The sequence below is a fragment of the Paucilactobacillus nenjiangensis genome (assembly GCF_008632615.1).
GTDB classification, from domain to species: domain Bacteria; phylum Bacillota; class Bacilli; order Lactobacillales; family Lactobacillaceae; genus Paucilactobacillus; species Paucilactobacillus nenjiangensis.
Window position 1 is genome coordinate 57,672 of the sequence record NZ_CP043939.1, and the last position, 922,746, is coordinate 980,417.

The following is a 922,746-nucleotide window of genomic DNA, read 5'->3' on the forward strand; positions in this document are numbered from 1 at the left end:
TGATACCAGCCTTTCAACGAATGGTAAGGTCGATCAAATCAGTTCGTATGGTTTTGGACTGTTAGCAATTGCGGTGATGGGACTAATTGGTTCCGTGCTCAATACAATTGCGGCAGCTAAAATTGCACAATCTGTCTCGGCGGATATTCGAGAAAATACATTTCGAAAAATTCAGACTTTTTCATATGAAGATGTCGAAAAGTTTAGTGCATCTAATTTAGTAGTGCGAATGACCAATGACTTGAATCAAGTTCAAATGTTATTGATGATGGTCTTTCAGGTATTAATACGGGTCCCAATTTTGTTTATTGGTGCCTTTGTTCTGTCAATTTTAACTATGCCACAATTATGGTGGATTATTATTGTGATGGTGGTGTTAATTGTCGTGGTGACCGCATTTTCAATGAAAGCCATGGGTCCACATTTCATGGCATTCCAAACCTTAATGGATAAGATTAATGGGATTGCCAAAGATAATTTGCGTGGCTCACGCGTGGTTAAATCTTTCGTGCAAGAAAAAAATCAAATTAGTAAGTTCGATAAAGAGTCTGACGAACTATTCGGCCATAACTTGGCGGTTGGATATATTTTTTCTACCATGGTTCCGGCATTTACAATTATTTCTCAATTAGCTGTGTTTGGCGCAATTTTATTTATTTCGACTTACATCACGGATTCAGTGTCAGTTGCTACAGATCAATTAGGCGGAATCATGTCCTTTATCCAATATATGATGCAAATTATGTTTGCGATTACCATGGGTGGGATGATGTCAATGTTTGCTTCTCGTGGGTTTGTGTCTGCACACCGGATTCAAGAAGTATTGGCAACGGAACCTTCGATGACTTATGACGATGTGCCAGATGAAGACTTAGATGGTTCAATTAAATTTGATAACGTGTCATTTGCATATCCTAATGATGAAGATATGACACTTAAAAATATTAGTTTTGAAGTTAAGAACGGCGAAATGGTCGGGATTGTCGGGGCCACCGGTTCTGGTAAATCGACGCTTGCACAATTAATTCCGCGACTATTTGATCCAAATGAAGGAACAGTTAGTGTCGGTGGTAAAGATATTAAACACGTGTCCCAAAATACTTTAAAAAAATCAATTTCAATTGTCTTACAAAAAGCGATTCTCTTTTCAGGGACTATTGCTGATAATTTAAAGCAAGGCAAGTCAAATGCAAGCGAAGACGATTTAAATCGAGCTGCTAAAATTGCCCAGGCAGCCGAATTTATTGACCGTCTCCCAAATCGCTATAATGCAGAAGTGGAAGAGCGTGGAAATAATTTTTCTGGTGGTCAAAAGCAACGTTTATCGATTACTCGAGGAGTCATCAAGAATCCTAATATTTTGATTTTAGATGATTCAACTTCCGCACTTGATGCACGTTCAGAAAAGTTGGTTCAAGATGCATTCAACCAAGAATTAAAAGACACTACCACAGTGATTATTGCGCAGAAGATTTCATCTGTCGTACATGCTGACAAGATTTTAGTTCTGGATGAAGGTAAATTAGTTGCTCAAGGGACTCATCATGAACTTGTGGAGAGCTCTGACGTTTACCAACAAATTTACGATACTCAAAAAGCACAGGAGGACTAGAAAATATGAATGATACATTACGAGCAATTAAGTTCTTTTACTTGTATTTAAAAAAATATAAATTCTCGTTCTTCTTAATTGCAATCTTTATTATTGTGGCAACTTATTTACAAGTTAAATCTCCTGTAATTTTAGGGGATGCGATTACTAATTTAAGTACTTACGTGACTGACTTTTTTAGTCACCAACACTCTGGTGAGGCGATTAAAGCTTTGAAAAAAATTGCTGCCGGGGCAGCAACATCTCAGGATACTTTACAGCAAATAGCCCAACAAATGTCCGCCTCCGCTGGGCACACCATTAGTTGGAAGTCATTGACTGATGCCAATGTTCCACAAGCTGTGTTATCAAGCTTACCTCAAGGAACTAGCATTCACAGCCTTCAACAAATGGCAGCCATGCCAACAAATTGGAAATCTTTAACAGATGGTAATGTGGCTCAAAGCATTATTTCAAGCCTTCCGTCTGGGACGTCGATTCATAGTTTGCATCAAGCAGCCGTATCTGTCGCGCCCAATAAAAATGATTTCTTTGGGGCGATGTGGAAACTACTCGCGTTTTATGTAATGACTGGGGTAGCACAGTTACTTTACACCATCTTGTTCACGCGGATTATCGCACATTCCACAAATCGGATGCGTAAGGGCCTCTTCGCTAAAATCGAACGTTTAACGATTGCGTATTTTGATTCTCATGCCGATGGAGATATCTTAGCTCGTTTCACCTCTGACTTAGATAACATTCAAAATACTTTGAATCAAGCAGCCGTGAACGTGGCGTCTAATTTTGCTTTATTCATCGGGATTGTCTTCATGATTTTCCATGAGAATGTAAGTATGGCCTGGGTGACTGTCTCGACGACCCCAGTAGCTGTTTTAGCTGCCGTGATTATTATCATTCAAGCCAAGAAGTATACTGATCGCCAACAACAAGAAGTTGGTGAATTGAATGCTTATATGGATGAGAAAATTTCGGGTCAAAAAACGATTATTGTTGAAGGCCAACAACAAGAAGCGATTGATGGCTTTGTAAAGCAAAATGAAAAAGTTCAAAAATCAACTTTCGCAGCACAAACTTGGTCGGGGATGATTTTCCCATTAATGAATGGCTTTTCATTATTAACGACCGCATTAGTGATTTTTATGGGTACCAAAATTGCCTTACAGGATAGTTCGTTATCAACGGCTGCTGCACTTGGTCTTGTGGTAACCTTTATCCAATATGCGCAACAATATTACAATCCAATCATGCAAATTTCTTCATCATTCGGCCAATTACAATTGGCGGTGACCGGAGCAACTCGATTGAATGTTCTCTTTGATGAAAAAGAAGAAGTTCGTCCCGTTAATGGGAAGCAATTTGGAGAAATGTCGACCGGTATTCAGATTGAACATGTTGACTTTGGCTATGATCCTGGCAAACCAATTTTAAAAGATGTCAATATTGATGTTGAAAAAGGCCAAATGGTGGCCTTAGTCGGGCCAACCGGTTCTGGTAAAACGACAGTCATGAATCTGATGAATCGTTTCTATGATGTTGGTAGTGGCGTTATTAAGTACGACGGAACTGATATTCGCGAGTTTGATCTTGATAGCTTAAGATCTAAGGTCGGAATCGTATTACAAGAATCTGTTCTATTTACTGGTACGATTGCTGACAATATTAAGTTCGGTAAACCTGATGCCACTGATGAAGAAATGATGGAAGTTGCTAAAATGACACATATTCATGATTTCATCATGTCATTGCCAGACCAATACCAAACTCAAATTGATGATAGCGAGTCTGCTTTTTCCGTGGGTCAAAAACAACAAGTTTCGATTGCTCGAACGATTCTAAGTGATCCTGAAATTGTAATTTTGGATGAAGCAACATCAAATGTCGATACTGTGACGGAACAACAAATCCAATGGGCAATGGATGCAGCCATTGAAGGAAGAACTTCCTTTGTGATTGCTCATCGACTTAAAACAATTTTAAATGCAGATAAGATTGTTGTCCTAAAAGATGGCCAAGTGATTGAAGAGGGTAATCATCATGAACTTGTCGCTGCCGGTGGATTTTATTCTGAACTGTATCATAATCAGTTTGTATTTGAATAAAAGAGTGCGAAACTAATTGTTCAATTCTAAAGCATTAACGAAAAAATACCGTTTATTCTATTTTTGAATAGACGGTATTTTTAGTTAATCGAAGGAATTAATTAGTTAAGCGCGTATCAAACAACCACACATAAATTTCCTGGGTAATTATTTGCATTACGATTTTCCAAAAGTAGTCGACTATCAAACTATTACATGTTATAGTGTAATAGATAAAGACGAAAGGAAATTTTAAAAATGACATACGAAGATTGTTGTCCAGAGAAGCCAAGCTTGGCCGAACGTGATTTAATCAATGAAAACCAAGCCTTAGAAGTGGTATCACTGTTTAAAGTACTATCCAATGATACGAGATTAAAAATTTTGCACGCGTTGGTCAGAGAACCAAACTTATCAGTAGGTGATATTGCGACTTTGTTGCATATGAAAGTTCAAGCAGTATCAAACCAACTACAAACGTTAGTTAGCCAAAATATTATTAAGCCAAATCGTGATGGAAATTTCATTAAATATCAAATTGTTGATGATTGTACGTTAATCTTACTTGAACGTGCGTGGTGCCTAGCTGAGGATACGGGTAAAATTACCGTTTCCGACGAGGTTACACAGTGATTCAATTAATTTTCACGGATATTATTATCTATGCCTCAACAGCCATTGATTTGGTCGTAATCCTGATGCTATTGTTTTCGAAATATCGTTCAGCGAAGCACCGCCGGCAAATATATATTGGCCAATTTTTAGGATCATACACTTTAATCGCAATTAGCGTGTTTTTTGCATTTGTTTTGCACTACGTCCCAGCTAAATGGATTCTGGGATTCTTAGGTATTATTCCCATTATGTTTGGGTTGAAATACATTTTTGGTGACGAAGATGAAGCGAGTGAAGTTAGTCAAAAAATTGAAGATCGTCAAGATAAGAATTTAATTTCAACTGTCGCACTCATTACTGTGGCTTCTTGTGGTGCTGACAATATTGGATTATTCGTACCATACTTTGTTTCACTGACTATGAGCCAAATAATTGTCACGCTAATTGTATTCACCATATGTATCTACTTACTAGTGTGGATTGGTGATAAATCATCACAAGTCAGTTTTGTAAAAACTTTTCTAGACAAGTTTGCTGACTGGATTATGGCCATTATTTATATTGGTTTAGGAATTATGATAATTATGGAAAGTGGCACGATTACACATCTGATCAAGTTAATCGCGCATTAATGATTTAACTGAATACAAACTAAAGCTTGAAGTGAACCCCCGAGATTGTTGTCCAATCTCGGGGGTTCACTTCAACGTGGGGTTCGTAATTTACGGCTTTATGATCAAGCAGACTTGGAGCATGTAGCCTTAGTGCGGCGTTTAAAAAACGGTGGGTTTTCGTTAGACGAAATTTTGGAATATACCACAATTCGTGATCAAGGGGTTGAGACCATTCCAACCCGGCTAACGCTGATGGCGGACAAAATAACCCAATTGCAAGCTAAACAAGAAGCAATTGATGCAAGTATCAAGTATTTAGAAGAAAAAATGTTGATTTTAGAAGCACAGGAAAAGTTGAAGTAATAAGGATTTCGAGGGAGGTAAATCATGCAAAAACGACAAATGTATATAGATACGCAAAACAAAATCATTGAGACAACGCTTGTATTGATGAAGACCAAACCCATTAATTCAATTAAAGTTACTGAGATTGTAAGAATTGCAAAAATTAACCGAACAACCTTTTATTCACATTTTCAAGATGTACCAGCGTTAATAGATTTCATTGAAAATACACTAATTGACGAATTAATTGGGTGCTTTAAAAGCGTTCCGGTTGATTGGATTCAGACTTACAATCAAACGCAAGAAGAACAATTCTACTTAGAATTTGCCCAACTGATTGAAGCTAACTTCAATACGTATCAACGGTTAATGAGTTAAAATGGGGATGCAAAATTTATTTCATTGATGAGACAACGGTTGTCTGACTATATTGCACCAACAATTATCACGACCAATGATGACTTGAATATTTCTGGAGACATCCTACATGAATTGATTTTGAGTGGTTTGCTAGATATTTTACAGTATTGGATTCAAAAAGAACCCAGTTTAACCCCACAAAAAATCGCGAGACTATTACTAGTCTCACGACATGTGTCACCGAATCAAAGGGTTAAAGAAAATCTGTAATTATTTGTAAATCACGCCACCGTCAACAACATAGGCTTGACCAGTAACGTAATCTGCTTTATCGCTAGCTAAAAATGAGACTAGGTTAGAAATATCTTGTGGACTGGCGGGACGTTGCAGAGCAATTCGTTGTGAACCGCGGGCAATTTCTTCTTCGACAGTGGTGCCGTTTTGTTTTGCATACTGATTGAGAATATTTTCCATCATCGGGGTCATCACGTATCCAGGACAATATGCATTAACCGTAATATTATCTGCACCAAATTCTTTTGCAGCGCCTTGAGTCAATGAACGAACCGCAAATTTGGTAGCCGAATAGCCAGCGTGTTTTTCAGCGACTGAATAGGCCCCAATCGAGGCGGCATTGATAATTTTTCCCTTAGATTGTTGTTGCTTAAATTGCTCAGCAGCGGCTTGCATCCCAAATAAAACGCCCTTAACATTGACGTTCCACAATTGATCAAAGTCAGCTTCACTCATGTCGGCCACGGTGACTTCTTTGGTGATACCAGCGTTGTTCACAATGACATCTAGTCGACCAAGGTCCGTAACTACTTGATGCACAACATCAAAAACTTGTTGTTTGTTTTCGACATGTAATTCGTAGCCTTTGGAATTAGGAATCGTTTGGGCAATTTCATTGGCACTTTCTTGCGTTAGTCCAGTTACCGCAACTTTGAAACCATCTTCTGACAACTGTTTAGCAATACTTAAGCCAATACCCATGATTGAACCAGTGACGATTACAACTTTTTCATTCATAATTAGTTACTCCTTTGTTATTTATTTCACAACAAGCATAATTGGGTTAGCGCTCGACTTCAATCAGCAGTTGATAGTAAAGTGTCGAAGATGAGATCAACGGGTTCAATCATAAAGAAGACAAATTAATTGACTTTATTATTCATCTACAATAAAATATCCATAGATAATAAAAAGTAGATGAATGGAGATTATAATTATGAATATCGTACTATTAGGTGGCAATGGATACTTGGGCAGAAACTTCACGGAAAAAATTGTTGGCATGAATCTAGAAATTGACGTTTTAGTATTGTCAAGATCAGGTAAAAATAGTTTAAGTAAGCCACAAATTGAAAACATTGCTGTCGACTTGAATGACTATGACGCTGTCAAAAATAGTTTGCCCGATCAAATTGACTATATTGTTGATTTCATCGGTCGGCCAGAAAAGGACGCGACTCAATTACGGGCCATCAATATGCAACCCGTTGAGTTAATGAAACGGTTAGCCGAAGAAAAACAGGTTAAAGCAATGGGAATGATTGGTGGAGTGTTAGGAGCTAAATCATTTGTTAATATCAAAGCAGAAGCAATTCAATTGTTAAAAACTAGCTCGATACCTTTAGCCTATGTGGAACCAACGTTAGTTTATGGAAATGGACGACAGGACTCTATGACCAAAATGGTTCCGCTGTTGAAATTCTTTGGGTTGTTTGCAAAAAATATGAAACCTGTTGATGTCAATGAGGTCGTTTCTGATTTGGCGATACAGCTTTTCAAATATTAGAGGTCAATACTGTGAAATTAAATCAAAGTACGGAACAAGGAGTCTACGTGGTGGTCATTTTGGCCCTGCAAAAAGGCCACAAACCGTTAAAAAGTTCTTTATTAGCCAAGACGTTACAAGTCTCAGATTCTTACTTAAAGAAGATTTTGCGTAAGTTAGTGGTCGCAGATGTGATTAATTCAGTGGCCTCAAAAGAAGGTGGATTTGTTTTGAATCGCCCCATTAATCAAATTTCATTCGGGGATGTTTATCGCGCGGTTCAAGATAATCACGCTGAAATTAAGTTTAACCACATTGGTAATCGCCTTTTTGACAACGTCGAGCATGTCAAAGAAGGCGAAGATAAAATTTTTGAAGCATTGCAGAATGCAGATCAGGCTTTTTTGACGGAGTTAAATCAAATTCCGATGTCGGATTTATTGGAAGCATATGCTATTTCAGATGGCGCGATTGATTGGGAAAAGCAGTTTGGTGAATAATAATGACAAAACGAATTGTAATTAAACAGGTGATTGGTGCCTCGGTGGAAAGTACTTTTGATTGGATGGCTCACTCCAATAACTTTTCCAGAGCACCATGGGTGTTCAGCTCAAAATGGCGTGATAGCAACAACTATACAGTAGGGGCAGTGCGCAATATTTTTATGTTAGCTGGATGGTATCAAGAAGAAATTACTGAGTTTGTGCCTAATGAAATAATTCAGTACCGGGTGTTGAAATCATTTCCACCAGTGAAACAAGACTTTACTGAAATGAAATTCGAGAAAGTTTCACGTGGAACAATGGTCACTTGGACTATTGATATCGATGTACTGGTACCAATAATAGGACCAATTCTTACGCAAGCTGCTGGCAAATTAGCTTCAGGCTTGTACGGGAGTATTTTAACTGCTGGTAAGAAGGTATTAGAAAGAGGATGAGTAATCATCTTCTTTTTTTCTATCTTTAGGTTGATGTAAGCGGTACAATTACGCTGAGGTGATAGTTGTGAATACTATTTTAAAAATCATCGTATTTATTTGTGGAGTGGCATTTTTTGTTCAGGCCTATCGTGATAAAAGATTTCGTGGGCAAAAGAACTATCGCTCTTGGAAACAAATTTTTCATGGAGAAAATAAATTTTCTAGGGATTCAGCTAACAATGAACCAAAACCGGCCATCACACCACTGACGCCTCCAGCAGCTACACCGATTTCTGGGCCAGTGGGAATTGTATTGCCAGCAATTTTTCTCACCACGGATTATCATAATTTGAATGATGAAGAAACTGATGAATTTTTAGATGAGGCCATGGCAGATTTAGATCAACAAGGATTAAATACCAGTGATTGGACTTATGATCAGGCCGTGATGGCCTTCAATGCCTTAATGAAACATGATGAAATTGATCCTGAATTGTTACAAGATCCGAACGAATTCGATGCTTTGGAAGACGATATCGAAATTCAACGACGTGAAATTGAACATGAAGATTATCCTGGAGATGAAGATGATAAGGATTTTGATCTGGCAGGAAAGTCGATTGATGGAACTGATTATGATAATTGGAATCACACAGACGCTGAAGATAACGATGATGATGAATATACTAAGTACTATTCAGACCGCTAAAAATAATTAGGAGCGTGATTTTAATGGATTCAAATGAAACTCACCAATTGCTTGATGAAGAAATGTGGGATGAAAAATGGGAGCCCAGTCGTCATTTAATGGACTTTCACATTGCCGGTTTTACTTACTACGATGGCCTTGAAGTGATTAATGAACTGCATCTTGGAACTCGTGTGGATTTAGTGGGTGAGCCGGATAATCCATATGATCCGGAAGCCATTAAAGTCATGTACCACGATAAAAAATTAGGCTATGTCCCTAAGGACCGGAATTCACAAATGAGTACTTTCTTGTATTACGGACACGGTGATATTTTTGAGGCACAAATTCAACTGGTCAACACTGAAACACATCCAGAACGGCAATTTCGCGTTGTTGTGAAAATCAAAGACAATCGTCCCGGCCTGAAATAACGTGACGTTTCTTAAACAACTGTAATGTTTGATTCAAAGTTTTGTAAGACTTTGTTCATGCATTTTTCACAAACATCAGTTATAGTTACCACATACCAAATATATAAACCTCTTTTCACGTAACTTTGTTACGATGCCCATTCCACTACGCCGAAACTCGGCAAGTGTCATGGCATTTACTCCTCCCAAAGTAATGAAAAAAGTAGCTGGTCTAATCAGTTACATCCTACTCCTAAAAAAACGGCCAACTTAATTGTTGGTCGTTTTTGTTTGTTAACAAGACACTAGGCAAAGGTGCCTGTGGAATTTTTAGTTAGGATACCATCACGAATTTCATAAATTTGATCTGCAAATTCGTCTAATCGTACATCATGAGTCACCACCACGATTGCCTTATTACGTTCATGAGCTAGTTGTCGAAATAAGGCACCGACAATTTTCACGCGTTCAGTATCAAGTGCGGCGGTTGGTTCATCGGCTAAAATGATTTTGGGATTGGGATACAGGGCCCGGGCAATAGCAACTCGTTGCTGCTGGCCACCAGACAATTCTGCCGGGAATTTATGGGTAAAGTCTTGGATACCGAGTTGTTCTAATAATATGCCTAAATCTTCATGACTAAGGTTACCGGATTTTTTTACTTTATCTACTAAAGTAAATTGGTCCGCAACCGTCAAGTAGGGCAATAGGTGATAAGCTTGTAAGACGAATCCAATTGATTCCAACCGTAAACGGTCGCGATTATGTTTAGAAGTATCGTGATAACTAGTACCGTCGAAAAGGACTTCACCGGACGTGGGGGTCAAAAGACCACCGGCAATGGTTAAAAAAGTACTTTTGCCTGATCCGGATGGACCCACGATTAAACTCAGAGTTCCGGGTTCGGCATCAAAGCTAACATCATTTAATACTTGCACTCGAGCTGAATCGGAGCCGAAAAATTGATTAACATGTTGAAGTGATAAGACTGACATAGTGACTAACCTCCAATGACTGAAATAGGATCAACGCGTAAGACGGAACGGACAGGAATGAGTCCTCCAATTAGAGCCATAATCATTAACCCGACGCCAACGACGACCAAAATTGGAATATCAAAGGCCATTGGAACTGCTGATGGCATGGTGACTGCGGTTGCGATTGTAAGTAGGGTACTAATAATTAAACCGGATAAGACTAATAATAAGGATTGAGAAACAGTCGCACCTACGAGGACTTTGCTTGGAATTCCTTGTGCACGTAGTACCGCATAGTTGGGAAGCTTTTGCATGGTTAATATATACAAGAAGACTGCAATTACAATCAGTGAAATACCCATTAAAAAGGCAATCATCAGGCCGAAAGTTAGATTTTGTGCAGAATATCCTGGCATTTTATTAATAAAAGTCGATGTGGTGTATGTCTTGAGGGCAGTGTTGGAAGCTCGATAATGGATATCTTTAGACACGACTGCGCTAGCAATCGTTCCAGGGCTTAATTCTTTTAAAGTTGTCCAAGCGCTCAAGTTGCCATAAATCACAGGTGCGACATTCATCTTGGCATTTTTCGTAAAGCCAACGATTGTGTATTTAGTACTGTTGGAATTTAACTTAAAGGTGTCGCCTAGCTCGTAGCCTGCGTCTTGGAAAGCTGTATCAACCACAACTTGCTGATTATTTTGAGGTGAGTGACCTGCAGTTAATTTAATCGTTTTAGCCACAAATTGGTCGCTATCAAGGCCAATAAAAACACTAGAAATTCTTTCATGACTACTGGCTTTGGCAACAACGGAGGCTTGACCAACATAGGCTTCTTTGTCCGATAAAGTACCGGCTTGATTTTTAGTAATCAACGATTGACGCATGTCCACATTCGCATTAGCGTTGAGGGTTACATTTTGCACACCCCAAGAATCAATGGCATCAGTATTTTCACGAGCCAAACCTAATGCAAGACTAGTTAAAATAAAAATTAAGTAGCTAATCAAGACAATCATGGCAATAATCATGCCAGATCGTAGTTTTTCTTTGCGAATTTCTTTGAGTGCTAAATACATATGAAGGACTTCCTTTATAATTTATTCAGAGCATCTTCTAATTGAGTGAGTCGAACAGCTGCTTGCGCAGGGTCTAGCAATACGTCACGAAGTGTTTGGTGGGATAAAACTTCAGCGGCCCAGTGATTGGCGCCATTAGTACCACTAATAATACGGCTGGCTTGAACACCAAAAGCGTTTTCGTTATGACTAAAATGCATGTAAATTAATTGTTTATATTTTGAGCCTTTCACGCCTAGTAAAAAGGTCCGAGTGGCAGCGACATAAGCTTTGGTTTCAACAGGACCATCTGAATCTAATCTAGGTAATCCGGCATGGATATCGCGCATAGCAATTCCAAAAAGATATGTGTAAGCATCAGTTAGGTCAGTAAAATATTTATAAAATGCTCCACGGGCAATTTCTGCTTGTGAAACGATGCGAGCGACTTGTGCATCAGCCAACGGATATTGGCTAAACTCGCTTAAAAGTGCTGTTTGAATACGTGTTTTTTTGTCGGCAGATAGGTGATCAAAAGTTGGTAATGTCATGAATACAAGCTCCTTTTTTGAAAAAGTGACACGGTGTCAATAAAATGAGTGTATCATAAAGTGACACAGTGTCAATATTTATTGATAAATATGTACGGTTCGAATAATCTTTGGTGATTTTGACTAATGATTATCACTTCAATTTCTTAATTATTACTTCTATTTTTTATATGGAATAGTTCATATTTAATTCATAGTCGGGCGTTATAGTATTTACATACCAAATAAACCTCTTTTCAATTACTCCTCCCAAAGTATTGAAAACCGTAGCTGAAATTCAGCTATGTCCTACTCCTAAGAAACGACCAACTTTAAATTAGCTGGTCGTTTTTTGTTATGTCTTGACGGATAAAAATAATTACGTTATATTTTAACTAAATTAGGTGAGTGATTACTCACTTATCAAAAATGATAGGGGTTGAAATCATGGATACTGCAATTTCGTTAACGCATTTAGTAAAAAAATTTGGTAAACAAACGGTTTTAAAAGATGTTAATTTTAATGTTGAATCTGGACAAATTGTCGGACTGATTGGTCCCTCTGGATCAGGAAAATCGACGGTTATTAAGATTGCTTTGGGGATGGAAGTCAGTGATGCTGGTAACGCCGAGGTATTAGGTAAGACCATGCCTAACCGTCAATTATTAGGACAAATTGGCTATATGGCTCAATCAGATGCCTTGTACGATTCGTTGTCCGGCTATGAAAATTTGAAATTTTTCGCCCAAATGAAGGGTATTTCCAAAGCGAATGTTCAGACCGAGATTGAACACGTCACACAGGTCGTTGATTTACAAGATGACATAAAAAAGCGTGTTAGTGGGTACTCGGGTGGGATGCAGCGTCGGTTATCATTGGCAATTGCGTTATTAGGAAAACCTGAACTATTAGTTCTGGATGAACCAACAGTCGGAATCGACCCAGCCTTACGACGCAAAGTTTGGACTGAATTGAAAGCTATCCGGGAACAAGGGCGTTCCATTTTAATTACCACACATGTGATGTCTGAAGCAGAACAAGTTGATCAAGTGGCACTGCTATTAGGTGGTAAGGTGATTGCATTTGATACGCCTTCTCAACTGAAAGAACAATATCAAGTGTCATCCATTGAAGATGCCTTTTTGAAAGCAGAGGGGGAATTATAATGCGTACACTAGCCATTATGAATCGTGTGATTAAAGAATTACTACGTGATAAGCGAACATTGGCCTTGATGTTCTTAGCACCGATTTTAATTTTATTTATGCTGAAATTAATGTTTGATACAAATTCCACGACCAATGTAACGATTGCGACGGTTGATTTGGATGGCGGAATTCGTACTGAATTAAATGATGCCAAACATGTCAGTGCCAAAGATTATACTTCATTGAAAAGTGCTAAAGCAGCGTTGAAAGACGAAAAGGTTGACGCAATTGTTAAACAGAATGGTTCAACGTACGATATCACTTACGCTAATACTGACTCGAGCAAAACAACGGCGACTAAAATGGCCTTTAAAAATGCTGTGACAACCAACAGCATTACTCAAATGAAATCGACAATTGCTTTATTGGCACAACAAAGTGGGGCCAGGGTTCAAACTGCCAACGGTGCAACCATGCAGGTGCACAATCATTATAATTACGGTGATGCAGATACTGGCTTTTTTGCTAAAATTATTCCGCTGTTAATTGGATTCTTTGTCTTTTTCTTTGTTTTCTTAATTTCCGGAATGGCGTTACTTAAGGAACGTTCAACGGGCACGCTAGATCGATTGCTTGCCACACCAGTCAAACGTTCAGAAATTGTGTTTGGTTATATGCTGAGTTATGGTATTTTGGCAATCATACAGACCGCCATTATTGTGGTGGTGGCAGTTTGGTTATTGGATATTGAAGTAGTGGGTAATATTTTCAGTGTGATGTTTGTCAATATTATTTTGGCCTTTGTCGCGTTAGCGTTTGGGATTTTAATGTCAACGTTTGCCCGTTCAGAATTCCAAATGATGCAATTTATTCCAATCATTGTCATGCCGCAAGTCTTTTTCTCAGGGATTATCCCGTTAGATTCAATGGCGACATGGGTGCAATCAATCGTATATATTTTGCCAATTAAATATGCAGGAGATGCTCAATCGCAGATTATTTTGCATGGTAATTCAATCTTTAATTTAGGGTTAGATATTGGAGTCTTATTGATTTTTATTATCGTGCTCACTACACTGAATATTGTGGGTATGAAACGATACCGTAAGGCCTAACGTACATTGAAAAATAATAAAATATTTTAGTTCTGATTGGTAACTTGGAGAGTAAACGATTAAAATTAAGGTACAGATAAAAGGTGAAAAAATGACTGCTGAAATTTATGTAAATTATCAAGAAATGCTGGCCAAACAGGAAATGCCAAAAGGTCGGCGTAAGGTGTTGTTAACGGGAATCGAATTGTTTGCTGAAAATGGGTTTGATGGCACCTCAACTTCTCAAATTGCCAATGCGGCGGGGGTCAGTCAGGCTACAATTTTCAAGTATTTTAAAACCAAAAAGGATTTACTGATTGCAATCGTGTCACCAATCGTAGAACAACTTTTTCCGGTCTATCGAGATGAATTTTTCGGCAATTTACAACATCAAACGGATGTTCAAAAGATTATTCATTTCATTGTTTATGATCGATTTGAATTTATCAGTCAAAATGCTGAAATTGTGAAGATATTATTGACAGAGCTCCTAACTGACAAAGAGTTAATTTCTAAAGTTGCGAATGTCATTATCGGGACTGACGATGACCAAAAAGCAGAAAAAGGGATTGCTGCCACCTTAGGTCAACAAATAACAGAATTCCAGCAGCGGGGTGAAATTTATGCTGATTTAGCATTACTCGACATTGGCCGTACCATTGTCGGTCAGTTATTTGCTTATTTCTTCCAAACAGAAGTTTTGATGGCTCAAATGCAAGCCAATGAACCCAGGGATTTGTCACAAATTGAACAACAAATTCTTCGAGCGATTAGTCCCAAATATTAGTGAGTAAGGTAGGCGGTCGGTATGTTTAAACATAAAATTGATTTAAAATCAGCGTCGCAAGACACCATCAATGCATTAATTGATGATTTAAATACGACGACTCGAGGGATTTCATCAGCGGAAGCTGCGGCCAGGTTGGAACAAACTGGTCCGAATGAAATTCAACAAGCGGTCGGTGAATCACAATTTAAAATGTTGATGAAAAACTTTATTTCGTTGATGGCAATTTTATTGTGGGTTGGTGGTATTATCGCTATTTTAGCGGGGATGACCGAGCTGGGTCTTGCGATTTGGGCAGTTAATATTATTAATGGTGGCTTTAGTTTTTGGCAGGAACGGTCTGCACAACGAGCCACTTCTGCGCTGAAAAAAATGTTACCGACTTATGTCCACGTTTATCGCGATGACAAATTGATTAAACTAGAAGCTCGCGATTTAGTTCCGGGGGATGTCTTTAATTTACAAGCCGGTGACAGTGTATCAGCCGACGCTCGGTTAATAACTGCCACGTCATTGGAAGTTGATCAATCTTCATTAACAGGAGAAACGGTCCCTGAAGATAAACAAGTAACATTCATCCCGGGAGAAGGTAAGTATTCTGAAAGTAATTTGATTTACGCGGGCACAACCGTTGGAGCTGGAACCGCCACAGCAGTCGCCTTTCGAACAGGAATGCAAACTGAATTTGGACAAATTGCTGAACTGACGGAAAATTCGAAAGAAGAAGTTACCCCTTTACAACAAGAACTAGATCGGCTGACTAAGCAATTATCCATGATTGCGATTGCGATTGGGATTTTGTTTTTCATTTTAGCCGTGACCATTGTGCACTATCCAGTGGCGAAATCATTTATTTTTGCCTTAGGGATGATTGTGGCCTTTATCCCAGAAGGATTATTACCAACGGTGACGTTGTCGTTAGCTCAAGGTGTACAACGAATGGCGAAACGTCATGCATTAGTTAAAAACTTGAACAGTGTGGAAACCCTAGGTGAAACGACCGTTATTTGTTCAGATAAAACGGGGACGTTAACTCAAAATCAAATGACCGTGACCAATATCATTTTGCCTAACCGGGAATTTGAAGTGACGGGTCGTGGATACGTCAATAATGGGAAAGTTAAATTTAATGGTGCAGATGTTGAGTTAACAGCCCAGCCGCAGTTGGATAAACTTCTTCAAATCGCAGCTTTAGATAACGATACTCGAGTACAGACCGACGACAAATCTGTTGGAAAAATTTTGGGTACCCCTACCGAAGCAGCACTGATTGTTGTAGCTAAAAAAGCAGGCATTAGTGCGGATGAATTGAGTCACCAATATCGGCGCTTGAAGGAATATACGTTTGATTCTAGCCGCAAGAGAATGTCGACGATTAACCAAATTGATTCTAAAAAAGAAATCTTTACTAAAGGTGGCCTCGATGAAGTCATTGGACAATGTGATTTTGTTTTGGATGGCGATACGATACGTCCTATTCAAGATAGTGACAGAGTGACCGCCAAGGATGCTGAGAAAAAGTATGCTGCGCAAGGTTTGCGCAGTTTAGCTATGGCTTATCGTGAAGTGACCGAAGATATTGATAATTTGCAGATGGACCAAGCTGAAGCTAAATTGATTTATGTGGGACAAGCGGTAATGATGGATCCACCGCGTCCTGAAGTGTTTGATGCAATTAAAAAATGTAAAACTGCTCAAATTCGAATCATCATGGTGACTGGAGACAGTGCGTTAACTGCCAAAAGCATCGGACAAACAATTGGAATTGTTGGTGATGGGGTTCGAGTTATTACTGGTGATGAACTAGATGCCATGAGCAATGAAGAGTTGAAGGTTGCCGTTAAACAAGAGGTAATTTTTGCGCGGGTAGCGCCGGAACACAAATTTCGGATTGTCTCTACCTTGCAAACTATGGGTGAAGTGGTTGCTTCTACCGGTGATGGAGTTAATGACGCCCCAGCACTTAAAAAGGCGGATATCGGAGTGGCAATGGGAGTCACAGGGACTGATGTGGCGAAAGATGCCGCTGATATGATTTTGACTGATGATAATTTTGTCTCGATTGTTTCCGCTATTGAAGAAGGCCGTGCCGTCTATAGCAATATTCAAAAGTTCTTGTTATACATCCTGACAAGTAACGTCGGCGAGGCAATGCCATCAGTGCTATTTTTGCTGAGTCGAGGTCTAATTCCATTACCATTAACTGTGATGCAGATTTTGACCATCGATATTGGTACAGATATGTTACCTGCGCTAGGATTAGGTTCTGAAAAGCCAGAGCCCGGGATTATGAACAAAGCACCGCGTAATCCAAAAGATCATCTGATGAGCAAAAATGTATTATGGCGTGCCTTTGGTTGGTACGGAATGATTGGTGCGGCAGTCTCAATTGGCGGATACTTCTGGATTAATCATTTACATGGTTGGCCAGATGTTAGTTTGGCCGCAGCTGGGCCAGTTTATGCTGAAGCCACAACGATGACGTTAGCAGCAATCATCTTCAGTCAAATAGCGAGTGTGATGAATAGTCGCAGCCAAAAAGCCTCAGTTTTCAAATTAGGCGTCTTCAGTAACCATAAAATTAATTTTGGTATTTTAGTGGAGATTCTCATTTTATTAATGTTGATGTATGTAGCCCCTCTCCGTGAAGTGTTTGGCACCACTACCTTGCAGTGGCAAGCATGGCTCTACTTAATTGTGTTACCTATCCCAATTGTGTTAATTGAAAATTTACGAAAAAGAATTGCATATGGGAAGCGCTAAACATCAATAATTTCATAACGCAAATTGGTTTGTTTTTAAATCGATTTGCGTTATTTTAATGAAGTGAAATAATACTCATTAATCTTGGGAGGAAAAATAATGATTGAATTTAGATATGATACACAATTGTTGATTGAAGGAAGCAAGTTAGATGAGGATCAATTACATGATGCCATTTTAAGTAAGTTTGAAGGCGATAGTTTGGTATTGGTCGGGGATGCTGAACTCATGAAGGTTCATTTTCATACCAATTATCCATGGCAAATTCTCGAATATTGCGCAACGTTAGGTGAGATTTTTGATATTGTTGTTGAAGATATGGTGCGACAATCCAAGGGCCTAAAAGGATAAGCGCAGATAAATAAAAGTGTTTCATGTGAAACATTAGTTTGACAGGCATGTACAAACAAATTAAAGTGCAATTAAAAATTGGTTAAAGTTAAGTGGTCTCAAAGCTTGACTTAGAAAACAATTGCATATACAATTAACAAAATTGTAAAAGAGAGAGGTTTTCATATGGACACGAAATTAAAAGTTGGTGTGATTGGTGCAACGGGGATGGTTGGTCAACGTTTCGTCACACTTTTAGCAGATCATCCATGGTTTGAGGTTGCGGTAGTAGCAGCGAGCCCACATAGTGCAGGCAAAACATATGAAGAGGCAGTTTCTGGTCGTTGGAAGTTAGATGAACCAATTCCTGAAAACGTCAAAAATTTAGTTTTGTTAGATGCGGCAGATATTGAAGCTGTTACATCACAGGTTGATTTTGTCTTTTCAGCGGTGGATATGTCTAAAGATGAAATCCGCAAAATTGAAGAAGAATATGCGAAGACAGAAACTCCAGTAGTCTCGAATAATAGCGCCCATCGTTGGACACCAGATGTGCCAATGATTATTCCTGAAATCAATCCAGAACATGCTGAAGTCATTAAATATCAACGTGAACGCTTGGGCACCAAGCGAGGCTTTATTGCGGTTAAACCTAATTGTTCGATTCAAAGTTACACTCCAGCGCTCACTGCCTGGCAAAAGTTTGAACCTACACAGGTTGTAGCTACAACTTATCAAGCCATTTCTGGGGCGGGTAAAACATTAGAGGATGCACCTGAAATCATGGGCAACGTGATTCCTTATATTCCTGGAGAAGAAGAAAAATCTGAAATGGAACCACTGAAAATCTGGGGTCATGTTGATGATGATAAGAAAGAAATTGTGCCTGCAGAATCAACAGTGATTACTAGTCAGACATTACGTGTGCCTGTACTTTATGGTCATACGGCTGCTGCATTCGTCAATTTCAAACAAAATCCTTCGAAAGAAGATTTGATTGAGGCACTAGAAAGCTATAGTGGTGTGCCACAAGAACTTGGGTTACCAAGCGCACCAAAACAATTCATTCAATATATGACAGATGATTTCCGTCCTCAAGTTCGTTATGATATTAATTTCGAACATGGAATGGGTGTTTCAGTTGGTCGTTTGCGGACTGATAAGATTTTCGATTGGAAATTTGTTGGCTTATCACACAATACATTACGTGGGGCCGCTGGTGGTGCAGTCTTATGTGCAGAACTATTAACCTCACAAGGATATATTGAAGCAAAGTAATTCAAAATATATTTTAATAACCATTAAATTAGAGCTGATCGTCAAGATTAGCTCTTTTTTGCACTAAAAATGACAAGCGTAAACCAAATATTAACCATACTATGCCAGAGATAAACGTGGAATTTCATTAATATTTTGGTATCTCATAAAAAATCTGGTTTTTATAAATAATCTTGATATTACTTGATATGACAGACTTTAATTAATTGAAGGTTTACGTTGACAAATGTAAACATAAAGGTTAATATGTGTTTATAGATTACAATTGTAAACAGAAAGGAAACCATAAAATGCCAGATGTACACGTAGATAAAATGACTACCGCAGAGTGGGAATTGATGAGAATAATTTGGACGCTCGGCAAGGCCGGAAGTCGAGAAGTGATTGAAATTATTCAACGGAAACGTGATTGGACAGAGTCGACGATAAAAACATTGTTGAGTCGGTTAGTCAAAAAGGAAATGTTAACCACAACTAAAGATGGTCGCAATTTCATTTATCATGCCACCGTACCTGAACAGACAGCTATGAACGAAACAGTTGATGATCTGTTTGATTCACTATGTAATATGAAAAAAGGGGCTGTGATTACTGAATTGATCAGCAATCTCACCTTAACTAAAGCAGATATAGAAAATATGCAAACAGTGTTAGCTGACAAGTTAACTACGGCACCGGAAATGGTGGAATGTGACTGTATACCAGTTGAAGGTACGAGCTGCAATCAATGTACAAAATAATGAAAGTGGGTGAGGCATGATGGCAAGAATAATCGTAGTAATATTATCAGTCATTTTAATTGGATTGATTACCTGGTGGTTCTTTGGTAAGCGAAAAGTGATCGGCGTAGAGGCAACAATAGCAAACGGGAAACAAAGTGCATCGGTAATTGTTAATGGTGGTTATAATCCAAGTACGATTGTATTAAAACAAGGCGTACCTGCTAAACTAACGTTTAATCGTAAGGATGCTTCTAGTTGTTTAGAAAAAGTGGTTTTTCCTAATTTTGGCATTAACGATTTTTTGCCACAAAATCAAGATCATACGGTTGAGATTGACACGTCTAAAGCTGGAGAATATGAATTTGCATGTGTAATGAATATGTTTCACGGAAAGGTAGTTGTTAAATAATGAAAATGAATTTTTTTGGAAGTAAAGATAAAGTTGAAGCAAAAGTTGCTAATGGATCCCAACAAGCGAATGTCTCAGTTGATGGCGGGTATAAGACTAATACGATTGTGTTGAAACAAGGTGTACCGGCAAAGTTAACGTTTAATCGTAAAGACCCATCTAGCTGTTTAGAACAAGTCGTTTTTCCTGAGTTTCAAATTAAAGAGTTTTTACCACAAAATGAGGATCATACTATCGACATTGATACTTCTAAAGCGGGTGAATATCAATTTGCATGTGGGATGGATATGTTCCATGGAAAGGTAGTTGTTAAATAATGAGTATCAAGAATCGATTTATCGTTTCTTTGGTCGCCTCGTTACCAATGCTAATTATGATGATTGCCAAGCCGTTTGGATTGATGTTACACGGTGATGCTTGGATTATGTTTGTTCTGACGACGATTGTTATGGCCATTTCAGCGCGACAATTTATCGAAAGCGCATGGGCATCGTTTAAAAATCATCATGCTAATATGGATACTTTGGTAGCGGTAGGCACCTTAGTCACGTATGTATATAGTATCTTTGCGCTATTGACAGGACGGGCAGTATTCTTTGAAAGTGCCGCATTTGTGGTGACTTTTGTTCTGTTAGGTCAAGTGTTTGAAGAACGGATGCGTAATTCGGCTTCTAGCGCGGTTGAAAAGTTGGTTAATCTGCAAGCTAAAGAAGCTGAAGTCTTGCGTGATGGTAATTATATTCAAGTTCCAATTGATGAGGTTCAACTAAATGATGAAATTCGGGTAAAACCAGGTCAAAAAGTTGCTTTGGACGGGGTCATTACTTCAGGAAAATCTTCAATCAATGAAGCCATGGTAACTGGTGAAAGTATGCCTGTTAGCAAGAGTGTGGATGATCACGTTATTGGTTCAACCCTCAATATTGATGGTACGTTTACGTTTAAAGTTACCAAAGTTGGCGACGATACCATGTTGGCGCAAATTGTGGAATTGGTTAAAAAAGCTCAAAGCAGTCATGCACCAATTCAAAAAACAGTTGATCAAATTGCGAACGTTTTTGTACCGGTGGTCATGATTCTCTCGATTTTAACGTTTGCGATTTGGTATGGCTTCTTAGGTAGTAGTGTCGTGAATGCAATGCTGTTTGCCGTTTCGGTGATCATTATTGCTTGTCCATGTGCCCTTGGAATTGCTACACCAACTGCATTGATGGTTGGGACTGGTCGCAGTGCTAAATTAGGCATTTTAATTAAAAATGGTGAAGTTTTGGAAGCTGTCAACCAGATTACGACTGTCGTCTTTGATAAAACCGGGACAATTACTGAAGGTGCACCAAAAGTGACCGATGTTGTTGGGGATGCTAAACAAGTAATGGAGATTGCGACAGCTTTAGAAGCATCGTCAGAACATCCGTTAGCAAGAGCTATCTTAGATGACAATCAAAATTCACAGTACACGGTGACTGATTTTCAATCAATTGAAGGTCGTGGTGTCCAAGGCAAGATTAATGGACAAGATGTGTTTGTTGGTTCACCAAAGTTAGCAGCAACTAATGATTTTGAAGCTGACATGATTAGATTACAAAACGAAGCAAAGGCCGTTGTAGCTGTTGGTCAAAAGCAGACTGTAATTGGTCTGATTGCTATTCAAGATATGCCTAAAGAAACCGCTAAAGCAGCGATGGCCGCCTTGCATCAGCGTGGACTAAAAACAGTGATGTTGACTGGTGATAATGAGTTGGTCGCCGGCGCGATTGCTAACCAAGTTGGTATCGATACGGTGATTGCTAATGTCTTGCCAAAAGATAAAGCCAATGAAGTTGAACACTTACAACAGCATGAATCAGTGGCGTTTGTCGGCGATGGAATTAATGATGCCCCAGCGCTAGCTACTGCAAACGTTGGTATTGCAATGGGTTCTGGGACTGATGTTGCAATTGAATCTGGTGATATTGTGTTGGTTAAAAATGATTTAATGGATGTAGTCAATGCACTGGAATTAAGTAAGAAGACATTTAATCGTATCAAATTAAATCTTTTCTGGGCCTTTATTTACAACGCAATTGGAATTCCAATTGCTGCCGGAATCTTTGTGGGATTAGGATTAACATTAAGTCCCGAATTGGCTGGTTTAGGGATGGCTCTGAGTTCCATTTCGGTAGTCGGAAGCTCATTATTATTAAATAAAACTAAATTAGCAGTCTAAAAAAGTTCGCTTCGCAGTGAACTTTTTTTATCGGAAAGCATGTTTTCCGGTTGAAGTGATGAAACATTTAATTAATTTTCCTGAAAAGTTACGCCAAACTTTACGAGTTTCTGCAGGCTGACTGGCAGCAGTGCGCGTAATCGCAATCACGTTTTGTTTCCAATGCTTAGCAAATTCATTTACTGAAGTGTGACCTGTTTTGTCAATGGCTCGGAAGAGAGAATTAACAAACGTTTTTTTCATTCCGGGTGATAGCTCTTTTTGCCAAGTCATTAATGAATCTTGGACAATTTTAGAAAACTTATCAGTTTGAGGTAAGTACTCAAAGTCGCCATCCACAACACTCCAAGTAAATGGATTGTGTTGTTCCATCATATCGGCAGTGCTTCTAACGACTTGAAACTTTTTAGATCGATCCATAATGATACCGATTAAAGAAGTTTGTGGCACCAATTTGGTGATGCGGTCTTGAATGCTGGTGTGTTTTGTTTTGATGGAGGTTGGGCCATCAATACTGTATGCGTGGGTGATTCTTGCTTGTAGGGATTCAGGAATGTGCTTAAAGGCAAAGGTTGCCAGGTCGCCGCCTTTTGAGTGGCCACCAATGATGACTTTTCCAGAAACTGAATTCATAAAATCTTTTAGATAATGGGTAGCTTCAACCCGAGAAGGAATTTCCTTCATAAAAGAAAGATTCATATCTTCTTTCCAATCAACGAAGTTAGACTCGGTGCCTCGATAACCAACAAAGTAATGGTCAGCATTAATTTGCATACTAACCGCAGAAAAGTTCTGATCCTTGCCGTAGCTAAATTTATTAGTAAAGTCTAAAAATTTAACATCACGATAACGGAGACTGTTTTTCATAATATTTAACAGCTGGTAGTTTTTCTTAGCATTCCAGGTATGATGTGAAAACTGAGCAATTTCAGCAATAGTCATATTTGCCAAACTGGTTGGGCCAGAAAGACTTTTGTAATTTAAATAAGGAAGCTGGGAAAAAATTACGCCGTCAATGTTATTAAATTGCTTTTCTGCGAATGTAAATTTAGAAAATTTTCGTGCGTAAGAAATAATATCGAACATGCGTAACGCTCCTTTTTAAATGAATTTAAAGTTTGTCAGAAAATAATATAATTTTTTGGAACAAAGTGCGAGTAGTTTGCTCACAATTCCAGATTAGCTATTATTTAACTGTGTTTCACGTGAAACTATTGTGCGGCTCGTGCTTTTTTTAATTTGTCGGCGATTAAAATTTGATCGATGACTTCTTGCATGCTAATCCGGTTGAGTTCTTTGTAGGCCGCCGCTTCTGCGTTAGTGTAAAAGCCATTTAAGACTTCTTGGATGTTACCACCAACGGTACATTCTGCGTTTGTATCGTGATCAATTTCAAATAGTGCTGTATGACCTTCAGTTGCTAAATAAACATCAAACATGGTGATTTCAGATGGTTCCTTAGCAAAAATCGGTTGATGGTTATTAGGATCATTAATAATAATCCCGGCATCCCGTAGCGAACCGATTAAGCGTCTAACGACGACCGGTGAGGTTTTGATGCTGATGGCGATTAAATCACTGGTAATTTTGATGTCACTAAAGACGTCGATGAAAACAAGTAAATGGAGCGCGTCACTAAATTTAGTTGATAATCTCATTTGTAATATCCTCTGTAACTTTTGTAGTTACAATTATTTTACTTTAATTTCATCAAAAAAGCTACTTTCTTTAACTTTTGATTGCTTAGTGTGATTTTTGCCGATAAGATAAGAGCGATTATCAAGGAAAAGCGAGGTTTTTAATAATGAAATACGCAATTACAGGTGCTACCGGTAATTTAGGTGGTCAAATTATAGAACAAATGTTGAAATTAGCCGAACCCGCTGAACTGATTGCTTTAGTGCATACACCAGCTAAGGCACAAGTATTAGTGGAGCAGGGAATTGCCGTGCGGCCAGCTGATTATTTAAATGTAGCCAGTATGACGCAGGCTTTGATTGGCGTGGATGTATTGGTGTATGTACCAAGCAAGACTTATGATGTCGTTCAACGAGTGACTGAATTACAAAACACACTGCAAGCAATGAAATTAGCACATGTCGATGAAATTGTATTTATGAGCTTCTTTGCAGACCAAGAAAACAATCCATTTGTAATGTCGCCGTACTACGGCTTTGCTCCGCGTGCTTTAGCTGCCTCAAGTTTGAAATATACGGTGGCGAAAAATAGCTTGTATGCAGATCCGTTGGTGCCATATTTGCCGGAGCTCATCGAACGACAAAATGTGATTTATCCGGTGGGTAATCAGAAAATGGCTTTTATTAGTCTGGAAGAGAGTGCGGAGGCGTTCGCCAATTTGGCAGTGAAACCACAATTGAGAAATCATGGCGAAACGTATTTACTCAGTCAGAAAAAAGCTTATACTATGATATAATTAGCCGCCATTATGAGTGAGGTTACGGGTAAACCAATTGGTTATCAGCCGGTGACATTACAAGAGTTTGCCGACATTTACGAATCAGATGGTGACGGTTCGGAATTGTCATCGATGTATGCAGGCGGAGCAAAGGGCTTGCTGTCGGAAGTGTCCAATGACTTTGAAAAAATCACTGGCCATCAACCTAGCACAATGAAAGATTTTCTGTATCAAAATTATCGAAAGTAATAGGTAGTTTAAATGATTGAATTTAAAAATGTGAGCAAAGAATATGAGCAAGGATTAGCGCTAAATAATCTAAATCTTAATATTGATGAGGGTGAATTATTTGTCTTAGTGGGCCCTTCTGGGAGTGGGAAAACCACGTTATTAAAAATGATTAATGGTTTAAATACTCCAACCACAGGTGAGATTCGAATCGCTGATGAAGACATAAAAAATAGTAATATTCGTCAGTTACGGCATAACATCGGGTATGTATTACAAGCAGGAGCTTTGTTTCCTAATATGACGGTGGAACAGAATGCATCGATTCAATTGGACTTACTTGGTTGGAATGAAACTCGTAAACACGACCGAATATGTGAATTGATGGTCCGCGTTGGCCTGGATCCTGAAACTTTTTTGTCGCGGATGCCAAGTGAATTATCAGGTGGAGAAGCACAACGGGTGGGAATTGTGCGGGCATTAGCTGGACAACCCAACGTGGTGTTAATGGATGAACCCTTTAGCGCCCTTGATCCAATTTCGCGAGCGCAACTACAGGAATTAGTCTTTGAATTACATCGCGAAATCGAAACGACTTTCGTGTTTGTGACTCATGATATGCAAGAAGCTTTGAAATTGGCTGATCGATTAGCCGTCCTTTATCAAGGCGAATTGCAGCAAGTTGGTAATCCCCAAGATATTTTGTCCCATCCTGCAAACCAATTCGTGAAAGACTTTTTTGATAACGATACCTCAGTAGAAATCTTTTTACAGCAAGTAATCGATGCAGGCTTTGGCGTGCAACAAACTGACGAAACGGCAATTCCGATGGGTGATGACCAAACTATCTTCGATTGGTCACGAGAAATTCATGATCGTCCAAATCAACTCATCGTCGTTGATCAGATTATTTTGCAACCAGAAGATTTAGTTAATTACATGGCTACTTTGAGAGTAGGTGTAATTAGATGATTGAATATTTACAAAAAAATAGCGGCGAAATCATTGCTGCACTGGGCCAGCATATTTATATCTCTGCGATTGCTGCAATTATTGCGATTATCATCGCCGTGCCATTAGCAATTATTATGATTGACCATCCCAAAGGTGGGGAATTTGTTTCACAAGTCGCAGGGGTGATTCAAACAATTCCGAGTTTAGCAATTTTAGGGTTATTAATTCCATTCGTGGGAATTGGGACCTTACCAGCAATTATTGCACTAGTCTTGTATGCTATTATGCCCATTTTTCAAAATAGCTACTCGGGATTGACTAATATTGATCCAATTTTAATTGAAGCAGCCGATGCGTTTGGTGTGTCAAAACGATTCAAATTATTCCGAGTGCAATTACCTTTAGCATTACCGATGATTGTGTCCGGCATTCGAATTGCGGTCGTATTGATTATTGGGACAACCACCTTAGCAGCCTTGATTGGCGGTGGTGGTTTAGGGACCTATATTTTAGTCGGTATCCAAACCAATAATGATAATGCATTAGTCGTGGGTGCAGTCTTATCAGCGATTTTAGCTCTACTCGCTAATGGGCTTATCAAATTGTTGGGCAAGGTTTCATTAAAAAGGATTGTTATCGGAGTCGCAACCTTATTGATTTTATTTGGTGGTTACACAGTGGGCAGCAAGTTAATCGCCCAACGTACTCAGACGATTACCATTGCGGGGAAAATGGGTGGTGAGCCCGAAGTACTGATTAATATGTACAAAGATTTAATTGAAGAAGACAATCCTAATGTCAAAGTTCAGTTGAAATCAAACTTCGGTGGCACTAGTTTCCTATTTAAAGCCTTAAAAAGTGGCAAAATTGATATCTATCCTGAATTTACCGGGACAGTCATGCAATCACTTGTCAAAACTTCGGATAGCGTCAGTCACAATCCTCAAAAATCCTATCAAGAAGCAAAACAGTTATTGAAACAACAATTCGATATGACTTATTTGAAGCCAATGAAGTATGAAAATGATTATGCACTGGCCATCCGAACAGCCGATGCAAAGAAGTACAATTTAAAAACGCTCAGTGATTTACAAAAATTATCGTCTAATTTTAACGCCGCGTTTGATCCCGACTTTTATCAACAGGCAGACGGCTATCCCGGTTTAAAAATGACGTATGGGATTGAATTTGCCTCAGTTAAAACAATGGAACCTTCATTAAGATACGAAGCGTTAGCGGATAATAAAATTGATGTGACTGATGCGTATACTACTGATCCACAATTAAGACAGTACGCATTGACAACCCTCAAAGACGATCAATCTTTCTTCCCACCATATCAAGGTGCGCCGTTAATGAAAGCTAGTTTTGCCAAGAAAAATCCTAAAGTTGTCAAAAGTTTGAATAAGTTAGCCGGCAAAATCACCACTAAAGACATGCAAGAAATGAATTATCAAGTTTCGGTTAAACATCGAAAAGCCTCTATTGTTGCCAAAGAATATTTACTCAAGCATAATTTGATTGAAAAATAATTAGGAGGTAGCCAGATGAAAGCAATTGTTGTGCGGCATCCAGGTGGTCCGGAAGTTTTGGAATACACGGATGTTCCGACACCTACAGTGAAGCCCGGGTGGTCATTAATCAAAGTTAAAGGTTTTGGCATTAATCACTCGGAAATATTTACTCGGCAAGGTCAATCGCCAGATGTCCAATTTCCGCGAATTTTGGGGATTGAAGTAGTCGGTGAAGTTGCAGAATCTACGGATGATAACTTACGAGTAGGTCAAAAAGTGATTTTCATTATGGGAGAAATGGGTCGAGCATTTGATGGCGGCTATGCGGAATATGTTTTATTACCCAATCATCAAATTTATCCGGTGCAAACAACTCTAGATTGGCCCATCTTGGCTGCGATTCCAGAAACGTATTACACTGCATTTGGTATTTTCAGGAGTTTACAAGTTCGTCCCAATGAACGAGTACTAATTCGTGGTGCAAGTAGTGGTGTGGGCATTGCGGTGATGCGGTTAATCAAATCAATTGATTACGACGTACAAATCGTTGGAACCACCAGATCGGAAGCTAAAGTTCAATTGTTACAAGAGGTTGGTTTTAATGAGGTAATCGTGACTGGTAATGATTTACCGGCAAATATAGGGGAATTCGATAAAATTGTTGATTTAATTGGTCCACTAACATTACGGGACTCTTTAAAACATCTAGTGGAGTTTGGCATCGTTAGTTCAACTTGCCAGTTGGGTGGCCAATGGACGTTAGATGAATTTGACCCAATTACCGATATTCCAAACAATCGTTACTTAACTGGCTTTTATTCTGGGGATGTTAGTCAGTATAAGATTCAGCAAATGTTGGACTTTATTCAATTACATCCACTTAATTTATCGCCCGACAAAGTATTTACCCTTTCAGAAATCAGTCAAGCACATAAATATTTAGAAAATAGCCAAAATTTAGGAAAAATAGTTGTCATGTTATAAAATGAACAAGTCTGTTTATAGTTTATAGGCCGGCTTTTTGTATACAATTAATTGAAAAGTTGTTGATATATGTCAACTTTTATCAATTGAAAAGAAATAAATCGGAAGAACTATGGATATTTCCTTTAAATTCGCTGAACAAAAGAGTATATTATGTATTGTAAGGGTATTCATTTTTATTATGCAATTATTAACACGTTTTTTTAAAGGAGGAGGTACATTATGGATATTGTGACATTAGCAAGATTTCAATTTGCGATGACAACAATTTTTCACTTCTTCTTCGTGCCATTCACCATTGGGACCGGATTTGCTGTAGCAGTGATGGAAACGATGTATGTGCGTTCGAAGAATGAGTTATATAAGAAAATGGCAAAATTCTGGGGGAACATTTTCCTACTAAGCTTTGCGGTTGGGGTAGTTACCGGTATTATTCAAGAATTCCAATTTGGGATGAACTGGTCTGATTATTCAAGATTCGTTGGTGATATCTTCGGTGCTCCATTGGCCATTGAAGCATTACTCGCATTCTTTATGGAATCAACGTTCTTGGGACTTTGGATTTTCACCTGGGATCGTATGAAACCAAAAGTTCATGTTATTTTTATTTGGTTAACAGCTTTTGCTTCAATCTTGTCAGCATTTTGGATTTTGGCAGCCAACAGTTTCATGCAACACCCAGTTGGTTACACATTGAAAAATGGTCGTGCCGAAATGAATGATTTTGGAGCATTACTATCAAATCATCAAGTATGGTATGAATTTTCACATGTTATCGCTGGCGCAATTACGATGGGCGGTATCATTATCGCGGGTCTGTCTGCTTTCCAACTTCTTAAAAAGAGTCAAAAAGCAAAGGACTTTTTCAGAAAATCACTTCGTCTTGGCTTAGTTATTTCATTGGTAGGATCAGTTGCAGTCATAACTGCAGGTGATTTACAAATGAAAGACTTGGTTACGCAACAACCAATGAAGTTTGCAGCTACTGAAGGTAATTACAAGGATACAGGTGATCCAGCTGCTTGGACTCTAATCGCTTGGGCAAATGAAAAGGACCATACTCAAGCTTTTGGCGTGGATATTCCTTACATGTTAAGTATTTTGGCTTATAACAAGCCTTCTGGATCAATCAAAGGTATGAACACGGTTAATAAAGAATTAACGGTGAAATATGGGAATAAGAATTATTATCCATCGGTTAATACTTTGTTCTATAGTTTCCGTGTTATGGCTGCATTTGGCGCTTTGATGTTCCTTGTCTCAGCATTGGGACTATTCTTCACGAGGAAGAAGAAACCAAGCTTATATGAACATAAATGGATGTTGTGGATTATTGGATTAACCACGTTTACACCATTTATGGCCAATACAGCTGGATGGTTAATTACCGAATTAGGACGCTTCCCATGGACAGTTTATGGATTATTCACGATGAAACAAAGTGTGTCACCAAACGTTTCAGTTACTTCGTTGTTTATCTCTAATACAGTCTACTTCTTGTTATTTGCAGGCTTGGCTAGCGTGATGGTTTACTTAGTAATTCGTGAATTACACAAGGGACCTGATTATGAAGAAAAGAAATTAGAAACTGAAGCTAAAATTAATTCGGATCCTTTTGATAAGGAGGCGTTTAGCTAATGAGTGGATTACAACTATTATGGTTCATCTTAATCGGATTATTGTTCTCTGGATATTTCTTCCTGGAAGGTTTTGATTACGGTGTCGGAATGTCTGTTCAAACTTTAGCTCATGATGAACACGAAAAAGATCAAATTATCGAAACAATTGGACCAATTTGGGATGGAAATGAAGTTTGGCTACTAACAGCAGGTGGTGCAATTTTTGCATCGTTCCCTTATTGGTATGCCTCAATGTTTAGTGGATATTATCTCATCTTGTTTATTATCTTAGTTGGGTTGATTATCCGTGGGGTATCGTTTGAATTTAGAAGCAAAATGCCAGGAAATAAAAAGAAGGTTTGGAACTGGACACTTGCCATCGGTAGTTTCATTGTGCCATTCTTCTTTGGAATCCTATTTATCAGTATGATTCAAGGTATGCCTTTGGATGCTGCTGGTAACATGAAGGCAGGTTTCACGGACTACATTAATCTTTACTCTGTTGTCGGTGGGGTTGCTTTAACTCTTCTTTGCTACTTGCATGGATTAAATTATTTAACCCTTAAGACGCTTGGACCAGTTCGTGATCGTGCGCGTAACTACGCTGAACTGTTCTATTGGGTACTATACGTTGGATTAGTTGTATTCGCTGTTTTGATGTATTTCCAAACAGACTTCTTCACACTACATCCAATTACAACCTTGTCACTCTTAGTAGTAATCGTTGCATTGTCAGTGATTGCTAACGTAGCGGTTGCTAAACGTAAAGAAATGTTAGCCTTTCTTGCCAGTGGCTTAACCATGATTGCATTAGTTAGCCTATTGTTCTCTGGTTTATTCCCACGTGTAATGGTTAGCTCACTTACGCATAAGAACGACTTGTTAATTGTTAATGCATCATCAAGTCCATACACGCTACACATTATGACCATCCTGGCATTTACCATTTTGCCATTTGTGTTAGCATATACAGCATGGACGTATTATGTCTTTAGAAAACGGATTAAACATCCTAAGTTTGATGTCGAGGGAGAGGTTGTCAATGCTGGATAAGCGTTTACTGAACCTTCCTGGAATTAAAAAAATAATGATTTTGCTTGCAGGCTTAGCGGTTTTGCAAGCATTATTTATTATCAGCCAAGCAATTAGTTTATCGTTGGCAATTACAGGTTTGTGGTCAGGAAAAAATTTATCAGAAATCACACGTTGGATGCTTACGTTTGCGATTGCATTTCTCGGACGTCAGTTGATTGAATTGGCCCGAGATCGAATGCTCGACAAATTTGCGTATTCAAGTGCACAGAAAATTAGAACTACATTATTAAATAAAATCTTCAAGCTTGGCCCAGAAGTTGTTCAACAATTCGGGACGGGTAATATTACCACCATGACCCTGGATGGAATCGATCAGGTCGAAAATTACATCAAATTGATTCTATCAAAAGTAATGAATATGATGCTGATACCTTGGTTCATTTTGGCCACAATCTATGTTTTTGATTGGGAATCTGGTGTGGTTTTAACATTAGTATTCCCATTAATCATCATTTTTATGATTATTTTAGGTTATGCGGCTAAAAGTAAAGCTGATAATCAATATGCTAAATTTACAATGCTATCAAATCATTTTATTGATTCACTGCGTGGCATTTCAGTATTAAAATACTTTGGTCTGAGCAAAAAGTACGCTGATAGTATTTATACAACAAGTGAACAGTTCAGGAAAGCAACGATGTCGACAATTAGAGTAGCTATTTTATCAACATTTGCCTTGGATTTCTTTACAACGTTATCTATTGCGGTTGTGGCGGTATTACTTGGACTGCGATTGATTAATGAACAAATCCTACTGTTCCCAGCTTTATCAATTTTGATTTTAACTCCAGAATATTTCCAACCAGTTCGTAATTTTTCGAGTGATTACCACGCTACCTTGGATGGTAAGAATGCCATGACGGCCATTTATCAAATTATTGATAACCCGGGAAATATTAGTGAACCAGTTAAAATTGACAATTGGAATGCAAATTCGCAGTTATCAATTAATCAGCTAGATTTTAACTACCAAGATTCACTTGGGGTTAAAAATGTGCAATTAAATCTCTCCGGTTACCAAAAAGTTGGCATCATTGGGATGAGTGGGTCCGGGAAAACGACTTTAATCAACTTATTAAGTGGTTTCTTTAGTCCTGAATCGTCAGATATCCAAATTGATAAAGCAAAAATTGACTCGTTTAGTCAGGCGGATTGGCAAAAGCAACTGATTTACATGCCACAAACACCGTATGTTTTTCATAAGACGATTCGCGAAAACGTGGCGTTTTATCATCCAACCGCTAGTGAAGATGATGTCAAACAAGCAATCGATGCCGTCGGGTTAACTGAGTTTGTTGAGGAACTACCAGATCATTTAGATACCGTCTTGGGAGAAGGCTCGCGCGCACTTAGTGGTGGTCAGGCACAACGGATTGCCTTAGCACGAGCACTCATTGATTCTGGACGCAAAATTATGTTGTTTGATGAACCAACCGCACATTTAGACATTGAAACTGAAATTGATTTAAAAGAAAAAATGTTACCAATGATGAATCAACGATTAGTCTTCTTTGCGACCCACCGGCTTCACTGGATGAAGGATATGGATTATATCTTAGTGATGAAACATGGCGAATTAGTTGAACAAGGGACCTTTGAACAATTACAAACCAATAATGGACCTTTTGTGGAACTAACGAATGCGATGATGGGAGGTGAAGCTGATGTTTAAAAACGATACTTGGGTAAAACCATATTTAAAGCAATATAAAAGATCGCTAATTTTAGCTATTTTTCTGGGAATTATCGCAGTTGCCTGCGAAGTTGGTTTGATGTTTAACTCGGGCTATTTGATTAGTAAATCAGCTTCCTTGCCCATTAATATCCTATTAGTGTATGTGCCAATCGTTTTAACAAGAACTTTCGGGATTGGTCGACCAGTATTCCGATATTTGGAACGTCTTGTGAGTCATAACTGGGTTTTGAAAATGACTTCCAACTTACGTCGTCGTTTATATGTAGCCCTAGAACCACAAGCGGTTTTCTTTAATCAAAAGTACCGTACTGGTGACGTTCTCGGTTTATTGTCGGAAGATATTAATCATATTCAGAATTTATATTTACGTGTTATTTTCCCCACCATAATTGGTTGGACGTTGTATGTGGTGGTTGTCATTTTAACTGGATTTTTCTCAATCTTTTTTGGCCTTTCAATGTTGGTCTTGTTTGGCTTTGTAGTTTTTGCAATACCAATGTGGTCGGTAGCTGCAAATGGTGCCCGTCATGCGAAAGCGAAGGTAATGAGAAATAATCTGTACGGCAACTTAACGGATAACGTGTTAGGAATTTCTGATTGGATTTTTAGTCAACGTGGTCATGACTATGTTGAATTACACGAAAAATCAGAAGCAGAATTACATGAAGTGCGTGATCGATTACTCAGATTCAAAAGGTATCGCGATTTGATTGTTCAGGTAGTCTTTGGAACAATTGTGATTGTGACGCTCTTCTGGACGGGAAATAGTTTTCAAGGTGTTCACGGGTCAGGAATGACTAACTGGATTGCAGCTTTTGTTTTGGGGATTTTTCCATTAATTAACAGCTTTGAACCACTATCGCAAGCTGCTGAGGAAAGTTCAACCTACCAAGACTCAATTCATCGTTTTAATGAATTACCTGATGAGACAGAAAAGGCAACTGCCATTGAAAGCCTCACAGGCCCACTGACAATTGCAATTGATCATCTTGATTTTAGTTATGACAACAGTTCAAAACAAATTTTAAAAGATTTGAATATCCAAATTGCGCCAGGTGAAAAAATTGCGATTTTGGGTAAGAGTGGCTCAGGTAAAAGTACATTAACTCATTTATTGCATGGTGATTTGGAACCCACAAATGGTCAGGTCACGATTAATGACATCAAAACTAATGTCTTGAACGATGACATTGATCGGTACATTGGGGTTATTAATCAGGCTCCATACTTATTTAATACCACAATTGCGAATAACTTACGTATTGGGGACGAAGCTGCCAGCGATGATAAATTATGGGATGTCTTGGACCGAGTTGGTCTGAAAGAAATGATTCAAAAATTACCAAATGGACTGGGGACGTTAGTCGATGAAGCTGGCTTGAGATTTTCTGGTGGGGAACGACATCGGTTATCCTTAGCCAGAATTTTGTTAAAAGATGTCCCAATCATTATCCTTGATGAACCAACAGTTGGCTTGGATCCAATTACGGAACAAGGCTTAATTAATACTTTCTTTAACCAATTGGAAGGTAAGACTGTGATTTGGGTGACTCATCATTTACAAGGTGTTGATAGCATGGATAAAGTCATCTTCATTGAAGATGGCCAAATCGAAATGCAAGGGACACCAACAGAACTGAATCAAACTAATCAACGATTCAGGGAGTTAAAGGCAATTGATGCTGGTTTTTAGAATTTTCGGGTTAACATCTTTTTAATTGCTTTGTTCAGAACCATTTTAGCTTTGCTAGTTGGCAAAGAAGCGATTAATTTTTCGGCTTGGTTGGTATATGACTCTGCATATTGAATAGCTTTCTCAATACCCCCGAGTTGGGTCACATCGGCTACGATGTTTTCAACATCACCAGTAGTTAATTGATGATTTTTGTCCAACAGTGCTTTAAATTTTGAAGAATCTTTTTTCAAGGCTAAGAGTAGTGGCAGTGTGTAGACACCTTCAGCTAAATCCTCCAAAATTGGCTTTTTAAGCGTTTTTTGGTCGGAAGTGTAGTCTAAGATGTCATCATTGATTTGAAAGGCGATACCAATGTTTTTTCCGATTTCAGCAGCTGTTTCAACGATTGACTCGGTAGCACCACCAAAGTAAGCACCTTCCAAGCAAGCTAACCGGAATAATTCGGCGGTTTTACCGGTGACGGTTTCCAAATAAGTTTCGATGAGATTGTTGGGATTGAAACGATTAGCTTTTTGAATCAATTCACCCATCAAGATTTGTTCCATGGCATCAGCATTAATTTTCATGAAATCAGTGCCATTCATAGTTTCGTTGATGAATTGGAAAAATTTAGTAAACAGTAAATCGCCGGCGTATACAGCAACGTCTTTACCTAATTTGGCTTGGACGCTAGCTACACCGCGACGCAATGGTGAGTCATCAATGATATCATCATGAATCAAAGTGGCCATATGTAGGATTTCAATTGAAGCTGCAATTTTGATTTGCTTATCGCTGTTCTTAGGTTCTGGACCAAATTCATTGAACAACAAAAAGATGGCTGGTCGTAACATTTTGCCGCCAGCGGTTAACATATCCGTCAAAGCTTGTTCAACTTCAGAATTATTTTTATTTACAGATTTAAGTAGTAGATTGCGAACTTGTTCAGTTCCGTTTTCAACTATTGGATAATTAAAACAACTATCAGACATTTTTGTTGCTCCTCCACGAGTTCTTATAAAGCTATCTTACCGTAGTTGAGTGATGTTTGACTAGTAACAATAATTGAGGAGTGTAAAATTTGTCGTTAGCAGTATTTTTAGAATTAGTAGAAATTAAAGCTAAAACCGCTAGCGTGTTGCCATTTTTGATTGGCATCTGCTTTAGCTGGTATAACTATCACGCCTTGAACCTGGGCTATGTCATACTATTTTTCATCGCGATGTTTATTTTTAACATGGCAGTGGATATTTTGGATAATCTTAACGACTATCATCACGCCGTTGATGAACTGGAATATAAGCGCAAGACTAATATCATCGGGCGCGAACACTTATCGGTGAAACTAGTATTTAGCATAATGATCACGATGGTAATAATTTCTGCCCTGATTGGAGTTGTTCTTGCTTGGCTAACCGGGTGGACATTACTTATAATGGGGTTATGGTGTTACTTAGTTGGCGTATTCTATTCATCGGGTCCGCATCCTTTCTCTAGCATGCCGTTAGGTGAGTTACTATCAGGGGTGACGATGGGCTTTATGATTATATTAATTAGTATTTATCTCAATACTTTTGAGGTGATTACTTGGAATGTGGCGACTATTGCAAAAATTGCGTTGATTGCATTACCAACATCTGCCTGGATTGCAAATTTGATGTTAGCAAATAACATTTCAGATTTAGATGAAGATGAAAGTAATCTTCGTTATACGTTGCCACACTATTTAGGGAAAAAACGAGCTGTAAATCTATTTGTGCTCTTAAATGTGATTGCCTTTATAGCAATTATTGGCGCGGTAGTAGTTAAGATTGCTCCCTGGACAATGCTGATTACGTTGGTTGTTGTTCCAATTGTAGTCAAGCAAACTCGTATTTTTATGAAAAAGCAGGTCAAAAAGGAAACTTTTGTGACTGCGATTAGAATTTTAGCAATTGGCTCATTTGCACAAGTTGTCAGTTATGCAGTTGGATTATTTTTATAAGGAGTGGAAAAAATGACAGAAGTTGTAATTTTAGGTGCCGGATATGCAGGGCTTCGAACTTTAGGAGCCTTACAAAAAAGTAAGGAAGATATTCATGTGACTTTAGTGGATCGAAATGAATATCACTATGAAGCTGCAGATTTACATGAAGTAGCGGCTGGAACTCAAGAACGTGAACGAATCTTGTTTAATATTAGCGATGTTGTTGACCCTGACAAGACGACTTTTATTCAAGGCACCGTGGTCAATATTGATCGCGAACAAAAGACGGTTAAAGTCACCAATCAACCAGAACTGCGTTACGATTATTTAGTTGTGGCGTTAGGATTTGTTTCTGAATCGTTTGGGATTCCTGGTGTGGATGAAAATGCCTTATCAATGGTCGATGTTGATCAAGCCGTTGGTATCCGTGAACATTTAGAAAAACAAATGAATGAATATACCAGGACGCAAGATGAAGAATATTTAAAAATCATCGTGTGTGGAATGGGCTTCACTGGCTTTGAGTTGGTCGGTGCTTTAGTTGAAGCTAGACCTCAATTAGCTAAGTTGGCTGGGGTGAGCGCAGACAAAATTAAGATTGCCAGCGTGGAAGCTTCCACTAGATTATTACCAATGTTTCCTGAAAAATTGGCAGACTATGGTAGCAAGCACTTAGCTGATTGGGGAGTAGAAATGCTCACCGGTAAACGCATCCTCGAAATTAAACCTGATACAGTGGTTTATCAAAATGGGGATGATGAAAATGACCGTGGCGAAGTGACTGCCAAGACCATTATTTGGACAACCGGTGTTCGTGGTAGCAAAGTTATGACCGATGCTGGTTTTTCAGAAAAACGTGGCCGCGTGATGGTTAACAAAGATCTGACGGATCCTGATTACGACAACGTCTTCATCGTGGGAGATGTGGCAGCAGCGATGGACGAAGATTCAGGTCGCCCATATCCAACTACGGCGCAAATTTCCTTAGTGATGGGACACTTAGCCGCTGAAAATATCATCCATAAGGTTAACAACGAAGCAACGAAAGAATTTACCTTTAAGTCTTTAGGAACGGTTGCTTCAATTGGTAACACGCATGCCTTTGGATTGGTTGGTAAAACTGCCGTTAAAGGCTATGCCGCATCCGTTGCCAAAAAGGGTATCATGGACAAATCATTGTTGGAAACTGGTGGGATGAAAGAAGTTCTATCCAAAGGTCGTTTTGACTTTTACCACTAGGATAATGAGCAAACCGTCTTCTGCATGGTTTGAAAATAGTTTATTTAAATAAAAAAATTCTCAATTCATAACTTGAATTGAGAATTTTTTTGCCTAGATACCTGGAATCGGCTCGATTAGTAAAGCATTGCCTTGAGTGTCAAAATATGACACGTTCTTGGCTATTAAATCACTTCGCCAATAAAGAACACCAGCTTGACCAGCAAGCTCACAGAAACGTTCAAAATCAAATTTTCCGGCTTGTGCACCTTGGACGGCTAGCTTGATCTTTGTAGAATCACCCAGTGCCTCGACAGACTTGGGGACTGCGTTCACTTGCAGGTCAATGCTGCTATCTGAATCATAATAGCGATAAAGCCCGTCAGCCACTAGGTAATCGTATTTTTCAACGCCTAATGCCTGAAAGTCTTTCATCAATTTAGCGAATCCGCCAGCATCTTTTTCCGATAAGACGGCTGCTTCAATATCTTGATAATTTAATGACATGTCAGATCACTCCTTAATGTTCCATGTGGAACAATTATAACGGTTAAGTACCATAATTGCTCACAAAAGCAGTGGGGATTAGTTGAATTCAATTAAAACTTTTCCCTGGGGATGACCATTTTTCAAGTACTCGATGGCGTCATTAATCTCGTCAATTTTAAAAACATTTGAATCAACTTGAGGGACAATATTATGTTTTAAAATTAAATCATTCAAATGAGCTAGTTGCGCGCCGTTACTTCTCACAAAAATAAACTGATATTCGGCCTGTTTTGCAGCTGCTTGCTTGTCAAATTTCCGTCCTACGAGTCCGAATAAAAATCTCTTCCAGGCAGGCAATTGTTGGTCGATGGCAAATTGTCGATTTGGACCATCGACTAGTGATAAAAGCTTTCCACCAGGTTTAAGAATGGATAATTCACGCGTAAATTCACTTGGTCCAAGTGTGTCGATGACTAAATCAATATTTTTTAAAGTTTCCCAATAGTTTTCACTTCGATAATCTAAGTATTGATCGGCACCAATTTGCAATGCCTGCTCACGGTTTCTAGTGTTACCACTAACAATTACGTTGAGTCCTAAACTTTTGGCAATTGGAATTGCCATTTGTCCAAATGAACCTGAACCACCAGGAATAAACAAACTTTGCCCGGCATGTGCTTGTAAATTTTCGGTTAAACCTTGCAAAGCAGTTAAGCCAGTTAGTGCCAGCGCAGCTCCGCTTTTTAAATCGTTGTTTGCTGGTAAGTGAGCAATGGTATTTTCATTCGTTACAACATATTCTGCAAAGGCTCCAATTTTGTTGATACTAAGTCGTGAGTAAACCGTATCCCCGACTTTAAAATTAGACACTGACTGACCGACTTGAACAATTTCACCCGATAACTCATTACCTAATGTAGTGGGTAAGTGATATGGACTGATTAATTTGACAGCTCCAGTCCCAATTAAAGTTTCTAAGGGGTTGACGGCGGCATACTTGACGCGAATCAGCACCTCATCATCCTTAATAGTGGGAACTTCGATATCGTTGACGTGCAATTTGAAATCCGGTTGATACTTTAACAGTTGTGCTGCTTTCATAATAATTATCCTCGTATAGTTACATATTTTTAATTTTGTAACCTGATATTAAATTATTTAGTTACAAAAGTCAAATATTGTAACTTAACTTATTTTTATGTTACTCTAAGGTCATTGGAATATTTGAGGAGAACAAACATGGATAAATTAAATACCCAACAAATTATTGAGACTGCACAACGATTAATTGTTGAGAAAAATTCGACGGACATTTCCATGTCGCAGATAGCTAAACAACTGAATGTGACACATGCGGCGATATATAAGCATTTTGAAAATAAAGACGCCTTATGGTTAGCTGTAGCGCAACATTGGTTTGATACGAATATTATCAACAAAATTAACAGTCAGATTGATGACGCGGAGGCGAAGAGCTATTTGCATGACTGGTTATGGCAATTTGCAAATGCAAAAAAGACGACTTTCAACGAAAATCCATTGATGTTTCAGCTAAACACTAAGTACATCGATAGTAATCCAGACGTGCTACATCAAGTTTTGCTGCCTTCATATCAATTACTTGATCAGAAAATGAATTATCATGATGAACATTATAAGAAAATTGAAGCAATTTTTTCCGCATTTGCAGTTTTTGCACTCCCTAATTTTAGTGGGACGTGGAACAGACCGGATTATCGATCACGATTCGAAGATATCTGGCAATTAATTGAAAAGGGTATTTAAAAAGGACTTGGAAAATTTTCCAGGTCCTTTAAATTTATTCTTTTGGTAATTCATTAGCCCAATGGTTGATTGGCCCATATTTATGTCCGACTTGGATTTCGTTACCAATCGCGTTGGTGACAAATTCGCGGGCAATCCGAATTGATTTCTCGACATTGGTACCTTTAGCTAGTTCGGCTGCGATGACTGCACTGACGGTATCGCCAGTTCCGTTGCGTCGATCAGTATCAAAGAATTGAGCTGGTAGCCAGAAAGTTTTGCCATCCTCAAGGAGCACAAAATCATCGACAGTTTCTTGCCCATCACCAATCCGTTGTCCTTTAAGCATCACATTTTTGGCACCTAAATCTTGTAATTCATGAGCCGCAGCTTCAATCTCGTCTTTTGATTTTAGCTTGCGACCGACGATGTGCTCAGCTTCATAGAAATTTGGAGTAATTATTTCTGCTAAGGGAATTAAACGATTTTTTAAAGTTTCAAAAGCGGCATCTTCTAAAAGCAGTGCACCGTGTTTCGTTACGATAACAGGATCAACAACTAATTTGCCAAAATCGTATTTTTCAAGATTGTCAGCGACAGTGTTAATTAAGTCAGCATCGGCAAGCATACCAGTTTTAACGGCCTTGACGCCTAGGTCATCAGCTAGCACTTCGAATTGTTTGCTAATAAAGGGGAGAGGAAGTGTAAAGGAATCGTGAATGCCATATGAGTTACCTGCCACCACGGCGGTCATTACAACTGTTCCATACACTCTGCGCATGAAAAAGCTGTGTAAGTCAGCTTCAATACCAGCTGAGCCATCACTATCGGAACCACCAATCACCATTACTTGTGGATATTCGTTTGCCATTCTAGTACCTCCATTATATTTTCTCATTAAAATTTAATTTTCTATTTCAACCAGTATACGTTACTCACGGAGGAATGTTAATAGTGTTGTCTTGTATAAACAAAAAAAGGACCAAATCCAACTGAATTTGGTCCTTCATTTGTTAAAGTTCCAAGTATGACCGTGATGGTTCACACTTTTTAATCATCATCATCTTTTTCTTTGTTCTGCTTCTTGTGACTATCTTTATGATTTTCTTTGTGGTTACGATGATTTTCTTTTTCGTCTTCATCATCGTCACCCTCATCCTTTTCAGGTTTTGGTAACTCGACGACTTCGAATTCGTTGATATAAGCATCGTTGAAATCAAGTGGGGTGATTTGGAATTGATCAATTTCGACCATTTCACCCTTTTTAATGTTTGGATTGTAATCAATGATGTAACCAGTTAAAGTAACCATTTCGGATTCTTCAAAAACTTGAATATCAGTTTTGAAGAACCGTTCGAAATCATATAACGTGATTTTCCCAGAAACCTTGTAATGCATATTGCCAGCGTCATCTGAGCCGAGTTTTTCAACTAAGTCTTCAGCGACGTCATCAATTTCATCACGGACAGTTCCAAATAATTCTTCGTAAACATCCTTATCGGTAACGATACCAGAAGTACCACCATACTCATCTTTAACGATGACGATTGGAACACGATGTTGAATCATTTCTTGAAGAACATCCGTAATAGCTTGTGTTTCAGAAACAACGGGCATGTTACGGAGCACGGAACGAACAGACGCTTCACCGTTGATACGGCTTTGGCGAACCAAGTCATATGAGAATACATAACCGAGAATTTTATCTTTATCGTTATTGGCGACGACAGGCATACGAGTGTATTTGTAGTCGAGGTATGTGTTTAAGGCATCTTGAATCGAGTCTTGAATGTCTATAACTGTCAGCTGTGTACGATCAATCATAATATCCACAGCAACTTTTTCGTTCATTTCGAACGCACGCTTCATGAACATCAAGTCTTCTTCTTGTAATTCACCAGCGTCAGCAGCATCCTTGGATAATGATAAAATTTCGTTTTGCGAATAAATATCTTCATCAGGAATGGCATTGAAACCGAGTAATTTTGTAATACCAACCGCAGCACGGTCGAACAACCAAATTAGAGGGTAGAAAACTACGTGGAAGAACATGACTGGACGAACAATCGTTAGCAACACTTTCACTGGTTGGTCAATGGCAATGTTCTTTGGCACAAGGTCGGTGAACACAGCGTGAATAAAGGTGAACAACAGGATAGCTGCAACTGAAGAAATGCTCTTGGCATATGCTTCAGGCAAAATGTTGGCATTGATTAAGAGAGTGGCGATGAAATCTTCACCTAACCAACCTAAAATCAATGAAGTAAGGGTAATCCCAACTTGTGCGGTTGAGAGGTATTCAGTCATATGGTCGAGCATATGCATCGCATGACCAATATTCTTTGACTTCTTTTCTCTGGCCGATTGAATGGCCTTTAACGCACTAGGACGCACCTTGACTAACGAATATTCTGTTAATGTAAACAGAACAGCTAAAGCTAAAATAACAATGATTATCACTAAGTTTATGATAATAGACGGACCGGAATCCATGACGTACCTTCTTTCATTTTATATTAAACTCTATTATAACAAATAATCTCCCAATAGTAGTTGATTTCTTTTTAATAGAATAAGAAGATTGTACTAATTTTTGAGGAAAATGTCGAATATTATTCACGTTGTCCAGTGTAAGCGATATAATGAACAGAAATCTAAACAAGTGATGGTGAAAATAATGAATACCACTGAATTTGAAAATATGATGGCAGAACGCCTGTATGACGTGAACGATGAGAAATTACTCCACGATAGATTAGTAGCACGTCGGCTCTTTGAAAAGTTAAATCAGACTGATTTTGAGGATGAAGAAACACGGCACCAATTAATTAAAGAATTATTTGGCACGAGTGGAGAAAATATTGATGTGCGCCCGAATTTTCGTTGTGATTACGGGTACAACATTCATGTTGGCGAAAATTTCTTTGCTAACTTTGATTGTATTTTATTGGATACTTGCCCAATCACGATTGGGAAAAATGCACTGCTAGCACCTCGTGTCCAGTTGTACACTGCTAGTCATCCGCTGGATGTTAATTTACGAACGAAATGGATCGGAACAGGCGCAGCAATTACGATTGGTGACAACTGCTGGTTAGGCGGGGATGTCAAAGTCGTTCCTGGCGTGACGTTAGGTGATAACGTGGTAGTCGGAGCTGGGTCTGTTGTGACCAATTCCTTTGGTAGTAATGTTGCAATTGCCGGCAATCCCGCTCGCGTAATCAAAGAACTTAAACCGATTGAAGAGTAGGTAAAAAAGTTTCACATGAAACAAATTAATCCTTGGGAGGTTAAACTATGATATTTTCACCATTAAATGAATGTGATGTTCCAACTGTATTTCAAAAATAAATAATTTTTGGAATACGGAAGGGAAATAATGAATAAAAAAATATTAGGGATTATCCTGTTGAGTCTCGCTGCCAGTATTTGGGGTGGCATGTTTGTTGTCGTTAAAAGTATTGTTGGTGTTATTCCGCCAGTTCAGTTGGTGTGGTTGCGTTATTTGATTGCAATTGTGGCATTGGGCGTTTTAGTAATCGTTAAACATGCACAGTGGCACATAATTAAGCGCGATGCAGTTTTGATTGTGTTAGTTGGTATCATCGGCAATGGTATCTCAATTGTGGCCCAAGAAACAGGTACAATGTTCTCGTCAGCACAATTAGGCTCAGTCATTACGAGTGCCACACCAACTTTTATGGTGTTATTTGCATTTCCTTTGTTAAAGGAAAAAATTAACTCGGTTAAGGTTATTTCAGTGCTATTGGCCACAGCAGGAGTTGTGCTGATTGTGGGTGTTCATTTGGCAGGAGCACATATTGTGCTGGGTATTTGTATGCTGACGATTGCCGCATTGACTTGGGCCTTAATGTCAGTTCTAGTTAAATTAGTTTCATCTAATTTAAATGCAGTCCAAGTAACGTTTTTGTCAACTTGTGTGGCCTTTGTCGGTTTAACCCCATTTGTGATCAGCCAGTGGTCGCTTATTCAGTCAATTGATTTTACAGCGCCTAAAATTTATCTTAATTTACTATATTTGGGCATTGTTTCCACAGCAGGTGCGTTCGTGATGTGGAATAAAGGATTGCAATTACTAAATGCCGGTAGTGCTGGGTTATTCTTTTTACTACAACCAATTGTTGGGACGCTATTAGGCTGGTTGATTTTAGGAGAACAATTATCCATTGGCTTTCTTTTTGGAGCATTGTTAATCATTGGCAGTGTTTGGTATTCAATTCGATTTGCAAAATGAATTAGACGAGGTATGTAGATGATTAAAATAAGGGAAATTCAAGAAAAAGACAATTCAGCGTTAGCGAAACTAATTCGGGAATCTCTGAAGGCCAATCAATTAGACATCCCTGGAACGGCGTATTTTGATGCAGAACTAGATAATTTGAGTGCGTATTATCAAAGCAGTCGTCAACGACAATATTTTGTGGTACTGGATGAAAATGGTGAAGTATCGGGCGGCTGTGGGATTGCCGAGTATGATAGTGATAACCGGGTGGCTGAGTTACAAAAGTTATATCTGACCAACACGGTTCAAGGACACCATTTGAGTTATAAGTTACTGACTAAAGTGATTGAATTTGCTAATCAGGCAGGGTATCGACAACTATACTTGGAAACACATCATAATTTAGCGTCGGCCATGCATATCTATCAAACATTCGGGTTTGAAGAATTAAGCCAGCCACTCAATAATGGTGAACATTCTGCTATGGATCATTTTTTCATTTTAAAACTGTAAGTTAAAAGTATCCTTTAAAAATCGAAAGACCGAGTTACGTAAAAACTACGTTTACTCGGTCTTTTTTAGCTGGCTTCTTCACTTAATAAGGTAATTACTTCACCACATTCTTTGCGTTCGGCAATGTTGGCTTCTCCCCAAAGGCAAAGTTCATGCAGAATTGAATTTAAACTTTCGCCGCGTTCAGTTAATGAATATTCAACCTTTGGAGGAACTTGTTCATAAATTTTGCGATTGACGATACCGTCATCTTCAAGTTCACGTAATTGTTGCGTCAACATTTTTTGGGTAATTTGTGGGATTGCACGTCTAAGTTCACTGGTTCTGAGAGTTTGATTTCGTAAATGACACAGGATGATAGCTTTCCATTTGCCTCCTATGATATCCATAGTTGCTTCAACCCCAATGTGATATGTCTTATCTTTCAAAATATGATCCTCCATTATTTTATAGGCACTTTTTAGTACCTACAGCACTTTTTAGTGCGTTATTTACTATTTAACTCTGCCTAGTATAATTAATTTTTGTTGTTAGTTCAAGAAAAAATTTAGAAACAAAAATTGGAGGTATCAAATGGATACAACTATTGTAAAAGAACATAAGATTTCACCAACCTTAACTTTATTAGCACTGGCGGTTAGTGCATTTGCCATTGGGTCGACAGAATTTATCAGTGTCGGTGTGATGCCGTTAATCATTAAAACGTTTCATGTGAGCTTGGCAACTGCTGGTTTAACAGTCTCAGTTTATGCGGCAAGTGTGATGATTGGGGCGCCGGTATTTACAAGCTTGACGAGTCGCATACCACGAAAGGCGTTATTGTTATCGATTATGATTACCTTTATTATTGGTAATTTGATTACGGCGATTGCACTAATTTTTCCAATTTTGTTAGCCGGACGAGTAGTGGCAGCATTTGCGCATGGGTTGTTTATGTCAGTGGCGACGGTGATTGCTGCCAGTGTCGTTTATCCAATGAAGCGAGTGTCAGCGATTGCGACAATGTTTACTGGACTGACAGTGGCTACCGTCACTGGAGTACCGTTAGGAACGTTTATTGGCCAACGTGCTAGCTGGCGTATTTCATTTGTAGTGATTGCAGTTATCGGTTTGATTGGATTGATTTCAAATGCGATTTTAGTTCCGAAAGAGCTACCTATGCCAGCCAAGATTCAACGTGGTAGCTTGATGAGAATGATTAAGGCACCGGTAGTTTTATTGTCGTTGATTGTCACGGCAGACGGTTATGGAGCAAGCTTTCCAGTTTATTCATATATGACAACAATTATCGCTGATCAAGGCTGGAGCGATTCGGCTAGTGTCATTATATTAATTGCTTATGGATTAGCAGTCGCGGTTGGAAACACTGTTGGTGGTCGAGTGGCGAATGCCAAGCCATTAAAAGTATTAATGATGATGTTTGCGGCCATGATTCCAATGATGCTACTAATACTAGTTGGCTTGCAGGCCCAAATCTTTGGCTTAATATTGATTCTGATTATGGGATTGTTGGCATTCATGAATGTGCCCGGACTTCAATTATTTACAATGCAAGCTGCGGAAAAGTACACACCAAATGATGTTCAAATGGCCTCGGCCTTTAACATTGCTGCCTTTAATTTGGGCATCATGATAGGATCGTACGTTGGTGGAATTGTCGCCGATGGAGCAGGGTTATATTTGACGCCAATTGCGGGATCGGTAATGGCGGCAATTGCACTTGGATTAACATGGTTATTAAGCCGGCTTCATACTGCCTAAGTACGAAATGTTTTGTTATACTGGATGGAATAAACCATTCAGGAGGCATCGCATGACATTTTTCTATTTTATTCGCCACGGACAAACCTTAGGAAACACCCAAGGTATAAGTCAGGGCACAATTAATACTGAAATTGCATACTTAAACGAACATGGTAAAGCACAGGCACAAAAACTACACGATCATTTTGATGTGGCATTTGCTGACAGAATTATTGCCAGTCCACTAGTCCGTACTCAACAAACTGCAGAAATAATTAATCAGACGGCAAATTTGCCCATTGAATTTGATGACCGGATTAAAGAGATTTCTTACGGTGATTGGGATGGGACTAAAAAAAGCGAATTAAAAAAAGATTATCCGGACTTATTTAGCACGATTAGTGGGGATGTAGTGCCGGAATATTACACCACCGCTCATGGCGAATCGTTCCCTGATGTAGAAAACCGAGTTGCTGAATTTGTTAAAGATATGTCGGCTAAATACCCCGATGAAAAACTCATCGTGGTCAGTCATGGCTTTACGATTCGTAGTGCTGTGGTTAATGCACTACAAGTTAAAGATCCATTTGCAGTACCAGAACCTGAAAATACCAGCATCACTAAAATTAGCGTCCTAGATAACGGCCAACAAGTCCTCGAATTCTTTAATAGAGTGTATTGATTGAGTGCGCTGAAATAATTGGGTTGACTACGAGCGCTAGTCTAGTCTGGCGAATGTAAGTGAATTTCTTACAAGGCAGACGTAACTAGGCGGAATAGTCAGATTATTGAAGCGTGATTACGACAATGTGCTGACAAGCCCGGGTTGCTCACGAGGATTAGCAAACACATCGGATAGAAGTGGTTTACTTCTAAGCGATGGGTGAGGCTAAACGTAATGAGCAGGGATTGGAAGCATGAGTCAGCGGAGCAAGTTAAGTGAATTTAGTAAGTTCCGAGTATTAATTTTTGATTGAATAGTGACAAAAGATGGATAAATTGTTGTTATATATTTTTGGTTGGGAAAACCGTTGGAAATACAGATTCGATTGCTAATTTTCAGATTTATGAAGGAGAATAGTTATGGGATATGTATTTTTAGGTGTGGCCATTTTAGGCGAATTTTGCGCAACCAACTTTTTAAAAATGTCAGATGGGTTTCATAATTTTGGATTCACAGTTGTTTCAATGTTAGGTTATTTAGTAACTTTTTACTTTCTATCCATCTCATTGAAAACAATTGAAATGGATGTGGCTTATGCTATTTGGGCGGCAGTAGGAATTGTTTTGATTGCAGCCTTTTCAGTAATCTATTGGAAAGAACCATTGAACTTACCAAGTGTTGTCGGAATTGCATTAATTACGATTGGAGTGATTATCCTTCAATTATTTGGTAATGGAGAGCATTAGCCTAGCAGCTTTTTTCAAAATATTCTTGACCTAAAGCTGACTTCAGGTTGTAGAATCAAAATGTTGATATGGCATCCATGAATTATTACCCGGGAAACAAAGCAATGTAATTTTCTATTCCAATTTCGAATGTATGGCATTCTTTTTTGAATGTTAATTCGATTGCAATGGTGATATTCATAGATTATGATATGGACTTATATAAAGTAAGTAGCGTGAATGTCGTTAAAAGACGTAAAAATTTTTAAATAACTGGTTAAGGAGATTTGAAATATGATCATTAATGTATGCACTTTAAGCAAATAATTTCATATTGAAAGCTAAAACAGATTAATTTAAAAATGGAGATAAGTATGATGACAAAAGCCCTAGTAGTATTAACTAACCATGAACATTTTGATACACTCAACAAAACCACTGGATTGTGGTTAAGCGAAGCAGTTCATTTCAGTCAAGTAATGAAGGATAACGGAATCGAAGTTGACTATGTCAGCCCTAAAGGTGGCTATGTTCCGTTAGACCCTGGCAGTATTGAAGGTGATAACTTAGATCCAATTAGTGCTGATTTTTATTTTGATGCCGACTTTCGGAATCGTGCGTTAGGTGCCTCGCTTGCACCAAAAGATATTACAGCGACAGATTATGATGTCATTTATTTTGCTGGTGGTCATGGGACTGTTTGGGACTTTCCTAACAATGCGGCATTGGGTTCAATTGCTAAGAGTATTTATGATAATGGTGGTGTAATTTCGGCGGTATGCCACGGTGTAGCAGGACTGTTGTCAATCGAAGAAAACGGTCAAAAATTCATTCAAGGTAAAAATGTGGCTGGCTTCACCAATGAAGAAGAGGAAATCAATGGATTAACACATGATGTTCCATTTTTGACTGAAGATGAATTAATTGCTGCTGGCGCACACCACACCAAGTCAGACCCATATACAAAACATGTGGTGGTTGATGGCCGTTTGGTTACTGGTCAAAATCCACAGTCTGCTGCAGGTGTTGGACAAGCAGTGATAGAAATACTTAATAAATAACGAAGAGGGTTTTAAGATGACAAAATTTACAGATGAGACTAAGTTTGCCAGCGGTGCAACTTTGAAAAATAGATTAATGATGTCACCAATGACAACGACTCAAAGTTTTTATAATGGTGAGATTACCAAGGACGAAATTGAATATTATTCAGATCGCGCCGCGGGTCTTGGAGCAGTGATTACAGGCGCTGCGAATGTTGAAGATTTAGGTAAGGGATGGTTTGGAGAACTCAGTGTTGCCCATGACGAAATGATTCCCGGACTGTCAGCGTTGGCCAAAGGCATTCAAAGTAAGGATACCAAAGCTATCCTACAAATTGTGCACGCCGGAAGAATGACGCATAGTGCTGAATTAAACGGTGAACAAATCGTTTCAGCTAGTGATATTCCAGCTTTACGTGATGATGCCGAAACGCCTCGTGCCCAAACTTTGGAAGAAGTTAAGGAAACGATTAAATCATTCGGTGAGGCTACTCGTCGGGCGATTCAATCTGGGTTTGATGGTATTGAACTCCACGGCGCCAATACGTATTTAATTCAACAATTTTTTTCACCTCATAGTAACCGTCGGACTGACGAATATGGAGGTGATCGTGATCATCGCTTTAACTTTATCAAAGAGATGTTAGTTGAAGTATTTGCTGCCGTTGATGAATACGCAACTAAGCCTTTCATTGTTGGATATCGGTTCTCACCCGAAGAGTTTGAAACACCTGGGATTAGAATGGATGATACTAAATGGTTAGTTGATCAGTTAAGTGAATCACGCTTAGATTATTTACATGTTTCATTGAATAAATATGCCAGTGTCTCCCGGGATGAAAACTATAAGGCACAAGGAAGATTGGCTTATGTCAGAGACTGGGTTAACGGTCGTAAACCAGTTGTCGGCGTTGGAGGTGTTCGTACTCGCCAAGACGTGGAAAATGTTTTAGAAGTGGCCGATTTAGTGGCGGTTGGACAACAAATTCTGTTTGACCCAACTTGGGCTGTTAAACTAATTTCCGGCAACGATGCTGCCATGGTTCAGATTCCATTTAAGGATGCGGTTGAAATTACGCCGTTATCCTTACCACTCTATGAATTTGCCGCAGCACGTTATCACAGTGTTATTTTGAGTTAAACGATTTGAGTCATCAACAATCCAATGTTGGTGGCTTTTTTGATATTTCGGAGCGTGTAATGATTTTTAAAATAAATTTGGACATATTATGACCGTTGAAACTCATATAATATAAAATATATTAATCTCAATAAATATTTTAAAACTATCGGAGGGCTGATTATGGCGGAAAGCATTCATGATTTTTTTCAAAAACACTATGGCAACATCATGTCGAGTACCATCTATGCTCCATCGGTGGAACAAATTAACCCGGTCAAATCATCGCAAGCAGGAACAGATAACCTTTCTTACGAAGCCGCAGTTGAGTATCTTGATACTTATCAGCCAATGGATGTATTAGACGAGGGACCTAAATTAAACCTTGAATCACTTGTAGTGCTGCCAAGCCAAGCTGAATTCGATGTAGCTGCTAATCAAGATAATTTTGGTGCATTCCACCATGAAAATTCTGTGGATCGAGATTTGAGATATATCGTTGAGCGTTTTAGTTGGCCAAAAGATGATCCAGAAGTTTCAGAGTTTAAGCTGATAGGTGGCTTGACGACATCTTTTTTACCTAACACGCCAATTTCAAAGCATGATTCACTTAAAAGTATCAACCAAACTGATATTGATGAAGGAATTGAACGCATTTATCAAATCATTGAACAAATGTTAGGACTTAATCCAGATTCAAAATCTGAAAAAAGATTACGAATGGTCTTCATGCTACCTGAATCCATGAGCGAATCAGTAATACCTCAATTTATTTATCGTGCTCGTTGTGAGGACTTCAGTCGAGCCTTTCCACTATTGACGGAGTTGATACCCGAAATTGAATTTTATAATGTTCTGATTAATCTTGGTGCAGAAGATGGATTCACGATGGAAAAACTGTATCAGAACATTGAACCGTTGATGATATCAGCTCAACCAGTACTGACAGAGGAAATGTATCACGATATTGTTGACCCATATCGCCAATAATTGCAATTCAAAACGAAAGTGAAGGTGGGAGAGCATGAATCAAGCCACGGTAGATAAAATGATTGTTGAACACGAACAGTGGTTGGACGACCACGAAACAGGTAATCGTGCAGATTTTTCTAACTTAGATCTCAGCTCAAATAGTTTCGCCTATCATGATTTGAGTTATGCAATTTTTGATGGTGCCAATTTATCACGAGCAGATTTTGAAGATGATATTTTGAATGGAACTTCATTCGTGGGTGCAATCATGATTGCCACTGATCTATCATATGCGGCAATGTTTGGCACTGACTTTCAATATGCTGAACTGACGAATGCGTTTGTTGATGATATTTATGGTGCAGGGGTCGACTTTCGCCACTGTCTAATTGACGATTTTGAAGAAATCTCACAACATATTTCCGATGCTCGCTTTGATGATGAAGTGTAGAATCATGAAGATTGAGTGCTGGTGGTTTTATTTTTTTCACTAACTTAATTGTCAGATAATCACTGATTTTAAGCGTTTTTAAGACTTGCTCATTGTTTAATTTGTGAAATTTGAGGAACAAATAGTTGCACTTACTAAAAGTAAGCAATGTATTGGATGTCATAATAAACGAAAGAAGGAACCAATTATGGCATATCAAGCAAGCAATGAAGAAAAAGCAATTAAGATTATTAACTTAGAAGGATTAGAGGCTCAAGTTAAGGATCGAATGGAAGCTGGTGCATTGAGAGTATAAAATAGTTTGTATAAATGAAATGCCTTCGTACATATAATATGTATCTAACTTAAATAAATGATGCTTCCAAGGTGTCCTGGAGTCCTTTGAACCCTCGGTGGATCCGCTTCAGAGACTTCTCGTTATAAACATTAAACTGAGAAACCAGGAAGCAATCCAGTGAATCTTCCGTTGGAAATTGTTCTTTGTGGTGGGTGGTGCGCTTGAGATGCTTATTAAAGTTCTCAATCAGGTTAGTGGAGTATAGTGATTGCCGGATAGCTGGTGGAAAGTCCATGAAAGTGAGTAAATTCGGCATTTTAAGCAGATCTTTGATTAATTTGGGATAGGTCTGATGCCAGTTGTTGGCGAACTCATTCAGTTTCAGTTCGGCTGCTTCACGGTTGGCGGCCCGATGAACTTGTTTAAAGTCACTGATCACGGCCTTGCGGTCTTTTACGCGAACTTTGTTCATCAGATTCCGCCCAACATGAACCAGGCAACGTTGTCGTTTGGCTTTAGGGAAATGCCGATTCAAGCCTTCATCCAAACCAACTAACCCATCGGCCACAAACAACAGCACATCTTTAACGCCCTGCTTGATCAAGGTTCCCAGCAGTTCAGTCCAGATTCCAGTCGATTCCGTTGGCGCCACTTGGTAGTTCAGCACTTCTTTCGTACCATCTGGACGAATGCCAATCGTAATATGAACGGCTTCTTTTTGAACGGTATCCCGCTTTAACGGCAAGTAAGTGGCATCTAAGAAGATGGCCGCATATTGTGAACCCAGTCGACGTTGCTGGAAAGCTTGAACCTGTTCATTGACGGCTTTAGTCATGTTGGAAACCGTGGCTTTGGAGTAGTGAGCACCGTACATTTTCTCAATAAGTTCGGCAATTTCAGCAGTGGTAATTCCCTTGGTATACAACTGAATGACCGTTGTTTCTAAATTATCACTGTGCCGACCGTAGGCTGGCAAGGTATGATTTTCAAACCGGCCATTGCGATCTCGAGGAATGGTTAAGTTAAGTTGGCCGTACTTCGTATCAAACGAGCGCTCATAACTGCCGTTGCGGTTATTACCAGTGTTAATCCCAGCGTATGAGTAGCGTTCGTAACCCAAAAACTCTGCCAATTCGGTTTGAAGCAGCTGGTTAATCGCAATTTCGAGGTGGTGACGAAAAACTTCGTCCAAATCTTGCTTTTGGGCTAGTGCAGCGATAATTTCTGTGGTAAGTTCATTCATGGGGAATGCCTCCTGTGATGTTTTCTGTGATTACTAAATATCATAAGGGAAGGCATTCCCTATTTCTATACAATTCAGAAATCTTTTATGCATTTACACAAGATATTTTACGCTCTCTCCAATTTCATTTGGACTGTTACTTACAACCGTATCGTTTGAATTTATCGAGTCTGCGGAGCTGGCGCCGTACTTTGCAATCAGTTGTTTATTTGCTGGAATTATTTTGATTTATACCGGCATCTTTTTGGCGTTAACCTACAATAAGCCGTCATTAATAATCAATTATCAGATGAAATTAATTTTTTATGTCATCGCCAATGTTGGTTTTATGCTTTCGATACTGATTAAATCCTATGCAGTCACGATTTTAATCGCGACAATCGTGACGGTCGTTAATTCGACTATTTTTTCAATGTATATGATTCGCCACACTTAATAAATAACGAAGTGTACTGTTTGACGAGCAATCGCGCTATTATTTCTGTTACAATGAATTTAACTTATGAATAAGAAAAGGAGAAAACTATGCTATTTATTGCTACATTGGCGGGGTTACTCCTGGCGGATCAAATTGCGATTCATTTATGTCGTCGCGTTGAAATTCCTGGAGTGGTTGGAGAAATTATGGTCGGGGTTATTTTCGGGCCAGCATTTCTTGGTTGGGTTCATTTAAATGAACTATTGAATGAATTTCAAGTCATCGGTGTCATTATTTTAATGTTCATCGGGGGCTTAGAAAGTGATTTAAATTTATTAAAAAAATACATCCGGCCGGCATTAGTTGTTGCCGTCATGGGTGTGATTGTACCATTTGTCGTCATGGGAATTGCCAGTTATGCGTTTGGGTTCCCATGGTTAGCTTCATTATTTATTGGAACCATTTTTTCAGCAACGTCTATCTCCATCTCAATTTCAGTGATGAACGAATATCACTATCTGGAAACTAAAGAGGGTACCGTAATCTTAGGGGCGGCGATTGTTGATGATATCATTGGCGTTTTAATGTTGAGTTTATTGGTTGGATTCATGAGTAGTGGGAATAATTCTGCTGGTCACACCACCAATATTGGTTTATTACTCGCCGAACAAGCTGCGTTTTTTGTCTTAGTTTACTTGCTCGTTCGCTGGCTAGCCCCAATTATTATGGGCTTAGGTGAACGGCTATTATCTCAAGTTTCAGAAACGGTCATGTCGTTGGTCATCTGTTTAGCGTTGGCGGCTGCTGCCGAATTTGTTGGTTTAAGTGCTGCCGTTGGTGCCTTCTTTGCTGGGGTCGCTGTTGCACAAACAGAAAGCCATAGTAAGGTCGAACACGGGATTGAACCAATCGGGTATGCCGTCTTTATTCCAATCTTCTTCATTAGTATTGGCTTAAATATCAAATTTGAACACTTTATGGAATCATTGCCATTTATTATTATCATGACGATTTTGGCTTGTCTGACGAAGCTATTTGGTTGTGGTTTGGGCGCCAAAATGAATGGATTCACACTAGACAGTAGTTATCTCGTGGGTGCGGGGATGATTTCTCGTGGTGAAATGGCCCTCATCACCGCCCAAATTGGGTTTGAGGCTCACTTGCTTTCAGAAACATACTACACCGACGTAATTATTGTAATTGTGTTGGCAACAGTGATTGCGCCATTCTTATTGAAAAATGCGATTAAGCGACATGCAAAGCATCTAGAAGCTGCCGCGTAAAAATAGTTTGTCTCTACAGATTTAAACGATTTGTAGAGACTTTTTTAATACTTGAAAAGATATTCGGATTCATCCATTTTTTGTCAATAAATAACCACACCATAGCTGTTGTGTATTAAATGGCTAAGCGGTAATATTCATCATGAGGAGGCGGACAACATGCAATGGCAAACAGTCTTATATTTACCAAAACTATTTTCCTTAGTAGACTCGCAAACCGTGACTAGAAATGAGCAATCTGTGACGGTCGAGCGGTATCAAGCGGAACGGGGAATCACGCCCAATAACCAACATATCACGGTTATCTTAGATCACTACAACCAACTAGTTAGTTACAACAATTCTGCTTTTATTGCTCAAGGAGCCATTCCTGATCGCGATGAAGCCACTTCAATCGCATTGCATACCTTTGAAATATTGATGAGTGAATATAAAAAAGAAATGAACTTGATAAAAGTTGAATATCAAAAAAGAGGCTATATTGATTTATCCGGTCATGTGATTGAAGTGCCGGTATTGTGGGTAAAATTTGCACATAAAAATGGTAGCTTTGGTTGGGCAACTGTTGGACCAAACGCACAAATCATTGAGTTGGAGCGGGATACATTATGGAGTACTACTAATGGTGAACGTGAAACAGAAATGTGGAATGATGATACTTGGGTTTTAGCTCGAAAAAAATAAGATTATAGAAAGCATAAGTCTAAACAAGTGAAAAAGTCGTAAAGTGGTCACACTAAAGTCATTTTTGTCGGTTAAACTACTAACAACAGTCAGGAATTGAAATGAAAATGGAGGCTACTTATGGACAATTCATCAGCAAAACTTCTCATGGATCGAATTGAAAGTGCGGAAGCTCAATTATTTCAAATTGAAAATCAGACACTTGGTCATGAACATCAATCAGGTGATATTTCAGTTAAAGTCAATCAAGCTGAAATTAATCAAAGTGCCATCCGGTTACGATTACAAATTGCACGGATGCGGGTGATGTTGGTTAAAATGAAATTAGCAGAAGGCAAATAATAATATAAACAATGTGAATTCAAAAAGAGTCTCAGGAAGAAATTTCCTGAGACTTTTACTTTATCGTACATGGATAATTAACAGAATTAAGTTACTGTTGGTTTCTTTATCGAACGCTTGACCGATTTCTGATGTTTCTAAAATATCGGCAGGGCTTAAATGCTTGTCTAAAGTGTGATTGAGATATTCCAGAACGAAAAGGGCCATGGGATCTTCAATAATATTGACATTCGCACCGTTGCCGGTAAATAAGGTGTAATCATATTGTGAATCTGATTCGCGCAAGGCATTATTAGATGCTTCCAAAGCAGATGCACCGGCTTGTAAAAAGTAGTAGGTAGTTTTGTCTGCGGCCAATACTTCAGTCACGTGCACGGTGTGTTCAGGCTGTTGCTTACCAACACCTTCTAAAAACTCAGCTACTTCAGCGACAACTTGCATGGACTCGCCATTTCGCATTTCGGAAATTAGCTCTTTAACCTCGTTTGAATCTACTTGGTAAAGATCGGCGGTTTCCTCAAAACTGGCTTTTGTATAGCCGGTATCGGAGAGGGTATCAAAATTGGCAATCGTGCGATCCGTTGGGACCAATTGGGTTGCGTGGCCAGTCAGGCGTGTAGCATCCGTGTTTAAAAATGTACCCAGCGCATAAACGCCGTTATATTTGTTGTATTCAGCTCGTTTATTCAGGTAAATGGTGCCCAAATTATTATTTTTCACGTGAAACTCCTTTAATTTTGAATGGTTACTCGATTAATAGATTAACATATTTTGTAGCCGACTAAAATCAAATTTAACGCAGTTGGTTTATGATTTTAATTTACAAAGCTTGGAAATCAGTCTAGAATACCGATTGATTAACTATATCATGATAATGGGAGTGCAAAATGACTAAAACAATATTATTGGTTGAAGATGAGGCAGCGCTGGTCGAGTCTTTATCGACGGAATTTGAATTTGAAAACTATCAAGTTTTGGTGGCCAGAGATGGATTAAGCGCTGTTCAAATTTTTAGCGAACGAAGTACAGAGATTGATATTATTATTTTAGATTGGATGTTACCCAAATTAGATGGTTTAGGAGTTTTGCGACGGATTAGAAATGCAAGCAATGTGCCAGTTATTATGCTGACCGCCCGCGATTATTCTGGTGATAAAGTGGCTGGCTTGTTGGGTGGAGCCGATGACTATGTTACGAAGCCATTTGATACAGAAGAACTTTTGGCTCGTATCCAGGTGGCATTACGTCACCAAGTTGCTGAAGAACCTCAGCAAATCTTTGCCATTGATGATTTGACGCTAGATACACAACGTCGTCAAGTCAAGCGGGGAGATCACAATATTCAATTAACCCAACGTGAGTATAATCTTCTAAAAGCACTTTTCGATGATGTTGGGAAGACTTTTACACGTGACGAATTGCTCGACGTCGTGTGGGGCGTTGATTTTGATGGGGAACCTAATATTGTTGACGTGTATATTAGATATTTACGTAACAAAATTGATAGCTTTCCAGATAAACCTAAATTAATTCACACTACGCGTGGAATTGGGTACGCGCTGTTACTGAATGAATGAGGAACTTTTGATGAAAAAGAAAAGAAAACAAAATAGTTCGTCAATTATGTTACGCAGTTTCATTTGGGTAATTACACTAATCATGCTCATTTCGAGTCTTGCGATGGTGGTTTCTATTGGAAATCAGTTATTGGAAATGACTCGCGAAAACTCCGATGGCATTATTGATAGCCTGGAAGAAACCATCATTGATGATGATGGCGATTGGAATAAGTGGGTCTTAAATAATACGTTAGATACGAGCACCAGCTATGTGCATGTTGTTAATCAACGTGGGGATGCTAAACGAGAGAATTATTATTCACCGGGTACCAAGAAATTATTATCTACCCAAAAGACAAAAGTCCCATTGATTAAAAATTTGTACTATCGCCAGGGACGTGGATTTTATTACTATAGTGAAGGCCGCGCCAAAGGCATTGATTACAAGCTATGGGTGAATTTGGATGAACAAATTGAAATTTTAGAGCGTGCAGTTGCAGTCACTCTCGTTATTTTATTATTGACGTTAATTATTAGCCCGTTGTATATCAATGTAATCGCTGAACGATTAACTAATTCTTTGAAAAAATTAACCAACAGTGCAGAAAAAGCAACCACCACATCGACCGAGCAAAATGCAACTTTACTGGTGCCTGATAGTCCGACTGAGGTGACTAACTTGGCCAACAGTTTTAATCGATTACTGGCTCAAGTGTACAAACAAAATGAAAAGGATAAACTATTCGTTTCTAATGCAGCACATGAATTAAGGACGCCGATTGCGGCCATTCGGAGTCATGCGCAATTAATTCAACGCCGGGGGCATGAACATCCGGAGGTGATTGATAAATCGATTCAATATATCAATGACGAGTCATATCAAATGCAGGCCTTAGTCGATGAATTATTGACGTTATCAAGGGCGGGCCGAGTGGAATTAGAGATGATGCCTGTTAACTTAGCTAAGCTGGTTCAAACTGTTGTGACGAAGTTGGACTCAGTGACCACTCAATCAATTGATATCCAAGCCTCAGCTGGTGCATCTGTCGTAGCCAATGCCGAAAGCTTACAGCAAATTCTAACCAATATCATTACTAACGCTAGTAAGTATTCCCCTAGCGATAGCCAGATTAAAATTAAGATAGTTGATGGGAATCAACCAGTAATTTCAATTTATGATACAGGTTCAGGAATCTCTCAAGAAGATAAGGAGCATATTTTCGAGCAATTTTATCGAAGCCCTGAAGTGCGAGGTACGATTCAGGGGACCGGATTGGGTCTTTCGATAGTTAAGCAATTAGCAGAGTTAAACCATATCACAATTGAATTTGCTGACAATGTTCCACGTGGAACAATCGTGAAATTAATCTTTAACCAAGCACCAGAAAATAATTAATATGAAATATAATCAAGAAGTGAGCAGATTTTATTTTGCTCATTTTTTGTTTTCTGTGAATTTCTCAGATTCAGTTAATTTAAGCACTCTTTTTCCTCGAACTGCATCTCGTTAAAATAGGGGAATCAACTAAATTAACTGAGATGAGGGAACTTCATGATAACTGGATTATTATTTTCATTTTTAAATGTCAATCACTTATTACCGCTGCTGATTTCACAGTATGGTGCATGGGTGTATGTAGGATTATTTATGATTATTTTTATTGAAACGGGACTTGTGGTGTTCCCTTTCTTACCAGGGGATTCATTGCTATTTCTGAGTGGATCAATTGCGGAGATGAGTGCACATTCGTTAAACCCAATCATTTTGATTGTCGTATTGTCAATTGCAGCGATTGTGGGCGATGGTGTTAATTTTGAAATTGGTAAACGAACCGGTCGAAAACTGATTAGTTCTAAGCTGAGTCGCTGGATAAAACCGAAGCATCTGGAACAAGCGGAATTATTTTTTGAACGTCACGGTAATAGTTCAATTTTCATTGGTCGTTTCATTCCATTTATTCGGACGTTCATTCCGTTTACTGCGGGGATGAGCAAAATGAAATATCGTCATTTTGTTGCCTTCAATATCTTAGGCGGTGTTGTATGGGTAACTGTGGTTGTTATGGCTGGCTACCTGCTAGGTAACATTGCTATTGTTAAGGCACATTTTGAATTAATTATGTTTATGATTGTCTTGATTTCCATCTTACCTGTGACGGTTACCAAACTCAGACAACGTTACGTCAGGGGTGAGAGAAATGAAACCGAATAAGAGATGGGTGATGACTGGTCTAATTGCATTACTAGTCTTTGTTGTCATTGTATTAAGTTTGAAAATGAATGCAAACTGGGTCCAGACTTTTGATCTAACCATTCAAGGGTTTATGACCAGTATCCAAGATAGACTAAGAACCCAAGTGATGGGAATAATTACTAGTTTTGGCAGTCCAATGATTGCAATGGGATTAACGCTGTTAATTGCAATCGCCTTTTGGCTCCGCCAGGAACGTTTACTCGCTGGGTGGATTATGGCCGTGCAAATAATGGGCGATGGTGTGGCTTTTATGATTAAGGAGCTAGTCAAACGTCCACGCCCAACTTCAAAATTGATCCCGGATGCTGGTTACAGTTTTCCTAGCGGTCACACGTTTAGTAATGCATTGCTAGTTTTAACTATTTTGTTTATTATCGTACCTTTGTTAGAAGATCAAGAAGTCCAGTTGGTGACAGCATTATTGGCGATTATCTGGATTTGTGCGTTGGTATTCTCAAGGATCTATTTACGAGGCCACTTTGCAACTGATGTTCTGGGTAGTGTGAGTTTGGCAATTGCCTGGTGGGAATTTTCAAGAATTATCTATTTTGAAATTTTGAAGTCCAAGGACAATGTGTCACAAAAAATATTACGACAAGGTCAAAGGTAATCAGCTAGATACTAAAAAAGTAGCCGCATCAACGACTACTTTAGTAAGAGACACTCGATTTGGTAGAAAAGTGATGTCATTTTCCTCACAATTACATGTTAGACGTAATGAATTGTTAATCCAGACATTCGAACCCGACCGGTGACTGTTACTTTTGGTCCGTTGGTGTTACCACGCCCCTTTTCTTCGATGCCACCCATATAATTATTCACGTTGATTATTAGGTTCCAGTCTGCAGGGACAAAGATATCGGTGCCACTTAAATCAATATCCAAATGGATGTTAGCAGTATCGCCTTGAATAGTCGATTTATCAAAATACACTTTGGTACCAGCCATGTAGGCAGTGATATTGGCACTTTTAAAATCGTCTTCTTGAACGTAGCGAACGCTGCCAGTAAAGCGATTGTCAATTTCGATATGACCGTTAATAGCACCATCGATAGTTTCTACGTCAGGGTCAATGGCATGATGATACACATCACGATGATGATGCATGACCCATTCGCCATGGCGCCTGATGCCCGAGCCTCGAAATAAGATTGAAATGCCAATTGATAGCAGCAAGGCCGTAATCAAAATTGGGCCGGCACCAATATTCCAGTTGAGTGGACCTGCGAGAACAATTGCTTCGAGTGCAGCAGAAAAAATGATTCCTATGATACTCTTCGTAAACAGGCTATGAATAAAGACGGCGACTAAAATAATCGATGCGATGATTGCAAAAATGGGGAGGTCAATAGATATGAGCCCCGTTTGTGTGCCGATAAATGTTCCGGCTGCGACAATGAAGAATAGCCCCCAGAAAACTCTGAAAAATTTCATAATAATTACCTCGTTTGATTTAATTTATCTTTAAGTTGCTTAGCGTATCGTCGGGAAGCATAAATTTGTTTATGTGAATCTTGAAATTCAATCAAGACATTGGAAAGCGAACAAGTCAGTGCAAAAATTTGTGCTACGTTAACAATGGCTGATTTAGAGATTCGAATGAAACTATCGGGGAGCGATGATTCCAACTCATACAGTCGATACTTAATGGTAAAAACATCGTTGGCAGTATGTGCATGAACTGCACGCTCATCAGTTTCAAAAAATAAAATGGTGTTGAGACTGAGATAGTATTCACTGTCATCTTTATAGAAAGTAAATTTGGGAACGGTCGTGGCATTAGCTTCTAAAAGTTGTGCTAACCGTTGAATTTCAGCGGTATCTTCTGCCGCTTTAATTACGATTTCAGTATCTGTTAAATTGTCATCGAATTCGAATTTGATTTTCATAACGGGTTCCTTTCGCAAATATTATTACACCATGGAAGACAGACCATGTAAATATATTATGTATAAGTGGATGAAATTTTACCCTAAGTGGTCTGAAATAATCACCCGGGAAATTAACAAATCGAAATGTTGTTCATATGTGAAAAAGTCAGTTATCATAAGCATATAGTCAATCATCAATTGAAAAGAGAGGTAACTGAAATGAAAGCATTTGGATATACAAAGTTTGGTGGCCCGGAAGTATTTGAAACGATTGAAGTGAATGAACCAGAAATCTCTGCTGGTAATCAAGTGATTGTGGAAACAAAAGTGGTGGGGCTCAATAATTTTGAGCGATCACAACGGGCCGGTATGTTTGGCGGCAGTAATTTTCCAATTATTCCAGGACGAGATTTAGTCGGTGAAATTATCCAAGTTGGTGCGGATGTGAATGATTTTCAAGTTGGTGATCTCGTGATTGCTCAAGGTGGACCATCTTATGCCGATAAAGTCGTGCTGACGACATCTCACATTGTTAAAAAACCTGGGAATGTGTCAAATGAAGACGCGGTAGCGTTAGTTACACCAGGAATTACAGCGTATAATATGTTAACTCAATTTACTGAAGTTAAAAAAGGCAACACCGTACTGGTCAACGGGGCTTCTGGTGGAGTGGGTACGATTATTGTACAGGTTGCCAAGGCTTTGGGTGCCCATGTCATTGGGATTGCCTCATCTCGGAATGAACAATTACTCAAAGATTTAGGTGTCGATGAAATGGGTTTTTATGATCAAGAAGATGTTGGCGCAAAATTTGCTAATCAAGCAGACGTAGTGTTGAATGCAGCTTTAAATGGTAATAATGATGCCTTAATTGATCAAGTGGTGAAACCTGATGGACAAGCAGCTACCGTTGGCCAAGGTGCAGAATTACCAAACAAGCCACGGGTGAATGTGGAACACGTCCATCCATTGTCAGCCACAATTAATCATAAGGCATTAACAGAGTTGACTCAAATGTTAGCTAATGGGGATGTTAAAGTCAACATCTTCAAACAATTACCATTGACATTGCAAGGTGTGATTGATGGACATGAGCTGCTAGAGTCATCACATGCTCCTGGTCGCATCGTCCTAGTGCGTTAAGCTCAACTAATATTTAAAATTTAAATGTAGAAAAAATACCATCACAGTCAATGCTGCGATGGTATTTTGCATTATCAGACTAAACAAACCAGTATAAAATCGATAAGCATATGGTGTTGGCAATTAAGACTGCTGGTACATTGTGACTCTTTTGATACAGAATCAACATTGGAATTTCAGCAATCCCAGTGGTAAAAATTGGTCCCCTGTCAATAAAATAGACAATTTAAATAGAGACTTTTTTGTCCTATGCCACGACTAAATTTTGAATTTGAGTTTGATACTCATCTTCAAGTTGATTTGGTGATTTGAATCCACAGTGACTGTGAATTCTAACTGTGTTGTAAAACGTTTCAATGTACTGAAAAACTAGTCGTTTAGCTTCGGAGTATGAATGGATTTTAAACCGATTTATCCATTCACGCTTAATCAAGGCATGAAACGACTCAATGCAGGCATTATCCCAAGGATAAGCTTTCTTTGAATAGCTTAATGTCATGTTAGCTGTAGCTTGATTGTAATCTTCAGACGTAAACTGACTACCACGATCACTGTGCATGATTAATGGCTTGCTAATATGGCGACTGTGCTTAGTCTTTTCAATAAGTGGGATGACATTCGATACCTCCAAGGTTTCAGATAAGTCCCAACCAATGATCCGTCTGGAGTACAAGTCCATAATACTGGTTAAATAAACGAATCCGTCATGAACTGGAATATAAGTGGTGTCAATGCACCAAACGGCGTTTGGTCGCAATGGATTGAACTGCTCGTCTAAAATATTTATTAGCTGTTTATCAAACTTAGAATTGCGAGTGGTAGTCGTCCAAGGGGTTAGGTAAACGGCGTGAATGCCAAGTTCACGCATATACTTACCAACAGTTCGTTCAGCGATCTTATATCCTTTTGAGCGAAGTTCTTGGGTGATTTTGCCGGCACCGTAAATACAAAGGCTTTTGAGCCAAATTGCTTTAATTTCACCTTGAATAAACTTCTTCCGAAGCTTTCGCGGTGATTGGTGATTATGACGCTTTTCTCGTTGATAGTAACCACTTCTTGAGATTCCAACATAATCACACATACCATTGATGGAAGGGTGGGATTCCAAAGCGTGCTGAACGTCCATTTCTTGGTATACCTTTTCGGTAGTTACTTGCTCAGAATCCCGATTGATTTTTTTAACACTTCGATCGCTCCTTCAGCGTCACGAAGTTGACGCTTTAGTCGTGCAATCTCCTTGTCCTTATCGCTGGCAAAATTACCAGAGCCACGGCCAAACTCCCCAGTCTCAGTAAACAGCTTAATCCATTTATGTAATGTACTAGCCCCAATACCTAGATTCTTACTTATTTCATTCATGGTCATGTGATCCTTGTTATCTAAGTAATACTGAACGGCCTGTTCCTTAAATTCCTTGTCATAACTGTGCTTCGTCATTATTTGATCCTCCAATTTACTTCCTTAATTATACTAAATCAGAGTCTCTATTTAACTTGTACACTTTTTATTCTAGGCCCAGGAGGCCCATAATGAAAATTAGAGAAAGGTCATCTGTTGAGTTGGATAGGTTTCAACTATTCTGCGATGCATGTCAGGCCATTAATAATCTATTAACGATTATTCTTGCCTTAAGTCATGCATTTAAGTCAAAAAAATAAAGCAATCGCTTAGGCGACTGCTTTATATCAACATATGATACTAATGTTAGGCGGAGAGTTAACTGCTACGACAGTTAACTCTCTTTTCATCTACTAATATAGTACATCCATCTAAAAAACTCAACCAAAAAAGATTAATGTAAAAGCGCAAAATTAACGTAGTCAATGTAAGCTTGTGAAAAAAATATTAAGAATAATTAAGGTTGAGGAAAATCCTTGAGGTGCTATTTTGACATCGTTATAATGAATTTAAATTGAGGGAGGTACTATGATGGATAGAACTCACGAAATGCGACGCTTGGAACTTAGATTAAATGCAGCACAAACAGAAATTACCTATTTAGCGAGTGCAAATCTCGAAATGGATAAACAAATTACTGCACTGACAGACAACGTACAAGAATTGACGGCGTCACTCCAAGAGGTGCAAAAGCAACTTCAAGCAATCAAAGAATAAGTTACATTTTTTTAAGGACAGTTTGAGCTTTAGCAATCATATCGTATAAGTATCTTTGCTTAGTTTGAATATTTAAATCATGATTCAATTCATTAATTACGCGCTCGGCCTGTTCAGCAATTAACAGGCCTGTTTCTGTGAGCTGCAAATGGTCACTGCGGCGGTCATGATTCGAGACGGATTTTATCACTAATCCATCTTCGACAAGTGAGTTAATCGCACGTGTGACACTACTCTGATTGAGTTGTACAAGTCGATTAAAGTCACTGGAAATGATGTTTGGATTGTCTTTCAATTTCAATAAATAGAAATAGTTGTTGGCGGTTAAACCAAAGGGCTTCAGTTTTATATTGATGGTACTAGCAACTTGCCGGTCTAAAATGGCGAGCTGTTGTACCAAATCAGTTGGTTGTGAATTCATATGGTCAACTCTTTTCAATAGGTTATTTTGTCTCATTGTACCAAAAAATAAGCTGTGAAATAAGGCAAGATACAATTAAAATATGCTGTTTATCCGCACAATTGGATAAACAGCGTATTTAGTTTGTGCTGAGTTTGTAGACTCAAAAAGCGCGTTAGATTTCAAATTATGAATCTAAATAAGTTGGGTTATCTTTGAACATTGCCCAAGTTTGTTTGGTGCGTTCGTCGTTTTCGGCTTTAGTGGCATTTAATTGTTCAGTTGAGGTATCAAAAGTGATGTGGGGAACATCATTTTCCAATTGTGAAATGACGGCCGTAATAAAGTCAGCTAAGTCTGAACCATAGCTATGTTCGTTAGAACCACCCAAGGAAGTATTCACGGCAGGGGGTAAAATTTCAAATACTTTCAAACCGGTAGCATCCACTTGTAACCGGAGGACTTCTGTAAAGCCATGCAGACCAGTTTTGCCAGCGGTATAAAATGGGACCCAAACACCGGGGTTAATGACTAATCCAGATGAGACGTTGACGATGGCGGCATCTGATTGATGTAATAAATGATCCAAAGTCAGGATACTCAAATGCATGGGAGCTTCGAAGTCAATTTGTAGTTCTTGCTGGTAGTAGGACCAGTCTTTATGGGCATTTTGCAAATTAATCCACCGCTGAATGCCGGCATTGTTGATTAAAACACTGTAGTCGGGAAATTTAGCGTTGAGCTCTTCGACTAATTGTTCGCGCGCACTGGCAGTAATCAAATCGGCTTGGATAACATGTAGTCGTGGTTCATTTTGTTGTGCGGTTTGAATATTTTGTTCGTTGAAGTCGACCGCAATAACTTGATTACCCATCTCGATAAGTTGTTGAGCTAGGGCAAAGCCAATGCCAGTAGTTCCACCGGTGATAACGATTGTCTGATTGTTTAGTTTCATAGCAGCAATTCCTCCTTTTGCTGGAAGTATAGCATGTTTGTTACACAATTGCATGCATTTGCATTTAAATTGTGAATGATGATACAATAGCCATGAAAAATGAAAGGAGGGCATCAAAATGATTTTAGTAACTTCAGCTGCCGGACATACTGGTGGCATTATGGTTGAAAGCTTGGTGGCCGGTGGATTTGATGTGGCAGTGACGGATATTGATCCGCAAGTTAAGGAAATCCCAGGAGTTAAGCAGGCCTATGTTGGTGATTTAACGGATTTACATTTTATTCAATCGATGCTGAAAGAAGTTGATCAAGTGGTTTACATTCCACCATTGTTTTCGCCCCAAGAAGCATTAATTGGTCAGCAATTAGTTGATACGGCGGCCGCAGAAAATATTGAACAATTTGTATTCATTTCGGTGACGCATCCAATTTTGACGACGTTGCTGCAACATGTGGCTAAACGAGATGTGGAAGAACATTTAATTTACAAGGGGATGGAGACTGATTTAACCTATACTATCTTACAGCCAATGCATTATATGCATAATTTTGATCCTGAAATGGTTAAATCAACTGGGGAATATCGTATTTTCTATCAACCTGATAGCCGTGTTTCTTATGTGGATCCAGCTGATGTGGCGCAAGTGCTTAAATCGATTCTGATTAAGCCCTCCAAACATAACAAGGCAACGTATGAATTAGTGGGGACAGAACCATTATCACCCAACGAACTTGTGCAAATTTTTAATGAAAAGTTCGATACCAATGCCACAGCAGTTTACGTGCCGGTCGACGAATTCTTAGATCAAATTGGTGCCACGGATTTGTACTTTAGAAAAGGCTTTGAACAGCTAGCTTATTCATACTCCACTTGGGGATTAGATGGTAATTCCAACGTCCTATCATGGTTATTAGGCCGTGAGCCAGTGTCATTTACAGAATACTTGGACCGTTTTGAATTGAAATAGCATACAAAAAGTTCTCGAATTTTCGAGAACTTTTTGTATACATATTAACTTGCTGTTAAACCACCATCAACAGTGACAACTGCACCATTCACAAATGATGAGTCATCAGATGCTAAGAACAAGGCAACTTTGGCAATTTCTTCTGGTTTACCCATTGGCGAAGGACCCAACGCACTAATTGCTTTCATGCCGAGTTCATCTGGATCTTTAATAGTGTTAGTTAAATTGGTTTCCACACCACCAGGAGCAATCGCATTAGCACGAATGTTGTTATAGATGCCATATGTTCCGGCAATATTTTGAGTTAAACCAATAATGCCATGTTTCGAAGCAGTATAAGCGGCTCCACCACGAACACCAAACAACCCACCAACGGAAGCAGTGTTGATAATTACTCCGCCATCTGGTTGATCAAGCATGACGTTGATAGCTTCACGTGAGGCCATGTAAGGGCCATTCAAATTAACAGCTAATACTCGATTCCAATCGTTAGTGGAAGTATTAGTAACCGTTCTAAAGTTATCCAAAATACCGGCATTGTTGACGAGAATATTTACGTGGTCATAACGTTCCACAGTCGCTTGGACTAAGTCAATAATGTCGTTTTCTTTACTCATATCAGCGACAAAGCCAGAAGCTTTTCCACCGGCGTCAGTAATTTCTTTGACCGTCTCATTAATTGCGGCTTCGTTAAAGTCTGCAATCATAACGATTGCACCTTCAGATGCGTACAAACTGGCAATTGCCTTACCCATGCCGGAGCCACTCCCTGTGATAATCGCAACTCTTCCTTCTAATTTTCCTGACATGATGTTACCTCCATATTTGTATTTTTTGCTCTATAATAATTGTACTCCAATAAATGCAGACGCATGCAATATTTGCTTATGGATAATAAATAAAGATCAATTAACAATAATTTGTTAATTAAGTTATTGAAATAATGAATTTCAAAGAAAATTTTTAATGCTCAAAATCACAAAATTTAATATGAGAAAATATTCACAAGTAATATTTTTTGTAATGCAAGAAGTTAAGGATACGTTATAATTAGCGTTAAAAAGGCGTTTGTGAATTTTAGCAAAATTAAAATTAGTTCTTGACTATTTTTTTGAAAGCGGATACAATGGCAATCGTAAAAGTTACTTAACCGGTTAACTTAAATTTACAGCTTTTACATACCATTCAAAGCACGTTAATGCCTTGGTAATACAAGATTTATATATTTTTAAGGAGTTTGTGTATTTTTTAATTTTATTAACCGTTTAACTAAAAAATGTAATGAAAGGATGACATAAATATGTTATTTTCTAATCGAGCAAATATTGACCTAGCAGATTATGACAAGTTGCAAAAAGCGATGACTTTTTTGCAAAATACGGATTTAAATAAAACACCACTCGGACGTAGTAATCAGGAGGGTAGCAAGTTTTATTGCCAAACATTGGAGTATGAAACTGAAGATATTGAAAAACTTGACTTTGAAGTCCATGAAAATCGATTAGATTTGCATTACATTGTTGAAGGTGAAGAAAGAATTGATGTATCACCAGATACACAATTCGTTAAGCTATTAGATTACAATTCTGATCGGGATCTTCAATACGTCCAAGTACCAAAATATTTTAATCAAGTTTTGTTGCATCAAGGTGATTTTGTTTTAATTGGTATGCATGAGCCACATCGGACGAATGGATTTATTGGAAAGCCAGGACATGTTAGAAAAATTGTTTTGAAATTAGGAAGGTAGGAACAATGGAATGAATAATGCGACTTTACAAAGTAAATGGACTGCTAAACAATTCTTTATTATTGCTGGAATTTGGCTTGCATTTTTGATCAGCTTTATTACGCGTTTATCTTGGTCAACGATTATGCCAACCGCAATTGATTCACTACATTTTACAGTTCAACAAGGGAACTCTTACGTTACTATATTTTATATTGGATATGCTATTTCAGTTTTGCCTGGTGGAATGTTAGCAGATAAGTTTGGTTATAAAAAAATGCTGTTAGCAGCCGTCCTGGGGAACTTTGTAGTAATGATTGCAATGGTGTTTATGCAGGGATACTGGATGGGATTTGGATTACGTTTCCTTCTAGGACTAGTAAGTGGTCCTGATTTATCAGCATGTTTGGGAATCATTACAGAATGGTTTGATGGAAAAAAGAGGGCAACAGCTACTGGTATTTTTAATACATGTACTTCGTTTGGATTAACAGTTATTAATATCTATGCTCCTTCAGTAATGGTTCACTATGGTTGGAGAGCAACAATGGGTGTAACAGCACTATTCCCACTTGCTGCATTATTCTTTGCATACTTTGCTTTGAAGGGCAATCCTCCATTTCCACAACAATTTGGAATTAAAAAAGCAAATGGTGAGGTTAAAACAGAGTCAGCAATTTCTCGCTTGAAAGGTGCTATAAATAATAGAAGTGTTTGGATGCTAGCTATTACAGGATTGTTTGCAACTGGTGCTAAGTGGGGAGTTACAAATTGGGCTAACTTATTTATCGTAAAAAGTTTGAAATTTAGCGTAATTACTGCCGGAACTGCAATGTCAATTTTTGGTATAACTTCCCTTGTATCAATGATAGTTGCTGGCTGGATTTCAGATCATTCTAAGTGGTCACGTCATGTGTGGGCATCAATTTTTATGGCTATTTTTACTCCAACAATTATTGGCTTTGCACTAACCCCACATGGGAACTTATTTATGCTGTATTTCTGGACAGGTGCAATGGGTGTTGGCGCATTTATGTTTAGTACTATTACCAACAATCTTTCAGTGGAAGTAGCACCTACTGATCAAAGAGGAACAGTTTCGGGGTTCATAAATGCATTTAACCAATCAGGTTCGTTCTTAGCACCAGTCTTGTTAGGGCAAATCTTAGCTGCCACTGGTAGTTATGTGTCTGCATACTTGATTATTTCGGTATTTCCACTGATTGCAGTGGTTGCACTACTGTTTGTAAGAGAATCGGATGCAGATAAGTATGCTGCAGCACCTGCCGCAGCAATTGAAGAGTAAAACAAAAAAGGAGAAATTAATTATGGAATTTGGATTAAGCAAGAGTCACACAAACAATGAAAAGGTACAAGCACGAATTCAAACTGCATTAGATTGGCTAGATTCTAAATCAACAGATGAATTACTTGCAGAACCCATTGGAAACAAAGTTATTGCCGAAGGTGTAGAGTTAAGATTTCAGAGTTATGATAGCCGTCAATACGATACGATGAATTATGAGACACATCGTGAACATGTTGATATTCACTATATGATTAAAGGTGCAGAATGGGTCCGTTGGGCTGATGAAGGGACTGCCGATGCTGTTAGTGAATATGATCCTGAGGTTGAGATTCAATTTTTTGGGCACCCACGTACGCAACATGGTAAAGCATTATTAACAGATCGACATTATGCAACCTTCTATCCTGCAGATCTACATGCTGCACATGGTGTTGTTGATGGCAAGGTTGGACATAATCGCAAAGTTGTTGTAAAAGTTGCAATCGATTAGTATGTGCAAAGCTAACCTATCCAACGCTAGGTTAATCAGAAAGGGAAATTAATTTATGGCAAAGAAAAAAGTTTTAGTCACGGGAATTATTCCAGAACAGGGCCTCGAAAAAATTGAAGAAGTTTGCGATGTTACGTATACCAATGGTGAACCATACTCGCGTGAATGGATTTTACAGCATATTAGTGAGTATGAAGGATTACTTTTAATGGGTACAAAGGGTGATAGAGAATTAATCGAAGCTGCCACAAATTTAAAAGTTATCGCAGTAAATGCTGTTGGATTCGATCATGTTGATATAGAATATGCTAAGGAAAAAGGAATTGTTGTTGCAAATGCACCACAAGGCGTTCGAGTTCCAACCGCCGAGATGACAATTGCATTATTATTGGCAACTGTACGGCATTTACATGAGTATGACGCGATTGTTCGTTCTGGAAATTGGGTTGACGTGAGTGAACAAAGATATATGGGTATGAGTCTTCAAGGAAAAACTTTAGGAATTTTTGGTATGGGACGTATAGGAAGTACAGTTGGTAAATTTGCTCAAGCTTTGGGAATGAGTGTGATTTATAATGATGCTTATCGACTATCAGAAAAGCTTGAGAAGGAATTGGATGTAAAGTATGTTGAATTCGAAGAACTTGTAAAAAATTCAGACGTTATCACATTGCATGCACCTGCACTACCTTCAACTCAAGGTATCTTTAATGCTAAAGTATTTAGCGAGATGAAAAATACCGCCTATATTGTAAATGCTGCTCGTGGCGTACTGATAAACCAAAGTGATTTAGTAGAAGCTCTTGAAAATCACGATATTGCTGGAGCAGGTTTAGATGTTTTTGAAACTGAACCAGATGTTCCAGAAGCATTGCGTCAACTAGATAATGTTATTTTGTCACCACATGCTGGTACTGGAACGCTTGAAGCAAGAATAGATATTGCAGCTGAAGCCGCAAATAATATTATTTCTGTACTGAACGATGGGAAAGCAACTAACATGGTTAACAACGTTGAAAAATATTTGTAATTTAAAAGTTTTGTAATTTAAAAGTAAAGTATTGATATTTTGAAATCAATACTTTATTTTTTTCACGAAAATGGATTATTTTGCATTGACAATAATTCATGATAGAGTTTATGTTAAAGTTAATTCTTAAGAGACAAATTAAACATACAGGGTATTACAAACGTTATTGACAAATTTACATTAAGAAATAGTTAGTCATCAAATGGTCGTAATATTTCAGACTAATAAGGTCGGAGGAACTTTTTTTGGAAAAATTAACAATCAAAGATATTGCACAAATGGTAAACGTGTCGACTGCAACCGTTTCTAACTATTTAAATGGGAACTACTCAAAAATGTCGAGTAAAACGAGAAATAAAATTGAACAAATGATACAAGAAACTAATTATATCCCCAGTTCAATTGCTCACGATTTGGCAACAAATGATGCAAAGACAATTGGCGTATCTGTCGCTGACATCACAAATCCGTTTACTTCGACCGTCCTTTCGGGAATTTATGATGCATGTGGATTGTTAGGATACACAGTTATATTCACTAATTCAAATTCTGACTCTGCACAAGAAATAGAAAATATAAATAAGTTAAAACGACAAAATGTATCTGGCCTAATAATTGATCCTGTTGATGCTCAGAGTCCTATTTTTAAAACATTAAGCAATAACGATGCAGTAATGCTGGATAGGGAGGCATTGAGCATACAAATTGATACCGTTGTGACTGATAATTTTAATGCGGTGAATAAATTTGTCTCGACGATGTTAAAAAATGGTTATGAAGAAATGTATTTTATTACTTGGCCAATTGAACAAGTTAGTACTAGACTAATTCGTTATCAAGGCTTTTTAGAAGCTACACAGTATAAACATGATTCTCACTGTATAGAAATTGACAATCATAAAAGCAATATTGATCAACTTAAGTCAATTTTAAGTAAAATTATCAATGAGAACGAACATAAAAAAGTCGGCTTTTTTTCAATGAATGGGAAAGTATTGATAAGTCTGATTCAAGCAATGAGAGCATTAGGGAAAAAATATCCAGATGATTATGGTATTGGTTCATACGAAGATCTCGATTGGATGGAAATAATGACTCCAGGTATTAGTTGCGTTCATCAAGATTCATTTGAAATGGGAGTTACTGCTGTAAAAACATTGATAAATAAGCTTGTTGACGAAAATAAAACTCCAAAATTACCACAAAGGATTGTGGTACCAACAAGAATGGAATTAAGGGAGTCATTTTAATTAGATAGTTATAGTGTTTTATTGACTTTTAAAGAGAAAACGAATACAATTACTGTATAGTTAAGCGGTTAACAAATTTTAAATAAGTTTTACAATGCTTTACCCGACTTATTCGGTGCAGAATATGAATGACAGGTTCATATTTTTTTTCTAGTTTAGTTAAGCGGTTAACATCGAAAAATTTTTAAAATGAAAGGTAGTCAAAATGAATACTGCAAAAATATTTTCAGATCAATTGGATCATTGTTACGCAATTATGCGGCTGGAAAATAATGATCACGATTTTCTAGTAGTGGCATCTGAAGAAGAGGGACCATGTTTCGCATATGATTTAAATGATAATTTTAAGAAAATTAGCGTTTGGAATGATGTTGGTGGAACGATGACGATGATTCAAATTCCTGGTACGTTAAACTTTTTGGCAACGCAAAAATTTTATCCAGGCTTTAATTCAAAAAATTGTCGAATAGTGAAAGAAACGTTTAATGGAACAGACTGGGATCAATCCATTGTTGGTGATTTTCCTTATGTACACCGTTTTGATTTGATTCAACATGAACAAGGATTATGGTTTATTGGTTGTTCCATTGCTAACTCAAAGAAAAATGTAGATGATTGGACGGATCCAGGTAAGGTATGGGTCGGAGATTACAATGATGAATCTGAAGAGGTTGATAATCTTAGAGATTTAGATTTTACTTTAACAAAAAATCATGGTTACAAAAATATGGGTAATTATTCTTTAATCACAGGTGTTCGAGGAGTTTATCGAGTAGATTATCCAACAAAAGAATCTGATTGGAAGCTTACACAGCTGGTCGCAGTGGAAACTAGCGACATTGCCACCGCAGATATAAATGGTGATGGTAAGGACGAATATCTAACTATTGAAGGATTTCATGGTCCATACACGAGAATATACGATTCAAATTTCAATACACTTTATAAAAGTGAACCAGAAACTCCATTTGGACATGCCATTTGGGGAGGAAAAATCGGATCAAAGCAATATTTTGTTTTTGGCTATCGTGAGGGGAAACAAGATCTTGAGTTAATTAATTTTGAAGACAATAAAATTAATATCCAATTAGTAGACAACCAAGTTGGTCCAAGTAATGCAACTGTGTATGAAAAAGATGGAATACAATATATATTTTCTGCCAACCGTGAATCAGATGAAGTAGCTGTGTATAAGATTAGCGACTCTGAATAGGCAATATAATAGGTGAAAATTTATGGATAAGTATTTTTTAACTATTGATAATGGTGGTACAAATACCAAAGCAATAGTATTTGATGAGAATGGAAGACAACTTGGAGTGTTTGCATTTCCTACAATGCGAATTGAAGAAACTTCAGGTTTTCATGAAATAAATTTACATGATTTATGGGACTCCATTTGTGATGCTATAAAAAAAGCAATCAGTAATGCTGATATTGACCCGGAACAAATCGCTGGTATTTCATGTGTTGGCCATGGTAAAGGCCTATATATGTTAGATAAAAATAAACAAATATTTGCTAATGGGATACTGTCAACTGATTCCAGAGCTGTTGATTTGGCTACTGGCTTTGAAAATAATGTAGACAAAATATTTTCGATAAGTCGTCAGCATGTTTTGCCAAGTCAATCTCCAGTTTTATTAAATTGGATGAAAAATAATAAACCGGATGTGTATTCAAATATTGGCTATGTGCTTTCAGCGAAGGATTTCGTGAGGACAAAGCTGATTGGTGACATATTCCAGGAATTTGGAGATGCGTCCGGAAATAATATATTAAACTTGGAAACTCAGAAGTATGATTTAAAATTATTTGAATTCTTTGGGATTACTGAAATGTATGACAAAATGCCTCCATTAAAAAAGTACGACGAATTATGTGGGTACGTTTCAGTCGAAGCCGCTTCACAGACTGGCTTAAAGGCTGGAATACCGGTCTTTGGAGGAATGTTTGATATTGACGCTTGCTCAGTTGGAACTGGAGTATTAAATGAAGATTACTTTAGTGTCATAGCAGGAACATGGAATATCAACGTGTTTGCGTCGAATAAAAGTGCAAACAAAGATTCTGGGTTGATGAATTCTATTTATCCAACGGGTGCAAATTTAGTCGAGGCATCAAGCGCAACATCGGCAGGAAATCTTGAAATGACATTGCAAAGTTTAATGTCCGAAGAAATAAAAAATGCAAACGAAAATCACAAAAGTATTTATGATATTTTAGAAGATTTTTTGAATCATACAGATGCTAAATTCTCAAGAGTAATCTTTTTTCCTTTTTTATATGGATCAAATGTGAATCCAGATGCAGAAGGAGCGTACATTGGAATTCAAAGCAGTACAACTAAGTCGGCTATGGTTCGAGCGGTATACGAAGGAATAGTTTTCGCACACAGATATCATATTGAACAACTTGTAAAAGTTTTAGATCACAAGCCAAAGGCCATTAGACTTTCCGGTGGGGGAACCAATTCTAAAGCTTGGGTACAAATGTTCTCTGATATATTGAATATTCCGATACAACTTGTTGAAGCTACCGAAATCGGTGGTTTAGGTGGTGCAATTGGCTCAGCAGTTGGGAGCAGTGTTTATCCCAATATTGAGACTGCAATTAAAAAAATGGTTCATTTGCGTTCTGAGACATTGCCTAATTCAAAACAGTCTGCAATTTACGACCAAAAGTATCAAATGTATCTAAAATTATTGAATAGTTTGGATAATTCGTGGCGAGATTTAAAAACAATGCAGGAAGGACTTGAGCAAGAATGAATTCATTAGGTATTTACGAAAAAGCCTTACCAAACACATTGAGCTGGCGTGAAACGTTTGAGCTGGTTAAAGAATTAAAGTTTAATTTTTTAGAATTTTCAATTGATGAAAGTGATGAAAAATTGGCTAGGCTTGAATGGACCCGTGAGCAAAGAGAGAGTTTTAGAAATGACATGTGGGAAACAGGCGTTAGAATTAATACTATGATGCTATCAGGCCATAGAAGATTTCCATTAGGATCGAAAGATGAAAATATTCGAAATAAGTCTTTAGAGATGATGCAAAAGGCTGTGGATTTGGCAATTGATTTGGGTATCAGAAATATCCAAATGGCAGGTTATGATGTATTTTACGAAGACAAGTCTGTCAACTCAAGAGAACTATATGTAGAAAATTTAGAGAAATGTGTGCATATGGCCGAGGAAAAAGGCGTGATGCTTTCAATTGAGACGATGGATGATTCGTTTATAAATTCTCTTTCTGAAATTGCACATTATAAAACTCAAGTTAGAAGCCCATGGCTGCAAAGCTATCCAGATCTTGGTAATTTAACTGCTTGGCCTGAAAATGATGTTGCTAAGGAACTTGAAAATAATATTGATAATATAGCCGCAGTGCATTTGAAAGATACACTTCCAGTCACCGCCACTTCAAAAGGACAATTTAAAAACGTTCCCTTTGGTGCAGGAACGGTAGATTTTGAAGGTTGCCTTAGAACGTTAAACAGGTTAGGATATTCTGGAGGATTCACAATCGAAATGTGGTGTGGATCAGAAGTTGATTCAATTGAGCAGGTTAAAGAAGCAAAACACTTTTTTGATAATTTATTTGATGAAGTTGGTATTACTCAAGAACCAGTGCTCGATATTTTGAAAAATTAATCTGGAGGGATTAGTATGCTTGAAGATTTAAAGCAAAAAGTTTATGACGCAAATATGTTATTACCTAAACTGGACTTAGTTACATTTACCTGGGGTAACGTTTCTCAGATTGATCGTGAATCTGGTCTATTCGTCATCAAGCCTTCTGGTGTTGATTACGACAAATTACGTCCTGAAGATATGGTCGTTGTTAACCTAAAGGGTGAAGTTGTCGAAGGTGACATGAACCCATCAAGTGATACACCAACTCACATGTATTTGTATAATCATTTTCCTAATATTGGTGGAGTTGTTCATACACATTCACCTTGGGCAGTTTCATTTGCACAAGCTAAAAAAGATGTACAAGCATTTGGTACAACACATGCCGATACTTTCTACGGGGATGTTCCAGCCGCTGATGCTTTGACACAGGATGAAATTGAAGGCGAATACGAACTAAATACTGGTGAAGTAATTGTTCGGACTTTTAAAGAACGCGGAATTGATCCAGATGCTGTCCCTGCAGTTCTCGTTAGCCAACATGGTCCATTTACTTGGGGTAAAGATGCAGCGGATGCTGTTCATAACGCTAAAGTGTTGGAAGTTGTTGCTGAAATGAACTACCATACATTGATGCTAAATCCATATTCAGACAACCATGTACCACAATATCTCTTAGACAAGCATTATTATCGTAAGCATGGTGCTAACGCATACTATGGTCAAGATAACGCTAAGTCAAAAGATCACGCAAAACACTAATCGAAAATAATTAAACACATTTGCCAATTTTAGCAAATGTGTTTTTTAAATGCAGATTATTTTTCAGTGTCGATAATTTCATAATAAAGGTGATAAACAACATCTTTTAAACGATCAAATTCTGAATCGTTCAAAATTTGATTTATTAAAAAAATTGGCTTTGAAGCATTTACCCCAGCGGATTCTGTAATAATCAAATCAAAATTTGTAAATTCACGCTCATGGGGGTTGGGGGCATACTCACTTTCGCCTTGGATATTTTTAGTGCTTAATGTAATCGGAATAGGATTTTGACGTAAAATAGTTGAGATTAAATTTTGACTGTAAATTGGTAGTGAGGAAAGTAATAATATTCGGACTGAAGAAATTGGTTTTATTTGCTGAGCAAAATTATAAAAAATCATTGACAGAATTGTAATCTGTTCTGGAAGTAATCCGAATGGGAATAAATGACTAAACAGAGGAAGTGTATCAAGGTTATCCAATGATTTTGTAACATAGCCTTCGAATTCGCTATCTTTATATAAATAGTTGTACTTTGATATAGATTTATAGTTTACAGCATACCAAAAGGGCTTCAATTGGGTTTGTATTTCCTTGATTAAATTTTCAATCTCATTTTCAGTTGCTGAGATTTTTGATAATTCTAAAACCGTTGTAGTGATTTTCTGACTTAATATTAATAAATCTTGAAAATCATCAGCATTAAAGTGTGCATCGCTTTCCTTTGCCACGCTTAATAATTGAAGTGTTAAAAATAATTTTGCTTCCATCGAAACCGTTGCATTTAAATTGCTAGCTAATATTTGTGAGAACTTTTCGATTACGATATATTCTTTCCTAATCATAAATTTTGCAGCATCTTTTGCAGGGAAAAGTTTATCTTTTTCGTCGGTGAAATATGCATCGAAAAGTGCGGATGAAATACCAAATAATGTAAGTGCAATTGCATCATAAGTTGAAATTTGTTTGGATAAGTAATTATTATAAATATCTCTTAGCTTATTGCTGACTGAAAAAAATTGAGATTCAGAGAACTTAACTTTTTGAGCAGTGAAGAAGCATTCAATTAGCTTTGAATTATATTGTAGTAAATTTAGATTGTCATATAAGTGAACCAAACGTTTATACAGTGGCTCATGAAATTCAAAACCAATTTTTTTTGAGAAGATTGGTTTAAATTGGTTTCTTTTTTTTAACTCGGATATATCACGCAAAATTGTGTTCCTTGACATGCCAAATAAATCTTGGAATTTGGCTAAGGTCCATTTTTGTGAAGGCAATGTAATTAGGACATCCATCAATAATTGTCGTTCTGCAGACACAATATAATTGTCATTTTCATAATCTACTAATTTGGTTGTAAGTAAAGTTATCTGTGCGTTTTCAATTTTTTCATTAGGAAATAAAAAATTTTGATGTACTATACGAAGCTCATTATTCGCTTGTTGTAACAAAGAATAGATAGATCGTTTTGGTAAATTCAATTCATGTGAAATAGTTTCAACAGGTGGCAAAGTTGTGTGTGAAGAAACATATTTTATAAATTTTGAATAATTTAAATTCGAAGACTGCATTTAAAACTCCCCTTTGCTGATATGAAACCCCATGTATATTATACAATGTAACCATTTTCATTTACAGTCTCATGAAACGGTTAACTAAGGGGGATAATGGTACTGTTTTTTTATTATAGGTGGGCATATTATTTATCTATACCAAGACATGTAAGCGCATACAGTTTATTGGAATAATTAAATAGGACGGTAATTGAATTATGACTAAACCTAAAAATATTCAAGAGGCAACAAGAGAAAATTGGATTCAGAATACATTTCCAGAATGGGGTACTTGGTTAAATGAAGAAATTGAAAAGTCTGTTGTGCCTGAAAGCAATTTTAGAATGTGGTGGTTAGCAAATAATGGTGTTTGGCTTAAAACACATGAGGATACCAATATTTTAGTTGACTTATGGAACGGAACTGGCAAGCAAACTCATGGGAATGGACTCATGAAAGATGGACATCAAATGATGAGAATGAGTGGCGTGCGGGAGATGCAACCTAACTTACGGCTCCAACCATTTGTCATAGACCCTTACGCAGTCAAAAACGTTGATGCTTTGCTAGTTACACATATCCATTCCGATCATTTGGACATTAATACTGCTGCTGCGGTTTTGCAAAATAGTGGTCCTGACACTAAGTTTATAGGTCCACAAGCAGTAGTAGATATTTGGAAAGGCTGGGGTGTTCCTGAAGACAGAACCATCGTAGTTCATCCTGGTGATGAAGTTAAAGTTAAGTCAGTTACAATCAAAGCATTAGAAGCATTTGACCGCACTGCATTACTCACTGTTTCAAAAGAAGAAAAGATTGCTGGTCATTTACCACAGGATATGAACGAAATAGCCGTCAATTATTTGTTCAAGACTTCGGGTGGTAATTTGTACCATGCAGCGGATTCACATATGTCAAATATGTTTGCAAAGCATGGTAATGAAAATAAGGTCGATGTAGAAATAATCAACTATGGTGAGAATCCCAGAGGTATTACAGATAAAGTAACATCAATTGATGTTCTACGATCTGCTGAAGATTTAAAAACAAATGTTGTTATTCCTGTACATTATGATATTTGGTCAAATTTTGATGCAGATCCACAAGAAATTGTGAAATTGTGGCAGATGAAAAAAGATACTCTAGATTACAAGTTTCATCCCTTTGTTTGGAAAGTTGGTGGAAGTTACACGTATCCACAAGATAAGGAAAAAATTCAATTCCATTATAATCGAGGTTTCAAGGATGTATTTACACATGAGAACGATGTTCCGTTTACATCCTTCTTGTAGAAAAATGTAAATTTAAAATGAAATGAAGGTGTAAAAATTGAGCATGTTGAATTATTTTTATGATAATGACTTGATTAGAATCTACAAAGATCAACCGAAAGATTGGCGAGACTCTTTAAAGATTTCAAGTGAAAATTTGGTTAGTAAGGATATTATCACTGAAGAATACGTTAACGAAATAATTAATAATGTTGAGACAAATGGAGCGTACATCGTTATTGTGCCGGGAGTTGTGATGCCACACGCTCTTGCAACTGGACCTGGCGTTCTTGATACTGGCATAAGCTTTTCAAAATTTGAGGAACCTGTTTCGTTTGAAAAAGATAATCCGGAAAAACAAGGGAAATTATTTTTTACACTGGCTGCAAAGGATGAAGAACAACATTTAAAGAATATTCAAGATTTAATGGAATTATTGCTGACAGAAGGAATGATTGAGGCACTGTCGGGTATAGAAACGATGGAAGATTATGAACATGTTATGAGGGACTTTGAAACTGCTGGAAGTTAATGAAATGTGAGGTGTTGCAAAATGAAAACTGTACTGGATGGAATATTTGCGGTTTGGAGTTACTTTGCTAGTAATATATTGACCCAACCTGCATACATGATTGGATTTATTGTATTAATTGGATACTTATTAGAAAAAAAGCCAATTTATGAATGCTTGGCAGGATTTTTAAAAGCGACAGTCGGTTACATGATTTTAATGGTTGGGTCAAATGGATTGGTTAACAGTTTTAGACCAATTTTGACTGGACTTAAGGATAGATTCCATTTAACGGCAACAGTTATTGATCCGTATTTTGGGCAAAATGCCGTGACAGATGGTGTTATGAAGACATTTGGACGATCATTCGGAGATGTAATGATTTTATTGCTTATTGCATTTGTATTTAATATTTTGTTAGTGCGGTTTTCAAAATACACAAAAATGCGCGCGGTATTTACAACTGGTAATGTACAAGTTCAGCAAGCAGCAACGGGATTTTGGATTTTATTATTTGCTATTCCAAGTTTAAATCGCATTGAAGTCTTGCTAGTTATGGGCGTTTTACTAGGATTGTATTGGGCGGTAGGATCAAATTTAACAATCAAACCAGTACAACAATTGACTGACGGTGGGGGTTTTGCCGTTGCGCACCAACAAATGTTTGGTATTGCGTTAGTTGCGTGGATTTCTGATAAATTTAAAAGCAAAAACGAGGGCGAAGGAAAAAAGAAGGCCAAACGGCTTGAAGATGTTGAACTCCCCGGCTTTTTAAAAATTTTTAACGAAAACATGGTGGCAACCGCAATCTTAATGTTCATGTTCTTTGGAATTATCATGTTAGTTTTGGGTAAAAGCTATTTCAGCGGAGTTTACGCATCGTCTGATGGAGTATCGGGATTAGCACCTAAAGCCAGTTTCTTTTTCTATATTCTTACAACTTCATTAGGGTTCGCTGTTAATTTGGCAATCCTACAATTAGGAGTACGTACCTTCGTTGGGGAACTTACTGAGAGTTTCACTGGAATTAGTGATACTATTCTTCCAAATTCGGTACCTGGTATTGATGTTGCAGCAACATTTGCGTTTGGTGAACAAAATGCTGTCACAATTGGTTTCTTATTTGGAGCTTTAGGACAATTTTTGGCAATTGGTGCTCTAATATTGTTCCATTCTCCAACGATTATTATTGCAGGATTTATTCCTCTATTCTTTGATAATGCGGTCTTTGGAGTTATTGCCAACAATAGATCTGGTGCAAAGGCAGCAATGATATTACCTTTCTTCTCTGGAATAATTCAAGTTTGTGGAGCAGCACTTATTTCTACTTGGATTGGAATGTCTAAATTCGGAGGATACCTTGGCATGTTCGATTGGGACACACTTTGGCCAGCATTTACGGTCATCCTGAAGTACCTAGGATACTTTGGTATTGCAGTTGTGGCACTGATTTTGATAATTATTCCACAAATTCAATATCGAAAAGATCCGAAAAACTATTTCTTGATGGTTGAAGATTATGATGCCTATAAAGAAGCTAAAAAAAAATAAATAATTATTTTACAAATTGCTAAATATAGAAATGAAAGATAGGAGCTTATTATTATGAAAATACTAGTGTCTTGTGCAAATGGATCAGGAACAAGCTTAATGATGATGAAAAGTGTTCAAAAATCAATGAAAAAACTGGGTATCCCAATTACTGAAATTAATCATACTAGTATCTCGGAAGGCAAGTCTACAGCTGCCCAGTACGATGCTGTCTTTACACCTTTAAACTTTACAGAAATGTTTGCTGATGCAGAAGCAAAAGGAGTTAAAGTTGTTGGAGTTAAGAATGTTATGAGTGAACCTGAAATTACTAAACGAATTCAAGAAGAAACAAACTTTGAAGAAAAATTTAAAAAGTGAGGTTAAGAAGATGACAAAACCTAATTTACAAATTGCCCTAGATCAAAATACTTTAGCCGATGCTGCAAGAATTGCGCATTTAGCCGGACCAGTAGTTGATATTGTGGAGGTTGGCACTATTCTGGAATTACAAGCAGGCCAGCAAGCCATAAGTGTGATGAGAGAAATGTTTCCTGATAAAATTATTGCTTCAGATACAAAATGTGCTGATGCAGGATCGACTGTCGCACAAAATTCAAAAGATGCGGGAGCTGATTTAATGACAGTCATTGATTCAGCTACAATTGCAACGATGAAATCAGCCCTATCGGTTTTGAGTGGAATTCAAGTTGAACTATATAGTGCATGGAATTGGGACTTGGCAAAAGAATGGAAAAAAATTGGGATTGAACAAGTTATTTATCATCAGAGTCGAGATGCTTTATTAGCAGGAGAAGTTTGGGGTAAAAAAGACTTGGACATTGTTAAAGGATTTATTGAGCTTGGCTTTAAGGTTTCAGTTACTGGTGGATTAAATGTAGACACAATTAAGTTATTCGAGGGTGTTCCGGTGTATACATTCATCGCCGGCAGAGCTATTACGGGACAAGATAATCCAAAAGCAGCTGCTGAGGCCTTTCAAGAAGAAATAAAGAAATACTGGTAATTATTATGGTTAAAATTGGTATAAATGAAAAATCTTTGCCATTTGAACTAAGTTGGTTTGACAAGTTAAATTGTGCAAAATCTTGTGGATATTCATTTATTGAATTGTCAATTGATGAAACTGAAGACAGAATATCCAGGCTAGATTGGACAAAAGGGCAACGTTTAAGCCTAGTTGAAGATGTCATTACTACAGGAGTACCAATTGATACTATGATGCTTTCTGCATTAAGAAAGTTCCCACTAGGTTCTGCAAACGCTGAAATATATGATAAGTCTTATGAAATTTGCCAAAAAGCCATAATTTTGGCAAAAGATTTAGGTATACGAAACATTCAAATTGCTGGTTATGACGAATATTATGCTGCTAAATCGTTGTTAACACGCGAAAACTTCATTGAAAACCTACGCAGAGTTGTAAATTTTGCATCTGAGAATCAAGTCATGATAGCGATAGAGACAATGGATGACAAGTTCATTAACTCAATTGCTAAAATTCGAGAAATAAAACAAGAGATTTCATCACCATGGTTGCAAGCCTACCCGGACTTAGGAAATATATCAGCTTGGCCTGAAAATATTCCAAGCTTAGACTTAGCTGAGGGGCTTGAAAATATTGTATCTGTTCATGTTAAAGATACTTTATCCGTCACAAGTACCTCGCCAGGTAAATTTAAAAATGTACCTTTTGGTGAGGGAGATGTCGAATTCTTCGGGCTCTTTAAAACGCTCAAACGAATTGGATATAGCGGCACTTTAACAGTTGAAATGTGGTCAGAAAAAAATGATAATGCTGTTGATTTAATGATTAAAGCCCACACATTTGTGACTGAATTATTAAGCAAAGCAGGATTAAATATAGAAAATTAAAATTATGTAAAAAATAAAACTTACACAAAAATGTAAGTTTTATTTTTTATCCAATCGGATCATTCCATACGAATACTGGTTTAGTGGGACCATAGATTGCTTTATCGTGACCGCTGACCCAGGCCCAGTTTTGATTACCATAATCAAAGTGCCACCACTCATCGAAGTAGTGAGTGAAACCGGAGTTAGTCATGATGTGATATAACAGCCGTCGATTTTCCATATATAAGATTTCTAAATCAGTTAATTTTTCATCGGCTTCGAGCTTTTCTTCATAATAGGTTGCGCGGGCTTTTTTTGTGCAATCATCAAATGGTGTGCCGAATTCAAGGGGGATGCCGAATTGGTTGACGATGGTTAGGTCGACTGAACCACCAGTGTTATGAGGAGAAGGTTTCAGTGGGTCGGATGAAGGTGGAGCAACCGTTGTGCGAGTCCGCGTGAGGAGCTCGGCTTCACTTAATTTAGGGTTATCAGCACGTAATTGTTCTTTGAGGGAATTGAAGAGACTGAGCTGAGTTTCATTGGAGCGCCAAGAATCAAGTAAGACGAACTTATAACCGTCAGGTAAGAGCTTGGTGGCTTCAACAATTTTGAGATAGACGCTTTTGCGCATCATGATGGGGAGGATGGATCCAGGGAGTTGCTGAATATAATATTCAGGACTACTGAGAATCTTTTCGGGGAAAAATTCGGCGTTAATCAGGGGCTCATGAGTTTCAGTGATGATGGGTTCGTGAGATTTCACCCAATCCCAGGGTGCTTTGGGAATGGGGATGGGAGTTTTCTTAAAATTATTATCCATATTAATCGGTCCTTTGAGTTAATTGTTCGATCTCAGTTTCAACAGGTTCATCAGTTTTCCGAGTGATGAAGTAGCACACTAGCCCAATGACAATCCAAGCACCTAAAATGACATATTCATAGGGCCAGACTAACGACACGAGGGTTCCTGGGATCACAGTCGCTAACGCAATAATCAATGCAATCGCGCCACCTAATGTTGGCCAGAATAAGTGCTTATTGCGAAACTTGCCGACTAGTTCAGGATGAGATTTGCGAATCTTACGAAGACATAAGGCATTAAATGACCACGCGAGTGCGACTAAGAAACCACCCATATCAAGGAAGTAAACGACCGCACCTTTACCTAACCAACCCAGTCCAAGCACCAGAACTAAAGTGGCCCATAATGCACGCGTTGGGGTGTGATATTTGGGATGCACGTGATTGAAATAACTGGGGAGGACGTTTTGTCGAGCTAAGGAAAAAATCAGTCTTGGAGCTGACGAAAAGAAAGTTAAAAAACTGGTCGCCAGACCTAAAAACGAAATCGTGTACGCCGCAATACTCAGAATCGGGAAGCCAGCCGCTTTAAATGCGGAGATAGTTCCCATTTCCATTGTTGCGGTTTTCTCCCATGGGTAAACCCAGGCCGAAGACATTAACACTAGGATGTAGTAGGCCGCGGCAATTACGATTGAGATAATCACCACTAACCCAATTTTACGGGCCGGTACATTAGCTTCTTCTGCCATAATGGCAACTGATTCCCAACCGGTCAGGAAGGTCATACCTGGTAAGATGAAACGGAAAATTGATGAAGATTTATTCATATGTTCACTAAAAGCTGGGGTGAAGTTAGAAACGGATCCTTGGGTGAAACCAACGGTAATTAAAGCAACACCCAAAACAATCAAACCAATAAATAAAATAATTTGAATGTTACCAGCAATCTTGGCTCCAAAGTAATTAATAATGAAAACAAATAGCGTAATGCCAATGCCAAGTGCTAGTTCAGTAAAGTGGACTTTGACTCCGGCAAACTCATAATAAGGGCCGGATGCTATCTGGGGAAAGATAGTTGAGATCAACATACTTGAAGCGGTGACATAGAAGGCCATGGTACTAATGTAAGCCCCCACCAATGCCCAACCGGCGAATAGTGCCCCTTTTTTACCAAAGGCAGCACTACCATAAACGACTTCACCACCAGCTTTAGTAAAAATGGTCGAAAGTTCGGCGAACGATAACGAAACCAAGATGGCGAGTGCAGCGGCAACCATCAATCCATAGATTTCACCGCCAGCGCCATACATCGCGAAAAATTTACTATTGGTGTAAATCCAGCTACTGCCAATTACACCACCAGCACCTAAAGCGATTAGCCCAAAATAGCTAATGCTTTTGCTTAATGACTTATCCATGTGGACCTCCTTAGAAACAACGTGACGATTGATTACAACTAGTATAAGTTGGATAGTTTGTCCGGTCATTGGGTGAAATAAACAAAAATTTATGATAAATGTAGTGAAGTAGCTAAATAATTATTCATGGAATTTATAACTCTAGTATAATATGTATAACTATATTTACGATAAAAGAGGCTCACGGAATGAAACAAATTCATGTTGTTGGCGCGGCATTAATTGAAAATGGTAAAGTTTTAGCCACTAAGCGCAATGAGGATCGTATTTTAGGATCGTTATGGGAATTTCCAGGCGGCAAAATAGAACCCGGTGAGACGCCCGAACAAGCCTTGAAGCGTGAAATCGAAGAAGAATTTAGTGATGAAATCACGGTCGGTATCAAGGTGGGAGAAACCAGTTCAATTACTTATGATTTTGGTACCGTAAACTTAAGTATCTATTTAGCCAAATTTAACACGCACAACTTTCATTTAATTGCACACAGTGACATACAATGGATACAGAAAGACGATTTAGAAAAAATGAATTGGGCTGATGCCGATAAGTTAGCCGTTCAAGCACTTAAAAAAATTGATTTTACAAAGGTTGATTTCTAATATGGATGTTAATGAATTACAAACTAAAATGAAACACTCAAACGCGAATGGATTTATTGATAAAACAGTGACTGGTTACGATAATTTTGACACCAAATTAATTCATAATAGCGACGATGATAATATGTTGCTGTATATTGAACAAGAATTACGAACCTGCACGGCCTTTACTTTTGCTGTAGCTTTTGTAACGCAGGGAGCTTTGCTATCGTTAAAGGTTGCGATCGCAGATTTGAGTTTGAAGGGCATTAAAGGCAGAATTATTACTTCAGATTACCTTTTGTTTAATAATCCTGATGTTTTTAAAGAACTGATGAAATTACCAAATGTCGAAGTCCATATCACTAATGAGGCGAACTTCCATGCTAAAGGCTATATTTTTGATCATGGAAATTATCAAACTGCAATTATTGGCAGCTCTAATTTAACCGAAACTGCATTAATGAGAAATTATGAATGGAATATTCGATTTTCGTCATTAAATGACGGAGAATTAACAGATAAAATAATTCGTGAAATTGAAAATGTTTGGCGCAATTCGGAAATATTAACTAGTCAATGGATCAAGCAATACACGATTAGATACAATAAACAGACTCGAACTGCTATCACTAATGCGGATGAGGCAGCGGAAAATAACGATATTATTCGTCCAAATTCAATGCAACTAGAAGCATTAAGTTCTTTGAGAACGTTACGAACTAGTGGGGAAACTAAAGCCTTGATTGTTTCTGCCACTGGGACGGGTAAAACGTTCCTAGGTGCCTTTGATGTGGCGTATTATAAACCTAAAAAGTTCTTATATGTTGTTCACCGCGAACAAATTATTGATAAAACGATTGCTAGTTTTAGAAAAGTAATTGGTGGTCCAGCCTCGGATTTTGGTAAATTATCAGGTAATGAAAAAAATATCAAAGCAAAATATGTATTTGCCACGGTTCAAACATTATCTCGGGAAAATTGGATGAAGAAATTTAATCCGACTGAATTTGATTACATTTTGATTGATGAAGCTCATCGTTCCGGGGCAGAAAGTTACCAAAGAGTGTTAAATTACTTTGCACCTAAATTTTTATTGGGAATGACCGCAACACCTGAACGGATGGACGATTTCAATATTTTTGAGACGTTTGGTTACAATGTACCTTATGAAATTAGGCTCCAAAAAGCGTTAGAAAATAAAATGTTGTGTCCATTTCATTATGTAGGAATTACGGATTATGAAATAGATGGGGAAGTAACCACTGAGACTAGTAATATGCAATGGCTTGTGGCGGATGAACGTGTGGATTATGTAATCTCACAATCAAATTATTACGGGTATTCTGGTAAAAAATTACGGGGATTGATTTTTTGCAGTCGTACAGAGGAAGCAAATATAATCGCTAAATTGATCACCAAACGTGGGCATCCTGCTAAAGCATTAACAGGGAGTAACGATTATGAGTATCGAAATCATGTAATTGATGAGCTTGAGAATGGTGAAATTGAGTATATTATCACAGTTGATATCTTCAATGAAGGAATTGATATTCCAAGTGTGAATCAAGTTATTATGTTGCGAAACACGCAATCTAGTATTGTTTTTGTTCAACAATTAGGACGTGGTCTTCGGAAGTCTCCTAATAAAGAATTTGTGACTGTGATTGATTTTATTGGAAACTACAAGAATAATTATTTAATCCCAATCGCATTGACTGGCGATAAATCACGAAGCCGAGACAATGCTCGCGATGATTTAACAGTTCGACAAATTTCTGGTGTTTCAACCGTTAGCTTTTCCGAAATTGCTAAGAAAAAAATCTACGATACGATTAATCGTACAGCCTTAGATACAATTACAGAGTTGAAGAAAGATTATACAGCGATGAAGGCCAGACTTGGTCGTATTCCATTATTATTTGATTTTCAAAGTGCAGGAACTGTTGATTGTCTAGCCCTAGTTAATCGTTCTGATAATTACTATAAATTTTTATTGAAGATGAAAGAAGACGTACATCTATCAATACAAGGTGAAATGATTTTAAATTTTGTGTCGATTGAGTTATTGAATGGCATACGTCAGCATGAATTGATTCTATTGAAGATGCTAATAAAATCTTCAGAGCATTCGATTTCACTACAAGAATTTAAAAACGAATTGAGTAGTCGCGGTATTTACTTTGATGATAAAATTTTGAAATCGATAAAAAGTATTTTGACACTCGAATTCTTCACTGTCGCAGCTAAAAGTAAGTACGGAAATGCTCCAATTGTTGAAGTTGATGGTGATCGTTTTACTTTATCGAACAATATTTTGAATTTAATCGATAAAGAAGAATTATTTGAAAAACTGTTTATTGATGCAATTAATGCTGGCCTATTAAGAGCAGATAGATACCAAATGGATCAAGTATTCACACGTTATGAAAAGTATTCACGAAAAGATGTTTGTCGATTATTAAGCTGGGATAAAGACGTTAGTTCTACATTGTACGGTTATCGTGTAAGAAACAATGATTGTCCAATTTTTGTCACTTATTCTAAATCTGATGATATCGATGAAAGTATCGCGTATGAAGATGAATTCATAAGCCAAACACTATTCCAATGGTACACACGACATAATGTTAGTTTAACGAGCAAAGAAGGTAGAGCGCTGCTAGATCCAGTTACTCGTTTTAAATTATTCATCAAGAAGAATGACGATGAAGGCACTGGGTTCTATTTTATTGGGGATGTAAAAATTCATGATTATGCGCAGGAAGAGTACAAAGTTAAAGATAAAGTTGAACCGATAATTAAGTTTAATTTTGATTTAGATCAAGAAATTAATTACGAGAAGTTTTTGTTGATTACAGAAAATACCTAAGGGATAATGAAATCAGCAAGATAATATGAATGAAATACTTGGGGGAGTACTTATGAAAAAAATATTGGGAATTTTTAGTATTGTAGTTATATCATTGAGCTTAACTGCGTGTGGTAGTAGCGCTGACAAAAAGGATAGTTCTTCTAAATCATCCAGTAGCTCTGTATCATCTAATAAAAAAGCAACTAGTTCAAATAAAAAGAATTCTTCATCAAGGAGTAGTTCGACACCGGCTGCATCGAGTTCGTCTGCATCTGGACTTGACCAGTCTCGCGAAGCAATTACTGCACAAGAAACTGCCAATGGTAATAAGCCATTAAGTTTTGAACCAATTCAGTCTGCAGCGCAGGCTGAAGCATTATTAACCAAAAATTATGGCGACAAAGGTTGGACAACAGCACATGGGTCTGTTGGATTGTCGTCACCAATTTACTTCAGTGTTAATTCAAATGATGGACAAACGCTAGTGGTTTACGCCACCGGTCAAGTTAAACCAATGGGTGAATAAATAGTATTCCTAAAAGACCAGTAATTTGGCCTTTTTTTGTTTATTTCAAACTTGCCCAACTGCAGCATAAGTCTTACACTATATTTGTAAACAGTTTCACAAACAAATTTAGGAGGTAGTTAACATGGCACGTATATTCGCTAGTCCTGCTCATTATGTACAAGGTAAGGGTGTATTTAAAGATCCTAAACAGTATTTAACCTCACTCGGCAAGAATCCAATCATTTTGGCTGATTCGGTAGTTTGGAAAATTGCCGGGAATGACTTAAAAGCAACGCTAGAAAAATCAGGATTTACGGTCACTAAAGTTACTTTCCATGGTGAAGCTTCAGATGAAGAAAGTGCAAGAGTTGTCGCTGTCGGTAAAGAAAATGAATCAGATTTCATTATCGGTCTTGGTGGCGGGAAGACTCTTGATACAGCTAAAAATATTGCTGATCATTTAAAAGTACCAGTCGCAATTTTACCCACAGTGGCCTCAACCGATGCACCATGTTCTGCTTTATCAGTAATGTATACTCCTGAAGGTCAATTTAAAGACTATGCCTTTTATTCAAAGAATCCAGATTTAGTTTTGTTAGATACTGAAGTGATTGCCCATGCACCCGTTCGGACATTGATTGCTGGAATTGCTGACGCAATGGCTACTAATATTGAAGCCCAAGATGTCGCTCGTGGTCACAATGATTCGATGTTAGGGGCCAAACAAACTCTTGCTTCTTTGGCAATCGCTCAAACCTGTGCGGATAATTTATTTGCTCATGCTTCTGCTGCCGTGGCTGCGGCGGAAGGCCAAGTTGTGACACCTGCCTTAGAAACAATTGTTGAATCCAATACTTTGTTAAGTGGACTCGGCTTTGAAAGTGCTGGTTTAGCAGCTGCACATGCCATTTATAATGGGATGACCGTCCTAACCGGCGACATTGAAAGCTTAATGCATGGTGAAAAAGTCGCTTACGGTTATTTATGTGAACTGATGTTAGATAACGTGCCTGAAGAAGAATACAACAAGTTCTTAAACTTTAACCGGCAATTTGGCTTACCAACTACACTGGCAGACTTGAAAATCGATGGGATTGCTTATGAGGAACTATTAAAAGTTGGTGAACAAGCTACCATTCCTGGTGAAACCATTCATCAAATGCCTTTCGAAGTTACCGCCAGCGATGTCGCTGATGCCTTTGTCGCAGTTGATCAATATTCTAAAACTCATTAATTAAATTGTGAGGGAAAATTATGGACACTGAGTCACAATCAAATTTTGATTTATACCAAGAAATTCGTTATTCAGGTAGTTTGTCCGCCGGCATGCTGCACAATTTGGCCCGCAGGGAGTTAGAGCGTCGTGGCGCCAACGGTGATGACCAAGCGCAGATTATCTTGGAAGATTATTTGGACGAATTCAATTACAATTTTAAAAATTAAACAGAAAAGTCAGCATCGACGAAGATGCTGACTTTTTAAGTGGGACCAATTAACGAGCTTTGAAAAGTGAATGACAGATTTGGGAGAGGGCAATAATAATGACAATGCCAATTACTTTTTCCAGGACATTAAAATGGCTCAGAAAAATAACTAGTAGAATTGCGATGATTTCAACAATAAAAATTAAATATTTCATGATAAAACTCCCCCAAGAAGTAATCTAGGAAATAAGCAACTGCCATTTAGTTAAAAGTTGTGTTAAAAATAATTAACTTTAATCATTGTTCGGGACTTGGAATGTACGGCGAATTAATTCTTCATCAATATTTACATCGATGTCTAAGTATTTATATATTGAGATGAATAAATTAATCAATGATCGTGTTTTTGTGTCGGAAGAATCATCACTTTCTATCGAGTGGTTAAAGTTTTTAAGTTGTAATAAAACTGAGGGAGAATCGTAAAAAGATGCTGGTATGGAATTAAGAGCAGATTGAAACTGATCAGACTCTAACTTATGCCTCCATGCAACTAATTGCCGTAAGGTTTGAAATTGTTCCTGCCAAACAATTTGATGATTTCTTTTTTTTTCAAGCTCTTGTTGAAAAATTATTGTTGATTTGTTCAATTTTATGGAATAATAAATTGATAAAAAAACTCCGAATAGGCCGAAAGATGACGCAATTAAAGTGTTTAGTATGTTTAGATTCATCGATAATTTTCCTTTTATATTTTTTTTATTCCGGGTTATTAAAAATAAGGGTGTAAAATGTGCATAGTGAAATTAATATTATAGATGAGTTGGTCAGATATGAGTAATAGAGAAATAGCAACGGTCATTTGGATTATTATTTTTGTAATTATTTTATTAATTGTGGAACGAAAGAGTGATACTTTAAGCGTGATTGTGGACAGCTTCGTAAATTTGTTAAATCAGCCTGTTTTGACCTTTATTATTATATATCAGTTGCTAGTTTTAAGCATTGTTAGTTTTATTATATACTCAATTGATGGTAACTGGTGGCTACTCAAGGACTATTTACTAACAGTTATGGTTTCTGGGTTTTATATAAAATCAAAATATAAGACGAACAATTTACTCCAATTACTCATAGGAACAATTGGAATAAGCTCTATTTATACATTTTTAGCTAATAAGTTTGTCTTTTCTCTTCCAATCGAACTTATTTTGATTCCCATAATAAGTTTTTTAACATTGGTTTCAGTTGTGGCAAAAAGTGAAAGCATAATTAGTGTTGTTAAATTTGTTGACTTCTTTTTTAGTATTATTGGCATAATAATTGTTCTACATATCGTAATATCAATTTTTATTGAATATAAGCATTTAGCACATGTATCTGAGGACTTTTTCTTACTTTTTGAAAATGTAATTTTTTACGCGATGAATATACCTATAATTAAAATGCTATTTCCGCTGACTGAATTTGATGTTATAGACAATTTTACAACAACGAAAAAGACTCGAAAACGGTTAGCTTGGCAAATCTTTTGTCGTTATACTACGTTTATCTGGATTTTGTATGGGAAACGTAATTTACTTGAAAACGGTGTAGTTAGTCTAAGAACTGGAGGAATAATTGGTAGAGTATTTACTCTTACTATTAACGACGATATACCAAAAATTAAACTTAAACTGATAATAAATATGTTCATAGTTGGCGCTGAAAATAATATTTTTTTCAAGGATAGAAAGAAAAAATTACCACTAAAAATTAGATGTATTGTGAATAACCAAGTTGTAGCAGTGTGGATGATAAAAGATTATGATTCCCAATTTAATTTTGACCTGAATGATGATAAATCGAATCAACCGACAGGGAAAATAATTTTTCAAGAGTCGAAATAATAGAATCACCCAAGTAACTTATTCTACATAATAAATTTTTTTAGATGCAATGGCTTTATTGAGTATGTGTCGCGCTGAATAAAAATGATAAGCAGCATAACCATAACTTTTATTTAGATAAATGGCAGTTTCTGCAAGTGTGAGATTGAAAGAAATTCTGGTTACGAATGCTAGTCGATCATTGACGTTTAAAATACTTAATGCCTTCACTAAGCTATTTTGTCTAGTTGGCATACTTAAACGATTATGAGTATCGTACTTGGGTATAGACTGATAGTAAAACAGGTATTCTAATTTATCTTGGTTAATCAACGAAACACGATTTCCGTGATTTCTATTAGTTGTGTGCGTTTGTAGATTTATCGAAAAAGTTAAGTCCCGTTGCACAGATGTCAGTATCCTTATTAATATTTCATTTCCACACAATTTTGCTATCTTTTTTGCTTGACGACAAGGCTTCTTGTGTAAATATATTCACGTAATAAAGTTTCTTCAGACATGTTTGCCTCGTTTATAAGATTAATTTGGTACGATGATTTCAACAATAAAAATTAAATATTTCATAATAAAACTCCCCCAAGAGTTAACCCATAATTTTCTTCCACAAACTTTTATCTGGCTTGGCAAACGAGAATCCTTCACCAAGCGTCTCAGATGTATCACTTTCGGTGATGAATGCTTGTGGATCTATCTTTTTGATTAATTCGTAGACTGATGCCACTTCAGAGGGATCAACAACGGTGTAAACGACTTGTTGTTGATTTTTTGTATAACCACCCTTGGCATCAAATAGTGATGTTCCACGTTCCATTTTTTCCATAATTGCATCGGAGATTTCAACGGATTTGGAAGAAAAAATGAGGAATGCTCGAGCTGAGTAACCACCTTTTTGGGTGAAATTCAAAATTTGAGCAAAGACGAACGACATAATTAAGGTATACATCATGTGGACAATGTCTAAGTACACGAGTGACAAAAGTAAAACGGAAGCATCGAGCACAAACATCGTGCGGCCCATTGGAATATTTAATTTACGTTCTAAAACCAGAGCGACGACATCGGTACCACCAGTTGTGCCACCAAAGCGCATGATGAGTCCTAGTCCTAAACCACCTAAAATTCCGGCAATGATGGCAGCTATTAAAGCGTCATGATGTAGTGGTGGATTCATTGGAACAATTTGCCAAATCCATAACCAAGCTGACAAACTGACAATTCCAAACAAAGTATAGATAATTGAACGTCGGCCCAGTAGCCGGTAGCCGACGATTAATAAAGGAATATTTAAAATCAAAGTTGTGTAGGCTGGGTTCAGTCCGAATAATGCCCGAAGTATCAGGGTTATACCCGAGATTCCACCTTCGGCTAAATTGTTGGGGATATTCACGTTAATTAATGACCACGCGTAGAGGGCAGATCCAATTAAAAAAGCGAGTAAATCACGGAAACGAATGCGTTCTGCTGTTTTATTCATGTGCGGCCTCCTTGAAATTAGTTATATAAGAAGTATATCACTGATAACAGGGTGAGACATGCTCGACAGGTTTTGAAAGCAGACAAAAACACCATCCCCAGAACCTGGCGATGGTGTCGTTGTTGTTTGGAATAGTCAACGCAATTCTGTTGACTCGTTCACTTATTAAATACGTTGATTGTCCGTAAATTACGTTACATTGTTTCAGTTATTTTTTCTTTGCTTTTGCTTTGACTGTCCGACGAAGTTTTAAGAGAACTAATAGGTTAGTAATGGCCAGTAGAATGGCACCCCAGAGACCAGTTTGGAAACTAGAATCATCAGTTTGAGGGAGAACTGATGCTGCCGTGACCGGAGCTTCTTTAACTGAACTCTTAGCTGGAGTAGTTGCCACTGGAACTGGGGAGGTTGGAGTGACTTCAGCTTCTGGAGTTGGTGCTTCTGGGTCGACAGGTTGCTCGGGATCGACTGGTGTTTCAGGATCCACTGGTTTCTCTGGTTCAACAGGTTTTTCGGGGTCAATCGGTTTTTCTGGTTCTGGTTCGACATCATAGTAGAAGTAGACGTCAGTGATTGGTTGCACGATTTCTACCGGGATGGTGTTGCTGTCGAGATCGATTAAGCGACCGTGACCAATTTGATATTTGTCTAATTGGAATCCATATGATTCTAATTCAGCAATCCGGTCAGTGACATCAGCAATGTCACCAACTTTAACTGCATCGTTAGTCTCAGTACTCTGCACATGGACGTAGCCAGGATTAGTCGTTGATTCATCCCGGATTTCTGGGGTAGTTAAATCAACAGGGGTATTCACGTCATCCAAGTAGACGGTTTCCACAATTTCTTTATTGCCATCGGGAGTTAAGTGATGGATGTAAAGAACGGCGGCAGTTGATTGCCGAACACCGTAATCTGAACGGGTCGCGAACGAATAATTAGTGGTTTCGTTGGTTGCATAAGTCCGCTGATTTCCAGCGTAAACGTATTTTTCTTCCCCCGGAGTAGTTTTGACTGCAACCTTTGATTGAGTGGCATAGTAGTATTGTGGAATCTGCAAGTTAAAGGACACCTTCAAGTTGGATAGGTTATTCCCGCGTTCCATATAGAAGATATTCATTTTATGTTCCTTGCCAGCTTCCTTCCAATCAGCACCAAAGATGGTTGCCATGTTAGTATTTCTCGTAGTGCTCCCAATTTTGGCAGTAATTACACCAGTGATAAAGTTGATTGAACCAGTCATAGCTGCATGGGTTCCGCCTAAATCAAGGGCTAAAGTACCATCAATATAGAGCCAGAAATCATCGTCTCCACTGAAATTGAAGACCATGGGTGTCGTATTGCCTTCAGCATCCGTTATCATACCACCGATTGGTTGCACATAATCAGTTTCCATCGAGATGCCGAAGTAGTGGTTAACTCGGTTACCAGTCGTCTTTAAAGGAATGTCTTGTGTGGCAGAAAAATCTGCTGCTGCTCCATTTTTAAAGAAGTCGTCAACGGTATTGAATGGGAAGATTTGTCCACCATAGCTACCGGCTTTATTGGATAAATTATAAACTTCAAAGTTTCCGGTAGCCATATTAAAGTAAATATAGTTAGACGCACTATCGAAGCTATAGCCACCACGACCATCACTGGCAAACATTTTTAGCAAGTCAGCATCGGCGATGGAAGCATAGCCAGCTGGATCACTAGTACTGTCAAATAGGTAACTGAGAGATTCTTTATTGCCGACTTTTAAGACTGGATAGCCGTCAGCGCCGAGGCTAGTTTCAACCATGCCGGGAGCATAGGAGTTGCCATCTGTATATTTGTTGTAGTTAGCAGCACCACTGATACCGCCACCACCTGGAGAAAATTTGAGGGTGTGATCTTTATTGATCCCTAAGTTACGGAGGTCTTGGCCTAACTGCGTACCTGTCCCTTCGTAATTTTTTTCAGCATCTAGCCAATAATCCTTAATGCTGATTTTCACTCCTGGATTAATGGTATCAATAATTTGCAATTTATCGTTAGCTTTCATATCGGTCGCCGGGTTGACCAAAGGTTCGACTTCTTCATAAACCACGGCATCAGTTGGAATGTTATTCTTGTCTGTGTCTGTTTGAATTAGGTAAACTTCATTATCAATGATTATATAAGATTGATTTGTTTTGACAGCAGCCTGAATGGCTTCGTATATTTCAGTATTTCGGCCTTCATCGTCGGTAGCAACTAAATCGTCGCGCGCAACATATTTGGCAAATTATTTTTTTCCAGCGTCAGACAATTGAATTTGTGTTTTAATTACTGTTCCATCGCTATCCGGTACATACGTATAATAACTACCAAGTTCATAGGTGACATTAGCCAATGAGTAACCGCTTTCATTTTCGACGTCATTTGGGTTGGCGTATTCGGTTGTGGCCTCTGTGGAAACGTCAATGTAGGTGGTTTCGGGGATGTCATTGGTGGTGATTAAGATAAATCCAGTCCCTACATAACTGGATTGTTGATCATAAGCGGCTTGCAGGTCGGCGGCAGTACCGTTGTATGATACTGTTGATACCACATCTTGACCGAGTGCAGTCTGCAGGTCAGTCAATTCCGCGGTCGTCAGGTTTACAAATGAATACGTGCCATTGACTTCAATCGCGCGCTGGAAATTAGTACCATTAAAGGCAATCGTGTGAATGGTGTCATTATCAGTGGCAGCACTAGTTTATAAATAATTGCGAATGGTTTCAGAATAAACATGATTAGGGTCTAAGCCAGCAGGCAAGGCACTGGCGTCGTCAGTCGTTTCGACTTTATAGTTTTTACCATCGTCGATAATGGATTGATCACCGCTACTGGCGGCACTGGCAATTGCGGCAACATCTGAGCTATAGGCCGTTGAAGTAGCAGCGACATTGCTGGCAGCATCGATGTCAACTTGTTGATCAGAAGTGACAGGGGTATAAGAACCAGCCGAATCTTGGGTGTAAGTATCGGAAAGTCCTTCATAGTAGTTAACAACCGTTTCGTTGGCAGAATTAGGATTAACATCGGAGGCGGGAATATATTCAGTAATGATATCGCCGGGTTGAACCGCATGACTGGTCGAGAGTGTCGTCTGAGTAGTTGTAGTGGCAGCAGGTTGGGCGGCATCAGCTTGAACCGTCGTTGCGCCAATCATGAAGCTAGCCAAGACAGCGCAAGCAAAAATCCATTTTTTTCCATCCTTGTACATCTTGTAGTTGGTTCGTTTCTGTTCACCTTGAATTTTCATGATTTTTCCTCCTTTTTAACCATAACGTTTGTGCTATGGCCAGAATAATAAAAAAGTGTGAAGAAAATATGAATTTATGTTCCAAAAGTGATAATAATCATAATATTATTATGATACTTACAAAAAGAAAGTGCTCTGATGACTGCTTGTGCAGTACTTCGCAAGCTGGTCTAGACATTATAAAAAATTTAAAAATAAATTTTGAATTTGCAATAAAAACGATATTTTTGAAATAAAAAAGCAACATTCTTGAAAGAATGCTGCAAAAAAAATGCACAAAAAAACGACCACCATATTTAGTCGAGGGTGATCGTTATTAAACACTCAGTATTAGAGTGTGGCGTGATAAACACGCGACCAGGTGTATTTCAACCTGGTGAGGTTTGGCAACCTGTTGACAGTATACTATAGAATGCGGTGAATTACGAGTGCACGGTTGTGTTACGGTATAATCTTCGATATACTCAAAGTCTAAAGTAAAGGAAGTGATTTAAGTTGAAAATGTAATCGGCAAATTCAGAACAAACAACTGTACTCAATGAGTAGGGTTTATTCTATTGCAATTACATCTTTTTCTTAAATCGATAAATAAAAATTATGACACATGTTCATAAGCATCACGAAACATTAATAGAATAAACCACTTATTGAACCAATGAGGTGAAATAAATGGGCACACTTAAAATACAAAATATGTCGTTTCGATATGATGGCATGACCGACGAATTATTTGCCGACGTTAATTTAGCGATTGATGAATCTTGGAAACTCGGATTAATCGGGCGCAATGGTCGTGGGAAAACGACACTACTAAACATTCTGAGAGGTCAATTAGACTATCATGGTTCAATCGAAACTAATTTAACCTTTAATTATTTTCCGGCGGAAGTTAGTAATCCAAATGAAACGACCGAACAAGTCTTACTAGCAATTACCCAGACGGATGTCTCTGAGTTATGGAAAATTCAAATTGAAATGGATCAACTCGGCTTATCGGATGCAATTTTGAGTCAACCGTTCAATCAATTAAGTCCGGGAGAACAAACGAAAGCACTATTAGCCGCATCCTTTAGTCAACCAGCTCAATTTGGCTTGATTGATGAACCAACGAATCATTTGGATTCGGCGGGCCGCGAAGTAGTCGCTAATTATTTGAAGCAAAAAACTGGGTTTATCGTGATTAGCCACGACCGGGCATTTTTAAATGCAATTATTGATCATGTAATTTCGATTGACCGGACCCAACTCCAATTATTTGCCGGCAATTACGACACGTGGCAAGCGGCCTTTGATCAAAAAAATCAGAGTGAAGCACAACTGAAGTCAAAAATTGAACGTGAAGTTAAAACCCTCAAGCAATCCGCCGAACAAACCAAATCATGGGCAACGCAAGCCGAAAAAGGGAAAAATAAAAGCGCCCATCAAAACCAACAAGTTAATCTGGATAAAGGCTTTATTAGTCACAAGGCCAGTAAAGTGATGAAAAAAGCCCAAAATACGCTCAAACGCACGGAAGCGGGAATTGAACAAAAGCAACAATTGTTAAAAAATGTTGAAACGCCGCAAGTACTGACCCTTAACTACCACCCATTGAGCAAAACGTTCGTGACAGTGCAAGATTTGCAAGTTATCCGTGGGGAGCGTCAGTTACTTAACAGTGCCCTGAATTTTGAACTGAAACCAGGTGAACGCTTGGTATTACAAGGCTTAAACGGTAGTGGTAAATCCACGATTCTACATGCGTTACAAGGTGAGACGTTCTTAATTTCCGGCGGGACTGTGCATTGGGCACATCAAGTTAAAATTTCATATGTCAGTCAAACCTTTGATAATCTCTCCGGTAGCTTGCAGGAATATGCGGACCAGTATCACTTGGAACTCTCTGATTTACTTAACATGCTACGTAAATTAGGTTTCGAACGGCAAACTTTTTAGGTTGATCTATCGCAAATGAGTATGGGACAGCAGCGTAAACTCGCCATCGCACGGTCGTTATGTGAACCGGCCAATGTCTACCTGTGGGATGAACCGTTAAACTACTTGGATGTGATTACTCGCCAAGAAATCGAGACGTTAATTACTGAATCTCAGCCGACAATGATTGTGGTTGACCATGACACCACCTTCACCGAAGCAATCGGCACAAAATATCTCTCAATCTAGGGTGATTTCGCTTCCATTATGGATAAAACTTGTACTATAATTATTGTCGGGGATAATGGGGTGAAAATTATGACACAAGAACAAATTAAAAATATTTTATACGCCGGAATCGTGGGGGATGCGCTGGGTGTGCCAGTTGAATTTAGTCAACGCGACACGTACTTTGTTGATGAAATGACTGGTAATGGTACCTGGGACCAACCAGCTGGCTCATGGTCTGATGACAGCTCCATGACGCTCGCGTTAGCACAAAACCTCGTTGCACAAGGATCTTATGATGATTTAATGCAACGCTTTGCCGGCTACGTCTACGATGGTAAGCTCACACCAAATGGTGAAACTTTTGATGTTGGCAATACCACCAATCAAGCAGTTCAAAACTACGAGCGTCATCACATGGCACCATTAGATTGCGGGGTCGAAGACGAAAATGCTAATGGTAATGGTGCGATTATGCGGTTAGCACCGTTAGCAATTGAGTTAGTCGGACAAGAAGATTTGAACACACGGCTAAACATCATCACTGAATACACATCGTTAACGCATCGCCATCCGCGAGCCATCGTGGGGAGCTTAATTTATGTCGAAATGCTTCGTGAATTACTGTTAGGTGCAGATTTACCAAGTGCCTTAATGAACGTTCAAAGCGAATTAACAACTTCTAGCTTGGATCAACTGTATTTAAATGAATTTGTTTACTATGAACGAATTTTTGACGGTGGTTTTAAAGACTTACCCGCCGATGAAATTAATAGTACCGGCTACGTGGTCGACACCTTAGAAGCAGCTATCTGGGTGGCGCTGAATCATTCTGACTTCCAAGATGCTGTTGTTGCGGCGGTTAATTTAGGCGAAGACACGGATACAATTGCCTCGATTGTCGGCGCAATTGTTGCGAGTGCAACAGAGTCAATTCAGATTCCAGCCAATTGGAGTGGAGCCATCCAAAATCGAACTTTAATCGACAAAATTGTGGAACCATTTGCACAGAAATATTCTGCCTAGGAGAAGACTATGAAAGATGTCAGAATCTACAAAACTTTACGTGATATTCGACAAGCTTTCTTTCAACTATTAGAAAGTGATGGATTCAGAAAAATTACCATTGGTAAAATTTGTGAGGTAGCGCTGGTTTCAAGATCGACATTTTATTCTCATTATCAGGATAAGTATGATTTACTCGAAAAATTAGTGGATGAATATTCCGCCCTTTTTAATCAACTAGCTAAGCAAAGGGCAGATGCAATTTTAACTGCTCAATTGAATGTGTTATCAGTTTCTGAGATTACAAATGATTTAAAAAAGCATCAATCCGAGATCAATACGCTTTTGAAAGTTCATGAAGAAGGCCTAGATTTACATGCTAGGTGGGAACAGAGCTTAGATACACTATGGGTTGAGGTTAGCAAAAGTCGAATCAAGCAAGAAGTTCCCTTGACATTTTTGAGTAAAATTAGCTCGTCATTGATTATTTCTTATATTGAGTGGACATTAGCTAGCGATGAGGAGACAGATGCTCCATCCAAATTGATGGAATCTATTTTTACAACTATTTACAAATAAACCGTACAAATATTGTCACAGTGTTCGATTTCGAACATGGTGGCTTTTTTTGATTATTGTTAATCCTGTAATTCACCAACGGTTCATGATGAAGATTTGTTGACTAATTTTGAAAAAATTGTTGATGGTAAGACACCGACGTATCGGTCATCAAGTTCAGCAGATTCGGAATTTAGTGGATCAGACAGTAGCCAGACCAAAGTCTCATCTAGTGGTCTTTCATTGACTGAAATCGCAGCGAATAATTTTTCGAGTTTAGTCGGTACTTGGAAAAATGATAATGGTGAAACAATTGAAGTGACTAATCAAACCATGGATAAACCAGCTGGAACCAATTGGGCTTTGAGTAAAGGTGCTGTGCTGGCTAATTCTAAATCCAGTGAATACCCTGATGTAATTGGTGGTGGAAATATGATTGGCGACTATATGCAAGGAGCTTACGGAACTTTTGATCCGCAATCAATGAGTATGTCACCAATTGCAATTGTCCCCGCCGGGGTGAAAGCGACCGCAGCCGATGACTCTGATAGTAGTCGAGACCGCTTGATTAGTGGTGGTGGCCAAGGCGGTTATGCAACTGAGGCATATTATAGAGAATAATCAAATAAATAAAATACAACTCGCAAGAAAATAGAAAGTTTCTATTCTCTTGCGAGTTGTATTTTTTTGTTATGCTCTAATTAATTTCACACCCAAAACCGTCAAATGACTGTTCTCGATTAATTGAATCATGAAGTGGGCAAGACTTTCAGGATCAAATTCTTCATCTGATTTAAGCCACCAGTTTAAAGTTCCCATGAAAGTAGACGTCATATAAGAAAAGACAAATTCTTTGGGGATGATGCGATCATTTTGAGTGATTTTGAGGTTATCCAAAAAGCCAGTCGTCGTTTCTCTGACTAATGTTTCCAAATGCTCGATTAACTGATTACGCATGGAACTATCGGCAATCAAGAAGAATAGCTCACGGTTATTACCGATGTTGCGGAAAATATTGGCTAACGTGTGTTCTAAGACTGGAAGATTAACCGTATTTTTATCAAGAAAAATTTCGGCGTGCTTAAATTCATTAAAGTAAGACAGCACTGTATTAAAAATTTGGTCAAATAAATCTTGTTTGTCTTTAAAATGTGAGTAAAAGGTGGCCCGATTAATCATTGCTTCGTCAGCAATTTGCTGGACCGTTAAGCTATCGAATCCATACTCATTAACTAATTTAACAAACGCAGTATAAATCATTTTCTTTGTTCGAATAACTCGTAAATCTTCATGCTTGGCCATCTGATTAACTCCTTTTTCAAACTAATTTTACAACTATTCTACCAGAAATTTTGGGGTATAACCGACAAATTATGGTAATTCGTCAAATATATTACATTTTGTCTGATTTTGTTCATTGAAACACAAATAGTAAGGGGTTACACTAAACATAATTTTAATAGACAAGTTGTTGTATATGTGATGTGTTGTTGTGGAAAACGAGGTCGGGTTGTCGGACTATTTCACAGCAATGGATGACGGGCTACGAAATTGTGGCGACGAGGAGATAATATGAGCAGACGAAAATTGATTGGTGGCATTGATGTCGGATCAACGACTGTGAAATTAGTCGTGATGGATAATGATACACGGGAGACGTTGTTTTCAAGATACGAACGTCATTTTTCTGATGTACGAGCTGCAAGTGAACGAGTTATCAAAGAAGCTATCGACGAACTTGATGGTGAAGAACCAATTTCATTCACGATTACCGGTTCTGGTGGCATTGGCTTAGCTAATTTATTGCACCTTGAGTTTGTGCAAGAAGTGATTGCCTGTACGAAAACCGTTGAAGAACTAATTCCGGAAACGGATGTCAGTATCGAACTTGGTGGTGAAGATGCCAAGATTACGTTCTTTGGTGCCTCCATGGAACAACGGATGAACGGTAGCTGTGCCGGTGGGACCGGTGCTTTTATTGACCAAATGGCTACCTTACTCAAAACCGATGCCAATGGTTTAAATATCATGGCACAAGATGCAGAAAAAATTTATCCAATTGCATCACGTTGTGGTGTGTTTGCCAAAACTGACGTACAACCATTAATCAATGATGGTGCGCGAAAAGAAGACATTGCTGCTAGTATTTTTCAAGCGGTTGTTAACCAGACAATCTCTGGCTTAGCCGCTGGTCATAAAATTAAGGGTAATGTGGCCTTTTTAGGTGGTCCATTGTATTTCATGGATCAATTACGTTACCGATTTATTGAAACTTTAAAACTAACACCGGAACAAGTTATTTTTCCAGAAGATCCACAATTATTTGTCGCTAAAGGTGCCGCGTTGTATGCGGTCGATGAAAAAACGACGACTTTAACTGCGTTGTTAGACTTACTAATTAATGGGGACCATTCGGTGATGCAACCAACTCACCATTTAGAACCTCTCTTTGCTGACGATGAAGAACTCCAACAATTCCGTCAACGTCATGGTGAAGCCCAGATCGAGGAACGCGATTTGAGTACCTACCAAGGTACAGCCTTTTTAGGAATCGATGCCGGATCAACCACGACCAAAGTGGCCCTGATGAGTACTGACCATAAGCTGCTTTACACTTACTACGATAGTAACGATGGTGATCCACTCGCTAAGACTAAACAAATTTTGAAAGATATGTATGCCAAGTTACCTGAAGGCGTTCGCATTGGAAAAGCCACCGTCACTGGGTATGGTGAACATTTAATTAAAAACGCCTTAATGGTTGATGTCGGGGAAGTTGAAACAGTTGCGCACTACAAGGCAGCTCATTTCTTCCAACCCAACGTTGATTTCATTTTGGACATTGGTGGTCAAGACATGAAAGCCATGACCATCAAAAATAATGCACTGTCGACCATCAAATTGAACGAAGCTTGTTCATCTGGTTGTGGCTCTTTTTTGGAGACCTTTGCTAGTTCATTAAAATACGACATCAAAGACTTCGCTCAAGCTGCCTTATTGGCTAAATACCCTTCTGATTTAGGGTCTCGTTGTACCGTGTTTATGAATTCAAAAGTTAAACAGGTACAAAAAGAAGGCGCATCGATTGGTGACATTGCTGCCGGTTTATCGATGTCGATTATTAAAAATGCGCTCTATAAAGTGATTAAAATTAAACGCCCAGAAGACTTGGGTGAACATATTGTCTGCCAAGGTGGGACTTTCTATAATGAAGCCGTCTTGCGCGCCTTTGAAAAAATTTCTGGACGTGAAGTCATTCGGCCTAACATTGCTGGCTTGATGGGTGCATATGGCGCTGCTCTAATTGCCGAAGAAAATTATCAAGCAGGGGATGAAGCTACCTTACTTCATCCTGAACAAATGGATAATTTAAGTGCTACTAAGGAATACATGCATTGTGGTGGCTGTGAAAACAATTGTGCCCTAACGATCACCGTCTTTAATGATGGTCGTCGTTTTGTCACTGGAAATCGTTGTGAACGCGGTGAAGAACGTGGCTTGAAATTACGCACTCATAAAGATAACGGCAAGATTAATTTAGTTGAAGAAAAATACAAGCTATTGTTTAGCTATCGTCCATTGAAGAAAAAACAAGCGGTTCATGGCCGGATTGGTTTACCACGAGTTTTGAACATGTATGAAAATTATCCATTATGGCAAACGTTCTTTAATCATATCGGGATTCGTGCAGAACTATCGCATAAAGGTAATGAAGCTCAATACGAAAAGGGCATGGAAACGATTCCTAGTGATACGGTTTGTTATCCAGCTAAACAAGTACATGGCCATATTGCTAAATTAATTGAAGATGGTTATGAACGCATTTTCTATCCGGCCGTTGTTTACGAAGTAAGTGAAAATAAGGACGCGCAAAATCATTTTAATTGTCCAATTGTGCAGTCATATCCAGATGTAATTAAAAATAACGTCGATGAAATTCGTAATGGCGAAATTGATTATATCGACCCATACATCAACTTAGCGGATAAAAAATCAACTGCCAACAATTTGTATGATGCCTTTAAGCATCTCGGTGTGACCAAAAAAGAAATCGTCGAAGGCCTGGATGCCGGATATGCTGAACTTGAAAACTTCAAATTAAAAATCCGTAATCGTGGCGAAGATGTGATGCGGATGCTTCACGACACTAATGAAAAAGGAATTGTCCTTGCTGGACGCCCTTATCATTTGGATCCACAAATCAATCACGGGATTTCACAGTTGATGACTGCCGAAGGTTTCCATGTATTGACGGAAGATTCAATTGCGCATTTAGGAGATGTTAAAGGACTTCGTGTGGTTAACCAATGGGTTTATCATTCACGCCTTTATGCGGCCGCTCGAATTGCAGCTAAAAATCCTCAATTGGAATTTGTTCAAATGAACTCCTTTGGATGTGGTTTGGATGCGATTGATACGGATCAAATTGAAGAAATTATGGAACAATATAACCGTCTATACACGGTTTTGAAGATTGATGAAGGAACTAACATGGGGGCCGTTAAGATTCGCCTTCGTTCCCTGAAAGCAGCCGTGGCAGAGCGGAATAAGTTACACGTATTACCTGAAAAACAACATGAATTGGATCAGCCGGTTAGTTTCACCCCAGAAATGAAACAAGAAGGATACACACTTTTGATGCCAATGATGTCACCAGTTCATCAGCATGGATTGGTCGATGTGGCCTTGCAAGCATCTGGCTACAACGTGGTTAATTTACCAATGGAAGATCACAAAGCAATTGATGTTGGTCAAAAATTTGTAAATAATGATGCCTGTTATCCAGCCATCATTTCAATTGGTCAAATGTTGGAAGCATTACAAAGTGGTAAGTATGACTTAGACAAGACTGCCGTCATGATGACTCAAACTGGTGGTGGCTGTCGGGCTACCAACTACATTCCACTAATTAGAAAAGCACTTAAAGATGCTGGCTTCTCACAAGTACCAGTGGTATCAATGTCGATGGGAAATCAAGGAGTTGAAAATACTTCAGGATTTAAGATGACCTTGCCATTGTTGAAACGAGTAGCAATTGGGTTCTTGTATGGTGACCTATTTGAAAAAGTGGTTTATCGGACTCGTCCATATGAAAAAGAACCAGGCACAATTGATAAGATGCATGAAGACTGGCTTCAATTAGTCCGTCCTAGTGTTGAAAAAGGAAGCTTTTCTGAATTTAAGAAGAACGTTAAGCAGATTGTTAAAGATTTCGACACCGTACCATTGAATGAAACCGTGAAACCTAAAGTTGGGTTAGTTGGTGAGATCTTAGTTAAGTACTCACCAATTGCCAATAACGATATTGTCCACTTGTTGGAAAATGAAGGCGCCGAAGCAGTCGTTCCTGATATTGTCGGCTTCATGAACTATTCACTTTACAATCAAATTTACAAATATCAAAAACTTGGTGCATCAGCGAAAGCACGGATTTTTGCTGAAACTGCCTTAAAGATTATCGAATGGTGTGAACAACCAATGCAAAAGGCATTAACTGCTTCGAACCGTTTTGATGGCATGGAAGGTATTAAAGAAGTTGCTGATGATGCCAGCAAGATTTTGTCACTTGGTAATCAAACGGGTGAAGGTTGGTTCTTAACCGGTGAAATGATTGAATTGTTGAAGAATGACGTTCCTAATATTATCTGTATGCAACCATTTGGCTGCTTACCAAATCATATTGTCGGTAAGGGGATGGTCAAAGAACTTCGTCATCAATTCCCTGGTGCTAATATTGCCCCAATCGATTATGATCCCGGTACTTCTATCGTTAACCAACTCAATCGTATCCGCCTTATGCTTGCAACGGCGGAAAAGAACATGAAGAAACAAGCTGCTGAGCAAAGCGAAAGTCAGCGAGCACTAACAAAGAAGGACAAAGTAAACGGGCTAAGTTTACAAGGTCTTCAAAGTTAGGTGTAATAAGAAAACTAAAAGTAGGAAATCACAAATTCGTGATTTCCTACTTTTTCTGCTAGTATTTATTAATATTAAGTGCGAATGATGCTGGCCATTTTCTTACCTTTGGCCAGTTCGTCCACAAGCTTGTCCATGTAGCGCAAAACTTGCATATCGTGATCTTCAATATCTTCAATGCGAACACCACAAACCACACCTTTAATCAGAGAGGCATTTGAATTGATGGGTGTGCTGCCAATCAACTCTCTAAGAGTCATATTGGATTGCTTAAAATCACTCATATCGATATTGTCATCCCATAACCAGACTAAAATCTGATCTAGTTCTTCTTCAGTGTGATCTTTACGAAGCACTTTATTTAAATACAATTGGTATAATTTTGCGGTTGTTAAGTCAAATATTTTTGGACTTGCCAAGGTATCAGCTCCTCGTATTTAGTAATTAGATTTACTTGAAGTGTACCAAAGTTAAAGGATTGATGACAAATAAAAAGCTAATCTTACAAACAAGATTAGCTTTGCTGATTTATTTATTAATTTCAGGTGCTTGGCCTAATTCGGCTTGGATCATCCAAAGCCGTTTTTCAGTGGCAGTTTTAAAACCAATTAAAATGTCTTGTGTACTGAAGTCTTTTTCTTCGTCGCTCACTTCAATACCATGTTGATAAACGTCGGCCAAATAACGGTAGTCTTTTGCTAAAATGGTGAGACGTTCTGGGGTTGATAAGTCGAAACTGCCTTCTTGATCACTAATTCCAGTATGTTCAGCCATTTCACCAAGAGTTGAGTAGGGAGCACCATCAAGGGTGATTAACCGTTCTGAAATTTCATCCAGTTGGTCATTTAAGTCGTCCATCCATTCATCCATCAGTGGATGTAACTTTAAAAAATTGGTGCCACGCATATACCAGTGGGTTTGGTGAACGATCATTGCCAGTTGACTGAGATCAGCTACTAATTGATTTAGAACTTGATTTGTCTTTTCGTACTTCATAAAAAAATCCTCCATTTCAAATTTTCTGTTCTATAGTATCAATATTAACATTTAATACCTTACGAATCCAAGGAAACGCTTTCTTCATTTTGAGATACTCTTCGCCATCTTCCAAAAATGTTCCTTTTCCACTGATATAAAACCCAGCACCAGGTCCATTAGTGCCTTCGACTTCTTTAGTACCAGTGGTAACGAGCACTGTATTGTCCGAACTGAAATCATTTTCAATACTGTGCATGCCGGCAGCGGGGATGTAGAGCAATTCATTTTCTTGATCAATTTTAATATAAGACATCCAAGTACTAACGACACTAGCGGGATTGCCGTTGATAGTAATAATAGTTGCTGGACCTTCGTGATTCATGACTTCTAAAAATTTTTCATTCATATTGTTTTTCTCCTCAATTAATCTTCAATTTTTTTGATTTTACCGGCAGCGATGGGTAAAGTGACGTGCTGTTCGTATTTGTCATTTAGCTTGCCACCAACTGTTACTGGTAGTTCAAAATCATTTGGAATGCCGTGGATATAAACAACGCGCTTATCTAATTGTAAATCTTGATCATTGAAAACTTCTTTAAATTTAGCTTGTAGTTGGTCGTAAGGAACGTCCTTTTGATAGCTATAATAGCCATCCTCATTTGCTACTGGGTAATTATCGTTAGGAATGTGCATGTGGTGTGGAGCCCCGTCTAGAGGCACCATCGTTGTACCGGAGACAGCTTCCGTTTCTGGTAAATCAATCCAACCATCATGATTGCTATCTTGTGCCAAAGTTGGCACATTGGCGTCTTGACCGTTTGGGAATCCATGGAAATGTTCCCAATGCTGAATGTTGGCTGGTGTGTCAAACATTTCAAGTGTAATGTGTAAATTGTTAGCGATGTGTTCAAATTCTACATAGCCATGTGCATGGGTCCCAATTTGGTCCCCATTTAGTGCGGTAAGGTCAGCTCTATATTTAGTCATGCTAATTTCTCCCATTCTAATTTCAACATGTTACTTGCCTAGTTTAGCAATGATTAGTTTTGATTAAATTGATAGATATCAAGAAATAGACAAACGATGTTCATTTTTTAATTGTGTATTCGTGCTACAATTGCATCATCGAGAGAATATATAATGAGGAGAATCGCTTGTGATTAAAGAATTTTGTGCTGAAAATTTTACAGATATTCCAAACGCCATTCAAAATGATGCTGATAGAATTGAACTTTGTGATAATTTGGCGGTTGGTGGGACAACTCCAAGTTTTGGAGTCATTCGTGCGACAATCGAATATGCTAACGAGACGGATACGCCAGTTATGACAATCATTCGCCCACGTGGTGGAAATTTTGCCTATAATGTGGCTGAATTTAATATTATGCTCAACGATATTGCCCAGGCAAAACAATTGGGGGCACGGGGCATTGTATTAGGTTGCTTGGATGCTGATAATTGGTTGGATGAACCTAAGTTGGAATTGTTGATGGACGCAGCCGCTGAGATGGAAATTACTTTCCACATGGCCTTTGATGAAATTGCGACTGATCGACAATTTAAGGCCATTGATTGGTTGGTGGATCATGGTGTTTCACGTATTTTAACTCATGGTGGCACCAAAAATACTAGCATCACAGATAATTTTCAACATTTAAAAGATTTAATTGAGTATGCTGCTAACCGGATTACTATCATGCCGGGTGGCGGCGTGAACTATGAAAATGTTAATCAAGTGGTTAACACCCTCGGGGTTCAAGAAGTTCACGGGACTAAGATTGTTAAAATTTAATAAAACAAAGGAGTCGTGATCAATTCATCGACTCCTTTGTTTTGATATTAACTGTTTTTTACATTAGTTCCATAAGCCAGATTATGAGGACTATGCCACGTTACTTTTTATAAATCGATTTGTTCGAATTTTTGTTGAGCTTTTCGGTAAGACATCAGAGTAAAAAATATCAAGAGTAGCAGGGCGATTAGACAACAAAGCCACTGGATACCAATGTGTTCGGAGCCGCTATTAACAAAGGCTAATCCAGGAAGATGATGAAGGGTTTCACCGAAACTGACTAGTACGATGGTATAAATTGAAAAAAGTAAAAATGGTTTGCCAATGCCATAAGCGGTTTTAAAGAAACCACCTAAGAAGATCACGTTAAATCCAGCGAAAATCAATAATACCAATGCTAAATAAATTGGTGTGGCATTCATCATCGCGTTTTGCACGTACACGCCAGCAGAATTCCATAGACTCATTCTGAACACAGTTAGTGCCAACATTAATACAAAAGCAATCAGTTGAATAAAAATGGTAAATAAATATTTAGCAGTTACCACGTCGTTTTTCCTGATGGGCAATAGAACAGTATACAAGATATCGTTAGTTTCTCTGCCATTTTGAAAAGAAAAGAAGATACCTAGACAGATGAAAAATGCGCCCATAAGAATCGGGTAGCCTGGAATTAGGGTCATGAAGGCAAACAGTAAGAAGATGAAGGTGATTGGCATGGAAGTTAACTGAATTTCTTTAATGAGTAAGTTTTTCATGAAAATCCTCCGTTTCATAGTTAACCATGATTTCTTCTAAATTATTGCCTAAGTTTTGGCTAGCAGCGGTTTGTAAAAAGTTTTTCAGGTTATCGGAGGTCACTAAATTACCAGCGTGGATATAGGTAATTGAATCAGCAAATTTGTCTAAGTCAGAAGTAATATGCGTGGAGAAAAGAATTGATTTGCCTTGGCCTTTTAAATAGCCAAAGACATCCAGCAATTCCACCCGCGAAACTGGATCGAGTCCGCTGGTCGGCTCATCAAGAATGAGTAAGTCGGCGTTGTGTGATAAGGCGATGGTTAAATTAAGCTTGACCTTCATACCTTCCGAAAGTTCAGAAGGAGTCTTTTGTTCATCTAATGAGAAGACGTCAAGGTAATGACGATAGGTCACATCATCCCAGTTGGAATAAAATTGCTTCGTGACCTCGATGATATGGTTAATTTTTTTCTTGGGATAGTAATTGATGGAACCAGCCGCAAAGCCAATTCGTTGCTTGATGTCCATTTCGTTATCAATCAGACTCTGTCCAAAATAAGTGATTTCGCCAGCATCCGGATGAACCAAATTGAGAATTGATTTTAAGATGGTCGTCTTTCCGGCCCCATTCCGGCCAATTAACCCCATGATGGTTCCGGGCTCAAGCTCAAATGAAATATTATTTAGTTTGAATTTGGGATAGGTTTTTGATAATGCTTGAACACTAATTGCTGGTGGCATAGATTACTCCTCCTCGTAAGTCTATGTATGTATCCGATTTCATTATAGCTCAAATCAAGCTTTTGCGGTAAGCGAACCAGGTATGTGATTTTAAAACCTATCGATAGATTTAAAAGGTGAGGATAAATTGACCAAATTGATAAAAGATAATTGGAATAAATCGAAAAATGAGAATAAAATGAAATTAAATGCAATAGCTAAACTATACAGATAGTTGGGAATAAATTAGTTATTTCGAACAAGCTCACGTTGACATTTAACATCAATTTGTTAGAATGTATTAATCGGATTTTAATTTAATGGGCAAGTACATATACCGGTAATGCAATTATAAACATAACTTTTCGCCCATCACCTTATTCAACAGGAGGAATAACATGGCTAGCTTGAAAGAAAAGATTTTCCGTAAAGAAGATCCTTCAGTGTATGAAACAAAAGATTCTCATTTGGTACGTTCGCTACGTGTGCGTGATTTTATTGCGCTAGGAGTTGGGACAATCGTTTCAACCGCTATTTTTACTTTACCGGGGGTTGTGGCTGCGCAACACGCTGGCCCAGCCGTGGCATTATCATTCTTGGTGGCTGCGATTGTCGCTGGGTTAGTCGCCTTTGCGTATGCGGAAATGGCGTCGGCAATGCCTTTTGCCGGTTCAGCTTATTCTTGGATTAACGTTATTTTTGGTGAATTTTTTGGTTGGATTGCCGGTTGGGCATTACTAGCAGAGTACTTTATTGCTGTGGCTTTCGTGGGGTCCGGATTATCGGCGAACTTTAGGGGCCTGATTGCACCATTAGGAATTAACTTTCCAAAGGCGCTCTCAAATGCATTTGGTACGGATGGCGGTGTAATAGATATTGTGGCTGCCGTCGCAATTATCTTGGTGGCTTTATTACTTTCTCGTGGCGTTAGTTCCGCTGCTAGAATTGAAAATGCCTTAGTTGTTTTAAAAGTTTGTGCGATTATCTTGTTCTTGATTGTCGGAGCAACCGCTATTAGAGCTAGTAATTATGTCCCATTTATTCCTGCATATCGTGAAACTAGTGCTGGTGCATTTGGTGGTTGGCAAGGAATCTACGCTGGGGTTTCAGAAATTTTCTTAGCTTATATTGGCTTTGATTCAATCGCTGCTAACTCAGCAGAAGCCAAAAATCCTTCAAAGACAATGCCTCGTGGGATTTTGGGATCATTAGGGATTGCCGTAGTCTTATTCGTGGCGGTTTCACTTGTCTTAGTCGGAATGTTCCATTATTCAGACTACGCTGGTAACGCTGAACCTGTTGGTTGGGCATTGCGTCATAGTGGTCACCCAGTGGTCGCAGCTGTTGTACAATCAATTTCTGTGTTGGGGATGTTTACGGCCTTAATTGGTATGACTCTGGCCGGCTCACGTTTGCTATACTCATTCGGTCGTGATGGTATGTTACCAAAATGGCTTGGCAAATTAGATGGCAAACAACGTCCTAACCATGCTTTACTTGTTTTGACAATTATTGGGGTTGTGATTGGTTCATTATTCCCATTCGCATTCTTGGCTCAATTGATTTCGGCCGGGACCTTAATTGCCTTTATGTTCGTTTCGTTGGGAATTTACCAACTACGCCAACGTGAAGGTAAGGATATTCCCGAACCAGGCTTCAAGATGCCATTTTACCCAGTCATGCCAGCCTTAGGATTCATTGGTTCATTAGTTGTGTTCTGGGGACTTGGTAATGATGCTAAGATTTACGCAGGAATTTGGTTCTTAGTTGGATTAGTTATTTATTTCGCTTATGGTGCAAACCATTCATATCTTTCAACACAGAAAGAAGGTGCAGATAATGGATCAACACAAAAATAATCAACAATTATTAGCTGAGGAATCACCAGCATTCTCTAAAGCTGCACGAGTTAAATATTATAATATTGTTATCGAAAGTGGATCAGGGGCTGAAATTACTGATGCTGATGGCCGCACATATATTGACCTTTTGGCCAGTGCGTCTGCGACTAACACCGGCCACTCCCATCCACATATCGTAAAAGCCATTCAAGACCAGGCGGCTAAATTGATTCAATATACGCCAGCTTACTTTGCGAGTGCTCCGGAAGCTGCGTTGGCACCACGGTTAACTGCTCTAGCACCAATTAGTGGTGATGTGGCGTTAGCCTGGGGTAACTCTGGCTCTGATGCCAATGATGCCATCATTAAATTTGCTCGCGCATATACGGGTCGGCAAAATGTGGTTAGCTTTACTGGTGCTTATCATGGCTCAACTTATGGTTCAATTTCAGTTTCGGCGGTTAGTTTGAACATGAGTCGTAAAATTGGTCCATTGTTGCCAGGAGTGGTGAAGGTACCATATCCAGATCCATGGCAACGGTTAGATGGCGAAAGTGAAGATGCGTTCGTTGATCGCATGTTTGCGGCATTTAAATTGCCATTTGAAACTTATTTACCTGCTGAAGAGGTTGCGGTCATCTTGATCGAACCAATTCAAGGTGATGGTGGAATTGTCAAAGCTCCAGATGCGTACATTCATAAAGTTTATGACTTCGCCAAAGCAAATGGAATCTTGTTTGCCGTCGATGAAGTTAACCAAGGAATGGGACGAACTGGTAAATGGTGGTCAATTGAGCACTTTGGTATTGAACCTGATTTGATGTCAGTTGGGAAATCACTGGCCTCTGGTTTACCATTGAGCGCGGTCATGGGCCGAGCTGAAATTATGAACTCATTAGGATCACCAGCGCATGTCTTTACGACTGCTGGTAACCCAGTCACAACCGCAGCTGCAGCCGCAACTATGGACGTGATTGAAGATGAACATTTGCTTGACCGCTCAGCTAAATTGGGCGCCATCGCTAAAGACTACTTTGAAAATGCAAAGAAGAAGTATGACTTTATCGGGGATGTCCGGATGTATGGCTTGGACGGTGGGATTGATATTATTGATTCAAAAACCGGTAAAGGCGATGATGAAGCTACAACTAAGCTAATTTATCGAGTCTTTGAACTTGGTGCAATTATCATTAGTTTACGTGGAAACGTGCTTCGCTTCCAACCACCATTGGTGATTACTGAAGAACAATTAAATAAAACATTTAAAATTTTTGACCAAGCTTTCGAAGAATTATCTCAAGGTAAACTGAGTTTGCCAGATAATGCGGATGAAATTGGTTGGTAAGAATAAGGGTCAGGGACTAGACGGTTTCTGATTAATATCAAAAAATAACGTAGATTCCTGATTTTTGGAATGTACGTTATTTTAGTTAGATTAATTCATAATCATGATTTTGGCACCAATAGCCACAAGGCGGTATAATGTGGTTACTAATGGAATGACGATTTGGAGGTAGTTAAAGATGACAGAGATGGTTAAAAAGCGCGTACAATATACAATTGACAAAGGAACGGCGGAATCTGTAGATTATATTATTAAGAAAGCGGGGCTGACTCCTTCAACAATAATGACGATGGTCTATGCGGAAATCGAACGTACTGGTGAAATCCCTGTGAGTTTAAAAGTTTCACAACGCGACTTGGATACGGCAGCTATTATCAAGGCGAGCTATGATGTTCCTGCAGTTACTATTGACAGTGATGAAAAAATCGACGCTTTCTTTGATGATGAGACTGATGATCCATTTGGTGAATCTGATGTATAATGAGATCTTTTGGGCATATGTAAATTTCACTAATCGAAGTGATGGTAAGCGGCGCCCAGTCTTAGTAATACGGCAAACTGAAACAAACTACGTTGTTTATCGAATCACAACGAAATACGACAACAAGTCTGATTGGATAAAAAATAAATATCTAAAAATTTCAGATTGGAAACAAGCAGGACTTCAGAGACTATATTGGATTGACACAATCAGGCCTTATAATTTACCAATCGTTTCAACTTCATTGAATTATATTGGTAGATTATCAGACCATGATTTACATGAATTAATGCTAATAATTACGAAACAATCTTAAAGTGAATATTTAATTGTAAGTATGTGATATTTGGTAACCTAGAAATCTAAATCAAGTTGATTATATAAAAGTGACGATAACTTTCCATATATTTAGAGAATAATCCAAAAACGTACTGGTTCGAATCTTATGGTAGTCACATTCTTTAGTCACGTTCACTTCATCAGCAACTTCACTTAACTTAAAAATCACTAGACGATTCTAAATGCAGAATTATCCAGTGATTTTATTCGTTAGAAGCTCAGTTGCTCCCGATGAAGTTCACATTCTTATTCACGTTCCCAACATCAATTGATTCCGTATAACTAAAAATACGAATTAACTCATAAAGCGAGTTAACTCGTATTTCTTGTTATTACACATCGACTAACCGATGTTTGTCACATCCTTTTAGTCACGTTCACTTCATCAGCAACTTCACATAACTAAAAAATCACCAGACGATTCAAAGTTCAGAATCATCCAGTGATTTTATTCATTAGAAGCTCAGTTGCTCCCAATGAACTTCACATTCTTATTTTTAATGGAATTGCATTCCGCCATCAACTTCGAGAGTTTGGCCAGTGATGTAATTTGAGTCTGGGCCAGCTAAGAAGGATACGCCAGCTGCAACATCTTCCGGTTCGGATAAGCGTTTCATCGCGATATCTTTGGCAAATGTTTGCATACCCCATTCGTCATCTTTACCGGCATTTTTACCAACTTGATGAGCGATATCAAACATCATTGGAGTTTTAACGATTCCTGGAGCGTATGCATTAACGGTGATGCCTTGTTCTGCGTAGTCACGCGCAACAACTTGAGTGATACCACGAACAGCGAATTTTGTTCCACTGTATAGAGTCAAGTTTGGATTACCAACAACCCCAGCTTGAGAAGTAGCATTGATGATTTTACCACCAGTGCCTTGTTTCAAAAATTGTTCGATAGCTGCTTGCATGCCCCAAATATCACCGGCAACGTTAACGTGATAAACTTTGTCGAATTGTTCTGGGGTAATGGTATCAAGTGGTGTTGTAGGTCCAAGACCTGCATTGTTAACGAGGACATCGAGACGTCCTAATTGATCAACTGCTTGTTTGATTGCAGCAAAGAAGGCGTCACGGTCAGCAACATCCAATTGGACACTGATGGCTTTTCCTCCATTGTTGGTAATTTCTGTTGCCACTTTAGATGCATTTTCTACATTTAAATCGGCTACAGCAATTGCAAAACCGTCATTTGAAAGTCGTTTGGAAATTGCTTCCCCGATACCTTGTGCTCCACCGGTTACGAATGCAACTTTTCCATTTAATTCTGTCATAATAAACGCTCCAATCCAATTATTTTGTATACGCTTACATTAAACCATGATATGGTGTGGGAAACAAACAAAAGGTCATTCTTTTAAGGAATATAAAGCAATTTAGGATAATTAATAGTATTTGCTCATTAAAATTTCATCTAATCCTTTTAGGGTGGACATTTGTTAGCTTTTTTTGATAAACTAGCCAATACGTGTTCAAAATTACAAAATGAGGTGAAGAAATGAAGAAACAAACGAAACGAGCTATCTTTGTGTTGCTCATCAGTGAATTTTTAATCTGTCTGGGAATTAGTTTGGTGATACCGGTGATGCCATTCTTGAAAACCAGCCTACATTTAACGGCGTTCGATATGGGTGTGATGACCTCGTTATTTGCGTTGGTTCAATTCATTGCTTCACCAATTGTTGGTCGAATTTCAGATAAATTGGGCCGAAAAAATATTTTGGTAGCAGGACTCTTCCTATACATGCTGTCAGAAATCTTGTTTGCCATTACTAACAACCTAGTGATGTTTGACATCTCTCGTGCTGTTGGGGGACTATCCGCTGCAATGTACGTGCCAACCTCAATGGCATTGGCTGCTGATATTACGACCAAACGTGAACGTGCCAAAGTGATTGGTTGGCTCTCTGCGGCATTTAGTGCTGGACTTATCTTAGGACCAGGAATTGGTGGTATTTTAGCTAATATCAGCCTTAAATCGCCATTCTGGCTATCTGCATTACTGGGATTATTAGGAACCATTTCTCTTTGGATGTTCTTGCCTAACGATGGCAAGATGGACAGCCACGAAGATTCAGCTCGTGTGGAAGAACATAAACCAGTTAGTGTTTTCTTGAAAACAATGTCAGTACCAATGATTGTCCTATTTGCTATGATTTTAGTATCCGCATTCGGACTCCAAGGATTTGAAAGTATCTATAGTTTATACGTCAATGAAGTCTTTAAGTTTACGATGAGCAATATTGCTTTAGTGTTAACGTTGAACGGAGTCATTTCAATTATTATGCAAGTTGTTTTCTTTGATCGACTAGTGGTTTGGTTGAAAGAAGCTCGCATTATCCGTTACTGTTTCTTCTTTAGCATTATTGGAATTGCGTGGATTATTCTTGCCCACTCCAAGTGGGAAGTTGTCATTGCAACGTTGATTGTTTTCACAGCATATGATATTTTGCGTCCAGCAATTACAACATTGCTGACTAAAATGAGTACTTCAGATCAAGGTTTGATTAATGGGATGAATATGTCCTTAACTAGTGTCGGGAACGTCATTGGGCCTTTGATTTCAGGGGCATTGCTCGACATGAATTATCATTTACCATATTTAGTCGTTATCGTCTTCATGATGCTGTCATTCATCATCGCGTTCTTTATTAAGAATGTCAGTAGCGGTGAAGTCAAAGTCGATTAGGAATAATGAAAGTAAAGAAGTTACAAAAACCGTAAACTCAAAATTGAGTTTACGGTTTTTGTATATCTAGGCAAGTTTAGAATACTAAAGATTGTCCTGGATGAATGATATATGGACTTGAGATTCCATTTTTAGAAGCTAATTCTGACCAACTGAGCCCGTTTGCTTGGGCAATTGCATATAGTGAATCACCACTTGAAACAGTGTAGTTACCAGAGTTGCTGTTTGAACTAGATGCGGTAGAGTTACCACTTAATTTAATACTTTGACCAACGTGAATCAAGTTAGTATTGGTAATGCCGTTTAGTGCCGCTAAGGCTGCAACTGTGGTGCCATTAGCAGCTGCGATAGCTGAAAGGGTATCACCACTTTGAACAGAATATGAACCACCATTATTACTACTTGTGGTCGTAGTCGTTGAAGCAGCTGTAGTAACATTTGCTGAAACTGTGCCTAACTTAAGCACTTGACCAACTAGGATGAAGTTAGTATTAGTAATTCCATTTAATGAAGCAAGGGTTGCTACACTCAAACCATACTTAGCAGCAATAGCTGAGAGAGTGTCACCACTTTGAACTGTGTATGAACTGTCACTTGAAGTTGTGGCTGTGGTTGTAGTGTTTGAAGTTGTCGCAGTGGTTGAAGCAGCCTTCACTGTGAGCACGTCACCAACGTGAATCAGGTTAGCGTTTGAAATACTATTCAATGATACTAAGTTAGCAACTGATGTCCCGTTATCTGATGCAATAGCAGACAAGGTATCACCACTTTGAACGGTGTAAGTAACAGCCGAAGTATTTGAACTAGTAGTCGTTGATGAACTTGAACCAGTACTTGTTGAAGTCGTGCCAGTTGAATAATTGCTTGTTGATGTTGAAGTTGATGGCACTAACAATGATTGACCAACATAAATTAAGTTTGGATTACTTAAGTTGTTCATTGAAGTTAAAGTTGATGTAGTCGTGTTATGGTTAACGGCAATTCCAGAAAGGGTATCGCCACTCTTAACTGTGTAATAATCTGAACTGCCATTACTACTTGCGCCAGTATTAGTTGAAGATGTATTAGCAGAAGCATTAGTGCTTGATGAATTAGATGAGGTATACCCGTTGATAGATGCACCGGCAAAGGCGATAGTATCAAGTTGAGTAAGGTTATACATTTCAACTAGTTTAATCAATGATGAAGCATAAGTTGGGGCAGTAGCATAACCGTCTGATTGAAGCTTATAAGCGACTGAAGTGTAACTCTTGTCGCCTAATAAATTGTTGTAGCGTGAGTTTTCGGCTAAGAAAGCACCATGATCTTCAACACTTTCAGAGTTGTTAGAATATGCGCGGAATTGGTCATAAATACTGATGTATGAACCGTTGACGTATTCTTGAGTAGGATAATTAACTGAATTACCGTTATATGATCCTTTAATTCCGAAAAGGTTATGTGCTTGGGTTGATAGTCCAGATTGACCCCAACCACTTTCCAAAATGGCTTGTGCAACTGTGATAGAAGGAAGAACACCATATTCAGTCCAGCCAGCAATCGCACCGTCTTCAACGCTTTCAATAAACGCTTGTAAACGAGCAGTTGTACTAAATGTAGGTTGTGCAGCCGTTACAGCTGCAGCAGCAAAGGCTAACGTTTGAGGTTCGCCAGTTTCTTCATATACTTGTTGAGCAGCGGCTTTAGCAGCTGCAATCACACTAGCGTCTTCGGTAACAACAACTGGAGTAGTTTTAGCGGAACTAGCAGCTGCGCTCGTCGTAGCACTAGATGCTGCTTCGCTGGTTGTATCTGTGGCACTAGAAGCGGCTTCAGAAGTAGCTGAAGCAGAACTAACAGGTGTAGTTGATGCAGTAGCAGAAGATTCTACAGCACTTGAAGTAGTTGTTGCTGCGTCAACGGCGCTAGAAGATGTAATTTCAGTAGCAGAACTGTCAGTGGTTGCAGAAGAAGCAGTAATTGTAGCTTCACTGGCGGTTTCAGAAGTAGCTGAAGCGACATCTGAAATAGCGGCAGCTGCACTTTCTAATGCAGCACTTGATTCGGCAGCAGCACTAGCATTGCATCACTATAGCTGTACTTAAAACTGCAGCGTTGGCATCATCATCCGACGTTGCTGATGAAGTTTCTGTCCCAGTCTTAGATGTTGTCGTTGTGTCTGCATGTGGCAACGCCAGTACCCCCAAGCCGACTGACAAAGCGATACCGGCAAAGACCCATTTACGTCCTTGTTTATACATCTTATAATGTAAATTTTGTTCATTTTCAGATTTCATTATTTACCTCTCCCTTTTAATCAATTGATGGAAACCCCTAAATTACCAGATTTCGGAATAACCTAAGAAAGACTAAAAATAGTTAAGGATTTCTTAAGGTTATCAGTGAACTAAATGTATCATGCAGTATGCTGATGTGTCAACTATTTGTATGGTACAAGCGTATTAGAAAAACCTAATAAAATGTGACGGAAAGTGTAATTTTGTTATTTTTGAAAGGGGATGACACTGGGCTTTACTCACAAAAGGTATATTTTTAAGGCTCAGAAAGTTGTTTTCAGGTAATACAAAATCGTCAAAATGTAATAAAAAAATCACCAAAATTTTTAAAATTGGCGACTTAAATTATGATGATTTATGAGATTTCTTTAATATTTTTTTCCGAGAATGTCTAAATCACGTTTTACGCCATCCATTTCTGCAACCTCTGGTAGATGGGCCCATTTAACATAGCTAAACTTTTTGAATAATCCTTGGCTAGGGGCGTTATGGCCAAAGATGTAGGCGAGGATTGTCTCAATACCAAAATTTTTAACGTTTGACTCTACGAATTCGAGCGCTTTAACTCCGAGATGATGCCCTCTGAAGTTTTCATCAATATAAATACTAATTTCTACTGTGTGATCGTATGCAATACGGCCATAAAAATCTGCTAAGCTAATCCAACCAACAACCTGATTGTCGGACTTAATTAACCAGAGTGGTCGATGGTGTTGGTTATGACTTTTAAACCATTCTTCGCGGTCGGATACTGTGACGGGTTCTAAGTCAGCAGTCGATTGACGAGTTGGAATCGTTTGATTATAAATCCGAACTATTTCTGGTAAATCTTTAATAGTGGCAAAGCTAAATGAAATACTCATTATATGTAAAATCTCCTTAAATTATAAAAGTCGTGCGGATATTAATTCCATACTCTTAATGATTTGCTTCAATTCTTGGTTGTTAAATTTGGAAAATACTTCAGCGGTAAAGTTATCGTTTTCGAGGTTAATTTTGTCAATTGCTTGTTGCCCTAAAACAGTGGTGTGGAGAATTTTAACTCTATTATCTTTGGGGGATGACTCTTTAGACACCAAGTTTAGTTGCTCTAATTTTTTAATAATCCGGTTTAAATAGCCCCGATCTAAACCGATTTTGATGGCCAGTTTATTAGCAATCACAGTTTGTCCATCGTGAATTTCAAATAACACTCGACCTTCAGTTAATGAAAAATCCAAGTTTTTCATACTATTATTCAGAATGCCGAGGATTAGTACATAGTCTCGATTGAACTGGCGAATTTGTGCTAATTGAGTTTTATCCATATCTGCCTCCTTCAATGCAATTTATTTTAATCTTTTTGTAGCTTTTGTCAACAAAAATATATAGCTTTTAGCTACAAAAAAAGCCAGCTGAATTGTCAGTTGCTTGGTAAAAAAATAGATTGTTTAGAAATAAGCTTGGTAGGCTAGGTATGCGGATAAAATAAGTGCAAAACAGCCAACGACTAATTTAATTACCTTAGAAGGAATAAAACGAACGATGATGGGGCCAATATAGTTACCGACGAACAGCCCGAACATGAGTGGTAAGACAACTGCCCAATCGATGCTTAACATGAAGATAAACATGACAGCGGCAGTCGCATTATTAATTGCTGCAGCAAAGTTGCGAAAGGCATTATAGACGGCATATCTTTCATGAACGACTTTGGATAAGACGCCAATCATCAATAAACCGGCACCGGCACCGAAATAACCGCTATACATCCCTACACCGAGAACGCCAACCCAACTAATTGTCGACACAAATTTGCTTTTCGGTTTTGGTTCATTTGTTTTTGTCTTCTTATTAGGAACTAAAATCATTATTCCGGCCATTAAAATAAAGATTGGCACAAATTTTTGAAAACTGGCGTTAGAACTATGAATCAGAATTAAGGCACCACAAACGCCACCAGCTGTACTGATCAGGGCGATTTGAATTGCTTGCTTCCAATGACCATTAAGTTCCTTGATTGATGAAACGACCGAGCCAAATCCACCAATTGAATTAGCAACGGTAATTGTTGCGTTTGCAGTGATTGGTGGAATACCTAGTGATAAGAGGACTGGATAAAGTGTGAGTGATGCCATGCCCACGATTCCGCTGAGAATTCCAGCTAATAAGCTCATGAAGATTATGTAAATAATTGATAGCAATAGATACCCAACTCCTTGAATGATTTAATAATTTAAAAAATAGTTCAGTGCCTTTGGTGGCCACGAACTATTTTAAAGTATATGCATTTGATATTTAATTGTGTGAAGTACTTTAATTCCATACAGGCTTCCCAAAGCAACTTCGTCACTTAACTTAAAGAATGCAATCGATTAAAGAACAATCGCTTCACATTCTTCATCGTTAAATGCTCTGAAGCTGAGCGCTTTGGTCAGCACTCTATTTTGAATCATGCTTCAACCATCAATTCGCTCACCTAACTTAACTAATTAAATCCGCAAACCACGAATTTTAATTAGCTTTCGTTAGAAGCTCACGAATTAACCGATGGTTTCAGCACTCTACTTATGACTTCTCATAAATTTTGTGAGGGCATTGATTTCATCATTAGTAGGTTTTGTAGCCATAGCTTTGATGTTATGGATCCGTTCTACTGAAAGTTGGTTACCAAATGCGACGTCATTATCGGCAAGATGCTTCTTCTTTTCGAATTGGATAATTTGTTCTGCAAAATCGCTTAATTCATTACTCATGATTTACTCACTCTCCCATTAATTGATAGTTACCTTATAAAGTTCATTGTATCGCTTTTAGCAAAAAATAAACAAGTGAAAAGGAAAATGTGAAATAAAATTATTAAATTTCACTTTGTGGAAGGGCGACGCAAGATTTTATAGCCAGTCTATGGCATAATATAAGAAGAATATACGAGATAGGGGAAATGAATATGTTCATAGGTTGGAATTGGGTCGGCATTTTATTATGGATAGTTGCTATCATTTTTTTGATTTGGGTAATTCACTTTATTCGAGTTAAGCAGTTGATGTTAATTATTAGTACTCAAAAATCTTTTGACAAAAAGTTGTTTGCAACATACGTTGGGCTCCTGGTCGTGTCGATTGCCTTTATTGGCACGATGTCTTGGCTCAGCTTCTTTAGACCAGTCGATATGACTAATAAGACGGATGTAGATATTTCAACCAAGTACCATCAGCTTGAATTGAATCAAGTTAAAACGGGTTATTATTATGTTACGGCACAAAAAAGTGAAAATGGTAAACAGCCAATTGTGTCGTATACTTATTTAACTAATGGAAGTAAGACGACTATTAGTAGCCGAAATGGGACGGTATCACGAGGATCGGATGCGATCAATATGGACGCTTCGGTTTATCCTTGGAATAAAAAACAAGTGAACGAGTACGATACTAAGACGGGCCATGCGTTTAGCGCAGAGATGACCATCAAGTATAAGAAGACTTTCTTAAATGGACTAGGTGTTCGTAGCGGTCACGTTGCCGGATATTATACATTGCTCAGAGTTCCGTCAGCTGATTTCATTCTTTCAGAAACATCTAAATAACTTTAGCAGGGTCCGTGACAATTGTCGCAGCCCTGTTTTTATCAATAGGGGCACAGTGAATGCTTAATTTATCATTATTACTATTAGAACGTGTGGGGATTGTGATTATCCTTGCTTTTATTTTGGTTAACGTCAAGTCTTTTCGTAGGTTACTATATGAGCGAAAAGACTTATCAGCTAAAATACAACTTATTTTATTTTTCTCTCTCTTTGCTATTATCTCAAACTTAACAGGCGTCAAAATTGATTCAAATAATACGGTTGTTTCGTCCGCAATATTGACAAACTTGCCAGAAACATATTCAATTGCTAATACACGTATTTTGGCAATTACAGTAGCCGGAATCATTGGTGGACCTGAGGTAGGTACGGTCGTAGGTATAATTGCTGGTATTCATCGTGTTATGCAAGGTGGATCGACTGGCTGGTTTTATATTATTAGTTCTTCAATCATTGGTTTTTCATCAGGATTTCTCTTTAAAAGCACCATGTCACGCGGACACATTGATATCATTACTCCCTCACAAGGGATCTTTGTGGGTTTCTTTATGGAAGTGATTCAAATGATGTTTATTTCGTTCTTTAGTCCAACGGGTTTGGAACTAGTTAAGTTCATCGCGGTTCCAATGATTATGGTAAATTCGGTGGGAACTTACATTTTCTTATCCATTATCCAAACTTCTTTAAATCAAGAACAAGAGGCTCGAGCCATCCAGACTCATTCCGTCCTGGAATTGGCGGACAAAACATTGCCGTATTTTAGGGCGGGATTAAATCCAGCATCGGCACAAAAAGTGGCCAATATCATTAAGGATTATACAAACTTTGCTGCGATTAGCTTAACGACCACAAATCGTATTTTGGCCCATGTTGGTGCAGGAAGTGATCATCATTTGGCTGGAGAACGGATGATTACCAAACTTTCCATGAGAGCAATTAGCAATGGGGAATTGGAAATAGCATACAGTAAAAAAGAGATAGGTTGTTCACACCCAGATTGTCCGCTTGAAGCGGCAGTTATTATACCGCTTTGGATCAATGATGCAGTCGTAGGAACTTTGAAAATGTATTATACGGATGCGCAAATGATGACCACTGTTGAGGAACAGTTGGCAGTCGGACTGGGATCGATTTTTTCAAGTCAGTTAGCTTTGGGAGCCGCTGAAACTCAATCTAAATTAGTTAAGGATGCTGAAATTAAATCATTACAAGCTCAAATTAATCCGCACTTTTTCTTTAATGCCATTAATACAATTTCGGCAATGATGCGTAAGGATAGCGAACAAGCACGTAGTCTGTTATTGCAACTAAGCACCTACTTTAGAGCTAACTTAATGGGTGTGCGAGAGACTGAAATTACGCTGGAGCAAGAGCAACGACACGTTCAAGCGTATCTTTCATTGGAACAAACTCGTTTTCCAGATAAGTTTGAAGTTCACCAAAAAATATTGGCACCACGTACGGTTAAATTACCGCCGTTTACGATTCAAGTTTTAGTTGAAAATGCCGTTAAGCACGCATTCTCAAATCGAAAACAAGGTAATTTGGTTGAGATTTTAATCGAACCTGAGGACGATAAATTGAAAATTCAAGTCACTGATAATGGTAGTGGGATTGATCCTGATAAACTACCATCATTGGGGGTAGACGTAGTTGAATCGTCACATGGAAGTGGCACAGCTCTACAAAACTTGAATCAACGGTTAGTCGGACTATACGGCAAATTAAGTTCCTTACAATTTGATTCAACAGCAACGGGTACAAGTGTTACCATTTGGATTCCACTCAAGGAGGGGGATTAGGTTTAATGAATATATTAATTGTAGATGATGAGTCTTTAGCCCGTGAAGAGTTAGAGTTTCTGGTCAAAGACAATCCTAAAGTATCAGCGGTGTATGAAGCTGATACAATCGACGCTGCATTTCGGGTAATCAGCGAATTCAAAATTGATTTATTATTTTTAGATATCCAACTAGGTGAAGAAAATGGCTTTGATTTGGCGGATGATTTAAAGACAAAAAAGAATGCCCCTAAAATCGTGTTTGCTACTGCCTATGATCAATATGCGCTTGATGCATTTAACGCAAGTGCGGTTGATTATATATTAAAGCCCTTCGAACAAGAACGGGTCAATCAGGCGATTGATAAAATTAGTGAGATTGAAGTGGCACCAGAAAACCCTCAAACTACCAATCCGCGAGTTTCCATTACGGAAGATGAAAAAACGTCTGTTATCCTTAAAAGCGACATAATTTCTGCATATGTCGAAAAGGGCGACTTTATTATCAATACTAGTCAAAGATTGTTCAAGACTAAGCAAACTCTCATTAAATTCTCAGAGAACTTGGATTCCAAACAATTTTTACAGGTCCATCGAAGTTATTTAGTGAATCTCAATAAAGTGGCTTCTGTTGAGCCAAGCTTTAACCACACCTACGAACTCACGATGACCGATGGCAGCAAGATTCCAGTTAGCCGATCGTTTGTTACAGAAATGAAACAAGCATTAGGCATGTGAAAAGAAACACAGCCAGGGCATTCTAAATTCATGTCAGGGCATTTTAAACCGAATAATTGTCATTCTAGAGCTGAAAGCGCCATTTTCAGCTCTTTTTTTATATAATATGTAATGTAAATGTTAACAAATTGTTAACTAGCAAAATTCTAGAGGAGGTTATTAACATGGCAGACAAGCAACAAGAAAAGAAGTCAGCACCAATTCTTACCCAAATGGGTATCTTCGCCGCAATTTTATTTATTTCTAGTTTAATTTCTGGTTGGTTAGCAAAGGCAGTTCCAGATTTCCCAGTGCCAACACCAGTTCTAGGTTTAGTTATTTTATATGTTTTATTATCAGCAAAAATTATCAAACTCGAATGGGTGGATAGTTTCGCAACATTCTTAATTAGTTTGATTGGTTTCATGTTCGTCCCTTCTGGTATTTCATTAGCAACAAGTCTTGATTTGATGGCTAAACAAGGGGTACAAATCGTGCTCGTTGTTATCATTTCAACTGTCTTGATGTTAGTTATCACTGCTTACACTGCATGGATCTTAATTGGTTTGAAGAACAAAATCAGTAAGAACCCTATGAGTGAAGAAGAATTCGAAGCAGAAGCACAGAAAGGGGAGAAATAACATGGATGTCACATTAGCGTTACCATTCACTGGTATATTTATTTCATTGATGGTTTATCTCTTCGGTCAATGGCTTTTCAAAATTGGTAAAGGTTTCTTCCTCTTCCAACCATTGTTCTTAGGTATGGTACTTGGTATTGTAGTTCTAGTTATTATGGCTTCAATGATGGGCAAAACAACCCTTGAAGTTTACACTAAGTTCTACAAGCCAGGTGGGGACATTATCTTCTGGTTCCTAAACCCAGCAACTATTGCGTTTGCCGTTCCTCTGTACAAACGTAACGATATTGTTAAGAAATATTGGTTAGAAATTGTTTTAGCACTTATTATTGGTTCAACAATTTCACTCTTCTGTATCTTAGGTGTTTCAACACTCTTCGGTTTGGATCATTCAGCTATTGCAGCTATGTTGCCACAAGCAGCTACTACTGCCATCGCTCTTCCAATCTCTACTGCTATTGGTGGTAATGCTTCAGTTACTGCTATGGCCGTTATCTTGAACGCCGTTATTATTTACGCCTTAGGTGATTTCTTAATCAAGGCCTTCCGTCTTGGCAAATCACGTATTGGTACTGGACTTGGTTTAGGTACTGCCGGACATGCTGTTGGTCAGCTAAAGCTATCAAATCGTTCTGTTGAAGGATCAATGGCTTCAATCGCCGTTGTTATCATCGGGGTTTGTGGACTTGGTGTTCCAACGTTCGCACACATGATGGGCTTCTAAATTAGTAATTAACTTTAATAGTAAACATTGCATATGAACGTCTACATCATATGCATGGCAAATAAAAAATATCACCAATCCTTCGGGGTTGGTGATATTTTTGAATACAATTAATTATCACAGTCTGATTTTATGTTCCAAGATGACATAACAACTAAAAAGTTTAGCTTTACGTAGCCTTGTCAATGAGCTAACGATATCAACAGGTATGTACCAATGGAAGATGGATTTATCTCTCTTTATTCTCTTATTGCACGTTGATGTCATAAAAACATAACATTCATTGGGTAAATAAAACGGTTTCAACTGATAAAAATGAATTTTTTAACATTATTTTTGTCAAATAACCTTGACGATGAATTTATGTGATGTTATATTTTATGACATTTAATAAAGTTTTAAATTCAGAGGTAAGGGAGAGGAAACATTTGAACGAAGCAAATACAGCATTTTTAGTTTTAGCAAGTATCTTGGTCTTATTTATGACACCTGGTCTAGCATTCTTCTATGGAGGACTAGTTTCTAAACGCAACGTTGTTAACACAATGCTTTCAGTATTCTTTATCACTGGTCTAGCAATTTTACTTTGGATTATTGTAGGTTACAGCCTTTCATTTAGTGGAGATCACTTTGGAGTTTTTGGTGATTTACATCAATTTTTCCATCAAAACTTCAGTATGACGAAGATGACTGCTACGACTACCAAAATCCCAGATGGCTTGTATTCAGTGTTTGAAATGATGTTTGCCATCATCACTCCAGCCTTGTTCGTTGGGGCGGTTGTTGGTCGGATGAAGTTCAAATTCTTGTTTCTGTTCATTATTTTCTGGTCAATTTTAGTTTATTATCCAATGGTTCATATGGTTTGGAGTGCCAGTGGTATCCTATTCAAAATGGGAACTTTGGATTTCGCCGGCGGGACTGTTGTCCACATTGATGCCGGGATTACCGCACTTGTTTTGTCTATCTTCCTGGGCAAACGGGTTGAATATAAAGAACCTGAACATTACAACTTACCTTGGGTATTATTAGGAACAACTATTCTTTGGATTGGTTGGTATGGATTTAATGCTGGTAGCGCCTTTGGCATTTCAACAGTTGCTGTTCAAGCAACAATGACTACTACCGTAGCCACGGCATCAGCCATGATTTCATATATGATGATTGATGTCTTTAGAACTGGTAAACCAAGTTTAGTCGGTGTTTGTACTGGTACCTTGTGTGGACTGGTTGCCATTACACCAGCCTGCGGGTATGTCACAATCACCGGGGCCTTCTTCATTGGTATCGCCGGCACATGTTGTAGCTATTTCTTCATCAATTATCTTAAAGGCAAGTTAGGTGTTGATGATACCTTGGATGCATTTGGTGCTCATGGAGTAAGTGGGATTGTTGGTAGTATTGCGACTGGTTTGTTTGCTACCAAGTCTGTTAACTCAGCAGTTACTAATAATGGCTTATTCTATGGTGGTGGATTTAAACTATTCGGTACTCAATTATTTGCCACAGCATTCACAATTGTGTTTGTTTCAATTATGGTGATTATCATTACTGTCATTCTGAAAGCAATTACTCCCATCCGTGTTTCTGAAAAAGAAGAACGACTTGGTTTGGACTTTGGTGAACATGGCGAACATGCAGATTATGCCGTTGCAACCGAAGCTGATTCGGATGTCGATACTTTCCGGAAAGAATTTAAGGGCCAATTAGCACAACTGAATGGTCATAAGAATTGATGATTAATTAAAAAAATGACAAAAATAAAGTAGCAAAAGGATCGCAATATCACGCTGGAGGTATTGCGATTTTTGAGTGCTTTCATACAACATATGTTAGAATAAGGCTAGATATTGTAAACGTTTACAATGTTTTCGAGTGTTGTAGAAGGAGGGATTTAAATGAGTTTGACAATTGGTGTTTTAAAGGAACAAGACGAACATGAACAACGAGTTTCCGTCGATCCAGAAGTGACCAAACGATTAGTCAAAGCTGGACTGACAGTACTTGTCGAACTAGGAGCGGGAACCAAGGCTAATTTTTTTGATGCAGATTATGAAAGCGTGGAAGGAAAAATTACTGATCGAGCGTCAATTTTATCAACTGCCGACGTATTGACGATGATTTCAAATCCAGATCAAGCCACTTTGTCTGTGTTGAAAACAGGACAATTGCTGATTGGTCAATTTAACGCATTAACGGTAGCTGATGAAATGAATCAGCTTGCTAGTGCCAAAGTAAATGTGTTGTCACTGGAACTAGTACCAAGAACGATTAGTCGTGCTCAAACGATGGATGTGTTGAGTTCTCAAGCCAGCGTCGCAGGCTATAAGGCGGCATTGTTGGCCAGTAACGTCTTTCCCAAGTATTTTCCTATGATGATTACAGCGGCCGGGACCGTTAAGCCCGCTAAGGTTTTGGTATTAGGAACTGGTGTTGCAGGATTAACAAGCAATCGGGACGGCGAAACGGCTTGGTGCTATTGTGTCGGGTTATGATGTTCGACCGGCTTCACGCGGCGAAGTGGAATCACTCGGAGCGACTTTTTTGACTAGCTCAGTTTCTAATGGTGCTGGGGCCGGTGGTTACGCTCGTGAATTAACTGCCGAGGAACAAGCAGCACAACAAAAGGAATTGGCAGATTTTATTTCACAAAACGATATTATTATTACTACCGCACAAGTACCTGGACATAAGCCACCCTTACTGGTGACGGAAGAGAGTATTCAAAATGCCAAGCCAGGTTCGGTATTTGTCGATTTAGCCGCTAGTGAGCTAGGTGGGAACGTTGCCGGTAGTCAGCCATTTGAAACAAATATTGATGAACGACAAGTGACCATTGTTGGGGCTGCGAATTTAGCGAGTCAGGTACCTAATTCGGCGTCTCAATTATTTGCCAAAAATGTGTTGGCTGTCTTGAATTATGTTATTAAGGACGAAACAGTCCAAGTTGATTTACAAGATGATGTTTTTAAAGACCTGGTCGCCGTTTACGATGGTGAAATTGTGAATCCGCGATTACGAAAAACGCTTAATTTACCAGAACTTCCAAAAGTTGAACCAATTGAAACGGAGAGTGATTAAGATGAGTCAAGAGTTATATACAAATGTTGCGATTTTTGTGATGAGTGTGCTAGTTGGCTTTGAGGTCATCAGTAAAATTCCGGCTACTCTACACACGCCAATGATGTCTGGTGCAAATGCAATTCACGGTGCCGTGGTGATTGGAGCGATTTTAATTGCTTTAGAAGCACAGTCGCCATTGTTTTATGGGTTAGCTTTTATTGCTGTGTTTTTGGGATCGGTCAACGTGGCTGGTGGTTATGTCGTTACGGACCGCATGTTAACCATGTTTTCAAAACCCAAGAAACCAAAGAATGAATCTGATGATGGAGGTGACAAGTGATGTCAATTCTCCTAACAGTTGTTTCATTAATGTATTTGGTGAGTGCGGCCTGTTATGTCATTGGATTGCACATGATGCGGACGCCTAAAACGGCACGAAATGGGAACCGAGTTTCTGGAGTCGGAATGATTATTGCGGTCATCATGACTTTATTAGTGGCAATTAGTCAAAAAGAAGCCACCATGACTGGTGGCATCATTTTAGTCATCGGACTGGTACTAGGACTGGGTTATGGCGCGGTCCGAGCGAGAACGGTTGAAATGACAGATATGCCGCAATTAGTGAGTTTATTTAATGCTGTTGGTGGTGGGGCAGCAGCGGCGATTGGTGCGTTTGATTATTTGAGCAAGAGTACGGGATCAACCTTATCATTCGCCTTTTCGTTTCCAGTGGCACTGGATTTAGTGATTGGTGGGATTACGTTTTCCGGTTCACTAATTGCCACCGGTAAATTAGCTGGAAAGATTTCGGGCAAACCAATCACTTTTCCAGGAGCAAAAGTTGCCAATGCACTAGTCGTGTTAGTGATTTTAGTTTCGGTTGTTTTAACCATTGGCTTTGCTGTCAATCCTAGTTGGTTGATTTTGATCATTTGTGCTAGTTTACTGTTTGGTATTTTGATGACAATTCCGATTGGTGGGGCAGATATGCCGGTGGTGGTTTCGTTGCTAAATGCCTTTACTGGTTTGGCCGTATCGATGGCCGGATTTGTTATCGACAACCAGGCACTAATTATTGCCGGGGCATTGGTCGGCGCTGCCGGGACTATCTTAACCTTACAAATGGCGGCCGCAATGAATCGTTCAGTCCTAAATATCATTGCTGGTGGCTTTGGCACGGATGATAGCAAAGGGGCGTCTACTGAGGAAGTACCCGTGAATGTTAAAGAGACCACGGCGGATGACGTTGGAGTGCAACTTGCATATGCGGCAAATGTGATGATTGTTCCGGGATATGGATTGGCCGCTGCACAAGCACAACATGAAGTGTCTGAGTTGGCTAATTTACTCACGGATCACGGTATTAATGTGAATTATGCAATTCATCCCGTTGCCGGGCGGATGCCAGGCCATATGAACGTGTTATTAGCCGAAGTGAATGTACCGTATGATCAAATGAAGCAATTAGAAGAAGCTAATTCGATGTTTGAAAACACGGATGTGTCGTTAGTGATTGGTGCTAACGACGTGACTAATCCAGCCGCCCGCCGGCAAGGAACTGCCATTACGGGGATGCCAATTTTGGATGTCGATAAGTCTAAATCAATTGTGGTCATTAAACGATCTATGAGTACTGGTTATGCTGGTATTCAAAATGAATTATTTTCTGAAGATAACACACACATGCTATTTGCTGATGCTAAAAAGGGCTTACAAGATATTATTGCCTCAACCAAAGAGTATTTAGACGAATAGAAATATGAACAAAAATTAATCAAAAACTCATAAATCATGCGTATTTATTCATTTAGTTGAATGAATACGTTTTTTTCTGTATACTTATAAGCGTTGATTTTTTACGGAGGCGCTTAGGATAATGAAAAAATTTTATAAATTAGTATTCACATTTTTGGCGGTTTTACTCGTGATGGCTCCTGTACTGTCGAGTGTTGCCAAAGCCGATGATACGACTCAAAGTAGTAGCTCAGTTACATCTACTACAACTACGTCAGAAGATTCGTTGGCCAAAATTAAAGCCAAAGGTGAAATTGTTTTAGGTACAAGTCCTGATTATCCACCATATGAATTTATGGCTAAGGGTAAGGTTGTCGGGATGGATATTGAAATTGCCAAGAAAATTGCCAAAGATATGGGCGTGAAGTTGGTAATTAAGAAAATGTCCTTTGATTCTCTCTTGGTTGCTTTACAATCAGGCAAGGTTGATATGGTCATTTCGGGTGTGAATCCCACTGCAAAACGAGCTAAGAGTGTTGATTTTTCAAAATCATATTATAAAGCCGGACAATATATTTTAATTAATAAGTCAGACAAAGGTGTATATAAGAACCGCAATTCATTTAGCGATAAGAAACTTGGGGCCCAAACCGGTTCATTACCTTACAACTTAGCCAAGTCACATGCTAAAGGCGCGACAGTTAAAGGAATGGATACTGTTTCAGATTTAGTGATTGCGTTGAAATCACATAAGGTTGAAGGTGTGGTGCTTGATGAACCCACGGCGAAAGCATATGCCGAAAATGATTCAAGTATCGTGGCAGTTAATGGGAAGTTTGATTTAGGTTCTGATGAAACTAATGATGTTGTGGCCGTAGCGAAAGGTTCGACGAGCCTGACAACTCAAATTAATCATTCAATTGATGATATTAAGGACAACAATTCAATTACTGGTTATTTAAAAACAGCCGGATCATATATGAAAGTTAATACGGCCAATACATCAATGTGGCATTATTGGAAATATTTTGCGCTTGGAATTGAATACACTGTCGGTATCAGTGCTATTTCAGTCGTACTTGGATTCTTGATTGGTATCCTGTTGGCCTTTATGAGGCTTTCAAAAGTTAAAGTGTTCAAATGGCTAGGAACTGCCTATGTCGAGTTTGTTCGTGGGACTCCATTGATGGTCCAAATCTTATTTGTTTACTTTGGTTTAGGCGTGATTGTTAATATTCCAGCGGTTATTTCAGGGATTATTGCGGTCTCACTAAATAGTGGCGCCTATGTCTGTGAAGTCATTCGTGGCGGAATTTTGTCGATTGACAAAGGACAAGACGAGGCTGCTAGAAGCTTAGGATTGAACTCTCACGATACGATGTTTAGTGTGGTCTTGCCACAAGCCATCCGAAATATTTGGCCTGCTTTGGGAAATGAATTTGTTTCTTTAATTAAGGAAACCTCAATTGTATCTATCATTGGTGTGTCAGACATGATTTATCAATTAAAGATTGTTCAAGCCGATACTTATCGTGGTGTGATTCCAATTGTAATTACCATGATTCTCTACTTCATTTTAACGTTTGCAATTTCTCGAATTTTGAGACATTATGAAATTAAAATGAATAGTAAAATGAATAGAACGGTTTAAAACTAAATACGCGCCACAATCATTTTTCAGATTGTTGCGCGTATTTAGTTGTCTTAAAATTAAAAGTAGTAAACACCCATGTCATCAGCCACGACAACTTCACCAACGTGCTCTTTTCCTGGATTGGTCCCAAATCCTAATTTATTAAAGGCAATCGCTACGGTTAAATCTGCGCGAACTGCTTCATTTAAGGGAGTACCGGTATCAGAATTTAACCCGGAAGGTACGTCAACAGCAACGGTTGTGGCGGTCGTTTGATTAATTGCTTGAATGGCTTCCAAATATTCGCCGGCAACTGGACGGTCAATCCCAACGCCAAAAATTGCATCGACAATTAAAGTAGCATCATTCAATGCCGATAAATCATCAGTAGTTGGAATCTTGTAATAGTTGCAAATTTTGCGTTGCGTCGCACGTTCAGAACTTTCATGTTTGCTATTACCAACGTTGATAATCGTGACGTTGGCGCGTTCTATTTTTAACAATCGAGCAACCGCTAAGCCATCACCACCATTGTTACCGTAACCTGCTACGACAACAACATTTGATAAATCATAATGACGTTTCAAAACGATGTCTCTAATTGCCAAAGAGGCGCGTTCCATCAGCACAATCGATGGAATCCCAATTTTTTCAATTGTAAATTTATCGAACTTTTTCATTTCTTTAGTTGTTAATGTTTTTGCCATATTCATTTCCTCCAAATGTTTGATAAAATAATTGTCATCATTATAAAGCAAATCGCAAATGTAATGTTGAACAAATGTTATAATAATTACCAATAAGTGAGATTTATAACGGAAAGTGGTGACGGCTGATGGATTTAAAGAAATATCTCGAATATTTTAAGAATATGCAAAACAAAGAATTTCAATGGACATCAACAAATACCGAAGATGGAATTTTACAAATGGGTTATCCAATTTACGATCAAACCATACTAACATTTGTACGTGATTTTAAAGAGAGTAATGACTTTGATGCGCAGTATAAAAAAACGTTGAAGGCACAAAAAATTAAAATTAAAATGAATCAAAAAATCGTTAATCAAGTCCTGGTAATCGACACAATTGATACACTGAAAGCGATGTTGACGTTAATTGTGACAGCTGAAGAAGTTGATGAGGGTAGTTGGGCGCGCGCCTTACAAGAAGGCTTCTTGTATCAAGTAACGAATGCATTGGTGAATAAAGAAAATGAAGGATAAGTACGAAGTAAATAAATATTTTGGCATTCCAGTTACCACTAATAATTCTGGCGACTATGTTTTGAAAGCCGATGATCATGGTGACGTAAAAATTCATACTTGGCGAACTGGCAAACATACTAAGGGAAAATTTAAACAGCCGGGGCAAATGTTGCTGACTGAAAATAACTTGATGGTCATGATTGTGGCATCAGAAAAGATGGCCTTTAAAGATCGTCACTCTGAAGTCCCGTTGCAGCGTTTTACTAGTGAATTTGCAAACGAAGAGTTAGTTCAGCAAGGTATAAAGATACTCAATAGTTGATTTTACAGCAATAATCGAGCATTTTTATGCGGTTCGTGGTATATTATTTTCAACTATAATTAGGGGTGAAAGTATGTTTAATGTTTTTGGAATGCTTAAAATGTTTAGTGTGAATCACCGCCATATCAGTAATTCACAGATTGTTGTGACTGATGCAAGTGGTAAACCAAATAGCCTGTTGACTGATTTGCTCCGAGATGTGATTAGTAGCATCAATATCTTTATTAATATTGAAGATGTACTTTCAGTTGAAGATTTGGTCGCTTTATTTTCCGAAAGGACACCATTACCGGCCGATGTTTTGAGTGAATATGACAAAATTTTAAAACAAGAAATTTTACGCATTAATTTTGCTACACGTAAGGGCCAAATTGAATTAATTTTTCCAGAGGTTTAGGCATGAAAACTTTAATCATAGTTGCGCATCCGCAAATAGAAAATTCAACGACCCAGCAATTCTTTAAAGAAGGATTGGCTGGGTTTATTGATTTTACCTGGCATCCAATAGCCAATGAGTACCAAATAGATGAAGAACAAGAATTACTGCAACAAGCTGATCGCATCATTTTTCAATTTCCACTCTACTGGTACAGTGCCCCCGCATTATTGAAACAATGGATAGACGATGTCTTTTCAGTAAACCAACTTGATTTAACCAATAAAGAATTAGGATTGGTCGTTTCAACCGGGAGTCCTGCTAAAGATTTTCAAGCCGGTGGATTGGAACAATTCACCATGTCTGAAGTACTCAGACCGTTTGAAATGTTAGCCAATAAAATGAAACTGCACTATCTGACTCCAATTACAGTCTTTCAATTTGCTTACCTTAATAAACTTGAACAACAGCATTTGCTAATTCAATATCAGCAATATGTTACGTTAACTAACTTTGATAGTTTTGACAGTAAAATTGCTTGGTTCAACGAAATTTTGAAGCAAAAAAGTACAGATAACTCTGAATTAGAACAAATTATCACGGTGCTAGAAGATAATGAAGATGCTCGTCACGATTTGTTAATGGATGTAAATCAATTTAAGCAAGATGAGGATTAAGAATGGATACACAACAATGGGTTGAAATGAAAATTAATGAATTGATTGAAAACAGTCAGACTTTTCCTGACCAGGCATTTTACAGGGAGTTGAAGGGAATTATGACTGAGCAATATCAAAGAATTGATCAGTTACAAGGCGAATTAGATGGGCGTATGTGGAGCCCAGAGCAGTGGTGAAAAAGGGATCTGAAACGGTAAGTTTCAAATCCCTTTTAATATACTTTCTGCTAAAATCACAACATGATTATAAACTTCATCTTTGGCGGCATACACAAAAATCACGTTTTGTGTTTCTAGTTTTTGATGGACCATGGTTTTAAAATCTAAATAAGCTGGATTACTTTGCAACTGTGATAAATACAGATGTTTGAATTCATCAAATTTTTCTGGGTCATGATTAAACCATTTGCGTAATTCAGTGGTTGGGGTAATTTCTTTTGCCCATTGATCAATCTGGGCGTTTACCTTGCTGACACCACGAGGCCATAGTCGGTCAACTAAAATCCTGTAACCATCCGTATCAATTGGCTTAGTGTAAACTCGTTCAAGCTTCAATTCATTTGCCATTTTATCTTGCCTAACTTTCTGAGACGAACCGTTCGTATTGAAATTGCTTAGGTTAGTGCTCAAATATTCCCAATTTATCTCTCACTCAAAAACGTGTTCTGCAATCAGATTGTTCCGCCTATCTACAGTTAATCAATTGGCCCAGTTCGCCAACCGATTAACTTAGGATATGCTTACAATCTCTCGATTGCAATCTCACTCTACTCCAAACGTGTTCGATAAATCAATATTCTCCGCCTAACTACAGCAAGTTAAATTACCAAAAACGTAATTCAACTTGCTTAGGTTAGTGCTTAAATATTCCCAAGTTATCTCTCACTCTACTCCTTATATTCTACCGGTTTATTAGATTTATCAAAGAGCTTTTGTTTGAGTTCGGTAACAGGCATTTCGGGATTATCAGCAAAACCTTTAAATGGATTAGGATTACGGTGAGCACGGTTTTGGTAACGTGCACCGATTTGTAATGCATAGGGAACGAGGGAACCGTTTTGAATGTGATCCGTTAAGTTAGCACTGGGAGTTAAGTTGGTATTGTCCAAGCGATTTTGCATCATTTCCAGTACTTCTTTATATTCAGGTCCCCAATGAATTGTTGCACCAAAATCTTGTAATTGGTCGAGAAAGACTTGCCCCTCAGCTTGATATTGGGTTTTACTTTTTGGATTTTCCAATGCAACATTTTCATTCATATACATACCTTCAGCCAAAAATTCTGGCATTTTGGTTGATTCGGTCAAAGCCGGTGTCATCATGAAATAAGTCAACATCATACGTACGAAGCGGATGGTCGAAGTCCTAACGCCAACCGAAGTGGTTGGATCTAAATCAAGCATTCGTAATTCAATATAATCAACGCCTGATTTTAGTGCTTCGTCAATTGATTTCCCATTTTTCTTAAAACGAATGCTGCCGTGAAATTCAGCCTCATTCAGAAGCTCCCCAGATTTGATTCCATTTTGAATACCTTGAGCATAATGGGCAACGGACGAATAATCACCTTTTAATTTGTTTCCAAGTCCAAAGTGGGATTCGCGGATACTTCTAACAGGATGGTTGGGTCCTTCATTGTCATTAAAAAAGTTTTTTTCAGCAATGGGATTATTGCCAAATAGATACGTTAACAGCCACTCGTACCGAATAAATCCTTGCACGATTTTTTCATATAAATGATTAATCATTTCAGCTTCTGAAAAAGTGCCTTCATTACGAACATTCCACCAGACTGCCTCTAACACTTGTTGATTAATACTGATATTTAGATGGACGCCAGTTGGAATACCGGATTCAATTCCATGAATTTTGGACCATTGGCGGTAATATTCTTTCTTTTCTGGGTCAACATCCGAAATTGGAATCTCACTTTTATCTTCAGGTAACACTGGCGGCATACTCAGTGCCCAGAGCATTTCATCTTTGGCAAGTGCATTACGCAAAGTATCGTTTAATTGCATTAAATAATGCATGGCGTCAATAGAATGGGTCGTTGTGGGTGTAATAATTTCCGTCTGCATTTGTAGAAAGTCATTCTTAATATATTTATTCTTTCGCTGACTACCAATTGCACTTGGATATGGGCTGGTGCTAAGGCTGGCATCTGCATTCACGCGATGCATTTCAACTTCAATTCCCATATTAAAGTCACTGGCTGTAGCAACAATTTCATTATCAAATATTATTTTTCCAATTTGATCAAACATAAGTAATCAATTCCTCAATCAATCTATGTACTTATTCTTTAATTTTTAAACATTCTACGCTGACACTAGCTGAAAAACAAGAATTTATTGCATTAAAGGCGCTTGAAATGGTACGGTACCGGTATAAGAAAAATAGGTGAGGGGTCGAAAAAATGTCATTATCATATCAAGACATGTTAACAGCGGTAAAAGTGGTTTTAAAAACTGGCAACGTTCCTAATATTGTTGGGGAAGCCGGGATTGGTAAGTCCGCTTTAGTCGAAACAGTCGCTCAAGAATTGCAAGCCAAACTATATACCACCGTTGTGAGTTTGTCCGAAAAGGGTGATTTAGCAATTCCTGTACCACCGCTAACAGATAATTCTTTTGTGGAAACAGAACATTATGGTTCGTTAGCCAATGTAAAATTTGGGTACTCCGAAACATTAGTAGATATAATTAAACAAGCTGAATTACATCCAGACGTAAAAATTATTTGGTTTTTAGATGAATTTAATCGTGGTACCCAAGCAGTTCAAAGTGAATTGATGAATCTGGTATTGCAACGACAAATTAATTCTTTGAAATTACCCGAACAAGTTCAAATTGTGATTGCGGAGAATCCCGATAGCACGATGGCTGGTTTTGAAGATTCTAACTATGGGGTCACGGCTGGAGATACCGCCATTAAAGATCGGACAGTTCGGTTAGTTTTGCGCGTTTCTGCCAGTGATTGGCTGAGTTGGGCTCGTGCCAATGGACAAGATGGACATGAAAATATCCATCCTTTAGTTCAAGCCTTCATTGAAGAAGAACCTGATATGTTAAGCCCTAAACAGCATGGGGATGACTTATTTCCAACTCCTAGAGCATGGCAGCGAGTGTCAGACAGCCTGTTTGAATTAGATAATCAATCACCTGAAGTACGTTCAAAATTGCAATTAGAGTTGTTTAAAGGCGATTTAGGTGAGCTGGTTGGCCGTGCGTTTAACAGCTTCGTTAAGCAACAGGGGAATCAATTGACTCCTGAAAGTATCCTTGCCTCAGCTGATTTTGAAACTACGTTGTCTGAATTTTCCAGTTTAGACGAAGTCCAAAAGCAACAACTTTTAAAAAGCTGGTTAACGCAAGTGGCAGAATATCCACTGGATGATAGTCGGAACGCAGACTACTTTCAGCAATTGCTAAAACAAATGAGTCCGGACGGTCAGTATGTGGTCATACAAACAGTCGGTCAAATTGAGCATCTAGCTGACATATTGAAGCCAATGTTTAGTAATCTACAATCGGAATCTGTGGCAAGTTTGTATCGTTACTTCGGAAAAATTGCAACACGAAACGATGCTGGGGATGATATTTAGTGAGTACGAAGCTACAAGATAATTTAAAAGATAAATTACATGCATTGAATTCCAACCAAGAAGTCGATCTACAAAATGTTGCAGATGAATGGATTGGCTCAGTCGTGATGGAGTTGTTGGAGGAAGACCGGTTATTTGGTGAAGTCTTAATTCAAATACCTCGGGCATATGACTTTAAGCTGAATGGTATGATGGGCATTAATTGGAAGAATGATCAGATTCAATTAAAAATTAACCCAAGTCGCCTGTCGAGATTACAACGTTCTCAAGATTTGCTCGATTTATTAAAGCATGAAGTGCTCCATTTAGTTTGGCAACATCCGTTACGCTATGCCAATGTGGCTCACCAAAATAACGTCACCATGGCCACTGATGTTGCAGTTAACCAATATTTGACTGATGCACCGGCGGGAACAATGACGAAGGAAGAATTGACAACGCTGATTGGCAAACAGGTGCCCACTCATGAAGATTCTCAACGCTATTTGAAATTAATTGAAAATGCCGATTTTAATGAAGATGCCTCAGAGACAAAGCAACGATTGGATTACGAAGGTGAAGCTGTTCCAAAAGCCCAAGATCACAATAACCAAACTGACGTCCATCTTGGTTGGGAAGAGATGGTTGGTCAAGATAATCTGAATGAGCAGACGGCCAATTTACAGCAAATGCTCAGCTCAGCCTGGAAAAATGTACCAGATAAGCAACGCGGCCTATTACCTGGTGATATCATCGCACAATTAGAATCAATTGAGGTTCAACCGAGTTTAAATTGGAAAGCATTAATCAAACAGTCATTAGGGAAAATGCCTTTAGGTAAACGCAATTCATATAGTCGATTTAATCGACGACAGCCAGTCAGAATGGATTTGCCCGGTAAAATTACTAATTTGGTTATTAATATTGATGTATTTATAGATAACTCAGGTTCAATGGGTGAAAAAGAGATTGCTTATTTGTTAAATGAACTGCGTGGTTTACTAGCAATTTACGATGCCAAAATTGATGTGTATAGTTTTGATACAATCGTCCATGAAGACCATAAATATACCATCGAAGCGCGTAATCAAATTAATTTTGAACGCGTGGGTGGCGGGGGAACTAGCTTTCAGTCAATTTTTGATTACTTACATCGGCGTCATGCTAATAATGACTCAACTCTAGCAATTATTTTAACCGATGGCTGGGGAGAGTCTAAGCTACAGACTTTTCATTTTTCAAATGTACTTTGGATATTGTCCACGGCCGTTCAAGAATTATCAGTGAAAAAGCCAATGGGCAAAGTTTCAACACTGGTAGAAGACGGAAATTATCAAAGATTGGTAGGTAAAAAATAATGATAGATTTGCAACCAAATGATTTACAATCAGTTTTGTCACACGATTATTTATATAAGCGCGCCGTTAAAGTATTACTAGAACAATGGGATACAGAAGGTAATCAATTGTTTAGTGATCAAATTAAAGCCGGCGATATTATTTTTGCTCGTAAGCTGCAACAGGCTGGATTAATTCAGGGATCAAAAGATTTTTCTGATTATCAGTCCGTACAAGAATTTGTGGTGCAACATGATCAATGGTTATCCGGTGTTGCTAAGACTGAATTACTAAGTAAGTTTGAATAAGAAAACACGATTTCAATTTGAAATCGTGTTTTTAGTCTAGTTGTTTTTTAGTCTAGTTATAGTTAATGTGAACTGGTTATTTGATAACTTGATGTGAAGGCCAACTATCTTGTTGGAGAACTTCAAATTTATACCCGTTAGCTTTGCCAAAATCAATAATGCGTTGAACTGCATCAACGGAAGTTTGTTTAGTGTCATGCATCAAGACAACGTTTCTAGCGTGTGGAATCAATGTAGTGGTGACGCAATTGTAGGGTTGGTCGGCATTGGTTTGAACTGAACCATCGCCTGCACCAATATTCCAATCAAAATATTGATAGCCTTTAGCAGTTAACTTCGGCAAAATGGAATGCATGATTCCAGGTTAATAATTAGCACTCACTGTGTTTGAACTTCCACCTGGAACACGTACCATCATGGATTTTTGACCGGTAATTCGTTTAACTCGGTCACTAATTTGCTTTAAGTCATCAAAATAGGCATCCACTGAAGAATAGACTAACGAATAGTTATGCGTCATAGTGTGTAATCCAATTTGATGGCCTTCATCATGCTCACGCTTAATTAAATCATCAGATCCATAACCAGTGACAAAAAAGGTTGCTTTCACATCATTAGCCTTTAAAATATCGAGTAACTGTGCGGCAGTAGTATCGCTTGGTCCATCGTCAAAAGTTAGATAAATAACATTATCATTTCCATCATCTGATGAACTTGACGAACTGCTTGATGAACTACTACTTGATGTTGCTGCTTGTTTAGAGCTACTTTTAGTACTGTTCTTTGAAGTGCTTGTTTCTTTAGCTGACTTGTTAGTATTTGTCGTAGTGGCAAATGCAACTGCCGCAAAACATAATATTAACGCCCCAATTAATCCCAATAAAATATTTTTCCTCATATTCCCAATTGATACTCCATCCCAAGATATTATCGATTTCTATTTAAAAATAAATAGTGTTGACCAAAATTATTGTACCGTAATATTAGGGCTGGTGCACTAGTAAAATATACCGTGATAAAAAAGATTTATTTAGAAAATTAAGTAAATTAATGGTTTTTAACTAAGTTATATAAAAGTTTTCAAAATACATACAAAAAGCCATAATCGTCTTACAATTATGGCTGAAAAATTATTGGGGCATTGAGATTTGTTGAGGTGCCCAACTATTCATATTTAAAGTTTCAAATTTATAGCCATTAGCTTTACCAAATTCAATAATCCGTTGTACGGCATCAATTGAAGTTTGTTTAGTGTCATGCATCAGGACAACATTTTTTGAATGTGGAACAAGCGTAGTGGTTACGTGTTGATATGGTTCTTCTGCAGTGGCTTCATAGCCGCCGTCACCAGAAGAGATATTCCAGTCAAAGTACTTGTAACCTTTTTGCACTAGTTGCGGTAAAATTTGTGGCATCAAACCATGACTGACCTGATTTGCACTTCCACCGGGAACCCGAACCATCATTGATCGTTCACCAGTCAGACGGTAAACACGATCACTAATTTGCTGCAGGTCATTAAAGTATGCAGCAGGTGAGGCATACACTGTCGCATAATCATGTGTCATCGTGTGTAATCCAATTACATTACCTTGTTCGTATTCTTGCTTGATTAGTGAATCTGGGCCATGGCCTGTCACGAAAAAGGTAGCGTGGACTTGCTCTTTTTTGAGGATTTTTAAAAGTTGTGGAGTTGTACTTTCTTGAGGTCCGTCATCAAAAGTAAGATAGATAATGCTATCGTTTGCCTTTTCTGAGGCAACTTTGGCACTACTTGAAGAAGATGACACGCGTGAACTGGCTATTTTTTTAGAACTCATTTTGCTCCGAGCTGACGATTCAGCACTTAACTTCTCGCTATGAGCGTGAGAGGCAAATGTTACAACACCAAATAAAATAATGACAATACTAATTAACCCGATTAAAATCCTACTTTTTTTCATAGTCCCAATGTACTCCATACCAAGATTTGTATTTAAAAGATACCGGATGTTAAATATTAACAACTGCTACTATCGTTAATTCTACAATAGTCAGTCATAATAATCACGAAAAAAGTATCGTGAGACGTTGCATTTAAAACGATAAGTACAAACTAGTTATTTAATAGATCTTTAATTGACATTGTCATGAAATTTGCAGAATGACATTTTTATTAAATAGCAACTTTGTTAACAAAATGGTATTGAAATCAATTTCCGAATGATATAAACTATATTAGTATTATTGTTCGTATTTAAACCAGAAAGTAGGGAATTGATTTGTCAGCAATTAAGAATTATTTTCAATTAGATGAATTGAATACAAATGTAAGAAGAGAAATTTTGGCTGGCTTTACGACTTTTATTTCGATGGCATATATTTTGTTTGTGAATCCAAGTGTCCTTGGTCAAACGGGAATGGACAAGGGAGCGGTTTTCACTGCGACGGCGATTGCAAGTGCAATTGGCTGTATCTTAATGGGAGTATTGGCTAAGTATCCTATTGCCACCGCCCCAGGATTAGGTGTTAATGCATTTTTTGCTTATTCTGTAGTTATTGGAATGGGTATTCCTTGGCAAACTGCCTTAGCTGGCGTGTTTGTTGCTGCGGTTATTTTCTTGTTAATCACAATTTTTAAACTACGAGAAATGATTATTGACGCCATCCCCAGTGATTTGAAATTTGCCATTTCAAGTGGAATTGGATTATTTATTGCTTTTATTGGATTGCATGATGGTGGCTTAATTGTTGCCAACAAGTCAACCGTTGTGGGCTTAGGTGCCTTGAATGTAGGGACAACATGGCTGACAATTTTTGGATTATTTGTAACTGCTATTTTAATGGTTAGAAAGATACCTGGAGCTATTTTTATTGGGATGTTTTTAACTGCTTTACTTGGAATTTTTACCGGTTTGATTGATTTACCATCAAGCGTGATTGCTGGTGCTCCCAGCTTGAAACCAACTTTTGGTGTTGCTCTAGCTCATATTGGAGATATTAATACGCTGCAATTAGGCGTGGTCGTCCTGACGTTCTTACTAGTGACGTTCTTTGATACTGCTGGAACCTTAGTCGGCTTGGCTCAACAAGCTGGCTTCATGAAAGATAATAAAATGCCCCGTGTTGGGAAGGCATTGATGTCAGATTCAACAGCGATGTTAGCTGGATCAATTTTAGGAACTTCACCAGTTGGTGCGTACGTTGAATCATCTGCGGGGATTGCAGTCGGTGGCCGTTCAGGGTTAACCGCTGTTACGACAGGAATTTTATTTATTTTAGGAATGTTCTTTTCACCCTTGTTGGCCGTAGTAACCACACAAGTGACGGCTCCGGCATTGATTATTGTCGGTGTTTTGATGGCGCAATCGATGGCTAAGGTTAATTGGAGTGAATTGGAAATTGCGATTCCTTCATTCTTGATTTTGATTTGTATGCCGCTGACTTATAGTATTGCTGATGGAATTGCGATTGGATGTATTGTTTACCCAATAACGATGTTGGCTGCTAAACGCGGCAAAGAAGTTCATCCACTAATGTTTGCATTATTTTTTGTTTTCATCGGATTTATGTGGATATTAAATGTATAATAGTTTTTTAACATTATTTGAAAGTAGGGAATTGGTTTTTGTCTGCAATTACAAAGTATTTTCAGTTAGATGAGTTACACACTAACTACAAAACAGAAATTTTAGCCGGCTTTACGACTTTTATTTCGATGGCTTATATCTTATTCGTTAACCCCAGTGTTCTTGGTGCCGCGGGGATGGATAAGGGGGCCGTATTTACGGCAACCGCACTGGCCAGTGCAATTGGCTGTATTTTAATGGGAGTGTTAGCACGTTATCCCATTGCGACCGCTCCAGCGTTAGGAATTAATGCATTTTTTGCTTATTCTGTAGTCATTGGAATGAAGGTTCCTTGGCAAACGGCGTTAGCAGGTGTGTTTGTCGCTTCGGTTATTTTCTTGTTGATTACTATTTTTAAATTACGAGAAATGATTATCGATGCAATTCCTAGTGACTTAAAATTTGCCATTTCAAGTGGAATTGGCTTGTTTATAGCATTCCTTGGCTTAAATGATGGTGGCTTGATTGTGGCTAACAAATCAACAGTTGTTGGGCTGGGATCATTAAGTGTTGGAACGACCTGGTTAACAATCTTTGGTTTGATTATCACGGCAATTTTAATGGTTCGTAAAGTTCCGGGTGCAATTTTTGTTGGGATGGTGCTAACTTCATTACTAGGCATTGCAACGGGCTTAATTGATTTACCATCTAGTTTAATTGCTAGTGCACCAAGTTTAAAACCAACTTTTGGCGTAGCTTTGATGCATGTTGGGGATATTAATACCATTCAACTCGCAGTGGTAGTGCTAACGTTCTTGTTGGTTACTTTCTTTGATACTGCTGGAACATTGGTTGGCTTGGCCCAACAGGCTGGTTTTATGAAAGATAATAAAATGCCACGTGTAGGTAAAGCTTTGATGTCAGATTCAACAGCGATGTTGGCTGGATCTGTATTAGGGACTTCACCCGTTGGTGCATACGTTGAATCGTCTGCCGGTATCGCAGTTGGGGGTCGTTCAGGAATCACTGCAGTCACCACAGGTGTGTTATTTATTCTTGGATTATTCTTCTCGCCATTACTGACCGTTGTAACCACTCAAGTAACAGCACCAGCGTTGATAATTGTTGGTGTATTGATGGCCCAATCTTTAAAAAATATCAATTGGACTTCGTTAGAAATTGCGATTCCTTCATTCTTAATTGTCTTAGGAATGCCATTAACATATAGTATTTCAGACGGAATTGCTCTCGGCTTTATTATGTATCCAATCACCATGATTGCTGCTAAGCGAGGCAAAGAGGTTCATCCATTAATGTATGTATTATTCTTTGTGTTTATCGGCTTCATGTGGATTTTAAACGCGCAAGCTTAACAATTGAAAATTCAAATTGCCAAAGTGAATTTAAAAAATGGTTCTGTTCAAATTGTTAATTTGGATGGAACTTTTTTGTTCATGAATTGTTACAAGCTGAGGACAGGCAATTAACGAATTGCATAAATAATAAAGTTTTAATACCAAAAAATACGACAAAATTTATAAAAAATTAAAAAAGACTATTAATATTGTGATAAGCTTAATTTGTCGAGCAATGTGCTCACAATAATTCGTTACAACTGGGAGGAACCAAATTATGAAATATTGTGTAAATTGTGGTGCTGAAATACCGGCAGGATCAAATTTTTGCATCAAGTGTGGTACGCCTGTTGAAGAAACAGTCACGCAAAATGTGACTAATCAAACGACTGGTACTGGCACAGCAACGCCAAATGTAGCTGGAACTGCGGAAAAGACGAAAGGCTTTGCGGTTAATTATTGGTCGTGGTTAGTGGAATCAATCAAACATCCATTTCAAGCAAGTGAGTCGGCCCATGCTTATTTTGGATTGGTGTCATTTGTAGTTTTAGCTATTTTAAATTCAACTGTCTTTTACTTAATTTACCGTTATTTTCAAAACGGAATTTCGACATATTCAAGCTCATTAAAATTCGTGACGGTTGGAACGTTCGTGGTCCTATTTATCGCCTACGCAGTTTTATATGCAGCTAAACTAGCAGTCGGGTATCTATTTCAAAAAAAGAGTGGCAATAAAACGTTTTTTGAATATACGAATACAATTGCGCATAATTTGAATTTTACCTTAGTATTTTCTTTGCTAATGATTCTGACAACTTTTCTATTTCCAACTTTGACGGAAATGACTAGTAGTGAAGATAGCTTCAAATCGTTTATTTACAAACTGATGTTCATCATCATCTTGGCATCGTTTCAAGGGACGGTTTTCTTATTATCGGCAGCCGTGAACGCTGCGACTGATACGAGTACTAAACTGGATTCGTTTTACAAAGTGGTTTTAATCTCTGTTATCTTCCTAATAATTAGTTATGTGGTCTTCAGGGGTTATACCGGTTACGAAACTCAACAGTTGGAGCGAGTCTTTAGTTCAATCACTTCTGAAATTTCTAGCTTATTCTCAAGTGCGTTATTTGGAATATAATTGGGAGGTTTAAATATGGCAAAAGAAGACGATAACCAAGCGTTTTGTCCTAATTGTGGTGCAAAACTTGAACCAGGTGCAATTTTTTGTGGTAAATGTGGGTTTGATGTTCGGGATTTCTTTAACAAACAAGCTGAAGAAAAAGCAGACCAACCAGTTGATACGCCTGTAGCAGCCGCGGACGACTCGACTAACCCTAAAAAAGATCCATTTTCAAATCAAAGTGATCCAGTACAACAGCCTGTTAGTTCAACAAACCAGTCAAACAATATTGCTGCAAATACTGTTCACGAGACGCCTAAGCGTCCCACAAACAAAAAGAAATATTCTTGGAAAGTCTACGCTGCGATTGCAGTCGTAGTCTTGTTAATTATTGGTTATGTGGGTGGTAAAACCTATTATTCACCTGAAAATCAATTGAATCGAACCATGATGGGCATTCAAAAAGGCAAGCAAGGCATTTCTAAAGATTTTGAATCTACAACGACTAAATTAACCATTACTGATAAATCACTTAAACCATTAACGAAGTACTTAAAGGCTAATCCCAATAAGGCAACCACGATGAAAAGCGAATTGAGTGCTGGTAATTATACAGGCACCGCCATGAGTCAATTTACTTATGTTCAAGATGGAAAAGTTTTACTCTTCTTCCCCAAATATAAGATTAAGGTGACGCCAGTTTATGCGACGTTGAAAACTAATCACTCAGGAATCAAACTTTATCTCGATGGCAAACAAGTTGGGACCTCGACGAGTTCTTATTACACGAAATCAATTGGACCGTTAGTGCCAGGAACATATAATTTAAAATCAACTGGTACGGTTAGTGGTAATGCAATGAAGAATGACAACGATAATGATATTTTAACGAATAGTAGTTATCCGTATGATTTGTCCCTCCAAACTGTTTCATTTGATGTGACCAGTTATGCTAATGCAGTGGCCTATATTAACGGTAAAAAGGTGGGTACGCTTGATGATACTGGACGCTTATCAATTACCGACAAGCCTTGGACGAGCGGCATGAAGTTGAACTTGAAATATAAGACTGGCGATGGGCAGACCATTACTTCAAATACTAAGACTATCAGTTCGTATGATGATGGTGAAGAAGTTAGTGTTGGCTTCCCAGGCGTAACTTCACATAGCAATGCGGAAAGTTTATTCAACGAAGTTTTCCAATATGTGGATAATATTTCATCGACTGGTGATAACGATAACGCGTCAGAATTTGCTGCTCTCTTTGTTAATGGAACTGGTAATTCAGACTACTCAGAATTAGTTAAAATGGCTAAGGGTTATAAAAATGATTCTGGTATCGAAAGTGTTTCGTATGAAGCTTCTAAACTCCATGTTGTACCAGAAAAGAAAAATTTAGCGCAAGTTAGTTACAATGTAAAATATACCTTCTATGACAATTCAGACTCCGGTTCTGGAGAACATACACAGGTTTATTCTTATGTGGCGCACGTTGCTAAATCAGGTAGTAGCTACAAGATTACAAGTATTGATCCATCAAAACTTGTTTCCGATGAAAGTAGCGATTAATCTAATAATCATTACCCAAGACTGTAATACAAAACTGACGTTTTGTATTACGGTCTTTTTTGATAAAAATATTTTTCTATAATCGGTTTCATAAGCCAACTCTCTCTGCGATGTCCATGATACTAAGCTGCTAAAGTAACAAGTATCAGTGGCTACGGTTAATCACGAATGATGAACGATTCAAATTTCAAATCATTCATCATTCGAAATCGCCATTGGAACTTGGCGAACTTTGCCGTAGTTCAATGGACGTCGTAGCAATCCTCAAGAGTTGAACGGCTTATGTCACAATTTCTTTTTATATCGATTCTAAACTAAATAACATTTTAACTGTGCAAAGATGTACAAACCTTGTTATGATAAGCGATTTTGTGCTAACGACATTAATTTAGGTTGACGGTCAGTGTCGAAAATGAGAAAATCATGAGAAATTAAGCTATATACATAGAACATGGAGTAAGCGATGAAAACATTATCTGAATTAAATGGTCGTGGAAAATATGTCATCATCAAGGTCCTGGGAGATCATAAGCTAGTTCGTAGATTGGCTGAGATGGGGATGATTGCCGGTAAGAGTATTACGATTATCACACCGGCATCCGGGCCCACTGGGTTGACAATCTTTTTTCAAGGTCAACGGTTAGCTATCAGTGATGACATTGCGGAACGGATTGTAGTTCGGAACATGTCGGATGAAGAAACTGCAGACTTACACTCGTTATCTGATTTGGCGATTAGTGATTCAGGTATTGTGACCAAGATGACAGGTGGCAAGGAGTTACGCAAACGTCTGATGGATATGGGACTCACAAAAGGAACGATGATTAAAGTTAACAATGTGGCACCATTAGGTGATCCAGTCGAAATTATCGTTCGTGGGTATAAATTAAGTCTGCGCAAAGCTGATGCCAGTAACGTTCTGGTGGAGAAAGTGGGTGAGGGTTAAATGAGTACTTTTGCTTTAGTTGGTAATCCAAATAGCGGTAAAACGACTTTATTTAATGCGCTCACAGGTTCAAATCAACATATTGGCAATTGGCCGGGGGTGACGGTTGAACGTAAAGCTGGTAGCTTAAAGCAGGACTCTGGCGTAGAAATTCAAGATTTACCAGGAATTTATTCGATGTCGCCATATAGTTCGGAAGAAATTGTGACGCGAAATTATATTCTCGAAACTCGGCTCGATGGCATCATTGATGTGGTTGATGCCACAAACTTGGAACGAAACCTCTATTTAACGTTACAGTTAATGGAAACGGGCGTGCCAGTCGTGATGGCACTGAATATGATGGATTTGCTGGATAAGCAAAAAAATCGCAGTATCAATATCAAGAAACTTGCCTACATCCTGGACATTCCAGTGGTGAGCATTAGTGCATTAAAAAAAGATAATGTTGAGAAATTAGTTACCCAATTACATAGTGAAATTAAAGGTTATGCAACCCCACAATATGATCCGCGCTTAGAGTCAGCCATTGAAATGCTACAAAAGAAGCTGGTCGGAAAAGTGCCAGATAATCAGGCACGCTGGTTTGCAATTAAATTGTTTGAGCGCGATGAAAACATTCTAGCTGAAATGCGTTTTTCAGATACTCAGCTCAAGGACATTAATAATATTATTAAAATGGCCGAACGAATTTTTGATGACGATAGCGATAGTATTATTGTTAATGCACGTTATGACTATATCGCGCGAATCATTAACATGAGTGTTATAGATAACGACGATTTCACAATGTCGATGAGTGATCGAATCGACCGAATTGTCACCAATCGGTGGCTAGCCTTGCCAATTTTCGTCGTCATTATGTGGGCAGTGTATTATTTATCAATTCAAACGATTGGAACGATTGGTAGTGACTGGGTTAACGATGTGGTCTTTGGCAATTGGGTACCTAACTCTGTGACCAATTTCTTGGAATTTATTAAGGTTCAGCCATGGCTAATTGGCCTAATTGTTGATGGAATTATCGGCGGAGTCGGGGCAATATTAGGATTTGTGCCACAGATATTAATGCTCTTCCTTTGTTTAAGTATCCTTGAAGATTGTGGCTATATGGCACGAATTGCATTTGTGATGGATCGAGTATTTCATCGATTTAATTTATCCGGAAAATCGTTTATTCCAATGCTGATTTCGACCGGTTGTGGAGTACCCGGAATCATGGCCACTCGGACGATTGAAAATGAATCTGATCGTAAAATGACCATTATGTTGACTACTTTTATGCCTTGCTCGGCAAAGCTGACAGTGATTGCATTAGTGTCAGGGACCTTCTTTCCACATAATTCATGGGTGGCACCAACATCATATTTTATGGGAATCATGGCGGTCATCTTCTCTGGTATTTTTCTAAAGAAAACGAAAATGTTTAAAGGTGATCACTCTCCATTTGTGATGGAATTACCAGCCTACCATTTACCTCGCCTTGATAATACGTGGCGTGGTGTGTGGTCACGTGGTTCGATGTTCATTAAAAAAGCCGGGACCATTATTTTTCTTTCGTGCGTTGGAATATGGTTCCTATCGAGTTTCAATTTTAAAATGCAAATGGTTGATCAAAATCAGAGTATTCTCCGGTATATGGGGATGGTCATTGCCCCAATCTTTGCTCCACTTGGATTTGGTGACTGGCACGCTGCCGTGGCGGTGATTGCCGGATTAATTGCCAAAGAAAATTGTGTTACTACCTTCCATATTACTTTTGGTGGGGGAGCTGGATTTGCGAATACTTTACGTGCCGCTTATGCACCAATGGCTGGATTCGCATTTCTTGTCTTTAACTTATTGTGTGCACCTTGTTTTGCTTCAATCGGAACGATGTATAAAGAATTTGGCGATACTAAATGGACCTTACGGGCGATTGGTTATCAAACTTTAATTGCGTACATGGCTGCATTAATTGTTTATCAAACGTCGTTACTGGTGACTGGTGCCATTTCTGTGATTGGCGCCATTGAATTATTCACGGCAGTCGCCGTCATTGTTTATGGCTTATTCATCAAACGCGATAAGAGTTTGGATGATAATAACTTGGTTTATCAAAAGGAGGTAATTTAATGTCGACTATTATAGTTGCAGCAATTGTTTTTGCTGCCGTTGCTTATGTTGTCTATCGCCACTTCTTTAGTGGTGCTAGTGGATGTGATGATTGTTCCAATGTTGGCTGTCCATTAATTGACCAGACTCAGGTTAGTAAAATATTAAATAAATAATATAGTGCTGAACAAATCGCACTACCTTGTGTAAATAAAAAATGATGTTTGTCCAAAACAATTGGATAAGCATCATTTTTTCATTACGTTCATTTTAATTTAATTCATTTCGAAATCGTGGCCGTCAAATCCAGTTTTGTCCGTCTCAGAAATTGGCCGAAGCACTTTGCATGGGTTACCAGCTGTAATCACATTGTCAGGAATATCATGTGAAACTACACTACCAGCGCCAATGATACTGCCTGTACCAATATGGACCCCGGGTAGAATTGAAACGTTGGCTGCAATCCAAACATTGTCTTCAATTATAATTGGTTTGGCGATACAGCCGCCATTTTTGCGTTCGATTGAGTCAAAAAGATGATTACTAGTGTACAATCCAACTTTTGGGCCAAGCAAAACGTTATTACCAATCGTAATCGGAGCTCCATCTAACATGACACAATCATAATTGGCATAAAAATTATCACCAAGCGAAATATTGCGACCAAACTCGCATCTAAAGTTGGGTTCAATGATAATATTTTTTCCAACATGTTTCAGCAGTGATCCTAATAAAGCGTTTTTCTTAGATATATTGGGTTCACTGTTCAGTTTTTGAGTTTTAATGGTTGCCAATTTACGCAATTCAACAAGGCGGGAATCCAAATCGTCATAAGGTTGACCGGTTACCATATATTTAAATTTATCTGTCAAGCTCATAGTGTAGCTCCTTTCGAGGTGTCCTTTTTGTATGAATTCAGTTTACCATGTTTTATTCAAATTTTAAGCGTAAAAAAAGCCTTGCAATCGTTTAAGAATTACAAGGCTTCAACACCTATTTATTTGCATTTCTTATCAAAATGTCGTCAATAATTGAAGAAAGTTTTACTTGCTGCATGCTAGCTTCGGCATCTTGTTGTACTTTAGCATAAACATCATTGAGAGCATCTTGAATATTCCCACCTACGACACAGGCCGGATTAGTTTTTTCGTCAACGTGTAAAAAATTATGATCAATTTCAATTGCATTGTAAATGTCGAGTAGTGTGATTTGGTTAGTTGGCCACGTCAGCTTTGGAGAAACTGATCCAGGCCGAGTTTCTAGTAAACCACCTTGAACTAAAGAGGACATCAAACGGCGAACTAAACTCGGATTAGATTCGATACTATCGGCGATTGCATTACTGGATAAATCACCGTCTTTGTATATCTCAACGTAAGACAAAACGTGCACTGCATCACTTAATTTGTGGGAATATTTCATAATATATACCTCAATGATTGTTAAATAATTGTTTTAAGTTGATCGCGTAATTCAGGAAGTGGGTGACCGAGCACATCTACTAAATCAGTTGATGGAACATCTAGGTTGCCATCGCGAATTAAAGTTTGGAACATTGTGACTAAAGCGGCAGTATCATCATCTAAACCGGCGTCTTTAAGCCCAGCAGTGTAGGCAGGGTCATCAATAGCAAGCACATCAAAGTTTTTGCCAGAAGCCGATTTAGTAGCAGATGCCAAATCAGCATAAGTAGCGAATGAGCCAGAGAATTCATAGATATCTTTGGCATTATCAGCAACTAATACCCTCGCCGCAGCTTCCGCATAGTATGCTTCAAGCGCCCAGCCTGCTTTTCCATCGGCCGCAGAATAAACAAATGGTTGTCCTGCAACAGCTCCTTTGATTGTACCAAGTTCATTTTCTAAATACCAGTTGTTACGTAAAAATGAATGTGCGATGCCAGCATCTGAAATTGCCTTTTCAGTGAAAGCGTGGTCTAAAGCAAGTGGAGTCGTGGCGTGTGGAGCATCCGGGAAACTGGTGTATGCAATGTATTTAACGCCGGCGTCTTTGGCAGCCACAACGACATTGGCATGTTGTTGCTCACGAGAAACCTCAGCACCTGGTTGTGATGAAATAAATAATAACTTGTCGACGCCGGTTAGTGACGCCGTTAATGATGTTTGGTCCGTGTAGTCACCCTTACGAACGGTTACACCAGCTGGTACCAGTTCTTCAGCTTTTTCGGTATTGCGAGCTAAAGCGATGATATTGCTAGTTGAAACGAGTGAGGCTAAGGTTTTCAGTGCGACCTGACCAAATTTGCCAGTTGCACCTGTAATTGCATAAGTTGTCATGATAAATATCCTTCTTTCGTCTTGTTACTTTCAAAGTAACTTGTGTAATTAATATAACCTGTTACTTTTAAAGTGTCAAGTGTAAAATTGAGATTGTGGTTATTAATATACGAAAATCGTTGCCACGAGTATAATAGACAACAAAATAAACATTGGGGGCAAACACATGGCAGTTAATAATGAACTGATTAAAGATGATTTATATGAAGCAGTAAACGGCGAATGGATCAAGACCGCCGAAATTCCAGCAGACAAACCAGCAACGGGTGGATTTAATGACTTAGTTGACGATATTGATAAACAAATGATGCAAGACTTCAATGATTTCGTAGCAAAGGGAAACGTTTCTGGTGCACTAGGCCAATCCGTTGAATTGTATCAATTAGCGTTGGACTTCAAACGTCGTGAATCGGAAGGAAATGCTCCATTGCGAGCCGTGTTGCAACGAATCGAAGCGTTAAATTCACTCGCAGACTATCAAATAAATTGGGCCGATTTTATTTTGACTGGCTTACCTAGCCCAGTCAATTTTGATATTGATGCAGATATGAAAAATGCCACGGTGAATGCTTTATTTGCCGCCGCTCCAAAATTAATTTTGCCTGATAAAACTTACTATGAAGATGGTAATCCACAAAAAGAAGCACTGTTTACCGTTTATCGTTCGATGATGGAAAAGCTTTTGAAAGGTGCAGGATATAATGCTGCCAAAGCGACTGACATCATTGACCAGGCAATTTCTTTTGACGCGTTACTTGTTCCAAATGTAAAGAGCGCGGAAGAGTCAGCAGATTATAGTAAAATGTATAATCCACAGACGTTTGCTGAATTTACAGCACATAGTCAAACCGTTGATTTAGGCGCAGTGGCAAAACAATTAGTTGGTGCGGAACCAGAGAAAATTATTGTCATGGAGCCAAAATATTTTGAAGCAATTGCCGGCATATTAACTGACGCGCATTTTGCGGAATTCAAAAATTGGATGATCGCTAAGACAGTCGCTGGGTTGAGTGGCTATTTGACGGATGAATTGCGTGGCATTAGTGGCGAATACAGTCGTTCATTGTCTGGCAGTAAAGAACCCATGAAACAACAAAAATATGCATATTATTTAGCCAAAGGTGAATTTGATCAAGTCGTTGGCGACTATTATGGCCGCAAGTATTTTGGTGAAGAAGCTAAGAATGACGTTCATCAGATGGTTGAAAAAATGATTAGTGTTTATCAATCACGACTCACGAATAATACTTGGCTGGGCGAAAGTACCCGCGAGAAAGCAGTACTAAAATTAAGCAAGTTAGGTATTCAAGTTGGTTTTCCTGATAAAGTGAATTCTTTGTATGATCGTTTGATTGTTGACAATACACAACCATTATTAACCAACCTGTTGGCCTTTAATAAAATTGAAACTGCTGATATGTACAGTAAATGGAATCAGCCAGTTGAACGCGACCGTTGGGAAATGAGTGCTGCTACGGTTAATGCATATTACCATCCATTTAAAAATATCATTGTGTTTCCAGCTGCTATTTTGCAAGCACCATTTTATAGTTTAAAACAAAGCAGCAGCGCTAATTATGGTGGAATTGGGTCCGTAATTGCTCACGAAATATCACATGCCTTCGATAATAATGGTTCGTTATTTGATGAGTATGGTAATTTGAATAACTGGTGGACTGATGAAGATTCAAAACAGTTTAAAAATAAGGCACAGCAAATGATTGATCAATTCGATGGAATTGAATTCGCTGGTCAAAAAGTAAATGGTAAGCTCACGGTATCTGAAAATATTGCCGACGCTGGCGGGTTGAGTTGTGCTCTGGAAGCTGCTAAATCTGAAGCTGATTTAGATACTGAGGCCTTCTTTATTAATTGGGCAAAAATTTGGCGGATGAAAGCCACCGAACAATATATGCAACTCTTATTGTCTATCGATGTCCATGCTCCTGCTAAATTACGTGCAAATGTCCAAGTCCAAAATTTAGATGATTTCTTTACCACTTTTAACATCAAATCAGGTGACGCTATGTTCCTTGATGAGGGTGAGAGAGTGAAGATATGGTAGTGAGAAAAGAGTGCGAAAACAATCGTTTAGATTGTGAGTAACTAACGGAAAATAATCGTAGTGCTGAATTTTAGCACTACGATTATTTTAGTTAGGTGAGCAATCTGATTGTTTAAGCACGTTTCGACTATCCGTTAAGCGCATGAGCTGGCTCGAAGAGCACGTTTTAGCAAATCATGCTACAGGTATTCCCCATGTTCATTTTCTTCTTGCCTTATAGTTAACTCCAAGGTTTATAATAAAGGCAAATATTGGAGGAGTAGATATGGGAAAAGAACGGATTACGGCATTTGAAGATGCAATTTTAGCGATTATTATGACCATTTTAGTTTTGGAATTAAATAAGCCGGACCAGGTCACTTGGCATGGCTTGTGGCTGTTGCATGATAGTTTCTTTGCATACGCCATTTCATTTTTTTGGATTGGCCTAATGTGGGTATCACACCATAATAACTGGCATCATGTCAAAGTGATTAATATGCAAACAGTTTACCTAACCATCGTTTTATTATTTTTTGCTTCACTGTTTCCATATACCACCAGTTTGGTGTCGGACAATTTTGATAATGCTACTGCCCAAGTTTTGTATGGGTTAATCGTGATTATCATCTCATTATTAAATGTGGCACTTTTCTTGAATCTTGGCAAAATTAATCCAGAGGCTACCTTTAAGTTACTTTACACCGCTAGCAATCGAGTGGTTCTCATAGATTTGGGAATCAAAGTGATTGGGTTAATACTAGCGTTGACTATTTTTCCACCAGCAATGTTGTATTCAATTTTCATTGCGAGTTTAACAATTGGAATCGGCTTTGCTTGAACAAATTAACGAGGAGACAACAATATGAATATAAAAGAAGCAGCGGCTAAATTTGATTTAACGGCAGATACATTGAGATATTATGAAAGAATTGGGGTAATTCCACCGGTAACTCGCAATGATAGTGGTTATCGTGATTATCAAGTTCGAGATTTAAATTGGATTTATTTAGTGAAACGCCTACGAGATGCGGGACTGACAACTGAATCGCTAATTGAATTTGCCACTCTGGCTCAAATGAATCGCACAAAGGATGTCCAAGATGCACAAAAAACAATTTTAAATGATCAACTTGAAGTAATTGACCAAAAAATCGCAGAATTGACCGATGTTCGCAAATTATTGAGCTTTAAAATTGATACGTATGACGAACATTTGGCGCTATTTGCGGATGGTAAAACTAATCCAGATCCACTTTGGAAAGAAAAATTATAAAAGTGCTTGCCTTGAAGTAGACTCCAAGGTTTACACTAACCTAGAAATATAAATGGAGGCATCAAATATGAAAACAGTAAAGTTAAGTAACGGCGTAGAGTACCGGTAGCGTCAAGAATCTTGTGTAAATGAAATGCCTTCGTACATATAATATGTATCTAACTTAAATAAATGATGCTTCCAAGGTGTCCTGGAGTCCTTTGAACCCTCAGTGGATCCGATTCAGAGACTTCTCGTTATAAACATTAAACTGAGAAACCAGGAAGCGATCCAGTGAATCTTCCGTTGGAAATTGTTCTTTGTGGTGGGTGGTGCGCTTGAGATGCTTATTAAAGTTCTCAATCAGGTTAGTGGAGTATAGTGATTGCCGGATAGCTGGTGGAAAGTCCATGAAAGTGAGTAAATTCGGCATTTTAAGCAGATCTTTGATTAATTTGGGATAGGTCTGATGGCAGTTGTTGGCGAACTCCTTCAGTTTCAGTTCGGCTGCTTCACGGTTGGCGGCCCGATGAACTTGTTTAAAGTCACTGATCACGGCCTTGCAGTCTTTTACGCGAACTTTGTTCATCAGATTCCGCCCAACATGAACCAGGCAACGTTGTCGTTTGGCTTTAGGGAAATGCCGATTCAAGCCTTCATCCAAACCAACTAACCCATCGTCCACAAACAACAGCACATCTTTAACGCCCTGCTTGATCAAGGTTCCAGCAGTTCAGTCCAGATTCCAGTCGATTCCGTTGGCGCCACTTGGTAGTTCAGCACTTCTTTCGTACCATCTGGACGAATGCCAATCGCAATATGAACGGCTTCTTTTTGAACGGTATCCCGCTTTAACGGCAAGTAAGTGGCATCTAAGAAGATGGCCGCATATTGTGAAGCCAGTCGACGTTGCTGGAAAGCTTGAACCTGTTCATTGACGGCTTTAGTCATGTTGGAAACCGTGGCTTTGGAGTAGTGAGCACCGTACATTTTCTCAATAAGTTCGGCAATTTCAGCAGTGGTAATTCCCTTGGTATACAACTGAATGACCGTTGTTTCTAAATTATCACTGTGCCGACCGTAGGCTGGCAAGGTATGATTTTCAAACCGGCCATTGCGATCTCGAGGAATGGTTAAGTTAAGTTGGCCGTACTTCGTATCAAACGAGCGCTCATAACTGACGTTGCGGTTATTACCAGTGTTAATCCCAGCGTATGAGTAGCGTTCGTAACCCAAAAACTCTGCCAATTCGGTTTGAAGCAGCTGGTTAATCGCAATGTCGAGGTGGTGACGAAAAACTTCGTCCAAATCTTGCTTTTGGGCTAGTGCAGCGATAATTTCTGTGGTAAGTTCATTCATGGAGAATGCCTCCTGTGATGTTTTCTGTGATTACTAAATATCATAAGGGAAGGCATTCCCTATTTCTATACAATTCAGAAATCTTTTATGCATTTACACAAGATATTTTACGCTCTCTAGATAGAGTTTTGTCTGTTTATAGATAGAGTTTTGTCTGTTTATAGATAGAGTTTTGTAGTATTATATATTCATAAAACCATATTCATTAAAAGAGGTGCTTCATTTGAGTAATGAAATTGTTAAATATGATCCTGAATTAAATACAATCCCACTTCGAAAATTCACTCCTGTTGAAATGAATTTATTCTTCTCGATAGTTTCTAGAATGCGTGACAAGGGTGACGAAACTGTAAGGTTTTCATTTAATCAATTAAAAGAATTAAGTGCATATAAACCTACAGCAAATAACCGATTTATTGACGATATTGAAAGTACTTATCAAAAAATTTTAGGCTTACGCTTTGGAAGGCGTAGTAAAGATGGGCTGCATCGTGAATTTTTTGTTATGTTTACCGAATTTGAGATAAACGGCCATGCTGATGATCCTTATGTTGATATTAAAATTTACCCCAAAGCTATAAAATTATTAAATGAGCTGGAAAGTTGGGTTCGTTATGCTTTATCAGAATTCAGAGATTTAAAAAGTAGCTACGCAAAAACCATGTTTCGGTTACTAAAACAATTTAGAACTACTGGGTACGCTTACTTTTCAGTTGCAGACTTTAACGAGCTATTAGATGTCCCTAAAAGCTATAAAAGTAGCAATATAAATCAATCCGTTTTAAAACCCATCAAAGAGGAACTTACGCCTCTTTTTAGAGGCCTAACGGTTAGAAAAAAATATGGTAAAGGCCGCGGAAAACCAGTGATTGGGTATTCTTTTACTTGGAAGTCTGAAAAGAAAAACGCTAATGACTTCTCACAAGGTCAATTTCAAGATGAACGTCAAAAACTCTTTAACATTCAGCATAATGGTGAATTAACAGAACAGGAAAAATGGCGTGCCATTGATAAAGTTAAGGGGTTAACTCTAGGTTCTACTGAAAAGCAAGCATTGGCTGTCAAACAAGCCGAACATGATAAAAAAATAAGAGATCAAGCACGAAAAGAAGCACTTGCTGAACTCCGAAAGGGGTTTGGAAATCATGCCTAAAACTATTAGAGAACTTGCTGATGAATTAAAGGTCTCTAAACAAACTATTCAATACCACTACCAAAGACTACCAACAAAGAACCGACAAAAATATAGTCAAGGTAAAAACGTGATCAGCCTTACAGCTGAAAGAATTATTAGAGGTAAAGTAGCAAAGACTTTGGTAGCAAATAGTCAACAAACAGGTAGTAAAAAAACGACAAAGACTAGCAAAGAAAATAATGAGCTAATCGCTACTCTAAGAAGAGAAGTAGCAGACTTAAAGTCTCAACGTGACAAACAGCTTGCTACCAAAGATCAGCAAATAAGTAGCAAAGACCGACAAATAGAATATCTAACAAAATTGATAAACCAGCAACAGCAATTACAATTAGCAACAGTGGCAGAAAACAAAAAATTAAGTAGTTTACTTGAAAAACCTAAGCCACCTAAAAAACGACAAGAAAATGACCAAAAAGAGACCATACATAAAAACTGGTGGCATTTTTGGTGATATTTTCTTAAAGGAGTTCACAAATATGCGTATTCAAAAATTCACCGTTTCAAATTATAGGAGTATTCTAGGTGCAAAAAATATTACTATGGGTGAATATACTGTTTTAGTTGGTAAAAATAATGAAGGCAAAAGTAATTTAATTCGTGCCTTGAATTTGGCAATGGGGAATATGAAAGATATAGCTTTACAAAACCTTTCTCCTACAAAGGATGGCTGGAATACTGCTAGGATTAGATTTTCAAGCAACGCCTATTCTTACGATCTTGATTTTCCTAAAAATCATGATAGTAAAAAAAAGGGCGTTACAAAAATTCAATTACATTTTGAATTATCAAGCACTGATATTTCAGATTTTCATGAATGTCTAAACTTGAGAACTAATAACTCATTAACGCTGATTTTTTCATATGATGATAATAATATTTTAAACATTCAGGTTGCTAAGCGGGGAGGAAAAAATTGGCAGAGTAAAATATTGAATATAATCAAGTTTGTTTCTCGAAACATAAATTTTACGTATGTTCCTGCTGTACGAACTGCTGATACATTTCAAAATATAATAAATTCAGAATTACGTCTAGCAATCAACAAAACTATTCACGATGAAGAATATAAAGATTTAACAGATAAGCTATTCAAATTAGAACAAAATGCTGTGAATGATATAGCCGATTCAATAACCCCTAAATTAGCTGAATGGCTTCCTAAAGTCTCAGATGTTCGAATCGCAATAAATAACATTTCTCCATATCGTAGGCCATATTTTTCTTATAGAAATTCAAACCTTTATATCACTTCTTCAGGAACAGAAACATTATTAGAAAATAAGGGTGATGGAGTACAAAGTCTTTTCGCATTAGCCTTGTTAGCGAAAAATAACGAAGAATCTCAAGATTCAATTCTTGCTATTGATGAACCCGAAGCACATCTTCATCCAGAGGCTATTCACAGATTACAAAAAACTATTACTGATTTGTCCTCTAAAAGCCAAGTTATAGTTGCTACTCATAATCCCATTTTTGTTAATAAAAATGATGAAAGTAGTAATGTAATTGTTAACAATGGTTCAGTTAGAAAGGCCAAAACTATAAAAGAAATACGGGATATTTTAGGTGTTGAAGTGGAAGATAATTTAATCAACGCCAAAAGTGTCTTGATGGTTGAAGGAGTATCTGATCAAAAATTTATTTATACTTTTATTAAACTTTTTGGGAGTCAAGCATTAAAAAATAAGTTTAATTCTGGTCAGATACCAATAATTCCTGCACATGGTGTTAAAAGAATTAAGGCTAAAGTTCAAATATTTCAAAATATTATGGTCAATTATTTTATTGTAGTAGATCATGATCAGCCTGCTTCGCAAGTAATAAAATCATTGTTAGATAAGCAAGAATTAGCTCCTAATCAATTTTCATATATACCTAAAAAAGAGTTTCAAACAGAAGTGGAATTGGAGGACCTATATTCAAATGAATTCATAAGTTTAACTTGTCATGATTTTTTAAATATTGACATCAAAGCTAAACTAGATAATTGTAATAGAAAAATAAAGTGGTCTAAAAAAATGAGTAATATACTGCCCGAAGTAGGGAAAGAGTTTGACCAACACACCGAAGATGCTATTAAGACAAAATTAGCTGAAAGTTTATGTGTATCACCTAATCCTGAAAAATGTCTATCAGATAATGGGAAAGAGTTTGTTCATACACTTATAAATCAAATTAGTACCTTTTTCATTTGAAAGCAATATGAAAAATAAAAACCTATTAGTGAAACTCTCATAATAACAAGGTCCATAATTAACAAATCGCCCCTCAAAATCATTGTTAAAATAGCCCCCAATATCTACATTATAGATATTGGGGGCTATTTTAATTTATTTTTTTATAAGTGCCCCTAAACTATAGCTATTGATTCAAGATTTCATGGGAGCCAGTTGCAACCAATAACAAAATCAATTCATCATGATCTAGCTGATAAATAACAATCCAGTTGTCATAATTTTTACCATAGTTTCCATATCTGGCAGGGTGAAATTCACGATAGCCACGCCAATTTCCTTTTAATGCATGATCTTTAATCTGTTTCAAAACAAGTACATCTTGTTCAACAATTGCTTCTAAACAAGGCTTCAAGACAGTTATTGGGAAATGTTTTTTGACTAGTTTTTTTAATTCACGTTCAAAAGATTTGGTCTGTTTAATTTGCATCTAACTTATCGATCCAATCTTCAAAGTCAGTCAATGAACCAATGTTTTTGACCTGCCCTGTTTCTGCTTCTTTTTTAGCGGCTAAGGCTTCCGGAGAATCTAAAAAGCTGACTAATCGAACTTCATTATTGGCCGCTTTAACTAACGATAAGCGTATATACTCAGAAACGGTTAGCCCTTGTTTTGCTAGATTAGCTTTAGCCCGTTCACTAATGTCAGGTGTTACACGAGTTGAAATTGTCTTGTTTTTAATAATAGTATTACTCATTCTAATCCGCCTCCTTTAAGTTTACCATCGTACTACATTATAATATTCGATTTTTAGGTTTTCTGCAACTAAATTAATTTTAAAGTAAAGGAGCTAACAGCTTATGCAACAAGTTGTCTTAGAACCTGTCTAGTATCTTTTAAGAACTATCTTCAGGAAGGCCAATACAACCATTTGAAGACTGCTGTTAAGGGCACGTTCACAGTTTTTCCAAAGTCGCCGACATTTGTCTAGCCAACTCCATGAACGTTCAACGATCCATCGTTGCGGTAACACCGTGAACATATGCAACTCGTTGCGTTTAGCTACCGTCGTCTTAGCATTCAAAATGAGCTTCACCTGATCCGCAAAGTCATTGCCAGTGTAGCCACCATAGCCACCATCAACCATGACATGCTGAACCAGCTCTAAAGTTTGGCTAGCCAAACTAAACATAGCCAATGCACCTGAACGATCTGATACATTAGCTCGTGTCACGAGAATGGCTTGTGGTAAACCATTAATATCAACCGCCATATGACGCTTAATCCCTGAAATTTTTTTGCCGCCATCGTAGCCACTATTTTTCGTTAAATCAGTGGTTTTAACACTTTGAGCATCAAAAATCACAAACGACGTTCGGGCCGATCGGCCCTGTGCAAAGCGATAGGAAGAAACAGTTTTTTTAAAAGCCTTTCTAATAGCGAATCAGCTGTCGGGTCTGGTTTATCTCACCACACATCGTAATAGCGGTAGACAGTGTGCCATTCCGGGAAATCGTGCGGTAATTCACGCCATTGACACCCTGTAGTAAGCGAGTAAAGGATGGCATTGAATACGTCATAAAGATCATAACGACGCGGTCTTGTATGCTTGCGGAAGTTTTCTAAATCAGGTTGTATTAACGCAAATTGCGCTCGAGAAATATTGCTTGGATAATCTGGCATGACAAACTCCTCAGTCGGTTTTCCACAATTCTACCAGATTCAGCAGATACTAGACAGGTTCTAAGAGGCATTTCACCATACTAACAAGAAAACCAAAAATTCCCAGATCATTAATTTAACATATCGTATCAAACCACGCCTGGAATATTATCTAGGCGTTTTTTTAATGTCATGGTATTTTCTGGCAGAAAGGTTGCATTATTGTAACTACAGTTGTAAACTAATAAGTGTTAAGAGGCTACAAACGTAAACTTAGAATTCAATTAATGGAGGAAGCCAATTGAAGGATGCAAAGAATGTAACCATCACCGATTCTGAATGGATGGTTATGAGAGCAATTTGGACAATGGGACATGCGACTAGTCGTGAACTAATCGATGCTATGAACGAATTAGAAGGCTGGTCAGCTTCAACAACCAAAACGCTACTTCACAGGTTGATTCAAAAACAGGCGGTTGCGCAGCATGGCGGCAGTCGACCATTCACGTATAAGCCGGTTGTTGGCGAGAAGGAATCAATGGCGGCAGCGGCAGATGATTTGTTTGACCATATGTGTGCGATGCGGGCTGGTTCAACAATTGCCGGCGTTATTCAGTCAAGGGAACTCTCACGGGCGGATATTGCGAACTTACAGGTGATTCTAGCTGAAAAGGCCAAAACAGCGCCCGAGGAAGTTCAGTGTAACTGCTTGCCAGGTGATCAAACGTGTTAAGACTGTGGTGTTCTGTTTACTTTTAGGATTGCTGCACAAAAATCCAGAATCTGGGATTTCTGATGGCGGAAACTTATGAATTTTTGTCGTAATTCTCATTCATATAGTGGCATGGTGCTCCGCAAAGCAGAAGCCTAAATATAAGAACCTGGTGGAAAAATCCCGAGCCCGGGGATTTCCACACAAGGAACTTATATTCCGGCTTCTAACCGCTTTGCTACGCACACTTATTTTTAGGGGGTCGATAAGCATGGCAAATAAAGAGGACCATATGAACATGAAAAACATGAGTGCTAAGAATATGGAAAATAATGAATCAAATATGAGTCATATGGATCATGATGACATGAAAATGGATCACGATATGACCGAAACGGATCATAATCAAATGAACATGGACCACGATATGGCCGAAATGGATCATGGTCAAATGAACATGGATCACGAAACTATGAATATGAGTGGGATGAATCACGGTGATATGGATATGGCTGGGACCGACATGATGATGCACGGTGGCTCAATGATGCATATGGGGAATTTGAAAGTTAAATTTTGGGTCTCCGTTGTCTTAGCGATTCCAGTTTTACTGTTAGCACCAATCATGGGTTTAAACGTTTCCATCCTTAGTTTCAGTTCACCGCTAATTGTTGGCATTATCATCGTTTTGTTTGATACAGCACTTTACTTTTATGGCGGAATGCCATTTTTAAAGGGGGCTAAAGCGGAAATTCAGGATAAATCTCCTGAAATGATGACGCTAGTAACCCTTGGAATTTCCGTTTCGTATTTCTACAGTTTGTACGCATTTATTGCCAACAACTTCTTGAACCCGGCAAATCATGTAATGGATTTTTCGTTCGAACTTGCAACCCTGATTTTAATTATGCTTCTAGGACACTGGATTGAAATGAATGCATTGATGGGGGCTGGGGATGCCTTACAAAAGATGGCGGCCCTGTTGCCTAAGACGGCCCATCTAGTTACAGATAATGGTGAAACAAAAGAAGTGCCAGTATCTGATTTAAAAGTTGGTCAAGCTTTCCAAGTGCGTTCAGGTGAGAGTATTCCAGCCGATGGTGTTATTACGGCTGGGGAGTCGACCGTGAATGAAGCACTGGTAACCGGTGAATCTGCTGCCGTTACCAAGAACGTTGGCGATAAGGTCATTGGTGGTGCAACTAACAATAACGGGACGCTAACGGTTAAAATTAGTGGTACTGGTGACTCCGGCTATCTTTCTCAAGTAATGAAAATGGTTCAAAATGCCCAGCAAGCTAAATCTAAAGCAGAAGATAAAGCTGATTTAGTTGCCAAGTATCTATTTTACGCGGCACTTGGTGTTGGGATTATTGCTTTCTTTGCCTGGTTACCCCAGGGATTGGCGACTGCAATGACGATCATGGTGACCGTCTTCGTGATTGCTTGCCCGCATGCATTAGGATTAGCGATTCCATTAGTGGTTTCTCGTTCTACTACGATTGGCGCTCAAAATGGGCTATTAGTTCGAAATCGCCAAGCCATTGAAGCAAGTCAACATGTTAGCCACGTTCTCTTGGATAAAACTGGCACGTTAACAGAAGGTAAATTTACGGTGAATGCATTGATTCCAAATGATGGGATTGACGAAACAACGTTATTAAGCCGACTGGCCGCCCTTGAAAATAATTCGACTCATCCGCTGGCCCAAGCAATCATTACTGAAGCCCAAGCGAAGGACATTGAAGTCGTTGCGGCTGAAAAGTCTCAAAATATTCCGGGCGTTGGTATTTCCGGTAATGTTGATGGCACTGACTATACGATTGTTAATGGTAACTATTTAACGAAGCAAGGGATCAGGTTCGACGAGGCCGCTGCTGATAAATGGGCTGCTAAGGGTAATTCCGTCAGCTTCCTATTGCAGGGCACCCAAGTTCAAGGAATGGTTGCTGAAGGCGACACCATCAAAGCGGGTGCTAAGGAATTAATTAGTGGTCTTCAGAGGCGAGGAATTACCCCCGTAATGCTCACTGGCGATAATCCAAAAGCCGCGGAACACGTTGCTAACTTACTAGGATTGACTGAATTCCATGCAGGCCTATTACCAGATGATAAGCAAAAGGTTATTGCTGATTATCAAGCAAAGGGCAATCACGTCATCATGGTTGGTGACGGCGTAAATGACGCACCAAGTCTTGCCGCGGCCGATATTGGAATTGCAATTGGCGCCGGAACCGATGTTGCCATTGATTCCGCTGATGTTGTGTTGGTTAAATCAGAACCCAGCGATATTTTACATTTTCTTGATTTGGCTAAAATCACAAATCGGAAAATGGTTCAAAATCTCTGGTGGGGAGCAGGCTACAATATTGTCGCAATTCCACTCGCTGCCGGTGTGTTGTCATTTATTGGAATCATTCTAGACCCAGCCGTTGGTGCTGCGGTCATGGCGATGTCGACAATTATCGTGGCAATTAATGCGATGGGATTGACTGGTGAAAAGATTAAAAACGTGTAATTAAGTGATGACAAAAAGAGGAGAAAGATCAGCTGGCAGTCTGGTCTTTCTCCTCTTTATGATCATCATGTTAATTACTTATCTGGTTGCTCAGTTAATTTCGCCAATTTTTGATGCAGCCTAATGTCATATTGCCTGGTAATTGGCATTAACACCGCGACCAACCCGCAAATGGCAGCACCGATTCCTGCAATCACAAATAGGCGTTCAATGCCAATCACATCAGCTAGGGGACCGGCAAAAATTAAGCCAATTGGTCCAGCTAGATTCAACAAAGAATTCAAAACGCCTAGAATCTGCCCTAACTCTTCTGCTGGATAACTTTGTTGAATCATTGCCATTAAAAGCGTTGTAAAAAATGGGGTCGCAATTCCTTCAATGATGTTTAAAGCTGCGAACCATAAAAATCCGGTTTGGTTACCTGGCAAAATGCCGCTAATACCGGTTGGAATGCCAACCAGGAAAAACGCGATGATTACGGGCTTCATCCGGTCCTGCCACTTACCAAAGAGGCCAATGATAGTGCCGCCGATTAGCATGCTAGTTGAATAAATGGCTTCAATTAAGCCAGCCTGACTAACGGTTCCCTGAAAGTATTTCATGGTCATGAGTGGATACATGCTGGCAGCAGGCATGTAGGTTAGTGTGAAGACGGCGCCGATCAACGTAATGTACCACAAGCCCTTGTTGTTCGTAAGTTGTTTGATCCCCAAGCGGGTGTTGTGGAGCACATGCATTGGCTGATCAATTTTTTCATTGTTAGGAATTTGAACCCACGTTAAAATACAAATCCCAATGATGGCCCCAAGTACGTCTAACAGAATCAAGTACTCGATGGGGATAAACGCAAATAAAAACGCGCCCAGTGCTGGGGCAATAATCATATTCGCGGATTGCACCATTCCCAGTTAGCCGTTCATACGGGTAATTTCTTTGTCTGGCACCATTGTGGGTATTACCGATTGAATCGTTGGCATCTGGAAGGTTTGCGCACAAGACCGCATCAGTAATGAAATAAAAATGAGCCAAAGTGGAAATACATGAAAGACCGTTCCGGATACGGAAAGAATAATAGCGAAACAGGCAGCAAAAACGTCCGGGAAAATTAGGAGGCCTTTTTTGTTCCACCGATCAACCATAGGACCAACAAACGGACTAAGAATCACCATTGGCAGCATTCCTAAAATAGTAGCAATGCTCAATACCGTTGCTGAACCGGTTTTCTTGGTCAAATACCAAATAGTGGCGGCCTTCTTGATTATCAAATAATTTTTCACCACTTCTATAAGCGGCGCTGGCAATGGCACTGCATCCTTTACCAGCACTAATTATAAAATTGCCCCTAAAAAGCATTGAAAGAATAACCCCTAATATCTATAATGTAGATATTAGGGGTTATTTATTTTTATATACCAGAAATAGCTTCTTTTATTCGTTATTTTTTCGATACCTTTTAGCACGATTTTGACCAGGAAATAAACAATCATGCGATCCGACTCGAATGCCAATTAAGACTAGTTCATCTTTATCAATCGTATAAACCACCAGGACATCGTTAGTTTCGCTTGGTATTTTGTTTTTTGGGGTATCTCGTAGGTGAAATTCATTATACCCGCTCATTCGCCGATTAAGTTCATGATCCTCAAATTCTGGTGGTAATTGTTGTTGATCAAGCAACAGGTCAATGGCTGCTCGAACTTCATCAATAATAGATTTGTCTAAACTGGCTAGCCGTTTTAGATCAGCATTAAAGGTTGCACGTGGTTTAAATCTTAGTTTTTTCATTATTTAAACTGACCCCAATAATCATCATCTGGTTCAACAATTTCATCGTCAGGTAAGACATGGCGTTTAATTAACTGATCACGTGCAATTGCATATTCTAACGAACCTTCTTTAGCTTTTAATGCTCTTTCTAACCAGTCCATTTTTTCTTGTGAAACGATGGCTACTGCGCGACTATTTGAACGAGCAATATAAACGGTTTCGTCTTCGTCATTAACTTGATCTAAATATTTTTTTAAGTTAGCGCGAAAATCGCTCTGTGTTAATGCTAATGTCATATTTACCACCCTTCCCTTGTACTCAATATTGTACTTTAATCCGTACTAAAAATCAATTTTTTAAGGAGCTAAAACTATGCAACAAGTTGTCTTACCCATCAAAGATTCAAATGTTCTCAAGGAGGTTCAAGATACCTTACTCAACAACTTTAAAGCTGGCCGGCGTAACTATACAGTTTTTCAAGTTGGCAAAGCGACACTGTTGCGAGTCAGTGATGTCATGCGCTTAAAACAGACCGATATTTTTAATCCGGACGGTTCTATTAAACAAAATGCGTTCATTCACGACCGAAAAACGGGTAAGCCTAATACCTTGTATCTTAAACCAGTTCAAACAGAGCTCTTATTGTACCGTCAATGGCTACTTGATCATAGACTAGCCTCTGAATGGCTCTTTCCTTCCATTCAACACCCCGAGCGCCATATCACGGAAAAACAGTTCTACAAAATTATGAGTAAGGTTGGCGATCTGTTAGGAATTAATTATCTAGGGACCCATACAATGCGCAAAACCGGGGCTTATCGCGTCTATACGCAATCAAATTATAATATTGGCTTAGTCATGAATCTGCTCAATCATTCCAGTGAGGCGATGACGTTAGCTTATTTAGGCTTAGACCAGGCTAGTACCGAAACGATGCTGGATAAAATTGATTTTGGTTAGGAGGCTGGCTTTATGGATTTAGATTTTAAATCAAACAAGTATGATCTTTTTGATGATTGGCATCAAAACAAGACTAAACAAGCCTTTACACAAAAGTTGCAGCAACAAGCTCAACTTGAAAAAACACAGCTGCCACAGTTATTGTCGCGTGAAGATTTAAAAATTCGCTGGCAGATGAACTCTCGTCAAAGTGTTCATCAAGTTGCTAGTAAGCCTGATTTTCCGCAACCCGTTTTTGCTTTTAATCATGGTAAGACGCCACTTTACTTAGCAACTGAAATTCAAATTTTCGAAATTAATCGGTAGCGTCAAGAATCTTGTGTAAATGAAATGCCTTCGTACATATAATATGTATCTAACTTAAATAAATGATGCTTCCAAGGTGTCCTGGAGTCCTTTGAACCCTCGGTGGATCCGCTTCAGAGACTTCTCGTTATAAACATTAAACTGAGAAACCAGGAAGCGATCCAGTGAATCTTCCGTTGGAAATTGTTCTTTGTGGTGGGTGGTGCGCTTGAGATGCTTATTAAAGTTCTCAATCAGGTTAGTGGAGTATAGTGATTGCCGGATAGCTGGTGGAAAGTCCATGAAAGTGAGTAAATTCGGCATTTTAAGCAGATCTTTGATTAATTTGGGATAGGTCTGATGCCAGTTGTTGGCGAACTCATTCAGTTTCAGTTCGGCTGCTTCACGGTTGGCGGCCCGATGAACTTGTTTAAAGTCACTGATCAGGGCCTTGCGGTCTTTTACGCGAACTTTGTTCATCAGATTCCGCCCAACATGAACCAGGCAACGTTGTCGTTTGGCTTTAGGGAAATGCCGATTCAAGCCTTCATACAAACCAACTAACCCATCGTCCACAAACAACAGCACATCTTTAACGCCCTGCTTGATCAAGGTTCCCAGCAGTTCAGTCCAGATTCCAGTCGATTCCGTTGGCGCCACTTGGTAGTTCAGCACTTCTTTCGTACCATCTGGACGAATGCCAATCGCAATATGAACGGCTTCTTTTTGAACGGTATCCCGCTTTAACGGCAAGTAAGTGGCATCTAAGAAGATGGCCGCATACTGTGAACCCAGTCGACGTTGCTGGAAAGCTTGAACCTGTTCATTGACGGCTTTAGTCATGTTGGAAACCGTGGCTTTGGAGTAGTGAGCACCGTACATTTTCTCAATAAGTTCGGCAATTTCAGCAGTGGTAATTCCCTTGGTATACAACTGAATGACCGTTGTTTCTAAATTATCACTGTGCCGACCGTAGGCTGGCAAGGTATGATTTTCAAACCGGCCATTGCGATCTCGAGGAATGGTTAAGTTAAGTTGGCCGTACTTCGTATCAAACGAGCGCTCATAACTGCCGTTGCGGTTATTACCAGTGTTAATCCCAGCGTATGAGTAGCGTTCGTAACCCAAAAACTCTGCCAATTCGGTTTGAAGCAGCTGGTTAATCGCAATTTCGAGGTGGTGACGAAAAACTTCGTCCAAATCTTGCTTTTGGGCTAGTGCAGCGATAATTTCTGTGGTAAGTTCATTCATGGGGAATGCCTCCTGTGATGTTTTCTGTGATTACTAAATATCATAAGGGAAGGCATTCCCTATTTCTATACAATTCAGAAATCTTTTATGCATTTACACAAGATATTTTACGCTCTCGTACAGTTGAAAATGGGAGATGTTTTATTAATTACTATCTAGATTGTTAGGTTTCTAGTAGTAAATGTTTGTAAATGGTAGATTGTAAAATTTAAGTTGAACATATTAGTGGACAGAAAAACCCATAAAGGCCTTTAATGGTGTCACCACAACATTCCACTAGAAAGAAGGACCTTTATGGGCACCACTATTTTATCATTTGAAGACCGCGTTGTCATCGAAACACTTCATCATGAAAAGCACTCACTTCAATATATTGCCGATTATTTAGGCTTTAGTAAAACCACTATCTTTAATGAGGTTCATCGCTTAGCTGGTGAGTACCACGCAGTTAAGGCTCAAACTGACCATGAAGTTAAACTTAGTCATCGTGGTCGTAAAACCATCTTAACGACCAACCTAAAGCGATTGATTGAAGAAAAAATCAAGATCCAAAAATGGTCAATTGAACAAGTGGCTCATGTAGTTAGAATTGCCTACAAAACCATCTATAACTGGATTGATCAGGAACTACTGGATATTAATGTGACTGATTTACCTGACCATGGTATTCGTCGCAAACGAGCTAAAGAAACCCGTGGTACTTTTAGTCATGGACGTTCCATCGAAGATCGTCCAGCTGAAATTTCTGATCGTAATACTTCAGGTCACTTCGAAGCTGATACAGTTTTATCTGGAAAACGTAAAGGTCAAGCAGTAGCTACGTTTGTCGAGCGTAAGAGTCGGCTTACCATCGTTAAACGGCTTAATGGACGAGATAGTACTTCAATGACCAAGGCTATTTTAGAATTGGCGAACACCGATTGAGATCTTTTTGCGTGATCTGCGTTACTAAATTTGTTCAAGTTATTTCTTGCAATCTGCCAAATATATAAATAGTTGTCAATTAACGGTGATTGCATTTCTTATTATTGAGGAATGCGATTTTTTGGTTGAAATGCTAAAATGAAACCAAACAAATTCAAGGAGAAAAAATATGGCTGATTTGCGAACCGAGAAAACTTTAACGTTAATCGACGAAACTATTTTTACGCTTCTCCACGAATTATCATTTGAACGATTGACTGTTGCACAAATTTGTACCACGGCTAAAATTGGACGGTCAACATTTTATCAGCATTATTTGGACAAGTATGATTGGTTGGAACAAAAATAATGCCTATTATGGGGAATTGTTTCAAGATGGACTGAACAAGCGCTTTGGTAATCGGAAGGGTAATCGATCATTGGTTGGATTGTTTGACTATCTACAAGCCTATAAGGATCAAGTACTCCAATTAACCAAAATTCACTTAACTGATAATGATTTGGCGGAAAATATGAAACAGATGTTAAGCGTGTCAATATCAAAAGAAATCCCAGCCGAAAAACAGACTGGAATTCCAATGGATTATTTAGCCAATTTGTATGCCACCATCGCTGTGGATAATATTTTGTGGACGCTAGAAAATGGGGTTAACGAAAATATCGGTGTGTTAATGAATCAAATCTCTGATGCAGTTATTAATACGGTTAGGTCTAGTTCAAAACAATAGTGTGTGGAATCACTTCAGGGTCGTGGTTAGGAAGTAGTTCTATAACTTGTGATTCACGACTTTTTTCACGAATCCAACCAACTGATTGGATTGCATTCCCCCGATTTTTTACAATTCCAGGAGTATAGAGCTTGTTGATATTTTTAGCAGAATATCCCGTGTCAGCTGCAAGTAGTACTTCTTGTCCGGATTCGCCACGGATGATTGTTGCGGCTAATCCTAAGCTATGTCCAGGAGTGAAAAAAAACTCAATTGAACCATCGTTAAATAAATCAAATGAGCGACCAAATGGACCATGTCCAGTGTCTTCAAAATGGAAAGTGTTCATATCAATGCCTTGCCACATTTTTGCAATGTACCTTAATTTGTCGCGGTTTGCCATTCTTCTTCGCTGGTCAAAAAGTTTTTAGCATCAGCTACTAAGGGTAATCCACTTGCGTGATCACTATGCAGATGACTTAACATCACATAATCAATGTCAGAAGTTTTGAAACCTAATGAGTCGATTTGCTCGCGAACTGACCAACCTGCTGGTAAATAAGCTTGATTAATTTTAACTTGTAAGCCAAGTTCTTTTCGTTGACTAGTCCTCACGAGGTCATTTTAACCTGTATCAATTAAAACCAATCCCTTGGGGTGCTCAATTAAATAACTAGAAACTGGCAGCGTAATTTTATTTTTATGAGATCTGAAAATACCGGTGAAAGCTAATGGATTGATAGCTGCTTCATGTGCAGGTATGGATTTATCAACAGTGACCAGGCCAGTGTGTAATACATGGATTTTGATTGTCATAATAATTCCCCCATAAATTTATGATGCGTTTATCATAAAACAGATACGTAAAAATATTAATATCAATATCACTCACAGTGTTAGATATCTTACACAGAGTTATGAAATGTTTCGAAAGTGAGCATCTAAATTGCTCATTTGCCGAATTGCGGCTATTCTTAATCAATGAGGTGATTAGCATGGATAAGAAAGAATTGAAGTCTCGATTGACTAAAGAAGAGTATGACGTTACTCAAAATGCCGCAACTGAGGCACCGTTCTCCGGGAAATATGATCAATTTTATCGCGATGGCATTTACGTCGATGTTGTGAGTGGCGAACCACTGTTTTCTTCAACCGATAAGTATGATGCTGGTTGTGGTTGGCCATCATTCACTAAACCAATTGCTAAATTAGACGAGATTCGGGATAAATCATTTGGTATGGAACGGGTCGAAGTTCGTAGCCAAAATGCCAATTCACATTTGGGCCACGTGTTTACAGATGGTCCGCAAGAGGCCGGTGGGTTGCGCTATTGTATTAATTCAGCTGCCATGAAATTTGTACCAGTCGATCAGTTAGAAGAACAAGGCTTTGGCGAGTATCAAAAACTATTTAAATAAATTTATTTAGTCGATTACCGAATTATAACGGGATTGACTTTTTATTTTCAAGTTGCCAGTTGACAATTAGCGTGCTAACTATTATGATGATTAGCATGCTAATTAATGAAAGAGGGAGCTTGAATGATTAATACTAAAAAACAGAACAATTTGATGTTCATCATTGTGATATTAATGGGAGGTTTTTTATCTTCGTTAACCGAGACGTTACTCAATAATGCCATTCCCGCAATTATGCGTGAAGTTCATGTGAGTCAAACGTCGGCTCAATGGTTGAATACTGGGTATATTTTGGTCGTCGGCATTATGATGCCACTTTCTGCGTACTTCCTAAATCGATTCCGTTTGAAACCACTTTTCATTACGACAATGGTGATATTTTTATTTGGAACTTTAATTTCGGTGATGTCATCTACATTTACATTTTTGCTACTCGGTAGGTTAGTCCAGGCAATTTCTGTCGGGATTAGTATGTCATTGACCCAAAGCTTGATGATGTTAATTTTTCCAATTGATAAGCGTGGTTCTGCCATGGGATTATCATCAATTGTAATTATTTTAGGACCCGCAATTGGGCCAACCTTATCGGGATGGATAGTTGATCAGTATTCTTGGCAAATGTTGTTTATTATTTTGATTCCGATTAGTATAATTATTATTATCTTGTCGATGATTTTTGTTCGAAATATCACCCAACCAACTGGTGATAAATTAGATTGGAAATCGCTGGCATTGTCGAGCTTGGGCTTTGGAATTCTGTTGTATGGTTTCTCTAGTATTGGAAATACTGGATCTGTTGATTTAAGTTCGTTAGTGATGGTCGTTGTCGGAATCATTTTTGTGATTTTGTTCGTCATCCGTCAACTTAAAATGGAAAAGCCAATGTTGGAAATGAAAGTTTTTAAATCAATTTCATTTACGAAAACAACAATCTTAGCCGCGTTGTCTTCGATTGCTCTACTGGGAGTGGAATTGATATTGCCACTTTATGTTCAAAATGTACGTGGAGTTTCTGCACTTGATTCTGGACTAATCATGCTGCCTGGTGCGATAATCTCACCAATTGCAGGGCGCCTGTTTGATAGACATGGAATCAAAGGGCTAGCAATTATCGGGTTTGGTATTTTAACTCTGGCGTCTGTTCCGATGATTTGGTTCGACCATACAACTAGTGTCGTACTGATATCGACCCTGTATGCCATCCGGATGTTAGGATTGGGGTTAGTGATGATGCAGCTCAATACTTCTGGCGTCAACGCCTTGCCAGCTAAATATTTGGTGCATGGTAACACGGTTGCTTCCACATTTCGTCAAGTTGCCAGTTCATTGGGATCGGCCTTATTAGTGACGGTTTCAACCATGACTGCTAAATTAAGCGCCAACGGTCATTCTGTTACCTTGGCCAACACAGCTACTGGGTATCAGTGGACTTTCATGGTCGTCACAGGATTTTCATTGCTTTGCTTCTTAATGGCATTTACGCTTAGAAATAAAACGGCTGCTGAAATTACAGGATAAATTGGAGTTTAAAATGGATAAAAAATTCTTTTCACCGCAAATCAAAATTTTGAATACCCTAATTGAAAAAGAACTTGATAAACATTTGATGGCACAAGAAGCTGGGTTTACCAGCACACAAATGTCAGTCGTCATGTATTTATTTGATCACCGCGATGAGACAATTCAGCAAAATGATTTGGATACTGAATTTAGACTGAGTCGACCAACAATCAATGGCATTATTAAACGGCTCGTCGAAAAAGACGCAATTCGTTTAGAAAAATCACCGAAAGATTCGCGAGCTAAACAAATTATTTTGCAACCACGAATCATTGATGATTTTAAACAACATCAATCTGAGTTTGAACGCGATATGACCAACCTAGAACTACGAATGTTTGCAGGCATGAATGAACAAGAAATTATTCAATTCAAAGCATCTATCGCAACTATCATCAAAAATATGCAATAAAATAATCCTCATAATAGTCGTAATTGACTACTATGAGGATTGAATTTTGTAATTAGAACTCTTGATCTTTTAATTCTTTACGATTCAAAATTAAGTTAAGAACGACAGCAGTGACGCTACCAACGACCACACCATTGCTTAACATAATTTGTAGTTCAGTACCCAAGTGTTGGAAGATTTGAGGGTAAGTATTAACGCCAATTCCTAAGCCAATCGACATTGAAGCAATTAGCAAATTACTACTCTTAGAGAAATCAACTTTATGAAGGATTTGCATTCCTTGTACGCCAACCATGCCAAACATAACGACCATTGCGCCACCAAGGACAGCACTAGGGATAATTGTTGCTAAGGCACCAATTTTAGGTAAAAGTCCAAGGACAATTAGGAAGAATGCGGCAAAATAAACTGGTTTTCGAGTTTTTACACCGGACAGTTTTAAGACACCAACGTTTTGAGAAAAAGTTGAGTAGGGGAAAGTGTTGAAGAGTCCACCTAAAATGGCGGCAATTCCTTCAGCACGGTAACCTTTCTTCAAATCATTAGTCCCTAATTTTTGACCAGTGACATCACTTAATGCGAAATAGACACCGGTTGATTCAATCATGGTCGTGATTGAAACTAACATCATCGTGACCATTGAAGAAGCGTTGAATTTGGGTACTCCAAAATAAAAGAATTGAGGGAGGTGGAACCAAGAAGCTTGAGAGACCGGATCAAGTGAAATAACACCCATCGCTCCTGCCAAAAATGAACCAGCTAAGATTCCAATTAAAATGGCAATGGCTTTGATAAAACCTTTGGCAAAAGCGCTAATTCCAATGATAATGACCATCGTAACCAAACCGATAATTAAATTATTAGAATTACCAAATGATTTGGCAGTTAAATCGCCGCCGCCCCAATTTTGAAAACCAACTGGCACCAAAGTAAAACCAATAATAGTAATTAATGAGCCTGTGACAACGGGAGGAAAAAGATATTTCAAACGCGCAAAGAGGCCAGCAATTAAGAAAACGAAAATTCCAGCAGCGATGATGGCACCGTACATATAGGTAATACCAAGCTTGCCACCGATTGAAGCCAGTGGAGCCACTGCTTGCACTGCACATCCAAGCACAACTGGTAAGCCAATCCCGGTTAATGGGGTCGTCCGCAATTGTAGTAAGGTCGCGATTCCACACATAAAAATATCGGCAGAGACGAGATAAGTCATTTGGGCGGCATTGAAGTGCAACATCGAACCAATCAAAATTGGTACTAAGATATCACCAGAATACATAGCTAACAAATGCTGAATTCCTAAAATAGCAGCTTTCCAATTCGAGACATTTTCTGATTGCGTTGGTGAATTTAACGTACTGGCTTCCTTCACAATAATCCTCCTGTGCTAACCACCTAGTCTAATTAGTCTCAAGAATACAAAAAGAGACCGAGGTGGGGAACCTCAATCTCTGTATACGAACTGATTTTTACGTCAGCTTGTCTGAATTGTGCTCAATAAACCTTCACTTTACATGTAACTTAAATTATCTTGCAGTAAACTGCGTCGATAATCCATCGTTACTTCTTCAAGTGAAGAGCGGTTTATTTCACTACTTATTCATGCGTATAGTCCGAAGTTTACGGCTTCGGGTAGAGACTCGCCGACCATATTACGGCATTATATAGGCAGTTGCGATTTAATTTGTATTAAAATACTAACACTGGAACTGACGAGTGACAAGCTTATTGATGGAAAACACGAATGAAACCGGTCACAAATTAAAAATTGATGAATAAAAAACGAATGTTAACTTTTAAATTCGCCAGTTTGTGCGTAATTACTGATTTTACCTAATAAGGTACTAATGTTGAGACCAAAACGCAGTTCGGTTTCCTCCGCAGCCGTGTGCTTGAGAGTTTCATAAGTGCCATCGGTCGCCATACGAATGGCATCACCGAGTGATTCTTCGTGAAGCAAAAATCCAGCCAATAGGGCAGCAAAAACGTCACCACTGCCAAAGAAATGACCATTAATAATTGGACAACTATAATATCTGATTTTGCCATCTTCTAGCCAGACACAACCCGTTTGAGCACCAACTCTTACATCGGTTATGATTGCGTGGGAGTCTTTTGGCATTAGTTGTTCTAGAGATTTCAATAAAATAGTTTGTTCATTTTCAGTTGGGTTATCACCAATCGTAATCCCTGATAATAGTTGAGCTTCGGTGGTATTGGGTACAATCACATCTGCATACTGCAGTAGGGTCTTCATTGATACGGAATATCGTTTTGGCAAACCTGGGTACAATTCGCTTTGATCAGCCATGACAGGATCAACGACGACCAACGGTAGGTGCTGGCCAGCAAGGTAATTACTGAGCTGTGTGACTAATTCGTCCGTACCTAAGTAGCCAATTAAAGCCCCTGACAGTTGAATATTTTGTTGTTGCCAATGTTTAAAAGTTGACTCAAGCCAACTATCCGCTGGCAATTTAGCCGGTGTGTCAAAGCCTTCCGTTTGTGTAGATAACAAACTTGTTGGTAAAACTGCTAATGGTGAACCGAAAGCAGCCAAAATTGGATTTGCGACGCTTAACGACAAACTGCCAATGGCAGATAAATCTTGAGCAACTAAAAATGGATGTTCTAGTTGTATATTTTGCATGATGTTTCCTTTCTGAAGGGAACTACACTTTTAGTGTTTGTTTTAATTTTAAGGCTAAAGGATAGCCAATCACGGCGCCCACGACACCTTGAATGGAATTAGTTGGAATTCCGGCCAATCCAGCAACGGGCTTGTATAAGATGGCATCGGTAATAAAGTAACCAAGGACCATGACCACAATTCCGGCGATTAGCGCCAGAATTTGAGCTTTGCGTCCCTTGTTGTAACCAAGCCAACCAACAATCAAGCCCTCAAGGCCGTGCACAATGAGTGAAAAGACCATATATTGAGCATAACCTGAAATTAAATCTAGTAAGAAACCGCTTAAACCGCCAACGATTAAGCCGCCACGTTTACCATACATTAGCGCAGCAATAATAATACCGGCATCGCATAAATTAACGTTGCCATGTGTCATTGGTACGGGAATCAAGAAAACACGAGCTACAACCACTGTGACTGCAACCAATAGTGCTAAAACAACAGATCGACGTACTGAATAAGATGAACTCATACCAAAAACCTCTTTTCTCTCTTAGCTGTCTTTTATTATAACTATTTCTTAATAAAAAGTTAAAAAGAAACAGATTAGTTACATAATTGTAATAAGACAAAATACGGGAATTGTTCACATAAAAATAATCATGCAGTTAAACCGAAGTCTGCATGATCATTAATTGTAAGTTGGTTGTTGGGATTTAATGTGAAATTTTAGATTGTTTTGAAGATGTTAATCATCGAATTCGGTGTAATCGAAGTAGTCGAAGGTTGCAGCTTCTTCGTAACCAGAATAGTCAACAGCAGCGAGTCCGACAAAGGCACCGGTGAAAAAGCCACCATAGTTTTGCAAGACATAGTCATCTGAAAGGATTGCTGCATCAAGTTCAACTGGAATTTCATTCCAAAGTTCACCATCAAATGAATATTCATAAGTATATGATTGTTTGCGAACCTTGGTTTTGAACCAAACGTAATCTGTCCCGTCCGGAATCTTGATGGCGTCATCTTTGAGGAATGAAGTGTAGTTATTGTTGTCGTTTTGAGCAACCTCAATGACTGCACCCTTGTTTTCATCCCAAGTGATGTAAATCCATGACCAGTGCTTATCGTTATAAAAGTTAGTTAAGCCAGCCATTTGTTGGTAAGTATAAGGATCGAATTTAACCTTAGTCTCAGCATCAAAATTAAAGGCTTGCCAACGTGATGCAATCAGTGAAGTATCGAAGGTACCGGCAAGTGAACCGCGGCCAATTAGTTTTAATTCGCCATTGCCATACGAACCCATTGTGGCTGTGAAAGGAATGCGGAGGGTATTCCAATCAATATCAAGTGCTGGTTTATCAAAGTTATCGTGACGAGAATGGTTCAATGGAGCGTCCGTCAAAATGGCATCTTTAGGTGCTTCGACTTCAACTTGACCACCATGACCACCAACGACACGAGGCCAGTCTTGGTCATCCCATTCAACTTTTTGGATTGAGGTTTCACGACCTAATGTACTCCAACCACGTGGATCGGTTGATGATTCGTTAGGGTGATTCCAAGGACGTGAGACAAGTGAAGCGTAATACCATTCGCCGCCTGGGGTATCAACTAAGGCACCATGGCCTTGTTTTTGTAAATAGAATCCTGGAGTATCAAGGTTGGTGATGAATGGCCCATCGGGTTCAGTTTCAAATGAGTGTGGGTCAAGTGTCTTTGAACGCGCAACGACTTCTTGATGGGTGAAGACTGTTCCGCCTTCAGCAGCAAATAGGTAGTATTGACCCTTAATATTGTAAAGATGAGGACCTTCGACCAGTTTAACGTCGGTGCCATCATAGATGGTCCGGGCAGTGTGTGGTTTGAGCTTCATGGTAGAAGTATCAAATTCCGTCAAAGTAATTCCATCAAATGGATGATGATATTCACGGTGATCCCAAGTTTGTTGAACTAAATATTTTTTACCATCGGTGTCATGGAATAGTGAGGCATCAAAACCAACACCATTGACTTTAATTGGATCTGACCAAGGACCACGAATGTCGGTGGCAGTAGTTAAATAATTGGTCATATCTTTAAAAGCGCCTTCGGTAATTTTAACATCAGTATAAATTAGCCAAAATTTACCATCTGCATATGACAAATCTGGAGCCCAAATACCGCCTGAGGAAGGATTACCTTTCATGTCTAACAGTGTGGTGGTTGATAGTGGTGAGGGGAGCAGGTTCCAATGAATCATATCTTTTGATTCGTGTAAACGAACGCCGGGGAACCATTCGAAAGTAGAATTGGCAATGTAATAAGTGTCTCCAACGCGAATCATACTTGGATCAGCGTTAAAACCGGGAAGCACGGGATTAGTAAGTTTCATGTTTAAAATTCCTTTCTAAACAATTATTTTATAAATTACCAGCTTTTTTACGTTGGTCAATTTCAAGATTAATTTTCTTAACATCATTATCACTTAGTGGGTAACGACTCATGATGAACATAGCAACTACGGCAAGAATAACTGGCAACCAGATCATTGAGATTTGGATACCCATCAAGGCACCGGCACTTTGAGTTTTAGCAGTACCATCAAAGTGAGTAGCAGCGTTAATATAGCCTGGAATGATACCACCTAAAGCAAGACCAATCTTGAAGAAGAGTCCCATTAAAGCATTGATGATACCGGCAACACGTTTCTTAGATTTGTATTCACCATAAGAAACAACTTCAGGAACCAATGACCACATGTAGCCAGTTGCAGCAGTGATACCCCATTGTTGTAAGAAACGACCAATGTAACCAAGGGCAACACTATCTTTAAAGGCAGGTAATGACCATGCATAAAGAATTAATGTACCGATAATAAAGAGGGTTAGGAAAATATAGAAGAATTGTTTTTTACCAATTCGTTTACGAACGATTGGCCATAAGAAGACAAGGAAAATCCCAGGAATCGAGCCAATCAAGTTAATTGATGAAATCCATTCTGAGTGTCCAACACTGTATTGCATGTAGAAAGGCCATACAGTGTTTCCAAAGAACATGAAAGTAAATCCGATTAAGAAGAATAGTCCCAGAATTAAGAGTGGACGGTTACGTTTTAATTCCGCAAACAAATCGGAATATTTAACGTTATCAGATTCTGCCTTTGTAGGAAGTACTCGTTCGTGAATACCAAAGTAGGTAAACATTAACATTGCAAATCCGATTACCATGTAGATGGCCATCACTGTAAAGTAGGCAGTTCCCGCTTTAGGTGAGGTGTAATCTCCCAAGTTCATATGAAGTCCGAAGAACCCAATGTCCTTGGATTGTTTGTCTGGAGAAGCAAGTTGTACGAATAATGGCAAGAATGTGTAAACTAATAAGTTACCAATGTTTGCCTCTGTCATACGAACTGTGGTTAAGGTAGAAACTTCGTCATTATCACGAGTTAAAGATGCGTTTAAAGCACCGTAAGGAATATTAACTAATGAATAAGTTAAAGCAGTAACCAAGTATGCAATAAATGCATAGGCGATGTTACCACGAACAGCGTCGATTGGTAAGAATAGCATTGCTGAGAATATAGTTAGCGGTACACCAGCATAGACGAGGTAAGGGCGATATTTTCCGCTCTTGAAGTCATGCTTATCAATAACTGCACCAACCCATGGATCCCAGAAAACGTTAACCCAACGAACTACCAAGAAGATTGTTGCACCGGCAGCAGCTGAAATACCGTACACAGTGGTTAAATAAAATAGCAACATGGAACCGATAGTACCAAAAATCAAGTTTTGCGCCAGATCACCAGCACCGTAACTGATTCGCTCACGCCAAGTTAGCTTGGCGAATTCATCTGTAGATGAACTTTGAGGATTTGAGGCCATAATTGAAACTCCCTTCAAAATGTGTGAAATAGATAACGATTAGTTGGTAAACTGAACCAACAAATGATTATATTTATATTGTATCCGCTTTCAGAATATATAAAAGAGTATTTGATAACAGAAATTTGTCAAATTGTAACCTGGTGACTTGGGCAAAATAAAAAGCGGTCTATTCGAAATAGCCGCTTTCTTTAAGGGAGCTTACCTTGCGTTTATGATTGATTTGTTGCTGATATTTACTAGGGGTGAGTCCAGACCATTTCTTAAATTGTTTACTGAAACTGGACTGATCTGGAGCTCCAATCATATAAGAAATTTGCTCAATTGAGTATTCTGGTGTCCCCAATAATAACTTAGCTTTCCGGTATTTTTGTTCTTCAATCAAATGCAACGGGGTAATACCATAAACTTTTTTGAACACACGGTGACCATAACCGGAACTGATGTTGTGGGTCTTACAAATTTCTCCAAAATTTAGGCCATCAGTATTGGCGTTTTCAACTGCTGTCTCGATTGACATTGCAATTGAACGGGCAACCTGAGCCTCACGTTCGCTGTATTTGGAGCGTTGTTGGTTCTTATATTCAGGTAGAAGCGAAAGCAAACTACCAAGAAATTGTAGAAATTCAATTTGAATTTTGAGCTTCTTTTCTACCAGAGAAACATCGTTGGCATCACTCAAAACAATCATTTCTTTAGCCGTTTTAATAGCAATTTGGGCAATTTGATTAGTGGCGTGGATAACGTCATTAGCGATGTAGCTAATGATTTCAGATTTTAGTTGTAAGCTTTCAATATTAAAGTGGAAACAGATGTAAGTCATCTTCTCAGACTTACTAGAATTGTAATTGTTGTGCAAAGTACCTGGTGAAATAAAGAGTGCATCGCCAGGCCCATAGGTTAACTGGTGGTCACCAATCACAGTCGTTTGATGACCTTCAATAATACACATTAATTCAAATGCTTGGTGTTTTTGTTCGAAAAACGACCAACCACCGGGCACAGTCCGGATATGACCACCGAAAATGTGTAGGCTCGATTCAATTGCTGGAATAGAAACAAATTTCTCCATCGTGACACCTCAATTGTAAAAATAACAGCGGGAAAAGTTTGAAAAAACAAATGTTTGATTTGCAGTTAAAATACTGTATCGTAGTAACAGAAGAGAGAAAGCTCAGTCGATAAATTATTTCAATAATAACTAAAATGTATCCGTTTTCATTATAACAGTCTAGTTTGATTTTTGCTCAAAATTTGTCAAATCGTGACTATTGTGGATTTTCTCACAATTATATTTTTAAAGGAGAAGGAAAAAGGTGACAAAGTATAGATTACAGGTCGTCGTTTTTGTGTTGACGGCTTTTATGTTAGGTTGTAATGAATTTATGGTCGTAGGGGTGATTTCTGATATTGCCAAATCATTTGGCATCTCCATCGCTGTGGTGGGATATCTGGTGACCGCTTTCGCGCTGGTATATGCAATTAGTACCCCATTTATCACGATTTTTACCAGTCAGTATAATCGGTTTAAAGTTTTGATGACGCTGATGGTTGTTTTCATTGTTGGGAATACCCTCGGCGCAGTGGCTTCCAATTATGCGATTTTGATTGCTTCGCGGGTGATGACGGCTATGGTAGCCGGATCAATTATTTCATTGATTATGACGTTTGCAACGACCATCGCACCCATGGATAAGCGAGCCGGTTTAATTTCATGGTTATATTCTGGATTCAGTATTGCTTCAATTATTGGCGTGCCAATTGGAACGACCATTAGTACTAACTATGGTTGGCAGAATGCTTTTTGGGTCGTGTCAGTGGTGGCAATTTTGACGTTTGTTGCCCTCATTTTTATTCTGCCGCGTGATACCAAGCAGGTGAAGAGTACCTTGCTGGGCCAACTGACATTATTGAAAGACTCACGGATTTACGTTGGGGTCTTCGCTATTTTAGGTTCTGCGGCGGCGATGTATGGCTACTATACATATATTCGGCCACTTTTGACCGACGCTTTGGGATTCAGTTTAGGAATGTTGAATATACTACTGTTTGCCTTAGGGATTACTAGTATCGTTGGTAACCAATTATCCGGGCGCATCGCGGATAAAAGTGGAATATCCAAAATGCCACAGATTTTTATTTTGGAAATGGCCCTACTGTTGGTGATGCCACTAGCGCTCAATTATAAAGTTACCGGGCTAGCCGTATTATTGATAGTCGGTGTAGTAACGGCCTTGTTAGGGGCACCGATGCAAGTGCATTTTTTGGGGGTAGCTGAAAAAGACTATCCACAATCATTAGTATTGGCCTCCTCCTTGAGCTCAATTTTTTTTAATTTTGGAATTTCTTTGGGATCAGCGACGGCCGCTGCCCTACTTGGAATTATTGGCTTAAAGAATATCAGTTTAATTGCTTTTGGATATGCGTTGATGACGTTTATCTTGATTGTGATATTAAATAAAATCTTGAAGGAGAACCCAGTTAGAGAGTCTCGTTAATTTGAGGCTTTTTTGTACTGCTTAAATAATTAATGGGATTAAATGGAATCACTTAATAATTTGTGAAATAAGTGCTAAAGTAAAGGCAACAAAGAGAAACTGTACAGAGAATCAAGGCATAAGAGAGTTATCGTATGAAATCAGCACCAAAATATAATTGATGAAAGCGGGTAAGAAAATTGGCAAAATATACATTTAAACCAACCGATGCTTCAAAATTACAAGAGAAATACGATTTAATCGTGATTGGATCAGGGGGTGCTGGCTTAACCAGTGCCTTGCAGGCCGAAGAACTCGGACTCAAACCAGTCATTTTAGAGAAAATGAGCAAATTAGGTGGCAATACCACGCGTGCTTCTTCTGGGATGAATGCCTCTGAAACTGAAGTACAAGTTAACCACAAAGTTATTGATGACATGCAAGCTTTCTATGATGAAACCTATGACGGTGGTGGTCGTGCCAATAATGAAGTGCTGTTGAAATATTTCGTCACGCACAGTGCCTTAGCCATTAACTGGTTGGCACAACATAACATTAATTTAGATGATTTAACTCTAGTTGGTGGTATGACTCGTCCGCGGACTCACCGTCCTCACGATGGAGCACCAGTGGGGGGCTACTTAGTGACCGAACTCCTCAAACAAATTGATAAAGCGAAAGTGCCTGTTTTTGAAGACGCAGAAGTAACCGAATTGCTCCAAGATAATGATGGCACGATTACAGGAGTTAAAGCCACTGTCAATGGCAATGCCGTTCAAATCGAAGCCGCTGCAGTGATTTTAGCAACTGGTGGATTTGGTGCGAATGCTGAAATGATTAGCAAAGTTCGTCCTGATTTAGCCAATTACCGGACGACTAACCACGAGGGTGCCACTGGTGATGGGATTGCATTAGCGGAAAAAGCCGGTGCTTTGCTGACGGACATGGATCAAATTCAAGTGCATCCAACTGTCCAACAAGATACTGATCATGCATATTTGATTGGTGAAGCAGTCCGAGGCGAAGGTGCAATCCTTGTTAATAGTCGTGGCGAACGGTTCACAAATGAATTAGCTACACGTGATAAGGTGACCGCCGCCATTGATGAATTACCAGAAAGAAGTGCTTATTTGATTTTAGATCAAGCCGTTTATGACCGTGTACCCGCGATGAAGTTTTATGACAGTATCGGATTAGTTAAGCACGGAGCAACGATTAGTGTCTTAGCCAAAGAAATTGGTGTGCCCGCTAATTTATTGGAATGGACACGGACTGAATGGAACGTGGCGGTCAACAGCAAGGGCGACAGCAAATATAAGCGTTCGACGGGGATGCATCATGAACTGAAAAACGACCCATATTATGCGGTTCATATTTCACCAGCCGTTCATTACACCATGGGTGGCGTGGCTATTAACGACAAAGCTCAAGTTTTGAATACAGAAGGCCAAGTCATTCGTGGACTCTTTGCAGCCGGCGAAATTGCTGGTGGTTTGCACGGACATAATCGGATTGGTGGCAATTCGATTGCTGAAACAGTCATTTTTGGTCGTCAAGCTGGGAAACAAGCTTACAAATATCTAGGATAAAATTGAATTGATGTACCACAGCCAACTGGGAGATAGTCTTGGCTGGCTATTTTTGTGGCAGATATTATGAACAATTACCTGTGAAATGATAAACTATCCATAATTTACAATCCAATTAGCGTAAATACGTAATTTGCTGTATAATATTCTAGTTAACTTTTACAGAATAAATGGAGGTATGATTAATGGCAGAAACTAAAACGACTGACAAATCAAGTCGCTTGTCTTTATATGAAGAAAACGAAGTGAATGCACAATTTGATTTAGAACAACAAGTTAAATTCACTAGTGAAGCGGTGAAAGAACCTGCTTTGGCAACTATCAAAAGAAAGTATACTAACTCTTGTTTGGTAGATTTTGCTGAAAACGAAGATTTATCACGCGCAATTAAAGATGAATACCATTCAAAGATGGTTGTGAGTTATAAGAACATTACGATTATTAAATAAGAGATTAAGCAATTATAAAAATGATGCTGCAACTTAGGTTGGAAATGACTGAACGCAGATAAAATAAAAATGAAACAGGCAAAATTTGCTTGTTTCATTTTTTTGTCGACACTAATGTTGGTAGTGTGCTTCAACTTCGGCTTTAGTGGGATAGGATTTTTGTGTGCCCCGACGGGTGACCGTCATCGCTGCGTATTGATTGGCTAAGTTTAAGGCGTCTAACTCATTTTTTCCTTCTGCCAGATAATGGGCAAAGGCGCCAATAATTGAGTCGCCAGCACCAGTGGTATCTACCGCATCAACTTTCAAGGCATTAATGAGTTGTTCGTCTTGATCAGTCACGGATAACACTCCGCGTGAGCCTAGCGTGACAATCATGTGCTTAACGCCTAATGAAACCATGTCATGAGCGGCCACTTTAATTTCATCGAGATTGCTAGCTGGTAAACCCGTCAAAGTTGCTAGTTCGGTTTCGTTTGGGGCAAAATAATCGACCTTTTTAACGTATTCTAAATCCAAGTCTTTTCGTGCAGGGGCTGGATTTAACAAAATTGGAATGCCGAATTCTTGCGCCAAATCAATGGCTGCGTAATTGGTTTCTAGTGGGATTTCATTTTCTAAAACGATAATTTTAGCATTTTTAATAATTTCGATATTGGCTTGCAAATCGTCAGGAGTCAGTTCATTGTTGGCTCCTTTAATTATGATGATACTGTTATTGGATGATTTGCTGACAAAAATTGGCGCAACGCCACTACTTTTGGTACCGATGCCCACACCGGAAACGTCAATTTTGTTATCTTTGAAATTAGTCAACTGTTGTTGTCCAAATGCATCATTACCGACTTTAGTAATCATACTCACACGTGAGCCTAAGCGTGCTGCGGCAACTGCTTGGTTAGCCCCTTTACCGCCGAAACCCATTTCAAAATCTGGTGCCTCGACGGTTTCACCTTCAATCGGCATGCGGTCGATATAAGTAATTAAATCCATCATATTTGAGCCAATGATTAATACGTCACTTTTTATCATGATATCCTCCTAATTTTCTAATCCCGTCGTCACTTTGAATTGTTTAACTTCTTGCGGTTTCAAATGAATTAAAGTACCGGCTTTTTGAGCAGCCGTGTAACCTTCAGGACGACTCGTGCCCGGTAAGGCGAACGCACCGACTTGCTGATCTGGATTATACAAAATCCAGCGAGTGACAATTGGAAATTGGTCCGTTGCGAATTTAGTTAAGAAGTTTTGCCGATTGTTAATCGCCATTCTGAATTTCGCGGTTTCAGTGAATTTAGTTAAATCCGATGAGAAGAAGACGATTTCTGGATCATAGTGATTTTTATCGTCTAACTGATTAATAATTTTACCGGATGCCTTCAGGTCGTTATTGTATTGCGTCCATTCTGGAGTTGGGTGTACATGACCAGGGACTGTTTGCCGGAGCTTAAAGGCTTCATCAGGGACATTCGAACTGATTTCCGCGTTTTCAACATAGGCATAATTCATATGGCACATGTATTGGAGTGGCATTTCTTGATAATTTGACAGATTGTTCACTTTGAGTTCGATATCAAATAGGCCACTGGCTTTATGCATGGTGACACTGGGTTCAGCTAAATAATGATAACCAAAGCCTTTAACATATTCGAAGCCGCTCTTAACCGTGAGCGTTTCATCGGCAATTTCAATGCATGAGTAATCCATTTGTGAAGTTGGAAATTCGCCATGTAACTGATAATCATCTTCTGGACCAGGAGTACCGTTTGCTAATAAGCCAGAAGTGAATTGGAAACAACCATACGTGTCAGCAATTCCATCGCCAGGTAAAGGCTGAGAAAACATGTCCTTCATTTTTAACGAAACGTGATCGAAGATTGCATCCCAGATAATCATGCCGGAAAATGGCAGAATAGTTAGGTGCCCACGGGAGTTGTTGACTTGCACAGCTTCAATCCCGGAAGGATAGACAAACGTTGATAATTTGAAATTATCATCTTCGTATAAGACATATTCCTTTTCGCTAAACATTTGATGACTTAAATTAATTGTTTTCATCACTGATAACCTCCTGAGGATCATTTTGTGTAGGATTATTTTTACTTTCTCGCAATTTGCTAATGGCATAAATGAAGACCACTAAGAAACAAACGGCATTCACTGAAAATGAGACAGACATGTTGGAAATATCGGCCACGTAACCTTGGGCAACAGGGATAAAGGCCCCACCAATAATCGACATGACAATAATGGCACCGGCCGTTTCGGTATGTCGGCGATCAGTGACGGTCGCTAAAGTTTGCGAGTAAATGGTAGCCCAACAAGGCCCAAATAAACCACTCACGACGATGGCCATATAAACGGCAGTCATATTATGAACAAATACAATATAGATTAAGCAAGCAAAGCCAAGTACTGAGAAAATTTGTAAGACTCTTGAAGGATGCATGGACTTGATCATAAAGTTCGCGACCACTTTGCCGATAAAGAAAGCGGCATAACTAAAAATCATAAAAGTTGAGGCACTTCGTTCATTGATGGTGTGATTGAGTTCCATCGCCAGCCGAATTGTAAATGACCAAACGGCGGTTTGCATGCCGACATACATGAATTCTGCAAAAATACCTTGTTTAAATTTAGAGTTATGAATCAAGTAAGTCAGTGTTTCACTGATTTTAGCGGTGTCGTCAGTTTCGTTGTCTTGTTTTTTAGGTTTACCACTTGGAAATTGGGTGAGGCCGAAAATTACGAGAGCACACAGAAGTACCACAATAATGTATTTGTACGGTAACAGCGTGTGCTGCAGCATGCGCTCGCCAAACTCAATTCGTGCTTGACCTTTAAGCCCAGCCATTTGAGTTTCCAAGTTGGCGCCACTACCGAAAATTAAATACTTACCAAGTAAAATTCCACCAATCGCGCCGATAGGATAGAAAGTTTGCGAAATGTTTAGACGCAGCACTGAATATTTTTCGGGACCAATTAATGAACTATAAGTGTTAGAAGCAGTTTCCAGGAAGCTCAGACCACAGGCTAAAGCAAAGAGTGCTACTAAGAAAAAGCCATAAGTGCCCATATTTGAGGCGGGGAAGAATAAGAAACATCCAATCGTATAAAGTGATAATCCAATCATGATAGCTAATTTATAGGATGTCTTCTTGATAATGAGTGAGGCTGGAATCGCAATTAAAAAATAACCCAAGTAAAAGGCGGTTTGAACAAAGGCACTCGCCACGTTTGATAAAGTAAAGACAGTTTTAAACTGGGTAATTAAAATATCATTTAGGCTGGCCGCTGCTCCCCATAAGGGAAACATCAAGGATAGCAAAATATATTGGAACATTGGTGTTCGGTCGACATAACCAGAATCGAGTTCTTTCGCATGTAACTTGAATAGATAAAAGCCGTGTTTTGAATTTGACTGTGTATCGTTCATAATGAAATCTCCTACTTTCTGCTGAACAAGTTCGTTCGGGGAATTTCAATTATCAATCTCTCAAAGTATGTAAGCGTCTGGTGCGCACCAGTTGAGCCAAGTAGCTGCAAGTAACCACCGTTATCCTCCCAGAATAGTGATGGAACCGTTTACAACCAGAATAATATCATATAGTGTACATATGTGCAAATACAATTTGGAACTATGTAAAATATTTGCAATAGTGGACCATTTATTTTACATTATATTTATTGATTAAGTCCGTGATGATTGGAATTACGGTGACTTAAAGGGGGTCCTTAGGATGAATCAGGAACGACGCAAAAAAACGACTGAACAAATATTGAATATCAGCCGTCTGTATTATTTAGATAATTTGAGTCAGTTAGAAATCTCAAAACGGCTCAAAGTGTCACGCCCCACAATTTCACGAGCGCTGACGCAAGCACGCGAAACCGGGATTGTCGATATTAAAATTAATGATCCCTTTCAAGATGTAGAAGCATTAAAACGCCAACTCATCCAAAAATATCATTTGAATCAAGTTGTTATTGCGACGCAGACAAATGATAATCCAGAGGCAATTTTAGATGCACTCGGCAAAGTGACCGCCAACTATTTGGATGAAATCGTCCATGACGATGACACGATTGGCATTAGCTGGGGCTTGACGATGCAAGCAGTCTCACGGCATTTGAAAGAAAACCATTCCGTCAATGTGCGATTGGTGCAGTTAAAAGGTAGTGTCTCGACGGCTAAGGAAAATAACTATACAGCTGACACCATGAATAATTTTAGCCAGGCATTTCACACGCAAGCCCGATTACTTCCGGTGCCGGTGGTTTTTGACACTGTGGAGGCCAAAAAAATTGTGATGAACGATAAATTTGTGCAAACAGTGACCCGAGAAGGCACTGAATCCAATATCGCCCTCTTCACCGTTGGCAATACACAAATGAACTCGATGCTGTTTAGGTTGGGCTACCTAGATAAGAATTTAGCTACTTATTTACAGAAAAATTCGGTTGGGGATGTCCTGTCACACTTTGTCGATAAAAACGGCACGATTGTTGATCAAACATTGGATGATCGAACGGTAGCCATCTCGTTGGACGATTTAAAACGTAAAGAATACGCCATTCTAGTAGGTGGCGGAGCGGCCAAATTATTACCAATGCACGCAGCCTTGCAAGGCAATTATGCTAATGTGTTGGTGACTGATCAGACTACAGCGCGCAGCTTGTTGAACATGTAAAAATCAGGATCAGGTGGATGAATTCACTTGGTCCTGATTTGGTTATGTTAAATGGTAATCTGAATAATTTTGACGGCGTAGGTTGAATCTGGGGATGAAATATTGACGATATCGTTAACTTTATGATTCATCACAGCCGCACCTAACGGAGAATTGAAAGAAAGTTTGCCGGCAGAGATGTTAGCTTCCTGCTTACCAACCACTAAATAGGTTTTTTCCTCTTCGTCATCTAAAAATTGGATTGTGATGGTCTTGCCAATTTCTACCACATCGCTGTCGGATGGGGTAACGATTTGTGCATACTGAAGTTGTTTATTCAAAAATCATAATCGGCCCTCTAAACGTCGTAAATCACGTTTGGCGGAGCTGTATTCAGCGTTTTCTGATAAGTCACCTAGAGCACGGGCAGCTGCCAGTGCTTCGATTTTACTAGGACGGTCGAACTTTAATTTTTCAATTTCTGATTCAATTTCCGCGTAACCATCGGGGGTCATTTTGTTAAAATAAGGTTCCATTGATTAACTCCTTAATATTTGAATTCATTGTACATTGATTAAATACGAAAATAAAACGGTTTTTCCTTTAATTTCATTAATTAATGTGAGATTATAATGGTAATTTAATAATTGGGAGAGGTGATGGGTATGTTTAGGTTTTCTGGTAATGGAAGAGTGATGTGGTCATCGAAAACGATGCCCGAAAGTACCGCTGATTTGGTGATTCAATTATCAAAGTTGCTGCAAGATTATCCCACGGATTTGATTCACGTTGAAAATGATCCATTATTTGATGTTAAAAATAAACGTTATGAAGTATATTTCACTGTTAAAAAAGAACACGGAAGTTGGATTTAAGGCGATGTCAAAGCAATTTGATATCGCTTTTTATACGCATAAAAATATTATTTGTACAGTTTCACATGAAAGCGTTTCACCCACTACCTAGATGTATTATACTGATATTATATATCTACTTAGGAGGGTACAATGGCAAAGAAAAACTATAATATCGGGTTAGACATTGGAACGAGTTCTATCGGATGGGCAATTACAGATGATAATTACAATCTGATGCACGCCAAAGGGAAATACGGGTATGGAACGCGTATTTATAGCGAAGGCCAAACAGCGGCTGAACGTCGCGGTTTTCGTACTACTCGTCGTCGCTTAAACCGCCGCAAGTGGCGTTTACGACTGTTACAAGATTTCTTTGAACCATACATATTACCAGTTGATGAAGCATTTTTTATGCGACAAAAACAATCAAATATAGTCCCACAAGATGAAAAAAAACAATATCCGGGCAGTATTTTATTTGATAATGTCACGGACCAAGATTTTTACAACAAATATCCAACTATTTATCATTTACGACAAGCTTTAATGACTGAAGATCGCCAATTTGATATACGTGAAGTTTATTTGGCAATCCACCATATTGTGAAGTACCGTGGTCACTTTTTAAATAGTGCACCCGTGAGCTCATTTAAGAGTGGTAAATTGGACTTAAAGAGACGATTTAATGAAATAAATGAAGCTTTTAAAAGTGTCTATCCAGACCTTGATATTACTTTTAAAATAGACAATGCTGAGAAAATTAAGGAACTATTATTAGATACAAATCGTTCGAGAAGCCAACGGCAACAGGAAGCTTCGAAGTTAATCTATGAACCTTCTGCAGACATTGAAGTTAAGAAAACCCAAGCTGGGGTCGCTAAACAATTTTTAAATGGTGTGTTAGGTTTAAAATCACGCTTCAATTTGGTGACCAATATCGAATCTGACGATGACGCCGTTTGGCAATTTTCTTTGGATTCTGATACCGCAGATGACGCATTGGATACAATTATTGCTCAACTAGATGATTTTGCGATTAATGTGGTTGATATTATTAATGAAGTTCACTCAGCAGTCACTTTAGCTGGCGTTGTACCTGAAGGCCAAGGATTATCTGAGTCAATGATTGAAAAGTACGAAGAGCATAAAGCTGATCTAAAACAATTAAAAGCAGTTGAAAAGTTAGTTGATAAAAAATCTGCTGATAAACTTGAAGCTGCTTATGACAAGTATATTCATGGATTTAATAGTAAGCCATTCATCAAAGAAGATTTTTACAAAGCTGTCAAAGATGAACTGAATAAAGTACCTGGTTTTGAAGCGCAAGCGATTAAATCTCGGATTGACGTTGATCAATTTATGCCTAAACAACGTTCAAAAGAAAATGGCGCAATTCCTCATCAATTGCATCAACAAGAACTTGATCGAATTATTGCTAATCAGTCAAAATATTATGACTGGTTGGGTGAAAAAGTTGGAACGGAATATAAGCTTGATAAGCTGGTTTCTTTCCGTGTGCCATATTACGTCGGCCCAATGGTTGATACCTCAAGTAATCAGCAAAAAGATGAAACTCGATTTGCTTGGATGGTGCGTAAAAATCCTGCTTCTACAGAAGCTATCACACCTTGGAACTTTGAAGATTTAGTTGATAAAAATCAATCTGCTGAAAACTTTATTAAGCGGATGACAACCAAAGATACGTATCTTTTGAACGAAGATGTTTTACCAAATTGTAGTTTGTTATACCAAGACTTTGAAGTTTATAACGAATTGAATAATGTGAGAGTGAATGGTCAACGATTTACTGCTGAACAAAAGCAACAACTACATGATAAATTATTTACCATTCATGCCAGTGTGTCTAAGAAACAATTACACGATTTCTTAGTTAGCCAATTGAGCTATCCACAAGATGGTCTCACAATTGAAGGCTTAGCGGATGAGAAAAAAGTACTTAGTAACTTATCCACTTATTTTGATTACCATAAAATCATTCCAGACCAACTAGATAATTTGAAATATCGAGATGATATCGAAAAGATTATTGAATGGTCAACTATTTTTGAAGACGCTGGAATTTTTAAAACTAAATTAGCAGAAATTGACTGGTTAAGTGATGACCAACGGAATGAATTAGCCAAAAAGAGATATCGTGGTTGGGGTAGTTTATCTAAAAAAATGCTAATTGGTTTAATTGATGGAAATGGTCAACGGATTATTGATATTCTTCGTGATGGTAATGACAACTTTATGATGATTGTTAATCGTCCAGAGTTTAAAAAAGCTATTTTTGACGAAAATAATGAAATTAATGAGCAAAGAAACAGTAAGTACATGCCCGAAGCGATAGATGAAATGTACACTTCACCACAAAACAAAAAGGCCATTCGTCAGGTCTTATTAGTAGTTCAAGATATTCAAAACGCGATGGGTGGCGATGCACCTCAAAAAATATTTATTGAATTTGCGCGAGATGATCAACCAAATGCGGGTAGAAGTAATCCAAGAATTAATCAAGTTCGTCAGATTTATAATAATGTTACCGATGAAATTTTATCGAAAACCGTTCGTGGTGAGCTTGAATCAAAGAAGAATGAATTAAACAAAGAAAAAATGTTCTTATATTTCTTGCAAGGTGGGATTGACGTTTATAATGGTCAGTCAATTAATATTGATAATCTATCGGCCTACGATGTTGATCATATTTTGCCACAGTCATTTATTAAAGATGATTCCATTAATAATAAGGTACTTGTTAATCATGAAGATAACTTGCGAAAAGGTGACAACGTTCCTTGGAATTTCTTTAGAGACAAAATGTATCCAACTTGGGAAAGAATGAAAGAATCAGGATTATTGTCAAAGGGCAAATTCAATAGTTTGAATTTGAACCCAGATAATATCAATAAGTTTAAGGCAGAAGGATTTATTAATCGTCAGTTGGTAGAAACTCGACAAATTATTAAACTGGTTGCCCAAACGTTGAATGAAAAGCTTGGAACAGATACAAGTATTGTTTCCGTGAAAGCCAATTTAACTCACGATATGCGTGAATTCTTCGATTTTCCAAAGAATCGTAATGTAAATAACTATCATCATGCATTTGATGCTTATTTGTCTGCCTTTGTGGGTACTTATTTGTATCGTAAATATCCAAAACTACAACGTTACTTTGTTTATGGTGAATTTAAAAAAGCTGACAATATTGGCAAACTTGCTAACTTTGACTTTTTAAGAGATTTGAAATATTCGGACAAAGTAATGGACAAAGATACTGGTGAATTAATTGCCGACAAAGTTCAACTAATCAGTAACATGAACAAAATTTATGATTTTAAGAAAGTTTTGGTTACGCATGAAGTTCATGCAAATACTGGTGCTATGTATGATCAAACTTTATATCCGGCAAAATTGGATAAATCACTTGGACATAAAGGAGCCAAACAATTAATTCGTAAAAAGAACAATAAACCTACTGAATTATATGGTGGATATACAGGTTCTAAGGATGCGTTTATGTCTATTGTGAGATTGAAAAAGAAGGACGAGATTTATTATAAAGTTGTAGGAATCCCGGTAAGAGTGGCCGATTCAGTACAACAAGGTAAAAAGATTGATATAGATAAATTGACGGATTATATTCAGACTAAATTTACCACCGAAAAAACTATTAAAAAAACTGGCAAAGTTACTCGTAAAGTTGAGTGGTTTGAATTAGTGATGCCAAAAGTTTTATATAGTCAGCCGATTATAGATGGGGGACAGCAGTTTATGTTGGGTTCTTCAACACTTCCGTATAATAATGTTGAATTATACCTTTCGAAAGAGACTATAAAGAAAATTGCCGGGCAAAAATCAAAGTATAGTTTAGAAGATGTATATGATGAAATTATTATTGCTCTAAATAAATACCTACCCCTTTATGATACGAATCAGTTTAGGATGAAATTAACAGCGGCTAGAAATAAGTTTAGTTCGTTTCCGGAACAAAATATTATAAAAAACGGGAAAGTAATCGAAGTTGGACAAGCGAATGTACTTGAAAAAATTTTAATTGGGTTACATACTAATTCCACTTGTCTGGGAATAAAAGAATTAGGTATCGCAACTCCACTTGGATTTATGCAACAGTCTCGAGGAATAAGGCTGAGCGAAGGTGCTGTAGTTAAATTTTTGTCTCCAACCGGATTATTTGAAAAAAGTATACAATTAAAAGATTTATAAGCAACAAAATAGAGCGTTATTGATTTTGCAATCAATAACGCTCTTTATGTAGTGGTCCTATACGGGACTCAAAAGATTAAACTTGGCTTTCGCCTTGCTTGATTTTAACTCAGAGTATCAAATCAATGAATTCGATGTGTTGAGTATCAGTCAACACAATTAAGTATAACACTAAAATATATTTTTTAAAGGAGTGTTTTTATGAGTTGGAGGAGTGTCATTATTTCTCAACATGGAAAGGTGTCGTATTCTAGCCGGCAGTTAGTCGTTCAAACGCGAGACGGTACCAGTCAAATACCCATTGATGATATTCAAGTATTGTTATTGGCTTCCAATAATGTTGTGATAACAACAGCGGCAATTAATAAATTAATACAAGCAGGGGCAAAAATTATTTTTACTAATGATAAAGGTAAACCAAGCTGTGAAACTATTGGCTATTATCCTAATAATAGAGACGTCGGATTATTAATGGATCAGTTTAATTGGAAAAATGAATTGAAAGAATCACTTTGGACGAAAATTGTGATTACGAAAATTAATATGCAAATTCAAGTATGTAAGTTGACTGGTAATGTCTTTACAGAGCTGAATAATGAATTAGAAAAGATTGAGGTTGGGGATGCTAGTAATCGTGAGGCAGTAGTGGCTAGAAAATATTTTAACCTGTTATTTGACAAAGATTTTACTCGTCATGAGTTTGATCCAATTAATGCGGCCTTAAATTATGGATATTCGATTTTATTATCTGCGGTTAATCGGGAAATTGTAGTTAACGGTTATTTAACCCAATTTGGAATTCATCATCATAGTGAGGAAAATGATTTTAATTTAGGATCTGATTTAATGGAACCTTTTAGGCCAGTCATTGATTATTGGGTGGTTAACCAAAAAATTCAAGCACTAACGCCAGATATAAAGTTTGCTTTGGTAGATTTGTTAAATTTTGAGATGAAATATAATGGCGAAACAACGATTTTACGTAATGCTTTAACCAAGCATGTAATGAATTGCTTGAACTATCTAAGTGGGAATAGTGAACAAGTTGATGTAAAGGTGGAGATATTTGATGAGGTACCGAATAATGCGATTAATGGTCATGTTTGATTTACCAGTCCAAACCAGTGAACAAAGAAAAGATTACAGAAGGTTTCGCAAAGCATTGATAAATGAAGGCTTTTTGATGATTCAATATTCTGTTTATGTAAGGGTTTGTGTTAGTAAACAATCTGCAGGATATATGGAAAAGCGTATTTCAGAATTTGCACCTGATGATGGAATCATACAATCAATGATGATTACCGAAAAGCAGTATAACGATATGAATTTTATCACAGGTGAGTTTAAAGATGATGTTAGAAACACTTCAAATAGGACGGTGATTTTATGAAGTTAACTTATGCTCCATTTGAGCCATTTGAAATAAACACAGGCCAAATGACAGTTCTAGAAACTGGTAATTTTGATGTCTATCAAAAATTAATAATGAATTTTAAAAATTTACAAGATGATTTACAGTTTAGCGATGACGAATATAAATTAGTTGAGACAACTAAAGCATTGCACTGGGTTGGTGATCCTATGTTTGTGGAAAATCTTAACAAGTTGTTTCAAGTTAAGATTCTCAAACAGGTGTACCAAATAATGCCAGATGAAACACAACAAAAGTTGATTGATTTAACTAGACAGATAAAAAGTATTGTGTCAGACACAGTTTACATGATTGATTTACCACTGGAAGTTAATGCCGAAATTGATATTATGAAGATAATAAAATTTTCAGAAATTGAATACAGTCCTACGATGACATTAGGTCCATATGCTATAATTGAGACAATTCTAAAAACTTTAAGTGAGTTAAATGAAACAAAAATTATTGGGTTTATGAACATATCTGACTATTTGAGAGAATCTGAATTTGTGGATTTAGTTCAATTAGTTAAGACATTAGATTTGAATGTTCTTCTCATTAAATTTTCAGAAATTCAGAGGTCTGAAATATATAATGAATGCCGTTACTACTACATTGATAATGATTTTGTTGATTGGCGATACTGATCAAAATGAAAGAATTATTATAATTAGACGGTTTTAGAAGAGTATCAAATCAATGAGTTCGAGACCCTGACTGATGGTATGGAAGAAGCACAAGAAGTTTTAGAAGAGTATCAAATCAATGAGTTCGAGACCCGCTATAAAAGCTAAACAAGGCCACACCCCGTTTTAGAAGAGTATCAAATCAATGAGTTCGAGACCCCTGTTTCAGTACATCTAGCCGTCGCGCGAGTTTTAGAAGAGTATCAAATCAATGAGTTCGAGACCATAATCACACCTAAGCCGATTAACGCAACTGTTTTAGAAGAGTATCAAATCAATGAGTTCGAGACCGCCACCTGAAACACTGCTATCAAGGGCTGCGTTTTAGAAGAGTATCAAATCAATGAGTTCGAGACCTGATATGTATGTAGAAGACTAAAATAAATAGTTTTAGAAGAGTATCAAATCAATGAGTTCGAGACCTATTTCCAATCTAAAAAAGAGTACTAGCCCGTTTTAGAAGAGTATCAAATCAATGAGTTCGAGACCGCATAAATTGCAGCATTTGGTGCAATTAGTGTTTTAGAAGAGTATCAAATCAATGAGTTCGAGACCTGTACCAATCAGAACCGTAATGAGCTTTCCGTTTTAGAAGAGTATCAAATCAATGAGTTCGAGACCCTGAACCTTAACTGGCACATTATTCCAATTGTTTTAGAAGAGTATCAAATCAATGAGTTCGAGACCATTGAATTGATTAATAAGAACGTGAATGCGGTTTTAGAAGAGTATCAAATCAATGAGTTCGAGACCATTATCGAAACAAAAGTCAATAATTGTGGTGTTTTAGAAGAGTATCAAATCAATGAGTTCGAGACCTTATCTTTAGAGCTACCAGTGACTAAATCTGTTTTAGAAGAGTATCAAATCAATGAGTTCGAGACCCTTTTTACATAAATAAAGAAGCCTACTAGCGTTTTAGAAGAGTATCAAATCAATGAGTTCGAGACCTATTTCTGAACTTTCACCAAAACTATTCAAGTTTTAGAAGAGTATCAAATCAATGAGTTCGAGACCCCAGCCAGCCGCCATTAAGGCTGCGTAATGGTTTTAGAAGAGTATCAAATCAATGAGTCCGAGACCACAACACTTTTGGCCAAATTAGTTTGTGCCGGTTTTAGAAGAGTATCAAATCAATGAGTTCGAGACCTTGTGCGGAATATGAAGAATCGGTTAACACGTTTTAGAAGAGTATCAAATCAATGAGTTCGAGACCAACTGATAACACGGTTAAACAAGTAGGCAAGTTTTAGAAGAGTATCAAATCAATGAGTTCGAGACCCATCATACATACCAGATTTTACGCAAGCATGTTTTAGAAGAGTATCAAATCAATGAGTTCGAGACCGATGAACGTCAAAAGCTTTTCAATATTCAGGTTTTAGAAGAGTATCAAATCAATGAGTTCGAGACCTGTCAAATATCTAACAGCACCAGTTAAACTGTTTTAGAAGAGTATCAAATCAATGAGTTCGAGACCTTCGCTACCGTTCTAAAAATTAAGGGGCTGGTTTTAGAAGAGTATCAAATCAATGAGTTCGAGACCTGATTAGCAAAACCATCTTCAATCCTGGGCGTTTTAGAAGAGTATCAAATCAATGAGTTCGAGACCTTCCAATATTTCACTAAACTCCATATTTTCGTTTTAGAAGAGTATCAAATCAATGAGTTCGAGACCACGATTATTAACAAGCATGATGCTCAAGAAGTTTTAGAAGAGTATCAAATCAATGAGTTCGAGACCGTGTTTTAATTCAACTCTATCTGCTGTTACGTTTTAGAAGAGTATCAAATCAATGAGTTCGAGACCAATGGCAATGTACGTATTAAATCAAATCGCGTTTTAGAAGAGTATCAAATCAATGAGTTCGAGACCGAGAAGAAACGCCGAGCAGACGATAACAGCGTTTTAGAAGAGTATCAAATCAATGAGTTCGAGACCTAAAACAATCAAAGCTAATGTAAAAATATCGTTTTAGAAGAGTATCAAATCAATGAGTTCGAGACCTGCAATTCAGCAAGTTGCTTTTGTGCATCGGTTTTAGAAGAGTATCAAATCAATGAGTTCGAGACCATGTGGACTGATAAAGTCGATATGGCATCAGTTTTAGAAGAGTATCAAATCAATGAGTTCGAGACCGCAATGTGCTATCGCCAAGTTCTTCCAGATGTTTTAGAAGAGTATCAAATCAATGAGTTCGAGACCTTCTTCATCTTCATCGATAACGGCAATCTGGTTTTAGAAGAGTATCAAATCAATGAGTTCGAGACCCTATTTTCTTTATAATTCTTGGATGCTTTAGTTTTAGAAGAGTATCAAATCAATGAGTTCGAGACCTTCATCGGATACTTGAGTAACCTGAGTTTGGTTTTAGAAGAGTATCAAATCAATGAGTTCGAGACCACTATTGTCAGCTTTATGTATTCGCCATTCGTTTTAGAAGAGTTGGATTGAAGTCAATATTTGAGACAGATTTTAAGAGACATTCAGAACCGCGTTTACCTTCCACAGCTCAAATAAATCATTAATCGCGATTAATAACTTATTTGAACCCTGGAAAGCATTAAATCAGGCGGCCATTTGGCTCGTAAGTGTTGCAATTTCAACTTGTAAGGGGGTCTGGTAGCCCAGTGAACTATGAATTCTCTTCCTATTGTAGAAAGCATGCACATATTCAAAAAGGACGGCAGCGGCAGTTTCATAATCTTCAAAGACCGGCACTGGATAAACACATTCCTTTTTGAGGGAAGCGTGAAAGGATTCCATTGGCGCATTATCATACGGACAACCCTTACGGCTGTATGAGTGGCGGATATGTAGCTCAGTTAAACGTTGATTGTAATCATCGCTGGTATACTGTGATCCTAAATCCGTATGGATAATCAGGTCCCCAGTAATGGTTCGATTTTTAACCGCGCTTTCAAGGGTCTTTAAGACTAAATCAGTATCCATCTTTTTTGAGAACGAATAGCCGATAATCCGTCGTGAGTGCAGGTCCATGATGGTTGATAACCAACACCAGCCATTACGCTTCGTTTGAATATAGGTCATATCAGCGGTCCATTTTTGATTTAAACCAGTGGTCGAGAAATCCTGCTTAAGCAAGTTGGGACGCTGTTCAACCTTGGTTTTGGAAGCCGAAGCCGCTTTCCACTTATTGACAGTAACGGAGTGGATATCCAGTTCCTTCATGAGCCGGGAAATCCGTCGTGGACTGCACCGAAGCTGCAGTGGTTGAAGTTCCAGATTCAATTCATGGTGGATCTTCATAACACCGTATCGCTGCTTAAATTCCGCAAAGATCCGCAGAATCCGTTGTTTCAAGTCCGTATCTTCGGCCCGGCGTTTTGAAGGTTTGGGGGATCGATAACGATAATACTGAGCTCTGGAAACACCGAGGATTCGGCACATCTTGGTTACCTGGTGGTGATGGCTTTCTTGGTGAATGTAATCAAAGATATTGGTTACTTCTGCGCAAGGAAGCCCAGGGCTTTTTTTAGGATTTCGTTCTCCTCAGACAGCGAAGCCAGTCGCTTTTCCATCGCTTTGATTTCGTCTGGCGATTTACCGGATTGAGTTTTGACCTGGCCCTGGATCTACTTATGAACTGTTGAATAGCCAATGCCATATTCTCTGGCCAGTTGGGCAGCTGATTCGCCTTGCTTATATAGGTTGATAATGTTTTGTTTGAATTCTTTGTCGTAACGAGTTGGCATGTAAAAATTCCTTCCTTTTGAGAGACGATTTATTCATTATACCCTCTCTTAAAAGTTGTCTCAGGAATCAGCTTACATCCAAATTTAGTAATGAACCTCTTAAACTTCTTACACAGCTCTGATTTTTTCTATGTTCACAGTCAACCAGAAACAATCTATGCTAGCTCCTCTATTTATAAGATTGAGCAAAAGGACTAAAACAAAAATATTTTAGTTACTTCTAGACAAATAATATTTGTAATGTTATCATGAATACATCGCGAACGATTTAATCGCGAACGTTTTATATTTTTTTATTCAAGAAAGAAGACTCACAATGTTCAAACATACACGTGCCTTACAATTTAATGCAAAGCCAGATCGTCCTGATCCACTAATGGCTCGCAAACTACAAGAAGCACTTGGCGGTCAATGGGGTGAAATGACTGGCATGATGTCATATTTATCACAAGGTTGGGCTTCAACTGGTGATGAAAAATATAAAGACATCTTGCTTGATACTGGGACAGAAGAAATTGCTCACGTCGAAATGATTTCGACTATGATTGCTTATCTTTTAGAAGATACTCCTATTTACGAGCAAGAGGAAATGATTAAAAAAGATCCTTCTCTTGCTAAAGTAATGGGTGGCACTGATCCTGAACATGGACTTGTACATGGGTTAACAGCTGGTCTAACTAATCCAAATGGTGCGGCTTGGAATACTGGTTACGTTACATCAAGCGGTAACTTATTGGCTGACATGCGATTTAATGTAACAAGCGGTAACTTATTGGCTGACATGCGATTTAATGTAACTAGAGAATCACAAGCACGTGTTCAAGTGAGCCGTTTATATCACATGACGCGTGATGAAGGTGTTCGAGATATGTTGAAGTTCTTACTAGCCCGTGAAACGCAACATCAGCTACAATTTATCAAGGCACAAGAAGAATTAGAAGAGAGATATGGTGTCGTGGTGCCTGGTAACATGAACGATATTCAACATTCAGAGTATAGCCACGTTATCATGAATTTTTCAGATGGTGAAGGATCACGTGCATTTGAAAATCAAATTGCTAAAGATGGTCAAATGTTTACTTACCAGGAAAATCCTGAAGCAATGGGCGAGGTACCTAAAACAAAGCCAGCAAGTTCTGAACTTCATAATGATCAAGGTTAATAATGCTTAAATTGAATCAATAAGACGTTGATATTGAGTATAGGGCGTCAGAAAATTATCTATTTAGCGCATTGAATAGCTGATTCTATCTCGACAATTATATTAAATCGTGTTAATATTTAATCGCACACGATTTAATAAAAGGAGTTATTCCTATGATAGAATTTAACAAAAACGACGCCCAATTGGAAAAACACCTGTGTTTTTCTATTTATGAGCTATCAAGAGCAATTCAACGCATGTATAAGCCGTTTCTAAATGAGCTTAATTTAACATATCCACAATATCTAGTTTTAGTAGCTCTTTACGATCATGATAATATTACTGTCAGCGAGCTGGGGGAATTATTAGACTTAAATTACGGTACTTTGTCACCTTTATTGACCCGTATGGAAAGCCAAAAATTAATTGAACGTACGAGATCAACCAACGATACCAGAATTGTCTACATTAAATTAATGTCTTCTGGTAAAGAAATACGTGAAGAAGCATTTACGCTTCCTCAACAGTTAGTATTTAAAAGTGGATTAAATGATCAAGAATGGAATGAATTATCTAGATTATCTATGAAAGTATTTAATAACTTATCTAAATAAGTTTCAATATATACTCGCTAAATAACGGAGGGAAACAAATGATTCATGAAATAGCAAATTCAATCAAATTAATGGACGGATCCTATTACGAAATTGGTCACGCTGGCTGTGAAAAAATTGCTCGAGACAATGGTGAGTTTTGGTCAATTTACGTTAATGGTGTTAAAAAAACGTGGATTGGTCGCGAATTCATTGCCTATATCGACGGACAATCCCAACAACCAGAGTCTTACTTAGCAGATATGTCAGAGGAAGATCGCGAAAAGTTTAAAGATATTCATTGTGATTGCGATTAGTTACCAAGCCTATTTATATTTATGTAGATATAGCTTAAAATACAAATAGATATTCACTCTTTACTTAATAAACCCCAATAATACAAAAAAGCGCAAACTACTTATAAGTATTTTGCGCTTTTTCAACGCCATGATATATTTGTATTCACACACTGCAATTTATTTATGCAATTTAATGAGGCGAAATATGATGGTTTATGGTTATGCTAGAGTGTCGACTGCCGGGTAACCTTTGGATGAGCAAAAAGAGACTCTAAAAGTTTCGGGGGGTTGAGATGGTTTTCAGTGAAAAATATTCGGGCACAACGACATCACAAAAACAATCTGGACAGACATTTGCTAGACAACACAATCCAAACTATAGAGAAGGGCGACCCAAGAGAAAAAAGATAGCCGTAATACGGCTATCTTTTAATATTCTCAAACTCACACAGTCAACGCAATAACAGAAGCGTTCAGTATTGCTCTTATACTAAAAAAATGGACTATTTTTATTCAGTCCGTAAAATGAAAGTATAGGAGTATTTTTATGTCAATTCGTTATTCACAAGATTTTAAAGATTCACTGGTTAAACTTCACCAAGAAGGACGTTCACTTAAATCATTGGCAGAGGAATTTGGACCTTCAAAAGATTCTATTGCTATTTGGGTCAAGCAAGCTACCCCAGTCATGATTCAGGGTCGGTCAAAGACGTTAAAGGATGTCAAGCAATTAGAAAAGCGTCTCGCTATTTTGGAGGAAGAAAACGAAATTTTATCACGCATAGCCTGACAGGCATTGAGCGGCCATCTTACTAGCCAAAAAATAGTCCGTAATGTGGGATTGCCGCTAGTTAACCAATTTTTAGCACAAGGCCACGCGCTTGTGCGTATTTTAAGTGCACTTAAAATCAAACCTAGTACCTATTACAACTGGCGCCATTGGCAACCCAGTCGACAAGAAAAGCGTAGAGAATCCCTGAAACCTTATATTTTAGACGTTTGGAAAACCTTTAAATTTTATGGTTATCGTCGTATTGCTGCTTATAGTCAACAAACCGACGGGCCGAAAGTATCTGAGTATATGACACTCAAATTGATGCGTGAATTAGGGATTAAATCCCGCATGCAAAAACGTTATCGCAAACCCAAAACTGTTGTGACGGTTGATCAAAAACCCAATCTGATTAGACACTTGCATGATTTGAGCGGTGTTTGGCAAACAGATATCACTTATATTCAGTTGACTAATCACAGATGGGTCTATTTAGCGACCGTTTTGGATCCTGAGAAGAGAAAAGTATTGGGCTATAAAATTGGCGATACAATGACAGCCGAGCTAGCCACAAGTGCCTTACAGATGGCGTTAGATAAGCATCGAAAGCCATTGATTATTCCTTCAGATATGGGGTCACAATACACGAGTGCTGAGTTTAATATTAAATGCCAAAATTATGGCTTGAAACATTCATATTCACTCAAAGGCCATCCGTACGATAATGGCCGTATGGAAGCGTTTCATTCAATATTGAAGCGTGAAGAGGTGTATCTGAAGGCATACCAAACATTAACTGAAGTCCAAGCAGCCATTGGTTGGTATATCAATTTTTATAATCGCAATCGTATCTCAAATGTTGCCTAAGTAACTGAATAAAAATAGTCCAATTTATTGACTTCTGAGCATTCAGTTGTGGTGTGAATATGAACGGGTAAATCATGACGTTTCAACGTGGCGAGTGCGGTGGTCAGAGCACTCAAGGCCAGTGAAGTTTCGGTATGTCCGTAGCCACCGTCGTTTAGCGCCTTTTGATGGTCAGCATATCTCTGAATGACGACCCAGGCAGCGGGGGTTGTTGCGGTGATGTTGGTCGATTGGTGGTTGGTACTTGCAAGGTAAAGATGAATCGTAGCCATTGTTGGGGCCTCCTTAGTGGTAATGATAATCCATTGAGTGGTTCATCTAATAGCTTTGTAAAAACTAGCCAGCTTCATTTTAAATTAATGAATAATTTTAATGTGAAACTACAATAGTTACAAAATTTAGTGAATTGCCGGTGCGTATTACTATAATTTTTGGCGGATTATGCTACGATTAAATACATGGATAATTAAGAAGTTATTAAGCAATAAAGGTGAGCACTGGAGGTTAGCATGCAGACATTAATACAGACGTTTATAGATCGACGCGGGGATTTGCTGGCTGCGCTATGGCAACACTTGGGGATTTCATTAGCATCATTAGTCATCGCAATGGTAATTGCGATTCCGTTGGCTATTTGGGTCGTTCGACGACCACGGTGGGCCGAGGGATTATTACAGCTCACGAGTGTCTTACAGACGATTCCGTCTTTGGCACTGTTAGGGTTATTGATTCCGTTAGTTGGGATTGGAACGGTGCCAGCAGTAATTGCGCTGGTGATCTATGCTTTACTGCCAATTTTTCAAAATACTTATTTGGGTATCTCAGAAATTGACGCCTCAATTGAAGAGGCCGCCGATGCCTTTGGGATGTCACGAATGCGTAAGTTGTTTAAAGTTGAACTACCCATTGCCCTACCACAGATCATTTCTGGGATTCGGACCGCGCTCGTCTTAATTATTGGGACGGCTACTTTGGCCGCTTTGATTGGTGCTGGGGGTCTCGGGACCTTTATCATGCTCGGTATTGACCGTAATGATACCTCGTTATTATTGATTGGGGCTATCTCATCAGCATTGTTAGCAATTCTGCTGAGTGCGCTCGTTCGGTGGTTTCAAACGGCTAAACCACGCCACGCCTTAATTGTCTTTGTCGGTATTTTAGCTTTACTAGGTGGTGGCGGGGCTTATAGTGTTTATGCCAATCGAGTTGAAACAATTACGATTGCAGGTAAACTCGGTTCTGAACCAGAAATCTTGATTAATATGTATAAGCAGCTGATTGAAGCTGAAGATGAGCATGTTCATGTGACGCTCAAGCCTAACTTTGGCAAGACCACGTTCTTATTCAGCGCGTTAAAGAATAATCAGGTTGATATTTATCCTGAATTTACTGGCTCGGTGCTGGAGACCTTAGGTAAGGGGAATAACCCAGCTGGTCAAACAGCTAACCAGACCTATCAGCTCGCCAAACAGCGCCTCGCTAAACAGGAACAAATGACTTACTTGAAGCCGATGCAGTATAACAATACGTACGCATTGGCAGTGACTAAGAAATTTCAACAAGAACATCATTTGAAGACAATCAGCGACTTAACGCAAGTTGAATCGATTCTGAAACCCGGAATGACCCTAGAGTTTATTGATCGTAATGATGGCTTAAAAGGAATCAAGAAGACTTATGGGTTAGACGTGACTGCAAAGTCGATGGAGCCGGCGCTACGCTATGAAGCTATCAGTAAGGGGAAAATCAACTTGGTAGATGCCTATGCGACGGATAGTGAATTACGGCAGTATCACTTGGCCTTATTGAAGGATAACAAGCACTTCTTCCCAACGTATCAAGGGGCACCGTTGATGAAGACGAGCTTTGCCAACAAACATCCTAAGGTCGTTAAAGCGTTGAATAAGTTAGCAGGAAAGATTTCAGAAACTGATATGCAAGAAATGAACTATGAAGTCAATGTTAAGAAGCAGTCCGCTTCGACGGTTGCACATCGCTATCTTGTGAAGCACGGTTTATTGAAGGAGGGACGTTAAATGACAACGGCAATTGAATTTCAACACGTCCAGAAAGACTTTAATGGGCAGACCGTGATTCCCGACCTTAATTTAACGATTGACCAGGGTGAGCTATTTGTTTTGGTAGGGACTTCTGGGAGTGGCAAAACGACGTCACTTAAAATGATCAACTGCTTAGAGCCATTGACGGCTGGTAAAATCCTAGTTAATGGTACTGATACAACCACGATACCAGTCCGAAGTCTACGGTGGCAAATGGGGTATGTCTTACAGCAAATTGCCTTGTTCCCAACGATGACGGTGGCGCAAAATATCGCCGTGATTCCAGAAATGAAAGGGACAGCTAAGAAGGAAATTAATCAAACGATTGATGAGCTATTGGCGGAAGTTGGCCTCGATCCAAAGGAATACCGTGACCGGATGCCGTCAGAATTATCCGGTGGTGAGCAGCAACGCATCGGTATCTTACGGGCGATTGCGGCGCAACCAGATATTGTTTTGATGGATGAACCATTTAGTGCGTTAGACCCCATCTCGCGGCAACAATTGCAAGACTTGGTCTTACGGCTACACGCCCGCTATCACAACACGATCGTCTTCGTGACGCATGATATGAATGAGGCGTTGAAGTTGGGTGACCGGATCGGTGTCATGCAACACGGTCAGTTAATACAAGTCGATACGCCGGCTGCTCTGGCTCAGCATCCAGTGAACGACTTTGTGCGGAACTTCTTTGGCGCGAGCCGAGCTAAAAATGTCTATGATGTCTACGTTGGGCGTGTAGGGCTTATTCAGGGTTATCTCACAGAAAAACCCAGTGTTGCGAGTGGTCGGATTCAATCGTTAGACGTTCAAGCCACGTTACGCACCGCCTTTACGGCATTGACAGATCATGATTATGTGGCGGTCACGGAAGAAAATCGGGTTGTTGGCTATTTGGATAGCCAACGAATCGTGGCTTACTTGAGTCAACATGAAGAAGTATCTTAATCGTCAATTAAGGATGAATCAGTTACACTAGGTTGTGATAATTGATGGTCGCTAATGAATTTAAGGAGGAATTTCGAATGGCGGAACAGTACGATGTTGTTGTGATTGGTGGCGGACCAGCCGGCAATGCCATGGCTAGCGGATTAAAGGCTCAGGGCAAGACAGTGTTGATCGTTGAAGCGGATCTGTGGGGCGGCACTTGTCCTAACCGCGGTTGTGACCCTAAGAAAATCCTATTAAGCGCCGTCGAAGCGCGACAAGCAGCGCAACATTTACAAGGGCAGGGCCTGATTGGTGCGCCCAAAATTGATTGGCCAGCACTGATGGCGCATAAACGAGCCTATACGGATGGCATCAACGATGGGACGTTGAACGGACTAAAGGGGCAAGATATTGCGACGTTACATGGTCAAGCGCACTTTCAATCCGACAATCAGTTAGCGGTCGGGGATCGAGTAGTCAGTGCGACTGATTACGTGATTGCCACTGGTCAGCGTCCGGCGATTCTACCGATTACCGGGCACGAATACTTTAAGACGAGCACTGACTTCTTAGATTTGGACCAGATGCCTAAACGCGTGACATTCGTAGGTGGTGGCTACGTAGGCTTTGAATTGGCGACGATTGCGAATGCCGCTGGCGCTGATGTGCACGTGATTCATCATAATGACCGCCCGTTAAAAGCTTTTGATGCAGATTTGGTTAAGGATTTGATGGCCGCAATGACGGCTGATGGAATCACGTTTGACTTGAATACGGATGTCCAAGCAATTACTAAAACGGCGACCGGTCTACAATTGACAGCTGATAATTTCGAGCTGACAACGGATCTGGTCATCAGCTCAGCGGGACGGATTCCGAACGCGGACCAGTTAGGTCTAGCCAACGTGGGCGTTACCTTTGATCGGCATGGGATTCAAGTCAACGATCATTTGCAGACGGCCAACCCGCACATTTATGCCATTGGGGATGTCAGCGATACACCGGTACCGAAGTTAACGCCAGTTGCAGGTTTTGAAGCGCGTTATCTGGTCGGTGAGTTGACGCATCCCGGCGCAGCCATAAAGTATCCCGTTGTGCCAACGCAGGTTTTTGCAGCGCCCAAGTTAGCGCAAGTCGGGATCAGCGCGGCCGCGGCGACTGAGCATCCAGATGAGTATCGTGTCAATACACTTGATATGACGAAGTGGTTCACTTATTACCGCTTTGGCGCACAACAAGCCCAAGCTAAAGTAGTGGTTGCTAAAGCGAGTGGGCAGGTTGTGGGTGCTACCCTTCTAAGTGATGTTGCCGACGAGATGATTAACTACTTCACGTTGTTAATTGAAAAACACGTGACTTTACCAGATTTACAACGGTTGGTATTGGCTTACCCAACGCCGGCTAGTGACTTACAATATTTGTATTAATGTGTGGTTGAATTAAATCAACGTCCTCGCAAAGTGTTAAACTATGAAACCCCATATGAAGTATTTTTTGACAAACCGTTGCACTTAGTTTGACAATTCGCCGTAAAGAAAATAGGGACCCTTTCAGTTAACATGTGCTAACCAAAAGGGGGCCCTATTTTCTTTTAATACCGTATTTCACACGGTATCGAATAAAGGTCGTCCGTTTAATACCTGTATTTCGGGACACATCAATGTCACTCATGCCAGCTCGATAAAGCTTAAAAGCATGTTGCAAGCGGGGATCGTCTTGGGTGTATTGGGGTTTGCGCCCATGATATTTACCCTGCTGCTTAGCTAAGGCAATCCCTTGTTGCTGGCGCTCAATGATTCGCTTACGTTCACTTTCGGCCTGATACTTATAGAGTTCAATAATCAAGTTGGTCATCAGTTGACGTAAATTTGGGTCAGCAATCCCTGTCATGGACGGTAAATTCAACACATCTAGGGTGGCACCCTTATTTTGAATGGAGTTCATGATCTTAGTCAAATCATGGTTGTTTCTGCCTAAGCGATCTAATTCAGTGACCATTACAATATCACCCTCACGAATATAGGCCAGCATTTTTTGCAGTTCTGGCCGATCAGTGTTAGCCCCACTTAATTTATCCGTAAATAACTTATCAACGTCTTTTAAAGCCGCTAACTGTCGATCTAAATGTTGTGGGCCTAGAATAAAAAGTGTACAAGTTAAATAGAGACTCTGATTTAGTATAATTAAGGAAGTAAATTGGAGGATCAAATAATGACGAAGCACAGTTATGACAAGGAATTTAAGGAACAGGCCGTTCAGTATTACTTAGATAACAAGGATCACATGACCATGAATGAAATAAGTAATAATCTAGATATTGGGGCTAGTACATTACATAAATGGATTAAGCTGTTTACTGAGACTGGGGAGTTTGGCCGTGGCTCTGGTAATTTTGCCAGCGATAAGGACAAGGAGATTGCACGACTAAAGCGTCAACTTCGTGACGCTGAAGGAGCAATCGAAGTGTTAAAAAAATCAATCGGGATTCTGAGCAAGTAACTACCGAAAAGGTATACCAAGAAATGGACGTTCAGCACGCTTTGGAATCCCACCCTTCCATCAATGGTATGTGTGATTATGTTGGAATCTCAAGAAGTGGTTACTATCAACGAGAAAAGCGTCATAATCACCAATCACCGCGAAAGCTTCGGAAGAAGTTTATTCAAGGTGAAATTAAAGCAATTTGGCTCAAAAGCCTTTGTATTTACGGTGCCGGCAAAATCACCCAAGAACTTCGCTCAAAAGGATATAAGATCGCTGAACGAACTGTTGGTAAGTATATGCGTGAACTTGGCATTCACGCCGTTTACCTAACCCCTTGGACGACTACCACTCGCAATTCTAAGTTTGATAAACAGCTAATAAATATTTTAGACGAGCAGTTCAATCCATTGCGACCAAACGCCGTTTGGTGCATTGACACCACTTATATTCCAGTTCATGACGGATTCGTTTATTTAACCAGTATTATGGACTTGTACTCCCGACGGATCATTGGTTGGGACTTATCTGAAACCTTGGAGGTATCGAATGTCATCCCACTTATTGAAAAGACTAAGCACAGTCGCCATATTAGCAAGCCATTAATCATGCACAGTGATCGTGGTAGTCAGTTTACGTCTGAAGCTTACAATCAAGCTACAGCTAACATGACATTAAGCTATTCAAAGAAAGCTTATCCTTGGGATAATGCCTGCATTGAGTCGTTTCATGCCTTGATTAAGCGTGAATGGATAAATCGGTTTAAAATCCATTCATACTCCGAAGCTAAACGACTAGTTTTTCAGTACATTGAAACGTTTTACAACACAGTTAGAATTCACAGTCACTGTGGATTCAAATCACCAAAGCAACTTGAAGATGAGTATCAAACTCAAATTCAAAATTTAGTCGTGGCATAGGACAAAAAAGTCTCTATTTAAATTGTCTATTTTATTGACAGGGGACCAATTTGACTCATGGCACAACGCAAACAAGTGAAAGTCAAACTGTCGATGAGACCATCCATTATGTTTATAAGAACGGTGACAAAGCAGCTGATGATTATCAAGCAACACCACTGAACTTTACGCGTACTGTAACGACCGACAAGGTCACTGGTGATAAGAGCTATGGTGATTGGGTTGCAGCTAATGGTACAAGTTTTGCATCAGTAACATCACCAACCATTAAGGGTTACACACCAGATCAAGCTCAAATTGATACGATTACAGGTATTACCGCAGATAGTGCCGATATTGAAAAGACAGTGACTTACGTAGCTAACAAAGAAGCGGCTAAGGTTACCTATATTGATGACACAACTGGTAAGACCCTCTCCAGTCAAGATTTATCTGGGGACTATGGAACTACCGATAGTTATCGAACCGCTGATAGCATTAAGGGTTACGAAGATCAAGGTTATGAGTTAGTATCAGACAATTATCCAACTAAGGGTGTGGTTTATAACCAAGATGGTACCGTTCAAAGTTTCGAGGTTCATTTGACTCATGGCACAACGCCGGTTGGTCCGAATAATCCACAAACACCAGGTACGCCAATTAATCCAGATAATCCTGATGGACCAAAGTGGCCAGAAGGAACTGACAAGAGTTCTCTTACTCAGACAGTCATTAGAACTGTTAATTACCTGGATAAGCAGACTGGCAAAGTTGTCGCTAAGCAAATTACTGAACAGGTTACGTATAACCGTACCGCCATTGTTGATAAAGTAACTGGTCAAATCATTGGTTACTCGACAACAGGTGGTGATACCGTTGACCAAACTGATGGTGATAAAGCTTGGACTGCAGTTGATAATAAGTCTGATTGGGATTCTGTCACTTCTCCTGACTTGAGTTCCAAGGGCTACTTGGCACCGGATTTGGCCACGGTTGCTCAACAGACAGTTACCCCAGGTGATAAGGATGTTACAGTTAATGTTTACTATGACCACGACGTGGTCCCAGTAAATCCAACGAATCCACAAACACCAGGTACGCCAATTAATCCAGATAATCCTGATGGACCAAAGTGGCCAGAAGGAACTGACAAGAGTTCTCTTACTCAGACAGTCATTAGAACTGTTAATTACCTGGATAAGCAGACTGGCAAAGTTGTCGCTAAGCAAATTACTGAACAGGTTACGTATAACCGTACCGCCATTGTTGATAAAGTAACTGGTCAAATCATTGGTTACTCGACAACAGGTGGTGATACCGTTGACCAAACTGATGGTGATAAAGCTTGGACTGCAGTTGATAATAAGTCTGATTGGGATTCCGTCACTTCTCCTGACTTGAGTTCCAAGGGCTACTTGGCACCGGATTTGGCCACGGTTGCTCAACAGACAGTTACCCCAGGTGATAAGGATGTTACAGTTAATGTTTACTATGACCACGACGTGGTCCCAGTAAATCCAACGAATCCACAAACACCAGGTACACCAATTAATCCAGATGATCCAGATAGTCCGAAATGGCCAGCTGGGACTGATAAGAATTCGCTGACAACTGATGTTCACCAGACAATCCATTATCAATATGGCGATGGTTCACAAGCAGCTCCTGATAAGACTGATTCCACGACATTTGACCATCAAGTTGAAATTGATAAGGTCACCGGTGAGATTGTTAAGGATGATGGTTGGACAGCCGAAAATGGCAAGACGAGTTTTGATAGTAAGAATTCACCGGTAATTCCAGGCTATACTGCAAGTAAACCAGCCAGCGATTCAGTTGATGGCTTAACGCAGGATAGTAAGGATAATGTTCAGACCATTGTTTACACGAAGAACCCCGCAACAGATAACAATGGCGGCACTGAGCCCAATCAACCGGGGAAGCCAGGTAATGGTACGGACACAGGAAATCCCAGTTCTAACCAACCAGGAAATCCTTCCCAGCCAAGTAACGCTACTAACAATGGAGTAATCAATACGTCGACTAATACAGGATCTAAAGTTAACAACGGTGCTGTTAATTCACCAGAATTACCTCAAACTGGTGAAAACAATAGTCAAAGTCAAACAATGTCATTTATTGGTATTTTGTTGGCAATGTTTGGAAGTTTACTCGGTTTTCTTGGTATCAAGAAACGTCGTAATGATTAACCATTAAATAAATATATCTGTAGCGAATATAGATTATTTAAAGAGGACCCTGAAGAATATTATTATTCTTCAGGGTCTTTATTTGGCTCTACGTCGGCAAGAATGTCAATAGGCCAGACAAAAGAAGTTACGTTCTGACGAAGGCACTTGGTTATTTCTTAAATTCACGCATCATCAGGTCTTTTACCAGTGTTTTATTTTGTTTTGATGTGACCGAGGAACGACAAACAAAGTTGCGAGATAAACCCAGTTTTGATTGATCAGGTGAATATAGGTGATGTCAGTGGTAACGACCCCAGATAAATCAGCTAGATGTCTCATTAAATTAGACTTCTGCGACGTGTCAGTATTGGTTGTAGGCTTTTTAGGACGTTTGCGATACATAGTCGATTGAATGCCTAATTCATGCATGACCTGCCAAATCGTTCGGCAAGAATGTCAATGGTCCGGACAAGAATTGTACGGTTGGACGTGCGGACGTTTTTTTGGGCTCAAATCGTCAGTGTGGTTTGTGGGATCAATCTTCATTTGCATACCGAAACCGGAGGTGCCCGCTTCTTCTGCATCAGCATAATCAATCCCAACGCTAACCACTTCACCTTGTACTTGATGGTGACGAAGTCTGCCAGCAACCTGATCAGCAATCTCGCTAAGCACGACTTTAATCTCCTTTGCCTGCGTGTAATCACACATGAGCACCTGACTATTGCCATAGTCTTTTTTCACATTTACTGGGTGGTAACTTTAATTATGCAATCTAGGATAAATAAAAATAATTTTAAAATACTTTATAAAAAATAATCGTCATAATTTACGTATATGGTTCATTAATTGTACGATAAATATATTCCACAATTTACGTTGTAATTAAATAAACTTTCAGTACGTAGTTTATTAAATTTTTTGCTAAAATACTGTGCAAACACCTATTTAATGGGATTCGTAACAAAAATGTAGAATTTGCGTAAAAAAGTGTACAAATCCTCATAAAATGGGGTTTGATTGTTTATAAAGATTTTTTAAAAAGAAAGTAATTATATTATAATTAAAAAACTAATGAAATAATTATTGACCCCATTAAACATTGATGGGTTTAGTGGTACCAAGCATTTTCGTATACATTAAACAAGCCTGTTTTTTCGCTTTTCAGACTCGTTATAATGGATATATTGAGTATTGGGAACATTAAATTATAAAGGACGTAAGAAAGATGAACATCAAAAAAGTAATTATCACTGGATTAGCTTCAGCAAGTTTAGTTGTTGGAGGAGTTGCAATTAAGGGTGAAGCGGATACTTTTTGGGCAGGTCATAACGACTTAGCGCAAACCGCATCTAACTTAGATACGATTGTTTCAGCGTATAATACTAATAAAGCAAAATTAGAAACAGCAAAATCTGATTTAGCTAACGCAAAGTCTGATCTGACAAATGCACAAGCACAGGTAACACAGCTAACTCAACAATTGAGTAACTTACAAACTCAATATAATAACGATACAGCTAGTTTACAGGCACAAATTCAAGAAAAAATTAAAGAAACACAAGCTGCCATTGCAGATGGTAATGCCAAAGTGCAAGCCAAACAAACAGAATTTGATAATTTGCAAAAAAAGTATGAGGACTTAAACAGTCAAGTGACTACTTTGAAACAACAATTAGCAGATGCCCAATCAACGGCCTCTTCAGCTACTTCAGAGCGAGATAGCGCAAATTCAGCTAAAGATAGTGCCAATCAAGATTTGAAACAAGCACAATCTGAAGCTTCATCACTGAAGGAAAAATCACAAACCGCAGCTAACTCAGTTTCAGCTGATGCCAACCAATAAAATTCGAGTAACACAAAAAGAACCGGCGAAATTAATTCGTCGGTTCATTTTTGTTTAATGATTATTTAGCTTCTGAAATTTGAATCGTGTCATTTTCAAGACTTGCATGCAAGTTCTTAACGTTTAAATGATCCAAGTAGAAGTCAGTTACTTTGTCACGAATTTGTTGTTCAATCACACGACGGAGTGGACGAGCACCCATCGCCTCATCGTAACCTTGGTCAATCAACCAGTCTTTGGCATCGGCAGCTACAGATAAAGTAATGCCTTTCTTGCCAAGAGTTTCGTTAACTTCATCAATCATCAAATCGACAATCTTAGCTAAATCGTCTTTAGTTAAGTGCCTAAATTCGACGATTCCGTTGAACCGGTTTAAGAATTCTGGGCGGAAGAATGGAGCTAAACGATCCATTAATTCAACGTTCTTATCATCCTTACGACCAAATCCAGCGTTTGAAGTTGCGATGACAACAGTGTTCTTAAAGTCGACCACATTTCCTTGGCCATCCGTTAAGCGACCATCATCCATTAATTGCAACAAGAGTGTCAAAACTTGAGGGTTGGCTTTTTCGATTTCGTCTAATAAAACAATCGAGTATGGATTACGACGAACTTTTTCAGTTAAGGTGTTGCTGTTATCCTCATAGCCAACGTAACCGGCAGTAGTACCAATTAACTTGGATACGGCGGTTAAATCAGCGTATTCAGACATATCTAACCGAATGATGCTTTCTTTGCTACCAAACATGTCTAAAGCCAACTGTTTAGCTAATTCAGTCTTACCAACTCCGGTAGGACCGACAAACAAGAAACTACCGATTGGGCGATTTCCTTCGTCAAAGCCTGCACGGTTCCGGCGGATAGCTTGAGCAACCATTTCAACGGCTTCGTCTTGGCCAATAACCTTGCCCTTTAAACGAGCGCCAATTTCCTTCAAGCGTTCGATATCGGAAGCACCCATTTGAGAAACAGGAATTCCAGTTAATCGTTCGGTTGATTTAGCCACATCGTTGACGGTTGCCACCACAGTTTGAGTGGTGTCGCTGTCGGCATTTTTAAGTTGAGCTTCGAGTGATTCAACTTGTTTCTTAGCTTTACCAGCAGCTTCATAGTCTTCTTTAGCGACCGCATCTTTTTGATCTTGGTTAGCGCGTGCCAATTGCTTTTCCAGGTCAACCTTGTCAGTGACTGGATGTTGAGCAGACAGGTGAGCGGCAGTCATGTCGACTAAGTCAATGGCTTTGTCAGGTAATGAACGTTGTGGAATGTATTGAATTGAGAAATCCACAGCAGCCTTCAAAACGTCATCAGGTAGTTGGACATGGTGGTGTTGTTCATACAATTTCTTGATACCCTGTAAAATTTTGAGGGTATCTTCAGCACTAGGTGCATTAACCGTGACTTCGTTAAAACGACGAGCTAAGGCAGCGTTCTTAATAATCGTGTTGCGATATTCGTCTTGCGTAGTTGCACCAATCACAGTGATATCACCACGACTGAGGGCTGGTTTAATCATATCAGCGAGTCCCTTTGAACCTGACTCGCCACCCATCGCGCCAGTTCCTAGAATTTGATGAATTTCATCAAAGAATAAGATGACATTACCAGCTTTTTTGACTTCATCTACTAAGTTTTTGATATTCTCTTCGAAGCTACCACGATATTGGGTTCCAGCTTCCAAGTTTGAAAGGTCAATACTAATAATCTCTTTGTCTTTAATTGCAGCAGGGACATTACCAGCGACAATTGCCTGTGCCAAGCCTTCAACAACCGCGGTTTTACCGACACCGGCATCCCCAACTAACACGGGGTTGTTCTTAATCCGACGACTTAAAATTTCAGCCGTCTTTTGTATTTCATCATTGCGGCCAATCACGGGATCAAGTTCGTTGTTACGTGCGGCCTCGGTCAAGTTGCGACCTAATTTGGCTAAAATGCCTTCTTCTTTAGGTTGCTGACCTTGAGGTGTTTGACCAGGTTGTTGAGCAGCAGCTTGTCTCATTTTGGCTAATTCTTCGGCAGAAACTTCCTTGCCGTTGACCAAATAACGTTGTTCCGAGTTTACACCATTCATACCACGCATCATTTCGTTAAAAATATCATCGATGCCATTATTTGTGAAGAATGGGTCGTTGCTAAACATTGAGTTTGCCATAATAAATTCCTCCTATATTGAGCGGAAGTGCATTACTTCATCTTGAGCAATTAAGCTTCTCGCTTTGACCTATTTTTGTAGTTTAAGAGGTTTTCTGTACCTCTCTGAATACTATAATACCGCTTTGATCAATAAAGACCAAAGATTATGACTCACTATAAATACTGTCACTACGGTGATTTTATATTTTAATTTTTATAAAGTCAATAAAGGTCAAACTTAAGTTCAAAAAAAATTATTGTGGAATATGGTAAAATGAAAAATAAAAATGGAGAAAATGTGATGGATTACAAACTTAATACTAAGCACGTTAAAGATTTTCTGAAATCAAAAGAATTTACGCGACTATCAGCCAACCAACAAAAACATGCGGATAACATTTTAAGTCGATTTAATCATTACATGGAAATTGATCATCAGTTAGATGATCAGCATTGGAACGGCGAAGCAGTTGCGCAAAATATGGTCAGTGAATTCATTGCCACCCGAGAAGTTGATAATAAGTTTGGGGTAGCGGCTCCGGCCGTGTTAAATGCGTATGTTAAATTTTTGAAATTGTCCAATGAACAAGAAATTTTAGTTACGTTGAATAAACGGGAGAACATCTTCCGAATGCAGCGAAGTAGATTGTTAGGGATGAATATTGATGATTTTTCAACAATGGTAGATCAAATGATTGCCGACGATGAATGGGGCCCATTGGAACGCGAAACTAGAGAGTGGGTTGAAGCACTGGGGAAAAAAGATTATTTCCAAAAAATTCCCATGGATGATAGTTCAAAAGCTGTGGCGATTAATATTTTCGTTGAATATGTGGTGGATTGGTCGAGCACAAACGTAAATAATTGGCCCACGAATGCGATTCAATTTGTCGTCAGCTACTCATTATTATTGCATCCTGAATTAGATGACCGAGACTTGAAATATATTGTTCCTTTGATCAAAGCCCTTTTCCAATATTTATTTGAAATTGAGCAGATTGATGCCCGACATCTTGAAACCTACAATCAAGCGTTAGACCAGTTGGCACCATTTGTGGTAGCAATGCTTAAATATACGTTTGCCGATCGTGAAGTGATGATTTTGGTAAATTATGTGAAATCAAACCATAGTCAACAACAAACCCCTGAGCAAATTGATGCCTGGATTGCTACTCACCCACAAGAAGTGGATTCAATGTTGCTCAGACTGGAACCATGGAGAAATGATGATACTTATGATATTCAAGAAGATCTTGAAGGTGAGTTCTCGATTGTTGATGTTGTTGAACGTCGAGATTCTAGAGAGCAGCAAGATAAATTTAACAAACAACATAAGGGTAATGTGATTCCATTTAGTCAGAAAAAGCGAAATAAAAAGAAAAAGAATAAGCGAAAAAAATAGTGGCTGGGAAAAAACTAATTCCAGACTATAAAAAATAAAGGGACTTTGGAAAAACACTCCAAAGTCCCTTTAACTATGTACACAGGAAGTAAATTCCTGTTATGATGTTAGCGACCAAACCAAACAACAAAACAGTAAAGGAGTTTCCTTCCATGTACAAGAATTATAACACAGCACAAACTAGCATCGCTTTAAACTTAAATTTTGATATTCCTAATAACCATATTGCGAGACTAATTGATATGTTTGTTGAGACAATTCCGCATAATATTATTGAAACCTCTGTGGCGACCACCGGTCGTCCTGCTTATCATCCGGCTATGTTAATAAAAATGCTCCTTTTCGCGTATTCTCGCAAAGTATTTTCTGGACGTAGAATTGTTGAAATGAATACCGAAAATATTCCAATGAAATGGTTGAGTCAAGATGCCACAATTTCTTACAAAACAATCAATAATTTTCGATCCAGTAAAGAAGTTTCTAACTTAATCAAGATTTCCTTTATTTACTTTACCAAGTTGTTAGCCGACAACGGTATGATTGAAGATGAGGCCTTATTTATTGATGGTACGAAGATTGAAGCCGATGCAAATAAGTACTCATTTACTTGGAAACGTGCAGTTGATAAATTCTATCCAAAACTAAAAGAAAAAATTGTGCTCCTTTATGAAGAATTGATTGAAAATCAAGTTGTCAAAGAAATGGAGAAAGAATACCTAACGTCTAGCGATGGATTAGCTGAGATTTTAGAAAAAACGCACGATGAAATTACTCACTTAGATTATGTCATTGAACAAGAACCGAAGGTTATCAAAGGTGGCTCTAAGAATAAACAACAGCGGCGAAAACTCAAAAAATTAGCGCACAAAATGGAAAATGATTATTTGCCCCGAGCAAAAAAGTACGAAGAAGCTGAACGCCTTTTTAATGGTCGGAACAGTTTTTCAAAAACCGACCATGATGCTACCTTTATGCGTATGAAGGAAGATCCAATGATGAATGGTCAATTAAAGCCTGGATATAATTTACAGGCTGCCACTAATGGACAGTTCGTGCTAAATTACGGAATTTTCTCGAATCCGACGGATACGAGAACTTTATTACCATTTTTATCTGACATGCATTCACTCGATTTGTTTAAATACATCGTGGCGGATGCAGGTTACGGTAGTGAATCTAATTATTCCGCGATTGTCGACGATTTTGATAAGACACCACTGATACCGTATGGTATGTATGAAAAGGAACAGAAGCGCAAATTTAAAAATGATCCTACACGAATACACAATTGGAAGTACAATGCCGCAGACGATTACTATACGGATCATTTGAGTGTTAAATTCAGTTTTAAGCGATACAGTATTCGTCATGATAAATATGGATACGAACGACAGTTCAAAATTTATGAAGCGGATAAAACACAGGAAACATTCAAGCTAGATGAACTAGCTAAAACCCCTAAGGGAAGGCAACGACAGGTTGCCTATAATCCAACTTGGAACTACTTTAAAAATTATGTTAAGGATTTACTTTCATCTGATCAAGGCTCAGAGATTTATTCGCATCGTAAGTATGATGTTGAGCCAATGTTTGGCAGAATGAAGTCCATTTTTGGTGTGCGCAGAACTCATCTTAGAGGGAAACAGCCTGTGGAAAATGAATTGGGTATTCTATTAATGACAATGAATCTAACAAAATTAGCGGGAATTTTAACCAAAGCAACCGCTAATTTTTCACATAAACAATTATCAAATATAAAAAAAACAAAAAACCGACCAAAAATTCTATTAATTATAGAATTCTTGGTCGGTTTTTCTATAGCTGGTTAGTTTTTTCCCAGCCACTTTTGTGTTATCTAATTTTAGTTTGTGGTAATAACATGGCAGTTCCAACAATTAGGAATGTCAATGCAAAGGGACTTGGTTCGAACATGAAGTATGTGGGAACCGACAAGTAAATGACACAGAAAACAGTCATTCCAAAGAAAGCCAAGCCCGCTCCAATGATACGTGATAAGACAAACTTTTTCACGAGTCCACGGATAAAATAAAACAAGGTTAATGCCCAAATTAATAGAGCGGGAATTGTGATGTAGTAAAGATTGTACGAAGCCCAGATATCAAACGAAATGCCATATTGCGAGTAGGCTGCTACGAGTCGAGGCACTTGTCCCAACATAAAGATGGCAAAGGGTACTAGAACAACCAATATTAATTCGTACCACATTAATTTAAATTGCCAATCAATCTTACCGGACTGGTGACGAGATACCCAGATGTCGGTACCAAACCAGACCAAACCGACTGCCTGGATAATCATTGGTAGATAAACATCAATGAAGTAAATTACCGGCATTTGGTACAGTGCTGAACTGGCCATTAATTGCCATAAAATTCCTGCCAAAATTAAACTAGCGCCGATGCCGTTGGTTACCCCAGCTTGACGACCAATTAAAGTCACACTGAACCAAAGGAGTGCTGCGAGTGCATAAATACCGTATGAAAGATAGCCTGCGATGGTCGTCGTTAATGATCCACTTGGGAATAAATAATAAGTCCAATAACATGCTAGAACCAAGACCACGTTGGCAATCAGCCAAATTCGTGCCGTTTTTTTAGTCAAAATAGTTCCTCCTATTTCATTGTCATTTTTCATTATACATGAAAATTGCATGAGAGATTTAGAAGAATTCAAGAACATCGAATTAATTGAGTCCAATTGATAGCTCTGTTATATTTAAACTAATAGATAGGGGGAGATTGTTATGGATGATTTTGGACCTGCCAGAAAAAGATTTAAGTTACCATCATTTGTCTTAGGCCTAGCATTCTTATTTGTCGGCGTGGCGGCCGTCATGAAGCCGGGACGTGCGGTAATGGGAATTATGTGGATTATTGCCGTCGTGATGTTGTTCAAAGGAATTTTTTCAATTTTAGGCTACTTTGAATTACGCAAAGTTGTTGGACAGACCACCTGGTTTGTGATGCTATCGGCATTATTGGACATTGTGCTTGCCATTCTTTTATTTGCTAATTTAAATGCCAGCATGATGTTCTTGGGCTATATGTTAGCCTTTTGGTTTATTTTTGATTCATTTAATGCCATCCAGTTATCTGGCATTAGTCGTTTTTCGAGTTTTAGTACCATACTGGGTGTTTTAGGGATTATTGCCGGGGTCATCATGTTGTTTAATCCCTTGATTGGATCAACGTTTATTGTTTATCTCTTAGCGTTTTATTTATTTTTATTTGGAATTATTTTGATTGTTCGTGCATTTTAGTAAAGGGGGAGTACTGGAGTGGAAGATATAATTAAGTTTAATGCCAATCAATTGAGTTTGACGATTGGAGAATTTTTAGCAGCAATTGAGAATGGAGATATTACTGCTGATTTGAAACGTCGTGAGATTAATGAGGTCGATTTTATTGAAATTGAACCATTTCGAAGAAGCCGTAAATTTGATTATGATCTTCGCCTAGAACGCTTTGTCTTGGATGACATCGGGGACCCTGGTGATTTTGAGGATGATTATTTTGACGAAATTGGACGTTTAGAAATGGTCTTTTATCGTTATAAAATTAATTCTGAAGTTCGTCAAGCCGATAGCCAAGCTAACACTGAAGATTGGCAAGCTTTTGTCAGTCAAAACTCTCAATACAAAGAATAGAGTGACGATTTTCCTCGGTATCCGCCGAGTAATAACAAAGGTAGCGAAAGATTTCGGTATGTGAAATCAAGCTATCAAGTTATACGGAGGGGGATGATGGAAGGGACACGTTTCAAAAGAATAGAGTGACGATTCCCTCCGGTATCCGCCGAGTAATAACAAAGATAGTGAAAGATTTCGGTATATGAAAGCAAGCTATCAAGTTATACGGAGGAGGATGAGGGGAGAGACACGTTTTAAAAGAATAGAGTGACGATTCCCTCGGGTATCCGCTGAGTAATAACAAAGATAACGAAAAAGCATGTGGCCAAATGAATATTTTGGACACATGCTTTTTATGCTTAAAAATGGAAGTTATTTTTCTTGGTTTTTGTCGTCGGTCGTTTCTTTTGTTTCTTTTTTGTCACGATGTTTGGGCGTGATTTTTTCAGTCATAAAAGTCATTGCCAGGCCAATTAAAAAGATGGCAAAACAGGCCGCGAAGGCTGCCCAACCGTGTAAGACATCAAAGAAATAAAATGATAGCTTGTGACCGTACATTACTTGAACTAATGGACCAATGATGAGGGCTGCAGAGATGAGGGCGACCCCAATGCCAATCGTGTGTAAATCGTCGTTTTTACATTTTTTCATTTATCGTTTTCCTAATGTTTTCGCATCGCTGTTTTTCAGGAGCTGTGCATATTCATTAAGGGTGTCCTCGGATACTTCGAGGGTGCCATCCAGTAAGTGAATATTTTCAGTTCCAGCTTCGATTGCAGTTTTGTAATACCACTTCTTATAATGCAGAAAGGCAAGCGATTTTTCAAGTTGTTTGATTTCTGCTTCTAACGTTAATTCGTGTTTTTCCAGAAATTCGTAGCGGGCTTCTAAAGAATCGTCGCCATCCCCACGCCATGAGGCAAAGTAGGCGATATCTTTTAGTGGCACGTCAGCCTTCTTCATCTCAATGACCAAGCGGATGTGATTAATATCATCATCAGTGAAAACGCGCCGGCCACCTTCATCGCGACGGACTGGTGGAATCAAATCTTCATGTTCATAATAGCGAATTGTTTCAACGGTGACGCCAATTTTTTCGGCGACTTAGCCAATAGTGAAAGTTTTCAAAATTAATTCTCCTTTTTGCTTGAGCTGAAGTTAACTTTAGGTGATAGAGTACTTTTTGTTATAAAATAAGTACAGAGATACGGAGGAACATTATGTTAGCAATTTTTATTGGCCTGTTTATTGGGATTATTTTGCCTATGCAAACAGCGATTAACTCAAAACTGCGCACATTTGTGCAATCACCATTTACTTCATCAATGATTTCATTTACGGTTGGCACAATTTATTTGGCGGTTATGACCTTGATTAGTGGCAAATCACTGTTCGTGTCAGCCGCAACTTTTAGTGATAATCCATGGTGGATCTGGCTCGGTGGGCTCCTCGGAGTCTTTTATCTAACGAGTAATATCTTATTATTTCCGAAACTGGGTGGAGTTCAAACAGTTATCATGCCGATTTCGGGTCAAATTATTATGAGCATGTTAATCGATAATTTCGGCTGGTTTGCATCGGCGGTGCATCCATTTGGATTAACTAGATTGGTCGGGACCATTATCCTGGTGGCAGGCTTGTACGTCACGATTGTGTTGCCAGATCAATTGGAAAAGAAAAACACAATTGAAGGCGAAAAAACGTATGTCAAGGAAGTCTGGTTCTGGCGCTTAGTAGGTGTACTCGCCGGAATGATTTCAGCGACTCAAATTGCCATCAATGGACACCTGGGTACAGTGTTGGATTCTTCAATTCATGCCTCGTTTATTTCATTTCTTCTCGGTTCAGTAATCTTAATTGTCTTGGTGGGTATCAAAGAACGTGGGTACAAACAAATTACGTTGGCAATTGGACCAGGTAAAGCTTGGTGGGTTTGGCTGGGTGGCGTAATCGGTGGGACTTATGTCTTGGGGACCGTTTATTTAGTTCCAGTGCTAGGTACGGGCGCCGCCGTAGTCATTGCCTTGTTTGGTCAAATGATTGGTGGCATTTTAGTCGACAGTTTTGGTTTGTTGGGAGCGAAGAAAAATCCGGTAGTATTGGCACAAATCATCGGGCTCATTATCATGATTATTGGTGTGATTCTGATTAAATTGACTTAATTGACGGACGAAATGACTTTCATTTCGCCTGTTTTTTGGCTAACACAAAATAATTACCATCTGGGTCGGCAAAGTTACAAGAAATTAAGCCCGCTTGAACCATGATTTCGCCCGGATTATCCAAGCGACTTCTAATCTGTTTAAAATTATCAGTAAAAAGCATCAACGAGGGAACATTGTCGGCGACTTCCGGTGAATACTCTTTGACGAAGTCACGGGGAAAGATGCCCAGCTCAATGTCCCGGTTCAATGATAAGGTAATACCGGTATAGCCACCAGGCAGATCTAGAACATCAGTGATTTCAGCGTTGAAGTTGGTTTGCCAAAAATCTCGATTCAAGTTTATATCGTCTACATAAATCATGACACGCATTTTATCAATCATCACATTACTCCTCCATTCGCTTGTTACAGAAATTGTATCATTTATCGCGCTAAAATGAAGGAAGAAAAAGCGAGAAACCAGTTCACCGGTTTCTCGCTTTTAAGGTTGCTAACTATATTCATGGGCCAATTTACCCGCCACGGCGGCAGCAATGGCACCAACAATATCATCAATAAAGGTGTTTACATCGTTAAGGGAAGTATCAAGTTTACCGATAATCCCCGGTTTAATGCGATCTACATAACCAAAGTTGGTAATTCCGATGGCACCATACATATTAGCAATTTGCAGTGCTAGCGTTTCATCGACACCGAACACACCCATGTCATGTGACACAATCGTTTGCAGTGGTTCATCTAACTGGCCTTGATTGGCCATTTTATCTAAGTAAAGTCCAACCATCACATTGTTGAGTAATTCGCGTTTATGCATCACATTAATCGTGACTTCTTCAAATTTTTCAATCGTGACGTCAGGTAAGAAACCATGCTGTAGTTCATAAGTGATTTCAGCAATTGATCGAAGTGTCACGCCTTTTTTATCCAGTTCATTAACGACGTAGTCAAAGGCTTTCGTATCTGGATACTTTTTATCATCTTGCATTTAAATAACCTTCTTTCGTGGAACATTCAAAATAAGTATACCAGTTTAAAATTTTGGTGGAAATAAAACGAATTATTTCGTTTTGCCTAGCAAAAACTTGCTAAGATAGAGATGAAAAAATTTCAAGGCTATTGTTTGCAAGCTTTTTATTATATGATGTAACTAGCGCAGAGAAGATGGGAGAACAAGATGAAAGAGAAAAAACAATATCAATTGGATAGTATCGCACCGCAAAATCGGCGGATGAATTATTGGGATATGTTTGCCACTTGGGTAGGGGCGAATGCGAATAACGGGACCTGGTTTATTGGTGGGGTGATTGCCGCCTGTGGACTAATTGGAGGCGTTGAAGCCTTGATTGTTGGTTCAGCCATCGCCTATGTCTTTTTATCATTAGTCGGCTACATGGGCTACAAAACCGGGGTTTCGACGACGGTTGTCTCACGGGCCGCTTTTGGCTTACGCGGTAGCATCGGACCTTCAATTGTTAATTTGATTCAATTTATTGGCTGGACGGCCGTGAATACTTTTATTGCGGCGACCTCAGTCTCGTATTTATGTAATGAAATATTTGGTTGGCCGGTTTACGGAAAACCCGGTGGCCAATGGGGACTCTTATTCGGTATTGGTATCATGAGTGTTTTACATTTAATTAGTGTTTCCGCAGGTCAGAAATCGATTCAAATGATTGAACGCGTTGGGATGATTATTGTCTTTATTTTCGTGATTTGGGAATCGATTGCAGTCTTTAAGCAGGTTTCCTTTGCCGATATTGCTCATTGGCAAGTGCCAGCCAAATCGAAGATGTCATTTGGAACCGCACTCGACACACTTGCTGCTTTTAACTTAGCTTGGGTCACTGCTGGGGCCGACTTTACGCGTTTTACGAATAAAAAATCAACTGCTACGACGGCCCCATTTTTAGGTGCGATGATTGGGGTATTCTGGTTTGCCTTTGTCGGTATTTTTGCCACGATTGCGATTGCCATCAGTAGCGGGGTTTACGATGCAAACAATTCAGATCCCAGCACGATTGCCTCTAAACTAGGCCTAGGAGCAATTGCGATGCTGGTAATTATCTTAACGAGTATGACCGCCAACGCTGTTAATCTGCAGGCAGCTGGCTCTGCATTAAACAATATGTTTCCAAAAATCAAATTAAAACCGTCCCTGTGGATTGTGACCATTTTAGCCACATTGGTGACCATCGTGCCCATGTTAGTCGGTAGTTTTTTAGATACTTTCGTGACCTTCTTAGATGTCCTGGGCATGATTCTCGGACCTTGGATTGCGATTATGGTGGTTGATTTCTTCATTATCAACCGCGGCAATTATTCCCTAACTGATTTAGCTTCTGCCGGTGGTAAATTTTGGTATGCGCACGGGATTAGTTGGATTGCTTATGTTAGCTGGATTATCGGGGTATTCTTTTATCTGGGAATGCAAAAAGTCGATTGGATGCAAGCCACAGTCGGTGCGGCTTATCCTAATATGTTAGTGATTGGCATCGTCTATTATATTCTGATGAAACTGTTTAACAAACCTGTCACCAATCCGCAATAACGTTGTTGATTGATGGCCTTGAGGATACTTAAACAATATTTCTTATTTTTATGTCTAATACTTCATACTTTCTTCACACGATGTGATTATAGTAGTCAACATACCAATTAAACCTCTTTTCATTTACTCCTCCAAAGTAATGAAAACAGTAGCTGGAGAGCAGCTACAATCCTACTCCTAGAACTAGATCGGCTTACCCGGGCTGGTCTAGTTTTTTTTAGTTTTTCAATTGGTATAACCAGTTTGCAATCAGTTTGATTGTGGACTGGCTTTTTTGCGTCCAGTTAAAATTATGTTTGCACTTAAAATACTGAACTTGTATTGTAGAGATAACAATAACGATAAGGAGCGATTGTGATGTTAATCAAAAATGTTCATATTGAATCAGAAGAAGACGCACAAGATGTTCGAATTATTAATGGTAAATTTACGCAAATAGCGACTGACCTGGAACGACACGATAATGAAGAGGTCATTGAAGGCCAAGGCAACTTATTGCTGTCTCCATTTATCGATTCTCACGTGCATTTGGATGCTACCCGGACGGCAGGTGATCCGGAGTGGAATGAATCTGGAACTTTATTTGACGGGATTCGCATTTGGACAGAACGTCGCAAATCGCTCACTAAAGAAGATGTTAAAAAACGCGCCATTGAAACCATTCGCGAACAAGTCGCCAATGGAATTCAAGTAGTGCGCAGCCATGTTGATGTCACTGATCCTAATTTAACGGCCTTAGAGGCTTTGTTAGAAGTCAAGAATGAAGTGGCAGATTATGCGGAGCTCCAATTAGTCGCCTTTCCTCAATCTGGAATTTTATCATTTCCACATGGTAAAGAATTAATGGAACAAGCCGTCAAAATGGGTGTCGATGTAATTGGTGGGATCCCTCATTTTGAATTTACCCGCGATTATGGGGTTGAATCATTGAAATTTATTGTCGGACTGGCTGAAAAGTATGACCGCTTAATCGATGTCCATTGTGATGAGATTGATGATCCCAATTCACGTAACTTGGAAGTATTAGCGACGTTAGCTTATGAAACCGGACTTGGCGATAAGGTAACTGCCAGTCATACTACAGCGATGGGTTCTTATGACGATGCTTATTGTTATAAGTTGTTCCGCTTGTTGGAATTGTCGAATGTGAACTTTGTCTGCAATCCTGAAGTTAACTTACATTTGGGTGGACGCTTTGATACTTATCCAAAACGTCGTAGTATGACCCGGATTAAAGAATTATCTGAAGCGGGCATCAACGTGTCGTTTGGCGAAGATGATATTAAAGATCCATGGTACCCAATGGGAAATGGAAACATGCTGGATCAAGTCCAAATCGGTATTTTAGCCGGTCAATTAATGGGCTATCATGATATTCAAAATGCATACCAGTTCGTGACGAACAATGCCGCTAAGACATTGCACATCGCTGACCGTTACGGGATCGAAGTCGGTAAAGATGCAAACTGTTTGTTAATGAATCAAAAAAGCTTCTACGATGTTCTCAATGAACACGCAGAAGTCTTATATTCAATCCGAAAAGGAAAGATTTTAGTAGAAACTGAACCTAAGCAAGTCCACACTCACTTTTAAGAGGTGGGTTGAACTATTTATCTCCATAAATCATAAGCACTAAAGACTAATAATGCTGAGACAATTAGATTAATGCCACGGTAATGGGCGCTATAAAAATTTTGGATTAATTGTCCGGCTAACGTCCAAGTCAAAGTACCAACAATGCCAAATAAAATCATGATCGTGAATTTCATTGGGACGGTCCCCCAGAGACCAGCGACGGCAAAAGTGCTCATCCCCGTTACAAAGTAGAGATAACACTTGATATTAGTGGCTTGCAACAGGGCACCGGCCATAAAAGGATGCTGCCCAGCTGCAGCGGCACTATCGGGGTGAGAAATTAACACGTGATAGGCCAAGTAAAGTAGATAGAGCGAACCGATAATTTTTAAGCCAAAGACGACCGATTCGTATTGTTGAAAAATGGATGCAAACAGTGAAATAACCCCGCCAATGATGATGAGGCCGAATAAAATGCCCAAGTTGAATACCAGGCCTTTACGAAAGCCCTTTTGTTGTCCTTCCGACATAGCCATAATGGTGTTGGGACCCGGTGTGAATGACATGACGGTGATGAACGCTAAGAATCCAGTCATATGTATTACCTCTCTAATTTAATTGCATTTGCAATGAAAGGAGCTAATTAAATGTTTAAAATCATTCGAACCATTGGAGCCGCCACCCGTTCAATTCAGACTGTCTCTAACGAAACCTTTAAACCGTTAGGACTGAATAATAATTTATTCATTTATTTAATTCGGACGGTGGAACAGCCAGGGATGTTTTTGGGTGAATTGGCGGATAGCTTGCAAATTGATCGCACGACGAGCTTTCGAACCGTCCAAAAACTTGTGAAATTAGGCTATTTAGAACTGAAAAATGATCAACAAAATTTAAAAATTAAACGTGTTTTTCCAACGACCAAAGCCAAAGAGCTGTATCCACAGTTACACGACTATGAACAACAATCTTCAGATGTATTACTCAAAAATTTATCAACGACAGAACGTAATCAGTTAGCAAAATTACTCGATAAGTTAAATATTTAATTCTTTGGAGGTCGTGCATGTGTCAAATAAGAGAAAAGGGATTTTATTAGCAATCATTGGACCAATTATGTGGGGCATTTCGGGAAATGTCGCCGAATATTTATTTTCAGTTCCAAATGTCACGCCACAATGGTTAGTGACAATTCGCCTGTTTGGCTCGGGTATTCTGTTACTGTTTTGGTGCTTAGTGACCGAGCCTAAAAAGACGATGGCAGTGTGGAAAAGTCCGCACACGATTATTAATTTATTAGTGTTTGGCCTCGCTGGGGTGTTGGTCTCTCAATACACCTATTTTTCGGCGGTCGCAGAAACCAATGCACCAACGGCCACAATCATGCAAATGTCTGGAACGGTCTTTATCATTGTTTATTTAGCGCTGCGATCTTGGCAGCTCCCACGCCGGCTCGACGTGATTTCGGTAATTTTTGCCGTTGCGGGAACTTTTTTCTTAATTACCCACGGTCATCTTAACTCGTTGGCGATTACGCCGATGGGAGCCATTTGGGGTGTCTTATCCGGACTAGGGGCAGCATTTTATACCTTGCTGCCGCGAAAACTGTTAAAGGAATACGATACGAAGTTGGCGATTGGTTGGGCGATGTTATTTGCTGGGATTGTGATGTTACCCGGCTCATTATCATTAGCAACGCCCAAAATTACTGTGCCAGTGTTTGCAGCTATCTTTTATGTGACTGTGTTTGGCACGATGCTTGCCTATCTGTTTTATGTCGCCAGTTTAAATTATTTGTCACCTGCGACCACGGGGATGCTGGGGGTGTTTGAACCGTTAACAGCCACCTTGATTGGCGTTGCCTTTTTAGGCACCCGATTTGGAGTACCAGAAATTTTTGGAATTTGTTTGATTTTAGCGACAACCTTTTTGCAAACCATCCCAACCGAAAAATTAGCTCGTTTTAGTCATAAACCGACTATCCTGAAATAGTTATCAATAGCCTACCGACGTACAATTCGCTATAATGGTGGTAAATCGATAGGGGGACGAACTTATGGCAAACGACATTTTAATCGCAACGACGGAAAATATCCCAGGACGTGAATATGAAGTGATCGGAGAAGTATTTGGTTTAACCACTCAATCAAAAAATATTGTGCGTAACATTGGTGCAGGCCTTAAGAATATTGTTGGTGGAGAAATTAAAGATTATACTCAAATGTTAATTGAATCACGTGATATCGCAATTCAGCGGTTACGTGATAATGCTTCATAAATGGGTGCTGACGCTGTCGTAATGATGCGTTTTGACTCCAACGATTAGGGTACTTATTGATACTCATTGGGTGCTGACGCTGTCGTAATGATGCGTTTTGACTCTGTTGCTATTAGCGATGATATGCAATCAGTCGCTGCGTATGGTACGGCAGTTAAATTTAAATAGCGTGTGACAGCTCACGGTTATACGGAAAATTTAAGTTTTGGAGCACTATTACGCAGTGAACGGATAAAAAATAATTGAATTTCAATATATTAAAAAACTAAACAGATCACTTTAGTGGTCTGTTTTTATCTAAAGATGGAGGCACGTTATGATCAAACGAGATGGACATACACATACGGAATTTTGTCCTCATGGTAGTGGAGATGCTGCTGAAGCCATGGTCCAAAAAGCAATTAAAATGCGGTTTACAGAATATAGTATTACTGAACATGCTCCATTGCCACCAGAGATTGCTGAGCATTTTGGTGGTACTCGCGAAGGGCTAGATACAGCTTCCATCAGTATTGATCAAGTCCGACTTTATTTAGATTTGGCTCATCAGTTACAAGCTAAATATGCTGATCAAATCAAAATTAACGTTGGGTTTGAAGTGGATTATTTTGAAGATTATGAAACCTGGACAAAAGAGTTTTTAGACGAATATGGTCCAGAAACATCGGATAATCTATTATCGGTTCATTTTATGCCAGGTAAAGATGATAAATTATGGTGCGTGGACTATACAATCGATGATTTTGCTGAAGGATTTGCAAATTTAATCGCAGAACCACAAAACTTGTTTGAACGATTTACACGACTTGAGTTGGCCGCAACGCAATCTGATTTGGGTCAATATAAGCCAACCAGACTAGGACATATCACCTTGATTCGTAAGTTCCAAGATTATTTCAAATTACCTCGTCAGTTAGATGAAAAAAATCTCTGGTTAATGACAGAATTACTAGAAGAGATTAAAAAACGGGGCTATGAACTGGATTTGAATACTGCCGGGTTATACAAAGAATATTGTAATGAAATTTATCCTACGCGGCGAGTTGTGCAACAAGCTAAAGAATTAGGTATTCCAGTGATTTATGGATCGGATGCTCACAGTATTCGAGAAGTAGGACATGGATATCACGAAGTGGAAGATTTCATTCGAGAATAGAGGACAAAATGGATATTAAAGAATTAGCAACTCGTTCTAAAGCAATTCGAGAGAGATATCATGAATTTGAAATTAACCAAGATGGACAGCCATGGAATGTTGAACAGGATGCCTTATCATTTTTGACCGATGCTGGTTTGGTTGGACGCAAGGTAATGGATCAAACCGGTAGTTGGCCAGACAGCAATGAAGATGTTAGCTTAGATTATAAAATCGCTGAATCGATTTGGTGGTTAGCCTCAATTGCCGATAATCAAAATATTAATTTAGAAGAAGCGCTTGATGATTTCTTAACTGAAAGAGAACAACATCTTAAATAATCTCCACTTGCAACAGAGACCAATGATTTATCGGTCTCTTTTTTGTTTAATATTTATCAGAAACATTGTTTGACGAACCTAAATAAAATAATTGACAATTAAAAAATATAGCGTATTATGAGTTTTATATTAATATTTGATGAGAATAATAAAGCGAAGAATAGTCCAGTAGATGCGAATTTGTTTAAGGGAGTCACGGTCACCGATTGAGAGCCGCGGCAACAAATCAATTTGAAGTCACAACTATGAGCTGATTAAATTAATCCGGTGGATACCGTTATCAAGTTGACTCCAGTCAGCATGAGCTAATTATCGTGAGGTAATTAGAAAATGAGGTGGGACCGCGATTTAATCGTCCTCGTAGCAAACATTATGTTTGTTGCGAGGACGTTTTTTGTATCAAAAGGTTTTCACTTATGAATAGCTCTCAAGCATTAACAAGAAATTTTAAAGATGCTGAACTCGCATCTGAGAAATTTAAAGTTAAGTGTCGAGAGTTGTAAGTGAAAACTAGATTATAAAAAAGGCTTTTCAACTCTGATATATCGAGTTGAAAAGTTAAAAAATTAGATTAAAGGAATTTAATTATCGGGGGAATTAAAATGTTAAAAAATCAACTTCCAACTGGCGTTCGAGATGAACTCGGTATTAATGCCGGAATTAAAGAAACAACGGTTAATACAATTCAAAATTATTTCTATCAACGTGGGTTTGAAAAAATCAAAACACCAGTGATTGAATACCAAGATGTGTTTGAGGACTATGACGTGGGTCAGCAGCGACTGTTCAAGTTCTTATCAGCTAGTGGTAATTCGGTCGTACTCAGGCCAGATATGACATTACCATTGGCAAGAGTGCTCAGTTCGACGCAAGTTAAGTTACCAGCCAAGTTTTATTATTCGGGAGACATTTTTAGAATTAACAAAGCTTTGTCAGGGTCACAAGATGAAATGACTCAAGCAGGCGCAGAATTGATTGGTTTCTCCAGTATGAAGGCTGAACAAGAATGTCTGTCGATGATGATTGAACTGGCTCAGATTTTGGAACTGGACTCAATCCAAATTGAATTAGGTTTGGCAAGGTTTGTGAAACAAATTTTAGAAATGCTAACAGATAACATTGATCAAATTCATGCTATTGAAGAAGCATTATTTTCTAAACAAATTACCAAATATAATCAACTAATCGCCGCGTTTGACGAATCAGAATATACCAGCTTATTGAAAATCTGGCCCCGCTTATTCGGCCCCGCACAAGATGTGTTAGATGAAATTTTTCCTTATAAATTTCCAGAACGATTGCAAGAAAAGGTAACGGAGCTGCGCCAATTGGTCAGCTGGTTACAAGTGCGCTATCCCAATCAAAATGTTGAAATTGACTTGAGTACTCGAGCACCACAGGATTATTATACGGGGATTACCTTCCAAGCCTATAGTAGTCAATCAGCCACCTTTTTGTTTAGCGGCGGACGGTATGATCATTTATTGAATCACTTTCAAAAAGAAAAAGTGGCGGCGATTGGTTTAGGGATTGATGTTGACCAAATTGCCCTAATTTCTCAAGCAGATTGTCAAACCACACCAATGACCTACATTTACTTTAATGATAATCAGTGGGAATTGGCTGAACAAAAATTAATGGAACTGGATAAGGCCACACTATGTTTGGTTGATTCACTGGAAGAAGCTCAGAAAGTAGCAGATAACAATGACGGACAGTTACTAGACCTAACCGCGGAGGTGATTAAATGACAGAACGAATTAAGATTGCACTAACTAAAGGGCGAGTTGAAAAACAAACGTTACCCTTGCTCGAAGTTGCTGGGTTGAACGTTGACCCAGTGTACGACAAGCAACGACGGTTAATTTTTGATTTACCGGATGATCCATACACGATTATTTTAGCGAAAGGGCCTGACGTCTCCACTTACCTTTCAAATGGGGCCGTGGATATCGGCATTGTTGGTAGTGATATTTTGGCAGAACAACAAGATGATGCCTATGAATTACTTGATCTCGGGATTGGTAAATGTCAGTTCATTCTGGCTTCCACACCGGATTTTAATCCTAAGAGTACGAAACGGAAGGTAATTGGCACCAAGTATCCGCATATTACGCAAGAGTATTTTGCGAAACGGGGCGAAGATGTTGAAATTATCAAAATTGAAGGTTCCGTAGAACTGGCGCCCTTAATTGGATTAGCAGATGCAATTGTTGATATCACCGAAACAGGGACTACCTTGCGAGAAAATAATTTAAAAATCTTTGATTATTTACGTGAGGTATCCACCAGAGTGGTTGTTAACCCAATGTCGTTGAAGCAACATCGAAATGAAATTTTTGATTTAGTTGACCGACTAGAAGGTGCCATTAAAGCCAAGTCGTAAGCTGCAGATAGAAATTGACATAATTTAAAAATCAGAGGAGATTTTATCATGAAAATAACAACAGATAGTTTAGAGAAGCAATTAGCCAACGTTCAAAAGCGAACAGCCCAATTAACCGATCCAAAAATCGAAGCGGCAGTTCGTGAAATTATTGAAACCGTACAAGCTAAAGGTGATGCGGCGGTTCGTGATTATACGAAAAAGTTTGATGGCGTTGAACTAGCAGATTTTAAAATTTCTGAAGAACGCATCGATGCTGCCTATGAAAATATCGACCCTAAGACGAAAGAAGCCTTAGAAGTTGCTCGCGATAACATCATCAGTTTCCACAAAAAAGAAGTTGAATATGGCTTCGTTGATACTGAAAAAGCTGGCGTAATGCGTGGCCAAAAAGTCATTCCGCTGGCCTCAGTTGGACTTTATGTACCCGGTGGGACGGCTGCTTATCCTTCGAGTGTTTTGATGAATGCGATTCCTGGAAAATTAGCTGGTGTTAAGCGACTCGTGATGGTCACTCCAGATCCTACTGAAGCCGTTTTAGCTGCTGCCAAAATTGCTGGTGTCGATGATATTTATCAATTAGGTGGCGCTCAAGCAATTGCCGCCCTAGCTTATGGAACGGAAACAGTTCCTCGTGTTGATAAAATTTTTGGACCAGGGAACGTTTATGTAGCTACTGCTAAGAAGATGGTCTTTGGACAAGTTGCTATTGATATGATCGCTGGACCTTCCGAAATTGGGATTATCGCTGATTACAGTGCGAAACCAAAACAAATCGCGGCTGACTTATTATCACAAGCTGAACATGATCGCTTAGCGCGTCCAATTTTGGTAACCAACAGTATGAAATTAGCCGGATCAGTTTCGAATGAAGTTGAATTACAACTTCAAACGTTACCTCGTGAAGAAATTGCCCGTGAATCCGTTGAGGAACAAGGCTTTATTTCAGTTTTACCTGACTTAGACCAAGTCTTTGAATTGATGAACGCGATTGCACCAGAACATTTGGAAATCCAATTACCAAATCCAACTGGTTACTTGAGTTTAGTTGAAAATGCCGGTTCAGTCTTCTTAGGACAATACGCTTCAGAACCATTAGGTGATTACGTAGCAGGTCCTAATCACATTTTGCCAACTTCAGGGACGGCTCGTTTCTCATCGCCAGTGGGGGTTTATGATTTTATTAAACGAACTCAATTTATCCAATATAGTGCAGCTGCCTTGGAAAAAGAAGCGCAATATGTCACAACTTTGGCCCGTGTCGAAGGACTTGAAGGTCATGCACGTGCAATTGAAGCACGGGAGGCCAAATAATGCGGACAGGTAAAGTTGAACGGATTACGAAAGAAACTTCGATTCAGGTCGAACTTGATTTAGATAACCAGTATGAAAGTGAAATTCATTCAGGAATTGGCTTTTTAGATCATATGTTAATTCTCTTTGCTAAACATGGTCGGTTTGGCCTAAAAGTGAAAGCCGACGGAGACTTAAATGTGGATCCACATCACACCACTGAAGATATCGGAATTGCCATTGGCGAATGTCTGGTACAAGCGCTGGGTGACAAAACTGGGATTGAACGATATGGAGATGCCTTGGTGCCCATGGATGAAACTTTAGGCCAAGTAGTGATTGATTTAAGTGGTCGTTCTTACTTAGTATTTGACGCTGAGTTTACGAATCAAAAATTAGGTGGCTATGATACGGAGACGACGGAAGACTTTTTCCAAGGATTAGCTTTCAATGCGCACATGAATTTACATGCTAGAATTTTATACGGTCGTAATACCCATCATGAAATTGAAAGTTTGTTTAAAGCGTTAGGCCGTGCGCTACGCAAAGCAGTCAAAATTAATCCTGAAATTCAAGGTGTGAACTCGACGAAAGGAATGATCTAATGATTGCAGTCATCGATTACGATACTGGAAATGTTAAAAATGTAATGAAGGCTTTAACATATGTTGGGCTGGAAAGTATCTTAACTGATGATGCTGACGAGATTTTGTCAGCAGATGGAGTTATTTTACCCGGCGTGGGATCATTTGGACCAGCGATGGATGAACTAAACAAACGTGACTTGGTGCCAGTGTTGCAAGAAGTTGTGCAACGAAAGATTCCATTACTCGGGATTTGTTTAGGCATGCAATTGCTATTTGAAACAGGCTATGAATTTGGCCAACATCAAGGGTTAGGATTTTTACCTGGTAAAATTGTGGAAATTCCAGCTAAAGAGGGTTTGAAAGTTCCTGAAATGGGTTGGAATCAAAATGAAGTGTTACAACCCGCAAGCCGGTTTGCCGGCGTTGATGGTAAATTTACTTACTTCGTGCACTCATTTTATGCTGATTGTCCGCAAGAAATTGTAGTCGCTGGGGTTCAATACAGTACGTTTATTCCCAGTGTTGTTAGCCAAGGATCAGTCGTGGGGATGCAATTTCATCCTGAAAAGAGTACGGATGCTGGCTTAGATTTGTTGAAAGCTTATAAAGGAATGGTGGAAGAATATGTGGATACCCGCAATTGATTTATCTCAAGGTCAAAGTGTGCGTTTATATCAAGGTGATTTTGAACAAAAAACAATTATAAATTCAAATCCATTGGCTCAAGCACAACAAATTGAAGCAGCGGGGATGCAATGGTTGCATTTAGTTGATTTAGATGGCGCTAAAGCTGGCAATCCGCAAAATTTATCAGCGATTCAAGCAATCCTGAAAAACACGAATTTAAAAGTGGAACTGGGTGGCGGAATTCGCTCATTGGACCAAATTGAAACTTATTTAAAACTAGGGATTACCAGAGTCATTATTGGCTCAGCTGCCATTAACAATCCATCGATTGTAAAGCAGGCCGTGGACCAATTTGGAGCTGAAAAAATTGTTGTCGGGGTTGATGGACGCAATAAAATGGTGGCCACTGAAGGCTGGTTAGAAACTAGCTCAACTTCGATGGCTGACGTCATTGCCAAAATGATTGGATTTGGAGCGGACACGTTTATCGTGACTGACATTGATAAAGATGGAACCATGCAAGGACCCAACACCGAATTACTCGTTGAATTGCAAAGCCAATTTAGACAAGCTAACATTATCGCGTCAGGTGGGATTCGTGATATTGATGATTTGCAAAATTTAAAAGATGCAGGCATTGATAGTGCAGTGATTGGTAAAGCTTTATCAAATGGTGGTATCACCCTAGAACAGTTAAAGGCGGTGGATTAATGCTCGCAAAACGAATTATCCCGTGTCTGGATGTTGATGATGGCCGGGTCAAAAAAGGAATTAATTTTGTTAATTTAAGAGATGTTGGTGATCCAGTTGAAATTGCCGCAATGTATCAAGAGCAAGGGGCTGATGAATTAGTCTTTCTCGATATTACAGCGACGAATGAACAACGTAAAACGATGGCCGATGTGATTGAACGGGTATCATCTCAAGTGTTTATGCCTTTAACAGTGGGCGGTGGAATTCGCAGTATTGAAGATATGCAAACAATGTTGCGTGCTGGGGCTGATAAAGTTTCACTGAATTCAGCAGCGGTGAATAATCCCGCTTTGATTCAACAAGGCGCAGAAAAGTTTGGTTCTCAATGTATTGTTGTAGCCATCGATACTTGGTGGAATGAAGAAACCGAACAATATGATGTGATGGTCAAAGGTGGTCGTGAAGATACCGGACTAAATGCCATTCAGTGGGCCAAAGTTGTTCAAAAATTAGGTGCAGGAGAATTGTTAATTACCAGTATGGATGCCGATGGAACAAAAAATGGCTTTGATATTGCACTGTATCAAGCAATGGATGAAGTAGTTGATGTGCCATTGATTGCGTCCGGTGGTGTGGGTAAGGTTGAAGATTTTAGTGAAGTATTTCAAGAAACTAATGTGGATGCAGGTTTAGCAGCTTCTGTTTTTCATTTTCGTGAATTAACCGTCGATCAAGTTAAAGCTCATTTACGTGAACAAAAGGTGGTAGTTCGATGATTTATCCAAAATTTGATAATGAAACTGGGTTAGTTCCCGCAATTATTTCGGATGTGCATACGCATGAAGTGTTGATGCTGGCCTATATGAACAAGGAAGCTTTTGAAAAAACGGTTGAGACAAAACAAACATGGTTTTGGTCACGTTCCCGTCAAGAATATTGGCATAAAGGTGAAACTTCAGGAAATACCCAAAGCGTGGTTGAAATTAAGATTGATTGCGACTTAGATACTTTAGTCGTGATGGTTGAAAAAAAGGGACCAGCCTGTCATACCGGCCACGAAAGTTGCTTCTTCCGGACAATTAATAGCACGGATGAAACGGTTTATTAAAGTAGCTGAAAATTTGAAAGGAAGTTATCGACTTGAACGAACAAAATATTGAAGAATTATACGCCATGATTAAAGATCGGAAAGAAAATCCGGTAGAAGGTTCATATACCGACTATTTATTTACTAAAGGCCTGGATAAGATTTTGAAAAAAGTTGGCGAAGAATCAACGGAAGTAATTGTTGCTGCCAAGAACAATAGCGCAGAAGAATTACAATATGAGACTGCTGACCTGTTTTACCATGTGATGGTGTTATTAGTCGAAATGGATATGCCATTTGATAAAATTAAGCAAGAACTAGCTTCTAGAGAAGGCTTAATGAGCAAGACCAAAGATCGAGATCAAATTGAAAAACTATAAATTACCGCGAGCACTATTTTTTCAAAGGAGGTCAATATGAAAGATAATATCAAAAATTTAAAAGCTTATGTACCTGAAGAACCACTGGATGTCTTGATGGAACGATATGGTCTCGACCGGGTAGTGCGCTTGTCAGCAAATGAAAATCCCTTTGGAACATCACCAAAAGTACGAGATACAATTACTAACAGCTTTTTGGAAAGTAATCGCTATCCTGATGGTTCAGCCGAAAAATTGCGTGAAACAGTTAGCAATTTTTACCAAGTTGCACAAGAACAATTAGTCTTTGGGGTGGGGTTAGACGAAATTATTTCATTAATTAATCGGACCTTTTTAACTGATGGGGATGAAGTCTTGTTAAATGCGCCAACCTTTTCTGAGTACGCGTTGAATGCTGAAATTGAAGAAGCTGTGCCCGTGTATGTACCAGTTAAATCTGATGGACACATTGACTTTGATGCTTTAAAGCAAGCTATCAATGATAAAACTAAGTTGATTTGGATCTGTAATCCAAATAATCCCACAGGTACATACGAAGATTTGGCTGCGATTACTGAATTTGTCAAAACAGTACCAGAAGATGTTTTAGTGGTCATTGATGAGGCGTATTTAGAATTTGTCACTGATGAAACTGACAATTCGGCAATGCATTTAGTCAATGATTACGAGAATTTGGTGGTGCTAAGAACTTTTTCAAAGGTATATGGGTTAGCAAATTTCCGGGTTGGCTTTGGTGTCTTTTCTCCAAAACTGGCTAATTATATGCAGACAGTTCGTCTACCTTATAATCTAAATTCAATGTCGCAACAAGTCGCGGTGACCGCATTGCAAGATCAAGATTTTGTCAAAAAGACCGTCCAAAAGACGAAAGAAGAACGTGAACTTTGGGAAGACTGGCTGCGTGAAAACAAAATTATTTTTTATCACAGTCAAGCAAACTTTGTGTTTATTCAATTAGATAATGCCAATAAAGTAGCAGAATACCTAAAAACCAAAGGATTCCTTGTTCGCAACGGCCTTCAACCAGGGTGGTTAAGAATCACGATTGGTAACACCGAAGATAATTTGCAAATTAGAGATTTAATTCTAGAAGCAAAATAGAGTAGAAATAAAAAAATAATTCCAATGTCATGACGGCAGTGGAATTATTTTTTATAATCACGTTTTAAACGAGAGTTGTCACACACTTCTGAGCTATGTTCCAACTCTCAAATCACTCACTTAACTTAATAACACCAACACCTAAAAAACAGGCATTGGTGTTATTTTTGTTAATGCTCGTAATTTAAACGAGAATTGTCACACACTTTTTATCTAATATCTTTATGAATGATTTGCATGTTTTGTTCAATTTGAGTGAGCTCTTCAGCGTAACCAATGAGGTCGTTACTGTATTTAGCGATCATGTTAGGATCGGAATTGGTTTTATATTTTAGTTTGTGCTCCAAACTAGCCCACATATCCATTCCAATTGTTCAAATTTGAATTTCAACCGGGACTTCATAAGGTCCATCCGTTTGAAAGACTGGAACGGATAAAATCAAATGAAGACTGCGATAGCCACTATCTTTCGGATTGTTAACATAATCTTTCCGGCGAATTAAAGTGACATCGTCTTGTTTTAACAGATTGTCTTCAATGGCTTCGATATCGTCAATGTAATTTGTAATTACTCGAATGCCGGCGATATCAAAAATATTTTGCTGAATCGCATCTTTTTGAAAGGGAATGCCCTTCTTTTTCATCTTATTAAACAGACTGGCCACATCCTTCATACGGGCTTCCATGTGATGGATAGGGTTGTAATCGTAGCGTGTATGAAATTCGGCGTCCAAGTTTTCTAGCTTGGTACCAAATTCGTTCATCCCTGAATGATACAGCTGAAATAAAGTAGTCAACTGGCCGATTTGTTCAGGTGTGACAGAATTGGCAACATTACGCATTTCTTCTCGAATACGGCTTGGATTTAAGCTATTTTGATGTTCGTTAATCATGGGTTTACTCCTTGAAAATTATTTTTTTGCAAGTTCTCGCCAATCTTTTGCCCAAATTAAACCCATGGTATTTTCACCGGTATGCACACTAATTACTGGCCCAAGATGACTGGAATTAACTGGTACGCCAGGAAATTCGTCTTTAAATTCAGCTTGCCAGGTGATATTTGCATCTGGATTGTTCGCGTCAATAGTTGTGGCTCGAATTGGGTAGTCAGTGTCTTTAGTTTCAATTTCAAAATCACTGAATGTCTTTTTAAAAGCTTTTTTCATTGTTCGTTCTTTACCAATAGCGACAATTTGGCCAGCATCATTAAAAGTTAAAATTGGTTTAATCCGTAATAAATTACCAACAAAGGCAGAGCTATTTGAAATTCGACCAGTGCGCAGTAAGTGTTTTAAATCATCCACAATAAATAATGCGTGGGTGCTGTCACGTAAATCAGCTAATTTCGGCATAATCTGAGATGCATTGAAGCCGTTACGCACCATCTGAGCTGCCATTAAAGCCATATTTCCTTCACCAGCACTGGCAATCTTTGAGTCAAACGGAAAAACTTTTAATCGATCATAATCTTGGACAAACATCGATAAGTTATCAAAAAAGCTGGTTATTCCTGATGAAAGATGAATTGAAATTACTTCATCATATCCTTCATCGGCAAGCTTGTCATAGGTGGCTTGCATTTGAGCCATCGTAATTTGTGCAGTCGTAGGTAAAACACTCTCATTACGCATGCGGTCAAAGAAAGTTGGACTATCCATATCAATATTTTCAAGATAAGCTTGGTTATCAAAAATCACAGTGATAGGTACCACGGTGATGTCATATTCGTCGGTTAATTTGGGCGGTAGATATGCTGCACTATCAGTCACAATCGCAGTTTTCATATTAGTTGTCCTCATTTCTTTTTGTCAGTTGTTCATTATATACTAGTCGTCAGATTAAACTCAACCGAAGATACTATTCAGAAAGTGAAACTTCGAAGGCAAACGTGATACAATTGTACCGATAAATAATGCACATGAAGATGGGAGTTAATAATATGAGTGTTGATATTCCACAAAATATGGATGAAGTTGCTATGAATTTGGCAAGAGAAAACAGGGCCGGACATAACTACTCTGAAGACGAAGTAATAAAAAAAGCAGTTTTAGAATCGCTTCAGGCATATACCGACGAAGAAACAGAAGGACACTATGACACAGTGGCCTGGGATGGCGAAAATATGGTTGTCACCGATATTATGAAAGCGAAGATGGGTCAAGTAGAGCCAGTTGGTGCCAACTTCATTGAAGATTTTCGAAAGGATGCAATGGGATTAATGTTTAAGCTAGAAAGCGCCGCAGCTAAAATTACCCATGGTCGTTAATCATGAAAATTACAAATGCAAAATCAGCTGACATTGATGAAATTATGACGATTGAAAATAGTGGTTTCACAACAGACGAGGCAGCAACTGAACCCGCAATGGCTGAAAGAATCGAAGTGATTAATGATACTTTTCTCGTGGCCTATGGCGATGAGGGCGAAGTGCAAGGCTACGTTGTGGGACCAGTGGTTGGACAACGATATTTGACTGACGATTTATTTGAAAAAGTAGTTAATAATCCTGAAAAAGGTGGGTTCCAGAGCGTGCTCAGTTTGGCGGTTTCACCTGCTGCACAACATCAACAAATCGGTTCTAAGTTAATGGAACGCTTAATTGACGATGCTCGAATTGCAAAACGTGATGGCATCACTTTGACCTGTTTATGTCGGTTAGTACCATTTTATGAATTAAATGGTTTCACAGATGAAGGGTTATCTGACTCAACTCATGGCGGAGAAGTTTGGCATAATATGGTTCTAGAATTGGCTTAATGTCGTCGATTATGAAAAAGATTTAATCTAAACATTAAACTATTCTCATAGTACAGTGAAATCCCCCTTTAATAGACAAACTTAGGTATACTGTTCTTACTGACATTTTGTAAGTAAAATATTGGAGGATTTATTTGTTATGAAAAAATGGTTCAAAATTGCTGCGATTGCCGCGCTAGGTTTATTATTAACGATTACTTTGACGGCTTGCGGTAAAAGTAGTTCAAGTGACTCAGTTCAATTGAAAACTAAGGGAACTTTAACCGTTGGACTCGAGGGCACCTATGCACCATATTCTTATCGCGAAGATGGTAAATTAAAAGGCTTTGAAGTTGAGTTGGCCAGAGATGTCGCTAAAAAAATGGGTTACAAAGTTAAATTTGTACCCACTAAATGGGATAGCTTGATTGCTGGAGTTTCAAGTAAGAAGTTTGATGTGGTCTTCAACAACGTTACCATTACTTCTGCTCGTGCCAAGAAGTTTTCATTCACAGATCCTTATATCTATTCTCGTGAAGTTTTGATTACTAAGAAAGACAACACAACTATCAACAGTGTTGATGACATCAAAAACAAGAAAATTGCCGCCGGTGTTGGTACTAACAACGAAACGGTTGCCCAAAAATTTGGTGCTAAAGTTGTGTCCTCCAGTGAATTTACCAGTGCCCTTTCGTTGGTGAAGGATGGTCGAGCTGATGGAAATTTGAATGCGCGTGAAGCATATTTGAGCTACCTGAAGGATAATCCAGCTGCAGCAAATAATTTTAAATACACCGTCATTCCTACTAATAAGGTGAAAGCCGCTAAGATTGCTGGCCTAGTGAATAAGGACAATCCAGCTTTGACTAAGAAAATTAATAAGGCTTTGAAAGAATTGAAAGCTGACGGTACGTTGAAGAAACTTTCAGTGAAGTATTTCACCGCAGATATTACTGAAAAATAAAGTTGCAATCGTTAACTGTTAATTTAAAGTTGACTTTATGTGCAGAGTGCTTTACCATTTTGGTTACAATTAAATTAAAAGTCGATGAAGATGAGTATGAATATTTTTCATTTTAGAGAGTTCCCGGCTGGTGTGAGGGGATATGAAACATTCAGAAGATGGTCTTCGTAAAATCTAGATAATCAAGCTAAGAGTTAAATTATCGTGGTTAGCGCTCATTAACGCGCAGCATTACATCAAAGGGGATTGTGCACAATCCTAAATTAAGGTGGTACCACGATAATTCGTCCTTATTCCGTTTCACTACGGGGTAGGGGCGTTTTTAGTTTATAATAGGTTTATTGACTGGAGTAAAAATGGAGGAATGAAGAATGAAAAAATGGTTGAAGATATTTGGTGTTGCAGCGTTGGGAATATTATTGGCAGTCACATTAACCGCTTGTGGTAAAAGCAGTAGTTCGAATGATTCAGTTCAATTAAAAACTAAAGGAACATTAACAGTTGGCTTGGAAGGCACCTATGCACCATACTCATATCGTGAAGATGGTAAGTTGAAGGGCTTCGAAGTTGATTTAGCAAGAGATGTGGCTAAAAAGTTGGGTTATAAAGTTAAATTTGTACCAACTAAGTGGGACAGCTTAATTGCCGGTGTTTCTAGCAAGAAGTTTGATGTGGTCTTCAATGATGTAACTGTCACGCCTGAACGTTCAAAGAAATTCTCATTTACTGATCCATACATTTACTCTCGTGAAGTGCTCGTTACCGCTAAGAGTAATACAGATATCAAGAGTATTGATGACATCAAAGACAAGAAGATTGCTGCTGGTGTTGGTACCAACAATGAAGATGCTGCCAAAAAATATGGTGCAAAAGTTGTTTCTTCGAGTGAATTTACAAACTCACTTGATTTAGTTAAACAAGGACGTGTTGATGGAACCTTGAATGCGCGTGAAGCCTATCTAAGTTACTTGAAAGACAACCCAAGTGCTGCTAATGACTTCAACTATCAAGTTGTGCCAACTAACAAAGTCAAGGCTGCTAAAATTGGTGGTCTAGTTAACAAAAATAATACGGCTTTAACAAAGAAAATTAATAAAGCTTTGAAAGAATTAAAGGATGATGGAACTTTGAAGAAGCTATCTGAAAAGTATTTCACGGCTGATATTACTGAAAAATAGAGTTTAGAAGGGAAATGAAATTATGTGGGACACCATTGTCAAATCTACGCCTGAAATTGTCGGGGCCGGTATCAAATATAGTATTCCTTTGGCCTTAATTTCGTTCGTAATTGCGATGGTAATTGCCGTAGCAACTGCTTTAGTGCGAACAACCGAGCCAAAAGGAAGTGGCATTACCAAATTTTTATTTAAACTGTTAAAGTGGATTATCAGTTTTTATATTTGGCTATTCCGGTCGACGCCATTGTTGGTTCAATTATTCATTGTGTTTTTTGGACTGCCAAGTATTGGGGTGGAGCTTGATGCATTCACCGCCGGGATTATCACCTTCTCATTAAATACCGGTGCTTATTGTTCTGAATCAGTTCGTGGAGCAATTATTTCAATTCCTAAGAGTCAGTGGGAGGCAGCCTACGCTATTGGTATGTCATATTCTCAAGTGTTATTTAGAATTATTTTCCCTCAAGCCATGCGTGTGGCGATTCCACCAGTGTCCAATTCATTTATCGGATTGGTCAAAGACACCTCGCTGGCAAGTTCAATTACGATTTTGGAAATGTTCACTGTCAGTCAACAAATTGCCGCTAAAAATTATGAACCCATGTTGATGTATTGTATGGTTGCCGTGTATTACGCCGTCTTTTGTTCAATTTTGAGTATTGGGCAATACTATTTGGAAAGATACACGTCACGCTACATTGTGACTGGGGGTTAATAGATGTTAAAACTAGAACATGTTGATAAAGAGTATGCTGACCATCATGCTTTAAATGATATTAATTTGGAATTTCAAGAACATGAAACGACGGTCTTACTAGGGCCTTCAGGTGCTGGTAAATCAACGTTATTGCGCTCGCTTAATTTGTTGGAAGAGCCTGAACGTGGTATTTATCAAATCAGTGATCATACAATTGATTTCAGCAAAGACATTTCGAATAAAGAAAAATTACAAATTCGGCAATTAACTGGGATGGTCTTTCAAAGTTGGAATCTATTTCCTCACTTGACTATTTTACAAAATATTACTGAAGGACCAATTCACGTCTTAAAGCAAAGTAAAGCTGACGCCGAGACCAATGCTGAACGATTACTTAAATTGGTGGGCTTGGAAGACACCAAGAATCGTTTTCCAAACCAACTTTCGGGTGGTCAACAGCAACGAATTTCAATTTGTCGTGCACTAGCGATGAATCCTGAATATATTTTATTTGATGAGCCAACCAGTGCTTTGGATCCGGAACTAGAAGCCCAGGTATTACGGGTGTTATTGGAGTTAGCCGAAGAAAAGCAATCGATGATTGTGGTGACTCATAATTTGGAGTTTGCAAGACGAGTAGCTAATAAAATCGTCTTTCTGGAGAATGGCAAAATTGAATTTGAAGGTACTGCGGATGAATTTTTCAATCATCCAACAGATCGAATTAAGGCATTTTTGACGGGGATGACATTCTAAGTTGAGAAGGCTTTACGAAGCAGATGAGGTAAGCTGGAATAAATAAGGCATAACGAATCGGTTTGCTTCGGAATTTGGACAACAAAAAAAGTAGCACCCAATTAATTTTGGATGCTACTTTTTAAATCCAATTAAATTTTCTTTTTTACTTCATATGCATTGGGATGGTCTTTATGGCCTTCTGGTAATGCATCTTTAGCATAGAAGATAGCGTAATCTTTATCATCAGGACCTTTGGCAATTACCAAATCATCGAGTGATTTATTGTTCTTCCAAAGTTGGCCCTTACGCACAGCCTCTTGATAATCATTAATATTAGCGATTGAATCTCCTGGATTGAAAAAAATACGATCTGACATACGAATCAACTCTCTTTCATCAAATTATTTACGGCTAAGGAAGTCCACTTTAACTTGTTCTAGTATGTGACCTTCGATGGCGTGATAGAACTCATTGAGCCAGTAGCCGTTTTCTAATGGCAACTTGGTATCTAAAGCATAAACGTATAACGAGTACAGATGGTCCTTATCTGGTGGCTGAGGACCGTTGTAACGCTGAATCTGTAATGGATCAGTTGCGCCAACCATTCCTCCAGCAGTACTATTTTTACCCTGAATCATTTGAAAGGAGTCATCACGACTGGCATCCTCAGGAATTTCAGTTAATGTAGCGGGGATGTTGGCAGCCGCCCAATGAATCCAGGTGAAACCTGATACTGGAATGGCATCATCATCTACCATGACTAACGCGATTGAAACTGTTTCGGCAGGCAGGGATGTGATTGAAATTGGAAACGATAACGCTGGATGGTTATCATACTTATATTCGTCAGGAGCGTACTTGCCGTATTTGTCAGGCAAATAGCCATCAACGATTGGTAATGAAACTTGCACGAACATCACTCCTCTTCTTCTTGATAATTTCATTATACATTTTTTTATCAGGTGGAGCGAATAACAGGTTATTTGTTGAATGAAAATCGATAACCCTTGACAAGTATTCAAAATAAATATATTCTAATTGATAATTTAATACGTCCACATGAAACCGATGAAGTGGAGATCAAGATAATCGTGCACGCACAGAGAGTTGACGCAGCTGGAAGTTCAACCGAACGCAGATTATTAAATGGACCACGGAGGGAATGCTGAAAGCATTTAGGTAGCGGACAAGAACGTTAATTCTTGAGTGTTAATGAAAATTACAGATTGCATTCGAAGAATGTGAGATGGAATTTGTAATTAAACGGAGAGAATTGTTCTTGGAAGCTGAGTTAATCAAACCTAACTGTAAGTACCGCATTACGTCAGACACGCGTCAGTTGTCATGAATGTGTTTGCATTCTGCAAAGAGTAGAAACGATTTTATTCGTTAGTACTAATTTTTCAGGTGGATGATTTGAGAGCTTAACAATTTTTGTAATTGTTTTGTTCATGAATTGTCCCAGAAAATCACTAGTACGTTCTGAATTAAGGTGGCACCGCGGGAAATCCGTCCTTATAACAAGTTATTATTTTTGTTATGTGGACGGATTTTTTGATTTGAAGTGTGAGCCAGCACGGTTAGCTTCTGGAGTATAAGAAAAAATATTAGAACTTGAAAAGTGATAAATATTTTGAAGTTATACATGAGGGAACTGTGCTGGCGAACACGATGTGGAACAAGTTGAGTAATGGAACTCGTTTAATCAAAATTGAATAACGTGATTACGTTTAAAAAATAAAAAAGTGAGGTCATTTAAATGTTTCCAACAATTGATGAATTAAAAACATACGCAAAAAATTATCGATATGCACCAGTGAAAGTGGAAGTAGATTTAGCTGATTTTGATGTCTATCAAGTGACGGATTATCTGGATCAGTATTATGATACTTGCTTGCAACTGACTATCAATAATCACGACCAAAGTAAATTTACATATATCGTAGTTGATCCTAGTGCTGAAATCAGAATCGAAGCGGATGGCGTATATGTTGACGGTGACAAGCAATCAGTCAATGCGCACGAATATTTAAATGATATTTTGACCAAATATCGGACGCCGAAAATCGAAGGAATGCCACCTTTTAGCGCGGGAATTACTGGTTACTTCGCCTATGAATATATTAAAGAGGCTGTTTTAAAATTAAAAAAATTGCCTACTTTGCCTGATCATCAACCATTGGCACGGCTGTTATTAGCTGATATTGTCATTGCCTATGACCATGAACGTGGGGTCTGTGAATTTATCAAATTGGTTGACTTAACAGATTTGACGGAAAGTGTTGAACAAGCTGAAAAACAATTAACGATGTTGAAAAACATGGTTTTGCAAATTCCCAACCACGAGCTGCAAACATTTAACTTACTACATGACTTCACCCCGCGATTTGCCGAATCACAATTCGCTGCCGGTGTGGAAGAAATTCGTAAAGAAATTGAAGCTGGTGAAGTGTTCCAGCTGATTTATTCCAATCCACAACATGCTCGTCTGACTGGTAATTTGATTCGAATTGCACGACAGTTGGATCAAGATAACCCATCGCCTTATGAGCTTTATTTTCATCAAGGGACCTATCAAGCAGTCGTTGCATCGCCAGAGACGTTAGTTCGGCGTGATGATGATAAGTTGATGACCTACCCATTAGCCGGTACGCGTCGACGTGGTAAAACAGAAGCAGAAGACATTGCATTTGAAAAAGAATTGACCACCAGCAAAAAAGAATTGTCTGAACATAATATGCTTGTTGATCTGGGACGTAATGATTTGGGAGCCGTCAGTAAAATAGGCTCAGTTAAAGTCACCACACATGCAGAAGTACTAAAATTTTCACAGGTCATGCATTTAGGCTCAGTTGTTGAATCGACCGCATTAGATAATCTTACTGCGTTAGATTTATTAGATTCAGTCTTTCCGGCAGGAACACTATCAGGAGCGCCTAAAGTACATGCGATTGAGTTAATTTATAAACACGAAAGAATTACTCGAGGGATTTATGGTGGTTGTTTTGGCTACTTTGATTTTAACGGCGATGTAGATATGGGAATTGGTATTCGACTGGTGTACACACAACTTGATCAAGCAACAATCCATTCAGGAGCTGGCATTGTGGCTGATAGTAATCCTAAACATGAATATCAAGAAGGCTTCAATAAAGCACGTGCAGTTAATCTAGCGATTATTAAAGCTGAGGAGGCAAAATGATGAAAATTTTAATCGATAATTACGATAGTTTCACTTATAATTTGTACCAACAAATTGGTTCATTTGATCCAGATATTAAAGTGATTAAAAACGATGAAGTGACTTTAGATGAACTCAAAGCCATGAATCCGACCCATCTAATTTTGTCGCCAGGTCCAGGCCGTCCAGAAGATTCAGGTATTAGTTTGGAAGCTGCCAGATATTTTGCAAATCGCATTCCAATGCTAGGTGTTTGTATGGGATTAGAAGTCATTTGTGTGGCGTTGGGTGGTCGCTTAAAGATGGCTAATCGCTTGATGCATGGGAAAGCAGGCGAAGTGACTTTCGACATTAATGATCCATTATTTAATGGCTTAGATAAAGACGGGGTCGTGGCGAGATATCATTCACTCGTGGCAGATTCAGCAACATTACCAGGAATTTTCGATGTTTCTGCCATGTCAGAAGATGGCGACATTATGGCGCTGACTATTCCATCAATGGACATCTATGCGGTTCAATTTCATCCCGAATCAGTGATGACGCAACCAGGATTAGGTGACCAAATAATTGAAAATTTCTTAGAGTGTTCTGCAATTGTCAAATAACTTAATTAAAAAGTGTTGACAAAGATCTAATCATGTTTTAATCTAGTTACAGCTTAATATTTGTCCACATGAAACCGATGAAGTGGAGATCAAGATAATCGTGCACGCACAGAGAGTTGACGTAGCTGGGAGTTCAACCGAACGCAGATTGTTAAATGGACCACGGAGGGAATGCTGAAAGCAGCCAGGTAGCGGACAAGAACGGTAATTCTTGAGTATTAATGAAAATTACAGATTACATTCGAAGAATGTGAGATGAAATTTGTAATTAAACGGAGAGAATTGTTCTTGGAAGCTGAGTTAATCAAACCTAACTGCAAGTACCGCATTACGTCAGACACGCGTCAGTTGTCAGGAATGTGTTTGCATTCTGCAAAGAGTAGAAACGATTTTATTCGTTAGTACTAATTTTTCAGGTGGATGATTTAAGGACTTAATAATTTTAGTAATTGTTTTGTTCCTAAATTATCCCAGAAAATAACTAGTACGTTCTGAATTAAGGTGGCACCGCGGAGAATCCGTCCTTATAACAAATTGTATTTTGTTATGTGGGCGTATTTTTTTTGTGATTATGAGAGTGTGACATTACTCGATTAACTGGCGAACACGATATGGAACAAATTTAGAAAATTCAAGGGAGATCAACATGATGACACGATGGCAAACTTCAAAAATAATAACTAATCAAATTAAACTAATAAAAATTGAAATGAGGAATTTAAAATGATTGAATCAGCAATTAAGAAACTTTCACTTAAAGAAGAATTGAGCTTTGAAGAAGCAGAAACAGTAATGAACGAAATTATGGATGGTAAAACTGATGATATTCAAATTGCAGCATACCTGACAGCATTGAATATGAAGGATTCAAATCCAGACGAAATTGCCGGAAGTGCCAAAGCGATGCGCGACCATGCGGAACTATTTGAAGCTGGCGAAGAAGTACTAGAAATAGTTGGAACTGGTGGAGATCATTCAAACAGCTTTAATATTTCTTCTACATCAGCTATCGTCGTTGCAGCGGCAGGAATCCCAGTTGCCAAACATGGTAACCGCGCTGCATCATCAAAGAGTGGTGCGGCAGACGTACTCGAAGCTTTAGGGATGAATATTAATTTAACCCCATTACAAAGTGAAAAATTATTGAAAGAGGCCGGCTTTGCTTTCCTTTTTGCACAAGAATATCACAAAGCTATGCGTTATGTGAGTCCTGTTCGAAAGGAATTGGGAATTCGAACGGTATTCAACGTACTTGGACCACTCACAAATCCAGCACATGCCAGTCGGCAATTACTTGGAGTTTACGATCAAAAAATGATGCAAGATCTTGCCAATGTGCTGGTTAGCTTGAACGTGACAGATGCCATGGTTGTTCATGGCCAAGACGGATTAGATGAAGTTACCTTAACAACCAAAACAGATACAATTGAAATTCGAAATGGCAAAATGACTAAATACGAAATTAATCCACTTGATTATGGATTTGAACTTTGCAAACCAGAAGATCTTGTCGGTGGGACACCGGCTGAAAATGCTGCAATCACTCGGGCAATTTTAAACGGTGAGAAAGGACCTAAACGCGATGTTGTCCTTTTGAATGCTGGAGCGGCTTTACACGTTGCTAACCCAGAATTGAGTTTGGCTGATGGCATTAACAAGGCAGCTGAAACAATCGATAGTGGGTTAGCCGCAAAGAAACTGGATCAAATTGTGACATTTACAAAGGGAGCAGTTGCATGATTTTAAATGACTTAGTAGCATCCACTAAAAAAAGAGTTGCTGCAAGTAAGCAACAAATTAGCACTGATGAGATGAAACAACAAGCGTTGGCAATGCCAGTAAAAAAGGAACGTCCTTTTGAACAAGCGTTGGCAAAGGATGGATTGAATATCATTTCTGAAGTCAAAAAAGCTTCGCCCTCAAAGGGAATCATTGCAGAAGACTTTCCTTATTTGGAAATCGCCAAATCGTATGATGCAGCCGGCGCTGATGCTATTTCAGTGTTAACGGAACCAGAATACTTTAAAGGCTCGATTGAATACCTGAGAGAGATTGCTGCTGAGGTTAGCATTCCAGTTCTACGCAAAGACTTTGTTGTTGATGAATATATGATTTACGAAGCAAAAGTTGCGGGGGCATCAGCAATTTTGTTGATTGTGGCAATCTTAACTGACCAAGAATTGCAAGCTAATCTGGCTTTAGCTGACTCACTTGGTTTATCAGTTTTAGTCGAAGCACATGATGAAAATGAAATTCAGCGGGCACTAACGGCAGGAGCCAAAATCATTGGCGTCAATAATCGTAATTTAAAAGATTTCACAGTGGATTTTTCGAACAGTGAACGATTAAGAAAATTAGTTCCATCTGATAAAATCTTTGTTGCCGAAAGTGGCGTCAAAAAACCGGCAGATGTAGTGGAATTAAAGCAACACGATATTCACGTCGCATTGATTGGCGAAACGTTAATGAGAAGTGATGATAAACAAGCGATGATTCGGGAATTAAAGGAGGCGTAGTTATGGCAAAGGCTAAAATATGTGGGCTAATGAGACTTGAAGATATTGAGGCCGTCAACAACGCGCATCCAGAAATGGCGGGTTTTGTGTTTGCCGATAGTCGTCGTCAAATCAGCGTACCAACTGCCCAAAATTTCAGAACTCATTTAGACAATGACATCAAAACGGTTGGGGTTTTTGTAGAACCAGATATGAAAAAAATCGAACAGCTCGCTAAGGAAAAAACCGTGTCGGTAATTCAAATTCATGGCAAACAAAACCAAGAGACAGTGACAAAAATTCAAGCGTTAGGTTTGCAAGTGACTCAAGTTATTCATCCAGGGGAAGAGCTAATTACTAAACCGGATTACGTGATGTATGATGGACAAAATCCAGGGTCGGGCCAGTTAATCAACTGGACTCAGATCAAAAAACCTGATCAACCAGTTTTCTTGGCTGGTGGATTAACCCCAGAAAACGTCGCTAAAGCTATACAAGCAATCCAACCTGACTTTGTCGATGTTAGTTCGGGAGTAGAAACAGATCAACAAAAAGATTCCGCAAAAATAAGCAAATTTACACAGGAGGCACATAATGGATAAAGTAGAAGAACAAACAAAAGCAGGCCGCTTCGGTCAATTTGGTGGTCAGTACATACCAGAAACATTAATGGGTGAAATTGATCGGTTAACTGCCGCATATAATAAGTACAAAGATGATCCAGACTTTAAGGCTGAATTGAAGGATTTATTAAATAACTACGCTGGACGTCCATCATTGTTATATCATGCAAAACGGATGACAGAAGATTTATGCGGGGCGCAAATTTATCTCAAACGGGAAGATTTGAACCATACTGGTTCACATAAATTGAATAATGTTTTGGGACAAGCTTTATTGGCCCAACGGATGGGAAAAACGCGTTTAATTGCGGAAACTGGTGCTGGTCAACATGGGGTTGCCACTGCCACCGCCGCCGCATTGATGGGGATGGAATGTGAAGTCTTCATGGGTTCATTAGACGTTGAGCGTCAAGCGTTGAATGTTTACCGGATGGAACTACTAGGTGCCAAAGTGCACTCAGTGACAACGGGTACAGGAACGCTAAAGGATGCTGTTAACGCAGCGATGCAAGAATGGACTCGTCGGGTTGATGATACTCATTATTTGATTGGCTCAACCATGGGACCTTATCCATTTCCAACGATGGTGCGTGATTTTCAATCTGTTATTAGTGAAGAAATCAAAGCCCAATTGTTAGAACAAACTGGTAAATTACCAGATGTCGTTTTGGCTTGCGTCGGTGGTGGTAGTAACGCTATGGGTGCCTTTTACAACTTTATTGATGACAAAGATGTTCGCTTAATTGGTTGTGAAGCTGCTGGGAAGGGCATTGATACGGATCAACATGCAGCCACACTTGAAAAAGGCCGGACTGGTATTTTTCACGGTATGAAATCAAAATTCCTCCAAGATGATGATGGTGATATTAAGGAAGTTTACTCAATTTCAGCTGGACTCGATTATCCTGGGATTGGACCTGAACATGCTTTCTTACAAGAAATTCATCGCGCAGAATATGTTGGGATTACTGATGACGAAGCGGTCGACGCTTTTGAATATATCGCTCAACAGGAAGGTATCGTAGCAGCAATTGAAAGCTGCCATGCGGTTGCTTATGTGAAAAAATTAGCACCAACAATGCGTAAAGATCAAATTATTGTATGTAACTTATCCGGTCGTGGCGATAAGGACGTTGCCGCAATTGCTCGTTACAGAGGGGTGGATATTCATGACTAAATTACAAGATGCGTTTTCAGATCCAAAAACATTGGTAGCTTTTACAGTTGCTGGTGATCCTAACATGCAAAAGAGTGTTGACTATGTATTATCAATGGTTAATGCCGGGGCAGATGTGATTGAACTGGGGATTCCATTTAGCGATCCAACCGCAGATGGTCCCGTAGTTCAAGCTGGTGGCTTACGTGCCTTTGCATCTGGAATTACAACGACTAAAGTCTTTGAAATTGTCAAAATGATTCGCGCACAAACCGATGTGCCATTGGTATTCTTGTCCTATTTAAATAAGTTGTTTGATTATGGTTACCAAGCATTTTTTGAAAAGTGTCAAGAACTCGATGTCAATGGCGTTGTGATTCCGGATTTACCATATGAAGAACGTGGTGAAATTGCCGACTTGGCAGAAGGTCATGGAGTATCAATCATTCCATTAGTAGCTCCAACTTCAGGTGATCGAATTCAAAAGATTGTCAAAGATAGTACAGGTTTTGTCTACTTAGTTTCATCACTTGGAATTACTGGCGTTCGTGATGACAACGAAATGAGTCATGACTTAAGTGCTAGTGTCGCTGAAATTAAGAAATACACTGATGCACCAGTTGCAGTGGGTTTTGGTATTCATACACCTGAACAAGTTGAAAAAATGAATGAAATTGCAGATGGAGCTATTATTGGTTCTGGAATTGTGAAGCTAGTTGAAAATAATCCAGACAATGCTAGTGCAGCGATTGAAGAATATGTCAAAGCTATCAAAGCATAAAAAAATATCGCAAAATCAGCTGTTTGCTGACTTTGCGATATTTTTATTTTTGGGTCTTCGTCAACTGGTATTGGTGACCCAGATATTGGAACATCCTTCGGGATGTTCTTTTATTTTACAATCAAAAGGATACGAGTCCTAAAATGACTCATGTTAGTAAATCCATAGCAAGCTCTTTTCAACGTTTTTATTTTTCTGTTAATTCCTTCTATGGCTCCGTTTGAGAAAGCTGAAGAACAGCTAGCAACAACACTTGAACGATTCTTTTTTAATGTTGATATAGCTGTATCCATAGCATTCCCCATGGGAATGTAATTTTTTAATATACTTGTTAATGACTCTCCATCACGATTATGGATTGCCTGTTGAATAGCATGAGCAGTTTGGCAGATTGCAAGAAATAACTTGAACAAATTTAGTAACGCAGATCACGCAAAAAGATCTCAATCGGTGTTCGCCAATTTAAACATTTGAGTGGTCGGGAATTCAAATACCAGTTAATTTGAATCAATTCACCATCGGTAATCTCATCAATCGGTTGACCTTTGGGAATGAAGCGGCGTAGTACTCGGTTGCGATTTTCATTACTGCCTCGTTCATGTGGCGAATAAGCGTGCGCAAAGTACAGCGGAACACCGGCCTGTTCTTCAATCAAATTGTAGTTGGCGAATTCTTTCCCATCGTCAACAGTAAGGGTCTTGAGATTATCTCCTAACTGGTTAGCCAATTCTAAAATAGCCTTGGTCATTGAAGTACTATCTCGTCCATTAAGCCGTTTAACGATGGTAAGCCGACTCTTACGCTCGACAAACGTAGCTACTGCTTGACCTTTACGTTTTCCAGATAAAACTATATCAGCTTCGAAGTGACCTGAAGTATTACGATCAGAAATTTCAGCTGGACGATCTTCGATGGAACGTCCATGACTAAAACTACCACGGGGTTCTTTAGATGGTTTTGTAGGCAATTCTAACTACATGAGCCACTTGTTCAATTGACCATTTTTGGATCTTGATTTTTTCTTCAATCAATCGCTTTAGGTTAGTCGTTAAGATGGTTTTACGACCACGATGACTAAGTTTAACTTCATGGTCAGTTTGAGCCCTAACTGCGTTATACTCACCAGCTAAGTGATGAACCTCATTAAAGATAGTGGTTTTACTAAAGCCTAAATAATCGGCAATATATTGAAGTGAGTGTTTTTCATGATGAAGTGTTTCGATGACAACGCGGTCTTCAAATGATAAAATAGTGGTGCCCATAAAGGTCCTTCTTTCTAGTGGAATGTTGTGGTGACACCATTAAAGACCTTTATGGGTTTTTCTGTCCACTAATATGTTCAACTTAAATTTTACAATCTACCTATGTAAAAATTCCTTCCTTTTGAGAGATGATTTATTCATTATACCCTCTCTTAAAAGTTGTCTCAGGAATCAGCTTACATCCAGAGGGTACAATCGCTGCTCCAAAGACAGCAAAAAAGGATATCATTCCTTTGCAAGAGCAATATAATCAATCACACCAACAAAATTGAACAAATTGATCAGACAATCCGAGTAGGCGCAAATCCCATTACTTATACTGCCGATGAACCTATAGAAAAGGCGCTTCGTCATAAAATGGTTCAGTACTGTAATCCTCCAAATGGCATAAATATTAAGACTAGTTTTCAAGAAAGGAAGCCGTAACGTGCGTTTATGGCATCAAGATTTAATTCAGCAACTCCCAAGACAACAATTATTGGGACAGCATCGTGAAATTGCGGCGCTTCGCGGTAATGGATGGGGACGGAAACACGCTACCGTTAATTACGTATTTGCAAATTCCCCATATAAATTATTTCAATTTCACTGTATTGTGTTACGTGAAATGGAAAAACGAGGTTATCATCCAGATCAGAAATGGTATGATCCTCTGTATCGAGGTCAACATTGCCCAGCATACAAACAACTCAATCCGGTTGCACTCACAATACCCATCTATCCTGAGCATGACCAACGATATAAACATGTTTGCTTAACCAATTTACAAAACAAGGGAATCTTTTTAAACCTTCCGTGATCCTAGTCTGCGATGTTCATCTTGGGACATAGGATTGACAAAATAGGATATCGACAGTATACTTACTAAAAGTAATTGGAAAGCGTAATGTCGTGTTGATTGGAGAAAATTAAATGGTAAATCTTACAGAAGAAATGAAGAATATGTTAAAGAGTCAGCTCCCATTCCTAGCAACAACAGGAATAGATGGCAAACCTCAAGTTGGTCCCAAGGGCTCACTACATGTCTTAGATGACTCACATTTAATCTACTTTGAGCATACCTTCAGGCAAGCCTATGATAATCTCTCGAGCAACCATTTGGCAGCGGTTGCGGTTGCTGATAGAGGCGCTCAACAGGGATTTCGCTTTGAGGGAACGGCTCATATTCATGAAACAGATGATTTTGCTAATCAGATTTTAGATAAAACTAACATTTTTGAACGTTTCCCACGCGCTGGCGTAGTGGTTATTGATGTTGAACGAATCTATAAATTGGATAACACCTTAGAGGCTGGTATTCAAATCGCCTAGGGTTTTTAAAACAAATTCAACCGAGTAAGTCGAAGAACTTATTAGTGTCCAAACTCATACAGTGTTTATTTCATGTCATTAAGTATTCATTAGCAAGCGGTTTTGTTATACTTTGGTTAGAAGTGATAGAAGTACGTCTAATTCTTAAGAAACCCGTAGCTTACTGTTAACGCCATTACTTCGAGCGTGTCGATTTTCGATACGCCTTTTTTTGTGTTATTGGATAAAAATCATCCAATAAAAATGGCTCTACGTCAACTGGTGTTGAAGAATAAATTTAGGGTCTACACTTTCTGGTGTTGAGAAATAATCAACACTGAACGTATAGGCCCTTTTTGGATAACGCAAAAAGACACCTACTCAGTGTCCATGCTATGCTTGCTAGCGTCGAAACCAAAAGCAAGCGAGGTTATGAGTAAATGTCCCAATACGATCCTACACTGTCCGTCCTTGGAATACCAGACCATAATATCAAAGTAGCCTTTGTTCGTCATGAATATCGCGGCAACGGGGTACGTCGCCGCCAGTATCATGTGATTGATGCCGAGCTGACTTACCGGTTAACCCGGTGCCCACTGTGTGGCTTTGAGGGCTTGCACCCTAACGGGTTTTACACGGCCCACGTGCGCGTCCTCAACGGGGTTGAAATGCCGACAGTCATTGACTTGCACAAGCAACGATGGCGCTGTCATAACTGTTACCACACAGTCAGTGCCAAGACGCCATTCGTGCAACCCAACCACACGATCGCCGCTCACATGACAGAACGAATCATGAAGTTAGCGCATGAACGGTTGCCAGTCAAAACCATCGCCCGTATTATCGGAATCTCAGCCTCCTCGGTTCAACGGATCATTGACCGAAATCTCAAACTCCGACCGGCTCGCCGGCTACCCACGCGACTCTGCTTTGATGAGTTCCGTTCCACTCATGGCATGATGTCGTTTATCTGTCTTGATGCCGATTCACATCGTCTGATTGCCTTGCTTGGTGATCGATTCAACCGCACGATTAAAAACTTCTTCATCGCTCATTATTCACTCGCTGAACGCACTCGGGTCCAGACGGTCACCATGGACATGAATGCAGCTTATCAGACGATTATTCATGAGGTTTTCCCTAAGGCCCAAGTCGTCATTGATTGGTTCCATATCATTCAACTTGCGGCTCGTGCCCTTGATCAGGTACGCGTCCAAGCGCTCAAACAGCTTGATGACAAGCACAGCCGTCCTTATAAGATCATGAAGACAAACTGGCGGCTTTTTCATCAAACTGCGCCTGACGCTAAACACGTTTCGACTCATGACGGTTGAACATTTAGGACAAGTCATTTCGTATGTGAGCACGCAGTGCCACACGTTAGCCTCACCTTTGTCAGTCATTTCTCTAGACATAGGTTGAGATTTATATTTAGGGTCGGGATCAAATTCTAAACGAGTATCTGTGATATTGAGAGCTAATCTGGTATTATTATCCATGGGAGATAGTTCCTTTCGTTAGATAGGGGTCAGGCTATCTTCTATTTTTGTACAATTTTACTTGATAATAGAAAATGGCACCAGTAGAAATTCACAAAGTGAATCTCTATCAGTACCAAATATTGTAGAACCATTTTTAATTAATTAGCTCGAAAAGGCAGCTAATTCGCGATTGACAATTTCTTTAATAGTTTCATTTGAAGCCGCTAAGACTTCTTTGGAATGTTCTGGGGTAACCAACCAGCTTTGGAAGTGGTCAATGATTCCAGATGAGATGAATTCCATGGCAACTCGGAAATCATCAGGTGTATAACTATTACTTTGCATACATTGATTCATAAATACGCGGGTTAAAATGTCTTTTCCATCTTGAAGAATGAACGAATAGTCATCATTCTTAGCAATATGGACGTAAACATCGAAACGTTTGAACATCAAATCTGTCATACCATCCATGAAAATTGAAACATCAAAATTTTCCATTTGAATGAATAGTGCAGATGCTTCAGCAGCTAATTGATCTTCCAATTCTGCGAGAACATCACTAATTGAACTGTAGTGAGCGTAAAAAGTCTTACGATCAACTGAAGCTTTCTTTGCTAGTTCACTTACAGTAATATCAGGAAAGTTTTTATATTTTAAGATTTCTAACAGTGCATCGCCGATTGCGGTCTTGGAGCGTAATACTCGTTTATCCATAATTTAAATCACCCACCTAAATGATAGTGTACATTAGCGTTAATGATGAAATCAGTCATATAACGGAATATTATAATATATTATACATTTATTTTTAAAAAAGTACACCATTTTTCCCGGGTATATATATTTTTGCTGCACATCGCGATGTCACCATTGGCTAAATAGCCAGTATATCAATGATACACCAATATTGAGTTAAAATTGTTTATAATCAAGTAACGATTTGTATGACTGACAATTTTTCAACAAGTCTTTCAATATTTGTTAAAAATCAGACTAAAAAACGCCAGGCAAGGAGTTCTTGCCTGACGTTTTAAATTACATCCAACCCACTATTTTAGAAATAATCAAAAATATCAGATAAATAACTGACAGAATGACGACGACTAACATAAATTTAGAGTGGAATTGTTTATATTCATAAACACTCCAAATTGTGAATAAGCCGGTTGAAATCATGTACATCCAGTGGTAATCACCAAACAAATTCATGAGGAAGGTGATGGTGACCAACAGTAAGATACCAATATTAAAAACTTTGTTCATGGAGTGGTTCTCCTAGCTATCTAAAAAATTATGTTTCAGAATTTGAATATCTGATTTACTCAATTCCAAATGTTCCTTCAAATAGTTCGGCATATTACCAAAAGTGGCATTAATCGTTTCCATGGATTTCTTTAAATAAGCTGGAGACACGGTGGCAAGTGCACGAGTATTATCGGCAAATGCAGTTGGTAACCCAGCGTCAAGAATATCTTTAATGCGGTTATTAACGTAGTTGGCAGTGACAGCGTTGGTTAATAGATAATCATTTTCAATTGTTTTAACATCGACATCAAGTGCAGACAGTAAGAACACACTGCCTAATCCAGTGCGATCTTTACCAGCAGTACAATGGTAAAGAACTGATTGTTCTGGCGTGGCTTCAATCAATAGACGAAAGAATTTTTGATAAGCGGATTTAGCTTGATTAGTGGTGACCATTTCTTGATAAACGTCGACCATATGATTAAACCCAGCTCCAGGATTATTAGAGTACTCACGTTGGATTTCTTCCTGGCTGTGTGAAGCATCAGTTTTATCAGTCTCAAAAACTGATAATCTGTGGTAGGCAGCTTTGCTGGGAACCTTATCAGGCTGCAATTTTGCTTCCATTGGTGCCCGAAAATCAATATCGACCGCCACGTTGAGTTTTTGTAAGGTTGTTAAGTCCGATTGATCTAGCTCATGTAAATGACCGGATCTAATTAATTTATGCCATTTGACAGTCTTGCCATCATTAGTTTGATAACCGCCTAAATCACGGAAATTATTACCATGTTTGATTGATAATAGTCGTTCATTTGATTCCATATAGACCTCCTACTTATTAAGTACGTTAAAAAACAGTTGTTTGAATTAAATTTGCTAAATGAGTGCCAGCATTTTTTGAACCCCGTAAATTAGGATGAACTTGGTCAGTTGTTGAAACATCCCATTCATGCGTCTCAACTAGTATAACAGGTTCATCATCAAATACTTCATGAAAAACACTTTCGAAAGCTTGATTGAAGGGGATGATAAAGATTAATTTAGCGCTAGACAGGTTACTTTGTAGCAAATCATAAAAATTTATCAGTTTATCTTTAAATTCTTGATTGGTATGAATTGAATCGTTAGTCCCGATATTGATGACAACGAGATTTTCAGCATTGAGTGTAAACTCTGTTTCTGAATCTAACTGGGTAAGGTATTGATCAGTGGTGGGAACGCCTCCCAACCCATGTCGGAACAAACCAGCTGCTGAATAGGCAATGTAAGTGGCATCTGCATGTAAGATATCTGAACAAATACCGACGAAATTTTGATAAGGGGAATCATCCATTGAGGCATTTTTACCGGTCACCCAACGCCCAGCAGTAATAGAATCACCCACAAAAGTAATTTGGTGTTTGGCTACCAACGGACTGATTTGGGCATTGTCGCTAAACACAAATTGTTTAATGGCCAATCCTTGCTTGCCAGTCCAGATTTCATCAAAATCAGAGTTACCAGCAAACATTACTTCAATTTGGTGTGGCTGGTTGTTTAATGGTAGATAGATTAGCTCGTTGACTCGAAATCGCGTCCAAAGTTGTCCATCCACGCGGATTGCCAGTTCCTGTGGATTGCTAAAATAATTACCATTATTAAAACAGTCTATTTTAAAGAATTCACTGTGACTCAAATTAAATTTAATTGCACTACCTAAGTTAGTTGAATAAATTGTGTCAATTCCGTGAACGCGTTTGACGGTCCAACGGCCAACTAGGTTAGTCATCGTTGATATATCAGCGGATAAGAGAATCTTTTCCAACATTAAATAATCTCCAGATAAATTAGTATTTCTTTAATTTTACGACAATTAAAAAACTAAGTATATGAAAAATGGTAAAATGGTCGAGTACTCAGGAGGTGCATTATGAAGTTTATCAAACAAATCGCAATTGCAGCGGTTCTTCTAATTGCTAGTGTCTATGTGGCAATTGGTTCTTCAATACTAACAGTTCATGCGGATACGCAAGCCGTTCAAACCACGGCATTATCGAAATCTTACGTCGTTTACGGTGCTGGGATGGCTTCAAGCGCCAAGTCAACTGTAGATAGCGCGCTAGGTGTGACCAGTAGCTATACGTCCCTGACTTCAACAGCTAATGATTATGCAACTTATATCTCTTCAGATGGTACCACAGATTCAGCCATGATTAGTTCGGTGGCAATTGCACCAGCCTCTTCAGGAACGGGTGTAAAAGTTAATATTGCTAAATATGATGGCAATAGTAATATCACGAAAGTTACTGCACAACAATATGCAATGGTAGCGACGATGGCTGGAGTTAATGATGTGATTATCACAGTTACGGCCAATCAATCAGTGACAGGTGAAGCTGCGCTGGCTGGGGTATATAAGGCGTTAGCTACTGACGGAATTTCATTGAGCACGCAAAATACAACTGCCGCTAACAACATGTTGGATGCGACACAATCAGCAATCGATCAAAATAGTGATGACAGTAAATACTCAGGTAAATTAATGGCTGCCGTTGGGGATGTTTCATCTGACTTGGCTAAAAGTAAGCAAGAAGATGGGACTACCGCAACTCAATCAGAAGTTAAAACACAATTAGAAGCAGCACTGAAAAAATATGGTATCTATGACTCGACGCCAACAACCTCAATTACTTTAATAGTGAATGCGTTAATTCAAGTTCAAAAAGCTCCAGTTTCTTCAACTAAATCATATATTAGTAACGTTTCAGATGTAGCTGATTCATTAAAAAATAGTGCTGGTAACGCAATGTCTAAATTGAGTGACTTTGCCAATAGTGCTGATGGTCGAGCTTTGATGTCCAAATATGGCAATATTTTCCAACAAATCTGGAATAAAATCGTCCTTTGGATTCAAGAATTAATTGCTTACGTACAAACTTTAGTTTAATAAATTTGGTAGCTATTCCAAAACAAGAAATAAATAATGATTTCAGAAAACACGGCAGAAATGTTGTGTTTTTTACTTTGTTTTAGCAAAACAAATTAGCCGTTTTCATTGTTGTTAAAATAGGTTTTTCATGAAGAAAAGGATTGACAAAAAGTTAGTTAAAGTTTACAGTATATTTAGTAAAATTTTACCAACAAATAATGACACGATGAAAACAGGAGATTCCTCATGAAAAAAGAAGACTTATTAAAAGAGTATAGTGACGTATTTTCAAAGCAAGCTGATGCAGTGTATTTCTCACCAGGTCGAATTAATGTAATTGGTGAACATACAGATTACAATGGTGGTCATGTGTTCCCAGCTGCAATTAGCTTAGGGACTTTCGGTGCTTATGGTAATCGGACAGATAAGACAGTCGCTTTGTCTTCTGCAAACATGGATGAATCAACAGTTATCACCTTTGAACTTGGTGACACTAAGCCAGAAACGGCTCCTGAACGTAAATGGATCAACTATTTTAAAGGCATGGTTGTCAAATTAACTGAAGCCGGCCAAACATTTGATCATGGATTTAACCTGTTAGTTCATGGAAACCTACCTTATGGTGCTGGCCTATCTTCATCTGCATCAATTGAACTCTTGATGGGTTATATTCTTAAAGATCAATTTAAGTTGAATGTGGAACAACTAGACTTAGTTAAACTAGGTCAAAAAGTTGAAAACGAATTTGTTGGTTTGAATTCCGGTATTATGGACCAATTCGCAGTTGGAATGGGTAAAAAAGATAACGCCATTTTGTTGGATGCCAACACGATGGAATATCAATATTATCCATTAGCATTAGGTGAATACATTATTGTAATCATGAACACTAACAAAAAGCATTCATTGGCCGATTCAAGTTACAATGATCGTCGAGCTGAAAGTGAAGAAGCAGTTCATCGCTTACAAAAAGAACTTGATATTAAAACATTAGGTGAGATTGATGCTGATACGTTCGATCGTTACACTTATTTGATTTCTGATGATGTGATGATTCGTCGTGCTCGCCATGCGGTGCTAGAAAATCAAAGAACTTTGCGTGCAAAAGAAGCATTATTGGCCGGTGATTTGGTACAATTAGGTCAACTAATTAATGCCTCACACGTTTCACTACAATATGACTATGAAGTTTCTGGTGTGGAATTAGATACATTGGCCCATACTGCATGGGAACAACCCGGAGTATTAGGTGCCCGGATGATTGGTGGCGGATTTGGTGGTAGTGCGATTGCCATTGTTAAAAAATCTGAAGCTGAAGCATTCAAGACCAATGTTGGTAAAGTTTATCGCGATAAGATTGGTTATGATGCAGACTTCTACGATGCAGAAATTGTCGATGGACCTCATCAACTATAAAATTTAAAATAGAATTATCAAATGAGGTTGAGCTGGGATTTTAACTTGTTGCTCAGCCTCATCTTAATTAATTTGACAGCATAAGAGGGAGCAGTTGAAATGAAAGTTATTGAACAATTCGTTAATCAAGTAATTGAATCTGGTACGTATGAAGAAATGGATCGATTTTATGTCGCAAATAAAATCCATGGTTTTGTTGGGGATGAAGATGTCGAACGCAATGATGCATCTGTGAAAGATCAATTGATTTCGTTAGCCATTAGTAATCAAAAAATTGAAGATTCCCTAACTGCAAAAGAAATTTTGAATGACCAATTAATGGATTTAATTACGCCAACACCAGCAGCACTGAATCGAAAATTTCAAGAAGAATATGCTAAATCACCAGAAGCAGCGACTAATTTCTTTTATGAATTTTGCAAATCAAATGACTATATTAAAGTTGAAGCGATTAAAAAAAATGTCGAATTTAGTAAAGAAACTAAATATGGCGATTTAGAAATTACCATCAACTTATCTAAACCAGAGAAAGATCCAAAAGCAATTGCTGCAGCTTTAAACTCTAAAACGGTTGAATATCCAATGTGTCAATTATGTATGGAAAATGAAGGCTACCAAGGTCGCTTAGGCTATCCTGCACGTAGTAATCATCGCATTATTCGCATCAATGTGGGCGGCGAAAAATGGGGTTTTCAATACTCACCATATGCCTATTTCAATGAGCATTGTATTTTCTTGGACACTGTTCATGAACCAATGAAAATTAATCGTCAAACCATCTTGAATTTGATTGATATTGAAAACCAATTTCCAAGTTACTTTGTCGGTAGCAATGCTGATTTACCAATCGTCGGCGGCTCAATGCTTGCTCACGAGCATTATCAGGGTGGTAAGCACATCTTCCCAATGATGAAAGCTGCTATTAAAGAGTCACTTGATTTTCCTAAATATGACCACGTTACGGCTGGAATTGTTAATTGGCCAATGAGCGACATTCGTCTGGAAAGTAACGACACGGTACAATTAGTTGAATTAGCCGAACACATCATGGATAATTGGAAACAATATAGTGATGAATCAGTTTCGATTCAAGCAAACACGGGCGATACAGCACATCATACGGTGACGCCAATTATGCATCGTGAAGGCGAAAAGTTCATTTTAGATTTAGTGTTACGTGATAACAATACTTCAACTGAATTTCCAAATGGAATTTTCCATCCACATGATGAAGTTGCTCACATTAAAAAAGAAAATATTGGTTTAATTGAAGTTATGGGTCGTGCAATTTTACCAGCTCGATTATTAACTGAAATGCAGGATGTTAAAAAATTCTGGCTTGGTGAAGATAACGAAATTGCCGCTATGCATTTACCATGGGCTAAAGAAGTTCAAGCTCGTCAAACAATCAATGCTGGTAATATCGACGATGTATTACATCAAGAATTAGCAACCGTATTTGCACAAGTACTTGAAAATGCAGGTGTATTTAAAGACGATGAGGCAGGTAATCAAGCCTGGAGTCGCTTTATTGAACAACTCTAAGAAAGGTGGTCTACCCCAATGGCAACAACACTAAAAGACATTGCAAATCAAGCTAATGTTTCATTGGCAACCGTTTCCCGAGTGCTTAATGGTGACAGTTCTTTGTCAGTGGGAGAAGATACCCGCCAAAGAATTTTTCAAGTTGCTGAAGAGTTGAATTACACGAAACATCAGCGGACCAAAAATAAGGGCAAGTTTGCACGGATTGCCGTCGTCCAATGGTACACGCAAAAACAAGAATTAGATGATTTATACTACATGTCAATCCGAACTGGCATTGAACGAGCTTGCGAACAAGTTGGTTTTCAAGTGGTTCAAATTTTTGAAAGCAAATTGGATCAAATCCCAACGGCAGTGGATGGTATTATTGCGGTTGGTAAGTTTAGTAAGCGACAAATCCAACGATTTAAGCAAATTTCGAGTAAATTAGTGATGGTAGATTATGATGGGTTACCTAGTGAATGTGATAGCGTTACTGCTGATTTTGAACACGGAACTCAATTAGCAATTGGCAAATTTATTAGCGATGATTTGACCGATATTGGCATGATTCATGGCAGCGAAACGACTAGTGATCACCAGGAATCAATTCCAGATTTACGGCTTCATTACTTTGAACGTGAAATGAAGAAGAGAGATTTATTTCGACCAGAATTGGTTTTCAAAGGTGACTATAGTTCGCAATCTGGCTATGACCAAATGATTACCGCGATTGATACGTTAGGCGATAAATTACCACATGCTTTCTATATTTCTAATGATCCAATGTCTGTCGGTGCCATCAAAGCACTGCAAGAACGTAACATTCAGATTCCGGAACGGGTCAGTTTAATTAGTTTTAATGACACGACAATTGCCAATTACATTTTTCCAGGTTTAACTTCAGTTAAAGTTGCCACGGAAGAAATGGGTGAAAACGCCGTATTATTGATGGAAGAACAACAAACAACAACTCGTGACTATCCGAAGAAATTAGTTTTAGGTACGAAGTTAGTGGAACGAAAAACAACTTTTTAATTGATACGAAAATACAAGCTAATCACTTAATTGAGAGTGGCTTGTATTTTTTGTTGTTTTTATATTAACGGCTTCGCCAATCAGCTCTTTCACCTAACTTAGATTTCCTAGATTCCAACAACAGGAATCTTCGTCAATCATCGTTAGAAACTCAAGAGCTGTACGATTGGCTCAGCACTTGTTTATTTTAAAAATTAACATGATGTTTAAGACCACGGAAGAAGTGTTGATCTCCCCAACCAATTAAATATCCTTGGAAAGCAACTGACAACACCGTACCGATATTAACGGCATAAAGTTTGTGGGTCGCAATTGCAGAAATGATAATAATTAGAATTGGTGGGATATTACTAGTCCATTGAGATAAAACGGAATTTCCATGCATAAATTTAAATCGCAAAATGTATGGTAAATCATCATTTGGATGAATAATTAAATTTGATCTTTGATATAAAGAAACCGCTAGTGACACGCCAACAATGGCAATAATATCTAAGATGATTTTCCAGGCAAGCGCCATTGATGGGACTCCAATACTGACAAACCAATCACGCCAAAATTGAAGTAAGTAGCTAAAAGGAAAGACGAATAATAAATTACGAATTAAACGTAAATAATCGAATTTTTGAATTAATAGTAAGTTTGCAATGGCAACAATGACTCCCATCATCATCAGCACGTTTCCAAGTGAAAAACCTGACCATTCCGATAAATTGGTTGCTGATGCCGTCCAAACTGCACTACCCATATTGGTAACCACTGATAAAGCATTGAAAAAGGTATTAATGACAATTGAAAAGCAGAGAAAAAATAATCTGCCTCCAAAACTATTCTGATGCATAAATTTAAGTCCTTTCAAGAGATACTATCATTCTACAGTTATTGTTGAATAATATAAAGGAAAGAGTGTGAACTCAATCGGGAGCCCTTGAGCATATCAAAGCTCAAGTGTTTATCGGGTTAGGATAAATAGTTGAGTGAAGATAGGAGGAAAGGACTGATTGAGCGAGCACGTTTCAGAATGGCAAATCGGGAGCCCTTGAGCATATCAAAGCTCAAGTGTTTATCGGGTTAGGATAAATAGTTGAGTGAAGATAGGAGGAAAGGACTGATTGAGCGAGCACGTTTCAGAATGGCAAATCGGGAGCCCTTGAGTATATCAAAGCTCAAGTGTTTATCCGGTTAGAAAAATTGTAAGCTGCAACAAAAAAGCCATGGATCTAAAATCCATGACTCTCAAAGTAATTATAAAATTATTTGTTGTAAGCTTCTTTGAACAATTCAACGATATCTGCTTGAGTACCCTTACGAGGGTTAGGTCCAGCATTACCATCAAGAAGTGCATTCTTAGCTAATAATTCGAAGTCTTCAGGTTTGGCACCTAATTGTTTAACAGTCCGAATTCCAACTAAGTCTGACATTCTTTGAAGTGCGTCGATAGCTTTTTGTCCGGCTTCCCAAACATTAAGTCCGTCGATATTTTCGCCCATGAAACGAGCGATATCAGCAAAGCGTTGTGGTGAAGCAATCATGTTCCATTTTTCAACAGTTGGCATTAAAGCAGCACAACATTCACCATGAGGAGCATCGTATTGACCACCAAGTTGGTGAGCCATAGCATGGACATAGCCAAGGTTAGCATTATTAAAGGCCATACCGGCTAATAATGAAGCTTCGGCCATCTTTGTACGAGCTTCGACGTTATGTCCGTCAGCGACAGCTTGTGGCAAATATTCGCTAATCAATTTGATAGCTTGAATTGCTTGTGCATCGGTAATATCGTTACGGTTTTCTGAAACGTATGATTCAACTGAATGAGTTAAGGCATCCATCCCAGTTGCTGCAGTCAATCCCTTAGGAACATCAAGCATTAACAATGGATCATTGAATGATACCAATGGAACGTTACGCCATGAAATCACAACGAACTTCAATTTTGTTTCTTCGTTGGTAATAACAGCGTGGCGAGTAATTTCGCTAGCAGTACCAGCAGTAGTGTTAACTGCCAACAATGGTGGCAAAGGATTTTTAAGAGTATCAATTCCGGCTAATTTAGTAATATCATCACCATTAGTCAAAACAATACCAATACCTTTGGCACAATCGTGAGATGAGCCACCACCAACTGAAATGATACTATCACAGTTAGCATCTTTATAAGCTTGCTTACCTTCAGTGACGTTGCGAACTTTAGGGTTTGGTTCAACGTTATCATAGAATGCATAGTCAACACCGGCTGCGTTAAGTGATGCTTCGGTTTGCTTAACGGGACCATTTTCGAGATTGCGTAAGAATGAATCTGTGACAATTAATGGTTTCTTCATACCGAGTAATTTTGCACGTTCGCCAATTCCTTTAATGACATTTGGTCCAAAGAAGTTAACGTTGGGCATCATGAAATCTGTGTTAGGTTGTACCATAGTAAGTTCCTCCAGAAAAATAAAATTAGTTGTAAAACGGTTACAAGTTCATTGTAACGCATTTCACAATAGTTGCAACGTCAATGTTTGTAAGGGGTGTGAATGATTTCACTGGTACACTTATCACCTAATCTTTAGAAAACTGGAGTGACAATACTTGGGTACTTTTGATAATTAAGTTGTAGAATAAAAAAAATAAATAAAATTAATTTTAGTTGAATAGGTTAACAACTTTTAAATTGTGCTAAACTAATTTTAACTGTGTTATAAGGAAGGAAACGAGTCATGAAGAAATATCGAATGCCCAGACTTTCACTGGGATGGCAAATAATCATTGGGTTAGTATTAGGTATTATTTTTGGGGTTATTTTTTATCATAATAAAACGGCCATTACAGCGATGCAAAATTTGGGAACTATTTTTATTAGTTTGATTCAAATGATTGTGTTGCCAATTGTCGTGTCTTGTTTGACCGTCGGGATTGCCAACATGGGCGATATTCATAAATTGGGACGAATTGGTGGCAAAACATTAATTTATTTTGAAATTATGACGACGTTTGCGATTGCGTTGGGACTAATTGTCGGTAATATTACGCATCCCGGCACGTTCATTAATATTCATGATTTGCACGGATCAGATATTTCTAAATATATGGCAACTGCTAAATCAGCCTCGCACACTGGCTTATGGGATACCTTGATGGGAATTATCCCAACAAACTTCTTCGCTTCATTATCAGCCGGCGACATGATGCCCATTATCTTTTTCTCCGTCTTCTTTGGTTTAGGGACTGCGGCGATTGGTGAACGGGGACAAATTATTATTGATTTTCTCCAGGCCGTGTCAGAAGTTATGTTTAAAGTCACAAATTGGGTGATGAAATTTGCTCCCATTGGAGTCTTTGGCTTAATCGGGATGACAATTGCGGAAATGGGGTTAAGTGCCCTGGCACCGTTGGGCTTGTTTGTCCTAATTACCTACCTCACGATGGCCTTTTTCATTGTTGTCATTTTAGGGATTGTCTGCAAAATCTTTAAAATTAAGTACTGGCCATTGATGCGAGTGATTAAGGATGAATTTTTAATTGCCTTTTCAACCGCTAGTTCAGAGGCCACTTTGCCACGACTTGTTTCAAAAATGGAAAAATATGGGGTGAGTCAAGCAATTGTCTCCTTCGTGATTCCGACCGGTTATACATTTAACTTGGATGGATCAGCCATTTATCAATCTCTAGCTGCACTGTTTTTGGCGCAAGCATATGGGATTCATTTGACGATTACGCATCAAATTACACTATTACTGGTGTTGATGATTACTTCCAAGGGGATGGCTGGTGTTCCAGGAGCTTCATTTGTGGTGCTGTTAGCGACCGTGTCGACAATTGGGGTCCCAATGTCAGGCTTAACTTTCATAGCCGGAATAGACAGATTTGTTGACATGGCCCGGACATCTGTTAACGTTGTGGGTAATTCAGTTGCCACGATTGTGATTGGTAAATCTGAAGGCGAATTTGATGAAGAGAAGAATAAACAATATTTAGCCGATTTTAATGGCTGAAAGGATCGATAAAGATGGCAGAAGAAAAATTATTATCGAGAGCTGAAGTTCCTGAAAATTTGAAGTGGAATTTAGCGTTGCTGTATCAATCAGATGCAGATATGAAGGCAGATTTTGAACAAACTACCAAGTTAGTTGATCAATTTGCTGAATTTCAAGGCACCTTAGCAACGACAGCTGCAAACTTAGCTAAAGCATTAATTCTCAGTAAACAAATTGATGAAGAACTGGAAAAAGAATTTGTTTATGCATTCTTGCGCAGAGATAGTGATACGACGGATGCGACAGCGACAGAATTGTATGGAATGATTTCCAGCCAAATGAGTAGTATCAGTGCCAAAATGGCATTTTTTGAACCTGAAATTGTTGAAATGGATGACACCACGATTGATGGTTTCTTTGCTGCAGAACCCAAGTTGGCAGAATTCAAATTCATGTTAACGAAGATTCGAAATGAAAAAGCGCACGTGCTATCAAATTTGGAAGAACAGCTATTAAGTCGCGCTTCTAAAGCTTTAAATGCACCCGATGAAATATATAACACACTGAATGATGCTGATTTGACGTTTGGTACGGTGCACGATGATGATGGAAATGAGGTTCAATTAACTCATGGTAATCGGAGCCAATTTACTGAATCCCAAAATCGAGAAGTTCGTAAAGAAGCCGTTTTGGCCTATGAAAAACCATATAATGAACTTAGAAATACCTTTGCTCAAACGTTGAATAGCTACATGGGAATGCATAATATGACGGCTGATGTGCGTCATTATTCGAGTGCTCGTCAAGCGTCATTAAGTAGCAATCAAATTGATGAACAAGTGTATGATACTTTGGTTAGCAGTGTAAATCAGCACCTTGATTTAGCGCACCGTTGGTATGCCTTGAAGAAAAAAGTCTTAGGCTTAGATAAATTTTACAAGTACGATATCAACGTGCCAATTGCAGGGAATGATTTGCTCAAGACCACTTTTGATGAAGGTAAGCAATTAACTCGTGAAGCACTGAGTGTGTTAGGTCCTAAGTATATGGAAGGCTTGAATCGCGAATTTTATAATCGTTGGATTGATGCCGCTGAAAATAAAGGCAAACGTTCTGGTGGCTATCAGATTAGTGTCTACAAGGCTAATCCATTTATTCTTCTGAACTGGACGGATAAGTTATACAGTACCTACGTTTTGGCACATGAGTCTGGGCACGCCATGCACAGTTATTTTTCACAGGCCGCACAACCTTCTGAATACTTTGAAGCTCCAATTTTCTTAGCAGAAGTGGCTTCAACGTTTAATGAAAATATTTTAACTAATTACCTGCTTGAAAAGTATCAAGATGATAAACAAATCAAAATTTTCATTTTGGAACAATACATTAATGGCTTTATTGGCACAATTTATCGTCAGAGCCAATTTGCAGAATTCGAACATAATGCCTATCAAACCCAAGAAAAAGTCGGGACCTTGACAGCAGATTATTTAGATCAAATGAGTGGTGACTTGGTGGATAAATATTATGGACCAAGCGTGACTCCAACTGGAACGAAAACTCAGAGTTGGGCGTATGTCCCTCATTTTTATATGAATTATTATGTCTATCAGTACGCAACTTCGATGGCTGCTTCAACGGCATTATCTGCTCAAGTTTGGAATAAAGAAGACGGGGCATTACAGCGGTACTATGATTTCTTGAGTGCCGGTGGTTCCGATTATCCGGTTGAAACTTTGAAGCGGGCAGGCGTGGATACTACTAACAGTGACTATCTAGAACAAGCCTTTAAAGTATTTGAACAGCGCTTAGATGAAATTGAAACATTATTAGCATAATTAAAAAGATTGCTAAATAAGTCGTTTGGCTCTTGATATCGTAGAGAGTTGACTGATGGAACCAATTCAAAAAAATGGATTTGCTAAGAAAACTGGCAAATCCATTTTTTGAGTGCGCCCGGCATGGGCGCCAACTAGGTGGTGAAAGTCCACTGTGGGCCGTAGTAGTCGGAACCACTAGCCAAGGACAAGGGTGTCCACTATGAAGTGGAATCTGAAGGAAGTCTGAGGAGCAAAATACCGCACCAATGAACAAGAAGTAGCTATAAGGCCAGAACTGATTGGATAAGATTGCCCAACAAATCGAAGTCCGATACTACTCAAAATCACGATGGTAAAGCTAATGGTGACATGGTATGAAAGTTGACGTTCTTACCCGGGGAGGCCTGATAGACAAGTCCTGACAAGAAGAGCAATCAAGTTCTACAGGACAACTGTTTCAGTGATGGAATACTGAGTTTATCAGGAGTCAGCCGAGGCCATAGTAGTGACTTCGTCACGAAGGGCTGAACAGTAATAACTCACATTGATTATGGAGGTGGAATTTATGCGACGATCGCAGAAAACAGAAAACAAAGCTGACCACCAGTGGATGGTAGGTCTGGAAGACCAAGAACAAACTGGGGCGCGTAGGATGAATTCTAATAAAACAACGATGATGAGTGGCATTAAGTTTGAACAACGCGTGTTGGATCGAGATAACTTGAATCTGGCCTATCAACGGGTTGTGCGTAATAAAGGTGTCGCAGGCATCGACGGAATGACCATCGATGATCTGTTAGGTTATTTGAGAGTTCATAAAACTGAACTTATTCATCAGTTGAATGATGGGACGTACCGGCCGAAGGCGGTTAAACGAGTAGAAATACCCAAACCAAATGGTGGCGTGCGAAAATTAGGCGTGCCAACGGTAATTGACCGAATGATACAACAAGCAATCGCACAAGTGATGTCTCCGATTTTTGAACAAGTTTTCTCAAATAATAGTTTTGGTTTTCGACCTAATCGAAGTGCGCAAGATGCAATTAAACGAGTGGTATCGCTGTATAACGAGGGTTACCACGTCGTGGTTGATCTTGATTTAAAGGCATACTTCGATACAGTCAATCATGATTTACTGATCAAGTATATCGAACAATATATTGATGATCCTTGGTTGATTAAGCTAATTCGAAAGTTTTTGACTAGTGGTGTTATGACTGGTTCAACCTTCGAAGCGAGTGTCGTGGGAACCCCGCAAGGCGGACCACTGTCACCACTATTGGCGAATATCTATCTCAATGAGCTGGATAAAGTATTAACGGAACGAGGTCTCCACTTTGTCCGATATGCGGATGACTGCAATATTTACGTTAAGAGTAAACGAGCAGGTCACCGGGTACTTGAGAGTATTAGTAGATTTCTGGAAAAGGATCTTAAAGTAACCGTCAATCGTGACAAAAGTAAAGTCGGGTCACCATTGAGATTGAAATTTCTGGGATTCTCACTGGGAGTTGGTAGGGGTGGTGCTTTCTCAAGGCCGTCAAAACAATCCCAAATACGGGTCAAACAGGAACTCAAACGAATTACGAAACGCAATCGCGGAATTTCACTTGAACAAATGTTTATGGAAATCACACGAAAAATGCGCGGATGGATTCAATACTACTCATCTGGTAAGATGACAAACTTCTTGAAACGAATAGATCAGTGGCTACGGTCTAGAGTTCGACAATACATCTGGAAATCATGGAAGAAAATCAAAACGAAGATCACTAACCTGAAACGACTAGGTTTGAATCAGAATGATGCTCGGCTAGCTGCTTATACCCGCAAGGGTTACTGGCGCACAGCACATAGCAAAACACTACTTTATACGTTAACAAACGAAAAACTGGAACAACTTGGATTGATGAATCTCTCCAAGGTATTCCAGTCTATTCAAAATGCTTAAATTACTGAACCGCCGTATACGGAACCGTACGTACGGTGGTGTGAGAGGTCGGTAGCTGAACTAATCAACTGCCTCCTACTCGATTCTATTTAAGTAATTTTTCTAAATCATTGTATTGTGACAGCATCCATTCTTTATAGGTCATGCCATTGGGGATAGTTTCGGTGACCTTTAATACAGGGATATTGTTTTGCTTGGCCAATTTAGTCATGTTAGAAACGGTATTGCTGGAAACTTGTTTGTTATCTACAAAGAAGCGAATTGATTTATTCTTTATTCCAGCCTGCATAGCTTTAATCGATTTTGGTGAAGGATCGGCGTCTTTTTCGATGGCGTTCTCAAAATCTTTGTTGGTGACGTTGTAGCCTAGAGCAGACAAAGCATAGTCGAAGACTGGTTCACTGACGTAAACAGAAGTGTTACTAGTGTTGGTAGCCTTGATAGCGTCGATTTTATCTTGAATTGGTTGTAAAGACTTAATGTATTTCTGGGCATTTGCTTCAAAATAAGCTTTATTTTTGGGATATTTCTTTCCTAAATCAGCCGCTAATTGATTGGCTAATTTGGCCATCATGGTTGGGTTGTACCAGATATGTGGATTGTCGCCGGATTTAAGATTCATGACATCTTCACCAACACTAATTAGCTTTCCGTCAGAATTTTTGGCTAATTTTGACAGCCATGAATCGTAGCCGAGGCCATTAGCAATGATGAAGTTGGCTTTACTAACTTTTTTTGCGGTGGCAGTGGTCGCTTCATAATCGTGGGGATCAGTGGCAGAGTTTTTGATGACTGAGGTGACGGTTCCTTTGTCACCGACCACTTTTTTGGCAACTTCGCCATAAAAATTGGTGCTAGCAACAATTGAAATTTTGTTACTGGATGATTTGGTTGAATTTGAACAACCGGTTAAAACTAAACTGAGAGCAAAAATAGCTAAGATGGGAATAAAAAAAGATTTATGAATAGACATGAATTGGATCCTTTCAGTTTATAAATAGTAATAATTACTATTTAACTATACAGAACCAGATTACTATTGTAAATAGCCAAATAAAAAAACATATGAAAAGTTTTCATATGTTTTCAAGTCATTATTGAGCCTCGACTTCCGCGTCTAAATCTAAACCGCGACGTTCTACACTAGTTGAGAAAACAATTTGGGTACTTGTTTTACCAAATTGTTGGAGGTCATTGACGAAGCTATCAAGTGCTTCGGTACTTTCAAAGACCACTTCGAGTAGTTCCGAATAATCACCAGTGACACAATTACATTCTAAAATATTGGGGATCGAGGCCACGTAGGGATAAAATTCTTTTTTCTGGTTAGGATTTAACTGGACCCGAATGAAAGCTTTAACATGATAATCGAGTTTTTGATAATCAACAGTTGTCTGATAATTTGCAATGACTCCGCTTTTTTCTAGACGAGTGATTCGAGCAGCAATGGCTGGTGACGAAATAAAACAGCTTTCGGACAATGTCTTTAACGATGTGCGCGCGTTCTTTTGTAAGATGCTAATAATTCTACGATCGATTTGGTCCATGATTGTACACTCTCCCTCTTATGCCTAAAATAAATGATTACCAGTTCCATGCATTACTTTTGAACAGCAATGCTTCTTTCAATGAAATCGGCAAATAGTACTTGTGATTCCTCGTTATGCTTGAACATATTTTCTGGATGCCATTGCACCCCTAAAATTTGGTTAGAGTCTTTGGATTCAACAGCTTCAATCACGCCGTCATCGGCTTGCGCCACAACGTGTAGTCCAGGAGCTAGATGATGAATTGCCTGATGGTGACGTGAATTAACATAACTCCGTTCCTGGATTAATGAATGTAATAGGGTATCGTTTTTCACGTTAATATGATGCGATGGTAAATTACCTGGCGCCAATTGACTATGCTTGAGTTTGGCTTGAGGATTTTCAGATAAATCCTGATAAAGCGTGCCACCTAATGCCACGTTCAATACTTGTAAGCCACGGCAAATCCCGAAAACTGGTTTACCAGCCTCGACCGCCGCTTTGATTAAAGCAATTTCAAATAAATCGCGTTTGCGGAAAGTGGTGCCTAAATCATAATGTGGTTCTTCATTATAAAACGTTGGATCCACGTCAAAACCGCCCAGTAATAATAAGCCATCGAATAAGTCCAGATAGGCCGAGGCGTCAGCCGCTTTAATCGATGGTAAAATCACGGGGATTCCACCAGATTTAGTGACGGCTTGAATTGCGGGATCGGGTGCAAAGGCAGCGTTACGTTCGTTAATAATATTGGTAGCTTCTGTAAATGTATCAGCTGGTAGCGCAATTCTAGGTTTCAATATGTAAGGCCTCCAAATTGGGTTAATTTTATTAAGTCGTTTTTCATTAAGATTGAATGAATTTTAAGCTAAAATAAAACACTTGTCAATGTGCAGCCATTAATAATCTTAAGTTTCGAGACAATTCTACAAATACGTCGTATTATGGACAATAAATATCCAAAAAGGTTGATTATTGCAATCATTTTAGGCAAAATAGAGGCAAGGTATTTAAGCAGTACTATTTTGAGGAGGAAGAATTATGAGTGAAACAAAGAAATATAATGAAGAAAAAAAGTATTTTGATGCATTTATCAAGTCATACTTATTTTCATTAAAGTATCTACAAGACTTTATTTCAGCACCAGCGAGCGAGTATAAAATTTCGTTTGATCAATATTTGATTATGCACGAAATTAAGGAGTCAACGTCAGATTTGACGCTGATGGATATTGCATCACGTCACCGTGTTTCACGGTCAGCAATTTCACGACAAATCGGTAGTTTAATGGATAAAGGTTTTGTCGTACAACAAGTTGATAGTAATGATCGTCGTCGTAAAATTTTACAATTAACTACAGAAGGCGACGAAATAGAAGGAAAATTACTGGAAGCCGGCTTGGATCGTGCCCATGACTGGATCAAGATTTTCGGTGCTAACAGATTGTCAGACGTGTTGCAGTTTATTGATGATTTCTCGACGCAAGTCATCTCTAAAGAAGAGACATATTTTGCTGGCCGAGCAGCTAACGAGAACACTAAGAAGTAATATTTCACATCAAGTACACTAAGCTTTATAATCGAACCACGAGGTGAATGATATGAAAACATTAGTAATCGGATCACATGGTCAAATCGGCCAAATTTTAATTCAAAAGCTCGCTAATGAAAATGATGAAGTCCTTGCTGCAGTGCGAGATACATCACAAATTGCCGCTGCTAGTAAAATTACACCCATTGCTTTTAACTTGGAAGATCCATTTGAAACTTTAGCCAAGTCAATGGTTGGTATCGATGCGGTTGTCTTTGCAGCAGGTTCCGGAGGCAGCACTGGCGCAGATAAAACGCTATTGATTGATTTGGATGGCGCTGTAAAGAGTATGAAAGCAGCCGAACTGGCCGGAGTTAAGCGTTTTGTGTTAGTTAGTGCACTGTATGCTGAAAATCCTGAGAAGTGGTCAGACGGCATGCGTCCATATTATGTGGCCAAGTATTATGCCGATGAATGGCTTAAAAATGATACAGAGTTAAACTATACAATTATTCGTCCTGGAGCCTTGACCAATGATGAGGGCACTGGCAAGGTGGCAGTCTCGATTGGTGAAGGGGATGCTGGCAAAATTGCGCGCACTGACGTTGCATCTGTGATTGTAGAAACATTGCATAATTCCAGATCAAGTCAGATTGTCTTTAATGTGATTGAAGGTTCACAATCAATTCATGATGCTATCAATGAATTGTAAAATAACTCAGGATATAATTATTGTAATTGCGTGAAAAATGTTACAATGAACATACTAAAGTTAGTTGTGAAGGGATGAGTTATTATGGATCAAGTTTATCAGAATATCTTAGTTCCAATGGACGGTTCGAAAAATGCAAAGTTGGCTTTGGAAAAGGCTGTTGCTGTTGCAAAACGGAATCATGCACATATTGATTTACTCAATGTGTTGGATACTCGTTCAGTAACGTATAACTATGCGGGAATGTCAGATGGAAGTATCACATATCAATTGGTTGGTGAAGCTAAAGATTATCTTGGATCATTGGTCGATCACTTACGCACCACTGATAGCTTTACGGATGTCGATATTCATATTCGATTAGGCAATCCGAAGACTGTTATTTCATATGACTTTCCACAAGATCATCAAGTCGATTTAATTATGATGGGAGCTAGTGGGCTTTCAACTGTTCAAAGAGCATTGATGGGTTCAGTTACTTCGTTTGTTAATCGTAATGCGGCAGCCGATGTTTTGGTTGTTCGGACACCGATGGATACTGAAGAATAAAGTATTTAGCAAGTAACGAAGGCGTTTCGCCGAACTAGTTACTTGCTTTTTTTGTGCATATCATGGAGAATGGTTTGTATATTAGGAGGGATATTTATTTTAATCAGAAATGCCGAACCGGATGATGCTGAACAGATCGTGCCGTTGTTGTCCATGATTTATGACGAAATGGAATTAGAAGAATTTGAATCTATTCCAGATGAGGACCCGCAACGGCTCATCCAGCAATCTTTTAAACACCGTTCTATCTTAGATATTGTGGCCACAACATTGGTGGCGGTTGAAAATGACAATGTAATTGGGGTAGCTTTTGGCTATCCAAATACTAATGAGGACGCAGTAAATCGTGTTTTCTTAGATGTTGCACAGAAGATTCCGTCAATCAAAGACGCTGACTTATTCACGGACCAGGAAGCGGCTGAGGATGAATTCTATTTGGATTCACTCGCAGTTGATGAAAATTATCGTGGATATGGAGTTGCGACGAAGTTGATTGATGAAATGGCCGCTCATGCTAATGATTTGGAATATGACACGTTAGGATTAAACGTGGATTTGGCCAATCCGAAAGCAGAGAAACTGTATCGTAGATTAGGATTCGTGGAAGAAAGTAAAATCATGATTGGTGATCATCAATATCGTCATATGCAAGTTGACAGTGATACTGAAATGCTTGTCTAAATTGACTATTGATAACCTAATATAACTTAATCTATAAATTAATAGTGGCCTCCCAACTGTTCAAGTTGGGAGGCCATTTTGTATGTTAAATTAACGGCTCTATACTTTTTAGCGTGGAAGGTTAACAACCTCTACGCTTTTTTATGTACATTCTAAAAATCCGAAAAAAAAGACACTAGTTTATACCTAGTGTTACACTTTAATCGGCAAACCAAAATGAAAGTAGGTAAAACTAATGTCCATAAATAATTCTATACTAAGATCTGCAGGATTAACAGATAAATCAATTAAATTTTTGATTGATGAGAATGGAGAATTTAATCATACAATTCATAATGATAAACATGATGATACGCTGATGCTATACGGGGAACTATCAAGGTTCCCTGAAAGATGCCCATACTGTGGCTTTCCGATGGAAAGCAATTACTATCATAACGGTACCGACGAAGTCCGACTATCATTACCTTCTACAAATGGGTTCAAACAAGAATTAACCTTAACCAAGCAAAGATTTCAATGTTTAAATTGCTACGGTACATGTACTTCAATATCACCTGATTTTATTGAAAATTCAAAGATAACTAAGCCTCTTTGGAAACAAATATTTGACTTGGCAAAACAAGATATTAGTGAAAAATTAATTGCTCATATTACTAGATTATCAACATCTAAAGTACATGTAATTATTTCTGCATCCGCTTCGGACTACGTAACTGATACAACACAACAATTACCAAACGTAGTTTGTATCGACGAAGTAAAATATCGAAAAGGTCATTTTGGATTTGAAATACTTAACGGAAATACCAGTGAATTTATCGAAATTTACCCTCAGCGTGATAATAAATCAATTAGGCAATATTTATCACAATTCTCATTAAAAAACCGGCAAAAAGTAGAAATTGTTGTTATGGACATGAATGCTGGGTACCAAGCACCCATACGTGAACTATTTCCTAACGCTATTATTGTAGTCGATCGATTTCATATTGTTCAATTAGCTATGAAAGCTGTTCAATCTGAAAGAATCAAAATACAACGGGAACTCAGCGACAAGAATCATAATCGCGTTTACAAATTATTAAAATCAAACTGGAAATTTTTCTTAAAAGCCGAACGTAACATCGATACCTCAAACACGAAGTGGTTTCGTGGTGTAAATGAATATATGTATCCTCAAGATGCATTACAACTAGTTTTTAAAGACTTTCCGAACTTTAAAACAGTGTATGATGTTTATCAAAGTGTTTTAGACGCTCGATTTAATCATACTTTCACGCCATTAGAACTACTCATTAATAATTATAAAAATAACAAAACTGAAATGGATACTGTAATTAAAACATATAAAAAGTGGTCCCCTGTCAATAAAATAGACAATTTAAATAGAGACTTTTTTGTCCTATGCCACGACTAAATTTTGAATTTGAGTTTGATACTCATCTTCAAGTTGCTTTGGTGATTTGAATCCACAGTGACTGTGAATTCTAACTGTGTTGTAAAACGTTTCAATGTACTGAAAAACTAGTCGTTTAGCTTCGGAGTATGAATGGATTTTAAACCGATTTATCCATTCACGCTTAATCAAGGCATGAAACGACTCAATGCAGGCATTATCCCAAGGATAAGCTTTCTTTGAATAGCTTAATGTCATGTTAGCTGTAACTTGATTGTAAGCTTCAGACGTAAACTGACTACCACGATCACTGTGCATGATTAATGGCTTGCTAATATGGCGACTGTGCTTAGTCTTTTCAATAAGTGGGATGACATTCGATACCTCCAAGGTTTCAGATAAGTCCCAACCAATGATCCGTCGGGAGTACAAGTCCATAATACTGGTTAAATAAACGAATCCGTCATGAACTGGAATATAAGTGGTGTCAATGCACCAAACGGCGTTTGGTCGCAATGGATTGAACTGCTCGTCTAAAATATTTATTAGCTGTTTATCAAACTTAGAATTGCGAGTGGTAGTCGTCCAAGGGGTTAGGTAAACGGCGTGAATGCCAAGTTCACGCATATACTTACCAACAGTTCGTTCAGCGATCTTATATCCTTTTGAGCGAAGTTCTTGGGTGATTTTGCCGGCACCGTAAATACAAAGGCTTTTGAGCCAAATTGCTTTAATTTCACCTTGAATAAACTTCTTCCGAAGCTTTCGCGGTGATTGGTGATTATGACGCTTTTCTCGTTGATAGTAACCACTTCTTGATATTCCAACATAATCACACATACCATTGATGGAAGGGTGGGATTCCAAAGCGTGCTGAACGTCCATTTCTTGGTATACCTTTTCGGTAGTTACTTGCTCAGAATCCCGATTGATTTTTTTAACACTTCGATTGCTCCTTCAGCGTCACGAAGTTGACGCTTTAGTCGTGCAATCTCCTTGTCCTTATCGCTGGCAAAATTACCAGAGCCACGGCCAAACTCCCCAGTCTCAGTAAACAGCTTAATCCATTTATGTAATGTACTAGCCCCAATACCTAGATTCTTACTTATTTCATTCATGGTCATGTGATCCTTGTTATCTAAGTAATACTGAACGGCCTGTTCCTTAAATTCCTTGTCATAACTGTGCTTCGTCATTATTTGATCCTCCAATTTACTTCCTTAATTATACTAAATCAGAGTCTCTATTTAACTTGTACACTTTTTATTCTAGGCCCAAAGTATATCAAGGGAATTAAAGCAGCATTCGAAAATAATGCGTCTAACGGCCGATTAGAGGGCACAAATAGAAGAATCAAACAAATTGGTAGAACTGCCTACGGCTATGCCAATTCAATGAATTACTTTTATAGAATTAGGATTCAGTTGCATAACAAGTTTGTTTTAAAACAGCAGTTTTTAACTTTTAAAGTATGAAAAAAGTGCAATACCAATCATCAATTGAGATTGATATTACACTTGTATTCATGAGCTTTTCATCAGCGATTATTGTTTTTCACGCTATTTGACAAAGAGCCAAATTAACGATCAATTGTAACGACTTGTTTGTTACCAGTAAATGGAGTTCCAGTCTTGGCAACGATTTTTACTTGGTTGTTTTTCTTTGGAGTCAACGTGTAAGTATTATCATTGGTGACAACCATTTTATAACCGGCATTCTTGGTTTCACTACCAGTAGCAGGCGGTTCAATACTGTTTGCAAAATTAACATTTGTAATACCGGCTTTTTGCAAGAGTGTTGAAGCTTCAACGTAACTTACTTGCCGCAACTTGCTAGTTGATTTTTTGACAATCTTATTTGTGATTGAATTAATGTTTTGTTTTTGTTCTGAAGTGGAATAGAAATTGTTGACTAAATCAGAGAGTGGCATTGTTTTAGGCACTGCGTCATTTTGGGCGTATTGAATCAAGAGGGTCACGTTATCTCCATTGACCTTGACATAATACTGTTGGGACCGAGTACCTGCAGTGAGTTGAACTAAGCCGGCTTGATAACCAGTTTTATTGTTGCTGGCCCATGGATCAGGATCAAGTACTTCTGGCTTTTTCATGTTTATTTCTTTTAATTGACTGGTTGTGCCAAGACTGTTTGTTTCCCAAGGAAGGGTGCTGATTTCTTGAGTTGAATTTGACATTGCCATGACAGCGATTTTGTCATAACTCAATTTTAATTTTGTTTTTCCATCCTGATACAGCACGTAATTACTTTTGGTTGTTACCTTTGGACTAGCGTTAACTGACGAAATGTTTGTAACAAGGCTGAGTGTCATGACACTTAAAAATGCGATGATACCGACAATAAATTTTTTCATAAAATACTCCCCCAATATTTTTTATAAACTCAAGCTTATTTTATCATGCTTTCAGGCTTTGAGGTACCAAAAAAAGCAATCCAAGTGGATTGCTTTTAGGATTGCAAATGAATTTTTATTGTTCTTCGTACCATGTGTAGTGGAAGTTACCAGGACGGTCAGTACGTTCGTATGTGTGAGCACCGAAGTAATCACGTTGAGCTTGAAGAAGGTTAGCAGGTAACACTTCTGAACGATATGAATCGTAGTAAGTAACAGCAGCACTAAGACTAGGAACTGGAACACCTGATTGAACGGCAAGTGCAACTACGTCACGAATTGAATCTTGGTAACGAGCAGCAATATCTTTGAAGTAGCTGTCTAATAAGAGGTTAGTCAACTTAGGATCCTTGTCAAAGGCATCAGTGATGCTTTGGAGGAATTGTGCACGAATGATACAGCCTTCGCGCCAGATTTGAGCTAATTCACCAAAGTGAAGGTTCCAATCGTATTCTTCTGAAGCAAAACGTAATTGTTCGAAACCTTGAGCGTAACTCATGATTTTACCAAAGAAGAGAGCTTGACGAACTTTTTCAATCAATTCTTTTTTGTCAAAATCAGGTTTTGAAGTTGGTCCAACAAGTTCTTTACTTGCAGCAACACGTTCGTCTTTCATCATTGAGATGTAACGAGCATAAACTGATTCAGTAATAACTGATTGAGGAACACCGATAGCTAATGCATCTTCTGAAGACCATTTACCAGTACCTTTGTTAGCACCACGGTCCAAGATAGCATCAACGATTGGTAAGTTCTTGTCATCACCAATATCATCTTTACGAGTAAGGATATCAGCAGTAATTTCAATCAAGTAACTTTCAAGTTCGCCTTCGTTCCATTCTTTGAAGATATCAGCTAATTCATCAACTGAAACTCCACCGACACGACGAAGAATATCAAAACTTTCATCAATTAATTGTTCATCACCATATTCGATACCGTTATGCACCATTTTTACATAGTGACCGGCACCATTAGCACCAATATAAGTAACACAAGGCTTGCCATCTTTAGCTTTGGCAGCAATTTGTGTCAAGATTGGTTCAACTAAATCATAAGCTTCTTTTTGGCCACCTGGCATTAGTGAAGGACCTTGTAAGGCACCCAATTCACCACCAGATACACCCATACCAATAAAGTTAATTCCAGATTCATCAAGCTTCTTGTTACGAGCAATCGTATCGTGGAAGTTTGTGTTACCACCATCAATCAAGACGTCATGTTCGTCAAGAAGAGGCAATAATTCATCAATGACAGCATCAGTAGGTCCACCAGCTTTAACCATCATCAAAATACGACGAGGTTTTTCAAGTGAATCGACGAATTCTTGAACTGTGTAGCTAGGAACAAGATTCTTTTCTGAATGATCTTTCATCATATCATCTGTTTTTGAACGAGAACGGTTATAAACACCGACTGTAAAACCGCGACTTTCAATATTTAAAGCAAGGTTCTTACCCATAACGGCAAGACCGACAACGCCAATTTGTGCTTGTTTGTTAGACATTTGACACTCTCCTTCAAAAATTAGTAACTGGTTACAATACATATATTAACACGATTGCGGAGATACTAAAACTGAAAGCAATAAAAAAGTGCAAAAATTCACAAATACTTAAATAAACAAAGTATTTGTAAATTTTTAACTAAAAAACTTATATAAGAATATTGGAATAAAAGGGGCTAAAAGTAAATTAGCGACTTTGATATTAGTCAGTTTTAACATATTTAGTCCGATGATTAGAATCAACAACGAACCAACGCAGGTCACCTCATCGATAACAACACTCGTGAAAAAACCGGCAATCTGATGAGCTAAAAGTGTAATAGCTGCTTCGTAGATAAACACCGTCACACCAGCGAACGCAACTCCGAGTCCCAAAGTGGACGCCATGATGAGGCAAAAAATGCCATCAATGACTGATTTGGTCATTAGAGTTGAATTTGATCCGGTCAGTCCGCTTTGTAACGAACCGACAATCGCCATCGCACCAACACAAATGAAAAGGGATGAGGTTACAAATCCTTCTGCAAAAGACGAGTTGGGACCGACTTTAAATAAATTTTGAGCTTTCTTACCTATGTAGTTGAAGTGCTTGTCAAAATCAATGAGCTCACCAATAATAGCACCGATAACCATTGAAATGACTATGTAAATTGTATTGTGACCCTTTAAAGAGCCAGAAATTCCGACATATAAGACGCACACGCCAATACTTTGCATCATAATCGTTTTGACACGCTCTGGAATCCCCTTTTTAAAGACAACGCCAATGCTACCGCCGACCATGACTGCAACGGCATTGACGATTGAACCGAGAACAATCATTATTTCACCGTCCTCCTTGTCATATTATAGCTAAAGGCGGTCTAAAAAGCGAAATAAAATTTATTTTGATAAAAATCGTTGACAAATAGTTCGGTACCGAACTAGAATTCAATTCGTAATAAAGTTCGGTACCGAACTAAAATAATTTAGGAAGTGATTTTATGTCATCTCTTTCAGATGATTTGATGAAACAGTTAAGGTTTATTGGGACCGCTAGTTCAGTGTTTATGAGTCAAAAAAATCAAAAATTAACCGGACAAGACCGGGTGCTAGTCGTCGTTCTTGAGGAAAGTGATTTAACCCAAAGTTATTTAGCGGAGATATTGGATTTGAGGCCAAGTTCATTAGCGGAGCTACTAAAGAAAATGGAAACCAATCGGGATATTGTCCGTGTTGAAGATGAACAAGATAAGCGAGTGAAGCATATTCAATTGACCGAACAGGGACGGATCAAAGCTGAAGATTTAAAACAACTCGCTAGTTTAAGCTCCAGTGATGCTTTTTTGGCTGGTTTAGATGATCAACAGAAAGTTCAATTAGGTGAAACTATTGGTCGTATCATAGCGGGATGGTCACCAGAATTTCGAGCCAATTCGGCTAAATTTGTTGATCCAATGGATCGACTGAAGGCCATGCAAGAAATGCGTGAAGAATGGTTTAAAAACGGTGAAATGCCACATAAAATGTCTCGACACGGGTTTCAAGATGTCTTTGAGAAACGGTTTAGAGATTTTCACCAACGAATGCATGAAGAAAATGATCGTCGAGATAGATAATTAAGAAAGAACGTCTGGTGAGGACTACCAGAAGCATAGGATTAGATTATGAATCGTGAATTTGAAGATTTACCAAAAGCAAAAGGTACATTTAAGTTAAGAGATTTTTTGAAGTTAATTAATAGTATTAACCCTAAAAAATGATTATTTATTTTAGGATTGTTGTTGAGTTTAGTGACCATTGGAGCCAGTTTAATCGTGCCACAATTAACCAAAAGCTTAGTTAATTCAAGCGGTTTATCGCATATCAATACAGGTATGATTGTTATTTTAGTTTTGGCATTTGCTGCCCAACTCGGATTTGGTACTATTGGAGGTTTTCTTCTACGATACGTCGGAGAAACGGCGGTTAAAACTTTACGGGAAAAGTTGTGGGCCCATTTGTTGCGGTTACCAGTTGGTTATTTCGATGATCATAAATCTGGTGAGAGTAGTTCCCGAGTAGTTAATGATACGAGCGTGATTAAGGATTTAGTCACCTCGCAATTTCCTAGTTTTATCACTGGCGCCATCCAGTTACTCGGATCAATGGTGATTTTGGTATTAATGGACTGGAAGATGGCGGCCATTATGTTTAGTGCGGTTACCATTTTTGCCTTAATCATGTTCCCGGTCGGTAGGGTTATGTCTCGAATCGGACGGCAGTTACAAAAGGCTACAGCTGGATTCAATGCCGATGTGAGTGAAAAGCTTTCTGAGATTCGGTTAATTAAATCGAGTAATGGTGAACAATACGAACGCACTAGCGGTCGAAAACTAATTGATAGTATTTTCAAATTAGGAATTAAAGATGCCAAAGTCGAAGCAGTTCTGCAACCAATCATGATGACAGCGATGTTGGTATTGTTTGTTGGGGTTTTGGGATACGGCGCTGTTCGTGTGCAAGCCGGTACATTAACTAGTGGTGATTTAGTCGCCTTCCTGATTTATTTGTTTAATATTATTGCACCGGTGGCCACATTTGCGACCTTTTTTGCCCAAGTGACGAAAGCAATGGGGTCGACTGAACGGATTCAAGAGATGTTAGATACGCCAGTAGAATCGAATACCAACGCTGACGCAACTTTGGACGTAACTGGCAAAACGATTACGGCCGACAACCTAACTTTTAGTTATGATGGTGAAAACATTGTTTTGCACGAAGTTTCCTTTAAAGCAGCGCCGAATACTGTGATTGCATTTGCTGGACCTAGTGGAGGTGGAAAATCGACCATCTTTGCGATGCTAGAGCGGTTCTACAATCCCAGTGCCGGTCAAATTAAAATCGGCGACCAAGATATTTCACAAATTGATATTGCTAATTGGCGTTCACAAATTGGCTTTGTGTCTCAAGATAGCGCCGTTTTTGCGGGCACGATTAAAGATAATTTACAGTATGGACTGAACCACGAGTTGACTGATGATGAATTATGGCATGGGCTCGAATTAGCGTATGCAGATCAGTTTGTCAAAGACTTCCCTGAACAACTAGCCACATAAATTGGAGAGCGAGGAGTCAAACTTTCCGGTGGACAAAAGCAACGAATTGCCATCGCCCGTGCGTTCTTACGTGATCCGAAGATATTGATGTTGGATGAGGCAACAGCTAGCTTGGATTCACAGTCTGAAGAAAAAGTTCAACAAGCGCTAGACCACCTGATGCAAGGCCGCACAACGTTGGTAATTGCACACCGTCTCTCAACTATAGTAGATGCAGATCAAATTTACTTTATTGAACATGGTCACGTGACGGGGCATGGCACACATTCAGAAATGATCAACACGCACCCACTGTATGCAGAATATGTTAGTGAACAAGTTGTGAACTAAGAAAAGAAATAGTCACTGATTCAAAAAGTTATCGAAAAAATGGAGCTCGTCAATATGACGAACTCCATTTTGCGTTACAGCTATTTATTTGTTATCTAATTTATAAACCCATGAACGACCGTCGCGTTCGAGCAATTCATCAGAGGCTTTTGGACCCATTGATCCAGGAAGATAGTTAGGGAAGTGTGGTTCTTCAATATCCCAAAGACGACGAATAACATCGACAAACTTCCATGCATAGGCAACTTCTGACCATGAAGCAAAGTTAGTACTGTTACCTTCCATTGCATCGTGCATCAAACGTTCGTATGGTTCTGGAACATCTTTTTCAGATTTTTCATCTTGATAGAAGTCCAACTTAACGGGTTCCGTTTCAAATCCTTGTCCGGCACTCTTAGCATTAACAGTCAAAGCAAATCCGTTCTTAGGTTCAACGTAAATTGTTAAGACGTTAGCTGATAAAGTAGCGTCTGATTGTTGTGGGAATGCAAAGATGTCAATGAGTGGCTTCTTGAAGACAACATCGATACGAGTGAACTTGTCAGCCAATTTTTTACCTGTACGGATATAGAATGGAACGCCTGACCAGCGGTAGTTATCAAATAACAACTTACCAGCAACGAATGTTTCGTTGTTTGAACCTTCAGGAACGCCATCTTCATCACGGTAATCAACGCCTTCGTCACCGGCAGCATATTGACCACGAACAAAGTTACCAGCTGCTTCAACAGCTGAGTAAACACGTAAACTACGTAAAGCCTTCACCTTTTCAACTCGAACATCAGCGTCTGTAAAGGCAACTGGTTGTTCCATAGCTAATTGGCTGATTATTTGCATGATATGGTTTTGAACCATGTCACGAAGAGCGCCAGAAGTATCGTAATATGAGGCACGTTCTTCAACACCAAGACTTTCACTTAATGTGATTTGGACGTTGTCAATATAACGGTTGTTCCAGAGTGATTCAATAATTGTGTTACCAAAGCGTAGAGCTTCGATATTTTGAATCATTTCTTTTCCAAGATAGTGATCAATTCGGAAGATTTGATCTTCATCAAAGGTTAAAGTTAATTCATCGTTAAGCTTCTTAGCTGATTTGTAATCACGACCAAATGGCTTTTCAATAACCAAACGGTTGTAACCATTATCAGAAATCAAACCTTGTGATTTAATATTTAATGCGATTTCGCCAAAGAAGTTAGGTGCCATTGAAAGGTAGAAGACACGGTTTCCTTGTGCATCAAATCGTTCGTCAAGTTCTTTAATAGCGTCAAGTAGAACAGAATAGTGTGGTTGATCAGTAACGTCATGAGCCACGTATTCAAAATGGCTTGCGAACTTGTCAGCTTCTTCTGCTGAACTTTCAAGGCCGCTAATAGATTCTTTAACGACATCCTTGAATTGGTCGGTTGACCAGTCGGCACGGGAAGTTCCAAGAACACCAAAGCGTTCTTTCAAATATCCTTTTTGGTATAACTTAAAAAGTGATGGATAAAGTTTTCTCTTAGCAAGATCACCTGTTGCTCCGAAAAATGTGAAAACTGCAATATTCTCTTTTGTCAAAATGCCACTCCTTCAGTTTTATGCCTGCTTCAAATAGACAAATTTTGTTAACATATTGATTATATACTCTCTTAAATCAATGTGCACGCCCAAAAAATAAAACGATTTCAATAATATTAGCACAAACCAAAAAAACATTCAATTGGACTGATTAAAGCAGGCTACTCTTAAAACAGTTTGTCTTGAATGTTGTTAAATTGGTATATATTGTTCATTTTTAAGAATTGAAAACAAATTTATTTTTTTCAGCGAGTACTCCGGCCGTCATAAAGATGATTGAAACGATTATTATGAATATTTCACTGGCGTGCCATGAACCAGTGACATTCTTTAGTGTTCCGGTCAGGACTGGACCAACTGAGGCTAATAAGTAGCCAACAGACTGTGCCATACCAGATAAACTGGTCGTTTGACTAGGCGTTTTAGTTTTTAAACCAAAGAGGGTCATGACGAGTGTAAAAGTAGTTGCCGTCGCAATCCCTAAAATCGTATTGATGACAATGAAATAAGCAATCGAATTAATTGGGAATAAGAGCGCAAAGACACCAACGATAGTCGCACCAGCACCAGCAATGATAATCGGACTACGATTCGTCATGCGAACGGCCAATCCGGGCACGAAAAATGGCGGAATGATTGAGACAAATTGAAACAGCCCGGCTAAAAGACTGGCGTTAGTTTCTGAAATGCCGACACCAATTGCAATGGTTGGTAACCAAGCGACTAAGGTGTAAAAGACTAATGACGATACGCCAAAGTAGATTAAAATCAACCAAGCATTTTTATTGGTCCAAGGATGAACTTTGACTGTCTCACTTTTAGCTGTCGTTGCTGGTGCTTTACGGCGAAGATTTGGTAACCACAAAATGAAAGTGGCGAATACCATCAAGCTTAAAATCTGAATGGCAAACTGCCAACTAGTTGCCTTGGCTAATGGGGAACTAAAGCCAGCGCCAATCGCGCTCGAAAGAGCCAACGCGAAAGTATAGACACTGGTCATAGTCCCAATTTTATTTGGTGTGACCTCAGTAATAATCGCTGGCAGCAAAACATTAATGAAGGTGATTGCAATTCCGACAATTAGCGTCCCAATAAATAGAGTTGGAACGTTAATAATTCGTGAGTACGAACCAATGAATAGTACTGCTAATGCGCCGGCAATCGTGATTTCATTCCCGAACTTTCGACTAATTACTGGTACGATGCTTGAAAATAACCCAAAGCAGACCAATGGTAAGGTCGTTAAAATTCCTAAATCGCTGGGTTGCACGCCAATTGTTTTGGCGATATTACTGACGATTGATGGAATTGAGGTGATCGGCGTTCTCATACAAGCGCCTAACAAAAAGATACCAAGCACAAAGAAAATGCCTTGGCGGCGAACCTTTGACAAAAAAACACATCCTATTCTTAATTTATTTGGTGTTATTTAATGGCTTAAATAACTGGGTTGCAGAGATGGCATTTTTCCATCCACTGTAAAGCGTTTTACGCTTGGATTCTTCCATAGCTGGTTTGAATATTTTACCATCAGCAATAATTGCTTTCAATTCATCGGTATCTTTCCAATAACCAACGGCTAATCCTGCTAGAAAGGCAACACCCAGTGCGGTGGTATCTTCCTCAGCTGCTCGATCAATTTCGATATTTAAAATATCAGCTTGGAATTGCATCAAATAAGTATTACGTGATGCTCCGCCATCAGCCTTTAAGGTATTAATTTCTAAGCCCGTATCTTTGACCATTGTCTCGACGACATCCTTAGTTTGATAGGCAATCGATTGTAAGGTCGCTTTGATGAAATCATTTTTATTTGTTCCACGGGTGAGTCCAAAGACGGATCCACGAGCATCGGGATCCCAATATGGTGATCCGAGGCCATTAAAAGCCGGCACGACGTAGACTTCATCATTATTGGTGGAGGCTAAGGCGGCTTCTCTAGATTCAAAGGCGTTGTTAATCATGCCTAAGTTATCTTGCAGCCAATCGACGGCTTGACCGGCGACGAAAATAGAACCTTCGAGGCCGTACGTAATCTTACCGTCGACACCATATGCAATCGTTGTAATTAAATTGCTATCCGAAAGTTGAGGTTCTGAACCGGTGTTCATAATGATAAAAGAACCAGGTCCATAGGTATTTTTGACGTTACCAACTTCAAATCCGGCTTGACCAAACAGTGCGGCCTGTTGATCTCCAGCCATTCCAGAAATAGGAACTGAGGCGCCATAAAATTGAAGTGTTTGGGTCGTTGCGTAGATTTCCGAGCTAGAACGCACGGTAGGCATCATTTGAAGGGGAATGTTCATTAAATCTAACAATTCTTGATCCCATTCAAGTGTATGAATATTAAATAACATCGTCCGGCTGGCATTGGAATAGTCAGTTACGTGGGTTGCCCCATCTGATAGTTTCCAAGCAATCCAAGAATCGATGGTACCAAAAAGCAAATCACCATTTTCGGCAGCTTTTTGTGCGCCATCCACGTGATCAAGAATCCACCTAATTTTAGTGGCGGAGAAATAAGTATTAATATTCAGGCCAGTTTTGTCTCGAAATTTTTGTTGTTCACCGTTTTTAATTAAATCATCAACGATTTTGCTTGATTGCTGTGACTGCCAACCAATTGCATGGTAAATTGGTTCGCCAGTATTTTTATTCCAAACCACGGTTGTTTCACGTTGGTTGGTAATGCCGATAGCGGCAATGTTTTGTGGTTGAATGCTAGTGTTAATTAAAATGGTCGCAATAACTTGTTGTACTGCGTTCCAAATTTCGTTGGCTTCATGCTCCATCCAACCGGGTTGGGGAGTGAAGCTTTTTAACGGACGTTCGGTCTCGGCGACTTTGAAGCCTTTATGGTTAAAAATCATTGCTCGAGTCGTTAAAGTACCTTGGTCAATTGAGAGTATATATTTATCTGGTTCTTGTAATGCCATGAGATATCCTCCAATCATGTAATCGCTTCCTTAATAATAGCATTTTAAATCACTAATATACAAAAGAATCACATAAGGTAATTTGACGGAAGTGATATTTAACTCTATAATTTATATTCTAGCCCATCGGTCGGAGGAAAATAATGTCAGCACAGGTTTATCCATATCTATCATTTGAATGCGCAAAATCAGCAATTGAGTATTATACAGAAGTCTTTTTCGCAACAAAACAATATCGAAAACAAATTACAGAAGCACAAGCAGAAGGCTTCGGATTACCCGTTGACAAGCTTGAAGATACGACGATTCATGGTGGGTTCACCATCGCCGGTGTCGATATCATGTGTGCAGATGCCATTATGGATGCACCACAAACGTCGTCGCGTGTGTCCATCTTATTAGATTTTGGCACAGATGAAATTACTGAAGCTAAAAACTTGTTTGATCATGTTGCCCAGTCACAAACCGGGAGAGTCATTTTTCCGATTAGCAAACAAAGTTTTGGTGGCGGATTAGGACAGTTGGTCGATAAATACGGGATCACTTGGATGTTTAGAATTGATCCAGATAAATAGTTAATCATGAGCATTGAATCTTCTTTGATTGAGTCAAGAAGGTTCAGTGCTTATAATTTGTGTAAGGTTAATTGGTCAACAGAAATTATTGGGGTATTCAAATGAGCAAGACGCTAAAACTCAAGTGGATTGTGATTGCAAACTTTTTAAATAACGCAGGGGCAGCGTTGATGTGGCCGCTGACTACGGTTTATATGCATAATTATTTGTACCAAAGCCTGTCAACAGCTGGAATTGTGCTGTTGTTCATGTCATCAGCCATGGTTGCTGGTAATTATTTAGGTGGCTGGTTGTTTGACCATTGGGATCCGTATAAAACGGCGGTGGTGTCAGTCACAATCGCGATGGTAGCCGTCTTTTTACTCATCTTTTTTAATGATTGGCCAGTTTTTGCTGTTCTGTTGACAGTCGTCGGCTTCGGGGATGGGGCCAATATTACGGTGGTTAATGCCTATGCGGCGTCAGTTAAAAGGAAATCATCGCGCTTTGTGTTTAATATTTTGTACATGGCGCTCAATGTAGGAGTGGTCGTTGGAACGTTAGCAGTGGGAATCTTGCTGCCCATGGGAATTCAAATTGTGTTTGGCGTCACTACCTTCTTTTACGTCTTATTCTTCTTAGTTACCGTGTTCAAGTTCAAAGTTCCAATTGAGAGACGCACAACTAAACCGGAGAATAAACGCCAGGGCACTGGAAACTTACAAATTTCTAAATTAGTGTGGCTAATCTGCGTGTTAGTGACTACCTCATATTTGAGCTATGCCTTATGGGAAAGCGTGATGGCGGTTCACTTAACGAACATGCACATTCCATTTTATGCGTATAGCATGCTGTGGACGATTAATGGAATTTTGATTATTATTGGGCAGCCATTTGTCAATATGCTGGCACCATACTTAAAACTGAGACGTCAAATTGAAATTGGCGTGGTAATTTTTGCAGCCTCGTTTATAATGTTGATATTTATTGATAGTTTTTGGGGATTTATCATTGATTTTGTTGTTTTAACGATTGGCGAAATGCTAGGGTTACCCGGGATTCCTGCTTGGGTGGATGAACTAACGAATCAGTCAGACACAGGTAAGTATCAAGGAATGGTCAATATTGCAATTTCGGTTGGTCGAGCATTGGGCCCATTATATGGTGGCCTAATCATTGACCATTTAGGCTATCAAAGTTTGTTTCTTTCCGTGGGCATCCTAATGATTTTGAGTTTGGGACTGTTCCTAAATCAAGTTAGACGAATGAAAAAGACTACTTAATTGATTTTTTAGGTAGTCTTTTTTATATGTTATAAAACATGACATATGCTTTGTCGGCTGTGAATTACAGCGATTTCTTATTTTGCTTGAATTAGCTAAAAGGCATAAAAATAACGAATATTTTGTATTATTTAACCAATGAATTAACTTTAATTTGGCCATATACTAATTTCTAATCTCATGAACGCGTGAGAACATTAATCAACCGTTAAGTCGGAGAGGGGTTAACAATATGGCACAAGAAGAAATTACAACAAATGAAGATGGAACCAAACGTGCACTGAGTAATCGACATGTGCAGTTGATCGCCATTGGAGGAACAATTGGTACCGGGCTTTTCTTAGGAGCGGGTAGTACTATTAGCAAAACTGGACCATCAATTTTAATTGTTTATATGATTTTAGGAGCTATTTTTTTCTTGATGATGCGGGCAATCGGAGAAATGTTTTATTCAGACCCGACGCAGCATACATTCGTTTCCTTCATCACTCGTTATTTAGGTAATGGCGTTGGTAAGTTTACTGGTTGGACGTATTGGGTAGGTTTGGTCTTTGTCTGTATGGCTGAAATTACCGCCGTTGCTACGTACGTTCATTATTGGTTGTCAAACGTCCCATCGTGGATAATTGAAGTGACATTCTTAGTCATTTTAACCGCCGTTAATTTGATTGCTGCTCGATTATTCGGTGAAGCTGAATTCTGGTTTGCCATGATTAAGATCGTAGCAATTATCTCAATGATTGCAGTTGGAGTTTACATGGCAGTCACAGGCTTCAAAACACCCTTTGGACAATCGTCATTCACTAATATTTCAAATGGGTATTCACTATTTCCTAAAGGTGTCAGGGGATTCATTTCAGCATTCCCAATGGTATTTTTCGCCTTTCAAGGAATTGAATTTGTCAGTATCACAATTGGTGAAGCCAAAAATCCTCGTAGTGTAATTAAAAAGGCTGTTAACGAAACACTCTTCCGGATTTTATTATTCTACATTGGAGCATTAGTTGTTATCATGGCAATTATTCCATGGCACCAACTGACAGCCAATCAAAGTCCGTTTGTTCAAGTATTTAAATTGGCTGGCTTGCCAGCCGCTGCAGCTGTTATCAACTTTGTCGTTTTAACTTCTGCCGCTTCTGCATTGAACAGTTGTATTTTCTCGGCCGGACGACATTTTTACCAATTGGCTACTGAATCTGAAGAAGGATCATTCATGCGTCGTCACTTTGCAGTGATTTCATCAACAGGGGTTCCTGCTAAAGCAATTTTAATTTCTGCTTTGCTAGTCTTCATTACTCCATTGATGACCATGACTCACAGTTTGGCCGCCATGTTTACCATCGTCACTTCAATCTCTAGTGATATGTATATCATCGTTTATACTTTATCTATGTTGGCACATCGCAAGTATCGTCAGTCGACTGACTTCTTACCAAATGGTTTTAAAATGCCAGCGTATCGCTTTACCAGTGCGATTACCATCTTAGCCTTTGCAGCAATCTTCATTAGTCTCTTCTTTATTCCAGGAAGTCAATTGCCAGCTATTGGTGCAGTACTTTGGACCTTAGCATTCGGTGGTTATTGTGTCTTTGAAGAACGTGGAAAGACGACGGTTGGAATTTAAATTAACTATCAAACAAAACATTAACTTAATCGGTGGGCAATTAAGCTAATTCGTAAATCGACTCGAAAAAGGGTCGATTTTTTGTTGGATTTAATTAAAATTCGGCGAGAATGTAACAACTAATGTAAGCAAACGTGACAAAGATAAAATTGATGGTATAGACCTATCTATTTGTACATTGTGTACAATTTATTTACACATTTTGTTGAGTTTGAATAATGCGTTAGTAAAAAATTCCCCATATACTGTGTTATATTCAAAAGTCGCAAATTTAATGAATATATTCATTTTGAAAAGGGGTTTATCATGGCAAAAGAAGCAATTACCACGAATGAAGATGGAACTAAACGGGCGTTAAGCAATCGACACGTGCAGCTGATTGCGATTGGTGGAACAATTGGAACAGGCCTTTTCCTGGGGGCTGGTAGCACAATTTCCAAAACTGGACCATCAATATTACTTGTGTACATGTTATTGGGTGTCGTCTTTTTCTTAATGATGCGCGCCATTGGTGAAATGTTTTATTCAGATCCATCTCAACATACGTTTGTTGCATTTATAACTCGTTATTTAGGTGATGGCGTTGGGCGATTTACTGGTTGGACTTATTGGATTGGTTTAGTTTTTCTCTGTATGGCAGAGATTACCGCGGTTGCCACGTATGTACAATATTGGTTGCCTGGAATACCGGCATGGCTGATTGAAGTTGTCTTTCTTGTTATTTTGACAAGTGTTAACTTAGTTGCCGCAAGATTATTCGGTGAAGCCGAATTTTGGTTTGCGATGATTAAGATTATCGCTATTATTTCCATGATTGCAGTCGGAATTTATATGGCGGTGGTTGGTTTTAAAACACCATTTGGCCATTCAACATTTACCAATATTTCTAATGGCTACTCATTATTTCCTAAAGGGGTTGGAAGTTTTGTAGCTGCATTCCCAATGGTATTCTTCGCTTTTCAAGGAATTGAATTTGTTAGTATTACAATTGGTGAAGCAAAATCACCACGTAAAATTATTAAAAAGGCCGTTAATGAAACGTTAATTCGGATTTTACTCTTTTATATTGGTGCATTAGTTGTGATTATGGCGATTATTCCATGGCGTCAACTGACAGCGGGACAAAGCCCATTTGTTCAAGTTTTTAGTTTAGCAGGCTTGCCAGCTGCGGCAGCAGTGATTAACTTTGTCGTTTTGACTTCTGCCGCTTCAGCTTTGAACAGTAGTATTTTTTCAGCTGGTCGTCACTTTTATCAATTAGCGAAAGAATCATCTGAAGATTCATTCTTGCATCGTCATTTTGCTACCATTTCTAAAAATGGTGTACCAGCTGCCGCCATTATTATTTCAGCAGCTTTGGTGTTTGTTACTCCATTAATGAATATTACGGGGGGCTTAACGGCGGTCTTTACACTGGTTACCTCAGTTTCGAGTGACATGTATATCATCGTTTACACCCTGTCATTGTTAGCTCATCGTAAGTATCGTCAATCAACCGACTTCTTAGCAGATGGCTTTAAAATGCCAGGCTACAAGTATACAAGTGTGATTACGATTGTCGCATTTATCGCAATTTTCATTAGCTTGTTCTTTGTACCAGGGAGTGCCGTGCCTGCCACAGGGGCAGTCATCTGGACTATCTTGTTCGGAGGCTGGTGTTTGATTGATGAACGTCGTCGTTCATCAGTGAATGTTAAAGGATAATTAAATCAAGCTTAATCTCAAACTGAGGTTAAGCTTTTTTCATGTATAATGTTGAGAAAAGCACATGAAAAGGTGAATTATGGATAAATTGATGCTGATTGGCGATGGGGATGCTCGAGTAGGTATGGAAAAATATATGAAAAATCATTTTCCATTTGTTGGCGTGCCTAAGCCAGAACGAACTAAGCAAACGAAAGCTGTTATTAAACAGTCAAAACATGTTGAGACGGTTGTATTGATGTCAAGGGTTAATAAATAAGAGTGTAAAAAAGCAAGTAAATAAAGGCTTTCCGTGGTTTGAGGTCTGGTTCTAAGCCGGAAGGATAATCACGGATTTTTGCTTTGTGGGAAGATATCCAAGAGTGGTGGATTACTCACCGGATTTACTAATTTGAATATAGGCTTGGTGAGTTGAAAAGATTGCTGGCAAAAATGTGGTGAGTTGACAAGATGGCTATTGGCTTGAATAGAGAAACAAGATTGAAATGCACTTATAAAGTAATTACTTTTCAAGTACATATAAAGGTTTAAATAAGAGTAGTAAAATGTTATGATAAAAAGAAAAGGTGGATTTAGGTATGGATAAGGAAGATAAAGTCCAAAAGGAACCGATGGAATTCTATAACATGTCAGATTTTCTTAGAGGACAATCATCAAAATTAATTACTGGTTTATCAGATGAAGATAAAACAGCTTTTGTTTTGAAAAATGGAAAACCTGTAGCAGTTCTTATCTCCCACGAGAGATATGAAAGATTATTAAAAGCAGGTATAGATATTACTGAATACTAAATATAAAACACTTAAATAGATGAGAGAGGTTAAATGAATGGCTGTGAAAAAATCAGAATTGTATTCCCTATTATGGGAGGCTTGTAATAAATTAAGAGGTGGAGTAGAACCTTCAAGGTATAAAGATTATGTACTTGTATTGTTATTCTTCAAGTATGTATCAGACAGATATAAAGGGCAACGTTTTGCTGAATTTACAGTAAATGAAGGTGCCTCATTTGACGACTTGATTGCTGCAAAAGGTAAACCAGATGTTGGTGAAAGAGTTGATGTAATTCTTCAAAAGTTTCTCGAGGATAATAAGCTAGTGGGAGCGCTTCCTGATGTTAGCTTTAATAATCCGGATGAACTAGGTTCTGGTAAGGAGCTCGTAGATAAAGTCTCTGGTCTAATTGCTATATTCCAAAACCCAATTCATCGAAGAAGCAATATCTACACAGGAGCAAGCAAGAACAAACGAATTTATAGTAGCAAGTACGCTTTAAGTGCCATCACCTTCTGTGGAGATTGTGGCAATATTTATAGGAGAACCTATTGGAATATTCATGGCAGAAAAGAATTTGTCTGGCGATGTGTGACTAGAATCGAGCAAGGTCCTGAAGTTTGTAAGAACCGAACCGTAAAAGAAGATGAACTCTATGGTGCTGTAATGACCGCAATTAATAAGCTACTTGCTGGTGGCAACAACATGATAAAGACCCTGGAAGAGAACATTCATGCTGTGATTGGTGAAACCACAGAGTATCAAATTTCAGAGATTAACAACTTACTGGAGGAAAAGCAAAAAGAACTTATCAAGCTGGCGAACAAGGGTCAAGACTATGAACACCTAGCAGATGAGATTGATGAGCTGAGAGACAAGCGACAGATCCTTTTAGTAGAAGATGCCTCCCTCAGTGGCGAGAACGAGCGAATCAATGAGCTGATTGAATTTATCCGCAAGAACAAATTCCGCACCTTAGAATATGATGATAAGCTTGTAAGGAAGATAATCCAGAGCGTTACAGTCTATGAAGACCACTTCGTCATAGCCTTCAAATCTGGCATCGAAATGGAAATATGAAAACCAGAAGTAAATAGCCCATGACTCTACAGTAGAGTTGTGGGTTTTCTTTTGCTTGCTGATTATAATAATATTTTAATAACTATTGTGTTTATCAACCAAATGGTTTATAATATTCTTAGCGTAAACTTGGAGGTGCTGTATGACTACGGCAGAAATGATTAAAGAACTGTGTGAGCAAATGAATATAAGTGTTTCCGAACTTGCTAGACGTATTGGCCAGACTCCACAGAATTTCAATAAAAAATTACAACGAGAAACAGTAACCTTGGATGAGTTGAAGGCCATTGCTGATGTGCTAGGTGTCAAGTTTGTGCAGGCTTTTATATTGCCTGATGGCAATGAAATAAAGACGGGTAACGAGTAAAGGAGGCGGTTATTATGGGAAAATATACAGATGAAGAAATAAGAAATTGCAAAAAAGTTACGTTAAAAATTGCTGGTGACTATCTGGGTATTTCACCAAATGCGGTCGGAATTGGTATGAGAAATAACTTACTGCCAATAGGTCTTGCTATTCATAACGAAGAAAAGGATCGCAGGTTCAGTGAGAGTTGGTCTTATCATATCGTTGCAGAGAGATTAATCGCATATAATCATGGAACAATTTCCGAAATCCATGTTCAAAATATTGAGAAAGGGTTAGATAAAATCGTAGAAGAATTTTCTAACCTTAAACAAGAACTGCTTTTTATATTAAGCGAAAACGAGGTACCAGAGAATTAGAACTTTTTGAGTATGCGTTTTCGCTAGGAAAATATAAAAATGCGAACTTGAAATTCATGTCAAAAGGAAAGGATGGTGGTACAAATGATGATGAAGTTCACTAGAGAACAATTGTATAAAGAGATATGGGAAACTAGTGCTCGTCAAGTTGCTATTAAATATAGTTTAAACTATCAGAAGCTACTAAACCAATGCAAAGAGATCAGCATTCCTTTACCTGGTGGCAAGTATTTTTATAATAGACAGCACGGTTTAGATATAGACAATTTAATAACTCCACTTCCTGATTCTAAAATAAGTGATATTGAAGTAGAGAAACAGAGAAGTAGAATTCAGAAAAAAGAGACTGTTGTAGAATTTGAGAAAGATAAAAGAATTAATACCGAGAAAACTCTTGAAACTGATTCTAATCAGAATAAAACTATCAACAAGGTAAAGATCTTATTTGATAGGGACACTTTATATTCTTCTCTTAATTTCTTAGAGAGGGAGAAGAAAGACTCTATTATAAAAATTTTGTCTGAATTTGAAATTAGTGAGAGCAAAAGACTTCATAAAAAAGTTATTACTTATAAAGAAAGCATTATTGCTTGGAATAAAAGAGTAAAAGCATCTGAACGAGATTATTATGATCCAAGATATCAAAGAAATGATTTGTCTCAGCCAAAATTTATTAAGGATGTATCCAAGGAACAGCTACCTAGACTTTATAGAATATTAGATATGCTTTGTACAATTTTTGAAAAACTAGGAGAAATAATAATAGATGATTTAAGAATTCAAATTGGTAAGGATATTGTAAGCTTTGAAGTTATTGAGAGTACAGACAAAGTAAACCACGAATTAACCAAAGAAGAAGCACAGCAGCTAGTTAAATACAATGATGAAGTAAAGAGACACAGCTATGCCTCTAAGCCAAATATTCGAAAATATGACTACATACCCAATGGATTATTAAGAATTAAGATGTCAAATGGTAAATATATTAAAGATACAAAATCGAATAAATTGGAAGACATGCTCCCTGAAATAGTGATTCTGTTTTATCAGTGTTATTTCGAAATTCGTACTCAAAGGGAAGATTGGGAAGAAGCACAACGTAAATGTGAAGAAGCAAAGCAAAAAGCAAGAATGCTTCAAGAACGCATAGATCAAGAAAAGAAGAAAACAAGAGAGTTTCTAAATATGCTTTCAGATTATAAGCTTGCCGATGAAATCAGGAAGTTTGTAGGTATACTGAAAGATAGTGATAAAGCTGATCAAGAAACCATTGAGTGGATGTCAAGAAAGGCCGATTGGATTGATCCTACAATCTCAGCTGAGGACGAACTTTTGGGAAAAAGAGAACATTACAAATCTGATGAAGAAAAAAATAAATTCTTAAAAGAAGAAAAGTATTATTGGTAAATAAGAACTTTTAGTGTAGTTTTTCGATATTGGAACTTGTTCAGTGATGAAATTAACCCACGAAAACTGACTAACATTAGTGGTGAATCATAATTCGACGGAATTATGATTCACCACTTTTTCTTTTTTTGCTAAAGTGGTAATGAAGTTGACATGTCGAAGGTCTATTTGGCGCACCTTCTGGTGACGTCGTCACAAAAACTGGCAACTTCATTTGGTTCACAAATTAACTCGCTCGAAGTCCGTTGGCTATTTAAAGTCGTGTATTGAAAATTGAGATGAGTGAATCAGTGAATACAACTTTCATAAAGGTGGTAGTTAGTCATGGATATCGTATTTGGTATTGATGTAAGTAAGCACAGCTCCAATATAGCAATTTTGATTGAACAAAAGGTTTACAAAGAATTCAAAATTCAAAATGACCGGCATGGGTTTGAAATTCTTGAAGATGAGCTAGATGGCTTAACATCACCACAGATAATTTTTGAATCTTCAGGAATCTATTCTCGCAGTATACGTGCATTTCTGATTCGTAACGGTTGGCAATATACAGAAATTAATCCTTTAGCAGCTAAGAAGGATATGGATAGTTTTCGCCACAATAAAAATGACCGATTAGATGCAGTTTCATTGGCAATGGCGATGTCACAACATCACTACAAGCCAACATTTCAGGAACAACCAGTTTATTCAGAACTGCATGATTTAGAACGGACATATCAAGAGCTGAATGAAGATATTGTTAGGGCTAAGAATCGATTACATCAAAAACTACAACTGGCTTTCCCCGAAATTGAACGATTCTTAAGTGTCACCGATGGTGCATTGTATTGGCACATCGTTCAGCAGTTTCCACATCCATCTCTGGTTTTAGAAATGGGAATTACCGAACTGGCTCGGCTAATTATTGAAGCGACACCTAAGAACATGGGTGAACGTCGTTCGCTGGTTCTAGCCCAGCACTTACAAGATTTGGCATATAATTCAGCTCCAGCTGTTGAAAACTGCACACATGCCGTCCAAGCTGTAATTTATTTAGCCGGAGAAGTAGAACGACTCGATACTTTGAAGAAGAAAACGATTGACGAAATGACTGAAATTTCAGCTAATCTTCAGGAAATTCCCATTCTACAATCGATTCCAGGAATTGGTATTAAAACAGCAGTATGTTTGGTGGCTGAATTGGGAGATATCCGCAGATTTAGAAAACCTAATGCGATTAATGCTTATATCGGAATTGACTTAATTCAATATCAATCTGGGGACTTTGAAATGGGACAGCACATCAGGAAGCGTGGGAATACCTACGCTCGTAAAATACTTTTCAAAGCTGTACTGAATATAGTGAGTGTCTCAAGATATCATCCTAGTAACATTAGTCTGTTCTATCAAAGAAAAAAGCAATCTTCCGGTGACATTCACACCAAGAAGATTGCCATAGCTGCGATGGGAAGGCTCAATCGAACCATCTACCACCTCATCAAAAATAATGAATTTTATGACCCTATGAAGTTCACGCCAGAACTGTAGATCATTATCCATTCAAATACATTATAGCATCTCAAAAATTAGGAATACTAGAGATGTTTATTTTGTGTACACTCAATTTAATTTAATTGATCTTTTTCAGTTCATATACGTTATTAAATAGGCCTGTAGCCATGCTTTATTAAAATAAAAAACCATTAGAACGAGGTTTCCCTTGACTAATGGTAGAAAACAGATTCTAAATTAATGATGGTCATTTTAGTGGCTTAATATATAAAACAAATTTATGAGGAGATGACTTATGAGATTATACTCTGAAAGACATGGTATAAGAGCACCGCAGGAAAAGACATATTCTATTAACAGAGATATGTATTCATTGCTCTTAGATTGCTGCAAAAGATATCAAAAGAATTTAACACATATTTTTGCTCTAAATTGTCATCACGACTTTACTGATAGCGACTATATTGCATTTGATGAAAACGGATTCGCAACAAGAATAAAGATAAGAATACCATCTCTCTTTCGTGATGAGTATAACAGAATTAGCACACCGCAATATGGAGATGAATACGATCAATATTCGCTTTTAGACCTTATTGAGTTCTTTGCACAAAATATTAAGGATATCTCAGAACGATGGAATAATGAGAGATACCGAAACTACCAAACGATAGATTGCCATGATTCTTCAGATGTATTTGCAAATTTCCAAGAGGCAATAAATGAAATATTCTCTGAGTCTGGGTTGTTATATGAACTTACGGACGAAAAGATTATTGCAAGAATTGTTGAGAACAGTCCACTTACAGCGGAAATAGAAAAATCTTTTACATCGGTACATGAGCAAGGCTCAAGAGAGTTGTTGAAAGATGCCGTTGCATTATATAAAACACCAAACCAAGCAGCTCGGCAAGATTCAGTTGAAAAGATATGGGATGCATTAGAACGCTTAAAAACTTACTATACAATATTAGATAAGAAACATTCATCAGAAAAAATAGTGAATGATATGGCAAACGGGAATGATAAGTTTGTAGATCTATTTAATGCTGAATTTAAGACCTTGACAGATATAGGAAATAAATACCGCATTCGTCATCATGAAACTAATAAGATTGATATCACCGATATCCGCTACTACGATTAGCTTTTTAATCGGTGTTTATCACTAATTGCTTTAGCAATACAATATCTTGTTTAAGGATAATGCTTGTATCATCGAGCTTTGGACTTTACCAGATGGTGATGAAATAAAGTGCGGTAATGAGCCCGAGTAACTTTATAAATTAGAATTTGTAGTGATGATTATCTGAAGATGCATTACGAAATTGATCAAAAGAATTGGAGTGACAGTATGGATTTAAAAGATTTTTACTTCCAAAATATACAAAAGGATGAATATCATTATCGTTTTTACGATTCGATTGAGAACGTTAATAATGTTTACAATGTATTTAGTGGTTATACGGAAGTAGAGGATTATGAATTTGAGGTGTATGATGCAGAGGAATCGATAAAAAAGTTTAGGGAACTATGCCAGCCAGATGTAGATTTTTCTGGTAGTGAAAATAAATGTTGGTTTTATCTCATATCGTATTATTTATACAAAGTAGGATATGTGATAAAAGAATTTCCTAGATTATTGGCACGACCACCTGTTGCACCTAGTGACTTTACTTATGGAGAAATTAGAAACAGAATTATTGCAGAGGGAGATGATGATAATGGGACTGTTCGATATGCTGTCAGAAGAACATTTGTTGCAAGGTTGACATTTGAACAGAAAACAACCTATGTTGATATAGATGATTCAATCAATCAAAAGTTTATTGAGATATCAAACCGACAAGCATCATTCAATAATATGAGTACAGATGAAAAACTTGCAGAAATAGCAAATTTAATAGAAAGTTTATTAAAGAAGAACGGTAAGTTTCTTACACTTGATTATTTTACGATTTGTTTTGATTATATTTCTAACGATGTAGTAACAAGCTATAGAAAGAAAATGCATTGTTTTAGGCATGCCACAGATGATGCAATATCGGAAAGAAAAACCTATTCGGAAGAACAAAAAAGCTTCTTTGTTGATTACGGATTGACCATTGTTAAAGTAATACATTCTTTGCTGGAATAAAAACTGAGTAGACAAGTTTTTCGGGACAAACATGATTCCAACTTGTCGGAGGCATTTTTTCAAATCGGATAAAGGAACTGATAGCTTCCCACATACGAAAGCCATCAGTGGATTAATTCCCCGATTTCATTTATGTTACAAATTTGAGCCATAGAGGTTCAAGAGGTTTACCATCGTAATTATTCTATTTTTCTAGAAAGATTATTATCAATTAGACCTTGTATTAATAACAGGAGGTATTATGAGAACATATAAAGATAAAGAAGAGCTAAAATTTGAGATAAATAAAAGTTTTGAAAAGTATATTTCTGAATTTAATAATATCCCAGAATCACTGAAAGACAAAAGCGTTGACGAAGTTGACAGAACACCATCTGAAAACCTTGCTTATCAAGTTGGCTGGACAACATTGCTCCTGCAATGGGAAGCCGATGAGAAAAATGGCTTAACAGTAAAGACACCATCAGATATGTTTAGGTGGAATCAGCTTGGTGAATTATATCAGTGGTTTTCAGATACCTATGCAAATTTATCCTTAGAGGAGTTAAAGGATAGGCTAAACAGAAATGTTATTTCAATCAATAAAATGATTGATGTACTAAGTGATGAAGAATTATTTTTACCTCATATGAGAAAGTGGGCTGATGAAGCTACAAAAACAGCAGTATGGGAAGTATATAAATTTATTCACGTTAATACTGTTGCTCCTTTTGGGACTTTTAGAACCAAGATAAGAAAATGGAAAAAGATAGCACTATGAAACTAAGTTCAGTTACTTGGCAAACTATTCTCATAAGTACAATCCTATCTGGATATATTCCTGCATACAAGGTTCAATCTTGGATATCTTCCCACATACGCAAGTCCACAATGGATATGTTCCCTCAAAGAGAATTAAGTAAAAAAGGAAAATGGAAATTGTCCTTTGACAGCTATGAATTCCTCTCAAAACAAATTGAACTCGTTGAGTTGCTGCAAACAATTGATGAACTCTACAATAGAAGAGAACGCGAATACAAATATGTTGCGATTGACTTAATTCAGGCAAATTATAAACGGTTTACAATCAAAGAAATAATACAGTTTGTCGATTATTTTAAAATCGATTCCTGGTGGGAAACTGTTGATACGCTGCGAGTGCCATTTGGTAAATTTATTTTGTTACATCCAGAAGAGACCATGACAATTTTTGATTTATTTAATGGGAATGATGATTTCTGGATGCGGCGGGTAGCAATTACATTGCAACTCTCATTTAAAGATAAGACCGATACAAGTCTATTAGAAACAGCAATTTTACCAGATTTGACTACTGATGAATTCTTCATTCAAAAAGCAATTGGTTGGGCTTTACGGGATTATAGTAAAACCAATCCAACTTGGGTTCGTAACTTTATTATCGGTTCTACAATATTTGGTACTGATAGAGATTCACTTTGTGAATTTCTACTGGTGCCATTTTCTATTATCAAGTAAAATTGTACAAAAAATAGAAGATAGCCTGACCCCTATCTAACGAAAGGAACTATCTCCCATGGATAATAATACCAGATTAGCTCTCAATATCACAGATACTCGTTTAGAATTTGATCCCGACCCTAAATATAACTCTCAACCTATGTCTAGAGAAATGACTGACAAAGGTGAGGCTAACGTGTGGCACTGCGTGCTCACATACGAAATGACTTGTCCTAAATGTTCAACCGTCATGAGTCGAAACGGGTACAAAAGTGTCATGTATCAATCTGCTCAAAATGGTACAAGTCTGATTTTCTTTAAAATTAAAAAGCAAAAATACATTTGTAAATGCTGTAAAAATACTGAGCTTGCTGAATTGAGTGATGTAAGAAAAGGAGACCATCTTTTTCGTGACGTAAAACAAATTATCGCTATGCAAATTGAAGAAAATATGAGTATGACTACAATTGCGAAAATCAATAACGTCTCCTCAAATACTGTTATCCGGTCAATTCTAGGATTAGCTTGTTATATCAAACCATCTTTTCATTATTTATCGCGAAACATTGCTTTCGATGATTTCAAATCGGGAAAGTTTGCTAAAAGCGGATACTCCCTTTTACTTATGAATATTGAAACACATCAACCAATAGATGTAATTTCTGACAGAGGTGATCACTCCCTTGAAAAGTACTTTTTAAGATATTCTCCGGCGGCTCGTGCTGCTGTTCGAACGGTTACGGTCGACTTATTTTCCCCTTATCGAAGTACTATTCAAAAAGTTTTCCCGAATGCAATTATCATTGCTGACCATTTTCATGTGGTAGTCCGGGCCTTTAAAGGCCTCAATCAGCTTAGAATAAAAGTAATGAAATCATTTAAGTACGGGTCACCCGAATATCGCCAACTTAACAGATTTTGGAAACTAATTATGAAATCAGAAAGCGACTTAAATCGCTCTGATCGATATAAACGTCGTAATTTCAAAAATTTACAATTGACTGACGACGAAGTCGTTAATCGTTTACTATCGCTTTCCGAAGAATTGCGTGCTGCTTATAACTTCTACCAAGATCTCATTTTCATAATTCATAATAAAAGTTCAGAACGGCTGAAAACCTTATTGTGGCCAGAAGATGATAAAAATTCGGCAATTCTCCCACAGGAAATGGATGCTGCCATCAAGACTCTACGAAAACATTTCGAAGAGATTATAAACAGTTTTAAAACAAAATACTGTCATTTCTCAACAGGTCCTGTAGAAGGATGTAACAACAAAATTAAAGTAATAAAGCGTACTGCGTACGGGTTTAGAAACTTCTATCACTTCAAGATTCGAATTCTAATTGCATTTAAAAATAGTTTCTATTCTAAAAATTTCATATCTCTCACAAAACAACAAAAAACTGCTAATTCCCCGACAACGGAGAAACTAGCAGCTTGATGTTAATGATTGTGAAATTCTAGGTCATCAGTACTTCTTGACAAAGGACCACTTTATCCAAAAAAAACGAACTGTCAAAATTGGCAGTTCGTGAAGGATCAAAATATTTATAAAAATAGAGTGTCGAAGCCATCGAATAGTTCACGAGCATCTAACGAAGGTTAAGAATAATCTGTGTATTTCAGATTAGATTAGCCAAGTTAGGTGAGAGAATTGATGGGGGAGGCACGTTTCAAAAAATAGAGTGCCGACCAAAGTGTTCAGCTCCGGAGCATTAGCGAAAAATAAGCCGAATCAATTCGAACTTGGAATTGGTTTGGCTTAGTTAAGCTAAGTGACGGAGTTGCTTTGGGGAGGCACGTTTTAAAAATCAGCACGAATTGAAAGTGAAACACGTTATTCACGCGTTTGTTCAATCACCGAATTAATTCTTGATAACTTTGGACTATTATGGCGAGCTTCGTCACGCATAACTGACATGTACAAACAATCGATGATGCTCATTTGAGAAATTAAAGATGACAATGCTTGAGAACGATATTTTGAATCGTCTGAAGCAGAGTAAAAAGTGACGGTCCCTAATTTTGCAAGAGCTGAACTAGAAAAACTAGTAATAACAATAATTGGCACGTGATTTTCTTTGAGAATCCGGGCCATTTTTAATGTATCCAAGTTTTGGCCAGAATGAGAGATGACGATGGCACAATCTTTTTCATCCATTTTAGCGGCTTGCATGAGTGACATATGGTAATCAGAGTTGAAGACGGATTCAACTTGAGTCCGAAGAAATTTATGATACCCATCTAGTGCGACTACTTCAGAAGCACCTAAGCCAAAAAATATTAACTGCTGACAGTGAGCAATTAATTCTACAGCTTGGTTTAATGAAGATTCAGATAACAAATCAAAGGTTTTATTTAAAGAAGAACTATTTGAACGGAAAACTTTTTCTGCTACCAGCATGTTTGAATCATGCTTGTCAATATCGGCTGAAACTTGATCTGGATTGTCGAGCTGTTGTTTGATAGCTAATTGTAATTCAGGATAATTATCATAGCCAATTCGTTTGGCAAACCGTGAGATGGTCGAAATGGAAGTATCGATTTCATCGGCAAGTTCTTGAATTGAACGATGATTACTATCTGGCAAGTTGTTAATCAAAAAATCAGCAATCTTTTGACTACTTGCCCCAAAGCCGGGTCGTTTGGAATAAATTCTATCGAATAGTTGAAGTGCCATGGTGTCCTCCTGTTGCTTATTGAAGTTTATTATAACAGATTGTGAAGTTTGTTGCATGATTTGCATAAAAATAATTTGCATTTTGATAGTTTTTTGCATATAATGTAATTCGTAATCAAAAACAAACGAAATGAAAGAAGGACTTTTAGTATGCGCGTTGGTATGATCGGCCTTGGTAAGATGGGTCTTAACTTAACTAAAAATATGCTTGATAATGGAATTGAGGTTGTTGGATTTGATTTGACAACTGAAAATGTAAAGGCTGCTGAAGAAGCAGGCGCTATTGCAGCAACAAGTCTTGAAGATCTTGTTTCTAAATTAGGCGACACAAAAATTGCATGGCTTCTTTTACCAGCTGGTAAGCCAACTGACGCTACTATCGAACAATTGACTACTCTTCTTGACAAGGGTGACTTAGTTGTTGATGGTGGTAACTCAAACTTTAAGGACTCATTACGTCATAACGAAATTGTGACTGCTGCTGGAATGTACTTCTTTGATTGTGGTACTTCAGGTGGCCAAAGTGGTGCTCGTAATGGCGGTAACTTCATGATTGGTGGAGACGACGCTGAAGTATTTGCTAAGTATCTTGATCCTATCTTCAAGCCAATTTCTGAAGAAGATGGTTACCTTTATACTGGTAAAGCCGGTTCAGGTCACTATTTGAAGATGGTTCATAACGGTATCGAATACGGTATGATGCAAGCTATTGGTGAAGGATTTGATGTCCTTGAAAACAGCCAATATGATTATGACAATGAAGCAGTTGCTAAATTGTGGAACCACGGCTCAGTTGTTCGTAGCTGGTTGATGGAACTTACTGAAGCAGCCTTTGCTAATGATCCACATCTTGATGAATTGCTTGGACGTATGCATTCATCTGGTGAAGGTCAATGGACTCTTCAAGAAGCACTTAACATGCAAGTACCAACTCCAGTTATCGCAATGTCATTAATGATGCGTTACGACTCAATGCGTAACCCAGAAACTAACTTTACTGGTAAAGTAGTTGCTGCAATGCGTGCTGGTTTCGGTGGACATGCGGTAGACAAGGCATAATTTACCCCGTGTGATTGGCAAGAGAGTATCAATAAGAGAATTTAACTAGATAGCGTGAACCGATTTTAAATCGGTTTGCGCTATTTTTTTGCGTCTTTAGACCTGGTTGAGCACGTCAAGTGTGCGAAACAAAAAACCACCTGCTATGCGGGTGGAGAGCAAATGGGTTATACAAAAATGCCCCCATCAGATTTAGAATGAAGGTGTCGAAGCCAACATAAAAAATCGAAAGGGAGCATTAAATATGGCGAATAAACTTAATAGTCTTGCGCACACAAAATGTTATTGCAAGTACCATATCGTATTCACACCAAAGTGTAGAAGAAAAATCATTTATAATCAATATCGGAAGGATATACAAAACGATATTAGGCTGTTATGCCAGTACAAAGGTGTTGAAATAATTGAAGGACACATGATGCCAGATCATGTACACCTGTTGGTCAGTATTCCACCCAAATTAAGTGTTTCAAACTTTATGGGATACTTGAAGGGCAAAAGTGCGTTAATGATGTTTGACCAACATGCGAATTTAAAATATAAATTTGGAAACAGGCATTTCTGGTCAGAAGGATATTATGTTAGTACAGTTGGTTTGAATGAGGCAACCATAACAAAATATATTAGAGATCAAGAAAAACATGATCAAGCAGTAGATAAATTAAGTGTTAAAGAATATGAAGACCCTTTTAAGGGTTCCAGGTAAGTAATAACGTCGCCACTTAAAGTGGCGGTAAAAGTGACAAATGCATTCAATTGGCTTTGATGAAATAAAAAGCCAGCGCCTTGAGACGCTGGCAAGTACATAGGGTTTATAGCCCATGAACAAACCACCCGTTTTACGGGCGGTTATGATTGAAATTAGTTAACGTTGGTTAATTAAAATTAGATTAAAAAACTGGCTAGAATAATTAGGTCAAATAACTCATTTAGTTATTGTTACTAATAGAAAAAAATAAAATTAAAATTGGCAACGGCCACTTAGCGGCACTTGGAAGCGCTATCTAGTCAAAATGCACAAAAATTACTTTAGATACCCTTGACAATTATATGATAACGAGATTAAAATAGGTTTTGTTCTCTAATGCAATTTTAATTTTTCAACACATAGGTCATCTAGGAAAGAGGTACATATTATGCAAAATGTAGAATCAGAAGGAAAAATGACAATCCGGGATTACGTCTATAACGTATCTTCCGCTGTCGCAAATGCAGTTTTAGTTATGTTAGGAATGGGACTTTTATTCCAATCAATTTCTAATATTACTCATTGGCAAGCTTTGGGCCAAGTTGGTGCAGTTATTCAAGTTTTACTTCCTGCAGCATTTGGTGCCGGGGTTGCGTCACAACTTAAAGTTAATACGTTGGTTATGTACAGTACAATGGCTGCTGCCGTTGTTGGAGCTAACGGAGCTTACTTAACTAAAGCACTTGTTAGTGGAACTACCGCTACAGGTTGGCAAGCCAAAGAAGCTGCTGGTTCAGTCATCATGACAACAGGACAACCAATTAGTGCAGTTTTGACAGCTCTTGTAGCTGTTATGGTTGGTAAATGGTTAACTGGTAAGACACCTTTGGATATGGTGCTTGTTCCATTGGGTACTACGTTTGTTGGAACATTAGTTGGTTTGGCTACTGGTAGTGTTGTAACACCTGCTTTGAACGCATTGAGTGCATGGGTTGCTGGTGCAATGCAAGTTAATCCATTACTTGGTTCAATGCTCTTGGCATTAGCTTTCTCAATCTTCTTGATGACACCTGCTTCTTCAGCCGCTTTGGCAATTGCGATTGCGCTTGATCCACTTTCATCAGGTGCAACATTGATTGGTACTACTGCTCAATTCGTTGGTTTCTTCGCAATGTCAATTCAAGAAAACAACATGGGTGCCAACATTGCCCAAAGTTTGATTACTCCTAAGGTTCAATTTACTAATTTGCTTAAAAATCCTGCTGCCTGTGTACCTACCTTCGTTGCAGCAATGGTTAGTGCTGCTGTTGGTACCTTGGTATTTGGATTTAAAGTTCCCTATACAATCGGTGGACTTGGCTTGAATTCATTAATCGCACCACTTAACTTAGCTTCAACTAATATGAATTCATTCTGGGTATATATCTTCTGTGGTATCGTATTACCTGCCTTCATTTCAGTTGTTATCTATCGTGTAATGCGTGCATTCAAATGGATTGAAGCTGGCGATCTTCACCTTGAAATCGTTTAAAATATAGTACCTATTCTACCGAATAAGTCTTGAGTCTTAATAAAAAACAGTCGATGTTCGCACTATGAACGTTGGCTGTTTTTAGATTAAACGGCAAGAACCGTTAAAATCAATAAAATGTTAACAGTACGAATTTAGTAGGGACAATGGTAATTGTCGCTACTTTTTTGTATTATTGAAGAAAGTGGTTTCAGGAGGAGCAATTGATGACGAAAATTCAAATCAGTAAATTATTTAAAAATGAGAAGAAACAGGTACTACTAGAAGATTTTTCTCGTCAATTTTTACCAGCGACAGTTTCTGCACTTGCGGGAACGGATTTTAATAGTGCAAATTCACTATTTGAGCTGATTGCCGGACAGGCAAAATTAGATGATGGCAGTATTTTGATTGACGGACAAGACAGTTATAAGGCCCGTAAGAAACTAGCAGACCAAATTGGTTATGTCGATGGTAATGATAAAAATTCGTTACGGGGCACGGTTGATGAAGTCATTAGTAGCACAGTAAAGAAAAATAATGGCGGGATTTCAAAAGACCAAGTGGCGGCAATTTTGAAACAATTAGATATTCATCTGATTGAACCAGCAGACGGGTTAGAAGCAGGACGGTTACAACAACTTAAGATTATTGTCGAAATTGCGAAGGGAAAATCTATTTTGTTGTTAGCTAATCCGACAGCAGAAATGAATGAATTACAACGTACTCAAATTTGGCAACTACTCAGAGATTTTGCGAAAAAGACTCAGGCAATTATTATTTTTAGTAGTGATTCTATTTCCGAAATGCAGTATTTTGCAGATGAAATTTTGTATATCGATAATGGAAAATTACGACATGTACAAAAACTAATCACGCATGACACAACGGATTGCTTGGTGACGGTGAAAGGTACTGGTTTCCCAGTGGCAATGGCTGAAACCTTGGGTAGTTTTGTGATTCGTGAGGCCAATGATGAAATTAGATTTATCTTTAGTGGCAATATTCAAGCGCTGTTGCCACTATTAGAGCAAAGTACCATTACAGATATTAGAATTAGCGATGTAACCGTTAAAGATGAATTGATGAGGTTTTAACTGATGACCCGAGTGTTAATAGTAGATCAATTGAATAAAGGTTTGGCAACACTTATTAAACCAACCGTACTTGAGTCTGTTACGGTGAATTCATTTGATCAATTGCAACAAGATGATATTTTACTGTGGCTTCCAAATGATAGCGATGTTGATCAGCAAGTCTTTGGATTGATTGATGCGATTGATGGCAAACAAATTAAATTAAGCAAAATAGTGATGTTATCAATTGCTGGTGTGAATGGAGAAGTTGAGGAACCGAGACTGCAACAATGGTGGGGCTCGGATTATCAAAATTTAGTCTTGGATTATCAGTATGCGATAAAGATGATTGATGAATTGGAACTGCCGTATACAATCGTCAGGACGACACCTATCGTCATCAACGCGACAACAGCAGTCATTTCAAATGAAGGCACTGGGATTAACGGTGATAGAATTGGACAATCACAATTAGCCGAAGTACTGAGTGAAGCGTGCCAACCTAATCGCTATTTGAACCAGTCAATTGGGATTTCAGAGTGATGGGCTTGTGCAAAAGTTAAAAAATGATTAGAATTAAAGAAATATTAAAATGGCGGTGCAATGATGAGTAGTCGGTCACAATTTAAAACTCCCAAACGATTAGTGGTCAAGATTGGGACAAGCAGTTTGATTTATCCAGATGGACAATTGAATTTAAAAACGATGGATGAGTTAGCATTCACACTCAGTGCGGTACAAAATCGTGGGTTAGAGGTGGTTTTAGTGACCTCTGGTGCGATGGGAGTCGGTCTCAGCCAAATGCATATGACCAAGCGACCGGAAGCAATGGCACAGCAACAAGCTATTGCAGCGATTGGTCAAAATGAACTGATGTCGATTTTTAATCAACGGTTCGCTAGCTATAGTCAACAAATTGGCCAAATCTTGTTGACCCATGATGTGATGGATTACCCACTCAGTAAAAAGAATGTCTTAAATACATTTGAACAACTGTTGTTAATGGGTGCCATTCCAGTGGTTAATGAAAATGATAGTGTGTCGGTCGACGAAATGGATCATTTGACTACCTTTGGTGATAATGATCAATTGTCTGCATTGGTAGCCACTGCAATTGAGGCAGACCTATTAATTGTCTTGTCGGATATCGATGGATTATTTGATGCAGACCCACATACCCACCCCGATGCGCAGACAGTACCATTTGTTAGCGAAATAACTGAAGAAGTGGTAAACTCAGCTGGCGGTAGTGGAACGCGGTTTGGTACGGGTGGCATGATTACGAAATTAAAAGCTGCCAAACGCGTCATTGAGGCAGGCCGTCAAATGGTGCTCGCTAATGGGGAAGACCCGAAAGTTATTTTTGATATTTTAGATGGGAAATCAGTCGGTACGTTATTTGCACGGGATTAGTGAATGAAAAGGTGAATATCATGGATGATTTAATTACAATGGGTCAGCAGGCTCAGCAAGCTGCTCAACAATTGAGCCAACTTAGCACAAGTCAAAAAAATCATATTTTAAAATTAGTGGCACAATCTTTACGTAAACATACGGACGAAATTGTTGAAAAAAATAATCAAGATTTAGGCAATGCTGACGGCTTAGCATCAAGTTTTGTTGATCGGTTAACTTTAGATGATGAACGCATTGAACAAATTGCGGTTGGGGTCGAACAAGTCGTTGCCCTTCAAGACCCAATTGGGGATATTGATAAAGGTTGGAAAACCGAAGACGATTTGTATATCACAAAACAACGTGTACCTTTAGGCGTGATTGGGATGATTTATGAAGCGCGGCCTAATGTGACGGTTGATGCGTTTGCTTTAACCTTTAAAACCGGTAATGCCGTTATTTTGCGCGGTGGGAAAGAAGCTTTATTAACTAACATTCAATTGGTTGAAGCTATCAAAGAAGTTTTAAGAGATAACGACATTGATGAAAATGCCGTGCAAATTTTACATGATACCTCACATAAAACGGCGAATGAAATGATGTCCTTAACCGGTTATATTGACGTCTTAATCCCTCGTGGGAGTGCACGTCTCATTAAAACCGTTGTGGAAAATGCTAAAGTACCAGTCATTGAAACAGGTGCCGGCAACTGTCATATCTATGTTGATGAATTTGCCCAAGCGCAAATGGCAGCGGATATTATTGTGAATGCTAAAACACAGCGTCCTTCGGTTTGTAATGCCGCTGAAAAGATTGTGATTCATTCTTCTGTTGCAGAACAATTCTTGCCAATTATTGCGGCTGCTTTGAAACCATATAATGTTGAATTACGTGGGGATGAACGTGCCCGGGCAATTTTACCCGACATTAACGTCGCAACTGAAGAGGATTGGGGTACTGAATACACCGATTATATTATGGCAGTGAAGGTTGTGGATTCTTTGGATGAAGCGATCGAGCACATTAACAAATATAATACGAAACATTCAGAATCAATCATCACGGATAATTACGCGAACAGCGAAAAATTCTTACAACGTATTGATGCAGCTTGCGTGTATGTCAATGCTTCAACAAGATTTACCGACGGCTTTAAGTTTGGCTTTGGTGCTGAAATTGGTATTAGTACCCAAAAGCTTCACGCACGCGGGCCAATGGGCTTAAACGAATTAACTTCAACCAAATATTTAATTCGTGGCAATGGTCAAATTCGAGAATAAGTTAAAATAATTAAAAAAATATAAATTAATTTCAAAAAAACTATTGCACTTTTTTAATTTTCTGGCAGAATATTAAGAGTACGTTAGTTTTATTGCTCATTTAGCTCAGCTGGCAGAGCACTTCACTAGTAATGAAGGGGTCACAGGTTCGAATCCTGTAATGAGCATAGTTAATAGTCCGCGTAGGTGTATATCGAACCTTGATACCTAATCAAATATTCAATAAAAGCAGGCTTCCACAATCGTGGAAGCCTGCTTTTTTCGTTACATTGGATTAAAGACATGAAAATCAATTTACTTACGTTTACGTAAATCGTCTAACATCTTGATGATATCGGGAACTGAAGTACTAGTATTATTTAACTTGATTGATGGAAAATTCTTCAACAAGCGTCGTTGAACGAAATTAAGGCTCAAGTTTTCATCGCTAGGATGTTGGCGATATTCTTCCAGCCAGCTTTTGTTTTGGTTGAGAAGTGAATTGTCGGCAGCCAACCGATTTTTTAAATCTAATTTAGTGCTTTCGATGGTATCACCAATTCGTTTGGTTGCAGCGCCAAATGCCAGAGCATTAGCAATCGTAAAGCCACAATCGAACATGATGATTGCTATCATGATTACGACGGTCAGAATGCCGTAGTTAGTGGCGATTTGTTCAACCATCCTTGAAATAATCGGGTGGATAAATTTAACGATGATGACCACACCAAAGCCCCAAAATAATGAAATTGGTAAGGCAACACGGCCATTTAAATTTAATGGAATTTTACTGTAATCCCACCAACGAGCTTTGAATAGTTTTTCCATCAGCCAGCTAGTTATATATTCGATAACTGTCACTAATAACGCGCTGAAGATAAAGAGTGAGAGTATATTTTGTTTGAATGGTTCAATCAGGGCCAACAGAGCCATCATACTGAACCCGTAGACAGGCACAACAGGTCCAATCAAGAAACCAGAATTCGTCCATTTATGGGTTCGAACACTGACGTAACTACTTTCCCATAGCCATCCGACAATTGAATATGCGAAAAAATATAATATCCAAATCGTGATTTGCTGTTGTAGGAATGTGATCTGCATGTTAAACCTCCCATATTCAATGAATGTATTTCACATTGGTTAAAATTAATTGATACTTTTTGACAGTTCAAGCAAGCGCGCACGCAAAGCATCATCATAAGCTGTCAGATATAAACCATACTTACCACGCTTCATTAACACGTTCAACACATTTGCGATGAATTCTTTATACTCAGCTTGGGTAAATTTTCTATCTTTACGCTTTTTGAAAATCTCTTTATGAGAGTACTTTTCAGGAATAATCGTCATGGTATCGGTTTTTGCATCGTAACCAAATGAAGGACCAATAATCATACCCACATAATTTAGGTCAAAGCCTTGTAAAGTATAAATCGTACCAACTTGCGTGATTGAGCCTTCACGTTTGGCCCAGTGCGTCCGTTGTGGATCCCATTCATCCCATGGCAAACTAAACGTATCCATTTCGACGTTATGTCGCCCATCAATTCGTGGAAAACCTGACGTGGCAACCACACGGCTCATTCCAAACTCTTTATTGCGCTTTTTAACAGTTTCAAATAAAGACCCCGCAGTATCGAAGACTTTAAATTCAAATTCACTATTGTCAGGAAAGTCTGTAATTGGCTTTTCGGCAGTTAAATCGTCCATCCAAGCGACTTGTTGATCACTAGCCACCATCCGATATTGGAAGTTCATATCGAACATCTTATATGGATGTTTCCCGATTGTGTCGAAGAGGAGCTTTTCGTCCCAGTACATTTTTGATTGGAACACTTGCGCAAAATCATAGACAACCACCACTACCTTGGCAAGATTCATCAAATCAGTGAGTTGATTTTCTCCACGATAATGGGCATAAGGTTCTGATTTAGAGTAGAGCAGGTGGGCCTCATCCACAAAAATCACATCGTAATGTTTATGATTCTTTTGAGCATCGTTGATTAAAGCGGTTGGACGACGGATTGATTTAACATTCATGTTAGGAATGGATTCACCAAGATCCTGGTAAGCTTTGTATAATTCTGGATGATTGACGACTAAGGCTGTTTTGTAGCGCTTATCAGTCATATACTGACGAACCAATTCCATCAGAACTACTGATTTACCAGTGCCGGCGGCTCCTTGAATAATTGCCACCGAGTGTTTGTCGCTATTCATACCAGCGTTGATGTAATGATTCATGTCTGTAATTACCGCTTTTTGCGAATCGGATAAATCTTTAACAAAAAACTGTGCTTCTAAAATTTTATTCATTGATTAACTCCTAATTTATTCGTATCTTGAAATTTTAACCCTATCTGAGTCAAAATGATAGTTTGATTTGTGCCAATTGCTAGGGTGTAATTGATTTCATGACAAAGCTGTGTAACTAATATTTAGCTAAAAACTCTATATAAAATTAGAATAAAAGTTTGTTAATTTATCAATAATTCAATATGCTTTAAATTAAAATTAAATGAAGAAAAGCAACCAATAAAGACTGATAACTTACGAAATCCAGGTTTAACAGCGATTGTGAATTTATATATTCTAATTATTTTTTAATATGATATAATTATTGTCAATCAAGTTTGAAAGGATGATACAGATGTCAGAAGCAACAGAATACTTAGCTAACGTGAAAACGTCACTAATGCAAAGAGATCCACAACAATCAGAATTTTTAGAGGCCGTTAATAATTTCTTTGGTACAATTACGCCGGTGTTGGAAAAACACCCAGAATATATCAAAGCTAACTTAATTGAACGCCTGATTGAACCTGAGCGTGCATTTCAATTTAGAGTACCTTGGGTAGATGACGAAGGTAACGTGCAAGTTAACCGTGGCTTCCGAGTTCAGTTTAATGGATCAATTGGACCATATAAAGGTGGCCTGCGCTTCCATCCAAGTGTCAACCTTTCAATTGTTAAATTCTTGGGCTTTGAACAAGTGCTAAAAAATAGTCTCACTGGTCTACCAATTGGTGGTGGAAAAGGTGGTAGTGACTTTAATCCAAAGGGAAAATCTGATGGCGAAGTCATGAGATTTATTCAAAGCTTTATGACGGAATTACAACGCCATATTGGACCAGATATCGATGTACCGGCAGGTGATATTGGAGTTGGTGGTCGTGAAATCGGTTATCTTTATGGCCAATATCGTAAGATTCGTGGTTATCAACCTGGAGTCTTAACTGGTAAAGGTTTGAGCTTTGGTGGAAGCTTAGCTCGGACTGAAGCTACTGGCTTTGGTTTACTTTATTTCACTCAAGCCTTACTTCAAGATCAAGGCGAAGACTTAAATGGTAAACGAATCAAGGTCTCTGGTTCTGGCAACGTTGCAATTTATGCAATCCAAAAGGCCAATGAATTAGGAGCAACTGTCTTAACTGCTTCAGATTCAAACGGATTCGTTTATGATCCAAATGGAATTGACTATACAATTGTTAAACAAATTAAAGAAGTTGAACGAGGACGGATTAAAGAATATGCAGACCGAGTTATCTCTGCTGAATACCATGAAGGCTCAGTTTGGGACTTTGATTTAACTTATGATGTGGCCTTACCTTGTGCTACTGAAAACGAAATTGGTAAAGATCAAGCTACCCGTCTCGCTAGCAATGGTGCAACAGTCGTTAACTGTGGTTCTAACATGCCATGTACCCCGGAAGCCGTTCAAGTATTCCACGAAACCAACGTATTACTTGGACCAGCGAAGGCTGCTAATGCTGGTGGTGTTGCAGTATCTGCCCTTGAAATGAGTCAAAATAGTGAACGCTTATCTTGGACATTTGAAGAAGTAGATCAACGACTTGAAAAAATCATGCAAGACATTTATACCCAATCTGCTGAAGCTGCCAAGGAATATGGCTTTGGTAAAGATTATTTAGCTGGTGCCAATATTGCTGGTTTTAAAAAAGTTGCCGAAGCAATGCTCGCACAAGGTGTAATTTAAGTAAAACTAATAATAAATTTAGCTACTAAATCTGAGGATTTAGTGGCTTTTTTAATTTTTCCCAAAATATACTTGCCTTCGAGTGAACTTCAAGGTTTATGATTCAGCTATTGAACGATGAAAGAGGGAAGTAGATGAAGAAGGTTGCAGTGATTGGCAGTTTATTCGCCATCATTTTAGTATTTTTTGGAATAAGACGGTATGCAAATTACGCAGTGAAGAAAGGAAGTTCCTTTATGAATCAATTTGAAAACAATAATAACAAACAACAATTAAATAATAAGCACGAGTCAGATGAAATCCTAACTATTTATTACTCAAACTCGGGTGCCACAGAAAAAGCAGCCAAATATATTCATCGACAAGTTAGTGGTGATCTTGTTGAGATGAAATTAACACCGAACTACCCTGATGATTATCAACAATTAGCTGAAGTTTCAAAGGACCAGATTGATAATAATGTTCATCCTAGAATTGATAACTTACCAGATTTATCGAAATACCGAGTTATTTTCTTAGGGTTTCCAACCTGGTATCATCGGCCTCCTATGTTTATCAATACCTTTTTTGAAACTGGTCACTTTAACGGCCAAACTGTGATTCCATTTACAACCTCAATGAGCAGCGGAATTGATGAGAGCGCCTCTTACTTAGAAAAAATGGGCCAAAATAAAAAAATAGATTTGCAGGATGGATTTCGAGCGAATAACCAAACGACAATCGATAAATTCATCAAACAATATCAATAAAAATCATTGTATTAAAATGCCTCTTTTTAATTAGGTGGTTAACTATTTAGGTGAGTAGTAGGCTTGCTTAAATTTTCACAAGCAAAAATATACATCTTTTAAAAATGCCGGCATGGTGGAAATGGTATATAACTGGTCACTTGTGAAATAAGTTAAATTTTTAGCCGTTTTTGATTGACTATGGACAAATAAGGACATACAATAAAACCGTAATGAAAACGGTACCGAAATTTTTTTGAATGTCGCAAACCGTTGTTTCAGCATTAAACAATTAATTGAGGAGGAACAAAATGGCTTACAAAACAGTTAATCCATATACCAATGAAGTTGTAAATGAATACCCAGATGCTACCCCAGAAGAAATTGAGGCAGCACTGGCAAATGCTCAGGCACTATTTAAGAAATGGGAATTAGAAGGTCCTGAAACTCGTAAGGCTCAATTGCATGAAATTGCTGATTTAATGCGCAAGCATAGTGATGAATTGGCTAAGGCAATTACGACCGATATGGGTAAATTATTACGTGAAGCTCAAGGTGAAGTTGAATTATGTGCCATGATTGCAGATTATTTTGCTGACCATAGTACCGGTTTATTACAATCTACACCAATTGAAACCATGGCGACTGGTAAAGCACAAGTTAAGAAACATCCACTCGGTGTGTTATTAATGGTTGAACCATGGAACTTCCCTTACTATCAAATTATGCGTGTGTTTGCACCTAACTTTATGGTTGGAAATCCAATGATTCTCAAACATGCGGCCATTACTCCTGGCTCTGCATTAGCATTTGAAAAGATTGTTCATGAATCTTCTGCTCCAGATGCTAGTCTGAAGAACCTATTCTTGAACTATGACCAAGTTTCTGAAGTTATTGCAGACAGTCGAATTCAAGGGGTTGCCTTGACTGGCTCTGAACGTGGCGGCCGTAGTGTGGCTCGTGAAGCTGGCGATAATCTGAAGAAAAGTACCATGGAATTAGGTGGAACGGACGCATTTATCGTACTCGATGACACGGACATTGATACCGTAGCTGACATTGCTTGGAGAGCTCGTCTCTACAATGCAGGTCAAGTATGTACATCATCTAAACGTTTTATCGTAGCAGATAATTTGTACGATCAATTCTTAGCTAAATTACGCGATAATTTTGCCAAAGTAATACCTGGTGATCCACTGGATCCAAAAACATCATTAGCCCCAATGAATTCGAAAAAGGCTAAGGAAAAATTACAAGGTCAAGTTGATGAGGCTATCGAAAAAGGTGCCAACTTATACTATGGCAACGAACCAATTGATTTACCAGGTCAATTCTTCAAACCAACTATTTTGACTGATGTAAAACCTGATAATCCAGCCTTTTCTGAAGAAATGTTTGGACCAGTAGCTCAAGTTTATAAGGTTAGTTCAGATCAAGAAGCGATTGATTTAGCTAACGATTCAGACTTAGGCTTGGGTGGAATTGTCTTTAGTGGCGACTCTGCTCGTGGTGAAAAGGTTGCTTCACAAATCGAAACTGGCATGGTCTTTGTCAATAATTTCATGGTCAGCTTACCTGAATTACCATTCGGTGGCGTTAAGAAATCTGGTTATGGTCGTGAAATGTATGAAATTGGATTGAATGCATTTGTTAACGAACAATTAGTTGTTACCGCAGAACATCCAAACATGGATAATTTAGCCGGTGGCCTAGTTGCAACAGATGCTGAATAGCTCACTAAAACCGTATTCATGGAAGTTAAAGAATTATTAAAAGGTTATGGATATTAAGTTATCCATAACTTTTTTCTTCCAATTGGGGAACATTTGTACTATTATTAAGTGCGTGGAATTTTGGTGAGGAGTAACAGCGATGAAAAAGAATAAGTTGTGGATAACCGTAAGCTTAATTGTTGGATTATTTGCTATCATTTACATTGGTGGATCAGTGTATTATCAACACCACTTTTTGCCTAAAACAACTGTCCTTGGGGCTACGATTGCCGGAAAAAACGTCAATCAAGCTGACAAGTTGTTAAGTGAAAAGATTAAAACTGCTAAGTTTTCATTAACTGAAAATGGCAAAACGGTGTTGACTGAGAAACAAGAAACTGTTGGAATCCAACAGAACTTTAGTAACACATTGAAAAAGATTATGAGTACGCAAAATGCTTGGGCATGGCCAGCACATCTGCTGGGTGTTAGTTCAAGTAAAATCCCTAATAGTAAGGCGCTTGTGAATGAAACTGTCTTACAACAGTTTGCGGATAAAACGGCGAATAGTCTGAATGGCAATCGAAAAGCATCGACGGATGCTAATTTAACGTTTAAAGACGGTAAAGTGGTTGCTACTAAAGAAACACAAGGTAACAAAGTCGAAACTGCTAAATTAGTGACGGCGATTAAGAAAAGTGTCGATCAAAACCAGACGACCGTTAACTTAAAGTCGACCTATAACAAGCCAGCTTTGACCGAAAATAGTGCACAGTTCAAGAAATTAGATACACAAATGAAGAAAATTGCCAGTGTCAAAGGAACTTTGAAAATTTACAATGACACTAAGGTCGATGTATCTTCAGCAGAGATTACTAGCTGGGTTAAGATTGATAACGGTAATGTTTCTCTTGATAAAGACAAAGTTGATGCATATTTGGATAAACTTGATACTAAGTACGCTACTTATGGTTCAACTCGTCAATTTAATTCAACTAAACGGGGTACTGTGTCTGTTAGTGGCGGTCTGTATGGCTGGACTATTAATGAAGCATCCGAAGTTAAGCAATTATCTTCAGATATTACTGCCGGAAAGAGCTTTGACCGTTGGATTACCACGGAAGGTTCTGGCTACAACAAGAATGGAAGTTCTGATATTGGTGACACTTATGTTGAAGTTGATATTCAAAATCAACACGAGTATTACTACAAGAATGGTTCACTAGTGTTGGATTCAGATGTTGTGACTGGTAAACCATCAAATGGGCATGATACTCCAACTGGAACGTATAGTGTTTGGAGCAAGCAACAAGATGCCACACTACGAGGCCAAAACGATAATGGGAGTGACTATGCTTCGAAAGTTAGTTACTGGATGCCAATCGATGATACCGGGGTTGGATTACATGATTCATCATGGCAACCACAGTATGGTGGTGACTGGTACAAGACCCATGGAAGCCACGGTTGTGTGAATAATCCACCCGAATTCATGGCTAAATTATATAATGCAGTTGCTTTAGGTACGCCAGTGGTTGTATTTTAATAATTAAATCAAAAATACTATTGAGCATTTTTTTGCTCAATAGTATTTTTTTGCGTGAAATTATTTTAATGGATTAAATAAATGATCAAAGTTGGCGTGTTCATGCTGTAGTAAGGCAATTTTGGTATCAATTCCAGCAGCGTAACCAGTTAAACTTCCGTTAGCACCAACGACTCGATGGCAGGGGATGATAATCGAAATGGGATTATGACCCACGGCGCCACCAATGGCTTGGGATGACATTGGTTGTTTTGCCAATGATAAACCAATCTGTTTATAGGTGATTGTTTCTCCATAAGGGACTGTCTGAAGAATTTGCCAGACTTTTTGTCGAAAATCAGTGCCTTCAGGGGCAAGCTTGAGTTCGCTAATAGCTGGATTTTCCTGGTTAAAGTAGCGGTTTAACCAGTGATGGACTATTGATGAATATTGATTGCCATGCTCACTGATGGCATTATGATTGATTGATGCCTGAAAATATTTTTGGCCTTTAAACCAAATTCCTTTGAGAGCAGTTTGATTGCAAATGATGGATAATGGTCCCATAGGGGAGTTGTACGTAGTTTCGTATAACATCATAATCTCCTAATTGTTTTGCCAATTTAAGGCAACTTGTCGGTAAGTTTCCATGACTTTAAAATAATTATCCAGAGTGACTGATTCATTTAGACTGTGGGCATCTTCCCATTGACCGGCGCCTAAGACTAGCATTGGAAATTTGTGGTCATCCTTGATGTATTCGGAGGCGTCCGTTGCGCCATGGATAACTTTCAAAATGGCGGGACTGCCAAACGCCATAGAATGAGCCGTTTGAATGGCTTGCACGAAATCACTATGCTGGTCGTTCACAACAGGGGTGAAACTAAAATTAACGGTTAAGCTCAAATTAACATCGGGTTGCTGATTCAATTCAGTGATAATTGCTTGAAGCCGTGCAATCGAATCCGCTTCATTACATTCAGGAACGGGACGAATGTTACCCTCCAAGTAAGCGGATTCGGGGATGCTGTTGACTTGATTACCACCATTGATCACGGTTACGCTGTGCACTAATGGTCCCAAGAGAGGGCTTTCTGGTGCATCGTCAAAGGCGTGTTCTTCGGCAGTAATAAATTTAACTAAGTTAGTGATGGCATTAATTCCAAGTTTTGGCATAGAACTATGCGCGCCTTTACCCTGAGAATGAACCGTATAATCAATCGATCCGCTGTGCGCAAAGACAATGTCTCCACCGGTTGGTTCTCCGATAATCATTGCTGAAACATCATGGACATATCCCTGTGTGGTTAGTTCTTTTGAGCCAGCTGCACCCAATTCTTCACCGGCAGTACCGATAAAACGAATCCGATTCGTTAATTGAGTTTTGGATAATTCAATCAACGTGATGACCATGCCGGCTAAGCCAGATTTCATATCTGCTGCCCCGCGACCATAAACAATCTCGTCTTCGAGCTCTCCGCTCCATGGATTGCGGCCCCAATTTTCCAAATTTCCAGCATCGACCGTGTCCAAATGACCTGCCAACACTAAAACTTTGTTACTTGATTTGGGTCCGATTTCTGCCACGATGTTAGCTCGGTCCAAGTTATCTCCATGACTTATTAATTGTGAGTCGATATCATGTATTTTTAAAAGGTGTTGAATATATTTAGCTAACTCTGCTTCATTTCCATTAGCTGTATTAATTTTAATCATATCTTGCAAGATTCTAATTTTTTCACTTTTATCCATTGCTGTGCTTCTCTCTATATGTAATCGTGTTAATTAACTGTAAGATAGCACAAATTTAACTGGACAACAACACAACGTAAGTGGAGATACTGTGGCGATGTTTGCACCACTATCTCAATCCAGCTTTTCTCGTCAACTCCATTCGCTTAATAAAAATACTGACATCAACTTCAAAGTACGAAGTCAATATCAGTATTTATCATTAATGCTCAGGAGCTAAACGACTTGAAAAGCCTTTTTTTAATCCGGGTTTAAAAGTCAATTCTTTCATCTAACAAAACAAACTCTCATTGCAAGGTGCGCAATAAGAGTTCGTTATATGTTAGTTTTCAAGAATTAACCGACTTTTGCACCACTATAATAATCCAGCTTTTCTCGTCAACTCCATTCGCTTAATAAAAATACTGACATCAACTTCAAAGTACGAAGTCAATATCAGTATTTATCATTAATGCTCAGGAGCTAAACGACTTGAAAAGCCTTTTTTATTGTGCTGTATATCCGCCATCAACGACGAATTCAGAGCCAGTTGCGAATTTAGATTCGTTAGAAGCAAGGTAAACACAAATCCAAGCGATATCGTCAGGTTCACCGATGTGACCCATTGGAGTCTTTGAACGATCGGACATGCCTTCTTCGGCACCTTCAATTCCATCAACTAATGGAGTCTTGATATAACCAGGGTGAACCGTGTTAACACGAACGTCATAATCTTTTAAAGCTGAATCAATTGCAGCCGATTTAGACATAATCCGTACAGCACCCTTAGTGGCGTTGTAAGCGCCCAAATTAGGATCGCCAATAAATCCTTCAATAGAAGACATATTGATGATAGAAGCGCCAAGATTCTTATTTTTCATGCGTTGAATACCTAGACGAGTACCAAAGAAGACACCATCTAAGTTAATATCCATAATTTTACGCCAAGTTTCGGTGCTGGTTTCTTCAATCGAACCAGTTAAACCAACTCCAGCGTTATTAACTAAAGTGCTGACTGGTCCAAAGGCCTTTTCTGTTTCATCAAATAAATCAACCCAACCAGCTTCATCAGCAGCGTCATGTTGAATGAAACGAATTACATCAGGGCCGCCAATTTTCTTAGCAGCGGCTTCACCAACATCAGCGTGACGACCGGTAATAACTACCTTAGCACCTTCATCAACGAAACGATGAGCGACTGCCCAGCCAATTCCTAATGTACCACCAGTGACAATTGCAACTTTACCATCCAAACGATTACTCATAAATGTGAACCTCCAGATATTTGTATTAGTTAATCTAACAGGCATTGCGCCATATGTGAAGAATAACACAAGTTATCCGGTTATGTCACCTAATTTCCTTCTTTTAACTATTTTTGACCTGTTAATGCTCAGTTATATCAAAATCGTTTACTATTTTGACTGACATCAAAGCTGTTTTGTAATTTGACAAGTTAATAGTTAATTGGGTAAAATATGGACAATAAATTAAATGGGGTAAATCAAATGACACTACTTGCAAGCACATTACTATTTAGGTAGCGTCCACGTAAATAAAGACGTGGGCGCCGTTTTTGCGTGCTCACGTCTGACAAAATAATGCCGTCAGATGTGATTTTCTGACGGTTTTTTATTTTGATTGAAATGAGGAAAACATCATGAGAGTTGTAAATACTTTAGGCCCTAAGGAAACAGATAGCTATGCGGCAGCACTAAATATCCCAGGTGAAGAAGAAAATGAAATTGTGATCCATGATAATTTTGATGATATTATCGCCAATTTAGAACAGTATCAAGGAGAATATTTATTAATTCCGGCAGCATATCAGAGTAAACAAAAAGATTTTGGTTGGCGGGAACTCAGCTATGAATATTGGGATCGACTCGTAATTGAACAGGTCTTTCATCATGCATTAAAGCCAATGGTGCTGATTTCTAACTTTGACTTTCATCAAAATAAAGCAATTATCCATCCTGCAACTACGAACTTACTGAACCATTATCTAAAAGAACAGCAGTTAACGATGCCGATTCATTATGCTGGGAGCAAGGCCAGTGCGTATGAACGCTTTGTCGCGAACAAATATCGATTCACGATTGTCAGTGAAGATGTCATGGAGGAAAACAATCCATATCAAATCATTAAGCGGTATTTACCGGAGATGGTCTGGTGTCTCTATTTCATCAAATAAAGCCTCACCACTGAGCTAATTAAACAATCTTTGTTGACTAATGAATAAACTCGTAATTCTAAGTATAACTAGTTTACAAAACTAGGTGATTAAGTTACGATAGCTTTTAAAGGATGGGTGAAGATAATGGCAGAAATAGAAGAGTACCACAAATGGGAAAAATCCTTGGCAACCATCGATTTTCCCAAGTGGGACGAATTACCAAAATTAGAACTGTATATGGATCAAGTTGTGGCATATGTGAATTCAATTATTGGCTCACTCGGTTTAGATTTAATCACGTCTTCAATGGTTAACAATTACGTTAAGAAAAATGTAATTTTAGCACCAGTTAAAAAGAAGTATCAAGTGATGCACATTGCAGATATTTTGATTATTACACTACTTAAATCGACGTACCCACTGGATGTCATTCGGTCGGGGATGAATCAAGTTACCTCACACAAGTATCCCAAAAAAGCATTTGATAGTTTCGTTGAATTACTGAATCAGCGGTTGTCAGGACATGAACTCGACCCTGAGGGTGGTAAAACGATTGAAGAGAAACTAATGATTATTGCAGTTGATAGTATTATTACGACACTAAAGGCACGCGAACTTTTGAAGTTAATGGAACGTGATAATCAACCTCAAGAAATCAAAAAAATTAAATAACAAATTAAAAATGGCCTTGAAAAAACTTTTTTTCAGGTCATTTTTTAAGCTTTTCTTAAATGTAAGCGATTACAATTTGTACAGTAATTCACAAACTTTTTTAAAATCATTTGATTTGGTCCATTTTCGATTGTGAAACTATGAAAACTTATGGTATAAGCAATTAAAGCCACTTTGAAAAACTCTGAACAAAGTACTTTACAAATATAAAAAACTAAAATATAATAGCACTTGTGAATAACTTAACAATTAATTTCAGACATGACATGGAGGGAATACAATGATTAAAGAACCTAACAGCAAAGAAGTCGACGTAACCGCAATGATCGATGAACTCGTTGCAAAAGGACACGTTGCCCTAGATAAGATGGAAGACTTTGACCAAGAAAAAATTGACAACATTGTGCACCACATGGCGATGACCGCCTTAGACCAACATATGCATTTAGCAAAAATGGCCTGGGAAGAAACTGGTCGTGGAGTGATGGAAGATAAAGCCATCAAGAATATGTATGCTTCAGAAGAAATCTGGCATTCAATTAAAGACTTACGGACAGTTGGTATCATTAAAGATGATCGCGAACGTCAATTGATTACCGTTGCAGAACCTTTGGGAGTTATTGCCGGAATCACACCAGTTACGAACCCAACTTCAACAACAATTTTCAAATCATTGATTGCTGTGAAGACTCGTAACCCAATTATTTTTGCTTTCCATCCACAAGCACAAAAATCAAGTGCAGAAGCAGCTCGTGTTTTACGCGATGCAGCGATTGATGCTGGAGCACCTAAAGATATTATTCAATGGATTGAAACACCAAGTTTGGAAGCAACCACTGCAATCATCAACCATGATGGTATTGCAAGTATTCTTGCTACTGGTGGACCAGGCATGGTTAAAGCTGCGTATTCTTCAGGTAAACCAGCCTTGGGTGTTGGACCTGGTAACGGCCCAGTTTACGTTGAAAAAACTGCTCATATCAAACGTGCAGTCAACGATATCATCATGTCAAAAACATTTGATAATGGGATGATTTGTGCCACTGAAAATAGTGCAGTGATCGATGATGTTATCTATGACAAAGTAATGAAAGAAATGACTGACCACAAAGCATTTGTTATCGCTAAGAAAGATCACAAAAAATTAGCTGATGCAATGTTTGATGAAAAACGTGGCGGTGTTAAGGGACCTATCGCTGGTATGTCAGCAATCGCCATTGCTAAATTAGCTGGTATCAAAGTTCCTGATGATACTAAAGTGTTAGTTGCTGAAGTGACTGAAGTTGGACCACAAGAACCACTTTCACGTGAAAAGTTAAGCCCAGTCTTATCTGTTTACCGTGCAAAGACTCAAGAAGACGCAATTAAGATTTGTGAAGCTTTACTTGATTTTGGTGGATTAGGCCATACTGCTGCAATCCAATCAGAAGATGATGAATTAATTACGAGATTTGGTGTGAGAGTTAAAGCTAGTCGTGTAATTGTTAACACTCCATCTGCTTTAGGTGGAATTGGTAACCTTTATAACGAAATGGTTCCTTCATTTACCTTGGGAACTGGATCATGGGGTAAAAACTCAATTTCTCATAACGTTTCAGCATTTGACCTTATCAACGTTAAAACTATCGCAAAGAGGCGTAATAATATGCAATGGGTTAAACTTCCAAAGGTTTACTTTGAAAAGACATCAGTTCGTTACTTAGAGGATATGCCAGGTGTTAAGAAGGTTATGTTAATCACTGGCCCAAGCATGGTTAAGTATGGTTATGCTGATATCGTTGTCAATGAATTAAAACGCCGTCCTAACGGTGACAAGATTCAATACGAAATTTTCTCAGACATCGAACCAGATCCATCGACAGATACAGTTCAACGTGGATTGAACCAAATTCGTGAATTTGAACCTGATACAATTATTGCTCTTGGTGGTGGTTCACCACTTGATGCTGCCAAAGGTATGTGGTTATTCTACGAACATCCAGAAGCTGATTTCTTCGGTGCAAAACAAAAATTCTTGGATATCCGTAAGAGAACTTACAAATTAGGTACTCCTAACAAGGCTCAATTTGTTGCTATTCCAAGTACTTCAGGTACTGGTTCAGAAGTAACACCATTCTCTGTTATTACTGATAGCAAGACTCATGTTAAATACCCATTGGCTGATTATGCCTTGACTCCAGACGTTGCCATCGTTGATCCTCAATTTGTCGAAACAGTTCCAAAGAAGACAATTGCCGAATCAGGTTTGGATGTGTTAGCCCATGCCACAGAATCATTTGTTTCAGCATTGGCATCAGATTACACTCGTCCATGGTCATTACAAGCTGCTAAATTGGTCTTTGATAACCTTGAAGCTTCATATAATGGTGATCAAGAAGCCAAAGCAAACATGCATAATGCCTCAACACTTGCAGGGATGGCCTTTGGTAATGCCTTCTTAGGAATTAACCATGCCATTGCTCATAAACTTGGCGGAGAATTCGGCTTGGCTCACGGTCGTTGTATCGCAATTACATTCCCACACGTCGTTCGCTATAATGCCTCAGAGCCTAAGAAGATGAATCCATGGCCTAAGTATGAATACTTCCGTGCCAATGATGATTATGCTGACTTAGCTCGTTACGTTGGAGTTCAAGGTAACACTAACGAAGAATTAATCGAAGGTTTCATTGATAAATTTATCAAATTAGCTCACGCTGTTGATATTCCATTAAGCTTAAAGGCTAATGGTGTTAAGAAGGCTGACTTTGACAAGGTTGTTGATGAAATGGCTGAATTAGCATACGAAGATCAAACAACTACTGCTAACCCTGTAGAACCATTAATTGCTGATTTGAAACAAATCATGATTGATGAATATGATGGGAAAAATGTGGAAAAGAAATAAATAAGTGCTGAACAAAGTGCTTAAACATTGAGTATTAACAGATAATGACCGCTATCCGAGTTTTGGATGGTGGTCATTATTAGTTAAACGGAGATGTTTGCTTTGTGAAGCCGTTAAGGGAATAAGTGCTGATCATTCCGGTTATCAACAGAGCATTAGCAAAAAAATAACGGAAAGTACAATTCGAACTTGAATTGTGCTTTTTGTTATTTAAGCTAAGAGACGTTGATGGGATGAGATGCCGTTAAAGAAAATAAGTACTGAGCTCACCGAATAATTTCGGAGCACTAATATGAACGTCAATGATGATTCGCAGTTTGAATCGTTATTGGCGTTCATATTAGGTGACGGAATTGGTGAGTGAAGCCATTAAAACCAACAAAGTTCACTTAATCACCAATAACTTGTTGACATTTATTCAGGTTGGAGTATTATTAAAACAACATTAAAGATAAATTAGAACTTTGATGAGAAAAAGTAAATTAAATGACGTTTGAAGAGACCTCGTAGTTGGTGAGAATGAGGAACGAAGTTTAATTGAAAGTAATCTCTGAGAGTTGAATGCGAGTTTGAGTGTTCAATGGTTGCACCCATTATAGCGCCAAGGTATCGTCGAGTCTGGCCGTACCTGGTAAGGTATATTTCGTGAGAAGTATACATAATGAGGTGGTACCACGCAAAGCGTCCTTATTAGGCAATTAAGCCTAGTAAGGACGTTTTTTTGTGTCTTTGGTGAAACTAACTGGAAAGGGAGATGAGATTCAATGATAACAAAATATACACACAGTAATGGCGGGATTGTGCGAGTCATGTCCCTAAAAACGTTAATGAACACATAAACAAAACACACATACAATTACAAACATAAAAAGTGGGCACATAGAAACAATTCGGATTACACATAGCGACATCACATAGAATTAATACACATAGAACACTGCATCAACATAGAACAATAATAAGACCAACACACATATTAGGGAGCTTGAGCAAATGCTTGAGTTCCTTTTCTATTTGGTTAGTTAATTTGCTTTGTATTTCACAAGAATTTAAATTTATATGGTTATTTTGCGTATAAATTAGAATGTGTATTGATTTATACGGACAAATATCATACAATGTAAGCGGATAACATTTTACGTTTCTAAGTAAATAACATAATTAAATCGGAGGTTACTTCCATGAATACGGATCAAATTAAAAGTGCTATCGAAAACGGTAACACAGCGCTCGGAATTGAACTTGGCTCAACCCGAATTAAAGCGGTATTAGTAGCAGACAACTTCCAGACAGTTGCTTCAGGCGATTTTGTTTGGGAAAATGAACTCGACCAAGGAATCTGGACATACTCACTTGAAAAAGTATGGGCCGGCATTCAAACGAGTTATGCTAATTTGGCAACTGAAGCCAAAGACAAATATGGTGTGAACATTAAAAAAATTGGTTCAATCGGAATCAGTGCCATGATGCATGGTTACATGGCCTTTGATAAAGATGGCGAAATTTTGGTTCCATTCCGGACATGGCGTAACAACATCACTGGCCAAGCAGCTGGTGAATTAACAGAACTATTTAACTTCAATATTCCAGAACGTTGGAGCATTGCACATTTGTACCAAGCTGTTTTGAATAAAGAAGATCACGTTAAGAACATCGATTTCCTAACAACTCTAGATGGTTATGTACATTACAAGCTCTCTGGTGAAAAGACGGTGGGAATTGGGGATGCCTCAGGAATTTTCCCAGTTGATGAAAACACTGCTGACTATGATGCAGACATGATTGAAAAGTTCCGTGCCCTACAAAACGTTAAACAATACACATGGGACATTAAAGAAATCTTACCAACTGTTAAAGTTGCTGGTGAAAACGCGGGTGCCTTAACTGATGCAGGTGCCGCATTGCTTGATCCTACTGGCCAACTTCAAGGAGGTGCTTTGATGGCACCTTCTGAAGGGGACGCTGGTACGGGGATGGTTGCTACTAACGCGGTTCGTAAGCGGACTGGTAACATTTCTGCCGGAACTTCAGCTTTCTCAATGGTTGTGTTAGATGAACCATTGAAGAAAGTGCATCGCGATATCGACATGGTTACTACTCCAGACGGTGCGCCAGTTGCCATGGTGCACACTAATAACAGTTCATCAGATATCAATGCTTGGACTAGCCTGTTTGCTGAATTTGCCAAAGTTATTGGTGCACCACAAAAGCCTAATGATTTATATGAAGCACTATTTGATAACTCTTTAAAAGGAGATCAAGATGGTGGTGGCTTAGTTAACTTTGCTTACCTTTCAGGAGAAAACATCACTAAAATGCCTGAAGGTCGTCCATTGTTCGTCCGTAAACCAGATTCAAACTTTAATTTAGCTAACTTCTTTAAAGTACAATTGTATTCAGCCTTTGCTCCTTTGAAGATTGGGATGGATATCTTATTGCGTGAAGAACATATCAAGACAGATGTTTTGATTGCCCAAGGTGGATTATTCAAAACGCCAGTTGTTGCTCAACAAGTTTTAGCTGATGCATTGAATACACCAATTACAGTTATGAGCAATGCCGGTGAAGGTGGTCCATGGGGGATGGCAGTCTTAGCTTTATATGCTCAAAGTCACAAAGATGGTCAATCATTAGCTGACTATTTGGATGATGAAGTATTTAGCTCTCAAGAAAGTGCAACGCTTGAACCAGAACCAGTCAGTGTTCGTGGCTATGAGAAATTTATCGATAACTACAAAGCAGCTCTACCTGTTGAAGGACAAGCTGTTGAATCAATGAAAATGAATTAAAAGTAATTTTCTGAACATTATTGTAAAATCGGAATTGTCCAGGATTATGGGCAGTTCCGATTGTACGTTTAAATGATTTTTGACTGAAGCAATATTTGAAACAAAAATATTCTGAATTAGGTTGATTGTGATTAATCTAAAATTGCGCTACACTGTAATTGAAATTTATCGATAAAAAAGGAGATAATGAAATGCTTGAAGATTTAAAGCAAAAAGTTTATGACGCAAATATGCTCTTACCTAAACTTGATTTGGTAACATTTACTTGGGGTAACGTTTCTCAGATTGATCGTGAATCTGGTTTATTCGTCATCAAGCCTTCTGGCGTAGATTACGATAAATTACGTCCTGAAGATATGGTCGTTGTTAACTTAAAGGGTGAAGTTGTTGAAGGTGACATGAATCCATCAAGTGATACACCAACTCACATGTATTTGTATAATCATTTTCCTAATATTGGTGGAGTTGTTCATACACATTCACCTTGGGCAGTTTCATTTGCACAAGCTAAAAAAGATGTACAAGCATTTGGTACAACACATGCCGATACTTTCTATGGGGATGTTCCAGCTGCTGATGCTTTGACACAAGACGAAATTGAAGGCGAATATGAACTAAATACTGGTGAAGTAATTGTTCGGACTTTTAAAGAACGCGGAATTGATCCAGATGCTGTCCCTGCAGTTCTCGTTAGTCAACATGGTCCATTTACTTGGGGTAAAGATGCTGCAGATGCTGTTCATAACGCTAAAGTGTTGGAAGTTGTTGCTGAAATGAACTACCATACATTGATGCTAAATCCATATTCAGACAACCATGTACCACAATATCTCTTAGACAAACATTATTATCGTAAGCATGGTGCTAACGCATATTATGGTCAAGATAACGCTAAGTCAAAAGATCACGCAAAACACTAAAACTCAATCTATTAAACACGTTTGCCACTTTGGTAAGCGTGTTTTTTCAGTAAAGTTTAATAATTGCAAGAATAAATTTTCAAAAATGAAAATGATGAAAACGTATAATCTGGGGCCTGAATCATTGAATTGTGTAAATAATCACGTAACAGATTACAATATTTGTTAAATAACTTAATTTTGCTCTTGATTTATACGGACAAATACCTTATTCTAGTAAATGTAAACGTTACCGAAAATTGTATTTAAGGTTAAATATTATTAGTGGGGCAACGGAACAAAGCAATTATATTTTAGTTGGTTTAATACATTAGTCGTGTAATGTGACTTATGTGTTAAAGAATGAACAATTATATCTTATTCATAAAGGAGAAATTGCAATGGAACAAGAAAAGCGTATTCCAAGTTGGTTCATCTACTTCTTTGGATCATTTGGTGGAATTTTATTTGGTTATGATATCGGTGTTATGACCGGTGCACTTCCATTCTTGAAAATTGATTGGGCTCCAATCAGCGCATCAATGCAAGGATGGATTACTTCAGGGGTTACTCTTGGTGCAATCTTCGGGGGAGCTTTAGCTGGTCAACTTTCTGATCGTCTTGGTCGTAAAAAGATGATTTTGATCTCAGCTGTTATCTTCTGTGTATTCTCACTTCTTTCTGGGGTTGCTCCTAATCATGGTGATTTTTACTTAATTATCATCCGTGTATTCCTTGGATTGGCCGTTGGTGCTGCGTCAGCATTGGTACCACCTTACATGTCAGAATTAGCACCTGCACGTCTCCGAGGACGTTTGAATGGTCTTAACCAAACTATGATTGTTTCAGGTATGTTGATTTCTTATATTATGGATTACATCTTTAAGGGACTTCCAACTGCATGGGGCTGGAGAGTTATGTTAGCTTTCGCTGCTGTACCTGCTGTTATCTTGTTCTTTGGTGTTTTGAAGTTACCTGAATCACCACGTTTCTTGATTAAAAATGGTGATGAAAAATCAGCACGTCGTGTTCTTAGCTATGTTCGTGATAGTGAAGAAGAAATTAATTCTGAATTAGCTGATATCAAAGCAACTGCTAGTCAAGAAGACTCAGCAACTGACAAGAGCGTTAGTTATGCAAGTCTGTTTACTGGTAAGTATCGCTACTTGGTTATTGCCGGGGTTGGGGTTGCGGCTTTCCAACAATTCCAAGGTGCAAATGCTATTTTCTACTACATTCCTTTGATTGTTGAAAGTGCGTTAAAAGTCAATGCTTCAGATGCGCTTATCTGGTCTGTACTCCAAGGGGTTATCTTGGTTGTTGGTTCATTGGTTTACATGGCCATTGCCGACAAGTTCAAACGCCGTTCATTGATTATGATGGGTGGTAGTGTCATGGCTGCTTCATTCTTGTTACCAGCAATCATCAATAAAACGACTGGTACGGAACATCCATTATTACTACTAACATTCCTTTGTATTTACGTATTCTTCTACGCATTTACTTGGGCACCACTTACTTGGGTAATCGTTGGTGAAATGTTCCCACTTGCAGTTCGTGGTAAAGCCGCTGGACTTGCATCATCATTTAACTGGATTGGATCATTCTTAGTCGGATTACTTTTCCCAGTTATGACTGCCTCGATGCCACAAGAAGCTGTGTTCGCAATCTTCGGTATCATCTGTGTATTCGGTGTACTCTTCACTAAGTTCTTTGTTCCTGAAACAAAGGGTAAGACTTTGGAAGAAATCGAAGCAGAAGGTATCAAGAGTACCGGAGCTAGTGCAGAAGCAAAATAATTTAATAAATTAACTTTTTAAGCTCATGTGATTGTGCATGGGTTTTTTTGTACGCGCATTTTCGGCATGTGCCGCGGGTGAGCGAATAGTGCAATTAATGTCAAAGATTTTTTCGCTATAAATAACGGACATTATTTATTTAATAACTTATTAATTTGTCCAAATATATATAAGTACAACTTTGAATTTTGAGAAATTAAAAAATAAATTATTACTAGACTTATGCACCATTGTTATCATAAATTAGTCGATTTTTAAAATTATATTGTAGACACTTTTTATGGAATGTACACAATGTATTTTAATTGTGTCCATAAGTTATTTATGTTAATTTTAAGATATAGTAAGTCAGCTTTTACATCTAAGGAGGTTAATCTAAATGGTGCAAAACTGAAACAATATTTCGATAAAATAATCTAATTTGCTGTAGCTGTGTTTTAAATACTGGTATAACCCCGGTATATATATGATCAACTTTTATGGGCAATACTGGTAAAGGACGGATAAAGCTTGTTTACTCCAAATAATTAAGTTAAATACGTATTTAAGCGGTGCATATTAATGGATTCTTAATATATTTATATATTGAAAAAAATATATTCTAAAATTCAGCTTATTGGTATATTTTGTTTGGCTTTGTGGAACAAATCTGATACGATATGCATGTACAAAAAGGCGAGTGGTATCAACTGATTGTGGATTCAATTAATTACGTAACATGTCGGTTATCGAATGCTAGGTAATTAAATTGTCAGTACTGCCGAATGCCTCTTTTTTATTAATTGGCTGAATTTCAGCTTAGACAGGTTAAGTTAAATAATTATGGTGGATATTCTAAAAAATACAAATGTGAGTTATTCGATGCGAGAGGGGGCATAATCATGCTACATCACGATGCTGATTTAAAGAAAAAATTACACAAGGTAAAGAAACAATGAGTTGTAAAAAGTACCGTATTTGGTGCTCTGATGGCTGCAAGTACACTGCTGGTAACGAGTGCCAATAGCACAGATGCTAGTGCAAGTTCAGATAGTAGTGATTCCTCGGCAGAAGTGAGTTCAACCAGTGGCTCCTTAAGTGGAACGACAGTTTCTTTGACGTCCGTTCAGGTTGCAGTGCCTACCGTGTCAGGTACAAAACAGGGAAATATTGATTCAACGGCAGATGATACAAGTGACGCTGCCGTCGCTGTCGGTAAAGATGTTACTTCAAATGGTACAACTCCGGAAAATGATAGCGGTACAGTAGCTGAACCCGCTTCTTCTAGTGATAATGATGCAAATCAATCAAATGCTAACGATACTTCGGCAACTTCAGAGGTATTATCTGATACTGCTGAATCAAGCACAGAAATAATTGAAAGCGATAATGTTCCAACGCCCAGTTCAGTCTTACCAGAAGATTTGATTTCTTTGGCACGTATGGATACGAGTGTAAATATAGCAGCAACTGCTACTTTACAATCCGATGTAATCACACCAGATGATGTTTTGGCGGTATCGAAAGAACCCGTTGTTATTGCTGATGATGACTATCTTCAGGTAGTATAATATTTAAGACTTTATGGACTTGGTGCAGAAATTTCTGAAAGTTTGTCAACTCTAGTTATTGAATCAATGGGCATTAACCAGGCAGTGTCAGAACGTCGCGCTGCACTTGCTGCAGCTCAAGAGTTAATTGCTAAAGCACAGGCAGCATCTAATAGTGCTGATTATGCAGACGAAATAGATACTTTAGATCAAGTAATCACAAATGCTGCGAAGGGTGACGCAGATGCCCTTACATCAGATATTATTGCCTCAACTAAACTTCTTGATGATGCTGTTAATGCTGATATGAATTCTGCCCTTGCCGCTTTGGCTCAAGATAGCTCTCCGGTTTCTAATGAAGCAGATGTAATTGCTGCTAAAGCCACTCTTCAAAATTCTGTTGATTCGAATAGCGCTACATTAGTTGCCGATACAAATAATTATTTAAGTGTTTTAGCTGCAGCGAAAATTACCCGTAGTGATGCGCAAACAGCGGCTCAAGATGCTATGGATAGAACAGTACCAAACAATAAGGCAGCACTCATAAAAGCGCAAGGCTTGTTGGAACAAGCGATGGCTGATGCAAACAATGAGTTATTGGTCACTAGCGAACTCGTTACATTAACGGATAAACTAAACTTAATAATCGATAGCTTTGTTAAGTTGAATGAAATCTATATGAAGGCGGTCAGTGGACCTGTTACTTATGAAGAGGGGATTGTGCCGTTGGTTTCTAGCATCAACGACCAGTTTTCTAATGCTCAATTGACCTCAGAAGACGTTGACGCGTTTACAACGCAACTTCAAACAATTTTCGATGCTGCGATGAATGCAAGAGACAATGCAAAAATAGACGCTACGAATGCAATCAGTAATGCAAAAGATGTGGCGACAAACAGTAATGTTGCAAGTGCCATCGATAATCTTAATAATATTGTTGAAGCAGCCAACAATAATAGTGAACAAGTACTCACAGCGGATATTATTCATGCGACTGCCTTGCTTAATGCTAATGTTGGCTTATTAAATACTGCCCCGGTGAACAATGAACAAGTGGTGATAGATGCAGTTAATGCATTGAATGTAGTGTTAAACGAACCAACATCGACAACAGCCGATATCTTGGCAGCAACTGACACATTTAATACAGTCGTCGGTGAAGCGAAAGACTCACGAATTGATGCGACGGAAGCAGCCAACACAGCATTAGGTGCGACAGATCCAGTTGGAAATGAAACGGTTGTGACCGATGCGGTCACAGCATTAAATCAAGTCTTAAACGATCCAGCATCGACAACCGCTGAAATCTTGGCAGCAACTGACACATTTAACACAGTCGTCGGTGAAGCAAAAGACTCACGAAATGATGCTAAAGATGCAGTCAACACAGCTTTAGCATCGACAGATCCAGTAGGTAATGAAACGGCTGTGACCGATGCGGTCACAGCATTAAACGAAGTGTTAAACAATCCAGCATCGACAACCGCCGAAATCTTGGCAGCAACTGACACATTTAACACAGTCGTCGGCGAAGCGAAAGACTCACGAAATGATGCCAAAGATGCGGCCGACACAGCCTTAGCTGCGACAGATTCAGTTGGAAATGAACAAGTGGTGACCGATGCGGTCACAGCATTAAACGAAGTCTTAAACAATCCAGCATCGACAACCGCTGAAATCTTAGCAGAGACTGACACATTTAACACAGTCGTCGGCGAAGCGAAAGACTCACGAAATGATGCCAAAGATGCGGCTGACACAGCCTTTGCTGCGACAGATCCAGTTGGAAATGAACAAGTGGTGACTGATGCGGTCACAGCATTAAACGAAGTCTTAAACAATCCAGCATCGACAACCGCCGATATTTTGGCAGCAACAGAAACATTTAAGGACGTTGTTAACCAAGCTAAAGACTCACGAAATGATGCGGTTGATGAAGCAGAGACATTAATTACAAACATTGACTCTATTTCTAAACGTCCAGGTGTTAAGGAAAAATTGGATGAATTACAAAAAACATTGGATGATGCTGCAAGTGGTTCTGAGAATGTGTTAACTGCAGATATTAAAGATACTGTACAAGAATTACGAGAAATTTCTGAAAATGTACAAAATGTTTTAGATGACGCAAATAATCATTTAACAGAAGATTTTGCAAATCCAGTTAATAAAGAACCTGGGGTCAAAGATGCCACTGATAAATTGAAAGATTTAGTGAATGATCCAACGGCGTCAATTGACGATGTACAAAAAGCAATCGATGCAATGGATACAGTTATCGAACAAGCGAAAGTAGAACGAAACCAAGCGATTAAAGATGCAGAGAATGCAGAGAATGCAGAGAATGCAGAGAATGCATTGAAGGAATATGGAAATACTGGCGAACTAGGTAATTTAATACAATAATTACAAGATTTGTTAAATTCGCTTAAAAATGCCGAATCTCTTGTTTTAACACAAGATATCATTCAACTAATTAATCAATTGAATGATGCTGCAAGTCAGTTATCATCTGAGCAAAATAAAAATAATAGTACCGTTAACGGTCAACAGTTATCTTCTGAAAATAAAGAGGTTGATTCAACAACGACTAACGATGATAAAAACAAACTTCCGCAGACTGATGAAAGTGGGGATAGTTTACAAACGTTAGGACTATTGAGCTTACTCATGATGATATTTGGAATTGCAGGCAAGAAACGAAAAAAAGAAGATAGTAAGTAATATATGTACAAAAAAGGTTCAAGCAAATTAATAAATTGCTTGAACCTTTTATGTTGAAAAAATTAATATGGATATTGTTCACCAAATTCATATACTAATTCAGGTTCTTTACTAACGCGATGATTAGTATTAACTGAATCCATTTGTGCCATTTGCGCAGAAGTTAATTCAAAATCATAAATATCTGCATTTTGGGCAATTCTTGCGTCATGAACCGACTTAGGAATGATTGCAATGCCGTTTTGTAAGTGCCAACGTAAAATAACTTGCGCAGCAGACTTGCCAGTATCTTCTGCAACTTTTTGAATGGTAGGATTGTTGAGGACTTTGCCACGTCCTAATGGGCTCCAGGCTTGGGTGGTAATATTGTTCTCAGTATTAAATTTCAACATTGGCTTTTGGCTCATTAATGGACTCACTTCAATCTGGTTCAAAACAGGCATTTCATGTGCTTGGGTAGCCAAATATTGAATGTGAACCATATCGTAATTGCTGACCCCAATTGATTTAGCCAAGCCTTCTTTTTTGATATCTTCGAATGCACGCCAAGTCTCAAAAAATTCAGTATTGATTGGCCAATGAATTAGTAATAAATCGACATAATCCATTTGTAGTTTCGTTAAAGATTCTTTGAGTGAACTAATGGATTTATCGTAACCCTGGTTGGCTTCAGAAATTTTTGTTGTAATAAACATTTGGTCTCGTGGTGCACTAAGTTTTTGTAAGGAGTCGCCTAAATTTTGTTCGTTCTTGTACATTTGAGCCGTGTCAAATAAACGATAGCCATGGTTCCAGGCAGATTCGATTGCTTGATCAAACTCACTTTGATCAGTGATTTTATAAACGCCAAAGCCTTGCTGTGGCATCTTGTTACCATCTGCAAGTGTTAAATAATTATCGGAAATGTTTGTCATGATATCCCTCCGTTTTTTCATCGAAATTAATTGTAACATTTTGAGATAGGGCAGGTAAAATCAATCAGAGAATGATATAGTTAACTTAACAAGAAAATTTGAGGAGAAATGTTGTGGAAACGAAATATGAGACAGTCAAAAAGGGTATTAAGGCAGATATAATTGCTGGGACATACCAAACGGGAGATAAACTACCGACTGAATCCGACTTTATGAAGCAATTCGGAGTGAGCCGATATACGGTTCGTCGTGCCGTGGGTGAATTGCAAAATGAACGGTTTATTTATCGTATCCAGGGTGGTGGCATGTTTGTTGACGATTGGCAATCTGAACGTGTCACCCAAGTAAATAATAAGATGGTTGGTGTTATCACCACACATATTGCTGACTATATTTTCCCTAATATCATTAGTGGAATTGATCGAATTGTGTCGAACAGCGGGTACTCAATTCTGCTGAGCAATACCCATAACAACCATCAAAAAGAACGTCAAAGCTTGATTCGAATGTTGGATAGTAATGTTGAAGCGTTAATTGTGGAACCAACACAAAGTGCGTTGCCAAATCCTAATTTAGATATCTACAAAAAAATTAGAGATGCGGGCATTCCAGTTCTCTTCATCAACTCGCACTACGATGAATTAGATTTTCCATACATCCACACAAATGATTTGGAAGCTGAACAACGATTAACTGAATATCTATTTACCCAAGAACATGAAAAAATTTTGGGAGTCTTTCAAGTTGATGATAGCCAAGGGGTTCACCGAATGAACGGCTTTGTGCAATCGTATTTGAAACATCCAAAGATTTCATATTTGAGTGAAATTGTCATGTACCAGTCAAGCGACGAAATGGCCAAAATCTTTGAACGAGTCACTAAAATAATGTCGAGTGAAAATCGTCCGACTGCAATTGCTTGTTATAATGACAAATTAGCGATTCAGATCATCGATGTGATTCGTTCGTTAGACTTACGAGTGCCCGAAGACGTGTCAGTTGTTGGCTTTGATGATTACCAACTCAGTAAATATATTGAACCTAGTTTAACTACCTTAGTTCACCCAAAAGAAAAAATGGGTATTGATGCTGGCAAGTCCATTATCAAAATGATTAATAAAGAACCAGTCGAGTCAATTACGTATGATCCTGAAATGATTATTCGAAATTCAACTGCTAGAAAATAATTAATAAATTTAAATGCTTAATTCGCGCCTTAGAATTAAGCTTTTTTAGTGGCTAAATAAAGAACTTGTTTAATAAAAAAAATAATGGTTGATTTATACGGACAAATATTTTACAATGTTCTTGTAAGCGATTTACATGTTGCTGTTACTTGATTGCTAAATATTGAGCAATAGACGACTCTATAATAACAAAGGGGATATTAAATTATGATAAATGTACCTGATTACAAATTCTGGTTTGCCGTTGGTAGTCAACATCTTTATGGTGAAGAACAACTTAAATCAGTTGAAAACGATGCTCGCGAAATCGTTGATAAGTTGAATGCAAGTGGAAAGTTACCATATAAAATTGAATTCAAATTAGTAGCAACTACTGCTGCTTCAATTACTCAATTTATGAAGGATGCTAACTACGATGACAGTGTTGCCGGTGTAATCACTTGGATGCACACATTCTCACCAGCTAAAAACTGGATTCGTGGTACAAAATTATTGCAAAAGCCATTACTTCACTTGGCTACACAATTCCTCAACAAGATTCCATACGAAACAATCGATTTCGATTACATGAACTTGAACCAATCAGCTCATGGTGATCGCGAATATGGTTACATCAACGCCCGTCTTGGTATCAAGAACAAGATCGTTATGGGTTGGTGGGGCGACGAAGATGTTCAAGAACAAATTGCTTCATGGCAAGATGTTGCTGTAACATTTGAAGAAAGCCAAAAACTTAAGGTTGTCCGTTTTGGTGATAACATGCGTAATGTTGCCGTTACTGAAGGTGACAAAGTTTCAGCACAAATCAAATTTGGCTGGACTGTTGATGCATACGGCGTTGGTGATTTAGTTGAAGAAATCAATAAAGTTTCTGACGAAGACGTTAACAACAAATATGAAGATTTACAAAAAGAATATGACTATGTAATTGGTGACAATGATCCTGCTAAGTTTGAATCATCTGTTAAATATCAATTACGTCAATACTTTGCTTTGAAGGCATTCATGGACCGTAATGGTTACACTGCCTTTGTTACCAACTTCGAAGACTTATTCGGTCTTGAACAATTGCCTGGTTTAGCTGCACAATTGTTGATGGAAGAAGGATATGGTTTCGGTGCTGAAGGTGACTGGAAGACTGCAGCCTTGACTCGTCTTCTTAAAATCATGGCACACAACAAGCAAACTGCCTTCATGGAAGACTATACTTTGGAATTCCAAAAGGGCAAAGAAGCTATCCTTGGCTCACACATGTTGGAAGTTGATCCTTCAATCGCCAGCGACAAGCCACGTGTTGAAGTTCACCCACTTGATATTGGTGGAAAAGATGATCCTGCACGTCTTGTCTTCTCTGGTTCAGAAGGTGACGGAGTTGATGTTACCGTTTCAGATATGGGCGATGACTTCAAGATGATTTCATACGACGTTAAAGCTAACGTTCCTGAAAAAGATACTCCATTCTTGCCAGTTGCTAAGCAATTATGGACTCCAAAAGCCGGATTACAAGCCGGTGCTACTGAATGGATCCGTAATGGTGGTGGTCACCATACTGTCTTCTCATTGGCAATCACTGGTGAACAATTACAAGACCTTGCTGACTTGTTCGATTTGAACTTTGTTGACATCAAGTAATTTTAACTAATAGACAAAAGCCGATCATAATGGTCGGCTTTTCTTGTCCAGTCAATCTAGCTTGCAATCTGGGACGGTTTCGCCTAGTCTTAACATTGTGAGAGAATTGAAAGCATTTTCATGAAGCTGTGAAAATGATTGATAACACGAGGAGGAAATGCAATGTATCAAGCAAATGAACATCGTTACGATAAGATGCTTTATCGTAATCTTGGTAAATCGGGTTTAAAAGTTTCTGCAATTGCGCTTGGACTTTGGCACAATTTTGGTAATACGACGCCACTGACAAATCAAAAGGAAATAGTCTTTGACGCGTTTGATCGTGGCATTACGTATTTTGATTTAGCGAATAATTATGGTCCTGAACCAGGGTCTGCAGAAAAGAACTTTGGTAAAATCCTGCATGATGACCTGTCCGCTTACCGTGATGAAATGGTAATTTCTTCTAAGGCAGGTTATACCATGTGGCCCGGACCATATGGAGATTGGGGTTCAAAAAAGTATATCACCGCCAGTATCGACCAAAGTTTAAAACGGGTAGGCGTGGATTACTTTGATATTTTCTACCATCACCGTCCAGATCCAAATACACCAATCGAAGAAACGGCACAAGCGTTAGATTTATTAGTGCGGCAAGGGAAAGCATTGTACATTGGTATTTCTAACTATCGTGCGGAACAAACTCGTGAAATTGCCGAAATATTTGAAGATTTAGGGACTCCATTTATCGTCCACCAACCACGTTATAATATGTTCGACCGTTGGATTGAAGATGGTTTAACTGATGTATTAGCTGAAAAAGAAGTTGGGGCAGTCGTCTTTAGTCCATTAGCACAAGGTCGGTTAACCGACCGTTATTTAAATGGAATTCCTAAGGATTCACGCGCTAACCGTTCGGATAGTCCATTTTTGAATGTGGAACGAGTAGAACAAACTACAGCAATTGCAAAACAATTAAATGAAATTGCTAAAACTCGGGGTCAATCACTAGCCCAAATGGCATTAGCATGGAATTTGCGTCAACCGGTTGTTTCCAGTGTGATTATTGGTGCTTCACGGACTCAACAACTCGAAGATAACATTAAAGCGTTGGATAATTTAGATTTTAGTGACGCAGAATTAAAACAATTTGATACTATTTTAGATGGTGTTGAGTTTAAATAAGCAAGATGTACCAGACCTGTGTGGTTTGGTACTTTTTTAATATTTAACTCTATCGAAATAAGGTATAATAAAATCATCATATATCATTTGGAGGATGTAACATGAAGAAGTTAATTACAATTGGTCTAAGCGGGCTATTGCTAGTTTCTTTAGCCGGTTGCGGTAATTCTAGTAGTGATAGTTCTGACTCGAGTTCTTCGAGTTCAAAATTAAGTAAGGTAGTTAAAGATAGTAGTTCTAGCAGCAAATCAAGTAGTAAAGCTGCTTCAAGCAACTCAAATAATAATTCAACCAGTAATTCAACCAGTAATTCAACTGACACAACTAGTCTTTCTAGCACTCAAGCAATCAACTGGATTGCTGCAAATATGGGTAATACGGTGTTAGCTGAATATAATACTGGTAGCACTCAATTTACCAGCCAAGATTTCAGTTACAACTACAATGGGACATCAGGCCCTGCTGGCGAAACTGACGGCGCAGTTTATTATCAAGTTCGTGAAAACCACAGTAGTGCTAATATGCAGGCTGCAGGTGCAGATCCTAATACCTCATCAAATGCAGGCTGGTTCCGCATTACTGCTAATGGAGCCCTTCAATATGAATCTGCAGCTAATCAAGCTTCAAATTCTTGGACAACCGTCAGCACATCTTATAATGGATAAATTAAAAAAACAGATTACGATTTAATCGTAATCTGTTTTCTATTTTCATTAAGCATAAGTTAAATGGTCTTCTAATAAATTCTGTCCAATCGAAATAACTTCACAACAAGCCCAGTAGATGATGGCAATTAAGATATATAAAGTCATATAATCTTGGTTGGCACCAGCAATAATCTTAGCTTGCATGAACATTTCAGAAACGGTAATCATTGCCGCCAATGAAGTTCCTTTGAATAAATCAATGACAATGTTGCCAAGTGCCGGGATAGCAATTCTGAAAGCTTGAGGTAAGATAACGTATCGAATAGCTTTGGAGTACGACATTCCTAAAGAAAATGCCGATTCGATTTGGACCTTCTCAACTCCTAGAAAAGCAGATCTAAACACTTCAGAAACAAACGCTGAACATCCAAGTGTGAAGGCGATAATGGCGGCAGGCAAAGCGTCTGCGCCAAAACCAAAGTACACGACGAACAGCATAACTAACAATGGCACACCGCGAAGAAATGAAACGTAGGCTCTCGCAAAGCCAGACAGCAAGCGATATTTACTAAGTCTGGCAAGTGTGAGTAGCACACCGACAACCATCGCGATGGAAAAGCTAATTACTGTTAAAAAGATCGACATTGGCAATCCTAGTAATACATTGGGTAAAGCCCGAATTGCTAAATGCCAATCAAACAACGTGGACAGAGTTGAAAAATTCATATTAATTACCGGCCATCATATTTAGATTGAATTTTGAATGTGTGGATATTCTTTACATTTGGTTTTTTTGTGACATCCGCACCGTAGTATTTTTCAGAAAGTTTCTTGATGGTACCGTCTTTCTTCAATTTCTTCAATTGAGCATTGACTTGTTTTTGAAGATCCGTGTCACCTTTCTTCATGATAAAGCCAACACCGTTCTTATCTTCATCAGTATTGAAATAAAGATTTGAAGGAAGTGTCAAACCGCTATTTGGAGTTGCTTTCAAGGCAAGGGATTGTAAATAATAATCATTCATAATAAAATCCGTTTTGCCATTCTTGACATCTCGCAAGTAAACGTCGTTTGAGACGTTATCATAGTTGACTAAAGTAGCTCCCAACTGTTGTGATAGACGTTGGTAACTTGTACCTGCTTCACCAGCAGCCTTTTTGCCTTTAATGTCTGACCAAGAATTAATACCAGAATTATCGCTTGCCCGAACCGCCACACTGTTAAATGAATATTTGTAAACAGATGAGGTAGCGAATTTCTTCTGACGAGTTGGTGAAATATTAAAGTCGTTGGCTGCCAAATCGGCTTTGCCCGTTTTGACCGCCGTTAATTGACCGTCAACGTTGTATTCTTTGAATTCAATTTTACGGTGTAGTCCTTTAGCGACTGCCCGTGCGATTTCAACGTCGTAACCAACTAATTTGTTCGATTTTGAATCATGATAAGACGCCGGATACAAAGTTCCGGAGGTTGCGACAACAAGTGGCTCTTTTGAGTCATTGTTTTTCGTGCAACCAATGAGTATAATTGCCGTAAATGCTAAGATACCAACTAATGCAGAAATTACTTTGAATCGCTTTTTCATAATCTAATCTCCATTCCACCCCAAAGCATTATGCAAAGTATAGAACAATGAAAACGGTTTATCAATAAAAAAAGAAGGTTTTTTTCATGCTCAATTATCAAAATATATCAGCTTTAGACTTAGCACAACAGATTCGCGACAAAAAAATTAATTCACAAGACCTGATTCACGCTACGATTGAAAATATCAACCAACAAAATCCACAGTTAAATGCAGTCATTTCTGTCCGGGAAGAAAAGGCACTAGCCGAAGCGGCTGCACTGAAAGATACTGGTCAACCATTTTATGGCGTGCCACTATTGTTGAAGGGGTTGAGCCAACAACTGGCCGGTGAAAGCGATACTGCTGGGAATGTATTATTGAAGGATTCAATCGCTGCCCATTCAAATAATTTCGTAAAAAGTTTGCAAGATGCTGGTTTTATTATCATTGGGCAAACTAATTTTCCTGAATTTGGCTTTAAAAATATCACTGATTCTAAATTATATGGGATTGCACATAATGCATGGAATACAGATTACGCCCCAGGTGGATCATCCGGTGGGGCCGGGGCCGTTGTTGCTTCTGGAATTAGTCCGATAGCTGCTGGTAGCGATGGAGGCGGGTCAATTCGGATTCCATCATCTTGGAGTGGTGTAATTGGTTTAAAACCCACCCGCGGCCGGGTACCAGTTGGCCCAGATGATTGGCGATCTTGGCAAGGTGCTGCGATTAGCTTTGCGCTCACCAGCCATATTGACGATACCGCTGCACTGCTTAACCATATGCAAACGGTCCAATCAGCCGCTGTATTCCAGGCACCTAAAGTAGACTTGTCAGATATTAGCCAAATAGATAAATCTATCAAAATTGGCTATACTACGAAGTCGCCAGTCGGGACTAAAGTATCTGATGATGCGATTAATGCTGTGACTAACGCCGTAAAATTTTTGGAGCAAGAAGGCTTTGACGTCGAAGAGATTGATGTCCCTATTGACGGTGTGAAAGTGATGGAAAGCTATTACTTGATGAACGCTGGCGAAACGGCCGCGATGTTTGGCAATATGGCCAATGCCATGGGACGCGAAGTGAAACGAGACGAAATGGAACGCTTAACTTGGGCCTTGTACCAAACTGGTCAACGGGTGAAGGCCGCCGAATATGTCGATGCCTTGAATTTGTGGGACCAAACGGCTTACCAAATGGATCTAATTCATCAACAATATCCGTTAGTTTTAACACCCACCACTGCCTATGTGGCACCAAAAGCAAATGATCCATTAGTATCGCCAGAAAATTATGAAAAAATGTACACGATTAATGAAATGACGACTAAGCAACAGCGCCAATTCATTTATGATCAGTGGTTACCAGCTTTAACTCGTTCACCATTCACGCAGACAGCTAATCTGACAGGAGAACCTGCGATTAGTTTGCCAACTTTTGTTAATCCTGACGGTTTACCATTGGGAATTCAGTTTACAGCTGCCAAAGGTCGCGAAGATTTGTTATTGCAAATCGGAAAATTATTTGAAGATAATAATCAATTCAAAATGTTAAAACATTAAATCAAAAAACAGAGCTTGCCTTCAATCCAATGTTAGGATTTGAAAGTTAGCTCTGTTTTTAATTATGCATATAAAGCTGCAACTTGTTTTTGAACAGAATCGTTTGAAAGGTATTCATCGTAGTTAGTATCGGCACGGTCAACCAAGCCCTTATCAGAAATGGTGATAATGCGATTAGCGATGGTTTGAATGAATTGGTGGTCATGAGAACCGAATAGTAATGATCCGGGGTAATCAATTAAGCCATCATTCAAAGCACTGATTGATTCCAAATCTAAATGGTTGGTAGGATCGTCCATTACCATCACATTAGCCTTTGAAAGCATTAGTTTTGAAAGCATACAACGCACTTTTTCGCCCCCAGAAAGGACGTTAACCATCTTGTTAACATCGTCTCCAGAAAAGAGCATCCGTCCTAAGAATCCACGTAAGAAGGTATTATCATCTTCGCCTTTTTCAGCGTATTGACGTAACCAATCAATAATTGAAATCTCACGAGAAAATTCAGCTGTCGTGTCTTTAGGTAGATAAGCTTGGGTGGTAGTGACTCCCCAAGTAATCGTGCCTGAATCTGGTGTTAAATCACCATTCAAGACGCGGAATAGTGCCGTCACGGCAATATCATCACTGGCCACAAAGGCAGTTTTATCATCTTTGTTTAGGCTAAAAGAAATATTGTCTAGAACTTTAGTTCCGTCAACTGAGACGCTTAAGTTTTCAACTTTTAATAAGTCATTGCCGACTTCACGCGCCTGAATAAACTTAATGTATGGATATTTACGTGATGATGGTTGGATGTCATCAAGGGTAATTTTATCTAACATTTTCTTACGAGAAGTTGCTTGTTTAGACTTAGAAGCATTCGCACTAAAACGAGCGATAAAGTCTTTTAATTCGGCAATTTGTTCTTCTTTTTTTGCGTTAGAGTCAGATTTTAATTTAGCAGCCAATTGGCTTGATTCTAACCAGAAGTCGTAGTTACCAACGTAAAGTTGGATTTTACCAAAGTCCAAGTCTGCCATATGGGTACAAACGTTATTGAGGAAGTGACGGTCATGGGAAACAACAATCACGGTATTTTCAAAATCAGCTAGGAAATCTTCTAGCCAGGCGATTGATTGAATATCTAAACCGTTGGTTGGTTCGTCTAAGAGTAAGACGTCAGGTTTGCCGAATAATGCTTGAGCGAGCAAAACCTTAACTTTTTGGGCTTCAGTTAATTCAGCCATCAATTTATTGTGTAATTCTTCGGGGATGTTTAAATTTTGCAATAAAGCGGCTGCTTCTGGTTCAGCTTCCCAGCCACCCATCTCGCCAAAGTCACCTTCAAGTTCGGCGGCACGAATACCGTCTTCATCAGTGAAGTCTTCCTTAGCGTAGAGTGCATTTTTTTCATTCATGATGTCATACAATTTTTTATGACCCATGATAACAGTGTCCATAACAGTTTTATCTTCAAAACCAAAGTGATTTTGGCTCAATTTAGTCATTCGTTCATTGGGATCTAGTGAAACGTTCCCGGTAGTTGGTTCGATTTCACCTGAAAGAACTTTTAAGAAAGTTGACTTTCCAGCACCGTTTGCACCAATTAAACCGTAACAGTTTCCGGGTGTAAATTTGATATTTACATCGCTAAATAGCTTACGATCGGAGAAGTGTAAGCTGACGTTATTTACAGTAATCAAGATATATCCTCGCTTTTCGTGTCCTAAATTCTCATCAACAGTCCATTATACTTGGATAATAAGAGACCTGCAACTAATTAAATACGAATTAAAGCGTACGTCGTCATAAAAACCACCGATGTCTGTCTGAAATGACAAGTATTGGTGGTTTAATTTGTGTTACAGATTGGCATCCATTTTGAAGGTTAATTTAGATAATTCCAGTCCGTGCATGATGAGTTGAGAAATTAATTTATTGGTTCGTTTAGCCATTTCGTCAGTCATCACTTTATTTTGACGAGTTAAGAATTCGTTCATATGGGTCTGGTCAAGTTTAGTAGCTGCATTAGTGACTTCACTGACAAACTTGTGTTGGAATTGACGAGCATCCTTAAGATAGTCCAAATCCATTTGAATGAATTGGCTATGGTGTGATTCAACTAACATTGAAAGCGTGCGGTACATCCAGTAGGCACTGTTACCCTTAATATCTAATTCCATTGGTGTATCAGTGTAGCTGATGTCATTAGCGCTAGAGTTACCAAAGAAAGGTACAAATGGTGCAAAGGATGGAATCCCGAAGCAAAGCCATAAAATTGTTGAAGCTGATTCAGGGACACCATTCAGGACCTGTAGCACGTGTGAATTTTGCGTCCTAGCTAATGAAATTGGACGATAACGTTGTTTATCAGCTTCAGAACCGTGACCTAGTGGATCAAAATCTGTGCCATTATAATGACTGCTCAAAACCCGTTCAACATCTTCTAAAGTTAACTTAGTTTCAGCAGGTAAGATAAATGGTAAATCTAAATCTTCGGGTTCAAATTCTAAACTGGGACTCAATAGTTTGTGACCATACCATTGACGTGGGGTATTGTAATGTTGATCAAATTCAGTATAGGTTCCAAAAATGCGGCGGAAATTCCAATCGCTTAAATCCGGATTTAAATGATTGGCAACGACAAATTCTTGAATGCCGTCAGACCACATGAAATTAGCCGCATCTCTAAAATCAACTTGTTGAATTGCAATCCGGTTACCGGTTACCGCATAGGAGTCATCTGGAATGCGTTGTGCCACCCAGTGATGACCTGTGACAATTTCCATGTACCAAACATCATTCTTGTCGCTAAAAATGACACCATTACCTTCAGGAGAACCATGTTCCGCAATCACTTCACCTAAACGCGTTACACCTTCACGAGCAGAATTGATAAAGGGCAACACCATTGCGACAATTGAATCTTCAGCCACGCCATTTTCAACTAAGGGGTCAGCGGCCAAAACCCGTTCATTAGCATAAACACTTTCAGTTGCGCTCATCCCAACGTTGGCTTCGTTAAAACCATTTTCATCAAAGACGCCTTCATGTTCGACGTCTACATTCGGGGTTGCTTGGTAACCATAACCAGTTTCAGGACGTTTGGCAGTGAAACCATTTTGACCTGAAGTAATGGTTGATGGTTTGTTTTTAAAACCAGGATAAACCACAAATTTTTGTGGAGTTAGGGTCAAAAAAGTATCATCATTGCGCGCAGCCATTGTAGAGCCGTCGATTGAAGCCTTTTTACCTACTAAAACAGTTGTACAAGCACTTTCAAATCTCATATTAGTATTCCTTTCAAATTGCGTCATCATTAAGTTTAACGCATTTAAATTACCAGTCAAATATCATTGACCCGGTATTGTTTGACCCGCCAGTCAATAGACGAATATAATTGGGTTAACAAATAGGAGAGGGTGACTTTTATGACTGAAACAGTTTTGGAAGTTAAAAATCTACAGAAAAATTTTGGTAAATTTCAAGCCTTAAAAGATGTGACGTTTAATGTTAATAAAGGAGAAGTTTTTGGCTTTATCGGGCCTAATGGGGCTGGCAAATCGACGACAATCCGGGCACTCCTCGGTATTTTAAAATCTAATGGCGGCAGTGCAACAATTTTTGGCCAGGATGTTTGGCAAGATGCTGTTACAATTCATGAATGTTTAGCTTATGTACCAGGTGATATTTATTTATGGCCTAATTTAACGGGTGGTCAAATCATTGATTTATTTTTAAAATTGAATGGCGAAAAGCATTCAAGTAAAACGGATGCGTTAATTAAAGAATTTGCGTTAGATGCGAATAAGAAAGCACGGACGTATTCTAAAGGTAATCGGCAAAAAGTGGCTTTAATTGCAGCTTTTTCAACGGATGCGGATTTTTATATCTTTGATGAACCGACCTCCGGATTGGATCCATTAAATGAGCGGATTTTTCAGAATCACGTGAAAGAATTGAAAAACGAAGGCAAAAGCATTTTACTTTCAAGTCATATTTTATCGGAAGTAGAAAAAATGTGTGACCGCATTGGCATTATTCGTGAGGGAAAAGTGATTGAGACTGGTACCTTAGATGAGCTCCGTCATTTAACCCGGACGATGATTACCGTCAAAACTAATGGAGCGTTGGATAGTGTAGCCAAGCTTGATGTAGTCCATGAATTTGTCGTTGATACCGTTGATCAGCAGAAGGCCACGTTTGCGGTCGATTCAGACAAGTTAGCCGGCGTGATGATGCAAATAGCTGCTCTTGGAGTGGTTTCATTACAAAGTGCGCCACCGACACTAGAAGATTTGTTCATGCATTATTATCATGAAGATTCAAAGGAGGCGTAGTCTTATGCGACGAACTTCCTTATTATTAAAAACCTATCTGCGCCGTGATTGGTTCAAATTTGTAGTTTGGGCATTATGTATTGTTGGCTTAGCTGCTGTGTCGGCAGGCAAATTTAATAGTTTGTATGAAACTGAGGCGGCCATGGCATCAATTATCGCGACCTTAAAAACGCCCGCAATGGTGTCAATGTTTGGCCCAATGACTGCGACAGCACCATACACAGTTGCCGTGATTTACGCGATGGAAATGATGGTCTTTATGGGCTTTTTCATGGCGATGATGAATATTTATTTTGCCGTCAAAAACACTCGTGGTGAAGAAGATTCCGGTGTGCTGGAATTGACACGTGCGCGTGCAGTCAGTCGCAATGCCCCATTAACCGCAGTGATTTCACAATTAGTGATTATCAACGTTGTGATGGGCGTCCTGTTAACCCTGGGCCTAGAAGTGTCGGGGATGAATGGTGTCACCATTGAAGGGAGTCTTTTATTTGGAATCAGTTTAGCAATCTTTGGCATGATGTTTGGTAGTTTTTCTTTGTTGATTGCTCAACTAACTGATAATTCGCGAGGTGCAACGATTGGCAGTTATGTCTTATTAGGTGGACTGTTTGTGTTACGGATGATTACCGATGTGCAAAATTCAGACACAACTTGGTGGACGATTTATGGTTGGATTGAAAAATTAAACATTTATGATCAAAATGATTGGTTCCCAGTGCTGCTCATGCTAGTGCTGACAGTGGTTGTTTGTACCGTCACAGTGATGCTCAATCGTACTCGTGATTTCGGGTCTGGGTTACTGGTTTTGAATCATCAACAAAAAAGTTCAAGTCGGCTAATTAATGGACCATTCAGTTTGTTATTAAGACTCGAAAGAATGCCACTGATTATTTGGACGTTAGGCATGTTTTGTTTAGGGGCCAGTTATGGTTCGATTTTTGGACAAGTTGGTGATTTATTAGCCACTAATCCGATGATGGCCAAAATCTTGGGAAGCCAAGGAACTGATAATGCTAATTTAGCTGTGGTGATGAGCTTTGCGGGGATGCTATCAGTTGTATTCGCTGTCGTTAGCACTATTCCAGCGTTGCAAATTATCTTTAAGATTAACCGCGATGAACGCAAGGGATGGCTAGAATTGATCCACGCTAATGCTGTCTCACGGTTGAAAGTCTATTTATCATATCTGGGCTTAGCTGTAATTATCTCGGGCATCTGTTTATTCGCTGCCATTTTGGGGATGTATGTCAGTGGTTCTGCGGCCGTGGATTATGATTTAGATTTTAGTAAGTTCTTACGTGGCTTTACATCGTATTTCCCAGCTGTTTTGGCAGTGATGGGTGTTGGGACCTTTTTCGTTGGTTTAATGCCTAGACTGCAAAATATCGTCTGGTTTGTACCGATTTATGGATTTGTCTCAATTTACTTGGGCGCATTACTTGATTTTCCTAAATGGGCTAAGCAATTAACGCCATATGGCTGGTTTAGTAAAGTGCCTACTCATGCAGTACCGACGGAACCATTGTTGCTTTGTTTAGGAATCATGATTGTGCTGGGCATTATTGGCTTTATTACGTATCGAAATCGAGATTTGACGGTGAACTAAGATGGAATATCAACCAAAGGTACATCATACAATTAAAGACCCGAAGAAGATTGACCGCATCATGCAAAGTGCGTTAGAAAACTTTGCAGAATTTGGTTACCAGACGTCCAAAATGGAAAACATTGCTACTGATGCAGGAGTTTCTAAAGGAACGGTGTTTTATTATTTTGGCAGTAAAGCAGAATTACTGATTCAAGTTCTGACTAAAGCCATTGAGGTTTTAAATGATGCTGCTGATGTCAGTGTATGGAGCGAGGCACAATCATTAACGGAAATGGTGGCCAGAGCGACCAGATATAAGTTTCAGCTCGAATTAGAATATCAAATGGAATTTAAAGTCTTGTTGAAAATTTATATTGGCATCGGTCATTTACCCAATGAATTACAGGCCACAATCACACATTTGATTGGTGGTTATACGGAAGTGAAAATTGAAAATTTGGTTGGTCCGATATTAGAACGAGAAAATTTCCGCCCAGAGCTCGACAAAACGATTGTGGTTGAAATGATGTTAGGAATTGTGAAACAAATCGAATTGGATTCACAACAATTGTTTGAAGAAAATGCAGATGCTACAATGGCAGACTTTGAACCCATCATCGACAAAGTGATGCAATATATGGACGTACTTGAACATGGATATTTAGCCAAATAAAAAAAATGACTGATTCACCGGAGATATGATGGTGAGTCAGTCATTTTTTATTGTTAGAGAGTGTCTAAGATAGTTTTTAATTCGCCAGCAGATAACTGTCCAGGGGCAGATGATTTGCCAACAGAACCAAACGTAGCCACGCTACCAAAAGTTTTACCAGCAACACGGCTGATTTTACCTAAATCACCCATCGACATGGTTAATAGCGGTTGAGTGACTTGATGATCTACCGCAATCGTTGCATCCATTAAGTTCATCACATCTTCGCGATATTTTGGCATTACCGCAACTTTAATGATGTCTGGATTGGCTTTAGCCATTTGCGACATGAGGAAAATTAATTCATTTTTCTCAGGAGTTTTTTCAAAATCGTGATGGCTCATAATCATGGTGACGTCACCATTAGTAGTCAATGAGCGTAGTTGGCCAATTTCAACATCTTCACGGGAGAATTCTACGTCAATAGCATCGACAATTTCAGCTTGGATTAACTGATTGTAGGCGTCAACGTAAATCGTGCCAGGGTAATCAAATTCGCCGCCTTCTTTAACGGTTCGGCTAGTGGCGATGATGGGAATATCGCCCAAGGTGGACTTTAAGTCGATGGCGGTACCGACTAAGGTATCAAAATCTGACAAGTCCGATTGTAAATAATCAAGGCGCCATTCAACCATATCAGCAGCGGAATGGGTGATTTTTTCTGCTTGCTTCAAAACGGATTCATAGTTTTCAGCAATGATGGGCACAATAATTCGTTCGGGTTGGTCTGAACCTAATTCAAGTCCACCAACGATAATTGTTTTACTTTTTTGATCCATAATTTTTTACTTCCTTCGTGTGTCTTAACTTGAGAATATCACGTCATTAACGTGTTTGTAAACAATAAAAATGACCGTCGGCGATTAACTGACGGCCATTCAATTGAATTAATTTTTAAGCTTGGTTTTCTTTTTTAGCAGTTAATTTCTTTTCAAGTTCAGTAACTACTTCGGCATGTTTCTTTTCAGTTAAGGTAACTTTCAACATGTAAACGAAAGCGGCGATAACAATCAACACGATAGGTGCGTAGAACATGTAAGTTCTGAAATTGAATAATTCACCAGAACTAATGCTACTTGGTTTGGCATTACCAATCATACCTGAATGAACGGCAGCTAAACCAACGATACTGTTAGCAATGGCACCAGCTAATTTATCAATCAAAGGACGAACTGACAAGGTAACTGATTCATTACGAGTACCATTCTTTAATTGGCCATATTCAACACTATCAGTGATAGTCATCAAAGCTGCCAAGAAAATCATTGGGTAAGGGAAGAAGAAAATACCAACGGCAATCAGTACCATGACGATGTTTTGACCGGCAAAGAGGAACAATAGGTAACCAACAAGCATCATAGCAATCCCACCAACGTAAATCGCACGACGTTTAATCAATACAACAACAGTTGGGAAGAGTGAAACTGAGATAATTCCTAAAATAGCAGTAATGACACCGACCATTGAGAAGGCACTAGTGTTTCCAAGTACATATTGGAAGTAGTAAGCCATCAATGAGTTAGTAACCACATAACTTAAAGCAAATAAGAAATATGAAAGAGCTAACCACATTAATTGATCATTTTGGCCGATAACTTTGAAGACATCACGGAAACGAGTTCTTTCAGTATCTTCACGGATAATGTTCTTTTGTTCTTTGGTACCAAGGGCAGTTGCTAAAGCACCTAAGAATGACACGGCACCAACAACAATGGCGAAGCCTAACCAACCAGCACGAGTTTTCTCATCACCAGTTGTACCTGAGAAGGTTTGTGATAACCAAATAATTAATGGGAAGATGAAGATTGGAACACTTTGGGCACCTAATGTTGATCCAAAACGACCAATGGTACCGAATTTAGCACGAACTTTTGAATCAACACTTAAAGCGGGCAGCATTGACCAAAATGAAATATCTTTAAATGAATAGAAGATGTCTAACACAACAAACGAAATTCCGAAAAGAATTAAGTAAAGTGTAGGGTTCTTAGTGGTTAAACCACCAAAGTTAGTAAAGATAATAACTAACATAATGGAACTAACTCCAGCCCCGATGAGTAACCAAGGCTTGAATTTACCCCATTTAGTATTGGTGTTATCAACTGCACCACCGATGATTGGATCAAAAATAATTTCAACTAATCGAATTGCAGTCATCAGTAATGTAACGTAACCAATCATCCGAGCGTTAAAAGCAGAATCGCTTGTGTCGAATAATTGACTGGTAACAAACAACATTAGATAAGTACTTAATGTTGCGTAGAACATGTCATGCCCGAAGGCACCTGCTGCATATGAAGAATACTGTTTAGTATGTTCCATGATTTTCTCCTGTTTCCCCAAATTTTAATATCTGTGTTCCATAATTTTTTCTAGGATTTTGTCTCGTTGTTCTGTTTTAGCAACATCGAAACGGGTTTCTTCGAGATCATTGAAGTCATCAATAATAATCAATGCTTCTAGGTATAATCGAAGTTCGCGCTTGATATATTTTATATCGTCTTCGCCTTCACGTTGAGGATTTGTTCCAACAATTAGTCGGGCAAATTCTTTCGCGTCAATTTTAATTTTGTCATCGTTTGCCATAATGTACAACTCCTTCTTTACAAATAAATAAATAATAGCAATGTAAACGCTTTCTATAATCTAAGCCTAAATGAGTAAAATAGCAAGACTTTTTTAGTAAAAATAGTAAACTAAAGAGTGTGAAAAAAGTAACATATCAGTATTTACGCTCTATGGAGGGCGATTTGATACTCTAAATATTTTTAGTAAAAATAAATCGATTTACCTAATTTTAAGATAATGAAAAAAATTTAATTTTTATTTTCTTCATTATATGTGATGTGAATCTCGTAAAAAGAGCTTAAAGTTGGGCAATTGTCAGTGTATTTAATGACGATGTTTAAAAAGGGTTGACATGAATATGTTGTATTTGTTAAGATATATCCAATGAAATTCACAGGAGATTTTAATATGCTAACAACACACGGAAAAGTAAATAGCTTTTATTACTATTGGTTTATGAAGTGATGTTTGGGTCGACCTCAGACGCAAACATCACGTTCGCGTCTAGGTGACCAATAGTTTTTGAGCATATTAAAAACAATTAGCCACATAGATGTTTCAGCAATCTAAAACACTGTGTGGCTTTTAATAATTATAGGCTATTTGCCTAGTTTTAAGCTTGGAAGTCCCGCAGTGTACACACTGTGGGACTTTTTGTTTCGGTAGAAGGGAGTGAATAATGTTATGACTAAGAGAATTGAAGTAGATGGACATACAGAGTTATACGGATTATTTGCTCATCCTGCAAAACATAGTTTATCGCCATTGATGCATAATCATAGTTTTGAAAAAAATGGAATAAATGCGAAATATTTAGCATTTGACATTGGCCCTGATGACACACAAGCAGCGATTCAAGCAATTAAGACATTAGATTTGAAAGGCGTAAATTTATCCATGCCTTTTAAACAAAAAGTAATTCCATATTTAGATCACATCACTGAACGAGCCAAGTTACTCCAATCAGTTAATGTGATTAAAAACGAACAAGGTGTCTTAACTGGTGATTCTGTCGATGGGGCTGGCTTCTTTGAATCATTAGAGGCAAGTGGAATTAATCCTAAACATCAAACACTGACAATCTTTGGAGCGGGTGGCGCAGGCCTATCAATTATTCAAGCAGCGATTGATCACGGGGCAAAGGAGATTAATGTCTTTAAGCGGCATGGCAAGAATTTTGATACCGTAAAACACCAACTTGAGTTGATGAATGATGGTCATGCGGGAGATGTAAATCTCATTGATTACGACGATGAAACTACCATGATTGAAAAAATTAAAGTGAGTCAAATTGTTATCAATAGTACCAACCTAGGCATGGGTGACTATCAAGCGCAAATGCCAGCTCCACCTGGAGTATTAGCAGCATTAACAAACCAAGTAGTGTGTGATGTCATTTACTCACCTGCTAAAACAAAATTTTTAGAATTTGCGAAAGAACAAGGATGCACCATTTTTAATGGGTTAGGAATGTTAGTGTATCAAGGCGCATTAAGCTTTAAATGGTGGACGAACACAGAAATGCCGGTCGATGAAATCAAACAACTAATACTAGAGAGATAAACGAATGAGGTAATTAATTATGATAATCGTATTAAAAGAAGCTACAGCCAAACAAACCATGCAAACTTTGAAAAATCACTTTGAAGGTACCACAGATGTTTTCACACACAACAATCGGATTGCATTGAACAAAGTGAAACCAGAACAATTAACTGATGAAGAAAAAGCAGGCGCTGAAGAAATTATTATGAACCACCCGGCAGCTGTTCAAGGTAGCCGCGAATTTCACCCAGAAGATACGGTAATTAAGTTACGCCATACAACTATTGGTGGTGACACTGGCCTAACAATGATGTCAGGACCATGTTCAGTTGAATCAGAAGAACATGTGAAAGCCATGGCATCAGTCGCCAAAGAAGGTGGAGCAACAGTACTTCGTGGTGGTGCCTTTAAACCACGGACTTCACCATACACATTCCAAGGACTTGGCGTGGATGGGCTTAAATACTTAAGAGAAGCAGCCGATGAACAAGGTATGGACATGATTACTGAAGTCATGGATGAAGAACATTTAGACGTTGTGCTCGAATATACCGATGTCCTTCAAATTGGCGCACGTAACATGCAAAACTTCTCACTTTTAAAAGCGGTCGGCAAAGTGGACAAACCAGTGTTATTGAAACGTGGAATGTCAGCTTCAATCGACGACTTGTTAAATGCAGCCGAATACATCGCTGCTGGTGGAAATCATCAAATTATTTTGTCAGAACGAGGCATTCGTTCATTTGATTCAAAATACACACGTAACTTGTTTGATGTTAGTGCAATGCCCGTTTTGAAAAAGTTAACTCATTACCCATTAATTGCTGATCCTAGCCATGCTGAAGGACACTGGGATTTGGTTACCCCAATGGCTTTATCTGCAGTGGCAGCTGGAGCCGATGGTATTGTGGTTGAAATTCATGATAATCCAGAAAAAGCTTTATCTGATGGGCCTCAAGCACTGAAACCAGATACTTATTTGGAAATGACTCGCAAAGCTTTTGCATTAGCAGATACATTACAAGAATTAAATATGGGAAAAGAGGCCGTTATTAATGGCTAAAGTGGATGTTAATCTCACTGATAAGAATTACACGGTGTTGATTGAAAATGGTTTATTAGCTCGGATTGGTGAATTGGTGGCAGCACATTGGCAACCACGTCAAATTGCATTAATTACTGATACTAATGTAGGACCATTATATTCAGCCAAAGTGATCTCAAAATTGAGCGAACAAAACTTTCAAGTCCACGAATATGTGGTACCGGCTGGTGAAAGCTCAAAGTCTTGGGAAGTTGCGTCAGAGTTAGCATCTAAAATGGCTGCTGACCACTTTACACGGACTGATGCTGTGATTGCATTAGGTGGTGGAGTGATGGGTGATTTGGCTGGTTTCTTGGCCTCAACCTATATGCGCGGCATTGACTTCATTCAAATTCCAACCTCATTATTAGCCCAAGTTGACAGTTCAGTTGGTGGTAAAACGGCAATTGACTTAGGCGAAGCTAAAAACATTATTGGTACTTTTTATCAACCAGACGCGGTCTTTATTGATCCGGAAACTTTGGATACCTTGTCCGATCGGTATGTCGCTGAAGGCTATGGGGAAATTGTTAAAACGGCTGCACTAGATTCAGTTGATTTCTGGAACTTAATCGAAACTATCGATTCAATTGCAGATATTCGTGGGCACGCAACTGAATTAAGCCAACGCAGTATTGGTTATAAAGCTAAAATTGTGATGGAAGATGAAAAAGAAGCCGGCAACCGGGCACTGTTGAACTTTGGTCATACCATGGGCCACGCCATTGAACTGTTAGCACACGGCGATTTAGCACATGGTGAGGCAGTTAGTATTGGCATGACGCACATCATGCAAGTCTTTGAAGAACACGGAATTGCTGATGCAGGGATTACGGCGACAATTAAAGAGCGATTTGCAGCGGTGGGATTACCAACTGATTCAGACTTATTATTTACCGATGCATTTTACGAAAAGATTCTTAATGATAAAAAGAATAGAAATGGTACACTTAATCTTGTGTACGTGAAAACATTTGGAGAACCTGCTATTTATGGGATTCCATCGACTTCAGTCAAAGATTTTTTTAATAATAAAGATTAATTAAGGGGTTTTAGATATGCGTTACGTTACTGCGGGTGAGTCACACGGCCCAGAACTTACAGCGATTATTGAAGGCATTCCTGCCGGATTACACATTTCAGCAGACAAAATTAACGACGATTTACACCGTCGCCAACAAGGATACGGTCGTGGAAATCGCATGAAGATTGAAACGGACCAAGTCAAAATTTTGAATGGTGTCCGTCATCAAAAAGCATTAGGCTCACCAATTACCTTAAATGTGACTAATGATGATCATGCTCACTGGGGTGAAATTATGTCACCAACCGCTGAAGAAACACCAGATAATAGTGTGCGGAAAGTGACGCGTCCGCGTCCAGGACATGCTGATTTGGTTGGGGGAATGAAATACCAACATACAGACTTACGGAATGTCTTGGAACGTTCCAGTGCGCGTGAAACAACCATGCGCGTGGCAGTGGGTAGTTTATGTAAACAGTTATTATCTGAACTAGGTGTTGAAGTACTCGGATTTGTCCGTGAAATTGGCGGAATTGAAGCTGATGCAGACAAATTGTCACAATTTGAAGGGCTGACTGATTTAAAGAAAGTTACTGATGAAAGTGAAACTCGGACTTTTGATGCTGATGCCGATGAAAAAATGAAAGCATTGATTGATGAAACCAAGCGTGCCGGCGATACTCTCGGCGGCGTGGTTGAAGTGATTGCAACGGGGATGCCAGCTGGAATTGGTAGTTATGTCGGAGCTGATACTAAATTAGACGCTAAAGTGGCCGCATCGATTGTGGGTATTAATGCATTTAAGGGAGTCGAATTTGGTGATGGGTTCCAATTTGCCAAGAATCCAGGGAGCCAAGGAATGGATGAAATATTCTATTCTGAAGAAACTGGTTTTTATCGCAAATCTAACCATTTAGGTGGTTTTGAAGGCGGCATGACTAATGGCCAACCAGTTGTCGTAAAGGCCGTTATGAAGCCAATTCCTACTCTATACAAACCTTTGATGAGTGTAGATGTTAATACCAAAGAAGCTTACAAAGCAAACGTAGAACGTTCCGATACAACGGCAGTTACTGCTGCCGCGGTAGTGGCAGAAGCCATGGTGGCAATCACCTTAGCCGAAGCGTTACTGGATAAGTTTGATACGGATGCGATTGATCGTTTAAAGGCGCAACTCGCTGCCTATAAAGAAGAAATTAAGAAATATTAGGAGTTGAACAAAATGTCTACAGTTGATTTACCTAACAGTAATAGTGGTCTTCATGGAGCGTTAACGGTTCCTGGTGACAAAAGCATTTCGCATCGAAGTATTATGCTGGGCGCAATTAGTCACGGGACAACCACAGTTGATCATTTCCTTTTATCTGATGACTGTTTACACACGATTGGTGCATTTCGTGAACTCGGTGTCAAAATTGATGTAGATGGAGATCACGTATCTATAGAAGGTAAAGGTGGTTTTCGCAATTTTGATAAGCCAAAGAAACCGTTAGATATGGGTAATTCTGGTACTTCCACGCGGTTGTTATTAGGACTATTGGCAAACCAACCATTTGATATTGCAATGTTCGGGGATGCCTCATTAAGCAAGCGCCCAATCAAGCGAGTGAGTGATCCTTTAACTCAAATGGGTGCCAAAGTTGCAGCAACGAATGGTAATTTTTTACCGTTAACTTTACATCCCAATGATGGACTAAATGGTATTGACTACAAGCTGCCAGTGGCCAGCGCGCAAGTTAAAAGTGCGTTGATTTGGGCCGGATTACAAGCTGAAACTCCTAGTCATTTAACTGAAAAACTCATTACACGTAATCACACTGAAAAGATGTTGGAACAATTTGGCGGTCATTTGGAACAAGATGGCTTAAATATCACGGTGACACCGCAGTCTGATTTTACGGCGCAGCATGTGACCGTTCCTGGGGATATTTCTTCTGCTGCTTTCTTCCTGATTGCGGGGGCCTGTGTGCCGGGCAGTGAGATTACTCTCAATAAAGTTGGCTTGAACGATACTCGAGATGGTATTTTAAAGGCGCTTGATCAAATGGGTGCCCAGTATACGATTAATAACCGCACCAATGACAGCGAGCCAATGGGTGATATCACGATTTGTTATCAACAACTGAACGCTTTAACACTAGGCGCTGCTGATGTTCCTGCATTAGTTGATGAAATTCCATTGTTGGCATTGGCTGCGACTCAGGCCAAAGGTCAGACGGTAATCACTGGTGCTGAAGAATTGCGCGTTAAGGAAACTGATCGAATTGCGACAGTGACAGAAGAATTAACTAAAATGGGTGCTGATATTACGGCCACGCCAGATGGCTTTATTATTAATGGTGGTACGAAACTTCATGCTGCCAACACGCCTCTTCAATCACATGGCGATCACCGTATCGGTATGATGATGGCAGTCGCAAATTTGATGGCTGATGGTGACAATCAATTAGCTGATGCTGATGCAATTGCAGTTTCTTATCCTCAATTCTTTGATGATTTGAAGAGCTTGAATAAGTAGTGTGCGAGTCGTTCCGGGTTGTCCTTGAGGACTAACGAAAATAATTATATTTCGTAGTTTGAAATAAATTATTAAAGTTAGACACAGAGGACAGGAACGACGAGCATGACTCAGGTGATTGGACCGTCTTGAGGACTAACGAAAATAATTATATTTCGTAGTTTGAAATAAATTATTAAAGTCAGACCAGAGGACAGGGACGACGAGCATGGGTAGTTAGGCAAAATAAGCATAAATGGGAGTTCTAAGATGAGAATTGTGGTAAATGGACTGGGCGAAATGGGAGCATCACTCGCATTAGCTATTAAAAATGGACAAGAAAATGCTGAAATTATTGGTGTTGACCTCAATGTTAAAACGCTACAACGCGCCAAAGAAATTGGCTTAGCTGACGAGGTTAACACGGATTTATTTGCAGTCGCTCCGACTGCGGATGTGATTATTTTAGCCACGCCCATTCATATTATTATCGATAGTCTTCATAAGCTTTCTCATGCTGATTTAAAATCAACCGTTCTCATTACTGATACGGGTAGTACCAAAAAACAAGTAATGGATGCGGCCGATGAATTGATTAAAAACGGGACTAGTTTTGTTGGTGGCCATGCAATGGCCGGAACAGCAAAAGCCGGAATTGATGCACTTGATGCACACTTGTACGATTCAGCACCATACTTTCTGGTTTCAGAAAACCAGGCAGATTTGGATCGACTGCGGAACTTATTGTCATCATTACATTTAAATTTTGTCGAAACTACTGCAAAAAAACATGATGAAATGATGGCCATGCTCAGTGACTTACCGCATATTGTTGCGGCAAGTTTGGTCAATGCGTCTTCGTTGACTTTAGCAAACCATCCAGAATTACCACAATATGCTGCCGGTGGATTTAAAGATACAACGCGAATCGGTGGTGCGGATCCACAAATGTGGACGGATATTTTACAAACTAATCGGGATGCAACCCTCGAAGCAATTGAGCTGTATCAGCAACAAATCGACACTTTAAAACAAGCATTAATAAATAATAACTCAACCGAGATTTTTGATTTTTTTGCTGCTTCTAAGCAAACTCGGATGACAATGGAGGAGGATTTCTAATGGCTCATGTAGTTTTAGTTGGCTTTATGGGAACTGGCAAAACCACGGTTGGCGCAGAATTGGCTAAACGAATGGAATTAACTCAGTTTGATTTAGATGATTTGATTGAAGCGAAACTCGGAGAAACCATTAAGACGTTTTTTGCCCGTGAAGGTGAAGCTAAGTTTAGAGAAATCGAGACTGAAGTTTTAGATGAGTATTTAGATAACGAAGGTATTCTCTCAACAGGCGGCGGGGTAGTCATGAAAGACTTAAATCGTGAATTGTTGAAGGAAACACAAACTCCGGTAGTTTATTTACGTACGCAACCAAATAAAATTATGGATCGCTTGAGCGGTGAAACTGACGGCCGGCCAGTATTGAAAAATATGACCTCTAAACGTTTCAATGACTTATGGCAATTTAGAGCGCCGCTGTATGAGGAAGTCTCTGATATTGTGATTGATACTGACCAATTAACACCGAAAGAATTATCGTATGAAATTATGAGAATGATTGGCGAGAGGAGAACTAAGTAATGGAATTGGATCATCTTCGACAACAAATTGACGAATGTGATAATGAAATCATGACGGCATTAGAAAAAAGATTACAAGTCGTTCATCAAGTGGGTGAATACAAAGCAGCACACAATTTGCCTATCGTTCAAACGAGTCGTCGTCAAGAATTGATTAAACGTCTCCAAGAAGAATTCGGTAGTGATAATCTGACTCCAGAATTTATTAAAGATTTATATGGCTTGATTATTAATCATGCTGAATCATTGGAGTAAATCGCTTTAATTAGCGACAAATACATATCTTTGTATGAACTAATAAAATATTGTGGACAATATACAATTTAAGTTAACAAAAAACAGTTCTCAAAGTAGAATCGAATTAAAATTCTTTAACTATTTGATAACTGTTTTTTTATTTGTTCACAATGGAATGAGCTTCTATAAAAGTGCTATATGTTTGAACTTATAGGAATAATTATATCTCTAAAAATTAAATTGTTGATCTATTCACTATTTTTTTCAGAGTTTTGTATGCCTGACATTAAAATCCCAGATGCAGTTTTTTTAACATCTCCGTCATTTTTTGCATTTAAATAATATTTAATTGCTCCATTTTTCGAATTGTAGTCAAGTAAAGTTATTGTAATTTTTATGTATTTTCCCTTTAATGACTTAGCTCCAATCAGCATGTGGTTTAGAACATCCCTGATTGTACCAAAATACGGGCTTCCGTAATTGATATATTCTGAGTCTAAGTAATATTTATCAGATAAAATTGACAATCTTTGAATCTTTTCTGACGGTACTGTGAGTTCCGTTCTTTTTGTATTACTTAATTTGAACATATTGTCACCTCCAAGTGACATTAACCACAATATTGATTAAATTCAATGGATATCGTTGAATTGATTCATCACGCTTTTGTAACAAGACTATGTCACTCTTTTTTAACAATTTTCCTCTATCTATTTTATTGCATGTGATTAAATTTCGTATATTGTAACATGTTTTTATTGAGTTTCAATTGAATTTTGTCCCGTATTTCACTAATTTTTGTGGATTACAACGAATATTAAAATGATAAAATACTGATAAATTAGTAAAATTTGACAATTTTATAAAAAAGTATATTAAACATATGAAATATATCGCCCCATTCTTAATACTAATTTTCACAATGATTTTAATTGTAATCTCATTTAAGCTGATTAATTTTATTAAAAATTTGAGAAAATAGCGATAAACGTTTGGAAATTAAGATAATTCGCTTTGAAAAATATATATTCCAATAATTTTATTAAAACAGAATTAGAATAATATTGTGAAAAGTATTCAATCTTTGTGAAGAATGTGGTATAGTACTCCCTGTAAACGTTTGCAATTAAATATAAAAATTTAAGGAGATGCCATTAACATGCGATATGACTATGATGGAAAAGTTGCTATTGTAACAGGTGGTGCTAAAGGAATCGGCCGTGAGGTCGTGCAGGGTATTGTGAATGGTGGCGGTAAAGTCGCATTATTAGACATTGACGATGATGCAGGTAAAAAAACCGTTGCTGATATGGGCGACGGAAATAGATTTTATCACGTTGATCAAGCGAATAGGGAAGAAGTTAATTCAACATTTGCTCAAATTATTAAAGATTTCACAAAAGTAGATTTATTGGTTAATGTTGCTGGAATTATTAGTGCAAAGCCATTTGATGAATTACCTCCAGAAGAATGGGATCGCACAATTAAAATTAACTTAACGGGTCCGTACAACACTGTTGCAGCAATATGGAGCCATTTTAAAGATAATGGTGGCGGTAGAATTGTAAATGTTTCTTCTGTTGCTGGTAAAATTGGCGGTGGATTATTAGGTACTGTTGCTTACGCTTCTTCAAAGGCGGGCTTAAATGGATTCACCAAGGCCGTTGCAAAAGAGGGAGGAAAATATGGTATTTATGCAAATGCTGTAGCACCTTCATTCACACATACATCAATGACTAAGTCGTTATCTGAAGATCCGGAAAAGAACGCAAAAGTAATTGGAATTATTCCTTTGGGTCGGCCAGCAGAAGCCGTGGAAATCGCTCAAATGATTCTCTTCTTTGGATCTGATGCTGCTAGCTTTATTACAGGAGAAATTGGTGACGCTGATGGTGGCGTTGTAATGGATGGCTAGGGAGGAGTGAATTGATATGGCTGAAAATGTAAAGAAGAAAAAACATTTTTCTATTCCAGGTGGTAATATTATTATCCCCATGTTTATTGGTGCGGCAATTAACACCTTTTTCCCTTCATTTTTAAAAATTGGAGGTTTTACAACTCCGCTTGCAACTGGGTCAGGTGCACTTGTTGGATCGTTCCTCTTTGTTATTGGGGGAACAATTTCATTTAAAACTGCACCTGCTGCAATTAAACGTGGTGGTTCAATTATCTTGACGAAAGTTATTGTTGCCGTTGTACTTGGATTATTAGTTGGTAAGTTAATGAACAACAACTTCTTAGGTCTGAGTGCACTTGCAATCATTGGTGGTATGTCTGGTGCCAACAATGCCATGTATGCAGGGATTGTTCATGACTTTGGAGATGAAGTCGATGAAGCTGCAGTTGGTATCACAATTCTAAGTGTTGGGCCTTATGTTACTATGATTGCCTTAGCAGCATCAGGGCTGGCAACATTTTCAATTGTTACTTTATTAGCAACCATTCTGCCTTTGTTAGTTGGTATGATTCTTGCCAACCTATTTCCAGCAGTTAAAAAGATTCTTAATGATGGTATGAATGCATCTATCGTTGTTGTTGGATTTGCACTGGGATGTTCTATGAACTTCCAACAAATCTTTGTTTCAGGAGCATCTGGTATTTTGTTAGGTGTCATCATTACTCTTGTTGGTGGTGTATTTACAATACTCGTCGACAAATTAGTAGGTGGCTCAGGTGTTGCCGGAGCTGCAATTTCAAGTTGTGCTGGTGCCAACATGGCAACTCCTGCTGCCCTTGCAGCTGTTGATGCTAGTTATAAATCTATCCAAACGACGGCAACAACTCAAATTACTGCAGCTGTTGTTGTCACAGCGATTTTGACTCCAATGCTTACCGCGTGGATTGCAAAACGCAATGCAAAAAAACGTGGTGAAACTAAAGTTGAAGCTCAAGCATAAAAATTATTTCATTTTAGATTATTTTTAAATTGGAATTAAGTGCATGTCTACATTTAACTTCAGAAAAAATATTTATAACATTTGTGAGAACTGTGTAAAAGCAGTTCTCATTTTTTGTTAAAATAGATGTGAAAGTACGAGGTGTTGAAATGAATCCAAATCAAGAAAAACAATTAACGTTAATCGAAGAATTTGTCACTAAAGAAATGAGCGCCGATACAAGTGGACACGGGATGGATCATCTGAAGCGTGTCACCAAAATGATCAATAAGATTGGACCGCACGAACAGGCGGATATGTTTATTAGTCTGGCAGCCGGGTGGCTACATGATGTCATTGATGACAAGCTGACGAACCAGCCGGAACAGCAACAGATGAAAGTGTGGTCATTTTTAAAATTGATTGGAGCTACCAACGACCAGGTTCAAGCTATCAAAGATATTATTTTGAATATGTCGTTTTCAAAGAGTCTCTCAGGCAGTGAATCTGAATTATCAATTGAAGGCCAAGTGGTCCAAGACGCTGATCGGTTGGATGCGATTGGGGCATTAGGCATTGGCCGAGCGTTTTATTACAGTGGCCACGTGGGTGAGGAGATGTATGATCCAAGTGTTGAGCCCAGATTGAATTTAACTAAGGAACAATATCGGAATGAACCTGGAACGACGATTAATCATTTTTACGAAAAGTTGTTTCTAATTACTGATCGTTTAAACACAGACACAGCCAAGCAAATTGGGGCTAAACGACAAGAAATCATGCAGGATTTTGTCAATCATTTTAAGCAGGAATGGAATGGCGATTAGTTATAATAAGATAATTAATTTAGACGATTATTAATTTTTCTTTATGAGAAATGGTATTTACTAGCCAAGCCACTTTAGTTTTAGGTATAATTATTGTATTCATAAGAAAAGTATAAAGTGTGGAGGAACATTGATTGCAAATTAACAATCAACGTGTCTGGTTACTGAACGTAATCAGAGGAGCATTAATTGGCTCCGGATTTATTTTACCAGGTATTAGTGGTGGCGCATTATCAGTGGTTTTTGGGTTGTATGAACCACTAATCAAATTTTTGGCCCATCCGTTTAAGAACTTTAGACAAAACTTTTTCTTTTTTCTACCGGTTGGAATAGGTGGAATACTGGGAGTTTTTGGCTTATCGTTTGCGGTTAGTTACCTATTAGGGAACTACGAAACGATTGTTCTTTGGTTCTTCGTCGGCGCCATTTTAGGGACCATTCCTGCCATGTGGCAAGATTCTGGCAAGCGTGGCCGTTCAAAATTAGATATTGGCCTAATGATTATTGCGTTTATCTGTATGACCTTGTTTTTGAAGTTTGGCTTGTCAAATGTCAGCCAGATTGATGCCAATTTATGGTCATGGGTATTAGCAGGAATTTTAATCGGATTAGGGCTGGTGATTCCAGGCTTAAGTCCTTCTAATTTTCTGATTTATTTAGGACTTTACAAGGGAATGTCAGATGGAATCAAAACTGGGGATGTTGGCGTACTTTTACCATTGTTTATTGGGGTGGTATTAGTGATTGCGCTGCTATCCAAAGTGATGAATTGGCTTTTTGAAATTGCGTATTCGAAACTGTTTCATATCGTGTTTGGGATTGTGATGGCATCTACCATAATGATCGTTCCAACTGATTATCATGGCATCGGCATGATGGGAATCGTGGCCGCGGTGGTATTATGTATTTTAGGAACCATTTTAGGATGGAAAATGAGTCAATTAGAACAAGTTGTTAGTAAATAATTTGATCAATAAGGAGAAATTAATTGGAAGTTAGTATTGGATATTGGATAGGATTTTTTGCCTTCATTGTCGTAATGTTGTTACTTGATTTAGGTGTGTTTCATAAAGGAAACGAAGCGCCCACTATCAAGTCATCTTTACTGTGGAGTGCATTTTGGATTGGGTTAGCTTTCTGTTTTGCCGGCTGGATTTGGTCATATGCCGGGGCAAGTTATTCGTTAGACTTTATCACTGCTTATTTATTGGAAAAATCGTTAAGTATTGATAACTTGTTCATCTTTATCTTGGTCTTCGGCTTCTTCAAAATTGATGTTAAATACCAGCATCGATTACTATTCTGGGGTGTCTTTGGAGCCTTAGTCATGCGAGTAATCTTCATCTTCGCTGGAGTGGCCTTATTGGACAAATTCAAATGGCTAATGATTATCTTCGGAATCTTCCTGATTTACACCGGGATTAATATGTTGTTTGAAAAAGATGGTGGCACCAAGAGCTTGAACGATAGTCCGATTATCAAAGTCATTCGTAAAGTGATTCCCATTAAAGAAGATGCGACTGAGCCTCATTTCTTAACCAGAGTTGATGGTAAACTAATGGCGACACAATTCTTAGTAGCCTTGCTCTTTATTGAAGCATCGGACTTACTGTTTGCGGTTGATTCGATTCCGGCCGTCTTATCAGTTTCTCAAAATACTTTTATTGTGGTCACTTCTAACATCTTTGCAATCATGGGATTACGTTCGTTATACTTCGCGCTAAACGGCGTCTTACCACTATTCCGTTATATTAAATATGCGCTGTCAGTGATCTTAGCCTTTATCGGAATTAAGATGGTCTTGAATGAGAGTGCGCACTACTTTGGTTGGCATTTTCAAATTTCAAACGTCGTGTCATTACTGGTGATTGTCGTGTTAATTACGATTGCCATCGTTGCCTCAATCATCGTTGATAAAGCGGAACAACGTAAAAAAATGTAATTCGTATAAAAAAGGACTTTTCCATCGCGGAAGAGTCCTTTACTTTTTGGCCAAAATAATTATTCTTAAAATCAGGTTTGCTAAGGTAGAAATAATAATTGCCAGTACCATCGCTGAATAGAGTGGCAGCATGAATGATTGTAAGGTGGTGGCAATATCAACTGTTTGGGTGATGAAAGTCATGATTAAAGAAATGACCGCCATGACAATGATGAAGAAGACAACGCCGGATAAAGAACTGTTTAAATCGGACCGACTTAAGTCAAAACCACCCACACAAATGTTAATCAGCACTAAAATCCAAATGATAATCCCGATGATTCCATATGGTGAATCGGAAAATAGGCTCAAATCAGAAATTGACTGGGTACTGACGTAGGTTTGCCACGAAGATAGAGCGTTTGGTACTAACCACTTTGAAAGCAACCAAATGACTATCGTATTGCCAATAATTGGGGCGATCCCGATGAATAAATTTCCCAATCGTTGATAAAAATTTGACCGATTAAAGCTATGTGACACATAACCTAACGCTTGGTCATCCGGATCATTTTTCTTAGGAAAACGAACGAGGCGAAACTTTTCAATTTTATGACGAAAAATCAGTGCCATAATCAGATGGCTGGATTCATGAATGGCAATGCCAATGAAGCCCATCCAGATTTGAGCATTATAGCCAAAATAATTGGCCGTAATCTTTTTACTGTTGTGATTGACTAACACTAAAAATGTGCCAAAAATAATAGGAAAAATGGCGACATACAGTAATAAATATCCAAAATTTGTGATGAGGGAATTTGTCATAGTTTATCTTTCTATCGTTTTAAGTCGACAAACTTGCCATTGACGACTGATGCCATATCTGCAGCGTTGATTTTTATGGAACGACCAATTTTACCGGAAGAAACATAAATTTCTGGTACGGTCGTGGCTTCTTGATCAATATAGATCGGGTATTTGAACTTTTCGTAAATACCAATTGGAGTATTGGCACCATGTTCATAACCGGTCGTTTTGAGTAAATCAGTTAAAGGTACCATCGACACCTTTTTATTGCCAGATTCCTTGGCTAGTTTTTTTTCATCCAAATGCCAATCCACAGGTACCACGCCAACGACTGGACCCGTAGTTGGCCCTGTGAGAACTAGGGTTTTATAGATTAAATGTTCATCTATGTCACCATGATTAACGTCTAGTTGTTGAACGTCGCCCTCTTGTTTGGTGGGAAATTCGGTTTGTTCATAATTGACTTGATGTTTATCGAGAATTTGTTCAACTAAAGTTTTTTTAACTTTCTTTTTTTTACCCATGAGTAACCTCCAAATAAGTTTCGTTGGGTCGGACCAATTTTATTAAAGTATACATCCAATTAGAAAATCTGTTATACTTTTGAGAGAATAGAATAACGAGTGCCAAAATATAGGAGTTAGTTTTCATGGCAGATTTAGTATACCGCAAGATAATGCATGACCTCAAAGCGCGAATTTTTAACCAAGAATTCGAAAATAAAAAATTACCAGATGAACGTAGTCTGAGTGAGTCATACGGCGTGAGTCGTAGTTCCATTAAACGTGCGTTAAACGTGATGGCTCAACAAGGAATTATTTTTAAAAAACGTGGTTCAGGAACCTTCATTAATCCACTGTATTTAAAAAATCAGTCGCTCTTTAATTATGAAGGAACTAACCTAGGTGTGACAGATAGTTTTCATATGGCCGGTAAACATCCTAGCATTAAATTACTTGATTATCAGGTTATTCCAGCTAGCAAGGAATTACAACAAGATTTATTCTTGGGACCAGATGATTTTGTCTATGAAATCAAACGGTTACGCTTATTTGATGACGAACCAATCATCATTGAAACTGGCTATATTCCTATTAAAGTGATGCCAGGATTAACGCAAAAGGTAGTCAAAGGTTCAATCTTTAATCACTTATCTGAAATCGAAGGCAAGTCAGTTACCAAATCATTTATGTCGATTTTGGCCGAACCATCCAATGCCAAGGATCAAGAACTACTGGGATTAACTGAAAATGAACCAGTTGGAATCATGGAAGGAATTTTCTTCTTGGATGATGGAACCCCATTTGAAGTTTCCAATATGCGAGTTCATTACAAGTATTTAAAATATAATACATTTGTTAGTTTAGATGAAGAATAAGATGAATTCTTCATCTTTTTTTATCGATAAATTCAAATTATCGACTTAAATCAGCCATTTTTTTAGACTATGATGAGGTCTGAAGCGTTTATTTACTTGAATTACAATATGTCAATAAAAATTGGACCGTATCAATTTTCAAAAAAGTTGACTTTTTCGAAAATGTAGGTAAAATAGTCATTGTAAATTGTTACTTAGGTATATTTACGTAAGTCGCATCAAATACTATGTTGTTATTAATTCATTTAATTTAAGGAGTGTTAATTTCATGGCAGTAGATTTTGATTCAAAAGAATATCTAGCTAAAGTCGATGCTTGGTGGCGTGCTACCAACTACCTTTCAGCAGGTATGATCTTTTTAAAGAACAACCCTTTGTTCTCAGTTACAAATACACCAATCCAAGCTGACGATGTTAAAGTTAAGCCTATTGGTCACTGGGGTACTATCTCAGGCCAAACTTTCCTTTATGCTCATGCTAACCGTTTAATTAACAAGTTTGATTTAAACATGTTCTATATCGGTGGCCCAGGTCACGGTGGACAAGTTATGGTTACCAACAGTTATTTGGATGGTTCATATACTGAAGCCTACCCAGAAATTACTCAAGATGTTGAAGGTATGACTCGCTTATTCAAGCGTTTCTCATTCCCAGGTGGAATTGGTTCACATATGACTGCCCAAACACCAGGTTCACTTCATGAAGGTGGAGAACTTGGATACTCATTATCACACGCAACTGGTGCTATCTTAGATAACCCAGACCAAATTGCATTTACTGTAATTGGTGATGGTGAAGTTGAAACTGGACCTGCCATGACAGCATGGCACTCAATCAAATTCGTTAACCCTAAGAATGATGGTGCAGTATTGCCTATCTTAGACTTAAACGGATTCAAGATTTCAAACCCAACTATTTTCTCACGTATGAGTGATGTTGAAATTACTAAGTTCTTCGAAGGACTTGGCTACTCACCTCGCTTTATTGAAAACTCAGATATCCATGATTACATGGCTTATCACGAATTAGCTGCTAAGACATTTGATGACGCTATCCGCGATATCAAAGACATCCAAAATGACGCACGTGAAAACGGTCGTTACCAAGATGGCGAAATTGCAGCATGGCCTGTTATCATTGCTCGTTTACCTAAGGGCTGGGGCGGACCTAAGTTCGATACAGCAGGAATGCCTATCGAAAATTCATTCCGTGCTCACCAAGTGCCATTGGGTCTTGCACAACACAAGTTGGCAGAATTGCCTGAATTCGAAGAATGGTTGAATTCATACAAACCAACTGAATTGTTCAACACTGATGGTTCACTTAAGGACGAAGTTGCAGCTATGGCACCTAAGGGTGACAAGCGTATGGCAAGTAACCCAGTTGCTAATGCCGGCCGTCGTCGTGGTGAAAAAGCTCCAGAACTAGCTATGGCTAGCTGGAAAGACTTCGCCAACGAAATTACTCCAGAAAACCGTGGAACTGAATTAGCTGATGCTAACCGTAACATGGATATGAACGTACTTTCTGGATTCTTTGCTGATATTGCTAAGAAGAACCCAACTACATTCCGTATCTTCGGACCTGACGAAACTATGTCAAACCGTCTATGGGATATGTTCAAGGTTTCTAACCGTCAATGGATGGAAGAAGTTCACGAACCAAATGACCAACATGAAGGTCCTGAAGGCCGTATCTTAGATGCACAACTTTCAGAACATCAAGCTGAAGGTTGGCTAGAATCATATACACTTACTGGTCGTACTGGTGTCTTCACATCTTACGAATCATTCCTTCGTGTAGTGGATTCAATGATTACTCAACACTTCAAGTGGATTCGCCAAGCTGCAGAACAACCATGGCGTAACGATTATCCATCATTGAACTTGATTTCTACATCTACTGTATTCCAACAAGATCATAATGGATACACTCACCAAGATCCAGGTATGTTAACTCACTTGTCTGAAAAGAAGGCTGACTTTGTTCGCCAATACTTGCCAGGCGATGCTAACACATTACTTGCTGTCTTTGGTCGTGCATTTACTGAACGTCAAAAGATTAACCACGTTGTTGCTTCAAAACAACCACGTCAACAATGGTTCTCAGTTGATGAAGCTGAAACACTTGCTAACGAAGGTTTGAAGACAATCGACTGGGCATCTACTGTTGCTGAAGGTGAAGACGCTGATATTATTTTCGCATCTGCTGGTGTTGAACCAACAAACGAATCATTAGCTACTATCGACCTTATTCATGAAGCATTCCCAACTGTTAAATTCCGTTATGTAAACGTTGTTGAATTAAACCGTCTACAAAAGAAGAATGGTAAGCAAAATGCTGACCGTGCTTTGACTGACGCTGAATTTACTAAGTTCTTCGGCGAATCAGGAACTCCTGTATTATTCGGATTCCATGGTTACGAAGACTTGATTGAATCATACTTCTACGAACGCGCTCACCTCGGTTTGAGTGTTCATGGATACCGTGAAGATGGTGATATTACTACTGCATACGACATGCGTGTATACTCACAATTGGATCGTTTCAACCAAGCTAAAGATGCTGCTTCATTGTTAGCTGCTAAGGGAGCAATCTCACAAGCTGACGCTGATGCATTTGATAAGAAGATGGATGCCATCTTGGCTAAGCATTTCGATGTTACTCGTAATGAAGGACATGATATTCCTGAATTTACTGACTGGACATGGAAAGCTGTTAAATAATTAACATTGTTAATTGAAGGAAGCTTCTGCTCATCGAATGAGTAGAAGCTTTTTTTTGTTTGAGTTATACTATTGTTATTAAATAACCGGGAGGAACTTGTGTCATGGAATTAAACCAAAAAACAATTGAAGATTGGCTCAATGGACTCGGCATTGATTTTGCTGGGGCCGTAGAAGTAGTTTGGAATGACAATGCGCATATTATTCACGTTACCGTTGATGAAGATAAAATTACGGAATCTCGTGAAAAGATTATTGCCATCGTGAAAGATAACCTTGCTAAAGGGGTTATTACGGAAGATAATGCCAAAGAAGTGATTGAACACCTCTTTGTCACTGAATTTTACTTAGAAGGATTCTAAACAAGCCTAGGTATTGTTAAAAATCAATGGTAAAATATTATTAATTTGATTAGAAGGAGATTTTCATGACAGAAGTAATTGAAACAAAAAATGCTCCAGCAGCTTTAGGCCCATATTCACAGGCGATTAAAGTTGGCAACACCTTATATGGATCCGGTCAAGTTGGAATTGATCCAGAGACCGGTAAATTGGTTGGATCAGATATCGAGAGCCAAACCAAGCAAGTCTTTGATAATATCGCGGCAGTGGTAGCGCACGCTGGCTTCACACGCAATGACATTGTTAAAACTGTGATTTTTCTCGATGATGTTAATCAATTTGATAAGGTAAATGAGCTCTATGCAGATTTCTTCTCAAACAATCTAATTTTACCAGCTCGCTCAACGGTAGAAGTTTCTAAACTACCAGCGGGTGCATTAATTGAAATTGAATATGTTGTTAGTAAATAACATGAAAACACCAAAATCGTAAATATTATGATTTTGGTGTTTTTTTATCGTAAATTACAAAATTAGCTAGGTAAAACCATTTAAACACGAACATTAAATGATATTTTAATATAAATGTATGTAAAACGTGTTGACTATCTGACAGTTCGTTGTTACACTAAGAGTGAAATTTGAATAGTAGGGAGAACATGATGAACAAAATCGCCGTTGTGATGGGATCAATTTCTGATTGGCCCACAATGCAATTAACAACCCAGTTACTTGAACAACTCGGATTAGACTTTGAACCAAAAATCATTTCTGCACATCGAATGCCACAAGAACTACAGACGTTTTCACAAAATGCCAAACAAGATGGCTTTTCAGTTATTATCGCTGGTGCTGGTGGAGCAGCACATTTACCAGGGATGCTAGCCGCCAATACCATTCTACCAGTGATTGGTGTTCCAATTGAAAGCCACGCATTAAAGGGAATGGACTCACTACTTTCAATCGTCCAAATGCCAAGCGGAGTACCAGTAGCTACGACAGCCATTGGGAAAGCCGGCGCCAAAAACGCTGCTTTATTAGCAGCAGAAATCTTAGCAATCAATGATGAACAAATCGCTCAAAACTTACTAGATTTTCGCCAGAAACAAACCGAGGAGGCCATCAAAAGTGCAGACCAACTCAAATAAGGTCGTATTGCCAGGACAAACCATTGGAATTGTAGGTGGCGGCCAACTTGGACAAATGATGTCATTTGCCGCCAAACAAATGGGTTATAAGGTGGGCATTTTGGATCCGACTCCTGATAGTCCAGCCGGGCAAGTCAGCGATTTTCAAATTGTGGCTGAATACGATGACCATGATGCGTTAATTAAATTGGCCAAACAAAGCGATGTCTTAACTTATGAGTTTGAAAATGTCGACGTCCAAACATTAAATGAAGCAGCACAATATACGCAATTACCTCAAGGAACCAAAATCCTTGAAATCACTAGTAACCGAATTAATGAAAAAAACTTCTTAAAAGAACACGGAATTCCGGTGACACCATTTAAAGCAATCGAATCTTTAGATCAACTTGAAGGGGCAGTCGCAGCACTCGGGTTTGGTAGCATTTTAAAAACGGCGAGTGGTGGCTATGATGGTCACGGCCAGCTCGATATCAATGATCAAATTGACATTGAAGTGGCAGATGATTTGTTAAGCCACGGCGAATGCATCTTAGAAAAGAAACAAGATTTTGTGAAAGAATTGTCAGTCATGGTGACTCGCAGTAGTCAGGGTGAAATTCAGGTTTTTCCAGTTTCTGAAAATATTCATCGACATCACATCTTGATGGAAAGCATCGTGCCCGCACGTGTGAGCGAAGCCACCAAACAAATGGCGGATAATATTGCGACACAGATTGCTCAAGCATTTGAATTACGAGGCGTGCTTGGCATTGAATTTTTCATGTTAGCCAATGGCAAGTTGTTGGTTAATGAGTTAGCGCCACGACCACATAATTCGGGACACTATTCAATCGAAGCTTGTAACGTGTCTCAATTTGAAGCCCACATTCGTAGTATCTGTGGTTTGGCGATACCACAGATTTTTATGTATCAAGCAGCGGTGATGGTCAATATTCTAGGTCGCCATCAGGAATCAACAAGGGACTTGTTACCGACGCGACCTAACTGGCATTATCACGGATACGGCAAGGCCGAGCCAAAAATTAACCGGAAGATGGGCCACATTACCATTTTGAATAATGATTTAGAAGCAACACTCAAAAATTTAAAATCAGAAAATATCTGGGAGGCATAACAATGCAAAAACTTGCAGTGATTAAAGAGGGAAAAGCAAAACGCTTTTACGAAACTGATGAAGATGGCGTCGTTTGGGTCGAATATTTAGATCAAGCCACTGCCTTAAACGGTAAGCGAAAAGATCATATTGAAGGCAAAGGGAGTCTGAATAACCAAATTGATACAATTTTATTTGAAAATTTGATGGACAATGGGATTAAAACCCATTTCATTAAGCAAGTTTCAAGTAATGAACAGTTGGTCAAAACTATGAAGATGATTCCTCTAGAAGTTGTGATTCGTAACGCAGCTTCTGGTAGCTTTCAACGTAAATTTCAAATTGATTACCTCAAGCCACTGAATCCACCAGTTGTGGAAACCTTCTATAAATCAGATGCCCTCGATGACCCATTTATCAATGAGAGCCAAATCTTAGCCCTAGAAATTGTGACTGATGAAGAATTAAATTTCATTACTGATTATGCTTTAAAAGTAAATCAAGTTTTATCAACTCGCTATGCGCAAGCCGGCTTGAAGTTAGTTGATTTTAAACTTGAATTTGGTAAAACCAATGATGGCGAAATTGTGTTAGCTGATGAAATTTCCCCAGATAATTGTCGCTTAGTCGATCAGGACACCTTAGCATCGTTTGATAAGGATGTTTTCCGTAAAGATACAGGTGATTTGGTAGATGTTTATTCAGAAGTGTTACGTCGGTTGGTAGAAAGCAAGGAGGCTGCAAATGTATAGTGTCAAAGTGTATGTAACCTATAAAGCATCAATTCTGGATCCCCAAGGTGAAGCAGTCAAAACCGCCTTACATCGTCTCGATTTTACAAATGTCGAATCAGTGACTCAAGGTAAGTATTTCGAATTAATGATTAAAAAAACTGGCAAAAATATCGATGAACAAGTTGAAGAAATGTGTACGGAACTATTAACCAATACCAACATGGAAAGTTACACTTACGAAATTGAAGAACTGACAACCGTGGAGGGCTAATCAAATGAAATATGCTGTGATTCGTTTTCCAGGCTCGAATTGTGATTGGGACATGTTCTATGTTTTACGTGATCAACTACATGTCGAACCAATCTTTGTCGATTATCGTGAAACTGAATTACCAGAAGATGTTGCTGCGGTTTTAGTACCGGGTGGCTTCTCATATGGTGATTACTTACGAAGTGGTGCAATTGCTCGTTTTGCCCCAATTATGACGGACGTCAAACGGTTTGCCGGTGAAGGAAAACCTGTTTTAGGAATTTGCAATGGTTTCCAAATTTTGACGGAAGCTCGTTTATTGCCCGGAGGTTTACGTAAGAATCAACATCTTGAATTTGTTTGTCAGCAACAAGAACTGTTCGTTCAAAATAATCAAACCGCCTTTTCGAACCAATTTGAACAAGGTGAAAAAGTGATGATGCCAGTAGCTCATGGTGATGGCAATTATTACTGTGATGAAGCAACCCTTCAACAACTGAAAGATAACCATCAAATTGTGTTGACGTATTCTGAAAACCCAAATGGCAGTATTGATGATATTGCTGGAATTGTCAATGAGCAAGGCAATGTGATGGGGATGATGCCCCATCCTGAACGTGCGAGTGAAGATATTTTAGGCGGAACGGACGGATTACGTTTATTTCAAAGCTTTGTTGAAAACCAACAATTACAAAAATAAAAACACACGGTAAATACCAAGGGGAGAATAACCGATGATTGAGTTGCAACCACGCGAAATTGAAGCGCAAAAATTGTATGAACAATGGGGTTTAAGCGAAGCCGAATTTGATAAAGTTCAAGAACTATTAGGTCGCTTACCAAACTTTACTGAAACTGGTTTGTTCGCGGCAATGTGGAGCGAACACTGTTCATATAAAAATTCAAAGCCACTTTTGAAGCAATTTCCAACCACTGGTAAAAATATTCTGCAAGGACCTGGAGAAGGAGCCGGTATTATTGATATTGGTGATGGCCAGGCCGTTGTTTTCAAAGCTGAAAGTCATAATCATCCAACTGCAGTAGAACCTTATCAAGGTGCGGCAACAGGGGTTGGTGGAATCATTCGCGATATTTTCTCCATGGGTGCTCGTCCCATTGCTATGTTAGATAGCCTTCATTTTGGCTCACTAGATGACGCGCATACCAAGTATTTAATTGATCAAACCGTTGCCGGCATTGGCGATTATGGTAATTGTATTGGTATTCCAACTGTTGGTGGCGAAATGACTTTTGAAGACGTTTATCAAGGCAATCCTTTGATGAACGGAATGTGTGTTGGACTTTTAGATTCAGTTCAACAACAAAAAGGTGCCGCTGCTGGTGCCGGAAATTTAATTTTCTACGTGGGTGCCAAAACTGGACGTGATGGTATTCAAGGGGCAATTTTCGCGTCTGCTGAATTTAACGATGAACAAGAATCACAACGGTCTGCCGTTCAAGTTGGTGATCCATTTGCAGAAAAAATGGTGATGGAAGCTTGTTTGGATTTAATTGAAAATCACGCAGATATTTTAGTTGGAATTCAAGACATGGGTGCCGCTGGATTAGTTTCATCTTCTGCTGAAATGGGTGCGAAAGCCGGTTTTGGAATGGATTTGAATCTTGATTTAGTTCCTCAACGTGAAGATGGCATGATTCCTTATGAATTGATGTTGTCTGAATCGCAGGAACGGATGTTGTTATGTATTAAAAAAGGGTATGCAGCTGAAGTGATTGACTTGTTTAACCAATATGAAACTGAAGCAGTCGAAATTGGCACTGTTCGTGATGACCAACAATATATCTTACATCAACATGGTGAAGTAGTTGCAGATGTTGACGTGAAGGCGTTAGTTGATGAAGCGCCCGTTTATCGTAAACCTAGTGCTCGTCCCGCTCGTTTAGATCAGCCGAGTGCAGGCTTTGAACCTGATGCTTCCAAGTTAGCTGACACATTGATGTCAGTCTTACAACAACCAGCTATTGCTAGTAAAGAAAGTGTTTATCGTCGTTACGATTCACAAGTCCAAACCAATACGATTGTCTTACCTGGTTCTGACGCAGCTGTGATTCGCGTACGCGGGACTAACAAAGCCTTAGCGATGACCACGGATGCCAATCCACGTTACTTATTCTTGGATCCTCATCAAGGCGGTCAAATTGCGGTTGCCGAAGCTGCTCGTAACATTGTCGCTTCTGGAGGCGTACCACTAGGAATTACTGATTGTTTGAACTTCGGTAGTCCTGAAGATCCAGAAGTGTACTATGAACTGGAACAAGCTACTAAAGGAATGTCAGAAGCATGTCGCCAATTTGAAACACCCGTTATTTCAGGAAATGTTTCCTTATATAACGAATTCAATGGTGAAGCCATTTATCCAACTCCAATGGTTGGAATGGTTGGCTTGATTGAATCACTCGATTACGTAACCACCCAGAGTTTTAAGAATTCCGGTGATTTACTTTATGTCGTTGGTGAAACCAAAGCCGACTTCAATGGTACTGAAATTCAAAAAATGCAAACTGGTCAAATCGAGGGTCAATTATTCGATTTCGATTTAGCCACCGAAGCTGCTAATCAACAATTAGTCCAACAAGCTATCCGCGCCGGATTGGTCAATAGTGTTCATGACATTTCTGAAGGTGGATTGGCCGTGGCAGTTGCAGAAAGTACTTTTGATAATGAAATTGGCGCTCAACTTAACGTTGACATGCCAGCCAGCTGGCTCTTTTCTGAGACACAATCACGCTTTGTTGTTTCAGTTCCCGCTACTCACCAAGCCGCCTTTGAAGAGTTAACTGGCGCACAAGCCATTGGTCAAACTGGTGGCGACCAATTAACCATTACGACTAATGATTTTGATATGAATCTTGATGTTAAAACTGCGAAGAAGGCATGGAAGGAGGCACTCGCTTGGCAAATGAAGTAAAAGGCTTAAACGAAGAATGTGGTGTGTTCGGTGTTTGGGGCGACAATCAAGCCGCGCAACGCACTTATTTTGGACTCCATAGTTTACAACATCGCGGTCAAGAAGGTGCTGGGATTGTGGTACGTAATGATGACGGGAAACTTGTTGGCCATAAGGGAATGGGCTTATTAGCCGACGTTTTTGATCGACAAGAGACAATTGATGAATTAATTGGCACTGCCGCCATTGGCCATGTGCGTTATGGAACGGCTGGCAGCCACGGGATTGAAAATATTCAACCCTTAAACTTTCATTACACTGACTACGACGTTTCGTTGGCCCACAATGGTAATCTGACTAATGCGGTCAGTTTACGTCGTCAACTTGAAGAAAACGGCGCAATCTTCCAATCTAACTCGGATACTGAAGTATTGATGCATTTGATTCAACGTCAACCACAAGCAAAATTTGAAGATCGTTTAAGTGCCAGCTTACGCCAAATTGAAGGTGGCTTTGCCTATTTGATTTTGACTGACCATGCCTTGTATGCTGCACTTGATCCAAATGGATTCCGTCCACTAGTCATTGGTCATCTCGAAAATGGTTCTTGGATTGTAGCAAGTGAGACCTGTGCTTTAGACGTTGTCGGAGCCAAATTTGTGCGTGACGTCCAACCTGGTGAATTAATTACCATTGATGACGAAGGTTATCGCGTGAGCAAATATACTGAAAATACCCAGTTAACAATCTGCTCAATGGAATATATTTATTTTGCGCGTCCTGATTCAGATATCTATGGGGTTAATGTGCATTTAGCTCGTCAACGTATGGGGCGCCAAGTGGCTCGAGAAAACAACATTGATGCTGATATTGTGGTCGGCGTTCCTAATTCTTCCTTATCAGCCGCATCTGGTGTGGCATTGGAGTTAGGCATTCCGGACGAAATGGGATTGATGAAAAACCAATATAGTACGAGAACTTTTATCCAACCTACGCAAGCTTTACGTGAACAAGGCGTCAAAATGAAATTGTCTGCCATTCGTGCAGTGGTCGAAGGTAAAAAAGTCGCGTTAGTTGATGATTCAATCGTGCGCGGTACTACCAGTACTTATATCGTTAAAATGTTACGTGATGCTGGGGCCAAAAGCGTCCACTTGCTAATTGCCTCACCACCGTTAAAATACCCATGTTTTTACGGAATTGACATTGAACATACGCGTGAATTGATGGCTGCTAATTATACGGTCGAAGAAATGCGCGAACAAATTGGTGCCGATTCATTAAGTTTCTTGAGCCTTGAAGGATTAATCAAATCAATTGGTTTAAATCAAGATGCACCGAATGAAGGCTTATGTGTTTCTTACTTTGATGGCGAATATCCAACGCCCCTCTATGATTATGAAGCCACTTTTGAAAATCCAAAAACGGCAAATGATCATGTACTTACCGCAACTTTAAATCAGGAGGTCAATACAAATGCCTAACGCATATGAACGGGCCGGAGTGAACATTGCTGCCGGGGATGAAGTAGTTCAAAATTTGAAGAAAAAAATGTCGCAACAAGATTCTCATGTCCTCGGACAATTGGGAGGTTTCGCAGGCCTGTATGAAATGGATGAGAGTCAACTCGATTCACCTGTTTTAGTAGCTGGAAGTGATGGCGTGGGAACTAAAGTGTTATTAGCCTCCGCGGCGAATAAAGTTGATACGATTGGGCAAGATTTAATTGCCATGTGCGTCAATGATTTGTTGGCACAAGGAGCATTACCTTTATTTTTCCTCGATTATATGGCGTTAGCCGAAGTCAAACCCGAACAGATTGACATTATTTTGAATCGAATTTTAACTGTCTGCCAAGAAAACGGCATTGTGTTGTTAGGTGGAGAAACAGCTGAAATGCCCGGGGTATATCAACCTGGACACTTTGATTTAGCTGGTTTTGCAGTTGGCTTGGCTCCCAAAAGTCAGTTGCTAAATCCGGCCAATGTTACAGCTGGTGATATTTTAATTGGTTTACCTTCAAGCGGATTACATAGTAACGGTTTTTCGTTAGTCCGCAAAATTTTGTTTGACGATAATGATTTTCAATTTGATGATCATTTAGATGAATTAGATGCAACATTGATTGATGAATTATTAAAGCCAACCAAACTGTATGTGGAAGCAATGAAACCATTGTTACAAAAGAAGCTAGTCGCTGGTGCAGCACATATTACTGGCGGAGGTTTGTTGGAAAATGTACCACGGATGTTGCCAGCAGATTTACAAGCTGAAATTGATATCAGTACTTGGTTAAATCAACCAATCTTTGATGTCTTAGTCCAAAAAGGTGATTTATCGGTTGAGGACCGCTACGAAACCTTTAATATGGGGTTAGGGATGGTCTTAGCAATTCATCCAGAACAACTTGCAGAGGTTGAATTGGCTTTGGGTGATGAAGTCCATTACCAAATTGGTCAAGTGACACCATTAACTGGAGATCAACAAGTAAAATTGTTGGGAGAAAAAGATGATTAATATCGCAATTTTCGCATCAGGAACAGGCACAAATTTTTCTGCATTATTAGACAAAATTCAATCTAGTGAATTGAATATTAATGTGGTTTGTTTGGTTTGTGATCATCCCGATGCATTAGTCGTACAACGCGCTAAAGACGCTAATATTCCTGTGTGGGCACACGAAATGAAAGAGTTTGAGAATAAGCACGATTATGAAACAGCAATTGCACAATATTTAACATCATTAAAAGTTGATTTACTTGTCTTAGCTGGCTATATGAAAATTGTTTCGGATGTCTTACTGACAGCTTATCCGGGAAAAATTATTAATATCCATCCTGCGATGTTACCAAAATTTCCAGGCCGTCATGGGATTGAAGATGCGTTTGCTGCCGGAGTTAGTTCTACAGGTGTTACGGTTCATTACGTCGATTCCGGCGTTGATAGCGGCCCCATCATCGCACAACAAGCCGTCGAAATCTTGCCATCAGATGATATTGACACTCTAGCCACTCGCATTCATGACGTTGAACATGTTTTATATTTTGACAGTTTATGCAAAGTAATAGAGCGTGATTTCAATCGGTAAGTGGAGTGTGAGGCATTTCGCACAGCGGCTGAGCATAGTGAAGAATAACAAAGATTACGGGTTCAGTAATCGAGTTATTCAAGGCTAGGCGGAAGTCGTTGAAATGAGGAGCCGATTCAAGTAGAACAAATTGTTAGGGACTTCAAAAAATTAATCAATTAAAGGGGTAAATAAACACATGAAAACAGCATTACTAAGCGTTTCAGATAAAACAGGTGTCGTTGATTTCGCCAAAGGTTTAACTAACTTAGGTTATCGATTAATTTCAACTGGGGGAACCAAAAAAGTAATTGAAGATGCAGGTATTGATGTGACTGCAGTCGAAGAAGTTACGGGATTTCCTGAAATGCTAGATGGGCGTGTGAAAACACTTCATCCACGAATTCATGCTGGCTTGTTAGCTCGTCGTGATTTGCCAGAACATATGCAAGCACTCAAGGATCATAATATCGATACGGTCGATTTGGTCGTAGTTAATCTTTATCCGTTTAAAGAAACGATTCAAAAGGATGGAGTGACTGAACCAGATGCAATTGAACAGATTGATATTGGTGGACCAAGCATGTTGCGTGCTGCTGCTAAAAACTTTGCTGATGTGATTACAGTTGTTGACCCTAACGAATATAATAATGTTTTAAATGCAATCCATGATGGCTCAGATGATCGAGCTTTCCGTCGTAATTTAGCTTTACAAGTATTCCGCCATACTGCGGCCTATGATGCATTAATTGCTCAATATTTGGGCGGTGACGAAGAATTCCCAGATAGCTTAACGCTAACCTACAATAAGGTTCAAGCACTGCGTTATGGTGAAAATAGCCACCAAAAGGCAGCTTTTTATGAAGACGCAATGCCAGAACTATTCTCAATCACTCAAGCGGAACAGCTTCATGGTAAAGAATTGTCATTTAACAATATTAAGGATGCTGATGCCGGTTTACGGATGAGTGCAGAGTTTGATCAGCCAGCTGTGGTGGCAGTCAAGCACATGAATCCATGTGGGATTGGACTAGCAGATAATATTGAAGAAGCTTGGGACCGCGCGTATGCTGCAGATAGTACTTCAATTTTTGGTGGGATTATTATCTTGAATCGGAACGTTGATTTAGCAACGGCTGAAAAAATGCATGCGTTATTTTTGGAAATGATTATTGCACCAAGTTTTGACGATGATGCATTTGAAGTGTTAGCTAAGAAGAAAAACTTGCGGTTATTGACGGTTGATTTCGATGCGCGTCCAGAAGCCGCATTAGAAACAGTCTCGGTGATGGGTGGATTGTTGCGTCAAGAACAAGATTTAGTTCACGAAACAATTGCTGACTTCAAAGTCGTTTCTGAAAAACAACCAACGGAGCAAGAATTAAAGGCATTAGAATTTGCACAAATTGTCGCTAAACATGTTAAAAGTAATGCAATTGTCGTGGCAACCGATGAAATGACACTCGGGATTGGGGCTGGCCAAATGAATCGGGTTGGTTCAGCTGAAATTGCCATTACACAAGCAGAATCTGCTGATAATTATGGTCAAGCCGTCCTAGCTTCTGATGCATATTTCCCAATGGGCGATAGTGTCGAATTTGCAGCCAAACATGGTATTAAGGCAATTGTTGAACCAGGTGGTAGTATACGTGATCAAGAATCTATCGACAATGCCAACAAATATGGTGTCGCCCTTGTCTTTTCAGGAAGAAGACACTTTAGACACTAGAAATGAGTGCAACAAGAAGCGTTCAGCTGCTGAGGATTAACTGAACAACTGTGTTAATCGGTTTAGGATTAATACAGTTATTATTGTTAAACGTAGGCAGTTGCTTTGTGGCGCACGATTATGAAAAGTTGCGTCACTGACCGTATAGCCAATGAGCATTAACAAAGCATCTCTAATTGTGATTTATACAATTGGAGATGTTAAGTTAAGCGGAGTTGGTTGTTCAGTGAAAGCACGATTATAAAAAAGTTGTGTCACTGACTGTATAGCCAATGAGCACTAACCTAGACAAAAATTTTATCTGATTTATGATAAAGGTGTTGTCGTAGTTAGGTAAGTAAGTTGCTGATTTGAGCACATTTCGGATCAAAAGTGAGATTTATCAAAACCAAAATAATGATTACAGGAGTTTTCATCATGGCAAAAGTTTTAGTCATTGGTAGTGGGGCGAGAGAACATGCCATCAGCCGCCAATTTTTGAAAAGTGAACAGGTCGAAAAAGTATTCGTAGCACCAGGGAACCCTGGGATGGTTACGGCCAATTTAGAATTAGTTCCAATTGACGAATTAGCGTTTGATGACTTAGTTAGTTTTGCTAAAACTGCTAGTATTGATTTGACTTTTGTCGGTCCAGAAGTGCCACTTCAAGCGGGAATTGTTGACTGCTTTTTGGATGCGGGACTCAAGATTTTTGGCCCCACCAAGAGTGCCGCTCGGTTAGAAGGCTCGAAAACTTTTGCCAAAGAACAAATGACGCAAGCCAATATTCCAACCGCTAAATATCAAAACTTTTCCGATGAAATCAAGGCTGATCAGTATTTGAAGACAGTTGATTATCCAATTGTGATTAAATCAGATGGTTTAGCAGCCGGTAAAGGCGTAGTTATAGCTCAAAACTATGATGATGCAATTGAGACTGTTCACGAAATGCTGGCAGAAAATAAATTTGCTGCGGATGAAATTGTGATTGAAGAATTTTTAAAGGGACAAGAATTCTCATTTTTTGCATTTGTCAATGGCACAGAAATCATACCAATGCCATTAGCACAAGATCATAAGGCAGCTTATGATGGTGATAAGGGTCCTAATACGGGCGGCATGGGTGCGTATAGTCCAGTTCCTCAAATACCAGATGAAATGCAGGCAGAGGCGTTTGATACAGTGATTAAACCGATTGTGGAAACTCTGCAAGCCAATGAAAATCCATTTTGTGGTATTTTATATACCGGTTTAATTGCCACCGATAATGGTCCTAAAGTAATTGAATTCAATGTCCGTTTTGGTGATCCAGAGACCTCAGTTGTATTGCCTCAATTAAAGAGTGATTTTTACAGCCTGCTAGTCAAATTGTTGGACAACCAACCACAAAAGGTTGAGTGGGATATTGGGCAAACGTACTTATGTGTCGGTGTTGCATCAGAAAATTATCCAATGAGTTCTGGCTCAGGGGTTAATTTAAACGCGTTTAATCAATTACCAGCTCAGTTACATGTCGATTATGCGGGGACTAAACTTGATGGTAAAGCACTAGTGAGTGCTGGCGGCAGAATCCTAAGTGTCGTAACCAATGCAGATAGCGTTGAACAAGCACAAGATAATATTTATCAATGGTTGGATCAACAATCACTTGATGGATTACGTTATCGGCATGATATTGGTGACAAAGGATTAGAACCATTTCATGTAAATAGCTCGAGATATAAATAAATCAAAATATGGATTGACGGAAAGTAATTTCTGGCAATCCATTTTTATTTTCCAAAAGCACTTGCATTTGAGGTGAAAATAATTTATAGTGTAATAGTAAACTAATACACTAGCAAACAAGGAGGGCTGATTGAAATGCAGTTCGACGATAAAGTACCAATTTATTATCAAATCAAACAATACATTTACAAAGAAATTATCATTGAACACCTTAACCCAGGCGACAAGTTACCTGCAGTTCGACAATTAGCGGTTGATTTGACAGTCAACGTTAATACTATCCAAAGAGCGTTGAGCGAGTTAGTGGAAGAAGGAGTCCTAATCACACAACGCGGTAAGGGGAATTTTGTGACAACCGATATGGAAAAATTAGTTAGTTTAAAACAACATGTAGTTGAAGAACAAATTGAAGTGATGTATGACCATTTAACGGAACTACAAGTCACTCCAGATGAAGTCTTAGAATATTTAACAGCCTACATGAAGCAAAGAAAGGAACAAGATAATGGATAATTTATTAGTCATTGATCAGCTCACTTACAAGCGCAACATGCGGGTCTTGTTAGACGACGTTTCGTTAAGTATTCCAGCCGGATCAATTATTGGTTTGCTGGGAGATAATGGGGCTGGTAAAACAACTTTAATGCGATTAATTTCTGGTGCTGCAACCAATTATAGTGGGAGCATCATCATTGATGGTGAAGTTGATAAGCCTACTATGAAGGGGCTCGTTAGCTTCAGTGAACAACTTAACGGGGCGGCAACTGACGCCAAATTAGAGGATTTAGCCAAATTTTATGATACGATTTATCCAGAATTTAGTATGGATAATTTCAATCAATTAGTTTCGAATTTTAATTTGAATCTCAAACAGAAACTCAGTCAATTATCCAAGGGGATGCGTCGTAATTTTGTCATTTCAGTTACTTTAGCACGACGAGTAAAACTGTATTTATTGGATGAACCTTTTGATGGAATCGACAGCATGAAACGTAAAAAAATCATTGAAAATATCTTGGCCTGGATGCCAGATGACGCCTCAGTGATTATTAGTGATCATCATGTCACGGACATTGCTAATTTATTGGATCAAGTGGTGATTATCAAGAATCGAACGATTGTTAATCAGATTGATGCCGATAAGATTCGTGAGGAATATAACCAAAGCATTGAAGAATATTACGAAAGTTTCTATAAGGAGGTAAATGACCATGCCTAGTTTTGCAAAATTAACGGGTGCACTTTTTCGCGACAAGGTTCGCGCTGTGCATATGGTAGTGGGTATCGAAATTATTGGAACAATTGTATCTATAATTTTAATGTTCATATCTAATTCAAAAGGGTCAATGACTGATTCAATTTTAGCGACAACCCTTGGAATTGTAATGTTAGCAGCAGGTATCATGTTTTTGGTGTTGGCAATTCGACAGGAACGAGTTTGGACAAAAAACTTTTACCGTTTAATTCCTGTCTCTGATGCGAAGTTATACCTGGCAAATGTCTTATCCGTCGTTTGTAACTATATTTACTTCGGCATTTTACAATTGATTCTTTTGTTGGTATTCAATATTGGTAGTTGGCATTATTTTAAATACATGAAGGAACTTACCCCTTCATTGTACGGAGTGACCTTTTCAACTTTGTTAATTTTAGTTTTGACCACGCTATTCTTTTGGATTTTCTTTTCATTAATTCATTTGATTGTGGAAGCTCTGAGTTCATTTTTACCAACCTTACATGAGCGGTTGTATCGGATTGTCTTGTACGTGGTTGTCTTTTATGTGGTAATCAAAGTAATCAGCTACATTAGCGGCATGGTGGTTAAAGTGGTATCTAGTGTCTTTTCATTTAATATGACACATGCGGATGCGATGAGTACTGCTGCCGGTTCAATGCTAGTGGCATCAGGTTATATGGCAGTAGCCATTATTTTACTTTCATTTATTAATGTTTTCATCTTAAATAAATGGGTTGAAACTAATCCACAAAGTACTTAAAAAAAGTAAGTGTGACATAAGTCGTTCAGCTCTTGAGGATTGCTACGACGTCCATTGAACTACGGCGAAATTCGCCAAGTTCAAATGGCAATTTCGAATGATGGATGATTTGCACTTAGAATCTTCCATCATTCGTTATTAAACGAAGAGAGTTGATTTATGGAACCGATTAAAAAAAGTCTCATCAATCCTTGATTGATGGGGCTTTTCTGATGGAGTTATTCTTCTGCTAGTTCCACTGGGACATCGTAAGTCATTAGATCTGATAAATTCGCGATAGTTACAACAGGATGAAGAACGCCTTCGAATCGGTATTCTTGGGCGTTGAGATTCATTACACCGTAATAATGGGTGTAATCGTGGTTGTCATTTCGTTTGGGGATGGTGACGGTTTTTAAAAAGTCGGTCACAGTTGTGCTGTTAATTGTCAGGTTTCTACTATCGCGCCAGCGCCACAAATTAGTTTTAATGAATCGATCAGTTGTAATTGAACGATTGGGGGTTGGTCCCGTATAGTTTGCGAGTGAAGAGCGAATTGAATTCCAAGCTGTGAAGTCAGTTTTCATTAACTTCTTCAGATTGGTGAGTTGTTTATCTAAATTGGGAGTATTCGTTAAGACGTTACTTGGGTTCTCACGTAAGGTTAGCAAATGGTCAGTTGGTTCAATGATGTAAGTGCCAGAGGCATCTGTGATGATCCAATGAAACGGATATATGGCTTCATTGTCGTACCATTGGACCCCAATTAAGGCAATTTGAGCAAGCTTCGCACGAATTTCTTTAACCGTACCATTTTGAGTTAGAAGCCATGTGGTAAAGTCTTGCGGGGATAAATTGATTTTTCCTTCAACGGGCGCATCGTAGTAATTTGACTCAACGGGAAAATATAATTCAGCCACTGACAGTCCAGCACTATTGACGCCGTCGCCAATCAGATACCAGTCTTGAATGTGTCGCATGCCACCCAGGACTGCAAACTTAGATTGATATTTGGTTGTACCGGTAACTGGTTGCCATTCAAAGTTAACTGGCAAATAAGTGAGTCTCCAAGGTGTTTTAGTTGGAAAATCCATGGTTCTCCCAAGGAGTTGCTCATTTGAATAACTGGGAACAGTTAAGCTAGTGCACATAATGTAACCTCCAATTTTTAGTTCTGTAGTCTTTGAGGTCATTATATACTTTTTTTATGGTTTGTTTAACAAAGATAGATTTAAAATAAAATCGACTAATCAACAATTTTATTTGGCATCAATCGTAAAGCATTTTATTCAATTCTGAATGGTTGGTGGCACCTTCGAGTTTTAAATTACCGGATGCATCATGTATTACTTCAAAAAAACTGCTCAATACTTCTTGATTAGGTACACCGAGTTCTTCTGTTTTGATTTTACTGTCAGTACGAATATCAACATGAGAATCAAATTTTTTTTGGCTATTATTCATATGGTTTCACTCCTAAAATAAAAGTGTACGAGACTGCTGCATCTCAAGAATATTACATGATTTCCTTTATTACAAATATATGCAACAATGTTTACTACTCATACATTTCATCGATAGTTGATATGGTATACTTTGGTCATCTATCAGTTTGTAGGAGGGGTTAACAATGTTGGAGATTCGCGGACTAACAAAAACGTTCGGATCGATGGTAGCGGTGGATGATGAATCATTTACGATTCAACCAGGTGAAATCATGGGGTTAATTGGCCAAAATGGTGCTGGTAAAACAACTACTTTTCGGATGATACTAAATTTTATTACTCCGGATCATGGTGACATTTTATGGGATGGGCATTCATTGACGAGTGAAGATTATGATATTTTGGGGTATTTGCCCGAAGAACGTGGGTTATATTCCAAAATGAGAATCAATGATCAAATCGCTTATTTTGCTCAGCTACGAGGCATGAAAGTTCGGGACGTAAATGCTCAACTAGATCAATGGTTTAAACGTTTCGATGTAAAAGGTAAAAAGACCGACAAGCTAAAAGATTTAAGTAAAGGTAATCAGCAAAAAATTCAATTGATTACCACATTAATCCATATGCCAAAATTAATTATTTTAGATGAGCCTTTTTCTGGTTTAGATCCAGTTAATGCGAGTCTACTACAAGATGGTATCAATATGATGCGCGATTCGGGCGCCTGCATCATTTATTCCAGTCATGACATGGCCAACGTTGAAGCTTTGTCTGATAAGCTGATTATGTTAAAAAATGGCAAAACAGTTTTAAATGGCACCGTTGATGAAATTCGTAATTCATATGGACGCATTAAGTTATTTATTGAATCTAATTTAACTCGCGATGAATTGACGAGTTTTGACGGCGTTATTGATGTCAAACATGAAGGTAATCGATTTGAATTGATGTTGAAATCGCCTGAAGTAGGACAAGAAATTTTTGTAGCTGCCACTAAGAATGGTTATATTCCTGAATTCAGCCAACAAGCTCCCACGCTTGATGAAATCTTCCGAATGAAAGTGGGTGAAGCTGATGCATAAAATGTTGATTATTGCCAAACAAGTCTTTATGAAAAACGTGCGCAGTGCTTCTTGGATTTTTCTCGTTCTATCACCAGTTTTGTTATTAGGGATTTCAATTGGAATTGGCCATTTAGTCCAGAGTTCGCAAAGTAAACCAACAATTGGGGTGGTAAGCACCGTACCAGCAATTCGTAAAACTTTTGCTGACAGTTTGCCTGGGATGAAAGTTAAAGAATATAAGAGTCAGGACAAAGCTGAGACTGCCATGCAGAATAAAAAATTAGATGCTGTGCTGGCAGTACCAATTAAAAATGGAGAAATTGCAGCTAATTTACAATTAAGAGATGGTGGTAAAGTTGTTTCCACCAAGACAATTCAAGCAGTCTTGTCACAAATTCAGCTACAAGCACAAGCTACTAAGTTGAATTTGAATTCTGAACAGTTGCAAGCTTTGCTCAAACCGTCTGTTTTGAGGTCTAAAACGGTTGTCGTTGACCACGGTAAGGCTTCAACAAAAAATCAGAAGACCGACACTAGCAATCACTTAATTGCTGTTGCAATTACTGTGTTAATGTTAGTTTTCACTTTGAGCTATGGATCGATGATAGCTCAAGAAATTGCGACGGAAAAGGGTTCAAGAATTATGGAGACTATTTTGTCGTCCGTTAGTGCTACCACTCAATTCTTTGGCAAACTGGCCGGAATACTAGCGTTATTAGTGGTAAATATTTTATTTTATCTGCTATTAATCTTAGTTGCCTGGAAACCTTTGATGAAAATTGATATTGTGAAAACGATGTTGGGTAATTTTGATTTTGGTGTTTTGACATCAACAAATGGGTTAATCTTCTGCGTATTTTTCATTTTGGCAGTATTAACTTATTCTGTCTTAGCGGCATTAACAGGTTCTCTTGTAGCTAATCAAGAACAAGTACAACAAGCTGTCATGCCTATCTCAATGATTGGATTGCTTGGGTACGTGTTTGCTTTGGCTGTTCAGGGTGGCGATAGCTTAATTGTTAAAATAGTTAGCTATCTGCCATTTGTTGGCGCCTCGGTCATGCCGGTACGCTTGGCCATGAGTTTTGCGACTGTGGGGGATGCTTGGATTAGCATTTTAATTTCAGTTATCTTTTTGATTCTCTTTACCTGGTTTACTGCCAAGGCGTACAAGAGTAACGTGTTGGTTTATAACCAAGGTGGTTTTTTGAAATCCATCCGGAGTACCTTTTCAATCATGAATGCAGAACGGAAGAGTAAATAATGATGAAACTTATCCTAATAGGGGTAAGTTTTTATTTTGCCTTGACAACGTGTCGAATTGACCTATAATTGTTTAGGTCGGTTCGACATATATTGGAGGTAAAAATGTACGAATTATTAATTTTAGGTTCTTTAATGCAACGTGATATGTCGGGGTATAAGCTCCGAATTATTTTGCAAAATTCGATGATACCACGTCGTCCAATTTCAAATAGTGTAATATATCCAGTGTTAAAGAAATTGGCAGAACAACAATACATTGAGTTATATGACGAAAAGGAAAGTGAACATTCTGGCAAAATGGCGCGTATTACTGAAGCGGGAGCAGCTTATTTAAAAGAGTTGATGCTTCAGCCAGTTGAAATGACAGCTAAACGGGAATCAATTTATCGTTGTAAGCTCAGAGCCTTGGCGGTAGTTTCAAAACCGGAACAAATTCAAATCTTACAAGCGTACCAACATGATGTGGCGGATGATTTGGACACTTATCAAGAAGTAATGGATCATCTGACTTACCTGTTAACGGTTAATGAAAATAAAAAATATTTCCTCAAATGGAGTATTAAAAATTTGGAGTTAGCGATTAAGTTAACTTCGACTACGCTTGAGTGGCTGCAAGCAGAAATAACAGAGATTGAAGAGAGTATTGGAGAGTAATATGAAAAAAACAACACCTGGGCAATGGATAGCATTGTCCGCAATGGCCTTAGGGGTCTTTATGGGATTACTAGATGTGACGGTCGTAAATGTTGCCTTACCCACGATGGCCACCGATTTAAATGAAACCTTTACCAATTTACAGTGGGTTTTAAATGCTTATACCTTAGTTTTTGCCGTGACCTTGCTCATTATGTCCAAATTAGGTGATATGTTTGGCCGCAAGAAAATTTTCGTGGCTTCCATGGTGATTTTTACCTTAGCTTCGATTATGAATGGCATGTCGACCTCGCTCACGATGTTGAACATCGGTCGTGGCATTCAAGCAATTGGGGGTGCCGGAATGATGTCACTCTCAATGGCATTAGTGGCGTCTAATTTTGCCGGTAAACAACGTGGAACTGCGTTAGGAATCCTTGGGTCCGTAATTGGCTTATCATCAGCTTCTGGTCCGTTAATTGGTGGGTACTTGGTCGAACACTTTGGCTGGCAGTCAATTTTCTTTATCAACGTACCTGTTGGAATTATCTCTGTCATTTTATCGGTGATTTTTATTAAAGAAACGCCAAGTTTTGGTGCTAATCAAAAAATTGATTTCGCGGGGATGTTTTTATCAGCTGCCGCGTTATTTACCGGTATCTATGGATTGATTCAAAAAGAAGGCCACTACAGTTGGGGATGGACTGATCCTCGTGTCGGTGGCTGGTTGATTGCTGCGATTATTTTATTAGTACTCTTTATAATTATTGAAAGTAAATTGAAAAATCCAATGATGAACCTCAAAATGTTTAAAAATCGGCATTTTGTTGGTGCCGTGTTAGTTGCCTTAGCATTAGGTTGGGGTATTTACTCATATAATGCTTATTTAACGGCATTAATGCAAAACTACATTGGTTATTCAGCTTTTGATACTGGTGTTCGTCAATTGACGATTAGCGTCTGGTCATTAATTTTAGGACCGTTAACTGGGATCTTAGGAGCACGTTTTTCTAAGAAACGATTAATCAGTGGCAGTTTGTTTCTTGGAGGAATTGGATTTTTATTACTAGCAAACGCAATGACGACCAAAGTTTCCTTCGTTGAATTATGGCCAGGGATGGTCTTAATGGGAATTACTAACGGAATGGTTAACCCATTGTTAAATACGGCCGGAATGGAAGGCGTGGCAATGGAAGAAATGGGGATGGCCTCTGGACTATTGAATGTGTTCCGCCAATTTGGAACCACAATCGGTGTGGTTAGCTTAGGATTAATCCAAAGCTCACAATATGAAAATTATTTAAATGGACATATTCATTCAATTCCTGCTACCACGTCTGTCGCAGATAAAATTAAAGATGCTTTGATTGAAGCAGGTCCTTTTTCAGGCCACACAATTGCCTTTAGTGACAAAATGAATTTAACGCCATTTGCCCACGAGTTACAACAAGTCGTTTTGCACGCATACGATAAGGGGATGACAGCTGCAACCTTATTGTCAGCGGGAGTTGTTTTCGTTGGTGCCATTGCTGCTGGTTTATTATTAAAGAAGAATAGTTAAACATTGTCAAAATGAAGTGAAAGAAGGGTTACAGATGTCGGAAGAAACACAAATTCCAAGTAAAAAAGTTTGGATTATTATTGCAGCAGTGGGGATGTTTGCGTTTATGTCGACGCTCGATTCTTCGATTGTGAACATTGCCTTACCAATCATGTCTAAACAATTATCAATCCCCATGAACCAAGCAACTTGGGTAGTTTCAATTTATTTAATTATCATTTCTGGATTACTGACTTTCTTTGGTCGTTTAGGTGATCAAATTGGTAAAATTCGAGTCTTTAGATTTGGCACTTATATCTTTACGGTTGGGTCATTAATTGCAGGAATTAATCTGGGATTGTGGTTCTTGTTGTTTGCCCGTACTATTCAAGCGATTGGTGCTGCAATGACAATGAGCAATAGCTTTGGTATTGTCACCACGATTGCACCACCTTCACAACGGGCACGAGGGATGGCCTTAAATTCCTCATTTGTGTCATTGGGTACGATTGCTGGGCCAGGTTTAGGTGGGATTATTTTACAGCACTTCAGTTGGTCATATATTTTTTGGATTAATGTGCCGGTCGGAATTATTGCGATTATTATTGGACGGTTAGTCTTTCCTAAAAGTGCAGAAATTGATCATGATGCATTGAAATTTGATTATGTCGGTATCTCAACGCTGTTCTTATTTATCACGACCTTTTTCTTAGCTATCAATATCGGTCAAGAACAAGGGTTTTTGAGCAGCATTCCAGTGACATTAACCGTGTTTGCGTTAATTGTGTTTGTTATTTTTATTGTGCATGAATTACATGCTGAAATGCCATTATTAGATCTCACAATTTTTAAATCAAAATTATTTACTATTAGTTTAGTCGCGGCCTTTTTGGTGTTTACTAGTAACTTTTTCATTAATGTTATTTCGCCATTTTATTTTGAAAATTTGAAAGGCATTAATGCTGGTACGGCTGGATTGTTCTTGATGGTTTGGCCAATTTCAATGTTGATTGCCACTCCAATTTCTGGATATATTGCTGATTATTTTGACCAGGAATATATTACGTTATGTGGATTAACTATCTTAGGATTATCGTATTTTGGTTGGTGGATTGCAGATGCACAAACATCATCATTGTTTATTGTCTTATTGCTGGTATGTGGTGGAGTAGGGATGGCCTTTTTCCAAACACCTAATAACGCCTTAATCATGTCGAATGCGCCAGTTTCTAAATTAGGTGTTGCTGGTTCATTAAATGCCTTAGCTAGAAATCTGGGGATGATTACTGGGACATCATTAGTGACTACCGTTTTGTACGCAGCGATGAGTAAAAAAATTGGCCACAATATTACTAGTTATCCATCAGGACACGGTCACATATTTGTTTACGGGATGCACGTAGCATTCTCCTTAGCAATTGTGTTAGTGGCAATTACCTGGTTGATTACTATTTATCGGGTTATTTTAAAAATTAAGCATAACCATATGGCGACAAATTAAAAAGTTCTAGGGTCAGTAAAATTGACTCTAGAACTTTTTTTCAAGCAAAAATGACGACTGCATCTAAATTGACGCGGTCGTCATTGTCTTAGATATTATTTAATTTGGACGACAAGTACATCATTTTTGGAGATGCGGTTGACGTACGTGGTAACTGAGCCAACCATAAAACGCTCAACGGCAGACATTCCTGTGGTACCAATGACAGTTAAATCGGTGCCATGGTCGTCTGGAAATTCACGGGCAATAACAGGCTTAGGATTACCAAATCGTACATGGGTGCTGACGTCAGTTAAACCAGCTTCAGATGCTTGTGTTTTCAAACTATCTAACCGAGCTTCGATGTCTTCTACCAAACTGTAGACTACATCGCCACTGATTGCTCCACCGTAACTATCACTAAATTGATTAATTTCGACCACGTTCAAGATGTCCAGATGAGCGCCGTTGGTCTTAGCAATTTGAATTGCACGTTCAATTAGTTGAGGTGTTGCCTTAGAACCATCAACAGGTACGAGAATTGTTTTATATTGTTGTGACATGGGGAAAACCCTCTTTCTGTTATGTTTAACATTATTATACTATTCTAAAAGGAAAGTGTAAGCCCTTTCGGTAAAAAATATGTGATTTAATGATCAATCTTTCACATTATCGGCGCATATCCAATCTTTTTAGCACAACTACGATCATATTGTTGAAATCGGTTTCAGTGGGTGGTAAACTCAAAGTGTTCAAGCATTTTAATAATTTTTAAGAAGAAGGGGAACGACTATGCGTTATATTTCAATGACGTCACATAATATCGGTGAGAATCTGGCAACAGAACAGTACTTAATGAACAATAAAGACTTTGGTGAACCATTACTGTTATTTTATTATGAAGAACCATGTATCATCGTTGGTCGTAATCAAAATACTCTAGAAGAAATTAATCAAAAATATGTAGATGAACATAATATCCGCGTGACTCGTCGCCTTTCTGGTGGTGGAGCCGTGTATCAAGATTTAGGTAACCTATGTTTTAGTTTCGTTGTTGATAGCGATAGCGAAGAATTTGGTGATTTCAAATCATTTACTCAACCAATCGTTGATGCTTTACATGAAATGGGAGCAACAACTGCTGAAGTTAGTGGTCGTAACGATATTTTAGTTGATGGTAAGAAGTTCTCTGGAAATGCTATGTACTCTCGCAATGGTAAAACCTTCTCGCATGGAACTTTAATGTTAGATGTTGACTTGGATGTTGTTGGCAAAGCTTTAAATGTGCCAGAAGACAAGATTAAGTCAAAGGGTATCAAATCAGTTCGTTCCCGAGTAACTAATTTGAAACCTTATCTTGCCCCTGAATATCAAGATATTACCGTTGCTGAATTCCGCGACACACTCTTGAAGAAACTATTCAAGGTTGATAGTCTGGATGAAATTAAGGACAAAGAAGTGGTTGTCACACCAGAAGAACAAACTAAGATTGATAAGATCTATGAAGATACTTATAACAACTGGGATGCCGTTTATGGTAATTCACCAGAATTTACTGTTAAGAAACGTCAACATTTCGATATGGGAACTGTTGATGCACGGATTAAAGTTGATGATGGTAAGATTTCCAATATCAAGTTCTATGGTGATTTCTTCGGACCAGGTGATGTTGAAGAATTAGCAACTGCATTAAATGGTAAGAAATACGAACGTAATGAAATTAAAAATGTTATTGATAGTATTGATACCGCCAAGTATATTGTCGGTGTTTCAAAAGAAGAATTAGTTGATTTACTAGTTTAATCAATCCAAGAACCTGAAATGAGGTTCTTTTTTTGTGGTTGACATAGTACAATAGAAGTAATCATTAAAAACGGAGCGATTATTTTGAAATATCATAAATTTGTTTTTCTGTACCTATCCATCTCGACGGTAATTTACTATGTCGTCAATATTATTATGAATTTACAAACCGGAACGGAAATTTTTAGTTCTGAAGTAATGCCTAACTTTGGGATTATTTTAGGCTTCTATTTGTTGAGTATTTTCTTTAGCTGTAAAGAAATGCGCTTTTCGGCTTATTTAACTATTTTCATGTTGATTGTACTGTCATTTACTTTTGGTGGCGCAATGATTGTGAGCGGCGGGAGTGACATGAGTTTACTTACCAAAGTATTTATCGATGTGTTAAGCTTAGCGGGATTAGCACTGAATGTTTTGTGCTTTATTGCAGCCGGTAAACAACGAGCCAATTATCAAAATCCAAAATTAAAAGGGAAGTAAATCATGCAAATTAAAATTCAACAATTTATGGAAGACGCACTAGATGAAAAAATTACGGCCAAGGTCGTTGAAACTGATTTGGCATCAATTCAGCAAGTTGAGACCGTTACAATGGGATTAACCTTTGTTGCAGACGCTACTAAAAAAAGTGAGATTGCGCAATATAACTGGGTTGTCGACATGCCAGAAGGTGAAAAAGTTAGTGTTCGAATTGAAACTAGCGTGATTAATTTGCCCCTTGAGGATTCAAAAACCATTTCAAAGATTTTAAATGTAGAAGATGAAGCAGAAATGAACGTTTACTTAATTGCAGAAACTCCCGACATGAATAAATCTGGCCTAAGAATCGATAAATTGGCATCTGTGACTGCAGTTCAAGATGATACAGATGGCGTTTCCCACAGCGCTAGCAATTGGATTAATGATCAGCTCGCTGCGATTGTTGATATCCGTCAGAATAAAGATGATAAAGACGACGAAAAATAGGCAGCTTGCAAAAAGAATGAAAGCTGCTATACTGGAATGTATGCGATGAGTCGAATGGTCAGGCAATTTTCGGATTGTTTCGCGCAAGCGATTAATGACATTCTCATGGGACACATTTACCTGACGTATTTCAGGGTGTCCGGCAGTAGGATATTGTGGAATTGATGACTGCCTGAGATAGCTTTTGCTATCAATACACTAAAAGAGGAACCATAACAAACTTTGTTTGTTGTGATTCCTCTTTTTATTTGACTAAGTAAACTTTCTCGTCAATCAAATCGAAACTATGATAATTTTGGTTTAACTTGTTTGTGTCTGTAGAATTGATCAAGTCAGCGTGTTGCCAAAAGGCTTTTGAATTGGTCGCTCCGTTGTATTCACCAATCACAATTAGTTGAATCTCAGGATAGCTGGTTCTAAGCAGTTGTAAGATTTCCCAATCGGTTTGCTGGGTATCTGGTGCCCAAGAGATGATGACAAAATCAACTGTTGAGCCATATTTTTTGATTGATTCAAGCGCATCTAAATTCTCGACGGCAGTCACGGCAGGTAAGTTAGTTTTTACTTTGGTTTGCCAGTCAAGATTATCAGTTGTCATAATTGTTTGAGTTGGTTGTAAATTACGAAGGCCTTTGGAGATGAATCCGCGACCAGCCATGATTTCAAGAACCGTGCCATCATTCGTGAATTCAGATAGATTTTTGATAAAAGGAGCGTTGATGTAAGCCCACATTCCATAAGTCGTTTCAAGATATTCACGATAGTTACGTAATCGTTGATCTAATTTAGGTAACGCTGCAGACAGTTTTTCCCACAACTGGTCGCCCTCTGGATCACCTTGTGGGTATTTTGAAGCGAGTTTTTCAAAAATTTGATCTTGAATATCGTCTGGTAACAATAGTTTTGGTAATGGTTGGGGCAGTAGCCCATTTTTTAAAAGGAGATCACTTTCCAGCACATTATTAATTAGAAACTTAATGGTGGGATAATCTTCAAATAAGTTGGCGTATTCAGTTAGCTCAGTAATGTATTCGTCGGCACTCGCCTGATGCGCTGCTTTATGGCGCTTTTTTAATTGCTTCAGTTGTTTGGGATTCATAATTAAGTATTCCTGTCTATAAATCTAAATCAAGTTCTTCTTGAGAAGAATGAGTATTGTAGAAACGTTCAGTGTCGCGACGGTTTTGACGTCCATGGACGTAGCCATCAATTAATTGAAAAATCTCATAGCGATCTTCACTGGTTAGTGGCGTATGGTTAAATGACAGTTCTTTGCCCGAAACAAATAACCGGCCCAAATCAGTATCATTTTGATCAGTTTTACCAGTTAAGTAATCCAAACTGACATCAAAAAATTCGGCTAGTTTTCTAGCTTCAATATATGAAGGTGTTCGAATTCCACGTTCCCAGTTACCAATTTGTGAAGGAGAATTTTTACTTTCACCTTCTGTTAAGTGTTCGTTTAAAGCATTTGCTAATTCTTTAAGCGTAATATTTTGTCCTCGTCGAAGTGCGCGTAATCGTTCAGGGAACATGAAATTCACATCCTTAATAGTTATTATTGAGACTATTTTACCACTATTTGAGCAGATTGTTTTTGAGCCACACATTGATAAATTGATAGACTTCTTTTCTGGAGACTTCGTTCAGAATTTCATGGCGCAAGTCTTCAAATAATTTCAATGTGACATTCTTAAATTGGGCATTCGTGAGTAGATTAAAGTGGTACTCGGGACCCTTACCGAATTTACCAACGGGATCGTTGGTACCACTTGCAATTAAAATAGGTAAGCCCTTGCGAACGTTGTCAACCCAATGCGGACTGGTGGCAATTTTGGTCAGACTCAGTAAATTATAAAACCCGTTGTTAGTGAAAATAAAGCCTGACTTTGGATCATCTTCATATTGTTTTAAGACTAATGGATCGTGAGTTAACCAAGAGTATTTGACATGTTTATTGAATGATTTGGAAAAACCACCAAATGAAAGTCGGTCCAGAAAATGACCAATCTGTTTAGGCTTAGTTTTATTTAAAGCTGAAATCAGTGGCCAAGCTGGCAGCAACTCTGGGTGCGTGGCACTAGTGCCAATTAGTATTGCTGCATCAATCTCAAAAGAGATTTTCCGCAAAATTGCTTGTAAAATCATTGCCCCCATACTGTGTCCAAGCATTACGTATGGTAAACTAGGATTAGCTTTTTTAATGAGATGCATTAATTTGATTTCATCTTGTTGTAAATGTTCAACAGGATGGTCGGCACCAAAATAGCCCAGGTGTGAAATTGTGGCGGTCTTACCATGACCAAGATGATCATCACCGACCACTATCCACCCGTGGGCAGCTAAATTTTCCGCGAATTCCGCATAGCGTTGAATATGTTCTGCCATGCCGTGGATGATTTGAATAATCCCCACTGGTGCAACTGTAGGCATCCATTTGCGAGCATAAATTGTAGTTTGACCATCACTTGATGGAAAATTAAATTCAATAGACAAGGTGAACTCCTTTTGAAGAAAAAGTATATATACATAATTATATTAGTGTTTCTGATTATATGCACTGGTTTTATTGGCGCAGCCCTTTATTTTTTTCATGAAGCGGTGATTCCTAGCCATAAAAGTTTCTTAAGCGATACGAAAACACTAAAGAAATCAGATCCACTTTATAAGCAAAAAAAATGGTATTTGGATGCTGACAAGCAACTGTGGACCATGAAATCAGCAACTGGTAATTTGAAACTAGTAGCCAACTATATTCCGGCTGCTACACAAACTGACAAAACCGTGGTGGTCGCACATGGCTTCATGGGCAGTAAGGACAAAATGGGGGCCTATGCCTATTTGTTCCATCAATTAGGGTACAATGTCTTACTACCTGACGCACGGGCACAAGGAGACAGTCAAGGCCAATATATCGGTTATGGCTGGCCTGAGCGAAAAGATTACGTAAAATGGATTAATAAAGTAATTGATACGAATGGGCAAAATTCTCAAATTGTGATGTTTGGTGTTAGCATGGGTGGCGCAACGACAATGATGACCAGTGGTGAAAAGCTGCCATCTCAAGTCAAAGCCTTTGTTGAAGACTGTGGGTATACTAATGCTCGGACGGAAATTGCGTACCAAGCCAAAGAACTCTACCACGTACCTAGTTTTCCACTAGTAAATGTCGTGAGTGGAATTAATAAAATTCGTAATGGCTTTTTCTTTGGACAAGCCAGTGCCGTGAAACAACTGCACAAAAATCAGCGGCCGATGTTTTTTATCCATGGTGCAAAGGATGAATTCGTCCCAACTTCGATGGTCTATCAAAATTATTCAGCCACGCGTGGTCCCAAAGAATTATGGGTGGTGAAAGGGGCGAAACATGCTGCCTCATTAGATAAAAATCCAACTGAGTATCAACACAAGGTGGCACAATTTTTGAGTAAATATATTAAGTAAAGTTGTGTAACGTAATTCGTGAGAGAGTTGCCTTATGGAACTGATCAAAAATGAGCTTTGGCAAAATGTTAGTTTTGTCAAAGCTCATTTTTTAGTTCAGCGACTGCATATAAACTAGTTCATCAGTCGAAATTTGTTCATTTAAGTTATTCGCAACATTCGTTGAAATTTGACCACTGGCCAACTGTTGTTGAACAAAGGAATGTTCATATTGAAAGGCTTGAATAAACAAATTACTCATCAAGTCATCATCGAGATTTTCATTGCTTTGATAACGTTGCAATAATTGATTGTAGTATTCCAAAATGAAATTAATTTCATGGGCATTCTCTTTATCGTTCAATGTGCGCAGATAATCTTGGACTGCTTCTGTTGTTTTGATAATAATCGATAGCATCTTTTTACGATCAATCCGGTTGTGTTGCCCTACTCGTTGTCTCCGTTCTTCAATGCGGCGACGGCGGTTGCGTCCAAAATGAAATTTACGTTTTAAGTTTCTGGACAGAAAATTGAAGGTCGAAACAAAGCCATGATTGCTAAATAGGTCTAAGGATTTACGCAAAATCTTTTCTGAAATCATCCGTTCTTGATGGGTAATTTCGTTGTTATCTTCCATTTGATCCAGGGTATCTAGTTCGACTTGATGAACTTGATCAATTAATTTCACGTATTTTTTTCGATCAGGTTGTGTCGTGAACGAACGAGTTTGGCTACCAATTGTGCCGCTGACTCGGTCAACTTCCTTTGATTTAGGATTCGAATTACGCAGTTGAGATTCAGCATAGTAAATTAAATCGCGGAAGATATCTGACAATTCTTGTTGCGAAAGTTCATCTTGTTTTTTAGGGGCAATGTATGGAAAAACAAACGTGGCCACTAACAAGCTAACTAAAATGACGGTTGCAGTGACAAATATGAGTTGGCCCCGTAATTCCGTTAATGTTGAATTGACACCGGTTGGGATAGAGAAAGCCATTGCTAACGCAATTGTTCCGTGAACACCGCCAATTGCACCATTTAAAGCGTGATTATTGCTGGAATTGACACTAGGAGCAAGATTAAATTTGAACCATACGTAGCGGATTAAAGTAATCAGCACGTATATAATAACACCACCGATTAATAGAATCGAGATATCTTGCGCACCCCGATCAGACATCACGGATGGCAAGGTTGCGCCTAATAATACAAACACAAACCCATTTAAAATGTCAGAAATGATTGCCCATGTTGTCGTGGTAACAATTTGTAACTTAGTTGAAGTCAACCGTAAGCGAGTTTGGAAAGCAGCAAATACTAAACCTGCTGCTACGACGGCCAAAATACCGGAGACGCCAATTTCTTCGGCCACCCAATAGACAAACAATGGAGTCATGATTTCAACCGGAACAATGATGGCGCTGATATCGGTATGAGTTCTAGTCAAATTGAGTCTTAAAATCGTGACAAGGTAACCCAAGATAAAACCGATAATAATACCGCCAAAAAAGGTTTTGCCGAAATCTAAGATGCTAGTGAAAACAGAAAAATTGCCGGAAGTAATTGAAGATAAGGCGATTCCAAATAACACGATACCGGCTGCGTCATTGAAAAGTGATTCATGTTCTAGGGCTTGATGCACGTCAGTTGGAACTTCGACATTCCGGGTGATTAACGAAACAGCAACTGCATCAGTTGGGGTGATGATTGCCGCTAGTAAAAAGGCGATTGGTAAAGTGGCAGCACTCCAAATCCAATTAATAAAGAAGCCTGCAATAATTACTGTGACGACTGAGAGTCCCACTGATAATGACAAAATCGTCGATAAGTTAGTGCGCAAGGCTCGCAATGAAGTTGATTTTCCATCTTTAAACATCAACGGTGCAATGATGATTAACATAAATATTTCTGGATGAATCACGAAATGATGGAACTGCGAATCAAAAGATAACACCATCCCCGCAGCGATTTGATATAAAGCTAACGGTATTTTTGGATAAACCAAATTGACTGTATTCGCCACAATAACTGCAAGTAACAGCAACACGACCATGAGAATAATTTCCATACTATACTCCTCAACGTTAAATAATAGCTCTATTGTAACAAAGTTTGTTTGAAATGGTAGTCAATGAATGATGGTATTTTATAGAGTGTTAAGTAAATTTAGTAGACAATTCGCATAAAATTGCATAGTATACTAGTAACCAGAAACCGGTGGGGAGGTAAGCTAATGTTTAGTACAATTGGTCAAATAATTTTTGATAATGAAGCAGTTGCAAAAACCCAAGATTTTACGATGGGACTTGAAATTGAAATGCAACGCGTGGATGAAAATGGTGAATTAAGTAAGGAGCCGTATCCATCAGGTGTGGGGGATGAGAAGACTAACCCCTGGGTCACCAATGATTTTTTGGAAACCATGTCTGAAGTAGTGACACCACCGGCATCTCATGCGTTGGATGCGATGCATTATTTGTTTGGACTAAATAATGCCCTCAGAACAGCGTTATCACCAGGTGAACTGCTATGGCCATTGTCCATGCCACCAGCTCTACCGGCAGATCTCGATGAACAGCGAAGTTTGTTGGCAAAAGCTGATCCCAGTAAGGAAGAATACCTGGAAGAATGGCTTAATCGACATGGCTTTTCAGAAGGGACTCCCAGTGGTGCACACATCAATTTAAGTATTGATAATCGCGTGTTTGACTTGGTCTATACTTATTTAGAGGACCGATTTGAAAACCGGATTGAATTAGAAAATTATATGTACACTAAAATTGCCCAAGGATTCATGCGTTACCGTTGGCTGATTACATATTTATTTGGTGCCAGTCCGATTGCAGAAAAAAATTATTTTGAAACGGGTGAAGGCCCAGCCAATCCCATCAGATCTGTTCGACAAAGTTCATATGGGTTCGGCACAAAATTTCAGGGTGATTATTCCGACGTCCAAAGTTACGTCGATCGAATCTTGCAAGGAGCAGAAGACGGCATTCTGATCTCTGATTACGAATTTCACGGTGCAGTGCGTTTCAAAGGAGAAGGGCCCCTCAAAGATTTACCTCAAAGTGGGGTGAAATATCTTGAACTCAGAATGCTCGACTTAGATCCTAGTAGCTCTGTTGGCGTTCGGACCAACACGCTCCGATTTATTCGCTTAATGGCCAGCTACTTCATCATGACGCCACCGCTACGTCCGGAAGAAGTCGGCAAAGTGTTAGAACGCGCCAATCAAATGAATGAAGAAGTTGCCACCGAAATTCCAACCGAAATCAGTAAATACCAAACTAACGCTCGTGCCTTTTTGAATCGACTCGAAATGTACGCTAATCAAATTCAATTAGGCCCAGAGTACCAAGAAGAAATCGAAGACCTCGAAGATCGAATTGAAAATCCACGTACCACTCCCAGCGCTCGCCTAGTCAATCATATCAAGGATGATTCCTTAGTTGAATATGCGCTAATCCGAGCCAAGCGTTACCAAAATTCAGCTTTGCAGTCGATTCGTCCATTCACTGGTTTTGATATTGCTTGTAATTTGAGCGCAGAAGATTTAAAATTACAGTTGTTTAAAGGAAATTGGGAACCAGGTATGGATAAGTAGGGTGAATTCGGGGGAGTAGACTTATGGATTATGGGTATGGAATAGGCCGACAATTAGTCGTAAGGAAGCCAACTATGATGGGATTCCATTTGATGAGTTAGAACTATTTAATTCTAAAACGCGTCGTGGAGATCAAAAAGCCGTCGTTGCAATCATGAAATATTTGCAATCGATTCAGGGCGTGATTAGTTGGGACGATATATTAACGGGTGCGACTTGTGATGAACTGTTTTCGGAAACGGAACGCAAAGCTCAAATTAAATACACCCGTTATCATATGATTTTGGCCATGCGTAATTTGGAATTAGCTGGCCTAACGAATCGAATTGGCGAAGATTCATTTGAGTTGACCAAAAAAGGGAAAAAGATTTCGATGACTAACTTCGATGTTTGGGAAGATGTTTATAAACTTTCCATCGTTGAGTTGTATCATTTACACGTCTATGGCGAAAAATTTGATAGTAGCAAAACGGAATTTGTGTTCAATTTTAAAATTAAAAACCGAGATAATTAAAAAATGCTGTTTATCCTAAGTTGGATAAGCGGCATTTATTTGTATAAGCACTAGTTTGTCAATTCCATATCTAAGTGCGGGATATCGTCTTCTAAATAGACGTCAGATGTGGCAACGAAGCCAAATGATGCGTAAAATTTTTTAATATAATTTTGTGCACTAATTTTGATTGTTTGGTGGGGATACAGCTCGTGAATCGTTTCAATCGTTTTTGCTACAAGTTGGTGTCCTAGCTGTTGGTTACGAAACTCTTTGACTACCAATACTCGGCCAAAACTGAGATGTGTTCCGTCATCATGGGGGATGATTCTTGCATAGGCGACTAATTGCTCGCCCTCTGTTAAAATGACATGAATTGCGTCGATATCCTTATCATCAATTTCTGGATAAGGACAATTTTGTTCAACCACAAAAACGTCTACTCTGGCTTTCAAGATTGCGAGTAATTCTGAACTGCTTAATTCTTTGGTAGTTTTAATTTGCGTTGTTAAATTGTTCATTGACACGATTTATCCCTTCAGTGATTTTTGCATTAAAATATCGGTTTGTCGATTAGTGCCCATCCAAAATGAATGTGAACTAAATGGAACGAAGCCTAAGTGTTCATAAAAGTGCTGCGCGTTATTATTATGTTCCCAAACGCCCAGCCAAATTAACTTTTTATGTAATTGCTTGGCCTGCTGCTCTGCAAAGTAAATTAATTTTTTACCTAAACCAAATTTTTGGTAATTGCTGGTCAGATAAATTCGTTCCACCTCAAGTGCTTCACCGCCCATGTTTTCAGATTGGGCGTGATTAACATTTAGTTTTAAGTAACCAGCGATAGCCTCATCCACATACAAAAAATAAAAGTATGAATCTGGATTACGCAATTCGTTGGAGAGTGTTTTCAGATTATATGCGTCGTCCAAGTAATGCTGCAAGTTATCGGCTGTATTTTGTTGACCAAAGGTTGCGGTGAAGGTTTCAATTGAAATTGCTTGTAATTCATTTAGTTGATTGTGCCTAATTGGTTTAATTTTAAAGTCCATCTGTTCTCCTAATATTGACGATGATTGCCTTTTTTGACGAATTCCCAGTCAATGGCCACATTTTTTCTGACCCGAGTTAACAACCGTTCGAGTTGCTCTTGTTCTTGATTGGTGAAATCATGCAGGGCAACGCAAGTTGAGTAATTATTTTCCCTAATGACAGTTTGATAAGCCTCCAGTCCAGTTTGAGTGGGGTGCAGGTGTTTAATTTTTTTATTGGTTAAATCAGCTTTTTTTATGATGAAGCCGGTGGTCTCTAGTCGCTTAACGGCTCGAATGACGGTTGAACGATCAACCATGATTAGTTCACCTAATTGTTCTTGAATGATACCAGGGTTTTCACAGATTCTGGCCAAGTACAAGTATTGTCCTTTGGTCAAATTGAGTTGCCTAAATTCGATGTTACTGATTGAGTCCAAAGCTCGCGCAATCATACCAACTTCTCTAAGTACATCTGTCATGTGTTATTCCTCCATGAAATTATTATAGCTTAATTTTGATGTAAATGCATCAAAAAATAATGAAATAAAATACGACTCCATGGTGGAATCGTATTTTAACATGGCTATGAGATGAAGATTTGCACTGCTTTAACTATATTGTAGATAAATAAAACAAAAGAAACGATCGCTAAGATTCCAATCAGGATAATCGACAGCCAGCCCACATGAGCTGCGTTTCCTGTGAATAATCCGACTGACCCAATGAAAATAACACTAATCATTGTTAAAAGCGTTGGGATTAAATGTAGCCAGAAGGCCCTAATAGCGTGGTATCTCATTTCTGCACGGTCGCCGGCTAACAGCCAGACGATTAAAGGAAAAATGATTGGGAGAAATAAGATACTTAAGTAGCTAAAGCCATTGACGATTTTATATGATTGGTTGGTTTCCATGATAAAATCTCCTCTCAATTTGTATACCTTTATTTTACCAATATTATACGTCGTTGGGTATTAAAAAGCTCAAGGTAACAAAAATAAGAGGGGTTGAATGATTAATATAGGAACAATCATGTACGCCCAATCAGTGGATTTGATGGGAATCGTAGCGGCGTAGGTTCGTGTGGTATCTTCTACGTAGCCATGTGAAAGCATCGCCTGAGCTAGTTCATCAGACCAGTTCATTGCGATTAATAGTGCTTTGAAATATAACTTCGGTGACCAATATGATAAGGTAATCCCCCGCATCAAGGCCGCTTTTTGTAAGGTTAAGATGGTTGATTTCATCTTGGGTAAAACACCAAAGGCAGCTAAACTACCGTAAGCAAATTTTGATGGTAAATGAAGATTTTGTTCGAGTGAGCGTGCCAACTCTATTGGTGAATTGATCAACGTGAATGAAGTTCCAAGTAACACATAGGCAAACATCCGAGAGAATAGCACTAAGGCAAAGTGATAATCTTGTGCTGGTGTGAAAAATGCAATAGTGATACTGAGCGCTACTGCCGGAATCACTGGAATTAACAAAACAATACCAAGCGTCTTGAGCTTAATCTTATGTATCATCAAATATATTAAACAGACCGCGATTAACACACAGTTGGCGGTTAAGCTACGAGTAAATGAAATCTCAAAGGAAATCAAGATGATTAAGATTAATTTGAAACTAGGATTCATGAGACAGTCTCCACATAAGTTAGTTTTTGGTTGGCAAAGTTCAAATGGTAATCGACAAATTGATTTAAGCCGCTAAATTGGTGGCTAATCATCACAATCGTTTGTTGGTGTTCAGCACGATAAGCGTTTAGAATCGTCACAATTTGGTGGATTGAATCAATGTCCAGTCCTTTGAGTGGCTCGTCTAATAAGAGAACTTCAGGTTCGACAATTATCATTAATAAAATTTGTAATTTCTTCTTTTGCCCTTCGCTTAGGGTGTAAACTACTTGATCTAATAATTCATTTAAATTCAATTGGGTTAAACACGAGGTAATCATGGCATCATTGAAGTAATCTGACTTACGGTGTTGCTTGCTGAGTTCAATTTCTTCACGCATGGTGACAGTCAAGAACTGATTTTCTGAGTCTTGAAAAATTAGTGCAACTTCTCGGGCGTATTTTTTGGCCTTAATTTTTTGAATATTGGTTTGATTCATTTGAATTTCGCCTGAAAACTTCATCAATTTGGCCATTGATAGGAAGAGGGTTGATTTACCAATTCCGTTTTCACCCGTAATCAGTGTGACTTTGCCACTAGGTATTTGTAATGATGACTGTGACAATAGCGCATGTTGCTGGATTTGAATCTGTAATTCGTCGAAATTAAAGGCAACTTCAAGGTTAGCGATGGGTAAAGTCGAAGTGATGGCAGGAACTTGTTTTTCAAAGTCAGTCAGTAATTGCAGTCCATCTTCACGAGAAAGCGTCTGAATCGTTTGATTATGAATCGTATAGACGTGATCCACGACCTGTTTATAACCTAACAAGTCATGATCTGCGATAATGATTGTCTTTTGTTGCTGGTCTCTAAGAGTAACGAGTTTGGCAATTAATTCAGCTCTAGATTGCGGATCAATACTGGCAAATGGTTCGTCCAATAAGATAATATCGCGGTTCATTGCAATCACGATGGCTAAGGCGACCTTTTGCTTTTCACCACCGGATAACGTGTTTAATTGACGATCAATCAATGATTCAATTTCACAAAATGCCAATGCTGCATTTATTTTAGCGGGCATTAGTTTTGGATCAATTCGCAAATTTTCTAACACAAATTCAAGTTCATGCCGAGGTGTATCCAAGGTGAATTGATGATTAGGATTTTGGAAAACCAAACCAACTTTCAACTGATTTGGAATTGAAAATACTCCATTTACGATTTCACCGCCAAATTCAGGCAACAGCCCGGTTAAAATTTTGAGCAAGGTGGATTTACCACTTCCTGATGGACCAACTAATAAAGAAAATTGACCAATTTCAAATTGGACATTGACGTCAGATAAAGTTGTCGAATTGGGTTGGTAATTGAAATTCAAATTTTGAATGTCGATGCTAGACATTTGAACCACCAAACTTCGCTAACATGTGGCTGCGGTCCAGAAGGGCTGTAATCATTTTGGTTAAGATGCCGCCAAAGAAGAAGATTGAGATAAAGCGAACGACGAAAAGCAATATGAGCATGCCAAAATGAAATTCAGCATAACCGTTTTTAAACATATCCCACGCAAAGGTGACAATCGTAGTTGTTAGGCATGATAGGCTCAGTGAGAACCAATTGTAAATTTTATAACCGGTTAAAGTGAAACCAAGTTCTGAAGCAATTCCTTGAATGGCACCGGAAATGAGGGTTGAAGCACCCCATTGGCCACCGAAGAACATTTCACCAACTGCCGCTAAAAATTCGCCTAGGAAACCAGCACCTGGTTTTCTAAGGATAAAGCCTGTCAGTGGACCGGCCATTACCCAAATTCCCATGTTAATGTCATTAGCCATTGGTGCTAAACCAACTGGTGTTAAGACGACTGTCAAAAAGTTATAAATAAAGTTAGTACTGATGAAAATGGCACCAAAGGCGATACCAATTAAAGTGATAAAAATAATGTCGCGAACGTGATAATGATTGCTTAGATTCATAATAGAACCCTCCAAAAGTGTATTATCAAATAACATTAGGAGTGTGTGAGTAACTAAATACTCCACACGTTTTAATCAATAACTATATAACTCGAAAGTCGAAAAAAGCGACCCTCCAATTTTAAAAGGAGAGTCGCTTAACAAATTTGTTAGTCGAGTTAAATATAGGTTATCTCCCTTCGCTGGTATTAACCAGAGCAGGTTCAATGGGTATATCTCAGCCAAGTGGGCACCCCAGATGTAATATTTGATTAATGCAAATATAACTTATTATCTCGCAGAAAGCAAATTAATGATTCTTGAAAAGTTTAGTTAAATAATCCATGAAGACACCGAGATAACGATCCTTATCAACGTTGACTGCAACTTTGACATTGGTAGTCGCATCATTTAAGCGGGCGTTATCCCCGATGGTCCGGCCATAATTGTTTTCGTCATAGGTTACTTTCATATTAAGATCGATTGTGTCGACAAATGAAGCGTCAAGCGCAACCCCAACGGCTAATGGATCATGAAGGGCACAGCCGGTTTTATCGATACCCAAATTGTAGTAGGCATCAATGTAAAAATCGGTGATATCAGCATAGGCTTTACCAGCTGTCGTGCCTAATTCACGCCAAGTTGAAGTTTCATTTTTCGTGAGTAATGTTCGTAATGTAACATCTAATCCAACCATCACAATGTTTAAATCACTACGCATTACACGGTCAGCGGCTTCAGCATCTTGGTTGATGTTAGCTTCGGCATATGGAGTCACGTTACCTTCAACGGTCAAGGCACCACCCATAAAGGTGACGTTGCCAATTAATTTGGCAATGGCCGGATCTTTAGCGAGTGCGGCGTCTAAGTTGGTCATTGGACCAGTTGGCACGAAAATTAAATCTTTGGTGTATTTGTGGGCGGCTTCAATCAAGAAGTCGACCGCCGTTTGTGATTCAACAGGGCGTTTGGCCTTTGGTAATTCAACTTCACCAATCCCATTGTTACCATGGATATCTTTACTTACTTGCATTACATCAAAATGATCAGTAGTACTTGAGTGACTAGCGCCGATAAAGACAGGTACGTCAGTTGCACCCAAAATTTCAAGTAGCTTTAAACTATTTTCAGCCGATTGTTCAACGAGACAATTGCCGTACGAACTCACGATACCAATCAAATCGACTTCTGGTGCAGCTAGTGCGTAAGCAATTGCTAAGGCATCATCAACACCAGTATCTAAATCAAGAATCATTTTTTTTGTAGCCATGTAAATCCCTCCGAGTTATTTAATGTAAGCCATTACATACTTCAATCATAAACAACTAACCTTGGAAAAACAAATTAAACTTTGATGAGTTTCTTTAATTGTCAAAATGATTTTGACATTGAAACAGTCAGTAGGTTAAGCTAGAAAATAACATTAGGAAGGTGCAAATTAAGATGAGTGAAGAAATTTATGATTTAACAATTATCGGCGGTGGGCCAGCAGGAATGTTTGCCAGTTTTTATGCCGGTTTGCGCGAAATGAAAGTGCAAGTAATCGAAAGCTTGGAACAATTTGGTGGCCAGGTGGACGCCTTATACCCAGAAAAACATATTTTGGATGTGGCCGGTTCAGTCAATATTCCAGGGCATGAATTGATTAGTAATTTAGAAGAACAAATGCGTTTAGTGAAAGTTGAAGCACGCTTGGGCGAGACGGTTGAAGATGTAATCAAGCAAGATGATCAATTCGAAATTGTCACTGATAAGCGGACAACTCATTCTAAAACAGTCATTATTGCGTTGGGCAATGGGGCATTCAATCCTCGCAAACTAGCCGTGGACGGTGCTGATGAACTCGAAAATAAGCATTTATTTTACTTTATTAAACAAAAAGAACATTTCCGCAACAAGCGAGTTTTAGTCGCTGGTGGTGGGGATGCTGCCTTAGATTTGACGATGATGCTGGAACCAGTGGCTAGTCAAGTTTATTTGATGCATCGCCGTGAAACTTTCCGTGGATTAGAACATATGGTGACGGCGATTGAGAAATCAAGCGTTCAACTAGAAGTACCCTATCTATTAAAGGACTTAAAACAAAACGCTGATGAATCATTAGAACTAACCATGAAGAAGATGAAATCTGATGATACCAAGCAATTAACGGTGGACGATATCGTTGTAAGCTATGGATTCACTTCGAACAACAAAGCGTTAACTGCTTGGTCACTCGATTTGGAATCAGAACGTCATGACATTAAGGTTGGTTCAGAAATGATGACTAATATTGACGGCGTTTATGCCATTGGGGATGGCGTGATTTATCCGGGAAAAGTTAAGTTAATTGCGACAGCATTTGGTGAAGGACCAACTGCAGTGACTGCAATTATGAATAAACTCTATCCAGATAAAAATTCGCAATTACACAGTACGGCCATGCATTTAGATCAAAAATAAAACAAACCATCATTCAATTTGCGAATGATGGTTTTAATTTGGCACAATTTAGTTTTGTGTATCATCTGGATTGGTAATCTTAATCCGGTTGGAATCTGTTGAAGCAGTATTTGCTTCTGGAGCATCGGTGAAGTATTCATCAACCGTACTCTTATTGTTATTTTTAGAGTAGACACTGGTTGATTTGGTGCCTAGTTTCTTTTCAATATTAATTGCTTTGTCGAGACCATCTGAATAGTTATATGAGGATGCATCCACGGACTTGAAGCCCTTTGGAGTGTAGAATCTCAATAAGTTCTTGGTATTCAGTGAATCAGACAATGACAATTCCTTGGAAACTTTCTTTTGATCTGCTTCCAGTCCTTTCTTTACTTTGCCAGTTGGCGTAATTTTCTTACCGGTACTATTATCGTAAATTACTCCCGAAATACTGGTGTAATTTGGAGTAATAAAGTCTTTATTTCTAAAGGCAACCACTTGATCATGGCCACTCGAGAAGAGGTCGGTCCCAAATTGAATGTATCGTTTGGAACTTATGCCTAACAAGTGCATCAAGGTTGGTAAGACATCAACTTCACCACCGTATGTGTGTGAAATGCCACCTTTGCCACCAGAATTTGGCACAAGGAACATTAATGGAACCCGTTGCATTTGGGCGTCATCGTAACTTGTCCAAGTATCAGAAGATTTACCTAGGACACTAGCTAACTTCTTATTTTCGGTGTCAGAAATGCCATAATGATCACCGTAAATTACAAACATTGAATTGTCATAGAGACCAGCCTTCTTCAAGTAGGTGAAGAATTCTTGTAATGATTGATCCAAATAGTGGGCGGTGACAAAGTAATTGTCGACTGAATCAGAGCCGGTATCAACCGTGGTAAAGTTACTATCTTTATCTTCATCGTCGAGCTCATAAGGGAAGTGATTCGTGACGGTAATGAACTTAGCATAAAATGGTTGTTGCAGTCTTTGTAAATATTGCACTGAATCATTGAACAACAATTTATCTTTGAGTCCATAACCAGTCGCTTTATCACCTGAAGTATCATAATAACTAGCGTCAAAGAAATATTGATAACCAAGATTCTTGTAAGTATTATTACGATTCCAGAAACTAGCCACGTTACCATGGAAGACAGCTGAAGTATAGCCAGCGCGTTGGTTTAAAATTGCGGGCGCTCCTTGGAAAGTATTATCACTACCTAAAGTAGCAAATAATGAACCTTGCGATAAACCATAGGTACTAGTTTCAAGCAGGTTTTCAGCGTCACTGGTTTTTCCTTGGCCCACTTGGTGAAAGAAATTATCAAAGGCATACGTATTGGAGCCGTGATAAATAGAATTGAGGAATGGAGTCACTTCTTGACCATTAATCTTTTTATCAATTAAGAATTGTTGGAAACTTTCCAAATGAATGACAAAGACATTGCGACCTTTAGCGATACCGTACATGCTTTTATTTGGCGAAGCATAATGCGAATCGGTGAAGTCTTTAACTTTTTCCAGTTCTGACTTCGTCGCGGTTTTTCGTAAATGATCGGTTTGACCGGTTTTCAAGGCGTCGTAAACAGTAAATGAATCGAGGCCTAAGTATTTGACCAAATAAGTTCGATCAAACGTCCGGGTTAATAATTGAGGACGGCTCATTTCTGCTAAACTCAAATTGACTCCAAAGGCTAACACTGCGATGGAAGTCATTGAAAATGCCAACCGATGATTGACAGCTCGTGGATCAAAGTGGATTTTACGCATCAGCATCATAATAACAATGATGACCACGTCCAACCAGTAAAAGACGTCGTGGAAATTAGTTAGGGATAACGAACTCCCACTCAGTCCTTGATTAACCTTTGAATAGCCGGTCATTGTGGCTACGGTCATAAAGTCGGTAAATTCACGATAGTAAATCACATTCATGTAAAGTAAGAATGAATTGATTAGGTATATCGCGCCGAGCACAGGGTAAAAGAAGCGTGATCGTTTAAAATATAATGCAATCCCTAGAGTTAACAGCGTAGTGGCAAACGGATTAATTAAGAGAATGATAAATTGAAAAACATCTTCGACTCCTAAATTAAAATCCATAAAGTACGCAAAAAGGGTTTTTAACCAAAAAAGAGCAACTAGAATTGAAAGTAAGCCAATTCTAGTGTCTTTTAGTTTGATAAGCTTCTTCATTCGGTGAATTCCTCACAATAATTTTATTCGGCCCAGATTCGGACATATTAATTATTGCTATTTTATCACAGTTTAGAATACTTAACCCAATTCACGAAATTTGTAACTAAATGTTAAGCCTTTGCTGTTTCAGGAACTGCCATCCAATCATATTGTAGCAACTGATGGAGTTTTTGATTGACGGGGATCCACAGTTCAGCATGCCAAATATCTTTTAGTGAAGGGAGAAATAACACGTCTTCGCGTTCAGATTGAGTGACGGGTACCAGTAAGTGTTGCCCATCTTGAGTGATAAAAGTAATCATTTTGTTGGTGAGTGCAATAATTTTAGCGGAAACGATAATGTTTGATTTTTGAATAGTATTTTCGATAACGGCCATGTTAGCCACCTGCTTTCTTCTTGATGCTTGTAATATTACTGTAACATTGTGAAGATTTTGTGGTGAATTAGTGATTAGTGGACTAAACTAAAGTTAAATAAATTTAAAAAGGAAGTTGTAAATATGACGAAATTAAATGTATACGCGGTAAGACACGGACAAACGTATTTCAATATTTATAATAAATTACAAGGATGGAGCAATTCACCATTGACCCAAAAGGGAATTGATGATGCCCATGACGCTGGGAAGCGAATGGCCCAAATTAAATTTGCTGCCGCTTATTCAAGTGATACCACCCGTGCTGAACAGACTGCTAAAGTCATCCTCGGTGAAAATCAAGTTAGTGCGGTGAAAGTGCCGGAGACACAACCATACTTTAGAGAGCAATTCTATGGTTCATTTGAAGGTACCAACATGGATGCGGCCTGGTACTCAACAGGAGCTCCTCATGGGGTTCCTACCTTTAAAGCCATTGTCGACAAATATTCGATTGGCAAAGCCAAAGATTTTATGAAAGAAGCTGATCCATTCCATCATGCTGAAAGTGATGACGAATATTGGCTGAGAATTAATAAAGGCATCGCGCTTATTAGAAGCAACGATACCTTAAAAGATGGAGATAATGTTTTATTGATTAGTCACGGTAATACTTTGTTGAGTTTAATGGAACGCTTTGGACAAGGAAAATTTGACTTGTCTGTACGTCCTGCAAACGGCAGCGTCACTAAACTCATCGTAACTGATGATGACGTGACGGTTGATTTTTATAATCAAACGGATTGATGAGCGAGGTTGTCTTCAATTTCTGCTCGACGTGGTTCCAGCCATTTTGGTAAGACTAGTGATTCGCCTAACGTTTCTAACGGCTCATCCACGGTAAATCCTGGGGTGACGGTGGCTAATTCAAGTCGGTTATCACTCGGGTCACGCAAGTAGATGCTTTTGAACCAAGTCCGGTCTTTGTAAACTTCTTGTTCCCACCCCTGGTCTGCTGCACGACTCCAAGCACTAAATAAATCGTCGTCAGTTGGGGATGCGAGGGCAAGATGATCTGTGCTCCCACGACCAAAGCGAGTGCGTTCGTCGGGTTGATTACTTTGAATTAATTGAATGAATTGATTTTGACCTACTTCAATACGATGATTTTGATCAATATTTAAGTTGAGATATTGCTTGAAAAAGTCTTCGGAAGCGGCAATGTCAGGACCAATCCAATCAGTCCCAATAATTTTGATAATTTGATTTTCAGCCGGTACCGGTGAGGTAGGAATGATTTGATTTCGTTGTAGTGATTCGTCAATTTCTTGGAGAGTAATTCGGAAGTCATCAGGATCGTTGAAACTAATACCATGTTTGGTAGCTTCAACTTCGATGTCTTGAGATTTAATCCAAGTGGTCCACCATGAGAGGGTGCCAGTGGGGATGCCCAAATAAACACCATAAATATCATGATTACCATTCACCCGTCGTCCTAAAAACGGCACAATGAAAAACGTAATAACCGTCCCAGGAGAACCTAAGTAATCACCGTAAAATAAGTGCACCATGTGAGGATTTTCTTGGTTAACGGTATATTTGACTTGTCGAAGCCCAAGCACTTGTGTGTAAAAATGCTGATTTGGTTTTGTTTTGGCAGCTAAACTAGAAATATGATGGATATCCATGAAGGTCACCTCGTTATTTTAATTAAATCTAGCTAAATTATAGGTTGAAAATACTTTTAATGCACTTAAAGTGTATTGAGCGAGTATAATGGTTGTATCGATTATTTTAAGTGAGGAACAAATTTTGGAAATTAGAGAAACAACGGATACTGAATCACAGATTTTTCATGATGCGATGAATATTCGACTGACCGTTTTTGTCAAAGAGCAAAACGTGCCAGAAGAACTAGAACGTGATGAATTTGATAATGTATCACACCATTTTGTTGGTTATCAAGATGGCCAGCCGGTCACAACTGTTCGCATTAAAAAAGAAGATCAAAACTGGCATGTTCAGCGAGTTGCGACAATGAAAGATGCTCGTGGTCATGGATATGCACAACAGTTGATGGAAGAAATTATAAAGCGAGCCAAACTTGAACCTGGAATTGATTATCTAGTATTAGGAGCGCAATTAACCGCCATATTGTTTTATGAAAAAGTTGGATTCAAAGCTGTAGGGCCTGAATTTACTGAAGCTGGAATCTTACATCGTGAAATGAAACTAGCCGTTAAATAGGAGTTAACTATGATAGTAGACGACATAATTCGAGAAATATATAATACTCAAAAATTCCAGTTTAAGATTGGTGAAATCAGCGAAATGGCAGGAGTATCAACTCGTCAATTGCGATATTGGGAAAAGCAAGGTTATTTAAAATCTAATGATCGTGCTGGTGAACAAAATGCCCGAGTGTTTAGTTTTAGAATGTACGTTAAATCACGGCTCATGAAAAATTATCTGGATGAAGGGTTCACTTTGGCTAAAGCCAATGAAAAAAGTAGCGCTTTGTTGGGTAAGATGGAGTGGATGCATAAATTTGCCACGTTAGCCCACGTTGGGTTAGAAGAAGTTGATGGTCAAAAAGCAGTTTATCTAGGGCTTCTAGATGATGATAAAAGCAAAAAACTATACGGGTTTATAGACGATGATGGAGTGCATTATCGGACAATCGGTTAATTATCTTAGCTTTTTCAGGTGAAAACGCTTATATTTATTATGTATTGTGATAAAATAGTTTAAAATTTTAAAAGTGAGGTTTTTTCCAGTGAGTGAATACAATGTAGCAATCGTCGGAGCCACAGGAGCTGTTGGTACCCGAATGATTCAAATGGTCGAAGAATCTAGTTTGAACGTCAAGTCAGTTAAAATGCTGGCATCATCACGGACAGCTGGGACCAAAGTTAAATTTAAGGGTAAGGATTATACCGTCGAAGAAACTACACCAGATTCATTCGAAGGAATTGATTTGGCCTTATTTTCTGCAGGAGGGTCAGTTTCTAAGAAATTTGCACCCGAAGCAGTTAAACGTGGGGCAGTAGTGGTTGATAATACTTCTGCTTTCCGAATGGATCCAGAAGTACCATTGGTAGTGCCTGAAGTGAACTCTGAAGCATTGCAAGATCATAATGGTATTATTGCTAATCCAAACTGTTCAACTATCCAAATGGTAATGTCACTGGAACCAATCCGTGAACGTTATGGATTGGCTCGAATTATTGTGACAACCCTTCAAGCCGTTTCTGGTGCTGGTAATCGCGCAATTCAAGAAACACTTGATGAAAGTCGCGATGTATTGGATGGCAAAAAGGTTACACCAAAAGTGTTGCCCGTTGCTGGCGATAAAAAGCACTATCAACAAGCATTTAATGTCTTGCCACAAATTGATGTCTTTGAAGACGATGGTTATACCCATGAAGAATGGAAAATGATTCATGAAACCAAAAAGATTATGTGTGAAGGCGATATGGATAGTGATGCAATTCAAGTGACTGCCACTTGTTCACGTGTGCCAGTACCAGTAGCTCATAGTGAATCGGTTTATTTTGAAGTATTAGATAAGAGTGCCACGGTAGAAGGAATTCATGAAGCTATCAGTAATTTTGATGGTGATATCTTAGAAGATGATCCAGCTAATCAAATTTATCCACAACCAATTAATGCTGAAGGTAAGCGCGAAACGTTTGTTGGACGGGTTCGTCCAGATTTAGAAAATAAAGGTTCATTCCACCTCTGGAATGTTTCTGATAATCTATTAAAGGGTGCCGCTTGGAATTCAGTTGAAATTGCTGAATATCTTGATAAGATGGACTTACTCAGGGTTCCTGGCTTTACTAAATAAATTGTTAATAACAAATCGAGTCCTCCGTTATTGGAAGACTCGATTTTTGAGTGCGCCCGGCATGGGCGCCAACTAGGTGGTGAAAGTCCACTGTGGGCCGTAGTAGTCGGAACCACTAGCCAAGGACAAGGGTGTCCACTGTGAAGTGGAATCTGAAGGAAGTCTGAGGAGCAAAATACCGCACCAATGAACAAGAAGTAGCTATAAGGCCAGAACTGATTGGATAAGATTGCTCAACAAATCGAAGTCCGATACTACTCAAAATCACGATGGTAAAGCTAATGGTGACATGGTATGAAAGTTGACGTTCTTACCCGGGGAGGCCTGATATACAAGTCCCGACAAGAAGAGCAATCAAGTTCTACAGGACAACTGTTTCAGTGATGGAATACTGAGTTTATCAGGAGTCAGCCGAGGCCATAGTAGTGACTTCGTCACGAAGGGCTGAACAGTAATAACTCACATTGATTATGGAGGTGGAATTTATGCGACGATCGCAGAAAACAGAAAACAAAGCTGACCACCAGTGGATGGTAGGTCTGGAAGACCAAGAACAAACTGGGGCGCGTAGGATGAATTCTAATGAAACAACGATGATGAGTGGCATTAAGTTTGAACAACGCGTGTTGGATCGAGATAACTTGAATCTGGCCTATCAACGGGTTGTGCGTAATAAAGGTGTCGCAGGCATCGACGGAATGACCATCGATGATCTGTTAGGTTATTTGAGAGTTCATAAAACTGAACTTATTCATCAGTTGAATGATGGGACGTACCGGCCGAAGGCGGTTAAACGGGTAGAAATACCCAAACCAAATGGTGGCGTGCGAAAATTAGGCGTGCCAACGGTAATTGACCGAATGATACAACAAGCAATCGCACAAGTGATGTCTCCGATTTTTGAACAAGTTTTCTCAAATAATAGTTTTGGTTTTCGACCTAATCGAAGTGCGCAAGATGCAATTAAACGAGTGGTATCGCTGTATAACGAGGGTTACCACGTCGTGGTTGATCTTGATTTAAAGGCATACTTCGATACAGTCAATCATGATTTACTGATCAAGTATATCGAACAATATATTGATGATCCTTGGTTGATTAAGCTAATTCGAAAGTTTTTGACTAGTGGTGTTATGACTGGTTCAACCTTCGAAGCGAGTGTCGTGGGAACCCCGCAAGGCGGACCACTGTCACCACTATTGGCGAATATCTATCTCAATGAGCTGGATAAAGTATTAACGGAACGAGGTCTCCACTTTGTCCGATATGCGGATGACTGCAATATTTACGTTAAGAGTAAACGAGCAGGTCACCGGGTACTTGAGAGTATTAGTAGATTTCTGGAAAAGGATCTTAAAGTAACCGTCAATCGTGACAAAAGTAAAGTCGGGTCACCATTGAGATTGAAATTTCTGGGATTCTCACTGAGAGTTGGTAGGGGTGGTGCTTTCTCAAGGCCGTCAAAACAATCCCAAATACGGGTCAAACAGGAACTCAAACGAATTACGAAACGCAATCGCGGAATTTCACTTGAACAAATGTTTATGGAAATCACACGAAAAATGCGCGGATGGATTCAATACTACTCATCTGGTAAGATGACAAACTTCTTGAAACGAATAGATCAGTGGCTACGGTCTAGAGTTCGACAATACATCTGGAAATCATGGAAGAAAATCAAAACGAAGATCACTAACCTGAAACGACTAGGTTTGAATCAGAATGATGCTCGGCTAGCTGCTTATACCCGCAAGGGTTACTGGCGCACAGCACATAGCAAAACACTACTTTATACGTTAACAAACGAAAAACTGGAACAACTTGGATTGATGAATCTCTCCAAGGTATTCCAGCCTATTCAAAATGCTTAAATTACTGAACCGCCGTATACGGAACCGTACGTACGGTGGTGTGAGAGGTCGGTAGCTGAACTAATCAACTGCCTCCTACTCGATTTTAATATTAGTTAATTATTTTGTAAGTACTCGTTGATTGAACGGTTTGGGGGCGCACTCTTATCCGAAACGTGTTCCCAATTCAAACTTCTCACTTAACTCACATAAGCAAATTACCAAGTGCAGGTAATCCGCTTATGTTTTGTTAATACTCGAAGTCTGACCGAATTGGCTCACACTCTTATTTTAGCAGTGGCATCACAATATTCGTCCATGCCCAACTGATGGGCATTATAACGACCATGGCGGGAATCATATCGGCAACGGGGAACATTTTAAGATTGAGAATCCGAAAACCAGTGGCGAGAATTAAGATACCACCGACCGCCTTGAAGTCTGCAATCATGTCTGGCGTAGTCAGTGGATAAATGAAGCCGGCTAAAAGAAACAGTAAAAAGAAAATAATAAAATTAGGCACTGAAATGGAACAGACGACAAACCCGAGACTGGCCGCAAAAATCATGGCGGTAAAGAAATCGAGGGCCGATTTAGCAATCAAAATCGATGGGTCGCCAGTCATACCTTCGTACAATGAACCATAAATTCCAGTTCCACTCGCACAAAAAAGCACCAATACGGTGACAAATGTTTGAATGAATTCAGCTTCACCAATCTTATTTTGACTATGAGGCATGATTTTATTCATCCCCTTTTGCATTTGCCCAGCACCCTTAGCAATCCAGTCACCAAAGTGAATAATCAGTCCAAATGCAGTCCCGATGATTAATGAAAAAATCACGGCCGGCATACTTTTCATTGGTGCGATTAAGTAAATTCCCATCGCTAATGAAGCTGAGCCGAAAATAGTTGTGAGTTGCGTTTTGAAGCTGTCGGACATTTTGCTTCCAAAAAATCCACCTAATAAGCCACCAATTAAGATGGACATTGAATTAAAAATAACACCTGTTGGCATATGATAAGTTCCTCATTTCGTAAGTTTGTTTCTAGCAGTGAATCGTTCATAGCTAATGAAAATAAAAGGCACACTTATGAATTGAAGAAGAATTAAAATTGCAATATGAATTCATACTTTCCCTCTAAACATGTAATTAATTACAGTAAACAAGATTATTATACGCTCATCAAAATAAAAAGCACGCTCAATTTTGAGGGTGCTCTTGGTCAAATTAAATTATTTTTTTTCCCACCAGTCGTTATGCATCAACATCCATCCGGCTGCCACACAAAGGACAACCATGATTAGCAGAGTTAGTTCCCAACCAATTGGCGATTTCTCGAATGGCACATGCACGTTTTGCCCAAAGAAACCAAAGACGATTGCCGGAATCGTTAAGACAATTGAATAGATGGTCAAAAACCGCATTGTGTTATTTAGTTCCATGTCCAGAACTTTGGAGTAGGAAGAAGAAACTCGAGCAGTCATATCAGAAGTCATTGTGGCCATTTCTAGGCCCTGTTGAGCTTCGACAATAACATCGTTTAACATTTCCCCTTGCGCGGGGGTTAAGTCGGTTGAGTGGCGTTTTAATTCATTTAAGAGTGAAACGTTGCCTTTGACTGAGGTTAAGATGTAAACTAATCCAGTTTCAATAATCATAAACTCATTAATTGCTTTACGATTGGTTTTTACCCTAAGGTCAGCCTGGATTTGCTGCCGTTTTCGGTCGGCCAGTCTGATTGGTTTGAAATAGGCGACTGATAAACGATACAATAGGGGCAGCACTAAACTGAATTGATTATCGATGGCGGGATTAGGGCCTAATTTTTTGAGTTGTCCCTCAAACATTTCACGCACAAATTTGGTATGATCACCGGTAAATGAAATTAAGGTACCCTTGGTCAGCATGATGCCAACGGGCACTGTTTGGGCCTCATTTTCTTCGTCACCTTCATAATAAACATCAAAAATAATTAAGGTGATATTTGAGTTTGGGTCCACTTCAACACGGGCACGTTCGTCAGGATCCAAAACGTACCCTAGCATTTCACTAGTTACACCATATTCGTTGATTAATGTGCTGATTTCCGCTTCGGAAGGCGAGAGCACATTAATCCAAGTAAATTCATCATTTAAAGCTTGCGTCGTTAACATAACTGTTTCCCCCATGTGTAAATTCAATTTAACCATACCATTTTTCAATCTTGTTGTGTAGTTTAAGTCGCTTATAGAACGGAGGTATCAGCATGTGTACAAGCATTTATCAAGTCGCAATTGACGGCACACATGTTTTGTCACGAACGATGGACTGGCCTACTTTAGAGTCGAGTCCGGTCTTTATTCCAAGAAATTTCAAGTGGCATTCAGTCTATGATCATCACGAATATTCAAATCCATATGCATTTATCGGTGGTGGAAAAGTCACGCCGAATCGATCTGATGTCTCAGATGGGGTGAATGAATATGGATTGTGTGCGCAAAAATTAACCTTTGCCAATGGCACTCAATATAGCGAACAGCGCAATGACAGCAAAATTCAACTAGCGTCATTTGAATTTGTTTTCTGGGCGTTAGGTCATTTTAAATCAGTGCTTGATTTAGAACAAAACATCGAGCAAATTGAATTGATGACGGAAACTTTTAGTGATTTGAAATATGGTAAGCCGGAACTACACTTTGCATTTACCGATACGACCGGACGAACCATTGTACTGGAGCCAACGCAAATGCCAATGAGAATTATTGAAAATCCATTGGGAATTGTGACCAACGTGCCTCATTTTGAACGCCAAATTGAACGCTTAAAAGATTACGTCAATTTTACTGATGAATTTAATCAGGGTCAGGTGCCGTTGAATACAGCGAAAGTCACGACGGGTAATTTATCTGGGAAATCAATTCCACCGGGGTCATATTCACCTGGTGCGCGATTTATCCGGGCAGCTTATTTTAAAGAACGGGCCAATCAACCAATTGATGAAACCCAAGCGATTGTCAGCAGCTGGCACTTGTTAGATAGCGTCAGCGTACCACGGAACACGGAACATCAATCGACATATTCAGTCTATCGGGCCGCTACGGTTGCCGAATCAAAAAGTTATTATTTTCAGTCCTATCATCGAGAAGGGATTGTTAAATTAGTTTTGCGACCAGAAATGCTCTCATGGACCGAACCTAAAGTCTATGAAGTTAAAGATGAATTAGCCGTAAAAAAATTAAATTAAGTGAGAATGATATGTCAGCAAAACATTACACAATTGAAGAATCCATCACTGGCTTACAAATGCCAATGGCATTACGTGAACTGTTAGAAAAAGTTTGGTTATTGCCTAAAAAATATGTCCATTTTTTGCGCATTCGAGAAAACGTGACGGTGAATGGTAGTTATCAGACGATGAATTCCATCGTGAACAATCATGATGTGGTGCGAATGCATTTTTTAGGGGATGAATTTCGGACACCAACTTCGAATTATCAAATCGATGATCGTTTGGAGTTACCAGTTATCTTTGAAAATCGTGATTTGATGGTGGTAAATAAACCGGCAGGTATTAAGAGTCACCCGAACCAGGCGGATGAAAGGGGCACCTTAATGAATTTTGCTGCGGCATATTTAGCCCAAACCGATGAGGCACCTTTTATGGTTCATCGAATTGATCAGCAAACTAGTGGTGCAGTGATTATTGCTAAAAATCCAGTGGTCGTGCCAATTTTAGACCGACTGATTAGTAGTCATTTAATTAAACGTTCTTATTTAGCGATTTTGGATGGCCAGGTGGAACCAAAAACTGGCCTAATTAATGGCGCGATTGGTACTGATCCAATGGACGTCAGAAAAAGGAAAATTAATGGCGAAAATGCCCAAACGGCCGTGACGCATTATCATGTGCTTGCTGCCAACAAATTGCATTCCTTGGTGCGCTTAGACCTAGAAACGGGACGGACTCATCAAATACGGGTTCATTTGGCGTCAATTGGACATCCAATTGTGGGCGATCCATTGTATAATAATCAGCCACAATCTGGTGAAATGTTGTTACATGGATTTGAATTACAATTAGTAGTACCATTTAAAAATACTCAGCAAAAAATAAATGTTAAATATCCGGACTATTTTTATCGAGATATAGTACACTATAGTCTTAATTAAAACACGTAAGTGGAGGACGTAAATTGTCACTTTTAGGGAAATTATATGGTCCATTCTTTGATTTAGATAATTGGGCTCAAGTTATAACTTCGGGTCAAGATTGGTTGATAATTTTGTCATTAATCTTGATTGAATGTTTGTTGTCCGTTGATAACGCAATTGTGTTAGCAACACAGGCACGAGTTTTGCCAACCTTAAGACAACAAGAAAAAGCTTTGTTATATGGTTTGATTGGATCGTATATCTTTAGGTTCTTAATTATTGGAGTGGGTGTCTACCTAATTCATATTTGGGAAATTAAATTTATCGGTGCGGCTTATTTGATGTATCTTGTGTATAAGTTCTTCAGCAGCAAGCTCCGTGGTAAGAAAAAAGAATCCAACGTAAAATTAAAAACCGATAGTAAACGATCACTATTTTGGACAGTCATCGCACAAATTATTTTGATGGATATCATTTTTTCAGTTGATTCCGTGTTGGCTTCACTGGCCATTTCAACTAACCCTGTGATTGTGTTGATTGGTGGACTGGTGGGAATTCTTGCGATGCGGGGAATTGCAGTGGTCATTATGAACTTGATGCGTAAAGTGCCAGAATTGGAACCCATGGCATACGTCTTGATTGCCTTAATCGCGGTCAAATTATTCTTAACGATTCCAATGATTGATATCGAAATTTCATCAGGGGTATTTGGAGCCTTCGTGCTAGTCATGTTCCTGATTACGTTTATCATTCATTTCATTCGCCAACGTGCTAAAGGAGACGATTCAGATGGCAACGATAGCAACTAAAGAAAATTTTAGCGAAGTAACCGCCGGCCCAATTACCATTGTTGACTTTTGGGCTCCTTGGTGTGGACCTTGTAAAATGGTTGATCCAATTTTAGAACAATTAGAGCCCCAATTTGCCGACAAAATTAATTTTGTTAAAATGAATGTCGATGACAATCAAGAATTGGCTGAGCAGTTCAAAGTAATGAGTATCCCCAGCTTAGTCGTGTTTAAAAACGGCGTGGCTAAAGAAAAAATTACTGGTGTTTTCCCCAAAGAAAAACTAGAAAGATACTTTGAAAAGAAAATTGAAGAATAAATTCAGAGCGTGAAACTTCCCGGGAGCTCACGAGCACTAACGTGGCTACGAGCAATTGCGAAAAGCAATTGGAGTAGGTAAGTTAGGCGTAATGAGGTGGGAAGATGAGCGTATTTAGACCAGAGCGCGAAGCTTCCCGGGAGCTCACGAGCACTAACATGGCTACGAGCAATTGCGAAAAGCAATTGGAGTAGGTAAGTTAGGCGTAATGAGGTGGGAAGATGAGCGTATTTAAATCAGAGCGTGAAACTTTCCGGGAGCTCACGAGCACTAACAATTTAAATATATTAATTTTGAGAGAATAGCTGACATGTTATTCTCTTTTATTATGTGGTCGGTCCAATTTTAAATAATTATAATTAAATCCGAAAATGATAGATATTTATCGTTAATAATTTATAAAATAATATGAAAATATTGACAAATTAATTATATTTTTTATCCATAATCCTTGATTTTAGGTTAACGATTGCCGTAAAATAAGATAAAATAATGAAATCAGGGATGGATTATGTTAAATTATCGGCAACAAGATAAATGGGACAACGGCAATGAAGGATTCCAATCACCAATCAGTCTAATTTCCGATGATGTAATTAATAATCAAACTGATTGGCAGTTCGATATCAAAAGTCCGATTCTGGGGCAGTTGATTGAAGATTCAAATAATACGTTTAGAATTACTGGTACAGGCAATGTGACAATCAATCAAATCAATTTTCAATTTCAAGAATTGCATTTTCATGCGCCATCAGAACATTTAATTGATAAACAACAGTATCCAATGGAATGGCATTTTGTCTTTAAAACCAATGCTATGCAAACGATGGTGATTGGTAAAATGGCAACGGAAGGTAAAAGCAGTCCCGTTTTTGACAGTATTTTGGACGAGTATGTCTCTGGTGAGCAAACTAAATTATCCAAACATATCGATTTAACTCCTTTCCTACAAGGATTAGACCATGTTTACCATTATCAAGGTTCACTGACAACACCACCACTCACTCAAGGAGTAGAATGGTATGTAGGTAAAGATCCGTTTTCCTTATCAGAATTGCAAATTGAACGTTACCAGGATATATTTGCTTTACCAAATAACCGAAAAATACAGCCGATGAAGCACCGGCCGGTCAGTTTCGGAAAAATGTAAGGAGTTTTTCAAATGAAAATTGGATTCGTAGGCACGGGCGTAATGGGAACAGGGATTGTTAATAACTTTCTGAAGGCTGGGCATGATGTGACGGTTTACAGCCGGACAAAGTCAAAGGCACAACCTTTAATTGATAACGGCGCCAGTTGGGGTGATACTCCAGCAGCCGTTACGAGTGGACAAGATTTTGTCTTTACTATGGTTGGATACCCGAAAGATGTTGAAGATGTTTATATGGGTGAAAATGGCATCTTTTCCACCGCTACACCAGATCAAGTGCTGATTGAAATGACGACTAGCACACCTAGCTTGGCTATTAAATTGGGCCACTATGCGGACGAACACAATTTAAAAATTATCGATGCTCCTGTTTCCGGTGGGGATGTCGGTGCTAAAAATGCCACATTAACAATTATGGTTGGTGGGACTGATGCTGGCTTTCAGCAGGCACTTCCAGTGTTGAACCAAATTGGGCAGCAAGTGAAACGCTTTGGTGATTATGGTAGCGGTCAGCATACGAAAATGGCTAATCAAATTATGATTGCCGGCACGATGACCGGATTAACAGAAATGCTGGTCTACGCGAAGGCCGCTAAGTTAGATTTATCCGAAGTTTTGGATACACTTAGTTCTGGTGCAGCCGACAATTGGAGTATGGATAATTATGTCCCTCGAATTTTAAAACAGGATTATACGCCAGGGTTCTTTGCCAAACATTTTTTAAAGGATTTACGAATTACTTTGGATGAAGCAGACAAGATGGATATTCCATTGCCTGCCACTGAAAAAGCTAAAGAACTCTATGAACAACTCGTTGATGAAGAAAAATTAGGTAATGATGGGACTCAAGCACTTGTAAAACTGTGGTGGAGTTAATAATTGTTTAAGAGACAGCAGCTGTTGATTCAGGGCTGTTTTTGTTTTGTAAGGATTAATTAAAATTGGAGCAAACCAGTTTACGTTTGAAAGATTATATATTAATATAAGTCGATTAAGAGTAACTATGGAATTAAGGGGAATGGATTGAAACATAAATCAAGTCTAATGTGGCTCGCAGTTGTTTTAGGATTCATTTTTCTGCCAACCATAGATAATGACAATACAACTTTGGGAAAAACTGTTGAAAAATGGAATTCAGAAATTAATACCATTTTCACAGATATTAATGCTCGATTTAGTTCGACGGGCGTGATTAATCAAAATTCAGTTTCATCGAGTAAAGATTCATCGAGTGATGAAACGCCAATTGAAACAAATGTTCAAGGAAAGACGTTATCGAATACGTATTATTACCACTACGATAAAAACGTGTCTCAAGCGGTTAAGGACCAGTTCAATCAAGCTGTGAAAATTTACAATCGAACTGGGATTGTTAAGCTGGTTAAGGGTGATGGTACCGCTGAACAAAATCAGATTGAATTTTCGGTCTATCAAAAGACAATGGAAACTTCAGCTCTTCAAAATTCAATCGAGCTTGGTCATGGTGGGCCGGCCATTATTCAGCGAACTGGATGGGGTGCTTATACTGCCAACCATGCAATTGCAAGTTTGAATATTAAATATGCCAACTCAATTAAGCTATCAGTGGCAGTCCATGAGTTGGGCCATGCCTTAGGTTTGGATCATTCTAAGGATATTCAATCAGTCATGTACCCAACTGACCAAGGACGAACTACTTTGACGAATGCTGATATAAATGGGCTCAAAGCAATCTACGCAAAATCATAGAATGAAGGTGGATCTAGATGGAAATTTTATTAACGCCACTTGCCATGTCTGACGGTGCTAAATTTGGTATCGCAGCTGGTGTAATAGTGTTTATTTTGTTGTTTATTAAATTGATAATTGGATTCATAAAATTTTGTTTTCGGCATCCAATTTTGTTCGTCTTACTATTAATATTCGGTGGGCTTGGGATTGCCTTTAACGTGTTACTGGCAGGAATATTAATCGTGGCAGTAATTGCCGGTTTTGGGGTTCTGTCGTTGTTTAATGTATTCGATTTATAACAAATATCAAAAGGAGATTAGACAATTTTGCCTAATCTCCTTTTCTAATCGAGTTCAAATGATAAATCTAGTGGTATGACGTGATTGGTTAAATAACCTAATGAGATAAAATTTGCGCCGCAATGAGCATATGTTGCCAAATTATCTAACGTAATCCCGCCAGAAACTTCAATTTTAATGCTGTCGGGTACGCTTTGTTTCCATTCGCTGACGGTGGCTGGAGTTTGATTATCAAACATAATGATATCAACTCGGCTTTCAACAGCTAATTGTAATTCTGCTAGTGTTTCAACTTCGACTTCAATCGTTTTCGTTGGGCCAATTTCAGTACGAATTTGTCGAACCGTTGTGGGCAAATCGTTGATTAATTTCCAATGATTATCTTTGATCATCACCGAATCGTATAGTCCCATCCGATGATTGATGCCTCCGCCAGTGTGAACGGCGATTTTATCAAAGTACCGCAAACCAGGTGCGGTCTTTCGAGTGTCTAAGATTCCGATCGAAGAATCGTTTAATGTGTCAATTGCGTGTGAAGTGGCGGTTGCAATGCCGCTCATTCGTTGCATTAAATTTAGAATTAAACGTTCAGCGGTCAATAATGTATGTGCAGGTCCGTTCACTTTTCCAAATACATTACCAGAATTTAACCTTGTGCCATCGGTGAGAAGTGGCGTGTACTCAACTTTGTCGGAGAGTAGTTGGTAAATTGTACTTGGCAAAAATTGACCGGCTAAAATTCCGTTTGACTTAGCAACGAAGTATCCAGAGACAATCGGGTTTGGAAGTGAAACCACAGATAAATCGCCGGCACCAATATCTTCTTGGAGAAAGTTCATTAAGATGCTTGTTTCATACGATGAATTATTTTGCATTCGCCAAATCCTTTGCATAGGCATCGTCTTCTTTTGAAATTCCGGTCACTAGGATTAGAACTCCTACAATTAAAATTGCCACAAAACCTAACCAGATACTGGTAATGGAGAAATTAAATTCAAGTGCCATCCCCACGAGAAATGGGCCAACCACGGCACCAACCCGGCCAACTGCTTGGGCAGTGCCCATACCAGTCCCCCGAATTTCTTGAGGAAATTGACTGGGCGTTAAGGCAATCAATGTTCCCCAGGTACCGAGCATGAAGAATGAAAGGAACGCACCACAGACTAACACCATGGCATTGCTGGCAGCAACACCAAATGCTAGGGCGCTAATAATAGTGCCAAGTAAGTAAATAAACAGCACTCGTTTGCGACTTAATTTATCCAGTAAGTAAACGGCAAAGAAATAGCCAGGTAATTGCGCGAAACTAATTAAGAGCGTGTAACCAAAGCTATTGACGATTGGCAATCCACGCAAGACGAGCACGCTGGGCAACCAAAGAAACATGCCATAATAACTGAGCATGACGACGAACCAAAGTGCGCCTAACACAATCAATGGACGACGATGTTCTGAGCGCCAGAGTGAACGCAGTGTTTGTTTTGATTTTTGAGGTTTAAGTGGCTCATCGGATAAATGACGCCGCATAATAAAGGCAAAGATAACAGTGATTGAAGCGACGATGATGGTATAGCGCCAACCAATTTTGGGCATGACGAAAAATGAGAGTAGGGCTGCGATAATCCAACCAATAGCCCAAAAACTGTCAGCAACGACCAACATCTTAGCTTGCTTTTTTCCTTGAAAACGGTCGGCAACAGCGGTTGCGGCGACGGGTAATTCTCCGCCTAACCCAATCCCAGTTATAAAGCGAATCGCGATGAAGGCTGAGACATTTTGAGTTAAGGTCAGCAAGATATTACTCAATGAAAATAGGATCAACGTGCCAATTAACACGTTTTTACGACCATACTTATCAGCCAGCAAGCCACACAATGGGGCACCAACAACCATCCCCAGTGAAGTTGAAGCACTGACTAATCCTAATTGACCAGCAGTTAAGGACCATTCGACCTTTAACAGCGGCATGATAAATGATAATAAGGCAACATCCATGGCATCAAATAACCAGGCAGTACCGATGATAGCCATGAAGTAACGACTTGAACGTGACATTGAAATTCCTCCTATGATTGCTCTTTCTCTTAATAAAAGTAAAAAATACTTTTATTTGAATAAATAAAAAAGTACAATGTACTTTTATTGAGTACACCATACCACTGTCAATCTGAGGAATCAAGCTGGAAGATAAGCTAATTGATATTTACGTGCGGGACGCCCGGGACGATTACTAGTCGTGATGCCCACTTCAACAAATAAATGTTTATGATTTTTTTTGAAATTTGAATTATCAATTTGGTTGACATCTTTTTTCAAAAAAGCCGCATACACGCGCCGCGCTGATTTTAGTGTAAAACTGGTTCCCAGCATTAAGAGAATATTCGGTTGATAGTCTAGCTTATTTTTAATCCGGTCACAGGCCACCTTTAAAATCCATGAATGATCAAAGGCTAATTGATTGTCCGCTAGTTGATTCGCATCTAATTTGGCATAATATTCATCATGATTTGTGTCAGCAGCGGTTGCAAATTGTTGGTCACCGTTTGAAAAAAGATACTGACTCTCGTTGAATGACATCGCAAACCAACGGGCGTCGGTGGTGCCATAACCAGGATCCAGTTTGGGCATATCAGGTAGGAAGGTCATATAAGAAAGCGATAGTGACCGACTGCCTGGATAACGCGTCTGATGCGTGAAGGTGGCTAGTTGTTCAGTATGAAAATCGGCTAGCTCTAGTCCAATTTTCTCCTTAACGAGCCTTAACGCAGATTCGTCAGCATCTTCATTTGACCTTAAAAAAGTCTCTGGCAATGCCCAGCGATTTTCAAAGGGCCACTCTGACCGTTTGACTAGTAGCAAATTGACGCAATTTGAATCGTGGTCGAAGCTCCAGATTAAGTTAGTAATATTAATATATGGTCGTTCATTGACGGAAGTTTCTGTTGCCAAGTTATATGTCCACTTCTTTCGAGTATGATAAATTAATTGTAGCACATCAAAAATGGAAATCTGCGTTGAAATTAACATTTGGATTAACGGTCATAGACGTATGTTATCATACGTTGCAAGGAGGAGTTCTTAATGACTAAAAAATTGAGTTCTTATATCAACGCCTATCAACAACAATTAATGCAAGGAGATATTGAAGTGGCTTACGTGGCCTTACAGAAATATATCCGCTCGTTAAAAACTAATTTGGCAAAAGCATTATCGTCAGAGTATCAATTCGGTAATATTTCGCCGGGTAATTTAGATTATACTTATTTTCCATTTTTCACTCCTCGGATGCGCACGGATAAATTACGATTTGGATTGGTTTTGAATCATCAAGCCATGCAATTTGAGCTGTGGCTGCTGGGTCAAAATGAACAAGTCCATCTGCAGTATTGGAACCTTTTAAAAGCTACTCTGTGGAATGCAGAGCGTACTAGTATGCCGCGGTATTCAGTCCTAGAAGTAACGGTCAGTGCACAGCCTAATTTTGATGACTTAGAAACGTTAACGACAGAAATTATTAATCATACCATCAGCAATAGTGAGGAAATTTTAGCAACTCTCAACGAAATTAATCATGCCAAATGAAAAAGATAATCATTCAAAATTTGAATGGTTATCTTTTTGAGTGTGCGCCGCGAAGCTCAGTTATTTATGAAAACATCTTTTTAGTGGCACGAGCTAGAACTCTTGGATCCTTGTCAAAGCGAGGATTCTTGACGAGTTTTTCCATTGGTACCCCAGCGAAATGGTAAGCGCCAATTTCACCAGAACGGACGGCACTTTGTTCAGTGAAAACCATTTGGTAAGGTTGTTCAACAAATTCACCAGTGAAGGCTAAGTTAGTGGAGTGACGGGGAATCACTTCAGGACGATCAGTCTTCGCACGATTATTGAAGAGCGCCGAAGCATATGGCATGTAAACGGGAATGTTATTAATTACACTGTCAAAAATTTCTGTTTTCTTTTCCAAAATGTTGTGTGGACCTGGATCAACCTTTGCTAGTTGACCAACTAATTCTTCTAGCATTTCTTTACCAGTCATTTTGATGTACTGCTTGTCGACAAACTCACCGGTCCGGCGAGGATAAAGGAAGTATCCCCAGATAACTGTTTCGTTTGGTTTTTGAGTCATGAAGTGGGGTTGATGGTGAACCACAATCGACATATTGATGTCTTCATGACCTAAGGCAGTGATTGGGGTGGTCGAAAGGAATGAATTTAAGGCATTTCCGGGTACTTGGGTGGTAATGCGAGTAATTTCATTTAATAAAATGTGGTTATTGGTCGTTAAGGTAAAGCTGACCCATTCGCTGGCATCTCTGTCGGCAAAAAACTTGTCGGGATTACCAAGGTTGTAGAAACGTTCGGCTGCTTTCTTCCACAAACCGGATGCAGCACCATAGTCCATATTTTCACTGACAGGCGTGTTGTAATCGCCCATGGTCGCAGAATCCGTAATTGAACCATTGGTGAAGAAGACGGCTGTGTCTGAGTCAACTTCAATTGATTCAGTCTCATCAGTTTCAGTGTTAACCATTTCTAAGCCCGTTACTGTAATTTCATCTTGCATTGGGGTGTCTAAGAAATCAAAATCAGTAACGCGCCGATTCAAAACAATCTTGCAGCCCTGGTCCTTCAGATAGTTAATAATTGGAAGCATGATACTTTCGTATTGATTGTAACGAGTCCGGTTGACGCCAACTAAATGTTCGATTTGAGTAAATTCGTAAATCATTTGATGCATGTAGCGCCGTAATTCCTGAACGGAACTCTTGGTTCTAAATGCAAAAGTAGTTTCCCACATGTACCAGAAGTTAGTTTGGAACATATGAGGATCATTCTTAAAATATTCCGCGATGGTAATGTTATCTAATTTTTCTTCGTCCTTGTCAGGCATCATGACTAATTTTGATAACAAGACCCGGTCTTTGTTATTTAAACCTAAATGACCACCATTGATGATACCTTTGCCACCTTGTAATAAACGTGCTTTATCAAACGTCCGGTGTTTACCATCAAAATCAAGGGTATCTTCGGCCGCGGTCATCCCATCCTCAGTTGCAGAAGGAATCCGTTGAAGTAAGTCCATCAAATCAACGTAGGTTCTGTAGTTGAGCATCCGACCACCACGAGCGACATAGCCCGTCGTATTAGCCATTTCTTGATTCTTGTTCCAATATTCGTCAGTTGTTTCGTCGGTAGGGGCACCGTCATTTGAACCGTGATCATCAAGTGAATAAAAGGTGATATTCTCTCCAGACCAGTGACCTTCTTGAATCAGATAAACCGCTGCAGACATGTTTGCGAGACCTGCACCAATCATTATTGCTTTATGTTTAATCATGATATTGACCTCCTGAATATGAAATTGAATTCGGGTTTAGTATAAAACACGCATTTGTTAATTGCAATCATTATGTACATCAACCATTTCATGCGGTTAATCATTTACAAGGGTTTAACATCAACCTTTGGCACTGGTGAAACGAGATAGCTACCACCAACATTACAAATAAAAAAACTACCCAACTAGTGGTTTAGTTAGGTAGCCATGTTTTATTCTTCGAAGTACGAATATAATTTTTCCAAGGTGAGAGCTGCTTTGTCATTCCCGGTTAAATCGGCGACAATTTTGCCATCGGTTAGCACAATCAAGCGATTACCGTAAGTCAAGGCATCTTCTAAGTGATGCGTAATCATTAAGGCGGTCAGATGATCTTCGCGGATTCGTTCATCCGTCGTGATTAACAGTTGACGGCTGGTTTTAGGATCAAGCGCAGCCGTATGTTCGTCCAATAGTAGAATATCTGGTTTTTTCAACGTTGCCATCAAAAAACTTAAGGATTGGCGTTGCCCACCAGATAGATTGCCGGTGGCGGTATTCATCCGTTTTTCCAGGCCGTTTTTCATTTTACCTGCAAATTCAGTGAGTTCAGGCAGTTGTTGTTTTAACTTACGAGAACGAAGACCGTGTGAATCACCACGCTTTTTGGCGAGCAATAAGTTTTCGGCGACGGTCATTCGGGGTGCGGTGCCTAGTTTAGGATCTTGGAAAACGCGACTCAAAAAGCGAGTGCGAGACTCTTCGGATTCCTTTGAGATATCCTGCCCGTGCAATAAGATTTGACCACTATCAAGCGACAAGTTACCACCAATGATATTAAAGAGGGTGGATTTACCGGCACCGTTAGCACCGACGATTGTAATAAAATCACCTTCGTTAATGGTCAGATTTAAAGCTTTTAAAATTTGTGTTTCAGAAGAAGTCCCTTTGTTGACCACGGTGGTGGCATTTTTAATTTCTAAAATTGGCTTAGTCATTCACTTTTACCCCCTTTGATATAACCGTATCAAGATGGAGTGTTTTGCTCAATTGTGGTAACATCATGCAAATTGCGAGCACGATAGATGATAGGAGGTTCAAATCGTTGGCGCTGAATCCAATTTGGAGGACGGCCAGTAATAAGAGCCGATAAATGATACTACCAAGGGTCACAGCGACTAACCGTTGCGTTAAAGTTAATTCGCCAAACACCACTTCACCAATAATGATGGAAGCTAAGGCAATGACGATGGTCCCAATCCCCATATTGATATCAGCGTAACCATTACTTTGAGCAATGAGAGCACCACAACCGCCGACCATGGCGTTGGACACCATTAGTCCCATGATTTTCATGTTATCGGTGTGAATCCCTAATGATTTTGCCATTTTTTCATTATCACCAGTGGCAATGAAGGCTTGGCCTAAATCGGTTTGGAGGAAAAAGACTAGCAATAAGGTGATGACCGCAATCACAACCATCCCCAACACTACACTGTCATAGTAAGTTGGTAAACTCTTTAAAAAGTCAGTTTTCAACAGCGTGTCATGTCCCAAAAGGGAGGTGTTTGATTTACCCATGATCCGTAAGTTGACCGAATAGGCAGCGGTCATGACTAAGATTCCGGCGAGTAAAATTGGAATCCGGCCTTTGGTATATAGTAAGCCGGTAATTAATCCAGCAGCCATGCCTGCCAACATAGCTAATAAGGTCGCCACGATGGGTGACATTCCGTTAACAATCGCAGTTACTCCAACGGCGGCACCGAGTGGAAAGGTTCCTTCAACCGTCATATCCGCAATATCCAGTATTCTAAATGTTAAAAATAATCCGAGTCCTAAGATAGCCCATAACAGGCCTTGCCCAATGGCAGATACAATTAATCCCATTATTTGAAGACCTCCCCATCAGTTTGTGCTTCTTTCAAGAATTTAGCAGGAACAGTAATTCCTAATTTCTTGGCTTGTTTCAAATTTACCGTGGCATCCCCATGACGAATATAGTCAATCGGGGTGTCTTTAGTGGTAATCTTACCCTTTAAAATTTGGCCGGCAATTTTACCACCACGAACGCCTAATTTATATTGGTTAATACTATAGGTTGCTAAGCCACCGTCTTTAACCATCGTATCGACGGTTGGAAAGATTGGTTTCTTGGCTGCATTAGCGTTGTTGACCAAGGTTTGCATGGCGCCGGCAATTGTATTGTCAGTGGGGACAAAGACCGCATCCACTTCAGTCAACATTTGTTGGGACACCTGATTTAAATCATTACTATTGGAAATTGAATAAGTTTTGACATTGACATTTTCTGCTTTACAAATGGCGACAAACTTCTTTTCCTCCGTCACTGCGGAACTATCACTCGAAGTATAGATGACGCCAAGAGTTTGCATATTGGGCATGAAATCTTTAATCAGTTGTAATTGTTCTTTCAAAGGTGCTTGATCAGAAATCCCAGTGATATTTCCACCTGGCTTCTTGTTGTTTTTGACTAGTCCGGCATCTTTAGGGTCGGTCACGGCGCCAAGGACAATAGGAATCTTACTGGTAGCATTGGCGAGGGCTTGAGCCGCTGGGGTCGTGATTCCAATTAAAATATCCGAATTTTCGTTGACCAGTTTTGAACTCATCGTCTTTAAGTTACTTTGATCACCTTGGGCATTTTGATAATCAATTTTAATGTTTTTGCCATCGGTGTAACCTTCGTCTTTTAAGCCCGCGACTACTCCTTTATGAATTTGGTCGAGCGCAGGATGATGCATTAAGGTCAAGATGCCGACCTTAGGTGTTTTATTCGTGGCAAAACCACCACCTTGAAAATAACCAATTCCAAGTAAAACAAGAATAATAGCAATAAAACCGTACATTCTTTTCATTAGTTACGTTTCCTCCATTATATAAATAGTGTGTGACAACATCCGGGAAACACCGAGCATTAGCGAAAAAATATAGAAGCTTCGGTAAGGAAGCGAGATATTTAAAGTTAAGAGAGGTGGTTGGATGGTGGAGCATGATTCAAATAGTGTGTGACAACATCCGGTAAGCACCGAGCATTAACGAAAAAATATAATTGCCTAAGACAGTAGAAAAGCCTACCGGTTAACCCGAGGTAGGCACATGAATTATTAATAGGAACATTAGCAATTTTAATGTTGTCTTAATCAATTTAATTATAAGGAATGAAAGAGAGAGTGTCAATTTGGTATCATTGAGATTATAATTTATGTAATAATGCATTATAAAAATAATTATATCAGTTAATATAGCTGATAAAGTAGAATTTAATGGCGTTTTAATGCCAAATTTAAAATTATAAATATATTTATGAAATAAATTTTGTGTAAGTCAAACGTTGACGTAATAGGGATATTGAGTTTTTTTTGCCAAAAATCGCCAATCTACTGATTGCAATAATTTGTCACCTCAGTATGATAGTAACAAATCAATTAAGACAGGAGAACGAGAATGACAGTTTATAACTTTTCAGCCGGACCTGGCGTAATGCCAACAGAAGTAATTAATCAAATTCGGGAAGATTTACCTTCGTATAAAAATAGTGGAATGAGTGTGATGGAAATTAGTCATCGTTCTCCACTGTATGAAGATTTAGAACTTGAGGCGGAACAAGATTTACGTGATTTAATGCATATTGGTGATGATTATGCGGTTCTTTTCCTACAAGGTGGAGGAACCCTACAATTCACGAGTGTGCCACTAAACCTAGCCACCAATTACCACAAGGTGAGGTACGCGAATTCAGGCTATTTTTCAAAAAAAGCGATTGAAGCAGCAAAACGAATCCAAGGCTTAGATGTGCAAGTAATTGAAAATGATGAAGTGGGTAGCAAATTACCAACCATTCCAACCACCATTGATGATCAGTTAGATTATTTATATTTAACGACCAACAATACTATCGAAGGAACCACTTATCATCAAGCACCTAACGTCAATCAACCATTAGCAGTTGATATGTCATCTAATATTTTGGCGGAACCATACAATGTAAATGATTTTGATTTAATCTTTGCCGGCGCGCAAAAAAATATTGGGCCAGCGGGGATGACCGTCGTCATTGTGAAGCGAGGAAAGCTTGTTGAACAACAATTACTCTCTGATGTGATGGATTATCGGATTGAGGATGCCAAACACTCATCATTCAATACGCCACCGGTTTTTAATACTTATGCGGCAGGACTTACGTTTAAGTGGTTGAAGAAGTTTGGCGGGGTAGATGCCATTTATCAACAAAATTTAGAACAAGCAGCCATGTTGTACGACTTTTTAGATAACTCAAAAGTCTTTCATAACGATGTGCCATTGGCAGAACGTTCAATTACTAATCCGGTCTTTAAAACGGATAGTAAGGCATTGGATCAAGAATTTATTGCGCAAGCCAAGGAACATGGCTTAGTTAACTTAGGCGGTCATCGAATTGTCGGTGGGATGCGGACAAGTTTATATAATGCCATGCCAACTGCTGGTGTAAAGAAATTAATTGAAGAATTAAAACAATTTGAATTGACTCATGGGGGAAAATAGAATGTATCAGATTAAAACTTATAACGTAATTTCAAATGTTGGATTAGCTGTCTTTCCTAAAGATAAATATGAAATTAATGGGGTTGCTGAACCAGATGCCCTCTTGATTAGAAGCCAAAATCTACATCGTGGGGTCTTGCCAGTCAGTTTGTTAGCGATTGGGCGTGCCGGCGCGGGCGTTAATAACATTCCGCTGGATAAAGCCAGTGAAAATGGAGTGGTGGTCTTTAATGCTCCTGGTGCAAACTCTAATGCAGTGAAGGAACTAATCATTGCAGTGTTGATCATGGCTGCCCGGCCAATTATTCCAGCGATTAATTGGGTCAGCACCTTAAATTCAGGTGAAGACGCAGACGTGACCTTGCAAGCTGAATCTGGCAAAAACCATTTTCGGGGGACTGAACTGGCTGGCAAAAAGTTGGGCGTAATTGGTTTAGGCGCAGTTGGCTCAAAGGTGGCCGATACGGCTCAACAACTGGGGATGGACGTGATTGGATATGATCCTTACATTTCGGTTGAACATGCATGGCAAGTTTCAAGCGACATTCCTCGGGCCAGTTCTATTGAAGATGTGCTTAAAGATAGTGATTACGTGACGATTCATATCCCATATACTGAAAAGAATAAGGATTTGATTAGCGCAAAAGAATTGTTAACGATGAAAAAAGGTGCTGTTTTATTGAATTATTCTCGAGATGGCATTGTTGAAGAAGCACCTGTTTTGGCAGCCTTAGAATCTGGCCAAATTAGTCAGTATTGGACTGATTTTGCCTCAGATGCACTCGTTGCTCACGAAAAAGTTGTGGTTACTCCCCATTTAGGTGGAACTACACAAGAAGCTGAAGATAATTGTGCGGAGATGGTGGCACATACTTTACGGAAGTATTTGGAGACTGGAGAAATTGAACATTCAGTTAACTTCCCCGCAGTCTATATGCCATTTAACTCTCCATACCGATTAACGTTGTTACATCAAAATGTGCCAAGCATGGTTGGTAAAATTACAACCGTTTTGGCGGAATTAAATATTAATATTGCCAACATGATTAACTCTTCAAAAGGCGATTATGCTTACACGATGATTGACGTTGACGCGATGGATGAAGGCCTATATGCAGATTTTGAACAAAAATGTTTAGATATCGATGCCATCATTAGGGTCCGTGGATTGAAAAAAACGGTTAACGATTAAAAACAAATGAAAAAATGGCGTTGACATTTTAATAAAGCATTAGGTATAATGTAGTCATTGATTTAATAGATGAACGCATTGATAGATGGAATAGTTAGTAGTGAATTTTTTAGAAAGCATCGTTGCTGAAAAGATGTAAATTCCTGTCTACGAAAGATTTATCGATTTCTTAATCTTTTTCGAGAGATTATGGGAAGACACCCATTATAAAGTCGGAGATTTATTGCTTACTGATAGATCTTGATAAGTTGGTACATGTGAATGGACCAAAAACATGGGTGGTAACACGCGGAAGCGTCCTTGTCGTATTTATACGATGAGGACGCTTTTTTATTAAATCAACATAGCAAAATGAAAACACATAATAACAACACATATTTAGTAAACACACATAGCGTCAAACATAGAAGTACCATATTCAGCACACATAATTAATTTAATGCAAAGGGGATAATTCAATGACATATAGAACAACAAACGTAAATTGGCCCCATTTAATGGTGCTGTTTGAAACATCACAACAATTCGTGTTATTGTAATTTATGAGAAGATATAGCTGGTAGATATTATTCTGCCAGCCTTTTTTTGTAGTAAAAGATTAAATTAATTTAGTGAAATTAATGATTTAAACAAAACCGAGATACTTTATGCAATAATAACAAAATAGACATACCAAAATTAGAAATCAAAAATCAAAGGAAATGAGCTGGATAAAATGGTTGAATCAATTAACACAAAAGTTGAACTTGTCGAAAAAGCCACATCCTATTTGGGTGCGGGTACGTATGGCCAATTGATGGTTGGTGACAAAGGATTTGAATTTTTTAACGATAAAAATGTGCGGGACTACATCCAAATTCCTTGGGAAGAAGTTGATTCAGTTATCGCTTCGGTCATTTTTGGTGGGAAGACAATCCCACGCTTCGCTATTAAGACCAAGGCCAACGGAACATATACCTTCTCTTCAAAGGATGCGAAGGCCACATTACGTGCCATTCGAAATCATATGGACCCAAATAAAATGGTACGCTCACTGAGTTTTTGGGACGTAGTCAAACGCTCCGTAAGTAATATATTTCACAAGAAAAATAAGAACAAATAAATGAACATAAAATCAAAAAATGATCAGATTGACAAACAACACGTACGACTGTAAAATGAAAGCGTATTCAAAAATACCAACAATTTGCGAGTTTACTAAAATTATTTTATTCTTATCGCAAAAATAAGCATTTTATATGTTTACCATGCGGTTTCGTAGCTCGTTTCTTGTTGAAGCTGTCAATTTGAAAAGGAGGTTAGTAAGGATGGTTGGAATAATCATTACAAGTCATGGCGCTTTTGCAGAAGGGATTCTTCAATCTGGAAATATGATTTTCGGAGAACAAGAAAATGTTAAAGCAGTTACACTGCAACCCAGTGAAGGCCCAGATGATTTTAAAAAGAAGCTTGAAGATGCTATCCAAAGTTTGGATAACACAGATCAAATTCTTTTCTTAGTTGATTTATGGGGTGGCACTCCATTTAATCAAGTTAACAACCTATTTGAAGCCCACAAAGATACATGGGCTGTTGTCACAGGTTTGAATTTGCCATTATTAGTTGAAGCATACGGTGCTCGTATGTCTTCTGAGAGCAGTCACGACATTGCTGCTCAAATTGCCCCAGTGGGACAAGATGGTGTTAAAGTTCGTCCTGAGGAATTACAGAAGGCTCGGACTGCTGCACCACAAGCTGCATCAACAGCTAATGCAGGTGCACCAGGGAAGATGTCTTATGTCTTAGCACGAATTGACACCCGGTTGTTACACGGTCAAATTGCCACAGCTTGGACGAAAGCAGTTAATCCAACACGGATTATTGTTGTTTCAGATGCAGTTGCGAAAGATGACTTGCGGAAGAATTTGATTCAACAGGCTGCACCAGTTGGCGTGCATGCACACGTTGTGCCAATCGACCACATGATTGAGTTGGCTAAAGATGATAAGCACTTCGGTAACGAACGTGTGATGTTACTCTTTGAAACACCTCAAGATGCTTTGAGAGCAGTTGAGGGTGGAGTTGATGTTGGAACAATTAACGTTGGTTCAATGGCTCACGCAGTTGGTAAAGTTCAACCAAATAAAGTGCTTGCTTTTGATCAAGACGACATTGATACTTTTGGAAAACTAGCCAAAGACGGCATCAAGTTTGATGTTCGTAAAGTGCCTGGTGACTCAAAAGATAATATGGATGAAATCTTGAAGAAGGCACAAAACGAATTAAATAATGAGAAAAAATAGGAGAAAAGAAGGAGGTTCAACATTATGAGTTTGAATTTTATTCAAATTATTTTAGTAATATTTGTATCTTTCTTAGCTGGTATGGAAGGTATTCTGGATGAATTCCATTTCCATCAACCAGTTATTGCCTGTACATTAATTGGATTAGTTACTGGACAATTATTACCATGTTTGATTTTAGGTGGTACCTTGCAACTAATCGCTCTTGGTTGGGCAAATATTGGGGCCGCTGTTGCTCCCGATGCTGCTTTGGCCGCTGTTGCATCCGCAATTATTTTAGTTTTGGGTGGCCAAGGAAAAGCCGGAGTTAACTCAGCTATCGCTATTGCCGTTCCTTTGGCTGTTGCTGGTTTACTTCTTACAATCATCGTTCGTACGATTGCTACTGCGATTGTGCATTTGATGGATAAAGCTGCTGAAAATGCAAACTTCAGAGTAATTGAATTTTGGCACATTTTTGCCATCTGTCTACAAGGACTTCGTATTGCTATCCCAGCCGGCTTAATCTTAGCTGTTGGTGCTGGCCCAGTGAAATCAATGCTAAATGCTATGCCTGGTTGGTTAACTGATGGTCTTGCCGTTGGTGGTGGTATGGTTGTTGCTGTTGGTTACGCAATGGTTATCAACATGATGGCAACCAAAGAAGTTTGGCCATTCTTTGCAATTGGTTTCGTCTTTGCCACAATCACTGATTTAACATTGATTGCTTTAGGTACAATCGGATTAGCCGTTGCATTAATTTATCTGACACTTTCTAAAACTGGTGGTAGCAGCAATGGAGGCGGCGGTGCAAATACCGGCGATCCGTTAGGCGATATCATCGATAAATATTAAATAAATTGAAAGGAGGAATAACAACATGGCTGATAACAAAATTAAATTAACAAAAAGTGATCGTCTTCACGTATGGTGGAGATCAACATTTATTCAAGGATCATGGAACTACGAACGTATGCAAAACGGTGGTTGGACTTATGCAATGATTCCAGCAATCAAGAAATTATATACTTCTAAAGAAGATCGTGCTGCTGCTTTAAAACGGCATCTAGAATTCTTTAATACTCATCCATACATTGCATCTCCAATTATTGGGGTTACCTTGGCTCTTGAAGAAGAAAGATCAAATGGAGCTCCCGTTGATGATGTAACTATTCAAGGGGTTAAAGTTGGTATGATGGGTCCTCTTGCTGGTATTGGTGATCCAGTGTTTTGGTTCACGGTTAAGCCTATCTTAGGTGCCTTAGCCGCAACATTAGCAATGAGTGGAAACATTCTTGGACCAATCATTTACTTCGTTGTTTGGAATTTGATTCGTATGGGATTCATGTGGTATACACAAGAATTCGGATACAAAGCTGGTTCAAAGATTTCAGAAGATATGTCTGGTGGGTTACTTCGTGATGTTACCAAAGGTGCTTCAATTCTAGGTATGTTTATCTTAGGATCGCTGGTTAACCGGTGGGTAACGATTACTTGGACTCCAGTTGTTTCTGAAACTAAGCTCTCAAAAGGTGCTTATATTGACTGGAACAGTCTTCCATCTGGTGCCAAAGGTATTCAAAAAGCCTTGGAAGGCCAAGATGCAGGTCTTGCATTGAGCGCAACAAAGACTACTACGTTACAAGATAACTTAGATATTTTGATTCCTGGATTATCTGCACTTCTATTGACACTCCTATGTATGTGGTTATTGAAGAAGAAAGTTTCTCCAATCATCATCATCCTTGGTTTGTTCGTAGTCGGTGTTGTATTCCACTTAATCCACTTAATGTAATTATTGCTTTAACAACAAAGCTCTTAGCAAATATGCTGAGAGCTTTTTGAGTGGAAATTAAAAATGTTCTCATGGCAGATTTGTAAGTCAAAATCTAGGAATCAAAAAAGATTGAGCAAATAGTTCACTCAATCTTGAAGGTAATTATTATTTAGTTGCGGCTAATGTTTGTAATGAAGCATCAATTTTTTCAGCACACATACGTCCTTCGAGAATGCCCCAAATAACAAGACTTGGACCACGATGAGCATCTCCGGCAACGTAGAGTTGTTCATCATTGGTAGCATATTTAGCAGTGACGTCAGTGATTCCTAATTCATCAAATAACCATTGTTCAGCACCTGTAAAGCCCATGGCTAGTAAAACTAAATCAGCTTTAACACGTTTTTCGGTTTCTGGAATGGCTTTGAAATTTTTCACATCGCTGATATCAACTTCAGAAACATGTCCGTCAGTTCCGTAAAATGTGGTGACGGTGGAATCATATTTAGTCACGTTATTACCAAACAACGCTTTGGCTTCTTTTTGTCCGTAGCCATTTTTTAAAACATTGGGCCATTCCGGCCATTGGTTGTCAGCAGAGCGTTCCTCAGGTAATGCGGAGGCAATTTCTAATTGCGTGATGCTAGCACATCCTTGTCGAATTGCGGTACCAATACAATCATTACCAGTATCTCCACCGCCCAGTACCAAAACATGTTTTCCGGCTAATGCATTGGTAGCCGCTGTACCATTTTCTAAAACGGACTTAGTCGCTTCAGTTAAATAGTCGACGGCTTGGTAAATTCCGCTTAAATTACGGCCAGGAGCCTCTAAATCACGCGCAACTCGCGAACCAGAGCAAACAACGATACGATCATACTGTTCTTTTAGCTCTTCACCTGAAATGTCTTTACCAACTTCCGTGTTCGCGATTAATTCAATACCAACTTCACGCATCGCATTGATTCTGCGTTCAACAATTGATTTATCGAGTTTCATATTTGGAATACCATACATCAAAAAACCGCCAAACCTGTCGGCACGCTCATAAACAGTCACTGTGTGTCCAAGCTGATTTAGACGCCAAGCTGCAGAAAGACCAGCAGGGCCGCTACCAATGACGGCAATTTTTTTGCCAGTGCGGCTGATTGGTTTACCTGATTCTACAACCCAACCATTTTTAAAAGCAGTTTCGATAATGTATTTTTCGTTGTCACGAATGGTAATTCCTGGTCCGTTTAGATTGTTTGAACAAGAGGCTTCACAAGGGGCGGGACAAACACGGCCTGTCATGTCTGGTAAATAATTTGTCCGTGTTAAACGTTCAAATGCTCGTTTCATTTGTCCTTGATAAATGGCATCGTTCCATTCAGGGATTAGGTTATCATTTGGACAACCACTCACGCCCCGCTTTCCTCCATAGAAAACACCATGATGACAAAATGGAATACCACAATCCATACATCGTGCAGCTTGTTCCTGTCGATCTTGTTCGCCCAAATCGAGTTCCATCACGTTAAAATCTTTCACACGTTGCATGACCGGACGAGTCGGATTATTTTTTCTCGCGTATTTAAGATATCCTTCTGGATCTGACATGTGGATGCTCCTTTCTTGAGTTACATAGTTATTTATTATTTGTTAGTCATTGAAAGCATTCGTGGTTTTCAGCACTCTGATTTGAAACGTGCTTTTTTAACCAATTTGTTCCGTCTAACTCAATAATTCTGATTACTAAGTACGTAATCACTCATTATTTTGTTAGTACTCACAAATAATTCTGTTAAAGCCGCACTCTATTTTGAAACGTGCTTTCAACCACCGCTTTCTGCGTTTAACTCGATTATCACGTAAGCAAACTCACTTACGTTAGATAATCTTTGTTAATCCTCAAAAGCATTCGTGGTTTTCAGCACTCTGTTTTAGTGTGCCGTTGCTTTATAAAATGCTTTTTCAATTGCTTGATCTTCGGGGGTACCAGCTTCACGGAACTCGGAAATCAAGTCACGCATACGGTGGTAATCGCGAGGATAGACTTTGACGAAGTTTTTCTTAGCGGTTTTCCAATTGTCTAAAATATTTTTTGCAGCTTCAGAGCTGGTAAAGTAATAGTGCTTTTCAAGCAAGTCTTTCAAAACGCTATCGTCGCCAGCTTCATCTAATTTAAACAAGTCAACTAATTCGGGGTTAACTTGATGTTTGAAGTTGTGATCAACGTCATAGACATAGGCGATACCACCAGACATCCCAGCGGCAAAATTACGGCCAGTCGAACCAAGAATGACAGCAACTCCACCAGTCATGTATTCGCAACCGTTATTGCCGACGCCTTCTGCAACCACATGCGCACCAGAGTTTCGAACGCAGAAACGTTCTCCAGCACGACCGTTAAAGTATGCTTCGCCAGCTGTAGCACCAAAGCAGGCAACGTTGCCGACAATTGGCGTTTGCGTGTAAATTTGACGAGCGGTCTCTGGTGCAGAAACAATCAAACGTCCACCAGATAAGCCTTTACCGACATAATCATTGGCTTCACCATTTAATTTTAGTTCCAAGCCTTGGGTGGCAAATGCTCCAAAACTTTGACCGGCGACGCCAGTATAGTTAAATTTCAGCAAATCAGGTTTTAGACCGTCATTACCAAATTTCGTGGCAATCCAGCCACCCATTCTGGCACCAACAGTACGTTGTACGTTATTAATAGGCAGGTTGACGGAAATTGGATTTCCATTTTCCAAACTAGTTTGCGCAAAAGTATCCAAGTCTGGCCAATCATATTTTGCTTTAAATGGATCGGTGACTTTACGTTCAATGGTAATAGTTTTACCAATCATGCGATCGTAACTTAAGGTCTTAGCTTTTCCAGCTGGGACATAACGAGGAGTTAAATGTTCGCCGTGGCCCACCATTTCATCAATGGTACGGTAACCTAATTCTGCCATTTGTTCGCGTAAGTCTTGAGCTAAAAATTCCATCATATTAATTACGTGTTCTGGTTTTCCAGCATACAATTTACGTAATTCTGGATTTTGGGTGGCAATTCCTATTGGGCATGTATTCAAATTACACTTGCGCATCATAATGCAGCCAATTGACACCATCGTCAGCGTGGCAAAACTGAATTCTTCACCACCAAGCATAATGGCAACTGCTAAATCGCGGCCAGTCATCAATTTACCATCAACTTCAATGGTAGTTCGTTGACGTAAACGGTTCAGTGCCAATGTTTGGTGGGCATCAGCTAAGCCCATTTCCCAAGGTAAACCACTATCTCTGGCTGAGTTTCGTGGAGCAGCACCTGTTCCGCCATCGTAACCTGCGATTACGACTTTATTCGCTCCCGCTTTGACAACTCCGGCTGCAATCGTACCAACACCAGTTGAGGAAACTAATTTGACGTTAATAGCTGCATAGGGATTGACTTGCTTTAAATCGTAAATGAGTTGAGCTAAATCTTCGATTGAGTAGATATCATGATGAGGTGGTGGGGAAATGAGTTGCACCCCGGCAATTGAACCGCGAATATCGGCAACCCATGGATAGGCCTTTCCAGCAGGTAACTGGCCACCTTCACCAGGCTTGGCACCTTGGGCCATTTTGATTTGCAATTCTTCAGCACTCATTAAATATTCGGTATTTACACCAAAACGGGCAGTAGAAACTTGTTTGATTTTACTATTTCGATTGTCACCATTGGCATCTGGTGAAAAGCGGCGACGATCTTCGCCACCTTCACCAGTGTTACTTTTAGCACCAATCCGGTTCATAGCAATCGCGATTGTTTCGTGAGCTTCTTGCGAAAGTGAGCCAAAACTCATCGCCCCAGTTTTAAAGCGTTTAACGATTGAACTGACCGGTTCAACCTCGCTAATATCGACTGGTTCGTTGTTGCCAGCATGAATTTCCCACATTGAACGAAGGGTAGTGGGGTTATCCAGTGCATCGTCATTCATTTGGTTAGCATATTTTTTATATTCTTCATAATCGCCACTTCGGACAGCTTTTTGAAATTGATAAATGGAAGTCGGATTGTAAAGATGGTGTTCACCGTCAACTTTGTACTGATAGCTACCACCAGAAGGAATATCGTCAATGGCATGATTACTATATGCCAGTTCATAACGTTCATGGTATTCATTTTCAATTTGTTCTAATGAAATACCACCAATTCTAGTTGGCGTTCCAGTGAAGTATTGCGAAACGACGTCGTCAGCGAGACCGACTGCTTCAAATAGTTGGGCACCATGATACCCAGCAACGGTTGAAATTCCCATCCGGCTCATAATTTTGACAATTCCCTTAGTGGCTGCTTTACAAAAGCTATCTAAGTCGGCGGCTAATCCACGTTCCGCTAGTGTCGCGAAGGCACCATATGGGTGAATGGCGGCAGCTCCGTAACCGACTAAGCAGGCAAAATGATGAATCTCACAGGCTTCAGCCGTATCAGCTACGATTGAAGCCGAGGTTCCTTTACCTTGACTGACGAGGTAATTATGCAAGCCTGCAACAGCTAATAAAATTGGAATCGCCATTTGTCCTTGTTGTGGATTACGATCACTGAGAATGATAATTGAAGCACCATCATCGATGGCATTTTCAGCTTGCTTAAAGACATTTTCTAAGGCGTGTCCGAGCCGATTAGGGGTGTCGTCCAAATCATAGACAATGGATACTGTTTCAGCTTTCAACGTTGGTACCGCCATTACGGCCAATTTAGCAAAATCTTTATCGCTGAGGATGGGGCTAGCAATTTTTAATTTAGCGCAGTTACCAGCGATATCTTGCGTAATATCGTCATCCCGGCCTAAAAATAAGGTCGTGTCAATGACCACTTTTTCGCGTAAGGGATCAATTGGTGGGTTAGTAACTTGTGCAAATGATTGCTTAAAATAGGTAAATAAAGATTGCGCTTTGTGACTTAAGACGGCTAATGGTGAGTCAAAACCCATGGCAATGACCGGTTCACCGCCATTTTTGGCCATGGGGACTAACGCGGTTTCAATCACTTCATGAGTATAGCCATTTCGACGCCATAACTTTTGTAAATTATCACCATTGATTCTGACATCAGTTTTAATTTCAGGTAATTCACTCAAGGTTTGACGATTGACGGCCAACCATTGTTGATAAGGATGAGAATCAGCATAACGGTCCCGCAACTCATCAGATTTAGTGATGGTCCCGTTACTGGTATCAACGAGCAGCATTTCAGCAGGTTTCAAAATTCCTCGTTCGACGACATCAGCAGGATCGATATCGACAATCCCGGATTCTGAACCCACTACTAACACGTTATCTTTAGTCAATGTAAACCGAGAAGGACGCAACCCATTACGATCAAGAAACGCACCAACTTGGATACCATCAGTAAAACAAAGTGCAGCTGGGCCATCCCATGGAGCCATAAAACTGGAATTATATTCGTCAAAGGCACGCTGTTGATCAGATAAGTCTGCATCTTCACCCCAAGCCTCGGGGACCATCATCATGAGGGATTGTGGAATTGACCGACCATGTCGATATAAGTATTCCATACAGTTTTCGAGCTTGGCAGAATCAGAATCGTCTTCATCGTAAATTTCAATGCCATGACTCGTCATCCAGTTTTCCGCACCCTTAAGAGTATTAATTTCGCCATTATGGGCTAAAAAGCGAAATGGTTGAGCCCGTTCCCAACTAGGAAAGGTATTAGTGGAAAAGCGTGAATGAATCAGGCAAATGGCACTTTGCATACTTTCACGATGTAAGTCAGCATAAAATAAACCAACTTGATACGCGTGTAACATTCCCTTGTAGACGATAGTTTGACTCGATAGGGAGCAAATTGAAAAAGATTGGTGACCAAATGTTTTCTCTAATTGACGTCTGAGACTATATAAACTGTCTTCAAATGGACGACCAGCTTTGACGTCAAAGGGTCGTTTAATAATAATTTGTGTAAAACCTGGCATGGATTTTTGAGCAGCAGGTCCACAGCTTTCATAAATGAAAGGCACGGCACGAGTGGCCAAAACTGGGAAACCAGCATTGTTGATTTCGTCGACAATTACCTTCAACATGGCTTCTTTTTCAGCGCGGTCATGTGGTAAAAATAATTGAGCCACTGCATAATTACCTGCTTTAGGTAAAGCTAAGTCATTGTCTTGCATATATTCTCGGAAAAATTTATCTGGCATGGCCATTAAAATACCGGCCCCATCACCAGTATCTGGTTCAGCGCCTGTTCCACCACGATGATTCATGCGTTGCAACATAGTGAGAGCTTTTTCAACTAAATCATGACTAGCAATGCCATCAACTTGCGTGATAAAACCCATCCCACATGCATCCTTTTCGAATTCAGGGGAGTACATTAATTTTCCAGTGGGCATTTGTGAACTCATTTAATCACCTACATCCTTTTTTTTATAGTTCAGAAATCACTCTGAATTTTAATCTATCAAAGTGCGTGTAACTCAAGCACTACATAACTTTATAAAAATAACGGCTAATAAAAGTCAGTTTATCATTATTAATATCTCATCTTATTTTAATTTATATTACAAAGCAATGTTAGATTTTATAAAAAATGTCAATGCACTTGGTTACTATGCACAAACAACTTCACATAGTGATGGTACACACGGGTGAATTATAAACAGTTTAGAACCATTCTAAAGTAGAGAAATAAGGCCAAGAAAGTCAAGGATATCAACGAACTAGCGCTATTTATAATCCCGGTTGAAACTATCCAATTTATCAGTTAAGATTAGTTGGTAAATTTGTGAAACATGGGTTATAATTTAATCCAATTTTAATTCTTAATATTGTCAGGCATTTCTCGAGGGCAGTCGAAAATTATGGTGGTTAATCTATATGCGTTCATTACATATTCATATGCACAGACTGGCAATTTACTAACATAGAGGAGGTTGACGTTCATATGTCAACATTAGAAGTTAAAGATCTGCACGTTGCAATTCATGATGAAGAAGAAAAAACCACCCGAGAAATTTTGACAGGGGTTAATTTAACGGTCAATACTGGGGAAACCCATGCCATTATGGGACCTAACGGAACGGGTAAATCGACACTCTCCGAAACTATCATGGGTAATCCAGCCTACGAGGTGACTCAAGGCGATGTTTTACTAGATGGTAAAAGTATCTTAAGCGATACAGTCGATACGCGGGCTCGTGCAGGGTTATTTTTAGCAATGCAATATCCTGCTGAAATCAAAGGAATCACCAATGCTGAATTCATGCGTGCCGCAGTCAATGCGCGCCGCGGTGATGATGATCCAATTTCAGTTCGTGCGTTCTTAAAAGAATTAGATAAAAATCTGGAAACATTAAACATGTCTGAAGAAATGTCAGAACGGTACTTAAACGAAGGCTTTTCTGGCGGTGAAAAAAAACGGAACGAAATTTTACAATTGATGATGATTAAACCTAAATTTGCAATCTTAGACGAAATTGATTCAGGCCTTGATATTGATGCTTTACAAGTGGTTGCTAAAGGTGTAAATGAAATGGCCAGTCCAGATTTTGGCACGTTAATGATTACTCATTATCAACGCTTGTTAGACTATATTGTGCCTGACCAGGTCCACATTATGATGGGCGGTCGCATTGTTAAAACTGGGGATGCTTCATTAGCTAAAAAGCTGGAAGCAGAAGGTTATTCTGCACTTCGTGATGAATTTGGCTTAGATGTTGAATTAGTTGACGAAGGTGTCGCTGGCAGAAACGGAGATGAATAAGTATGGCAATCCGTTCAAAAACTTTGCAATTAAATGAAACAATTGTGCAAAACGCGCAATTTAACAATGAACCGGAATGGTTTAACGCTCTCCGACAAAAAGCGGCAGACTTGGTTCCTACACTGGAGTTACCAACCATTGATAAGGTTGATTTTCATCGCTGGCCTTTGTTTAATTTTGCTGAAAATGAAGTTGAAACAACTGAAATTCCAACTGAAGTTCAAGACGAATTAGTTAATTATCAATTCGCCAGTGTCGGTTACCAAACAGTGAAAAGTGAATTACCTGATGAAATGACTGCGCAAGGAGTGGTGGTGACTGATTTTCAAACTGCGTTAGATGAACACGCTGATCTGGTACGCGATTATTTTATGACTAAAGCCATTCAATTAGATGAAGATCAATTGACGGCGGTTAATACGGCGTTAGTTAGTAGTGGAGCGGTGGTTTATGTACCCAAAAATGTGCATTTAAAAACGCCAATTCAATTATTACAAGTCCAAGATAGTCGCAGCAAACAAAACTTTGTTAACCATACATTAGTCATTGCAGAAGAAAATTGTAGCTTTCAATTGTTGCAACGAACTTTTACGGTTGGTGAAGAACAAAATCCAGCTCACGTCACGGTGGAAGTGATTGCTAATCCAGGTAGCCATGTGCGTTTTTCGTCGTTGGATTCAATGAGCGAAAAAACGAATAGCTACTTTAATCGCCGCGGTAATTTAAGTCGGGATGCACAAATTGATTGGACGTTAGGCGTTTTGAATCATGGAAACACTGTGGCGGATTTTGATAGTGATTTGAATGGTAACGGTTCGCACGCAGAAGTACAATCGGTGGCCATTTCCACTGGTAAGCAAGTTCAAGGAATTGATACTCGTGTCACCAACCGAGGAAAACATTCGGAAGGTAACATTTTGCAACGTGGGGTGATTTTAGATAAAGCCACCTTGGTCTTTAATGGGATTGGAAAAATTATCCATGGTGCTCACGGTGCCAAGGCACAGCAAGAAAATCGTATTTTGATGTTGTCTGATGAAGCACGTGGCGATGCCAATCCAATTTTGTTGATTGACGAAAATGACGTCATTGCGGGGCACGCAGCTAGTGTGGGCCGGATTAATCAACAACAACTTTACTATTTAATGAGTCGAGGATTGCCTAAAGAAGTTGCACAACGGTTAGTGATTCGTGGCTTCTTGGGAGTGATTTTACGCGAAATCCCTAGTGAAAATGTGCGTCAACAAATGGTAGATATGATTGAAAGGAAGCTTATTGATGGACAACGGACTAAATAATACACGCAAAGATTTTAAGATCTTAGACCAAATCGTCAATGACGAACCTTTCGTTTATCTTGATAATGCTGCAACCACGCAAAAGCCATCAGCCGTTTTACAATCAATCATTAATTATTATGAACACGATAACGCCAACGTTCATCGTGGTGTACATACATTAGCTGAACGAGCTACGGCAGATTTTGAAGCTGCTCGTGACAAAGTGGTCGCGTTTATTAATGCGCCCTCACGTAAAACAATTGTTTATACGCGTTCAACTACTGAAAGCTTAAATTGGATTGCCTCAAGTTTTGGCGATATGGTCGTCGAAGAGGGTGACGAAATTGTCATTTCTCAAATGGAACATCATAGTAACGTGGTACCTTGGCAACAAATTGCTGCCAAAAAACACGCGGTGTTAAAATATATCGATTTAACCGCTGATGGCGAATTAGATATGGACCACGCTCGCCAACAAATCACACCTAAAACAAAAATTGTCTCAATCGCTCATGCGTCTAACGTAATGGGAGTGGTTAATCCAATTAAAGAATTAGCCAAATTGGCCCATGCCAATGGTGCCTATATGATTGGTGATGGTGCGCAAAGCACGCCGCATCTACCCGTCGATGTCCAAGATTTAGATGTTGATTTCTATGCACTGTCAGGACATAAAATGCTTGCTCCAACTGGAATTGGTGTATTATATGGCAAACAAGAGTTACTTGAAGTAATGCCACCCGTTCAATTTGGTGGTGAGATGATTGATTTTGTTCATCATCAAAGTGCTTCATGGAAGGAATTACCTTGGAAGTTTGAAGCGGGAACACCAAACATTAGTGGGGCAATTGCACTGGGAAGTGCAATTGATTACTTAAATGATTTAGGCATGCAAAATATTCATGCGTACGAACAAGAGTTAGTCAACTATACCCTTCCCAAATTGCTCGACATTGAAGGCTTAACGGTTTATGGACCACATGATCCAGCTAAACATACTGGTGTGCTTGCCTTTAATCTGGATGATTTACATCCCCATGACGTAGCTTCCGGCCTCGATATGGAAGGCATTGCCGTTCGTGCCGGTCACCACTGCGCACAACCACTAATGGAATATTTGGATGTTGCCGCGACCGCCCGCGCCAGTTTTTATTTCTACAATACTAAAGAAGATGCAGACCGTTTGGTGAATTCAATTCAAGCGGTGAAGGAGTTCTTCGCTAATGGGACTATCTAAATTAAATTTATTATATAAAGAAACGGTGTTGGATCATTCTCAACACCCACGACATCACGGACAATTACCTGATGCGACGGCTCACTTAGAGTTACGGAACCCGACTTGTGGGGATGTCATTGACGTGCAAGCGCAAATCGAGGACGACAAAATTGTCGATTTATCATTCGACGGCGTTGGTTGTACCATTTCTCAAGCTTCTGCCAGCATGATGACGGTCGCTTTGATTGGCCAACCAGTGAAACGAGCTCGCGAATTAATTACTGATTTTTCGAAACTGACGATTGGTGACGAAATTTCTGATCAAGCGGATGAAGAACTTGGGGATGCCGCTATTTTAGGTACAGTTGCCCAATTTCCAGCACGCATAAAATGCGCTGCACTACCATGGCATGCCTTAGATGAATTACTTGAAAAAAGGGAGGTCGAAAAAAATGACTGATATTAATGATGTCTTAGATGATAAAGAATATGAATTCGGCTTCCACGATGATGTTAAGCCGGTGTTTACCACTGGCCGTGGATTAACAGAAGATGTTGTCCGCCAAATTTCAGCGGAAAAAGAAGAACCCGAATGGATGCTGGAATATCGTCTGTCTGCCTACCATGCATATTTAAAAATGGAAGATCCAGAATTTGGTCCCGACCTCAGTGGTTTGGATTTAGATCACATGAATTATTATCAAAAGGTGACGGATAAAAAATACCGCGACTGGAATGATGTGCCGGAAGAAATTAAAGACACGTTTGATCGACTGGGGGTACCAGAAGCTGAACGTAAGTATTTGGCAGGTTCTTCGGCCCAGTATGAATCCGAAGTAGTTTACCATAACATGCGTGAAGACTTTGAAAAGCTCGGCATCGTGTTTACCGACACAGATACCGCCTTGAAAGAATATCCTGAACTATTTAAAGAATGGTTCGGTAAATTAGTCAAACCGACTAATAATAAATTTGCTGCCCTCAATAGTGCTGTTTGGTCAGGTGGGAGTTTCATTTACGTACCTAAAGGAGTCACGTTAACGACGCCAATCCAATCCTATTTCCGATTGAATAATGAAAATACAGGTCAATTTGAACGAACTTTGATTATTGTGGATGAAGGGGCCCATGTGGAGTATGTGGAAGGCTGTACTGCACCTTCTTATGACTCAGACAGTTTGCATGCGGCCGTTGTTGAAGTCAACGTGCTCAAAGATGCATATTGTCGCTATACGACGATTCAAAACTGGTCAAACAATGTCTACAGTTTGGAAACTAAGCGTGCGCAAGCCTTAGAAAACGGTGTGATGGAATGGGTCGATGGTAATTTAGGTTCTAAAATCACGATGAAATATCCGTCAGTTTATCTGAATGGTGAAGGTGCTCGTGGGACGATGCTGTCGATTGCCGTTGCCGGTAAAAATATTGATGCCGACACTGGTGCCCAAATGATTCACAATGCTAAAAATACGTCTTCATCGATTGTTTCTAAGTCCATTGCTAAAGATGGTGGGGCGGTCGATTATCGTGGGAAAATTCGGTTTGGTCGTCATTCTGATGGCTCCTTTGCTCACGTAGAATGTGACACAATCATTATGGATGATGAATCTTCTAGTGATACGATTCCATATAATGAAATTTTGAATAGCAATGTTTCGATGGAACATGAAGCTAAAGTCTCAAAAATTTCTGAAGAACAACTCTATTATTTAATGAGTCGCGGAATCAGTGAAGCAAAAGCGACCGAAATGATTATCATGAGTTTCGTTGAACCTTTTACCAAAGAACTTCCAATGGAATACGCTGTCGAACTAAATCGTTTGATTAGTTTTGAAATGGAAGGAAGTATAGGTTAAAGAAGTGCGACGATACTCGGTAGGCATCGTAGTATAAGACGGAATATTGTATTTACGTAGTTTGTAAATAAATATTTTGGTTTATACAATAGATGGCTGAGTATAGGAGCACGCCACCAAAATCATGCTATAATTAGACGAAATACAATTAGGAGGCCAACCATGGCAAATCAAGTAGCATTCAACGAACGTGTCTTAGGGGCATTAGAAAATGTGATTGATCCTGAACTTGGGATTGATATTGTGAATCTTGGACTCATTTATGGAGTCGACATGGATGAAACAACTGGAGTTTGCACGGTCACAATGACGTTAACAATTGCAGGTTGTCCTTTATCAGATTACTTAAATGATGCGATTGAACAAGAAGTCAGTGGATTCGACGAAGTTAATGAAGTTAAAATCAACCTAGTTTGGGAACCCGCTTGGTCAATTGAAAAAATGTCTCGTGAAGCCCGAATTGAATTGGGTATTCACTAATAACAGTGTGCGACTCTCCACGGGAGCAATCGCGTACTAACAAAATTAACCGGCTAATCTGATTTATGGATTGGGCGGTTAATTAGTTAGATAAGATTGTTGTGGAGATGAGCATGATTAAAACAGTGTGCGACTCTCCACGGGAGCAATCGCGTACGACAAAAATAACCACTAATTTCAGTTTGAACTGAAGTTAGTGGTTATTTTTGTGATAACATGGAATCATTAAATTTAATTATGTAAGAGGATAAATGAATGTCTAAAAAATTACAAGATCCTGATATTGAAGCCTTAGCTAAGAAAAATATTTTTGACAAAGTCGCTGATGGAGATTGGTATAAGTACTCGCAAGAGCCAGAAATTCAAGCAATTGTTAGACACAGTGCTCAGGTAGTGCAACAAATTAATGATGTGGCAAAAACTGATTTGGATAAAGCAACTCTCATGTTACGTGATTTCTTGCCAAATGCCAGTCAATCTGCGGATATCTACTTTCCGTTAACTTCAATTGAACATCCAGCCAAGCTGTTTGTCGGCGAAGAAACTTTTATCAATGCAAACTTACAAATTTTGAGTGCTGGCAAAGTTACGATTGGTGCACATTGTTTTATTGGTCCTAACTGTCAACTGTATACTCCGAATCATCATCCATCTAATAAAGAATTAAGACGCCAAGGATGGCAGTATGATGGACCAATTACGATTGGGGATGACTGCTGGTTTGGCGGATCTGTCATTGTTTTACCTAACGTAACCATCGGTGATAATGTTGTGATTGGAGCCGGAAGTGTCGTTATTAAAGATATTCCTAGCAATACGGTTGCGGCAGGCAATCCAGCACGAGTTATTAAGCATAACGATTAGTATCTTAAAAACCTGACTGCAATTAAGCGTCAGGTTTTTCATTTATTATTCAGTTAAATAATGATGCCGTTACAATGGTCAATTTCGTGTTGAATAATTTGAGCTGTAAAGTCAGAAAAATCACTTTGTTGCGGATGGAAGTTGCGGTCCAGGTATTGGACTGTAATATCTTCAAATCGTTGTGTGGGTCGTTCGCCTTCTAATGAAAGACAACCTTCTTGAGTTTGATAAGGTCCTTTTTTACGAAGGATGACTGGATTGATCATGGGGACAGCAATCATCCCCAGCTGTACAATAATAATCCGTTTGAATTCGCCAATCATATTAGCTGCCATGCCGACGGTCGTTTGGCTATGATGTTGCAAGGTATCGGCTAAATCGGTGATGATTTGTTTATCAGCAACTGTCGCTGGTTTTGATTTTTTACTGAGTGATTGTTGATCACGATTGATTTCTTTAAGCATTAATTTCTCCTAACAGTACTATCTGACTCAATTATATCGTAAAATGAAAAGGACGAACGATAAATCTAAACTACAGGAGAGAATGTATGGCAAATTTATTTTTTGATTTTGATGGGACAATTGCTGATTCAGAACCAGGGATTGTGAATAGCCTCAAATATGCGGTTGCCGAATTGGAAATGAAGGAACTGACTGAGTCGGAGTATCGCACTTTTATTGGTCCTCCCATTTACGACAGTGTGAATTTACATTATCCAGAATTAAATGATGATCAAGTTCAAGAGGCTGTCCAGGTATATCACGAAAGATATGTCACCGTTGGTAAATTTGATTTGAGAATTTTTGACGAGTTAGAAAGTACACTGCAAGAATTGAAAACGATGGGCAATAAGTTATATACTGCCTCGGCCAAGCCTGTGGATGTCCTCACAGAAATCTTAGAACATTTCAATTTAGCTCAATATTTTGACGGTATCTACGGAGCCACGGACGAGTTTCCCGCTAAAACAGAAATTTTAAAGCACGCGATGGAGATGACAGGGTCGACTAAATCCGATAGTGTTTTAATCGGTGATACGATGAATGATATTAATGGTGGCCAAAATAATGGTGTTAAAACGATCGGGGTGACTTATGGTTTTGGCGAAGTGAACGGTGCCACCATGATTGTTAACTCGCCATCAGAAATTATTTCAGCTGTGAGAGAAATGTTTTAATCCAATTTTTGTCGGTAAGTTCATCAGCTAAATCCTTGGTATTAATGGAGTTAGTCGTAATGCAAAGCTAACAATTAATGTGACGTATTGAACTAAAATGAGAATTTTTTAATAAAAGTCCTTGCAATTTTTAATAATTGGATTTATATTAATTACATCAAATAAACAGGGAGGTACACAGCATGACTAAATCAAATCAAGCAATTAATCATACCAGCAACAACAGTACCTCTCTTCTAGCCTTATTATTATGCTGACGGACTCTGACAGATAAATTGTCGAGTCCTGTTTGCGTTATGGAATGGGGCTCGAGCAAGAGCACTCCATTCCTGGAGTGCTCTTTTTTATTTCTTGCTCAACCAAAAATATATCTTACGGAGGATGATCATTATGACAAAACAAATTCAATTTTTTGATACAACATTGCGTGACGGTGAACAAACAATCGGGGTTAATTTTAGTATTGAGCAAAAGGTCGCAATTGCCAAGCGCTTGGAAGCTTGGGGCATCGATGTAATTGAAGCTGGTTTTCCCGCTGCCTCACAAGGTGATTTTGATGCCGTCTCAGCCGTAGCTAATGCATTGACGACGACTCGAGTGACGGGCTTGGCTAGAGCTAAAAAAAGTGATATCGATGCTTGCGTGGCTTCAACTTCACAAGCCAAACATAATCAAATTCATGTGTTCATCGCAACGAGCCCTGTGCACCGTGAATCTAAACTACATATGACGAAGGAACAAGTCATCGATTCGATTTATGAAAATGTTTCTTATGCCCATCAATTCTTTGACATCGTCGAATTTTCACCAGAAGATGCTACACGGACCGAATATGACTTCTTATGTGAAGCTATTAATACCGCTATCGATGCGGGTGCAACGGTCATCAACATTCCCGACACTGTGGGTTATACGAACCCAGTTGAATTCACCAAATTATTTGAATATATGCAAGTACATATTCCCAACTTTAATGATGTAACTTTCTCCGTTCATTGTCATGACGACCTAGGGATGGCGGTAGCGAATAGCTTGGCAGCAATCGAAGCAGGCGCTACTCGGATTGAAGGAACTATCAATGGTATTGGGGAACGGGCCGGCAATGCTGCTCTTGAAGAAGTAGCGGCTGCCTTGATGGTTCGTCATGATTTCTATGACACAACCGACAATATCAATTTGAAAAAAACTAAGGAAACCAGCGATATGATTAGTTCATATGCCAAAATGGCGGTTCCTCGTAACAAAGCAGTCGTCGGTGATAATGCGTTTGCTCACGAATCCGGAATCCATCAAGATGGAATGTTGAAAAATCCTAATACATACGAAATTTTAACCCCCGAATCAGTGGGCGCCAAAGGAACTTCACTTCCTCTAGGGAAACTTTCAGGTTCACATGCCGTGATGGTTAAACTAAACGAAATGGGATATCACGTTGATAAAGCGCAAATGAAACACATCTTCCCAGCCTTTAAAGCTATTGCAGATGAACAACCAATTGTTCATGAAGCAGATTTACACAAAATTATGAAAAATGTCAGTGAGGTTGCCTAATCAATGAAAAATCAAATCGCGCAAATCACCGCATTAGCTGGTGACTATATCGGACCGGAAATCATGGCTGCAGGACAAAAAGTGTTAGCCACGGTCGCAAAAAATCAAAATTTTGACTATCAAATTACAGATATGCCTTTTGGTGGGGATGCTATCGACAAAACTGGTGATCCATTACCTCAGGAAACAATTGATGCCAGCAAGAATGCTGATGCAATTTTATTAGCCGCAATTGGTGGCCCTAAGTGGGATAAAGCACCACGTCGACCAGAACAAGGACTGCTACAGATTCGGCAAGAATTAAACCTATTTGCTAATATTCGGCCCACTAAAATCACGCCGGCCATGATGAAGTTTTCTCCATTGAAACAAGAAAAGCCAGTTGATTTCGTGATTGTGCGCGAATTGACGAGTGGAATTTACTTTGGCACACCTCGCGAAAAACATGACGAATATGCCTTAGATACGATGCGCTATACACGAACTGAAATTGAACGAATTGCTCGTTTAGCTTTTGAAATGGCAAGCAAGCGTCGTAACCATGTCACCTTAGTTGATAAAGCCAACGTGTTGGATACCAGCAAGTTTTGGCGTGAAATTACGGCAGAAGTTGCGCAAGAATTTCCAAATGTGACTTATGATCAAAGCTATGTTGATGCAGCTTCAATGAAAATTATTGCTTCACCAGAACAATTCGATGTCATTTTAACGGAAAACCTGTTTGGCGATATTTTAAGTGATGAAGCCGCACAAACAACCGGGTCATTAGGGACGATTCCATCAATGAGTAAAGGAATTGACGGACCAGCTCTTTATGAACCAATTCATGGTTCAGCCCCAGATATCGCGGGGAAAGGTATTGCGAATCCATTTTCAATGGTTAAATCAGTGGCAATGATGTTAGCCAATTCATTTGACCGCCAAGATTTAGCAGATCAAATTATGACCGGGATTGATGTGGCAGTAGAACGTGGAATCGTTACACCAGATTTAGGCGGCACCGCCACAACCGATGAGGTTACCGCAACAATTATTGATGCAATTAACGAAAGAAGGAACAGTTATGCAACGGACAATGTTTGATAAAATTTGGGATCGACACGTGATTACTGGGGAAACGGGAGCACCTCAATTAATTTACGTTGATTTACAACTCGTCCATGAAGTTACATCTCCACAGGCTTTTGAGGGGCTGCGTGAAAATAACCGGCAAGTGAGACGTACCGATAAAACATTTGCCACGATGGATCATAATGTGCCAACCAAGGACATCTTTAATATTAAAGACCAAATTGCCCGGAAACAAATTGATACTTTAGGACACAATGCAAAAGAATTTGGTGTTCGCTTGGCCGGCATGGGGGATGTTGACCAAGGAATTGTCCACGTAATTGGGCCACAATTAGGACTGACCCAACCGGGGATGGTAATTGTTTGTGGCGATTCACATACTGCCACCCACGGAGCGTTTGGATCAATTGCATTTGGAATTGGAACAAGTGAAGTAGAACACGTGATGGCGACTCAAACTATTTGGCAAACTAAACCGAAGACTACTGGGATTCACGTCCATGGCAAAATGCCCAAGGGTGTTTACGCTAAAGACATTATCATGGGTATTATTGCTCGTGAAGGTGTGGCATTTGGAACCGGCCAAGCCGTTGAATTTTACGGTGATACCATCGAAAATATGAGTATGGAAGAACGGATGACGCTTTGTAATATGGCCATTGAAGGTGGTGCCAAAATGGGTAACGTCCAACCTGATCAAACGACTTTTGATTATGTGGCAGGCCGCAAGTACGCTCCTAAAAATATGGACAAGGCAACCGAATATTGGAGTCAATTTTACACTGACTCACCGGAAGCCTTTGATCGAATTATTGATTTTGATGTTACGCAACTTGCGCCATATATTACTTGGGGAACTAATCCTGGGATGGCCGTTCCAGTTGATGGCCAGTTTCCAGCAATCAATAATGATGACGATCAAAAAGCTTATGATTATGTCGGGCTGACACCAGGCGATAAACCGAGCGATATTAAGATTGAATTTGCCTTCTTTGGTTCATGTACGAATGGTCGTTTGTCAGATATGAAAATCGCGGCTGAGGCCTTGAAGGGTCATCATATTGCTGAAGGCGTTACGGCCTTAGTTGTGCCAGGATCTAGGACAATTAAAGAAGAAGCTGAAAAAATTGGATTGGATAAAATTTTTAAGGACGCAGGTTGTGATTGGCGTGACCCAGGCTGTTCCGCTTGCCTGGGGATGAATCCAGACCAAGTACCTGCAGGGGTACATTGTGCGTCAACCTCAAATCGTAATTTTGAAGGACGGCAAGGTGCTGGTTCGCGGACACATTTAGCTAGTCCAGCAATGGTGGCTGCCGCCGCAATTAATGGACATTTCATTGATATCAGAAAGGAAACTGCCTAATGGAACCTATTACAATCGTTACAAATAAAAGCGTTCCATTGATGAACGATAATATTGATACAGATCAACTCATTCCTAAGCAATTTTTGAAAAATATTTTAAAAGTTGGTTTTGGTAAAAATCTATTTTATGATTGGCGTTATTTGGCACCTAATAAGCCAAATCCAGATTTTATCTTGAATCATGATGAACGGAAGGATGCTCGAATTTTAATTACGGGAGAAAACTTTGGTTGTGGATCATCTCGTGAACACGCAGTGTGGGCACTGAAAGATTATGGGTTCCGAGTTGTGATTGCCGGAGGATATTCAGATATCTTCTATATGAATAGTACTAAAAACGGCTTGCTAGCGATTGTGCTACCTAAAGAGCAACGTGATATTTTGGCTAAAGCCGGAGCAGATGAAGAAGTCGTGGTGGATTTACCCAATCAAGATGTTCGATATCGTGATGAGCACTTTAAATTTGATATTGATCCACTTTGGAAGAACAAGTTTATTAATGGCCTAGATGATATTGCAATTACAATGCAATACGAAGATAAAATTAGAGAATATGAAGCGAAGATTCCCAATTTCGATTAACCATTAGTAATGCAAACATAGAACATCAATCGCAAATTCATAGAAGAAGAGGTAGCAAAAAATGGAGCAAAGTATAAGTTTACAGCAACGAATTGACCGGACACATGAATCACCCTTATTTTATAAAATATTTGCGCTCGTGGCGGGTGGAATGTTCCTAGATGCCGCGGATGTTTACATGGCTAGTTCTGTGGCCGGGGCTGTTTTAAAAAGTGGCTGGTCCACGATGGCACAAGAATCCATGTTCTTATCTAGTGGTTTTCTGGGATTGTTTATTGGCTCCTTAATGGCCGGCTTTATTGGCGATTTAAAGGGGCGCAGAGTTGCCTATCAAATTAACTTGTTATTATTCGGTGGTTTCACCTTTTTGGCCACTTTTGCTCCTAACATGACAGTACTGACAATTTGCCGTCTCTTTGCCGCCATTGGATTAGGCTCATAAATCGTGACTGGCTATTCGATGATTAATGAATTTGCTCCCGTTGGCAAGCGTGGTAAATGGTGTGCTTCTGTTTCGCTCATCGCTAACTGTGGAGCGCCCGTCACCATGTTGCTTTGCTATTTTATTATTCCTCATTTTGGTTGGCGCGTGATGTTTGCTGTGATTGGGATTGTTGCCGCAATATTGTGGTATCTCCGTCGCGATATTCCAGAATCACCTCGTTGGTTGATGGCTCACAATCGTCAAGAAGAAGCTGAAAAAATTATCGATCAACTAGAAGTGAATGGTTCCGATGATTTTGATCCAACTCAAACTAAATCCCGAGATAAAATTCATCATAATCTTGGTGTCAGCCTATTTGTTGCAATTGTCGCAGTTTCTGCCACAATTATTTGTCAATATACCTTTACATCATGGGTACCAACTTTGCTAATCCAAAAGGGTATTAACGTTTCCGGATCGTTGGGACTATCAACCATGATGATGATGGGAGCTCCGGTTGGATGTGCAATTGGAGCATACTTAGTTGATAAAATTGGTCGTAAAAAAACGATTGCGCCAGCATTTATTTTCACCGCGATTTTTGGGATGATTTATGCTAACCAAACCACAATGGCCGGAGTAGTGGCTGTTGGTTTCTTGTTGACAACTTGTTTTTACGTTTTGATGGCAAGTGTTGTCGCTGTTTATGTGGCAGAATTATTTCCTACCACTTTCCGGTTCCGTGGTTCTGGGATTGCTAATGGGATTGCCAAACTATTGACAGTTGCAATGCCTATTGCAGTGGCATGGATGTTAAAAAAAACTTCCTCGTCAATGATTTTTTGGACGATTAGTGGCATCGCATTGTTCGCTGGAATCGTAGTTTGGTTCTTTGGCACCGAAACAAATCAGAAAGAAATCGGCTAAATTCGGATTCTTTGAAAAAAATAAAAAGACGAGAACGCTTGACCTTGACGGTTGGGCGTTTTTTTGTGGCACAAAATGAAAACGTATCCAATTATTCGGAAATATTTGAAAAAATAAAAAAACCTACGGATAAGAATTCCATTTCGGAATACTTTAAATCTTGAGATACTATAACCGTAATAAGAGATGTTGTTGATTCAAAGATTTGGAGGGAAATGTCATGAGAAACGATTACAGAAAAGTATCAAGCAAGAACATGATCGGTCGGGAAGAAAAAACGAGTTTTGGTTATAAGATGTATAAAGATGGGAAAAAGTTAGTATTCGCTGGAATCGTTGGATTTAGTTTGATTGGTTTTGGAGTAGTCGCACAGGCAGACGAATTACCTGCAGCTTCAGTAAACACTGAAGTGAGTGCAACACCTGTTTCGGGAGCTGTGGACACGAATAGTGCCGCGGTCAGTGATGTTGCACCAATCAATGTTGATTCAAATACCGCAGATGTTGTCGTTAATCCAACTAGTGAAAGTTTGTTAAAGCCAGAAGTTTTGTTATCTGATTCAGCACAAGTAGAGGAAATTACAACGCCAATCGTACCTGCAAGCACTGTGGCTGAACCAGTTGCACAATCAGCTCAGTCAACAGAATCAGCTGCCGCAGATCAAATTGATCCCAATGCAGCAGTTACGACAACTACTCAACAAGGAGTGCAAGCCGGGGTTAATGATTTAAATGCAATGCGGGCAGCCACCAGGAACTATCCTTATCAATATGAAGATCCTGGAAATTCATTGCCAGCCGTTCAAGTAAATGGAGATTTGAACGCTTGGGCACAAGTTCGGGCCAATGAATTATCAGCCATCGGCAAATTAAGTCACGCAGATTTGGCAAACGGTCGTCCAGGTTGGGTAACTCCACAGAACTTGTTGGATGCACCTAATTATATTGATGGCACCATCGCACATGGACCAGAAGCTTTGTATATGCAAATTACCACTAAGAGCAATGGTAGCTTTGTGGCGAAAGGTGAAGCAGATGCAATGAAGGCTGCCATTGATTTCTGGACAGAAGAAGCTAATGACAACTACGACAATGCTGGACATTATCTGACTGAAGTAAGTCCATTAGCAAATATTGCTGGCTTTGCTTACAGCTACAATCCAGCCACAGGAGCTGAAATTATCGTAATGGAATTGGGTTATGTAAAACCTGAAACACATTATGCTCCAGCAACTTCACAACCTGTTGGCCATGTAAACGGTAGGACTGTCGCACCAGTTGCTCATGTATTTAATGGATCACAACCGGTTGGTTCGGTTAGCTCCATCCAATCAGATACAAGTTACGCCGCTGCCAGTCAAAATGGTATTGCACAAGGTGTTGGATTACCAGGAATTCTGACCAGCGTAGCAGATCAATTAGTTGGCGATGAAGTAGTTGGAGAATCAGGAGTTGTAGCTAATGATGCACAAGTTGGGATTGTGGGTGGTGTTGCTGAAGGTCAAACCGACAATCAAACGACTGATTCAAAGAGTGGCACACAAGTTATTTCCACTAACCCAGCATCTACCGCTACTCATAAGAGTGCGACTCAAGATTCACAACGCCGTGGCCAAATCATGACCATTGTAGTAATGGTAACTGTTGCAGTAGTAGCGGCCTTAGGTGCAGCACTTGGTCTCAAAAAGAAAACTGATGATCAAGACTAGATGTTCGGAACTTTTTCAAAAAAATAAAATATGTAGAAGATAAAGTCCATTGTTAGAGAGTGTGTCGCGATGTATCATGGCCTTGACTAATGGCATAGCAAAGGAGGCATTCATGATGCAGAGGATAGATATTACTAATCAACGCTTTGGTCGGTTAATTGCCATTCGGTTTGTTGAACGTAAAAGTAATGGCAATGCAATCTGGGAGTGTGCGTGTGATTGCGGCAAGGTAAAAAACATTGATAGTTACGCACTTCGAAAAGGAATCACTCAAAGTTGTGGATGTTTAAAGATTGATTCCGTTAAGGAACGTTATAAGACTAATGAGAAGTTCCAATCAAATGTGGGCAACGCAGACAATCTCCGCCGAAGTGATGGTGTTTACTGGGCTTCGGTGACAAAAGGGAAAAAGAATAAATCAGGGGTGGTTGGCGTATCGTTTGATGAGAGTAAGAATAAATGGACTGCTCGGTTGATGGTAGATGGTAAGTACGTATTACTACAAGACTTCTACGATTTCGACGAAGCGGTCGATGCACGCAAGGCAAGTGAATTGATTTACCTCAAAAGTAAAGCGGGTTAAATTTAAAGGACCTATCATTTCCCCCAAAATGGTAGGTCCTTTTTTTATGCATTACGATATTTTTCATCTTTGATGGCTTTAATCTTGGTGATTTCTTCGACTAGATTGCCCCAGTCAGCAGGTGCGGGAGGTGTACCCCACAAAATTTGTGGAATTTGAATCAATTATGAAGGTAAATCCGACAAATAGATATTCGTATTTTCATCCATGGTTTCTTGAACCTGAATATTAGTGTTTCTAAAATTGTTATTCAATTGTTCAACAATGTATTTCGTGTACAATTTACCTAAAGAAAAATCAACGTAAATGTAAATTGGAGTCACCATAATTTTCATGGGGATTAAATTAATTAAGACAAAAATATAGATAAGATATAAATTGGTTTCAAACTTCTTTGAAATTGTCACATCGTCAGTACGTAAACTATCAATATATTCGTGAACAACACGACTAAATAACGGATTATCTTTTTCGAATATATCAATTTGTGGCTGATCAATAAAAGTGGATGGTTCAACATAAAAATATGAAATCGCAATGTTCACTCGGGTTAAATTAACCAAGAGTGCTTGCTTATTGATGTGGGCATAGCCAGCAGTTGTTTGGCTTTCATAGACCCGTTGGATTAAGTCATTCGACATTTGATATTCATGAGGGAATTCCTCTTTAAAAGTGTCATCCAATTCTAAGTAGTCATCGGTAATTAAAAATAAATATAAGTATTTGATTTCCGCGTCCGGCAGTGGGAAGGTTAAGTGTTCTTCAATCAATTTAACCGCACCAGCTAATTTATCCGTGTAATTATTTAGGTAAGCTGTGTCTAATTCAGATGAATCAATGAATTGGCGAGATTTTAGGCGTAATAACCAAACCGTAAGAAATGACTTTAGTTTGGAAAATCTAGCATGTGATAAATTAAATTGAAATTTCATATCGAGATCGGAGATGATTTCCGAAGTGATTGAATTTAAACCTTTGTATTGGCTCGCATTTGGAAAAGATTCAAAATAGATTTGAAATAAATGCTGGCGAATGGCAAATTCGTCACTTTTTTTGTTTAACGAGACGAAAAATTCATGTTCATTGAGGAGCTAATCTAATTTTTCCTCAGCCTCATAAAAAGGAGAGTTACTTAAAAAAAGCCGAGACAAATAACTGACCTTAGTGGATAAATATTGAAAAATAAAACGATATTCAAATGCCAAATAAATGGCAGATTGACGCAAGTAAAACGCACCTAGGTCTTGGATGGCCTTATTGTCTAGGTGAATTCCTTGGAAAACACCACGACTAATTTACTTGATTTCAACTACCACATCTGAAGTAGCAATTTCCATTAAGTCAGCGTTCAGGGAGTTAATGGCTTTGTCCATTTTGTAGGTACTTAACTTAAAGGTTTCCATTAAATCTACTTTAGTGGCCTTTAAGTTGCCCTGGTGGAGGATATAGTCTAGTACCTCAAAATTACAAGCGTCATCCTTATTTAGTAAATATAATTCCATATCAAATACCTCATAGTTCATACCCTACTTCAATTGTAGTATACCTTAAACGGTACAAAAAGTGAAAAGATAACAATTAGGTAATACCTATGCAGGCAGCAAAAAACGAAACTTTTATGTTATGGTAGTTCATTGCATAATTATATTAATAGTTCAGATGATAAAACAAAAGAAAATTAAAAAGAATCAAGTGAATTTAGTCAACTTGATTCTTGATTTGATGAAATTGTTTCAATTTATTTTTCGACGGTTACGCCATTTTTATCAATTTTTAAAGGAATTACGTCGTCATTAAAGCCAGCTGCCAATAACGATTCTTGGAATTGAGGAATTTTGTCTGCATCAATGATTGTCATGACGGTTGGGCCAGCACCACTCAAATATGTTGCTAACGCACCGACTTCATGGGCAATTTTACGAATTGGTAAGAATTCAGGGACTAATTTTTGCCGGTAAGGTTCGTGAAACATATCAGCTTCAATTAGTTTACCAAGTTCTTGATATTTTTTCGTGAAAATCGAAGCGACGAAGGTATTGCCAATGGCACTAGCGTGGGTCGCATTCGCAAAGGCAATGTTATTTGGTAGCACACCGCGACTATCGCTAGTCTTTAATTCGTAAGCAGGAACATAAGCGACTAGCGATAAGTCTGGGAACGGTGCCTGAATCGCGATAAATTTATCATTCACACTGGAACCAATCACTAAATCACCATAGATTGCCGGAGCCACGTTGTCGGGATGGCCTTCCATTTCAGCGGCATAATTAATCTTTTGTTGATCTGTTAAGTTGAGCCCAGCTAATTGATTGGCTAGCTCAATACCAGCAACAATGGCGGACGAGCTACTACCTAACCCACGTGTGACCGGAATGTCGGAAGTCATTTTTAATTCATGTGGGGTTAAATTGGGAGCAATTTTTAAGGCAGTGGAAACGACTAGATTAGATTTACTGTTAGATAATCCATGACCTAAATCGTGGAAGACGTGCCATTTTTCAGCTGTACCGATGACTTCGATGGTTAAATATAATGAAACTGCGATACCAATTGAATCAAATCCAGGACCAAGATTAGCACTAGTTGCAGGGACTTTGATTTTCACAGTAATTTCCTCTTTTCATTTTTTCAGCACAAAAGCCGGTTCAGTTAAGAACCGACTTGATGGTGAATTAATTTCACATTTTTATTCGCCTAAAACTTTATATGCGGCGCGGAGTTCAATGGTGTCAAATTTATCAATTTCGGCCTTCAAAGTGGCTAACTGTTTCTTTGACATCGCATGGGTGATGAAAATCACGCGGGCATCAGTATCGTTGGCTTTGGTCTGCACGATTTGACTGAAACTGGCACCAATTTCCATCATTAATTTAGTGACCTTCAAAATTTGACCAGGCACATCAAGCATTTGAAGCGAAAGGTAATATGGATAAATGACATCACCCTTATCAATTGGTTCGCTTTCGTGTTGATAGTTATTGAAAGTATTACCCGTGGTTCCTAAGGCAATATTTTTGGTGACTGAGACAATATCACTGAGGACACTGTTTGCAGTTGGTAAACCACCAGCACCGGGACCGTAGAATAAGGTTTCACCGACAGCTTGGCCGGTCACCATGACAGCGTTATTTTCATTGTGAATTGTGGCTAGAGGATGGTCTGAAGGCACTAAGACAGGTGCAACTTCAGCAAAAACACCTTCGCCAACGCGCTTAGCAATCCCTAATAACTTAATGGTATAACCAAAATCAGCAGCTTGGGCCACGTCTTCTAGTTTGATATTTTGGATACCCTCAATATTGATATCATCCAATGCTAGGTGTGAACCAAATGAAAATTGGCTCAAAATAATCATTTTGTAAGTTGCATCAATACCAGCAACATCATTGGTTGGATCAGATTCAGCGAAGCCAAGTTCTTGGGCTTTTTTCAAAGCATCTTCATAGCTCCACTTTTTTTGTTGCATTTGAGTTAGGATGTAGTTGGTTGTTCCGTTAACAATCCCCTTAACTTCTAAAATTTCATCAGCTGCAAAGCTATTAACGATGGTCCGTAAAATTGGAATTCCACCAGCAACACTGGCCTCATAAACTAAATCAGCGTTATTTTTGCGAGCAATTCTGGCAAGTTCATCCCCGTGAGAGGCAATTAAGTCTTTGTTGGCGGTGACGACATGTTTGTGGGCATTCAAGAGGTTAGTGATAATCTCCTTAGCAGGATCAATCCCACCCATGACTTCCACAGCAATTTTGATTTCAGGGTCGTTGATGATATCGTCAACGTTATCGGTGAGAATGATGTCATCTGATACTTCACTGCGGTGCTTTGCGACGTTGCGCACTGCAATGGTCTTGATAATCAATTCCCGACCGGTGATATTTGAAATCTTAGCTTGGTTGTTGGAAACCATTTCTAGTACACCCGAGCCCACAGTTCCCAAACCAATCAAACCAATTTTTATTTTTTCCATGTTTTAACCGCCTCACAATCTTTTTTTCATAATTGCATCCATTTTAACATAGCCTAAATAGTATGTGATAGGTTATAATTGCATAAATTCACAAATTCGGAGGTTTATGATGAATTATCGTAGTACTCGAGGATCAATTTCTAATTCTTTAAATTCCGCAGAAGCAGTCATCCAAGGGCTTGCTCCAGACGGCGGCTTATATGTTCCGGTTGCGTTTCCTAAACCTACAATTGATTTGGCAGCCATTGCAAAACTTACATACAAAGAAACAGCCAAGTTAGTTTTAAGTTTGTTTTTTGATGACTATACCGATGCACAACTTGATGAAAGTATTCAAGCAGCATACGGCCAGCAATTTGATGACGCAGAGATTGTCCCTGTCACGAAGAATCATGCGGGCAGTCATTATATGGAATTATTCCATGGGCCTACGTTGGCCTTTAAAGATATTGCCTTACAAATGTTGCCACAATTGATGGTCCGGGCAGTTAAATTGACCGATGTGAATCGTAAAATTGTCATTTTAACGGCGACTTCTGGTGATACTGGGACTGCTTCGATGAACGGCTTCCGGGATGTCGATGGCACCCAAGTGATTGTCTTTTATCCAAATGGCGGCGTGAGTCCAGTTCAATTACAACAAATGCTGACGCAACAAGGCAAAAATTTGGATGTCGTAGCGATTGATGGTAACTTTGATCAAGCTCAGACTGAGGTAAAGCACATTTTTAATGATGTGAAGTTTGGGGAAGAATTGAAACTCAGTGGAAGTCAATTTTCATCGGCGAACTCCATGAATATTGGACGATTAGTACCACAAGTGGCGTACTATTTTTATACCTATGGTAAATTAGTGCGTGATGGCGTAATCAAGTTAGGCGAACCAGTTAATTTTACAGTGCCTACTGGTAATTTTGGAGATATTTTAGCTGGTTATTACGCCAAGAAAATTGGCTTGCCCATCGGGAAGTTGATTTGTGCATCTAACCAAAATAATGTGTTAACTGATTTCTTCAAAACTGGTACCTATAATAAGAAACGTGATTTTTATTTAACAAATTCACCTTCGATGGATATCATCGTTTCTAGCAACTTAGAACGATTGTTATTTGATGTAGCAGACGGTAACTCGGATAAAGTCATTGAATTAATGAATGGCTTAAATACGCAGGATAGTTATACAATTACCGATGAGATGAAACAACGATTGGATGCAGGCTTCGATGCAGGTTTTGCGTCTGAAGATGCGATTAAGTCAGAAATTAAACGTGTTTATGATGCTGCAAAGTATACGATTGATCCACATACCGCCGTGGCTTCATATGTCGCTCATCAATATCAACAACGGACGGCGGACACAACGCCAATGGTAATTGTAGCAACTGCTAGCCCATACAAATTCCCTGAGACAGTCTACGAAGCCATTACCGGCAAGGAAGTGGTCGAACCAGGTTACGCTGCCGTTGGTCAACTATTTGATGTGACCGGTGATCCTGTGCCAGCACCAATGAAGAGTCTCTTTGAAATTGAGCCTCGTCAACAAATCGTTGTGAAACCCGAAGGCATGAAAGAATTTATCAAAAATAGTGTGAAATAGTAGTGAAATGACTTATCCATCAGTTGGATAGGCCATTTTTTTAATTATTTGATTAAAATTAGATTAGAAAATGTGGTTGATTGATTAAAATAAAGTGCTATAATTCTAATTATTCGAACGAAGATAGGCATATTGGGCTTCGAATACACATATAAACATTTAGGAGATGGTTTAATGAGCGACACGTTAAACTTTTCTGTCACCGGAGAAGACATGCAAAAGCGCAGTGATCAAATTACGGTTGGTGTTGATCGTGCGCCAGGAAGAAGTCTTCTATATGCGACAGGGAAAGTTAAAAATCCTGAGGACATGAAAAAAACCTTCATAGCAATTTGTAATTCCTACATAGAAATTGTCCCAGGACATGTACATTTAAGAGAATTGGCTGATATTGCCAAAGAAGAAATTAGAAAAGCCGGCGGAATTCCATTTGAATTCAATACGATTGGTGTTGATGATGGGATTGCAATGGGGCACATTGGGATGCGTTATTCACTTCCAAGTCGTGAAATTATTGCCGATGCTGCGGAAACGGTGATTAATGCGCACTGGTTTGACGGTGTTTTATATATGCCAAACTGTGACAAAATTACTCCAGGAATGCTCATGGCTTCATTACGGACCAATGTTCCTGCCGCGTTTGTGTCAGGTGGACCAATGAAAGCTGGACTGGATCCAAACGGAAAAGCCGCAACGTTATCGACTGTGTTCGAAGCGGTTGGAGCATTTAAAGATGGCAAAATGAGTAAGGATGATTTTCTGGAACTTGAACAAAACGCTTGTCCAAGTTGTGGCTCATGTGCTGGTATGTATACGGCTAATTCAATGAACTCATTGATGGAAGCGATTGGGATGGCACTGCCTTATAACGGGACAGCACTTGCCGTTTCAGATCAACGAAAAGAATTAGTGCGCGCAGCTGCACGACAAGTAATGGAAAATGTTAAAAATAATTTGAAACCACGCGATATCATCACTAAAGATGCAATCGATGATGCATTTGCCTTAGACATGGCCATGGGTGGTTCAACTAATACTGTTCTGCATGGTCTCGCCATTGCTCATGAAGCTGGCATTAAATATAGTGAAGAAGATATTAATGTAATTGCCAAACGCACACCACATTTGGCTAAAATTGCACCATCATCTTCTTATACGATGGAACAAGTTCATGAAGCCGGTGGAATTCCAGCAATTATGAATGAGTTAATTGATAAGGGTGGTATTTTACATCCAGATCGCATTACGGTGACCGGCAAAACCATTCGTGAAAACGTTGCGGGGGCACATACTAAGGACCCTGAAATTATTCGTGAAACTGACAATCCATATTCAGAAGAGGGTGGATTATCCATTCTTTACGGTAACGTTGCCAAAGATGGCTCAGTAATTAAGGTTGCTGGGGTTGATGACGATATTCATAAATTTGTCGGTAAAGCCATTTGTTTTGATTCACATGATGATGCAGTTGCCGGAATTGATGATGGATCTGTTAAAAAAGGTCACGTGGTGGTTATTCGTTATGAAGGACCTAAAGGTGGACCAGGGATGCCGGAAATGTTGAATCCAACCTCGAATATTATTGGACGTGGATTAGGTCGTGATGTGGCCTTGATTACTGATGGTCGTTTCTCCGGAGCTACCCATGGAATCTGTATCGGTCACGTTTCACCCGAAGCTGCATCTGGTGGTGAAATTGCCTTAATTCATGATGGCGATACAATCACAATTGATTTAACTAATCGAACATTAAATGTTGATTTAACACCAGAAGAAATGGTCGCACGCCGTGGAGAATTGAAACCATTTAAGCCAAAAGTTCGCTATGGTTATCTCGCTCGTTATCAATATCTCGTGACTTCTGCCAATACTGGTGGCGTCATGTTAGGTGCTGATGAATTGTTTGGACCGGAAGAAGACTAGAGAGTGCGACACCAATCGGGCTGACCATGAGGATTAACAAGACTAATGAAATGAACGGCCTAAGTTCATAAATTAGTTGAGATTAAACGCAAGGGTTAGATTGGTGGAGCACGTTTCGCAAACAGAGTGTATAATTCATCCGGTTAATTGGCGCGAAATAAGGAAGTTTAGCGAAATAGCGGGTTAGGGTAATTAGCTAAAGGACTTATATCAAGCCGATTGGATGGTGGAGCGCGTTTTCGGCTAATCAGAGTGTATAACCAACCAAATTTGCCGTAAAAACATTTTTATAAAGTTCACATTTTAAGAAAGTTGGTGCGATTATGACAAACGAACCGCAAACAACTGATTCAGTTAGTGATTTACAAGATCGAATGCTAACCGAAATGGAAAAAGTAATCGATCCTGAATTGGGGGTAGACTTAGTAAGTCTAGGATTGATTTATGGGCTAAGCATGACGGACGGGGTAGTGACAGTCACAATGACGCTAACCACCATGGGATGTCCCATTTCAGATGTTCTAGCAAATTTAATCCAAGCGGCATTAGAAAATAATGTGGCGGAGGTTAAAGAAGTCAAAATTGATTTAGTTTGGGAGCCAGCTTGGACACCAGCCAAGATGAGTCGATATGCACGAATGGTGACAGGCTATCATATATAATCAAGACAAGATATTTTAGGAGTAGAATTCGAATCTGATTGATGATTAAAATACGTTCACATATAACATAGTAAAGAATAAACGAAAATGAATACGCTCGTTTTCGATACATATTAAGGGGAAATTCACATGAAAAATGTCGAAGATTTAGGTAAATTTGTGGGGAAATGGTTTACAGTCTTAGTTATTTTATGGGCTGCATTTAATTACTTTGTGCCAGTTACAAGTGCTTGGGTAGTTCCAAACACCAAGTATTTATTAGGAATTATCTTATTCGGAATGGGTCTCACTTTAACGGGTGAAGATTTCAAACGAATTGCGCAACATCCAGTTCCCGTGTTTGCAGGAACAGTTGCTCATTATGTGATTATGCCAACCCTAGCTTGGTTACTCACTTTGATTTTTCATCTTGATGGCGCCATCGCTGCCGGAGTAATTTTAGTTGGCTCATGTCCATCAGGAACTTCATCAAGTGTAATGGCTTATTTAGCTGGTGGGGACGTGGCGTTAGATGTTTCGATTGAAACACTATCAACCTTATTAGCACCAATTGCCTTACCAAGTTTATTAGTTTTATTTGCACACAAGTTTGTTTCAATTCCAACACAGTCCCTGTTCTTAAGTACCGTTGAAATTGTGTTGATTCCACTTGTTTTAGGGATGGTTGTTCATACCTTATTTAAAAAACAAATTGATAAGGTGACGTTGGCTTTACCTTTAGTTTCACAAGTTGCAATTCTGTTAATCATTGGAGCTGTTATTTCCGCTAACCATGCTAACTTGTTTACTGCTGCTACAGCAATCGTAATTCCTGTTGTTGTCCTCCATAATTTATCTGGATATGCATTAGGATTTGGCTTTTCAAAGCTCATGCGTTTACGTGATCCACAACGCAAGGCAATTACTTTTGAAGTGGGGATGCAAGATTCAAGTTTAGGAGCAACGTTAGCGATGGCTTACTTCGCACCAGCAGCTGCAATTCCTTCAACTATTTTTAGTATCTGGCACAATATCTCTGGTTCAGTTCTTTCAACTTACTGGAGAAGACATACTGAATCTAAAGCTGAAAAAGAAACCACACCTGTTACAGGTGCAGTTCAAGGATAATTCTTGTGAAATAAAAAGGTGCCCAGTTGGGGACCTTTTTATTTTTCAAACGAGGGAGGGATTGAATGCAATCAAATTGGAAACATAATTTATATGTCCTGTGGTTTGGTAATTTTATGACCGGGATGGGTTTTTCGATGACGATGCCATTCATGCCATTATTTGTGAAATCACTTGGCCATTTTGACACATGGACATTGAATATTTTAAGTGGGGTCGCATTTTCAATCACGTTCCTGGCCAAAGCAATTATTTCTCCTTATTGGGGTAAATTAGCTGATCAATACGGCCGAAAATTAATGTGTTTAAGATCTTCATTAGGAATGACAATCACCATTACTGCCTGTGGATTTGTTCCAGGGGTCGGTAGTTTGATTGTTTTACGTGCAATTCAAGGGCTATTTTCAGGATATATCAATAATGCAAATGCAATTGTCGCAGCTAGTGCACCAATGGAAGTTAACGGTAAAGCAATGGGAACTCTGGCAACAGGGAACGTGGTGGGCACGTTATTAGGACCGTTAATTGGTGGGGTATTAGCCGAGGCATATGGTTATCGAACTTCATTTTATGTAGTTGGGGCCATGATGGCTGTTGTTTTCTTTGTAACTTTGTTCTTCGTTCATGAAGAATTTACGCCAATTAAACGTGAAGAAATGATGCCAATGAAACAAGTTTTTCACGAAATGAAATACCCCAAGTTGATTTGGGGGTTGTTTATTACTACATTGGTGATTCAAGCAGCCAACATGTCGGTCACACCAATCTTAAGTCTATTAGTGAGTGACTTATTGCATCATGGCGGTAGAGTGGCATTGGTTAGTGGGATTATTTCGTCGTTACCAGGTATTGTCACGTTATTCACTGCACCATTTTTGGGATCTTTGAGTGACAAATATGGTCCGGAGAAAATCTTGACTGGTGGCTTAATCTTAGCGGTAATGACCTTTTCGGCAATGAGTTTTGTAACCAACGTCTATCAGTTAGGTGTTTGGCGAGCAGTCTTAGGTATTTCAGACGCTGCCTTATTGCCAGCTGTTCAATCGTTGATGGTCGGTTATGTACCAAAGCAGGCATTCGGTCGAATTTTCAGTTGTAATCAATCGTTTCAAGCAATGGGAAGTGTTGTGGGTCCCATGTTAGGTTCAGTCGTCGCCAGCATTTTTGCTTATCAAAACGTCTTTATGATGACTGCTATCATGGAAATCTTCAATTTCATCTTCCTCTTTCCAATTGCCAAAGCCATTTGGCAAGGTAAGAAACAACAGAAAAAAGTGGAAGCATAAAATATGGTGCGAATCACCACGGGCTGCATTTGAGTATAACGAATGAGCACGAAGATAAGTGGGCTACTTATCAAGGTGGTCAAAGTTAGACGGAGAATGTAGTGGGGATGAGCCTGATTAAATTTAGGGTGCGAATCACCACGGTTTTCATTTCAAAACAAAAAAGCGCCGGATAAGTAAATTACTTACCGACGCGCTCAAGTTTATGCTTCAACAGCAATTTCAAGTAAATTGCCATCTGGATCATTAATAAATAACGAAGTTAATTGACTGTGGGCACCTTGATGTTCACTAGGTCCATCAAGGATAGGAATATAATAACTTCGTAGATGGTTTTCTACATCTGATAATTGTTCTTTAACAATAAAGCAAAAGGCAGCTGATCCGGCTGCTTTTTGTTTGGCTTCTAACGACTGATTTTCAGTTATTAGCTTAAAGTCTAATGCTTGCTTACCACATAGCATTAATGCATGGGTGTCATCTTGGTGTAAAACCGGCATGTCAAAAGTTTCGTGATAAAAGCGAATAGTACGGTCTAAATCGTTGACGTACATCGTTACGTGGTCAATATCTCTAATTTTCATTGGGTAAAACTCCTTATTATTGTTCGTCGTTAAATTGTGGCGTGGTTTTGTTGATGCCAAACCATTAAAAATTCAACTTCATTAGTTTTTAAATCGACATCTGTAGCTTGAGCGATGAATCCGTTCGTAATATAAAAGTTAACAGCGGCGACATTTTTTTCATACACCGATAATTTCAAAGACGAATTCGTTTGTTTGACGGTTTCAAGTAGTGCACCACCGATACCTTGGTGGCGATAATCATTTCTGACAAACAGGCCAGCAATGTAAGAGTCCGATAAGCCTAAAAACGCCACGATTTCATCATTTTCAATGGCAACATATAACTCTGCATCAGGCAGTGATTTTTGCACATCTTCGTAATTATCACGCCAGTATTGTTCATCGACAAAATGGTGTGCTTCAATGTTCACATTGAGCCAAATATCTAAAATTTTATTGAGTTGTTCAATAGACGGATTGTCCAGTTTTGTAATCATAATTTTTCCTAACAATGAATTATTTGTACGTAAGAGAGTATTCATTTATTGTAACTTTGAAAATCAATGGCGACAAGAGTACAATTGAATTTTGATTGTACACGTAGAATGAAAGGTAATATTAGAGATGAGTTTATTAGAAGTGCAAGACTTGAGTATGAGTTTTGCAGATAAAAAATTATATGATGACGCTAGTTTTCAACTAAACCAGTCGGACCACATGGGAATTGTTGGTCAAAATGGAGCTGGTAAAAGTACGTTAATTAAAATCATTACGGGAAAGATTTTGGCCGTTGAAGGTAGTATTAAATGGCAAAATCATACGAAAATTGGTTATTTGGATCAATATGCTGATATCGAAGCTGGGTCAACGTTACAACAATTTTTGCATACAGCTTTCAATGATTTATTTGAGATTAATGATCAAATGAATCAGGCCTATGCCGAATATGCAGAAGCCTTAGATGAAAAGCTTTTAACCCGTGCAGGTCGTTTTCAAGAACAATTAGATGCACGTAACTTCTATGATATCGAAACAGAAGTTGATAGAGTTATCTCTGGTCTTGGTTTGGATTCAATTGGTTTGGATCACGTTGTATCTGAAATGAGTGGGGGCCAACGTTCGAAAATTATTTTGGCTAAACTGCTCCTTGAAAGTCCCGATGTTATCTTACTGGACGAACCAACCAACTATTTAGATACTACCCACATTGAATGGCTAATTGATTATCTGAATAGTTTTACCGGTGCAGCAATGATTATCTCCCATGATTATGATTTTCTGGAACAGGTTACTAATTGTATTTGTGATGTGTCGTTTGGTAAAATTACGAAGTATCGTGGTAGTTTTAAGAAAGCGATGCGTCAAAAAGAAGAACGAAAAGAAGTTCAGTTAAAAGAATACGAAAAGCAACAAGTTGAAATTGAAAAAGCAGAAAAATTCATTAAAAAGAATAAAGCTGGTTCAAAATCAACGATGGCTAAGTCTCGTGAGAAAATGTTGGCGCGGATGGAACGGATTGATCCACCTTCAGATAATTTGGTGGCCAGTTTCAAATTTCCATATGAAGATACCGGTTCCCAAAATGCTTTACGGGTTGAAAATCTTTCAGTCGGCTATAACAAACCGCTCTTGGCGCCCGTCACATTTTCGATGAGTAGTGGTGAAAAATTGGTCTTTAAAGGATTTAATGGGGTTGGTAAGTCAACGTTGATTAAATCAATTTTGGGTGAAATTGAAGCTAAAGGTGGCTCAGCTGAGTTTTCTCCTTCAGCAATCGTGAATTATTTTAACCAAGATTTAGATTGGGAAAATGATGAATTAACGCCACTAGAAACGATTCAAGAAATGTATCCTACAATGTTACCCAAGACGATTCGGACGCGGTTAGCGCGAGCAGGAATCAACTCAGCTAATACGATGAAGCCAATGAATTTGCTTTCTGGTGGAGAACAAACTAAGGTTAAGTTAGCAATTTTGGAATTGACCCCAAGTAATTTCTTAATTATGGATGAACCAACGAATCATCTTGATGATGAAACTAAAGACGGCTTAAAACGTGCGTTAAAAACGTTCCGCGGTAATTTGATCTTAGTTAGCCATGAAGAAGGCTTTTATGACGGGTTAGCCGACAAGATATTGAACGTTGAAGCGTTAAGCCTGAAGAAATAGTGCCTCAGTATGACTGGCGGAGGGAAATATGAAAAAGTTTATATCAATTGTGCGAAGCATTGAGGGAATTCTTTTGATTATCTGTTCAGGACTAGTCGTACGTGATAATACGATAGCGTCGCACTTTAATAGTTCTGGTAAATTTGACGCTTATGGGAGTGGCATTGAAATAATTATTGCTCCAATAGTGGTGATTTGGATTGGCGAAGTGATGATTGCTATTGATAAAGCCAGCCGTAAAAAAGCCGGAACTGTTGATTCTCCATTTATCTATGTCAATGAATGGCAACAAATTGTTGCACTGACAGTGATTAGTGTAGTTTTATTAATTTTAATGATACTTAAAATTGTTTTTTAAAGACAATAAAGACGAGGATTATCGCAATTGCGGTAATCCTCGTTTGCTATCTATATGTAAAAATATTGAGTATCATTATCGCAAACTAATTCCAATGATCCCAATCACCATGATAATCAAACCGGCTAATTGCCATCCACCTGGGATTGCGTGCCCTAAGAACAATACACTAAGGAGGACCGAAAAAACGACCTCCATGGATTGTGTGGCTTCGACTTTGGCCAGGCTCGGCATGTGTTTGGCAACCATTGAAGTGGCTTGGAAAAATAGTACGGTAGCTACGACTCCAGATGATAGAGCCACACTGAAGGTATTTTCTAGCATGCCAACAGTGGGGGCACCAGCTTTGAAATAACTGATGATGGCCAGAATAATCCAGGTTGGATATGAACAAATCAGCATTCCGAAAACTTTTTCGACACCATTTACTTCAGGACTAGCAGCCATTACTTTCCGATTGCCTAGGGGATATGAAATGGCGGCAATTAATAGACTAATCAAACTTAAACCTAAATGCGCAATTCCATTCAGCTGTTGTGAGTAATTGATGACCGTTAATAACACGCCTGACAAGATTAGTACGGTCCAAGGGAGTGAACGATAGGGAATCTTTAAACGTTGATATTTAACGACTGAATTATCGATAATGGGGACTTTGACCAGCGGAGTCAGTAAGACGCCACAAATGATGGTAAGCTGCCAAGTGCTGGAGACTAGCCATCCTGGTAAATAGAGACTGGCTAAGCACAATGGAGCATAGAAGAGGACGAAACAAAATTGACTCCAAATCAACCAAGACCATTTGTGGGCGCTAATAGATTTAAAAACTTTTTTGAAGGAACTATGAGTCAGTGGGAGCCACATGACGATTAACATCATGGGCAAGGTCCATAAGTAACGCAGAGAGGCAGTCCAAAGCCAGTAACCGTGACTATTCGCCATCACCTCATTTAGTACGAAAGTAAGTGAGAAGAAGAATGCGGAAATAATCCCAATAATAATTGCAGTGTAACTTTTAGTCCGCATCAGTTCACCGGCTTTCAAATTTATATGTATGTAAATCATCTTAGCAGTCTCAATATCGACAAGCAAAGACAATTAAAAAAACCTTCTTATCCAAATAAAAACGGGTAAGAAAGTTATTTTTGTAAAGAATTATAGTAATTTTAGTAAGTCAGAGGGGTGTGTGAGTTTGTAATCAGCATCAGCTAATCGTTCTGGCATTGCAGCACCCCACATTGCACCGGCAAATTTAATTCCAGCGGCATGGGCAGCTCTCATATCATTAATTGTATCACCGACGTAAACGGAATCTTCAGCAATACCGTTACCTTCTTTAATCCCTGCGAGAATTGGATCTGGAGCAGGTTTATGGTTTTTCGTGTCAGAGGCAGTGACTGCACCACTGAAGTATTTAGCAATTTCAAATTTTGGAATGAATTCTGCTTCATATTCGTCCCGAACTTTAGAGGTAGCGACAATCAACTTAACCCCATCTGCATCGTTGAGTTGAGCCAAAGTGTCATCAACACCATCAAAAGTATTGATAGTCGCATTTTGTGCGTAGACTACTTTGTACCATTCATCTTCAATCGCTTGTCGATCTGCTTCAGGGACACCAATTTGTCCGAGTGCGTCCGCAGCGGTAATCCCAAAGAGTGGTTTAGTTTCTTCATGAGTGATGTTATAACCATGCTTAGCTAAAACAGATTGTAATGGTAATAAGTACATATCCATTGTGTCAATTAAAGTGCCATCTAAATCAAAAATAAAGTTTTTCATGTAAGGTTCTCCTGTCAGTATTGATTACTTCTATGATACCAGAATTAGCGTAATCAGCAACCGGTTACAATGCTTATCTAGTATAATAACTAGACAAAAAAGGTACATCTCGGGGATGAGATGTACCTTAATTTAATGAAAATTATTTTTCAATATCTTGTAATTTTTGATTATCATCCAAGGCAGAAGAACCTTCTGGATCTTTATCATCTTTCCAAGCCATTGCATGCCACTTTTGTTGAAGTAGGAACATTGATAGCCAGAGAAGTGCGAGTGAAATCGCAGCGATTAAGATTAAGACGAGAATTGAATGTGTCACAACTCCATTTCCAAGGCCAGATGTGATTGCTTGGCGTAAGCCGAGAATCGAGTAGGTCATTGGAAGGTATGGATGAATTGCGTTAAAGAATGAATTCGTGACTTCCATTGGGAAGGTACCACCTGAACCACCAAGTTGTAACATCAAGATAACCATTGAAATCAAACGACCTGGGTTATCAAATGCCATCGCAAGGAACATGACTAGATACATCGACGTCAGCGAGAATATCGTTGTTGTCAAGAAGAATGTTCCAATATGATCGACTTGTAGTCCAAATGCGATAATCAGGCCAGATTCAATTACTGCTGAAGCAATGGCGACAAAGGCACCGACAGTGACTTTACTCATGAACCAAGCAGTTGAAGACTTGCCACGCATTGAAACTTTCCGAATTGGGAAGGCAAAGTTGAAGACAATTGCGCCAACATACAAGGCCACTGACAGTACATAAGGAGCCAAAGCATGACCATAGTTAGGAACAGTACTATATTTCTTATGTGAAAGTTTCGTTGGGTCAGCGAACATTTTAGCAGTATTCTTTGAGGTATGAATACCGTTAACTGTTTTGCTACCAGACTTAAGAGCTTTCGCTAGAGTACCAGAACCAGAACTAAGCTTATCCGCACCACTAACAAGTTCAGCAGATTTACCATTCAAGGTACTTGTACCATCAGCTAATTGGTTCACACCTGAGACCAGTGTTGGTACTTGTGTATTCAATTGACCAAGTGCTGTTGACAAAGTATTAGCACCAGAGTTTAACGCACTTGAATTGTTATTCAAGGTTGTTGTACCGGCGTACAATGTTTGAGCACCATTATTTAATTGACTAATGCCAGATTCAAGTGTCGAAATTTGACCAGGCAAGCTATTGAGGGTGGCTTGTGTTGATGGATCGTTGAGGGCTGACATAATTGGGGTTACATCATTCATCAATGATTTTGCGTCAGTCAAAGTTGATTCCAATTGGGGAAGTTGACTTTGCAATGCCTGAACTTTAGTTAATTGTGGTGCGATAGAATTAACCGTATCTGTGACACCTGTCAATTTAGTACTGAGTGCAGTTAATGTTTTTTGAGTTGATTCTATTTGAGTACCATTATCTTTTTGTAAACTGATAATTTCAGCCAGTTTAGCTTGAGAGGTTGTGCTTAGCGTATTAGAAGAATCTTGTAATACTGTTGTGGCATCTTTTGCTGAGGTAGTTGAGTTGCTACCAATTTTCGTGAGATATTGCGTCAATGCAGTGTTGACAGCTGACAATTCAGTCTGCATTGTCGACATGCTAGATGCTAAACCAGATAATTTGCTGAAAGCAGTTTGAGTATCACTACTTGTTAGCGTATTTAATGCATCAGTCGTACTAGAGTTATTGAGTGTGCTTGACACATTAGCTGCTTTTTGAGAAATATCAGAAACATTGAGACCATTCAACATACTAAACAAACTTGAATTGGTCAGTGCTCCCATTGAACTTGAAACGGAACTGTTCAAGGTATTAGTACCAGCAGCTAATTGGCCTGCACCCGTATTCGCTGATGAAACACCAGCCGTATATTGGCTGATTCCAGAAGCTAAGGTGTTTGATCCGGTCGACAATTGTGAAGCAGCTGAAGGTAAGGCAGAAACAGATGTTTTCAGAGTTTGGACACCATCATTGACGGTTGAAACGGCAACTGTATATTGTTTAACACCATCAGTCATGGTGACTAGTCCATCATCAAGTTGCACGGCACCCGTTGAAGCAGATTTGAGTCCTTTACCCAGTGTCTTCACTTCGCCAAGCATGGTGCTGGCATAGGCATTAGTGACAGCGGTGCGAATCGATTTATCAAGAGTAGTCATCCCGACGCTACTCATAACTTCACCAATGTAGTTTAGTGAATCGTTAGTTTCATACTTCAAATTCATTTTCTTTGGATGTGAATCTAATACACTGGCGGCATTCTTAGAAAAGTTCTTTGGAATAGTCACAACCGTATAATACTTGCGGTCTTTTAATCCTTCGTGAGCTTTTTTAGCAGATACGAAGTCCCATCCTAGAGAATGATTCTTTTTCAATTTTGCTTCGGTATCAGCACCGACATGTAATTTTTTACCCGCATACGTCACGCCTTGATCCTGATTGACCACCGCGATTGGTAAATTTTGTGTATCTCCGTATGGATCCCAAACTGATTTTAGGAAGAACACACTATACAACAATGGAATGAAACAGATGGCAAAGACTGACAAAGCAATCAGCCGGTTCTTACCAATAAATTTCCATTCATTTTTAATCATTTCCCACATAAAACATTCCTCCATGCCAAATTCTAATGAAATTAATTAGTTGTTAAGTGTTGAATCACGCTGTTAAATAATTGCACAACTTCCTTACGTGGAATGTCGTAATTATATTCGTCGCAATAAACAAAAACTCCGGTCAACGCTCCAGCTAAGATGTACGACATCATGTCTGGATTCTTGCTGCGATGTAATAAATCAATCAGATTGTTAGTCCCTGAATCCGGTCGTTCCAGGATGATTTTACCGATTAGAGTTAATAAGTCTAGATTAATACTATTATTGCCACCGATGATGGAGATATTTCTGAAGACGGCCCGATTATCAATGATAAAGCTGACAATCTGATCTACTAAGTCAGGGTTGTGGCTTTCACTGATGTTTCTACGTAACATCGTTGATAAAGTTTGTTTTAATAAATCGACCTTATCATCAAAATAACGATAGAAACTGCTGCGATGCATCAATGCCACACAACAAATCTGATCAACAGTTACCTCCGCAAACGGGGTTGTCGCAAGAATTTCCCACAAAGCGTTTTCGAAATCTCTAGTAGTTCTGTTCGCTTTCATTTTTCTCCTCCATAAGACCAATACCAATGAATAGAACTAAAACAACATGGAATACTATATACTGTCTAATTCTAAAACAAAAGGTTCAAAGTAAAACTAATGTCTCAAATTAAGACAATTATCGCAAAATGTCTTAAAAAACACAAAAAAAGAATCCCAAAATTGAGATTCTTCTGTGAAGAGTTCAAATTAATTTCGTGATTTTTTCTTGAAAATAAGATTAATCATCAAAGTTATCTGATTCCACATCGCGAATGAAGGTTGCCAAATGATCGTAGTAAACAGGTGCGTTATCAATCATATGATGGTGACCACCATTTGGTGTGGTTGCAAGGCGAGCGTGAGGGATTTGTTCAGCCATCCGTTTGGCAGTGGCCAATGGCATTGTTTCATGTTCACCAAAAGTCACAAGGGTTGGCATTGAAATATTCTTAATTTGATCACGAACGTCCCATTCCTTTAACTTACCAGTCACAACGAATTCGTTATCGCCTTGGAAGACGCCGTAAACGTCAGTGGCCATCGTACTTGATAAGTGAGAAATAGCAGCGGGTTGCTTACGGTCAACGTAGCCTTCATTTAAAATATCGACATACCCTTGATAACGGTCGTTGTCGTAATCATTTTTAGCTTCGCATTCTTTCATGTAAGTAATAGCTTCTTCAGGTAGAGCTTCTTCACGAACTTTGTTGATGTTAACCACGTATTCATCGATATTATCAGTCATTGATGAAATGATGGCACCTTTCAAATGTTCACCGTACTTCAAAGCATACATTTGAACTAAAGCGCCGCCCCAGCTTTGACCAATCAAGTAAAAATGGTCGATACCTAACTTAGTCCGAACTTCTTCAACTTCATCCAAGAAATAATCGTAAGTGAGATATTTTTCAGCAATTTTCGGATCTGAGTAATCTGGTTGATCTGAATAAAATGAACCAAGTTGATCATAGGTGTGAACTGTTACGTTCAAACCTTGAGCTTTTAACTGTTTGGCTGTGTCTTCCCAGTATTCATGTGTGCCACCGGGCCCACCATGCAAAGCAAGCAGATGAATATCACCAGTGCCTTGAGTATTAGTCCATAAATGGTAGCCGTTATTTAATGTAATGATTGTGGTTCCTTGTTTCATATTAATCACCTTTTCCTAATATTGATGAAATAAGTGTAGCGCATTTAAAAAGAGATTGCCAATGAGCTATCGGTCTGTTAACCTAAAATAAAATAAGGTTAACGGAGGCGAAAAAACGTGGATACAAAATCAACAGTGCTTGCGTATCTAAATCAACATGCAAATCAATGGGTGACTAGTGCGGAGTTAGTCGATGAATTAGGGGTTTCCCGTACTGCCATTTGGAAAGCTATTCAACAGTTGCAGGCTCATGGGCAAACAATTGAAAGTCAATCTGGCAAAGGCTATTTATATTCGCGCGGTCTCAAACTGAGTCAAGCGATTATCGAATCTAGCATTAAATCAGATTGGCAAGTTGAGGTTTATGACGAAATTGATTCTACCAATATTCGCGCTAAGCAATTAGCTGCCACTAATCCGGGCCAGCTAACCGTCGTGATTGCCAATCAACAAACCGCAGGCTATGGACGCTTTGGTCGTAATTTCTTTTCCCCCGGAGAAACAGGCTTGTATCTTAGCTTTTTATTACCGATTAATGGGCAAATTAATCCAGGCAAAATGACCACTGCCACAGCCGTGGTGATTGCACAAGTATTGGAAAAATTATTTGGCGTAACGGTCGAAATCAAATGGGTGAATGATTTAATTGTTAATCATCATAAAGTGACCGGCATTTTGTCTGAAGCTGTCACTAACTTTGAAACCGGTACACTATCGAGTGTCATTGTCGGTATTGGGATTAACTTAGTTGAAAATGATTTGCTTGCGCCGGAATTAAAAAATAAAGTTGGCGCCTTAACGACACAAAAAAAGCAACTTGATCGGAACCAAGTTGCTAGTGAAATTATTGATGCTTTTGATACAATGTTGCCAACCTTAGATGATGGTAACTTTATGGATGAATACCGTCAACGCAGTTTGGTAATCGGTAAAAATGTTGAAGTTAAAATTGGTAATCGAGTTTTGACTGGTGAAGTGGAAACCATTAATGACGATGGCGCTTTATTATTAAAGACTGCTACCGAGGTAGTCACCGTTAATGCCGGAGAAATTACTAAATTGAATTTACAGGAGGGTGACTATCGTGGATAGAAAGAGATTAAGAGGTTTAATCTGGTCGGCAGAACTCGTTATTTTCCTCGCACTGTGTTCACAAGTGGTGATTCCATTGCCATTGGTACCCTTAACGGGGCAAACGTTCGCAGTGGGCCTGTTGGCTTCCCTGGTGGATTATCGAATTGCCAATTGGACGTTGATTGGTTACATCTTACTAGGTTTGATTGGAATTCCCGTGTTTGCTAGTGGCACTAGTGGTGTGGGTATCTTGTTTGGGCCAACTGGCGGGTTTATCTTTGCCTTCTTTGTTCAAGCTTGGATTGTAATTGGTTTGCGTCGCAAAAATACGGTGCCATATTTAATTGTGGGTAACTTAATTGGGGCGCTGGTTCAGTTGGTACTTGGAACGATTTGGTTGAAGTTTTTCAACCAGATGGCTTGGCCCGCCGCGTTTATTGCCGGTACAATTCCATTCTTGATTCCAGCCGTCATTAAAGCTGTCCTGGCGAGTGTAGTTGCTCGCGCAGTCTTAGTTAAAATTAAGATTCCGCTGAATATGGGGCAACGCTCGGAATAATCAGTGATGATTCGTTGGTTTCGATGGTATATTTAATGGCTTCAGAGTTATCTAATTGCGTCATACTAAAATCAGTGCCAAAAACAATTAAACCAATCAAATGACCAGCTGGAATATGATGGAAAATTGGTTGTAAGTCAAATTGTAAGTCGACGAGTTGATTAGGGATTAATTCATCAACTTGGGCGGGAGAGATCCTGTTTTGTAAGTTGATATGACCAAATGAAATCATTTTAAAATCAGTTTCTTTAGCTGCAAGGGTAAATTCACGTAAGTCATCTTCGCGCCACTGATGACCAAGTTGAAGGCCCTTTTTTTGTAGCATAGTTGGACTAATATTGAAGCGTTTTTGTAATCCGAAATCAATTAATTGTGCACTAATTAATCCGTGGTCAATGGATGATGAAACTGACAGTTTAAGGGTTGGCGTACCGCGAAGCAGCAAGTCTTCCCGCAGTGGCACGGTCATAAACCGGAGTTTAGCTGGATCATGGATTTGCAAAATATCATTTGGTTGAGCTAAATCAGTTTGCCAATTGTTTGGTTCCTTCGAAAATTTTTCAAATTCAGCGTTGGGACATTTATCCACAAATGAGACTGTTGCACTGGTGGTTAGCTTTTCTGTTCCCAGTCCTTGTTCACCAATCGTAAAGAGTTCGGTTGGTTGATTTTCTTCCCATTCGGCGTATGTGTTCCAAGTTTCTGGAGTGACATTGTCTTGCACAATTAAGTCAGGTAATTGTGACGCATCATTATCGACATCGTAAAGTTTATTGGAGAGCCATAAGTTGACGATATCGGTATAGTCAATTGAACGAAAGGCGTTAATGTAGATATGTTCACCTTGATGCAAAATTAACTTCCGGTCAACATTGACACTGGATAAGGCATCCCACAGTGCCTTGACTTGATTAGGTTTAACATTCCAGTCGTTTAATCCTTGGACCATCATAATATCGGCGTTGATGTTTTTAATATCTGGCCGGTAGTTTCTCTGTGCCCAAAAGCCGTTGTAATTACCAGTAATGCGGTCCATGTCACTTTGCATTTTGGTCAAATAATCATTGAAATAGGTTTTAATTTGTTGGTAATCGGCTGGATTTTTGGTACGACTCATCGTTTCAGCAGCTAAGACATCAGCATCTTCGCCTTGGAAGCCACCCGGAGCAATTACTAATCCATTTTCGCGGTAATAATCGTACCAGCTTGAGATGGCAGCTTCACTGATGATAGTTTTCAGTCCTTCAACGCCAGTCGTAGCAGCGGCGGTTGCCAGGGTACCCAAATAAGAACGGCCAGTCATCCCGACTTTCGCATTAGACCACCAAGCTTTGATTTCGGTAGTACCTTTTCGCGTGGTGTACGCTTTTCGTTTACCAGTCAACCATTCAATTACGGCAATGGTTGCAATGGTTTGTTCCGGTGAGCCGCAGGTTTGAATGCCATCAGAATCTTTAGTTCCAATCCCGGCAGCATAAGCTACCGCAAAACCACGAACAGCTAAATAATCATTGAGGGTATACGAAGCTTCCCGAGTGAAAGTTTCTGTAGCCGTCCGAGCTTCCTTACTTGGATGTTTAGTAGTAAATTCCTGGTTAAAGTTTTCCGTGGTATTCATATCGGGTTGACCAGTTTTGTGTTTGATTGGCACTCTGACATCATGCGTGGCTTTCGTGCCCCATTCGTCGTTAGTCCCTTGATTGTATGGGCTAGCAGTATAAACGGTTGGTACCTTTAATCCTTCATTCGTATCGCTAGGACGCAGTATTTCAACTTTGAGTAAATCGGCTTGGCCATCATTATCCGTATCTAGTGGAGCTTCAACGTAAACGACTTCGCGAATTAGTTGGACTGGATCAAACACCGCCAACGCTTTTCCGTTGAAAAAGATGGGCTTTTGCGTGGCTGGTAAAGCATATAGGGGTGTCAAAAAACCGCGAGCGGTTAATAAATCAAGGTATGTTTGGCCATTCTTGGTGTGTGTATTAAGGAGTAAATACCATGCGTCGATTAATTGACTTTCATTCCACGTCGTAGCCGTTAAAAATGGGAGCTGAATAGTTTCCATCGCTGCCAATGGATGTTGAAGATCAAAATCAACGTCGGGTTCAAATTGTAATAGTTGTAAGGCGACTAGATAGAAAATATCAGTGGTTATCGGCTCATCATCTAAAATAAATTGCAGGAGATTTTTAGTCGGTGTCGCTAATAAATTCTCCAAGTTGGTTTGCATGGTTTCTTCATCCGTTGTTTCTGGAAATGACAGGGTTAAAAATTGATTCCAAAGACTCGTCACGTTAATGGTGGGTTCTCCAGTTAAGAAACCAATGGTCGTTAATTCGTTAATTTTTTGTTGGTGAGTCCGTTTGATAATTGCAAATTGATTATTTTTCATAATATCTCCTTGATTTGAGTGAAAGTGTTGGTATCACGCTACAAAATACGTATAATTAATTAGGATAAGTGTAACAGAGAGAACTGAATTGCGGTAGGCAAACAGTTCGCTGAAATGGGGGACAAAATTGGCAAATCCAATTATTGAATTTAAAAATATTAGTAAGAAATATGATGATACACCAGTCCTAAAAAAGATTGATTTTGAAATTGAATCGGGTAAATTTTATACTTTGCTGGGCCCTTCCGGGAGCGGTAAAACAACGATTTTACGAATGATTGCGGGCTTTGAGGATCCAACCAGTGGTGAAATCTTATTTGAAGGTAAACGCATTGACTTAACACCAGCTAATAAACGGCCAATTAATACGATTTTCCAAGATTACGCACTCTTTCCACATCTCAATGTGAGCCAAAACATTGCATTTGGCCTCGAATTAAAGAAAATGAGTAAGACGGACATCCAAGCAAAAGTGGCTGAATCATTACGGATGGTGCAATTGAGTGGTTATGAAAATCGTGAGATTGACGCCTTGTCTGGTGGCCAAAAGCAGCGGATTGCAATTGCCAGAGCGATTGCTAATGAACCCAAAGTGTTGTTGCTTGATGAACCACTATCGGCGCTAGACCATAAGTTGCGGAAGGAAATGCAAGTTGAACTGCGGGCCCTCCAACAACGATTGGGGATTACGTTTATCTTTGTGACTCATGATCAAGAAGAAGCGTTGGCCTTAAGTGACCAAATTTTTGTCATGAATGATGGACGCATTTTACAAAGTGGCACACCCGTGGATATCTATGATGAGCCAATTAATCATTTCGTCGCAGATTTTATCGGTGAAAGTAATATTGTGCCGGGTACCATGACGGCGGACTATTTAGTCCATTTTGATCATAAAGATTTTGAATGTGTCGATGCGGGGATGCGACCAAACGAACCAGTAGAGATTGTCATTCGTCCTGAAGATTTAGATATCACTTCGGCTGATAAGGGTAAGATGCAAGTGACTGTCGACTCACAATTATTTCGTGGGGTCGATTATCAAATTACTGGCCATGATGCTGATGACCATGAGTGGACAATCAATTCAATTCATCAAACCACGGTTGGTGCACAAGTCGGGTTAGTCTTTGATCCAGAAGACATTCATATCATGCGCTTTGGTGAGGATGAAGAAACGTTCGATGCCCGTTTAGATAGTTACGAGGAATAGGTGATGGGGATGCAGAAAAAATCATTTTTTATGGTTCCATATCTAGCGTGGATTGCCTTATTTGTCGTTGCACCGATGGCCTTAATCTTGTATCAATCGCTATTTGACATTACCGGTCATTTTACGTTTAGCAATTATACTTCGTACCTTGAGTCGACGACCTATTTAAAAATGACCTTCAATTCGATTTGGTATGCCTTTTTAATTACGTTTTTTACTTTATTAATTAGCTATCCAACGGCATACTTGTTGAACCGCCTCAAAAATAAACGTTTGTGGTTGTTATTAATCATTTTACCCACTTGGATTAACCTCCTACTTAAAACATACGCATTTATTGGCCTTTTTAGTCAAAATGGTTCGGTAAATGATTTTTTGCGGTTTGTTGGGGCTGGTTCACATCAAATTTTGTTCACTGATTTTAGCTTTATTTTCGTTGCTTCCTATATTGAAATTCCGTTTATGATTTTACCGATTTTTAATTCCTTGGATGAAATTAATCCGTCATTGATTAATGCGAGTCGTGATTTAGGAGCCAGTGCATGGCAAACCTTTAAGCGGGTGATTGTGCCTTTGACGATGCCAGGAGTTAAGTCTGGGTTTCAAGCGGTTTTTATTCCTTCCTTATCACTCTTCATGATTACCAGATTGATTGGTGGAAATCGCGTGATTACGTTAGGAACGGCAATTGAAGAGCATTTCTTAGTGACGCAAAACTGGGGGATGGGTTCCACAATTGGCGTGATTTTGATTATTGCGATGTTCGTGGTGATGTTCTTGACTCGTGAACGCAAGAGTAAAGGAGGTCAATCGCGATGAAAGCAAAGTTTAAGTTGAGTAATTTATATTTAGTATTCGTCTTTATTGTGATTTATTTGCCGATCGCGTATCTAATCTTTTACTCGTTTAATACGGGAGCCACGATGGATAAATTCACTGGCTTTTCCATGAAGCACTACACGACGTTACTGTCAGATACACGGATGATCTCAATTGTGCTGAACACGGTGGTGATAGCGCTACTGTCCTCGCTGCTGGCAACACTAATTGGCACATTAGGCGCACTCTGGATTAATCAGTTGAAGCGCCGTTCCGCTAAGAATGCGGTCCTGTCGGTTAATAATGTCTTGATGGTTTCACCAGACGTCATTATTGGTGCCAGTTTCTTGATTTTCTTTTCTTTTTTAGGATTTAAATTAGGCTTTACATCAGTCTTATTGAGTCATATTGCCTTTTCAATTCCAATTGTGGTTTTGATGGTTCTCCCCAAGATTAATGAAATGCCACGCACGATGATCGATGCAGCTTATGATTTAGGCGCTTCAAAGTGGCAAGCTTTATCTCGGGTAATTTTACCAACTATTACCCCTGGCATTTTTGCGGGTTATTTTATGGCGTTCACATATTCACTAGATGATTTTGCGGTGACATTCTTTGTGACTGGGAACGGCTTTTCAACGCTTTCGATTGAGATTTATTCTCGTGCGCGTCAAGGCGTTGACTTGGAAGTCAACGCGCTATCGACTTTGATGTTCTTGGTGTCGTTATTATTAGTGGTTGGCTATTACGTCTTGGAACGTTACGGCCATTCACGCCGTGTTAATCGGAATAAGATGATGAAAGGACCGAATGCCCAATGAAAAAATTAATCGCAATCTTCGTTGGCATTTTAGCGGTTTGTGCGGTCATAGCCGGTTTGAATCACCAAATGAATGCCAAAACAACGTCCAATGAAAAAAAAGTTCTCAATATTTATAATTGGGGCGACTATATTGATCCAGATTTAATCACTAAATTTGAAAAGCAAACTGGTTACCACGTGGTTTATGAAACTTTTGATAGTAACGAAGCGATGCTGACTAAAATTAAGCAGGGTGGGACGAGCTATGATTTGACCGTGCCTAGTGATTACACCGTCCAACGGATGATTAAAAGTGGCTTAGTTGCAAAAATTGATAAATCAAAATTAAGTAATTATAAGAATATCGATTCCCGTTTTCTCAATTTGTCGTTTGATCCGAATAATGATTATTCCATTCCTTATTTTTGGGGTACGTTAGGCATTGTTTATAACGATCAATTTGTACAAGCTGACCAGGTACAGCATTGGGACCAATTATGGAATCCAGCGTTTAAAAAGAGCATCATGTTGACCGATAGTGCCCGCGATATGTTAGGCGTGGCGTTGATTACCCAAGGTCATAGTATGAATACAACCAATTACAGTGAACTCAAAAGTGCTCAAGAAAAATTGAATTTGTTAATGCCTAATGTTAAAGCAGTGGTAGCCGATGAAATTAAAATGTACATGAAACAAAATGAAGCTAAAATCGCGGTGACATATTCTGGTGAAGCATCTGAAATGATGTCATATAATAAGCATTTACATTATGTAGTGCCGGATGAAGGCAGTAATATGTGGTTTGATAATATTGTCATTCCAAAAACGGCCAAACATAAGGCTGCAGCCTATGCCTTTATTAACTTCATGTTGGAGCCTAAAAACGCGGCGCAAAATGCTGAATATATCGGTTATTCCACCCCAAATAAAGCTGCATTGAAATACTTACCAGCGGATGTGCGTAACGATAAACAGTTTTATCCAGCTGAATCAACGGTTAAGAACTTAGAAGTTTACAAAGATTTACCGCTGAAAGTAATTGGCAACTATAATGATTTATTCTTAGAATTTAAGATGAGTAAGTAAAAGGCTGTGAAATAAGGGTAATTTTAGTAAATTGTAATAAATAGTTTGAATTAAAATTTATAGCAAAAGGCTGCTCTGCGTGTGAACGAGAGCAGCCTTTTGCTATATAAAATGATGTTGCTTTTAATTTAATAGGTGATTGACCTAGTATTAGTTTTAAAATATTGTTGCAACCGGGCTGGTAGACTGGCATCAAGTAAATTTACGAGTTCATCGACAGGCTCACGTGCACCCGCATCGAGCCATTCATACATGATACTATTTTGACCATATGCATATAACTTGATAGCAAATAAATCTTCTTTTGAAATCTCAGCTCCAAAATTTTCTAATAAATATGCGTGCATGACCTCCACAGACGTATGACAATAAGTCATTTTAAAACTAAACTCATTTCGAGGAGAGAGTAAGTCAGTGTAAAAATTTCGATTTTCTTTAATCATTTCCAATACACGTTTATTAACTTTTGAAAGTGACTCATTTTTGAGTAGATGAGAAAACGAGTCAAAAAGTAAATAGGTCAGTGTGTCTTTAATTAAACATTCACGATCTGTGAAGTAGTAATAAAAGTTTTCGCGTTGCATGTTACTCGCAGTCATGATTGCAGAGACAGAAATTTTTTCTGGAGACTTTTTTTGAGATAGGTTCAAAAATGTTTTAATAATATGTTGTTTGGTTGACTCAGCCATGGCATATGTTACTTTCCATACACTTTCAATGTTTTGTATGTAGATTGTTATATAGTGTGTTGCTAAGATGGTCCTTGTTATGTTGCTTACTATTTTATAGTAAAAATATTTATTTTCAACTAGGAGGACTTTAAATTGAGAAAATTGAGTGATTCGCTAACTTTACGAAATAAGGTTGTCTTGCCAACTCGTATTATGATGGCGGCAATGTGTGATATATCAGCCGATGAAGATGGAAAAGTTACTGAAGATGAAGTGAAATATATGAGCGCACATGCAAGTGCAGCTTCGTTAATTGTAACTGGTTATGCTAGTGTCAGTGATAATTGATTTGTCGAACCAGGCCAGTTGGGTGTTAATTCAAACTCGCAAATCCCTAGTTTATCCAGATTGGCAGAGGCGATGAAAAAAGATAATGGGAAAGCTATTTTACAACTGGCTCATGGTGGACGTGAAAGTGCGTATTCACAGAACAATGATTATCAAGCTATTGCACCAAGTAAAATGGATTTTCCGTGGCTAGATTATGATGTAAAAGAAATGACTAACGATGATATTAACAAGATTATTGACGATTTTGCTACGGCGACACAACGTGCTATTGATGCGGGTTTTGATGGAGTTGAAATTCATAATGGAAATCACGATCTTTTACAACAATTTTTTTCAGCATTTTCAAATCAACGTATCGATAAATGGGGTGGGTCTTTAAGTAACCGTATGGAATTGCCACTTGCTGTGTTGAAAGCCATAAGGGCAGTCATTGATGATAATAAGCAAGCAGATTTTATCCTTGGATGGCGAATTAGTCCTGAAGAGATCCATGGAGAAAATATTGGATATAAGGTTGACGAGATGTTGGCTCAGGCCAAGAAAGCTGTCGAAATTGGGATTGACTACCTTAACGTATCACTAACCGGACTGCAGTATAATTATGCTGCAATGCCCCAAGGTTATAATGAATCATTTGCAGAGTTATTTGACAAAATTTCAGGTGAAGCTCCAGTTTTCATTGGTTCACAAATTCATACAGTTGCGGATGGCATGGCTGCCTTGGACAATGCTGAAGGAGTATATATTGCACGTGAAGCTCTGATTGATCCAGAATTTACGGCAAAGGTGATTGACAAAAAGGAAGATGAAATCGTTACAACGATGACTTTTGAAAGATTAAAGGAGATTGGCTTGTCTGATGGCTTGCTGAAGACATATGCTACTTTAACTGATTGGGCAAAAGCAATTCTGCTTAAAGGATTAAAGTATTGAAACAGTAATTTCATAATTTAGTGATAAGTCATAAAGATGAGGTGACAAACAATGAAAAGTGTATTAATTTTAGGAGCTGCTGGCCAAATAGGACAGTTAGTTACAAAAAATATATTAGAACAAACAAATTTAAATGTAGTGTTATATGGGCGCAATGTCTCAAAGAGATTAAACAATTTATCTGATGAACGTGTTGAATTTGTTGATGGTGATTTTGACGAATTAAGTAAATTAAAACAAGCAATGGCAGCTGTTGATATGGTTTATTTAAGCTTTGTTGGCTGGGGTGACCTTACTCAAAACATTGTGTCTATGATGGATGAATTAGGTGTGACTCGATATATAGCTGCCAATATTCCAGATATATATGATGAAGTAGAAGGGCCATTCAAAGCTTGGTATCAAGCTCACACGAAAGAAATACACACAGGTGGTCCACAAGCAGCTGCAAAAATAATTGAAGCAAGTGATTTGGATTATGTAATATTAAGAATTACGTGGTTATACGACGAACCAGGAAATACTAACGTGCATGTAACACGCAAAGGAGAACCCTTACGAGAATCACAAGTAACTCGTGAAGCAGTCGCACGGTTTGTGACAGATTTAGTGGATGGCAAACAGAATTATCATCGTGAAAGCCTAGGATTAGGTGAGTCTGATACGGATTGGGACAAGCCCAGTTTCTATTAACAAATCACTATAATTTCAAATTGAGAAAAGCTTAGCATCGGATTTATAATATCTGGAACTATTACTTTTTTATAAAACAAGGCCTCTGAAAGTAATTTTGCTTTCAGAAGCCTATTTTTTTGGTTCAATTATTTAGTTTTAAATGGGAAATCGACGACTTTGACAATGACGATTAACTCAATGATGATCCCAACTAGTAAGAAAATCATCCCGGAATGAGTTCCCAAGGCAGTCCCATGAGCTAGAGTTACGTTACTAGTTTGCTTGGCACCAACTAAGGCAGCACATAAAGATGTACCAACTGCGCCAGCGAATTGCTGGGTGGTGCTTAGAATGGCATTTCCTTGTGTCCGTAAATGGCTACTAACTTGTTTTAATCCATTGGTCATTAAGTTCCCAAGGTTCAGCCCAATTCCAATCATGAATAAGAAGAACAGTGATCCAATTAATAGGTTGGACATGGTATTACCAAGTAAACAGAAGATGATTAATGAGAGAAAAACAATAGCTGAACCTAAAGTCAGCGGAATCTTTGGACCCAGTTGATCTAAAATACGTCCGCCTAAAGGTGCAAAAACGGCACCAATTAACGCTGCTGGTAAAACAACCAGCCCTGCTAAAATGGCAGAATCATGATTAACTAACTGGATAAAGTTTGGTAATAGGAATGAGAGTCCTAATAACACCATTTGAATGACGAAAAAGGCAATTACATGACCACTAAAGTTTAGATTTTTGAGTAAGGCTAAATTGATAATAGGATTATCAATTTTAAGTGACCGCCAAACAAACAAGATTAAACCAACGGCACCAAGGATAAAGGCACCACCGATACTGGGCGAGGCAAAGCTTGCACTACCTAAGTTACTCATCCCAAAAATTAAGCCGGCCAAACCGATTGTAATGAAGATAAAACCAAGTAAATCAAATTTATTGTGTTCAATTTTACTTTTTTGTTGAATATTGAAAATACCTAAAATTAATGAAACTACTAACAACGGTAACAGGCAAATAAAGATATAACGCCAGCCGATGGAGCTAACCACACTACCGCCAAATGTCGGACCGATTGCGGGAGCGACAGAGGTGATTAACGTTCCAATCCCCATCATGGTTCCAATTTTATGAATTGGGACCTGTTCTAAGATGATGTTGAACATTAGGGGAAGGGCAATTCCAGTGCCTAAGCCTTGAATCATTCGGCCAAGCAATAACAAGGGGAAAGTCGGTGCGATTGAATCAATCACCACACCAAGAATAAACATTAAGTTGGCACATAAAAATAGTGATTTAGTTTTAAAATTTTGTTTTAAGGTGGCTGATAGCGGAACGACAATTGCCACAATTAATAGATAACCGGTCGTCATCCATTGAACAGTGTTAGTGGAAACTCCAAATTGTTTCATTAAAGTTGGGAAAGTGATGTTCATGGCGGTCTCAACGACTACACCACAAAATGACATAATTCCAGCGGCAATGATTGCCAAGAATACGCGAGTCGAGATTTGTTGATTAGATGTGTCCATAATAAAAAGTACTCCTTTTTGATTTCAGAAATATACCCGAGAATATAATTAAATATTGTTATTTCTGCATCCAAAAAATTGTGGGTAACTTGAATTAATTGGCGGCACATCTCACGAAGATTCCTCAGGATCAACGCTACTATTTTAGACGTGATGAAGCTAACAGGATAATACTATACACGAAATTTTTAATGAATGAAAGGTCAATTCGTCGGTCAAACGACAAAAAAACTTCGCTCAACCTGAATTGTTAAGCGAAGTTAAATTAATAAATTTTATTTGTTATCGTGATGCTTAAATGGAAAATCAACTACTTTAATTAAGACGATAAATTCGACAATCATGGCACAAATTAAAAAGATTAATGCTGAATGTGAACCAAGTGCTGTTCCATGGGCTAACGTGACATTAGCAGTTTGCTTAGCAGCGACAAAAGCGGCTGTCAAAGAAGTTCCCACGGCTCCAGCAAATTGTTGCATGGTAGTCAAAATGGCATTTCCGTGGCTGCGCATTCTGCCGTCGATTTGCTTTAAACCGTTCGTCATTAGGTTACCAAAACTCAAGCCAATCCCAATCATGAAGAAGAAGTACAATGTTCCCATTAACAGATTTGAAAATTGGGTCCCCATTAAGACAAAGACACACAGTACAATCAAAGCGATGGTTGAACCAATTGTCAGTGGGATTTTAGCACCAACACGGTCTAAAATTCGTCCACCTAAAGGTGCAAAGACTGCACCGATTAACGCACCAGGTAAGACAATTAATCCAGCTAACACGGCGGAACCGTGATTCACAATTTGAATGTAATTAGGGAGTAGGAATGATAATCCAAGTGACACTAACTGAAAGACGAAAAAGGTAAAGACGTGACCGCTAAAATTAGGATTGCTCAACACGCGCACATTGATAATTGGGTTATCAATCGTGGCTGAACGCCAGATAAAGGCCACCATTCCGATAATTCCGACTAAGATTGAGCCGCCAATTTTTAGTGACATGAAGGATTCACTCCCAAGGTTACTAAAGCCAAAGATTAACCCCGCTAATCCGAGAATAATGAAAATGAATCCAAGTACATCAAATTTAGTTCGACGAATTTCACTCTTTTGCTGAATGCTCAGTACTCCAAGAATAAATGAAATCACCAACAATGGTAAGAGGAAGATGAAAATGAAACGCCATCCGATGGAACTAACTACGGCGCCACCAAATGTCGGACCGACAGCCGGAGCAACGGCGGTGATTAGTGTTCCAATCCCCATCATCATCCCAATTTTACTCATGGGTACTTGTTCTAAAATGATATTGAACATGAGTGGGAGGGCAATTCCAGTACCGATTCCTTGAATGGCACGGCCAATTAATAAGAGTGAAAAAGTGGGTGCAACGGCATCAGTAGCGACACCTAAGATAAACATTAAATTGGCAAAAATGAATAAATTCTTTGTTTTAAAATTTTGTTTCAGTGTTGCTGATAATGGCACAATAATTGCAACCACCAATAAATAAACGGTGGTCATCCATTGCACGGTGTTGGTTGAAACAGCGAACTGTTTCATTAAGGTAGGGAAGGTAATGTTCATCGCGGTTTCGACGACCACCCCACAAAACGACATAATCCCTGTCGCAATAATTGCCATAATAACTTTACTTGAAATTTTTTGATCTGTTCCATCCATAATAATAAATTTACTCCTTGTTGATTTCTGTGATGTATTCAAGAATATTCTTGAAAGTTTCGACTTCTGTTGTCGAAAATTGTTGGGTAATGCGAGCCTGTTGACGATCACTATAAGCTGAAATATCCACCGCCAATGCCTTTGCTTTATCCGTGAGGTTCAATGTTTTTTGACGAGCATCATCTTTTGAAGTGGTACGAATAATCAAGTCTTTTTGTTCCATTTTCTGTAATAACACCGTGGCAGTTGACCGCTGAATGTTAAATTCATGTTCAACATTGCGTTGTTGAATCTCAATCGTTGGGTTTTGAGACATGTAATCAATTACCGAAATCTGGACGCTAGTTAAATCAAATTCACGGGCAAATTTGTCGAATTTACGCGTCATCTGATTGCTGGTTTTCTTGATTAACCGGGCTAGATTTTGTTCCATGAAAATACCTCTTTCTAAATATCGTTAGCAGACTAACGATTTATTACTATACTCGTTTTTTAATTTATGTGCAAGAAAAAAAGGATATATGACAAAACTTTCGCTTTGCGCATATATCCTTGATTAATTCTGTTTTTAATTATCTTTGGCAATCTTACTGTGTCTGAATCCGTAGGCGAAGTAAATTACTAAGCCGATTAAGAACCAGATACCCGCACCGACCCAAGTTTCTAATTGAAGTTGAGTCAACATCGCAATACAGGCCAGGCCTGAAACGATTGGTAGAACTGGATACCAAGGTACCTTGAAGCCACCTTCGTTTTTAATGTCTTTACGACGACGAAGTGGAATAATTCCAAAGGAAACAAAGGTAAATGCTAATAAGGTTCCGATATTAACTAGACTAGTTAATTGATCTAGAGGAACCAAGCCACCCATGAAGGCGATAATAATGGTTACCGCAATCAGTGCATTCAAAGGAATTTTGTGTTTCTCAGTAATTTTGTTCAGGAACGTTGGCAATAAGCCATCACGACCAATTGAATATACCAGACGAGAACTTGAGTAGATCATCGTAACCATCATCGTAAACATACCAATTAAGGCACCGATAGAAATGACTCCAGCAGCCCAATCTTGATGTGCCACTTGCATTGCAAAAGCGACAGGATTAGCAACATCCAAGTGCGTGTATTTAACCATTCCAGTTAAGACAACTGACACGGCCATGTACAAAATCGTGGCTACCAGTAATGTACCGATAATTCCGATTGGCATATTGCGTTTCGGATTCTTAACCTCGGCCGCTGATGAAGAAACCGCATCGAACCCAAGATAAGCAAAGAACACGGTTGCCGCTCCTTGGAAAACACCACTCATTTTATATGGTAAAAATGGATGCCAGTTATGTGGTTTTACAAAGAAAATTCCAACCACAATAAAAATTAGAATAATAGCAATTTTAATAATTACGGCCCAATTATTAATTTTCATGGAAGTACTCATTCCACGAGAAAGTAAAAATGAAATAGCTACCACAATCAAGACGGCGACCAAGTTAACGTATGTACCATGAGCTGGGTCAAATGAACCGGAAATTGCCTTTGGCACGTGTAGTCCAAAGCCTTCGATAAATGAATTGAAATACGCAGCCCAACCCGTTGAAACAGCAGCTACGGCTAACATATATTCAAGAATTAATGCCCAACCAAGAATCCAACCAATGATTTCACCCATGACCAAGTTACCGTATGAATAAGCACTACCAGCAACTGGTAAAGCAGATGAAAATTCGGCGTAACACATTGCGGATAGAGCACAGACAATGGCGGAAAAGAAAAATGATAGAATAATACCAGGGCCACTAGTTGTGGCGGCCACGGTTCCAGGAAGAATAAAAATACCAGTACCAATAACTGCACCAATCCCAAGGGCAATTAGGTCGAAAGCTGACAACGTTTTAGCAAAATGACGGTCACTTTCTAGGTATCGATCTAGACTTTCTTTACGTAAAAATTTTGAGAACATCTAACATACCACCTCTTTACATTATTGAAAAAACAATCTGCAATAAATTTTACCATAAGTTGATTATAATTAAAATAACGTTAAAATTGAAATAATACTACTTACAAAGGATGTTAAAAAATGTCATTAGAAATCACTAGTGGTGCAGTTGTGTACCGATTAAAAGAAAATGAGATTCAATATCTACTATTAAAAAGCGGCAATCAAGGGCATTTTTGGGGATTTCCGAAGGGCCACGTCGAGGCTAGGGAGGATTTAATTACCACGGCGCACCGAGAAATTTTTGAGGAAACACAATTAGATTTAGCGATTGACGAAAGTTTTCAAGTGAAAACTGAATATGATTTGCCCAATGGCAATCACAAGGAAATGACGCTTTTTACCGCTGAAGTAAAAGGTAATCAATTGATTGAGTTACAAACAGTTGAAATTGATGGTTCGCAATGGTTAAATTATAGAACAGCCCGAGAACGACTGACGTATGACAATTTAAAAGGGTTGTTGGATCAAGTCAATGAACACCTCGAAAATCAAAATGAAAAGTAGGATGAAATGATGAAACGAGTATTGGTAATTACAGGTGCAACTGGCTCCGGTAAAACAACAGTGAGTAAGTATCTGCAAAGCAAATATCATTTACCAAAAGTAATTACTCATACCACCCGTAAGCCACGTGAAGGCGAGACCAACGGTGTTGATTATAATTTTGAAACCCGCGAATCGATGCGCAAACTCGATTTGTTGGAACAAGTCACTTATGATTTCAACTTGTATGGTTCTTCAATGGAAGGATTAAATCAGGCGTGGGAAAAAGATGATTTAGTGACGATTGTGCTCGATACGAAGGGCGCCGTGACTTATAAGCAAAAGTTAGGTGATCAGGCCGTGATAGTTTTCTTGACCGTCAGTGAACCTGATTCATTGAAAGATCGCCTAGCTTCACGAGGGGACGAACGAATTGCTTTGGTGCAACGTATTAAAAGTGCTGAATATCATCGGGATTTAAAAATTCCCAAGCAATTGGATGGTCATTCACACGTGATTGTTAATGATGATTGGAACCAAACTAAGATTGCACTCGGGCACATTATGGATCAACTGAAAGCTTAAGTTACAAAGCAACCTGTGTGGTGCTGTTCGTAAATCTGTGCTAATATGTGTAAAGCGTAATCGTTATTATTTAGCGGAGGAAATCTATGGCTGCAGAAGCAGGTCAAGCACTCAAAATTTTAAAAGATGAAAATTATAAATTAACCAAGCAACGCAAATCGTTGGTTGACTATTTAGCTGACAATCAAAATCGGTATTTAGACGTCACCAAAGTGGATGAATATTTGCGTCAGCTTTATCCGGGGATGAGTCATAATACCATTTATCGCAATCTCAAAGAGTTTGAAGAAATTGGCATTGTTGAAACGCACGTTAAAAATGATCAGATGCAAGTCAAGTTTCAATGTGACTATAAGCATATGCATCATCACCATTTTGTGTGTTCAAATTGTGGCTTAGTTCAAGAAATTGAAATGTGTCCCATTGATATGGCTTTTTTTGAACAACAATTGCCTGGCGCAGAAATTGAGGGTCACCGATTCGAATTATTCGGATTATGTGCCAACTGTAAAGCAAAAAAATAATGACTGTTCGATAGTAGAATCTTAATTTTACTATCGTTTTTTGTCTGTTGCTTGAAGTCGGATGGTTGAACATATCATTAAACTTATACAATCCTTAACAATCAAGTCTGCAAAAATTCGAGATTATGATTTAAAATGTATTTAAAGCTATCAAAGGAGAAATATGGAATATGGCATATCGCACACCACCATTTATTACGCCGTTTGCAATCGTCTCGATTGTCTTGGCATTAAGCGCCACAAATGTGGTAGTAAATACGACCACGCATACTAGTGAAGGGGCACCAGCTTCATCAAGTTCCAGTGTCCGTGTGAGTTCGAGTTCACACTCTTCAACCTCAGAAAGTGCACCTAAAGACAGTAGTTCAAAAACTAGTTCAAGTGAAACTCCGGATACAACGGCAGATAATTCAAGTACCAAAACTTCCAGTGCAAATTCGACCACGACTGACAACACCGATGATACAGACGATTCAACGGCCGACTCAACCGCTGGAACAACCACGACTGGATCTAGCTCAACAACGAGTTCAACTACCGGCACCACGACTGACAATACAAGCAAATAGGAGATAATTACAATGTTAACGATTTTGGATATGATTAACCGTTCACTGGGTTATTTTAATGTGAATACAAAATTAAAAAACCAAGCCTATGTTGTGGTTGGTTTCTTTGGTGAATTTTATTTGTTTTACGTGGCCTTTCGACTCTTAAAAAATGGCGCCTATGTCCGCGGCCTGTTATTTATGTTAGCCTTTCTGGCATTAATGTACTTTGTGGTGTTAAATTTTATTTACTTCTTCACTGATAAAAAAGCAAAATTTGATATTTCACCAAAAATTGAAAAATTATTGGGTGGACCACGATTAACTGAAGCAGAACGTTTGGCTAAAGAACTTGGCAAGTCGTCTAACATTCCGGCAAATGGACTCTTTTCTAATGATCAAATTCTGCCGGCAGACGTGGCCATCAATGACCATGAGCAAGCCAATTTACGATGCATTGTGAAACAACTGGTGCGTGAAGATATTTTAGAGGCTGATTACGGTCATCGTTCGGAAAAAGAAATTTTAAAACGCAGCCGTCGCGAAGATGAATCTACTCAAAAATTAGTTGAAAATCAAGTGGTGCCTTATTTTGAATTGGTGCCAACTGGTGGACGGTTAGAAATTTTCATTGGTTTGAATAAAATGGAACGATTAGCAGTTGGCCATCTGAGCAGTGTGGGGCTAACTGATGTCAAATCTGCCCAAGAAGACTACCATATTTACTTAGCCAATGTCTTTATTACTGGCGGTCCAGAAAAGTTCGCTGGCCGAAGCGATACCACGATTGAACATGATCGACCATACGAATTGAACGTGAAAGTCGCCTATAAAGGCAAAGATGAAAAGTAGACTGAAAGGTCTCTTTTTTTGAATCTAATTGAGTAAAACTGGATAAGTTGTATAGAAGTCGGCGGTTAAAATAAATTCATTTTGACACAGAGCCGTGTGGTTGCTATATTATAATCAGTTTTTAATTTACTTTTAATTTACAGAATTGAGGGATAGAAATGAGCGAAAAGGTACAACAGTTATTAGGACGCATGCATAATGAACTTGCAGACACCAAGCCATCAAGTATTCGAGCATTTGATCAGGAGGCATCGGCAATCCCTGGCGTCATCAAATTGACTTTAGGTGAACCGGATTTCAATACGCCTGAACATATTAAACAAGCAGCAATCAAAAGTATTGAAAATAACCATTCGCACTATCCACAGTCTGCCGGAACTCCTGGGCTCCGTGCAGCTGCCGCTAATTTCCTCGATAAAAAATATAATCTAAATTATACCGCCGACAATATTTTGGTTACGGTGGGGGCCACTGAAGCCATCGCCACTGCTGTCATGGCAGTAACCAACCCCGGTGATGAAATTATTGTGCCAACTCCAATTTGGCCAATGTATATTTCAATTTTGAAGGCTCATGGTGTTGTACCTGTCTTCATTAATACTGCCGAAGAAGACTTTGTTTTAAGTTTTGAAAAATTGAAGGCCACCTTGGATGAACACGGCGATAAAGTTAAAGCCGTTGTTCTGAACTTCCCTTCAAACCCAACGGGAGTTACTTATCGTCGCGCTGACACGAAGGCGATTGCTGACGTGCTGGCAGACCGTGATGTCTTCGTAATTGCTGATGAAATTTATAGTGAACTGACTTATGGTGAAAAGCATGTGTCAGTCGCTGAATATTTACCTGAACAAACTATTTTGATTAATGGTGTTTCAAAGTCCCATGCGATGACTGGCTGGAGAATTGGTATCATTGCCGCTCAAGCAGACATTCAAAAAGAACTCTTTAAAATGCATCAATTCACTGTTACTACGGCCACTTATAATGCCCAAGACGCAGCAGAAGAAGCATTTACCAACGGATTCGAAGACGGCCTTGAAATGTGTAAAGATTACCAAAAACGTGGTGAATTTGTTTACGAACAAATGACTAGCTTTGGTTTTACTGCAACAAAACCACAAGGAGCATTTTACTCATTTTGTAAGATCCCTGAATCATGGAATATTGGCGACTGGGATTTCTGTCGTCAATTACTAGCTGAACAAAAAGTCGCTGTCGTTGCTGGTTCACCATTTGGACCAGGGGGAGAGGGCTACATTCGAATCAGCTATGCTTCATCGATGGAAAACCTTCAAGAAGCGATGGTTCGAATTGGTAAATTTGTTGATGCACATTTTAAAACAGCAGCTAATGCTTAATTAGCTCATTTGACTCGATTCTATTCTTAGAATTGGGTCTTTTTTTTATATTTTTTTGTCAACCAATGACGAAGTTGTGAATATTTTACAGCGATATTGTTAACATTTCTTTGACGATATCTAAGTATTGGTATAAAATTTAGTCTAACGTAAATTTAAAATGGCATTAAGTTTCAATTAGAAACGGTGCTAAAGAGTGGAGGATTTTCATATGTCAATGGTCGAATTTCACGATGTCCAAAAATATTACGGTGATTTTCATGCCTTAAAGGATATCAATTTAACGGTGGAAGCCGGTGAAACTGTTGTTTTAATCGGACCTTCAGGCTCTGGGAAGAGTACTTTAATCCGAACAATCAACGGCCTTGAACCTATTCAAGAAGGTCGTCTAATCGTTGACGGATTTGATTTGGCTGATAAAAAAACTGATGCCAATAAGATTCGCAAGAACGTTGGGATGGTATTTCAACATTTCAATTTGTATGCCAACAAGACTGTCATTGAAAACATTATGTTAGCACCTCGAATTGTGCTAAAACGTGATGAAAAAGAAAATAAAGAATTTGCACTAAGTTTGTTGGAAAAGGTTGGGCTGGAAAGTAAAGCAGATAGCTATCCTCGTCAATTATCTGGTGGTCAACAACAACGAATCGCGATTGCGCGTAGTTTAGCAATGAAGCCAAAATTGATTTTGTTTGATGAACCAACCTCAGCTTTGGATCCAGAAATGATTGATGATGTGCTGAACGTTATGAAAGATATTGCACGTGATTCAAGCATGGGAATGATCGTGGTTACTCATGAAATGGGCTTCGCACGTGAAGTGGGTGATCGTGTTATTTTCATGGCCGATGGAGAAATCCTCGAAGATGATAGCAAGGAAAAATTCTTTGATGGCGAACCAAGTAACGAACGTGCTCGTCAATTCTTAAGTAAAATCATCGTACACAAGTAAGAAGGGGGAAGCAGCCATGAAAAAGTTTGGTCGTTTCATGGGCTTGTTTGCCGCTCTTGCGTTGTTGCTAGTCACAATGACAGCTTGTGGGTCAAGCAAAGCTCTATCAAAACAAGACGTTTTGAAAGTAGATACAAAAGCTAATACCATCACTTGGGGTGTCAAAGCCGATACTAAGTTATTTGGTTTGATGAACACCAAGACCAGTATCGATGAAGGATTTGAAGTGGATGTTGCTAAGGCATTAACCAAAGAAATTCTCGGTAAAGATGGCAAGGCTGTCTTTGTTCCAATTACCAGTTCTACCCGAGTCCCATTACTTAGAAATGGGAACATTGATGCAATTATTGCTACCATGACGATTACACCGGAACGTGAAAAGCAAGTTGATTTCACCCGGTCGTATTTCAACGCTGGCCAAGCTATTTTGGTTAAAAAGGGTAGCCCAATTCAAAGTGTTAAAGACTTGAACAAAAAAGGAAAAGTCGTAATTGGGGTAGTTGGTTCAAACTCAGTTCAAAATATTGGTAAATTTGCACCTAAGGCTAAAGTGCTTCAAATGTCAGATTATGCGCAAGCATTGACGGCTTTGAAGTCAGGCCAAGGGGATGCATTAACTACTGATAATGGTATTTTATATGGTATGTCGGTCGACAACCCAGGTTATGTCGTGGTCGGAGGATCATTTACACAAGAACCTTACGGAATTGCCGTCAACCAAGGTCAAACCAACTTCAAGAACCGTCTAAATAAGGCATTAACCACCATTGAAAACGATGGTACTTACAATAAAATCCTTAAGAAGTGGTTCGGTAATGTTGAAGGATTTAATTATGAGGAGATGAAGCGATAATGATTCATATTTTTGCAACCGAATGGCAACCGTTATTACAAGGGTTCGGTCAAACATTGTTGTGTAGCATTATTGCACTATTCTTCAGTTTGATTATTGGAACCGTCTTTGCCATTTTCGAAATTATGCCTAACAAGATTATGCGAGTAATCGGTAATGTTTACGTAGAAATTTTCCGTAATATTCCATTACTAGTTATTACCATGTTCTTCTTCGTGGTTATTCCACTGTATGTCGTTAAGATTAGTGGTTTCGCTGCCGGAACAATTGGGTTAACAATTTACACCTCAGCCTTTATTGCTGAAACTGTTCGTGCCGGAATTCAATCTGTGGATGATGGCCAAATGGAAGGTGCCCAATCGAATGGATTAACTTTCTGGCAAGCTATGCGACACATTATTTTACCGCAAGCTTTCAAGATTGTGATTCCACCATTGGGAAACCAATTTATTAACTTAGTTAAAAACTCGTCTGTCCTAGCCTTCGTGGCCGGTTTTGATTTGATGTATCAAGGTAATATGATTGCCAATGATACACTCCAAACAATGTCAACTTTCTTTGCAGTGGGTGTCTTGTACTTGATCATCACCATGCCATTAAGTTATTACATGCGTCATCTAGAGAAAAAATTAGCCGCTTAAGGAGGTAGTAGAAATGCAAACATTTATTGATGCATATTCATGGTTAAACCTACGCTACCTTCTTCAAGGTTTGTGGGTGACTGTTGAAGTTTCAGTAATTTCAGTTATTCTTAGTTTTATTTTTGGGACGATTTTAGGGGTGATTCGTTATTCCGAGATCAAATACGTGTCCGCAATTGTCGGATTTGTGATTGATTTAATTCGGAACTTACCTTTGCTTCTAATTATCTTCTTTACTTACTTTGGTTTGCCCAACTTGGGATTCAAACCTCCAGTAATTGCCGCCGCCATCATTGCGATGACAGTCTTTGAATCAATGATGATTGCTGAAATTGTTCGTTCAGGAATTATGGCCGTGGATAAAGGACAAATGGAAGGTGCCCAGTCTAATGGGATTGGATATTGGACCGCATTGAGAATTGTGGTCTTACCACAAGCAATGAAGAACATGGTGCCAGCCTTAGTTAGTCAATTTATTTCACTAATCAAGGATACTTCATTGGGAACGATTATCGTGCTTCCTGAAATGATGTACCATGCTCAAATCATCTATGGTCAAAATACCAATTATATTATTCCAATGTTCGTTGCGTTAGCGGTACTGTACTTTATCGTTTGTTACGCATTGTCATTGGTGGGCAAGTATTTCGAACGTCGCCTAGCTTAATTAATGGTTCTACAATATTTGGTACTGATAGAGATTCACTTTGTGAATTTCTACTGGTGCCATTTTCTATTATCAAGTAAAATTGTACAAAAACTGATTCACCACTTTTTCTTTTTTTGCTAAAGTGGTAATGAAGTTGACATGTCGAAGGTCTATTTGGCGCACCTTCTGGTGACGTCGTCACAAAAACTGGCAACTTCATTTGGTTCACAAATTAACTCGCTCGAAGTCCGTTGGCTATTTAAAGTCGTGTATTGAAAATTGAGATGAGTGAATCAGTGAATACAACTTTCATAAAGGTGGTAGTTAGTCATGGATATCGTATTTGGTATTGATGTAAGTAAGCACAGCTCCAATATAGCAATTTTGATTGAACAAAAGGTTTACAAAGAATTCAAAATGACCGGCATGGGTTTGAAATTCTTGAAGATGAGCTAGATGGCTTAACATCACCACAGATAATTTTTGAATCTTCAGGAATCTATTCTCGCAGTATACGTGCATTTCTGATTCGTAACGGTTGGCAATATACAGAAATTAATCCTTTAGCAGCTAAGAAGGATATGGATAGTTTTCGCCACAATAAAAATGACCGATTAGATGCAGTTTCATTGGCAATGGCGATGTCACAACATCACTACAAGCCAACATTTCAGGAACAACCAGTTTATTCAGAACTGCATGATTTAGAACGGACATATCAAGAGCTGAATGAAGATATTGTTAGGGCTAAGAATCGATTACATCAAAAACTACAACTGGCTTTCCCCGAAATTGAACGATTCTTAAGTGTCACCGATGGTGCATTGTATTGGCACATCGTTCAGCAGTTTCCACATCCATCTCTGGTTTTAGAAATGGGAATTACCGAACTGGCTCGGCTAATTATTGAAGCGACACCTAAGAACATGGGTGAACGTCGTTCGCTGGTTCTAGCCCAGCACTTACAAGATTTGGCATATAATTCAGCTCCAGCTGTTGAAAACTGCACACATGCCGTCCAAGCTGTAATTTATTTAGCCGGAGAAGTAGAACGACTCGATACTTTGAAGAAGAAAACGATTGACGAAATGACTGAAATTTCAGCTAATCTTCAGGAAATTCCCATTCTACAATCGATTCCAGGAATTGGTATTAAAACAGCAGTATGTTTGGTGGCTGAATTGGGAGATATCCGCAGATTTAGAAAACCTAATGCGATTAATGCTTATATCGGAATTGACTTAATTCAATATCAATCTGGGGACTTTGAAATGGGACAGCACATCAGGAAGCGTGGGAATACCTACGCTCGTAAAATACTTTTCAAAGCTGTACTGAATATAGTGAGTGTCTCAAGATATCATCCTAGTAACATTAGTCTGTTCTATCAAAGAAAAAAGCAATCTTCCGGTGACATTCACACCAAGAAGATTGCCATAGCTGCGATGGGAAGGCTCAATCGAACCATCTACCACCTCATCAAAAATAATGAATTTTATGACCCTATGAAGTTCACGCCAGAACTGTAGATCACTATCCATTCAAATACATTATAGCATCTCAAAAATTAGGAATACTAGAGATGTTTATTTTGTGTACACTCAATTTAATTTAATTGATCTTTTTCAGTTCATATACGTTATTAAATAGGCCTGTAGCCATGCTTTATTAAAATAAAAAACCATTAGAACGAGGTTTTCCTTGACTAATGGTAGAAAATAGAAGATAGCCTGACCCCTATCTAACGAAAGGAACTATCTCCCATGGATAATAATACCAGATTAGCTCTCAATATCACAGATACTCGTTTAGAATTTGATCCCGACCCTAAATATAACTCTCAACCTATGTCTAGAGAAATGACTGACAAAGGTGAGGCTAACGTGTGGCACTGCGTGCTCACATACGAAATGACTTGTCCTAAATGTTCAACCGTCATGAGTCGAAACGGGTACAAAAGTGTCATGTATCAATCTGCTCAAAATGGTACAAGTCTGATTTTCTTTAAAATTAAAAAGCAAAAATACATTTGTAAATGCTGTAAAAATACTGAGCTTGCTGAATTGAGTGATGTAAGAAAAGGAGACCATCTTTTTCGTGACGTAAAACAAATTATCGCTATGCAAATTGAAGAAAACATGAGTATGACTACAATTGCGAAAATCAATAACGTCTCCTCAAATACTGTTATCCGGTCAATTCTAGGATTAGCTTGTTATATCAAACCATCTTTTCATTATTTATCGCGAAACATTGCTTTCGATGATTTCAAATCGGGAAAGTTTGCTAAAAGCGGATACTCCCTTTTACTTATGAATATTGAAACACGTCAACCAATAGATGTAATTTCTGACAGAGGTGATCACTCCCTTGAAAAGTACTTTTTAAGATATTCTCCGGCGGCTCGTGCTGCTGTTCGAACGGTTACGGTCGACTTATTTTTCCCTTATCGAAGTACTATTCAAAAAGTTTTCCCGAATGCAATTATCATTGCTGACCATTTTCATGTGGTAGTCCAGGCCTTTAAAGGCCTCAATCAGCTTAGAATAAAAGTAATGAAATCATTTAAGTACGGGTCACCCGAATATCGCCAACTTAACAGATTTTGGAAACTAATTATGAAATCAGAAAGCGACTTAAATCGCTCTGATCGATATAAACGTCGTAATTTCAAAAATTTACAATTGACTGACGACGAAGTCGTTAATCGTTTACTATCGCTTTCCGAAGAATTGCGTGCTGCTTATAACTTCTACCAAGATCTCATTTTCATAATTCATAATCAAAGTTCAGAACGGCTGAAAACCTTATTGTGGCCAGAAGATGATAAAAATTCGGCAATTCTCCCACAGGAAATGGATGCTGCCATCAAGACTCTACGAAAACATTTCGAAGAGATTATAAACAGTTTTAAAACAAAATACTGTCATTTCTCAACAGGTCCTGTAGAAGGATGTAACAACAAAATTAAAGTAATAAAGCGTACTGCGTACGGGTTTAGAAACTTCTATCACTTCAAGATTCGAATTCTAATTGCATTTAAAAATAGTTTCTATTCTAAAAATTTCATATCTCTCACAAAACAACAAAAAGCTGCTAATTCCCCGACAACGGAGAAACTAGCAGCTTGATGTTAATGATTGTGAAATTCTAGGTCATCAGTACTTCTTGACAAAGAACCTTTTGTATATGGAGACAAATCAGTCGATTAACTGATTCTCTCTTAAATTATTTCCTAGAATTCAGGCACAATTTTGATTTGATAATTTTTAGTTTCATTAGCACGTAAGGTTACATCACCAAAGTTAGCGTGGTGAGGTGTATCTGATAATGTTTGCATTTCCAAAGCAACGGCTTGGTATGGATGACCAACACCATTTTCATAAGTTGCGTCAGAGTTAAATGAGTTAGCCGTGAAGATTACTAGTCCATTACGATCTGAATAGAGCTTGATTGAACGGCCACTATCTTTGTCAGTCAAAGTAGCAATTTCTTCATCACTGTCAGGGTTAACAACTAAGATATCATCAAAGCCTTTTTCATCGGTATTTGACATACCTTCGATTGCATCCTTAAACAAAGTTGGTTTGCTGAAGTCAAATGGAGTTCCAGCATTTACTAGCAAGTTACCAGTGGGAATTTTTTCATTGTCAAATTCCAAATGTGAACCTGAGTTAGCTTGGAAAGTATGGTTAAGGATGTCAGCACCACCGTCTGACAAGTTCCAGTATGCATGACTCGTTGGGTTGAACAAGGTGTTACCATCAGTTGTTCCGTTGAAGTCAATGGTGACTGAGTTGTCATTGTGGAGCGTATAAGTTACTTTGGCATCTAAGTTACCTGGGAATTTATCGATAGCAGGTGTGAAAGTAAAGCTCAAAGTAATTGAAACTGTGTCAGCTGTTTGATTAGTTTCAGCGTTCCAGATTTGGTTGGCAAATCCGTTAGCACCACCATGAAGACTGTTTTTACCTTCATTTTGCTCAACTTGGTAAGTAGTACCGTCAATTTCAAATTGACCATCCTTCAAACGTCCACCAATCCGGCCGACAATCCGGCCTGCAAAGAATGGATTATTGGTGTAATTTTCAATGTTATCAGAACTGAGAAGCAGGTTAACATCACCTTTGGCAGTTGGAACTTTGAATGCTTGCCAGAGTGCAGCGAATGTTAGCACCGAAATGCTAACACCGTTATCGTTAGTTAAAGTATATTTATCAACTGGTTTTGAGTTTGCTTCTCCAAATGAGACTTTTTCAATATTCATGTATGTTTCCTCCATAATTAAGTTGTTGTGGGAATGTAAGCGATTAAATACATTCTACCACTACTTAACAATAATCTAAATAGTGAAGATTAAATAAACAGTATGAAACATTTGAAAGTGCTTGCATTGCATCAAGAACGTTTATATAATTACAATGGTAGTTAGTTTGGTATGTAAACGAACTATTCCGGGTTTGTACATTTTGTTGTATTCAAACTAACTGGGGGATATGGTAGAATTAGAAAGAATATGTAACTAGGCGAGGAGCAATTATGACACTTAGAAAAGAAGAGATACGGAGTAACAACGAAAAGTCAGTATTGCAACAAATTTTCATAGATGAACCAATTTCGCGGATCCAAATTTCGCGAAATTTAGGATTGAACAAATCAACGGTTTCAGCCATTTATAATGATTTAAAAGAAAAAGATTTAGTCGTAGAAACTGGTCAAGGTGATAGTTCTGAGGTCGGTGGCCGTAAGCCAGTGATGATTAAAGTCAACAAGAACTACGGTTACACCATTAATTTTGACCTTGGATTTAACCACTTAGATGTGATGGCCAATTATATAGAAGGAACTCCATTTTCCTACGACCGAATTTATACGGTCGGCAAAGACATTCACCAAATGGTCGAGATGTTAATAGAAGAAGCAAAAAAATTAAGTGCCACTCGTGAAGGTTTAATGGGTATTTCTGTAGCGATTCATGGAATTGTCATGGGAACGCAAATCAAATCATCGCCATTTATTGATATGCAAGATGTGGATCTATATCAAGTCTTAACGGACGAATTTGAAGTACCGGTGGTCTTAGAAAATGAAGCCAACTTGGTGGCGATGGCGCAACGCGATTTTTCTAAGTTGTCTGATAAACGATTACACAATATTGTTGTCTTCAGTATCCATAAAGGGATTGGGGCCGGGATTGTTATTGATCATGAAATTTATCGTGGTGAATATGGTGAAGCTGGTGAAGTTGGACGTTCAATTTACTTAGCTGATCCTAACAATCCGGATAAAGGCACTAAGATTGAAGATTTTGCTTCTCAAGATGCAATTATTGAAACGATTCGGACTAATCTCAGCCAACCTAGTTTGGATTTTGCTGGAGTTGCCAAGTTGTATTATCAACAAAACGAAGAAGTAGTTAAATCAGTGGAAGACTTTTGTAGCTATCTTTCAATAATCATTTACAATACAGCGATGGGGTTAAATCCAGAATCAATCTATATTAGTTCTGATCTTGTTGAAAATATCCCAGAAATGGTCCCCGTTTTGAACGCTAAATATAAGATGCGTTCTGGCAATAATTTGATTGAAATCTTTGATATGCCAGGAGCACGTTACTCCTCGATGTTAGGTGGCTGTTCGGCAATTACTCATAAAGCCTTAGCAATGGAAGGTATGGATTTGAAATTTAATTCAGAGTTAAACAAAATACTTTAAATAATGGAAGCTAGCGATAGCTTCTATTTTTTTACCGTCGAAATCAATGTGCAAATAATCACACACGAGGCAAATTTTTGAACTTTTTTGTTGAAAGGGGTTGCAATATAAAATGTAAGCGTTATACTTAATCTTGTAAGTTGGTTGAAACAACAAACTAAATTCAGGAGGCACTTTTAATCATGGCATATTGGAACGTAGACAAAGTCCCTTACGTGGGCACAGACAAATTGGAATCAGGCTTAGGCTTTCATTATTACAACGCTGACGAAGTTATCGGCGGAAAGAAAATGCGTGACTGGTTACGCTTCTCAGTTGCATACTGGCACACATTTGACCAACGCTTAGTCGATAACTTTGGTGACGGAACTGCTATTCGTCCTTACGATAAGTATTCTGATCCAATGGATTTGGCACTTGCAAAAGTTGACTATGCATTCGAATTTTATGACAAATTAGGCGTTGACTTCTTTGCATTCCACGACCGTGATTTAGCCCCAGAAGGCGACACACTTCGTGAAACTAACGCAAACTTAGACAAAGTTGTTGACCGTATCGTTGAATATCAAAAGACAACTGGCAAAAAGGTATTATGGAACACTTCAAACATGTTCGGTAACCCTCGTTTCGTTGCCGGTGCTGCTACTTCACCATTCGCTGACGTATTTGCTTACTCAGCTGCTCAAATCAAGCACAGCTTGGAAGTTGGTAAGCGCGTTGGATCAGAAAACTATGTATTCTGGGGTGGACGTGAAGGTTACGAATCACTTTGGAACACTGATATGAAGTTAGAACAATCACATGCTGCTAAGTTATTCCACTTGGCTAAAGATTATGCTAACGAAATTGGATTCGACGCACAATTCATGCTCGAACCAAAACCAAAAGAACCAATGACACATCAATATGACTTTGATGCTGCTACAACCCTTAACTTCTTGAAGGAATACGGACTTGAAAATGACTTCAAGTTGAACCTTGAAGGTAACCATGCTAACTTGGCTGGTCACACTTATCAACATGAAATCCGTGTTGCTCGTGAAGCCGGTATGTTAGGATCATTGGATGCTAACGAAGGTGACAAGTTAATCGGATGGGATATTGATGAATTCCCATCAAACCTTTACGAATCAGTTGCAGCCATGACTGAAGTTGTTGAAGAAGGACAAATCGGACCTCATGGTGGATTGAACTTTGATTCTAAACCACGTCGTTCATCATTCGAAGCAAATGACTTATTCTACTCACATATCGTTGGTATGGATACATTTGCTGCCGGATTACGTGTTGCATTGAAGATGAAGGAAGACAAGGTTCTTGATAACGTTGTTGCTGACCGTTATTCTTCATACAAATCAGGTATCGGTGCTGATATCGAAAGTGGTAAAGCAGGATTAGCAGAACTTGAAGCCTACACTATTGACAAGACTTCAAAAGAAATTCGTGATGCTACTCACTCAGATCACCTAGAACAAGTTAAAGATACAATTAACCACTACATCATTGACGCTTTGAAATAATCAAAGTATTCTGATGACAAGTTAATATAGGTCAATCATAAGTGGAGGATGGGATGAATATTCCACCCTCCATTTTATTTTATAAATTGAAAGTGAGGAACGGACGATGAGTTATGTACTTGGAGTCGATTTAGGAACTAGTGCCGTTAAAGTTTCTGCAGTTGATCGCAATGGGAACATTGTCGCTCAAGAAAGTTTTGACTATGAATTAAGTAATCCCAAACCTGGATACAGTGAACAAAATCCAGAAGATTGGGTTTCAGCCACAACCGTTTCAATCGTGCGCTTAATTTTAAATGATGGAATTAAACCTGAAGAAATTGAAGGAATTAGTTATTCCGGCCAAATGCACGGATTAGTACTCTTAGATGAAAACAAACAAGTTTTGCGTCCCGCAATCTTGTGGAATGATACCCGGACAACCAAACAACGGGAAGAAATTCTGGACGTGATGGGTGATGAATTTATTGATATCACTCGTAATCAACCATTGGAAGGCTTTACTTTACCTAAAATTTTATGGGTGAAGGAAAATGAACCTAATATTTTTGCGAAAGCCAAGACTTTCTTACTACCTAAAGATTACCTCCGTTACCGGATGACTGGCGAAATTGCTATGGAATATTCTGATGCTGCCGGAACGGTGTTATTAGATGTCGCTAAGAAAGAATGGAGCAAGACGGTTGCCGATAAGTTTGGTATTCCGTTGGACATGTGTCCTCCATTGATTGAATCAATCGGTTTTGCTGGTAACATCTCTGAAAGTTATTCATTATTTGCTGGTCTAACTCAAGACACGAAAGTCTTTGGTGGCGCAGCGGATAATGCAGCTGGAGCAGTTGGCTCTGGAATCTTAGCACCAAATATGGTGATGGCAAGTATCGGGACTTCAGGTGTAGTCCTGAAGTATGATGACAATGCCGATGTTGATTACAAAGGTAAGTTGCATTTCTTTAATCATGCCATTCCAGATAAGTTCTATACAATGGGTGTTACGTTAGCTGCTGGTTACAGTTTAAGCTGGCTAAAGAAGACCTTTGGACCAACCGATGATTTCACGGACTTCGTTTCGAGTGCAGCAGAATCAAAAGTCGGCGCGAATGGACTAGTCTTTACACCTTATATTGTTGGCGAACGGACACCATATGCGGATGCTGATATTCGTGGAAGTTTCATTGGCATTGATGGGACTGATACGCGTTCAGACTTTGTTCGCGCAGTCCTTGAAGGCATTATTTACTCATTTGCTGACATCATGGATATTTTTGATGAAAATGGTCAAGACTTTGACACGGTCGTTTCTATCGGTGGTGGATCAAAGAGTCCACTGTGGTTACAAATCCAAGCTGATATTTTCGACAAGAAGGTCGTAAGTCTTGAAAATGAACAAGGTCCTGGGATGGGAGCTGCCATGTTAGCTGCCGTCGGGTTGGGCTGGTTTGATACCGTTCAAGATTGTGCCGCTGAGTTTGTTCATTTCGGCAAAGTTTATACGCCAAATGCAGAAAATGTTGAGAAATACAAAGCGATGCACAAAATTTACAAACAAGTTTATCCTGCCACTGCCGACATTACTCATCAATTATTAGACTACCGTCGTAAGTATTAAGATAAATGGTTACGCATTAAGACTGAATGCATCATGATTCAGTCTTTTTTGCGTTGAATTTAAATACTTTGTACTTTTAATATGACAGATGGACGGAATGATGGGGTGATGGAATTGAGTAGTCAAGATGCACTGTTGATAATTGATTATACGAATGATTTTGTGGATGATAAAGGTGCCTTAACCTGCGGTAAATCGGGCCAGTTAATTGCCGACCGAATTATTGAGTTAGCGGATCAAACGTTAGCCGATGGTGGCTGGGTAATTTTGCCAACGGATGTGCATGTACCTAATGATCCCTACCATCCTGAAACTAAATTATTTCCGAGCCATAACGTCAGAGATACTTGGGGCTGGGAATATTATGGTCCTTTAGCAACTTGGTATGAAACCCACAAAGATGATGCTCAGGTTTGGATGATGGACAAAACGCGTTATAGTTCATTTGCGGGCACCAGTTTAGATCTTGATTTACGTGCTCGTCATATTAACCATCTGATTTTAACTGGCGTGTGCACCGATATTTGTGTGCTACACACAGCAGTTGACGCCTACAACCTGAATTATCCAATGACAATTCCAGCATCGGCAGTGGCCGCATTAACCGATGAAGGCCAACAATGGGCATTGGGACATTTTAAAGGTGTTTTAGGTGCGGAAGTAATTCAATAAAAATATAATTTCCATTGTAACTGAGCTATTGAACAATTTTTTGTTCAATAGCTTTTTGCATATATTCACAAAAAATAGGGCTATTTATGAATATTAACTGATTTTAATTGAAATAATGAATATATTGGGTGTATAGTTGAATTATTATTAATGCTATGAATGTGAGTAGGAGGTAAACATGGACAGTTCTAATTTAAATCAACGTTACCAACATCCAGCACCAAATATTATGGCGGAAATCACGACCTTAGCCGCTAATGCGACTGACGCCATCGACTTATCAATCGGGGATCCCGATTTTACAACGCCACAGCCAATTATCGATTATGCGTATCAGCAAGCCACAGCGGGGCAAACCCATTATACGGAAGCGAGTGGATTACCTGAACTACGCCAAACAATTAAAGACTATTATCATGATCGATATCAATTAGATTTTGCTATTGATCAAATTCGTGCCACTGTGGGAGCTTCACATGCTTTGTATATCACTTTGGGGGCCATTTTAACCCCTGGAGCTGGGGATGAAGTCATCATTGCCCAACCATGTTTCTCGCCCTATGCAGACGAAGTCATCGCCACTGGTGGGGTACCAGTCATTTTAGGTACTAAACCAGAAAATGGGTTTGCGGTCCAAGCGGCAGAAGTCGCTGCACTGATTACCCCAAAGACTAAGGCCATACTACTTAACTCACCCAATAATCCAACCGGAAACGTGATGAGTGATGAGATTGCTCAACAAATCGCTGATTTAGCCATTGAACATGACATGTTTGTACTCACCGATGAAGTTTATGGCGATTTCTTGATGCCAGGCCAACATTTCACGCCATTTGCCACGTTTGCACCGGAAAACACCATCACCTTTGGTAGTATGTCAAAGAGTTTTGCGATGACTGGTTGGCGCATTGGCTACTTAATTGCCCCAGAATATGTCTCGAGCGCCACTCGTTTGGTTAATGAAGGAATTACCTATTCAGCACCAATCTTGTCTCAAGAAGCGGCTATTTACGCAATGAAGCATGCCGATGAATTTGCACCAAAATTTGCTGCTGAATTCCGGGAACGTTTGGAATTTATCGATGCTGCCGTGAAAGAAATTGATTGGTTGGATGTTGCGCCAGTTGAAGGTGGGATTTATGCCTTCGTTGATATCCGTCAGACTGGTTTAAATTCAGTTGATTTCTCTGCAGCTTTATTGAAAAAAACTGGTATCATTGTGATTCCAGGGTTAGCATTTGGCCAGTCAGGTGAAGGCTTCATACGAATTGCCGCCACTCAACCACTGGATGTCATTAAAGAAGCATTTGTCCGCATTAAACAGTTGAACGTCAATGATTTTAAGGAGTAGATCATGAAAATTATTATGTATAGCGTTTTGCCAGAAGAAAAGCCCTATGTAGAAGCTTGGTCAAAAAAGACCGGCAATGAAGTGACCATGTTAGATGTGAGTTTGTCGACGGAAACGGTTGATTTAGCAAAAGGTTACGACGGTATCGATATTCAACAAACGACCAATGTCCATGAACCTGTCGTGTACGAGAAGCTAGCTAGTTTTGGCTTAAAACAATTAACGGCGCGGATGGTTGGGTTTGAGATTATTAATCTTCAAGCAGCCACGGATAATGGCCTAACCGTCACCAATATTGCAGCCTATTCACCACGAGCAATTGCTGAATTAGGGGTTACCCAAGCGATGCGTCTGATTCGTCAATTGGGCTACTTTGATCAACGGATGGCCGAAGGAAACTTCTTATGGCACGGGATGATTAGCCAAGAAATTCATAATTTAACCGTTGGAATTATTGGTGCCGGTCATATTGGTGGCGCCAGTGCGCAAATTTATACCGCCTTGGGTGCGAAAGTTTTGGCTGTTGATCCAGCATATAACGTGGAACTGGAACCATATTTGGAATATACGGATTTGGACACGGTGCTGACGCAATCAGATATTGTGTCAATTCACACGCCATTGCAAGACGATACGGTCAATATCATTAATGCAGACACATTAGCTAAAATGAAATCGACAGCGTACTTCATTAACATGGCTCGTGGAGGCCTAGTTGATACACCAGCTTTGATTAAGGCCTTGCAAAATCATGAAATCGCGGGGGCAGCCTTGGATACGTTGGCGGATGAAACAGAATTCTTTGAACAAAAAGTTGATCCAGCAACCGTACCAGATGATTATAAAACTTTAAAAGCAATGCCAAATGTAATGATTACACCACATTCCGCCTTCTTTACCAACACGGCCATCAGAAATATCGTTGAAATTGGACTTAACGATGTTGTGACTTTGGTCAATGGTGGGAAGAGTCGCAACGCATTAAATTAACAAACTTTGTACAATCTATAACTGATGGTTATTCCGCATGCTTGGGATAACCATCAGTTTTTTTCGGCCAACAATTATGGTAATTCTCCTTAAAATTTAATATACTTATATTTGGACTCAAATCGGGGAGAGAAAATATGATAGCAGCAATTGTAATTGTGCTACTAGCTAGTGCAGTGGGATTAGGAAGCTTGATTGTTGCGCAAGTAATCAAGCAAAAATTAGCATTTAATACTGGAGACAATGTTCTGGGTTTTGGGATTGGTTTCATCACGGACTTCTTAGATACTTTAGGAGTCGGGAGCTTCGTTACCACCACTACTTTATTTCAGTGGACCAAGTATCTGGATGATGAACGCAAGTTACCAGGAACGATGAATATGGCTCATGCCATTCCAACGATTGTTGAAGCGCTTTTCTTCGTGACGGCAGTCGATGTGGATATTACGACGTTAGTGTCAATGGTGTTAGCGTCTGTGATTGGTTCGGTGATTGGTAGTGAAGTTGTCGTCCGGCTTGATAAAGTCATGATTCAAAAGACAATGTCGGTGGCATTGATTGCAACGTCAATTTTGATGGCCATCAATAAAATGGGCTGGATTTCAATTATTGCTGTACACAATAATGCACTAGGGTTAACTGGAGCAGCCTTAGTAGTTGGAGTAATCGGAAACTTTATTTTGGGGATGCTGATGGCAGCTGGCGTAGGTTTGTATGCTCCTTGTATGGTTTTAGTCTATTTCTTGGGACTCAAACCCATTGCGGCTTTTCCAATCATGATGCTCTCTTGTGCACTCTTAATGCCGGCTTCAAGTGTTAATTTCATGCGCACCAATCGTTATTCATTGCGAGGTGTTTTTGGTTTTATTTTAGGCGGGATTATTGGGGTTGTGATTGCGGCGACAGTAGTTAAAAGCTTATCGCTCGAAGTGCTCGGATGGTTAATCGTCGTGGTCAGTTTCTGGACTTCATATCAACTATGGAGATCGGCGAAAGCAACTGAAAAAATTATGAAATAAATTAAATAATAAGTGTGACTTAAGTCGGGTAAATCATCGATGATTTGACTTATAGAGTTCATTCAAAAAAAGGGGCCGTTGAACACAACGTTAGTTATGTTCGACGGTCCCTTTATTAGTTCTTATTTCGCAGTTTTTATTAAATGCAATTTTATTGCAGTCAGAATTACGCGCAATAAGTCAGCAATTTCCGTTTAGTTACGAACAACGTAAATAAGAAGTGCACTTATATCCATTGTTCTAAACTAATACTCGATTGCACCCGGCTTATTTTGCAGCTTTTCTTATAATTCATATTCCGCAAATCGTTGATAATCAGCGGCAGATAATTCAACTTCAATTTGAGTGCCTTCAGCCACGTAATCAGTATTGATTACACTGGCATTGTCATTGAGATAAGTGACAACGCTACCCTCAGTAAAAGGTATTAAAAGCGTGGTCGTGACGAAATCTTTGAATAACGATTTTTTAATCAGGTCGGTTAACATGTCGAGTGATTCTGGTTGAATCGCAGACATGACGATTTGGGTATCACCTTCCAAAGTGGGATAGGTGATTTCCATTTTATCGGCCTTGTTAAAAATGTTAATCATTGGAATGTCTTTGATGCCAATGTCTGCCAGGGTGTCGGCAGTAGTTTCCATCATATCTTTATAATGTGCATCCGAATAATCAATAACTTGTAGCAATAAGTCCGCTTGGGACGCTTCGGCTAAGGTTGACTTGAACGATTCAACCAAGTTATGAGGTAGTTTGCTGACAAATCCAACTGTATCACTGAGTAAAAATTGTTTTTGATCAGGTAAAGTTAAACGACGGACACTAGTATCCAAAGTAGCAAATAACATATCTTTTTCAAAGACTTGCTTATCTTCATCGACCCCAAATTTACGGACTAAGCCGTTCATGACGGTTGATTTACCAGCATTCGTATAACCAACTAAAGCGACCATTGGCATTTGGTTCTTAATCCGTTGTTGGCGGCGAGTAACGGCCGATTTATTGATTTCATCTAATTCACCACGTAAATGTGTGATTGAATTTTCGATGGTTCGCCGATTCATTTCCAGTTTAGTTTCACCAGAACCACGGTTGGTAAAGCTCCCGCCACCGGCACCAGTTTGTTGATCCAAACTTTGATTGGCACTAGTGCGTAGACGAGGTAAACGGTACTTAAGTTGTGCAATTTCAACTTGTAGTTTAGCTTCTTTTGATTGGGCCCGTTTGGCGAAAATTTCGAGAATTAACGCAGTTCGGTCTAATAAACGTGCTCCGGTTGCGGCTTCCAAATTTCTAATCTGGCTGGGGCTTAGTTCGTCATTGGTCACAATTGTATGCACGTCTAATGCCCGTACAGTTTCTGTCAATTCGTCGACTTTACCCTTACCAAAGTAAGTAGCTGAATTAGGTCGATCCAAATTTTGAACTAAACGATCTTTCACTTCCATATTGTTGGCTTTGACTAATTCGGCCAATTCATTCATGGAGTATTCGAAATTTGATTGACTGTTATTCAAGCCAGCGATGATGACTGATTCAATTGGTGGCATTGTATCCATATATGAGTGTCCTCGGATTCCATTTTTATTTTGGTAATGAAACTTGATTAAAAAATTCAACCTTGGTTTCACTAGGAGTGAGCAAGAATTTAGTGATGCTCCCGTTTACCGGTGAACTGGTTGGATTGTATTCTGGTGCAAAGCGACTGACTAACGAGCGAATCGTCGTCCCATGTGAGACCACCAAAACGTTGGTGTTATCTGGTTGTTGACGAAGTAACGCAAGCCCTTCATCCATCCGTGCTTGGAAAGTAGCATCGTCTTCAGCGTCACCAAAGGTATCAGCGTCAGCGATAATGTCACGTGTTTTTTCGATAGTTAAACCCGCAATCATTTCTTCAAAGGTACTGTAACCATGAGGTCGCCCAAGATAGTTCCAGGTAGAAGGGCCATCTGCTCCTTCAAAGTAACCAAAGAATTCTTCTCGGAAGAACTTGCTAGGGATTGGTTGGGTCAGCGCTGAATGATTTTCAACTAAAATTGATTTGGCCGTGGCGATTGTTCGAGCTAAATCACTACTAAATGCAGCGTCGAATTGAACAGGTGCCAGTGCCTTACCTGCGCGGGTCGCGTCAGCAATGCCTTTTTCGGTTAGTGGGGCGTCCGACCAGCCTTGGAGACGATTATATTTGTTGAGATAGGTTTGTCCATGTCGAACAAAATAAACATTGATTGCCATAAGAAAATACCCCTTTATTTATCTTTTTTACTACACGTCAAGTGTACCACAATGATAAGTTAGGGGTATGGTTACAGCATGTTTCGGTCAATCACTTTGCGACGGATAAATTTAACAATCCATAAGCAAATTGCGGGTAGCATGGTGGCAAATGCAATTCCAATGATGACAAACGATAAGTGATTTTTCACCAGTGGAATCGTACCAAAGTAATAACCTAAGATACTGGCAATGGCGACCCATAGACTGACACCGGCCAAGTTAGCCAGCATAAATTTTTTGAAACTAAATTTAGATGTTCCGGCCACTAGTGGCACGAAAGTCCGAATCACTGGCACAAAACGACCAAAGATAATCGCTTTCCCGCCATGTCGTTTAAAGAACGCCTCCGCCTTGACGACATTTGGACCCATCACGCGGCGGCGGAAGAATTTCCACTTCATCAAAGTCTTACCGATATGGTAATTAACAATATCGCCACACACCGCGGCTACAAAAAAAGTGAGCACCAGTGGCACAATTTTTAATGAAGAGCCAGGGATGGCTGATAAGGTACTCGTGACAAAAATTAGTGATTCGCCAGGGAGCCAGGGGAAAATGACTAAGCCAGTTTCCATAAAGGTGGATAAAAATAGTACCATGTAGCTCCACGGTCCCAGCCAGGTGATGACTGACATGATAATATCTTCAATGTGCGTAAATACATAAATTACTTGATCCATGTCAATCCTCCCTCAGGTGCAGATTTATTACCCTTAGTTTAAATTTCTCAGTTCGAAAAAACTACTAATTTATACTATTTTTAGCAATCTGGACATAACTTTGGATATTCTTTAATAATAATTTGAAAGCGGTGTAGTTAAAATGCTATAATTGTACAATTAAAAAGCCACGGGGAGGTAGAGATAGATGACTGATTCAATTGAACAATACGAACAAAATCATCTCGACGAGGTAATTGGGAAAATTCAGGCCGCGGCCAAAAAGACTGAGCAAAATATCAACACCGCCGATAAGGATGTTGAAGATATTGGCAAACAGTTTAATGACATCAAAATTAACGGTACGACCTATAGTGGAATGGTTGAAACGGCGATGTCCGTGCGACAACAACAACAGATGTTGGAACAACGGGAAACTAGTCGTTCACACGCGGAACGCAATCTGCAAACCTTAACCAAACTTGAAAAAACACCTTATTTCGCCCGGATTGATTTTCATGAAGAAGGCGAAGATAGCGACGAAACTATCTATATTGGGCTCGCATCATTTACTGATCGTCCAGATCATTTTTTGGTCTATGATTGGCGTGCACCAATTTCCAGTATTTATTACGATGGCGGGTTAGGTAATATTAGTTACCAAACGCCAGATGGGGTCCAAGAAGTTGACGTCAAATTGAAACGTCAATTTCAAATTGCAGATGGCGTGATTGTGACGATTTATGATACCGACGAAACCGTTGGTGATCAAATGTTGTTGGAAGCGTTGGGTACGCATTCTGATACCAAAATGAAGAGCATTGTCACCACCATCCAACAATCACAAAATAAGATTATTCGAAATACCAGCGCCGAATTATTATTTGTCCAAGGGGCAGCCGGTTCTGGGAAGACAGCGGCCGTTCTGCAACGAATTGCTTGGCTACTATACCGTTATCGCGGCAATTTGAACGCCGGACAAGTTATTTTATTTTCACCTAACCAGTTATTTAATGATTATATTAATCAAGTGTTACCTGAACTTGGTGAACATAACATGGTGCAAATGACGTACTTCCAATTTGCGAACCGGCGTTTACCAAACATTCAAGTCCAAACGCTGCAACAACGATTTGAAAATGATCAAACCAAAACTGATTCCAATATTACGCGGATGGAAACAAGTCTCGGTTTCTTCAACGCCACCAACCGGTATGCTCATCATCTTGAAAAAGAAGATATGAAATTCCGGAACATTATGTTCAATGGCAAAGTGTTCTTTAGTCGAGAAAAAATTGAGGAACTCTATTATTCCTTCAATCAAAATTATCACTTGTCGAATCGCTTGGATGCGACGAAAGAAGAATTGGTCTGGTTATTAAATCATCGGGTTAGTTCAGAAATCCGGACTAAGTGGGTGGAAGAAGAAGTTCAAAACCTAACTAAGCAAGAAATTGATGGCTTGTTTGGAGATCAACCACGAGAATTTGATTCAGCAGATAAGGAATTTAAATTCTTAGCCCGTCAATTAGTTTTAAAAGCCTTTAAACCAATTAAAAAGGCAATCGATCACAATCGTTGGTTGAACATCAATGCCCAGTTTATTCATTTCAAACGGGTGGCCCCACATTTGGTGAACCTTGAAAAGTATGGTTTAACCAAAGAAGATTGGGACAACCATGTGGCCGTGAATTATGATCAGTTGAAGGAACGCCGTTTAACCGCTAATGATGTGACAATTTATTTATACTTGTATGACTTAATCACCGGTAAAAAGGGTGAACGAGATATTCGTTATGTCTTTATTGATGAAGTTCAAGACTATGATGCATTCCAATTAGCCTATTTGAAATTTAGTTTCCCACGGGCCAAATTCACCTTGTTAGGTGATTTGAACCAAGCCATTTTCACCAAGGAAAATAGTCGGTCATTATTAGCGCAGTTGAACACGATGTTTGACCCCGATAAGACGGAAGTTGTGCAGTTAACGAAGTCGTATCGTTCGACGAAAGAAATTACCGAATTTACGAGAGCTATTTTAACCAATGGTGAGGCGATTGAACCGTTTGAACGGACTGGAGCTAAACCTCGTGTCTTGATTGAAGATACTGAAGGACAAGCTGTCACGAGCTTGATTGGGGCCTTAAAGGATGCTAGTTCTGAAGACGATACCAGCGCGATTATTGGTAAAACGTTAGAAGACAGCGAGCGGATTTACGAAGAATTATTGGCGCGTGGTGTTAAAACGACCTTGATTCGGACTGAAAATCAACGACTCGCTAAAGGCACGTTGGTGATTCCATCATTCTTAGCAAAGGGACTCGAATTTGATTCCGTGATTATCTGGGATGCTAATGCCCAGAAATATGCTGAAGAAGATGAACGCCAATTACTCTATACGGTTTGTTCACGTGCCATGCATGCGTTGTGCTTGGTCGGTGTTCAGACGATGACACCATTACTTGATCAAGTGCCAACTGATTTATACGACACAATCTAATTTGAAAACTTAAACATCACTTCGGTGGTGTTTTTTGTATGAACTGAGAAAGTTACGTGCGTAAATTGAGAATTAATCGTGAATGACCAATTTGAATGATGGTTCCGCCTAATTCTTTGGTGTTCTAAATGGTTTAAGGTATAATTTCAGTAATTAATAAAATCATCCGTTCGGTTTATGAACAAAAGGTAAACATTTTGGAAATATTTCGAGAATAAATTGTCTTCTATTGGGAATAGAGTAATATGAAATATGGTGATTTTAAGATTAATGGAGGGGAAATTATGAGCAGTGTGTTGCAGAAATTAAGATCTGGTCTGAACACAAGATTAGGATTTTTCACGCTCACAGTAATTTTATTTGCAATTAAGAGTTACTGGGCGTATAGCACCAAGTTTGCGCTTGGTGTTACGGGGGGGATGCAACAGTTTTTGTTGGCGTTCAATACTATTCCCGGAGCACTAATTTTTCTGGGTATTGCACTGTATTTTCGTGGTCGCTTAGCCTATTGGTTAATGTCGATTTTAAATGGATTACTCTCTATGTGGCTCTTTGCCAATATCCTTTATTATCGAGAGTTTTCGGACTTTATCACGTTTAGTATTATTAAAAGCTCTGGATCAGCATCGAACAACTTAGGGAAAAGTATTGCAGGAATTTTCCACTTTACTGATTTGTTTGTGTTCGCCGATGTAATCTTGATTATTATTGTCTTAGCCTTCCACGTCATTCGGATTGATACGCGCTATTTCAAACGCCGTTATGCCGCAATTATTACCTTGCTTGGGGCCTTGTTGTTTGGGGTTAACTTAGGTATGGCTGAATCTGATCGTTCAGGTTTATTGACGAGAACCTTTGATAACAACTATCTGGTTAAATACCTGGGCATACAAGCCTATACGGTTGTTGATGGTGTCAAAACGACCCGGAACAGCGCGATTAAGGCGAACGCTAATACGAAAGACTTAACGCCGGTTTTGAATTTCTTAAAATCCAATCGAGTCAATGGCAACATTGAGTATTCCGGCGTAGCCAAAGGTAAAAATGTCTTTATTATTCACTTGGAAAGTCTCCAGCAATGGGTGATTGACTATAAAGTGAATGGTGAAGAAGTGACTCCATTCTTGAATAGTATTTATCACTCAAGTGATACCTTGTCCTTTGATAATTTCTTCCATCAAGTGGGACAAGGAAAAACGTCTGATGCTGAATTAATGTTGGAAACGTCACTGTTTGGTTTACCTGAAGGTTCAGCGATGAGTGTCGATGGGACCAGCAATACCTTCCAAGCTGCGCCAGCAATTTTGGCTCAAGACCAAGGATATACTAGTGCTTCATTCCATGGGGATGTGCCTAGTTTCTGGAACCGGGATAATACTTATAAGTCTTGGGGCTATGATTACTACTTTAGTAAATCTTACTTCCCAGAAATTAAGGATTATGACGCCGGTTATGGGATTAAAGATAAAATTTTTATGGCCAGTTCAATGCAGTATATTCAGCAATTACCACAACCATTCTATGCAAAATTGATTACGGTAACCAACCATTATCCATATATTCTTGATTCCAAGAATAAGTCAATTGATGCCTTGAAGACTGGTGATTCAACCGTTGATCCATACGTCCAAACGGCTCATTATCTGGATGAATCAATTAAGGAATTCTATAGTTACCTGGATAAAACTGGGTTACGGGACAATAGTATGGTGGTACTGTATGGTGATCATTACGGTATTTCCGACAATCATAAGTCGGCCATTGCTCAAATTTTGGGTAAGAACAGCGTCGATAATTATGATCTAGCGATGTTCCAAAAAGTGCCGTTAATGATTCAAATGCCTGGTTTAAAGGGTGGTATCAATCACACTTATGGTGGTGAAATTGATGTGCTCCCAACGATTGAAAACTTGCTAGGTATTGATTCCAGTCGCTTTGTTCAATTTGGTCAAGACCTGTTGTCAACGAGTCGTAATCAAATTGTTTCCTTCCGTGATGGTGATTTTGTCAGTCCAACTTACACGAAGTATGGTGGGACAGTCTACAACACCAAGACTGGTAAGGAGATTAGCAGTCCAACCAGCGAACAAACTACGGCCATTAATAAGATTCAGAAGTATGTAACCACAGAATTAAACATGTCTGATAAAGTCGTCAATGGTGATCTATTAAGGTTCTACCATCCAAAGGGCTTCACCAAAGTTAATAAGAAGAATTACACTTATAATTTGGAGAAATCACTTCAAAAACTTGCAAAAGCTAAAAAAGAGAAGGAAACAAGTATTGAAACAGAAAATGGTGGCTCTACCTTGTCAGATTACACCACCGATGCACCGGAATTAGAAGGTAAAAACATTGGTGAATACACATTCCCAACCGCTGCTTCGGCAGATAACTAACCGTTAACAAATCGTAACGAGATTCAGCTCAATTGAACTGGATTTCGTTATTTTTGTATCATGATTTAGTTTTGACAGTAAAGCCGATTTTTCCTCACTGAAAAGCTGACAATGTATGTTATTATTAAAAGCGAAAATATATCGGAAGAGGCCCAATTAATGGAAGAGTTAATAAACTACTATCACTTTGATCGTGATCAGTGGCGACAATTTTATTCGAACGACAGAATTGAAATCAGTCAAAATAGCTTGAACCAAATTAAAGCCTTTAGTGACCGCATTTCAGTTCGAGATGTGGATGAGGTGTTCTTACCTCTCACTAAATTAATTAAATTAAGATATCAACAATATTTAAACTGGCAAGAAGAAAAGACCGATTTTCTGCAACTGCCACAAAAACGGGTGCCGTTCATTCTAGGGATTGCAGGATCAGTCGCAGTGGGAAAAAGTACCTCCGCCCGGTTGTTAGCGAAATTGCTAGAGAAGTTCTTGCCTGATGCCAAAGTCGATTTGATTACGACCGACGGATTTTTATATCCTAACCAGGTATTGAAAGATAAAGAAATCATGAACCGCAAAGGGTTTCCGGAATCCTACGACATGGAGAAACTATTAACGTTCTTAAATGACCTGAAGGCCGGCGTTGATTCAGTACAACTGCCGGTTTATTCGCATCAAATTTATGACATTGTCCCTGACGAGATGCAAACGTTGGAAAAGCCGGATGTTTTGATTGTTGAAGGGATTAACACGTTACAGTTACCTAGTAATGAACTACTCTACATCAGTGATTTCTTTGATTTTTCATTGTACGTTGATGCTGATCCACGCTTGATTGAGCAGTGGTTCTTGGAACGATTTGGGATGTTACTGGATTCAGCTTTTAAGGATCCAACCAATTATTATTACTCACTAGCGATTGGTGATCGTAACGTGGCGTTTGAACATGCGAAGAAAATTTGGCGTGAAATTGATTACACCAACTTGCGCGAATTTATCCTTCCAACCCGGAATCGGGCGGACGTCATTTTACACAAAACTAAGCATCATCAGATTGATGACATTTATTTAAGAAAATAAATGAAGAAATTATCATAAAGATTGACCCACTAGGATAAAACACGTAAAATAAATTCATTGTTAAATAAAAAATAAGGGGTGGCAATTGTTGGCAAATATAAATCTTGATGCGTTCGATAAAATCGTTGTACTTGACTTCGGTAGTCAATACAATCAGCTCATTACCAGACGAATTCGTGATTTTGGTATTTACTCAGAGTTAATGTCTCATAAAACTACCGCTGAAGAGTTAAAGAAACTCAATCCAAAGGGAATTATTTTTTCTGGTGGACCAAACAGTGTTTATGATGAAGGTGCATTTACAGTTGATCCTGAAATCTTCAATCTCGGAATCCCTGTATTAGGTATTTGTTACGGAATGCAATTAATGGCAAACACACTTGAGGGTGGCGCAGTTGAAAAAGCTGACAACTCTGAATATGGTCATGCTGATATTGAAGTAACAGACGAGAATGCAGTTATGTTTGCTGGAACACCCAAAAAGCAATACGTTTGGATGAGCCACGGCGATTTAGTTACCAAGGTACCAAATGGCTTTAAAACGGTTGCGACAAGTACTAACTGTCCAATTACTTCAATGGCGGATGATGAACGTAAATTCTACGGTCTGCAATTCCATACTGAAGTCCAAAACACCGAATACGGTTCACAAATCTTGTACCACTTTGCCTTTGATGTTTGTGACGCAACTGCTAACTGGTCAATGGATGATTTCATTGACGTGCAAATTGCTGATATTCGTGAAAAAGTTGGCGACAAGAAAGTGCTTCTTGGCTTGTCTGGTGGGGTTGATTCCAGTGTCGTTGGAGTTTTGCTCAACAAGGCAATTGGTGACCAATTAACTTGTATCTTTGTTGATCACGGTTTACTCCGTAAGAACGAAGCACAAGAAGTCATGGATAGCTTAGCTGGTAAATTTGGCTTGAACATCATCAAAGTGGATGCTCAAGAACGTTTCTTAAGTAAATTGGCTGGTGTGAGTGATCCTGAAAAGAAACGTAAGATTATTGGCAACGAATTTATCCAAGTCTTTAATGACGAAGCAAGTAAGTTACACGATATTGATTTCTTAGCTCAAGGCACGCTGTATACCGACGTGATTGAAAGTGGAACTGATACCGCACAAACCATCAAGTCTCATCATAATGTTGGTGGACTTCCTGACGATATCCACTTTACCTTGATTGAACCATTACGGAGCTTATTTAAAGATGAAGCCCGTGAATTGGGTGAAAAGATGGGGATGCCTTACGAATTAGTATGGCGTCAACCATTCCCAGGTCCTGGTCTTGGAATTCGTGTTATCGGTGAAATTACCGATGAAAAACTAGAAATTGTCCGTGAAAGTGATTATATTCTTCGCGAAGAAATCAAAAAAGCTGGCCTTGATAAAGAAATCTGGCAATACTTTACTGTTTTACCAGGAATCAAGAGTGTCGGTGTCATGGGTGATGGTCGGACTTACGATTACACCGTTGGTATCCGTGCCGTAACTTCGATTGATGGAATGACTTCTGACTTTGCTCGTATTCCTTGGGATGTCTTACAAGATATCTCAGTTCGAATTGTTAATGAAGTAAAGCAGGTTAACCGGATAGTGTACGATGTTACGAGTAAGCCACCTTCGACAATTGAGTGGGAATAAATCCACAACTAGAATTGACACGAAAACAGCGGTATAAAGGCGTATTGAATTTATGGAAATAGGTTCAAACTCCTCCAACTCCGCTAAAAAAATAAGATGCTCCGCCAAAACTCCACCAGAATTTGGCGAAGGACTGTTGGTAAAGTTCATAAGAAAGTCGCTAGGGGTTCGTCCACTAGTGGCTTTTTGCGTATATAGAAGTGTCTCGTTGGTAAATTAAACCTGTTATAATAAAAGCGATATAGATCGTCAAAGAGTGAGTAAAAAATAATCTTGATAGAAACGGAGATATGTTACCCATGAGACCAGACCAGACTAGAAAATAATTTTGATAGTTTAATTGCCCAAATTGACAAAAGTGCTAATGGTGTACAACGTGATCGCGGCACGATGTTTGAAGAAGTTGTTAAGTCGTACCTACTTAACGAACCAGTATATAAGAATCTGTACGATGATGTGTGGCTATTAAGCGAAGTTCCCGCCGAATACCATATTCCTAAGAAAGACCTTGGCGTTGATCTTGTGGCTCGTCACCGCGATTCTGATGAGTTAACCGCCGTACAGGCTAAGTATTATCACGGCAAAGTTGGCAAGGATACCATCAATAGTTACGTTGCTGAATTGAACAAAAATTACTATGCAGACGGCCTATTAGTCGCCACCACGGACGACTGGAACAAAAACGCCGAAGCGGCTTTGGATGATGGCTCTAAGGATATTAACCGCATTGGGTTGTCTGACCTCAAGCACTCTAGCTTCGACTGGTCGCAATTCAGTTTTGGCAATGCAGAAAAAGCAATTACTGCCAGTCATAAACAACCAAGGGCGTACCAAAATGAAGCCATTGATAAGACCGTGGCTTACTTTGATGAGCATGAACGCGGTAAATTAATTATGGCCCCTGGAACTGGGAAGACGTTCACTAGTCTCAAGATTGCAGAAGCAATGGCTGCAAATGAACAGAAGCAAGACTATTTTGTGTTGTATCTGGTGCCAAGTATTCAGTTATTGTCTCAGACTTTGTTCAGCTGGGATAAAGCCTTAACGTATGCCAAAGTTGATCTTGGTGGTGCTCATCGAAGCAATAATCCTGCACAAGTACGTGATTTAGGTCAAATGGCCATGGAATTGCTCAATTTAGTTGATACTGATGGCATTGATCCGCAAATCACTGAAATTATTTCAGCACATGAAATAGTAAATGGATTGCAAAAAATTAAGTCACATCAGGTATTAGGCAAAATCGTGGCAACTTTTTAACACGTGGCCGCCAGATTACGAATAATGAGGATAGCTATGAATATTAATGAATGGCCAAAAATATTTCAACGAGAAACGTTTTCGTTTAAAGTATTAAAACAACAATTAAGTGAATCAGAAGTTGAAGCAATTAAAGTTGATTACAAATTAATTTGGAATGACTGGAAAAGTGCTAATTTACAAACAGCGGCGAAACTAGATTTGGGAAAACTGAAAATTGAAAGTTGGACCAATGGTTGGAAAATCAGAGATCACTTTTGGACCTGTTATCGAATCGGGGATGTTAATCCCTGCATCGGAGTGCTTGTTAATCGACAACAATTGCAGGTTTATTTAATGTTTCAAAATTATAAAAGTGAAACACGATTAGGAACATCAACCCAATACCAGTCAGCGGTTAATCAAAAACTGGCAAACTGGCAACGAACGGTCAATTCAACCGAATATTATGTTTGGCCTGCCAGTCAATCGGAATTGGAACCACATCAAAGATTGGATCAATATCAAGCGAGTGATGAACCGGTGATGCTTGGCAAAGTGTGGTATTTTCCATTAGCGGAAGAGTTCAATTTTGAACAAGAAGTTTCAAAAGCAGTAAGTGAATTATTGCCATTGTATCGAGAAGTTATTGGAAGCATGGAGGTAGCGGCGGATGAGTGAGTTTGATCAAATTTTTAATGCGATTAAAAATGATCCAGATAATGCAAGTTTCACTTCACAAGGGATTGAACCGCTGTACTACGCTGGCCAAAAGGCTAAAATCAATATCGTTGGTCAAGCGCCGGGGCGTAAAGCACAAGAGACAAAAATCTTTTGGAATGACGTTAGTGGTGTGCGGTTACGCGAGTGGATGGGTGTGTCTGATGATGAATTTTATCAATCAGGTGAAATTGCAGTGGTGCCGCTAGACTTTTATTATCCCGGGAAAGCTAAAAGTGGTGATTTACCACCACGCAAGGGTTTTGCAGAAAAATGGCATCAGCCATTATTAGATTTAATGCCAAATATTGAATTAACTTTATTAGTTGGAAGCTATGCACAACGTTATTATTTGGACCTAGATTCTAAGGCAACGTTGACCCAGACAGTAAAGGATTATCAAAAATATTTACCCCAATTTTTTCCGTTAGTTCATCCGTCACCACTAAACTATGGGTGGTTAAAAAAGAATCCTTGGTATGAACAAGATGTTTTACCAGCTTTGAAGCAACAAATTGATCATATTTTAAGATAGGTAAGGCAGAAGAGTGCTGTGACAAAACGAATGTTTTGGATCACAGTTTTTTTTACTGAAATTTTGTAGAACCGGCTTTATCACATCAAATGTTAGAAGAGTAGCTCTTGATTACCAGCAATGTACGACGAAAGGTGACATATCGGTTGATATCAAGCTATTACGTGACACTAAGTCATAAATAATTCATAAAATCTTACACAAATGTACCTAAATTTGTCCGTATAAAGACATAACGTATTTGTTATGATATTCGTTAAGAAAAAAGCAGAGAAGAAATTTTTAAAAGCAATTATTAGTGTGGTTGGTATTTTACTGATTGCAATTATCGGGTATAAGTACGTCCATACCAGTAAAGCCTCATCGGGTGGCACAGCTCAAACTGAAACACAAAAAGAAGTAGCCAAACGACAAAAAATTATTAAAGAAAATTTGACCAACTATTTAAAAACGGTCACTGATGATGGCACGGTCAGCGTTAGTTTTTATAACCTTGGTGCAACGAGTGGTAGCACGGCAGCTAAATCAAAATATGCAGATGTTTATAAAAAAGGTGAATTGCAGGTTGAGTCAAATGCACATACGGATCAAACGACAGCCAGCACTTACAAGCTATTTATCACGGCGTATTTAATGCAACAAAAGCTCAATGGAAATTTCACTTGGAATAGCACAAATGAAGATGGATTTTACCGCATGATTGTAAATAGTGAAAATGACTTTGCTGAAGAACAATTGCAAAAATATGGCATGAGTAAAATCAACAAATTTATTAGCAATCAGGGCTGGTATTCACCAGTTTTCCAAACAGATGAGAATGCCACCTCGACAAGTTATAGCTTACAATTATTATTGGAACAATTAGAAGCCGGAACTGGTTCATTCTCCAATGCTAGTGATCGAGCTAAAATTTTGAAGTTAATGGGTAAACAAATTTATCGAACTGGTATTCCAGCAGGTGTTGCTGCGGCAGACAAAGGGACCACCGTGTCAGATAAAGTTGGTTTCTTGGATGATACCAATAACTATGCTGCAATTGTTACGATGCCAAATGGGCAAAAATATATTCTAGTGATCATGACGCATGGCCATAATCAAAGTGGTTTTAGCGGATTCCCAAAGATTGCGAAAATTGCCAAGAAAGTGCAACAAATTGTGTATGGTGCTGATGCTGTAACCAAATTGGAAGACTATTCAAACTAGCCATAAATCAGCTTTCATGAGTTCAATTTGAATTGGATTATCGCTTGTAATATAATTCGAATTAATAGGAACTACTCGTGAAGGGATTGACAGCAATTGGCCATGATTGATTATGTGATCGAATTTGGTAAAAATTCATTTATAGATGAACCATTGAATGACATTGACGCAGTTGTGTTGTCACAATTGGCGTACATGGATTTTGCGTACTTACAAACGGAAAAGATCACATCGATTGCGCAAATGAATGAACGACAAATCCAGACAGTGATTGAAAACACTTGGCGTGCTAATCAAAATGCTGAACTGTTACGAGTGATGCAGCGAAGTGTCCGCTTTGGTAGCCTAAATTGGCATGATTGGGTTGAACGACAAGACATTGAGGCGGAAGAGCAATTTAGTGCCGTCACTTTTGACCTATTACCAAGCTTGTCATTTATCGCTTATCGCGGAACGACAGCCACACTGACTGATTGGAAGGAAGATTTTAATCTAACCTTCATGCCAGAAATTCCATCACAGCAAGCGGCACTCAAATACTATCAGAAAATGCATCGACATTATCCTGGAAAATATTATTTAGGTGGTCACTCCAAAGGTGGTCACTTAGCTGTCTAAACACTGGTGCATAGTCATGCATCTCGCCGAGAGGACATTTTAGCGGCCTATAGTGTGGATGGCCCCGGTTTAAATGAAGCAATCCCGGATTATTGTATTGATCGAGTCCACAAATTGATTCCCGAAGCCTCTGTCATCGGTCTGTTGTTGGAACCTGAATCGAGTTATCAAGTGGTACAGTCAGATAGCTTCGGGTTTAACCAACATGATCCGCATTCATGGGCCACACGAGGGCATGAATTTGTCTTAGCCACTAGTACGACTTCTTTATCCAAGTACACCCAGGCATCAATCACTCGATGGTTAGAGAGCATTGACGATGCGACACGGGGTGAATTCTTGAATTCAATTTTTGACTTATTTGAGGCCACTGATGATGACCGTCTCAGTGAATTAGCAAAGAATTGGCCAGTCAATTTTAGAATCATGATGAAAGCCATTTCTGATTCGAATCCTGAGACACGTCAGCGATGGAAAGATGTCACGGACAAACTATTTGGAGCAATGACGGATGAGGCCAAGTTACGAGTGACTAGTCGCTGGCAACAATCGATTGCGTCCATGCCCAAACTAAATGTGCCACAGCCGTCAAAATTACTAATTGAAAAATTAAAACAGACTGAAAATAAAAAATCTCAGAAATATTTCTGAGATTTTTTCGTCTAAAATTTATTCGCCTAAAGTAGGATCTGAATCAAAATCGTCTACGATTTCAAAGAAAACATCGGCATTAGCTTTGATTAATTTAGCTACTGGGCATTCGTCTAAAGCGGCATCAACCACGCCAGAAGCAGTCGATTTGTCTAAAGTATCAAATTTGATTTGAGCATGCACAACAAATTTGTAGCCAACCGCGTCTTTGACGATATCAACGGTGGTACGAATCGTACTTTCTTGAGGTAACTTTTTACGTTCTTCAACTAAGCGAATCGTACCGTTAAAACAGGTGCTGACTGCAAAACCAATGAATTGTTCTGGGTTGGTTCCAGGGGCGTCCATTAATGAGCTGCTAACTCCTAAAGTTAAGCCTTCGTTGCCTTCAACATAGGTAGTTCCGGTTAATCCATCATGATTCATAACATGTGTACTATATAATGATTTCTCTGCCATAAAATAGCTCCCTTTCTTGTATACGCTTTCAAAAGCTCGAGTATAATATATTTTTATTTTGGATAACAGGAATAAGCCTTATAACATAATTGGTATTTTTAACAAAAAAACGATAATCCTCAAATTGAGAATTACCGTTTCAAAGATGCCTAATCTAGTGTTGAATAATTGTAATGATTAACATAAAGATCGAGGCGACTGGGGTCATTACATCAAACAAGAAATGGGTGGTGATACTAACCCAGATATTTTTGCTATACAGATAAAGTAATGAGAACCAAGCACCCATCATCATATAGGGAATCATTTCAACAACGTTACCGTTGAAGTTATTCCAGTGAATCAAGCCAAAGAAAATCGCTGAGAAGAAAAACATCAGGACGGTCACGGCGCCACGGCCCTTAAATTGATAGAACAGCGCATGACGAGCAATAATTTCTTCCGTAAATGGTGCCATTAATGCAGCTAAACTAGCGATTGCCGTGATTAATGCCATCCGGACTGTAGTGGTTCCAGTTGAGTCACCACTAGCACCGCCTGCAGTAGCGCCAAACAGCATCTGGGTCAGGAACCGTGTTCCATAGAGAATAACTGGCGCGGCCACTAACCCAATAATTGCAGTTAATAGATTCCGCCAAATATGTTCCTTGAATAACTTCCAGTCTCTTTTCAAAACATCGTGATAAAGAAAAATTGCTAATGAGAAACCAGTAAAGAAAAGTAGGGTAACGATAATTACCCGAATGAGTTGATCGTCGATAACTTTAACGACATTCCCCAAGATTAATTCAATTGGAATAATAAGAAAGGCCACTAACGTTTTGGCTTTGGAAATTTCCATTTTTCCATTGTTCATAATTACAACACTCCCATCTATTGTAGTCTTATGTACTACCAAATATTATCAGTCATCTCTTAACAACACAAATTTTAAGCCATAACGTGCCGGAATTGCACCTAATAAGCTCATTTAGTGTCAGTATAAAAAATAAACTACTAATAGAGTATTATATTCTTTTATAAAATAGGGAAACTTATGATAAAATGCCATTGAAAGCGAGTTATATACATAAATTGGGGGGAGTGAAAAGTATGCGACGACAATATCTTAATTGGATTAGCTTGGCCATGTTGTTATTGGCCATTTTAGGGTTTATTTTCTTGGGTCCATTACAGTACGCAAAGCCAAAAATTGATACTGATTATAATAAGTACTACAGTGCATTCAGCTTGAAAAATTTGCGCAAAGATTTGAATGAATATCCTAAATTGGTCGCTGCTTCGTTGGATTACTATGGCCAAAATCATCAGGCAAAATCATATGTAATCAATTGTGTAACTGATACGAATGACAATGACAGTGATGCGTAAGGGACTTTTGTGGTACCTGCATTAGATGAGGCCAATACTTTGGCGACAAACAATGCCGGGTCAAAAAATACAAATCAAGTCATTACCTCGAATTTCATGACGCCGCAAGGAGTAGCGGTGACACCGAAGTATATTATTACTTCGTCGTATGACCATGAATATCGTGGAGCATCAATTTTGAGTATCATTGATCGTTCAACGGGTAAACATTTGAAAAATGTGATTTTGTAAGGTCGTCCGCATGTAGGTGGTGTTGCCTACGAGGCTGACAAAAATCTATTATGGGTTTGTGGCTCGTCTGGAAAAGAAGCAGCTTTGATTGCTATCAAGATGGATGATATTGATAGTTATGATTTTGCCAAGAGTAACAATGCAATTAACTATACCCATGTGGCTTTATTGCCGGGAATTGCTAAAGCATCGACTGTTGCTTACCGTGATGGACAGCTGTGGGTCGGATTTTTCAGCGTGACTGGCGATAGTACCGTGCAACGTTTTGATGTTGATAAAGTCTTGAGTGGCCGTAACAGCATTAAAAATGTATCTGGTGGAAGTTTACTGGGTAATGATGTGCGTGAACAGCTTTCACAGCAGTCAATTGGTAAAATTCAAGGGTTCTCATTTTATAAGAACTTGATGTATATTTCCCAATCATACGGTTCTGGCGATTCGGAAATTTACGTTTACAAAATTGATAGTAATAAACGTCGATTCACTAAAAATGATGCCGAAGCAGTTATTAAAATGCCTTCACATCTGGAACAAATCACGATTGATGGTAACCGAATGTACGCAATTTTCGAATCTAGTGCACGGTCCTATAAGACACATGAACAAACAAGAATTGGACGGGTAGTTTCATTTGATGTTTCTAAGCTGCCACCATTAGAGAAGTAAGGGGGGATTGAAATGAATGATTTAAGAAATAGACTGACGAATTTAAATAATTGGTTTTACTTTGGGAGTCTCAGCTTATTTCTGTTGATGCTGGGTACGACTAATAATCCATTAGCTAAGCACTTTCAACTCAGTTTCGTGAACTTATCTTACTCCAAGAATGCAACAATTTTGGGTGCGGTGGCCATGAACTTGGCATTTGTTATCGTCTTAATAGTTGCGGTTCACTACGCAAAAATTTTCCAAGGGCAACGAATTTTTCATGTTCCATCATTCCTGTCAATCCTTGAAATGATTGGGGTCATGATTGTTGTCACGTTTGCGATTATCGCAGTGTCCATTTGGATTTATATTCATACTTCGGAAGGAGAAATCTTTGCTTTCGTGGCACAGGTCAACGCGGATACCTTCGCTTCGACTTACTGGATGTACACATTTTTACACTCGGTGAAAATTTTAGGATTCCAATTGTTGTACTGTGCATCTTGGATTTTCTTACATCAAGTTTTTGTGGCAGCGTGCCAAAAGGACACTTTTATTTACCGGACGTTATTCACATTGATTATCGAATTACTAATTTTTGTTGTGTTAAAAGTGAGTTCCAACGATGCTACACTAGTTGAATATTTGGTCATTCACATTTTTTCACTCTTCAATTTTCAACATCGACGTAACTATTGGACCAGTACCATTATTGTTTTATGGGCAGAATGGCTGACCTTTGCCATCATGTTGCTGCCATTGTTAAATGCAGATTAATCCGAATTCAAATGACGCGATTTTGGCGTCATTTTTGTTGAGTTAAAAATAGTTTCAAGTCGGCTTGAAATCAGCTATAATGGTACGCGACGTTTAAAATGAAATTTAAAGGAGATTTATAATGACTTTACCTCAACTTGACTTAGCAAATGCTAAGGGACCAAAGGCTACAATTAAAACTAATCTTGGTGATATTACCGTTCAATTGTTCCCAGAACAAGCACCTAAAACGGTTGAAAACTTCACAACATTAGCTAAACAAGGCTACTATGATGGTGTTATTTTCCATCGTGTCATTGAAGACTTTATGATCCAAGGTGGCGATCCTACAGGCACTGGTATGGGTGGCGAAAGTGCTTTTGGCGATTCTTTTGAAGATGAATTTTCACAAGAATTATTCAACATCAATGGCGCTCTTTCGATGGCCAATGCTGGACCAAATACCAACGGTAGCCAATTCTTTATCGTTTCAAACAAGAGTGTTCAACCTGGAACTGATGAACAAATGCGTGAAGCTGGTTATCCAGAAGAAATCATCGAACCATACATGAATGGTGGAACTCCATGGCTTGATTTCCGTCACACTGTGTTCGGACAAGTGATCGATGGTAAAGATGTGATTGATAAAATTGAAGCAGTTGAACGTGACATGTCTGATAAGCCTCTAGAAGACGTTATTATGTCAACAGTTGAAATTTCAGAATAATAAAAATAGAAGTAACTTTGCAAATTTGCGAGGTTACTTCTATTTTTTTGTTGATTAAACGAGTTGTTCAGCACTTATTCTTTAATGGCTTCTCTTATCAACTTGCTCCACTTAATTAGCACTCATTATTATCCAAGTTCATGATAACAATGAGTGCCTATTAATGTTCACAAGTTCCCGTGAATCTCAGCACTACTCATTAACGGCATCTCTTATCAACTTCGTCACTTTACTAAAATAATCAACCATTGTCATAGTGCGACAACAATTGATTATTCTTCGTAAATGCTCCGAAGCTGCCCGATAAGTTCAGCACTATTTTTAACGGCTTCCCAACTCAATCAACTCACCTAACTACAACAGACAAACAATTCAAAGACCGAATTATCTGTCTGTTTAGGTTAGTACTCGTTGATTAAACGAGTTGCTCAGCACTTATTTTTAACGGCTTCCCAACTCAATCAACTCACCTAACTACAACAGACAAACAATTCAAAGACCGAATTATCTGTCTGTTTAGGTTAGTACTCGTTGATTAAACGAGTTGCTCAGCACTTATTTTTAACGGCTTCCCAACTCAATCAACTCACCTAACTACAACAGACAAACAATTCAAAGACCGAATTATCTGCCTGTTTAGGTTAGTACTCGTTAATTTAGCGAGTTACTCAGCACTTACTCTTCTACTATCGACACCTCATACTTATGTCCAGCAAGAATACGGGCAGCAGTGTAATTATTGAGGCCAGGACGATGGGTGATGTAGATTTTTTTATTGGTAGGGACTTCAGCGAGTCGGTCACGTAAGTCGTTTAAAGGAATACTGAGATTAGGCGTGATGGAACCGGTATTGGTCTTGCCATCTTCATGGATTGCTAAGAAGAAGGCGGACTTTAAATCGTCGGCTGGAATTTCTTTCAAAGGGACCATTAAATCGGCTTGGTTCAATTGATTAATGGCGACATAACCGGCGGTATTTAAAGGATCGCGTGTGGTTGAATATGGTGGTGAGTATGGCAACTCTAGATCAGGCAAGTCATGAACCGTTAAGTTACCAGTAATGGCAACTGAGAGTTCCCCAATCCGTTTATCTACACCAGAGTGACCAATTGCCTGGGCACCTAGAATAGCACCTGTCGATGGATGATAAGTGACTTTTAAATTCAACCGTTTGGCATTGGGGTAAAAATAAGCATGGTCAAATGGTGTAATAAAAATGCTTTGATAATTCATTACCCCAGCGGCTTCTAACGTCTGTTCGGTATAGCCAGTGTAACTAACGGTCATGTCAAATACTTGCGCAACTCCGGCACCGATGAAACCACGATAGGTGAGATCAGCTCCTAGTAAAGCGTCGGCTAACAAGTGGCCTTGACGATTGGCAGCGCTAGACAGGACACTTTGGATTGGCAAGCCAGTGATATAACTCGTTGTTTCAATTACGTCACCGATTGCGTAAATGTCTGCCACATTAGTTTGTAGGTGTTCATCCACGATGATGTGCTTGTCTGGAGCAAGTGTAATCTTTGCTGCAGGTGCTAGTTCACTATTTGGCACGACACCAGTTACGAAAATTAGCATATCGGTCTTTAGGGTTTCCCCAGAAGAAAGATGAGTTGCTTTTCTAAAATTTCTGTAATTTCAGGGTCAAATGGAGCTGCGACGTGTTCAGAGCGTTCCACAATCGAAACAGTTAAACCTCGAAGCTGAAAGTTTTCGGCTAATTCGATTCCCGCCGTTCCACCTCCAACAATGGTGACGTGATGGGGATGATTAGTTTCAATGAAATCACTGATTTTGTCAGCATCCGTAACGTTGCGAATTGTGAATAAGTTTGTCGCATCAGTTAAACCATTAATTTTGGGCACGGTGGGACGAGCGCCGGTTGCGAGAATTAATTTGTCGTAAGATTCAGTATAAGTAGAACCATCAACTAAATTGGTCGCCGTCACAATTTTCTGTTCCGGGTCAATTGCGGTCACTTCAGTTTGGATACGAACATCTATATTGTTCTTTTCTTTCAAAACTTCTGGAGTGCGTTCAATTAAACTGTCGCGTTCTTTGATGACGTGCCCCAAGTAATAAGGTAAGCCACAGCTGGCAAATGAAATGTGTTGCCCACGTTCGAACATGATAATGTCAACATCTTCATCTAACCGCCGAAGTCGGGTGGCTAATGACGGTCCTCCGGCAACGGCCCCAATAATAATGATTTTCATGATGAATCAGCTCCTTTTGTTATCGTTTTCATTATCGATATTATAGCGTAATTCTAGAAATAAAACCGTTTTGACGAAAAAGCAGCACAGCATCGCCGTTCTATAGTAATATGAATATTAATAAACGAGGGGGTACTTATTTTGCAAAATGTCTATTTCAATCACGATGGAAATGTTGATGACTTGGTGTCGTTATTATTGATGTTACAAATGCCAGATATTAACTTAACTGGAGTCGGTGTCGTTGGTGCAGATTCATTCGTAGAACCAGCCGTGTCCGCGTCACGTAAAATTGTGGATTTATTTGGCTCGCACTCGCAAGTCAAAGATATTGCTAAATCCAATTCACGACCTGTGCACCAATTTCCAACCAATTGGCGGTTGAGTTCATTTTCATTTGATAATTTTCCGATGCTTAATGAAACTGGCACAATCAAAACGCCTGAAGCCGCTAAACCGGCTCATCTGGATATGATTGATAAATTACAAAATCAAGCCGATAAAACAACCTTGGTCATGACTGGGCCGTTAACTGATTTGGCGCGGGCACTCCAGGTTGATTCCTCAATCACCGACAAAATTGATAAATTATTTTGGATGGGTGGCACGATGAATAACCAGGGCAATGTAAATGATCCTGAGCATGACGGCACGGCTGAATGGAATGCTTTTTGGGATCCCGAAGCAGTCAAAATTGTCTGGGATGCTGATATTGAAATTCAAATGGTTGGTCTTGAAAGTACCGATCAAGTGCCGTTAACAGTAGGATTACGCGATCGTTGGGCTAAACAGCGCCGTTTTCCAGCACTAGATTTGATTGGCCAAGGTTATGCGTTAGTGCTGACTTTTGAAGCTGATTCAAAATATTATTTATGGGATGTGCTGACTGCAATGTCATTTAAGTATCCGGAAATTGTTGAATCAAAGGTAGTTACCGGGGATGTTGAAGTCGATGGCCCTGCTGCTGGTAGGACCTATTTAAAAGATGGTGGTCGCAAAATTACACTCGTCACGGCTGCTCATGAAGATTTGTTCTACGATAAAATCGATGAATTACTTCAATCAGCTGCCAAACCACTTTATTAGACAAAACCTGTCAGGTTTGTTTAACTGTATAATTCGCGCGACGTAGTGGTTGCATTAAATTTCGGTTAGTATTTAAAATAAATTTTGTCAGACGTCAAGTTTGACGATATACTAAAAATAAATCTCTCACAGGAAGTGACACATATGGTACGCAAAGTAACAATCAATGATTTGGCTCAGGCCGCTGGCACATCAGTAACTACTGTGTCTCAAATTTTAAATGGAAAAGGTGACCGCTTTAGTGCAGATACGCGCAAACGGGTCTTAAATTTAAAAGTGGAAATGAATTATGTTCCGGACTTTAACGCTCGGAATTTAATTATGAAATCTGCGCAAACAATTGGAGTTTTAGTGCCAAATGTGGGAAATCCATTTTTTAGTGAATTAATTAAAGGCATTCAGACGATTGCTCGTGAAAATCAATTTATTCCCATTATTTTTAGTTCTAATCATGATGCGGAATTGGAAAAGTATTACCTGGAAAAATTGGTCGAACGATCAGTTAGTGGCTTAATTATTGCCAGTGCCGCAATCACAGCCGAAGTGATTGATGAAATTTTAAATCCGAATAACATTAAATACTTGTTAATTGATGAAAATACTGTAGAAGCAGGCGACACTGTTCAAACTGATGATTATCATGGTGGACAATTGGCAGCTCAGCATTTGATTGATTTGCACCATAAAAAAATTGCAATGATTATTTCAGATTCATTAACGAATAACTTGCGCCGTCGATTACAAGGATTCGAAGATGTCTGCATTAAAAATGATATAGATTTAAAAACCGATATTGTCAAAATTGCATCGCCAATGACTAAAAGGGGCGGTTATGAAGCAGTCACCGAATTAGTGAAGCATCCTGAAGTGACCGCGGTCTTTACGATTAATGATGAAATGGCCGTGGGTGTGTATCGTGGTTTGCGGGAACGCAAAATTGATATTCCTAATGATTTATCCGTTATTGGATATGATGGCATTGAATGGGGCGAATATTTTTCACCTAAATTAACAACTATTCGCCAACCAATTATTGAATTGGGTAAAAAATCTGCCGAAGTTTTGTTGAATAGAGTGAACAATCCCAAGGTAAAAACTCAAACCGTTAATTTGCCAGTCGAATTGGTTGCTCGGGAAAGTACTACCCAAAATACAAAATAGTTGTTGAAAAGGCTTATATTTCATGATAAAATATTTGTACAAGATTAGTAAAAGGTTTTACTTGAGTGTTTAACCAGAAAGAGAGAATTGATTATGGCAAATAAAGTAGTTATCTTAGGTAGTTTAAACGTAGATACCATTTTAAGAATTAAACGAGTACCACAACCAGGCGAAACTTTACAGATGAATGACCGTAGTAGTGCCGCTGGTGGAAAGGGCGCTAACCAAGCTGTTGCAGCTGCGAGAGCCGGCGCTGAAACGAGTTTTATCGGCCAAGTTGGAAACGATGATGCCGGTAAATTTATGATTGAATCTTTAAAAGATGACAATGTCGATACTTCTGGCATCAATGTTGATACTGGATCAGGAACCGGATCAGCTTATATTTTCTTAGATGAAAATGGGCAAAATAGTATCTTGGTCTATGGTGGGGCTAATCAAAAGGTTACAGAAACGGAAGTTAATAATGCTGCAGAACAAATTAAAAATGCAGATTTCGTAGTGACACAATTTGAAACTCCGCAAAAAACAGCTATTGCTGCGTTCAAGTTGGCGAAAGAAAGTGGTGCAATTACCATTCTGAATCCAGCGCCAGCTTCTGAAATGTTACCAGAATTACTAGAATTATCAGATATCGTGGTCCCTAACGAAACTGAAAGTGCTAGTTTAACTGGAATTGAAGTGACGGATGAAGCATCAATGGTTCAAAATGCGACCGCCTTTGCCAAATTGGGTGTGAAAAATTTGATTATCACAGTTGGTAGTAAAGGTGCCTTTTATTCAACTGAGGATGGTCAACATGATTTTGTCCCTGCCTTTAAAGTGGATGCTGTTGATACTACTGCCGCTGGTGACACATTTATCGGAGCACTCAGCTCACAATTAAAGAAGGACTTAAGTAATATTAAGGAAGCATTGACCTTTGCTCAACGCGCTAGTTCAATTACAGTTCAACGTTTAGGCGCAATGCCATCAATTCCAACGAAAGCTGAAATTGAAGCTGCAAGCAAGTAAGTTTTTGGAGGTTGAATGATGGAACAAAATGAATTAAAACAATTAGTCGGTAATGAAGCGGTTAAGTATGTTGAAGATGGCATGATTGTTGGCTTAGGATCTGGCTCAACGGTTAGATATATGGTCGATGCATTGGGTAAGCGAGTGGCTGATGAAGGGTTACACATTACCGCGGTCGCTACGTCAAATTTCACAGCTAATCAAGCTCAATCATTGGGAATCACTGTTAAAGATATTGACGAGATTGATCAAATCGATTTAACCATCGATGGTGCCGACGAAATTAGTGATGATTTTCAAGGTATCAAAGGTGGTGGCGCAGCTCATTTATGGGAAAAAATCGTCGCCATTAATTCGAAAAAGAATATGTGGATTGTTGATGAAAGCAAGTTAGTTCATCAATTAGGCGCCTTCCCATTGCCATTAGAAGTGATTCCATTTGGTTCAACGCACGTGTTGGCTAAATTGGAGCAGATGGGTTACCATCCAAGTTTCAGAAAAGATGATAATCAGCAATATGTTTTAACTGACGAAAAAAATTATATTATTGATTTACATCTGGGTACGATTGACGATCCATTTGCTCTTGCCAAAGTGTTAAATGGCATTGTCGGAGTCGTCGAGCATGGACTATTTTTGAACGTGGTTGACACGGTAATTGTCGGCACACAAAATGGCCCTAAAGCGCTAAATAAGTAGTAATTAAACCACAGAGATGCGGTTTTAGTTTTAGAAATATTTGAAAGCGTTTACTTTTTGTGATATATTTACTAATGCAAAATAAATTGGACGCTTTTCGCATGTTAAGTAAAACGTTTTATGTAAAAACACAAGGAGGGTTACTGTTTCATGAAGAAAACAACAGTTATTAATTCAGATTTGTCCAGAGTGATTAGCCAAATGGGTCACTTTGATACGTTAGCCATCGGAGACGCGGGGATGCCAGTCCCAGCAACTACTGAAAAAATTGATCTGGCAGTTACCAAGAACTTACCAAGTTTTATTGATGTGGTAACGAACATCATTTCAGAACTAGAAGTGCAAGAAATTATTTTAGCCAATGAAATTCGGACGAATAATCCAAGTCAATTGACAGCAATTCAAAAGTTATTTCCAGACACCAAGATTTCATTCATTGCACACGAAGATATGAAAAAAGATTTGAAGGATGCTAAAGCCTTCGTTCGCACGGGTGAGATGAGTCCGTTCTCAAATATTATTTTGGTAAGTGGGGTAACATTTTAAGGAGGAATATCATGGATATTGAAATGAAAAACATCTCCAAAGCTTTTGGACAAAATAAAGTGCTACGAGATGTCAATTTTTCAATTCACAGCGGCGAGGTCCATGCGCTGATGGGTGAAAATGGGGCTGGTAAATCAACGATGATGAACATCCTAACGGGCTTACTGAGTGCGGATGGTGGAGAAATCTTAGTTGATGGCCAAAAAACACTATTTAAAAATGCACTGGATGCCGAACAACATGGAATTGCATTTATTCATCAAGAAATGAATAACTTTGCGGATATGTCAGTCGTTGAAAACATGTTTCTCAATCGCGAACTCAAAAAAGGGTTTGGAATGTTGGACATGAAGACCATGCGTGAACAAGCTAAAGACGCACTTGACAAGTTAGGTGTAGATATCTCAGTTGATACACCAGTTGGTTCACTCAGTGTTGGTCGCCAACAAACGATTGAAATTGCTAAGTCATTAATGAATAAAACACAAGTTTTGATTATGGATGAACCTACAGCAGCGTTAAGTGAAAACGAAATCGCTAAATTATTTACTATTATTGGTTCGCTCAGAGAACAAGGTGTCGCTATTATTTATATCTCCCACAGAATGGAAGAAATCTTTGAAATTAGTGATCGCTTAACGGTAATGCGTGATGGACTCACAATCAATACTTATGAAACTTCAGAAACTGACGTTAAGCAAATCGTGCACGACATGGTTGGACGTGACATGGGAGACTTTTATCCAGACCGTCAGCCTAAATTTGGTAATGAATTACTCCAAGTTAAAGGTTTGACCAGTGGAGATACATTCAAAGATGTTAATTTTTCAGTTAGATCAGGTGAAATTTTAGCCTTCTCAGGATTAATGGGAGCTGGTCGGACGGAAATTATGCGTGCCATTTTCGGCGTTGATAAGCTCGACAGTGGTGACATCTTTGTTAATGGTGAAAAAGTTGAAATTAAAACACCGGAACAAGCCATCAAACACAACATTGGTTTTCTAACTGAAAACCGTAAAGATGAGGGCCTAATCTTAGACGGCAGTTTGTCAGAAAATATTGATTTACCAAGTATTGATGGGTTTACTAAAAATGGATTCATCGACGAAAAAGCGGATAAAGATTTTGTTGATATGTTGATGAAACGATTAGGAGTTAAGGCTCAAAGTTCTCAAGATTTAGCTTCTAGCCTTTCTGGTGGTAATCAGCAAAAGGTAGTTCTCGCTAAATGGGTTGGCTCAGGGGCTCAAATCTTAATCTTAGACGAACCAACTCGTGGAGTTGACGTTGGTGCTAAACGTGAAATTTATGATTTGATGAATGAATTAACCGACCGTGGAACTGCAATCATCATGGTATCTAGTGATCTTGATGAGGTACTTGGCTTCAGTGACAACATTGTTGTAGTTTATGAAGGCAAAATTCAAGGCGAAATAGCTACTAAAGATGCTACTCAAGACAAAGTCATGACACTAGCGACTGGAGGAGAAATAAATGAATAACACAGAAACGAAAAAGAAATTTAATATTGGTGAGTTTTATTCTAAGTTAGGCCCATTGGTGGCATTGCTTGTATTGGTAATTTTTGTAAGCGTTTTAAATAGTTCGTTCTTGAATATTAATAATATCATGAACTTGCTGCAACAAATTTCAGTTAATGCATTGATTGCTTTTGGGATGCAGTTTGTTATCTTAACTGCCGGAATTGATTTGTCAGTTGGATCAATTCTTGCATTGAGTGGTGCTTTCATGGCCCAATTGATTCTAATGGGTTGTCCACCAATCTTCGCCTTTGCAATTGGAATGATTACTGGTGCTATCTTTGGTGCCGTTAATGGTGTCTTGATTGCTTACGGTAAAGCTGCTCCATTTATTGCTACTTTAGCAACCGCCGCAATTTTCCGTGGTGCAACTTACGTGTTGACAAATGGTAACCCAATTACTGGTAAAACCATGAACAACGATTTCTCATTCTTATTCCTTGGACAAGGCTATTTATTCGGAATTCCATTCCAAGTTTATGTCATGGTTATCATGTACGCATTGGCTTATGTGCTCCTACACAAAACTACATTTGGTCGTAAAACGTATGCCTTAGGTGGGAACGAAAAAGCCGCCTTTGTTGCTGGTGTTAATACTAAGAAAATTACCATTTGGATTTATGTAATTGCTGGATTCTTATCAGCCGTTGCCGGTATGATTTTAACTTCACAACTTTCATCAGCTCAACCTGATGCCGGGACCGGTTATGAAATGGATGCCATTGCTGCCGTTGTTTTAGGTGGGACGTCATTAGCTGGTGGTAAAGGTAAGATGTTCGGTACTTTAGTTGGTGCCTTGATTATTGGGGTCTTGAACAATGGGATGAACTTATTAGGAATCTCAAGTTTCTACCAACAAATTGTTAAAGGTATCGTAATCTTGATTGCCGTATTGTTAGATCGTAAGCAAGCAAAAGCCTAGGAGGACGAATTCATGAAGAAAATTGGTATGAAAAGATTAATTGGGTTATTCACAGTATTCTCAGTCTTTCTGATGGTCGCTTCAGGTTGTCAATATGCGACAATCGGCCGTCCAACCAGCAGTGACAAGGTTGAAAAGAAAGCCGCTAAAGACGTTAAAATTGGTGTTTCAGTGTCGACGTTGAGTAATCCTTTCTTTGTTAATTTGAAAAAAGGAATTGATTCAGAAGCAAAGAAAAATAATTCAAAAGTGGAAACATTTGATGCACAAAATGATAGTTCAAAACAAAATAATCAAATTTCAGATTTAATCACTAAAGATGTAGATGTAATCATTGTTAATCCAGTTGATTCAGACGCGATTGTTTCATCTGTCAAAAAAGCTAACCAAGCTGGGATTCCAGTTATCGCCTGTGATCGTGGTTCAAATGGTGGTGAATTGCTAACGACTGTTGCCTCTGATAACGTCAAAGCTGGTAAGATGGCCGCAGACTTCTTGGCTGAACAAGTCGGGGATAATGCTAAAGTTGCTGAACTTGAAGGAACTCCTGGTGCTGATGCTGCCGTCCAACGTGGTAAAGGATTTGATGGTCAAATTAAAGGTAAGCTAGATTTAGTTGCCAAACAAAGTGCTAACTTTGATCGTGCCAAAGGACTCAATACTACGCAAAATATTTTACAAGCACATTCAGATGTTAAGGGGATTTTCGCCCAAAACGATGAAATGGCATTAGGTGCTGTTAAAGCCGTTCAAGGCCAAGACATCAAGATTGTTTCTATCGATGGAACTCCAGATGGTTTAGCAGCTGTTAAAAAAGGTACAATCACTGGAATCGTGGCACAACAGCCTAAAACTGAAGGTGAATTAGCCGTTAAAGCAGCCTACAAACACTATCGTGGAGAGAAGATTTCGAAGCATATTGCTTCTCCTATTCATTTAGTTAAATCACCAAATGCACAATAATTTGGAGTTGGTCATATCGCTTGTAAGCGTTTACATGATATGGTAATATACTAAGTGAGGAAGGACATTTAAAGTTCTTGAATCGAGTCGGTGAGGTTCAATCATCGGTGATTCGGACCTCTAGATATCAAGCACAGGTTTCTGGTAGCCGAAGATTAGTAGGCCAGAAGCAGCGTAAGAGTGGCTCATAATATCAAAAATAATTCGGACAGAGCAGCTACCGGCGTGCGCTAGGAACTCACAGGAGTAATGCAAATCAGATTGAGTGTCTGAGAAGACCTCCAGGGTTGCATATACAATCCGTTCTTCCGGAACACCTATCAACGTAAAAGGTTGGTAGGTGTTTTTTTGCGTCTAAATGTAAATTTATTCTTGCTTGATATACGGATTGATGGTTTAATATAAAACAATACTTAATTATATGAATATATATTCAGAAATGGAGAAAGATATGAAAGTTAATAAGAGGTTGTTAGCAGTTATTTCATTGTTAGCAGTATTGTTGGTAATCGTCAGTGGATGTGGGAAAAAAGCTGATAATAGTGTGAAGAAGATCCAAGATAAGGGAACATTGGTAGTTGGGACTGAAGCTGAGTTTGCACCATTTGAATTTCCAATTATCAAAAATGGACAAAAAGTGATCACTGGCTACGATATGTATATTGCTAAAGCGATTGCCGATGATATGGGTGTGAAACTAAAAATTGTGAATACCACTTTTTCTTCATTAATCCCGGATTTAAAGGAAAATAAGATTGATTTAGTTTTAGCGGGGATGACCGCTACACCGGAACGAAGAAAGTCGGTTGCATTTTCAAATGGTTATTACAAAGTCGAAAACTGGTTATTAGTTCAAAAAGGTAATGCAGATAAATATGCCAAAATTAGCGATACTAATAAGGCACAGATTGGTGTACAACAAGCTTCATTACAACAAACAATTGCGAAAAGTAAACTGAAAGCCAACTTAGTGACGGAAAGCAATGTTAATAGTTTAACTACCGAACTAGGTCAAGGCAAGTTGGCCGGTGTAATCTTAGATAGCGTGGTGGCGGAAAACTTTGTTAAGCAAAACCCAGACAAGTATGAAGTGGCTAAAGTTAAGTTACCAACGCCAAAATCACAACAAGACATCAGTGTGGCGGCACGTAAGGATGATAAAAAATTAGTTACACGAGTTAACAAGGTGATTAAGCAACTGAAATCATCAGGCAAATTAGATCAGTTATATAAAAAGGCTGAAGACAAACAAGCTGAGTTGAATAAATAAATTAAATATGCATAAATTAATGGATAAACCTTAAAAAATACAGATAAAATGCAAATAAACGGATTTTTTTGTAATAAATATTCACTTTTTACTTGATTTTTGTTTGAAGATGTCATATCATAATTACATTATAAAAAAACATTCGGTTTTATTCATAAATAACCGTATTATTGGATATTTACTTAGGAGGAACGGTATATGAAACATTTGAAAAAGAGTTTATTAGTCGTTGCAGGCCTGGCATTACTAACAATTGGATTAGCAGGTTGTAGCAGTTCATCAGATAATAGTGTTAAATCTATTAAGGACAAGGGTACGTTAGTGATGGGGACATCAGCTGACTACGCACCATTCGAATTTCCAATCGTGAAAGATGGTAAGAAGACCATTACTGGTTACGATATCTTCATTGCTCAACAAATTGCCAAAGATATGGGTGTTAAGTTGAAGATTACCAACACTGAATTCCCATCATTGATCACTGAGTTGAAGAATAAGAAAGTTGATATTGTCCTTGCCGGAATGGTTTCAACTGATGAACGTAAGAAACAAGTTGCTTTCTCTGACAGTTATTACAAGGTTGAAAATGTTTTGTTAGTTAATAAAGCTGATGAAAACAAATTTGGTTCAGTTTCTGCCCTAAAGGGACTCCAAGTTGGGGCACAACAAACCACTACTCAAGAATCTATTGCTAAGAAGCAAATTAAAGTTGCCACGACAGTTACAGAAGCTAATGCTAACAGCTTAACCACTGAATTAACTCAAGGTAAGTTGGCTGGTGTGGTTCTTGAAAACGAGATTGCTGATAACTACGTCAAACAATTCCCAGAAAAATATGCAATTGCAAAGGATGTTAAGTTAAACACGCCTAAGTCACAACAACATATTAATGTTGCCGTTCGTAAAGATGACAAGAAACTATTGAAACAAGTTAACAAAACAATCAAAGAACTTAAGAGCAACGGCAAGATGGATACATTCTTAGCTAAAGCTCAAGATTTACAAGCCAAGTATGGTAAATAAAATTAACTAGTAGGGGGAATTAGATGTTTAGCTTTTTAGGACATTACTATCCATTGTTCTTAGATGGAACAGCATTAACAATTATTATTTCAATTATCGGGGTTTTGATTGGTATCGCCTTGGGGTTGTTGATTGTGTTGATGCGATTGTCAAAAGTCAAAATCTTCCAATGGATTGCGAAGATTTATGTCGCAATCGTACGTGGAACCCCTTCAATGATTCAAGTTATGCTGATTTATTATATACTTTCGAAGGCACTACCAATCCCACAAGTTGAATTCTTGGGATCGGGTCTTGATCGTGTCATCCCTGGTTCAATTGCATTAGGAATTAATTCTGGTGCATACGTATCTGAAATTTTCCGTTCAGGAATCATTTCAATTAATCGTGGGCAAACTGAAGCCGGAATGTCACTTGGAATGAGCAGTCGTCAGACGATGTTTTCAATTGTCTTACCTCAAGCAATCCGTAACCTTTTACCAGCTTTAGGAAACGAATTTATTACCTTGATCAAGGAATCTTCAGTATTATTCTATATTGGGGTTCAAGAAGTTACCGCACAAGCACTTGGTGTTGGTGGAACCTTGTACGATTTCGTACCACCACTGATTGTTGCCGCCGTAATCTACTTCATCTTGACCGGTGTAATGTCACTCGCTATGACTTATGCTGAAAAGCATATGGGTGATAAGTATATAAGAGCTACAAATTAAATTAACAGAGTGCTTTTCACCACGGGCATTCATGAGTATTAACAGAAAAATTAAGTATGGTTCGCACTATGAACTGTGCTTAATTTTTTAGTTAAACGGAGTGAATGGTGGTGAAAAGCCGATTTAAGATTGGATGAGCATGATTAGTCAAATACGGATAAAGATGAAATCGAGTATGGTTCGCACTATGAACTGTGCTTAATTTTTTTGTTAGGGATGATTAATTAAATTAAGTTAGTCAAAAAAACTATTTTAATCTAAAATTTGTTCGAATATTTTGGCTTGAAGTTATCCCTTGGTAACAAAGGACTTAGAGCAATTTCAAGGCTGTGGAAAAATAGCAAAATGAAAAGAAGATTAAAATAATATTAAAAAACTGTTGACTTACTTTAGAATATTATGTATCCTAATTTCAACACTTAAACTTTGAAAGGGAGCACACATATTATGAATAAACAAATGCACACAAACACACATACAAGCTCCCTACAAAATTTAGCCTTATTATTAAGCAACTAGGACCTGACGTATTGAGAAGTATTCAATATAGTTAAGCCCTTATTTCCGTTTAATAATGAGGGTGATAACACGCAATCAATCAACCTCATTGAAATTTCAATGAGGTTTTTTTACGCAATGAAAGGTGGATCGAGGTCAAATTTCGGGTAAAACATATAACAATTTCCAAACAAGATACTTAAACATAACGTGCATTTGAATACATACACATAGGAGTGGAAGATTATGAAAAAGTTTATGAAGGCAGTTACGATTTTTAGTGCCATTGCGATGGTAAGTACAACATTGGCAGGATGTTCATCAGCCAAAAACGAAGGTAACGATGCAGGTAAGACAATTAAGATTGGTGTCAATATGGAACTTTCTGGTGCCGCAGGAGCTTATGGTCAAGCTGAAAAACAAGGAATTGAATTGGCCGCCCAAGAAATTAATAAAGCTGGTGGTATCAAGGTTGGTAAGACAAAGAAGAAAGTTCAAATGATTTATCGTGATAACAAAACTAGTACCACCGACTCAGCATCAGTTGCTTCAAAATTGGTTAATAATGACAAGGTCGTTGCAGTAATTGGACCCGCAACTACTAATGCCGGAACTGCTGCTATTCCAAATATTACCAAAGCTAAAGTAGCAGCCATTAGCCCTTCTGCTTCAGATTATAAATATACATTGCAAAAAGATGGTTCAGTTCAACCTTATGTTTTCCGAACTGAATATCAAAACAACTTCCAAGGTAAAGTTGTTGCCAACTTTACGAACAACACTTTGAAAGCAAAGAAAGTAGCCATTATTGCTGACAAATCAACCGATTATGCAACTGGTTTGACAAAAGAATTTAAGAAAGACTTCAAGGGTAAGATTGTTCAAACTGAATACTACACTGCTGGTGATAAGGACTTCAATGCTACATTGACTGCTCTTAAATCAAAAGATTTTGATGCAATTTACATTCCAGGATATTATTCAGAAGTTGGATTGATTGTTAAACAAGCCCGTCAAATGGGGATTAACCAACCAATCGTTGGTACTGATGGTATGGCCGATCCTAAGTTGATCCAAATAGCTGGTAAAGAAAATGCTAACAACGTTTACTACACAACTCCATTTTCTAAGATTGCCGCTGCTAGCGACAAGAAAGCCTCAAACTTTATGAAGAACTATCAAGCTAAGTACAACGAAGAAGCTCCAACGTTCTCAGCACTTGGTTATGACACAGTTTACATGGTTAAGAAAGCTATTGAACAACAAGGTTCAGCAAACTCAGTTAAGATTGCTAAAGGACTTGCTAAAATTAAGAACTTTAAGGGTGTAAGTGGAACAATCTCTATTGATAAGAAACATAATCCACAAAAGACCATCTCAATTGAAGAAATTCAAGGTGGCAAAGTTACAAAGGCTTATAAAGTTAAATAATTAAAGAACAGAGCGCGACACATCACGGTTAGCTGACGTGGTATAAGTAACCAGCCCGGCTTGATAGTGGTTTGCTATCAAGCCGGGCTGGTTGCTTATACAATAGTCAGTTGAGATGTGGAGCACGTTTCAGAAAACTGCAGGGCTTGATAGTGGTTTGCTATCAAGCCGGGCTGGTTGCTTATACAATAGTCAGTTGAGATGTGGAGCGCGTTTCATAAAGTGTGTGAAAGCCCTCGGTAAAGTATGAGGATTAACATAATGATTTAATTTTCGGACTTGGAAAAATAAATCATTGAGTTAACCGGAATAGTTTGATGGCTTGAACATGATTACTCAGCTGAAAAGCTGGCTGCTTATACAATCTAAAGTTGAATTATTACCTCACCATAACTAATACGACAATTAAACCGACTAAGTAGGTTAGAAATCCATATAGTAAACAAGTTAATTTGTGATATTTCCAAAGTAGAATCATTTCATCATTAAAAGTTGAAAGGGTGGTGAATCCACCGATTACACCAACTGAGATCAGCGTATTAGTCGTTGTATCGGGTAGATAATAAAAAATAAAGCCCATCAGTAATGATCCGACAATATTGATTAAAAAGGTCACGACAGGGAAATATAGTTTACTAAAAAATGAACTGTGACTAAATACATCCATGCAAACGAGCCGGAGACACGCACCGACACCTGAGGCCATACCTACGTAAATAATTAACATTAGAAGACCTCCAGTTTTTGTAATAAGCGTCGGCTTACCTTGCGCCCAGTCAAATTCATTAGGAGACTACCAAAAATAGTACAAAATAAGTAAATTGCAAAAAACGCCAATTGATGGTGAACAACCAATTTAATTGCGTCTAAGTTAAATGTGGAGAAGGTGGTAAATGATCCGATTAATCCGGCACTTAACCCAGTGGCAACCGTTGAACTGAGTGCGAAGCGCTTAGGAATGTAATCGACCATAATCGAAAAAAAGAAGCATCCAATGATGTTAATTAAGAGAGTACTGAATGGAAATCCATTGGGGGCGACAATCAATAATTCCATCAAATAACGCGCACCACCACCGATGATACCGAATAAGAAAACTGCTATGTATCGTTTGATTGTAATCACACTTTCGTAAGTATTAATAACATTGAGTTTACTAGTATTTGCATCAATTGTAAATACGGTTAGTTTAGAGAAATTTTGAAGTAAAAAAGCTGATTGATGATAGACCGCACTATCATCAATCAACTTACTAAAAAAACTTTTCTACTATAATATTCACGTAAATCTTGTAATTGTAGATTATCTTCAATCGTTTCACTATCATCAGAGAGAGTTAGCACGTTGAAGTTACTTTGGAAAGCAATCTTCAAGTTGTCACTCAAAAATTCCTTTGAGTAGCTCTTGTAGTAAATAGGGCCAAGCTCTGAATCATATTGGCCGTCATAATCTTTCTTATCCATTTTGTCAGTAATTAAAATAAAATCAAATTCAATTTGCAAAGCGACGAGTCCGTGATGTGAGTATGGACCAACACCATCAGCATAACTTAATAGCATAACCGTGTGATCATCTAATTTAGGTTTAATCTTGTTAAGAGCATCTTCAGTGAATTTTATTTCCATACAAATCGCCTCATTTCTTTATTTACTCACAGTATAGATAAAGCCCTTTCAAAAATACATTAATACACCTTATGAGAACTTTTCTCATAAATGAAGATTTATTGTGTAAAATCACCAATATTCTGTGAATTTTCTGTGAGTTTTGTTTGACGGCCTTGGTATAAGTGTGGTAAATTATTAAAATTAGATTAGAACATTTCAACTTTTTTTAATTTTACATGTGGAGAGGTAGATTGTTATGCATAGAAAAAAATTTTTTGCAGCGTTAGGGACGATTGCGCTTGCAAGTACGTTAGTTTTAGCTGGATGTAGTAGTAGCGCCGGTAGTAGTGGTAATAAACAAACTGGTAATACTATCAAACTGGGTGGTAACTTTGAACTTTCTGGAGCCGCCGCACAATATGGCCAAGCCATGGAACGTGGGACTAAGTTAGCCGTTGAACAAATTAACAAAGACGGTGGAGTTAAAGTTGGTAGTAAGAAATTGAAGATTAAGTTGATTCAAAAGGATAACAAATCTGATAACTCAACCGTTTCTTCTGTTGCAACTGATTTAACTACTAAGAGTAAGGTTAATGCAGTCGTCGGACCAATTACTTCCGGTGCTGGTTTAGCTGCTATTCCTAACTATACTAAAGCCAAAGTGCCATTCATTACACCCGGTGGGACACAAGATTCATTGACACTTCAAAAGAGTGGTAAGGTACAACCTTATGTCTTCCGTTCATGTTTTGAAGATAGTTATCAAGGTAAGGCTTTAGCTAAATATGCATACAATACTTTGAATGCTAAGAAAGTTGCCATTTTAGCTGATAAATCAACAGATTATGCTCAAGGATTAACGAAAGCATTTAAGGCTGAATACAAAGGTAAAGTGGTTACCACAGAATATTACCAATCTGGTGACAAAGACTTTAATACTTTGTTGACTAAGATGAAGAATAAAGGCTTCGATGCCATCTTCGTTCCTGGTTACTATTCAGAAGCCGGTTTGATTATCAAACAAGCTCGTGAAATGGGTATTTCAACTCCAATCTTGGGTGCTGACGGATTTGCCGATCCTAAACTTGCTAAGATTGCTGGTACAAACAATACCACCAATGTTTACTACACGACCCACTTTGATACATTGGCTAACACCGATGCTAAAGCAACTAACTACATGAAGGCATTCAAGGCTAAGTACAACGAAGATGCTGGTACATTTGATGCCTTGGCATACGATGCAACATACATGATCAAGGATGCAATTGAATCTGAAAAATCTGCTGACTCAACTAAGATTGCTGATGGATTAGCTAAGATTAAGAACTTCAATGGTGTCACTGGTACAATCACCATGGATAAGAACCATAACCCACAAAAACAAGTTATCATCACCAAAGTTGATAATGGTAAAGAAGTTAGCGCCACAGCAGTTAAGTAATATGAGAATGTAACATAAAGTTCTAATTGACAAAGTTTTAAAAGTCACCAATATGTCGATTTTAGATATAGTTGACTGGACATCGTAATGAAATGAAGTGCGGTAGGGATGGTATTTTGGATGAACGGGTGAATGAATGATTTTCCAAAGTAATTTGGACGTTCGCAAATGCAAAATAGTAATTCTGAACCGCACTTTTTTTAAACAAGATAGGAAGTGACAATCGTGGATACAATTCTTCAACAACTAGTAAATGGGCTTTCGCTAGGTAGCATTTATGCCTTGCTAGCTCTGGGTTACACAATGGTTTATGGAATCATTAAATTGATTAACTTTGCGCACGGTGATATCTACATGGTTGGCGCCTTTTGGGGATACTATGTAATTAATGAACTTCACTTTAATTTTTGGTTAGCGCTGATTTCAGCCATGCTTTTCTGTGGTCTGTTTGGTGTTTTGGTGGAATGGTTAGCATACCGCCCACTACGTAATTCACCTAGAATTGCTGCTTTGATTACAGCGATTGGGGTTTCATTTTTACTTGAAAATGGGATGGCATATTTGTTTACGTCAAATGTCCGGAGTTTCCCACAAGTCATGCACGTAGTTCGTTACCATTTAGGTGGCGTTAGTATTTCGAATATCCAACTATTAATTTTGGTGGTCTCAATTGTTTTGATGGTCTTACTACAATTAATTGTTCGTAAAACTAAAATGGGTAAGGCAATGCGCGCTGTGTCAGTGGATCCAGAAGCTGCACAGTTGATTGGAATTAACATTGATCATACGATTTCATTTACTTTCGCACTTGGCTCAGCCTTGGCTGGGGCTGCCGGAGTTATGATTGGACTTTACTATAACTCTATCGATCCGTTGATGGGGATGACACCAGGTATTAAAGCCTTCGTTGCTGCCGTACTTGGTGGAATTGGTTTAATCCCTGGGGCTGCGATTGGTGGCTTCGTTATTGGCTTACTCGAAACAATTATGCAGGCGTTGGGCTTTTCAGCCTTCAAAGATGCGGCCGTTTATGCCGTACTGATTATTATTTTGTTGATCAAACCTGCTGGGATTCTAGGTAAGAAAATTAAAGAGAAAGTGTAGGTGACAAACATGAAAAAAAATCTCAAATACAATTTGACCTGGCTTGTGCTCATGGTTGTTGGCTTCGTTCTCATTAATGTATTGGAGTTTGGCGGTATTATTGATGCGTTAGGTGAACAAACTTTAGTTACCATCGGAATTAATATTATCCTGGCGACTGGTTTGAATTTGATTATTGGCTTTTCAGGCCAATTCTCACTTGGTCATGCTGGGTTTATGGCCATTGGAGCATATGTCTGTGCCTTGATTACCACCTCAATTGCAACACCAATGGGGATGGTGATTGGAATGATTGCCGGAGCTGCAGTTTCGGCTTTGGTTGCCTTGATCGTTGGGATTCCAACGTTGCGTTTGGATGGAGATTATTTGGCAATCGCCACAATGGGTGTGGCTGAAATTATTCGAATTATTTTGAATAACTTGAAAATTACTAATGGTCCTGCTGGACTATACAACATTCCATTGCTTGCAACATGGCCAGTAGTCTACATAATGGTTTGTTTAACCACGTTGTTGATTGTTAATTTGATTCATAGTCGTGATGGTCGCGCAATTATGTCAGTTCGTGAAAATGAAATTGCTTCTGAATCTATGGGAGTTAATACGACCAAATGGAAAGTTATCGCCTTCGTTGTGGGAGCTGCTACTGCTGCCATTGGTGGTGCTTTGCATGCCAATTACATTCAAACAATTGCCCCAACAGATTTCGGAATCATGAATTCAATCAATATTCTGATTATCGTGGTGCTTGGTGGAATTGGCTCAATTACAGGGACCTTCGTGGCAGCTGCTGTCTTGGGTGTGCTGGATTTAGTACTCCAAAACTTTGGGACATTACGGATGGTGATTTACTCACTAGCACTCATCTTGTTGATGGTCTTTAAACCATCTGGCTTGTTGGGCACTCGTGAATTATCAATTCGTAAAATTTTTAACAAGTTTGGACATTCTAAGCAAAAGGGGGATGCCTAAGATGAGTTTATTAGATGTAAAAGAAGTTACGAAAACTTTTGGTGGTTTGACGGCCGTTTCAGATGTCACGATGCATTTGGAAGAAAATGAGTTGGTGGCATTAATTGGCCCAAATGGGGCAGGGAAAACGACCCTCTTTAATTTGCTGACCGGTGTGATCACTCCAACAGAAGGGGTAATTGCCCTTCAAACGGATAATGGTTTACAAACTTTGAATAAAGTTAAACCGTATAAAGTGGCGCAAGCGGGGTTGGCACGGACCTTTCAAAATATTCGTCTGTTTAAAGAATTGACGGTTTTGGATAACGTGTTAATCGCGATGACCGCGAAAAATAAAGAAGGCTTTTTGGAAAGTATTTTCCGGTTACCATCGTTTTATCGAAAAGAAGAAGCGCTGAAACAGCAAGCAGTCGACCTGTTGAAAATTTTTGGCATGGAAGATCAACTTGACGTTTTGGCAAGTAATTTGCCATATGGTGCACAGCGTCGTTTGGAAATTGTGCGTGCACTCGCAACTAAGCCGAAGATTCTATTCTTGGATGAACCCGCTGCCGGGATGAATCCAGAAGAAACAGCTGACTTGACCCGACTAATTCGTCAAATTCAAAATGATTTTCATATCACCGTGCTCTTAATTGAACATGATATGTCATTAGTGATGGACATCGCCCAACGGATTTACGTTTTGGAATACGGTAAACTCATCGCCGAAGGGACACCTGCTGAAATCCAACAAAATAAACGAGTAATTCAAGCTTATCTAGGAGGTGACGACTAATGTCATTATTAAAAGTTGAAGATCTATCCGTCAACTACGGTGTCATTCAAGCCGTCAAGGGTGTTAATTTTGAAGTTAATGAAGGCGAAATTGTTTCATTGATTGGAGCCAACGGAGCCGGTAAAACGACTATTTTGAAGACTATTTCAGGAATTTTAAAACCAGCCGGTGGTAAAATTTACTATGAAGACCGTGAAATTCAATCAGAAAAATCAGAGAAAATTGTGTTAGGCGGAATTTCGCAAGTACCAGAAGGCCGGCATATTTTTCCTGGCCTAACCGTGATGGAAAACTTGCAAATGGGTGCATTTTTACGCAAAGACAAGGCCGCCTTGAAAAACGATTATGATGCAGTTTTCTCACGCTTTCCGGTGTTATCTGAACGTAAAAATCAAGATGCCGCGACACTTTCCGGTGGTGAACAACAAATGTTGGCCATGGGTCGTGCTTTAATGGCGAAACCTAAGCTAATTTTGCTGGATGAACCATCGATGGGTCTCGCTCCCATTTTCATTAATGAAATCTTTGATATTATCAAAGAAATCAAGAAACAAGGCACCACAGTGTTATTAATCGAACAAAATGCATCAAAAGCACTTTCAATTGCTGACCGCGGGTATGTGCTAGCCACTGGTAATATTTTAATGACTGGAACTGGTGAAGAATTATTGGCAAATGAAGATGTTCAAAAAGCATATCTAGGAGGATAACAATCATGAGTGTAGCAGATTTTATGACCACGGATTTAGTGACAATTCGACCAGAAACTCGAATTAATGATGCAGTTGATTTAATGAAAAAACATGATATTCATCGATTACCAGTCGTTGATAATGGGAAATTGGTCGGATTAGTGACTGAAGGGATTATCCAACGTGCATTACCTTCAGAAGCAACCAGCTTATCAGTTTATGAAGTGAACTATTTACTGAATAAAACGACCGTTGATGAAATCATGGAAAAAGATGTGCGGACAATCAAGTCTTCATCTGTATTGGAAGAAGCCATTTATCAAATGCGTAAAAACAATATTGGCGTATTGCCAGTGGTTGATGATGGTCATTTGACTGGTATTATTACCAACAATGATATCTTTGATGCTTTCTTAAACGTTGCTGCTTATGGTAATGGTGGTACTAGTGTGACTGTCCATGTGCCAGCGCAAGAAATTGGTTTTTTAGCTAAGGTATCAGAAGCTTTAGCCAGCCATAAATATAATATTTTAAGCTTATTCGTTGTTAAACAAGGCGATGCGAAAGCAATTGAACTCCACGTTGACTCTGAAGACGAAACTGGTGTTAAGAATGCTTTGAAACAAGCCGGTTTAGAAGAATAATGACTATGTAAAAGTTTCCTAATGATAGACACATCAGCTATCGTTGGGGAACTTTTTCTTCCTAAACCATTCTTAAGTACTTTTAAAACTTTTTGTGCTAGAATATTGGGATACATAAATTTTAATGTACAACGTTTTATGGCTAGGAGAATTATTATGGGGAAAAAGACAAATTTGACAAAAATTGCAGCGCCAGTGATTCTTGCTGCCGGAGTTGCGACGGTCTCGGAAAAGTTGTTTTCGTTTGTATTTGATCGGGTAGATAAAGTACCTGCAACTTCTGCAGACAAGCAACAGTACGCCGAAAGTTATTTTGATGGCGTTGATTGGTTACATGATCAACCTGATACCGAGCAATGGCTTTTAAATGCGAATAATAAAAGTAAACGCCTGACTTCGACTTATGTGCCAGCAGAAGTTAGGACAACTGATACGGTCATTATCGCTCATGGCTATAAAGGTAACGGTGAAACAATGTCCAGTTATGCCCGGATGTTTCATGAATTAGGTTATAACGTATTGTTACCTGACAATCAGGCTCATGGGAGCTCAGCCGGTAAATACATTACTTTCGGTTGGTTAGATCGCTTAGATTATTTAAATTGGATTGATAAAATTATTGAAAAGAATGGTCGAAATTCACGCATTGTTTTATTTGGAGTTTCGATGGGTGGTGCCACGGTGGAAATGGTCAGTGGGGAAACATTACCTGAACAAGTTCGAGCTATTATTGCCGATTGTGGCTATTCCAACATTGGGGATGAACTCAGTTATTTATTGAAACGGACTTTCCATTTACCTAAATATCCACTTGTACCAGCGGTTAATTTGATTAATCATCGTCGCCAAGGGTTTGACTTGAAGAGTGTCTCTTCAGTCGATCAATTAAAGAAGAACACCCGACCAATTTTCTTTATTCATGGTGAAAAAGATGTTTATGTGCCCGCTGAAATGTTAAACGAAAACTTTGCAGCCACATCTGCACCTAAAGAAAAATGGTTAGTACCCAACGCGACACATGCAGAAAGTTTTTGGATTAATCCAGAAGAATATAAACAACATGTTGATGCCTTTTTAGATGAATATTTAACTTATCAACCAGCAAAGTAAAAGGAGACTCCTGACGGAATCTCCTTTTCTTATTGAATTTCAGATATTGCTTGTTGAATATCAGCTTCCATTTTCAATGGAGTAGTAGTTGGTGCGTAGCGATGAATTAAATTCCCATCTGGACCAATCAAAAACTTGGTAAAGTTCCATTTAATCCGACCATGACCAGATTCAGCCTTTAAATAGGTATATAGCTGATCTTCGTCATCTCCATTCAACACGACTCGTTGCGTAATTGGAAAAGTTACGCCAAAATGAATTTGACAGTATTCATTCGCATCGGCATCAGTTTTGAGTTCTTGATGAAATTGATTGGAGGGAGTACCGATGACAACTAGTCCTTGTGCTTGGTACTTTTGGTGTAATTCTTCAAGTTCTTTCAGTTGAGGTGCAAGTCCACATTTACTGGCGGTGTTTACCACTAAAACGACCTTGTTTTTAAAATCGCTAAAATTGATGGGTTTGCCACTAATTTCAGTTTCTGAAAAATCATAAATATTATTCATATGTGCAGCCTCCTTATGTATACTTAGAGTATAGCAAATTTTGAAAACAATCGCACACGATAGAAAAGAGAAATTATGGCAGAATATCAATGGAAATATGAAGGTGACAAACCAATCACCATCAAAAAGTTTATGTCTCAAGTCGGGTTAGGTCATCGGTTACTAGCGGATATTAAATATGGTGATGGTGTGTTTAGAATGAATGCCAAAGTTGAACCAATTACAACCATCATTGAACCAGGTGAAGTAGTAACGTTGGTGACTAATCCTATTCCGGAAGATCCTGAGGTCAAGGTTAGTGATGAACCAATCGAGATTGTTTATGAAGATCAAAATTGGTTAGTCGTTAATAAACCAGCTGGATTGAGTTCAATCCCGGGTCCGACTAATTCAACGGATACCTTGTTAAATCGTGTGAAAGGCTATTTAATTCAATCGGGAGCCACTGATTTACGTCCCAGTTTAATTATCCGTTTAGATCGATTTACTTCGGGAATTGTGTTGGTCGCTAAAAATCGCGTCTCACAAAGTATGATTTCACATCAAGTTGAAAATCACGAACTAGATAAACGATATACCGCCATTGTGAGTGGCCATTTGGAACTAGACCATGACGTGATTGATCATCCAATTGGTAAGGTGGAAGATTCTCCAAGACGAGTTGTACGACCAGATGGAAAAACAGCGCAAACAGAGTATTGGGTTAAATCTACCGGTGAAGATTGGACAGAGGTGGAAGTTCAATTACATACCGGTCGAACTCATCAAATTAGGGTGCATTTTACCCATTTAGGTCATCCGTTATTGGGTGACGAATTGTATGGTGGCCCACAAACTTTGATTCAACGACAAGCCTTGCATGCCCAATCTTTGAGCTTTACGGATCCATTTACGCACGAACAAAAAGTCTTTAAAGTTACTTTACCAACCGATATGAGCGATATTATACATGATTAGTATAATTGCTTTATTCGGGAGGATAAATCATGAAAAGCAGGATAATTGGCTTATTGGTCATTGTATTAAGCGTTGGAGTATTAACCGGTTGTACCAGTTCAACTAGTGATAAAAAGAGTGCCGATAGTTCAACGAACTCGTCAAAAAAGGTCACTAAAAATAGCAGCTCGAATACTTCATCGTCAAGTTCAAGTCAAGAACCGGTCGTGGATGCGGAGGGTAACGAAAAAGTCGCTTCACCTGAAGAAATCCGGGGTACTTGGTATGGATATAATTATGATGGTACCCAAATTGATACTATCTCAATTGATCAGTATTCTATGCAAACTAGCTTTAGCGGCCAAGCAAATACAACCTATTTTTATCGCAATCCTAACGATGCCTCTTTCCAAGTTCAACATGAAGATTGGGGTCGTGCGTTGGACGTGAATGAACCAGCGCACGGACTACATTTCTTTAATATTCGTGGCTGGCAACAAACTGCTGGTGACGGCCAATCCTATGCCGGACATACTGAGGACGGCCAAGCTGTTTTAGTTAGTGCTAGTGGAGCTGGATATTGGACTGACGCAGTCTACTTTAAGACAGAAGCCTTAGCTAAACAATATAAAGGACAAAAATTCGCAGATTTAGTTTATCAATAAAATAGTGCAAAAAAAGGGGATGCAAAGTTTATTTTGCATCCCCTTTAGCGTAGCTAATTATTTATTTACAATATATTTTGGTGCGGCATCTTTTGAAACACTCACAACATTGTCAGCAACGATGGTACCCATTGCATCACGAGCTTCAACAGTTGCATTACCAATATGTGGTGTGATAATCACATTCTTCAACGCTGCTAAACCGTCGGCGATTTGAGGTTCATGTTCATAAACATCTAAAGCAGCGCCAGCAATTTCACCGGTCTTTAAGGCTGTGACAATTGCAGCTTCGTCAATGATAGGCCCACGACCTACGTTGACGATGGCAGCAGTCGATTTCATCTCTTTAAAGACGGAAGCATCAAATTGATGGAGATTATCTTTGGTTTGTGGAGCGTTGATACTGATGAAATCACTGGTATTGATTAGTTCATTAAATGAGACATATTTAACACCAAGTGCACGTTCTTCAGGATCTGACAATTGATGTGGTTGCCAGTATTGCACATCCATCGACATCGCACGGGCTTTCTTCGCAACTTCACGACCAATGCTACCTAAGCCAACAATCCCTAATGTTTGACCGGCAATTTCACGGCCTAAGAAGTAGAGAGGTGACCAACCAGGGAAGCCAGTGGTTCTCATTTGGGCATCACCTTCAACGATTCGATGGCTTAAGGCAAGTAGTAATCCAATTGTCACTTCGGCTACGGAATTCGTTGAAACCAATGGCGTATTGGTGACGAAGATGCCTTTTTCTTTGGCATATGCAGTATCGATGTTGTTAAATCCGGCACCGAAATTAGCAATAATTTTCAGTTTCGGAGCAGCATCAATAATTTCTTTGTCAACCTTCGTTGATAGGGCGGTAATTAAAAAATCAGCGTCGGTGACGGACAATAATAATTCGTCATGTGAGATCAATGAGTCACCAGAATAAACTGAAACGTCAATGTTGGCGTCTTGTAATTTTGAAACGGTAATTGCTGGTAATTTTGCTGATAAGAAAACTTTACTCATAATAATTTCCCCTTTGAATAAATTATGTCTACACTTGAAGTATAAAACGCTTTCATGATTAGTACAAGGCACTTTTTAGACAAAAAGAAAGAATCAGCATTTGCTAATTCTTGCTTACATATTTAAATGAAAAATATTTTACATACCAAGATGGAAAAAGCTGACTAGTGCCATTTGAAATACGTGGTTTTTGCGTTAGTTCAATGGACATCGACAGTTTAATCCAAATCAGGTATTAATTCGCGCACAAGCACCTATTACATACCAAGATGAAAAAATCTGACCAACGCCATTGATACAATTCCCACGACACAAATGATCATCAAACTTTTAGAAATGATGGCCGCCGCAAAAGTTGGAATTGAGGCTAACATTTGTGGCCATTGAATTGTTGCCCATTGTCCAGGCTTAAAGACTAGTACGTTTTCAATAAAGAGTGCGGCCATAATGGCCACTGGTACAAATGACAGAAATCTAATCACTGGTTTAGGAATCGTAAAGTTTTTGACGAGAATGAATGGTACAACTCGAGATAACCAGGTGACGATGCCACAGCCTAAAATGGTCAAAAAAGTATAAGTATTAATCTCCATTTTCAATCACCATCCCCGTAAAGCACGCTGTCAGTGCTGATAATAGTAATGCAATTTCAGTATTCAAAAAGCGTCCATAAATAATAAATGAAATGATGACGACCAGCACGACTGAGAGTTGCACCGATAGTTTGCGGCGTCGATCACTAATCATTTGCAAGTAGAGTAAGCCAATAAACATGGCAACAATTGCAAAATCAAGGCCTAAAGTTTTTGGGTCAGAAATTAATTTTCCGGCCAAGGCACCAACTAAACATGATAGGCACCAGACAGAATAAGCAATCACGTTTGTGGCATTAAACCATTTAGAATTAAGCTTGCCATGCGTGACGGCAGCTTTATTCATCCCGAGCGCAAAGGTTTCGTCAGTCAACAGCGAACCAATCGCAATGTTGGCTTTTAACGATTCATTTTTAAAATATTGGGCCATGGACGTACTCATCAAAATCATGCGCGAATTGATTAGAAAAGCTGACATGATGATGGCTGGAATGGGACTGCCGCTGACAATCATGGTGGTAATGGCGAACTGAGCGGATCCAGCATACACAATCAAACAAAGTAACGCTACGGTTAATAAACTAAAGTTGGATGTTTGGGCAACAACCCCGTATGCCACACCAACTCCTATGTATCCAAGCAAAGTGGGAATAACATCTTTGACACCTGCTTGGAAGGTTATGTCAGAATTCATATGTGATCTCCTCCATAATGAATGTCGATAGTTACGATAATAACGCAATTCTAATCGAATTTTAATTTAAATTTTGAGTTTTAAACTTGTAAATCGGCAATTGAGTATAAAGCTGCATCGCCAGCTAATGTTGTGCGGTCACCCAAGTATTCACAATATAATACGCCAGATCTTGCTGAAGCTTGGTAGGCAGTGAATTTGGCTTGGTTTAATTTGTGCGCCCACAATGGAATGATATGACAGTGGCCACTTCCACAAACTGGGTCTTCATCCACCGCTAACTTTGGTGCAAAAGAACGAGAAACGGTATCGTACTGCGTACCTTGTGCAGTGACATGTAATAATTCGCCATCCAACTGTTTGATTTTGGCTAAGTCAGGTTTGAGATTGATGACCTGGTTTTCATTTTCCAAGACACAAACTAAATCCCGGCCCATATAGGCTTCAACGGGGGTGACACCAATCGCTGAAATCATTGCATCAGTCACTTCTACTGGTGTTAAATCGTATGAAGGAAAGTTCATGATAAAACGACCATCATCCATAGTAACGGTTAACTGGCCACTAAGGGTATAGAATTTAAAACTCGTGGCTTCTGGTTCATAAAATTGGTGCAAGACGAAAGCCGTCGCTAAGGTCGCATGACCACATAAGTCAATTTCTCCACCTGGTGTAAACCAACGGAGGTGATAAGCATCACCCGTCTTGACTGCGAAAGCTGTTTCGGATAATTTATTTTAATTGGTGATGTTCTGCATTAATTCGTCATCAATCCATTCATCTAAAATACAAATGGCGGCTGGATTTCCTTTAAAAATCGTCTTGGTAAAAGCATCTGCTATATAACATCTCATGTCACATACCTCCAGTGAATTAAAATTAATAGACTAACAATATCCCATCGGTTAATATAAGTAAAACAAATGTTTTTGAACTTAACATTAGGAAGTGTAATGAATGGATAATAAACTAGAAGCCCTTCAAAAAATCATTGAAGTCGGTAGTTTTACCAAGGCTGCCGAAATTTTAGGCTATACTCAGTCCGCCATTAGTCAGATGATTTCGTCGCTCGAAAAAGAAATGTCAATCAAATTGTTATATCGATCTAAACGGGGCGTGCAATTGACTCCGGAAGGTGAAGAAGTCTATCCATTTATTCAAAAATTATTAACCCAGCAAATATTATTGAGTGAAAAAGTGACGCAAATTAATCATTTGGAGTCTGGTGTGGTGCGAATTGGGGCCTATGCTAGTATTTCACGCCACTGGTTACCTAAAATTATCAAACAATTTCAAGCTCAGTATCCAAAGGTGAAATTTGTGATCCATCAAGGCGATTACACAACCATTACCCAATGGATTAGTAATGGGGAAGTGGATTTTGGTTTCATTAGTCCCGATGCGCCCAGTGGTTATGAAAGTGAATTGGTGGTTCAAGGGAAATTTGTCGCAGTTTTGCCCAAACATCATCGTCTCTCCCAACAAGTGTCGGTCACTTTACAAGATTTGCAGCACGAATCATTACTGTTAATTGAAGAAGGTAATTTCAGTGAGCCGTTAGAAGCGTTTCGTCAACAGCAACTGGAGGTAGATGTGAAAATTTGGGCTCACGATGATGATACAGTGGCGATGATGGTACAGTGGCGATGATGGTACAAGAAGGCCTCGGAGTGAGTATTTTACCTGAATTGGTTTTACAGGGAACCAATTATCAGGTGGATTTAAAGCCATTACAGCCCACTTTATATCGAAAAGTCGGTATCATTAAAAAAGATGATAATAGCCTGCCGATTGCCAGTAAATACTTTATTGATTTAATCCATCAAAATATCAATTCCCTAAAAGCTTAAACACGAGTTGACTGATAAAATTGAGACTAAAAAAACGAGACTTGAGGAAGTCTCGTTTTTTGACTCAAAATAATTGGGGAATTATCTTAAATGATTATTTTATTGAAGCAATCGCTTGTTTGAGCACTTGAGAATAATATTCAGCTTGTGCTTGTTTAGCAATTTGACCTTGTTCGGTCGTTGACATCGTTGGATTCTTAGCCATGGCAGCAGTCACTGCTTGGGTCACATATTGTGTTCCAGCAGTTTTGCTTGCGGCCTGTTGTTCGGTTGTCATGCTAGCCATTTCCTTTTTCAAAGCTGCGGATTGAGTGGTCGAAAGGGTGACCCAAGTTTTTGGCAATGTGAAGGTGTTGACGCGCTTAACGATTGTGTTATTCATTCCTGACCACATGTAGAGATTCTTGTAAAAGTCGCTCTTCCAAACCCAACGAGTGGTTTTGGTTTGCATTGTGGCTGTTGTACCATCGCTAGTGGTTTTTACTTTGTTAGAAGTATATTCGTCAGCTTTGGTATGATTTGGAGTCTTTTGAGTCGATTTTAAGTTGTATACATAAACATTATTTTTACCAGAGGTACCAACTTTTTTATAAAGCATCATAGGCATGGTATCTGAATTTGAAGCTGAGTAGATTTCTGTCGAAGTGGTAACAGTTTTCTTTTCCATCCCGAAATGATTTGAATAATTGGCAACCATGAGAACGATTGAACCAATTAGTACAATCCCTGAAATGAGCAACGCTGCAATGCGGCTAGCTGGCTTAAAGGTGAACATAAAGGCAATGAAGAAGGCAATTGCACCGATTACTAATGTGATTAATACCATTATTTAGTATCTCCTTTCGCTTCGAGTGTAACTTTTACTCGATTTTTGTTACTGCTTAAGAAGAAGGCTACAATCAATCCGATGACACTAAAGGCCACCGCAATGATAAATGCTGCTGAGTAACCATTCATAACTGCATCCACCGCTTTGATCTTGTAATCAAAAGGCGTAGCTTTGAGTAAACTCTTAGCTGGCATGTTGTTCGTCGTGACGTTTGATAAAACAGAAACTAAGACGGCAGTTCCCATTGAACTAGCGATTTGACGAGTGGTGTTGTTAACAGCCGTACCGTGAGAAATCATATCCATTGATAGTGAGTTCATCGCAGCAGTTGTTGTTGGCATCATAACCATTGAAATACCAAACAACCGAACCGCATAAAACATGGTAATGTAAATCGTTGGCGTGTTACGAGTGATAAAGATGAATGGAATAGTGGCAACCGTTAACAGAATCATCCCTGTTAAGGCCAAACGCTTTGCACCATATCGATCAAATAAATTACCAGTGATTGGGCTCATAACTCCCATCATCAATGCACCAGGTAGTAACGCTAATCCAGAATGGAAGGCTGACATACCATGAACATTTTGAAGGTAAAGTGGCAAGATCATTTCTGCACCCACCATGGCAACCATGACGGCAGAACTTAAAATTGTTGCAATTGTAAATTCTTTTGATTTGAACACACGAATTTCCAAGAATGGATTTTTGACGTGTAGTTGACGATAACCAAAGAATAAAATGAGGACCACACCAATGATAATGGTTGAAAGAACGGTGACGCTAGTCCAGCCATCCGTACCAACTGATGAAAAGCCGTAAAGTAAACTACCGAAACCGGCAGTTGATAATAGCAATGATAAAATATCGAGTTTGGGATTAGTGGTTTTGATAACGTTTCTCATAAAGAAGAAACTTAAAATAATGACTACGGCGACGATTGGAACAATCATTCCAAATAGGTCACGCCAAGTAAAGTTATCAATCACCCACCCAGACAATGTAGGTCCAAGGGCAGGAGCTAGTCCGATAACAATACCGGCCATCCCCATGGCTGACCCACGATTATTTGCAGGGAAGATACTTAACATAATGGTCTGCATTAAAGGCATCGTAATTCCCACACCGACAGCTTGAACTAAACGTCCAGCTAAGAGCACTTGGAAACTAGGAGCGACCCAGGCCATGATTGTACCAACTTCGAAAATACTCATGGCTACAATATATAACCATTTGGTTGGGAAGCGAGCACTTAGAAACGCACTAACAGGAATCATGATTCCATTAACCATCAAGAATCCAGTGGTTAACCATTGAACAGTTGAAGTGTTAATATCAAATGCCTTCATTAAGGCTGGGAACGCAGTGGTTAAGATTGTTTGATTTAATACTGTACAGAAAACACCTACTAATAGAAGAGCAATTAAAACTCCACGACTATAAGGCTTTCCGTTAACGTCTACATTTTTTGCCAACGTAAAATACCTCTTTTCTAAATTTCCATGTTTGTTACTTTAAACTCATTTTTTAACTTTGTCAAATAACTTGACAATGCTGTGAGAAAATATATACTGAGTTCATATAAATTATCAAAATGAAAACAACTTTGAAACAATACCACTATTAGAATTCGAAAGGAAGTAAAAAGTTGATTGAAGTTCCAACACAATTAAAAGAAGTCTTTGATCAAAAAATAATGCAGTTTGGTATTGGTGACTTGGCAAGGGTTACACAAGTTTCTCAAAGTAAATTGCGTTATTGGGAAAGTAAAGGCTATATTCATCCGATTCAAATCCAAACGGGCCAAAATCGTAAGTATTCGATGGCGACACTGTCACGCGTGCGGATGATCAAATACTTTTTGGATGAGGGTTACACCTTGCCGGTTGCGGTCAAAAAGGCTAATGAACAAAAAGAAACCATTTCGGTTTTACGTAAAGTAATGGTGGAACGGTTTGTTTCTATAGATGAGATTGATGGCAAACCAGCTGTTAACATGGGGCCGGTGGAAGACCAACCAGGTAAAAAGTTAGTAGCAATTGTCGATTTGGATGGGGTCACCATGCATTTAGTCGATGACAAATAAGATACTTTAGGCAATCAATCATTCCGGTTGGTTGCTTTTCTTATCCATTGAGTTGTGGGCAGTACCATTTTAGAAAACGTTATGATATACTGGAAAGTAACGAACGAGCGGATAAATAAATGAAGTTTTCATATTTTAAATTGATTGGGAGCACTACAAAGTATATTTTGCGTATTAAAAAATAGGCGGAGACCATTTTAATATTGGGAACATAGCAGTTATTCGTGACAAAAAACGGAATACATATAGATAATAAAAAACAAAAAAAGGAACTAGGTAGATATGCAAAAATTAAATATTAACAACAATGAAGTTGCGTTTTACGCACTCGGTGGACTCGGAGAAATCGGGAAAAACATGTACTGTGTGCAATTTCAAGACGAAATTATTGTCATCGACTGCGGGGTTTTATTCCCTGAAGACGAACTTTTGGGTGTTGACTATGTCATCCAAGACTATACTTATTTAGTCGAAAACAAAGATAAAATTAAGGCAATTGTTATCACCCATGGTCACGAAGATCATATTGGTGGGTTGCCATTCTTCTTACAACAAGTCAATGTTCCCATTTATTCGGGTCCATTTGCCTTGTCATTAATTAAAGGTAAGTTAGAAGAAAAACATTTACTTCGCAATGCTGAATTAATTGAAGTTCAAGAAGATACGATTCTGAAATTTAACAAAATGTCAGTTTCATTTTTCCGTACGACCCACTCAATTCCTGATGCCTTAGGAGTTGCGGTGCATACACCTCAAGGAACCATTGTTGAAACTGGTGATTTCAAGTTTGATTTGACCCCTGTTGGTGGGTTACCATCACCTAACTTACAAAAAATGGCTGCTTTGGGTGAAAATGGCGTCTTGTTATTGGCGTCAGATAGTACCAATGCAGAACGACCTGAATTTTCAAAGTCAGAACAATGGGTTGACGTGCATATTCGTCGCGTCTTTGAAAAAATTAAAGGCCGGATTATTTTCGCTTCCTTTGCCTCAAACGTTTATCGTTTACGGGAAGCCTCTGATGAAGCCATGCGCCAAGGCCGCATGATTGCCGTAGTTGGCCGAAGCATGGAAAATGCAATTGCTGCCGGACAAGAATTAGGTTATTTGAACATTCCAGAGGAAGTGTTGATTGATCCTAATGAAATCAACTCATATCCACCTGAAAAGGTTTTGATTATGTGTACTGGTTCGCAAGGGGAACCAATGGCAGCTTTGAGCCGCATCGCTGCCGGAACTCACCGTCAAATCACCATTCAACCTGGTGATACAGTGGTCTTCTCAAGTAATCCAATTCCTGGTAACACAACTAGTGTTAACCAATTAATTAACAAGTTGGATGAAGCGGGCGCTACTGTTATTCATGGTTACTTGAATAACATCCATGCGTCAGGTCATGGTGGTCAACTAGAACAAGAATTGATGCTCCGTTTGATGAAGCCTAAGTTCTTCATGCCAATTCACGGTGAGTTTAGAATGTTGGAAGTTCATTCCAAATTGGCTGAATTAACTGGTATTCCTAAGGAAAATCGCTTCACCATGGAAAATGGGGATGTGTTGGCCTTAACCAAGGATACTGCACGCATTGCTGATCATATTGATACAGCCGGGGATGTTTACATCGATGGCCGTGATGTTGGTGATAGTGTCGGAAATCCAGAAATTCGCGAACGTCGTCTTCTTTCAGAAGAAGGGGTCGTGACTGCAATTGCAGTGGTTGATTTGAAAAACCATCAAATTGTCGCTGGACCAGACATTGTCTCACGTGGGTTCGTGTACATGCACGAATCACAAGAATTAATTAAAGCCGCCAACCATGAAGTCTTCTGGGCTATCTTAAATACATTTAAGAGTCGGAAGAAGATTGATGAACGTGCTTTGAACCGGACAATTGTGAGTCGTTTGCAAAAACTTCTCTATGCCCAAACTGGTCGCCGGCCAGTCATCATTCCAATGGTAACCATTATTAATAATGAAGAAAAACAAGCAGCAAAACAAACTGTTTAATGAGTGATTTGCTTGTTGAAATGAAATGGACTGTAATACAAAACTAATGTTTTGTATTACAGTCCATTTTTAATTTTCCGTATTTGTGTCACCGGGAGTATTAAACAGTTCTTCGTCTAAACCGCGCGCTACTTCGGCTTGAATGGTGACATGACCGATACCGTATTTTTCTTTTAATAACAATTCAATTTCGGCGTAGATGGGTTCAACTTCGCTAATCGGTAAATCTAACACATTGATGTGAGCGGAAAAAATGATTCGGTGTTCATCAATCATCCACGCATGAATGTGATGAACTGATATGACATCATCAATTGCCACGATATCATTTTGAATGGCGAGATAATCGAGCTTGGGGGATGCTTGCATTAAAATGGTAATCGTTTGTTTCACGATGGGCCAGGCTTCAAAACAAATGAAGACGGCCACACCAATGGTTAAGACTGGATCTACCCAGTCGATATGCCAAATCGTGACAATTAAAGCACCGACAATCACGCCAACTGATGATAAGGAATCACTTAGGACATGTAGATAGGTAGCTTTGATATTTAGGCTGCCTTCGCTGCCCTTATGAAGCAAGAGGGCAGACACTAAGTTGGCGAGTAGTCCAACGATAGCGACAACCAGCATCACTGGTCCATCAATTGTGGAAGGACTGGAGAATCGTTTCACGGCTTCTATTAATAAGAAAACAGAAACAATAATTAAAAATAAGGCATTGAGAAATGCAGAGAGAATTTCAGCCCGGCGGTAGCCAAATGTTTGCCGTTCGGTTTCGGGACGCTTCCCGATTAATTGGGCAAAGTAACCGAGCAAGATGGATAATGAATCACCTAAATTGTGAAACGCATCAGATAGCAGTGCTAAACTACCGGACACCAAGCCACCCAGGATTTCTACTATAGTAATAATTAAATTAAGTACCGTTACCCATAAAAACCGTTTACCTGAAATCTCTTCATCCACCACAGCCACCCCATTAATAAGTTGTTTATATGTACATTGTTGGTTCAATAGAATATTATGTATATTGAAATTATTTTTAGGTAGTCCTAACTTAAATATTATGATATGCTATTTGCAACTTGAATTCAATATCTCAATTACATATCACCACGATTATTATTTTTAAAACACTTAAGGAGAGTCACGGAACAAGCTTATGACACCAATGAAAGAAGATTATATCAAGATTATTTTTGAACTGGGTGGCACAGAACGTAAAATTTCAAATAAAGAAATTGCTCTCGGGTTAGACGTGGCCGCTGGCTCAGTGACAGAAATGATTACCAAGTTAGTCGAAGAAAAGTTAGTGATTCATGAACCTTATGCGGGGATTACCTTAACTCAATTGGGCCATCAATTAGCCATTGAATTGGTGCGCAAGCATCGACTATGGGAAACATTTTTAGTTGATGATTTAAAATATGAAGTGGCCGATGTCCATTCCGAAGCTGAAGTACTCGAACATCAAACGAGCGACAAACTCGCCGATGCTTTATATGATTTTCTCGGCAAACCAAAGTTTTGTCCTCATGGTGGTGTAATTCCTGATGAAAATGGTGATTATCCAGAAAGTTCCAATATTGTTTTAGCAGATATTGAAGACGGGCAGGAAATCAAAATTACTAGAATTATCGATAATCATGATCTGTTAACGTATCTTCATAATTTAGGTGTCAGCGCGAACACCAAAGTGATTGTTTTAAGACATGAACCATTTGAGGGGCCAATTATTGTAAAACGGCTCGCAGATGAGACAGAAATCAGCATTTCGTTCAAAGCTGCGCACAATATTTTCGTTCAATAAAGCTAAATTGGACGGCGATTTGATAAAACATTAAAAAATCTTAGTTTTCTTAATAAAGTAGTGAGTTGTAGGTATCTTTTTAAAAATTGGTATGCTATACTAAATCTTGTAGTTTAAGTAAGGTAATTTTGGTTCGATCGTTTCATTGTTTGGAATATCCCCAATTTGCACCGGAGCATGAATTACAAAAAAACGTACGTGCAATTGCACAGGAGGATTTTCAACATGGAACAAGGAACAGTAAAATGGTTTAACGCAGATAAGGGCTTTGGTTTTATCACTCGCGAAGATGGCAACGATGTATTCGTACATTTCTCAGCTATCCAAGGTGACGGATTCAAGACTCTTGATGAAGGCCAATCAGTAACTTTCGACGTAGAAGAAAGTGACCGTGGACCACAAGCAGTTAACGTAAACAAGGCTTAATTTTAAATTAAATCTTATCTCCCAGAGCCGTCCGGTTCTGGGAGTTTTTTTGTGGTTTTATGTTGAATAACCACGTTTAGATAGTGCATAATAGGCAAGGTTAGAATAACAATAAAGGTGGCGAGATTACATGGACATGAGTTTTGAAAAACAGACCCATATTTTAAATGCCTGTCTACAGGCCGGACGAATATTAATTGAAAATGGTTCCGAAATGGCGCGGGTGATTGATACGATGCAGCGCATTGCTTATAATGCCGGCGTAGTTAACGCACAAATGTTTGTGACAGTGACAGGGATTGTAATCTCGATTGATAACCATCCCAATGCGCAGGTGGCGAGTATTGAACATCGTTCCATCGATTTGGATAAGGTGGCACGAGTTAATCAATTGTCTCGTCAATTTGCCCAACAAGAAATTGACTTACCAGAATTAGTGCGGTTGCTAGATCGAATTGATAATGATACGCCGACTTTTTCATTTCTCGTCCGTTTTTTAGCGGCAGCAATGTTGAGTGCGGTCTTACTGATTATTTTTACTCACGAGTATGTCGATGCACCCGCTGGCTTTGTAATTGGCGGAATTGGCTTTGCCATTTTTTACTTTTTTAATCATAAATTTCAAGTGCAATTTTTAAGTGAATTTTTTTCATCGTTTGTGATTGGTATTTTAGCATTAGTTGCGGTTAAATTAGGACTGGGAGTCCATTTTGATAATATTATTATTGGCAGTATCATGCCCCTGGTCCCTGGCGTGCCGATTACCAACGCAGTTCGTGACTTGGTCAGTGGCAACTTAATCAGCGGCCCGGCACGAGCGTTTGAAGCTTTAATTTCAGCTGTTGCAATCGCAGGCGGCATTGTCGTCGTGTTGAACTTTATTTAGGAGGAAGATAATGATACTTGATAATATGATCTTCCAACTAATTATGGCGTACGTCGCAACGATTTGTTTTGGAATCATTATGAACATTCCGCATCAAGCCTTTAACGTTGCTGGTTTAATTGGCGCGGGCTCATGGGGTGTTTACCTGGTACTGAGCCATCTAGGTGTTGGAATTGCTTTTGGTAACTTAGTGGCGGCCTTTTTAATCAGCGTGGCGAGCTTGTATGCTGCTAAGTATAAAAAAATGCCAATGATGATTTTTAATATTCCGAGTCTGGTATCCTTTGTTCCCGGTGGGCAGTCGTATCAGATGGTCAGAAACTTTGCGATTGGCCATACGCAAACCGCGTGGTCATTTTGCGTGCAAGTGATTGTCATTGCGGGTGCATTGGCAATGGGATTTGTGCTAGGTGAAATGTATCATCGCTTTTCGACTTATTTTCGGACTGAAGTAATCAAAAAAATGTGAATTTAATCAAAAGTTGAGAAAGATTACCTTGGTACGTATGCTAAGATAGAAACAACTAATTATTTGGGGGAACAAACCATGTTCATTGAACAAGACAAAGATAGAATTAAGAGATTCCTGTGGTCAGGCGTGTTCGTGATTATCCTTGCGTGCCTAGTCATGTTTAACTCAGTGGTGTTTCAACTGTGTGATTCGTTAATTCAAGGATTTTTTACCACAACGCAAACTAACTTTCGTGATAAATTAATGACGATTGTGACGTTCCTTGGAGAGCCGAAGCTGGCGATTGTGTATACCTTTATTATTGCCTTATTGCTATGGGGATTTAAGTATAAAATTCCGGCATTGTGGGCGTTAGGAACAATTGTTGGCGGAGATATTGTAGCTTACATTTTAAAAGCAATTGTGAAACGTGCCCGTCCGGTTCAGCATTTAAAGGGTGACGACGGTTATAGTTTCCCAAGTGGTCACGTCTTTGGTATGTTTTTGGTGATTGCCATCATCTTTATTATCGTGGTGCCACTGATTCAAAGTAGCTTACGACGCTTTATTTTGGAAGCTATCCTCGTGATTTTCTTGATTTTACTCGCTATTTCACGGGTTTATCTTTTCGCACATTACCCAAGTGATACGATTGCAGCCGTTTTATTGGCTTATGCCTGGTTGCAAGTATCGGAATGGTTGTATGTGTGGTTAGCGCCAATTTTAAAACAATGGAAGTTCGTCTCTAATTCAGAGATTTAAATATTTGGACGCGTTCGGTGGTTGTGCTATGCTTTAACTAAGGACAGCTAACTAATTTACTGGAGGTGCGCCATGGACAAATTACATCGTTCTAGAGATAAAGTACTTGCCGGAGTTTGCGGAGGCTTTGCCGAGCGTTATGGCTGGGATAAAGCGATTGTGAGAATTATTTATGCCACAGCAATGGTCTTTACCGGATTTTTCCCCCTCGGATTAATCTATATTGTGGCGGCAATCGTGATGCCAGGTGCAGACGATTAAAAATTATATTTAAACAAAAATGAGATTGAAGCTAAATAACTAGGCTTCAATCTCATTTTTTAAATCGTTTTAGCTAACCATTCCAGCACTAACGTGGTCCAGTGAGCGACGTGTGGTTGCACATGAGCATCATCTTTGGCGGTAGCTTCAGTCGCTAAATTTAAGCCGTGGGGACCGTGATGAAACAAGTGGAATTCCTGAGGGATGTGTTGTTTTGAAAGGGCCAGACTGTACTCAATTGAGTTAATTGAGGGAACCAGTGGATCATCATCAGTGGCCCAAAGAAAGGTTGGCGCATTGGTACTGTGCACATGCTTTTGAGCAGCGTAGTAACTTGGATCATCCGTCCAACTTGCTTCAACTTCAGCTGAGTTTGGGAATCCAAGTTGTGAATCAATGACTGGATAACCTAGGATGACGGCGTTGGGTTGCATTTCAGCACTAGTTGCCCCGGCTGCCTCAGCTAACCAAGGGGCGTGCCAAAAATTGTTGTACAAGCTTATTAAGTGGCCGCCAACTGAAAAGCCCATCACGACAATTTTGTCAGGGTCTACTTGCCATTCGGTGGCTTGGTGGCGAATTAATTTGAGACTTTTAGCAATTTCAATTAACGGACTTGGTAGCAAAGGTGATTTTTCGTTCACGAAACTATAACGCAGGATAAAACAGCGAAAACCATGTTCGGCAAAATATAGGGCGGTTTTTTCGGCTTCCGGCAAACTAATATGGGTATATGAACCGCCTGGAACAAATACTAAAGCGGGTTGAACCTGTGATTGATTGTCAGTAAAATAAGTAGTTAATGAGGCGGATGTTTGGTAATTATCGTCTGCCAGTGGGATAGTTTGTATATTCATTGAAGTACCTCGTAAAAATAGATTTGTCTAGGAGCTATTATAATGCAAGATACGTATGAGACCAATAGATTATTAATTAACCGTTTTGCGCTAACCGATGTCACAGATGTCGCAGATATGTTTGAGGATCAAGAACTCAATTTAATGAGTGGCTTACGGTTACCGGAGACACGGCCAGAAAAATTAATGGGTTTAACGATGTTAGTTAAGACCCAAAACTCATTAATTTATATTTTGCGAAATAAAAAATCGGGAAATGCGGTCGGATTAGTTGTGTTTTACCGGATGTATTTATTAAACTATGTGTATTCAGAGTTTGAGTGCGAAATTGGCTTTGTATTGAGTCGTGATTCATGGCAACAAGGATTAATGAGCGAAGCACTTCGACAGTTGATCAGTGCGTATTTTGAAGAGACAGATTTTGTTGGTATTTATGCGGGTGCACATTCAGGTAATGTCCGATCACAAGCGTTATTGAAACGCATGGGATTTCAAGCTAAGAAAGTACCGCGTTACCTGAGTGAAGATCAATTTGATGAACAATTAGAGTATTTTTATTTGTCTGAATCAATGTTAAATGATTGATAAACTATGGAGGGGTCATTTTGAAACTCACAAAGAAAGTCGAACAGGCGGCGTGCATTTTGACGTTACTCGCGACACAAGAACAAGATATACCGCTATCGTCGGAATTGATTCATACCCGTCTGGGTGGCTCATCTAGTTATTTAAAAAAAATCATGCGTAAATTAGTCGTGGGTAAAATCGTACATTCGATTCCGGGGACGAATGGCGGTTTTACGGTCAGTCGCTTACCGAGTCAAATTTCCATGTATGAGTTAGTGACGGCGGTTGAAGGTGAAATTCAAAGTTATCGACCAACTGGCATTATTGACAATGTCTTTGCCGATATACATTCATATGTGAAAGATGGTAATAAAATCATCAGTCAAGTTTTTGATGAAGCCGATGAAAAATGGGTTGCGGCATTGAAACAACACAGTGTGAATGAATTATTATTGAATTTATTGCATGTGTCGCAGGTACCGAAAATTGACTGGAATGAAAGCATTAGCTCACCAGAAGATTTTCGCCAACAATTATTAGATAACTTGAAAATCGTTTAAGCTATTGAGGTTTCGCCTGAATGGTGTATAATATTTGTCATATCGAAAGAAGAGGTCGCGTGACTCATCAGTAGATGGCTTTAGACGAATGAGCGTCGTAGAGCTGTTGAAAGGGTGCCATGCCGAAATGGATGACTACTTATTTTAGTTGTCTGTTGGGCCCTGGTCTAATAAATCAGGGACTGTCGCAAAAATATTTGCGGGGCGCTGTCGACGATTTGACCGGAAGAATAGGGGTCTTTTTGTTTGCGTGACAAACAAAGAGATCTTTTTTTATTTTATGTCAATTCTCTCTCTTTTAGATCAAACAGGTAATGTGGTATGTAGCACAAGGAGGAGATTCAATATGGCAACACAAGATTCAGGTAACAACCAAGTTAAGCGTGGACTCAAGACGAGACATCTCTCAATGATTGCGTTGGGTGGTTCAATCGGAACCGGGCTCTTCATCGCGAGTGGCTCGGTTATCCATCAAGCAGGTCCTGGTGGAGCACTAGTCGCATATGCAATTATGGGGATGATGGTTTTCTTCTTGATGACCAGTTTAGGTGAAATGGCAACTTATATGCCATTGACCGGTTCGTTTGCAGCATATTCAACCAAATTCGTGGATCCGGCACTAGGTTTTGCGATGGGTTGGAATTATTGGTTTAATTGGGCAATTACGATTGCCGTAGAAATAACGACAGCGGGGGTTGTGGTCAACTTCTGGTTGCCTCATGTTCCTAGTTGGATATTTAGTTTGATCACGTTAGTCTTAATTTTCGCCATTAATGCACTTTCGGTTAGTACCTTTGGGGAAGCTGAGTATTGGATGGCCATCATTAAAATTGTCACCGTGGTGATTTTCCTAATTGTCGGATTATTCATTATTGTCGGCATTTTGGGTGGTAGTAAACCAGTTGGCTTTTCAAACTTAACGTACAAACAAGCCCCATTCGTTGGTGGGTTAGCGCCAATGCTGGGAGTCTTCTTAGTTGCTGGATTCTCGTTCCAAGGAACTGAATTAATCGGAATCACGGCTGGAGAATCAAAAGATCCACAAACTAGTATTCCCAAGGCTATCAAGTCAACTTTTTGGCGGATTTTGATTTTCTATATCTTATCAATTTTCGTGATTGCTTGTGTGCTTCCATATACTAGTCACAACTTGCTGGGTTCATCTGAAGCTGATATCGCCATGAGTCCATTTACATTGGTCTTTAAGCGTGCCGGTTTAGCCGCTGCTGCTAGTGTGATGAATGCAGTTATCTTAACCGCCGTGGTGTCTTCAGCCAACTCTGGTTTGTATGCTTCAGCCCGGATGTTGTATTCATTATCATTAGAAGGATATGCACCTAAGATTTTCAAAATTACCAACATTCGTGGAATTCCTATGTATTCCGTGTTAGGAACTACCATTATTGGAGCATTAACCTTTTTAACAGGAATCTTTGGACCTCGCGTTTATGAATTCTTAATTGCCGCTAGTGGGTTAACTGGATTCATTGCTTGGTTAGGGATAGCAATCTCTCATTTGCGTTTCAGGCGTGCTTTCATCGCTCAGGGCCATTCGGTCAGTGAACTGAAATATCACGCTGCTTGGTTCCCATTAGGGCCTATTTTAGCCTTAGTATTGTGTGTGTTGGTCATTGTGGGTCAAGACTTAACTGCCTTTGCAAAACTCGACTGGGCCAAAATTGGAATTACTTATATGAGTGTGCCATTATTTGCCGTCTTGTATTTCTACTACAAAATTCGTCACAAGACACACGTCATTCCATTAAAAGAAGTGGATTTGACACCTAAAACTAAATCAGAATCATTTGAAGAATAATTAACTACAGTGATAGGTCGCTAATCAGCGGTCTGTCGCTGTTTTTGGTTTTGTAACAATCTAGTAACCTCTGAAGCTAAAATATGATGATACAATTATATTCGGACTTATTTGAACGAGGAGAATGAATATGATTGTATTATCTGGAACAATTGGTGCTGGTAAGACCAGCTTGACACAAATGCTGGCTGATCATTTACATAGCCAAGCCTTCTATGAATCGGTTGATGACAATGAAATTTTGCCATTATTTTATAAAGATCCAAAGAAATATGGATTCTTACTCCAAATGTATTTTTTAAATAAACGACTAGAGGAAATTAAAAATGCCTCATCTAATCCAACTGATGTGTTGGATCGGTCAATTTTCGAAGATCCATTGTTGTTTAAGCTAAACGCGGACCTTGGACGAGCAACTTCAACGGAAGCTGAAATTCATGAATCCCTTGTGCAAAATATGATGGAAGAATTACCCGAAGTACCACAAAAGAAGAATCCAGACTTGCTGATTTGCGTCCAAGTTTCATTTGATACGATGCTAGAACGCATCAAAAAACGGGGTCGTTCATACGAACAAATTGATGAAGATCCAAGTCTGTATGAATACTACTTAAGCTTGAACCAACGCTATTCAGAATGGTTCGACAAGTATGATAAAAGCCCTAAGTTGGCCATTGATGGTGACAAATACAATTTTGTTGAAGATCAAGATGCCCAAGCACACGTTTTAAAGATGGTTGATGCCAAATTAAAGGAATTATCAATTATCTAATTTTGTCTCGTATCGCCTAAATAAAAGTATTATTTTTTCAAAGAAATGTATCTGAATACCGTTGACAAGGGTTTTAGGTCATGATAAAGTAATATAGTTGTCTTATGGCGATATGTACAATGGAGGATTAGCTCAGCTGGGAGAGCGTCTGCCTTACAAGCAGGATGTCACAGGTTCGAACCCTGTATCCTCCATTTCACTCGGAATAGTGAAAAGTTACAATTTAATACACATTTGCGGATGTGGCGGAACTGGCAGACGCGCAAGATTTAGGTTCTTGTATCTTTTAGATGTGGGGGTTCGATTCCCTTCATCCGCATATTTGCCGACTTAGCTCAGTTGGCAGAGCACCTGTCTTGTAAACAGGGGGTCGGAGGTTCGAATCCTCTAGTCGGCATGTTACGCCTTTAAAGGAATTGACTATTTTATGATGGTCATTTTTTTTTTGGACAAAAAAATGACCATCGCGTTGGTTACGATGGACTGTAGATGACAATGAGCCATTAAAATTTAATTTCATCAACATAGTTTAGTTGACGATGATAATCGAGCTCGATAAAATCGGTTGGTCGAACGTCACCGGCTTTTTTATCAAAGTAAGCAACGTCGGCAATTTCTAACATGCGGTAAACAAATTGCGAACAAAACATGATATTGCGACGCAATGAACGCTTAGTAATTAAGCCGAGAATATTATACGCACTACCAGTCGTATTGATTTCACGAATCGTGTTCAATACGATTTCTTTTTGTGCTCGGGTGACAGGGAGGCGGTAGATTAAAATACTTGCGTCATCATTTTTGTGAAGTGATGATAACATTTCAGGATTTAATCCAGGTGGATAAACCCGTTCACCACCGTTGTACGAAATAATGGTCGACAATTCACGGTCAAAGCTGAGGCTGGCATGGTTAAATTGCTTTTGGGTAAATAATCCAATCAATTGACTGGCGGGAGTACCAGTATTGGAAACCACGATATACAAGTTCGGATCATCTAAGGATTGTTCGGCCCGGGCGAAGAAATCGGTATCGAGCGAACGTTCATTAATGTAATTGAGTGAATTATGACGGTGTAAATCACTAAACAATGCTTTAATATTGTTGCCTGACAGCACATGGCCAACACTTGAAACTTGTTCATGAATGGCTTGTAGATTTTCTTTAAATGGTTCAAAACTAATTGTTGCTAGTTCACCGAGTGATGGTAAATAAAATATATCATCATTTTTTCGCATGACCGCCCACTCTAGTAAAAATGGGAGTGGCAATAAGATAGCTGCGATGATTCTAGTGAAGAAGTATTGATCAACGTTGGCATTAGCGATAAATACAATTTGAACTACCATCACCGCAATGTAACCAAATGAAAGAATTACTTTCAGATTAGTTGGATAGCGAGTGGTGATACAAACTTTGAGTGTTAAAAATAGTGCAATCATGATACTAGCGACAATGAATAAGGGCAGATTACCAAAAATCGCCATAATTATTAGCAAAAAAAATGCAACTCGTTGGAAAAGTTGCTGATAACGAAATATATCATTCATAGATTTAATTCCTTCTAGTTAGTAGATTAGAACTGATTATACCATAGAATCTACATTGCCCAACTAGGCAGTCAAAGTTTGCCTAGAGGGACGATGTGCAGAGTCAATAGGTTCTTTATAGTAGTCCTTGTTAATAAATATTAAATTAAAGAGGACAATTAAATGAGTTATTTAGAACTGCAAGACATTCATAAATCGTATTATTTAGGTAAAGAAGAATTCCCGGTTTTGAAGGGGATTGACTTAAAATTTGAATTAGGAGAATTTGTTTCCATTCTCGGCGAATCTGGTGGTGGAAAATCCACGTTGATGAACATCATTGGTGGGCTAGACCGTAAGTTTGATGGTAGTGTGATTGTTAACGGACAAAAACTGACTAACATTAGTGGTGAATCATAATTCGACGGAATTATGATTCACCACTTTTTCTTTTTTTGCTAAAGTGGTAATGAAGTTGACATGTCGAAGGTCTATTTGGCGCACCTTCTGGTGACGTCGTCACAAAAACTGGCAACTTCATTTGGTTCACAAATTAACTCGCTCGAAGTCCGTTGGCTATTTAAAGTCGTGTATTGAAAATTGAGATGAGTGAATCAGTGAATACAACTTTCATAAAGGTGGTAGTTAGTCATGGATATCGTATTTGGTATTGATGTAAGTAAGCACAGCTCCAATATAGCAATTTTGATTGAACAAAAGGTTTACAAAGAATTCAAAATTCAAAATGACCGGCATGGGTTTGAAATTCTTGAAGATGAGCTAGATGGATTAACATCACCACAGATAATTTTTGAATCTTCAGGAATCTATTCTCGCAGTATACGTGCATTTCTGATTCGTAACGGTTGGCAATATACAGAAATTAATCCTTTAGCAGCTAAGAAGGATATGGATAGTTTTCGCCACAATAAAAATGACCGATTAGATGCAGTTTCATTGGCAATGGCGATGTCACAACATCACTACAAGCCAACATTTCAGGAACAACCAGTTTATTCAGAACTGCATGATTTAGAACGGACATATCAAGAGCTGAAGGAAGATATTGTTAGGGCTAAGAATCGATTACATCAAAAACTACAACTGGCTTTCCCCGAAATTGAACGATTCTTAAGTGTCACCGATGGTGCATTGTATTGGCACATCGTTCAGCAGTTTCCACATCCATCTCTGGTTTTAGAAATGGGAATTACCGAACTGGCTCGGCTAATTATTGAAGCGACACCTAAGAACATGGGTGAACGTCGTTCGCTGGTTCTAGCCCAGCACTTACAAGATTTGGCATATAATTCAGCTCCAGCTGTTGAAAACTGCACACATGCCGTCCAAGCTGTAATTTATTTAGCCGGAGAAGTAGAACGACTCGATACTTTGAAGAAGAAAACGATTGACGAAATGACTGAAATTTCAGCTAATCTTCAGGAAATTCCCATTCTACAATCGATTCCAGGAATTGGTATTAAAACAGCAGTATGTTTGGTGGCTGAATTGGGAGATATCCGCAGATTTAGAAAACCTAATGCGATTAATGCTTATATCGGAATTGACTTAATTCAATATCAATCTGGGGACTTTGAAATGGGACAGCACATCAGGAAGCGTGGGAATACCTACGCTCGTAAAATACTTTTCAAAGCTGTACTGAATATAGTGAGTGTCTCAAGATATCATCCTAGTAACATTAGTCTGTTCTATCAAAGAAAAAAGCAATCTTCCGGTGACATTCACACCAAGAAGATTGCCATAGCTGCGATGGGAAGGCTCAATCGAACCATCTACCACCTCATCAAAAATAATGAATTTTATGACCCTATGAAGTTCACGCCAGAACTGTAGATCATTATCCATTCAAATACATTATAGCATCTCAAAAATTAGGAATACTAGAGATGTTTATTTTGTGTACACTCAATTTAATTTAATTGATCTTTTTCAGTTCATATACGTTATTAAATAGGCCTGTAGCCATGCTTTATTAAAATAAAAAACCATTAGAACGAGGTTTCCCTTGACTAATGGTAGAAAATTAAATCACAGTGATGAAAAAGCGCTAGATTCATATCGACGTGATACTATCGGTTACATTTACCAAGCCTACAATTTGATTAACCACTTATCAATTTTAGATAATGTGCTGATTCCATTGGATATGACAACCTTATCTAAAAGTGAACGCGAGCAGAAAGCAACCGAATTACTAGATAGGGTTGGTTTACTGGAACAGATTCATAAGTTCCCTAATCAGCTTTCTGGTGGTCAAAAGCAACGGGTCGCAATTGCTCGTGCTTTAGCCAGTGATCCGAAAGTAATCATTGCCGATGAACCAACCGGAGCCCTGGATGCTGAAAACACGCAAGAAGTGCTACAAATTTTAAATGAAATTGCTGAAGAAGGCCGCTTAGTGATTGCGGTCACTCACTCGCAAACGGTGGCAGATTCTGGGACACGGATTGTGCATATGGTGGATGGAAAGATTGATGGTGATACTCATTTACGTGACGCTTATCCGGTCAGTCATGAGGTGAGTACGAAATCCTCACGATTATTGCCAGCCTGGGTGAGCTACAAAACAGCCTATAAACATTTGAAATATAACGGGTGGCGCAATTCATTAATTGTCTTTGGGACTGCCGTTGGGTTGTTTGCGGTGATGTTATTTTCTGGATTAGGGAATGGCATTTCTGGCTATATTGATAAGCAAGTTACGGATTTAGCCAGTCCACAGGTGATATCGGTATCAAAATATAGTAAATCATCAGGCGATGCAGCTGGACCATCTGCTTCGGCTGCAGCCACGACAGTCAAAACCTTGAGTAACGATGATATTAAGGAAATTAAGGACGTCAAAAATGTGGCGACGGTTGAAAAAAGTTATTCGGCAGCCAATGTCACTTTGCAATCTGGTTCAAAATCAACAGTGGTCTCTTCCTTAAAAACTGGACCAATACCAGCTCCACTTCGTCTATTGTTAAAGGTTCTAAACCAGGATCTGGTGAGATTTTACTCGATAAAGCATCGGCCAAGAAGATTAATAAGAATTGGAAGAGTCTAGTTGGCAAGACGATTGAGGTTTCATATACCACGTTAGACAAAGATGGTAATAGTGCAGCGGTGAAAACAACAGCTAAAGTTTCAGGAATTGCTAGTGCTTCCAATAGTATGGGGATGACTTCCTTAACGGCAATTAACACTAAAACTTTAACGGATGCGATGAAAGCTAGCAACGTTGACACGAGTGCAGCTTCAGTGGCCGTTAAAATCAACAAATTGAACAATGTGACGAAAACAACGAAGAAAATCAACACGTTGAAGGATAGTGGCAAACGTGAATATACAGCGACTTCAATTGGCTCAATGATTAGTACCATCAAGACTTACGTTAACTTGGCAACAATGGTATTGTCAGCAATTGCAGCAATTTCATTACTCGTGTCAGCATTGATGATTATTGTGACGATGTTTATGTCAGTTAGTTCTCGAACGAAAGAAATCGGAATTTTACGAGCTTTAGGTGAAAGTAAGAGTGATATTCGCCGTTTATTCATCAGTGAATCACTGATTATCGGGGTAGTGAGTGCCACATTAGCCACGGCGTTAGCGTTTGGACTCGGAGTCGGGATTAACTTCATGCTCAGCTCAATAGCAGATTATAGTTTTGTGCAAATTAGCTTTGGTAATGTGGTTACCACGTTTATCTCAGCGTTAGCCATTTCATTAATTGCCGCTTACTTGCCAGCTCGACGCGCTGCAAGTTTGAATCCAATTGATGCCTTGAGTGCCGACTAGTTCAGCTAGTAGTTAGTTATCGTTTGTTGTACAATCAAATCAGAAATAATGGGAGACAGTCAATGAACGATACAAACCAATTAAGTAGTGCTAGTAAAGCTATCAAAAGCGTGAGAATACCAATGTTGATTGTGATGTTGGTATTTTCGTTTGCCGCGGTCTTTGTTAATCAAGTGGTGACGGATAATGATTTTTTAGGCCCAGCCTTACCAGGCAAACCATATTTTTCATCGGCAATTCAAGCCACGTTGATGGGTATCTGTATCATTTACCAACTCACGATGATTTGGTTGAGCCCACGCATTGTGGCTGTCGCACCGAAAACCTTAATTTTTGGTCAATTAATACCAACGTTAATCATTAATTTTTTAGTCAACGGAATTTTCATTGTCAACATGATTGGCTTGTTTACAATTCTGCTGATTGAGTCAATTGTGATTTTCTCACGACCTCGGAAAATCTTGATTAGCATTATCTGTATTTACTCGGCATTAATTGTTAGTTATGCACTGTTGTCGAGTACTATCCGAGGATTACTGGTGTTGCAATCACTCATTTTCATGGGTATTGCGGCGTGGTATTTCTATCGAATTTATCAAAAAGCCGTGGAGGAACGTAACCGAGCCGAGGATTTAGTTGATGAATTAAAAGTGGCCTATTCGCAAATTGAAGAAGTGACGGTTAAGGCCGAACGACAACGAATTGCTCGAAATTTACACGATACGTTGACTCAAGAATTAGCTGGGATTAGTTTACAACTCAGTGCGGCCGTGAAGAACCTGGACAAAGGTAATTTGACGGCAGTCCGAGAAATTTTGACGGAAACCAGTGCGGCCAGTCGCTCATCACTGAAAGAATCGCGAGAATTATTGTCTGAACTGTGCACGATTCAATATGATAACCTTTCAGATCGATTAGCGATGCTATTTGATGCTTTCCAAAAGGGACATCAACTTAAAATTCAAAACAGTTTGAAAGATGTACCCGAATACTCACAAGAACAAATGACTGAAATTGTGCGAATTGTAGTGGAAGCCTTGAACAATGTAGAGAAACACACTGATGCTAAGGAAGTAATTATTCGGTCAGATATTAAGGATGCAATGTTCGTCCTCCAAATTATTGATTTTGGTGCAGGTTTTAGTTTGGAAAAACCTAATCTGAAGGGACACTACGGAATGCAGGGGATGCAAGAAAGGGCCATCTCACTTGGTGGAGCTTTGGATGTTACCAGTGTGGTTAATGAATGTACGACGGTTACACTGAAAATTCCGACGGTTAGGAAGGAAACCTTATGAGTAAAATAAAAGTCTTAGTCGTGGATGATCAACAAATTTTGCGGAATGGATTGACTATGATTCTCAATTTAACTGATGATTTAGAAGTAGTTGGTAGTACCGCAAATGGTGTGGAAGGAATCAAGCAAATTGAGTCCGTGGCACCTGATGTGGTCTTGTCCGATATTCGCATGCCAGAGATGGACGGCATTCAAATGTTGACTGAACTTAAACGAATAGGCAACTCGGTACCGGTAGTGATGTTAACTACCTTTGATGACCAGGGGCCAATTCAAGAGGCGCTCAAACTCGGAGCTAAAGGCTTTCTCTTGAAAGATTCAGATGAGGAGTTAATCACGAGTGCAATTCGTGGCGCCGTCAATAATCAGGTGAGTTTAGATCCTAATATTATTGCGAAAGCTTTGTCACCGACTGCAACGGCTGAAGAACAAATCACATTAACTGACCGTGAATTTGAAGTTTTGAATCAAGTCGCTCAAGGCTTGCATAATCAAGAAATTGCCGATCAAATGCATCTCAGTGAATGAACAATTAAGGTTCATTTAACGTCAGTTTATAGCAAATTACAGGTTGAAACCCGTGCAGAAGCGGTCGCTAAAGCCATGAAATTAGGTATTATTAAACTGTAAAAAACGATATCATCATTTAAATTTGATGGTATCGTTTTTTGGATTAATGAACCTCTGGTGTTGTGTTTTCAACTGGTTTATCAATGTGTGATGATTCTGAAGTTTCGAGCATTCTCCAGTAAACAATCAATGAAACCAGTGCCGCCGCAGCGACGTAATAGAAGAATAGCGATTCAAGGCTAGCTTGACGTAACCACAGAGCCACGTATTCAACCGTTCCACCGAAGATGGCTACTGTGAGTCCATAGGGGAAACCAACGCCAAGTGCTCGAATTTCAGTTGGGAATAGTTCGGCCTTCACAATTGCATTGATAGAAGTATAGCCAGAAACAATCACGACCCCGGCCAACATCAATAGGAAAGCGACAAAGTTTGAATTCGTATTTGATAGAAGTTTAAAAATTGGGACGGTAAAGACGGTGCCACCAACCCCAAACCAAAGGAGTAACGGTTTACGACCAATTTTATCTGACAATGCGCCAAAAATAGGTTGTAAGATTAACATAATGAGTAAGGCAGAAAAGTTAATTAAGGTAACCACCTTTTTGTCTAATCCGGTCGTGTTAATCATAAATTTTTGGAGATAGGTCGTATAAGCATAGAAGGCAATCGTACCGCCAAAGGTTAACCCAACGACAGTGAAGAATTGACGAGGGTATTGGAAGAGTAATTTTAATGTGCCGGCCTTCTTTTCTTTTTTGGCCTTTACGTCATTAAATTGATCTGATTCTTCCATGGTGAGCCGGAGCCAGAGTACAATTAAAGCACCAAAGGAACCAATCACAAACGGAATTCTCCAACCAAATTGGTATATTTGAGCATCGGTGAGTACATTTTGTAAGACAATCTGAACTAATAGTGCCAAAAGTTGTCCAGATATTAATGTGACATACTGAAACGATGAATAAAAACCACGCTTTTTAGGGGATGCCATTTCAGACAAGTAGGTGGCAGAAGTCCCGTATTCACCACCCAGTGATAATCCTTGAAACAAGCGGGTAATGACTAAAATAATTGGTGCCCAGATGCCGATAGTGGCATATCCTGGAGTAATTGCAATTACTAGTGAACCACTGGCCATAATAATAACTGATAACGTGAGTGCCGTACGGCGACCATGACGATCGGCGAACCGGCCAAAAATGAATGAGCCAAGTGGGCGCATGAAAAATCCAATTGCAAAGACTGCTGCTGTGGAAAGTAATTCAGCCGTTTTATCCTCTGATGGGAAAAATGCTGCGGAAAAATAAATTGCGAACGAAGCATAAACGTACCAATCAAACCATTCGACCATGTTTCCCAATGATCCTTTAAGAATATTAGTCGCAATTTTTCGTTCGCTTCTTGGTGCAGGTGCTGTATTCATAATTTAGTCCTCCTCTTCTCTTAATCGAGTAGGGACAATGTTACACGGGGATGGCAGATACTTCAATTGGTTGAGAAAAGTTCAATGGATAATAAAGTTTGCTTGAGATTTTGACTTATATTATGAGATTTTAATGAGAGTGTGCTTTCTTTTATAAAGTGACGATTTAAGTCGATTCTTGTTGAAGTAGTATTTTTTGTCTAAATGAAATCGAGACATTTTCGCCGACGATTCACACTTTTCTTTGAATAACTTGGGTTTGCTTGAAAACTATAAGTCACTGGTATATATTTGTATGTGAAAAGAGAACCAGCTGATGGCACAGCTGATTCCCTACCTAATATAGTGTCACTTTGCTTGAGTAACCGTTTAAACGGCTACTTTATTTTTTTTAATCGTGTTTTACCCAGCAACTTCGTCACCTAACTTAAACAAAGCAAATCATTTTAAAATTCAAAACAATTTGCTTTGTTTTTCGTTATTGCTCCGAATTTGAACGCCGGGTGCAATACTCTCTTCTTAACACTGTAATCATCTGACATGTGTCATTGAACAATTTAAAATAGTCCAATTCACAAAGTGACCTTTCTTTAGTTTTCACCATTCAGACCCCCTAACATATAAAGTTGGTTGTATAGGTCTGCTATGTGACACTAATGTATTAGGTAGCGGTTTTTAGCCACTCACTATATAAATACGTAAATAAATATCAATTACATTTTATTAGATGCAATTTTTTGATTTTTCATCGTAAATTTGTGAAAAACATGATGCCAGAGAATCTTAATAAAATCGAGACATTTTCGTTTACCAATTATTTAAGACATTATCACTGGCGATTCACAAAATTCGAACAAAATGGTGAAGGTGCATTGACAGAATTGAAGTTATAGCGTAATATACTTTAAGTCGGATGGCCGATAACAAAGCATTTGCGGAAGTAGTTCAGTGGTAGAACATCACCTTGCCATGGTGGGGGTCGCGGGTTCGAATCCCGTCTTCCGCTTTGTTACTAATTTGCACCCATAGCGCAACTGGATAGAGTGTCTGACTACGAATCAGAAGGTTGTAGGTTCGACTCCTACTGGGTGCATACGAAAAAGCAGCTAAACTTAATTGTTTAGCTGCTTTTGTTTACCATATTATTTAATTTAAACGATTGATGCACCACCATCAACGGCAACGTATTGTCCTGTGACATAACTGGAAGCGTCAGATGAAAAGAATAAAATAGTGCCATTTAATTCACCGCGTTTACCAGGACGTGAAGCCGGGGTAGTTGCGTTGTAGGCAGCTAAGAAACCTTCATTTTTAAACAAGGTATTTTCTGTCATTTCACTTTCAAATAGTCCAGGGCCAATTGAGTTGACCGTAATATTATCTTGAGCATATGATGCGGCCATACCAAGGGTTAAACCACGGACACCATCTTTAGAAGCGTTGTAATTATGACGCCATAATACTGGTACTTTATCAGCAATAATGGCGTTTACTGATGCAATATTGACGATCTTACCGTATTTAGCTTTACGCATCAATGGAACTACGTACTTGCTCATTAAGAAAGGCCCCTTAACATTGATGGCCATTCCTTGATCCCAGGCTTCTTCGGTAAGATCTTCCACACCACCAGGAACTGCGACCCCAGCGTCATTTAATAAGATATCGACTTTGCCAAATGTATCAACAACTTTTTGCACGCCATCTTTGACTTGTCGTTCATTGGAAACGTCAACTGAAACCGGAAGAGCTTTGCGCCCCATGGCTTCAATTTCTTTGGCAACGGCTTCAAGTTTTTCTGCACGACGGGCAAATAAAGCGACGTCGGCACCAGCTTTGGCATAGGCACGAGCGGCATCTGCCCCTAAACCAGAAGATGCTCCAGTGACAATCGCAACTTTACCCTCTAAATTGTATAAATCTGACATATTAATTCTCCTCGTGTTTTTAGTATAGTCATTCAATTGACCACTTTCATTGTAACCCGAACTACAGCTACGATTCAAAAGAAATAACTTCAAGTTAACTATTATTTTTTGCAACTAATTTTTGTACAAAATCACGGAAAGCTTGTTCACCTGGTGACAGGGTGGCATCGAGAACTTGGACGAAGTAAATATCACGCATAAATTCGACCCCGGTTAGCTCTTTGGCTGCCAAATTGTGGGCTTGGATAAAGTCTGCGAATTGTGTTAACTCGACTTGGAAATCAGGAATAATGGCCACACCTAAATTTTGTGCGACAAATTCAAGTAAAAAAGTATCTTCAGAAGTCTCAAAGTAGCTGGCGGGGACCGTATGGCGCTTGATCAACTTATTCAAATGACGATTGTAGATATCATATTCTTTTCCTTTAATACCGAGAGCTTGGCCATTCAAGTCAGCAAAAGTGAGAGATGGATGTTGGTATAACGGATTGTCTGGCGAGACCAAAATGCGGTAATGATTACGGGCGACAAAAAAACCATCGTATTTTTTTAAATCAATCGGACCGTTAATGAATCCAATGTTGGCGTGGTGATCATTTAACATATTTCGCAATGCCGAATCCGGGAATTCTACCAAATTTAAAGTTATCTCGGGATGGTCCGCTTGAAAGCTTTGAAAGAAATTGAAACCTAAAAAAGATAAGAATCCGTAAGTTGAAAAGACACTGACAATCTCATTGGCGAGTCACGTATCGTCCGTGGGTGCGTTGATACTTTGAAACATTAACTCTAGTTCGGTCGCTTTATTATATAAATTATGAGAGTATGCAGTAGGTTTAATGCCAGCTTTTGAGCGCATAAATAATTGCACCGATAAATCCGCCTCCATCCGATTAATGGCTTTGGCGACTCCTTGCGGCGACATGAAAAGTTTCTCAGATGCCGCTGAAAAAGAGTGATTGTCATAAGTTGTTGTAAATATTTTTAAGTCGTTAGTGTCCATTTGTCATTCACCTCAAGATAATTGTAAGTATTTAATGATACAGTTGTAACTTTTAGTTTCAAGGTAGTCTTCTTTAGTTGATTTATTTGCAAGAATTACTGCTTTATACTGTTCACGTAGTTAAGTTACTTAGTCAAACACAAGAGGAGATAAACTGATGAAAAGATTTGAAACATTAAGTCAAATTCAAGATGCAGGTATTATCGCGGTGGTTGGAGCAGAGACTGCAGACAAGGCCATCAAAGTGGTTGAAGCGTTAGTTGCTGGTGGAATTAAGGGAATTGAGCTGACTTTTACAGTTCCACAGGCGGATCAAGTAATTAGTCAACTGGCCGCTAAGTATGCGCAGACCGACGTCGTTATTGGGACTGGGACAGTGCTAGAACCTGTGACGGCACGTTTGGCCATTAATGATGGTGCTCAGTTTTTGGTCAGCCCTTTGTTTGATGAAGGAACGGCGAAGATGGCTAACTTGTATCAAGTTCCTTACTTGGCAGGTGCGTTTACTATTACAGAAATAAAAACTGCCCTGGAAGCCGGCGTGGATATTGTTAAGATGTTTCTAGGGGCGGAAGCTTCACCATCGATGGTCAAAGCAGTGATGGCACCCATGCCACAATTGAGTATTATGCCTTCTGGTGGTGTGAGCCTAGACAATATGGAAGAATGGATTAATGCCGGCGTCGTTGCATTAGGTGCTGGTGGTAATTTGTTGAAACCAGCTGACACGGACGATTATGCCGGGGTTACCGCAATGGCAAAGAAGTTTATGACTAAATATCGCCAACTGAAGCAAAAATAACCCTTGTGTAATACCAACTGAATCGTATAATTTACCTAAGTCACTAGCAATGGTGACTTTTTTATGTTTGGATAAAAAACGGGGTGATTTAAAATGAAAATCGTATTTTGGAATTGCAATGATGGTTTTCAAAAGAAGTATTCAAAATTAGATGAGATTTCGGCAGATTTATATATCGTAGCTGAGTGCCGAGATATAAATAATGATAAATTTACAACCTTTCGAGAAACCCATAAAAACATTATGTATTTAAAACAGGATGGTGATATCAAGGGATTATTGATTTATTCCAATAAAGACAAGTTTACGAAACAAGATTGGAATGACTACAATATGGATTACTACTTGCCAATCTGTTTTCAAGATAAGAAAATATTATGTGTCTGGACCAAACATGGTTATATAGAGGATTTATGCACATACACTCAGTTACATATGAATGATCTTAAAGATACAATAATTATTGGAGATTTCAATAGTAGTGTTATTTGGGACAAAAAGCACGGTCGACGGACTCATAGCTTTTTTAATCACTTAATGAACGGAGTTAATCACATAAGTGCTTACCATACACAAACTGGAGAACAATTTGGGAAAGAAACACAGCCTACTTTCTTCCTACATCGAAACGAGCTACAACCATATCATATTGATTATTCGTATGTACCAGAAAACGATGGGTATCATTTAGAAATCGGTAATAGGGATTTTTTAGATTACTCGGATCACTTACCTTTGATTTTAGATATTAATAACGATTTGAAGGATTAAAAATGAAAGCTAAAACCAATTTTTTATTAAGGTAGATTGTAAAATTAATCCGAACAGCGTTCGGACAAAAAAGATCAGCTTCCTTTAAAATGGTGTTTACCACAAACCCATCTTTTAGGAGCTGATCTTTTGTCTAGTATAACCTATTACGAACGAATTAAAATCGAAACCTTTTGTGAACTAGGGCTGTCCAATATCCAAATGGGCGTTCGGCTGAACCGATCACCGTCAACAATTTCTTATGAATTATCTCGATGTCAACCTTATCAGGCTGAATTAGCACAAACAGATGCCGAATACAAGCGATCACGATGTGGTCGGAAAACTAAGCTGAGCGATGAGTTAAAGCAAAAAATTCTCAACCATTTACGTCTAAGCTGGTCACCAGGAATGATTGCTCACGAATTTAAACTAGCTACTAAATCTATTTATAATTGGCTAAATCAGGGGAGAATTGATTTCTCCTTGAATGATCTACCTGAACATGGCGTACGCCAACGGCGTAACGTTGACCAACGATCCAAATATAATCAATCTTTGGGGCGATCAATTGAACAGCGTCCCATGATGATTAATCAACGTAATCGCATCGGCGATTTTGAACTAGATACAGTCGTTGGTCCTCTTGGGCATAGTAAGGCAGTTTTATTAACTTTAATCGATCGCAAATCACGGTTCCTTTGGGCATACCGGTTAAAAGATCGGACGACAGCGACTGTTAATGAAGGACTAACTAAGTTCCTAACCACTTTTAATGGTCCGGTGCACAGCTTTACTGTGGACCGTGGCACTGAGTTTAGTGGGCTAGTATCACTTGAATCACAATATGGTATTAAGACCTATTACTGCCATGCTTATACGCCAGCTGAACGTGGTAGTAATGAACGCTTTAATCGGAATTTACGTTATTTTTATCCTAAAGAAACTCGTTTTGAGCACATTAGTGCTCAAGATTTAACGACGACGTTACTCCAAATTAACCAGCGACCGCTTAAAATACTCGACTGGCAAACACCGTATCAGGTTATGCTGACAAATTTGTCCAAAAATTCGGATTAAATTTGCAATCTACCGAATATCCACTAATAGTGTATATCTATAGTTACATTATTCCACTGCTCAATGGCCTGTATGAAAGTGAAGAGCCAGATTTCACAGAACAATTAAATTCCTATAGTAAAGACTTAGCAAAGGAGATTATTCTTGATTTAATTGGAGCAACGGGTATTGATATACAAGAATTTGATAAATTAGCTATGAAGCTTTAGTTGTACTAATTGCAAATGGGACTACGGAAACTTTTAATAGATTTATCGAAAAGTTCAGCTAATCACTGTTTTTTTGCATATGGTCAGGAGGTGGCGATATCATGATTAATTCATAGTAAATACGGGTATGAGTTTCCGGAGTGGGCACAGGCGGGTGCTCGGCTCGATAAGATGGTGTAAGGATAATAGACGTCGTGCTAAATAGCGTGGCGTTTTTATTTTGCCCAAAATTTGGAGGTGGCCGGCATGGGCCAGATGGTAAATAGCAGATTTGGCCTTGTCAGTCGCACAGAGACACGTTGCTTGGGTGAATTAGAACATCAGCTTAAAGATGGACGGTGGTAACGTAAAAAGCCGCATCGACCACATAAGCCGCGTATTACAGTGTGGAGAAAGAACAGGGTAACAAGCGTGAAAAAATAAAAGAAGACCAGATTTTGGTCTTCTTAAAAATGATAATTTATTTATCGTCTTTATCTAACTTTTCCTTTACGTTATCAACCGTATCTTTAACAGCATCTTTGGCATCTGACAGTTTATCTTTAGCCTTACCTAGAATACCTTGACCCTTACCTTCAGCTTCGCGGGCCTTGTCGTTCGTAACCTTGCCTTCAACTTCTTTAGCTTTTCCACTTAGCTTATCTTTGGTGCTATCAATTTTGTCATCTAGACTCATAATATAACCTCCCATAATGTATTTGTTACAACAATATTATTCCACATTTTAATTTGCTTGTCTAATAAGGAGATCCTACAAGAGATAGTGTGAATGACACTTATAAGGTAGATTGCAAATTTAAATATTGATTAACTGATCTTCAATTGCTCAATCATTTACGTTCTAAGAAGCCTAATACAGATAAATTTGGCTAATTATCCATGTAATTTTTGTTGCAATGTATCACCAATGCCATCTACTTTCTTAGCAGCCAAGACGGTGCCACCGATGAGGACACCACCTACAATGAGCGTAGAAGCGATCATGAACTTAAATACACTTTTCAAGACGTCCATAAAATTCCCCTTACTTTTTACTGGTTCGACCAACGACTAATGAAACAATCAGAACTAAAATAATTGCCCCGATGATCGATGGTATCAATGCCATGCCAGCTAACGAAGGGCCCCAAGTGCCAAGGAGCCCTTGACCAATCCACGCACCGACTAAACCAGCTACGATGTTTGCAATCCAGCCCATAGCAGCACCACGGTTAGTGATTGCGCCAGCAATGGCACCAATGATTGCCCCGACGATTAATGACCAAATAAGTCCCATATTTACTCACTCCCTTACTTTTTACTGGTTCGACCAACAACTAATGAAACAATCAGAACTAAAATAATTGCCCCGATGATCGATGGTATCAATGCCATGCCAGCTAACGAAGGGCCCCAAGTGCCAAGGAGCCCTTGACCAATCCACGCACCGATTAAACCAGCTACGATGTTTGCAATCCAGCCCATAGCAGCACCACGGTTAGTGATTGCGCCAGCAATGGCACCAATGATTGCCCCGACGATTAATGACCAAATAAGTCCCATATTTACTCACCCCCTTAGTTAACACGACTAGATTTATTGTCAGACGTTACTTTATCAACGCTGTCACTTAATGTTTCCTTCGATTTCTTTGCGCCATTACTGACGGCTTCCTTCGTTTTGTCTGTAGCATCGCTCACGCGATCTTGCAGAGAAGTCGAATCTTTTTCATGTTGCTCCTTTGTCTTGACATCAACAACATTCACATTTACCTCAATTACTTCTAAGTCGGTCATATTCTTTACTTCCCGAACGATAACATTTTTGATCTTGTCATACAGTTTAGAAATATCAATGCCGTATTCAGCAACAATGTCGAGATCCACTGCAACCTGCTTTTTTCCAACCTCTACATCAATTCCTGATGTGACATCGGAAGTATTAACTAGTTTTTCAGCAACATTTGCGAAAAAACCGCCATCTACGGTTAATAAGCCATCTACTTCAGAAAGTGCAATACCAATTATTTTTTGAATAACCTTATCATCAAATGTTAAATTGCCTTTAATACCAGACTTTTCGTTAGTTGTTGTTTTTTCACTTGGCGTTCCGTTCTGCATAATTTTTCCTCCTTATAATTCAAACAGTTATTTAAAAACATTTGTTAAGATACCAGTTTTTTGAATATAATAACCCGCGGTAATCCCGATTACCATAAAAATCAAAACAAAAAGCGTCTTTAAAAATCCAAAAGTGATGATAAGGACCGCTAAGAGCAATCCTATAATTCCACCAATTAGTGGCCAAAAATAGGCTTTAATGAGTTCGGTCACGTTATCACCTCCTAGACAACTCGAGATTGATGCACATTAGCGTCCGACTCATTGAAATCAACGAGTCGGATTTTTATTTTTTTCTGTTCAGAAATTCCAAGACAAATACGCAAATCTTTTTTTAATTGATTGAGAAAATTTGCAGTCTGTTTCTTGGCATTGACTGAATTTAGTAGATCACCCGATATTTTAAGTGTGATCCTTTTTCGTGATAACTTAGCTGATACCTTGGGTTACCAATAAAGGGTTCATGTTGAAGTGCTGAAAGAGCAAAATGCTCAATAGCTTTCTTACTGATGGTAACTTGACCATCAGACTTTTGATGAAGATATAATGACTGTGACCGTGGCCAAAAAAGTGTGATAATCAATAAAACAATTAACACCGCCGCCAGAATTATCCCACTCCAAAAAAGGTATATCGGTTCGTACTGATCCAACCAATCAAACTTTAATTGCATGGGTGTGCTAGTGCCAATGGCCGTTGACCAATTTTTAAAGACAAGAACTATGGACAAAGGAAATGCAAGGATAATAACAACTACTATTAAAGCCTTAAATATAAATCGCAAATCATCACCACCTTTACCATCATTATAGCATGACAGGTAGTGGTGATGAAATTATATGCACTTATAAGGAACCAATTAAGATTTTTGGTGTTGGAAAGTATTTCCATTCCAAAAGTACTAGGCCCTAATTTAAAAAGCCATTGATAATGGATCAAAAACGGCCACTAGGGTATACCCTAATGGTCTTTTTTATTTCTGTGCTATACTAGGAATTACAAGTGTTCATTAGAACTGTCCAAAAGGAGAATTGGAAATGGCTAAAATCGGTTATGCGCGTGTGAGTTCCAAGGAGCAACATTTAGATCGCTTAGGCAGAAACAACCAGGATTTGACTAAGATCATGAACACTATTCAAAATAAGGGGGCCACCCTAGATGTGTTAAATTTGCCGTCCATGACAGGGATTGCTGACCCCAATTTACGTCAACTGATGACTAACCTCATCATTGAACTGTATAAGTATCAGGCTGAAAGTGAACGTAAGCGGATCATTGAGCGTCAGCAACAAGGGATTGCCTTAGCTAAGCAGCAGGGTAAATATCATGGACGCAAACCCAAATATGCCAAAGATGATCCCCGTTTGCAACATGCTTTTAAGCTTTATCGAGCTGGCATGAGTGACATTGATGTGTCCCGAAATACAGGTATTAAACGGACGACCTTTATTCGATACCGTGTGAAATACGGTATTAAAAGAAAATAGGGTCCCTATTTTCTTTACAATCTACCTTTTACCAAGCAATTGATGAAATGCTAGCTAACGCTAGTCCTAGTGACAAATTGTCTAAACGCTTGCAAGCAATCTTTGCCCAAGCATCTATTTCTCGGCGTGATATGTTGGGTGCAATGATTGGCGCCGGTATGAATATTGCTACAGCAAAAAGTGAATCATTTGCAGTGAATGAACTCAAACAGCAGTATATCGATGGCTATAATAATTCAAGCCCTAATAAACTATCAACAGTTCCAGATAAAGTAGCCAACCAAGCTGAGTATTCTCAACGAATTTGGGTGCATGGCGACGTCATGACGACACGAATGAAAGAAACCCTGAACAAGGGTTTGAGTCGCCGCATGAAAAAATCAGACATCAATAAAATGACCCGCAGTATTCCTCAAAGCGGTGATCGAATTGATGACAATTTAGCAACGCCTATGAACCAAATGCTATCCAGAATTTATACGTTAACAACTAATGAAGCTATACGCAATAGCAACGGTGGTAAGAATAGAGCGTATGATCAACAGAATGTTCAGTATGTGATGTGGTTAACCGAGGAAGATGATCGTGTTTGTGATATTTGTGAACCACTTGATAGACAAACATTTGCCTATGGACAAGCACCGATTCCAGTCACGGATACTCATCCAAGGTGTCGTTGCCAGCTGGTAGCCTGTGATGAAGATGGGAATCTGCTGTCTGGTGAACTGATAGGGTATTTAAGGAACAAAAAAAGCCCACTTAGTTTAAAACTAAGTGGGTCAGGAATATTATTAATTGGCTTCGCTCACAACAAAGTCGAGGGGTGCTAACTAAGTTAGCATCTATAATTAATATAAGAACCTTAAATGAAGCTTAAAAACTAATTCTTTGATTTACCGACAAAGAAAGAAACTACAGCAACAACAATTACTGCTCCAATAATTGAAGGAATAATTGCCATTCCGGCTAATTGAGGGCCCCAAGATCCGAGTATAGCTTCTCCAATAGAGGAACCAACTAATCCGGCAACAATATTAGCAATCCACCCCATTGATTTTCCTTTGCTAGTAATTGCTCCAGCAATAGCACCAATGATGGCACCAATAATTAAAACCCATAACCAATGCATAAAACATCATCCTTTCTTATTTTTCGAAGGATGTTTTTTAGATTTGTTATAATTTTGAATTTCTTTAAAAATGGCTAATAAAAGTTGAGATATAGAAATGATAATTGATATTTTTGACCAAAGTCCAAATCTTTTCATATGAAATCCTCCATTATCTAAATTGCATCCTTCTAAATCTAATTATAGGCAATTGAATATTTGCATACAAGTTATTCGATTGTGCCATTCTTTTTAAAATAGGAATTTTTGATTTGCCTTTTTTCTCAATTACAGGCGTTAAAGAATAATCGATTTAATTATTGCACTTACAAACAATTTAGTCTGCGGACTTAAAAAGGAGTTTTGATGATGAGAACAAATTCGCAATTTTTTGCTGATCCTAACCCAGAACCTAAGCCAAACGATTCCAACCCAAATCCTGATGGTAAAAATCAAAAGCCAGCTGGCAAGACCTACACACAGGATGATATTGGAAAGATGATGGCCTCTAAGGCTAAAGAAGTAGAAAGCAATCTGCGGGATGATTTTGAAAAGGGAGCTTAAGCAAAAGGAACAAGAATGGCTTGAAAAGGGTGAAAAACGAGCCAGCATGAATGCTAGTGAGAAGGTCCAAGCCGATTTAGAAGAGCAACGACAAGCCTTAAAAGAACAGCAAGACCGTCTTCAAGAAAAATTAGATGAAGCTGATCGTAAGGATGCTTTAGCTGCAACTAAAACTGTTCTAACTGACAAGCACATTCCAGCTGAATTTGCGGAGTTTATTAGTGATGTTAAAGAAGATGTTCGTAACAATAACTTAGATAAGTTTACAAACTTATTTAACAAAGCAGTTCAGGAAGCTGTTTAAAAGAAAGTTACGGGTAATCAATCACCACAGAATGGCGGTCAACAATTTAACGCTTCTATGACACGCGAAGATTTTGCGCAGATGAGCCTTGAAGAGCAGACTAACCTTTATCGTCAAAACCCAGATTTGTACAACAAACTTAAATAGGAGGTGTAGGTAATGACCGTAATTAACGGAAATCCTACGAATTTTAGTAATTTAATTGAACCAACAGTCTTTCTAGACTGGATCTATCGTCAAAATACTCAAACTAATCGATTTGTTCAATCTGGTGTGCTAAAAAACGATCCAGTATTAGGTGGCCGATTGCTTCAACCAGGACGATCAGTTGAGATCCCTGCAATGAATGATTTAAGCGGTGATGCAGATGAATGGAATGATACTAACGATATTCAAACTAATGGTGTTGATTCTGCTATGGAATACTGCATTAAGATATATCAAAGCAAGTCATTCGGTAATACTGACTGGGGAGATTTAATTTCTGGTGCAAGTACCCAACAGCAGATTGCTAATCGCTTTGGCAACTGGTGGACTCGCCAAGATACAAAGATTCTTTTAGATACTGTTAAAGCCACTTTTAACAATACTGATATCGCGACTGCCAAGACTTATGGTGTGGGTTCTGAAAAAGAATTATCCGCCTCAGACTTTGTTAAAGCACTTGCCCGCATGGGTGATGTAATGGATAACACCTTATCGACATTAGTTGTTAACTCAGCAGCTTATTCAGAAATGCGTGAACAACAATTGATTGAATACCTGCAACCTGCTGGCGCAGCTACTCCAATTGCCACTTATCAAGGTATGAGCATCATTCAAGATGATAGCATTCCGGTTGCTTCTGATGGAACTAGTTATGCACTCATCTTCGGCCCTGGAGCCATTGATTATGCAACTGCTACTCCGACTAATGGCCTAGTTGTTCAACGTGACGAATTTCAAAAGGGCGGCATGGTAGCCATTATTCAGAAACGAGTAGTTACTTGCCACGTTGCCGGAACAGATGTTGACTTGACTCAAACTAAGCCCGACACTTATTTAGCTGACTTGGCAGCGGGAACTAAGCCGTTATTCCAAGTATCCTATGACCCACGTAACATTCAATTAGTTAAATATGGTTTTAAAGTAGGAACTGATTATGTTGTCCCAACTATCAATTCACCTAAAGCTAAAGCTTCAGAAGCTGTCCAAGATCTATGATTTTTGATATACTTCTATGTAAAAATCGAGTTTAAGCTATGAAAAATTATCCCAGCAATATTACTCGGCAACAATTTGAATTAATTCGACCAGTTTTAGAAAATTTTCGTAAGCGAACCAAGCCTCGAAAATATGACCTCTACGAGGTCTTCTGCGCGGTTCTGTATGTCTTGAAAACCGGTTGCCAATGGCGTCAAGTTCCCGGTGATTTCCCAGAATGGCGGTCAGTTTACAACTATTACAAAATTTGGTCAACTAAAGTTGAACCAACCGCTGATTCTTTATTGGAACAAGTTTTAAAAAAATTGTCATTGATCGGCGAACTTACCAAGGACGTTCAGCTTTAACTTCGTTTATTATCGTGGATGCTCAGAGCGTCAAAAACACTGCCACTGCTGAAAACAAAGGTTACGATGCCGGTAAGAAAATCTCGGGAATTAAGCGCCATCTGGCAGTTGATATCCATGGCTTTCCGCAGGCCATTCACATGACGCGAGCGAACGTCTCTGATCGAGACGGGGCCAGTGCAATGATCACTTTACATGCCATGCATTTACGCCAGGTTCAAAATGTCTTAGTTGATGGTGGTTATTCAGGCGTTAATTTTCAGCTCGATGTGGCAAGCAATTTAAACGCAACCGTGCAGGTTGCGAAGCGTAATGAGTTGCATCGATTCAAAGTCATACCCCAACGTTGGGTAGTCGAACGCTCCTTTAGTTGGTTAGAGAATTGTCGGCGACTTTGGAAAAATTGTGAGCGTCAATTAACCACCAGTCTGCAAATGGTCGTTTTGGCGTTTTTAGCACTATTACTCAAGAGATTTTAGACAGCCTCTAGCTCTGCCTGGATGACCAAATACTTTTTGCGACCCGAGCCCCGACCATGAAATTCCTCACGAGTACCGAACACCTGAATGTTTGTGTCTGTAATTCCCAGTAATTTAAGTGTATTATCTAGTTGAGACATCTATTCCTACCCCGCTTATCTTGAGTTTCGTCGCTTAAAGCATAGCACTAGGGAGGCTTAGATGCCTTTTTTTGTTATCAAAAAGGGCCTAGTACTTTTGGAATGGAAATACTTTCCAACACCAAAAATTCTAGACCCTGTCGGAGTCTAAAACATGATAAGATTTAGTCAATTAGGAGAATAAAAATCGTGAAAATCAAATTTCTTACTAAAAAATTTTTTAGACCGAGACTATCTGAATTTATCTCTGTTCAAACTGATAACTTTTTGAGAAAATTAAAGCCGAGACCGTTTTTTACAAAATATATCGAGCAAGTTTTCAGAAAGAACGTTGAACCTAACGTTAGCCAAAATTGCTTGACTTTATCGGTTCTAACGGACACTCATGAAAAAGCTGTTGCCAGTTCATCGTACTATGGTCTCAACGGTGTAAGGCATATTATTGAAGCCAATAAGGCTTGCGATTCATTGCCAGTGGATTACAATATTCATTTAGGCGATTTGATCGACGGTAGTGATAAGCCAGAGATCAGTCGAGGATTGTTACAATTCACGATGGAAAATTACCAAAATAGCCAGCGTCCTTTTTATGTGCTGGAAGGTAATCACGATGAAAATGATAAGTATGATGAACACAAATTTATTACTTCAGCCTCATTTAGACGTGACGACTACTATAATTTGGTAACGAAACATGATTTCGAACAACCTGAGATCAAACGCTTGAGTCTTGGTTCCAAAGTTGCTTGGATCGATAAAGGGGATATTCGAGTAATTTTCTTGAATACGAGCGATATTCCCTATATCCTAAATGGCGGGACCAAGAAGTACGACTTCAAAAAAGTCCGTGGTATCCGCGAGCAACAGATCGAAGATTTAATATCTATTTTAGAAAAGACAATTGATAAGCATGTCGTAGTTTTTGGCCATGCTAATTTGATCAGTCAAAGTGGTCGTTCAGCTTTGAACTTCAACGGTGACTTAGTTCAGAAGATTTTTACTAGCTTTAATAATAAGGATTCTGGACAACTTAAAAATGAATTATCCGGTGATTTTGGAGTTAATGTTCGCTATAACTTTACTGATACCGGTATTTCGACCATATCGAATTATATTTGTGGACACATGCATTATGAAAAGCACTACAAAGTTAATGGGATTAATCATATAATATTAAATTGTTCGGCCTTAATGGGTAAAAAACATGGCGTAACGACTGATTATAATAAAAAATGGGATCGCCGATATAATGAGATTTCCGAATTAGCTGGATATTTCATTAATATCAATCCCGACAAAATGTTGCTCCAAATATTTGGATATGGTGCAGCAACCAGATTCGTAAGTTTTGAAATTTAAGGAGAATTAATATGTGCGGTATCGTCGGTTTCGTAGACAAGAAGATTGCTGACAAAAAGCCAGTTATAGAAGCTATGATGGATACGATCAAACATCGTGGTCCAAATAGTTCGGGGGAATTAGTTAATGAGGATACGGCGCTAGGATTTCGTCGATTGAGTATCATTGATATCAACAGTGGTATGCAACCTATTTACAATGAAGATAAATCAAAAGCAGTAATTTTTAACGGAGAAATTTATAACTACCAAGGTATTAGAGAAGAATTGATCAACAAGGGTCATACTTTTACTACTGAAACAGATACAGAAGTATTGTTACATGGTTTTGAAGAGTGGGGAATGGAAGAATTACTTAAGAAAATTCGGAAGTTGGTCGTTGCGACCAATGGGATTCCTGAGGCAATTTTAGCCGCAGTGGTGGCACCACTGATCTGTACACCACTATTGCGGTTCCGCAAACAGCGCTAAATAAAAGACGTAACATTGGATGTAATTTCCAGTGTTGCGTCTTTTTAGTTAGGCTAGAACCTGGACACCCAGTCCAATCAACCCGGGGCCAGTGTGCACACCAAGTGCCGGTGAAACATTACCGGTAAAAATATGTTCAGCTTGCGGATAAAGCTCGTGTAATTCCGCGGTCAGTTGTGCGGCAATCTCGTGATTAGCACCATCGGCGACTGCCAAATTAAAGCGTTGCGCGTTGCCGATAGTTTCGGCTAGTAGCTTCTTCATTTTCAACAATGTTTTTTTCTCACCACGAACTTTGGCAACGGGGTAGTAAATGCCGTCATCGTCGCAAGAAATAATTGGTTTGATGTTTAACAGCGTGCCGGCCATGCCAGCAACACGACCGATACGGCCACCTTTTTGTAAATAGGTTAGCGTTGGCACGTAGAAGAAAACTTTGGTGTGTTTGGCAACTGTCCGGATTCGTGCCTCAATCTCGACCTTGTGCAGGCCTTCTTCGCTGAGTTGGGCTGCGAGGATCGCAGTTAAGCCGCTAGCGATACCGATGTTTTTTGTATCGATCACACTGACGTCTAGGCCGGAAACACGTGCAGCAATTTCAACTTGCTGAAATGTACCAGATAAGCCGCTAGAAATACAAACAGCGATAACTTCCTTAAAGCCGTCCGCTTTGATGTCGGCAAAGGCTTTAGCAATCAGGTCACCAGTTGGTGAAGCAGTTTTCGGCACTTCTTTATCTAGATTAGCGTAAACCGTGTCCGGATCGATGGTGACTTTATCCAAAAAAATTTCATCGTGATAAGCAATCGTCATTGGGACCATGTAAAGATGATGTTCAGCAATAAAGTCTGCTGGAACGTCAGAACAAGAATCAACAAGAATAGCAACGTGCGGGTTAATTTTAGTCATGGGCAATAGCTCCTTTTTCAATTTGTGGTGCGTGCAGCATTAGCCGTTTGCTGATCAATTGGTAAATGATCGTGGTGGCGGCAGTCTGTTGAATGGCTTCATCCCATTCAAAATTTTTGGTAAAAGGTAATGGCGTACTTTGCGCCAGATCAAGGGTCTGTAATTGGGTCGTAAAATTAGCGGCAAAGCAATCGTAGGCTGCTTGTGCCGATAAGACGTTTAATTCACCATTAAAGCCGCTACGGATCATATCTAATGGAAATACGGTTTTGAGCAGGGTCAGCGTAATGACCGCAGCGAGATGTTCGCGCTGATAGCGTTTCTTAACGGGTTTAAACATGACCTTGTGTTTAACGTAATTATTGATCATTGCCGGAGTTACTGGATCAAGTTCTAATGGGGCTAGGTACTGGTTGACCAAATTGATCAGTTGTTCCATATAAATATCAAAATCAGGAAAATCGTCCCATTGCGGTAATTTTAGGGCCTGGATTTTTGTGAGCCATGCTTGAAAGTCATTTTCTTGGGTGGACATAAATTGACTCCTTTCACCAAGTAGGTTATTGATAGTATAAACTTGTAATCTAGTTTTGTAAACTAGATTACAAAGTTGATTCGATCATTATATGTGAGAGCAGAGTCAATATTGAACAATGAATGCCGAAACTTGTATCTATCTAGTCAAGCTTTTAAAATAAAGTTAAGATTTGAAATGAGCCATGTTTCAACATTGTGGAAGCGGAGGAAATAACATGACAGAAAAATTAACGATGGCGGTGATTGGCTTTGGTAAAAGTGCCACACGCTATCATTTGCCGTATTTGATGTTACGCGACAATATTCAAGTAAAATGGGTTTATGCGCGCCATTTAAATAAACGGCCAGCGGAACAAGAATTTTACAAGCAGCATCACGTTCAGTTCACTGATAACGTGACTGAAGTATTATCTGACCCAGCGGTTAAATTAGTGACGATCTGCTTGCCGCCAGCGTTGCATTTTGCCTTTGCCAAGCGCTGTTTAGAAGCTGGCAAAAATGTGCTGGTCGAGAAACCATTTACTAGCACGGTTGCGGAAGCTAAAGCCTTATTTGATCTAGCCGCTGAGCATAACTTATTAGTGATGCCGTATCAAAATCGTCGCTTTGATGGTGAGTTTTTAGCTTTACAACAGGTTCTGCAAGTTGGGTACTTAGGTGAGCCGCTGGAACTAGAATCACATTTTGATCATTTTCGGCCTGATCCGGAAGTTAAACAAGGAGCACCGGAAGATGGCGCCTTTTATGGCTTAGGTAGCCATTTAGTTGATCAAGTAGTGGCATTATTTGGTCGGCCCCAACAGGTCAGTTACGATATTCGAGCGCAACAGAATCCGGCTAGTACGGTTGACGATTATTATGATGTCAGTTTGTTTTATCCTAATTTCAAAGCTACGGTCAAAAGTAGCTCGCTAGTGGCGCAACCCTATCCGCGCTTTATTTTGCATGGCACTCAAGGTAGTTTCATTAAATATGGTATTGACCAACAGGAGAATGACTTAAAAGCTGGATTAACACCGGCTGCGGCGGGGTTCGGGGAAGATAGTCCGAAATTCTTTGGTGAGCTAAATTATCAAAACGCTAATGGTGATTGGATCAATAAACAGCTTCCAACGCCGCGAGGGGACTACGGTCGGGTTTACGATGGTCTGTATGAAAGTATTATCCACGGTGTCGCACCACTGGTCAGTGCTGATGAAGCAATTACTGATTTGGCAATTTTAGCTGCTGGCTTTAGTCAATTGAGCCCAAGCATTTATCAACTTAATTATTTCAATTATCGCGACTTCCTTTGCGTCGATTTTTGTGAAGTGGTCCAATGCACCAGCGACGACGATTAGTATGTATCGGATGTATTTTGCGAGCCTATTATTGTTGCCAATTGCGTATCGGTATCGTAAAGAGCTGTTGACGTTACGCAAAGCTGAATGGGGCCGGCTAATATTTGCCGGGATTTTATTGGGTTGTCATTTTGGGCTGTGGTTTGAATCATTGAAGCTGACGACGGTTGCGAGCTCGATGATTATCATTGCCTTGCAACCAATTGTGGCTTTAGTGGCGGAATTTTTGGTGTTTGGAAAGCGCACAAATTTGGCGTCGATGGTGACGATTGGGGTCTCCTTGATTGGAATCTGCTTGGTGGGATGGGGGGACTTTGGCCATGGAGTGGCGACGATGATTGGGGATGGACTGTCGTTATTGTGTATTATTGCGTTGGTGACGTATATGATGGTCGGTCAGCAAGTGATGCTCAAGGTAACGCACTGGTTATATAGTTTCGTGGTATTTTTAGTAGCCGGCATCACGCTGAACTGTTTTAACTTGATCACTCAACAACAGATGACTGGCTTTGCACCCAGAGAGTGGGGAATCTTCTGGTTGTTGGCGGTCGTCCCAACCTTAGCGCATGTGATTTACAATTATCTGTTGAATTACATTGATACCACGACCATTTCGATGAGTATGCTGGGTGAGCCGGTGGGTGCCACCATCCTGGCCACTTTGTTGCTCGGGTGAATCAATCACTGGACTGACAATTGTGGGAAACATTATTGTCCTCGGTTCAGTCTTTACCTTCTTATTAATTGAAAATAGTAGTAGTCAAAAAACTTAACATTTCAGTACTTCATTAATTATTCGTCGGATAATGATGAAGTATTTTTTTTGCTACATTATGAGGTATTTTTGTCCTAATTTACATAAACATGTCAGTTGTCAATTAACTCAAATATTAAAAAAATTGACTTAATAAAATAAGTTTGTGATGGTTGTCCACTTTGTTTTGCAATGCAATTGGCGAATAAACCCTGAATTTGCTTGACGATGCACAAGTTCCGATTTAGGGTATTAATAGTTACAAAAAATTAAAATAAGATTAAAAAGTTTTAATAATTGGGTGACACGACTTAGTAACCTTGTTAACTCATACATAAAATTCGGGAAAGATGGTGGATTATTTGGCGACAGATTCATTACAAAAGACATTTGAGATTAATGGAAAAACTTATCATTTTGCAAATATCGCAGCTTTTTTAGCTGATCATGGTGATTCGGTGGAATCAATGCCATATACGATTCGAGTGTTGTTAGAGGCGGCCTTACGCCGTGCCGGTAATGATGCTGAAAAGATTGCGGCGTTAACGACGTTTGTTAATTGGGATGAACATCATGACCAAGACGTATCCTACAATCCTGAACGTGTGATTCTACAAGATTTTACAGGGGTGCCTGCACTGGTTGATTTGGCCGCCATGCGTGATGCATTGGCAGAACAAGGTGGGGATGTTCAAAAAATTAATCCCGAAGTCCCCGTTGATTTGGTCATTGACCACTCGGTACAAGTCGACCGCTCTGGGGATGACTTGGCCTTTGACTATAATATTGAAAAAGAATTTGAACGTAATGAAGAACGATATAAGTTCTTGAAGTGGGCGCAAGGTAGTTTTGATAATTTGACCGTGATTCCACCTGATACTGGAATTATTCATCAGGTCAATTTGGAACGATTAGCTCAAGTCATTCGCACCAAAGAAAATGAGAATGGCGAACTCGAAGCTTTTCCAGATACTTTGGTCGGTACTGATTCGCATACAACCATGATTAATGGCCTGGGAGTGCTGGGCTGGGGCGTTGGCGGAATTGAAGCTGAAGCAAGTATGTTGGGCGAAACATCATTTATGCCAATGCCACGTGTCGTTGGGGTTAAGTTAACTGGCAAATTGAATCCAGGCGTGACGGCGACTGATTTGGCCTTAATGTTGACGAATCAACTGCGTAATCATGGAGTGGTGGGCAAATTTGTGGAGTATTATGGCTCCGGCTTGGCGCATTTACCACTGGCATATCGGGCAACAATTGCGAACATGGCACCAGAATATGGGGCTACCTGTGGCTTCTTCCCGGTTGATCAGCAAACGCTAGAATATTTGAAATTGACGAGTCGCCCAGATGAGTTGATTAATTTGGTGGAAGAATATTCACAAGCTAACCACTTCTTCTATGACGAAAGCACTGATAGTAGTCGACATTACAGTGAAATTGAAGAATTAGATTTAAGTACCGTAGAAAGTAGTGTCGCTGGACCTAGTCGTCCACAAGATATTGTGAAATTGGCGAACTTACCAGCACAGTTTGAGGACCGGCGAGACATGGCAGCCTATCCAGTACAAGTTGCGGGTCAACACTTTGCGCTTCGCCCAGGATCATTAGGCATTGCGGCCATTACCAGTTGTACTAATACTTCAAACCCACAAGTTCTAATTGCCGCGGCATTAATTGCTAAAAAAGCGGTTGAATTTGGGCTAAAGGTGCCCGCATACGTCAAGACGTCTTTTGCTCCTGGTTCACGGGTAGTAACTGACTACTTGAAAGCGGCTGGCTTACAAGATTCCCTCGATGCAATCGGTTTTAACTTAGTTGGTTATGGTTGTACGACTTGTATCGGTAATTCCGGCCAGTTGTTAGAAGAATTACAACAAATTGTCGTGGACAGACCTTATCCAATTGCGGCGGTAGAAAGTGGTAACCGGAACTTTGAAGGGCGGGTGAATCCGCTTGTCAAAGATACGTATTTGGCTTCACCTCCACTAGTAGTGATTTACGCTTTAGCGGGAACGCTTGATATTGACGTTACCACTGAACCAGTTGGTGTTAGCACAGATGGCACGCCAGTATATTTGACTGATTTGTGGCCAGCCGATGAAGACGTCGACGCAATCGCCACCGAGTACATTAAGCCTGAACAATTCTCAGATAATTATTCGTCTATTTTAAAACAGAACGAAACATGGAACGCTTTACAAGCACCATCATCAGTCACTTATGAATGGGATGATCAATCAACTTACATTGCGTCACCACCATTCTTTGAACAACAAGAAGGCCAACCAAGTGAATTCGATGATATGCGTGCACTGGCGAGCTTTGGTGATTCCATCACGACTGACCATATTTCTCCAGCAGGTTTCATCGGTTCAACCACGCCAGCTGGTAAATATTTAGCTAGTAAAGGAGTGCCAATCAAAGAATTTAACTCATATGGTTCACGTCGCGGTCACCATGATGTCATGATGCGTGGGACGTTAGCAAATATTCGTTTACGTAACCAACTTGTCCCGGATAAAACGGGTGGTTTTACCCGTTATTTACCAACCAATCAAGAAACGACGATTTTTGACGCAGCAATGCAGTATAAACAGGATCAAACGCCATTAGTGATTTTGGCTGGTAAAGATTACGGGATGGGTTCATCACGTGATTGGGCCGCCAAAGGAGTTAAGTTATTGGGTGTGAAGGTGATTATTGCCGAAAGTTTTGAACGAATTCACCGTTCTAATTTGGTCATGATGGGAATTGTTCCTCTTGAATATCAAAATGGTGATACGGCTGAAAGTCTTGGACTTGATGGTACCGAAACATTTGATATCAAGCTTAATCAAACGACGGCCCACGTAATTGCCACTAAAGATACCAAAAAAGTCGAATTTGATACCAAACTTCGCTTTGATACACCAAAAGACTGGGAATACTATGAAAATGGTGGCATATTGCCATTAATTGTAAAAGAAAAGAGTGCAACCAGCCTCGATTAGAACACCATATCTCAGGTAACCACACTACAATCTCGTGGTGCACTCTTACTTGTTAATAATTGCACAAAAAAATAAGACGTAGAGTAAGACACATAGAAAATATGAGGTGAGCATATGGACCTACCCAAAGGATTAGCAGGAGTTGTAATTTCAGAAACCAAAATCAGCTCGACAAAAGACGCAAAGTTAACATATAGTGGTTATCCAATTCAAGAACTGAAGGATGCTTCATTTGAAGAAGTCGTGTATTTATTGTGGCATCAAGAAACTCCAACCGTTGAACAAGTCCAAGACTTACGGAAATTGTTGGTTAGTGAAATGAAGTTGCCAGATGAAACGATTCGTTTGATCAAAGAAGTGGCTAAAGAACCACAGCATCCGATGAGTATTTTACGAACGACTGTTTCATTGTTGGGAACGACTCATAATGAGGATGGCTTGGATCAACCACCAGTGATTTTGGCGAAAATGCTGACCGCAATTGCTGCGATTATCCGGTTACGTGACAATCAAAAATTGATGGAAGTTCACGAAGACTGGGGTGTCGTCGAAAACTTCATGTATTTATTTACTGGACAGCGACCAAGCCCAGAGTACGTCAAAATGTTTTCAACGGTGATGGTGCTACATGCTGACCATGAATTTAATGCGTCGACTTTTACCGCACGGGTAGTCGCTTCAACGCAAGCGGACTATTATTCTTGTTTGACGGCTGCCGTCTGTGCTTTAAAAGGACCACTGCATGGCGGGGCAAATGAACAGGTTTTTAAAATGTTGGCGGAGATTCGCGAAACAGGCATTAAACCAATTGATTACATTGAAAAACAAATTGCCGCTGGTAAAAAAATTATGGGCTTTGGTCATCGGATTTATAAGCATGGAGATCCACGGGCTAAAATTTTGCGTGGCATTGCTGAAAAAATGGCACAAACTACGAATAATTCAGTATATTTTGATTTGGAAGAACAGATTGCTAATTATATGTTTGAAAAAACCAAATTATATCCCAATGTCGATTACTACACGGCTGTGATTTACCATTGCCTAGGCCTGGATAGTTCGACTTTTACGACGATGTTTGCCGCTTGTCGGACCACCGGCTGGATGGCACACATTATTGAGCAACAGACTGATGGCACATTAATTCGGCCATCGTCAGAATATGTCGGTGAGATGCATCATTATACTGGCCCAATTAAAGCACAAGCGACGGCATCCGTGACAAAAAAAGTCGTGGATTTTGGTGCGACTAAATCATAAGTGAGGAAGTTTAACATGGCAGACGAGAAAATTGAAATGAGAAATGGTGTGTTACTGACACCCAATCATCCAACAATTCCATTTATTGAAGGAGATGGGATTGGTCCAGAAATTTGGGGAGCGGCGCAAGAAGTTTTTGATGCTGCAGTAAACAAGGCCTTTGCTGGACAAAAAGCGGTCAACTGGAAGTCAATTTTAGCTGGTGAAGTGGCATTTAAGCAAACTGGTCAATGGTTACCAGATGAAACGTTGGCAACCTTAAAAGAATATCTGGTTGGCATTAAAGGCCCGCTGACGACGCCGATTGGAGTAGGTCATCGTTCAATTAACGTAACTTTACGCCAAAAATTGGACCTCTATGCTTGTTTTAGACCAGTTGAATTTTATCCTGGAACGCCTTCGCCGGTTAAGCACCCGGAAAATGTGGCCATTGATGTATTCCGCGAAAATACAGAAGACATTTATGCGGGCATTGAAGCAGACGTGCATACACCAGAAGCAGATCAAATCAAGGCATTGCTCAAGGATCAAAATCAAATTGACAAGGTCCGTTTCCCCGATTCAGTGGCTTTTGCAATTAAACCGGTCTCGATTGAGGGCTCTCAGCGCTTGGTGAAAGCGGCAATGGAATACGCTTTGGCCAATAACAAACATACGCTGTCGTTGGTTCATAAGGGTAACATCATGAAGAAAACGGAGGGTGGGTTTAAAAAGTGGGGCTATGAGCTGATCGAATCAGATTACGCGGACCAAACTTTTACACCACCTCAGTACGATGCTATTAAAGAACGAGACGGTAAAGCCGCAGCTGATCAAGCTTGGGATACTGCAAAAGCCGCTGGCAAAGTGATGGTCAATGACATTATCACGGATAACTTTTTCCAACAAACATTGCTATACCCTGAGCATTTTGAAGTGGTCGCTACCTTAAATTTGAATGGTGATTATATCTCTGATGCCCTGGCGGCCCAAGTAGGCGGTATTGGTATTGCCCCTGGTGGCAATATTAACTATCAAACAGGACATGCAATTTTTGAAGCTACGCATGGCACGGCCCCTCAATTCGTTGGTCAAAATAAATTGAACCCAACCTCGATTATTTTATCTGGGGCCATGATGTTTGATTATATTGGCTGGCCAGAAGTTGGTAAGTTAATTCGTGGTGGAATTGCTGATGCAATCAGCGGTGGACACGTGACTGCAGACTTTACTGATGATGAAACAAAAGCACTAAGTACTAGTGGCTTTGGTACCTACGTGGCTGAACACTTATAGAAATGAAAAAAAGTTGAACCGATTGGTCCAACTTTTTAAATACCCTTATTTATGCGGTTTCGCAATTAACATGACTGCAAAAATGCCAATAATGATGGCGGCAATCAGAACAACTGACAAAATTGGGTTGAAAAAGATACTGATTAATAACAAAATACCACCGTAAAATAAGACTCGTCCCACCGGAAACTGTGCTCCACGCCAACGTTTATCTTGTTTTCGTTCGCCATTGAAGGTTGGAAGGTAATTACCGGTGATGATGAAGACCAGAGACACAATCGTGACGGTGAGTCGCCAGAAGTCAATTTCATTACCCAGATTGTAAAGAATCGTGGCTGGATACAAAATGACGGTGAAGACGGGAATAACCCAAGCCACAACTTCTTGAAAACGACTGGCTGGTTTATTTTTAGCTGCGTATACCATGGTGTAGGTACAAAGGATCTGAACAAGCAGCATTAATAATGGTAAACCAAAAATGAAAAATGAACGACTCATAAAGCCATTAGGAGTGTTATCAATGCCAAAGTGGGTGGCCATTTTAGTTGGTAATTCGGAATAAACAGAAACTCCATATATCATTGGGGCTAAAATAATTAAGCCACTGATGATTAGTTGCTTGATTGTTTTCATGTTATTTACCTCCCTCAGAGTTGCTTGATTCAGGGCCTTTTGAAAAGTTATAAATCCAGGTTAATATTTCCTCGAAGACACTGATGTTTAAATCATAATAAATCCAGTTTTTTTCTTTCCGACTCGTAATGAGTCCAACTTGGGTCAGTAGTTTAAGGTGGTAAGACACCGTTGCTTGGCTTAAGTCAAACTGTGCAGCAATTTCACCAGCAGATTGACTTTGGTTTTTTAGACTTTCTAAAATTTGACGACGGACAGGATCTGAGATGGCTTTCAACGTTTCATTTAATGACATTCCATGACCTCCTCATCCAAACTATTTAGAATTATTTCTAAATAGATAATAGCCTGAAATAGTTAAAAAGTCAATACTATATCGATAAAATTCTAAATAGGTGTTAAAAAATAAAGTAGTCGTATAAACGACTACTCCAACAAAGTGACACTATATTAGGTAGGGACTCGGCTATGGACTCAGCTGGTTCTTTTTTTACATACAAATATATACAAGTGACTTGTAGTTTTCAAGTTAAACAAGCTATTGAAAAATTAAAAAAATGGGTTACTCAAAAGTACACTGGTTATGTTCACACACTAGTTTAATCATGTTCACAAGAGTAAACATTTCACTTAATTAAAAAGAATCATAATGGCAAAGTGCAGCCATCATGATTCTTTTCTATTAATACTCAATGTCTGACCGCTCATGCTCACACACTAGTTTTTAAATGAATGAATTGGTGCAGGAATATGGCCACCGCGACCAACGAAGGCAGCAGGAGAACTTTGATTAACACGCATAATAGGTGCTCGGCCGAATAAGCCACCAAAGTCAATTTCTTCGCCAACGTCCTTGCCAGGTACGGGGATGACCCGGATGGCAGTCGTTTTGTTATTTATCACACCAATAGCTGCTTCGTCAGCCAAAATGGCACTGATTGTGGATGCAGTCGTCTTACCAGGGACCGCAATCATATCCAAACCAACAGAACAAACTGCAGTCATTGCTTCTAGTTTTTCAATATTTAAGTTGCCATTTTCGGCGGCTTTAATCATCCCAGCATCTTCAGAGACAGGGATAAAGGCACCTGATAAACCACCAACGTGTTCACAAGCCATGATTCCACCTTTTTTAACGGCATCATTTAGCATAGCGAGGCCAGCGGTAGTGCCTGGAGCACCCACACTCTCAAGTCCTATTTCTTCTAAAATTTCGGCAACAGAATCGCCTGGAGCAGGAGTCGGTGCCAATGATAAATCAACAATCCCGAAAGGTACATTCAGACGTTCAGATGCTTGTGTTCCAATGAGTTGCCCAATGCGAGTTACTTTAAAGGCAGTCTTTTTGATGGTTTCTGACACAATATCAAAAGATTTACCGCGGACTTTTTCGAGTGCACGTTTGACAACCCCTGGACCACTAATTCCGACATTGATGACGCAATCGGCCTCACCAACACCGTGGAAACCACCAGCCATGAATGGATTGTCTTCAACCGCGTTGGCGAAAGCAACAAAATTCATACATTTTAATGGACTCTTATCAGCTAAGGCTTTGACCATTTCACCAACTTCAGCGACGGCATCCATGTTGATTCCAGTTTTAGTAGATCCGACATTGACTGAACTACAAACTCTCGAAGTAGCCATCAACGCATCTGGAATTGAAGCAATCAGCTTTCGATCACCACTTTGATATCCTTTTTGAACAAGGGCGGAAAAGCCACCAATTAAGTCTACGCCTAGGCTGGCTGCAGCTCGTTCCATGGTGACCGCATATTCAACATAGCTGTCTGTATCAGTGGCAGCCGCAGCGATTAATGAGATAGGTGTGACGGTAATCCGTTTGTTGACAATTGGCACACCATATTCATTTTCTAATTCTTCAGCGACAGGGACCAAGTTTTCAGCACAACGAGTAATTTTATCGTAAATCTTTTCACAGGCTTTATGACTATCACTGTCGATACAATCAAGCAGTGAGATACCCATGGTGATAGTTCTGATATCTAAATGTTGTTCGTCAATCATAGCGATGGTATCGCGAATTTGTTTGGTTTCCATTATTGGACAGACTCCTTAAATATTTTGCATTGCGTCAAAGAGTTCTTGGTTTTCAACGTGAATTGAAACACCAATTTGTTCCCCGACAGTGGATAATTCCTTTTTAATAGAAGCAAAATCTGCTTCCGCGTTTAATTCGCCCATCAGCATCATGGTGAAACTGCCGTGCATCAAGGTTTGAGACATATCGATGATATTAACTTGTAGTTCTGACAATTTTTGGCTAACAGCAGCCACGATTCCGACTTTGTCATTTCCGACAACTGTGATGATAATTTTCATAGCGATTCTCCTATTGTATAAGTTGTTTTCTATTATACCGAAAAGTGACAGACGTCGATAGTCCAATTATTAAAAAACTCTCATTTTCCCAAACATTCAAAATAAATTTGAATTTATTATTCGTATTTTATGTCGATTTTATGAATTTATCGAGCATAGTGATATCAAGACTGACAAATTGTTGATAGTGGCAACTATTAGAACGAGTCACTAATGCGTCCTGATGTAAGGGGTTGACATTCACCCGGGGTAACGGGTAAAGTAATAAACGGTTCATGACATTAATAAAAGGTTATGAAATGTTTCTAAGTTTGAACGGAGGATATCAGATGTTTAGTAATTTCGGGAGTGCCCGTGGTAAACGGATCGCGTACGTGGTACTTGCTTGTTTGATTCCAGCAGCTTTGCTGATTGCAATCTTTAATTTTATTCAATACGAACAAACAAATGCCACTAAAAACATTCCGGTTGCCGTTGTTAATCAAGATAAGACCATTGAAAGTAATGGCGAAGTGATTAACATGGGTGAACAGGTGGTTAGTACTTTAAAGAAAGACCACCAAGTTAAATGGGAGTTTATGGACGAGAAAACAGCTCAGAAGAAGTTGAAATCTGGAGATGTTTATCTAGAAATTAAACTACCTAAGGATTTCTCAACTAACGCAGGAACTGCCTTAGAAAAGAATCCAAAAATCAGTAACATCGACGTCTATAAGTCAAAGAAGAACAACTACTTGTCATCAATGGTGTCTACCACGGTTGCTGATACAGTAACGAACCAAGTTAAGACTGATTTACAAGAAGCATATAGTAAATCATTGTTGAGTGGAGTTAAGAAATTATCGACTGGGACAAAACAAGCCGCAGCTGGAACTCAACAATTAGACGATGGTATGGTGCAACTACAAGATGGAAACATCCAAATTGTCCGTAACCTCGATTTATTAGCTTCAAAAATGGTTGAATTTAAGTCAGGTGCACAAACACTTGATGACGGCGTTAACACTTATACAACAGGTGTTGATACCTTAGCCTCAGCCAACGCTAAAATGTTAGCTGGTATTCAAGAACTCTCTGCCAAGGCACAACCACTGATTAGTGGAACTGCACAATTAGCAGATGGCTCACAACAGGTTGCATCTGGTGTTAAAACGTACACTGATGGAGTTTCAACTCTTCAATCTGGATTGAGTGGAACGTTATTACCTGGTATTCAACAGTTGTTGGATGGTGTAACTGGTAATGGTAATCCAGACAAGAGTTTGACGACTTCAACTCAAAAATTGTCTGATGGTGCCAAGAGTTTGAACGTTGGTATCTCACAATTGAAGAATGGTAAACCAGGTGGAACTGCTGATGAAGTTGGAGTTGATAATGCTTTTGCACAACTTCAATCAGGAATTTCAGCCAATGATTCAATTATTGCTAGTGTTTCTGATATGACCAAGGTAATGAAACAATCTCAAGTTGACACAGCGCAATTAAAAACTGACATGGCAAGCATGAAGACTGCAATGGGAACGTTGCAAAGTTTAGCTCCATTGTTGGATCAAATCTCATCAGCTAAGTCGCAAATTGCATCATTGCAAAGCCAATTGACAATGGTTTCAGGAATGGTTAAGTCGAAAGATCAAGTTAGCTCTGATCAGACGGCCGCAACTTCGACACAAGCCACATTAGATGCAGAAATTGCCAAATTGAAAGCGTCTGGTGCTGACACTACAGCCTTAGAAGCTGCTTCGGCTGCTAATTCTACGGCAAATAAAAAACTTGGAACTGATGCTACAATAAACGCAAATGCATTTAATTTAGTTAAAACTCAATCAACAACAGCTTTACAAAAGTTCAGTGATCAATTAAGTGGCGCAACATTGACTACGGATGATGCTAATCAGATGTTAGCTCAAGTTCAAAAGATTATGACTGAAGCTGATACATTATTTAATGAAACTGATCCACTGTTGAGTGATACTACAATTAATAATTTAAATTCAGTCGCCGGTAGTACACAGACATTGAAAGAGAGCCTATCGCATGTCAATACTGTGATTGATAGTAATTTGGACTTATTAATTGATGGTTCATCACAACTTTCTGATGGTAATTCTCAATTAAATGATAGTTCACCAACTCTTGTCAGTGGAATTGAACAATTATTTGATGGCGTAGCCAATAAGATTATTCCTGGTGCAAATCAATTAGTAGCCAACAATGCCAAATTAAATTCAGGAGCTCAACAAGTTGCTGACGGTAATAAGACATTATCAGCTTCTGCTCCAACTTTAATTGCTGGTGTTGGACAATTATTATCTGGTGCATTGCAAATCAATGATGGTGGTTCACAATTGACTGCTGCAAGTCCACAACTTCGTTCAGGTACTGGTCAGATTGTTGATTCAACTGATCAAGCAGCTAGTGGCTCAAAACAATTGGCTGATGGTTCACATCAAGTTCAAGATGGTTTGGTCACCGCTGGAAATGGTACTAACAAGTTGAATACTGCACTTCAAGATGGTGTTAGCCAATTAACACCAGTTAGTGATTCATCTAAGAACACAAATCATTTTGCTACTCCAGTAACTACAAAAGACATTAATAGTGATACACAAGATTTGAAGAATACCTTTGCACCATTAGTATTAGCACTTGTGCTATTCCTAAGTGCGGTGGTAACCCAATTAGGTCTCTTTACACCTAAACAACGTAAGATTAGCTTATTACAAGAACCATTACTCGCAATTGGTGTAACGGCAGTTGTTCAAGCAATCATTGCAGATGCCTTAATCGGTATTTTAGGTGTGACTGTTTCAAACTGGGTTGGTTTAACACTCTTTACCTTGTTAACTTCAATCTTCTTCACCTTGATTTGCATGTTGCTTTATCATATCTTTGGCCGTGTCGGCGTACTGTTCGCAGTATTGTTGTCACTCCTTCAAGTGATTATCACTGGTCAAGTATTCCCAAACGCTATGCTTTCAGAGTTCTATCAAGCAGTTGGAAATATCTTACCAATGACTCATGCAATTCACGGTTTCGAAAATCTAATCAATGGCGGTGACTACAGCGTCTGGTTAGCAATCGCATTCTTAACAGTCTTTACTGCTATTCTCGGTGGTATCGCATATCTTGTTGATATGATGTTAAGTAAGCGTGATACAAATGATGCATCAGAAGAATAAGTAGTGAAATAAGTCGGTTTGCGACTGAGTATAGTTTAGAATTATGGATATAAGTGTTCTTCTTATGTTCATGATTCATAACTAGACGGAAGACGTAGACTTATTGAACACAATTCAATAAGTATGCTGACTGATGTAACGCTACTTAAATACAAAAATAGTTGGACCGAATAAAATCGGTTCAACTATTTTTTATCTATCTGAATGTGTGCAAATTTAGTCAGTGACTATTGTGTTTGATATATTTTCGATAAACATCGGTTATTTTAGGCTAAATCATTTGCAATTATGAATTTTGTTTGTATAATATTAGTCAACATTAGTCAAAGATACAGGAGGTTAGTTATGGAAGGCCAAAATATCTCAGATGTGATTGAGAACTATTTAAAAAATATTTTGTCCGATTCTGAGCACGTAGAAATCAGACGTTCAGAAGTTGCTGACCTGTTTGATGTAGTGCCATCTCAAATTAATTACGTTATTAAAACCCGGTTCACCATTCAAAATGGTTATCTCGTTGAAAGCAAACGAGGTGGCGGTGGCTATATTCGGATTGAAAAAGTTAACTTAATGGATGATGTTGCTGTGTTGAACACGTTAATTCAGGTCATTGGAGACGAAATCAATGAGCGGGATGCAGTTTCGATAATTCAAACATTGTATGATGAAGATGTGATTACACGTCGTGAAGCCGATTTAATGGCTGTGATGGTATCGAAGCAAACGTTAGCGTTTGACAATCGTCAAGTGGGGGATACACTTCGAGCACACGTTCTGATTTCATTATTGAACAGATTGCGTTACGAAAGTTAAGAAAGAGGGGAATTGTTATGGATAACTTATTTACACCAAGCGCCAAAAACGTACTTACTTTGGCTCAAGAACAGGCCAAACATTTCAAACATCAAGCTGTAGGTACGGAACATTTACTGCTAGCTTTGAGTATTGAACAAAATGGAATTGCTAGCAAAGTGTTGCAACAATTCTCAGTTGGTGAAGATGATATTCGCGAAGAAATTGAACGCTTCACTGGTTACGGGACTTTAACCGGCGCAGATAAGGATAGTTATTTACCATATTCTCCTAAAGCCAAAGAAATTCTCGCAGTCGCTGGAGAAGAAGCTAAACGCTTGGGCGCTTTGAAAATTGGTACTGAACACCTACTTCTTGCCTTATTATCAGATGAAAGTATTCTATCATCTCGCATTTTACTCAACTTAGATGTTGATTTAAATCAAGCACATCGCATTGTAATGCGTCGTCTCGGAGTTTCTGACGCACCTAAACGTCGCCAGGCTAACAAGCAAAAATCACCACAAGCTGAAGGGACACCAACTTTAGACTCACTAGCTCGTGATTTAACTCAGAGTGCTCGTGAAGATAAAATGGATCCCGTGGTGGGTCGTGAAAAAGAAGTACGTCGGGTGGTTCAAATTTTGAGCCGTCGGACGAAGAATAACCCAGTATTAATTGGTGAACCCGGAGTTGGTAAAACTGCGATTGCTGAAGGATTAGCTCAACGGATTATTAGTGGGGATGTTCCTGGTGATTTAGCTCAGAAACGTTTAATGATGCTCGATATGGGCTCATTAGTTGCTGGCACTAAGTACCGTGGTGAATTCGAAGATCGTTTGAAGAAAGTGATTGATGAAATTTATCGTGATGGAAATGTCATTTTATTCATTGATGAATTGCATACCTTAATTGGTGCCGGTGGCGCTGAAGGTGCTATCGATGCTTCCAATATTTTGAAACCCGCTTTGGCTCGTGGAGAACTTCAAACAATCGGTGCGACAACGTTAGATGAATATCAAAAGTATATTGAATCAGATGCTGCCTTAGAACGTCGTTTTGCAACCGTTCAAGTTGCTGAACCAACTGAAGACGAAGCCGTTCAAATTTTGACTGGTTTAAAGGATCGTTACGAGGACCATCACCATGTAGAAATTACTGATGATGCGATTGAACAATCTGTTACCTTGTCATCACGTTACATCAGTGACCGTTTCTTACCAGATAAGGCCATTGATTTGATGGATGAAGCTTCAGCTAAAGTTCGAATTGATGCGCAAGACAAACCATCAAAACAAACGAAGGCTACTGAAAAAATAGAAAAACTTGGTGTTCAAAGGGAAGAAGCTATCGAAGATCAAAACTTCGATTTGGCTGCTGAATTACGCCAAGAAGAACTCAAATTAAAGGCCAAGCTCGACAAACAAGCTGCCCCAGTTGAAGATAGTCATGCGAAGTATGATTTGAAAGTTACTGGTGAAGATGTTGCTGAAGTTGTTGCTGAATGGACAGGAATTCCACTGACACAATTACAAAAGAGTGAAAGTGACCGCCTCGTCAACTTGGAAAGCATTTTGCATAAGCGGGTTATCGGTCAGGGTGAAGCAGTTTCTGCCGTGTCACGAGCAATTCGTCGTTCAAGCAGTGGCCTGAAAGATCCTAACCGTCCAATTGGTTCATTTATGTTCCTTGGACCTACTGGGGTTGGTAAAACTGAATTAGCTAAGACTTTGGCTGAATCAGTCTTTGACTCAGAAGACAGCATGATTCGGGTCGATATGTCTGAATACATGGAAAAATACAGTACCAGCCGTTTGATTGGTGCTGCACCAGGTTATGTGGGCTATGATGAAGGTGGACAATTAACTGAAAAAGTTCGCCAACATCCATACTCAGTTGTGCTTTTAGATGAAGCTGAAAAAGCCCATCCAGATGTCTTTAACTTGTTATTACAAGTCTTAGATGATGGCTATTTGACAGATGCTAAGGGTCGTAAAGTTGATTTCAGAAACACAATCTTGATTATGACTTCTAACTTGGGAGCTACCACGTTACGTGATGAAAAGGAAGTTGGTTTTGGTGCCAAAGACATGCAAGATAACTATCAAGCAATGTCGAGCACCATTCAAGAACAATTGAAATTACATTTCCGTCCCGAATTCTTGAACCGGATTGACGAAACAGTCATCTTCCATTCATTAAAGAAGCCAGAATTACATCAAATTGTTAAATTAATGATGAAAAACGTGATTAAACGTATGAGCGAACAAGGCATTGACTTGAAAGTTACGCCAGCTGCCATCGATGTTGTTGCAGCAGCAGGCTTTGACCCAGAGTATGGTGCTCGTCCAATTCGCCGAGCTTTACAAACCAAAATTGAGGATCTCTTGAGTGAATCAATCTTGTCAGGTGAAATAAATGTCGGAGATACAGTGACAGTTGGGGCTCGTTCTGGTAAAATTAAGTTAAATGTTACAGATCAACACAATGCGTCGGGATTAGCGGCGAAGTAAGATCATTGGGTAGTTTAGGGAGAGCTTTTTTCTCTAAGCTTTTTTTTATAGAGTATAGTTAGTTTAGGTATCTAACTTTCCGTTTTGTGTCATATCTTGTACGTTAAATCAAAAGATTGGAGCAATACAATGGTTCAGGAGCAATCAAGAAGTGAAAAAACACGCGAACTAATCATTAACTCAGCCCGCAAAGTATTCCTGGAAAAGGGATATGCCGAAACTTCAACGCGTAATATCGCTGATGTTGCTGGCATTACACAACCTGCAATGTATCATCATTTTAATGATAAAGAAGCAGTTTATTTGGAAGTCGTTAACCGTGTCGGAAAAGACGTCCGTGAGGTAATTGGACAAGGCGTTTTAAAACCTCGTTTACAACCCCTTAACCGACTTTATGAAATTACTAAGAACATTTTTGATATTCATCCAAAGGGTGTTGGCATTTTTATTCACGAAAGTTATGCGCACCTATCACCAGCAGGGCAACGGAAACTGGGGATGCTTTATCGGATGTATTATCTTGATCCATTGACTGGCTACTTTAATTTACCCGAAGTTAACCTAAGAAAAGAAGTTTTACCTGATGAAGCTGCTGACATTCTAATTTCTAGTTTGAATGCCATGTTTAGTAGTTTTTACCGTGTTGGTGGTTCATCAATTTCAAGCCGTGATAAGGGTAAGTTATCCTTAAAATTAGTATTATTTGGAATTGCAGAAGAACAAGATTAATTGTAAGCAAACCGGTTGACATTTAACAGGAATGCAGTAAAATTGAATTTGTATATATTTGTGAGTCCATTTGAGCAACATGATCTATTGTCCATGTTGCGCTTCATAATAGAACCCAAAAGCAACAGTGGTTGTTTTTGGATTTTTTTGTGCTTAAAAACGTTGCTGAGGTGCATTTGTAACCAAAATGTAACATTTGAAGGATGGATTCTGTCAATCAAAAACAGAGAGGTGAACAGCTTGGCCGGACATTTAGTTAAGTACGGAAAACATCGTACTCGTCGTAGTTACTCACGGATCAAAGAAGTTCTAGATTTACCTAACTTGATCGAGATTCAATCTGATTCTTATCAATGGTTCCTAGATGAAGGTCTGCGAGAGATGTTTGATGACATCATGCCTATTGATGATTTCCAAGGAAACTTATCATTAGAGTTTGTTGATTATCAATTATTAGAACCAAAGTATACAGTGGATGAGGCGCGTGAACATGATGCAAACTACTCAGCTCCATTGCATGTCACACTTCGTTTGACGAACCACGAAACTGGCGAAATCAAATCTCAAGATGTTTTCTTTGGTGATTTTCCATTAATGACGAACCAAGGTACTTTCATTATTAATGGTGCTGAACGTGTTATCGTTTCTCAATTGGTTCGTTCACCAGGGGTTTACTTTAGTGAAGAAGCTGACAAGAACGGTCGCCCTAGTTTCGGCGCAACATTTATTCCAAACCGTGGTGCATGGTTGGAATATGAAACTGATGCTAAGGACGTTTCTTATGTTCGTATCGATAGAACTCGTAAAGTTCCATTGACAGAACTAGTTCGTGCTTTAGGATTTGGTTCTGATGATGAAATTATCGATATGTTTGGTAACAATGATTCACTTTCATTGACCCTAGATAAAGATATTCACAAGAATAATGAAGATTCACGTGTTGAAGAAGCCTTGAAAGATGTTTACGAACGTCTTCGTCCAGGTGAACCTAAGACTGCTGATTCTTCACGTAGTTTGTTGACGGCTCGTTTCTTCGATCCAAAACGCTACGACATGGCTCCAGTTGGTCGTTACAAGACTAACAAGAAGCTTAATTTGAAGACTCGTTTATTAAATCAAACCTTGGCAGAAACATTAGCTGATCCAGAAACTGGTGAAGTTATTGCTCAAAAGGGTGACGTGATTACAAAAGAAGTAATGAAAGATTTAGGCGAATACCTTGATCGTGAAGACTTCAAGACCATCACATACACACCTTCAGAACAAGCTGTTGTGACTGACCCAGTTATCTTACAAAAGATTATGGTCTTTTCTAAGAATGATCCTGAACGTGAAGTTCCTATCATTGGTAACGGTCATATTGATCTTAAATATAAGCACATTGTGCCTGCAGATATCTTGGCTTCAATGAACTACTTCTTTGATTTACAAGAAGGTATTGGAAACACCGATGATATTGATCACTTGGGTAACCGTCGTATTCGTTCAGTTGGTGAATTACTACAAAACCAATTCCGGATTGGCCTTTCACGGATGGAACGTGTGGTTCGCGAACGGATGTCAATCCAAGATCGTGAAACAGTTACACCTCAACAATTGATTAATATTCGTCCCGTTGTGGCTTCAATCAAAGAATTCTTTGGTTCATCACAACTTTCACAATTCATGGATCAAACCAATCCTTTGGGTGAATTGACGCATAAACGTCGTTTGTCTGCCCTTGGACCTGGTGGTTTGACTCGTGATCGTGCCGGATATGAAGTTCGAGATGTTCACTATACCCATTATGGTCGTATGTGTCCTATTGAAACTCCTGAAGGTCCTAATATTGGATTGATCAATAGTCTTTCAAGTTACGCTCGTGTCAACCGTTATGGATTTATTGAAACTCCATACCGTCGTGTGTCATGGGATACTCATAAGGTTACTGAAAAAATCGATTATTTGACTGCCGACGAAGAAGATAATTACGTTATTGCTCAAGCTAACTCGAAGTTGAATGATGATGGTTCATTTGTTGACGATACAGTTATGGCTCGTGCTCAATCAGAGAACTTGGAAACTGGTATCGAAAACCTTGATTACATGGACGTTTCACCTAAACAAGTTGTGGCCGTTGCCACTGCATGTATTCCTTTCTTGGAAAATGATGATTCTAACCGTGCTTTGATGGGTGCCAATATGCAACGTCAAGCTGTTCCTTTGCTTGACCCTCATTCACCACTTGTTGGTACTGGTATCGAATACGATGCTGCTCATGATTCTGGCGTTGCTTTAATTGCCAAAAATGATGGTGTAGTTGAATACGTTGATGCTCGTGAAATTCGTGTTCGCCGTGAAGATGGCGCACTTGATAACTACAAATTAATGAAATTCCACCGTTCAAATGGTGGTAAGAACTACAACCAACGTCCAATTGTTAAATTAGGCGACAAGGTTGAATCAAACGAAATTCTTGCTGATGGTCCTTCAATGGAACAAGGTGAATTAGCACTTGGTCAAAACCCAATTGTTGCATTCATGACTTGGCAAGGCTATAACTTCGAAGATGCCATCGCTATTAATGAACGACTTGTTCGTGATGATGTTTACACTTCAATTCATATCGAATCATATGAATCAGAAGCTCGTGACACTAAACTCGGACCTGAAGAAATGACTCGTGAAATTCCTAACGTCGGTGAAGATTCACTCAAGGATCTTGATGACAAAGGTATTATCCGTGTTGGTGCTGAAGTTCATGATGGTGACATCTTAGTTGGTAAGGTTACTCCTAAGGGTGTAACAGAATTATCAGCTGAAGAACGTTTGCTACACGCTATCTTTGGTGAAAAATCACGTGAAGTTCGTGATACATCACTTAAGGTTCCTCATGGTGGAGAAGGTATCGTCCAAGACGTTCAAATCTTTACTCGTGAAAATGGTGATGAATTGTCACCAGGTGTTAACATGATGGTTCGTGTCTTCATCGCCCAAAAGCGTAAGCTTCAAGTTGGTGATAAGATGGCCGGACGTCATGGTAACAAAGGTACTGTTTCCGTTGTGATCCCTCAAGAAGATATGCCATACATGCCAGATGGTACTCCAATCGACATTATGTTGAGCCCCATGGGTGTGCCTTCACGTATGAATATCGGACAAGTTATCGAATTGCATTTAGGTATGGCTGCTAAAGAACTTGGCATTCACGTTGCAACACCAGTTTTCGATGGTGCAACTGATGACGATGTTTGGGCTGCTGTGCGTGAAGCCGGTTTACCAGCTGATGGTAAGACTGTCTTATATGATGGTCGGACTGGTGAAGCATTTGATAACCGAATTGCTGTTGGTGTCATGCATTATATGAAACTTGCCCACATGGTTGATGATAAGATCCATGCTCGTTCAATTGGACCTTACTCATTAGTTACTCAACAACCACTTGGTGGTAAAGCACAATTTGGTGGACAGCGTTTTGGTGAAATGGAAGTCTGGGCTCTTGAAGCTTATGGTGCTGCTTATACCCTTCAAGAAATCTTGACTTACAAATCCGATGATGTTGTTGGTCGTGTTAAGACATACGAAGCAATCGTTAAGGGTGAACCAATTCCAAAGCCAGGTGTTCCAGAGTCATTCCGTGTTCTCGTTAAGGAATTACAAGCACTTGGACTAGATATGAAGGTTCTTGATTCAGAAGATGAAGAAATTGAACTTCGCGATATGGATGATGAAGGCGACGACGTTGTAAACGTTGATGCTCTAAGTAAGTTTGCTGCTCAACAAGAACAACAAGCGCAAGAACAAACCGGAGCCACAGAAACTGCGTCAACAACCGTTGACCAAGTTGCATCTCCAAAAGAAACTCAACAAGATTAATTTCATTTAAAAACTGTAGAATTAAAATAAGGAGGATCATCCTTTGATTGACGTTAATAACTTTGAAAGCATGCAAATCGGTCTGGCATCTCCAGATAAGGTTCGTAGCTGGTCATTTGGTGAAGTTAAAAAGCCAGAAACCATCAACTACCGTACTTTAAAGCCAGAAAAAGATGGATTGTTTGACGAACGTATCTTTGGACCAACAAAAGACTGGGAATGTGCCTGTGGTAAGTACAAACGGATCCGTTATAAGGGTGTTGTTTGTGATCGCTGTGGGGTTGAAGTTACTCGCTCTAAAGTTCGTCGTGAACGTATGGGTCACATCGAATTAGCTGCACCAGTAACTCACATCTGGTACTTCAAGGGTATCCCAAGTCGTATGGGTCTTGTCTTAGACATGAGTCCACGTTCATTGGAAGAAATTATCTATTTCGCTTCATACGTTGTTATCAACGGTGGAGATACACCAATGGAACCAAAACAACTTCTTTCTGAAGCTGATTATCGTGAAAAGAAACTTGAATATGGTAATCGTTTCACTGCCCTAATGGGTGCAGAAGCAATTAAGCAGTTGCTTGAAAATGTTGATCTTGAAAAAGAAGCCGATGAATTAAAAGAAGAATTGAAAGATGCTTCTGGCCAAAAGCGGACTCGTGCAGTTCGTCGTTTGGACATTTTGGAAGCCTTCATCAAATCAGGTAATCGTCCTGACTGGATGGTAATGGACGTTGTGCCAGTTATGCCTCCAGATCTTCGCCCGATGGTTCAACTTGAAGGTGGCCGTTTTGCTACTTCAGATTTGAATGATTTATATCGCCGTGTTATCAACCGTAACAACCGTTTGAAACGCTTGTTAGATTTGAATGCTCCTGGAATCATTGTTCAAAATGAAAAGCGGATGCTTCAAGAAGCCGTTGATGCTTTAATTGATAATGGTCGTCGTGGCCGTCCAGTTGCTGGACCAGGTAACCGTCCATTGAAGTCACTTTCTCACTTACTTAAAGGTAAGCAAGGACGTTTCCGGCAAAACTTACTTGGTAAGCGTGTCGATTATTCTGGCCGTTCAGTTATCGATGTTGGTCCATCACTTAAGATGAGCCAAATGGGATTACCTGTTCAAATGGCAATGGAATTGTTTAAACCATTTATCATGAAGGAACTTGTTTCTCGTGAATTGGCTTCAAACATCAAAAATGCTAAGCGCAAGATTGATCGCCAAGACAATGACGTATATGACGTTCTTGAAGACGTAATTAAGGAACATCCGGTTCTGTTGAACCGTGCCCCTACATTGCACCGTTTGGGAATTCAAGCTTTTGAACCAGTTTTGGTTTCTGGAAAAGCTATGCGTTTGCATCCTCTTGTGTGTGAAGCTTACAATGCCGATTTTGATGGTGACCAAATGGCTATCCATTTACCACTTTCAGATGAAGCTCAAGCTGAAGCACGTTTGTTGATGCTTGCTGCTGGTCATATTCTTTCACCTCGTGATGGTCAACCAGTGGTTACACCTTCACAAGATATGGTTATTGGTAACTATTACTTGACGACAGAAGAAGCTGGTCGTGAAGGTGAGGGTATGGTCTTCACTGACATTAACGAAGCTCGGACTGCTTATCAAAATGGTTATGTCCATCTTCACTCACGTGTTGGTGTGTCAACAGCATCAATGCCAAAGAAACCATTTACGCCAGAACAACGCGGTAAAGTGTTAATCACAACTGTTGGTAAGTTGATTTTTAATGATATTCTTCCTGAAGGATTGACATATTTGAACGAACCAACTAGTGAAAACTTAACAGAAGGTGTGGCTGATGCAGACTTCTTGAACCCTGGGGAAGATTTGAAAGCTCGTCTTGCTGAAACTCCACTTGTACCACCTTTCCGTAAAGGATTCTTGTCAGATATCATTGCCGAAGTTTACAAGCAATATAAAGTAACAGCTACATCATTACTCTTGGACCGTATGAAGGATTTGGGTTACTACGAATCAACCATTTCTGGAATTACCGTTGGTAGTGCTGATGTGCCTGTTCTGAAAGAAAAACCTGAAATTATCGATAAGGCTCATAAAGAAGTTGCTACAATTACGAAGCAATTCCGTCGTGGTTTGATTACTGATGACGAACGTTATGAACGTGTTATCGGTGTATGGAACAACGCTAAGGATGAAGTTCAACAAAAATTGATTGATGATATGGATCTCCATAACCCAATCAACATGATGAGTGATTCCGGTGCCCGTGGTAACATCTCAAACTTTACACAACTTGCTGGTATGCGTGGCTTGATGGCTGCGCCTAATGGTAAGATTATGGAATTGCCAATCCTTTCTAACTTCCGTGAAGGACTAAACGTTTTGGAAATGTTTATTTCTACTCATGGGGCTCGTAAAGGGATGACCGATACTGCCTTGAAGACTGCCAACTCAGGTTACTTAACTCGTCGTCTAGTTGATGTGGCTCAAGATGTTATCGTTCGTGAAGCAGACTGTCATACTGATCGTGGACTTGATGTTACTGCCATTACTGACGGTAACGAAATGATTGAACCATTGTACGACCGGATTCTTGGCCGTTACACAATCAAATCAGTTAAGAATCCTGAAACGGGTGAAGTACTGATTGGCCGCGATGAAATGATTGATGAAGATGTTGCACAAGCAATTATCGATGCTGGTGTTACTAAGGTAACCATTCGCTCTGCATTTACTTGTAACACTAAACATGGTGTCTGCGAACGTTGTTATGGACGTAATGCTGCTACTGGTGATCGGGTTGAAGCAGGGGAAGCTGTTGGTACAGTTGCCGCTCAATCAATCGGTGAACCAGGTACTCAATTGACTATGCGTAACTTCCATACCGGTGGTGTGGCTGGTAACGAAGATATTACTCAAGGACTTCCACGTATTCAAGAAATTGTTGAATCACGTAATCCTAAAGGTAAAGCTGAAATTACTGAAGTTACTGGGACTGTTGAATCAATCGAAGAAAATCCTGCAGAACGTACTAAGGATGTTACTGTCAAAGGTGAAACTGATACAAGAACGTATACATTACCAATTACGTCTCGTATGAGAGTTGCTGAAGGCGACTATATTCATCGTGGTGCTCCATTGAATGATGGTGCCATCGATCCTAAGGAATTACTCCAAGTTCGTGATGTTCTTTCAACTGAAACTTACTTGCTGAGTGAAATCCAAAAGGTTTATCGTATGCAAGGTATTGAAATCTTGGACAAGCACGTTGAAATCATGATTCGTCAAATGATCCGTAAGGTTCGTGTCATGGATCCAGGTGACACTGATGTCTTGCCAGGTGCTTTGATGGATATCAATGATTTCCGTGATGAAAACTACAAGACCCTTGTTGCTGGGGGAGTTCCCGCAACTGGTCGTCCTGTTATCCTTGGTATTACTAAGGCTGCCTTGGAAACTAATAGTTTCCTTTCAGCTGCGTCATTCCAAGAAACAACACGTGTATTGACTGATGCTGCTATTCGCGGTAAGCATGATCCACTTGTTGGACTTAAGGAAAATGTTATTATTGGTAAGATTATCCCTGCCGGTACTGGTATGGGTGAATACCGTAATATCAAGCCTAAGTCTGTTAAAGTCGGAGCTACTGACGGCGTATACTCAATCAAATCAACAAGTGAAGTTGAACAAGAATTGAATAACAAAAACTAGAGTGTAGCTCAATTTGAGACACAAACTAGTAAAGGACACTATCGCAACTTGCGGTAGTGTCCTTTTTACATATAGTAGAAGATTTGCGTCACAATTAAGAAACCGAGACTTAAAAAAGGGACGAACGGAATTCGTGATTGATGCCGAGTTAATAAGATGGTGAATAGTGCGAGTAAAGACGAGATACAAATAATCCACATCGTTTGTTCAAAGCCGAGTAAAATTTCAAAGATTAAAATTAATTCAATATCGCCCGAGCCTAACCCGTTAGTTAAATGGGCGAGTAAGAGTAAAAACAATAAGGTTGTAATCATCACACAACCCAGTTGCCATTCCCAACGCTTAGCCGATTCAAAAATGAAAATACCAGGTAAGAGTCCCAATAATCCGGTGGAATAAAAAAATTGGTGTGACAAATCAGTTAAACTAATGAATAATAAAAATCCATAGAATAAAATAAAACAAATGAGTTGTAAAGGATGATTGAGCGGTGCATGTAAGGCAATCAAACCAATAATTAATTCCACGCATGTTGATATGGGTGAAATGTGATGATGACAATTTTTGCAGTGTCCTAGTTGAAACAGGTAACCAAAAATAGGGATTAATTGCCAATATCGTAATTGAACCTGGCAATTGTCGCAGCGGGAACGTGGATAAAGAATTGAAACGTGTTTGGGAATTCGGTCCGCACACAAAGTGATGAATGAGGCTAGAACTGTACCGTACAAAAATGCTATAATTGACATTGTCGAAATCTCCTTTATAGTTAATAAGTACGCTACTGGAGTCAAATTAAATTAATTTAAAAAAGTTAGTTGAAATTAGCTTGATGTGCGTTGACATAGATAAAAACACATGCTATTCTTGTAAAGGTGCTTTTTCACAACACAGTTATTCTGTCGACTGACAGTTTTCACTGTCGTCGAAAAGAATCACAAATGAAAACACGATCCTTGTGTCATTTTTTTATAAGAAAAAATGAACCACCTGGATGTGTGGACTTAAAATTCGGAAGGGGAACATTTTAATGCCTACTATTAACCAATTAGTACGTAAGGGACGTAAGTCTCAAACATCAAAGTCAAAAGCTCCTGCTTTGAGCTTTGGTTACAACAGCTACAAAAAAGCAGCTATTGTTAATCCATCACCACAAAAACGAGGAGTTGCTACTCGTGTCGGAACTATGACACCTAAGAAGCCTAACTCTGCTTTACGTAAGTACGCCCGTGTGCGTCTTTCAAACTTAATCGAAGTTACTGCTTATATTCCAGGTATCGGACACAACTTACAAGAACATAGTGTTGTTTTGATTCGTGGAGGCCGTGTTAAGGATTTACCAGGGGTTCGTTACCATATCGTCCGTGGTACATTAGATACTGCCGGTGTTGATGAACGTCGTCAAAGTCGTTCTAAATACGGAACAAAGAAACCAAAGGCTTAGGAGGAAGTTAGTTAATGCCACGTAAAGGTCATGTACAAAAACCAGAAGTTTTACCAGATCCAATGTACAACTCAAAGCTAGTTACCAGCTTAATCAACCGTTTGATGATTGATGGTAAGCGCGGAACTGCTTCAAAAATTATTTATTCAGCATTTGATATGATTAAGGAAGAAACTGGAAACAACCCCGTTGAAGTTTTCGAACAAGCAATGGAAAATGTTATGCCAGTTCTTGAAGTTAAGGCTCGCCGTGTTGGTGGATCTAACTATCAAGTTCCGATTGAAGTTCGTCCAGATCGTCGTACGACACTTGGTCTTCGTTGGATTGCTCAATACTCACGTTCACGTGGGGAACATACTATGACAGAACGTCTTGCACGTGAAATCATGGATGCAGCTAACGAAACTGGTGCTTCAGTTAAGAAACGTGAAGACACTCATAAAATGGCTGATGCCAACCGTGCATTCGCACATTATCGTTGGTAAGATTCAAAGTTATCAGCTGACGCTGGTAATCCCTTTTAAAAGTGGCTGTTATATGTGTTCATATAGGAGTCACTTTTTTTCAGAAGTTAACTAATTATTTAAAAATTGGAAGGAGACACATTTTCAGATGGCAAACACACGCGAATTTCCACTTGAAATGACTCGTAATATCGGTATCATGGCTCATATTGATGCCGGTAAAACTACTACTACAGAACGTATCTTGTACTATACTGGTAAAATCCATAAAATTGGTGAAACTCATGATGGAGCTTCACAAATGGATTGGATGGCCCAAGAACAAGAACGTGGGATCACAATCACATCAGCTGCTACCACAGCTGCATGGAAAGATCACCGTATTAACATTATCGATACTCCCGGACACGTGGATTTCACTATTGAAGTTGAACGTTCACTTCGTGTTCTTGATGGTGCCGTTGCTGTGCTTGATGCACAAGCCGGTGTTGAACCTCAAACTGAAACAGTTTGGCGTCAAGCATCAGAATACAATGTTCCACGTATCGTCTTTGCTAACAAGATGGATAAGATGGGTGCAAACTTCGATTTCTCAGTTGAAACAATTGGGGATCGTTTACAAGCTAACGCTTTACCTATCCAAATGCCAATCGGTGCCGAAGATGATTTCCGCGGTATCATTGACTTAGTTGAAATGAAGGCTGACTTGTATCATGGTGACGATGGTTCTGAATGGGATACAGTTGATATTCCTGAAGAATTTGCTGCAGAAGCAAAAAAACGTCGCGACGCTATGATTGAAAAATTAGCTGACGTTGATGATGATATTATGGAAAAATACCTTGGCGGAGAAGAAGTACCAAAGGCAGAAATTAAAGCTGCTATCCGTAAAGGAACTTTGGACTTATCATTATTCCCAGTTCTTGCTGGTTCTGCCTTCAAGAATAAGGGTGTTCAAATGATGTTGGATGCCGTTGTTGACTATCTTCCATCACCATTGGATGTTCGTCCATACAACGCCACTGACCCAGATACTGGTGAAAACGTTGAACTTGAAGCTGATGATAACAAGCCATTTGCTGCTTTAGCTTTCAAGATTGCAACTGATCCATTCGTTGGTCGTTTAACATTTATCCGTGTTTATACTGGTACACTTGAATCAGGTTCATATGTTTTGAACTCAACTAAGGGCAAACGTGAACGTGTTGGTCGTTTGCTCCAAATGCATTCAAATCACCGTCAAGAAATTCCAGAAGTATTCTCAGGTGATATCGCTGCTGCGATTGGCTTGAAGAATACCACTACTGGTGATTCATTAACTGATCCAAATCATCCATTGAAGCTAGAATCTATGGAATTCCCAGATCCAGTTATCCAAGTTGCCGTTGAACCTAAATCAAAGGCTGACCAAGATAAGATGGATGTTGCTTTACAAAAGCTTGCTGAAGAAGATCCTTCATTCAAGGCTGAAACTAATCCTGAAACTGGTGAAACATTAATCGCCGGAATGGGTGAATTGCACTTGGATATCATCATCGATCGTATGAGACGTGAATTTAACGTTGAAGCTACTGTTGGTGCTCCTCAAGTTGCTTATCGTGAAGCCTTTACTAAACAAACATCTGCCCAAGGTAAGTTTGTTCGCCAATCTGGTGGTAAAGGTCAATATGGGGATGTTTGGATTGAATTTACTCCAAACGAAGAAGGTGCCGGATTTGAATTCGAAGATGCTATCGTTGGTGGGGTTGTTCCTCGTGAATATATTCCTTCAGTTGAACAAGGTCTTCGTGAATCACTTGAAAATGGTGTGCTTGCCGGTTACCCATTGGTTGACTTGAAAGCCAAACTTTATGATGGTAGTTATCATGATGTCGATTCATCTGAAGCTTCATTTAAGGTTGCCGCTTCATTAGCATTGCGTAACGCTGCTAAGAATGCTGGTGCAGTTATCCTTGAACCAATCATGAAGGTTGATATCGTTATCCCTGAAGAATACATGGGTGATATCATGGGACAAGTTACTGCACGTCGTGGACGCATTGATGGTATGGAAGAACGTGGAAATGCACAACAAGTTCATTCATATGTTCCTCTATCAGAAATGTTCGGCTATGCAACTACACTTCGTTCAGCATCACAAGGTCGTGGTGTCTTCACAATGACATTTGATCATTACGAAGCAGTTCCTAAGTCAGTTCAAGAAGAAATCATCAAGAAAAATGGTGGTTCAAACATTAAAGAATAATTCTTAACATGTTTAAAAATCTCAAAATTTGATTAATTTCAGATTTTGAGATTTTTTTTGTCGATTTTTCGCAAAATACTGTAACAAAAATGTAATGAAAATATTTGGATAATTTGCATAAAATGCTTGTACTCGCCCGTAAATTCTAGTATTATAGATAAGTACTTGAGCTTTCGAAGGGGTGAATGTTGCTCCCGGGTGGGTTCAAGACATGAAGAGCGGTGATGTGAAAGATTGCGACACACCCGGACGCTTTGCCACAGGATGTGGCGGTAACTTTCACGGAGCTAGTCAAATTTTTAAAAATTGACGAAGGAGGGAACAAAATGGCAAACCAAAAGATTCGTATTCGTTTGAAGGCTTATGAACATCGTATTTTAGACCAGTCTGCTGACAAGATTGTCGAGACTGCGAAACGTACAGGTGCATCAATTTCAGGTCCGATTCCGCTACCAACGGAACGTACTTTATACACGGTGCTCCGTTCACCACATAAGCATAAGGATTCACGTGAACAATTTGAAATGCGTACTCACAAGCGTTTGATTGACATCGTAAATCCAACACCTAAGACAGTTGATTCATTAATGAAACTCGACTTGCCTAGTGGTGTAGATATCGAAATCAAGCTTTAATCTAGAAAAAATTACAAAATATTGGAGGTGTACTCATGACCAAAGGAATCTTAGGAAAAAAAGTCGGTATGACACAAGTATTTACTGAATCTGGTGAATTAGTGCCTGTCACTGTTGTGGACGTCACACCTAACGTTGTTTTACAACTTAAAACAGTTGAAAATGATGGTTACAATGCCGTTCAATTAGGATTCGACGATAAACGCGAATTCTTAAGCAACAAACCCGAACAAGGTCATGTAGCAAAAGCAAAAACTACTCCTAAGCGCTTCATTAGTGAAATACGAGACGCTGAATTAGGAGAGGACATTACAGTCGGTGGCGAAATCAACGCTTCATTATTTGAAGCTGGTGAAGCCGTTGACGTAACTGGAACCACAAAGGGACACGGTTATCAAGGTAACATCCATAAGGATGGCCAACAACGTGGACCTATGTCTCATGGTTCTCGTTATCATCGTCGTCCAGGTTCACTCGGTGCTGTTATTAACCGTGTGTTCAAGGGTAAAGCACTACCAGGTCGCATGGGTGGAAACACTGTTACAATGCAAAACCTTAAGATCGTTCGTGCTGATACAGACAACAACGTATTGTTAATTAAGGGGAATGTTCCTGGTGCTAACAAGTCATACGTTACAATTACAAATTCAGTTAAAGCTTTCACTAAGAAAAATCTTAGCAAGCAAGCAAACAAAGCTTAAGGAAGGAGGAACTAGGTAATGACAACAAGCGTTGCATTATATAAACAAGATGGTAAAGAAAACGGCTCAGTTGATTTGAATGCTGATGTGTTCGGTATCGAACCAAACGAAAGTGTTGTTTTCGACGCAATTCTACGTCAACGTGCTTCATTACGCCAAGGTACACATGCGGTTAAAAATCGTAGTGCTGTCCGCGGTGGTGGTAAGAAGCCATGGCGTCAAAAAGGAACTGGTCGTGCTCGTCAAGGATCAATCCGTTCACCACAATGGCGTGGCGGTGGTATCGTCTTCGGACCTACACCACGTTCATACAGCTACAAGTTACCTCAAAAGGTTCGTCAGTTAGCTATGAAGTCAGTACTTTCACAGAAAGTTATTGATAACGGCCTCGTCGTCGTTGATTCATTGAAGCTTGACGCTCCTAAGACAAAAGACTTTGCAGCTGTTCTAAACAACTTAAAAGTTTCTGAAAAAACTTTATTAGTACTTGATGAAAGCAGTGAAAATGTTGAATTATCTGCACGTAACTTACCAAACGTTACAGTAGTTAGTGCATCTGGTGTCAATATTTTAAATGTAGTTAATAACACTAAGTTAGTAATTACTCAAGCAGCTCTTTCTCAAGTAGAGGAGGTACTCGCATAATGGAAGCACGCGAAATTATTTTACGTCCAGTGATTACCGAAGCATCAATGGCAACAATGGATGATAAGCGCTACACATTCGATGTTGATGTACGAGCTACCAAGACACAAGTTAAAAAAGCTATTGAAGAAATCTTCGAAGTTAAAGTTGTGCAAGTTAACATCATGAATGTTCGCGGTAAGTTAAAGCGCCAAGGTCGTTACGCCGGTTATACTAAAAAGCGTCGTAAGGCAATTGTTACTTTATCTGCCGATTCAAAAGAAATTAAATTATTCAACGAAGAATAATTAATAATTAAGATAGGAGGAAAAAATAGTGGGAATTCGTAAATACAAACCAACCACTAATGGTCGACGTAATATGACTGGTTCTGACTTTGAAGAAATTACAAAGACAACTCCAGAAAAATCATTATTGTCACCATTGAGCCACACCGCTGGTCGTAACAGTTATGGTAAAATTACTGTTCGTCATCGTGGTGGTGGTACAAAGCGCCAATATCGTGTTATTGATTTCAAACGTATCAAAGACAACGTTCCAGCAACCGTTAAGGCAATCGAATATGATCCTAACCGTACAGCAAATATTGCATTGTTAGTATATGCTGATGGTATCAAGTCATACATCATTGCTCCTAAGGGATTAGAAGTTGGCATGCAAGTTCAATCTGGACCTGATGCTGATATCAAAGTTGGTAACTCATTACCATTGTCAAACATTCCTGTTGGTACTGTGGTACACAACATCGAATTAAAACCAGGTAAAGGTGGTCAACTTGCTCGTTCAGCAGGTGCCTCAGCTCAATTACTTGGTAAGGAAGGTAAGTACGTCCTTGTACGTTTATCTTCAGCTGAAGTTCGTATGGTTCTTGCAACTTGTCGTGCCACTGTCGGTTCTGTTGGTAATGAACAACATGAATTGATTAACATTGGTAAGGCCGGTCGTAAGCGTTACTCTGGTCAACGTCCTCATGTTCGTGGATCTGTAATGAACCCTAACGATCATCCACACGGTGGTGGTGAAGGTAAAGCTCCAGTTGGTCGTCCATCACCTCTATCACCATGGGGTAAGAAAACTGCTGGTAAGAAGACACGTTCACACAACGCGCGTTCAAGCAAGTTTATCGTTCGTGGTCGCAAACGTGGTCCACATACTCGTTAATAAGTTATTGATAACTAAACGTCCGAGAGGAGGATACAAACAATGGGTCGTAGTTTAAAAAAGGGACCTTTTGCTGATGCTCATCTTTTAAAGAAAGTTGAAGCTCAAGCTGATTCTGAAAAGAAAACGGTCATCAAGACATGGTCTCGTCGCTCAACAATTTTCCCTAGTTTTATTGGGTTAACATTTGCTGTATATGATGGTCGCAAGCACGTACCAGTTTATGTTCAAGAAGACATGGTTGGACACAAGCTCGGAGAATTTGTACCAACCCGTACTTATCGTGGACATGGTACTGACGATAAGAAGACGGTTAAAAAATAAAGGAGGGTGAATTAATATGGCAGAACAAATTACATCAGCTAAAGCTGTTGCACGTACTGTTCGTGTGTCAGCACGTAAAGTTAGTTTAGTACTTGATACTATTCGTGGCAAAAGCGTCGCTGAAGCATTTGCAATTTTGAAGTTCACTCCTCGTGGTGCCGCTTCAGATATTGAAAAAGTTTTAAAATCTGCTGTTGCAAACGCTGAAAATAACTTTGATTTAGATCGCGAATCATTGGTTGTTAGCGAAACATTTGCAAACGAAGGTCCAACGCTCAAGCGTTTCCGTCCTCGTGCAAAGGGTTCAGCTTCACCAATTAATAAGCGTACAAGTCACATTACAGTGGTTGTATCAGAAAAATAGGAGGAACAGCTAGTGGGTCAAAAGATTAATCCAACGGGTTTCCGTGTTGGTGTCATTCACGATTGGCAAGCCAAATGGTATGCTGAAAAAGAATTCGCCACATATCTAAATGAAGATTTAAAAATCCGCAAATATATCACTAAACGACTTGCAGAAGCCTCTGTTTCAACCGTTGAAATTGAACGTGCCGCAAATCGCGTTAACGTTTCAATTCATACTGCCAAGCCAGGAATGGTTATTGGTAAGGGTGGTGCAGAAGTTGAAGCACTTCGTAAAGAATTAAACAATCTTACAGGTAAGAGAGTTCACATTAACATTGTTGAAATCAAAAAACCTGATTTGGATGCTCACCTTGTCGGTGAAAGTATTGCTCGTCAATTAGAAGCACGTGTTGCTTTCCGTCGCGCTATGCGTGGAGCAATGCAACGTAGTATGCGTTCTGGTGCCAAGGGTATTAAAACCCAAGTTGCTGGTCGTTTAAACGGTGCTGATATGTCACGTGTTGAATCATATTCAGAAGGAACTGTTCCTTTGCACACATTGCGTGCTGATATTGATTATTCATGGGACGAAGCAATGACAACATACGGTAAATTAGGTGTTAAAACTTGGATTTACCGTGGGGAAATTCTCCCTGAAAAGAAAGGCGTTAACAAAAACGCTGCAGAGCAAGGAGGGAAATAAACATGCTAGTACCAAAACGAGTAAAGCATCGTCGTGAACATCGTGGACATATGCGTGGTGAAGCCAAGGGTGGCAAGTCAGTTACTTTCGGTGATTACGGTTTACAAGCTTTAGATTCACATTGGATCTCAAACCGTCAAATCGAAGCTGCACGTATCGCTATGACACGTTACATGAAACGTGGTGGGAAAGTTTGGATTAAAATTTTCCCTCACAAATCTTACACTGCTAAAGGTGTAGGTGTTCGTATGGGTAATGGTAAGGGTGCTCCTGAAGGATGGGTAGCTCCAGTTAAACGTAGTACTGTAATGTTTGAAGTTGGTGGCGTTTCTGAAGAAACAGCCCGTGAAGCATTACGTTTGGCAGGCCACAAGTTGCCAGTACGCGTTAAGATCGTAAAACGTGAGGAAGTAGGTGGCGAAACAAATGAAGACTAAGAATTTTGTCCAAGAACTTAATGGACTAACCACTGCTGAAATGCTTGCAAAAGAAAAAGAATTGAAAGATCAATTGTTTAACTTGCGTTTCCAACTTGCCACAGGCCAATTGGAAAACACTGCAAGTCTCAAGCAAGTTCGTAAGGACATTGCACGAGTAAAAACAGTTCTTCGTCAACAAGAATTGAACAAATAGAATACGAAAAGGAGGACTAACGCATGAGTGAAGAACGTAATGCTCGTAAAACATATCAAGGTCGCGTTGTTTCAGATAAGATGGATAAGACAATTACTGTTGTTATCGAAACATATAAAAGTGATCCAGTTTACGGTAAGCGTGTGAAGTATTCAAAGAAATTCTATGCGCATGATGAAAATAATGAAGCTAGTACCGGTGATATTGTTAAGATTATGGAAACACGACCTTTGTCCGCTAAAAAGCGTTTCCGTCTCTTATCAATTGTCGAAAAAGCAGTTATTATCTAAATCAACACTGAAATTCGTATTCTGATATGAAGATGGAAGGAGGACACTAACCGTGATTCAACAAGAAAGTCGGTTGAAAGTTGCCGATAACTCAGGTGCCCGCGAAATTTTGGTAATCAAAATTTTAGGTGGCTCACGTGTCAAAACAGGTAACATTGGTGACATTATCGTTGCTACTGTAAAACAAGCAACACCAGGTGGCGTTGTCAAAAAGGGAGACGTTGTTAAAGCTGTTGTCGTTCGTACAAAAGCTGGTCTTCGTCGTAACGACGGTTCATACATCAAGTTTGATGAAAATGCAGCCGTACTTATTAAAGATGACAAGAGTCCCCAAGGAACACGTATCTTTGGACCAATCGCACGTGAACTACGTGATGATGACTTCATGAAGATCGTTTCATTGGCTCCTGAAGTGTTGTAAACTCATCTAATTAATAAGGAGGTGCACATCACAATGTTTGTAAAAACTGGTGATAAAGTCCGCGTCATTGCAGGTAAAGATAAAGGCAAAGAAGGAACTATTAAAGAACTCTTTGTCAAAGACAACCGTGTAATCGTCGAAGGCATTAATATGATTAAGAAACATCAAAAACCAAGTAACGCATATCCACAAGGTGGAATGATCGACAAGGAAGCTCCAATTAATGCATCAAATGTGATGCTTATTGATCCTTCAAACAACGAACCTACTCGTGTAGGCTACTCAGTTGTTGATGGTAAAAAAGTTCGAGTTTCTAAAAAATCTGGTCAAGCTATCGATTAATTCTTAAAGAAAGGAGGACCAACTTTTCATGGTAAACCGTTTGAAGGAAAAATACGTTAATGAAATTACCCCTTCATTAATTGAAAAATTCAACTACAGTTCAGTAATGCAAACACCTAAGATCGACAAGATCGTTCTTAACATGGGTGTTGGTGATGCAACTACAAACGCAAAGAACTTGGATGAAGCCGTTGCAGAACTTAGCTTAATCTCTGGTCAAAAACCTTTGATTACAAAAGCTAAGAAATCAATCGCCGGATTCCGTCTTCGTGAAGGTATGTCAATCGGTGCTAAGGTCACATTACGTGGCGAACGCATGTATGACTTCCTTGACAAACTAGTTAATGTTTCACTTCCTCGTGTTCGTGATTTCCGTGGTGTCAGCAACAAAGCGTTTGACGGCCGTGGTAACTACACACTTGGTGTACGTGAACAACTAATTTTCCCAGAAATCAACTTTGATAATGTTAATCGTGTTCGCGGATTGGATATTGTTATTGTAACAACTGCTCAATCTGACGAAGAATCACGTGAACTTTTGGCACAATTAGGTATGCCATTTGCTAAATAAATAAGGAGGTTCCACACATTGGCAAAAAAATCTCAAATTGCTAAGAACAAGCGTCCAGCTAAGTATTCAACACAAGCTTACACACGTTGTGAACGTTGTGGTCGTCCACATTCTGTTTATCAAAAATTCCATTTATGCCGAATTTGCTTGCGTGAACTTGCCCATAAGGGACAAATTCCTGGTATGAAAAAGGCCAGCTGGTAAAAATAAAACACAAACAGAAGGAGGATAAACTTCGATGTCAATGACTGATCCTATTGCAGATTTCTTAACTCGTATTCGTAATGCCAACATGGTACACCACGAATCACTTGAAGTTCCTGCATCTAAAATTAAAAAAGACATTGCTGAAATCTTGAAAAACGAAGGTTTCGTTCGCGATGTTGAATATATCGAAGATGATAAGCAAGGTATTATTCGTGTATTCTTGAAGTATGGTAAGAATAACGAACGCGTTATCACTGGATTGAAACGTATCTCTAAACCAGGTTTACGTTCATACGTTAAATCAGATTCTGTTCCTAAGGTTCTTAACGGACTTGGAATTGCAATCATCTCAACATCAGAAGGTGTTGTTACAGATAAAGAAGCTCGCGCCAAGAAAATTGGTGGAGAAGTTATCGCTTATATTTGGTAAAAAGTCTATTAAGTAAGGAGGTGCACAAATGAGTCGTATTGGTTATAAAACTATTGAATTGCCAGCCGGTGTTGAAGTTAAACGCGACGGTGATATCGTTAGTGTTAAAGGACCTAAGGGAGAATTAAGTCGTACTGTTTCATCAATCATTCCTATGACTGTTGAAGGTAACGAAGTTAAGTTCACTCGTCCAGATGACAACAACAAAACTCGTGCTATCCACGGTACTACACGTGCCAATGTGAATAACATGGTTGAAGGTGTTGTTAATGGTTTCTCAAAAACATTGAAGTTAGTCGGTGTTGGTTATCGTGCACAATTGCAAGGTAAAAAGTTAACATTGGCTGTGGGTTACTCACATCCAGTTGATTTTGATACACCTGAAGGATTGTCACTTGAAGTTCCTGACAACACTACAATTAAAATCGCAGGTATCGACAAGCAAGCCGTTGGAGACTTCGCTGCTGAAGTACGTGCAATTCGTTCACCTGAACCATATAAGGGTAAAGGTATTCGTTACGAAGATGAAATCGTTCGTCGTAAGGAAGGTAAGACTGGTAAATAGTCTTAGCTAGAAAAATTAAAATAAAGAGGTAAATTGTTGTGATTTCTAAACCAGACAAGAATCAAACCCGCCAACACCGTCATATGCGTGTTCGTGGTAAAATTTCTGGTACTGCTGAGCGCCCACGCTTAAATGTATACCGTTCAAATAAAAACATCTACGCTCAATTAATTGATGACGTAGCGGGTGTGACGCTAGCAAGTGCCTCAACAATCGATAAAGAAGTTAGTGGTGACACTAAATCTGACCAAGCCGCTTCAGTTGGTGCTTTAATTGCCAAACGCGGTACTGAAAAGAAGATTTCAGACGTAGTATTTGATCGTGGTGGATATTTATATCATGGTCGTGTTCAAGCCTTGGCTGAAGCTGCGCGTGAAAACGGACTTAAATTCTAAAAGAAGGAGGAAGACCCGTAATGGAATTCATTGATCCAGCAAAATTAGATCTTGAAGATAATGTAGTTGCAATCAACCGTATCACAAAGGTTGTTAAAGGTGGTCGTCGTCTTCGTTTCTCTGCTCTTGTAGTAGTTGGAGACAAACACGGAATTGTTGGCTTTGGTACTGGTAAAGCTCAAGAAGTACCTGAAGCAATTCGTAAAGCAATCGAAGCCGCTAAAAAGAACTTGATCAAAGTTCCTATTGTTGGCACAACATTGCCACACGAAATTATTGGTGTTTACGGTGGTGGACGTATCTTATTGAAGCCAGCCGTTGAAGGTTCTGGAGTTGCCGCTGGTGGTGCCGTTCGTTCCGTGATGGAACTTGCAGGTATCGCTGATGTTACTTCAAAACGTCTTGGTTCAAACACACCAGTTAACGTTATTCGTGCAACATTCGAAGGACTTAGAGGTCTTAAGAATGCCGAAGAAGTTTCAGCATTACGTGGTGTTTCACTCGAACACTTAGCGAAATAGGAGGACAATTATAATGGCTCAAGTAAAAATTACGTTAGTTCGTAGTGCCACTCATCGTCTTCCAGCTCAACGTGCAATCGTTAAGTCACTAGGGTTGGGACGCGTAAATAGCTCTGTTATCAAACCTGATAACGCAGCAACTCGTGGCGCTATTTTTAAAATTGCGCACTTGATTTCTATCGAAGAAGTTAAGTAATAACTATTAAACAAAGGAGGTGCCTATAGTAATGAAGTTACATGAATTAAAACCTACTGAAGGTTCACGTGGCGTTCGTAACCGTCTTGGACGCGGAACATCATCTGGTAACGGTAAGACTGCAGGCCGTGGCCAAAAAGGTCAAAAGGCTCGTGGAAAGACTCGTGTTGGATTTGAAGGGGGCCAAATGCCTCTTTACCGTCGTATTCCAAAACGTGGATTTACTAACATTAGCCGCAAGGAATATGCACTCGTTAACTTGTCAACTCTTGATCAATTTGATGATGGTGCAGAAATTACACCAGCATTGTTAGTCGAATCAGGTGCTGTAAGTAAAGAAAAGAATGGCATCAAAATTCTAGGAAACGGTCAATTGTCTAAAAAGCTTACAGTTAAAGCAAGCAAGTTCTCTGCTTCAGCTGTTGCAGCAATTGAAGCCGCAGGTGGTAAAACTGAGGTGATCTAATGTTCACAACTATCATGAATTCATTCAAAGTAAAAGAAATCAGAGGTAAGATTTTATTTACTTTGTTTGTTTTGATTGTGTATCGACTTGGTTCATTTATCACCGTTCCTGGGGTAAATGCAGCCGCATTAACACAAATTTCATCAACTGGGCTTGCTTCAATCTTGAACACGTTTAGTGGTGGTGGTTTGCAAAACTACTCATTGTTCGCAATGGGTGTTTCTCCATACATCACCGCACAAATCGTGGTTCAACTCTTACAAATGGATATTGTTCCGAAATTTGTTGAGTGGAGCAAGCAAGGTGAAGTCGGACGAAGAAAACTAAATCAAGCAACGCGTTGGTTGACTATTGTACTTGGCTTCGTTCAATCGATCGGGATTACCGCCGGATTTAACTCCCTCAGTACTCTCAAATTGGTTGAAAATCCAAATACACAAACTTACTTAACAATTGGTTTGATTTTAACAGCCGGAACTATGCTTGCCACATGGATGGGTGATATGATCACTGAACGAGGACTTGGTAATGGAGTTTCCATGCTAATCTTTGCTGGTATCATTGCTCAAATGCCATCAGCCATCAAACAATTGTGGAACGATCAAATTACTGGTGCTTCTGGAAACGACTTATGGATGGGAATTGGTTTTATTGCGTTAGTCGTTGTTGCAATCTTGGTCGTTGTTACATTTGTTACTTGGGTTCAACAGGCAGAACGCCGACTACCAATCCAATATACACGTCGTACCACCGTCGCTCCTGAAAGTAGTTATTTACCATTAAGGATTAACGTGGCCGGAGTTATCCCAGTTATTTTCGCTGGTTCATTTATTTCGACACCACAGACCATCTTGATGGCATTCCAACAAAATCATAGTGGTGATACTTGGTACCAAGTTATGACTAACATCTTTAGTATGCAAACCACAGCTGGTAGCTCGTTGTATATTTTCTTGATTGTTGTCTTTACATTCTTCTATGCCTTCGTTCAGGTTAATCCTGAAAAGTTGTCAGAGAGTTTGCAAAAACAAGGCAGTTATATTCCTGGGGTTTGGCCCGGTAAAGGTACCCAAGATTATATTTCTTCATTGTTGATGCGTTTGAGTACGGTCGGAGCATTATTCTTAGGATTTGTTTCCTTAATTCCACTTGTTGCTAGCAACGTTTGGAACCTGAGCCAATCAATTGGTTTAGGTGGTACGAGTCTTTTGATTGTTGTTCAAATCGCCTTAGATGTTATCAAACAACTTAACGGTTTAATGATGAAACGAGAATATATTGGATTTATCCATGATTAATTATTTAGCTTGCTAGGAGGATTTGAGAATGAGTACAATGAATCTCATTTTAATGGGACTCCCTGGTGCCGGTAAAGGCACCCAGGCAGATAAAATTATTAAAGAGTTTGATATTCCACATATTTCGACTGGTGACATTTTCCGTGCCGCTATGAAAAACGAAACCCCTATGGGATTGAAGGCTAAAGGTTTTATTGACAAAGGTGAATTGGTTCCTGATGAAGTTACCAATGGCATTGTCAAAGAACGATTAGCTGAAGATGACACAAAGGACGGATTCATGCTTGACGGATTTCCTCGTAACTTGGTTCAAGCCAATGCCTTGGATGAAATGTTAGCTGAATCTGATCGTCAATTAGACGCAGTAATCAATATTGACGTTAAACCAGATGTCTTAGTTGATCGTTTGTCTGGTCGCTTCTTGTGTAGAAACTGTGGCGCTGCATATCACAAACTGTACCATATGCCTAAGGTTGAAGGTACTTGTGATGTCTGTGGTGCTCATGATTTTTATCAACGTGATGATGACAAACCTGAAACTGTTAAAAACCGTCTGTCAGTTAACATTGAAATGAATACTCCACTTGTTGATTTTTATGACAAGAAAGGTGTTCTTCATACCATTAACGGTGATCAAGATATTGAAGTTGTCTATCAAGCTGTTCAAAAAGTATTGACTGCTATCTAGTAAAGCTGTCATTCTTGCGTTGCACATATTCGTGTGTTAAACTATTCAAGGTTTATGCGTAAAAATGATAGTGGATTTTGGTCCGCTATTTTGTGTTGATATTTATTTTACAGCAAGGAGGAACTATTTCTTGGCAAAAGACGACGTTATTGAAATTGAAGGTAAGGTTACGGAAACTTTACCTAACGCTATGTTTAAAGTAGAACTAGAAAACGGTCATGAAATTTTGGCTCATGTTTCTGGTAAAATTCGTATGCATTACATTAAGATTTTACCTGGCGACAGAGTGCAAGTTGAAATGTCTCCATATGACCTATCAAAGGGTCGTATTACATTCCGCTTTAAATAGAGCAGTGTTTTTTATATTTGAACTTTCTAGGAGGTCATTCAAATGAAAGTAAGACCATCAGTTAAGCCAATGTGCGAACACTGTAAAGTGATCAAACGTAATGGCCGTGTTATGGTAATTTGCTCAGCAAATCCAAAGCACAAACAACGACAAGGAAAATAATTTTTTAAATTAGAAACGGAGGTGTACTTAATGGCTCGTTTTGCAGGTATCGATTTACCACGTGACAAGCGTATCGTAATCGGTTTGACATACATTTTTGGAATTGGTGACACTACTGCACAAAAAATCTTAGCAAACGCTGGCGTTTCAGAAGATATTCGTGTTCGTGATTTAACTCCAGACCAAGAAGATAAGATTCGTGTTGAAGTTGATTCATTAAAGGTTGAAGGGGATCTTCGTCGTGAAGTCTCACTTAACATCAAGTCACTTCAAGAAATTGGTTCATACCGTGGTATGCGTCATCGTCGTGGATTGCCCGTTCGTGGACAACACACAAAAAATAACGCCCGTACTCGTAAGGGTAAGGCAGTTACTATCGCCGGTAAGAAGAAGTAATTAATTAAGTAAGGAGGTAAGATATCTTGGCTACAAAAAAAGGTACGCGTAAGCGTCGAGTAAAAAAGAATATTGAATCTGGTGTGGCTCACATCCATTCAACATTTAACAATACATTAGTTATGATTACTGATACGCAAGGAAACGCCGTTGCTTGGTCTTCAGCTGGTTCTTTAGGTTTCAAAGGTAGTCGTAAATCAACACCTTTTGCTGCTCAAATGGCCGCAGAAGCTGCTGGTAAAGCATCAATGGAACACGGTATGAAGACTGTTGAAGTTGCTGTTAAAGGACCTGGTTCAGGCCGTGAAGCTGCAATTCGTGCACTTCAAGCTACTGGACTAGAAGTTAGCGCCATTCGTGACGTTACTCCAGTTCCTCATAATGGTTCTCGTCCTCCAAAGCGTCGTCGTGTTTAATTTAATGCATTTTGGTGACGTGTTAACTTCACTAATTGTACATGTACTATTTAATAACGAACCACGTTTTGAAAGGGGTAAATGACTAGGATGATTGAATTCGAAAAACCAAACATTCATATTATTGAAGAAAATGATGGCTATGGTAAGTTTGTTATCGAACCATTGGAACGCGGATACGGTACAACTTTAGGAAACTCGCTTCGTCGAATCCTACTTGCATCACTTCCCGGTTCATCTATCACAAGTATTCAAATCGATGGTGTTTTACATGAATTTTCAAGTGTTGAAGGTGTAACTGAAGATGTTACTCAAATCATTTTGAACATCAAGAAAATTGCGTTAAAGATTGATTCAGAAGATGACAAAACCTTGGAAATCGATGTTAAAGGACCAGCAGTTGTTACTGCAGGTGACATCCAAGCCGATGGTGATGTTACAATTTTGAACCCTGATTTACAGTTAGCTACTGTCGCTGATGGTGTTGAATTGCATATGCAAATGACTGCTAATACTGGTCGTGGCTATGTTTCAGCAGACGATAACAAGTCTCGAATGGAAGATCTACCAATCGGTGTATTGCCAGTAGATTCCATTTATACCCCAATCGAACGAGTAAACTACAACGTTGAAGATGCTCGTGTTGGTCAGCGTAATGATTACGACAAGCTGACACTTGATGTCTGGTCAGATGGCTCAATTACACCAAGCGAAGCAATTAGTTTAGCCGCTAAGATTCTTACTGAACATTTAGCTATGTTTGTTGATCTTACTGAAACTGCCAAGAATGCTGAATTCATGGTAGAAAAAGAAGAGACCCATAAAGAAAAGATGTTAGAAATGACTATCGAAGAACTTGATTTATCAGTTCGTTCTTATAACTGTCTCAAGCGTGCCGGAATTAATACTGTCCAAGAATTAACTGACCGTTCTGAAGCTGATATGATGAAGGTTCGTAATTTAGGACGCAAGTCGTTAGAAGAAGTTAAGGTTAAATTAACTGATTTGGGATTATCACTTCGTAAAGAAGATTAATTATTCACTCGAAAAGGGAGGGAAATTTACATGAGTTACCGTAAACTACAACGTACTAGTTCTCAACGTAAAGCTTTATTACGCGATTTAACTACTAACCTAATTGTAAACGGTCGTATCGAAACTACTGAAGCTCGCGCTAAAGAAGTTCGTCGTACCGCAGAACAAATGGTTACGTTAGGTAAGCGTGGAGACTTACACGCACGTCGTCAAGCCGCATCGTTTATTCGTAACGTTGTTGCTGATGTTAAAGAAGAAGACGATAACATCCGTGTACAATCTGCACTTCAAAACTTATTTGAAGAGATCGCACCTAAGTTTGCTGATCGCAATGGTGGATACACACGTATGTATAAGACAATGCCTCGTCGCGGTGATGCCGCACAGATGGTTGTTTTAGAATTCGTTGACTAATCTAACAATTAAATAGCTGTAATAAAGAATCACTATAACTGATGATATAGAGCGTTATGATGGTGGAGTAATCCTAGTCTAGCTTGAATGCGAATTTATTCGTGCATCGCGGTTGTAAGTGATTTTTTTATTACCATTTTTCTGGTAAGATAGCTATTAGATACTTACGCGAAGGAAATCTGTAGAATGATTGAAGTTAAAAATATTACATATTCATATCCAAATAGTGATTCGAAAGCTTTGAACGATTTGTCGGTCACAATTCAAGATCAACAATGGATTGCGCTTGTGGGACACAATGGTAGTGGGAAGAGCACCATTGCCCGCGTGATTGATGGCCTAGTGGAAGGCTATCAAGGTGAAGTGACAGTGAATGGAATGCCCTTAAATGATGATACCGTGTGGGATATTCGGGATCAGATTGGCTTTGTATTTCAAAACCCAGATAATCAATTTGTCGGAGCAACTGTGCAAGATGACGTTGCGTTTGGTTTGGAAAATCGCAATGTTCCGCGACCAGAGATGGTTGAACGGGTGCAGCAAGCGTTAGAAGTGGTGGGTATGAATGAGTTTGCCACTCGAGAACCTTCATCATTGTCTGGTGGGCAAAAACAACGAGTGGCTTTAGCTGGAGCGATTGCGTTGCAACCTAAGATTCTGATTTTGGATGAAGCGACCAGTATGTTGGATCCCCAAGGACGCCAAGAAATGCTCGAAATTTTGAAACAAATGAAACAACGATTTGAACTGACAATTATTATGATTACACATGATTTGTCAGAAACGGCCATGGCGGACCGTGTCTTGTTGATGAACCATGGGCAGCTGGTGGCGGATGCCCAACCGGAAAAGCTGTTTGCGCGAACACAGGTGATTAAGGATAACGGGTTGGAATTGCCATATTCAGAACAACTGAAGGAACAATTGGCGGTGGCAGGCATTGATCTGCCACGGGATTATATGAATGAAGATCGGATGGTGGAGTGGCTGTGGGACAAATTGAACTAAATAATGTGGACTATAAGTACCAACCAGACACCCCGTTTGAAGCAACGGCCTTGCAGGCCATTAACTTCACTGTCGAAACAGGTTCATATACTGCGCTAATCGGGCATACCGGAAGTGGCAAATCGACCTTGATACAGTTGATTGATGGATTGATTAAACCGACAAGTGGTGAGGTTACGGTTGTGGATCACCATTTGACTGCGACCAGTAATAGTAAAGATTTGGATCAACTCCGGAAGAATGTCGGGATTGTTTTTCAATTTCCCGAAAGTCAGTTGTTTGAAGAAACGGTTTTGAAAGATATTGCTTTCGGGCCTAAAAATTTTGGCAAAACGGACGCCGAAGCGACAGCGATTGCCAAAAAATCGATGGCTTTGGTCGGGTTAACGGCAGATTTTGCGGAGAAGTCACCTTTTGACTTGTCTGGAGGGCAGATGCGGCGAGTAGCAATCGCCGGAGTGCTAGCACTCGAACCAGAAATCTTAATTCTTGATGAACCGACCGCTGGCCTGGATGCATCCGGACAAGCACAAATCATGAATTTATTTAAACAGTTAAATGTGGAACAAGGGATTACAATCATTTTGGTGACTCACAATATGGAAGATGTCGCTAAATACGCCAACCAGGTTTACGTTTTGAACCATGGGGCAATTGTTAAATCTGGCACGCCGCGGGAAATTTTCGCCAATCAACAATGGCTGATGGAAAATTATCTAACGGTACCTGTCACCACCAGGGTAGCCCAAAAACTGATTGATAAGGGATATTCATTTGATGAATTTCCACTGACAGTCGCCGAGTTGAGCCAAAAATTAATACCAAAATTAAAGGGAGAGCAATAATGTTTACAAAAGTTATTTTAGGCCGTTATGTGCCGATTGATTCAGTTATTCATCGGCTCGACCCACGTTCGAAGTTAGTTTTGAGTCTTTATTTTATTGTGCTCGTTTTCTTTGCGAATAATTGGCAGTCTTACGCGTTCTTAGCCGCCACAACCTTGGCAACTATCCTCTTAACTAAAGTACAGTTAAAGTTCTTCTGGGAAGGGATTAGGCCGCTAATCTTCATTATTATCCTGACCGTCCTCCTGCAGATTGTCTTTAGTGCCGGTGGAACCGTTTATTGGCATTGGGGTATTTTTTCGATTACTTCCATGGGATTAGTTAATGGTGTTTATGTCTTCATGCGTTTTTTCTTGATTATTTGTATGTCTACTGTGTTAACGTTAACGACACCCCCGTTATTAATTGCGGATGCGGTGGAATCATTGATGAAGCCATTATTAAAAATAAAAGTCCCAGTGTATGAAATTGCGTTGATGTTGTCGATTGCACTCCGATTTATCCCAACGTTGATGGATGAAACGCAAAAAATTATGAATGCCCAACGCGCACGGGGCGTGAACTTTAGTTCTGGCAGCCTGATTAAACGCGTGAAATCGATTGTTCCAATCTTGATACCGCTGTTTATTAGTGCGTTCAATCGGGCAGAAGATTTGGCCACGGCGATGGAATCACGAGGGTATCGTGGTGGTGATCACCGAAGTAAATTTAGAATTTTGAAATGGCGTGGAGCAGACACAATTGCCTGCGTTGGCCTGGCAGCTATTACCGCCGGCTTATTTCTATTAAGATTATTGTGAGAAAATAAATGACATATCGATACAAAATTACATTTGCATATGACGGCACAAATTTTGCCGGATTTCAGGTACAACCTAAGCAGCGAACAGTCGAGCAGGCCTTGACGATTGCGGTGAATAAAATTGCGAAAAAGCCGACCCCGGCGATTCAAGTTTATGGATCAGGACGGACGGATGCCGGGGTGCATGCTCTGGGACAGGTGGCACACTTTGATTTGCCATTCAATATTCCTAATGAGGCGATGCGCAAGGCGCTGAACAGCATTTTGCCATTGGATATTTTGGTACAAGAAGTCGAACAAGTTGATGAGAGCTTCCATGCTCGATTCAATGCACACCATAAAACTTATCGGTATCGGGTCAGTCTGGGTGAATTCGTGGATCCTTTTAAACGAAACTATACTGGCCATTGCAAGTATCACTTGAATCTCAGTGATATGCAGTTAGCCGCACAAGATTTGGTTGGGGAACATGATTTTTCTAGCTTTGTGGCTTCCGGTAGCGGCGTTAAAAGTAATGTGCGGACAATTTATCAAGTTAGGGTACAAGCTGATGAAGCTAACCACGAAATTATCTTTGATTTTACGGGTAGCGGCTTTTTGTATAACCAAGTGCGAATTATGACGGCCTTTTTACTTGAGGTTGGTAGTGGTCAGCGCAAAGTCAGTGACGTGAAGCGCGTGATTGTGGCGAAGAACCGTGATTTAGCTCGTGGTACCGCCCCAGCCAGTGGCCTTTATTTAGTGAATGTTGATTATGATGCATAAAAAATATGTTCAACCTCAAACACAGGTTGAACATATTTTTTAGTACGATTAACGTAATAGATAGCCACCGTCAACAGGGACCGTTGCACCGACAACATAGTTGGATGCAGCACTCGCAAGAAAGACAACGGTGCCCATTAATTCAGATGGATCTGCCCAGTGACCAGCGGGGATGTGAGCTAAGATTTCAGTATTCCGACCCACATCTTCTTGGAGTGGTTTAGTCATTGCGGTATCGATGTAACCGGGAGCGATGGCGTTCACTTGAATACCATCGGGTGCCAACGCATCTGCATAAGCTTTGGTTAAACCAACCACGCCATGTTTGCTGGCAGTGTATGGGAAGATGAATTTACCGGCTCGGAAGGATTGCATTGAGCCAATATTGATAATTTTGCCAGAGTGATTAGGGACCATAACTTTAGCGGCTTCATGTGATAAGAAGTAAAGGGCATTCAAGTTGATATTGATGACCTTCAGCCAATCTTCGTCCTTGTAGTCGAGGATTTTATTCCGGATTTGGACGCCGGCATTGTTCACGAGAATGTCCAGTTTGCCAAATACTGAGATACACCGATCGATGACTTTCTTAGCAGCACCATCCTCAGTGATGTCAATTTGCATGAATTCAGCTTTGCGACCATGACCAGTGACAACATCACGAGTTTCGTCCCAACCTTTTTGACTCCGACTAACGATAAAGATATCAGCGCCCGCATCAGAAAGAGCTTTTGTGTAATTTTGGCCCAGTCCAGATGCGCCACCAGTGACCAGAGCAACCTTTCCGGTTAAATCAAACATTTTACTAATTTCAGACATGACAATTCTCCTTTATTTAAAATTTAAAGCACCTTGAAATCGTTTACGGGATAAGTATAGCAACATCATGCGCATTATTAAAGGTAACGGTCTTGTGACAAATGTGACAATAGTGGCACTATCCGAAAACATCCGGGTTTATTATTGAAAACCATTGACTAGAGGCCAAATATTTAGTACACTAATTCATGGTATTTCTTTGAAACCGAATAAGCCCCGGAAACTTAATCTAACTCGAAGAAAACAAGACAATGGAGGAAATTACATTGAGAACGACATATTTAGCAAAGCCAGGCGAGATTGAACGCAAATGGTATATTGTTGACGCCACAGACGTACCAATGGGACGTTTGTCAACAGTTGTTGCATCAATTTTACGCGGTAAAAACAAACCAACATTCACACCTAACGTGGATACTGGTGATAACGTTATCGTCATCAACGCATCAAACATTAAATTAACAGGTAACAAGGCCGATGGTAAGATTTATTATCGTCACTCAAACTACCCTGGTGGATTAAAGGCACAATCTGCTGGTAGCTTGCGTGCCAACGCCCCTGAAAAATTAATTGAATTGTCTGTAAAAGGTATGCTTCCACATAACACGCTTGGTCGTGCAATGGGCATGAAGCTCCATGTATACGCTGATGCAAATCACAAGCATGAAGCACAAAAACCTGAAGTTCTAGACATTACAAATTTAATTTAAGGAGGAAATCACATTGGCTCAAGTACAATATATCGGCACAGGCCGTCGTAAAAACTCTGTTGCTCGCGTACGTTTAGTACCAGGCTCAGGACAAATTACTATGAATGGCAAAGCAATCGAAGAATACATTCCATTTGCTAACTTGCGTGAAGTTGTTTTACAACCATTTGAAGCAACTGAAACAAAAGGTAACTATGACGTTTTAGTTAACGTTAATGGTGGTGGATTCTCAGGTCAAGCTGGCGCAACTCGTCACGGTATCGCCCGTGCATTGCTCAACGTTGATCCTGATTTCCGCGGTCCTTTGAAGCGTGCAGGTCTCTTAACTCGTGACCCACGTATGAAAGAACGTAAGAAGCCAGGGCTCAAAAAGGCCCGTAAGGCATCACAATTCTCAAAACGTTAATATCCAGTTATATCAATGTTTACAGACACTTTCCAGAAATGGAAGGTGTTTTTTTTATGCCAAATTAGTACGAGCTGTTTTGACCATTAGAAGTAATTAAGGCATTTTCTTGATGCTCCTTTTTCCCAAATTGCAAGAACAAATTAGCCACACAATAAATCCTATTAAATCAGTATTTTCATTAATATTCATATTTTATGGACTTAACTTAACCGGCGGAAGCAGCGGAGAAAAGCTCTTTGGGTGTTTGATAGCCAGTTTGCCGGCGCGGTAAGTTGTTTAGCTTTGACTCAACTGCTTGGATATCATGAGGACCCAAAATATCCATGGATAGACCCTTGGGGACATCGCGGCGGATCATTCGATTATGCGCTTCGTTAGTCCCACGCTCAGAGGAACGATATGGATGGGCATAATAAAGGTCAGCGACACCGGTAAGTACAGCGCCAACTTCCGAGAACTCAGCGCCATTATCGGCAGTAACTGACTTCATGATTGATCCGTATTCTTGACAGATCTTGGCCAGCTCATAGTTGACTGAATCGGCATCACGACCATCGATCAAACGTAGAATTTGGCAGCGGGATTGACGCTCGATCAGCGTTAAGATCACACTCTCTTGACCGTTGCGCTTGCCCACCACGGTGTCCAATTCGAAATGGCCAAACTCTTGGCGCTGGTCGATACTTTTAGGCCGTTCATCAATACTCCGTCCGGCCAGACGCTTGTGCTTGATCGAGTGATGATGTTTGGCAAGGTGGCGCGTTTCTTCGAGTAGATCAAGATTACGGACTTCAAGTAACTGGGCATCAATATAGTGGTATAGCGTCTTGGTCGAGACCATCTCCTCAGGTTGATATAAGCCTTCAAGTTTGTCCCGTCCTACTGCTGCATCAGGCGACCAACCATCTTGACGCAAATGAGTCGTAAAATAGTCGATAAAATCAGCGACACCGACGAGTTTCAAAGGTCGATGACAGTGGGCTCGATTAGCTTCGTACTTAGCTTGTGCTGTTTCTGGTGAGTATACAGCGTAATATTGGCGTTGACCATTCACTTTTTTTACTTGGTCGATCTCGCCGCGGCACAATTCATTATTGATTGTTTGATGACAAACATTAAGCGCTCTGGCAATTGCACGATTGGAATAGCCTTGGCTGTGTAGCGTAGCAATTCTGCCTCGTTCAAACGAAGTTAGGTGCTGACCTTTTTTTCTGACTGTGGTATTCTGTTCTTGCATCAAGACAATAACCTCTTTCATTGTTTGTGTAGGAACATCAATGATAACAGAGATTTGTCTTGGTGTTTTTTATTTTATCAATTAGCTAAAAGTATTTGGCTAACTTGATTATAAAACGCGCGTTTAAGATGTTTGCTTGCAAAATCACCATCTCCATTTCAGCGTTACTTTGTCAAAGAGAGCATCACAATTTTTCAAGTTCATTGTATCGTTATTTAGAATTATCGCCAACAGATAAACTTAACGGCATTAAATAAAATGTTAATTAACCAAAATTTGGTGGTAAAATATAGCAATAATAATGCATGACTGAATTAAATCATAACGGCATGGGGGTTAAATTGATGAAAATTGTTTTGTTAGATGGGTATCATTTGAATCGAGATTTAAACTGGGACGCAGTGAGAGCGCTCGGGGAGTGTACTTTTTATGACCGTACACAGCCTGACGATAACCAACAGATTCTGGCCAGAATTGGGGATGCCGAGATTGTCATTACCCATAAAACACCAATCCAGGACTCCGTGATTAGCCAAGTACCTAATTTGAAATATATCGGCGTCATGGGTACCGGTTATGATGCGGTTGATATCGCGAGTGCCAAGCAACATCAAGTCACTGTCACGACAGTCCCTAATTATTCGACCGATGCTGTGGCGCAATACGCGATTTCTCTACTGCTAGAAGTCACGGGTCAAGTTGGGCTGCACAATCAAGTGGTACATGACGGAAAGTGGGCCACCATTGCTGACTTCACCTTTTGGGAGAAACCGTTGATTGAATTAAAAGGGAAAACCATCGGGATGATTGGTTACGGGCGGATCGCTCAACAAGTCGCGAAAATTGCTCACGCTTTCGCGATGAACGTGATTTTTTATAATCATCGGCCAAAAAATGTGACCGACGACTGGGCCCACCAAGTAAGTTTCGATGAGTTACTCCAGCAAGCCGATATTATCAGTCTCCACGTACCGCAAACCCCAGAAACCATCAATCTAATTAATCAAGCCAGCATTGCCAAAATGAAAGATGGGGTAATTGTCATCAATACCGCCCGCGGCACCTTGATTGACGAGTCCGCCATGGCAGCAGCCTTAAATGAGGATAAAGTACTCGCCTTGGCTACGGATGTAGTGGCGACCGAACCAATTGATCCGCAAAATCCTTTATTAACCGCCAAAAACTGTTTTATCACGCCGCACATTGCCTGGGCACCGCTAGAAACCCGGGAACGCCTGTTAGATATTATTACGGAAAATATTCAAGCGTTTATTGCTGGCAAACCAATAAATCAAGTTAATTAAACGGGTTCTTGAAATTTATGGATTCCAAGTGAATCTTGTATTTTACTAGTTCACAATCGTTATCTCTTTCCAAATATATAAAATTGGAATATCATTATATCTCGTAATGGAATTTTAAGGAGATGACGAGTATTAATAAAAAAGACTTTCGAACCCAACAACTAACTAACTTACAAGCAGCGATGCACACCACTCAAGCTGAAGCGACGGTGTTAACTAATTTGCTGTTTGAAACCGATATTTGGCAAACCGCCCAAACGATTGGAACGACGATTAGCAATCCAATTGAATTGCCTACTGGTGGCATTATCGAACGGGCACTGCAAGACAAGAAACAAGTCTACTTACCCAAAACGATGCCACATCGCCAAATGGCCTTTTTGGAATACCCAGGTCATAGTCAACTGGTCAAAAACAGTTTTAGACTACTAGAACCGGCTTATGATGAAACCAAAATGAATCAAGCCGTTGATTTGATGATTGTACCGGGAGTGGCTTTTGCGCAAGATAGTCATTATCGCGTTGGCTTTGGTGGTGGATACTATGACCGCTTCTTAGCCAACTACCGTGGTCACACGGTTGCGTTAGTGCCACAAGTTATGAATTTTGAGACGGCCAATTGGCCCGTTGAGGATTTTGACATCGCAATTGATTACTTAATCACCGCTTCGAATTAATCACAAAATCATATCCAAAGAAAGACGCCATCGCAAATTGCGAATGAGCGTCTATTTTAATCCTTACTTTTAATGGCATTCCATTTAGGCCATGGGAAACTGAACTTCAGCTTACCAATCCAAGCCAAGATTTTATTGGTACGTTTGAGTAACATCATCAGGAGCGTCGCCAAAACGACGATACCGATTAAATTAGTTGGCACATAGAGAATTCCCATCAAGCTGCCCACCAAGAGTGGGGATTTTAAAATGGCGGTGGCCATGCCCATCACAAATAAGGTGACGACGAAAATCTGATCCGAGTTAGGGAGCAAGTAACTGATAGCAAAGCCAAAGTTGGTGGCTGCAAATAGAACGGGAAAAATGTCACCACCTAACCAACCGGTACTTTGCGAGATGGCAGTTAAAATTAACTTTAAGATGGCGACACCTAACAGCGTGATACCAGCTTGATTAGGCCAGTTGGTCGCAAATAAATGGAAATTATGTTGTCCGGAAAACAGTACTTCCGGCACCAGCAAGCCACACAGGTAAATAGCCGCACCGCCAACCGTCACGAGAATCAGAGGATTAGTAAACCGATTGGCAATTAACCATTTCAGATGTACCAGCAACCATTCAATCACGGTCCCTAACCCGTAGCTAACTGCCAAGATGGGGCCAAAAAGCCAGAGTTCATTGGACTGCCAATGTGAGACGCCAATGTGCATGACTAATGAAGGTAAACCACTTATGTGAAAACCAATTGCAAACCAAATCAGCATGTTGGTAAAAAAGATTCCAATTAGCGCATTGCGAATGAGCTTCGATGGAAATTGATTTTTCCAATCAGCCACCGATAACGATTGTAAATAGCGATGGGGCACCACTAACATTTGCAATCGTGCACGCGTATCAGCAGATTGAAAGTGATGTGTGACATAGTTTAACTTTTCCGCCATCCACACCCCATATAAGACGGTCGAACTAACTAAAGTTGCTTCCGGTCCTAAACTGGTACCACTGACCAGAATGATAGCCGGAACAAGCAACTGGAGTAGGACGCGCCGATAATCAACACTTCCAGTGGTCTTCAACTGGACGCGGATTTTGATAATATTTTGTGGTAACGTCCCCCAAAGTCGCTGGGTGACCAGAATAATAGCGCCAATCACTAGCACGATGAGTAAATTAATCACTGGACGAGCGCCAATCGTCGGCCAAAAAAGCTCAATTAATGCGTTTTGTAACCAGTAAAATCCGGCCAGTAGTGCACCAATCAGGGCACTTAAAATGAGGCCATAGCCAAATAAGAATTGTTTCATTTTTTTCTCCGTTTTAAAAAGTTCCTTTAATAGTTAACCATAAATGATTGGTAAATAAAAGCACTTCAACCTCGTAAACTCAATGAAACCGCTATTTTCAGTACATAACCGACAATTATCAAAAAGATTTGCGAACTTGATTTTAATCAATTTAAAACTCCGACTGAGCGCTTATGATATAGACAGTAAAAGAAATCAAACGGCTCCTGATCAAAGCTGTTGCTGAACAAATCTCAGGTGTTATCAAACGAAGGAGTGGCAATCATGAAATTTCAAAAATATGTTCAAGATCATAATAATCAAATTACTTTAATTACAGCGATTTTAATTGTAGCCGGTTACCTCAGTAAATATGCGTTAAATAGTCTGCTGGGATATAACGTAATTCTCGCCGTCGCCTCAGTTATTGCGGCCGTGCCAATTATGATGCATGCGTACCAAGCCTTAAAAGCGCGCGTGATTAGTATCGAGTTTCTCGTCAGTATCGCCGTAATTGGGGCGTTCATCATTGGTGAGTATAACGAATCTGCCATTGTAACCTTCCTGTTTTTATTTGGGAGTTACTTAGAAGAACGGACGTTATCCAAGACGCGGCAATCGATTAAATCATTAACCGAAATGGCTCCAACTACGGCAACGGTAGTGCAGGCCGATGGCACAACGGAAGAAGTTGATGTCGATGACGTTGATGAAGGCGATATTGTCTTAGTTAAAACGGGAGGTTCAATTCCAGTTGATGGTCAAGTTGTGGAAGGCCACGGTTACACCGATGAAGCAGTAGTGACTGGGGAATCGCGTGAAGTTGGTAAACAAGTTCAAGACAGTGTGTATTCCGGGACGATGTTGAGCGATGGGTACCTCAAAATTGAAGCAACGAAAGTCGGGGATGATACGACCTTTGCCAAAATTATTGAATTAGTTGAAGATGCGCAAGATACTAAATCACATGCGGAGAAGTTTATTGATCGGTTTTCACAGTATTACACGCCGGCCGTGCTGATTATTGCCATCCTGGTGTTCATTTTCTCACGTGACTTTAAGTTGGCGATTACGGTGCTCGTCTTGGGTTGCCCAGGAGCTTTGGTAATTGGCGCACCCGTGTCAAACGTGGCCGGAATTGGCAATGGCGCCAAACGTGGCATCCTAGTCAAGGGTGGCGAAGCGATGGATACATTCTCAAAAATTGATACCTTTGTTTTTGACAAGACTGGAACCTTAACAAAGGGAAATACTTCAGTTTCAACGGTTAAGAATTATGGGACGGATTTACCAGCTGCTTTGAGCATGACTGCCCGGATTGAAAGCTTGTCGGATCACCCATTGGGTCGCGCAATTGTTTCATACACAGAAGGCAAAAATTACGTCTTTAACGACCTGGAAGTCGAAGATAATCAAACGGTTAAGGGGCAAGGAATGGTGGCCCAGATTGATAATCATGATGTCTTAGCGGGTAATCAAAAACTGATGCAAGCCCGGGACGTGAAATTAAGTGCACAGCAAAGTCAAGATTTAAGTGATTTACAAGCTACCGGGAGTTCTGTAGTTATTGTCGCGGTCGATGGGGTTGTGACCCTAATCTTAGGAATTTCCGATATTATCCGCCCAGAAGTCGCCCAACAATTGCAAGATTTGCGGGATAAGGGTGCTAAGCATTTAGTCATGTTGACGGGTGATAATCAAGCGACCGCTCAATATGTGGCTGATCAAGTCGGCATCGATGAAGTTCATGCCGAATTAATGCCAGAACAAAAGGTAGAATTCGTTAAAAAATTCCAACAAGCTGGTCGCAGAGTGGCCTTTATTGGGGATGGTATCAACGATAGTCCCTCGATTGCGACTGCTGATATTGGGATTGCGATGGGAAGTGGAACCGATGTTGCCATCGAAACCTCAGATGTTGTCTTAATGCAATCTAGTTTTGAAGCACTCACCCATGCTTATGGCCTCGCTAAAAAGACCGTGTTGAATACCAAGGAAAACATTGTGATTGCGATTGGCGTGGTGGCCTTTCTCTTGATTGGCTTAATCGCCGGGTTCATTTACATGGCCAGTGGGATGTTCGTGCACGAAGCCAGCATTTTAGTGGTAATCTTCAACGCCATGCGCTTAATTAGTTACGGCAAGGCACCCAAAAATGATCAGGTCGTGACCACAACACCAGTTTTAAAATAAAAAGTTCGTAGACTTGATTTTTATCAATTTTTTCTTGAAGGCAAGCACGTACAATAAAGACAATCAAAGAAGTAAGTTTCACTAAAGGAGGAACTTGATTATGACAAAGAAAGCAATTTTACAATTAGAAGCACTCACCTGCCCATCATGTATGCAAAAGATCGAACATGCGGTGGCACATGTCGATGGCGTTTCATCAGTTAAAGTGATGTTTAACGCTAGTAAGGTTAAAGCCGAATTTGACGACAGCAAGACCAGCGCCCAAGATTTAGCCGAAGTAGTGACTAAGTTAGGTTACACCGTTGATAAAGTGAAGGAAAAGGAATTAGCTCAGGAGGCTTAATCTTATGACAGATGTAGAGACACAATATGCAGCAGAATTAAAGCAAGCCGATATTGATCATCATAAACCAACCGCTGGCGCCATGACCGGTCATATCTTATCGAATCTATTTATCAACAATGTTAAATTGCATCAAACGAGTTGGTATTTAAAAGGACTGGAATCAGTTCAGTTAAAAGCGCTATACCAAGAGTTGATTGAACAAGGCAGAACGAATTATGATCAACTTGCTGCGATTTTGTTAGATGAAAATGAATTACCACCTTCGACCGTGGATGAATATGTGAAATATTCAATGTTAGAAGAAGATGCTAAGAACAAGTATCTGAGTGCGACCGACTTGGTTGATATCACCGCGCACGATTATGCGACGCAGAATATGTTTATCGATCGGGCAATTGTCCTAGCGCAAAAAGAAACGAGACCTGCGATGGCAGTTTTTCTAACAAACTTACGCGGACAAAACAATCATGCCATTCAAACTTTACAAGCAATTCTTGGAAAACAAGCCTGGGATGACTTAGTTGAAATTGACGATGACGATGAAGATTAATTAAGCCCCATATAAACCAACAATCAAAAGAACAGAGACACTTGAAGGCAGGATTCTTCAAGTTGTGGGCACTGTTCTTTTTTTTGCACATGATAAAGATGGCGTGTATTTTTTAGTCACATGTTACAATGACACTAAACCATTGAAAGAAGTTGTTGTGATGTCTGATTTATACAAAATCCAAAATGTCCCATTTGATCCCAAAGCGCTGACGATTTATGGAATTCAATTTCCTAACCAGCCGCAATTCAGTGCGGCACTCAATACAATTACCACGTCTGTCTTTAAGGGTAAAACTATCACCAAAAAAGATGTGGAAAAAATATTAACTGATTTAAAAAAATAACTAAAAGAATTGACCAACATCACGCATAATCTCTTAACCCACCCAACATCAACCCGGCGTTGATGTTTTTTTGTGGCATAATCACTATCAAAGATCAGCAGATCATCTGATAGCAAAAATCCACTAGACAAAGTTCACCAAAATGAACTATTCTTAGTAGTAATTAGAGAAATTCGCGAAACTTGTTAAAATAATCGCGGAACTAAGAAGAAGTGCTTATTTTTTTAATAAAGATTGAAAGCGCTTTAATAATCTAACATGGATTAAGGTATGATAAATACGTACGGCTACTTAATCAGTCAGTAAAGGAGAATATATATGATTCCATCGATAGAATGGTTGGATGATCCAGAAATATTTAGTCAAGGGACCGTGCCGGCCCATAGTGACCATCATTACTACAAGACGGCTCAAGAAGTACAACAAGGCAATAGCTTTGAACAAAGCTTAAATGGAACGTGGCAATTTCACTTTGCGCCCACGCCACAAGTTCGACTCACAGATTTTTTTGATTCGCAATTTGACCCGGCTCACATGGATGAAATTCAAGTGCCACAACATATTGAACTAGCTGGCTATGCTCAAATTAAGTATATTAACACCTTGTATCCCTGGGAAGGCAAGGAATATCGGCGACCAGTTGGGACAGAATCGTATTCACCTGAAAATTCAAGTCCATTTGCGACTAGTGAAATGAATTGCGTGGGGCAATATCGCAAGCAGTTTGATCTGGATAAAGGCCTACAAGGGCAACGAATTAAAGTTCGCTTTGATGGTGTGCAAACGGCCATGTATGTCTGGGTGAATGGCCACTTTGTTGGCTATTCTGAGGATAGCTTTACGACGGCAGAATTCGATATTACTCAATGGGTTCACGCGCAACATAATGTGATTGCGGTGGAAGTATTTAAGTACAGTACGGCCTCATATTTGGAAGATCAAGACTTTTTCCGTTTCTTTGGCATTTTTCGTGATGTAACATTATTAGCGGAACCAGCCGTCCATCTAGCCGATTTGAGTTTGGTCCCAACCGTGAGTGATGATTTTACTCAAGGTGATTTAGCCATCCAAATGAAATTAACGGGTGAGTCCGCCCAGCTACGGGCCAGCACGATTCGAGTTACGATTGCGGATAGTGCTAATAATCAGCTACTGACGCAGACGATGGCCGCCGAAGAGCGAACCACGCCCGAGCCACTACACTTTGATGAAGTGACATTGTGGAGTAATCAGCATCCAACGCTGTATCATTTTCAAGCTGAAATTATCGATGCAACTGGATCAGTGATTGAAGTGATTTCATATCAATTTGGTTTTCGTAAAATTGAAATTAAAAACAACGTTGTCATATTGAATGGACAACGATTGATCATTTCGGGAGTTAACCGGCATGAATGGAACTGCCAAACTGGGCGGGTAATTTCTGAACAAGATATGCGGGCCGATTTGAAAACTTTCGATGAATTAAATATTAACGCGGTGCGTACCTGTCATTATCCAGATCAAGATTTGTGGTATGACTTATGCGATCAGCATGGGACATATGTGATGGCCGAAAATAATTTGGAAACGCATGGCTCATGGCAAAAAATGGGTGCAGTTGAACCATCTTATAACGTACCTGGTTCAGTGCCAGAGTGGCGAGGTGCCGTGATGGCTCGTGCACAAAATAATTACGAAATGCTCAAAAATCATGCGTCGATTTTGTTTTGGTCACTAGGCAATGAATCATTTGCTGGCGAAAATATCGCCCAGATGAATGCGTATTATAAGACGATGGATCCAAATCGCTTAACCCATTATGAAGGTGTCTTCCGAGACCCAGCCTATCGGGACCGGATTTCTGATGTTGAAAGTCGGATGTATGCCACACCAGCAGAAATTGCGGAATACTTGGAAAATAATCCCGATAAACCGTACTTAAATTGTGAGTATATGCATAGTATGGGTAATTCAGTTGGTGGCATGAAGAGTTACGATGACTTGATTCAAAAATATCCAAGTTATCAAGGTGGCTTTATCTGGGACTTTGTCGATCAGGCGTTATTAGTCAAAGATGAAATCACGGGGCAACAGGTTATGCGGTATGGTGGCGACTTTGATGACCGCCATTCGGATTATGAATTTTCCGGGGATGGTTTGTTGTTTGCGGACCGTCAACCCAAACCGGCAACACAGGAGGTTAAATATTTTTATGGAAAATACTAAACACCAACTTCAAGTCGTGTATGGCGATGGCTCACTAGGAGTTTTAAGTGACCGGGTTAAATACCTTTTCAGTTATGAACGGGGTGGACTCGAATCATTAACAATTGACGGTAAAGAATGGTTATATCGCGTACCGAAGCCACTGTTTTGGCGGGCAACAACCGATAATGACCGGGGGAATCACTTTTCTGAGAAATCGGCGATGTGGTTGGGCGCTGATCTCTTTAGTGCATGTGATGAGATTGCGGTGGCTATTGATGGTCAACCAATTGAATTGCCAATTGCACCAGTCAACAATCAATATTCAAATCATGAAACTGCCGATAGTGTCGCGATTACGTTTACCTATTTGACTCCGACAGTTCCACAAACGAAGGTCGAAATCAATTATCAAGTCACAGCTGATGGCCGACTACAGCTGACTGCGAATTATCATGGGCAAGCTGGCTTACCACAGTTGCCTGCATTTGGGATTAAGCTCGTGATGCCAACGCCTGCCGTGTCGTTTGAATACCAAGGATTGTCCGGTGAAACTTATCCAGACCGAATGGATGGAGCGAATGCCGGTAATTATCAAACAGTGGGGATGCCGGTCACCCCTTATTTGGTACCGCAAGAGTGCGGCATGCATATGCAAACAGATAGTTTAACGGTTAATCGGCGGTCCACGTTAAATAATGCGGATGCAGATGCACAGGAGTTTAGTTTGATGATCAATCAAAACGGCAATCCATTTGCCTTTAGTTGTTTACCCTATACCGCTGAAGAGTTAGAAAATGCCACGCATCATGAGGAATTACCAGCCAAACGCCGGACGGTTTTATCAATTTTAGGAGCTGTTCGCGGTGTTGGTGGTATTGATAGTTGGGGCGCCGAAGTTGAACCCCAATTCCAACTGGCTGCCGATCAGGATTATTCGGTGTCCGTTGAAATTGGACCTCAGGTATAAAAACCTAAATTTAAAAATTTACGGGATAACATCTTTTATGGCTGATATATAATTTGCCTTGAAGATGTTTTTTTATTACCACAATCCGGAAAATAATTAATAATCTAAGTCTGGGGCTTTGGACAAACGCTTGCATGAGTGTGGTTTAGCTTTGATTTATAAAGATTTTGTTGAAAACATGATATTTATTTACATTTTTTGTGAATTCTGTTTACAAATAGGTCGGAATAACCTATTATGTAATTAGTTAATACGATGAATGATTTAATTTGTATTGTCCGCGATTATTCATGTAAATAACGAGTTAGTAACATGTATCTTTTGAGGGGAATTAATGTGCATTTGAACATGAGCCGTTTACGGTTGTGAGCATGTCGATTAGTTTGATATTGGGGATATAAGTTATGCGGCCAAAACCAAGGAGCAATCGGGGGTTCTTCGGCTGAACTTGTGAAAAAGGTTGCCTCAAACTTTCAAAACTCACCGTGATGGTGAGTTTTTTTCTTGCCTCATCATTCAACATGCGACGTGGAGTTAATTTCGTGCTACCATAGACCTATCAAATACGGGGGGATGAAGATTGTGTCCAAATCAAGATTAGAGGCATTTAGTGACGGAGTTTTTGCCATTATTATTACCATCATTGTCTTGGAATTAAGTACGCCGAATCAGCCGACTTGGAGTGCCATTGTTAGTAGTGGTTGGATTTGGAAATTCATGGCGTATGTCATCAGCTTTTTGCTGACCGCTAGTTTCTGGATTAGTCATCACAATATCATTAACAGTGTCCGTAAAGTGACCACCCGTTTACTTTGGTTAATCGTGTTGACCATTTTTCCAATTTCATTAATTCCAGTGGCCACGGCTTGGTATGGTGAATTTCCAACTTCCGTCGCACCAAGTGTGGTTTATGCCGTCGATTACATGTTAATTATTATTATGTTGTATTGGTTAGCCAGTATGACTTCGCGTCAAATTGAAGATGAAAAACAACGTAACGCCTTGAAAAAAATTAATGATACGCGTTTAATCTTAATTATCCCGGGATTGATTTCCATTGTCTTCGCCTTTATCTGGCCATTGGTTACGGCTGTGATGATTGCGTTGTTTACTCGCAGCTGGGCAATACGAGCGGTCATTCGCAACAAAGGATAAATTTAAAAATGGAGTGAGAATATGACAGCTAATAATGAAACAGAAGCATTAATGTTAGACCACCGCACAATTCGTAAATTTAAGGATCAACCGTTAGATAGTGACCGTGTCGATAATCTGTTGGCAATTGCGCAACGTACCGCCACGTCTAATTTTATGCAGGCCTATACGGTGATTAGAATTAAAGACAAACAACAACTAGCCCGTATGAGCGAACTAGGTAATCATCAGTTTACTGGTGGCGAAGAACTGGTAATGTTCATCGCTGATCAAAAACGTAACGTTGAATTGGCTCAAAAAGCCGGTCAGAGTATTGAGTATATGATCAACTTCGACCGCTTCTTAGGCGGCTTTTATGATGCTACCTTGGCCGCACAATCATTTGCGTTAGCTGCTGAAAGTGAAGGCTTGGGATCGTTAATTATGGGGTCATTTTTGGATGACGTGCAAGCCACTATTGAAGCATTGGAACTACCGCAATATACTTTCCCAGTTTTGGGAGTTGCCATTGGAGTACCAGATGACAAACCTGAAAAGAAACCGCGGTTAAACAAGTCATTGTTCCAAATGACAGATAAATATCGACCGGCACCAGATTATGATGCTCAAATGGAAGATTATGATCAACGGGTATACCAGTATTACAATACGCGGGCTGGGGCTCCTCGTCAGGAAAAATTTAGCGAGATGATTAATCGGTTTGCCGCACATGGTAATCCTAGTCGGGACGCGATTTTTTCAATGGTCGCACATCAGGGATTTAAGTTAGAGTAGTCAAATAGTTTTGAATGTTAAGCAAATATTCTTTATATGTTAATTAATAGACTTAATTCAGAATAGTATTCTGTTTTAAGTCTATTTTTGCTATAGTGTATTATTAACAAAGATGCATAAAATGTAGATTAAGTAGACCAAATCCACACGATTACTGCTCAATGTGATACTGTCCCACTATATTGATATATACCAATTCAAATTTTATCTTGCGTCGGATTTAGCAAACGTGTAAAATTTTGTCTATTGGCAATGAGAAGGAGATAAGATATGAAGACGTATTTACAGAAAATGGGTAGATCTTTAATGCTTCCCGTGGCAGTTTTACCAGCTGCCGCACTTTTAGTCGGGATTGGGAATTGGCTACCTCAAGATTAATTCTTCGCTAAGTTCTTGAGTGCTGGTTCTAATGCAATTTTGGGTAGTTTACCTATTTTATTTGCGATAGGTCTCGCAATCGGGATGTCTAAAGGTGGGGATGGTGCCGCTGCACTAGCTGGTTTGGTTGGTTATTTAATTCCAACCAAAGTGCTTTATCCTGCATCCGTAGCGACTTTGATGGGAATCAAAGAAACCAAAGTTGATCCTGCCTACGCTAGTCTTGGTAGTAATGTCTTTATTGGGATTATTGCCGGGTTAATTGCTGCCGCGCTGTATGACCGCTTTTATCAGACCAAATTACCGATGGCGCTCTCGTTTTTTAGTGGGAAACGGTTAGTTCCAATCGTGACTGCCGCAGTAATGTTGGTGGTGACTGCCTTGTTAATCGTGATTTGGCCACCAGTCTACGAAGGCCTGGTTAACTTTGGTAAGTTTATCGTGAACTTAGGTGCAGTCGGTGCCGGACTTTATGGGTTCTTTAACCGATTATTGATTCCAACCGGGCTACATCAAGCGTTGAATTCAGTCTTTTGGTTTGATACGGCGGGAATTAATGATATCGGTAAGTTTTGGGCTAACAAGGGAACCAAAGGGATTACGGGGATGTATCAAGCCGGTTTCTTCCCAGTAATGATGTTTGGTTTACCAGCCGGAGCTTTGGCAATGTACCGCAATGCCCGTGCTGACAAAAAGAAACAAGTTGGTGGTTTATTGATGGCTGGTGCGTTTGCGTCATTCTTTACTGGCGTTACCGAACCATTGGAATTTTCATTTATGTTTGTCGCTTGGCCATTATATTTAATTCATGCCGCTTTGACTGGCTTGTCACTGGCCTTTGCTGCCTTCATGCACTGGACAGCCGGATTTGCATTTAGCGCCGGACTTGTCGATTATTCTTTGAGTTTTCACATGGCGATTGCCAATAAACCGTACATGTTAATTGTGCAAGGCTTAGTGATGGCAGTTATTTATTACTTCACTTTTGATTTTGCGATTAAGAAGTTTAACTTGATGACTCCCGGTCGCGAACCTGATGTGGTTGAAGATGAGAGTACTGCCGTTGCCACTGATGAAAATGATGACAAGTATACCGTCCAAGCTAAGAAAATTTATGCGGCGATTGGCGGTAAAAATAATATTAAAGTGATTGATAATTGTACGACCCGTTTGCGCCTGCAATTAAATGATCCGCAGGCAGTTAATCAACCAGCGGTGCGTGCTTCTGGCGCTGCCGGTGTGAATTTGCTAGATGATACAAATGTGCATATCATTGTCGGGACTGAGGTGCAATTCGTGGCCGAAGCGTTGAAGAAACTTTATGCAGATGGTGCGGAAGTGGGCGAAGTTACTGAAGAACCAGCAACTGCTCCCGCCGAAACCAATCCAAATGTTGAATCTGGTGTCGTCAATGATTTTTATAGTGTCGCAAATGGTGCATTCGTCAATATTGAAGATGTCGATGATGCCACATTTGCTCAGAAATTATTAGGCGATGGGTATGCGGTCAATCCGACCGAAGGACAAATTGTGTCACCAGTTGATGGCGAAATTATGTCGATCTTTCCAACTAAACATGCCATCGGTATCAAAACCGATTCAGGGTTAGAGATTCTGGTGCATATCGGGATTAACACGGTTGCATTGAAAGGTGAACCTTTTGATGTTGTCGTGGAAGCTGGTCAAAAAGTGACTCATGGTCAATTATTGGCAAAGGTTGATTTGGAAGCTATTACCGCTGCTGGTAAGTCAACAACTACAATGGTCATTATTACCAACATGGCCGATGTGGCTTATATGAAAGTTAGTGCGAACGGAAATGTTACCAACGCTGACAAGATTGCGACAATCACAACTAAATAAATTTTAAAAGATTTAATGATTTTTATAGATAAAAAAGTGCGTATCCACGTTTGATTTATGGGTACGCATTTTTACTTGATTTGCATTAAAATTAAAAAATTTTGTGAGGGAAATGACTGAGGGAAAGTTGGTTATGTGTAGGAATTAGAGTGGAGTATAATTCGTTTTACGATTTTGCTAAAGTATTTGAAATAAAAAAGACTAGTCACAAGGACTAGTCAACCAAAACACGTACTATACTCCGTCAGCCATCTAATATCACAACTATCAGGTGACCTTAACACAAAGTAATCATATCATGGATTTTGAGGTTGTCAAAATAATCATATCGACGGCGGAAATGAAGTTATGCGTGGGGAAAGATGGATAATAAGATGATATGTAAGCAAAATGTAAATTTCCTTTAAGGATGACAAAGTTGGCGATAATTTTGATAGGATGACTTGAAATGATTGGAAAAAAATCGATATAATGATTGTTGATTATGTATCGGCTTAACGTGCGTAATTTGTGGTATTATTTTGGTAGGAAGATTTGATGTAGAGGTGAAACTGGGTGGCCAAACGAAGACGAAAAAAGTACCGTCCGACCAATTTTTTATTTAATCGTGGCCATTTAAAGTGGAAAAACTTATTCGTTTTGTTGCTGGCATTTTTCTTGGTAGGTTATGGAGTTTATGAACTTCACCAAATTCGGGTGGAACAAGAAGCTCGTGCAAAGATGCCATCTGCAAAAGAACAGTTTATTGCGTCAGTCAAACCAGAAGCGCAGGCGATGATGAAGCAACATCATGTCTATGCTTCAATTACGATTGCTCAAGCTATTTTGGAATCTAACTGGGGTAAAAGTACGCTTGCCGCCAAATACTACAATTTATTCGGTGTCAAAAGTGATGATCCAAACAATAGTAAGGTTTTACGCACGCAAGAATATGTCAACGGCGAGTGGATTACGATTAATGGTCGGTTTCAAGTATATGCCAGTTGGAATGCTTCAATTGATGATCATGCCTTATTGATGGTTAATGGTACGACTTACAACAGTCAACAGTATGCGCAAGTAATTGCCGCAACTAGTTATCAAGATGCTGCACAAGCTTTGCAAAATGCGGGCTATGCAACTGATCCAACGTACGCAAGCAAGTTAATATCAATTATTCAGAAATACAAACTAGATCAATATGACAGTTAGGGGATTATAATGAAGGCATTAGAAGAACGCATTAAACAAGACGGGGTTGTTTTATCTGGGGATGTTTTGAAAGTTGACCAATTTTTAAATCATCAAATGGATCCAGACTTAATGTTTGAAATGGGTCAGGAATTTGCCCACTTATTCCAAAACCAAGGAATTACCAAAATTTTGACAGTCGAATCTTCTGGGATTGCGCCGGCTATTATGACGGGGTTACAAATGCATGTGCCGGTTATCTTCGCACGTAAGCAAAAAAGCCTGACGTTGACCGACGATTTGTATTCTTCTTCAGTCTATTCATTTACCAAACAAACTGAAAACCAAATTACGGTTTCTCAAAAGTATATTAATGCTGACGACAAAGTGCTGATTATTGATGATTTTTTAGCCAATGGTCAAGCTGTCTTCGGACTAATTGATATTGCCAAGCAAGCAGGTATTGAAGTAGCAGGGGTCGGAATTGTGATTGAAAAAAGTTTCCAACCCGGTGCCGATAAAATTAAGGCACAAGGCATTCATTTAGAATCATTAGCCAGAATCAAGTCGTTGGCTGATGGCAAAGTAACCTTTATGGATGAGCAGTAAAATAAATTGATGAGGTGTTAACAATGAGCAATCAACCATTTTATCCAGGACAAATATTAGGAGTTATGGGTGGAGGATATTCAGCTTTGCGGCTAGTGATGGTGGCAAAAGTAATGGGATACAAGGTTGGAGCATACGGGCCATCGCCGTCGGATGATGCACTACAACAGGCGGATTTTATGATTATCGGTGCAAATAACGATAAGGATCAGTTGAAGCATTTTGCGGAAGAATGTGATTTTGTCGCGTATGTCGACGATATGATTAATTCGTCAGTGATTGAATATATCAGTCAGTTTACGACGGTTCCTCAGGGCCAAAATGCGCTCGAAATCATTCAAGATCGTTTATTAGGACGGGCATTTTTTGACCAAATTAATGTTAATATTGCTCCCTATGTCACGATTTTAGGCTTAGATGATGTCTATTCATCAATTGATTCCATTGGTTATCCGGCGGTGATTCGGCCAATTCAACGGGTTCGGGACAACGATTCATTACTGATTAGTCGGTCCTCAGATGTTGCCAAGGCTGCGGATTTCATTGACACCGGGACGTTTGTGTTGGAATCTTACATTCCGCATGTGCGTGAGTTTTCATTAATCATTGCTAAAGGACAAATTGATCGGTCGTTCCCAATTATTGAAAAACAAATTGAGGGCACCCAATTGATTTCGGCCAAATTGGCGAAACTAAGTCAACCCGTTGTTGATGAGATGCTACGAATTGGTAATGAAACGGCAAGCGGGATTGATGGCTATGGCAGCATTGAAATCGAGTTTTATTTGACTGATACGAATGCATTGTATTTGAAAGGGATTAAGCCGGGTATCTGCGTTCAAGCAGATTTATTTGATACAGTCACTAATGTTGATCAATATACCCAATTTATCACGGCGATTGCCGGCGCACCTTTGAAAGATGTCAAAGTCATTCAACAGGCTGTTTTAAAAACTTTTGAACAAAGTCAATTACCTGAATTACAAACGCAGTGGGTGTTGAAAGACAACTGGTACTACTACGGTTACCCCGAACCCATTAAATCAAAAATTGGCCACATTATTGCGACTGGTGAATCCGTTGATAAAATCGAAATGCAACTGGATAATACCGAAATGTGGAGTGAGAAAAAAGAATCCGAATAGGATTCTTTTTTATTTGGCCATAAAATAATTGGTTGCAAAGTCGATAAATGCCTGTTTGGCCCGCGAAATATATTGTTGTTTGTGATATGAAATGGCGACGAATCGTGGTTGCTCAGGACTATCAATCCGGTAGAAATGTAAATCATGGACCGTCGGACTGGATTGAACCAACGTATCCGTAATAAAGGCGGCGCCCCAATACTGTTTAGCAAATTCAAAGCTACTTACTTGTTGATTAACGGTCAATGGTGAAATGGGTGAAAAGTTAGCCTCAGCAAAGTACGATTTGGTGCGTTGATAGATTTCATTAGACGGCGTCATTAGGATAAACGGTAATTCGGTGAGTTCGGCTAAGTTAATTTTTGGGCGTTGATCAGTTAGGTGTAAACCATTGGCAATATCGTTGCTGCGATAGCCACTACGATTGACCAGCTGAGCTGGCATTAATTCATCGGCCACCGCCAATAATATATGATTTTCAAAGAGCTGGACTGTTTCAATATTGGGATTTAAAAACCAGTCCGTATCAACCGCTAAGTCTAATTTATTTTGAATTAACAAGCTGGGCAATTCAGGGAAGGGAGCTTCTTGTAAGTCGAGATGAACCTGGGGATATTCAGTGTGAAATTGTTTCAGTAGAGGTGGCAATAAATAATTGACTGAAATAAAGGCGCCACCTAACTTGAGAGTGCCGACGACATTATGTTTTAAATTGTCGAGGTCATCTTGGAGTTCTTCTTGTAAGGTTTGAACTTGTTGCGCTTTGGCGACATAGATTTCGCCTACCGCCGTGAGCGTTAGCGGATTATTGGTGCGTTCAAATAGTTGATAACCCAATTCAGTTTCGAGCTTTTTGACGGCGATGCTCAATGCCGGCTGTGAAATATGTAACTGCTTGGCAGCGTTTGAAAAAGTCCCTTGCTCAACAATCGTTAAAATATAATCACTAATGGTAAACATACTGGCCTCCATAAATATTATTTATGACTCATAATATATAATATGATTTATACTAATGAAATGCTATGCTAAGGACAATATTTTTTTGGAGAGTGATGGGATTGATTACATTTTTGATTGTGTGTCCGTTGGTATTTTTGGGTGGTTTTGTCGATTCCATCGCGGGTGGTGGTGGCCTAATTTCGCTGCCGGCGTACGTGATGACGGGGATGCCGGTGCATTTTGCAATTGGCACTAACAAACTATCGTCAGCGATGGGAACGACGGTTTCGACCTTGCAGTTTGCACGGAGTGGTTACATGAAATTGAAGTTGTCAGTGGTGACAATTTTGGCAGCTTTACTTGGATCATTTTCTGGGGCAAGAATTGCGTTACATATTTCCGATTATTATTTTCGGATTATCTTACTGGTGGTATTGCCGTTGACCGCCTTGTACCTGGTCTTTAACAAGAAAGCGCTCAAAGCAAATTCGTTCTCCGAAGACGTGGTGAGTAAGCAAGTATGGACGTCGGTGGTGATTGCATTTACGCTAGGCATTTATGACGGCTTTTACGGTCCGGGAACAGGGACCTTTTTGTTACTGTGTTTGACAGGTATTGCACATCTGCCAATTAATTTAGCCGCGGGGACGACGAAAGTGATTAACCTGACGACTAACGTGACGGCGCTCTCAGTGTTCTTGTTCAGTGGCAAAGTATTGCTCGTCTTAGGTTTAACCGCCGGATTGTTTGGGATTGCCGGTAATTATCTCGGGGCCGTTTATTTCAAACGTGGCGGTGCGAAGATTGCCAAACCAATTATTTTGGTGGTGTTGGTGATTTTCTTTGTTAAATTAATTTTTGATTTTATTAAATAGTTAATAAACGGTTTAATCAATGGTGAGTCTGCTTTTCAGCGGATGTCACCATTTTTTCGTGGACTGAGCAGTGCCATTACATGCATAAATTTGGTATAATATTTAATGATTGAATTTAGAGGGGATTGACATACAAGTGGCAAATTTACCATTAATAAAAGGAATGAATGACCGGCAGTCTGAAGCGGTTTTGGCAACTGAAGGACCATTACTCGTCATGGCTGGTGCCGGATCTGGCAAAACGCGGGTGCTGACCCACCGGATTGCGTATTTAATTGAAGAAAAAGATGTTAATCCATGGAATATTTTAGCGATTACCTTTACCAACAAGGCAGCTAAAGAAATGCGTGACCGGGTTGGTAAATTATTACCTGAAGGTGCGCGTGATGTTTGGGTTTCAACGTTCCATGCATTGTGCGTCCGAATTTTACGCCGAGACATTGAACAAATTGGTTATAACCGTGCCTTTACGATTGCGGCCACCAGTGAACAACGGACGTTAATCAAACGAGTCTGTGCGGATTTAAATATTGATACTAAAAAGTTTGATCCTCGCGCAATTGGCTCAGAAATTTCCAACGCAAAGAATGCTTTGAAAACCCCAGCTGAATATGAAAAAGACGCTGCTTCACCCTTTGAAAACATTGTGGCGAACGTCTACAAAAATTACCAACGTGAATTACGGGCGAACCAAGCCGTCGACTTTGACGATTTGATTATGCTCACGATTGAATTGTTTGAACTAAATCCAGAAACGTTGGCGTTCTACCAAAACAAATTCCACTATATCCATGTGGATGAATACCAAGATACCAATGATGCTCAATACAAGCTGGTTAACATGTTGGCGCAACAATTCAGAAATCTCTGTGTAGTTGGGGATGCTGATCAGAGTATTTACGGTTGGCGTGGTGCCAATATGGAAAATATCTTGAACTTTGAAAAAGATTATCCAGACGCTAAAACTGTGCTCTTAAATCAAAACTATCGTTCAACTCAAACCATTTTGGATGCCGCAAATGAGGTCATTCAAAACAACACGATTCGCCGTGAAAAAGACTTGTGGACTGACAATGGCAAGGGTGAAAAAATATCTTATTATCGTGGCCAGTCAGAAAATGACGAGTCTCATTTTGTGGTCTCAAAAATTCAAGAAGGTATCAAAGATAACCACCAAAATTACAATGATTTTGCGATTCTCTACCGGACTAACGCCCAATCACGTGTAATTGAAGAAACCTTCCTTAAAGCCAATGTTCCATACACAATGGTTGGTGGACATAAGTTCTACGACCGGAAAGAAATCCGTGATGTGCTTGCATATTTAACCTTAATGGTTAATCCTGCTGACTCAATGAGCTTTGAGCGGGTAGTCAACGAACCCAAACGTGGTATCGGTGCTAGCAGCATTGAAAAATTGCGCTTATTTGCCGGTGACAACGGATGGTCCATGTTAGAAGCTTCTCAAAATGTCTTGTTAAACAATGGCCTTTCAACTCGGGCGCGTAATTCACTCGATGACTTTGGCCGGATTATGACCGACCTCCAAAAAATGACTGAGTTCCTATCTATTACTGAACTGACGGAACAAATCTTGAAAAAGACGGGTTACACCGCTGCTTTAGCGGCTAATCCCACCCTTGAAAATCAATCTCGGATTGAAAACTTGGATGAATTCATGTCTGTTACTCAAGAATATGATAAAGCTCATCCTGATGATGAAGTTGAAAATAAATCAGATAATTTAATTAACTTTTTAGCTGATTTACAATTAGTTTCTGCGCAAGATGATGTCGATGAATCAGCACCGGCTGTGACCTTAATGACTTTGCATGCCGCTAAGGGACTTGAATTTCCAGTCGTCTTTTTGATGGGCTTGGAAGAAGGCATTTTTCCATTATCTCGGGCCATTATGGAAGATGATGAATTGGAAGAAGAACGTCGTCTCGCTTACGTCGGAATTACTCGTGCGAAGACGAAACTGTATTTAACCAATGCTTATTCACGGATGCTGTACGGCCGTCACCAAAATAATCAAGCTTCACGCTTCATTGATGAAATCGATGCTGATTTAATTAAAAATGAAAACGTGAATGTTGGTGGAGGCGCATCTGGTGCGCGTCAAGTGCCATTCGCACAACGCAATGCAACTGCAACAACCTATCACGCCGACACCACTTCGTCTAAAGTGGTGTCATTTAATGGCACAGGCGCTGACAAAGTGGCTTGGAAGACTGGCGATAAAGTCAACCACAAAAAGTGGGGTCAAGGGACAGTTGTTAAAATCAATGGAGAAGGCGACGATATGGAACTTGATATTGCCTTCCCAGCTCAAGGTATCAAACGCCTCTTAGCTAGCTTTGCACCGATAGAAAAAGGATAGTGTGAGACCATTCACGCATTGGTCTTGAGCACTAATCTAGAATTACTCACATTACCGTTTTTGGGTAGTGCGAGTGATTCATTATTAGGCGTAAAAGGCAGTACATTGGAACATAGCTGGCACACTTGTTTTTCGACAAACAAACCGAACCAATCGCGAATATAATTCAGTAACAAAGGTGAATTGAATGGATGAATTAAAACCAATTGAACAGCTGACACTGGCAGAAGCGACTAGTGAAATTAATGAGATTAAAGCTAAAATTGTGCAATGGGGAGTTGAGTATTATGAACAAGATCAACCCTCTGTTGAAGATTTTATCTATGATCAAACGTATGCTAGATTAGTGGCGTTGGAAACTAAATTTCCAGAATTAGTCACTGCCGATTCACCAACACAACAGGTCGGTGGAGCACCGGATAGCAACTTAGACAAGGTGGTCCATGAAATTCCAATGTTGTCGATGGGGGATGTATTCTCCGTTGAAGAATTAATGGAATTTAACGACCGAGTTTATAAAAATACAAAAGATAATCTAGAATTTAATTTGGAATTAAAAATTGATGGACTCGCCGTCTCGATGGTCTATGAAAACGGAAAGTTTGTTCAAGGATCAACTCGGGGCAACGGAACCATCGGCGAAGACATCACTAAAAATTTAAAAATGATCAAATCAGTCCCCCAACAGCTCAGTGAACCATTATCGGTTGAGGTTCGTGGTGAATGTTATATGCCAAAAGAAGCGTTCGCCAAGTTAAATTTACAACGAGAAGCTGATGGCGAGGCAGTTTTTGCCAATCCACGGAATGCCGCTGCAGGTAGCTTACGTCAATTAGATGCCAAAGTGACGGCGGAGCGTGAGTTGAGCGTATTTGCTTATTACGTTCCTGAATTTGAGGTACTTGGAGTTGATACTCAAAGTGCTGCCTTGGAACGACTCAAAGAATTAGGCTTCTCAATTAATGAAAATTATCAAAAAGTGACTACACCAGCTGAAATTCATGATTACATTGATAAGTTCACTGAGCAACGGAACTCGCTTGAATTTGGCATTGATGGGATTGTGGAAAAGGTCAATGACTTACATTTACAAGCTGAACTAGGGAATACCGTTAAGGTACCGCGCTGGGAAATTGCCTATAAATTTCCACCAGAAGAGGAACAAACCATTCTGCGTGAAATTGAATGGACTGTGGGCCGAACTGGTACAGTGACACCGACAGCGGTCATGGATCCAGTGCAATTAGCTGGAACAACCGTCTCACGGGCTTCCCTGCATAACCCGGATTATTTAATTGAAAAAGACGTTCGCATTGGCGATACCGTCTACTTGCATAAAGCGGGCGATATTATCCCAGAAATTTCTCATGTTAACCTCGCAAAACGGTTATCAGATAGCGTCGCCTACGAAATCCCTACTAGATGTCCAGAATGTGATTCACAACTGGTTCATTTAGACGGAGAAGTGGCTTTACGGTGTATCAATCCGATGTGTCCAGCGCAAATTAAGGAAGGCTTGGCTCATTTTGCTTCCCGGAACGCGATGAACATTGACGGCCTTGGCCCTCGAATCGTTGAGCAGTTATTTGAACTCAAAATGATTGATGATGTGGCCGGTTTATATCGGCTGACTAAGGATCAATTATTAACTTTAGATAAATTTGGGGAGAAATCCGCCGATAACCTATTGACAGCCATCGACACAAGTCGGCATAATTCATTAGAACGTTTATTATTTGGGTTAGGGATTCGCCATGTTGGTGCGAAAGCTGCCAAAATTATCGCAACTCATTTTACCTCGATTGAGACACTCATGACGGCTTCTAGCGAAGCAATTAGTGAAGTGGAATCGATTGGACCAACAATCGGCGATAGCGTCGTGACCTATTTTGATAATGATCAAGTTAAACAATTAGTGAATGAATTACAAACCGCCGGGGTTAATACAGATTATCTCGGGGCAACGGATGTAATTGTTGATAGCGAATGGACTGGACAAAAAGTTGTCCTGACAGGTAAGCTAGAGGCATTCACACGCAATGATGCGAAAGAGTGGCTGGAAGCACACGGTGCCAATGTGGTTGGCAGTGTTTCGAAAAAAACCGATTTACTCATTGCTGGCGCTGATGCTGGTAGTAAATTAGCAAAAGCACAAGATTTAGGCATTGAGATATGGAACGAGCAACGTTTTGAAACGGCCATGAAGGAGGATTCATCGAATTGAAATTTAAAAAGGCAATTGCCATAGTCGCGAGCTTATCAGTTACATTGATTTTAGCGTCATGTAGTTTTGGCAGCTCAAGTTCAAGTAGCAGTAAGTCGTCGAGCTATTCCACAACTGGAAAGGCCGAAAGTGGTACTTATCAAGGCGTTATCAAAAATGGTAAATATCAAGTCAGTAAGTCTCGTGGGGTCAATGTCAGTCAAAACGATAACCTCTTTAACTTGAAGAGTTTTGAAACTGGCTTACTCAATGTTTCTAAGAAAGTTTACTCGACCAAATCGTACGTCTTTGAAGAAGGGCAATACCTTTCAACAAGTACAATTGAAAACTGGCTGTCTCGTAAGTCGAGCAGTAATGCGTCTGGTTTGAATCCTGTTAAAGGTAAAACCAATGGTACTCGTAATCCAATCTATATCCAACAAATTGAAGAACAAGACTTTATGAGTCAAAGTGGTAGTTCCTTGAAATTACATGGAATTACCGTCGGAATTGGTTTGAATTCGATTGATTACTACCAAAAGACGACTGATGGTCCAACTTATAAGCAAAATATTAGTGATTCAGAAATGAAGGACTATGGTGAAAAAGCTGCTCAAACAGTTTTGAAACGTTTGCGTAAAAAGAGTGCCTTAAAAGACGTGCCGATTACGATTGCGCTTTACAAGCAAGCCGCTAATGATAGCTTGGTCGGTGGAACCTTCTTTGAATACACTTCAAATAGTGGTTCAACGATTAGTAGTTGGAAACAAATGAATGTGAAGAATAAAGTTTATCCTAAGGCATCATCAACTAGCAGTAGTAGTGATGATCAAGATGATAACGATACGTTCTCTAATTTTAAGAGCCAAATTCAAGGCTTCTTCCCTAACTTGAGTGGTGTAACCGCTCAAGCACAATATACTGATGGTAGCTTATCGGGGATGCATATCACCGTTACAACGCAATTCTACAGTCAAACTGAAATTACCAGTTTCACTCAATACATTGCGCAAGCCGCTAACAAGTATCTACAAAAGGGAATCCCAATTGATATTAAGATTCAATCTGCGACTGACTTACAAGCAATTGCCTTCCGTGATTCGGGCGATAGTAAGTTTACAACGCATGTGTTTGATAGTTATTAAAATTGAAGAGTGCGAGCTCAATCGGGAATACCGGAGCTTCTAACATAAAAATGGTCGTCCAAGTGGGTTTGCTTGAATGGCCATTTTTGAGTTAGGTGACGGTATTGATTGAGCGAGCACGTTTCAAAAAAATATAATATTTATAGCTTCTAACTGAAAATAACACCTATGATTTGTTTTTTGAATCATAGGTGTTATTTTTGGTTAGGTGAGTGGTCTGGCTGAGCGAACACGTTTCAAAAGTTAGATTGCGGTCCAATTCGGTAATCAACGAGGATTAATAAATAAAATGAATTCATCAGAAGTTAGATGAAGAATTTTATGGATTAACCGGAGGTGATTGAATTGAATAGCATGTTTCAAAAACCTAGAGTTCGATTCAATTCGGTAATTAATATAAAACATATTTCAAAATCCAAATTATCATTTTTCCAGTGTATCCGTTGCCAGGTAAAATCCTATATAAATCATGAAAATCGCATGGCTTTTTTTCAAAAAACTAGGTAAGATAACTTAAAAAAATTCTGCGATATGGTACAATATTACGGTATGAACAATTTGAAAAGAGGATAATAAAATGGCAAGTCAAATTGATGAGCAACAAGTGCAACACGTCGCTTCATTGGCAAAATTGAAATTTACTGATGAAGAACTTTCTGAGTTCACTCCACAACTAGAAAGTATTATCGACTTGTTTGAAACACTCGAAAAAGTGGATACCACTGGTGTAGAACCAATGACATCAGCAACTGATCGTGTCAACGTGATGCGTGAAGACGTCGCAGTTAATAGTCACCAAAGAGACGCACTCTTAAAAAATGCACCAGATGCAGAAGATGGTTACATCAAAGTTCCTGCAATTATCGATGAAAGTGGGGATGCTGAGTAATGAATTTTTATGAAACTGATTTAACTCAATTGCATGATGACTTGGTTAACAAGAAAATCAGTGCAACTGAATTGACGAAAGCAACCTATGACAACATCAAAGCTAAAGATGATCAAATCGAAGCGTTCTTAACTTTGAATGAAGAAAATGCGTTGGCAGAAGCTGCTGCATTAGATGAAAAAGGGATTGCCGCTGACCAATTGGTTGCCGGTATTCCTTTGGGTGTCAAAGATAACATTGTTACCAAAGACATTCGCACGACTGCTGCGTCAAAAATCTTGGATAACTTCAAGCCAATTTATGATGCAACCGTGATTGAAAAACTCAAAGCACAAAACTTTATTAATGCTGGTAAATTGAACTTGGATGAATTCGCCATGGGTGGTTCTACCGAAAACTCAGCTTACCAGGTAACCCACAATGCATGGGATCTAACCCGTGTACCTGGTGGTTCTTCTGGTGGATCAGCCGCTTCAGTTGCCGCCGGTGAAGTACTTGCTGCGCTAGGAACTGATACTGGGGGCTCAATTCGCCTTCCAGCTTCATATAACGGTGTCGTAGGGATGAAGCCTACTTATGGTCGTGTATCACGTTGGGGAATCATCGCCTTTGGTTCAAGTTTAGACCAAGTCGGTTGGTTAACCACTAGCGTGAAAGATAATGCACTGCTGACTTCTTTAATCAGCGGACACGATGATCATGATTTGACTTCCTCAACTCGTGATGTTCCTGACTTTGGTGCTCAATTAAATGACGACACTAACGTTAATGGTCTTCGAATCGCTGTGCCAAAGGAATATCTTGGCGAAGGGGTCGATGAAAAAGTTAAAGAAGTTATCAAGGCTGCCTTGAAGCACTATGAATCATTGGGTGCCATTGTGGATGAAGTTTCCTTACCACATACTCAATATGGCGTGGCTGCTTACTATATCATTTCCTCATCTGAAGCTTCATCTAATTTACAACGTTTCGATGGTATTCGTTACGGGGTTCGTGCGACTGACGTGCAAGATTTGGAAGATGTTTATGTGAAGTCACGTTCGGAAGGCTTTGGGGATGAAGTTAAACGTCGGATTATGTTAGGAACCTTCTCATTATCAGCTGGTTTCTATGATGCTTACTTCAACAAAGCGAGTCAAATTCGGGCCTTAATCCGTCAAGACTTTGAAAATGTCTTTAAAGATCATGACGTTGTGATGGGACCTGCTGGACCAACTGTTGCTTACAAGATTGGTTCAAACATTGCTGATCCAAAGACGATGTACATGAATGACGTCTTGACGGTACCTGTTAACATGGCCGGCCTACCCGGCATGTCAATTCCTGCCGGATTAGCTGACGGGATGCCAGTTGGTTTACAAATTATTGGTAAGCCATTTGATGAAGAAACAATGTATAAGGCCGCTTATACTTTTGAACAATCAACAGATTTCCACAAAGCACAACCTAATATAGGAGGACAAAACTAATGAATTTTGAAACAACGATTGGACTTGAAGTCCATGTTGAAATGAAGACGAATTCTAAAATTTTCAGTCCTTCACCAGTACAATTCGGTTCAGAACCAAACGCCAACACTAATGTTATTGATTGGGGTTACCCTGGAGTTTTACCATCAACTAACAAGGGTGTTGTCGAAAATGGTATTCGTGCTGCATTAGCCTTACATGCCGAAATCGAACCACATCAACATTTTGACCGGAAGAACTACTTTTATCCTGATAATCCTAAAGCTTATCAAATTTCGCAATCGGTGAGTCCACTGGGCCATGATGGTTGGGTTGAAATTGATGTCGACGGCGAAAAGAAAAAAATCGGGATTGCTGAAATGCATATTGAAGAAGATGCCGGTAAAAATACTCATAGCCCTAATGGTTATTCATATGTGGATTTAAACCGTCAAGGAACTCCTTTGATTGAAATTGTTTCAAAACCTGATATTTCTTCACCTGATGAAGCCTATGCTTATCTGGAAGCTTTGCGTGAACGAATCCAGTTTACTGGTATTTCTGACGTGAAGATGGAAGAAGGTTCAATGCGGGTTGACGTTAATATTTCAATTCGTCCAGTTGGTTCTGATAAGTACGGTACCAAGACTGAATTGAAGAACTTGAACTCATTCAACTATGTGCGTAAGGGTTTGTTGTTTGAAGAACAACGTCAACAACGAGTGTTGATGTCTGGTGGCGAGATTGGTCAAGAAACTCGTCGTTACGATGAAACAACTGGCCAAACCATCTTGATGCGTGTCAAAGAAGGTTCCGACGATTATCGTTACTTCCCAGAACCAGATTTACCTTCATTGGAAATCAGTGAAGACTGGGTCAAAGAAATCGGCGACACCATGCCACAAATGCCTAATAATCGTCGTGATCGTTATGTGAACGAATTAGGTTTGACTGAATATGATGCGATGGTCTTAACCCAAACTAAAGAAATGTCAGACTTCTTTGAAGCAACAGTCGCTGATGGAGCTGATGCTAAATTAGCATCTAACTACCTTCAAGGTGACGTTAATGCTTATCTGAATGATGAACAAGTTGATTTGGCTGCCACTAAGTTAACACCAGCTAACTTGTCAGGCATGATTAAATTAATTGATGATGGTACAATTTCATCGAAGATGGCTAAAAAGGTCTTCAAGGGAATCGTGGCCGGTGAAAATCCAGCTGAATATGTGAAGGCACATGGCTTAGTCCAATTGTCAGATCCAGCTCAATTACAACCAATCATCGATGAAATCTTAGCAAATAATGAACAATCTGTAACTGACTTTAAGAATGGTAAAGATCGTGCGGTTGGTTTCCTAGTGGGCCAAATTATGAAGCAAACTAAGGGTCAAGCTAATCCACAAGTTGTGAACCAACTTTTGATGAAGTCTCTACAAGCACTATAAACCATAAGGGTGGGACCAATTATGACAAAAAGAGCTCGTGTAATTTATAACCCAACTTCTGGTCGTGGAGCGTTAACCGGCGATCTCGTCGAGATTTTAGCAACCTACGAACAGGCGGGTTATGAAACAAGCGCGTACGCAACCGTTCCAGCACCAGATTCAACTGAAGCTGAAGCTAGAAGGGCAGCTAAAGATGGATTTGATTTAATCGTAGCTGCCGGTGGTGACGGCACGATTAATGAAGTTGTTAATGGAATCGCCGGCTTACGCCGACGTCCAATGATGGCTATTATTCCTGCCGGAACAACCAATGATTATGCACGTGCGCTGGGAATTCCACGTGACGATCCAGTTGGTGCCGCCAAAGTTATCTTGAAGAATAAAACCTTGAAGATGGATATCGGTCGTGCGGGTAAGAAATACTTTATCAACATTGCTGCTGGTGGATTATTGACTGAGTTAACTTATGATGTGCCGTCTCAAACTAAATCACTGTTTGGATACTTGGCTTATATTGTTAAGGGAGCAGAATTATTGCCCCGAATTAAACCAATCGAAATGGATATTAAGTTTGATGGCGGTGAATATCGCGGTAACGCTTCAATGTTCTTCCTGGCGTTGACTAATTCCGTCGGTGGATTTGAACAAATTGTGCCGGATGCCTCATTGGATGATGGTAAGTTTACGATGATTATCGTCAAAACCGCTAACGTGGTCGAAATTATGCAATTGATGACTAAAGTCTTGAACGGTGGTCGTCATGTCGATGATCCACGAATTATTTATCGGAAAACTTCCACTGTTACAGCTAAGCCAATTAGTAATCGAATGATGATTAACTTGGATGGTGAATATGGTGGGGATGCGCCAATGAAGTTTGAAAATTTGGCACGTCATATTCGAACCGTAGCTAATTTGGATGAAATTCCTTCATTAACTGCCGAAGAAATGTCTGCTGAATTACAAGAAGCTGAAGAAAAATTCCTTGCTGGAGTTGAACAAATTACTGAAGATGAGGTAAAGGCAGCTGACCATCCTGAACCAACTGATGCAACCGTTAATAAATAATCATAGAATCGTTAAAAACCAGATCTAAAAATCTGGTTTTTTATACGCAATTTTTTCGTTTTGATGTTAATTTATTTCGCTTGAGTTTCAGAGTAATTGGCGTTATATTATTCTATGTAAGGAGGGTCTTGTACACCCTCCACCTATCTTACAGCACCATTCAACCTTGATAACCGCCTTTGGGCGGTTATTTTTTAGGTTTTGAAGCATCAATGAACATCTGTATAATCTGCATTAGATCATAAAGAGCGTTAATTGCTCCAATGAATACAAGGATTGTATTCAAAATGGCACCTTTCCTCATCTTCATTCAAAGTCCACCTCCTATCTATGGCGTGTGCGAGGCACTTTGAATGGTTCCGAACGATAGGGTACAGTTATTTACTTAAGCAATTAACTGTACATAGTATAAATACGTAAAAAGATGTGATTTAGCGTTAAATTATTTGATTTGAGTTTCTGAGTAATTGGCTTATATTGTTCTATGTAAGGAGGGTGATGCGACACCCTCCAACTATCTACAGTACCATTCAACCTTGATAACCGCCTTTGGGCGGTTATTTTTTAGGTTTTGAAGCGTCAATAAATTGAGACATTTTTTTCAAGAGTAATCATTTTGATGATTGCTCTTTTTATTTTTAATTTATCCACGAATCTTTGCGAAAAAGATAAAGATTGTTCAATTTTTTCGGGCAAAATAAGAGACAATTAAATATTCGGAAATGGAGATTACAAATGGAAAAAAATGGCAATTCACTCATCTTTAAAAATCAAACAATCTTTTATAATGATCGACCAATTCTCAGTTATGCATCTGATAAGACGTTTGCATTTATTGGACGTGGGACGGAGCAAGTTAAAATGTATCGTGGCAATTTTGATATTCAAGATTATGTGGAAAGCCGGGTACCATTAAATCATTTTGAAATAGCAGAAACTAACGAGGCAATTACTTTTAATCTGAGTTCCAATGGCCAAACTCAATTACTACAAATTCGTACTGAACTAGACAAGTTTGGACGTTTAGTTTTGAAGTTGATTTCTAAGGATAAAACGTATAATCGGCTATGGTTACGGTTACCAGCGACCGCACAGGAAAAGATTTATGGTTGTGGTGAACAGCTGTCATACTTCAATCTACGTGGAAATCACTTTCCGTTGTGGACTTCAGAGCCAGGTATTGGTCGGAATAAAAGTACGTTAACCACCTTCAAGGCAGACACCCAGGATAATGCGGGCGGAGATTATTACACAACAAATTTTCCAGAACCAACTTTCATTTCAACACAAAAATATTACTGTCATACAAATTCATTTGTCTATGTTGATTTTGATTTTCGTAATCCTGAATTTCATGAACTACAGTATTGGGGCATCCCGGAGTCCATCGTCTTTGAAACGGCCGACACGTATAATCAATTACTGGGTAAGTTAACTAATTTATTAGGCCATCAACCAATCCTACCCAATTGGACTGATGAAGGTTTGTTACTTGGTATCCAAGGTGGAACGCAACGAACGTATGACACCGTCGATAAACTTAGAGCTGCGGGTGTTAAAATTGCGGGCGTGTTTTGTCAAGATTGGGAGGGTACTCGACAAACTAGTTTTGGCAAACGGAACTTCTGGAATTGGGAGTGGAATCCAGCACTTTATCCGGGGCTGGATACTAAAATTCACGAATGGAAAGATGAGGGCATCCGCTTTTTGTCATATATCAATCCGTATTTAGTTGATACCAGTGCCCTGTATGCAGCCGCTGCAAAAAATGGGTATTTTGCCAAAAACTCTGACGGCAGTATTTATCTTGTTGACTTTGGTGAGTTCAACTGTGGGGTGGTTGATTTTACTAATCCAGCTGCGTTTGATTGGTTCAAAGAGTTAATCAAAACTAACCTAATTGACTTCGGCTGTGATGGCTGGATGGCCGATTTTGGCGAGTATTTGCCAACTGATGTCGTCTTGTTTGACGGTTCCGACCCAATGATTCGACATAATGAATGGCCAGCTTTGTGGGCCAAATGTAATCACGATGCCGTGGCTGAAGCTGGTAAAACAGGTCAAATTGTGTATTTCATGCGCGCTGGTGCTACCGGAAGCCAACGATATTGTCCAATGCTATGGGCGGGGGATCAAAGTGTCAATTGGAGTCTCGATGATGGGATTGCTTCCACAATCCCTGCGGCACTGTCAGTCGGCATGACCGGGATGGGTTTAACACACAGTGACATTGGTGGATATACCAGTATGCACGGTAACGTTCGTTCAAAAGAATTATTCATGCGGTGGGCGGAAATGAGTGCTTTTACGTCACTGATGCGGTCCCATGAAGGAAATCGTCCCGCTGAAAATTTCCAAGTTTGGGACGATGACGATGCGATTCAGTATTTAGCAAAATTTACTGACGTTTTTCAGAGGTTGGCACCTTACCGACGGACATTAGTCGCTGAAAATAATGAATATGGACTACCAGTGCAACGACCATTATTCCTCGAGTACGAAAATGATTCCGTCGCTTATGACATCCAGTATGAATATTTATTTGGTTCAGATATGTTGGTGGTACCCGTTTATCAAGAAACTCAAACAGACTGGGATGTCTATTTACCTGACGATGAGTGGATTCATTTGTGGAGTGGCCAAGAATTTCACGGTGGCCATCATACGGTTGCGGCACCTTTAGGTGAGATTCCAGTCTTTTATCGAAAAAAATCTGAATTTAGAACCTTGTTTACTGAAATTACCAACCAAAAATACTCAAATTATTAAAATCATTAAAAATAAAGTTGCAAGAATCTACAGTATTCTTGTAACTTATTTTGTATAATATGATTAGATATCTTGGGAGGATAGTGATGAAAAATTGGGGTAATTGGCGCATAGTTGGTTGCGTGCTCATCAGTTTGCTAATGGTGAGTTTCTTTGGTATACAGTCAGTTAAAGCCGCTGATTATACGATTAAAGAAGTTAACATGTCAGCCGTGGTGGACAAAACAGGTGGAGCAGCAGTGACGGAAAGGGTCACATATCATTTTAATGAACCTAAGAATGGAGTTTACATTGTTCAGGATACGGCTGGGTTAGGTCAAATGTCACAGGTTGCCGTTTCGGAGTTAGTAAATCAGACCAAGTGGAACGCAAATGACGCCTATACTAAGCAAGAAGGTTGGATGCCATATCAATTGGTTTACTCAGCCCAAAATGGTAGTCAAAATGTTTTCACCTTTAATAAAAATATGGATGGTCATGAAAAAAATAGTGACGGGTTGAACACAATCAAAATTTACCGGCCAACTGATACGACTAAAGATTTAACCGTGCAAGCCAAGTTTTATTTATCTAGTGTGGCAAAAAAATATTCCGATACTGGAGAAGTTAACTGGAAAATGATTGGTTCCAATTGGGATGTTCCGATTGAACAGGTGAAGCTCACAGTTAAATTACCATCTCAGTCAGGTTCAGTGCGCGCTTGGAAACATTCATCGGCTGATCCTATTCAAAAGTTGGTGGTTCATGATGGAGTCATCAAAGCTAGGGCATCGAATGTAAATAATTTTGTTGAAATTCATACTTTGTTTAATCGACAAGCCTTAGCTGCCGCACCGTCGAAAAATCAAGCACGTTTAAAATCAGCATTAGATGTAGAAAAACAAATAACGCAACGTACTAATACGCGATCAATGTTGAAACATGCAGATGTTGTCATAGCAATTGTGATGACAATCGTGTTTGTTGGTCTAACAATCAGAGCGTGGCTCAAGAACGGTGCACTAGTACGGCGCAACAAAACGTTAGAAAAATCACACCGGTTCGATTTACCAACCTTAACACCGACGCTTGCTGCAGCGGTTTATTCATACGACCAAAACAGTAGTGGAATGACAAATGATGTCCTGTCGACGTATCTGATGGAGGCACAACAAACAGGTCAAATTGAGATTGAACAAATTGTTCCGCTGAAACATCCAAAACGCGCAAAAAAACAGAAAGATTTCGTCATTAGAGCTGAGCCAGATGCAGAAATTGATCTGTATGTCAGACGACTAATTGATTTGATTGGGAATGGTCACCAGGTCTCAACTGAAGACATTAAAGAATCTAAAGTTAGTTCGGCGATGGTTGGCGAGCAGACAAGCTTTAATCAGCGGATGTTAGAAAAAATTAGACGATTAAAGATTGTCAATCCAGATTATGTCACGGCCAGGAATCGTTTGGACAAATTACAAGTCAGGTTTAATATTTTGATGCTTTTTTGGCTCGTGCTTGATATTCTCGTTTTCCTCTTAGGTAATTTGTCAGCCTGGCTGTTAATTGTGATTGTCGCTGTAATTATGATGTTTATGGCCATCTTGACCGTTGGAATAACCAAACTTTTTTCTAACAAAATCGATAATCAATCATATCACGCAATTGAAATTAACAAGAATGGCTTTGGGGTGATGTTTTTCTTTTGCATGGGATATGTTGGCTTTATGATAATGGGAAACTTTGTTGCACTTGGTGCCATTGTCGTCAACGCAATTCTGATGTTAATTGTGAAGGGTGCGTTTAAAAATAAGTACACGCCATTTAATGAAGATGGCTATCAACAATGGACTGAATTGAAACAATTCAAGACGATGCTGCATCACTTGGATCGATTTGATCAAGCAGATTTACCCGATCAGATGCTTTGGGGCGAAGTACTCGTGTATGCCGTGGGGTTGAAGGAAGCTAAACGGGTGCAGCGTCAATTGAAATCAATCTATGGCGAGGCGGTTGTCGATAGCACAATCGGTAATCAAATGATTTATGCAAATTATTTCTCCGGCAGCAATGCCTTCACTGCTAGTGGTAGTAGTGGATCAAGTGGCGGCTCCGGCGGTGGAGGCGGCGGTTCCGGTGGCGGTGCATTTTAACACGGATTCTACTCGCTTTTTGGTGGCAAACATTGTATACTATCCTAGTTGCCTATTTTTGAGGCATAATTTAAGGTGAGCGTCGAAAAGCTCGAAGGAGATATCTATGAAATTTAAAGCACCAGTCGTTAAAAATGAAACGTATACCGGTACTGTAACCGATTTGACTTATCAAGGAATGGGCGTTATCAAAATTGATAAATACCCAATTTTTGTTGACAATACGTTGCCAGGTGAAGAAATTCACTTCCGCGTAATTAAAGTTTCAAAGACTTACGCTTTTGGTAAGCCAATCAATTGGATTAAAACTAGTCCAGACCGTGTTGAAGTAAAGGATAAGCAATATACCCAAACGGGAATTGCACCATTGCAACATTTGGCATACCCAGCACAACTGAAATTTAAACAACATCAAATTGAAGAGTTACTTCAAAAAGAACATTTAGAAATCCCTGTGTTAGATACCATTGGAATGGAAACACCATATCACTATCGTAATAAAGCTCAAGTGCCTGTTCGTGAACTTCACGGCACAGTTGAGACTGGCTTTTATAAGCGTGGCAGTCATAATGTGGTACCAATTGAGGATTACTATATTCAAGATCCAAAATTGGACGAGGCAATTATTGTCCTTCGCGATATTATTCGTAAATATCACATCAAGCCTTATGATGAAGCTACCAAAAAAGGAATTGTCCGTACGGTGATGGTTCGTCGCGGCTATTACAGTCACGAAATGATGGTTGTTTTAGTTACTAATGGTAAAAAGCTGCCTATCAAGGAACAACTTGTTGAAGATATTCGCGCTGCCTTGCCAGAAGTGAAGAGTATTTTCCAAAATATCAATGCGGAAGATACGAACGTTTTACTTGGGCGTGAGAATCGTAAACTTTGGGGAGCTGACACGATTGAAGATCAATTACTTGGTCTTGATTTTGCCATTTCACCTTCATCATTTTATCAAGTTAACCCTCAACAAACTGAAAAGCTCTATGCCAGTGCGATTGAACAAGCTGGTTTGACTGGAAATGAAACGGTTATCGATGCCTATAGTGGAATTGGAACTATTTCACTTGCGATGGCCAGTCATGCTAAGAAGGTTTACGGTGTAGAAGTTGTGTCTTCAGCAGTTCAAGACGCTAAGCTCAATGCCGCCAAAAATGGCATTGAAAATGCTGAATTTGTGGTTGAAAAAGCCGAAATTCAGATGAAGAAATGGGCTGAAGATGGTTTAGATCCCGATGTTTTAGTTGTTGATCCACCACGTAAGGGACTCGCTCCTGAATTTATTGAAGCCACTGGTGAAATGAAACCTAAGAAGATTGTGTATGTGAGCTGTAATCCGGCTACCTTGGTTCGTGATATTACATTGCTCAAGGACCAAGGATACAATGTTAATCAACCAATCCAACCAGTCGATCAATTCCCACAAACGACGCACATTGAAAGTATTACTGTCCTTAGTCGCTAAACAATCTTAAAGGTGAAATATATTTATGAACGCTAAAGAAAAAATGCAAGCTTTAATTGACCAAAAGAAACAAGACGGCAAACATTCTGTTAACAAAAATGCCATTGCCAGAAATGATCAAAAGAACATGCGTAAGGGTCCAAAGATTTATAATAAGTGATAAGGTAAATTAAAAGCACTGATTCTCGTCGTAGTCGACTGTGAATCAGTGCTTTTTACTTTAGTATGAAGATTGAGTAGTTTTCATCAGGTTCAATAGGTCTGCACTTGGAGTTTGGAGCTCCCAAGTTTGTGGGTTGTTCATATAAGTATTAACTTCATTTTGTGCCCAATTATCATCCGTCAACCAACGTTCGTCTTGAAAGTGGGAGGGACGGCATATACTTTTGCTGTGTGATTGTTCACTAATTGAAAAGTAACGGATCCCGCTGCACTCATCGAACTGAAAACTAAATAGGTGTTTTCAGGAAAAACTCTTGTCACGCTTTTATTATAATCATAAGCAGCATTCTTGCCGCTAATTTCATCCAATTTGATACCTGATAATTGCTTGTTTTGAAGTGACTCAGTTATACTATCGTCGGAATAGCCTTCACGCCTATACATGGTATACAAAACTGACATTCCTTGATCTTCTGATGCTGGAATACTGGCGGTAGTCGAACTGGCATCAGTGTCATTACTTGAATCCTGTTTGCTAGTCTTTTGACTAGATTGGCTGGATTTTGAATGTTTGGTTACTTTCTTTGAACTCGTCACTTTCGAAGAACTGGAATCCTTTTCGTTAGCGTTACTTGAAGAACATCCTGCTAAAGTTAGGGCACCCACAAGACAGATTGTTGCAATGCTTAACCGTTTTAACATATTAATTACTCCTCCCAGAAGTTAATATTTCTAATAGTAGTATAGCATTCAATTGAATAAATTTTTGAACCCAAATTGCAAGAACAAATTAGCCACACGATAAATTCTATTAAATCAGTATTTTCATTAATATTCATATTTTATGGACTTAACTTAACCGGCGGAAGCAGCGGAGAAAAGCTCTTTGGGTGTTTGATAGCCAGCTTGCCGGCGCGGTAAATTGTTTAGCTTTGACTCAACTGCTTGGATATCATGAGGACCCAAAATATCCATGGATAGACCCTTGGGTACATCGCGGCGGATCATTCGATTATGCGCTTCGTTAGTCCCACGCTCAGAGGAACGATATGGATGGGCATAATAAAGGTCAGCGACACCGGTAAGTACAGCACCAACTTCCGAGAACTCAGCGCCATTATCGGCAGTAACTGACTTCATAATTGATCCGTATTCTTGACAGATCTTGGCCAGCTCATAGTTGACCGAATCGGAATCACGACCATCGATCAAACGTAGAATTTGGCAGCGGGATTGACGCTCGATCAGCGTTAAGATCACACTCTCTTGACCGTTGCGCTTGCCCACCACGGTGTCCAATTCGAAATGGCCGAACTCTTGACGCTGGTCGATACTTTTAGGCCGTTCATCAATACTCCGTCCGGCCAGACGCTTGTGCTTGATCGAGTGATGATGTTTGGCACGGTGGCGCGTTTTTTCGAGTAGATCAAGATTACGGACTTCAAGTAACTGGGCATCAATATAGTGGTATAGCGTCTTGGTCGAGACCATCTCCTCAGGTTGATATAAGCCTTCAAGTTTGGCCCGTCCTACTGATGCATCAGGCGACCAACCATCTTGACGCAAATGAGTCGTAAAATAGTCGATAAAATCAGCGACACCGACGAGTTTCAAAGGTCGATGACAGTGGGCTCGATTAGCTTCGTACTTAGCTTGTGCTGTTTCTGGTGAGTATACAGCGTAATATTGGCGTTGACCATTCACTTTTTTACTTGGTCGATCTCGCCGCGGCATAATTCATTATTGATTGTTTGATGACAAACATTAAGCGCTCTGGCAATTGCACGATTGGAATAGCCTTGGCTGTGTAGCGTAGCAATTCTTCCTCGTTCAAACGAAGTTAGGTGCTGACCTTTTTTTCTGACTGTGGTATTCTGTTCTTGCATCAAGACAATAACCTCTTTCATTGTTTGTGTAGGAACATCAATGATAACAGAGATTTGTCTTGGTGTTTTTTATTTTATCAATTAGCTAAAAGTATTTGGCTAACTTGATTATAAAACGCGCGATCTAGCTTTTTTTACATAAAATTTTAAATAAGGTCGATTCATGGTTTCTGGTACTAAATGTCATAGATTTTATTTTCAGATATTAGTATCCTCCTAAAATTATGGACAGCAAAAAAAACGCAATCTCGAGAGATTACGTTAACAACAGGGAAAATTTAGAATGAATCCTACAGGAATTCATCTTCCTTACACTGACAAGATAACGCCTTCGACTGGGCGTGTTTTTCGTATTTACTACTGCTGGGAATGCAACCATTGAGCAGCATCTAGAATCTCTTCTTTAGTGATAGCGTGGCCCATGTTGGACTTAAAAGTGGAAAGATTAAAGTAGCGTTTCTCAGCTTCACTTACGAGTGAGGCAAAGTTTTCTGGTGTTACGATTGGGTCATTGTCGCCGTATGAAGCCCACAAATTAACGTCGTCAGCGATATCGTCAGAAAAATCATCACTGACTAACATTGGATGCAGCAAGATGGCCGTCTTGAAAAATGTGCGGCCCGTTAAGGCAGCATAAAGTGCCATGTTTGCGCCATTAGAATACCCCAGGACAGTGACAGATTCATCATCTAACTGGTAAGTTTCAATGACCTCCGCAATCGTAGCCAGTAACCACTGCGTTTCATTTTCCAAACTGGTTTGATCAAAGCTACCGTCTGGATGATGAGCGAAATAGCGGGTTAAGCCTTGTTCCATCAACCGCCCGCGAATGCCAATTTTAGGTTGTTCTGGAAATAACACATTGGCAATTGGTAGTAAGTCATTTTCATCGCCGCCAGTACCATGTAACATGATGACCGGGGCGTTCGAGGTGCCGGGTGTGTAACTGATGTGCTCATTATTCATTGGAATCGTCCTCAATCGTGTTTGGGGTATTGAAAGCCACTAAATTAGCTTCAATATCGGCCCGCTGTTCTTCCAAAAATGGTGGTAGCTCAAGGTGTACGCCAGCTTCTTCGTAGGTTTCATCTTGTAAGAACCCAGGACCATTCGTGGCAATTTCAAATAAGATGCCGGTCGCTGGTTGGAAGTATTCTGATTTGAAATAGAAGCGATCGACAAAACCGGAGTTGGGTAATCCAATTTTATCGATTAATTCAATCCAGAAGCGTAATGCCTCCTCATCTTCAACCGTGAAGGATAAATGATGAACGCTCCCATAACCTTGCACTTCCATAGCACCATCCATGTCATCTTCCACAATCACTTGTGAACCGTGGCCGCCTTTGTCATAGGATTCATATAAATGTAAATTGCCAGCGGTCATAATTTCGTCGTAACCCATTAGATTGGTCAGAACTAGATTCAAAATTTTTTCACGAAATTGGGTCCGAATTAACGCGGGACCTAAGCCGACAATCGCATATTCTTTAGGAATAGGGCTAAAGCGATAAGGTGTGCCTCCTGGTAAGCCATGGTTATGTTCATCCGAGACAAATTGATATTTTTGACCATCAAAATCATAAAAATTCAGTACTTTGTCACCAAATTGAGTGGTTTGTGGATCGTGACGAATATCAAATTCATCGAGTCGTTGTTCCCACCAGTCAACGGCCTGATCATTCGGTAAGCGTAGGCCAATCCGGTTAATGGCATTGTTTCCTTTACGCGCCGTTTCGAGGCCATGAAAGTCCAAGAAAGTAATATCCGTGCCGGCACTGCCCATATCGTCAGTAAAATAAAGGTGATACGTGCGAATATCATCTTGGTTGACGGTTTTTTTGATGAGGTGTAATCCCAAAACTTCGGTCATAAATTTGAAAATCTTTGGGGCACTGGAAGTAATCACGGTGATGTGATGTAACCCTTGTAATCGTTGCGACATAATAACTCCTCCGTTCGTTTATCGGCCATAATTTACCATAGCGAAAATCGCAACGCAATCAAAATGTATTCTAGTTAATTTTGCAGTACTTTTGTGGGCGAGAGTGATAAAATGTATGAAAGTAATTAATCATAAAATATAAGGTGAGTTTATGTCTGAAAATGTTGGGGAAAAAATTAAACAATTAGGGTTAACGAATAAATTATTTGAGGGCTTTTTTGGCTTGGAACAAGAAGAGCACCGTGTGACTGCAGATGGACGGATTAGTCGTTATCCATATCCGACTAAGTTTGGATCACGGAAGAATCATCCATATCTACAATCGGACTTTACTGACAGCATGTTGGAATTGATTACGGAACCAACCAAAGGTGGACGTGAGGCAGTTAAAAACTTGAAGATGCTGCAACAGATTGTCAATGCTCAGCTCCATGATGATGAACGAATTTGGCCACTTAGTATGCCACCCAAGTTGGAAGAAGACGATGAAGAGTTTATTCATCAAGATTTCCATCGGGATTGGTATCAAGACTATCGTGATTATTTGGAACAAAAATATGGTGCTAAATATGAAATCATTGCCGGTTCACATGTGAACTTCAGCGTGAATGATACGTTATTGTACCAGTTATACCAAGCGGATAATGGCGAAAACTTTGAGTCAGTGGCCGATTTACGAAACCACATGTACTTTAAGTTATCGCAGTATTTCGTTTTGTACAGATGGTTCTTCACATACCTGTATGGGGCTTCGCCAATTACCGAAAATCCACTCGAACATTTGCCCGCTGATTTAGAATTCCCTGTCCGTAGTTTGCGCAACAGCAGTCTGGGTTACGCTAATCGTGAAAATGAGACTATCACTTACGATTCGTTGACCGAACAAACTGCCCAACTCAAACAGTTCGTCGCTGATGGAACCTTTTATTCGACCCAAGAATTTTATGGTCCTGTCCGCTTAAAAGGGATGACTCATGACGATGATATCGATGAAATGCTGGAAGAAGGGGTGACTTACCTCGAGTTCAGATCATTTGATTTGGATCCGTTCTCTCGCTCTGGTGTCAGTGACGATACCTTGGATATGCTCGAATTATTGATGGGCTATTGTCTAGTTTCTGGTGTCCCAACCGATATTAAAGAACAATTACGCCATGCTGCCGACAAAAATGAAGAAGTTGCCCTTCAAAATCCATTGGAGCAACCCGAATGGCTAGTTGAAGAGGCTAATCAGCTCTTGGATAATCTGGCTGCTTTCGTCGAAGAATATGACGCACCAAAAAAATATTCATTTGCCATTGAAATTGCTCGCAAACGAGTTCGCAACCCTGCGTTGACCATTAGCGGCCAACTATTAGCACGAATTGAGGATGATTCTTTGGAAGCCTTTGGATTAAAGATTGCCAACGATCGTTATCAAAAATTACACGCCTTAGAATTACCTCTTGAAGTTATCTCCAAAGAATATTCAGTAGTTGCTCAAGAATTAATTAAAGCGGCGATTTTACTCGGTATCCGAGTTAAACTATTCAACGGCATCAAGCTCACCCATGGTAGTCACCACGAATGGTTTGAAAATCATCCCCGCCTCGAATTCCCCAATGGCGCCCGTGATTATTTGTTAAAGATGTTCCCGGAGATAAAGGAATAAAAAGAGTGCGCATCCTATCGGGCTGCGGCTGAGGATTAGTCTAGAAACTTTGATATAAGAGGGTTACTTATATTGAAGTTTTGTAACTAAACGAAGGCCGTAGATAGGATAAGCACGTTTAAAAAATAGAGTGTATATCAGTTCGATAATCATTGAGTACTAAAATAAGACATCAGCTATCCGGACTTTGGATGGTTGATGTCTTTATTTAGGCGGAGATGATTGAATTGAGGAGCACGTTTTAAATTTACACGTCAAAAAATATTCCCTATAATTTATGCCAAAAAGATATAGAAATATCTGTTAAAATTTCAAATTATTCTCAAAAGCACTAGTCAACAGGTCAGAAACGCTGCTACAGTGCGATTTGCTTTTTTATCAACTTCAGAAATAATTTTATTCGTAAAAATATTCACATACTAAAATATATAAAATTATCCAAACTACCACCAATACTGCCTAAGTATTTGGTGGTTTTTTGTTGAAATTAAGCTTTGTTGATAATCTAGAACTTGTAAAGACGTGTTATGGACATATATGTGAATTACTACACAGCTTGATTGCCCGTCACGCTATCACTTTACAAAAAAATGATAAGGCAAGGAGTAATCAGTATGACTAAAAAATACGAAACAGAAGCCCCTGGCTACACCATGACTACCGTAATGGAAGAAGCTGCACGCTGTCTATTATGTCATGATGCACCATGCTCACAAATGTGCCCCGCACATACAGATCCAGGTAAATTTATCAGAAGTGTTCGTTTCCGCAACCTTAAAGGTGCTGCTGAAACCGTTCGTGAAAATAATGCAATGGGTGCCATTTGTGCCCGTGTATGTCCCACAGAAAAATATTGTGAATTAGCATGTTCACGTACCGGTATCGACAAACCAATCGATATTGGTGGGATTCAACGATTTGTTACTGATTTTGAACAACAAGCTGAAATGGATATTCTTCAAAAAGGTGAATCAAACGGTAAGAGTATTGCTATCGTCGGAAGTGGACCAGCTGGTTTACAAACCGCAACCACAATGCTCGAACGTGGCTACTCTGTTGATATTTACGAAAAAAGTGAAAAAGCCGGTGGATATTTAACATATGGTATTCCTGAATATCGTCTACCAGCTGACATCGTTGAATATGAAATCAAACGAATTATTAATTTAGGTGCCAAAATGCACTACAACGTCACCATTGGTAAAGATATTACCATGGACGAATTGAAAGCTAGCAACGATGCTGTGGTTGTCGCAGTTGGTGCCAGTGAAGCTAAAGTTCTACCAATGTTTGAAGGCAATGATTACGTTGAATCAGCTGTTGATTTCCTTGCTCGTGTTAAGGAAGCCAAAGGTAATATCAAAGACGTTCCAGCCAGTGCTGTAGTTATTGGTGGTGGGGATGTTGCGATGGACGTTTCAACGACTCTCAAACGTTTAGATGTAGAACATGTAACCGATGTTGTTTACGAACAATTTGATGAATTCCGCGCTTCAAAGAAAGAATTAGCTGGAACTCAACGTGAAGGCGTAACAATTGTTGATGGTTATGTACCAGAATCTGTTGACGGCAATGAAGTTACCTTCAAAGCTCGTAACATGGACGGCAAATTAACCATTAAAGCCGACAAGATTATCCTTGCCATTGGCCAACAAGTTAACGCTGATAATTTAGGCATTAACATCGAACACGGGGTTGTTCCTTATGCTGGCTACAAGACTGATGATCCAAAAGTCTTTGTTACTGGTGATATTGCTCAAGGTGATCAAACCGTTGTTTGGGCTGTTCGTAAAGGTAAAGAAGTTGCTGACTTGATTGATAGCGAATTGATTGGAGGTACAAAATAATGATTAAAAAAGACTTATCCGTAGATTTTTTAGGCGTTCATTTTGAAAATCCTTTCCTACTATCATCATCTCCAGTTGATAACTGTTATGAAATGTGTGCGAAAGCCTTTGATGAAGGCTGGGGCGGGGTTGTCTTTAAGACAATCGGACCAAAGCATTTCGAAGTTGATGAAGTATCTCCACGTTTTGATGAATTAACCAAAGAAGGAACTCCATTTGTTGGTTTCAAAAACATGGAACAAATTGCTGAACATTCACTTGAAGAAAACTTACATGATTTAAAGCAATTAAAAGAAAACTATCCTGATAAAATTGTCGTGGCCTCAATCATGGGTACTAATGAACAAGATTGGGAAGAACTAGCTCAATTAGTCACTGAAGCCAAAGCTGATATGATTGAAATGAACCTTTCATGTCCACAAATGACTTCACACGAAATGGGTTCAGATGTTGGGACTAATCCTGAATTAGTTAAAAAATATTGTGCCGCTGTTAAACGTGGATCAGATTTGCCAATGATGGCCAAAATGACTCCAAATATTACTGACATGATTCCAGCTGCTAAAGCCAGTCTTGCTGGTGGTGCTGAAGGGATTGCCACAATTAATACCGTTAAGTCAATTTCAAACATTGACCTTGAAAAACGGGTTGCATTACCAATCGTTAATGGTAAATCATCAATTTCTGGATTCTCTGGGAAAGCTGTTAAACCAATTGCCTTACGCTTTATTCAACAATTACGTGTGGCCGCTGGTTTGGAACAATTACCAATTTCTGGGATTGGTGGAATTGAAACTTGGCAAGACGCTGCCGAATTCATTTTACTCGGAGCTACAACGCTTCAAGTAACTACCTCGGTAATGCAATATGGTTACCGGATTGTTGAAGATATGAAGAATGGTTTAATGCATTATATGGAAGATCAAGGCGTTGATCATCTGAGTGAATTGATTGGTTCTGCCAACAAGAATATCGTGCCTGCTGAAGATTTGGATCGTGACTATAAGGTCTATCCAAAAATTGACTGGGACAAATGTATCGGCTGTGGCCGTTGTTATGTATCATGCTTTGATGGTGCCCATCAAGCCATTACATGGGATCCAAAAACGCGCCGTCCAAGCGTTGATACAAGCAAATGTGTCGGCTGTCACTTATGTAACCTAGTTTGTCCAGTTGGTGCAATTACTACGGGTGAGAAGGTGATGAAACCTGGTCGTAAGGGTAATGCTGAAGATAAACAAGTTGAATCGGTTCGTTTAACTCACTTCTAATCAAACATAAATTAATACACTAACCATTTGAAATTAAGCTTGTCTACAACAATGCAATGATTGATTAGATAAAGTAAGGCTGGCCCATTTATTTGGCACCAGCCTTATTGTGTTAGAACTTAAAATTAACCACTTCTCGATAATCATCAATAAAAAGATATGGGGTAGTTATCATGAAAATAAGTAAAAAGGTTTGGTTTGATTCAATTGGAGTTGGTTTATGTACCTTGATTTACAGTTTAATTATGACCGGTGGCGGGCTATGGATGGGATCAGCAGCCTTCATCGCTGTGTCATATTTCTTCGGGGCTGGGTTTCCAAAGGATAAAATTTGGAATATTCTGATTAGTTTCGCATTAGGAATTGTCTGGGGTTTAATCGCCTTTCGTTTTCTTCATGTTTCGTTCATGTCAGGCCTGATTGGTTCGTCAATCATGTTTGGTATCATGACCTTCATCGTATTGTTCCTTCAAGGGACCATCATGAAATTTACGATTGTACCTGCTTGGCTAATCGCTTGGGGGACTACGATGCTAATCCTTTCAAATATTACGATTCATAGTTGGGGGCTGTTCGTTTTCCAACTTTACCTCTCAATGCTGTTAGGAATCTTCGTTATCGGCTATGCATCGGGAATATTGAGTATAAGAGTACTTTTCTTATGTTCGATATTCTTGACTAGACGGAGTTTGCAGACTTATTGAACGTAACTGAACTAGCTGAAAATAAAAAGATGGATTGTGATACAAAACAAGAGTTTTGTATCACAATCCATCTTTAGAATCGGTTCCATTAGATATTAGTCTTTAGTGGAGTTAGCACTAAATTTGCGTTGGAAATCAGCAATATTTGCATATTCAGTTTGAAGTTGACGACTTAAGCGAATGAAAATTGGAACAAGTTCGCGATAAGCGGCATAATTTTCTTTGTTTGGTTGGTACGTGTGAGTTTCACCGATGTAGTCTTTAATAACAGAAATGTCATCGATGAGGCCTAAGCTTTTCTTAGCAATTGTGACGGCAGCTAAGGCACCTGATTCAAAGGCGGTTGGAATTGTAACTGGGCTTTCAAAAATATCAGCCAACATTTGACGCCATAGTTCTGAACGAGCAAAACCACCAGTAGCCATAATTTCTTTTGGTGAACCAGAAACTTCTGCCAAGGCTAACATCACGTTGTACAAGTTATAAACGATACCTTCAAGGGCAGCCCGGACCATGTGAGCACGGGTATGGTTACGAGTTAAACCAAAGAATGAACCACGAGCGTTAGCATCCCAGATTGGGGCACGTTCGCCACCCAAATATGGATGGAAAATTAAGCCATCTGAACCAGCAGGGACTTCGCCAGCAATTTGAGTTAACATATCGTATGAATCGACGTTCATCATTGAAGCAGTAATCTTTTCAGGGGCGAATAATTGATCACGAACCCAGCGGAAGACAATTCCACCGTTATTAACTGGTCCACCAATCACCCATCTGTCCTTAGTTAAGGCGTAACAGAAGACACGACCCTTAGGATCAATCACTGGCTTGTCAACAACTGTCCGAACGGCACCAGAAGTACCAATTGTAACAGCGACAACACCGGGATCAATAGCGTTAACCCCTAAGTTAGACAAGGTACCATCAGAAGCTCCCATGATGAAAGGAGTGTCCGTTGGGATGCCGATTACTTTGGCATATTCCTCATGCATACCTGTAACTTGTTCAGTTGGTTGGACCAATTCTGGTAATTGATCACGAGTGATGCCAGCTTCTTTCAAAGCACCTTCGTCCCAGTCTAATTTGAAAATGTTAAACAAACTAGTAGCTGACGCGATTGAAATTTCTTCTTTTAACACACCGAACAAACGGTAGAAGATATATTCTTTAATTCCAACCCAATATTTTGAGTTGTCAAAAATGTCTTTATGTTCATTACGTAGCCAAATTAGCTTGTAAAGTGGTGACATTGGGTGGGTAGGGGTACCAGTACGTGAATAAATTTCGAACCCTTTACCATTTTGCTTATATTCGTTAGCATATTTTTCAGCTCGGTTATCAGCCCATGTGATGACGCCAGTAGTTGGTTTGTGATCAGCATCGAGGCCAATCAAACTATGCATTGCGGCAGAAAATGATACACCTTGCAATTTACCATTCTTTAAATCCGCTTTACGTAAAACTTCTGTTAAAGCGTCGACAACAGCATCGAAGATTTCTTCTGGATCTTCTTCAGCCATGTCTGGTTGGTCTTGATATAATGGATATAATTTGTTGGCATAACCTAACACGTTACAATCCATATCGTATAATACGGCTTTAGTACTAGTTGTTCCTAAATCCATTCCAATCATGTAATCCATATTATAAATCTCCCTTGCATTTCTCAAATTGATGTTGAACTTATTAACCAATGTGATTAAAATATCATGTAAAACATACAATAGTATTATATGAAAACCGCTTTCTTTTAACAACTAAAAATAGCTAAAATGGACACAATCTTAATAAATGTCTTTGATTTTCACCAAACAATTCGTGAAACAGATATTTTACAGTTCTGAAAAATGACTAAATATAAAAATTGACTGGAAAAAGATAATGGCGAAAGAAAAAATTGAACCAATTTATAACGATACATTTCGAAAATCAAGAAAACATCCACGCCGCATCGTGTGGATCATCCTGGTTTTGGTCATCATTTTGGCCGGTGCGGGTTATTTTTGGCACGTTCACCGGTCTTCCAGTTTGTCGACTTATCCAGTGCGTGGCGCAATGATTACGCAAGATGACGGCTATGTTGATTTTCAACAATTAAAAGATAGTGGCCTAAAATTTGTTTATCTAAAAGCGACTTCAGGAGCACGGTACAAAGATGATGAGTTTGAAGATAATTACAATCGAATCTCCGGCTCAGGTTTAGAAACTGGCATCTATCATGAATTCAGCTTTACTTCGAGTGCGAAGGAACAATATGATTACATCGTCAGTCAAGTCAAAAAAGAAAGTGGGACGCTCCCAATTGCCATTCACGTCACGTACTATGAAGGCAGTAAACCAAACGTCAAGACACAAGGGAAAAAGTTAGCCCAACTGATGAAGATGCTAGCAAATCATTATGACCAAGAATGCATTGTTTGGGCCAGTCCCTCCATTCAAAAAGCGCTCGTCAATCCCTATGTGACTCACAGTAAGCGCATGCTAACGACCACTGAGTTAACCAGCAAAAACACCGACGTGAAGTTTATTCAATATGTCGGTAAAGACAAATTAGAAATCAACAAACAAACTTCCAATCTGCTCCCAGCCATTTACAACGGGAACGTCAAATCTTGGAAACAATATATTAATTAAATTTCTGTTAAACGATGAATATTTATTGAAAAACGATAAAAGCTCTGGTATTTTAGTGTTGAGGTGATGACATGAAAACCAGAACTTTATTTTTGAAATTGAGTCTAGCATTGGTTGCTGGCATCGTATTATTTTTCAACGTGCTATTGTTCCCACATTTTCGAGCACACAGCGTTGAAGATTACTTTTTTATTGGGGCACTTTATGTGTCGGCGTTAATCTTTTATTATCTAGTTTTTCAAGCGTTCAAAATTCTTCTGTTAGTTGACCGTAATTTAGCATTTTCTGGGAAGTGTTTAAACGCGGTCCGTCAAATTAAACTGGCCGCTTGCGGGATTGGGATTACGTATTTGGCATTGATGCCCGAGATTTATGCCATGGCACAAGAAGAGGATGCTCCTGGTTTAATTCTAATGGGTGGCACCGTGATTTTATTGCCATTTATTATTTCAACTTTTGTGGCGGTCCTCCAACGATTATTGCAAAACGCAATTGAGTTGAAGCAAGAAAATGATTTTACAGTGTGAGGTGAGAAGATGGCCATTAAAATTACGCTAGATGTCATGCTAGCCAAACGCAAAATGAGCGTCACTCAACTAGCCGATGAAGTCGGGATTACGTTAGCCAATATTTCTATCTTGAAAACTGGCAAAGCCAAAGCCGTCCGATTTTCCACACTCGAAGCTATTTGCAAAGTCCTTGATTGCCAGCCTGGCGATATCTTGGAATATGAGAGTAGTGCGGAATAACTCGGGACCTGGCGAGTATTATCCTAGCTGGACGGTTTGTTCGGGTTGAGAACGAAACGGGCAGTGTAGATAGACGGAGGCAAGTGAGTTAAGGAGCCGTTTATAGAGTAGTGCGGAGTAACTCGGGACTTGACGAGTATATCCTAGCTGGACGGTTTATTCGGGTTGAGAACGAAGCGGTCAGTGTAAATAGACATTAAAAAAACGATACCAAATTTGAATTTCAAATAGGTATCGTTATTTTTTTGTATTAATAATTGTGTAAACTTGATCGTCAGCTTCATCCATCATTTGGATAGGGCGACTTTCACTGGCTGTAAATGTAATATGATAGCCAAAATTATCAATATAAATTAAATTGTGTTGATCGACAACTTCTACTTGAGCATTGATTGGATGTTGGTCAATCGTTAGTTTTAAATCTTGTGAAATTTCTACACAGTGCATACGGTTGCGATTTTCGTCTTTATATTGCCAAGTACCCGCGTATAACAATGGCAATAGGGTCTGGTTTTGCTTGTGCGATTTCGATGATCTCCCCAAAAAGCTCGAAAGGCCGGCGATTAAGCTGGCACCAAACAAGAACAGACTTCTTTTCCTCATTTGCAAAGTCCTCCCCCATTTCTGTAAATCCATTAAAACGACTGTATCATACTGTGAGTATACAACAATCGTCGATAAAAGTTGGTTACAAATATGTAAAATATTCAAAAATCTGGTAAACTGAATGTAACAATTCAATCGTTTGAGAGCAAAGGAGCAAGATTATGCTTAAATTAGGAATTATCGGGACCAATTGGATCACTGATCAATTTATCGATGGTATCAAAGCTGACGGACGCTGGGAACTGGCATCGGTCTATTCAAGAACTATGGAAAAAGCCACGGCCTACCAACAAAAACACGGCTTTGCGGAAGCATTTGCGGATATTGACCAATTTTTTGAAGAAGGGTCTTTTGACACCGTTTATATTGCTTCGCCAAATTCAATGCACTATCAATATGCCAGACAGGCGATTGAAAATGACAAACATGTGATTGTGGAAAAACCATCCTTCGCTAATATCGACGAGTTCGCTCAAATTGAGGGCTTACTACAAGCTCATCCGGGCGTTCGTCTGCTGGAAGCGGCTCGTCACGTCCATACGCCACTCTTCAAAGCTGTCCAAGCTAAAATGGCGGAAATGACGCGCATCCAAGGGGCAACGTTGACCTATATGAAATATTCATCACGCTACGATAAGGTGTTGGCAGGTGAGAGGCCAAATGTGTTCACATTAGACTTTGCTGGTGGGGCTTTATACGACTTGGGTGTTTATCCAGTGTATGCTGCCGTGGCTTTATTCGGTGAACCTGAAAGCGTCGTGTACTTCCCAACTTTGATTGAAACCGGGGCTGATGGCAAAGGGGTCGCCATATTGGGTTATGAAAGCTTTGAAGTTACCCTTAACTTTGGTAAAACTGCCAATTCCCACATGCCATCTGAAATTTATGGCTTAAAAGACACGATTGTCCTGGATAACGTGGCCGATTTTTCAAACGCCTCATATTTTGATGATGACCAAGTCGAACATCCATTAGCCACCGAAACCGCTGCTAATCCGATGAAATATGAAATAGAAACATTTACCGAAATTCTCCAAGATCCAACTAATGAAACTCAAGTTAAAAATTATCAAAAATGGTTCTTAATGAGCAAACACGTTAACGGACTATTATTTACACTGCGTGAATCAGCGGGACTCGATTTTCCATCTGATGACCAATAGGGGGAACCAATTTGATTGAAGCTTTTAAGAAACATTTTGAACAATTAGGATTTAACGAACAAACGGCCATTCAAACGGCTGTTTTTAATGCGCTCAGCGAAGATACCTCAGTGCTGGGTATTGCACCAACCGGATCTGGGAAAACAATCGCCTTTACTTTGCCAGTACTACCAAAATTGATGCCAAAGCAAGGTGTCCAAATGCTTGTGCTGTCACCATCACAAGAATTGGCCATGCAAACCACCAGTGTGATTCGTGACTGGGCCAAGATTTTAGATTTAAAGGTGCTGGCCGTGACCGGGGGTGCCAACGTTTCTCGGCAAACAGACAAGCTCAAACAGCATCCAGAAATTGTTGTTGGTACGCCTGGACGAGTATTGCATTTAATCGATGAAGGTAAGTTAAAGCTTGGTAAATTAGAAACCATGATCATCGATGAAGCCGACGATATGCTGCAAGATGAAACTTTGGCAGTAATCGAAGATATTGAACGAACAACACCAATGACCTCGCAATTGGGCTTTTTCTCTGCCACGCGGACAAAAGTACTGGACGATTTAAGTATCATGTTTGGTCGTGACATCATCGAATTTGATGTTCGCAACGAAGATCACACACAAGGGGTTGTGCGCCATGCCGGCCTCGAAGTTGGTAACGAAAAGCGGGTAGAAATGCTCCGTCGTTTGAGTCGCGTAAAAGACATGCGGGCATTAGTCTTCTTCAACCAATTAAAAACAATGAATTACGTGGCTTCGCGTTTGAAACACGAACATGTGCAAGTTGGTGTACTTGGTGGTCAACAACGGGCAACCGACCGTGAAAAAGCGTTACGGATGTTTAGAAAACGTCAATTGAAATTATTGCTGACGACTGATGTGGTGGCGCGAGGCCTAGATATTGCCAAATTACCAACTGTCATCAATTTTGATTTGCCGACTAGCGCAATTACGTATACTCACCGATCTGGTAGAACTGGCCGCCAAGGTGAACCGGGTCTTGTGATTAATTTAGGCAATGAGCATGATTTACGTGACTTTAAGAAGCTCATTGCCGAAGAGTATCAATTAGAACCTATCTATTTTGATAAGAGTAAATTGACCGACGAACGGCCTAAATCCGTGTCCCATAAGCCTGCTACTTTGGCAGAACAAAGTAGTGAGTATATTCGTGAAACTCAAAATAATGATGACTCTGAAGTCACTAAGCGCGTTCATAAGACACTTGATCCTAAGCATGCCAGCCAACCACGGGCGAAGCGACGCAAGAAAAATAAGAATAAAAAAGATAAGGGAATTCGTTTGAAACGACAACGTCAAGCTGCCGAGAAAAAAGGCGAATAAACCTTTACAGAACTTAGTAACAATGAGAAAATTATTCTTGTTGTGTGTGATTAATCAGCCATCAGTTGAACTGGTGGTTGGGGATGAGCACATTTTGTTCTCATAGCATAACTGGATAGTGCACCCGCCTCCTAAGCGGATGATTCCGGTTCGATTCCGGATGGGAACATACAAAAAGAAGAGTGTGAATCAATTTGGGAATCATCGAGCACTAAAATGATATCAGCGTTATCCGTTTTTGGGATAACGCTGATATTTATTTAGGCGGAAATGATTGAATTGATGAACACGTTTTATGTGAATACAATTAGGTGACGGGATTGATTAATTGAGCGCATTTTAGAAAATAGAAAATGATATCAATATCTGTATTTTAGATATATTGATATTTTTTTGTAAAATATTCTAAATTAAGACTTTAGATTGATTCATTTCATTAATTTAAATAAATTGATTATATTTTTACGTATTTAATTAATAGATGGGTTGTCGTGACTTTTTGGCAGTCTATCTCTTGTCGCTTAGTATCATTACGATCCCTTGCGAAAAAGATTATGACAAGGAGGGAATCTAACATGAAGACTAAGAAAGGAATCATTTTGTTGAATTACAATGATTTGTCTTTCAACATCCTACGAGCAGCGTACTATGAACTGCAAATTGCACTCGCAATTGCAGGATGGTTGAATTCAAAAAAAGCGTAATCCAAAGGATTACGCTAACAACAAAATGATACTATATGACAAGGGGGTAACGGAGAAACACCTCTTCGTTATCCTTACATAGATAATATACCGCGAAAGGTAATAAAACTCAACTTAATTAGTTTAATGAAAAATAGTTATTTAGCCGTACTGGTTAAAAAAGATACTATTTAATTTAGTAAGCATAAAAAGTCTAATATGCTTTATCTTAACTAGAAAAATACCAAGGTTATTAACAATGATGCCTATTATTTCAATCTGTTCCAATACATAATTAAGTGAGCGAAGATTAATAGCTAAACGTGCTAAATATTGCACTGAAAATAGCAGCAAAGAATACAAAATAAAGAACAATGAAAATAATCGCAAGGATGAAGAATACGAACCCTGCACGATTCCAAGTTTCTTGAACGGCTTTGAATGTAGCAATGTCCTTGTAATTACCTTTTTGCCAAGCCCACTCGTTGCCTTTGAAACCAACAACAAACACCCAAACGAGATTGAACAGTGGAATGAGACAAAGTAAAGGTAGATATGTTTTGTTACCTATGCCCCAATAAATACTAAACATGAAGGCACCCCAGTTCCAACCTTTGACCTCGTTTGGTGCCACAACACTTCCATCTTCTTGCATAATATACTCCTCCATAGCAGCTTTTACCGCCGTTCAGCTTTGGACGTCCTTAACTGTGAGTATACCCATGTATTTATTGACTGACAATAAAAAAATTGAGCACGTTAAATCGATGAAGATTAACTTTCCTAAGTTGTCAGCAAAAGAGCATTAAATTCACATTAATTTAACTGATAACTCTCAAAAATTAAAAGATAAATGCGGACTATGATTAATATCATGAATCGGTAATAATCGAGTAGGAGGCAGTTGATTAGTTCAGCTACCGACCTCTCACACCACCGTACGTACGGTTCCGTATACGGCGGTTCAGTAATTTAAGCATTTTGAATAGACTGGAATACCTTGGAGAGATTCATCAATCCAAGTTGTTCCAGTTTTTCGTTTGTTAACGTATAAAGTAGTGTTTTGCTATGTGCTGTGCGCCAGTAACCCTTGCGGGTATAAGCAGCTAGCCGAGCATCATTCTGATTCAAACCTAGTCGTTTCAGGTTAGTGATCTTCGTTTTGATTTTCTTCCATGATTTCCAGATGTATTGTCGAACTCTAGACCGTAGCCACTGATCTATTCGTTTCAAGAAGTTTGTCATCTTACCAGATGAGTAGTATTGAATCCATCCGCGCATTTTTCGTGTGATTTCCATAAACATTTGTTCAAGTGAAATTCCGCGATTGCGTTTCGTAATTCGTTTGAGTTCCTGTTTGACCCGTATTTGGGATTGTTTTGACGGCCTTGAGAAAGCACCACCCCTACCAACTCCCAGTGAGAATCCCAGAAATTTCAATCTCAATGGTGACCCGACTTTACTTTTGTCACGATTGACGGTTACTTTAAGATCCTTTTCCAGAAATCTACTAATACTCTCAAGTACCCGGTGACCTGCTCGTTTACTCTTAACGTAAATATTGCAGTCATCCGCATATCGGACAAAGTGGAGACCTCGTTCCGTTAATACTTTATCCAGCTCATTGAGATAGATATTCGCCAATAGTGGTGACAGTGGTCCGCCTTGCGGGGTTCCCACGACACTCGCTTCGAAGGTTGAACCAGTCATAACACCACTAGTCAAAAACTTTCGAATTAGCTTAATCAACCAAGGATCATCAATATATTGTTCGATATACTTGATCAGTAAATCATGATTGACTGTATCGAAGTATGCCTTTAAATCAAGATCAACCACGACGTGGTAACCCTCGTTATACAGCGATACCACTCGTTTAATTGCATCTTGCGCACTTCGATTAGGTCGAAAACCAAAACTATTATTTGAGAAAACTTGTTCAAAAATCGGAGACATCACTTGTGCGATTGCTTGTTGTATCATTCGGTCAATTACCGTTGGCACGCCTAATTTTCGCACGCCACCATTTGGTTTGGGTATTTCTACTCGTTTAACCGCCTTCGGCCGGTACGTCCCATCATTCAACTGATGAATAAGTTCAGTTTTATGAACTCTCAAATAACCTAACAGATCATCGATGGTCATTCCGTCGATGCCTGCGACACCTTTATTACGCACAACCCGTTGATAGGCCAGATTCAAGTTATCTCGATCCAACACGCGTTGTTCAAACTTAATGCCACTCATCATCGTTGTTTTATTAGAATTCATCCTACGCGCCCCAGTTTGTTCTTGGTCTTCCAGACCTACCATCCACTGGTGGTCAGCTTTGTTTTCTGTTTTCTGCGATCGTCGCATAAATTCCACCTCCATAATCAATGTGAGTTATTACTGTTCAGCCCTTCGTGACGAAGTCACTACTATGGCCTCGGCTGACTCCTGATAAACTCAGTATTCCATCACTGAAACAGTTGTCCTGTAGAACTTGATTGCTCTTCTTGTCGGGACTTGTCTATCAGGCCTCCCCGGGTAAGAACGTCAACTTTCATACCATGTCACCATTAGCTTTACCATCGTGATTTTGAGTAGTATCGGACTTCGATTTGTTGAGCAATCTTATCCAATCAGTTCTGGCCTTATAGCTACTTCTTGTTCATTGGTGCGGTATTTTGCTCCTCAGACTTCCTTCAGATTCCACTTCACAGTGGACACCCTTGTCCTTGGCTAGTGGTTCCGACTACTACGGCCCACAGTGGACTTTCACCACCTAGTTGGCGCCCATGCCGGGCGCACTCAAAAAAACACATCGATTAAGAATCGATGTGTTGCATCTGAATATTATTCAAGTTTTAAATTAAAGACTAACATTGATAAATTTTTGTTGGTCAAAGTCGTACAATCCTTGATCAGTAATCTTGATGGAAGGAATCACTGGTAAAGTTAAAAATGACAAAGTCAAAAATGGATTAAAATCCCGGTTTGAACTGATCTTGTAGTATGCATCTGTTATTGATTTGAGATCAACTAGGGCATCTTGATAAGTTTTGGCAGACATGACACCGCCAATTGATAATGGCATCGTAGCTAAGATATTATGGTCATCAGTTACTGCAATGCCACCACCAACGCGAGTTACTTCTTGTACGGCCTGAATAATGGCTTGGTCATTGGTACCAGCGACCACCAGGTTATGCGAGTCGTGGGCGACAGTTGTCGCAATCGCTCCTTCGTGTAGTTCAAAGCCTTTTACAATTCCTACGCCAACAGTACCTAGATCATGATGGCGTTCGATGACCGCAATTTTAATTAAATCACGGTCCAAATCTGGTTGGAAAACGCCATTATGAACTGGAACCTCTAACTTTAGATGATCCGTGACAATGTGGTTTGGTTGAATTCCAATCACGTGTGCATGTTCTGAAGTCATTGGTAATTGTAGGTCATTTAAAGATAAATGATGATGAACCGTGGAAGCACCAGGTGGCAACGGAGTAGTATCATCCTCGGTTATCATCGTACCGTTCTTAAAGACAGCATCAATATTAACGGTATTTAACCCATTTAGAATCACCAAATCAGCGTGGTAACCAGCAGTGAGAGCACCGACGTTAGATAAGTCATGGGCAATGGCCGCGTTGTAACTAGCCATCGTATACGCTAATTCAGGGGGTAACCCCAAGCTAATCGCTAGCTTAATTGAATAGTCGATTGAGCCTTCGTCTAATAAATCATCGACGATTTTGTCGTCCGTACAAAATGAAAAATTATGGGCGTTTTCTGGGGTAACCGCGTTTATTGTATTGGCTAAATCACGTTCCACAGTGCCTTCTCGCAAAAAAACAGAAAAGCCCGTGGCGAGCCGTTCATTCACTTCAGTGACACTAGTTGCTTCGTGATCAGTATGGATATGTGCACGGCGAAAAACATCTAGTTGTTCAACGTTTAAACCCGCACCATGGCCATCTGCATGAAATCCCGCGGTAATGGAATCATTAATTTTAGCAATTGTGTCTGGATCTCCGGCAGCCACCGCTGGATAATCCATTACTTCAGCTAAACCATGAACTTCAGGGTATTGATAGAGTGGCCTTAAATCTTTAGCAGTTAACACTGCACCAGAATGATCAAATGGCGTACAAGGTACTGATGACGGCAACATGTAGTATACATCTAATGGTGTTTGACGAGAATCGTTAATCATATATTCAATGCCTTGCACACCTTCAATATTGGCCAATTCATGCGGATCTGCCACAATCCCAGTCACGCCATGTTGAAGTAACACTTTCCCTAATTCACTTGGACTGACCATTGAACTTTCAATATGCATGTGCGCGTCAATAAATCCAGGAACGATGTATTTATCGGTGGCATCAATAATGGCGTTTGCTGTGTAGTCAGTTTGCTTACCAACTGCGACGATTTGGCCGTGGTCAATCCACAGAGTTGTGGGTTCGAATTGACGGGTAAAGACGTTTAATACTTGTCCATTTTGAATACTTGTTTCCACTTGATTCATGAGTTAAAAGTCCTCCAGTTAAATTTGAAATAAGAAAACTTTCATTTTGATTATTTAACGTTATATTTAAAGACTTTTTGTATCAAATGTCAATCATAATCAAAATTAGATTAAAAAAGATATCGTCCAAATGAATTCTAGACGATATCAACATTTTGTTATATACAAGTAAACTAGCACAAACACAATTTCTATATACAAATTAATTTATTATGCCCAATCACCATGGCGGAAAATAGGTACCACAGTGCCATCAAATTGAATGCCATCAACATCCATGGCTGCGGAACCAACCATAAAATCAACGTGGGCAACACTTTGGTTTAAGCCGTGGGTCGTTTGTTCTAAAACAGTCATGTTAGTGCCATTTTTAATATTAAATGGATAGGCAGCACCAATCGCAATATGATTGGCTGCATTTTCATCAAACAGAGTATTCAAAAAGATAATGCCGGATTGGGAAATGGGTGATGGATCAGGAACTAATGAAACTTCACCTAAACTGTGAGTACCATCATCAATTTTTAAGAGTTCTTGAAAGATTGCATCATTAGTGGCGGCATGACCGTTAGTAATTTTGCCGTGAGCAAACGTTAATTCAATGCCCTCAATTAAGTGGCCATTATAGCTGAGTGGTTTGGTAGATTTAATCCAGCCATCAATCTGACGATTATCAGGGGCGGTAAAGACTTCTTCAGTCGGGATGTTTGGTACGAAAAAGTTACCGGCTAGGTCCGTGCTCCCAGCAGCTTCCCAAACATGTTGGTCAGCTAAGCCAATCGTAATGTCAGCGGTCGGTGCACTATATTTTAACGCTTTAAAATTAAAGCTATTTAACCAGTCGGCCTTTTGACTAAGTTCACGAATATGATCTCGTCAGGCTGCAATTGGATTGGGAGTATCAATTCTGGCGGTAAAGAAAATCGCATCCCATAATTTATCGAGGGCAACGATTGGTGCGTCATCTGGAAAGACTTTTTCTGCCCAAGCCTGTCCCGCTGCTCCAACCACGAGCCATGACACGTCGTTATTCATTGTAGCTTTCCGAATTGACCGTCGCGCAACACTGAGAGCCTTTTGATAGGCACTGAGTCGTTTGCTATCCAGTCCCGCTAACGCATCTGGATCATCGGAAAGGACCGTAATCCGACTCGCATGTTTAGCCATTAATTCATCAGCCTTACCCTTGATATAGTCTGGCATTGTTGTTAAACGTTCTTGACTAGTGTGGGCTAAGAATTCGCGTGAAAGAAAATCATCGGTCCATTCGACGACAACTTCATCTGCGCCAAGGTCGTAAGCTGCTTGGGTGATGGCGTGGGCAAGGGGTTGTTGGTCGACACCGATGGTTAAAATTATGGTTTGACCAGGTTGCACGTTGACGCCAACTTGCGTAATTAAATCCGCATATTTATTTATTTTATCTTCAAAGTTTTTAACAGTCATAAAATTCACTCCTTCGTTGCTGATATCGTAACATATTGGCGGAAAAGTTAGTGAGTGCAACCCTTGCTGAATAAGAGTAAGATAGTATTAAAAAGGGGGGATTCAGTTGACGAGTGTACACAAAGTGATGTTAATTTTTGGGACCCGACCAGGGGCAATTAAAATGGCACCAGTTGTTAAAGCCATGCAAGCACAGCCAGACCGGTTCGAGCCGATTGTGGTGGTGACTGCACAGCATCGCAAATTACTGGATCAAGTGTTATCGATTTTTGATATCCATCCTGACTTCGATTTAAATTTAATGGTACCGCACGAAAGCCAAGCTGAACGCACGAGTAAGATGCTGCACCACTTGGAAAATATCGTGAATGCCGCCCAGCCAGAGATGATTCTCACGATTGGAGATTCGACGACGACTTTGGTGGCAAGTTTGTGTGCCTTTTACCACCAAATTCCGATTGGCCACGTGGAAGCGGGGTTACGAACCCATGATAAGTACGCGCCGTTCCCAGAAGAAATGCACCGACAATTGGCCGATGTGTTGAGCGATTTGTACTTTGCCCCCACCGAACAAAGTAAGCAAAACCTGTTGATGGAAAATAAAAGCACAGATAGTATTTTTGTTACCGGTAATACTTCCGTCGATGCGTTAAATTATACGATTACTGATGATTATCAGCATCCGGTGTTACGACTGATTCCCGATAACCATCGGGTCATTTTGGTAACTGTTCAACGCCGCGAAAATATGGGTGAACCGATTCGTCGCGTTTTGCACGCCTTGCGGGATGTTGTCGAAACTAATCCCGATGTGGAGTTGGTTTATCCGGTTCATCCCAATCCGGAAGTAGAGAACCTAGCTGAATCCATTTTGGGTGGGCGTGATCGGATTCACTTAGTTGAACCAATGGATGTCTACGACTTTCATAATTTTTCTGCACGCAGTTTTTTAATTGTAACTGACTCTGGTGGGATTCAAGAAGAAGCACCCTCGATGAATGTACCCGTCTTATTATTACGCGACGAGACTGAACGACCAGAAGGAATTGCAGCTGGCACCGTCAAAATTGTCGGCACCACGATTGAAGGCATTCAACAGGGCATCTTTCAGATGCTGCATGATAAAAAAGAATACCGCAAAATGGCGCATGCTAAAAATCCATTTGGGGATGGGCATGCCACAGAACGAATTTTGAAAGTGCTGGATGAATATTTGGACTAACCCTTCTAATAGTAAATACAGTAAATACATGTTATACTTGAATGTGTAAATATGGCTATGTGGAGGAAAATCATGGAAGAACAAGACTATGGTACTTTTAAAACTCGTAAACAAGGTAATTCTGTTACCGTAACACTTCCAAAAAATTCAGGAATTCCAGCTGGAGTTGAAGTAACCGCCTCTGGTTTTAATGAATCTAGTGTGACATACAAAGTAGTCAAACCAAGATTGAAAAAGAACCGATTTAAAAATTTTGATAGATCAAGGTATGATTTTGAACAAGACATAAAAGAGCTCAATTATAATCCTGATGATATTATTCCAGTTGGACGAGAAAGGTTGGATTAATACAATGGATTTTCCTAAGCAAGGAGATATAATTTGGTTAGACTTTGAGCCACATGCCGGAAGAGAAATTGGTGGTCATAATCCTAAAAATGGTAATATACGGAGGCCGTGTATAGTTGTTAGTGGTTACGATTATAATGTCACAACACAATCTGTCCAAGTTATGCCAATTACTCACAGTAAACATGACAATGATTCTATGAAAATTCATATTGTTGATCCGGGGTTAGGGATTGATGGGATGATTATTATGTATCAACTACATGGCTATGACTACGTCAGTAGACACGGTGAAATCATTGGAAGTGTGAGATCTAATATTTTGCGAGAGGTACTTGAAGTGATCCCGGAAATCTTTGAATTGTAGAAATTAAAAAGCAGTGAATTCGTCTGAATTCACTGCTTTTACTATATTAGTTAGTTTTCTTAAAGATGTACCATTTGGAAAAGACATAATTGACGATGATGACAATCACATTATCAATGATTTTGACTAAAATTGAATTGGCATCTAACAAAGAAATTCCGACGTACATAATCACCACATCAATGACCAAGGTCAAGACACGGAAAAAGAAGAACTGAGAAATCTCAATAATAAATGCTTTCACGGTTGTGTAATGGGATGAAAAGACCCAAACCTTGTTGGTTAGGTAAGCGACTAATACGGACAGGAACCAAGCAATGACGTTGGCAACTTGATAATTCCAGCCAAGCCAATCTAAACCAGCAAAGACACCGATATTAACCAGGGTCGTCACGCCGCCAAAGAATGCGTAGGCAATTAGAGATTGGTATTTTTTAAAGAGTGCGAACAAAATAATTACCTCGTTTTACTTGGTCGCAGCTTTGACTAAGTCAGCTGCGAATGCGTTTAAAGTTTTAATATCATCTGAGTCAGGATCAAGGTCAATCTTAACTTTTTCAGCACCACTCTTAGCACCGGCTTTTTCAAATGCGGCCGCAAATTTGTCGACCGAAACGTTGAAATCGTCTAGGTAGAAGGTATCGCCTGAACCGGCCACTCCAAAAATCTTACCTGACAAATCAAGTTCTTGAAGGTCTTCATAGAAGTCCAATCCTTCTTCGGGAAGCGCACCTTCATCATAGGTATAGGGACAAACCACACAGATATCAACGTCTTCAAAATCTTCCGCGTCGGCTTGAGTAATTTCTGTTTCTTCAACTTCAACGTTTAGTTCTTCCAACGCTTCGGTCACGATATCAGCGACATCTTCATTATTTCCAGTTATTGTTGCAAAAACGACTAATGCACTTGCCATAATTGTTTCCTTCTTTCGAGTAGTTATCCTAAGTAGTATAGCAGAAAAATGAAAAGATGTTACAGCGTTAATTGATTAATTGTGTGTTAATTGTGTTATTATTTTATTTGTGATTATTTCAGACTGAAATAATTAACGCCAAGTAAAATATGGAGTTTGTTTATGAAAAAAAAGGTTCTTAATACTTTGATAATCATTAGTACGATAATTATGGTTGGATGTGTACTTCTCTCACTTCAATCAAATCCATTTTCTGTAATGGATCCCCAACATGATTCTTCGATGTTTATATATTTTGGTCGTGGGATGAGTAATGGGTTAATTCCATACATAGATATGCTTGACCATAAAGGACCAATGTTGTGGTTCATTAATTTTGTTGCAGACTTAATAGACAAAGTTGCTTCAGGTTGGGGATTATTTATTGTTGAATTAATTTTTATTGGTGCTGCTTATTATTCAATGTTGAAAATCAGTAAACTTTTAAAAAGCACTAGCTTGGTATATTTATTGACAATTTTGTTCATTACACCTGTGATAATGTTGCTATTCAACAATGGAAATTATACAGAAGAGTATGCATTTACTTTTATATTATGGGCATTATATTTATTAATTAGAAATTTTGTCACAGAAGAAAACACTAAGCTGAGTTTGTTTATAATTGGTTCATTAGGTGCTGCTACCTTTTTCTTACGACCAAATATGATTTCAGTTTGGGTAGTATTCTGTTTAATGTTTTTATTCTTTGGAATTTTCACTAAAAAATATTTTGTGTTGAGAAAACAGGCATTATGGATTTTTATTGGCGGAACCAGTGTAGTCTGTCTAATTTCTTTGTATGGAATTTTAACCAATTCTTTCTCAAAAATGTGGAATGATTCCATAATAATTAATATGATGTATTCAACTTCATCAACAGTGGAAAAAATTAATAGTGGAAAATTTTTCTTAAAACTATTTTGGCAAAATGGAATCCTATGGTCCGTATTTGGATATGCGCTGATTGTATTGCTTAACTGGAAAAATTATAATTTGAAATACAAATTTATGCACATAACACTGTTGATTGGGTTTGTAGTAAATTTTTTAACAATCATAATGTCTGGTCGAAATTATTGGCATTACGGAGTTACACAATTACCGTATTTCTTTATCATGATTTGTTTCTCATTAGTAACGATAACCAATATTAAGTTTAAAAAAATACACAAATATTGCTTGATAACAATAATTGCGGCAATACCAATCGTATTTTCTGCAAAATATATGATAAGTAATTTAGTATATATTAATACAACTATTTTTCCAAATTACACAGGAAGAAAAATTTCAAATTCACACCAAATAATTTCATATATTGATAATCACACCACTAAGAACCAAAAAATATATGTTCACAATATAGATGCAAATATATATTTACAAAGTGGTCGATTTGCCAATTCAAAATATTTTGTTTTGCCTGCAATTGATTATGATAAAACCTCAAAATTAAAAACAGATTTTGAAAACAGCTTTGAGCACAGTTATCCAAAATTTATTGTAGTGACAAAAGTTCTGTATACTCAAGATCATGAGAATGATTTTATGATGAATAATTATATTTACGATGTTATTCAAAAAAAATACACAAAAGTAAAGAGTATTCATGGTGAAATGCTATTATTCAAACTTAACCCAAATTGAGACAAATAAAGGACTACAATTAATTTGACAACTAACAAAAAGGAGAAAATGTTAAATGATTAGTATAAAATCACCACGTGAAATTGAAGCAATGAGAAAATCCGGCGCTGTGATTGCCGGCATGCATATTGGATTACGCGATATTATTAAACCCGGGATTTCCAGCTGGGTCATTGAAGACTTTTGTCGTGATTATATTGAAAACCACGGTGCGGTTGCCGCTCAAATCGGTTTTGAAGGCTATGAATACGCCACTTGTGTCAGCATCAATGATGAAATTTGTCATGGTTTCCCCCGCAAGCACGTTATGTTAAAAAACGGCGACTTAGTTAAAGTCGATACTGTTGTTGAATTAGATGGTGCCTTCAGTGATTCTTGCTGGAGCTATGCCGTTGGTGAAGTCAGCGACGAAATTCAAAAATTGATGGACGTCACAAAGAAGTCACTATATATGGGTATTGATCAAGCAGTGATTGGTAACCGCATTGGTGATATCGGGGCCGTTATTCAACATTACACTGAAGATGAAAATGGCTACGGGGATGTTCGTGAGTTTGTTGGACATGGCATTGGACCTACAATGCATGAAGATCCTTCAGTGCCAGCCTATGGTGAAGCAAACCGTGGACCTCGTCTGCGTGAAGGAATGACTATTACCATCGAACCAATGATTAACACCGGTACTTGGAAAGCAGACGTTAGTGATCCTAGTGGTTGGTTAGCCGTCACGGAAGATGGTGGCTGGAGTTGTCAGTACGAACATACTTTAGCAATCACCAAGGACGGACCTAAGATTTTAACTTCCCAAGATCCAGAATTTGATGCTAAATATCTATAAAAATTTGAGTAATTTGTGCAATTTCGCATAAATTACTTTTTTTGTGCACTCAATTAAACGTTTGATGATGTATTTCATTTTTCAAATTATTAAAAAAGCAAAACCTGGTTTGCGGTTGACACTGGTTATAGGGTAGTTAATAATATTAAGTATAGTGTGTAAATCGGTTTAATACGGGATTGGGAGCGCTATCATTATGGGGGATAAATTAAAAATTCATGCACGGCTGATTGGGGAAATTGTGACAGTGACTGTCATAGTTATTTTTGCTATGGTTAGCCTTTTGCCGACAGCTAGCTTATTTGGCACGCCCAAAATTAATGATGGTGATTTGACCTATCACGGACAAATTAAGAATCATAAGTACGATGGGAAAGGTAAATTAACTTTTCAAAATGCTGATTACTATGTTGGCGACTTCAAAGATGGCCGGTTCGCCAACCAGGGTAAATTTGTCTCACATGATGGTTGGGAGTTCCAAGGAAAGTTCAGACATGGGGTGCCAAATGGGAAGGGTCAAATTAAACAACAAAATCAAATAATTTTTCAAGGTGATTTTAAAAACGGGGAGGTAAATCATGCGAATTAAATGGTTTAGCCTGGTCCGAATTACCGGGTTGGTAACGGTATTGTCTTATCACTTTTTTCAAACAGAGTACACTGGCGGCTTCATTGGTGTAGATATCTTTTTCACTTTTTCTGGATTCCTGATTACGGCTTTGATGGTGGATGAATTTAGTCGTTCTAATGGCTTTAAATTAATGGCTTTTTATCGCCGTCGTTTTTATAGAATTGTGCCAACGTTGTTTCTGTCGGTATTATTGGTCGTTCCATTTACATTTTTGATTGGCAAAGACTTCATTACAAATATTGGGCAACAAATTGCCGCGGCCTTGGGATTTACCACCAATTACTTTGAGATTGCGACCGGTGTGAGCTACGAAACTAAATTTATTCCGCATTTATTTGTGCACACTTGGTCACTGGCGGTTGAAATGCACTTTTATCTCTTGTGGGGCTTAGTGGCATTTATGCTTGCTAAAATGGTGAAAGCTTCAATTGGCAAATCAGAGAAAGCTACTCAAGTCTTTCGGTGGTTGTTATTTAGCTTGTCGACAGTCATGGTGATTGGTAGTGCGACGGCTATGTATTTAGGTACTAATGGATTAGTCGACTTTTCACGGATTTATTTTTCAAGTGTCACCCATAGTTTTCCATTCTTCGTGGAAAGTGCATTTGGGGCAATTACCGGAATTAAATCCATCCTTCCAGCGTTTAAAAAGCTGATTGATATTACTAATAAGTACGTGATTATTGGGGTTGCAAGTTGTGCATGTCTGGCGTTAATTGGATTAGGATATTTTCTAAAATTTAATCAACTATTTACCTACCATGGTGTATTATTATTGGCGACTTTTTTAGCAGTCATCATGATTGTCAGTGCTCGAATTTTGCATGATAAAACACCGAATACCAATGAACCGAAAATTATTACATTTTTAGCAGATGTCAGTTATAGCGTCTACTTGTTTCATTGGCCACTATATGTGGTGTTTGCCCACCTGATGCATAACTGGCTGGCGGCCATCTTGACGACCGTTGTTTCAATTATTTTGTCTGCCTTGTCTTACTATGTTTTAGAACCAATTATCGCCGGTAAAGAAGCAGTGATTGGGCATAAGCAAATCGCTTGGAAACAAATCGGCGTCACGGGCTATGTTGTTAAAAGTGCGCCCAACATGTCGACGCTAGAACGTAATTTGTGGTTGATTGGCGTTCATCAAGATGCTGATAAAATTAATGGCATCCATGAGACGGTTTTAGCCGACACTAACGCCGGTGATACCACCACAATTCCGCAAGGTGTTTCCATTATTGGTGACAGTGTTACTTTAGGGACGCGTGCTTATTTAGGTGATCACGTGGCTGACAGTACTATTGATGCTGAAGGTAATCGAACGATGAATTTGGCTTACCAAGTGATGATTGATCAACAATATAATCATACTTTGGTCCCCTGTCAATAAAATAGACAATTTAAATAGAGACTTTTTTGTCCTATGCCACGACTAAATTTTGAATTTGAGTTTGATACTCATCTTCAAGTTGCTTTGGTGATTTGAATCCACAGTGACTGTGAATTCTAACTGTGTTGTAAAACGTTTCAATGTACTGAAAAACTAGTCGTTTAGCTTCGGAGTATGAATGGATTTTAAACCGATTTATCCATTCACGCTTAATCAAGGCATGAAACGACTCAATGCAGGCATTATCCCAAGGATAAGCTTTCTTTGAATAGCTTAATGTCATGTTAGCTGTAACTTGATTGTAAGCTTCAGACGTAAACTGACTACCACGATCACTGTGCATGATTAATGGCTTGCTAATATGGCGACTGTGCTTAGTCTTTTCAATAAGTGGGATGACATTCGATACCTCCAAGGTTTCAGATAAGTCCCAACCAATGATCCGTCTGGAGTACAAGTCCATAATACTGGTTAAATAAACGAATCCGTCATGAACTGGAATATAAGTGGTGTCAATGCACCAAACGGCGTTTGGTCGCAATGGATTGAACTGCTCGTCTAAAATATTTATTAGCTGTTTATCAAACTTAGAATTGCGAGTGGTAGTCGTCCAAGGGGTTAGGTAAACGGCGTGAATGCCAAGTTCACGCATATACTTACCAACAGTTCGTTCAACGATCTTATATCCTTTTGAGCGAAGTTCTTGGGTGATTTTGCCGGCACCGTAAATACAAAGGCTTTTGAGCCAAATTGCTTTAATTTCACCTTGAATAAACTTCTTCCGAAGCTTTCGCGGTGATTGGTGATTATGACGCTTTTCTCGTTGATAGTAACCACTTCTTGAGATTCCAACATAATCACACATACCATTGATGGAAGGGTGGGATTCCAAAGCGTGCTGAACGTCCATTTCTTGGTATACCTTTTCGGTAGTTACTTGCTCAGAATCCCGATTGATTTTTTTAACACTTCAATCGCTCCTTCAGCGTCACGAAGTTGACGCTTTAGTCGTGCAATCTCCTTGTCCTTATCGCTGGCAAAATTACCAGAGCCACGGCCAAACTCCCCAGTCTCAGTAAACAGCTTAATCCATTTATGTAATGTACTAGCCCCAATACCTAGATTCTTACTTATTTCATTCATGGTCATGTGATCCTTGTTATCTAAGTAATACTGAACGGCCTGTTCCTTAAATTCCTTGTCATAACTGTGCTTCGTCATTATTTGATCCTCCAATTTACTTCCTTAATTATACTAAATCAGAGTCTCTATTTAACTTGTACACTTTTTATTCTAGGCCCACTTTACGTGAATACGTCGTGGTTTGTGTTGGGACTAATGCGCTGGATGATTATTCGGAACAAACAATGAAAATCGTTCATGATTTGGACAAAGGGTACAAACTAATTTTTATGACACCATATAATGCGAATGCAGACAACACTTATAACTCGACCAAACTGGGTAACTTGGAGCGTAAGTTGCCAGCCAAGTATAAATTTATTACGATTGCGGATTGGGGGAGAATTGCGCCACAACACCCGGATGTTTTTGATGGCACGGATGGCGTGCATTTTGGTGGACGTCCCAGTGGAGATATTTTGTATGCTAGAGTGATTAATCAAGGGTTGAAAGACGCCCAAGAAACTCCGGTGAAATAATGACTGATTTAGGACACAATTGTGGCCACTTTCGGTACAAATCAGCACTTCTAATCTTTCATTTTTTGCTACTTCGTGTATAATTTCAAAAGGTAAACAAAACGGAAAGGGAGGAAAGGCGGATGATTAAGCCAACTTTTTTCCAACGAGTAAAAATTACAATATCAGAATTTATTAAACATTTTTTTATGGCACAGGTTTCATCATCGGCCAATGTTTTAGCGTACTATTCGTTATTGTCAATTTTTCCAGCCCTGATTGTGGTGGGGAACTTGTTACCAATCTTGGGTGTGCAAGCCACAACGTTATTGAATTACCTTGAAACGATTATTCCTAAATCAATCTTTGCCTTTATTAAACCAATTGTTCAAGATTCCTTATCAAATGGTAGTGGCGGCTTATTAACGGCTGGTGCATTGATTACTCTGTGGTCAACCAGTCAAGCGGTAGCTGCTTTTCAGCGTGGTGTGAATCAAGCTTACGGGGTCGCGAAAGATCAAGATCCAATCACTAATCGAGTACTATCTTTCGTATGGATGGTATTGGTTATTGTCATCATGGGAGCTGTAATCTTATTCTATGGGGTTGGCGAGTTGTTGCTGGTTCGGTTTAGAACCACTTTTCATATTCAAACTAGCGTGATTGATACCGTTAGCCAACTGCGATGGCCGGTGTCATTCTTCGGCGTGTTTATCGCGTTGAGCTTACTATATTACTTCGTCCCCAATGCTAAGGTGATGTACCGTTATGTATTTTGGGGTGCGTTGATTACGACTATGTTATGGATGCTGCTGTCACAAGTGTTCTCATTGTACACGGTGGTCTTTAGTCAAGCTGTCGCCACATATAAGACGATGGGGGCCTTTGTGGTCTTCATGATTTGGTTGGATATGTCGGGGATGGTGATGATGATTGGTGCTGTAATTAATGCAACACTGCAAAGTTTGCGGCAAGGTGAGATTCACGAAAAAAAGCAATTTTGGAAAAGAAGGAAAGAAAAAAAGGCCTCGCGCTAGGCGAGACCTTTTCGTAATTATTCAGCTGAGACTTTTTCAGCGGTGAAAACTGGTGTGGTAATTGTTTCAACGTACTTAGCTGAAACTGGTGTGGCGTAAATATTTTCGCCTTCAGACGTGAACATTTTCATTTCAGCGAATTGATCCATTGCTGACTTGATGGTAGCTGAATCTAAACCATCGTTAGCGTAGGCTAATTTCAAACTGTGGTTCTTTCCAAGACTACCTTTGAATGCAAGATTTAATGATTTCATTTATAACGACTTCCTTTCTGTTTGTGAAATTGAATTATTTCTTATCGACGCGGTATGATGAAGTAACAGTGGCATTTTCAAACTTGTCACTAGTAATAGTTTCAAGTAATGCACCAAGCTTTTGAATTTGATCATCAGTTGCATTTTCGTCAACGTGACTGAATGAACGGTTGATACCAGTATCGTGGCCTTCACCGACCATGAGTAATTGAACTTTTGCAGTTTTAAATGTACGATTCATATTTGTAGCTCCTTAATATTTTTATTTGGTAAGTGGCGGCCGCTGCTTACATACATAATTAAGAAATGAAATTTGGAATGTAAACTAAAAAATGAGGGGAATGTAAATTTGGTTAAAAAGATTACGATGATTGAAGCTCAAAAAAAGCACGCCGGTCGTTATAACATCTATCTTGACGGGCAATTTGAATTTGGAGTAAGTGAAAGTGTGCTGATCAATTTTAGATTGGCCAAGGGGATGGAAGTTGATAAACAGCTCCAAGCAGACATTACTAAGTCAGATAGTGTGGCGAAAGCTTATTCAAAGGCACTGGACTATATCTCTCATCAATTACGGGCAGAAAGTGAGGTTGTCGACAAACTTAAATCATTAGAGATCGACGAACAAACAATGGCTCAAGTGATGGCTAGGTTACATGAACAAAATCTGATTAGTGATCAAAACTATGCAGAAAGTTTTGTGAGAACAATGGCTATTACTTCAGATAAAGGTCCCACGGTCATTCGACAAAAACTGAAAGCCAAAAAAATTGACGATAATTTGATTGAAAATGCCCTAGCTGAGTTCGATAATAATACAATGCTTGAAAATGCATCAAAAGCGGCTGAAAAAGCAGCCAAACATTATCATCGTGTACCTGAAAAAATGCGCATGCAAAAAATTAGAGTCGCTTTAATGACAAAAGGCTTTAGTACAGATTTAATTAATCAAGTTTTAAATGACCTTGTTCTCGAGACAGACGCTGAAGATGAATGGTATAATTTAACAGTTCAGGCTGAAAAAATTTGGCAGCGAAATCGTAAATATGATGATCGAACTCGAATCATGAAAACCAAACAAAGTTTATTTGGTAAGGGATATCAGATGGACGATGTGAATAGGTGGCTGGATGAAAAGAATTAACATAATCTGGAACTTGAAATTGAATGGGGTAATTGTAAAATTCACTAGTCCACATAATATACGTAAAACGATTAGTATGCACTCAAACTTAGTGCTTTTATAGTATTTGAGCTAAGCATTGTAATGTAAATTGCACAAAATAAATGGAGCGTGTAACATGAAAAGGATTCATAGTAAAATTTTTTTAATATCGTCTTTTGGAATACCTTTCATATTTATTCTTGCAATACTAATGTCAAATAATGTGGTTCCTTTTGGGGACAATTCGTTAATAATTGGCGATATGAATAATCAATATGTAGCTTTATTTGCATATTTTAAGCAAAATATATTTCACCCGATGAATTTTATGTATTCTTCGTCCTTGACACTTGGCGGGAGTTTTTTTGGAGTTTTTACTTATTATTTGTTGAATCCATTAAACTATCTGATTATATTTTTTTCAGTTCAACAATTACCATTATTTTTCACTATTCTGACAACTTTAAAAATTTCACTTATTGGGCTAACAACTTACGTATTTTTTTCCAATTCTACTTTTATTAATAAACTGTTAGATGGAAAGCTTTCGGAGTTATCTAAGTTAATATTCTCATCTGCCTTTGCACTGATGAATTACACATTTGTGTATAAAGAGTGCGTAATGTGGCTTGATGCGATAATCATGTTGCCATTAATAATGATTGGAATCGATAAAATTTTATATAAAAATAAAATCGGATTGTATGTCTTAACTTTAACGCTTACAATATTCACAAATTACTATTTAGGATATATCGTAGGACTTTATTGTTGCCTAATATTTATTTTTTTATTGGTTAGAAGTTTAGTTTCAAAAGATTTGGTTAAGGTTAATGTACAAAAGTTAATTCAATTTATTTTGGCAAATATATTTAGTGTTTTAATTTCGGCAATTGTATTAATTCCAAGTTTTCTATCGACTACAGGAGTTTCAAAGAATACTTCATTTAATTTTCAATCGGTTTATGGATTTACATCACTCACACGTCAGTTGCTCAGAGGTGATCTTGGGGGTAATGTACCCTTAGTCTTTGCCGGTATAGTAGTTCTTTTCTATTTTATTTTATTCTTTTTTGAACAAAAATTCATTGATAGGATTATGGCTTTTATATTAATAATACTGCTGTTCTTATCTACTAAAATAGACATATTATATTTGACTTGGCACGCATTTGCTTGGCCAAATGGTTATGCGCAAAGGGAAAGCTTTGTAATTGTTTTTACAATTTGTGTAATGGGATTCATCGCTTTTAATAAGAATGTTGAAAAAAGTCCAGTAATTAAACAAAGTTCTGTAGTTATTACTGGAATATTGATACTAATTATTGGTTTAATAGCTAAATTTAAAACACAGTTGTCAGTGGAATATTTATTTTTTATACTTATTTGTGTTGTAGGAATAATTGTTTGCATTGAGGTATTGCAATTTAAAAAGTCGGCAATAATTTGGCTACTTATAATTTCTTTAGGTAGTTTATTTTTTGTTGAAAACAAAATCGTAAAACTTCAGGTTACAAATAGCTCCAGTGTTTCTCAATTTTCAAAATACTTCACAAGTACCAACAATGTTATAAAAAAAATTAATAGTAGTGACGATGAAATCTTTAGAATTGGAAACAATTTTCAGATTAATGAAAATGACCCAATGTTGTTCAACTACAAAGGTGTTTCTAATTACGTTTCTCAGCAAAAAAATAGCTTAACGGATTTTATGTCATTTTTTGGATATTACCAAAAGCATGAGTGGCATAGGTGGGCTAATTACAATGGTGGATCAACACTTGCTATGGATCGACTTTTTGGAATAAAGTACACAATTAGCAACAAGTCTAAAACTTTTTATGACTCAATAAAACGTGTTAACAAGTTTATGTATGGTGATAACTTTGGAAATACTGCTACTAATTTTGCAAAACATGTTACTGAATTAGGTGAGTTTACAATTGCAAAGGACAAACTGGCATATCCTCTTGTTTTCAATACAACAAGAAATGCAGCAACTTTAAAATCTTTAAAATATGACACAACTGATAATCCTTTCACCAATCAGAATAAGATTTGGAAAAATATTTCAACTTTCACTAATCAAAATATGTATCAAAAGCAAAAAGTTGACAAAGAACCCAATGTTGATAATCAATTTAATGTAGTTACACGTAAAGATGGTATTGTTTATATTTATGTTCCAGTCAAGCAATCAAAGGAAGCAAGTCCATTTTATATTTATTGTAATAATAGGTTTATAGCTAAATCGTTTGTTGATGAAGGTGAGAACGGGATAGTTTCCCTTGGCAACTTCAAGAAAGGTACAAATTTAAAAATTAAGATTAAATCTGACAACAAAATGTTGAGTAATCCTTATGTATCAGTAGAAAATGAAAAGTTATTTAGTAGAATAAGGAAACAGATGGTTTCAAAGGATATAAAGAATATTAATTATGAGGGTAATAAAATTAGTTTTAAAACTACTTCTAAATATAAGACCAATAACGTTATGATTTCAGTTCCTTTTGATACTGGATGGAAAGCTTACGAAGATGACCATCGGGTTGGAATTGTACGAGGAGCAGGTGGATTAGTGATGATGAAAGTAAAATCGGGTTCGCATGAAATTAAATTGAGGTATTCTGTGTCGGGATTTTTTGTAGGACTAATATTATCGTTATGTGGAACTTTGTCACTGATACTATACTTTGTCGTAAAAAAATATCAAAAAAATAAACTAAAATGATTGTATTAAATTAATCTTAACTATGAAATTCAAAATTATTTATAATGAGGAGTATTGATGTGAACGCCTTTAAAAGAATCATAAAAAAATATTATATGATTTCAGCAACGTTTTTGTTCCTAGCCTTAAGTCTATTAATTGTTTTACCATATTTGTATGGTAGACCAATTGCTAATATTTATGACTTACAATTTCATTTAACGAGGCTTCAAGAAACATTTTTAAACATGAAAAACGGTGATATACTGAATTTGGTTCCAGATGTTTCAACTATGACTTTTGGATCAATCGTATACCCTCAAAATTTATTTTATCCTGTGTATACCTTAATTCCGGAAGCACTAATTCATTTATTGATTGGTAATGCTTGGATTTCATATATTTTGTTTATTAGTTTAGTAAATTTTTTAATTTTTATGTCAATGTTTGTCACTACTCTGAAAATTACTGAATCCAAAGTTGCAGCTTTGTTTTCTGCTTTACTGTATGGCTTTACTCAATTTGAGTTAACATATGTGTTTGTTAAACAAGATATAGCTCAAGCAATGGCATTGATTTTTGTTCCAGTCATATTTTATGGTGCTTATTTAATATTTGTTGGAAATTATAGACGGTGGTACATTTTATCAATTGGAATGACTTTGTTAATTTTTACCCATATAATATCAGTTTTCATGGTAACCATCTTTATTGTGCTTTTATTCGGACTGTTGATAATTAATAAACTAACGAAAAGAGAAGTATTTGTTAGAACTAGCTACTTTGTACTTTCAGGAATTGTTACAATTTTACTTTCAATATTTTTCTTAGGGCCATTAGTTAACAATTATTTGTATGCGGGGGGGATTACTGTAACAAAATGGAATCTGTATTTATCTACGGTTAACATTCAACAAGCTTTATTTAATTTTTTACCAAGTAGTAATGGTGAGACAACTATTGGAGTTGGTGTATCCGGATTGATGTCGCTGATAATTATTTTTAGCACATTTAGAAAGTTTAATGTATTATTTAAGTATTTAACAGGTATGCTTATTGTTTTTTTTATTCTTTCCTCAAATTTATTTCCATGGCAAATATTCAATCAAAAGTTGGAATTTATTCAATCTCCATGGAGATTTTTTCTAATAGTATGCTACTTATTAGCACTAATTTCTGGATATGGTTTGGCATTCCTTTTGAAGAAAGATAGTAGTATTGTTGCTACAGCGATGTTAGTTGTATTTATATTAGTAAGCTCTTTCACTGCAGCTAATATGTATATTAAACAAGATGCTGCAGATAAACCAAACGAAGTGAAAAGTTTCGTTACAAATTATAAATTTTTCGAAAAATTTGAGGTTAAGTCTACAATTTTAGATTATCTACCAAGCAAAACTGGGAATCAAGCTGGAAATTTGCTTAATCATTCAATTAGTGGGTTAAACAAAGGTAAAAATATTAGATTGAGTAAATATGAGATAACCAAAAACGGAGTTAAATATAACGCAATATCTTCTAAAAATTATTCCAAAATTATCTTACCAAATATATATTATCCTGGGTACCATGTACAGATAAATGGTCGCGAAATTAAGCCAAAAATAAATAACGATAAATTATTAGTTGTACCTATTAAGAATGGGAATAACAAAGTTCATGTTTATTATTTGAAAACTAATCTGCAAATAGTAACTTTATGTATCAGTGTTATTTCATGGATAGGAATAATTATTTTTATCAGCGTTATGAAATACCGCATTAAAAGTGATATTGACTTTATTCATCGAAAAATTGAATAGATTATCGTAATAATTGTTACTTATGAAAACATGTATACGTTTTCGCACGTAGTATGTGAATTTTTACGGACTTTTATTTATCCATCAATTAACTTTGTGGTATGATAAAGTGCAACATTGTATTTACAAATTTTGAGGGGGATTTAATATGGAAAGTCCAAGATTTAAAATGTTTAAGCAGGGCAAGTGTTGGTGTGTTTCAGCAATTGCCATTGTTGGAATTGCTATTGGGATGGGGAGCGGCGACGTGAATGTTTCTGCGGATAAGATATCGACTTCCTCGATAAGTGAATCAGATACACTTCCTAGTAATTCATCAAGTTTGCAAGACGCAGAATCATTATTTGTCGAAAATAACGCATCAAACTTAAGTACAGTATTGGATGCAAATAGTACAACGTGGTAGCGTCAAGAATCTTGTGTAAATGAAATGCCTTCGTACATATAATATGTATCTAACTTAAATAAATGATGCTTCCAAGGTGTCCTGGAGTCTTTTGAACCCTCGGTGGATCCGCTTCAGAGACTTCTCGTTATAAACATTAAACTGAGAAACCAGGAAGCGATCCAGTGAATCTTCCGTTGGAAATTGTTCTTTGTGGTGGGTGGTGCGCTTGAGATGCTTATTAAAGTTCTCAATCAGGTTAGTGGAGTATAGTGATTGCCGGATAGCTGGTGGAAAGTCCATGAAAGTGAGTAAATTCGGCATTTTAAGCAGATCTTTGATTAATTTGGGATAGGTCTGATGCCAGTTGTTGGCGAACTCATTCAGTTTCAGTTCGGCTGCTTCACGGTTGGCGGCCCGATGAACTTGTTTAAAGTCACTGATCACGGCCTTGCGGTCTTTTACGCGAACTTTGTTCATCAGATTCCGCCCAACATGAACCAGGCAACGTTGTCGTTTGGCTTTAGGGAAATGCCGATTCAAGCCTTCATCCAAACCAACTAACCCATCGGCCACAAACAACAGCACATCTTTAACGCCCTGCTTGATCAAGGTTCCCAGCAGTTCAGTCCAGATTCCAGTCGATTCCGTTGGCGCCACTTGGTAGTTCAGCACTTCTTTCGTACCATCTGGACGAATGCCAATCGCAATATGAACGGCTTCTTTTTGAACGGTATCCCGCTTTAACGGCAAGTAAGTGGCATCTAAGAAGATGGCCGCATATTGTGAAGCCAGTCGACGTTGCTGGAAAGCTTGAACCTGTTCATTGACGGCTTTAGTCATGTTGGAAACCGTGGCTTTGGAGTAGTGAGCACCGTACATTTTCTCAATAAGTTCGGCAATTTCAGCAGTGGTAATTCCCTTGGTATACAACTGAATGACCGTTGTTTCTAAATTATCACTGTGCCGACCGTAGGCTGGCAAGGTATGATTTTCAAACCGGCCATTGCGATCTCGAGGAATGGTTAAGTTAAGTTGGCCGTACTTCGTATCAAACGAGCGCTCATAACTGCCGTTGCGGTTATTACCAGTGTTAATCCCAGCGTATGAGTAGCGTTCGTAACCCAAAAACTCTGCCAATTCGGTTTGAAGCAGCTGGTTAATCGCAATTTCGAGGTGGTGACGAAAAACTTCGTCCAAATCTTGCTTTTGGGCTAGTGCAGCGATAATTTCTGTGGTAAGTTCATTCATGGGGAATGCCTCCTGTGATGTTTTCTGTGATTACTAAATATCATAAGGGAAGGCATTCACTATTTCTATACAATTCAGAAATCTTTTATGCATTTACACAAGATATTTTACGCTCTCTACAACGTCTACAAGTAGTGAAACAGTACCATTAAGCGAAACACCTTCGGGGGGCGATGTTTCAACAGTTACCGATTCAACGTTGTCGTCTAATGACGAGAGTGAAACGTCAAGTTCGGCACCTGCTGAAAATGACAGTGATGCTGCAACTACAGGTGTCGACGATACTACTGACGTAATTGTTTATAAAAATAATCCTGTAACGACAGTTACTGATGCGGACAAGAATGGATTAGCCATTCAAGAGGGACATACTTATTTTTATCAAAATGGGCAAAAGTTAAGTGGCCAACAGGCCTATGATAACAGTAGTTACTATTTCGATGCTGATACCTTTCAAATGAAAACTAATTATTTCTATTCTGCCAATGATAAATTATATTATTATGGTAACGATGGAAAAATGTATCAAAATCAGTATTATCAAAATTGGGGTGCTACTTATTATTTCGGTGATGATGGAGCCCGATTTACCAATCAATTTTTAACTAATGATGATGGAACTTCATATTTTGGTAATGACGGAATTCGATATGAAAATCGTTTTTACAGCAACTGGGGTTCGCTATATTATTTTGGTACAGACGGAAAACTCTTTGTAAATAAATTTTATTCGAATTGGGGTAATATGTATTACTTCGGTGACGGTGGAATTCGTTATACTAACAAGTTTTACTCTAATTGGGGAGCTTTATACTATTTTGGATCAGATGGAGCGAGGTATACGAATAAATTCTATTCCAATTGGGGTAGTATGTATTACTTTGGATCAGATGGAGCACGCTATACCAACCGGTTTTATCATAATTGAAATAAATTGTATTATTTCGGCGGTGATGGAGCTCTACTGAAAAATACAAAATTTAAATATAATTACATTGATTTTTATGCAAATAATGCTGGTGAATTAAGTTTAGAAAATAAAATTAATGCGTATATAATATCTACTGGTAAAGTTCATGCCAACATTGAAACACAAATATGGCAAGGATATCCAACCGATAGTTCAATGGAGTACCGATATGGAAAACCGGAGGGTGTTGTCGTTCATGAAACTGCAAACTACAACGATAGTATTTCTGGCGAAATTAATTATGCAATGAATCATTATAATAGTGCTTTTGTTCATTCATATGTGGACGATTCAAGAATTATCAATGTAGCTAATACCGACTTAAAGTGCTGGGGGAGTGGCGGAGGCGGCAATGCCAGATTTGTTCAATTTGAACAAGTTGAAGTACACTCAGCCGACTCATTTGCCAGTGAAGTGAATAATGCAGCATATTATACAGCGTATCTGTTGAACAAATATGGTCTTGGGGTTCAAACTGAACAAAACGGATCTGGCACAATTTGGTCACACCATAATGTTTCTCAAAATCTGGTAGATACAGACCATACAGATCCAGATGGATATTGGACAACCAATGCGAATTCATTTTTTGGGACAGGATACAATATGGCTACATTTACGGAGCTAGTTGAATATTACTATGTACAATTTTAATTTTTAATAAAATGTTACCTCAGTATTACATTGGGGTGACATTTTTATTTATAACCAAAAATTTCATGAGTAATATGTTAATATTTCGTTAAACCGTTTAATTTAGGGGTATTAATTAAAGGAGTATTTGGAATGAATGAAATTGTGAGATTTAAAATGTTCAAAAAAGGTAAGACATGGTGCATATGTGCAATGGCTACAGCAGCATTGATTGTCGGAGTTGCAAGTGGTCAAAACAGTGCGCAAGCAGACAGCGAGAACAATAATTTAGTTGGGACTGATGCATTAGTTGAATTAGAAGCGGTTTCACAAACTAATTCTGTTGTTCTTCAAGATGACACAGCAGCCACCAGTGACACAGCAGCCACCAGTGACACAACAGCCACCAGTGACACAACAGCCACCAGTGACACAGCAGCCACCAGTGACACAGCAGCCACCAGTAGTGACACAGCAGCCACCAGTGACACAGCAGCCACCAGTGACACAACAGCCACCAGTGACACGGCAGCCTCAAGTGACACAGCAGCCACCAGTGACACAACAGCCACCAGTGACACGGCAGCCTCAAGTGACATAGAATCTGCTGGATCAGAAGTTTCATCCAATTCTATAATTTATAAGAATAATTTGGATAGTACTGTTACTGATTCAGATAAGAACGGCATGGCTATTCAAAATGGTAAAACTTATTTGTATCAGAACGGGAAAAAATTAAGTGGGCAGCAAAACTATGAAAATAATACCTACTATTTTGACAGTACTACTTTCGAGATGAAAACCAACTATTTCTATTCTGCCAATGATAGACTCTATTATTTTGGCAATGATGGGAAAATGTATCAAAATCAATATTATAAAAATTGGGGTGCGACATACTATTTCGGGACAGATGGTTCTCGTTATACAAATCAATTTTTAACGACCGATGAAGGAACGTCTTATTTTGATAATGATGGAATCCGTTTTGAAAATCGGTTTTACAGTAACTGGGGTGAATTGTATTACTTTGGTTCAGATGGGCAACTGTTCGTAAACAAATTTTACAGTAACTGGGGAAATTTATATTACTTTGGTGACGCAGGAATTCGTTATACAAATAAATTCTATTCAAATTGGGGAGCACTTTACTACTTCGGTCAAGATGGAGCAAGGTACACGAATAAATTTTATTCAAATTGGGGAGGTATGTATTACTTTGGATCTGACGGAGTAAGATATACAAATAAGTTCTATACTAATTGGGGTAAAATTTATTATTTTGGTGATGATGGAGTGCGTGCAACAAATAAATCAGTTAATTTAGGATTTGGAAACATCTTCTTTAATGGTGATGGTGAATTAGCATATAGTGGGAACAGCTTTTTATCAAGCATTGTAAATGCAGCTGTTTTAGGTTGGAGTAAGTATGGAGTTTTACCTTCACTCACATTGTCACAAGCAATTATTGAGAGTGGATGGGGTAATTCAACATTGGCATCTGTATATCATAATTTATTCGGAATAAAGGGATCGTACAATGGTCAGTCAGCTAATATGGCAACTGGTGAATATTTAAATGGATCTTATGTCACCGTTAATGCTGGCTTTAGAGCATATCCAACAAATGATGCCAGTGTGTTAGATCATGCACTTTTCTTGACTCAAAATTCTAGATATTCAAACTTACTTTGGGATAAGAGTTTTGTTAGTGTTACAACCAAAATAAGACAAGACGGTTATGCAACTTCGCCAACATATACATCAACTTTACAAAATACTATTAATACCTATCATTTGAATTTATTTGATCAACTGGGATTTGTATTGTAATTGGAATAATTGAACAAAACACTTCAACAATACATTTTAGATATATAGATAAGTATTAACAGTAATCCCGATTATTGGAATTTCCAATAATCGGGATTTATTGTGTTAAAATGACTATTGTTGTGTTCACAGTAGAAAATTTAACAGACTTGTTCGAATATTGACTCAACAATTATAAAATAGAATTTGAATTGTAGATACATTAAGGAGATACATTAAATGGATAAGATTTCGATTGTTGTTCCTTGTTACAATGAAGAAGAAATGATAGCTCTTTTTTTACAAACCTGCGAAGCTACGATAACTGCGATGAGTAATGTTGTTTCCGAGTATTGGTTTATTGATGATGGATCTAGAGATAATACACTTGAAGAAATAAAAAAATTAAACAAACGGTTACCAGAAAAAGTGCATTACATATCATTTTCAAGAAACTTTGGGAAAGAAGCAGCATTGTACGCTGGACTTGAAGCAGCTACAGGTGAATATGTTGTTGTTATGGATGTAGACTTGCAAGACCCACCTGAGTTGATGACTAAAATGTTTGATATTATCAAAAATAATGAAATTGATTGTGTTTCAACTCGAAGAAGCAATCGAAAGGGTGAGCCAATAATCCGCTCTTTTTTCTCAAATATGTTTTATCGTGTCATTAATTCTATCTCAACTACAAATATTATTAATGGGGCTAGAGATTATAGAATGATGACTCGAAAAATGGTATCAGCAGTTTTAGAATTAACGGAATATAATAGGTTTTCAAAAGGAATTTTTAGTTGGGTCGGATTTAAAACTGAATACATTGAATATGAGAATATCGAAAGGGCTGCAGGAACAACAAGTTGGTCCTTTTGGAAATTGTTGAGGTATTCGATTGATGGTATAACAGATTTTTCTGAGGTCCCATTATCAATAGCATCATGGGTTGGGATGATTTCTTTTATTGGATCAATGATTGGTATTGCTTTTATTATAATCAGAGCAATTATTGTACCTGGAAGTAGTGTTTATGGCTGGGCATCTTTGATTTGTGTATTTTTATTGCTTGGTGGAATTCAACTTTTATGCCTAGGAATTGTTGGAAAATATATTGGTAAAATTTATATGCAATCCAAAAAAAGGCCTATTTACTTAGAGAAAGATAGAAAGTAATTCAATACCAAATGGTATTAATAAAACACATTAGTTTCACAAACTAAAATATTTCGTTACTTTTTAGTATATGGCAGATTGCAAGAAATAACTTGAACAAATTTAGTAACGCAGATCACGCAAAAAGATCTCAATCGGTGTTCGCCAATTTAAACATTTGAGTGGTCGGGAATTCAAATACCAGTTAATTTGAATCAATTCATCATCGGTAATCTCATCAATCGGTTGACCTTTGGGAATGAAGCGGCGTAGTACTCGGTTGCGATTTTCATTACTGCCTCGTTCATGTGGCGAATAAGCGTGCGCAAAGTACAGCGGAACACCGGTCTGTTCTTCAATCAAATTGTAGTTGGCGAATTCTTTCCCATGGTCAACAGTAAGGGTCTTGAGATTATCTCCTAACTGGTTAGCCAATTCTAAAATAGCCTTGGTCATTGAAGTACTATCTCGTCCATTAAGCCGTTTAACGATGGTAAGCCGACTCTTACGCTCGACAAACGTAGCTACTGCTTGACCTTTACGTTTTCCAGATAAAACTGTATCAGCTTCGAAGTGACCTGAAGTATTACAATCAGAAATTTCAGCTGGACGATCTTCGATGGAACGTCCATGACTAAAAGTACCACGGGTTTCTTTAGCTCGTTTGCGACGAATACCATGGTCAGGTAAATCAGTCACATTAATATCCAGTAGTTCCTGATCAATCCAGTTATAGATGGTTTTGTAGGCAATTCTAACTACATGAGCCACTTGTTCAATTGACCATTTTTGGATCTTGATTTTTTCTTCAATCAATCGCTTTAGGTTAGTCGTTAAGATGGTTTTACGACCACGATGACTAAGTTTAACTTCATGGTCAGTTTGAGCCCTAACTGCGTTATACTCACCAGCTAAGTGATGAACCTCATTAAAGATAGTGGTTTTACTAAAGCCTAAATAATCGGCAATATATTGAAGTGAGTGCTTTTCATGATGAAGTGTTTCGATGACAACGCGGTCTTCAAATGATAAAATAGTGGTGCCCATAAAGGTTTCTAGTGGAATGTTGTGGTGACACCATTAAAGGCCTTTATGGGTTTTTCTGTCCACTAATATGTTCAACTTAAATTTTACAATCTACCATATTATTAAATTAGTGTGAATATTAATACTTTGAGGTCAATAAATCACGTAACAGGAGAACTAATGCATGAAGTTACTTAAAAATGGCTATATACAATTACTAATAGTTTCAATTTTTACTAGTATTATCTACGTTTTTAGTATGTACAACAGGTTGTCACTGATGTATGGCGGTGGTATAGGAAATGATTTACTTTTTCATATTTCTCGATTAGATGGTTTGAGGGCAGTCTGGACTAATCCAATTAATTTTGTAACTTTCGGTGGTACTGGTTCTGGAGTGAATTTCTTTTATCCATGGCTAACATATTATCCGGCTATAGTGATTCATTTTTTAATTAAAAACTGGGTTATTACTATGTTGGTATTCTTTGTTTTATTAACAGTGTTAACTTTTGACATTGCTTATTATTACAGTGGATTTATTTTGGAAAACAAAGTACAAAAATATGTCTTTGCTGTTTTATATGTTTTTTCTACAGATAGATCTATTACTTTATTTCAACGGTCTGCTATCGGTGAAGTAATAGCTTTTGCTTTTTTACCAATGGTTATTGCGAGCTTTTACAAGTTAATTACCGATGATAATAAAATTTATGTTCTGCATCTTGCTGTGGGTATGGCCTTAATCGTATATAGTCATGTCTTGAGTGTTGTAATTTGTTGTTTTTTTCTTTTCTTGTTGTTTTGCTTAAATCTAACCAAACTAATTAATCATAAATACAGACTTTATAATCTTTTCAAAAGTATAGTATTTACATTGCTATTAACAACGTTCTTTTGGGGACCGTTATTTGAACAAGGATTCTTTCAAAAGATTTCTAGACCATACACCCCGGAATTGTTTGACGGAGCTTTGAGTATAAAATCATTTTTTCTGAATATAGCAAATAATTCGTTTGACCCATCGCTTGGTATCATACTGTTTATTGGTTTTGTTATTAGTTGCTGTGCATTTAGATCAATGAATCTTGCAATAAGACAAATGTTTTATTTGAGTTTGATTGGTATGTTTTTGTCAACCCAACTTTTTCCGTGGTTTGCCCTACAGAACACTCCAATAACGATAATTCAGTTTCCATTTAGATTCTTGGGTATTACGACGGTGTGTGTATGTTTTTGTATTGCATCACTTTTCAAAGAACCAACTAAGATTCCATTTTTAATTGCATGTTTTTTAGCATTATGCTGTGTTCAAATCACAATGACACACAATATAAAAGGGAATGCGGTACATTTAAGTAATAATCAAGATTATCTTTTAAGCACGAAAAGTATAAAATGGCAGCAAGATTATTACCCTAAGATTTCAACAACTTCAAAAAATCTTAGCTCAATTAGAAATCATATTTTTTATGACAGAAATGGAAAGAAAATTAATGTCAATTCTCATTCCTCGGCAACAAAAGAAATTTTTTATTTAAATACTAAAAGTGAAAGATATATCAATACACCATTTTTGTACTATAAAGGAGTTAGCGCAAGTGCAAATGGTAAAAAATTGGAAATAAGGGAGTCCAATCGTGGAACTGTAGAAGTTTATTTCAAAGAGGCCACTTCAGATGAAATTATTATTTCAAGTCATTACACGTTAGTTGCAAAAGTTTCAATATTTATTTCGGCCACTACTACGTTAATTACTTTTATTTTATTTATGAAACAAAGAAAAAGTCTATAAATTTTTATATTTGTTATTAAAAAATTTATATGATGGGATAAATTAAAAAAAGATTGTTATCAAGAAAGAAAAACGACTAACACTGACATTTATATGAGAAAAAGCATGAATCTTTATTAAAACTGTTTTAAATTTATAAATACGATTGCAGTTGACCTAGGTTTATTGGTATGATAATTGTTGTGTAAAAGTCTAAAATTTATATGAAGGATCGTATGTACCGTGACAGATAAGAAAATACAATTGACTGAAAAACCGTTTTATACTTTTTTTAAACGACTATTTGATATCTTATTCTCAATGATTGGATTGATTGTTCTAATCCCGTTGTTTTTTATTGTATCTGTTTGTATTTTAATTGATGATCCTAAGGGTCCAATTTTTTATTCACAAACACGAGTAGGTAAGAATGGAAAAGCATTTAAAATGTATAAATTTAGATCAATGGTTTCTAATGCTGATGAAATCTTGGAAAAATTAAGAAGTAAAAATGAAATATCAGGTGCTATGTTTAAGTTAAAAAATGATCCTAGAATTACAAAAGTGGGTAGAATAATTAGAAAATACAGTTTAGATGAGTTACCACAGTTATTAAATGTTATCCAGGGATCTATGAGTTTAGTTGGTCCTAGGCCACCACTTCTTAGTGAAGTGGCTCAATATACTGAATTTGATAAGCAAAGGTTACTGGTTCGACCGGGATGTACAGGCTTGTGGCAGGTTGGTGGAAGAAATGACGTAAGTTTTGATGAAATGGTTAGGCTAGACCTAGAGTACATAACACATAGAAGTCTGCTACTGGATGCTCAGATTATTTTCAAGACAGTCCTCGTAATGCTTAAACCGAATGGAGCGTATTAAAAAATTGACAAGTTCGAAGCGATTAGTTCATCAATTTAAACATTCCATTAAGCAAAAAGTTTCTCCAGAACAAATTTATTTTTTTGCTTTTATTTTGTACTTTGTGACTAGCTTTGTGCAAACTTCTATGTTTAATAGTGTAATTTCATTTCATTTAATCAATTATTGTGGATATGTTGCACTAGGGTTGTTAGGTGTTAAATTAGTATTTTATCAAACATATACTAAGGCTGAGTTCTTGTTTATTTTTATTTGTATTTTGACGGCGCTACTAACATGGTACTTTTCGAAATCAACACTAGCGCTATACATGATTATGTTCATGATAAGTTCCAAAGATGTTAATAAGGATAAAATTATTGAATGGTACTTCTGGATTGGTCTGATAATGATAACAATTATCATTGTATCATCTCAATTAAACATTATCCCTGACTTGAAGTATATCCGTGATGGTGGAGTGAGACACTCATTTGGAATCATATATCCAACAGATTTTGCATCACATATTTTTTACTTAATCTTAGCTTATTGCTATCTGTTCTTTGAAAAATTAAATTGGAAAAGATATTCATTTTTTGTTGTTATAGCAGTATTCCTCTATATTTTCAGTGATGCCAGATTGGATACATTATGCATACTTGCAATAATTCCAATTATGTATTTTATTAAGTTAAAGTGTAAAATAATAAATTATTATTGGTTTGCCCCAATATTATTAGCCGTCATCATATCGTTTTCAACTGTACTGTATGGATTGAAAATGAAAATATTTTATGAATTAGATTCGGTATTATCTTCAAGGTTGTCCTTGGGTAGTACTGGTTTTACCGATTATGGATTACAGCTGTTTGGAAATCATATTATGGAATATGGTTGGGGTGGTGAATCTGGAATTAAGGCATATAAGGCTGCTAGCGGAAGCTTTAAGTATTTCATGATTGATTCGTCATTTATCAGATTACAGCTGATATATGGAGTGATTTTTACTATTTTGATAATGTTCATTATAACCAGAGCATCTTTTAAAGCAACGCTACAGCAAAAGTATGTGTTTTGTGGAATCTTGTTATTACTGTCGTTGAGTAGCGTTGTAGATCAACATATGTTGGAAATCGCGTATAATCCGTTCTTAATTTTATGCATGTCATTTATTTTTGAACACGAAGAGAAAGTAAGGGGAAATCAACTTGGCTAAAAGGTATTCTATAAAAGATTTATTTAATTTAATGTTTAGACATATTATCATCATCTTTGCTTTTGGAATTGTTCTGTCTGTTGTGTTTGGTGGGATGGCCAAGATGAAACAAAAGACTACCTACAGTGCTTCGAGTAGTGTAATGGTTGCGAATGAACATTCTGCTGATAAAAGTTATAATGTTAAAAACGATTTAGGGATGATGCAAACATATGCAGATGTTGCGAGTGATGGTGTCATACTAAAAAATGCTCAAAAAAATTTAAAGAAAAACTCTCATGTTAATGTTTCAATTTCTGAATTATCTGATTATGTTAAGGTTGAAGCCAGAGACGACTCATTTGTTCTCGATTTTAAAGTGGATAGTGGTAGCAAAAAAAAATCCCAAACTATTGTCAACACAGTTGTTAATAGTTATAAACAATTGGCCCCTCAAGTGGTAGAAAATCAAATCGATGTTAAAGTTTTAAGTACTGCTAAACAAAATGTTGTTTCTTCAAGGACATCGCCATCGGTGAAAAAGTATGTGTTGGTGGGGGCCGCTATTGGAGTACTATTAGGAATGGTACTAGTTTTTGCTAAAGATACTTGGAAATATATGGGATAGTTTTAAATTAAAAATTATTATAGGATGAAATCATGAATATCAAAGTTTTAGTTGCTACACATAAAAAATATGAAATGCCAACAGACGATTCTCTGTATCTTCCAATTTTTGTAGGGAAAACTTTGCATCCTGATGCAAGTTTGCCTTACACGGGTGATAATTCTGGAGTTAACATCTCTGAAAAAAATACAAGTTATAACGAGTTGACAGCACTTTACTGGGCATGGAAAAACTTAAATGCGGATGCCATTGGACTAGATCATTACAGAAGATATATGAGTTTATCCAAGGACAAAAGTATTTCTAAAGTTTTGACTAGAAACGAAATTGAAGGATTGCTAACCAATGTAGATATTATTCTGCCAAAGAAACGTAATTATATTATTCAGTCCAATTACAATCATTATGTTCATGCCCATCACTCAGATCCGCTCGATGAGACATCTAAAATAATTCATGATCAGTATCCAGAATATTTTTTGGCTTTCGAAAACGTCATGAAGTCGAAGTCAGCCCATATGTTTAACATGTTCATAATGAAAAAAGACAAATTTGATGAGTATTGCGAATGGCTATTTGATATTCTGTACTTATTAGAAGACAAAATAGATACAAGTGAATATGATGCGTACGAAAAAAGAGTTTATGGGTTTGTAAGTGAATTATTGCTGGATGTTTGGCTAGAAACAAATGGTTACTCATATAAAGAGGTAAATCTAGTGCACATGGAAAGCCAAAAATGGCTGAGTAAAGGATTTAGATTTTTAGGTAGAATGTTTGTGAAGTCGAGGAAATAAAGTGAAAACAATCCAGATAGTTAGCCCGTTTTTATCGGGACATGGCGGAACCGAAACAGTAATTGGAATGGTTATGTCAAATCAAGAACTTAAACAATCTTATCATTTTCAATTATTTTTAAGTAGCGGAACATCTGACTCAAGTTGGATTGATAAATTTGAATTATCTTCAGACCAAGTAAAAAGTGCTCCGTCAAATAAAATAATCCAATTGGGCACGATAATAGCTTACTTTGCAAACAGCAAATCTGATATTGTCATTTGTATGACTGGAAGAATTGTGGAAATTGCTTTTTATGTTAGAAAAGTATTTCATAAAAAATATAAGATTGTGTCTTGGATTCATTTCTCACTTTTTGATGAGAAGAATGTTAGGTATAACAAATTACATCTTGCAGATAGGCATTTAGCAATAAGCTCGGGAATCGTTGAGCAGTTAGTTTCGCTTGGTATTAATGAAGAAGATTGTTATCTTGTTTATAATCCCGTTAATGTTGAAAAACAAGTTGTTATCAACAACAAAGTTAAGAATGAATTTGTGTTCATCGGACGTCCAGAACTTCAAGGGCAAAAAAATTTATATGAAATGTTTTCTATTTTACAACAGCTTAAAAATTATTGGCATCTTACAATTTATGGTTCAGGTGAGGGGCTGGAAGAAACAAAGAAATTTGTTGAAGATAACGGTATAATTAACCATGTAACTTTTGAGGGTTGGGTTGCAGAACCGTGGAAACATATACATTCCGCAACTGCTGTTTTACTGACATCTCGATATGAGGGGTTCCCGATGGTATTAGTTGAGTCATTAAGTCATGGTATACCTGTCATTAGTTCTGATTGTCCGGTAGGCCCCAAAGATATCGTAGACAATAAGCACAATGGGTTTCTGTACACTCTAGGTAATATAAAGCAGGCCGCCCTGTACTTAAACTCATTAAATGAGTCAACGCCTTTATTTTCCACAGAAAACGTCAAAAATTCAATTAATAAATTTTCCACAGTTAATTACAATAAAAGATTTATTAAAGCATTGAATTTTGAGGAGAACGAATAGTGAATTTATCAATCATCATACCTGCCTATAATGCTGAAAAAACAATCGCGGATTGTTTGGATAGTTTAGAAATACAACGCACAACAATATATGACTTTGAAGTCATTGTCGTTGATGATGGATCAACAGATGCGACATTATCAGTACTAAATCAGTTACAAAGCAAATTTGATTGGTTAAAGGTAATTCATCAGTCAAATTCTAAGCAGGCGACTGCACGCAACACTGGGATGTTATATGCGAGTGGTGATTATTACTGTTTTATTGATGCAGATGATAAAATTGCAGTAAACTATGTTGAAAAGATGCTCAACTTAGCCTTTTCAAATAACTACCAACTAGTGGTGTGTGGAATTCAAAAAGTTTGGAATGATGATGCAAGCAATAAAGTCGTTGAGAGCAAAAGTATTTTTTCCGAGGCGTTAACAAAGACAAAAAAGAAAATGATTGGTGATCTGCTTAATAATAATAATGAGGCAGATGTTGGGCTTTGGAACAAAATCTATGCCTCTAAAGTTATTGAAGATAATAAAATTCAGTTTAAAAATGAAAATTTTTTTGAGGATTCTCTTTTTAATTTAGAATTTCTTATTGCCGCAAATTTGAGCTTAATTATCACAACTGAGGAGGTTTTATATACTCTCAATAAACGTGATAATTTGAGTACAACTACAAGCTATTCCTCTAAGATGGATTTTTTAACAAACCAATTTATTAAGTTTGCAAATAAAGCTTTGTCTGATAATTTTAGTGAAATATCCTGGCGTAATAAAGTAATGAAGTCGTTGATTGTTAGATTAACTATTCATCAAATTAATTATCATTTGACTACTGATGAACATTGGACAACTAAAGATACCAGATTTATTGTTAAAAGCAACATTCAGTTTTATTTAATATTTAGTTATTACGATCTACCTAGAAAATATAAAATTAGTTGTCTTATACTTAAAATTATTCCAAGATTGTATGAGCGTATGTACACGATAAATAGCAGGGGAAGCAAGTGAAAACAACATTTAGCATTATTATTCCATTCAAAAACGCCAATAAGACATTATCAAAAGCAGTTGAGAGTGTTGTCGCACAATCAATGGATGATTATCATTTATTCTTGATTGACGATCATTCTGTTGATAATTCAACAGTGATTGCTCAAAGTTATTCAGACAAGTTTGAGCAAATTACATATTTACTTAGTGACGGTATGGGAGTTTCGGCTGCTCGTAATTTTGGATTAAAACAGGTTACAAGTGATTATGTATGTTTTGTTGATGCTGATGATTTTGTTGCAACTAATTATTTGAGTACTTTCCTTGATATTTTAAATGAAAATCCACAACTTGCAATAACAAACGTAACTGTGACGAGCAAGATTTTAAATACTGAAACAGAAAAGCAAGTAATGAACCGAGAAGAAACTTTAAAAGCTTTGTTTAGGAATGACTTGTTTGAGGGTTATTCTGTTAACAAGGCTTTTAAAGTTTCTGTTATTCATGATAATGACATACGATTTAATGAAAATATACAATATTCTGAAGATCTATTGTTTTGTTTTGAGTATATTCAACACATTGAAAAAGCTATTTTTCAAAATATAGACACCTATTTTTATGTGTTGGATAATAGTTCAACAATGGAAAAGTCTAAACTTGGATATGAATTTTCTGAAAACGAATTATCCGGCATTAAAGTTTTGTCGATGATTGAACGTAAGAATGATATCAAACAGCTTGATAAAATAATTAAGACAAGGCTAGTTTGGGCAAATAGTCTGATTTCAAGAAAATTAAGCTTTAACAATTCCAATGGAGAGTTAAGTCAATATCAAGCTAAAATTAGAAAACAATGTAGGCAATTTGTAACTCGCAATTTACTATTGTTTCTTGCAACTAGTTATTATGGTTTAAAGGACAAATTATTAGTTACGATTGACATTGTCTGTCCGACATTGTTAGTAAAAATGTGGAAACTTAAAAATGATTAATCAGAAAGTAGATAAATTCATGAGTAATTCTAAATCGATTACTGCGGTAGTCGTGACTTATAATAGATTAAAAATGTTACAAGAATGTATTCCAGCGTTACTAACTCAGAGCCAACAATTGAACAAGCTTGTAGTGGTAAATAATCATAGTAATGATGGAACTGAAGAATATTTGATGGACATTGATGACAAAAGACTGCTTGTTTTTAACTTAGATGATAATTTAGGCGGTGCCGGGGGATTTGAATTTGGAATTAAACAGGCTGTTGAGCACACTGATTCAGACTACATTTGGTTCATGGATGACGATACCATACCAACAGAAAATGCTAGTACTAATTTATTGATTGCAGCACATAAATTGAACGATGAGTTCGGCTTTTTGTGCAGTAACGTTAGATGGACCGACGGAAGTAGCACTAATATTCCTAAAGTTCATGACAAATGGCCAGAAAAAGTTTTGTATAACCTAATAAGAGTGACGGAAGCAACTTTTGTTTCTGTAATGGTTAAAAGGGAAAGTATAATCGAGTTTGGTTTGCCAGGAGCAGACTTTGTCATTTGGGGAGATGATACTGAATACACAGTTCGTTTATCACAAAAAAGTGCCTCGTATTTTGTTGAAGATAGTATAGTGCAACATAAAACAGTTAATAATCTCGCAAATGATACATTGGAAGAAATTGCCGTAAATAGAATTAATCGGTATTATTATATGTATCGAAATTTGATCTATATAACTCGAAAATACCAAGGCTCTGTAAAGATGTGGAAAAGAGTTCTCGGTAACGCTAAGGATTACTTTAAAGTGCTTTTTAAAGCGCATGATAATCGATTTAAAAGGTCAAATGCGATATTAAAGGGTACTTTGTCAGGGCTTATATTTCATCCATCAATCAAATTTCCAAAAGTGTGATAATATATTGATTGGACAATTGTAGATGTGTAGACAATAGATATATTAAATTCTATTTAAGGAGAAGCTATGGAAAATTATGACTATTTAGTTGTTGGATCAGGATTATTTGGTTCAACTTTTGCCTATGAGGCCGCAAAACGAGGCAAGAGAATAAAAGTTATTGAAAAAAGGGATCACATTGCTGGAAATATTTACACTCATGAGGTGGATGGAATTCAAGTTCACCAATATGGAGCACATATTTTTCATACTTCAAATAAACAAATATGGGATTACATACAGCAATTCGCTGAATTTAACCGATATACTAATAGCCCAGTAGCTAATTATAATGGTGAGATGTTTAATTTACCATTTAATATGAATACATTTAATAAATTATGGGGTGTTAACACCCCAGATGAAGCATTAAAAAAAATAGAAGAACAAAAGAAAAAGGCACGAATCGTAGGTGAACCCAAAAACTTGGAGGAACAAGCCATATCATTAGTTGGCACAGATATTTATGAAAAACTAGTAAAGGGCTATACCGAAAAGCAGTGGGGTAAAAAGGCTACTGAATTGCCTGCGTTCATTATAAGACGGTTACCAGTAAGATTAACGTATGACAATAATTATTTTAATGATTTATATCAAGGCATACCAATAGGCGGTTATACTCAAATTATTAAAAAAATGCTTGATAGTGAATTGATTGATGTTGAGACACAGACAGACTTTTTTGAGAATAAAGATCAGTATTTGAGCACTTTCCCAAAAATAATTTTCACTGGCATGATTGATGAGTTTTTTGATTACCGACTTGGAGAGCTAGAATATCGTAGTTTGAAATTTGAAACAGATGAGCTAAATATGAATAATTATCAAGGGAACGCTGTAATTAATTATACCGATGCAGAAACTCCTTTTACTCGTATTATCGAACATAAACATTTTGAATTTGGTAATGGTGATAAAAATAAAACTATCATCACAAGAGAATATCCGGCAAATTGGAAACGTGGGGATGAACCGTATTACCCAATGAACGACGCAAAAAACAATGAATTATATAAAAAATATAAAGAATTGGCAAATACAATCCCAAAAGTTTTATTTGGTGGTAGACTTGGTCAGTACAGATATTATGACATGCACCAAGTAATTCATGCAGCATTAACGGCTGTATCTCAGGAGTTTGATTAGTAAATGAAGGTTATAAAAAACTATCTTTATAATGCCGGGTATCAAGTTTTAATTTTACTTACTCCGTTAATTACCGTACCTTACGTGGCACGAGTGCTGGGAGCTGCTGGCAGTGGAATTAATTCTTATACAAATAGTTGGGTCCAAATATTTTATATGTTGGGCCAATTGGGAATCACGCTTTATGGAAATAGAGAAATTGCATATCACCGAGATGACGTTCATGAGAGATCTAGGATTTTTTTAGGAATTGAAATCTTGCAACTTATATCAATCGGCTGCACGCTCATCGTTTATATATTTGCAACAATTTTTTTTAGCACGACGTTTCAAACGTACTTTTTTTTACAAATATTGTGGTTAATTGCAGCTGGACTGGATGTTTCTTGGTTCTTTATGGGAATGGAAGACTTCAAAAAGACAGTGGAGCGGAATACAATTGTAAAGTTTGTCTCTATTGCTCTAATATTTATTTTGGTTAAACAAGAATCTGATTTAGGAAAGTATATAATTCTGCTAGGGCTTTCACAATTTGTTGGTAATCTGACATTGTGGCCATATTTGAAAAAAATGATTATTAAAGTTCCGTGGCGTGAATTAAAACCTTGGAAACACTTATATCCTTCAATTATTTTATTTATTCCAACTATATCAACTCAAATTTATCTTGTTGTTAATCGGTTGATGTTGGGCTCAATGGGTCCATCAGAAGCTTTAGGACAGTTTGACTATGCTGATAAGCTTGTGAAACTGATACTGGCCATTGTCACAGCTTCTGGAACAGTTATGCTACCTCATGTTGCAAATAAATTTGCTAAGGGTGATGTTTATGGAATTAGACGTGGATTGTATAATTCGTTTGATTTTGTAACGGCACTTGCGGTTCCACTCATGTTTGGATTAATGGCAATATCATTTAAGTTTGCTCCATGGTTCCTAGGTGACCAATACATTCCAACGGGGAAAATCATGTTTATTGAGGCTCCTGTCATTTTGCTGATTGCATGGAGTAATGTTACAGGAACTCAATATTTAATGCCTGTTAATCGCATTAAAGAATATACAATTTCCGTTACAGTAGGATCTGTTGTAAACATTGTTCTTAACATATTCTTAATAGAAGTTTTCAGCGCTAATGGTGCTGCACTCGCCACAGTTATTTCAGAGTTTGTTGTAACTGCAGTTCAAGTGATGTTTATTAGAACAACAATCAAGCGAAGAACTTTGTTCAAAGATACGTGGAGATACGGAGTTAGTGGAATTGTCATGTTTTTTGTTGTTTACCGAATAAGTATGACAATAAATATGACTCTTCCAAATTTAATTTTACAAATATTTGCAGGTGTTTTTGTCTATTTTGTTGCTTTGGTTATTACCAAGGCACCAATTATCGATAGTGCACAGGAATTGTTAACAGGATTAAAAAACAGAAACAAGTAGCTCTTTGAACATTTTAATGGAACAATATTAAGAGAGCTTTTTAAGAAACAGTTGATTGCACATTTGTGTTAAGAGGCTGTTTTTTGTATAGTTATGTGTGTGTAAGTTTGTGAATTTTATTTTATGTCTCAATTGTTTTTATTAGTATGGTAGGATGTGATTGTTTGAAAAACAGAGTTTACTGGATAGATATTGCTAGAGCGATAGGTATGTTGTTAATTATTATAGGTCATTCCTTGGGAAAGTATACATTGACGCCAATTGGATCAGTTGTATTTATGGTCAATGTGACAATCTTTTTTGTATTGTCAGGATATTTATATAAGCAAAAGAAATTTAGTAAGCAAGCAGTAAATCTTTGTTATAATGTGCTAATTCCATATATCATTACAGCTATTGGAATCGTTCTTATTTCAGAATTTGTAAATCATTTTGGACAGTTTAAAATTTTTACGACCGTGGGTGGAGCAGAAAATATAATAGAGCGAATTTTCTTTGGTATGGGTACAAATGTTAAATTAATATTTACAAATCATATTATGCCTCAAATTGGTGCAGTTTGGTTTTTAGTCGCTTTCTTTTGGACTAATATAATATTCAATGTATTGCATAGTTTGCTCACTGGAAAGAAATTGATATTTTATTTTTCAACAATCATCGTGGCAGTATTTGGGGTATATTTGACTAAGTGGGGAATGCTACCTTGGTCATTAAATGCAGCATTAATTGGTGTTTTTTTTATGGGTGCAGGAAGTATAATAAAAGGTACATCTATTTTTAATAGACATAAAATGATTATATTTTTATTTTGTCTCGTTTTATGCGTATTTTCTTCATTACAAGGATACTTTTGGTTTGATGTCGCGTACACGCAAAATGTGGTTTATGCAGCATTAGGTGGTATTTCAGGTAGCATAGCTATTATGCTTATGAGTCAAGGCATAGAAGTATTAAATATTAGGTATAATCTTAAATTTATTATTGACGCGCTTGCTTGGTTTGGTCGTTATTCGTTACCTGTGTTATGTGTCCATATAATAGAACTATCCAACACAAGAGGCGCAGAAATAATTAGTAACCACCTGATGGGGCATAGTTCTTTGCTTATAATGTTTGTTATAATCATTTATCGAATTGTATTCGTTACTATAGGGGTGATTGTATTAAGACATTTACCAATTTTAAAATCAATATATTTTAACAGAGAGTTTCCATTTTACTGGCAAAAACGTGATTCATAGTTTACTCACAAATTTTGGTACCACCATCATCACAATAATGATTCTTTGTCAAGAAAGTATGGTTCTTTTTCAAGAAGTACTGATGACCTAGAATTTCACAATCTTTAACATCAAGCTGCTAATTTCTCCATTGTTGGGGAATTAGCAGTGGACCATGTAGAAGTAAAAACAACATTTTGGAGTATTTAATAATGAATGTTTTATGGAACTATCGTCTATATAAATTCAATCGTCTAAATTTAAACTAACTTAACAAAAAAATATCGTTTTCATATAGTTAACAATTTAATCTTATTATTGACTTTTTTATTGAGAATGCTATCCACTCAACTATGTTTTTTGGGGAATATTTCAGAATTGATTTTATTGTTTTTAATATTAATTGAAGCATACTTTGTTTAGCTGATACAAATAAGCCGCTAATTTCTCCGATAATGGAGAAATTAACAGCTCAATATTACAAATTGTGAATTTATGGTCATCAGCACTTCTTGGCGAAAACTATATGAATTAATTAAGTTAGAAACGAATATCTAATTTTGATATATTAAAGATATCGTTTAATAAATAATCATATTGTTATTATTTTTCTTCTTAACAACAATGCATCTATTTCTAAACTTGTGTTTTAAATGCAGTGTTATTAGTATGAATAGTCAATTGAAGCGGTAGACGATGTAGCAGTTGAACTACTACTGTAACCACTTCCAGGAGAATTATAAGAAGCACCATCAGGTAAAACGAAGTAGACGTTGTTGTATCCGTCAAAATTAGTCTGATTGTCATACATCTTAGTGGCATAGTTAGATACAGTTGTTGTTTCTTTACCTTCAGCTTTTTTAATCAACTTGGATACACGGTTTATTTCTTTTGTTGAGGCAATCTGGAAAGAGGTGCCATCAATAGTAGCATCTTTCCCTTGAAATTGAACCGTTTTGACATTATTCATTGAATTGTGATAGTTAGCATAGAGGGTAGCAATACTGTTAATTGGAACATCAGTTTTTAATCCATCTTTTGCAACATCAAGAAGCTTATTGATTGCTGTCACTGAGCTAGCTGATTTGAATTTATTTACAACTGCCTTCATGACTTGTTGTTGTCGTTTTTGTCTTCCATAGTCATTGTTTGGATCATCATATCGCATTCTTGAATATTTTAAAGCATTCGATCCATTTAACTTTTGACTACCTTTTGGAAAAGTATGTCCTTCATATGTGAACTCAAATGGATTATCAACAGTCACACCACCCAACGCATTGACTACTTTTTCTAGTGCTCCCATATCTACATTTGCATAGTAATCAATTTTTATATCCAAAAGTTTTTCTATGGCAGACTTGGTCATTTTAATGCCCCCAATTGAATAAGCGGCATTAACCTTTACATAATCATCACCATCGTCGGTATCAAGTTTTACAAGGGTATCCCTAGGAATACTGGTAAATGTAATGGTTTCTTTTTTTGGATTTACAGTTGCAATTTCTAATGTATCTGTATTTCCTATCCCATACGTTGATTTATTTCTACCAATAGCCCCTGAATCAACTCCAGTTATTAAAACGTTGACAGGCTTTCCGTCCCGTAATTTTTTGCTGACTTTTGCCGAGCTTTTTCCAAATATACCTTCAGCAGTTTGGTGAATTTTATAATATTCATACCCACCAACTGACAACAATACTAGCCCAACTACTATTGCAATCCATCTGCCCCAATGACGCTTACGACGCGGTGCTCGGTGTCTATTAGTTCTTGTGTCTTCTTCATTCATAAGTTATCCCCGATAATTTTATATTTAACTCTACTAAAGGTATCATTGTGGTTACTACATCGTCAAACAAAATTCAATATTTTAACAATTCTGTAAACTTTTTATGTAAGTGCTTTTTAATCACTTTTTAATAATAATATGATATTCTTATCTGTAAATATAAATGAAGGGATTGACACACATGAAAACTGTTTTAACTTATGGTACTTTTGATTTGTTGCATAAGGGACACATTAAATTATTGGAACGTGCAGCATCATTTGGAGACCAGCTGATTGTCGGTCTTTCCACAGATGAATTTAACATCAATCAAAAGGGTAAACGTGCATATACAAAATATGAAGATCGGAAGTTTATGCTGGAAGCAATCAAGTACGTCGACTTAGTCATACCGGAAACTAATTGGAATCAAAAAATTGATGATATACAAAAATACAATGTTGACATTTTTGTAATGGGTGATGATTGGCGCGGACAATTTGATGACCTAGAACAATACGTAAATGTTATTTACTTAGAACGAACTGATGGAATTTCAACTACACAAATCAAACATGACTTATCAGAGTAAAGTCCACAACACAAGCATCAATAATGTTTCGTGTGTGGCTTTTTATTTTGGTTTTGTAGACTTTATTATGTATCTATATTACTATTGTATAGAATGATTTTTCGAAAGAGGACAAAATATAAATGAATAACAGTGAACTATCAAATGAAGTAAATAAGCGTAGAACTTTTGCCATCATTTCTCATCCGGATGCTGGTAAAACAACTATTACAGAACAAATGCTCCTTTTCGGAGGAGTAGTTCGGGAAGCCGGTACAGTTAAAGCAAAAAAATCTGGTACATTTGCTAAATCGGATTGGATGGAAATTGAAAAAAAACGTGGTATTTCCGTAACTAGCTCAGTGATGCAATTTGATTACGATGGGAAAAGAATCAACATTTTGGATACCCCGGGACATGAGGACTTTTCTGAAGATACTTATCGAACCTTGATGGCTGTGGATTCTGCCGTGATGGTAATTGATGCAGCGAAGGGTATCGAGCCACAAACAAAGAAACTATTTCAAATTTGTAAAATGCGTGGTATTCCTATTTTTACTTTTATGAATAAGTTTGATCGAGATGCTCGTGAACCTCTTGATTTGCTCTCTGAGGTGGAAGAAGTCCTGGGTATTGAAACTTACCCTATGAATTGGCCAATTGGCATGGGCCGTGGTTTAAAGGGCTTATATGATCGTTACAATCATCGGGTAGCCTTAACACACCCTGAAGACGATGCTAATCCATATTTACAATTGGATAGTGAAGGACAAATTCCTGCTGATCATCCCCTACGTCAAGACAGCATTTGGCAAGATACATTGGATGAAATTGAATTAATTGACGCCGCTGGAAATAGTTTGGATGAGGATAAAATTGCAACTGGTGATTTAACGCCTGTATTCTTTGGTTCAGCATTAACTAATTTTGGGGTTGAAACATTCCTTCAAACTTATCTAAATTATGCGCCAAAACCAAGTGCACATAAGACGTTGGCTGAAACCGTGATTGAACCAACTGACAATGAATTTTCCGGATTTATATTTAAAATCCAAGCAAATATGAATCCTCAACATCGTGATCGTATTGCTTTTGTTAGGATTTGTTCTGGTGAATTTGATCGTGGGATGGATGTAACCCTTGGTCGAACAGGCAAAGCTATTAGGCTTTCCAATTCAACTCAATTTATGGCGGACAGTCGTGAAATTGTTGAAACAGCAGTTGCGGGTGATATTATTGGATTATATGATACTGGTAACTTTCAAATAGGTGATTCTATTTATTCTGGTAAAACTAAAGTTGAGTTTGAAAAGTTGCCACAATTTACTCCTGAATTGTTTGTCAGAGTAATGGCTAAAAATGTGATGAAGCAAAAATCGTTCCATAAAGGAATTGAACAATTGGTTCAGGAGGGTGCGGTTCAACTCTATCGCAGTTACAGCAGTAACGAATATATTCTTGGAGCAGTTGGACAATTACAGTTTGAAGTTTTCCAATTTAGGATGTTAAACGAATACAATTCAGAAATTGTGATGGAAAACTTAGGTCATAAAACTGCCAGATGGATTAATCCGGATCAATTGGATGAGAAGATGGCATCTTCTCGTAATTTATTAGTTAAAGATCGTCAAGATGCACCATTATTTCTTTTTGAAAATCAATTTGCCGAAAATTGGTTTAAGGGAAAATATCCCGATGTCGAGTTGACATCAAAATTGTAATCTTAAGAGTGGGGGATTTCGTTTGAAAAATGCAAATACAAAACAAACTAAAATGCTATTTTGGACACTGGAAATTTTAGCAGTGGTCGCAATCATATTTGTTTGTACAAAAATTAAGTTTGTCTTTGAACCACTGTTTACATTTGTATCGGTAGTGTTTGTTCCATTTGTTATTGCCGGTTTCTTATTTTATATGCTGAATCCACTTGTAACTCGGCTTTCAAAGCTGCGGTATAAAAAGTTTGGCTTAAATCGGAGTTTTGCGAGTCTGTTTGTGGTTTTAATACTTGTATTAATCATCGTAGGAGGAATTGGGTTATTAATTCCAACCATCATTAATGAATTTACTTCGTTGGTTAAAGCATTACCTGATACAGCAAATCAAATAAACAAAATTATCAGTAAACTCAGTGAGTCTAAATTATTTAAGCAAGTTGATTTCAGTACTTATCTGGATAAAGTAGATTCTAAAATTGGAACTTATGCAGAAACATTCCTGACTGGGCTATCGAAAAGCCTAGGCACCATTATTAGCACCATTACTAGTGTCACAGTTGTTGCCATCACTGTTCCCGTGATGTTGTTTTATATGCTTAAAGATGGTCAAAAATTGGTACCAAGCATTCAAAAGATTACTCCCGGCAAGCGTAGTGATGAAGTCAGTGGCTTATTAACCAAAATGAGCGCAACTCTTTCATCATATATCTCTGGTCAAGTTATTGAGTGTTTGTTTGTTGCTGTTTTCACCACTATCGGTTATTTAATTATCGGACAACCTTTGGCAGTTGTCTTAGGGATTATTGCCGGGATGGCCAATATTATTCCGTATGTTGGCCCATATATAGGTATTACACCTGCGTTAATCGTGTCACTAACAATGGCGCAAGATAAAATTATTTGGGTTATTATCATTGTGCTTATTGTTCAACAAGTGGATGGTAATATTATTTATCCAAATATTATTGGAAAGAGTTTAAATATTCATCCTTTGACAATTATTGTCCTGTTATTAGCTGCAGGTAATATTGCTGGGATAGCAGGGATGATTTTATGTATTCCATTCTATGCTGTTGTACGGACGATTGTTGTGTATTTCTGGGATATATATCAATTAGACAAGTCATAATTATTTTGGTAAACGAGTTAAATTGTTTTTTTATGACAAATTTCATTTATTGTGTAAGGCTTGGCTGATACAATTTATTCTTGTCGTAAATTTCATTTTTCGTTTTAAAAAGTAACTATAAAAATTAAATAACCGGGCTTAAGTTAAAGTTAGTTATTTTTAAGTATAGTGTAAATAATTTGTATAATTTTGGAGGGGAAAATGCGGAAACTACAGAGAACGCTAGTAAAGGTGCCAACTGTATTATGGATTGTAATTTTATATGCGGTTGCTAGCTTTATAGTAATATTTCCACTAATGAAATCTAAAGTGTTTTTTTATGGTGACGATATTGTTTTTCAGTTAAACCGAATTGACAATTTGGTTGGATATATTAAAAACGGCTCGATTTTGCCTATACTATCTTCTTTTGCTTTTAAGGATCAAGGAATAATCACAAATATGGTGTATCCTTATCAGTCCTTGTATCTTTTTGCGATTATTAAGCATATGGTCGGAGATTCAATTTTGTCAATTTACTTAGGAATGTGGATACTTACTCTTTTAACGCTACTGTCGTCACATTTTTCGATGCAAGTATTAACAAAATCATTGAAAACTGCTATTATTTTTGCTTTTACCTATACATTTTGTATGTATAGAATGATGACAATGATTTCTCGATTTGATTTAGGGGAACTTTTAGCAATGTGTGCGCTTCCTGTATTTATTGTGGGGTTAACTGAAGTGTTGTTTGACAAGTATTGTTACTGGCCTTTAATTCCGTTTGGTGCTACTTTTATTTTTTCTTCTCATATTTTAACGAGTGTCTTATTAGGCTTATTTACTCTTGTATTTTTTATAGTTTATTGCTTTGCAAAAGATATTAAGTTTAAAAATACTAGAAATAAGTATTTGATTATTTCGTTGTTATCGACTGTTGTTCTTAATTGTTATCAAATTTCACTAGTTTGTTGGGGACTTTTACAAAAATTACAATTGCCCTCGATTCCTGCTTTGATTGATACTGATCTTGACTTTTTTGACATACTAAAAAATTCAATTTCTAATAATATTGATAGAAGTTCCACATCTGGAATAGGTATTGTATTAATTATTATGATTCTGTTGGTTTTATTCAATTTAAACAAGATTGAATTTAAATACAGAGTACTTTTCTTGACTTCATTAGCATTTGTTATTGTTTCTACCTCATTTGTTCCTTGGAGCCTGATCCAGCATACACCATTAAAAATAGTGCAATACTCATTTAGATTCCTAATGATTGCTAGTTGCGGTATAAGTATGGTTGGTGCAATTGTTGTCGCAAAATATTTGAATTCTAAAATGGTTGTCAGTTATTTATTTTTTATTGTAATGCTAAATCTGTCAATTGTTTTAAGCTTTATTCATTACAATTCAGTAAATTCAGTTACGTCTAATGCACCTGTAGTAGTTGAGGGAACAAGAATTTTAACGGACTCTACTAACTATAATCGCATTGTACATGGTGAATGGTATCTTGATTACTTACCCCGACAATCGGATGTAGTTAGTACGGAAATAAAAAGTAAGAAAGTTATTACATCCACAGATAATTACAAAGTTAGCTATCTTCCAATTTCAAATGGCATACAATACACAATTAAGAATAAAAGCGGTAATCATGAACAATTTGATTTGCCTTTCGTGTTATATAAACATCTAAACTATGAAGTCAGAGTAGATAATAGCGTTGCTAAAACCGAACGAAGCAAAAGATCAACTTTGCTTGTGAATATTCCGAATGGTACTCATAAAGTCAAAGTACATTTAAAAATACCCATTTTTATAATATTTATGTATAGTATTAATTTCTTTTCATATTTTATTGTGCTAGGTAGCATTATTTGGTTCATCCGTAGATTAATAAAAAATATGACTGTACACAGATCTTAAGTGTTAAGGTGATCGCCATTACTAAAATGGACGATCATTTTTTATATTCATGGGATAAATCATTTGTTTTAATTTCCCAAATTGCAAGAACAAATTAGCCACACGATAAATCCTATCAAATCAGTATTTTCATTAATATTCATATTTTATGGACTTAACTTAACCGGCGGAAGCAGCGGAGAAAAGCTCTTTGGGTGTTTGATAGCCAGTTTGCCGGCGCGGTAAATTGTTTAGCTTTGACTCAACTGCTTGGATATCATGAGGACCCAAAATATCCATGGATAGACCCTTGGGTACATCGCGGCGGATCATTCGATTATGCGCTTCGTTAGTCCCACGCTCAGAGGAACGATATGGATGGGCATAATAAAGGTCAGCGACACCGGTAAGTACAGCGCCAACTTCCGAGAACTCAGCGCCATTATCGGCAGTAACTGACTTCATGATTGATCCGTATTCTTGACAGATCTTGGCCAGCTCATAGTTGACTGAATCGGCATCACGACCATCGATCAAACGTAGAATTTGGCAGCGGGATTGACGCTCGATCAGTGTTAAGATCACACTCTCTTGACGCTGGTCGATACTTTTAGGCCGTTCATCAATACTCCGTCCGGCCAGACGCTTGTGCTTGATCGAGTGATGATGTTTGGCACGGTGGCGCGTTTTTTCGAGTAGATCAAGATTGCGGACTTCAAGTAACTGGGCATCAATATAGTGGTATAGCGTCTTGGTCGAGACCATCTCCTCAGGTTGATATAAGCCTTCAAGTTTGGCCCGTCCTACTGCTGCATCAGGCGACCAACCATCTTGACGCAAATGAGTCGTAAAATAGTCGATAAAATCAGCGACACCGACGAGTTTCAAAGGTCGATGACAGTGGGCTCGATTAGCTTCGTACTTAGCTTGTGCTGTTTCTGGTGAGTATACAGCGTAATATTGGCGTTGACCATTCACTTTTTTACTTGGTCGATCTCGCCGCGGCACAATTCATTATTGATTGTTTGATGACAAACATTAAGCGCTCTGGCAATTGCACGATTGGAATAGCCTTGGCTGTGTAGCGTAGCAATTCTGCCTCGTTCAAACGAAGTTAGGTGCTGACCTTTTTTTCTGACTGTGGTATTCTGTTCTTGCATCAAGACAATAACCTCTTTCATTGTTTGTGTAGGAACATCAATGATAACAGAGATTTGTCTTGGTGTTTTTTATTTTATCAATTAGCTAAAAGTATTTGGCTAACTTGATTATAAAACGCGCGATTTGTTTTAATTTAATTTATTGGTGATATAATCACTATGAAAGTTCGTAACGTTATGGAGGAGATTATATTGAATGATAAGCGGTTTAAGGTTCGTCAATTTCTTTTGATTAGTGCGTCTGTGTTATCTTTGTATTTAGTATCCAACTCTGTAGAGGCTAATGCCTCAATTGCAGAAACTAGTTCTTCGAAAATGTTTCTGAAAAAAGTAATGATATTGATATGGATGTAAGCTGATTCCTGAGACAACTTTTAAGAGAGGTTATAATGAATAAATCATCTCTCAAAAGGAAGGAATTTTTACATGCCAACTCGTTACGACAAAGAATTCAAACAAAACATTATCAACCTATATAAGCAAGGCGAATCAGCTGCCCAACTGGCCAGAGAATATGGCATTGGCTATTCAACAGTTCATAAGTGGATCCAGGGCTAGGCCAAAACTCAATCCGGTAAATCGCCAGACGAAATCAAAACGATGGAAAAGCGACTGGCTTCGCTGTCTGAGGAGAACGAAATCCTAAAAAAAGCCCTGGGCTTCCTTGCGCAGAAGTAACCAATATCTTTGATTACATTCACCAAGAAAGCCATCACCACCAGGTAACCAAGATGTGCCGAATCCTCGGTGTTTCCAGAGCTCAGTATTATCGTTATCGATCCCCCAAACCTTCAAAACGCCGGGCCGAAGATGCGGGCTTGAAACAACGGATTCTGCGGATCTTTGCGGAATTTAAGCAGCGATACGGTGTTATGAAGATCCACCATGAATTGAATCTGGAACTTCAACCACTGCAGCTTCGGTGCAGTCCACGACGGATTTCCCGGCTCATGAAGGAACTGGATATCCACTCCGTTACCGTCAATAAGTGGAAAGCGGCTTCGGCTTCCAAAACCAAGGTTGAACAGCGTCCCAACTTGCTTAAGCAGGATTTCTCGACCACTGGTTTAAATCAAAAATGGACCGCTGATATGACCTATATTCAAACGAAGCGTAATGGCTGGTGTTACTTATCAACCATCATGGACCTGCACTCACGACGGATTATCGGTTATTCGTTCTCAAAAAAGATGGATACTGATTTAGTCTTAAAGACCCTTGAAAGCGCGGTTAAAAATCGAACCATTACTGGGGACCTGATTATCCATACGGATTTAGGATCACAGTATACCAGCGATGATTACAATCAACGTTTAACTGAGCTACATATCCGCCACTCATACAGCCGTAAGGGTTGTCCGTATGATAATGCGCCAATGGAATCCTTTCACGCTTCCCTCAAAAAGGAATGTGTTTATCCAGTGCCGGTCTTTGAAGATTATGAAACTGCCGCTGCCGTCCTTTTTGAATACGTGCATGCTTTCTACAATAGGAAGAGAATTCATAGTTCACTGGGCTACCAGACCCCCTTACAAGTTGAAATTGCAACACTTACGAGCCAAATGGCCGCCTGATTTAATGCTTTCCAGGGCTCAAATAAGTTATTAATCGCAATTAATTATTTATTTGAGCTGCGGAAGGTAAACGCGGTTCTGAATGTCTCTTAAAATCTGTCTCAAATATTGACTTCAATCCAACCTAATACAAATACAACTTGGAAACAGTTAACTGATAATGTAAATCGGCGAATAGTTGAATAAAAATAGCTAATACAAAAGGAGGTAGCGTCAAGAATCTTGTGTAAATGAAATGCCTTCGTACATATAATATGTATCTAACTTAAATAAATGATGCTTCCAAGGTGTCCTGGAGTCCTTTGAACCCTCGGTGGATCCGCTTCAGAGACTTCTCGTTATAAACATTAAACTGAGAAACCAGGAAGCGATCCAGTTAATCTTCCGTTGGAAATTGTTCTTTGTGGTGGGTGGTGCGCTTGAGATGCTTATTAAAGTTCTCAATCAGGTTAGTGGAGTATAGTGATTGCCGGATAGCTGGTGGAAAGTCCATGAAAGTGAGTAAATTCGGCATTTTAAGCAGATCTTTGATTAATTTGGGATAGGTCTGATGCAGTTGTTGGCGAACTCATTCAGTTTCAGTTCGGCTGCTTCACGGTTGGCGGCCCGATGAACTTGTTTAAAGTCACTGATCACGGCCTTGCGGTCTTTTACGCGAACTTTGTTCATCAGATTCCGCCCAACATGAACCAGGCAACGTTGTCGTTTGGCTTTAGGGAAATGCCGATTCAAGCCTTCATCCAAACCAACTAACCCATCGGCCACAAACAACAGCACATCTTTAACGCCCTGCTTGATCAAGGTTCCCAGCAGTTCAGTCCAGATTCCAGTCGATTCCGTTGGCGCCACTTGGTAGTTCAGCACTTCTTTCGTACCATCTGGACGAATGCCAATCGCAATATGAACGGCTTCTTTTTGAACGGTATCCCGCTTTAACGGCAAGTAAGTGGCATCTAAGAAGATGGCCGCATACTGTGAAGCCAGTCGACGTTGCTGGAAAGCTTGAACCTGTTCATTGACGGCTTTAGTCATGTTGGAAACCGTGGCTTTGGAGTAGTGAGCACCGTACATTTTCTCAATAAGTTCGGCAATTTCAGCAGTGGTAATTCCCTTGGTATACAACTGAATGACCGTTGTTTCTAAATTATCACTGTGCCGACCGTAGGCTGGCAAGGTATGATTTTCAAACCGGCCATTGCGATCTCGAGGAATGGTTAAGTTAAGTTGGCCGTACTTCGTATCAAACGAGCGCTCATAACTGCCGTTGCGGTTATTACCAGTGTTAATCCCAGCGTATGAGTAGCGTTCGTAGCCCAAAAACTCTGCCAATTCGGTTTGAAGCAGCTGGTTAATCGCAATTTCGAGGTGGTGACGAAAAACTTCGTCCAAATCTTGCTTTTGGGCTAGTGCAGCGATAATTTCTGTGGTAAGTTCATTCATGGGGAATGCCTCCTGTGATGTTTTCTGTGATTACTAAATATCATAAGGGAAGGCATTCCCTATTTCTATACAATTCAGAAATCTTTTATGCATTTACACAAGATATTTTACGCTCTCCAAAAGGAATTAGTGATTGTTGTACATTACTAATTCCTTTTGTATTTCCCTCCTCAGAACCAATTTAATATCTTTGTTTAGATAACATTTATATTACAACCTATTAATGTTCATATAATGTATTATTAATTGTGATACACTTTTTTTAGTGTATATGTTGCATGATATTGGAGGAGGATGTAGGTATGAAAATTAAAAGGTACAAGATGTTTAAAAATGGTAAAGCGTGGTGTATTGCAGCAATTGCTACAATAACATTGGGATTTGGTTTTGTTAGTAATTCAATTGATGTTTCTGCTAACACAGTCTCATCAGTCGAAGCGAATGATAATAAGAGTAACACACAGTCAATAGCTTCAAGTGAATCGAATGGAACAATCAATAATAGTAATGAAACTGTAGAGAGTAATGCGACTACTAAAAGTAGTGCAGCAGCACCATTAAGCGAAACACCTTCTGGGAGCGAAGTTTCCACAGTCACCGATTCAACGATGTCGTCCAATGAAGATAGTGAAACGTCAAGTTATGCACCTGCTGAAAATGGCAGTGATGCTGTAACTACAGGTGTTGACGATACTACTGACGTAATTGTTTATAAAAATAATCCTGTAACGACAGTTACTGATGCGGACAAGAATGGATTTGCCATTCAGGATGGTCATACTTATTTTTATCAAAATGGGCAAAAGTTAACTGGCCAACAGACCTATGATAACAGTAATTACTATTTCGATGTTGATACCTTTCAAATGAAAACTAATTATTTCTATTCAGCCAATGATAAATTATATTATTATGGCAACGATGGAAAAATGTATCAAAGTCGGTATTATCAAAATTGGGGTGCTACTTATTATTTCGGTGATGACGGGGCCCGATTTACTAATCAATTTTTAACTAATGATGGTGGAACTTCATATTTTGGTAATGACGGAATTCGATATGAAGATCGTTTTTACAGCAACTGGGGTTCGCTATATTATTTTGGTACAGACGGAAAACTCTTTGTAAATAAATTTTATTCGAATTGGGGTAATATGTATTACTTCGGTGACGGTGGAATTCGTTATACTAACAAGTTTTACTCTAATTGGGGAGCTTTATACTATTTTGGATCAGATGGAGCCCTGTACACGAATAAATTCTATTCCAATTGGGGTAGCATGTATTACTTTGGATCAGACGGAGCACGCTACACCAACCAATTTTATCAAAACTGGGGACATAATTACTTCTTCGGTGGCGATGGATCATTGCAAAAAGGATTCTTTAACGACGGTCGGACTAAGTTTTTAGCCGATGGTAATGGAGTAATTTACGCAGCAGCTAATGATGATACCGTGGCACTTTCCCAACGGCCTAATTTACCAACTGGTTGTGAAATTGTTGCAATTACGATGTTATTACAATATGCTGGCGTGAATGTGAGTAAAGAACAAATTGCTAATGAAATTCCACACAGCAGTAATCCAAATTATGGGTTTGTAGGTAATCCATATGCGACAGCATCTGCATGGGTTCTTGCTTCTGGAATCGCTAGCGAATTATCTAAGTATCTTGGCACATCACAATTGATGAACGGTGCTAGCATGTTTGACATTCAAACCAAGCTAAATCAAGGACACTTAGTTGCCGTTTGGATGGGTGATATGAATGGCTTCTCAGAACATTGTGTTACTTTAACAGGCTATGGTGCTGACTATTTACAATATAACAATCCTTGGACCGGTCAAAAAGAAACCATGAGCTATGGTACTTTCTATAGTCGTTGGGGCAAAATTTGGAATAATGCATTAAGCTTTTAAAACTAAATAGATATCAAAAAAAGGCTCTTTGTCAAATAGCGTGAAAAAACAATAATCGCTGATGAAAAGCTTATGAATAGAAGTGTAATATCAATCTCAATTGATGATTGGTATTGCACTTTTTTCATACTTTAAAAGTTAAAAACTGCTGCTTTAAAATAAACTTGTTATGCAACTGAATCCTAATTCTATAAAAGTAATTCATTGAATTGGCATAGCCGTAGGCAGTTCTACCAATTTGTTTGATTCGTCTATTTGTGCCCTCTAATCGGCCGTTAGACGCATTATTTTCGAATGCTGCTTTAATTCCCTTGATGTACTTTTTATATGTTTTAATCACAGTATCCATTTCAGTTTTGTTATTTTTATAATTATTAATTAGTTGTTCTAATGGCGTGAAAGTATGATTAAACCGAGCGTCTAGAACACTTTGATAAACATCATACACTGTTTTAAAGTTCGGAAAGTCTTTAAAAACTAGTTGTAATGCATCCTGAGGATACATATATTCATGTACACCACGAAACCACTTCGTGTTTGAGGTATCGATATTACGTTCTGCTTTTAAGAAAAATTTCCAGTTTGATTTTAATAATTTGTAAACACGATTATGCTTCTTGTCGCTGAGTTCCCGTTGTATTTTGATCCTTTCAGATTGAACAGCTTTCATAGCTAATTGAACAATATGAAATCGATCGACTACAATAATAGCGTTAGGAAATAGCTCTCGTATGGGTGATTGGTACCCAGCGTTCATGTCCATAACAACAATTTCTACTTTTTGCCGGTTTTTTAATGAGAATTGTGATAAATATTGCCTAATTGATTTATTATCACGCTGAGGGTAAATTTCGATAAATTCACTGGTATTTCCGTTAAGTATTTCAAATCCAAAATGACCTTTTCGATATTTTACTTCGTCGATACAAACTACGTTTGGTAATTGTTGTGTTGTATCAGTTACGTAGTCCGAAGCGGATGCAGAAATAATTACATGTACTTTAGATGTTGATAATCTAGTAATATGAGCAATTAATTTTTCACTAATATCTTGTTTTGCCAAGTCAAATATTTGTTTCCAAAGAGGCTTAGTTATCTTTGAATTTTCAATAAAATCAGGTGATATTGAAGTACATGTACCGTAGCAATTTAAACATTGAAATCTTTGCTTGGTTAAGGTTAATTCTTGTTTGAACCCATTTGTAGAAGGTAATGATAGTCGGACTTCGTCGGTACCGTTATGATAGTAATTGCTTTCCATCGGAAAGCCACAGTATGGGCATCTTTCAGGGAACCTTGATAGTTCCCCGTATAGCATCAGCGTATCATCATGTTTATCATTATGAATTGTATGATTAAATTCTCCATTCTCATCAATCAAAAATTTAATTGATTTATCTGTTAATCCTGCAGATCTTAGTATAGAATTATTTATGGACATTAGTTTTACCTACTTTCATTTTGGTTTGCCGATTAAAGTGTAACACTAGGTATAAACTAGTGTCTTTTTTTACGGATTTTTAGAATGTACATAAAAAAGCGTAGAGGTTGTTAACCTTCCACGCTAAAAAGTATAGAGCCCAAAAAAATCGTTCCCCACTGACAACCAAGTTGCCAATCGGGAACGATTTTTATTTTCCAAGTTTATTTAACGGTTTAAACCGTATTTGCATGATTACAATTCCGGCCACAATCAGTAGACCACCGTATAGTAAGTGAGTGGTGAAAGCTTCAAAGCCAAAAATCACTGAAAAGATTGATCCAAACATGGCTTCAGTCATAAGAATTAAACCAGCAGGTGTAGGATTGGTAAACTTCTGTCCCAAGACCTGTAAGGTTTGGGCAATGAAGGAAGAGAAGATACCGAGGATAACTACCGGCACAATTGCCGCATTCCAATCAATCGAACCATAACTGGCATGTTCAAATAGGAGAGACCAGACACCACCAAAGACACATTGGGTGGCACCTAACATAAAGGCGACAATCCAAGGACTTGAGTCGGTGGCTGTATAGCCGAAGTAGACAATCTGTAAAGCGTAGAAGACTGCGGAGATAATGGTAAGCACATCCCCCAGTCTAAACGTAAAACCAACCGAAAAGATATTTTGTAAAAACATCACACCAATCATACAAATGGCCACAGAAAAATAGCTTTTGGTTTCAGGCCGTTCATGAAAGAAGATCCATGAAATAAAGGGGATAATCACCACATAAATGGCAGTTAAGAAGGCATTATTACTGGGCGTCGTGTATTTTAGTCCCAGAGTTTGAATTTGATAACCTAAAAAATTGATAATTCCGGCGACTAAACCAATTCGAAAATCCTGCCGATTCATTTTGTTGATGGTTTTATGGAAAAATAGATAGGCGAGGCCGGCACAGATAGCCCCACGGAAGAAGTTAATCATCCCCGCTGGCATTTGTACATCAGTCGCTTGTTTAACGAAGAGGTACCCGGCACCCCAGATAATTGCGGTCACAAATAAGACAATGTTAGCTTGTACTTTAGATAATTTCAATGTTCTACTCCTACTCTGAAAACTTATCTAACTACTATACCACTAATTAAAACAGCGATAAATAGTCGCTTAACTTGCCATCAGTAATGACTAACAAATTAGTTAAAAAAAGTTTGAACAAACCGAAGTCTGTCCAAACCTTAGAATACTTATTTCAATTTAACATAGGTGCCATTAATGAATTCGTCACCCTTAATTTTGTACCAGGTAACGCCATCGTCGCCAGTTGAGGTAGCGATGACTGTGACTTCAGTGCCATCTTCAAGTTCGTTGGTGATTTTACCATAGGGCTTTTCATACACTTTAATTTTCTTGCCAGGAATATAATCAATCTGAGCAGGTACTTCGCCAACGGGATCAAATTTGAGTTGTTGCCCAGAAGGTGATAATTCGATATGTTCAAATGGATTTTTGGTAATTTCCATATCTTTATAGAGGACCCATTGATTAGGACTAATTTCGTACCAAAATTCACCATTGGTGGTAGCAACTCGCTTGAACGCCCGAATGGTCATTCCTTCTGGTAATGAACTAGGGGTCTTGAGACCTTCAATGCCATCATAAATGACAGTATTGTCTTTTAAATGAAGGTACATATCGACGTCTTCCATTTCCGCCCAGTTAGCCTTGCGGTAAAAGAGTTGTACTGAACCAGGTTGATCCTCGAAAGTCCCAGTTAAATCACCTTCAGCTTTAATAAACCTAAAATTATCGAATTCGGTTTTGTAGACCACGTAATGTTGGCCATAAAGTCCCTTTAAAAGTTGTGGAGCCACAATATTGGATTGATCATCGATATTAATGTAATATGCCCATACCGGCATACCAAGTACTGGATTTTCACTCATAATCTACACTTCCCAATTGTTTTAATTTATTATAGTCTTTTTTTTAGAGATATTTCACTAGATATTTTTAATTTTATTTCCTACACGTTATAATAATAACATTAACTAGGCGAGGTGGCCAAATTGAGAAAGAAAAGATCAACATATCGTATCAGTATTTTAGCAATCTTAACTGCAATTATCGTGTTACAGGACTTTATTCCAATGCTCGGGAACATTCCAATTGGTCCGCTCAGTCTGACAACGCTTCACGTGACCGTGATTATCACGGCGATTGTCTTGGGGCCGGTCGATGGAGCAATCGTGGGAGGCGTCTGGGGCGTTTTGACTTGGATTCGCGCGTTTGCTTTTCCCAGTAGCCCATTAGCACCCTTGGTATTTGTGAATCCGTTGGTATCAGTTTTCCCAAGAATTATGATTGGGTTAGTGGCTGGTTGGACATTCATGGCACTGTTTAAACTTTTCAAACATTCGCTTAGTTCAATGGTGATTGCGGCAATTTTAGGAGCACTTACCAACACGGTCTTGGTGTTGGGATTCATTTACATCTTTTATCACACACCAGAGGTCGCAAAGGTCTATGGTGTCAACGTCAGCAATTTATTTAAAGCTTTGTCTGCTATCTTTGTAACTAACGGACTAGCGGAGATGCTGATGGCAGCAATTATTGCGCCATTAATTGCGACGCCGTTACGCAAAGTGACTCAACGACAACAAGCTTCATAAGGGCAGAAACAAAAAAAGGAATTCTCTCACAAAATGTGAGGAATTCCTTTTTTAATATTGATTAATTTTTAGCTTTTTCTTCAACAGCCACGGGAGCGTTGTTAGAAGGTTCAATCACGATTTCACCATCAACAATTTTGGCATTCAAGTTCTTAATCTTGGGATTATCGATTACAAAATCAGCAATCCGGTCTTCGATTTGTTCTTGAATCACTCGACGGAGTGGACGAGCACCCATAGTTGGGTCATAACCTAATTCAACTAACTTATCTTGGACTGGGCCAGTGACGTGAATATACAAGTCACGGTCAGCCAACATCTTATTCACATCATCAATCATCAAGCCAACAATCTTACCTAAGTCTTCCTTAGTTAAGGCGTTGAATTCGACAATGCCATCAAAACGGTTTAGGAACTCTGGTTTGAAGTAATCGCCAAGTTTGGCCATCACTGAGTGCGTTTCACCAGCAGAGTCGGCCGCAAAGCCAACGCTGACAACCGCATCCCCAGAACCGGCATTCGAGGTCATGATGATAATCGTATCCTTGAAACTGACAGTCCGACCTTGTGAATCTGTTAGACGGCCATCTTCCAAAATTTGCAAGAACATGTGCATTACATCAGGATGAGCCTTTTCAACTTCGTCCAAGAGAATCAAACTATAGGGGTGGCGCCGAACTTGCTCAGTCAACTGACCGGCTTCTTCGTAGCCCACATACCCAGGAGGCGAACCGATTAACTTCGCCGTGCTGTGTTTCTCCATATACTCACTCATATCAAAGCGAATCATTGAATCGGTTGAACCGAATAATTCTTTGGCCAGTTGTTTAGCAGTTTCTGTTTTACCAACTCCGGTAGGGCCAACAAACAGGAAGGAGCCAATTGGACGACCAGATTTATTCAAACCAATCCGGTTCCGACGAATTGCCCGGGTAACTTTATTAACAGCTTCATCTTGACCAATTACGTTAGCTTCCAAGTTTTTATCTAAATCTTTCAATTGAGATTGTTCTTGTTTTTGTAATTCGCCAACTGGAATATTGGTCTTTTCTTCGACAATCGTTTGCATGTCTTTTTCAGTGACCGTTGCGGATTGATCCGAATGATTTTCTTCGGCATCTTTCTTGGCTTTTTCGAGTTTCGCGACTTGATCACGGTAAAAGGCAGCTTTTTCATAATCTTCATTGTCCAAAGCTTGTTGCTTATGGGCTTCAGCCGTGTGAATTTCATTTTCAATTGTGGCTGGATCAGCGGTCTTTAAAGTTAAGTTCTTTTTGGAACCAGCTTCATCAAGTAAATCAATCGCCTTATCAGGTAAGAAGCGATCTTGGATGTAGCGCGCAGATAACTTAACAGCTGCATCAATGGCTGCGTCAGTATATTTAACGTTATGATAATCTTGGTAACGTGATTGAATTCCACGTAGAATTTGTAAAGTTTCTTCTACAGATGGTTCATCAACTTGAACTGGTTGGAACCGACGCGCTAAAGCGGCATCTTTTTCAATCTTACGATATTCATTTAAAGTCGTCGCACCGACTAGTTGGAATTCACCACGAGCGAGGGCAGGTTTTAAGACGTTACCTGCATCCATACCACCTTCAGCATTCCCAGCACCCATAATTTCATGGATTTCATCAATAAAGAGGATGATATCATCGTTCTTGGAAACTTCATCCATTAATTTTTGGAGTCGTTCTTCGAATTGACCACGGACACCAGTACCTTGGACCAATGACACGACGTCTAAACGAATAACTTGTTTATGGGATAATTTAGCAGGGACTTGACCGGCAACAATTGCTAGTGCTAAACCTTCAACCACGGAAGTTTTACCAACTCCGGCTTCACCAATCAAAACGGGGTTATTCTTCGTCCGACGATTCAAGATTTCAATCACACGGTTGATTTCATTGTCCCGTCCAATCACGGGATCAATTTTGCCTTGCTTAGCTTGTTCAGTTAAGTTGAGACCAAATTGAGCGAGTAAACTATCGCCGCCGTTATTATTACCACCGCGACCACGTTGAGCTTGTTGTTGTTGATTTTGTTGCGCTTGCGAAAATTGAGCTTGGTTTTGTTGTTGAATTGCGCGAAGCATTTCATCTAAACTACCAAACCCGAATTGACCGTTATTGTTGTTATTATTGTTATTTGCCATTCCGTTACCTCCATTTAAGAAGTTTTGTGTTTGTTTTAATTGCTGATAGCAGTTTTGACAGAGGTCAACTTGTGTCCGTTGACCATTCAATGAAACTTGTAGGTGAATGGTGGCGGGATTCTGTTGACAATTTTGACACAACATGAAGTGAACCTCCTTTTAATAGTAGCAGTGTTTGGTCAAAAAAACATTGACCTTCTTTGACCATTGACTATATTATACATGCATTTATTTTAAATGCAAGTCATTTGTATTAACTCCGTAACCGTTGGTACATAAGGGATTAAGAAGGCTCCGTAAAAATATTGTTGTAGAAAATTTAGCAAACTAACTCGTCGAGTGCTAATTAATCTCTGGTATAATAGACGCTAGGAGGTCGGTTATGGATAAAGATTATTTTCAGTTATTAGAACAGCTTCGAACCGGCGTAATTACAGAGTTACCGATTGAAGCCAGTGAGTTTGTGGAATTCCAAGCAATCTTCCACGCTTACGAGTACCGAAAAAGAATAAAAGGGCAGGCGATGCGGGGCGGACAGATTATCTATCGGATGGTTGCCGAATAGCTAAATAAACCGTTTACATTATTTAACTTGAATTTAACGCTTACAATTGCTAAAATATTAACAAACGAGAACGGATTGTCCATAAAATTGGAGTTCTCATTAATTTATACTCTTGAAGGAGATTGATATCATGGAAAAACAAGATTTTAACGTAACAGCAGAAACAGGAATTCACGCACGTCCAGCAACTATTTTGGTGCAAACTGCATCAAAATTTAGCTCAGACATTACTCTTCAATATGATGGTAAGGGTGTCAATCTTAAGTCAATCATGGGTGTTATGTCACTTGGTGTAGGCCAAGGTGCAGCAGTCACAATTTCAGCTGAAGGTGCTGATGAAAAAGACGCAATTGCAGCTATTGCTGAAACTATGAAAAAGGAAGGACTGTCTGACTAATGTCAAACCGACTCAGTGGAATTGCCGCCAGTAATGGTATCGCAATTGCGAAGGCTTACATGTTAGTAGATCCCGACCTGTCTTTTAATGAAGAAACTATTACGGATACAAAACGTGAAGTCGAAAGACTTCACGATTCATTTAGTGAATCAAAAAAAGAACTCGAGATTATCAAGGAACACGCAGTTAAATCACTAGGTGAAGAAGAAGCAGCAGTTTTCGAAGCACATATTACGATTTTGACTGATCCTGAACTAATTGGCGCCATTGAAACTAAAATCAATGACGATAAAGTTAATGCTGAGTCCGCAGTCAAAACCGTCACTGATATGTATATTGGGATGTTTGAGGCAATGACCGATAACCCTTATATGCAAGAACGTGCGGGTGATATTCGTGACGTCACTAAACGGGTCACGAGTCACTTATTAGGAGTAATCCTTCCAAGCCCTTCATTAATCGATTCCACTTCAATCGTAGTTTCACACGATTTGACACCTAGCGATACGGCTCAATTAGACCGTCAATTTGTGAAAGCATTTATCACTGATATTGGTGGTCGGACTTCACATTCAGCTATCATGTCTCGAACCCTTGAAATTCCAGCCATTGTTGGAACCGGGGATGCGACAACTTCAATTAAAGACGGTGATACCATTATTGTTGATGGTAATACCGGAGAAATCATTATTGATCCTTCAGATGATGAGATTAAACAATATGAAGCTGAAGCAGCCAAGTTTGCGGCTGAACAAGCTGAATGGAAATCTTTAAAAGATGCCAAAACTGTTAGTGCTGATGGCAAACATTTTGACATCGCTGCTAATGTTGGGACTCCTGATGATTTAGATGGAGTTCTGGACAATGGTGGGGAAGCAATTGGTTTATTCCGTTCTGAATTCTTATATATGAATTCATCAGAATTGCCAACTGAAGACGAACAATTTGAAGCTTATAAAAAAGTAGCTGAGGGGATGAACGGCAAACAAGTTGTTGTTCGGACCATGGATATTGGTGGCGATAAGCATTTACCATACTTACCATTGCCAGAAGAAATGAACCCCTTCTTGGGTTACCGGGCTATTCGAATTAGTTTGTCTCAACAAGACATTTTCCGGACTCAGTTGCGTGCGCTCTTGCGTGCATCTAATTACGGTAAAATTGCCATTATGTTCCCTATGATTGCCACGGTTAACGAGTTCAAACAAGCTCGTGCTATTTATGATGAAGAACGCCAAAAGATGATTGATGCTGGACAACCAGTTGCTGATAATATCGAAGTCGGAATGATGATGGAAATTCCTGCTGCAGTTATTATCGCCGATAAGTTAGCCAAATATGCTGATTTCTTCAGTATTGGAACTAACGACTTGATTCAATATACTTTTGCGGCCGACCGTGGAAACGAACATGTTTCTTACCTCTATCAACCATACAATCCATCATTGCTTCGCTTGATCAAGCAGGTGATTGACACTGCTCATGCTGAAGGTAAATGGGCTGGTATGTGTGGTGAAATGGCTGGCGATCAAATCGCCGTTCCAATCTTAATGGGACTAGGTCTTGATGAATTTTCAATGAGTGCGACATCAATGCTTCAAACGCGTTCATTAATGAAACGCTTGAATACTGCTGATGTTAAAACCTTAGCTGACAAAGCTCTTGAACTTGAAACAAATGAAGAAGTTCAAAAGTTAGTCGAAGATTCATGTAAGTAAATATGATTAATAATTTGGATTTTGATGAAAGGTGACTTTCATTGAAATCCTTTTTTGTTTTGCCTTGGTATCATCAAATTAAGATCGTTTTCAATTCAATCCAGACTTCAATTGAAAATATAAAAAAATACCAAACCTCATTCAGTCATGAACGTGGTCTGATATTACTATGTCGAATAATTCTTATTTATTTAATTGAAGTTTTTCATAACGATGTTCTAAGAAGAAGTAACCCGTGATGAAGACGTAACAAAGTGCGGGTACAATGAATGAAAATTGCATTGAACCAGATAAATCTGAAACGAGTCCTTGAACAAATGGCATGATAGCTCCACCAATTAATGACATCACAATAATGGCACCGGCAGTTTCAGTGTGCTTCTTGTCAGTTACAGTATCAAGTGTGTGTGCGTAAATGGTTGGCCATTCTGGACCGAAGAAGAAACTAGTCAAGACTGCTGCGTAAACGGCAGTTACATTCGGTACAGTAAACGTCACGATTAAACAAATGACTCCGAGGGCTGAGAACCAAGTCAACACACCGGTACTTGAAAATTTCGTCATGAACATATTAGCAACTAGCTTACCAACGAACCACGAAACGTAACTCCAAATCATGAACGTAGCAGCGGCACTATCAGACATATGAATTAAGTTTAGTGCTAAGCGAATTGTAAAGGACCAGACTGTCGTTTGCATTCCTGCGTAGATAAATTGAGTGAAAACACCTTTCTTAAAGCGAGTGTTTGACCAAAGATATTTGATGGTTTCTTTCAAAGTTGGTTTGTCTTCAACTTCATCACCATCAGTACGAGAAATAGAAGTGGCTTTGGCGTGTGGCATTGGTGTCACCGCTAAGATAATTAGCAAAACTAATAAGACAATCAAGATATACTTGTAAGGCTGCAAGGTAAGTTGTAACATCTTTTCGCCATAAGCGACGCGTTCAGCCCCATGCATATTAGCCATTTTTTCAGAAATACTACTGATTTTACCGAAAATTAAAAATTTACCAAGAACAATTCCCATGATGTCGCCAAGTGGAATCAAAGTATTAGCAATGTTTAAACGCATAATACTCGACTTTTTAGGGCCCATCATTGAAACGTAAGTGTCACACGAAGTCTCAAGGAAACTGAGTCCTACGGCAATCGCAAAGATGGCGACGAGGAACATACTATATGTGGCAAAATGCGACGCTGGGAAGAAAATAGTACAACCTATAATATAAAAAACTAACCCAGTCATAATTGCTATTTTGTAACTACTTTTTTTAATAATTAGTGAAGCGGGGATGGCGATTAAAAAGTAACCCCCATAAAAGGCAGTTTGCACAAAGGCAGTTGAGGCATCGTTTAAAGTGAAAACTGTTTTGAATTGAGTGATTAAGATGTCATTCAAACTAGCGGCACATCCCCACATAGGGAAGATCAGACAGACAATAATAAATTGTAATAAGGGGGTCTTGTTCAAATATCCGTCAGATAATTGAACCCAACCATGTTTCTTTTCTGGGACAACAGTAGCTTCCATGATAATAAGTACTCCTTTAGATTATAAAAATAAATTCTTAATTCTTTAATAAAACGTTTTACCCGTAAATTAAAATGTTACGCCAGATTCTAAAATGATATTTGAGAACGGTGTCATTTCTCCCGTACGAATAAACGCATGAGTTTTAGCTAAGTCTTGCTTTAATTGAGCGTGAGGAACGTATTCGATGTCAATTTCAGGTAATAAATCTTGGATTGCTTGAAGTTGAGTAGGATTTTCAGTCTTAATTTCATCAGCTAAATAAATCTTTTGGACTTCCAGCTCACTCAAGATATTTTCTAATACCGCAATGAAGCAAGGTAAGTTTTTGGTTAATGCCAAGTCAATTTTTTCAGTACCTGTGGGCACTGGCATACCTGCATCCCCAACACTGAGCCAGTCCATATGTCCCATGCCGGCAATCACCGACGAGAGGTGAGTGTTGATTACAGTTGATTTTTTCATGGATCTTAGTGCCTCCTAAATTTAAATATACATTCGATAAAACGTTTTACCTGTAATACCAAAACTTGAACAACGATAAAAATCATATCATGTTTTGGAAATGATTGTAACCAACTGTTTGACAATTAAGTGACAAAAATCACAATATTTGTTGTGAGAAAAAACTAATTAAAAGCACTAACTGGCAGTCTTCACCACGAATTGAAAATTCAGAAAATACCTGAATTATTCATAGTTCATAAAAATCCCGTCAGTTTTCGTATTTTTTCGAAAACTGACGGGTATGTCTTTATCTTTTGCTGAAATATGATGTTTATCAGTTCTAGCTAGTGAGATCTTTCAACTAACTCAGAATTGCTTTGAACTTTTGGATACACTTGTCCCTTGGTTGTACAGATTTTTTTAATTTTGCCGGTTATTCAATAGCCTGGATACGCTGTAGAGCCTGGTAGAACAGCCGATGGTAAACATGATACGAGCTCAGCCGCAACTGAATGCGTCGGCCAGTATGCACAACACGTGCCGCAACTTTGAATAAACGGATCCGCAATGTGCTAACGCACAAGCCGGAATCATTTTTTGTCAGTGCTAGCTGCTTTAAAAAGTTGACAATATTGTAAGCCAGTACACTAACCATCATCCGGGCAGCATTGGCATTAAACGTTGAACTATCAGTCTTATCGAAAAAGAAACCTGTTTTAGCTTCTTTGATGTAATTTTCCATTTGGCCGCGTTTGTGATACAGTTCGAAGGCAGTTTCAGCCGTTAAATTAGTCAGATTAGTGACGATAAATTCATGTGAAAAGATCAGTTCACCAGCTACTCGAGTTGATTTAATATAAATCTGCCATGGCTTAGGCCACGATGCTGATTGATAGATTTCAGAGTAGTAATGAGTCTCTTCCTCTTGCCACTGGGTTTGATCACTGATCTTGACGAACTTTTCAGCTAGATTCTGTAATTTTCGATTGCGTTTGAGTCGAATAATGTAAAACACATCGTTGGCTTCACAGACATCGTAAACTTCTGGCGTGGCGAAGCCACTATCACCACGAACCAGAATGTCAGTCGTGGGCAGCTGAGTTTGATAATGCTTTAATAGTGGTGTTAAAAAAGCTTTTACATCTTTACTGGTGTAGGCATTTCCAGGACGCAAGACAGCTTTCAATAAGTTACCATCTTGATCAGTTGCCAGTAATGGATGATATCCTTCAGTACCATAATGTGCGTTGTAGTTAGTGGCTTCCTGTTTGCCATAAGTGTCTGAGTGAGTCGAATCGATATCAATAATCGTGGCTGTCTGGTTGGTTAATAGTCGAACACGGTCGATCAAAGCCTCATTTAAAGTCTGTAATGTGCTAACACTATCTTTATCAAAGCGTTGCCAAAAACGTGATATTGTTGCTTGTGAAGCCAAAGACGGTTTATCCAATAATAATTTAAAAAGCGGTTCTTTTTCTAAAGAAGTTGCCGCAGAATCTGCGCTATAACCAGCAATAATCTGAAGAATTAACTGTTTTAAGATACTAGAATTACTGTGTTGACAATATCGTCGCTGGTCATTGAACCTCAATAGTTTGTCGGCCAAGATGGTGAACTGGAATTTTGCCATCAGCTCTACACACAATGTTAGCCCGCCATCGGAAGATAATTGACCACCCGTATGCGATGCTAAAATGTTTTTGTTGAAATTTAATGCCATTTCCTGTAAAGTTTTCAATATAGAGTCCTCTTCTCTCATGTGGTTTTGTTTAGCAATTTAACTATACCAGAGCTGAGGCTCTTTTTGTGTACTTAAAAGGTGAAAATACAAAATACCCATCAAACGCGTGATGCATGTGTTTGATGGGTATTTTGCATATCTTTGTGAATAAATCAGGAAATATTTAATTATATTTTTTTAAATTAGTCCTGTACATGCAACGATTTTGACAAATAATCAATCGATGGTTGACTGAGGGCAATTTTTAGAAGCAATCAAGATTTAAATCAATTTTTTAGCAGATCAATCAATTTTTGAAAAAAATTTTATTGTCCGACAGTTATAGAAGAAAGTTGTCATCAATGATGGAATTTTAACTTACAGATAAAAAATATCTAGAAAACGGTTTCGAGCTATAATAGACTGTTAACTTGAAAACAACAACACAAAGTTTAAATGCGTAACGTAAAACGTTTTACCAGTTATTATATTTTTAAGGAGAATTCACATGTCAAACACAGTTACAGTTCTAGGAAGCCTGAACGTTGATACCATTGTTACAATCAACCATATGCCGTTACCTGGTGAAACCATTTCTTCACATGACAAAAGTAGTGCTGCCGGCGGTAAAGGTGCTAATCAAGCGATTGCAGCCGTACGGGTAGGTGCCGACGTTAATTTTGTTGGTAAAGTCGGTCAAGACGATGCTGGTCAATTTATGCTGAAGAGCTTAGCCGATAACGATGTCGATACGAGCAACATTTCCGAAGACGCGAATACTGGGACTGGTTCAGCTATTATTTTGTTAGATGATAATGGTCAAAATAGTATCGTCGTTTACGGTGGAACTAATCAGTTAGTCGGAACAGCTGATATTGAAAGTGCCCAAGCTAAAATTAAAGAGTCAGATTTCTTAATTGCCCAATTTGAAACTCCACAAGCTGCTACCTTAGAGGCCTTTAAATATGCCAAATCCAATGGAGTTATCACCATCCTGAATCCAGCACCAGCTGCTGCAATTATGCCGGAATTATTAACATATACCGATATCATTGTGCCCAATGAAACTGAAAGTGAAACATTGACTGGGATTAAGGTGACTGATGAAGCATCAATGCTCCAGAATTTTGCTGCATTTCAGCAAATGGGTGTGAAAAACTTAGTCATTACGGTAGGTGATAAAGGGGCATTTTATGCCAATGACCAACACCATGAATTTATTCCAGCTTTTAAAGTTAACGCGGTTGATACAACGGCAGCGGGTGATACCTTTATCGGCGCACTCAGTTCACAATTGACTAGTGACTTACAAAATATGGGTGATGCCATTGCGTTCGCCCAAAAGGCTAGCTCGATTACTGTGCAAGGTTTCGGTGCAATTCCTTCGATCCCACACTTATCACAAATATTAGAAACTAGTCATAAATAATTTTGGAGGTTTGATGATGGATCAAAATAGTTTGAAACAGATGGTTGCCGATGAAGCAGTCAAGTTTATTAAAGATGGTATGGTAGTTGGCTTAGGAAGTGGTTCTACCATTCGCTTAATGGTTGACGCCTTGGGTCAACGAGTGAAAGCCGAGAATCTTAAGATTACTTGTGTTTCGACATCTAAATATACAGCCAACCAAGCCAGAGAATTGGGGATGTTGGTTAAAGGAATCGATGAAGTTGAGACCATTGACCTCACGATTGATGGTGCTGATGAAATTAGTGATGATTTTGACGGTATCAAAGGCGGTGGCGCGGCCCACTTGTGGGAGAAAATTGTGGCGATTAATTCTAAGCGCAATATGTGGATTGTCGATGAAGGCAAGCTGGTTCATCAACTTGGTGAATTTCCGTTACCAGTTGAAGTGATTCCATTTGGCTCAGGCCAACTATTTAAAAAGTTAGAGGCAAAAGGGTATCACCCAACTTTTCGCATGAATGGTGACCAATATTTATTAACGGACTCAGATAATTACATTATTGATTTACATTTAAAACACATTGAGGCTCCTCATGCGTTGGCAAGTGAATTAATCAGTCTGGTGGGGGTCGTTGAACATGGACTGTTCTTAGACATTGCAGATTACGTTATCGTCGGGACTCAAACTGGCATTAAAAGGATGACTCGCGACGGGGAAAGCTTTGATCAACTTAAATAAACATTTCAGATGGTTGCTAGTTCTCAGTCGAGGATTAACAACCTTTTTAATTTTGATCGGTTGGCTAATTGAGAGGCCATCATTTTGATTAACTTAAATAAGAAGTAATTGATATGTTTAATATTGAGTTAAGACTGGAAAATGGCAATGGTATCAATCGGTCAGAAGACTATAATAATTCGTGTTGAACTATTATTCGATTTTCTAAATTTATGGTGGCATCGTAACAGACAGGTGTGACATGTAAATCATTTGGAGAATCATGATAATTAAGATAAAATAAACCACATTGGAGACAACGGTTCAATTGAATTAATAGCTTATGTTTAGTAGAATTAAATAAGATTAAATTCACGTGAATTCGTGTCTAATGAGACCGGAGGAGTAGAAAATTGAACATTGGGCTATTTACAGATACATATTTTCCACAAGTCAGTGGAGTGGCAACCTCAATCAAGACATTGAGAGATGAGTTGCGCGCACAAGGTCATCATGTATATATTTTTACGACGACTGACCCTAAAGTTGGCCCAGAAGATGATGAACCAGGAGTCTATCGCTTTACAAGCGTCCCCTTTGTTTCGTTTACAGACCGCCGGATTGCCGTTCGAGGGCTATTTAAGGCCTATAAATTATGTAAGGAACTAGAACTCGATGTCATTCACACCCAAACTGAATTTTCACTTGGCTGGATGGGGAAAGTGACGGCCCGTTCGTTAAAAATACCCTGCATTCATACGTACCACACTATGTATCAGGACTATCTGCACTACATTGCTAATGGTCGAATTTTAAAACCACGCAATGTGAAACAGATGGCCAACGTGTTTATGATGAATATGGCCGGGATTGTTTGCCCTAGTGAGCGAGTGCGTTCCACCTTAACTGGTTATGGTATCAAAGTACCAATGCGCGTTATTCCTACGGGCGTTAACTTAGACCGCTATAGTGTGCAACGCGATGAAGCTCAAATTAAGACGATGCGGGAAAGTTTGGGTTATAACTCGGATACACCTGTGTTATTGTCTTTGAGTCGCTTAGCGTTTGAAAAAAATATTCATGAATTGATTGAAGCTTTGCCTGATATCTTAGAATCAGAACCCAAAGCACAATTATTGATTGTCGGGGATGGCCCAGCGCGTGAAACCTTGGAAAAACAGGCGAACCAATTAGGTTTAGCTGACCATGTGACGTTTACCGGAGAAATCAACAATAATGATGTTCAAAAGTATTACCAACTTGCCAATGTCTTTGTCTCAGCCTCTGATTCTGAATCTCAAGGCTTAACTTATATTGAAGCCTTGGCATCTGGTCTACCAATCGTTGTGATGAAGAGTCCTTACACTTTGGAATTAATCGATGATCCTGCAATCGGGGTTAATTTTGAAACGAAAGCACAGCTGGTGGCAAGCGTCTTGGAATATTGCGGTGTTGAATTTACACCGGAAGACAATGATAAGCGAAGTGCCAAACTTGAGGAAATCTCCGCACATACATTTGGATCACGGGTAATCCAGTTTTACAAAGATAGTGAAATTGAATACGCTCAGTCAGCACGAGAACCAATTAATTTATTTAAAGGACCACGAGGGTAGTTATGATTAAAATCACGATGTTTTCATCAGCGAATAAAGTGGCAGGGCAAGGAGTCGGTAGTGCCTATGTTGAGTTAGTCAATTTATTAAATGAACGGTTTGCCGATCAGTTTGATATCAAAATCAATAAATTACGGCGCTCACAAATCAGTCATTACCATACTATTGACCCTCAATTTTTCTTATCCACTTTGTTACCTGGTCGGGGTCGTAAAATTGGTTACGTTCACTTTTTGCCGGAAACATTGAAAGGTAGTCTGAAGATTCCACAACCATTTAAGTCAATTTTTTATTGGTATGTACTAACTTTTTATCGTCGAATGGATCACATTGTGGTGGTTAATCCGTCATTTATTAGTAAGTTAGAGGCAGTTGGAATTGATCGTGGCAAAATTACGTATATTCCTAACTTCGTCGATCCAGAAGAATTTAGTGAATACACACCCACACGAAAAGTTGAATTACGGAAAGAACTTGGTTTTTACCAATCTAAATTTTTAGTGATGGGTGCTGGTCAGATTCAGGAACGTAAAGGGGTCAATGATTTCATCGAACTTGCGCGCCGTAATCCAGAAATGCAATTCGTCTGGGTAGGTGGCTTTTCATTTGGTAAAATCACCGATGGATATGCTGATTTGAAAAAAGTCGTCGATAATCCGCCGGCGAACCTCACTTTTCCAGGAATCGTGGGTCGAGATAAAATTGTCGATTACTATAATATCGCCGATTTATTTCTACTTCCTTCCTATAATGAACTATTTCCGATGTCGGTCTTAGAAGCATTTAGTTGTGGGACTCCGGTTTTACTCCGTGACTTAGAGTTATACAGGGCGATTATTGATGGTTACTATGAAGCCGCTGAAGATGTTGATGATATGAATCAAAAGATTCAATTATTGCAACACAATCCAGCTGGTCTGCAATTCTTACATGACAAGTCTGTGATTGCTTCCCAACGTTATTCAAAGGACCATTTAGCAACTATTTGGGAAAAATTTTATGAGGAACAAGCCAGAGAGGTATAGTAATGTCGAGACGAAACAAAATTGTTTTAGTTTTAATGTTACTGGTCGGAATAGGAATTTTTGCTTACTCCCTGCGTAATGTTAAATTGTCATCACTGGTTCATGATATCCAAACGCTGCGGTGGGAATGGCTACTTGTGGCATTAGCTTGTATTATCATCTATCTATTGATTGAAGCGGTGATTGTCCAACTATTTATGTCTGAGCGCGATGATGACTTTACTTTTAAAGATGCGATTCGAGTTCCATTGGTGGAACAACTATTTAACGGATTAACACCATTTTCAACTGGTGGCCAACCAGCCCAATTGATTGCGATGATGCAATCGGGTGTTGAAGCTGGCCAGGCTAGTTCAGTGTTACTAATGAAATTCGTGATCTTTCAAAGTATGATTGTTATTAACTTTTTGATTAGTTTAGTAATTGGCTTTCATTTTATCGCCGAAAAGTTACAGGTTTTATCCTTGCTGGTAGTGTTCGGTTTCCTATTTCATCTAGCGGTCGTAGTTGGATTGCTGATGATTATGTATTGGAACGGGATGACTAAGAAACTGGTGAACTTGTTAATTAAGCCAGTTAAATGGTGGGGCTCTAAAGATAAATATGAGTCTATCAAATCCAACCTTGATGAAAAGATTGATAGTTTTTACAAAGAAAGCCTCAAGATGAAACAAGAAGGCTTTAAACTGGTGAAAGTGGCCATTATGACGTTAATCCAGTTATTGTTCTACTATTTAATCCCATATTTCATCATGCTTGCATTAGGCGTGTCACACGTCAATGTAATTATGGTTACCAGTTTGCACGTGCTAATTGTGATGATTATCTCGTTGTTCCCAATTCCTGGTGGCTCTGGCGGGGCGGAATATAGTTTCTCCGTCTTATTCTCCAGCTTCATTAGCGTGAATAGTAAATTAGTCCTGGCGATGTTATTGTGGCGCCTGTTGACGTACTACTTTGGTATGTTTGCCGGCATGTTTGCCTTAGCATTTGAACCGAAAAAAAGAAAAAAGAAATAACCATCCAAATTTGGATGGTTATATTTTTTGCTTATTTATTGGTATCCATGTAGGCTTTCAGACGTTTCATAGCTTCTTGTAGTTTGCTGAGATCAGCAGCGTAACTAATGCGAACATAACCTTCACCTTCGTCACCAAAGGCATGACCAGGAATGATTGCTAGATGATTCTTTTGTGCTAAGTCTTTACAAAATTCCATTGAATCTTGAATGTAACCTGCAGGAATCTTAGCAAAGATGTAAAAGGCACCATCTGGACGAGCCATTTCAAAGCCCATCTTTTCCATTTCACCATAAACGTAATCACGACGCTTAAGATATTCTGCAGCCATTTCCTTACCATCATCTATTCCGGTAGTTAATGCTTCAACAGCCGCTTTTTGGACAATTGAAGTGGCAGCGGTGACCATGTATTGGTGCACTTTACGGATTTGGTCGATCATTTCAACTTCCGCAAAGATAAAACCAATTCTCCAGCCTGTCATAGCGTGCGATTTTGACAAACCATTAATTAAGATAGTCTGTTCAGGTAGATACTTGGCAATTGAAGTATGGGTATCACCATAAGTCAATTCAGAATAGATTTCATCACTGACAACCCAGAGTTTATACTTCTTGAAAACTTCCACTAGTGCTTCGATTTCATCAGGACGATAGGTAACGCCAGTTGGGTTACTTGGATAGTTGAGGACAATCGCTTTAAAATTCACATGTGGATTCGCCTTAATCGTGTCTTCTACCATCTCAGGGGTTAGGACAAAGTTATTGGGACGGGTGTTAATTCGATACTCTGTACCACGATAAAAGTTAATCAATGGTGTATAAGCCGAGTAGATAGGTGCGGGAAGCAAGACACCATCGCCAGGATTAATAATCGTTCCTAACGCAGCCGCAATTGCTTCAGAGGCACCGACAGTAGTAATCACATTGTCAGCAGTATAGTTTAAACCGTATTTTTTATTTTGAAAATCAGCAGCAGCCTTTCTCAGTTCAGGAATTCCTGCATTTCCTGTATAATGGGAAAAGTTATCATCGATTGCTTGTTTGGCAACTTGCTGAACGTGTTCAGGGATGGTAAAATCAGGCTCACCTAAGGTTAGTTTAATAATATCTGGAATAGAACTTGTCGCTTCATCGAATTGACGTATTTCAGAAACTTCAATATCATCGAGGGTTTCGTTTAAATCAGTTCTAAATAGGCTCATGTGAAAATCTCCTTTTTATTTGTCTAAAAACAATTTTAGCATATATATAGAAGTAAATTAGAAAAATGAGGTGAATAAATGGATCAATTATCATTATTTAAAATCATCAGTCGCTTGCACGCCATGCAATCTGATCAAACTGATGACGTACAAGTTCGTCGTTTTGAAATGTTCGGCGTTGAATTATGCAATGTTGAATACAAACATGTAACGGGTTTATATACGGTTGAAGAGTATCGTCCTTATCAACAGTTTGAGTTCGATAACCTTGATTTAGCAGCGATTGAAATCTATGACTGCTTATCAGAATTACAAGAAACCTTTTAATATTTTGTACTAACGTATAAAAATCGAGAATAAATGTTTAAATATGCTTGACCAGGCCTTTGATTCTTGCTATGATAGTTTTCGTTGTCAAAGCGACAAAGTGTTGATAAAGTACCTGATAATTAGTTGGAAATATTTTACAAAAGTAGTTGACTTCAGTCAGTTGCATTGGTATGATTATTCTTGCTGTTATAGGGATTCGCGAGTTTTGAATCGTCAAAATAAATCGAAAAAATTGTTGACAGTAATTTGTTAAAATGATAACATAATATACGTTGCTTAATTGGATTTTGCAACGAAATGTAGACCTTTGAAAACTGAATAAAGTTTCGACAAATCAAATGTGTAGGGTCTTTTGACAATAGTCAAAAGCAAATAACATTTGCGAAGTCAATTTCGTGAATACAAACAAATAAGAGCTACAAACTTAAATTATATATGAGAGTTTGATCCTGGCTCAGGATGAACGCTGGCGGTATGCCTAATACATGCAAGTCGAACGCATTCTCGTTTTAGATTGACGGTGCTTGCACCAGATTGAAAAGACATTTGAATGAGTGGCGGACGGGTGAGTAACACGTGGGTAACCTGCCCAAAAGTGGGGGATAACATTTGGAAACAAATGCTAATACCGCATAAAAATTAGAACCGCATGGTTCTAATTTGAAAGATGGTTTCGGCTATCACTTTTGGATGGACCCGCGGCGTATTAGTTAGTTGGTGAGGTAATGGCTCACCAAGACAATGATACGTAGCCGAACTGAGAGGTTGATCGGCCACAATGGGACTGAGACACGGCCCATACTCCTACGGGAGGCAGCAGTAGGGAATCTTCCACAATGGGCGCAAGCCTGATGGAGCAATACCGCGTGAGTGAAGAAGGGTTTCGGCTCGTAAAACTCTGTTGTTGGAGAAGAACGTATGTGATAGTAACTGATCATGTAGTGACGGTATCCAACCAGAAAGCCACGGCTAACTACGTGCCAGCAGCCGCGGTAATACGTAGGTGGCAAGCGTTATCCGGATTTATTGGGCGTAAAGCGAGCGCAGGCGGTTTTTTAAGTCTGATGTGAAAGCCCTTGGCTCAACCAAGGAAGTGCATCGGAAACTGGAGAACTTGAGTGCAGAAGAGGACAGTGGAACTCCATGTGTAGCGGTGAAATGCGTAGATATATGGAAGAACACCAGTGGCGAAGGCGGCTGTCTGGTCTGTAACTGACGCTGAGGCTCGAAAGCATGGGTAGCGAACAGGATTAGATACCCTGGTAGTCCATGCCGTAAACGATGAATGCTAGGTGTTGGAGGGTTTCCGCCCTTCAGTGCCGCAGCTAACGCATTAAGCATTCCGCCTGGGGAGTACGACCGCAAGGTTGAAACTCAAAGGAATTGACGGGGGCCCGCACAAGCGGTGGAGCATGTGGTTTAATTCGAAGCAACGCGAAGAACCTTACCAGGTCTTGACATCTAGCGCCAATCCTAGAGATAGGACGTTCCCTTCGGGGACGCTAAGACAGGTGGTGCATGGTTGTCGTCAGCTCGTGTCGTGAGATGTTGGGTTAAGTCCCGCAACGAGCGCAACCCTTATTATTAGTTGCCAGCATTCAGTTGGGCACTCTAGTGAGACTGCCGGTGACAAACCGGAGGAAGGTGGGGACGACGTCAAATCATCATGCCCCTTATGACCTGGGCTACACACGTGCTACAATGGACGGTACAACGAGTTGCGAACTCGCGAGAGTAAGCTAATCTCTTAAAGCCGTTCTCAGTTCGGACTGTAGGCTGCAACTCGCCTACACGAAGTCGGAATCGCTAGTAATCGCGGATCATCATGCCGCGGTGAATACGTTCCCGGGCCTTGTACACACCGCCCGTCACACCATGAGAGTTTGTAACACCCAAAGTCGGTGGGGTAACCTTTTAGGAGCCAGCCGCCTAAGGTGGGACAGATGATTAGGGTGAAGTCGTAACAAGGTAGCCGTAGGAGAACCTGCGGCTGGATCACCTCCTTTCTAAGGAATATACGGAACCTACACATTAGTCGAAACTTTATTTAGTTTTGAGAGGTCTACTCTCAACTTAATCAATTGGATTTACATGGGCCTATAGCTCAGCTGGTTTAGAGCGCACGCCTGATAAGCGTGAGGTCGATGGTTCGAGTCCATTTAGGCCCATATATGGGGAATTAGCTCAGATGGGAGAGCACCTGCTTTGCAAGCAGGGGGTCAGCGGTTCGATCCCGCTATTCTCCATTAGTCAACGTAAGTTGACTAACTTGTACTTTGAAAACTAAATAATATCAAAATTTTTTATTTATTAATTGTTTTAACAATTAAACCGAGAACACCGCGTTATTTGAGTTTTTTTAAAGAGTTATCGCATATACTCAATTAATCTGTTGTCAGCCAGCACGCAAGTGCTGGAATCAACAAGGTTAAGTTATAAAGGGCGCATGGTGAATGCCTTGGTACTAGGAGCCGATGAAGGACGGGACTAACACCGATATGCTTCGGGGAGTGGTAAGTACACTTTGATCCGGAGATTTCCGAATGGGGGAACCCAGCTGACTTAATCGTCAGTTATTGCTTAGTGAATTCATAGCTAAGTAAAGGTAGACGCAGTGAACTGAAACATCTCATTAGCTGCAGGAGTAGAAAGAAAAATCGATTCCCTGAGTAGCGGCGAGCGAAACGGGAAAAGCCCAAACCAGAGAGCTTGCTCTTTGGGGTTGTAGGACAGAACATTTGAGTTACAAAAGTATTACGTAGTTGAATCAGCTGGGAAGCTGAGCCAGAGCGGGTGATAGCCCCGTAAGCGAAACGTAATACCCTCAGCTCTGTATCCTGAGTACGGCGGAACACGTGAAATTCCGTCGGAATCCGGGAGGACCATCTCCCAAGGCTAAATACTACCTAGTGACCGATAGTGAACCAGTACCGTGAGGGAAAGGTGAAAAGCACCCCGGAAGGGGAGTGAAATAGTTCCTGAAACCATGTGCCTACAATCAGTTGGAGCCCGTTAATGGGTGACAGCGTGCCTTTTGTAGAATGAACCGGCGAGTTACGATTGCATGCAAGGTTAAGACAGAAAAGTCGGAGCCGTAGCGAAAGCGAGTCTGAAATGGGCGTATGAAGTATGTTGTTGTAGACCCGAAACCAGGTGACCTACCCATGTCCAGGTTGAAGGTGCGGTAAAACGCACTGGAGGACCGAACCCGTGTCAGTTGAAAATGGCTGGGATGAGGTGTGGGTAGCGGTGAAATTCCAAACGAACTTGGAGATAGCTGGTTCTCTCCGAAATAGCTTTAGGGCTAGCCTCGGACTTAGAATCATGGAGGTAGAGCACTGTTTGGACTAGGGGCCCGTCATGGGTTACTGAATTCAGATAAACTCCGAATGCCATTGATTTATGTCCGGGAGTCAGACGGTGAGTGATAAGATCCATCGTCGAAAGGGGAACAGCCCAGACCGTCAGTTAAGGTCCCAAAATATATACTAAGTGGAAAAGGATGTGGAGTTGCTTAGACAACTAGGATGTTGGCTCAGAAGCAGCCACCATTTAAAGAGTGCGTAATAGCTCACTAGTCGAGTGATCCTGCGCCGAAAATGTACCGGGGCTAAGTATATTACCGAAACTACGGATGCAACCATTAGGTTGCGTGATAGGAGAGCGTTCTAAGGGCAATGAAGTCAGACCGTGAGGACTGGTGGAGCGCTTAGAAGTGAGAATGCCGGTATGAGTAGCGAAAGACAGGTGAGAATCCTGTCCACCGAATGACTAAGGTTTCCTGGGGAAGGCTCGTCCTCCCAGGGTTAGTCGGGACCTAAGTCGAGGCCGAGAGGCGTAGACGATGGATAACAGGTTGATATTCCTGTACCAGTTAAATGCGTTTGAACGATGGAGGGACGCAGGAGGCTAAGCAAACCAGACTGTTGGATATGTCTGGCCAAGCAACAAGTCTTGGAGAGAGTGAAATGCTTTTTCCTTTAAGGACAAGTTGTGATGGGGAGCGAAATTTTAGTAGCGAAGTTGCCGATGTCACACTGCCGAGAAAAGCTTCTAGTGAGTATTTAACTGCCCGTACCGCAAACCGACACAGGTAGTCGAGGAGAGAATCCTAAGGTGTGCGAGTGAACTCTCGTTAAGGAACTCGGCAAAATGACCCCGTAACTTCGGGAGAAGGGGTGCTGTACGAAAGTACAGCCGCAGTGAATAGGCCCAGGCGACTGTTTATCAAAAACACAGGTTTCTGCAAAATCGTAAGATGAAGTATAGGGGCTGACGCCTGCCCGGTGCTGGAAGGTTAAAAGGATGGGTTAGCTTCGGCGAAGCTCAGAATTGAAGCCCCAGTAAACGGCGGCCGTAACTATAACGGTCCTAAGGTAGCGAAATTCCTTGTCGGGTAAGTTCCGACCCGCACGAAAGGCGTAACGATCTGGGCACTGTCTCAACGAGAGACTCGGTGAAATTGAAGTACCTGTGAAGATGCAGGTTACCCGCGACAGGACGGAAAGACCCCATGGAGCTTTACTGTAGCTTGATATTGAGTGTTTGTACAGCTTGTACAGGATAGGTAGGAGCCGTAGATACCGGAACGCTAGTTTCGGTGGAGGCGTTGGTGGGATACTACCCTCGCTGTATGACCACTCTAACCCGCATCACTAATCGTGATGGGAGACAGTGTCAGGTGGGCAGTTTGACTGGGGCGGTCGCCTCCTAAAAAGTAACGGAGGCGCCCAAAGGTTCCCTCAGAATGGTTGGAAATCATTCGCAGAGTGTAAAGGCACAAGGGAGCTTGACTGCGAGACAGACAGGTCGAGCAGGGACGAAAGTCGGGCTTAGTGATCCGGTGGTTCCGTATGGAAGGGCCATCGCTCAACGGATAAAAGCTACCCTGGGGATAACAGGCTTATCTCCCCCAAGAGTCCACATCGACGGGGAGGTTTGGCACCTCGATGTCGGCTCATCGCATCCTGGGGCTGTAGTCGGTCCAAGGGTTGGGCTGTTCGCCCATTAAAGCGGTACGCGAGCTGGGTTCAGAACGTCGTGAGACAGTTCGGTCCCTATCCGTCGCGGGCGCAGGAAATTTGAGAGGAGCTGTCCTTAGTACGAGAGGACCGGGATGGACATACCGCTGGTGTACCAGTTGTTCCGCCAGGAGCATCGCTGGGTAGCTACGTATGGATGAGATAAACGCTGAAAGCATCTAAGTGTGAAACTCGCCTCAAGATGAGATTTCCCATCTCCTTCGGGAGAGTAAGACCCCTCAAAGATGATGAGGTAGATAGGATGGAAGTGGAAGTGCAGTGATGCATGGAGCGGACCATTACTAATCGGTCGAGGACTTAACCACAAAGTGGTGTCCGGTTTAAAAAATTCTTGATATTATTTAGTTTTGAGAGCGCAAGTTCTCTTGTTTAACAATGTTAAACATTAGTGTGGTGATGATGGCTAGAAGGATACACCTGTTCTCATGCCGAACACAGAAGTTAAGCTTCTAAGCGCCGATAGTAGTTGGGGGATCGCTCCCTGCGAGGGTAGGACGTCGCCATGCAAAAGCATAGGCTTTTGGAACAATTTGTTCTCTGCTTGGATATTTGGAGAGTTGTCCGAGTTGGCCGAAGGAGCATCATTGGAAATGATGTAAACGGGTTAAAGCCTGTTTCAAGGGTTCGAATCCCTTACTCTCCGTTTTTATATGACCCGTTGGTCAAGTGGTTAAGACACCGCCCTTTCACGGCGGTATCATGGGTCCGAATCCCATACGGGTCACTTTCATGGAGGATTAGCTCAGCTGGGAGAGCGTCTGCCTTACAAGCAGGATGTCACAGGTTCGAACCCTGTATCCTCCATAATAATGGGTTCCACATCTCATTATTTAATAGTATCAACCGAATAATTTGGCTCGGTAGCTCAGTTGGTAGAGCAATGGATTGAAGCTCCATGTGTCGGCAGTTCGATTCTGTCCCGCGCCATTGATGGAGGGGTAGCGAAGTTGGCTAAACGCGGCGGACTGTAAATCCGCTCCTTCGGGTTCGGAGGTTCGAATCCTCTCCCCTCCATTTTTATAGGGATATAGTTTAATGGTAGAACTATGGTCTCCAAAACCATCAGTGGGGGTTCGACTCCCTCTATCCCTGCTTTTTAATATTTTGGCGGTATTGGTGAAGTGGTTAACACACCGGTTTGTGGATCCGGCACGCGTGGGTTCGATTCCCACATACCGCCCTTGATTGGGTTTGAGCCAAGTAGTGATGAAGATTGTAGACTTTGACTCCATCGTCATTTTCAACGGTTTGTAATTCCAATCGTAGGTATTTGATGGTGGTATAGCCAAGTGGTAAGGCAGAGGTCTGCAAAACCTTTATCACCGGTTCAAATCCGGTTACCACCTTTAGTACTTACGCTATCTTGCCGCTGTGGCGGAATTGGCAGACGCGCTGGACTCAAAATCCAGTTCCTTCACGGGAGTGTGGGTTCGACCCCCACCGGCGGCATAGATGGTTAGTTAAATCGATAGTGTAATGCTTAAATAAAAAAGACTTCGTAGCTATCTGCGAGGTCTTTTTTATTATTATTAGACAAAATAAAAAATGGGTCTTCGTCAACTGGTATTGGTGACCCAGATATTGGAACATCCTTCGGGATGTTCTTTTATTTTACAATCAAAAGGATACGAGTCCTAAAATGACTCATGTTAGTAAATCCATAGCAAGCTCTTTTCAACGTTTTTATTTTTCTGTTAATTCCTTCTATGGCTCCGTTTGAGAAAGCTGAAGAACAGCTAGCAACAACACTTGAACGATTCTTTTTTAATGTTGATATAGCTGTATCCATAGCATTCCCCATGGGAATGTAATTTTTTAATATACTTGTTAATGACTCTCCATCACGATTATGGATTGCCTGTTGAATAGCATGAGCAGTTTCATATACTTTTTTTAAAGTTGAACTTTCATTCAGGCCCAAATCAATTAAATTTTGTTGAGTCATGTATTCATTGATTCCACAAATATATTTTGTGTTGGTATCATCAATTTTATCTTGAGCAAGATGAAACAAACGCCAGTTAGTTTTAAGTGCTTTATATGGTCTAGATTTCTTATCTTGAATGCCTTTTAAAACAGAAGTTCTAACGTTGTCAAAAGCGCGATTTACCAGTTGTACAATGTGAAATCTATCTACAACAATTTGTGCATTTGGAAAAAGTCGATGTACAAAAGATTGATAAGACGCATTTAAGTCCATAACAATCGTTTTTACTGCTTGACGTTCTGATAATTCGTATCTATTTTCAAAATAGTCACAAATATCTTTGGATAATCTTGTATCTAGAACTTTAATAATTGAATGCCCTTCGGCATCAATGCATATAAATGAAAAACCTTTATTAACAGATCTAAATTCATCCCAATTCATATGAGTGCCTAAATTTTTAACCCTGTATGGCTCTGGATTGTTGCTGTACAATAACCGTTCTGCCGAACTGGGCGAAATATTTAAAACTTTTGCGATAGAAATAACAGAATGCGAAAGGCGGGCTTGTTCTACAACTTTTGCTTTGATATTAGTAGCTAAACTATGATTTGGTTTAACAATTGGAGTGTGCACACCACATGTTAAATGGCACGTTTTACATTGATACCGTTGTTTCTTTAAATACATGTATGTTTCAGGACCGGAAATAGTCGCCAAACGAATATGGTGCATAGTATATCCATTTTTAATTAGAGTTTCAGTTCGGCATTTAGGACACGTCGTACGGCTGTACGTGAGTACAGCATTGATAATTTTGATGCGCTTGACGATACCATTTTTTACTATTTTTTTATCTTCAACATTAATTGCATTAATATTTTCATCTGTTAATTCACAGAGACTTAGTATAGAGTTAGATTGGGGCATGACAATACCTTCTTTCGATTTTTGTTTAGGCGCTTAAATCTTACCATAGGATGTCATGTCCTTTTGTACGCAAAAAAATCTGATATTAGTTTTCACCAATATCAGATAGTGTAGACCCTAAAAAATCTCATCACTAAGTATGAGATTATCGTGCATGAACTAATTACTCCACCGTGTTTGGCTATGGCTAGGGAGAAGCATGAGGATAAGGAACCATATTGTTCCAAGCAATGGAATGATTTGAATTACAATCCACCAGCCTGAACGGTCAGTATCATGTAAACGGCGGACGGTGACAGTCCAGTTAGCTAGCCAAACTAAGAACGCGATAAAGCGAGTCCCTAAAGAATAGTTAAGATCAGCGAAGTTGTAGATTTCTGTAATCGGATGACCGACAATGTTCTGAACAACAGCTGCCGCAATAAAGGCAATAATGGCATTAATAATAGCAGGCCACCAATATTCAGAACGAGTTGCGGTACCTGAGAAGTTTAAAATGTTACTCCAATACTTTTTGTATGCATTCATCAATGTTACACCTCCAATCGATAATTTATAATAGGTCATTAAATAGTTTAGCAAAGTTTTGGCTTGATTACTATTCTCGACTACGACATCCACTAAAAAAACACGCATTGTGGAAATTTGGTTTCAATTTTCATTTAAATATTCGTTCAAAATGCTGAAAATTATTTTAAAATTTTTATTTGTGAGATTTGTTTGCAGAACTGATTTTTTGTTTATTGAATGACAAGAGAGGGCAAATCGGGGCCTAGCATAGGGTTAGAAATTTGAGTAACTGACCACAGGAAACTTGAAATCGAAATTTTTGACATTTGCTTTTATCACTATATATGGTAATTCAAAATAAATGTAGACACAACATATTGTGTTATTTTGCAAAATGGTTTACCATAGGCTTACTGAGATAAATGAAAGTGAGTGGTTCCAATGGACATTACAAGAGATCGGATAGATCAATTAAACGATTTAAAAGAGATTAAAGTTGAAAAACGAGATGGCTCAATGTCATCATTTTATTCATACAAAATTGATTTCGTGCTACATAAACTAACGACAGATATTCAAACCATAAACGAAGTTGAAGAAACACTCTACGGTGAATTAAGTGGTACCGCCGAAGTTAAAACCTCTGAAATTGCAGAGATGATCGTCAACATCTTGGACGGCTTAAATCAAGATGTTTTAGCACAGGACTATGTAACTTTCTATCAAAAGGAAGTTCAAAGTTTCAAAAATGCAACAAATGCTGAAGCTCGTCTACAAAAGTTGTTTGATAAAAACTCAAGTGTTGTGCATGAGAATGCGAATAAGGACAGTCGGGTCTTCAATACTCAACGTGACCTAGAAGCCGGTGCAGTTAGCCGCGCGATTGGGTTAAAGATGTTACCTAAGGTCGTTGCGCAAGCACACTTACGTGGAGATATTCACTGGCACGATTTAGACTATTCACCAGTCACACCGGAAACTAACTGTTGCTTAATTGATTTTGATGAAATGCTTACCAATGGATTTAAAATTGGGAATGCTTGGGTGAGTTCACCTAAGTCAATTCAGACAGCCACTGCCCAAATGTCACAAATTATTGCTAATGTTGCTTCATTACAATATGGTGGTTGTTCCGCTAATCGAGTTGATCAATTATTAGCTCCTTACGCGCAACTTAACTATGATAAGCATATGGCGGATGCTGAAAAATGGATTACTGCAGATAAGCGCGAAGCCTTTGCTAAAGAAAAGACTATTAAAGATATCTATGATGCGATGCAAGCCCTCGAATATGAGATTAACACCTTGTATTCGTCACAAGGCCAAACACCTTTTACGACCGTTAATTTTGGCTTAGGAACTAGTTGGATTGAACGTGAAATTCAAAAAGCTATTCTTAAAGTACGGATTAAAGGATTAGGCAAGGAACATCGGACTGCAATTTTCCCTAAGTTAGTTTATACAGTTAAACGTGGTCTTAATTTGGATGTGACTGATCCTAACTATGACGTTAAACAACTAGCACTCGAATGCTCAACAAAACGGATGTATCCAGATTTGTTAATGTATGACAAAATCGTTGAATTGACTGGTAGTTTCAAAACTCCAATGGGCTGTCGTTCATTTTTACAAGGATGGAAAGATGATAATGGCGTTGAAGTGAACTCAGGTCGTATGAATTTAGGCGTTGTCACTGTTAATTTGCCTCGAGTTGCCATTGAAGCAAAGGGGAACAAGGATCTTTTCTGGGATATCTTTGAAGAAAAAATGGATATCTGTCACCAAGCTTTGGAATATCGGATTGAACGGACGAAGGAAGCCGAACCAGAAAACGCACCATTACTATATATGTATGGCACATTTGGCAAACGATTGAAGTCTACCGACAATGTTGATGATGTCTTTAAAAATGGTCGTGCCACAGTTTCTTTAGGTTATATCGGTATCTATGAAACTTGTACCTTATTTTATGGGGACGGTTGGGAACAAAATGCTGAAGCGCGTGCTTTTGCTGAATCAGTCGTTAAACACATGTATGAACACTGTAAAGACTGGGCAGCTGAAAGTGGGTATCATTATAGCCTCTACTCAACACCAGCAGAATCATTGACGGATACTTTTGCGCAAGCTGACCTTAAGAAGTTCGGTAAAATTGAAAACGTGACTGACAAGGAATACTACACGAATAGTTTTCATTACGATGTCCGTAAACATCCATCACCATTTGAAAAGTTATCCTTTGAAGAAGTCTTTCCAAAATATGCTTCAGGTGGATTTATCCATTATTGTGAATATCCAAGTTTGCAAAACAATCCAAAAGCTTTGGAAGCAGTTTGGGACTGGGCTTATGATCACGTTGGTTATTTAGGCACCAATACTTCAATTGATCAATGTTTTGAATGTGGCTTTACTGGCGACTTTAAGCCAACTGCCAAGGGATTTGTCTGTCCACAATGTGGTAATCACGATCCAAAGACTTGTGATGTTGTCAAAAGAACTTGTGGTTATTTAGGTAACCCACAACAACGGCCAATGGTCCACGGTCGTCACGTCGAGATTTCGTCACGTGAAAAACACATGAATGGAGAGATGATTAAGAATGCCGCAGTACATGAAAGAGCCAAACAATCCGATGCCCAAAGAATGGCTGGCGAGCGAGCATAGTCTCCAAAAGATTGCCAGTTATAAACCATTTAACTTTGTTGACGGTGAGGGAGTGCGCTGTAGCCTGTATGTCAGCGGATGTTTGTTTAATTGTCCGGGCTGCTATAACGTAGTGGCTCAGAACTTTAATTATGGTCATGAATACACGCAGGAACTGGAAGATCAGATTATTGAAGATTTGAGTCAATCTTACGTACAAGGTTTGACGCTGTTAGGTGGCGAACCATTCTTGAATACTCAAGTTTGTCTGAAACTCCTCAAGCGGATTCGTAAGGAATTTGGCGATACTAAGGATGTTTGGTCTTGGACTGGTTATAAGTGGGATGAATTGATGCAAGAATCCGATGATAAACTCGAAATGTTGTCCTATGTCGATATTTTAATCGATGGCCGTTTCTTAGAAGCCAAAAAAGATCTCACTTTACAGTTCCGTGGTAGTAGTAATCAAAATATTATTGACGTCAAGAAGTCATTAGCCCAAGATAAAGTAGTTATTTGGGATAAATTAGTTAAATAGTTCGATTTAAGCACTCGCAAATGATGATTTGCGGGTGCTTTTTTGCCGTTTTGACTCGCTTTTGAACGATTTATTGGGATTTCTCTGTAATATTTTTGAAATTTTTCAATTAAAAAATTAAAAATACATTAGTAAATACCTATTAAATCAGCAATTTTCACATTTAACACTCAGACAAAGAATGAAAATCGGTCAAAAAGAACAGTTTTGTAATAATTGAAATTAACATAAAATTAAGGGCTTTATACATGCGGTAGATTTAAACATGGATAACGTATCCGCCGGAGTTGTCATATTTTGTGAATCAAGAGACCGTTTTCTTGTTGATATCAGCAACGTGTCAACTGATTAATTAAATTGGCATAATAGCAATAGGTAAAACAATTTACTTATTTGATGAAAATGTGCATTTTTGAACAAACTCAAACGAACATTCGTATTTCCTTCGTTTTTATTTCAAACAAAACAAAACGCCAGAAAACGGATAAAATCCCGACATATGTTTGTAATGTTTATCCTGTAAAGTTATCATCGTTGCATAAGCAAAGCACAAAGAAAAAGGATGGTTTTTTAATTTATGAATTTTAAGAAGAACGCACTCAAGTTCTCTGTTGCAGTAGCAGGCGCAGTTACATTAGGTTTCGCCGCTACATCTATTCAAGCAAACGCTGACGAGATTTACACAGTTAAATCAGGCGACACGCTTTCAGGCATTTCATTCACTTACGCTAACGATTACAGCTTAATTGATTCACTTGCCTCAAACAACAACATTGCAGACAAGAATTTAATTTATGTTGGTGAACAACTAATGATCACTGACAACGGTACAATTCGCGAAGCTACTGATCAAGAAGTAGCTACGACACCAGCTGCTGACGAAAGTGCCACAGCATCAACTGATACTACTAGTTCAGCTGCTACTGACACTACATCAACAACTACCACTACTGATACAACTTCAGCTTCTTCAACTTACACAAGCAATGTGTCAGGTTCAGAGGCTGCAGCTAAAGCATGGATTGCTAACAAAGAATCTGGTGGTTCATACACTGCTTCAAACGGTCAATACTATGGTAAGTATCAATTGAGTTTATCATACCTAAATGGTGATACCTCAGCTGCTAACCAAGAAGCCGTTGCTGACAACTACGTAACAAGCCGTTACGGTTCATGGGTTGCCGCACAAACATTCTGGCAACAAAATGGTTCGTACTAAAATTTAGTACACTTAAGACGTCATTTCGATGACGTCTTTTTTTTGTCGATTTTTATTCAAACTACCAGTTGACAAAACTTATAAATCCAAGTACCATAATAACAATCGAAAAAATTAAAATACGATGAAAAGATGAGTAGAAAAGTGGATTTCGCTGAGAGAGTTCCCGCGTTGGTGAAAGGGAATCGAAAGACATTTTCGAATATGGTCTTGAAGTGTGGACGACTGAGTGTGAACAAGGTAGTCATGGGGACGCCCATTACAGCGTGAGGGTATGCAGTACTTAAACCACAACTATGTGGCACGGTATCAGTACCCAGTGAGGGATATTCGCGTGAACGGTATCTAAATCAAGGTGGTCACACGGCAAGTCGTCCTTATCTATGCAATTAAGCATGGATAAGGATTTTTTTTATGGAAAAACATAGTTCATTCACATCAATACAAGGGGAATATTAACATGACAACTAAAACAAAAGCACAACCAAATCGTTACGATATCGTCGGGAGTTTCTTACGGACACCAGAATTAAAAGATGCAACGGCCAAGTTCCGTTCAGGCGAACTTAACCAAGGAGAATTCAAAGTTATCCGTCAAGAACAAACCCAACAATTAGTTGAAAAAGAAGTTGCCCACGGTTTAAAAGATGTGACCGATGGCGAATTCAATCGTAGTTGGTGGCATTTGGACTTCTTATGGGGCTTGAACGGTGTCGATAAGTATGACTATAAAGAAAGCTACAAATTTGAAGGTGCGCATACGCGGACTGATAATGCAGAATTGACTGGTAAAGTTAGTTTCAATCCAGACCACCCATTTTTTGAAACGTTTGAATATTTACAATCAATTACTCCAGATGGGGTAACACCTAAGCAAACAATCCCATCCCCAACCATGTTATTCCGAGATAATCGTTCTGATAATTGGCCAAATTTCTATGACACGCGTGAAGCTTATTTGGATGATTTAGCCAAAGCTTATCATCTGACAATTCTTCATTTTTATGAATTGGGCGCACGTTATGTCCAAATTGATGACACTACTTGGGCATTTTTAATTAGTAAGTTGAACGAAACTAAAGACGATCAAACTGAACATGCAAAATATGTGAAATTGTCAGAAGAAGGCGTTCAAGTTATCAATGCTGCAATTGCAGACTTGCCCGAAGATTTGACCGTCACCACCCATATTTGTCGCGGTAACTTCAAATCAACTTTCTTATTCTCTGGTGGATATGAAGCCGTGGCCCAATATTTAGGTCAATTGAATTATGATGAATTTTTCCTTGAATATGACAACAATCGTGCAGGGGACTTAAGTCCAATCAAAACTATTTGGAACAATCGCCCAAATACTATTATTGTCCTTGGCTTGATTACATCAAAAGATGGTCAATTAGAAGATCGCAAACAAGTGATTCACCGCGTCAATGAAGCGACTGAATTTGTACCCTTAGAAAACTTAGCTATTTCAACACAATGTGGCTTTGCTTCAACTGAAGAAGGTAATGCCATTACGGAAGCTGACCAATGGGCCAAAATTGATCTCGTAAAATCAATTGCTGATGAAATTTGGAAATAAACACTAGAGGAGAGAATTAACATGACTGAAACACAAACATTTACTAAACGAACAACGGCACCTTTTAGATTTGATGTGGTCGGAAGTTTCTTACGTCCAACTACCTTGAAAAATGCGCGGGCCAAATATGCTGACGGCGAAATTACCGCTACTGACTTAAAAAAGGTTGAAGATGAAGCGATTATTCATTTGATTAAGCAAGAAGAAGCAGCTGGCATTCAATCAATTACTGATGGCGAATTTCGTCGTAGTTGGTGGCACCTAGATTTCTTCTGGGGCTTGCAAGGTGTTAAAAAAGTAGTCGTTGATAAAGGCTATGTCTTTAACGATGAAGAAACACGTGCTGAAACATCTGAGTTAACCGGTAAATTGAGTGGCGAATCACATCCATTTGTCGAACATTTTAAGTTCTTACGGGCTCATTTAGCTGACCCAGCCACTGCTAAACAAACGATTCCCGCTCCGGCGCAATTTATAGCTGAATTGCATCGACCAGAAAACATTGAGTCGACCCGTAAATTCTATGCGACTGATAAAGAATTAATCACTGATATCGCCGCAGCTTATAAGAAAGTTGCTTTGGATTTATATGATGCTGGTTTACGCGTACTCCAAATTGACGATTGTACCTGGGGGATGTTGGCTGGTTCACACGCTGGTGCTAAAACTGGGGATGGCGCTGGTCAAATTGCTCAAGAAAAATTAGATGCAGCCAAGGAACTATATGTCACAGTCAACAATGCTTTTCTTGAAGGATTACCTGAAGATTTGATTGTGACCACACATGATTGTCGTGGTAACTATCATTCAACCTGGGCGTCAGCCGGTGGTTATGAAAGTGTGGCAGAACCACTATTCACTCGTGAAAAAGTTGCTGCTTTCTTCTTGGAATATGATAATGATCGTTCTGGTGGCTTTGAACCATTAGCCAAAGTTGGCGATAATCAAATCGTTGTTTTGGGCTTAATTACAACTAAGAATGGTGAACTAGAAGATAAAAATGCTGTCATCAATCGTATTCATGAAGCTGCAAAATATGTCCCATTGGACCGCCTAGCCCTCAGCACACAATGTGGCTTTGCTTCTACTGAAGAAGGCAATGTAATTACTGAAGACCAACAATGGGCTAAGATTGCATTAGTTAAAGAAGTTTCTGAAGAGGTTTGGGGAAAGTAAAAAGCAGAGTGCTGAATACATCGATAATTCGCGAGCTTCTAGCCTAGATTATCGAAAGATTACGGGTGAAGCACGTTCTGAATCACAAATAGCACCAAAAAATGAGAATCCAGTCGGATTCTCATTTTTTATGGGCTCTATACTTTTTAGCGTGGAAGGTTAACAACCTCTACGCTTTTTTATGTACATTCTAAAAATCCGTAAAAAAAGACACTAGTTTATACCTAGTGTTACACTTTAATCGGCAAACCAAAATGAAAGTAGGTAAAACTAATGTCCATAAATAATTCTATACTAAGATCTGCAGGATTAACAGATAAATCAATTAAATTTTTGATTGATGAGAATGGAGAATTTAATCATACAATTCATAATGATAAACATGATGATACGCTGATGCTATACGGGGAACTATCAAGGTTCCCTGAAAGATGCCCATACTGTGGCTTTCCGATGGAAAGCAATTACTATCATAACGGTACCGACGAAGTCCGACTATCATTACCTTCTACAAATGGGTTCAAACAAGAATTAACCTTAACCAAGCAAAGATTTCAATGTTTAAATTGCTACGGTACATGTACTTCAATATCACCTGATTTTATTGAAAATTCAAAGATAACTAAGCCTCTTTGGAAACAAATATTTGACTTGGCAAAACAAGATATTAGTGAAAAATTAATTGCTCATATTACTAGATTATCAACATCTAAAGTACATGTAATTATTTCTGCATCCGCTTCGGACTACGTAACTGATACAACACAACAATTACCAAACGTAGTTTGTATCGACGAAGTAAAATATCGAAAAGGTCATTTTGGATTTGAAATACTTAACGGAAATACCAGTGAATTTATCGAAATTTACCCTCAGCGTGATAATAAATCAATTAGGCAATATTTATCACAATTTTCATTAAAAAACCGGCAAAAAGTAGAAATTGTTGTTATGGACATGAACGCTGGGTACCAATCACCCATACGAGAGCTATTTCCTAACGCTATTATTGTAGTCGATCGATTTCATATTGTTCAATTAGCTATGAAAGCTGTTCAATCTGAAAGGATCAAAATACAACGGGAACTCAGCGACAATAAGCATAATCGTGTTTACAAATTATTAAAATCAAACTGGAAATTTTTCTTAAAAGCCGAACGTAATATCGATACCTCAAACACGAAGTGGTGGGCCTAGAATAAAAAGTGTACAAGTTAAATAGAGACTCTGATTTAGTATAATTAAGGAAGTAAATTGGAGGATCAAATAATGACGAAGCACAGTTATGACAAGGAATTTAAGGAACAGGCCGTTCAGTATTACTTAGATAACAAGGATCACATGACCATGAATGAAATAAGTAAGAATCTAGGTATTGGGGCTAGTACATTACATAAATGGATTAAGCTGTTTACTGAGACTGGGGAGTTTGGCCGTGGCTCTGGTAATTTTGCCAGCGATAAGGACAAGGAGATTGCACGACTAAAGCGTCAACTTCGTGACGCTGAAGGAGCGATCGAAGTGTTAAAAAAATCAATCGGGATTCTGAGCAAGTAACTACCGAAAAGGTATACCAAGAAATGGACGTTCAGCACGCTTTGGAATCCCACCCTTCCATCAATGGTATGTGTGATTATGTTGGAATCTCAAGAAGTGGTTACTATCAACGAGAAAAGCGTCATAATCACCAATCACCGCGAAAGCTTCGGAAGAAGTTTATTCAAGGTGAAATTAAAGCAATTTGGCTCAAAAGCCTTTGTATTTACGGTGCCGGCAAAATCACCCAAGAACTTCGCTCAAAAGGATATAAGATCGCTGAACGAACTGTTGGTAAGTATATGCGTGAACTTGGCATTCACGCCGTTTACCTAACCCCTTGGACGACTACCACTCGCAATTCTAAGTTTGATAAACAGCTAATAAATATTTTAGACGAGCAGTTCAATCCATTGCGACCAAACGCCGTTTGGTGCATTGACACCACTTATATTCCAGTTCATGACGGATTCGTTTATTTAACCAGTATTATGGACTTGTACTCCAGACGGATCATTGGTTGGGACTTATCTGAAACCTTGGAGGTATCGAATGTCATCCCACTTATTGAAAAGACTAAGCACAGTCGCCATATTAGCAAGCCATTAATCATGCACAGTAATCGTGGTAGTCAGTTTACGTCTGAAGCTTACAATCAAGTTACAGCTAACATGACATTAAGCTATTCAAAGAAAGCTTATCCTTGGGATAATGCCTGCATTGAGTCGTTTCATGCCTTGATTAAGCGTGAATGGATAAATCGGTTTAAAATCCATTCATACTCCGAAGCTAAACGACTAGTTTTTCAGTACATTGAAACGTTTTACAACACAGTTAGAATTCACAGTCACTGTGGATTCAAATCACCAAAGCAACTTGAAGATGAGTATCAAACTCAAATTCAAAATTTAGTCGTGGCATAGGACAAAAAAGTCTCTATTTAAATTGTCTATTTTATTGACAGGGGACCAGTGGTTTCGTGGTGTACATGAATATATGTATCCTCAGGATGCATTACAACTAGTTTTTAAAGACTTTCCGAACTTTAAAACAGTGTATGATGTTTATCAAAGTGTTCTAGACGCTCGGTTTAATCATACTTTCACGCCATTAGAACAACTAATTAATAATTATAAAAATAACAAAACTGAAATGGATACTGTGATTAAAACATATAAAAAGTACATCAAGGGAATTAAAGCAGCATTCGAAAATAATGCGTCTAACGGCCGATTAGAGGGCACAAATAGACGAATCAAACAAATTGGTAGAACTGCCTACGGCTATGCCAATTCAATGAATTACTTTTATAGAATTAGGATTCAGTTGCATAACAAGTTTATTTTAAAGCAGCAGTTTTTAACTTTTAAAGTATGAAAAAAGTGCAATACCAATCATCAATTGAGATTGATATTACACTTCTATTCATAAGCTTTTCATCAGCAATTATTGTTTTTTCACGCTATTTGACAAAGAGCCTTTTTATGTCGCATTATCGGTGAAAATATAGCCAAAGCCACGGGCAGTTTTAATCCATTTTGGATTTTGTGGATCGGTTTCGATTTTATCTCGGATATGGCTAATGTGGATATCGACCATCCGGGAAGTCCCCATGATGTCGTAGCCCCAAACGCCTTCCAGTAATTGATCACGACTTAGGACTTGGTTGGGATGATTGACAAGGTACTGAAATAATTTAAATTCTTTGGGAGTTAAGCCTAAATCTTCACCATTTCGTGAAACCGAATAGTGGTGAGTATCAACAATCAAATCATGAAACTTCACTAAGTGTGAAATGTCTTTGGATTGTGATGACTCATCATTATCTTCGTCAAAATTAGTGGTGATTTGGTCATAAACCCAAACGCGTTGTTTAATAATGCGCATCACATCGGCTAAATTGGTTTTATTGGCAACTAAATCATCAATAAACAATTCTGATAACTGATCTGCCATTGAGCTATTAATTTCACTGTAAAGAACGATGATGGGTCCTTTAATTCGAGGCCTTAATTGTTTCAAAGCCTCAAGACTGGCCTTAAAATCTAAACTGTCTAAATCCCAAACAATTGCTTTAATCCGTTGTTCGGCTGCCGTTCGGATGGCAATATTTGCTTGGACAGTATTATTCACAAACCAGCCGGCCTGATTTGCGACTTCATTTAATGAAGTGAAAAGTTCTAATTTATTCGTCATTAGTAATATTCGATCTGCCAAAATTGATTCCCCTCAAATCTGCCAAATTTTCCTACATCTTATTTATCCCACAAATGTAAACGAATGTCGATACATTTACCTTTTATTTACAAAGCTATCTTTACGGCATTTTTACCTAAAGAATATTTTAGTTTTACATCGGCTACATATACTTTAGGTGCCGGTAAAGGAAAACACAAAAAAGGGGATAGAAAAATGAAACGAATAATTGGATTAGTATTTTCACTCACGATGGCAGCGCTCTTGATAGCAGGTTGTTCCAGTAAAAGTGCTGCACAATCAAGCAAGTTAACAATCGTTGGATCCACGGCCCTGCAACCATTAATTGAACAAGCGGCTAAACAATATCAAGAAAGTAACTCAGGTGCTTCGATCACTGTCCAAGGTGGCGGCTCTGGGACTGGCTTAAGTCAGATTCAAAATGGCTCCGTTTCGATTGGTAATTCAGATGTGTTCGCCTCGCAGGTTTCCGGGATTAATACTAAGAAAATCGTTGATCATAAAGTTGCAGTCGTTGGAATTACGCCTGTCGTTAATCCAGATACAGGAGTTACAAACTTATCGATGCAACAGCTCCAAGATATTTTTACCGGCAAAGTCACGAACTGGCAAGAAGTTGGTGGCAAAGACAGAGCCATTACAGTTATTAATCGTGCAAAAGGAAGCGGAACACGGATTACATTTGAGCAAAGTGTGATGAATGGACAAACGGCGATTAAATCGCAAGAACAAGACTCCAATGGAACCGTTCAAAAATTAGTGTCTACGACTTCAGGATCAATTAGTTATGTGGCCTTCTCTTACGTAACGGCCAAACTGCAAGCAGTATCAATTGATAATGTGAAGCCCACTGATGCGAACGTTAAAACTAATCAATGGAAAATTTGGGCTTATGAACATATGTATACCACTAAAAAAGCAGACGTATCTACCAAGAAATTTATTAAGTATGTCGAATCTGCCAAAGTGCAAAAGACGCTTGTTAAGAAATTAGGGTACATCAGTATTCAAGATATGAAGGTCACTAAAGATGCAGCAAACCAAGTGAAATAGATTTCTAGGAGCTCTGGGGATGTTTACTATTCTTGGAGCTTTTACATATTTACAACTTCTTTACATGAAGCAAACATGAATTTTACACTCGTCATTTATACTTAATTCGAAATCTTGGATTAGTAACAATGAAAGAGGTTAGGTCATGAAAAAAACTCTCACACTCGTTGGAGCAATGTTGGCATTATTATTATTAATTACTGGATGTGGAAAAAGTAAGAATCAGGATACAAAGATGACAATTGTCGGTTCAACGGCTTTACAACCGTTAGTTGAGCAGGCGTCGAGTCAATATTCAGAAAAGAACTCGAATATTTCAATCACGGTGCAAGGTGGGGGCTCTGGAACGGGACTCAGCCAAGTTCAAAGTGGTGCAGTGGTTGTTGGTGATTCGGATGTGTTTGCTGAACAAGCTTCGGGAATTAAAGCGTCAGAATTAACCGATCATCAAGTTGCGGTCGTTGGGATTGTGCCGGTTGTGAATCCTAAAAGTGGAATCAAGAATTTATCCATGAAACAACTGGAAGGTATTTTTACCGGTAAGATTACTAACTGGAAACAGGTTGGTGGTAAAAACGAAAAAATAATTGTGATTAATCGAGCTCAAGGTAGCGGAACTCGCTTAACGTTTGAACAACAAGTGTTGGGTAACAAAACGGCGGTTAAGTCTCAAGAACAGGATTCAAATGGCACCGTGCAACAAATTGTTGGGAGCACGCCGGGCGCAATTAGTTATGTCTCGTTTTCATACGTGAATAATAAAATTCAACCAATCTCAATTGATAACGTGAAACCAACCGCCAAAAATGTGGCAACAAACGCTTGGAAGATTTGGTCATACGAGCACATGTATACGCAAAAAAAGGTCTCGGACAAGGCAGCTGATTTTATTAAATATATTCAGTCTGAATCAGTCCAAGATGGATTAGTAAAGCAGCTTGGATATATCAGTATTCATGATATGCAAGTGTCGAAAGATGAAAATAATCAAGTAACGGATAAGTAGGGGGCAGACTGATGGATGAAATTAAAGATCGACTCTTAAAACCATCGAAAGCAACTAAGCAAGATCAACGTGGGCGGATGATTAGTTATTTAAGTATTGGATTGATTGCGATTCTAGTGATTTCAATTTTATACTTCATCGCGACTCGTGGTTTATCAATGTTCTTTAACGATGGAATTAAAGTCTCAGATTTCTTATTTAAAACGGATTGGAATCCGGGCAAAAAATTGGTTGGAGCATTACCAATGATTGTGACGTCTTTTGGAGTGACGTTATTAGCAGCCTTAATTGCGACGCCATTTGCTATTGCCGTCGCTTTATTTATGACAGAATTTGCTCCTAAGCGCGGGGCACGTTTCTTACAAGTCGTGATTGAATTGTTAGTCGGCATTCCTTCTGTCATTTATGGACTAATTGGTTTGGCGGTGGTTGTTCCAGCGATGCGAATCACGTATGGCGGGACTGGTTTTGGTATCTTAGCCGGGGCAGTAGTCCTGTTCGTGATGGTGTTACCAACCATCACGTCATTGACCGTGGATGCATTAAAGGCGGTCCCATCACATTATCGTCAAGCGTCACTAGCATTAGGAGCCACGCGTTGGCAAACTATTTATAAGGTCATCTTACGGGCTGCCACGCCTGGCATTTTGACTGCGGTGGTCTTTGGGATGGCGCGCGCGTTTGGTGAAGCGCTAGCTGTACAAATGGTGATTGGAAATGCCGCAATGTTACCACATAATTTGGTATCACCATCGGCGACCTTGACCAGTCAATTAACCATGGGAATCGGTAATACGATTATGGGCACATTACCAAATAACGCTTTGTGGTCATTAGCACTCTTACTCTTAATTATGGCCCTTGTCTTTAACATCTTAGTTAAATTAATTGCACGCAAAGGGAGGATTAAATAATGAATGCTAAAAGAAATGATCACTTAGCAACTGGTATTATTTATGCCCTAGTTGGAATCGTTGTAATTATCTTGTTTGGGTTAATTGGTTACATTTTAGTGTCTGGAGTTCCGCATTTATCATGGCACTTCTTAACTAGTCCCTCAAAGTCATTTGCCGCTGGTGGTGGAATTCGTGATCAGTTGTTTAATTCAGTTTATCTTTTAGTACTGACGCTGTTAATTTCGTTTCCATTGGCACTGGGAGCAGGAATTTATTTATCCGAATATGCGCCTGATAATTGGTTAACAAGTTTGATGAGAACTGCCATTGAAGTCTTAAGCTCATTACCATCAGTTGTTGTTGGTTTGTTTGCATATTTAGTGTTTGTTATTCAATTTCAAATTGGCTTTTCCATTCTAGCCGGGGCGATTGCCTTAACATTCTTTAACCTACCATTGCTGACTCGTAATATTGAAACCTCATTAAGCTCAGTACCTAATTTGCAACGAGAGGCTGGAATTGCCTTGGGATTATCGAGTTGGAAAACCATCACTGGAATCATCTTGCCAGCAGCAGTACCCGGTATCTTAACTGGGGTCATTCTCAGTGCGGGACGAGTATTCGGTGAAGCTGCCGCCTTGATTTATACAGCAGGTCAAAGTGCACCCGCGTTGAATTATGCAAATTGGAATATTTTCGATACGAATAGCTTTTTAAATCCGTTTAGACCAGCAGAAACGCTGGCAGTTCACATTTGGAAAGTTAATGCTGAAGGGATTGTGCCCGATATCGACGTCGTTTCAAACGGGACAGCCGCGGTGTTAATCATCGTGATTTTAGCATTTAACTTAAGTGCACGTTACGTTGGTAATCGACTTTATCGTCGTTTAACATCCAGCAAATAATGGAGGCGTCTAATGGAAAATTATATTGCAAAAACAAATTTAGAATTAGCCATTGAAACAAAGAACCTGGAAGTCATCTACGGAGATCATCAAGTTGTTTTTGATTCCAGCTTAGAGTTTCCACGACACAAAATTACTGCGATTATTGGCGCATCAGGTTCGGGTAAATCGACATATTTGAGAAGTTTAAATCGGATGCACGACAAAACTGTGACCGTGAATGGACAGATTGTGTACCGTGGAGTGGATATTAACCAACCCAGTGTAAATGCCTACGAAGTTCGAAAACAAATCGGCATGGTTTTTCAGCGACCTAATCCATTTGCAAAGTCAATTCGGAATAACTTGGTCTTTCCATTGAAAGAAAATGGAATTACTGACAAACGTGTGTTGGACGAGCGGGTGGAAGAAAGTTTAAAAGAAGCAGCACTTTGGGATGAAGTAAAAGATGATTTAAACAAGAGTGCCTTAGAGTTATCTGGTGGTCAGCAACAACGGCTCTGTATCGCTCGGGCTTTAGCTTTACGCCCTGATATTTTATTGATGGATGAACCGGCCAGTGCCTTAGATCCAATTTCGACGGAAAAAGTTGAAGCAACTATGCGCAAATTGCGGCGTAATTATACGATTATTATTGTGACGCATAACATGCAACAAGCTTCTCGGGTTAGTGATTTTACGACTTTCTTCCATCAAGGTCGAGTGGTTGAATTTGCGCCCACCCAAGAACTGTTCCAAACACCACGAGTTAAAATGACGGAAGATTATATTTCTGGTAACTTTGGATAGGAGTGAAAGACATGCAGCCAATTATTACGAGCCAAGATGTTAAATTATCGTATGGTGCATTTGAAGCGTTACATGGAATTGATTTAGACTTTAACCAAAATGAAATTACCGCCTTAATTGGACCATCAGGATGTGGTAAATCCACCTACTTACGTTGCCTAAATCGGATGAATGATTTGATTGAAGGAGTGACCATTACAGGTTCATTTAAGTTGAAAGACTTAGATATGTATGCTGAAGATACTGACGTGGTGGAACTCAGACGGCAAGTGGGGATGGTTTTTCAACAACCAATTCCTTTTCCAATGTCGATTTTTGATAACGTCTCATATGGTCTGAAATTAAACGGTAGTCCTGACAAAAATTTCTTAGAAGAACGCGTCGAAGAAAGTTTAAAACAAGCGGCTTTGTGGGATGAGGTCAAGGATGATTTGAATAAAAGTGCACTCGAATTATCTGGTGGTCAACAACAACGAATTAGTATCGCGCGTGTGTTGGCGGTTCGACCCGATGTAATTTTGATGGACGAACCTACAAGTGCACTTGATCCAATTTCTAGTGCGCAGATTGAAGATACATTATTACAGTTAAAAAAAGAATACACAATCATCATGGTGACTCATAATATGCAACAGGCGACACGGGTCTCAGATAAAACGGCGTTCTTTAACTTAGGTAATTTAATTGAAGCAGATTCAACTGAAAAAATCTTTATGAATCCTGCTAAACAAGAAACTGATGATTATATTAATGGTAAATTTGGATAGGAGGATTTCAGCATGCATGAATTATTTTCGGATGAATTAAAAAAATTACGTGGTCGGTTCATGGAGATGGGTATCAATGTCAGTGAACAGATTTATACCGCAACAAAATCATTTATTGATCATGATTTAGCGTTAGCTCAACAAGTAATCGATGAGGATAAAACCACCAACCAAGAAGAAGTTGGCTTGGAAGAACGAGCATTGAAGCTGATTGCCTTACAACAACCCGTGGCATCAGATTTCCGTTCCATTATTAGTATTCTAAAGGCTAGTACCGATTTAGAACGGATGGGTGATTATGCGACGAGTATTGCCCAAGAAACCATTCGTGTTAAAGGTAATCGTCGTGTGAATGCGATTGAAGAATCCATCAATGAAATGACTGGCTTAGTCCGTCAAATGCTAGAACAAGGTCTGGATGCTTATGTGCATAATGATGAAAAAGCGGCACGTAAAGTTGCTAAACTTGATTTAGAAATTGATAAAGAATACATTTTAATTCGCAATAACATCACTGCAGCGATGCAACAAGATTCAGAAACAGTGATTGCAAATTCAGGCTACATGATGGTTGTACGTCTATTAGAACGAATGGGCGACCATATCGTTAATCTGTCTGAATGGATTGTTTACAACGCTTCCGGTGAATTAGTAGAATTAAATCCTGGTAAAAAAGATCCTGAAATGGTGCAAAAATTGTTGAATGACAAGTAAGAAAAGGCTTTGCCTTTCGGGAAAATACGAGTAATAACGGAATAATTAATAATTTCGGGTTAGGAAATTTAATTATTTAGTTATACGGAATGTTTTGAAAGGGAAAGCTGGATTAGGCAATAGCGAGAAACAATTCGGTAATCATTGAGTACTAGCAAGAAATATCAAAGTAGCTGGGTTTGCTACGAGATATTTAAAGCTAGACGGAGATGATTGAATTGAGGAACACGTTTAAAAGAAGGCTTTGCCTTTCGGGAAAACACGAGTAATAACGGAATAATTAATAATTTCGGGTTAGGAAATTTAATTATTTAGTTATACGGAATGTTTTGAAAGAGAAAGCTGGATTAGGTAAGAGTGCGTATCAATTCGGTAATCATTGAGAAACACGTTTAAGAAAAGGCATTGCCTTTCGGGAAAACACGAGTAATAACGGAATAATATTAAAGATTGGTGAGAAAAATTCTCACCAATCTTTTTGTTTTCTTAACCAAAGCTATCATCAAACTTAATAAAATAAACCGCCTGCAAATATTAGATTAATAAACAATAGCGGATTATGGACATGTTTTGGAGAAAACGGCATGGTCATTTTTCGTTTTGTTGATTAGAAATAAAATTTCATTTAAGATGAACGTTAACCATATTAATAGAAGGAACGTGAAAGTTATGAAGCCAAGCATTATTCCAGTTGGTGACACAGCTGTTGATGTAGTTTTTGAAAATAAAATTGACCCAATAATCAATAGTCAAATTCGTAACTTGCAATCTAAATTAGAACAAGAAGCAATTACGGGGATTACCGGATTCTTAGCATCATTTAGAACACTGACTGTCTTTTATAATCCGATGCAAATATCATGGCCAGAGCTAAAAAGTATTTTAACTAAAGAGAGTCAACATTTGGATTCAGCTTTACATACTGAAAAAACAATTGTTCATTTACCGGTTTTGTATGGTGGTGAATTTGGACCAGACATGGTCAATATTGAAAAACAATCAAAATTAAGTAGTTCAGAAATTATTAATCTTCATTCCCAACCTCAGTATTTAATTTATATGTTGGGATTCTTACCTGGGTTTGCTTATCTGGGTGGCTTGGATGAACGATTAGCCACGCCACGACTAGCTAATCCACGGTTAAAAATTAATCCTGGTTCTGTTGGGATTGCCGGAACCCAAACGGGGATGTATCCAATTGAATCGCCCGGTGGTTGGCAAATTATTGGACGGACGCCGTTACAGTTATTTCAACCATCCGCTGATGATCCATTTTATTATTCAGCTGGTGATTATATTAAGTTTGACGCGATTACGGTAAGTGAATATCAAGCAATACAACATGATGTCGAACAACATCAATATCAAATTGAAGTAGAGAAGGAAAAATAATGGGTATTCGAATAGTTAAAGCTGGAGTACTCACGACGGTTCAGGATGCTGGCCGGTTGAACTTTCAGGCGAATGGTTTTTCGGTCTCCGGTACGATGGACCAGCAAGCAGCCAATCTAGCCAACCTGTTGGTGGGAAACTTAGCTAATCAAGCAGTGTTGGAATATAGTATCGTTGGGCCAACCTTAGTGTTTACGAAAGCAATCGTTTTTGCCATTACTGGGGCCATTTCAACCAGTTATTTAAATGGTAATGAGATTGAAAACAATAAAGCTTACATCGCAAGTAAAAATGATCGATTAGAAATTGGACCAATGTTGTCTGGACGCTATGGCTACTTAGCCGTATCTGGCGGGATTCAGGTGCCACCGGTCATGCAAAGCCGTTCAACCAGCTTAAAGTATCATCTAGGTGGCTTTAATGGTCGCGCACTAGTTGAAGGTGACTTTGTCAATGTGATTGAACCATTCATTCGGGTGCCGGCATTAGAAGACCGAGCAATCCCGGTCGAGTCATTTGACCAAGATGTGACCATTCGGGTTACGGCTGGCCCACAAAGTCAGTATTTTAATCAGGATGAATTAGATCAATTTACCAGCCAAACATTTTGGGTTTCCAATGACACTGATCGGATGGGGATGCGATTGACGGGTAATACAATCGAAACATCTGGTGTGCCCGAGATGCTGTCTGAAGCAACGGTTATGGGTCAAATCCAAGTGCCAAAAAATGGGGATCCGATTGTTTTATTAGCGGATCGACAAACTAGTGGAGGATATCCCGTGATTGCGGTTGTTGCGAGTGTTGATCTGTCAAAATTAGTGCAATTAAATCCAAATCAAAGTGTGCATTTTAAAATGATATCGTTGACAGAAAGTCAACAATTAAACCGGCAAATGATTGCCAAACGAGAACAATTAGCTGCGAAATTTGATGCTGAAGCCAATTCTGGTGTTGATACCAGAGTGGTTGCTCGTCGAGTGGCACGCTTGTTTAAATAGAGAGGAAAATACCATGAATTTAGAAGACGCTAAAGCCATGATCGAGTTAATGAAGGACAATGATCTAACAGAATTTGATTATGAAACTGAAGACACCAAAATCCATTTAAAACGGGGCGGCAGTGCAGTAAATTTTCCAGTGGCACCAAGCCAACCAACCGCTACCGCAGCTACCAACTTAATTCCAGAAACTGTGAATGCAGAACTAGTCGGGACTTTTTACCGTGCACCTAGTCCAGAAGATGATCCGTATGTTAGTGTCGGCGATAAAGTTGTCGTTGGCCAAGTCATTGGCATGATTGAAGCCATGAAAATGATGCACGATGTGAAGGCACCTTATTCAGGAACATTAAAACAAATTTTGGTAGGCAATGAAGAAAGCGTTGAGTATGCTCAACCACTTTTTGAAATTACCGCTGAATAACGAAGTGAGGTCAGAACATGCAGAAAGTACTCATTGCCAATCGCGGTGAAATTGCGGTACGAATTATTCGTGCTTGCCAGGAATTAAATATTCACACGGTGGCAGTTTATTCTGTCACTGATCGGGATGCGTTGCATGTACAAATCGCTGACGAATCCATTTGTATCGGGCCAGCTAACCCTATGCAAAGTTATCTGAATCAAGCTAGCATTTTAGAAGCCGCTCGAATTACGGGGGCCGATGCAATTCATCCTGGCTATGGCTTTTTATCTGAAAACGCAGAATTTGCCAAGTTATGTGAAGATAATGAAATTGAATTTATTGGCCCTACTTCGGCTGTTATCGAAATGCTAGGAGACAAAGCGGAAGCCCGGTCAGTCATGATTAAAGCCGGTGTTCCAGTCACACCCGGAAGTGGAACTGAATTTACTGATTTGGCAACAGTTTTAGAACAAGCTGGTCAAATTGGTTATCCGGTAATGCTAAAAGCCGCGGCCGGTGGTGGTGGCAAAGGTATGCGCTTAATCAAATCTGCTAAAAATTTCCAACATGAGTTTCAATTAGCACAAGGTGAAGCCGAAAAAGCTTTTGGTAACAATGAGATGTATTTGGAAAAGTTTATTGTTCGACCTCGTCATATTGAGGTGCAAGTGCTGGGAGATAATCACGGTAACGTGATTGCAGTGGGTGAGCGAGATTGTTCACTGCAACAATATCATCAAAAGGTGATTGAAGAAGCACCATCGAGTATTGACCCTGCCACGCGCGATGAAATTTTGCAGACCGCAATTCGAGCTGCTGCAGCCGTCAACTATGCCGGTGCCGGGACTTTAGAGTTTTTATATGAAGGTCCAGGGCAATATTACTTCATGGAAATGAACACCCGTATTCAGGTGGAACACCCAATTACTGAAGTTACTAGTGGCATTGATTTGGTCCAAGCTCAAATTAAGATTGCTGCCGGAGAAGCGTTGAGTTTATCGCAGGCAGACGTCAAACAATTTGGGCACGCGATTGAATGTCGCATCACCGCACGAACTCCAGGTGAGATTACGGGACTACATTTACCAGGTGGACCCGGCATCCGGATTGAAACGGCCATTTATCAAGGATATCAGGTCCCAGCGAATTACGATGCGATGATTGCTAAGGTGATTGTATTTGCTAATACTCGCGAACAAGCGATTATGAAGGCCAAAGTAGCGATTGCCGAAACGGTTATTATTGGTCCTGAAACGAACTTGGAATTTTTGTACCAAATTTTAAATAATCGAGATTTTAATAATGACCAAATAGATATTGAATTTTTGGATCGGTTAACGTCAGGGGATGGATTAAATGGATAAACAATTAAGTCCAGTAGAACTAAGACACCAAATTAGATCAGGTGAATTCAGTGACCAGACTAGTGGTCTGTGTCCAGGTTATACCCAAGCTAATTTAGTCATTTTGCCAAAAGCAGATGCTTATGATTTTTTGTTGTTCGCACAACGTAATCCTAAGCCCTGTCCCATCCTAGAAGTGACTGATTTAGGCTCAAAAAATTTGCATACATTTGCTAGCGATGTTGATATTGCCAGTGATTTCCCTAAATATCGTGTCTTTAAAAATGGTGAATTAGTCGCCGAACCTACTGATGTAAACGATATTTGGCGTGATGATTTAGTGTCATTTTTGATTGGTTGTAGTTTTTCATTTGAAGCGTCCTTGATTACCGCTGGAATTGAAGTTCGTCATATTACTGCAGGTACCAACGTGCCGATGTATAACACTAACATTCCGACTAAAGCTGCTGGAAAGTTTCATGGTAATTATGTGGTTAGCATGCGACCCATTCCACAAAATCAAGTCGTTAAGGCAGTGACGATTACCGAACGATTACCTCAAGTGCATGGCACACCAATTCAAATTGACCACCCGGAAACAATTGGCATTACCGATATCAACCATCCTGATTATGGGGATGCAGTCGAAATCAAAGATGGTGAAGTGCCAGTCTTTTGGGCATGTGGAGTCACTCCCCAAGCGGCAATTATGGCTAGTAAACCAGAATTTGTTATCACTCATGCACCAGGTCATATGTTGGTAACTGATGTCAAAGACGTTGATTTAAGTGACATACTTTAAAAGATTGGAGGATGGACAATGACAAAAATTGATTTAAATTGTGATCTTGGAGAAAGCTTTGGTCGTTACACTTTGGGCTTAGATGAAGAAGTCTTACCATATATTACCTCAGCTAACATTGCGTGTGGATTTCACGCTGGCGACCCAGAAGTGATGCAACAAACGGTGACCAATGCTGAAGCGAACCACGTAGAATTAGGTGCTCATCCTGGTTTGCGAGATTTACAAGGCTTTGGTCGTCGTAAAATGGCCATTGCACCAGCCACAGCGAAAGCCGAAATGAAATATCAAATTGGTGCACTGATGGCATTTAGTGCGACCGGGAAATTACATCATGTTAAGCCACACGGTGCTTTATATAATATGGCAGCCAAGGATACTGCCTTAGCGACCGCCATTTGTGAAGGAATTGCCGAAGTGGATGACTCATTGATTTTAGTGGCGTTAGCTAACGGTGAATTAGCCAGAGTTGGTCGTGAAAAGGGCTTACGAGTTGCTCAAGAAGTCTTTGCTGATCGTCAATATGAAGCAGACGGCAGCCTAGTTTCACGTACCAAGCCAAATGCGATGGTTACTGACGAAGATGAGGCAGTCAGTCGGGTTATCAAAATGATTACACAACATGAAATTGTTGCAGTCGATGGTTCTAAATTAGCCATTACTCCAGACACAATTTGTGTTCATGGGGATGGTGTTAAGGCCGTCGCTTTTGTCAAAAAAATACACGCTGCATTAACCGCAAACAAGATTGATGTCGTAGCGATGTAATTCAAAGGAATAGGTGAGAAGAGATGGATAAAAAATTAACTAAATCGCCATTTAGTGTGGCGATGGGTGCGGCCTTTATGATGGCCATGGCCGCCGTGGGACCCGGGTTTTTAACCCAAACCGCAACTTTTACGGGACAATTAGGTGCAGATTTTGGATTTGCCATTTTAATCTGTATCTTAGTTGATATCGTGGTGCAATTAAATATTTGGCGCATCATTATCGTGTCTGGTAAACGTGCACAAGTGTTAGCAAACGAAATTGTGCCAGGCTTAGGCTACTTATTAACTGTGTTAATCGTCGTTGGTGGCTTCTTCTTCAATATCGGGAATGTTGGTGGAGCCGGTTTAGGTTTGAATGTCTTATTTGGAATCTCGCCAGAAAATGGTGCTGTGATTGCCGCAGTGGTTGCAATTATTATCTTTATAGTTAAAAATGCGCTGACAGTAGTCGATCGTACGGTGCAACTCTTAGCCGTTGTGAAAGTGGCAGTGTTAATTTATATCATCGCGGTAACGACCGTACCTTATCAGTCAGCAATTGTGCATACCTTTGCGCCATCAAAGATTGATTTTTATTCAATCGTTACAATCGTTGGTGGAACCGTTGGGGGCTATATTTCGTTCTCTGGTGGTCACCGTTTATTAGAAGGTGGCGTCCGTGGTAAAGAAAATATCAAGTATGTCAACGAAGGAGCGTTAACCGGGATTGGGGTTGCTTCCGTCATTCGCGTGATGTTATTCCTTGCCGGCTTAGCAGTGGTATTAGCTGGGAACAAGTTGGATCCATCAAATCCAGCTGCATCCATTTTCAAGATTGCCGCAGGTCAATTTGGTTATAAATTCTTTGGGATTTTGCTGTTGGCAGCAGGGATGACCTCAACGATTGGTTCTTCCTTTACTTCAATTTCCTTCCTCGATTATTCGGAAAAGGCTAAAGGCGATTCATCAATTGCTAAATGGCGTTCAATTGCAGTTGTGCTGTTTATTGTCGCGTCAACAGCGGTATTTTATGTGGTTGGTAGTCCCGCCAAGGTGTTGGTTGTTGTTGGAGCCATTAACGGCTTAATTTTGCCAATTGCCTTAGCCATACTATTGTTGGCGTCAACTCGTAGTAAGATTATGGGAAGAGGCTATAAACATCCAAAATGGTTGTTAGTAACCGGCTGGTTGGTGGTGCTTTTTATGGCTTACGCTGGTATTCGCACCATTTTATTACTCGTTTAATTATTTTATTGCAGCAATTTATTTTCAAATTATGGCTGAATCTGTTAGGTTCAGCTTTTTTTGTGGTTTAAAAAATGAAATATTAAAAATAAATGATTGATTCACAGCGTATTTTAATCTAATATGTTACTTATACATTTTTTATTTGGAGTCGAAATCATCGAATTATTAACATTGAAAAAAGGTAATTGAGTAACGAAAAAACTGAAAATTTATAATTATTTAGCTAAATAATTAATTTAATATTTTTATGAAAACGCTTGTGAAAAGGTTGATGTGATAGCACTTTCACCGCTTGATAACCATGTATACCAATTTAAAATAATGTTAAATAATAGCAGTAATACCAGGTTATACTTGAATGTACCAATCTATACTGATATGATATGTTACATGCTCGAATAATAAATAGAATTAATAACTTTGGAGGCTTCAAACATGTTCAATAATACAGATCAATTAAGCGTAAAAGCGCTGCGTATGCTTAGTGTCGACCAAGTCCAAGCAGCAAATTCCGGACATCCAGGGCTACCCCTTGGAGTGGCACCAATGGCCTATGTATTGTGGCAAAACTTTTTAAATGCAAATCCTAAAGATAGCAAGTGGGTTAATCGTGACCGCTTTGTCCTATCACCGGGTCATGGATCTGCACTCTTATATAGCCTATTACACCTTGCGGGCTATGATTTACCACTAGAGGAATTGAAACAGTTCCGTCAAATTGATAGTAAAACTGCGGGTCATCCTGAATATGGACTCACAGATGGTGTTGAAGCTACGACTGGTCCACTTGGCCAAGGAATTGGTATGTCTGTTGGGATGGCCATGGCTGAAAAACATTTAGCCGCTAAATACAATCGTCAAGGATTCCCAATCATGGATCACTATACCTATGCGATTTGTAGTGATGGTGAAATGATGGAAGGAATTTCTCACGAAGCTGCTAGTTTAGCTGGTCATTACGGCTTAGACAAGCTAATCATGTTATACGATTCAAATGACATTTCCTTAGATGGACCACTGGCTAATTCATTTAATGAAGATATTAAGGGCCGGTTTGAAGCTTATGACTGGAACTATTTACGCGTTGAAGATGGTAACGACTTGGATCAAGTTAATGCTGCGATTGAACAAGCCAAATCACAACATGACAAGCCAACCATTATTGAAGTTAAAACGATTATTGGTCATGGCTCACCATTGGCTGGTACCAACAAAATTCATGGTGCACCCATGAAACCAGATCAACTTGAAGAACTACACAAATATTATGATTGGAATGAACCCGCCTTTTCTGTTCCTAGTGAGGTTTATGATCAATTTGATTCGAAAATTGGTGCGCGTGGTGCAGAAGCTGATGATGCTTGGCATAAAATGTTTGCTGCGTACCAGGACAAGTATCCTGAATTATCTGAACAATTTGTCAAAGACTTTAAGGGTGAAATTGATACTGACTTCAGTTTTCTTCCTCAATATAAAGACGGAGACAAAAAAGCTTCTCGAGCATCTGGTTCAGAAGTCTTGCAATCAATGGCAGAAAACCTAGATGTTTTATGGGGTGGCTCAGCTGATTTATTTGCTTCTAATAAAACAGAAATTAATGATTCAGATCGCTTTAGTAAAGAAAATCCTGCCGGACGTAATCTATGGTTTGGAGTTCGTGAATTTGGCGAAGCAACCATTCTGAATGGGATTGCGTTACATGGTGGGACGCGAGTTTACGGTAGTACGTTCCTAGCCTTTTCTGATTACATGCGTTCGGCTATTCGCTTGTCCGCTTTGCAAAAATTGCCAGTAATCTATGTCTTTACGCATGATTCAATTGCAGTCGGTGAAGATGGACCAACGCATGAACCAGTTGAACAGGTGGTTAGCTTACAAGCAATTCCAAACGTTGAAGTAATTCGTCCTGCTGATGCTAATGAAGTTAAATATGCATGGCAACGCGCGGTGACGGCGACTGATCATCCAACTGTCTTGATCTTATCACGTCAAGGGTTGCCAGCATTACCGGGGGCCAGAACCCAACCAGATGGATCATCAAAGGGTGGCTACGTAATTTCTCCACAAACTGGTGAAAAACCTGAGGCTATTATTATGGCTAGTGGTTCAGAAGTTCAATTAGCAATTGCTGCTCAACAACAATTAGCAGACCAAGGAAAAGACGTTTCAGTGGTGTCAATGCCAAGCATTGTTTTATTTAGTGAACAGTCTCAACAATACCAAGATTCTGTCTTGCCAAAAGATGTTCGGGCTCGAGTTTCGATTGAAATGGGAAGCACGCAAGCATGGGGCCGTTACGTTGGGCTCGATGGTGCATGTATGGGAATTGACACATTTGGGTTAAGTGGTAACGGCGATGAAGTTGTTAAACGTTATGGTTTTACCACGGAAAAAGTTATCGAAAAGGTTAATTCTGTAATCAATCGATAAATAATATATGGTACCAAATTGCTGAAAGTAGAAAAAAGTTTAATTTAGACAAATTACGCTTAGCGTGCTATAAAAGACGTTTTCATGGGAAATATGTGTTCCATTTGCAACTATATCGGTGTATACTGTGGAACATACTTTGATATGAAACTTAATTAAAAAATTATGATTACTTCGCAAGTAATCTTAAGAGTAGTATATGGGGGAGTATCAGTTATGTCTGGTGCTCTCTCTTTGTCTGATTTAGTAACTTGTCAAAAAATTCTACAGGAGGTGTTTGTATGGCAATCGATATTACGGGGCAAAGATTTGGAAGACTGGTGGCGATTGAACGTCAAGGTCGAGCTAAAAATGGAAACGCGCTCTGGTTGTGTCAGTGCAGTTGTGGCAATATGACTGTAGTGGAATCATACGGACTTCGCCATGGCTCAACTAAGAGCTGCGGATGTTTGCGAAGTGAGATGTCAAGCAAAGCAATTAAAACAAATAAAAAAACTGCCATCAATATTGGTAATGAAAAAAATCTCAGAACTGCATCAGGTGTTCCGGTATCAAGTGTTGCGCTTAGTTCGCGTAACCAAAGTGGGGTTACAGGGGTCACATACCTATGTAACACTGATAACTGGCAAGCACGCATGATGGTGAATGGTCGATATGTTCTTTTAAAAAGCTTCGATACCTTTCAAGAAGCCGTTGAAGCACGCAAAGCTGCAGAAAAGAAGTACTTTGGTTCAAAAATTACCGTTAAAACTGAATTTCAGCACGGATGCAAAAATCCATTCAACAACATTTAATCTGTTATTGAATGGATTTTTTGTGTTTAATAGCCTTTGTCTAAATTCACTTGATTTTGACTGATGGTTCCTGACTTAACAAAACCAGGCAAATTCTTTAAAAGTAATTCGACTTGTATCCGTTGGAAATGTGAAATTTGGCCAGTGCTGTGTGGAGTGACCAAGACATTATCCATTCGCCAGAAGGGACTGTTAGCTGGTAACGGTTCAGTTTCAAAAACGTCCAATGCAGCGTGTTGTACTTGACCAGCTTGGAGCGCTGATATCAAATCATTTGAATTAACCGATGGCCCACGTCCAACATTGATAAACAGGAACAGGTTGTTAAAATGATTGAAAAATTGTTGATTATAAAATTGTCTTGTGTGGTCATTTAAAGGCATCACATTAATAATCACATCACTTTGCCAAATATGATCGTCTAAATGCTCTAGTGCGAGTGTTTCATCGAAATAGTCGACGGGATGCCCAGTCGAATTGATCCCAATCGTTTTAGCACCAAAGGATTTTATTAGTCGTGCGATTTCTTGGCCAATATGACCAGTACCAAAGATCGTATAAGTAAAATCAGTCATTGAATGAGGCTTCACTTCATCGATTGCAGGCCAGTGTTGCTTAGGCTTGTTGGCCATTGCCACATCGATATTTCTGACGAAGTGTAAAATAAAGGCCAAGACAGATTGAGCGATACTAGTTGCATGAATTCCACTGGAGTTAGTTAAAATAATGTTTCTTTTAGCAAATTCTGCCAGTGGGAGTGTATCAACGCCGGCGGAAATGGCGTGAATCCATTTGAGCTTTGAATTAGGGGCATTTAAGAGCTGGTTGCCAGCAGTTTGATTCCAACCAAAGGCAATGGTGATATCAGCTGGGTCGACGGTCTGACCTAAATCGCTTGGTTTAAATACCTCAACACCATAGTCAGTAAAATTATAGAATAAAGAATCATCCAGATGTGCAATGATTAGTAGCTTTTCAGTCATAAGCAATATTCTCCTTTTCCTTGATTGCTATTATTGTATGCGGGATTTGAATTGGTAGCAAATTATCATGCTTTTACGACCAGATTGCCGAATTATCACACTAGACGCCACAGTTGAACATTTTTTGACAATTGAAATTTAAAATGGTAACTTCTAGTAAGCGCTTACATTTTTAAATAAGAGTATTTAGGACACAAGCAGAGGATGGTAGAGAGATGGATGAAGTATTGTTTTTCAAACCGGTTTTTAAAGAAAAAATCTGGGGTGGCCAAAAATTGGCGCGTTTTGGATATGATTTGCCAGCAGGTAAAATTGGTGAATGCTGGGCAATTTCAGGTCATAGCCATGGGACAACAGAAGTCGAAAATGGTACATATGCTGGACACACATTAGCTTCACTGTGGAAATCTAACCAAGAGTTGTTTGGCAATAGTCAACTTGAAAAGTTTCCTTTATTAGTTAAAATTTTGGATGCTGAAGATTCTCTTTCGGTACAAGTTCATCCTGACGATGCTTATGCGAAAGAACACGCGAATGATTTAGGTAAAACTGAATGTTGGTATGTGATTGATGCTGACCCAGGTTCGTATTTAATATTTGGACACCATGCGCAAACGCGCGATGAATTTGAACAAATGGTCAAAGATGGTGAATGGGATAAGTTGTTGAATAAGGTGCCGGTTAGCAAAGGTGATTTCTTCTTTGTACCAAGTGGCACAGTCCACGCGCTCACAAAAGGGGTCATGGTACTGGAAACTCAACAAAGTAGCGATACGACATATCGGTTGTATGATTTTGATCGAGTTGACCAAAAGACTGGTAAGAAACGGGAACTTCATTTGGAAGATTCATTTAATGTCACAACCATCCCTGCAAAAACAGTCCAGCAAGAACCGAGCGTGTTAAAAATTGGAGATTCAACGCTGACTACTTTAGTCTCAGATCCAATCTCGAAATACTTTAACGTTTATCACTATGTCATTCATGGTAAAGTCGATTTTTCAAAGGAATATCCATACACCTTAGTGTCTGTGCTGGATGGTGAAGGAACATTAACCCTAGATGAAGAAACTTATCAAATCAGAAAAGGACAACATTTCATGCTAACCGCAGCGGCGAACGACTGGACGATTGCCGGTGACTTGGAATGTATCGCGTCAGTGGCACACTAACATATTAATTGAAAATCATCATGATTTAGGAGTCGAGTTTTCTCGATTCCTTTTTTGTTATACATAAAAATAATTTATAAAATTTGAGTGAATGCTTTGAATGATTGCATCACTAGTTAAATAAGGCCAGATAAAAAGTCACATTTTTCAATAAATATTCATTTTATTATTTTAAATTCACTAGTTTTCTTCAAACTTAGCGTGGCGAATATTCTAAATTCGCGAGTAAAGTATCGGTTATTGAATGAATATAACTTTTGTGTCGTTTAGATTCGATGGAGGTAATCACATGAAGAAAAATAAAATGAAAATTATTACAGTGACAGGTGTCGTCGTTACCGCAGTTATTGCGGCCACAGTGTATATCAGTTATGAAAATTGATAGTTGGAGGTAAGGACTATGAGTAATCAAGTAATTAACCCTTCAACGGGGATGCAAGAAATGGTCTTCTCTTTAAACAGTGAGGAAGATTTGCACAATGCTTTAGTTGAAGGAGATAAGTATTATCGCAGACAACGCATAGTACCAGTAAAGGTTCTTGCTCAACAATTGATGGCGATTGCGGCAAGCTTTAGAGAAAATGCTGATAATCTAGCACAAACGGCTACCAATAATATGGGTAAGCTGATTTCTGAAAGTTATGCCGAAGTTGAGGCCACGGCAAAAATCGCAGAATATTATTGATACCACCATGGTGATTATGCCAATGTTTCATATCAATTCTCAAGTGATGTGATGTCATGTCTGTCAATGCGTTATGCTGGCAGAATTATGACGACAGCGAAATTCAGTGCGAGTCGCTTCTGGCACCAAGTTAGTGATAAACAGGTCACGTGGGTCTCAGTCGTACCAACAATTGTCTCTATCTTGTTGATGAATGACGGTGCCAAGGCTGCCTATCAAGAACATAAGAACAATATCAGTCTCCGCTTCTTACGTTCTTCATCATTTTCTTTACCCGAACATCAATTAGTCGCTTTTGAAGACCAGTTTAATACTCAAATCCTCGAAGGCTATGGGATGACCGAAACTACTAGTCAATCAACGATTAATCCATTTGATGCACCCAAAGTAGGCTCTGCTGGTAAGCCGTTTGGGACGGAATTGGCAATCAACGTTGACGGACAATTACAACGTACGGACACGGAGATTGGTGAAATTTGGTTACGTGGAGATCACGTGATTAGTGATTACCTCGACCCACAGCCAGAATCATTTGAAGACGGTTGGTTTAAAACCGGAGATTTAGGCTATGTTGATGAGGATGGTTATTTATTTGTCAAAGGCCGCCAAAAAGAAATGATTAATCGTGGTGGCGAAAAGGTTGCTCCAGCGAAAGTTGAAAGTGTTTTGAGTGACTTAGCCGTCATTAATGAAGTGGCTGTGATTGGGATGCCAGATGATTTGTATGGTGAACAAGTTACGGCGGTGATTGTTAGTGATTCACAAATTGACGGAGAAACACTGTCAGAGCAAGTTATTGCATACACCAAGAATAATTTGGCAACTTTTGAACGGCCAACTCAAGTATTCTGAATTAACGAATTTCCAAAAAATAATACTGGTAAAATTCTAAGACCAAAATTAAAAGAAATGTTGGTCATGCAACACGTTTAAAATTAATATCTCTGTCTATAGGCTTTTGTATAATACAATTAAAATCTAAGATTGATTTTTAATCTCGTTAGCAGTACATTAATCGTGTACGATTAATTAAAAGGAGTTTTCGATGATAAGTGAAGATTTGAAATTAACCAATCAACTGTGTTTTTCGATTTACAATGCTAATCGGTTATTTAATAAGTTCTACCAAAAAGCGCTTGAACCCTTCAAAATTACGTATCCTCAATACTTGGTTTTGTTATCACTTTGGGAACGAGATCAGCAACAATTACAAGAATTAGGTGCTGAGATTGGCCTATCTAGTAATACACTGACACCGCTTCTCAAAAGACTTGAAGAAAAAGAGTTGATTACTCGTGTTCGACCTCAAACGGACAAGAGACAACTAGTGGTTTCACTCACCAATGCCGGAGAAGCCATTCAAGCACCCATCGTTGAAGCGATTGCTAATTGTATTTCGCAAGACCAGTTTGATATAAATCGATATCATCAATTACTCGAAGACAACAAAAAATTAGCGGATGAATTACAAAAGCAATTAGAATAAATTGCTGTCAGTTTGGACAACAAATTAAAAAGACATCATAACGAGATTTCAATAAATCCAGCTATGATGTCTTTTTGTATATACCAAATTATTTATTAACCATGAATTTACGGGTTAATTGTTGTAGAGGTGATTTGAGTAAGAAATAGACAATTATCATGCCAATCCAAACGCCACATGCATTCGTAATTAGATCATCGACTTCGACCCAACGTCCAAGATGGACAAGAAAATTGATAATCATTTGGGTACATTCTAAGAAAATGCCTGTGCCAATCCCTAATAAAACCTTGTGACTTATTTTGGTTGGTTGAATAATTAATTGGTAGAAGATGCCGGCTGGCACAGTCATCAAGACGTTCATCCAAAACGCAGTGTCTAACGATTGAAATGGAATTAAATTGAAAATAATACCATCAAACAAAAAATAATGGATTTCATGAGGTGAGGTGAACCCAAAAGATACCGGGGCGAAACAAATCCGACAGATGAAGAAAGCATAAACCCAAGCACCAATTAGTGTCATTTTGGGGAATAGCGTATCATGACGTTTAAAAATGAGATAAATGAGAATAATTATTAGAATTAAAAAAATAAAAATAAATGGTATCCATTTAAGCATGGCAAGGGTTCTCCTAATATAGTGATGATAGATTACAGCCAAAAAATTGGAAATTATGGTAAATTTTCGATATAATTTTTAACATGAATTTAATTGATACAAATATGCGCAAATCAATTAATAATGAAGATGAGAGAAGTGAGTGATCAAATGGATACGCAAGATACCACGGAACTAGCGCGTAATTTAAAGAATCGACATGTTCAATTGATAGCCATTGGAGGCACAATTGGAACTGGATTATTCTTAGGCTCGGGCCAATCTATTCGATTAGCGGGACCATCAATTATCCTAGCATACATTTTAACTGGAATGGTATGTTTTTTACTTATGAGAGCGTTAGGTGAATTATTGCTCTCAAACTTAGGCTACCACTCATTTGTGGAAGCTGTACGTGAATACTTGGGAGATACAGCTGGCTTTATTACTGGTTGGACCTATTGGATTTGTTGGGTCACAATTGCCATGGCCGAAATGACCGCGATTGGTATTTATGTTCAACTTTGGCTGCCGGGAGTTCCCCAATGGGTACCGGGGTTAGTCTTTCTAATCATTTTACTAGGTGTTAATTTAATTACTGTTGGGGCGTTTGGCGAGGTTGAATTTTGGTTTTCATTAATTAAAATTGTTGCCATTATTGGCTTGATTGTTGCCGGAATTGTGATGCTCATCGTGAGTTATAAAACGCCATCTGGACATGTTACCGTCGCTAACTTGGTCACTCATGGTGGCTTCTTTCCAACAGGGATGAAGGGCTTTTTGCTCTCGTTTCAAATGGTTATCTTTAGTTTTATTGGTATTGAAATGGTCGGTATGACTGCCGCCGAAACTCAAGATCCCAAAACAGTGTTGCCTAAAGCTATCAATGACATTCCAATTCGAATTATTATTTTTTATGTTGGAGCACTCTTTATTATTATGTGTATCTACCCATGGAATCAGTTGCAAGCATCACAAAGCCCATTTGTAATGGTCTTTAAAGATATTGGAATTACAGCTGCCGCAAGTGTGATTAATTTCGTCGTGATTACCGCGGCGGCCTCAGCATGTAATAGTTCACTGTACACCACAGGACGGATGTTAGCAGAATTAACTGCTTCATCAAAAAATCAGAAAGTTCGTCGAATTAGTAAATTATCAAAACACCATGTACCGGCCAATGCCTTGTACGTGTCATGTGTTATTATTGCTATTTCGGTGGCGTTGAATTATTTAATTCCTAGTCAGGTATTTACTTTAGTTTCAACGGTTGCAACGACTTGTTTTATCTTCATTTGGGGCATTATTATTTTAACTCACTTGAAATTTAAGAAGACCGAAAAAGGTAAAAAATCTGAATTTAAGACACCATTTGCACCAGTCAGTGATTATTTCATCTTAGTTTTCTTGGCTGCAGTGGCTGTCATTTTGTGCTTTAAGCATGAAACCTTAGTCGCACTGATTTTGTCAGTCGTCTGGTTCTGTGTCCTATACTTTGTTAAAAAACATAATGATAAAAAAATTGCATAGTTGCATCTTTCAAGTCGATGATAAATCGGCTTTTTTGTTGGCTAAATCTTATTCTTTTGAATGCGTCAGCGGTTGTGGTATAAAGTGAGTATCAACTGTGGGAGGTTAAGTAATATGGCAAATCAACATCATCGCCCTGATTGGGCGGAAAAGTCACCGGAGCTTCGTGAGTATCATGACCACGAGTGGGGTGTAGAACAACATGATGATCAGAAATTATTTGAAATCTTGAGTTTAGAAACATATCAGACGGGGCTCAGTTGGGAAACAGTTTTAATGAAACGCGATGCTTTTAGAAAAGCGTTTGATAATTATGATATTGATCAAGTTGCGAAAATTTCAGAAGGGGCCATCAATGATATGATGGAAAATTCAGCAATTATTCGTAATAAGCGAAAACTTGATTCAACTGTGAACAACGCCAAGGTTGTTCAAAAAATTCAATCGTCAGGTCAAACGTTTGATCATTATTTATGGAGCTTTGTTGATGGTAAGCCACAAAAAATTGTTCGCGACGCTGATGGTGGTCGAGTGGTTGAAAATGAATTGTCACAGCAAATGGCTAAACAAATGAAAAAAGATGGCTTTAAGTTTGTTGGACCAGTCACACTGTTTACTTATATGTTTGCCATTGGGATGTTAGTCGATTAATTAGTCGTCATTTACGGCTTTTTATTTTTGCATTAATTTAGTTGTATTATACAAGTAAATTAATCAACATTTAATAAATGTATTTTGCTGCAATTTAGCGTATTTAAATAATATAAGCTAAAGGAGGCAACAACAATGATAAATCGACCTAGTTGGGCAGAAAAAACAACTGTTTTACAGGATTACTACGACGATGAGTTGGGTTTTGAAGAACATGATGATCAAAAATTATTTGAAATTCTATGTATGCAATCTTACCAAATTGGGTTAAGCCGCCAGACGGTGTTGAACAAACGAGATGGCTTTCGTCATTATTTTTGTGAGTACCGGATTGATAAAGTTGCGAATATGGGAGATGCACATGTCAAACTAATGCTCATTAATCCGGAGGTAATTCGTAATCGAATGAAATTGGAAGCAACAATTAACAACGCTAAGATCATTTTAGAGATGCGCGAAAATGGGTTAACCTTTAATAATTACGTGTGGGGGTTTGTTGAATTTCAGCCATGTAAGTTGAAGGTGTCAGCAGATGAAAGGCTACCTTCGCAAACTAGATTGTCTGCCAAAATTGCCAAACAAATGCATAAAGATGGGTTCAAGTTGGTAGGGCCAGTCACAATTTATTCGTTTATGTTAGCGGCGGGGATGATTGATGCCCGGTTATAAAAAAATAGCCTCAATACATGTGAAAAGCCACTGTATTTGAGGTTATTTTTAGTAAATCAATAAGACAACTAGTAATTCGAGAAAACTATAGGTGACGTATTGATGTTTCATGTTTGGAAAGTTATGCATGCCAAACCAGCCAAGGACTACTAAGAGAATCGCCAAAATGGATCTAACCGAGATTGATTGAGTTAAAACTAAGATGATAAAAATGATGGCGCTAACTGTATTAATAATTGAAAAAATAAAGTTGTTTTTTTCAACAAAGGCCGGTGTTAGGAACAAGGATGATAAGAAAAATAACGGAATTAGTGTTTGAATGAACGACCATGAGAGAAAATGCACCGACATGAAGGCAATCGTGGCTGGAACGCTGACCGTCACTAACAAACTATAAATAATCAACCCATATTCATTTTTTAGTTGTGCAAAGCCGATTTGAACGATTAATAAGAAAATTGGAAGCAGAAGTAATAATAAAAGTAATGTGAGGTTTCCTTTGATGACACCGGAGAACGCTAAGATAAAACTGGCCAAGATGGATAACATCGCAAACGGTGATTTAAAATTTGAACTAAAAATCAGAAACGATGAAATGGCAATCGTAGCTGTGTATAGTCCAACCAGCCACAAGTTAAATTCAAATGTAGCAGTGGAGACGCCTTTGGCATATCGAATGGGAATATAAAACCAAATGCTGAGTTGAATTATGAGGGAAATAATGAGTACTTTCCAATTGATTTCTCGCCATCTTGAAATAAGTTGTGTAAACACGGCGCACCTCTGAGTAATTTATTTATGTTATATGTTAATTAATATTTACCGTTACGTCAATTGGATTTAAGATTATTAACGGTAAATTAAATTGATTCTAATACTAACTTTATGTTAGGATTGTAAAGTTATAAGTCCATTCCCGATAGGATTCACGCCTGTGAAGATGCCTTGTAACCGCAATTAGAAATTCATCTGGAATGAATTTCAAACCGCAAATAGGGGGAATTTTTTTATGTCAGAACGACATTTATTTACATCTGAGTCAGTCTCAGAAGGACATCCGGATAAAATTGCTGATCAAATTAGTGATGCAATTTTGGATGCGATGTTAGAACAAGATCCACATGCTCGTGTTGCCTGCGAAACATCAGTTACTACCGGATTGGTGTTAGTTTTCGGTGAAGTATCAACCTCTGCTTATGTTGATATTCAAGGTGTTGTCCGCGATACAATCAAAAAAATCGGCTATAACGATTCAAAGATTGGTTTTGATGGAGACACTTGTGCCGTGTTAGTAGCATTAGATGAACAATCACCTGATATTGCTCAAGGAGTCGATGAAGCTCTTGAACGTCGTGATGGTGATGTTGATCCACTCGACCAAATTGGTGCCGGTGATCAAGGTTTAATGTTTGGTTATGCTACTGATGAAACACCTGAATTGATGCCATTAGCGCTTTCGTTGAGTCATAAGTTGATGCAACGAATTGCTAAATTACGTCATTCTGGTGCGTTGAAATATTTGCGTCCTGACGCAAAGGCCGAAGTTACCATCGAATACGATGATAACAACGTCCCAGAACGTGTTGATACGGTTGTTTTGAGTACTCAACATGATGAAGAAGTTTCGTTGGAGCAAATTCGTAAGGATGTCATTGAACAGGTTATTAAAAATGTCATTCCAGCTGAATTGTTGGACGATAAAACCAAATATTATATTAATCCAACTGGTCGTTTTGTGATTGGTGGTCCTCAAGGGGATGCCGGATTGACAGGACGTAAAGTGATTGTTGATACTTATGGTGGTGCAGCTCATCATGGTGGTGGTGCCTTTTCTGGTAAGGACGCAACGAAAGTTGACCGTTCAGCTAGTTATGCCGCGCGTTATATTGCCAAAAATATCGTGGCCGCTGGTTTTGCCAAGAAGGTTGAAGTTCAATTAGCCTATGCAATTGGTGTTGCACAACCAGTTTCCGTTTCAGTTGATACATTTGGTACTGGAACGGTCACAAATGCTGCGTTAACAGAAGCTATCCGCCATAACTTTGATTTACGTCCACAAGGTATCATTCAAATGCTTGATTTACAACGTCCAATTTACAAGCAAACTGCTGCTTATGGACATTTTGGTCGGACAGATATTGATTTACCTTGGGAACATCTTGATAAGATTGATGCACTAAAAGAAGAATTAGCATAATTATAAAAAGGTTTGCCATTAATGCAGACAAAAAAGCAACTCATCTAAAATTTTTAGGTGAGTTGTTTTTTATGTGGAATCACAATTAACGTTTTTGAATCACAATTAATTTAGGTGGCGTATGGGCTTGATTAACAAATTGATATTCGAGGACATTAAATTCTTTTTGTGGGAGAGTGGCAGTAAATTTTTCCACAGCAATTCTTTCGTCATTCCCGCCAGGATGTCCATAATACACAACTAAACAAATCAAACCTTCCGTCCTTAAGTGAGGTAACATTTTTTGAACAGCTTCAATGGTGGTTTGTCCGTGAGTAATTACTGACTTATCACCACTTGGCAAATAGCCTAAGTTAAAAATGGCTGCGGACAGATCTGTGGATAGATATTGGTCAACGTTTTGATGTCCAGTTTGGTACAGTGAAACATTTTGTAAATTGGCAGCGGCTAATCTGGTGGTAGTGGCTTGGATTGCTGCTGGTTGAATGTCAAAGCCAAGTACTTGACCAGAATTACCAACTAATTCAGCTAAAAATTGAGTGTCATGACCATTACCAACAGTTGCATCAACGACGGTTTCACCAGGGCGAACGGTATTTTTTAATAATTCGTGACTGTATTGTAGTGCAGGAGCTAATTTCATAATCATGTCTTCTTTATTTTAAATACAAATTGACCAATGGTAATGACTATAAATCCAAGACAAAAACCTGCCAGGACATCACTGGGATAGTGAACGCCAATATAAATCCGTGAGATTCCTACTAACAAGATGGCAAACAACAAAATAGCGATTAATAACCATTTCACGTAGCGAGGAATTGGGAGCCGTTGAACTAGAAGAATAATTGAACCGAACACCAAAGTCGCAATCGCAGAGTGACCACTTGGAAAACTGTAACCGCCATAATGTAATAGCTGGTTAGTTTGTGGGCGAGCACGATCAATCATGTCTTTAATACCCACGTTGATTATTGAACCAACTAGTGGAATCAGTAAGAAAAAGAAACCAATCCGATAAAATTTGTACATGAACAAGACCGCAACACCAACCACCACGACAATCATAATCGGTAGAGTGTTAAAGAACACAGTATAGGCTTTAAAAAAGGCCGTTTTTGATGGTGAAAATTGGCGAATCAAGTTAATGATGGTCTGATCAAATGTGTGCACCCAGTTGGCATTCATTTTGATACCGGTCAATAGGGCGATAAAAATTAGGAGGGCGGCAACAAAGAAGGCTGCCTGAGTTTTACTTATCCGTTGTGTAATCATTTATCTTCATCCTTGTTAAGTTTATATCTTTAGTCTACCACATCAGCCACCTTGCAAAGACGGGATTGGTTTGGTACTATTGTATCAATATTTGATTGTTGAAAAGGAATAGTAAATTTCTGGTATTTTAAAGAGACTGCGTGCTAGTGTGAACGTGGAAATATTAGTTTTTGAACTCACCTTTAAAAACTTTTCGCTGAACTAAGTAAGTGAAAACGTGATTTCGCGTTACGAAAGACAAGCGCTACAGTAATGTAGAAAATGGGTGGTACCGCGGAGTTTATTCGTCCTATAGGAGTTTTTCCTATGGGATTTTTTTATTTCAACAACAAAAATACATAATATTTTTAAGGAAGAAGAGAATAACATGGCATACGAACATGATGCGATTGAAAAAAAATGGCAAAAATTTTGGCAAGATAACAAGACGTTTAAGGCAACAATTAATAATGATAAGCCAAAGTATTATGCCTTAGATATGTTCCCTTATCCTTCTGGGCAAGGACTACACGTTGGACATCCCGAAGGTTATACTGCCACTGATGCAGTTTCTCGGATGCACAGAATGCAAGGGTTCAATGTTTTGCATCCAATGGGTTGGGATGCGTTTGGTTTACCTGCAGAACAATACGCATTAAAAACCGGTAATAACCCTAAAGATTTTACCAATCAAAATATCCAAGTCTTTAAAAAGCAAATCCAATCACTTGGATTCTCTTATGATTGGGATCGAGAAATCAATACCACTGATCCTAAATTTTACAAATGGACCCAATGGATTTTTGAACAACTTTACAAAAAAGGCTTAGCTTACGAAGATAAAATTATGGTTAACTGGGCACCTGACTTTATGGGTGGAACAGTGGTTGCCAATGAAGAAGTCGTTGATGGTAAAACCGAACGTGGTGGTTATCCAGTTTATCGCAAACCAATGCGCCAATGGGTTTTAAAAATTACTGAATATGCTGACCGCTTAGTTGATGATTTGGACGATTTGGATTGGCCTGAAAGTATCAAAGAACAACAACGTAACTGGATTGGACGTTCAACTGGTTCTAGTGTGTTCTTTAATGTTGAGGGGCATGAAGGCGCACAGATTGAAGTCTTTACAACTCGTCCGGATACGCTTTTTGGTGCATCGTACATGGTGCTAGCTCCTGAACACGAGTTAGTAGACCAAATTACGACGCCAGAACAAGCCGATGCCATTAAAAAGTACCAAGATGAAGTATCTCGTCGTTCTGACCTGGAACGGACTGATCTTAACAAAGATAAGTCTGGGGTATTTACTGGTGCTTATGGCATTAATCCAGTTAATGGCGATAAATTACCAATTTGGATTGGTGATTATGTCTTAGCATCATATGGGACAGGTGCAATTATGGCCGTACCTGCTCACGATGAACGTGACTGGGAATTTGCTAAGAAATTTGATTTACGTATTACACCAGTGATTGAAGGTGGGGATGTGCAAGAAGCTCCTTATGTTGGAGATGGCGCTCATATCAATTCAGAATTCTTGAATGGTAAGAACAAAGCGGATGCGATTAGTGAAATGATTGACTGGCTTGAAGAACACCATGCCGGTGAAAAGAAGGTTAATTACCGTCTTCGTGACTGGATTTTCTCACGTCAACGTTACTGGGGTGAACCAATTCCTGTGATTCAATGGGAAGATGGTGAAACCACATTAGTCCCTGAAGATGAATTACCACTGCGCTTACCAGATACTAATCAATTGGAACCATCTGGAACTGGAGAAAGTCCATTAGCCAACATCGATGACTGGGTTAACGTTGTGGATGAAAATGGTCGTAAGGGTAAACGTGAGACGAACACAATGCCACAATGGGCCGGTTCATCTTGGTATTGGCTCCGTTATATGGATCCAGATAATGACAAAGAATTAGCTAGCCAAGAAGCACTTAACTATTGGTCACCAGTTGATTTATACGTTGGTGGTGCAGAACATGCGGTTCTCCATTTATTGTATGCACGTTTCTGGCACAAAGTCCTTTATGATTTAGGCATTGTACCAACCAAAGAACCATTCCAAAAATTAGTTAACCAAGGCATGATTCTCGGTGAAAACCATGAAAAAATGTCTAAATCAAAGGGTAACGTTGTTAATCCCGATGATATTGTTAACCAATATGGTGCTGATACTCTTCGTCTCTATGAAATGTTCATGGGACCTTTGGAAGAATCAGTGCCGTGGGGTGAAAAAGGATTGCACGGTAGTTACAAGTGGATTCAACGGATTTGGCGACTATTCGTCGATGACGACAACAAATTACGCGACCGCATTACCACAATCAATGACGGTAAGTTAGATAAAATCTACAATCAAACAGTTAAGAAAGTTACTGAAGATTTCGGTAGAATGCATTTTAACACTGGAATTTCTCAATTGATGGTCTTTGTTAATGATGCTTATAAAGTTGATGACCTACCAGTTGAATACATGGAAGGTTTCGTTAAGATGATTTCGCCGATCATGCCTCACGTGGCGGAAGAACTTTGGAGCTTCTTTAATGAAAGTGATACGATTGCTTATCAAACATGGCCAACATATGACGAAAGTCAATTAGTTGAAGATGAAATTGAAATGGTAGTTCAAGTTAATGGTAAAGTTAAGGGACACATTAAAGTTGCCAAAGACTTAGATAAAGCTGCTGTTCAAAAAATAGCATTGGCTAATGAACATGTTCATTCAACCATTGATGGACAAGATATTCGTAAGTTAATCGTGGTTCCAGGCAAGATTGTTAATATTGTTATTTAAATAGAATTCTAATCGTACTAAAAAGGCCTCAGGAGATTTTTTCCTGAGGCCGTCTTTGTTACTTCAATAAACGAGCATTAATTTTATTAATTTCCTTTTTCGTCTGCAGCATAGAAATGATCCAAATTATGCTGTAAATAATTCCAAATTCAACGAAAAATGCTGAAATATTAAACAAGGAGAATGGAAACCACCCAGCTATTAAGGCAAGCGGCAAAAAGAGGAAAAAGGTAATACCGAAATGAACAATCGTCATTTTAGTGATACTCCAGTCAAATTCTGAAAAAATTAAATTTGTACAGGAAAAAACGCCTCCGATGACTGCCCAAATTATGACGGATACCAACATCGCGTTTGTTTGATTGTGAAAATGGTTTAAAAAACGCGGAGGTGCGGGAACATATTCATTTAATTTCAACAAATAACTAAATGCAAGAGAAATCAGTAATCCAGCATTTACGCCGATTACGGCGCCTTTGGTTAATTGTAATAAAATTTTTTTTATCATAATAATCGCTCCTTTATTTTGGGTAAGTATCGTCTCGAGGAACTGGTTTGCTCGTTGTTTTTAAAATGAATATTGATAATTCCGTTTTTTGTTAGTTCTAATCTGTCTAAATAATGGATGTTAATGATTTCCGTATTCGAAATTCGAATAAAGTTATCAGGCAAGATGGCTTCAAGTTCATAAAGACGAGAATTTAGAATTATCTCTTCAGTCAACGTAACACCAAACACCTTCTTTTGAGCAGTATAGATTCTCACAAAATTTTGAGTGGGTTGGGAAAGTGTTCTGTCATTAAGTGTTCCCGTCAACGAATGGGGTTTATTTTCAATGTTGCGAATGATTTGTTCAATCTCTACATTCATTTGTTTAGCTTGCAGAACAATTAGATTATCAATTAGTTGTTCATTTTGCATAAAATTAACTTTCATTTTGGGTCCTCCTTCCCCTTATCAAAAGAATAACCCAGTGACTTTAATAATTCTATCTTTTAAGGATGAGTGGTTTGTGGGGGAGGATAGTTGGCCATTTTTCTATTGAGATTTTTTTAAATTCAGCTTAAGTTTTTGCACTTCAGTAAAACTTTGCAAAAAATTAATTGCGTCCGGTACGTTTCAACGATAGAATAGTAAGGATTGAAACAAAAGGAAGTTGGTACTAGTATATTGCGCGCAGATGGTGGAAAATTAGATTTATCAGGGAATCTTAATGCTCAAGAGCAAATGGTCCAGGGGTCTGTTTGGATGACTGCAGGGAGCATTTTTTCGCGAATCCTTGGTGCGATTTATATCATTCCATGGGTAACATGGCTAGGGGCATATAGTGATCAAGCTAATGCCTTATTTAGTAAAGGCTATAATATCTATAGTCTGTTCTTAATGGCGGCTACTGCCGGGATTCCTGCCGCAGTCTCTAAGTTGGTATCACATTACAATGAGTTAAATGAATATGGAGTGGGACGGCGTCTTTATAAGCATGGGATGCTGGTATCTGCGTTTACCGGTTTAATTTCAGCGATGATTTTATTCTTTGGTGCGCCACTGTTGGCCAACGGGGATGCTAATGTAGTCCCGGTATTACGTTCACTAGCAGTAGCTGTTTTGGTGATTCCGGGGATGAGTCTCAGTCGGGGCTTATTTCAGGGATATCATCAAATGGCACCTTCTGCCATTTCACAATTTAATGAGCAACTGTTCCGCGTTATTTATATGTTGGCAAGTACATATGTCATCATGAAAATTATGCATGGTAGTTGGAAAACTGCCGTGGTGCATTCAACTTTTGCCGCCTTTATTGGAGCAATTGGTGGCATTATCATTCTGGGCTATTACTGGTTAAAGAACCGGAAGCAAATGAATGATCTTAGAGACAATAGTAATGATGAACTCGTGATTTCATCTTGGACTCTGATTAAAGATATTATTATTCAGGCCATCCCATTCGTTATCGTAAGTTCTGGGACGATTATTTTTCAATTAATTGATCAGTATACTTTCTTTGATGCAATGCAGCGTGTCGGTAGTTACTCGATGTGGCAGTTAAATCAGTTGTGGGCACTATTTTCATTTAATGCCAACAAGTTGATTATGATTGTTATTTCCTTAGCGTCAGCGATGTCAGAAGCTGTAATTCCACTGTTATCAGCTGCACGAGCTCGAAAAGATAATCGGGATATTCGTAATCAAATTTCCAATGCATTAATGCTCTTTTATTTTGTCATGATTCCTGCTGCACTAGGATTAGCAGCAGTCTCAACACCAATTTATACGGTGTTCTATCGTTACAGTGCTAGTGGCTCAACAATTCTAGAAATCTCAGCGTACGTTGCAATTTTTATGGGACTATTTACAATCGTCGCTGCAATTATGCAAGGCGTTTCGGAAAACATAAAGACTTTGAAAATGTTAGGTATTGGCTTGCTGGTCAAATTAGTTTTGCAGTACCCGATGATTTTCATGTTTAAGACGATTGGACCGCTGTTGTCGACTGGTGTCGGGATGGCAGTGACGAGTTATCTGATTATTCATTCGTTAAATAATGAGTTTCACATTCCATTTAGAAAGATGTTCAAAACGATTAATCAAATTTTACTGTATTCAATTATTACTTATGCAGTAGCAAAATTGATTGTGACGTTACTTTACTTCGTGATTGATCCAAGTGGACGGGTGACCGCTGCCTTGGTATTAATTCCAGCTGTGGCTGGTGGTGGCTTGGTCTACGTCTATCTTGTTTTGAAATCAAGATTGGCACAGATGCTGCTTGGACCTAGAATGGATAGTTTACGGATTAAGTTGCACATTAAATAGGGGTACTCAATGAGATTAGACAAGTATTTACGAGAACAGCAAGTGGGTTCGCGCAACGAAGTTCATGAATTGATTAAGCACAATCGGGTGACGGTCGATGGTCAAGTGGCTAAGAAATATGATTTCAAAGTCAAGCCCGACGAACATGAAGTGGCTGTTGATGGTAAGCCAATTAAATATCAAGCCGAATATTTTTATTTGGTGAATAAACCAGCTGGTGTTATCACTGCTACCAGTGACGAAAAAGAGAAAACGGTGATGGATTTATTTACACCGGAAGATTACCGAACGGATTTATTTCCGGTGGGTCGGTTAGATAAAGATACGACTGGAATTATTTTAGTGATGATGGATGGTAAGTTAGGGCACCGCTTGGCTTCGCCAAAAAGTAAAACACGCAAAACTTATTTAGCGACGGTGACGGGACAAATTGCTGACACTGATTTACAACAACTCAAGGATGGCATTGAGTTGAAGGACGGCACAACTGCGGTGGCTGATGACGCGCGGTTGATTAGTCAAGATCCTGATTCGGTGGTTGAATTGACATTGCATGAAGGTAAATATCATGAAGTAAAGCGGATGTTTGGCGCTTTTGGCGAAAAAGTAGTTAAGCTGCATCGAGTTTCCTTTGCAGGATTAACTGATGAAGCCTTACTTCCTGGCGAATATCGTGAACTTACTTTGTCTGAAATTGAGGAATTAAAAAAGCTCTAGACTAAAATGTCTAGAGTTTTTCTAATTGGCATAACGTTTCATGAAACTAGGCAGCGCTTGGCTGATTTGATGAGGCAACACTACGTATTGTGATTGTGCTAGCTCTTCTGCAATTGCACTGTGTGTGTAAACTGCTGCTAAAACTGCATTTTGTTGATTTTCAAATTGTGCGGTAAAGCCACCAATCATACCGGCTAAGGTATCACCCATACCGCCAGTTGCTTGGGCAGGAGTGCCAATTGGTAATTGATAGGTATCGGTTTTGGTGTAAATTTCTGAATGATGTTTCTTTAAAACAATGGTCGCATTAAATTGTTTTTGGACAACTTGGTTGGCTTCTACGGTCTGTTCACCAATTTTGATACCGGATAAACGTTGCCATTCCATTTCGTGTGGGGTATAAATTAAGTTTCCAGCAGGAGTATCAATTTTGTGAGCTGCAAGCAGTGTGATGGCCGATCCGTCGATAATGACGGTTTGGTCAGCGTTAGTATTGGCTAACACCGTCGCTAAGACTTCTTCACTATGGAAATCTTCACCTAAACCGGGACCGACGACAACCGTTGTAGCGTCACTAACTAGTTGACTTAATTTTACTTTATCGTAGTAATTGACAAACATAGTTTCTGGCAAATTAGCGTGTAAACTACTGAGATTACTAGTATCAGTTCCTGTAGTCACTAATCCAGCACCTGCGTACACTGCAGCCGTTGAAGCCATGATGATGGCACCGCCAAAATTGGCATTACCACCGACAAGTACGATTCGACCGTATGTGCCCTTATAACTATTGTCAGGTCGAGTACGAATTGTTTTAGTAAGTATATCTTCAGATAGAGTCAGCATTGTTAATCAGTCCTTGTTAGTTTTCTTAATTATATCATTTTTACTCAATACACCAAATTTAAAAATAAGATTCACTGAATTATGTTACAATATAACTAAGTTTTTAAGCAATTGGAGGTTAATTTAGTTATGGTCAATTGGCAAGCTAAAGCCCAAGAACAACAAGAAGAATATATTAATGATTTAATTACAATGATGAAAATCCCCAGTGTTCGGGATGATGCACAAGCAACAGATGAATTTCCACTTGGACCAGAACCAGCAACTGCCCTAAAGGTATTTTTAGAAATGGCCCAGCAAGATGGTTTTAAAGTTAAGAATATTGACAATGTAGTCGGTTACGCACAATGGGGTGAAGGAGACGAAACCTTAGCGATTTTGGCTCATGTGGATGTCATGCCGGCCGGAAATGGCTGGGATACGGATCCCTTTAATCCAGTAATTAAAGATGGCAACTTTTATGGTCGTGGTGCCTCTGACGACAAGGGGCCCGGAATGGCGGCTTATTATGCCATGAAAACTTTGAAAGATATGGGAGTTGTCCCTAATAAAACTGTCCGCTTTATTGTTGGTACAGACGAAGAAAGTAATTGGACCGGAATGAAACGGTATTTTGAAGTTGAACCTGCGCCAACTTATGGTTTCTCACCCGATGCAAGTTTTCCATTAATCAACGGTGAAAAAGGCAATTTTTCTTTAAAAGTTGATTTTAAAGGAGCTAATGATGGGCGCGTTAAATTGGTTTCCTTTGATTCAGGATTACGTCCTAATATGGTTCCTCGTGATGCCGAAGCCGTGATTGAAGGCGGCGAACTGACCCAATTAATGCAGGCCTTAGATGAGTATCTAGCACAAACTTCTGTAACTGGAAAAGTGATTCAAGATGGTGAACAATTTACCATTAGCTTTGTCGGAAAAGCAGCTCACGGTATGGAACCCAAAAATGGAGACAATGCCGGAACATATTTGGCCAACTTCCTGAAACACCAAGATATTCATGGCGACGCCGGTGATTTTCTTGAATTTGTCGGATCATATTTACATGTTGATTCTAGATTAAAAAATTTCGAACTCGATTACACTGATGAATTAATGGGTGAGTTGACCATGAATGTTGGCTTAATGAATTTTAAAGCCGAAGATGGTGGTCAAATTGATTTGAATTTCCGTTATCCACAAGGAATTACGCCGAATGATATTCAAGTCGGTATTAATAAGGTGACCGACAAACTGCATGCCTTTACCTATCAATTAGAGGGGATGTTGCCACATTATGTTTCAACTGATGATCCGTTAGTTGTTTCTTTGATGGCATCTTATCGTGAAATCACTGGCGACGTTGATGCATTGCCTGAAGTAGTCGGTGGTGGGACATATGGTCGGATGATGGAACGTGGCGTTGCATTTGGCGCACTTTTCCCACATACACCTGATACCATGCATCAAGTGAATGAATTTCAGCCAGTTGATGATTTAATTACTGCAATGGCCATTTATATGGATGGAATCAACCGATTGATTACGGATTAAATGACCATATCATTACCATTCGTGTTATAATTATGCTACAATTTAATTAGGAAATAAATAATATTTAATTGTAGTCTAATCTTATGGAGGTGCCGGTTATGAGCAAATATTCAAATGTATTAGTCGGAATTGATGGATCTAAACAATCAGAGATGGCTTTAAACAAAGCGATTTCGATTGCTGCACAAAATGGTGCAATTTTATCATTACTTAGTGTGATTAACGGAGAAAGATTTCCCAATACCAGTACGGTCGGATATGGATTCATTGACAGGAGTGTTTATGATTCCTCGGTTTCTGAAATGGAGAAAAAACTCGCCGAATATAAGAAGACAGCTTTAGCAGCGGGCGTCAAAGACGTCGTTACCGATGTTAAAATTGGTAATGCTAAAGTTGAGTTAGGCAATGACTATCCACAAGATAATGATGTTGATTTAATTGTGGTGGGGGCAACTGGCCTGAACTTTATTGGTCGGATGATTGTCGGATCAACTGCTGCATATGTTATCCGTGAATCACCTTGCGATGTTATTGTCGTTAAAACTGATGAGAATAATCAAGCCGTCGATTTACAAAAGACAACTTATCCAGAAATTTAAATAGTAATACTAAATGATCATCTTCGGATGGTCATTTTTTTAACGTAAAAACAAAAATTTTTTCGTACTTAATAAGTGTGACTACTTATTAGGAGTGAAAAAATGAAAAGTAAGCAGATATTAATAAGTCTAATTGTGGGGATATTTTTATTTGGTGCCATTAGTGTTGATGCCGATGATGTTAATTCAAAGGATGAAATCCTGACTAGTTCCAGTTCTGAGTCTATTGATTCAACTTCCAAAGTTGAGGATGAATTACATAAGAAAATTACTGATCAGGCCACTGCCAACATTATTAGTGGCCATCTGGTCAGGAGAGAAGAATTTGATACTAAAAATGATTATATTTTGTACACCGAAATATATGCCAATTTAAAAGTTGAATATAAAAAAGGTGAAAAAAAAGGACGTACAGACGGATATAAACATCAAACTCACGATGTGAACAATAAAAGTGAAGTGTTTCAAGCAGGTTATCAAGAGGGGGTACGATTAGGCAATGAAATCTATGAATTGAAACATGAATCACATGATAATAGCAGTTCAGCGACAAGGTCTGTTGAATCGGAAATGAAGCAAACGACACCCAGTCATGATGTTCATAAGGACATTCATGCACCGATTAGTTATGCGGAGCAGACCAATGAAATCAATCCACCCAATTCAGTGGATGAATCGTCATTACTAAATACACTGTTACAACTGCCAGAATTGCCAGCTTTACCATTAGGACCAATTATTGAAAGCCACCAGGCATTTATCGATTTAATTGCGTTAGACGCTGTTAAAATTGCTCGAAAAAATGATTTGTATCCATCCGTAATGATTGCTCAAGCTGCATTGGAAAGTTCATGGGGGACCAGTGATCTCTCACGACCAGATATTTATAACCTGTTTGGCGTCAAAGGTGGTTATAAGGGTAGTTCGATTCAAATGAAAACACAAGAGGATAACGGGTCAGGCGAACTTCAATATGTAAATGCCGATTTTAGGCAATATCATTCTTTTTCGGAGTCGTTACAAGACTATGCCACCGTTCTTAACCAACCCATGTTTATGATGGTTAAAAGAAGTGTCTGTGCAAATTATCAAGAGGTGACCTTGAAGTTGACGGGAACGTATGCCACAGATACGCAATATAACCTCAAACTGAATCAAATTATTGAAACTTATCATTTAACTAAGTTCGATAAAAAGACAGGGGTTAAACCACTAACGGCGATTGTCATTCCCAAAAGTGCGTTTGTTTTCGAGCAGTCTAATAAACACGTACAAACGCGTCGACAACATAAGGATTCCATCAAGATTAATGTGATGGGTCAATGTGTCATGGTAATTATTACCATGTTAATTGTATTAAAAAAGCCAACTGTCAAAAAATGACAATTGGCAAGTTGGTTATCTAAAAGATTTGAGAGCAGTATCAATTTGGCCTAACACGATATCAATATTGTGAGGGTTCTCAAGATCATACTTTTGTAAATCAATTTTGATTTTAGGGCTAACATCATAGTCATCAAACCATGATTTGTAAGCCGTCCACATTTTATAATAATATGATTCAAGCTCTGGATTGTTGTCGAATTGTTCGTAATCACGTCCACGTTTTTTGATGCGATAAAGGATCGTTTCAAAATCTGTTTCAGCATAGACTAATAAATCAGGTGCTTTTTTGGGTAATTGTTGTAAATCATCCATCATGTTATCTAGTAGATTTAAGTAGACGCCCAGTTCAGTATCAGTAATATTGCCTTCAGCATTATTTTCTTTAGTAAATAATGCATCCTCATAAATTGATCGATCTAAAACGTTGTTATCATCTGCCAACGCGCTTTTAATCATTGAAAAACGTTTATTGAGAAAATAGATTTGAAGTAAGAATCCGTATTGTTTAGGATCTTTGTAATATAAGGGGAGAACTGGATTCTCACCAACTGGTTCGAAAAATGCTTTTGTACCTAAATGTTCGGCAATTTGTCCGGTTAGGGTTGTTTTACCGACACCAATCATACCTGCTGTTATAATCACCATAATGGTCCTTCTTTACTTTAGAATAGAAAACTCAATGCATAATAGCTTACTACATTTTTCCGCTAAATAAAACTGATTGAGATTTAACTTGTATATAGCAAAAAGCCATTCTGAATGAATACAAATGATTATTACAGTTTCTTATCAAACAAATGAGTTATTCAGATTGTTTTTCTAATAAATCACGAATGTCCTTTAAATATTCTTCTTCTTTGGAAGGAGCCACAGTTTTTTCCTGCTTTTTAACAAATTTGTTAATTGCCTTAATCATGAGAAAAACGACAAAGGCGATAATTAAAAAATTAATGATATCGTTAATAAAGGTTCCGACTTTGAATTGAGCAGAGCCGATGGTTAAAACAATTTTTGAAAAATCAACTTTACCTAAGAATACTCCTAATAAAGGACTAATTAGGTTTTCAGTGAAAGATTTAACGACGGCAGTGAAGGCAGCTCCAATAATAACCCCAACAGCCAGATCAACAACATTTCCTCGTGAGATAAAATTTTTAAATTCTGAAATCATAAGTTTCCTCCTGTGAAATAATATTTAATGTATACTATGTATTATCAATATACCATAAGGGAAAGTAATGCCTAAAGTAAATCGCGGTAAATGAGAGTGAAATCAGATTAATGAATAATGAATTGAAACAAGAATTAATATTTGCTAAACAAAATAATGAATTAGTTGCTATATACAACTTCGCATCGGACGACACTTTTACAGTTGGGTATGTTGTTGCCATGGATAGTCTGTTTGTGTTGATCTTAGGCTTAGATATGGATAGTAAAATTAATGGCTTGAATGCAGTACGCCTAACCAGTATTCATGATGTGAAGCGAGATAATGATTATTTATTGAATGTCAAAATTCGGGAACAAAACGCAAAAAAATACGGATATTATGATGTTTGGAAATTGGAGCAATTTTTAACCAGCACCAAATATGGCCAACAGCCAATTTTAATTCAGATGTTAACCGAAGCGTTTGAACAAGAAGAACCCATTGTGATTGGAACGAAAGAATTTAAAGATCGTGATGATTTTGATGGTTATCTTGCATCGCTCGACGCGGTGAAACTGACGTTAAATTATTTAAATTTTGAAGACTTGTCTTCTTTATGGACACGGGATATTTTATTAGCAGATATTGATTATTTGCGAGTGAAGGGTATGCAAGCCCATAACAGCGCCACGATTTTAAAAGAGATTTTTAATTTTCCCGAACAAAATTAAATTGCAAAAAAAGCAACTAGGAGAATAAGTTTCTCTTAGTTGCTTTTTTTTCATGTCATTACTATCTGTAATTTGGCTTCATTGGTCAATTCGTTCACCTAGCTCAGTTAATTCAATTTCAAACAAGCGAAATTATCATTAACTAAGCTAGAAGCTCACGAACTGAACGACTCGCGCAGCACTATACTTTAATTAGAAATTTCAATCTTACCATTGGTAGTAGTGGCAACAATTTTGTTAGTTGCATTTTCATTTTGATTTAGGTTGGAACTTTGGTGATTACCGAAGAGATGAATTGAACCATTAGTTGACGTTAATTGGTAACCTTCAGTGATTGGGTTTTCAATTTCAATTTTACCGTTGTCATTAGATAGGGTAACTGTTTGATTGAAAGTAACATCGTCTAATTCAAGTGAGCCATTTTCATTTTCAATTCGGCCACTAGTAAAGGTACTATTCTCGGCAGATACTGAGCCGTTGGTTTGTTTGATATTAACATTAGTTAAGTTCGAATTTTCAAGGTCAATTTCACCGTTGGTACTGGTAATATGTCCACCACCGGTAACAATTAGATTGTTAGCATCTAATGATGAATCGGTATCGAGATTAATATTGTTAGCGGTAATGTTATTGATTTCTAGTTCGTAATAGTTCGTTGAACCTGTAACATCGTCAAGTTTAGTACCATTTGGAACCGTGATAATAATTTCGTTATCATGATCGTTGAATCCAAATGTGCCAGATTCGTTTTCAGCTGACTCAATGGTCAAAGCTTTATGACTGACCGCCACTTTAGGCTTATCCATTTTTGAGCCTTTAACTTCGACAGAGTAATTGGTGCCAGATTTTATTTTTACTTCATAATTGTTTGTATCTAGGTGAATCGAATTAAACTTCGACACTTGTTTCGTTTGATTGATGCGGCGATCAATTTTTAAGCCATTTTGCCAAACTAAGCTTGTTGATGCACCATTTGAAAGTCCAATAAAGGCAAGAATTGCACCAATAATAAAGATGATTGCACCAATAATAATAGTCTTTTTCATGATTATTTGGCCTCCTGTGGTGTTTTATGGTCGTGGACAAACAATTTATAGATAATAATGTTGATGATTGAGAGCAAAAAGACAACAGCATCAACTAGCAGGCAGACAATCGTTAATCCGCCAATTTCTAAACTGAGTAAAATCGTTCCGGCAATCGTTAAGACTAGCGCATGACCAAATGTCATTATGCCAAAGAGTAGACCGCAAACACCCAAGATGATGCTGGCAATAGCTAACAGGCAGAAAAATTTTTTCATAATTAATGTGCCTCCTTTGCCGTGTTTTTTGAAGTAACAAATCGATTATATAAGAAACGTGAAAAGTTGGCCGTCATTTGAATTAGTGCTCGAACGACGACGTAACTAATTGGTAAGGCTACTAAACCTAAGCCAAAGATTGCCAGACCGCCACCGATAAAGAGGACGGCAGTTGACCACGATTGACCGATAATTGCTAATCCAGAGAAGAAGGCAGCAATTCCAACGGCGAAGAATCCAATGATAACAACGAATATACAGGCAATCACGGCCAATACACCAATTAATAAGCCAGCAATTGTGCCAATGATGGCAATGGCTAGTGGAAGTGCAATTGGGGCAGCAAATATGGCTAAGATGACTAACCAAATCATGCGGATGTTTTTCTTAGATTTAGGTTCATAACGAGGAACCCCAGCTGTTGCGTCGTCAACCGCCTTAATAGAGTAATCTGCTAAAATTTTACGAGATAATTGCTTGGGAGTCCCAAGTTGAGCGATGATTTCATCTTCGGTAGTTAAACCGGCATCTAAAATGTACTCATTGTAAAAGTCGAGCACATCATCACGTTCGTCAGACGTGAGATTAGATAAATAGCTGGTTAATTCTTCGATGTATTTATTACTTTCCATTATCCTTTTCCTCCTAAAACGTTATCTAGTGTTTCTTTGTATTCATGCCAATCATTTTTGATTTCGATGAGGCGATCGAGCCCGGCATCGGTAATTTTATAGTAGCGACGGTTACGTCCTTGATAGGCTTCATCATAAGTTTCAAGCCAGTTTTCTTTCTTCAGTCGTCTCAGTACAGGGTACATTGTCGATTCAGATACTGGGGAGAACTCTTGCACGCGTTGAGTTAAAGTATAACCATAATAATCTTCTTTGCTCAACAAAGCCAATACACAACCATCTAGTAATTCTGTGGTTATTGAAATACTCATGATTATTTCTCCTGTCATATTATATTCAATATAGTATTAATTCATTTACAATATAACAACTGCATATATAATTGTCAACAGATAAGTTTGTTTCATGGTATAATTTCATATATATTTTAAGGAGTTAATAATGAAAAAAGATATTTTATTCCCAATTATATTAATCCCATTGGTGGTCTTTGCCATCATTGGAGTAATCACCTATCTGAAACTAATTTCAGGGATTCTCCTGATTGTTGTCTGGATTGTTGGTTTCTTACTGGCATCAGTCGGCATCACGTACGTGGTGACTCAAGAACAATTGCGAATCTTGAAAGAGGAGGATAAGAAAAAAGATGATGAATAATCAGTACCTGAATCAACAGCAGCGGCCAGGGCTGTTCACGAGAGTGATGATAATCTTCGCGATGTTTGTGGTCATTCAATTACCACCAGAAATTTTAGCCATTATTAAGTACGTGAAAGGTAATGCACTGCTGACCGGTTTGTCGGTGGTGGCATACTTAGCGTTATTTGGAGTGATTATTTACGGTACGTGGCAGTTATATAGAAGATATCGGGTAATTTCCGTTCGCCCTGGAATTTTCATCGCTGATATTGGGATTGTGATTACCGGATATTTAGCTATTTTTGGGGGCCAAATCGTTCTTGGCATTTTAAATCAATTATTTTTTAATCAAAGTCAAACTGCTAATAATCAAGTTATTGAAGGCTTAATGAAAGATAATTCGGTGATTTTGATTGTCTTAAGCTTTTCAGCCATCTTTTTAACCCCGTTTGCCGAAGAACTAATTTTCCGGGGATTAATCACAAACTTATTCTTTAAAGCTGACAGTTTCTGGCCTAAGGTAATTTTATCAGGATTCATCTTTTCTTTAGGGCACGTTAGCACTAATATTATTAGCTTCCTGGTGTATTTCTACATGGGCGCCGTCTTAGCCTTCATTTACGTGAAAACGGGACGAATTCGCATTGCGATTATGTTGCACATGGTTAATAATGCAGTGGCGATTGTTGAAATGATTGCTTTATTACAAAAATAATCTGTTAGACAACAAAAGGGCGTTCACAGCTGTTGTGAGCGTCCTTTTTCATACCTTTAAAATTTAGCGAGAATGGTTTCTAATCGTTTAGAAATATCATTCACTTCTTGCACACGTTCGCGATATTCTTGATCAGTCATATTCAATTGATTTAATTTAGAACGAATTAAATTGACAATTTCATATTTCTGACTGGTTGCGGTGGTGGTGAGTTCAACTAGCACGCGTCGGTCATCATTGGGATCTTTATTACGAGTGACCCACCCATGAGTTTCTAACCGCTTTAGAAGTGGGGTTAGAGTTCCACTATCAAGGTTTACTGCCTGTCCTAATTGCCTGACGGTCATTGCCTCGTCGGTGTCCCATAAACTAGATAGGACTAAATATTGTGGATAAGTTAAGTTAAATTGTCCAAGCACCTCTGCGTAAAAATGGTTAAAGCGCTTGTTGGCTTCGTAAAGTGCAAAGCACATTTGTTTATCCTGGTTAATTAGGTCTTGTTGGCCGAATTCCATAATGTCAACTCCCTTATATTATTACAACGTATATTTTACATGATAAAAAAACATGAAACAAATATTTACGTTTGTGAAATTCACAATGTGAAATAAATAATTAAATAAATGTTTTTATTTTGCTGATAACAGTAGGATTGCCTATTTTTGGGAGTTAGTGACAAAAATGAAATTTCACAAGTGAATTAAATGACTTTGCTTACTAAAAATTAGTGGTATTCTGTCAATATTCAATAAATTTTTGATTGGAGAATGTGCATATGACAGAAGAGAAACGCTACGGTGCTGACGCAATTGTTGAGAGCTTGATTAATCATGGGGTGAAATACGTTTTTGGAATCCCAGGAGCTAAAATTGATCGCCTATTTGAATTATTGGAGCATCCAACAGATCCACGGACTCCCAAGCTGATTGTTTCTAGACATGAACAAAATGCCGGTTTCATTGCGGCTGGGATTGGTCGAATTACAGGTAAGCCAGGAGTAGTGATTTCAACGTCTGGTCCCGGTGCGACTAATTTAGCTACACCAGCAGTGACTGCCACTGCCGAAGGTGATCCACTGATTGCGATTGCGGGACAAGTTCCACGTCGTGATTTGTTCCGATTGACCCATCAAAGCATGGCCAATAAAGAATTATTTACACCAATTACAAAATATAGTGCAGAGATTGCGGATACTGAAAATATTTCAGAAGTTTTTGCCAACGCCTTTCGAATGGCAAGTGAAGGTAAACAGGGAACTAGTTTCATTAGTATTCCACAAGATATTGATGATGGTGAAGTCACGACGCCAAGTCTCAAACCAATGAATGAACCTAAATTAGGGTCTGCTGATCAACAATCTATCACTGATTTAGCTGACAAAATTAAACATGCCAAATTACCAGTTTTGTTGGCGGGGATGCGTGCATCTTCACCAGAAGCTGCGGCTGCCATTCAAAAATTGATTAAAGCTGCCAAATTACCCGTTGTTGAAACCTTTCAAGGCGCTGGCATTATCTCTCGTGAGTTGGAAAAAGATTATTTCTTCGGCCGGGTCGGGTTATTTAGAAATCAACCGGGTGATAAGTTATTAAAACATTCCGATTTAGTGATTACGGTTGGTTATGATGCAATTGAATATGAACCACGTAATTGGAATGCGGAACAAGATGCCAATATTACGGTTATTGATACTACGGCGCCACAGCTAGACAAACATTTCCAACCAGATACAGAATTGATTGGTGATATTACTGCAACAGTATCAAATTTAGCTGATCAAGTTGAAAATTATCAACCAGATCAAGAATCACGACAATATTTGATGGAGTTTCATCAAGAAATTGATGCCGACGTTGACCAACCAGTTCCAGCCGGTCAAGGTAATTTGAATCATCCTTTGGCAGTGATTAAAGAATTGCAACAACGGGTCACTGATGACATGACAGTTTCCGTTGATATCGGGAGTCATTATATTTGGATGGCGCGTCATTTTAGAAGTTATACACCTAGACATTTACTTTTCAGTAATGGCATGCAGACATTAGGAGTAGGGCTACCATGGTCAATTGCGGCGGCGCTCGAACGTCCTAATGCCAAGTCGATTTCAGTGTCTGGGGATGCCGGCTTTACCTTTTCATCACAAGAATTAGAAGTTGCAGTTCGTTTGAAATTGAACACGGTGCACTTCATTTGGAATGATGGCTATTACGATATGGTACGATTCCAAGAAATTTTGAAATATGGTCAAGATGCAGGGGTCAAAGTGGGACCAATTGATTACGTTAAATATGCTGAGAGTTTTGGTGCCAAAGGATTACGTGTTGACTCACCTGACCAATTAGGTACAATTATTGATGAAGCATTTGCCACACCAGGACCAGTGGTCGTCGATATTCCAATCGATTATTCACATAACGCTGATTTAGGGAAGACATTGTTAGCGGATCAATTTTAGGCATAAAGGGAGATAACAAGAATGAAAGATACAACAACTGTTTATCAACATGGCACGTTAGCTATGCTTGTGGTCGGTTTATTTGAGGGAACATTACCAGTTAGCGAATTGATGAAACATGGGGACACTGGAATTGGAACTGCCAATGATTTTGATGGTGAATTGGTCATTGTCGATGGAACCGTTTATCAAGTTGTTGAATCTGGCGAAGTTAAAGTTCTAGCACCAGACGATAAGATACCTTTTGCTTCAGTCCATTTTCATCAATCGCGGCCTGCAGTCACCATCAATAATACTAATGGCGTTGAATTAGAACACCAACTTGAAAATAATTATCAGTTTGGCAATTCATTTGTCGGGATTAATATTCAGGGGGCCTTTAAACGGATGCACACACGGGTTGTGCCTAAGCAATCTAAACCTTATCCTAAATTATCGGCTGCTATCAAGGTACAACCAAAATTTAGTCAGGAGAATGTGACTGGAACGATTGTGGGTTACTATGCACCATTTCTATTCCAGGGGGCTACAGTCGGTGGCTTTCACTTGCATTTCATCAATGATGCTCATGATTTTGGTGGGCACATTTTAGATTTTGAAATTGATCAAGCTGAAGTTGAAGTACAACCACTCGAAAATTTGCTGCAACATCTACCAATTAATGATAAAAATTTTCAAGCTGCTAACCTTAATTTGCAAAATATGAACGAAGAAATTGAATCTGCTGAACACTAGATAAATAAAATTTTATGCAAAAGTACATTTAAATGTCTGGGGAATTATGGCTATCAATTCCAACCGGACAAAATGCTTATAAATGTGGAAATAGAGCGATTAACATTACTTGAAATAATGTTAATCGCTTTTTAATTGTATAAAATTATTATCATGTATAAAAATAATTAAAATTTAGCTTGTTAATGCACATATAGCAATATTATTTATCTTTAATTAACCTTATTTATAATCTTATAATATTCATTGTGAAATAAATAATTTAATTACGGGAGGGGCTTTTTTGGTATGTCTATGAATAAACAGACATTGAATTTAGTAAATAATAATGATCGGCAAGAACACTATCGATTGCGGAAAATCGGTAAACATTTTGTTAATCAAATGTTGGTTGGAACGGTAATCGCAGGGGGATTATTGCTGTCTCAAGAGTTGAGTGTTGAAGCAAGTCAGACTGATAGCGTGGCTTCTAACAACGTGCAAACTGTGGTCTCAGATGCAAACGATAATGGCAAGTCAGTAATTTTATCAAATACTGATAGTAATGCCGGTGCTTCTTCGGATAACGTGAATAAGGCTAGTGTACAAGATAGCAAAACTGATGCGTCAAGCGATAACTCTACTGCTGATTCTGGCAATAGTACATCTGATAATTTAGATAGTGCTGCCTCAAGTGCCAATTTAGCAAGCACCACGACACCGGTCAAGACTGTTAGTGCGTCCGAAGACGATACTTATGAATCTGCAGCGCCCGCAACACAAAATACGACGGCGGTACCAGTTCGAGATGGATCGGCAAATAGTACTACTCAGGTGGGCACAGTTGCTGATTTTATTAGTGATGTGAATAACAATACCGGTAATACTGCGCCTAATGTTTTAGGTAGTGAATTTGCCCAAGCGGCAATTTATTTAATGAACAAAAATAATATTGGTAGCGTCAAGAATCTTGTGTAAATGAAATGCCTTCGTACATATAATATGTATCTAACTTAAATAAATGATGCTTCCAAGGTGTCCTGGAGTCCTTTGAACCCTCAGTGGATCCGCTTCAGAGACTTCTCGTTATAAACATTAAACTGAGAAACCAGGAAGCGATCCAGTGAATCTTCCGTTGGAAATTGTTCTTTGTGGTGGGTGGTGCGCTTGAGATGCTTATTAAAGTTCTCAATCAGGTTAGTGGAGTATAGTGATTGCCGGATAGCTGGTGGAAAGTCCATGAAAGTGAGTAAATTCGGCATTTTAAGCAGATCTTTGATTAATTTGGGATAGGTCTGATGCCAGTTGTTGGCGAACTCATTCAGTTTCAGTTCGGCTGCTTCACGGTTGGCGGCCCGATGAACTTGTTTAAAGTCACTGATCACGGCCTTGCGGTCTTTTACGCGAACTTTGTTCATCAGATTCCGCCCAACATGAACCAGGCAACGTTGTCGTTTGGCTTTAGGGAAATGCCGATTCAAGCCTTCATCCAAACCAACTAACCCATCGGCCACAAACAACAGCACATCTTTAACGCCCTGCTTGATCAAGGTTCCCAGCAGTTCAGTCCAGATTCCAGTCGATTCCGTTGGCGCCACTTGGTAGTTCAGCACTTCTTTCGTACCATCTGGACGAATGCCAATCGCAATATGAACGGCTTCTTTTTGAACGGTATCCCGCTTTAACGGCAAGTAAGTGGCATCTAAGAAGATGGCCGCATATTGTGAAGCCAGTCGACGTTGCTGGAAAGCTTGAACCTGTTCATTGACGGCTTTAGTCATGTTGGAACCCGTGGCTTTGGAGTAGTGAGCACCGTACATTTTCTCAATAAGTTCGGCAATTTCAGCAGTGGTAATTCCCTTGGTATACAACTGAATGACCGTTGTTTCTAAATTATCACTGTGCCGACCGTAGGCTGGCAAGGTATGATTTTCAAACCGGCCATTGCGATCTCGAGGAATGGTTAAGTTAAGTTGGCCGTACTTCGTATCAAACGAGCGCTCATAACTGCCGTTGCGGTTATTACCAGTGTTAATCCCAGCGTATGAGTAGCGTTCGTAACCCAAAAACTCTACCAATTCGGTTTGAAGCAGCTGGTTAATCGCAATTTCGAGGTGGTGACGAAAAACTTCGTCCAAATCTTGCTTTTGGGCTAGTGCAGCGATAATTTCTGTGGTAAGTTCATTCATGGGGAATGCCTCCTGTGATGTTTTCTGTGATTACTAAATATCATAAGGGAAGGCATTCCCTATTTCTATACAATTCAGAAATCTTTTATGCATTTACACAAGATATTTTACGCTCTCTATGAATATGAAGATGGCACTAAATTTGCTACATCTACGATACAAAAAATTACGGCTAATCGCTTTGTTTTGCAAGATGAGTCTGACCCCAGTTTGAACAAGTATTATCCATGGGTCTTATCTGGTAATGCTGATTTGAAAGTTAAATCTGTTGAAGGCTATACTGTCGACACTAATTTGATTCCAGGATTATCATTGCCCAATGATGAAATTACTAATTATGATAATCAAGATGGTAAATACGATATTCATGTAATTTATAAGCCAACAAGTAATGACAATTGAATTTGTAGATGTGACGTCAGGACGTTCACGATTAAAACAGATTCGAAAAGATGGTTTTTCAGGCGGAGAAGTTGACTATAATCCGGCACAAGATATTCAATACTACAAAGATCTGGGATACACTGTTGTAAACAATACCATTGTAAGCAGTGGAAACAAGATTAAATTTACGGCTGATCCTGACGATAATCAGTATTACGAAGTAGATTTAAAGGATGGAACTACAAATAATGGTGTACCAACGGATGCAGATAACTCAGAATATAATGAAACTCATCACACAGTAACACGGACAATTAATTATGAAGGCACCCCAACTTCAATGGATAAGGTTGTCCAGAATGTTAACTTTGAAAGAACCTACACGACTGATAATGTGACTAAAAAAACGGTAAAATATGGCAATTGGACGTTAGTTGGAGATAGTAAATTTGAGTCAGTAATTAGTCCGTTAGTATTAGGATACTCACCAGAAAAGTATACTGTGCAATCAGTAACACCAGAAATAACTGATACTGATAGTACTGAGACGGTGATATACACGATTAATGGGCAAACGTTAGATGTGATTTATCATGATGACACTGATGATAAAACCATTGATGTGGTCACAAAACAGGGATCGTTTAATCAAACTGGTACTTATGAGGTCACCGCTCCAGAAAACTATGAATTGGCAGAAAACCAACTATCTTCAGTTGATTACACATTCGCCAATAATAGTGATGCTGACAATTTTACGATTCATTTAGTACACAAACATGAAACATCAGTTATCACGACTACGAGAACGATTAATTACAATGTAATTGGATCAGATATTAATGCGCCAGAACCTACAGTTGAATCTGTAAATTGGAATGTTGATACGGATAAGGTAACTGGTGAAATAACGTATACGCCAACTGATAACTATGCAGAAGTGAAAGTTAATACTATTCATGGAACACAAACTGATGGTAGTCAATATAGCTTAGTGCCGGAAACTAAAACAGTTGCGAGCGTTAACTTGAATACAACTCAAACGAAACCAGAAAGTACTAGTGAAACAGTTAATTATAAAGTAGCGATAATTGGATCAGGAACTGCACTTAAGACAGAAACGTCAGATCCAGGCTATAAAGTGATAGATTCAGATACACAAACACAGACAGTACCAACTGACGAAGTTGAGGATACCCCCGTTTATTCAGATTTAATTAATCAACCCGAAACTAAATCTCAGACAACTGTTAAATTAAATACCTCGAAAAATAATAATGACAAAGTTCAATCTGCTACACAAAGATTACCTCAAACTGGTGAAAATAATGACCAGAATGTTTTAGTATCACTTGGACTGATTGGAATGATGTTCTCATTTATGGGCATCACACGATTTAAGAAACGTAGTCGTTAAATTTTAATATCTTCTGAATTCAAATTTTGAAATCAGAAGGTATTTTTTTACTTGAAAAAGCGAACAAATGTTCGTATAATTTAAGTATCAAATTAAGGAGGGCTGACAAAATGGATTATGCTAATGAGCCACATGGGGTCTATTTGATGATTGATAATAAAAGTTTTTATGCGTCTGTTGAAAGCGTTGAGCGTGGGCTTAATCCACTCCAATCAGTCCTCATTGTTATGTCGGAAACGGATAACACCGGGACTGGTTTGGTTTTAGCCGCTTCGCCGAAAGCTAAAAAAGAATTTGGTATTCGAAATGTTTCTCGGCAATATGAAGTGCCAGTCAGTCATGATTTATTAGTAGTGCCACCTAGAATGAATTTGTATATCGAACGTAATTTGGAGGTAAATAAAATTTTTCGAGAATTCGTGGCGGATGAGGATTGTTATCCATATTCAATTGACGAATCAATTTTAGATTTAACTAAATCTTGGAAGCTGTTTGGAAAGACGCCATTGGAAGTAGCCAAACGAATTCAGCTAGAAGTGCGTCAACGAATGGGGTTATATACGACTGTTGGTATTGGTGAAAATCCCTTGCAAGCTAAATTAGCATTGGATTTATTTGCTAAGCATGATCATGACTTAATTGGAGATTTGACTTATGAATCAATGTCTCAAAAAGTTTGGCAGATTACTAAATTATCGGATGTTTGGAGTATTGGTAATCGAACTGAGGCACATTTAAAACGAGAAGGAATTGAGACAATTGGTGAATTAGCATTGGCAGATCCATATGAATTAAAAGTTGAATTTGGCATTATTGGTACGCAGCTATATGCGCTGGCTTGGGGAATTGATCGTAGTCAATTAAGCCAATTAGTGACCCCAAAAGATAAAAGCTGGGGTAACTCGCAAGTTTTACCACGAGATTATCAAAATCAAGATGAAATAGAATTGGTGATTAAAGAAATTGGCAATCAAGTGGCTTCACGAATGCGACATCATAATCAGATGGCTAGTTGCGTGAGTTTAAGTATCGGTTTTTCGTATGCAGCGACGGTTGAAGATGGACGGGGCGGCTTTAGTCACTCAATGCGAATTGAACCAACAGATACTGGGCGTGACCTATGTAATTATTTATTGGGACTATTTCATCGTTCATGGACTGGCCAAACGATTCGAAATATTGCCGTGTCGTATTCAAGGTTAACGGCGAATTATGGGTTGCAACTGAACTTATTTAGAGACCCAAATCAACAAATTAAAGAAGATTTATATCAGCGAATGTTAGATAAAATTAGAGATCGATTTGGACAGATGGCGTTAGTTCCAGCCAGTAGTTTAATGAAAGGCGGTACGATGCTAGCTCGTTCTAAATTAGTAGGAGGTCATAATGGAGGAAACAGTTTTGACTAAAAAAGTTGAAGAAGATAGTGAAATTATTTTGACGAGATTAAAAGTTTTATTCAAGCCAAAGAGTCAACATCGATACCATATCGATGTAGTTAATAACATTTATGGGAAAAGCTATAATTTCTTTTTTGATGTTTATCATGATAAAAAGCGAGAAAGGTCATATCCATTACATTCAATTTTTAATTACAAGATTGAATATTTGGAACAAGTATTGAAGTTAGTGAAACAAGAAACTAATTTATCGATGGCTTTTCGTGGCTTCGAAGGTCAAAAATGGACGAGTGGGAAGTTAATCCAAAGGAAGGATACACATGATTCACAAAGCAAAGGATGAGACAGTTCCAGACGTGTTTTTTAGGCGTGACTATCAAGATCGAGGAATGATTAAATGGGCGGGATTCTTTTTGTCAGACCATACTAGTGCAATTAAAAAGATGCACAAAGACGAAGAGGCAGAACCGGTCAGGCCAAGTCAGTCAATAGACGAAAAAAGTGAAATTATTTATGACGCATTATTTGGTCATAAACTAGTTGCGATTCAAATGTCCTATGTTGAAGGCGGTAATTTATTACCAATTATTGAAGGAATTGTTGAAAGTGCAGATGAAGGGAAACTATGGGTAAAAAAGGTTAATCAAGAGCAGGCTACCCAGTATGAAGTTGATGATATCCGTAATATCCAAATTGTTGATAATCCCAAGTGGGAGAATAGCTGATTTTGGATATTAGTTGAAATGACTATCAAGAACTGATATAACTAAGTTGTAAACGATTTCACAAAAAGAGGAGAGTGTTTTTTATGAAAATTACAGCAGCAGTTGTTGATGAAAAGGGTGGCAAATTTGAAATCAGAGATGATATTGAATTAGCTGACATGCAACCAGATGATATTCAAGTGAAAATGGTATCAAGTGGTATTTGTCATTCCGATGAGGCACTTCGTAAGGGTGATGCAGTGATTGGTTACCCAATCGTGCTAGGACATGAAGGAGCCGGAATTGTTGAAAAAGTTGGCTCTCATGTTCAAAACTTTGTACCAGGAGACCATGTGGTGATGTCATTTTATGCCTGTGGGAACTGTGACAATTGCTTGAAAGGAATTCCAACACAGTGTTTGCACTATGGTGAAAATAACCTTTCAGGTGTGCGTCCAGATCAAAGTGCACACTTTACTGAAAATGGTGAAAAAGTGTTAGACATGTTTGATCAATCATCATTTACAACCACAACAGTAGTGCGTGAACGGAATGCTGTGAAAGTTGATAAAGACCTCGACTTACGCAAATTAGCTCCATTGGGCTGTGGTTATGTGACTGGTAGTGGGACGGTGTTAAATACCTTGAAACCACGTCCAGGTGAAACAATTGCTGTCTTTGGGACGGGTGCCGTTGGTTTAGCTGCAATGATGGCAGGTAAAATCTCTGGGTGTACAACCGTGATTGCAATTGATGTCGTTGATGAACGTCTTAAATTAGCTAAAGAATTAGGGGCTACAGACACAATCAATAGTAAAAATGAAGATGTTGTAGAGGCTGTTAAAGCATTGACTGATGGTCGTGGTGTTAATTACGCAGTTGACACTACTGGTGTAACTTCAGTAATGGAAAATTCTATTTTAGCCTTAGCACAAGGTGGCGTTAGTGCTTGTATCGCTGTTACCCCAAATCATATCGATTTAGATACTTGGAATAATCTATGTGTTGATGATCGATCAGTTATTGGTGTTAACATGGGTGATTCGATTCCACAAATTGATATTCCGCGGTTAATCAAATTCTATCGTGCAGGAATGTTCCCATTTGATAAGACTGAGAAGTTATATAAGTTCTCTGAAATTAATGAAGCCAATGCCGATTCAATTAGTGGCAAAACAATCAAGCCAATTCTAGTAATTGATGAAGATTACAAATTTTAATAAATAATAGTTGCAATTCCCATAATTTGAATAATCAGATTGAGAGTATAAAATAGTTTGTGTAAATGAATTAAAATCCTATTGAAAAGGGAACCCCTTCCCCTTATGATTAAATCGTCAAACCAAACCAAAACGGAGGGATTCCCCATGGAACAGTTTACCAAAGATTTAACCAAAACTCTATTATCAAATGGCGATGTTAAAGAACTTTTTCGCCAACAACTTGAAACAGCTATTAATCAAATCCTACAAGCTGAGTTAACTTCGTTACTTGGTTATGATCCTTATGAACGTAATAGCTTTAAGACTAACAATTATCGGAATGGTCAATACTTTCGGTTAATTGATTCCGAATATGGTAAGTTGAAAATTGCTGTGCCGCGTGACCGACAAGGCAAATTTCATAATCATTTACTTCCAGCTTATTCTCGTCGTCAAGATGCTTTAGAAACTACAATTATTCAACTTTACTCTAAAGGTGTTACCACTCGTGAAATCGCTGATTTGATTGAAAAAATGTACGGTTCTTATTATTCGGCTACAACTGTTTCTAACATTACTGCCCAAGTAACTAAGCAGATTGAAGCTTTTCATCAGCAAACCATTAAAGCAAACTATGTTTGCTTATTCTTAGATGCAACTTATTTACCTTTGCGTCGTGACACAGTTCAAAGAGAGGCAGTTTATATTGCCTTAGGAATTACACCCTGGATTGAAGTCAATATTTGAGACAGATTTTAAGAGACATTCAGAACCGCGTTTACCTTCCACAGCTCAAATAAATCATTAATTGCGATTAATAACTTATTTGAACCCTGGAAAGCATTAAATCAGGCGGCCATTTGGCTCGTAAGTGTTGCAATTTCAACTTGTAAGGGGGTCTGGTAGCCCAGTGAACTATGAATTCTCTTCCTATTGTAGAAAGCATGCACATATTCAAAAAGGACGACAGCGGCAGTTTCATAATCTTCAAAGACCGGCACTGGATAAACACATTCCTTTTTGAGGGAAGCGTGAAAGGATTCCATTGGCGCATTATCATACGGACAACCCTTACGGCTGTATGAGTGGCGGATATGTAGCTCAGTTAAACGTTGATTGTAATCATCGCTGGTATACTGTGATCCTAAATCCGTATGGATAATCAGGTCCCCAGTAATGGTTCGATTTTTAACCGCGCTTTCAAGGGTCTTTAAGACTAAATCAGTATCCATCTTTTTTGAGAACGAATAACCGATAATCCGTCGTGAGTGCAGGTCCATGATGGTTGATAAGTAACACCAGCCATTACGCTTCGTTTGAATATAGGTCATATCAGCGGTCCATTTTTGATTTAAACCAGTGGTCGAGAAATCCTGCTTAAGCAAGTTGGGACGCTGTTCAACCTTGGTTTTGGAAGCCGAAGCCGCTTTCCACTTATTGACGGTAACGGAGTGGATATCCAGTTCCTTCATGAGCCGGGAAATCCGTCGTGGACTGCACCGAAGCTGCAGTGGTTGAAGTTCCAGATTCAATTCATGGTGGATCTTCATAACACCGTATCGCTGCTTAAATTCCGCAAAGATCCGCAGAATCCGTTGTTTCAAGTCCGCATCTTCGGCCCGGCGTTTTGAGGGTTTGGGGGATCGATAACGATAATACTGAGCTCTGGAAACACCGAGGATTCGGCACATCTTGGTTACCTGGTGGTGATGGCTTTCTTGGTGAATGTAATCAAAGATATTGGTTACTTCTGCGCAAGGAAGCCCAGGGCTTTTTTTAGGATTTCGTTCTCCTCAGACAGCGAAGCCAGTCGCTTTTCCATCGCTTTGATTTCGTCTGGCGATTTACCGGATTGAGTTTTGGCCTGGCCCTGGATCCACTTATGAACTGTTGAATAGCCAATGCCATATTCTCTGGCCAGTTGAGCAGCTGATTCGCCTTGCTTATATAGGTTGATAATGTTTTGTTTGAATTATTTGTCGTAACGAGTTGGCATGTAAAAATTCCTTCCTTTTGAGAGACGATTTATTCATTATACCCTCTCTTAAAAGTTGTCTCAGGAATCAGCTTACATCCAGAATCACTTTTCGACTGAAAAGATTTAATTTTATGGAGAAAGAGCAATCACTTTTTACACAAACTTCTTGACACTCCCATCAGATTATGGGACTTTTTGATTAATCTAAATAATTTTGTGTTAAAGTATTAACTAAATAAAACATTGGAGGATTTACAGATGTTTCAATCAACAGGTGGTATTGGCCAACCTCATCAAGTACTTGGAATTGTAAATGCGACAGCACATTTGATGCTTTCTTCAGAAACTATCGATGCTTTTGAATCGATGGATCAATTATTTGTTGAAGTACAAGAAAAGTTAGCGGAAAGAGCTACCGCAAAGGGGGCCGACGGTATTATCGATATTCGATTTAATACGCAGTCGGTCCGTGTACAAGTTGCGCCTAAATTTTTAGTGGTTACAGGATATGGAACCATGGTTAAATTAGTCCAATAATAAGAAAACGTCCCTAACTCCAATTAGAAGTTAGGGACGTTGCATTATGCTTTTCTTTTAGCATCTGTATGAACCAAATGCGTTGAAGCTCGATGTGCAGGAGCTTGATTATGTGCACGACGTTTTGTTTGCTCTGGTGTTTCTTTGCCTCGAGTGTCTTTGCCTTTGCTTTCTACTTTTTTATCCATGATGAGCCTCCTTAAACATAATTCAGTTATCATTACCATAATTTTATTATATAGACTGAAACCAATAATCTCAACTAATAACCCTTGTGAAATTTATGATCTAAATGGGTACGTAAAAAACACGAAATTTTGCTTTTAAAAATTATATTTCAGGTGTAAACTATTATTAATGTGTTGCCGCAGTGGCGGAACTGGCAGACGCGCATCGTTCAGGTCGATGTATGGTTATCCATGTGCAGGTTCGATTCCTGTCTGCGGCACTAGCAAAAGATTCAAGATGTTAAGTGACTAACGTTTTGGGTCTTTTTCTGTATCAAGATTCATCGGTATTGTTGGAGGCAAACTATGAATAAAAAATTTTGGCATTTATTTACTGCATTAGCATTACTTGGGTTTGGATTTACCACGGCCATGGAAACTAGTATTCAAATTTCGAACCCAGTTTATGCCAAAGCAACAACTAAAAAAAGCCTATTAAAACTGCATTATTCTGGTCAACAAACAGTTGATGTTAATCACGGCAATCCAACTTTTTCTGATGATGATCTTTCAACGTCAAATGGTCGTTGGGATTCTTATGGAGATTTAGACACAATGAATCGACCAACTGCAGCTAATGCGCTAATCAATCAGAGCTCGATGCCAACGGAAAAACGGGAACCATTAACTTTTACCCCAACGGGCTGGCATAACAAAAAATTAAAGTCGGGATATCTATATAACCGGTCACATTTAATTGGATTTCAGTTAACTGGCCAAAATAATAATCCTAAAAATTTGATCACTGGGACTAGGCAGTTAAACAATCCCGAAATGCTTCATTATGAAGATGACATTGCTGATTACATAAAAAATAATCCAAATGATTATGTTCGTTACCAAGTTACTCCGATTTTTAAAGAGAATGAGTTGGTGGCACGCGGAGTGCACATGCAAGCTCAATCAATTGGCAGCAACATAATTCATTTTAATGTGTTTATCTTTAATATTGAAGATGGTGTTAATATTAATTATTCTGACGGTACGAGTACGGTTAGTTCATCAGAAGCTGAATCTTCATCAACGGTCACTGCACCAGCGACCACATTACCAGTCACCCAAAGTAATAATGATAACCAGCAAGTTGTTTATTACACGCCAAATGGGACAAAATATCATTTCAATCGGAATTGTCGTGCATTGCGGCGTTCTAGTGATGTGGAGTCAACGACGGTTTCGGATGCGCAAGCACGAGGATTAACACTTTGTGGCTTTGAAGATTAGTGCTAATTAACCTCAGTCTTTTGGTTCAAATTATGTTGCGAAGCCGGTAAACGTGATATGATATTCTCATGTATTCAATAACTATTAGGACGTGATTGAAATCGGCAAGATAAGAATAAATAATATGAGTTTTCATACATACAATGGAGTCTTTCCAGAGGAAAAAAGGTTGGGACAACGGCTAGAAATTGATGTGGAGTTAACTTACCCAATCGAACAACAAGTTAAAACGGATAATTTGAACGAAACAGTCAGTTATGCTGACATTTATGAAACAATTGAATCATTCGTGCTCAATCACAATTATAACTTGATTGAAAGTTTAGCTAACAATTTGTTAACCACTTTATTGGCCAATTATCTTAGTATTTCTGATATTACACTAAAGGTTAGAAAATATAGTGTGCCAATCGCTGGAATCTTCGATAATATTGAAATCGAAGTGTCAGGAAGTCAACAACATGGCTAAGGCATATCTAAGTATTGGTTCAAATATCGGCAATCGTATTGAAAACTTACAAGCCGCAATTGACGGTTTACGTAAAGCTGGTATTTCAGTAGAACAAATTTCACATGTTTATGAGACTGAGCCAGTTGGTGGAGTAGTGCAGGATGATTTTTTAAATCTGGCGGTTAGAATTGCAACTCAATTAACGGCTCATGAATTATTAGATCAACTCCACATTATTGAGCAAAATTTGCATCGAAAAAGATTGATTCATTGGGGACCAAGAACCATTGATTTAGATATCTTGTATTATGCAAATGAAATAATAAACGATGAAACTTTAACGGTGCCGCATCCAGAAATTAAAAATCGTCAATTCGTATTAGTACCGTTATTGGAAGTAGCCAATCAAGATTTGAAAAATCAAGTCCAGCAAATGTTAGAAGTAACTAGTGATCATAATTTGATCGTAAAAACAAATAAGTATGGTGGTATTGAATAAATGGATGAGAAGAGAATAGCAAACGCAGTAAGTGAAATAATTAGCGCCATTGGTGAAGATCCTACACGCGAAGGATTAGTTGAAACACCTGAACGAGTAGCCAAAATGTATACTGAAATTTTTTCGTCATTATCCGATGAACCTAGTGATTTTGACAATTTTAAAGTTTTCCATGAAGATGACAATCCTGAAATGGTTTTAGTTCAACAAATTCCATTTTATTCAATGTGTGAACATCACTTTTTACCATTTTTTGGGGTTGCTAATGTTGCTTATATACCCAATAATGGTGAAGTGATTGGAATTAGTAAAATTCCACGATTGGTAGATTATGTGGCTAAAAAACCTGGCATGCAAGAACGAATAACGAATGATATTGTTTCTGAAATGGAACGCATTCTTCATCCGAAGGGCGTCGCAGTCTCACTTTCGGCACGGCATATGTGTATGGAAATGCGTGGGATTAATAAATCAGATTTATCTACTTACACATCTAAGTTTTCTGGTGAATTTGCTACAGACCGAGACTTGAAGACGGAATTTTTGCGACAAACGGGGCGTTAAAATGTTGAGTTATCAGGAATTAATTCATCAAATGAATCAATCAATGTTGGCCGCTGAGTCGGATCGAGTCGCGTTATTGCGACACATTCTAGACCAGTTAGGACATCCTGAAAGCAAATATCACATTGTTCATATCGTGGGAACCAACGGTAAAGGTTCAACTGGAACTTTGGTTGGAAATTTATTAATGAACAGCGGAGAAAAAGTTGGTCATTTTGCGAGTCCAGCGATTCACGATGATCGTGAACAAATTTTGCTCCAAAACCAAATGATTTCAGAAACAAACTTTGTAACAACGTATGAAAAAATAATGGCTAAATTGACGGTTGAATTCGACATGAGTTCGCTGTCAATTTTTGAATGGTTTGTCATAATTATGCTTCAATATTTTGCAGATCAAGAAGTTACATGGGCAATAATTGAAGCCGGGTTAGGTGGAAAGCTAGATGCGACCAATGCCATCAATGCACCACTACTAACAATCATAACTCATGTTGATCTTGATCATACTGCCATCTTGGGTAATACAATCAAAATGATTGCATATAACAAATCAGATGTAATTAAACAGAATACAACTGTATTTATGGCACCAAACCAGACCGATGATACAAAACAGGTAATGGTGAATCGAGTAATTGAGCGAAATGCAAAAGAGCTAATTGATAGTAGTTACGTCTCAGTCAAAATTCAACGAGAAAATTTAACGGGTTTTGATCTACAGATTAGTAGTCACTATTTGGATAATGTGGAGTTCCATTTTGATATGTTGGGTGAGTTTCAAATCGACAACTTGCAGACTGTTATTGCCGTTTATGATTGGTTGGTACAAAATAATTTTGGTGTTGGATTACAAAGCTTAAAAGAAACGTTGACCACAACTAAAATTGAAGGGCGCATGCAAGTGATTCATCATCAGCCAACCGTAATTTTAGATGCCGCCCATAATCCTGATAGTACCAAGCGATTAATCAGTAGTTTGAAACATCTGTACCCAACTGAAAACTTGAAATTTATTCTAGGCTTTTTACAAGATAAAAATTACCTAGAAATGGCCAAGTTGTATCATACAATTTCAAAAGAAATTGTGGTCGTTACGCCAAATAATTCAAAACGAGCATTATCAGCAAGCCGGTTACAAAAGGAAATTCCAGGGAGCCAAATTGCTGTGAATGCTCAAATTGGACTTGAAATGTTAATAAAGCAGAGTGGACCTAATGATGTTATTGTTGTGACTGGATCGTTTTACACTATTAAAGAAATTGAGGCCTGATTGTGAATCTTAAACAACCAATTGTCGTTGCATCTAATAATCAGTTCAAAACTGCCGAGTTAGTCGAATGTTTCCAGTTTTGCGGATTACAGGCGATTTCTTATTTTGAGCTGATTGATAAAGTGGAATTTCCAAGTGAAGGAACGAATGACTACCAGGCTAATGCTTTAGCTAAAGCTGAGTTTATTCATGAAAAATTGCCTAATCAGATTATTGTTGCCGATGATTCAGGGATGATATTGGAGGCTTATCCGGACGCTTTTGGAGTGACTACAGCCAGAGATTTGAGGGAATATCGAGATTTAACAAAATTAAATCAGCATATTATCGAATTGGTTGAAGGTCATTCTCGGGGCGTTACCATGGTTAGCCATTTAGCAGTAGTTGGGTTGGATGAAACTTATTATGGTGTGGGAAAATTTATTGGTACGATTGCTCAGAAACCTCTTGGTCACAATGGCGGAAGCTTTGATTTAATTTTAACGGACCCAGTAAGTGGTAAAACCTTGGCACAATTACCAAATACCCAAAAAATTCCATTACTACACCGAACAAAAGCAATCAAGGACGTGATGATGAAGATAGGGGAAAATAGATGAAAGTTATAGAAAAACAAATCACCACTGAAAATGAATTTGTGAATGCAGTATTTCACGATTTGACAATTCGTCAACAACAAATAATTTTAGAATTTTCAGACTTATCAATTACGCAACTAGAACAATTGATTAAACTTGTAAAACAGTTTGATGCAACATACGAAGTAAGTAATAATATTTTGACTTGTATAATACAAATGAGTGCTATCAAAGTATTTAAAGGGCGAATAGATAATGTGGAAGTTCAGGACCAAATCGATGTAATTATCAATCAACATGCTGTAATTTGGCAGGCAGGTCGATTTAAATTGAATGTTTCTCAAACGCCATTAATTTACGGTATTTTAAATGTTACGCCAGATTCATTTTATGATGGAGGGGCGTATTTTGACGAAGCATCTGCCTTTAAACAAGTTGAAAAAATGGTTGCAGATGGTGCTAACGTGATTGAGGTTGGTGGTCAAACCACTCGTCCGGGTGGCTTTGTTGAAGTTGATCCTAAAGAAGAAATTAGCCGGATTGCTCCCTCAATTAAAATGATTCAAGAAAAATTTCCACAAATCGTGATTGCAGTCGATACTTACAAGTTTGATGTGATGAAAGCAGTAGTTGATTTGGGCGTCGACATTATTAATGACGTCAATGCGTTCACTGATGACGTCCGCAAAGTTAAGTTGATGAAAAATAGTAATGTCGGATTGTTAACGATGCATAGTAGTCGGGATGTTGAGTATCAAGATTTAACTGAAGAAATGACCAAATTCTTTGAACAAAATTTGACTGACCTCACTGAGGCGGGAATTGATGTGGAACGAATTGCTCTGGATCAGGGAATCGGATATGCCAAAGTGGCTGACGGGTATCAGGACTATGCAATGATGCGAAACATTGATCAACTAAATTATTTGGAACGGCCAATTATGGTTGCTATTTCACGTAAAGGCTTTGGTGCCAAATTATTTGATTTGGCTAAAGAAGATCGTTTATCCGTGACGTTGATTGCTGAAAGTTATATGTATTTACACGGTGGTCGAATTTTAAGAGTACATGACGTGAAAGAAACAGTCCAGTTGGTCAAAATGTTAGATACTATTAATACAGCATTTTGGCAACGATAGGTATTAATAATCGAAATAAAAGGGACTTTAAAATGAAATTTCATTTTAAAGTCCTTATTTTTATACGCAAATATTAATCAGTAAACTAGTAACAAAAGTGCAACTTAACATTGTAAAGGCTTTCCAATTAATAGTTTGAGATTGTTTTCTAGCGAAGAATAGCTCGATTAACACAATTAACAAAATCACTAATAAAAGTTTAATTGAAACTGCTAGTGGAGCTAACGGTGTGAAATGGTAGCTAATTAGGACACGCCCAACTAATAGCGTCAGGTAGAGCACGCGACTAATTACCAGCCAGTTCTTTGTTTTTTTTAATGTCTTAGCCCTTAAACCAATAATTGCGGCAAGGAACAATAGTGTTAATAGCAGACAATTTAAAATTACTAATATCATAAATAACACCCCGTTTGATTAACCTTAGTCTATCACGAGTGGGGGATAGAAAGAAAATCTAAGCGATAATTTAAGAAAATCAGTAAAAAAAGAATACAAAACCTTCTTGAAGATACCAAATCACACGAGTAAAATGTGTGAAGTTGTTTTCTTAAGTCAATGAAGGAGAAATATGAAAGATTTAACCAAAGGTAGCCCATTAAAGTTGATATTGTTTTTTACCTTTCCACTTTTTATTGGGAACCTCTTCCAACAACTATATAACTTTTCAGACATTCTGATTGTTGGACAAACTCTTGGAGTGAAATCATTAGCGGCAGTTGGGGCCACTGGTAGTTTAAATTATTTAATTATTGGATTATCGACAGGATTAACCACCGGGTTATCAATTGTAACGGCCACGCGATTTGGAGCGCGAGATTATCGTGGCGTTCGGCGCAGTTTTGCTGCTGGATTGATTGTTAGTTTAATTTTTACATTAATTTTGACAGTGATCACATTGACGTTTATTGATCCAATCTTACACGTAATGGAAACTCCAACTGAAATTTATGCCCAAGCTAAACAGTTTATTATGGTCATTTTCATCGGTATTTTCTCCACGATGGCCTTTAACTTTTTAAGTAATGAAATTCGAGCACTTGGTGATTCCAAAACACCGCTGTGGTTTCTGATGATTGGGACCGTGATTAATGTCATTTTGGAATTATTATTTATTATTGTTTTTCACTGGGGTGTCAAAGGAGCCGCTTGGGCAACTGTTATTTCACAAATCATTTCCGGTGTCTTGTGTGTCATTTATATTTATCGAAGTTTCCCAATGTTGCAGTTGCACCGGGTAGATTTTGTAGATTGCACCAAAGAATTACGTACACAGCTCAAATTTGGACTACCAATGGCCTTTCAATCGTCAATTATTTCTGTTGGGTCAATGATTATGGCGGCAGCTTTAAATAGCTTAGGGACGACCTCAGTGGCAGCTACTACGTCAGCATCAAAAGTTGATCAGTTAGCAACTTTACCAATGATGTCATTTGGAATCACGATGGCCACCTTTGCTGCACAAAATTTTGGTGCTGGAGAATATGATCGAATTATTAAAGGCGTCAAGCAATCGCTGATTGCATCTATTTCATTTAGTATTGTCGTTGGATTCTTGATTATTTTAGGTGGCAAGTATGTGGTCATGCTATTTGTCGGGAGTGGGGAAACTGCCGTATTAAAACTCAGTCAAGTTTATTTTAATATTGTTGGCGTTTCTTATTGGTTATTGGCCATTTTATTTATCATCAGATACACATTACAAGGTTTAGGCAAAAGTGTAGTTCCGACATTAGCTGGGATTGCAGAGCTAGTGATGCGTGCATTTGCTGGGTTAGTGTTAACTGGAGCAATGGGATATGCGGGTGCATGTTTTGCTAATCCGTTGGCGTGGTTTGGCTCTATGGCGGTCCTCACAAGCTCATATCTACGCGCAATAAAACATTTGCATAACTTACAAAATATGAAAAATCAGCAGCAAAGTGAGTAAAACGGTTGATTAAGCTGCATATATTTGTTACTATTACTTGATTAAATTCATGGGGGTAAGAGTAATGGCTGAACCAGAAAATACAGAAGTAGAAGAAAAATTCAAGATAGGTATGATTGTTAAATGTACTAAGTTTGGTTCGATTGAACATGATTTCACGGGAGAAATCGAAAAGGTTTATGAGAATTCTGTTTTAGTAGCAATCAAAGAACATGATGCGGCCGACGATATGGCAATTAGTGAGTTAAATCAACGTGCAATCGTTCGTAAGAGTGAAATTGAAATTATTGAATAATTTCGTTCAATAAACGGTTGGATTATGCTATACTATTATTTGTTTCGTGCTAGCAATAGCCGTACCTTTGCGAATGTAGTTTAGTGGTAAAATCCAAGCTTCCCAAGCTTGTGTCGCGGGTCCGATTCCCGTCATTCGCTTGAATATGTATAAAAAGGACTAGAATTTTTAAAATTCTAGTCCTTTTTTGTTGCACTATATTTAACGGATTACGTAACTTTCAGTGGCTTCAAGCAAGGAAATGAGTTATCAAAAGCGTATCAAAGTGCGGCAGTAGTAATTCAAACCTCGCAACATGAAGGATTTGGATTATCTACGGTAGAAGCTTTCGGTTACGGCGTTCCAGTCGTTAGTTATGACATCAATTATGGCCCTCGCGATTTGATTGAAAATGGAATTAACGGATATTTAATCGATAATAATAATATTCATGATTTCGCTGAAAAATTGAATGCTGTGTTAACTGATTCAGACTTGCAAGCAAAATTACGTGAAGGTGCGTTAAATACAGCAAAAGAATATACCAGGTTGAATGTTGCAACTCAATGGGAAGACATTATTACTGAGTTGCAAACTGTTGCTAATTAATGACACAAATTCATAGTCCGTTGATGTAAATCAATGGCAGAAAATGATAACTGTCAATTATCATTTTCTGCATTTCATTTGGAAAAGTAGGGATTTGATTCAATCAGTAATCGGTTGTGTCGAAGACGTTGAGTATTTCAATCTATCGTGGAGTAACACACGGTTTTCATTACAAGGAGGAAGATATATATGCAGTTTATTAATATCAAGCGGAGGAAGGATGCCAAGAACACCCATTATCGGATGCACAAGTCAGGCAAGTGATGGATTTTTGCGTCCATGGTCGTTGCTGGATTATTGGGTGGTTCTGCATTAGCTGGCGAAGATCAGCATGTGCTAGCCGATGCATCTGTGGCTACTTCAGTCACCAATCCTAATTCTAGTCCGTCCAGTTCCGAGACAGGTGCAGAAGCTGTTTCAGACAATTTAACTACTAGTGATAGTACACAACAGGCTAACAGTGTAGCGACATCAACAGGTGAAGTTGCTGATACAAGCGTGGCTACTTCAAGCGAACCAGATGCGACGGTCGTGGCACCAACAGCTCAAACTTCAGTTGCTGATCAAACAGTTATCAATTCTGCGGTACCTGCTTCAACCAGTGTAAGTTCAGTTTCAGCAAAACAAACAAGGGCTGCTTCGGTTCAAACCACTGATTTAACAAGTAAATATACTGGGGATGCTGTTACGGCGGTCTCTGTGGCATCTGAAGCTACTGCTCAAGCAAATAGTTTTGCCGCAGTTGTTACAGGTGATTCAAATGTTCAAAGTTTAGCAGCCAAAGTAAATACTGAGTATGATAAAGCCTCTGCTCAACAGCAGCTAGTTGAATATTATTCTTCATTAGCAGTTGTGTTTGATGATCAAAGCAATGCAACTTCATTGACTGCAGCACTCACTAGTGCAAGCTCTGCGGCAGCTGCTGCATCAGTAGCTGCGTCAAACGCGGGTTCGACTGGTAAACAAGTCGCGTCAGAAGCAGTTGTAGGATATGTTAATGCTGTGAAAGAGACTACTAACTCAGCTGCTGCTGTCTCATCAAGTGCAGCAGCGTTATATAATGCTGCCAACATCAGTCTGGCTAGTGCTTATACAGCCTACCAATATGATGCTACCAACAGTGATGTGTTTGCTGCTTATACTGCTGCATCAAATGCAGTCGTTAAAGCATCATCGAATTCAGCTTTAGCTAATTCAAATGCTACCAACGCTGCTACTCAATACGCTGTAGCTTTGTCAGCTGCTGCAGAACAAAATTTTGATATGGTTAACAGTGCTTATGTTAAGGCACAAATCATGAATAGTACGGCTGCCGTAAACAATACCGCAACAAGTGTTGCAGCTACTGATGCAACAGTTGCGGCTTCGACGGCGATTAGCCTGGCAGTGTCTGACGCCTGTCGTTTCATCGAAATCTGCTGCAACAGCAGCATCTAGTGCATCAACATCAGCAGCAACCGCATTTAACAAAGTAGCATCAATTTCTAATGTTCAAGGATCATCTTATGCAACACTTGCCAGTTCGGCTAATTTAAGTACTTCAAAAGCCGCATCAACTACGACAAGTTATGCTACCACCGCGACAAGTGACGTGCCAACTACTTACTCTTTGGCAGTTGCTGCCAACTCAACAGCTGCTGTTACCATTTCCAATGCTAAAACAACAGTCTCATATGCCAGCGTTGCAGCACAATTTGCAATCAATGCAACGAGTCATTCAACAACTAACACAGGTGCAGCTGCTTCATTGAAACTTGCAAACGGATTGACTGATATTATTACTTTAGGATCTAGCACAACGTTAGTTCAGCAAGTAACTGGTTTAGGGTCATTTGCAGGTGATTCATACAATATCAGTAGTGCAGCTTATGTAATTTCTCAATCTACGAATGCAAAAGATTGGATAACAGTCAATACTGTTAATACTAGCAAGGAATCTATTAACTATGTGTTTACACCTGAGTATTCAGGTACTTATTATTTACAGACAGTTATGACTGGTAAGAAGGGTGCTTTTTTATCCAGGGATAAAAGTTTTACAGCTTCTTCTAATATTATTACCATCGTGGTAACAAATCCAGCTGGCAACTACACGACTCAAGCTAATACAGCAACAAAGACTGCCAATTCATATGCTGAACAAGCCAGCTTGGCATCATCAGCTGCACAAATTGCTGTAGCAGCTATGAGCAGCTATGCAACATTGACCGATCCAACTGCATCATATAATGGCAGTTTAGCTAATGCGAATAAAGACACTGCTAATTCCAACGCAGTAACAGTTGCAAGCCTTGCTGCAGTTGCTACCACGAATAATAGTGCGGCAGCGACTGCAGAATCTCAAGGAGCCTATTCATCAGCCGCATCATTTGCAGCAGTCGCAGCAGGAACATTAAGCGCAGCAAGTGCCGCTGCATTAGCTGCACAAAGTGCTTCATCGTTAGCTGTATCGTATGCTGCAATCGCAATGTTGACGGCTGCATCTACAGCACCTAATAGTGCTACTTCAACATATCTGGCATCCAGTTATGCGAATGCAGCTCAGTCTCAAGCTTAGGAAGCTAGTTTAGCTGCAAGTAATGCAAATATTCAATATCAAAATATTAGTAATGCATTTACACTTTTGAGTAGTGCGTATACTTCTTCAGCTGCGACGTATTTGGCAAATGCATCTAATTCTGCGATTGCCGCATCATCTGCCGCAGTTGCCGCATCAACAGCAAGCTCAGTCGCAGTGATTGTTCAGAGCGTAGCAGCTTTCGGAGGCAATGCTTCAATTGGTGACAGTTACACAAACTTGGCTGACTCCGATGCAACGTATGCGACTCAAAACGCTAATTTTGCTAGTTCAGCAGCAGCCAATGAATCTAATTATATGAGTTTAGCTAATAGCGCACTCAAAACAGGTGATTTAATTTCAGCTAGTTCATATGCCACGTTAGGTGGATTAGCTGCCACTCAAGTCAGTTCATTTGCGGATAACGCTTCAAGTGCAGCAGTTGTTGCTGCTAGTTATGCTGAATTAGCTAAGAGCTATGCTTTAAATACTGATGGTCAAAAAGGCCAACCGGTTGGAGATTCGACAGTATGGATTGGAATTACATGGTGGAAAGGCTATTCTGTTCAACCGGCAGAGTTAACTAGCACCGTGGTTGGTGGAAAATCAATTACTTTACAGGCAACTTATCAACAATCATTCGTTGCAAACCTAATTCCTCCAGTCGTCAATTGGTATGTTCAGGTTAATGGTGATACATGGCTGAGTGTCGCTGATGCAGTTTCGAAAGGATATATAGCAACTCAAGCAAAAAGTGATAAGAATATAAACTTTTCAACCGGTACACAATCAAAATTAACCTTTACAACTTCATCTTACGCAGGAACACTTCGTTTCCAAGCTGATATGGCATATTTAGGTGTTGATCATCAATTTAGTGATATTGCTGAAGTTGATGTTTATAATAACGATATTGCAACCTCGGCTATTGCTATCACAGGGGATGATTACCTTACTAAAGGTTCAACCACACAATACGTTTCGACAACTAATCCAGTTAATGCGACCGGTGATATCACGTGGACAAGTGATAATACTGCTGTAGCTACAGTTGATCCTATTACTGGAGTTGTTTCCGGTGTAGCTACTATCACAGTAACAATTACTAATGCAGATGGGTCAATTGTCTCTTCATCGAAAATTATTACTGTAGGTAATGGACTAGTCGACCAAAAAGTCAATGTTGGTGATAATCTTACATGGTCACCGGAAGGCATTAATTTAACTTCATTGGCTAATGATGGAGCCGCTATTAAGTATCAGTGGTATAAAGGAACTTCTCCTTCGGATACTACAACTGGAACTGCAGTGTCAGGTGCCACTTCGGCTGCATTGTCACTAGCAGGAGTTAAAGTATCACAAGCTGGTTATTACTATTTAAAAGTAACTGTCACTTACAAAGGTAAAACACAAGATGTTATCGCAGGTCCAGCACAATTAATTGTTAACACAATTTATACAGAAATATCATCTTTAGCAGCGTCGGTAGCTAATACTGATGCTAGTGAAGCTAATGAATTTAGTAAAGTTGCATCGTCATATGCTAACGCTGCGAGTGAATATGTGGGATCGACGCCGCTTCAGTCATCATATGCAACGTTAGCTTCGAGCGCTGCAAATGATGCAAATAGTTACGCAGTTACTGCTAGTTCAGCTGCATCTGTTGCTAAAAGTGCATATAGTGCAGCTTCAAGTGCAGAAGCAACAGGCTCAAATGCTGTTGCATCGTCTTATGCAGCAATTGCACAAAGTGCTGCAAATGATGCATCAACAGCACAATCACAATCCGAACGTTCTGCAAGTACAGCAGCATTCTACAATTCATATGCAATTGGGAATTCGCTGTTAGAAGGTGCAAGTAACGCGAATAGTACAGCCCAGTCTGCCGCAAGTGTTGCATTATCTGCCGCACAAGCGTCGACATCTGTAGCAACCAAATATCCTGAAAATTCTACTATTAGCAGTGCAGCCAGCGTCGCATCAAGTGCTGCATCAACAGCTAAGTCAGATGCTTCAGTTGCTAGTTCAGCCTCTAGTGTTGCTTCAAGTGCCGCATCAACTGCTAGTTCAGCAACTTCAGATGCTAAGTCAACAGCTGATTCAATTGCTAGCTCAGCAGCCTCAAGTGCCGGCAGTTCATCTGCTTCAAGTTCTGCTAGCCAAGCTGGATCATCAGCTAGTGGTGCAAGTTCTTCAGCTTCAGCTGCAAGTTCATCAGCCGGCGAAGCTTCAAGCCATGCATCAAACGCTGGCTCATCTACAAGCGATGCTTCAAGCAATGCCTCAACTGCCAGCTCAGCTGCTTCAGCTAACCCTGATAATTCAGCTATTAGTTCAGCTGCCTCAACTGCATCTAGTGCTGCCTCAACGGCTAGCTCTGCAGCTTCAACAGCTAGCTCAGCTGCCAGCGATGCATCAAGTGCTGCATCTGTAGCAAGTTCTGCTGATTCAGTTGCTAGTTCAGCCGCAAGCGTAGCTTCGAGTGCTGCATCAACAGGTGATTCAAGTGCTGCATCAAGCGCTGCTTCAGTTGCCAGTTCAGCTGCCAGCGTAGCATCAAGTGCTGCATCAACAGCTAAGTCAGCTGCTTCAGTTGCCAGTTCAGCCGCTAGTGTGGCCTCAAGTGCCGCATCAACCGCTAGTTCAGCAACCTCAGATGCTAAGTCACCAGCTGATTCAATCGCTAGTTCATCTGCTTCAAGTTCAGCTAGCCAAGCTGGATCATCAGCTAGTGGTGCCAGCTCATACGCTTCTGCTGCAAGTTCATCAGCCAGCGAAGCTTCAAGTCATGAATCAAATGCAAGTTATGCAGCAAGTGAAGCTTCAAGCAGTGCCTCAACAGCCAGCTCAGCAGCTTCAGCTAACCCTGATAATTCAGCTATTAGTTCAGCTGCTTCAACTGCATCTAGTGCTGCCTCAACGGCTAGCCCTGCAGCCTCAACAGCCAGCTCTGCTGCCAGCGATGCTTCAAGTGCTGCTTCTGTTGCTAAATCAGCCGATTCAGTAGCAAGTTCAGCAGCAAGCGAAGCTTCGAGTGCTGCATCAACAGGTGATTCAAGTGCCGCATCAAGCGCTGCTTCAGTTGCCAGTTCCGCTGCCAGTGTTGCTTCAAGTGCCGCATCAACTGCTAGTTCAGCAACTTCAGATGCTAAGTCAACAGCTGATTCAATTGCTATTGATGGAAGTCATAAGTCAGATGGTGGATCAACAACATCTTCTAATGCTGATTCAACTACAACATCTGGTAATGGTAAAGGAAAAAATAATGGTTCAACAAGTGCCATTAATGCTGAATGATTAGGTAAGAATGTTTCAGCTATTTCGACGAAAAATTCTAAAGCAAATGAATCAAAAGGAACACTTCCACAAACTGGAGAAAAAGATAATCAAGAAATGGGACAATTTGGGCTGTTAGGACTCGGATTGCTAACATTAACTGGACTATTTGTCTTTAGACGTAAGGAAGAAAAGTAATTAAGTAATAAGAATTAAAAATAAATATCTGTCAATTAACGGTGACTAAATTTTCTGCCAATTCGATAAAGAATTGGCAGTTTTTTTGCGTGTATGTATTTTATTAAGAAGATAATTGGTAAAATTAACGTATCTAATTAAACTAGAACGTATATAAATAATGAGATTGAATTTTTGGAGGCACAACTTAAATGAAATTATTACATACTGCAGATTGGCATATTGGTAAAGAACTTGGAGAATATTCTTTACTAGAAGAACAGTGGAATGCTTTTCATCAAATTGTTAACATTGCTGAAACTGAGCACGTCGATGGAATTATTATTGCCGGTGATTTATACGATAGAGCTATTGCTCCAACTTCCGCAGTTAATGCACTAGAGTCAATGTTACGTGAATTAAATTTGGAAAAACAATATCCAATTTATGCGGTATCAGGAAATCATGATGGCGCTACACGTTTAGGCGCAGGGCATGAATGGAGAGAGCAAACCAAACTATACTTAAATACCACACTAGCAGGAGCCTTTGAACCTATTGAAACTAATGAAGCTCAAATTTTTCTATTGCCATTTTTAGATCCCTTGGAAGCCAGAACTTATTACCAAATTTCTGAAGATGAAGCAGTAAATTATTCAACAATCGAACAAGTAATGGCTAAAATTATTCCAGATTTAGTGAATAATTTTGATAATGCAAAAAAACATATTTTAGTGACGCATTTTAATGTTACTGGTTCTGGCAACGAGGATTATAAATTTACATCTGAAACAAATTCTAGGGTTGGAGGTTTAAAAGGTGTTCCTGCGGCCTTATTTAACGATTTTGATTACGTTGCGCTGGGTCATATTCATCTAAAGCAAGCCAGTCCAAATGAAAAGATGCAGTATTCCGGCTCGCCAGTTAAATTTAATACAAAAGAGGCACAATCTGAAAAGGGTGTTTATATTGTGGATATCAGTGAAGAAGAAGTCTCGACTGAATGGAAGAGAATCACCACGGGTAAGGATTTAATTGTTTTGAAGGGGACCTATGAAGAGTTAATTACACCTAGTTTTTATGAACAGTACGATAGAGATGGTAAAAATTGGTTCAGCATTACGATTAATGGAATAGGTGCTCGTGATTCACGGGCCACTCTGAGTGGTATCTATGGAGAAGTCGTTGAACTAAACTATAATTTACCAAAATTGATTAATAACGAGATTGATTTAGCCATTGATACTAAAGATCAGGCCGAAGAAGATGTCATTGCTGAATTTTATGAAAAAGTCACTGATAATCAATTGTCAAAACAGCAAGCAGCTATCGTTGAACAAACATTGACAGAAATTAAGCAATCGGAGGAGGACTAAAATGAGACCATTACAAATTGAACTATCAAACTTTGGTCCTTTTGAGCAAGCTGAAATCGATTTTAATCATTTTAGTGATGCCAACTTATTCCTTATTTCAGGTGATACTGGAGCCGGGAAAACAACCATTTTTGACGCCATGACTTATTCGTTGTTTGGTGACAAGGACATTGACCGTAGTGCAAAAGAAATGCGGAGTGAATTTGCTGACGGTGATGCGATCACCTCTGTTTCATTTTGGTTTGAGCACAATGGTAAATATTACAAAGTTACTAGAACACCCGAACAAGAAATCTTAAAAAAGAATCCAAAAAATGATCAAGATACAACTAAAAAAATTGCTACGGCCCAGTTCGCAGAAGTTAGTGATGATTTGAAACAAGAACTGACATCATTAGGAACTAAGCAACATGAAGTCAATGAGGCAGTTGGCGAACTATTACATTTGAATGCTATCCAATTTAGACAAATTATTATTTTGCCACAAAATCAATTTCGTAAATTCCTTGCTTCTGGCAGTGATGACAAAGAGGGCATTCTAAGGACTTTATTTGGAACGGAAATCTATCAAGAATTCACCACTCAACTGTCATTAAGACAAAAGTCTCAGGGCAATGCAATTGATCAAGATTTACTTGAATTGAATTCAATATTTAAAGGAGTGGATTGGGGAGAAACTGAATACCAAGAAGATTCCGCGGTTACTGATAAATTCGAGTTGCTGACAGGCCAAGTTAGTGAGGACCAAAAGGTGGCTAAAGAAGCCACTCTTCAATTGAAAGCGGCTGATAAGAATCGAAAAGAAGCTAATGAAAAACGTAGTCAAGCGGAGAAAGTTGACGGCTTGTTTAAGCAACAAGACCAAGCGAAAGAACAAGCAGATATCCTAGAGCAGAAAACGCCTGAAATAAAAAAATTGAGACAGCAAAAATTACGACTTGAATGGCTTGATAAGCAAAATAAGTCAGTAGATGAAGTGATTCGATTAGACAAAGTTAGCGATGAAATCAAAGATTTAAAAGCCACTCAAATTGATCAACAAAAACAGCTAACTTCGACGAAACAAAAATTGGCCAAACAAAAAGAAACGATGGAACATTCAAAACCAGAGTTTGATCAATATACTACCAGAGGAAAGTTAATTGAAATAAACCTACTACCAGCTGCTAAACAGCTGACAGAATATGTGCAAAATAAAAAGAACGCTGTAGAATTACAAGCGCAATTGGAGGAAAATTTAAAAAATCAAGTTAAAAACTTGGACCAACAGCAATTAAGTCAAGTTGAATTACAAGCTCAATTAGCTGAAATTACACAAACTGATACAGCCCAGTTACAGCTTAGTGAGATTAAAAGTCAATTTAGTTCAGTCCAGTTAATTGCGAATCAATTAGATGAAACACGTCAGAAACAAGCTAAAATGGAAGATCATTTAGAGCAACAGATGACTAATCAAAAGTTGGCAGATGAGAAGTATCAAGCTAGTTTTGCTGCATTTGAAACTGGTAAAACTAGACGACAGGAGCTGATGATTGATCTTTTAAAATCTGAATTAATTGAAGGCGAACCATGTGTGGTTTGTGGCGTTCCTTATGAAGGAAGTCAAAGCCAACATGAACACGTTGATCAAGCTGACATTCGCAAGCAAATGGATGAGGTTGATGATTTAGAAAAAGTTCAAGCCGATGATAAGCAAAAACTGGTGGTGATTGGCAGCCAATTAAGTCAAACTCACAAAGATAATGACGAGTTAAAAAAAGCAATCACTGCAATTAACCAACAATTGCAAGTTGCATATGCCCAATTTAAAAATATTTGGGAAGATACATATGCCACTCAGTTAGCGGACGAATATGAAGAAAAAAATATTGTTGAAGCATTTGACAATCAAGCTAAGCTGATTGATTCAAATACTCAAAAACGAAATGATTTAAATTCAGAAATAGAAAAAGTCAAAGGACAAATCGAACAAATAACTAAGCAAATTGCAGGATTAAAAACAAATATTGCGGTACAAGTTAGTGCAGTTGCATCAAATCAGGAATCCGTTGATAAGATTAATCAGCAGTATCCTAAGTTAGACAGCACCGACTCATTAAACCAAGAATTAGAAGAGGCAAATCGGTTCATTACTCAGTTTAATCAGCAAACTGAAAAGTTCAAAACAGATGAAGCAAATTTTGAAGTTAATACAGCAAAATGGGATACAAATCAAACAACGTTGACAAAACGTGAAAAAGAGTATGAACAGCAGCGTCACACAAGCAATCAACAACTAGTCAAAATCCTCAAAGATGGTGAATTGGATACCTTTGAAGAATTAAAAGTTGAACTAGCATCTGTAGCAGAAGGAACGTTGACGAAAGTGATTTCGACAATCACTGAATACGAGACGCAATTAGCAGAAAACAAGAAACGATTATTAAATTTGCAAGATCAATTGCAAGAGCAAACGCGCCCCAAGCTAACTGTAGTTATTGATGAGGCTAAGAAACAAGATGAAGTTTATGATCAAAAAAATGCACAATTAACGACGATTAAGGTTAAATTGGAAACGTTAGTTAAGTCAGAAAAAAGAGCGAGTGATTTGAACGAAAAAATTCAGCTTGCCCAAGCAGACAGTCAAGCTATTAATGATCTTCAAAATGCAGTTTCTGGAAGTAATAACGTTAAGCTGGGGCTGGAGCGATTTGTTCTTCGCAACTTTTTAAATGAAGTCTTACAGTTTGCCAATGAAAATTATATTGGCCAATTATCAGCAGGACGTTATCAATTTAGATTAAGTGATGAGTCCTCAGGTCGTTCTAATCGAAATGGCTTGAATATTGATGTCTTCGATGGCGAAACTAATACTTACCGTTCTTCAAATACGTTGTCAGGCGGCGAATCATTTATCGCGGCCTTGTCGATTGCGCTGTCATTAGCAGAAATAGTTCAGCAACATGCAGGTGGTGTTAGTATCGAAGCACTGTTTATCGATGAAGGGTTCGGTACGTTAGATTCGCAAACCTTAAGTCAAGCCATGGAAGCATTGAGCTCATTGGAATCAACTGGACGTTTAGTCGGAGTAATTTCTCATGTTGAGTCAATGAAACGTGAAATGTCGCAGCAAATCTTAATCAACAAGCAAGGAGATGGCCGAAGCGTGGTAAAATATCAGGAATTATAATACTAATTAGTCAAAAATAGTACCTTAAAAAAAGGTACCTGAGGTCTAATTAGGCTATTCTTAATTGCCACCACCTTATTTCGCAGACTTTGTTATTTTGAATATACTTCCGTCCATTGCTGAATGAATTTACGGCACTTTTCAATTTCAAGATAAACATTGTGAGCCCGCTCAATGACATAGAATTTCCGTAAATAATCTGATCCTAAGTCTTGATAAGGCACGTCGATAACCGCACGTTTAGATAATATGGAGCAACCAAAACCAGAATTGATTAACTTGGCAATGATGGCATTATTTTGAATTCCCATCATCGGTTCATGTATATTATTCTCTTCTAAATAGCGATTCATATAATAGTACACACCTGAAGTACTCTCCCGCACAAGCCATGGACCAGCAGTTGGATTACCAGCCAGAACTAGTTGATCGTTTAACAATGGATAGCGTTCGACGTTTTTTGCGGATAATGGCTTTTCAATTATCCCCAAATCAATCGTATGCTGCTCTAATGCATTAATCACCTCAAGTGAATTTAACATTTGAACGCTGAAATTTAATTGTGGAAACTGTTGATTCAAGGCCACAATTAAGTCTGGCAAAATGTACAGTGCAAAAGTATGAGATGCGCCGATTTTAATCGTTACTAAGTTGTGTTCGGCATCTTGAATTTCTTGGTATAAATGTTTCCACTCGTCTAAAAGGTCAATCGATTTTTCGTATAAAATATCTGCTGGTGGGGTGGCGATAATTTCCTTGCGACCTTGACGGATAAATAAGTCTGTTTTTAAATCGTGTTCGAGTTGTTTAATTTGGGCCGAGACGGTTGGCTGAGAAATAAAAAGTAATTCTGCTGCTTTGGAAAAATTACGGGTTTCATATACGATTCGAAATGTTTCAATTAATTTATTCATTATCTTACCTTCTATTACTATTTTCTATCGTAACTATTATATCAATTAATTAAAACTATTGAAAGTTTAACGTATAATAGTTTTCGTAAGAGAGGATGGGGCAGAGATGAATAAAATATTTAATTATGAGACGTGGAACGAAATCCGCGAAGTTTTACCGGGGTTAATTTTATCGGTGATTGTGGCAATTATTTCTAAAGTGTTGGCAATTTGGTTACCACAACTGGGTGGCGCAACCATTGCGATTTTATTAGGAATTGTCCTAGGTAACCTGTACTTTAAACAAGGCTTCTTAGCGAAGGGGACGAAATTCTCCGAAAGTCGTTTACTAGAATACTCGGTGGTCTTACTTGGATTTACCGTGACGTTCCAAACCTTAGGTGAGGTGGGCATTAATGGAGTTGCCTATATTATCTTGATGATGTGTACGGTGATTTTTACCGCTTATACAGTGGGGAAAAAATTAGGCTTTAGTGAACAGATGTCACTGATGATGGCCGGTGGGAATGCAGTCTGTGGTTCCTCGGCGATTGGTGCAATTGCCCCCGTTATTCATGCAAAGGAAGATGAAAAGGGCCAGATCATCACATTGGTTAATTTGCAAGGAACAGTGATGATGCTAACGTTACCATTCTTGGGGATTGCGTTGTTTGGCAGTGATTTACTTAGTAAGAGTGCCTTGCTTGGTGGAACGCTTCAATCAGTTGGGCAAGTAGTTGCAGGTGCGAGTTTAGTCAATGCTGAAACCGTCCAATATGCGATGCTTTTTAAAATTACACGGATTATCTTTTTAGTTTTTGTGGTGTATTTCTTTGGACGCAAAGTTCGGAAGCAAACGCCAGACACTGAACAAACCGGGAAACAAAAGAAATTCTTTATTCCTTGGTACGTACTGGCCTTTCTTGTGTTCTGTATTTTAAACAGTTTTGTAGATTTACCCAGCGTTTTTGACAATGCAGCGCACGGTATCAGTACCTGGTTTGAAACCACGGCTTTAGCTGCGATTGGCTTACGGTTAGATTTCCGCCGTTTCATTAAAGAAGGACCTAAATTCTTACTTTATGGCCTATCAGTTGGCGTTGTTCAAACAGTCGCTGCACTATTATTCATTACCATTTTGCATATTTAAACAATCGAATCTCAGACGACCTAGTCTGGGATTTTTTCTATGCCTTGGAGGCATGCATTCAAGATGAATAAGTATTGGATTCGTGCATATGTCGGTTCTATAATAATGTTCGTACAAAAGAATATGAACTCTAAACGAGAGTGGTTAATTCGTGAAAATTCAAACTTTTAGAAGTATAATGAGCACCATGACATGGAGGCGTATAAAATGACAAAATTAACAGACACTTTTGAACTAAATAACGGGACTAAAATTCTTAAGGTTGGGTTTGGTACTTGGCAGATTCCAGCGGGAAAAGCTCGACAAGCTGTTTTAGATGCTTTGTCGGTTGGATATCGACATGTTGATACTGCGCTAGTTTATGGTAATGAAAAACAAGTTGGACAAGGTATTCGTGATTCAGGGATTCCTCGTGATCAATTATTTGTGACTTCCAAGTTACCAGCTGAGTCGAAGAGTTATGAGGAAGCCTTACGCGACTTCGAAACTACTTTTAACAATTTAAATATTGAATATTTGGATTTATATTTGATTCACGCACCAGAGCCATGGCGTGAAAATGGCGCTAATTATGATGCTGAAAACCAAGATGTTTGGCGTGCAATGGAAGAAATCTATCACTCGGGTCGTGTGAAAGCGATTGGAGTATCCAATTTCCGAGTGCATGATTTACAAAATATTTTAGAAGTTGCCTCAGTGAAGCCCGCGATTGACCAGATTCAGTATTACGTTGGTTATAATCAACCAAAAGTCTCAGCCTTTGGTAAACAGGAGAATATTTTAATTGAAGCATATTCACCCTTGGCCACAGGTGGTTTATTAGGCAATCCGGTGTTAACTAAAATGGCAGCCAACTACCACGTGACACTTCCACAATTGGCGATTCAATTTGTGATTCAAAATGGAGTTTTACCACTTCCTAAAGCAACGAGTAAGGAACATATTGAGAGCAACGGTCAACTTGATTTTGAAATTTCAGCAGCCGATATGGTGCAACTCAATGCAATCCAAGATACTGATGCTCGTTATCATTTTATGTAGACGAAAGGAAATACAATGAAAACATTAATTTTAGGTGCTGCCGGTCAAATCTCACGGATGTTAGAGGATGACTTATTAGAACAAACTGATTCGGAATTAGTTTTGTATGGACGCAATGTTTCCTCGCGTTTATCCGGAATTAATGATGATCGAGTGACATTGATTGACGGTGATTATTCAGAATTAGACAAAATTAAAGCTGCGTTAGCAGACGTTGATTTTGTTTACGTCAATACTGTTCCCCGAGATGTGCAATTTGTACGTGACTTGGTGAAGTTGATTGAAGACAATGGTCAGGCACGTTTAATTCAGGCTAATATTCCTGATTTATATGAAGAAGTCAGTGGGCCATTTACGAAATGGTATCGCCAAATGACTGGTGACCGGATTTGGGAGGGACCACGTCGTCAAGCTGCAGATGTCGTTGAAGCAAGTAAGCTTGACTATGTCATTTTACGGATTACCTGGTTGTACAACCAAGATGGCAATACTAATGTGCATGTTTCACAAAAAGGTGAACCTTTAGTAGAATCACAAGTTACTCGCCAGGCGGTCGCTCAGTTTATTACTGATTTAATTACTGGCAAGGCCGATTATCACAAGGCCAGTGTGGGTCTTGGTGAACCTGACACTGCTTGGGCAAAACCATCATTTTATTAATTCAATATGTACAAAGGGTCTGTGACAAAATTTACGTTTTGTATCACAGCCCTTTTTTTACGAACATTTTTTAGAATTGGTTTCATAAGTCAACTCTTTACGTTTAATTACAAATGATGAACGATTCTAAGATCAAATCATCCATCATTCGAAATTGCCATTGGAACTTGGCGAACTTTGCCGTAGTTCAATGGACGTCGTAGCTATCCTCAAGAGCTGAACGACTTATGTCACATTACTTTTCCTATTTTAAATATTGATCCAGGTGATTCAACACAGCGGTCCGTTTGGCTGAACTTAAATGTTCAGCAGTAAAGTTATGCCATTTGACGTGAGTAAGGTTTAACTTGCGGAAAGTACCACGGTATAAGGCTTTCATGACGGGATTACCAAAAACTAACCGATATAATATTTTTGGGGTGCCCATCACAGTAAAGACGTGAATCACTGGATTTTTTCTAAAATAAACCGTTTGGGTTTGCGAGTAACTTGACCTTTGGCGAGTACTTTATCCAAAAATCCTTTTGTCATGGCAGGCATCAGTTCCCACCAAATTGGAAAGACAAAGATGATTTCGTCAGCGGCACGTAATCGTTGTAAATAATCGAATGATTGTTGGTCAACAAATTTGTTAGTACGCCAGGCACGTAAGTCATCGGCGTGCATCACGGGATCAAAGTGGTCCGCATGTAAGTCAATCACATCAACTTGATGTCCTTGGGCAGTGAGTGTATCAATTGCTGATTGAGCAATAGCCGAAGTAAAGCTTCGATTGTGTGGTTCATTGTGACCGCCAGCTAATGTGTAGGGGTGATCTAAGATTATTACATAATTCATTTTTAAATTCCTTCTTTCAATTATTAATTCCGTGGAATATAATATTACTAACAAATTAATTTGTCAATTTACATTCCAAGGAATTTATTATGAAAAAAGGAAATCAGATTCAAACTCAGCTTGAAATTTTAAAAGCCACAGATGTAGAAACTCATTTGTTAGCAGTGATTGGACGGACACCAACCGTTAGTATCCATCTACAGGCGCTTATCGATGAAATTAGTGTTAATGATATCCATGTGATTCGAGCAATTGGTCAACTTGATAAACCAAAAATCGGTGAGGTAGTCGCTGAGATTGAATTAACCCAAGGTGCCGTGTCGAAGATAATCAAACGGTTAGAAAGATTTAGTTTGATTGAAAAATATCATCTGGCAAATAATAAGAAGGATACTTATTTACAATTAACTGATGATGGGCGAGAAGTATTTGAATTACATCAAGAATATCATCAGAAACTACACCAAAAATTAAACCAATTGGCAGATAAATATTCGTCAGCTGAGCAAGCGATTATCTTACAATTTTTGACCGAATATAATCAAATTCACGGTGAATAACTGATGACTTTACCAATTAGCTTGATATGACGTCAAACGGTATTTTTTAATGCTATTTCATTTTAATATATCGTCCGATGCCTGATTATTCTAAAAGCTTAAAAATCACTGATCATGTATTATCCACTTTTTTATAAATTGTATAACTTTTCATTACAGTATGACTGTTTCCTTTACGATACTTATTCTGATTGTTACAATTCGAAATGAATGAACAAAAGTTAGGGAAGGTCACGCAGAAAATGGTTACGATTTTATTAGTTGAGGATGAGGCAAGTCTCAGTGGCTACCTAAAAAATGAATTACAATTTGAAAATTATGAAGTTTTAATCGCCAATGATGGTGAGGAGGCCTTGCAACAATTTCAAGCCAATCAAGATCAGATTAATTTAATTTTACTTGATTGGATGTTGCCCAAAATTGATGGTCTAGGTGTCATGCGGCGAGTTTTGAAGATTAAACAAGTTCCAATTATCATGATGACCGCTCGAGATTACATTGGTGATAAGGTCGCTGGTTTAGATAACGGGGCGGAAGATTACATCACGAAACCCTTTGAGATTGAAGAATTACTCGCCCGTATTCGGGTGATTTTACGTCGTGAAGAACAAAATCACAAGACCGCGCCAGATCATTTTCAAATTGGCAAATTCGTTTTGGATGTTAAAGCCAAAGCGTTGTATTTTGGTGCAGAAATTATTAAACTAACGCCACGTGAATACGATCTTTTAGTCGTTTTACTTAAAAATGAAAATCAAGTGATGACCCGGGACGAATTATTGGATTTGGTGTGGGGGGTCAATTTTGAGGGTGATCCCAATATTGTAGATGTTTACATTCGTTATTTACGCCAAAAAATTAAACATGATGAATCGCTGATTCAAACGGTGAGAGGAATCGGGTATATTTTAAAAGTTGATGAAAATAAAAATGAAGCGTAGAAGTAGTGCCTCGCAAATGACTTTGGATTACGGTATTATGCTGATTATTATTACGATCATAACCAGTTTTGCCGTGATGGCAGTCGTGGGTTCGATGTTTGTCGTCAATACGCGTAGTAACAGTGATCAATTAATCGGTTCCTTGAGTAATTCAGTCGTCGACGGTCAATTTGATTGGAAATATTGGAAAGCCAATAACGACGTGGATACACGGAATACTTTTATTGCCGTGACCACGAAAGATAACAATAAAGTGGTCAAAAAACAATACTCGGAAAACGCTGAAGAATTTTTGTACAAATCATTTCGGAGTTGGCCGGTTTTAAAGAATGTGCAGGTTCGTGAGAATCAAGGAATTTATTATCACGCTGATCGTGTCGTCCACTTTACCAGTGATAGTGGCCAGCCACGTCAAATTAAATATCAAATCTGGATTAGTTTGAATCGAGTGATTAATCTCTTTAAAAAATTATTTATCGTAATTTTGTCGATTAATTTATTTAGTTTTGTGCTTGGGTTAATCGTTATTTCAAAATTAGCCAATAAATTAACGCGACCGTTAAAATCGCTGGTTAGCGAGACTAAACAAATTATTAATTCACCAACTGCGATGTATCAATCGAACTTAACCGTAGCCGATAATCCAAAAGAAGTGCACGATTTAACGATTGAATTTAATAAATTATTAAATGAACTCAATGAAAATATTAAACGTGATCGCCAGTTTATTTCTGATGCGTCGCATGAATTGCGGACACCAATTGCTGGCATTAAAGGCAATGTGAAATTAATTCAGCGCCGAGCCGACGAGCATCCTGAAGTAGTGCCAGAATCCTTGAATTATATCGAAGCAGAATCTGATAAAATGCAAAACTTAGTGGAAAGCTTGTTGGCTTTATCAAAAGTCGATAAAGTTGAATTGAGTTTTACTGGCGTGGATGTGTTAGCTACCATTAATGAAACGGCGGGGGTGATGCGTCGCCAAATTGACCAAACGATTCAAGTATCGGGAGTTGAAACGTCCAGAGTGGTCACGAATAAGAATAGCTTGCAACAAATTTTGGTGACTTTACTTGATAATGCTCAAAAATATTCTCCCAAGGATTCGATTATTGAGATAAATCAAATCGAAACAGACAGCGAAATCCAAATCAGTGTCGCGGACCAAGGCATTGGAATGAGTGAAGAAGATAAGCAACATATTTTTGATCGCTTTTATCGTGGCGAAGCGGCCCGTAACGCAAAGATTGAAGGCACCGGCCTAGGACTTGCGATTACGGCACGGATGGCGGAATTAATCTACGCCAAATTGACGGTGACGAATAACCAACCAAACGGGACTAAATTTATCTTAACGATTCCTAAACACATTTCTGAGAAATTCTAATCTTTTACTCAGCAAACATATATGGCACCCTACAATGGCAATGTTTATAGTACAGCTATAGACATAAAGCTTTGTAGGGTGTCTTTTTTATGAGGTGAAAACAATGCACATTTTGGAACGAATGAAACAAAACCCGATTGTCTGGTTCTTACTCAAGTCAGTCTTTTATTTCTTAATTATGATGGTGCTGATTTACATGTATGGGTATAGCGGAGTCAATAATTCAGGATTTATCTATAACGAATTTTAACGTGGGGGAATGAACAATGAATTTAATACAACAAATTGATCAATTCGCAAGTAAACATCCAGATAAAGTTGTTTATGATTACTTGGGCAAAACGAATACGTATGGTCAATTACACAATCTATCGAATCAATTAGCAGAAAAAATTCAGTCACTTGGACTAACGACTGGCTCACCAATCATCGTGTATGGTGGGCAAACGTTTGACATGCTGGTAGCGTTTTTGGCCAGTGTTAAGACAGGGCACGCGTATATTCCAGTTGACCGGCATTCACCGGATGAACGGATTAAACAAATCGCTGAGATTGCGCACCCTGAGTTAATTATTGAAGTCGAAGGAGCAACTCCTGAAATTAATCAGTTGCAAAAAATCACAGAATCACAATTACAAGAAATATTGGTACAAAACACTAATTTGGTGGCTAACCCAACTCAATTTGTGGATGGGGATGACACCTTTTATATCATCTTTACTTCCGGTACCACCGGTAATCCAAAGGGAGTCCAGATTAGTCATGACAATTTACAAAGCTTCACTAGTTGGATGCTCAGTGATTTTGGTATCAAACCAGGAGCCACGATGCTTTCTCAAACGCCATATTCATTTGATTTATCGGTGATGGATTTGTATCCAACATTATTACTAGGTGGCACCTTACAAGTTTTACCCAGAGCCCAAACTGAGGATTTCAAAAGCTTATTTCAAAGTTTATCTGACTTAACAGTTGATGTATGGGTTTCAACCCCGTCTTTTGTCGAAATGGCTTTATTAGATCGTAATTTTAACGGTCAAGTCCATCCAGAACTCACAACTTTCCTATTTTGTGGTGAAGAATTGACCAATGACGTGGCCAGTAAATTAAAATCGCGCTTTCCTGAAGCACACATCTTTAATACTTATGGCCCAACCGAGGCCACTGTTGCCGTGACCGCCATTGAAATTACGGACGAGGTCTTAAGTGAGTATCAACGCTTACCAATTGGCTATCTTAAAAGTGACACGTTAGGCTGGATTGAATTTGAACAAGGCAATCAACAAACCGGTGAAATTATTTTGAGTGGCCCTTCTGTATCAAAAGGGTACATTAATGATCCAGTTAAAACGAAACAGGCCTTTGTTTTAGACCAGCAAGCTACGTATCGGACTGGTGACTTAGGTTACCGTGCAGAAGATGGCATGATGTTTTACGTTGGACGGAAAGATTTTCAAATTAAAATGCATGGTTATCGAATTGAATTGGAAGAAGTTAATCATTATCTGAATTTAAACGAAAATATCAGCCGGGCTGTGGCGGTCCCAGTCACTGATAAGTCCGGTAAAGTGGCTTCATTGTCTGCGTATGTGGAATTAAATTTGGCTAGCTTACTCTATCGCGATTTTGAATCCGGAGGGCTCAATTTAAAAATTACTAATGAACTGAAACGGGAATTAGAACAACAAATGATGTCCTACATGATTCCTCAGAAATTTATTTACGTCGATACTTTGCCAATGACCATGAACGGCAAAATCGATATTAAAGCATTGATGAGGGAGGTTGAATAGTTTGATTAATATACAACCATATGAGAGTCCCGAGTATTTTGTTTTAATTCTCGGTTTACTGTTACCGATTATCATTGGTCTCTTTTATGGCAAACGATTGGTAAATTATGAGACTCTTTTTTCACTGGTATTTTTAGTGCTAACTTTCGGTGGCGATAAATGGCAACAAGGAGTGGCTTTGATAGGGTACGTCTTGTTTGAACTACTGGTGATCTTTAGTTACTCCAAGTATCGATCCAAGCAAAATCAAACTTCGGTATTTGTCGCAGCGGTTCTGCTGGCGATTGCACCGTTAGTAGTGGTGAAATTGACGCCGTTATTTTCAACAAATTCTTCCATCATCGGATTCTTAGGAATCAGCTACCTGACCTTTAAAACGGTTCAGATGGTGATGGAAATGCGTGATGGGGCGATTAAGGAATTTGAACCGGTATTATTTGTCAGATTCTTACTGTTTTTCCCAACCATCTCTTCTGGGCCAATTGATCGGTTTAGAAGATTTAAAAAGGATTATCAGACTGCACCAGACCGCGAGAAATATCTCTGTATGATTGATAAGGCAGTCAAATATCTGTTTTTAGGCTTTTTATACAAGTTTATTCTTGGGTATTTCTTCGGTAAAATTTTACTACCAATCGTGTCGCATGCAGCGTTAGCACATAAAATGGCGTTCTTTCACACCGGCTTATCGTGGCCATTAGTGGAATATATGTACACCTATAGTATGTATTTATTCTTTGACTTCGCCGGATACAGTTTGTTTGCAATTGCGATTAGCTACTTAATGGGGATTGAAAGTCCAATGAACTTTAATCAACCATTCAAATCGCATAACGTCAAAGATTTTTGGAATCGTTGGCACATGTCACTCTCGTTTTGGTTCCGTGACTATGTCTTTATGCGTTTCACATTTTTCTTAATGAAACACAAACTAATCAAAAATAAATTGCGGATTTCGCAAGTCGCTTACTTAGCCAATTTCTTGATTATGGGATTTTGGCATGGTGTGACCTGGTATTACGTGTTGTATGGGGCCTTCCATGCTGTTGCCATTATCATCAACGATTATTGGCTACGTTTCAAAAAGACTCACAACGTCCCACACAATCGATGGACGGAAGGACTGGCGATTTTCACCACCTTCAACGTTGTCTGCTTCAGTTTTCTCATCTTCTCAGGGTTCTTGAACACCCTCTGGTTTAAATAAATAAAAAAGGAAGTTATTCAAATGAATGTAAACGAAATTGTTTTAGATATATTAAATGGCATCACCGAAACAGATTTTAGCAAGGATATGGACGAAGATATTTTCACCTCTGGCCTAGTCGACTCAATGGCAACGGTGGAATTACTACTGGAGTTACAAGAAAAGTTTGGGATTGATGTGCCAATTTCAGAATTCAATCGAGATGACTGGAATACCGCTAATAAAATTATTCAAAGGGTGGAATCATTACAATGAGTGTAAAAAAGAAGCTTTGGAATATTTTTGGACCAATTATTACCGCTGGTCTGCTGGTGTTCATAGCTTTTTTTGCAGCTAATCAATTTGTCAGCGTAAATAAAGCAACTGAAAAGCGAGCGGCGGTTTCCTTATCATCAAATGTGTATAAAGGTAGTGTGATTAAATCTGCTGCGTTAAAAGATGGTTATGTCCCATTCTTTGGTTCATCTGAATTATCAAGAATGGATCCATTTCATCCAGCTTCAATGGCCCAAAAGTATCATCGCAATTATCGGCCATTTTTGTTGGGGAATCCAGGGACTCAATCGTTATCACATTTAATGCAAATGCAAGGTATGAAGTCACAAATTAAGAACAAAAAAGTAGTGTTCATCATTTCACCACAATGGTTTACGAAACAAGGTCAAGTTCCACAGGCCTATAATTTTTACAATTCACCAATTGGCACAATTAAATGGATTAAGAGTGCCACAAACAGTTCTATGACGCGTTACACGGCGAAACGAATTCTCGCTATGAATGTGAGTGGCAATTCTGGTGCAATTCATCAATCATTGGAAAATTTAGCGGACGGTAAAAAAGTAACGGCGATGCAAAAAATGCAGTTAAATATGAGCGAATCAGGTTTAACCGCAGAAGATAAATTATTCTCTGCCTTTGTGTCAGGCAAAAACGAAGCCAAGATTAGTCGTGATCAAGCTAAATTGCCAAAACAATACGATTTTGCTAAATTAACAAAAACGGCTAATCATTTGGCAGCTCAACAGTCTAATGATAATCCATTTGGCATCAGTAACTCATTTTTCAAAAAACGGTTAGCTAAAGGCCACAAGTTAGAAAAATTAGAGGGTTCGCAGACAGAAATTAATTATTTGCAGTCTCCAGAGTATGCTGATTTTGAATTAATCTTAGCGCAATTTGCCAAATGGCACGTGGATCCAATCTTTGTCATCACACCCGTAAATCAAAAATGGGTTCAATATACCGGCTTATCTGATGAAATGTACCAAAAAGCTGATCAAAAAATTAAGTATCAATTGAGTTCTCAAGGCTTCAATCACGTGGTTGATTTGAGTGCTGATGGTGGGAAAAAATATTTCATGGAAGATACGATTCATTTAGGCTGGAACGGTTGGTTAGCGATGAATCAAAAAGTAGCTCCATTTTTGGAACAGAAACAAGCTCAACCAAAGTATCAAATTCAGAGCAGATTCATCTCAAACCAGTGGCAGCAAGCAGAATAGTCGGTGAATAGGATGGCTAAACATGTTAAAAAATATTTGATAGTTTTACTGGCAATACTGGTCGTTAATGTTCCAGTGGGTTTAGTTGAAGCGGCGACTAATACTCAAAAAATTCAACGAATCACTAATCAACAATTTATTGGGACATTGGCAATTTATCGAAATGGGAAATTGGCGGAACACGTGAGTGAAGGTTACGCGAATGAACCAAAGCGAATTAAAAATCAGTTAAATACAATGTATGAGATTGATTCGATTCAAAAATTGATTACTGGTGTGCTAATTATGCAACAAGTCGAAAAACACCATTTGAAATTAACAGACACACTAGATCGGTACTTTCCCAGTGCTAAAGGTGGCAGACACATCACGATTCGACAAATGCTTAATATGACATCAGGCTTGTCGATGAAAGAGTCGGATATGTTCAATTTTTTGACGGACGATAATGGCATTATCCGGCACGACATTTCTGTCATGACCTATAACCAAGCGAATCAAGGCAAATGGGATTATCAGCCAGTCAACTTTGTCCTCCTTGCCGGAATTTTGGAAAAAGTTTCCCACCAAACTTATCACCATTTGGTGCATCAACAAATCATTCAAAGATTCAAATTGAAGCACACTAAATTTGCCTATGAATTGCCAAATTCATGGAATAAAACAATTGGTTATCAAGTTCCAAAAAATGCAACGGGAATTTCATATGGGCAACCATATGCTCGGAGTAAAGCGTTGGAACGAGATGAATTAGGTACTGGGCAACTGTATATGAGTGTGGGTGACTTGTATCACGTGGTACATGGCATTATGCGTGGGAAGGTCATCAAGAAGAAAAATGTACCAATATTATATTCTAAGGGTTCACTCAGTGGTTATGGTGGTGGCTTGTATAATCGTCCGGGTCGTTATAAAAGTAACGGGGCGGGTTATGGCTTTGAAAGTACGATTCGCATTAGTAAAGATGGCCAAGATGCGGTCATCATTTTAAGCAACTATGAGTTTCCGAAGATGTCGATTAGTACGTTAGGTGATAAAATTGATCGAGAAATTTTGAAATGATTGGGGATGACGTGATGGATGGGGGAAGATACGTTAGGTTAAGTCGTAAGATCATGGCGGCGGATTTTGTTCAACGATTACAGCAAACTTTCCGACTATTAAATCAGCAAATTTTAGTAGCTAGTGTTATTTCAGTGATTAATTTTGTTGTACTAGATTGCCATGGATTTTTGAAGGAAATTTTCGGGATCAACAAATGGTTGCCATTTTATTCTGCCATTCATGCGGCAACTAATAGCTTGGCGATGATAATCTGTACCATTTTGGTAATTTCAGTCGCGTATTCGATGGGTTCCAAAGAAAACGTTGAAAATTCATTAGCCGGCTATATTAGTGGAATTATGACGATCATTTTTCTCTTTCCGGGAGATGTAATGACCGGTAAAATCAACCAAAATATCTTGCTGAATGGCTACAATGCGATTAATTTACGTAATTTGTTAATTGCCGCCATCGTGGGTTACTTGGTCGGCCGAATGTATGAGCAGTTCTCGCAATCACTAACCTGGCAATTAGCTTGGCGGGTTGGCGTTACTCTGTTAATCCTACTGGTATTATTTATCATGACCAGAAATGATTGGACTGAATTATTGATTGGCGAATTGTACGGCCTAATTGACGGAATGCAAAATTGGAGTATTATCGCCATTCCAATCTTAGCAATGCTTAATTGTGTGATGTTAATTTTTGGAGTAGAGTCGTTATTACCCATGTCGGGGGCTGAATTTAGTCATGCCGCAACCAAAAATTTGAACTATGTATTGGAAGGGCACAGTGTGTATTCAGTGCCAGCACCAATCAATATTCATGCACTATTTGATACGTATGCGACGCAAGGTGGAATTGGGATGTTGTTACCGTTGGTGATTGCAGTCTGGATTATTAACCGTCACCGGCACGATATTCGTAATTTAAAATGGACGACGATTCCGACTTTGTTTAATCTAAACGCACCATTACTGACGAATTATCCAATCCTATTTAATCTCATTTTGTTGGTACCAATGATGATTTCCTCGGCAGTTACCAGTTTAATTCCTGGGATTTTAATTTTGTTAGGTTGGTTACCGAGTTCGGTTTATCCAGTCTCACTTTCCGCGCCAGGGCTATTACAAGGTTATTTTAGTACGAATGGAAATTGGTTAGCCCTTTGTGTTGGACTGTTTAACTTGGTGATTTCAGTACTCATCTACATGCCATTTATCAAAATTTCAGATCAGGAATTGCAGGTGAGTCGCCATGAAATTTAAAAAAATTATGTTTGGCTGGCTGGTCTTGGTGGGGTTTGTGGCGATGGCAGGATTTGGCATTAGTCAGCAAAATGCCAATGTGAAACTGATGCGTGCCAAAGTACCGTCAGCGATCGATCCGATTATCTTGGTACCCGGAAGCTCTGCCGATGAAAATCGGTTTGATTCATTAATCCAATCGTTAGATTCGAAAAATGAAACGCACAGTTTGCTGAAGGTGCGTGTGAATAAAGATGATTCGCTCCATTATTCGGGTCGAATTCGGCAAAGTGACAAGCGACCATATATTGTCGTGGGTTTTCAAAATAATCAAGATGGTTATGAAAATATCAAAAAGCAGGCAAAATGGTTTAGTATTGCTTATACGGCGTTATCGAAACGATATCACTTCAATCAGTTTTCGGGGATTGGACACTCCAATGGTGGCTTAGTTTTAACCATCTTTTTGGAAAAGTATATGACGTCGACTAACTCGATTGATAAGCTGATGACGATTGGGACCCCATTTAATTTGGAAAATACTTCAAGTGAAAAAACAACGATGCTGAAAGACTTGATTGCAGATCGTAAAAAAATTCCAAAGACATTGAAAATGTATTCAGTGGCGGGGACCCAGTCGTATGCAGGGGATGGAATTGTCCCATTTACCAGTGTCGACAGTGGTAAGTACATTTATCAAAATCAAGCCAATCTTTACACGGAAATGATTGTGACAGGGACTGATTCCGCACATTCAGATTTACCAGAAAATAAGCAAACGATTAGTTTAATTAGACGTTTTATGTTGAAACCAGGCAATTTAAACAATCGATAAGCCGGTAACTTGAAAATGGGTCCCAATATGTTAGACTAATTAGACAGATAAAAAACGACATTGCCACCGGGCAATTAACACCATGTTTCACTCCAGTAGGTCTTAGAAGGAGTGAGATTTGGTGTTTTTCTTTTGTCTGAGATAGTAATGTAAATAGAATGTAGAAAAATTATGAGTTGGACATATTTAATTATTGCTGGAATATTTGAAACGATTTGGGCAACCTTTATGAAGTTAAGCCATGGATTTACGAATTTAAATTACACAATTTTGACGATTGTGGGGATGATTGTCAGTTTCTATTGCTTGGCCAAAGCTACCGCAACGTTGCCATTAAGCCTGGCTTACCCAATTTGGACCGGTATTGGTGCTGTAGGAACGGTGATTATTGGTGTAATTTTATTTGGTGACAAAGTTAATCCGTTAACCTGGGTATTCGTTGGCTTGTTACTGATTGGAATTGTCGGAATTAAAGTGACATCATAGACAATTCGAATTGTTATCTATTTTAGGCCAATCAGAATATACTCAAGGTAGTGAATTGAAACTACTCGAGGGGGATTCTGATATGGAAATTGAAAAAGATATAATTTATGATGCAGCTAATCGTTTAACGACCGACATTTATTATCCAACTACTAATACGGCACGTGGTGCAGTGATTGACATTCATGGTGGTGGCTGGTTTCGTGGTGATAAAAGTAAGGACGCGGATTTAGGACAAAAGTTTGCTGAACTTGGCTATTTAACATTTGTACCTAACTATCTCTTTACACCGAATGCGTATTATCCTGCGCCTTTAGTTGATATGGATACCTTGTACCAATGGATTAAGAAATCAGATTATCAATTTGATCATGATAATATTGCTGCTTTTGGGTCATCAGCTGGTGGTAATATGTCAGTGGAAATGGCCATTAAATATGGTATTCCAGCAATTTCTTGGTCAGGTATTTTAGATATCGATGACTGGCTGGCTAGACACCAAGACGTAGTACCAAAGCAAGATCAAACGCAAAACTTTAATGGTGCAAGTGCTGAAATTAATCAATCTGTTAAAGATGATAGTTTCTATAAATGGTTTGTGACTAATTACTTTAATGGTCGGACAGATCAATTTGTAGAAGCCACACCATACCACCGCGTTAATCAAAAAACAGGGCCAATTTTCTTGGCTAACTCCTTAGACGAGTTCGTGCCAAACACAGGCGTTTTGAAAATGTCCGATAAATTGGCGGCTAACCAAATTGTGCACGCTGTCCGGTTTGTGGCTGGTACAAAACATGCTAAGGGTTATATGAATGAAGTTTTTGATGAAGCAGCCTTGTTCTTGAGCAAGTGGTTTTAACAATTGAAGAAATAGAAAAAAAGTGAGGATAAGTGTCCTCACTTTTTTGGTACTTAAAGATAATTTTTAGTGTCCTGGTTCAGTTTCATTTTTACTCGTCAGATATAGAATAATTGAAACCACCATTCCGAGTACAGATAATGCAGTTGCTAGGAAGAACACATTTTGAAAGGCACCCATGAATTCTTGGCCTAATTTACTGGAAACAACCTCAACGCCTGGCATTTGGATGAATAAGGCAGTTGATCCAAGACTAATTCCGATTCCCATTCCGAGAGTACGGAAGAAAGAATTCATCGAGCCAGCAATCCCCGAGAGTTCGCGAGGTAAGTATGACATAGATAATGCATTATTTGGTGACAAGAAAGTTGCCATTCCAATCCCGTTAAGAATAATAGGGATAATGATAATTGTATAATTCACCCCACTAGGGTAAAACGCATAACCCAGTTGAGATAAAGTTAAAATGGTTGTTTCAAAAATTGTTAAAACGTGACGATTCATTTTGTCAGCTAAGTATCCTGCCAATGGAGTAACAAAGAACATGGTTGCCGATTGGAGCACCATCAACAAACCACTAGTTAGCGGTGAAAGGCCAATGAAACTTTGTAGGTAAAATGGCAAGAGAATATTTGAGACGACGTTGACCATCATTACTAAGAACATGGTCATAACTGCGCCCATAAATTGCTTATTTTTGGTGACAGAGGGATCGACCCATGGATACTTGCTACGGTTGTCTTGCACGAAAGAAAAGATAGTGACAATCGTACCAATGACGAGAAAAATAGCTCCTGATATAATATTTGGTTTATGTGACTGGAAAAAGAGGCTGCTCATGAAAAAGATGATCATTCCAACCGTAAAAATTAATTGACCGCGCCAGTTAGATTTTTTGACTAACGACTTTAAATCAGCCATCGTAATTTTGGTGGTGAACAAGAAACGGCAACCAAAGAAAGTTAATAAAATTGCTAATGGAACGTTAATCAGAAAAATCCAACGCCACGAACTGACACTTAAAATCAATCCACCAATTGCTGGACCCGAGACAGTTCCGACTTAGATAAACATGGAAACGGCCGCAATCGCTTTTCCTCGAGCAGACGCCGGGAACGCTTCGGTGACAATGACCATACTGTTAGCCATAATCATAGCCGTTCCAATCGCTTGTACAAACCGTCCAACGAGCAAAATTGAATAAACTGGTGCGATGCCAGAAATAAGAGAACCTAAAGTAAACCCAATTCCACCATATAAGAAGACATCTTCTTTAGATAGGAGGTCTCCAAAGTGTCCAAATAATACCAAAAAGACGGCTGTGGTAATAACGCCAATTAACACTGCCCAAGTGGCAGCCCCGTTGGTGACATGGAAACCTTCACTGAGTTGTGGTAACGCTAAAGTAACGCTTGATCCAGATAATCCAGTCATCAGTGAAAACAGCCCTAAAATGATTAAAGTACTTTTATTTGATGCTTTTTTATTTTCCATAATCACTCCCCCAAATAATCGTATTTCTTTACGGTAAGTATAACAGTTCATGGGCTGAACGAAAATTGATAACAACTGAGGACAATTAACTTGTCTAATTTATATTTGTATTTCACGGCAAATTTGTTATACTAGTGTTTGGAAATCTCAGTGATGAAGAAGTAGTAATTAATGGTCCATTCAAGCGAGCTTACGTTGGTGCAAGGTAGGCATGGCAATTAGTGAAGGCGTGTCTTCTAGAGAACAGTCAAATATCTAAAGTGGATTAATTTCAAATAGAGTGGTACCGCGGGTAATCTCGTCTCTGATAAGGCATATAGTCTTATTAGGGGCGTTTTTTATTTGCAAGAAAGGAAGCTAACATGGAAACCAAAACACAAGTTGTAGATGCACTAGCCACAGTTTTACCAGATATTCAGAAGGTCGATATCGAATCAAAAATTGAACGACCAAAAGATACTACTAAGGGAGATTATGCGTTCCCTGCGTTTTTCTTAGCTAAGCAATTACATCAAGCACCCCAACAAATTGCACAAGATTTATTAGCAAAAATTGACCAAACTGGTTTTGAAAAAATCGAAGTTGTTGGACCTTACCTAAACTTTTTCTTAGACAAAGTGACCGTTGGGGCCAGCATTTTAGATGAAATTATTTCTGATCCTGTCAATTATGGTTCATCAAATGTTGGTGAAGGTGGCAACGTGACAATCGATATGTCATCACCTAACATTGCGAAACCAATGTCGATGGGTCATCTCCGTTCAACGGTGATTGGAAATGCACTAGCTAACATTTTGAAAAAGGTTAACTACAACCCAATTAAAATTAATCACTTGGGTGACTGGGGAACCCAGTTTGGTAAGTTAATGACAGCGTATAAAATGTGGGGTAGTGAAGCCGAAGTTAAGGCTGATCCAATCAATACCCTCCAGAAATACTATGTGCGTTTTCACCAAGAAGCAGAAACTAATCCTGAACTAGATGAAGATGCTCGTGCTTGGTTCAAAAAGCTTGAAGATGGCGACCCTGAAGCTATGCATCTTTGGGAATGGTTCCGTGAAGAATCACTACAACTATTCATGAAAATCTATGATTTGTTGGACGTTCATTTTGATTCATTTAATGGTGAAGCATTTTACAACGATAAGATGGATGAAGTCATTGAATTACTTGAATCAAAGCATTTACTTCAAGAAAGTAAAGGTGCTGAGATTGTTGATTTAGAGAAATACAACCTCAATCCAGCCTTGATTAAGAAAAGTGATGGGGCAACTTTGTACATCACTCGTGATTTAGCGGCAGCAATTTATCGTCAAAGAACATACAACTTTGTTCAATCACTCTACGTGGTTGGAAATGAACAACAAAACCATTTCAAGCAATTAAAGGCAGTATTGAAAGAAATGGGCTATGACTGGTCAGATAATATTCACCACATTCCATTTGGTTTGATTACTGAAGGTGGCCGTAAATTATCAACTCGTAAAGGACACATCATTTTACTTGAAGAAGTTCTTGATGACGCCATGCAACTAGCTAAGAAACAAATCGCTGAAAAGAATCCTACTTTAGCAAATGCTGATAAGGTTGCTGAACAAGTTGGGGTTGGAGCGGTGGTCTTCCATGATTTGAAGAATGAACGTTTGAATAGTTTTGATTTTGACTTAGAAGAAGTCGTTCGTTTTGAAGGTGAAACCGGTCCATACGTACAATATGCCCGTGCTCGGTCATTAAGTATCCTCCGGAAAGCCGGCAATCCTGACTTAACAAATGTTGATAAGAAAATTTCTGATCCAAATGCTTGGGAAGTTATCAAAGCATTGGGTAACTACGGTGATATTGTGCAAAAGGCTGCCAAAGATTACGAACCTTCAGTAATTGCCAAATATACGCTACAATTAGCTAAAGACTTTAACCAATATTACGCACATTCAAAAATTTTAGTTGAAGATAATGAAAAACTAGCTCGTTTAGCACTAGTGAAAGCAGTTAGTGATGTGTTAGAATCAGGGTTAGCATTGTTGGGTGTTCAAGCACCAAACGAAATGTAAAAATTATCACTGAATTCCAATATTCACATTAAAAATTAATAAATATTCATTAAGACACGAAAATTGTTTATATTTTCGTGTTTTTTGTTATAATAAATCATAATATCCATTTTATGAGGAGGATTATTCAGAATGAAGAAGTCGTTACGACAAGCAAAAATTGAACAATTAATTAGCCAATATTCAATTTCCACTCAAGAAGATTTGATGGACAAGTTAAATGAAACTGGTATTTCCGCCACGCAAGCAACAATTTCTCGTGATATTCGTGAAATGCAAATTGTCAAAAGCGCTGATGGAGCTGGTGAGTTAAAATATACGATTTTTAAAGCTGGTAATCGGAGTGAAGAAAACCGTCTCTACACGACTATTAATGACGTTGTAACCAATGTCGTTCAAGTTGAATTTATGAATATCGTACGGACCTTGCCAAGTGATGGTAATTTGTTAGCCGCAATTATTGACGACTTAGACATGCCTGAAGTCGCTGGCACTTTAGCTGGACACGATACCATCTTTATCATCAGCCCCAACCAAACCATTGCCAAAAAGTTCAACCAAAAAATTAAAGAACATGTTAATGACAATATTTATTTGGATTAAATAAAAGGCTTTTTAATTCGATAAGTTCTCGAGCACTAACAAAGATATTGAAGGGACTGCGAAGCAGTATCAAAATATTGAGTTAGGTGAGAGAACTGAATAAAAAAGCTGGATTAAATGAAAGTTGTGGTCAACAACGGGTGAATTCGAGCACTAATTAATTTAGGAAAGTTAACGAGGGCTAGGCGTTGAATTTTCTAAATAGATTAGTCATTAAAATTAACAATATTTCGGTCTTACTGATTCTAATTATTTAGAATCTTTTTTAATTTCACGTAAGATTCATAATAAAATCTAGGAATGAATGAAACTGTGATAAAATTAAACTCGATAATAATTGGGACTGGAGATACTAAATGAACGATCAGCAATCAAAATTTAAACGCTGGTTTGCGGATTTTAAAGAATGGTTTTTACCACACTGGCGAAAATTTCGAGTGCGACAAAAAGCCGTTTGGAAAAGATTCCAAATTACGCGTTGGATTATTGCAATTTTACTTACATTATTCTTAATCATCAGTGTTTACCTAACAGTAGTTGCCAAAACAGCCGATGTTAGTAACTTAAAAGCGGACTTGTCACAAAATACTGAGGTCTATGATAAAGACGGTGATTCTGCGGGAAGTTTATATTCTCAAAAGGGAACATATATCTCTTTGGATAAAATTTCGCCTAATATTCAAAACGCGGTTCTTTCTACAGAAGACCGAAACTTTTACCATGAACATGGATTTTCCGTTAAAGGAATTGCTCGTGCGGCATTAATGTATGCAAAAAATAAAATCCTTGGGAATAATTACATTTCAGGTGGGGGGAGTACGTTAACCCAACAGTTGGTTAAAAATGCATACCTGACTCAAGAGCAAACATTTACCCGAAAAGCGAAAGAAATTTTCTTATCAATTGAAGTTGAAAATGTTTATTCTAAAAAAGACATTCTGACAATGTATTTGAACAATGCGTACTTTGGAAATGGGGTTTGGGGCGTGCAAGATGCTTCCAAGCGCTACTTTAATAAAAACGCGAGTGAATTAACCAATGCACAATCAGCGGTTTTAGCTGGGATGCTAACGTCGCCAAGTGGCTATGATCCGGTAGCGCATCCAGATGCTTCGAAACAGCGACGGAATTTGGTCCTTCAATTGATGGTTGAAAATAATAAATTGACCCAATCCGAGGCTGATGCAGCCAAGAAAACAGCTTTGACTGTAACGGACGGCTACGAGTCATCTGATAGCTATAAATATCCATATTATTTTGATGCGGTGATTGACGAAGCAGTCAATACCTATCATATTTCTGAAGAAGATATTATGAATAAGGATTACAAAATTTACACTACGCTTGATCAGAACGAACAAAAAGACATGCAAGATACGTTCGACGATGATGATAACTTTCCATCAGATTCGGCCGATGGAACTATCGTGCAAGCTGCGTCAATCGCAATCAATCCAAATAATGGTGGAATATTAGCTGTTGTGGGTGGTCGTGGTGATCACGTCTTCCGTGGGTTTAATCGCGCAACCCAAATGAAACGTCAACCAGGATCGGCAATTAAGCCAATTGCAGTTTATACACCGGCATTGGAACATGGGTACTACTACGATTCGATGTTGACAGATAAGAAAAAATCTTACGGAACAGATAATTACACGCCGAAAAATTATGACGATACCTATAGTGGCTCAGTCGCAATGTACAAAGCGTTGGCACAATCATTAAATGCGCCGGCAGTTTGGCTATTGAATAAGATTGGGATTAATCGTGGCTATGAATCAGTGAAGAAGTTCGGCTTGCCGGTAACTAGCAAGGATAAAAACTTGGCGCTTGCGCTGGGTGGACTTTCAACAGGGGTGTCACCACAACAATTAGCAACAGCCTATACAGCCTTTGCTAACGATGGTAAATTGGCTTCGGCCCATTATATTACCAAAATTGTCGATGCTTCTGGCAAAACGATTGTGTCAAACCAAAATCCGAAAAAGAAGCAAATTATATCTAAGAAAGTTGCTAAGGCAATGACAAGTATGTTGATTGGTGTCTTCAGTGATGGAACCGGGAAGACTGCTAAACCTTCTGGTTATACAGTGGCTGGTAAAACTGGTAGTACCAGTTCGGACGTTGTTAATGGACAAGATTCTGAACGTGATAAATGGATTGTTGGTTATACGCCGGACGTGGTGGTGGCAACCTGGGAGGGTTATGACACGACGGATGCGTCACATGTATTACCTGATTCGAGTTACGTCAACACTAACACGCTCTTTAAGACGGAAATGGAAGATATCTTACCAAATACTAAGGGAACTGATTTTGACACCCAGGATGCGGCCACGTTAGCGAATAACGATAGTAGTTCGTCGTCTAACATTTGGGATGAAATTCAAAATGGAACTTCTCAAGTTGGAGATAAGATTAGCCAAGGTGCTGATTCAATCTCTGGAGCAGCAAGTGATCTTTGGAGCAAAGCTAAATCAATTGTGGGACAATAGATTTCAAATTGAAGTAGAAAGCCCCTTCATGTATAATAAACATATCGAAAATTTAGGAGGACTATACTAATATGGTAGTCAATATTTATGACACAGCGAACCAAATGGAACGTGATTTACGCGACACACAAGAATTTGCTGCATTAAAAGAAGCACATGAAGCAATGCGTGCCGATGCCAATGCATTTAGTATGTTTCAAGATTTCCAAAACATGCAAATGACACTTCAACAAAAACAAATGCAAGGGCAACAACCAACTGAAGACGAAATCCAAGCAGCACAAGATTTAGCTGGTAAGGTTGGCGAAATTGAAGTTGTTAAAACTTTAATGGAAAAAGAACAAGCCGTTGATCAAATGTTGAGCCAAATCAACCAAGTGATTACAAAACCAATCCAAGAATTATATCAAGGATAATTAATACAAAAAGAAATACGGAAAAGGGCAGTAACTGACTACGGTTTGTTGCGGCCTTTTTTGATAGGAGTAGAACGATGAAATTCATTCATACAGCTGATTTACATTTAGATAGTCCATTTCTTGGCTTGCAACATACACCTGCAAAAATAAAAAAAGACATCATGCAATCAACCTTTGCAGCATTTAAAAAAATTGTGTCCAATGCAATCTCTACGCACATTGATTTCATTGTGATTGCAGGCGATATTTACGATCGTGATTCTCATAGTGTTCAAGCAGAAAACTTTTTCATTCAGCAATGTGAACTACTTCAAAAAAATTCAATTGATGTTTATTTAAGTTACGGTAATCATGATTATCAAATCGTTAATTATGATAAATCACTACTACCAAGCAATGTGCATGTGTTTGCTAATCAAGTAGAAACCAAGACTTTTACCACCACTGATGGAACCAAAGTGGCAATTACTGGATTTAGTTATGATACACGTTGGGTGACTGATGACATGACGGGATTGTACCCGAGCCGCAGTCAAGTTGACGTTCAAATTGGTATGTTACATGGGATGGTATCAGGTTCAAATGCTAAACATGATAATTACGCGCCATTTTCAGTGGCTGAGTTGACGGCTAAAAATTACGACTATTGGGCACTAGGTCATATTCACGCACACCAAGTTCTAAGCGAGAATCCTTGGGTGATTTACAGTGGCAATCCACAAGGAAGACACAAAAATGAAACTGGTTCCAAGGGCTATTACGAGGTTGATTATCAAAATCATCAGTTGCAGCCAGTCTTCAAGACGGTTGCCCCAATTGATTGGGAAAAGTTAGTAATTGAAATCAATCAAGACATGACTGCTCAAACGTTACAAACGGTCCTAGTGCAAAGCTTAAAAGAACATGCAAATGATACCAACCAAATTATTCAAATTGAGTTGCATGGTGATACAGTGACCCCTGACATACAAGACAATATTGAATCTGGCTTACTGTTAGAGTCATTGCAACGAGTGACAAGTGAGTGGCAACCTAACTGGGTTTGGCCAACAGAAATCAAGGTCACTGAAAATGCTGTTTTACCGGGGATGACCAGTTTAGATAGACAATATTGGGAAACAGCAGCTGGGGAAGTATTCAATCAAGACACGCTTCACGAGTTAACAAATAAATTATTTGCCAATCAATTCATTGCCGATGAATTTGATAATCAGACCGCAATCGAATCTTTAAAAGAACAGATTGAACTTGATTTAAGTATGAAGGGAGAAAAGTAATGCGTATTACTGAAATTCAAATCGATGGCTTCGGTAAGTGGCAATCAACCAATTTTGAATTATCTCCTGAATTACAAATCTTTTTTGGTTCCAATGAATCTGGGAAGTCTACACTGACCCAATTTATTATCAGTGTGATATTTGGTTTTCAAAACCATTTGGGCAAGAATAAGTATTTGCAATATATCCCCAAGAACACTGCTTCGTATGGTGGTGTGATTGTTTTTGAACACAAAGGCGAAACATATCGTTTAAAACGGACAAAAGGGAAAAAAGTTGCCGGGAAGATTGAGTTTTCGACCCTAGATGGAGAAAAACTGACAGAAGACGAGTTGAACGAAGTCTTAGCTCCAATGAATGAAACATTATTTCGAACACTGTTTAGTTTTTCTCAAACAGATTTGAATCAAATTTTTGATTTGTCTAAAAATGATATTGATGCTGCCCTACAGCAAATGGGTACGGTGGGTAGCTCACAATGGCTGGACTTAGCAAAAAATTTCGATAAATCGGCTGGGCAAATTTACAAAGATGGCGGACAAGTTCCAACTCTAAATGTGAAACTTAATCATCGCCAAGAGTTGATCAATAAAATCAATACCGCAAAACAGGACTACAACCGATATCACCAACTTGTTACTGATAACGATAAGGATGTTGCTGAGCAAGTGAAGATTGTTGATCAACTCGCCGAAATTCGTAAACAAGAACAACAATTAGACCAATTAAATCGTTTGATGCCAATTTTTGAAAAGCTAAAGATAAACGAAACTAATGAAGCTATCAAATTTACGAGTAATGACGAGATTGAAGTTAATCAAAGTGAAATTCAAATCAACGAACTTCAAAATGGTATTACGCAAAATCAAACGCAACTTAAAGTAATTAACGATAAAAAATTTACGAGTGCCAAGCAACAATTTTACTTTGATCATCTTGCAGATTTTGATGCAGCTTATCGTGAAATACCAACTGTGAAACAGGCGGTCTCATCAAGAGAACAATTGATGGATGAAATTCAACGGGTTTCAAACGCCGTAAATGAAATTAAAGCGAAATACGGTCAGGTTCCTGAACCATTGAGTGAAGCCCAGCAAGCCCAATTAGATAAGTTGCTAACTCAAAAAAGTCAAATTAGCGAACAACAAGATGTGATTGTTCAAACGCGTTCTGCTAGTCAGAAAAAATCGAGTCAATTACCATTAGTTTTTGCCATCGTTGGATTAGTGGGCCTTGTGACTGCCGTTTTAGTTAGCTCATTTATTGGACGGTCGATTGGAATCGTTGTGATGATTATCGGTGTCATTGGGTGGTATATAAATTCACATCAGACATCCATTAACACAAATGAACCAAAGAAAAATCAGGACTTAGTTGATGTAGAAAATGAATTACAGCAATTTGGTCAAGACAACGGATTTGCAAGTTTCCCTCAAAATCAATGGTTAGCGATTCAATATGAATTAAATAATTATGTCAATTTCACTCATCAATTAGCAAAATTTGAAAATGAATTATCCGATGATGAGTTAATTATTGATAATTTCATCACTAAATATGCTAATTTGGATTCATGGATTGATGGTGATGATTTAGCATCTAGCATCGTTAAAATTGAAGAGTATCACGGCGAACAAAGTACTGCCGTGGAAAATTATCGTAATGCCAAAGAGAAAAGTCGACTGTTAACTGAGCAGATTGAACAACAAACGGAAAAATTAAAACAGGCACAACTGCAACAACGAATATTATTGCAAAAAATTGGGGTGGCCAATGTTGCTGAGTTTAAAGTCAAATATCAGTCACAATTGGATGAAGTTAATGAAAATGCTGAACAAACTGCCTTAGCTAATCAGATTAATCCAGAACAACAACGACAATTAGCTGAGTATCGCAACGCAGGTGAATTACAGACTGAATTACAAAACTCGCGTGAGCAACTAAATACCTTAACCATCAATCGGGATAATATTGAAAGTGAAATTAACCGTCGGAACTTTGAAATTAATGCGATTGCGCAAAATGGACTGTTAACTGAGTTAACTCAAGATTTAGCGGATTTAGAAGCTGAAATTAATGAACTAGCTGGAAAATGGCTAAAAGCTCACTTCTCGAGCTTGTGGATTAATCAAACTTTACAAGCTGCTTCACAAGACCGGTTCCCACAAATTGTTCAACAAGCAAAACGATATTTTCAATTATTAACTAATAACCACTATCAAGATATTGTGGTGGATGAATTAATTAAAGTTGTGGATAATACAAATACAGAATTTGAAGTCGGCGAGCTTTCACAAGGGACAGCAGAGCAACTGTATGTGGCGTTGAGATTTGGCTTTTCCACCGTGATGAATCAAGAAATTAATTTTCCATTTATTATCGATGATGGCTTCGTTAACTTTGATAATATTCGAAAAAATCGTACAATTGAATTATTAAAAGAGTTATCTAAACAAAACCAAGTAATTTATTTTACTGCAGATGACAGAATTTTACGTATGTATAATAATGAACAGGTAATTAATCTAGATGAAAAATAGGTGATTTGATGGACTCAAAAAAATTAATGGATTATAAAGTTGATGAAGCAATGGAACTATTTGTATTGCTCAAAAATTCGGATGCTCGGGTGGCAAAAAATGGGAAACGTTTTTTGTCAATCACATTTGAAGATGAATCAGGTGAAATTAGTGGTAT

At 38.9% G+C, this 922,746-nt stretch carries 891 protein-coding genes, 20 tRNA genes, 3 rRNA genes, 33 pseudogenes, 1 CRISPR repeat array, 4 riboswitches and 3 other annotated features (2 of these 955 running past the window's edge); of the genes and pseudogenes, 674 read left to right on the forward strand and 273 right to left on the reverse strand.

From position 1 onward, the window contains the following. The 7 genes from F0161_RS00270 to F0161_RS00300 all read left to right on the forward strand — a co-directional run. Positions 1-1,612, forward strand: the 3' portion of a protein-coding gene (locus tag F0161_RS00270; protein ID WP_150203005.1) for an ABC transporter ATP-binding protein. It extends 125 nt beyond the left edge of the window; the window shows 1,612 of its 1,737 coding nt (coding positions 126-1,737); its start codon lies off the left edge, out of view; its stop codon occupies positions 1,610-1,612. Between the two features lie 5 nt (positions 1,613-1,617). Next, the gene (locus F0161_RS00275; RefSeq protein ID WP_150203007.1) at positions 1,618-3,714 is read left to right on the forward strand and encodes an ABC transporter ATP-binding protein; all 2,097 of its coding nucleotides are present in this window, start codon (positions 1,618-1,620) and stop codon (positions 3,712-3,714) included. A gap of 237 nt (positions 3,715-3,951) precedes the next feature. Next, positions 3,952-4,326 carry an ArsR/SmtB family transcription factor gene (locus tag F0161_RS00280; RefSeq protein WP_150203009.1) on the forward strand — a complete coding sequence of 125 codons (375 nt, stop codon included), beginning with the start codon at positions 3,952-3,954 and terminating at the stop codon, positions 4,324-4,326. Next, the gene (locus tag F0161_RS00285) at positions 4,323-4,940 is read left to right on the forward strand and encodes a CadD family cadmium resistance transporter (RefSeq protein WP_150203011.1); all 618 of its coding nucleotides are present in this window, start codon (positions 4,323-4,325) and stop codon (positions 4,938-4,940) included. The genes F0161_RS00280 and F0161_RS00285 overlap by 4 nt, the downstream gene beginning before the upstream one ends. A gap of 48 nt (positions 4,941-4,988) precedes the next feature. Then, the gene (locus F0161_RS00290; protein WP_190318879.1) at positions 4,989-5,285 is read left to right on the forward strand and encodes a MerR family DNA-binding protein; all 297 of its coding nucleotides are present in this window, start codon (positions 4,989-4,991) and stop codon (positions 5,283-5,285) included. A 24-nt stretch (positions 5,286-5,309) separates the two neighbouring features. Next, positions 5,310-5,645, forward strand: a complete 336-nt coding sequence (locus F0161_RS00295; protein ID WP_150203015.1) for a TetR/AcrR family transcriptional regulator — start codon at positions 5,310-5,312, stop codon at positions 5,643-5,645. A gap of 24 nt (positions 5,646-5,669) precedes the next feature. Then, a complete protein-coding gene (locus F0161_RS00300) occupies positions 5,670-5,897 on the forward strand; it encodes a hypothetical protein (RefSeq protein WP_225423151.1) in 228 nt (75 codons plus the stop codon). Here the strand turns inward: F0161_RS00300 and F0161_RS00305 are convergent, their stop codons facing one another. Then, complete coding sequence (locus F0161_RS00305; protein WP_150203019.1) at positions 5,898-6,659, reverse strand: SDR family oxidoreductase; 762 nt, start codon at positions 6,657-6,659, stop codon at positions 5,898-5,900. A gap of 199 nt (positions 6,660-6,858) precedes the next feature. Between F0161_RS00305 and F0161_RS00310 the strand changes: the two genes are divergently transcribed. From F0161_RS00310 to F0161_RS00330, 5 genes are all read left to right on the forward strand, one after another. After that, the gene (locus tag F0161_RS00310; RefSeq protein ID WP_225423152.1) at positions 6,859-7,428 is read left to right on the forward strand and encodes an NAD-dependent epimerase/dehydratase family protein; all 570 of its coding nucleotides are present in this window, start codon (positions 6,859-6,861) and stop codon (positions 7,426-7,428) included. Between the two features lie 11 nt (positions 7,429-7,439). Further along, on the forward strand, positions 7,440-7,907 hold the full coding sequence (locus F0161_RS00315) for an Rrf2 family transcriptional regulator (RefSeq protein WP_137601298.1): 468 nt from the start codon (positions 7,440-7,442) through the stop codon (positions 7,905-7,907). Positions 7,908-7,909: 2 nt separating this feature from the next. Further along, positions 7,910-8,347 (forward strand): SRPBCC family protein, encoded by a 438-nt coding sequence (locus F0161_RS00320; RefSeq protein WP_150203023.1) that lies wholly within the window; start codon positions 7,910-7,912, stop codon positions 8,345-8,347. A gap of 67 nt (positions 8,348-8,414) precedes the next feature. Beyond that, the gene (locus F0161_RS00325) at positions 8,415-9,038 is read left to right on the forward strand and encodes a hypothetical protein (RefSeq protein WP_150203025.1); all 624 of its coding nucleotides are present in this window, start codon (positions 8,415-8,417) and stop codon (positions 9,036-9,038) included. A 23-nt stretch (positions 9,039-9,061) separates the two neighbouring features. Continuing rightward, entirely contained in the window at positions 9,062-9,451 is a 390-nt protein-coding gene (locus F0161_RS00330; RefSeq protein ID WP_390904554.1) for an HIRAN domain-containing protein, read from the forward strand. A gap of 284 nt (positions 9,452-9,735) precedes the next feature. Here the strand turns inward: F0161_RS00330 and F0161_RS00335 are convergent, their stop codons facing one another. The 3 genes from F0161_RS00335 to F0161_RS00345 are packed head-to-tail and all read right to left on the reverse strand — an operon-like array spanning position 9,736 to position 12,016. Further along, positions 9,736-10,425 (reverse strand): ABC transporter ATP-binding protein, encoded by a 690-nt coding sequence (locus tag F0161_RS00335; RefSeq protein ID WP_150203027.1) that lies wholly within the window; start codon positions 10,423-10,425, stop codon positions 9,736-9,738. A gap of 5 nt (positions 10,426-10,430) precedes the next feature. Further along, positions 10,431-11,486 (reverse strand): ABC transporter permease, encoded by a 1,056-nt coding sequence (locus tag F0161_RS00340; protein WP_150203030.1) that lies wholly within the window; start codon positions 11,484-11,486, stop codon positions 10,431-10,433. Positions 11,487-11,500: 14 nt separating this feature from the next. After that, positions 11,501-12,016 (reverse strand): TetR/AcrR family transcriptional regulator, encoded by a 516-nt coding sequence (locus tag F0161_RS00345; protein WP_150203032.1) that lies wholly within the window; start codon positions 12,014-12,016, stop codon positions 11,501-11,503. Between the two features lie 426 nt (positions 12,017-12,442). Between F0161_RS00345 and F0161_RS00350 the strand changes: the two genes are divergently transcribed. The 10 genes from F0161_RS00350 (at position 12,443) to F0161_RS00395 (ending at position 22,733) form a co-directional block, all read left to right on the forward strand. Beyond that, entirely contained in the window at positions 12,443-13,162 is a 720-nt protein-coding gene (locus F0161_RS00350) for an ABC transporter ATP-binding protein (RefSeq protein WP_150203034.1), read from the forward strand. Continuing rightward, complete coding sequence (locus F0161_RS00355; RefSeq protein ID WP_150203035.1) at positions 13,162-14,259, forward strand: ABC transporter permease; 1,098 nt, start codon at positions 13,162-13,164, stop codon at positions 14,257-14,259. The genes F0161_RS00350 and F0161_RS00355 overlap by 1 nt, the downstream gene beginning before the upstream one ends. A 91-nt stretch (positions 14,260-14,350) precedes the next feature. Next, complete coding sequence (locus F0161_RS00360) at positions 14,351-15,025, forward strand: TetR/AcrR family transcriptional regulator (RefSeq protein WP_150203037.1); 675 nt, start codon at positions 14,351-14,353, stop codon at positions 15,023-15,025. A gap of 21 nt (positions 15,026-15,046) precedes the next feature. Beyond that, on the forward strand, positions 15,047-17,788 hold the full coding sequence (locus tag F0161_RS00365) for a cation-translocating P-type ATPase (RefSeq protein ID WP_150203039.1): 2,742 nt from the start codon (positions 15,047-15,049) through the stop codon (positions 17,786-17,788). Between the two features lie 99 nt (positions 17,789-17,887). Continuing rightward, positions 17,888-18,139: a kinase to dihydroxyacetone kinase gene (locus F0161_RS00370; RefSeq protein ID WP_150203041.1), complete on the forward strand. Its 252-nt coding sequence runs from the start codon at positions 17,888-17,890 to the stop codon at positions 18,137-18,139. A gap of 165 nt (positions 18,140-18,304) precedes the next feature. After that, positions 18,305-19,396 (forward strand): aspartate-semialdehyde dehydrogenase, encoded by a 1,092-nt coding sequence (gene asd, locus F0161_RS00375; protein WP_150203044.1) that lies wholly within the window; start codon positions 18,305-18,307, stop codon positions 19,394-19,396. Positions 19,397-19,686: 290 nt separating this feature from the next. After that, positions 19,687-20,136, forward strand: coding sequence for a CopY/TcrY family copper transport repressor (locus F0161_RS00380; RefSeq protein WP_150203046.1), 450 nt, complete (start codon positions 19,687-19,689; stop codon positions 20,134-20,136). A 19-nt stretch (positions 20,137-20,155) separates the two neighbouring features. After that, positions 20,156-20,527, forward strand: coding sequence for a cupredoxin domain-containing protein (locus F0161_RS00385; protein ID WP_150203048.1), 372 nt, complete (start codon positions 20,156-20,158; stop codon positions 20,525-20,527). Next, a complete protein-coding gene (locus tag F0161_RS00390; protein WP_150203050.1) occupies positions 20,527-20,844 on the forward strand; it encodes a cupredoxin domain-containing protein in 318 nt (105 codons plus the stop codon). Before F0161_RS00385 ends, F0161_RS00390 begins: the two co-directional genes overlap by 1 nt. Continuing rightward, positions 20,844-22,733, forward strand: coding sequence for a copper-translocating P-type ATPase (locus F0161_RS00395; protein ID WP_150203052.1), 1,890 nt, complete (start codon positions 20,844-20,846; stop codon positions 22,731-22,733). The genes F0161_RS00390 and F0161_RS00395 overlap by 1 nt, the downstream gene beginning before the upstream one ends. A 27-nt stretch (positions 22,734-22,760) precedes the next feature. On the opposite strand, the gene F0161_RS00400 is transcribed toward F0161_RS00395, so the two are convergent. Together F0161_RS00400 and F0161_RS00405 are read right to left on the reverse strand one after the other, a co-directional pair. Further along, positions 22,761-23,819 (reverse strand): Mbeg1-like protein, encoded by a 1,059-nt coding sequence (locus tag F0161_RS00400; RefSeq protein WP_150203054.1) that lies wholly within the window; start codon positions 23,817-23,819, stop codon positions 22,761-22,763. A gap of 125 nt (positions 23,820-23,944) precedes the next feature. After that, on the reverse strand, positions 23,945-24,391 hold the full coding sequence (locus F0161_RS00405) for an Rrf2 family transcriptional regulator (protein ID WP_150203056.1): 447 nt from the start codon (positions 24,389-24,391) through the stop codon (positions 23,945-23,947). A gap of 146 nt (positions 24,392-24,537) precedes the next feature. Between F0161_RS00405 and F0161_RS00410 the strand changes: the two are divergent. The 8 genes and pseudogenes from F0161_RS00410 to cydC all read left to right on the forward strand — a co-directional run bounded on the left by F0161_RS00410 (position 24,538) and on the right by cydC (position 34,932). Continuing rightward, positions 24,538-25,398, forward strand: a pseudogene (locus F0161_RS00410) (SDR family oxidoreductase). A gap of 12 nt (positions 25,399-25,410) precedes the next feature. After that, positions 25,411-26,349 (forward strand): ATP-binding cassette domain-containing protein, encoded by a 939-nt coding sequence (locus tag F0161_RS00415; protein ID WP_150203058.1) that lies wholly within the window; start codon positions 25,411-25,413, stop codon positions 26,347-26,349. Continuing rightward, positions 26,346-27,863, forward strand: a complete 1,518-nt coding sequence (locus F0161_RS00420; protein WP_137601789.1) for an ABC transporter permease/substrate-binding protein — start codon at positions 26,346-26,348, stop codon at positions 27,861-27,863. Before F0161_RS00415 ends, F0161_RS00420 begins: the two co-directional genes overlap by 4 nt. A 15-nt stretch (positions 27,864-27,878) precedes the next feature. Further along, on the forward strand, positions 27,879-28,829 hold the full coding sequence (locus F0161_RS00425; RefSeq protein WP_150203060.1) for an alcohol dehydrogenase catalytic domain-containing protein: 951 nt from the start codon (positions 27,879-27,881) through the stop codon (positions 28,827-28,829). Positions 28,830-29,048: 219 nt separating this feature from the next. Further along, complete coding sequence (locus tag F0161_RS00430; protein WP_150203062.1) at positions 29,049-30,467, forward strand: cytochrome ubiquinol oxidase subunit I; 1,419 nt, start codon at positions 29,049-29,051, stop codon at positions 30,465-30,467. After that, entirely contained in the window at positions 30,467-31,501 is a 1,035-nt protein-coding gene (gene cydB, locus F0161_RS00435; RefSeq protein ID WP_150203064.1) for a cytochrome d ubiquinol oxidase subunit II, read from the forward strand. Before F0161_RS00430 ends, cydB begins: the two co-directional genes overlap by 1 nt. Beyond that, positions 31,491-33,215, forward strand: coding sequence for a thiol reductant ABC exporter subunit CydD (gene cydD / locus F0161_RS00440; RefSeq protein ID WP_150203066.1), 1,725 nt, complete (start codon positions 31,491-31,493; stop codon positions 33,213-33,215). The genes cydB and cydD overlap by 11 nt, the downstream gene beginning before the upstream one ends. Continuing rightward, positions 33,208-34,932 (forward strand): thiol reductant ABC exporter subunit CydC, encoded by a 1,725-nt coding sequence (gene cydC, locus F0161_RS00445; protein ID WP_150203068.1) that lies wholly within the window; start codon positions 33,208-33,210, stop codon positions 34,930-34,932. Before cydD ends, cydC begins: the two co-directional genes overlap by 8 nt. On the opposite strand, the gene F0161_RS00450 is transcribed toward cydC, so the two are convergent. Next, positions 34,929-35,906, reverse strand: a complete 978-nt coding sequence (locus F0161_RS00450) for a polyprenyl synthetase family protein (protein WP_150203070.1) — start codon at positions 35,904-35,906, stop codon at positions 34,929-34,931. The genes cydC and F0161_RS00450 overlap by 4 nt on opposite strands. A gap of 89 nt (positions 35,907-35,995) precedes the next feature. Here F0161_RS00450 and F0161_RS00455 point away from each other — a divergent pair, with 89 nt between their 5' ends. Then, positions 35,996-36,898 carry a prenyltransferase gene (locus tag F0161_RS00455; RefSeq protein WP_150203072.1) on the forward strand — a complete coding sequence of 301 codons (903 nt, stop codon included), beginning with the start codon at positions 35,996-35,998 and terminating at the stop codon, positions 36,896-36,898. Positions 36,899-36,910: 12 nt separating this feature from the next. Continuing rightward, a complete protein-coding gene (locus F0161_RS00460; RefSeq protein ID WP_137601796.1) occupies positions 36,911-38,119 on the forward strand; it encodes an NAD(P)/FAD-dependent oxidoreductase in 1,209 nt (402 codons plus the stop codon). 93 nt (positions 38,120-38,212) lie between these two features. Here F0161_RS00460 and F0161_RS00465 read toward each other — a convergent pair whose 3' ends face one another. Both F0161_RS00465 and F0161_RS00470 read right to left on the reverse strand, forming a co-directional pair. Next, entirely contained in the window at positions 38,213-38,605 is a 393-nt protein-coding gene (locus F0161_RS00465) for a DUF1398 family protein (protein WP_150203074.1), read from the reverse strand. Between the two features lie 78 nt (positions 38,606-38,683). Continuing rightward, positions 38,684-39,688, reverse strand: a complete 1,005-nt coding sequence (locus F0161_RS00470) for an NADP-dependent oxidoreductase (protein WP_150203076.1) — start codon at positions 39,686-39,688, stop codon at positions 38,684-38,686. A 138-nt stretch (positions 39,689-39,826) separates the two neighbouring features. Here F0161_RS00470 and F0161_RS00475 point away from each other — a divergent pair, with 138 nt between their 5' ends. Continuing rightward, positions 39,827-40,372, forward strand: a complete 546-nt coding sequence (locus tag F0161_RS00475) for a TetR/AcrR family transcriptional regulator (RefSeq protein ID WP_150203077.1) — start codon at positions 39,827-39,829, stop codon at positions 40,370-40,372. A gap of 34 nt (positions 40,373-40,406) precedes the next feature. Here F0161_RS00475 and thiD read toward each other — a convergent pair whose 3' ends face one another. Both thiD and F0161_RS00485 read right to left on the reverse strand, forming a co-directional pair. After that, on the reverse strand, positions 40,407-41,222 hold the full coding sequence (gene thiD, locus F0161_RS00480; protein ID WP_150203079.1) for a bifunctional hydroxymethylpyrimidine kinase/phosphomethylpyrimidine kinase: 816 nt from the start codon (positions 41,220-41,222) through the stop codon (positions 40,407-40,409). 179 nt (positions 41,223-41,401) lie between these two features. Next, complete coding sequence (locus F0161_RS00485; RefSeq protein WP_150203081.1) at positions 41,402-42,844, reverse strand: hemolysin family protein; 1,443 nt, start codon at positions 42,842-42,844, stop codon at positions 41,402-41,404. A 184-nt stretch (positions 42,845-43,028) separates the two neighbouring features. Here F0161_RS00485 and F0161_RS00490 point away from each other — a divergent pair, with 184 nt between their 5' ends. From F0161_RS00490 to F0161_RS00500, 3 genes are all read left to right on the forward strand, one after another. Beyond that, positions 43,029-43,601 (forward strand): sugar O-acetyltransferase, encoded by a 573-nt coding sequence (locus F0161_RS00490; protein WP_150203083.1) that lies wholly within the window; start codon positions 43,029-43,031, stop codon positions 43,599-43,601. Between the two features lie 129 nt (positions 43,602-43,730). Beyond that, on the forward strand, positions 43,731-44,606 hold the full coding sequence (locus tag F0161_RS00495; RefSeq protein WP_137601802.1) for a DMT family transporter: 876 nt from the start codon (positions 43,731-43,733) through the stop codon (positions 44,604-44,606). Between the two features lie 18 nt (positions 44,607-44,624). Continuing rightward, a complete protein-coding gene (locus F0161_RS00500; RefSeq protein WP_150203084.1) occupies positions 44,625-45,107 on the forward strand; it encodes a GNAT family N-acetyltransferase in 483 nt (160 codons plus the stop codon). 65 nt (positions 45,108-45,172) lie between these two features. Here F0161_RS00500 and F0161_RS00505 read toward each other — a convergent pair whose 3' ends face one another. Continuing rightward, positions 45,173-45,550: a winged helix-turn-helix transcriptional regulator gene (locus F0161_RS00505; protein WP_150203086.1), complete on the reverse strand. Its 378-nt coding sequence runs from the start codon at positions 45,548-45,550 to the stop codon at positions 45,173-45,175. A gap of 130 nt (positions 45,551-45,680) precedes the next feature. Here F0161_RS00505 and F0161_RS00510 point away from each other — a divergent pair, with 130 nt between their 5' ends. The 7 genes from F0161_RS00510 (at position 45,681) to F0161_RS00540 (ending at position 51,825) form a co-directional block, all read left to right on the forward strand. Next, positions 45,681-46,868 (forward strand): MFS transporter, encoded by a 1,188-nt coding sequence (locus F0161_RS00510; protein ID WP_150203088.1) that lies wholly within the window; start codon positions 45,681-45,683, stop codon positions 46,866-46,868. 52 nt (positions 46,869-46,920) lie between these two features. Continuing rightward, the gene (locus F0161_RS00515; protein WP_150203090.1) at positions 46,921-47,532 is read left to right on the forward strand and encodes a histidine phosphatase family protein; all 612 of its coding nucleotides are present in this window, start codon (positions 46,921-46,923) and stop codon (positions 47,530-47,532) included. A 401-nt stretch (positions 47,533-47,933) separates the two neighbouring features. Continuing rightward, entirely contained in the window at positions 47,934-48,260 is a 327-nt protein-coding gene (locus F0161_RS00520) for a DMT family transporter (protein ID WP_150203092.1), read from the forward strand. A gap of 356 nt (positions 48,261-48,616) precedes the next feature. After that, positions 48,617-49,300: a type 1 glutamine amidotransferase domain-containing protein gene (locus F0161_RS00525; protein ID WP_150203094.1), complete on the forward strand. Its 684-nt coding sequence runs from the start codon at positions 48,617-48,619 to the stop codon at positions 49,298-49,300. 16 nt (positions 49,301-49,316) lie between these two features. Next, a complete protein-coding gene (locus tag F0161_RS00530; RefSeq protein WP_150203096.1) occupies positions 49,317-50,423 on the forward strand; it encodes an NADH-dependent flavin oxidoreductase in 1,107 nt (368 codons plus the stop codon). A 162-nt stretch (positions 50,424-50,585) separates the two neighbouring features. Continuing rightward, on the forward strand, positions 50,586-51,392 hold the full coding sequence (locus tag F0161_RS00535; protein ID WP_150203098.1) for a hypothetical protein: 807 nt from the start codon (positions 50,586-50,588) through the stop codon (positions 51,390-51,392). Between the two features lie 34 nt (positions 51,393-51,426). Beyond that, a complete protein-coding gene (locus tag F0161_RS00540; protein WP_150203100.1) occupies positions 51,427-51,825 on the forward strand; it encodes a pentapeptide repeat-containing protein in 399 nt (132 codons plus the stop codon). 344 nt (positions 51,826-52,169) lie between these two features. On the opposite strand, the gene F0161_RS00545 is transcribed toward F0161_RS00540, so the two are convergent. Further along, entirely contained in the window at positions 52,170-53,345 is a 1,176-nt protein-coding gene (locus tag F0161_RS00545; RefSeq protein WP_150203102.1) for an IS256 family transposase, read from the reverse strand. Between the two features lie 289 nt (positions 53,346-53,634). Between F0161_RS00545 and F0161_RS11375 the strand changes: the two genes are divergently transcribed. The 4 genes from F0161_RS11375 to F0161_RS00565 all read left to right on the forward strand — a co-directional run bounded on the left by F0161_RS11375 (position 53,635) and on the right by F0161_RS00565 (position 56,072). Continuing rightward, positions 53,635-53,781, forward strand: coding sequence for a hypothetical protein (locus F0161_RS11375; protein WP_190318881.1), 147 nt, complete (start codon positions 53,635-53,637; stop codon positions 53,779-53,781). Positions 53,782-53,870: 89 nt separating this feature from the next. Next, positions 53,871-55,046: a cation:proton antiporter gene (locus tag F0161_RS00555; protein ID WP_137601669.1), complete on the forward strand. Its 1,176-nt coding sequence runs from the start codon at positions 53,871-53,873 to the stop codon at positions 55,044-55,046. 159 nt (positions 55,047-55,205) lie between these two features. Beyond that, on the forward strand, positions 55,206-55,730 hold the full coding sequence (locus F0161_RS00560; protein ID WP_150203106.1) for a hypothetical protein: 525 nt from the start codon (positions 55,206-55,208) through the stop codon (positions 55,728-55,730). Between the two features lie 120 nt (positions 55,731-55,850). Then, on the forward strand, positions 55,851-56,072 hold the full coding sequence (locus tag F0161_RS00565) for a hypothetical protein (protein WP_137601671.1): 222 nt from the start codon (positions 55,851-55,853) through the stop codon (positions 56,070-56,072). Positions 56,073-56,132: 60 nt separating this feature from the next. Here the strand turns inward: F0161_RS00565 and F0161_RS00570 are convergent, their stop codons facing one another. Next, complete coding sequence (locus tag F0161_RS00570; RefSeq protein ID WP_150203108.1) at positions 56,133-56,792, reverse strand: hypothetical protein; 660 nt, start codon at positions 56,790-56,792, stop codon at positions 56,133-56,135. Between the two features lie 167 nt (positions 56,793-56,959). Between F0161_RS00570 and F0161_RS00575 the strand changes: the two genes are divergently transcribed. From F0161_RS00575 to F0161_RS00590, 4 genes are all read left to right on the forward strand, one after another. Then, positions 56,960-57,649, forward strand: coding sequence for a response regulator transcription factor (locus F0161_RS00575; protein ID WP_150203110.1), 690 nt, complete (start codon positions 56,960-56,962; stop codon positions 57,647-57,649). A gap of 10 nt (positions 57,650-57,659) precedes the next feature. Continuing rightward, positions 57,660-59,027, forward strand: coding sequence for a sensor histidine kinase (locus tag F0161_RS00580; RefSeq protein ID WP_150203112.1), 1,368 nt, complete (start codon positions 57,660-57,662; stop codon positions 59,025-59,027). 156 nt (positions 59,028-59,183) lie between these two features. Beyond that, complete coding sequence (locus F0161_RS00585) at positions 59,184-59,843, forward strand: VTT domain-containing protein (RefSeq protein ID WP_150203114.1); 660 nt, start codon at positions 59,184-59,186, stop codon at positions 59,841-59,843. Beyond that, positions 59,830-60,495, forward strand: a complete 666-nt coding sequence (locus F0161_RS00590; protein WP_150203116.1) for a phosphatase PAP2 family protein — start codon at positions 59,830-59,832, stop codon at positions 60,493-60,495. Before F0161_RS00585 ends, F0161_RS00590 begins: the two co-directional genes overlap by 14 nt. 98 nt (positions 60,496-60,593) lie before the next feature. Here F0161_RS00590 and F0161_RS00595 read toward each other — a convergent pair whose 3' ends face one another. Together F0161_RS00595 and F0161_RS00600 are read right to left on the reverse strand one after the other, a co-directional pair. After that, positions 60,594-61,319, reverse strand: a complete 726-nt coding sequence (locus F0161_RS00595) for a LiaF transmembrane domain-containing protein (RefSeq protein ID WP_137601677.1) — start codon at positions 61,317-61,319, stop codon at positions 60,594-60,596. Positions 61,320-61,324: 5 nt separating this feature from the next. After that, the gene (locus tag F0161_RS00600; RefSeq protein WP_150203118.1) at positions 61,325-61,774 is read right to left on the reverse strand and encodes a LytTR family DNA-binding domain-containing protein; all 450 of its coding nucleotides are present in this window, start codon (positions 61,772-61,774) and stop codon (positions 61,325-61,327) included. 201 nt (positions 61,775-61,975) lie between these two features. Between F0161_RS00600 and F0161_RS00605 the strand changes: the two genes are divergently transcribed. Then, positions 61,976-62,899, forward strand: coding sequence for an NADP-dependent oxidoreductase (locus F0161_RS00605; protein WP_190318882.1), 924 nt, complete (start codon positions 61,976-61,978; stop codon positions 62,897-62,899). Between the two features lie 247 nt (positions 62,900-63,146). On the opposite strand, the gene F0161_RS00610 is transcribed toward F0161_RS00605, so the two are convergent. Both F0161_RS00610 and F0161_RS00615 read right to left on the reverse strand, forming a co-directional pair. Next, entirely contained in the window at positions 63,147-64,025 is an 879-nt protein-coding gene (locus F0161_RS00610) for an IS3 family transposase (RefSeq protein WP_150203122.1), read from the reverse strand. Positions 64,026-64,048: 23 nt separating this feature from the next. Further along, positions 64,049-64,336 carry a transposase gene (locus F0161_RS00615; protein WP_003688751.1) on the reverse strand — a complete coding sequence of 96 codons (288 nt, stop codon included), beginning with the start codon at positions 64,334-64,336 and terminating at the stop codon, positions 64,049-64,051. A gap of 489 nt (positions 64,337-64,825) precedes the next feature. On the opposite strand from F0161_RS00615, the gene F0161_RS00620 reads away from it, so the two are divergent. Beyond that, the gene (locus tag F0161_RS00620) at positions 64,826-65,014 is read left to right on the forward strand and encodes a hypothetical protein (protein ID WP_190318883.1); all 189 of its coding nucleotides are present in this window, start codon (positions 64,826-64,828) and stop codon (positions 65,012-65,014) included. A gap of 1 nt (position 65,015) precedes the next feature. Here F0161_RS00620 and F0161_RS00625 read toward each other — a convergent pair whose 3' ends face one another. Together F0161_RS00625 and F0161_RS00630 are read right to left on the reverse strand one after the other, a co-directional pair. Next, complete coding sequence (locus F0161_RS00625; RefSeq protein ID WP_190318884.1) at positions 65,016-65,435, reverse strand: MarR family winged helix-turn-helix transcriptional regulator; 420 nt, start codon at positions 65,433-65,435, stop codon at positions 65,016-65,018. Between the two features lie 166 nt (positions 65,436-65,601). After that, a complete protein-coding gene (locus F0161_RS00630) occupies positions 65,602-66,369 on the reverse strand; it encodes an SDR family oxidoreductase (RefSeq protein WP_190318885.1) in 768 nt (255 codons plus the stop codon). 118 nt (positions 66,370-66,487) lie between these two features. Here F0161_RS00630 and F0161_RS00635 point away from each other — a divergent pair, with 118 nt between their 5' ends. Further along, on the forward strand, positions 66,488-67,336 hold the full coding sequence (locus F0161_RS00635) for an SDR family oxidoreductase (protein ID WP_150203130.1): 849 nt from the start codon (positions 66,488-66,490) through the stop codon (positions 67,334-67,336). Between the two features lie 44 nt (positions 67,337-67,380). Here F0161_RS00635 and F0161_RS00640 read toward each other — a convergent pair whose 3' ends face one another. Further along, the gene (locus F0161_RS00640) at positions 67,381-68,145 is read right to left on the reverse strand and encodes a glucose 1-dehydrogenase (RefSeq protein WP_150203132.1); all 765 of its coding nucleotides are present in this window, start codon (positions 68,143-68,145) and stop codon (positions 67,381-67,383) included. Between the two features lie 491 nt (positions 68,146-68,636). Between F0161_RS00640 and F0161_RS00645 the strand changes: the two genes are divergently transcribed. From F0161_RS00645 to F0161_RS00685, 9 genes are all read left to right on the forward strand, one after another. Further along, a complete protein-coding gene (locus tag F0161_RS00645) occupies positions 68,637-69,086 on the forward strand; it encodes a YhcH/YjgK/YiaL family protein (protein ID WP_150203134.1) in 450 nt (149 codons plus the stop codon). A gap of 10 nt (positions 69,087-69,096) precedes the next feature. Beyond that, entirely contained in the window at positions 69,097-70,371 is a 1,275-nt protein-coding gene (locus tag F0161_RS00650; RefSeq protein WP_150203135.1) for an MFS transporter, read from the forward strand. Between the two features lie 22 nt (positions 70,372-70,393). Beyond that, positions 70,394-70,864 carry a YhcH/YjgK/YiaL family protein gene (locus F0161_RS00655; RefSeq protein ID WP_137601693.1) on the forward strand — a complete coding sequence of 157 codons (471 nt, stop codon included), beginning with the start codon at positions 70,394-70,396 and terminating at the stop codon, positions 70,862-70,864. 55 nt (positions 70,865-70,919) lie between these two features. Further along, positions 70,920-71,894, forward strand: coding sequence for an NAD(P)-dependent oxidoreductase (locus F0161_RS00660; protein WP_137601694.1), 975 nt, complete (start codon positions 70,920-70,922; stop codon positions 71,892-71,894). A 245-nt stretch (positions 71,895-72,139) separates the two neighbouring features. Continuing rightward, on the forward strand, positions 72,140-73,144 hold the full coding sequence (locus F0161_RS00665; protein WP_150203137.1) for a LacI family DNA-binding transcriptional regulator: 1,005 nt from the start codon (positions 72,140-72,142) through the stop codon (positions 73,142-73,144). A gap of 205 nt (positions 73,145-73,349) precedes the next feature. Next, the gene (locus tag F0161_RS00670; RefSeq protein WP_150203139.1) at positions 73,350-74,357 is read left to right on the forward strand and encodes a hypothetical protein; all 1,008 of its coding nucleotides are present in this window, start codon (positions 73,350-73,352) and stop codon (positions 74,355-74,357) included. Positions 74,358-74,379: 22 nt separating this feature from the next. Beyond that, the gene (locus F0161_RS00675) at positions 74,380-75,915 is read left to right on the forward strand and encodes an FGGY-family carbohydrate kinase (protein WP_150203141.1); all 1,536 of its coding nucleotides are present in this window, start codon (positions 74,380-74,382) and stop codon (positions 75,913-75,915) included. Then, on the forward strand, positions 75,912-76,796 hold the full coding sequence (locus F0161_RS00680; protein WP_137601698.1) for an L-ribulose-5-phosphate 3-epimerase: 885 nt from the start codon (positions 75,912-75,914) through the stop codon (positions 76,794-76,796). The genes F0161_RS00675 and F0161_RS00680 overlap by 4 nt, the downstream gene beginning before the upstream one ends. 15 nt (positions 76,797-76,811) lie before the next feature. Then, positions 76,812-77,540, forward strand: coding sequence for an L-ribulose-5-phosphate 4-epimerase (locus F0161_RS00685; RefSeq protein WP_137602256.1), 729 nt, complete (start codon positions 76,812-76,814; stop codon positions 77,538-77,540). A gap of 56 nt (positions 77,541-77,596) precedes the next feature. Here the strand turns inward: F0161_RS00685 and F0161_RS00690 are convergent, their stop codons facing one another. Next, positions 77,597-79,117 carry a BglG family transcription antiterminator gene (locus F0161_RS00690; protein WP_150203143.1) on the reverse strand — a complete coding sequence of 507 codons (1,521 nt, stop codon included), beginning with the start codon at positions 79,115-79,117 and terminating at the stop codon, positions 77,597-77,599. A 200-nt stretch (positions 79,118-79,317) separates the two neighbouring features. On the opposite strand from F0161_RS00690, the gene ulaG reads away from it, so the two are divergent. The 6 genes from ulaG to F0161_RS00720 are packed head-to-tail and all read left to right on the forward strand — an operon-like array spanning position 79,318 to position 84,307. Next, complete coding sequence (ulaG, locus tag F0161_RS00695; RefSeq protein ID WP_137601701.1) at positions 79,318-80,391, forward strand: L-ascorbate 6-phosphate lactonase; 1,074 nt, start codon at positions 79,318-79,320, stop codon at positions 80,389-80,391. Positions 80,392-80,428: 37 nt separating this feature from the next. Then, on the forward strand, positions 80,429-80,902 hold the full coding sequence (locus tag F0161_RS00700) for a PTS sugar transporter subunit IIA (RefSeq protein WP_150203144.1): 474 nt from the start codon (positions 80,429-80,431) through the stop codon (positions 80,900-80,902). 21 nt (positions 80,903-80,923) lie between these two features. Further along, entirely contained in the window at positions 80,924-82,432 is a 1,509-nt protein-coding gene (locus F0161_RS00705) for a PTS ascorbate transporter subunit IIC (RefSeq protein WP_150203146.1), read from the forward strand. A gap of 54 nt (positions 82,433-82,486) precedes the next feature. Beyond that, positions 82,487-82,792: a PTS sugar transporter subunit IIB gene (locus tag F0161_RS00710; RefSeq protein ID WP_137601704.1), complete on the forward strand. Its 306-nt coding sequence runs from the start codon at positions 82,487-82,489 to the stop codon at positions 82,790-82,792. A 10-nt stretch (positions 82,793-82,802) separates the two neighbouring features. After that, complete coding sequence (locus tag F0161_RS00715) at positions 82,803-83,438, forward strand: 3-keto-L-gulonate-6-phosphate decarboxylase UlaD (RefSeq protein WP_150203148.1); 636 nt, start codon at positions 82,803-82,805, stop codon at positions 83,436-83,438. 5 nt (positions 83,439-83,443) lie between these two features. Next, positions 83,444-84,307: an L-ribulose-5-phosphate 3-epimerase gene (locus F0161_RS00720; RefSeq protein ID WP_150203150.1), complete on the forward strand. Its 864-nt coding sequence runs from the start codon at positions 83,444-83,446 to the stop codon at positions 84,305-84,307. 46 nt (positions 84,308-84,353) lie between these two features. Here the strand turns inward: F0161_RS00720 and F0161_RS00725 are convergent, their stop codons facing one another. Both F0161_RS00725 and F0161_RS00730 read right to left on the reverse strand, forming a co-directional pair. Then, positions 84,354-85,112, reverse strand: coding sequence for a M15 family metallopeptidase (locus F0161_RS00725; protein ID WP_150203152.1), 759 nt, complete (start codon positions 85,110-85,112; stop codon positions 84,354-84,356). Position 85,113: 1 nt separating this feature from the next. Then, positions 85,114-86,514: an APC family permease gene (locus tag F0161_RS00730; protein ID WP_150203154.1), complete on the reverse strand. Its 1,401-nt coding sequence runs from the start codon at positions 86,512-86,514 to the stop codon at positions 85,114-85,116. Positions 86,515-86,702: 188 nt separating this feature from the next. On the opposite strand from F0161_RS00730, the gene F0161_RS00735 reads away from it, so the two are divergent. The 5 genes from F0161_RS00735 (at position 86,703) to F0161_RS00755 (ending at position 91,897) form a co-directional block, all read left to right on the forward strand. Continuing rightward, positions 86,703-87,113, forward strand: a complete 411-nt coding sequence (locus F0161_RS00735; protein ID WP_150203156.1) for a (deoxy)nucleoside triphosphate pyrophosphohydrolase — start codon at positions 86,703-86,705, stop codon at positions 87,111-87,113. A gap of 1 nt (position 87,114) precedes the next feature. Beyond that, positions 87,115-89,964 carry a DEAD/DEAH box helicase gene (locus tag F0161_RS00740; RefSeq protein WP_150203158.1) on the forward strand — a complete coding sequence of 950 codons (2,850 nt, stop codon included), beginning with the start codon at positions 87,115-87,117 and terminating at the stop codon, positions 89,962-89,964. A 52-nt stretch (positions 89,965-90,016) separates the two neighbouring features. Continuing rightward, the gene (locus tag F0161_RS00745; RefSeq protein ID WP_150203160.1) at positions 90,017-90,472 is read left to right on the forward strand and encodes a hypothetical protein; all 456 of its coding nucleotides are present in this window, start codon (positions 90,017-90,019) and stop codon (positions 90,470-90,472) included. A gap of 124 nt (positions 90,473-90,596) precedes the next feature. Beyond that, a complete protein-coding gene (locus F0161_RS00750) occupies positions 90,597-91,688 on the forward strand; it encodes a glycerol dehydrogenase (protein ID WP_137602712.1) in 1,092 nt (363 codons plus the stop codon). 20 nt (positions 91,689-91,708) lie between these two features. Further along, the gene (locus F0161_RS00755; RefSeq protein WP_137602711.1) at positions 91,709-91,897 is read left to right on the forward strand and encodes a hypothetical protein; all 189 of its coding nucleotides are present in this window, start codon (positions 91,709-91,711) and stop codon (positions 91,895-91,897) included. 49 nt (positions 91,898-91,946) lie between these two features. Here the strand turns inward: F0161_RS00755 and F0161_RS11380 are convergent, their stop codons facing one another. After that, positions 91,947-92,093 carry a hypothetical protein gene (locus F0161_RS11380; RefSeq protein ID WP_170175978.1) on the reverse strand — a complete coding sequence of 49 codons (147 nt, stop codon included), beginning with the start codon at positions 92,091-92,093 and terminating at the stop codon, positions 91,947-91,949. Between the two features lie 615 nt (positions 92,094-92,708). Between F0161_RS11380 and F0161_RS00760 the strand changes: the two genes are divergently transcribed. After that, on the forward strand, positions 92,709-93,764 hold the full coding sequence (locus tag F0161_RS00760) for a hypothetical protein (RefSeq protein WP_150203162.1): 1,056 nt from the start codon (positions 92,709-92,711) through the stop codon (positions 93,762-93,764). A 583-nt stretch (positions 93,765-94,347) separates the two neighbouring features. On the opposite strand, the gene F0161_RS00765 is transcribed toward F0161_RS00760, so the two are convergent. The 4 genes from F0161_RS00765 to F0161_RS00780 all read right to left on the reverse strand — a co-directional run bounded on the left by F0161_RS00765 (position 94,348) and on the right by F0161_RS00780 (position 98,491). Beyond that, a complete protein-coding gene (locus F0161_RS00765; RefSeq protein ID WP_137602710.1) occupies positions 94,348-95,238 on the reverse strand; it encodes a YitT family protein in 891 nt (296 codons plus the stop codon). Between the two features lie 208 nt (positions 95,239-95,446). After that, positions 95,447-97,309 carry a fibro-slime domain-containing protein gene (locus F0161_RS11660; RefSeq protein WP_150203164.1) on the reverse strand — a complete coding sequence of 621 codons (1,863 nt, stop codon included), beginning with the start codon at positions 97,307-97,309 and terminating at the stop codon, positions 95,447-95,449. A 177-nt stretch (positions 97,310-97,486) separates the two neighbouring features. Beyond that, entirely contained in the window at positions 97,487-97,792 is a 306-nt protein-coding gene (locus F0161_RS00775; protein ID WP_150203166.1) for a hypothetical protein, read from the reverse strand. 150 nt (positions 97,793-97,942) lie between these two features. After that, the gene (locus F0161_RS00780; RefSeq protein ID WP_150203168.1) at positions 97,943-98,491 is read right to left on the reverse strand and encodes a KxYKxGKxW signal peptide domain-containing protein; all 549 of its coding nucleotides are present in this window, start codon (positions 98,489-98,491) and stop codon (positions 97,943-97,945) included. Positions 98,492-99,205: 714 nt separating this feature from the next. Here F0161_RS00780 and abc-f point away from each other — a divergent pair. From abc-f to F0161_RS00800, 4 genes and pseudogenes are all read left to right on the forward strand, one after another. Then, positions 99,206-100,654, forward strand: a pseudogene (gene abc-f, locus F0161_RS00785) (ribosomal protection-like ABC-F family protein). Between the two features lie 69 nt (positions 100,655-100,723). Next, a complete protein-coding gene (locus F0161_RS00790; RefSeq protein WP_190318887.1) occupies positions 100,724-101,659 on the forward strand; it encodes an ADP-ribosylglycohydrolase family protein in 936 nt (311 codons plus the stop codon). A gap of 9 nt (positions 101,660-101,668) precedes the next feature. Further along, positions 101,669-102,217, forward strand: coding sequence for a TetR/AcrR family transcriptional regulator (locus tag F0161_RS00795; RefSeq protein ID WP_150203173.1), 549 nt, complete (start codon positions 101,669-101,671; stop codon positions 102,215-102,217). 99 nt (positions 102,218-102,316) lie between these two features. After that, on the forward strand, positions 102,317-102,817 hold the full coding sequence (locus F0161_RS00800) for a DUF6287 domain-containing protein (protein ID WP_150203175.1): 501 nt from the start codon (positions 102,317-102,319) through the stop codon (positions 102,815-102,817). 69 nt (positions 102,818-102,886) lie between these two features. Here F0161_RS00800 and F0161_RS00805 read toward each other — a convergent pair whose 3' ends face one another. Continuing rightward, the gene (locus F0161_RS00805) at positions 102,887-103,498 is read right to left on the reverse strand and encodes a TetR/AcrR family transcriptional regulator (protein ID WP_150203177.1); all 612 of its coding nucleotides are present in this window, start codon (positions 103,496-103,498) and stop codon (positions 102,887-102,889) included. 270 nt (positions 103,499-103,768) lie between these two features. Here F0161_RS00805 and F0161_RS00810 point away from each other — a divergent pair, with 270 nt between their 5' ends. Then, positions 103,769-108,112 carry a 2-hydroxyacyl-CoA dehydratase gene (locus F0161_RS00810; RefSeq protein ID WP_150203179.1) on the forward strand — a complete coding sequence of 1,448 codons (4,344 nt, stop codon included), beginning with the start codon at positions 103,769-103,771 and terminating at the stop codon, positions 108,110-108,112. A gap of 74 nt (positions 108,113-108,186) precedes the next feature. On the opposite strand, the gene F0161_RS00815 is transcribed toward F0161_RS00810, so the two are convergent. The 4 genes from F0161_RS00815 to F0161_RS00830 all read right to left on the reverse strand — a co-directional run bounded on the left by F0161_RS00815 (position 108,187) and on the right by F0161_RS00830 (position 110,077). Further along, the gene (locus tag F0161_RS00815) at positions 108,187-108,531 is read right to left on the reverse strand and encodes a DUF2200 family protein (RefSeq protein WP_150203181.1); all 345 of its coding nucleotides are present in this window, start codon (positions 108,529-108,531) and stop codon (positions 108,187-108,189) included. Positions 108,532-108,640: 109 nt separating this feature from the next. After that, a complete protein-coding gene (locus F0161_RS00820) occupies positions 108,641-109,108 on the reverse strand; it encodes a Dps family protein (RefSeq protein ID WP_150203183.1) in 468 nt (155 codons plus the stop codon). A 16-nt stretch (positions 109,109-109,124) separates the two neighbouring features. Beyond that, positions 109,125-109,496, reverse strand: coding sequence for a pyridoxamine 5'-phosphate oxidase family protein (locus tag F0161_RS00825; protein ID WP_150203185.1), 372 nt, complete (start codon positions 109,494-109,496; stop codon positions 109,125-109,127). Positions 109,497-109,513: 17 nt separating this feature from the next. Next, the gene (locus tag F0161_RS00830; protein ID WP_150203187.1) at positions 109,514-110,077 is read right to left on the reverse strand and encodes a hypothetical protein; all 564 of its coding nucleotides are present in this window, start codon (positions 110,075-110,077) and stop codon (positions 109,514-109,516) included. A gap of 169 nt (positions 110,078-110,246) precedes the next feature. Between F0161_RS00830 and F0161_RS00835 the strand changes: the two genes are divergently transcribed. After that, positions 110,247-110,882 carry a copper homeostasis protein CutC gene (locus F0161_RS00835; protein WP_150203189.1) on the forward strand — a complete coding sequence of 212 codons (636 nt, stop codon included), beginning with the start codon at positions 110,247-110,249 and terminating at the stop codon, positions 110,880-110,882. Between the two features lie 107 nt (positions 110,883-110,989). On the opposite strand, the gene F0161_RS00840 is transcribed toward F0161_RS00835, so the two are convergent. Both F0161_RS00840 and F0161_RS00845 read right to left on the reverse strand, forming a co-directional pair. Next, positions 110,990-111,640, reverse strand: coding sequence for an ABC-2 transporter permease (locus tag F0161_RS00840; protein ID WP_150203190.1), 651 nt, complete (start codon positions 111,638-111,640; stop codon positions 110,990-110,992). Continuing rightward, the gene (locus F0161_RS00845; RefSeq protein WP_150203191.1) at positions 111,621-112,364 is read right to left on the reverse strand and encodes an ABC transporter ATP-binding protein; all 744 of its coding nucleotides are present in this window, start codon (positions 112,362-112,364) and stop codon (positions 111,621-111,623) included. The genes F0161_RS00840 and F0161_RS00845 overlap by 20 nt, the downstream gene beginning before the upstream one ends. Positions 112,365-112,741: 377 nt before the next feature. On the opposite strand from F0161_RS00845, the gene F0161_RS00850 reads away from it, so the two are divergent. The 4 genes from F0161_RS00850 (at position 112,742) to F0161_RS00865 (ending at position 116,326) form a co-directional block, all read left to right on the forward strand. After that, positions 112,742-114,202: an APC family permease gene (locus F0161_RS00850; protein WP_137602358.1), complete on the forward strand. Its 1,461-nt coding sequence runs from the start codon at positions 112,742-112,744 to the stop codon at positions 114,200-114,202. Beyond that, positions 114,183-115,529, forward strand: coding sequence for an aspartate aminotransferase family protein (locus tag F0161_RS00855; protein WP_150203193.1), 1,347 nt, complete (start codon positions 114,183-114,185; stop codon positions 115,527-115,529). Before F0161_RS00850 ends, F0161_RS00855 begins: the two co-directional genes overlap by 20 nt. A 178-nt stretch (positions 115,530-115,707) precedes the next feature. Then, positions 115,708-116,010 carry a type II toxin-antitoxin system RelB/DinJ family antitoxin gene (locus F0161_RS00860; protein WP_137602360.1) on the forward strand — a complete coding sequence of 101 codons (303 nt, stop codon included), beginning with the start codon at positions 115,708-115,710 and terminating at the stop codon, positions 116,008-116,010. Beyond that, positions 116,003-116,326 carry a type II toxin-antitoxin system PemK/MazF family toxin gene (locus F0161_RS00865; RefSeq protein WP_150203195.1) on the forward strand — a complete coding sequence of 108 codons (324 nt, stop codon included), beginning with the start codon at positions 116,003-116,005 and terminating at the stop codon, positions 116,324-116,326. The genes F0161_RS00860 and F0161_RS00865 overlap by 8 nt, the downstream gene beginning before the upstream one ends. Before the next feature lie 520 nt (positions 116,327-116,846). Here the strand turns inward: F0161_RS00865 and F0161_RS00870 are convergent. Next, positions 116,847-117,629, reverse strand: coding sequence for a (S)-acetoin forming diacetyl reductase (locus tag F0161_RS00870; protein WP_150203197.1), 783 nt, complete (start codon positions 117,627-117,629; stop codon positions 116,847-116,849). Positions 117,630-117,853: 224 nt separating this feature from the next. Here F0161_RS00870 and F0161_RS00875 point away from each other — a divergent pair, with 224 nt between their 5' ends. Further along, positions 117,854-119,044: an MFS transporter gene (locus F0161_RS00875; protein WP_150203198.1), complete on the forward strand. Its 1,191-nt coding sequence runs from the start codon at positions 117,854-117,856 to the stop codon at positions 119,042-119,044. A gap of 76 nt (positions 119,045-119,120) precedes the next feature. On the opposite strand, the gene F0161_RS00880 is transcribed toward F0161_RS00875, so the two are convergent. Then, positions 119,121-120,743, reverse strand: a complete 1,623-nt coding sequence (locus F0161_RS00880; RefSeq protein WP_225423155.1) for a LysM peptidoglycan-binding domain-containing protein — start codon at positions 120,741-120,743, stop codon at positions 119,121-119,123. Between the two features lie 94 nt (positions 120,744-120,837). Here F0161_RS00880 and F0161_RS11525 point away from each other — a divergent pair, with 94 nt between their 5' ends. Then, positions 120,838-121,128: a hypothetical protein gene (locus tag F0161_RS11525; protein WP_225423157.1), complete on the forward strand. Its 291-nt coding sequence runs from the start codon at positions 120,838-120,840 to the stop codon at positions 121,126-121,128. On the opposite strand, the gene F0161_RS11530 is transcribed toward F0161_RS11525, so the two are convergent. From F0161_RS11530 to F0161_RS00900, 5 genes are all read right to left on the reverse strand, one after another. After that, positions 121,099-121,320, reverse strand: a complete 222-nt coding sequence (locus F0161_RS11530; RefSeq protein WP_225423159.1) for a KxYKxGKxW signal peptide domain-containing protein — start codon at positions 121,318-121,320, stop codon at positions 121,099-121,101. The genes F0161_RS11525 and F0161_RS11530 overlap by 30 nt on opposite strands. A 368-nt stretch (positions 121,321-121,688) precedes the next feature. Next, entirely contained in the window at positions 121,689-122,183 is a 495-nt protein-coding gene (locus F0161_RS00885; protein ID WP_150203201.1) for a GNAT family N-acetyltransferase, read from the reverse strand. Between the two features lie 21 nt (positions 122,184-122,204). Then, positions 122,205-122,627, reverse strand: coding sequence for a MarR family winged helix-turn-helix transcriptional regulator (locus F0161_RS00890; RefSeq protein WP_150203203.1), 423 nt, complete (start codon positions 122,625-122,627; stop codon positions 122,205-122,207). 123 nt (positions 122,628-122,750) lie between these two features. Beyond that, entirely contained in the window at positions 122,751-123,503 is a 753-nt protein-coding gene (locus F0161_RS00895; RefSeq protein WP_150203205.1) for a sulfite exporter TauE/SafE family protein, read from the reverse strand. A gap of 360 nt (positions 123,504-123,863) precedes the next feature. Then, a complete protein-coding gene (locus F0161_RS00900) occupies positions 123,864-124,055 on the reverse strand; it encodes an LBP_cg2779 family protein (RefSeq protein WP_150203207.1) in 192 nt (63 codons plus the stop codon). A 194-nt stretch (positions 124,056-124,249) separates the two neighbouring features. Between F0161_RS00900 and F0161_RS00905 the strand changes: the two genes are divergently transcribed. The 11 genes from F0161_RS00905 (at position 124,250) to F0161_RS00950 (ending at position 135,195) form a co-directional block, all read left to right on the forward strand. Continuing rightward, a complete protein-coding gene (locus tag F0161_RS00905) occupies positions 124,250-124,885 on the forward strand; it encodes an LVIS_2131 family protein (RefSeq protein WP_318635334.1) in 636 nt (211 codons plus the stop codon). 59 nt (positions 124,886-124,944) lie between these two features. Beyond that, positions 124,945-126,687 (forward strand): sensor histidine kinase, encoded by a 1,743-nt coding sequence (locus F0161_RS00910; protein ID WP_150203209.1) that lies wholly within the window; start codon positions 124,945-124,947, stop codon positions 126,685-126,687. Positions 126,688-126,692: 5 nt separating this feature from the next. Beyond that, complete coding sequence (locus F0161_RS00915) at positions 126,693-127,403, forward strand: LytR/AlgR family response regulator transcription factor (RefSeq protein WP_150203211.1); 711 nt, start codon at positions 126,693-126,695, stop codon at positions 127,401-127,403. 164 nt (positions 127,404-127,567) lie between these two features. Then, positions 127,568-128,023, forward strand: a complete 456-nt coding sequence (locus F0161_RS00920; RefSeq protein ID WP_150203213.1) for a CidA/LrgA family protein — start codon at positions 127,568-127,570, stop codon at positions 128,021-128,023. A 1-nt stretch (position 128,024) separates the two neighbouring features. Then, positions 128,025-128,747 carry an LrgB family protein gene (locus F0161_RS00925; protein ID WP_150203216.1) on the forward strand — a complete coding sequence of 241 codons (723 nt, stop codon included), beginning with the start codon at positions 128,025-128,027 and terminating at the stop codon, positions 128,745-128,747. A 428-nt stretch (positions 128,748-129,175) separates the two neighbouring features. Beyond that, entirely contained in the window at positions 129,176-130,483 is a 1,308-nt protein-coding gene (locus F0161_RS00930) for an ammonium transporter (protein ID WP_150203218.1), read from the forward strand. A 162-nt stretch (positions 130,484-130,645) separates the two neighbouring features. Next, positions 130,646-131,242: a Rossmann-fold NAD(P)-binding domain-containing protein gene (locus F0161_RS11805; protein WP_404825394.1), complete on the forward strand. Its 597-nt coding sequence runs from the start codon at positions 130,646-130,648 to the stop codon at positions 131,240-131,242. Continuing rightward, positions 131,229-131,828: a Rossmann-fold NAD(P)-binding domain-containing protein gene (locus tag F0161_RS11810; RefSeq protein WP_404825395.1), complete on the forward strand. Its 600-nt coding sequence runs from the start codon at positions 131,229-131,231 to the stop codon at positions 131,826-131,828. The genes F0161_RS11805 and F0161_RS11810 overlap by 14 nt, the downstream gene beginning before the upstream one ends. A gap of 1 nt (position 131,829) precedes the next feature. Continuing rightward, on the forward strand, positions 131,830-132,150 hold the full coding sequence (locus F0161_RS00940; protein ID WP_137602495.1) for an NAD(P) transhydrogenase subunit alpha: 321 nt from the start codon (positions 131,830-131,832) through the stop codon (positions 132,148-132,150). Beyond that, positions 132,150-133,565 carry an NAD(P)(+) transhydrogenase (Re/Si-specific) subunit beta gene (locus tag F0161_RS00945; RefSeq protein WP_137602494.1) on the forward strand — a complete coding sequence of 472 codons (1,416 nt, stop codon included), beginning with the start codon at positions 132,150-132,152 and terminating at the stop codon, positions 133,563-133,565. The genes F0161_RS00940 and F0161_RS00945 overlap by 1 nt, the downstream gene beginning before the upstream one ends. Positions 133,566-133,686: 121 nt before the next feature. Further along, positions 133,687-135,195 carry an ABC transporter substrate-binding protein/permease gene (locus F0161_RS00950; protein ID WP_150203220.1) on the forward strand — a complete coding sequence of 503 codons (1,509 nt, stop codon included), beginning with the start codon at positions 133,687-133,689 and terminating at the stop codon, positions 135,193-135,195. A gap of 59 nt (positions 135,196-135,254) precedes the next feature. Here the strand turns inward: F0161_RS00950 and F0161_RS00955 are convergent, their stop codons facing one another. After that, a complete protein-coding gene (locus F0161_RS00955; RefSeq protein WP_150203222.1) occupies positions 135,255-135,884 on the reverse strand; it encodes an NAD(P)H-hydrate epimerase in 630 nt (209 codons plus the stop codon). 128 nt (positions 135,885-136,012) lie between these two features. On the opposite strand from F0161_RS00955, the gene F0161_RS00960 reads away from it, so the two are divergent. The 5 genes from F0161_RS00960 (at position 136,013) to F0161_RS11385 (ending at position 137,938) form a co-directional block, all read left to right on the forward strand. Continuing rightward, positions 136,013-136,402, forward strand: coding sequence for a DUF6508 domain-containing protein (locus tag F0161_RS00960; RefSeq protein ID WP_150203224.1), 390 nt, complete (start codon positions 136,013-136,015; stop codon positions 136,400-136,402). Further along, the gene (locus F0161_RS00965) at positions 136,392-136,706 is read left to right on the forward strand and encodes a DUF7671 family protein (RefSeq protein ID WP_137602490.1); all 315 of its coding nucleotides are present in this window, start codon (positions 136,392-136,394) and stop codon (positions 136,704-136,706) included. The genes F0161_RS00960 and F0161_RS00965 overlap by 11 nt, the downstream gene beginning before the upstream one ends. A gap of 73 nt (positions 136,707-136,779) precedes the next feature. After that, a complete protein-coding gene (locus F0161_RS00970) occupies positions 136,780-137,103 on the forward strand; it encodes a hypothetical protein (protein WP_137602489.1) in 324 nt (107 codons plus the stop codon). A gap of 2 nt (positions 137,104-137,105) precedes the next feature. Continuing rightward, positions 137,106-137,759 (forward strand): NAD(P)H-dependent oxidoreductase, encoded by a 654-nt coding sequence (locus tag F0161_RS00975; protein WP_150203226.1) that lies wholly within the window; start codon positions 137,106-137,108, stop codon positions 137,757-137,759. Positions 137,760-137,761: 2 nt separating this feature from the next. Further along, complete coding sequence (locus tag F0161_RS11385) at positions 137,762-137,938, forward strand: hypothetical protein (protein ID WP_190318888.1); 177 nt, start codon at positions 137,762-137,764, stop codon at positions 137,936-137,938. Between the two features lie 24 nt (positions 137,939-137,962). On the opposite strand, the gene F0161_RS00980 is transcribed toward F0161_RS11385, so the two are convergent. Together F0161_RS00980 and F0161_RS00985 are read right to left on the reverse strand one after the other, a co-directional pair. Next, positions 137,963-138,328 (reverse strand): DUF488 domain-containing protein, encoded by a 366-nt coding sequence (locus tag F0161_RS00980; RefSeq protein WP_150203228.1) that lies wholly within the window; start codon positions 138,326-138,328, stop codon positions 137,963-137,965. A gap of 320 nt (positions 138,329-138,648) precedes the next feature. Further along, the gene (locus F0161_RS00985) at positions 138,649-140,028 is read right to left on the reverse strand and encodes a glutamate--cysteine ligase (RefSeq protein ID WP_150203230.1); all 1,380 of its coding nucleotides are present in this window, start codon (positions 140,026-140,028) and stop codon (positions 138,649-138,651) included. A 152-nt stretch (positions 140,029-140,180) separates the two neighbouring features. Here F0161_RS00985 and F0161_RS00990 point away from each other — a divergent pair, with 152 nt between their 5' ends. Genes F0161_RS00990 through F0161_RS01000 form a run of 3 tightly spaced genes read left to right on the forward strand, consistent with a single transcriptional unit; the run spans position 140,181 to position 142,992 of the window. Beyond that, on the forward strand, positions 140,181-141,368 hold the full coding sequence (locus F0161_RS00990; protein WP_150203232.1) for an ATP-binding protein: 1,188 nt from the start codon (positions 140,181-140,183) through the stop codon (positions 141,366-141,368). Beyond that, positions 141,368-142,705 carry a vWA domain-containing protein gene (locus tag F0161_RS00995; RefSeq protein ID WP_150203234.1) on the forward strand — a complete coding sequence of 446 codons (1,338 nt, stop codon included), beginning with the start codon at positions 141,368-141,370 and terminating at the stop codon, positions 142,703-142,705. Before F0161_RS00990 ends, F0161_RS00995 begins: the two co-directional genes overlap by 1 nt. Continuing rightward, positions 142,705-142,992 (forward strand): hypothetical protein, encoded by a 288-nt coding sequence (locus tag F0161_RS01000; protein WP_137602484.1) that lies wholly within the window; start codon positions 142,705-142,707, stop codon positions 142,990-142,992. The genes F0161_RS00995 and F0161_RS01000 overlap by 1 nt, the downstream gene beginning before the upstream one ends. Positions 142,993-143,068: 76 nt before the next feature. Here the strand turns inward: F0161_RS01000 and F0161_RS01005 are convergent, their stop codons facing one another. The 3 genes from F0161_RS01005 to F0161_RS01015 all read right to left on the reverse strand — a co-directional run bounded on the left by F0161_RS01005 (position 143,069) and on the right by F0161_RS01015 (position 144,935). Next, positions 143,069-143,347: a polysaccharide deacetylase family protein gene (locus F0161_RS01005; protein WP_150203236.1), complete on the reverse strand. Its 279-nt coding sequence runs from the start codon at positions 143,345-143,347 to the stop codon at positions 143,069-143,071. Positions 143,348-143,356: 9 nt separating this feature from the next. After that, positions 143,357-143,890, reverse strand: coding sequence for a polysaccharide deacetylase family protein (locus F0161_RS01010; RefSeq protein WP_150203238.1), 534 nt, complete (start codon positions 143,888-143,890; stop codon positions 143,357-143,359). A 232-nt stretch (positions 143,891-144,122) separates the two neighbouring features. Continuing rightward, entirely contained in the window at positions 144,123-144,935 is an 813-nt protein-coding gene (locus F0161_RS01015) for a polysaccharide deacetylase family protein (RefSeq protein WP_190318889.1), read from the reverse strand. A gap of 318 nt (positions 144,936-145,253) precedes the next feature. Here F0161_RS01015 and F0161_RS01020 point away from each other — a divergent pair, with 318 nt between their 5' ends. The 7 genes from F0161_RS01020 to F0161_RS01050 all read left to right on the forward strand — a co-directional run bounded on the left by F0161_RS01020 (position 145,254) and on the right by F0161_RS01050 (position 153,803). Continuing rightward, a complete protein-coding gene (locus F0161_RS01020; RefSeq protein WP_150203241.1) occupies positions 145,254-146,561 on the forward strand; it encodes an NCS2 family permease in 1,308 nt (435 codons plus the stop codon). Positions 146,562-146,599: 38 nt separating this feature from the next. Beyond that, positions 146,600-147,913, forward strand: a complete 1,314-nt coding sequence (locus tag F0161_RS01025; protein ID WP_150203243.1) for an NCS2 family permease — start codon at positions 146,600-146,602, stop codon at positions 147,911-147,913. 259 nt (positions 147,914-148,172) lie between these two features. Further along, positions 148,173-149,036, forward strand: a complete 864-nt coding sequence (locus tag F0161_RS01030) for a zinc ribbon domain-containing protein (RefSeq protein ID WP_150203245.1) — start codon at positions 148,173-148,175, stop codon at positions 149,034-149,036. 15 nt (positions 149,037-149,051) lie between these two features. Beyond that, a complete protein-coding gene (locus F0161_RS01035) occupies positions 149,052-150,587 on the forward strand; it encodes a zinc ribbon domain-containing protein (protein ID WP_150203247.1) in 1,536 nt (511 codons plus the stop codon). Between the two features lie 463 nt (positions 150,588-151,050). Continuing rightward, entirely contained in the window at positions 151,051-151,533 is a 483-nt protein-coding gene (locus F0161_RS01040; RefSeq protein WP_150203248.1) for a FeoA family protein, read from the forward strand. Then, positions 151,534-153,648: a ferrous iron transport protein B gene (feoB, locus tag F0161_RS01045; protein WP_150203250.1), complete on the forward strand. Its 2,115-nt coding sequence runs from the start codon at positions 151,534-151,536 to the stop codon at positions 153,646-153,648. It abuts the gene before it with no gap. Next, entirely contained in the window at positions 153,648-153,803 is a 156-nt protein-coding gene (locus tag F0161_RS01050) for a FeoB-associated Cys-rich membrane protein (protein WP_150203252.1), read from the forward strand. Before feoB ends, F0161_RS01050 begins: the two co-directional genes overlap by 1 nt. A 99-nt stretch (positions 153,804-153,902) precedes the next feature. Here F0161_RS01050 and F0161_RS01055 read toward each other — a convergent pair whose 3' ends face one another. The 3 genes from F0161_RS01055 to F0161_RS01065 form a co-directional block, all read right to left on the reverse strand. After that, positions 153,903-154,505, reverse strand: coding sequence for a sugar O-acetyltransferase (locus tag F0161_RS01055; protein WP_150203254.1), 603 nt, complete (start codon positions 154,503-154,505; stop codon positions 153,903-153,905). 115 nt (positions 154,506-154,620) lie between these two features. Then, a complete protein-coding gene (locus F0161_RS01060) occupies positions 154,621-155,049 on the reverse strand; it encodes an Rrf2 family transcriptional regulator (protein WP_150203256.1) in 429 nt (142 codons plus the stop codon). Between the two features lie 20 nt (positions 155,050-155,069). Beyond that, positions 155,070-155,924: an NAD(P)H-binding protein gene (locus tag F0161_RS01065; RefSeq protein WP_150203258.1), complete on the reverse strand. Its 855-nt coding sequence runs from the start codon at positions 155,922-155,924 to the stop codon at positions 155,070-155,072. A 166-nt stretch (positions 155,925-156,090) separates the two neighbouring features. Here F0161_RS01065 and F0161_RS01070 point away from each other — a divergent pair, with 166 nt between their 5' ends. From F0161_RS01070 to F0161_RS01080, 3 genes are all read left to right on the forward strand, one after another. Continuing rightward, positions 156,091-157,989, forward strand: a complete 1,899-nt coding sequence (locus F0161_RS01070) for a M13 family metallopeptidase (RefSeq protein ID WP_150203260.1) — start codon at positions 156,091-156,093, stop codon at positions 157,987-157,989. Between the two features lie 265 nt (positions 157,990-158,254). After that, the gene (locus tag F0161_RS01075) at positions 158,255-158,809 is read left to right on the forward strand and encodes a TMEM175 family protein (protein WP_150203261.1); all 555 of its coding nucleotides are present in this window, start codon (positions 158,255-158,257) and stop codon (positions 158,807-158,809) included. Positions 158,810-158,833: 24 nt separating this feature from the next. Further along, a complete protein-coding gene (locus tag F0161_RS01080) occupies positions 158,834-159,244 on the forward strand; it encodes a MerR family transcriptional regulator (protein WP_150203263.1) in 411 nt (136 codons plus the stop codon). Between the two features lie 208 nt (positions 159,245-159,452). On the opposite strand, the pseudogene F0161_RS01085 reads toward F0161_RS01080, so the two are convergent. Next, positions 159,453-160,582, reverse strand: a pseudogene (locus tag F0161_RS01085) (IS256 family transposase). Between the two features lie 223 nt (positions 160,583-160,805). Here F0161_RS01085 and F0161_RS01090 point away from each other — a divergent pair. Genes F0161_RS01090 through F0161_RS01100 form a run of 3 tightly spaced genes read left to right on the forward strand, consistent with a single transcriptional unit; the run spans position 160,806 to position 163,972 of the window. Then, positions 160,806-161,735, forward strand: a complete 930-nt coding sequence (locus F0161_RS01090; protein ID WP_150203265.1) for a replication initiation protein — start codon at positions 160,806-160,808, stop codon at positions 161,733-161,735. Further along, positions 161,728-162,228: a DUF536 domain-containing protein gene (locus F0161_RS01095; protein ID WP_150203266.1), complete on the forward strand. Its 501-nt coding sequence runs from the start codon at positions 161,728-161,730 to the stop codon at positions 162,226-162,228. The genes F0161_RS01090 and F0161_RS01095 overlap by 8 nt, the downstream gene beginning before the upstream one ends. 25 nt (positions 162,229-162,253) lie before the next feature. After that, positions 162,254-163,972 carry an ATP-dependent nuclease gene (locus F0161_RS01100; RefSeq protein WP_190318890.1) on the forward strand — a complete coding sequence of 573 codons (1,719 nt, stop codon included), beginning with the start codon at positions 162,254-162,256 and terminating at the stop codon, positions 163,970-163,972. 166 nt (positions 163,973-164,138) lie between these two features. Here the strand turns inward: F0161_RS01100 and F0161_RS01105 are convergent, their stop codons facing one another. From F0161_RS01105 to F0161_RS01115, 3 genes and pseudogenes are all read right to left on the reverse strand, one after another. Then, the gene (locus F0161_RS01105; protein ID WP_005917927.1) at positions 164,139-164,441 is read right to left on the reverse strand and encodes a type II toxin-antitoxin system YafQ family toxin; all 303 of its coding nucleotides are present in this window, start codon (positions 164,439-164,441) and stop codon (positions 164,139-164,141) included. Then, the gene (locus F0161_RS01110; protein ID WP_003625288.1) at positions 164,431-164,709 is read right to left on the reverse strand and encodes a plasmid mobilization protein; all 279 of its coding nucleotides are present in this window, start codon (positions 164,707-164,709) and stop codon (positions 164,431-164,433) included. Before F0161_RS01110 ends, F0161_RS01105 begins: the two co-directional genes overlap by 11 nt. Positions 164,710-164,838: 129 nt before the next feature. Continuing rightward, positions 164,839-165,635 (reverse strand): annotated as a pseudogene (locus F0161_RS01115) (IS5 family transposase). A gap of 280 nt (positions 165,636-165,915) precedes the next feature. On the opposite strand from F0161_RS01115, the gene F0161_RS01120 reads away from it, so the two are divergent. Then, complete coding sequence (locus F0161_RS01120; protein ID WP_150203270.1) at positions 165,916-166,347, forward strand: CopY/TcrY family copper transport repressor; 432 nt, start codon at positions 165,916-165,918, stop codon at positions 166,345-166,347. Positions 166,348-166,597: 250 nt separating this feature from the next. Next, on the forward strand, positions 166,598-168,844 hold the full coding sequence (locus F0161_RS01125; protein ID WP_150203273.1) for a heavy metal translocating P-type ATPase: 2,247 nt from the start codon (positions 166,598-166,600) through the stop codon (positions 168,842-168,844). Between the two features lie 74 nt (positions 168,845-168,918). Here the strand turns inward: F0161_RS01125 and F0161_RS01130 are convergent. From F0161_RS01130 to F0161_RS01140, 3 genes and pseudogenes are all read right to left on the reverse strand, one after another. Continuing rightward, a pseudogene (locus tag F0161_RS01130) lies at positions 168,919-170,130 on the reverse strand (MFS transporter). A gap of 142 nt (positions 170,131-170,272) precedes the next feature. Then, positions 170,273-170,629, reverse strand: a complete 357-nt coding sequence (locus F0161_RS01135; RefSeq protein WP_150203274.1) for a type II toxin-antitoxin system YafQ family toxin — start codon at positions 170,627-170,629, stop codon at positions 170,273-170,275. Then, the gene (locus F0161_RS01140) at positions 170,629-170,907 is read right to left on the reverse strand and encodes a type II toxin-antitoxin system Phd/YefM family antitoxin (protein ID WP_060678116.1); all 279 of its coding nucleotides are present in this window, start codon (positions 170,905-170,907) and stop codon (positions 170,629-170,631) included. Before F0161_RS01140 ends, F0161_RS01135 begins: the two co-directional genes overlap by 1 nt. A 76-nt stretch (positions 170,908-170,983) precedes the next feature. Here F0161_RS01140 and F0161_RS01145 point away from each other — a divergent pair, with 76 nt between their 5' ends. Both F0161_RS01145 and F0161_RS01150 read left to right on the forward strand, forming a co-directional pair. Next, the gene (locus F0161_RS01145) at positions 170,984-171,571 is read left to right on the forward strand and encodes a site-specific integrase (protein WP_027821988.1); all 588 of its coding nucleotides are present in this window, start codon (positions 170,984-170,986) and stop codon (positions 171,569-171,571) included. 12 nt (positions 171,572-171,583) lie between these two features. Then, positions 171,584-171,871: pseudogene (locus F0161_RS01150) on the forward strand (hypothetical protein); the annotation flags it as partial. A 60-nt stretch (positions 171,872-171,931) separates the two neighbouring features. Here F0161_RS01150 and F0161_RS01155 read toward each other — a convergent pair. Then, positions 171,932-173,107 (reverse strand): IS256 family transposase, encoded by a 1,176-nt coding sequence (locus F0161_RS01155; protein ID WP_150203275.1) that lies wholly within the window; start codon positions 173,105-173,107, stop codon positions 171,932-171,934. 294 nt (positions 173,108-173,401) lie between these two features. On the opposite strand from F0161_RS01155, the pseudogene F0161_RS01160 reads away from it, so the two are divergent. The 3 genes and pseudogenes from F0161_RS01160 to F0161_RS01170 form a co-directional block, all read left to right on the forward strand. Continuing rightward, positions 173,402-174,022 (forward strand): annotated as a pseudogene (locus F0161_RS01160) (IS30 family transposase); the annotation flags it as partial. A gap of 178 nt (positions 174,023-174,200) precedes the next feature. Continuing rightward, positions 174,201-174,380, forward strand: a complete 180-nt coding sequence (locus F0161_RS01165) for a TetR family transcriptional regulator (protein WP_150203277.1) — start codon at positions 174,201-174,203, stop codon at positions 174,378-174,380. A gap of 16 nt (positions 174,381-174,396) precedes the next feature. Then, a complete protein-coding gene (locus tag F0161_RS01170) occupies positions 174,397-174,759 on the forward strand; it encodes a hypothetical protein (protein ID WP_150203279.1) in 363 nt (120 codons plus the stop codon). Here F0161_RS01170 and F0161_RS11535 read toward each other — a convergent pair. From F0161_RS11535 to F0161_RS11545, 3 genes are read right to left on the reverse strand one after another with little or no spacing between them, the layout of a single operon-like run. Further along, entirely contained in the window at positions 174,743-175,141 is a 399-nt protein-coding gene (locus F0161_RS11535) for a hypothetical protein (protein WP_225423161.1), read from the reverse strand. The two genes, F0161_RS01170 and F0161_RS11535, sit on opposite strands and share 17 nt — an antisense overlap. Next, positions 175,120-175,353, reverse strand: a complete 234-nt coding sequence (locus F0161_RS11540; RefSeq protein ID WP_225423162.1) for an MBL fold metallo-hydrolase — start codon at positions 175,351-175,353, stop codon at positions 175,120-175,122. The genes F0161_RS11535 and F0161_RS11540 overlap by 22 nt, the downstream gene beginning before the upstream one ends. Before the next feature lie 9 nt (positions 175,354-175,362). After that, the gene (locus tag F0161_RS11545) at positions 175,363-175,554 is read right to left on the reverse strand and encodes an MBL fold metallo-hydrolase (RefSeq protein WP_225423163.1); all 192 of its coding nucleotides are present in this window, start codon (positions 175,552-175,554) and stop codon (positions 175,363-175,365) included. A gap of 179 nt (positions 175,555-175,733) precedes the next feature. On the opposite strand from F0161_RS11545, the gene msrB reads away from it, so the two are divergent. The 3 genes from msrB (at position 175,734) to F0161_RS01190 (ending at position 178,128) form a co-directional block, all read left to right on the forward strand. Next, entirely contained in the window at positions 175,734-176,156 is a 423-nt protein-coding gene (msrB, locus tag F0161_RS01180; protein ID WP_150203281.1) for a peptide-methionine (R)-S-oxide reductase MsrB, read from the forward strand. A 123-nt stretch (positions 176,157-176,279) separates the two neighbouring features. Beyond that, positions 176,280-177,674, forward strand: a complete 1,395-nt coding sequence (locus tag F0161_RS01185; RefSeq protein WP_150203283.1) for an MDR family MFS transporter — start codon at positions 176,280-176,282, stop codon at positions 177,672-177,674. A gap of 13 nt (positions 177,675-177,687) precedes the next feature. Continuing rightward, positions 177,688-178,128 carry a MarR family winged helix-turn-helix transcriptional regulator gene (locus F0161_RS01190; protein ID WP_150203284.1) on the forward strand — a complete coding sequence of 147 codons (441 nt, stop codon included), beginning with the start codon at positions 177,688-177,690 and terminating at the stop codon, positions 178,126-178,128. Positions 178,129-178,180: 52 nt separating this feature from the next. On the opposite strand, the gene F0161_RS01195 is transcribed toward F0161_RS01190, so the two are convergent. From F0161_RS01195 to F0161_RS01220, 6 genes are all read right to left on the reverse strand, one after another. Continuing rightward, on the reverse strand, positions 178,181-179,437 hold the full coding sequence (locus F0161_RS01195) for a nucleobase:cation symporter-2 family protein (RefSeq protein ID WP_404825416.1): 1,257 nt from the start codon (positions 179,435-179,437) through the stop codon (positions 178,181-178,183). 283 nt (positions 179,438-179,720) lie between these two features. Continuing rightward, positions 179,721-179,819: riboswitch (purine riboswitch) on the reverse strand. 101 nt (positions 179,820-179,920) lie between these two features. Further along, complete coding sequence (locus F0161_RS01200) at positions 179,921-180,781, reverse strand: PfkB family carbohydrate kinase (protein ID WP_150203287.1); 861 nt, start codon at positions 180,779-180,781, stop codon at positions 179,921-179,923. 22 nt (positions 180,782-180,803) lie between these two features. Continuing rightward, the gene (locus tag F0161_RS01205) at positions 180,804-181,295 is read right to left on the reverse strand and encodes an ECF transporter S component (protein WP_137602637.1); all 492 of its coding nucleotides are present in this window, start codon (positions 181,293-181,295) and stop codon (positions 180,804-180,806) included. Positions 181,296-181,511: 216 nt separating this feature from the next. Then, positions 181,512-183,134, reverse strand: a complete 1,623-nt coding sequence (locus F0161_RS01210) for a glycoside hydrolase family 43 protein (protein WP_150203289.1) — start codon at positions 183,132-183,134, stop codon at positions 181,512-181,514. Positions 183,135-183,162: 28 nt separating this feature from the next. Then, positions 183,163-184,626 carry an MFS transporter gene (locus F0161_RS01215; protein ID WP_137602639.1) on the reverse strand — a complete coding sequence of 488 codons (1,464 nt, stop codon included), beginning with the start codon at positions 184,624-184,626 and terminating at the stop codon, positions 183,163-183,165. 169 nt (positions 184,627-184,795) lie between these two features. Continuing rightward, positions 184,796-185,698: a helix-turn-helix domain-containing protein gene (locus F0161_RS01220; protein WP_150203291.1), complete on the reverse strand. Its 903-nt coding sequence runs from the start codon at positions 185,696-185,698 to the stop codon at positions 184,796-184,798. Positions 185,699-185,942: 244 nt separating this feature from the next. Here F0161_RS01220 and F0161_RS01225 point away from each other — a divergent pair, with 244 nt between their 5' ends. The 3 genes from F0161_RS01225 (at position 185,943) to F0161_RS01235 (ending at position 189,141) form a co-directional block, all read left to right on the forward strand. Continuing rightward, the gene (locus tag F0161_RS01225) at positions 185,943-187,124 is read left to right on the forward strand and encodes an MFS transporter (RefSeq protein WP_150203293.1); all 1,182 of its coding nucleotides are present in this window, start codon (positions 185,943-185,945) and stop codon (positions 187,122-187,124) included. Positions 187,125-187,303: 179 nt separating this feature from the next. After that, positions 187,304-188,692, forward strand: coding sequence for a flavocytochrome c (locus tag F0161_RS01230; protein WP_150203295.1), 1,389 nt, complete (start codon positions 187,304-187,306; stop codon positions 188,690-188,692). A 185-nt stretch (positions 188,693-188,877) separates the two neighbouring features. Beyond that, complete coding sequence (locus F0161_RS01235) at positions 188,878-189,141, forward strand: hypothetical protein (RefSeq protein ID WP_137602305.1); 264 nt, start codon at positions 188,878-188,880, stop codon at positions 189,139-189,141. A 111-nt stretch (positions 189,142-189,252) separates the two neighbouring features. Here the strand turns inward: F0161_RS01235 and rbsK (F0161_RS01240) are convergent, their stop codons facing one another. Genes rbsK (F0161_RS01240) through fucP (F0161_RS01250) form a run of 3 tightly spaced genes read right to left on the reverse strand, consistent with a single transcriptional unit; the run spans position 189,253 to position 192,577 of the window. Further along, positions 189,253-190,173: a ribokinase gene (gene rbsK / locus F0161_RS01240; RefSeq protein ID WP_137602304.1), complete on the reverse strand. Its 921-nt coding sequence runs from the start codon at positions 190,171-190,173 to the stop codon at positions 189,253-189,255. 9 nt (positions 190,174-190,182) lie between these two features. Beyond that, positions 190,183-191,199, reverse strand: a complete 1,017-nt coding sequence (locus tag F0161_RS01245; RefSeq protein WP_150203297.1) for an aldose 1-epimerase family protein — start codon at positions 191,197-191,199, stop codon at positions 190,183-190,185. Then, positions 191,186-192,577 carry an L-fucose:H+ symporter permease gene (gene fucP, locus F0161_RS01250; RefSeq protein WP_137602302.1) on the reverse strand — a complete coding sequence of 464 codons (1,392 nt, stop codon included), beginning with the start codon at positions 192,575-192,577 and terminating at the stop codon, positions 191,186-191,188. Before fucP (F0161_RS01250) ends, F0161_RS01245 begins: the two co-directional genes overlap by 14 nt. A 304-nt stretch (positions 192,578-192,881) precedes the next feature. Between fucP (F0161_RS01250) and F0161_RS01255 the strand changes: the two genes are divergently transcribed. Continuing rightward, positions 192,882-193,832, forward strand: a complete 951-nt coding sequence (locus F0161_RS01255; RefSeq protein ID WP_150203299.1) for a sugar-binding transcriptional regulator — start codon at positions 192,882-192,884, stop codon at positions 193,830-193,832. Between the two features lie 47 nt (positions 193,833-193,879). Here the strand turns inward: F0161_RS01255 and greA are convergent. Beyond that, positions 193,880-194,347, reverse strand: a pseudogene (gene greA / locus F0161_RS01260) (transcription elongation factor GreA). Between the two features lie 129 nt (positions 194,348-194,476). Between greA and F0161_RS01265 the strand changes: the two are divergent. The 5 genes from F0161_RS01265 (at position 194,477) to csn2 (ending at position 200,953) form a co-directional block, all read left to right on the forward strand. Next, positions 194,477-194,686 (forward strand): hypothetical protein, encoded by a 210-nt coding sequence (locus F0161_RS01265; protein ID WP_137602300.1) that lies wholly within the window; start codon positions 194,477-194,479, stop codon positions 194,684-194,686. Between the two features lie 132 nt (positions 194,687-194,818). Continuing rightward, positions 194,819-198,895 (forward strand): type II CRISPR RNA-guided endonuclease Cas9, encoded by a 4,077-nt coding sequence (gene cas9 / locus F0161_RS01270; RefSeq protein ID WP_150203301.1) that lies wholly within the window; start codon positions 194,819-194,821, stop codon positions 198,893-198,895. A gap of 201 nt (positions 198,896-199,096) precedes the next feature. Continuing rightward, positions 199,097-200,002 (forward strand): type II CRISPR-associated endonuclease Cas1, encoded by a 906-nt coding sequence (cas1, locus tag F0161_RS01275; protein WP_150203304.1) that lies wholly within the window; start codon positions 199,097-199,099, stop codon positions 200,000-200,002. Next, positions 199,980-200,285 (forward strand): CRISPR-associated endonuclease Cas2, encoded by a 306-nt coding sequence (cas2, locus tag F0161_RS01280; protein WP_174795646.1) that lies wholly within the window; start codon positions 199,980-199,982, stop codon positions 200,283-200,285. The genes cas1 and cas2 overlap by 23 nt, the downstream gene beginning before the upstream one ends. Then, positions 200,282-200,953, forward strand: a complete 672-nt coding sequence (csn2, locus tag F0161_RS01285; protein ID WP_150203306.1) for a type II-A CRISPR-associated protein Csn2 — start codon at positions 200,282-200,284, stop codon at positions 200,951-200,953. The genes cas2 and csn2 overlap by 4 nt, the downstream gene beginning before the upstream one ends. Positions 200,954-200,983: 30 nt before the next feature. After that, a CRISPR array of direct repeats spans positions 200,984-203,396; the repeat unit is 36 nt; unit sequence GTTTTAGAAGAGTATCAAATCAATGAGTTCGAGACC. Positions 203,397-203,561: 165 nt separating this feature from the next. On the opposite strand, the gene F0161_RS01290 is transcribed toward csn2, so the two are convergent. Both F0161_RS01290 and F0161_RS11665 read right to left on the reverse strand, forming a co-directional pair. Further along, a complete protein-coding gene (locus F0161_RS01290; RefSeq protein WP_318635337.1) occupies positions 203,562-204,452 on the reverse strand; it encodes an IS3 family transposase in 891 nt (296 codons plus the stop codon). A 137-nt stretch (positions 204,453-204,589) separates the two neighbouring features. Next, a complete protein-coding gene (locus F0161_RS11665; RefSeq protein ID WP_003590074.1) occupies positions 204,590-204,709 on the reverse strand; it encodes an IS3 family transposase in 120 nt (39 codons plus the stop codon). Between the two features lie 316 nt (positions 204,710-205,025). Here F0161_RS11665 and F0161_RS01300 point away from each other — a divergent pair, with 316 nt between their 5' ends. The 5 genes from F0161_RS01300 (at position 205,026) to F0161_RS01325 (ending at position 208,384) form a co-directional block, all read left to right on the forward strand. Then, positions 205,026-205,871 carry a manganese catalase family protein gene (locus F0161_RS01300; RefSeq protein ID WP_150203309.1) on the forward strand — a complete coding sequence of 282 codons (846 nt, stop codon included), beginning with the start codon at positions 205,026-205,028 and terminating at the stop codon, positions 205,869-205,871. A gap of 155 nt (positions 205,872-206,026) precedes the next feature. Next, positions 206,027-206,467 (forward strand): MarR family winged helix-turn-helix transcriptional regulator, encoded by a 441-nt coding sequence (locus tag F0161_RS01305; RefSeq protein ID WP_150203312.1) that lies wholly within the window; start codon positions 206,027-206,029, stop codon positions 206,465-206,467. 38 nt (positions 206,468-206,505) lie between these two features. Next, positions 206,506-206,763 carry a hypothetical protein gene (locus F0161_RS01310; RefSeq protein ID WP_050884803.1) on the forward strand — a complete coding sequence of 86 codons (258 nt, stop codon included), beginning with the start codon at positions 206,506-206,508 and terminating at the stop codon, positions 206,761-206,763. 529 nt (positions 206,764-207,292) lie between these two features. Next, the gene (locus F0161_RS01320) at positions 207,293-207,535 is read left to right on the forward strand and encodes a transposase (protein WP_011679759.1); all 243 of its coding nucleotides are present in this window, start codon (positions 207,293-207,295) and stop codon (positions 207,533-207,535) included. 51 nt (positions 207,536-207,586) lie between these two features. Continuing rightward, positions 207,587-208,384, forward strand: a complete 798-nt coding sequence (locus F0161_RS01325; RefSeq protein ID WP_190318891.1) for an IS3 family transposase — start codon at positions 207,587-207,589, stop codon at positions 208,382-208,384. A 41-nt stretch (positions 208,385-208,425) separates the two neighbouring features. Here F0161_RS01325 and F0161_RS01330 read toward each other — a convergent pair. Further along, positions 208,426-208,656, reverse strand: a pseudogene (locus F0161_RS01330) (ribonuclease H); the annotation flags it as partial. A 237-nt stretch (positions 208,657-208,893) separates the two neighbouring features. Between F0161_RS01330 and F0161_RS01335 the strand changes: the two are divergent. From F0161_RS01335 to F0161_RS01345, 3 genes are all read left to right on the forward strand, one after another. Beyond that, complete coding sequence (locus F0161_RS01335) at positions 208,894-210,420, forward strand: ABC transporter permease/substrate-binding protein (protein WP_150203316.1); 1,527 nt, start codon at positions 208,894-208,896, stop codon at positions 210,418-210,420. After that, entirely contained in the window at positions 210,421-211,392 is a 972-nt protein-coding gene (locus F0161_RS01340) for an ABC transporter ATP-binding protein (protein ID WP_010008889.1), read from the forward strand. It abuts the gene before it with no gap. 77 nt (positions 211,393-211,469) lie between these two features. Further along, positions 211,470-212,801 carry a dihydrolipoyl dehydrogenase family protein gene (locus F0161_RS01345; protein ID WP_150203318.1) on the forward strand — a complete coding sequence of 444 codons (1,332 nt, stop codon included), beginning with the start codon at positions 211,470-211,472 and terminating at the stop codon, positions 212,799-212,801. Between the two features lie 154 nt (positions 212,802-212,955). Here the strand turns inward: F0161_RS01345 and F0161_RS01350 are convergent, their stop codons facing one another. Then, positions 212,956-213,516, reverse strand: a complete 561-nt coding sequence (locus tag F0161_RS01350) for a recombinase family protein (protein WP_150204606.1) — start codon at positions 213,514-213,516, stop codon at positions 212,956-212,958. Positions 213,517-213,585: 69 nt separating this feature from the next. Here F0161_RS01350 and F0161_RS01355 point away from each other — a divergent pair, with 69 nt between their 5' ends. The 3 genes from F0161_RS01355 to F0161_RS01365 are packed head-to-tail and all read left to right on the forward strand — an operon-like array spanning position 213,586 to position 216,964. Further along, complete coding sequence (locus F0161_RS01355) at positions 213,586-213,873, forward strand: transposase (RefSeq protein ID WP_150203320.1); 288 nt, start codon at positions 213,586-213,588, stop codon at positions 213,871-213,873. Further along, positions 213,849-214,775 carry an IS3 family transposase gene (locus tag F0161_RS01360; RefSeq protein ID WP_318635338.1) on the forward strand — a complete coding sequence of 309 codons (927 nt, stop codon included), beginning with the start codon at positions 213,849-213,851 and terminating at the stop codon, positions 214,773-214,775. Before F0161_RS01355 ends, F0161_RS01360 begins: the two co-directional genes overlap by 25 nt. Positions 214,776-214,825: 50 nt before the next feature. After that, the gene (locus F0161_RS01365; protein WP_150203322.1) at positions 214,826-216,964 is read left to right on the forward strand and encodes a mucin-binding protein; all 2,139 of its coding nucleotides are present in this window, start codon (positions 214,826-214,828) and stop codon (positions 216,962-216,964) included. A gap of 183 nt (positions 216,965-217,147) precedes the next feature. Here the strand turns inward: F0161_RS01365 and F0161_RS01370 are convergent, their stop codons facing one another. Then, on the reverse strand, positions 217,148-217,375 hold the full coding sequence (locus F0161_RS01370; protein WP_225423167.1) for a hypothetical protein: 228 nt from the start codon (positions 217,373-217,375) through the stop codon (positions 217,148-217,150). 81 nt (positions 217,376-217,456) lie between these two features. After that, positions 217,457-217,684 (reverse strand): annotated as a pseudogene (locus tag F0161_RS01375) (DinB/UmuC family translesion DNA polymerase); the annotation flags it as partial. Between the two features lie 490 nt (positions 217,685-218,174). Here F0161_RS01375 and F0161_RS01380 point away from each other — a divergent pair. Then, complete coding sequence (locus F0161_RS01380) at positions 218,175-218,792, forward strand: hypothetical protein (RefSeq protein ID WP_150203324.1); 618 nt, start codon at positions 218,175-218,177, stop codon at positions 218,790-218,792. A gap of 61 nt (positions 218,793-218,853) precedes the next feature. Here F0161_RS01380 and F0161_RS01385 read toward each other — a convergent pair whose 3' ends face one another. Beyond that, positions 218,854-220,947 (reverse strand): AAA family ATPase, encoded by a 2,094-nt coding sequence (locus F0161_RS01385; RefSeq protein ID WP_150203326.1) that lies wholly within the window; start codon positions 220,945-220,947, stop codon positions 218,854-218,856. 282 nt (positions 220,948-221,229) lie between these two features. On the opposite strand from F0161_RS01385, the gene F0161_RS01390 reads away from it, so the two are divergent. Then, complete coding sequence (locus tag F0161_RS01390; RefSeq protein ID WP_150203328.1) at positions 221,230-222,330, forward strand: hypothetical protein; 1,101 nt, start codon at positions 221,230-221,232, stop codon at positions 222,328-222,330. 152 nt (positions 222,331-222,482) lie between these two features. After that, positions 222,483-224,159, forward strand: coding sequence for an IS1182 family transposase (locus F0161_RS01395; protein WP_225423169.1), 1,677 nt, complete (start codon positions 222,483-222,485; stop codon positions 224,157-224,159). A gap of 22 nt (positions 224,160-224,181) precedes the next feature. Here F0161_RS01395 and F0161_RS01400 read toward each other — a convergent pair whose 3' ends face one another. Then, positions 224,182-224,952, reverse strand: coding sequence for a hypothetical protein (locus F0161_RS01400; protein ID WP_150203329.1), 771 nt, complete (start codon positions 224,950-224,952; stop codon positions 224,182-224,184). Between the two features lie 142 nt (positions 224,953-225,094). On the opposite strand from F0161_RS01400, the gene F0161_RS01405 reads away from it, so the two are divergent. Both F0161_RS01405 and F0161_RS01410 read left to right on the forward strand, forming a co-directional pair. Beyond that, the gene (locus F0161_RS01405) at positions 225,095-225,610 is read left to right on the forward strand and encodes an HdeD family acid-resistance protein (protein ID WP_150203331.1); all 516 of its coding nucleotides are present in this window, start codon (positions 225,095-225,097) and stop codon (positions 225,608-225,610) included. 18 nt (positions 225,611-225,628) lie between these two features. Further along, a complete protein-coding gene (locus F0161_RS01410) occupies positions 225,629-225,997 on the forward strand; it encodes a hypothetical protein (protein WP_150203333.1) in 369 nt (122 codons plus the stop codon). A 354-nt stretch (positions 225,998-226,351) separates the two neighbouring features. Here F0161_RS01410 and F0161_RS01415 read toward each other — a convergent pair whose 3' ends face one another. Both F0161_RS01415 and F0161_RS01420 read right to left on the reverse strand, forming a co-directional pair. Then, entirely contained in the window at positions 226,352-226,630 is a 279-nt protein-coding gene (locus tag F0161_RS01415) for a hypothetical protein (RefSeq protein WP_150203335.1), read from the reverse strand. Next, entirely contained in the window at positions 226,631-227,071 is a 441-nt protein-coding gene (locus tag F0161_RS01420; protein WP_225423226.1) for a MerR family transcriptional regulator, read from the reverse strand. Positions 227,072-227,199: 128 nt separating this feature from the next. Here F0161_RS01420 and F0161_RS01425 point away from each other — a divergent pair, with 128 nt between their 5' ends. Further along, positions 227,200-228,141 (forward strand): DMT family transporter, encoded by a 942-nt coding sequence (locus F0161_RS01425; RefSeq protein ID WP_150203337.1) that lies wholly within the window; start codon positions 227,200-227,202, stop codon positions 228,139-228,141. Between the two features lie 19 nt (positions 228,142-228,160). Here the strand turns inward: F0161_RS01425 and F0161_RS01430 are convergent, their stop codons facing one another. Together F0161_RS01430 and F0161_RS01435 are read right to left on the reverse strand one after the other, a co-directional pair. After that, a complete protein-coding gene (locus F0161_RS01430) occupies positions 228,161-228,526 on the reverse strand; it encodes a VOC family protein (protein ID WP_137601632.1) in 366 nt (121 codons plus the stop codon). Positions 228,527-228,634: 108 nt separating this feature from the next. Further along, a complete protein-coding gene (locus tag F0161_RS01435; RefSeq protein WP_137601631.1) occupies positions 228,635-229,129 on the reverse strand; it encodes a phosphatidylglycerophosphatase A family protein in 495 nt (164 codons plus the stop codon). A gap of 189 nt (positions 229,130-229,318) precedes the next feature. Between F0161_RS01435 and F0161_RS01440 the strand changes: the two genes are divergently transcribed. Together F0161_RS01440 and codA are read left to right on the forward strand one after the other, a co-directional pair. Beyond that, complete coding sequence (locus tag F0161_RS01440) at positions 229,319-230,692, forward strand: cytosine permease (RefSeq protein WP_150203339.1); 1,374 nt, start codon at positions 229,319-229,321, stop codon at positions 230,690-230,692. A 357-nt stretch (positions 230,693-231,049) separates the two neighbouring features. Then, complete coding sequence (gene codA, locus F0161_RS01445) at positions 231,050-232,285, forward strand: cytosine deaminase (protein WP_137601629.1); 1,236 nt, start codon at positions 231,050-231,052, stop codon at positions 232,283-232,285. 17 nt (positions 232,286-232,302) lie between these two features. Here codA and F0161_RS01450 read toward each other — a convergent pair whose 3' ends face one another. Beyond that, positions 232,303-232,863 carry a LysE family translocator gene (locus tag F0161_RS01450; protein ID WP_150203341.1) on the reverse strand — a complete coding sequence of 187 codons (561 nt, stop codon included), beginning with the start codon at positions 232,861-232,863 and terminating at the stop codon, positions 232,303-232,305. A 51-nt stretch (positions 232,864-232,914) separates the two neighbouring features. On the opposite strand from F0161_RS01450, the gene F0161_RS01455 reads away from it, so the two are divergent. The 15 genes and pseudogenes from F0161_RS01455 to hisC all read left to right on the forward strand — a co-directional run bounded on the left by F0161_RS01455 (position 232,915) and on the right by hisC (position 244,175). Continuing rightward, the gene (locus F0161_RS01455; RefSeq protein WP_137601627.1) at positions 232,915-233,316 is read left to right on the forward strand and encodes a MarR family winged helix-turn-helix transcriptional regulator; all 402 of its coding nucleotides are present in this window, start codon (positions 232,915-232,917) and stop codon (positions 233,314-233,316) included. A gap of 19 nt (positions 233,317-233,335) precedes the next feature. Further along, the gene (locus tag F0161_RS01460) at positions 233,336-234,259 is read left to right on the forward strand and encodes an EamA family transporter (RefSeq protein WP_150203343.1); all 924 of its coding nucleotides are present in this window, start codon (positions 233,336-233,338) and stop codon (positions 234,257-234,259) included. Between the two features lie 64 nt (positions 234,260-234,323). Further along, a pseudogene (locus F0161_RS11550) lies at positions 234,324-234,713 on the forward strand (heavy metal-binding domain-containing protein). Between the two features lie 148 nt (positions 234,714-234,861). Beyond that, complete coding sequence (hisJ, locus tag F0161_RS01475) at positions 234,862-235,701, forward strand: histidinol-phosphatase HisJ (RefSeq protein ID WP_190318893.1); 840 nt, start codon at positions 234,862-234,864, stop codon at positions 235,699-235,701. An 8-nt stretch (positions 235,702-235,709) separates the two neighbouring features. Continuing rightward, entirely contained in the window at positions 235,710-236,021 is a 312-nt protein-coding gene (locus F0161_RS01480; RefSeq protein WP_137601624.1) for a nucleoside triphosphate pyrophosphohydrolase family protein, read from the forward strand. 602 nt (positions 236,022-236,623) lie between these two features. Further along, entirely contained in the window at positions 236,624-237,772 is a 1,149-nt protein-coding gene (locus F0161_RS01485) for an ATP phosphoribosyltransferase regulatory subunit (protein WP_150203349.1), read from the forward strand. After that, complete coding sequence (gene hisG / locus F0161_RS01490; RefSeq protein WP_137601622.1) at positions 237,769-238,407, forward strand: ATP phosphoribosyltransferase; 639 nt, start codon at positions 237,769-237,771, stop codon at positions 238,405-238,407. The genes F0161_RS01485 and hisG overlap by 4 nt, the downstream gene beginning before the upstream one ends. 48 nt (positions 238,408-238,455) lie before the next feature. Then, positions 238,456-239,721 carry a histidinol dehydrogenase gene (hisD, locus tag F0161_RS01495; RefSeq protein ID WP_150203350.1) on the forward strand — a complete coding sequence of 422 codons (1,266 nt, stop codon included), beginning with the start codon at positions 238,456-238,458 and terminating at the stop codon, positions 239,719-239,721. After that, positions 239,721-240,305 (forward strand): imidazoleglycerol-phosphate dehydratase HisB, encoded by a 585-nt coding sequence (gene hisB, locus F0161_RS01500; protein ID WP_150203352.1) that lies wholly within the window; start codon positions 239,721-239,723, stop codon positions 240,303-240,305. The genes hisD and hisB overlap by 1 nt, the downstream gene beginning before the upstream one ends. Then, the gene (gene hisH / locus F0161_RS01505; protein ID WP_137601619.1) at positions 240,305-240,931 is read left to right on the forward strand and encodes an imidazole glycerol phosphate synthase subunit HisH; all 627 of its coding nucleotides are present in this window, start codon (positions 240,305-240,307) and stop codon (positions 240,929-240,931) included. Before hisB ends, hisH begins: the two co-directional genes overlap by 1 nt. Next, positions 240,912-241,625: a 1-(5-phosphoribosyl)-5-[(5-phosphoribosylamino)methylideneamino]imidazole-4-carboxamide isomerase gene (hisA, locus tag F0161_RS01510; RefSeq protein ID WP_150203354.1), complete on the forward strand. Its 714-nt coding sequence runs from the start codon at positions 240,912-240,914 to the stop codon at positions 241,623-241,625. The genes hisH and hisA overlap by 20 nt, the downstream gene beginning before the upstream one ends. Beyond that, entirely contained in the window at positions 241,625-242,383 is a 759-nt protein-coding gene (gene hisF / locus F0161_RS01515) for an imidazole glycerol phosphate synthase subunit HisF (protein WP_150203356.1), read from the forward strand. Before hisA ends, hisF begins: the two co-directional genes overlap by 1 nt. Then, positions 242,380-242,715, forward strand: a complete 336-nt coding sequence (gene hisI / locus F0161_RS01520; RefSeq protein ID WP_137601616.1) for a phosphoribosyl-AMP cyclohydrolase — start codon at positions 242,380-242,382, stop codon at positions 242,713-242,715. The genes hisF and hisI overlap by 4 nt, the downstream gene beginning before the upstream one ends. Positions 242,716-242,747: 32 nt before the next feature. Continuing rightward, positions 242,748-243,074 (forward strand): phosphoribosyl-ATP diphosphatase, encoded by a 327-nt coding sequence (gene hisE / locus F0161_RS01525; protein WP_371858072.1) that lies wholly within the window; start codon positions 242,748-242,750, stop codon positions 243,072-243,074. Positions 243,075-243,110: 36 nt separating this feature from the next. After that, entirely contained in the window at positions 243,111-244,175 is a 1,065-nt protein-coding gene (gene hisC, locus F0161_RS01530; RefSeq protein ID WP_137601615.1) for a histidinol-phosphate transaminase, read from the forward strand. Positions 244,176-244,549: 374 nt separating this feature from the next. Here the strand turns inward: hisC and F0161_RS01535 are convergent, their stop codons facing one another. After that, positions 244,550-245,068: a GTP pyrophosphokinase gene (locus tag F0161_RS01535; RefSeq protein WP_318635335.1), complete on the reverse strand. Its 519-nt coding sequence runs from the start codon at positions 245,066-245,068 to the stop codon at positions 244,550-244,552. Between the two features lie 18 nt (positions 245,069-245,086). Then, a complete protein-coding gene (locus F0161_RS01540) occupies positions 245,087-245,959 on the reverse strand; it encodes a DegV family protein (RefSeq protein WP_137601614.1) in 873 nt (290 codons plus the stop codon). A 155-nt stretch (positions 245,960-246,114) separates the two neighbouring features. On the opposite strand from F0161_RS01540, the gene F0161_RS01545 reads away from it, so the two are divergent. The 6 genes from F0161_RS01545 (at position 246,115) to F0161_RS01570 (ending at position 250,506) form a co-directional block, all read left to right on the forward strand. Then, positions 246,115-246,441 (forward strand): hypothetical protein, encoded by a 327-nt coding sequence (locus F0161_RS01545; RefSeq protein WP_137601642.1) that lies wholly within the window; start codon positions 246,115-246,117, stop codon positions 246,439-246,441. Positions 246,442-246,443: 2 nt separating this feature from the next. After that, positions 246,444-246,932, forward strand: a complete 489-nt coding sequence (locus F0161_RS01550) for a GNAT family N-acetyltransferase (protein ID WP_150203358.1) — start codon at positions 246,444-246,446, stop codon at positions 246,930-246,932. A gap of 139 nt (positions 246,933-247,071) precedes the next feature. Further along, complete coding sequence (locus tag F0161_RS01555) at positions 247,072-247,875, forward strand: transporter substrate-binding domain-containing protein (RefSeq protein WP_150203360.1); 804 nt, start codon at positions 247,072-247,074, stop codon at positions 247,873-247,875. A gap of 74 nt (positions 247,876-247,949) precedes the next feature. Beyond that, positions 247,950-248,170: a binding site (T-box leader), on the forward strand. 76 nt (positions 248,171-248,246) lie between these two features. Further along, positions 248,247-249,053, forward strand: a complete 807-nt coding sequence (locus F0161_RS01560; protein WP_150203362.1) for a transporter substrate-binding domain-containing protein — start codon at positions 248,247-248,249, stop codon at positions 249,051-249,053. A 22-nt stretch (positions 249,054-249,075) separates the two neighbouring features. Continuing rightward, complete coding sequence (locus F0161_RS01565) at positions 249,076-249,768, forward strand: amino acid ABC transporter permease (RefSeq protein ID WP_137601610.1); 693 nt, start codon at positions 249,076-249,078, stop codon at positions 249,766-249,768. Between the two features lie 3 nt (positions 249,769-249,771). Continuing rightward, entirely contained in the window at positions 249,772-250,506 is a 735-nt protein-coding gene (locus tag F0161_RS01570) for an amino acid ABC transporter ATP-binding protein (protein WP_137601609.1), read from the forward strand. Between the two features lie 131 nt (positions 250,507-250,637). Here the strand turns inward: F0161_RS01570 and F0161_RS01575 are convergent, their stop codons facing one another. Both F0161_RS01575 and F0161_RS01580 read right to left on the reverse strand, forming a co-directional pair. After that, positions 250,638-250,865 (reverse strand): hypothetical protein, encoded by a 228-nt coding sequence (locus tag F0161_RS01575; RefSeq protein ID WP_137601608.1) that lies wholly within the window; start codon positions 250,863-250,865, stop codon positions 250,638-250,640. Positions 250,866-250,889: 24 nt separating this feature from the next. Further along, entirely contained in the window at positions 250,890-251,399 is a 510-nt protein-coding gene (locus tag F0161_RS01580) for a YbhB/YbcL family Raf kinase inhibitor-like protein (RefSeq protein ID WP_137601607.1), read from the reverse strand. Positions 251,400-252,247: 848 nt separating this feature from the next. On the opposite strand from F0161_RS01580, the gene F0161_RS01585 reads away from it, so the two are divergent. From F0161_RS01585 to trpA, 7 genes are all read left to right on the forward strand, one after another. After that, positions 252,248-253,690 carry an anthranilate synthase component I family protein gene (locus F0161_RS01585; protein WP_150203364.1) on the forward strand — a complete coding sequence of 481 codons (1,443 nt, stop codon included), beginning with the start codon at positions 252,248-252,250 and terminating at the stop codon, positions 253,688-253,690. Continuing rightward, on the forward strand, positions 253,687-254,277 hold the full coding sequence (locus tag F0161_RS01590; RefSeq protein WP_318635336.1) for an anthranilate synthase component II: 591 nt from the start codon (positions 253,687-253,689) through the stop codon (positions 254,275-254,277). Before F0161_RS01585 ends, F0161_RS01590 begins: the two co-directional genes overlap by 4 nt. A gap of 723 nt (positions 254,278-255,000) precedes the next feature. Next, on the forward strand, positions 255,001-256,017 hold the full coding sequence (gene trpD, locus F0161_RS01595) for an anthranilate phosphoribosyltransferase (protein ID WP_150203368.1): 1,017 nt from the start codon (positions 255,001-255,003) through the stop codon (positions 256,015-256,017). Beyond that, positions 256,014-256,793, forward strand: coding sequence for an indole-3-glycerol phosphate synthase TrpC (gene trpC, locus F0161_RS01600; RefSeq protein WP_150203370.1), 780 nt, complete (start codon positions 256,014-256,016; stop codon positions 256,791-256,793). Before trpD ends, trpC begins: the two co-directional genes overlap by 4 nt. Before the next feature lie 2 nt (positions 256,794-256,795). After that, entirely contained in the window at positions 256,796-257,374 is a 579-nt protein-coding gene (locus F0161_RS01605; RefSeq protein WP_150203372.1) for a phosphoribosylanthranilate isomerase, read from the forward strand. After that, a complete protein-coding gene (gene trpB / locus F0161_RS01610) occupies positions 257,367-258,572 on the forward strand; it encodes a tryptophan synthase subunit beta (protein ID WP_150203374.1) in 1,206 nt (401 codons plus the stop codon). Before F0161_RS01605 ends, trpB begins: the two co-directional genes overlap by 8 nt. Beyond that, complete coding sequence (gene trpA / locus F0161_RS01615; protein ID WP_150203376.1) at positions 258,565-259,332, forward strand: tryptophan synthase subunit alpha; 768 nt, start codon at positions 258,565-258,567, stop codon at positions 259,330-259,332. Before trpB ends, trpA begins: the two co-directional genes overlap by 8 nt. Positions 259,333-259,442: 110 nt before the next feature. Here the strand turns inward: trpA and F0161_RS01620 are convergent, their stop codons facing one another. Further along, positions 259,443-259,745, reverse strand: coding sequence for a transposase (locus tag F0161_RS01620; RefSeq protein ID WP_150203377.1), 303 nt, complete (start codon positions 259,743-259,745; stop codon positions 259,443-259,445). Between the two features lie 2 nt (positions 259,746-259,747). Beyond that, a pseudogene (locus tag F0161_RS01625) lies at positions 259,748-260,594 on the reverse strand (IS30 family transposase). A gap of 427 nt (positions 260,595-261,021) precedes the next feature. Between F0161_RS01625 and F0161_RS01630 the strand changes: the two are divergent. From F0161_RS01630 to F0161_RS01645, 3 genes and pseudogenes are all read left to right on the forward strand, one after another. After that, positions 261,022-261,393 (forward strand): TIGR02328 family protein, encoded by a 372-nt coding sequence (locus F0161_RS01630; RefSeq protein WP_150203379.1) that lies wholly within the window; start codon positions 261,022-261,024, stop codon positions 261,391-261,393. 113 nt (positions 261,394-261,506) lie between these two features. Then, on the forward strand, positions 261,507-261,905 hold the full coding sequence (locus F0161_RS01635; protein WP_003582802.1) for a pyridoxamine 5'-phosphate oxidase family protein: 399 nt from the start codon (positions 261,507-261,509) through the stop codon (positions 261,903-261,905). A 419-nt stretch (positions 261,906-262,324) separates the two neighbouring features. Then, positions 262,325-263,197 (forward strand): annotated as a pseudogene (locus tag F0161_RS01645) (ISL3 family transposase); the annotation flags it as partial. Positions 263,198-263,527: 330 nt separating this feature from the next. Here F0161_RS01645 and F0161_RS01650 read toward each other — a convergent pair. The 4 genes from F0161_RS01650 to F0161_RS01665 form a co-directional block, all read right to left on the reverse strand. Then, positions 263,528-264,082 (reverse strand): TetR/AcrR family transcriptional regulator, encoded by a 555-nt coding sequence (locus F0161_RS01650; protein ID WP_150203381.1) that lies wholly within the window; start codon positions 264,080-264,082, stop codon positions 263,528-263,530. A 321-nt stretch (positions 264,083-264,403) separates the two neighbouring features. Beyond that, a complete protein-coding gene (locus F0161_RS01655) occupies positions 264,404-264,631 on the reverse strand; it encodes a hypothetical protein (protein WP_137602571.1) in 228 nt (75 codons plus the stop codon). A gap of 12 nt (positions 264,632-264,643) precedes the next feature. Continuing rightward, on the reverse strand, positions 264,644-265,438 hold the full coding sequence (locus F0161_RS01660) for a tyrosine-protein phosphatase (protein WP_150203383.1): 795 nt from the start codon (positions 265,436-265,438) through the stop codon (positions 264,644-264,646). A gap of 25 nt (positions 265,439-265,463) precedes the next feature. Beyond that, positions 265,464-266,423, reverse strand: coding sequence for a GDSL-type esterase/lipase family protein (locus F0161_RS01665; RefSeq protein WP_150203385.1), 960 nt, complete (start codon positions 266,421-266,423; stop codon positions 265,464-265,466). A gap of 102 nt (positions 266,424-266,525) precedes the next feature. Here F0161_RS01665 and F0161_RS01670 point away from each other — a divergent pair, with 102 nt between their 5' ends. The 4 genes from F0161_RS01670 to F0161_RS01685 all read left to right on the forward strand — a co-directional run bounded on the left by F0161_RS01670 (position 266,526) and on the right by F0161_RS01685 (position 271,502). Continuing rightward, positions 266,526-267,542 carry a DUF1002 domain-containing protein gene (locus F0161_RS01670; protein WP_150203387.1) on the forward strand — a complete coding sequence of 339 codons (1,017 nt, stop codon included), beginning with the start codon at positions 266,526-266,528 and terminating at the stop codon, positions 267,540-267,542. A gap of 228 nt (positions 267,543-267,770) precedes the next feature. Continuing rightward, positions 267,771-268,940 (forward strand): galactokinase, encoded by a 1,170-nt coding sequence (locus F0161_RS01675; RefSeq protein WP_137602575.1) that lies wholly within the window; start codon positions 267,771-267,773, stop codon positions 268,938-268,940. 99 nt (positions 268,941-269,039) lie between these two features. After that, entirely contained in the window at positions 269,040-270,485 is a 1,446-nt protein-coding gene (locus F0161_RS01680; protein WP_150203390.1) for a UDP-glucose--hexose-1-phosphate uridylyltransferase, read from the forward strand. An 18-nt stretch (positions 270,486-270,503) separates the two neighbouring features. Continuing rightward, positions 270,504-271,502, forward strand: coding sequence for a LacI family DNA-binding transcriptional regulator (locus tag F0161_RS01685; protein ID WP_150203392.1), 999 nt, complete (start codon positions 270,504-270,506; stop codon positions 271,500-271,502). A 187-nt stretch (positions 271,503-271,689) separates the two neighbouring features. Here the strand turns inward: F0161_RS01685 and F0161_RS01690 are convergent, their stop codons facing one another. Next, positions 271,690-272,343: a hypothetical protein gene (locus F0161_RS01690; RefSeq protein ID WP_137602578.1), complete on the reverse strand. Its 654-nt coding sequence runs from the start codon at positions 272,341-272,343 to the stop codon at positions 271,690-271,692. A gap of 412 nt (positions 272,344-272,755) precedes the next feature. Further along, positions 272,756-273,922, reverse strand: coding sequence for an iron-containing alcohol dehydrogenase (locus F0161_RS01695; RefSeq protein WP_137602579.1), 1,167 nt, complete (start codon positions 273,920-273,922; stop codon positions 272,756-272,758). A gap of 285 nt (positions 273,923-274,207) precedes the next feature. Here F0161_RS01695 and F0161_RS01700 point away from each other — a divergent pair, with 285 nt between their 5' ends. From F0161_RS01700 to ltrA (F0161_RS01710), 3 genes are all read left to right on the forward strand, one after another. After that, positions 274,208-275,482 (forward strand): dicarboxylate/amino acid:cation symporter, encoded by a 1,275-nt coding sequence (locus F0161_RS01700; protein WP_137602580.1) that lies wholly within the window; start codon positions 274,208-274,210, stop codon positions 275,480-275,482. A 14-nt stretch (positions 275,483-275,496) separates the two neighbouring features. Beyond that, on the forward strand, positions 275,497-277,302 hold the full coding sequence (gene pepF / locus F0161_RS01705) for an oligoendopeptidase F (RefSeq protein ID WP_150203394.1): 1,806 nt from the start codon (positions 275,497-275,499) through the stop codon (positions 277,300-277,302). Positions 277,303-277,849: 547 nt separating this feature from the next. Then, positions 277,850-279,235 (forward strand): group II intron reverse transcriptase/maturase, encoded by a 1,386-nt coding sequence (ltrA, locus tag F0161_RS01710; protein ID WP_150204609.1) that lies wholly within the window; start codon positions 277,850-277,852, stop codon positions 279,233-279,235. An 85-nt stretch (positions 279,236-279,320) separates the two neighbouring features. On the opposite strand, the gene F0161_RS01715 is transcribed toward ltrA (F0161_RS01710), so the two are convergent. From F0161_RS01715 to F0161_RS01725, 3 genes are all read right to left on the reverse strand, one after another. Further along, the gene (locus tag F0161_RS01715; protein WP_137601873.1) at positions 279,321-280,208 is read right to left on the reverse strand and encodes a metal ABC transporter solute-binding protein; all 888 of its coding nucleotides are present in this window, start codon (positions 280,206-280,208) and stop codon (positions 279,321-279,323) included. Positions 280,209-280,329: 121 nt separating this feature from the next. Then, a complete protein-coding gene (locus tag F0161_RS01720) occupies positions 280,330-280,782 on the reverse strand; it encodes an Lrp/AsnC family transcriptional regulator (protein WP_150203396.1) in 453 nt (150 codons plus the stop codon). A gap of 53 nt (positions 280,783-280,835) precedes the next feature. Next, positions 280,836-281,564, reverse strand: coding sequence for a gamma-glutamyl-gamma-aminobutyrate hydrolase family protein (locus tag F0161_RS01725; protein WP_150203398.1), 729 nt, complete (start codon positions 281,562-281,564; stop codon positions 280,836-280,838). A gap of 241 nt (positions 281,565-281,805) precedes the next feature. Between F0161_RS01725 and F0161_RS01730 the strand changes: the two genes are divergently transcribed. From F0161_RS01730 to F0161_RS01750, 5 genes are all read left to right on the forward strand, one after another. Then, on the forward strand, positions 281,806-282,312 hold the full coding sequence (locus F0161_RS01730) for a MarR family transcriptional regulator (RefSeq protein WP_150203400.1): 507 nt from the start codon (positions 281,806-281,808) through the stop codon (positions 282,310-282,312). Positions 282,313-282,364: 52 nt separating this feature from the next. After that, positions 282,365-283,006, forward strand: a complete 642-nt coding sequence (locus F0161_RS01735; protein ID WP_150203401.1) for an SDR family oxidoreductase — start codon at positions 282,365-282,367, stop codon at positions 283,004-283,006. Between the two features lie 84 nt (positions 283,007-283,090). Next, a complete protein-coding gene (locus F0161_RS01740) occupies positions 283,091-283,555 on the forward strand; it encodes a universal stress protein (protein ID WP_137601878.1) in 465 nt (154 codons plus the stop codon). Positions 283,556-283,708: 153 nt separating this feature from the next. Then, positions 283,709-284,236 (forward strand): GNAT family N-acetyltransferase, encoded by a 528-nt coding sequence (locus F0161_RS01745; protein WP_225420292.1) that lies wholly within the window; start codon positions 283,709-283,711, stop codon positions 284,234-284,236. A 235-nt stretch (positions 284,237-284,471) separates the two neighbouring features. Further along, complete coding sequence (locus F0161_RS01750) at positions 284,472-285,656, forward strand: ISL3 family transposase (protein WP_150203404.1); 1,185 nt, start codon at positions 284,472-284,474, stop codon at positions 285,654-285,656. On the opposite strand, the gene F0161_RS01755 is transcribed toward F0161_RS01750, so the two are convergent. Beyond that, positions 285,642-286,568, reverse strand: coding sequence for an IS3 family transposase (locus F0161_RS01755; protein WP_274235354.1), 927 nt, complete (start codon positions 286,566-286,568; stop codon positions 285,642-285,644). The two genes, F0161_RS01750 and F0161_RS01755, sit on opposite strands and share 15 nt — an antisense overlap. Beyond that, positions 286,544-286,831 (reverse strand): transposase, encoded by a 288-nt coding sequence (locus F0161_RS01760; protein ID WP_003688751.1) that lies wholly within the window; start codon positions 286,829-286,831, stop codon positions 286,544-286,546. Before F0161_RS01760 ends, F0161_RS01755 begins: the two co-directional genes overlap by 25 nt. Between F0161_RS01760 and F0161_RS11670 the strand changes: the two genes are divergently transcribed. Beyond that, entirely contained in the window at positions 286,820-287,110 is a 291-nt protein-coding gene (locus tag F0161_RS11670) for a transposase (protein WP_190318894.1), read from the forward strand. The genes F0161_RS01760 and F0161_RS11670 overlap by 12 nt on opposite strands. Before the next feature lie 104 nt (positions 287,111-287,214). Here the strand turns inward: F0161_RS11670 and F0161_RS01770 are convergent, their stop codons facing one another. The 3 genes from F0161_RS01770 to F0161_RS01780 all read right to left on the reverse strand — a co-directional run bounded on the left by F0161_RS01770 (position 287,215) and on the right by F0161_RS01780 (position 290,374). Beyond that, on the reverse strand, positions 287,215-288,006 hold the full coding sequence (locus tag F0161_RS01770) for an Lreu_0056 family protein (RefSeq protein WP_150203406.1): 792 nt from the start codon (positions 288,004-288,006) through the stop codon (positions 287,215-287,217). A gap of 115 nt (positions 288,007-288,121) precedes the next feature. Further along, positions 288,122-289,552 carry an NADP-dependent phosphogluconate dehydrogenase gene (gene gndA / locus F0161_RS01775; RefSeq protein ID WP_137601882.1) on the reverse strand — a complete coding sequence of 477 codons (1,431 nt, stop codon included), beginning with the start codon at positions 289,550-289,552 and terminating at the stop codon, positions 288,122-288,124. A 135-nt stretch (positions 289,553-289,687) separates the two neighbouring features. Next, positions 289,688-290,374, reverse strand: coding sequence for a DUF554 domain-containing protein (locus F0161_RS01780; protein ID WP_150203408.1), 687 nt, complete (start codon positions 290,372-290,374; stop codon positions 289,688-289,690). A gap of 161 nt (positions 290,375-290,535) precedes the next feature. On the opposite strand from F0161_RS01780, the gene F0161_RS01785 reads away from it, so the two are divergent. Together F0161_RS01785 and F0161_RS01790 are read left to right on the forward strand one after the other, a co-directional pair. After that, positions 290,536-291,150: a MarR family winged helix-turn-helix transcriptional regulator gene (locus F0161_RS01785; protein ID WP_150203410.1), complete on the forward strand. Its 615-nt coding sequence runs from the start codon at positions 290,536-290,538 to the stop codon at positions 291,148-291,150. Between the two features lie 48 nt (positions 291,151-291,198). Next, positions 291,199-292,959, forward strand: a pseudogene (locus tag F0161_RS01790) (ABC transporter ATP-binding protein). 84 nt (positions 292,960-293,043) lie between these two features. Here the strand turns inward: F0161_RS01790 and zwf are convergent. The 3 genes from zwf to glpK all read right to left on the reverse strand — a co-directional run bounded on the left by zwf (position 293,044) and on the right by glpK (position 297,461). Continuing rightward, positions 293,044-294,522, reverse strand: coding sequence for a glucose-6-phosphate dehydrogenase (gene zwf, locus F0161_RS01795; RefSeq protein ID WP_137601888.1), 1,479 nt, complete (start codon positions 294,520-294,522; stop codon positions 293,044-293,046). A 217-nt stretch (positions 294,523-294,739) separates the two neighbouring features. Then, entirely contained in the window at positions 294,740-295,915 is a 1,176-nt protein-coding gene (locus F0161_RS01800; RefSeq protein WP_225423171.1) for a CynX/NimT family MFS transporter, read from the reverse strand. Positions 295,916-295,937: 22 nt separating this feature from the next. After that, positions 295,938-297,461, reverse strand: coding sequence for a glycerol kinase GlpK (gene glpK / locus F0161_RS01805; RefSeq protein ID WP_150203412.1), 1,524 nt, complete (start codon positions 297,459-297,461; stop codon positions 295,938-295,940). A 143-nt stretch (positions 297,462-297,604) separates the two neighbouring features. Here glpK and F0161_RS01810 point away from each other — a divergent pair, with 143 nt between their 5' ends. The 16 genes from F0161_RS01810 (at position 297,605) to F0161_RS01885 (ending at position 313,146) form a co-directional block, all read left to right on the forward strand. Beyond that, entirely contained in the window at positions 297,605-298,036 is a 432-nt protein-coding gene (locus tag F0161_RS01810) for a VOC family protein (protein ID WP_137601890.1), read from the forward strand. Between the two features lie 101 nt (positions 298,037-298,137). Continuing rightward, on the forward strand, positions 298,138-299,298 hold the full coding sequence (locus F0161_RS01815; RefSeq protein WP_150203416.1) for an MDR family MFS transporter: 1,161 nt from the start codon (positions 298,138-298,140) through the stop codon (positions 299,296-299,298). A 232-nt stretch (positions 299,299-299,530) separates the two neighbouring features. Further along, positions 299,531-300,922, forward strand: a complete 1,392-nt coding sequence (locus tag F0161_RS01820) for an amino acid permease (RefSeq protein WP_150203418.1) — start codon at positions 299,531-299,533, stop codon at positions 300,920-300,922. A 306-nt stretch (positions 300,923-301,228) separates the two neighbouring features. Next, positions 301,229-302,626 carry an amino acid permease gene (locus tag F0161_RS01825; RefSeq protein WP_150203420.1) on the forward strand — a complete coding sequence of 466 codons (1,398 nt, stop codon included), beginning with the start codon at positions 301,229-301,231 and terminating at the stop codon, positions 302,624-302,626. Positions 302,627-302,705: 79 nt separating this feature from the next. Beyond that, the gene (locus F0161_RS01830; protein WP_150203422.1) at positions 302,706-302,885 is read left to right on the forward strand and encodes a DNA alkylation repair protein; all 180 of its coding nucleotides are present in this window, start codon (positions 302,706-302,708) and stop codon (positions 302,883-302,885) included. Positions 302,886-303,204: 319 nt separating this feature from the next. After that, positions 303,205-303,417 (forward strand): type II toxin-antitoxin system Phd/YefM family antitoxin, encoded by a 213-nt coding sequence (locus F0161_RS01835; RefSeq protein ID WP_070210484.1) that lies wholly within the window; start codon positions 303,205-303,207, stop codon positions 303,415-303,417. A 37-nt stretch (positions 303,418-303,454) separates the two neighbouring features. Further along, the gene (locus tag F0161_RS11780; RefSeq protein ID WP_150203424.1) at positions 303,455-304,480 is read left to right on the forward strand and encodes a zinc ribbon domain-containing protein; all 1,026 of its coding nucleotides are present in this window, start codon (positions 303,455-303,457) and stop codon (positions 304,478-304,480) included. A 142-nt stretch (positions 304,481-304,622) separates the two neighbouring features. Beyond that, the gene (locus F0161_RS01845) at positions 304,623-304,847 is read left to right on the forward strand and encodes a helix-turn-helix domain-containing protein (protein WP_071131220.1); all 225 of its coding nucleotides are present in this window, start codon (positions 304,623-304,625) and stop codon (positions 304,845-304,847) included. Between the two features lie 14 nt (positions 304,848-304,861). After that, positions 304,862-305,206, forward strand: a complete 345-nt coding sequence (locus tag F0161_RS01850) for a hypothetical protein (protein WP_138190518.1) — start codon at positions 304,862-304,864, stop codon at positions 305,204-305,206. A gap of 84 nt (positions 305,207-305,290) precedes the next feature. Continuing rightward, a complete protein-coding gene (locus tag F0161_RS01855; RefSeq protein ID WP_150203426.1) occupies positions 305,291-306,613 on the forward strand; it encodes a cellulose synthase in 1,323 nt (440 codons plus the stop codon). 324 nt (positions 306,614-306,937) lie between these two features. After that, positions 306,938-308,143 carry an IS110 family RNA-guided transposase gene (locus F0161_RS01860; RefSeq protein ID WP_150203428.1) on the forward strand — a complete coding sequence of 402 codons (1,206 nt, stop codon included), beginning with the start codon at positions 306,938-306,940 and terminating at the stop codon, positions 308,141-308,143. A gap of 259 nt (positions 308,144-308,402) precedes the next feature. Continuing rightward, the gene (locus F0161_RS01865) at positions 308,403-309,254 is read left to right on the forward strand and encodes an AbiJ-NTD4 domain-containing protein (protein WP_150203430.1); all 852 of its coding nucleotides are present in this window, start codon (positions 308,403-308,405) and stop codon (positions 309,252-309,254) included. A gap of 207 nt (positions 309,255-309,461) precedes the next feature. Further along, a complete protein-coding gene (locus F0161_RS01870; RefSeq protein ID WP_150203433.1) occupies positions 309,462-310,244 on the forward strand; it encodes a hypothetical protein in 783 nt (260 codons plus the stop codon). 241 nt (positions 310,245-310,485) lie between these two features. Then, positions 310,486-311,004, forward strand: coding sequence for a ClbS/DfsB family four-helix bundle protein (locus tag F0161_RS01875; RefSeq protein ID WP_071131225.1), 519 nt, complete (start codon positions 310,486-310,488; stop codon positions 311,002-311,004). After that, complete coding sequence (locus F0161_RS01880; protein ID WP_150203435.1) at positions 310,983-311,720, forward strand: DNA alkylation repair protein; 738 nt, start codon at positions 310,983-310,985, stop codon at positions 311,718-311,720. Before F0161_RS01875 ends, F0161_RS01880 begins: the two co-directional genes overlap by 22 nt. A 58-nt stretch (positions 311,721-311,778) precedes the next feature. Next, entirely contained in the window at positions 311,779-313,146 is a 1,368-nt protein-coding gene (locus F0161_RS01885; RefSeq protein WP_150203437.1) for an ISL3 family transposase, read from the forward strand. A 396-nt stretch (positions 313,147-313,542) separates the two neighbouring features. On the opposite strand, the gene F0161_RS01890 is transcribed toward F0161_RS01885, so the two are convergent. After that, entirely contained in the window at positions 313,543-314,385 is an 843-nt protein-coding gene (locus F0161_RS01890; protein ID WP_190318895.1) for a MurR/RpiR family transcriptional regulator, read from the reverse strand. A 150-nt stretch (positions 314,386-314,535) separates the two neighbouring features. Between F0161_RS01890 and gnd the strand changes: the two genes are divergently transcribed. From gnd to F0161_RS01930, 8 genes are all read left to right on the forward strand, one after another. Beyond that, the gene (gene gnd / locus F0161_RS01895) at positions 314,536-315,444 is read left to right on the forward strand and encodes a phosphogluconate dehydrogenase (NAD(+)-dependent, decarboxylating) (protein ID WP_137601896.1); all 909 of its coding nucleotides are present in this window, start codon (positions 314,536-314,538) and stop codon (positions 315,442-315,444) included. A gap of 244 nt (positions 315,445-315,688) precedes the next feature. Continuing rightward, entirely contained in the window at positions 315,689-316,150 is a 462-nt protein-coding gene (gene tnpA, locus F0161_RS01900; RefSeq protein ID WP_150203441.1) for an IS200/IS605 family transposase, read from the forward strand. 430 nt (positions 316,151-316,580) lie between these two features. Continuing rightward, positions 316,581-317,663: a PTS transporter subunit IIC gene (locus F0161_RS01905; RefSeq protein WP_137601897.1), complete on the forward strand. Its 1,083-nt coding sequence runs from the start codon at positions 316,581-316,583 to the stop codon at positions 317,661-317,663. Between the two features lie 206 nt (positions 317,664-317,869). Then, a complete protein-coding gene (locus tag F0161_RS01910; protein WP_150203443.1) occupies positions 317,870-318,739 on the forward strand; it encodes an ATP-binding cassette domain-containing protein in 870 nt (289 codons plus the stop codon). A gap of 3 nt (positions 318,740-318,742) precedes the next feature. Beyond that, positions 318,743-319,261, forward strand: a complete 519-nt coding sequence (locus F0161_RS01915) for an NAD(P)H-binding protein (RefSeq protein WP_137601899.1) — start codon at positions 318,743-318,745, stop codon at positions 319,259-319,261. Between the two features lie 63 nt (positions 319,262-319,324). Then, entirely contained in the window at positions 319,325-320,131 is an 807-nt protein-coding gene (gene proB / locus F0161_RS01920; protein WP_150203445.1) for a glutamate 5-kinase, read from the forward strand. A 17-nt stretch (positions 320,132-320,148) separates the two neighbouring features. After that, positions 320,149-321,393, forward strand: a complete 1,245-nt coding sequence (locus tag F0161_RS01925; RefSeq protein ID WP_150204612.1) for a glutamate-5-semialdehyde dehydrogenase — start codon at positions 320,149-320,151, stop codon at positions 321,391-321,393. A gap of 94 nt (positions 321,394-321,487) precedes the next feature. Beyond that, a tRNA-Thr gene (locus tag F0161_RS01930) sits at positions 321,488-321,560 on the forward strand. A gap of 127 nt (positions 321,561-321,687) precedes the next feature. Here F0161_RS01930 and F0161_RS01935 read toward each other — a convergent pair. Then, complete coding sequence (locus tag F0161_RS01935) at positions 321,688-322,476, reverse strand: putative ABC transporter permease (RefSeq protein WP_150203447.1); 789 nt, start codon at positions 322,474-322,476, stop codon at positions 321,688-321,690. A 45-nt stretch (positions 322,477-322,521) separates the two neighbouring features. Next, entirely contained in the window at positions 322,522-323,691 is a 1,170-nt protein-coding gene (locus F0161_RS01940; protein WP_150203449.1) for a DUF2075 domain-containing protein, read from the reverse strand. Between the two features lie 334 nt (positions 323,692-324,025). On the opposite strand from F0161_RS01940, the gene gdhA reads away from it, so the two are divergent. The 4 genes from gdhA to F0161_RS01960 all read left to right on the forward strand — a co-directional run bounded on the left by gdhA (position 324,026) and on the right by F0161_RS01960 (position 329,358). Next, a complete protein-coding gene (gdhA, locus tag F0161_RS01945; RefSeq protein ID WP_150203451.1) occupies positions 324,026-325,372 on the forward strand; it encodes an NADP-specific glutamate dehydrogenase in 1,347 nt (448 codons plus the stop codon). A 236-nt stretch (positions 325,373-325,608) separates the two neighbouring features. Then, the gene (locus F0161_RS01950) at positions 325,609-326,121 is read left to right on the forward strand and encodes a flavodoxin (RefSeq protein ID WP_225423173.1); all 513 of its coding nucleotides are present in this window, start codon (positions 325,609-325,611) and stop codon (positions 326,119-326,121) included. Positions 326,122-326,411: 290 nt separating this feature from the next. Then, positions 326,412-327,833 (forward strand): NAD-dependent succinate-semialdehyde dehydrogenase, encoded by a 1,422-nt coding sequence (locus F0161_RS01955; RefSeq protein WP_137602248.1) that lies wholly within the window; start codon positions 326,412-326,414, stop codon positions 327,831-327,833. A 139-nt stretch (positions 327,834-327,972) separates the two neighbouring features. Continuing rightward, positions 327,973-329,358 (forward strand): L,D-transpeptidase family protein, encoded by a 1,386-nt coding sequence (locus F0161_RS01960; protein ID WP_150203454.1) that lies wholly within the window; start codon positions 327,973-327,975, stop codon positions 329,356-329,358. A 60-nt stretch (positions 329,359-329,418) separates the two neighbouring features. On the opposite strand, the gene F0161_RS01965 is transcribed toward F0161_RS01960, so the two are convergent. The 3 genes from F0161_RS01965 to F0161_RS01975 form a co-directional block, all read right to left on the reverse strand. Next, positions 329,419-329,937 carry a methylated-DNA--[protein]-cysteine S-methyltransferase gene (locus F0161_RS01965; protein WP_371858086.1) on the reverse strand — a complete coding sequence of 173 codons (519 nt, stop codon included), beginning with the start codon at positions 329,935-329,937 and terminating at the stop codon, positions 329,419-329,421. Between the two features lie 6 nt (positions 329,938-329,943). Next, positions 329,944-331,089 carry an ArgE/DapE family deacylase gene (locus tag F0161_RS01970; protein WP_150203456.1) on the reverse strand — a complete coding sequence of 382 codons (1,146 nt, stop codon included), beginning with the start codon at positions 331,087-331,089 and terminating at the stop codon, positions 329,944-329,946. 485 nt (positions 331,090-331,574) lie between these two features. After that, positions 331,575-332,333, reverse strand: coding sequence for an SDR family oxidoreductase (locus F0161_RS01975; RefSeq protein WP_137602251.1), 759 nt, complete (start codon positions 332,331-332,333; stop codon positions 331,575-331,577). Between the two features lie 395 nt (positions 332,334-332,728). On the opposite strand from F0161_RS01975, the gene F0161_RS01980 reads away from it, so the two are divergent. The 9 genes from F0161_RS01980 (at position 332,729) to F0161_RS02020 (ending at position 346,543) form a co-directional block, all read left to right on the forward strand. Then, positions 332,729-333,262 carry a hypothetical protein gene (locus F0161_RS01980; protein ID WP_150203458.1) on the forward strand — a complete coding sequence of 178 codons (534 nt, stop codon included), beginning with the start codon at positions 332,729-332,731 and terminating at the stop codon, positions 333,260-333,262. 126 nt (positions 333,263-333,388) lie between these two features. Next, positions 333,389-333,916: a DUF1836 domain-containing protein gene (locus F0161_RS01985; RefSeq protein WP_137602253.1), complete on the forward strand. Its 528-nt coding sequence runs from the start codon at positions 333,389-333,391 to the stop codon at positions 333,914-333,916. A 280-nt stretch (positions 333,917-334,196) separates the two neighbouring features. After that, positions 334,197-336,803, forward strand: coding sequence for a bifunctional acetaldehyde-CoA/alcohol dehydrogenase (adhE, locus tag F0161_RS01990; protein WP_150203460.1), 2,607 nt, complete (start codon positions 334,197-334,199; stop codon positions 336,801-336,803). A gap of 455 nt (positions 336,804-337,258) precedes the next feature. Continuing rightward, positions 337,259-337,495: a binding site (T-box leader), on the forward strand. 489 nt (positions 337,496-337,984) lie between these two features. After that, positions 337,985-339,592 carry a xylulokinase gene (locus tag F0161_RS01995; RefSeq protein ID WP_150203462.1) on the forward strand — a complete coding sequence of 536 codons (1,608 nt, stop codon included), beginning with the start codon at positions 337,985-337,987 and terminating at the stop codon, positions 339,590-339,592. Between the two features lie 191 nt (positions 339,593-339,783). Next, on the forward strand, positions 339,784-340,512 hold the full coding sequence (locus F0161_RS02000) for an L-ribulose-5-phosphate 4-epimerase (RefSeq protein ID WP_137602256.1): 729 nt from the start codon (positions 339,784-339,786) through the stop codon (positions 340,510-340,512). Positions 340,513-340,892: 380 nt separating this feature from the next. Then, a complete protein-coding gene (locus F0161_RS02005; RefSeq protein ID WP_137602257.1) occupies positions 340,893-342,290 on the forward strand; it encodes a sugar porter family MFS transporter in 1,398 nt (465 codons plus the stop codon). A 968-nt stretch (positions 342,291-343,258) separates the two neighbouring features. Further along, positions 343,259-343,840, forward strand: coding sequence for a hypothetical protein (locus F0161_RS02010; protein WP_150203464.1), 582 nt, complete (start codon positions 343,259-343,261; stop codon positions 343,838-343,840). Positions 343,841-343,882: 42 nt separating this feature from the next. Beyond that, complete coding sequence (locus F0161_RS02015) at positions 343,883-346,225, forward strand: hypothetical protein (RefSeq protein WP_150203467.1); 2,343 nt, start codon at positions 343,883-343,885, stop codon at positions 346,223-346,225. Positions 346,226-346,234: 9 nt separating this feature from the next. Next, positions 346,235-346,543, forward strand: a complete 309-nt coding sequence (locus tag F0161_RS02020) for an LPXTG cell wall anchor domain-containing protein (RefSeq protein WP_150203469.1) — start codon at positions 346,235-346,237, stop codon at positions 346,541-346,543. Positions 346,544-346,605: 62 nt separating this feature from the next. Here F0161_RS02020 and F0161_RS02025 read toward each other — a convergent pair whose 3' ends face one another. Next, the gene (locus tag F0161_RS02025; protein ID WP_150203471.1) at positions 346,606-347,457 is read right to left on the reverse strand and encodes an aldo/keto reductase; all 852 of its coding nucleotides are present in this window, start codon (positions 347,455-347,457) and stop codon (positions 346,606-346,608) included. A gap of 113 nt (positions 347,458-347,570) precedes the next feature. Between F0161_RS02025 and F0161_RS02030 the strand changes: the two genes are divergently transcribed. From F0161_RS02030 to F0161_RS02045, 4 genes are all read left to right on the forward strand, one after another. Further along, the gene (locus F0161_RS02030; RefSeq protein WP_150203472.1) at positions 347,571-348,644 is read left to right on the forward strand and encodes a GntR family transcriptional regulator; all 1,074 of its coding nucleotides are present in this window, start codon (positions 347,571-347,573) and stop codon (positions 348,642-348,644) included. A 207-nt stretch (positions 348,645-348,851) separates the two neighbouring features. Further along, complete coding sequence (araA, locus tag F0161_RS02035; protein ID WP_137602725.1) at positions 348,852-350,276, forward strand: L-arabinose isomerase; 1,425 nt, start codon at positions 348,852-348,854, stop codon at positions 350,274-350,276. Between the two features lie 162 nt (positions 350,277-350,438). Further along, entirely contained in the window at positions 350,439-351,440 is a 1,002-nt protein-coding gene (locus tag F0161_RS02040) for an aldo/keto reductase (protein ID WP_150203474.1), read from the forward strand. A 101-nt stretch (positions 351,441-351,541) separates the two neighbouring features. Next, entirely contained in the window at positions 351,542-352,105 is a 564-nt protein-coding gene (locus F0161_RS02045) for a hypothetical protein (protein WP_150203477.1), read from the forward strand. A gap of 48 nt (positions 352,106-352,153) precedes the next feature. Here F0161_RS02045 and F0161_RS02050 read toward each other — a convergent pair whose 3' ends face one another. Next, positions 352,154-352,813 carry an amino acid ABC transporter permease gene (locus tag F0161_RS02050; RefSeq protein ID WP_150203479.1) on the reverse strand — a complete coding sequence of 220 codons (660 nt, stop codon included), beginning with the start codon at positions 352,811-352,813 and terminating at the stop codon, positions 352,154-352,156. Between the two features lie 5 nt (positions 352,814-352,818). Continuing rightward, complete coding sequence (locus tag F0161_RS02055; RefSeq protein WP_150203481.1) at positions 352,819-353,673, reverse strand: transporter substrate-binding domain-containing protein; 855 nt, start codon at positions 353,671-353,673, stop codon at positions 352,819-352,821. 86 nt (positions 353,674-353,759) lie between these two features. Between F0161_RS02055 and F0161_RS02060 the strand changes: the two genes are divergently transcribed. Further along, positions 353,760-355,220 carry an amidase gene (locus tag F0161_RS02060; protein ID WP_150203483.1) on the forward strand — a complete coding sequence of 487 codons (1,461 nt, stop codon included), beginning with the start codon at positions 353,760-353,762 and terminating at the stop codon, positions 355,218-355,220. 62 nt (positions 355,221-355,282) lie between these two features. Here the strand turns inward: F0161_RS02060 and F0161_RS02065 are convergent, their stop codons facing one another. After that, positions 355,283-356,905 (reverse strand): ABC-F family ATP-binding cassette domain-containing protein, encoded by a 1,623-nt coding sequence (locus F0161_RS02065; protein WP_150203485.1) that lies wholly within the window; start codon positions 356,903-356,905, stop codon positions 355,283-355,285. Between the two features lie 159 nt (positions 356,906-357,064). Beyond that, positions 357,065-358,492 (reverse strand): C69 family dipeptidase, encoded by a 1,428-nt coding sequence (locus tag F0161_RS02070; RefSeq protein WP_150203487.1) that lies wholly within the window; start codon positions 358,490-358,492, stop codon positions 357,065-357,067. Positions 358,493-358,633: 141 nt separating this feature from the next. Here F0161_RS02070 and F0161_RS02075 point away from each other — a divergent pair, with 141 nt between their 5' ends. Genes F0161_RS02075 through F0161_RS02085 form a run of 3 tightly spaced genes read left to right on the forward strand, consistent with a single transcriptional unit; the run spans position 358,634 to position 361,806 of the window. Beyond that, positions 358,634-359,542 (forward strand): ABC transporter ATP-binding protein, encoded by a 909-nt coding sequence (locus F0161_RS02075; protein WP_150203490.1) that lies wholly within the window; start codon positions 358,634-358,636, stop codon positions 359,540-359,542. 4 nt (positions 359,543-359,546) lie between these two features. Further along, entirely contained in the window at positions 359,547-361,151 is a 1,605-nt protein-coding gene (locus tag F0161_RS02080) for an ABC transporter permease (RefSeq protein WP_150203492.1), read from the forward strand. 1 nt (position 361,152) lies between these two features. Then, a complete protein-coding gene (locus tag F0161_RS02085; protein WP_150203494.1) occupies positions 361,153-361,806 on the forward strand; it encodes a TetR/AcrR family transcriptional regulator in 654 nt (217 codons plus the stop codon). Between the two features lie 53 nt (positions 361,807-361,859). Here F0161_RS02085 and aroD read toward each other — a convergent pair whose 3' ends face one another. The 3 genes from aroD to F0161_RS02100 all read right to left on the reverse strand — a co-directional run bounded on the left by aroD (position 361,860) and on the right by F0161_RS02100 (position 364,431). Next, positions 361,860-362,624, reverse strand: a complete 765-nt coding sequence (gene aroD / locus F0161_RS02090; RefSeq protein ID WP_150203496.1) for a type I 3-dehydroquinate dehydratase — start codon at positions 362,622-362,624, stop codon at positions 361,860-361,862. 115 nt (positions 362,625-362,739) lie between these two features. Next, a complete protein-coding gene (locus F0161_RS02095) occupies positions 362,740-364,167 on the reverse strand; it encodes a glycoside-pentoside-hexuronide (GPH):cation symporter (protein ID WP_137602222.1) in 1,428 nt (475 codons plus the stop codon). Between the two features lie 24 nt (positions 364,168-364,191). Continuing rightward, positions 364,192-364,431: a hypothetical protein gene (locus F0161_RS02100; RefSeq protein ID WP_371858084.1), complete on the reverse strand. Its 240-nt coding sequence runs from the start codon at positions 364,429-364,431 to the stop codon at positions 364,192-364,194. A 666-nt stretch (positions 364,432-365,097) separates the two neighbouring features. On the opposite strand from F0161_RS02100, the gene aroE reads away from it, so the two are divergent. The 8 genes from aroE (at position 365,098) to F0161_RS02140 (ending at position 372,457) form a co-directional block, all read left to right on the forward strand. Further along, positions 365,098-365,976 (forward strand): shikimate dehydrogenase, encoded by an 879-nt coding sequence (gene aroE / locus F0161_RS02105; RefSeq protein ID WP_150203498.1) that lies wholly within the window; start codon positions 365,098-365,100, stop codon positions 365,974-365,976. 19 nt (positions 365,977-365,995) lie between these two features. Further along, positions 365,996-367,021 carry a 3-deoxy-7-phosphoheptulonate synthase gene (aroF, locus tag F0161_RS02110; protein ID WP_150203500.1) on the forward strand — a complete coding sequence of 342 codons (1,026 nt, stop codon included), beginning with the start codon at positions 365,996-365,998 and terminating at the stop codon, positions 367,019-367,021. Further along, on the forward strand, positions 367,014-368,084 hold the full coding sequence (gene aroB / locus F0161_RS02115) for a 3-dehydroquinate synthase (RefSeq protein WP_150203502.1): 1,071 nt from the start codon (positions 367,014-367,016) through the stop codon (positions 368,082-368,084). The genes aroF and aroB overlap by 8 nt, the downstream gene beginning before the upstream one ends. Before the next feature lie 16 nt (positions 368,085-368,100). Then, positions 368,101-369,276, forward strand: a complete 1,176-nt coding sequence (gene aroC / locus F0161_RS02120; protein ID WP_137602218.1) for a chorismate synthase — start codon at positions 368,101-368,103, stop codon at positions 369,274-369,276. Between the two features lie 12 nt (positions 369,277-369,288). Further along, positions 369,289-370,584 carry a 3-phosphoshikimate 1-carboxyvinyltransferase gene (aroA, locus tag F0161_RS02125; protein WP_150203504.1) on the forward strand — a complete coding sequence of 432 codons (1,296 nt, stop codon included), beginning with the start codon at positions 369,289-369,291 and terminating at the stop codon, positions 370,582-370,584. Positions 370,585-370,833: 249 nt separating this feature from the next. Continuing rightward, complete coding sequence (locus F0161_RS02130) at positions 370,834-371,685, forward strand: prephenate dehydrogenase (RefSeq protein WP_150203506.1); 852 nt, start codon at positions 370,834-370,836, stop codon at positions 371,683-371,685. Next, positions 371,685-372,203: a shikimate kinase gene (locus F0161_RS02135; RefSeq protein WP_137602215.1), complete on the forward strand. Its 519-nt coding sequence runs from the start codon at positions 371,685-371,687 to the stop codon at positions 372,201-372,203. Before F0161_RS02130 ends, F0161_RS02135 begins: the two co-directional genes overlap by 1 nt. Next, the gene (locus F0161_RS02140) at positions 372,203-372,457 is read left to right on the forward strand and encodes a chorismate mutase (RefSeq protein WP_137602214.1); all 255 of its coding nucleotides are present in this window, start codon (positions 372,203-372,205) and stop codon (positions 372,455-372,457) included. Before F0161_RS02135 ends, F0161_RS02140 begins: the two co-directional genes overlap by 1 nt. Before the next feature lie 230 nt (positions 372,458-372,687). Here F0161_RS02140 and F0161_RS02145 read toward each other — a convergent pair whose 3' ends face one another. Beyond that, entirely contained in the window at positions 372,688-373,029 is a 342-nt protein-coding gene (locus F0161_RS02145) for a hypothetical protein (protein ID WP_150203508.1), read from the reverse strand. 569 nt (positions 373,030-373,598) lie between these two features. Between F0161_RS02145 and F0161_RS02150 the strand changes: the two genes are divergently transcribed. The 5 genes from F0161_RS02150 (at position 373,599) to F0161_RS02170 (ending at position 378,084) form a co-directional block, all read left to right on the forward strand. Continuing rightward, the gene (locus F0161_RS02150; protein WP_137602212.1) at positions 373,599-374,354 is read left to right on the forward strand and encodes an SDR family NAD(P)-dependent oxidoreductase; all 756 of its coding nucleotides are present in this window, start codon (positions 373,599-373,601) and stop codon (positions 374,352-374,354) included. Positions 374,355-374,370: 16 nt separating this feature from the next. Beyond that, positions 374,371-375,336 (forward strand): 2-keto-3-deoxygluconate permease, encoded by a 966-nt coding sequence (locus tag F0161_RS02155; RefSeq protein WP_137602211.1) that lies wholly within the window; start codon positions 374,371-374,373, stop codon positions 375,334-375,336. Positions 375,337-375,485: 149 nt separating this feature from the next. Next, positions 375,486-376,142, forward strand: coding sequence for an HD domain-containing protein (locus F0161_RS02160; protein ID WP_150203510.1), 657 nt, complete (start codon positions 375,486-375,488; stop codon positions 376,140-376,142). A gap of 140 nt (positions 376,143-376,282) precedes the next feature. Further along, the gene (locus tag F0161_RS02165) at positions 376,283-377,107 is read left to right on the forward strand and encodes a DUF368 domain-containing protein (protein ID WP_150204613.1); all 825 of its coding nucleotides are present in this window, start codon (positions 376,283-376,285) and stop codon (positions 377,105-377,107) included. 23 nt (positions 377,108-377,130) lie between these two features. Then, a complete protein-coding gene (locus F0161_RS02170) occupies positions 377,131-378,084 on the forward strand; it encodes a TerC/Alx family metal homeostasis membrane protein (RefSeq protein WP_150203512.1) in 954 nt (317 codons plus the stop codon). Between the two features lie 39 nt (positions 378,085-378,123). On the opposite strand, the gene F0161_RS02175 is transcribed toward F0161_RS02170, so the two are convergent. Next, the gene (locus F0161_RS02175) at positions 378,124-378,888 is read right to left on the reverse strand and encodes a hypothetical protein (RefSeq protein ID WP_150203514.1); all 765 of its coding nucleotides are present in this window, start codon (positions 378,886-378,888) and stop codon (positions 378,124-378,126) included. Between the two features lie 11 nt (positions 378,889-378,899). Further along, positions 378,900-379,394: a YbaK/EbsC family protein gene (locus F0161_RS02180; RefSeq protein WP_150203516.1), complete on the reverse strand. Its 495-nt coding sequence runs from the start codon at positions 379,392-379,394 to the stop codon at positions 378,900-378,902. 125 nt (positions 379,395-379,519) lie between these two features. Between F0161_RS02180 and F0161_RS02185 the strand changes: the two genes are divergently transcribed. The 18 genes from F0161_RS02185 (at position 379,520) to F0161_RS02270 (ending at position 397,950) form a co-directional block, all read left to right on the forward strand. Further along, the gene (locus tag F0161_RS02185) at positions 379,520-380,248 is read left to right on the forward strand and encodes a GntR family transcriptional regulator (RefSeq protein WP_150203519.1); all 729 of its coding nucleotides are present in this window, start codon (positions 379,520-379,522) and stop codon (positions 380,246-380,248) included. Positions 380,249-380,516: 268 nt separating this feature from the next. Further along, on the forward strand, positions 380,517-382,973 hold the full coding sequence (locus F0161_RS02190; RefSeq protein WP_137602205.1) for a phosphoketolase family protein: 2,457 nt from the start codon (positions 380,517-380,519) through the stop codon (positions 382,971-382,973). Between the two features lie 104 nt (positions 382,974-383,077). Continuing rightward, positions 383,078-383,335 carry a hypothetical protein gene (locus tag F0161_RS02195; protein ID WP_150203520.1) on the forward strand — a complete coding sequence of 86 codons (258 nt, stop codon included), beginning with the start codon at positions 383,078-383,080 and terminating at the stop codon, positions 383,333-383,335. 65 nt (positions 383,336-383,400) lie between these two features. After that, positions 383,401-383,784: a Rid family detoxifying hydrolase gene (locus F0161_RS02200; RefSeq protein WP_150203522.1), complete on the forward strand. Its 384-nt coding sequence runs from the start codon at positions 383,401-383,403 to the stop codon at positions 383,782-383,784. A gap of 191 nt (positions 383,785-383,975) precedes the next feature. Further along, positions 383,976-384,461, forward strand: coding sequence for a 5-(carboxyamino)imidazole ribonucleotide mutase (gene purE, locus F0161_RS02205; RefSeq protein WP_150204614.1), 486 nt, complete (start codon positions 383,976-383,978; stop codon positions 384,459-384,461). Further along, on the forward strand, positions 384,442-385,578 hold the full coding sequence (gene purK, locus F0161_RS02210; protein ID WP_150203524.1) for a 5-(carboxyamino)imidazole ribonucleotide synthase: 1,137 nt from the start codon (positions 384,442-384,444) through the stop codon (positions 385,576-385,578). The genes purE and purK overlap by 20 nt, the downstream gene beginning before the upstream one ends. Before the next feature lie 2 nt (positions 385,579-385,580). Beyond that, entirely contained in the window at positions 385,581-386,309 is a 729-nt protein-coding gene (gene purC, locus F0161_RS02215; protein ID WP_137601483.1) for a phosphoribosylaminoimidazolesuccinocarboxamide synthase, read from the forward strand. After that, a complete protein-coding gene (purS, locus tag F0161_RS02220; protein WP_137601482.1) occupies positions 386,302-386,562 on the forward strand; it encodes a phosphoribosylformylglycinamidine synthase subunit PurS in 261 nt (86 codons plus the stop codon). Before purC ends, purS begins: the two co-directional genes overlap by 8 nt. Positions 386,563-386,566: 4 nt before the next feature. Further along, positions 386,567-387,241, forward strand: a complete 675-nt coding sequence (purQ, locus tag F0161_RS02225; RefSeq protein ID WP_150203526.1) for a phosphoribosylformylglycinamidine synthase subunit PurQ — start codon at positions 386,567-386,569, stop codon at positions 387,239-387,241. 34 nt (positions 387,242-387,275) lie between these two features. Beyond that, positions 387,276-389,471, forward strand: coding sequence for a phosphoribosylformylglycinamidine synthase subunit PurL (purL, locus tag F0161_RS02230; protein ID WP_150203527.1), 2,196 nt, complete (start codon positions 387,276-387,278; stop codon positions 389,469-389,471). Beyond that, on the forward strand, positions 389,456-390,934 hold the full coding sequence (purF, locus tag F0161_RS02235; protein WP_150203529.1) for an amidophosphoribosyltransferase: 1,479 nt from the start codon (positions 389,456-389,458) through the stop codon (positions 390,932-390,934). The genes purL and purF overlap by 16 nt, the downstream gene beginning before the upstream one ends. Next, a complete protein-coding gene (purM, locus tag F0161_RS02240) occupies positions 390,927-391,967 on the forward strand; it encodes a phosphoribosylformylglycinamidine cyclo-ligase (protein ID WP_137601478.1) in 1,041 nt (346 codons plus the stop codon). The genes purF and purM overlap by 8 nt, the downstream gene beginning before the upstream one ends. Then, positions 391,960-392,538, forward strand: a complete 579-nt coding sequence (gene purN, locus F0161_RS02245; RefSeq protein WP_150203531.1) for a phosphoribosylglycinamide formyltransferase — start codon at positions 391,960-391,962, stop codon at positions 392,536-392,538. Before purM ends, purN begins: the two co-directional genes overlap by 8 nt. Positions 392,539-392,716: 178 nt before the next feature. Then, positions 392,717-394,246, forward strand: coding sequence for a bifunctional phosphoribosylaminoimidazolecarboxamide formyltransferase/IMP cyclohydrolase (purH, locus tag F0161_RS02250; RefSeq protein WP_150203533.1), 1,530 nt, complete (start codon positions 392,717-392,719; stop codon positions 394,244-394,246). A gap of 417 nt (positions 394,247-394,663) precedes the next feature. Next, on the forward strand, positions 394,664-395,953 hold the full coding sequence (gene purD / locus F0161_RS02255) for a phosphoribosylamine--glycine ligase (RefSeq protein ID WP_150203535.1): 1,290 nt from the start codon (positions 394,664-394,666) through the stop codon (positions 395,951-395,953). A 135-nt stretch (positions 395,954-396,088) separates the two neighbouring features. Continuing rightward, complete coding sequence (locus F0161_RS02260) at positions 396,089-396,466, forward strand: GntR family transcriptional regulator (protein ID WP_150203537.1); 378 nt, start codon at positions 396,089-396,091, stop codon at positions 396,464-396,466. Beyond that, a complete protein-coding gene (locus F0161_RS02265; RefSeq protein ID WP_150203539.1) occupies positions 396,459-397,172 on the forward strand; it encodes an ATP-binding cassette domain-containing protein in 714 nt (237 codons plus the stop codon). Before F0161_RS02260 ends, F0161_RS02265 begins: the two co-directional genes overlap by 8 nt. Beyond that, complete coding sequence (locus tag F0161_RS02270) at positions 397,165-397,950, forward strand: hypothetical protein (RefSeq protein WP_150203541.1); 786 nt, start codon at positions 397,165-397,167, stop codon at positions 397,948-397,950. The genes F0161_RS02265 and F0161_RS02270 overlap by 8 nt, the downstream gene beginning before the upstream one ends. 218 nt (positions 397,951-398,168) lie before the next feature. Here the strand turns inward: F0161_RS02270 and F0161_RS02275 are convergent, their stop codons facing one another. Together F0161_RS02275 and F0161_RS02280 are read right to left on the reverse strand one after the other, a co-directional pair. Next, complete coding sequence (locus F0161_RS02275; protein ID WP_170175906.1) at positions 398,169-399,080, reverse strand: linear amide C-N hydrolase; 912 nt, start codon at positions 399,078-399,080, stop codon at positions 398,169-398,171. Positions 399,081-399,198: 118 nt separating this feature from the next. Continuing rightward, entirely contained in the window at positions 399,199-399,393 is a 195-nt protein-coding gene (locus F0161_RS02280; protein ID WP_150203545.1) for a hypothetical protein, read from the reverse strand. 166 nt (positions 399,394-399,559) lie between these two features. Here F0161_RS02280 and F0161_RS02285 point away from each other — a divergent pair, with 166 nt between their 5' ends. The 5 genes from F0161_RS02285 (at position 399,560) to F0161_RS02305 (ending at position 405,378) form a co-directional block, all read left to right on the forward strand. Next, positions 399,560-400,456 carry an ABC transporter ATP-binding protein gene (locus tag F0161_RS02285; protein ID WP_150203547.1) on the forward strand — a complete coding sequence of 299 codons (897 nt, stop codon included), beginning with the start codon at positions 399,560-399,562 and terminating at the stop codon, positions 400,454-400,456. Continuing rightward, the gene (locus F0161_RS02290; RefSeq protein WP_150203549.1) at positions 400,449-401,702 is read left to right on the forward strand and encodes an ABC transporter permease; all 1,254 of its coding nucleotides are present in this window, start codon (positions 400,449-400,451) and stop codon (positions 401,700-401,702) included. Before F0161_RS02285 ends, F0161_RS02290 begins: the two co-directional genes overlap by 8 nt. A 104-nt stretch (positions 401,703-401,806) precedes the next feature. Next, positions 401,807-402,358 carry a PadR family transcriptional regulator gene (locus tag F0161_RS02295; RefSeq protein WP_150203551.1) on the forward strand — a complete coding sequence of 184 codons (552 nt, stop codon included), beginning with the start codon at positions 401,807-401,809 and terminating at the stop codon, positions 402,356-402,358. Position 402,359: 1 nt separating this feature from the next. Next, the gene (locus tag F0161_RS02300) at positions 402,360-403,898 is read left to right on the forward strand and encodes an MFS transporter (protein WP_150203553.1); all 1,539 of its coding nucleotides are present in this window, start codon (positions 402,360-402,362) and stop codon (positions 403,896-403,898) included. Positions 403,899-403,932: 34 nt separating this feature from the next. Beyond that, the gene (locus F0161_RS02305; protein WP_137601465.1) at positions 403,933-405,378 is read left to right on the forward strand and encodes an MFS transporter; all 1,446 of its coding nucleotides are present in this window, start codon (positions 403,933-403,935) and stop codon (positions 405,376-405,378) included. Positions 405,379-405,473: 95 nt separating this feature from the next. Here F0161_RS02305 and F0161_RS02310 read toward each other — a convergent pair whose 3' ends face one another. Further along, positions 405,474-405,920 (reverse strand): universal stress protein, encoded by a 447-nt coding sequence (locus F0161_RS02310; RefSeq protein ID WP_137601464.1) that lies wholly within the window; start codon positions 405,918-405,920, stop codon positions 405,474-405,476. 229 nt (positions 405,921-406,149) lie between these two features. Here F0161_RS02310 and F0161_RS02315 point away from each other — a divergent pair, with 229 nt between their 5' ends. From F0161_RS02315 to F0161_RS02325, 3 genes are all read left to right on the forward strand, one after another. Next, entirely contained in the window at positions 406,150-407,160 is a 1,011-nt protein-coding gene (locus tag F0161_RS02315) for a lipoate--protein ligase (protein WP_150203556.1), read from the forward strand. An 84-nt stretch (positions 407,161-407,244) separates the two neighbouring features. Beyond that, entirely contained in the window at positions 407,245-407,640 is a 396-nt protein-coding gene (locus tag F0161_RS02320) for a hypothetical protein (RefSeq protein WP_137601462.1), read from the forward strand. A gap of 3 nt (positions 407,641-407,643) precedes the next feature. After that, positions 407,644-408,126 (forward strand): hypothetical protein, encoded by a 483-nt coding sequence (locus F0161_RS02325; protein ID WP_137601461.1) that lies wholly within the window; start codon positions 407,644-407,646, stop codon positions 408,124-408,126. A gap of 244 nt (positions 408,127-408,370) precedes the next feature. On the opposite strand, the gene F0161_RS02330 is transcribed toward F0161_RS02325, so the two are convergent. From F0161_RS02330 to F0161_RS02340, 3 genes are read right to left on the reverse strand one after another with little or no spacing between them, the layout of a single operon-like run. Continuing rightward, positions 408,371-409,225, reverse strand: coding sequence for an SAM-dependent methyltransferase (locus F0161_RS02330; protein WP_150203558.1), 855 nt, complete (start codon positions 409,223-409,225; stop codon positions 408,371-408,373). Positions 409,226-409,241: 16 nt separating this feature from the next. Next, positions 409,242-409,661 (reverse strand): helix-turn-helix domain-containing protein, encoded by a 420-nt coding sequence (locus F0161_RS02335; protein WP_137601459.1) that lies wholly within the window; start codon positions 409,659-409,661, stop codon positions 409,242-409,244. Between the two features lie 43 nt (positions 409,662-409,704). Continuing rightward, positions 409,705-410,622, reverse strand: a complete 918-nt coding sequence (locus tag F0161_RS02340) for an alpha/beta fold hydrolase (protein WP_150203560.1) — start codon at positions 410,620-410,622, stop codon at positions 409,705-409,707. Between the two features lie 12 nt (positions 410,623-410,634). On the opposite strand from F0161_RS02340, the gene F0161_RS02345 reads away from it, so the two are divergent. After that, positions 410,635-411,570 (forward strand): alpha/beta hydrolase, encoded by a 936-nt coding sequence (locus F0161_RS02345; RefSeq protein ID WP_150203562.1) that lies wholly within the window; start codon positions 410,635-410,637, stop codon positions 411,568-411,570. A 91-nt stretch (positions 411,571-411,661) separates the two neighbouring features. On the opposite strand, the gene F0161_RS02350 is transcribed toward F0161_RS02345, so the two are convergent. Beyond that, on the reverse strand, positions 411,662-413,617 hold the full coding sequence (locus F0161_RS02350) for a cation:proton antiporter (protein WP_150203563.1): 1,956 nt from the start codon (positions 413,615-413,617) through the stop codon (positions 411,662-411,664). Positions 413,618-413,782: 165 nt separating this feature from the next. Between F0161_RS02350 and F0161_RS02355 the strand changes: the two genes are divergently transcribed. Beyond that, entirely contained in the window at positions 413,783-415,156 is a 1,374-nt protein-coding gene (locus F0161_RS02355; protein ID WP_150203564.1) for a glutamate--cysteine ligase, read from the forward strand. 154 nt (positions 415,157-415,310) lie between these two features. Next, the gene (locus tag F0161_RS02360; protein WP_150203565.1) at positions 415,311-415,670 is read left to right on the forward strand and encodes a hypothetical protein; all 360 of its coding nucleotides are present in this window, start codon (positions 415,311-415,313) and stop codon (positions 415,668-415,670) included. A 50-nt stretch (positions 415,671-415,720) separates the two neighbouring features. Here F0161_RS02360 and F0161_RS02365 read toward each other — a convergent pair whose 3' ends face one another. The 8 genes from F0161_RS02365 to F0161_RS02400 form a co-directional block, all read right to left on the reverse strand. Next, positions 415,721-416,170 (reverse strand): GNAT family N-acetyltransferase, encoded by a 450-nt coding sequence (locus F0161_RS02365; RefSeq protein WP_150203566.1) that lies wholly within the window; start codon positions 416,168-416,170, stop codon positions 415,721-415,723. Positions 416,171-416,179: 9 nt separating this feature from the next. Next, complete coding sequence (locus tag F0161_RS02370) at positions 416,180-416,701, reverse strand: GNAT family N-acetyltransferase (protein WP_150203567.1); 522 nt, start codon at positions 416,699-416,701, stop codon at positions 416,180-416,182. Positions 416,702-416,709: 8 nt separating this feature from the next. Beyond that, positions 416,710-417,162, reverse strand: a complete 453-nt coding sequence (locus tag F0161_RS02375; RefSeq protein ID WP_150203568.1) for a MarR family winged helix-turn-helix transcriptional regulator — start codon at positions 417,160-417,162, stop codon at positions 416,710-416,712. A gap of 104 nt (positions 417,163-417,266) precedes the next feature. Further along, the gene (locus F0161_RS02380; RefSeq protein WP_137601450.1) at positions 417,267-417,596 is read right to left on the reverse strand and encodes a DUF4870 domain-containing protein; all 330 of its coding nucleotides are present in this window, start codon (positions 417,594-417,596) and stop codon (positions 417,267-417,269) included. 69 nt (positions 417,597-417,665) lie between these two features. Continuing rightward, the gene (locus F0161_RS02385) at positions 417,666-418,319 is read right to left on the reverse strand and encodes an energy-coupling factor transporter transmembrane component T family protein (protein WP_137601449.1); all 654 of its coding nucleotides are present in this window, start codon (positions 418,317-418,319) and stop codon (positions 417,666-417,668) included. Continuing rightward, positions 418,316-419,701, reverse strand: a complete 1,386-nt coding sequence (locus F0161_RS02390) for an ATP-binding cassette domain-containing protein (protein ID WP_150203569.1) — start codon at positions 419,699-419,701, stop codon at positions 418,316-418,318. The genes F0161_RS02385 and F0161_RS02390 overlap by 4 nt, the downstream gene beginning before the upstream one ends. After that, positions 419,694-420,275 carry an ECF transporter S component gene (locus F0161_RS02395; protein WP_150203570.1) on the reverse strand — a complete coding sequence of 194 codons (582 nt, stop codon included), beginning with the start codon at positions 420,273-420,275 and terminating at the stop codon, positions 419,694-419,696. Before F0161_RS02395 ends, F0161_RS02390 begins: the two co-directional genes overlap by 8 nt. A 157-nt stretch (positions 420,276-420,432) precedes the next feature. Next, positions 420,433-420,522, reverse strand: a riboswitch (TPP riboswitch). A 42-nt stretch (positions 420,523-420,564) separates the two neighbouring features. After that, positions 420,565-421,524 (reverse strand): nucleoside hydrolase, encoded by a 960-nt coding sequence (locus F0161_RS02400; RefSeq protein ID WP_137601446.1) that lies wholly within the window; start codon positions 421,522-421,524, stop codon positions 420,565-420,567. A 173-nt stretch (positions 421,525-421,697) separates the two neighbouring features. Between F0161_RS02400 and F0161_RS02405 the strand changes: the two genes are divergently transcribed. After that, entirely contained in the window at positions 421,698-422,696 is a 999-nt protein-coding gene (locus F0161_RS02405; RefSeq protein ID WP_150203571.1) for an NAD(P)/FAD-dependent oxidoreductase, read from the forward strand. A gap of 48 nt (positions 422,697-422,744) precedes the next feature. Here F0161_RS02405 and F0161_RS02410 read toward each other — a convergent pair whose 3' ends face one another. Both F0161_RS02410 and F0161_RS02415 read right to left on the reverse strand, forming a co-directional pair. Further along, entirely contained in the window at positions 422,745-424,877 is a 2,133-nt protein-coding gene (locus tag F0161_RS02410; RefSeq protein ID WP_150203572.1) for an LTA synthase family protein, read from the reverse strand. Between the two features lie 113 nt (positions 424,878-424,990). Then, on the reverse strand, positions 424,991-425,257 hold the full coding sequence (locus F0161_RS02415) for a hypothetical protein (protein WP_137601443.1): 267 nt from the start codon (positions 425,255-425,257) through the stop codon (positions 424,991-424,993). Positions 425,258-425,380: 123 nt separating this feature from the next. Between F0161_RS02415 and F0161_RS02420 the strand changes: the two genes are divergently transcribed. Then, positions 425,381-426,043 carry a histidine phosphatase family protein gene (locus F0161_RS02420; protein WP_150203573.1) on the forward strand — a complete coding sequence of 221 codons (663 nt, stop codon included), beginning with the start codon at positions 425,381-425,383 and terminating at the stop codon, positions 426,041-426,043. Here F0161_RS02420 and F0161_RS02425 read toward each other — a convergent pair. Next, positions 426,031-426,924 (reverse strand): VOC family protein, encoded by an 894-nt coding sequence (locus F0161_RS02425; RefSeq protein WP_150203574.1) that lies wholly within the window; start codon positions 426,922-426,924, stop codon positions 426,031-426,033. The two genes, F0161_RS02420 and F0161_RS02425, sit on opposite strands and share 13 nt — an antisense overlap. A gap of 124 nt (positions 426,925-427,048) precedes the next feature. Here F0161_RS02425 and F0161_RS02430 point away from each other — a divergent pair, with 124 nt between their 5' ends. The 4 genes from F0161_RS02430 (at position 427,049) to ltrA (F0161_RS02445) (ending at position 430,957) form a co-directional block, all read left to right on the forward strand. Continuing rightward, entirely contained in the window at positions 427,049-427,483 is a 435-nt protein-coding gene (locus F0161_RS02430; protein WP_225423175.1) for a GNAT family N-acetyltransferase, read from the forward strand. A 9-nt stretch (positions 427,484-427,492) separates the two neighbouring features. Further along, the gene (locus tag F0161_RS02435) at positions 427,493-427,924 is read left to right on the forward strand and encodes a MerR family transcriptional regulator (RefSeq protein WP_137601439.1); all 432 of its coding nucleotides are present in this window, start codon (positions 427,493-427,495) and stop codon (positions 427,922-427,924) included. 88 nt (positions 427,925-428,012) lie between these two features. Then, a complete protein-coding gene (locus tag F0161_RS02440; RefSeq protein ID WP_137601438.1) occupies positions 428,013-429,086 on the forward strand; it encodes an aspartate-semialdehyde dehydrogenase in 1,074 nt (357 codons plus the stop codon). Positions 429,087-429,571: 485 nt separating this feature from the next. Then, positions 429,572-430,957, forward strand: a complete 1,386-nt coding sequence (gene ltrA / locus F0161_RS02445) for a group II intron reverse transcriptase/maturase (RefSeq protein WP_150204615.1) — start codon at positions 429,572-429,574, stop codon at positions 430,955-430,957. Positions 430,958-431,222: 265 nt separating this feature from the next. On the opposite strand, the gene F0161_RS02450 is transcribed toward ltrA (F0161_RS02445), so the two are convergent. Both F0161_RS02450 and F0161_RS02455 read right to left on the reverse strand, forming a co-directional pair. Beyond that, positions 431,223-431,954 carry a DUF554 domain-containing protein gene (locus F0161_RS02450; RefSeq protein ID WP_150203576.1) on the reverse strand — a complete coding sequence of 244 codons (732 nt, stop codon included), beginning with the start codon at positions 431,952-431,954 and terminating at the stop codon, positions 431,223-431,225. Between the two features lie 219 nt (positions 431,955-432,173). Then, positions 432,174-433,094, reverse strand: coding sequence for a magnesium transporter CorA family protein (locus F0161_RS02455; protein WP_150203578.1), 921 nt, complete (start codon positions 433,092-433,094; stop codon positions 432,174-432,176). A 92-nt stretch (positions 433,095-433,186) separates the two neighbouring features. Between F0161_RS02455 and F0161_RS02460 the strand changes: the two genes are divergently transcribed. The 8 genes from F0161_RS02460 to F0161_RS02495 all read left to right on the forward strand — a co-directional run bounded on the left by F0161_RS02460 (position 433,187) and on the right by F0161_RS02495 (position 439,338). Next, the gene (locus F0161_RS02460; protein ID WP_137601523.1) at positions 433,187-434,164 is read left to right on the forward strand and encodes a choloylglycine hydrolase family protein; all 978 of its coding nucleotides are present in this window, start codon (positions 433,187-433,189) and stop codon (positions 434,162-434,164) included. Between the two features lie 11 nt (positions 434,165-434,175). After that, a complete protein-coding gene (locus F0161_RS02465; RefSeq protein ID WP_150203580.1) occupies positions 434,176-435,090 on the forward strand; it encodes an RluA family pseudouridine synthase in 915 nt (304 codons plus the stop codon). 23 nt (positions 435,091-435,113) lie between these two features. Beyond that, complete coding sequence (locus tag F0161_RS02470) at positions 435,114-435,881, forward strand: TerC family protein (protein ID WP_150203582.1); 768 nt, start codon at positions 435,114-435,116, stop codon at positions 435,879-435,881. Continuing rightward, positions 435,862-436,179, forward strand: a complete 318-nt coding sequence (trxA, locus tag F0161_RS02475) for a thioredoxin (protein WP_137601520.1) — start codon at positions 435,862-435,864, stop codon at positions 436,177-436,179. The genes F0161_RS02470 and trxA overlap by 20 nt, the downstream gene beginning before the upstream one ends. Positions 436,180-436,690: 511 nt before the next feature. After that, positions 436,691-437,329, forward strand: coding sequence for a carbonic anhydrase family protein (locus F0161_RS02480; RefSeq protein ID WP_150203584.1), 639 nt, complete (start codon positions 436,691-436,693; stop codon positions 437,327-437,329). 12 nt (positions 437,330-437,341) lie between these two features. After that, positions 437,342-438,205 carry an NAD(P)-dependent oxidoreductase gene (locus tag F0161_RS02485; RefSeq protein WP_150203586.1) on the forward strand — a complete coding sequence of 288 codons (864 nt, stop codon included), beginning with the start codon at positions 437,342-437,344 and terminating at the stop codon, positions 438,203-438,205. Between the two features lie 147 nt (positions 438,206-438,352). Then, complete coding sequence (locus tag F0161_RS02490; protein ID WP_225423177.1) at positions 438,353-439,057, forward strand: matrixin family metalloprotease; 705 nt, start codon at positions 438,353-438,355, stop codon at positions 439,055-439,057. Positions 439,058-439,074: 17 nt separating this feature from the next. Continuing rightward, on the forward strand, positions 439,075-439,338 hold the full coding sequence (locus tag F0161_RS02495; RefSeq protein WP_150203588.1) for a hypothetical protein: 264 nt from the start codon (positions 439,075-439,077) through the stop codon (positions 439,336-439,338). A 44-nt stretch (positions 439,339-439,382) separates the two neighbouring features. On the opposite strand, the gene nadC is transcribed toward F0161_RS02495, so the two are convergent. The 3 genes from nadC to F0161_RS02510 form a co-directional block, all read right to left on the reverse strand. Further along, on the reverse strand, positions 439,383-440,213 hold the full coding sequence (nadC, locus tag F0161_RS02500; RefSeq protein ID WP_225423179.1) for a carboxylating nicotinate-nucleotide diphosphorylase: 831 nt from the start codon (positions 440,211-440,213) through the stop codon (positions 439,383-439,385). Beyond that, positions 440,203-441,393 carry an MFS transporter gene (locus F0161_RS02505; protein ID WP_150203590.1) on the reverse strand — a complete coding sequence of 397 codons (1,191 nt, stop codon included), beginning with the start codon at positions 441,391-441,393 and terminating at the stop codon, positions 440,203-440,205. Before F0161_RS02505 ends, nadC begins: the two co-directional genes overlap by 11 nt. 120 nt (positions 441,394-441,513) lie before the next feature. Then, positions 441,514-442,287, reverse strand: a complete 774-nt coding sequence (locus F0161_RS02510) for an NrtR DNA-binding winged helix domain-containing protein (protein ID WP_225423230.1) — start codon at positions 442,285-442,287, stop codon at positions 441,514-441,516. A 132-nt stretch (positions 442,288-442,419) separates the two neighbouring features. Between F0161_RS02510 and F0161_RS02515 the strand changes: the two genes are divergently transcribed. Next, positions 442,420-442,920 carry a DUF7000 family protein gene (locus tag F0161_RS02515; RefSeq protein ID WP_150203594.1) on the forward strand — a complete coding sequence of 167 codons (501 nt, stop codon included), beginning with the start codon at positions 442,420-442,422 and terminating at the stop codon, positions 442,918-442,920. Positions 442,921-442,984: 64 nt separating this feature from the next. Here F0161_RS02515 and F0161_RS02520 read toward each other — a convergent pair whose 3' ends face one another. From F0161_RS02520 to trpX, 4 genes are all read right to left on the reverse strand, one after another. Then, entirely contained in the window at positions 442,985-444,679 is a 1,695-nt protein-coding gene (locus tag F0161_RS02520; protein WP_150203596.1) for an oleate hydratase, read from the reverse strand. Between the two features lie 212 nt (positions 444,680-444,891). After that, complete coding sequence (locus tag F0161_RS02525; protein ID WP_150203599.1) at positions 444,892-445,656, reverse strand: ABC transporter ATP-binding protein; 765 nt, start codon at positions 445,654-445,656, stop codon at positions 444,892-444,894. Beyond that, positions 445,649-446,548 (reverse strand): ABC transporter permease, encoded by a 900-nt coding sequence (locus tag F0161_RS02530; RefSeq protein ID WP_150203600.1) that lies wholly within the window; start codon positions 446,546-446,548, stop codon positions 445,649-445,651. Before F0161_RS02530 ends, F0161_RS02525 begins: the two co-directional genes overlap by 8 nt. Continuing rightward, entirely contained in the window at positions 446,548-447,537 is a 990-nt protein-coding gene (gene trpX, locus F0161_RS02535) for a tryptophan ABC transporter substrate-binding protein (RefSeq protein ID WP_150203602.1), read from the reverse strand. The genes F0161_RS02530 and trpX overlap by 1 nt, the downstream gene beginning before the upstream one ends. A gap of 589 nt (positions 447,538-448,126) precedes the next feature. Between trpX and serC the strand changes: the two genes are divergently transcribed. The 6 genes from serC to F0161_RS02565 all read left to right on the forward strand — a co-directional run bounded on the left by serC (position 448,127) and on the right by F0161_RS02565 (position 454,451). Continuing rightward, a complete protein-coding gene (gene serC, locus F0161_RS02540) occupies positions 448,127-449,203 on the forward strand; it encodes a 3-phosphoserine/phosphohydroxythreonine transaminase (protein WP_150203604.1) in 1,077 nt (358 codons plus the stop codon). Position 449,204: 1 nt separating this feature from the next. Beyond that, on the forward strand, positions 449,205-450,395 hold the full coding sequence (locus F0161_RS02545) for a phosphoglycerate dehydrogenase (RefSeq protein WP_150203606.1): 1,191 nt from the start codon (positions 449,205-449,207) through the stop codon (positions 450,393-450,395). A 715-nt stretch (positions 450,396-451,110) separates the two neighbouring features. Next, positions 451,111-451,497: a DUF956 family protein gene (locus tag F0161_RS02550; RefSeq protein WP_137601506.1), complete on the forward strand. Its 387-nt coding sequence runs from the start codon at positions 451,111-451,113 to the stop codon at positions 451,495-451,497. 205 nt (positions 451,498-451,702) lie between these two features. Continuing rightward, positions 451,703-452,677 (forward strand): mannose/fructose/sorbose PTS transporter subunit IIA, encoded by a 975-nt coding sequence (locus tag F0161_RS02555; RefSeq protein WP_150203608.1) that lies wholly within the window; start codon positions 451,703-451,705, stop codon positions 452,675-452,677. A gap of 24 nt (positions 452,678-452,701) precedes the next feature. Beyond that, complete coding sequence (locus tag F0161_RS02560; protein ID WP_150203610.1) at positions 452,702-453,511, forward strand: PTS mannose/fructose/sorbose transporter subunit IIC; 810 nt, start codon at positions 452,702-452,704, stop codon at positions 453,509-453,511. 25 nt (positions 453,512-453,536) lie between these two features. Continuing rightward, positions 453,537-454,451: a PTS system mannose/fructose/sorbose family transporter subunit IID gene (locus F0161_RS02565; RefSeq protein ID WP_150203613.1), complete on the forward strand. Its 915-nt coding sequence runs from the start codon at positions 453,537-453,539 to the stop codon at positions 454,449-454,451. Positions 454,452-454,598: 147 nt separating this feature from the next. Here the strand turns inward: F0161_RS02565 and F0161_RS02570 are convergent, their stop codons facing one another. Continuing rightward, the gene (locus F0161_RS02570; RefSeq protein ID WP_150203615.1) at positions 454,599-456,032 is read right to left on the reverse strand and encodes a glutamate synthase subunit beta; all 1,434 of its coding nucleotides are present in this window, start codon (positions 456,030-456,032) and stop codon (positions 454,599-454,601) included. A 323-nt stretch (positions 456,033-456,355) separates the two neighbouring features. Next, positions 456,356-460,816 carry a glutamate synthase large subunit gene (gene gltB, locus F0161_RS02575; RefSeq protein WP_150203617.1) on the reverse strand — a complete coding sequence of 1,487 codons (4,461 nt, stop codon included), beginning with the start codon at positions 460,814-460,816 and terminating at the stop codon, positions 456,356-456,358. 539 nt (positions 460,817-461,355) lie between these two features. Between gltB and sufC the strand changes: the two genes are divergently transcribed. The 7 genes from sufC (at position 461,356) to F0161_RS02610 (ending at position 467,873) form a co-directional block, all read left to right on the forward strand. Next, positions 461,356-462,174: a Fe-S cluster assembly ATPase SufC gene (sufC, locus tag F0161_RS02580; protein ID WP_137601500.1), complete on the forward strand. Its 819-nt coding sequence runs from the start codon at positions 461,356-461,358 to the stop codon at positions 462,172-462,174. A 2-nt stretch (positions 462,175-462,176) separates the two neighbouring features. Next, positions 462,177-463,472, forward strand: a complete 1,296-nt coding sequence (gene sufD / locus F0161_RS02585) for a Fe-S cluster assembly protein SufD (protein ID WP_150203619.1) — start codon at positions 462,177-462,179, stop codon at positions 463,470-463,472. Beyond that, positions 463,453-464,691, forward strand: a complete 1,239-nt coding sequence (locus F0161_RS02590; RefSeq protein ID WP_150203621.1) for a cysteine desulfurase — start codon at positions 463,453-463,455, stop codon at positions 464,689-464,691. The genes sufD and F0161_RS02590 overlap by 20 nt, the downstream gene beginning before the upstream one ends. After that, positions 464,678-465,133, forward strand: a complete 456-nt coding sequence (sufU, locus tag F0161_RS02595; RefSeq protein ID WP_150203623.1) for a Fe-S cluster assembly sulfur transfer protein SufU — start codon at positions 464,678-464,680, stop codon at positions 465,131-465,133. The genes F0161_RS02590 and sufU overlap by 14 nt, the downstream gene beginning before the upstream one ends. Further along, complete coding sequence (gene sufB, locus F0161_RS02600) at positions 465,126-466,529, forward strand: Fe-S cluster assembly protein SufB (protein WP_137601496.1); 1,404 nt, start codon at positions 465,126-465,128, stop codon at positions 466,527-466,529. Before sufU ends, sufB begins: the two co-directional genes overlap by 8 nt. A gap of 162 nt (positions 466,530-466,691) precedes the next feature. Then, the gene (locus tag F0161_RS02605) at positions 466,692-467,009 is read left to right on the forward strand and encodes a metal-sulfur cluster assembly factor (RefSeq protein WP_137601495.1); all 318 of its coding nucleotides are present in this window, start codon (positions 466,692-466,694) and stop codon (positions 467,007-467,009) included. A gap of 255 nt (positions 467,010-467,264) precedes the next feature. Continuing rightward, positions 467,265-467,873 (forward strand): sugar O-acetyltransferase, encoded by a 609-nt coding sequence (locus F0161_RS02610; protein ID WP_150203627.1) that lies wholly within the window; start codon positions 467,265-467,267, stop codon positions 467,871-467,873. 53 nt (positions 467,874-467,926) lie between these two features. On the opposite strand, the gene F0161_RS02615 is transcribed toward F0161_RS02610, so the two are convergent. Next, positions 467,927-468,337: a peptide deformylase gene (locus F0161_RS02615; protein WP_150203629.1), complete on the reverse strand. Its 411-nt coding sequence runs from the start codon at positions 468,335-468,337 to the stop codon at positions 467,927-467,929. Between the two features lie 86 nt (positions 468,338-468,423). Between F0161_RS02615 and F0161_RS02620 the strand changes: the two genes are divergently transcribed. The 8 genes and pseudogenes from F0161_RS02620 to F0161_RS02655 all read left to right on the forward strand — a co-directional run bounded on the left by F0161_RS02620 (position 468,424) and on the right by F0161_RS02655 (position 477,267). Next, positions 468,424-469,053, forward strand: coding sequence for an HAD hydrolase-like protein (locus F0161_RS02620; RefSeq protein ID WP_150203631.1), 630 nt, complete (start codon positions 468,424-468,426; stop codon positions 469,051-469,053). Positions 469,054-469,443: 390 nt separating this feature from the next. Then, a complete protein-coding gene (locus F0161_RS02625) occupies positions 469,444-470,604 on the forward strand; it encodes a 2-isopropylmalate synthase (RefSeq protein ID WP_150203633.1) in 1,161 nt (386 codons plus the stop codon). Between the two features lie 3 nt (positions 470,605-470,607). Beyond that, positions 470,608-471,687, forward strand: a complete 1,080-nt coding sequence (gene leuB, locus F0161_RS02630) for a 3-isopropylmalate dehydrogenase (RefSeq protein ID WP_150203634.1) — start codon at positions 470,608-470,610, stop codon at positions 471,685-471,687. Beyond that, positions 471,668-473,041: a 3-isopropylmalate dehydratase large subunit gene (gene leuC, locus F0161_RS02635; protein ID WP_150204618.1), complete on the forward strand. Its 1,374-nt coding sequence runs from the start codon at positions 471,668-471,670 to the stop codon at positions 473,039-473,041. The genes leuB and leuC overlap by 20 nt, the downstream gene beginning before the upstream one ends. Beyond that, entirely contained in the window at positions 473,041-473,625 is a 585-nt protein-coding gene (leuD, locus tag F0161_RS02640) for a 3-isopropylmalate dehydratase small subunit (protein WP_150203635.1), read from the forward strand. Before leuC ends, leuD begins: the two co-directional genes overlap by 1 nt. A gap of 61 nt (positions 473,626-473,686) precedes the next feature. Then, positions 473,687-474,976 (forward strand): annotated as a pseudogene (locus F0161_RS02645) (MFS transporter). 220 nt (positions 474,977-475,196) lie between these two features. Next, positions 475,197-476,684, forward strand: a complete 1,488-nt coding sequence (locus tag F0161_RS02650) for a KxYKxGKxW signal peptide domain-containing protein (protein ID WP_150203636.1) — start codon at positions 475,197-475,199, stop codon at positions 476,682-476,684. A gap of 112 nt (positions 476,685-476,796) precedes the next feature. Beyond that, positions 476,797-477,267 carry an AP2 domain-containing protein gene (locus F0161_RS02655; RefSeq protein WP_190318897.1) on the forward strand — a complete coding sequence of 157 codons (471 nt, stop codon included), beginning with the start codon at positions 476,797-476,799 and terminating at the stop codon, positions 477,265-477,267. Between the two features lie 164 nt (positions 477,268-477,431). On the opposite strand, the gene F0161_RS02660 is transcribed toward F0161_RS02655, so the two are convergent. The 4 genes from F0161_RS02660 to F0161_RS02675 all read right to left on the reverse strand — a co-directional run bounded on the left by F0161_RS02660 (position 477,432) and on the right by F0161_RS02675 (position 481,237). Beyond that, positions 477,432-478,199 carry a hypothetical protein gene (locus F0161_RS02660; RefSeq protein ID WP_150203638.1) on the reverse strand — a complete coding sequence of 256 codons (768 nt, stop codon included), beginning with the start codon at positions 478,197-478,199 and terminating at the stop codon, positions 477,432-477,434. Between the two features lie 363 nt (positions 478,200-478,562). Beyond that, positions 478,563-478,769, reverse strand: a complete 207-nt coding sequence (locus tag F0161_RS02665) for a hypothetical protein (protein ID WP_150203639.1) — start codon at positions 478,767-478,769, stop codon at positions 478,563-478,565. Positions 478,770-479,005: 236 nt separating this feature from the next. Further along, the gene (gene thrB / locus F0161_RS02670; RefSeq protein WP_150203640.1) at positions 479,006-479,872 is read right to left on the reverse strand and encodes a homoserine kinase; all 867 of its coding nucleotides are present in this window, start codon (positions 479,870-479,872) and stop codon (positions 479,006-479,008) included. A gap of 81 nt (positions 479,873-479,953) precedes the next feature. Continuing rightward, a complete protein-coding gene (locus tag F0161_RS02675) occupies positions 479,954-481,237 on the reverse strand; it encodes a homoserine dehydrogenase (RefSeq protein ID WP_150203641.1) in 1,284 nt (427 codons plus the stop codon). A 109-nt stretch (positions 481,238-481,346) separates the two neighbouring features. On the opposite strand from F0161_RS02675, the gene thrC reads away from it, so the two are divergent. The 5 genes from thrC to F0161_RS02700 all read left to right on the forward strand — a co-directional run bounded on the left by thrC (position 481,347) and on the right by F0161_RS02700 (position 487,812). Continuing rightward, on the forward strand, positions 481,347-482,834 hold the full coding sequence (gene thrC / locus F0161_RS02680) for a threonine synthase (RefSeq protein ID WP_150203642.1): 1,488 nt from the start codon (positions 481,347-481,349) through the stop codon (positions 482,832-482,834). A 174-nt stretch (positions 482,835-483,008) separates the two neighbouring features. Further along, positions 483,009-484,757, forward strand: a complete 1,749-nt coding sequence (gene ilvD, locus F0161_RS02685) for a dihydroxy-acid dehydratase (protein WP_150203643.1) — start codon at positions 483,009-483,011, stop codon at positions 484,755-484,757. A gap of 323 nt (positions 484,758-485,080) precedes the next feature. Beyond that, positions 485,081-485,419 carry a metal-sulfur cluster assembly factor gene (locus tag F0161_RS02690; RefSeq protein ID WP_150203644.1) on the forward strand — a complete coding sequence of 113 codons (339 nt, stop codon included), beginning with the start codon at positions 485,081-485,083 and terminating at the stop codon, positions 485,417-485,419. Positions 485,420-485,548: 129 nt separating this feature from the next. Continuing rightward, positions 485,549-486,526 carry a bile acid:sodium symporter family protein gene (locus F0161_RS02695; RefSeq protein WP_150203645.1) on the forward strand — a complete coding sequence of 326 codons (978 nt, stop codon included), beginning with the start codon at positions 485,549-485,551 and terminating at the stop codon, positions 486,524-486,526. Between the two features lie 65 nt (positions 486,527-486,591). After that, complete coding sequence (locus F0161_RS02700) at positions 486,592-487,812, forward strand: MFS transporter (RefSeq protein ID WP_150203646.1); 1,221 nt, start codon at positions 486,592-486,594, stop codon at positions 487,810-487,812. Positions 487,813-488,015: 203 nt separating this feature from the next. Here F0161_RS02700 and F0161_RS02705 read toward each other — a convergent pair whose 3' ends face one another. Further along, complete coding sequence (locus F0161_RS02705; protein WP_137601716.1) at positions 488,016-488,396, reverse strand: VOC family protein; 381 nt, start codon at positions 488,394-488,396, stop codon at positions 488,016-488,018. Positions 488,397-488,425: 29 nt separating this feature from the next. After that, positions 488,426-488,875: a GNAT family N-acetyltransferase gene (locus tag F0161_RS02710; protein WP_190318898.1), complete on the reverse strand. Its 450-nt coding sequence runs from the start codon at positions 488,873-488,875 to the stop codon at positions 488,426-488,428. A gap of 127 nt (positions 488,876-489,002) precedes the next feature. Between F0161_RS02710 and F0161_RS02715 the strand changes: the two genes are divergently transcribed. Together F0161_RS02715 and F0161_RS02720 are read left to right on the forward strand one after the other, a co-directional pair. Next, positions 489,003-490,547: an ABC-F family ATP-binding cassette domain-containing protein gene (locus tag F0161_RS02715; RefSeq protein WP_150203648.1), complete on the forward strand. Its 1,545-nt coding sequence runs from the start codon at positions 489,003-489,005 to the stop codon at positions 490,545-490,547. A 28-nt stretch (positions 490,548-490,575) separates the two neighbouring features. Next, positions 490,576-490,905: a hypothetical protein gene (locus F0161_RS02720; protein ID WP_137601719.1), complete on the forward strand. Its 330-nt coding sequence runs from the start codon at positions 490,576-490,578 to the stop codon at positions 490,903-490,905. A gap of 75 nt (positions 490,906-490,980) precedes the next feature. On the opposite strand, the gene F0161_RS02725 is transcribed toward F0161_RS02720, so the two are convergent. The 5 genes from F0161_RS02725 to F0161_RS02745 form a co-directional block, all read right to left on the reverse strand. Continuing rightward, positions 490,981-491,970 carry a multidrug resistance efflux transporter family protein gene (locus F0161_RS02725; RefSeq protein ID WP_225423180.1) on the reverse strand — a complete coding sequence of 330 codons (990 nt, stop codon included), beginning with the start codon at positions 491,968-491,970 and terminating at the stop codon, positions 490,981-490,983. Positions 491,971-492,060: 90 nt separating this feature from the next. Then, a complete protein-coding gene (locus F0161_RS02730; protein WP_150203649.1) occupies positions 492,061-492,687 on the reverse strand; it encodes an HAD family hydrolase in 627 nt (208 codons plus the stop codon). A 142-nt stretch (positions 492,688-492,829) separates the two neighbouring features. After that, positions 492,830-495,292, reverse strand: coding sequence for a YhgE/Pip domain-containing protein (locus tag F0161_RS02735; RefSeq protein WP_150204620.1), 2,463 nt, complete (start codon positions 495,290-495,292; stop codon positions 492,830-492,832). A 41-nt stretch (positions 495,293-495,333) separates the two neighbouring features. Further along, positions 495,334-495,867: a TetR/AcrR family transcriptional regulator gene (locus tag F0161_RS02740; protein WP_137601721.1), complete on the reverse strand. Its 534-nt coding sequence runs from the start codon at positions 495,865-495,867 to the stop codon at positions 495,334-495,336. 220 nt (positions 495,868-496,087) lie between these two features. Further along, complete coding sequence (locus F0161_RS02745; RefSeq protein WP_150203650.1) at positions 496,088-496,999, reverse strand: proline-specific peptidase family protein; 912 nt, start codon at positions 496,997-496,999, stop codon at positions 496,088-496,090. Between the two features lie 117 nt (positions 497,000-497,116). Here F0161_RS02745 and F0161_RS02750 point away from each other — a divergent pair, with 117 nt between their 5' ends. Beyond that, positions 497,117-498,091, forward strand: a complete 975-nt coding sequence (locus F0161_RS02750) for a biotin--[acetyl-CoA-carboxylase] ligase (protein WP_150203651.1) — start codon at positions 497,117-497,119, stop codon at positions 498,089-498,091. Then, a complete protein-coding gene (locus F0161_RS02755) occupies positions 498,084-498,632 on the forward strand; it encodes a biotin transporter BioY (protein ID WP_225423183.1) in 549 nt (182 codons plus the stop codon). Before F0161_RS02750 ends, F0161_RS02755 begins: the two co-directional genes overlap by 8 nt. Here F0161_RS02755 and F0161_RS02760 read toward each other — a convergent pair. Beyond that, positions 498,595-501,027 (reverse strand): Xaa-Pro dipeptidyl-peptidase, encoded by a 2,433-nt coding sequence (locus tag F0161_RS02760; RefSeq protein WP_150203652.1) that lies wholly within the window; start codon positions 501,025-501,027, stop codon positions 498,595-498,597. The two genes, F0161_RS02755 and F0161_RS02760, sit on opposite strands and share 38 nt — an antisense overlap. A gap of 127 nt (positions 501,028-501,154) precedes the next feature. Here F0161_RS02760 and F0161_RS02765 point away from each other — a divergent pair, with 127 nt between their 5' ends. From F0161_RS02765 to F0161_RS02780, 4 genes are read left to right on the forward strand one after another with little or no spacing between them, the layout of a single operon-like run. Beyond that, complete coding sequence (locus F0161_RS02765; protein ID WP_137601725.1) at positions 501,155-502,240, forward strand: ABC transporter ATP-binding protein; 1,086 nt, start codon at positions 501,155-501,157, stop codon at positions 502,238-502,240. 9 nt (positions 502,241-502,249) lie between these two features. Then, a complete protein-coding gene (locus F0161_RS02770; RefSeq protein ID WP_150203653.1) occupies positions 502,250-503,059 on the forward strand; it encodes an ABC transporter permease in 810 nt (269 codons plus the stop codon). Then, complete coding sequence (locus F0161_RS02775) at positions 503,056-503,880, forward strand: ABC transporter permease (protein ID WP_137601727.1); 825 nt, start codon at positions 503,056-503,058, stop codon at positions 503,878-503,880. Before F0161_RS02770 ends, F0161_RS02775 begins: the two co-directional genes overlap by 4 nt. Further along, complete coding sequence (locus F0161_RS02780) at positions 503,877-504,947, forward strand: ABC transporter substrate-binding protein (protein ID WP_150203654.1); 1,071 nt, start codon at positions 503,877-503,879, stop codon at positions 504,945-504,947. The genes F0161_RS02775 and F0161_RS02780 overlap by 4 nt, the downstream gene beginning before the upstream one ends. A 128-nt stretch (positions 504,948-505,075) precedes the next feature. On the opposite strand, the gene F0161_RS02785 is transcribed toward F0161_RS02780, so the two are convergent. After that, positions 505,076-505,636 carry a TetR/AcrR family transcriptional regulator gene (locus F0161_RS02785; RefSeq protein WP_150203655.1) on the reverse strand — a complete coding sequence of 187 codons (561 nt, stop codon included), beginning with the start codon at positions 505,634-505,636 and terminating at the stop codon, positions 505,076-505,078. 135 nt (positions 505,637-505,771) lie between these two features. Here F0161_RS02785 and F0161_RS11785 point away from each other — a divergent pair, with 135 nt between their 5' ends. From F0161_RS11785 to F0161_RS02800, 3 genes are read left to right on the forward strand one after another with little or no spacing between them, the layout of a single operon-like run. Beyond that, on the forward strand, positions 505,772-505,966 hold the full coding sequence (locus F0161_RS11785; protein ID WP_150203656.1) for an oxidoreductase: 195 nt from the start codon (positions 505,772-505,774) through the stop codon (positions 505,964-505,966). 18 nt (positions 505,967-505,984) lie between these two features. Continuing rightward, a complete protein-coding gene (locus tag F0161_RS02795) occupies positions 505,985-506,902 on the forward strand; it encodes an oxidoreductase (RefSeq protein ID WP_150203657.1) in 918 nt (305 codons plus the stop codon). Positions 506,903-506,953: 51 nt separating this feature from the next. Next, positions 506,954-507,595, forward strand: coding sequence for an NAD(P)H-binding protein (locus F0161_RS02800; RefSeq protein ID WP_150203658.1), 642 nt, complete (start codon positions 506,954-506,956; stop codon positions 507,593-507,595). A 128-nt stretch (positions 507,596-507,723) separates the two neighbouring features. On the opposite strand, the gene F0161_RS02805 is transcribed toward F0161_RS02800, so the two are convergent. The 4 genes from F0161_RS02805 to F0161_RS02820 all read right to left on the reverse strand — a co-directional run bounded on the left by F0161_RS02805 (position 507,724) and on the right by F0161_RS02820 (position 512,763). After that, on the reverse strand, positions 507,724-509,121 hold the full coding sequence (locus F0161_RS02805; RefSeq protein ID WP_150203659.1) for a DHA2 family efflux MFS transporter permease subunit: 1,398 nt from the start codon (positions 509,119-509,121) through the stop codon (positions 507,724-507,726). Between the two features lie 275 nt (positions 509,122-509,396). Further along, positions 509,397-510,803 (reverse strand): DHA2 family efflux MFS transporter permease subunit, encoded by a 1,407-nt coding sequence (locus tag F0161_RS02810; RefSeq protein ID WP_150203660.1) that lies wholly within the window; start codon positions 510,801-510,803, stop codon positions 509,397-509,399. A 10-nt stretch (positions 510,804-510,813) separates the two neighbouring features. Further along, positions 510,814-511,236: a MarR family winged helix-turn-helix transcriptional regulator gene (locus F0161_RS02815; RefSeq protein WP_137601731.1), complete on the reverse strand. Its 423-nt coding sequence runs from the start codon at positions 511,234-511,236 to the stop codon at positions 510,814-510,816. A 135-nt stretch (positions 511,237-511,371) separates the two neighbouring features. Beyond that, positions 511,372-512,763 carry an amino acid permease gene (locus F0161_RS02820; protein ID WP_150203661.1) on the reverse strand — a complete coding sequence of 464 codons (1,392 nt, stop codon included), beginning with the start codon at positions 512,761-512,763 and terminating at the stop codon, positions 511,372-511,374. Between the two features lie 120 nt (positions 512,764-512,883). Between F0161_RS02820 and F0161_RS02825 the strand changes: the two genes are divergently transcribed. The 13 genes from F0161_RS02825 to F0161_RS02880 all read left to right on the forward strand — a co-directional run bounded on the left by F0161_RS02825 (position 512,884) and on the right by F0161_RS02880 (position 523,384). Continuing rightward, positions 512,884-513,309 (forward strand): bis(5'-nucleosyl)-tetraphosphatase, encoded by a 426-nt coding sequence (locus F0161_RS02825; RefSeq protein ID WP_150203662.1) that lies wholly within the window; start codon positions 512,884-512,886, stop codon positions 513,307-513,309. A 6-nt stretch (positions 513,310-513,315) separates the two neighbouring features. Further along, positions 513,316-513,873 carry a guanylate kinase gene (locus F0161_RS02830; protein WP_150203663.1) on the forward strand — a complete coding sequence of 186 codons (558 nt, stop codon included), beginning with the start codon at positions 513,316-513,318 and terminating at the stop codon, positions 513,871-513,873. A gap of 86 nt (positions 513,874-513,959) precedes the next feature. Then, positions 513,960-514,397 carry a Fur family transcriptional regulator gene (locus F0161_RS02835; RefSeq protein WP_137601735.1) on the forward strand — a complete coding sequence of 146 codons (438 nt, stop codon included), beginning with the start codon at positions 513,960-513,962 and terminating at the stop codon, positions 514,395-514,397. Positions 514,398-514,567: 170 nt separating this feature from the next. Then, entirely contained in the window at positions 514,568-514,966 is a 399-nt protein-coding gene (locus F0161_RS02840) for a hypothetical protein (protein WP_150203664.1), read from the forward strand. A 12-nt stretch (positions 514,967-514,978) separates the two neighbouring features. Continuing rightward, on the forward strand, positions 514,979-515,797 hold the full coding sequence (locus F0161_RS02845) for a DUF6681 family protein (RefSeq protein WP_150203665.1): 819 nt from the start codon (positions 514,979-514,981) through the stop codon (positions 515,795-515,797). A gap of 158 nt (positions 515,798-515,955) precedes the next feature. After that, positions 515,956-517,155, forward strand: coding sequence for an aminotransferase class I/II-fold pyridoxal phosphate-dependent enzyme (locus F0161_RS02850; protein WP_150203666.1), 1,200 nt, complete (start codon positions 515,956-515,958; stop codon positions 517,153-517,155). A 211-nt stretch (positions 517,156-517,366) separates the two neighbouring features. Then, a complete protein-coding gene (locus F0161_RS02855; protein WP_150203667.1) occupies positions 517,367-518,110 on the forward strand; it encodes an amino acid ABC transporter ATP-binding protein in 744 nt (247 codons plus the stop codon). Between the two features lie 16 nt (positions 518,111-518,126). Then, positions 518,127-518,963 carry a transporter substrate-binding domain-containing protein gene (locus tag F0161_RS02860; RefSeq protein WP_137602834.1) on the forward strand — a complete coding sequence of 279 codons (837 nt, stop codon included), beginning with the start codon at positions 518,127-518,129 and terminating at the stop codon, positions 518,961-518,963. Then, the gene (locus F0161_RS02865; RefSeq protein WP_137602833.1) at positions 518,963-519,604 is read left to right on the forward strand and encodes an amino acid ABC transporter permease; all 642 of its coding nucleotides are present in this window, start codon (positions 518,963-518,965) and stop codon (positions 519,602-519,604) included. Before F0161_RS02860 ends, F0161_RS02865 begins: the two co-directional genes overlap by 1 nt. Before the next feature lie 13 nt (positions 519,605-519,617). After that, positions 519,618-520,271 (forward strand): amino acid ABC transporter permease, encoded by a 654-nt coding sequence (locus F0161_RS02870; protein ID WP_137602832.1) that lies wholly within the window; start codon positions 519,618-519,620, stop codon positions 520,269-520,271. Between the two features lie 312 nt (positions 520,272-520,583). Next, positions 520,584-520,709 (forward strand): hypothetical protein, encoded by a 126-nt coding sequence (locus tag F0161_RS11675; RefSeq protein WP_263862639.1) that lies wholly within the window; start codon positions 520,584-520,586, stop codon positions 520,707-520,709. Further along, entirely contained in the window at positions 520,691-521,782 is a 1,092-nt protein-coding gene (locus F0161_RS02875; protein ID WP_263862647.1) for an IS110 family RNA-guided transposase, read from the forward strand. The genes F0161_RS11675 and F0161_RS02875 overlap by 19 nt, the downstream gene beginning before the upstream one ends. 234 nt (positions 521,783-522,016) lie before the next feature. Next, the gene (locus F0161_RS02880; protein WP_150203668.1) at positions 522,017-523,384 is read left to right on the forward strand and encodes an ISL3 family transposase; all 1,368 of its coding nucleotides are present in this window, start codon (positions 522,017-522,019) and stop codon (positions 523,382-523,384) included. A gap of 104 nt (positions 523,385-523,488) precedes the next feature. On the opposite strand, the gene F0161_RS02885 is transcribed toward F0161_RS02880, so the two are convergent. Next, positions 523,489-524,520: an aldose epimerase family protein gene (locus F0161_RS02885; protein WP_150203669.1), complete on the reverse strand. Its 1,032-nt coding sequence runs from the start codon at positions 524,518-524,520 to the stop codon at positions 523,489-523,491. A gap of 272 nt (positions 524,521-524,792) precedes the next feature. Between F0161_RS02885 and F0161_RS02890 the strand changes: the two genes are divergently transcribed. From F0161_RS02890 to F0161_RS02920, 7 genes are all read left to right on the forward strand, one after another. Beyond that, a complete protein-coding gene (locus tag F0161_RS02890; RefSeq protein ID WP_150203670.1) occupies positions 524,793-525,968 on the forward strand; it encodes an ROK family transcriptional regulator in 1,176 nt (391 codons plus the stop codon). A gap of 182 nt (positions 525,969-526,150) precedes the next feature. Beyond that, positions 526,151-527,488 carry a xylose isomerase gene (gene xylA, locus F0161_RS02895; protein WP_137602104.1) on the forward strand — a complete coding sequence of 446 codons (1,338 nt, stop codon included), beginning with the start codon at positions 526,151-526,153 and terminating at the stop codon, positions 527,486-527,488. Positions 527,489-527,594: 106 nt separating this feature from the next. Further along, positions 527,595-529,097, forward strand: coding sequence for a xylulokinase (xylB, locus tag F0161_RS02900; protein WP_150203671.1), 1,503 nt, complete (start codon positions 527,595-527,597; stop codon positions 529,095-529,097). A gap of 114 nt (positions 529,098-529,211) precedes the next feature. Next, complete coding sequence (locus F0161_RS02905; RefSeq protein ID WP_190318925.1) at positions 529,212-529,769, forward strand: cysteine hydrolase family protein; 558 nt, start codon at positions 529,212-529,214, stop codon at positions 529,767-529,769. Positions 529,770-529,947: 178 nt separating this feature from the next. Beyond that, positions 529,948-531,120 (forward strand): aminotransferase class I/II-fold pyridoxal phosphate-dependent enzyme, encoded by a 1,173-nt coding sequence (locus F0161_RS02910; RefSeq protein WP_150203672.1) that lies wholly within the window; start codon positions 529,948-529,950, stop codon positions 531,118-531,120. Between the two features lie 3 nt (positions 531,121-531,123). Then, positions 531,124-532,110 carry a D-2-hydroxyacid dehydrogenase gene (locus F0161_RS02915; protein ID WP_150203673.1) on the forward strand — a complete coding sequence of 329 codons (987 nt, stop codon included), beginning with the start codon at positions 531,124-531,126 and terminating at the stop codon, positions 532,108-532,110. 137 nt (positions 532,111-532,247) lie between these two features. Then, complete coding sequence (locus F0161_RS02920; protein ID WP_137602109.1) at positions 532,248-533,129, forward strand: sulfite exporter TauE/SafE family protein; 882 nt, start codon at positions 532,248-532,250, stop codon at positions 533,127-533,129. A 284-nt stretch (positions 533,130-533,413) separates the two neighbouring features. On the opposite strand, the gene hflX is transcribed toward F0161_RS02920, so the two are convergent. The 3 genes from hflX to F0161_RS02935 form a co-directional block, all read right to left on the reverse strand. Further along, positions 533,414-534,688 (reverse strand): GTPase HflX, encoded by a 1,275-nt coding sequence (hflX, locus tag F0161_RS02925; protein WP_150203674.1) that lies wholly within the window; start codon positions 534,686-534,688, stop codon positions 533,414-533,416. Between the two features lie 25 nt (positions 534,689-534,713). Further along, a complete protein-coding gene (locus F0161_RS02930; protein ID WP_150203675.1) occupies positions 534,714-535,367 on the reverse strand; it encodes a histidine phosphatase family protein in 654 nt (217 codons plus the stop codon). A 71-nt stretch (positions 535,368-535,438) separates the two neighbouring features. After that, entirely contained in the window at positions 535,439-536,089 is a 651-nt protein-coding gene (locus F0161_RS02935) for a VTT domain-containing protein (protein ID WP_137602112.1), read from the reverse strand. Positions 536,090-536,276: 187 nt separating this feature from the next. Here F0161_RS02935 and helD point away from each other — a divergent pair, with 187 nt between their 5' ends. From helD to F0161_RS02985, 9 genes and pseudogenes are all read left to right on the forward strand, one after another. Continuing rightward, complete coding sequence (gene helD / locus F0161_RS02940) at positions 536,277-538,568, forward strand: RNA polymerase recycling motor HelD (RefSeq protein ID WP_150203676.1); 2,292 nt, start codon at positions 536,277-536,279, stop codon at positions 538,566-538,568. Between the two features lie 284 nt (positions 538,569-538,852). Beyond that, a complete protein-coding gene (locus tag F0161_RS02945; protein ID WP_150203677.1) occupies positions 538,853-540,967 on the forward strand; it encodes an LTA synthase family protein in 2,115 nt (704 codons plus the stop codon). A gap of 159 nt (positions 540,968-541,126) precedes the next feature. Then, positions 541,127-542,047 carry a type I pantothenate kinase gene (gene coaA / locus F0161_RS02950; protein WP_137602115.1) on the forward strand — a complete coding sequence of 307 codons (921 nt, stop codon included), beginning with the start codon at positions 541,127-541,129 and terminating at the stop codon, positions 542,045-542,047. 88 nt (positions 542,048-542,135) lie between these two features. Further along, the gene (guaA, locus tag F0161_RS02955; protein WP_150203678.1) at positions 542,136-543,692 is read left to right on the forward strand and encodes a glutamine-hydrolyzing GMP synthase; all 1,557 of its coding nucleotides are present in this window, start codon (positions 542,136-542,138) and stop codon (positions 543,690-543,692) included. A 390-nt stretch (positions 543,693-544,082) separates the two neighbouring features. Further along, positions 544,083-544,952 (forward strand): restriction endonuclease, encoded by an 870-nt coding sequence (locus F0161_RS02960; protein ID WP_225423186.1) that lies wholly within the window; start codon positions 544,083-544,085, stop codon positions 544,950-544,952. Positions 544,953-544,988: 36 nt separating this feature from the next. After that, on the forward strand, positions 544,989-545,612 hold the full coding sequence (locus F0161_RS02965) for an HI_0552 family protein (RefSeq protein ID WP_190318899.1): 624 nt from the start codon (positions 544,989-544,991) through the stop codon (positions 545,610-545,612). After that, entirely contained in the window at positions 545,605-546,186 is a 582-nt protein-coding gene (locus F0161_RS02970) for a uracil-DNA glycosylase family protein (RefSeq protein WP_150203680.1), read from the forward strand. The genes F0161_RS02965 and F0161_RS02970 overlap by 8 nt, the downstream gene beginning before the upstream one ends. A 246-nt stretch (positions 546,187-546,432) precedes the next feature. Continuing rightward, positions 546,433-547,389 (forward strand): serine hydrolase, encoded by a 957-nt coding sequence (locus tag F0161_RS02975; RefSeq protein ID WP_150203681.1) that lies wholly within the window; start codon positions 546,433-546,435, stop codon positions 547,387-547,389. 318 nt (positions 547,390-547,707) lie between these two features. Beyond that, positions 547,708-548,658, forward strand: a pseudogene (locus tag F0161_RS02985) (Mbeg1-like protein). Positions 548,659-548,676: 18 nt separating this feature from the next. On the opposite strand, the gene F0161_RS02990 reads toward F0161_RS02985, so the two are convergent. Continuing rightward, positions 548,677-549,117 carry an OsmC family protein gene (locus F0161_RS02990; RefSeq protein ID WP_137601841.1) on the reverse strand — a complete coding sequence of 147 codons (441 nt, stop codon included), beginning with the start codon at positions 549,115-549,117 and terminating at the stop codon, positions 548,677-548,679. Between the two features lie 154 nt (positions 549,118-549,271). Then, positions 549,272-549,973 (reverse strand): CPBP family intramembrane glutamic endopeptidase, encoded by a 702-nt coding sequence (locus F0161_RS02995; RefSeq protein WP_137601840.1) that lies wholly within the window; start codon positions 549,971-549,973, stop codon positions 549,272-549,274. A gap of 236 nt (positions 549,974-550,209) precedes the next feature. Here F0161_RS02995 and F0161_RS03000 point away from each other — a divergent pair, with 236 nt between their 5' ends. The 5 genes from F0161_RS03000 to F0161_RS03020 all read left to right on the forward strand — a co-directional run bounded on the left by F0161_RS03000 (position 550,210) and on the right by F0161_RS03020 (position 552,850). After that, the gene (locus F0161_RS03000; RefSeq protein ID WP_150203684.1) at positions 550,210-550,488 is read left to right on the forward strand and encodes a hypothetical protein; all 279 of its coding nucleotides are present in this window, start codon (positions 550,210-550,212) and stop codon (positions 550,486-550,488) included. Between the two features lie 39 nt (positions 550,489-550,527). Further along, a complete protein-coding gene (locus F0161_RS03005; protein ID WP_150203685.1) occupies positions 550,528-550,719 on the forward strand; it encodes a hypothetical protein in 192 nt (63 codons plus the stop codon). Positions 550,720-550,818: 99 nt separating this feature from the next. Further along, a complete protein-coding gene (locus tag F0161_RS03010) occupies positions 550,819-551,385 on the forward strand; it encodes a hypothetical protein (RefSeq protein ID WP_150203686.1) in 567 nt (188 codons plus the stop codon). A gap of 12 nt (positions 551,386-551,397) precedes the next feature. Next, positions 551,398-552,144 carry a hypothetical protein gene (locus tag F0161_RS03015; protein ID WP_150203687.1) on the forward strand — a complete coding sequence of 249 codons (747 nt, stop codon included), beginning with the start codon at positions 551,398-551,400 and terminating at the stop codon, positions 552,142-552,144. 121 nt (positions 552,145-552,265) lie between these two features. Then, positions 552,266-552,850 (forward strand): peptidylprolyl isomerase, encoded by a 585-nt coding sequence (locus tag F0161_RS03020; RefSeq protein WP_137601836.1) that lies wholly within the window; start codon positions 552,266-552,268, stop codon positions 552,848-552,850. Positions 552,851-553,525: 675 nt separating this feature from the next. Here the strand turns inward: F0161_RS03020 and F0161_RS03025 are convergent. Next, positions 553,526-555,069 (reverse strand): annotated as a pseudogene (locus F0161_RS03025) (FAD-dependent oxidoreductase). Between the two features lie 141 nt (positions 555,070-555,210). On the opposite strand from F0161_RS03025, the gene F0161_RS03030 reads away from it, so the two are divergent. From F0161_RS03030 to F0161_RS03085, 12 genes are all read left to right on the forward strand, one after another. After that, on the forward strand, positions 555,211-556,155 hold the full coding sequence (locus F0161_RS03030; RefSeq protein WP_150203688.1) for a nucleoside hydrolase: 945 nt from the start codon (positions 555,211-555,213) through the stop codon (positions 556,153-556,155). Between the two features lie 144 nt (positions 556,156-556,299). Further along, positions 556,300-557,316, forward strand: coding sequence for a ribose utilization transcriptional repressor RbsR (gene rbsR / locus F0161_RS03035; protein ID WP_137601830.1), 1,017 nt, complete (start codon positions 556,300-556,302; stop codon positions 557,314-557,316). Between the two features lie 93 nt (positions 557,317-557,409). Further along, a complete protein-coding gene (rbsK, locus tag F0161_RS03040) occupies positions 557,410-558,330 on the forward strand; it encodes a ribokinase (RefSeq protein ID WP_150203689.1) in 921 nt (306 codons plus the stop codon). Between the two features lie 18 nt (positions 558,331-558,348). Continuing rightward, positions 558,349-559,029, forward strand: coding sequence for a ribose-5-phosphate isomerase RpiA (gene rpiA / locus F0161_RS03045; protein ID WP_137601828.1), 681 nt, complete (start codon positions 558,349-558,351; stop codon positions 559,027-559,029). 150 nt (positions 559,030-559,179) lie between these two features. Continuing rightward, positions 559,180-559,575 (forward strand): D-ribose pyranase, encoded by a 396-nt coding sequence (rbsD, locus tag F0161_RS03050; protein ID WP_137601827.1) that lies wholly within the window; start codon positions 559,180-559,182, stop codon positions 559,573-559,575. An 11-nt stretch (positions 559,576-559,586) separates the two neighbouring features. After that, positions 559,587-561,077: a sugar ABC transporter ATP-binding protein gene (locus F0161_RS03055; protein WP_137601826.1), complete on the forward strand. Its 1,491-nt coding sequence runs from the start codon at positions 559,587-559,589 to the stop codon at positions 561,075-561,077. Further along, on the forward strand, positions 561,070-562,038 hold the full coding sequence (locus F0161_RS03060; protein ID WP_137601825.1) for an ABC transporter permease subunit: 969 nt from the start codon (positions 561,070-561,072) through the stop codon (positions 562,036-562,038). The genes F0161_RS03055 and F0161_RS03060 overlap by 8 nt, the downstream gene beginning before the upstream one ends. 12 nt (positions 562,039-562,050) lie before the next feature. Next, complete coding sequence (locus tag F0161_RS03065) at positions 562,051-563,001, forward strand: substrate-binding domain-containing protein (protein WP_137601824.1); 951 nt, start codon at positions 562,051-562,053, stop codon at positions 562,999-563,001. Between the two features lie 451 nt (positions 563,002-563,452). Next, positions 563,453-564,271, forward strand: a complete 819-nt coding sequence (locus F0161_RS03070; protein WP_225423189.1) for a transporter substrate-binding domain-containing protein — start codon at positions 563,453-563,455, stop codon at positions 564,269-564,271. Positions 564,272-564,469: 198 nt separating this feature from the next. After that, positions 564,470-565,294, forward strand: coding sequence for a transporter substrate-binding domain-containing protein (locus tag F0161_RS03075; RefSeq protein ID WP_150203690.1), 825 nt, complete (start codon positions 564,470-564,472; stop codon positions 565,292-565,294). 23 nt (positions 565,295-565,317) lie between these two features. Continuing rightward, positions 565,318-566,007, forward strand: a complete 690-nt coding sequence (locus tag F0161_RS03080; protein WP_137601822.1) for an amino acid ABC transporter permease — start codon at positions 565,318-565,320, stop codon at positions 566,005-566,007. Between the two features lie 741 nt (positions 566,008-566,748). Next, positions 566,749-567,936, forward strand: a complete 1,188-nt coding sequence (locus F0161_RS03085) for an ABC transporter substrate-binding protein (RefSeq protein ID WP_390904543.1) — start codon at positions 566,749-566,751, stop codon at positions 567,934-567,936. Between the two features lie 379 nt (positions 567,937-568,315). On the opposite strand, the gene F0161_RS03090 is transcribed toward F0161_RS03085, so the two are convergent. Genes F0161_RS03090 through F0161_RS03100 form a run of 3 tightly spaced genes read right to left on the reverse strand, consistent with a single transcriptional unit; the run spans position 568,316 to position 569,561 of the window. Beyond that, positions 568,316-568,663, reverse strand: a complete 348-nt coding sequence (locus tag F0161_RS03090) for a fluoride efflux transporter FluC (protein ID WP_137601820.1) — start codon at positions 568,661-568,663, stop codon at positions 568,316-568,318. After that, positions 568,663-569,184 (reverse strand): fluoride efflux transporter FluC, encoded by a 522-nt coding sequence (locus tag F0161_RS03095; protein WP_150203692.1) that lies wholly within the window; start codon positions 569,182-569,184, stop codon positions 568,663-568,665. The genes F0161_RS03090 and F0161_RS03095 overlap by 1 nt, the downstream gene beginning before the upstream one ends. Then, positions 569,181-569,561 carry an iron-sulfur cluster biosynthesis family protein gene (locus F0161_RS03100; protein ID WP_150203693.1) on the reverse strand — a complete coding sequence of 127 codons (381 nt, stop codon included), beginning with the start codon at positions 569,559-569,561 and terminating at the stop codon, positions 569,181-569,183. The genes F0161_RS03095 and F0161_RS03100 overlap by 4 nt, the downstream gene beginning before the upstream one ends. Before the next feature lie 238 nt (positions 569,562-569,799). Between F0161_RS03100 and F0161_RS03105 the strand changes: the two genes are divergently transcribed. The 7 genes from F0161_RS03105 (at position 569,800) to F0161_RS03135 (ending at position 576,287) form a co-directional block, all read left to right on the forward strand. Next, positions 569,800-570,987, forward strand: a complete 1,188-nt coding sequence (locus tag F0161_RS03105; protein ID WP_150203694.1) for an ABC transporter substrate-binding protein — start codon at positions 569,800-569,802, stop codon at positions 570,985-570,987. Positions 570,988-571,221: 234 nt separating this feature from the next. Continuing rightward, complete coding sequence (locus F0161_RS03110; RefSeq protein WP_190318926.1) at positions 571,222-572,091, forward strand: branched-chain amino acid ABC transporter permease; 870 nt, start codon at positions 571,222-571,224, stop codon at positions 572,089-572,091. Positions 572,092-572,100: 9 nt separating this feature from the next. Next, a complete protein-coding gene (locus F0161_RS03115) occupies positions 572,101-573,063 on the forward strand; it encodes a branched-chain amino acid ABC transporter permease (protein WP_170175928.1) in 963 nt (320 codons plus the stop codon). A gap of 1 nt (position 573,064) precedes the next feature. Further along, a complete protein-coding gene (locus tag F0161_RS03120; protein WP_137601814.1) occupies positions 573,065-573,841 on the forward strand; it encodes an ABC transporter ATP-binding protein in 777 nt (258 codons plus the stop codon). Next, a complete protein-coding gene (locus F0161_RS03125) occupies positions 573,841-574,551 on the forward strand; it encodes an ABC transporter ATP-binding protein (RefSeq protein WP_150203696.1) in 711 nt (236 codons plus the stop codon). The genes F0161_RS03120 and F0161_RS03125 overlap by 1 nt, the downstream gene beginning before the upstream one ends. Before the next feature lie 5 nt (positions 574,552-574,556). Next, positions 574,557-575,177 (forward strand): CBS domain-containing protein, encoded by a 621-nt coding sequence (locus F0161_RS03130; RefSeq protein ID WP_150203697.1) that lies wholly within the window; start codon positions 574,557-574,559, stop codon positions 575,175-575,177. Between the two features lie 156 nt (positions 575,178-575,333). Further along, positions 575,334-576,287: an alpha/beta hydrolase gene (locus F0161_RS03135; RefSeq protein ID WP_150203698.1), complete on the forward strand. Its 954-nt coding sequence runs from the start codon at positions 575,334-575,336 to the stop codon at positions 576,285-576,287. A gap of 29 nt (positions 576,288-576,316) precedes the next feature. Here the strand turns inward: F0161_RS03135 and F0161_RS03140 are convergent, their stop codons facing one another. Further along, entirely contained in the window at positions 576,317-576,793 is a 477-nt protein-coding gene (locus tag F0161_RS03140) for a glutathione peroxidase (RefSeq protein WP_137601810.1), read from the reverse strand. A 75-nt stretch (positions 576,794-576,868) separates the two neighbouring features. Here F0161_RS03140 and F0161_RS03145 point away from each other — a divergent pair, with 75 nt between their 5' ends. After that, positions 576,869-577,750: an RluA family pseudouridine synthase gene (locus F0161_RS03145; RefSeq protein ID WP_150203699.1), complete on the forward strand. Its 882-nt coding sequence runs from the start codon at positions 576,869-576,871 to the stop codon at positions 577,748-577,750. A gap of 29 nt (positions 577,751-577,779) precedes the next feature. Then, positions 577,780-578,394 carry a hypothetical protein gene (locus F0161_RS03150; protein WP_150203700.1) on the forward strand — a complete coding sequence of 205 codons (615 nt, stop codon included), beginning with the start codon at positions 577,780-577,782 and terminating at the stop codon, positions 578,392-578,394. Positions 578,395-578,451: 57 nt separating this feature from the next. On the opposite strand, the gene F0161_RS03155 is transcribed toward F0161_RS03150, so the two are convergent. The 4 genes and pseudogenes from F0161_RS03155 to F0161_RS03170 all read right to left on the reverse strand — a co-directional run bounded on the left by F0161_RS03155 (position 578,452) and on the right by F0161_RS03170 (position 581,555). Next, positions 578,452-579,414 (reverse strand): 2-hydroxyacid dehydrogenase family protein, encoded by a 963-nt coding sequence (locus F0161_RS03155; RefSeq protein ID WP_150203701.1) that lies wholly within the window; start codon positions 579,412-579,414, stop codon positions 578,452-578,454. Between the two features lie 257 nt (positions 579,415-579,671). Continuing rightward, positions 579,672-580,007 (reverse strand): AzlD domain-containing protein, encoded by a 336-nt coding sequence (locus F0161_RS03160; protein ID WP_137601834.1) that lies wholly within the window; start codon positions 580,005-580,007, stop codon positions 579,672-579,674. Then, positions 579,997-580,701, reverse strand: a complete 705-nt coding sequence (locus F0161_RS03165) for an AzlC family ABC transporter permease (protein WP_150203702.1) — start codon at positions 580,699-580,701, stop codon at positions 579,997-579,999. Before F0161_RS03165 ends, F0161_RS03160 begins: the two co-directional genes overlap by 11 nt. A gap of 80 nt (positions 580,702-580,781) precedes the next feature. Beyond that, positions 580,782-581,555, reverse strand: a pseudogene (locus F0161_RS03170) (PhzF family phenazine biosynthesis protein). 103 nt (positions 581,556-581,658) lie between these two features. Between F0161_RS03170 and F0161_RS03175 the strand changes: the two are divergent. Then, positions 581,659-582,351: a LysR family transcriptional regulator gene (locus F0161_RS03175; protein WP_225423191.1), complete on the forward strand. Its 693-nt coding sequence runs from the start codon at positions 581,659-581,661 to the stop codon at positions 582,349-582,351. Next, the gene (locus tag F0161_RS11560) at positions 582,348-582,551 is read left to right on the forward strand and encodes a type 2 periplasmic-binding domain-containing protein (protein ID WP_225423193.1); all 204 of its coding nucleotides are present in this window, start codon (positions 582,348-582,350) and stop codon (positions 582,549-582,551) included. Before F0161_RS03175 ends, F0161_RS11560 begins: the two co-directional genes overlap by 4 nt. Positions 582,552-582,645: 94 nt before the next feature. Here the strand turns inward: F0161_RS11560 and F0161_RS03180 are convergent, their stop codons facing one another. Then, positions 582,646-583,377, reverse strand: a complete 732-nt coding sequence (locus F0161_RS03180; RefSeq protein ID WP_150203703.1) for a DUF4811 domain-containing protein — start codon at positions 583,375-583,377, stop codon at positions 582,646-582,648. Beyond that, the gene (locus F0161_RS03185) at positions 583,377-584,855 is read right to left on the reverse strand and encodes an MDR family MFS transporter (protein WP_150203704.1); all 1,479 of its coding nucleotides are present in this window, start codon (positions 584,853-584,855) and stop codon (positions 583,377-583,379) included. The genes F0161_RS03180 and F0161_RS03185 overlap by 1 nt, the downstream gene beginning before the upstream one ends. Before the next feature lie 173 nt (positions 584,856-585,028). On the opposite strand from F0161_RS03185, the gene F0161_RS03190 reads away from it, so the two are divergent. Further along, on the forward strand, positions 585,029-585,466 hold the full coding sequence (locus F0161_RS03190) for a MerR family transcriptional regulator (protein WP_150203705.1): 438 nt from the start codon (positions 585,029-585,031) through the stop codon (positions 585,464-585,466). Between the two features lie 282 nt (positions 585,467-585,748). Then, positions 585,749-587,473 (forward strand): ribonuclease J1, encoded by a 1,725-nt coding sequence (gene rnjA / locus F0161_RS03195; protein WP_137601026.1) that lies wholly within the window; start codon positions 585,749-585,751, stop codon positions 587,471-587,473. Between the two features lie 69 nt (positions 587,474-587,542). Here rnjA and F0161_RS03200 read toward each other — a convergent pair whose 3' ends face one another. Beyond that, the gene (locus F0161_RS03200; protein WP_150203706.1) at positions 587,543-588,442 is read right to left on the reverse strand and encodes a cation diffusion facilitator family transporter; all 900 of its coding nucleotides are present in this window, start codon (positions 588,440-588,442) and stop codon (positions 587,543-587,545) included. Positions 588,443-588,638: 196 nt separating this feature from the next. Between F0161_RS03200 and F0161_RS03205 the strand changes: the two genes are divergently transcribed. From F0161_RS03205 to F0161_RS03230, 6 genes are all read left to right on the forward strand, one after another. After that, a complete protein-coding gene (locus F0161_RS03205) occupies positions 588,639-589,286 on the forward strand; it encodes a metal-dependent transcriptional regulator (RefSeq protein WP_150203707.1) in 648 nt (215 codons plus the stop codon). 225 nt (positions 589,287-589,511) lie between these two features. Next, positions 589,512-589,712 carry a cold-shock protein gene (locus F0161_RS03210; protein ID WP_137601029.1) on the forward strand — a complete coding sequence of 67 codons (201 nt, stop codon included), beginning with the start codon at positions 589,512-589,514 and terminating at the stop codon, positions 589,710-589,712. A gap of 136 nt (positions 589,713-589,848) precedes the next feature. Continuing rightward, positions 589,849-590,598 (forward strand): threonine/serine exporter family protein, encoded by a 750-nt coding sequence (locus F0161_RS03215; RefSeq protein ID WP_137601093.1) that lies wholly within the window; start codon positions 589,849-589,851, stop codon positions 590,596-590,598. 10 nt (positions 590,599-590,608) lie between these two features. After that, on the forward strand, positions 590,609-591,067 hold the full coding sequence (locus tag F0161_RS03220; protein WP_150203708.1) for a threonine/serine exporter family protein: 459 nt from the start codon (positions 590,609-590,611) through the stop codon (positions 591,065-591,067). Between the two features lie 78 nt (positions 591,068-591,145). Then, positions 591,146-591,811, forward strand: coding sequence for a phosphatase PAP2 family protein (locus F0161_RS03225; protein ID WP_150203709.1), 666 nt, complete (start codon positions 591,146-591,148; stop codon positions 591,809-591,811). Positions 591,812-591,883: 72 nt separating this feature from the next. Beyond that, the gene (locus tag F0161_RS03230) at positions 591,884-592,072 is read left to right on the forward strand and encodes a PspC domain-containing protein (protein ID WP_137601032.1); all 189 of its coding nucleotides are present in this window, start codon (positions 591,884-591,886) and stop codon (positions 592,070-592,072) included. A 59-nt stretch (positions 592,073-592,131) separates the two neighbouring features. Here the strand turns inward: F0161_RS03230 and F0161_RS03235 are convergent, their stop codons facing one another. Continuing rightward, on the reverse strand, positions 592,132-592,929 hold the full coding sequence (locus tag F0161_RS03235) for an alpha/beta hydrolase (protein WP_150203710.1): 798 nt from the start codon (positions 592,927-592,929) through the stop codon (positions 592,132-592,134). A gap of 42 nt (positions 592,930-592,971) precedes the next feature. On the opposite strand from F0161_RS03235, the gene F0161_RS03240 reads away from it, so the two are divergent. From F0161_RS03240 to F0161_RS03270, 7 genes are all read left to right on the forward strand, one after another. Then, a complete protein-coding gene (locus F0161_RS03240; RefSeq protein ID WP_150203711.1) occupies positions 592,972-593,514 on the forward strand; it encodes a GNAT family N-acetyltransferase in 543 nt (180 codons plus the stop codon). Positions 593,515-593,534: 20 nt separating this feature from the next. Continuing rightward, positions 593,535-594,056, forward strand: a complete 522-nt coding sequence (locus F0161_RS03245; RefSeq protein WP_150203712.1) for an RrF2 family transcriptional regulator — start codon at positions 593,535-593,537, stop codon at positions 594,054-594,056. Between the two features lie 41 nt (positions 594,057-594,097). Beyond that, a riboswitch (Lysine riboswitch) is annotated at positions 594,098-594,274 on the forward strand. Between the two features lie 128 nt (positions 594,275-594,402). Then, entirely contained in the window at positions 594,403-595,872 is a 1,470-nt protein-coding gene (locus F0161_RS03250) for an amino acid permease (RefSeq protein WP_150203713.1), read from the forward strand. A 130-nt stretch (positions 595,873-596,002) separates the two neighbouring features. Then, entirely contained in the window at positions 596,003-596,644 is a 642-nt protein-coding gene (locus F0161_RS03255; RefSeq protein WP_150203714.1) for a deoxynucleoside kinase, read from the forward strand. Positions 596,645-596,765: 121 nt separating this feature from the next. Next, positions 596,766-596,838: transfer RNA gene (locus tag F0161_RS03260), tRNA-Val, on the forward strand. A gap of 42 nt (positions 596,839-596,880) precedes the next feature. Then, a tRNA-Leu gene (locus F0161_RS03265) sits at positions 596,881-596,963 on the forward strand. 5 nt (positions 596,964-596,968) lie between these two features. Then, a tRNA-Thr gene (locus tag F0161_RS03270) sits at positions 596,969-597,041 on the forward strand. A 106-nt stretch (positions 597,042-597,147) separates the two neighbouring features. Here F0161_RS03270 and F0161_RS03275 read toward each other — a convergent pair. After that, positions 597,148-598,194, reverse strand: coding sequence for a hypothetical protein (locus F0161_RS03275; RefSeq protein ID WP_137601038.1), 1,047 nt, complete (start codon positions 598,192-598,194; stop codon positions 597,148-597,150). A gap of 162 nt (positions 598,195-598,356) precedes the next feature. Here F0161_RS03275 and F0161_RS03280 point away from each other — a divergent pair. The 6 genes and pseudogenes from F0161_RS03280 to F0161_RS03305 form a co-directional block, all read left to right on the forward strand. Further along, positions 598,357-598,569, forward strand: a pseudogene (locus tag F0161_RS03280) (ATP-binding cassette domain-containing protein); the annotation flags it as partial. Positions 598,570-598,824: 255 nt separating this feature from the next. Beyond that, complete coding sequence (locus F0161_RS03285) at positions 598,825-600,030, forward strand: IS110 family RNA-guided transposase (RefSeq protein ID WP_150203715.1); 1,206 nt, start codon at positions 598,825-598,827, stop codon at positions 600,028-600,030. A 172-nt stretch (positions 600,031-600,202) separates the two neighbouring features. Then, positions 600,203-601,246, forward strand: coding sequence for an ATP-binding cassette domain-containing protein (locus F0161_RS11815; protein ID WP_404825404.1), 1,044 nt, complete (start codon positions 600,203-600,205; stop codon positions 601,244-601,246). 59 nt (positions 601,247-601,305) lie between these two features. Continuing rightward, entirely contained in the window at positions 601,306-601,980 is a 675-nt protein-coding gene (locus tag F0161_RS11820; RefSeq protein ID WP_150203717.1) for an ABC transporter permease, read from the forward strand. 62 nt (positions 601,981-602,042) lie between these two features. Further along, positions 602,043-603,278, forward strand: a complete 1,236-nt coding sequence (locus F0161_RS03300) for a sensor histidine kinase (protein ID WP_150203718.1) — start codon at positions 602,043-602,045, stop codon at positions 603,276-603,278. Further along, positions 603,275-603,805, forward strand: a complete 531-nt coding sequence (locus tag F0161_RS03305) for a response regulator transcription factor (RefSeq protein ID WP_150203719.1) — start codon at positions 603,275-603,277, stop codon at positions 603,803-603,805. The genes F0161_RS03300 and F0161_RS03305 overlap by 4 nt, the downstream gene beginning before the upstream one ends. 145 nt (positions 603,806-603,950) lie before the next feature. On the opposite strand, the gene F0161_RS03310 is transcribed toward F0161_RS03305, so the two are convergent. Beyond that, a complete protein-coding gene (locus tag F0161_RS03310; protein WP_150203720.1) occupies positions 603,951-605,273 on the reverse strand; it encodes an MFS transporter in 1,323 nt (440 codons plus the stop codon). A gap of 934 nt (positions 605,274-606,207) precedes the next feature. Here F0161_RS03310 and F0161_RS03315 point away from each other — a divergent pair. Together F0161_RS03315 and F0161_RS03320 are read left to right on the forward strand one after the other, a co-directional pair. Further along, positions 606,208-606,279, forward strand: a tRNA-Gly gene (locus F0161_RS03315). 13 nt (positions 606,280-606,292) lie between these two features. Then, a tRNA-Arg gene (locus F0161_RS03320) sits at positions 606,293-606,366 on the forward strand. 58 nt (positions 606,367-606,424) lie between these two features. On the opposite strand, the gene F0161_RS03325 is transcribed toward F0161_RS03320, so the two are convergent. The 3 genes from F0161_RS03325 to F0161_RS03335 all read right to left on the reverse strand — a co-directional run bounded on the left by F0161_RS03325 (position 606,425) and on the right by F0161_RS03335 (position 608,204). Further along, positions 606,425-607,201 (reverse strand): SDR family NAD(P)-dependent oxidoreductase, encoded by a 777-nt coding sequence (locus F0161_RS03325; protein WP_150203721.1) that lies wholly within the window; start codon positions 607,199-607,201, stop codon positions 606,425-606,427. Between the two features lie 94 nt (positions 607,202-607,295). After that, positions 607,296-607,934, reverse strand: coding sequence for a LysR family transcriptional regulator substrate-binding protein (locus tag F0161_RS03330; protein WP_150203722.1), 639 nt, complete (start codon positions 607,932-607,934; stop codon positions 607,296-607,298). 12 nt (positions 607,935-607,946) lie between these two features. Next, complete coding sequence (locus F0161_RS03335) at positions 607,947-608,204, reverse strand: helix-turn-helix domain-containing protein (RefSeq protein WP_150203723.1); 258 nt, start codon at positions 608,202-608,204, stop codon at positions 607,947-607,949. Between the two features lie 157 nt (positions 608,205-608,361). Between F0161_RS03335 and F0161_RS03340 the strand changes: the two genes are divergently transcribed. The 3 genes from F0161_RS03340 (at position 608,362) to F0161_RS03355 (ending at position 610,836) form a co-directional block, all read left to right on the forward strand. Beyond that, positions 608,362-609,006: a bifunctional 2-keto-4-hydroxyglutarate aldolase/2-keto-3-deoxy-6-phosphogluconate aldolase gene (locus tag F0161_RS03340; protein WP_150203724.1), complete on the forward strand. Its 645-nt coding sequence runs from the start codon at positions 608,362-608,364 to the stop codon at positions 609,004-609,006. Between the two features lie 93 nt (positions 609,007-609,099). Beyond that, positions 609,100-609,777 (forward strand): hypothetical protein, encoded by a 678-nt coding sequence (locus tag F0161_RS03345; protein ID WP_150203725.1) that lies wholly within the window; start codon positions 609,100-609,102, stop codon positions 609,775-609,777. A gap of 129 nt (positions 609,778-609,906) precedes the next feature. Further along, positions 609,907-610,836: an IS30-like element ISLpl1 family transposase gene (locus F0161_RS03355; protein ID WP_150203727.1), complete on the forward strand. Its 930-nt coding sequence runs from the start codon at positions 609,907-609,909 to the stop codon at positions 610,834-610,836. 669 nt (positions 610,837-611,505) lie between these two features. Here the strand turns inward: F0161_RS03355 and F0161_RS03360 are convergent. The 7 genes and pseudogenes from F0161_RS03360 to amaP form a co-directional block, all read right to left on the reverse strand. After that, positions 611,506-611,721, reverse strand: coding sequence for a CsbD family protein (locus F0161_RS03360; protein WP_150203728.1), 216 nt, complete (start codon positions 611,719-611,721; stop codon positions 611,506-611,508). A 197-nt stretch (positions 611,722-611,918) separates the two neighbouring features. Continuing rightward, positions 611,919-612,059, reverse strand: coding sequence for a hypothetical protein (locus tag F0161_RS03365; protein ID WP_003681696.1), 141 nt, complete (start codon positions 612,057-612,059; stop codon positions 611,919-611,921). A 10-nt stretch (positions 612,060-612,069) separates the two neighbouring features. Then, positions 612,070-612,321, reverse strand: coding sequence for a GlsB/YeaQ/YmgE family stress response membrane protein (locus F0161_RS03370; protein WP_057871006.1), 252 nt, complete (start codon positions 612,319-612,321; stop codon positions 612,070-612,072). 14 nt (positions 612,322-612,335) lie between these two features. Further along, positions 612,336-612,587 carry a GlsB/YeaQ/YmgE family stress response membrane protein gene (locus tag F0161_RS03375; protein ID WP_003680323.1) on the reverse strand — a complete coding sequence of 84 codons (252 nt, stop codon included), beginning with the start codon at positions 612,585-612,587 and terminating at the stop codon, positions 612,336-612,338. A 14-nt stretch (positions 612,588-612,601) separates the two neighbouring features. Beyond that, positions 612,602-613,144 carry an Asp23/Gls24 family envelope stress response protein gene (locus F0161_RS03380; RefSeq protein ID WP_150203729.1) on the reverse strand — a complete coding sequence of 181 codons (543 nt, stop codon included), beginning with the start codon at positions 613,142-613,144 and terminating at the stop codon, positions 612,602-612,604. Between the two features lie 27 nt (positions 613,145-613,171). Next, positions 613,172-613,357, reverse strand: a complete 186-nt coding sequence (locus F0161_RS03385) for a DUF2273 domain-containing protein (RefSeq protein ID WP_041095700.1) — start codon at positions 613,355-613,357, stop codon at positions 613,172-613,174. A gap of 11 nt (positions 613,358-613,368) precedes the next feature. After that, positions 613,369-613,928: pseudogene (gene amaP / locus F0161_RS03390) on the reverse strand (alkaline shock response membrane anchor protein AmaP). Positions 613,929-614,181: 253 nt separating this feature from the next. Between amaP and F0161_RS03395 the strand changes: the two are divergent. Together F0161_RS03395 and F0161_RS03400 are read left to right on the forward strand one after the other, a co-directional pair. After that, positions 614,182-614,631, forward strand: coding sequence for a recombinase family protein (locus F0161_RS03395; protein ID WP_150203730.1), 450 nt, complete (start codon positions 614,182-614,184; stop codon positions 614,629-614,631). A gap of 89 nt (positions 614,632-614,720) precedes the next feature. Further along, positions 614,721-615,461, forward strand: a complete 741-nt coding sequence (locus F0161_RS03400) for a phage minor head protein (protein ID WP_225423197.1) — start codon at positions 614,721-614,723, stop codon at positions 615,459-615,461. A 50-nt stretch (positions 615,462-615,511) separates the two neighbouring features. Here F0161_RS03400 and F0161_RS03405 read toward each other — a convergent pair whose 3' ends face one another. Both F0161_RS03405 and F0161_RS11680 read right to left on the reverse strand, forming a co-directional pair. Continuing rightward, a complete protein-coding gene (locus tag F0161_RS03405) occupies positions 615,512-615,760 on the reverse strand; it encodes a GlsB/YeaQ/YmgE family stress response membrane protein (RefSeq protein WP_003606447.1) in 249 nt (82 codons plus the stop codon). A gap of 6 nt (positions 615,761-615,766) precedes the next feature. Then, a complete protein-coding gene (locus F0161_RS11680; protein ID WP_263862640.1) occupies positions 615,767-615,898 on the reverse strand; it encodes a hypothetical protein in 132 nt (43 codons plus the stop codon). A gap of 207 nt (positions 615,899-616,105) precedes the next feature. Between F0161_RS11680 and F0161_RS03410 the strand changes: the two genes are divergently transcribed. The 4 genes from F0161_RS03410 (at position 616,106) to F0161_RS03425 (ending at position 618,636) form a co-directional block, all read left to right on the forward strand. Then, positions 616,106-616,303 (forward strand): hypothetical protein, encoded by a 198-nt coding sequence (locus tag F0161_RS03410; protein ID WP_190318901.1) that lies wholly within the window; start codon positions 616,106-616,108, stop codon positions 616,301-616,303. Continuing rightward, the gene (locus F0161_RS03415; protein ID WP_225423199.1) at positions 616,287-616,607 is read left to right on the forward strand and encodes a capsid assembly scaffolding protein Gp46 family protein; all 321 of its coding nucleotides are present in this window, start codon (positions 616,287-616,289) and stop codon (positions 616,605-616,607) included. The genes F0161_RS03410 and F0161_RS03415 overlap by 17 nt, the downstream gene beginning before the upstream one ends. A 159-nt stretch (positions 616,608-616,766) precedes the next feature. Then, positions 616,767-617,810, forward strand: coding sequence for a phage capsid protein (locus tag F0161_RS03420; RefSeq protein WP_150203732.1), 1,044 nt, complete (start codon positions 616,767-616,769; stop codon positions 617,808-617,810). A gap of 38 nt (positions 617,811-617,848) precedes the next feature. After that, a protein-coding gene (locus F0161_RS03425) for an IS5 family transposase (protein ID WP_150203733.1) occupies positions 617,849-618,636 on the forward strand; the annotation gives its coding sequence in 2 pieces (ribosomal slippage) (positions 617,849-618,107 and positions 618,107-618,636; 789 coding nt in all). An 8-nt stretch (positions 618,637-618,644) separates the two neighbouring features. On the opposite strand, the pseudogene F0161_RS03430 reads toward F0161_RS03425, so the two are convergent. Further along, a pseudogene (locus F0161_RS03430) lies at positions 618,645-618,776 on the reverse strand (ISL3 family transposase); the annotation flags it as partial. 189 nt (positions 618,777-618,965) lie between these two features. Between F0161_RS03430 and F0161_RS03435 the strand changes: the two are divergent. Beyond that, positions 618,966-620,135, forward strand: coding sequence for a metallophosphoesterase family protein (locus F0161_RS03435; protein ID WP_041095629.1), 1,170 nt, complete (start codon positions 618,966-618,968; stop codon positions 620,133-620,135). 11 nt (positions 620,136-620,146) lie between these two features. Next, positions 620,147-620,503 (forward strand): annotated as a pseudogene (locus F0161_RS03440) (asparagine synthase (glutamine-hydrolyzing)); the annotation flags it as partial. 150 nt (positions 620,504-620,653) lie between these two features. Here F0161_RS03440 and F0161_RS03445 read toward each other — a convergent pair. Both F0161_RS03445 and F0161_RS03450 read right to left on the reverse strand, forming a co-directional pair. Next, complete coding sequence (locus F0161_RS03445) at positions 620,654-621,514, reverse strand: DegV family protein (protein WP_003679174.1); 861 nt, start codon at positions 621,512-621,514, stop codon at positions 620,654-620,656. Continuing rightward, positions 621,507-622,049, reverse strand: a complete 543-nt coding sequence (locus F0161_RS03450) for a DUF1836 domain-containing protein (protein WP_041095635.1) — start codon at positions 622,047-622,049, stop codon at positions 621,507-621,509. The genes F0161_RS03445 and F0161_RS03450 overlap by 8 nt, the downstream gene beginning before the upstream one ends. 217 nt (positions 622,050-622,266) lie before the next feature. Between F0161_RS03450 and F0161_RS03455 the strand changes: the two genes are divergently transcribed. The 5 genes from F0161_RS03455 (at position 622,267) to icd (ending at position 629,676) form a co-directional block, all read left to right on the forward strand. After that, a complete protein-coding gene (locus F0161_RS03455) occupies positions 622,267-623,391 on the forward strand; it encodes an oxidoreductase (RefSeq protein ID WP_225423203.1) in 1,125 nt (374 codons plus the stop codon). Next, positions 623,357-624,067, forward strand: a complete 711-nt coding sequence (locus F0161_RS03460; protein ID WP_263862641.1) for a DMT family transporter — start codon at positions 623,357-623,359, stop codon at positions 624,065-624,067. Before F0161_RS03455 ends, F0161_RS03460 begins: the two co-directional genes overlap by 35 nt. A gap of 428 nt (positions 624,068-624,495) precedes the next feature. Then, positions 624,496-627,141 carry an aconitate hydratase AcnA gene (gene acnA, locus F0161_RS03465; RefSeq protein ID WP_150203734.1) on the forward strand — a complete coding sequence of 882 codons (2,646 nt, stop codon included), beginning with the start codon at positions 624,496-624,498 and terminating at the stop codon, positions 627,139-627,141. Between the two features lie 114 nt (positions 627,142-627,255). Beyond that, positions 627,256-628,401 (forward strand): citrate/2-methylcitrate synthase, encoded by a 1,146-nt coding sequence (locus F0161_RS03470; RefSeq protein ID WP_150203735.1) that lies wholly within the window; start codon positions 627,256-627,258, stop codon positions 628,399-628,401. A gap of 15 nt (positions 628,402-628,416) precedes the next feature. Then, positions 628,417-629,676, forward strand: a complete 1,260-nt coding sequence (gene icd / locus F0161_RS03475) for an NADP-dependent isocitrate dehydrogenase (protein ID WP_150203736.1) — start codon at positions 628,417-628,419, stop codon at positions 629,674-629,676. 45 nt (positions 629,677-629,721) lie between these two features. On the opposite strand, the gene F0161_RS03480 is transcribed toward icd, so the two are convergent. The 4 genes from F0161_RS03480 to F0161_RS03495 all read right to left on the reverse strand — a co-directional run bounded on the left by F0161_RS03480 (position 629,722) and on the right by F0161_RS03495 (position 632,655). Beyond that, the gene (locus F0161_RS03480; RefSeq protein ID WP_150203737.1) at positions 629,722-630,309 is read right to left on the reverse strand and encodes a DUF1648 domain-containing protein; all 588 of its coding nucleotides are present in this window, start codon (positions 630,307-630,309) and stop codon (positions 629,722-629,724) included. Between the two features lies 1 nt (position 630,310). Next, positions 630,311-630,604, reverse strand: coding sequence for an autorepressor SdpR family transcription factor (locus F0161_RS03485; RefSeq protein ID WP_150203738.1), 294 nt, complete (start codon positions 630,602-630,604; stop codon positions 630,311-630,313). A gap of 422 nt (positions 630,605-631,026) precedes the next feature. Beyond that, positions 631,027-632,373, reverse strand: a complete 1,347-nt coding sequence (locus tag F0161_RS03490; RefSeq protein WP_150203739.1) for a PFL family protein — start codon at positions 632,371-632,373, stop codon at positions 631,027-631,029. A gap of 15 nt (positions 632,374-632,388) precedes the next feature. Further along, positions 632,389-632,655, reverse strand: coding sequence for an ACT domain-containing protein (locus F0161_RS03495; RefSeq protein ID WP_137601052.1), 267 nt, complete (start codon positions 632,653-632,655; stop codon positions 632,389-632,391). Positions 632,656-632,984: 329 nt separating this feature from the next. Between F0161_RS03495 and F0161_RS03500 the strand changes: the two genes are divergently transcribed. From F0161_RS03500 to rpoC, 6 genes are all read left to right on the forward strand, one after another. Continuing rightward, positions 632,985-635,834: a YhgE/Pip domain-containing protein gene (locus F0161_RS03500; RefSeq protein WP_190318902.1), complete on the forward strand. Its 2,850-nt coding sequence runs from the start codon at positions 632,985-632,987 to the stop codon at positions 635,832-635,834. Positions 635,835-636,179: 345 nt separating this feature from the next. Then, positions 636,180-636,647, forward strand: coding sequence for a CtsR family transcriptional regulator (locus tag F0161_RS03505; protein WP_137601054.1), 468 nt, complete (start codon positions 636,180-636,182; stop codon positions 636,645-636,647). Between the two features lie 17 nt (positions 636,648-636,664). After that, the gene (locus tag F0161_RS03510) at positions 636,665-639,139 is read left to right on the forward strand and encodes an ATP-dependent Clp protease ATP-binding subunit (protein ID WP_150203741.1); all 2,475 of its coding nucleotides are present in this window, start codon (positions 636,665-636,667) and stop codon (positions 639,137-639,139) included. 129 nt (positions 639,140-639,268) lie between these two features. Beyond that, a complete protein-coding gene (locus F0161_RS03515) occupies positions 639,269-639,868 on the forward strand; it encodes a TetR/AcrR family transcriptional regulator (protein ID WP_150203742.1) in 600 nt (199 codons plus the stop codon). 240 nt (positions 639,869-640,108) lie between these two features. Beyond that, entirely contained in the window at positions 640,109-643,723 is a 3,615-nt protein-coding gene (gene rpoB / locus F0161_RS03520; protein WP_137601057.1) for a DNA-directed RNA polymerase subunit beta, read from the forward strand. Between the two features lie 43 nt (positions 643,724-643,766). Further along, the gene (gene rpoC / locus F0161_RS03525) at positions 643,767-647,414 is read left to right on the forward strand and encodes a DNA-directed RNA polymerase subunit beta' (RefSeq protein WP_150203743.1); all 3,648 of its coding nucleotides are present in this window, start codon (positions 643,767-643,769) and stop codon (positions 647,412-647,414) included. 65 nt (positions 647,415-647,479) lie between these two features. On the opposite strand, the gene F0161_RS03530 is transcribed toward rpoC, so the two are convergent. Beyond that, on the reverse strand, positions 647,480-648,163 hold the full coding sequence (locus F0161_RS03530; RefSeq protein ID WP_137601059.1) for a prepilin peptidase: 684 nt from the start codon (positions 648,161-648,163) through the stop codon (positions 647,480-647,482). A 281-nt stretch (positions 648,164-648,444) separates the two neighbouring features. Here F0161_RS03530 and rpsL point away from each other — a divergent pair, with 281 nt between their 5' ends. The 36 genes from rpsL to truA all read left to right on the forward strand — a co-directional run bounded on the left by rpsL (position 648,445) and on the right by truA (position 669,296). Further along, positions 648,445-648,858 (forward strand): 30S ribosomal protein S12, encoded by a 414-nt coding sequence (rpsL, locus tag F0161_RS03535; RefSeq protein ID WP_057889778.1) that lies wholly within the window; start codon positions 648,445-648,447, stop codon positions 648,856-648,858. Between the two features lie 14 nt (positions 648,859-648,872). Beyond that, a complete protein-coding gene (gene rpsG, locus F0161_RS03540; protein WP_137601060.1) occupies positions 648,873-649,343 on the forward strand; it encodes a 30S ribosomal protein S7 in 471 nt (156 codons plus the stop codon). 127 nt (positions 649,344-649,470) lie between these two features. Then, positions 649,471-651,567 (forward strand): elongation factor G, encoded by a 2,097-nt coding sequence (fusA, locus tag F0161_RS03545; protein ID WP_137601061.1) that lies wholly within the window; start codon positions 649,471-649,473, stop codon positions 651,565-651,567. Between the two features lie 326 nt (positions 651,568-651,893). Next, entirely contained in the window at positions 651,894-652,202 is a 309-nt protein-coding gene (rpsJ, locus tag F0161_RS03550; protein ID WP_137601062.1) for a 30S ribosomal protein S10, read from the forward strand. Between the two features lie 35 nt (positions 652,203-652,237). Then, on the forward strand, positions 652,238-652,903 hold the full coding sequence (gene rplC / locus F0161_RS03555) for a 50S ribosomal protein L3 (protein WP_137601063.1): 666 nt from the start codon (positions 652,238-652,240) through the stop codon (positions 652,901-652,903). An 18-nt stretch (positions 652,904-652,921) separates the two neighbouring features. Next, the gene (gene rplD, locus F0161_RS03560) at positions 652,922-653,548 is read left to right on the forward strand and encodes a 50S ribosomal protein L4 (protein ID WP_137601064.1); all 627 of its coding nucleotides are present in this window, start codon (positions 652,922-652,924) and stop codon (positions 653,546-653,548) included. Beyond that, entirely contained in the window at positions 653,548-653,835 is a 288-nt protein-coding gene (rplW, locus tag F0161_RS03565) for a 50S ribosomal protein L23 (protein WP_057889772.1), read from the forward strand. Before rplD ends, rplW begins: the two co-directional genes overlap by 1 nt. Before the next feature lie 28 nt (positions 653,836-653,863). Further along, a complete protein-coding gene (rplB, locus tag F0161_RS03570) occupies positions 653,864-654,709 on the forward strand; it encodes a 50S ribosomal protein L2 (RefSeq protein ID WP_137601065.1) in 846 nt (281 codons plus the stop codon). A gap of 42 nt (positions 654,710-654,751) precedes the next feature. Next, positions 654,752-655,033, forward strand: coding sequence for a 30S ribosomal protein S19 (rpsS, locus tag F0161_RS03575; RefSeq protein ID WP_057889770.1), 282 nt, complete (start codon positions 654,752-654,754; stop codon positions 655,031-655,033). Positions 655,034-655,049: 16 nt separating this feature from the next. After that, positions 655,050-655,397, forward strand: a complete 348-nt coding sequence (rplV, locus tag F0161_RS03580; protein ID WP_137601067.1) for a 50S ribosomal protein L22 — start codon at positions 655,050-655,052, stop codon at positions 655,395-655,397. Positions 655,398-655,409: 12 nt separating this feature from the next. Continuing rightward, positions 655,410-656,081 (forward strand): 30S ribosomal protein S3, encoded by a 672-nt coding sequence (gene rpsC, locus F0161_RS03585; RefSeq protein ID WP_137601068.1) that lies wholly within the window; start codon positions 655,410-655,412, stop codon positions 656,079-656,081. Positions 656,082-656,083: 2 nt separating this feature from the next. Further along, positions 656,084-656,518 (forward strand): 50S ribosomal protein L16, encoded by a 435-nt coding sequence (gene rplP, locus F0161_RS03590; RefSeq protein WP_137601069.1) that lies wholly within the window; start codon positions 656,084-656,086, stop codon positions 656,516-656,518. Further along, positions 656,508-656,714 carry a 50S ribosomal protein L29 gene (gene rpmC / locus F0161_RS03595; protein WP_150203744.1) on the forward strand — a complete coding sequence of 69 codons (207 nt, stop codon included), beginning with the start codon at positions 656,508-656,510 and terminating at the stop codon, positions 656,712-656,714. The genes rplP and rpmC overlap by 11 nt, the downstream gene beginning before the upstream one ends. 23 nt (positions 656,715-656,737) lie before the next feature. Further along, positions 656,738-657,004 carry a 30S ribosomal protein S17 gene (gene rpsQ, locus F0161_RS03600; RefSeq protein ID WP_137601071.1) on the forward strand — a complete coding sequence of 89 codons (267 nt, stop codon included), beginning with the start codon at positions 656,738-656,740 and terminating at the stop codon, positions 657,002-657,004. A gap of 52 nt (positions 657,005-657,056) precedes the next feature. Further along, positions 657,057-657,425, forward strand: coding sequence for a 50S ribosomal protein L14 (gene rplN / locus F0161_RS03605; protein ID WP_057778631.1), 369 nt, complete (start codon positions 657,057-657,059; stop codon positions 657,423-657,425). A gap of 33 nt (positions 657,426-657,458) precedes the next feature. Further along, a complete protein-coding gene (rplX, locus tag F0161_RS03610; protein ID WP_137601072.1) occupies positions 657,459-657,767 on the forward strand; it encodes a 50S ribosomal protein L24 in 309 nt (102 codons plus the stop codon). A 28-nt stretch (positions 657,768-657,795) separates the two neighbouring features. Continuing rightward, entirely contained in the window at positions 657,796-658,338 is a 543-nt protein-coding gene (gene rplE / locus F0161_RS03615) for a 50S ribosomal protein L5 (protein WP_150203745.1), read from the forward strand. An 18-nt stretch (positions 658,339-658,356) separates the two neighbouring features. Continuing rightward, positions 658,357-658,542 (forward strand): type Z 30S ribosomal protein S14, encoded by a 186-nt coding sequence (locus F0161_RS03620; protein ID WP_057778624.1) that lies wholly within the window; start codon positions 658,357-658,359, stop codon positions 658,540-658,542. Between the two features lie 34 nt (positions 658,543-658,576). Beyond that, positions 658,577-658,975: a 30S ribosomal protein S8 gene (rpsH, locus tag F0161_RS03625; protein ID WP_137601074.1), complete on the forward strand. Its 399-nt coding sequence runs from the start codon at positions 658,577-658,579 to the stop codon at positions 658,973-658,975. A gap of 28 nt (positions 658,976-659,003) precedes the next feature. Next, a complete protein-coding gene (gene rplF, locus F0161_RS03630; RefSeq protein ID WP_137601075.1) occupies positions 659,004-659,540 on the forward strand; it encodes a 50S ribosomal protein L6 in 537 nt (178 codons plus the stop codon). 38 nt (positions 659,541-659,578) lie between these two features. After that, on the forward strand, positions 659,579-659,935 hold the full coding sequence (gene rplR / locus F0161_RS03635) for a 50S ribosomal protein L18 (RefSeq protein ID WP_137601076.1): 357 nt from the start codon (positions 659,579-659,581) through the stop codon (positions 659,933-659,935). A gap of 20 nt (positions 659,936-659,955) precedes the next feature. Then, the gene (gene rpsE, locus F0161_RS03640) at positions 659,956-660,456 is read left to right on the forward strand and encodes a 30S ribosomal protein S5 (protein ID WP_137601077.1); all 501 of its coding nucleotides are present in this window, start codon (positions 659,956-659,958) and stop codon (positions 660,454-660,456) included. Positions 660,457-660,469: 13 nt separating this feature from the next. After that, entirely contained in the window at positions 660,470-660,652 is a 183-nt protein-coding gene (gene rpmD / locus F0161_RS03645; protein WP_137601078.1) for a 50S ribosomal protein L30, read from the forward strand. A gap of 31 nt (positions 660,653-660,683) precedes the next feature. After that, entirely contained in the window at positions 660,684-661,118 is a 435-nt protein-coding gene (gene rplO / locus F0161_RS03650) for a 50S ribosomal protein L15 (protein ID WP_137601079.1), read from the forward strand. After that, complete coding sequence (gene secY / locus F0161_RS03655) at positions 661,118-662,416, forward strand: preprotein translocase subunit SecY (RefSeq protein WP_150203746.1); 1,299 nt, start codon at positions 661,118-661,120, stop codon at positions 662,414-662,416. Before rplO ends, secY begins: the two co-directional genes overlap by 1 nt. Before the next feature lie 37 nt (positions 662,417-662,453). Beyond that, on the forward strand, positions 662,454-663,104 hold the full coding sequence (locus tag F0161_RS03660; protein WP_174795629.1) for an adenylate kinase: 651 nt from the start codon (positions 662,454-662,456) through the stop codon (positions 663,102-663,104). A 130-nt stretch (positions 663,105-663,234) separates the two neighbouring features. Further along, positions 663,235-663,453: a translation initiation factor IF-1 gene (infA, locus tag F0161_RS03665; protein ID WP_041092824.1), complete on the forward strand. Its 219-nt coding sequence runs from the start codon at positions 663,235-663,237 to the stop codon at positions 663,451-663,453. A 42-nt stretch (positions 663,454-663,495) separates the two neighbouring features. Further along, entirely contained in the window at positions 663,496-663,615 is a 120-nt protein-coding gene (gene rpmJ / locus F0161_RS03670) for a 50S ribosomal protein L36 (protein ID WP_010621648.1), read from the forward strand. A 30-nt stretch (positions 663,616-663,645) separates the two neighbouring features. Continuing rightward, the gene (gene rpsM, locus F0161_RS03675; RefSeq protein ID WP_137601082.1) at positions 663,646-664,011 is read left to right on the forward strand and encodes a 30S ribosomal protein S13; all 366 of its coding nucleotides are present in this window, start codon (positions 663,646-663,648) and stop codon (positions 664,009-664,011) included. A gap of 26 nt (positions 664,012-664,037) precedes the next feature. Further along, positions 664,038-664,427 (forward strand): 30S ribosomal protein S11, encoded by a 390-nt coding sequence (gene rpsK / locus F0161_RS03680; RefSeq protein WP_137601083.1) that lies wholly within the window; start codon positions 664,038-664,040, stop codon positions 664,425-664,427. Positions 664,428-664,517: 90 nt separating this feature from the next. After that, the gene (locus F0161_RS03685; protein WP_137601084.1) at positions 664,518-665,462 is read left to right on the forward strand and encodes a DNA-directed RNA polymerase subunit alpha; all 945 of its coding nucleotides are present in this window, start codon (positions 664,518-664,520) and stop codon (positions 665,460-665,462) included. A 30-nt stretch (positions 665,463-665,492) separates the two neighbouring features. Continuing rightward, positions 665,493-665,876: a 50S ribosomal protein L17 gene (rplQ, locus tag F0161_RS03690; protein WP_137601085.1), complete on the forward strand. Its 384-nt coding sequence runs from the start codon at positions 665,493-665,495 to the stop codon at positions 665,874-665,876. A 186-nt stretch (positions 665,877-666,062) separates the two neighbouring features. Further along, positions 666,063-666,884, forward strand: a complete 822-nt coding sequence (locus tag F0161_RS03695; RefSeq protein WP_150203747.1) for an energy-coupling factor ABC transporter ATP-binding protein — start codon at positions 666,063-666,065, stop codon at positions 666,882-666,884. After that, positions 666,866-667,729 (forward strand): energy-coupling factor transporter ATPase, encoded by an 864-nt coding sequence (locus F0161_RS03700; protein ID WP_150203748.1) that lies wholly within the window; start codon positions 666,866-666,868, stop codon positions 667,727-667,729. The genes F0161_RS03695 and F0161_RS03700 overlap by 19 nt, the downstream gene beginning before the upstream one ends. Next, positions 667,729-668,529, forward strand: coding sequence for an energy-coupling factor transporter transmembrane component T family protein (locus F0161_RS03705; RefSeq protein WP_150203749.1), 801 nt, complete (start codon positions 667,729-667,731; stop codon positions 668,527-668,529). Before F0161_RS03700 ends, F0161_RS03705 begins: the two co-directional genes overlap by 1 nt. An 8-nt stretch (positions 668,530-668,537) precedes the next feature. Beyond that, on the forward strand, positions 668,538-669,296 hold the full coding sequence (gene truA / locus F0161_RS03710; RefSeq protein ID WP_137601089.1) for a tRNA pseudouridine(38-40) synthase TruA: 759 nt from the start codon (positions 668,538-668,540) through the stop codon (positions 669,294-669,296). A gap of 48 nt (positions 669,297-669,344) precedes the next feature. Here the strand turns inward: truA and F0161_RS03715 are convergent, their stop codons facing one another. After that, entirely contained in the window at positions 669,345-670,115 is a 771-nt protein-coding gene (locus tag F0161_RS03715; RefSeq protein ID WP_150203750.1) for an SDR family oxidoreductase, read from the reverse strand. Between the two features lie 266 nt (positions 670,116-670,381). On the opposite strand from F0161_RS03715, the gene rplM reads away from it, so the two are divergent. Both rplM and rpsI read left to right on the forward strand, forming a co-directional pair. Next, positions 670,382-670,825 carry a 50S ribosomal protein L13 gene (gene rplM / locus F0161_RS03720; RefSeq protein ID WP_170175885.1) on the forward strand — a complete coding sequence of 148 codons (444 nt, stop codon included), beginning with the start codon at positions 670,382-670,384 and terminating at the stop codon, positions 670,823-670,825. A gap of 13 nt (positions 670,826-670,838) precedes the next feature. Continuing rightward, positions 670,839-671,231 carry a 30S ribosomal protein S9 gene (gene rpsI / locus F0161_RS03725; RefSeq protein ID WP_137601092.1) on the forward strand — a complete coding sequence of 131 codons (393 nt, stop codon included), beginning with the start codon at positions 670,839-670,841 and terminating at the stop codon, positions 671,229-671,231. Positions 671,232-671,439: 208 nt separating this feature from the next. On the opposite strand, the gene F0161_RS03730 is transcribed toward rpsI, so the two are convergent. Further along, entirely contained in the window at positions 671,440-672,471 is a 1,032-nt protein-coding gene (locus tag F0161_RS03730; protein ID WP_190318927.1) for an IS30 family transposase, read from the reverse strand. Between the two features lie 344 nt (positions 672,472-672,815). Between F0161_RS03730 and F0161_RS03735 the strand changes: the two genes are divergently transcribed. Beyond that, complete coding sequence (locus tag F0161_RS03735; RefSeq protein WP_150204625.1) at positions 672,816-673,775, forward strand: D-2-hydroxyacid dehydrogenase; 960 nt, start codon at positions 672,816-672,818, stop codon at positions 673,773-673,775. A gap of 122 nt (positions 673,776-673,897) precedes the next feature. Further along, positions 673,898-674,452 carry a 5-formyltetrahydrofolate cyclo-ligase gene (locus F0161_RS03740; RefSeq protein ID WP_150203751.1) on the forward strand — a complete coding sequence of 185 codons (555 nt, stop codon included), beginning with the start codon at positions 673,898-673,900 and terminating at the stop codon, positions 674,450-674,452. Positions 674,453-674,508: 56 nt separating this feature from the next. On the opposite strand, the gene F0161_RS03745 is transcribed toward F0161_RS03740, so the two are convergent. Beyond that, the gene (locus F0161_RS03745) at positions 674,509-675,756 is read right to left on the reverse strand and encodes a chloride channel protein (RefSeq protein WP_150203752.1); all 1,248 of its coding nucleotides are present in this window, start codon (positions 675,754-675,756) and stop codon (positions 674,509-674,511) included. A gap of 264 nt (positions 675,757-676,020) precedes the next feature. On the opposite strand from F0161_RS03745, the gene F0161_RS03750 reads away from it, so the two are divergent. The 12 genes and pseudogenes from F0161_RS03750 (at position 676,021) to F0161_RS03805 (ending at position 689,421) form a co-directional block, all read left to right on the forward strand. Then, positions 676,021-677,928: a heavy metal translocating P-type ATPase gene (locus tag F0161_RS03750; protein ID WP_150203753.1), complete on the forward strand. Its 1,908-nt coding sequence runs from the start codon at positions 676,021-676,023 to the stop codon at positions 677,926-677,928. A gap of 100 nt (positions 677,929-678,028) precedes the next feature. Further along, on the forward strand, positions 678,029-678,271 hold the full coding sequence (locus F0161_RS03755) for a heavy-metal-associated domain-containing protein (protein ID WP_137601648.1): 243 nt from the start codon (positions 678,029-678,031) through the stop codon (positions 678,269-678,271). 4 nt (positions 678,272-678,275) lie between these two features. Continuing rightward, a complete protein-coding gene (locus tag F0161_RS03760) occupies positions 678,276-678,824 on the forward strand; it encodes a ferritin-like domain-containing protein (RefSeq protein ID WP_150203754.1) in 549 nt (182 codons plus the stop codon). A gap of 142 nt (positions 678,825-678,966) precedes the next feature. Next, on the forward strand, positions 678,967-679,170 hold the full coding sequence (locus F0161_RS03765; RefSeq protein WP_190318903.1) for a hypothetical protein: 204 nt from the start codon (positions 678,967-678,969) through the stop codon (positions 679,168-679,170). A gap of 318 nt (positions 679,171-679,488) precedes the next feature. After that, the gene (locus F0161_RS03770) at positions 679,489-681,378 is read left to right on the forward strand and encodes a glycoside hydrolase family 2 TIM barrel-domain containing protein (RefSeq protein ID WP_150203756.1); all 1,890 of its coding nucleotides are present in this window, start codon (positions 679,489-679,491) and stop codon (positions 681,376-681,378) included. Beyond that, entirely contained in the window at positions 681,365-682,327 is a 963-nt protein-coding gene (locus F0161_RS03775) for a beta-galactosidase small subunit (protein WP_150203757.1), read from the forward strand. The genes F0161_RS03770 and F0161_RS03775 overlap by 14 nt, the downstream gene beginning before the upstream one ends. A 582-nt stretch (positions 682,328-682,909) precedes the next feature. Further along, positions 682,910-683,482, forward strand: coding sequence for a TMEM175 family protein (locus tag F0161_RS03780; RefSeq protein ID WP_190318904.1), 573 nt, complete (start codon positions 682,910-682,912; stop codon positions 683,480-683,482). Between the two features lie 21 nt (positions 683,483-683,503). Further along, positions 683,504-684,256 carry a nitroreductase family protein gene (locus tag F0161_RS03785; RefSeq protein WP_137601983.1) on the forward strand — a complete coding sequence of 251 codons (753 nt, stop codon included), beginning with the start codon at positions 683,504-683,506 and terminating at the stop codon, positions 684,254-684,256. 270 nt (positions 684,257-684,526) lie between these two features. Continuing rightward, a pseudogene (nagE, locus tag F0161_RS03790) lies at positions 684,527-686,497 on the forward strand (N-acetylglucosamine-specific PTS transporter subunit IIBC). A 555-nt stretch (positions 686,498-687,052) separates the two neighbouring features. Next, a complete protein-coding gene (locus F0161_RS03795) occupies positions 687,053-687,688 on the forward strand; it encodes a glycoside hydrolase family 73 protein (protein ID WP_150203759.1) in 636 nt (211 codons plus the stop codon). A 9-nt stretch (positions 687,689-687,697) separates the two neighbouring features. Next, positions 687,698-688,276, forward strand: coding sequence for a xanthine phosphoribosyltransferase (locus F0161_RS03800; protein ID WP_137601985.1), 579 nt, complete (start codon positions 687,698-687,700; stop codon positions 688,274-688,276). Between the two features lie 23 nt (positions 688,277-688,299). Continuing rightward, a complete protein-coding gene (locus F0161_RS03805; RefSeq protein WP_150203760.1) occupies positions 688,300-689,421 on the forward strand; it encodes an ATP-grasp domain-containing protein in 1,122 nt (373 codons plus the stop codon). Between the two features lie 9 nt (positions 689,422-689,430). On the opposite strand, the gene F0161_RS03810 is transcribed toward F0161_RS03805, so the two are convergent. Beyond that, positions 689,431-690,381: a LysR family transcriptional regulator gene (locus F0161_RS03810; protein WP_190318905.1), complete on the reverse strand. Its 951-nt coding sequence runs from the start codon at positions 690,379-690,381 to the stop codon at positions 689,431-689,433. A 95-nt stretch (positions 690,382-690,476) separates the two neighbouring features. Between F0161_RS03810 and F0161_RS03815 the strand changes: the two genes are divergently transcribed. From F0161_RS03815 to F0161_RS11685, 12 genes are all read left to right on the forward strand, one after another. Next, positions 690,477-691,238, forward strand: a complete 762-nt coding sequence (locus F0161_RS03815; RefSeq protein ID WP_225420295.1) for a sulfite exporter TauE/SafE family protein — start codon at positions 690,477-690,479, stop codon at positions 691,236-691,238. Positions 691,239-691,401: 163 nt separating this feature from the next. Then, the gene (pcrA, locus tag F0161_RS03820) at positions 691,402-693,621 is read left to right on the forward strand and encodes a DNA helicase PcrA (RefSeq protein ID WP_150204626.1); all 2,220 of its coding nucleotides are present in this window, start codon (positions 691,402-691,404) and stop codon (positions 693,619-693,621) included. Positions 693,622-693,808: 187 nt separating this feature from the next. Beyond that, positions 693,809-695,845, forward strand: coding sequence for an NAD-dependent DNA ligase LigA (gene ligA / locus F0161_RS03825; protein WP_137601989.1), 2,037 nt, complete (start codon positions 693,809-693,811; stop codon positions 695,843-695,845). Next, on the forward strand, positions 695,836-696,969 hold the full coding sequence (locus F0161_RS03830; RefSeq protein ID WP_390904533.1) for a CamS family sex pheromone protein: 1,134 nt from the start codon (positions 695,836-695,838) through the stop codon (positions 696,967-696,969). Before ligA ends, F0161_RS03830 begins: the two co-directional genes overlap by 10 nt. A gap of 577 nt (positions 696,970-697,546) precedes the next feature. After that, positions 697,547-697,858, forward strand: a complete 312-nt coding sequence (gatC, locus tag F0161_RS03835; protein ID WP_137601991.1) for an Asp-tRNA(Asn)/Glu-tRNA(Gln) amidotransferase subunit GatC — start codon at positions 697,547-697,549, stop codon at positions 697,856-697,858. Beyond that, positions 697,858-699,327 (forward strand): Asp-tRNA(Asn)/Glu-tRNA(Gln) amidotransferase subunit GatA, encoded by a 1,470-nt coding sequence (gene gatA / locus F0161_RS03840; RefSeq protein ID WP_150203763.1) that lies wholly within the window; start codon positions 697,858-697,860, stop codon positions 699,325-699,327. Before gatC ends, gatA begins: the two co-directional genes overlap by 1 nt. After that, positions 699,327-700,754 (forward strand): Asp-tRNA(Asn)/Glu-tRNA(Gln) amidotransferase subunit GatB, encoded by a 1,428-nt coding sequence (gatB, locus tag F0161_RS03845; protein ID WP_137601993.1) that lies wholly within the window; start codon positions 699,327-699,329, stop codon positions 700,752-700,754. Before gatA ends, gatB begins: the two co-directional genes overlap by 1 nt. Positions 700,755-700,775: 21 nt before the next feature. Further along, positions 700,776-701,822, forward strand: a complete 1,047-nt coding sequence (locus tag F0161_RS03850; RefSeq protein ID WP_150203764.1) for a diacylglycerol kinase — start codon at positions 700,776-700,778, stop codon at positions 701,820-701,822. Positions 701,823-702,557: 735 nt separating this feature from the next. Then, the gene (locus tag F0161_RS03855) at positions 702,558-704,591 is read left to right on the forward strand and encodes an alpha-glucosidase (RefSeq protein WP_150203765.1); all 2,034 of its coding nucleotides are present in this window, start codon (positions 702,558-702,560) and stop codon (positions 704,589-704,591) included. An 86-nt stretch (positions 704,592-704,677) separates the two neighbouring features. Further along, positions 704,678-706,720 (forward strand): DUF2207 domain-containing protein, encoded by a 2,043-nt coding sequence (locus F0161_RS03860; RefSeq protein ID WP_190318906.1) that lies wholly within the window; start codon positions 704,678-704,680, stop codon positions 706,718-706,720. Positions 706,721-706,826: 106 nt separating this feature from the next. Beyond that, complete coding sequence (gene rlmD, locus F0161_RS03865) at positions 706,827-708,191, forward strand: 23S rRNA (uracil(1939)-C(5))-methyltransferase RlmD (protein WP_150203767.1); 1,365 nt, start codon at positions 706,827-706,829, stop codon at positions 708,189-708,191. Between the two features lie 25 nt (positions 708,192-708,216). Further along, positions 708,217-708,351, forward strand: a complete 135-nt coding sequence (locus tag F0161_RS11685; RefSeq protein ID WP_263854038.1) for a hypothetical protein — start codon at positions 708,217-708,219, stop codon at positions 708,349-708,351. Between the two features lie 182 nt (positions 708,352-708,533). On the opposite strand, the gene F0161_RS03870 is transcribed toward F0161_RS11685, so the two are convergent. The 4 genes and pseudogenes from F0161_RS03870 to F0161_RS03885 all read right to left on the reverse strand — a co-directional run bounded on the left by F0161_RS03870 (position 708,534) and on the right by F0161_RS03885 (position 712,184). Continuing rightward, a complete protein-coding gene (locus tag F0161_RS03870) occupies positions 708,534-709,055 on the reverse strand; it encodes a hypothetical protein (RefSeq protein WP_150203768.1) in 522 nt (173 codons plus the stop codon). Between the two features lie 153 nt (positions 709,056-709,208). Then, positions 709,209-710,260, reverse strand: a pseudogene (locus tag F0161_RS03875) (IS30 family transposase). Between the two features lie 336 nt (positions 710,261-710,596). Continuing rightward, positions 710,597-711,205: an alpha/beta hydrolase gene (locus F0161_RS03880; protein WP_150203769.1), complete on the reverse strand. Its 609-nt coding sequence runs from the start codon at positions 711,203-711,205 to the stop codon at positions 710,597-710,599. Continuing rightward, positions 711,198-712,184, reverse strand: coding sequence for a VOC family protein (locus tag F0161_RS03885; RefSeq protein ID WP_150203770.1), 987 nt, complete (start codon positions 712,182-712,184; stop codon positions 711,198-711,200). Before F0161_RS03885 ends, F0161_RS03880 begins: the two co-directional genes overlap by 8 nt. 151 nt (positions 712,185-712,335) lie before the next feature. Here F0161_RS03885 and F0161_RS03890 point away from each other — a divergent pair, with 151 nt between their 5' ends. From F0161_RS03890 to F0161_RS03905, 4 genes are all read left to right on the forward strand, one after another. After that, the gene (locus F0161_RS03890; protein ID WP_150203771.1) at positions 712,336-713,835 is read left to right on the forward strand and encodes a glutamate--cysteine ligase; all 1,500 of its coding nucleotides are present in this window, start codon (positions 712,336-712,338) and stop codon (positions 713,833-713,835) included. Positions 713,836-714,449: 614 nt separating this feature from the next. Beyond that, positions 714,450-715,682: an FAD-dependent oxidoreductase gene (locus F0161_RS03895; RefSeq protein WP_150203772.1), complete on the forward strand. Its 1,233-nt coding sequence runs from the start codon at positions 714,450-714,452 to the stop codon at positions 715,680-715,682. Beyond that, positions 715,682-716,953, forward strand: coding sequence for an NAD-dependent dihydropyrimidine dehydrogenase subunit PreA (gene preA / locus F0161_RS03900; protein ID WP_150203773.1), 1,272 nt, complete (start codon positions 715,682-715,684; stop codon positions 716,951-716,953). The genes F0161_RS03895 and preA overlap by 1 nt, the downstream gene beginning before the upstream one ends. A gap of 173 nt (positions 716,954-717,126) precedes the next feature. Beyond that, a complete protein-coding gene (locus tag F0161_RS03905; RefSeq protein WP_150203774.1) occupies positions 717,127-717,657 on the forward strand; it encodes a DUF1097 domain-containing protein in 531 nt (176 codons plus the stop codon). 95 nt (positions 717,658-717,752) lie between these two features. Here F0161_RS03905 and gntK read toward each other — a convergent pair whose 3' ends face one another. Continuing rightward, positions 717,753-719,303, reverse strand: a complete 1,551-nt coding sequence (gene gntK, locus F0161_RS03910; RefSeq protein WP_150203775.1) for a gluconokinase — start codon at positions 719,301-719,303, stop codon at positions 717,753-717,755. A gap of 238 nt (positions 719,304-719,541) precedes the next feature. Between gntK and F0161_RS03915 the strand changes: the two genes are divergently transcribed. The 3 genes from F0161_RS03915 (at position 719,542) to F0161_RS03925 (ending at position 721,043) form a co-directional block, all read left to right on the forward strand. Further along, positions 719,542-720,294, forward strand: coding sequence for a GH25 family lysozyme (locus F0161_RS03915; protein WP_150203776.1), 753 nt, complete (start codon positions 719,542-719,544; stop codon positions 720,292-720,294). A 71-nt stretch (positions 720,295-720,365) separates the two neighbouring features. Beyond that, positions 720,366-720,821: a DUF2975 domain-containing protein gene (locus tag F0161_RS03920; protein ID WP_150203777.1), complete on the forward strand. Its 456-nt coding sequence runs from the start codon at positions 720,366-720,368 to the stop codon at positions 720,819-720,821. A gap of 9 nt (positions 720,822-720,830) precedes the next feature. Continuing rightward, positions 720,831-721,043, forward strand: a complete 213-nt coding sequence (locus F0161_RS03925; protein WP_137602060.1) for a helix-turn-helix domain-containing protein — start codon at positions 720,831-720,833, stop codon at positions 721,041-721,043. Between the two features lie 237 nt (positions 721,044-721,280). Here F0161_RS03925 and F0161_RS03930 read toward each other — a convergent pair whose 3' ends face one another. After that, on the reverse strand, positions 721,281-721,646 hold the full coding sequence (locus F0161_RS03930) for a DUF4828 domain-containing protein (protein ID WP_150203778.1): 366 nt from the start codon (positions 721,644-721,646) through the stop codon (positions 721,281-721,283). A gap of 164 nt (positions 721,647-721,810) precedes the next feature. On the opposite strand from F0161_RS03930, the gene F0161_RS03935 reads away from it, so the two are divergent. From F0161_RS03935 to F0161_RS11690, 4 genes are all read left to right on the forward strand, one after another. Then, positions 721,811-722,812 (forward strand): Gfo/Idh/MocA family protein, encoded by a 1,002-nt coding sequence (locus tag F0161_RS03935; RefSeq protein ID WP_150203779.1) that lies wholly within the window; start codon positions 721,811-721,813, stop codon positions 722,810-722,812. Positions 722,813-722,823: 11 nt separating this feature from the next. After that, the gene (locus F0161_RS03940) at positions 722,824-724,152 is read left to right on the forward strand and encodes a DEAD/DEAH box helicase (protein WP_150203780.1); all 1,329 of its coding nucleotides are present in this window, start codon (positions 722,824-722,826) and stop codon (positions 724,150-724,152) included. Positions 724,153-724,248: 96 nt separating this feature from the next. Further along, positions 724,249-724,321, forward strand: a tRNA-Arg gene (locus tag F0161_RS03945). A 406-nt stretch (positions 724,322-724,727) separates the two neighbouring features. After that, positions 724,728-724,856, forward strand: a complete 129-nt coding sequence (locus tag F0161_RS11690) for a hypothetical protein (RefSeq protein ID WP_263862642.1) — start codon at positions 724,728-724,730, stop codon at positions 724,854-724,856. Between the two features lie 289 nt (positions 724,857-725,145). Here the strand turns inward: F0161_RS11690 and F0161_RS03950 are convergent, their stop codons facing one another. The 4 genes and pseudogenes from F0161_RS03950 to F0161_RS03965 all read right to left on the reverse strand — a co-directional run bounded on the left by F0161_RS03950 (position 725,146) and on the right by F0161_RS03965 (position 730,800). Further along, the gene (locus F0161_RS03950; RefSeq protein WP_150203781.1) at positions 725,146-725,490 is read right to left on the reverse strand and encodes a ribonuclease G; all 345 of its coding nucleotides are present in this window, start codon (positions 725,488-725,490) and stop codon (positions 725,146-725,148) included. Between the two features lie 317 nt (positions 725,491-725,807). Beyond that, the gene (gene ltrA, locus F0161_RS03955) at positions 725,808-727,193 is read right to left on the reverse strand and encodes a group II intron reverse transcriptase/maturase (RefSeq protein ID WP_150204609.1); all 1,386 of its coding nucleotides are present in this window, start codon (positions 727,191-727,193) and stop codon (positions 725,808-725,810) included. 496 nt (positions 727,194-727,689) lie between these two features. After that, positions 727,690-729,354 carry an adenine deaminase gene (gene ade / locus F0161_RS03960; protein ID WP_150203782.1) on the reverse strand — a complete coding sequence of 555 codons (1,665 nt, stop codon included), beginning with the start codon at positions 729,352-729,354 and terminating at the stop codon, positions 727,690-727,692. 210 nt (positions 729,355-729,564) lie between these two features. Continuing rightward, positions 729,565-730,800: pseudogene (locus F0161_RS03965) on the reverse strand (aminopeptidase). 127 nt (positions 730,801-730,927) lie between these two features. Here F0161_RS03965 and wecB point away from each other — a divergent pair. The 3 genes from wecB (at position 730,928) to F0161_RS03980 (ending at position 732,737) form a co-directional block, all read left to right on the forward strand. Continuing rightward, positions 730,928-732,022: a non-hydrolyzing UDP-N-acetylglucosamine 2-epimerase gene (wecB, locus tag F0161_RS03970; protein WP_150204627.1), complete on the forward strand. Its 1,095-nt coding sequence runs from the start codon at positions 730,928-730,930 to the stop codon at positions 732,020-732,022. 72 nt (positions 732,023-732,094) lie between these two features. After that, on the forward strand, positions 732,095-732,370 hold the full coding sequence (locus tag F0161_RS03975; RefSeq protein WP_137601914.1) for a hypothetical protein: 276 nt from the start codon (positions 732,095-732,097) through the stop codon (positions 732,368-732,370). Next, positions 732,333-732,737 carry a type II toxin-antitoxin system PemK/MazF family toxin gene (locus F0161_RS03980; RefSeq protein ID WP_150203783.1) on the forward strand — a complete coding sequence of 135 codons (405 nt, stop codon included), beginning with the start codon at positions 732,333-732,335 and terminating at the stop codon, positions 732,735-732,737. Before F0161_RS03975 ends, F0161_RS03980 begins: the two co-directional genes overlap by 38 nt. Before the next feature lie 46 nt (positions 732,738-732,783). Here the strand turns inward: F0161_RS03980 and F0161_RS03985 are convergent, their stop codons facing one another. Both F0161_RS03985 and F0161_RS03990 read right to left on the reverse strand, forming a co-directional pair. Next, complete coding sequence (locus F0161_RS03985) at positions 732,784-733,191, reverse strand: GtrA family protein (protein ID WP_137601916.1); 408 nt, start codon at positions 733,189-733,191, stop codon at positions 732,784-732,786. Positions 733,192-733,203: 12 nt separating this feature from the next. Then, on the reverse strand, positions 733,204-733,653 hold the full coding sequence (locus F0161_RS03990; protein WP_137601917.1) for a flavodoxin: 450 nt from the start codon (positions 733,651-733,653) through the stop codon (positions 733,204-733,206). Between the two features lie 162 nt (positions 733,654-733,815). On the opposite strand from F0161_RS03990, the gene F0161_RS03995 reads away from it, so the two are divergent. The 4 genes from F0161_RS03995 to F0161_RS04010 all read left to right on the forward strand — a co-directional run bounded on the left by F0161_RS03995 (position 733,816) and on the right by F0161_RS04010 (position 738,207). Further along, positions 733,816-735,342: a hypothetical protein gene (locus F0161_RS03995; protein ID WP_150203784.1), complete on the forward strand. Its 1,527-nt coding sequence runs from the start codon at positions 733,816-733,818 to the stop codon at positions 735,340-735,342. Positions 735,343-735,397: 55 nt separating this feature from the next. Continuing rightward, entirely contained in the window at positions 735,398-736,180 is a 783-nt protein-coding gene (gene map / locus F0161_RS04000; protein WP_150203785.1) for a type I methionyl aminopeptidase, read from the forward strand. Between the two features lie 196 nt (positions 736,181-736,376). Beyond that, positions 736,377-736,769, forward strand: coding sequence for an MORN repeat-containing protein (locus tag F0161_RS04005; RefSeq protein WP_150203786.1), 393 nt, complete (start codon positions 736,377-736,379; stop codon positions 736,767-736,769). Then, positions 736,759-738,207 (forward strand): acyltransferase family protein, encoded by a 1,449-nt coding sequence (locus F0161_RS04010; RefSeq protein WP_150203787.1) that lies wholly within the window; start codon positions 736,759-736,761, stop codon positions 738,205-738,207. The genes F0161_RS04005 and F0161_RS04010 overlap by 11 nt, the downstream gene beginning before the upstream one ends. A 31-nt stretch (positions 738,208-738,238) precedes the next feature. Here the strand turns inward: F0161_RS04010 and F0161_RS04015 are convergent, their stop codons facing one another. Together F0161_RS04015 and F0161_RS04020 are read right to left on the reverse strand one after the other, a co-directional pair. Beyond that, positions 738,239-739,117, reverse strand: coding sequence for an IS3 family transposase (locus F0161_RS04015; protein ID WP_105310504.1), 879 nt, complete (start codon positions 739,115-739,117; stop codon positions 738,239-738,241). A 23-nt stretch (positions 739,118-739,140) separates the two neighbouring features. Beyond that, entirely contained in the window at positions 739,141-739,428 is a 288-nt protein-coding gene (locus tag F0161_RS04020) for a transposase (RefSeq protein ID WP_003688751.1), read from the reverse strand. 146 nt (positions 739,429-739,574) lie between these two features. Between F0161_RS04020 and F0161_RS04025 the strand changes: the two genes are divergently transcribed. Beyond that, a complete protein-coding gene (locus F0161_RS04025; protein ID WP_225423207.1) occupies positions 739,575-739,868 on the forward strand; it encodes an SGNH/GDSL hydrolase family protein in 294 nt (97 codons plus the stop codon). A gap of 122 nt (positions 739,869-739,990) precedes the next feature. After that, a complete protein-coding gene (locus F0161_RS04030) occupies positions 739,991-740,884 on the forward strand; it encodes a YihY/virulence factor BrkB family protein (protein ID WP_150203788.1) in 894 nt (297 codons plus the stop codon). Between the two features lie 17 nt (positions 740,885-740,901). Here F0161_RS04030 and F0161_RS04035 read toward each other — a convergent pair whose 3' ends face one another. Together F0161_RS04035 and F0161_RS04040 are read right to left on the reverse strand one after the other, a co-directional pair. After that, complete coding sequence (locus tag F0161_RS04035; protein ID WP_137601923.1) at positions 740,902-741,138, reverse strand: DUF2922 domain-containing protein; 237 nt, start codon at positions 741,136-741,138, stop codon at positions 740,902-740,904. Positions 741,139-741,172: 34 nt separating this feature from the next. Beyond that, a complete protein-coding gene (locus F0161_RS04040) occupies positions 741,173-741,379 on the reverse strand; it encodes a DUF1659 domain-containing protein (protein ID WP_150203789.1) in 207 nt (68 codons plus the stop codon). A 108-nt stretch (positions 741,380-741,487) separates the two neighbouring features. Between F0161_RS04040 and recX the strand changes: the two genes are divergently transcribed. The 4 genes from recX (at position 741,488) to F0161_RS04060 (ending at position 747,221) form a co-directional block, all read left to right on the forward strand. Continuing rightward, positions 741,488-742,282: a recombination regulator RecX gene (gene recX, locus F0161_RS04045; protein WP_150203790.1), complete on the forward strand. Its 795-nt coding sequence runs from the start codon at positions 741,488-741,490 to the stop codon at positions 742,280-742,282. A gap of 157 nt (positions 742,283-742,439) precedes the next feature. Further along, on the forward strand, positions 742,440-745,034 hold the full coding sequence (locus tag F0161_RS04050; RefSeq protein ID WP_150203791.1) for a YfhO family protein: 2,595 nt from the start codon (positions 742,440-742,442) through the stop codon (positions 745,032-745,034). Positions 745,035-745,093: 59 nt separating this feature from the next. Further along, positions 745,094-746,815 carry a YfhO family protein gene (locus tag F0161_RS04055; RefSeq protein WP_190318909.1) on the forward strand — a complete coding sequence of 574 codons (1,722 nt, stop codon included), beginning with the start codon at positions 745,094-745,096 and terminating at the stop codon, positions 746,813-746,815. Positions 746,816-746,963: 148 nt separating this feature from the next. Continuing rightward, positions 746,964-747,221: a KxYKxGKxW signal peptide domain-containing protein gene (locus F0161_RS04060; protein WP_150203793.1), complete on the forward strand. Its 258-nt coding sequence runs from the start codon at positions 746,964-746,966 to the stop codon at positions 747,219-747,221. Positions 747,222-747,275: 54 nt separating this feature from the next. Here F0161_RS04060 and F0161_RS04065 read toward each other — a convergent pair whose 3' ends face one another. Continuing rightward, positions 747,276-748,451, reverse strand: a complete 1,176-nt coding sequence (locus F0161_RS04065) for an IS256 family transposase (RefSeq protein WP_150203794.1) — start codon at positions 748,449-748,451, stop codon at positions 747,276-747,278. Positions 748,452-748,650: 199 nt separating this feature from the next. On the opposite strand from F0161_RS04065, the gene F0161_RS11400 reads away from it, so the two are divergent. The 4 genes from F0161_RS11400 to F0161_RS04095 all read left to right on the forward strand — a co-directional run bounded on the left by F0161_RS11400 (position 748,651) and on the right by F0161_RS04095 (position 753,039). Next, a complete protein-coding gene (locus F0161_RS11400; RefSeq protein ID WP_190318910.1) occupies positions 748,651-749,379 on the forward strand; it encodes a hypothetical protein in 729 nt (242 codons plus the stop codon). Between the two features lie 6 nt (positions 749,380-749,385). Next, on the forward strand, positions 749,386-750,075 hold the full coding sequence (locus tag F0161_RS04075) for a peptidoglycan recognition protein family protein (RefSeq protein WP_225423209.1): 690 nt from the start codon (positions 749,386-749,388) through the stop codon (positions 750,073-750,075). 132 nt (positions 750,076-750,207) lie between these two features. Continuing rightward, entirely contained in the window at positions 750,208-751,887 is a 1,680-nt protein-coding gene (locus F0161_RS11405) for a glucosaminidase domain-containing protein (protein WP_190318911.1), read from the forward strand. Between the two features lie 219 nt (positions 751,888-752,106). After that, positions 752,107-753,039 (forward strand): glycosyltransferase family 2 protein, encoded by a 933-nt coding sequence (locus F0161_RS04095; RefSeq protein ID WP_150203795.1) that lies wholly within the window; start codon positions 752,107-752,109, stop codon positions 753,037-753,039. A gap of 102 nt (positions 753,040-753,141) precedes the next feature. Here the strand turns inward: F0161_RS04095 and F0161_RS04100 are convergent, their stop codons facing one another. Next, the gene (locus F0161_RS04100; protein WP_150203796.1) at positions 753,142-754,065 is read right to left on the reverse strand and encodes an IS30 family transposase; all 924 of its coding nucleotides are present in this window, start codon (positions 754,063-754,065) and stop codon (positions 753,142-753,144) included. 163 nt (positions 754,066-754,228) lie between these two features. Between F0161_RS04100 and F0161_RS04105 the strand changes: the two genes are divergently transcribed. The 12 genes from F0161_RS04105 to F0161_RS04160 all read left to right on the forward strand — a co-directional run bounded on the left by F0161_RS04105 (position 754,229) and on the right by F0161_RS04160 (position 767,131). After that, a complete protein-coding gene (locus F0161_RS04105) occupies positions 754,229-755,839 on the forward strand; it encodes a 6-pyruvoyl-tetrahydropterin synthase-related protein (protein ID WP_150203797.1) in 1,611 nt (536 codons plus the stop codon). A 222-nt stretch (positions 755,840-756,061) separates the two neighbouring features. After that, positions 756,062-756,700: a sugar transferase gene (locus F0161_RS04110; protein WP_225423210.1), complete on the forward strand. Its 639-nt coding sequence runs from the start codon at positions 756,062-756,064 to the stop codon at positions 756,698-756,700. After that, positions 756,687-757,898 (forward strand): hypothetical protein, encoded by a 1,212-nt coding sequence (locus F0161_RS04115; RefSeq protein WP_150203798.1) that lies wholly within the window; start codon positions 756,687-756,689, stop codon positions 757,896-757,898. The genes F0161_RS04110 and F0161_RS04115 overlap by 14 nt, the downstream gene beginning before the upstream one ends. After that, complete coding sequence (locus F0161_RS04120) at positions 757,891-758,505, forward strand: YveK family protein (protein ID WP_150203799.1); 615 nt, start codon at positions 757,891-757,893, stop codon at positions 758,503-758,505. Before F0161_RS04115 ends, F0161_RS04120 begins: the two co-directional genes overlap by 8 nt. 32 nt (positions 758,506-758,537) lie before the next feature. Beyond that, entirely contained in the window at positions 758,538-759,302 is a 765-nt protein-coding gene (locus F0161_RS04125; protein WP_150203800.1) for a DUF4422 domain-containing protein, read from the forward strand. A 1-nt stretch (position 759,303) separates the two neighbouring features. Continuing rightward, the gene (locus F0161_RS04130; RefSeq protein WP_150203801.1) at positions 759,304-760,359 is read left to right on the forward strand and encodes a glycosyltransferase; all 1,056 of its coding nucleotides are present in this window, start codon (positions 759,304-759,306) and stop codon (positions 760,357-760,359) included. Further along, positions 760,359-761,369: a glycosyltransferase family 2 protein gene (locus F0161_RS04135; RefSeq protein WP_190318912.1), complete on the forward strand. Its 1,011-nt coding sequence runs from the start codon at positions 760,359-760,361 to the stop codon at positions 761,367-761,369. The genes F0161_RS04130 and F0161_RS04135 overlap by 1 nt, the downstream gene beginning before the upstream one ends. After that, positions 761,366-762,346, forward strand: coding sequence for a glycosyltransferase family 2 protein (locus F0161_RS04140; protein WP_150203803.1), 981 nt, complete (start codon positions 761,366-761,368; stop codon positions 762,344-762,346). Before F0161_RS04135 ends, F0161_RS04140 begins: the two co-directional genes overlap by 4 nt. Beyond that, complete coding sequence (locus F0161_RS04145; protein WP_225423212.1) at positions 762,339-763,262, forward strand: glycosyltransferase family 2 protein; 924 nt, start codon at positions 762,339-762,341, stop codon at positions 763,260-763,262. The genes F0161_RS04140 and F0161_RS04145 overlap by 8 nt, the downstream gene beginning before the upstream one ends. Positions 763,263-763,331: 69 nt before the next feature. After that, on the forward strand, positions 763,332-764,450 hold the full coding sequence (gene glf, locus F0161_RS04150; protein ID WP_150203804.1) for a UDP-galactopyranose mutase: 1,119 nt from the start codon (positions 763,332-763,334) through the stop codon (positions 764,448-764,450). Between the two features lie 3 nt (positions 764,451-764,453). After that, positions 764,454-765,890 carry a flippase gene (locus F0161_RS04155; protein WP_150203805.1) on the forward strand — a complete coding sequence of 479 codons (1,437 nt, stop codon included), beginning with the start codon at positions 764,454-764,456 and terminating at the stop codon, positions 765,888-765,890. 164 nt (positions 765,891-766,054) lie between these two features. Next, entirely contained in the window at positions 766,055-767,131 is a 1,077-nt protein-coding gene (locus tag F0161_RS04160) for an acyltransferase family protein (RefSeq protein ID WP_190318913.1), read from the forward strand. A gap of 643 nt (positions 767,132-767,774) precedes the next feature. Here F0161_RS04160 and F0161_RS04165 read toward each other — a convergent pair. Beyond that, positions 767,775-768,902, reverse strand: a complete 1,128-nt coding sequence (locus F0161_RS04165) for an LCP family protein (RefSeq protein WP_150203807.1) — start codon at positions 768,900-768,902, stop codon at positions 767,775-767,777. Between the two features lie 181 nt (positions 768,903-769,083). On the opposite strand from F0161_RS04165, the gene tagD reads away from it, so the two are divergent. The 4 genes from tagD (at position 769,084) to F0161_RS04185 (ending at position 774,216) form a co-directional block, all read left to right on the forward strand. After that, entirely contained in the window at positions 769,084-769,473 is a 390-nt protein-coding gene (gene tagD, locus F0161_RS04170; protein WP_150203808.1) for a glycerol-3-phosphate cytidylyltransferase, read from the forward strand. A gap of 122 nt (positions 769,474-769,595) precedes the next feature. Further along, a complete protein-coding gene (locus tag F0161_RS04175) occupies positions 769,596-771,173 on the forward strand; it encodes a peptide chain release factor 3 (RefSeq protein WP_150203809.1) in 1,578 nt (525 codons plus the stop codon). 52 nt (positions 771,174-771,225) lie between these two features. Then, complete coding sequence (locus F0161_RS04180; RefSeq protein ID WP_150204632.1) at positions 771,226-772,299, forward strand: AI-2E family transporter; 1,074 nt, start codon at positions 771,226-771,228, stop codon at positions 772,297-772,299. Between the two features lie 201 nt (positions 772,300-772,500). Then, a complete protein-coding gene (locus F0161_RS04185) occupies positions 772,501-774,216 on the forward strand; it encodes a glycosyltransferase family protein (RefSeq protein ID WP_150203810.1) in 1,716 nt (571 codons plus the stop codon). A gap of 159 nt (positions 774,217-774,375) precedes the next feature. On the opposite strand, the pseudogene F0161_RS04190 reads toward F0161_RS04185, so the two are convergent. Continuing rightward, positions 774,376-775,376 (reverse strand): annotated as a pseudogene (locus tag F0161_RS04190) (IS30 family transposase). A gap of 405 nt (positions 775,377-775,781) precedes the next feature. Between F0161_RS04190 and F0161_RS11695 the strand changes: the two are divergent. Both F0161_RS11695 and F0161_RS04200 read left to right on the forward strand, forming a co-directional pair. Then, on the forward strand, positions 775,782-775,913 hold the full coding sequence (locus F0161_RS11695) for a helix-turn-helix domain-containing protein (protein ID WP_087843058.1): 132 nt from the start codon (positions 775,782-775,784) through the stop codon (positions 775,911-775,913). Positions 775,914-776,050: 137 nt separating this feature from the next. After that, the gene (locus tag F0161_RS04200; RefSeq protein ID WP_019875241.1) at positions 776,051-776,929 is read left to right on the forward strand and encodes an IS3 family transposase; all 879 of its coding nucleotides are present in this window, start codon (positions 776,051-776,053) and stop codon (positions 776,927-776,929) included. 265 nt (positions 776,930-777,194) lie between these two features. Here F0161_RS04200 and F0161_RS04205 read toward each other — a convergent pair. Then, positions 777,195-778,369 (reverse strand): annotated as a pseudogene (locus tag F0161_RS04205) (IS256 family transposase). Between the two features lie 302 nt (positions 778,370-778,671). On the opposite strand from F0161_RS04205, the gene F0161_RS04215 reads away from it, so the two are divergent. Beyond that, positions 778,672-780,291: a C39 family peptidase gene (locus F0161_RS04215; RefSeq protein WP_225423214.1), complete on the forward strand. Its 1,620-nt coding sequence runs from the start codon at positions 778,672-778,674 to the stop codon at positions 780,289-780,291. A gap of 124 nt (positions 780,292-780,415) precedes the next feature. Here the strand turns inward: F0161_RS04215 and F0161_RS04220 are convergent, their stop codons facing one another. The 3 genes from F0161_RS04220 to F0161_RS04230 all read right to left on the reverse strand — a co-directional run bounded on the left by F0161_RS04220 (position 780,416) and on the right by F0161_RS04230 (position 783,661). Then, the gene (locus F0161_RS04220; protein ID WP_150203812.1) at positions 780,416-781,732 is read right to left on the reverse strand and encodes an ISL3 family transposase; all 1,317 of its coding nucleotides are present in this window, start codon (positions 781,730-781,732) and stop codon (positions 780,416-780,418) included. A 190-nt stretch (positions 781,733-781,922) separates the two neighbouring features. Then, positions 781,923-782,813: a DMT family transporter gene (locus F0161_RS04225; RefSeq protein ID WP_150203813.1), complete on the reverse strand. Its 891-nt coding sequence runs from the start codon at positions 782,811-782,813 to the stop codon at positions 781,923-781,925. 149 nt (positions 782,814-782,962) lie between these two features. Then, on the reverse strand, positions 782,963-783,661 hold the full coding sequence (locus F0161_RS04230) for a MucBP domain-containing protein (protein WP_150203814.1): 699 nt from the start codon (positions 783,659-783,661) through the stop codon (positions 782,963-782,965). Between the two features lie 114 nt (positions 783,662-783,775). Here F0161_RS04230 and F0161_RS04235 point away from each other — a divergent pair, with 114 nt between their 5' ends. After that, positions 783,776-784,387: an ECF transporter S component gene (locus F0161_RS04235; RefSeq protein ID WP_190318914.1), complete on the forward strand. Its 612-nt coding sequence runs from the start codon at positions 783,776-783,778 to the stop codon at positions 784,385-784,387. Positions 784,388-784,448: 61 nt separating this feature from the next. On the opposite strand, the gene F0161_RS04240 is transcribed toward F0161_RS04235, so the two are convergent. After that, positions 784,449-786,692, reverse strand: a complete 2,244-nt coding sequence (locus F0161_RS04240) for an ATP-dependent Clp protease ATP-binding subunit (protein WP_150203816.1) — start codon at positions 786,690-786,692, stop codon at positions 784,449-784,451. Positions 786,693-786,930: 238 nt separating this feature from the next. Here F0161_RS04240 and F0161_RS04245 point away from each other — a divergent pair, with 238 nt between their 5' ends. The 3 genes from F0161_RS04245 to ptsP all read left to right on the forward strand — a co-directional run bounded on the left by F0161_RS04245 (position 786,931) and on the right by ptsP (position 789,228). Then, on the forward strand, positions 786,931-787,113 hold the full coding sequence (locus tag F0161_RS04245) for a hypothetical protein (protein WP_150203817.1): 183 nt from the start codon (positions 786,931-786,933) through the stop codon (positions 787,111-787,113). 130 nt (positions 787,114-787,243) lie between these two features. Further along, positions 787,244-787,510: a phosphocarrier protein HPr gene (locus tag F0161_RS04250; RefSeq protein WP_137602371.1), complete on the forward strand. Its 267-nt coding sequence runs from the start codon at positions 787,244-787,246 to the stop codon at positions 787,508-787,510. After that, positions 787,510-789,228, forward strand: a complete 1,719-nt coding sequence (gene ptsP / locus F0161_RS04255; RefSeq protein WP_150203818.1) for a phosphoenolpyruvate--protein phosphotransferase — start codon at positions 787,510-787,512, stop codon at positions 789,226-789,228. Before F0161_RS04250 ends, ptsP begins: the two co-directional genes overlap by 1 nt. Before the next feature lie 183 nt (positions 789,229-789,411). Here the strand turns inward: ptsP and fucP (F0161_RS04260) are convergent, their stop codons facing one another. The 3 genes from fucP (F0161_RS04260) to F0161_RS04270 form a co-directional block, all read right to left on the reverse strand. After that, the gene (gene fucP / locus F0161_RS04260) at positions 789,412-790,761 is read right to left on the reverse strand and encodes an L-fucose:H+ symporter permease (protein ID WP_150203819.1); all 1,350 of its coding nucleotides are present in this window, start codon (positions 790,759-790,761) and stop codon (positions 789,412-789,414) included. 69 nt (positions 790,762-790,830) lie between these two features. Then, positions 790,831-791,226 (reverse strand): D-ribose pyranase, encoded by a 396-nt coding sequence (rbsD, locus tag F0161_RS04265; protein ID WP_150203820.1) that lies wholly within the window; start codon positions 791,224-791,226, stop codon positions 790,831-790,833. 415 nt (positions 791,227-791,641) lie between these two features. After that, positions 791,642-792,946 carry an IS1380 family transposase gene (locus F0161_RS04270; RefSeq protein WP_150203821.1) on the reverse strand — a complete coding sequence of 435 codons (1,305 nt, stop codon included), beginning with the start codon at positions 792,944-792,946 and terminating at the stop codon, positions 791,642-791,644. 490 nt (positions 792,947-793,436) lie between these two features. Here F0161_RS04270 and rbsK (F0161_RS04275) point away from each other — a divergent pair, with 490 nt between their 5' ends. The 5 genes from rbsK (F0161_RS04275) to F0161_RS04295 all read left to right on the forward strand — a co-directional run bounded on the left by rbsK (F0161_RS04275) (position 793,437) and on the right by F0161_RS04295 (position 798,717). Then, a complete protein-coding gene (gene rbsK / locus F0161_RS04275) occupies positions 793,437-794,357 on the forward strand; it encodes a ribokinase (protein WP_150203822.1) in 921 nt (306 codons plus the stop codon). Between the two features lie 16 nt (positions 794,358-794,373). Then, the gene (rpiA, locus tag F0161_RS04280) at positions 794,374-795,078 is read left to right on the forward strand and encodes a ribose-5-phosphate isomerase RpiA (RefSeq protein WP_150203823.1); all 705 of its coding nucleotides are present in this window, start codon (positions 794,374-794,376) and stop codon (positions 795,076-795,078) included. 392 nt (positions 795,079-795,470) lie between these two features. Beyond that, positions 795,471-796,673 carry a glycosyltransferase family 4 protein gene (locus F0161_RS04285; protein ID WP_150203824.1) on the forward strand — a complete coding sequence of 401 codons (1,203 nt, stop codon included), beginning with the start codon at positions 795,471-795,473 and terminating at the stop codon, positions 796,671-796,673. A gap of 2 nt (positions 796,674-796,675) precedes the next feature. Then, a complete protein-coding gene (locus tag F0161_RS04290) occupies positions 796,676-797,698 on the forward strand; it encodes a glycosyltransferase family 4 protein (RefSeq protein WP_150203825.1) in 1,023 nt (340 codons plus the stop codon). Positions 797,699-797,700: 2 nt separating this feature from the next. Beyond that, entirely contained in the window at positions 797,701-798,717 is a 1,017-nt protein-coding gene (locus F0161_RS04295; RefSeq protein ID WP_150203826.1) for a lysylphosphatidylglycerol synthase transmembrane domain-containing protein, read from the forward strand. Between the two features lie 31 nt (positions 798,718-798,748). Here F0161_RS04295 and F0161_RS04300 read toward each other — a convergent pair whose 3' ends face one another. Next, positions 798,749-799,921, reverse strand: coding sequence for a pyridoxal phosphate-dependent aminotransferase (locus F0161_RS04300; protein ID WP_150203827.1), 1,173 nt, complete (start codon positions 799,919-799,921; stop codon positions 798,749-798,751). 78 nt (positions 799,922-799,999) lie between these two features. Between F0161_RS04300 and F0161_RS04305 the strand changes: the two genes are divergently transcribed. From F0161_RS04305 to F0161_RS04375, 15 genes are all read left to right on the forward strand, one after another. After that, positions 800,000-800,248, forward strand: a complete 249-nt coding sequence (locus tag F0161_RS04305; protein ID WP_137602853.1) for a YkuJ family protein — start codon at positions 800,000-800,002, stop codon at positions 800,246-800,248. Between the two features lie 434 nt (positions 800,249-800,682). Further along, a 16S ribosomal RNA gene (locus F0161_RS04310) occupies positions 800,683-802,257 on the forward strand. Between the two features lie 87 nt (positions 802,258-802,344). Further along, positions 802,345-802,419, forward strand: a tRNA-Ile gene (locus F0161_RS04315). A 5-nt stretch (positions 802,420-802,424) separates the two neighbouring features. Further along, a tRNA-Ala gene (locus F0161_RS04320) sits at positions 802,425-802,497 on the forward strand. 180 nt (positions 802,498-802,677) lie between these two features. Then, positions 802,678-805,598: ribosomal RNA gene (locus F0161_RS04325) — 23S ribosomal RNA — on the forward strand. 84 nt (positions 805,599-805,682) lie between these two features. Continuing rightward, a 5S ribosomal RNA gene (rrf, locus tag F0161_RS04330) occupies positions 805,683-805,799 on the forward strand. Together the 16S, 23S and 5S rRNA genes with 11 tRNA genes alongside form the textbook arrangement of a ribosomal RNA operon. A gap of 45 nt (positions 805,800-805,844) precedes the next feature. Then, positions 805,845-805,936 (forward strand) — tRNA-Ser (locus tag F0161_RS04335). Positions 805,937-805,945: 9 nt separating this feature from the next. Beyond that, positions 805,946-806,017 (forward strand) — tRNA-Glu (locus F0161_RS04340). Between the two features lie 7 nt (positions 806,018-806,024). Beyond that, positions 806,025-806,097, forward strand: a tRNA-Val gene (locus F0161_RS04345). A gap of 50 nt (positions 806,098-806,147) precedes the next feature. After that, a tRNA-Phe gene (locus tag F0161_RS04350) sits at positions 806,148-806,220 on the forward strand. A gap of 5 nt (positions 806,221-806,225) precedes the next feature. Further along, positions 806,226-806,307: transfer RNA gene (locus F0161_RS04355), tRNA-Tyr, on the forward strand. A gap of 7 nt (positions 806,308-806,314) precedes the next feature. Then, positions 806,315-806,385 (forward strand) — tRNA-Trp (locus tag F0161_RS04360). Positions 806,386-806,400: 15 nt separating this feature from the next. After that, a tRNA-His gene (locus tag F0161_RS04365) sits at positions 806,401-806,473 on the forward strand. 95 nt (positions 806,474-806,568) lie between these two features. Beyond that, positions 806,569-806,639, forward strand: a tRNA-Cys gene (locus F0161_RS04370). Positions 806,640-806,658: 19 nt separating this feature from the next. Next, positions 806,659-806,742 (forward strand) — tRNA-Leu (locus tag F0161_RS04375). 157 nt (positions 806,743-806,899) lie between these two features. Here the strand turns inward: F0161_RS04375 and F0161_RS04380 are convergent. Both F0161_RS04380 and F0161_RS04385 read right to left on the reverse strand, forming a co-directional pair. After that, a complete protein-coding gene (locus F0161_RS04380; protein ID WP_150203828.1) occupies positions 806,900-808,150 on the reverse strand; it encodes an ISL3 family transposase in 1,251 nt (416 codons plus the stop codon). Between the two features lie 159 nt (positions 808,151-808,309). Beyond that, complete coding sequence (locus F0161_RS04385; RefSeq protein ID WP_137601561.1) at positions 808,310-808,681, reverse strand: DUF805 domain-containing protein; 372 nt, start codon at positions 808,679-808,681, stop codon at positions 808,310-808,312. A 420-nt stretch (positions 808,682-809,101) separates the two neighbouring features. Here F0161_RS04385 and nrdD point away from each other — a divergent pair, with 420 nt between their 5' ends. From nrdD to F0161_RS04430, 9 genes are all read left to right on the forward strand, one after another. After that, on the forward strand, positions 809,102-811,324 hold the full coding sequence (gene nrdD, locus F0161_RS04390; RefSeq protein ID WP_150203829.1) for an anaerobic ribonucleoside-triphosphate reductase: 2,223 nt from the start codon (positions 809,102-809,104) through the stop codon (positions 811,322-811,324). Then, positions 811,260-811,841, forward strand: coding sequence for an anaerobic ribonucleoside-triphosphate reductase activating protein (gene nrdG / locus F0161_RS04395; RefSeq protein ID WP_150203830.1), 582 nt, complete (start codon positions 811,260-811,262; stop codon positions 811,839-811,841). The genes nrdD and nrdG overlap by 65 nt, the downstream gene beginning before the upstream one ends. 577 nt (positions 811,842-812,418) lie before the next feature. Further along, the gene (gene apf / locus F0161_RS04400) at positions 812,419-813,060 is read left to right on the forward strand and encodes an aggregation-promoting factor (RefSeq protein ID WP_150203831.1); all 642 of its coding nucleotides are present in this window, start codon (positions 812,419-812,421) and stop codon (positions 813,058-813,060) included. A gap of 460 nt (positions 813,061-813,520) precedes the next feature. Beyond that, complete coding sequence (locus F0161_RS04405) at positions 813,521-814,642, forward strand: vitamin B12 independent methionine synthase (RefSeq protein ID WP_150203832.1); 1,122 nt, start codon at positions 813,521-813,523, stop codon at positions 814,640-814,642. Positions 814,643-814,663: 21 nt separating this feature from the next. Next, the gene (locus tag F0161_RS04410; RefSeq protein ID WP_150203833.1) at positions 814,664-815,818 is read left to right on the forward strand and encodes a 5-methyltetrahydropteroyltriglutamate--homocysteine S-methyltransferase; all 1,155 of its coding nucleotides are present in this window, start codon (positions 814,664-814,666) and stop codon (positions 815,816-815,818) included. Between the two features lie 273 nt (positions 815,819-816,091). Then, entirely contained in the window at positions 816,092-817,015 is a 924-nt protein-coding gene (locus F0161_RS04415) for an ISL3 family transposase (protein ID WP_150203834.1), read from the forward strand. A 72-nt stretch (positions 817,016-817,087) separates the two neighbouring features. Next, entirely contained in the window at positions 817,088-817,375 is a 288-nt protein-coding gene (locus tag F0161_RS04420; protein ID WP_003688751.1) for a transposase, read from the forward strand. A 23-nt stretch (positions 817,376-817,398) separates the two neighbouring features. Then, on the forward strand, positions 817,399-818,277 hold the full coding sequence (locus F0161_RS04425) for an IS3 family transposase (protein ID WP_150203835.1): 879 nt from the start codon (positions 817,399-817,401) through the stop codon (positions 818,275-818,277). Between the two features lie 22 nt (positions 818,278-818,299). Further along, complete coding sequence (locus F0161_RS04430) at positions 818,300-818,731, forward strand: transposase (RefSeq protein ID WP_150203836.1); 432 nt, start codon at positions 818,300-818,302, stop codon at positions 818,729-818,731. A 105-nt stretch (positions 818,732-818,836) separates the two neighbouring features. Here the strand turns inward: F0161_RS04430 and F0161_RS04435 are convergent, their stop codons facing one another. Further along, positions 818,837-819,550: a winged helix-turn-helix transcriptional regulator gene (locus tag F0161_RS04435; RefSeq protein ID WP_150203837.1), complete on the reverse strand. Its 714-nt coding sequence runs from the start codon at positions 819,548-819,550 to the stop codon at positions 818,837-818,839. Positions 819,551-819,766: 216 nt separating this feature from the next. Between F0161_RS04435 and F0161_RS04440 the strand changes: the two genes are divergently transcribed. The 16 genes from F0161_RS04440 (at position 819,767) to F0161_RS04515 (ending at position 835,866) form a co-directional block, all read left to right on the forward strand. After that, positions 819,767-820,624: a phosphate ABC transporter substrate-binding protein PstS family protein gene (locus F0161_RS04440; RefSeq protein WP_137601554.1), complete on the forward strand. Its 858-nt coding sequence runs from the start codon at positions 819,767-819,769 to the stop codon at positions 820,622-820,624. Positions 820,625-820,769: 145 nt separating this feature from the next. After that, entirely contained in the window at positions 820,770-821,630 is an 861-nt protein-coding gene (locus F0161_RS04445) for a phosphate ABC transporter substrate-binding protein PstS family protein (RefSeq protein WP_150203838.1), read from the forward strand. Positions 821,631-821,641: 11 nt separating this feature from the next. Beyond that, positions 821,642-822,544 (forward strand): phosphate ABC transporter permease subunit PstC, encoded by a 903-nt coding sequence (gene pstC / locus F0161_RS04450; protein WP_150203839.1) that lies wholly within the window; start codon positions 821,642-821,644, stop codon positions 822,542-822,544. Next, positions 822,544-823,431: a phosphate ABC transporter permease PstA gene (gene pstA / locus F0161_RS04455; RefSeq protein WP_137601551.1), complete on the forward strand. Its 888-nt coding sequence runs from the start codon at positions 822,544-822,546 to the stop codon at positions 823,429-823,431. Before pstC ends, pstA begins: the two co-directional genes overlap by 1 nt. Positions 823,432-823,443: 12 nt before the next feature. Then, a complete protein-coding gene (pstB, locus tag F0161_RS04460) occupies positions 823,444-824,220 on the forward strand; it encodes a phosphate ABC transporter ATP-binding protein PstB (protein ID WP_137601550.1) in 777 nt (258 codons plus the stop codon). An 11-nt stretch (positions 824,221-824,231) separates the two neighbouring features. Next, complete coding sequence (pstB, locus tag F0161_RS04465; protein WP_150203840.1) at positions 824,232-824,987, forward strand: phosphate ABC transporter ATP-binding protein PstB; 756 nt, start codon at positions 824,232-824,234, stop codon at positions 824,985-824,987. A 12-nt stretch (positions 824,988-824,999) separates the two neighbouring features. Further along, positions 825,000-825,701 carry a phosphate signaling complex protein PhoU gene (phoU, locus tag F0161_RS04470; RefSeq protein ID WP_137601548.1) on the forward strand — a complete coding sequence of 234 codons (702 nt, stop codon included), beginning with the start codon at positions 825,000-825,002 and terminating at the stop codon, positions 825,699-825,701. A 669-nt stretch (positions 825,702-826,370) separates the two neighbouring features. Beyond that, positions 826,371-827,093: a 5-oxoprolinase subunit PxpB gene (gene pxpB, locus F0161_RS04475; protein ID WP_225423216.1), complete on the forward strand. Its 723-nt coding sequence runs from the start codon at positions 826,371-826,373 to the stop codon at positions 827,091-827,093. Beyond that, the gene (locus tag F0161_RS04480; RefSeq protein WP_137601547.1) at positions 827,093-828,094 is read left to right on the forward strand and encodes a 5-oxoprolinase subunit C family protein; all 1,002 of its coding nucleotides are present in this window, start codon (positions 827,093-827,095) and stop codon (positions 828,092-828,094) included. Before pxpB ends, F0161_RS04480 begins: the two co-directional genes overlap by 1 nt. 13 nt (positions 828,095-828,107) lie before the next feature. Beyond that, positions 828,108-828,518: an acetyl-CoA carboxylase biotin carboxyl carrier protein gene (locus F0161_RS04485; protein WP_190318916.1), complete on the forward strand. Its 411-nt coding sequence runs from the start codon at positions 828,108-828,110 to the stop codon at positions 828,516-828,518. Between the two features lie 17 nt (positions 828,519-828,535). Then, on the forward strand, positions 828,536-829,864 hold the full coding sequence (locus F0161_RS04490) for an acetyl-CoA carboxylase biotin carboxylase subunit (protein ID WP_150203842.1): 1,329 nt from the start codon (positions 828,536-828,538) through the stop codon (positions 829,862-829,864). Then, positions 829,857-830,645 (forward strand): putative hydro-lyase, encoded by a 789-nt coding sequence (locus F0161_RS04495; protein ID WP_150203843.1) that lies wholly within the window; start codon positions 829,857-829,859, stop codon positions 830,643-830,645. The genes F0161_RS04490 and F0161_RS04495 overlap by 8 nt, the downstream gene beginning before the upstream one ends. Positions 830,646-830,663: 18 nt before the next feature. Then, the gene (locus F0161_RS04500; protein WP_150203844.1) at positions 830,664-831,413 is read left to right on the forward strand and encodes a LamB/YcsF family protein; all 750 of its coding nucleotides are present in this window, start codon (positions 830,664-830,666) and stop codon (positions 831,411-831,413) included. A 23-nt stretch (positions 831,414-831,436) separates the two neighbouring features. Further along, complete coding sequence (locus tag F0161_RS04505; protein WP_150203845.1) at positions 831,437-832,639, forward strand: NRAMP family divalent metal transporter; 1,203 nt, start codon at positions 831,437-831,439, stop codon at positions 832,637-832,639. Positions 832,640-833,077: 438 nt separating this feature from the next. Next, entirely contained in the window at positions 833,078-835,072 is a 1,995-nt protein-coding gene (gene tkt, locus F0161_RS04510; protein WP_150203846.1) for a transketolase, read from the forward strand. Positions 835,073-835,353: 281 nt separating this feature from the next. Then, a complete protein-coding gene (locus F0161_RS04515) occupies positions 835,354-835,866 on the forward strand; it encodes a hypothetical protein (protein WP_137601540.1) in 513 nt (170 codons plus the stop codon). 26 nt (positions 835,867-835,892) lie between these two features. On the opposite strand, the gene F0161_RS04520 is transcribed toward F0161_RS04515, so the two are convergent. Then, positions 835,893-836,849: an NAD(P)-dependent oxidoreductase gene (locus tag F0161_RS04520; protein WP_150203847.1), complete on the reverse strand. Its 957-nt coding sequence runs from the start codon at positions 836,847-836,849 to the stop codon at positions 835,893-835,895. A 215-nt stretch (positions 836,850-837,064) separates the two neighbouring features. Here F0161_RS04520 and manA point away from each other — a divergent pair, with 215 nt between their 5' ends. From manA to F0161_RS04540, 4 genes and pseudogenes are all read left to right on the forward strand, one after another. After that, the gene (gene manA, locus F0161_RS04525) at positions 837,065-838,021 is read left to right on the forward strand and encodes a mannose-6-phosphate isomerase, class I (RefSeq protein ID WP_150203848.1); all 957 of its coding nucleotides are present in this window, start codon (positions 837,065-837,067) and stop codon (positions 838,019-838,021) included. A gap of 400 nt (positions 838,022-838,421) precedes the next feature. Next, the gene (locus F0161_RS04530) at positions 838,422-838,706 is read left to right on the forward strand and encodes an aldehyde dehydrogenase family protein (protein WP_150203849.1); all 285 of its coding nucleotides are present in this window, start codon (positions 838,422-838,424) and stop codon (positions 838,704-838,706) included. Further along, positions 838,705-839,639 (forward strand): annotated as a pseudogene (locus F0161_RS04535) (AMP-binding protein); the annotation flags it as partial. The gene F0161_RS04530 and the pseudogene F0161_RS04535, both read left to right, overlap by 2 nt. Positions 839,640-839,754: 115 nt before the next feature. Then, positions 839,755-840,192, forward strand: a complete 438-nt coding sequence (locus tag F0161_RS04540) for a MarR family winged helix-turn-helix transcriptional regulator (protein WP_150204635.1) — start codon at positions 839,755-839,757, stop codon at positions 840,190-840,192. 88 nt (positions 840,193-840,280) lie between these two features. Here the strand turns inward: F0161_RS04540 and F0161_RS04545 are convergent, their stop codons facing one another. Next, on the reverse strand, positions 840,281-840,814 hold the full coding sequence (locus F0161_RS04545; protein ID WP_150203850.1) for a VanZ family protein: 534 nt from the start codon (positions 840,812-840,814) through the stop codon (positions 840,281-840,283). 129 nt (positions 840,815-840,943) lie between these two features. On the opposite strand from F0161_RS04545, the gene F0161_RS04550 reads away from it, so the two are divergent. From F0161_RS04550 to F0161_RS04560, 3 genes are all read left to right on the forward strand, one after another. Continuing rightward, on the forward strand, positions 840,944-842,323 hold the full coding sequence (locus F0161_RS04550) for an amino acid permease (protein WP_225423218.1): 1,380 nt from the start codon (positions 840,944-840,946) through the stop codon (positions 842,321-842,323). 114 nt (positions 842,324-842,437) lie between these two features. Beyond that, complete coding sequence (locus F0161_RS04555; RefSeq protein WP_150203851.1) at positions 842,438-842,974, forward strand: DNA-3-methyladenine glycosylase I; 537 nt, start codon at positions 842,438-842,440, stop codon at positions 842,972-842,974. A gap of 135 nt (positions 842,975-843,109) precedes the next feature. After that, positions 843,110-843,643, forward strand: coding sequence for a DNA-3-methyladenine glycosylase I (locus F0161_RS04560; RefSeq protein WP_150203852.1), 534 nt, complete (start codon positions 843,110-843,112; stop codon positions 843,641-843,643). Between the two features lie 48 nt (positions 843,644-843,691). On the opposite strand, the gene F0161_RS04565 is transcribed toward F0161_RS04560, so the two are convergent. Continuing rightward, a complete protein-coding gene (locus tag F0161_RS04565) occupies positions 843,692-844,417 on the reverse strand; it encodes a hypothetical protein (protein WP_150203853.1) in 726 nt (241 codons plus the stop codon). Positions 844,418-844,540: 123 nt separating this feature from the next. After that, a riboswitch (SMK box riboswitch) is annotated at positions 844,541-844,655 on the forward strand. On the opposite strand from F0161_RS04565, the gene metK reads away from it, so the two are divergent. Further along, positions 844,653-845,840, forward strand: coding sequence for a methionine adenosyltransferase (metK, locus tag F0161_RS04570; RefSeq protein WP_150203854.1), 1,188 nt, complete (start codon positions 844,653-844,655; stop codon positions 845,838-845,840). It overlaps the preceding riboswitch by 3 nt. A gap of 85 nt (positions 845,841-845,925) precedes the next feature. Here metK and F0161_RS04575 read toward each other — a convergent pair whose 3' ends face one another. Together F0161_RS04575 and F0161_RS04580 are read right to left on the reverse strand one after the other, a co-directional pair. Beyond that, the gene (locus tag F0161_RS04575; protein ID WP_137602203.1) at positions 845,926-846,483 is read right to left on the reverse strand and encodes a class I SAM-dependent methyltransferase; all 558 of its coding nucleotides are present in this window, start codon (positions 846,481-846,483) and stop codon (positions 845,926-845,928) included. A 2-nt stretch (positions 846,484-846,485) separates the two neighbouring features. After that, positions 846,486-847,115 carry a phosphatase PAP2 family protein gene (locus tag F0161_RS04580; RefSeq protein WP_150203855.1) on the reverse strand — a complete coding sequence of 210 codons (630 nt, stop codon included), beginning with the start codon at positions 847,113-847,115 and terminating at the stop codon, positions 846,486-846,488. An 89-nt stretch (positions 847,116-847,204) separates the two neighbouring features. Continuing rightward, positions 847,205-847,410, forward strand: a binding site (T-box leader). A 72-nt stretch (positions 847,411-847,482) separates the two neighbouring features. Here F0161_RS04580 and leuS point away from each other — a divergent pair. Beyond that, entirely contained in the window at positions 847,483-849,900 is a 2,418-nt protein-coding gene (gene leuS / locus F0161_RS04585) for a leucine--tRNA ligase (RefSeq protein WP_150203856.1), read from the forward strand. Between the two features lie 58 nt (positions 849,901-849,958). On the opposite strand, the gene F0161_RS04590 is transcribed toward leuS, so the two are convergent. Both F0161_RS04590 and F0161_RS04595 read right to left on the reverse strand, forming a co-directional pair. After that, complete coding sequence (locus F0161_RS04590) at positions 849,959-850,408, reverse strand: DUF3021 domain-containing protein (RefSeq protein ID WP_150203857.1); 450 nt, start codon at positions 850,406-850,408, stop codon at positions 849,959-849,961. Next, the gene (locus F0161_RS04595; RefSeq protein WP_137602199.1) at positions 850,405-850,836 is read right to left on the reverse strand and encodes a LytTR family DNA-binding domain-containing protein; all 432 of its coding nucleotides are present in this window, start codon (positions 850,834-850,836) and stop codon (positions 850,405-850,407) included. The genes F0161_RS04590 and F0161_RS04595 overlap by 4 nt, the downstream gene beginning before the upstream one ends. A 291-nt stretch (positions 850,837-851,127) precedes the next feature. On the opposite strand from F0161_RS04595, the gene F0161_RS04600 reads away from it, so the two are divergent. Further along, a complete protein-coding gene (locus F0161_RS04600; protein ID WP_150204637.1) occupies positions 851,128-852,714 on the forward strand; it encodes a putative polysaccharide biosynthesis protein in 1,587 nt (528 codons plus the stop codon). Positions 852,715-852,723: 9 nt separating this feature from the next. Further along, positions 852,724-853,431 (forward strand): pseudouridine synthase, encoded by a 708-nt coding sequence (locus tag F0161_RS04605; RefSeq protein ID WP_150203858.1) that lies wholly within the window; start codon positions 852,724-852,726, stop codon positions 853,429-853,431. 21 nt (positions 853,432-853,452) lie between these two features. Here F0161_RS04605 and F0161_RS04610 read toward each other — a convergent pair whose 3' ends face one another. Beyond that, positions 853,453-854,277 carry an NAD(P)H-hydrate dehydratase gene (locus F0161_RS04610; protein ID WP_150203859.1) on the reverse strand — a complete coding sequence of 275 codons (825 nt, stop codon included), beginning with the start codon at positions 854,275-854,277 and terminating at the stop codon, positions 853,453-853,455. A 129-nt stretch (positions 854,278-854,406) separates the two neighbouring features. Here F0161_RS04610 and pepV point away from each other — a divergent pair, with 129 nt between their 5' ends. From pepV to F0161_RS04625, 3 genes are all read left to right on the forward strand, one after another. Then, entirely contained in the window at positions 854,407-855,807 is a 1,401-nt protein-coding gene (gene pepV / locus F0161_RS04615) for a dipeptidase PepV (protein WP_150203860.1), read from the forward strand. Between the two features lie 98 nt (positions 855,808-855,905). Further along, a complete protein-coding gene (locus tag F0161_RS04620; protein ID WP_225420308.1) occupies positions 855,906-856,406 on the forward strand; it encodes a universal stress protein in 501 nt (166 codons plus the stop codon). Positions 856,407-856,508: 102 nt separating this feature from the next. After that, entirely contained in the window at positions 856,509-857,789 is a 1,281-nt protein-coding gene (locus F0161_RS04625; protein WP_150203861.1) for a glycoside hydrolase family 73 protein, read from the forward strand. Positions 857,790-857,804: 15 nt separating this feature from the next. Here F0161_RS04625 and F0161_RS04630 read toward each other — a convergent pair whose 3' ends face one another. After that, positions 857,805-858,437, reverse strand: coding sequence for a deoxynucleoside kinase (locus F0161_RS04630; protein WP_137602193.1), 633 nt, complete (start codon positions 858,435-858,437; stop codon positions 857,805-857,807). Between the two features lie 157 nt (positions 858,438-858,594). Beyond that, positions 858,595-858,963 carry a large-conductance mechanosensitive channel protein MscL gene (gene mscL, locus F0161_RS04635; RefSeq protein ID WP_137602192.1) on the reverse strand — a complete coding sequence of 123 codons (369 nt, stop codon included), beginning with the start codon at positions 858,961-858,963 and terminating at the stop codon, positions 858,595-858,597. 110 nt (positions 858,964-859,073) lie between these two features. Here mscL and F0161_RS04640 point away from each other — a divergent pair, with 110 nt between their 5' ends. Next, positions 859,074-859,676, forward strand: a complete 603-nt coding sequence (locus F0161_RS04640; protein ID WP_150203862.1) for a hypothetical protein — start codon at positions 859,074-859,076, stop codon at positions 859,674-859,676. A 188-nt stretch (positions 859,677-859,864) separates the two neighbouring features. Here F0161_RS04640 and F0161_RS04645 read toward each other — a convergent pair whose 3' ends face one another. Genes F0161_RS04645 through F0161_RS04660 form a run of 4 tightly spaced genes read right to left on the reverse strand, consistent with a single transcriptional unit; the run spans position 859,865 to position 861,922 of the window. Then, positions 859,865-860,722, reverse strand: coding sequence for a DUF4097 family beta strand repeat-containing protein (locus F0161_RS04645; protein WP_137602190.1), 858 nt, complete (start codon positions 860,720-860,722; stop codon positions 859,865-859,867). A 2-nt stretch (positions 860,723-860,724) separates the two neighbouring features. Further along, a complete protein-coding gene (locus F0161_RS04650) occupies positions 860,725-860,979 on the reverse strand; it encodes a hypothetical protein (protein WP_137602189.1) in 255 nt (84 codons plus the stop codon). A 2-nt stretch (positions 860,980-860,981) separates the two neighbouring features. Then, positions 860,982-861,611, reverse strand: coding sequence for a DUF1700 domain-containing protein (locus F0161_RS04655; protein ID WP_150203863.1), 630 nt, complete (start codon positions 861,609-861,611; stop codon positions 860,982-860,984). Continuing rightward, positions 861,611-861,922 (reverse strand): PadR family transcriptional regulator, encoded by a 312-nt coding sequence (locus tag F0161_RS04660; RefSeq protein WP_137602187.1) that lies wholly within the window; start codon positions 861,920-861,922, stop codon positions 861,611-861,613. Before F0161_RS04660 ends, F0161_RS04655 begins: the two co-directional genes overlap by 1 nt. Positions 861,923-862,052: 130 nt before the next feature. Here F0161_RS04660 and F0161_RS04665 point away from each other — a divergent pair, with 130 nt between their 5' ends. Together F0161_RS04665 and F0161_RS04670 are read left to right on the forward strand one after the other, a co-directional pair. Then, on the forward strand, positions 862,053-862,268 hold the full coding sequence (locus F0161_RS04665; RefSeq protein WP_137602186.1) for a hypothetical protein: 216 nt from the start codon (positions 862,053-862,055) through the stop codon (positions 862,266-862,268). Beyond that, positions 862,258-862,965, forward strand: coding sequence for a CPBP family intramembrane glutamic endopeptidase (locus tag F0161_RS04670; RefSeq protein WP_150203864.1), 708 nt, complete (start codon positions 862,258-862,260; stop codon positions 862,963-862,965). Before F0161_RS04665 ends, F0161_RS04670 begins: the two co-directional genes overlap by 11 nt. A 56-nt stretch (positions 862,966-863,021) precedes the next feature. Here F0161_RS04670 and F0161_RS04675 read toward each other — a convergent pair whose 3' ends face one another. After that, entirely contained in the window at positions 863,022-863,480 is a 459-nt protein-coding gene (locus F0161_RS04675) for a MarR family winged helix-turn-helix transcriptional regulator (RefSeq protein ID WP_137602184.1), read from the reverse strand. A gap of 260 nt (positions 863,481-863,740) precedes the next feature. On the opposite strand from F0161_RS04675, the gene alsS reads away from it, so the two are divergent. The 3 genes from alsS (at position 863,741) to F0161_RS04690 (ending at position 867,112) form a co-directional block, all read left to right on the forward strand. Beyond that, the gene (alsS, locus tag F0161_RS04680) at positions 863,741-865,420 is read left to right on the forward strand and encodes an acetolactate synthase AlsS (RefSeq protein ID WP_150203865.1); all 1,680 of its coding nucleotides are present in this window, start codon (positions 863,741-863,743) and stop codon (positions 865,418-865,420) included. Positions 865,421-865,441: 21 nt separating this feature from the next. After that, a complete protein-coding gene (budA, locus tag F0161_RS04685) occupies positions 865,442-866,155 on the forward strand; it encodes an acetolactate decarboxylase (RefSeq protein ID WP_150203866.1) in 714 nt (237 codons plus the stop codon). A 288-nt stretch (positions 866,156-866,443) separates the two neighbouring features. After that, positions 866,444-867,112 (forward strand): hypothetical protein, encoded by a 669-nt coding sequence (locus F0161_RS04690; RefSeq protein WP_150203867.1) that lies wholly within the window; start codon positions 866,444-866,446, stop codon positions 867,110-867,112. An 80-nt stretch (positions 867,113-867,192) separates the two neighbouring features. On the opposite strand, the gene F0161_RS04695 is transcribed toward F0161_RS04690, so the two are convergent. Next, a complete protein-coding gene (locus F0161_RS04695) occupies positions 867,193-868,323 on the reverse strand; it encodes an IS256 family transposase (RefSeq protein ID WP_150203868.1) in 1,131 nt (376 codons plus the stop codon). 87 nt (positions 868,324-868,410) lie between these two features. Between F0161_RS04695 and F0161_RS04700 the strand changes: the two genes are divergently transcribed. The 7 genes and pseudogenes from F0161_RS04700 to F0161_RS04730 all read left to right on the forward strand — a co-directional run. After that, a complete protein-coding gene (locus F0161_RS04700) occupies positions 868,411-868,725 on the forward strand; it encodes a mucin-binding protein (protein ID WP_150203869.1) in 315 nt (104 codons plus the stop codon). After that, entirely contained in the window at positions 868,715-870,124 is a 1,410-nt protein-coding gene (locus F0161_RS04705; RefSeq protein ID WP_150203870.1) for a mucin-binding protein, read from the forward strand. The genes F0161_RS04700 and F0161_RS04705 overlap by 11 nt, the downstream gene beginning before the upstream one ends. 110 nt (positions 870,125-870,234) lie before the next feature. After that, on the forward strand, positions 870,235-871,533 hold the full coding sequence (locus tag F0161_RS04710) for a Y-family DNA polymerase (RefSeq protein WP_137602819.1): 1,299 nt from the start codon (positions 870,235-870,237) through the stop codon (positions 871,531-871,533). Beyond that, positions 871,511-871,867: an acetyl-CoA carboxylase gene (locus F0161_RS04715; RefSeq protein WP_137602820.1), complete on the forward strand. Its 357-nt coding sequence runs from the start codon at positions 871,511-871,513 to the stop codon at positions 871,865-871,867. The genes F0161_RS04710 and F0161_RS04715 overlap by 23 nt, the downstream gene beginning before the upstream one ends. Further along, the gene (locus tag F0161_RS04720; protein WP_150203871.1) at positions 871,845-872,249 is read left to right on the forward strand and encodes a hypothetical protein; all 405 of its coding nucleotides are present in this window, start codon (positions 871,845-871,847) and stop codon (positions 872,247-872,249) included. Before F0161_RS04715 ends, F0161_RS04720 begins: the two co-directional genes overlap by 23 nt. Positions 872,250-872,332: 83 nt before the next feature. Continuing rightward, complete coding sequence (locus F0161_RS04725; RefSeq protein ID WP_137602822.1) at positions 872,333-873,448, forward strand: NAD(P)-dependent alcohol dehydrogenase; 1,116 nt, start codon at positions 872,333-872,335, stop codon at positions 873,446-873,448. Positions 873,449-873,595: 147 nt separating this feature from the next. Further along, positions 873,596-874,153 (forward strand): annotated as a pseudogene (locus F0161_RS04730) (IS256 family transposase); the annotation flags it as partial. Between the two features lie 125 nt (positions 874,154-874,278). Here the strand turns inward: F0161_RS04730 and F0161_RS04735 are convergent. After that, the gene (locus F0161_RS04735) at positions 874,279-875,169 is read right to left on the reverse strand and encodes an IS3 family transposase (protein WP_318635339.1); all 891 of its coding nucleotides are present in this window, start codon (positions 875,167-875,169) and stop codon (positions 874,279-874,281) included. A gap of 5 nt (positions 875,170-875,174) precedes the next feature. Then, on the reverse strand, positions 875,175-875,390 hold the full coding sequence (locus F0161_RS11825; protein ID WP_032760944.1) for a helix-turn-helix domain-containing protein: 216 nt from the start codon (positions 875,388-875,390) through the stop codon (positions 875,175-875,177). Positions 875,391-875,666: 276 nt separating this feature from the next. Between F0161_RS11825 and F0161_RS04745 the strand changes: the two genes are divergently transcribed. Then, complete coding sequence (locus tag F0161_RS04745; protein WP_150203873.1) at positions 875,667-875,945, forward strand: heavy metal-binding domain-containing protein; 279 nt, start codon at positions 875,667-875,669, stop codon at positions 875,943-875,945. A gap of 44 nt (positions 875,946-875,989) precedes the next feature. Here F0161_RS04745 and F0161_RS11410 read toward each other — a convergent pair whose 3' ends face one another. Then, complete coding sequence (locus tag F0161_RS11410; RefSeq protein WP_170175981.1) at positions 875,990-876,133, reverse strand: hypothetical protein; 144 nt, start codon at positions 876,131-876,133, stop codon at positions 875,990-875,992. A gap of 176 nt (positions 876,134-876,309) precedes the next feature. On the opposite strand from F0161_RS11410, the gene F0161_RS04750 reads away from it, so the two are divergent. The 8 genes and pseudogenes from F0161_RS04750 (at position 876,310) to folP (ending at position 881,900) form a co-directional block, all read left to right on the forward strand. Beyond that, positions 876,310-876,393, forward strand: a tRNA-Leu gene (locus tag F0161_RS04750). 211 nt (positions 876,394-876,604) lie between these two features. Next, positions 876,605-877,168: pseudogene (locus F0161_RS11570) on the forward strand (DNA/RNA non-specific endonuclease); the annotation flags it as partial. Positions 877,169-877,496: 328 nt separating this feature from the next. Continuing rightward, the gene (folB, locus tag F0161_RS04760; RefSeq protein ID WP_150204638.1) at positions 877,497-877,865 is read left to right on the forward strand and encodes a dihydroneopterin aldolase; all 369 of its coding nucleotides are present in this window, start codon (positions 877,497-877,499) and stop codon (positions 877,863-877,865) included. Further along, positions 877,858-878,346: a 2-amino-4-hydroxy-6-hydroxymethyldihydropteridine diphosphokinase gene (gene folK, locus F0161_RS04765; protein WP_150203875.1), complete on the forward strand. Its 489-nt coding sequence runs from the start codon at positions 877,858-877,860 to the stop codon at positions 878,344-878,346. The genes folB and folK overlap by 8 nt, the downstream gene beginning before the upstream one ends. Continuing rightward, positions 878,347-878,910, forward strand: coding sequence for a GTP cyclohydrolase I FolE (folE, locus tag F0161_RS04770; RefSeq protein WP_150203876.1), 564 nt, complete (start codon positions 878,347-878,349; stop codon positions 878,908-878,910). It begins immediately after the preceding gene. 1 nt (position 878,911) lies between these two features. After that, entirely contained in the window at positions 878,912-880,183 is a 1,272-nt protein-coding gene (locus tag F0161_RS04775; RefSeq protein WP_225423220.1) for a bifunctional folylpolyglutamate synthase/dihydrofolate synthase, read from the forward strand. 2 nt (positions 880,184-880,185) lie between these two features. After that, positions 880,186-880,782: a non-canonical purine NTP pyrophosphatase gene (locus F0161_RS04780; protein WP_225420344.1), complete on the forward strand. Its 597-nt coding sequence runs from the start codon at positions 880,186-880,188 to the stop codon at positions 880,780-880,782. Continuing rightward, positions 880,779-881,900 carry a dihydropteroate synthase gene (folP, locus tag F0161_RS04785; protein WP_150203877.1) on the forward strand — a complete coding sequence of 374 codons (1,122 nt, stop codon included), beginning with the start codon at positions 880,779-880,781 and terminating at the stop codon, positions 881,898-881,900. The genes F0161_RS04780 and folP overlap by 4 nt, the downstream gene beginning before the upstream one ends. A gap of 60 nt (positions 881,901-881,960) precedes the next feature. On the opposite strand, the gene F0161_RS11830 is transcribed toward folP, so the two are convergent. Then, entirely contained in the window at positions 881,961-882,296 is a 336-nt protein-coding gene (locus F0161_RS11830; protein WP_137602139.1) for a DUF1516 family protein, read from the reverse strand. 172 nt (positions 882,297-882,468) lie between these two features. Between F0161_RS11830 and F0161_RS04795 the strand changes: the two genes are divergently transcribed. The 11 genes and pseudogenes from F0161_RS04795 (at position 882,469) to F0161_RS04845 (ending at position 895,265) form a co-directional block, all read left to right on the forward strand. After that, positions 882,469-883,827 (forward strand): MATE family efflux transporter, encoded by a 1,359-nt coding sequence (locus F0161_RS04795; RefSeq protein WP_150203878.1) that lies wholly within the window; start codon positions 882,469-882,471, stop codon positions 883,825-883,827. Positions 883,828-883,891: 64 nt separating this feature from the next. Then, positions 883,892-884,122 carry a DUF2187 domain-containing protein gene (locus tag F0161_RS04800; RefSeq protein WP_225420306.1) on the forward strand — a complete coding sequence of 77 codons (231 nt, stop codon included), beginning with the start codon at positions 883,892-883,894 and terminating at the stop codon, positions 884,120-884,122. 69 nt (positions 884,123-884,191) lie between these two features. Further along, positions 884,192-884,262, forward strand: a tRNA-Gly gene (locus tag F0161_RS04805). A 121-nt stretch (positions 884,263-884,383) separates the two neighbouring features. Next, positions 884,384-884,710 (forward strand): annotated as a pseudogene (locus tag F0161_RS11415) (glycosyltransferase); the annotation flags it as partial. A 189-nt stretch (positions 884,711-884,899) separates the two neighbouring features. Continuing rightward, positions 884,900-884,974: a KxYKxGKxW signal peptide domain-containing protein gene (locus F0161_RS11835; protein ID WP_150204640.1), complete on the forward strand. Its 75-nt coding sequence runs from the start codon at positions 884,900-884,902 to the stop codon at positions 884,972-884,974. Positions 884,975-884,989: 15 nt separating this feature from the next. Then, complete coding sequence (locus F0161_RS04820; RefSeq protein ID WP_150203880.1) at positions 884,990-886,147, forward strand: hypothetical protein; 1,158 nt, start codon at positions 884,990-884,992, stop codon at positions 886,145-886,147. Next, positions 886,059-887,267: a hypothetical protein gene (locus F0161_RS04825; protein WP_150203881.1), complete on the forward strand. Its 1,209-nt coding sequence runs from the start codon at positions 886,059-886,061 to the stop codon at positions 887,265-887,267. The genes F0161_RS04820 and F0161_RS04825 overlap by 89 nt, the downstream gene beginning before the upstream one ends. A gap of 66 nt (positions 887,268-887,333) precedes the next feature. Continuing rightward, positions 887,334-890,564: a DUF4442 domain-containing protein gene (locus F0161_RS04830; RefSeq protein ID WP_150203882.1), complete on the forward strand. Its 3,231-nt coding sequence runs from the start codon at positions 887,334-887,336 to the stop codon at positions 890,562-890,564. A 21-nt stretch (positions 890,565-890,585) separates the two neighbouring features. After that, positions 890,586-890,741 carry an LPXTG cell wall anchor domain-containing protein gene (locus F0161_RS11840; protein ID WP_150204641.1) on the forward strand — a complete coding sequence of 52 codons (156 nt, stop codon included), beginning with the start codon at positions 890,586-890,588 and terminating at the stop codon, positions 890,739-890,741. Positions 890,742-890,932: 191 nt separating this feature from the next. Next, complete coding sequence (locus F0161_RS04840; RefSeq protein WP_150203883.1) at positions 890,933-892,096, forward strand: exonuclease SbcCD subunit D; 1,164 nt, start codon at positions 890,933-890,935, stop codon at positions 892,094-892,096. A gap of 1 nt (position 892,097) precedes the next feature. Further along, the gene (locus tag F0161_RS04845) at positions 892,098-895,265 is read left to right on the forward strand and encodes an AAA family ATPase (protein ID WP_150203884.1); all 3,168 of its coding nucleotides are present in this window, start codon (positions 892,098-892,100) and stop codon (positions 895,263-895,265) included. 92 nt (positions 895,266-895,357) lie between these two features. Here F0161_RS04845 and F0161_RS04850 read toward each other — a convergent pair whose 3' ends face one another. Next, positions 895,358-896,179: a LysR family transcriptional regulator gene (locus F0161_RS04850; protein ID WP_150203885.1), complete on the reverse strand. Its 822-nt coding sequence runs from the start codon at positions 896,177-896,179 to the stop codon at positions 895,358-895,360. A gap of 106 nt (positions 896,180-896,285) precedes the next feature. Between F0161_RS04850 and F0161_RS04855 the strand changes: the two genes are divergently transcribed. From F0161_RS04855 to F0161_RS04865, 3 genes are all read left to right on the forward strand, one after another. Beyond that, complete coding sequence (locus F0161_RS04855; RefSeq protein ID WP_150203886.1) at positions 896,286-897,308, forward strand: YeiH family protein; 1,023 nt, start codon at positions 896,286-896,288, stop codon at positions 897,306-897,308. 207 nt (positions 897,309-897,515) lie between these two features. After that, the gene (locus F0161_RS04860) at positions 897,516-898,349 is read left to right on the forward strand and encodes an aldo/keto reductase (RefSeq protein WP_150203887.1); all 834 of its coding nucleotides are present in this window, start codon (positions 897,516-897,518) and stop codon (positions 898,347-898,349) included. A gap of 15 nt (positions 898,350-898,364) precedes the next feature. Beyond that, a complete protein-coding gene (locus tag F0161_RS04865; protein WP_150203888.1) occupies positions 898,365-899,009 on the forward strand; it encodes an NAD(P)H-binding protein in 645 nt (214 codons plus the stop codon). A gap of 244 nt (positions 899,010-899,253) precedes the next feature. Here F0161_RS04865 and F0161_RS04870 read toward each other — a convergent pair. Next, a pseudogene (locus F0161_RS04870) lies at positions 899,254-899,846 on the reverse strand (NAD(P)H-dependent oxidoreductase). 89 nt (positions 899,847-899,935) lie between these two features. On the opposite strand from F0161_RS04870, the gene F0161_RS04875 reads away from it, so the two are divergent. The 13 genes from F0161_RS04875 (at position 899,936) to F0161_RS04935 (ending at position 911,710) form a co-directional block, all read left to right on the forward strand. Next, complete coding sequence (locus F0161_RS04875) at positions 899,936-900,406, forward strand: MarR family transcriptional regulator (protein ID WP_150203889.1); 471 nt, start codon at positions 899,936-899,938, stop codon at positions 900,404-900,406. 242 nt (positions 900,407-900,648) lie between these two features. Beyond that, a complete protein-coding gene (locus F0161_RS04880; RefSeq protein ID WP_137602140.1) occupies positions 900,649-901,347 on the forward strand; it encodes a response regulator transcription factor in 699 nt (232 codons plus the stop codon). After that, positions 901,325-902,734: a sensor histidine kinase gene (locus F0161_RS04885; protein WP_150203890.1), complete on the forward strand. Its 1,410-nt coding sequence runs from the start codon at positions 901,325-901,327 to the stop codon at positions 902,732-902,734. Before F0161_RS04880 ends, F0161_RS04885 begins: the two co-directional genes overlap by 23 nt. Positions 902,735-902,855: 121 nt before the next feature. Further along, complete coding sequence (locus F0161_RS04890; RefSeq protein WP_371858083.1) at positions 902,856-902,984, forward strand: teichoic acid D-Ala incorporation-associated protein DltX; 129 nt, start codon at positions 902,856-902,858, stop codon at positions 902,982-902,984. A gap of 16 nt (positions 902,985-903,000) precedes the next feature. Further along, complete coding sequence (gene dltA / locus F0161_RS04895) at positions 903,001-904,527, forward strand: D-alanine--poly(phosphoribitol) ligase subunit DltA (RefSeq protein ID WP_137602128.1); 1,527 nt, start codon at positions 903,001-903,003, stop codon at positions 904,525-904,527. A gap of 1 nt (position 904,528) precedes the next feature. Beyond that, positions 904,529-905,734: a D-alanyl-lipoteichoic acid biosynthesis protein DltB gene (dltB, locus tag F0161_RS04900; RefSeq protein ID WP_150203891.1), complete on the forward strand. Its 1,206-nt coding sequence runs from the start codon at positions 904,529-904,531 to the stop codon at positions 905,732-905,734. 21 nt (positions 905,735-905,755) lie between these two features. Further along, complete coding sequence (gene dltC, locus F0161_RS04905; RefSeq protein ID WP_137602126.1) at positions 905,756-905,989, forward strand: D-alanine--poly(phosphoribitol) ligase subunit DltC; 234 nt, start codon at positions 905,756-905,758, stop codon at positions 905,987-905,989. After that, positions 905,986-907,236 carry a D-alanyl-lipoteichoic acid biosynthesis protein DltD gene (gene dltD / locus F0161_RS04910; protein WP_150203892.1) on the forward strand — a complete coding sequence of 417 codons (1,251 nt, stop codon included), beginning with the start codon at positions 905,986-905,988 and terminating at the stop codon, positions 907,234-907,236. The genes dltC and dltD overlap by 4 nt, the downstream gene beginning before the upstream one ends. A 12-nt stretch (positions 907,237-907,248) precedes the next feature. After that, positions 907,249-908,298 carry a serine hydrolase domain-containing protein gene (locus F0161_RS04915; protein ID WP_150203893.1) on the forward strand — a complete coding sequence of 350 codons (1,050 nt, stop codon included), beginning with the start codon at positions 907,249-907,251 and terminating at the stop codon, positions 908,296-908,298. A gap of 14 nt (positions 908,299-908,312) precedes the next feature. Continuing rightward, a complete protein-coding gene (locus F0161_RS04920; protein ID WP_150203894.1) occupies positions 908,313-909,548 on the forward strand; it encodes a PTS sugar transporter subunit IIC in 1,236 nt (411 codons plus the stop codon). Further along, a complete protein-coding gene (locus F0161_RS04925) occupies positions 909,538-910,362 on the forward strand; it encodes an alpha/beta hydrolase (RefSeq protein ID WP_150203895.1) in 825 nt (274 codons plus the stop codon). The genes F0161_RS04920 and F0161_RS04925 overlap by 11 nt, the downstream gene beginning before the upstream one ends. Positions 910,363-910,533: 171 nt before the next feature. Continuing rightward, complete coding sequence (locus F0161_RS04930; RefSeq protein WP_137602121.1) at positions 910,534-910,848, forward strand: DMT family transporter; 315 nt, start codon at positions 910,534-910,536, stop codon at positions 910,846-910,848. 82 nt (positions 910,849-910,930) lie between these two features. Continuing rightward, positions 910,931-911,710 carry an alpha/beta hydrolase gene (locus F0161_RS04935; protein WP_150203896.1) on the forward strand — a complete coding sequence of 260 codons (780 nt, stop codon included), beginning with the start codon at positions 910,931-910,933 and terminating at the stop codon, positions 911,708-911,710. A 66-nt stretch (positions 911,711-911,776) separates the two neighbouring features. Here the strand turns inward: F0161_RS04935 and F0161_RS04940 are convergent. Beyond that, a pseudogene (locus tag F0161_RS04940) lies at positions 911,777-913,255 on the reverse strand (MFS transporter). A 311-nt stretch (positions 913,256-913,566) separates the two neighbouring features. Between F0161_RS04940 and argS the strand changes: the two are divergent. From argS to F0161_RS04975, 7 genes are all read left to right on the forward strand, one after another. Further along, the gene (gene argS / locus F0161_RS04945; protein ID WP_150203897.1) at positions 913,567-915,255 is read left to right on the forward strand and encodes an arginine--tRNA ligase; all 1,689 of its coding nucleotides are present in this window, start codon (positions 913,567-913,569) and stop codon (positions 915,253-915,255) included. Between the two features lie 132 nt (positions 915,256-915,387). Continuing rightward, the gene (locus tag F0161_RS04950; protein ID WP_150203898.1) at positions 915,388-915,858 is read left to right on the forward strand and encodes an arginine repressor; all 471 of its coding nucleotides are present in this window, start codon (positions 915,388-915,390) and stop codon (positions 915,856-915,858) included. A gap of 356 nt (positions 915,859-916,214) precedes the next feature. Further along, positions 916,215-918,353 carry a PBP1A family penicillin-binding protein gene (locus F0161_RS04955; protein WP_150203899.1) on the forward strand — a complete coding sequence of 713 codons (2,139 nt, stop codon included), beginning with the start codon at positions 916,215-916,217 and terminating at the stop codon, positions 918,351-918,353. Positions 918,354-918,424: 71 nt separating this feature from the next. Continuing rightward, positions 918,425-918,769 carry a YlbF family regulator gene (locus tag F0161_RS04960; RefSeq protein WP_137602673.1) on the forward strand — a complete coding sequence of 115 codons (345 nt, stop codon included), beginning with the start codon at positions 918,425-918,427 and terminating at the stop codon, positions 918,767-918,769. Positions 918,770-918,846: 77 nt separating this feature from the next. Then, complete coding sequence (locus F0161_RS04965) at positions 918,847-920,049, forward strand: metallophosphoesterase family protein (RefSeq protein WP_150203900.1); 1,203 nt, start codon at positions 918,847-918,849, stop codon at positions 920,047-920,049. Next, positions 920,049-922,589 (forward strand): ATP-binding protein, encoded by a 2,541-nt coding sequence (locus F0161_RS04970; protein WP_150203901.1) that lies wholly within the window; start codon positions 920,049-920,051, stop codon positions 922,587-922,589. The genes F0161_RS04965 and F0161_RS04970 overlap by 1 nt, the downstream gene beginning before the upstream one ends. Before the next feature lie 26 nt (positions 922,590-922,615). Next, a protein-coding gene (locus tag F0161_RS04975) for a 3'-5' exoribonuclease YhaM family protein (protein ID WP_225420337.1) crosses the window boundary here: on the forward strand, positions 922,616-922,746 show its start. The gene runs 793 nt beyond the window's last position; 131 of the gene's 924 nt are visible here — the first part of the coding sequence; it begins with the start codon at positions 922,616-922,618; the stop codon falls past the right edge of the window.

What these genes read in the sequence shown, in the direction of transcription:
- F0161_RS00275 (WP_150203007.1), top strand. Translation starts at nt 1,618, where the DNA reads ATGAATGATACATTACGAGCAATTAAGTTCTTTTACTTGTATTTAAAA.
- F0161_RS00280 (WP_150203009.1), top strand. Translation starts at nt 3,952, where the DNA reads ATGACATACGAAGATTGTTGTCCAGAGAAGCCAAGCTTGGCCGAACGT.
- F0161_RS00295 (WP_150203015.1), top strand. Translation starts at nt 5,310, where the DNA reads ATGCAAAAACGACAAATGTATATAGATACGCAAAACAAAATCATTGAG.
- F0161_RS00305 (WP_150203019.1), bottom strand. Translation starts at nt 6,659, where the DNA reads ATGAATGAAAAAGTTGTAATCGTCACTGGTTCAATCATGGGTATTGGC.
- F0161_RS00310 (WP_225423152.1), top strand. Translation starts at nt 6,859, where the DNA reads ATGAATATCGTACTATTAGGTGGCAATGGATACTTGGGCAGAAACTTC.
- F0161_RS00320 (WP_150203023.1), top strand. Translation starts at nt 7,910, where the DNA reads ATGACAAAACGAATTGTAATTAAACAGGTGATTGGTGCCTCGGTGGAA.
- F0161_RS00330 (WP_390904554.1), top strand. Translation starts at nt 9,062, where the DNA reads ATGGATTCAAATGAAACTCACCAATTGCTTGATGAAGAAATGTGGGAT.
- F0161_RS00335 (WP_150203027.1), bottom strand. Translation starts at nt 10,425, where the DNA reads ATGTCAGTCTTATCACTTCAACATGTTAATCAATTTTTCGGCTCCGAT.
- F0161_RS00340 (WP_150203030.1), bottom strand. Translation starts at nt 11,486, where the DNA reads ATGTATTTAGCACTCAAAGAAATTCGCAAAGAAAAACTACGATCTGGC.
- F0161_RS00345 (WP_150203032.1), bottom strand. Translation starts at nt 12,016, where the DNA reads ATGACATTACCAACTTTTGATCACCTATCTGCCGACAAAAAAACACGT.
- F0161_RS00350 (WP_150203034.1), top strand. Translation starts at nt 12,443, where the DNA reads ATGGATACTGCAATTTCGTTAACGCATTTAGTAAAAAAATTTGGTAAA.
- F0161_RS00355 (WP_150203035.1), top strand. Translation starts at nt 13,162, where the DNA reads ATGCGTACACTAGCCATTATGAATCGTGTGATTAAAGAATTACTACGT.
- F0161_RS00360 (WP_150203037.1), top strand. Translation starts at nt 14,351, where the DNA reads ATGACTGCTGAAATTTATGTAAATTATCAAGAAATGCTGGCCAAACAG.
- F0161_RS00365 (WP_150203039.1), top strand. Translation starts at nt 15,047, where the DNA reads ATGTTTAAACATAAAATTGATTTAAAATCAGCGTCGCAAGACACCATC.
- F0161_RS00370 (WP_150203041.1), top strand. Translation starts at nt 17,888, where the DNA reads ATGATTGAATTTAGATATGATACACAATTGTTGATTGAAGGAAGCAAG.
- asd (WP_150203044.1), top strand. Translation starts at nt 18,305, where the DNA reads ATGGACACGAAATTAAAAGTTGGTGTGATTGGTGCAACGGGGATGGTT.
- F0161_RS00380 (WP_150203046.1), top strand. Translation starts at nt 19,687, where the DNA reads ATGCCAGATGTACACGTAGATAAAATGACTACCGCAGAGTGGGAATTG.
- F0161_RS00385 (WP_150203048.1), top strand. Translation starts at nt 20,156, where the DNA reads ATGGCAAGAATAATCGTAGTAATATTATCAGTCATTTTAATTGGATTG.
- F0161_RS00390 (WP_150203050.1), top strand. Translation starts at nt 20,527, where the DNA reads ATGAAAATGAATTTTTTTGGAAGTAAAGATAAAGTTGAAGCAAAAGTT.
- F0161_RS00395 (WP_150203052.1), top strand. Translation starts at nt 20,844, where the DNA reads ATGAGTATCAAGAATCGATTTATCGTTTCTTTGGTCGCCTCGTTACCA.
- F0161_RS00400 (WP_150203054.1), bottom strand. Translation starts at nt 23,819, where the DNA reads ATGTTCGATATTATTTCTTACGCACGAAAATTTTCTAAATTTACATTC.
- F0161_RS00405 (WP_150203056.1), bottom strand. Translation starts at nt 24,391, where the DNA reads ATGAGATTATCAACTAAATTTAGTGACGCGCTCCATTTACTTGTTTTC.
- F0161_RS00415 (WP_150203058.1), top strand. Translation starts at nt 25,411, where the DNA reads ATGATTGAATTTAAAAATGTGAGCAAAGAATATGAGCAAGGATTAGCG.
- F0161_RS00420 (WP_137601789.1), top strand. Translation starts at nt 26,346, where the DNA reads ATGATTGAATATTTACAAAAAAATAGCGGCGAAATCATTGCTGCACTG.
- F0161_RS00425 (WP_150203060.1), top strand. Translation starts at nt 27,879, where the DNA reads ATGAAAGCAATTGTTGTGCGGCATCCAGGTGGTCCGGAAGTTTTGGAA.
- cydB (WP_150203064.1), top strand. Translation starts at nt 30,467, where the DNA reads ATGAGTGGATTACAACTATTATGGTTCATCTTAATCGGATTATTGTTC.
- cydD (WP_150203066.1), top strand. Translation starts at nt 31,491, where the DNA reads ATGCTGGATAAGCGTTTACTGAACCTTCCTGGAATTAAAAAAATAATG.
- cydC (WP_150203068.1), top strand. Translation starts at nt 33,208, where the DNA reads ATGTTTAAAAACGATACTTGGGTAAAACCATATTTAAAGCAATATAAA.
- F0161_RS00450 (WP_150203070.1), bottom strand. Translation starts at nt 35,906, where the DNA reads ATGTCTGATAGTTGTTTTAATTATCCAATAGTTGAAAACGGAACTGAA.
- F0161_RS00460 (WP_137601796.1), top strand. Translation starts at nt 36,911, where the DNA reads ATGACAGAAGTTGTAATTTTAGGTGCCGGATATGCAGGGCTTCGAACT.
- F0161_RS00465 (WP_150203074.1), bottom strand. Translation starts at nt 38,605, where the DNA reads ATGTCATTAAATTATCAAGATATTGAAGCAGCCGTCTTATCGGAAAAA.
- F0161_RS00470 (WP_150203076.1), bottom strand. Translation starts at nt 39,688, where the DNA reads ATGAAAGCAGCACAACTGTTAAAGTATCAACCGGATTTCAAATTGCAC.
- F0161_RS00475 (WP_150203077.1), top strand. Translation starts at nt 39,827, where the DNA reads ATGGATAAATTAAATACCCAACAAATTATTGAGACTGCACAACGATTA.
- thiD (WP_150203079.1), bottom strand. Translation starts at nt 41,222, where the DNA reads ATGGCAAACGAATATCCACAAGTAATGGTGATTGGTGGTTCCGATAGT.
- F0161_RS00485 (WP_150203081.1), bottom strand. Translation starts at nt 42,844, where the DNA reads ATGGATTCCGGTCCGTCTATTATCATAAACTTAGTGATAATCATTGTT.
- F0161_RS00490 (WP_150203083.1), top strand. Translation starts at nt 43,029, where the DNA reads ATGAATACCACTGAATTTGAAAATATGATGGCAGAACGCCTGTATGAC.
- F0161_RS00495 (WP_137601802.1), top strand. Translation starts at nt 43,731, where the DNA reads ATGAATAAAAAAATATTAGGGATTATCCTGTTGAGTCTCGCTGCCAGT.
- F0161_RS00500 (WP_150203084.1), top strand. Translation starts at nt 44,625, where the DNA reads ATGATTAAAATAAGGGAAATTCAAGAAAAAGACAATTCAGCGTTAGCG.
- F0161_RS00505 (WP_150203086.1), bottom strand. Translation starts at nt 45,550, where the DNA reads ATGGAGGATCATATTTTGAAAGATAAGACATATCACATTGGGGTTGAA.
- F0161_RS00510 (WP_150203088.1), top strand. Translation starts at nt 45,681, where the DNA reads ATGGATACAACTATTGTAAAAGAACATAAGATTTCACCAACCTTAACT.
- F0161_RS00515 (WP_150203090.1), top strand. Translation starts at nt 46,921, where the DNA reads ATGACATTTTTCTATTTTATTCGCCACGGACAAACCTTAGGAAACACC.
- F0161_RS00520 (WP_150203092.1), top strand. Translation starts at nt 47,934, where the DNA reads ATGGGATATGTATTTTTAGGTGTGGCCATTTTAGGCGAATTTTGCGCA.
- F0161_RS00525 (WP_150203094.1), top strand. Translation starts at nt 48,617, where the DNA reads ATGACAAAAGCCCTAGTAGTATTAACTAACCATGAACATTTTGATACA.
- F0161_RS00530 (WP_150203096.1), top strand. Translation starts at nt 49,317, where the DNA reads ATGACAAAATTTACAGATGAGACTAAGTTTGCCAGCGGTGCAACTTTG.
- F0161_RS00535 (WP_150203098.1), top strand. Translation starts at nt 50,586, where the DNA reads ATGGCGGAAAGCATTCATGATTTTTTTCAAAAACACTATGGCAACATC.
- F0161_RS00540 (WP_150203100.1), top strand. Translation starts at nt 51,427, where the DNA reads ATGAATCAAGCCACGGTAGATAAAATGATTGTTGAACACGAACAGTGG.
- F0161_RS00545 (WP_150203102.1), bottom strand. Translation starts at nt 53,345, where the DNA reads ATGAATGAACTTACCACAGAAATTATCGCTGCACTAGCCCAAAAGCAA.
- F0161_RS11375 (WP_190318881.1), top strand. Translation starts at nt 53,635, where the DNA reads ATGAAATTAATTTTTTATGTCATCGCCAATGTTGGTTTTATGCTTTCG.
- F0161_RS00555 (WP_137601669.1), top strand. Translation starts at nt 53,871, where the DNA reads ATGCTATTTATTGCTACATTGGCGGGGTTACTCCTGGCGGATCAAATT.
- F0161_RS00560 (WP_150203106.1), top strand. Translation starts at nt 55,206, where the DNA reads ATGCAATGGCAAACAGTCTTATATTTACCAAAACTATTTTCCTTAGTA.
- F0161_RS00565 (WP_137601671.1), top strand. Translation starts at nt 55,851, where the DNA reads ATGGACAATTCATCAGCAAAACTTCTCATGGATCGAATTGAAAGTGCG.
- F0161_RS00575 (WP_150203110.1), top strand. Translation starts at nt 56,960, where the DNA reads ATGACTAAAACAATATTATTGGTTGAAGATGAGGCAGCGCTGGTCGAG.
- F0161_RS00580 (WP_150203112.1), top strand. Translation starts at nt 57,660, where the DNA reads ATGAAAAAGAAAAGAAAACAAAATAGTTCGTCAATTATGTTACGCAGT.
- F0161_RS00585 (WP_150203114.1), top strand. Translation starts at nt 59,184, where the DNA reads ATGATAACTGGATTATTATTTTCATTTTTAAATGTCAATCACTTATTA.
- F0161_RS00590 (WP_150203116.1), top strand. Translation starts at nt 59,830, where the DNA reads ATGAAACCGAATAAGAGATGGGTGATGACTGGTCTAATTGCATTACTA.
- F0161_RS00595 (WP_137601677.1), bottom strand. Translation starts at nt 61,319, where the DNA reads ATGAAATTTTTCAGAGTTTTCTGGGGGCTATTCTTCATTGTCGCAGCC.
- F0161_RS00600 (WP_150203118.1), bottom strand. Translation starts at nt 61,774, where the DNA reads ATGAAAATCAAATTCGAATTCGATGACAATTTAACAGATACTGAAATC.
- F0161_RS00605 (WP_190318882.1), top strand. Translation starts at nt 61,976, where the DNA reads ATGAAAGCATTTGGATATACAAAGTTTGGTGGCCCGGAAGTATTTGAA.
- F0161_RS00610 (WP_150203122.1), bottom strand. Translation starts at nt 64,025, where the DNA reads ATGGACGTTCAGCACGCTTTGGAATCCCACCCTTCCATCAATGGTATG.
- F0161_RS00615 (WP_003688751.1), bottom strand. Translation starts at nt 64,336, where the DNA reads ATGACGAAGCACAGTTATGACAAGGAATTTAAGGAACAGGCCGTTCAG.
- F0161_RS00620 (WP_190318883.1), top strand. Translation starts at nt 64,826, where the DNA reads ATGATGGATAGAACTCACGAAATGCGACGCTTGGAACTTAGATTAAAT.
- F0161_RS00625 (WP_190318884.1), bottom strand. Translation starts at nt 65,435, where the DNA reads ATGAATTCACAACCAACTGATTTGGTACAACAGCTCGCCATTTTAGAC.
- F0161_RS00630 (WP_190318885.1), bottom strand. Translation starts at nt 66,369, where the DNA reads ATGAAACTAAACAATCAGACAATCGTTATCACCGGTGGAACTACTGGC.
- F0161_RS00635 (WP_150203130.1), top strand. Translation starts at nt 66,488, where the DNA reads ATGATTTTAGTAACTTCAGCTGCCGGACATACTGGTGGCATTATGGTT.
- F0161_RS00640 (WP_150203132.1), bottom strand. Translation starts at nt 68,145, where the DNA reads ATGTCAGGAAAATTAGAAGGAAGAGTTGCGATTATCACAGGGAGTGGC.
- F0161_RS00645 (WP_150203134.1), top strand. Translation starts at nt 68,637, where the DNA reads ATGTTATTTTCTAATCGAGCAAATATTGACCTAGCAGATTATGACAAG.
- F0161_RS00650 (WP_150203135.1), top strand. Translation starts at nt 69,097, where the DNA reads ATGAATAATGCGACTTTACAAAGTAAATGGACTGCTAAACAATTCTTT.
- F0161_RS00655 (WP_137601693.1), top strand. Translation starts at nt 70,394, where the DNA reads ATGGAATTTGGATTAAGCAAGAGTCACACAAACAATGAAAAGGTACAA.
- F0161_RS00660 (WP_137601694.1), top strand. Translation starts at nt 70,920, where the DNA reads ATGGCAAAGAAAAAAGTTTTAGTCACGGGAATTATTCCAGAACAGGGC.
- F0161_RS00670 (WP_150203139.1), top strand. Translation starts at nt 73,350, where the DNA reads ATGAATACTGCAAAAATATTTTCAGATCAATTGGATCATTGTTACGCA.
- F0161_RS00675 (WP_150203141.1), top strand. Translation starts at nt 74,380, where the DNA reads ATGGATAAGTATTTTTTAACTATTGATAATGGTGGTACAAATACCAAA.
- F0161_RS00680 (WP_137601698.1), top strand. Translation starts at nt 75,912, where the DNA reads ATGAATTCATTAGGTATTTACGAAAAAGCCTTACCAAACACATTGAGC.
- F0161_RS00685 (WP_137602256.1), top strand. Translation starts at nt 76,812, where the DNA reads ATGCTTGAAGATTTAAAGCAAAAAGTTTATGACGCAAATATGTTATTA.
- F0161_RS00690 (WP_150203143.1), bottom strand. Translation starts at nt 79,117, where the DNA reads ATGCAGTCTTCGAATTTAAATTATTCAAAATTTATAAAATATGTTTCT.
- ulaG (WP_137601701.1), top strand. Translation starts at nt 79,318, where the DNA reads ATGACTAAACCTAAAAATATTCAAGAGGCAACAAGAGAAAATTGGATT.
- F0161_RS00705 (WP_150203146.1), top strand. Translation starts at nt 80,924, where the DNA reads ATGAAAACTGTACTGGATGGAATATTTGCGGTTTGGAGTTACTTTGCT.
- F0161_RS00710 (WP_137601704.1), top strand. Translation starts at nt 82,487, where the DNA reads ATGAAAATACTAGTGTCTTGTGCAAATGGATCAGGAACAAGCTTAATG.
- F0161_RS00715 (WP_150203148.1), top strand. Translation starts at nt 82,803, where the DNA reads ATGACAAAACCTAATTTACAAATTGCCCTAGATCAAAATACTTTAGCC.
- F0161_RS00720 (WP_150203150.1), top strand. Translation starts at nt 83,444, where the DNA reads ATGGTTAAAATTGGTATAAATGAAAAATCTTTGCCATTTGAACTAAGT.
- F0161_RS00725 (WP_150203152.1), bottom strand. Translation starts at nt 85,112, where the DNA reads ATGGATAATAATTTTAAGAAAACTCCCATCCCCATTCCCAAAGCACCC.
- F0161_RS00730 (WP_150203154.1), bottom strand. Translation starts at nt 86,514, where the DNA reads ATGGATAAGTCATTAAGCAAAAGCATTAGCTATTTTGGGCTAATCGCT.
- F0161_RS00735 (WP_150203156.1), top strand. Translation starts at nt 86,703, where the DNA reads ATGAAACAAATTCATGTTGTTGGCGCGGCATTAATTGAAAATGGTAAA.
- F0161_RS00740 (WP_150203158.1), top strand. Translation starts at nt 87,115, where the DNA reads ATGGATGTTAATGAATTACAAACTAAAATGAAACACTCAAACGCGAAT.
- F0161_RS00745 (WP_150203160.1), top strand. Translation starts at nt 90,017, where the DNA reads ATGAAAAAAATATTGGGAATTTTTAGTATTGTAGTTATATCATTGAGC.
- F0161_RS00750 (WP_137602712.1), top strand. Translation starts at nt 90,597, where the DNA reads ATGGCACGTATATTCGCTAGTCCTGCTCATTATGTACAAGGTAAGGGT.
- F0161_RS00755 (WP_137602711.1), top strand. Translation starts at nt 91,709, where the DNA reads ATGGACACTGAGTCACAATCAAATTTTGATTTATACCAAGAAATTCGT.
- F0161_RS11380 (WP_170175978.1), bottom strand. Translation starts at nt 92,093, where the DNA reads ATGAAATATTTAATTTTTATTGTTGAAATCATCGCAATTCTACTAGTT.
- F0161_RS00760 (WP_150203162.1), top strand. Translation starts at nt 92,709, where the DNA reads ATGAGTAATAGAGAAATAGCAACGGTCATTTGGATTATTATTTTTGTA.
- F0161_RS00765 (WP_137602710.1), bottom strand. Translation starts at nt 95,238, where the DNA reads ATGAATAAAACAGCAGAACGCATTCGTTTCCGTGATTTACTCGCTTTT.
- F0161_RS00780 (WP_150203168.1), bottom strand. Translation starts at nt 98,491, where the DNA reads ATGAAAATTCAAGGTGAACAGAAACGAACCAACTACAAGATGTACAAG.
- F0161_RS00790 (WP_190318887.1), top strand. Translation starts at nt 100,724, where the DNA reads ATGACACAAGAACAAATTAAAAATATTTTATACGCCGGAATCGTGGGG.
- F0161_RS00795 (WP_150203173.1), top strand. Translation starts at nt 101,669, where the DNA reads ATGAAAGATGTCAGAATCTACAAAACTTTACGTGATATTCGACAAGCT.
- F0161_RS00805 (WP_150203177.1), bottom strand. Translation starts at nt 103,498, where the DNA reads ATGGCCAAGCATGAAGATTTACGAGTTATTCGAACAAAGAAAATGATT.
- F0161_RS00810 (WP_150203179.1), top strand. Translation starts at nt 103,769, where the DNA reads ATGAGCAGACGAAAATTGATTGGTGGCATTGATGTCGGATCAACGACT.
- F0161_RS00820 (WP_150203183.1), bottom strand. Translation starts at nt 109,108, where the DNA reads ATGAAGTACGAAAAGACAAATCAAGTTCTAAATCAATTAGTAGCTGAT.
- F0161_RS00825 (WP_150203185.1), bottom strand. Translation starts at nt 109,496, where the DNA reads ATGAATGAAAAATTTTTAGAAGTCATGAATCACGAAGGTCCAGCAACT.
- F0161_RS00830 (WP_150203187.1), bottom strand. Translation starts at nt 110,077, where the DNA reads ATGACTAAATATAGAGCTGACCTTACCGCACTAAATGGGGACCAAATT.
- F0161_RS00840 (WP_150203190.1), bottom strand. Translation starts at nt 111,640, where the DNA reads ATGAAAAACTTACTCATTAAAGAAATTCAGTTAACTTCCATGCCAATC.
- F0161_RS00845 (WP_150203191.1), bottom strand. Translation starts at nt 112,364, where the DNA reads ATGCCACCAGCAATTAGTGTTCAAGCATTATCAAAAACCTATCCCAAA.
- F0161_RS00850 (WP_137602358.1), top strand. Translation starts at nt 112,742, where the DNA reads ATGGCTAGCTTGAAAGAAAAGATTTTCCGTAAAGAAGATCCTTCAGTG.
- F0161_RS00855 (WP_150203193.1), top strand. Translation starts at nt 114,183, where the DNA reads ATGGATCAACACAAAAATAATCAACAATTATTAGCTGAGGAATCACCA.
- F0161_RS00860 (WP_137602360.1), top strand. Translation starts at nt 115,708, where the DNA reads ATGACAGAGATGGTTAAAAAGCGCGTACAATATACAATTGACAAAGGA.
- F0161_RS00865 (WP_150203195.1), top strand. Translation starts at nt 116,003, where the DNA reads ATGTATAATGAGATCTTTTGGGCATATGTAAATTTCACTAATCGAAGT.
- F0161_RS00870 (WP_150203197.1), bottom strand. Translation starts at nt 117,629, where the DNA reads ATGACAGAATTAAATGGAAAAGTTGCATTCGTAACCGGTGGAGCACAA.
- F0161_RS00875 (WP_150203198.1), top strand. Translation starts at nt 117,854, where the DNA reads ATGAAGAAACAAACGAAACGAGCTATCTTTGTGTTGCTCATCAGTGAA.
- F0161_RS11530 (WP_225423159.1), bottom strand. Translation starts at nt 121,320, where the DNA reads ATGAAATCTGAAAATGAACAAAATTTACATTATAAGATGTATAAACAA.
- F0161_RS00885 (WP_150203201.1), bottom strand. Translation starts at nt 122,183, where the DNA reads ATGAGTATTTCATTTAGCTTTGCCACTATTAAAGATTTACCAGAAATA.
- F0161_RS00890 (WP_150203203.1), bottom strand. Translation starts at nt 122,627, where the DNA reads ATGGATAAAACTCAATTAGCACAAATTCGCCAGTTCAATCGAGACTAT.
- F0161_RS00900 (WP_150203207.1), bottom strand. Translation starts at nt 124,055, where the DNA reads ATGAGTAATGAATTAAGCGATTTTGCAGAACAAATTATCCAATTCGAA.
- F0161_RS00905 (WP_318635334.1), top strand. Translation starts at nt 124,250, where the DNA reads ATGTTCATAGGTTGGAATTGGGTCGGCATTTTATTATGGATAGTTGCT.
- F0161_RS00910 (WP_150203209.1), top strand. Translation starts at nt 124,945, where the DNA reads ATGCTTAATTTATCATTATTACTATTAGAACGTGTGGGGATTGTGATT.
- F0161_RS00915 (WP_150203211.1), top strand. Translation starts at nt 126,693, where the DNA reads ATGAATATATTAATTGTAGATGATGAGTCTTTAGCCCGTGAAGAGTTA.
- F0161_RS00920 (WP_150203213.1), top strand. Translation starts at nt 127,568, where the DNA reads ATGGCAGACAAGCAACAAGAAAAGAAGTCAGCACCAATTCTTACCCAA.
- F0161_RS00925 (WP_150203216.1), top strand. Translation starts at nt 128,025, where the DNA reads ATGGATGTCACATTAGCGTTACCATTCACTGGTATATTTATTTCATTG.
- F0161_RS11805 (WP_404825394.1), top strand. Translation starts at nt 130,646, where the DNA reads ATGAGTTTGACAATTGGTGTTTTAAAGGAACAAGACGAACATGAACAA.
- F0161_RS00940 (WP_137602495.1), top strand. Translation starts at nt 131,830, where the DNA reads ATGAGTCAAGAGTTATATACAAATGTTGCGATTTTTGTGATGAGTGTG.
- F0161_RS00945 (WP_137602494.1), top strand. Translation starts at nt 132,150, where the DNA reads ATGTCAATTCTCCTAACAGTTGTTTCATTAATGTATTTGGTGAGTGCG.
- F0161_RS00950 (WP_150203220.1), top strand. Translation starts at nt 133,687, where the DNA reads ATGAAAAAATTTTATAAATTAGTATTCACATTTTTGGCGGTTTTACTC.
- F0161_RS00955 (WP_150203222.1), bottom strand. Translation starts at nt 135,884, where the DNA reads ATGGCAAAAACATTAACAACTAAAGAAATGAAAAAGTTCGATAAATTT.
- F0161_RS00960 (WP_150203224.1), top strand. Translation starts at nt 136,013, where the DNA reads ATGGATTTAAAGAAATATCTCGAATATTTTAAGAATATGCAAAACAAA.
- F0161_RS00965 (WP_137602490.1), top strand. Translation starts at nt 136,392, where the DNA reads ATGAAGGATAAGTACGAAGTAAATAAATATTTTGGCATTCCAGTTACC.
- F0161_RS00970 (WP_137602489.1), top strand. Translation starts at nt 136,780, where the DNA reads ATGTTTAATGTTTTTGGAATGCTTAAAATGTTTAGTGTGAATCACCGC.
- F0161_RS00975 (WP_150203226.1), top strand. Translation starts at nt 137,106, where the DNA reads ATGAAAACTTTAATCATAGTTGCGCATCCGCAAATAGAAAATTCAACG.
- F0161_RS11385 (WP_190318888.1), top strand. Translation starts at nt 137,762, where the DNA reads ATGGATACACAACAATGGGTTGAAATGAAAATTAATGAATTGATTGAA.
- F0161_RS00980 (WP_150203228.1), bottom strand. Translation starts at nt 138,328, where the DNA reads ATGGCAAATGAATTGAAGCTTGAACGAGTTTACACTAAGCCAATTGAT.
- F0161_RS00985 (WP_150203230.1), bottom strand. Translation starts at nt 140,028, where the DNA reads ATGTTTGATCAAATTGGAAAAATAATATTTGATAATGAAATTGTTGCT.
- F0161_RS00990 (WP_150203232.1), top strand. Translation starts at nt 140,181, where the DNA reads ATGTCATTATCATATCAAGACATGTTAACAGCGGTAAAAGTGGTTTTA.
- F0161_RS01000 (WP_137602484.1), top strand. Translation starts at nt 142,705, where the DNA reads ATGATAGATTTGCAACCAAATGATTTACAATCAGTTTTGTCACACGAT.
- F0161_RS01005 (WP_150203236.1), bottom strand. Translation starts at nt 143,347, where the DNA reads ATGCATTCCATTTTGCCGAAGTTAACTGCTAAAGGCTATCAATATTTT.
- F0161_RS01010 (WP_150203238.1), bottom strand. Translation starts at nt 143,890, where the DNA reads ATGAGGAAAAATATTTTATTGGGATTAATTGGGGCGTTAATATTATGT.
- F0161_RS01015 (WP_190318889.1), bottom strand. Translation starts at nt 144,935, where the DNA reads ATGAAAAAAAGTAGGATTTTAATCGGGTTAATTAGTATTGTCATTATT.
- F0161_RS01030 (WP_150203245.1), top strand. Translation starts at nt 148,173, where the DNA reads ATGAAATATTGTGTAAATTGTGGTGCTGAAATACCGGCAGGATCAAAT.
- F0161_RS01035 (WP_150203247.1), top strand. Translation starts at nt 149,052, where the DNA reads ATGGCAAAAGAAGACGATAACCAAGCGTTTTGTCCTAATTGTGGTGCA.
- F0161_RS01040 (WP_150203248.1), top strand. Translation starts at nt 151,051, where the DNA reads ATGAAAACATTATCTGAATTAAATGGTCGTGGAAAATATGTCATCATC.
- feoB (WP_150203250.1), top strand. Translation starts at nt 151,534, where the DNA reads ATGAGTACTTTTGCTTTAGTTGGTAATCCAAATAGCGGTAAAACGACT.
- F0161_RS01050 (WP_150203252.1), top strand. Translation starts at nt 153,648, where the DNA reads ATGTCGACTATTATAGTTGCAGCAATTGTTTTTGCTGCCGTTGCTTAT.
- F0161_RS01055 (WP_150203254.1), bottom strand. Translation starts at nt 154,505, where the DNA reads ATGAGCTTGACAGATAAATTTAAATATATGGTAACCGGTCAACCTTAT.
- F0161_RS01060 (WP_150203256.1), bottom strand. Translation starts at nt 155,049, where the DNA reads ATGAAATATTCCCACAAATTAAGTGATGCAGTGCACGTTTTGTCTTAC.
- F0161_RS01065 (WP_150203258.1), bottom strand. Translation starts at nt 155,924, where the DNA reads ATGACAACTTATGCAATTACAGGTGCAACTGGCAAATTTGGTCAGGTC.
- F0161_RS01070 (WP_150203260.1), top strand. Translation starts at nt 156,091, where the DNA reads ATGGCAGTTAATAATGAACTGATTAAAGATGATTTATATGAAGCAGTA.
- F0161_RS01075 (WP_150203261.1), top strand. Translation starts at nt 158,255, where the DNA reads ATGGGAAAAGAACGGATTACGGCATTTGAAGATGCAATTTTAGCGATT.
- F0161_RS01080 (WP_150203263.1), top strand. Translation starts at nt 158,834, where the DNA reads ATGAATATAAAAGAAGCAGCGGCTAAATTTGATTTAACGGCAGATACA.
- F0161_RS01095 (WP_150203266.1), top strand. Translation starts at nt 161,728, where the DNA reads ATGCCTAAAACTATTAGAGAACTTGCTGATGAATTAAAGGTCTCTAAA.
- F0161_RS01100 (WP_190318890.1), top strand. Translation starts at nt 162,254, where the DNA reads ATGCGTATTCAAAAATTCACCGTTTCAAATTATAGGAGTATTCTAGGT.
- F0161_RS01105 (WP_005917927.1), bottom strand. Translation starts at nt 164,441, where the DNA reads ATGCAAATTAAACAGACCAAATCTTTTGAACGTGAATTAAAAAAACTA.
- F0161_RS01110 (WP_003625288.1), bottom strand. Translation starts at nt 164,709, where the DNA reads ATGAGTAATACTATTATTAAAAACAAGACAATTTCAACTCGTGTAACA.
- F0161_RS01125 (WP_150203273.1), top strand. Translation starts at nt 166,598, where the DNA reads ATGGCAAATAAAGAGGACCATATGAACATGAAAAACATGAGTGCTAAG.
- F0161_RS01135 (WP_150203274.1), bottom strand. Translation starts at nt 170,629, where the DNA reads ATGAAAAAACTAAGATTTAAACCACGTGCAACCTTTAATGCTGATCTA.
- F0161_RS01140 (WP_060678116.1), bottom strand. Translation starts at nt 170,907, where the DNA reads ATGACATTAGCATTAACACAGAGCGATTTTCGCGCTAACTTAAAAAAA.
- F0161_RS01145 (WP_027821988.1), top strand. Translation starts at nt 170,984, where the DNA reads ATGCAACAAGTTGTCTTACCCATCAAAGATTCAAATGTTCTCAAGGAG.
- F0161_RS01155 (WP_150203275.1), bottom strand. Translation starts at nt 173,107, where the DNA reads ATGAATGAACTTACCACAGAAATTATCGCTGCACTAGCCCAAAAGCAA.
- F0161_RS01165 (WP_150203277.1), top strand. Translation starts at nt 174,201, where the DNA reads ATGGCTGATTTGCGAACCGAGAAAACTTTAACGTTAATCGACGAAACT.
- F0161_RS11535 (WP_225423161.1), bottom strand. Translation starts at nt 175,141, where the DNA reads ATGGCAAACCGCGACAAATTAAGGTACATTGCAAAAATGTGGCAAGGC.
- F0161_RS11545 (WP_225423163.1), bottom strand. Translation starts at nt 175,554, where the DNA reads ATGACAATCAAAATCCATGTATTACACACTGGCCTGGTCACTGTTGAT.
- msrB (WP_150203281.1), top strand. Translation starts at nt 175,734, where the DNA reads ATGGATAAGAAAGAATTGAAGTCTCGATTGACTAAAGAAGAGTATGAC.
- F0161_RS01185 (WP_150203283.1), top strand. Translation starts at nt 176,280, where the DNA reads ATGATTAATACTAAAAAACAGAACAATTTGATGTTCATCATTGTGATA.
- F0161_RS01190 (WP_150203284.1), top strand. Translation starts at nt 177,688, where the DNA reads ATGGATAAAAAATTCTTTTCACCGCAAATCAAAATTTTGAATACCCTA.
- F0161_RS01200 (WP_150203287.1), bottom strand. Translation starts at nt 180,781, where the DNA reads ATGCAAAATATACAACTAGAACATCCATTTTTAGTTGCTCAAGATTTA.
- F0161_RS01205 (WP_137602637.1), bottom strand. Translation starts at nt 181,295, where the DNA reads ATGAGTTCATCTTATTCAGTACGTCGATCTGTTGTTTTAGCACTATTG.
- F0161_RS01210 (WP_150203289.1), bottom strand. Translation starts at nt 183,134, where the DNA reads ATGAAACTTACTAATCCCGTGCTTCCCGGTTTTAACGCTGATCCAAGT.
- F0161_RS01215 (WP_137602639.1), bottom strand. Translation starts at nt 184,626, where the DNA reads ATGGCCTCAAATCCTCAAAGTTCATCTACAGATGAATTCGCCAAGCTA.
- F0161_RS01220 (WP_150203291.1), bottom strand. Translation starts at nt 185,698, where the DNA reads ATGGAGAAATTTGTTTCTATTCCAGCAATTGAATCGAGCCTACACATT.
- F0161_RS01235 (WP_137602305.1), top strand. Translation starts at nt 188,878, where the DNA reads ATGGCAGAAACTAAAACGACTGACAAATCAAGTCGCTTGTCTTTATAT.
- rbsK (WP_137602304.1), bottom strand. Translation starts at nt 190,173, where the DNA reads ATGATAAAAAGTGACGTATTAATCATTGGCTCAAATATGATGGATTTA.
- F0161_RS01245 (WP_150203297.1), bottom strand. Translation starts at nt 191,199, where the DNA reads ATGAAAACAATTAATTTAAGTCATCAAATGTTTAGCGAAAAGGAATAT.
- fucP (WP_137602302.1), bottom strand. Translation starts at nt 192,577, where the DNA reads ATGAACGATACACAGTCAAATTCAAAACACGGCTTTTATCTATTCAAG.
- F0161_RS01255 (WP_150203299.1), top strand. Translation starts at nt 192,882, where the DNA reads ATGAATCAGGAACGACGCAAAAAAACGACTGAACAAATATTGAATATC.
- F0161_RS01265 (WP_137602300.1), top strand. Translation starts at nt 194,477, where the DNA reads ATGTTTAGGTTTTCTGGTAATGGAAGAGTGATGTGGTCATCGAAAACG.
- cas9 (WP_150203301.1), top strand. Translation starts at nt 194,819, where the DNA reads ATGGCAAAGAAAAACTATAATATCGGGTTAGACATTGGAACGAGTTCT.
- cas1 (WP_150203304.1), top strand. Translation starts at nt 199,097, where the DNA reads ATGAGTTGGAGGAGTGTCATTATTTCTCAACATGGAAAGGTGTCGTAT.
- cas2 (WP_174795646.1), top strand. Translation starts at nt 199,980, where the DNA reads ATGCGATTAATGGTCATGTTTGATTTACCAGTCCAAACCAGTGAACAA.
- csn2 (WP_150203306.1), top strand. Translation starts at nt 200,282, where the DNA reads ATGAAGTTAACTTATGCTCCATTTGAGCCATTTGAAATAAACACAGGC.
- F0161_RS11665 (WP_003590074.1), bottom strand. Translation starts at nt 204,709, where the DNA reads ATGCCAACTCGTTACGACAAAGAATTCAAACAAAACATTATCAACCTA.
- F0161_RS01300 (WP_150203309.1), top strand. Translation starts at nt 205,026, where the DNA reads ATGTTCAAACATACACGTGCCTTACAATTTAATGCAAAGCCAGATCGT.
- F0161_RS01305 (WP_150203312.1), top strand. Translation starts at nt 206,027, where the DNA reads ATGATAGAATTTAACAAAAACGACGCCCAATTGGAAAAACACCTGTGT.
- F0161_RS01310 (WP_050884803.1), top strand. Translation starts at nt 206,506, where the DNA reads ATGATTCATGAAATAGCAAATTCAATCAAATTAATGGACGGATCCTAT.
- F0161_RS01320 (WP_011679759.1), top strand. Translation starts at nt 207,293, where the DNA reads ATGTCAATTCGTTATTCACAAGATTTTAAAGATTCACTGGTTAAACTT.
- F0161_RS01335 (WP_150203316.1), top strand. Translation starts at nt 208,894, where the DNA reads ATGCAGACATTAATACAGACGTTTATAGATCGACGCGGGGATTTGCTG.
- F0161_RS01340 (WP_010008889.1), top strand. Translation starts at nt 210,421, where the DNA reads ATGACAACGGCAATTGAATTTCAACACGTCCAGAAAGACTTTAATGGG.
- F0161_RS01345 (WP_150203318.1), top strand. Translation starts at nt 211,470, where the DNA reads ATGGCGGAACAGTACGATGTTGTTGTGATTGGTGGCGGACCAGCCGGC.
- F0161_RS01355 (WP_150203320.1), top strand. Translation starts at nt 213,586, where the DNA reads ATGACGAAGCACAGTTATGACAAGGAATTTAAGGAACAGGCCGTTCAG.
- F0161_RS01370 (WP_225423167.1), bottom strand. Translation starts at nt 217,375, where the DNA reads ATGCATGAATTAGGCATTCAATCGACTATGTATCGCAAACGTCCTAAA.
- F0161_RS01380 (WP_150203324.1), top strand. Translation starts at nt 218,175, where the DNA reads ATGAACATCAAAAAAGTAATTATCACTGGATTAGCTTCAGCAAGTTTA.
- F0161_RS01385 (WP_150203326.1), bottom strand. Translation starts at nt 220,947, where the DNA reads ATGGCAAACTCAATGTTTAGCAACGACCCATTCTTCACAAATAATGGC.
- F0161_RS01390 (WP_150203328.1), top strand. Translation starts at nt 221,230, where the DNA reads ATGGATTACAAACTTAATACTAAGCACGTTAAAGATTTTCTGAAATCA.
- F0161_RS01395 (WP_225423169.1), top strand. Translation starts at nt 222,483, where the DNA reads ATGTACAAGAATTATAACACAGCACAAACTAGCATCGCTTTAAACTTA.
- F0161_RS01405 (WP_150203331.1), top strand. Translation starts at nt 225,095, where the DNA reads ATGGATGATTTTGGACCTGCCAGAAAAAGATTTAAGTTACCATCATTT.
- F0161_RS01415 (WP_150203335.1), bottom strand. Translation starts at nt 226,630, where the DNA reads ATGAAAAAATGTAAAAACGACGATTTACACACGATTGGCATTGGGGTC.
- F0161_RS01425 (WP_150203337.1), top strand. Translation starts at nt 227,200, where the DNA reads ATGTTAGCAATTTTTATTGGCCTGTTTATTGGGATTATTTTGCCTATG.
- F0161_RS01430 (WP_137601632.1), bottom strand. Translation starts at nt 228,526, where the DNA reads ATGATTGATAAAATGCGTGTCATGATTTATGTAGACGATATAAACTTG.
- F0161_RS01435 (WP_137601631.1), bottom strand. Translation starts at nt 229,129, where the DNA reads ATGCAAGATGATAAAAAGTATCCAGATACGAAAGCCTTTGACTACGTC.
- F0161_RS01440 (WP_150203339.1), top strand. Translation starts at nt 229,319, where the DNA reads ATGAAAGAGAAAAAACAATATCAATTGGATAGTATCGCACCGCAAAAT.
- codA (WP_137601629.1), top strand. Translation starts at nt 231,050, where the DNA reads ATGTTAATCAAAAATGTTCATATTGAATCAGAAGAAGACGCACAAGAT.
- F0161_RS01450 (WP_150203341.1), bottom strand. Translation starts at nt 232,863, where the DNA reads ATGACTGGATTCTTAGCGTTCATCACCGTCATGTCATTCACACCGGGT.
- F0161_RS01455 (WP_137601627.1), top strand. Translation starts at nt 232,915, where the DNA reads ATGTTTAAAATCATTCGAACCATTGGAGCCGCCACCCGTTCAATTCAG.
- hisJ (WP_190318893.1), top strand. Translation starts at nt 234,862, where the DNA reads ATGATCAAACGAGATGGACATACACATACGGAATTTTGTCCTCATGGT.
- F0161_RS01480 (WP_137601624.1), top strand. Translation starts at nt 235,710, where the DNA reads ATGGATATTAAAGAATTAGCAACTCGTTCTAAAGCAATTCGAGAGAGA.
- F0161_RS01485 (WP_150203349.1), top strand. Translation starts at nt 236,624, where the DNA reads ATGTTAAAAAATCAACTTCCAACTGGCGTTCGAGATGAACTCGGTATT.
- hisG (WP_137601622.1), top strand. Translation starts at nt 237,769, where the DNA reads ATGACAGAACGAATTAAGATTGCACTAACTAAAGGGCGAGTTGAAAAA.
- hisD (WP_150203350.1), top strand. Translation starts at nt 238,456, where the DNA reads ATGAAAATAACAACAGATAGTTTAGAGAAGCAATTAGCCAACGTTCAA.
- hisB (WP_150203352.1), top strand. Translation starts at nt 239,721, where the DNA reads ATGCGGACAGGTAAAGTTGAACGGATTACGAAAGAAACTTCGATTCAG.
- hisH (WP_137601619.1), top strand. Translation starts at nt 240,305, where the DNA reads ATGATTGCAGTCATCGATTACGATACTGGAAATGTTAAAAATGTAATG.
- hisA (WP_150203354.1), top strand. Translation starts at nt 240,912, where the DNA reads ATGTGGATACCCGCAATTGATTTATCTCAAGGTCAAAGTGTGCGTTTA.
- hisF (WP_150203356.1), top strand. Translation starts at nt 241,625, where the DNA reads ATGCTCGCAAAACGAATTATCCCGTGTCTGGATGTTGATGATGGCCGG.
- hisI (WP_137601616.1), top strand. Translation starts at nt 242,380, where the DNA reads ATGATTTATCCAAAATTTGATAATGAAACTGGGTTAGTTCCCGCAATT.
- hisC (WP_137601615.1), top strand. Translation starts at nt 243,111, where the DNA reads ATGAAAGATAATATCAAAAATTTAAAAGCTTATGTACCTGAAGAACCA.
- F0161_RS01535 (WP_318635335.1), bottom strand. Translation starts at nt 245,068, where the DNA reads ATGATTAACGAACATCAAAATAGCTTAAATCCAAGCCGTATTCGAGAA.
- F0161_RS01540 (WP_137601614.1), bottom strand. Translation starts at nt 245,959, where the DNA reads ATGAAAACTGCGATTGTGACTGATAGTGCAGCATATCTACCGCCCAAA.
- F0161_RS01545 (WP_137601642.1), top strand. Translation starts at nt 246,115, where the DNA reads ATGAGTGTTGATATTCCACAAAATATGGATGAAGTTGCTATGAATTTG.
- F0161_RS01550 (WP_150203358.1), top strand. Translation starts at nt 246,444, where the DNA reads ATGAAAATTACAAATGCAAAATCAGCTGACATTGATGAAATTATGACG.
- F0161_RS01555 (WP_150203360.1), top strand. Translation starts at nt 247,072, where the DNA reads ATGAAAAAATGGTTCAAAATTGCTGCGATTGCCGCGCTAGGTTTATTA.
- F0161_RS01560 (WP_150203362.1), top strand. Translation starts at nt 248,247, where the DNA reads ATGAAAAAATGGTTGAAGATATTTGGTGTTGCAGCGTTGGGAATATTA.
- F0161_RS01565 (WP_137601610.1), top strand. Translation starts at nt 249,076, where the DNA reads ATGTGGGACACCATTGTCAAATCTACGCCTGAAATTGTCGGGGCCGGT.
- F0161_RS01570 (WP_137601609.1), top strand. Translation starts at nt 249,772, where the DNA reads ATGTTAAAACTAGAACATGTTGATAAAGAGTATGCTGACCATCATGCT.
- F0161_RS01575 (WP_137601608.1), bottom strand. Translation starts at nt 250,865, where the DNA reads ATGTCAGATCGTATTTTTTTCAATCCAGGAGATTCAATCGCTAATATT.
- F0161_RS01585 (WP_150203364.1), top strand. Translation starts at nt 252,248, where the DNA reads ATGTTTCCAACAATTGATGAATTAAAAACATACGCAAAAAATTATCGA.
- F0161_RS01590 (WP_318635336.1), top strand. Translation starts at nt 253,687, where the DNA reads ATGATGAAAATTTTAATCGATAATTACGATAGTTTCACTTATAATTTG.
- trpD (WP_150203368.1), top strand. Translation starts at nt 255,001, where the DNA reads ATGATTGAATCAGCAATTAAGAAACTTTCACTTAAAGAAGAATTGAGC.
- trpC (WP_150203370.1), top strand. Translation starts at nt 256,014, where the DNA reads ATGATTTTAAATGACTTAGTAGCATCCACTAAAAAAAGAGTTGCTGCA.
- F0161_RS01605 (WP_150203372.1), top strand. Translation starts at nt 256,796, where the DNA reads ATGGCAAAGGCTAAAATATGTGGGCTAATGAGACTTGAAGATATTGAG.
- trpB (WP_150203374.1), top strand. Translation starts at nt 257,367, where the DNA reads ATGGATAAAGTAGAAGAACAAACAAAAGCAGGCCGCTTCGGTCAATTT.
- trpA (WP_150203376.1), top strand. Translation starts at nt 258,565, where the DNA reads ATGACTAAATTACAAGATGCGTTTTCAGATCCAAAAACATTGGTAGCT.
- F0161_RS01635 (WP_003582802.1), top strand. Translation starts at nt 261,507, where the DNA reads ATGGTAAATCTTACAGAAGAAATGAAGAATATGTTAAAGAGTCAGCTC.
- F0161_RS01650 (WP_150203381.1), bottom strand. Translation starts at nt 264,082, where the DNA reads ATGGATAAACGAGTATTACGCTCCAAGACCGCAATCGGCGATGCACTG.
- F0161_RS01655 (WP_137602571.1), bottom strand. Translation starts at nt 264,631, where the DNA reads ATGAACAAAGTTTTTAATATTGGTATCTTACTGTTGGTCACCATCACC.
- F0161_RS01660 (WP_150203383.1), bottom strand. Translation starts at nt 265,438, where the DNA reads ATGGAATCAAATGAACGACTATTATCAATCAAACATGGTAATAATTTC.
- F0161_RS01665 (WP_150203385.1), bottom strand. Translation starts at nt 266,423, where the DNA reads ATGTTGGAAAAGATTCTCTTATCCGCTGATATATCAACGATGACTAAC.
- F0161_RS01670 (WP_150203387.1), top strand. Translation starts at nt 266,526, where the DNA reads ATGAAGTTTATCAAACAAATCGCAATTGCAGCGGTTCTTCTAATTGCT.
- F0161_RS01675 (WP_137602575.1), top strand. Translation starts at nt 267,771, where the DNA reads ATGAAAAAAGAAGACTTATTAAAAGAGTATAGTGACGTATTTTCAAAG.
- F0161_RS01680 (WP_150203390.1), top strand. Translation starts at nt 269,040, where the DNA reads ATGAAAGTTATTGAACAATTCGTTAATCAAGTAATTGAATCTGGTACG.
- F0161_RS01685 (WP_150203392.1), top strand. Translation starts at nt 270,504, where the DNA reads ATGGCAACAACACTAAAAGACATTGCAAATCAAGCTAATGTTTCATTG.
- F0161_RS01690 (WP_137602578.1), bottom strand. Translation starts at nt 272,343, where the DNA reads ATGCATCAGAATAGTTTTGGAGGCAGATTATTTTTTCTCTGCTTTTCA.
- F0161_RS01695 (WP_137602579.1), bottom strand. Translation starts at nt 273,922, where the DNA reads ATGGTACAACCTAACACAGATTTCATGATGCCCAACGTTAACTTCTTT.
- F0161_RS01700 (WP_137602580.1), top strand. Translation starts at nt 274,208, where the DNA reads ATGAAGAAATATCGAATGCCCAGACTTTCACTGGGATGGCAAATAATC.
- pepF (WP_150203394.1), top strand. Translation starts at nt 275,497, where the DNA reads ATGGCAGAAGAAAAATTATTATCGAGAGCTGAAGTTCCTGAAAATTTG.
- ltrA (WP_150204609.1), top strand. Translation starts at nt 277,850, where the DNA reads ATGCGACGATCGCAGAAAACAGAAAACAAAGCTGACCACCAGTGGATG.
- F0161_RS01715 (WP_137601873.1), bottom strand. Translation starts at nt 280,208, where the DNA reads ATGTCTATTCATAAATCTTTTTTTATTCCCATCTTAGCTATTTTTGCT.
- F0161_RS01720 (WP_150203396.1), bottom strand. Translation starts at nt 280,782, where the DNA reads ATGGACCAAATCGATCGTAGAATTATTAGCATCTTACAAAAGAACGCG.
- F0161_RS01730 (WP_150203400.1), top strand. Translation starts at nt 281,806, where the DNA reads ATGAGTGAAACAAAGAAATATAATGAAGAAAAAAAGTATTTTGATGCA.
- F0161_RS01735 (WP_150203401.1), top strand. Translation starts at nt 282,365, where the DNA reads ATGAAAACATTAGTAATCGGATCACATGGTCAAATCGGCCAAATTTTA.
- F0161_RS01740 (WP_137601878.1), top strand. Translation starts at nt 283,091, where the DNA reads ATGGATCAAGTTTATCAGAATATCTTAGTTCCAATGGACGGTTCGAAA.
- F0161_RS01745 (WP_225420292.1), top strand. Translation starts at nt 283,709, where the DNA reads ATGATTTATGACGAAATGGAATTAGAAGAATTTGAATCTATTCCAGAT.
- F0161_RS01750 (WP_150203404.1), top strand. Translation starts at nt 284,472, where the DNA reads ATGTCCATAAATAATTCTATACTAAGATCTGCAGGATTAACAGATAAA.
- F0161_RS01760 (WP_003688751.1), bottom strand. Translation starts at nt 286,831, where the DNA reads ATGACGAAGCACAGTTATGACAAGGAATTTAAGGAACAGGCCGTTCAG.
- F0161_RS01770 (WP_150203406.1), bottom strand. Translation starts at nt 288,006, where the DNA reads ATGAAAAAATTTATTGTCGGTATCATCGCATTTTTAAGTGTCATGACA.
- gndA (WP_137601882.1), bottom strand. Translation starts at nt 289,552, where the DNA reads ATGTCTAACAAACAAGCACAAATTGGCGTTGTCGGTCTTGCCGTTATG.
- F0161_RS01780 (WP_150203408.1), bottom strand. Translation starts at nt 290,374, where the DNA reads ATGATTGTTCTCGGTTCAATCGTCAATGCCGTTGCAGTCATGGTCGGC.
- F0161_RS01785 (WP_150203410.1), top strand. Translation starts at nt 290,536, where the DNA reads ATGTCATCTCTTTCAGATGATTTGATGAAACAGTTAAGGTTTATTGGG.
- glpK (WP_150203412.1), bottom strand. Translation starts at nt 297,461, where the DNA reads ATGGCATTACAAGAACCAGATAAATATATACTCTCAATTGACCAAGGT.
- F0161_RS01810 (WP_137601890.1), top strand. Translation starts at nt 297,605, where the DNA reads ATGTCAGCACAGGTTTATCCATATCTATCATTTGAATGCGCAAAATCA.
- F0161_RS01815 (WP_150203416.1), top strand. Translation starts at nt 298,138, where the DNA reads ATGAGCAAGACGCTAAAACTCAAGTGGATTGTGATTGCAAACTTTTTA.
- F0161_RS01820 (WP_150203418.1), top strand. Translation starts at nt 299,531, where the DNA reads ATGGCACAAGAAGAAATTACAACAAATGAAGATGGAACCAAACGTGCA.
- F0161_RS01825 (WP_150203420.1), top strand. Translation starts at nt 301,229, where the DNA reads ATGGCAAAAGAAGCAATTACCACGAATGAAGATGGAACTAAACGGGCG.
- F0161_RS01830 (WP_150203422.1), top strand. Translation starts at nt 302,706, where the DNA reads ATGGATAAATTGATGCTGATTGGCGATGGGGATGCTCGAGTAGGTATG.
- F0161_RS01835 (WP_070210484.1), top strand. Translation starts at nt 303,205, where the DNA reads ATGGATAAGGAAGATAAAGTCCAAAAGGAACCGATGGAATTCTATAAC.
- F0161_RS11780 (WP_150203424.1), top strand. Translation starts at nt 303,455, where the DNA reads ATGGCTGTGAAAAAATCAGAATTGTATTCCCTATTATGGGAGGCTTGT.
- F0161_RS01845 (WP_071131220.1), top strand. Translation starts at nt 304,623, where the DNA reads ATGACTACGGCAGAAATGATTAAAGAACTGTGTGAGCAAATGAATATA.
- F0161_RS01850 (WP_138190518.1), top strand. Translation starts at nt 304,862, where the DNA reads ATGGGAAAATATACAGATGAAGAAATAAGAAATTGCAAAAAAGTTACG.
- F0161_RS01855 (WP_150203426.1), top strand. Translation starts at nt 305,291, where the DNA reads ATGATGATGAAGTTCACTAGAGAACAATTGTATAAAGAGATATGGGAA.
- F0161_RS01860 (WP_150203428.1), top strand. Translation starts at nt 306,938, where the DNA reads ATGGATATCGTATTTGGTATTGATGTAAGTAAGCACAGCTCCAATATA.
- F0161_RS01865 (WP_150203430.1), top strand. Translation starts at nt 308,403, where the DNA reads ATGAGATTATACTCTGAAAGACATGGTATAAGAGCACCGCAGGAAAAG.
- F0161_RS01870 (WP_150203433.1), top strand. Translation starts at nt 309,462, where the DNA reads ATGGATTTAAAAGATTTTTACTTCCAAAATATACAAAAGGATGAATAT.
- F0161_RS01875 (WP_071131225.1), top strand. Translation starts at nt 310,486, where the DNA reads ATGAGAACATATAAAGATAAAGAAGAGCTAAAATTTGAGATAAATAAA.
- F0161_RS01880 (WP_150203435.1), top strand. Translation starts at nt 310,983, where the DNA reads ATGGAAAAAGATAGCACTATGAAACTAAGTTCAGTTACTTGGCAAACT.
- F0161_RS01885 (WP_150203437.1), top strand. Translation starts at nt 311,779, where the DNA reads ATGGATAATAATACCAGATTAGCTCTCAATATCACAGATACTCGTTTA.
- F0161_RS01890 (WP_190318895.1), bottom strand. Translation starts at nt 314,385, where the DNA reads ATGGCACTTCAACTATTCGATAGAATTTATTCCAAACGACCCGGCTTT.
- gnd (WP_137601896.1), top strand. Translation starts at nt 314,536, where the DNA reads ATGCGCGTTGGTATGATCGGCCTTGGTAAGATGGGTCTTAACTTAACT.
- tnpA (WP_150203441.1), top strand. Translation starts at nt 315,689, where the DNA reads ATGGCGAATAAACTTAATAGTCTTGCGCACACAAAATGTTATTGCAAG.
- F0161_RS01905 (WP_137601897.1), top strand. Translation starts at nt 316,581, where the DNA reads ATGCAAAATGTAGAATCAGAAGGAAAAATGACAATCCGGGATTACGTC.
- F0161_RS01910 (WP_150203443.1), top strand. Translation starts at nt 317,870, where the DNA reads ATGACGAAAATTCAAATCAGTAAATTATTTAAAAATGAGAAGAAACAG.
- F0161_RS01915 (WP_137601899.1), top strand. Translation starts at nt 318,743, where the DNA reads ATGACCCGAGTGTTAATAGTAGATCAATTGAATAAAGGTTTGGCAACA.
- proB (WP_150203445.1), top strand. Translation starts at nt 319,325, where the DNA reads ATGAGTAGTCGGTCACAATTTAAAACTCCCAAACGATTAGTGGTCAAG.
- F0161_RS01935 (WP_150203447.1), bottom strand. Translation starts at nt 322,476, where the DNA reads ATGCAGATCACATTCCTACAACAGCAAATCACGATTTGGATATTATAT.
- F0161_RS01940 (WP_150203449.1), bottom strand. Translation starts at nt 323,691, where the DNA reads ATGAATAAAATTTTAGAAGCACAGTTTTTTGTTAAAGATTTATCCGAT.
- gdhA (WP_150203451.1), top strand. Translation starts at nt 324,026, where the DNA reads ATGTCAGAAGCAACAGAATACTTAGCTAACGTGAAAACGTCACTAATG.
- F0161_RS01950 (WP_225423173.1), top strand. Translation starts at nt 325,609, where the DNA reads ATGAATCAATTTGAAAACAATAATAACAAACAACAATTAAATAATAAG.
- F0161_RS01955 (WP_137602248.1), top strand. Translation starts at nt 326,412, where the DNA reads ATGGCTTACAAAACAGTTAATCCATATACCAATGAAGTTGTAAATGAA.
- F0161_RS01960 (WP_150203454.1), top strand. Translation starts at nt 327,973, where the DNA reads ATGAAAAAGAATAAGTTGTGGATAACCGTAAGCTTAATTGTTGGATTA.
- F0161_RS01965 (WP_371858086.1), bottom strand. Translation starts at nt 329,937, where the DNA reads ATGATGTTATACGAAACTACGTACAACTCCCCTATGGGACCATTATCC.
- F0161_RS01970 (WP_150203456.1), bottom strand. Translation starts at nt 331,089, where the DNA reads ATGGATAAAAGTGAAAAAATTAGAATCTTGCAAGATATGATTAAAATT.
- F0161_RS01975 (WP_137602251.1), bottom strand. Translation starts at nt 332,333, where the DNA reads ATGAGTAATCGTTTGGATGGTAAAGTTGCAATTGTCACTGGTGGTACA.
- F0161_RS01980 (WP_150203458.1), top strand. Translation starts at nt 332,729, where the DNA reads ATGAGAGTTGTAAATACTTTAGGCCCTAAGGAAACAGATAGCTATGCG.
- F0161_RS01985 (WP_137602253.1), top strand. Translation starts at nt 333,389, where the DNA reads ATGGCAGAAATAGAAGAGTACCACAAATGGGAAAAATCCTTGGCAACC.
- adhE (WP_150203460.1), top strand. Translation starts at nt 334,197, where the DNA reads ATGATTAAAGAACCTAACAGCAAAGAAGTCGACGTAACCGCAATGATC.
- F0161_RS01995 (WP_150203462.1), top strand. Translation starts at nt 337,985, where the DNA reads ATGAATACGGATCAAATTAAAAGTGCTATCGAAAACGGTAACACAGCG.
- F0161_RS02000 (WP_137602256.1), top strand. Translation starts at nt 339,784, where the DNA reads ATGCTTGAAGATTTAAAGCAAAAAGTTTATGACGCAAATATGCTCTTA.
- F0161_RS02005 (WP_137602257.1), top strand. Translation starts at nt 340,893, where the DNA reads ATGGAACAAGAAAAGCGTATTCCAAGTTGGTTCATCTACTTCTTTGGA.
- F0161_RS02010 (WP_150203464.1), top strand. Translation starts at nt 343,259, where the DNA reads ATGGCTGCAAGTACACTGCTGGTAACGAGTGCCAATAGCACAGATGCT.
- F0161_RS02025 (WP_150203471.1), bottom strand. Translation starts at nt 347,457, where the DNA reads ATGACAAACATTTCCGATAATTATTTAACACTTGCAGATGGTAACAAG.
- araA (WP_137602725.1), top strand. Translation starts at nt 348,852, where the DNA reads ATGATAAATGTACCTGATTACAAATTCTGGTTTGCCGTTGGTAGTCAA.
- F0161_RS02040 (WP_150203474.1), top strand. Translation starts at nt 350,439, where the DNA reads ATGTATCAAGCAAATGAACATCGTTACGATAAGATGCTTTATCGTAAT.
- F0161_RS02045 (WP_150203477.1), top strand. Translation starts at nt 351,542, where the DNA reads ATGAAGAAGTTAATTACAATTGGTCTAAGCGGGCTATTGCTAGTTTCT.
- F0161_RS02050 (WP_150203479.1), bottom strand. Translation starts at nt 352,813, where the DNA reads ATGAATTTTTCAACTCTGTCCACGTTGTTTGATTGGCATTTAGCAATT.
- F0161_RS02055 (WP_150203481.1), bottom strand. Translation starts at nt 353,673, where the DNA reads ATGAAAAAGCGATTCAAAGTAATTTCTGCATTAGTTGGTATCTTAGCA.
- F0161_RS02060 (WP_150203483.1), top strand. Translation starts at nt 353,760, where the DNA reads ATGCTCAATTATCAAAATATATCAGCTTTAGACTTAGCACAACAGATT.
- F0161_RS02070 (WP_150203487.1), bottom strand. Translation starts at nt 358,492, where the DNA reads ATGAGATTTGAAAGTGCTTGTACAACTGTTTTAGTAGGTAAAAAGGCT.
- F0161_RS02075 (WP_150203490.1), top strand. Translation starts at nt 358,634, where the DNA reads ATGACTGAAACAGTTTTGGAAGTTAAAAATCTACAGAAAAATTTTGGT.
- F0161_RS02080 (WP_150203492.1), top strand. Translation starts at nt 359,547, where the DNA reads ATGCGACGAACTTCCTTATTATTAAAAACCTATCTGCGCCGTGATTGG.
- F0161_RS02085 (WP_150203494.1), top strand. Translation starts at nt 361,153, where the DNA reads ATGGAATATCAACCAAAGGTACATCATACAATTAAAGACCCGAAGAAG.
- aroD (WP_150203496.1), bottom strand. Translation starts at nt 362,624, where the DNA reads ATGGATCAAAAAAGTAAAACAATTATCGTTGGTGGACTTGAATTAGGT.
- F0161_RS02095 (WP_137602222.1), bottom strand. Translation starts at nt 364,167, where the DNA reads ATGGAACATACTAAACAGTATTCTTCATATGCAGCAGGTGCCTTCGGG.
- F0161_RS02100 (WP_371858084.1), bottom strand. Translation starts at nt 364,431, where the DNA reads ATGGCAAACGATGACAAAATTAAAATTGACGCGAAAGAATTTGCCCGA.
- aroE (WP_150203498.1), top strand. Translation starts at nt 365,098, where the DNA reads ATGACTAAGAGAATTGAAGTAGATGGACATACAGAGTTATACGGATTA.
- aroF (WP_150203500.1), top strand. Translation starts at nt 365,996, where the DNA reads ATGATAATCGTATTAAAAGAAGCTACAGCCAAACAAACCATGCAAACT.
- aroB (WP_150203502.1), top strand. Translation starts at nt 367,014, where the DNA reads ATGGCTAAAGTGGATGTTAATCTCACTGATAAGAATTACACGGTGTTG.
- aroC (WP_137602218.1), top strand. Translation starts at nt 368,101, where the DNA reads ATGCGTTACGTTACTGCGGGTGAGTCACACGGCCCAGAACTTACAGCG.
- aroA (WP_150203504.1), top strand. Translation starts at nt 369,289, where the DNA reads ATGTCTACAGTTGATTTACCTAACAGTAATAGTGGTCTTCATGGAGCG.
- F0161_RS02130 (WP_150203506.1), top strand. Translation starts at nt 370,834, where the DNA reads ATGAGAATTGTGGTAAATGGACTGGGCGAAATGGGAGCATCACTCGCA.
- F0161_RS02135 (WP_137602215.1), top strand. Translation starts at nt 371,685, where the DNA reads ATGGCTCATGTAGTTTTAGTTGGCTTTATGGGAACTGGCAAAACCACG.
- F0161_RS02140 (WP_137602214.1), top strand. Translation starts at nt 372,203, where the DNA reads ATGGAATTGGATCATCTTCGACAACAAATTGACGAATGTGATAATGAA.
- F0161_RS02145 (WP_150203508.1), bottom strand. Translation starts at nt 373,029, where the DNA reads ATGTTCAAATTAAGTAATACAAAAAGAACGGAACTCACAGTACCGTCA.
- F0161_RS02150 (WP_137602212.1), top strand. Translation starts at nt 373,599, where the DNA reads ATGCGATATGACTATGATGGAAAAGTTGCTATTGTAACAGGTGGTGCT.
- F0161_RS02155 (WP_137602211.1), top strand. Translation starts at nt 374,371, where the DNA reads ATGGCTGAAAATGTAAAGAAGAAAAAACATTTTTCTATTCCAGGTGGT.
- F0161_RS02160 (WP_150203510.1), top strand. Translation starts at nt 375,486, where the DNA reads ATGAATCCAAATCAAGAAAAACAATTAACGTTAATCGAAGAATTTGTC.
- F0161_RS02175 (WP_150203514.1), bottom strand. Translation starts at nt 378,888, where the DNA reads ATGACAAATTCCCTCATCACAAATTTTGGATATTTATTACTGTATGTC.
- F0161_RS02180 (WP_150203516.1), bottom strand. Translation starts at nt 379,394, where the DNA reads ATGGGTAAAAAAAAGAAAGTTAAAAAAACTTTAGTTGAACAAATTCTC.
- F0161_RS02185 (WP_150203519.1), top strand. Translation starts at nt 379,520, where the DNA reads ATGGCAGATTTAGTATACCGCAAGATAATGCATGACCTCAAAGCGCGA.
- F0161_RS02190 (WP_137602205.1), top strand. Translation starts at nt 380,517, where the DNA reads ATGGCAGTAGATTTTGATTCAAAAGAATATCTAGCTAAAGTCGATGCT.
- F0161_RS02195 (WP_150203520.1), top strand. Translation starts at nt 383,078, where the DNA reads ATGGAATTAAACCAAAAAACAATTGAAGATTGGCTCAATGGACTCGGC.
- F0161_RS02200 (WP_150203522.1), top strand. Translation starts at nt 383,401, where the DNA reads ATGACAGAAGTAATTGAAACAAAAAATGCTCCAGCAGCTTTAGGCCCA.
- purE (WP_150204614.1), top strand. Translation starts at nt 383,976, where the DNA reads ATGAACAAAATCGCCGTTGTGATGGGATCAATTTCTGATTGGCCCACA.
- purC (WP_137601483.1), top strand. Translation starts at nt 385,581, where the DNA reads ATGCAAAAACTTGCAGTGATTAAAGAGGGAAAAGCAAAACGCTTTTAC.
- purS (WP_137601482.1), top strand. Translation starts at nt 386,302, where the DNA reads ATGTATAGTGTCAAAGTGTATGTAACCTATAAAGCATCAATTCTGGAT.
- purQ (WP_150203526.1), top strand. Translation starts at nt 386,567, where the DNA reads ATGAAATATGCTGTGATTCGTTTTCCAGGCTCGAATTGTGATTGGGAC.
- purL (WP_150203527.1), top strand. Translation starts at nt 387,276, where the DNA reads ATGATTGAGTTGCAACCACGCGAAATTGAAGCGCAAAAATTGTATGAA.
- purM (WP_137601478.1), top strand. Translation starts at nt 390,927, where the DNA reads ATGCCTAACGCATATGAACGGGCCGGAGTGAACATTGCTGCCGGGGAT.
- purN (WP_150203531.1), top strand. Translation starts at nt 391,960, where the DNA reads ATGATTAATATCGCAATTTTCGCATCAGGAACAGGCACAAATTTTTCT.
- purH (WP_150203533.1), top strand. Translation starts at nt 392,717, where the DNA reads ATGAAAACAGCATTACTAAGCGTTTCAGATAAAACAGGTGTCGTTGAT.
- purD (WP_150203535.1), top strand. Translation starts at nt 394,664, where the DNA reads ATGGCAAAAGTTTTAGTCATTGGTAGTGGGGCGAGAGAACATGCCATC.
- F0161_RS02260 (WP_150203537.1), top strand. Translation starts at nt 396,089, where the DNA reads ATGCAGTTCGACGATAAAGTACCAATTTATTATCAAATCAAACAATAC.
- F0161_RS02265 (WP_150203539.1), top strand. Translation starts at nt 396,459, where the DNA reads ATGGATAATTTATTAGTCATTGATCAGCTCACTTACAAGCGCAACATG.
- F0161_RS02270 (WP_150203541.1), top strand. Translation starts at nt 397,165, where the DNA reads ATGCCTAGTTTTGCAAAATTAACGGGTGCACTTTTTCGCGACAAGGTT.
- F0161_RS02275 (WP_170175906.1), bottom strand. Translation starts at nt 399,080, where the DNA reads ATGTGCACTAGCTTAACTGTTCCCAGTTATTCAAATGAGCAACTCCTT.
- F0161_RS02280 (WP_150203545.1), bottom strand. Translation starts at nt 399,393, where the DNA reads ATGAATAATAGCCAAAAAAAATTTGATTCTCATGTTGATATTCGTACT.
- F0161_RS02285 (WP_150203547.1), top strand. Translation starts at nt 399,560, where the DNA reads ATGTTGGAGATTCGCGGACTAACAAAAACGTTCGGATCGATGGTAGCG.
- F0161_RS02290 (WP_150203549.1), top strand. Translation starts at nt 400,449, where the DNA reads ATGCATAAAATGTTGATTATTGCCAAACAAGTCTTTATGAAAAACGTG.
- F0161_RS02295 (WP_150203551.1), top strand. Translation starts at nt 401,807, where the DNA reads ATGTACGAATTATTAATTTTAGGTTCTTTAATGCAACGTGATATGTCG.
- F0161_RS02300 (WP_150203553.1), top strand. Translation starts at nt 402,360, where the DNA reads ATGAAAAAAACAACACCTGGGCAATGGATAGCATTGTCCGCAATGGCC.
- F0161_RS02305 (WP_137601465.1), top strand. Translation starts at nt 403,933, where the DNA reads ATGTCGGAAGAAACACAAATTCCAAGTAAAAAAGTTTGGATTATTATT.
- F0161_RS02310 (WP_137601464.1), bottom strand. Translation starts at nt 405,920, where the DNA reads ATGTCACAACAATATAAAACAATTCTCGTACCTGTTGATGGTTCTAAG.
- F0161_RS02315 (WP_150203556.1), top strand. Translation starts at nt 406,150, where the DNA reads ATGCGTTATATTTCAATGACGTCACATAATATCGGTGAGAATCTGGCA.
- F0161_RS02325 (WP_137601461.1), top strand. Translation starts at nt 407,644, where the DNA reads ATGCAAATTAAAATTCAACAATTTATGGAAGACGCACTAGATGAAAAA.
- F0161_RS02330 (WP_150203558.1), bottom strand. Translation starts at nt 409,225, where the DNA reads ATGAATCCCAAACAACTGAAGCAATTAAAAAAGCGCCATAAAGCAGCG.
- F0161_RS02335 (WP_137601459.1), bottom strand. Translation starts at nt 409,661, where the DNA reads ATGTTCCCTGAACGATTACGCGCACTTCGACGAGGACAAAATATTACG.
- F0161_RS02350 (WP_150203563.1), bottom strand. Translation starts at nt 413,617, where the DNA reads ATGGAAATTATTCTCATGGTCGTGTTGCTGTTACTTGCAGTTATTGTG.
- F0161_RS02355 (WP_150203564.1), top strand. Translation starts at nt 413,783, where the DNA reads ATGTTTAGTACAATTGGTCAAATAATTTTTGATAATGAAGCAGTTGCA.
- F0161_RS02360 (WP_150203565.1), top strand. Translation starts at nt 415,311, where the DNA reads ATGAAATATTTGCAATCGATTCAGGGCGTGATTAGTTGGGACGATATA.
- F0161_RS02365 (WP_150203566.1), bottom strand. Translation starts at nt 416,170, where the DNA reads ATGAACAATTTAACAACGCAAATTAAAACTACCAAAGAATTAAGCAGT.
- F0161_RS02370 (WP_150203567.1), bottom strand. Translation starts at nt 416,701, where the DNA reads ATGGACTTTAAAATTAAACCAATTAGGCACAATCAACTAAATGAATTA.
- F0161_RS02375 (WP_150203568.1), bottom strand. Translation starts at nt 417,162, where the DNA reads ATGACAGATGTACTTAGAGAAGTTGGTATGATTGCGCGAGCTTTGGAC.
- F0161_RS02380 (WP_137601450.1), bottom strand. Translation starts at nt 417,596, where the DNA reads ATGGAAACCAACCAATCATATAAAATCGTCAATGGCTTTAGCTACTTA.
- F0161_RS02385 (WP_137601449.1), bottom strand. Translation starts at nt 418,319, where the DNA reads ATGAATCCTAGTTTCAAATTAATCTTAATCATCTTGATTTCCTTTGAG.
- F0161_RS02390 (WP_150203569.1), bottom strand. Translation starts at nt 419,701, where the DNA reads ATGTCTAGCATCGACATTCAAAATTTGAATTTCAATTACCAACCCAAT.
- F0161_RS02395 (WP_150203570.1), bottom strand. Translation starts at nt 420,275, where the DNA reads ATGAATCTAAGCAATCATTATCACGTTCGCGACATTATTTTTATCACT.
- F0161_RS02400 (WP_137601446.1), bottom strand. Translation starts at nt 421,524, where the DNA reads ATGGCTACAAAAAAAATGATTCTTGATTTAGATACTGGTGTTGATGAT.
- F0161_RS02405 (WP_150203571.1), top strand. Translation starts at nt 421,698, where the DNA reads ATGAGTGAAGAAATTTATGATTTAACAATTATCGGCGGTGGGCCAGCA.
- F0161_RS02410 (WP_150203572.1), bottom strand. Translation starts at nt 424,877, where the DNA reads ATGAAGAAGCTTATCAAACTAAAAGACACTAGAATTGGCTTACTTTCA.
- F0161_RS02415 (WP_137601443.1), bottom strand. Translation starts at nt 425,257, where the DNA reads ATGGCCGTTATCGAAAATACTATTCAAAAATCAAACATTATCGTTTCC.
- F0161_RS02420 (WP_150203573.1), top strand. Translation starts at nt 425,381, where the DNA reads ATGACGAAATTAAATGTATACGCGGTAAGACACGGACAAACGTATTTC.
- F0161_RS02425 (WP_150203574.1), bottom strand. Translation starts at nt 426,924, where the DNA reads ATGGATATCCATCATATTTCTAGTTTAGCTGCCAAAACAAAACCAAAT.
- F0161_RS02435 (WP_137601439.1), top strand. Translation starts at nt 427,493, where the DNA reads ATGATAGTAGACGACATAATTCGAGAAATATATAATACTCAAAAATTC.
- ltrA (WP_150204615.1), top strand. Translation starts at nt 429,572, where the DNA reads ATGCGACGATCGCAGAAAACAGAAAACAAAGCTGACCACCAGTGGATG.
- F0161_RS02450 (WP_150203576.1), bottom strand. Translation starts at nt 431,954, where the DNA reads ATGCCAACAGGTGTTATTTTTAATTCAATGTCCATCTTAATTGGTGGC.
- F0161_RS02455 (WP_150203578.1), bottom strand. Translation starts at nt 433,094, where the DNA reads ATGTTAACGACGCAAGCTTTAAATGATGAATTTACTTGGATTAATGTG.
- F0161_RS02460 (WP_137601523.1), top strand. Translation starts at nt 433,187, where the DNA reads ATGTGTACAAGCATTTATCAAGTCGCAATTGACGGCACACATGTTTTG.
- F0161_RS02465 (WP_150203580.1), top strand. Translation starts at nt 434,176, where the DNA reads ATGTCAGCAAAACATTACACAATTGAAGAATCCATCACTGGCTTACAA.
- trxA (WP_137601520.1), top strand. Translation starts at nt 435,862, where the DNA reads ATGGCAACGATAGCAACTAAAGAAAATTTTAGCGAAGTAACCGCCGGC.
- F0161_RS02480 (WP_150203584.1), top strand. Translation starts at nt 436,691, where the DNA reads ATGTTAAATTATCGGCAACAAGATAAATGGGACAACGGCAATGAAGGA.
- F0161_RS02485 (WP_150203586.1), top strand. Translation starts at nt 437,342, where the DNA reads ATGAAAATTGGATTCGTAGGCACGGGCGTAATGGGAACAGGGATTGTT.
- F0161_RS02495 (WP_150203588.1), top strand. Translation starts at nt 439,075, where the DNA reads ATGGAAATTTTATTAACGCCACTTGCCATGTCTGACGGTGCTAAATTT.
- nadC (WP_225423179.1), bottom strand. Translation starts at nt 440,213, where the DNA reads ATGCAAAATAATTCATCGTATGAAACAAGCATCTTAATGAACTTTCTC.
- F0161_RS02505 (WP_150203590.1), bottom strand. Translation starts at nt 441,393, where the DNA reads ATGTCACGTTCAAGTCGTTACTTCATGGCTATCATCGGTACTGCCTGG.
- F0161_RS02515 (WP_150203594.1), top strand. Translation starts at nt 442,420, where the DNA reads ATGACTAAAAAATTGAGTTCTTATATCAACGCCTATCAACAACAATTA.
- F0161_RS02520 (WP_150203596.1), bottom strand. Translation starts at nt 444,679, where the DNA reads ATGATTAAACATAAAGCAATAATGATTGGTGCAGGTCTCGCAAACATG.
- F0161_RS02525 (WP_150203599.1), bottom strand. Translation starts at nt 445,656, where the DNA reads ATGACTAAGCCAATTTTAGAAATTAAAAATGCCACCACCGTGGTCAAC.
- F0161_RS02530 (WP_150203600.1), bottom strand. Translation starts at nt 446,548, where the DNA reads ATGGGATTAATTGTATCTGCCATTGGGCAAGGCCTGTTATGGGCTATC.
- trpX (WP_150203602.1), bottom strand. Translation starts at nt 447,537, where the DNA reads ATGAAAAGAATGTACGGTTTTATTGCTATTATTCTTGTTTTACTTGGA.
- serC (WP_150203604.1), top strand. Translation starts at nt 448,127, where the DNA reads ATGACAGTTTATAACTTTTCAGCCGGACCTGGCGTAATGCCAACAGAA.
- F0161_RS02545 (WP_150203606.1), top strand. Translation starts at nt 449,205, where the DNA reads ATGTATCAGATTAAAACTTATAACGTAATTTCAAATGTTGGATTAGCT.
- F0161_RS02550 (WP_137601506.1), top strand. Translation starts at nt 451,111, where the DNA reads ATGGTTGAATCAATTAACACAAAAGTTGAACTTGTCGAAAAAGCCACA.
- F0161_RS02555 (WP_150203608.1), top strand. Translation starts at nt 451,703, where the DNA reads ATGGTTGGAATAATCATTACAAGTCATGGCGCTTTTGCAGAAGGGATT.
- F0161_RS02560 (WP_150203610.1), top strand. Translation starts at nt 452,702, where the DNA reads ATGAGTTTGAATTTTATTCAAATTATTTTAGTAATATTTGTATCTTTC.
- F0161_RS02565 (WP_150203613.1), top strand. Translation starts at nt 453,537, where the DNA reads ATGGCTGATAACAAAATTAAATTAACAAAAAGTGATCGTCTTCACGTA.
- F0161_RS02570 (WP_150203615.1), bottom strand. Translation starts at nt 456,032, where the DNA reads ATGTCAGATCCAGAAGGATATCTTAAATACGCGAGAAAAAATAATCCG.
- gltB (WP_150203617.1), bottom strand. Translation starts at nt 460,816, where the DNA reads ATGAGTTCACAAATGCCCACTGGAAAATTAATGTACTCCCCTGAATTC.
- sufC (WP_137601500.1), top strand. Translation starts at nt 461,356, where the DNA reads ATGTCAACATTAGAAGTTAAAGATCTGCACGTTGCAATTCATGATGAA.
- sufD (WP_150203619.1), top strand. Translation starts at nt 462,177, where the DNA reads ATGGCAATCCGTTCAAAAACTTTGCAATTAAATGAAACAATTGTGCAA.
- F0161_RS02590 (WP_150203621.1), top strand. Translation starts at nt 463,453, where the DNA reads ATGGACAACGGACTAAATAATACACGCAAAGATTTTAAGATCTTAGAC.
- sufU (WP_150203623.1), top strand. Translation starts at nt 464,678, where the DNA reads ATGGGACTATCTAAATTAAATTTATTATATAAAGAAACGGTGTTGGAT.
- sufB (WP_137601496.1), top strand. Translation starts at nt 465,126, where the DNA reads ATGACTGATATTAATGATGTCTTAGATGATAAAGAATATGAATTCGGC.
- F0161_RS02605 (WP_137601495.1), top strand. Translation starts at nt 466,692, where the DNA reads ATGGCAAATCAAGTAGCATTCAACGAACGTGTCTTAGGGGCATTAGAA.
- F0161_RS02610 (WP_150203627.1), top strand. Translation starts at nt 467,265, where the DNA reads ATGTCTAAAAAATTACAAGATCCTGATATTGAAGCCTTAGCTAAGAAA.
- F0161_RS02615 (WP_150203629.1), bottom strand. Translation starts at nt 468,337, where the DNA reads ATGCTTAAAGAAATCAATCGTGATCAACAATCACTCAGTAAAAAATCA.
- F0161_RS02620 (WP_150203631.1), top strand. Translation starts at nt 468,424, where the DNA reads ATGGCAAATTTATTTTTTGATTTTGATGGGACAATTGCTGATTCAGAA.
- F0161_RS02625 (WP_150203633.1), top strand. Translation starts at nt 469,444, where the DNA reads ATGACAAAACAAATTCAATTTTTTGATACAACATTGCGTGACGGTGAA.
- leuB (WP_150203634.1), top strand. Translation starts at nt 470,608, where the DNA reads ATGAAAAATCAAATCGCGCAAATCACCGCATTAGCTGGTGACTATATC.
- leuC (WP_150204618.1), top strand. Translation starts at nt 471,668, where the DNA reads ATGCAACGGACAATGTTTGATAAAATTTGGGATCGACACGTGATTACT.
- leuD (WP_150203635.1), top strand. Translation starts at nt 473,041, where the DNA reads ATGGAACCTATTACAATCGTTACAAATAAAAGCGTTCCATTGATGAAC.
- F0161_RS02650 (WP_150203636.1), top strand. Translation starts at nt 475,197, where the DNA reads ATGAGAAACGATTACAGAAAAGTATCAAGCAAGAACATGATCGGTCGG.
- F0161_RS02655 (WP_190318897.1), top strand. Translation starts at nt 476,797, where the DNA reads ATGATGCAGAGGATAGATATTACTAATCAACGCTTTGGTCGGTTAATT.
- F0161_RS02660 (WP_150203638.1), bottom strand. Translation starts at nt 478,199, where the DNA reads ATGAAATTTCAATTTAATTTATCACATGCTAGATTTTCCAAACTAAAG.
- F0161_RS02665 (WP_150203639.1), bottom strand. Translation starts at nt 478,769, where the DNA reads ATGGAATTATATTTACTAAATAAGGATGACGCTTGTAATTTTGAGGTA.
- F0161_RS02675 (WP_150203641.1), bottom strand. Translation starts at nt 481,237, where the DNA reads ATGGAAAAAATAAAAATTGGTTTGATTGGTTTGGGAACTGTGGGCTCG.
- thrC (WP_150203642.1), top strand. Translation starts at nt 481,347, where the DNA reads ATGAATTATCGTAGTACTCGAGGATCAATTTCTAATTCTTTAAATTCC.
- ilvD (WP_150203643.1), top strand. Translation starts at nt 483,009, where the DNA reads ATGAGCGACACGTTAAACTTTTCTGTCACCGGAGAAGACATGCAAAAG.
- F0161_RS02690 (WP_150203644.1), top strand. Translation starts at nt 485,081, where the DNA reads ATGACAAACGAACCGCAAACAACTGATTCAGTTAGTGATTTACAAGAT.
- F0161_RS02695 (WP_150203645.1), top strand. Translation starts at nt 485,549, where the DNA reads ATGAAAAATGTCGAAGATTTAGGTAAATTTGTGGGGAAATGGTTTACA.
- F0161_RS02700 (WP_150203646.1), top strand. Translation starts at nt 486,592, where the DNA reads ATGCAATCAAATTGGAAACATAATTTATATGTCCTGTGGTTTGGTAAT.
- F0161_RS02705 (WP_137601716.1), bottom strand. Translation starts at nt 488,396, where the DNA reads ATGAAAATTAGAGATATTGACCACGTAACGATGTACGTCAACGATTTA.
- F0161_RS02710 (WP_190318898.1), bottom strand. Translation starts at nt 488,875, where the DNA reads ATGATTACAAAACTGGACAATCCGTCTATTGAACAACTCAATAAAATT.
- F0161_RS02715 (WP_150203648.1), top strand. Translation starts at nt 489,003, where the DNA reads ATGAGTTTATTAGAAGTGCAAGACTTGAGTATGAGTTTTGCAGATAAA.
- F0161_RS02720 (WP_137601719.1), top strand. Translation starts at nt 490,576, where the DNA reads ATGAAAAAGTTTATATCAATTGTGCGAAGCATTGAGGGAATTCTTTTG.
- F0161_RS02725 (WP_225423180.1), bottom strand. Translation starts at nt 491,970, where the DNA reads ATGATTTACATACATATAAATTTGAAAGCCGGTGAACTGATGCGGACT.
- F0161_RS02730 (WP_150203649.1), bottom strand. Translation starts at nt 492,687, where the DNA reads ATGAAAAACTTTATTTTTGATTTAGATGGCACTTTAATTGACACAATG.
- F0161_RS02735 (WP_150204620.1), bottom strand. Translation starts at nt 495,292, where the DNA reads ATGATTAAAAATGAATGGAAATTTATTGGTAAGAACCGGCTGATTGCT.
- F0161_RS02740 (WP_137601721.1), bottom strand. Translation starts at nt 495,867, where the DNA reads ATGAAAGCGAACAGAACTACTAGAGATTTCGAAAACGCTTTGTGGGAA.
- F0161_RS02745 (WP_150203650.1), bottom strand. Translation starts at nt 496,999, where the DNA reads ATGAAACAAGGAACCACAATCATTACATTAAATAACGGCTACCATTTA.
- F0161_RS02760 (WP_150203652.1), bottom strand. Translation starts at nt 501,027, where the DNA reads ATGAAAAATAATCAATTTGCAATTATCAAACGGACTCACCAACAAAAA.
- F0161_RS02770 (WP_150203653.1), top strand. Translation starts at nt 502,250, where the DNA reads ATGCAGAAAAAATCATTTTTTATGGTTCCATATCTAGCGTGGATTGCC.
- F0161_RS02775 (WP_137601727.1), top strand. Translation starts at nt 503,056, where the DNA reads ATGAAAGCAAAGTTTAAGTTGAGTAATTTATATTTAGTATTCGTCTTT.
- F0161_RS02780 (WP_150203654.1), top strand. Translation starts at nt 503,877, where the DNA reads ATGAAAAAATTAATCGCAATCTTCGTTGGCATTTTAGCGGTTTGTGCG.
- F0161_RS02785 (WP_150203655.1), bottom strand. Translation starts at nt 505,636, where the DNA reads ATGGCTGAGTCAACCAAACAACATATTATTAAAACATTTTTGAACCTA.
- F0161_RS02800 (WP_150203658.1), top strand. Translation starts at nt 506,954, where the DNA reads ATGAAAAGTGTATTAATTTTAGGAGCTGCTGGCCAAATAGGACAGTTA.
- F0161_RS02805 (WP_150203659.1), bottom strand. Translation starts at nt 509,121, where the DNA reads ATGGACACATCTAATCAACAAATCTCGACTCGCGTATTCTTGGCAATC.
- F0161_RS02810 (WP_150203660.1), bottom strand. Translation starts at nt 510,803, where the DNA reads ATGGATGGAACAGATCAAAAAATTTCAAGTAAAGTTATTATGGCAATT.
- F0161_RS02815 (WP_137601731.1), bottom strand. Translation starts at nt 511,236, where the DNA reads ATGGAACAAAATCTAGCCCGGTTAATCAAGAAAACCAGCAATCAGATG.
- F0161_RS02820 (WP_150203661.1), bottom strand. Translation starts at nt 512,763, where the DNA reads ATGTTCTCAAAATTTTTACGTAAAGAAAGTCTAGATCGATACCTAGAA.
- F0161_RS02825 (WP_150203662.1), top strand. Translation starts at nt 512,884, where the DNA reads ATGTCATTAGAAATCACTAGTGGTGCAGTTGTGTACCGATTAAAAGAA.
- F0161_RS02830 (WP_150203663.1), top strand. Translation starts at nt 513,316, where the DNA reads ATGATGAAACGAGTATTGGTAATTACAGGTGCAACTGGCTCCGGTAAA.
- F0161_RS02835 (WP_137601735.1), top strand. Translation starts at nt 513,960, where the DNA reads ATGGCTGCAGAAGCAGGTCAAGCACTCAAAATTTTAAAAGATGAAAAT.
- F0161_RS02840 (WP_150203664.1), top strand. Translation starts at nt 514,568, where the DNA reads ATGGCATATCGCACACCACCATTTATTACGCCGTTTGCAATCGTCTCG.
- F0161_RS02845 (WP_150203665.1), top strand. Translation starts at nt 514,979, where the DNA reads ATGTTAACGATTTTGGATATGATTAACCGTTCACTGGGTTATTTTAAT.
- F0161_RS02850 (WP_150203666.1), top strand. Translation starts at nt 515,956, where the DNA reads ATGAGCGAAAAGGTACAACAGTTATTAGGACGCATGCATAATGAACTT.
- F0161_RS02855 (WP_150203667.1), top strand. Translation starts at nt 517,367, where the DNA reads ATGTCAATGGTCGAATTTCACGATGTCCAAAAATATTACGGTGATTTT.
- F0161_RS02860 (WP_137602834.1), top strand. Translation starts at nt 518,127, where the DNA reads ATGAAAAAGTTTGGTCGTTTCATGGGCTTGTTTGCCGCTCTTGCGTTG.
- F0161_RS02865 (WP_137602833.1), top strand. Translation starts at nt 518,963, where the DNA reads ATGATTCATATTTTTGCAACCGAATGGCAACCGTTATTACAAGGGTTC.
- F0161_RS02870 (WP_137602832.1), top strand. Translation starts at nt 519,618, where the DNA reads ATGCAAACATTTATTGATGCATATTCATGGTTAAACCTACGCTACCTT.
- F0161_RS11675 (WP_263862639.1), top strand. Translation starts at nt 520,584, where the DNA reads ATGGATATCGTATTTGGTATTGATGTAAGTAAGCACAGCTCCAATATA.
- F0161_RS02880 (WP_150203668.1), top strand. Translation starts at nt 522,017, where the DNA reads ATGGATAATAATACCAGATTAGCTCTCAATATCACAGATACTCGTTTA.
- F0161_RS02885 (WP_150203669.1), bottom strand. Translation starts at nt 524,520, where the DNA reads ATGAATATTGAAAAAGTCTCATTTGGAGAAGCAAACTCAAAACCAGTT.
- F0161_RS02890 (WP_150203670.1), top strand. Translation starts at nt 524,793, where the DNA reads ATGACACTTAGAAAAGAAGAGATACGGAGTAACAACGAAAAGTCAGTA.
- xylA (WP_137602104.1), top strand. Translation starts at nt 526,151, where the DNA reads ATGGCATATTGGAACGTAGACAAAGTCCCTTACGTGGGCACAGACAAA.
- xylB (WP_150203671.1), top strand. Translation starts at nt 527,595, where the DNA reads ATGAGTTATGTACTTGGAGTCGATTTAGGAACTAGTGCCGTTAAAGTT.
- F0161_RS02910 (WP_150203672.1), top strand. Translation starts at nt 529,948, where the DNA reads ATGGACAGTTCTAATTTAAATCAACGTTACCAACATCCAGCACCAAAT.
- F0161_RS02915 (WP_150203673.1), top strand. Translation starts at nt 531,124, where the DNA reads ATGAAAATTATTATGTATAGCGTTTTGCCAGAAGAAAAGCCCTATGTA.
- F0161_RS02920 (WP_137602109.1), top strand. Translation starts at nt 532,248, where the DNA reads ATGATAGCAGCAATTGTAATTGTGCTACTAGCTAGTGCAGTGGGATTA.
- hflX (WP_150203674.1), bottom strand. Translation starts at nt 534,688, where the DNA reads ATGGATACAATGCCACCAATTGAATCAGTCATCATCGCTGGCTTGAAT.
- F0161_RS02930 (WP_150203675.1), bottom strand. Translation starts at nt 535,367, where the DNA reads ATGGCAATCAATGTTTATTTTGTTCGACATGGACAAACCTATCTCAAC.
- F0161_RS02935 (WP_137602112.1), bottom strand. Translation starts at nt 536,089, where the DNA reads ATGGATCAAGTAATTTATGTATTTACGCACATTGAAGATATTATCATG.
- helD (WP_150203676.1), top strand. Translation starts at nt 536,277, where the DNA reads ATGACTGATTCAATTGAACAATACGAACAAAATCATCTCGACGAGGTA.
- F0161_RS02945 (WP_150203677.1), top strand. Translation starts at nt 538,853, where the DNA reads ATGAGCAGTGTGTTGCAGAAATTAAGATCTGGTCTGAACACAAGATTA.
- coaA (WP_137602115.1), top strand. Translation starts at nt 541,127, where the DNA reads ATGGAAGAGTTAATAAACTACTATCACTTTGATCGTGATCAGTGGCGA.
- F0161_RS02960 (WP_225423186.1), top strand. Translation starts at nt 544,083, where the DNA reads ATGTTTGAAGAAGTTGTTAAGTCGTACCTACTTAACGAACCAGTATAT.
- F0161_RS02965 (WP_190318899.1), top strand. Translation starts at nt 544,989, where the DNA reads ATGAATATTAATGAATGGCCAAAAATATTTCAACGAGAAACGTTTTCG.
- F0161_RS02970 (WP_150203680.1), top strand. Translation starts at nt 545,605, where the DNA reads ATGAGTGAGTTTGATCAAATTTTTAATGCGATTAAAAATGATCCAGAT.
- F0161_RS02975 (WP_150203681.1), top strand. Translation starts at nt 546,433, where the DNA reads ATGATATTCGTTAAGAAAAAAGCAGAGAAGAAATTTTTAAAAGCAATT.
- F0161_RS02990 (WP_137601841.1), bottom strand. Translation starts at nt 549,117, where the DNA reads ATGGCAGAGAAATCATTATATAGTACACATGTTATGAATCATGATGGA.
- F0161_RS02995 (WP_137601840.1), bottom strand. Translation starts at nt 549,973, where the DNA reads ATGAACAATGGAAAAATGGAAATTTCCAAAGCCAAAACGTTAGTGGCC.
- F0161_RS03000 (WP_150203684.1), top strand. Translation starts at nt 550,210, where the DNA reads ATGCGACGACAATATCTTAATTGGATTAGCTTGGCCATGTTGTTATTG.
- F0161_RS03010 (WP_150203686.1), top strand. Translation starts at nt 550,819, where the DNA reads ATGGATGATATTGATAGTTATGATTTTGCCAAGAGTAACAATGCAATT.
- F0161_RS03015 (WP_150203687.1), top strand. Translation starts at nt 551,398, where the DNA reads ATGAATGATTTAAGAAATAGACTGACGAATTTAAATAATTGGTTTTAC.
- F0161_RS03020 (WP_137601836.1), top strand. Translation starts at nt 552,266, where the DNA reads ATGACTTTACCTCAACTTGACTTAGCAAATGCTAAGGGACCAAAGGCT.
- rbsR (WP_137601830.1), top strand. Translation starts at nt 556,300, where the DNA reads ATGGTACGCAAAGTAACAATCAATGATTTGGCTCAGGCCGCTGGCACA.
- rbsK (WP_150203689.1), top strand. Translation starts at nt 557,410, where the DNA reads ATGGCAAATAAAGTAGTTATCTTAGGTAGTTTAAACGTAGATACCATT.
- rpiA (WP_137601828.1), top strand. Translation starts at nt 558,349, where the DNA reads ATGGAACAAAATGAATTAAAACAATTAGTCGGTAATGAAGCGGTTAAG.
- rbsD (WP_137601827.1), top strand. Translation starts at nt 559,180, where the DNA reads ATGAAGAAAACAACAGTTATTAATTCAGATTTGTCCAGAGTGATTAGC.
- F0161_RS03055 (WP_137601826.1), top strand. Translation starts at nt 559,587, where the DNA reads ATGGATATTGAAATGAAAAACATCTCCAAAGCTTTTGGACAAAATAAA.
- F0161_RS03060 (WP_137601825.1), top strand. Translation starts at nt 561,070, where the DNA reads ATGAATAACACAGAAACGAAAAAGAAATTTAATATTGGTGAGTTTTAT.
- F0161_RS03065 (WP_137601824.1), top strand. Translation starts at nt 562,051, where the DNA reads ATGAAGAAAATTGGTATGAAAAGATTAATTGGGTTATTCACAGTATTC.
- F0161_RS03070 (WP_225423189.1), top strand. Translation starts at nt 563,453, where the DNA reads ATGAAAGTTAATAAGAGGTTGTTAGCAGTTATTTCATTGTTAGCAGTA.
- F0161_RS03075 (WP_150203690.1), top strand. Translation starts at nt 564,470, where the DNA reads ATGAAACATTTGAAAAAGAGTTTATTAGTCGTTGCAGGCCTGGCATTA.
- F0161_RS03080 (WP_137601822.1), top strand. Translation starts at nt 565,318, where the DNA reads ATGTTTAGCTTTTTAGGACATTACTATCCATTGTTCTTAGATGGAACA.
- F0161_RS03090 (WP_137601820.1), bottom strand. Translation starts at nt 568,663, where the DNA reads ATGTTAATTATTTACGTAGGTATGGCCTCAGGTGTCGGTGCGTGTCTC.
- F0161_RS03100 (WP_150203693.1), bottom strand. Translation starts at nt 569,561, where the DNA reads ATGGAAATAAAATTCACTGAAGATGCTCTTAACAAGATTAAACCTAAA.
- F0161_RS03105 (WP_150203694.1), top strand. Translation starts at nt 569,800, where the DNA reads ATGCATAGAAAAAAATTTTTTGCAGCGTTAGGGACGATTGCGCTTGCA.
- F0161_RS03115 (WP_170175928.1), top strand. Translation starts at nt 572,101, where the DNA reads ATGAAAAAAAATCTCAAATACAATTTGACCTGGCTTGTGCTCATGGTT.
- F0161_RS03120 (WP_137601814.1), top strand. Translation starts at nt 573,065, where the DNA reads ATGAGTTTATTAGATGTAAAAGAAGTTACGAAAACTTTTGGTGGTTTG.
- F0161_RS03125 (WP_150203696.1), top strand. Translation starts at nt 573,841, where the DNA reads ATGTCATTATTAAAAGTTGAAGATCTATCCGTCAACTACGGTGTCATT.
- F0161_RS03130 (WP_150203697.1), top strand. Translation starts at nt 574,557, where the DNA reads ATGAGTGTAGCAGATTTTATGACCACGGATTTAGTGACAATTCGACCA.
- F0161_RS03135 (WP_150203698.1), top strand. Translation starts at nt 575,334, where the DNA reads ATGGGGAAAAAGACAAATTTGACAAAAATTGCAGCGCCAGTGATTCTT.
- F0161_RS03140 (WP_137601810.1), bottom strand. Translation starts at nt 576,793, where the DNA reads ATGAATAATATTTATGATTTTTCAGAAACTGAAATTAGTGGCAAACCC.
- F0161_RS03145 (WP_150203699.1), top strand. Translation starts at nt 576,869, where the DNA reads ATGGCAGAATATCAATGGAAATATGAAGGTGACAAACCAATCACCATC.
- F0161_RS03150 (WP_150203700.1), top strand. Translation starts at nt 577,780, where the DNA reads ATGAAAAGCAGGATAATTGGCTTATTGGTCATTGTATTAAGCGTTGGA.
- F0161_RS03155 (WP_150203701.1), bottom strand. Translation starts at nt 579,414, where the DNA reads ATGAGTAAAGTTTTCTTATCAGCAAAATTACCAGCAATTACCGTTTCA.
- F0161_RS03160 (WP_137601834.1), bottom strand. Translation starts at nt 580,007, where the DNA reads ATGGAGATTAATACTTATACTTTTTTGACCATTTTAGGCTGTGGCATC.
- F0161_RS03165 (WP_150203702.1), bottom strand. Translation starts at nt 580,701, where the DNA reads ATGAATTCTGACATAACCTTCCAAGCAGGTGTCAAAGATGTTATTCCC.
- F0161_RS03175 (WP_225423191.1), top strand. Translation starts at nt 581,659, where the DNA reads ATGGATAATAAACTAGAAGCCCTTCAAAAAATCATTGAAGTCGGTAGT.
- F0161_RS11560 (WP_225423193.1), top strand. Translation starts at nt 582,348, where the DNA reads ATGATGGTACAAGAAGGCCTCGGAGTGAGTATTTTACCTGAATTGGTT.
- F0161_RS03180 (WP_150203703.1), bottom strand. Translation starts at nt 583,377, where the DNA reads ATGGTATTAATCACATTAGTAATCGGTGCAATTGCCTTCTTCATTGCC.
- rnjA (WP_137601026.1), top strand. Translation starts at nt 585,749, where the DNA reads ATGCAAAAATTAAATATTAACAACAATGAAGTTGCGTTTTACGCACTC.
- F0161_RS03205 (WP_150203707.1), top strand. Translation starts at nt 588,639, where the DNA reads ATGACACCAATGAAAGAAGATTATATCAAGATTATTTTTGAACTGGGT.
- F0161_RS03210 (WP_137601029.1), top strand. Translation starts at nt 589,512, where the DNA reads ATGGAACAAGGAACAGTAAAATGGTTTAACGCAGATAAGGGCTTTGGT.
- F0161_RS03215 (WP_137601093.1), top strand. Translation starts at nt 589,849, where the DNA reads ATGAGTTTTGAAAAACAGACCCATATTTTAAATGCCTGTCTACAGGCC.
- F0161_RS03220 (WP_150203708.1), top strand. Translation starts at nt 590,609, where the DNA reads ATGATACTTGATAATATGATCTTCCAACTAATTATGGCGTACGTCGCA.
- F0161_RS03225 (WP_150203709.1), top strand. Translation starts at nt 591,146, where the DNA reads ATGTTCATTGAACAAGACAAAGATAGAATTAAGAGATTCCTGTGGTCA.
- F0161_RS03230 (WP_137601032.1), top strand. Translation starts at nt 591,884, where the DNA reads ATGGACAAATTACATCGTTCTAGAGATAAAGTACTTGCCGGAGTTTGC.
- F0161_RS03235 (WP_150203710.1), bottom strand. Translation starts at nt 592,929, where the DNA reads ATGAATATACAAACTATCCCACTGGCAGACGATAATTACCAAACATCC.
- F0161_RS03240 (WP_150203711.1), top strand. Translation starts at nt 592,972, where the DNA reads ATGCAAGATACGTATGAGACCAATAGATTATTAATTAACCGTTTTGCG.
- F0161_RS03250 (WP_150203713.1), top strand. Translation starts at nt 594,403, where the DNA reads ATGGCAACACAAGATTCAGGTAACAACCAAGTTAAGCGTGGACTCAAG.
- F0161_RS03255 (WP_150203714.1), top strand. Translation starts at nt 596,003, where the DNA reads ATGATTGTATTATCTGGAACAATTGGTGCTGGTAAGACCAGCTTGACA.
- F0161_RS03275 (WP_137601038.1), bottom strand. Translation starts at nt 598,194, where the DNA reads ATGAATGATATATTTCGTTATCAGCAACTTTTCCAACGAGTTGCATTT.
- F0161_RS03285 (WP_150203715.1), top strand. Translation starts at nt 598,825, where the DNA reads ATGGATATCGTATTTGGTATTGATGTAAGTAAGCACAGCTCCAATATA.
- F0161_RS03300 (WP_150203718.1), top strand. Translation starts at nt 602,043, where the DNA reads ATGAACGATACAAACCAATTAAGTAGTGCTAGTAAAGCTATCAAAAGC.
- F0161_RS03305 (WP_150203719.1), top strand. Translation starts at nt 603,275, where the DNA reads ATGAGTAAAATAAAAGTCTTAGTCGTGGATGATCAACAAATTTTGCGG.
- F0161_RS03310 (WP_150203720.1), bottom strand. Translation starts at nt 605,273, where the DNA reads ATGAATACAGCACCTGCACCAAGAAGCGAACGAAAAATTGCGACTAAT.
- F0161_RS03325 (WP_150203721.1), bottom strand. Translation starts at nt 607,201, where the DNA reads ATGTCAGATTTATACAATTTAGAGGGTAAAGTTGCGATTGTCACTGGA.
- F0161_RS03335 (WP_150203723.1), bottom strand. Translation starts at nt 608,204, where the DNA reads ATGGACACTAACGACTTAAAAATATTTACAACAACTTATGACAATCAC.
- F0161_RS03340 (WP_150203724.1), top strand. Translation starts at nt 608,362, where the DNA reads ATGAAAAGATTTGAAACATTAAGTCAAATTCAAGATGCAGGTATTATC.
- F0161_RS03345 (WP_150203725.1), top strand. Translation starts at nt 609,100, where the DNA reads ATGAAAATCGTATTTTGGAATTGCAATGATGGTTTTCAAAAGAAGTAT.
- F0161_RS03360 (WP_150203728.1), bottom strand. Translation starts at nt 611,721, where the DNA reads ATGAGTCTAGATGACAAAATTGATAGCACCAAAGATAAGCTAAGTGGA.
- F0161_RS03365 (WP_003681696.1), bottom strand. Translation starts at nt 612,059, where the DNA reads ATGGACGTCTTGAAAAGTGTATTTAAGTTCATGATCGCTTCTACGCTC.
- F0161_RS03370 (WP_057871006.1), bottom strand. Translation starts at nt 612,321, where the DNA reads ATGGGACTTATTTGGTCATTAATCGTCGGGGCAATCATTGGTGCCATT.
- F0161_RS03375 (WP_003680323.1), bottom strand. Translation starts at nt 612,587, where the DNA reads ATGGGACTTATTTGGTCATTAATCGTCGGGGCAATCATTGGTGCCATT.
- F0161_RS03380 (WP_150203729.1), bottom strand. Translation starts at nt 613,144, where the DNA reads ATGCAGAACGGAACGCCAAGTGAAAAAACAACAACTAACGAAAAGTCT.
- F0161_RS03395 (WP_150203730.1), top strand. Translation starts at nt 614,182, where the DNA reads ATGGCTAAAATCGGTTATGCGCGTGTGAGTTCCAAGGAGCAACATTTA.
- F0161_RS03405 (WP_003606447.1), bottom strand. Translation starts at nt 615,760, where the DNA reads ATGCATTGGTTATGGGTTTTAATTATTGGTGCCATCATTGGTGCTATT.
- F0161_RS11680 (WP_263862640.1), bottom strand. Translation starts at nt 615,898, where the DNA reads ATGAAAAGATTTGGACTTTGGTCAAAAATATCAATTATCATTTCTATA.
- F0161_RS03410 (WP_190318901.1), top strand. Translation starts at nt 616,106, where the DNA reads ATGATGAGAACAAATTCGCAATTTTTTGCTGATCCTAACCCAGAACCT.
- F0161_RS03420 (WP_150203732.1), top strand. Translation starts at nt 616,767, where the DNA reads ATGACCGTAATTAACGGAAATCCTACGAATTTTAGTAATTTAATTGAA.
- F0161_RS03445 (WP_003679174.1), bottom strand. Translation starts at nt 621,514, where the DNA reads ATGACTAAAATTAACCCGCACGTTGCTATTCTTGTTGATTCTTGTTCT.
- F0161_RS03450 (WP_041095635.1), bottom strand. Translation starts at nt 622,049, where the DNA reads ATGTCCACCCAAGAAAATGACTTTCAAGCATGGCTCACAAAAATCCAG.
- F0161_RS03455 (WP_225423203.1), top strand. Translation starts at nt 622,267, where the DNA reads ATGACAGAAAAATTAACGATGGCGGTGATTGGCTTTGGTAAAAGTGCC.
- acnA (WP_150203734.1), top strand. Translation starts at nt 624,496, where the DNA reads ATGGTGGATTATTTGGCGACAGATTCATTACAAAAGACATTTGAGATT.
- F0161_RS03470 (WP_150203735.1), top strand. Translation starts at nt 627,256, where the DNA reads ATGGACCTACCCAAAGGATTAGCAGGAGTTGTAATTTCAGAAACCAAA.
- icd (WP_150203736.1), top strand. Translation starts at nt 628,417, where the DNA reads ATGGCAGACGAGAAAATTGAAATGAGAAATGGTGTGTTACTGACACCC.
- F0161_RS03480 (WP_150203737.1), bottom strand. Translation starts at nt 630,309, where the DNA reads ATGAAAACAATCAAGCAACTAATCATCAGTGGCTTAATTATTTTAGCC.
- F0161_RS03485 (WP_150203738.1), bottom strand. Translation starts at nt 630,604, where the DNA reads ATGTCATTAAATGAAACGTTGAAAGCCATCTCAGATCCTGTCCGTCGT.
- F0161_RS03490 (WP_150203739.1), bottom strand. Translation starts at nt 632,373, where the DNA reads ATGGAAACCAAACAAATTCGCGATACCATCGCTATGATTGACGAACAA.
- F0161_RS03495 (WP_137601052.1), bottom strand. Translation starts at nt 632,655, where the DNA reads ATGAAAATTATCATCACAGTTGTCGGAAATGACAAAGTCGGAATCGTG.
- F0161_RS03500 (WP_190318902.1), top strand. Translation starts at nt 632,985, where the DNA reads ATGTTTAGTAATTTCGGGAGTGCCCGTGGTAAACGGATCGCGTACGTG.
- F0161_RS03505 (WP_137601054.1), top strand. Translation starts at nt 636,180, where the DNA reads ATGGAAGGCCAAAATATCTCAGATGTGATTGAGAACTATTTAAAAAAT.
- F0161_RS03510 (WP_150203741.1), top strand. Translation starts at nt 636,665, where the DNA reads ATGGATAACTTATTTACACCAAGCGCCAAAAACGTACTTACTTTGGCT.
- F0161_RS03515 (WP_150203742.1), top strand. Translation starts at nt 639,269, where the DNA reads ATGGTTCAGGAGCAATCAAGAAGTGAAAAAACACGCGAACTAATCATT.
- F0161_RS03530 (WP_137601059.1), bottom strand. Translation starts at nt 648,163, where the DNA reads ATGTCAATTATAGCATTTTTGTACGGTACAGTTCTAGCCTCATTCATC.
- rpsL (WP_057889778.1), top strand. Translation starts at nt 648,445, where the DNA reads ATGCCTACTATTAACCAATTAGTACGTAAGGGACGTAAGTCTCAAACA.
- rpsG (WP_137601060.1), top strand. Translation starts at nt 648,873, where the DNA reads ATGCCACGTAAAGGTCATGTACAAAAACCAGAAGTTTTACCAGATCCA.
- fusA (WP_137601061.1), top strand. Translation starts at nt 649,471, where the DNA reads ATGGCAAACACACGCGAATTTCCACTTGAAATGACTCGTAATATCGGT.
- rpsJ (WP_137601062.1), top strand. Translation starts at nt 651,894, where the DNA reads ATGGCAAACCAAAAGATTCGTATTCGTTTGAAGGCTTATGAACATCGT.
- rplC (WP_137601063.1), top strand. Translation starts at nt 652,238, where the DNA reads ATGACCAAAGGAATCTTAGGAAAAAAAGTCGGTATGACACAAGTATTT.
- rplD (WP_137601064.1), top strand. Translation starts at nt 652,922, where the DNA reads ATGACAACAAGCGTTGCATTATATAAACAAGATGGTAAAGAAAACGGC.
- rplW (WP_057889772.1), top strand. Translation starts at nt 653,548, where the DNA reads ATGGAAGCACGCGAAATTATTTTACGTCCAGTGATTACCGAAGCATCA.
- rpsS (WP_057889770.1), top strand. Translation starts at nt 654,752, where the DNA reads ATGGGTCGTAGTTTAAAAAAGGGACCTTTTGCTGATGCTCATCTTTTA.
- rplV (WP_137601067.1), top strand. Translation starts at nt 655,050, where the DNA reads ATGGCAGAACAAATTACATCAGCTAAAGCTGTTGCACGTACTGTTCGT.
- rplP (WP_137601069.1), top strand. Translation starts at nt 656,084, where the DNA reads ATGCTAGTACCAAAACGAGTAAAGCATCGTCGTGAACATCGTGGACAT.
- rpmC (WP_150203744.1), top strand. Translation starts at nt 656,508, where the DNA reads ATGAAGACTAAGAATTTTGTCCAAGAACTTAATGGACTAACCACTGCT.
- rpsQ (WP_137601071.1), top strand. Translation starts at nt 656,738, where the DNA reads ATGAGTGAAGAACGTAATGCTCGTAAAACATATCAAGGTCGCGTTGTT.
- rplX (WP_137601072.1), top strand. Translation starts at nt 657,459, where the DNA reads ATGTTTGTAAAAACTGGTGATAAAGTCCGCGTCATTGCAGGTAAAGAT.
- rplE (WP_150203745.1), top strand. Translation starts at nt 657,796, where the DNA reads ATGGTAAACCGTTTGAAGGAAAAATACGTTAATGAAATTACCCCTTCA.
- rpsH (WP_137601074.1), top strand. Translation starts at nt 658,577, where the DNA reads ATGTCAATGACTGATCCTATTGCAGATTTCTTAACTCGTATTCGTAAT.
- rplF (WP_137601075.1), top strand. Translation starts at nt 659,004, where the DNA reads ATGAGTCGTATTGGTTATAAAACTATTGAATTGCCAGCCGGTGTTGAA.
- rpsE (WP_137601077.1), top strand. Translation starts at nt 659,956, where the DNA reads ATGGAATTCATTGATCCAGCAAAATTAGATCTTGAAGATAATGTAGTT.
- rpmD (WP_137601078.1), top strand. Translation starts at nt 660,470, where the DNA reads ATGGCTCAAGTAAAAATTACGTTAGTTCGTAGTGCCACTCATCGTCTT.
- rplO (WP_137601079.1), top strand. Translation starts at nt 660,684, where the DNA reads ATGAAGTTACATGAATTAAAACCTACTGAAGGTTCACGTGGCGTTCGT.
- secY (WP_150203746.1), top strand. Translation starts at nt 661,118, where the DNA reads ATGTTCACAACTATCATGAATTCATTCAAAGTAAAAGAAATCAGAGGT.
- F0161_RS03660 (WP_174795629.1), top strand. Translation starts at nt 662,454, where the DNA reads ATGAATCTCATTTTAATGGGACTCCCTGGTGCCGGTAAAGGCACCCAG.
- rpmJ (WP_010621648.1), top strand. Translation starts at nt 663,496, where the DNA reads ATGAAAGTAAGACCATCAGTTAAGCCAATGTGCGAACACTGTAAAGTG.
- rpsM (WP_137601082.1), top strand. Translation starts at nt 663,646, where the DNA reads ATGGCTCGTTTTGCAGGTATCGATTTACCACGTGACAAGCGTATCGTA.
- F0161_RS03685 (WP_137601084.1), top strand. Translation starts at nt 664,518, where the DNA reads ATGATTGAATTCGAAAAACCAAACATTCATATTATTGAAGAAAATGAT.
- rplQ (WP_137601085.1), top strand. Translation starts at nt 665,493, where the DNA reads ATGAGTTACCGTAAACTACAACGTACTAGTTCTCAACGTAAAGCTTTA.
- F0161_RS03695 (WP_150203747.1), top strand. Translation starts at nt 666,063, where the DNA reads ATGATTGAAGTTAAAAATATTACATATTCATATCCAAATAGTGATTCG.
- F0161_RS03705 (WP_150203749.1), top strand. Translation starts at nt 667,729, where the DNA reads ATGTTTACAAAAGTTATTTTAGGCCGTTATGTGCCGATTGATTCAGTT.
- truA (WP_137601089.1), top strand. Translation starts at nt 668,538, where the DNA reads ATGACATATCGATACAAAATTACATTTGCATATGACGGCACAAATTTT.
- F0161_RS03715 (WP_150203750.1), bottom strand. Translation starts at nt 670,115, where the DNA reads ATGTCTGAAATTAGTAAAATGTTTGATTTAACCGGAAAGGTTGCTCTG.
- F0161_RS03730 (WP_190318927.1), bottom strand. Translation starts at nt 672,471, where the DNA reads ATGCAAGAACAGAATACCACAGTCAGAAAAAAAGGTCAGCACCTAACT.
- F0161_RS03735 (WP_150204625.1), top strand. Translation starts at nt 672,816, where the DNA reads ATGAAAATTGTTTTGTTAGATGGGTATCATTTGAATCGAGATTTAAAC.
- F0161_RS03740 (WP_150203751.1), top strand. Translation starts at nt 673,898, where the DNA reads ATGACGAGTATTAATAAAAAAGACTTTCGAACCCAACAACTAACTAAC.
- F0161_RS03745 (WP_150203752.1), bottom strand. Translation starts at nt 675,756, where the DNA reads ATGAAACAATTCTTATTTGGCTATGGCCTCATTTTAAGTGCCCTGATT.
- F0161_RS03750 (WP_150203753.1), top strand. Translation starts at nt 676,021, where the DNA reads ATGAAATTTCAAAAATATGTTCAAGATCATAATAATCAAATTACTTTA.
- F0161_RS03755 (WP_137601648.1), top strand. Translation starts at nt 678,029, where the DNA reads ATGACAAAGAAAGCAATTTTACAATTAGAAGCACTCACCTGCCCATCA.
- F0161_RS03760 (WP_150203754.1), top strand. Translation starts at nt 678,276, where the DNA reads ATGACAGATGTAGAGACACAATATGCAGCAGAATTAAAGCAAGCCGAT.
- F0161_RS03770 (WP_150203756.1), top strand. Translation starts at nt 679,489, where the DNA reads ATGATTCCATCGATAGAATGGTTGGATGATCCAGAAATATTTAGTCAA.
- F0161_RS03775 (WP_150203757.1), top strand. Translation starts at nt 681,365, where the DNA reads ATGGAAAATACTAAACACCAACTTCAAGTCGTGTATGGCGATGGCTCA.
- F0161_RS03785 (WP_137601983.1), top strand. Translation starts at nt 683,504, where the DNA reads ATGACAGCTAATAATGAAACAGAAGCATTAATGTTAGACCACCGCACA.
- F0161_RS03800 (WP_137601985.1), top strand. Translation starts at nt 687,698, where the DNA reads ATGAAGGCATTAGAAGAACGCATTAAACAAGACGGGGTTGTTTTATCT.
- F0161_RS03805 (WP_150203760.1), top strand. Translation starts at nt 688,300, where the DNA reads ATGAGCAATCAACCATTTTATCCAGGACAAATATTAGGAGTTATGGGT.
- F0161_RS03810 (WP_190318905.1), bottom strand. Translation starts at nt 690,381, where the DNA reads ATGTTTACCATTAGTGATTATATTTTAACGATTGTTGAGCAAGGGACT.
- F0161_RS03815 (WP_225420295.1), top strand. Translation starts at nt 690,477, where the DNA reads ATGGGATTGATTACATTTTTGATTGTGTGTCCGTTGGTATTTTTGGGT.
- pcrA (WP_150204626.1), top strand. Translation starts at nt 691,402, where the DNA reads ATGAATGACCGGCAGTCTGAAGCGGTTTTGGCAACTGAAGGACCATTA.
- ligA (WP_137601989.1), top strand. Translation starts at nt 693,809, where the DNA reads ATGGATGAATTAAAACCAATTGAACAGCTGACACTGGCAGAAGCGACT.
- gatC (WP_137601991.1), top strand. Translation starts at nt 697,547, where the DNA reads ATGGCAAGTCAAATTGATGAGCAACAAGTGCAACACGTCGCTTCATTG.
- gatA (WP_150203763.1), top strand. Translation starts at nt 697,858, where the DNA reads ATGAATTTTTATGAAACTGATTTAACTCAATTGCATGATGACTTGGTT.
- gatB (WP_137601993.1), top strand. Translation starts at nt 699,327, where the DNA reads ATGAATTTTGAAACAACGATTGGACTTGAAGTCCATGTTGAAATGAAG.
- F0161_RS03850 (WP_150203764.1), top strand. Translation starts at nt 700,776, where the DNA reads ATGACAAAAAGAGCTCGTGTAATTTATAACCCAACTTCTGGTCGTGGA.
- F0161_RS03855 (WP_150203765.1), top strand. Translation starts at nt 702,558, where the DNA reads ATGGAAAAAAATGGCAATTCACTCATCTTTAAAAATCAAACAATCTTT.
- F0161_RS03860 (WP_190318906.1), top strand. Translation starts at nt 704,678, where the DNA reads ATGAAAAATTGGGGTAATTGGCGCATAGTTGGTTGCGTGCTCATCAGT.
- rlmD (WP_150203767.1), top strand. Translation starts at nt 706,827, where the DNA reads ATGAAATTTAAAGCACCAGTCGTTAAAAATGAAACGTATACCGGTACT.
- F0161_RS11685 (WP_263854038.1), top strand. Translation starts at nt 708,217, where the DNA reads ATGAACGCTAAAGAAAAAATGCAAGCTTTAATTGACCAAAAGAAACAA.
- F0161_RS03870 (WP_150203768.1), bottom strand. Translation starts at nt 709,055, where the DNA reads ATGTTAAAACGGTTAAGCATTGCAACAATCTGTCTTGTGGGTGCCCTA.
- F0161_RS03880 (WP_150203769.1), bottom strand. Translation starts at nt 711,205, where the DNA reads ATGAATAATGAGCACATCAGTTACACACCCGGCACCTCGAACGCCCCG.
- F0161_RS03885 (WP_150203770.1), bottom strand. Translation starts at nt 712,184, where the DNA reads ATGTCGCAACGATTACAAGGGTTACATCACATCACCGTGATTACTTCC.
- F0161_RS03890 (WP_150203771.1), top strand. Translation starts at nt 712,336, where the DNA reads ATGTCTGAAAATGTTGGGGAAAAAATTAAACAATTAGGGTTAACGAAT.
- F0161_RS03895 (WP_150203772.1), top strand. Translation starts at nt 714,450, where the DNA reads ATGACTAAAAAATACGAAACAGAAGCCCCTGGCTACACCATGACTACC.
- preA (WP_150203773.1), top strand. Translation starts at nt 715,682, where the DNA reads ATGATTAAAAAAGACTTATCCGTAGATTTTTTAGGCGTTCATTTTGAA.
- F0161_RS03905 (WP_150203774.1), top strand. Translation starts at nt 717,127, where the DNA reads ATGAAAATAAGTAAAAAGGTTTGGTTTGATTCAATTGGAGTTGGTTTA.
- gntK (WP_150203775.1), bottom strand. Translation starts at nt 719,303, where the DNA reads ATGGATTACATGATTGGAATGGATTTAGGAACAACTAGTACTAAAGCC.
- F0161_RS03915 (WP_150203776.1), top strand. Translation starts at nt 719,542, where the DNA reads ATGGCGAAAGAAAAAATTGAACCAATTTATAACGATACATTTCGAAAA.
- F0161_RS03920 (WP_150203777.1), top strand. Translation starts at nt 720,366, where the DNA reads ATGAAAACCAGAACTTTATTTTTGAAATTGAGTCTAGCATTGGTTGCT.
- F0161_RS03925 (WP_137602060.1), top strand. Translation starts at nt 720,831, where the DNA reads ATGGCCATTAAAATTACGCTAGATGTCATGCTAGCCAAACGCAAAATG.
- F0161_RS03930 (WP_150203778.1), bottom strand. Translation starts at nt 721,646, where the DNA reads ATGAGGAAAAGAAGTCTGTTCTTGTTTGGTGCCAGCTTAATCGCCGGC.
- F0161_RS03935 (WP_150203779.1), top strand. Translation starts at nt 721,811, where the DNA reads ATGCTTAAATTAGGAATTATCGGGACCAATTGGATCACTGATCAATTT.
- F0161_RS11690 (WP_263862642.1), top strand. Translation starts at nt 724,728, where the DNA reads ATGAAGACTAAGAAAGGAATCATTTTGTTGAATTACAATGATTTGTCT.
- F0161_RS03950 (WP_150203781.1), bottom strand. Translation starts at nt 725,490, where the DNA reads ATGCAAGAAGATGGAAGTGTTGTGGCACCAAACGAGGTCAAAGGTTGG.
- ltrA (WP_150204609.1), bottom strand. Translation starts at nt 727,193, where the DNA reads ATGCGACGATCGCAGAAAACAGAAAACAAAGCTGACCACCAGTGGATG.
- ade (WP_150203782.1), bottom strand. Translation starts at nt 729,354, where the DNA reads ATGAATCAAGTGGAAACAAGTATTCAAAATGGACAAGTATTAAACGTC.
- wecB (WP_150204627.1), top strand. Translation starts at nt 730,928, where the DNA reads ATGTTAATTTTTGGGACCCGACCAGGGGCAATTAAAATGGCACCAGTT.
- F0161_RS03975 (WP_137601914.1), top strand. Translation starts at nt 732,095, where the DNA reads ATGGAAGAACAAGACTATGGTACTTTTAAAACTCGTAAACAAGGTAAT.
- F0161_RS03980 (WP_150203783.1), top strand. Translation starts at nt 732,333, where the DNA reads ATGATATTATTCCAGTTGGACGAGAAAGGTTGGATTAATACAATGGAT.
- F0161_RS03990 (WP_137601917.1), bottom strand. Translation starts at nt 733,653, where the DNA reads ATGGCAAGTGCATTAGTCGTTTTTGCAACAATAACTGGAAATAATGAA.
- F0161_RS03995 (WP_150203784.1), top strand. Translation starts at nt 733,816, where the DNA reads ATGAAAAAAAAGGTTCTTAATACTTTGATAATCATTAGTACGATAATT.
- map (WP_150203785.1), top strand. Translation starts at nt 735,398, where the DNA reads ATGATTAGTATAAAATCACCACGTGAAATTGAAGCAATGAGAAAATCC.
- F0161_RS04005 (WP_150203786.1), top strand. Translation starts at nt 736,377, where the DNA reads ATGGGGGATAAATTAAAAATTCATGCACGGCTGATTGGGGAAATTGTG.
- F0161_RS04010 (WP_150203787.1), top strand. Translation starts at nt 736,759, where the DNA reads ATGCGAATTAAATGGTTTAGCCTGGTCCGAATTACCGGGTTGGTAACG.
- F0161_RS04015 (WP_105310504.1), bottom strand. Translation starts at nt 739,117, where the DNA reads ATGGACGTTCAGCACGCTTTGGAATCCCACCCTTCCATCAATGGTATG.
- F0161_RS04020 (WP_003688751.1), bottom strand. Translation starts at nt 739,428, where the DNA reads ATGACGAAGCACAGTTATGACAAGGAATTTAAGGAACAGGCCGTTCAG.
- F0161_RS04025 (WP_225423207.1), top strand. Translation starts at nt 739,575, where the DNA reads ATGAAAATCGTTCATGATTTGGACAAAGGGTACAAACTAATTTTTATG.
- F0161_RS04030 (WP_150203788.1), top strand. Translation starts at nt 739,991, where the DNA reads ATGATTAAGCCAACTTTTTTCCAACGAGTAAAAATTACAATATCAGAA.
- F0161_RS04035 (WP_137601923.1), bottom strand. Translation starts at nt 741,138, where the DNA reads ATGAAATCATTAAATCTTGCATTCAAAGGTAGTCTTGGAAAGAACCAC.
- F0161_RS04040 (WP_150203789.1), bottom strand. Translation starts at nt 741,379, where the DNA reads ATGAATCGTACATTTAAAACTGCAAAAGTTCAATTACTCATGGTCGGT.
- F0161_RS04050 (WP_150203791.1), top strand. Translation starts at nt 742,440, where the DNA reads ATGAAAAGGATTCATAGTAAAATTTTTTTAATATCGTCTTTTGGAATA.
- F0161_RS04060 (WP_150203793.1), top strand. Translation starts at nt 746,964, where the DNA reads ATGGAAAGTCCAAGATTTAAAATGTTTAAGCAGGGCAAGTGTTGGTGT.
- F0161_RS04065 (WP_150203794.1), bottom strand. Translation starts at nt 748,451, where the DNA reads ATGAATGAACTTACCACAGAAATTATCGCTGCACTAGCCCAAAAGCAA.
- F0161_RS11405 (WP_190318911.1), top strand. Translation starts at nt 750,208, where the DNA reads ATGAATGAAATTGTGAGATTTAAAATGTTCAAAAAAGGTAAGACATGG.
- F0161_RS04095 (WP_150203795.1), top strand. Translation starts at nt 752,107, where the DNA reads ATGGATAAGATTTCGATTGTTGTTCCTTGTTACAATGAAGAAGAAATG.
- F0161_RS04100 (WP_150203796.1), bottom strand. Translation starts at nt 754,065, where the DNA reads ATGGGCACCACTATTTTATCATTTGAAGACCGCGTTGTCATCGAAACA.
- F0161_RS04105 (WP_150203797.1), top strand. Translation starts at nt 754,229, where the DNA reads ATGAAGTTACTTAAAAATGGCTATATACAATTACTAATAGTTTCAATT.
- F0161_RS04115 (WP_150203798.1), top strand. Translation starts at nt 756,687, where the DNA reads ATGGAGCGTATTAAAAAATTGACAAGTTCGAAGCGATTAGTTCATCAA.
- F0161_RS04125 (WP_150203800.1), top strand. Translation starts at nt 758,538, where the DNA reads ATGAATATCAAAGTTTTAGTTGCTACACATAAAAAATATGAAATGCCA.
- F0161_RS04145 (WP_225423212.1), top strand. Translation starts at nt 762,339, where the DNA reads ATGATTAATCAGAAAGTAGATAAATTCATGAGTAATTCTAAATCGATT.
- glf (WP_150203804.1), top strand. Translation starts at nt 763,332, where the DNA reads ATGGAAAATTATGACTATTTAGTTGTTGGATCAGGATTATTTGGTTCA.
- F0161_RS04155 (WP_150203805.1), top strand. Translation starts at nt 764,454, where the DNA reads ATGAAGGTTATAAAAAACTATCTTTATAATGCCGGGTATCAAGTTTTA.
- F0161_RS04165 (WP_150203807.1), bottom strand. Translation starts at nt 768,902, where the DNA reads ATGAATGAAGAAGACACAAGAACTAATAGACACCGAGCACCGCGTCGT.
- tagD (WP_150203808.1), top strand. Translation starts at nt 769,084, where the DNA reads ATGAAAACTGTTTTAACTTATGGTACTTTTGATTTGTTGCATAAGGGA.
- F0161_RS04175 (WP_150203809.1), top strand. Translation starts at nt 769,596, where the DNA reads ATGAATAACAGTGAACTATCAAATGAAGTAAATAAGCGTAGAACTTTT.
- F0161_RS04180 (WP_150204632.1), top strand. Translation starts at nt 771,226, where the DNA reads ATGCTATTTTGGACACTGGAAATTTTAGCAGTGGTCGCAATCATATTT.
- F0161_RS04185 (WP_150203810.1), top strand. Translation starts at nt 772,501, where the DNA reads ATGCGGAAACTACAGAGAACGCTAGTAAAGGTGCCAACTGTATTATGG.
- F0161_RS11695 (WP_087843058.1), top strand. Translation starts at nt 775,782, where the DNA reads ATGCCAACTCGTTACGACAAAGAATTCAAACAAAACATTATCAACCTA.
- F0161_RS04215 (WP_225423214.1), top strand. Translation starts at nt 778,672, where the DNA reads ATGAAAATTAAAAGGTACAAGATGTTTAAAAATGGTAAAGCGTGGTGT.
- F0161_RS04220 (WP_150203812.1), bottom strand. Translation starts at nt 781,732, where the DNA reads ATGTCCATAAATAATTCTATACTAAGATCTGCAGGATTAACAGATAAA.
- F0161_RS04230 (WP_150203814.1), bottom strand. Translation starts at nt 783,661, where the DNA reads ATGAGTGAAAATCCAGTACTTGGTATGCCGGTATGGGCATATTACATT.
- F0161_RS04240 (WP_150203816.1), bottom strand. Translation starts at nt 786,692, where the DNA reads ATGTTGTGTCAAAATTGTCAACAGAATCCCGCCACCATTCACCTACAA.
- F0161_RS04245 (WP_150203817.1), top strand. Translation starts at nt 786,931, where the DNA reads ATGGATAAAGATTATTTTCAGTTATTAGAACAGCTTCGAACCGGCGTA.
- F0161_RS04250 (WP_137602371.1), top strand. Translation starts at nt 787,244, where the DNA reads ATGGAAAAACAAGATTTTAACGTAACAGCAGAAACAGGAATTCACGCA.
- ptsP (WP_150203818.1), top strand. Translation starts at nt 787,510, where the DNA reads ATGTCAAACCGACTCAGTGGAATTGCCGCCAGTAATGGTATCGCAATT.
- fucP (WP_150203819.1), bottom strand. Translation starts at nt 790,761, where the DNA reads ATGGAAGCTACTGTTGTCCCAGAAAAGAAACATGGTTGGGTTCAATTA.
- rbsD (WP_150203820.1), bottom strand. Translation starts at nt 791,226, where the DNA reads ATGAAAAAATCAACTGTAATCAACACTCACCTCTCGTCGGTGATTGCC.
- rbsK (WP_150203822.1), top strand. Translation starts at nt 793,437, where the DNA reads ATGTCAAACACAGTTACAGTTCTAGGAAGCCTGAACGTTGATACCATT.
- rpiA (WP_150203823.1), top strand. Translation starts at nt 794,374, where the DNA reads ATGGATCAAAATAGTTTGAAACAGATGGTTGCCGATGAAGCAGTCAAG.
- F0161_RS04290 (WP_150203825.1), top strand. Translation starts at nt 796,676, where the DNA reads ATGATTAAAATCACGATGTTTTCATCAGCGAATAAAGTGGCAGGGCAA.
- F0161_RS04295 (WP_150203826.1), top strand. Translation starts at nt 797,701, where the DNA reads ATGTCGAGACGAAACAAAATTGTTTTAGTTTTAATGTTACTGGTCGGA.
- F0161_RS04300 (WP_150203827.1), bottom strand. Translation starts at nt 799,921, where the DNA reads ATGAGCCTATTTAGAACTGATTTAAACGAAACCCTCGATGATATTGAA.
- F0161_RS04305 (WP_137602853.1), top strand. Translation starts at nt 800,000, where the DNA reads ATGGATCAATTATCATTATTTAAAATCATCAGTCGCTTGCACGCCATG.
- F0161_RS04380 (WP_150203828.1), bottom strand. Translation starts at nt 808,150, where the DNA reads ATGCCCCAATCTAACTCTATACTAAGTCTCTGTGAATTAACAGATGAA.
- nrdD (WP_150203829.1), top strand. Translation starts at nt 809,102, where the DNA reads ATGGACATTACAAGAGATCGGATAGATCAATTAAACGATTTAAAAGAG.
- nrdG (WP_150203830.1), top strand. Translation starts at nt 811,260, where the DNA reads ATGCCGCAGTACATGAAAGAGCCAAACAATCCGATGCCCAAAGAATGG.
- apf (WP_150203831.1), top strand. Translation starts at nt 812,419, where the DNA reads ATGAATTTTAAGAAGAACGCACTCAAGTTCTCTGTTGCAGTAGCAGGC.
- F0161_RS04405 (WP_150203832.1), top strand. Translation starts at nt 813,521, where the DNA reads ATGACAACTAAAACAAAAGCACAACCAAATCGTTACGATATCGTCGGG.
- F0161_RS04410 (WP_150203833.1), top strand. Translation starts at nt 814,664, where the DNA reads ATGACTGAAACACAAACATTTACTAAACGAACAACGGCACCTTTTAGA.
- F0161_RS04415 (WP_150203834.1), top strand. Translation starts at nt 816,092, where the DNA reads ATGTCCATAAATAATTCTATACTAAGATCTGCAGGATTAACAGATAAA.
- F0161_RS04420 (WP_003688751.1), top strand. Translation starts at nt 817,088, where the DNA reads ATGACGAAGCACAGTTATGACAAGGAATTTAAGGAACAGGCCGTTCAG.
- F0161_RS04425 (WP_150203835.1), top strand. Translation starts at nt 817,399, where the DNA reads ATGGACGTTCAGCACGCTTTGGAATCCCACCCTTCCATCAATGGTATG.
- F0161_RS04435 (WP_150203837.1), bottom strand. Translation starts at nt 819,550, where the DNA reads ATGACGAATAAATTAGAACTTTTCACTTCATTAAATGAAGTCGCAAAT.
- F0161_RS04440 (WP_137601554.1), top strand. Translation starts at nt 819,767, where the DNA reads ATGAAACGAATAATTGGATTAGTATTTTCACTCACGATGGCAGCGCTC.
- F0161_RS04445 (WP_150203838.1), top strand. Translation starts at nt 820,770, where the DNA reads ATGAAAAAAACTCTCACACTCGTTGGAGCAATGTTGGCATTATTATTA.
- pstC (WP_150203839.1), top strand. Translation starts at nt 821,642, where the DNA reads ATGGATGAAATTAAAGATCGACTCTTAAAACCATCGAAAGCAACTAAG.
- pstA (WP_137601551.1), top strand. Translation starts at nt 822,544, where the DNA reads ATGAATGCTAAAAGAAATGATCACTTAGCAACTGGTATTATTTATGCC.
- pstB (WP_137601550.1), top strand. Translation starts at nt 823,444, where the DNA reads ATGGAAAATTATATTGCAAAAACAAATTTAGAATTAGCCATTGAAACA.
- pstB (WP_150203840.1), top strand. Translation starts at nt 824,232, where the DNA reads ATGCAGCCAATTATTACGAGCCAAGATGTTAAATTATCGTATGGTGCA.
- phoU (WP_137601548.1), top strand. Translation starts at nt 825,000, where the DNA reads ATGCATGAATTATTTTCGGATGAATTAAAAAAATTACGTGGTCGGTTC.
- pxpB (WP_225423216.1), top strand. Translation starts at nt 826,371, where the DNA reads ATGAAGCCAAGCATTATTCCAGTTGGTGACACAGCTGTTGATGTAGTT.
- F0161_RS04480 (WP_137601547.1), top strand. Translation starts at nt 827,093, where the DNA reads ATGGGTATTCGAATAGTTAAAGCTGGAGTACTCACGACGGTTCAGGAT.
- F0161_RS04485 (WP_190318916.1), top strand. Translation starts at nt 828,108, where the DNA reads ATGAATTTAGAAGACGCTAAAGCCATGATCGAGTTAATGAAGGACAAT.
- F0161_RS04490 (WP_150203842.1), top strand. Translation starts at nt 828,536, where the DNA reads ATGCAGAAAGTACTCATTGCCAATCGCGGTGAAATTGCGGTACGAATT.
- F0161_RS04495 (WP_150203843.1), top strand. Translation starts at nt 829,857, where the DNA reads ATGGATAAACAATTAAGTCCAGTAGAACTAAGACACCAAATTAGATCA.
- F0161_RS04500 (WP_150203844.1), top strand. Translation starts at nt 830,664, where the DNA reads ATGACAAAAATTGATTTAAATTGTGATCTTGGAGAAAGCTTTGGTCGT.
- F0161_RS04505 (WP_150203845.1), top strand. Translation starts at nt 831,437, where the DNA reads ATGGATAAAAAATTAACTAAATCGCCATTTAGTGTGGCGATGGGTGCG.
- tkt (WP_150203846.1), top strand. Translation starts at nt 833,078, where the DNA reads ATGTTCAATAATACAGATCAATTAAGCGTAAAAGCGCTGCGTATGCTT.
- F0161_RS04515 (WP_137601540.1), top strand. Translation starts at nt 835,354, where the DNA reads ATGGCAATCGATATTACGGGGCAAAGATTTGGAAGACTGGTGGCGATT.
- F0161_RS04520 (WP_150203847.1), bottom strand. Translation starts at nt 836,849, where the DNA reads ATGACTGAAAAGCTACTAATCATTGCACATCTGGATGATTCTTTATTC.
- manA (WP_150203848.1), top strand. Translation starts at nt 837,065, where the DNA reads ATGGATGAAGTATTGTTTTTCAAACCGGTTTTTAAAGAAAAAATCTGG.
- F0161_RS04530 (WP_150203849.1), top strand. Translation starts at nt 838,422, where the DNA reads ATGAGTAATCAAGTAATTAACCCTTCAACGGGGATGCAAGAAATGGTC.
- F0161_RS04545 (WP_150203850.1), bottom strand. Translation starts at nt 840,814, where the DNA reads ATGCTTAAATGGATACCATTTATTTTTATTTTTTTAATTCTAATAATT.
- F0161_RS04550 (WP_225423218.1), top strand. Translation starts at nt 840,944, where the DNA reads ATGAGAGAAGTGAGTGATCAAATGGATACGCAAGATACCACGGAACTA.
- F0161_RS04555 (WP_150203851.1), top strand. Translation starts at nt 842,438, where the DNA reads ATGGCAAATCAACATCATCGCCCTGATTGGGCGGAAAAGTCACCGGAG.
- F0161_RS04560 (WP_150203852.1), top strand. Translation starts at nt 843,110, where the DNA reads ATGATAAATCGACCTAGTTGGGCAGAAAAAACAACTGTTTTACAGGAT.
- metK (WP_150203854.1), top strand. Translation starts at nt 844,653, where the DNA reads ATGTCAGAACGACATTTATTTACATCTGAGTCAGTCTCAGAAGGACAT.
- F0161_RS04575 (WP_137602203.1), bottom strand. Translation starts at nt 846,483, where the DNA reads ATGAAATTAGCTCCTGCACTACAATACAGTCACGAATTATTAAAAAAT.
- F0161_RS04580 (WP_150203855.1), bottom strand. Translation starts at nt 847,115, where the DNA reads ATGATTACACAACGGATAAGTAAAACTCAGGCAGCCTTCTTTGTTGCC.
- leuS (WP_150203856.1), top strand. Translation starts at nt 847,483, where the DNA reads ATGGCATACGAACATGATGCGATTGAAAAAAAATGGCAAAAATTTTGG.
- F0161_RS04590 (WP_150203857.1), bottom strand. Translation starts at nt 850,408, where the DNA reads ATGATAAAAAAAATTTTATTACAATTAACCAAAGGCGCCGTAATCGGC.
- F0161_RS04595 (WP_137602199.1), bottom strand. Translation starts at nt 850,836, where the DNA reads ATGAAAGTTAATTTTATGCAAAATGAACAACTAATTGATAATCTAATT.
- F0161_RS04600 (WP_150204637.1), top strand. Translation starts at nt 851,128, where the DNA reads ATGGTCCAGGGGTCTGTTTGGATGACTGCAGGGAGCATTTTTTCGCGA.
- F0161_RS04605 (WP_150203858.1), top strand. Translation starts at nt 852,724, where the DNA reads ATGAGATTAGACAAGTATTTACGAGAACAGCAAGTGGGTTCGCGCAAC.
- F0161_RS04610 (WP_150203859.1), bottom strand. Translation starts at nt 854,277, where the DNA reads ATGCTGACTCTATCTGAAGATATACTTACTAAAACAATTCGTACTCGA.
- pepV (WP_150203860.1), top strand. Translation starts at nt 854,407, where the DNA reads ATGGTCAATTGGCAAGCTAAAGCCCAAGAACAACAAGAAGAATATATT.
- F0161_RS04620 (WP_225420308.1), top strand. Translation starts at nt 855,906, where the DNA reads ATGAGCAAATATTCAAATGTATTAGTCGGAATTGATGGATCTAAACAA.
- F0161_RS04625 (WP_150203861.1), top strand. Translation starts at nt 856,509, where the DNA reads ATGAAAAGTAAGCAGATATTAATAAGTCTAATTGTGGGGATATTTTTA.
- F0161_RS04630 (WP_137602193.1), bottom strand. Translation starts at nt 858,437, where the DNA reads ATGGTGATTATAACAGCAGGTATGATTGGTGTCGGTAAAACAACCCTA.
- mscL (WP_137602192.1), bottom strand. Translation starts at nt 858,963, where the DNA reads ATGATTTCAGAATTTAAAAATTTTATCTCACGAGGAAATGTTGTTGAT.
- F0161_RS04640 (WP_150203862.1), top strand. Translation starts at nt 859,074, where the DNA reads ATGAATAATGAATTGAAACAAGAATTAATATTTGCTAAACAAAATAAT.
- F0161_RS04645 (WP_137602190.1), bottom strand. Translation starts at nt 860,722, where the DNA reads ATGAAAAAGACTATTATTATTGGTGCAATCATCTTTATTATTGGTGCA.
- F0161_RS04650 (WP_137602189.1), bottom strand. Translation starts at nt 860,979, where the DNA reads ATGAAAAAATTTTTCTGCCTGTTAGCTATTGCCAGCATCATCTTGGGT.
- F0161_RS04655 (WP_150203863.1), bottom strand. Translation starts at nt 861,611, where the DNA reads ATGGAAAGTAATAAATACATCGAAGAATTAACCAGCTATTTATCTAAT.
- F0161_RS04660 (WP_137602187.1), bottom strand. Translation starts at nt 861,922, where the DNA reads ATGAGTATTTCAATAACCACAGAATTACTAGATGGTTGTGTATTGGCT.
- F0161_RS04665 (WP_137602186.1), top strand. Translation starts at nt 862,053, where the DNA reads ATGAAAAAAGATATTTTATTCCCAATTATATTAATCCCATTGGTGGTC.
- F0161_RS04670 (WP_150203864.1), top strand. Translation starts at nt 862,258, where the DNA reads ATGATGAATAATCAGTACCTGAATCAACAGCAGCGGCCAGGGCTGTTC.
- F0161_RS04675 (WP_137602184.1), bottom strand. Translation starts at nt 863,480, where the DNA reads ATGGAATTCGGCCAACAAGACCTAATTAACCAGGATAAACAAATGTGC.
- alsS (WP_150203865.1), top strand. Translation starts at nt 863,741, where the DNA reads ATGACAGAAGAGAAACGCTACGGTGCTGACGCAATTGTTGAGAGCTTG.
- budA (WP_150203866.1), top strand. Translation starts at nt 865,442, where the DNA reads ATGAAAGATACAACAACTGTTTATCAACATGGCACGTTAGCTATGCTT.
- F0161_RS04690 (WP_150203867.1), top strand. Translation starts at nt 866,444, where the DNA reads ATGTCTATGAATAAACAGACATTGAATTTAGTAAATAATAATGATCGG.
- F0161_RS04695 (WP_150203868.1), bottom strand. Translation starts at nt 868,323, where the DNA reads ATGAATGAACTTACCACAGAAATTATCGCTGCACTAGCCCAAAAGCAA.
- F0161_RS04700 (WP_150203869.1), top strand. Translation starts at nt 868,411, where the DNA reads ATGCATTTACACAAGATATTTTACGCTCTCTATGAATATGAAGATGGC.
- F0161_RS04705 (WP_150203870.1), top strand. Translation starts at nt 868,715, where the DNA reads ATGACAATTGAATTTGTAGATGTGACGTCAGGACGTTCACGATTAAAA.
- F0161_RS04710 (WP_137602819.1), top strand. Translation starts at nt 870,235, where the DNA reads ATGGATTATGCTAATGAGCCACATGGGGTCTATTTGATGATTGATAAT.
- F0161_RS04715 (WP_137602820.1), top strand. Translation starts at nt 871,511, where the DNA reads ATGGAGGAAACAGTTTTGACTAAAAAAGTTGAAGAAGATAGTGAAATT.
- F0161_RS04720 (WP_150203871.1), top strand. Translation starts at nt 871,845, where the DNA reads ATGATTCACAAAGCAAAGGATGAGACAGTTCCAGACGTGTTTTTTAGG.
- F0161_RS04725 (WP_137602822.1), top strand. Translation starts at nt 872,333, where the DNA reads ATGAAAATTACAGCAGCAGTTGTTGATGAAAAGGGTGGCAAATTTGAA.
- F0161_RS04745 (WP_150203873.1), top strand. Translation starts at nt 875,667, where the DNA reads ATGTTTCAATCAACAGGTGGTATTGGCCAACCTCATCAAGTACTTGGA.
- F0161_RS11410 (WP_170175981.1), bottom strand. Translation starts at nt 876,133, where the DNA reads ATGGATAAAAAAGTAGAAAGCAAAGGCAAAGACACTCGAGGCAAAGAA.
- folK (WP_150203875.1), top strand. Translation starts at nt 877,858, where the DNA reads ATGGCTAAGGCATATCTAAGTATTGGTTCAAATATCGGCAATCGTATT.
- folE (WP_150203876.1), top strand. Translation starts at nt 878,347, where the DNA reads ATGGATGAGAAGAGAATAGCAAACGCAGTAAGTGAAATAATTAGCGCC.
- F0161_RS04775 (WP_225423220.1), top strand. Translation starts at nt 878,912, where the DNA reads ATGTTGAGTTATCAGGAATTAATTCATCAAATGAATCAATCAATGTTG.
- folP (WP_150203877.1), top strand. Translation starts at nt 880,779, where the DNA reads ATGAAAGTTATAGAAAAACAAATCACCACTGAAAATGAATTTGTGAAT.
- F0161_RS11830 (WP_137602139.1), bottom strand. Translation starts at nt 882,296, where the DNA reads ATGATATTAGTAATTTTAAATTGTCTGCTATTAACACTATTGTTCCTT.
- F0161_RS04795 (WP_150203878.1), top strand. Translation starts at nt 882,469, where the DNA reads ATGAAAGATTTAACCAAAGGTAGCCCATTAAAGTTGATATTGTTTTTT.
- F0161_RS04800 (WP_225420306.1), top strand. Translation starts at nt 883,892, where the DNA reads ATGGCTGAACCAGAAAATACAGAAGTAGAAGAAAAATTCAAGATAGGT.
- F0161_RS04820 (WP_150203880.1), top strand. Translation starts at nt 884,990, where the DNA reads ATGGTCGTTGCTGGATTATTGGGTGGTTCTGCATTAGCTGGCGAAGAT.
- F0161_RS04825 (WP_150203881.1), top strand. Translation starts at nt 886,059, where the DNA reads ATGCAACAGTTGCGGCTTCGACGGCGATTAGCCTGGCAGTGTCTGACG.
- F0161_RS04840 (WP_150203883.1), top strand. Translation starts at nt 890,933, where the DNA reads ATGAAATTATTACATACTGCAGATTGGCATATTGGTAAAGAACTTGGA.
- F0161_RS04845 (WP_150203884.1), top strand. Translation starts at nt 892,098, where the DNA reads ATGAGACCATTACAAATTGAACTATCAAACTTTGGTCCTTTTGAGCAA.
- F0161_RS04850 (WP_150203885.1), bottom strand. Translation starts at nt 896,179, where the DNA reads ATGAATAAATTAATTGAAACATTTCGAATCGTATATGAAACCCGTAAT.
- F0161_RS04855 (WP_150203886.1), top strand. Translation starts at nt 896,286, where the DNA reads ATGAATAAAATATTTAATTATGAGACGTGGAACGAAATCCGCGAAGTT.
- F0161_RS04860 (WP_150203887.1), top strand. Translation starts at nt 897,516, where the DNA reads ATGACAAAATTAACAGACACTTTTGAACTAAATAACGGGACTAAAATT.
- F0161_RS04865 (WP_150203888.1), top strand. Translation starts at nt 898,365, where the DNA reads ATGAAAACATTAATTTTAGGTGCTGCCGGTCAAATCTCACGGATGTTA.
- F0161_RS04875 (WP_150203889.1), top strand. Translation starts at nt 899,936, where the DNA reads ATGAAAAAAGGAAATCAGATTCAAACTCAGCTTGAAATTTTAAAAGCC.
- F0161_RS04880 (WP_137602140.1), top strand. Translation starts at nt 900,649, where the DNA reads ATGGTTACGATTTTATTAGTTGAGGATGAGGCAAGTCTCAGTGGCTAC.
- F0161_RS04885 (WP_150203890.1), top strand. Translation starts at nt 901,325, where the DNA reads ATGAAAATAAAAATGAAGCGTAGAAGTAGTGCCTCGCAAATGACTTTG.
- F0161_RS04890 (WP_371858083.1), top strand. Translation starts at nt 902,856, where the DNA reads ATGAAACAAAACCCGATTGTCTGGTTCTTACTCAAGTCAGTCTTTTAT.
- dltA (WP_137602128.1), top strand. Translation starts at nt 903,001, where the DNA reads ATGAATTTAATACAACAAATTGATCAATTCGCAAGTAAACATCCAGAT.
- dltC (WP_137602126.1), top strand. Translation starts at nt 905,756, where the DNA reads ATGAATGTAAACGAAATTGTTTTAGATATATTAAATGGCATCACCGAA.
- dltD (WP_150203892.1), top strand. Translation starts at nt 905,986, where the DNA reads ATGAGTGTAAAAAAGAAGCTTTGGAATATTTTTGGACCAATTATTACC.
- F0161_RS04915 (WP_150203893.1), top strand. Translation starts at nt 907,249, where the DNA reads ATGGCTAAACATGTTAAAAAATATTTGATAGTTTTACTGGCAATACTG.
- F0161_RS04920 (WP_150203894.1), top strand. Translation starts at nt 908,313, where the DNA reads ATGGATGGGGGAAGATACGTTAGGTTAAGTCGTAAGATCATGGCGGCG.
- F0161_RS04925 (WP_150203895.1), top strand. Translation starts at nt 909,538, where the DNA reads ATGAAATTTAAAAAAATTATGTTTGGCTGGCTGGTCTTGGTGGGGTTT.
- F0161_RS04930 (WP_137602121.1), top strand. Translation starts at nt 910,534, where the DNA reads ATGAGTTGGACATATTTAATTATTGCTGGAATATTTGAAACGATTTGG.
- F0161_RS04935 (WP_150203896.1), top strand. Translation starts at nt 910,931, where the DNA reads ATGGAAATTGAAAAAGATATAATTTATGATGCAGCTAATCGTTTAACG.
- argS (WP_150203897.1), top strand. Translation starts at nt 913,567, where the DNA reads ATGGAAACCAAAACACAAGTTGTAGATGCACTAGCCACAGTTTTACCA.
- F0161_RS04950 (WP_150203898.1), top strand. Translation starts at nt 915,388, where the DNA reads ATGAAGAAGTCGTTACGACAAGCAAAAATTGAACAATTAATTAGCCAA.
- F0161_RS04955 (WP_150203899.1), top strand. Translation starts at nt 916,215, where the DNA reads ATGAACGATCAGCAATCAAAATTTAAACGCTGGTTTGCGGATTTTAAA.
- F0161_RS04960 (WP_137602673.1), top strand. Translation starts at nt 918,425, where the DNA reads ATGGTAGTCAATATTTATGACACAGCGAACCAAATGGAACGTGATTTA.
- F0161_RS04965 (WP_150203900.1), top strand. Translation starts at nt 918,847, where the DNA reads ATGAAATTCATTCATACAGCTGATTTACATTTAGATAGTCCATTTCTT.
- F0161_RS04970 (WP_150203901.1), top strand. Translation starts at nt 920,049, where the DNA reads ATGCGTATTACTGAAATTCAAATCGATGGCTTCGGTAAGTGGCAATCA.